Below are 652,080 nucleotides of genomic sequence, written 5' to 3' on the forward strand. Positions count from 1 at the left end.
TTTCTCCTTCCGATGATATAAGCTTAAAAACTTTACAAATAGAAGACAATACGGTATTTATCTTTTACTTAAAATCAGCAATAGATGGTGCCAAATTGCATGATATGCTGATAAAACCTTTTTTCGATATGAAATCAAATCAAAGTTTTACATTCTATATTGAATCGTTACCAAACTTAACAAATATGCAATTTGGGGAAGAGCTTCTAATCGAAATAACGAAGGGATATCTCCTATTAGCAATCAATGATGCATTTTATTTAATTGATATTAAATTAGTAAATACAATGGCTTTACAGCAAACAATCATTGAGCCAACTGTATACGGTCCCCAAACCGCTTTAAGCGAGGATATTGAGACGAATTTAAACATCATTCGCCAACGCTATCATGAGCCAACATTAAAGTATGACACGCATGCTTTAAAAGGAAAAAGTCATAAGACTTTAATCATTATGTATGATGAAAAAATAGTAAAGCAATCGGTTCTTCAAAACATTCAACAACAAATAGAAAATCTAGATATCCCACTTATTCAATCTACGGGAGAATTACAGCTACACTTAAACGGCTCAAAATTTTCCCTTTTTCCTATTACTATTCTAACGGAGCGACCTGACCGTATTTCTTATAATCTTGCGGCAGGAAAAGTGGTAATTATGTTAAACGGGAGTCCTCAAGCTTTAATTGCTCCTGTTGTCTTTTTTGACTTTATGACATCGATGGAAGATAACTATCATACTTATTGGATCACTTCATTTACATTAATTCTCCGATATATCGGTTTATTTGTCTGTTTTGTATTACCAGCTATGTATGTTGCGATAACCTCCTATACGCCTGATATTCCAAGAACGGAATTGGCCCTTACTGTTGCTGGTAGTCGAGTTGGCGTTCCATATCCGTCCTTTATCGAAGTAATATTTATGCTTATTTTTATGGAGTTTCTTACAGAGGCAAGTATACGATTACCAAAGGCTATTAGTGCAACGGCTACGACAGTTGGTGGCCTAATTTTAGGAACTGCGGTTACTGAAGCTACATTAGCATCCAATATTATGATTATTATTGTGTCAGCTGTTGCGATTACGAGCTTTGTCATCCCAATTAGTGAGATGAGTTTTTCTATTCGCATTTGTAGATATTTATTAGTAATCTATACGACGCTGTTCGGTATGATGGGGTTAATTTTAGGTTCTCTATGGCTGTTAATGTTCTTAGTCAATAAACGAAGTTTTGGTGAGCCATATTTAAAAGTCTATTGGCGCTCAGATAGGAAGGAATTAGAGGTGCGATCAAAAGGATGAGCAGGTATCTATATTACTTTATACTTGTCACAATGGTTACAAATCTTATAGCATCTGTGCCAAGAATATTAATGAGAGAAAGTACAAATGGTGTTATATTATCCATGAGTATTGCAGTCATTTTTGGCGTTATTCTGACGATCATTGTCATTAATTTGTTTAGTTACTTCCCAAATATGACCTTACCAGAAATAATGAAAAAGAGTACGCCTAAATGGTTTTATTATCCTGTCTTATTATACTTTGGCTGTTCATGGTTTGTAGCAGGGCTCATTACGCTTACAACATATGTTTTTATGTTTAATACATTTTTGTCCTATGAAACATCCATTACTATTACAACGCTGGCATTTTTATTAGTTATTTCTTTTGGACTGTTTATAAAAGAAAAAAGTGTACTTTATATGACAGAGCTAATATTGATTATTTTTTTACCTGTCATTATCTTTTTAATTATAAAAATATATACTGAGCCAAAATTAGAATGGGACTTTGTCAAAATTGCATTTACGTACATCAATGATTATCCTAGCTATAATTCCTTTTCAGCATCTATGTATATTTTTATTGGCGCAGTGAACATCATTATTTTTAATAAATACATTCAAGTAAAGAAAAAAGCAGGAATAAAGCAATTTGCCATATTAGCTATTGTAGGTGCCTTTACTTTATTTACAACCTATTTCATACCGATTGGATTTAATGGCTTTGAGCAAATTGAAAATCTTACGTTTCCATGGATTACTACAAGTGATTCAGTACGTATGAAATACTCACTTATTGAACGCGTCACATTTCTTTTTGTCATCGTATTTATTGCGGTTGCCTTTATTAGCATACTGATACATTGGTATGTGTCGTTAAAATTATTTGAAAGTATTTTTCATTTTAAAAAATTCAAATGGAAAAAGACAAATTTGACACCTTTTTTAGTAGTTCTTCTATTTGGGATTATTACAATCGCTACGACACGTGTAATTAATGAATTTGAGTTAGTGAAATTATCGGTGCTTTTTTATGACTTATTACCGTTATTTTACGGTGTTTTAATCGTCAGTTTACTAACTGCTAAACGGAGGCTCAAATTATAATGGCACATATAAAATATTTTGCTATGATGATTGTCGTTATGAGCTTGCTTTCAGGCTGTGGCTTTAAAGATATTGATAACCGAGTATTTGTTACAGGGATTGGAATTGACCCTGCCGAAAATGATGAAGGGGATTATAGAGTTACGCTGAAATTAGCGATACCTGTATCCATTAAATCAAAGAGTAATACTAGTTCAAGTTATCAATTTTTAGTGCATGAGGGAGATAATATCGGAGAGATTATCCAAATATTAGAGACCCATACAGATAAGGTTTTAGAGTTTGGACATGCAAAGGTTATTTTAATTAATGAAATCCTGTTAGAAGAGAATTTAAAAAATTTTATGGATTATTTATTTAGAAGAGGGGATATCCAATCAATTGCATATATAGGGGCTGCTAGAAATTCTGCTGAAGAGGTTTTAAGAACCTTACCAAAAGGGGAATCAGTAGTTGCGTCTCCGTTAACTAAGTTTTTTGGTGAAACGGGCAATGATAGTCCATATGTCGTTTCTGTCTATTTATATGAGATACGAAGGGATTTTCACAGTAAAGGGATAGATCCAATACTACCTATCGTTGAAATGAACAAACCTGGTACACAATTAATTGTAAATAAATTATTAGTTGTCGGGGATAGTGGAAAACCACTTGAACTTTCATCTAAATATACGCAAGCTTTTAATGCTCTTAAAAACAGCATTCCTGGATATAGTTTTAGACTCGACAGCGACGGTTTTAAACTATTAATAAATATGATGACTACTAAAATGACATACGATATTATTCAAGAAAATGGGCAACCGCAATCTATAAAAGTTAATGTCGAGATGTCTGGAACAATAAGCCAGTCAAATAAGACATTACTAATGGATAAATTGGAAGACTATAATAAATTAGCTGCGAGAGAAATAAAACAGGAATTAGAAAAATTTTTCATTACCCTTCAAGAGGAAGAACTTGATCCTTTTGGATTTGGATTGAGATACCGAACTATGCAATTACATCAAAAGGGCACCATTAATAAGTGGAAAAATGCTTATCCTGAATTACCATTTGATGTCACAGTTGAGGTCAATTTAAAAACTACAGGAACAATTGATTAAATTGTTGATACAAAGTATTTAAAGGCAGCAACGATAAACTATACGCAATGTAAAGAGCCTTTCTAATTTTTACTATAGAAAGGCTTTTTTTAAAATTTATTTGTCATTCGGGTAATGTATCGCTTCTTTAAATTCATCGGTAGCTAGTATATTGTAAAACATATTTCGTTCGTTTACGTTTGCTATTGTACCTGTAACTGTTTGGTCTATCCATAAGTAGTATTCGTCATCATTAATTTTTATCTTATATTGCGGAACGATTTCATTGTCTACCTCACCAAATTCTCTTGCTTTTTTTATTGTTTTCTCTATTATTTTAATATCTTTCGCATCGGATATTGTTTGGAGTGTATCAGGTTTAACATTTTCGAAATTAATCAGTTCTTGAATTTCAATTGTTGTAGATTCCTTCGTATCGTTACAAGCTACTAGCCATAAAGAACAAATCATTAATATAATACCTTTTTTTATGTTCACCTTGCTTCACCTCTTTTTCGTTCCACTATACTATATATACCCATATTTATAACTTCTTCACATTTTTATAAAACACCTGCATTGTTCATGTATATTAAAAATCAGCAAAGAAGGGCATAATCTTTTGCAACATCGGATAAAAGATGATTAAACAAACGATTAAAAGAAAAACACGAATTATTATAATCAAAAACCAATTTAATGTTCGTGTAAAATAACTGAAAATGCGCTTTGCTCACAAGCTGGAGACAGAGTCTATTGAGCAAAACACGAATATTACATGGAAGCACAAAAATATAGAGTTGTTGGAGCGGATTGGTAGACACTTGTCATTAAGAAGATTTACCATAGCCTCACGCGATTATTCGTTTAAGCAATCGTATTTTGTTATCTATCATGATTTTCATAATAGGCTTCATCCGCATATTTATGGTCTGTTCCTTTTAGATAAGCTAAAATGATTTTCGGCCGTTTTAGTAAAATCCAGTCGCCATGTTTATCAAACTTTCTACTTGACGTTATCATGCCATTTTGAATCGTCCCGTATTTTTTCCCATTCTTTTTTCCCCACACTTTTAATCGTTTTGCAAAATCTGCATCTTCCGCCATAAGCATATTTTCATTAAATCCACTAATGGATTTATAATCTTTTTTATAACACCAAAAGATACCGACTGAAATTGCTCCATATTTAAAGAGTAGTGGCCCAATTAATAACAAAGTTGAAACAAAAATTCCTAAAGACATTCTTTCAAATTTCCCTGTAACGCCACCACCAATGTACTTTCCAGTCATTAAGTTGTCCACGGCTTTAGACAATACATGTGCATTCATTTGCGTATCCGCATCAATTGTAACGATAATTTCACCTCTAGCGATTTCAATTCCAGCGTTTCTAATTTTCGATAGGTTTTTATCATTATTTTTTAATGTTATACAGTGATACGTTTTAGCAATTTCTTCTGTTCGGTCTGTACATCGATTTAACACAACAATGATTTCAACTTGATCTTTTAATAATTTGGAAGCTTCTATTATGGATTCTAAGCATTTTCCAATGTACTTTTCTTCATTATGAGCGGGTATAACAACTGAAATCCTTATATCTTCTGAAAAATTAGCCTTTTCACTGTTCACAACATCGCTCCTTTCTATAAAGTAATTTTTACATCCTTATTAATAAATCTTTTCTTACTGAATTGTATGAACTAATGGAATTGAATATTTTTTTAGACATATTCATGTTTAATAGCTTATTAAGCATTTTTCTATTGGAAGCGGGGAACTTGCTACGCGCTTATTCTGCACGAGTGATTCTATCAAAGGGGAGTAAACGCTTTTCATAACTACTAAATAAGGGGAGACGGATGGAGAAGCGGAGACATGTTGCTTTTGTAATAAGTGACGCATAAAAAAAGCCTTACTACACTTAAATGTAATAAGGCTCTTCATTATATTTAATCGTATAAATTAGATGCTCCAGTGTCTATTTGTGCTTCAAAGTAACGATTCCAAGGAAGACTTACATCTGAATCAGTTAATGTAGGCGCAGAACTAAAGAATACTAAACCTAAGCTTCGTGGTCCATAAATTTTTTCAATAACACGTCGGCCAGAAAAAGATTTGACAATCTCATTTTGGGCTGCTTGCATTTGAGTTAGCATGAAATTATCTATAGCTTTTATTTGAGAAGCAGACATCGTACTAGACTGACCAGGCACACCACTTTTCATATTCCATTCGTTACCTTTATACGTATTTACAATTTCATTTTTAACATTTTCTTGTCGATTCGATTTGTAACTATAATCTTCTATTATACGGTCAATTGACAAAGAAGCAAACGCTTTTGAAGCATCTCTTAGTTTAGTTGGATTAGTTTCATACTTCATAAAATTCATTCTTGCACCTGCTGTTCCTAAAGCAATGCCCATACGATTTCCTAATGTATTCCAAGCAGAATACGCAAGCATACGAGAAGCATTCGTTCCTGCTAATATGTTGCTCATAATATAACTATCAGCATGAGCGCCATAAAAATCCAACACAACTGTAGGTATACTGTTTACCATATTGCTTTCATAAGCCGAAACTAAGGCACCGCGATAAATTGAAGCAGGACTTAGAATTAGGATACTAACATCTGCTGAGTTTTTATCGGTTACATACGTACCACCGTTAATTTCAATTTGTTTCTTTAAAGTAGCGTGTACATTCTCATAAGCATATTCATCTTTAATGACGGTTGTTTTTCCGTCAGTTCCAAAATATTCAACATAGTATTTTAAAGAAGGCTGGTTGTAAAGTTCTTTCGTCATACGAGCTAATAAGTTTAATGAAATACCGTCAATATCAGATACAATTCTTGATTTAGCAACCCCTAAGACGTTATTCTGTTGCCATGTAAGCCAATTAATCTCATTTGTTTGTACTGTGTTTTCTAATGTATTTGAATCATCTACACCGAAAACGGCATAATCAATTTTACCAGCAGCTGTTTTGTCAACAACTACCTTGTTTAAATCAAACTTTCTCGCTCTCGCTGCATAATATTTGGATTTGGTTGCTTCAGAAATATTAGCAAATTGAATTTTTCCGCCTCCAGCTGGTTTATCTTTAGCATAAGCAACATCGTAGTTAGCTTTAACATTCGCATGGCTTGAAGAATTAAGGTTGCGAGGTATTTTTCCAAATGTACGGAAGTTTTCATAATCTTTCTCTGTTAAACCTTCATACTCAAGGGTAGAAGCAAAACGCATTACTGAATCAAAAACATAAATCGGTTTGTTAGGGAAAGCCTTATCAATTTCATCAATAATATTTAGATTAGAAGTTCCTTGGGAAGTAGAGTACGCTGGTGATAAGCTTCTTGATTCCACTAAACCACCAGAGTGAATCATATCAGTAGAAAAGATAAATCCGTCTGCTAAATGGTCATTATCTTTAATCCATTGAATAACTGCAGAGGCATCACCGCCATGTGACCCAGTCCCTGTATAATCTTCTTGTAAGCTAGTAGCTATAATACTTTTAGGTGGCATGATTAATTTAATACCAGCCGCTGCTGCTGCCTTTTTAACCGTATCCGTGTTCATAGGTCTGTCATCCAATGGCACTAGCATAACGGTTTTATTTGGATTAGCTACTTCAGGAATAGCTGCTTCCGCTTTTGAGAAAGGGAGACTAGATAAGATGAGTCCAGCTGCTAAAACGGAAGCCAAAACCTTTTTCATTTTGTTATTTTTCAAAATAAACGCTCCTTAGTTGTTTTTTATTATAAATATTAAAGACTGATGAAAAATCAGCCTTCGTTTTATAAACAAGTAGTTTAATATGAATATTGATCAATTTCAGCTAATAAAGATGAGCCTGATTGGCCTTCATTAGCTGTAATACGGTCTAGTTGGTGTCTAGGAGAATCCTTAAAGGCAACACCAAATTTAACTGTAGGAGCTAAATCAAATCCTACTTCTAATGCTACTTTTTCAACAGTTGCATTCGTTTGGCCATATGGGTAAGCAAGGGTTTGTGTATTGCCGATTCCTATGTTGTTCTTAATAGCATTATAGGAAGCCTGTAAATCGGCTTTAATACGAGCTTCATATTGTGATTGAGTTTCATTGTAGTATGGTGCTGAAAGTAAGCTTTGACTGGCAGGGCCAGTTACTCCGTCATGCTTTTTGTGAAGATCATGTGTGTGGCTCTGAATATCGACTAAACCTGAATTTTTCATTATTTGAGCTTGGTTCCAATCAAAATGCTTTAAAGAACCAGGAGTTTGTCCCATTTGACTTGTAACGACAAACATTGTTGCTTTCATACCATACTGTTGTAGTATTGGGAACGCTTCTGTGTAGTTATTTTCATAGCCATCATCAAATGTAATAATAATCGGCTTATCAACGCCTGAAGGTAAGTTGCCAGTCGTTTTATATGTTAGGTACTCGTCAAATGAGATACCATCAAATCCAGCATTTTTAAGTGCAGCAATTTGCTCTGCAAATTGAGAAGTCGGCATTTCTGCTCCTGACCCAGTACCAGTTGGTGCAGTTGAACTTATGCTGTGATACATAATTATCGGAAATTTAAACGTATCATGCACAATACCTACAACAAAGTTAGGCGAACCATCCCAATTCACTTCTGTATTATTAAAGCCTTGAGAGAATGTTCTAGTTGGAACCATTGTTCTGCCACCTTTTATATAAGGAGCTTGAGGCAGTGTAAATGGCACCCCATTTTTATAAGCTGTTTTACTTCCTACAGTTACCTTAATTACCGTACCATCATTATCTGTAATTGTGCTTTCCTTAGTTGCCCCATTATAAACAACTGTAGCACCCATCGAAGGGATAATTTGTGATATCGGTACCATTGTTGTGCCGTTCAAAAGTTCTGGAGCAGAATCGGATGTAAACGTAATTTGTTTACCATTTACATAAACATCTGGGGAAGAAGCAGTTCCTGCATAAACATTCTCTGCAGAACTTAAAAGACCAAACCCAATTGCTAGAGCAAGAGAAGAGGATATAAATTTTTTACCCATTCCTTTAATAGCAGATTGGGGATTAGTTTTAGAAAGATTTTTCGGCATTATTTGTAGCACACTCCTTTTTTTCCATAATTAACTATCTCGCTGGCATATACCCGAAACAGGAGAAATATAAACCAACATCCTTTTTCATTCATTCCTAATACACCCAAGAAAGGGGGCGATTAGTACTATTGTAAATTACAACAATATTAATTTTATTATATTAGTATTTATTTTTCACTATTTTTTCGTTACTTTTAAAAATTACCTCATTTTAAATTATCTACCATTTATTCACTCCACATCGACATTTGTGTTTTATTCAGCCATTTCACAAGCCCTCATCAAATAAAAAAATCTATCGAACAGGGTATACTGCATAATAATTTACATATCAAAATCATACGAAAGCTCAGTTTTTATACAGAAAAGCCGCTTCCCCTCAAGGAAACGGCTATAAACACATTGTAATGGGAAAAATAAGTGTAAACACTGTCATTTTTCAAAAGCTAACAATTGATATACACATTTATGCAGTAGAGAAGAACAATTTGGGGTAGTTTATAAGTCTAGACGAATTTAATTCATTCTAATTAAGTTGGTATTGTGAAAAATTTAGAATGCTATACAAAAAAGGGGTCTGTACATGGAAATTCTCATATCAATATTATTTCTCCTCGTATTATTATTAGTTACAAATGTGCTAGCACATTATGTTCCATTCATTCCAATTGCGCTTATTCAAATAGCAGTTGGTATTGTCGTTGCTATACTAGCAAAAGATTTCTCTATCGAGATTGAATCAGAATGGTTTTTATTATTGTTTATTGCGCCGTTACTTTATTATGATGGAGCGCATTTTCCACGAGAACAATTATGGAAGATGCGGTTACCTATTTTAGGTAATGCGATTGTTTTAGTATTGTTAACAACGATTGTTGGCGGTATATTTGTACATTGGATGATTCCTTCAATTCCATTGGCAGCTGCCTTTGCATTAATGGCTATTTTATCGCCAACTGACCCAGTCGCAGTAAACGGCATCGCTAAACGCGTTCATATTCCAGAACATATCATGAATTTAGTTCGAGGCGAATCATTAATCAATGATGCATCTGGATTGATTGCGTTTAAATATGCCGTTGCGGCGATTGTAACAGGTTATTTTTCAATAAAATCAGCAACAATTGACTTTATGTACATGTTCTTTTTAGGCGCACTTATAGGGATATTCGGTGCATTATTTCTGTTTTGGATTCGCCTTCAATTACGCCGCATAGGAATTATAGATGTAACATTTTACGTATTGCTACAAGTACTAGCACCTTTTATTTTATTTTTCCTATCTGAAGAAGTTTTTCACGCATCTGGTGTAATATCTGTCGTTGCAGGAGGCATTATTGCAACCATTATTAAAGAAAAAGCTGAAAGTGTTATTGCACAAGAACATGTAGTAACACAACATGTATGGTCTATCCTAACATTCTCATTAAATGGCATTATATTTATTTTACTTGGATTAATGCTGCCTACTGCAACAAAATTTATTCTCGTTAGTGAAGAAATAAACAATAGTGTTCTTATTTTTTATGTAGTAGTTATTGGTGTGATGGTATTAGGTATCCGCTTTATTTGGACGATGTTTTTCGACCTTCTGGATAAAAAGCTATTTAAGAGTGAAGATACTTTAACATTTAAAGATCATATTGTAACAACACTTGTAGGAGTTCGTGGAACGATTACGATGGTAGGGATTATATCGTTACCGTTCCTAACCGAAAAAGGAGAAAATTTCCCTGAGCGGCAATTACTCCTCTTTTTAGCGGCAGGTGTAATATTATTCACTCTAATCATTGCAACGATCTTTTTACCTTTATTAAACAAACAGGAAGCAATACAACAGTCTAATTTGATGAAGGAAAAACGAAAAATGATTGAACATGCTATTCAAAGTATTCAACTTGAAACGGATGAAGAAAACGCTCCTGTAGCACTAAGTTTAATAAATCAATACAACGCAATGTTATTAAATATAGAACTAGAACAGTCAGAGACAATACTTCAAACTTACAAGCAAAAAATACTGGAAGCTAGGCAAGTTGGGATGGAATTAGAAATATTTTATACCCGTCAATATATGACTGAGCATGGATTTAATCAAACAATTCAACAGGAAATTAACTATATACTGAAAGAAAGAAAAGATATGTTAAATAACCGCTCATTTACTTTATTAAAACGTCGTCTACGTAATTTTATACATGAACGAAAATTAAGCAAACTTCCTATCGATATTGTAGAGCAAATAAATAAGGTTAAGAAAGATTTGACAGACTATGTATCTTCATCCATTGTGAGCCACGTGCAAGAGACGAATGAACATTCCATTGATATTGCGCAAAAGGTGGCGATGTACTATCGTCACATGCAATATGCTACTTATAAAATGGATGCCTCAAAAAAAGAAGAAACAAAAGAATATTTAGCTTTAATAGCAATTGAAGCGCAAAGAAGCCTTATAAACGAATGGTATCAAGCAGGGAATATAAACAATGAAGTCGCAAAAGAACTAAGAAGATTTGTCATTAATTTAGAAAGTGTGATTTTGCTCGAAGAAGAAGAGTGATTATTAACTAGAAAATATATCAACGTCTTGCAATTCACCTATGTTAAGGAACGGTCGATATAGTTTATAAACAAGCAATCCATTCATTATGGTTGCTTGTTTTTCTTTATTTTTTAAGTCAAATGCGCAGTATTTAAAAGTGAAAAAACATATATTGGGGACATTTACAGTTAAATGGAATTTATAGTATGCTGATAATAAAAAAGGAGGAGAGGCATTTATGAGTATACAATTAATTGTCGGCGACGTTACACAAGAACTGGCTAATACACGCCGTATTCTAGAACGATTGCCAGAGGAACATATGACATGGAAGCCGCATGACAAATCTATGACGCTTGGCGGGCTTTCTACGCACCTGATCAACTTACTGAACTGGCAAATCGCCATTATTCAGTACCCAGAGCTAGATCTTTCTAAAGTGCCGCTCCAGCGGGAAGCTCTCGAAAAACGATCTGATTTTCTAGATGAGTTCGATGCAAATGTCGGCAAGTTAGAAAAGTTACTTGCAGCATGTGACGAGCAAACCCTTAGTGAAGAATGGACGCTACGCCAAGGTGATTATATCATTCACCGTGATTCACGAGCAATTGCATTACGTACGTTTGGTATAAGTCACATGGTACATCACCGTGCGCAACTCGGGGTATACTTGCGCCTTCTTGATATACCGATACCAGGCAGCTATGGCCCTTCGGCTGACGACAAAGCTCAATGAGCTATACAAGGGCATATTCTTAAACTTTTCGTTATTAGTAGTCTCCTTGAAGCGATAGCGATGCCTAATGATTAGAGTTGCATATGCAACTCTTTTTCCTTTATCAAGAGCTTTTTTTACATAACATACGTATTCAAACTTTTATCCATCTCAATTTGAACGGGAAACAATAGATGAGAGTATTCTATCTTTTGCTCGTTATTACTTGTAGAAAAGAAAGGAGGAAGTATCACTTTATGTTTGCATTAATTGAACGGCTACACAAAAAGGATGAATTTGTTTTAAGGGAAGTAATTCACGCATATGGAGGATATGTTAAAGCGATTGTCATAAAAGTATTACAACCTAATCAAACGGCGATTGAAGAATGTATAAATGATGTCTTTCATATCATTTGGCAAAAAAGCTATCAATTTACTGGTAATGAGGATGATTTTAAAAAATGGATAGGTGTTATTGCAAAATATAAAGCGATTGATACATATCGAGCGCTTCAAAATAAGCCGAAAACAACAGAATTATTCCCATCAATATCAAGTGTAAATGCTTTACCAGAAAGTATCGTAGAAGAAAAACTTCAAAAAGAGCAACTGTTTATTAAAATTTTAGGCTTAAATAAAACGGATCAGGAAATTTTTTTGCTGAAATATTACTTGGGCTATTCCAATGGAGAAATAGCCGAGATATTTGATATTTCTAAAGCAGCCGTCGAAAATCGTTTATATCGTGGCAAGCTTAAGTTAAAAGAAGAGATGAGCTGGGAGGTATCTAGATGAGTGAAAAAGACTTTATTCGAATCGATATTGATAAAATAGAACCTGTTGAAATCTCAGATTGGGAAATGAAGAACATAGAGAAACGTATTTTACGTGTATCAAAGAAACGTGCTAATAATAAAATCAAATGGTTAAGTGCTATTGCAATGACAGCCATAATAGTTACGAGCAGTACAATTTGGCTACCTGCATTGGCTGACCGTCTACCAATTATTCAGCAATTAATCCAAGTAAATAACAGTCCACAATTACAAGTATTTAGTGACTACGGTACAATTATTAATCAACTAGATGAAAGTAATGGTTCTACAATCGAATTAGCCGAAGCTTTTTTTGATGGTAGCATCGTATCGATAAGTTATGAAATGAAACTTGATAAACCGATCAATGGAAACCCCTTATTTTGGCTAGAACAGTTAGAAGTGAATGGGAATACTGTAAACGTACAAAGTCAGCAGATTATTAAAAAAGATGATTATACGTTAATTGGTATGTTTACGGCAAGAGTTTCAGATGAAGTGATCGATAAAACAATTAGTGTACAATGGAGCCCAGAAGTACTTAAAAGCATGGACTATACAACCCTTATTGAAGGGGACTGGGCTTACCAATTAGAGCTTTCACCAACTAAAGCTCATTCAAAAAAGCTAAACATTCCATTTGGTAATGAACAATACCAGTTAGTGTTTAACCAATTAACAAAGGGAAAATATGCAACGGCGCTGTATTTTGAGGGTAACCTAGATTGGAATACTGAGTTTTTAATGATTGAGATTAAAGATAATGTAGGAAATGTCTATGAGGATATAGGAACATCAAGCTTTAAAAGTGATTCTGGACGAGTAAATGGATACATAGAATTATTCGTTTCCGATACTGCTATTCAAACATTAATTCTTACACCGACGATACGAATTGTTGATGAAAAAACATTAGCAAAGAAGGAAGATATTCAATTACCAATTATTCAAATTCCACTTGAGTAACATTAAATTTCATATTACTAGAACAAAGTTAATAAAGCTAACGAGGTATGATGATGTAAGTGCGATAAACGTACTTTTCTGTTGTTTTTTTTGCATTCCAATGTAGATATAGCAATGTAAAATAAAATCACAAACCAACCTTTTGTTCAATTAATAAAATATTCAAATTATTTTAAAATATAGCATTTTTCTAAGAAGCTAGACTCATTTTTTACGAATTTATGTAAACATATTGTATTCAAATAAAATCCTTAATAAAATGAAAATGGATCTACATTTAAGTGCATGCACGTTTGTTAATTAACATGAATTTCTTATTTTTAAGGAGGCATTTTAATTATGAAAGCAGCAGTCGTAACGAAAGACAAAACAGTAAGTGTAGAAGAGAAACAACTTAGACCATTACAGCCTGGTGAAGCATTAGTGCAAACAGAATATTGTGGTGTATGTCATACAGACCTACACGTTAAAAATGCCGATTTTGGTGATGTCACTGGGATTGTTCTAGGACACGAAGGTATTGGTAAAGTTATTGAAATTGCTGAAGGTGTTACTTCATTAAAAGTTGGTGACCGTGTATCAATCGCATGGATGTATGAGAGCTGTGGTCACTGTGAATATTGTACGACAGGTCGTGAAACATTATGTCGTGATGTTAAAAATGCAGGGTACACAGTTGATGGTGCGATGGCAGAACAAGTTATCGTATCAGCTGATTATGCTGTAAAAGTTCCTGATAACTTAGATCCAGCAGCTGCTTCTTCTGTAACGTGTGCTGGTGTAACAACTTATAAAGCTGTGAAAGTGTCTAATATCCGTCCTGGACAATGGATAGGGATTTTTGGTATTGGTGGTCTAGGAAACTTAGCTGTACAATACGCGAAACATGTTTATGGTGCAAAAGTAATTGCATTTGATATAAATGATGACAAACTGGCGTTTGCTAAAGAAGTAGGGGCAGACGTAGTTGTTAACTTATTAAATGAAGACCCCGTTACAAAAGCGAAAGAACTGACAGATGGAAAAGGTTTAGATGCAACAGTGATTACAGCTGTAGCTAAAACGCCATTCAACCAAGCTATTGATGTTGTAAAAGCTGGCGCACGCGTAGTTGCAGTTGGTTTACCTGTAGATAAAATGGATTTAGATATCCCACGTTTAGTACTAGACGGAATTCAAGTAATTGGCACATTGGTAGGAACTCGTCAAGACTTACAAGAAGCATTCCAATTTGCTGCAGAAGGTAAAGTAGTTCCAAAAGTAACATTACGTAAAATCGAAGAAATTAATGAAATCATGGAAGAAATGGAACAAGGTAAAATTACAGGCCGTATGGTTATTGATTTTACAAAATAATTGAGTTGTTTAACTTAGCTCTTAAATATATTTAATCAACGAGGCACTTCCAATTCGATTCAGCAATCGAGGGAGGTGCTTTTTTGTGCTTAACTTACTGACTATGCTATGCGGGTTGTAAAAAAAGACTGAAGTCAGAGTCAGCCTACTTTGGTTTTCACTTTGACTTCAATCTATAATTTGAAATATGCATGTAAAGATAAATCTCTAGTCTTTGATGTCATAGATACTTCACTATTATCTTCGACAACATCAGAACCTGCTTCTCTATTATATTTAGTTACCCAAAATACACTAACACTTAAAACTATAACAACAAATAGAAGACCCATTTATAGCTTTTTTTCAATTTTCATCAATAGGAACATTCAAAGATAGTAGATCGTTAAATAAGCTTTTTTCCTTTTAAGCAGCAAATTAAAAAATACCTGAAATAGTAACAAAAGCGAAGTATATTACAATAAGGGCAGCTATTGAATTAGAATTAAAGTCATAAGAGTTGTACCTTGGAAAAAAGATGGACCCTAATAAACCAATACGAATGAGCAGTTGGATAAGAACAATCTCCGTTGGATAAAATATGTATGAACTTCAGTAGTTCAAATTTAAAGGTTTGGGAGGACTAAATATGTCATCTGAAATGGGAGAAACACCTCGTACTGGTCGAGACATTAATGATGGAATTGTATATTTTGGTGGGCAAGCTGAGAGTGTTTTTAGCTCATTGGCTGAACCAGCTCGAGTTTCAATACAAAAGAAAGCAGACGACCTAGCTGCAAAGTATCTTGGTAGTAATCCTAATCCAGACTATTTCGAGTGTATTGAAATTGTAGCAGAGGGAGTTTTGACAGCTGGGAACGAAATAAAGGCTAGCAGTGGTTCTTGGGGAGATTCAGTAGATGCAGCACTAGAGGCTGGCGTTGGAACTCCAGCAGCAAAAATAGCTTGTAAAAGAATAACGATGACTGAACATTAATTTTGAAAAGCGAAAAGCATAGGCGTAACAAGCTTATGCTTTTTGCTATTTATTGAATTCTTTTATCCTCTCGGTAATAGTAGTCCAAAGTGTTATGAGCTTTTTTTATTTTGTGTAAAAATTTTACATATTCGGTTAAGTAGCAATAAATTTACATAAAAAACGCAGCTACTAGATAGCCACGCTTGAAAGTGTAATAAACGTTAATTATTCAAATTATGAACGTAAGCTTCAATGGATTTAAGTTGATCTTTGTTAATTTTACTATGAGGTTGTGGGTGGAACCATTGCACTTCTTTATCATGATAGATTCCTCGATAATCAATCCCCTCAATATTTATTTTAAATTGAAAACGTTCGTGGATATTTCCTTCAAACAACGGTGTAATTACCTCGAAATTTTGTAGCATAATGACAATCTCCTTTCTTCTTTTTTGTTGAATATTAATATTCCCATAATTAATTCGCTTATAACCTAACATTAACAATTTAAAATGAAAGAAGATTAGAATTTCATAATAATAAAACAACAAAGTCCATCTTTTATGTTCATAACTTAAAAGTTACATACATATATGAAGATGTAGAAGCCATTCTTATATCTTATTACCACGTATTATACTTTGTAGAGTAATAATGGTATTTTATAAATAGATAGACTTTTCGCTCAATTTAAAAAAGTAGGAGGTTTTCATTATGATATCTTTTTCTAAACCAGATGTAGAACAGTTTTTAAGAACATTTTCGATTGGAGATTTTGCGGTTAGTCCAGATGAAAAACAACTAGTTTTCAGTACAAATTTAAGTGGAAAGTATAATTTATGGGGCATGAATTTACCAAATACGTTCCCGACACCGCTTACTTTTATAGACCAAAGCTGCCAAGGCCTTCTCTATGATAAACAAGGACGGTTTATCATTGCTGGTTTTGACCAAAATGGGAACGAAAATACGCAATTTTATGGAATTCCACTTCAAGGTGGAACAATGAAAAAGATTATTTATGAAGAAGGTACCCGTAATTCCATGCCAATTTTATCCGAAGATGGGAACAAGCTTTATTATACATCTTCGAAAGGAAATCCTTTGTATTTAAATGCATATGTTTATGACTTGGTGACAGGTGAGGAAGAAACGGTTCTTATTGGTGAAGATGCGCCCACTTATTTAATCGATTTTAGCCCGAATGAAAAGGTAGCCCTCTACTATAAACATTTCTCGAATACGTATACATTACTATACGCTAAACGAGGAGAGGAACATATTCTCCTGACACCGCCAACAAATCAGCAACATACGGTTAGTGACGCAGTGTTTGTATCCGATGAACTCATCTATTTATTAACGAATTATGATGCTGATTTTACGTATTTGGCTTCGTATAATTTAGAGACAAACGAATTTGTAAAATTGAAAGATTTTGAGAATGAAAGCTTTACTAGGTTGAAATATAACAAAGAAAATCAGTACTTGTATGTAATCAGTGAAAAAGGTGTAGAAGATCATTTATACATGTATGATTTACGACTGAATAATTGGGAAGAACTAACTTCACCATGCAGTGTCATAGAAAAACTTATCGTTAATAAATCAGGTAGTTTGTATTTGTTAGGACGAAGTGCTACGACGCCACATAATATTTATCAATTTAAGGAAAATAGATGGACAGCTTTAACGGAATACACAGTGCCAGGTGTAAGTCCAAGTGAATTAGTTGAGCCAGATGTGGTTACTTATTCTTCCTTTGACGGACTTGAAATAGAGGCCTTATTTTTCAAAGCTAAAAAGGAAAATGATAATGGAGAAATCATCTTTTGGCCACATGGTGGTCCGCAAGCTGCCGAGCGTAAATTTTTTAGAGCTTCCTTCCAATTCTTTTTAAAAAATGGGTATAGTATCTTTGCTCCGAATTTCCGTGGGTCAACAGGCTATGGATTGGCTTTCACGAAAATGGTAGAAGGAGATTGGGGACACGGTCCACGCCTTGATAATGTAGCAGGTCTCGACTGGCTCATAAATAATGACTACGCGGAAAAAGGCAATATTTTATTGATGGGCGGAAGTTATGGAGGGTACATGGCCTTATTGCTTCACGGTAGACATGCTGAATATTTCAAAGCCGTAGTAGATATATTTGGTCCATCTGATTTGTTTTCATTTATCAACTCGGTTCCTGAGGACTGGAAGCCAATTATGGACAGATGGGTAGGAAACCCTGAACGAGACAAGCAAAAGCTTATTGAATACTCACCATTTACGTATCTAGAAACGATGGTGAAGCCAATGCTAGTTATCCAAGGAGCGAATGACCCACGAGTTGTGAAAGAGGAGTCTGATCAAATCGTGCAAGCTTTAAAAGATAAAGGTCGTGATGTCGAGTACATGCTTCTTGAAGACGAAGGACATGGGTTCTCTAAAAAAGAAAATGAAATTGCTGTTTATCAAAAAATTCTTTCATTTTTAAATCAATTCGTTGAATCTAAAGTAAAAGCATAATTAACAGAAAAGAGATTCAAAAATTCTTTCTTAAAATATAAAAAAGACTAGGTTCTACTATTGTAGGACCTACAGCTTGTCGACAAAAGGGATTGAGAATAGAAATCTTAATCCCTTTTGTTATTTTTATTGTAAAAAATGGGCTCTTTCTTTCTTGTTGCCATTCTCTTCGAGCATCCCCTCCTTATGAAGCTGTTTGCATAATTATAGTAGACTGCTAGCAATACATATAAAGCTGATTGGAGTGAAGGACGGACGACTACTGCTTAGAACGCACAATACGTAAGACGGCAACAGATCGCGCGCTAGCGAGGGTTGCGGCTTACGATGTGCCCGCGGAAAGCGACTGCCCATAACGGAAATCAACGGCAGTAGTCATCGCCTAGATTAGTTTTAAATAAAAAAAGACTATAGACAAATTCGAAAAATTTCGAGTTTGTCTATAGTCTGTGGGTTCTACTAATGTAGAACCTAGTCTCGTTTACCTAATTTAGGAAACGCCCAAAAAGTCCTGATATGTACGAGTATTGAGCAGTCGTCGTTAGATTTTTCATTAGCATTACTTAATATGTGAGCTAAGAATAATAAGTGTAATACCCGTAAATAGGCAAACGATTCTCATCACAGGAATTTTATCAGCTAGTCCAAACAAAGCAATTGCAGTCGTCACAATTAAAACTGTTGGACCAACCAATGCCAGCATTGTATTAATATAAAATGCTTTTTCTAAACTATTTAACTTGAGCATTAAAAATCCAGCACTTACTTCAATACTTCCAGACAATACACGTAAAATAACCATAGCAAGAAGAGATTTTTCAATAATTGTCATCATCCTACCTTTATAGAATTTTCGCTTCTATTAAAATTTCATTATTAGAATAATTATGAAATTCTGCTTTAATGAAATACTAAAATCAATATATGTATCGTTCGTATTAAATATACTTGTTATATTTTCATTAATAGTGTTACGTTTAAAAGTGATTTTCTAGTTAAAAGAATAAAGAAATATTTCAAAACGTGACATTATTGTAAAAATCCGTTGTGCTCTTGTGAGTAGTATTTTTATAGTAAAATGTCATATGTAATTTTAGCCGATTATGAGGAAATTTTAAAAAATATATTGACAAAATAATTTTTTTCTGTAAAATGAAAAACAATTCAAAAATATTTGTATAGAACAAAGGCTATGAAAAGAAATAGTATCAATTATTTTTACGAACAGAAAGTTACCGGTTGATGAGAGGTGCATGTAAAACGATTGAGAATTCATCTTGGAGCTGTGTACCGAAAAGATCATTCTAAGTAGGCTACACCGGTAAGCATCCGTAATCATGTGCGAGAGTATCGTCTAAATGACCGTACTTCTTAAGGTAAGTAATGTGAATTACTTATAAATTAAAGGTGGTAACACGAGTTGAATCGTCCTTTTGGTCAATCCAAAAGGGCGTTTTTTTTTATTCCTTTTTTTAAGCAAAGTATTTGAAAATCTAAACGTATTAGGAGTATGACATTATGAAAGACAATCATCAAGAAGATTCACAGCTTAAGCGCGGATTAAGTACGCGTCATATGCAGCTTATTGCACTTGGCGGATCCATTGGAGTCGGTTTATTTTATGGCTCTAGTTCAACAATTCAAATGGCAGGGCCATCTATTTTACTAGCTTATTTAATTGGTGGTTTAGTTATTTTCACAATTATGCGGGCATTAGGTGAAATGGCAGTAGAAGAACCTGTATCAGGTTCGTTCAGTACGTACGCGAATAAATATTTAGGACACTTTGCCGGGTTCTTATCTGGTTGGACGTATTGGTTCATGTGGATTGTCGTTGGCATGGCAGAATTAACTGTAGTCGGTGTATACATTAACTATTGGTTCCCTGATATTCCACAATGGTTAACTGCCCTTGTAGTACTTATCATTATGACACTTGTAAACTTAGCAAATGTAAAAGCTTATGGCGAATTCGAATTCTGGTTTGCAATGATTAAAGTTGTTGCAATTATCGGTATGATCGTGCTAGGATTAGCCATTATTTTCTTCGGTGTTGGCAACCAAGGGGAAGCAATTGGTTTCGATAACTTATGGGCACACGGTGGCTTCATACCAAACGGTTTCCATGGAATTTTAATGTCACTCGTATTAGTTATGTTCTCATTCGGTGGGGTTGAATTAGTAGGTATTTCTGCAGGAGAAGCAAAAAATCCTAGCAAGTCAATTCCTTCAGCTATTAACAACATCATTTGGCGTATTTTAATTTTCTACATAGGGGCATTAGGCGTTATGATGGTGATTTACCCTTGGAACGAAGTTGGTTCAGAAGGTAGCCCGTTCGTTCAAATTTTCGATTATGTCGGCATCCCAGCTGCGGCTCACATTATCAACTTTGTTGTAATTACAGCAGCAATGTCTGCATTTAATAGTGGTTTATACGGTTCAGGACGTATGCTACACAATTTATCGGTCCAAAAAAATGGTCCGAAATATTTTAAAACAGTAAGCAAAAACGGTAGTCCGCATAGAGGGATTTTATTTTCTTCAGCAATGTTATTAATTGCAGTTGTCTTAAACTATGTTGTACCTGAAAAAGTGTTCATCTATATTTCTGCTGTTGCAACAGTTGCAGTCATTACAAGCTGGATGATTATTTTATTAGCTCAATTGAAATTTAGAAAGTCAAAAACGAAAGAGGAAGTAGCTGAACTGAAATTCAAAATTCCGCTTTATCCACTTTCAACGTATATTGCCATAGCATTCTTATTAATGGTTATTGTGTTAATGGCGTTTATTCCAGATATGCGTGTTGCGCTATATGTCGCACCAGTTTGGTTTTTAATCTTATTTATTGGTTACAAAGCAAAAAATGTGAAAAAGTAATTCATGCTTTGCAAAATAAGTGACCGATATTAGCTATGAGCGTTATCGAGATGGGCAACGGTAGGTTGTTTTCAATCTCGATAGCGCTCATCGCATTATAATCAATAAAGTAATCATCCCATTATCCAAAAGGAGAGTTATCATTCATACGAAAATTATTAGGAACTGAAGCAAAAAACACTATAGGTAATCGACGTATCCAAGCCCTCCTCCTCGCCAAATAATTTTAGTTTACATAATATAAATACCTTAGACGCCACTTTCTAAATATCGGATGTTACTCATAATTTATCGTTTAAAAGGGGATTATTCGTTTAAATAATGCTAATTATTGTTTAATGAAGATTTATCCAATATTTTTATAAATTATTCAAACGAGTGACAAACTTAGCTGGTTGTTACAGAATGTTTTTTTATTCAAGCGATCCACACCTTGGGCTCTTTAATCATGGCATTTGTAGTATATCAATTTAATAAGTACTGATATTTGTTAAATTTAGAATCGAATTTGGTGTATTTGAAGACTAAATCTTTATACATTTTGAAACACCTCTATAAAGTTTTGAGCAGCCTTGGACAAGCTATGATCTTTTAGCCATATTAATCCGACTGATCCAGTCAACTCGGTTGTGCTTGCTATCCGATAAGCATTTATTGGATATCCTTGAAAGCGATGAAGTAAGGTTTCTGGAATAACAGATGCAGCAAAATCTGCTGTAACTAGATCCATCAAAAGACTGATATCAGAACATTCTCCAACAATATTAGGATGAAGTTTAAATCGAGAAAAAGTTTCTAGTATTAAGTAATGTACACCTAGACCCTCAGTACTAGGAATTAGGAGTGGGTAATGTTGAATTTCAGCCAGTGTTACTTCCTGATCAAATGAAGTCTGCTTTCTAGATGTGATGAAATAAAAAGGTTCGTTACAGAGATGGAGGACAGAAAAATCGTCCAAATTTAATGGCATGCGGATAATTGCTAATTCCACAATTCGATCTCTGATTAATTGACAAAGAATAGAAGATTCATTTTGTTGAATTTTATAAGTAATCTTTGGAAATTGTTTTTGATATTGCTCAAGAATATGCGACAATCCATTAACAGAAAAAGTGTTTACCCCAATTGTTAATCTTCCATTTATGCCTTTCCCGACTTCCATTACCTCTGTTTTGGTTTCCTCCATCAATTGAGTTATTTCTAAAGCATTTTTGTATAGGGCATTTCCCGCCTCTGTCACTACTAAATATTTCCCACTTCGCTCAACTAATTTTGAACCGAGTTCCGTCTCCATTGCTTTCAATTGCTGGCTTAATGGTGGTTGGGATATATGAAGTCTTTTAGCAGCAGCAGAAATCTTCTTTTCTTCTACAATTGCAATAAAATAGCGTAGTTGCCTAATATCCATAATTAACATCCTTTCCATTAGGTATATGAAAAACATTAGTAAAACAAATATTATTAATATTTTTCATATACGTAACCTCATGATAACATGTTTTGTAAGGGGAATCTGGCTATTTAAATCTGAAAGGGATTTTTAAAGTTTCCTTGTAGTTATGATTACCACAAGTAACTTGACTCTATAATACGGGGAAAGTTCACCTGTACAATCAAATAAAAATTTGGAACTTCGGTTATTTTCCACGACTGCAGAAGGAGACATAGAAACCTTTATTGATTTATTGAGGAGCTGGAGCAATTACAACATTAACTAATCGTCCAATAGTTGGATGAAGATAGTATTATGGTGTATCAACGCTGGGGTGAGTTAAATTCTTAGGATATGCTTAATGATTGATAGAAGGGATTGGATGAAATGAGTTCTACTTATTGGTTAACAAATACACGTTTAGAGACAAGCTTCCAAATCGAAGATGGCGTAGTAACTGCTACACATACGGATTGTTTCCATTTGCTAATTAAAGACGGAAAGATTGAAAAAATAATATCTTCTATTGAGGAGATAAACGATGATTTGCCAAGGGAAAATGCGCAACATCTACTGGCACTTCCATCTTTTATTGAAAAACACTGCCACTTGGATAAAACATTGCTTGGTGATCGATGGCGTTCTGTAACACCCGTGCGTAATATCTTTGAACGTCTTGAAATCGAAAAAGAGGTTCTTCCTTCGCTGAAGACGACCACACAGGAACGTGCGGAAAGGTTACTTGGAATATATGTGAAATCAGGTATTACGCATGTACGTACACATGTAGATATATATCCAGAATTCGGATTAAAAAATTTAGAAGAAGTTCAAAAAGCATTGCACTCGTATAAGGGGAAATTAACGCATGAAATTGTTGCCTTTCCTCAACATGGCTTATTACGTACAGATTCAAGAGAGTTAGTAAGAAAAGCATTACAAAATGGAGCGACACATGTTGGCGGTGTTGATCCAGCTACTGTAGATGGAGATATTGATGCCTCATTAAAAGCAATGGTGGAATTAGCTGTAGAAGGAAAAGCAGGAATCGACTTGCATTTGCATGATCCGAATCATTTAGGGATTTTTACAATAAAGAAACTAGCTCAGTTAACAATAGAAGCTGGTTTGCAAGGAAAAGTATCGATTAGTCATGCTTTTGGGCTTGGAGATATCCCTTTATCTCAAGCTGAAGAGATGGCTATATTACTTGCCGATGCGGGAATTACGATTATTTCTAGTGTGCCAATTAATCGGAAATTTCCTCCGATGGGCCTATTACGACAAAATGGCGTGTCTGTTGCAGTAGGATGCGATAATATTTTTGATGTTTGGTCACCGTTTGGTAATGGAGATATTTTAGAAAATGTTGGACGTTTAGCTGAAATTTCTGATTGGGTGGATGAACGTTCATTGGCACAAGCACTCAGCTATATTACTGACGGTAAGACGCCTCTTAATTATGAAGGTGAGCAAGTTTGGCCAAAAGTTGGCGATGAGGCAAATATTGTGTTGGTCGACGCTTCTTGTTCTGCTGAAGCAGTTGCACGGAGAGCCAAGCGAGTAGCTACAATGTTCAGAGGGCAATTAGTTTCAAGTTCTCTCAAATAAACTCTATAAATAATAACTTGAATCATTCTGTCCGTATGTAAGACATTCCAAATTTAAATATCGATGGACTAGAATGCTCACAGAATAGTTGCTAGGATTTTAGATTTTGCAATCATTATTCTGCGAGCTAATTTATTGGAATTTTACAAATATTAAATAAATCTAATATGGTGAAGTGGTAACTAGGTATTGTTTTTAAACAATTAAAGGAGTTGAGGAAGGTATATAATGTCTGACATTCAAAGGAGTCCGTTGAGAAATGTACCACCAATAATCTCCTTACTCATTTGTGGATTTATGGGCATGTTTAGTGAAACATCCCTTAATATTGCTTTACATCATCTCACGTTAATAATCTCATGATGTTGCTGTTCAGGCAGGTGCTTAATCCATGGCATTCAAAATGCATATACCTTTGCTGTCGTCATAGCTATTATTGGTCTGATTTGTTCTCTATTTATTAAGCGAGTGCAAGTCACGTAAGTTTTAAAAGCTCTTAAGTTTATTCTATAAAACAAAGAAATATATGTAAGGAGAGATTGGTTTGGCATTATTATTAAAGAATGTGCGGTTGGAAACAGGGTATTTGTATGATCAATCTTTTGTCACAGCTACCGAAACGAAAATAGTTGATATTTTGATTGAAAATGGCAAGTTTGTTGAAATATCTACAACAATTGAAGCAAATGATGCAGTAGTAGTCGATGCTAAAGAGCAACTACTCGTTCCGTCGTTCAAAGAAATGCATACACATATTGATAAAACATACTTCGGTGGCGAGTGGAAAGCACCATCTCCAGCTACAGAAGGGATTTTTACTCGTTTTAAAGAAGAAGCGACTATATTGCCTAAACAACTGGATGTAGCTGCAGAGAGAGCTCATGCTATGGTAAAGCATTATATAAAAAATGGACATACACATATTCGTACACATGTAAATGTTGACCCGCATATTGAGACGAAGCATATGGAAATAGTAAAGCATGTGTTAGAAAGTTACCAAGATCAAGTAACATATGAAATCGTCGCATTCCCACAGCATGGTATATTACGGAATGGTCCAGAGTTTTTAACAATTCTTGAAAAAGCATTACAAATGGGCGCTACTCATATCGGAGGGGTTGACCCTGCTTTAGTAGATCGTAATAGCAGGGAAGTTTTAAAAACAACTTTTCAATTAGCCGAAAAATACGATGTTGCAATTGACATTCATTTACATGAACAAAACACATTAGGGGCATTAGAAATCCAACATATTCTAAATGAAATCCAACAAAGATCATTCAAAATGGAAGTAACCCTTAGTCACGCATATGCATTAGCGGACTTGCCACAACAAACATTAGACAATTTGCTAGATCAAATGGCTGCAAATAATGTTAGCGTAACAACAACGGTTCCAATAGGAATAGGTCCGATTACAATTCCTGTGAAATATATGTATGATCGGGGCGTAAAAGTTTCTTTTGGGCATGATAGCCTGATTGATCACTGGTCCCCATTTGGAAGTGGCGATACGATCCATAAATTAAATCAGTTTGTACAACGTTTTAGCTACATCGATGAGTGGCATATTGGACAATCCTTGAAATATGCGACAGGAGGATTAACACCATTAAATGAAGATGGGGAGCAACAGTGGCCAAAAGTTGGTGATGTAGCCAATGCGTTACTCGTTGATGCAGTTAGCTCTGCGCATCTAATTGCTAGACAGTGTCCGCTTTCGACAGTAATTTCAAAAGGGAACATAATCCATGAAGAAGAGATAGAGCTAAAGGGGGAATTTCGTTGAGTACTTGGCTACGAAACGTTCGATTAGAAATTGGTGAAACAACGTATGGAGATGGGAGCATTCAAACAAAAACCGATCTGTTTCATATTCAAGTTGCTCAAGAAGGAGTAATTCAGACGATTATGCCCGCAACTGAAAATGTCTTGGACGCAAATGCAGTTGATATGGAAGGGAAATTAGCTCTTCCTGCATTCAAAGACATGCATAATCATTTGGATAAGACCTACCTTTCATTAGGATGGAAAGCTTGTCGTCCTGTGAAAAGTTTATCCGAGAGATTGGCTCTTGAAGCAGCTGAATCAGAGGAACTTGTTGAAACTGCGGAACAGAGGGCATCTGCCATGATTGAACTGCATTTGAGTAATGGTGTGAATCATATTCGAACACATGTCAATATTGATCCATACATTAAATTAAGCAATTTAGAAGCCGTTAAAAAAGCACTAAAAACTTATGATCAATATGTAACATACGAAATTGTCGCGTTTCCACAACAAGGCTTACTTGAGCATGAAGAAATGCCTGACTTATTAAGACAAGCATTGGAATCTGGTGCAACAATCTTAGGGGGACTTGACCCGTCAGGCATCGATAAAGACATCGAAAAATTACTGCAAGTCACAATGGATATAGCTAGAGAGTACAATGTGGATGTCGACATGCATCTGCATGATAAAGGACAAGTAGGTTTCTATACTATGGATAAATGGCTGGATATGGTGAAAGAACAAGATTATAAGGGAGCCACTGTTTTTAGCCATGCATTTGGTTTAAGTAAATTGACACCTCCTATGCAAAAGCAATTTGCCAAAAAATTAAGCGAGTATAATGCGGGAATAATGTCTACTATTCCTATTTCTATAAACTCTCAACTCATTCCAATTGATATTATGATAGCGCAAGGCGTTAAAGTTGCCTTGGGCTGTGACGGTTTTTTTGATTCTTGGAGTCCATATGTGCCAGGTGATATTTTAGAAAAAGTGTATAATTTTTGCGAATACACTGGAAAATCAAGCGAACGCTCGTTACGTGAAAGTTTAAGTTTAATTACACAAGGCGTAACACCACTGAATGGTGAAGGTGAACAAGTGTGGCCTATGGTTGGGGATGAGGCAAGCTTTGTATTTATAGATGCCAGCTGCAGTGCAGAGGCAGTTGCAAGGCTACCGAAAAAAAGACAGTTGATGCATAAAGGTAGGTTATACAAATCAAAACATTAGAAGGGTTCGACGAAAATCATCTAATGAAGAAGTGGAATAAAAATAACCTCTGACTTCATTGATAAGGTGGTTGTTTTTATGTTTGCTCACTTTACGAATTCTCACTAACAATTAAATTTTTTTAGTTCGAAAGAATTTTATGATAAGGCAATAATTGCATCAGAGTGATTAACTTAATGTAAGATTAATTTTTTTATTAAATGTTTTATGAAAGAAAGGAAAGTACTAATGTCTAAAGAAACGAAAAAATGGAATTCAATTCTATTAATATTTTCTATTTTTTCAATCGCCATAAATATGCGTCCAGCAATTACATCTATTGGCCCAATGCTGGAAACCATTCGTGAGCAATTATCGTTATCAAATGCGCAAGTGAGCCTGTTAACAGCAGTACCAGTCATTTGTATGGGGATTTTCGCCACATTGGCTCCGTTATTGAATCGGAAATTTGGATTGTTAAGAACGATGGCTGTAATGATAACTCTAATCGGTGTAATGACCGCTTTACGTGGCTTTATTTCAGGATTTATAGTGCTTGTAGTTACAGCATTTATTATCGGAATCGCAATCGCAGTAGTGGGACCGCTTCTTTCAGCAATGATCAAACAGTATTTTCCTGACAAAGCTGCGTCAGTCATCGGAATTTATTCTTTCGGGATGGGAGTGGGATCGGCAGCGAGTGCGGGTTTGACAGCGGTGTTCTTTGACACTACCGGGTCTTACTTTTTTGCCTTAAGCATTTGGTCCATACTTGCGCTAATTGGTCTTGTCGCATGGTTCTTAGCGATGAAAGGACAGATGGAAGGTCCGCAAATCAATTCTGTTAAAGCGACAAGTCAGCGAAACAAGATGAAATCTCCGTGGAAATCACGGAAGGCATGGTTATTTTTGCTATTCTTCGGATTGCAATCTTCCGCGTTCTTTTCAATCATTACATGGCTTGCGCCGATTGCAACGTCTTCAGGGTTGACTTTACTACAGGCTGGTACACTCCTGAGTATAATGACGACGGTTCAAATATTTTTTAACATCCTTCTACCGCTGCTAATGGAGCGTTTTCCTGCACGGAAGTTTTGGCTATTGCTGATCCTAGTAGCTGGGATGTTAGCAGTCGTACTGTTCTGGACGGGGGTTCATTCACTTATGTGGGTTGGCGCATTCATCATGGGAATTCCCCTTGGTGGTCTATTCCCAATAGCACTGCTTTTACCTCTTGATGAGACAGAGACTGCAGAAGAGGCGAGTTCATGGACAGCGATGATGCAGACAGGTGGTTTCATCATTGGTGGTTTATTGCCACTTCTAATTGCACTTGTCTTTGACTGGACGGCGAATCATCAGTATACGCTTGCGATTATTATGTTGCTGTATGTCATGATGTTCGTCTTGACGTTTTTGATTGGCAATAAAAAATATCGTTAGAATTAACATGTTTATTGAATGAAATCATTATGATCCATACTGTAAAGAGTAGCCAAAGCTACTCTTTTTCGGTTCTATAATCACGCTCGATCTTAATAAACATTACTATGTATTCTTATCTTATAGGTAAATTAGCTTTTTAGTAGGTCTCGTTTAATACTAGAATGTTTTCTTTCTAAGAAAAAACCTTCAATAAGTTCAGTTTTAAATATAGGCATAGCACTCTTCAGCTATGCCTATTTCTGAGTAAGCCTTTTAAGGTTAATTAACTTTAATTACTTCAATATATCTATACATTCCCCTTAACATAACTTGGTCATCCTTTAAAATGTTAAGCCTGTGTTTATTCTTACTAAACAATACCTCAAAACTTCGACCAATGTCTGTTCCTAATATGCTTATAAAAGGCCTTAACAGTTTTTTTGTTAGTGTTAATTTTTGATTTTTAGCAGCAAATTTATCAAAGATCAGAATTCTTCCATCCTTCTTTAAAACTCTTATCATCTCTCCAAAGCATTTATTTTCATCAGGAACGACAGAGAGAATTAAACTCGCTACAATATAGTCAAATGATTCATCTTCAAAAGTCATATTTTGAGCATCCATTTCTAAAAATTCAATTGAAGAGTGCTCGAATTTACGTTTAGCTTTAGCTAGCATGTCAGGAGAATAATCAATAGCTGTAATATCAAAATCACCATAGTTAATTAATTCTAAATCAGCTCCAGTACCAATCCCTACATATAAGATTTTTTGGTTACTTTGAAAAGGGGCTTTTTGAAAAATTCTTTTCCTAGTCTTTAAAAAAATACCTGTATTAAAAAATTTATCGTAGAAAGAAGAGCCCACTTTGTAAATAATCTTGTTCCACGTATTATTCAATATATTATCCACCTTTCTACAGTAATATCGAAGCATTTGAATTCCTTAAATCCTGTGAAGCCTCCGAAGCTAGGAGTGACCTTACTCCACCAACCTTTTAGCTCGAGACATCACTAACATACTAATAGTAATGAGCGCAAAGGCTGTTAACGCAAGAAAGGGGATTGATACAAACCCAAACCAATTTATATATTGAATATTACAAGGGACACCACTTACACACGGTTTAAATCCACCGTAGCCAGGAATCTTCTGTTCAAGATAGTGTATTAATGATATGCAGCCACCAATAAGTATGATGAGGCTGGGAATCGTCTTGCAAAAAGCGTGAAAAATGCAGGGAAAAATGAATCTATTACCTATAAGTATAATAAAGCGAATCAATATCGTTTGTAAACAATCTGGAATACTTGTACGATCAAGATGGAAACTTACATTTACCTGCTGGACAGTAGTTTACGCACATAGTTATAAACCGAAAAAATGAGGTGAACTTTTTGATATTTTTTAGTATAGGTTTATTAGTTGTGGGGATGATATTCGCAATAATACGTAGAAGTATATATCCATTCATTGAAATACTTATCTATGCAAGTGTTGCATTACTATATGATCTTTTTCAATTCATCTTCAGCTTATTAGGGAATAATTGGATGTATCATCTAGCTATTCCCGTTATATTAACATGGATAGCATTCTATTTTGCAAATAAAATAATAAAAAAAATAGATTGGCAGTATTAATAAATTCATTTAATAAATCCTCTCTAAATACAATTTATAAGCTTTAAAAAATCATTAAATTACAAACTATTACAATTTTATAACCAAAACTAGAGTTAGATACACGCTTAATCACTTTTAGGCTAGTTAATTCCCATTTCTCAATGGGTTAAGTAGCCTGATTTTTCTTGTTTCAGCACTTCATGATGAATATAAAATAAGATTTATTAAGATTGAGGAAGAATAGGTCAAGATTTATTAAGAACTATGCAATTGAAAAGCGAGTAGAGCAAATGGTTTTTTCAGCTTGTCAAAAATCTAACTATTTCACCGTAGAATCATTAAACCTTATTCCCGCAAGTTTTTCATCTTGTTCAGGAGCTTTTACTAGAAGATGAATTACTTTACATTGAGAGAACGTTTGAACAGCACTTTGGTAGACCTCAAGTGAAAATAAAATATGTACAAACGACGAAAAGATTATGAAATGGAAGAGAATTTTAGAAACTGCATAAATTTTTATGCAGTTTTTCCTTTACTTTCAAATAATTATTTTGTAAGATAAAGCCAACTTCAAAAGTGGCCAGACCACTTTTGGATTCATTCATTAAGAGACGCCATCGTCTGAAGATGGTGGATTTTGTTTCTTTTTAGTAGGTATCCAAACACCAACTGAATGAAGATAAAGCCTTTGGATGCATTGTTTATCTGCGCGAAAGGAAAGCGACAGTAATAATTATTCAAAGGCGAATAGATTGACTAAGAAGTTGATCTAATAGATAAAAAACCGAACAAAGAAAGTATTTTTAGATATCGTCCAACAATTACGACAACTTATTAAAATAGAAAAATTACTGGCTGGTGAAAAGTCATCTTCCGAAAGAGTCCTTTCAGACACCTAGGTGTTAGGCAATCCTCTGAGAGAGGCATTGCAATGTTTAGAGTTATTAGGTCTTATTGAAACGAGACATGGGGAAGGTACATTTCTAGCTTCTACAAAAGCATCCGCTCGTAGAAATATTGTCGATGTTTTTTTTAGAAGATGAAAAATCAAAAAGGATGTCCAATTAACGCGACAAATTTATGAAAAGGAAGCGATTCGCGTTATAAGTTGTACAGAGACTCTGCGAACACTACCAGTGTGGGCAGTTTTTTTGTAAAGCTAGAGATAGAAAGTACGATTAATTGTCGGGATGTTTTACGAGAAATAATCATCAAGTCAGGAAATCGTTTTTCACTAAAAGTCTGGTTTCAGTTAGCAGTTTATGACGGTGATCGTTTAAATCGAAATTCAACAGAAGAAGAAAAATTAATCATTCAAACGAAATCGATGCACCTTGGCTATGAAAAAGAAGCATTAAAAGCTTACCAACAGTGGATGAATGCTGAACAAGGCATTTAGAAATCAAAGGGGGAGTAAAACATGGTAATACGTAGCGTATTTAGTAAAAAGAAAGAGGACGGACAGGAAAAGGGATTTCCAGAAGGACTTATGACTAAATGTCCAGAATGCCGTCACATTCAGTTAACAAAGGAATTAGAAAGAAATCATAAAGTGTGTACAAGATGCGACCATCATTTCAAAATGACTGCACAGGAGCGCGTAGCATATCTCTTAGATGAAGGTTCATTTGTTTCAATGGATGATCATTTACAAACAAGTAATCCACTTAATTTCCCTGATTATGTAGAAAAAATTTCAGTGGCTAAACAACAAACAGGATTAAGCGAAGCTGTACTGACTGGGTTTGGTACTCTTGAAGGAGAAAAAATTGTTGTAGCTATTATGGATTCTCATTTCCGTATGGGCTCAATGGGCTCCGTTGTAGGAGAAAAAATCACACGTGCCGTTGAAAAGGCTATTGCATTACGTGTACCGATTATTATTTTTACTGCTAGTGGTGGAGCGCGCATGCAAGAAGGTATTCTATCATTAATGCAAATGGTAAAAACGAGTGTGGCATTAAAACGTCATAGTGAAGAAGGTCTATTATTTATTTCGATCATGACGCATCCTACATACGGTGGCGTTTCAGCAAGCTTTGCCTCTGTTGGAGATATTAATATTGCTGAACCACAAGCATTGATTGGCTTTGCTGGTCGCCGTGTCATTGAAGAAACATTAAGAGAAAAATTACCAAATGATTTCCAAAAGTCAGAGTTTTTACTAGAGCATGGTCAGCTTGATGCAGTTTTCCATCGGAAGGATTTACGAAATCAACTAGTAATGCTTGTAAAAATGCATACAAAAGGCGGTGGGCAACATGTCTAAAAATTTAGCTTTTGAAGAACCAGTAGTACAATAACGAGAAAAAATTGATGAATTAAAAACGATTGCTACAAAGAGTCTAACACAGCTGAGCTTTTTTGTATGAATATTGTTTATACAGCTTTTTATGCAAATATATAAACAATGCTATTATAGTACTTTTTAATTTTATGTAGAGAGTATTATCTGAAAAAAACTTGTATATTTGACGCTTTAAAACAAACTGCATTTTTATCGTTCCCATACTTTAATTATAAAGCCTTTAATTAAATAATAATATTCAACAAACGGGCGCGATTATTTAAGAACGCGTCTTTTTCATGAAAAGGACCATATTGTTGAATAAATTCTTTTATTTATGTTTCCAAACGACGCTTTGGGAGCTTTAATATGTGAATGAAGGAGATATTAGTGACCACGCTGAATATATTAAGTGGTTGGTTAAAAGGTAAGTTAATTTTGTTATATGCACTATAGTTATGAAGAAAATGGAGAATAGATATGACAATAACTGATTCTAAAGAGCTTTTATTAACAACAATTCAAGAAAGTTTTGAGCAGCTATTCGCAATTATTGAAAGTGTTCCAACACGTAAACGTAAACTTACTGTTGATGTAGAGGAACGTGATAAAAACTTTCGTGACGTTCTTATGCACTTATATGAATGGCATGCGATGCTTGAAAGATGGTATAACGAAGGTATGAATGGTGACACCCCTACAATGCCAGCTCCAGGTTATCAGTGGAGAACGCTAGACAAATTAAACAATCAAATTTGGGCAAATTATCAAGATGAATCATTAACAAATGCAATCAAAAAAGTGAAACTAAGTCACCAGCGTATAATCCAATTAATTGAATCTCATACGTATGATGAAATAATGACAAAAAAACAGTATAAGTGGACAAAAACAAGTAATCTTTATAGTTATTTTGTAGCGAATACAGTAGACCATTACAAATGGGCAATCAAAAAGTGTACAGTCATTGCGAAAAAGATACATGAACTAGATGTATAAGTAAACAAATTATACAAACTCATACAAAATAACGTTCCCAAATGTAAGTTTGGAGAGAGACTGAAATCCAAGAAATGCTGTTTAACTAACATTTCTTGGATTTTCCTTTGAATATTGTTTATACAGCTTTTTATGCAAATAATATATAAACAACGCTACGATGGGACTTTTCAAGATTATGTAGAGTGTGTTATCTGATTAAAAACCTGTATATTTGACGCTTTCAAACTACATTTTCTATTGTTCCTATACTTCAATTATTGGCCCTTTAATTGATAAACGATATTCAACAATCGGGCGCGATTGTTGAACAATTAGCTGGAAAATGAGCAAAATTTTTTAAAAAAATCTCATGCACCTATTTAAAAAGAGTAACTCCATTTTGAAGTTGGTTTTTGATAAGGATTCAGGGATATTTTTTAATCAGTCTTTATTCAAAAGCTAGAGTAATTTCGATAATAAGGTAAAGATAAAACAATCTTAATTCTGATGGATTTTTTAACAGAGTTAAAAAAAGAGATTTTCAAATTGAGTAAATATCTGTTGCAATTCAAAACAATAAATCATAATATAAGAATATAGTTATATAACGATTTAGTCACCTTTCTTATGAGGTGATTTTATTTAAAAAATATATAAGCAAATGATTATATAAGGAGTGTAGATAAATGGAAAACACACTAATTGAAAAACAATTAAAAGCAGCAGCAGATTTAAATCGAATTAAATTACTTGCATGCATGAAAAATGGGGAGGTATGTGTATGTGATTTCGTGGACGTTCTAGGCATATCACAACCAGCAGTTAGTCAGCATTTACGAAAATTAAAGGAGGCAGGTATTATTACGGAGCGTAAAGTAGGAACTTGGAAACATTACCGTTTAGTTGAGGATCAAACGCCACTTATGAAAGGTATTTTAGAACAAATTCAGCCTTTAAACGTGTGTAACTGTGTCACAGATTGTTGCCCTGTAGGGGGAACTGATAGTGAGTAAGGAGTCTTTAACCAAACAGCTATCTTTTCTAGATCGTTATCTAACCCTTTGGATATTTGTGGCGATGGGGATAGGTGTCGTATTAAGTATCGCCGTGCCCACTATTGGTGAAGCATTAGAGTCCATGTCAATTGGAACAACATCTATACCGATTGCTATAGGGTTAATTGTCATGATGTACCCGCCGTTAGCGAAAGTAAAGTATGAAGAAATGTGGCGAGTGTTTAAGGATTGGAAAGTGCTTTTATTATCCCTTTTTCAAAACTGGTTACTTGGACCGTTCTTAATGTTCTTTTTAGCCATCATTTTCCTACATGATTATCCTGAGTACATGGCTGGACTCATTATGATCGGTTTAGCTCGCTGTATTGCCATGGTCATTGTATGGAATGATTTAGCACGTGGAGACCGTGAATACGTAGCTGGTTTAGTTGCTTTTAACTCCATCTTTCAAATCGTGACGTATTCAATTTTTGCTTACTTTTTCTTAAATGTATTACCTGGTTGGTTTGGTTTAGAGAATTTCAATGTATCCATTTCGATGTGGGAAATTACAAAGAGTGTACTTATATACTTAGGTATTCCATTTGCAGCAGGGTTCCTCACACGATGGATAGGGATTAAAGCTAAAGGAAAACAGTGGTATGAGGAAAAGTTCTTACCGAAGATTTCACCCCTTACCTTAATTGCACTTTTGTTCACGATTGTGATGATGTTTGCATTAAAGGGTGAGCAATTAGTAGAACTACCACTAGATGTAGTACGTATTGCAATTCCTTTATTTATTTACTTTGTGATCATGTTTGCTGTGTCATTCTTCTCTTCCCGTAAAGCTGGCGCGTCTTATCCTGTTACAGCAGCTCTTTCTTTTACAGCGGCTAGTAACAACTTTGAGTTAGCTATTGCTGTTGCAGTTGGCGTATTTGGTCTGCATAGTGGCGTGGCATTTGCCGCTGTTATTGGTCCACTTGTAGAAGTACCAGTTCTCATTGGACTTGTATGGGTTGCCTTACGTTGGCAGAAAAAATACTTTAAAACAATTAAATTATAAGGAGCAGTTTTAATGGCAAATACACTTTATTTCTTATGTACAGGTAACTCATGCCGAAGTCAAATGGCTGTAGGACGGGCTAAAAAGTTACTACCAACCAATTGGACAGATAAAAGTGCTGGTATCGAAACACATGGTCAAAATCCAAATTGATAAAACGATATGTAAAATTGAAATGTAGTAAATACACTCACAAAGTTTAAATAAACGTCTAGCTAACTGCTAGACGTAAAAAATGCTTTTTATATAAGGGAATGCTTATGTAAAGAATGAAAGAGGAGAAGTTAATTATGAAAACACTAAAAGTAATCAATCAAAATGGATCTTGTTGTACTCCTGCAAAGGATATTGAGGTACAAGAGACTGTAAATAATTCTAATAAAAATTTACCGATTGTAATCATTGGCGCAGGTCCAATTGGATTAGCTGCGGCTGCTCATTTAGTAGAACAAAAGCAAGCATTTATTTTACTAGAGGCAGGGCGTGAAATAGCACACAATATACGTACTTGGGGGCATGTTATACTATTTTCACCATGGAGATATAACATCAATAAAGCAGCCAAAGCTTTATTAGATGCCTCCAATTGGGTAGAACCTAATTTAGATACGTTACCCACTGGAAATGAATTAATTGATCTATATTTAAAACCTTTATCTGAGGTAGTACAAATAAAGCCTAACATTCAATTGAACGCAAAAGTAGTTGGGATTTCACGAAAATTTAATGATAAGATGAAGACAAAAAATCGAGTAGAACAATCCTTTAATATTTATGTTGAACAAGAGAATGACATCAATATCATTGAGGCGAAAGCTGTTATTGATGCGACAGGTACTTGGGCAAATCCTAACCCAGCAAATTCTACAGGGGTTTGGCTGAGAAATGAAAAAGCATTAGCAGATCAAATTGAGTATGGTATTCCAGATATAAATACGAATGCTAAGAGATATGCAAATAAGAAGATTGCTGTTATAGGTGGTGGCCATTCAGCTATTAATACCTTATTGGCACTTGCAGAATTACAAAAAGAGAATCCTGCAACAAAATTAGTATGGATTATGCGTAAAAGATCTGTTGAAGAAGCATATGGTGGCGAAGAAAAAGATGCATTAGCAGCTCGTGGCGCACTAGGAGTACGTATTCACGAATTAGTAGATTCAGGTAAGGTTGAAGTAATAACACCTTTCTATATCTCACAGTTAAAGAAAGATGAGAGCATCCAAATTGTTGGTACTATTAACGGGGAAACAAAGGTATTAACAGGATTTGAAGAGCTTATTGTCAACGCAGGTAATCGACCAGATCTTACGATTAACAGTGAACTACGGCTTTCCATTGATGCAGCAACAGAAAGTGTGCAAGCATTGGCACCTCTAATTGACCCTAATGAGCATAGTTGTGGAACAGTAAGAGCGCATGGGGAAGAAATATTGAGACAACCAGAGAAAGACTTCTATATTGTCGGGGCAAAAAGCTATGGACGCGCACCAACATTTTTAATGGCAACAGGTTATGAACAAGTACGTTCAATAACAGCTTACTTATCAGGTGATAAAGAAGCTTCGAAGCGTGTAGAATTGGAGTTACCTGAAACAGGGGTATGCGGTATAAATCTTGCTAATCAATCAAATTCATGTTGTTAAAAAATATGACTGTTAGCGAAAGCTAGCAGTCCTTTTTCTCGCCGTAAAATAATTTTAGTTTACATAATATAAATTATAGGAAGTTACGTTTCATTGAAAAGTATACTTATGATAGTGAGACAAAATTAAAATAAACTCAGATAATCGTTACATCATCTGAGTTTATTCATCTTATTTAGATAAGGCTTTCATATCTGCTACGATAGTTTCTACAGGTACATTTGTAGCGCCGTCATAATCCTTCACGACAACTCCGTCAGCATTTACTAAATAAAAGCTCGACATATGTACGACTTGATCAGAATTCGGATCATTTTTCACTAATGAATTAAAAGATTTTCGCGCAAATTGCTCAATATACTTTTGATCATAACCAGTTAGTAGCTGCCATTTGCTATCCTTAACAACTGAATATGTTTGTAAATAATTTTTTAAAATATCTGGCGTATCTACTTCAGGATCTACACTAAATGCTACTATTTGATAATTCTTCACACCTTCATCCTCTAATGACTTTTGCACATCCGTCATATTATATGTCATTGGCGGACAAATCGAATTACAATTTGTAAATATGAACATTGCTAGCCAAGGCTGTCCTTTTAAGCTATCAAGGCTTACTTGCTTATTATTTTGATTCGTAAATGAAAAATCTTCTACATCAATACTCATTTTAGGTTCGAATTTATAACTGCCGCAAGCTGCCAAAATTGTGGTTAATACTAGTAACCCAACTAGTATGATCCTTTTCTTTCCCATTAAAATGTACACTTCCCTCCAGTTTATCATCGTATTTTATTGTATAAATAATAGAATACAAATACAAGATAATGAACTTGAATCATTTCCTCCATTATGTCATCCACTCTTAATCTGTATATTTTTGGTATACATCTAGCATTTCTATTTTTTATATACAGAAAATTTTCAAAAAAATTTCACAACATTTATTTACTAATTTTCTTATTTCCCAAGACGTTTAACACTTGTTATATAACAATGTTTTTTAGCTATTCCTTTATAACTGACATTTTATACAAAATTAAGGAAAGCATTAAATTTCTCTTTCAAGTTCGAATTTTCTCCTACATTCAAAATTATTATCAATAAGCTATTATTAATATACTATTTTAATAACGAATTCCATTCTCTTTCTAACGGGAAATTTCTATTAAAACCTTATTATTTCTACATTATTTCGACTATCTAAATTTAACTAAAAATTTGAAAAACTAAAAATTTAGTATTGCATTATAAGAATCTACCTCATAAAATAAGTGAATATAACGGCGATTAACAAAGAAATATGTCGTTTAAAACAGAAATATATAACTTTAGGGGGAATAATGATGGCTAACATTACTGAGAACAAAAACGTACAATCAGTTGACTATAATGCAATTGAAGCTATGGAATCGTTCAACATTTTCGTGAAAAAGAAAAACACCTTCCTTTTCTCGATTACAGCAGGGTTTTTATTTCTTTATATTTTACTGCCAATCCTTGCTTTTCAACCTGTACTACAACAAAAAATTATTGGTAGTATAACGGGCGTTTGGATTTATTCAGCAGGACTTTTCATCATGACAATTGTTCTTTGTACAGTATATGTAAAAAAAGCGGCTTCATTCGATAAAGCTGCTGCTGCAGTTCTTGCAGAGTACCAAGCGAAAGGTGGAAAATAAATGAATTTAGTATCAGTTGGTTTCTTCTTAGGAATCGTAGGTTTAACATTAATCGTTACGTATATAGCAGCGAAACGGACTTCTTCTGCAAGCGATTTTTATACAGCAGGTGGTGGTCTGAAAGGCTGGCAAAATGGTTTTGCCATTGCAGGTGATTACCTATCAGCTGCTGCTTTTCTAGGGGTTTCAGGAGCTATTGCTTTAACTGGATTTGATGGTTTTTTCTTCTCAGTAGGATATGTCGTTGCAAATTTAGTTCTATTATATGTAATTGCGGAGCCAATGCGTAATTTAGGACGCTATACGTTGGCAGATATGTTAACAGCTCGCTTTAATGAAAAACGTATTCGTGGTGTTGCTGCAACTGGAACAATTATTATTGTTATTCTCTATATGATTGCGCAATTAGTCGGTGCTGGTGCACTTATTAAATTATTATTCGGAATTGAGTACTGGATTGCGGTGTTAATTGTAGGAGTAATGATGACAACATATGTATTGTTTGGTGGGATGACAGCTACTTCTTGGGTTCAAATTATTAAGGCTGGACTTTTATTATTTGGGACAGGTCTATTAGCAACACTTGTACTAATGAAATTTGATTTCTCTTTAGTGAAAATGTTTGATACGATTTCTGCCGATCATGGCGACAAATTTTTAGTCCCTGGTATGAAGTACTCAAGCTCAATTGACTCTGTATCAATGATGATGGCACTTGTATTAGGAACGTCTGGTTTACCTCATATTTTAATGCGCTTCTTTACTGTTAAAGATGCGAAAACTGCTCGTGCTTCTATATCTTGGACAACTTGGATTACGGCCATTTTCTTCTCGTTAACAATTTTCTTAGGCTTTGGTGCAATGCACTTTGTAGGTCTTGATAAAATCATCGCAGAAAGTAAGGCTGGTAATACTGCTGCACCACTATTAGCTGAATTCCTTGGTGGAGATGTATTAATGTCATTCATTTGCGCTGTCGCTTTTGCAACCATTTTAGCCGTAGTCTCTGGTTTAGTATTAACAGGTGCATCGGCAATTTCTCATGATATATATGGTGAGATTATGAAAGATGGTAAATTAACAGAGAAACAACAAGTTGTAGCTGCTCGCACTGGCTCTATTTCGATTGCCATCGTTTCTATTATTCTGGCATTGTTTGCTCAAAGTTTAAATGTGTCCTTCTTAGTATCATTTGCATTCTGTATTGGCGCCTCTGCTAACCTACCAGTTATTCTTTACACAATATACTGGAAAAAGTTCAACTCAACTGGTGCAGTTACAGCAATGGTAACTGGTTTAGTTTCCTGCTTAATATTAGGCGCAATGGGTCCAAATGTTTGGAGTCCAATAGAAGGTGCTGCAATTTTTGTTGGAGAGCCATTAGTGCCACTAGCAGTCCCTGCAATTATTACAATTCCATTAGGCTTTATTGCTGGTTACTTAGGTTCAGTTCTTTCTGCTAACAAAGTGTCTCAAGCAGAAGCAGATCGGATTTACAAAGAAATTCGTGTGAAAGCGAATACAGGTGTATCTGTTTCAGATATTTCTCATTAATAAATTTATATCGGAATGAAGCATCAATTATTAATAAAAAGACTCGACTTTGGTCGAGTCTTTTTAATTTTTACTATAAAAATTCAAACATTTTACTTATCGAACAATACTATTTATTTTCCAAATTTAAGAAAATATCCATTTTCCACTAGATAAATAGTGTTTATTTTTTCTGGAAAAAACGCATTTTTTCTCGGTTATTACAATCGTTTTTTTGTCAAGAAGCTAGTAATATCCATACGTTATTAATTTATCTGAATATTCCAAAACCCTTTAATTTCTAGGCTTTGTCTCATATTTTCTGTTTCAAGACTATTTTTATGGAAATTTTTTTTCCATAATTTTTCTGAAATGTATTGCAATTTTGTGAACTGTCTCATAAAATTAAGATGTGAATTCACTAAAGTAGCAAAATTCAGTATTTAAGCAGTAAAAATAAACACAAAATGGGGAATGTTTATGGCGAACAATCAAGCAAGCAAAAGCATTGTAATAGACTATGATGCTATTGCTAAACAAGAATCGTTTAAATCTCTTGTAAAAAGGAAGAATGCATTTCTTTGGTCAATCACTGTATTCTTCTTAGCAGCTTACCTGTTGCTTCCGATTCTTACATCTTACACAACAATCCTACACCAAAAAGCTTTTGGGGAAGTTACTTGGGTATGGATTTATGCAGCAGGATTATTCATTATGACATGGTGCTTATGTCACTTATATGTTGCGAAAGCAAATAGCTTTGACAAAGAAGCGAAAGCAATTATCGCTGAATATGAAAACGGGGGTGGCCGCCTATGAGCCCAATAGCAATATTTTTCTTCGTAGCAATCGTTGGTCTTACATTAATTATTACATGGTGGGCATCTAAACGTACTTCTTCTGCGACCGACTTTTACACTGCAGGCGGTGGTTTAACTGGCTGGCAAAATGGACTAGCTATCGCTGGTGACTACTTATCAGCAGCTTCTTTCTTAGGTATTGCTGGTGCCGTTGCATTATTTGGATTTGATGGATTCTTCTTCTCTATCGGTTATTTAGTAGCTTACTTAGTGGTTCTTTATATCGTAGCTGAGCCATTACGTAACCTTGGTAAATTCACACTGGCTGACATGATTACAGCACGTTTTAACAATTCTAAAGTTCGTGGTACAGCAGCTTTAAGTACAATTACAATTGTATTATTCTACATGATTGCACAACTTGTTGGTGCAGGCGCACTTATTCAATTACTTCTAGGAATCGACTATTGGGTTGCGGTATTAATCGTAGGTGTTATGATGACAACTTACGTTTTATTCGGCGGTATGACTGCAACTTCTTGGGTACAAATTATTAAAGCTTGTCTATTAATGTTAGGTACAGTTATTATTTCGTTCCTAGTATTAAAAGAGTTTGGTTTCAGTATTTCAACAATGTTCTCAGAAATGACGACTGCTACTGAAAGCGGTGCAGCATACTTAAATCCAGGACTTAAATATACAAATGGTCTTGATACAATCTCGATGTTAATCGCACTTGTATTAGGTACTGCGGGTCTTCCACATATTTTAATGCGTTTCTTCACAGTAAAAGACGCAAAAACAGCTCGTTCTTCAGTAATATGGGCAACTTGGATTGTAGGTATTTTCTACGTTTTAACAATCTTCTTAGGATTCGGCGCAGCTGCATTCGTTGGTAAAGAAGATATTATTGCTGCTAACGCGGCTGGTAACATGGCTGCTCCACTACTTGCAGAAGCACTTGGTGGCGATATTCTGTTCTCATTCGTTTGTGCGGTAGCATTCGCAACAATCTTAGCGGTAGTAGCAGGTCTTGTACTTTCTGGTGCATCTGCCCTATCACATGATATTTATGGTCAAATCATTAAAAAAGGTAAAATTACAGAAAAAGAGCAAGTATTTGCGGCTCGTATTGGTTCTATTACGATCTCTATCGTGTCAATCCTTCTTGCTCTTGGTGCTCAAACATTAAACGTTGCGTTCCTAGTATCGCTTGCATTCTGTATTGCAGGTTCTGCAAACTTACCAGTAATTATTTACACAATTTATTGGAAACGCTTTAATACTGCTGGTGCAGTGACAGCGATGTTAACAGGTTTAATTTCCGCTTTAGTACTTGTAGCGGTTTCTCCAAACATTTGGAATCCAGTTGAAGGCAAAGCTATTTTTGTGGGTGAACCGTTAATTATGTTAACAAACCCAGCCCTTATCTCTGTGCCACTCGGTTTCCTTGGTGGATTCATCGGAACTTTATTATCTAAAGAAACTGATGACGCGAAATACCGTGAAGTTGATGTAAAAGCAAACACTGGTATTTCAGTACAAGACGTATCTCACTAATATTATGACTAAAAAACCTCGTAGGCCATTAGCTTACGAGGTTTTACTTTTGTCCCCTTTTTCGGTAATATATTGGTAATGTGAAATGGAGGGATTATCATGGCATTATCTAGAGCTAAAAAGAAACGTATGCATTTAAAACGTACACAAGGTAAGGATGTGGAGAGAAAACGTCAAACTTCCCCTTTTAGTACGCATGAGCGCGTGACAAAGACGAAGCGTGCAACATTAGAGCATATTAGAGCGAAACATAGGAAACAGCCACATGGAGACGATGACTCGCTCTAAATGTGGCTGTTTTGTATTATCACTATAAACTATAAAATTTCTTTGTATTTTCTGTTACAATTTTTGCCGCTTCCTGCGTTGTTAAGCCTTTAATCATTGCAATGACTTCAATTGTATTAGACATCATATAGGGCGATGTAAGCTTTTTATCAAAAGGCCCTTCAAAAGGCCACGGTCCATCCGTTTCCACCATCATCAGCTCTAATGGATATCTTTTAATCAATGCTTGAATTTCTGCTTCATAAACACAATCAGGTGTAATTGAAATAAAATAGCCATTATGTATCATACGCACAATCGCCTCTTCACTTCCCTTAAACCAATGAAAATGTGCCTTAGTCACACCATATCGTTCAAGTAAATCACACGCGATTAAAGCATCCTCATAAACAGCATGTAACACAATCGGTTTGTGAAACTCTTTTGCAAACTTAACAAATTGTTCTAATAAATCAATATAAGGTCTCTCATCGATCTCTTTCTCTTGTCTACGATAATAAGGTAACCCGACCTCTCCAACAGCAATCATGTCACTAGCATGAAGCTGTAACCAGTCAAATAAAGCTTTTCTATCTCTGTCACTCGGCAAAGATTGTTCAGGATGAAAACCATATGCTGGCTTTACCTTTGCATAGGTTTTCGATAATTTCAGCGTTTTCTCACACGATTGCAAGTCCGTGCTCACTGCAATGACATATTGTGCTTCATCAAGTAGTAGAGGCACTTCTTCTTCCTTATACTGATCTAAATGGATATGTGCATCAATCAACATACGCATCGTCCTTTTCTTCTTTTAAGTAATGGAAAAGTTGTTGTTTTAATTGAGTAAATTGTACACAATGGCGAATTTCTTCAGAGCGTGGTCGTGCAAACGGAACAATGATTTCCTCCTTGATCGTAGCTGGACGTTTTGTTAATACGATAATCCGATCAGCTAAAAATAACGCTTCTTCAATACTATGTGTAACGAACAAAATAGATTTTTTATGTTCCTCCCAAATCGATAACAACCACGCTTGCATTTCTAGTCTTGTAAACTCGTCTAGAGCTGAGAACGGCTCATCTAGGCATAGTATCGGTTTCTCACTGACGATTGCTCGCAGAAAGGATACGCGCTGCTGCATGCCTCCAGATAAAGCATGGGGATATGCATTTTCAAAAGAAGCTAGGCCAACCTTTTCTAACCACTTTCTTGCAATCTCTATATTAGGTCGATGATGTAATTCTTCGACAATCGTGACATTTTCCAAAATTGTCCGCCAAGGTAATAAGCTAGGTTGCTGTGGCATGTAGCCGATGGTGCCTGGTTTTTGCTGAATGTTTTCTCCATTTAACAAAATAGCTCCTTGATTTAAGGGCGATATACCGCCTATTAATTGAAAAAGCGTACTTTTCCCACTACCTGAGGGACCAATGATCGCTACAAATTCGCCCTCCTTTACCGTAAAGGATAGGTTTTTCACTACTTCAAGCGCGCCAAAGGATTTAGAAATGTCTTGAATGTTCAGCATGTGATCCTCTCCCCTTTACAGTAATCTTTTCGACGAAACGTATAACACTAAATAACAATAAACTTAACAAAACTATCGCAAATATCGCCACAAATACACGATCCGTTCGAAACGATGATTGAGCAAGTGTCATATAAACACCAATCCCCTTTTTCGCACCAAGCCATTCCGCGATGACTGCTCCCATCACACTATATGTCGCGGCAATTTTAATACCTGAAAATATAGATGGATAGGCAAATGGCCATTCTAATTTCCAAAACGTTTGACGTTTTGTAGCACCAATCATCGCAAAATAATGCTTAAGTTCTGGTGACGTTTGACGAAAGCCATCCATTGCCGCAATAACGATTGGGAAAAAGCAAACGAGACAAATAATAATTAGCTTTGGTAACAGCCCAAAGCCAAACCAAATAATTAATAATGGCGCTAAAACGAGCACTGGCACATTTTGCGACACAATTAAAATCGGATATAAGAATGCCCGCATTGTATTTGAACGATGTAATAACACCGCAACACTCAAGCCACAAAGCACACCAATAGCAAGACCTATCACAGCAAGCTGTATAGTAGCGAAAACATGGGGAAGAAACGTTTGGTAAGAGTGAATGCCCTCCATCACGATGGCACTCGGCGCTGGCAATAGCCAATGTGGGATTTCAGCAAAACGGATAATGACTTCCCAGATGACTAATAGGAAGGCGATAAAAATAATCGACCTTCCTTTCGTTACTACTTGTTTCATCCTCGATATTTCTCCGTCAATGTCCCCATTGTAATGCCAGTTGGCTGATATAAAATTTTTACTTGTGTAATTACATTAATGGCACCTAAGTCAATCATTTTTTGATTCATCTGTTCAATAATTTGGAGTAAGGTAGACAGTTCTCCCTCCATAGTCGTTTCTAGTGGCTGCACCTCATAGCGCACACCTGCAGCATCGATAATTGCAATTGCCGCATCCACGAAAGGGATGACATCCTCATATTTTTCTGTTTTCGGTATAATTTGAACACTGATTAATGAATTAGCCATTTAATTTGCTCCTTTCGTTGGTAAGAAATCATTTGTAAATGCTTGCTCTGCATTAAATTTTCCTTCTAAGACGTTGTTTTTCGTCATCCATTCCGCATAGTTTTCCCAAACTGCTAATTTTTGTTCGCCCCATTGCGCTGCATCATCTTGATATTTGTTTGCTAGCCATTCTTGACTTTTATGCACAAGTGCTTTATCTAAGTCAGGTACCGCTTCAAGTAAAATATCAGCCGCTTCATTAGGTTGCTCAATGGCATACTCATAGCCTTTTGTCGTTGCAGCTACAAATGCCTTTACCACATCAGGATTATCCTTAATCATCTTTTCATTCGTAGCTAAAACAGGTGTATAATAATCAAGTTGCTCACTATAGTCTGTTAAATACTGCATATTTAATGTTTCCCCACGTAGCTCCGCCTCAATACCTGTCCACGCATAATAGATCCAGGCAAAATCAATATCCTTTTGCATCATGGTGAAAAAGTCTAAATCTCCTGCATTAACAATATCTAATTTTTTGATATCCGCCTGTTCTTTTTGCATAAGTGATTGTAAAACAGCTTGTTCTATTGGGCTTCCCCAGCCACCATACGTTTTTCCTTCATAGTCCTTTGGAGATGTAATGCCCTTTGAAGCAATCGAAGCAAAGCCAGATGTATTATGCTGAATAATTGCGGCAATTGATACAAGTGGTACACCCTGTACACGTGCTTGCGTAATACCTTCCTGATAGCTTACGCCAAACTGTGCTTTGCCTGATGCAACTAGCTGATCAGCACCAGCATCACCAGGTAAAATAATGTCCACGTCTAAGCCTTGCTCCTCAAAGTAGCCCAGCTTTTTCGCCACATACAGTCCTGTATGATTTGTATTAGGTGTCCAGTCTAGTACAACGGATACCTTTTTTAATGAGTTTGTTTCCTCTTTGTCCTCTTTTTCGCTACAACCAACTAATGTTACTAATGCAGCAATAAGAACGAAAAACCACTTTTTCATGCTGTGTCCTCCAAGTCTAGTAGTTTGAAAGTGTTCATGATTGAATGTTTACACCAGAAAAAAAGGTATTCTAAGGCCATTTGCAGTGCTTATGATTGATTACTCCTCGTTTTAGGTGGAATAATGAATCCTAAACAAAAAACGCCTGGGAGTTATCCCAGACGTTTGCAAACGGTATCAAAAAATAGTAAATGATTATTTTTGAATAGATGTTCCCTACGCTGGTACGAGCCAAATCAGGTTCAAAGGGTCAGCATCTAAACGGACGCAATCTCAGCTGGCAACTTCCAGCCCCCCTACATTCTTAACTTATGAACTTTTCGTTGATTATTATACCCATATGTATCGTAAAATGACAAGCTAGTAATTTTCGTAGTTGAAAAAAATGAGCTTTTACAAGACTATACTAGTAATCTGCGACATGACTTTTGCAAATAGAAAAGGTTTTAAGCATGGCGTTTGGAGTAGCAGACTATGCTGTATGGTATTTTGGGACAAATATCACTTCCGAAAAAACAATCGAAAAATGTGTAAACAAAAGCACCCAATTCCATGTATGATTTATGCATTTACCCCGTTAAACATAAAGTTGATCTCAAATACAATTTTGGGAGGCTTTTAATTTGCTGGTGTTGCCATTACAAAAAGTTTGAATGTTGCGCATAACTTATCGTAACTTGAGTACCTTTTTCGTTAGATTGGATTGTACTCTGTAGTTCAAGCATTCGGCAAATATCTTCGATGATTCGTAGGCCAGTGCCCTTTTCCACCACATTAAACCCAACCCCATTATCTTTAAATATAATTACGTTTTTTTGCAAAGTGATTTCCAAAGTATCGCATGCTGCATGACGCAAAATATTTTGGAAGATATTATCAAATAATCTGTGCAACCAAATTTCATTACTCTTCCAATGGAATTTCGTTGGAGAATCGTTTAACACAATAGAGATTTGATTGATTTTATATAAAAAATTCCACTTTAAAATGATGGTATGGATAAGTTTTGGAACGTCGACTTTTTCCATGATTATATAGGAATTATCAACACGAGATAAGCGCTCAAAGTCATATTCATTGGATAATTTCGAAATATAGTTTATTTGTTCGTTTAGAGAATTGAAAATATCCTGATGTTGTGAAAAATCATTTTCGATTGTGTAAAGTTGTAAGCGCATAGCTGTTAAAGGTGTATTAATATCATGGCGCAACTGCGTTAAAAGTTCTAGTTTCATTTGCTCTTGTTGCATTATTTCAATTTCCTTCGATATCGTACGGTCAATGAGCAGGTTTACTGCATTAGTTAAATCCCCTAATTCATCATTTCTAGAGTAAGAGATCTTTTGAAGTCTCTTCTTGTCATTACTCGCCAACTCCATAATGGTTTGGTTTAATTCATTTATTCGTTTAATTAATGAATTAATGGATTTGGAAAATAATATAGCCAAAGTAAAAAAGCTGACGAGAAATAAACCTAGCATTATTGGATAGGCTTTTGACTCAAAAAACTGGGTTTCTGTATCATTTGAAAAATAATTGTAAATTACCGTTACAATAACATTAATCACTACAATAGAAAGAGGAACACTGAATATAACCGATAATAGCAATAGTTGATATTTCTTTTTTAGTTTCATTGTTTAACACGGGTATTCATACGATACCCTTCTCCATATACATTTTGAATAATCACACCATCTGTATCGGCAATCTTGTTGCGGAGCTTTTTAATATACACATTAATTAAATTGGGATTACGATCTTCTAGCTGCCAAAGGTAATCAATGAATTGTTCTTTAGATAAAATAAAATCTGCGTTTTCATAAAGGTAAAAGAATATTTTCTTTTCAATGGCTGTAAATTCGACTTCTTTATTATTTTGATTATTAACAACACGCTTATGAGTAACATCTATGGATAAATGCTGTATTTGTTTGTGAATTCCGTAAGAAGCAGCTAATCTATTTTTTATGCGTATTAATAATTCCCTCGGATCAAATGGCTTCACCATGTAATCTTCTCCAATTTCAAGCCCTCTTAATTTACTATCAATATCACTTCTAGCCGTTAAAAATATGATAGGAATATTATGCCCTAACTGATTAATTCGCATAGAAATATGATACCCGTCCTCGCCTGGTAGCATAATATCCATAATAACAATGTCCACTTGCTTAATAACGGTATATAAAGAAGTACCATTTTTTAACCAGATTACTTTATAACCTTCTTTTTGAAGTATATTCTCCAATAAACTTCCAATCATTTCATCATCTTCTACAAGTAAAATTGAAAACAACATTTTCGTATATTCCTCACTTTTTTTCAACCTTCTCTTGCAAGAACTTTTGCGTTTCTTCATAGATTTCAGTTGAATGGTACAAGTAAATACTATGCTTACTTTTTATTTGAATAACATTTGAAACGTCTAACTTCTTTACAAAATCCTGATAATCTTTTAGTGATGCTTTCGCCGCTTCAGAATTTTTATCAAGGTAAGCATCAATCAATAAAATAGGTGTTGTTTTTGGAATAGGTAATGCGGTCGACTTTTTGCTATTAGTTACGGAATGTAGCATTTCTTGTTCCATATCATGGTTGATTCCCTGTTTATTTGATATTGCCTTAAATATAGTTTTTTCTTGTGAAGTCAAAAAATCTTTCTCTAAGACGGCTTCGTTATAGGCTAAAAACGGAAACAATCTTTGAAATCCTAATGCACTTAATATAGTTCCTGCCTTCATAAAAGCCTTTTCTACGAAACTTACAGGATGTTTTATATATTGAGAAGGTAAACCGATATCTAACGCCACAATCGCTTTCACTTCTTTCGGATATTTCTGCGCCCAATAGATAGCTTCGATTCCTGAAATAGAGTGTGGTACTAATATATAAGGGGGCTTATTGCCGCTTTTAATTAGTGCTTCCCTCGTTTGTTCTACTATTACATCGATATCTCGATCGTCGTTAAATACATCACTATACCCATATCCTGCTCTTTCCACAACGGCAATTTTATTTTCTTTTGAGAAATGACGATACAAGCTTTTTAATTCATACATAGGTGCTGCTACTGCTGAGCCAGCCATAAATACAAATGTCTCTGCGCCCTGACCTTCTGAAAAAATGTTAAGCTTCTTCCCGTTAAAATCGATTAGTTTACCTGTATTATTCTCTAATAACGATGTCTCTTTATTCTCTTTGAACTTATGGAAGCTAAATACAGAGCCGATAAGCACAATCAATATTGTGAAGAAGCTTATCAAAAACCACTTTATCATTTTTTTCATTTTCTACTTCCCCCTTTCAATTATTAATACAAGGTTAAAGTAGAAAAATATAATTCTTATAAACTTTTGATAATTTTTTAATGGCGATAGCGACTGACTAAAGTTGTTGTTCACATTAAAAAGTCACGAATGCTTTTAAATCAACGATTCGTGACTTTCCTAGGAGCACTTTATAACTGTGCGTTTAAATATATTTCTTCCCTTCCTTTACTTAACTTTAACATAAGTATCCAATTTTAGATTTATGTTTTTATTCAATTAATTTGACCGATTGAATTAAAAAGCGTGCAAATTAATTGTGCCTTTTTTAACTGCAACACTTATTGAATATACAGCCCTTATCAAATAAAGCCCACGTTCTTTGAATGAACGTGGGCAAAGTAATTTGTTATTCTTCTTTTTTCGTTTTAACAACATGTGAAATGGCACCATCTGTCGCGATATCGACTTTAAAGGAACCATTTGAATGACGGTCAGCGCGCGTTAACCCTTTGACATCAATGATTTCTTGCACGCCCTTATCCGTTTCAACAACAACTTGCTCCTCATCACTAGCCTTGACAACCGCAACAATTCGATGTGGATTTGCTTTTAATTCTGTTAACACTTTTAAACCGCGTTTTGCGCGACTCGCGATATCGACTTCAGCGACATTCATCTTCTTCACCGCGCCACGCTGTGTAACAATGACAACATACTCTGTGTCAGATGGTTTTAATATAGTAACACCAACTAATGCTTCCCCATCTTTCAATGTAATTCCCTTCACACCACCAGTTTTAACACCAGTAACAGGGAGCTCCTCAATTGGGAAGCGGATAGCATATGCAGTATCTGTTATTAATAACAATTCGGCATCGTCTGAAACAATATCCGCCAGTATCATTTCATCACCCGATTTCACATTCATCGTTTTAATCGGCTTCGAATAACGTGTAACTGCATAATCAGCTAATAGTGAACGTTTAATCTGTCCTTCTTTTGTAGCCGTTAATATATATGTGTTTGGCTGTTCAAACGTATCAAAACCATAAACGGCAATAATGGTTTCATCTTCACCAGTTGGCACAATACTTGAAATATGCTGCCCAAGATCCTTCCAACGAATATCTGGCAATTCATGCACAGGCTGATAAATATAATTTCCACGATTTGTGAACAGCAATACATGATGCTGTGTATTTAACGTTGCCTCATACAATAAATAATCCGAATCCTTCATGGCAAAATCTTGCCCATTGGATGCTGCATGAGAACGTGTAGATGTTCGCTTAATATAGCCATCTTTTGTCACTGTGACTACCACTTCTTCACTTGGAACTAGCACATCTAACGTAATTTTAATTTCTTCAATTTCTTGCTCAATTTTCGAACGACGTGGCTCAGAAAAACGTTTTTTAATATCGAGCAATTCTTGTTTAATGACACGAACAAGCTTCGCCTCACTGTGTAAAATACCTTCTAGCTTTGCAATTAATGCATTTAATTCATCTTGTTCATGACGAAGCTCTGTAATATCGGTATTTGTTAAACGGTATAATTGTAAGCTTACGATTGCTTCAGATTGAACTTCGGTAAAGTCATACTTCACCTGTAAATTTGTTTTCGCATCACGCTTATCATTCGATGATCGGATTGTCGCAATCACTTCATCTAAAATAGAAAGTGCTTTTATTAAACCATCAACAATATGTGAACGGTCTTTCGCCTTTTGCAAATCATAAATCGAGCGGTTTGTCACCACTTCCTTTTGATGGGCTATGTACGCATCAAGTAGCAGTGGTAAAGTCATCATCGTAGGACGACGATTATGGATAGCAATCATATTAAAATTGTAGGCTACTTGTAAGTCAGTAGTTTTGAATAAGTAATTTAAAATTCCTTGTCCTGGCACATCTTTTTTTAGCTCAACTACCACGCGTAATCCTGTACGATCAGATTCATCACGGATTTCAGCAATGCCTTCCAGTCGTTTATCTACACGTTGTTCATCAATTTTCTTAACAAGATTTGCCTTATTAACATCATACGGTAATTCCGTAATAACGATTTGTTCTTTCCCGCCTTTTAATGGTTCGATGGTTGCTTGTGCACGGACAATAATTTTGCCACGCCCTGTTTCATAAGCTTTTTTAATGCCATCTACCCCTTGGATAATACCTCCTGTTGGGAAGTCAGGACCTTTAATAACCGTCATAAGCTCATCTACAGTTGAATTTGGTTGCTCTAAACGCATTAAAACCGCATCTAACACCTCATTAAGCGCGTGAGGGGGAATATCCGTTGCATACCCAGCAGAAATCCCTGTTGAGCCATTTACAAGCAAATTTGGGAAGCGAGACGGTAATACAGTTGGCTCCATATCCTGATCATCAAAGTTTGGTACAAACTCCACCGTTTTTTTGCCAATATCACGTAACATCTCAGCAGCAATTGCTGACAATCTTGCTTCTGTATAACGCATCGCAGCAGGTGGGTCACCATCAACAGAGCCGTTGTTACCATGCATTTCTATCAGCATATGGCGAGCCTTCCAATCCTGACTCATGCGCACCATTGCTTCATATACCGAACTATCACCATGTGGATGGTAGTTACCGATAACATTCCCGACCGTTTTTGCTGACTTACGGAAAGGTTTATCATTGGTATTCCCTTCTGTATACATTGCAAATAAAATACGGCGCTGTACAGGTTTAAGACCGTCACGTGCATCTGGCAACGCTCGGTCTTGAATTATATATTTACTATAGCGACCAAAACGGTCACCCATTACTTCTTCTAAAGGTAAATCTTGAAACTTTTCCGTACTACTCATGCTTGGTCCTCCTCTTGTTGGATGAATTCATTGTCTAAAATATTTGAATCATCCTCCATGCCGAAGTCTACATTTGCTTCGATCCATTTACGGCGTGGTTCTACCTTATCGCCCATTAACGTCGTCACACGGCGCTCTGCACGTGCTCCATCTTCAATTGTTACACGGATTAACGTACGTGTGTCAGGGTTCATCGTTGTATCCCACAGCTGGTCAGCATTCATCTCACCAAGACCTTTATAGCGTTGCAGCATATAGCCTTTTCCGACCTTTTTAATGGCACTTTGTAAATCATTTTCGGTCCAAGCATACTCAATAACTTCTTTTTTACCAGTACCTCTGGATACTTTATAAAGCGGTGGTAATGCAATAAATACTTTACCTGCCTCAATTAATGGGCGCATATAACGGTAGAAGAACGTTAATAGTAGCACTTGAATATGTGCACCATCTGTATCCGCATCGGTCATAATGACAACTTTATCGTAAGCCGAATCTTCGACTGAGAAATCGGCCCCTACACCCGCACCAATAGCATGTATAATCGTTGAAATCTCTTCGTTTTTCATAATATCTTGGAGCTTCGCTTTTTCTGTATTGATGACTTTACCTCGTAACGGTAAAATCGCTTGGAATGTACGATCTCGCCCTTGCTTTGCTGAACCACCCGCAGAGTCACCTTCGACCAGATATAATTCATTTTTTGCAGCATTACGAGATTGCGCAGGTGTTAGCTTTCCTGAAAGAATCGTACTACCTTTTTTGTTTTTCTTGCCGTTACGAGCATCCTCTCGCGCTTTACGCGCCGCTTCACGAACTTGTTGTGCACGAATCGCTTTTCGAACAAGCGAAGCGGATAGCTCAGCGTTCTCTTCTAATACATATAAAATCTGCTCAGAAACAACGCTATCGACCGCAGAACGAGCCTCACTCGTACCAAGCTTACCTTTCGTTTGACCTTCAAATTGTAATAAATGCTCTGGAATTCGAACAGAGATAATCGCCGCTAAACCTTCACGTATATCTGTCCCTTCCAAGTTTTTATCTTTATCTTTCAAAAGACCAATCTTACGTGCATATTCGTTGAACACTCGCGTTAAGGCAGATTTTGCACCTGTTTCATGCGTGCCACCATCACGTGTACGGACGTTGTTAACAAACGATAAAATCGTTTCTGAATAGCCGTCGTTGAATTGGAAGGCAAATTCAACCTCGATATCATCTTGTTCACCCTCTACATATTTCACAGGATGAAGGACGTCTTTTTCCTCATTCAAATACGCAACGAAAGCTTCAATGCCGTTTTCATAAAAGAAAACATCACCTTTGCCTTCCTCGCGTTGATCGATTAACTCAATTTTTAATCCTTTTAATAAAAATGCAGATTCACGTAAACGTTCTGCAAGCGTATCATAATTGAATTTCGTAACTGAAAAAATCGTGTCGTCTGGTAGGAAATGCACAAGTGTTCCTGTTTGTTTTGTCTGACCAATTTCTTCAAGCGTTGTTGCAGGGTGTCCGCCATTTTCAAAACGTTGTTTATACTTTTTACCATCACGATGAATTGTTACTTCTAAAAACGTCGATAAAGCATTAACAACTGAAGAACCAACACCGTGTAAGCCACCACTTGTTTTATAGCCGCCTTGTCCAAATTTACCGCCTGCATGTAATACAGTGAAAATAATTTCAGGGGTAGGCTTACCCATTTTATGCATACCTGTTGGCATACCTCGTCCAAAATCTCGAACGCTTAAGCTCTGATCTTTATGAATTGTGACAATGATATGAGAACCAAAGCCCGCTAGTGCTTCATCCACCGCATTATCTACGATTTCATATACAAGGTGATGAAGTCCTCTGCCGTCTGTGGAACCGATATACATGCCGGGTCGCTTTCGAACCGCTTCTAATCCTTCTAATACTTGAATGGCGTCATCATTATAGACGCTTGGTGACTGTTTATTCGCCAAAAGATTCCCCTCCAAAAAACAAACGCATGTTCTGATTACGTTCTCATCCTAATAATAATAGCATTTCCTGTCAATAGCTAGTGACAGTTATATATATTTTTTTGTTTACGCTATGGCGTCTTGCCTTCTATGAATTTTGTTAAACGATCAGTGTAAGTCAGTTTTCGGACATAAATGACTACCACTACCTAAAGTTTACTGCATTGACCACTCTACAAAATCCACAACAACGTCCATAGGTGCTATCTTCATTCAGTCAGCAATAAACGCCAACTTAATGTCTTACACTCAGCTTTCCAAAAAAGGATTGCTAGGCGTTATCTGTTGAATGATGATTTTTTATAGCTTCACATAGAAATTAAAGATAGACTTCTATTCTACCAAAGGAATGTGTGATTGACAAAATTGCCATTTTACCTATATTTTAAGAAAGAGCTTAGGTATTGTAACGATAATAGTGTCGAACAACCTAACATAAGCTAGTATAAGCTTGTGACTTTTGAAATCATGGTAATTAGTTTCCTTTTGTATTGAATTCAAGGCTCATGATGAAATCTCCTTCATATCATTGTAGATTAAAAAGAAAAAGTGTAAAATACTTGTTACAAACTATTAGTACCAAGTGTTATTATTTGGATGAAAGGAGTCCATCTATGTTAAACGGACTTATTATTTTATGTGCCTATCTCATCGGCTCTATACCTTCAGGGTTATGGATTGGCAAAATATTTTACAAAACAGATATTCGCGAGCATGGTAGTGGCAATTTGGGAGCTACCAATACTTTCCGTATATTAGGGAAAAAAGCAGGTTTAGTTGTAACAATCATGGATATTTTAAAGGGAACTGCTGCTGTGTTATTAGTAACACTACCAATCTTCTCTGATGTCACAATCCATGGATTGATTTTAGGTCTTGTTGCAGTTATTGGTCATATGTTCCCTATTTTTGCAAGTTTCCGTGGCGGAAAAGCTGTTGCCACATCAGCTGGCGTCCTACTAGGCTATTCTTGGCCACTATTCATTTTACTATTCATTGCATTTATCGTAACGTTAAAGCTTACGAAAATTGTTAGCCTAACATCGATGATTGCAGCACTTGTAGCTTTAATTTATTCGATTATTTATTATTTTGTGACAGGCGATTTTGCATTGGTGATATTAGTAGCATTTTTATTTATCTTTATTGTTTATCGTCACCGAGCTAATATTACGCGCATTAAAAATGGTACTGAACCAAAAGTAAAATGGCTTTAACTTGAAAGGAGTTCGCACATGAATATCGCACTGACAGATGAAGCTCTTCAATGGTTTAAAAATGAAATGGAAGTCGTAACAGGTGATACTATTCGCTTTTATGCAAGATATGGTGGTTCAAGCCCATTTCATGAAGGATTTTCTCTTGGGATGACTCGCGAAGAACCTCTTGAAATAGGTGTTCAAACAGTAATTGATGGTGTAACCTACTATATCGATGAGAAAGATTTATGGTTTTTTAACGATTATAACTTACACATTGACGTTGACAAACAGCTTTACGAATTAAAATATGACTATTTAAAATAGAACAGTGATTCCTTTCAGTTAAATGAAAGGAATCACTGTTTTTCATTTTGTGTAGTATACAATCTTTAGTTTGTACGAATTGGTTTAGCTCTTCGTAAAATTGACCATCCTCTAACTAGTCAATCTATGAGGAGGAATCATAATGCCAGTTTCAGAAAACAACAATACCTCCCAACAGCAAAACCCCACAACGAATTTACTGCACACTTCTCTTTCAGAAAACATTTATACGATAAAAGAAGCGCTCGGAAATAGTAACGATGTAATTATTCGCGAGGTGATACTTGAAAAATTAGATAATCAATCAATTGCGCTCATTCACATTGATGGTCTATCTGATAAAACGGTGATTACAGATTTTATATTAGAAAATTTAATGCTTGAAATCGACACTGATCCTGAAAACAAAATAGACAACAACATCGACTATATAAAAAAACAATGCTTGGCAGTTGGTGATGTCAAGGTTGTTTTGGATTTTACCGCATTTTATTCCTCCATACTAAATGGCGAAACAGTCATTATGTTAGAGGGACAGTCGGTTGCAATTGCGACAGACACTAAAAGTGCAAAAGATAGGGCCATCACAGAGCCACAAACAGAATCCGTGATTAGAGGTCCACGAGAATCGTTTACTGAAACATTGCGTACGAATACGGCTCTTATCCGTCGTAAAATTAAAAGTCCTGACCTTTGGATAAAATCCCGAATTATTGGTGATGTAACACAAACAGACGTAGCCATTATGTATATAAACGGGATTGCCAACGATAAGGTTGTCCAAGAGGTGTTAGACCGTTTAGATAATATTGTCATTGATGGCGTATTAGAAACTGGCTATTTGGAGGATTTTATTCAGGACTCTAAATTCTCGTTGTTCCCGATGGTTTACAATACGGAGCGCCCAGATGTGATTGCAGCAGAGTTGTTAGAGGGTAAAGTTGCCATACTTGTGGATGGTACGCCCCTTGTACTTACCGTCCCTGTAGTATTTACGTCCTTTTTACAAGCAGCAGAAGATTATTATCAAAATTGGATTATAAGCTCTCTTATCCGACTTTTACGTTTTTTCGGTATTACTCTAGCATTAGTTATGCCTTCCCTTTATGTAGCCATTACAACCTTTCATCAAGAAATGCTACCTACGGGCATGCTTATAAGCATAGCTTCACAAAGAGAAGGCGTTCCCTTCCCCGCTGTAGTTGAAGCATTAATTATGGAAATTGCTTTTGAAATATTGCGTGAAGCAGGTCTACGAATGCCAAGGACAATTGGTCCAGCCGTCTCCATTGTAGGGACCTTAGTAATTGGTCAAGCGGCTGTAGAAGCAGGTATCGTTTCCGCTGTGATGGTCATTATCGTTGCATTAACGGCTATTTGTAGCTTTCTGTTTCCTTCTTATGGCTTATCAAATACGATTCGTGTCTTACGCTTCCCATTAATGATTTTAGCAGCGATGTTTGGTTTATTTGGCGTTATGTTTGGGGTTATGATGATTATTCTACACTTATGTAGTTTACGCTCTTTTGGTATTCCTTATATGAGTCCATTTGGGCCAATGATTATCAAAGATCAAAAAGATGCGATGGTCCTGTTCCCACGTAGAAATTTACTTACGAGACCAAGGCTCCTCAGTCAAAAAAATGATGTTAGAGAACAACAATATCAAGAGGTTAAAAAAAGAACATAAACATTAATGTGTAAACGAGGAATACACCATGTCAAAAATAAAGATGATTTTGTTATTGCTAATCCTCACTTTATTATTAAGTGGCTGCTGGAGTAAACGGGAGTTAAATGAGTTAGCAATTGTCGTTGCTCTTGGCATAGATAAAATAGACGATGAATATGAAATTTCTATTCAAGTCGTTGATCCGAGCGAAATATCTTCCAAACAACCATCTAGTGGAAGATCACCTGTAGTAACCTATCATGCTAAAGGAAAAAGTGTATTTGAAGCAATTAGAAGAATGACGACCTTAACACCAAGGAAACCATATTTTTCTCATCTACAAATTGTCGTTATTGGACAAAAACTAGCTGAAGAAGGTTTAAATGAGCCTTTAGATTTTATTGCTAGAGATCATGAATTTCGAAACGATTTTGATGTCGTTATGTCTTATCAAACAACAGCCAAAGAAGTACTCAACGTATTAACCCCGATCGAAAAGATGCCAGCCAATAAACTATTAAATTCAATTAAGGTTTCTGAAAAATCTTGGGGGTCAACATTAACAGTTAATACAGACGAATTACTTAATACGCTTAGTAGTAAAGAAAAAAGTGCTGTTTTATCCGCTGTTGAAATAGAGGGAGATCCAAAATTAGGAATAGATCAAACGAATGTAGAAAGAATTAAAACACCTGTCATTTTAAAATATTCTGGCATAGCTGTTTTTAAAGAAGATAAATTGTTAGGACTCCTATCGGAAGAAGAAAGCATTTACTTCAATTTCCTTAACAATAAAATTGAAAGTACAGTAGTTGTCCTTGCATGCCCTGACAAGGGAGACTTAACGACAGAGATTACACAATCGAAAGCAAAAATTAAAGGGATTTTCGAAAAGGGTACTCCTAAAATTTCCATCAAAATAAATGTCACGCAAAATATAGGTGAAGTGAATTGTGCCATTAATTTAACCCAAAATAAAACCATTGAATATATAGATAAGTTGACAGAAGATCATATAAAAGAACAAACAGAAAAAACACTAAATATTATTCAAAAAAGTTATAAGCTTGATATTTTAGGCTTTGGCGAAGCACTCCATCGCGAAAATCCGAAAAAGTGGAAAGAAATGCAAAAAGAATGGTCTACCATTTATCCAGAGATTACAGTCGACATTGATGTAACTGTCAATACTCAAGGATTAGGGACAATCCAAAATTCATTATTGAATAAATCAAAGGAGTAATCGACGATGTTTTCAACATTTATTATCTTGCTTGCGTCAGTGGCTATTGCCTATATTGTTATTCCTCCTTTGAATAAAAAAGGCGAAAAAAAAACGATACTCGTTTTTTCGATTATTTTAAGTATAGGAGCAATAATAAACATAGCCATTGGCATAAAAAAAAATATTCCAAGCCCATTAGATTTTATAACCTATATTTTCACACCACTTAGGGAGTTTTTGCTTTCGCTTATATAATAATAAATGAAAAGAAAGGGTAGTGTACGATGGAAAAACAAATAATTAGCGCGCAACAATTTACAGTCATTACCCTTCTTTATTCAATTGGTACAGCCATATTAATTGTGCCAGCAAGCATTACAAAGGCGCTTCATCAGGATGCGTGGATTGGTGCGACAATTGGTGTACTGTTAAGCTTATTATTAGTAAAGCTCTATATAACTTTAGCAAATCAAACTCCTAGCAATTCGTTCGTCGAGGCAAATGGCAAAATATTAGGCAAATTTCTCGGTCCTTTGGCATCACTAGGTTTTTTATCTTTAACCTTTCTGTCAGCTGGTGAATTGTTATATTTCATTGGTAATTTTATGCAAACAGAAGTGATGCCTGAAACGCCTACTATATCCTTTATTGTTTTATTCACCATTATTATCGTTTTTGCTTCGTATTTAGGCATCGAGACTTTTGCTCGCTCAGCAGAAATACTATTTGCAATTTTCTCAGTAATATTTATTGTCTTTATTATTTGTATTTCACCTCAAATAAATATCCAAAATATACAACCTATTTTAGAAACAAAAACAAAGCCATTACTAATCAGTACACTATCATTTATGAGTATTTTTTCATTTCCGTTCGTTGTGTTGCTTATGTTCTTCCCTACAGGAGTCAATGTACAAAAAGCAGCTCAAAAAGGGTTTTATTTAGGGACGATAATTGGCGGAATCGTATTAATCATTATTATTGCCCTATCAACACTAGTCCTTGGTTCAACGAATACTGCTGCTAAAACATTTCCAAGCTATGCTTTAGCTCAAAGAATTTCAATAGGCAATTTTTTTCAGCGCGTAGAAATAATTATGGCGGTTATGTGGATTATTTCAATTTATATTCGTACCTTTATTTATTTTTACGCCACGGTTATTGGCTTAGGACAAATACTTAAAGTGAAAGATCCTCGCCCCTTTATTTTACCATTAGGGATGTGCATGGTTGCAATGGCACAACTTGCTCATCCTAATATTGTCCATTCGAATAATTATAATCAGAAAATATGGCCTCTATTTTCAGGGCTAATAACTGTTTTACTTCCATTGCTTTTACTAGTAGTTGCAAAAATGCGTAAAATAAAAAAGAATGAGGATAATCAACAACGTGATAACAAGCAACAGGATACAAACGCTCAACAAAATTCCAACAATCAGCAAAGTGCTAGTATTTTAAAGGATTCTATCGATACCCAAAGCGACAATACTAAACAAAAATCTACAGAACAGCAAGATACTAACACGCAACAAGATTCTAAAAATAAACCAAATACTACTGAATCGTAAAAAGTTTAAACAAACCCCCATTTCTCGCTGTTTATTTGAGAAATGGGGGTTCTTATCGCTGTATAACGCAATGGCAATAGTCCCAAATTAAATATGGTATTCAATCTCATCAACAAAATCCCATTCGTACGGTGTTTCCTGATAAACATAATAGTTGAGCCAATTCGAAAATAATAAGTGCGTATGTGCTCGCCATGTATTGATTGGCTCGTTCGAAGGATCATTATGTGGGAAATAGTTAACAGGTATGGCAATATCAATCCCTTTTTCAACATCACGATAATACTCATCTGCCAATGTTGTCGCATCGTATTCTAAGTGACCAGTAATCATAATGTTCTTATTATCCTTTGATTGCACAATAAAGACGCCAGCATCTTCTGAATAGGACAGTAAGCGTAAATCTGGGTGCTTACGTACTTCATCAATGGAAACCGATGTATAGCGAGAATGTGGTGCTGTAAATAAGTCACTAAAGCCGCGCACTAAATCAACCGTTAAATCGGTAATGACATGTGAATAGACGCCAGAACATTTTTCTGGTAGTTCAAACTTACCTATCCCATAATGATGATATAAGGCTGCTTGTGCCCCCCAACATATATGCATTACAGATGTGACATTTTTAACGGACCAATCCATTATCTCTGAAATTTCTTCCCAATAATTCACTTCTTCAAATGCCATCTTTTCAACAGGAGCCCCTGTAATGATCATCCCGTCAAAGCGACGATGGCGAATCTCTTTAAACGTCGAGTAAAATAGCTGTAAATGTGATTTACTCACATTTTTAGACTCATGTGTTGCTGTATTTAAAAATGTAATGTTCACTTGTAATGGTGTATTACCGAGCAATCGCAGTAATTGTAGCTCTGTTTTTTCTTTTTCTGGCATTAAATTAAAAATTAAAATATTTAAAGGACGAATTTGTTGCGTTTTAGCGCGGTCTTCTTCCATTACGAATATTTTTTCCCCACGTAAATGTTCTCCTGCTGGTAAGTTTTTTGGAATATTAATAGGCATGTTGCATTCCCCTTTTCTTTAATTTTTTTCTCTCTATCTAAATAAAATTAAAAAATCCCCCTCATTCCTTTGGAGCAAGAATGAGAAGGATAATTATCACGTTCACTCTTATCTCTCAAAGGAAACATCCTTTGGTGGAATTAGCACCTTTCTAACATTGTTAGAGGTTGCTGAAGCGTCATAGGGCCAAATCCCTCAGCTTCTCTTGATAAGATTATTTAATTAAAAAGAATTGTATCACGAACAATTAAGAATTTCAATAATACATAGAATATTTAGTATATAAATGAATGGAAGTTTATTTTTTGATGAACACTATCATAAAGTATCTATTGCTTTTGTGAGTTACGCATCTACTGGTTAAATATCATTTTTCACATCAATTGGCCTTCGTAAATGACAAACCAATGACAATTGTAACCCGATAAACATTAATGCATTGTAAATTGATTTTTGTAGAAGAAAACGTAATGGTAATCATGGAGGTATTATGTTAACATATACCTTTAGTAACAGAGAGGAACGTGAAATATTTTGATTAAAATTGAACTCCCAAAACCAGACTTAGTAATTCGTCAACGTGAGCAAGTATTAAAACCTGGGGAAGTAGAAATCCCGCCATTCCATGGTTTTATTGATTTCCATAAAATCACTCGCGAAAAAGGTGGCATTTTCTTATTCTACAACGAAAAAAATGAGCTATTATTTGTAGGGAAAGCGCGCAAAATTCGTCAACGCATTAAAAAACATTTTGAAGATAATGTATCACCAATGAAAAAGTACCGTGATGAAATTTTCAAAATTGAAGTGTATGAAATTGATGATCCAATGGAACGTGAAATTTACGAAACATATGCTATTAACACTTTCCGTGCAAAATATAATCTTGAAAAAGTATTTTATTAAGATAAACGCCGTTAGCAACCACTTGCTAACGGTTTTCTTTTTTAGCGTTATTCATATAAAAAAATACCATGAGAGACGTATCTCTCGTGGTATTTTAGTATTTAAATAAATATTTTTTCATCTTTAAATTTGTTAGCTGTTAGTAAGCTTACAATAACAAAGATTATAAATGAAGCTACTATCGGGATTGTCACTGTATGCATACCAAAGATTGACGGATAAAAGCGATCAATCACAATGTATAACGTCATGCCCGTAATCATGGAAGCAATTGCGCCATATTTGTTGGCCTTTTTCCAATATAATCCTAGGACGACTGACCAAATAAAGACAGCTTCTAGGCCACCAAATGCAAATAAATTAAGCCAAACAAGTAAATCTGGTGGATTTAACGCAAATACAACGACTGCTAAACCAATTACTGTAGTGACAATAAAGCTTGCCCGCTTAATCTCCCCATCGTTGGCAGTTGGCTTCACATAGTTTAAATAAATATCTTTCACAACGGTTGAACTAACTAACATCAGTAGTGCATTAACCGTAGACATCGTGGCTGCCATCGGTGCTGCTAAAACAATACCCGCTAAATATGGCGGTAAAACTTTTAACGTTAATAATGGCATCACTTTATCGCCAATCTCAATACCTGGCATTACTGGACGCGCTAGCACGCCAATTAGGTGCATGCCGAACATAATTGTCCCGATGGCGATCGTACCAATAATAATGGCTAAATGCATACTTTTAGAATCTTTATAGCTCATAGCACGTACTGCAATTTGAGGTAGCCCCACTACGCCAATTCCTATTAAAATCCAAAATGTAGAAACATATAACGGCGTTAGTTCACCTTCTGCACCAAATGGAGACACTAACTTTGGATTTTCTGCTACAAGGGATGTCATAATTTGATCTATTCCCCCGCCTGCAATGATTGTCCCAATTAGTAAAATAACCGTACCAATTACCATTATCGAACCTTGTACTGTATCCGTTAAAGCAACCGCACGGAAGCCCCCAATAATGACATAAATTAATACTGATGCAGCAAAAATAAAGAGTGCCGCTGTATAATTTAAACCAGTTAATGATTCAATTAAGCGTGCTCCACCAACCCACTGTGCCATCATTGCAGAAAATAAAAAGACAATAATACTAATTGCAGATAAAATTACAATGACATGGCTTTTATAGCGTTCCCGTAAAAAATCAATTAATGTTATTGCCTGATAACGGCGAGCAATAATTGCAAATTTCTTTCCTAAAATCATTAATACAAAATAACCAGCTGGTAGTTGTGCCATCGCTAGGAGTACCCATCCAAGTCCTTTATTATAAGCGACCCCTGGTCCACCAATAAAGCTACTTGCGCTTCCGTACGTGGCAATCATAGTCATTGCTAGGATAAAGCCACCCATTTCACGACCACCAAGAAAATATTCCTGTAAAAACGAGTTCGATGAACGGACATGTTTATTGGCCCATATACCAATACCAAAAATAATAATTAAAAAGATGAAGAGTGGAAAAATAACTTGCCAGTGCACTATTTATCCACCTCCCCGTCTTCAAAAGGTACTTCTTTGAAAAAGAATTTTAAGACGAGCCAGATTAACACAATCATAAAAGCTGTTCCAGCGATACAACTATAGAAAAACCATGCTGGGAAACCCCAAACATATGTATATTTTGTTGGATCCCCCGAGCCTAGGCCATATGCAAAGCCGTACCAAATAGCAAAGTTGACAAGTACAAGTCCTATGCCGATGAGCGCCTCACGATGTGCAATTTTAAAGCGTTGATCTTTCAATATAGAATCCCCCTAACCTACTCTATTTTACTGATATGTAGGTATTATGGGAAGCATTGTGAACGATTTCGGTCGTTTTATCGGCGATTTTACACATCCTATCGGCGATATTAGAAGTTTTAACGGCGATTCCATACATTCTATCGGCGATACCTCATATTTTATTCAATTGCCATGTAAAGTGCTTTTTTGTCGATTTTCCCGACGATTGTTTTTGGTAACTCATCGATAATAATAATTTTTTTCGGAATTTTGTAGTGTCCTAACTCATTTCGACAAAGAGCCTTCACTTCAGCTATTAGCGTATCAGATTGCTGTTGGCAAACAACAAATGCCGTTACAATTTCACCCCAATAATTGTCTGGCACACCGATGACAGCTGCTTCTTTTACAAGCGGATGACGTAATAAACATTGCTCCACCTCTTGTGGGTAAACATTTTCACCGCCACTAATAATCATTTCTTTCCGACGACCGACAATATAAAAATAACCATCCTCATCCATTGTGGCTAAATCACCTGTTTTTAACCAGCCATCACAAATCGAATTGTCCGTTTCCTGCTGATTATTCCAATAAAATCTAAACATATGCTTACCTCTGACAAAGAGCTCACCTACTTCATGTGCAGTGCAATTCTTCCCATCTTTATTAATAATTTTTGCCTCAATAAATTGCATGCTTTTACCTACTGCCCCTTTTTTCGCATAAGCTTCTTCGCGTGAGATATAAAAATTATTTGGTCCAGCCTCTGTTAGTCCATAGCCTTCTTTAAAATATAGTCCCTTTTTAAAAAAAGCATCGTATATAGGGAGTGGACACGGTGCCCCGCCAGATAAGAACACTTTTACAGATGGAAAACTACTTTTCTGAAAATAATCTGTTGTAATCATCGCCTGGTACATTGTTGGCACAAATAAAGAAATAGTTGTTTTATAGTGATTAATTGCTCTAAGTGCTGTTTCCGCTTCGAACTTATCTCCAATAACAACCGTTCCTCCTGCCATCAGCAACGGGATAGATAGCGCATTTAGCCCACCTGTATGGAACATCGGCATATAGTTTAACGTACAGTCTTCTTCACTTAACCCCCAACTAATAATTGTATTAATTGCATTCCAATTAACAGAATTAAAGGATAGAACTACTCCCTTTGCTTTACCAGTAGTGCCTCCAGTATAAATCATTAGCCATGGATCATTTACATCCATTTCTATCTTGCTAGGAACAGACGCTGATTGCTGAACTTGTTGGATGGGATACATATTTTTTATTTGGATAGGACAATGAACATCCTGATCATAAAGAAGCATGGAAGGTGTAGCATCCGCAACGATTTCGCTCAGTTCCTTCGTATTGAGGCGCCAATTTAAAGGGACATAGATGAGTCCCCGTAAGCCACAAGCAAATAATATGGCAAATAGCTGTATATTATTTCTAGCAAAAATCGCTACACGACTACCTGTCTGTAATCCTTGGCTTTCAAAAAAACTGCTCCATTTTGCAATTTCATATGTTAACTGCTGATATGTCCATTGTTCCTTTGTTTCCAGGTTTACTAATGCTAAACGATGCGGTGTTAAAGATGCACGGTTTAAAATCCAAGCTTGCTCTGCAAACATCTTAACGCCTCCTTTATTACATCATAATAGCGCCATCCACATGGAGCGTATGGCCATGGACATAGGAAGCCTCTTCAGATGCTAAAAACAAATAAGCATTCGCGATATCTCTCGGTGTTCCTAATCTTTGTAGTGGCACAATCGACCGCATTTTTTCAAGCACTGTTTCAGGCATCTTTTTAACCATATCTGTCTCTGTAAAGCCTGGTGCGACAGCATTTACGTTAATCCCTTTACGCCCGAGCTCTTTTGCCCAAGTTTTCGTCATCCCTACAATCGCAGCCTTTGTTGCCGCATAATTTGTTTGACCTACATTTCCATAAACCCCACTTACAGAAGACGTATTAATAATTTTTCCGTAGCCTGCAGCAATCATATGGGGACTTACCTCTTGCGTGCAGTGGAAGACACCCGACAAATTTACATCAAGTACTTGCTGAAATTGATCCTCTGTCATTTTTGACAACATTGCATCCCGTGTTATACCTGCGTTATTGACTAAAATGTCAATACGACCAGCGTGCACAATTACCGTTTCCACAAGTTTTTTCACACTGTCTCGATTAGCGACATCAACCTGTACAAACGTGGCATTTCCACCTAGTTGATTGGCTGCAGTAATCCCTGCATTATCATCAAAATCAGCAATAAAAACAATGGCTCCTTCTTCAATAAACCGTTCTGCAGCGGCATATCCGATGCCATTAGCAGCACCCGTAATGATTGCTACTTTATTGTGTAAGCGCATTATGTTTCCCTCCAGTTTGTAAAAATGTTTCAATTTCAAATGTAAGTTGCTGCAAATCATCAATTAGCGGAGAATGACCACAATTTTTCAAGCTAACAAATTGTGCATGTTTAGGTAAATCGAGCATTGTTTCCTCATTCATTTGCTCTGTTATAACTAAATCTCGTTCACCTCTTAACACTAAAATAGGAATGTTAATTTGCTGTACTTCATTCGTTCCTTTTGCTACTTCATTATCGATAGCACTCACATTAAATATATTTAATGCGTGGTATACTTCAGCTAAATTTCTTTGCGTCAACATGTCTTCTATATATTCATCATAGTGATCTGCTTCTGGCTTGTTCTCTGTATAAATCAATGCATCCCATATCATTTTTAAGCCTTGCGCATTTTTGCTATCATAGAAACCTTGTACTGTCTTAGTTTTAGATATATCTACGAGCACTTCTTCATATGTGGCGGCCCTTTTGAATGAAGCATGATTTCCTGTTCCTAAATCACTGTAAAATGGATAGCCTCTAGTCGAAGCGGAAGCTAGTAAAATCAGCCGTTGACAATAACCAGGATAGTTCGCGACAAACTGCATACATACTGCGCCACCTGTAGACCAACCAATCATATCAAAGTGCTTTAAGGAAATCGCATCAACAAATAGCTTAATATCATCACTAAAATCTTTAATGGCAGTGATGGATTGATGATAAGATGAACCTCCAAAACCGCGTAAATCTAGGGCGTAAATCGTGTATATTGCATCTAAATTTTCCAACAGCATATCCCAATGCTTAGAGGAGGTCATATTGCCATGAATTAATAATAAAGTACGGTTACCCCCGTCGCGTTTACGATAAGCTATTGTTTCCCCATTTAATAGTTGAACTGTTTGTAACATTGCGCATCCTCCCTATCCCCAACGAATTGTTATTGCTCCCCAGACATAGCCTATACCAGCGCTAACAAGTGTTACAATGTCTCCATCGTCTATACGTTTTTCTTCTAATGCCAGCTGTAAAGATAAAATTTGATCGATTTGTCCAATGTGACCGTAGTTTTCTAAATAGATGGATTGTTCCTCTTGTAAGCCAAGTTCTGACAATATATACATGTGTGCAGACTTCTTCATATGAAGCATTGCTAGGTAGCGAATATTTTCTTCTCCTAATCCACTTTTCGCTAAAGATGATCGAATGACCTTTAAAAAATTATTTAATGATTTTTGTTCTAGTCTTTCCTTCATGCCAACTGGATCTAATACGTCTAATTGATATAGGTTGTTTGCTAAATGCTCAGCAGTAATTGGCTTTTTTGTTCCACCAACAGGGACTACCACATCCTCTGAAAAAGAACCATCCGTCATAATATCTGCCTCTAACAGATGGTTTCTGTCATAATTCTTTTGTAAAACAATCGCACCACCACCCGCGCCCAAATTATACATAAAGCGTGTTCTTGGATTGCTGTAGTCTATAAAATCAACATTACGATAGCCCCCTGCTAGCAACACAGTCTGAATGGCGTCATCCGATTCCATTAAGCTTTTTGCTATTTTAAGTGCCATAATCGTCGTACCACATCGTAATTGCACATCAAATGCCCAAGCATTGACTGCGCCAAGCTCCTCTTGCATTTTGATGGATGCTGTCCAAAGCGGATATTCTTTATGTTCCTCCCCTATATAAATCACAACATCAATTGTTTTCGGCTCAATACCAGCCTTTTGGATGGCTTCCTGAGCAGCCCATATCCCCATTTGCACAGTATGATCCTGTTCATCAGGAATGGGCTTTTCATGAATGCCCAACTTGTGGCGGATAATGTGCTCGGGAATTGACGATAGTTTGGCTATTTCATTTGCTGTCATTTTCGTTTGTGGGATATAGATACCTGTACTGACAATGCCTACAGTCATTCAAATCCCTCCTTCTCATGCGATAGTGCCGATGGTGTTTTACGTTTTTCTTTATGTTTTCCTCGCCATTTCCATACAATAAGCCGAATCGATCCGATAATTCCCTTTGGAAAGAACAATACAGCTAAAATATAGAGAATCCCAAAGAATATTATCCATCGTTCAAATATCGGATAATCCCTCGCTAACCCCGAAAGTGAATGTTGTGCATACTCAATGACCGCTGCCCCAAGCAGTGGTCCGACTAATGTGCCTACTCCGCCAATAATCGTCATTAACAATGCATCCAATGTTATGTCCATCGTCATCACACTTGTATTCACAAAGCGGAGAGACAGTGCATAAAGCGAACCCGCTAAGCTTGCTACAGTCCCTGCCACAACGGATGCGATGACTTTATAATGTAAAGTGTGAAAACCTAATGATTTTGTTCGTTGCTCATTTTCTCGCACTGCAATTAATATACGTCCTGTTGGCGACTGAACAAATCGATAAAGTGCAATAAAAATGACAACCAAACATGCTAATACAAAAAAATAAAATGTAATTCGATCTTTAAAAATTTCTGGTGCTCTAAACGTAAATCCGTCATTGCCATATGTAATGGAACGCCATTTTTCAGCAACAACTAAAAACAGTCCAGAAAAAGCGAGTGTAAGCATCGCAAAAAAGTGACTTTTTAAACGCAATGTTAGCAATCCAACTAGGAAGCTTACAATTCCAGCTAAAAACATTCCGATCACAATCGACAATAAAAAGATGGAAAGCGTCGTATCGACTTGTTTTAGCATAACGGCTGTTGTATAAGCACCAATTCCAAAGAACATCGCATGCCCAAATGACACGATACCCGTATAGCCGAGCAAAATATCGTAGCTCATTGCTAAAATACCAAAGATAAAAATTTGCGTTAATAAAATAATGAGTGTCCTCGAGTCATTAACGAAAGGAAGAAGAACGAGAATAGCTAGCAGTAAAACAAAACTTAGATGTTTCCACGTCAGTTTCTTCATCAAGTCGATCTCTCCTTTCCGATTGTAAATAAGCCTTGAGGTCGGAAAATTAACACGATAGCCATTAAAATCATATTGACAGCAAGTGATAACACAGGCACATAATAAGCCATAAAGCTACCAGCAAGACCTACTAAAATAGCAGCAAGCAGTGAACCAGAAAAGCTTCCCATTCCCCCAATGACAACAACGATAAAGCCTAAAATTGCATATTCCATCCCCATCTCTGCATAAATAACACCTGAATAGGGGGCCATTAACATACCACTTAATGCTGCCAAAGCTGCACCTACCATAAAGACATATAAAAATACTTGTTTAATATGAATACCAAGCGCCTGGACCATTTCTTTATCCTGTACTCCTGCTCGTACAATCAGTCCGATCTTTGTACGTTTTAGCATGTATTGGAATATGCCGAAAATAACAAAACCAACTAAAATGATAAATAATCGATATTTTATTATGATGACGTCACCTATCTCCCAGCTCCCCGCTAAATAGCTAGGCGTTTTCACCGATACACCATTTGGTCCAAAAACGACTTTAATCATCTCTTGTAAAACAAGCATTAACCCTAAAGTAATTAATATTTGTTGGATATGATTGCCGTATACTGGTGTAATAATAAACTTCTCCGTCAGCAAGCCTAAAATAGCACCTGCGACGATTGCGCCTATAATGCCAATGAAAAAGCTTTCTGTGTACATATACGTAAATATTCCAGCATACGCGCCCCACACAAACAATCCACCGTGAGCAAAATTTAATACATCCATCAGCCCAAAAATTAACGTCAATCCTGCTGCAAGCAAAAAGATTAACATGCCTGTAGCCAACCCGTTAATGACTAAATTTACGATTAGCTCCAATGAAACACACCTCCTTTATCCGATTCCTAGATACTTACGTTTTAATTCTTCATTGTGGATAAGATCTTTCATGTTTCCTGAATGAACTGTTCGACCATCGTCTATTAATGTGTACGTATCACCAATACGACTCGCCATAATAAAGTTTTGCTCCACAAGGACAATAGACGTTTGCTTTTTCATTTCCACGATTGCCTCCATTACTTTCTCTATAACAATCGGCGCAAGGCCTTTTGACGGCTCATCAATTAAAATTAATTTACTTTCATTAATAAATGCCCTTGCCATTGACAGCATTTGTTTTTGACCACCCGAAAGATGACCACCAGCCTTTTTCCAAAATTTCTTTAAATCTGGAAATAGCTCGAGTACATATTGCTGCCGCTCCAATGCTGCATTGTCCTCCTTGCGCATCGCCACTTTCATATTTTCCTCTACCGTTAAATCTGCGAAAATCCCTTGATTTTCTGGTACATAGCCAATACCTAATTTAGCCACTTTGTAAGTGGGACTTTTTTTTATCGACTTCATGCAAAAATTGACTTCGCCTTTAGAAGCGGGTGTTAACCCCATAATTGTTTTTAAAGTAGTTGTTTTCCCTGCACCATTTCTCCCTAGTAGGACACTGACCTGTCCTTCAACCGCCTCAAAATTGACACCTTGCAAAATGTGGTATTGACCGATATGTGTATGAACGTCATTTAATTTCAGTAAGGTGTTCATCGTACAACCCTCCTAAATAGGCATTTTGAACAGTTTCATTTTGCATAATGGCTTCTGGTGTTCCATCTGCAAGAAGCTGCCCATTAAATAACACCATAATGGAGTCTGACAAATCTAAAATCATATCCATCTTGTGTTCAATAAGCAAAATCGTTTTATCACCTTTATTTTTTATCGTTCGGATTACTTCTAAAATGGCTGGTACCTCTTCTAACGACATACCAGCAGTAGGTTCATCCAGCAGTAAAATTTCAGTGTCTAGAGCAAGTAACATGGCAATTTCTAACTTTCTTTTTTCACCATGTGACAGCATTGTCGTCAGTGCATCTCTTTTATTTTCAAGCAAAACAAGCGACAATAGTTCATCTGCTTTTTCTAAAATAGCTTTATAACTTTTATAATGACGAAACAGTTGATAGCGTATTTTTTCTTTTGATTGCACTGCTAGACGAACGTTCTCTAAAACAGTTAAATTAGGAAAAACATTTGTAATTTGAAATGAGCGTCCTAGCCCCATGCGCGTCCTTTCCACCGATGATACTTGCGCAAGTGACTGCCCTTTAAAAAACACATCACCAGCAGTGGGCTTTAACTCACCGCTTATTAAATTAAAGAATGTTGTTTTTCCTGCACCATTTGGTCCAATAATTGATTTCAAATGTTTTTCAGGCATCGTAAAGTTCACTTGATCGACTGCGGTATGGCCACCAAAACGGATTGTTAAGTTTTCTGTTCGTAAAATAGGCTCCATTTCAATCTCCTTTCTAGTGCTTCTATCACTCTTCATCTACTCTCAACAGAAATGAGATGAAGAGAGACAGAACGAAGTATACTTCTGTCTCTCACTTGTTTGGAAAAGTCTAGTTCATAACAGGTGGCGCAGTTTCCTCAGGGCTTAGTTCACGAATGAGCACTGGCACTGGGTAATCGACACCCTCTTGTTGTTCTAAACGAATCGAATACATTGACTGTAAAGCTTGGTGATCTTCTTCCCGAAAAGTCATCTTCCCTTTTGGAGTTTCAAATGACATACCTTCCATAATGCCAATTAGTTTTTTTGCATCTACGTCCCCTTGTGATTTTTTCAATGCTTCTACAATTGAAATAGCAGCAGACATCCCACCTGGAGTAAATAAATCAGGTACTTCATTAAATCGTTTTTGATGCTCATCAACTAACCATTTATTCACTTCATTTTGCGGTAACGTATGATAATAAACCGAGAATCCTTCCATGCCTATTAGCGGGTTCATAAACTTCAGAGCAATAATATCTGGCGCTCCAGTAGAAATTTTTATGCCTTTTTCTTGAATTTTAAGATCGGCAATTTGATTCCAAGGGGAGTTTGCCCCAGCCCATACGACAAATAAGTAATCTGGCTTTGCATCAATTACCTTTTGTAAATTAGAGGTAAAGTCAGTAGCAGCAGGGTCTGCATACTCCTCTAGCACGATTTCAGCACCTAGTTCCTCTGCAGCTGTTTTAAATGCTTTCACACCATCCCATCCGAATGAATAATCTGGCGCAAACGTCGCAATTTTCACACCTTTGCCTGCGATGGCAGCTGCTGCTGCGTACGCATCCTGTGAGGAGTTACGCCCTGTGCGGAATATATAGTCATTAAATTCCGAACCTGTAATACTATCTGCTACCGCTGGTTCAACGACCATAATTTTCTCGTATTCCTCCGCGAGTGGTAATACAGCGAGCGTATCACCTGAGCTAGATGAGCCAACTAAGAAATCTACCTTATCATCTTCCAAAAGCTTTGTAGCCTTCTGTACGGCTACCTCAGGTTTTGTTTCTGTATCTTCATAAACAATTTCAATTTTTTTACCGTTTACCTCCATGCTACCGCTTGTTGCATATTCGATGCCTAAATCAAATCCACGTTGTGTTTGCTTCCCATAGGATTCGAGGGCACCTGTCAGAGATGCAAGAACACCAATTTTAATTGTGCCCCCCTCAGCTTCCCCCTCAGAGCCTTTGCCCTCATCATTTGAAGCAGGATCATCTGCTGAATTATCTTTTGCCCCTTCTCCATTACAAGCCACCATCATCAATGATAAAACGGCTAACAGTAACAATAACCAAACCTTTTTCATCCCAAAACCCCTTTCAAAATGAGTTGTAAAGAAAGCGCTTTCGATGCTATGCACTTACTATATAAAAGTCCAGTTACAAATCAGTTACAAATTTTCTTTTGAATAAGTAATGAAATACAAAAAAGCCTGGTACAAGACCAGACTCAAGTGAAATTAAGTTTTTACTCCTACAAGAAAAAAGAGCGATTTGATTCGTTTACTCGATCTAACCACTCGCTCATAAGTGTAAGAAAAATATTGGATTGTTCAATTTGTAGGTTATGGCCTGCCCGATCTAAAATCGAGAAGGTTGCTCTTGGGAATAAATCTATCACATCAAAAGCATCTTTATAGCCTACAACGGCATCTTGTTTGCCTAATAAAAAGAGACTTGGCTGATGAAACATAATATTTTCTAGATGAAATGAAAAGCCGTAGCTTTGTTGAATCTTTTCTAGAAAATGCACATCAGCTATTTGGCAACCGGCTAATACTTCATTTGAATAGCGTTGCCAGTTATATTTATCAAGAACAACTTGGTTCGAACTAAAATCGTCTACTTCTTGTTTCGTTAATGTTGCTAGAAATTGTTGGTCTGCTGCTATAATCGAATGTGCAGGTACTGTGCGTTCTTGCTTTTCAGGTACAATCATTGGACAAATAAAGGCAGCACCTAAAATACGATCCCTCTGATTTTGGATAACACCTCTTGTTAAATAACCACCATACGATTCCCCAACTATGACATACGGTTGATTGGGCAGCAATGTATTGATAAACTCTAATATGGTCTCCAACATATCATCTGAATTACTTATGTTTTCATAGTCTTTTGTCTTGCCCATGCCTGGAAGGTCCATATATATACGACTCCAGCCATCTCTTTCTTTAAAAATCGGCTCCATACATCCTTTCATAAGTCGATGATCCGGAGAAAATCCATGTAACATAATAATGGGTATTCCTTCCCCAATCACTTCATAATAAATATTCGCATTCGTACCTTTGCAAAATGGCATATTTGCTCCTCCAATATTTCAACATATCTGTGTGCTAATTCATTATTAAATCAAATACAGCCATTGTCGGCTCCATAGGTGATGTATTGAGTTCTTTTTGTAAATGGTGCACACATTTTTCATACCATTTTAATGCAAGTGATCGGTTCCCTAATTGATAATAACTATACATTAAAAGACGGTATCCTTCCTCCCAAAGTACATCTTCTTGAACAATCTTTTCTGCATAAAAAATAGCTTGTTTAAACTGCTGTAGTCTTGTTGCATTTTGAGCTAATCGTTCAAGTACTTCAATATATAAAGTTTGCAACTTGTCACGATCTTGCGTCAGCCAATCAATTTGCTTTTTTTCAGCATATAAAACATCTTTGTAACTATCGGCTGCCATTTGCAACCACTCATTTGATAATAGTGGATCGAATTCTTCCATTCCTAGTGCATAATAATAATGAAAACGTTCGACATCGATATGCAAAAATTGAATATGCTGTAGTTGATACATATTGCTTTTACGATGAATAAAAAAGCTATCTTGACGAGCATTGCGCTTCGGTTCTAGCACTTTTAATAACGTGTTTAATACTACTTTAAAGTCCCGATCTAATGTTTCTACTGAACGGTCAGGCCATAGTGCCTGTGCAATTTCCTCTTTAGGCATATACCTTTGGCGATGGCAATATAAATAAACAAAAAGTTCCTTCGATTTTTCTCTCTGCCACTCTTTATCTCCTAGTTTGCGATAGTTTCTTATTAAATTTAAACTACCAAATAAATTAATTTGAATTTCTTCTGTATGATAAACGACGTTCCCTTCCATTTGAAAGTAATTTCGCAACGCTTGAATCGCTGTATGGTCTTCCTTCCAGCTCTCGCTATACTGTAATAGCTCGTAAAAAATCGTTAAATTCGTTGGACCGAGAATCGTTTTTCTTTGAAAAAAATATTCGTAGCCATTATCAATACAATGACTAGCAAAAAGTTTGAAATAATGTGTAAATGCGACAGCATTATTCTCTTTGAAGGTGATGACAGATTGGTAGAAAAAAACATGCATCTCCCCATATCGATCGCCACAATCGAGAAATAGCTTATGTGCTTTTAATAATATTTCGCTTGCCTCTTGCCATTCATTACATGAAATCATTACCTTCACTTCAGCAAGTAAAATAAGTGCTGTCATCCAAGCGTCTTGTACTTGTTCAGTTTCTTGTAGACCTAGTGCTAAGTATTTTCGAGCAGATACATAATCCCCAAGTGCATGTTTGGCAATCGCCAGTCCCATATACGGTTCAGCCTTTACACGTGAAATATTAATGGTATTCATTAGTACAATGGCTTTCTCGTAAGCAACACAAGCGACTTCATAATTAGGATAATCTAATAACAGCAAAGCATGCGCTTTTCGATTATAGCCAACAGCCTCGATAAAAATGGACTTTTCACGCATACCCCTCCGAATACCGTGCTGTGCCGTATACCAAGCTTCTACGCCTTGACCTAATAAAGCAAAAACGAAAGATGCTAAGAGCTCACTTTCCCTATGAGTGGCAACCAATTGCGGAGGCATTTCCAATCTTTTAATCAATAGATTTTTTGCCTCGACTAATTGCCCTGTTCTTAACATAATCCGCACATCAACATTTGCTCTATATAAAACCGCTTCATTTAAATTCACTTCTTCTATAAATTGTTTTGCCTTATGGGCTTTCCCTAAATTCACTAAATTTTCAGTATACTGTCGTTGTAATTCTATATGTTCTTCCTTGCTTAATGCCGCATTTGGCGCTAATTGTAATGCTTGTTTTAAATAGGGTTCTGCTAAAGCAGGCTGAATTGTATCAAGATAAATGTGGGCTAATCCAGCCTGTGCCTTTGTCATAAAGAGTGCATCGTTGTTCCTCTTAGCAAGCTGTTCACTCATTTCGTATGCATTTTTTGCCTTTTCATAATAGGCACGATAACGGTGGCACTCCCCCTCAAAAAAATACAAACGATAAAATTTTATTTTTACATCAGCTGAAAAACGGTGAATTTTCTCTAACAGCCATTCAAACTGACCAGCTTTTACTATACTCTCCGCATGATTTTGTAGAAGCTCACCACTGAAATGTGCGTCATTTGATTTAAATGCATGGTGTAAAATGGCATGAATGTTGTTGTTTTTGACGTAATATAAAGCTGCCTTTTTATGTAAATTTACATAGTTTGTAGGGAATTGCTGCCACTTCATTTCTAAAAATCGGCTAAATAAAGCATGAAAACGAAAGGAGCCATTTTCAGCAACTGGTTGAATAAACAGATGCTTTTGCAATAACAGTTTTAACGTTTCTGCCGTTTCTCTATTATAAAAGTCAGTAATTAATTCTACAGAGAAAGTTGGAAAAATGGCCAATTTGAGTAGTACATCTTGCTCGTAGTTACTCATCTTTAAAAATACTTCTTCTGATAAGTAGGTAAAAAGATCATTTGAATGGATCGTTAACCAGTAATCTAATGCTTCATTGTTCCATTGCTCAGCTAGCAATGCAATGCTAATTGCCCATCCTTCTGTAATATTTAATACTTTTGATATTTCATCTTCCGTAAGATGGATTGCAGCATAATCTTCAAAGAAAACAGCAATTTCTTCATCTGTAAATGCTAAATCTGCCTCTGTAATAAAATGCGCTTTCATATGCATTTTTAGCTTTCTAATTATATCCCAATTCGGTAATGTTCTAGAGGCAAAGATAAAATGGATATTTGGAGGTGAAAATTCAATGATTCTTTCCATTACATAGTTAATATGAAACTCATGGTCTACTAAATGATAATCATCAATAACAACCAAAAAGGAATCTTGAATCTCGCATAAACTATTAACAAATAGCTTATACCACCGATTTAGCTCTTCGATTTTTGGAAAGCGTGAAAGCTGATGCCATTTATTAAATTGTTCACCAAACTGTGGTACTATTCGCTTTATACTATGAAGTAAATGTCTTAGAAAGGGTAATATATTATCGTCCTCATCTGAAACACTATACCAAGAAAATTTACGAGATTCCGCATGTAAAAATTGTGCAAGAATTGTAGTCTTTCCGTATCCAGCACCACTATGAATAAATGTACAAGTATGTCCAAGACCTTTTTTTAGTTTTTTCATTAGTGACGCTCTACGTATACAATGGTTAGACGGACTAGGTGGAATACACTTTGAATGAATAATTATATCTGCTGTCATTACTTACACTTACCTCCCCCTAATTACGGTTATACGGGTAGTGACATAAATTTTATGCCATTGTTTTCGAAAGTTAAATTATTGACAGTTTACCATATACTATATGTAGTTTTATATTATTCCAATGAATTATGGCAGACAAAAGAAAAAAGAGTTAGATTGACTACACAATGGGCAATCCCTCAATAATACCAATTATATCCTTACATTTTATTCTGTATATAGTTAGTATTCTATCAAACAAAAATAATCCCGATTATCATGATCGATAATCGGGATTTTAGCTTTAATTATAGTAAATCCTTACGTAATTGCGCAGCTGATTTTGGAGATAACAGACCGAATGGAATATCGAGTACTGTTTTTGCTCCTTTGTCGCCTGCTTGGCTTAATCGGTGTGCTGCACGAGCATACGCTACAAGGACACTTGAAGTGAAGTTTGGATTACTTTCAAGTTTTAAGGAGAATTCTAGAATTTGTTTATCGTCAGCGCCACTTTCTCCACTGCGAATAACGAAACCACCATGTGGCATACCTGTATGATTAGCATTAAATTCTTCTTCAGAAATAAAGTTTACAGTTGTGTCATACTCATCGAAATAATTTGGCATTGTCACAATTTCTTGTTCCACTTTTGCCGAATCTGCACCATCTTCAAGCACTACCCAACATTCACGTGCATGTTTTTCACGTGTAGTAAGTTCTGGATTTTCGCCATTTCGAACACGTTCCACTGCATCTTTGATTGGTAATGTATATTGAACAGCATTTTTAACCCCTTCAATACGACGTACTGCATCTGAGTGGCCTTGACTTAAGCCGTCGCCCCAGAATGTGTACGTTGTGCCTACTGGTAATACAGCCTCTCCTAACACACGATTTAAAGAAAATAAACCTGGATCCCAACCTACTGAAATTACAGATACTTTACCAGATTTTTGTGCTGCAGCGTCTACCGCTTCGTAAAACTCTGGAATTTTCGCATGAGTATCAAAACTGTCAATTGTATTAAACCATTGCGCAAAATGTGGTCCTTGTTCAGGTAAATCAGTTGCAGAACCACCACATAAAATCATTACATCAATGTCATCTTGGAATTTTTCAGCATCATCTACTAAATATACGTTTGCGTTACTTGCAACGCTCACTGTTGAAGGATCACGACGTGTGAAAACTGCTACTAATTCCATATCTGGATTTTGCGAAATAGCGAATTCTACACCGCGCCCTAAATTTCCATAACCGACAATACCTACTCGAATTGCACTCATTAAAATTCCTCCTCACGTTAACGTGACAATGTGAAAACATTCACGTTAAATCTAATTACAATAATACTTTGAGTTAGAAAAATTCACAATAGTTTGAGTACGTGTTTTTGTCTTGAAATTATACAAATTTTCTATGATTTCTATACATTAATGGCATGAATACGGTTACAAAATATTAAAAAATATGACGAACCTTTAAGCTTTCGTAAAAGGCTTGTAAATTAAGACTTTTTGAACTAAAGGTCTTGTACAATATAAATAACAATAAAGGGGGCATGTTGAATGAAAGGTAATGGTTATTCACTATGTAAAACAGTGGTTTTTTTAAATCCCAAAGATAACGCAGTTTCTGTTTCACCATTGAGGGTTTTAGATGCAAGGTTTTCTACAAGCAAGCGCCTCAGCAATGAACGAGCTATGCAAAAAATACCTTGTCCTGCCAATATGCCTCTTTCAATTCCAATAAATGAGCGTGATATTAGCGAAACACATAGTAATTACCATAGTGAGAAGCAAATAGCACGCTGGTTTATTAAAAAAAGTGAGTACAATGAAAGCACCTTTTAATGAATTTCTTGCGCTAATCGAGAAAGCCGTTTTTCATCGACTATATGATAGCCATTTTTTTGCTTTTCCAAAATATGATCCTCACAAAATTGAGCAAGTACATATAATAAATGACGATATGATACCCCCAAATACTCACATATTTCCGTATGTTTTTCTTTGTAAATACCATTGTCAGACGATAGCTTGATAAAAGCCGCTAATCGATTTTCCAGTGGATAAGCCTGATTTTGCGTGTATTTTGATGTCATATTGGAAGCTTTCTCCCCGAGAAATACACATAATCGACGTAAAAATGGCGCATCTGCCAGCAACAAATCTTTACATCCCTGTGTTGCAATCGATAAACAAATGGTTTCTGTAACAGTTTGAATCCCTTTTGTATATCTCGCCTCATTCAGCAATTCAATTTCCCCCATAAAGCATGGTGCTTGAATATATTCAATCAAAGAAACCTTACCATTTTTATGCGTTACATATAGTTTTGCTTTGCCTTCCATCATATAGTACATCGTATCTGGAAAGCATCCTTCTTTAAAAATCCATTCTCCCTTTTCAAATTTACATATTTCAATAAATGGATGAAAGTCAAAAGAGAAAAAATCATCAATATTAAATTTTTTTATATAGTAAGAACGTTCTTCACCTGTAAGTTTTTGCATTTTTTCTAGACTCCTATTCAAAATATGAGATATCTCACATTATTGTAGCGAGGAACATGCTATTATTCAACATAGTTAAATGGAGGTACCAAATTTTATGAACAATCAACGTTGGCTTTCTCAAAGTTTCTTTACATTCTTTTTTACATGGGGCATTTTTTTACCATATTGGACAGGGTGGTTAGTCGATGCAAAACACATTACCGTATCTCAAGCTAGTGTCGTTATGGGCTGTGGTCTTTTAGCTCGAGCAACGTCCAATCTATTTTTCTTTCCCACCCTAGCAAAATACGTACACAATAAGCGCTTAACGACAATTTTAGCAATTGGCGCATTGCTGACGGCTTTACTTTACATTCCAAGTACTAGCTTTTCCTCACTTCTTTTTGTAACGATTTTATTTAGTATTTTTTATCCTGCTCTATTACCTGCCGTAGAAAGCAGTGCGGCAACACTTGTGCAACATGGCAACGTCCATTACGGTAAAAGTCGCTCTTACGGATCATTCGGCTTCGTTATTGCGGTACTTATTATTAGTATGCTAACAGGTGTTTTTGGTAAACAAGTTATTTTCTGGAGTATGATTCTAGGTATAATTGGTATGTTATTAATGCAACAATTGGCCACACCAAAAGAATTACTCATTGTTCCAACGAAGGAACAACGAGCGCAATCACTTTCAATGAAAACATTATGGACTATTAAAGGTTTCCCTATTGTGTTATTTATCGTGATTTTATTACAAGGTGCACATGCTTCCTACTATAGCTATGGCTATATTTATTTAGAAGATTTACACGTGGATCCATTCTATATGGGGATGATTATTAACATTGCAGTTATTTGTGAAATTTTATATTTTATGAAGGCTGATACGCTGTTTAAAAAATGGCGCTCATCTTCTTTATTATTGCTAGCGGCTAGTGGCTCATCGTTACGTTGGTTACTTATCTTCCTATTTCCAAACGTTTGGGTATTTATCGGCTCGCAAATATTACATTCTCTATCATTTGCGCTTGCGCACTATGCCTTTATCGGTTATTTAACGAAAAACTTACCGAAAGAGCAAATTCCAAATGCACAAGGCATCTATTCAGCACTGGCAATGGGTTTAAGTACCGCCATTCTTACATTTTTAGGTGGCTATTTATACGAAATTTCCCCTGGTCTTGCCTTTGCCGCGATGTTGATTTGTACTGTGCCAGCAATCGGGATATTGCTAGCTACTCGAAATAAATTCCATTATTAAAAAGCAAGCAGGTGATGAAAGACTATGTATCTTTCTCCACCTGCTTTTCTATATGCTTATCTCGGATAATAAGAAAATCCAGGATATTTGACTACTGGCCATTTTTCCTTTCGTAATGCATTGAGAAGCTCAGGACCAACCTGTAAATTACTCTTTACTAATTCAGATGGTGTAAGCGCCATCCATTGATTTAATGAAACATCCTGGAATCGATCACTTTTAAATATTTCAAGGAACCATAACGTTTCAGTCCCCGTATTTTCAATATAGTGACCATTTGCAAACGGTACGTAGCCGACATCTCCAGCACGATAATCAAAGGTTCTAGCTGTACCGTTTCCTGCAAACACGGTCATACGCCCTGTTCCTTGAAGGTAATATTGCCATTCATCATTATTCGGATGCCAATGTAGCTCTCTCATCGCACCAGGCTCAATCTCGACGAGTGCCGCGGCAATAGCTTTGGAAATTGGAAAATTCGTGGAATCGACAATTCTCACACTACCACCAGGTGTTTTAATTGGCGTTTGGGCAAGGAGACTATGCTTAAATGTTTGAGGAACCTTACCATAGGGAGATTGTACTTGCTGTGTTTCAATAGGTCCAGGGACTTTATCTTGATAAATGTAAACTTGTTCTTTTGGTAGATGATTAAAAGCACTCATCGGAACACCAAAATTAGATGACAGCACATCCTTCGGTGTATGCGCAAACCAGTCAGATATAGATAATGTGTTTAAATCTGAAAAATGCCCATCGTCAAACACGAGTAGAAATTCACAGCCATCTTTAAGGCCTTGAATGGAATGAGGTATACCTGGCGGGAAATACCATAAATCGCCTGGTCCAACATCGGCAATAAAATTGTGCCCATTTTGATCGACGGCAGTAATGCGAGCATGACCAAGAAGCATGTAGGACCATTCCGCCTGTTGATGCCAATGAAGCTCACGCACGCCACCAGGTGTCAAACTCATATTGACACCTGCCAATGTAGTGGCGATTGGCAAATCTCGTACAGTAATTTCTCGAGACCAACCACCATTATTTAACGTCATATGTGTATCAGAAAAGGAAAATTTCAAGTTCGGTAAAAGACCTGCATCTGTTATTGGTGGAACAAGCAAATCTGGATTTTCTAAATCCCGCATAATATCTCGCGGCCCTTTATCCACCCCTCCAGCACCATCATTGCGAATAGGCTGCGGAACATAATAATAGCCCTCTGGCTTGTTATCCAACTATTCACCTCTTCATCAAGTAATCGTTATATAAAATGTATGATGCATCATGTGTTTTATTCTTTTAATGTAAGGTTCAGCACTTGTAATGTGTCCATCATTAAAATAGCCCCACTTTCACCTAAGCTGGTAAATGTGGAGCTGCAAAAGTTCGTTCTTTTGTGATGATATTTGACCCTATATGTAGTTGCATTTTAATTAATTACTCATTCATTCTATGATGAGTAAAGCCTCTAACCAAGAAAAGAATACCTACGATAAAGAAAATTAAACTGAAAAGAATCAACAAGTAGCCCGAATCAAAAAATGAATGATAAAAAGCTTCCTTACTTGCATACGTTAAATTTGAGACTAGGATAGCCGTCACAATATATTGTGTAGAAATGAAAATAGCTGCGATAAGTAAAAACAGTGAACCTACAATTTTGTCTTCCATAATACACTCCCCTCTAATTTATAAGAAAGTTAATATTATCCTTATTAAAAACGATATAAACGAAATTTTCAATAAAAGTTGAAATTTCTCTGATTTTTCTTAAAATTAAATTATATAACAACTATTAAACGGGAGGAATATATATGAAATTTCATCTTTTAACCACTTAATAGTTTTAAATTTTTTATCATCGCTTTCCTTATCGCCTCAGCTATTCAATTAACTAAAAGGCATCATAATGCCAACACCACTATTCCATATGGAAGTATATTAATGAAAGGAGAAGAGGAATAGGATGTTTATGAAAAAAAAGTCGATTGTAACGATTGTTTCAATGTCTTTAATTTCTAATTTAGTTATTTTGCCATTTAACCTTAGTGAAGCTAAAGCGGTGGAAAATAAAACTATAGAAGATGCTACTGACAATGTCATATATTCTGAACAACAGCTTGAAGAAGCTCAGATTATAACAAATCATATATCTTACGAAAGAAAAAATGGTGTTGGTGTTTTTTCACTTTCTAATATCGCAGAGATGGAGATAAAATTACAAAACATTAATTCTATTATTACTGCTGAGGAGATTAATTTAGCAATTGCTGACATAAATACTAAATTAGCCGAAGAAAACGGAAATGGTGAAACGACAGAATTACTAGTTAAATCTAGAAATCTTATTCAATATGGAACGGAGACTGCACCACGTATCGTAAAAAGATCATGTAGTAAATGGTTAGGTGGCTTAGGACTTGCTCATGCTGCAGCTGTTTCAGGAGCTGGTGTATTATTAGGTATTTCAGGACCAGTAGGTTGGACAGTTGGGACTGGTATTGCTGCGGCTTACTATTTAGGGTCACTTGCATGTCCAAACTAAAAATTTTTTTGAAAACATACCAGCTTTCTGTTAATTTTTCAACTATCTTTCTATTTACGTGTCTAACCATCTATCATATCACCCGAACCATCTACCCTACTGTCATCCTTTTTATTCTAATGGTGTTAAACATATTTTCTTTTGAATATTTTTTGAGTCGTAAATACAATACCCCACAAAAAAGAGCTATTCCAGCGACATTATATTTTATAGTAACTGGCATTCTATCCTACTTAGTTTTTTTGCACATACTGGATAAGTAATTGTTAATACTAGCCAATTAATATATCTGAAGAAAAGCGTTTTGCTTCGTTTTTTCACGATACAAAACGCTTATTTATATCTCTCAATATGCATAGGAGATTCTTTTAGTACAATTTTTTCACATGCGACTTTGCCACTTGAACCATCATCTCTATCCCATATTGCAATTCCTCTCGTGATGCATAAGCATATGAAAGACGAATATGCTGTGTATCTTGCGCATCATATATATAGCCAGGATTGATAAGAACATTCGACTGCAATAACTTCATAAAAAATGCTTTATCTACAAGCGGTGCATTGAATTTTAGCCATATATAAAAACCACCCTTTGGCTTTTCCCAACTCGCAATGTCCTTCAATTTTTCATGTAATAAATTCTCTACAAAATCTGCCCGCTGCTGAAGCTCATGGCGTAAACCTTCAATATGGCGTTCATACTTACCTGATTGCAGCCAGTGCAACACAATCTCCTGTGAGATGGCACTTGAACCATAGTCTGTTTGCATTTTAATATCTGCTAACCGCTCAATCACAGTTGTTGGTCCGATTAACCAGCCAATGCGTAGTCCAGGGCTGAGTGTTTTTGAAACACTGCCAATGTATAAAACTTGTCCACTATCATCCATTGATTTAATTGCTGAAGATTCCTCTTGAAAAAGTAATTCATGATAGACATCATCCTCAATAATAGGAATACGAGATTGTTTACATGCCTCGTAGAGTTCCTGTTTTTCTAGTGATGTCCACACGCCTCCAGTTGGATTATTTAACGTAGGAACTGCATAAAAAACAGCCTGCCTTTTTCTTTTTTTATGCGCTAAAGTTTGCGCAAGCCCTTCATCTCGGTCGATCGCCATCATTTGCATCCCGACAGATTGGAATGGATGAACTGAATTTAAATAAGACGTTTTTTCTTGAAATACGATTGACCCCTGCTCTAGTAAACCAACCGCAATGAGCTGCAATGCTTGTAACGCACCTGAAACGATGCAAACATTTTCAGGTTCAGCCTGTATGCCTCTTTTTTGTACATATTGGCAAATTGCTTCTCGCAGTCGCTTATTCCCTTGCGGCGATGAATATCCTAAAGCTTTCGGCTGTAGTGATAGCTCCTTCAACGATGCCTCCATTTCATTGGTTGGCAATAAACTTGGCGCAAGCTCCCCTGTCCCTAAGCGGATAATATCATCTCGTTGCTCGTATTCATTGATCAATTGAATCGTATGGTAATTTGGTTTGTGCAAACTTGTTTCAATGTACGTTTGCCAATTGGGTTGTCTTTGTTTAATTAAAGAATGCCAGGAAGAATTTGCAACATACATACCTGAGCCAATCGTCGTGTCGAGTAAGCCTGCTGCCTTCAATTCCTCTAATGCCTGCTGAACAGTACTCCTGTTGACCCCAAATTGCATTGCAAGCTGTCTTTGCGTGGGCAGCTTCGTTCCTGCAACCCAATCCCCTCGTTCAATGCGCTCTGTTACCCATGCTACAATTTGTTGCTGTAAAGTTCTATCCCCATGTCTGGTTGGTTGCCAATTCATATTTTCACCTCATAAATTGGGTGGGTGAAATACCATCCAATTGGTCGTTTTCTTATAGTTATATCATAGGTAGAATGTGTATTGGAAGGAGGGATTGTCATTGGAGGCATTTCTACATGGGATGATATTAGCATTTGGACTTATTTTACCTTTAGGTGTGCAAAACGTTTTCGTTTTCTCCCAAGGTGCTACACAACAACGATTCATATTAGCTCTACCAGCTGCTGTTACAGCGGCACTTTGCGATACTTTATTGATTTTGCTTGCTGTTTTTGGTTTATCCGTTATCGTTTTGCAATTTGAGTGGCTGCGTATCGCCTTAATGTGCGTAGGAATTGTTTTCCTATTATATATGGGCTATAGCATTTGGCGCTCGAATCTGACAACTAGTGAAAAGAGCGAAGCATTGCCCGTTAAAAAACAAATTTTATTCGCGCTGTCCGTATCCTTATTAAATCCACATGCCATCTTGGACACAATAGGTGTTATTGGCACAAGCGCATTAAAATATAATGGTACAGAACAAGTACTCTTTACTGCTGCATGTGTACTTATTTCATGGCTGTGGTTTTTCGGTCTCACACTAGCAGGTGCATCTTTTAAAAAGCTTGATAGCTCAGGCAAGTTGATGAATATTTTCAATAAATGCTCAGCAATCTTTATATGGGCTACTGCTATGTATTTACTTAGTGGTTTACTTTAATCTAGTACATAGTTTAGAGATACATTTTATAATAAATAGTTGCTGTATTTGCATTGATTTAACAATGTTTTGCGTTTTACGAATCAAGTTATAATGAGCTTACTTTGTGGGTGGACCTGATAAATAGTGAAATCAGGAGTCGTCGTATTTTAGCAGTTAGTTTTAACCCATAGGTTCATCCATGGTTGGCTTTCGCCTCTACACATTCCATATAACACAGATATAGCGGAGCGAAGGGGCGGATAACCATACTATTACCAAACAGTCTGACCATAAATCGCAGTAACTCATTACCTACTATTTATCAAAATCTAGAAGTAACTTTCGAAATTTTATGATATTGATTCATTTAAAAGATTTAATAAATTATATGTATTAATCTCTTGGAGATTAATACAATTCGCATTTTCATCTTTTGCTTTATAACTTTTCTTTAAGTAATAGTTAATTATTTCAATACTTGGCTTTTCACCGTTCAACTCTAAAAAGTAACTTATGAAAAGAGCAATTGTTCCACTAAAATGTGCACAAGAAATACTTGTTCCATAACTTATAGTATAGCCCTGCGGGAGGCCCAAATTTTTTCTTAAAGGATCCATGTTTTTTAAATGTTTTGGGTAGGTTGTAATGATAACTTGCGTGGGATCATTAGTACGAAAAACCATTCCCCACCCGGAGCAAGCAAGCATTTCTTACTGTAATTTGAATATGTTGAGAGTTTACCTAATTTATTGCTAGCTGCAACTGTGTAAACTCTGGGGTTAAACCCTAACATATGTAATTCTTGGTGGACATCTAAATTAATTTTAGTGTTACCCGCAGAAGTAATAATTAATATATTTTTATTAGTGGCCTCTTCTATTAATTCATTAATAATATTCAGTAAATTGGTATTATTAGTCTTTAGAAACATTGAAAGGCTTATATTTATTACATCTACATTACAACTTATTGCATATTTAAATGCTTGTAAGAAGAGTCTTAATTTAAACTTTTTATTATCCGTTATTTTGCAAATAATCAAAGAAATATTGGGAGCTACCCCCATTAGAATCCCCTTTCCACAAATAATTCCAGCAACCATAGTCCCATGACCATCGTAGTCCATTATATTTGTATGTTCACCGACAAAACTTCTTGAATATTGAAAGTCTATATTAGAAAGTAGATTTTCATGAGTATAGTCTATTCCACTATCGATAATGGCCACTTTAATTTCAGAACTTCCTTTAGAAAAATTATAAACTTCCCCATTTCTTGTTAATTTAGAAATACTCCATTGGTATTTAAATAGTGTACTTTTATCAGACATTATTCGTCTCAAAAAAGAGTTGTATTTTACGGGAAAGTTCTTGCTTTTCCTCTCGATTTCTTATATTTGCGTTTAAAATTAACTTGGATAGTTCTGGGTTTTCCTCAAATATTCGCTTGTTATTATCATATAAATCCTTTATTTCTGGGTTATATTTTGATAACTTGTCTATTCTTATATTTATTTTCCTTTGTGGAGTTCCATAGCCCAATGCAACATATGCATTTATTATCAAATCAACGATTATATCAAAGATTATAAACATATTCTAACACTCACCTCATAATTAGTTATATTAACGTTTGTCATTACTAGCTCTAGACGTACTTCTTATTTCAGTGGCTTGTTAAAAGATTTAATTTAAGTGTTGTCATATGGGCATCCTCTTATAAATTAGTTAATAGCTTGAGTTTCTACAAATAAAGCATATTTTTTATGAGTTTCTAATAATTCTTGATGTAATCCAATTCCTGTTATTTCCCCATTATCTAAGAATATAATTTGATCTGCATTTTTAATGGTAGATAATCTATGGGCAATTACTATAGTGGTTCTACTTTTCATCAATTTCTTTAAAGCATCTTGTACTAATTGTTCGCTTTCACTATCAAGACTAGCTGTCGCTTCATCTAATAAAAGAAGATTAGGATCACGTAAAAAAGCCCTACCAATAGCAATTCTTTGTCTTTGCCCACCAGATAGTTTTATACCCCTTTCACCTACAAGAGTATTAAAGCCAGCTGGGAAATTTTTTATAAATTCATATGCATTTGCAAGTTTTGCATACTGTATTATTTTTTTATCATCTACATCATCTACTCCATACATTAAATTTTCTTTAATAGTGCCATTTATCATAGCGCTTTCTTGCATAACATAACCAATAACATTACGCCATTCTTTTAATCCATAGTCTGAAATAGAAACTCCACCATAATAAATAGCACCTACTTGTGGTTCATACATTCGTTCTATTAAATAAAAGAGTGAAGATTTTCCTGATCCTGAAGGTCCGACTATAGCTGTAGTTTTATTTTCAGGAATCGTAATATTTAAATTTTTTAATACATTAACTTTTCCATCGTAACTAAAGCTTAAATTTTTAATTAATAAGTTAGAATCTACAACATTTATTGGGATGTTTGATTTATATATTGCTTCTTGGGGCATAATGTATATTTCATACAATCTCTCTGTAGATCCTATAGTTTTTTTATAATCAGTATAAAATGAGGATAAAGATGCTATAGGAGTTATTGATTGAATTAAGTAAAAGAGTATAGCAACAAATGTACCTGCAGAAATTTCCCCATTAGATACTCTCAAACCACCATACCCTATTATTATTAAAAGCATTAGCATCATTGTACCTGTTACAATTGGCGATACGATTGCTTGAATTTTGGCTTCCTTTAAATTCAAATTAAATAGTTCAAATAATTTTCTTTCCCCATTTTTAAACTCTTTCGTTTCAGCACTATAACTTTTGACAAGCCTTATCTCAGTAAGTACCCGATTTAAAAAACCAATAAAATTAGCAGTTTCATTTTGCAAATTGAGAGATATTTTATAAGTGAGGTTCCCTATAGGTAATATTACAAATAAAGTAACTGGAATAATTGATAACATTGCTAATGTTAGTTTCCAATCTAATACAATTAACATTGTTACTGAACCAATTATAATGATAATTTGCGAAAGTAAGTTAGGGATTTTCTCTGAAATAAAACTATTCATATTTTCAATATCATCTGTTAATCTACTTATTGTTTGTCCGCTGTCGTTACTATCAAAATAGGAAATTGGGAGTCCCAAAACATGATTCCACATTTTGCTTCTAATACAATATATTGCATTACCTCCTATATATTTCAGCATATAAAAAGAAACTCCACTTAGAATGGAGTTAACAATAAAAAATACAATTAAATATACAACCCAGCTCCATTTAATATTATCAATTGAAAAGTCATCAATTATAGTTTTTGTGATAATTGGGAGTACTAAATTTATTAAAGAGGAAAGTATAGATAAAGTAATACTAATAATAATTATTTTCTTTGGCCAATTAACTAATTTAAGTAAGACTATTAGGTGATTTTTTTTCAATTTTTTAATGTCCCTTCTCTTAATTGCTCATTAAAAAAAGACTTTCCCATTTGGTAAAAGATTTTCTTTTGATGTAATATAAAAGAACTAGGTATATGCCAGAATTCCCAGTTAGCAGCCCAGTCTTATTAAATTTGTATTTTTCATTATTAAATTCTTCTATATCATTAAAGCCAAATTTTGATTTTTCATCATATCTTTTAATAAGTTCTTCGATAAAAAATCTTTCCATTTCTTCGAAGATTGGAAGTTTTGTATCTTCATTCATAATTATTATTAAATGTAATAATCCTGCTATTCCATGACAATAGCTAGGAGATATCAAATTATAATTGTTTTTATGTTTATTTACAGTATTAAAGAATTCCAATGAAAACTCTTTTAAATAGCTATTGTTTAAGGCTGCCCCTGTTTTCCATATAGTTCTAGCTATAGATAAGTCCCCATAACACCAACTAAAGTTAAGACAATCGTATTTCAAATATTTTCCATAATCATATTTTTCTAATGGAATCTTTTTTTCCCAATAAGAAGTATCTTCATTTTTAGTTAAATTATTAATTAACCAATCAGTTACAAAGTATATTGCTTTTTCCACCTCTTTTTTATTTGAACAAACATCTAAAGAAAAGGTCAATACTGCAAGAACTCCTGTAATACCATGCGATATACCTACATTAAAATTTCCTTGAGGAAATGCTTCTACTTCACTCTCAATAAATTGATTTTTTTGAGGAATGTACCAATTAGGTATTTCAAGATGTTTGAAACTATGATTTCCGCACAATTGAATTAAATATCCTATAGATTCATTAAAGAGAATTTCAAAATCATCATCATATTTTTTTGCTTCTAATAAGTAGACGACAATTCCGGATATCCCCTCTATTAAATCGTAATCGGGCATATGAACATCATGATTATTAAGATTTAGCTTTACTATTTTAAGCTTTTCTTTTATTAGTTTTTTAAGAAAAATGTTACATTCTTTAAGTAGGCTAACATACCTTGTATTATTTTTTGAAACAGCTTGAATTGCCATACATATTCCTGTTAGACCAGTCCATAATCCTGGATTTTCAACCTTAGAAATTTTCTCCCTATTAATACCTAATTTTAGAATTTCGTGTGAATAAGAGGAAAAATTCTTTTCAGGGAAAATATTATCCATCTCACCAAGCAATAAACAGTTGCTTAACAAACCTTGATTTAAATCGTAATAACTAAAATTATAAAACCATTCTTGAATTATTTGAGGAAACTTTTTTGAGTCATTCGATATATATGTTATTAATTCTTGTAGATTTCCAAAGTGATTAGCATAATCAATTGCTTTTTCTTCTATATTCGATTTATTTAGCATAATTAATCACCTTTTCTTATCTTTCATATAATCCTCTTTTTTCATGAAATATAGGAAGTTCATTATTCTTTGTTCACGTTCTGAATGTATACCATATCTGTTCAAGTGCATATGCAAAAATGATAAAACAATTTGATTGAAATATTCTTTATTAGAGTGAATTTGTATATACTTATTCGAATAATTTTGTATTAGTTTATTTAAATCTTTAATTTCGCTTGATATAGTAAAATTAATTTCCTTAACAACCTCAAAGTATTTATTTTTATTTTCTTTAAATAGTTTACGATAATCTTTATAATATTTTTTATCGATATTCATATTCTTCTCTAACCAATTGAAACTACACTCCTTACCTAAATAAGACTTCAACAAAATATCTAGTGTTATTAATGAATAATACTCCAATTCAGTTTTAGATTTTTTAATAGCAGGTAATAAATTCAATATCAACAGACTATCCTTGCAAAAGATATTTTCAGCATATTTTATTAAATATTGCCCTCCATATCTTTCAATTTCACGATTATATCCATCAAATGTTGCATTTATAATTAATTTTTTTCTCCGAAGTAAACTAATCATTTCATTAATTCTTTCAATTATTATTAATAGTTGATTTCCCACTTTAATTCTAAGTCTTATATGTGGATATGGATCAGCATATCTAATGAAATAAAAATGGTTTTCCAGTTTATTTCTTTGAATAAAACCTGGAATATAATAAATAAGTAGATCATTATCAATATTATTAGGGTGATATAATTTTAAGTATAACCACTCCTTTCCTAAATCTTTAAATCTATTCTCTTTTGAATAGTAAGAAAGTGGACGTTGATTAAATAATTGAGGTTTATTAATATTATCGAAAAATGAACTGCAAATAATCTCATTTACATAATAGGTATGTTTATCAGATAAAATACTAGTATTCATCATCTCATCTGCATCAATAAATTGAAAAAATTTCTTTTTTGATAATTCATTAATGAATAACTCAAACATACTTTCTGAGTGCGTGTCTATAAATAAATAATTATCAAAATCAATAATTTTGATATATCTAGGTACTTTATAAGTAGTGAAAAAATTTTTTACCAGTTTTGAAAGAGTTTGCATGTCTTTATACGCTTCTTTTCGTACATCTATATTCCATAATTTGTTTTGTATAACTAAATTCCCGCTTTTCAACTTTGGTAGGTATGGGAGCTCCTCAAATTCCCCCCAATTAAAGGGGATAATTGCTGCTCTCTTATAAGCAGCTAAATCTAATAAAAATCTATATATATTAGGCATTCCAAATTGGTGATTTGCCATATGCGAAGTTATAGGGAATACTAATTTATCCTTTAATTTTGAAATTAAGTGAAATTGCACTCCATCACTAAAAATATAGATATCATCAATTTCAATAGCGTTTTTAGAGGAATTTGTAGTAGAAGCAATCGAAACTTCATAATTAAATTTATTGGAAGCACTCATTACATTAGTGTATTTCCCCTTAATTGGTTGAATATTAATATTTGTCAATTCCTCGTTAAATTGAATATTACTCTCTCTATCATATATTTCTGTATTAATAACTTCTTGTTGTATAGGAAATATATCAAGAAATCTACCCATAGTTTTACCTGCGAATGGGGAAGCAATATTACCAGAAGGGTAAATTGTATAGTTATTATTGCTAAGCTCTTCACTAGATTCAGCGTATATTGAAAAGTATAAGTCTAGGCTAGTAGAAGGAATATCTTTAATATCCAGAGGGCTATTATTTAGATAATCTGTGATATCTAATTCGTTATCTCCTTTTATTAAAGATTGATATAAAATCTGTTTTAAAAAGGAATTATTATCTTCTTTTTTTTGTTTGTGATAATCGTATTCTAACAAACCTACAGGATTTGTATATGTAGGAGGAGGACCTAGCTCCGTTTTATCTTCTAATAAATCTTTTAACTTTACAGCATTATATATTCCGTAATAATCAATGAATTTCCTTAGATAGTAGTCCATGTAATCTTTATTTGAATCAGATATGCTAGATAATTTAATTATAGTTTGACTGAGTTTTTCTAAATCCTTTATTAGAGAATTATTTAACTCAACTTCTTGAGAATAATAAGAATCTATATGTATATATTCAGTAGCTTCTTCAATTTTTTTCATGAAATTTTCTATTGAATTTAAACTTCCGTAGTTAAAATTCAAATTATTCAGCGAATTAATTTTAGTCATTATTCTGGTTAAAATATCCGAATAATAATGATTCCCATTTTCTAATTTTACTAGCTTTTCATGTAAATAATGTATAGGATCATCTATTGAATTCGAAAATTTTAACTCAGATATCAAAAAATCCTTTTTTATTAGCTCTAGAATATAATCAAGTGCCTTAGATTCTAAAATCTCATTATTAGTTGCTTCATTTAAAATTTTTAAGAAGTCACTAACCTTATTCTCTTCTTCAAAATTGCTGAGTACGAAATTAAGCAGATTATTTTTTTTAAGTGATACTTCTTCTACTAAATGATTTTCTTTATTAGCACCATCTGTAAAATAGCTTAGATGATATTTGTCTGAGATTTCTATCAATAACTTATTACTTTTAAGAACCAAGTTTTTTAAGATTCCTCGATCATTTTCAATCTTTGAAATAAATTTATAAATCCACTCGTGACTAATTCTAATTTTATACTTTTGTTTACTTGTATCTAATGTAATAGAATTATTACCGTCTTCTTTAAATACACCCATACCGACGTTAGAAAAGGTACTAAAAGGAGTAGGGCGAGAAAACATTCTTATATAATATTTCAATAAAGAAAAGTAGATGCTTTTTATGTCTTTTGCTTCTTTCTTATATAAATCAATACATGCTTCATATAATTGAGGACTAGCTGTTCTAATTGCCGTTTTAAATTTTTCATTACTAAGCATTTTATTTATTCGTTCTTTTTTCTCAAGATTTTCTTTATCAAAGAAATAAATCATTTCAATGGCATCTAGGCCTAAGCTTGGAAATCGATACATAAAGTTTTTTAATATATATGGATTTTCCTGTTTCATAAGCTCACACTCTCTATTTTTTAGTATTAAGAGGATAGTGTAACCGTCAACCCCAATTGAACATTTTTGTACATTAACTATGAACACTTTTTACTCGTTAAAAATCTTATTGCTAATGCTTCAATCGATGACTTTCATTACGGTACATTCACCAACATAGACATTTGGAAAATGATTCTGTAGCCAATCGAATACTCTCGCACCACTTAAACTAGCTACTCATGCAGCCAATTAATAATCTCTTGATAGAAATTTAGCTTCTTTATTTCAAACTGTATGACTAAATTCATTTATAGCTTCTTCAAATGACATCTCTAAATATTTATAGACGATTTTACGTGAAATCTTAAAGCGTTTTGAGATTTGAGCAATTCTAAATCTCCGCTCCGTAATTGGTGTATCCTCAATTGTATAACCCAAGCTTCTCCTCCATTAGTACAGCCTCATATAAATTGACATTTCCAGTTTATAGGTTTCTAATTTATTGAGCAAAACTGTTAGGTTCATTTTAACGTTTACAGATAGCTTGAATTAATTATATTAAATAATAATTTCACTACCCACAGAAAATTGTACAAGCACCAGTGCAATTACAAGTACAAGAAACTTTACAAGTCACTTTAGTTACAATTGTTCTTATAGGAGTAACAGTATTAAGATCTCCGTCCATTTCCATAGAACTATTATCCACTTCGAAATCTAAATTAAAATCATTTTCATTAAAGTTTAAGGTTTTTTCCACAATACATTCCTCCATTTAATATTTCTTCTTAATAGTTGGACGTGTAATCAACGTTTCGCCACACGCTGTTATATCGGCTTTAATCAAGCTCGTTCAAAATTGGAAGAACTGTTTGAACATCTCTGAATGAACCGAAATAAAAAACCGGACGCGTAGCATGAAATTTAGATTTATAGGAAAGGACTAGCCCATTCCTATAAATCTACATCCAAATAAAAGCTTCTAACAAATTAATTGGAATACAAAAGTGAAGAACCACCTAAAAAGTAATTCACAGAAAATTATTTACATTTCATTCCACTTCCCCTCTTAAAAATAAAATTTGAAAATAAATATTATTTTTACAATTAGTATAAAATGCTTTTTGCAATATGAAAAGTGTATATTTTTTGAATATTTCGTGAAATGAAATGATATTATTTGTAGGAGGAGACATCTTGAAAATGATTAATTATTAAAATCCTATAGTGGCAAGCTATCTATTTATCGGTGGAATATTTATAGTCTTAGTTTTTTCTCAAGTTTTAATCTTCTTACTAATAGGGGCAATTTTATGCGTTATTATTTCAAATAAAAATAATAAGAAAAGCCAATTAAAAGGTTTTATCGCATCTTTTAATCGACTTTTCCTAAACTATATATTAGAAATTAACAGCAATCTCGATTTCCTTATCAAATAACTTTGTCTGAATGATATCTTCTCCGGATTGCACTTCCCCAAACAAAATGTCATTTAACAATACATTGGCTTTCAATAGCTCTGTAAATTGTTGAATCATACTCACTGTTTCGGCATCTGCAGAGATTGAAATTGAAATATATTGTTCAACAGGTAACTGCCATTTTTTGCGGGTTTCTTGAATCGTACGTATTAACTCTCTTATTTGACCTTCCTGAAGTAAGTCTTCTGTTAACTGTGTATCGAGTAAGACACGACATCCATTCTCTTCTGCTAACACATAATGATCTTTTACAATAGACTCTTTTATCACATGTGTTTTTAACAGAGTAAGTTTTTGATTATCGATGTCTAATTCAATTGAGCCATTTAACTGAAGTGTCATTTTTTCCGCTTCACTTAATCGCGTAACATAATCTTTTACTTTATGCACTTGTGATCCAAATGCTGCACCAGCTGTTTTGTAGTTTAGTTTGTAGTGAATGGTTTCATAGGCAGTAAAGTCCTGTGTCCACTCACATTCCTTCACATTTAATTCATCTCGAATAATATCATTATACTGAGCATAATCTTCCACTTCTCCAACTACTGACATCACCATTTCCTTTAATGGCTGCTTCACTTTAAGTCCTTTACTATTACGAATACTTCGACCAAGTTCAACTACTGCAAGAACATTTGCCATCTGTTGTTCAAGTTGTTGGTCTAGTAGGTTTGCATCATGCTTCGGATAGTCTTGTAAATGTACACTTTCCCCACATAAACGTCTATACACATCATCCGCAATAAAGGGCGTAAATGGCGCTAGCAATTTACTAACAGTTGTCAATACCTCATACAGTGTGCTGAAGGCACCACGTTTATCGTCTGATAGCCCGTTTGCCCAAAAACGAGTACGTGACCGACGAATATACCAATTGCTTAGCTCTTCAACAAGTTTAGCAATTTCTCTCGTTGCTTGTGTCATTTGAAAATCATCCATATAGTTTGTCACAAGTTGAATCGTATGGTGTAAACGAGATTTTATCCAATCATCTAGCTTCGTTCGTTTACCAGTATTTTCGGCATCGTATTGAAAGCCGTCTATATCTGCATACAACTGATAAAATTTAAATGTATTTTCGAATGTATCGACCAGTTTCGACTTTGCATCTAACACAATTTTCTTAGAGAACCGCTTCGAATTCCAAGGCGCGCTATCCACTAAAAATGCCCATCTTAACGCATCTGCCCCATACTGTTGGATTAACTCAACTGGCTCTAATGCATTCCCTTTACTTTTCGACATCTTTTGTCCGTGCTCATCTAACACATGACCTAGTGACAGCACATTTTTATATGGCGCTTTCCCTGTAAATAATGTAGATACTGCTAATAAACTATAGAAAAAACCTCGTGTTTGATCGATACCTTCAATTACAACATCTGCTGGAAACTGATTATTAAATGCCTCTACATCGCCAAATGGATAATGATGCTGAGCGAATGGCATGGAGCCGCTATCGAACCAGACATCAATCACTTCAGGTGTACGTTTCATATCCCCTTGACACGCTGGACACGTACAAACCACCTCATCAATGTAAGGTTTATGAAGATCAATGTTTTCATTCAACGCTCCTTTCGCTAACTTACTTAATGCTGCAATACTATTTGGTGCTTCTTCATGACCACAATCCTCACAAATCCACACGTTCAGCGGTGTACCCCAATAGCGATTACGGCTAATGTTCCAGTCTACGATATTTTCTAAGAAATTGCCGAAACGTCCGTGTTTTATATGCTCAGGATACCATGTCACTTGTTCATTATTTTGAAGTATTTGTTCTTTCAATGCAGACATCTTAATAAACCAGCTATCTGTTGCATAATAAAGCAAAGGTGAATCACAGCGCCAACAATAAGGATAGCTATGTTCATATTTTTCTTTCGCAAACAGCAAACCTTTTTCTGCAAGCATTTTAATAATGTCGACATCGCAGTCTTTGACGAACTTACCTGCAAGCTCAGGCACTTCCTCTGTATAGCAGCCTTTTAAATCTACGACATTTACAAAAGAAAGCTGATATTGTTGAACTGTTTTATAGTCATCTTCGCCATACGCTGGCGCGATATGCACAATACCCGTTCCGCTTTGGTCTGTTACATAGTCTGCCAGTACGATAATATGGCCCTTTTCAAGCGTGACATATGAAAATGGAGGTTGATAAGCAACACCTGCAAATTCTTGGCCTGTATGTTCACTTAATACTTCAACTGGTTCAGTGAATACTTTTTCAACGAGTGATTTCGCAAGAATATAAATCGTATTCTGCTGTTTAACCCTTACGTAAGTGATATGTGGATTCATCGCCAATGCAACATTTGCAGGCAAAGTCCATGGCGTCGTCGTCCAACCAAGAAAATATTCTTCCTTATCATTTCGTTTAAACATCGCTGTTACCGACAAATCTTTTACATCCTTATAGCCTTGTGCAACTTCATGTGAACTTAATGACGTTTGGCAACTTGGGCAATAAGGTGAAACACGATGCCCTTTATATAAAAGCCTTTCCTGTTGGACATGACTTAAAATATGCCATACTGATTCAATGTACTCATTACTTAGCGTTAAATAAGGGTCATCTAAGTCAATCCAATAGCCCAATTGTTCGGTAAATGTACGCCATTTCTTTTCATACGTAAAGACGCTACCTTTACACTCCTTAATAAACTGTTCAATACCATAGTTCTCAATTTCTTGTTTACCAGAGATCCCTAACTTTTTCTCCACGCCTAATTCTACTGGTAACCCATGTGTATCCCATCCCGCTTTTCGCTCAACGTAATAGCCTTGCATTGTTTTATAACGCGCCACGACATCTTTTATCGTTCTACCAAATGCATGGCCGACGTGGGGTAAACCATTTGCTGTTGGTGGTCCTTCATAAAATACAAAGGGTTTACTAGCAGAACGATTTTTAATGGACGCTTGAAACGTTCTCTCTTCCTCCCATATTTTCCGAACTCTTTCTTCTCTCTCAACAGTTGTCTCTTTGTTCTTTTCGACTTGCATGTAATCTCCTCCTATACAGTTGTATAAAAGGCATACAAAAAACCCCGTCCCAAGTAAGGGACGGGGTTAACCGCGATACCACCCTAATTCTATTGAAAACCGCTCAATAGCACTTAGCAACGTACAATCATACGTGTTCTTTTTAACGGTAGACACCCGAATTAGCCTACTTCTTTCAGCTAATCTTCTCAGAGAGGATCTTCATGAAACATTTGTACACCGACTTCCACCAACATGTCGGCTCTCTGTAGAACAAAATGTAACACTACTCTTTCTCATCAACGAATTTGTATGCTTTTATTGTGACACATCGTAACAAATTGCCATTTACTTGTCAATATTCAGACATTCCTTAATACTTTGATGGAGCGCCGCATATTGAGGCGTGTCAGCAGTTTGTATATAAAAACTTTTTAAAAATGATTTCCAGTTAAAGCGTAATATACGGTAGTACTGGACATCAAGCTGTGACTTTTGAGCAGCTAAGGTTGCCATTGTTTCATTTAGTAATGTGATAACTTCTTGCTGTTGCAAACCAAGTTCCAGCATCGTGATGAGCGGGACTAACAAGCGTTCATCCTCATCATGAATAAATGCATAATCTGTTTGTAACAGCTTGTTCCATAAAGGACGCAATAAATCGATAAAAGATGGTTTATTAAATTTAGAGCTTTTCACTAATTCATCCACTAGATCTGACACATGGGCCACACTATGTGCCCATCCTTTATCTGGTACATAGCCTCTCACATCTTTTTCAGCAAGCAAATAGGCAATTAACTTATTTGTCAGTTCCTCTATTTTGGGTGCACTTAAAAAATCGTCCTCATGATCGCGAGATACTATAAGCGCAATGAGTAACGTCGTAAAGGTTCTTGTAAACACGGAATCATTTTGATTTTCTCCAATGCCTTTACACAATAGATCCGTTAAACAATTGTCCAACATCTCACTTAACATAGTCGCACCCAACAAATTTTCTTGTAAAATCATTGTATAAAATGAACTATAGATTAATCCGTCTCGCAGTTCACTATCTACTGAGCCTATATGCGCTAACATGGACTGTATGACCTTATTGTGATTTGCTTGTTGCCATGTGTTAGGGTCATTTAGAAATACATGCAGTTCAAGTTTTAAATCCGTTTCAGTCAATAATTGTCCTTGTGATATCATAGGTAGTTCCCCCCTTTGGTTTTGCCTATATTTCTTATCTAGAACGCCTATTCATTTCCCAGCAAGTTGTTTAATCGCCAACATTGAATGATCCTGTATGATGCCAGTATCTACAAAACCAAATGATGCGTACAATGTTTTCGCTTTATTATTACTTGTATGGTAAAAGAGTGATACATACTCTGCTTCCCCATAAGGCATCTTTTCAATATCCATTAACATTTTTTCAAAGGCAAGTTTGCCATATCCTTTGCCCTGATAACGCTTTTCAATCATTATATGCCAAACAAAATAGCTCTTCTTTCCGTAAAAAACTTCCTTTTCAAATGATTCATGATCTAACGTATCATAAATATACATTAAAAATCCTACCGCAATCCCATCGGCATAAATGGCGATAGGGTTTGCTGGTATCCCATCAGCATTTAACATATGAGCATCAGCAAAGCTTCTCAGGTTTGTTGTTTCCAGATAGTCTTGCTGATTTTCTGCCACTTCAAGGGCTATGACTTCCTCAATGTTCTCTCCTGTAATCTTCCGTAACTCAATCATTTTTCACCTCTCCTAAGACAATCACCCTAAAACACCTCAAACATAGGATGCACTATCATTATCATTCTTGATTTAAATGCCATAATTTCTCTAATGAAATGTCCTCTATTTGATAGCCATACTTTTCAATTAACATTCGATCAACAGCGATTTCTGGCCGCTCTGTATAAAATTTCGTAATTACATGACAGTGGGCAAGTGCTAAATGTTCCGTCATTTGTTTTGCAAAATTTGCTAATGGTTCTATATGTTTCACTTGTACACCGTTCTCAGAAAAAATACTTACTGATACATAATTCGTTCGTAGTTCATCTTCATCAATGTAAAAATCAGCGATATCCAACTCTCCTACAGTCGCCTGTCTTCTTTCATCCATGATAACCAAACTATAATGAACGCGTTGAATACGTATTGTCCATACTTCCAAATCTGTTAAACGTAATGTGCGTTCGAAATAATCAATCAATGTTAATACTCCTCTAGTCATTTTTATACAGTTACTTACAATAATTGTACCTTAATCCAAAATAAAAAACAGCTTATACTTGTAAGCTGTTTTTTAGGGGTGCTACTCTGAAATTTCAATCTCTTCCAAATCTCCAACAAAATCGTACTGATTTAATCGTTCTTGCAAACTATAGGTGATATTTACGTTTTGACCGATTGTGATTTTCTGTTGTGATGCAAAAAGGGGGAACCATACGCCATTCGTATGCTTATTAATCATTTCTTCATTTGATAAACGTCCAATCTCTTCAGGTAATGCCCCTGTAACAACTAAAAATCGATCTTCCTCAATGGCAACGACCGTTCCATATTTGTAATATGTAGCCATATTAAATTTTGACACATTATATTTGTTTTCTAAATAAGCAATTTGTAATCCATATTCGGCAGTAAAATATTCCATCGCTTCTTTTTTTACAGCCGCGTGTGCATGTATTTGAAAACTGCTTTCGTATTTTTGATAATAGTCCTTCATTAGTTCTGATTGGGCAAGCAATTTAACAGAAAATACTTTCATATATTTTTCGTAATATTCGTCTAGTGTTAGATTAAGTTTTGAAAATCCATCTTTAAATAGTGTACTTTCTTTATATGAACGTTCCAATTGCTCTCTTTCGAAACGCTGTCGCTCTGCAATTGCCGCTTCGCTAAATTTTATACCCTTACTTATTGCATAGGCATAATAAGCATCCATTTCGATTAGTGTTTGAAAATTCGAATTAATAAGATCTTGACTTTCATTTTTCTCAATTGCTTCTTGAATAACCATATCATATATTTTTTCATCTAATATAGGTACGTCATTTGCAGATAACTCGTCCCCATTGTCAATTTGTGTGTAGACAAATAGACCGATACATACGGTTATCATGATAGTTAATATACTATACTGCCAGCGTTTAGATTGTTGAGGTTTTGTACGTTGCTCTATTTGCCTTACTACCTTTGTCATGACCCGATTTTTACTAGCTTGTAAGTCTTTTAAAGCTTCTACTTCGTATTTACTCATGTAGCAGTACCTCCCATTCAATATGCTGTAGCTTAGGCTTTAACAATTCACGCCCCCTGCGTAGTCTTGTTTTCACTGTACTGTCAGGGATGCTTAGAAGCTTGGCAATTTCTGCAATAGGCATATCTTCGAAGTAAAAATAACTCAGTACCTCCCGTTGCTTTAATGGTAGTGCCAATATAGCATGTTCAATTAACGTTTGCTCATCTTGCTGTATGAGCATGTCCCTTCTCTCCATCGTTTGATTAGCGAAAATTTTCTGTTGCACCTGTATTTTCCGATAGCTCCAACTGCGTAAATAGTCTTTACATTTGTTCATGACAAGCCTCGATAAATAGGCTTTTAACTCTCCACGTTCTTCATATTTTTGCTGATTGTCGTAAAACTTAATAAAGACATCTTGTACAATATCCTCTGCTTCCTGTAAATCTTTTACATAATAATAAGCAAGACGAATAAGTCGTTCCGTATGTAGCTCCATTATTTCTTCTAGTTCCTGTACTAGCAACGTCTCGCCTCCCTTCTCTACCCTATAAACGGTGCTCAGGATACAAAGGTTTGTTTTTTGGGAATTTATTATAGACTTTCATCAAAAAATGGAAGAATCATTGCTTTTTCATTAGAAGAGAGCACAATATTTGTAGATGGTGTACCGTAAGGCATTGCGTCATCTATAAATTGCTCTAACGTTTCTACTGAGTATGTTGCAATTTTGACAATATAGCTAATTTCACCTGCTACCCGATAGCATTCAAGGACATCAGGATGTGCATTGCAAAAATTGGAAAGACTTTTACAATCAATCGATTTAAACAAAATAATAGCCTGAATTGAGCGATTCATTTTCTTTAAGTTCACCTTCGTTGTATAGCCTTCAATACTCCCTTGCTCTTCTAGCTTTTTCACTCGTTCTATTACAGCTGGCGACGATAAATGAACGATTGCCGCTAACTCTTTCATTGAAATTTTTGCATTCAGCTGTAATTGGCGTAAAATTTCAGTATCAATTGTATCCATGCGAATCCACCTTTTTTTATAAATTGATTTCTTCATAATTCCTTTAAATATTAGGAAAACACTATTAATTACATTATATAGCGTATGTAATTAAATCACTTCCTTTATTACAATTAAAAATATAAAGGAGGCTAGCTAAGATGAAAAAAATATTATTACTTTTAGCAAACGGGTTTGAGGCTGTTGAAGCGAGTGTCTTTACAGATGTGCTAGGTTGGAATAAATGGGAGGGCGATGGCACAACGGAAGTCGTCACAGTAGGATTACATAAACAGCTCCAATGCACATGGAATTTTCTGGTCACACCAGAAAAGTTGCTACATGAAATTGCACTAGAGGATTTTGATGCACTAGCGATTCCAGGAGGCTTTGAGGAAGCAGGATTTTATGAGGATGCTTTTAGTGATGAATTTCAGCAAGTCATTACACACTTTAACGAACATCAAAAGCCAATTGCGACTATTTGTGTAGCTTCTCTTGCATTAGGACATTGTGGCATTTTACAAAATAAACAGGCGACAACCTACAATCATCCAACGAGTAAACGATTAGAGCAGCTCCGTTCGTATAAAGTAGATATTGTCAATGAACGGATAGTGCAAACAGAACACATTATTACATCTTCGAATCCAGGCACTGCTTTTGATGTGGCATTTGGCTTACTTGAAATGCTAACAACTTCTGAGAACACACTGAGAGTAAAAGATTTAATGGGATTTAACTAATAGTAGTATTTATAAAATAGGGTCATCTTTTCTTTTTCGTCCGTTCATTCTACGAAAAAAATTGGAGATGATCCTATTTTTTTAATTCAATAGTAATATCGAAAGGTATCTAAACATAATTTATCTTAAAGCGTAACGATTATCATTTATCAATTTATCGTCGATATTGTTAAGTCAAATTTTCAGGAGGCAAATGTGAATCGTCAACTTAGCAAACATTTTTTTAATGCTCGTTTTTTCCTATTACTGATGATTGGTCTATTTCTAACCCCTACTTTCTTTCCAAGCATCTCATTTTTAGTTTCTGTCGGTCCCGCACTATTAAATCTTAATACTATATTTTTGAGTATCTTAATCGAAGCATTACCGTTTGTGTTAATCGGGGTTCTGATTGCTGGGTTTATTCAAATTTTTATAACTGAGCAACATATCCAAAAGTGCATACCGAAAAATAAATTTTTAGCCATAGTTATGAGCTGTGTAATTGGAGCTCTTTTCCCTGCTTGTGAATGCGGAATAGTTCCGATTGTTAAAAGACTTGTCTCCAAAGGGGTACCTATTCATGCGGCAATGGGTTTTATGCTAACGGGACCCCTCATTAATCCTATTGTCATTATTTCTACATATATGGCTTTTGGTAATGATCTAAAAATCGCTGGATTGCGCATGTTATTAGGCTTTGTTATAGCCATTATAGTCGCTTTCATTATTAGTCTAGTTTTTATCGGAACACAGTTTAAAAATGATATTCGAATCGATCATCCACAGCATCGTGCAGAAAAAATATCATTCATCAAAAAGTGTACAAACATGGTTAACCATTCTATTGATGAGTTTTTTGATATGGGCAAATATTTAATAATCGGGGCATTTTTAGCAGCTTTTGTTCAAACCTTTGTATCTACTAAAACGCTTGTGGAAATTGGTAATAATATTACATCTTCTATGTTAGTAATGATGCTGTTAGCGTATATTCTTTCTTTATGTTCCGAAGCGGATGCATTTATAGGAGCCTCTTTCAGCTCTATTTTTCCAACTCCATCTGTACTTGCCTTCTTAATTTTTGGACCTATGATTGATTTTAAAAACACGATTATGATGTTGGGAGTATTTCGATTTAAATTTGTACTATCAGTATTAACTATTGTGTTTTTTGTAATCTTTATAATAATATGGCTTATCGCACCTTATATTTAGGAGGTCAATAATGAAATTTCACTTCCAACAAGCGGTAAAAGCCGCTATTTTGCTCGCCTTTTCTGTTATGATTTTCAAATTGCATGCAACTGGGGAAATTACGAAATTAATCAATCCGAAATATGAGAACTTAAGTAAAATTGTAGCTATTATCTTTTTCGTTTTATTTATAGTTCAAATAAAAAGGATTTTTACTTCTACAAATAATAGCCATCACAAAGATTCGTTATGCGAGTGTTGTTCACATCATACGGCTGATCCGCCTTTTAATTGGAAAAAAATAATATCTTATCTAGTTTTAGTTACTCCATTGCTAACTGGATTTATTTTGCCAACGAAATTTTTGGATGCATCCATAGCCCAGAAAAAAGGCGCTACTATTATGATGGCAAAACAATCTCAGACAGCAAGAAATGAAGAGGAAGGCACGCTAAATGAATCAAATAGTAATATGTTGATAGAAGATCATCCTATTGATCCAAAACTATTAGAAGAAAAACAAGAAATGTCAAAAAAGGACTATGACAAATTAAAACAACAACTTATACAGAATCCAATAGTCGACATGACAAATTATATATTTTCTGTTTATTACGAGGATATTAATATTAACTTATCAAAATATCAAGGTAAAACGATAAAACTAAGTGGCTTTGTGTTAAAGGAAAAAGATTTTCTAGAGAATCAGTTAGTCATTTCGAGATTCTTCATTACACATTGTGTTGCCGATGCCAGCATTATCGGGTTTTTAACGGAAATGCCAGAAGCTGCAAATTTAGAAGAAGATACATGGATTGAAGCAGAAGGTAAGATCGATATTGGGGAGTATAATGGTGTTGAGCTTCCTATTATTAAAGTTGAAAAGTGGGAAAAAATACAGGAACCTGTTGAGCCTTATATATATCCAATTGACATTCTCATTAGCAAATAACAAAAAAACCGACCTCCTAAGAGATCGGTTTTGATGAAATAATTATTCAGCAGCTTTCGCGCGAAGAACCATTTGTAGGATACCACCGTGACGGTAGTAGTCTACTTCTACTTCTGAGTCGAAACGAGCTAAAGCTTGGAAAGTTTTAACTGTACCGTCTTCAGATTTAGCAGTAACTGTTAAGATATCACGAGGTTTTACGTTGTCAGTAATGTTTACAGAGATTTCTTCTTTACCAGTTAAACCTAGAGAATCAGCAGATTCACCGTTTAAGTATTGTAAAGGAAGAACACCCATCATTACTAAGTTAGAACGGTGGATACGCTCGTAAGATTGTGCGATAACAGTTTTCACGCCAAGAAGGAATGTACCTTTCGCAGCCCAGTCACGAGAAGAACCCATACCGTAGTCGTTACCAGCAAGTACTACTAAGCCAGTACCCTGTTCTTGGTATTTCATACATGCGTCATAGATGTACTCTACTTCGCCTGTTGGCCAGTAAGTAGTGAATCCACCTTCTGTACCAGGAGCAACTTGGTTACGGATACGGATGTTTGCAAATGTACCACGCATCATAACTTCGTGGTTACCACGACGAGAACCGTATGAGTTGAAGTCACGGATTGCAACACCGTTTTCGATTAAATATTTACCTGCAGGTGTATCTTTACCGATTGCACCAGCTGGAGAAATATGGTCAGTTGTAATTGAGTCACCGAACTTCGCCATAATGCGTAAGCCGTCTAAGCCTTTAATAGCTTCTGGCTCTTTTGCAAGACCTTGGAAGAATGGTGGGTTTTGAATGTAAGTTGATTTGTCATCAAATGTGTATAGAGACTCAGTTGATGTTTCGATTGCATTCCATTTTTCGTTAGCTGTGAATACAGTTTCGTATTCTTTTTGGAATAATTCACGGTTAACTACAGTACCTAATACTGCGTTAACTTCTTCAGTTGAAGGCCAGATATCAGCGAAGAATACTTCGTTACCATCTTTGTCTTTACCGAATGAATCTTTTTGTAGGTCGATATCCACAGTACCTGCAAGTGCATAAGCAACAACAAGTGGTGGTGAAGCTAAGTAGTTAGCTTTTACAAGTGGGTGTACACGACCTTCGAAGTTACGGTTACCAGAAAGAACAGACGTTACGAATAAGTCGTTGTCTTTGATAGCGTCTTCGATTTCAGGAAGTAATGGACCTGAGTTACCGATACATGTTGTACAGCCGTAACCTACAGTGTTGAAACCGATTTGGTCAAGGTATGTTTGTAAACCTGAATCTTCAAGGTAACCAGTTACAACTTTAGAACCTGGTGCTAAAGAAGTTTTAACCCATTTAGGTACAGTTAGACCTTTTTCTACAGCTTTTTTCGCAACTAAACCAGCAGCGATTAATACGTATGGGTTAGATGTATTTGTACAAGAAGTGATAGCAGCGATTGCTACAGCACCTGTTGGGATTTCTACATCACCTTCAGCAAATTTAGCTACAGAAGTTTTTTCGAATTCAGCTTCTGATAAACCGAAACCTTGAGTACCTTGTGGAGCCACTACTGCTTCTTTGTAACGAGAACGCATTTGAGAAAGTGGAATTAAGTCTTGTGGACGTTTAGGACCAGAAAGGTTTGGTTCGATTTCAGCTAAGTTTACTTCTAATACGTCAGTGTAAACTGGCTCTAATGTTGGATCAAAGAACATATGGTTAGCTTTTAAGTAAGCTTCTACAACCGCGATGTGCTCTTCGTCACGACCAGTTAAACGCATGTAGTTTAATGATTCTTCGTCAATTGCGAAGTAACCACATGTAGCACCATATTCAGGAGCCATGTTAGAAATTGTTGCACGGTCAGCTAGTGGTAATTTAGATACGCCAGGTCCGAAGAACTCAACGAATTTACCAACTACGCCACGTTGACGTAAAACTTGTGTTACTTTTAATGCTAAGTCAGTAGCAGTAGTTCCGTTTGGAAGATCGCCAACTAATTTAACACCGATAACTTCTGGAATTGGGAAGTATGAAGGTTGACCAAGCATACCTGCTTCAGCCTCGATACCACCAACACCCCATCCAAGAACGCCGATACCGTTGATCATTGTTGTATGTGAGTCAGTACCAACTACTGAGTCTGGGAATGTTTCGAATGTACCGTCAGCATTTTCGTTTACGTGTACAACTGGAGCTAAATACTCTAAGTTTACTTGGTGAACGATACCAGTTGCTGGTGGTACAGCACGGAAATTATTATAAGCTGTTTGAGCCCATTTTAAGAAGTTATAACGCTCAGCGTTACGTTCGAATTCAAGGTCCATGTTAGCTTGCAATGCAGATGCATTACCGTATTTGTCAACTTGTACTGAGTGGTCAATTACAAGGTCAACTGGAATAGCAGGGTTGATTTTGCTTGGGTCGCCGCCCATTTCTTTCATTGCTGAACGAAGAGATGCAAGGTCAACTACTACTGGTACACCAGTAAAGTCTTGTAATACAACGCGAGAAGGTTTGAATGGTACTTCTGCTTCTGGATCAGCACCGTTACCCCATTTTGCTAATTCGTTTACGTGTTCTTCTTTGATAACATATGCATCATATTGACGTAATACAGATTCTAATAATACTTTAATTGAGTAAGGAAGGTTTGAAACTTTTGCAACGCCAGCTTTTTCAATCGCAGCTAAGTTGTAGTAATTGTAAGTTTTACCATTAACTTCGAATGATGCGCGGCTGTTGTGTAAATTACCTTGTGCCATTTGCGGATCCCCCTAAATATCTTTTTGAAAAGGCCTAATGTAAAGCATCTTTTCTCCAACACCCATAATAGCGTATTTATATTCATAAGTAAATTACATTAATATTATCTTTTTCAATAAGTATTTCTTATGACATAAAAATTATTTCGTTTATTTTACATGAATGAGCGATTTTGTGACGAAAATGACATATTTCAGCCTAATTTATTGTGAACATTTTTCAAAAAAATATTCATCTATAGTTTTGAACAATAGTAAAATTAGTTGTTTACTATAAAAATACAAGGAATAAATCCTTATTGAACCAAATAATAGAAAATCAAATGAAGCAAGCGCGTAGTGAACCGTTCATTAGTAACGAGCGATTTCAACCTAATATTGAACTTCTACTTTTGAACGGTTGTAGTCGTCCTTATTTCCGCAATTTCCATACACTCCCTACTGAGAATAAAATCTCATCTGTCAAAGCAGCATCTCCTTCACTCTTCTCACTTACATTTTAGTTTGCTGTAAAATTTTTTCTAACTGCTGAATAGCTCTACTTAATACATTAATGATAAAACTGTTAGTCGCCATATAAATTTCTTTTATTCAACAATACTTCTCTCTATTGTAATACTATTCCCCTTCACTCGAACGTAAACGTTATAAACTTTACTGTTCAATAGCCTAGATTCTTCTTTATTTATCCTTTATGTTTTAAAAATGAATAGACATTCAATTTGCATTTCCATTATTATATAGTATAAATACTCTTTTTGTAGATAAAAAAGGTGTTTTAGAGAAAAAATAGATTTTTTCAAATAAGGAGGAGATTTATTTAATGGAGCGAATACAAAAAATAGCACCAAACTTCTTTTGCATTGATACACATGATTTAAATAGGAAGGAACGTACAAGCGCATATTTACTTATTGATGAAAAAATCGCATTAGTCGAGACATCTGCCAGTCCTTCAGTTCCCTATATAATAGAAGGTTTAAATGAATTGCAAATTACACTAGAAGATATTGATTATGTCATCGTTACACATATTCATTTAGATCATGCAGGTGGTGCAGGACTTTTTCTTCAAAGCTGCCCTAATGCAAAGTTGGTCGTACACCCGCGTGGTGTTACACATATGGTTGATCCAAGTCGTCTAATTGCTAGTGCAAAGGCTGTATATGGTAATGAATTCGAGCGTCTTTTTGACCCCATCGTCCCTATTGCTCCAGAACGAATTATTGAAGCAGGACATGGAGATATATTGTCATTAGGTAATCATCAGCTTACGTTCTATCATACGGAGGGACATGCAAAGCACCACGTATCAATGCATTATTCTGCTACAAATGGTTTGTTTGTAGGCGATACTACTGGTGTCCGATATCCAGAGATGGCGGATGAAGCAATTGATTTAATCATCCCGTCAACCTCTCCAAATCAGTATGACCCTGAAACAATGGAAAAATCTATTCAGTTATACGAGGAGCTCAATGTACAAGAATTGTATTTCGGTCATTATGGAGCATATCAAAACCCAACTGAAGCTTATCGCCAAGTTCGCTATTGGACTCCATTGTTTTTAGCTGAAGGTGAAAAGGCACTAGCAGCATCTGATATAGTCGAAGAACAAGTAAAGTTGCTAGATAGAGGATTACAAACATTATTGCATCATTTTCTACAAGAAAATGGTATATCAAGAAACCATCCAGTCTATCAAACAATTCCTTTTGATACAATCGTGTCCGCAATGGGCATTCTTGATTACTTAGCAAAAAAAGAAAAGCATCTCGTAAAATAAGCAATTATAATCTGCAATGTTTCTCCAGGCTAATTGGAGAAATTTTGTAGATTTTTTTACGACTGTCTTTGATTAGTTAAATGCTGGAGCACAGCATGAAAATCCTGTTCCTCCCCTATTGCTTCAAAATTTCTAAAGGGATTACCAACCCGTTTAATTCGCTCAATGACAGTAGGTATTGTAAAAAGTTCTGGTCGAAGCTGTTCATTTACTTCATCCCAATATAACGGTGTCGCTACTAAGCCCATTGGATTACCGCGAGTGGAAAATGGTGAAATAATCGTCTTTCCTTCCGCATGTTGAACATAGTCTAAATACAATCGGTCATTTCTATTTTTCTTTAACCGCTCAATTGTATATAGTCCCGGTTTTTGCTCGCATAAAAAACGACATACAAACTCTGTAAATTGCCGAACTTGCTCATATGAAAAAGTATTATACGGTAAAGGTATATAAACTTGTAGGCCTTTGCCCCCTGAAGTTTTAACAAATGACTGTAACTTAAAATAATCAAATATTTCTTTTAGGTGGCTTGCAGCACTTATGGCAAGTGAAAATGCATCTACATTAGGTGGATCTAAATCGAAAACAATTTCTGTCGGCTTATCAGTATCAATTGTTTGAAAGGGAATGTGAATTTCTAACGCAAGCTGATTTCCTAGCCACAATAATGTCTCAAGATTGTTACATAAAATCCCATGATGTTCACTAACTTTCTCTGTTGCCACAAATTTCGGGAGATTGTCAGGACTGCTTTTTTGATAAAAGCTCTCTCCTGGCACGCCATGAGGAAAGCGGATTAATGTAACTGGTCGTTGACGCAAAAAAGGCAATATTAACGGTGATATGAATTGTAAATAGTGCAAATAGCTATCTTTTGTAATACCGATTTCTGGCCATACAGGCTTGTTTGGATGTGTTACTTGTACACTTTCAGGTATCGGCATAAGTTGTCGATGCATTTGTTGCCAATTACATTCCTGTGGATCCATCTCTAATCGAAAAGCATGAAATCGTGGCTCTCTTAACTTTTTGCCATCAAAGTCTATACAGGCAATATCAACACAGATAGATGGCTCTAATTCCCATGTCTCATTTTGTTTAATACCATTTGCTTTAAAAAATGCAATTAGTGTGTTTAATTCGTCATTTTTCATGCCATGTCTAAAAACAACCACTTCTGTTAATTCACCCTGTCGATAAACACAACCTTGAAAATAACCATTTCCTTTATCATATTTCGTGACAATGACCGTAACCATTCTCCAATTTTTTATCTTCATCCATTGATTCGTGCGTACATCTTCCTGCCACTTACTTGTTTTTTTCTTTGCAATAAGACCTTCGCCATTATAGGTAGTTATCAAATGCCATATTGCTGAGGTATCCTCAAAAACATCGATTGCTTGCAGGCGTCGGTTATCTTCACAATTAATAGTAGTCGGCATCTTCAATTTCGTAAAAAGTGTCGTTAGTTGCTGTTTACGTGTTTTTAAATACCGATTTGTTTGACTTTCACCTTTAAATTGCAGTAAATCAAATACAACATAATGACATGGAAAAGATTTTGCGTGTGCAGCAATCACTTCTTTATTTTGCATTCTCCCTCTTTGTTGGACAATTGAGAATTCACTTTTATAGTTGTTCATTAAAAAGACTAGCTCACCATCAAATGTTAAGGGTAAATATGCTTTTATTTTTTTGTAAAGATCTTTGCAATACGCAATAATCTCTGGAAACAACTGATTAAGTACATTCCCATTTCTACTGATTAAAATAGGTTCTTCTTCAGACCACTGGATAATACAGCGAAAACCATCGTACTTTGCTTCATATAACCATTCTTCTCCTGTTGGTGGTTCAATTGCTTCTGTTAATAACATTGGTTTCATAATGCACACCTACTTTCTTTTCGTTCGGATTGACGATTTGTATTTAGCATACATAAAAATCATCAAAATATAACATAGTAAGAAAAACGAGGTGACAACATGCATACAGTTTGGAAAGGCAGTATATCGTTTGGACTTGTCAACATTCCTGTAAAATTACATGCAGCAACGGAAAATAAAGACATCAAATTACGACAGCTTCATAAAGAATGCCATACACCTATTAGCTATAAAAAAGTATGTGAGGGCTGCAACCAAGAGGTTACAGATGAAAATATAGTGAAAGCATATGAATATGCAAAAAATAAATTTGTCGTTCTTGATGAAGAGGAAATAGAAAACTTACGTAAAGAAAATGAAGATAAGGCAGTTGAAATTATTGATTTTGTTAAATTAGGCGAAATTGATCCTATTTATTTTGAACGTACTTATTTTTTATCACCTGATACGACAGGCAGTAAGGCATATGCTCTATTGCGACAAACATTAGAGGAATCAGGTAAAATCGGTGTAGCTAAAATTATCATTCGTTCAAAGGAACAGCTTGCAATTGTTCGGGTCTATCAAAATGCGCTCGTGATGGAAACAATCCATTTTCCTGATGAAGTACGCAGTGTACAAGACGTTCCCAATATTCCGAGCGAGCCAACTATTGTTCAAAAGGAATTGGACGCTGCACTCATGCTAGTCGACCAATTAACAACTGTATTTAATCCAGAAAAATACACAGATGAATATCGTAATGCTTTGATGGAACTTATAGAGGAAAAGAAATCGACAAGTTCAGTTTCTGCTAGCGATAAACGTCCTTTACCCGATAATGTCACCGATTTAATGTCAGCACTCCAAGCTTCTTTAGATAAAACAAAAAAACCAGCAACAAGAAAAAGAGCAACCAAAGCGAAGAAAAACGCGTAATGGCGTTTTGAAAAGGCATCGAGAATTACTCTCGATGCCTTTCTTATACGTCTATCTAACGTAAATAATGTTATAAAATTACAATTAACAAAACATATGTTTGCCATTCGTGATATACTAACATGGAAGAAAGGAGTGCAGAAATGTCCAACATACATATTGAAGAACGAATGAAACATTACCATGTCCAAGGGTTAAGTTATTGCTAATTGAAAATGGCCAAATCAGTAAAATGGCACATCACGGGACACTAGAAGCAGGAACCAATCATCAAGTAAATGCCCGTTCCGTATTTAATGCATGCTCAATAAGTAAATTTTTAACTAGCCTATTAGTAATGAAATTAGTAGAACAACGCTATTTGAATTTAGATGAGGATGTTAATAAGAAACTAACATCGTGGAAAGTACCTGAGAGTGCATTCACAAAGCATAAAAAAGTGACATTACGTAACTTACTTTGCCACCAATCAGGGATTAGTGACCCTATTGATAGTTTCCCACCTTTATATGCTCCTCGAGAAAGCCTTTCAATGGTTGATTTGTTAAATGGGAAAACGCCTTATTGTCCAATTGCAATTGAGGTGTCAAATAAGCCTTGGCATGAATTTCATTACTCTGATGCTGGTTTTTGTATTATTCAGCAGTTAATTGAAGACGTTATGCAACAATCATTCGATGCTATTATAGATGAACTCATTTTTAAAGCGTTAAACATGGAAAATAGCTCTTTTCTATCGTCTAGTACAAAATCTTCCGAAAAAACATTCGCTTGTGGTCATCATCACAATGGCAAATTAGTGGCAGGCAACTATCCAATATATCCTTATCCTGCTGCTTGTGGCTTATGGACCTCCCCCACTGACTTAGCGAAATTACTGCTAGAATTTATGAATGCTATAAAGGGGTCTAGTAAAGTTGGTATCTCTGCACAGCTTGCCCAACAGTTTCTTCAACCACAAGGTGGCAAGGCATGGACTGGTTTAGGTATATTTCTTGATGGCACAGAACATGAAGTTGAAATTTCCTCACTTGGTTGGGGAGTTGGATTTCAATGCATGCTCGTCGCCTATCCCTATTTAGAAAAGGGATTTATTGTTATGACGAATACCGATTTAGGTGTTCATCAAATGAAAGGAATCATTGGTGAACTATACAAGTCGTTCATGTCTTGATACGAAAGAGCATGTTTGCCAAAACTTGCTCTTCCTTTTTATTAATCCAATTGTAATTCTTCAATATTAACCGTCAATTTATTACGCAAAACATATAAAACAGTTATCCCAATTAAGAAAGTAAGGAAGTCCCCTATAAAAATAGACCAAATAATCCCATGGAACCCTGCAATACTACTCATAATAAATAGTATTGGTATCATGATTAAACCTTGTGTAAGGGACATAATCATCGCTGCTTTTCCTTGCCCAGTCGCTTGGAAAATTCCAATGATAAGGAAGGTAAAACCAGTGACGAATAATGAAAGGAAAATTACTTTAATCACATAACTTCCTAATTCAATTAACTGTGGATCTGTCGTAAAAATACCAACTAAGTGATTACCCGTTAAAAATACAAGAATCGCAAATATTGCTGCTAGTATCGCTACTGTCATACTTGTAAATTTTATCGTTGATTTCATACGTTTTTTATTTGATGTAAAATTATAGGCAATCAGTGGGACAACACCTTCACAAAGTCCCATAATAATGAGTTCTGGAAATTGCAAAATCCGTTGTGAAATACCGTAAGAAGCAACTGCCGCATCTCCATAACTAGCAGCAAAATTGTTGAACACCAATGCTGTTAATCCCATTAAAGCACTCATTAGCGCAATTGGAATACCAATTTTCAACACTTCAAATACGACTGATTTTTCAATTTTAAAATATTTCATTGATAAAGTTAAATACTCACTTTTACGGATTATATGCCAGCTATAATAAATAACAGCTCCGATATTACCAATAAGTGTCGCTAAGGCTACACCTGGAACACCCCAATGGCAAGCGAAAATAAAAATAGGATCTAAAATTAAATTAATGCCAACACTTATAAACATTCCGACCATGGATACGATCGCAGAACCTTCAGCACGTACAATTTGCTCCAATGAAAAGTTTAAAATAATAAATGGCGAACCAATTAGCATCACTAAAATATATTGCTTCGTGTAGTCAAAAGCCGCTGCACTGGCACCTAGCCCTGTTGTAATGCTATTAGTAGCTACAATCCCTACTAGCATGGCGATAATTCCTAAAGCAATAGAGGCATAAAATGAAAAAGATGATACTTCTTTTATTTGTTCAAGCTTTTTTTCTCCGAGCAATCGTGAAATAAATGTACCGCCCCCTACGCCAATTAAATTCCCAAGGGCCATTAACACTGCAAGGATAGGAATTGTCAGTGTGATGGCAGTCATCATAACCGAGTCGTGAAGTAAGCCGATAAAATAGGCATTTAATATTGTATAAATGACACTAACAGACATACCGAGCATCATTGGTAATGAGAAATGCGCCACAGCCTTTGCTATAGGTGCTTTCTCAAAATAATATGTGTTCTCCATATAAAATTCTCCTTTTTGATAAAACGTTAGATATCTAACTAAATAAGTAGAAGAACTGAATCAATCAGCCTTCTTAATCTTAATCTAAGTTTTTAATTATGCGGTTTAACAAAACTATAAGCTGTTCTTTTTCTTCTTTTGAGAAGCCTTTTGTCATTTCGTCATCTAATTCTTCAAAAAATAATTGAAAATCCTTAACAATCGCGATGCCCTTTGGAAGCGGTCGAATAATTTTACGACGCTCATCTGTTAAATCTGTTTTACGTTCAACTAAACCTTTTTTCTCCAGGTTCGTTACGATGCTTGAAATAGAAGAGCCTCTACGTTGGAAGACGTTCTCCATATGTTTTTGCGTTATGCCCTCTTCCATATGGGAGACTAAGTAATCTAGAGCATGCCCCTGTTCAATCGTAATGTCATAAGATTCGAGCTTTTTGTCACCGCGCTGCTTCATTTGATGACCAATCATACGAATTTGAAATTGATAATTGACTTCTTTCATCGTCTCACCTTCCACAATTAAAATTTCTTTTTAGTTAGATTTCTAACTAATAATAAAATATCGATCTTTAGAAGTCAATCATTTTAGTTAGAAGTCTAACTATTTTTTCGAGGATCATTTTCCGAACTTTATCGGCGATTCCACATAGTTTATCAGCGATTTCTAGCGTTCTTCCAGCGATTCACACGAAGTTATCGGCGTTTTTGTAGGTTTTATCGGCGTTTTTAAGTACAATCAAAACAACTTCACGCAAATATCTTCCTTTGGATATTAAACCAGTTTATGATAACATTTACAAAAACACATATAAAAGGAGTACAATTATGGCGACCATTGAAGACTTTATTGCTCTTGATATTCGAATTGGTACAGTTCTTCAAGCAGAAGAACTACCGAAAGCACGTGTTCCAGCGATAAAAATGAACATTGATTTTGGTGAATTAGGAATTAAGCAATCCTCCGCACAAATTACAAAACGATATACACCAAATGAAATCGTTGGTAAACAAGTAGTAGCAATTGTCAATTTTCCGCCCCGTCGAGTAGCAGGCTTTAAATCAGAGGTTCTAGTTATCGGCGGTGTGCCTGTAGAGGGAGATGTTATTTTATTAACACCTGATCAAGCAGTACCAAATGGCACTAAAATTAGTTAAGTAACTTATCTAGTTTTACTCTAACGATTACAAAGGATTTATTTTAATCTATCTCACAGGCAAATGGCTATTTCTTTATAGCTTCATCTGCATATTAATAGTAATGTAAAGCTTAGATAGCCTTACAAAAACTCTCCTGTTTTGGGGTCACTTTCTATATGGAAGTGACTCTTTTTTCTATTTTTGTCTCACGTTTTGCAACTATTATTATGGTGGAAAAAATCGGTCAAAATTTAGACAGCATAACCTACTTTCTTCCTAAGAATTCAATTATTACTGAAACTATGTTAGACTTAAAATTTAGTGCACATTAAGGATTTAGAGCAATAGTAATTAGAAAAGGATGAATTAATTGCGTAACATACAAAGTGAGAGTAAATATATATACACATATGTACATCACGTAGACGAGTACGATCTATGTAGAATGGAGATGCGTTCATTTTTTAGTGTTGATTCCCAATCAAATTTTCTTATAAGCAATATAGAGGTCAACCCTAGCCGTAGTCCTTTTATACAAGATCGACTTGAAGTGCTGTATGAAGATAACAGCATAGATAACATTAAAAAATTAGTGACCAATCTAATAGTAAATGCAAAAACCTATAAAGTGGTTTGTTTAAATAATTTTGATATAGGTGAAACAAAAAAAATCCCTCAATCAGAGCGTCGATTGATGGAACGTGAAATAGGATTATGTATAGAGGGAGAACCAGACCTTGATTTCCCTGAGGTTGTCTTTGGTCTTTTATTTATAGATGATAGATGGTACTTTGGCATACATAGCAAAAGTGAATCCATTTGGCGTAAGCATTTACACAAGCCACATAGCTATTCAACCGCGCTGAGCACAAGAGTCGCTCGAGCTGTTGCGAACATTGCAGTTCCTCAGCCTCAAAACATTCGTGCGATTGATCCATGTTGTGGTATAGGGACGGTAATAATCGAGGCCCTTTCTATGGGAATTGATATAGAAGGAAGAGATATGAATCCCCTTGTATGTAATGGTTCACGCGAAAACATTGCCTATTTTGGATTACAGGGAACAATAACATTAGGTCCCATCTCAGAAGTAACGGAACACTATGATGTAGCGATAATTGATTTACCATATAACTTATTTACGCATTCAACACGCGAAGATCAATTTGATATTATAAAACATGCTCGTCGAATTGCTGATAAAGTAGTTATCGTTACTATTGAAACAATTGATGACTTAGTAGCAGACGCTGGATTGGTTATAGTAGACAGAAGCATTGCGAAAAAGCAATCATTTTTACGTCAGATTTTATTATGTGAACAAAACTAAAACCACACTATTGCATAAAGGCTGATTGCTTGATTTCCAAAATCGTATGCATCAGCCAAATGGCAATCTTGTACATGTCTTCTAACTATAAATATACGATACAGCCTTTTTCTTGTAACTCTCCTAACCAAGATGGAACTTGTAAATCGTGATTCCATCTAAGATCCAGACGTTCTAGTCCTTCGATATCCAATAATGATTTTGGTAGCTCTGTTAGAAGATTGCTTCTTAAATCAATTTCCAATAAATTTTTTAAGCGTCCAATCTCTTCAGGCAATGTTGTCAATTGATTATGTCTTAAATTTAATCGTCTTAAGCTTAAACACTTATATATCGATTGAGGAATCGCCTTTAATTGATTTTCTTCCATGTCTAAAACCCTTAATAATGCTAACTCTCCTACATTTGCTGGAAGTATTGCAAGTTGATTATTTTTCACATGCAATTCTTTTAAATTACGTAAACATCCAATAGTTGTCGGCAACTCTGTCAATTGATTATTCATGACACGAAGTTCTATTAGTTTGTTTAATTGTCCTAGTTCATTTGGTAACTGTAATAATTGATTATCACTAAGATTTAAATATTTTACTTTAACGAGCTTTGCAATTTCAGAGGGAATCGATTGTAATTTATTATTATGAAGATATAAATAATCCTCGATGTTGTGCAGATTGCCAATTTCAGGTGGGATCATATCAATATCATTATGCCCTGCGTCCAGCATTGTAAGGCCTGATAAATCCCCTATATCAGCAGGCATTTGACGGATTTTATTTACGGATATATTTAATTTTTTTAAATTTTTCATGTTGTAAATTTCACAAGGGATTGTCGTGAATGCATTATCGAATAAGCTTAAATCTGTTATGTCATCTATAGGTACTTTTAAATTTGGTAAATTATCTAAATTCATATGGTGGAAGTTTAATTTCATTTGTCTTACTCCTCGTAAAATGCATTTTGTCAGTTTAGTATAAATTAATTAAAGTTTAAATGTAAATAATCTCCGTGAACACGACTTAGTTCAATATTATCTTTTGATGAAATCCAAAAATTGGGTTGTACCTTCTTTAACGCGGGTTACATAGCCATAAGCTTTTTTAATCGGCAAAATAAACCTCCCCTTTTATTTACATCTTATTGCTTCATTTATAGCCCAGCTTTGATGTTCATGAAATAAAATCTCTTTTGCCTGGTTTGGTTCCATCCATTTAAGGAAGTGATCTTCCTCTATAGGACTAGCAATTTGAATACCTGTATTACATAAGTAAAAAAAACCATCATTTAGATAATATTTTAATTCAATTGTAGAATAAAAATATCTTCGTGCGCGTCCTATAAAAGGACCTACTGTAACATCCATTCCCATTTCCTCAAGTGCTTCTCTTTTCAAACATTGCGCATGTGTCTCATTATTTTCTAAGCCCCCACCTGGAAGAAAAAACTTACCATTACTTGTTTGAATAATTGCAATTTTATCTTTCTGACTATTGAACATTACACAATAGACTGCAGGTCGTAATATGTATTCTATTTCTTCATCTTTTTCACCGAACGTTTTAATATCCATAATTCACCTCACTTGCTATTAGAACGAGAGTTGTCTTGAAAGCAGAAAATTTTATTTATCACATGAAAAGATTAAAAAGAGTGGAATCCTCATTCTTCGTTGATATTCACTTTCACTGCTAAATTTCTCGACTTTTGGTTTTCCTTCTCGAATATCATTAATTTTGAATCCAGCTAGCTTTAAAAGTTGAAAATATTCTTCAACTGTCCGATGATACTTAACAACTTTTTTATCAATCCAAGGTTCTACTCTATTGCCACTATAAAAATAATCATCTACAATCCAATCTGTCCTAGTAGCTGAAGCTGCTGCACTTTTTATTGATGAAGTTAATACTGGATGCTGAACACTAAATATAAATTTTCCGTTCGAAGCTAAGGATTTATGAATTTCCATAAAGATACTCTTTAAATCTGCTATATAATGTAGAGCTAATCGTGAAACAACTAAATCATAATGTTCTTTTGGAAAATCCCATGCTTCCATTGAAGAAAGATACACATTCCCCTTTGTTTCATTAAGATTTTTAGAAGCTTCTTTTACCATATTTTCAGAGCCTTCAACACCGTCATATTGGATACATCCTTTTTGTAAAAGTTCAACACCAAACTGAGCGTCACCGCATCCTAAATCTAACACCGTTTTCCCTTTTACATCACTCATAAGTTCTAACATTATCGGTTTTTCGATCATATTGTTCGGGCTTTCTACACGATTTCTTCTCGTTAAGTATTCGTTGAAAAATGTTGCATCGTCATAAGCTGCTACACCACTGTATTCCATGCGATTCACTCCTTGTAGATTTTCACTAATCATCATACCTTACAATAGGTAAATATTGTTTAATAATTCAAAAATAAAAAGAGCACAAATTAGTCCTCGCTAATATGTGCCCCACTATTTTATTTCGCTAATGATTTTGCTTCTCTTTATCCTTTCTAATTTTCATCATTATTAAGGTCATAATAAAACCAACAAAAATGACAATCCAATTATCAATAGCAGAAAAAGAAAATATTTTTGAAATGATAAAAAACACAACAATATATGCGGTAATCATAAATGAACCATACTCTGTAATAAATGAACCGAAATCTTTTCTTTTTTTCATAAGAAAAAACTCCCACATCCTTTATTTACAAACCAACATTTTAAATCATTTTGTCACTAAACTTCTATGTTAATATTCATGTAATTTTGGGTAAAATAATCCCTATTTCCATAATCATTTTTATATATCTTATCCATAGCCATTTGTTATAAGGTAAACTTGAAAAATATTACTGAGGATTCTATAATTCTTTTTCAAATAATAAATCCAAAAATAAAATTTTCCACGTGGTATTACACGTGGTATTAATTATGTTAATACTCCATAAAAAAACTTGTCAATACTTTTTTCTCAATTTTTTAATGGCAAGTATCTAAATTTTATAAAATTTTTGAAGATAGGTATATAGCAGAAAGTTACTCACTATAGGGGAGTTCCGTTATAAAAAGTTATTCATCTCATCATTCAAAAAAAACTATCTCCCCCCACTAACATTAATGATTTCACCTAATATATAATTCGAAGCATCTGATGCAAGAAAAGCTATTGTTTCTGCAATTTCAATTGGTTGTGCTACTCTTTTAATAGGTATAGTTGCAGACATGCGAGAAAGACGATCATCATTTGGCGAAAACTTTTCGTGGAAAGGCGTTTCAACCATCCCAGGTGCTACGCCGTTGACAATGATGCCATATTCAATGAGTTCTTTGGCCATACCAATCGTCATTGTATTTAATGCCCCCTTGGAAGCAGCGTAATGAATGCTTTCACCAGCACCGCCAATGCGCGCAGCAGTTGAAGATATATTGATTATCTTGCCTTCTTTTCTTGGAATCATATGTGTTAATACGGCTTGTGAACATAAAAGAACACTATTGATGTTTAGTCTGTATGTTTCTTCCCACAATTCTTCACTTGCATCCATAAACGTACTTTGTCGGATACCACCAGCAGCATTATTAATTAGAATATCAATTTTCCCAAAGGATGCTAGAGCCTGATCCACCATTGCATTTACTTGCTCTTTAATTGTGACATCCGCTTGAATAATGATCGCATCTCCACCATTTTCTTGAATGCACTGTACTGTTTCTAAAGCACCTTTTTTATTCGAAAGATAGTTAACAATGATTTTTGCACCTTTTGATGCAAGTAACTCCGCCGTAGCCCTTCCAATTCCAGAGCTTGCCCCTGTTATTAAAACTACTTTTCCATGTAAGTTTTGCATAGTTTCCCTCCTAGTATTTGTTATGAATACAACTTAGCATTTTAAATTTCATTTGTAAGGAATTTTATCTAATAATACTTATATGTAAGAAAAATTAAATTACAATTTTCAATAATATAGAATTGATTACTAGTGATACTAAAAGACGGAAAAAATTAATCTTTTCACCTACGATACCACCTATTCCACATTATCGTAGTACGCACGTTAGGAATTCTTTCTGACTTTTAGCGTATTTAACAGGACGGAAAAAGGCACCCAAATTGGGTGCCCTTTGTAAAGTATTTAGTTTTCATTAAACATTTAAACTGGGATTGGACATGCCTTTCCAGGAACACATGTTGGAGGCTTAGAAGGATACCCTCCGCTGCTACCTCCTCCTTGATCGTTTGTCGCACTTGCGCTCGCACCAAATGATAAAGTTGCTACTAGAAGCGTTGCAGCAGCCACAGACCATATTGTCTTTTTCTTTTTCATTATTACATTCACTCCTTCATCAATTTTTTGTACTACAATTACTATATTAGACATTATTTGTAAAAATCCTTCTAGTTTTTTAAATTTTTTTAATTTTAGGGACAAATCTTTTACACCACTCTGGATATTTAAAATTCTCACTAATTTAATACAATTTATTGCATAAAACACTCAACCTATGAGAGGCATCGAGAATCAATCATCTGTACCGTTGCCCAACTCGTTTGCTCTCACGACGCATAATAAAAAACCCTCCACAGGTGCTTGTGGAGGGTAAATATTATTAATCTAATTCTAAAACAAAAAGATTAATAAAAATTAATTTGTCACATTAAGTTTCATCACTTTAGTTACGCCATTTATTGTGAATTTAATATCAAATGTTCCTTCTGTTACTAGAGTCTTAGTACCAAACTTCATCATGAACCAAAATGGTTGGTCTGGATATGTCATAATATTTACGTTTGGAATTGTGATTGTTTGACCATTATTTGAAATCATTCCTGCTGTTAAATTAATTCCTGAGCCATTATTTGAAAATGTATATTTGTCATTAATATCAGCAGTGAATGCTCCGTCTAAATCAATAGTAACCGTTGCATTAATAATCGGTTTTTCAGTACGTACTGTTGGCCATAAACTATTTAAAGCTCCATTATTTATATTCGTCCCTAGTGGGAATGAATATGAGGTACTTCCTATATTATCCTCTAAAGAAAAGGATAATCCCAATACTTGTGGTGTTGCTAGACTTAATACTGGATTTCCTGATGGTACCCCAGATTGTGCTACTGGTGTTACTTCAAAAAATATATATTTATCTACATCTGCTCCCGTTAAAGTATACATATTAGCATTCGCACCACTAATTGCTACCTTATTTGTTCCATTCACATCATCCGAAGTGTACCATTGATAAGTTGAAGTGCCTTCTAAATCATTTTCTTTGTCAGTATAATCATAGTTTCCTATTAAAACTTGTCCTTCTTTCGCTGTTCCACTAATATTTACATTTGATACTTTTGGTGCTTCATTACTTACACTATTCTCGCCTTATGCATTTTAGCGCTTTATAACGAGCCTTCACCGTACGTGCGACTTTCATCGCATACGGCGATCCGTCAACAATAATTTTCAACTTATTTCCCCGTCAACATCTTAAATATATTTAGAATATAAATCAATAGTATTCTGACAAGGTAAAGAATTCTTAACCTTACTCTAGAAGTCCAGTTTACTTACAATTAAATTTAAATGAATTATAGTTTTTAGGTTCAATTGAAATTGAAATACTATAGGGGTACAAATTAAATTTGTACCCCTCATACCTTGCTATATTAGCATGTGTATCACTCTATCGAAATATATTATGTTCATAGAGATAATCATAAGAAAGATCGACGAATAAATATTCGTGTTCATTAATGGCAATGGAAAACGTTCGCGTAATTTCCCCTGTTTCAATATCTCGATACAGTTCTGAAATTTCCCCATTTTGATCATTACGCATTTTAATAATCGTTTGTAGGAAATACGGCCGCCAGCTCCAATTTTTATTAATTGCATTTGGCTGTAATTCCCATTTACCTTCGTAACGCATGACGTTTGGTGTTAATTGGAAACCATCCTCATTGCAAATATATAATCGGAATGAATAATGATCTAAAAGCTCTGCTAAATGCTCTAATTGTGAGATATTATCGCTAGAAGGTTTGATACGATGAACAATTGCCTCTAGCTCCTCTCGTAATTTCTTTAACTCAAAATATTGTGCCTCAAGCATTTTCTTTTCCGAAGTAATAAATTGCTGACATTCTTCTTTAAAACGTTCCTTTAATATATCTTTCTCTACAAATGTCCTTGCAGCATTAGCTAAATAAGAACCTTGATAGAAGCGTCCTCCATTTTTCCAAGCGAATTGCAATTGATACACTGTGCCAATTCCTTCAAACAGTAGGTTTGCACCTATCTTATATGCCAAACTTCCAATTGCAGAAATCATATCGGATTGAGCAGACCATGAATCATAATTTAAATCGCGTATATTTACCTTTAAAATTTGCGGTGATAATAATGCGATATGCTCTAAATGACTTTCAGCTCCTACTTCCTGTACAGCAATTTTTACACCAAAAGTTGTGAAATAACGTAGTGCATGGTGTAATTTATTGATATCACCTAAAAACCGATGCTCTGAAACCACCAGTACAATGCGGTGTAGGTCTTCTTCACCTATATATTGTTGAATAATATTAAAGTGACTTTCACCGAAATCTTGCATTAACAAATTCGGGTTACTCGGAATATAAATATCAATGTCGGCTGCTATTGTATCTATTTGGGTTAGCGCTGCGTGTAAAATTTTATGTTCCATATCAATACGATATTCTTCTGGAATATCTTCATTATTAACAAAGTCCTTTAAGTTGATTTGCTGTCCTTCTATTTGTAACTGACCGGAAATTTCGTAGGCAATCACCGTATGCGCATCAGCGCTAAATATAGGTTGAAAATACCCATGTATTTGATCTAAATTAGTTAACACTTCAATTGCGTCCATTGTCGAAACCTCCATACTTGAATAATTTATTATTATTCAAAAATAACATTACATCTACAGTTCATTTTATGAAAAAGCTCTCTGACTGTATAATAGTGTGTTTATAGGAATTTCGCAACTTCACCTGCATATTTTTTTGGCTAAATGCCAATCACTTTATATGGTCACTAATTCTTTTTCTTGCTGTTTTGGTACGACAAGTTCTGGCAGACGCACCCAGCTTAATCCTAGTGTACCCTCTCCTGCATGCACACCAACACAAGCACTTAATGGCAGTACTTGAAAAGTAATAAGAGGATAAGCTTTCTCTAAAGCTGATTTCCAACTAATTGCGCCTTCTTCATTATTGCAGTGGATAACTGCTACTTCTGGGATAATACTTGATTCTAAATCCTTACTTAGAAGGGATTCCACATATGCTTTTGCCTTTGTTGCTGCACGTACTTTTTCTTTCATAACAACTTTTCCATTTTCAAAGGAAATCACGACTTTTATATTTAAAAGATGGCTCAAAAACGCCTGTGTTCCTGAAACGCGACCACTTTTATGCAATTGTGATAAGCTTGCCGGGATAAAAGATAGTTCACTATGATCAGCAAGTTCATTAATCTTTTCAACGATTTGATCTGGTTCGAAACCATCCCGTTCTAATTGCTGACCCAGTTCAATCATTTTCATCATTGGAAATGAGCCGATTTTTGAATCGACTGGATAGACGTCAAATTGTGCTTGTTGTGCTGCTGTGAAAGCGCTTAAATAAGTGCCCGACAAATGTTGCGAAGTATGAATAGCAATAGCACAGGCATAGCCCTGCTGCTTTAACGATTTATATAACGCGACCACTTCACCAATGGCAGGTTGTGATGTCTTTGGATGTGTTTTAGTCGTACGAAGTTTGTCATAAAATTCATCATGTGTCATATCAACAGTTTCTCGTAATACCCCTTCATCAAAAACAATATTAAGTGGTAAAACGTGAATTTGATTGTCCTGTATGAATTTTTCATCTAACAATGCTGCTGTATCTGTAACCCATGCTATTTTCTTATTCATTAAATGCTGTGCTCCTCGTCTATTGTAAAATATTATTATCCTTATAGCTTATGCAACTATACATAGACAGAACCGTGATGAATAGTGACATTTATCATAATCAGAAAATTTATTTACATTGTTCGACATCATTCCGACAATATTCGCAATAAAAAAACAGCATTCCAAAAGCATGAAGAGTGAGCACACTTTTAGAATACTGCTATTTGTTAAGATTCATTCATAAAGAAATATAAGATTACAGCTAATACCATCAATGATAAAAGGACTGCAATCGTAACCCGTAGTGGTGAAATCGGTGCATTTCCTCCGACACGACCTGTTTGACCATTCACCATAAATCTAAAAATTTTATCTTTATATCGGAAAGAAGAAAGCCAAATTGGCAACATTAAATATTTATATGTAATGTCATCATGTGTTGTAGAGAAGCGCACATTGGAAACAACATCTGCAAACTTTTCTAGACGAATTTTTGAAGTGATTTGTGCCTGTAAGTGATTATGAATTTCTCTCTTTGCTTGACTCCAACCATCCTGTAATCCAATGCTATATCGTTCTGATAGAAAACCTGCCACATATTCTGGCTTATAGGATTTATTGTTTAGTAAGTTAAAGGGTTCAATTTTACGCATCATTTGACGATCATAACGAGTCGTTGCACTAATTAAATGATCATCAATAAACTCCTGGTAAAAACCACTTGTAGAATACCAATCTGTTACAGTCTTTTGATTGCCATCTTTGTCAGTAACCGTACGATGTTTGCCATAGCTTGCTGAGTAACGAGAGCTTGTTTTAGTATCAAATGTCCAATAAGGTAGATACACACCTTTAAATGAATCTGGCTTTGCACTTATTTTAGCTGCTTTCGGCGTAAACCATCTTCCTTTAATCCATTTTTGAAAATTTTCGCCTGCTTGTTTGTCTGTTATTTCGAAAGCACAGACGCCATTAGGTGCAAGTGTGTTTTCAGCACTTGCTTCCATTACTTGATTGGAACCGCAATACGGACAGCTATCCGCCACTTGTAATGCATCGTAAATTGTTTCGGCTGCACAGGCTTTACAAATAACAGTTTTTTTCTCTACGCCCCAGTTAAAGTTCCCTCGTTCCTCAGCTTTAGCAAAATCCATTTCCTGCGCCACTTTTTCTTGTTCCATTTCAGGTGTCGCAATCTCTGTTTCAAAGCCACAGTAAGGACAAGTTAACTTGCCCGTAGATGGGTTAAATTCAATTGATGCACTGCATGATGGACATTCAGCATCGAATTCTAGCTTTGCCTCTTTGACGTTTTCCGCTTCTTGCGTCGTCATCATCAGTCATCTCCTTACTTCATATCATTATCATCAAAAATATCGCCACATTCAGGACAAAATTTTGGAGGAGTTACAGGGTTTTCTGGTTCCCAACCACATTTATCACATGCATATTGCAATGCTCCTGTTGGTTTTTTTGCTCCACATTCACTACAGAATTTTCCTTTATTGCTCGTGCCACAAGCACATGTCCAACCCACTTCTACGGGCTTTGATGTTCCACAATTTGAACAAAATTTACTTGTATTCTCTTGCCCACATGTACATGTCCAAGCATTTGATGGACTTGCTTGGACATTTGTAGTTGCTTGTGTCTGCTTATTTTGCTCACTCATTTGAAATAGCTGACTTGCATTGACGCCACCTGATTGTGTTGCCATGTTCATGCCCATGAACCCTGCCATCGCTCCACCATCGTTGTGTGCAGCTGCTATCATTGCTTCAGCCTGTGCTCCTGTTAAATGAGCCGCGGCCATACCTGGATCACGCATTACTGCATTACGCTGTAGTTGTTTAATCATCGCTTCATCTTCTTCAGATGCTTTTAATGAACTAATTCCAAAAGACACGACAGCTAAACCGCGTGTTGCTAGCCATTTTTCTGATAGCACTTTGTTAAGGGCATCGGCTAGAGCCACTGTATGTGCAGGTATTTCACTATAACGTACGCCACTTGCAGAAACATGAGCAAATGCTGGTTGTAGAGCGGTCATAAGCTCTGTTTTCAATTGACTATCAATTGAATCACGAGTATATTCGCTCTCCACATTACCACAGACATTTGTATAAAATAATAATGGGTCCACTATTTTATAGGAATACTCGCCATGACAACGAATAGCAATATCAATATCTAGACCGATATTGCGATCAATGACACGGAAAGGAATCGGTGCAGGTGTTCCGTACTTATTACCAACGATTTCTTTCTTATTAAAATAATACACACGCTGATCTTTTCCTGGCTCGCCACCAAATGTGAAACGCTTTCCAATTTGTTTGAATGTCTCTGTAATGTTTGATGAAAGGTCATCGCCATACATAATAGTTGGCTCAGTAGATGTGTCATAAACATATTCGCCAGATTCGGAAGAAAACTCCACCACTTTGCCCTGCTCAACAATCATCATACATTGACCTTCATTGATTGCAATGATAGAGCCATTACTTATAATATTGCTTTGTCCTTTATTTGAGCCTCGTTTAGATGTACGTTTTACACCTTTAGTGACAAGAACATCTGCTGATAAAGACTCACAGTAGAAATATTCACGCCATTGATCTTCTAATACACCTGTTAAGGCACCAATACCCGCTTTTAATAAACCCATTTCATTTCCCACCTTTAATTAAATACTTCAAACTATTTTATCATTAAAATTATTGAACTCACTATTGTATTACGCAGGAAAGGACAATTTGTTTCAAAATTTTTGCTTTAGCATGGAAAATCCTCTATAACAGGCTGCTAGTAAAACTCATTATTTCCCTATTGAAAAACCGTCAAAATATTTTCCTCCGAATGGCTCAAGTACATTGTTCACTAATTGGATAATGTGTTGTTTATTACCTGTTTTATAAAAAATATCGAATGCCTGAATAAAATGAAGTGTGAATGCCTCATCATGTTGTAGTAATGCACGTACTACCCATTTTGAATGACCAATCCATTGACGGTTTGTTCTTAATACAAATTCGCTTACTAATTCAGCAAGAGCATTCGCAATAAATAATTCTTCTGCTTTATTGGAACAACCTATAAAATCATCTAGTGCATCGGAAATAAAATATTGCTTTATTTTAATTGTTTGTTCAGTCCATTCTTCTGGGCCTTTATCTAAAAGTAGTTTCGCTTCATTTTTAATGGCATCGAGAATACCGTTATCTTTTAAAACGATACCTTCTGAAACCATTCTTGGCATGGATGGTCTTGCTCTTTTATAATCTTCGTGAAAATACTGCTTATATGATGTTAAATTATGGACAAACACTTCTATAGCCCAACCGAACGCTACTATAGATTCTCGATAAGAGGTCATTCGATTATTATCAAAGACAACAATATCTAAGTCAGATGTTTCTGTTGCTTCACCTCGAACGACACTTCCAGCTAATAACGCCCCATCGCAATGTGGGAAATATTGTGCAATAAACTGCTGCGCTGCCTCAATTGCATTGCCCTTTTTTAAATCATTCACTTTTACCACCTCTGCTTATTAAATGCTATACGAAACATTCTACATTTAAGATCATTTTCCTTTAAAAAAGGCCAAACTAATAATTACCTTTTATTTAGAATAATATTGTAATTAATAACAAATTGTTTAAATGATGTATAATAAAAATGGAACCTATTTAGCCTATAGTTACTGTGGTATGGTTAATTTTCCAATGGGAAGGAGCTATAACATGAAACAACAAGAAATTTTAACGATTACGAATTTGACAAAGAGTTATGGTAGTAAGGAAATATTAAAAGGAATCGACTTACGTGTTTCAAGAGGAGAAATTATTGGTTATATTGGTCCAAACGGTGCTGGTAAAAGTACTACTGTTAAAATTATTTTAGGAATCGAAGGCGAATATGCTGGAGAAATTAAGCTATTTGGAGAAGATATAAGGCAAAATAATATTGAATATAAACGTAATGTTGGTTATGTACCAGAAATAGCCGATGTTTATGATAATTTAACTGGTTATGAATATTTGACGTTTATCGGCCAGCTTTATGGATTAAATTTTGATTTCGCTGCCGCAAAATCAAAAACGCTAATGGAATTGTTTGGTGTTGGAGAAGCCTATCATGCTAGAATATCCTCTTATTCAAAAGGCATGAGACAGAAGCTATTAATTATCGCTAGCCTTATACATAATCCCGATTTACTGTTCTTGGATGAACCTATTAATGGCTTGGATGCGAATAGTGTCATGATCTTTAAGGAGATTTTAACGCAACTAGCAGCTCAAGGTAAAACAATATTTTATTCCTCCCATATCATGGATGTTGTCGAAAAAATTAGTAGTCGCATCATTTTATTGAATGATGGCAAAATCGCTGCTGACGGTACATTTGCCCAACTACAAACCGCTAATACAGCAGGAACTTTAGAAGGGATTTTTAATCAGCTTACAGGTTTCCATAATCATAAGGAAATTGGTGAACAATTCGTATCGGTAGTTCAGGAGGTGTAGATATGAAAGATTTCAAAATCCTGCAACTGCTTGATAAATTGCATTTTATTTTTCGTAAAATGGGTATTGATTATCAGATGATGAGGCAAATCCTCCATATTAAATTAACAATGGATGAACGAAAAGTACCAACTATTTTCAACCAAAACAAAAAAGATCAGAAAAATAGTTACATCAAGTCTTTATGGATTTATGCACTATACGGTCTTGTGTTAATTCCATTTATCGTCTTTGGCCAAAACTATCATTTTCAGATGAGCATTGCTTTTGGCATGATTATTTTTATTATCATGACAACATTAATTTCAGACTTTTCTTCTGTATTGCTGGATGTACGTGATCGAAGCATCCTCTCAACGAAGCCTATCACCGCTAAAACAGTGAACGCCGCCAAATGTATGCATATACTCATCTATTTAACGTATTTAACAATTGCCTTAACAGCGATTCCGCTTTTAGTCGGCCTATTTACACAAGGAATAGTATTCTTTCTATTAACTGTGCTAGAACTTATTTTCATTAATATTTTTATTGTCGTTTTAACATCGATTTTATATATTGTAATTTTAAGATTTTTTGATGGAGAAAAACTAAAGGATATCATCAATTATGTACAAATCGGTTTATCGTTAGTATTAATGATTGGATATCAAGTGCTAATTAGATCCTTTGAATTTGTCGATTTTAATATTGTCGTAACCTTTAATTGGTGGAGTATTTTCATCATTCCGATGTGGTTTGCTGCACCGTATGAGCTAATTCTTAATGGGAATCACTCATTATTTACTATTGTAGGCTCAATTTTCTCTGTCATTATACCTCTTATATCAATATGGCTGTATATAAAGCTAATCCCAACATTTGAACGGAATCTACAAAAGTTATTAGGAACAAGCAAAGCAAAAAAAGAAAAGAAAAGTCGCCTAAAAGATTATTTATTAACAATCATTTGCCGAACAACGGAGGAAAGAGCCTTTTACCGCTTCGCCTCCCTTATGATGAAACAAGAGCGAGAATTTAAATTGAAGGTCTACCCATCTTTAGGCTTTTCTTTCGTCATTCCTTTTATTTTTATATTTAATGTAATTCGTTCAGAAGATGCTGATTTTTCTGTCAGTATAAGTTATTTAAATATTTATTTTAGTATGCTAATTATCCCGTCAGCTGTGATTATGCTAGGCCATTCAGCAAAATTTAAAGCAGCGTGGATATATAAAGTCTTCCCAATTAAAGACTATACAGACTTACAAAAAGGTAGTCTAAAAGCTTTTCTACTAAAGTTATATATTCCATTGTATATTGTCCTCAGCATAGTATTTTGCTTTCTTTATGGTTTGCGAATCATTCCAGATTTAATGACTGTTTTAGTAGCAAGCTGCTTATATACAATAATTTGTTATGTAGGCTTTGGAAGCAAGATTCCTTTTACGAAGCCCATTGATGAAATCGGTGATGGTCAGAGCTGGAAAACCCTAATATTATTTATTCCATTAGCTATACTAGCGGGTCTACACTATTTCATGGCTACACGCATACACTATGGCACAATTATTTATTTAATTTTACTTCTCATCACGAATTATATTTCTTGGAAGCTTATATTTAAACGCTCAAAGTATCAGTAAAGAGTACTTCCATTTCAAAATAATAAAACCCCCTTGCATGTTTCCACTAATGCAAGGGGGCATTTTAAATGTAGTAGTATTCTTTTAAAATAGTCCTTTGTTATGCTACTTTACAACTCATAACTCATTACGATTAATTCCCCTTTTATCCCCATCACTCTTTCACCTTTATCGATATAACCACACTTCTTGTAAAGTCCTTGTGCAGCTTCATTCTTTACATTTACTGCTAATACAATTTCATTTATTCCACTAAAGTGCTCTTTCACAAATTCAGGTAATAGCATTAAAGCCTTTTTGGCATAACCTTTCCCTTGATGACGATTATCTGTTGAAAAAGCTCTTATTAAAATCGCATTTTCATTATTAGAATATGGCTTTACACCCTCATTTCGATGTAAGACAAAGAAAACAACAAGCTTTCCTTCATCAATTGCTAAAATTGAATGACGATTGGCATCCGCTTTCGCAAGTTCAAGACATTCCTGTGGTGTTCCCGTAAATTCAAGTTGTTCTTCAGTTAATTGATACTGTTCAATTAAATGCATAAAGTTGTCTTCAAATATGTATAATTGCATAGTTTCTCCCCTTAGTTAGAACATTTGTTCTAATTGTATCAATGTTATGAGTAACATTCAAGATAATTATGGTACAGAAATCAATTTCCTGGTCTTCTATTTAGAAGAAATTAGTTTTGCAACTAACAAAAGACAGCACCAGTTATTCTGATACTGCCCTTTGTAAATAATATTTTTATTAAATGTTTATACGTACGCTTCTATTTCGTTTCAACAGCAATTTCTTTATATTTCGCATCCCAAGCGGGGTCAATTTTACTTAAAGAAACTGGGCGTAATGTTTCTTTGTGCGCTAGAATATGTACGGATTGTGCTGTAGCAGCAATCGTGCCATCTTCATGTAAAATTTCATAACCATATGTTGTACGTAGTCGATCATGCTTTTCTACCCAAGTACGAACAGTTGCTACTTGGCCATAGTGCATCGCTGCCTTATAAGAAATCGATAAATCCATCACTGGCGATACATAACCGTCTTTTTCTAATGCTGCGTACTCAAATCCTACATCGCTCACTAACTGTGTACGTCCAATTTCCATCCAAATGATGTAGTTTGCGTGGTATACGACGCCCATTTGGTCCGTCTCCGCATATCGAATCTCAATCTGTTTTTCACTCACAAACATTTTCTTCACCTCGTCCTACATTATAGCGTAAAAATATTGACTTGGCGGGGTTTAGGCTTGGGAGATTTCGATAGGTTGTAAAATGAAGGTTAAAAAATTTTGAAATTAACTTAAAATATCAATAAATACTCTACGCCATCTAAACACATATATGTTATTTGCTTTACTTCTGATGTAATGATGTACCACAGTATTCACAATGGTTTTCTTTCGGGTTTAATGCTGCAGCGCAATTTGGACAATTTAAAGCTTTAACCATCTCTACATCGCTCCCATTCAAAATGTCCAACTCAATAGTGAGACCCTCCATATGCTTTACTTGTGTACAAGTATCTGCATTTAGTTTTTGTTGACGAGCCTTTGAACCTGGAATTTCACTTTCCCTTTCAAATCTCTCAGCTGCTGTTTCTCCTTGATCAATAGTTTTGTTATACTTCATAGACTTTTTCCATAAGTAAATTCCTAAGTATATAAGTATACTAATAAATATTAGTAAAATAAATATCAGTACTATGAAGTAATTAGTATGATTGACAGCTATAACTCCAGCCATAGTAAAAGTAAATGCCCAAAACCATAAAAATAGTGATACAAGACGCAAGAAAAATTTCACTATTATCCCTCCTCATACACAAATATACAGAATTTAGAGGGATTTAACTATATTAATTTTGCATAATGGGTAATTTATCGTTTTCTCTTCCCCTTGCCATTACCACTTCGTTTAGCCTCCTTTTCTGCCTTCATCAGCAGCAAGTTTAATTTGCACAGCAGCTATAACGAATGCTTTTTGAAATTGGAAAAACTTTAATATGCCATTCAAGTAAATAATGCTAAAATTTGCAGAATTCTCACTAAACAATCTGACCTTCTTCATGAAGAAAGACCCTTTTCTTATCCAAGGAAAGCGCGCGTGAGTGACAATGGTTATAGGAAAATTAGTATGAATGACGAATTATATGTTCAACTAAAAATTTATAAAGCCTGGTGTTTAAAAAAGAAATGGGAAAATAGCATGCATACCATGATGACAATCCCTTCAATGCTTGGAGTAGCTGGATTGAGATAAAGTAACATTCTATCTTTATTATATAGTTTACTGATTTGGGTTACCCATTAATTATAAATTGATTGAAAAGAATGTCATTATTTGTTTACTCATTTCTAAGGTAGATTTAGCATAGCCAGTCTTGCACCAATGATTAATTACTCCAATTGTGGCACTGGCGCAAAATATATAATAAAGCTCATAATCGATTTCACTTCGGACAGCTTTAGAAATGATTTCTTTCGGCAATTGCATATAGTGTTGGATAAATAATGAAATAAATTTAGTTGGAATCTTCTCCGAAAAGAGGATGTTATAGAATTCTCTGTTATCTAATATATGTTGGAAGACATTCGTTAACCCGTCCTTCTCCAGTAAATAAATTCGATTGTAGGCCATTTTGTATTCTTCATTAAGTTTATTCATAATTTCAATCATATGTGATTCAAATAAATCATCGATATTCGAATAATGTGCATAAAATGTTGAACGATTTATTTCACTATGTTCACATAGTTTTGTGACAGTGATATCGGTGAACTCATGTGTTAAAAGAAGTTGTAATAAATTATTAAATAAATTTCTTTTTGTTTTAATTACTCGTAAATCCTGTTTTTCCATGTAAAAACTCCTTTTAATCCAACAATAACACAAAAAATGTTGGATAACATACATAGATGATTATGATGTTGTTCTTTATTTTACTATTATCTCTATAATCCTAGTTAGATATACATTTTAGTAATGTATAAGTTAAAGGAGGAACAAAAATGAGTAATGTAGTAGTAATCACAGGGGCAGCAACAGGCTTGGGTCGTGCGACAGCTCTAAAATTAGCAAAGCAACAATATAAATTAATGATTGTAGATTTTAACGAGGTAGAAGGTCAAAACACAGCCAATATGGCAGTAGAATTAGGTGCAGAAGCAATTTTTGTAAAAGCAGACGTATCGAATGAAGAAGACGTAAAAGCATATGTTGCTAAAGCTGTTGAAAAATTTGGCACTATTAATTACTTCTTAAATAATGCTGGGATTATGGTTCCATTTCGTTTAGTACATGAATATGATGCAAGCGAATACGACCGTATCATGAATATTAATGTGAAAGGGGCATTTTTAGGCGTAAAATATGTCATCCCTGTCATGTTAGAAAACGGCGGTGGAACAATCATTAATACAGTTTCATCTAATTCATTCAAGCCAACTGCCTATAACGGCCTATACGCCGCAACAAAACATGCTGTAAATGGTTTAACAAAATCAATCGGCCAAGATTACCAAGCGAAAAACATTTATGCTGTAGGTGTTGCACCAAACAATATGCAAACGAATATTTCAGCGGGTGCAGCTGTCACTTTAAATGAAGAAATTGGTACAGCGATTCAATTAACAACACCACCTAATATCTCAGCAACAGCAGAAGAAGTAGCAGAAGCCATGATTTTTGCGATGAATAACGGGAAGTTATTAACAGGTTCTACTATTAACTGTGCGGGTGGTCAAATCTTATTATAAATTAAGATAGTTAAGATATGCCCTACTAATCTAAGGGCTTTCTCGATGGTAACATGAACTTAATTAAATGATATTAGAAAAAATGCCCCCCATTCATTGACTCTTTTTGAGCATGTAATGGGGTTTTTCTGTTGTTTTGATTATGTGACATTGGTGATTCATTTGACCGTTCTAAGTGCTCCATTAATTAGTTGCCCTATCCAATTAAATTAAAATCCACAAGCAGCAACGAGATTGAGTAACCTGTACTGTTCATCTCATTAGTTTTACTCAATAACCAAAAGGACATAAACCAATTTACTTCCATAGTTTGTTCGGAAAGGAACTTTAACAATATCCGCTAATATTTTTTAGATATTTATATTGATTAACAACACAAATTAATAGATAATTACAATCGTACTAATAATTGAAAGTTGAGGGTAAGTTATGCTTAAAAAATTAAGTTTTACAGTTTTACTTTCTGCTATCCTACTAGCTACATTTACTTTTGGAACGAGTAAAGCACATGCAGGTTATGCAGATAACCCTAGTAAGTTATACTATGATTTAGCGGACCAAGTTTACAATGTCGGAAAGAAAACAAATGCTGAAATCCAACATGCAATCAATCTAGAACATGGTGCAAATAAATTTAAAGTAATTGATTCAGTAGACATTAATTCTAATCCAAATCATCCGATGGGTGCACCTAGTTACAATTTAGACCGAACTGGCTTTAAAGCACTAGCTGTTGTTATAAACCCAGATAATCCGAACGCTAGTAAAAAACTTTTCATTGCCTTTGCAGGGTCAGAAGATGGATCCGATTATGCAACAGCAGCATCGTCATTATTGAATGGTAGTGTTCCAGGACAATTACATCAAGCACACCTTTATTTAAACTACATATATGATAAATTTGGTTATAAAGATTATCAATGGTATTTCACAGGACATTCTTTAGGTGGATGGCTGGCAGCAAAGTCATTTTTAGATGTTCGTGCTGGAATAACGATAGTTTCTAACGCAAAATTTACACATTATGGTCCTATCAAAAAGAAAACAATTAGCGGAGTATATACTTTCAATGCTTTATCAGTAGCTAAGACACAGATGACTGATACACAATGGACTGCAAATAAAAACGGGACATATGATTCGGATGTAAAAAACCTATACATTGAAAATGAATGGTTAAATTCCATATATGATATGCATAGTGACAAAATAGCATATATTGGGGTTAAAGGCGGTGTAGATAAGTCTATTCCTCATTACAGTACTTTTGGCTATTTACAATTTGGACTATTACGAGATATTGTGGCATATCGAAATTATTCAGACTCATTTTATCCAAATATCAATAAGTATCATAAATTAACTTACCTTAATGGTTCTGTATTTCATTAAAATGCCAATATAGAAAATGAATTTGAAAATCTGCCCGAATGTCATTATGATATTCGGGCATTTTTAGTGATAAATATCTCAACTTACCTTCTCTCTTCCCTAACAACTAACACCAATATTAATAAGACTCAGTTTCTTATCGTAGAACGATTATTTCGACATATAGCTTTCTTAATTGAATCACTTTTCATAAATATATTTAATCGCCGATGTAAGTATCCATTGTAAATTCACATTCTTTCAAGCAAAAGAAAAAGCATCCTCCTAAGAGAATGCTTTTTTGACATTGTATTTCTGGAACTATCGTTTAGATTTTATTGAAAATTAAATGTCCATGTCATTGTCCGAGTAACACCATTACTACCAGTATAGTCAAAAGTGATATTAACTGGACCTGAACCAACTTTTTTCACATCTAAATACACATGTCCCGAAGGATTAGGTCCAATAATTGTTGCAGTTGCAATACTTGTGTTATTACTTCTAGGGTTGCTATAAGTAGCAACTGTACCGTTTTGGCCTGGTATCGCAACGGTCAAGTTTACATTTGTAGACATGGCAAAATTCCCAGGTATCGTTCCACCATCATTGTATGGTGCCGAAATACTTACATTTGGTACGCTATTCTCGTCTTATACCTTCTATATTTCTCAGTTTTATAACGAGCCTTCACCGTACAGGCGACTTTCATCACATACGGCGATCCATCAATAATAGGCTTTAAAACTTATTTCCCCACAGATAATTTTATATAAATTGAAGGAAGGTCCATACTGACGAATGTTAATACGAATGTTAATTTTTAAGTTTTTTGTACTTAATAGTAATGGAATACACTACATATACAGCTCTAAATAATACAACTAATTAAATTTTTTATAAATCGTGTGCTGTGTTCATTTCTAGAACTCCACTCAATCGCCACCTCTGCTTTTGGTTTTTCCAAATACACTGAGATAAAAAACTATTAGAGCAACGAGATTTACTATTTCCATCTCGATTGCTCTCACAGCGCATAATTAAAAGCCCTCCACCGCTAGCGAAAGGCTTTCTAACTAAAGTTTCTTTACATTTTTAATAATTATTAGTTGTAACATTAATAGTGTTTGTATAGTACACATTACCATCCTTAATTCCAACTATTTTCACTTTATATTGAGTACCACTATTCAAACCATCAAACATTACTGATGTATCACCAGGTTCTAATATATTATTATCACCTTCAGAATTATCAGTACCTAGGATATTTTCTGGATTAACGACATTCCAAAACTCTTCATTTTGTTCTTTAATATGAATCTGAACATTATAGAATCCTGTTGGTACATTGATACTTAATTGTAAACCATTTGTATAAGTATTCAATATACTACTTATTTCAAATGGTGTAACCAGTATACTATTCTCGCCTTATACAATTTTCTGCTTTATAACGAGCCTTCACCGTACAGGCGACTTTTATCGCATACGGCGATCCGTCAGCAAAGAATTCTAAACTTATTTCCTCGTCAAACATAGTAATTTTATTTCTAAATTAAATCAATAGCATTTAGAGAAGGTAAAGAAATCTTAACCTTCCTCTATTAGTATTTTTCTTTTGCAATCGAAATCATAATTTTTGTTACAATTTTGTGTTTTTTATTTTATATTTTATATTTTTTATTTAAAATAATAGAAGAATCAGAATATTAAAGGAGGCGTTTTACAAATGAGAAAATTATTTTTTATGTTGGCTTGTTTGGTTCTTTTATTCTTTTTCTCGGGAAATATAGCTTTTAATGCTTCAACTGTAGTTGCAGCTGAACAGAGTGATGATTTTGCCATTACCATTTTAAATGAAAGTACGATGCAATTAGAATTATTAAATGATGAGACAACAATTGAAAACGATGAAGTTGGAAATATAATTGTTAAAAAAGGTGAATATTCAGAGGTATTGCCAACTCTAGCACTAGATAGTAATGGGCATGAGGTTAATTTAATTTATAAATCAGTTGATAATGGACTGATTATAGAATTACATAACGGTGAACAACCGACTCAAACGACTACATTAGCTCGTTCTAAATGGAAATGTGCATTAGGCGTTCTTGGTGGTTATTATCTTGGTGCAATAACTGGTTTAGGGGTTGGTATTGGTGCTGGAACTGTATTACCTGGTATTGGAAATGCGGTTGGTGCTGTCGGAGGAGCTATTGTAGGTGCTGCGGGTGGAGCTATGTCAGGTGCATCATCCTCTTGTTTTGATTAGCGTATAGGAGGAATTGTATGTTTGATATAGATAAAGTTTTTTGTTGGCCGATGATATTTGCTTATTATGTTTGCATGATTTTGTGGATTCTATTACTTTTAGCACTAGAAACAAAGTTACTATGGGTTTTTTTGAATCCGCTAAATTTCGGATTAATTTTTAACATAGTGTTTGGAATTACTTATCAGATTAAAGCTAAAAAAGAGTAAAATGAGTAATTTTCATAAAACATTTATATATAATTAGCTCATTTATCTGCTTATAAAATATATGTTTTTAAGAGGATGAACAGGTTGTCACTAAAATATCTCGAGGGTGCTTCTCTCGGGGTATTTTTTTGTGGTTAAAATCAACTTTCCTGAGTGTTTATGTGAAAATCACTTGAAAGAACAATTATTTTTAGCATTTTCTTCTAAAGCGCATTCGTCTCGATTTTCTTTCTCAATATTGCAGAGGTTATCGCATTAATATATTGTTGTATTCAATAACATGGTTCAATAACTTAAACTATTCAACTAACCATCGGAGGTATTTAATTGATAAATAAAAAAGACCAACTAAACACTATTAAAGAAGATTTTAAAAATTGTCAAAAAGTACTATTGGCAATCGGTGATGAAACACGACAATCGATTTTATTAGGTTTAATGGAAACAGATTGTCAAACAGGATTGCGTGTAGGTGAAATTACGGAACAAACACACCTTTCTAGACCTGCAGTGTCACATCACCTTAAAATTTTACGAGATGCAGGAATTATTTTAATGCGAAAAGAAGGTACAAAAAACTTTTATTATATTGATATTCGGACAAAATTAAGCCTTTTAAAAACGCTCATTTCGGATATTGAAACATTGTTAAAGCAATACGATTAAAAATGCTGTTAAGCATAATTTATGGAGGAATGAACACGATGAAAGCAATGGTTATTGATCGATATGGCAACGCTCCGATGCGTTTAACAGAAATACCTACACCTGAAATAAATGATTACGAGGTACTCGCAGAAATACATGCGGCTAGTATTAATCCTATTGATTTTAAAATACGAGATGGAAAAGTGAAAATGTTACTCAAGTATGAAATGCCGTTAATTCTCGGAAATGATTTTTCTGGCGTCGTGATTAAGGTTGGACAAAAAGTAACTCGATTTAAGGTGGGAGATGAAATATATGCACGCCCACGCAAGAGTAAAATCGGTACTTTTGCGGAATATATTTCTGTTCATGAAGATGATATTGCCCTAAAACCAAAAAATTTGAGCTTTGAGGAAGCTGCATCTATCCCCCTCGTTGGCCTAACTTCATACCAAGCCTTACATGACATTATGCACTTACAAAAAGGACAAAAAATTTTAATACATGCTGGTTCTGGCGGTGTTGGGACATTTGCTATTCAACTGGCAAAAGTTATGGAAGCCCTTGTGGCAACAACAGCTAGTGAAGCTGGTGCAAAACTAGTAACATCGCTTGGCGCAGACGAGGTAATCAATTATAAAACAGAAAAGTTTGAAGACATCCTTAAAAATTATGATGCAGTGTTTGATACGCTTGGCGGACAGACACTTGAAAAATCGTTTCATATTATTAAAGATGGTGGGAAAATCGTTTCCGTTTCAGGTACGCCAAATGCTCGTTTTGCTAAAGAATATGGCGCAGGGCTATTCAAAACAATGTTATTTTCTGCAGCAAGTTATAAACTGACTGCTCTTGAAAAGAAGCATAATGCTCAATATTCGTTTTTATTTATGAAGCCAAGTGGTGATCAATTACGTATTATCGCAGACTTCATTGAGTCAGGTAAAATTATACCTATAATTGATCGAATCTTTTTATTCGAAGACGCACAAAAGGCAATGGAGTATGTAGAATCAGGAAGAGCTAAAGGGAAAGTAATTTTAAAGATTAGATAATTTCTATAATGCCTTATCGTATTGAACTGTTAATTCTATTTATGAACAAATAGAAACCTCACTGAAAATAGTGAGGTTTCCTCTTGCTTCAATTATGGAGCAATAACAGTAACTTTTTGAACAGTTTTAGAACCATCTTTCATAATAGAATAAAGCGCATATGAAACCCTAGTTCCTGGACTATACGAATCACCAAAACCATCGTTACCTTTATAGGTAATATCCGCATACTTTGGGCTGCTCTCGTCCGCTTCATTAGTATTGGAAACTAGAATATACATTGTATAGTGTGACCAATTTGGATCACTATTGCCGTTCCAAGATACATCTATATCCCCAGAGCCTATCGCTCCAGGTGTTGCCTGTAAGTTAATTGCTGGATTGACTGGTACTACATTTCCGCTATTCTCGTCTTATCTTCTCAGTTTATAACGAGCCTTCACCGTACGAGCGACTTTCATCGCATACGGCGATCCGTCAGCAATATCTTTCAAACTTATTTCCCCGTCAACATCTTAGATTGATTTCAAAATTTAATCAATAGTATTTGACCAACGTAAAGAAATCTTTACTTTCGAAAGTTTCTTCTCTTTTATAAAACAATGTAATTCAATCAATGGTACCCTTCTAACTAGCGGATAAAAAAAAGCCATTTCCGATTTGGAAACGACTTGAATACTTAATCGCACGAACCTCCTGAAGAACCACTGTCACTCGAAGTGGTATCGGAACAATTCGTATTATCTGTATTTTGACCGAAAAGAAAGAACTTGTTGTAATAAAATCAGTCGTATTATCACGGGAATTGCTAGGTGATTTCAAATTATCTTGCCTTGTCTTTTTCGATGTAGTTAGAATCCCCATTAGTAGAAACAAAAATATCATTACAATAAAAAACGCCAATCATTACACCTCCTATGGAATATCAATTTCATTTTATCACTTAGTCACGATGAGCATCTCCCTATCTTTCTTTTAAAACCAGCCTACTAGTTTCTATTTCAAATTCATCACTCATATGTATTTCCAATGTCCTTTGGAAATATTTTCAGATGAGGAAATAAAAAAATTTCCCGGGTAAGCGCAAGAAACGACAAGTTTTACTACTAGCAGAATTCTTGCGCTTGTTCATTCATTAAGTGGCGCTAGTTGGACTACTAATAAAACGCTGATGCTTATAACTATTCTCACCGACGTAATCTTTCAAAAAATAACTCATATGAAGGAAATGAATTACTTAAAACAAGAACACATGTTTCTTGTTTAAGGAAATAGAGTTAATCAATTATTTATTGGGAACCGTGCAAGGTAAAGACTTTTACGTACTAACCACTAATTGTTGCGGTAATTGGAATTGGCTATATTCCTTAAATAATATATGCATTAATTTAAATATTTCCCGTGCTTAGGTAGAGCGATTTCATCAAATTTTTCTACAAGTTTCTGAAGGTTGTTCTGAAGTTCTTCACCTTTCATTGCTAATCCATGACCAGTAATAGCAATGAGAGGTTTTAATGCTTCTAACTTCTCAACAGATTTTCGCGCTGCCTGCCAATCCGTTGTTAAATATTGAGGCGGACCACTAATTTCTTTTGTTTGTGTTAAAACTTTATAAAGAGATTCTTGTTTAACTGTAACAAATGCATCACCAGCAATGAGCACTCGATCCTTTTCACGATATAACGAAATATGTCCTGGTGTATGTCCGGGTGTGTGTATCCAGCGAAAACCAGGCATATAAGGAATATGACCATCCTCAGGAACTGCTTTAATATTGTCTCCTATGTTAATCGCTTCCTTAGGAAAAAAAGGTGACATTTTAGCTACTAATCCATCACTAACAGAAGGATCTGGTTCTGGATAGTTTTGTTTTCCTGTTAAGTAAGGAATTTCTAAAGCATGGGCATAGACAGGGACATTCCACTGTTTTATTAATTCTATAATTCCTCCAACATGATCGAAATGGCCATGCGTCAAAATTATTGCTTTAGGACGAGAATTAGGCCCAAATCGTTCCTCTATTACTGAAATTATCTCTTCTGCACTTTTTGGCATGCCTGCATCAATAAGCACGAAATCTTTTGTATTTATATTACCATAAAGCACAATATTTACAATTTGAATTGTATATTGATATAAATCAGGTATTACTTCAATACCAACACCACTTCTAACTGAAGTAGCAGGTATGAACTTATAATCTTCACCATAATTCAAATCTTTGTCCATATTAACCCCTCTCTCTTCGCTTGCTTATGAATGCAGAAGAGCCACAACCCAAAGATTGTGGCACTATTTTATTTCTCTTCTTTTTTATTGAATTGTTGTTCTTTCTGTTGTTGTTTTTCTTCTTCTTTTTGTCCCTCTAGCTCTTCAGGTAAAAACTCATTTGCAAATTCTTCTTGCTCCAATTCATTCTTTTTCTTTTCTTTAGTCATGTGGGCTCACCTCCAATAGACATTAATCTATCCTTTTTAGGAGGTTCTATACTTTTTACCTTTCCGAATACTTCAAATGAAGTATAAATAAACCACATACAGCCACAATAATATTTCGTAGTGTTTCACTACTTATAGGGCTGCAGTGATAGTAATCGCTGTAGCTTTTTTATCTTTAAAATTGCGTGTCGTTTACTAAAACATCAATTTTTCCATTATAGCCCAGACTTTATGATAAGTTGGATTTTTAATCGTCTGTAATTTTTCATTTAGAATACCACGCCTTACTAAACGGAATCCTCTTGCTTCCAGATCAGCAATGGCAATATCCAACTCTTTATTATTTTTGCGCTGAATTGGTGGTAATCGAAATACACCATTTTGTGCAGATAAGCGATTGAACATCCAATCATCCCCTTTAAAAATATTCAGCTTATCGTGAGCAAAATGGATATGTTTTATGCTAAAACAGCATTTTTAAATTACTATTTTATTAACATAAATCTTATTGCAGTAACCCATACTATCCTCGTTTGAAAATATTAAAAAGGAAGTGTCAACGTTTGGTAGCCAGCAATCATACCATAATTTACAATTAATTTTGACCATACCCCGAAAACCTTACCGTAATGCAACGGCTCCCTAAAATACCCAATAGTAAGTGACCCCTCCTCCTGAAGGTCTCCCATTACCACTTATGCCAGACATGCCAAATGAACACAGTCCAGGTCTTAAGGATATGAATAACTAATTATTCAAGCTGTAACGGGTGACGACGTTACAGCTTTTTAATGTATAAGTAACCTTTAATTACACACATTATTATTGAGTGTATCGCACGCACTTATTAGGTTGTGGCGCTAGTTGACAGTCACTACCTCCCTCAATTCTTTCTGGGTCACTTAATAGTGACCCCTTTTTTATTTGTAAATATCACTCTGGTAAATCTTTATAATATCCCTTCATATTTTTCCATTAAAAAGAGAAAATATATGAAGAATACAAAGGCACCTTCTGCACAAACTATAATTCAGGAGGTGATTTTCAATGGCAAACAACTATGATAATAAAACTGATGTGAATCATGTTAAACAACAAAACCAACAAGCTGAAGCGAACAAACAACAAGCTTCTGGTACAGCAAACTCAATGAGTCAAGAATTTGGGATGGAGTCTGATGTAAATCAAATTAAACAACAAATCCAACAAGCAGAAGCAAACAAAAAATATGCATCTGGACGATTTGCAAATGAAAACAATTCAAAATAAATTTTTCTAAACCGACAATCTTTTGTCGGTTTTTTATTTTATTTCCACATAAAAAGAGTTGATCTACAAAATGTAAAATCAACTCTCTGGTAATGACAATCGGGCGTTCCTTTATTTTATTAATTGGCTCATGATGATTTCTTCCCCAATACGTCCTGTTAGCCGCTTATTCGTATCTTCAAATCCTACTTTTAGATATAGTTTCTGCGCAGGTATATTATCTTCGTCTACCACTAAAACTATTTCATCGCAATTCGGGAATTCTGCTTTTACAAACTCAACAAGTAATGTCATTCCTTGTTTTGCATACCCTTTTCCTTGCTCACGATGATTAATGGATAGCGCACTTAGTAACAAAGCATTCACATTACTTGAATATTTCTTTACTCGTTCGTTTGCATTTAGAAGAAAGAAACCTACTGGTGTATTGTCACTTAAAATTACTACCCGATACTGTCCTTCATTAATTTCTTCAAATTTGCTTGGAAGTGAAGAAAACTCTCTCTGTTCTTCTGTCAGTACGAAATCATTTAGTTCTTTCGTGTATTTACTTGAAAAATGCTTTAATTCAACCTGTTTAAATTTTTCCATATGGTTATTCTCCATTTTTATCTATATTTTACCATCAGTTGATGACTTGGTCATTATTTATGTGAAATATTACATGCATTTATTAGTTGAGTCCTCTTTCCCCGCTAAACTAAAGCTTACGAGCAAATGGTTGTGACAAAGAGAATTTATTACAGAAGGCCGAGGACTGTTTTATCGCATTTATAGGTTTTTACTTCGCAAACTATCTATCTCCTCTCACAGATAACACGTATTTTTTTCCAACATTTGTTTTATTAGTATTTTCAAATTGATCGTTCTAAAGGGTTGGATAAAAACCTCTACACTTTTTAAAACTATACATATTATAGAATTAGAAAGGAGGGATAGTCATGGGATACCAAGGAAATGTTGGAAACTACAACAACAGTTGTTATTATGGAGGCAATGAAGGCGGAGGTTATGGTTCTACATTTGTTTTAATCGTTGTTTTATTTATTCTATTAATCATTGTTGGAGCTACTTTTGTGTATTAATTTTTTTTAGTTTTACTCACAGTCTATTTTTAGCTAACAAATTTGATTGTAAAATCAACAAAAATTCTCTTACCCTTCTCTGAATGAAATCTCCAAGTTGTAACTTTCATTTTCAATTTATATAACTAGTAATTATAGAAATTAATAATAGAATGGAGGGAAGTAATTATGTCTCAAGAATATTATGGTGGTAGTGGTAATGGTTATGGATCAGGTTCATCATTTGCGTTAATTGTTGTACTATTTATCCTTTTAATTATTGTTGGTGCTACATTCATCTCATATTAATATTTATAATGTTCACTGATTCTGTGCTCGCATATGAGCCCATAATTTTTCGGATAGCGTAAACTTATCCTTTGCCTACCATTCTTTCTTTTAAAGGTCACTTTTTAGGTGGCCTTTTTTTTCATTCCCACCAGCTCTCATTACAATCCTAACTTTTGTTAGCGGTCTGAGCTGCAACTGGGTGCTGTCTTAATGACTCAGTTCAAAATAATACATAATTGTCCATGTATATTGTCCAATTAACGCTTAGAAAGCCATCTCTAATCTTTTGCTTTAAATACCCGTATTAAATAAAGGTCACAGAATAAGATATAATAATGATTTGCTTAGGGGGGAATAATTTGAGTAAAAATAAAGATATGACTGATCTTTTATCAAACAGTGAAAATGATGCTGCTAAGCTGGCGGTACTTGCGGGAATCTTTTCTACATTAGGTGATGGGCTTGCGACCATTGCAGCAATTATGGCATTAGAGGACGCGCAGCAACAATCAAATAATAATAATAGCAACAACAATAACAATAGTGATGGCAATTCAAACAAAATAGATGAATTAGAAAAGCAAGTTCAATATTTAACAAAAGAACTCAATAAATTAAAAAACTCTAGAAAGTAAGCATTTTTCGATACTACATAATCTTACTAATGCTCAATCCTACAATTTCGATTATTAATCATTCCGAATATAATTGACATACGGTCATTTCAACACTGTGTGGATGATGAAGCAAGATAAAAATCCTTTTATCTTATGCCAATAAAGTAAAAAGATAAATGATATTGCATCCGCAATTAAGGAATATAAAAACTTTTTCAGTAGTTATTTTTCTTCTGCATTCATCAACACGGTGATGTTATTTTGCGTCCACTAACAAGGTTGCTTTCTAACAACATGCCTAAATTCTCAACTTCAATTGTAAATTCTTATTTAACATATATAATAAATAATTATTTGAAGAGATTTTTATTATATACTTTATAGAATCGTTCCAATAAAATGTAAACAATAGGACTGGCTCGTGCGAAACGGAGGAATATTATCTAATATGAAGAAATTATTTGTATGCTCAATCTTACTATTTTCCCTATCTTTTTTACTTGTTGGGTGTGGTAGTAAAAATGTTCCTTACGACTATGAATATGATAGATAAAAAGGTGACAGGCACTCAAACAATTTAGAATTGTTTGAGTGCCTTATCTCGAGGGGGAGATTTTATTAGTACACGCAGACTTCATATTTGGCAGCCAGTAACATGTTTACAAAGGGCTCAAATCGTAAATGCTCAATTAAATTATAGTAATCGTGGTTTATATTTAACATTAACAGATATTAACGGATCTGAAGTTGATATTATTTACGATAAAATTTCTCCAATACAAGATTTTGTTTGGTCTTTCAGATATGCTGGCGAAATCCCAAGGTCGGACCTATTCCCACTTGTTAACGAATCCATCGAACAAAATCCACCTACTAATCCATGTGCTGAGTGGTTTTACAAAATGAGCAATTCAGATTATATTGAGTGGTTTGATCAATTACCCTGGTTAGGAAGTAAAGAGATACCCAACGTAGAACATCATATCTATTGTTACAATGATGGAATTTTTGAAGTTATTAGTGATTACGAACCTCGTTTTGTTATTAAGTGACAGGCACTCAAACAATTTAGAATTGTTTGAGTGCCTGTCACACTTCTATTGCGCTGTACCACGAATCGTTGCGTAGTTTAATTTACCTGCTATAATAGCCCTTTCAGCAATTATTTTTGCTTCTTCTTGTGTGTTATACCAACCGCTAATAAACCGCCAACCATTTACATTTGAACTATCTTTCACTTGTTCTACGTACGATAAATATTTCTGTTTTATTGCCTCATTCATTGCCACAACCATTGCTTCTTGACTACTGTATTTCCCACTTTGAATACGAAATTTTTTTGGCTCCCTATCAATTTCGACATATTCGATTTTTTTACTTACATCAACTGTCGCTATAGGCTTTAAAAAAAGTGCTATTTCGTCCATACGACGGTTAACAAGCCCTTGAAGCTTTTTCCCTCCTGCGTAGATGTATAACAACATCTCTTTGGTTACTTGTTCCCATTGCCTATTATTCAAGTATTCTAATAGCATACTGTTTCTTAAAATGTAGCGTCCTAAATTATATTGGAAACTTGCAAGGGCATCATACTGATTTTGGTTAAGAGGAACATTAACATAGTATTCTATTGTATTTGCATGTTCTTGTGCTTGCTTTCTCAGTAATTCCCACGCTTCTTCTCTGGAAATCGTCTGTCCCTTTTCTACTAATTTTCCACTTGGCCATTTTGTTGTACCATAACCAATTGTCCAAACATTATCTGAACCTACATATGCATCTGCGCGAAACCCTTCCCATTTTGCAATGAGCGTTAGTGCATTATTTGAAATTTCCATATTAAATCCTCCTCTCACTATTTTAAATTTCTGCACCTTCTCTAGCATATTCAATTCCCGCTGTAATGGAATGTGCCTGACACTCAAACAATTCTGAATTGTTTGAGTGTCAGGCACCCCTATCCTTAATAAACTTTTCTAACTCGTTGATTCTTTCTTTTAATTGAGTTTCCTTCGCCAAAAAATAAAAATTTCGAGTATATTTTGGGGATAGTGGTTGCCAATTAACGCCTTCTGGTACAACTTTTTGTGAAATAACGGTTTGTCCAATTCCCTCCTTTAACAGCGCCGCTATCATCTCATTGTTATTAAGATAAATATGTATCGGTTTCAAATTATTTTCTTTTACATACATATCCGAATAAAATTGTGTCCCCGAATCCTCTTCACGGTTTAACCAGTAACTAGATTCAGGATTACCAGCTAACACAAGTTGATCTATATTTAATAGGCTTCGTTTCAAGCTACCTGTATCCACTATTTTTTCGATAAACCCTAAGTCCGCTTCGTTTTGCTTTAATCGCTTCACTACTTCTTCTGAATTCATCAATTGTAAGGAAAAATCTATATCTGGAAAGTTCTCTAAAAGAGACTTCATTATATTTGGAAGAAAGTAAATACCACACGTATTTGAACAGGCAATACGGCATTTTGTTCGGACGATTTCTTTTTCTTTGTTATTAAGTGTTTCTATCGTATCTTCCCAGTTATCTAGAATACTTTGCGCTCGTTTATAAAGAAAATCAGCATCCCTCGTTGGAATAATTTCGTGTCGCCCTTTTCTAGTAAAGAGAGTTACATCTAACTTTTTCTCTAAATTAAGTATTTGAGTAGATATTGTTGGTTGTGATAAATATAATTCTTCCGCTGCCTTTGTAAAGTTTTTCAATTCATATACTTTCACAAATGTTTTTAAACTTTGAAACATTAACGACCCTCCAATTCAATTATTGGATTTCTTAATAATTGATATCCAAATTATCAATTTCACAAATAGTATAATCCGATTTACAATGTTTATACAAGGGAAAATTGAATTAAACAACCGGAGGGAACATAATGAAAAGCTTTCTTAAAAACATTCCAATACCTATTTGTGGCTTAATTTTAGCACTCGTTTCTTTAGGGAATCTTATAAAAACTGATGGCATGCCAAGATTTGGTATTTTAGTAGGCCTTATTGGAATGGCACTAATGTGCTTGATGATATTTAAACTGATCTTCACATTTAAACATACACTTTCTGTTTTAAAAAATCCGATTGTAGCTTCAGTAGCTCCTACTTTTACAATGGGATTAATGATTATTTGTACTTATTTTCTTGAAGTTGATTGGCTTACACCTTATTTGTCATATATATGGCTAAGTATTGTTATCGTACATTTTATGTTAATGGCTTATTTCACATATTTTTTCTTAATAACACAATCAGTAAAAATCCATCACGTTTATCCTAGCTGGTTTATCACTTATGTAGGGATTGGTGTTATTACTGTCACATCATGTAATTTTTATCCTGCATTTGGTCGTTGGATTTTCTGGATTACATTATCTTTATATTTAGTGTTATTACCGATTATTTTGCATCGTGTCTTTACTATAAAAAATATGGAGGATTCTACACTTCCTCTCATTACAATTATTGCGGCGCCTGGATCTCTTTGTTTAACAGGCTATTTAAATGCCTTTGATAATAAAAATATCCTGATTGTCACATTGCTATTTTGTTTATCTCAAGGCCTATATTTTCTTATTTTGACACAGCTTCCTAAATTACTAGCAATTGATTTTTACCCAAGCTATGCAGGATTTACGTTTCCTTTAGTCATTTCAGCAACTGCCATCACTGCAGCTACCAATTTTTATAACCAACTAGGATTTACTTCAGTACTGTTCCATTGGGTTTCCATTCTGGAATCGATTATCGCGTTTATTATAGTCTTTTATGTTTTATATAAATATGTAATTTTTCTTACAAAACAATATATTGATACTAGAACAAATCCGATTTAACTAGTATTCCTATTAGGTCATACAAAAAAGCAACCCCATAAGGTTGCTTTTAATTTTCCAGAGGGACAATTTTCGCATATTAATTTCCAAATGTAGTATGATTTAAGTAGGGAGTGTGATAATATTTTGTTGGTAAAAATGAAAAAACACGATTTTAATTTAACGACTTCTGACTTAAGTAACAAATGCTTTGAGCCCCTTATTCATCTTTATAAAATGGGCATATCCAATGAAACGGATACCATCCATTTTAAAGAACAATTTTACATGCAATTATCCCAAGGACAAAAGGCTTTATTTGTATTTTATACGTACTATAATCACGCTAGTAAATCGCTGATTGAATTTTATTGGTGGAGTGCCTATTATTACGCCCAACCTAAAAGTTGGCTAGCGCTCAAAGCCAGTGCTAAATATTTTGAGGATGAGTCCTTGCTAGCACTTTTTGAAAAGATTGAACAAGTTTTTCTACAAAATAATTATCCGAACACTTTAGAAAACTTTACTGTTATACGTGAAGACCTAGATAAAAACAAAGAAATTCAAGCTTCTATTATTCCGCTCCATACTATGTTTGACCAAATCACACCATTAACAGTTAGAAAGATAAATGACCTTATTGAAAGACACATACAGGATTTTGTTGAATTGATAGATTAGATTGCCCATACAGCATCCTTCTCCAAGGATGCTGTATTTTTAAATAAGCTGTATCGTTCTATCTGTATTAGTAGTATGAAGAGCTAACTCCCCTGCATCCATTTTGTAAACCTCATCGCAAAGTAATTCAACATCTTCAGGATTATGGCTCGCTAAAAGAATGGTTATTCCCTGCTTTTTAAAGTTAAGAATCATCTCGCGCATTTCCGATACACCTGATTCATCCAGCCCATTCATCGGTTCATCCAATAATAGTAATTTTGGTTTCTCCATAATCGCTTGTGCAATCCCTAATCTTTGCCGCATGCCCAAAGAATATTTACGAACTGGTCCTTTATCATTAAAATCGAGGCCAACCAATGTCATTACATTTTCAATATCCTTATCATTGATTTTGTTCTGTATCGAGGCGAGTATTTTCAAGTTTTGAAAACCTGAATAATGGGTCAGAAATCCTGGCGTATCTAACAGTGCACCAAAGGATTTCGGAAAATTACCTTTCCCGATAATGTCACCAAACACACTTACAATGCCACTACTCGGAACAAAAAGTCCTGCAATCGTCTTAAATAATAGACTTTTGCCTGAACCATTTCTACCGACAATCCCATAAATTCCTGGTTTATCAATGACTAATGTTATATTTTTCAGCAGCTCACGGCCCTTTATCTTTTTATACAAATTGTGTATTTCGAGTATTGTCATTTATACAACCCCCTTTTATGTCAAACACCAACTATTTTTTCTCGTAAATTAATAAAAAGCATCGAAAGCACGCAATAGGACAAAACGATACATAGCAGGATTATACTATTAGACCAAGCAAAGCTGACCTCCTGCATTTCTCTCAAGCCGAGCAAGAAATACGTTAACGGTAAAAACTTTAGTAAGGATGGAAACAAATAACCGATAGTAGCCGATGAAATCATACTAATAATAACGGTGAACATTGCGAAGACAGCATTATGGATAATAAACGAAAAAATAGTGTGGACAATAAGTAATAACAATAACGTCAAGATAAATAGCGTAAAATGATTCAATAGCAGTTGCCATCCATTTGTGTTTAGGAACAATGATAAGCCTATGTCGCTTTGAGTCTCTAATTGACTATTTAAAAAGAAAACAACTATTCCCGTAACCCCATAACCTAATCCAAGTGTTCCAACTAAACTAATGCAAATGGCAATAAACATACTGTGAAAGCAATGTCGATAACTTTTCATTCTTAGAATAAGGTATATTGGATGATCACGCATTTCACATAAAATAAACGAACTAAGAAATAAGAGGATAGGGATAAAAATCAATAACCAACGTAATAAGTCGAATTGGATATTTAAAGGCATATAGAACATAAAAACAATCTGATTTGCATAGCCAATTGGAAGTAAATCACCATATGAAGCATGAACAAGAATACTATTCAGTACAAAAACGCCAACGATACATAGAACATACGCAGGTTTAAAGAAAGAACGTAAATAGTAGAAAATTAATTTTTTTAGCATTATTTTCTCTCTCCAATATACATATCCTTATTATTGATACAGCAAAACCCAATTAAATATAGTAAGGAAATTAACACAATCCAATATAGTAGAATTGTATATGGATATTCGCTTATGTCAGAAACTGAGCTAGTGGTATATTGAAAAACATTGATATGGTCATAAAATAAATAGGAAGAAATAGGCGTTATTTTTGAAAGGAACACACCTATATTCAATATGTTGACTAGAAGAACAACTGTACAGGCTAATAAAATCCGTCCTGAAAACAAGTGGCTTATGTAAAAAAGCATTCCGAAAAAACATAAAAACAACCATAAAAGAACGACTGACATCGTAGTCAAGAAAATAGGCGTGTTATTTCTCAATAGCTCAGTATGATGTTTATAGTAATTAACACTATAATTACTCCATTGATTATTGAAATCTAATACAAATAGAGCTTCGAGTATCATTATTGCCACAAGCATTAAACAGAAATATGTAGCTGACTTTACCACTCGTAAAAGGTTTGCATAATACCATTGCCGTTTCGTATGAAATCGAATTAACAAATAGTTTTGCACATTCCCTAATGAAAATAACGATATAAGAATGATTAAAAATGCAGGCAAGATGGAATAAAAAAGTGGATGAAACTCCGTAAGATGAAGTAATAAATCAAAGATATTTCCTTCGACTAATTTTGTCGATAGCAACAGATTATAGAAATATAACATCAACATAATATAAACGAAAATGATACTTTTTTTTGATGAATATAGCTTTAATTGTTTTTTACTCTTTAAACCGCTCTTCAATCTTCGCTGCCCCTCCTATAAAAAATAGTGTCATCCCCACTACAACAAGCACAACGCCATATAGAAAAGTTTGGCCAATATTATATCGATCGATGACATCCACATCAAACAATGCCATCGCATTTAAAGCAGGGTGAATTTTCGCCAATACTGTCACTGAAACAATTAAATAAATAAACGGTATAAATATCGCAATATATTTATTTTGAATTACCCCCGATATTCCTAAACCAAGGGTTGCAAAAATCATCCCACAACAAAACATAATCCCAATCATCATAATTATCATCATGATTGAAGAACTTACACCGATACTTTGAAAAAAAAGCACCGGTTCCAATCTTTGCTCGGGTCTTAACATCGGTACATTTAATAGAAGTTTTAAAGCCATTAAAAAAGTAAAACCAATAATAGGGCCAATTGCAACGACTACACCACCTGCAAGTGCATTTACAGCTAAACGAATTGTCATATAGTAGCTTTTTTTCATACGGTATCGTATATAATGATGGAATCCTGTCTGAATATCTGTTCGATAAGAATTCGCGAACGGCATACATGCAATAATTGGAAAAGTAATGACAATATATGATGCAGTACCAGCGTTATAGCCCTGTAAAAAGGCGTATACAATTGAAATAACCCCACTATTAATCCATATTAATGCTTCCAGCATACCAATAAACACGAGTAGAATAGAGGAGGCTATTGTGATAAGTCCCATTTTGGATAATAATGCTCTTTTAAACTCTTGCTTAATATACATCAGCAACCCAAAACACCTCAACTTTCACCATTTTTAATCAATTGATTGAATGACCAAAAATTAAGTGTCTTTTATCAAATCGATTAATTAGGTGTCCACGTTCCTGCAGTATCAACTGATTCAAACGTTCCTATTGAAGTAGATATATTTAAATAAACATTTTCTCCTATTAATGAACTGGCATTTCCTAAGTAATCCATTAGCACGGTCGTACGCTCTGAGTACATTTCTTTTGTTGTTACATTCCTATTCCCCTTTTCTACCCATGACACTAATTTACCCCTCTGAACATACGACACTAAATTGTAAGCACTGCCCGTATTTTCTTTAACAGCATCATTAGTTTCTAAATCACTTATAATTTGAATTTTTCCTGAATATTCGTGATATGTTGGGGACGCCTTTGCAAATGAACCAAGCCCTATAGTTAACAAACTAACAGCTACAATACTGGCAAAAAGTTTAAATTTCTTCATTTTGCTCTCCTCCGAATTGTAATGTGTTTCTCACTATTTTCGATCATTCAATTATTATAATTTTAATATTTTTCAGTTTATTTTGTAAAGTATTTTTTGTTAAAATCTATATATTTAGTTTACATTTTAATAGTATACAAGGTAAAGTTACTATTTTCACTGTTGCATGTTATACAAAAAGACCAACTACTTTTTATTTATAAGTAGCTGGTCTTCTTCTAGATGTTCAATACTGTTTAGCGAGCTTACAACGAGCTTTACCACAGCCAATATCTAGCCCCTTGTGCGACAATGAATCTGTCTAACCATGTTTCAAAATTCATCTGCAATCTTTGAATTTCTCCTTCGTGAACAAAGAGGAGATAATCTTCTTCCCCATTAGCAACCTTTCGCGAATCAATGAACATCTAGTCACCATATCCTCTATGATTACCAATCATAAGCCAATTTCTATCATATGCACTTTGATAGTAGATATTTGTCTCATAGTCATTTATATAATTTTGCATCTCGCTTAAATTAAAAATTTCAAAGAAATCATAACCAAGACCTTCAACATTAAATAATTTCGCCCCATTACTTTGTTTTAAAAATAAGGATAATTCTTTTGGTAACACGTGATGGGTATTTAATGTGAATTGCTGTAGTTCATGGTTTGATATTGGACTATTCCACTCACATGTTACATTTAAAATTTCTCCATTTTCCCTTTGGATAGTAATGCTGTTCTCTTTATCTAGTCTTTTATTTAATGATGCTAAGACTAATTCAATAGACATACTAGCTTCACCTCATTTTCGATTCAGCAACATTTTCACATATGATAAAAATTCTTTTTTTATTATTGCTGTTTGGCGTTATAGAATGCCCAGTACTTATCGTTTTATCTCAAATTCCTGTGGTCCTGCATATGGTGGGGCGATGTTATATTCATAGAAAAAGATGACAGGGTTCCCTTGTTCGTTAATATAGAAGTTTTTAGATGTAAACTCGTCTATTCCCCCAGCTCCCTTTGAAGCGTAATATTCCTCATAATACCATAATAGATTTTCATCAGCCTTGGCACGCTCCTTCACTTGGCGTTCAATCTCAGGATCTACTATTTTCTTGTAATTGGGACCTAGTAAATCAACAAGTGTTAGTTCTTTTCCTGTTGTCAAATCAATATTATAAAAATATTTCGTGACAAACGTTAGTCCGTTCGTTGTTTCTGTTTCATTAATGATAAATGACAACGTCTGTTCATTTGAACTTTTCACTTCATAATCAAATTTGTATGTACTCGGCGTATATTCAATATCCTCTGCATACTCCCCATCCCCAAGGTAGTTTTCCTTGAATTCAGCTGAGTCTTGCTTTGCCTTCTCAGCAAGACTCTCAATTTTTTTCTTAATCATCGTATTAATCTGATTTTCTATCGATGGATTACGTATATCAGTAAATTGTGGAATTTTAATATGCGCATCAATATAATCGGTTTTCTCTATATATTCATCTATTGTAATTACTTTGGCTACTGCCCCTAGTACTGGAACTTTTGACACTGCCAGTGCAAATGTAGGGCTTAAGTTCACAAAAAACATAAATATAAGACATGCCGTTAAAGGAATTGCAATAGATTTCATTTTCATGATCGTTATTCTCTTCTTCGGAGCCATCTCATTTTCAGCCTTCGTTAATACTTTTTTTCGTATCAATTCCTTATTCGCTAAATTTTCTTCAATAACACGTTTTAATACTTTTCGTTCATGCTCTCTCATTTAGCTTCAACCGTCCTTCCCAAACTTTTTTCGTATTTCGTGAGTGGTGCGGTAAATATGGTTTTTTATCGTCGATTGGTTTAAATGCAGTAATTGAGCAATTTCAGGAATTGATAGTTCAGCATAATAAAATAAATAAAACACCTTTTGTACCTTTTGTGGTTTTGATTGCAAAAAGCGCCAAATAGCCGATAGCACTTCTTTATTTTCTAATGCAATTTCTATTTCATTCTCGTATAGTTCACTATTTATATCAGCCTGATTATATTCTTTATCTTCTTTATTTATATCAAACAACGGTATGAGGCTTTTTACTTTTTCCTTTAAAGAATAATGGTTGTAGATTTTCGATTTAGCGATGCGTATTACATAGGCCTCTGGATTTTTAATATAATCGTGTCCCTTGTTCTTTAGTATTTGATAAAGTGCTAAATATGTTTCTTGAATAATATCAGGAATAACATTCGTATGATTGCATTTACTAATGACATATATTAAACATTGATGATAAGTTTTATCATATATTTCGTTAAATTTTTCTTCGACTACTTGCGTATCCAAAGACTCACCTCCCTTTAATGATACGAGGGGATGCAATCTACGAATGATTGAACAAATATCCTAAATGTTTTAATTAGTTTTGTTTTTTGGCACAATCAATTGCCAAAATAGGGATCGACTTTTTCTTCTTGTAGTGTTAAAAGTTCCGATACTGTTACAAACTCATATCCTTCTTTTTTTAATGTTATTAATAACTCTGGTAAAGCTTCTGCTGTTGCAGTATGAATATCGTGCATTAATACGATAGATTTATTAGAGACATTACTTAAAATTTCTTCTTTTATCGTTGCTGGATTACGACTTTTCCAATCTAGTGAATCAACAGACCATAGAATGGTAGTATAATTATTTGCATTTGTATAGTTTAAAATATCTTGATTGTATACCCCATATGGAGGTCGAAACAAAGTTGCTGTTATACCTGTCGCCACTTCAATAATATTGTTTGTTTTATCGATTTCTTCTCTCATTTCTTTATGCGTCAATTTCTTTAAATTTGGATGACTAAATGTGTGATTTGCTATTTCATGACCTTCAGCAGCTACTTGTGCCGCAATATTTGGATACATTTCAACTCTGCTTCCCAGCATAAAGAAAGTTGCTTTTGCTTCATGTTGCTTTAAAGTTTGCAATACCCGTGGTGTTACTTTTGAGCTCGGTCCATCATCAAAGGTAAGCGCTATGTATTTTCCATCTGGACGCAATGCAGTTGTTTCTACTTCTTCTATTACGTCCACGTTAGCTTCATTTTCTTCTGCTATTTCTTCGGTTTCTACAAGCCTTGCCGCATTACTAACAAGATTTTCAGCTTGTCCATGGTCCTCTATTTTTCCACCTATTAAGTAATAACTAGCTCCTAGCATTATAGTAAAGAACACAATGACCGCCACAATTCTAGCCCATCTAATTCTTTTCCTACCTTTCATTCCAATACACCTTTCTTTTCTAAATTTAATCTTTATAAAATAGAAGAGAATAAGAGAGTTGAAAAAGTTTCAATGAATTTTTAAAAAATATATCTTTTTTGTAGCATATGTTATAGCATTTTTCTACCTAGCCAATCTATAAAAAAACAGGTCTCTCAAGAGTACCTGTCATTTGTTATTGCTTATATGATTAATCAACAGTTTTTCCACTTGTGATTTGAGAGCCTGATTAGCATAACGGAGTACTACATCATTACCTGCCGTCGCGACTTGCACGTCACTAAAATATTCATCTACAGGCTGCCATCCTACTACGCGTATGCGATGCTGTGCAAGCTGACGTTTGAGGTTAAAATATTCTTGACGTAGTTCCTTAAGCAATGAATCCATTAAAGGAAGGAAGACTATTTTCATTTTAAATTGTTCCGCTTTTTGATAATCAATTTGCAATGATTTCACAGCTAACTCCAACAATAAATATTTGTGTAATAATTGTCTTTCATCGGCTTTAATCATAATAATCAGCTTCCAATTGTGCTGATTGTATATGCTGTAATGGAATGCGTATAGTCCTTATCAGTGTTTCCAGTATAAGTTCATTTGTATTGAAATTAATTGATTTTATTAATCCATTCCATTGCGTAGTTTTACTGTCCGTCCATACTTCTAACTTAACGTCGCTTTGCTGATGATAGGCTTGATTTATTGTTTGTTGTAATTCTTCTAGCTCCCAATCCGTTAGCTCTCTTGGTGGCTCTATATATTCTGTTTGCTTACACACTCTCAGCAGCTCCAAATGTTCTGGCAACATCATCGATGCCCATTTAATACTCCCTCTATCCTTTATCATTTCATTCACTCCTATGCCAAATGACCACCAACTAAGCGATCTCGTTTAATAGCTGTACCAGCTCTTGTATAAGACACGGCTCTTAATATAGAGGTAGCTCCAAACCTATTGCGTATTGCATCCATTGTAGGCCCTATGATTTGTCGTTGGGGTTTGCGTTCATCAAATAAATCCAACTGAATGCTATGTTCTTTCTCTAGGTTGGATATTCGGACTGATAATTGTCGTGCTGGCTCTCCAGCAAAGTGCTCATCCAGTAATTCAATACAAGCTTTATACATCACAAGCGTTTCACTTGTTGGTACTGCAATGGTTTTAGATCGATGAAACCCTTTGGTCATGGCACTATGACTATATGAAAGACCTAAGCTAATTGTACGCCCAACAAACCCTGCATCACGTGCACGTTTCATTACGTCTTCACACATTTCTAAGAGCACTACAGAAATATCTTTACGTGTGTGATAATCTCTCATCAGCATTTGACCCTTACCAAAACTTAAAGCTCCGTTTGTTATTAACGGCTCCCCTAATTTGGATAGATCTATTCCCCATGCATGGTGATAGAGTTGATTGCCCATTACACCAAATCGCTCTTCTAATTCTTCTAAATCTGCATTAGCCAAACCACCAACTGTTTCTATTCCCATAGCATTTAGATTTGCTTCCATTCGTTTTCCTATGCCCCACATTTCGGATAAAGGTCGTACAGGCCATAATTTCTTCGGAATATCCTCATACGTCCATTTGGCAAAACCAGTTTTCTTGGCATCGAGGTCTAAAGCTAATTTGGCTATTAACATGTTTGGTCCCATTCCGACTGCACTTGGTACATTAAATTGGTCCAGAATAGCTCTTTGTATTTCCTTCGCCGTTTCCTCAGGCGAGCCCCACAGCTTTTCAGTACCAGTTAAGTCAACAAAGCTTTCGTCCACACTATACACATGTATAGCCTCAACTGGTACGTAATTAGAAATCAAATTGGTAATTGTCATCGACATTTGAATAAAAAAACTCATTTTAGGCTCAAACAATCTAATGTCAGGATGCTTCGGTATCTCATAACGACGACTTCCAGTTTTGATTTTAAATTTTTCTTTCATCAATGGTGATGCAGCAAGTACAACGCTGCCTGGTTGGTCAAAGTTTGCTACTACTGCAACTGGATTTTCAAGAATATTTAACCCGTGTAACATTGCTACACAGCTGGCATAAAAGCACTTCATATCAATACACATAATAGGTCTATTCGGCATACCTTCATAATTCATACAACTTCACGCCCCTTACGAACAATAGGAATAACGGCTAGAACATTACTGATTAAAAAAGTACGCCTTGCATGTCTTGTAAAACAAAATGCTTGAAATGAATCGCCAACAATTTTAATGACTTTTACACGCCTTTTTGTGACGGAACCATCTTTCGCTATATACATCATGTTCACTAATTGATTGCGTTGCATAGCTTTAATCAGTTGCTCTCTCATCTTCGTTTTCCTCCTCAGTGCCAGTCATTCAAAAAATTTTGCACCACTAGCAACATCTAATGGCACAATAATTTTCCCTTTCCCTATCTTATGTAAGAACACTTGTTTGTATACATATTAGAACAAATGTTTGTACCTTGGCAAGATTAAATTTTTGGAAACAAAAAAAGACCAGTTACTCAAATGAGTCCCTGACTTAACCTTAACTTGCAAATAATCGGAAAATAGCTATGCATCAATGCATGATGCAGATCGTTTGCCGCACATAATATTTCACTTCTAAGCTAGCTAATAAATCGTGCTCATCTCATGTTTGTATTATTCTCCACAACTCTCCTGCTTACTAATAGGAATGATTGAAAATTATTGAAATAAGTATAGAACATCTTATTAAAGTCTATTCTAAAAACTAAGCAATAAATGTGAGGAGCCTACGATTCAATATGAAATTTAAACTACCTTTCAGGAAAAAAAAGACTCATGTAGAAGTTCCTATGCCTAAAGAAAATCGTGAGAAAATTGCCCAATCAACAGATTACTTTATTCAGTCAATAAAAGGCGCTACAAATAATCCATCTGATTTAATTATTAAGTCTGTTCCTCCCAATATTAGTCTGATTTATATTGATAATTTAGTCGATAAGCAGACATTAAATAATGATATTATAGCTAATTTACAAGACAAACCAAATGAAACACCAGAAAACATAAAGGCTAATCTTTCGATACCTGAGCTTACTGTAATCAGCCATCTAGTGGAAGCAAAAGAAGCAATAGTAGATGGATCTGTTGTGATTCATGTAAATGGCTTCGCACAACTAATAATAGCCAATATTGCGAGCCGAGAATCTCGATCATTGTCTGCTCCTGAAAATGAATCACAAGTGATTGGAACACAGGTTGGATTTAACGAGAGTCTTCCTACAAATATTTCTTTAGTTCGTCGTTATATAGTCAATGCTGACCTATGTATTGAAGAAATAAAAGTAGGAAAACGTACAAATACTTCCGTCACGCTTTTATATATGAATGGTATTGCCTCCGATGAAATGGTAAATACGTTACGTCAAAGAGTTACAGAACTTAACATAGATGCATTACTCGATAGTGCGGTTCTAGCTGAAATGATTGACGATAACTCCATGTCCGTCTTTCCTCAAATGTTGCTAACTGAAAGGCCCGACAGGTTTTGCGATTGTCTATTAAATGGAAAACTGGGTATTATCGTGGATGGTAGTTCGATGGCTATTGTTTGCCCTCAATCTTTTACTGAATTTTTTCAGAGTCAGGAAGATCAAAACTTAAGATGGCAAATTGCTACCTTTGTTCGAATATTGCGCCTTACTGCATTCTTTATATCTGTTTATTTAACACCGATTTATGTTGCAGCGTTAACTTTTCATTATGAGGTTATTCCTCAAGCTTTCTTAATTCCACTAAGTGAGTCTAGAGCATTAGTGCCTTTCCCACCAATATTCGAAGCATTACTCCTAGAGTTTATTATTGAATTACTGAGAGAAGCTGGAGCAAGATTACCAACAAAAATCGGGCAAACTATCGGTATTGTAGGTGGTATCGTAATTGGAACCGCAGCAGTACAGGCAGGTATTACAAGTAATATATTACTTATTATTATTGCATTAAGCGCCTTGGCATCATTTACTTCACCAAGCTATATGATGGGTAATGCGATTAGGCTTATTCGGTTCCCAATTATTATACTTGCAGGATTTTGGGGTTTTTATGGCATCATGCTAGCCTTTTGTTTTATATTAATTCATCTAATACGTCAATCTAGTTTAGGTGCTCCGTATATGTCTCCACTTTATCCACCTAGAATGAGAGGCATGCTAGATAGCGTTATTAGAATGCCTAAGCCGTTAACGGCAAGAAGACCCGCCATGACAAGGCCAGCGGATGAGGAAAAATTTGCCCCTGAACCTGTAAAACCCGAAGAAAGCTGAAATGAAGGTGAAATGAATGAAAAATCCTACACAAATTGGCCCTCAAAACATGATAAATGCTTACTTGCTTTTTTTTGTCATTCACAGTGCACAAATAGGAGTCGGTATACAGGGATTTCAACGTTATATATATAAAGATGCGGGACATGATGCATGGATTTCAGTTCTATTGGCTGGCATAGCCTCACATATCGTTGCTTTTTGTATGATAAAAACATTAGAAATATACGGTTCAAATGATTTATATGGGATTCAACAAGATATCTTCGGCAAGTGGATAGGCAATTTTTTAAACGCCATTTATATAGCTTATTGCTTTGTAGCATTTTTGTCTGTGTTACGTAATTACATGGAAGTGATTCAAGCATGGATTTTTCCTAGTATCGGTGCATGGTTTCTATCAGCTACTTTACTAATAATCATTATCTATGCTTTCACGGGTGGACTTCGAGTAATTGTGGGTGTTTCTTTTTTTAGTATCGTACTCTCTTTATGGATTTTACCTATGTTACTATTTCCGATGAAGTTTTCAACAGCAGATAGTTTACTTCCTGTTTTAGAAACGAACTTTAGCTCAATATTAAAAGGTGCACAATCGATGACCTTTACAATTATCGGATTTGAAATACTTAATATAATTTACCCTTTCATAAAGGACAAAAAAAACGTCAGTAAGTATACACATTTAGGTTTGTTGGCTACAACCATCCTATACCTAGCAGTGATGTTAGTTTCCATTACTTACTACAGTGAAGGAAAACTACTAAAAACAATATGGGCAACACTGACATTATTTAGTTTTATCAGTTTTCCTTTTATGGAGCGATTTGAATTTGTAGCGGTTTGTTTTTGGATGTTAATTATTTTACCAAATCTTTGTCTCTATTTATGGGCTGCTTATCGAGGAACTCTACGACTAATAAATATAAGTAGCACGAAATTTGTATGGATTTTCTCTTTTCTTATTTTCACTGTCTCACTGCTGATTCAAACTCGTACCCAAATCGATACGATTAACACGTATTTTGGAAAAGTAGCTTTTTATATCATCTTTGTATATCCGATTATCTTGTTTTTCTTCGCGATACTTAAAAAAATTTTCAGATCAAAGAAGGAGCATAAAAATGAAAAAGCATAGACCAATTATTATCCTTCTTTTATTATTACTTTTTTTATGGGGCTGTGCAGAGACCAATATTTTAGATCAAGTCGGCTTAACGACTTTAGTTGGCTACGATGTAGGAAAAGAAGAGGAAATAGCTACAACAGCCGTTATTCGTGAAGTAAATCCAGAGTTTCAGAGTAATGTTGAAGTTCTTACAACAGAGGACGCAACGAGTAAAGGAAGTCGGATGAAGTCTAATCGAAAGCTGTCTAAAAAGATTATGGTCGGTCAAATGAGGGTCATATTGTTTGGCGAAGAATTGGCGAAAGATAAACTGCATTATTACATTAATACAAACCTTGAAAATGCAAGCGTAAGCAATAGTTTATATATGGCTGTCGTAGAAGGTAAAGCAGAATCATTACTTAAATACGAATATAAAAATATTGATGACATTGGTCAGCATATATATAAGCTTTTAGAACAAAACATTAAACAAGAGTATACAATTTCTCCAACACTTCATGAAATTGCTCACGATTATTATACGACGGGTAAAGATATAGCCATGCCTATAATAAAAAGAGATGAAGAACTTGTTGAATTAAGTGGAGTAGCCCTTTTTAAAGATGACAAAATGGTCAGTACACTCCCAGCGAAAGATAGTTTTTACATCAAAGTTGTTAGAGATACATTTAAGGTAGGCATATTTGAAACAACATTAGAAGAAGATGATCTCCCCCCATCATTACTGAAGAGCAAAGAAAAAGTCCCTATAGCTTTTGATGCCATTCAATCAAAAAGAAACATTCAGTTAGTAGATTCTTCTAAAACAGAATTTGACCTAAACATTAAAATGAAAGCACGCGTATTAGAAATACACCAAGATATAAATTTAGGCAACCCTAAAAAGGTAGCAGAACTTGAAAAGGCAATTAGTAAAAAACTAACAAAGGATATATCGAGAGTGATTGCACAAAGTCAGGAGGTCCAATCCGATATCTTTGGATTTGGAGAGAAATATAGAAGCACAGTGCGAAACTCGAATTTGACAAAAGAAAAATGGCATGAGATTTATAAAGACATCAAAGTGAATGTGAATGTCGACTTTGTTATCGTAAGGAATGGCGTTTTCGAATAAATGACTAAGATTCTTTAAAAGTTAAAGTCAATTATTTTAAATCGCTGTTTACTTGTTGGCCAGTCATAACGGACAAAAAATTGTGAAAAAACTTTTCATAATTTATATCGAATGCAATCCGATGCTTTTTTTGCCCAGCATTTAGGTTTTCATTTGGTAGGGTCTCTGCAATACTTTGTCCTCTTGCAGGACCGTCCAGTTTGTCGATGACGGTTACAGGATATGACTCATATGTGAACATGTCAGGGTTCATAACAGCCATAAGGGTTAGTGCATCGTGAAGAGGACTCCCTAGAAGTGAGGGGTCCCTTTCTTTATAAAAACGCGTATAATACTCCATTAATGGTTTGAAAATCTTCGCCTTCCCAAAGTGATCGATATAGTCCACCATGCCAGGTGTAACAATAGCTTTTTGTGTTGCATTTAAAGGAATGATTGTCACATTTTTAGCATAGTTGAGTACAATATTTACCGCGAAAGGATCTCCGTGAAAGTTCGCCTCAGCGATGGACGTTACATTTCCTGGAACCCCAAAAGCGCCACCCATAATATAAATTTCCTTTACATTTCTCATTAAATCTTTGTAGAAGATAAACATTGTAGCTAATGAGGTAAGCCGACCGATATTTACGATAATCAGCTCATCCTTATATTTTTTTATGATATTTACGATTTCTAAAAAGTTTTCCGTTTTAAAATCGTAGTCTTCATTTAGTATAATTGGTCCAAGACCATGTTCTCCATGAATTTCTGGAAAGTATGTTGGCTGTTCCCCAGTTAAAGGTACTTCTGCCCCTAAAATAACAGGGATTTCCTTAGGGAAATTAAACAATTTCATCAAATACAAAATATTGGAAACTGCAACTTCTCTAGATACGTTTCCGTAATCTGCAATTAATCCAACAATTTCTATTTCTTGATGTAATCTAGCGTAGATTAATGCAGCTGTATCATCAATGCCAATATCTCCGAATAAAAGCACTTTTTTCACGAAAGAGCCCCCTTTTATTTCCACGAAAGCTACCCTTATAGAAGCATACATAGTATATGAACAAAAGAAGTGATTCGTTATTAATAAGGATTTTCCAAACGTTTTGAAATCTAAAAACTATCCAAAATTCGAACAGTTTCAGAATGGTTTAAAAAACAAGAAGGAAGACTATGTCCAATAACCATTACACAAAGTAAAGACATACCTTTTACTCATCCTGAAAACAAAAATGCCCGCTATTAAATAGCGAGCATAAATGTCAATTGATATTGAGTGCCAGGCACTTAAGTGTATTATTTGCTTCTCACAAACAATAGTTTGTACCATTGATTAACTAAAAACGGCAAGAACGATAAGCTATAAATAAAACCTAATTGTGCGCCAGTTAATGGGGCAACTTCAAATATATTCGTAAACGATGGTACAAATAATACAACATGTAAAGCAACAAAGCCGATTAAAAATGCTAACCAAGTATATTTATTCGAAAACACACCGATAGCAAAGATGGACTGTTTGGAACGGGAGTTAAAGCCATGAATGAGTCTTGATAAACATAGCGTTGTAAATGCCATTGTACTTGCTGTTAAAGTATCTCCTGTTGACAACCCTATTTCGAAAGCAACCGCCGTAGAAATAGCAATTAATAATCCTTCAAGTATCACTTGGGTTGTAAATATTCTATTTAGTAATGGTGTGTGAATATTTCTTGGCTTGTCCTTCATTGTATTTTTATTATTTGGTTCCAGCCCTATGGCAATTGCTGGCAAACTATCAGTAAGCAAGTTAATAAATAATAGATGGACAGGCGCAAATGGAACTGGTAAACCTAAAACAGTTGCATATAAAACTACAAAGATCGCCCCTGCATTGCCTGAAAGCAAAAATAAAATGGCATTTTTAATATTTGTATAAATACTTCTTCCATTTGATATTGCTTTGACAATCGTTGAAAAATTATCATCCGTTAAAATCATAGAAGAAGCATCTTTTGCCACCTCGGTACCAGTTATCCCCATCGCTACACCAATATCAGCTTGCTTTAAGGCTGGTCCATCATTAACACCATCTCCCGTCATAGCAACGACGTTTCCTTTTTCCTGCCAAGCTTTTACAATACGTATTTTTTGCTCAGGTGTTACGCGAGCATACACTGAGTAATCTTGCACTTTATCTTGCAGTTCTCGATCAGTTAATTTTTCAATTTCAGCTCCTTCAATCGCTTCTGTTGGATCCTGTAAAATACCAATTTGCTTAGCAATTGCAGTAGCTGTTATTTTATGGTCACCTGTAATCATTACAGGTTTAATACCTGCATTAATACAGCTTTCGACTGCCGCCTTTGATTCTTTTCTCGGAGGGTCCATCATTGCGATTAATCCGACAAAGATTAAATCTCTTTCGTCTACAACAGAGATTGCCCGTGGTTCATATACCGCCTTGTAGGCAATAGCCAATACTCTTAAACCATTCATCGAAAAGTCTCGGTTAACTTCTTCGATTCTTTTCTTATGCTCATGAGTAATAGTTAATAAACCATCAGAAGTATGAATTTTCGTGATTTTCGAAAGTAAAACATCTAATGCTCCTTTTGTAATCATAATATTTTGCTGATTTATACGATTCACCGTACTCATAAGCTTTCTATCAGAATCAAAAGGAAGCTCTGCCACCCTTGGACAATTTTCTCTGACGAGTAATTCATCAAAGTCATATTGCTTTCCTAATTTCACAAGTGCAATTTCAGTAGGATCACCGATTTCTTTATGATCTCTTTCTAGCGCATCATTACATAATATTGCCTTCCAAATAAGATCTTTTTCGATTGTGTTTCTCATATTAAGTTGATCATGCGGAATAACTTTTTGATCAACATATAAATGCTGCACAACCATTTTATTTTCAGTTAAAGTTCCAGTCTTATCAGAACATATAACAGAGACACTCCCTAAACTTTCAACAGCAAAGAGTTTTCGTATAATAGCATTTTCCTTTGCCATTTTTTGAGTCCCAAAAGCCAATACAATGGTCACTATTGAGCTTAACGCCTCAGGTATAGCAGCAACTGCCAATGAAACAGCGAACATGAAGGATTCTACCAACTCACGCCCTCGTACAAGGTCAATTGTGAAAATAACTACACAGATCATCGTAATTCCTAAAGCTAATTTTTCCCCAAACTGATCTAGACTAACTTGTAGAGGTGTCTTCTTTTCTTTCGCAGTATCTAGCAAATTGGCTATTTTACCAATTTCCGTTTCCATTCCAATAGCAGTAACAATCACAATACCCCGACCATTCGTAACAAAGCTCCCCGTAAAAACCATATTCTTCTTATCAGCAATCGTTACATCTTCCTTGATGGGGTCCGCAAATTTTGCAACGGCTAAAGATTCACCAGTAAGGGAACTTTCATTTATATGAAGATTATGGCTCTCTACTAATCTTCCATCAGCATTTATATAGTCACCCGCCTCTAAATACAGCAGATCTCCTACTACTATATCTTTAGACGGAATCTCGATAATCTGATTGTTTCGCATCACTTTCGCAATTGGCGAGGACAAAGCTTTCAAATTGCCTAAAGATTTTTCCGCCTTTACATGCTGTACAGTACCGAGAATCGCATTTAAAATAATGACAATTAAAATGACAATTGTGCTTTCTACTTCACCTAATAGAAATGAAATAATAGCAGCTATCATTAAAATGATAACTAATAAATCCTTAAACTGTCCGAAAAAAACGGCAAGTGTACTTATCTTTTTACCTTCCTCTAATACATTAAAACCATACACTTCTTGCCTTTTTTGAACGTCAGAATCACTCAATCCTTTATTGGTCACGCTCAATTTATTCATGACTTCTGCGGACGACTGCTGATGATATTGTGTCATTTCATTTAGTTCTCCTTCCAGTGTAATTTTATTAGACTATCATACTCATGACGAAAAACGATTGCTGCTATTTTACAAACAATAGCGTCTCGCAAAACTCAAATAGACTTTTATAACTTATGTGTCATTCATCGTAGAGTTGACTATTTCAATAGAAGGAAAATGTCTATTGAATAGTCTTTTAGCTACCAAATTTCAATTTCCATCCTATCTACTCCATCTCCAAATATTCGAACTATAACAATCTATTCCTTGTCCTAATCCAGTATGATAATAATTAATATAGAGATTTAATTATTTGTACTATTGTTGATGTAAACTCACAGAATTTACCAACCTCATGGAAATGAAAGCCCCCTCGACTATTAGCATCAAGGGGGTTAAATTAACTTAGCAAACGCTATATTCAATAATATACAGAGTGCCAATAAAAAGAAGTTTCCCATTAAGATAAATAGTGACTGGCACTTTCTTTTATTGATTTCAAAAGATTTATAATACATAAACACAACTATAACTTTTTATTTTGTGGTATACTACTTTGAGTAGCACCATCAAAGGGCACAACCAATTCTGAGCTGTAGCGTATTTCATACGCTGCAGCTTTTTTATTGTTTTCAATAAAAAGGATATACTCCAGCCGCATTTTACAATATAATGTATGAACTAGAAAATATTAATAAATACATATGTAAATAGCTTTTCAAAATTATTAAAATGACTAAGGAGCGAAAACAAATAAGATGAATGTAGAAAAAGTCTTTGAAACCTTCCCGCTATTAAGTTCTGGCAACCTACAATTTAAAAAAATTGAAGAAAGCCACTTAGATATGTTATTTGCCATCTATGATAATGAGAAAGTATTTGAGTACTGTGGTATTATTCCGAAGCACAATATCCAGACGGTCCAAAAAATGATTAGTCATTTTGAACGTGATTTCACGAAAAGAAGCCGAGTGAAATGGGGTATTTTTTTAAAAAATCAGCCAGACACATTAGTCGGCATAATAGAAGCAATGGATTTTAATCAAAAAGTGAACATGGTAACAATTGGTTACTATTTAGCTGAGGACTATTGGAATAAGGGCATCGCTACTGAATCTGTGCAAACAATACTCAAATTTCTATTTGACGAAGCTGACATCAATAGAATTCAAGCAGAGGTTATGCCGATGAATGATGCTTCAAAAAAAGTGCTGTTAAAAAGTGGCTTTGTAAAAGAAGGATTATTAAGACAAGCTTCATTCTGGTCTGGCAAAGGCGTTATTGATTTAGAAATTTACAGCATCCTGCAAGAAGATTACAATAAATAAATTAAAAAGAACTTGAATTGGAAAGCACGTTTAGTATCATTAGCTCAACTTTACGTTATCTTTTCCTAATCAATAAAAGCACGCTAAACAGGACTATCTGTTTAGCGTGCTTTCACTTGTTTATCTTTATGAATGTTTGTTTCATTAAACAGCGTCATAAACCGAAACTACAATCATGTATTAGACTTTATTTCTTGCCATTTCCAAAATGCTTCATATAGCATATCGTGTAGAAATTCCTCATGCTCTCGTTCCTCATCTAGACCTCTCCGTTCTAGTTTTAGCCCTAACCACACCGTATCATCATTTCTAAATTTAGGATCACCAACACTATCTATAATACAGAAAAAGTGAAAAAAGGTTGAAAGCATCCGATCGCGAACAATCTTTTCAATGCCACATATACTATGAAAATCAAATTCATTTGCTTTTAACGCTTTAACTTCTTCATCAGTTAATTTTAACTCTTCCTCTACGCCTATTATCGCGTTTTCTGGATTACTTAGGCTATCACCCAATTTAGAGTATTCTTTAATTAATTCATGAACCTCCATTAGTAAACTCATTTGACTATCCATCTATATCACCACTTTTAAGTTAATTTCGAAAAAACCCTCAACTATCATTGCTGAGCCATTCCCTTAGTGGCAGCTTATTTATTTACTCCATACAGTTTAAAAAGTTCGCCTGATTCATATTGTTCAAGAACTATGCTTGCATGAAAACTGGTCATATTCTGTCCCATTCCTGCAATCTTTTCAAGCATTTTTAAAGCATCCGCTCTGCGATAGTCCACTACAATTGCATAAATACTGCAAACATATAAAACAAAAGTATTTTCATGTAGAAACAACTCATCTAACACTGCTGTAGCAAGTTCGGATGATTGCTTTAGTTGATCCAAAATAACTAGCAATGCCCTATTGGATTTATTTCCTCTTTTATAATCTCCAGTCATCTGCGTTTCTTCTGCTATCAAGCAATGATTGATAAACTCATCAACTAATATTTTCATATATAAACACCTACTATATATTAGTTTAGCAAGCCTAACTTTGTATTAAATATGCTTACCGACATTTACGAAAGCTGCTCTTTTCTATTGTATAAAAGCAGATATACTAATTAGTTTGCATTCTATTTTTAAAATTTTCTTTTAATATCTGATGCATGTAAATCAATCTTTTCTTTATCTTTCAAAGCGTTTCTATACGCTAAAAATCCCAATATTAGCATTGTTATATTTAGAGGAGCAAATAAGAGAAAAAACACCTCTTTACTTACTTTATTAGTAAAGAATAAAATTAGTACAAGGATTGCGATTGCAGTAATATAGCTTACATATTTATTATATTTGCAAGACATACGATGCACCCTTTCTAGCTGTAAATTATTTAATATTTCAGTTAATTTAATCTAGTATATAAATAATAACACACTTAGGAGTTGCATGAGATGAAATTAACACAAAAAATAACTAGTTTATTTGCCGCTTTTCTTTTATTGAGTGCAACTTTAAGTAGTGCTACATGCAGATTCACTATTTCCCTCAGCGGCTATTAAGACAGAAGAAATTACTGGTACTAATGATTTAATTACAACAAACGAAAATGGTGTTGCAGAAAATGATTTTAATATTATTAATCTACCGAGTGAGTTTGATGATGGAATTCTTCTGAAAAGTAAGGGGACTGGAGAAGATTTAAAAATTGGTGTACCGAATAATGTTTTAAAATGACTTGAAGAAGAGTAGACAAAATCGTCTGCTCTTTTTTTGTTGTGCTGTGGATGCTCGTAGGAGGCAGGCGAGAATGACAATAAATAAATTGTTATGGGCGTACTGATTAGGTTTTTCAATGAGAATCTGATTTTTTTAAAAAAATCGGCATTACTTCTTTCTGTTATGAAAGACGCAAAAAAGAACACACATTCCACCTCTTTAATTCCTTTATCGTGAATATTTTGTTTTACATAATGGACATGATGCGAGAGGATAACTTAAAAATATAAAAATTAGTGTCGGATAATCTGTTGATATTTTCTAACAATTACATACGCAACCAACAAAAAAAGATTGTAGATGCACCCGAAAATTAGGAGCATCTACAATCAAACAGCCTCTATCAACCTACTTTTACTTAATACTTTTAGCAGCTTGCTGAATAAGTGCAGCTACCATCGTATCCATTTGTGCAAAACGATCATCCTTCGTTTGCCCGTTTACAAAGCGGTAATAAATCTGTTGGCAAATCACCGCTAATTTAAAATAAGCAAATGTTATATAATAATGGATTGCTGAGACATCACGACCACTTTTCTCTGCATAGCGCGCGATGAATTCTTCTCTTGTATAAAAGCCAGGTAAAATCGTAATCGGTGGCTCCCCTAGCGCATACAACAACATTTTTGGATCATCTGCATGCATCCAGTAGCTCATCGCAACACCAAGATCTGCTAAAGGATCCCCTACTGTTGTCATTTCCCAATCAAAAAGCCCAATCATTTGTGAAAAATCTTGTGAAAACATCGCATTATTGAATTTATAATCATAATGAATAATTGTCGCTTCATCATTCGTCGGTATATTGGCCTTTAACCAAGCCGTTAGCTCCGCTACCTCTGAAAGCTCAGCTGTTTTAGCTTTATCGTATCGATCAATCCAGCTATGCACCTGGCGTTCCATAAACCCATCAGGCTTGACCATGTCTATTAAGGGCGTTTCTTTATACGGTATGGCATGGAGAGCTACTAATGATTCCACCATCATTTCAGACAACTGACGGGCTAGTTGTACTGTCGTTTCTGTACTAGGTGGAAAATGCGTATCCAATACAACTCCCTTTTTTCGTTCCATTAAGAAAAAATCACTGCCGATAATGCTATCATCATCGACATAAACATACGGTTTTGGCACAACGGCTAAAAACGGATGGAGCGCAGATAAAATTGTAAATTCACGCTTCATATCATGCGCCTTTTTTGCAACTGGCCCAAGAGGTGGTCTGCGAAGTACGACTTCAAAATCCGCAATTTTCAAACAGTAAGTTAAATTCGAATGGCCAGCACTAAATTGAGAAATTTCTAGTTTCCCCTCTGGTAGCTCTGGGAATTGTCGCTTTAAAAAAGCATGTAGTTGCTCTGCATCGATCCGTTCACTTCTTCTTACTTGCATCGTATCCATAGGTACCCCCCTTAAATAATTGCACTCATTCCGCCATCTACGACAATAACCTCACCTGTAACATAATCCGAAGCTGCAGCTGCTAAAAATAATGCAACTCCCTTCAAATCATTTTCAGAACCTAAGCGCTTTAACGGTGTAGCGCCCATTAAATAATCCTGTCCTCGTTCAATTAAGACATTCGACATTTTTGTTGGGAAAAACCCAGGGGCAATAGCATTAACGTTTACTCCAGCAGGACCCCATTTCACCGCTAAATCTTTCGTTAACGTAATCACTGCACCTTTACTTGCGTTATAGCCGATCGTATCCATAAAATCAGGTAGTGTCCCACCAAGTCCCGCGATTGAGGCAATATTAATAATTTTCCCAGCGTTTTGTTCAAGCATCACTTTGCCAACTGCCTGTGTCATTAAAAATGTGCCATTGACGTTTACATCAAATACCTTTTGCCAAGCTTCGTAAGGCATGTCAACAGCAGGCGTACCCCATGAGGCGCCACTATTATTTACTAAAATATCAATCTTGCCGAACGTTTCCAACGTTTTCGTTACGACATTCGTAATCTCTTCTGGTTTTGTCACATCACAGGCAAGCGCAAGTGTCTGGACACCCAATTTCGCAAGCTGTGCAGCCACTTCCTCACAAGCCTCCACTTTTCGTGAGCAAAGCACAACATTTGCACCAGCCTCAGCAAAGCCTTGGGCAATTTGTGCACCGAGTCCACGACCACCACCAGTAACAATAGCGGTTTTCCCTTTTAAGCAAAATAAATCAAGGACACTCATTTAATCAGCTCCTTTTGCTTATTGGCATGTTTTTTCAGTTCCAACTTCGCTACAGTATTGCGATGTACCTCATCTGGTCCGTCTGCTAAACGCAAAGTTCGTGAATTGGCCCATTGTGCAGCTAATGTTGTATCGGGTCCCACTCCAGCAGCGCCAAATGCTTGAATGGCACGATCGATAACACGCAATGCCATATTCGGTGCAACAACCTTAATCATTGCAATTTCAGCCTTCGCCTCTTTATTGCCCACAGTGTCCATCATATAAGCAGCCTTTAATGTAAGCAGTCTTGCCTGTTCAATATCAATGCGTGACTCGGCTATCCGTTCACGCATAACTCCTTGGTCTGCTAATGGTCGATGGAAAGCATGACGCTCCTGTAAACGGATACACATTTCCTCTAAAGCACGTTCGGCTGCTCCAATTAGGCGCATGCAATGATGAATCCGTCCTGGACCTAAACGACCTTGTGCAATCGCAAAGCCTTTGCCTTCACCCCACAAAATATTTTTCACAGGTACTCGCACATTTGTAAACGTAACCTCACCATGTCCTTCTGGTGCATGATCATAGCCAAAGGCAGTTAACATACGCTCTATTTTAACGCCAGGTGTATCCATCGGTACTAAAATCATCGATTGCTGTTCATGTACAGGTGCCGTAGAATCCTTATGTTTTCCCATAAAAATAGCGACTTTACATCGTGGATCTCCAGCACCCGTTGTCCACCACTTATGACCATTTAAAACGTAATAATCGCCATCACGTTCAATACTCGCCTCAATGTTTGTGGCATCACTTGAAGCTACTGCTGGCTCTGTCATGGCAAAGCAAGACCGAATCTCCCCACGTAATAGCGGTTCTAGCCACTCTTTTTTCTGCTGTTCAGAGCCGTAGCGTACAAGTACCTCCATATTCCCCGTATCAGGTGCATTGCAGTTAAAGACTTCAGGTGCTATTAATGAACGCCCCATAATTTCACACAAAGGAGCATATTCTAAATTCGATAAACCTGCGCCATACTTGCTATCAGGTAAAAAAAGATTCCATAGCCCCGCTTCCTGTGCTTTACGCTTTAATTCTTCCATAATAGGAGGAATCGCTCCCCAACGATCCTCCATTGCCTCCACCTGTGCCACATATACTGCCTCATTTGGATAAATATAGTGCTCCATAAAATTCGTCAGTTTTTCTTGCAGTTCTACTACTTTTTCACTATAAGAAAAATTCATATGAACGCCCCCTTTGATTGACAACGCGAATGGAAAATGAATGATTGTTCATTCTTATTCTTACATTAAATGTTACCGCTATATGCCATGTAAATCAATCATCAATTCCATAAAAAATAGAATAAACGAGATAATACATTCACAAAACAGCTAAAACAAGATCCACTTTTTCCTTTATTCTATAAAACCTATTCAAGGTATTAACTATTCCAGAAAAATATAATTATTATTTTTCGCTGTCAAAATATTGTATAACACCATCAATAAATTGGCGGATTGCAGAGGGAAGATGCCGATTTTTCAAATACACTAAATAAACATGTCGCTGTAAATTCGGGCAATCAATTTCTTTCTGAACAATTGTTTTTGCAGTTGGTCCCTGTAAATAATTTTCTGGCAAAATCGTAATTCCTAAATTTTCACGAACGAGTGATACAGCGGTTTCAAAACGCTCAATTTCAAATTGTACATTAATCTCTTGATTTGCATTTTCAAATGCTTTCAAAATATCTTGGCGTGTTTGAAAACCGTCTGTACTAATGATGAAAGGTTCGTTACCTAAATCCGCAATAGATAAAACATCTTTTGCCGCTAACGGATGGTTTAAAGGCAACACTGCTACAAGTCTTTCCTCATACAAACACTTCACTTCGAGCTCTTCATCATCTATCAACTGATTTGTAATAATAACATGTGTTTTATAACCTTTTAGTGATTTTTTAACACGTTTGCTGCCTAAAATATCTACTAAATGGAACTTCATCTGTGGATAGACCTTTTTATATTCAACAATCGCTTTTGGTAACCAATGCTTAATTGATTCCATCACACCTATAGTCAAATCACTTGTACCATGTACAATGACCTCGTCCATTTCAATTTTTAGCACTTCCATATTTTTTAATATAACTTTTGCCCTTTCATATAGAAGCTCACCCGCTTCAGTTAAGTGCAAATTTCTTGTATTTCTTTCAAGCAAAGCAGAACCCACTTCTTGTTCTAATTTTTTAATTGCATTACTTAAAGAAGGCTGAGAAATATGCAATTTTTCGGCTGCTTTCGAGTAATTCATGTGCTCTATTACTGCGATAAAATATTGTAATTGTTTTAAATCCAAAACAACATACCTCCCTATTTATAGTTTAAAACTATAGATTAATAATAATTATATATTAGTAAATATAATTATGTGAATATATAATAAATTAACACTACATGAATAATGTTAATGGAGTTGATAAAGAGATGTATACAATGACAGATCAAAAACAATGGAAAGGTCGAATAGATTCAACTACAAATACTAGCAGTTTCCGTTTACATCAAAAAGTAAAAAGAATAGCTATTAATGATGTAAGCGCTTCAGAACAGAAAAATGCTGGTATTGTAGGTTTTATATGTGATGAAGGAGTACGCCGAAATCAAGGGCGTGTTGGTGCTGCCAATGGTCCAAATGCGTTGCGCGAAGCGTTAGCAAGCTTACCGTGGACATTTGAAGACCAACAGGAAATTATCGATGTAGGTAACATTCTTTGCCTAAATCATGCGTTAGAGGATGCGCAACGTGAGCTTGGTGAAATCGTCCGTGGCTTACGAGCAAAAAACATGAAGTGTATTATTCTTGGTGGCGGTCATGAAACATTATATGGACATTATTTAGGTATTCGTACAGCATTACCAAAAGATGCTAGCATTGGAATTATTAATATTGATGCGCATTTTGATTTACGCCCATATGATGAACAGCCTTCATCAGGTACAATGTTCCGCCAGATTTTAGAACAAGATCCACATGCGGATTATTTTGTACTTGGTATTCAGCGTTACGGAAATACAAAAGAGCTTTTTGATAAAGCACATGAGCTACAGGTGAAATATGTATTAGAAGAACAAATGACAGCAGAAAATCACACGAATATCATGAATGATTTACAGCACTTTATGGATAATCATGATACGATTTTACTTACTTTATGTATGGACGTCGTCAACACTGCATTTGCACCTGGCGTAAGTGCGCCATCACCTTTTGGACTAGATACAAAAACTGTTCGCTCTTTAATTCAAAAAGTAGCATCACATCCACACACACATTCGTTTGATATATGTGAAGTGAATCCGTTACTGGATGAAAATGGTCAAACAGTCAAATTGGGTGCTTACTTTGTCTACGATGCACTCAATCACTTAATTAGGGGGAACGGTTCATGATCGAAATTAATCAAATCACTACTATATTTCTCGCAGTCGCTCTATTCGCATTCGGGAGCTTTCTTATTAATAAAGTAAACTTTTTAAAGCGTTTCTGTATTCCAGCACCAGTTGTTGGTGGCTTACTGTTCGCAGCCTTAGCAACCATTTTAAAAACAACTGGCATTCTAGAAATATCTCTTGATACTTCATTACAAAGCTTATTTATGATTACGTTTTTCACAACTATTGGATTAGGCGCTAGCTTTAAACTTGTAAAGCTTGGCGGTAAACTACTTGTCATTTATTGGTTAGCTTGTGGATTCCTTGCATTAATGCAAAACGTCATTGGTGTATCACTCGCTTCACTTATGGGCATTCATCCACTAATCGGTATGATGGCTGGTGCTGTTTCCATGGAAGGTGGTCACGGCGCAGCTGCTGCATTTGGACAAACTTTAGAAGATTTAGGTATTTCATCTGCTATGACAATCGGTGCTGCTGCTGCAACATGTGGCTTAGTAGCTGGTGGACTAATCGGTGGACCGATTGTAAAATATTTAGTTGGCAAATACAATTTAACACCAGATGAACAAGAAACTGAAGCAATTGAATATGAAAATAAAAATGAACAAATTACATCTGATTCATTCTTTACACAGGTAGTTATTATTACATTTTGTATGGCATTAGGAACGTATGTTGGAACTTTATTCTCTGAAGCTACAGGTTTCGTTCTTCCAGGCTACGTCGGTGCAATGTTTGTCGCTGTATTCGTTCGTAACATTTTAGATAAAGTAAAACCAAATGCGATTAACATGAAAAGTATTTCTTTAATCGGTGACGTAACACTTGGTGTCTTCCTGTCAATGGCATTAATGAGCATTAAATTATGGGAAATTGCCGACTTAGCATTACCACTATTTTTAATCGTGTTTGTACAAGTACTATTCATTGTTCTATTCTGTATATTTGTATTATTTAAATTACTCGGTAAAAATTATGATGCTGCCGTTATGGTTGCAGGTTTCGCAGGACATGGTTTAGGTGCAACACCAAATGCGATGGCGAATATGTCTGCCGTAGTTCAACGTTTTGGTCCTTCTACAAAAGCTTTCCTAGTTGTACCAATCGTAGGCGCATTTTTAATCGACGTTTTTGGTATCCCTATTATTATTACAACAATTAACTTATTTAAATAACATTTAAAAAGCCGTGCACAGTCTTAGTATGACAGTTGCACGGCTTCTTCTATTATTATAGTAAGATGATACGAGATTGAATTAATGTAATATGTCGCTAACGGTTACGCATTCATAACCTTGTTTCTGTAAATAAAGAATGACATTTTCTAACCCATTTGCTGTCGTCTGATGAATATCATGCATTAAAATAATGCTTCCATCTTTCACAGATGCTTTAACATATGTTAGAATTTTGTCGGCATTGCGATGCTTCCAGTCAAGTGTATCTATAGACCATAAAATAGATGGCACCGTTATGACAGATCGAACTTGGTCATTTGTAGCGCCATAAGGTGGTCGGAACACAGTTGGATATTGACCAATCGCATCATAAATAGCATTGCTTGTTCGATCAACTTCTTGTTTAACACTTGCTTTCGATAAGCTAGTTAGCTTTGGATGATTCCATGTATGGTTACCAATTTCATGACCTTCTTTAAATACTTGCTCTACAATTTTAGCATTGCTTGAAGCATTTTTTCCAACCATAAAAAATGTCGCCTTCACATTGTGCTTTTTCAAAATCGCTAATATTTGCGGTGTTACTTTGGCATCAGGACCATCATCGAATGTTAAAGCGACTCGTTTTTTAGCCCCTTTCGCTACAGCAACTCCTTTATTATAAACTTTATTATCAACGATTGTTAAATCCGTTAGCTCAGAAGCCTTTATGTAACCTTTTTGTTCACCTGCTTCAACATATGCCCAACCTGCCACAATTGTATATTGCTGAACAATCGTTTTGTTCGCAAGCGTACCTAGCACTTCACCGCTTGGACTCGCTGTTAAATGAATCATAGCCCCGTTAGGAGCATCTACCTGCTTTTTGATCGCTGTCGGCTTTTTAAGCGTATTTGTCGCTGCATAGCCATATTGATGTCCGTATTGAACATACGACCAACCTCCAGGCGCTGTACCATACACAAAGAGCATACTATTTTCATATAGTTGTCCAGCCTTTTGTGCATTTGGACTTGGATATGTAAATAAATTGGTGCCGCCTTTTTTTGCGACTAATGCTTTTTCAGGTGTAACTACGGTTAAAGCTGTTGCTTCTACATATCCCTCTAGCTGGGACATTTGGATATGGACCCACTCTTCATTCAAAGGTGTGGCTAACACAAAACTGCCATTTGTTACATGACCACTCACATTACTTTCAGTTGAAGCATCTACATAGACCATTGCATCCTTTGTAACTTGCAGGATGGTGGCCACATTTTCTGTCTTTGCAGAAGCATGCCCTACCATCACAATGCTACAAAAAAATGCCCAAATCAAAGCAAAGGGTACTAATTTTTTCATTATTCTACACCGCCTTTTACAATCTCTGATGTCATCTCCCGTGTAAAATATGCTAAAAACATAGGATTTGATTTTAATTATAGATGAAGATTTCTCTCCAGAAAATAGTAATAATCAACCAGATTTGCTAATTGTAAATTTAGCTAACAATGCTTTTTGATAATCTGAATCAACAGCATACTGCTGAATTGTTTGCTCATGTGCTTGCAAAAATGCCTTTACCTTTGTTTTATCAAAAAATTCATTGCCTTTAGGTATTGTAGAAAATAGATTTTCCATCTCATCTATTAAGACATCTCTAGAAATTTCATACCCTTCTCCATCCACTTCAAAACCATACCCCTTCGCGTTTGGTACTAAAATGGCACCCATCATAGCGTTATAAACAATGGCTTTATCTTTAGATATAGATGACGAGAACCATTCACTTAATGCTTGATCATCATTTTTATAGATAACGCGTAGCACCTCCCCCCGTACATCAAAGTGGTCGATTGTATCTCCATGGAAAAACACTGTATTCGCAACTTTGCCAACACTCATCGCATCCCCAACATAGGTGCCAATTAAAGGCTCCCAAGTTGTCTGCTCCACTTCAGGCGTTTGCACAATGCAGCCTGTCATGAAAACTGAGCAGAACATAAATGTAGCTACTATTTTTTTCATAGTTTTCCCCCTATAGTGCTTGATAAGCTGCCATGGCATCTTCAACATGAAATGGAGGTGTCCAAACATGCCCTTCTGCATTCGTCGTAACGAAAATAAATACTTCACCGTTCTTTTCCATTAAGGACGCTAAGCACAGTCCTGCCTCAGGTGTATACCCTGTTTTTCCACCAAGAATTGCACCTTCCACACCATCCATTTTTGTAAATAATGTGCTGGATATCGTTAATTCATTTGGCACTAATGTCGTATAACTTTTTGTAGTCAAAATTTGATAAAATGTAGGATTCTCCAGTGCATATTGAAAGAGCTTACTAATATCACGAACACTTGATACATGGGCTGGATGATGGAGCCCACTAACATTTTCGTAATGCGTATCATTTAATTCTAGCTCCTGCGCTTTATCGTTCATCATAGCAACGAATGCCTCCTCACTACCTGCGATAGCAATAGCAAGCGTAGCAGTTGCATCGGCACCTGATGCCAGTAATGTACCGTATAATAAATCCTCAATCGTCACAAAATCTCCACCTTGGAAGCCAGCCATCGAAGCATTTTGGGCAGTATACTTTGCAATTGTTTGTGGCGTAACCATCGTTTGCATTTGAAGATCTTTACTCGCCTCAATCGCTACGATTGCCGTCATGATTTTTGTTAACGATGCTGGATAGATAATGGCATCTGCATTTTTTTCATATAACACATCGCCGTTATCGTTTAATAATAAAGCATTTTTACTATGTAACGATGGTAGCTCAATGTCCACTACTTGTTCGTTTGTTTTATTAGTATAGAAAAATATTGCAACCGCACATATACAACAAAATAATACAAATTTTTTCATAAAAAAACGCCTCCCACACATTATAATAGGAGGCAATTATGAATATTCCTGTAGGAAAATTATGAAGAAATTCTTAAGGATTGTATGTCATTTCACATTATGTAATAAAACAACCGCTACTTTTTAATAAAAATCATCGAATGCTAATGAAATGTTTTGGATGTTTTTATGTGTTAATTTAAAAAATACATCTTGTGAAACATCTAACTTCAATGCATCCTCTTTTGCAAGATCAGCATAGATGCCCCGTAAAATTCGTCCTGTTAGACCATGTGAAATGACAATTACTTTTGGTACATCTTTTATACTATCAAGCCAATCCGTTAGTCTACTCACAACGGCGTCGTAGCTTTCACCATTTGGCGCATTGAAAAACCAGTTATAATGATCTGTTTGATCTAAAAGAGTAGGCCAAGTATGTTCAATTTCTTTCGTCGTTAAGCCCGCCCAATCTCCAACAGCAACCTCAGCTAGTCGATTGTCCTGTTGTACATTGTTAAAATCATAGCCCATCGTATTGCATATTATTTCGGTGCTCTGCAAGGCCCTTCCTAAAGGGCTTGAAAATACTTGCCACTGTTGCGAATCACCAATTAAACTTTTCAACATATCTGCATTTTGCTGAACTTGTTCGATGCCAATAGCCGTTAATGGTGAATCAAGCTCCCCTTGATATCGTCCTTGAGTATTTAAAACGGTTTCTCCGTGACGCAATAAATAAATTATTTGATTCAAACATTTCCCCCCAATCCAAAAAGACATACACTACCGTATGTTTAATTTAGAATATGGTTTTTTCTAAATTTCGTCAATTGAAAGAACATAAAAAAGCCCCGTAACAGATTGCTAGGGGCAATGAGGTGATACGTCTAATCTTGTGTTTTATTCCCTTTATGAACATCGATGTTGTTATTGATTGTAATCTTAATGTGTAAAAATGTTGGTAAAACACACGCAAGAACCAACAACCATGGCACTATTTTCTTCATCAAGCTCTCCCTACTAGATAAAAATTATCTATTTTCTATATTTTCGTTTCTTATATATATGATATTTATATAGTTGCCATGCATTGTGATGTTAAGTTATTAAAACGTACTATCAAAAAGATCTTCAGAAATCGCTTGGACAATATCTGCCTCCGCAAATTCCATCAGTTCACTTCTCGTAATATTTTGCTGCTGGATTAAACGATTCGACTGAATTGTCACCAGCTTTTCAAATACATTTCGAATATAACGTCCGTTTGAGAAATTCGGGATTGTTTCAACAGGTATCTGGTTTAATTGGGATTTCATATGCTGTGCAAAAGCATCACCATAACGATAATCGTTATTTTTACATAGCATCGCAAATATTTCATATAACTCATCTGTGCTAAAGTTATCAAATTGCACAAAATGATTAAAGCGCGATTTGAATCCTGGATTAGTTTGTAAAAATTCCTCCATGAGCTCAGTATATCCTGCCACAATGATTACTAAATCATCGCGTAAATCTTCCATTGCTTTTAACAAGCTATCAATCGCCTCTTTACCAAATGCATCCTGCTTATCATTAATTAATGAATAAGCTTCGTCAATAAATAACACGCCACCTGTTGCCTTTTTCACCACTTCTTGTACTTTTAGGGCTGTTTGACCAACATAGCCCGCTACGAGCCCTGCACGATCTGTCTCAACGAAATGGCCACTGGACAATACGCCAAGATGTTTGTAAATTTGACCAATAATGCGAGCGACCGTTGTTTTTCCAGTTCCAGGGTTTCCCGAGAAAACGAGATGATACGTTATAGGGAAGCTCGTTAAGCCATGGTCAACACGTAAGCTTTGAATTTTAATAAAGTTGATTAAATTATGTAATTCCTTTTTTGCATTTGGAAGCCCTACAAGCCCATCTAATTGCGCCTGTAGTTTAGCTATTTCTCTCTCTATTTCTGGTGTAATGCGCAAACGCTCACCGTTAATAAATTCTCCACTATAAATGATTTTGCCTTCTTCATTATAATAATCGCCACGACCATGCTTTAGCCCGTTGACAAGGTCGCCATTATAGGATGCTTGTCCATTACTATAATAAAGTGTGCCTTTCCCTGTCATAACATCCTCTTTAAAATGCCCTTCCGCTTCAAGCACACCTTGTCTTGAAAAGACTTTCCCTTTTCCATGCTTCATGTCTTCAAAGAAATAACCTTCAAAGTGTAAAGCCGTTACACCCGATTGAAGCTCCACCTCGGTAGGTGCCTCTGGAACATAATACAGCTTACCTGCCCCTTGCATATGGTTCCACATAAAATCACCTTCGTATTGTAAAAAACCACTTGGATAATATTGTATGCCTTTACCCTTTTTCATACCATGCACAAAATCTCCCTCAAATTGCGGTCGATTTAAGTGTGGGTATTGCTCACGTAAATCTTTAAATGGTGCAATGACATCCTCTTCATAATATAAAATCCCATAGCCATCCATTAAGTCATTCCGAAAATGCCCCTCGTAATAGACTTTTCCATCTTTATATAAAATGCCCGTACCTTGTTTTTTATTTTGTATAAATTCGCCTTGATAGATTATTTGACCTTTTAAATACATAATGCCGTTGCCTTGCTTCATATGATTGACGAATTCTCCCTCGAATAAAACCTCACCCTCCTGATCAAAAATTGTCCCCTTGCCATCGTAAATATCATGGCCAAAATCGTTTTTCTTGACGCCACCACTGTACATTATTTTCCCATCTGGATAAAAAAGCTCTTTTTCTTGATGATTATAGTTCATTTTATTGCCTTCCTTTATCAATTCAGTATATGCTCAATTATAGCGTGGAACAGAATACATATGTGCGAATTTTTAGAATTTAAGGAGATTAACATGAGAAAAATCTATAAAATAGTTTTATTAGTCCTATTCCCCCTTATTATCTTGTATGTGACGACATCATTACTAACTCGAGATTCTACTTTCAATAAAGAAGTGATTGATCGGCTTGATATCGAAGAGATTAATGAAATTGAAATTATTCGTGCATCTGACGAAAAAACAATTACGGTAACAGATGCAGATAATATCAGTAATATTATGCAGTTATTTAAGAACAAAGAAATTCGAAAAGTATTTTTTGCGAAGTCAGATTCTAAAGAGGCATATTGGTTAACATTACGAATTAATGATAATCGTGAAGTCGGCATTCGCCTTGATGATTCAACACATCTATTTGTTTATTTATACGAGGAAAATTACATGAAAGACTATAAATTATTAGACAAACTGGATACTACGTATATAGAAAAATTATTTTAGTATCACGTTTAATGGTTAAAACCCCCATAACAAGAACTACACAGGTAAGACGCAAAAAACCGCGCATCCATAATATTGCGTCTTACACTGTCCCCGTAAATTGTCTAATTATTTAATTAAACTAAATGTTTAACCATTGTGTAATAGCTACTTCCAGGGGGATAATCTTTTATTTCTCCAACAACTATATATCCTCTCGCTTCATAAAACGAGCGCGCTTGAAAGTCATATGTAGTTAACAATGCCTTTGTGGCCCCCATCTTTATTGCGGTTGCTTCCGCTTGTAACAACAATTTTTCACCTAATCCTTGTCGACGATATTCCTTACTAAACCAAAACTTATTAATTTCAAGCCAATCCCAATAAACCTCCGCGGTTAATCCGCCAATCCATTCATTATCATTTGAAACAATAACATTTAAAGGCTGCACAGCCCCCTCTTTTCTTATTTCTTTATGGTATCGAGAATGTTCATTATTAAACTCTCTTAAACTAGTATTTAGAAATGTGACAAATGCTTCATGATTTTCTAATAAAACTTCTACATTATAATTCATCGTTTTCCCCCTTAATACACTGCAAAGCTATCTCTCCTTCGTTTATCGTCCGATATTTCTACTAATTAAACTACCCTAGTCTTCATTCAACACCTATTGCTTTTTACGTTTCTTCACCGTCACTATCGTTGCTATAACGATGGCTACCTTTCCTAGTAAAAGAAGTACGTAAATTGTAAAAGAAATGAGCGATGGTAACAGCACTAACCACCACGACCATGTAATAACTCCTGTTAGCTTTAGCACAATAAAGACGATGGTTAAAACTTCTGCTACTCCCACAATTTCACCACCATTCATCACTTATTTAGTACAAAGTATAGCCGATTCAACTTATTTTTAGGTAGGCATTCTATGGAACATAGAATATAAAATTCGTTTAAATAAAACAGGAGGGAATGTATGGAAATAACCTTAACTATATGGTCACTGATTTTATTAATAGGTACCATTATTATATTTCTTATTGTCAGTTCATCCGCAACATTTTTAAACTTTTTGATCGCACATTTTCATTTTCATCCTTTGAACGCTATATTACTTCTAACAATAGGATGTTTCTTTCTAGCCCTTATTGGGATGAAAGATGTTAAAAATAGGGCTACTTTAATTATTAGCTATATAACGATTACGATAACGTTCGTTTTCATTGCAATTCTCTCTTTTATATTAATTATTGGGCACTTTCTCAGTTAATTGGTACTAGCTAATTGTGCAACCGCAGATACAATCATATGAATCGCTCGTTATTAAAACATGTTAAAAAATGTTAATAATCCAATTATTAACATTAATCAGTATTTCATTGTCTCTTATTGTTTTACAGTTATAGTGAGGTACTTACATAAAGTTGAGTATCAAAATAGAAATAAAGGAGGTTTACTTTTAGGTTAAGGTAGAAACTCGATTTTACTAAAAAGCACCACTATACTAGGAGGGAAATAAATGCAAACTCAGCTAATACGAGAGAAATTTTTATTTTCAGATTTACCTGCGATGAATTCAAGTTATGACAAAGTGAGAGAAGCATTCAAAGAAAAATTCAAAGTAAATCCAGATGGTATTGCAGTAAATAGCGAAACTTATTTTAAAGGAGTTACACCTGCAATCACTGAGCAATATGGCCACCCTTGCTACAAAACACTTGGTGACTTTACGTATACTAAGGGAGACGGGGCACCCCCTAAATCAGTCATTGTCGGTAGTAATATTGCTGTAAATCATGGAGATGAAGCAGCCACTATGACATTAGAAGTACAAGGCAGTTGGCAAAGTCAACAAACATGGTCTACTGAAAGTACAACGGGCTTAACTTTCGCTTCTAAATTTACAATAGAGGGATTTTTTGAATCAGGGATGGAATTCTCTGTTAGTACTACTATTGGGGAATCAAAAACTGAAACAGAATCAAAAACGGCAACTGCTAAGATAGAGGTAACAGTACCACCAAGAAGTAAGAAGAAAGTTGTGATAGTTGGGACATTAAAAAAAGAGACTATGCATTTCCGAGCACCGATTTTTGTCAATGGCATGTTTGGTGCAAACTTCCCTAAAAAAGTACAAGATCATTATTTTTGGTTTCTTAATGCGACAAGTGTACTCAAAAATACTTCTGGAGAAATATCTGGAACGATTAAAAACTCTGCCGTCTTTGATGTTCATACGGAGATTGGTAAAACAGAGCCTTTAACAGCCGAAGAATTAAGTGAATTTATGGCATTAACTAAATAGCTTAACTTTATCGGTGGGTTAACTCATACCCACCGATTTTACTATGGCCTCGTATGAAGGGAAGTCTCTCATAGGACACTAGGACAACACATCGTTAAAAATTTGTCCGCCATCTTTTATATTAATTATTTTTAAACGATTCGTATTTTTAATATAAATTGATTTATAAAGCTTTGTGCCATTTTCATCGATAATGAATAAAATACGTTTATCGCTAGAATCCGTCACCTTTTCAAAGTGGATAGCTTTATTATCGATTTGTTCGGTAATTTTGCTATATTCAGGTAAAGAAGTCCATTCACTAAGATCCGTATTGTCTGTAACTTCACCTTGGACATTTTGTTCTGGTTGTTCAATCGAATTCGTTTCTTGTTGATCTACCTGTTTCTCCTGCTGTTGAGTGGTGTCCTGTTGGGTAGCCTCATTTTTTTCAGTTGCCTCATTATTGCTGCAAGCTGCTAACATTGTTATGACAGCACCAAATATTATCATTTTCTTAAACACGTTGCATTACATCTCCTTATAACCTCATAGTTTACGATAATCGCCTAATTATGCTATTATTTTTTTGTATTTTTAAGCATAAGGAGGAAATATTATGTCAAATAACACAATGAAGTGGACCATTATTACTGCTGTTTTAACAGTATTTGTTTACATTGATGGCTTCTATTTGTGGGACATCTTTTATGTCACAATTCCTTTAGCGGTTTTATCATCTATCATTGCGATGATAGTCACGTATAAAGAACTACGACCTGTTTATATGCTTTTAAACGTTTTATTCACATTTATTGCGATTGTCGCTTTTTTTGTTTTAAACAAATGACCTTACTATAGCTAGCATTGATTTATGTTACACATAGTTCTTCTATCTGCTGTTTATCCAAAATCCATCTAGTTTACTTGCCCGTTTCAGCTTGAAATATAATTATAGCTTCCATTTAGTTTAAGTGTAAATCAAAAGCTCTAATTAATAATCGCTTTAGGTCACCTATTAGTCACTTTTAGTAACGATAGCAAAAGACCCCCCATCACTGAACCGCACCCCCGATTGTTAGACACAATCTAACAATTGGGGGGCAGTTCATCACGGAGTGGTCTTTTTTCAATACTACAAAATAGGTAAATTATGTTAGAAAAAATCAATTTAACCCCAATATTTATCCATTAATGACGTTGACCAATTTGGCTGTTTCACATCTCCTTTTGGTAAGAATTCTTTCATTACAGGTTTAATATCAATAATAGGAGTTCCGTCTATCGCATCTAATCCTTTAACAATTAATGTTCTTTGTTTTATTTCTATTAGTTCTACAATAGTTACCCCCAATTTATTGGGTCTATTTTTTCCTCTTTGTGCAAAAATACCAACCTCAGGATAATTTTTATTGTTTCTAGGATGCCTTGCATCGTACTGAATTTTTTCATCAGCAACCTTATCAAAATAAAAAATGATTTCCAAGTGAGAAAACTCGTCAACACCCTTTAAAGACAATTCATTAAAATTTTCTGTAAGTTCAATTGTTGACATTATTGAACCCCAATTATCATCCTCAATTTCTTTTCTATTATTATTTACGATCGCTACTGGCTGTATAGAGTATTGCATAGTTAACTCTCCTCCCATTAGATTTTATTTTGATAATTTCCACAATGATTGGTCACTTGCTTAGTTTTCCAACTCATTTGTTGGCACATAGCTCTTTAAAATTACATCTTAAACAGCGCCATTCATCTTGTGTTTGCTCAAAATCTTCAAGATCTACAGGCTCGTTTGAAAGTATATCGGCTTGAAACTTTTTCATTTCTAAAACACTGTGACGAAATGTATGTAAAATATTGTCCATATCGAACGACGTAAACGTATATTGTTTGCGTTCTCCTGTCACTAAATATTCATTATAAACTTCGATTTTTTCTAGTGAAACACCATGCTTTTGTTGAATGTAATAGGCGTAAAGCGCTAATTGCTGACGATCGTCGTCTGATTGACCACCTGTTTTCCAGTCAATTATTATCCATTTATCTTCCATATCATCGTAATAATGAAAGTCCATCACGACAAAAACTTGCGTATCCTCAATTTTCATCGAGCGAAACTGTTCGGGCTCTCCAATTCGTAATGAGCCTGTATGCGCAGTAATTTGTAAAAACGTCTCACTTAAAAGGAAGTTCGTAAATACCGCTTCTAAACGATTTTTATAGTCCGTAATAAGTTCAGCATTTAGCTTCCCTTCATAATAGATTTCCTGCATCATGTAAAACTTATTAGGTTTATGTCTCCATAAATCCACGTGGCGAGTCGAATCAATAAAGGCAGCATTTAACTGACCACGCGCACGATTGACAAGCTCTGACACAGATGGTACTGTCTTCGTTTGCAAATAATCGATAATCGTTTGCTCGATTAATCGATGGACAATTTGTCCAAATAATATAGGCATCGCTTGCAACTTTTTTAATCGATAAACATGCTGGTGAAATGGCTCTACTTGATGGCTCAGCCACCCATTATGAGAAAAATAATATTCAAAGCCATATTTTCTAGCACAGCTCGTTAATGTTTTATGACGTGAAAGTGACCAGGAAAATGTCGGAAAAGGTGAAATTTCAAACATGCGAACCCTCCTTATAACTGTTGGAAGAAATCATAAATAAGTTGTAAAATAAGCACTATTGTTACAACACGTAACAGTATCTTGACTTGATTTGCCTTTACCTTTCTTGCAAGGACAATGCCAATTTGCGCGCCAATAACGGATCCAAACATTAAAACGATCGTTAGCGGCCACTCTATTTTTCCTGTTGCAATATACGTAATGGCTGCCCCTGAGCACATCGCAAAAACGCCAACACGAGACAATCCTACAGCTTTTATATAGGAAAGTTTTTCATACGCATACGTATACAACGCCAATGTACTACTACCAGGGCCAAATAAGCCATCATAAAATCCTACACCCAGCAAAATGGGTCCATTTTTTCTATTCATTTTAAAGCTTTCTACTTCACCGAAATCAGCACCACCGATAAACGACATAATGAGTGCGAAGCCAAGTAAAATAATAGCAATAAGCGTTAGCGTCTGACCGCTCATAAAGGAAGCAAAGAGCCCACCCAATGTACCACCAATCAAAGATACAAGCAGAACTGAACGCATTTCCGACCAAGACAATTCCTTTCTTTTAAAAATTGTATAAAAGCTAGAAAAAGCACTTACCATATTGGAAACTTTATTCGCTCCAATTGCTGAGTGAACTGGTACACCCATCAGCATCATTGTTGGTAATGTGATTAATCCACCACCACCAACTAATGTGCCGATGACATTCCCTGCAATACCAATCACTAAAAATAAAACGTATTCCATCTAATCCTTCTTTCTAACCACTTGATATCAATCTTATGTTACAGTATAACAGAATCCTATTTTGAAAGAAGTCAATATCGAGGTGATCGTATGCATGAACAACTAAAAACACCTACCCCAAAACTGTGTAAACAACTTACAATTATTGTGGCAACCATTTTTACAGCTGGCATTACCGCAACTGTGCTTCAATATCATAAACTCCCCTCCTCCATTCCAGTTTTACAAAGCTTTACGACGGATCACGCACAGTTCGGGCCTAAAATCGCTATCTTTTATTTACCATTTGTAGCGTTAATGCTCTTTTTGCTTTTACATTACTTGGAAATAAAAGCGGCTTATCCTGTAGTCCGTAAACATAAGCCAACTCTTTCTCATAAAGAGCGACAAAATGGGATAATTATCTTCTGCCTCATTAAAAATAGTATTTTACTGTATTTTACATACTCACTTTTCAATGATTTATTAGTGGCAATGGGACACAATCGTATTTTACAACAATGGCATGCTTATGGATTTCTTGCCTTGTTATCCATCATCTTTATTGCGGGTATTATCCGCGGACTATTCCTCCAACATAAAGCAAAAAGCTAGCTGCACAATCACCTTTGTGCTACTAGCTTTTTTTATGATATAACACTGTCAAATCGCTGAGTAGCGCTTCTCTTTCATCATCAACTATTGGCAAAAAAATTAATAAAATCCCCACATAAATCGATTGACCGAGAATGATTCTCAATGATAAAATTTTCGTAAATAAACGGTAAAATGATAAAGGAGGACGACTTATGTTGAGTTGGGGAACAACAAAGGAACAACCTTCTACTATTCGAAAAAGAATCAACTAAAGTTCAGGCAAATCCTCATTTACGAATTGACCCTACAACTATGAAATTAGGTATTTGGCATGTAAGAATTTTAGTTAGTAACATTCTCGTGCAAAAAGTACCATTCAAGTTATCAACCATTTCGTACTTCAAGGAAAGTTGGTGAAGTATTATGTGGTATTATCAATCACTCGCCTATTTTTTATATTTTACATTAATAATATTTATACCTTCATTTGTAAGGGGTTCTCCTTACAAGGAGACCCCAAAATCTTCTTATACAAGAAGATTACTAGCCTCTATGGTAGTGGCTCTTATCATGACATGCATAGTTACACTATTAGATATAATATTTCCTTTTGGATTTGACTAGTACTTCTATTACTAATGGAGTTCGATAGATAGGCATTCATTCATATATGAACCTCTTCTATTAAAATTAAATGACTCTTCCTCAAAATATTCAGGAGGTGTTTTCCATTAAAGATAATACAAAAAAAGATAAAGCATTAATCGCATCTGGCTTTTTCTTTATCGTTTTTTTCGTTAAGTTAATTCAGGATTTTGATGTTATAAATCTACAAGATTTACTTGCATATACTCTTTTTGCTGCAATAGCTACTGGGATATTTTTTATTTTAAAGTACCCATTTAATAACAAATGATTTTTATTAAATACATTAAACTGGAGTGATATTATAATAAAAAATAGTCCATGTACATTATTTAAAGGCACTATGGTCGTTGTTATTGTAATGTTTTCTATTCTTGGTGTATTTACAGAATATACGGTTGCGAACGAATACCCAGATGACGAAGAGGTTCTCGCTTTGCAGAAGAAATGAATAAGAAATTCCCTGGAAAAAGTAACTGTGAATAATTAAAAAGTATACTTGGCTAATTAGAGAAGGTGTTTAAAGTTAAAAATATAATAAAAAATAGATTAGTAGTAGCATCTTTATTTTTCTCTAGTAGTATTTTCATCATGATAATTGTGAACACTGATGATATTAGTATATCAAACCTAATAAGCTCAATTATTTTTGCGGTATTTGTAGGTGTCATATTTTTTATTCTAAACAACCCATCTAAAAATAAGTAAGATGCACATTTTCAACTCATAAAATTCAAATCTCATGCTCTTTATTAAGCGTTGAAAAGGTAGAATTAACTTTTATTGTAAAGAAAGATGCAGTACTAGATATTATCAAAGTATTTTCTGTATAGAACCACAATGTGCCTATCTAATCGTTGAAATAGTCTGGATTCTTTGAAACAAACCCAATTTTAACATCACATATTAAAAGTCGATTGAATCCTAATATTTCGGACCAATCGACTTTATCGTTTATATCACATCGTTTACTTTCTTTTTATTGTGAGAAAAACTACTTTCAAAGTACAAATTCATTAAAATAAGCCCTAAAGCAAAGGCAATAAGTCCTCCACTAATAAATGCAAGTAACAGTTTATAAAATAAGCCAAAATCAGCTGTATATTGATAATAATCTAATATTAAAAAAATAGCGATTGTGCCAATAATTGAAGTAACACTAGAAATACAATAAGCCCAGATGAATTGTTTTCTGCTGTACAAAATACTTCCCACTTCCTTTCGATGTGCTTGTATATATTAGAATGAGAAAAATCAAATGAAAATATGCATATTATAAACATTTATTTGTAAATTATCACAGAGCTTTTCTTTATTAATTTATACCCCAGAAATAGATTTCTTAGCCATGTATGTACGAAGCTAAAATTCCGTATTGTACTGAGTTTCACAAATTACGGAAAATAGATTATACTGGAACTAACTATTAACAATCATATTCAAAAAGGGGAATCTCCTATGACAGAAAATAATCAGACTGAAGCACCAAAAAAGAAAATGACTCTGCAAGAAGCCGTGAAGCAACAGCTTGAAAACAAAAAGAACAAAAATGCTACTACTAAGGGAAAAATGAATGGTGACACTTCAACAAAGAAAATGAAAAGCCAACAAACGAAAAAAACAAGTAATACACGTAGAAAAATGGGCGTTTAAGAACGGTTTGAAAAAAATTCGTTTAACGCAAAAAAGCATTCAAGGAATCGTCAATTTTCCTTGAATGCTTTTTACTTTATTTAACCTCTTGGCGTAATGCTTGTAACTCTTCAAATGATAAGTTAGTTAAATCTATAATCTCTTTATCACTATTCCCCTTTAAAATCATCTTTTTCGCAATGCCTTCTATCCCTTGTTTAATTCCTTTTTCTATTCCTTCTTGTTTCGCGTAGTATTTTGCATCTTCAATTTTAGCCTCTTCATCTAGCAAATACTTGACCCGTGATTGGTAAGCGATAATATTATCTGGATCTAGACTGATTTCTTCCCATGCTTGAAGTGCTTTACGTATGTTTTCATCGGTCTGCGCTATTTCCTCCAAAGCTTTATAGATATCCTCACGCACAATCTTTTTACCGTCATCTACCTTACCAAACATCAGCAACCACCTCTCTAAATTAGTATTGAATGATTAAAGTTCTTTATTTATCTATACCTTAAACATTTATCCATTTCAATAAACTGAATTTCTACCAAATCATCTGTTCTTTGTAATCAGTGTAAAGTCTTATCACCGCTGAAATTGTGAGCAACTTTGTGAAATCACCTTCATTTAATAAGTTATTCGACACCATATTAAAGGAAGTTTTTATTCAAAGTATTTAGTAAACTAAACCAACTACTAGACCACAAAGTACTAAAAAAACAGAGAAAATATTTTTAATCATACTCCTTTCTAAAATACTTAACTTACTTTCATCGTAACTCACACATAACAAAATTTTAGTCGGTAGCCTTCATTTACAGCATTATGAATGATTGAAACTTTGATGAGTCAAGAATGTTCGTCTTCATTGCTTAATTCATTAACCTTTAGTTTTTTTAATTTTTTATCATTAAATTCAAAAACCTCATCACATATCAATTCAATATCTTTTTGCATATGGCTCGTTAGAAGAATCGTTACGCCCTTTTTCTTCAGATCAAGCAATAATGTACGAATGTTTTGGACGCTTGTTTTATCAAGTCCATTAAATGGCTCATCAAGTATAAGTAAAGAAGGATCCTCCATTATTGCTTGTGCAATCCCCAACTTTTGTTTCATACCTAAGGAATACTTTTTTACAGGTTGCCTATTTTCAGGATCTAACGCTACCCTCTCAAGTTGAATTTAGTCAGATAGCTACTACTTGGCGTAGCGTTCCAAACCTCAAAAAAAGTTATAATTAATATTAGATTAATTTAACGATTAAGGAGGAGTTATGGGTATATATTGGACTATTCAAACAATTGAAAAATGGGAGGAAGTAAAAAAAATCGGCTATCTTATAGGTGTCCGTGAGCACATATGGCCAGAGTTTATCGAGCCATATCATTGGATGATGCAACAAATGGCTGAAAAACTTCCTAATTATCAAGGGGAGTATCCCGTATGGGTATGGAAGGATAGGCCAGATCTTCGAAGAATAGGTCATTTAGAAAAAGGCGGTCGTGGAGTTTTATTAAAAGTAGACATTGAAGATGAAAGAGTTCTACTCTCAGATTTTCAAGCTTGGTATTTTGTTCTTGTAGGTGACTATTGTAATATTGAGGCAAAAGAAGATTTCGAACTAAATTTATCACAACAATCCATACAAGAAAGTTGGAAAACAATATTTAATTTAAAATATTTAGCAGAACACCCTGAATGGGGAGAGTGTAAAGTTCAAGGTGTGACTGGTAAGGTAATGCTAAATGAAATTATTTTGGTGAAAGAATTTACAGCTCGGTAAACAAACTAAATAAGTTAAGAATAAAATTGCTGAGGCAAAAGCTTAAATTAAAATTTAATTTAAAAGAAGTAAACTTCGAAAAAATGCATTAACAGCTGAGTAATTTAATATATTACAAAAAAGAGAGATTGAGTGACAACGATCTCTCTTTTTCTATAATATCAGCTAATTTTATACTGCGGATATTGTCCTAAATAAATCACTACGGAACTATAGCATTTTCAACCAATTTTTTAATATTATTATAAGTTCCTTTATCTAATTCACGGTGTAATGGTACAGGAAAAGTATTTCCGTTAGGACCTTTCATAGTAACATGACTACCTTTTTGTCTAACCTGCTCGAATCCTACTTTTTCAAGCATCTTAATAAGATCTTTACCACTAATAGTTTTCGGCCATTTAAGTTGAGCTAGAATAGCATCTTTCACAGCTGATTTTCCATACTTTTTAATTGCTTCTTGCACAGTTTTTCTGACTACAAGACCTACAATTATAGGAATTAATGGTATTGCTGAGGCTTCTAATTTTACCGAATTTAATAAGTATTCTTCCCCAGTATTTGAATCTATGAATGTAGCAATAAATACATCTTCTTGTACTGCATGAAGTATAATATTAAATTTATAATCAGTAGTTTGTTCATTCTCAACTGTTACATCACCTAAAACTATAACTTCATGATTGTTTTTATCAATTTCTAATTCAGCATTAACTTTAATATCTTCTTCTATTAAACTAGTTTCAAGTTTAAGACTGCTCTCACTATCTTCTTTAATGTCAACTGGTAATTCATCTGAGAGTTGAATATTATACCCCTCTTCAATTTCTGCCTCTGCTTTATTTAAATTAATTTTATTGCGAGTATCCTCAATTGCAATAACGCCCAAACCACTAGGAAGAATTGTAAATAATAAAGAAAATATTAACAATATACATATAACCTTTTTCAAAATGAACACCTCTTTTTAATAATCCAGATTCTTTAATACCCAACTCTTTTCCTGAATTAATAAGTATCATTTTATAACTTTCGAGTTGCATTTTATGGTAATAAAACCATTTATCAAGATACATATGCAGTTGCAAATAAATTACGAAAATGCAGAATAATCGACCTATTAATTGTTATTTTAAGTGCTTCAAGTCTATTTTTTAATAGCAAATGAAATTGCTCGTTTTTATTTCATAACAAACGAGATAATACAGATACATTTTATATTTTGTTGAGTAATCCCAAGATTATGAGCTATTTTTGTCTAGAGTCGAATATCCTAAATCATTAAATAGCAGTTTTAGAATTAAAATGAAGATTACTGCTTTATTTTATCCTTCCTTTCTCAAACGCATAGTTATTGCTTTCCCCCATCACATTAGAGATTCGGCATTTATTCTGTCTTGATAAGGATATAAATAATTATGAGGGAGAACTTCCTTTTAAAAGTAACTTACAATCATTATTGTGGTAATTACTATCAAATAACCAAAATATTCAGAATATGTCATTAATAATTCTTTTACAAGAAATATTATTTCTATAATTACGTAAAGTTTGAAATATGCTAATTTTATTTTATCTTTCTCATAACCGCCATTTCAACCGTCAAAATTTCTGTCGGTTGTAGTTAATTTTTGTAGTGATTGCACCATATATTTTACAATTGTTAGAAAATAAAGAAACTATTTCTATGATCATTCGTCTAGTTCTTTAAAGGGGGAAATTAAAATTACTATGAGAAGGAAAGTACCGATTATGTTAGTTTTTTTAAGCTTATTATCCTTAGCAGCTTGTACATCAAACGAAACAAAGAACAAGATATCGTTACCTAAAGACATTCCTAATTTTGTTGAAGTAAGTGATTTGGAAAAGATTGATTGGGATAAAAAAGCGGTGACATTCAATAACAATATTATTGGAAATGAAAATAAGTCAGGCGTTATAGGTGCAGGCGCGCCAAGCTTAAATGTTCAAAAATGGATGTGGCATCTTTGGGGAATTGAAAAACCTACTGAAACTAAGTTAACGGTGGTAGGTTATCACAAAGAAACAGGAACGGTCCATCAAATATTAACGACTGGCTGGACAATTGACCTTGGAGGGCCAAACAATGGAGCAGATGCCCACGCCCCATCAGGCGTTAAAATACCAGAAAAAGGACAATGGGCGATACTGCTTTATACAAATGAAAAATTGTTTGATATCTTGATTTATGACATAAATGAATAATTGACTTTTCCTTTACCAAGAAACTAATTGATTACCATTTTTAAAACCCGCATCAGAAATTGAATCTGAGCGGGTTTGTTAGTTTTGGGACTTCTTTTGGCACTTTTTTTTTCTCTAAATCTGTAGAATTATCTACTTTTCATACCTTCTTAAATAATATCGAGCATTTGCAAAAAAGATTGTTCCAAAAAAGAACATCATAACAATAATCCAACTAGCAATTGCAGAATATTGGCCACCTAAAATAAATTCACTGATCAAATTAACAAATACTATAAGGACCATAATTACATATAAACCTATTAAAAACCTCATTTATCCACCTCAAGATTTTTTAGAATATCATAAATTTTTATGACCTTTTTGAACGCAATGTTTTATTAAAATATATAAATAACACAGGATTGGGTAAATTTCCACCGATCGGCTAATCCAAAAATTATCAACATTATTCATTATTCCATGAAAACTCAAACGAATAGTCGAGATGATTTGTTCATGGGGGGCGATTTTTATAAGAATACCATCCACTTTTCTCTCGAATAGTAGTAATAGCAACAAATTTGTTGATTTAACAAACTTTATTTCTTCTCAATTTTATTCATTTGGCACCTTCCTTCCTCACACTGCGCTATAGGGAAGATTGTTCTTCTATTTGCTATCCAATCATAAATTAACTGTCCTAAGCCGATAAAAGTAGCAAAACTCAAAAAAGGAACAAATATCCATAAAACAGGACTATTTTTACAAATACGATTGATAGAATAAATTCCGTTCTCCATTTTACATTTAGAATTACATTTTTTTATAGAATGTATCCTTTTTTTAAGCATTTCTTCATTTAGATTATATTTTTCTATTACTTTACTATCCCTAAAAGAAATAAATTCTATACGATTTAACAAATCAAACTGTTTAAAACTCCTTATGCTTTTATTACAAATAGTACACCAACCATCATAAAAAACAATTATACGTTTCAATTTGAGATCATTTCCTTCTAAATATTACTTTGTAAAAAATATTTAACCACCATCTAAAGTTGCCAACAAGGATAAAATCATAAATAATGTCATGATATTAAAAATAACCAAGTATTCCCTTCTTAATATGTAACACAGGAAAAATATAATAAACGTAAATTTAAAAGTAAACTCTAGGTATAAATTTTGAACGATAAAACTGAATAGCATTGTTACAGTCGCGACAATCAAGGACGTTATTTTAAGAACCGCTAATAGATGCTTTAAACCATGTTCTCGTATTTTCCAAGTCCCCAATACATGTGATGCATCTTGCAAGAAGAATAATTCATTATTCGTTTGGAACTTTATATAAATTGGCTGTAAATAAGGTGCACAACCATTAAGGGATTGTTGTCCCCAACCAAAATTTTCACCATTAATAATCATTGAGGCTGCAATAAAAGCCTCTTCATCATCCTTATATTCTGGTACTAACTCAATTTCAATATCCTTTGAAAATACAACGCGCTGCCCTTCCGTTTGACCAAAATACTTTTTCCAATGGATTGTTCTAATAGATCCCCCAAAAAATGACCAAGGTCGTTTCTTTTGTATAAATGCCATACTTGTATCAACCGAAATCCATCCTTCCCCTTCTATAAAAAACTCATTCCAAACATGCCCTTCCATTTTTCCATTTGCCCAACTTCCTACTACAGTTCTTGCTGGAATGTTCAATGCTCGACACAACGCCGTAAAGAGCATTGAAAATTCTCCACAATCACCTTCTTTAAGTTCGAGGAATGACTTGGCCCCTCTGCAACTAGGTGGATAAACATAGCGATAATTTTTTACTATATAATAAAAAATAGCCCGTGCTTTTTCTTTATCAGTTTCCTGTTGGTAGGCAATCTCTTCTGCTAACTTTGTCGTTTCTTTATTAATTGGTGAAAGAATCGTATTTCTTAAATAGAATTTCTTTTCTTCTTCTGTTAATGCTTTCTTGTCGTTCTTTGTGCTATAAAGTTCTACATCATAATTTAAATGTAATCGTTCATTTTTGTTTAATATATAGTAGGCTAATTGCTCACCTGTTGGAATTTCTGTGACTTGAGCAGGCACTAAAGATTTCTCGTTAAATTGACTAACAGGAGGAAGAATCATCCATAATTGTAGTTGTTCAAACAATTCATTTTTATAAAAGTAGTCCACTGTAACCATTTTACTCATGTAATCCTACACCTTTCAAGTTAGCGTATTTAAAAAATTTAGAATATTACATAAATAAGGTAAGTGTTTTTTAAGGGGGCTTAAAATGCAACTTCAGCATTCGTTGAAACTTTTTCATTATTATAAAACAAGCCTTTAGTTTTAGCGTACGCATCTGCTCCTGCAGCAGCTGTATAACCAGCTGCAAAGGCAGCAGCACCCCATTTTGCACCTTTAACAGCTGCTTTGTACAAGTTTGCTATAATTTTAGGCTCACTTCCATAGGGATTCTCTATAGATTCTACTGAAAATTCTACCTTTTCAACTGGTTTACCTGTCGTTACTAAGGCGGATACCGAAGACACACTTCCAAAAAATAACACTAGTAATAGCATACTTATTAAAAATCTCATTTTCATGTTACTACCTCACTTTCATAAATTTAAAAGTAAATATAGTTTCAGACTCCTAGGATCCTTTAATCCTTCACTGCGTTATTAGCTTTGATTATATTTTAATTTTTCAAACAATTTATTCTAGAACATTTCTACTCGAGTTAGTTTAATTTTATCTTGCCCATTACCGACGTTTCAACTGACAATATTTCTGTCGGTATTGTCAAACATTCTGTCGGTTACGCTCTCCGCCTTCCTATTCCTATTCTAAATGTCCTAATGCCAGGATTTTGCATGCTTTTATTTTAGTTGTTAATAATGGAAAATTAGGTGATTTGTCCAACTGAAAAGAAATAAAAAAAGTGCCGATTCACTCGACACTTTTTTTCAATTCTCTTTATTTTCATCAAGTAATTGCTTTTCTTTCACTACTTCAACTGCTTCTATTCGTGTAGAGACACCTAATAGGCAAAAAAGTTGAGATAAACGACGTTCTACCGTTCGCACTGAAACATGGCATGTAGCTGCAATTTTCTTATTTGGATAGCCTTTCATTAACATCTCTAGTAACTGTTTTTCTTTATGTGTTAGTGTTAAATGAGCAAAGCGATCATTTATTTTGTCATTTATATAATCTAAAAAATCAGTTGGTATCACCATTATTCCTTGAACACTCAAACGAATAGTCGAGATGATTTGTTCAATAGGAGCGGTTTTTATAAGAATACCATTCACTTTTTTCTCGAATAGTAGTCCATAATAGCAACAAACCATATTCGTCGTATATAAAATAATTATTGCTTGTTCCTGAATTGCTTTAATTTTGGTCACAAGCTCTAGATTATTTTTTGTGGCAATACAAGCATCAATTAAAAATACATGGAATTTTTCCTTTTGCATTCTACTTATAACGTTTTGAGGATTCTTCTCTGTTTCTACATGAAAACCTTCTAACTCATGAGACAACGTTTTGAGACCCTTTAAAACAATTGGATAGTCATCCACAACTAAAATTGAAATCAATCGTATCCCTTCCCTCGAATTCGTTTCATTTAAAGTTGCGACACAATTAGTATACCAACCACATTAATAAAGTTTGATATTTATCTTAAATCATCTACCAATTAAAGTTAAAATGGATAAATGTTTAGACATGGTTTATAGTAAGTTTCCAGCCTATTGATTGAAATGAAATTGTGAATACCGAACACACCTATGTACTTACCTAAACCTTCTTATATCTACTGTAACTTCCTCCGCATCCTTCTTGTGAATATAAGGCCAGCCCCAATAAAGAAAACGAGCATCATCACCTTTATAATCGGAAAGATAAAAAGCTTACTGACAACAAATACTACTAAGATATAATATACGACCATCGCCAACAAAAATAATGTGAGTTTATTCAAATTGTTACCTACTTTCTTTTAATGCTGTTTCAATTGCAGCAAGCGCCTTGGGACCCATACCATGCAAATTTTTTAATTTCGCTAAATCAACATCTTTTAGTTGTTGCAATTGTGTATAGCCTGCAGCATTCAATGCTCGAATTGCAGGCTTAGCAACGCCTTTTGGCCATTCTTCCATATAAATCCGACCTTTCTTTTTCGTGGATTCTCGATTAATAATACCTAATTGAAGTATAACTAGCAAAGTACAATCCTAATCAAAGCTAATGGCTTTCCCCATTGTTTCCTTCATTATCGAGGGGGAATAATGAATGCCATTTCTCAATTAATAGCCTAGTATTGTTTTATTTCTTCTTCTACCATTTCTAATAATGAAAATTGCTCAAGGGTCATCAACATATTTACACCTTTCCGTATCCATTTTTCACCTGATTGACTAAGGTGATTAAGACAGATGCCCTTTCTTACATAACAAATAGATAGTAGGATAAAATCATGTTCTTTTTTGCATAAAAATATGGCGTTTAAAATTTCTCTATGTGCTTTTGAATACTTATTATCTTTCATTAATAGTAACGCAATATTCATTGAAATATTAATTTGTAATCGTGACACATGACGAAAGTTTCCATATAAGGCGATGTGTCGTAAAGCAAATTGTTTTATTTGAAGGACTGTTGGTAAAGGGAAAAAAAATAAAATCGCATTCAACATATATAAATCAGCAATATAAAGTTGATTGCGTTTAGATAAGTCACGCCAAACTGGTTCAACGGTTTTCTTCGCTAGCTCGAAATCACCTGTTTTAGCTAAAAAAATTAGTCCATCTAAAATAATAGAAATATGAACAACTTGTTGATCTTCCTTAAATTCTTTTAAGTATTGTTTGCACTTATCCAAGAGTACTCTCAGTACAGCTTCATCGTTATAGGTTAACCGATAAAATTGTGTAATGATATCATCACGTTTACTGTATTGATAGTCATTTTGAATATAAAAAAATTCTTCAAATGTAATACCTAGTCGATTTATAATCTCACGCATCGTCGCAAAGTTGATATCAGTATTATTATTTTCAAACTTAGAAAACGCACCTTGAGTTAACAAGTTATCTGACACATGTTTTTGTGTATACCCTTTACCATTCCTAATTTGTTTTGTAATCTCACCATAACCTTTCACGTTGACATTCACTCCTTTACAAAATATTCTTTCAAGAATATTTAACGAAAACGATTGAAATGTATGCAATTATATAATTTACAAGGGGGTGATCAAATTGATTGATGCAGTAAATTTAGAAAAAGCAACTTCAACACTTTGGTTAGTCGGTACAGGGACAGGTAGCTAATAACAAGTTCATTAAGCCCCTTTCCCTCGTTTTACAATGTAAGTAATGATTTAATTAATGACAATGTCATTAGTGATCTACAATGCTACCTTTATTGTACAATTTGTATTTTTTTGTTGTCCAGGGCATAAAGCTTTGCAAACAAACTTCTCACAGAGGGTTTGCAAAGCTATTAAATTTATAGAAGCACCCATATTGTTTCTTCCACTTACCACTTTCAATGAACTCACTAACTCCCTTCGCCCTTTAATTATCACCCTACTAGATTTAACTTCTGACCAATCATCTCTACAATCACTTTTCCCCGCTTTTAACACATCATGCACTTAAAACAGTTGCTTTGGTCGAATTCTTCAAGCATTGGTACCGCTTCTTTATTTATACAAAAATTTTAGCATTTTCAAACAAAATATTCCTAAAAGAATACTAGAAAATTAAAATAAAAATCCCCTTCAGAAATTCATTTATATTTCTAACCACTTAACCTAAAAGAAAATCATAGAAATTATTTTTATTATTCTTTTACGCATATTTTAAAAAATTCAATTAATGACAGTTTATTATAGAAGCATTAAAAATAATGATTAATTAAAAGTTTAGAAACCAGTTCTTTTGAGGACTAGAAAGGATGGTGAAAATATTAAAATATTCATTCCAGTTGTGCTTATTATGTTGTTACTAGCTTTACTTATAGGCTATTTCATTCAACAGTTTGGTGGATATGAAGATAGTGCAATATGGGGGGTATCATGCGGTTCATTCAACTTCTGTAAATAGTGAAAAACCAAATAACAAAAAGATGAAAGTAGCTATATTGGATAGTGGCATTTCCCATCATGGTGATTTAAAAAATAAGATAGTTGCTTCGTACAACGCTATTGAAATTGATCAAAAACCAATTGATGATTTAAACCATGGTACAGCAATTGCCGGGATTATCGGTTCATCTCATAATAAAATGGGTTTTTCCGGAATCGCAAAAGACAATGTAGAAATTTATAACGTCAAAGTTTTAAATAGCCACGGTAAAAGTGACTTTCAAACAGTTATCAATGGTATCGAATGGAGTATCAACAATGATGTAGATATTATCAATATCAGCTTTGGATTTGAGACAAATAATCTGGAATTTGAAAAGGTTATAAAGAAAGCTTTAGCTAAAGGAATCATTATTGTAGCGGCCTCTGGTAATACACTAGGATTAAGGGTTGATTATCCAGCTAAATACGAAGGTGTCATTTCAGTTTCTGCATTAAAATCTGATTTCACAACCTATAGCTACTCTGGCAAAGGCAAAATCGATTACGCCGCACCAGGGAAAAACATTTTATCTACTGACAATTATGGTGGCTATAGCATATTTAATGGGACATCTTTTGCTGCAGCTTTCGTTACTGGCTCTATTGCTTATATACTTGGAAACGCTAATGAAAAGATTAATAGTACGAATTTAAATACCTTTTTAGAACCTTACGTGAAAGATTTAGGAATACCTGGATTTGACGAAGAATATGGACATGGTTTCATACAACTTAATTAGGAAAAGGAGTAATTGATATGAAAAAATTCTTAATTAAATTAATTGTGATAACAATGCTAATTTCCCTAGTACCAAGTGTTAATCCACTCAAATCTTACGCAACCGATAAATCAAACAGCACTGAATATAATACTATTGAAGTAGAAAATGAAATACTACAAGAGCTCGGGATAGAAGATACTGAACAATTAGATTTAAATGTCGAAGAAGATAATGATTTAGTTATCGTCTATACTGATATAAACACAACAGATGTTCATGTATCTACTGTAATATATTATGATACAATTTCCGAATCCATTTTATTGCATGGTACAGTAGAAGAAGATGGAGAAAAAATCTCCCAAGAATATGAAGTAATCGTTCATACAAATGAAGGACAAGATTTCTCAGCAACTTTTGTCGATCAATCTGATGGCGAAATTTTTGATATCGATACATTAGAAGCCCAGTCTTCAGCTTTACCAGTAGTGATTATAGCCGCCGTAGCAAGATACGGTATTTCCTATGCGATTAAAAGATATGGTAAAAAAGCTGTAACCAATGCCATTCGCAGTAAAAGTTTTGATAAAGTATTATCTTCTGTAGCAAGATTAGATGCTAATTCACGCAAGCACATCCTGGATCCAAAACATGATTGGCATAAAGTAACAAATAATAATTGGGATGATGTAGCAAAGGTCATGTCTTATGTGATGCGTTATGGGAAAGAAGGTCCTTATGGCTCTGCAAGAAAGAAGACATTAAATATGAATGGTCATACAGTCACAGTATCTTTTGTAAGAAAAAATGGCAAAACACACATAAGTAATGGGTGGGTGAATAGAAAATAGAAAATTGAAAATTGAATTCTTTCAGTTAACAGTTATCTTTAAAGATGCTGAAAAGCTATATTACAAAACAATGTAATCAATTTACGTACTAGCCCTAGGTTAAAAAATTAGATACAAGCACCTTTCTTATTAAGTAAAATAAATAGTACAGAGGTGAATAAAAAATGGAAGAAAATTTAGAACGTTACATTTTATCAGCCAACTTTAAAGATGCTGAAGCGAAATATCACAAAATGGATTTCCAGCAATTTGATGATGAAATCATAATTAGTGCTTATAATAACAAAAATATGATTTATTATACCTTTTTGCATTATTTATTAATGAAAGAAGAGTCAGCGAAGTTACACAATCTTGCCTTTTCATTATTTGTAAATGCATTAACACCTATTGAAGGCGCCTATCATTGTGCCAACTATCACGCACAAAGAGCTGTCGAATTGACAAATGAACAAGATACATTTAGCTTAGAACATTTATTATTCCTTAATATCGTTCCTGATAAATTAGTGAGTGACCAAAAAGCGATTGAAATTTGCCATAAAATTTTAGCACTAGACCCTTCGAATAATACCGCCAAAAGTTCCCTTAAAGAGTTACTACCTAAGACAAAATAAAATTTTATATACTTGTCAAAAATCGTACAAGCCCTAGGTTAAAACGTTATGACGATTCGTTTCACCTAGGGTTGCTTCAAAACCTTTCTAATCTATTAATGCTAATTACTTTATGAATAATAGTATAAGAAGTCTTTTTTTAAAAAATATATTGAAAACTAAAAGTAAAATTAGTAGTACAGAGGTGAATAAATAATGTCGAAACAATTAGAAAGTTACATTCTATCAGGTAATTTCAAAGAAGCAGAAAAATTATACCAAATAATGGATTTCCGAAAATTTGATGATGAAATCATAATTAGTGCTTATGATAACTGCAATATCCTTTTTTACACTTTTTTACATTACTTATTAATGAAAGAAGAATCTGTAGCGTTACACAATCTTGCCTTTACTTTATTGATAGTCCCTTTAGTTCCTATCGAAGGTGCCTATCATTGTGCTCTCTATCATGCACAAAGAGCTGTGGAGCTAACAAATGAACAAGATACAGGGGATTTAGAACTTATATTATTCCTTCATACCGTTCCCGATAAATTAGTGAGTGATGAAAAAGCGATTGAAACTTGCCATAAAATTTTAGCGTTAGATCCAACGAATAAAATCGCGAAAAGTTCCCTTAAAGAGTTACAACGTAAAAAAACTAAGTAATATCAATTACATTTGTAAAAAGACGTATAAGCACTAGGGTTAAAACGTTATAAGGATTTGTTTTAAACCTAGTGTTGAAACTTCAAAAAGCCCAAGTTCACTTATAAATATTGTTAATCTATTATTAAATAGCAAAAAAATCTAATATGTAGGTGATGATACAATGTTAAAAAACCTAGAGCAACTTATTCTATCAGTCAACTTTAAAGAGGCAGAAAAAGTATATTATAATATTGATTTCGACCAATTTCAGAATGAACTTATATCGATTGCTTATGATAACAGTAATTTAATTAATTATACCTTTTTGCACTATTTATTAATGAAAGAAGAGTCAGCGAAGTTACACAATCTTGCCTTTTCTTTATTTGTAAATGCTTTAACACATATAGAAGGTGCCTATCATTGTGCACTCTATCACGCACAAAGAGCTGTAGAGCTAACAAATGAACAAGATGCAGGTGACTTAGAAAATTTATTATTCCTTAATATCGTTCCTGATAAATTAGTGAGTGACCAAAAAGCGATTGAAATTTGCCATAAAATTTTAGCGTTAGATCCTGCTAATAAAATCGCTAAAAGCTCCCTTAAAGAGTTACAACGTAAAACTAAATAAAATTTGAAATTGTGCTCCTATAAAAATAAATATAAACACGCTGTTGAAACAAGTCTTCATAGTGTTTCAACAGCGTGCCTTATAGACGTAAAATAATAGTTTTTCCATTTAACTAATCTCCTCCCACCATCAGCGAACAAAAAGAGGATTTGGTATTTATAATTTTTCCAAATCCTCATATTTGTAATCACTAGTATTTTTTCCTTTTTGGATGCCCACTTCACCTCGCTATTTTAAATAGTAAATTTCCCACCATGATAACAATAGTAATTGTCAGCATGAAGATGTTTAATCTTACGCAAAGACAGTTCTGCGTTCTCTATATTTAAACAAAAATGTGGATTGGCAATGACCAATTCTTGATTTTCATGTGCAGCTGCATCTCCTGTAATGACACTTTTTAAATTTGGGAAATATAATGAAATATGCCCTGATGTATGCCCAGGTGTTGCGACTACCTTACATTCGTTATGTAGAATCATATCGCCATCATGTACCTTTTTATCGATTGCAACATGCCTTAAATCCTTTAATTGTTGGATAAACCATTTTCCAAATTCAATTTCTTCTTGTGGCATATGTTCGAGCATTTCTTCGGCTTGCACCAATCTCTCAGACTTCATTTCACCACTAATATATTTTGATTCTATTTCACTTGCTATGATGTGAACCCAAGGATGTTTTGCTTTAAAATCATATAAGGAACCTATGTGATCATCATCGTAGTGCGTAATAATAATATGCTTTAAATACTTCATCTCAAAGCCATTTTTTAATATTTCATCTTCAATCAGAGGATAAAAATTTGAATACCCTGTATCGACCAATGTTAGTTCATCATTCACTACAATTAAGCTCGGATAAATCGTGTTCTTTTGTCCATTAAATTCAAATTCAATTGGTAGTTCTACTATCTTCATTTTTCTCTCCCCACACACTTTCAGCTTTAGATAACTCTAATATTCGAATATTTTATACAATTTATTATATATGACAATATGAAAGTTTTTCAAATAGCTGAATTTTCTAATAATAATCCGTAATATATATTTAAAGTAATCATGAACAAATTAAAAGAGAGCTACATTAGCCCTCTTTTAATTTCTTTTAAATATTTTTACTTGCTCATATTTATGAACATAATCTTCTGGTAAAGGAAGCCTTCCGTTTTCATCCATTTTATATTCTTTCCCCTGGATTAAAAATACAGTATTTTCATCGTGACCATACTTGCGCCAATCTTGTTCGCGCATGCCTTTACTTTCCAAATCAACATTGTGCAAAATACCGCTCGGGCTTATTCTATATCGTTTAGATCCATTAATAGTGAAGGGTTCTTCTGTAGTAATGCCAAAACTTTCAAAGCCCTTTAAAATCTCACTATTATCTCTTGCAGTGTGTAGCCAAGCTGGATTTCCTGTATGAATAAATGTTTGTATGTCCTGTAACAATTGGCGTTTTCGCTCTAAATGTACGCGTTTATAATCTGACATTTGATTATCATAATATAATTGTTGGACATACCTAGATGACCCGTCATTAATAAACTTATAATTAATAATCCCATAATCAGTCGGTATACCATAAACTTGATTGTTCTCAATCTTCAAATTAAAATTTCGATCAACATGAAGAACTTTTGCTTGATGTTGATTGTGAAAATTACTTTCTTGTGATTGTGATGCTAATAAATAGGGTTTTAATTTAGTCTGTTTTTTTTGACTATAGAACTCCATTTTTTTCAAAGCTGAAGCTACATTCCCTAAAATCCCTAATCCTTTTAAAACTTTATGCTTATCGCTTACATTGTATAGGTATGCTGGATTTCCTGTATAAATATAAGTGGGTAAGCTCCCTAACAATTGGTGTTTTCGTTCTAAGAACATTCGTTTGTAAGTAGACATTTGAAGATCGAATGTCGCATTATTGATAGGCTTGTAATGGAAAGCCCCAAAATTAGTTGGAATTCTAGTAAGCGGATTCTTCTTGATAGACAAAATATTATTCAGCTTCATGTGATATACGTCCCGTAATTGAGACCCTATTAAATTTTTCTCTAATGAATTCTGTTGTTTTTCATGCGAAAACTCCATTTTTTGATAAGTTGGAGAGACAAAAGGTTGTCGTTGAGAAATTGAACGTAGTGAATGCCACATCTATAAGTCCTCCTTCTATTTCATTTCTCGTTTATAGCTTATTAAAATGAATGGTTTCAAAGTATAGGTTCCTGGAAGATCGAAAGAGGCAGAGTATTTAAATGCATAAGGTTGCTTTACTTTTATTTGAGCATGTTTAGGTACGGCATCTAATTGTTTCGGATTATATAATGGGAACGTAGCATCAATCCAAGAAACAGTAGAAGTTGGGCAAAGACTTCTCTTGATTGAATATAGACTAATTAAATAACGATTTGTCTCGGTACCACCTATTGTAAAACCTGTCAAAATAGCATCATCAGGAATACTGCTAACATTCGTTAAATCAAAATATTGAATAGTACTCGTTGTTTTTATTGAAGATATAGAGGAAGCATTCAAATCAACTCGATAGTTTGGATTAGTATAAAGATAGACAGGCTCCCCTACAATTGTTCGTAAACTATAAGGATAATTATTTCTTCCATCTTGGGAGGGTGTAATATGAATAAAATATTCACCAACAATACTTGTTTCAAATTCTACTTGTCTATACCCTTCGTCCCCTAACCCAGTTTCCTAAACGATTCTATCCCCTTTCGGATCTGTAATCTCTATATCAACTGTTTTTCTAGTTACCAATGTTAATTTCTCGCTTTTGTTCATACCAAGGGCAACTTTATAAATTTTGCGATCCGTGTCTCCTAAGATTGATGTTAAATCGCTTTTTTCAGGAATAGAAAAGTCGGTACTATTATTTCGTTGAAGGTCAATAGCTCCTTCATAAGGATCATTTGCGTGAGTATCCAAGGGCAGAAATACAAACAAAGATAGAATAAACAATAGTAAAATAAGCTTCTTCATTTTAAATCATCCCTTCTTTCCTTCTATTTTTTTATTGAAATAAATATACAATATTTTTTGTTTAATCAAAAAAAACATTCCTAAAAGAATATTACATGAATGTAAATACTCTTACAGCACCTCGCTTACCCTTACTAATTGTTATCAAAATGGTGTCATTCCCTTTTAACATGGATTCCTGTACTATAATATATAACTATCTGACATATAAAAAAGAACATTATTATCTCTTTTTGCATGTCAAGGAGGTCTTACATATGAACGATTTTATTTTTTCATTTAGCAATGAAGAGCCAAAATATAAACAGATTTATCACCAATTAAAGGCTTTAATTGAGCAAGGAAACTTACAGTCGAATGATTCGCTCCCTTCTATTCGAAGGTTGGCGGAGACGTTACAGGTCAGTCGGAATACGACGTTGACTGCCTATGAGCAGCTTGTAGCAGAAGGTTACATACGAGGTGAAGGTCGCAAAGGCTATTTCGTCAATGTATTGGAACAAGTCTTTTTAAAGGAAGAGAAAGCAACATTGCTTTCGTCAAACGTAAAGCAGTTGTGTCCTACTATAAAAATTGATTTTCGGGCAGGAGCTGTCGATCAAGCATATTTTCCACTAAAGGCATGGCGACAATTTGCTAATCGTGCACTGCAGTTAGAGGAAAGTTATGTGTATGGTGAACCGTTTGGGGAACCATTCTTAAAAGAACAGCTTGTCCAGTATTTATTACAAGCACGCGGGGTTAAATGCCAAGCAGATGATATTATTATCGGTAGTAGTACACAGCAAATGTTACTGTACTTGGGTTTTATTTTGAAGCAAGATTTCGCAAGTGTGATTGTCGAGGACCCTGGTTATATTGGGGCAAGGCAATCGTTTAAGCTAAGCGGTTTTCAACTAGAAGCCCTTCCTGTTTTAGAGCAAGGTGCTCAGCTACACTTATTGTCGGATATGCAATCACGACTCCTATATGTTACACCTTCCCACCATTTTCCTTACGGTGTCACAATGTCTATACAGCAACGTCAAACTATTATTCAATGGGCAAAAAAAGTGGATGGATACATCATTGAGGACGATTATGACAGTGAATTTCGCTATGCACAGCAGCCATTTCCTGCGCTTGCCTCCATCGATCATTCACGCGTTATTTACATGGGGACCTTTTCAAAATCCTTTTTACCTGCGATTCGACTAAGCTATATGGTATTACCTAAAGCACTTCTACATCGTTACAAGGAACAGTTTAGTGAATTTGAACATAATGCATCCTCACTTCATCAATTAACGATGGCCGCATTTATGGAAAAAGGTGAATGGACTCGGCATATTAAAAGAATGCGCCTTATTTATAAGCATAAAATGAGCTATCTTGTAGAGCAGCTTCAACAACAATTTGGTGCCTATATTACGATACTTGGAGAACATTCGGGCCTTTATGTATTGGTAAAGTTGCATGTCCAACAAACGGAAGAACAGCTCATCCAATCTGCAGAAAAATATGGTGTTCAAGTATATCCGACAAGCCCATACTTTCTTAAACATTTCACAGCTGAACCAATATTACAATTAGGCTTTAGTAAGTTAGCTATTGAGGACATCAAACAAGGGGTTCAACTATTAGTAAAAGCGTGGCAGCTATCTTCAAACAACGAATAAAAAACGCAGGAACGTTATATTTCTGCGTTTTTTTATGTATTATTTTTGTGCGTATTTTTGTAAATGCTTTGGTATTGTACGAAGATCCATCAAGAAAGGCATCATCATAAGTAGTACAATTAAATAGAGCGCAATCCCGATTGCTACAGCGGAGCCTTTAACTTCATCATCAACCACATAAGGCATTGTAATATAAGGTACAAATACCAATAGTAAAATAGAAATGCGTGTCATTGATGTGAACATTTGTTTTTTCGCACAATATGGACAGCTAATGAATCGTGAAAATGTCACAATCGAACGCATCGACTGCTTCCAAGTCCATTTCTCCTTACATTCAATACATTTCGGCATACAATACATCCCCTCCATTCACTAATTATGCCATATTGTGGAGAATAGAAGTACTAATTTAAAGTAAAAAAGAATTTGCACAGGCATTTACTGTACAAATTCTTTTAAAAATAATCAATAAACGTTGGGATTCCTACTGGTAATACTACTTCTAAAAGCGCCATTTCCATTGCTTCACCTTGTAACCGTTCAATTTTCTCCAAATAGCTAGGGCGTTTATACCCAAGTAGCATCGTCGCTAATGTTTGAACTGTCAGTTGAATAGCATTCTCGGACAGTTGTTCACTAATCTTATCAACTGCTACTTCTCCGTTTTGTACTGTTACGACAAACGTACCGTTATTCCAAGCTACAATACGATCGCTTACAGCGAAGCGCAACTGAAAATCGTTCCCTACAAAAGGGTACCGCAGTAGAAATTCCTTTACGTCCACAATACGCGCCATAAAATAAGGAGAAACTTTTTGAATAATTTCGCTATCCTCAAGTAAAAATGCTACCGCTTCATTGCCCGTCGTTTTGCCATATACATTGTAAACCATCGAGCTATGTGCTGAGACAAAATTCCATAACCCTTTTCGAGCTTCTTCCTGTAAATAAACGATTTCATCAATATAAAAATTTTCTTCCATAATACGATAGAACATATAGCCTTGAGGCTCATCTTGCTCATCATAATAGACTGCTGCCTGCAGTTTGACATCACTATCTATAAATTTTTCTTCCCAAAAATCTTCTTGAAATTTTTCATTCCAGGCTATGCTGTTTCGCACCATTACACCATGTGTCTTTATTGCATAACGTGCATAAATTGCAACAACATCTTTATCTTTAGGATCGACACGACGAATTTTGCCATTTAAACCACCATAATGAGGAAGTTGTGTATCTTTCACTTGAAATTCCACAATATCACTCATAATTTCCCAGCCTTTTTTGCGGTAATATGGAATAGAGTAAGGGAATAAGTAAGATATATACCGTCCTTCCTCACGCATTTGTTCTAGACACTTGATAATGAGACTTTCCATTAAGCCGTGTCTAGAATATTCAGGGTACGTGCCAACAGCCGTTATCCCACCCATTTCATAAAACTTCCCATGTACATTGATTTGAAAAGGTAAATTTAAAATTTGTGATACTAGTTGAGAGCCATCAAACCACCCAAAAGCATGCCCTTCGTCAAACTGTTTACTTTTGGCATTAACGAAACGACGATCTTTATGAATAGACATAGACATTTGAAATACGTAATTTAACAAATCGATGGATTGGGCCATCTCATCTAGTCGTATTTCTCGCATTACTAAACCTTTCCGTTGATTCATGTTTTTCTCTCCTCATTAAATAGCTCTGCAAAAATGGTTTCCGGAGCATTTAAAAATCTCTTCGTTACAATATAATGTATAGTGTCTTCGTATCGGACGGATTCAATCCCTCCTTCTTCAAAACTGTAAATAGTAGCATTCGGATAACCGAGTAAAATGGGTGAATGTGTGGCAATAATAAATTGGGCTTCACGCTCTAAATCCTTCATTATTTTAAGAAGACTCAGTTGTCTTGTAGGTGATAAAGCTGCTTCTGGCTCATCAAGTAAATAAATCGCCTTACCTTTAAAACGATTCATAAATAGCGCTAAAAAGGACTCCCCATGTGACTGTTGATGTAGGGATTTACCTCCAAATGCAGCATACTTATTAGGATGATATTCTAACAAATCGATATGGCTTGCAAATTGATAAAACGTTTCTGAACGTAGAAAAAAGCCATTAGAAACTTTAGGCAACCACGATAACCGTATATAGTCCCCTAGCGCAGCTTCTGCTTTATGTACTTCATAACTGTTTTGCCGTCCACCACCTGCTGTATTAAAATCACAGCGATCCGCAATTGCTTCCAGAAGTGTTGATTTCCCAGAGCCATTTTCCCCAACAAAAAATGTCACATTCGTTGGAAACTCAAGCTCCTGTAAATTCTGCAAACTGGGTATATTAAAAGGATATTGTCGTTTATCCTCTATGTTGTCCTGTAAAACCTTACATGATTTTAAATACATTGTATTGCCTCCTTCATGATAGTATAACTCGCTGATGCTACTCTGAAACGGTCCTTCTTTCTAAATACAAACTAATAATACCAGCTATGAATAATAAGATGATACCTATTAAAGAAATAGGCGACCACGTAAGCCTAGAATCAAATAATTGGAAGAAAAAAGTGAATATTGGGACAAAGCATAAACTCATCATCACCATTAAAGGAGAACAATTCCGAATACCTATTTGCAATAAATACATTGGAAGCATGACACCCGTTGCTGTAACAGCAAGTATCCAGACAATATTTCCTGAGAAATACTTTAAAAATTCATCGTATGTAGCTAAAAAAGATAATAAAATTATGCCATAATAACGATTTGCTAAAATCATAGAAGTTGTCCAGCCAGCCTCATTTAATTTTTTTGAATATACGGTGCATAAAACAGCACCAACCCCACAGCTAATACTCGCTATTAAAGCTATGATGACAGGCATTGTTATGTCCAACTTGACTGCTGAGCTTCCGCTAAGTACAGCGACAATCAGTACACTACACGCAATCAGTGTGCCAATGGCAATTAACCACTGTGACCTTGGAATTGATTCCTTTGCAATGACCGCCAGAACTAGGACAAATAATGGACCGATACCCATCTCAAGTGCACTGACTATAGCTGATTCCACATATTTTAATGCAAAATAAAAACACATAAAAGCTAGAACGGACGCTCCATTTAATTTCAATACATAGCCGATTGTCCCTTGCCATTTATAAGGTTTTTTATGTGTACGTGCAAAAAATGCAAAATAGCATGACGTCAGAAAAAAACTAATACCTGTAAATAAAAATGCTGGTACTTCTTGTACTTGCTTGGCATAAAATACTTGACTCATTGCCGTCAAGAACGCTGATAAAATAAGTGCTAGCAGCCCTATCGTTGTAATGCGTTTCTTCGTTATGTCCATTCTTTCTCCCACCCCTTGTCATTATTTCCTAAAATAAAAAAACTCCATCTCTAATAAATATAGAGACGAAGTTATCCGCGGTACCACTCTGATTAGCATATATGCTCACTTTGACTATAACGGTAGTTGCCGTTTATACCTACTTTTTTCAGTATAAAAACTCCTGCACGAGTTCACGATTCCTTTACGATGATTTTCACCAGCCATCATCTCTCTGTAAGTAAATCACATTCGCTACTTTTTCCAATCATTGTTAATTATTAACGTCCATAATAAGTTATTTAATTATTCTCGTCAAGGTTTTACGAAGATTGTGACACCATAATATCAGTTGCATATAATCCTTTAAACGACAACACACCTATAGTTAACTAATTTTACTTTACTACGTCCGATACCATTCGATAAAAAAAGTCTCCTAGCTGTAGGCTAGAAGACTTTTTACATCATATGGGATTTTATCAACTAACCTTTGTTATTTTGCATTTTTATCAGGCTGATGAATACCAAATACATTGCCTTCAGTATCTGTATAATATCCTTGCCATGCCATTCCAGGAAGAGCATATTTAGGAATGGCTACCTTACCACCATTGCTCATAATTTTTGCTTCTGTTGCATCGTAATTTTCCACACCCATTGTACAAGCAAATCCATTCAACGCTTGATTTGGTGCTGGAGGGGGACCTTGCCGTTGCATTAAAGCACCATTTATGCCAAGTTCATCCTCACTACCTGTTACTGCACCAAAATACGGCATGCCAGCGTAGTCACTCCAATCTTCAAATGACCATCCAAAAATATTGCCATAGAAATCCTTTGCTCGCTCCATGTCACTTACATGAATTTCAAAATGAACTAATCTCCCCATCTTATCCTCCTAAATGTAATAGAATATATTTACTATAATGCATTTTTTTGTAGATAGGAAATATAATGGATTGCTTGTTCGCTTCCAGTTGTAGCGGCTATAATGTTCTATGCTTTAGCTGGCGTAATAATATATTATCGGTTTGTATCTTGCTTTACCTTTCTTCCAGGATAAAACTTCATTTGTTCATCACCTTTATGTTCTTTTGCGGTCATAGTAATTGGTTTTATTTTTAGCACCACCGTTTTACTACCTAAAGAAGATATATATTTATCGACATGCGCTTTCGATAAAGCGACTTCATAATAATTCGGGACATATTTATCAAGCATTTCTTGCATTGCTGCTGTTGCTTCATCCAAATCCGTAACAATTTCAACTTTTCCATTGGCGATAACGCTCATATAAGCCGTATCAGTATTCGCAGGAACTGGATCTGCGATAGTTCCGTAAATTTCACATACTGTAATACATGCATTCGTATTATTTTTTAAAATATTAATTTTTCTTCCTTCGTTTGCGCCATGAATATAAAAGTTTCCATTTTTAAATACAAAATTCAATGGAATTACATATGGCATGTTGTCATCCACTAACCCAAGAAAAATGGTTTGAGCTTGTCGTAAAAAAAGATTGATTTGTCCCTCATCTGTAAATGTTCTTTTCCCCATACGAATTTTTGTTTCCATCCTTATCACTTCTCCCTATTTAACAAGTATAATAATTTGCTTACTTCTATAGCGAGTCTATAGCAGGATAGTCCTTTAAAAAAGGGACAGTTTGATGAAAACGAATGGGTACAACGTAAATTTTTCATCCTGTGTTATTAGGTTTACACTTATCGCTTTAGCAGTTCCTATAACGCTTGCAAAACAATTTCTTCACTGCTCACGGTAAAATAATTTTAGCTGTGCGACTATCATAATACTAATGACGACAAGTAAAAACCAAGAGCTAATTTTTCCGAAATGAACAATCGTCCATCCCATTTCTTGGTTAGGATATGACCAAGCACCAAAAAATGTTGCAATATTTTCGGCAATCCAAATAAAAAACCCAATTAAAAGGAATGATGCAACAATAGGCATCTTATAAATGTTTTGTCGTACTGTAAATTTAACAACTGTTCGAGAAAATACGAGAAAAAGTAAAGCTATTAGCAGCCATCTAAAGTCATATATAAAATGGTGTGTGAAGAAATTTAAGTAAATCATAGCTCCTAACGGAATGGCAATATAACTTCTTGGCCAATTCATAATCTTCAAATCAAACCTACGCCAAGCTTGGCAAATGTAACTTGCCACACTTGCATACATAAAGCCGCTATATAAGGGCACACCACCAATTTTTGACCACGCCGCTTCTGGATAGGACCAAGAATGAAAGTTCACTTTATATAATTCTAGTATAAGACCAATTATATGAAACAAACAGATTACTTTTATTTCATCTTTAGATTCTAGACCAAATTTATACATCAAATATTGTGTCAAAAGACAAATAACGAGAATAAAATCATATCTTGAAAGTGGTAAATGGATAACTTTTGACAGCGCAAGCGTAACAAATATGACAACAGGAAAAATACAAGATAAGGATTGATGGTACGTAAAATACACTAAGTCTTTAAAAATTTTTTTCAATATACATTCACCTCATGTAACTAAGTACGAAAAAATTTATCATTACTTGTATGAAGAATAAATGATATTTTATTCTATTTCAATGTTTTTTTATCGAAAAACGATAAATTAATTTACTTATTTTTGAAACATTTTTTTATAAGTAACGTCTTTTGTAAACCTAAATAAAACAAGAGTAGCCACATTATTGCAGCTACTCTTGTCCTTTAAAGAAACATTTTTTGGTCTAATTTTAACTGTACTTCTTGTTGGCTTACTTTTATTACCTTCGTTTTCTTCACTTTTACATAATAAACGATATAACAGCCGATGAAGAATGCGCCTCCACAATATAGAGCTAATCGTTGCGACGGATCAAAGGCTAAGCTTGCCATAACAATACAATTCGCTACTAAGCCTAAAATTGGCACGAGTGGATATAGTGGCGCTTTGAATTTTAAATCTTCCACTTTACCACCTTGACGAACATATGAACGTCTAAAGGCAATTTGCGATGCTGTAATCGCAATCCAACCGATTTGAGCGCCTAAACCTGCTAGAGATAATAGCCAAACAAACACTGTTTTTGCAGCGAATACACTTGATAATAGTGATAAACCAGCTACAGCAAGTGTAATTAATAATGCATTCATCGGAATGCCTCTTTTATTCACTTTCCCTAAAACAGGGCTAGCCATTTTTTCAACAGATAGCGAGAACAACATACGTGTTGCCGCATATAAACCAGAGTTTGCAACCGATAATAGAGCAGTCAAAATAACAAAGTTCATAATATCAGCTGCATAAGGAATGCCTATACTGTCCAGTACAACTACGAATGGACTTTCAACAACACCTGCTTTATCCATTGGAATTATCGCGGCAAGAATGACAACAGATAGGACAAAGAAGAACAATGTACGCCAAACTGTTTGTTTAATAGATTTAGGAATTGTCTTTTCTGGATTTTCACTTTCCCCAGCAGCAATACCAATTAATTCTGTCCCTTGGAATGAAAAATTCACCGTAATCATTGTAATTAATAATGCTGTTACACCATTTGGAAATAGCCCATGCTCATAAAAATGAGTAAGGAATGGAGCGCTGGTTCCGTCTTTCATATCAATAAGGCCAAACATAGCTGCTCCTCCAACAATTAGGAACATAATAATAGCCAATATTTTTATGCTAGAGAAAACAAATTCTGCTTCACCAAATGCTTTCGCTGATAAACCATTTAATAAAAAGAGCAAGGCACCAAATATTAAACACCACATCCATACTGGTGATTCAGGAAACCATCTTTGCATAAGTTGTCCAGCCCCTAAAAATTCGAGGGCAACTGTAACTGCCCACCCTAGCCAATAAAGCCACCCAACGGCAAAGCCAGTAGCAGGACCAATAAACTTCGTCGTATATGTTTGAAACGACCCAGATACTGGCATAGCAACAGACAATTCACCCAAACAAAGCATCGTTAGATACATTACTAACCCGCCTACTAAATAAGAAAGAATAGCACCAGTTGGCCCAGCTTGATTTATAGTAAAACCTGATCCAAGAAAGAAGCCAGTTCCAATGCATCCTCCTAGTGAAATCATAAATAAGTGTCTAGCTTTCATACTTCTTTTTAATTCATGTTGTTCTGTTGCCATAAAATAACCCCTTACACGATTATCATGTAAGCACTTTCTTTTTAAAGTGCCAAAAGATAATGATGATAAATATTAATAGAAGTAATTTAAAAATTTCATCTATTTTGTGAACAGTCAATTTTCTGACAAAGAAAAGTACTTAAATAGTCTAGAGCATTCGTTCCGTCTATTGTAAACTACAATTAGGGAGAGCTATTTTCTTAAATTTGGTTGTCGCGACCTCATTTTACTAAAAAAGTTCTTCCTTATCAGCCAATTGTTTTTCCCCAATCCATTGTTTAAAGTAATGTATCGCCAAATAAAGAGCTAATTAAAGCGACCGCAGCTATAGCTGTTTTATTATACTGATCTAATACTGGGTTTGTCTCTACAAACTCTGCCGAAGTGATAATATTGGCTTCTGATAGCATTTCCATAGCTAGATGACTTTCACGATAGCTAATGCCTCCTGCAACTGGTGTGCCTACTCCTGGTGCATCGTTTGGATCAAGGCCATCTAAATCTAAAGATAAATGAACACCATCTGTATGTTCTTTTAAATAATTAATAGTTTCTGACATTACTGTCGTCATACCTAAACGATCGATCTCATGCATCGTATAAACTTTAATGCCAATTTCTTTAATAAGCTTTTTCTCTCCTGGATCTAAATCACGAGCACCAATAATTACTACATTTTCTGGCTTTACTTTTGGCGCATAACCACCAATATTCGTAAGTGCAGGATGTCCTAGACCTAAGCTTACCGCTAAAGACATTCCATGAATATTTCCAGAGGGAGATGTTTCACCTGTGTTTAAATCACCATGGGCATCATACCAAATAACGCCTAAATTCTCATAATGTTTCGAAACACCTGCTAATGTTCCAATGGCAATACTATGATCTCCTCCTAAAACTAAAGGAAAGCGATTAGAGGAAATGACTTGATCTACTTTTTGACCAAGCTTGTCATTAGCATCCGCTACCGTTTTTAAATTTTTTAAGTTTGTTGTTGTGTCTATCTTTTCTTCTTTATTTACGAATTCGATATTCAAATCCCCTAAATCATCAATCGCATAGCCGAGCCCTTCAAGTCGATCTGTTAATCCAGCATATCGAATAGCACTCGGTCCCATGTCTACCCCTCTTCTAGTTTGACCCAGATCCATAGGTACCCCAATAATTGTAACTTCTTTACGCATGATATTTTCTCCTCTCCAATAATTACTTTCACAGTATAAAGAAAATGAAAAATTGACTCAACTCGACATTATTTTTAATTTTTATACAGTTTAGATTATTAGAAACATAGATTTCATCTTGCATAAATGAATGCATAAACACAATAATAGTGAATAAGGATACTTATTTTTACAATTTTATATATTTTTTTGTCAGAAATATCAAAAATAAAAGATTAAAACTATATACTTTTATTGTTTTTTTAGAAAATTAAGACGTTGTTTATAGGTTTTATATCAATATAATGTAAAATTATTTAAAATATTTCTATATTTGTATAAGAATAATAGCGATATATTTTAATGATTTAATAAAAAAATAAAACCAGAATCACATTTTTTTACAGTGAGTTCTGGTTTAAAATTTTTGTATGAATAATTTATCATCTGATTGGATTTCCGCATAAAATACTTCTTCGACATTTTTAATTCCTACTTTGGATAATTCCCTTTTTAGCCATTCTTTATTTTTTCCTACTTCTAATAAATTTCTTTTTAATAATTTGCCGTCTGATATTATTTCTATAGGTAAAAACGGTGGATTTTTAGGTGCAATGTTTAGGTCTATCTTTTGTGTGCCTTGAAACTGAGGTTTCTTCAGAATACTCAGCGTGCCGTTCGGTTCAAGTATTGCAAAATCGATTTCATCGATCGAAAAAACTTGATATTGTCTTATCATCATTGTTAAGTCATCGATATTGACGCCTGTCCTTTTCAATGCTTTTTTATCGATTTTGCCGTGTTTTATTACGATTGTAGGCTGACCATCAAGAATCATCCTTATTTTTCCGGATTTCAGACTTATATAGCCAATAAGTGTTGTTAACGAACACCATATGACCAAGCTCAGTAAATCTTTTGTGTAATCTTTTGTACTAAGAACAATCATATTAGCGGCAATGGAGCCAATTGTTATGCCTGTTACATAGTTAAAAAACGTAAGTTGGCTTAATTGTTTTTTTCCTAAAAAACGTGTTAATGCAAGAAGGACAAAAAAAGTTATGACTGTTTCTATTGCTATTTGTAAGTAACTTACATCTTTCATGCCACCACTCCTATCTATTCAATAGAATGTGTTATGCATAAAATAAAATACTAAAACTAGGCACTAATTAGCGATTTTCATCAGAGTTTTCTAATGATCTGTATAATGTTGATTTACTAATACCTGTTTCATTTTTAATATCATGTAATGTGAAATTTCCCGAATGGTACATCGAAATAGCTTTTTGAATGTTTACATCTGGTTTCCTCGGTCTACCGATTGTCTTACCCTGCTCTCTTGCATTGGCAATGCCGATTAGAGCTGACTGCTTTGCAACATCTGTTTGGAATTGAATATAATGTTTCATCATTTGTTGTAATGTACATGTTAAAGGTTGATTATTAGAAATAGACTCATTACAAAATTGAATGCTTACGCTGTCTTTTTCACAAATGTTAAGGATATCTTGTAGTTGTCTTGTCGTGTCTGCAAGTGCAACCATTCGTTCAACTATAATCGTATCCCCTTGTTGTATTGCCATCAGCATTTCTTCTAGTTGATGTCGCTTTTTAGGTGAAGCATGCGGTTCACGATATATAGTTTGGCATTTTTCAGATATAACTTTTAACTGTTCTTCACACGTTTCATCATTATATAAAGGTCGTACATAACCGAAAATCATCAATTTTCCTCCTTACATTGTCTCAAAAAGGTTCCATTTTGGGAATATGAATGGTATGATACTCAAAGAATTTCATATGAAGGAGTACATCATGCAAAGTTTAACACAACAATGGTTTGGAAATATCCGAGGCGATCTATTAGCAGGCATTGTCGTAGCACTTGCTCTTATCCCAGAAGCCATTGCCTTTTCTATCATCGCTGGCGTTGATCCAATGGTAGGGTTATATGCATCTTTTTGTATCGCTGTCACAATCGCGTTTGTCGGTGGTAGACCTGGTATGATTTCAGCAGCTACAGGCGCAATGGCCCTTGTAATAGCCCCATTAGTAAAAGATTACGGACTAAATTATTTACTAGCTGCCACAATTTTAACAGGCATTATTCAACTAATTTTTGGTATGTTAAAAATAGCAAAATTAATGAAATTCATTCCCAATGCTGTAATGATTGGCTTCGTTAATTCATTAGCTATTTTAATCTTTTTAGCACAAGTCCCTCAAATTATTGGAATGTCTACCATGACATATATCTTTGTCGCATTGACACTATTACTTTTGTATACTTTACCACGTTATATTCAAGTAATACCAGCACCACTTATAGCAATCATCGTCTTAACTACTATCGCGATTTATAGTGGCGTTGATTTACGAACAATTGGTGATTTAGGTGTTATAACGCAAACGCTACCGACATTCGCCATTCCGAATGTGCCGTTCACGTTTGAAACATTAAAAATTATATTCCCCTATTCGCTTGCATTAGCCATCGTCGGTCTAATCGAATCTTTATTAACTGCCCAAATCGTGGATGACATGACTGGGACGGAAAGTGAAAAGAATAAAGAAGCGAGAGGACAAGGTATTGCTAATTTCATTAATGGATTTTTTGGAGGAATGGCTGGTTGTGCGATGATTGGTCAATCTGTCATTAATGTAAAGTCTGGTGGACGAGGGCGTTTTTCAACCCTTGTAGCTGGTTTATTTTTAATTTTTTTAATTCTCGTTTTAGGGGATTTAGTCGTAAAAATTCCTATGCCAGTATTAGTAGGCGTTATGATTATGGTATGTATCGGTACATTTGATTGGAATTCATTCAAGTATTTAGTGAAGGCCCCTCCTAGTGATGCAATTGTTATGCTAGTTACAGTGATCATCGTAGTATACACGCATGATTTATCGAAAGGCGTTATTGCAGGGGTTGTATTAAGTGCTATTTTCTTTGTAGTAAAAATTTCAACATTGAAAGTAGCAAAAAATGGAGATATTTACAAAATAGAAGGTCCATTATTTTTTGCTGCCACACATAACTTCGTTCATTACTTCAAAAAAATTGAAAGCATAGATTCTAAAGTTACTATAGATTTTAGCAATAGTCGACTATGGGATGATTCTGCTGTAGGTGCCTTGCATAAAGTAAAACATTTACTTCAAGCAAAAGGAATTAAAGTAGAAATAACAGGACTCGATACTTCAAGTCAAAAATTAATAAATCGAATAGACAGTATAACTTCATCTCACTAAAGCCCCAAGGAATTCCTGCTTACTTTTGCGGAATTCCTTGTTTATTTTCTTTCGCGGAATTCTACTTCCCTTTCGCGGGATTACACTTCTCTTCCGCGGGATTACGCCTTCCTTCCGCGGGATTACTCCTCAATCGCGGAATTCTACCTTCCTTCCGCGGGATTACTCCCCTCTTTCGCGGGATTACACTTCTCTTTCGCGGAATTACACCTTCCTTCCGCGGAATTCTATCCCTCTTCCGCGGAATTACACCTCAGACGCGGAATTACTACTTCCTTTCGCGGAATTACTCCTCTCTTCCGCGGGATTACGCCTCAGACGCGGGATTATACTTCTCTTCCGCGGGATTACGCCTTCCTTCCGCGGGATTACTTCTCAATCGCGGAATTCTACCTTCCTTTCGCGGGATTACAATTCTCTTCCGCGGAATTCCACCTTCCTTTCGCGGGATTACTACTCCCTTCCGCGGAATTACACCTCAGACGCGGAATTACTACTTCCTTTCGCGGAATTACACCTCTCTTCCGCGGAATTACACCCCTCTTTCGCGGGATTCTACCTCCCTTCCGCGGGATTACTACTCCCTTTCGCGGAATTCTACCCCTCTTTCGCGGAATTACACCTTCCTTCCGCGGGATTACTACTCCCTTTCGCGGAATTCTACCTCTCTTCCGCGGAATTACTACTCCCTTCCGCGGGAATTCTACCTTCCTTCCGCGAATATTAAATAATTACATTCATCTCATTTTTAACAAAATTTGGTGTATGATTTAAGTATTGTTTATTAATTACCTAATTGATAAAACTGGGGGATATAGAATGAAAAATAGGAAAAGCTGGTTTCGAATGTGGAAAATCCTATCCTTTGCATTTTCCATGATTATTCAAGTTTATTGGTATCGCTTTAGAAAAAAATCGGATGCACAATGGGAATTGTTATGGGAAAAGCTTGGTCGACAATTTCGCCAGACACTATTTGAGCTGGAAGGTGTATTAATTAAAGTTGGGCAACTTTTAAGTATTCGTGAAGACTTATTGCCAAAAAGTTTTATTAGTCAAATTCAAGATTTAGTTGATCAAGTACCTCCCTCTCCTTGGGAAGACATTCAATCTGTATTAGAAAAAGAATGGGGCAAACCGATAGACAATGTACTTCTTTCCATCGAGCCAAAGGCAGTGGCTTCTGCCTCTATTGGAGAAGTTTATCGCGGAAGGCTAAAAGACGGAACAAATGTTGCCATTAAAGTACAACGGCCATCCATCCCATCCATTATGCGAACTGATTTTCGTTCATTAGCCATTATTATTTCATTCGCTCAATATTTTGCTCCTATTCCAAAAGGATTTATTAATTTTAGATTGCTTTTTAATGAACTCAAATCTGTTATAGGACGTGAATTGGATTTCAAAAAAGAGTTAGATACAATGAAGCATTTCAGAGAACGCTTTGAAGACATCCATCAGCTTACGATACCTACTGCTTATCCCGATATTAGTACATCACAAGTATTAGTAATGGATTGGATAGATGGTGTTAGAATAACTGATAGTGTATTTTTATCAACAAATCAAATTGATAAAGAAGTTTTATCAAAGCAATTATTGCGCGCCTTCTTGCCTCAATGGTTAGAGGCGGGCATGTTTCATGCGGATCCACATGCTGGAAATGTTTTAGTACAGGCAGATGGTACGATTGTACTTCTTGATTTTGGAATGGTAGGTGAAATATCAAGAAAAGATGCAGCTAATTTCCAAAATTTAATGCAGGCCATTTTTCTGAAAAATTATGCACAAGCAGCAGAGACATTAAAGAGTTTAGGTTTTTTACTACCAGGAGCAGATTTGAAAGTCATTGAAAATCTACTTAAGGAAGTACTCCTATTAGATGTAAATAAGGTAAAAGAAATGGACTTATTCGCCGTCAAAAAAGAAATGAACGACATTTTAAAACTACTTCCTATACAAGTACCAACACGATTTATTTTTTTAGGCCGCTCCTTTGTGACAATTGAAGGTTTACTGTTAACCATAAATCCAGAAAAAGAAATTTTAGATATCATTAAACCAGTATTTACTGATTGGGTAAAGCAAGGAAGCTCAAATAATTGGAAGTCTGTATTACAATGGCTCAATGCGTTACCGATTTTTAAAGTATTTCATTCTTTATACGATCTCGTGGAAACACCCCAGCGCTTATTAATCCAAAAGGAAAATTTGCAGTACAGAGAATTTGTCTTTTCCGTCTATGAAAATCAAAAAAGGCAAATTTTCATATTAACTGTTTTAGCATTAGTCGGTATTTTCGTTGGCAAGTATTTGCATTATGCAATCGTGTATAAAGCATCCGCTGTGTTATTGGCACTCTCCATTCTTTTATATATTGTGAGTAGTTGGAAGCAACGAAAATGGTTAAAACGTATGTATAACAAAGCATTGTAAAAAATAGCGCCCATTCGCAGTGAATTAGTATCGCCTCCTAAGGTTTAGGAGGCATATTTTATTTCTGTTCGCCAAGTATTCCTATTCGTCTTTCCCTCTCTATCTATAGTTCTATATTCTTTCAATGTCTCATAAATTGACTAAAATACCGAATAAGGAGAACTGTAAATATGCATGTTGTTCATTTTTATGAAAATAAGTCCTCAATTTTAAATCAGTTATTAATACGCATTCCCACTGTGGATGAAAACCTCCAACTAAAAGGTCGGAAGGCAAAAGTAATCGATGTTATTCAAATCGATGAGCGACAGTATCATGTATTTGTGTTGTTTGAAAAAATACCGAAAAAACAACCTCTATCAAAAGATTTAGGGAAGAAAAAGAGATAATTTCTTCCCTATTTCCATAGGTGAAAAAGTTTATGAGCAGACAAAACGGGTAAGTTATAGTATACTCACAAATCACGTTGCGATTAATTCTCATTTAATCTAATTTATTAAGCAGAACAATTGACTTTTTAATTGATAACAATTATCATTATCATATAGATTTTTTCTCTAGTTTGTTTATTTCAGAATCCCCCCTTATTTTTTGAAATAAGCATGCATCAAACGGATATTCTTACATCAGACTAAGAATATCCGTTTTTTTATTACATATATCGAAGGAGCTGTTATAAATGGATTATCGTATCGAAAAAGACACTATGGGTGAAATTAAAGTACCTGCCAACAAAATATGGGGAGCACAAACTCAACGTAGTAAGGAAAACTTCCAAATCGGCACTGAGCATATGCCTATTGAATTAATTCAAGCAATGGCTATTCTAAAGAAAAGTGCAGCAATTGCGAACAATAAATTAGGAAAGCTTTCAGATATTAAGGCAAATGCGATTGTGCAAGCTGCAGATGAAGTTTTAAACGGTCAATGGGATGACCAATTCCCTCTTGTTGTATGGCAAACAGGTAGTGGCACACAATCCAACATGAATGTAAATGAGGTTATTGCGCATCGTGCAAATCAAATTTTACAAGACGCTGGTGAATCAGACCGCATCCATCCAAATGATGATGTCAATAAATCACAAAGCTCCAACGATACGTTTCCTACGGCGTTGCATATCGCAGCTGTACTAAAAGTAGAAGATTATTTACTACCTCGCCTTCGCTTACTAAAAGCTACTTTGGATGAAAAGGCTGAGAATTTCAAAGATATTATTAAAATCGGACGCACTCATTTACAAGACGCTACGCCACTGACTTTAGGTCAAGAGATAAGTGGCTGGTCAGCAATGCTAGGTAAATCTGAGCAAATGATTAAACATAATGTTGAATATATGAAGGAGCTTGCAATTGGCGGTACGGCAGTCGGTACTGGTATTAATGCACATCCTGAATTCGGCGATCGAGTAGCAGCTGAAATTAGCGAGCTGACAGGAAAACAATTCACATCTGCAGCAAATAAGTTCCATGCACTAACAAGTCATGATGAAGCTGTCGTGGCGCACGGCGCATTAAAAGCACTCGCAGCAGACTTAATGAAAATTGCCAATGATGTACGTTGGTTAGCAAGTGGCCCTCGTTCTGGTATCGGTGAAATTACCATTCCAGAAAATGAACCAGGCTCATCTATTATGCCAGGTAAAGTAAATCCAACGCAAAGTGAAGCGATGACAATGGTCGTGACACAAGTCGTTGGAAATGATGCAACGATTGCCTTTGCCGCTTCCCAAGGGAATTTTGAGCTCAATGTTTTTAAACCAGTTATTATCTATAATTTCTTACAGTCAACTCGCCTCCTAGCCGATACGATGAAATCATTCAATGATAACTGTGCGATTGGTATCGAACCAAATGTTGAAGTGCTTGATCATAACCTGCAAAACTCCTTAATGCTAGTCACTGCATTAAATCCTTATATTGGTTATGAGAATGCAGCAAAAATTGCGAAAAAAGCACATAAAGAAGGTACTACATTAAAAGAAGCTGCTATTGCTTCTGGTTTGTTAACTGAAGAACAATTTAATGAATATGTTGACCCAGCTACGATGATTTATCCAAACGCTTAATGTTATAAGTGTGAGGCAACGGAGCTAACTACACATAAAAAAGCCTTGATGTAATATCAAGGCTTTTTTCTCTGTCAGAAATTCCACTATAAGACGTGACTTGCTATGTAATTTTATAAAGAATAAGAGCTGTATAAACACTATGCTTATCATAAAAAGTATATGTAGAATACTTAATATCGACAAAGTCCCCTTCTGGTAAATCATATAAAAATTTATTAATCATGTTTTCAAGCGTATCTTTATCTCTAGCCTCAAGTATGTTCGTTCTTAATCGTGCCACTTTTATCACCTCGCTGCATTCATCATATATTAAATGTCTATATTTGCCAATACTATTGATTGAATATAAATGATAGGAAGCTAAGAGCCTGACTACACAAATCAGACTCTTAACTAAACTATTGATGCAGCTCTAATCGTTTTTGTTTAAGTGAATTCCAAATTTTTATCGATGCTGCGAATACTAAAATTAATGAAATAATTACGAACACTAAACCAACTGTATATTCATGAAGGTTACTGCCCATATAACTATATAGAATCCTTAATGGGGTACTCGCAATAATCACAGTAAAAATGTAAGTTGAATACTTAATCCCTACAGATGCGGACAAAAAACAAATCACATCTGCTGGTGCTATTGGACATATGACGCCTATTGCTAAAAATTTGTAATTGTACGTTTCTAATAAATTATTAAAGTCGGGGTACCTATTTTCTAAATATTTATTTAGCCTATTCCCCGCAAAGCTTTTTGAAAGTATATAGACGAACGTTTCGCTCAATACAATGCCTACAGTTGATAACATGAAAGCCTCAATAGGTTGGAAACAAACTCCCCCCAAAATCATTAGTGTAGTACCTGGAATAAGCAATATCAGTCTCATTATCCAAAGGCCAATAAACAATAAGTATGCATAATTTTTATTGGCCGAAATCAAATCATTTAGTGCATTCAAATTAAGTGGCAGTAACTGAAAATGCTTTAATATATAAATGAATACGAACCAAATTGCAATTATGAGCAGTTTCTTTGTCATTTCTACACTCTCCTCAACACTTCCAATAAACACATAATAAGAATTAAATATTAAGAAATACGCGTTGAAATCATTAAGGATTCTTAAGGTGAGCAATATATACTTATGTCAATGTATGATAAATAAGGTTGCACAGTGATTATTAAAAGTCGAGACTAAAAAAGAGATGTTTTGGCATGCACATCTCCTGCTTCTTCATTAAATTATTCTTCCTCAATAGGGAGCATCACAATAAACGTTATCCAACTATCCTTGTATAACGCGCGTAAATCCCCATGATGAAGTTCAATGATTCTTTTAGAAATAGACAATCCAAGACCAGTACCTTTTGCGTCCATTCTTGCTTTATCCCCTCTAAAAAAACGTTCAAACATTTTATTGACATCATCCATCGGGGGGGATTCCATTTTGTTTGATACTTTTAAAACAGCTGTGTTATTTTCAGCCTCAAACGAAATAAAAATATCAGAAGGCTTTTGGCTGTATTTTATTGCATTTATAAAAAGGTTTTCATACACCCGAACGATTTTTTCAATATCAATTAAAACAGGTATGTCTTCCTCAGTTATTGAAATTTGAACATTCAATTGTTGTTCCTCAAATATTGGAATATATTCACCAACGATTTGTTGCAGTAAGCTTGCCATGTCAACATTAGACAAATTTAACGTCACATCAGTACCCGATAAACGGGTAAATTCAAATAGTTCATCTATCAAGAGTTTTAATCTTTGCGACTTGGAATAAAGCGTTTCAAAAAATTCCTGTAGTTGTTCTTGATTTTTATATTGTCCATCCTTTATTAAATTCAAATAGCCTATAATTGATGTCAATGGTGTCCGTAAATCATGGGATATATTTGTAATAAGCTCGTTTTTTTCTTTTTCTATTTGTCTTTCATGTATAAATTTATGTTCTAACTCCTTAGACATATAATTGATGTTGTGCGCCAGCTGCGACAATTCGTCCTTACCTTTAATCTCAATTGTTTGCCCTAATTGTCCACTGGCAATATGTTGAACGGTTTCGGAAATTAACTTCAAATACATAATTTTTTTCCTTACTAGCATAATAAAAATTAGCACAAAAGTTACGATTGCAATTGAAAACCACCCAAAAAAGGCCAAACCTGCTTGAACTACAACGAGATCCTTATTGTTCATAGTCAATCTTATTAATTCAAATATAGGTCTAGATAAAATGCTCATCACTAAAATAGTGCCGAATAAACTGATTACAATCATCACGAGGAGCTGAAAAGAAAGTTTATTGCGAAACTTAATCGTGGTCATATTTTATATCCTACTCCCCAAATTGTTTTAATGTATATTGGATGTTTTGGATCCTCCTCTATTTTGTCTCTAATTTTTGTAATGTGTACCATTACCGTATTATCAGATTTAAAAAAGTCATTCTTCCAAACTGCCTCATAGATTTTGGCAACACTTAAGACAATTCCTTTGTTCCGAGCTAGAAGTTCTAAAATATCAAACTCTTTTGGCGTCAATCTAATTTCATTGCTTTTTACCCAAATCTGACGTGTATCTGTATTGATTGTTAAATCACCTATTTCCAACACGCTCTTTTCAACAGATGAATCGGTATTATACTTTTTATATCTTCTTATTTGAGATTTCACCCTAGCTATTAACTCCAGTGGGTTAAATGGTTTAGATAAATAATCATCAGCCCCAGCAGCGAGACCTTTGATTTTATCCATATCCTCCGATTTTGCAGAGAGCATAATGATAGGCATACTGCGTTCTTCTCTAATCTTCAAACATGCTTCTATACCATCCATTTTCGGCATCATTATATCTAAAATAATTAAATCAAACTTATTTTTTTCGAGCATCTTTAATGCTTCAACTGCATCTTCTACCTTTTCAGTTTGCATACCTTCGTTTTCTAAATATACCGAAATAAGATTTCTTATCGCTTGATCATCATCGACAATTAGTATTCTTGACATTAACAAGTTCCTCCGTATGTTTTTTTGACACCGAACAGCTAAAGATGTAGGCAGGTGGCCAATTTCTATATTCTCTTGTCACTTCTAATTTGGCAAAAAATTGTTGAATTAATGCCTTTTTTAATTTTGTATATTGGAATGTAATAAACATGCCATCGTCTTTTATACTATTTGAGGTGTTTAATAAAATCTCGTAAGATATTTTGCCAGGCAAACTTGAAAAAGGAAGACCAGAAATAACATAATCGACATATGGAATATTATACTCATTCAAATATTGTTCAATATTTTCTGCAGATCCATGTTTAATGTGTACGTTATCTATTCCTTTATATCGTTCTTTAAGCAATGAACAAAATGTTATGTTATTTTCCACTAATAAAATTACTGTATTATGGTTTCTTTTTTCAAGCAATTTTTCTGTGAATGCGCCTGTACCTGGCCCATATTCAACAATATATTTTGCTACATTAAAATCAATTTTTTCAATCATTTTATCACCGAGAAAACTTGAGCTTGGAAGAATGGCTCCAATTGTTTTTGGATTTGCGAAAAATTGAGTTAAGAAAGAAAGGTTTTTCACACTTATTCACCTCATTAGTTTGAATTGATATAGATACTTTAAAATTCAAACCTTAAGAGGATATGTCGAAAATTCTTAAGAATCCTTAACATTTCTTTTCATTACCTCTAAGACGATTTAATTCGTTTAAAGTAAATAAAAAAGAACAGTATTAGAACTTCCTTCTTTTCTAACACTGCTCCATATTTATTTTTGTGAAAATTGTTTCATCATCTTGTCCAATTAATCGGCTTCCAATCTTCTTCTATCCATTTTGCATTTGGTACTTCGAATGGCGCTGTCGCTAGTAACTTGCCCTGTTGCCATATGGCAGCTTTAGAGCGAATCATTTCATCCAGTAATAGTTGGACAAACTCCTTAGGCTCTAATCGGAAAGAGTGCACGGCAAAATCATGAAACCAGCCACAAGCGAGTAGATACGGTGGAATTTCCTTGCTCGTTAATCCATTTTTCAGCATCAGTGTGAAAGAAAAAATTCGCTTACATGCATGCCAAGCCATTTTCTCAGGAGATTTCATCCACTTTTCGAGTCGTTCTCTTGCTTTGTCTATCATTAGTAACGGTTCTTCAATCGCTCGCCCATGCCCAGGGTAAGCTAGTTTTATTGGTAGCTTAGCGAGTCGCTCCAAACTTTCGTATGAACGTCTTACACTATTTGTGCCTTCACGAAAAATATTCAACCAACCTACATCATTATATTGAAATAAGTCTCCACAAATTAATATCTGTTGCTTTTGTTCGTATAAAGCTATATGCCCTAATGTATGTCCTGGTGTATGTAATACTTGAAGAGCACTATTTCCCGTTAAAATTTCTTGTTCATCTATAAGTAGTTGTTGCACGACATATTGTTCTACTGGTTGATCTAAATAATGGGAACCACATGACTCTAAATCACAATGGTTCACCATTTCCCCCTCCCAAAGATGTGCAGCAATCGGTAAGGCGTATCGCTGTTGAAAATAATGATTACCCCCAACATGATCACTATGATAATGTGTATTAATAATACCTGCTAACTGCTTTGGTAATATCCCTGCATCGGTTAAAAGTTTTTCCGTTCGGAGCACATCACTACCAAAGCCCGTATCAACTAAAAAGGGTTGATCATCTTGAATAACAATGCTATTGGCACTTGGAAACGGCCGTTCAAAAAACATCATATTTGTAGTTTTCATATGCTAGCCTCCACTTCTATACTTTATAGAATAATACCAGAAAAGCTCCCTTTTAATACCTCTTTGTTAAGTTGATTTATACAAGAAAATGATGTATCAATCGCTTGACGATTTTTTTCATCTAGTTCAAATTGTTCAATCATGACATCACAGCGAATAGTATCACCGCTAAAAACTGGACGTAAAAACTCGAAGTTCATTGTCCGCGCCAATACGTTAAAGTCACCACCCACTTTTGTTGGGAGTGTAGCTGTTAAAAGCCCCTGCACAACAAAACGACCTTGTTCATCTGGTGTGATATGATGAACTCCTTCATCCTTTGATACCTTTGTAAATAATTCAACATCTTCTATTGTAAACGTACGTTCAAAAGTAATCTTTTCACCTACTTGTACTTTCATCATTTGCCCCCCTCTATATAAAACAAATTGTAGACTGAATGTTAAAATAATTCAATAAACGATTAAAAAGATATAAGTGCATTAATGTTTGCAATAAACGAGCCACCTAGCATCTTTTGAGAGGTGATACTAGGTGGCTCAATAAAATTGTTTAGTATAATTAATGAATAGTTGGTAAGCAATTAATTTTTGTTTTCTAAAAAAAATAAACTTCTTTCTTTCGTAATCCAATCATTCAAATTATCATCACTTCTTTTTACTAATCGATTGACAAGTACGTCATGCCAAATGTAATCTTCTAAAAAGTTAATATGGAATGCATCATCGGTAAAAAAGGCTAAATCTTTGCGGAAAGGTGATGGTCCATAAATCATTTCATTTCCATCAACAGCGATAATAAACCAATGGGCAGTTGTTTGAGCTTTAATATAGTTTGTTGTTCGATGTTGGTCTACAGTAGCTATAGGATTGTCTACATTTATTGTAATGCCATGAATGGGCACTTTTTTCCCGATTTCCTCTAAGTCCTCACGTAATATATGATAGACATCATCCCACATTGAAATTAGTACTTTTTCTTTTGCTCGTTTTAACATTGCAGTACAGAAGCTAAGAATTGTTTCCTTATCGCGTATAATTAGTATTTGATTTTCTTCTTCTTTCTTTTTTTGTTCTAGTGTCTTTAATTGATCCGCAATGGACATAAAATTGGATTGCCATTGCTGTTCTGTTTTTTGGATAAAAATAGAACTTGGTATTGCTGAATAGGTTGTTTGCTCAGGTGTCTCTTCCTTCATAACAAGTCCTTTTTCAACCAATTGATTGAGTGTATCGTATACACGTGCACGTGGAACTTTAGAATCTTTACTAACTTGATACGCTGTCACATTATTATTTTGTACAAGGGCTATGTATGCTTTCGCTTCATATTCTGTATAACCTAATTGCTTCAATTGGGAAATTAACTGCATCATCCATTACCTCCATTTGTTTCATTATAGTAAAACTATTCATCTAATTGCGAATGAAAATAGTCTTTACTTATATATTTATTTTAGTTACTATTGCAGTAGTAACTAAAATGAAAAGAGTGACATCATGATTTTTAATTTAGATCCACAAGTTGTAATTATCCTTATATTACTTGGCTTTTTAGCCGCTTTTATTGATTCTGTTGTTGGAGGTGGTGGTTTAATAGCATTACCAGCTCTTTTATTTGTAGGATTAAGTCCAACAACGGCTGTTGCAACAAACAAACTTGCAGGTACGATGGGGTCATTAACTTCTGTTATTTCCTTTTATCGTTCTGGAAAACTTGATATTCGATCTGTCAGAAAGTATTTCCCATTAGCATTTATTGGATCACTAATAGGAGCCTGGTTCGTTACATTAATTAGTCCAGATATATTAAAACCTTTAATGCTCATCATGCTTGCTGCAGTGGGCGTTTATACCATTTTTAAAAAGGATTGGGGAGGCAGCGCTACAATAAAAAAACTCTCACCTATTCGTATTTTCGGGCTCATCGTTTTACTATTAGCGATTGGCTTTTATGACGGGTTTTTAGGGCCTGGTACAGGTTCCTTTTTTATTTTTACTTTTTTAATGCTTGGCTTAGATTTTTTAAAGGCGGCTGGAAATGCAAAGTTTTTAAATTTAGGTAGCAATATGGCAGCACTTCTGATGTTTGTCTATTTAGACGAAGTGCATTATTTATACGGATTTATTATGGGAATCGCTCAAATTTTTGGGGCTATCGTGGGGACACAGTTTGCCATTAAAAAGGGCAGTACCTTTGTACGAAAATTATTCATCATTGTTACCATGACCCTCCTTCTCAAAAACACTTATGACTATTTCTTCAGTTAAAGTGTCAGGCACCGAAACGATTCTGAATTTTCACATAGTAAAACCCCCTCCATAATCGATTGGAGGGGGTTTTACATGTTATTGCATTAATTCTTCGAAAAATTCAACAGGTACATATGTTTTTGATGGTTCTAGTAAAGCAGGTGCTACCTCAAATTGACGAAGTGCTTTATTGTAGCCGTATGCTTTTTCACCACGTGTAATTGTATAAGATACTGCGCCTTTTGAAACAATTGCGCCAGTTCCTGTTGACTCTACTTTAAAGCCAAGTTCTTCAGCAATTAATCGTAAAGGCACCATTGTAGTGCCATTGATATCATAGAAATCATTTTTTATAATATCCTGTACTGCTGAATTAGAAGAAGCTTCCTCAGTTTCCTCAGCTACTTCACCTTGTTCTTCAGCTACAGCGTCTAACACGATTACTTTTGTTGGTGGTGTTTGTGCTGGGATACTTCTTGTTGTAATCGTATAGAACACAAGTAAATGTTGCTCTGCTAAATCTTTCACTGATACTTCTTTACCTAGTTGGCTTTGGACTACTGTTTCTTCCCCAACATTTAATTTTAAACTGTTATCCGTATTCACTAAATCTTCATTGAAAAAGTCAACTGTCACACTGCCCATTTCCTGTGATTCAACGATAATAACTTCTGGGTTGTATTGTGGCGGATAGATCATCAGCATTGGCTTATTTGCATACGTATAAGCCGTTACTTTATCTCCTTTTTGAAGCTTTACTTCTTTCCCTGTATTATCAAAAATAAGTGTGTCTTTATTTACAACAAATACGTTCGTATTTTCTCCATCTTTTGTTGTATAATAAGTCGCATTGTCACGTTCTTCCACATTCTCAACTGTACCAGCTACTTTTATAAAAATTGGCTGCACTTGTGGGCTTTGTTCATCTTGTTGTGTAGCATTTGTCACAACTGCTTCTCCTCCGTTTGCTGATGCTGTTGGAGCGATTGCCACACTCCCTAGTAATAATGCTGACATTGCAAATGGTACGACCTTAGTCATTTTCATAAAAAATACATCTCCTTCATTTCACGAATTCAATGAAGTAGTCGATTTCAAAAGAAAAAGGTTACAATATTACCAAATTATTTTTACATTTGTCGAAAGTCAGCATATTTCCGATTTAACGAGCTAAAAAATAAAGGACAATTTATTTAATATCCGTTGTAAAAAATATTGTTGTTCGTTTTGCTTTGATCTTAAATCTAATGCCACATCTGGATGATCTGTAATGACACCTGAAACATTTTTCTCAATAAACTCCTGTAATGAACGATCTTTGTTTAATGTCCAAACAAATAAATCCATATGTTGTGCCTTTAGTTCGGTAATTAAGCTTGCATTCACCCACGATTCTTCTAACGCAATAAAATCCACATTTAAATCATCCATCGGTCCAATATTAAGTGCATAAACAATTCCTACGCGCAAATTAGGTGTTAAATTTTTTAACTGTGTCATCAATTGCGCATCTGAGGACTGTACATAATACGTATCAAGCACCTTATAGGCTCGCAATTTTTCTACTAACCTAGGCAATACGTCTTCCCTTTCTTTACCGTGTACCTTTAATTCAATAAGCAATGTAACATCAAGTGCTTTTGCGATTTCTATAAAATCATCTAAAGATGAAATTTTATCAGTAAACCCATTTTCATAGATGGTGATTGTTTTTAAATCACTTAGTGTCATATTCGCAATCACTCCATTTTTACCAGCTAAGCGCCTTAATGTACGATCATGAAAAACGACAAATTCCCCATCTACTGTTTGCTGAATATCTAGCTCTATTATATCTGCACCTGCATTGGCTGCACTAACAAGTCCACTGATGGTGTTTTCTACATGTCCTGCTGTGTAGCCTCGATGTGCAATAATTTTTGTATCAGGTGCGTAAACACTTTTTTCTAACGAATATATATTCGTCATGCTTAAAATAGAAAAGATTACACCAATCAGTATTGGCAATACGTTATAGCGTTTGCTCTTATGCGAATATTTTGGCATTGCCATAAAACGGGTATTATACGTAATGGCAACCATTACTTGCGAAAACATTGCTTGCAACAAACTAAATAACACAACAAAGACCATTTCTAAAAATGCGAGTGTAAGGCCTGCCGTTACAAGTGCTGCACTCGGCATATTGCGCTCCAAGAAAAATAGAGGTAGCGTACTGACAACTGTTATAGCTAATAAAAGAAATAAATGAACTGTTAAAACCATTGCCAGTAATACGAGTAGCTCAGCTAATCCTCGTCTTGAAAAACGCCAACTTTGTAGAAACGACTGTCGAATAGATATTTTCGGCTGTATTGTAAAAATAGGTAAGGTCAAAATGCTACGTATACCTACTATTACTAATATACTGGCTATTACCGCATAAAGTACCCTTCCTAAACGTGTGCTCATAATTTCATTTGTAATAAAGTGAGGTAACGTAATTCCTTGCGTTAATGTAAGAGGAAGCAAAAATGAAGCCAAAGGCAACAAAAGGGCAATATAAATGATTAAATAAATGACTTGCAGACTAAAAAAGTAGATAAGCTTGCGATTTAATTGTTGCCACATTGTAAGAAAACGATAACGGATGCCCCTTTGCTGATTAAAAGCCATGATAAATAGAAAACCCATTTCATAATAAATAAAAAGCAAGATAAGCAATACTAAAAGAAGCATCATCACTAAGACAAAAGGGTGCATTAAAAAGCTTTGTATATTTTGTTCCGTAATGTGGGTGTAGCCCGTCACATTTAGCATTAGCTTCAAAACGACTGTTGACACTGGTATTACTAATAAAAACTGAAATACACGTATCATAATGAAAACTCGGATATAGTCGGTGCGATACGTGTATATATTATAGATGGCTTGTCGCATAATTTGACGAGCTTTTTGCATTTCCTCACCCCTGTCGCGTACTATCCATTACGAGCCGATTCACATTATTTCTACTTATAACGTATGATAATTATTGCATTTCAAGTTATCTTTCAAATAGAAAATGTTGCGTCCAGCTTTATTATGGATGTTTGAAACACACATCTATCATAAAAGTTGCGGACTTCTGCTCAAGCAAGATAAATTCGGCAATTGCTTGAATGTGATAATAAATTGAAACCTTTTCTTAGTTAATTCGGTATATAAAACAGCACAACAAATTAGGAGGAGGAAATTAGATGCAATTCAACATCGGTGATATCATTAGTACTATTTTTATTTTTTTCGTTTTGGTCGCTATGTTTTTCTTTCTGATAAAGCTCATTAAAAATGGAAAGTCTAGCCTTCAAACGCTTCCTCCCGAAACGCTCCAACACCAAATAAATGAACTTACAGTACGCGTTAAACAATTGGAAAAGCAAATACAGGACCTTTCTGATAGACGATAGCTCCTTCAATCATTTTTAAATTCGGTACAAAAAAATCGTTATGAAGCTAAGCTTCACAACGATTTTTTTTACTTTCATATACGATACGACCATCTACAACTGTATAGGCAACTTGAATGTGTGGTACTTTTTCTATATCTACCGCAAATATATCTTCTTCGAAAACGGTGAAATCAGCACTAAAGCCTTCTTTTATTTTGCCTCTCGCATGCTCCTGGCCAATTATTTCAGCAGACCCTACTGTATAGAGGCGCACTGCATCGAAGCGTGAAATTTTTTCCTGAGGGCCAAAACCTTGATGGCTTTCACCGAAATTTCGTCTTGTCACAGCGGCGTAAATGCCGTATAAAGGATTCGGTACTTCAATCGGTGCATCACTGCCACCTGCTACAATCAGTCCTCGATCTAGCAGTGATTTTAATGGATGAAGTCCTTGTGCGCGCTTCTCACCTAACTTCACAAGCTCCGCTAAATACTCGCCTTGAACAAACTGTGGTTGCATATCTACAGCGATCGGTAATGCTGCCAATTTATCTAAAATAACCTCATCAATTAAGCTGCAATGAATTAATCTGTCCAATTGCCCTTCACGAGGTGGAAAAGCGGCAAAAACATCTAAAATTGTATCTATTGCTAAATCACCAATCGCATGCACTGCAACTGTTTGTCCATGACGTCTTGCAAGTTGTACATACTGCTCTAATTGCGCTGTTGAATGAACAAGTATGCCGTAATTGTTGGGGTCATCACAATATGGTTCACGTAAAGCGGCCGTACGTCCCCCGAAAGCACCATCGACGAATATTTTCATTGCACCAAATTGTACATATGTTGTAGATTGCTCGTTTAACAAAGCAACTTCCTCAAAAACGGTATGGTGTTGTAATAAGTGCACTTTAAATGATTGTTGCGCATCAACTATTTTTCGATAAGCATTTATTGGTTGACTAGGAGGACCGAAGTAGCTTAAATCTTCCGAGTGACCACCTACTAAGCCATACGATTGGAGCGATGCTATGGATTTTTGAAGCGCTTCTTCAATATATTCAGGCGTATAATACGGCATATGGTTAACGATTAAATATAATGCAGTATCTTTTAAAACACCTGTTAATTGACCGTTTTTCTTATCAATAATACCGCCTTCTGGTGAAGGTGTATCGTTTGTAATTCCAGCAAATGCAAGTGCCTTTGAATTAGCTAAAATTAAATGATGGCAACTACGTTTAATAATCAAATGGGCTTCACCGAGCGCATCAAGCTCCGACAAAGTTGGGAAAATGGGTTCGGCATACCCTGTTTCATTCATGCCAATAGCCACAACCCATTGTTCTGCAGAAGTGCCTTGCATACGTTCACCAATGATATGTAACAATTCTTCCTTGCTAGTTACATTCGACACATCAATGTGCATTAATTTTTCCCCATATCCAATAATATGTAAATGGCTATCAACAAAACCTGGGTACATTACATTTCCTTGTAAATCTCGGACCGTTGTAGCTTGTGGTAATAAACTGTCAGCGGTACCAACCGCCACAATTTGTCCATCTTTTTCAAGTACTGCTTCAACTGTTTCGCCCGCTTTTTCCATCGTATATATTGTTCCACCTGTCCAAAGTGTTGCCATCCAATTACTCCCCCTATGCTATTGCTTCGATTAAATGCGCACTTTCTAAACGTCGACGTACGATGACACCAAGCCATGCAGCAAGTACTGCCTTCAATACACCAACAACAATAAATGGAGCAGCTCCTCCCATAAATGCTGCTGTCCATGTTAAATCGCCGACAATTTTTAACCAAGCTGTACCAAACGCCAATGTCACTACCATACCAATAATGTTGGCAATGATTGCTTGTACAATGGTAATGCCAAATTTATTTAAGTATAAACCCATCAATACAGCCGCAGCAAGGAAGCCAACAATATATCCTCCTGTCGGTCCTATAATGATACCATACCCCCCTGACATCCCACTAAATACTGGAATACCTGCTGTGCCAAGTAAAATATAAACAAGTACAGATAGTGTACCAAGTCTTGTACCTAATATTGTAACAACTAAGCCTACAGCTAAAGTTTGACCTGTAATTGGAATCAGTGGTAGCGGAATCGTTACCTGTGCAAGAACTGCGATAATAGCCGCTCCGAACGCCGCTAACACATAGTTGTAAGTATTACTCTTTTTCAAACGAAAATCCCCCTTTTGTTAACCTAAAATAAAAATAAGTTAACAAAAAGATAATGCATATAAAAACAGTTGTCAATCGAATTTGACAAATTACTATAAAAAGAGACTTTTATATTTTTATTAGCTACCAGAGAGGCTCGTTACTTGGATCATCTTCTTGTAATTTTACTATATCAGGTAGTAATAAATAATGAAAAATTACGCTACTTGCGATAAAAAACACGATACCGATAAAGAATTGATCAAATACTTGGCCCAAAAACACAATAAACGGTATAGGAATATTGAGTAGGCCGGATAATTGTACCGACTTTTTTGTACGGTATTGCTTTTTACTACAATGTGGACACGCTATCTGCCCATTTTTCCAATACAATTTTCGAACTTGCTTAGCTGGCCAATTTTCTCCACATGCAATACATACCGCCAAGCCATACCCCTTTTTATGCAATATACGTTTAATAATCAATGCTATACTTACAGATATACAAATAAGAAGCAGCCCTTTTACCCAATCATGCTCTAATACTGTCCAAATGCTCCATCTCTCAGATTCTTGCTGTATGGCAGCTCCTTGCATAGGCGTTGTTTGTTGCTCTGATTTCTGTGTCATAAGGACACTAAAGCCAATCGCTAGCAGTGTAAAAGTCGCTAGTACTATTCGATACTGATGTGGGCTACTGCTCTTACTTTTACTTTTAGCTCTTGCTTTTTGTGCAATCCGTAGCTTTTTCTCCTCCGAAAGCTTTACATGTTGAAGCTCATGTAACACGTTTTCTTTAAATCGATTCATAGCGTAACACCTCCCAATCGTAGTCAGTGATGACTGTAGCTAGCTGCTTTCTTGCCCGTTGTAATCTTGTGCGCACAGTTGCCTCAGGACATTGAACAAGCTTAGCAATGTCTACTGTTGTCATTTCCTCAAAATAATAAAGAATCAACACCTCTCTGTATTGTACAGACAAAGTGAATAAAGCTTCTATTAGCTCCTGCTTGGACGATTTAGCGAGCATTTCTTTTTCTGGCGTGACTGTAGTTGAACGTCCTGAAATTTTTTCAAATAGCGACAGCCGTTTGCTTTTCCAGCTTCGTAAATAATCGTGACTGCGATTGACCGTCATTTTGACCAAATATGTACGTAATGATGATTCTTGGCGAAACTGTTGCTGCTTTTGATAAAAGGCAATAAACACATCTTGGACAATATCCTCTGCTGTTGCTGCATTCTTTACATATAAGTAGGCAACTTTCAGTAGATAATCCCCGTGCTCTGCAATAATTTCTTCAATTTCCATTGCTGCCTCACCTTCTTTCTAACCTACTGACGTAACCCAATTTATTTCCGATTCATTTTACATGAAAATTTTTTCAAAAAAGATAACAATTTTCTACTTGCAAGCTAGTCCTTAACACAAAAATCCGCTTCCTTTACACGAACAATACAATACACTACGTATGCTCGTAATGTATTGTTCTATGTCCTACGCAAAGGTCGCGGAAACTAACTTCATTTTATTTGTATGAATGCATTAAACACGTTGAATAAATTACCTTTTTATTACTTTATTTACTATTTCCCGCATTGCTATATTGGTTATAGAGCGTTAGTTGGTTACGTCCATTTCGTTTTGACGTATAAAGCGCACTATCAGCATAATGGATTAATTGCTCTACGTTCGTTATGTGAGCATCTTCGTTAGTGCTAACACCTATACTAAACTCCAATTGTACAACATCATTATCTACTGTTAAGACAAGGGAAGTTAAAGTATTGTATAAATTTTGAGCTATTATGCCGATGGATTCTTCTTCTCTTAAGTGGATGAGAACAATAAATTCATCACCGCCAAAGCGGGCGACAATGGATTTGTACGGCTGGAAAAATTGTTGCAATGTGGTGGCTGTCATTGTTAAGGCGTCATCACCAAATAAATGACCATTGGAGTCATTTATGGATTTAAAATGATCTAAATCAATCATGAGTAAAGCTAATTTTTGATCATGTGATACACTTTCCACCATTGCTTTCGCATGTTCATCAAAATAGCGGCGATTATATATATTTGTAAGTGGATCGATGTAGGAAGTTCTTTCAAGATGCTTCTTTTGATCGTTATATTCCATTTCAAATAACACTTGCGTATAATTCTCTCTTTGCATCTCTAATAATATATTAATATATTCCTTTTGGACGGCACTTAATATAATCTTATTTCCCTGCTCTTCAATAAGGTTAACTAATGAATTGTAGATGGTTTGTAACAATGATAAATCATTATTTTGCAATGCATAATGCTTGGATTTTTGGTACATATCAATCGCTTCGCCGATATATCCTTGTTTTTCAAATAGTAATGCTTGAGCATTAAACACCTCTAATTGAGCCTTATTATAGGGAGGGTCCTTAATAGTCATAAGCAACTCTTGTATTAGAACATTGGCTTCTTCATATTCCTTCAGCCAAATATGCGCTGTAGCTAAATTGGTCTTAGAATGTATAATACTTTTATAGGGTTCATCATGTTTCATTTCACATTCATTGGCATAGAACAAACTTTTTAATGCAAGTCTCTTTGCCTTTGCATACTTACCGAGTTCAATTTCTAAACCACTCAAATTATTATAAATTTTACCTAGGCTTTCTATATGTTGTATACGCTTTGCAATTTCGAGACCTTTCATTAAGAGCTCTTCCGCCTTTTTTAAATGCCCGAATGTTCCCCAATAAATGGAGGCAAGAGAATAATATTGAATGATATCGATATCATCGCCATATAAAAAAGTCAGTTCACGGTATTTTTCTAGTAAATTAATGGATATTTGGAGATCCCCCACTTGAAAATAGCTAATACAGCTATAACGCAATAAATGCATTGCTTTATCGTACAGAGCAAGTGCATTGGCACTTTCAATAGCGGCACTGCTTAACTCGATATATTCTAAATAGCGGTTTGCACTATATAATTCATCTAGCGTAATCCATAGTTCTTCAAATTCTTGTAAATCCATACCGCACCCTCCTTTTTCATACCCTATTCCCTTAATACTACATTCGCTTATAAAATATTACAATTCTTTATCCTTATTTATTTTCCAATTAATGAGCAAAAAGTGCCAGTCACTCAAACGATTCTGAATTTTCAACTTAAAATAGCAACACTTCTACGACATACTGTTGAACGTGACAGAAAGTTTTCACTGCATCGAAAATCTACATAACAAACAGGCAAATGAAAATAGACTGTAGACAAACGCGAATTTTTTCACGTTTGTCTACAGTCTGATGGTACTTTATTGGAGACTTAAATTCATTCTTCAATTTTTAACAGTGCTTTAAATTCGTTAGCCCTTTCTTGACTAAGTTGTATTTCACCATATTCCTGCACCTGTAGCCAAAGTGAATTGCCATATCCTTCCCAAATGTCCACGCGCATTTCATCTATAATAAAGGAATAATTTGGTGGTCTTTCAATGTTTTTTTCTTTTACTCTCCAAGTTATTTGTTGAAGAAATTGTTTCACTTCATCTGTATTTTCAGGGGTAAGCTTTTTTGTAACAGTAGGCTCTAATAATTCTATTTCATCTACTAAACCAAATTGGTTTACCAATCCATCTTCAACTGTACCCCCGCCCACTGACTGGACGGCAACATAATCTCCTTTTTGCAATGCCATATTACCGATAAGAGGATACCATGTAGCGTTATGGTATTTGTTTATAATTTGTTCCTGCGTCAAATCGGCAATATCCTCTGGAACAGCCCCTTCAACATGTAAAAAGGTATTACCTTGGACTGCAACAACGGTCCCAATATGGTTTGTTCCTTGACGGATATTTGAATAATTTTCTAAGCCCAATTCCTCCTGAAAGGCCTTCGCCTGATCTGAAAAATGTGCATTAAAGTAGTGAAGCGCATCCCGAGTAGCAATATCCTCTACAATCCAATTCGGAAATGTTGGATACTTTTCGGCGTATATTGTTATAAGTTTTTTCTCTGCTACCAACATTGGTAACATCGGCTCGATATACTTTGTAAAATAACCTTTTAATCCTTGTTTTTCAAAGAGCTTGGCATATTCAGGTGATTCCTGATACATTTGCAACTCTTCAAAGCGACTTTTTCCTTCGAGCTCTCGTTCTTCTTTTGTACTTTCGATACCAAGAGACTCAGCAAAATAATAGGACGCAACACGCTTTTCATAGCGCTCATATGCCTCTTCTATATTAGATTCTCTATCTGGATTAAACGAAATGATTTTTAAAATATCTTCATAATAGGCGAGCTGGGTCTGATTAAATAGTGATGTCGTCTGTTTTTTATCACTATCTAAAAGCTGTATGACGAATCCTACTAAACATAGCGTCACAATAGCGGCCATTACTCTAAAGCGAATGGTCTTTTTAGGTTGTACTTCATGACGCTGTAAAACACGTTGTTTGACACGTTCTTTACTCGGTAACATATCCCCTGCTATTTTAATCAGTTCTTTTTTAACGTCATTCATATAATAACACCTCCCATTCCTCCCCTAAATGTGGCTTTAATGCTTCACGTGCCCTTTTAAGTCTTGTTTTCACAGTATTTTCGGGAATTGCAAGCACTTGGGCAATTTCAGCAATCTTCATTTCTTCATAATAATAAAGTAGTATCGGTTCTCTATATGCCAGCGGAAGATTTAGGATTGCGGCTCCAATTTGTGATTTTTCCTCTGCTTCAATTAGTGCATCTCGCTGTCTTTTGGCCTGTGTAAGAAATAGTTTTTCCTGTAAAATACATTTTTTATAATGCCAGCTTTTTAAATAATCTTTACTTTTATTAATCGTCAGCTTCGATAAATAAGCGCGTAGCTGTCCTCGTTCCTCATAGGCATGCTCTGAAAATTTTATAAACACTTCTTGCACAATATCCTCTGCTACATGCCTATTTTTAACGTAAAAATAGGCGAGGCGAAGCAAATGCTCTGCATGATCATCGATAATTTTTTCAAGAATGCTGTCCACCTCCTCCTCTTACACTATAAACGATTACCAATAGATGGCCGTTTCAACTTATGTAAAATTTTTATATAAATACACAAAAAAAGAGAAAATCCACTTAATTTTTATAGTGGATTTTCTACTATTAAATAAATCGTTTAACAAGTGTTTCATATACCCCAACCATAAGCAAGCCGCCAAAGACAGGGATTAGGGAACTAAAGCTAAAATAAAAGCCTTCAGCATCGTACTGTCCTAAAAATTGAAATGCAAGCCATGAGATATTATAGGTTTCTCCGACCCCATATAAAAAGCCAGTAGTAAATAAAAATAACGCAAAGCATTTAATAAAATTAGCCTTCTGCATACCGTTCACCTCACTGAACAATAGTCATTTCCTTCGCATATGCTAGTATTTCTTCTTTTGTCACATCAGGGTTTTCAGTAAGAATGCTGTATTGGTAGCCATTTTCATACCAACTAATAACGAAGCGATCTCCTAATTCCATATATGTCCCTTTTTGACCTCGTACTTGTATATCTTCTTCATTCGCAAGATTACCACCAAACGTTTCATAATTACTCACAACTTTAAACACTGACACTGAAAATGCAGGTTGCTCATCTTTTTCATATTCAAAAGAAAATTCTGGACGTTCTTCTACTTTCATATCTAGTATCGTTGATAGCGTCAATCCATCTTTTTCAGGTAGTATTAAAAAATTACCAAGCTGTTTTTTCACCTCATCCATTGTCGCAGGTGTCGTTTGATCTTGCGTATCAATTTGCTCGATTGTTGCACCTTCTGGTATATCATAAGCAAACAACGCATCATCTATTTTCTTATTCACTTCAAGCTTCGTGTACTGTTGTTGCGTTACAATACCAGCGTTCGTCGTAATAGTTTTTAACGTTAACCACGTTTTTTTATCAATCCACACTTCAATATCGCCTAGTAGTGTATTCTTTTTTTGTGCTTTTGCCGTAATATGATAAGCATCTCTTCCAGCAATTTTTTCTTCACCCGCTATGGCAATATCATGGGAATCCTTTACTAAGTTTAATAAGACTTGGGCATTATCTTTTGCCGATCTTCCCATTAACTCTTCTAATTCTCCATTTTCAAATGTCATAATGGACGCTTTGTTTTCTTTTTTACTAAAAGTAATCACTTGCTTACCATCATTAACTGCAATTACATAATCTTCATCGACTGACATTTCAATTCGACGTTTACCATCCTTCATCCACTCTTTCACGGTAGCGCCCTCAGTTTCATCTATATCCATAGTATATTCACCATAATAGCTTTCTAGCTCTTTTGTTTCTTGTAAAGCCTGGTCGATTATCTCCTGTGGCGAATAAGATGCCTCTGAATTGCAGCCAACTAAACTAATCGTCAGGAATGCAATCATTCCGCCTACACATAATGTTCGTTTCCATTTCATTCCTTATCTGCTCCTTTGTATGGCGGTAACCAGCAGAGCACTGCTGTCCCAATACCTTGTTGTGATACCATATTTACCGTTCCACCATGTTTTTCAATAATTTGTTTTGCTATGCTAAGACCAAGCCCAGTTCCTCGTTGTCCTGTCTTTGTTCTGGCATGATCGGATTGATACATTGGTTCAAATAATTGATTGATTTCTTGTTCACATACACCTTCCCCACTATTTTGCACAACTAAATACATTCCTTTCGTTTGGGAAAGCGCTGCATTGACAAAGTCAAAGCCCCAGTCGAGTTTACGATTACTAATAGCCGCTAAACCAATCGTAGTGCCAGATGTTCCAAAATGTGTCGCATTGCTCATTAAGTTATCGATCACACGTTGCATTTGTGAAGGATGAACAGCATATGCCCCCTCAACATCACATAATGTATGTAGCAAAAATCCTTTTCTTTGACAAAGAGGTTCATATTCTGAAATCGCCATATCAAAAAATTCCTGTCCTTCTACTTGAACAAGTGATACATCATAGCTTGTAGATTGAAGCAATGTATACATTAGTAAATCTTCTAGCATGTCCTTCATATCCACTGCCTTCGTTAGTATAACAGCTTGATATTCCTCCTTTATGTGAGAAGAGAGTGAAGGGTTTTGTAAACTTTCAGCATATGCTTGTATCGACGTTAAAGGTGTTTTTAAATCATGTGAAATACTGGCAATCATCAACTCTTTTTGTTGCTGTTCTTCTTTTAAATGTGCACGTGCTGTTTCAATTTCACTTTGCATACTTATGAAAGTCTTTGCAAGTTCACCAATTTCATCTTTTCTTGCAGCAATAACAGATTCAACATGTTTTCCTTTGCCAAACGCATGCATTTGTTCCATTAACATTTGTAAAGGCCGATTCAATTTACGATTAAGCAATAAAATTACAGTCACATAAATTGCTAAAAATAGTGTTATCGTGCTTGCAATAACAAGCCAAGAACGCCTCTCTACACCTTGGACCCAGTCCTTCCTCACTAATTGAATTTCATAAAAGCCAACTAAATCACCTTTTTGATAAATAGGTTCTTTGTAAGTAAACGCATTGTATTTTTGCTGTAATTCAAATAAGTTTTTCATAATAAGTTCCCTTGAAACAAAACCAGAATGTAAAGGATTTGAAGAATAATAAACAAAACCAGATTTCGCATACAACGTAATAGCAAGTTGATCGCTCGTAAGTGCTTTCACCTCTTGTAAATCGGCATTTTTTCTATATAACAATGGATCGTTAAGAACCGATTTTACACGATTTAGTTCAGTCCATTTTTCCATATACTCTGCAAAGCTTTTATCATGGTAATATGCGTTTACCCACATATATAAGCCATATGCCCCGCCAATCGGTACAATCATAACGATAAAAAACATGGTTAGTAGCCAAGTTTTAATTTTCATAACCGTTCTCCAATAAAACGATAGCCCTTGCCCCAAACTGTTTGAATATAATGTGGGCTTTTAACAGGATCCTGTAGTTTTTCCCGCAGTGCTTTAATATGTACTGTGACTGTATGTGTTTCATCTACACTGGCTTGCTGCCAAATATGCTGATATAGCTCTTCTTTAGAAAATGTTTGACCAGGGTTTTTCGCAAGTAGTTTTAAAAGAGCAAATTCTTTTTGTGTTAAGGTTAATTCTTTATTTTGCAGTGTCGTTATTTCTTTTTGCCAGTCAATTACTAAACCAAAATCAAATGTTGCTACGTGATCTGTCATTTCTATTTTCTTAAAGCGTTGCCATCGACGTAGATGGGAGGCAACACGTGCCTTTAATTCTGCTAAGCTAAATGGCTTCGCTAAGTAATCATCCGCTCCTTGTAACCCTTCAACCTTATCAGCTTCTTCTTTACGAGCGCTCATCATAAGGATTGGCACATCACTTTCCCAGCGAATATTTTGACATACGGTTAGGCCATCCATTTCAGGTAGCATCCAATCGACTAATACTAAATCAAATGATTGTGCTTGAAAATCTGCTAGACCTTCTAAACCAGTTGTCGCCCAAGTGACTTCATATCCTTCTTGTTCAAGCGTATCTTTTACAATGCGTCCTATTGCGGGATCATCTTCAATAAGTAATAGCTTTTCACTCATCTGTTTTCCTCCTGTATTAACATTACTACGGATTGTTGCATTTCCTTTGAAGTTTATACTTTCTTTATAATTACCTTAGATGGACTTACCTGTATTAACAAGGGCAAATCAAAAACGAAATAAAAAAAGAATGCACATCAATTGTGCATTCCTTCAATCTATTTTAGAAAAATAAGCTTAAGATAAAGTAAATTGTAGCTGCCATGACAGCTGAGATTGGCATTGTAATAACCCAAGTCGTCACAATTTTACGAGCCATCCCCCATTTAACACCTTTGACACGATGTGCCGTACCTACACCCATAATGGAAGATGAAATAACGTGTGTTGTCGAAACAGGCAAATGGATTAGCGTCGCACCGAAAATAATGGAAGCTGATGCTAAGTCTGCTGCTACACCATTAACTGGGCGGATTTTCATAATCTTACCACCCACTGTTTTAATAATTTTGTAACCACCTACTGATGTCCCAAGACCCATCGCACATGCAGCTGCAAAACGTACCCAAAACGGAATATCGTCTCCTTGGTGTAAACCACCTGCAATTAATGCAAGTGTAATAATCCCCATCGCCTTTTGCGCATCGTTTGTACCATGTGTAAATGATTGTAATGCCGCTGTACCAATTTGCACTGTACGGAATCCTTTATTCGTACGATATAAATTCATATCTTTAAAGACTACTTTAAATATTGACATCATTAAAAAACCAGCAGCAAACGCAAGTAATGGTGAGAAAATAAGCGCTTGAAGTATTTTAATGAAACCTGTGTAATTTAGAATATCAAAGCCTGCTGCTGCAATTGCTGCCCCAGCTACAGAACCTATTAATGTATGAGAGGAACTTGATGGTATTCCAAAATACCATGTTAACAAGTTCCATGTAATCGCTGAAAGTAATGCTGCTAAAATAACAACTGAACCTGTAATATCACCGTCATAAGTATTTAAGGTGAAAGGGTCAACAATATCCTTCGTCAGCGCCTTTGCAACACCCACAAACGTAATAGCACCGATAAAGTTCATTACTGCAGCCATATAAACGGCCGTGCGGGGCTTTAATGCACGTGTTGATACAGATGTTGCAATCGCATTAGCTGTATCATGGAAGCCGTTAATGAAATCGAATATAAGTGCGAACATAACGACTAATATTGTTATCAGTAATATCGTATCCATTATTTAGTACACTCCATCTTACGCATTTCGCATAATTATTGTTTCAATTGTATTTGCTACTGTTTGGCAGCAATCTGCAATATCTTCGAATTGTTCATAAATATCTTTGAATACGATAAGACGCATTGGATCTTTTTCTTGAATAAATAATTGCTTCATAGAAGAACGGAAAATCTCATCACATTCACGTTCATAATCTTTAATTTGAATTGCATGTTTGCGCATTTCAACAAGCTTTTTATTATTTAGCAGTTCCATTGCTTGTACCATTTCATCTGTACTTTTCGCAATATAACTAAGGAATTGGCGCATTGGCTCTGTTACTTCTGTTAAGTTATACATATTAAAATGAGCAATACAACCTTCCATCCCATCGATTACGTCATCTAATTTATTTGCTAATGCTAAAATATCTTCACGTTCAATCGGTGTCATAAATGATTTATTAAGCATGACGATAAGCTCATGAATTAATTTGTCACCGCTTGTTTCATATTGTTTCATTGTATCGGCAATTTCTTTCAATGCATCAATATTATCTTGAATACGCGCATTATGTGCGTAGTAAATGCCTTCTTTCACATTTTGAGAGATTTTTAATAATGCCTGGAAAAATGGATCTTGCTTGCTTGAGTTGAACATTATGTTCCTCCTGTTGATTAAATATTGTCGATTGCTGCAACCATCATAACAAAACCTTTACATAATTCTACATAACTTTAAAGATAAATAAATTGAATTTACAATAATGTAATATAAAAATCGCCACATTTACTTCCAACAGGCTTTAACAAGTTACAAACGTTGGAAATCTTCTAACAAAAACGCGTTTTTTGCTGTGAAATGTAACGTTTTTTCTTTCATTTTTATAAAAATACTTGAAAAAACTTTTTTCTTTTTATTTTTAAATGTAAAGGAATTGTAAAGGTTCTTTTCACAAAAACAACAAACCCCATTGTTATTTTTAGCCATTCACAGTACGCTTACAAGATAGCAAAGATACCATAAGGATGTGTATTACTTTATATGGATATTAATTTACTCTCACTCGGAACATTATTAGTTTTTGGCTTTATCGCATCCTTTTTGAATGCAATTGTCGGTGGGGGCGGATTGATTTCTCTTCCAGCATTAATGGCAGTTGGCTTACCTCCAAGCACAGCAATAGCAACAAACAAACTGGCGAATACCATTAGTAACGGAACAAGCATGCTAACATTTTTACGAGCAGGTAAAGTCGACTTTAAAAAGATAGGTAAAATCTTACCCTTTATTTTTGTTGGCTCACTAATTGGCGCATACACCGTACACCTCGTGTCTCCGTCCATTTTAAAGCCACTTATGCTTGTTATGCTCGTACTTGTAGCTACTTATACAATTTTAAAAAAAGATTGGGGACAACAACCTCATCAACGCATTTTAAGTATTGGGAAAAAACTTGGGTTCCTTTGTGCTTTTGCTGCAATCGGTTTTTACGACGGATTTTTCGGTCCAGGAACAGGTTCTTTTTTCATCTTTATCTTATTAATGAAGGGTAATGACTTCTTACAAGCTGCAGGTAATGCAAAAGCATTTAATTTCACTTCAAATTTAGCAGCTCTTGCAATGTTTTTAGTATTAGGACAAGTTAATTTTCTGTACGGTTTACCGATGGGCTTCGTGATGATTTTCGGCGCCATTTTAGGTTCTAAATTTGCGTTAACTCGAGGTACGAAATTAATGCGAGTTATTTTTATTATTATGACTTGTATCTTAATCGTGAAAAATGCATGGGATTATATTGGCCCACATTAATTAAGCAGGCAGCAATAATTATTGCTGCCTGCTTTTTGTTTGAATTTTCAATCAATTGACATTAATCGTTAGCGTGCTATAATACTTTTGGGCTTCACCGCATTGAAGCGAAAAAGTATTTTGTAGGAGGATTCATATGTTTCGAATTGAAGCAAAAAGTAACCCTCGATTTTTTGAGGCTTGCTTCATTACACTTTTAATTATTGCTACAATGGCAATTAGTATTGGCTATTTAAAGGCAACACCGCATATTCCGATTGTTTTAGTTATTTCGATTTTAATTGCCTATGGTCTTCTAAAAAAAGTTCCGTTTCGTGAGCTTGAGTCTGGGATGATTGCAGGCGCTAGCGCTGGTTTAGGTGCGGTCTTTATTTTCTTCTTTATCGGTATTTTAATTTCCAGTTGGATTATGGGTGGTACAATTCCAACACTCATTTACTACGGCTTTTTAACTGTATCACCTAGCTTTTTCTTTGCAATCGTTTTTCTAATTTGTAGCATAGTCGGTATTTCAGTTGGTAGTTCACTAACAACCGTTGCAACAGTTGGGGTAGCTTTTATGGGAATTGCGGGTGCGATGGATATTTCATTAGCAATAACAGCTGGTGCAATCGTTTCAGGCGCCTTTTTCGGAGATAAAATGTCACCACTCTCTGATACAACTAATCTAGCATCAGGTACGGTAGGCGTAGATTTATTTGAGCATATTAAAAATATGGGATGGACGACAATTCCCGCCTTTATTATCTCATTTGTACTGTATGCCATATTATCTCCATCAAGCGCTAATACTTCTTTTGAAACGGTTGAACAGTTTAAAGTAGGATTACTATCAACAGGTCTTATTCATTGGTATACATTGCTCCCTATCGTTGTGCTTGTCATCATGACATTATATAAAGCTCCTGCACTTATTACACTTGCAGTTGTTTCAATCGTCGGCGTTGGGCTTGCTTACATTCAAGAACCACTTGCACTATCTCATGTATTCGATATCCTTTTCAATGGCTATGTATCCGATACAGGGATTAAGGATGTAGATGCTCTGCTGACACGTGGTGGTATGAATAGTATGCTATTTACGATTGCGCTCGTTTTACTTGCTTTAACAATGGGTGGACTACTATTTACGCTCGGTATTATTCAAAGTATTTTAGCAAAAGTTGAAAGTTTATTTACAAGTGCAGGCTCAGTTATTACTGGTGCGGCCCTTACAGGAATTGGCGTCAACACATTAATCGGTGAGCAATATTTATCTATTTTGCTTACAGGGGAGGCTTTTAAAGCTCAGTTCGCAAAGGTTGGACTTGCGCCCAAAAATCTATCACGAGTAATGGAGGATGCTGGTACTGTTGTCAATCCACTAGTTCCTTGGAGTGTATGTGGTATTTTTATCGCTAGTGTACTAGATATCTCCACGACAACTTACCTTCCATTCACCTTCTTCTGTTTACTTGGTCCAATTTTAACCGTACTATTTGGCTGGAGCGGCAAAACATTAACAAAGCTCGAAAAATAAATGTAGTATAAAAAATCTGCAAGTAGTAGCTTACTTGCAGATTTTTTATTTGTCTTATTCCGAATTGGAATCAAAACAGGCACTTTTTTGCATTTCCGAACAATTTATAGCTTTGTTATGCTAAAACAAAGGAGATGGCGTAATGATGACAATAAAATGGAATGCAAATCTATACGATCAAAAACATGACTTTGTTTCAAAATACGGAGAAAGTTTAGTGAACTTACTAGCCCCCGAAAAACATGAGCATATATTGGATATCGGCTGCGGAACTGGCGATCTAGCAAACGAAATTGCTCAATTTGGTGCTGTCGTTTTTGGAATTGATGCCTCAAATGAAATGATTCAAAGCGCACAACAAAAATTTCCGACACTTAGTTTTAAAACTCAGGATGCTACTATGATGGATTACACACATCAATTTGATGCAGTATTTTCAAATGCTGCACTGCATTGGATGAAACAGCAGGATAAAGTTATCGACAATATCTACCGTGCACTAAAACAACAAGGACGTTTTATTGCCGAAATGGGTGGTCAAGGAAACATTACTTCCATCGTTGGAGCACTTCGAAAAAGTTTGACGGAGCTTCAGCTTCCTTATGAGGAGCATTTTTTTCCATGGTATTTTCCTGCAGCTGAGGAATATCAGAAACGGTTAGAAAGAGCGGGCTTTACCGTTGAAATGATTACTTTATATGAACGTCCAACTAAGCTTCAAGGCGATGATGGATTACGCAATTGGTTAGTCATGTTTAGCGATAACGTGCTTCAGCATTTAAGTGACCATGAAAAAGAGTTAGTTTACGCTAAGTGTGAACAATTGTTAAAGCCTGACTATTATCAAGACAAGCAATGGATTGCCGATTATCGGCGATTACGTTTTGTTGCGACGAAAGCTTAAAAGATAACGAAAAGATTTTGTTATAAAAAAATTAGAAGAGAGCACTAGTTGATAGTAGCAGAGGCGGTGACTCCTGCGGGAGCGCACGCAACGTAAGACGCAACTATCCGCGCGTTAGCGAGGGTTGCGGCTTACGGGGTGCCCGCGGAAAGCATCCGCCGTAGCGGACATCAATGCCATAGCAAAAAATTGTTAGATTGTTTGAGATCAACAATTCTTTCTTTTGCAAGAATAATAAATTAGCAGCGTGCACTAGTTGATGGTAGCGAAGGCGGTGACTCCTGCGGGAACGCACGCAGCGTAAGACACAACAAACCGCGCGTTAGCGAGGGTTGCGGCTTACGGGGTGCCCGCGGAAAGCATCCGCCGTAGCGGACATCAACGATATAGCAAAAAGTGTTAGATTCATGTGATGACAATTTTCCGCTTTGTAAAATGAATGAAGCTATAACTATTCATTCTTTTGCAGTCAATAAAGAAAAAGAATAGAACATTAGTTGATGGTAGCGAAGGCGGTGACTCCTGCGGGAACGCACGCAGCGTAAGACACAACAAACCGCGCGCTAGCGAGGGTTGTGGCTTACGTGTGTGCCCGCGGAAAGCATCCGCCGTAGCGGACATACATCAATGCCATAGCAAAAAGTGTTAGATTGTCTGAGTTCAACAATTCTTTCTTTTGCAAGATTATTAAATTAGCAACGTGCACTAGTTGATGGTAGCGGAGGCGGTGACTCCTGCGGGAACGCACGCAACGTAAGACACAACAAACCGCGCGCTAGCGAGGGTTGTGGCTTACATGTGTGCCCGCGGAAAGCACCCGCCATAGCGGACATCAACGGCATAGCAAAAAGTGTTAGATTGATTGTAGTCAATCTAACACTTTTTCTCATTGTCTCCGCTTCTTATTATGAACGAGGCCATAACATGACCATGACCCCTACTATGCATATACTAGCTCCAATTAAATCTAACATATCTGGCTTTTGCTTATCTATTCCCCAACCCCACAAGATGGAGAGCACAATAAAGACGCCTCCATATGCTGCATAAACTCTGCCGAAAGTTGGAAATGATTGAAAAGTCGCAACGACACCATATAAAGCTAATGCTATGCCTCCTAATATGCCCCAATAAAATGGTTTACCTTCCCTTAACCAAAGCCATATTAAATAGCCCCCTCCAATTTCGCCAATACCTGCTACGATAAATAATATAATTGCGTATATCATGTTTTCACACTTACTTCCTATTCTTAATATAATTTGACCTACATTTCACTTACCTTCCTCATGAAGTAAAGTCCCAATATGTCATGGTATCCATTACCCCAATAATGATTAAAATTAGTCCTGCGGCAATTTGTATCACTCTACCCATTTTCATGCTTGTTTTCATAATAATTCGTTTTGCATCAAAAAAATAGATAAGTGTCAGCATTAAGATTAATGGTACTGAAGTCGCAATGCCAAAAATTGCTGGTAAAATAAAGCCGTAGGAAGTCGTTATGACTGTCGGCATAAGCCAAACAAAGAAGAGAACAAACATTGTTGGACAAAAGGCAATGGCAAAACAAGACCCCATTATAAATGAACCAAGCTTCCCCTTTTTCAGCACTAATGGGATGCGTGATGATAGTTGATGTAGCCAACTTAATTTCAAGATGCCTATAAGAACAAGACCCGTCAACAACATAATTGGCCCTATCACCTTTCTGAAGATTGGAAAATAGCTAGTCATTGTCGTTTCAAAGGACTGTCCAAGTAGCCAAGTAAATAAGCCAATCAAACTAAAAACAACGACTTTACCGATTATAAAAAATAACACTTCCCCCCAATTATTTTTCAGTTGAATCGTACGATTACCGTAGAAAGTAATAGCACTCATATTACCAGTCAATTGACAAGGTGCTAGTGCGCCCACTAACCCTAAAAGTAACGCGACGATGAGTGGCGAATGTTCATAAGAGTTTAAAAATGAAGTAATGGGGGCACTAACGAAGCGACTAATTTCTGACATCAAACTATACATGTTTCTCACACCTTCATTCTAGTTATGAAACCAACTTCCGAACATTACTTGTTATTATAAATGTCATGACAAACAGTCAAAAATACTTCAATATCTGTCGTCATATATTTAGCTAAAAAATAAGTGTTTGACACAATATGTGAAAACTCTTTTACCGAACAACTATGGAGTAATTGCTCATGATTGGCAGCTTCAATTACACTTTTCGGTAAAAAAGCTATGCCCAAACCTTGCTTAACGAAATTTTTTATGACTTCCGTTTGATTAAGCTGCATACTTTTATAGCTCGGCCATTGTTGAAGCACTTGCTGTACCTCTTGCCAATATGGCGCATATTCGTGAATTAAAATCGTTTCTTGCTGTAAAAGTGCCATTGGATCAGTAAATTTTTTGCCTATCGGTACGATTAGTTGGAGTGGCTCTTGGGCAAGCATTTCCATATGTAAAGCACGCGTGGATGTAAGTTTCGAGATACCTATATCGACAGCTCCTGCATAAACCGCTTCCCCAATTTCATTTGATTTTAACAGTTCTATTGCTAGCTGAATGGTAGGCTTTTGGTGTTGAAAATAATCAATAATAGCTGGTAACGTAGAATTAGCAATTTGTGGTGCAACGCCAATCGTTAATGTTGAAGTAAAACCACTTATTAAAGATTGGGTACTATATATTGCTTCGTCAACGGTTGCTACTATCTTTTGGGCTTGGCGTAAAAAGTGTGCTCCGATGTAATTTAATTTTACATGCTTTGCTTGCCGTTCAAAAAGAGGTGTTTGTAATGCTTTTTCTAAATGCTGAATATGTTTCGATACTGTCGATTGTGTAATAAAAAGTCTTTCTGCCGTCTCACGAAAATTTTCAGTTTCCGCTGCCACGATAAACGTTCGTAACCATTCTGTTTCCATAGACGATGCCTCTTTTAAGTTTTTCATATATTATAACGAAATTATCGTGGGACTTGGAACCTTTTCAAACTTTGTATGTGACTAAAAAAAGAATAAAGGAGCATCCCTATTTTAAATAAAGACACTCCTTGTATAAATTTAAATATAAAATCATTTTAAAAATTGTTTTAATGCATCTATTTGTTGTATAGCTTGCTCATAGCCCATGTCATAATTTTTACGCATTTGCACCATATCTTTCTCAAAGCTGTTAAGCGGTTCTGTTGGGCGGAATATAAATGCTTTTCCTTGTGCCTCCAACTTTTCACAATACTCTAGTGAAGCATTATAATGGTCTGCACGTTTTTGCATGCTTGTCACCAAATTAGGATACCGTTTTGCAAGTAGTTTCATAGCCCACTTGCTTTGGCGATCCATTTGTTTACGGTAGCCTTTAGGTCTTGTTAACACAAGTACATGCTTTTTAAAACCGTTTTCGACACCATGCATTATCGGAATTGGCTCCGCTAAACCTCCATCATAATAGGGTGTATTATTTAGTTTTATTTCTGGAAAAAGGATAGGGATAGCACAAGTTGCACGCAACATCATACATTGGCGATCCATTTCTTGTGCATTCATATACTCAACTTGCCCTGTTGCAGCATTCGTTACGCCAAAAAGTAATTTCCCATCATATTGCTTGTACGTATCCCAATCAAAAATATCTAGCTCATTAGGAATAACATTATAAGCAAAGTCTAAGCCAAATAAGCTCTTTTCTTTAAGGAAATTTTTCATGCCCATATATCGTTTATCATGACGATAATCCATTAATACACGCAAAGATCGTTCCTTTTGCTGTGACACATATGAACAAGCATTGATAGCACCTGCTGATATGGCTACAACATAAGGCATCATAATGTCATGCTCTAAAAATGCATCCAATACACCCGATGTAAACAACGTACGAAATGTCCCACCCTCTAATATTAAACTTGAATCTTCCACATTCACTTGTAGCATACCATCACTCTTTCGCTCTATATTCTATTTTAGTTTACCGCATATGCCTGCTTTTTGATAACATAGCTAGTATCTATATTGTAAAAATCTTGTTCTTGACGGTTTACCATAACCGCTCTACACATATGTAATTTTATGTTAAAATTTATATAAAATAGATAATAAAGTTCATCATAAGCTAATATTTCAAAATGCCATTCGTCCAAATACGGTGAGGCATTATTTAAATTTATAAAGATAGAAAAATTTTCTGTTTTAGTGTGGGACTACAAAAATATAAGGAGCTAAAGTATGAAAAGTAACATTCAATATTATGAAAGTGAATTTCAAAAGTTCCAACCCTTTCAACACTTGACTTCGCGGATTCAAGATATGGGAAATAAGAGCAATTATGGCGCTAAACTTGCTTTAAAATGGACAGCGCTTGTTAAGCAAAAACTAGACAATGCAACATATCCAGTAGTTCATCCGATTGGGCAAGAGACTTTTTCATTATACGTAGAATTCCCAACTGGTGTTTTCGAATATGCTTTCGATATTGACGGTGCTAGTTCCCTTATAAAAGAAAACAAGATGAAGCCAGTCAAGGTTTTTCCATCGAGTATTATTCATTCTGTTGACCGAGGTAACATAAATACAGATCCAAACAATATAAAACCAAATCACAAAAACCCTATAATGATCCTCCAAAGTGAATATATAACTGATAATAAACCATATTGTATTAATGGGAACCATCGTATATTTGAAGCTTATCAAAATAATGATACACCAATAGAAATATTTGTTTTTAAAGATTTAGCGTTTCATTCTTTCTTTTATGATCTTTTAAGCAAAGCTATTTATTTTATTGAGATTGATTACAAAAATGTAGTTACGAACAGAAGAGATTTTATACAAAATAAGCAGAGTGCTTTCGCATATGAATTTGATTAGTAGTTATTCTTTGAAGCGAGGCAATAGATACGATAGTAGGGATACAATAAAAAACGCAGAGTTCCCTAAGAAACTCTGCGTTTTCTTTATGCCATTTTGCCGACAACTTTTACTTTTAATCTCGTGGCGTTTTCTGGATGATAAGCAAGTGGCGTTTCTTCCACTTCTACTAATTCAATCGACTCTGGAAGTGCTCCAGCTAAAACCGCTTGCTTCACTGCTTTATTTTGTGCGTCTTTCAATGACTCTTCACGTGGCTCTTTTGCATAAATGTAAATCTGTTCATATTGCCCGCTAATTTGAGCAATGGATGCGCCAATTGCATTGGCAACACTCCCATGTTCATTTTTAATAACGCTTGCGACCCCACGTAATGATTCAGGTACAATAATACTGCCCCCACCGACTAAAACGAGTTGCACATCTTCTGATGAAGTTTTCATTTTATCAATAGCCTGTTCAAGTAACGACGCCATTTCTTTTTGTACGTCTTTGGCAAATGCTTCATCAAGATGAGCTACTAAACTACGATCTCCTATATCTGCAAGACCTAAGCGCACAGCAATATCTGTTGTTGTAAGCGTGTCGCCTCCAAAGACAAGTGCTTCTTGGCTAATTTTATAGCCTACACTATCAGGGCCAACCGTAATCTTGCCATCATTAACACGAACGATACTACCTCCGCCTAGTCCAACCGAAATAATATCGGGCATTCTAAAGTTTGTGCGGATATCCCCTACTTCTACAGCGACAGACGATTCTCTTGGAAAACCATCCTGTAGGACACCAATATCAGAAGTTGTTCCACCAACATCCAACACCATCGTATCTTTAATTTGTGATAAATACGATGCACCGCGAATACTGTTCGTCGGTCCACAAGCAATTGTTAGTATAGGGAATTGTTTTGCATAATCAATCGACATTAACGTTCCATCATTTTGACATAAATATACTTCCGCATTAAATATACCCTCTGTTTGCAATGCATGAACGAAGCCTTGTGTTGTTGTTTCAATTACTTTGCAAAGAGCTGCGTTTAGGATTGTTGCATTTTCACGTTCAATTAATCCCACTGAACCTATTAAGGAAGAACAGGAAATAGGAAACTCGTCGCCATACACTTGTTGAATAATATTACGAACCTTCAATTCTTGATCATTTTTAATAGAAGAAAAGACCCCAACGATAGCGATAGACTCTACTTCTTGTCGCCAGCCCTCTAATAGCGATCGTATTTCATTTTCGTCAAGCTGACTTAATACTTGCCCGTCATATTCGTAGCCACCATGTACTAAAGCATAATTCCCTGATAGGTTGTCCACCATATCTTTCGGCCAAGCAGTATATGGCAATACTGATGCCGTTGCTGGATAGCCAAGACGAATAACACCTACTTTTGCTAGTTTTTTACGCTCTACAATTGCATTCGTACATTGTGTTGTGCCTAGCATGGCATGGCTAATTTGCGTTTTATCAATGGCTAAGTCTTGCAATAAATTTCGTAAAGACGTTTCTATCCCCGTTTTAATATCTAAGCTAGTTGGTGATTTCACACTATGAATTAGCTTATTATTGTTATCTAAAAGGATGGCATCTGTATTTGTTCCACCTACATCAATTCCGATTTTATACATGTTCAGCTGCCCCCTTTTTGACGATTTCCTCGATTGGCTCATAATCATAATCATAGCCAAAGTATTTTGGACCTGCTGTTTCGATGCCTTTTGCCGTGCGCCATTTTTCATTAGCAGGCAGGCCAATAACACGTACACGTTTGCCATATTTCAAACTTTCTGTTGTGACAGGTAATAATGTTTCGTAATCTACTAAACAAATTAAATCTGGCGTCATCGCAACAACTTGCTCATTTTTTTCTGCTAGCAGGTTTTCATTTTGGAAATGGACTTTCATCTGTTCATCTTTATTGACATCAATGCCTTCAAGATTCATTTTCCCAAGATTAAAGCCGCCCTTCGTTTCTCGAATAACATCTACGATTTTACCTTGGAATAATTCGAAGCCTGAAACAAGGTTCAGCAATTCTTGTAACTTGTCATTTACTTCTTTATTTTTTGACGCTATGATTTCTCCAATTTTTTCAGAAAGTGTAATAATGTGATGTACACCACTGTTCTTCATTTGTGCACCAGTTGTAGGATACAAGCTCACTAAAGCACTGGCGCCCATTTCTACTGTCGCCGTACGAGCTAGTCGTTCTGTCCATTTATTATCAATCGTTTCAAAAATACCAATATTGCCTTTTTCATCAGTAATCGCCATCGGTGTTGCTGATATCCCATCTAAATGGAATGTCACCATCTGCAATTCTGGGAAGGCACGTCCCATGCCATCACAATCAATAAGTGGTAAGCCAAGTTGTGCAGCTACTACAATTGGAATCATTGAGTTCACGCCACCAGCTTCCATTGGATACGTACCTGCAATTTTCTCTTTCCCTAAATATTGAGCAAGCTTTTGGAAAACTTTCACGAATTCATCGCCACGCGGAAACTTCTCGACTAAAACAGAAGGCGCCCCCATCATTGCAGCAGGAATAAAAAAGTCTTCATCTGCTATTTCATCTACTGAATACAATTTGACAGGCCCATTTTTTTCAATTGCAGAAAGTGCCATAAGCTTCCCGATGTAAGGATCTCCGCCTCCTCCAGTACCTAAAAATGCTGCGCCAATTGCAATATTTTCAATTGCCTCTTTATCTAAATATCTCATCTATTTTCCTCCAATAGTATCGATTTTTGTACAGTTACCCGATGCCCTATATAATAAATAACAAACGAAATGACAATCCCGATTAAAGGCTGGTTAGGTATTTGAGGCAACTCAGGGAATAACGATAAAACAACTGGCGCACTGGCAATAATTGCGCCTGCTAACCATGAAAATACACCTAAACGATTGACCCCTTCTACCTCATGCCAACTATTTTTATTACCTTTATTCATAAACCAGTATGAAGCAATCATTACGCCCGCAACTGGTGGTATCATCGCCGATAATATTGACATAATCGGTGTAAAGTAATTAAGTATCCCGATTACAGCCAGTAGTGTTCCAACTGTTCCTGCAATTCCGATTGCCACTTTTTCTTTTTCCTTTGAGACATTAAAGACATTAATTAGAGCAATTCCTCCTGAAATGGCATTGACCAAATTCGTTTTCCATGTTGCTAAAATTAACGCCACACCACCAATAAATGGTGTTGCAATATTTAAAAAGACGGCCGTAATATCACTTGTTTGATAAGCAATTGTTAATACAGCCCCTACACCAATCATTAAAATGCCTGCAGGGATAATGCCAAATGTTGCTGCTTTAAAAACATCAGCTCGTTTTTTGGAAAATTGCGAATAATCACCTGCTATAACGGCTCCTAAAGCAAATGAACCAATCGTTACAGCTAAGCCATCCATAAAGCTCATCGTTTGTGTCGGTTTGTAATCCAAAATGATTTGCAGATGGTCTCCACTCAATGTTTGTACTAAACCAACTATACAAATGACAACTAATAAAGGTACGGCAATATAACTTAATACACGTAGTACTTTCATTCCATAAATTGCTGAAATCACCATTACCAACCCACTAAGGAAAGAAGCGAATGGCGTTGGTATATTCACATTAAAATGCGCTAATAAATTCGCTAACGCTACCCCACACACATTGGCCTGAATACCAAACCAGCCTAAGCAGGCGATAGCTAATATAATCGACAAAATCGTGCGAGATCCTGTTTTACCAAACACATGCCCTGCGACATGAACGGTTGGTTTTCCTAAATCACTGCTTTGCATACCTTGCAACACCATAATAATGACAACAATCGTATAGCCCACTAGTGCTACGGTAAGTGCCATCGGTAAAGTCATACTTGAGATAAGCGTATTCCCGACTAGTAAACTCGGTATACAAATCATCGCACCAGCCCAAATAATACCCAAACTATACCAGGACTGTTCATTGCCTTCGTTTCTCATAATACTCCCTCCTTATACTTTCCTTGTTTAATTGAATGAATCTAATTATAAGAGAGATGGTAATGGTTCGTCTTTTTCATAAATAAAAAAAATAATCTGAAATTTTGTCAATTCGAACAAAATTCCAGATTATTTTAATTATTTATTAAACGATAGAGCATACACGCCATATAAACATCGTAAAATTCCGAGTAAATCGTGACATCATTGCCAATTAATTCACTTATTTTTTTGATGCGATATTTAACTGTATTTTTATGGATAAATAAAATCTTACTACAATCATCAAAGCTTCCATTGGCATCTAATAAAAACGTCATCAATGTTTTTAACGACTCTTCATCATTTAATATTGGTTCAATGACTGACAAGTATTCTTCAATCATCTCTTCCCCTTGTTTACTTAAATCGATTGCCCGCTTCATGGATCTTATTTCAGCAGCCGTATACAATTTGCGCAATGGAAAAATGGCATGGACCTTGTTGCCGACTTGATTTACTAACTGATACATTTGTCTAACTGCTTTCGTATTTCTCATTTTTGGAGAATATACAACTTCATCTATTTGCGCATCGAAATTTGTCGTTTGAATAAAGTCGATAGCCATTTCAAATTCATTATATTTATATAAACAATTACCTAAGAGAACGATAATGCAATGATCAATACATTGAATTACTCTTGTTTTATAATATTTTGAAAGCTGTTCATCCAATTCATCTCGAATACTTCTTTCTTTCGTTAAATCATTAATCATTACTAACCACATCATCTGAACAGCAGAGACATCTATATGAAGCACATTGGCCAATCGTCGCATTTTATCGCTTTCATCATTAATAATCGCTTTGACTAGCGCATACTCACTAACATCATCATGTTTGTCTCCCCATAGATTAATTGCTACTTGTACCACTTCACTAATTTTTTCAATCGTTTTCGCAGGTAATTTCGTATTCTCTTTAATAAGGAACAAATACAGAAGTTCGCCATTTTTTTGGTGAACACGTTTATATTCAATGACACAAGATATATCTTTATTTAAAAGGTCTAGCTCCCCCTTGTCTTGATTAACAAGACTTTGAGAAAATTCTTCGATTACTTTCGATACATCTAAAGACGAATTTCTTGGCCACATCACTTGGTTAACAATATTAAAATTCGTATTGGTCAGGACGATATTCGCTTTTAGACGATCAGATAACATTTTTAGCGTAATTTCAACGCTTCGTAAATGCTCTGGTAGTAAAGACACCTTTTCTAATGTTTCTTTAACGAAATGATCATTGACCGCCTGATTACTAATGATTGTTTCCATCACTTCAAAAATGACCTCATTATACCTTAATGAATAATCATTTTTGGGCATACAAATAATAATAAAATCTTGTGAATCTGCTAATTGTAGTACTTCCTTTGGGATTTCAGGTAAAACGATACCGACATAATATAATATTAAACCTAATTCTCCTAGGTCATGTAAATATTGAATGGTATCACATTGTTTTTCCACACTATCTCGAATGGAAAAAAAAGAGCTAATGACTAGTTCTTCCGCATACCACTCTTCTTGCACTGTTTGGACAATCTTCGAACAAAAATCTCCATCTGAAACTTCTAAAACAGATAAGGAGGAAACCGTTCGATTTAGATTATTTCGACCAGTTAATACTTCTGCTCCTCTAAATGATGGTAATTGCAGTAAATCGTTTACTGTTACTCCCATATTCCTTCACCACTACTTTGTTAAAAATTTACACTCTATAAATCAATACAGGCACCACAAAAGTCGATACCTTATGAAAAAGAGTATCACATTCGACACAATGTTTCAAAAATAGACATTTTTCAAGAAGTTCATATAATGCTATACCACCATTTAAAAGTAGACGTCTTCCAATCGAAAAAATATCCATTAAAAGTTATTTAATGGTAGAATCATAAGTAAATTCAGAAAATAAGTGAGGAAAATGTTTATGTCAGAGGGAATAAAAATCCGTAATTCCAATGGTCATGATTTACGTAAAAGCATGCAAGCAGACTGTCAAAACTGTTTTGGCTTATGCTGTACCGCACTCAATATTGTAGCCTCTAGCGATTTTGCTATTCAAAAACAAGCTGGTTTACCATGTCCAAATCTGCAATCTAACTTTACCTGTCAAATTCATAGTGAGCTTAGAAACAAAGGTTTTAAAGGATGCACTGTATATGATTGTTTAGGAGCAGGGCAATGGGTATCACAATCGACATTTCATGGTCAAAATTGGCGACGTACCCCTGAAATCGCGGATAATATGTTTCGTGTATTCCCTATTATGGAACAAGTCTATGAAATGATTGCCTATATAACAGAGGCAATGTCTTATGAAATCTCTCAGCTTCTATACGATAAACTAAATGAGCAGTTACAGACGCTGCAACGTCTATCCAAATTAGACGTAGAAGCATTATTATCTATAAATATCTCTCTTATTCGAATACCTATAAATGACTTACTGTTAGAGACAAGTGAACATATTCGTAATAAGCTTGTAATTACCACGTTAGGTAAAAAACATGGACGCAAGACTAGTCACCGTGGGGTTAATTGGATAGGTAAAAATTTAGAGGGGAAAGATTTAAGAGCAACGGATTTTCGTGGTGCCTATTTAATAGCTGCAAACATGCAAAATGCAGATTTAAGAGGAGTCGATTTTATCGGTGCAGATTTACGAGATGCCAATATAAGTGGTGCAAATCTTTCTACTGCGATGTTTTTAACGCAAATGCAAATCAATTCTACCGAAGGTAATTGCGAAACAAAACTACCTTATTATTTAAGGATACCGACACATTGGCACAATGAAAAATAAAGGACAGACTAGAAGAATCTACTTCAATCTGTCCCTTTTCGTTACTTCGCTTGCTTCTTTTTATAAAAAATCGTCGCTATTACTAGCACAAGCAAAATGGCTTGCCCTATGATTGTTTCAATAGTTGGGTAGAAGCCAATAAAGCTAATAACTGGCAGACCGTCAACGATTGTCGTGGGCACGCTATCTCGAAGTTGCAATGTATGCAAGCTAACACCGATAATTTTAAATGCCAACACATAAATTAGCACTGTCGCCACGGCAAAAAGCTTATGAATGGCGATTTTACCACTTGCTTTAAATAAGATAATTGCTATGATTGCTAAAATGACAAGTGCCAAAATAATACCGAGTATAAATTGAGAAGTCGGCATTTTCGGTGCAATTCCAGCGTAGAAAACAAGCGTTTCTGCACCTTCACGGAACACCGATAAAAAGCTGACAGATGCCATCGCAAATACAGATCCACTTGAAATGGCGTTGCCCATTTGTTTAGAAATATAACGGTTCCAGCTTGCGACACTTGATTTACTATGAAGCCAAATACCGACACCTATCATCATCGCAGCAGCAACAAGACCTACATAACCTTCCATCACTTCTCGGTTCACATCGACCGTTGCTGAATTGAAAATCGTAGACATTAGAACGGCAGCTACTGCTGATATTAATATCCCAGCTAATGCTCCTACATAAATCCATTTACGTAACGATTTTTGCCCAGATTTATTTAAAAATGACACTAATGCCAAAATAATTAGTAATGCCTCTAAGCCCTCACGCAGTAAAATTAATGCAGAATCCCAAATGGTATAATCTGAATTCCCTTGAATTAATTCAATTTCAGTACGGAATTGATCAAGCTTACTTTTTATGCCTTTGACATCAACCTTGGACTTTAATAAGTCACTTACTAGAATCGGCATATCGCTTTCAATCTTTGTATAAAGACTACCATTGCGAGTTGAAATTTCTATTTCAACGCTTGGCCAGATCGTAATAAATTCACGTATTTTATCGGATGCAGCTTTGTAGTTTCCTTCATCAATTAAATCATTGGCTTCATCAATATATGCAATTAAAGAAGCTAAAGAATAGTCGCCCTCTACAACTTTTGCTGTATCCTTACCTGCTACAAAATTTTCGATTGTTTTTTCTAATTCTGTATATTGTGATTGCATCAAAGCAACATCAGGCTCTTCTGAAGAAATTGTTATACGTAAAAAGGCCATTTGCGTTTCAATTTGACCGTACATCGCAATACTTTGTTCACGAACTGGTCTTTCATTTTTATTCCATTTAATATTAAACTCTTTGTACGCAGCATCAATCGTGGGAATATCACCAGTTGCCAGTGCTTGTTCAAACGTAGCCATAATTGGTTTCATTTTTGTCCCAAAGTCAGCACGTTGCTCTGATTCATCTACTGGATTTTCAAGCTTTTCTAGCGCACGTAAAGCATTTGAAAGTGCAGACAATGCCGTTAAACGCTCTTCTTTCGAAGAAGCTTTTACAGCTTGCTCTAGTACTTTATCGACCTCTCTTTTCGCTTCAGTCTGTTCCGATGCTACGGAAGACCAATCTGTTGAGAATTGTTCAAGTGCCTGCTGTGCTTCTGCATCCTTACCTTGCTTTGTATTCATTAGCGCGTCACTAATTGAAATGTATAAGTGACTATAAGATTCAGCTGCCTGTACAGGGACCGTAAGTACCATTAATAAACATACGATCATACTACAGCGCATTAAAAAGTGCTTCACCTAAGTAACTCCCCTTTTGTACTCCAGGGAAGCAAGCAAACACTGCACTGCCTCGATGGGTAATGTATTCATTCATTTTATCCATTCGACCTAAACTATTTTGGATCATTGTAAATTGCGCTGGATCTTTTTGGAAAGAGATAAACACTAGTCCTGCATCATGTGTACCTGTATTCGACATCACACCAGATGCGTATGAATAAGAACGGCGTAATATGCGAGCACCTGATTTACGTGCTAGATGGACATGTGATGTATCAGGCATAATATACTCGCCCTTGCTATCTTTTTCTTCTATATCGAAATCATCAAATTCCTTTGTTTTACCTAATGGGGCACCACTATCGCGATAGCGCCCAAACGTTGCTTCCTGATCCTTTAAAGATGTACGATCCCATGTTTCAAGATGCATTTGTACTTTCCGAGCAACTAAATAAGAGCCACCCTTTAACCAGCCTTTATCGACCCACACGACTTTATTTAAGTCTTGTTCATCCGAAATTGAAGGATTGACTGTACCATCCTTGAATGCGAATAAATTGCGAGGCGTACCTCCCGTTGCTGGGAATGAGTTAAAGCCTGCTTGTGACCATTTAATTTCCACTTTACCAGAAGCAGCACGCACTAAATTGCGGACAGCATGGAATGCTACTTGTGGATCGTCTGCACATGCTTGAATACAAAGGTCTCCTCCTGTATATTCCTTTTGTAGCTGATCTTTTGGAAAATGTGGTAAATCAGCTAATTCTGCTGGTTTTAAATGAGCCATACCAAGCTTATCAAATAAAGATGGGCCTACACCTATCGTAATTGATAAATTTGAAGCATCCAAGCCTTCTGCCTCTCCTGTATCCCCTGTAGGCACTCTTGTATTGGTTGTTAAATCTACCATTAATTCGCCATTCATTAAACGAACAACAAGAGGTGTCCATTTTTTGAACAACTCTTGTAGCTCTTCTTTTGACGTCACAAGAACAGATAAAGAAGCAAAATAAATATTTTTTTGAACGGGGGTCGTTATGCCAGCCTGATGCTTACCATAAAAATTAACTTTATTCTTTGCAGTAGTACTATCTGCGACAGGCTCGAAAACATCATAGCCCATCGCTTTCATTACCCCACCAAAGCCAGAAGCACCAATAGCAATACCAGCCACACCCATGCCTGTTAGCTTTAACATATCGCGGCGAGATATTTTTTTATTGACCCATTTATCATCTTTTGACGATGTCATTCTATATCACTCCAAAATAATGCCCATTTGACTTAGTGGTTCACCTAACTGGTTCACCGCAGCTGCAAGTGCTTTTGTATTTTCTTCTGTTAATTCTTCGTAAGAAATATAGCCACCATCAGTTGTGGCATGTTGAGCTAATAAATCGTCCACCGCTTTGAATTTTTCATCTAACGTAGCGACTAAATCTTTGTCTTTAGCTTCTAATTTAGAACGAAGAATTTCAAAGATTTTTTCTGCACCTTCAATATTCGCTTTAAAATCATATAGGTCCGTATGTGAATAAATTTCTTCTTCTCCAGTAATTTTTGAAGTAGATACTTCGTTCAACAAATCAACAGCTCCTGTAATCATTAAATCTGGCGTTACTTCTACTGTTTGAACGAGTGCATGTAATTCTTTCGCGTCAGCAAGCAGCTGGTCTGCCACCGCTTCATAGCCTTCTGTTTTATTGTCTACCCAAAGCGCATACTCAAGCTTATGGTAGCCTGTCCATTCTTCTTTGCCTTTGCCCTCTTCTTCGATATCTGCTAAACGACCATCGATACGAGGGTCAAGATCACCGAAGCTTTCTGCGATTGGTTCAGATCGCTCAAAGTACATACGTGCTGGAGCATACGCTGCTTTCGCGCCTTCAATATCCCCTGCTTTGAATAGGTTCACAAACTTTTCTGTATCTAGCAAAAATTGATCCATTTGCTCTAATGCAAATTGTTGATAGGCTGATAGTTCAGTAGATAAATCTACCGCTACAGCTTGTTCTGCTTGTTCTGTTGCTGGTTTCTCTTCTTTTTTTACTTCCTCTGAATTACCACAGCCCGCCATTAAAATGCCGCCTGCTACTAATACTGATAATAATGATTTATGTTTCATGCTAAATACCTACTTCCCGAATTAGTCTCTAACGTGAATGATAATCATTATCATATATGATTGCAAGAAGTATTTTTAACTTAAGAAAAAAACGTCATTTTGCAGTTGAATTTTATTTCCAACTAGCAAAATAACGCTTTTTCTACAATATAATGATTCTAATCTACTAAATATTGACTTGTTTTATCTTTTCATCTTTTCCATATAAGAAATAATAAAGCACAATTGAAATAATAATAACTGCTACCATCGCTAAGAAAATGGCACTATACCCCATCGTCGGTACAAAAAATCCTAAGAAATAAGGCCCTATACCTAATCCTAAATCATATAAAATGAAATACGTCGAAGTTGCAAGTCCTAAACGTTCATTTGGTGTAACCTTAATAGCTATTGCTTGTGCGACTGAGTTGAAATTACCATAACCAATTCCAATAAAAGCTGCAGCTATTAAAAATACACCAGTGCTTGTTGCTGAGCTAAATGCATACATACCGATTGCAAATAACACAAGACAAGGATAAATAATAATATTGGCTCCTCTTGAGTCAAGTAATTTTCCAGTAAATGGTCGAGTAGCTAAAATTACAATGGCATAAACGATAAAGAAATAACTACCTGCTGTTACTAAATTGAGCTCTTTTGCGTAGAACGTCATAAACGACATAACACCTGAATACGCAAAGCCGATAACAAGCGCTACAAAAGCAATCGGTACTGCACGCATTTCGATAAAGTTAGATAGCTTAAAGCCTGCTTTCTCTCCAGCTGCCTTCATATTTTTTGGTGCACCTGGCACTTTCACAATAAAATACATCATAAAGCAAATAATTGCTAATACTGAATCTACCGCAAAAATCATTCGATAATCTTCAAATAACTGTGTTAATAATATGCCGATAAATGGACCAATTGCCGTTGCTAAAATAGCACTTAAGCTGTAATAGCCTATCCCTTCACCACGTCGTTCTGGTGGTAAAATTTGTGCAATAATTGTACCTGTTGCTGTACTTGCTATACCTAGCGCTATCCCCTGTACTAAACGATTCAGCATAAGGAATGGTAAATTTAAGGCGATAAAATAAGACATCGTAGATAACATAAATAATAATAATCCAACAAATAATGTTTTTTTACTGCCCCAATCCCCGATAATTCGACCTGTGCCAAGACGTCCAAAAAGCGTCCCGATAATAAAAATACTCGACACAAGCCCTGCTGTACTTGTTGAGGCGTCAAATTTCTCCACCGCGTAGCCAGCTATTGTTACCATCAATAAATAAAAAATTAACGTAATCGTAAAATTAATAAGTGAAACGATTAAAAAGTCTTTTGTCCATAGTTTCTGTCTAGTTGCTTCCACTTGTTTCCTCTCCTACTGATGAATGTTTTTACTTATGCTTGCTAAAACTCGAGAAGCAATTTCAATATCTTGTTTCGATACACCAGCTAATGCGTTTTCTAAAAATGGTTTTATATGCTCTTGGATTTCGTCCACGATTTTTTGACCATTTGGCGTTAATTGTACAACTTTTGCTCGCTTATCTTTTCCAGCTACCGTCTCCACATAACCTAGGTCTACTAGCTTTTGTACAAGCCTTGTTACACTTGGCTTTTCAATAGACATAAAGTTCGCAATTTCAACTAGTGAATGCGGACCTTTATCGACTAAGAAACGTAAAACAGCCCACTGAGAGCTATATAATTGATATTGTTCCAACTGCTTGTTGAGTTGATTCGTAAACGGACGGTACATTAAACGAAATTCATTAAAAAATTGCTGTTCAATCGTCAAGATCACCACTCCTTAATTAGTTAGCCTAGCTAACTATATAACAAATCATAGCATTTGTCTAGGTTTAATTATGCTACATATCTATGTTTGACAAGTCTTTCTGAACAAAAAAAACTGAACAGCGCAAGCCATTCAGTCGTTTTTTCTTAATAAATATAAAAAATAAGGTGCACCGATACATGCGACAACGATGCCTGCAGGCACAGTGGCAGTTGAAATAGCCACACGTCCTATTGTATCTGCTAGCATTAATAAACAAGCACCTATAAATAATGTTATGGGTAAAAAGAATTGATAGCGGGGGCCAACAAGCTGCTTGGCAATATGTGGTGCCATTAAGCCGATAAACGCAATGCCGCCTGTTACCGATACAGCAGCTGCTGCGAGGGCAACTGCCACCATTAATAATTGTAGTCGCTCTTTAGCAATATTCACACCCAACCCAACTGCTGTTTGCTCTGTCATTGCTAGTACATTTAAAACATTTGCTTTATAAAAAATGAATGGTATACATATGACTAGCCATGGTATTAATGCCCATACAAATGGCCAATCCGTTCCCCACACACTTCCAGCAAGCCATTGTGCGATAAACTGTACATCTGAGCGCTCAGCCGAGGAAATTAACAACATCATAACACCCGATAATGCAGATGCCACGCCTACCCCGATTAAAATTAGCTTTATAGGTTGAACGCCTTGATTGCGCTTATATGAAAAAAAGTAAATACAAAGAGCCGTTAAGATCGCACTGAAAAATCCTACCAATGGCAATACATATGCAAAGTTTGGTAAATCACCTTTGACACATAAATAAAAAATGGTGATACCTACCCCTGCACCAGCATTAATCCCAATAATACCAGGGTCTGCTAAATCATTACGTGTAACCCCCTGTAAAACAGCTCCTGCTAATGCTAAAGCCATGCCTGCTAGTGCGAGTATAAATATCCTTGGCAGGCGAACTGAAAACAACACAAAGGATTCTTTAAAAGTACCATCACCAAACAATATAGGAAGAATACGATTAATAGATACCGAAGCTGCGCCAAGTGAAATGCCCATTACAAAAATAAATAATGTTAGCACTAGCCAAATAAGTAGCCAAATTCGTTGTTTTTTTTGTGCAGCTTTAAGCAAACTGACGACCTCCCTTACGTACAAGTAGTAAGAAGAATGGAAGGCCGATAATTGAAATAACGGCTACTACAGGCGTTTCATACGGTGCATTCACCATGCGTGCTACAAAATCTGCAGAAACCATTAACCAACCACCTACAAGAGCACACATCGGTAAAACAAAACGATAATCTGTACCAACTAAAGCACGGACAATGTGTGGCACCATTAAGCCAATAAATGCTATATTCCCTACAAGCGCTACAGCGGACCCCGCAAGAATAACCACTACGAACATCATAATCCCTTTAATCACTGCTGTTTTCTGACCTAAGCCAACAGCTACCTCTTCATTTAAACTTAAAATCGTTAGCTGTCTGCTAAATATAAACGCAATCCCTAAACCTATTACAATTACAGGTACAATGATTAAAGCTTGCCACGTAGTGCCGATTAAACCACCACTTGTCCACATCGATACATCTTTTGCAATTTTAAATAATATCCCCGTTCCATCAGCAACTGCTTGTAAAAGAGCCGAAACTGCAGCACCAGCTAAAACTAGCTTTAGTGGAGAAAAGCCACCCTTTGTAGATGCACCAATACTATATACAATAATCATCCCTATACCCGCACCAATAAAGCATGCGAAAATTAGTACATAATACGAGGAATTTGGAATAACTGCCATCGTTAAGGCTAAAGCAGCATTTGCTCCTGCTGTAAGACCAAGAAGTCCTGGATCTGCTAAAGCATTTCTTGTGACTCCCTGCATAATAGCTCCAGCAACTGCGAGTGCACTACCAACAAAAATAGCAGCAATAATACGCGGAAATCGAATTTCACGTAAAATAGCGTAATGCTTGCCCCCATCTTGTCCAACAATCGCTTGATAAACATCTTGAATACTCGTATTCGCAGCGCCAATACATAGCGAGATGGTTACTGTCACTGCTAAAACGAGCAGTGATAGTAACAGCTGAAGCCAAAACGGAAAATGTCGAAACTTTGTCATTTGCCTTCGCTACTCTCTATTGAAATTATTGTAAAAACTTCTCTTTAAAGAATTCTAGTTGATATTCTAAAGTAATAGGATCATTAAAGTAAAATGCGTTACCATTCACTTCAAATAAATGACCATTTTTTACTGCTTCTAAATCTTTATACCATCCAGCATTTTCAATAGAAGTATCATCGCCATTAAACGTACTAAAGATTACATAGTCGCCAGCGTATTCATTTAAAACTTCAGTAGAAATAGCGAAATAACCAGGTTTCAAAGCATCTTCTTTCACTTTTTCAGCCATATTCAAGCCCATTTCTTGATATAAAATTTCTGTGCCACGTCCCCAATTATCGCCATACACATACATTTGTTTATTAAACATTTCCGCAACCGTAACTGTTGCATCTTCACCGATTTTCTCTTTAATTTTTGAACCTAAATCAGCAGCGCGTTCTTTAAAATCTGCTACCCATTTTGTTGCTTCTTCTTCTTTGTTTACGACTTTACCAATTTCAATAAATTGCTGTAAATAATCGACTTTACCATAAGTGAATAGTACAGTAGGTGCAATTTCTGCTAGTTTATCGGCATTTTCAATCCCATTTAAACCAATGATTAAATCTGGATCAAGCTCAATAATTTTTTCAATATCCGTATTTTCAACGACTACTGCATCTTTAATAGCATCTTTAAAGTTCGGATTATCTGCCGCCCACGAATCAATCCCTACAACATTTACACCAAGTTGCAATAAATCACCAACAAATGATGATAACACTACTACCCGTTTAGGATTAGCTGGCACTTCAATAGGACCTGTTTCAGATTGATAAGTAATTGTCTCTTCTGATGATGACTCTTTTGAACCTTCATCTTCTTTCTTTGCATTGTCTTCTTTGTTGCCGCACGCTGCAAGTACAAGAACGACAATCATAAACATTGGTAAAAGCCACTTTTTCATTTATATATCCCCTTTAAGTTGTTTGTAATAAGTTATATGTAATGCACATCGGTTTGTCTGTTCGTGGATCTTTTCCAATAACTGCATCAATATGAAACACTTTTTGTAATACTTCAGGTACAATAACTTCTTCCGCAGTACCGAATTTCACGAGCTCTCCTTGTGAAAGCGCTACAATATAATCAGAAAAACGCGCTGCTTGATTTAAATCATGGAGCACCATGACAATTGTGCGACCTTCCTCCTCATTTAGCTTGCTTAACAATTCTAAAACTTCTAATTGATGCGCCATATCTAAATAAGTTGTTGGCTCGTCTAAAAAAATAATATCCGTTTCTTGTGCTAATGCCATTGCAATCCATACACGCTGGCGTTGTCCACCAGACAAAGCATCTACTGCCTGCTGACGAAAAGCATCTGTTTTTGTAACCTTTAGGGACCAATCAATGACATCTTTATCTTTTTGCGATAAATTGCCAAACCCCTTTTGATATGGAAATCGACCGTAGGACACAAGCTCCTCTACCGTTAAACCGTGAGCACTTTCAGGACTTTGTGGCAAAATAGCTAGCTCTTTTGCCAAATCTTTCGTATGCATTTTGGAAATATTTTGACCATCTAATATGACGCTACCACTGTCATGCTTTAAAATTCTCGTAATTGCTTTTAAAAGCGTAGATTTACCACAGCCATTAGATCCAATAATTGTCGTTATTTTTCCATCTGGAATTTGTAATGATAAGTCATGCACTATGGTTTTGTTCTCATAGCCAACACGGATCGATTCAATTTGTAAACGCAAAACATACCCTCTCTTTCTTTTTACTAATACACATGATATGATAACATCAAAAGCGACATTGATAATCATTATCACTAAAGATAGTCTAGTTTTCCAATAAGTATTTGTCAAATACTTTTTAATATTTTTCAAGGATGTGACGATGCAAGTGCAAGATTTATACGATGTAACGATTATAGGTGGTGGGCCTGCGGGCTTATATAGTGCTTTTTACAGTGGGTTAAGAGGCCTAAAAACTAAATTAATAGAGAGCCAAGAACAGTTAGGTGGAAAGGTGTTACTTTATCCAGAAAAGTTAATTTGGGATATTGGTGGTCACCCTCCTATTTTAGGTGGGCAGTTTGTCAAACAATTAATTGCACAAGCCAAAACATTCGATCCAACTATCATAACGGCTACAAAGGTTGATTTTATTGAACGTCTTGGTGAAATGTTTGTTTTACATACAGCACAAGGGGAAAAACATTATTCAAAAACAATTCTATTAGCAGTCGGTGGGGGCATTATTAACCCTCAAAAACTGACACTAGAAGGTGCTGAAAAATACGAAATGTCTAATTTGCACTATACCGTCCAGTCATATAAACGTTTTGTCGATAAAGACATCATTATTTCTGGCGGCGGTAATGCTGCCATTGACTGGGCCGTGGAGCTTAGCCCTATCGCTAAAAACGTAACTGTTGTATATCGTAAGGACACGCTCTCCGCACATGAAGCGACAATACAAGAAGCGCTAGATGCTGGCGTTCAAATTGAATGTAACACGACAATTACAAAGCTAACTGCAAATACAGATAAAACAGCCATTGAATTTGTCACTTGCGAAAATTCTCAAACAAAGCAGAGCTACACACGTCAAGTGGATGAAGTCATTGTAAGTCATGGCTATAACCGTGAAGCATCTCTTACATTTGACGAGGCAATCTCACTTCCTAAAAAGGACGACTATTATTTTGAAGGAAAAGCAACAGGTGAAACAGCCCAACCAGGTATTTTCGCAGCAGGAGATATTTTATCATTCGAAGGGAAAATTCATCTTCTACTAGGCACATTCCAAGACGCTGCTAATGCTGTCAATTCTATTAAAACGTATTTAGAACCGACTGCTAATCGTCATGCAGTCGTATCTTCACATAATGAAATCTTTAAAGAAAAGAATCGCTCTATTATCGAAAACAGCTTGGTTAGATAATTTGGACCAAAAAGAAAAAGTGTTAGATTGACTGCCATCAATCTAACACTTTTTTGCTGCACACATTGATGAGCGATTTCTAGTGTTTTACCAGCGATGAAGAGTCTTCTGAAAACATGGTGAAATTTAAAGTATATCCTAGCCTTTTACTTTCTGAGCAAAGTTACGCTATTCTAATCATTCATTCCCTTACCATCAAGAATTTGTTGCGTATATTTTTCAATCCTAGACAGACGTGTTTTGGCTTGCTTCGCCTGTGAAAAATAATAAATATACGCTCTTTGTCGTCCAGGCGTTAATGCTTCAAAAGCTATCTTTAAAGCAGGTAGTTCATTGAATTTCGTTTGCAGTTCTTCTGGAATATCAAAATCTTCCTTCTTTTTAAATGCCACTGTTAAGCCTGCCTTTTCAACTTCTATTGCTTGTTCAATATAGGCTTTTAAGTCGCTTTCCATTTCAATGATTTCATGCACATTTGTAAAGCGAATTTGGCGTGCCGCTTGTACATTTTCCGTTTGTTGAATAAGAATCCCTTTTGGATCCTTTAACAACGCACCTTTATGGAATAACAATGCACAATATTCTTTAAAACCATGTATTAAGAAAACGTTCTTGTTGTCCAATGTATAACAAGGGTGCATCCATTTAAACTCTTCCGTCAATCCACTATCAAGTGCAATAGTTCTTAATACTTCATATTCTGCTTTCCATGTCTTCGCTTTACTTAAAAATTCATCCACTTTCGGATTTGGTTTAATTGTTGTCATCAACGAACACCCCTCTATATTTTTCAACCTACTACAATCAAAATTAATTTGTTCAATTATCAATTGATTAATAATAAGCCATTCATTAAGGTGCTGTCTATTGATTTAAATAAAAAAAGAGAATATACGTTGCTAAACTAAACGTAATATCCTCTTTATAAGTGTAATACATTGTAATCTGCCCTTTACTGAATCCTTATCTACATATAACTATCTAAATAGACTTAATAATGATCCCATTTGCCTAAGCATATTAACTCCACTCGAAATAGTGTCCGCATGGCCCTTCATTGCGCTGAAATTTTCTGCTAAGTTTCCAAACCGAGAATTTCGAGGTTGTTGATTATTGAACGAATTAGGTTGTGGACGCATACTTTGAATCATAGGATTATAATTTTGTCTATATCTTCGTGGAACTGGCCTCCTTCTAGGATTCGGCGAATAATATGGCATCAATTCACCTCCTATACAAAAACGTTTATATATTATACGTCAGGATATTTTTTTCGTTTAGACTTTTGAAGTTGTTTATAAAAATTAATAGTATAAATAAGTGCTACTTAAACATATTGAAATAACTAAATTGCTACGTTGTATTTTGCTTTTTATCATATAGTCCGTCCTATGTCCTTCTAGGAACCATACTATTTTTATTTTCATATTATACAAATAAGAACAATAAAGAAGGTGTTTGATATACAAAAGTCCAAATATTTAGACTTTTTATCCAAGTTTGGTATTGGGGGTGCCCACCCTGGTGGTATGGCACTGACGAAGGAACTATTAAGAGCTGAAAACATAAGCAATACTTCTCAAATATTAGATGTAGGCTGTGGTACAGGCCAAACCGCTGCCTATTTAGCCTCCACATATAAAGCTTTTGTTACTGGCATAGATTTCAATTCAATCATGGTAGCTAAAGCTCAAAACAGAATGAAGAAACATCACCTACCAGTCAACATTATCGAAGCTTCAATCGAACAAATTCCTTTACGCGATAAGCAATTTGATTTGATTATTTCTGAATCTGTACTTTCCTTTGTCAACAAGTCTAAAGCGCTCGATGAAATTTATCGATTATTGAAATACGGCGGTCGGTTCATTGCAATAGAGTTTACTATGAATCAATTGTTAGATAAAAAGAGTATGGATGAAATTGAACAATTTTACGGTTTCGACACATTATTATTAAAAAAAGATTGGGTTGCTCTATTTAACGATGCTGGATTTCAAACAATTCGTATACGTAAAAATCAACAATCACTTTCTTCCTCTCCTGAATTTCAGCACTCACAAAATATCGAACGTGAACTTTATGATGTCATGAATCAACACATTGAAATGAATTTAAAATATGATGGCATATTAGATTATCGTATTTACTGCTGTACGAAATAGCTAAAAGCGTATGATTTGCCTTGTGCGAAAATCATACGCTTTTTTATGCTTTTTTGAATTATTCGAGTTAGTTTAACCTTTATTTCATCATTGCGATAAAATGTTTTAAAATTCTAGCAGTTAAACCCCAAATGGTATATTGTTCATAATCATAAAACCATTCTTCCATAGCTCGCGTTCTCCAGTTGTACTGTGCTCCATTGAAAATTTTATCAAAAGGAAAGTCTAAGGAAGGTACTGGTTCAATAGATACTAAATGCATATAAGGTTCATGTTGCAATAACCAATTAACTGGTACTGTAAATACTTCTTCCACTTCATCTTTGTTATAGGAATGAATGATTTCATTGAAATCTACAATGGCCACAAATGGATATGTAACAAATGAGGAAGATGAAATATAGGGACTTAATTGACCTATAACTTGAACCGTTTTCGGATCAATGCCTAACTCTTCGTATGTTTCTCGTAGCGCGGCTGCTAATGGTGATGCATCGGAGGCGTCAATTCGACCACCTGGAAAACTAATATCGCCAGGCTGTTTTCTCATTGTCAATGAACGCACTTCAAAAAGAATATGCCATTCACCATTTACTTGAACTAATGGGATTAATACCGCTGAACGAAACGCTGTGTCCTCTCCTATAAATAATGGCTGATTTTGCTGTAAATGATGCTTCAATTTATCTAGAAACATGAGATTGTGCTCACCTCAATAGTTTATATTCTATTTTATCGTAACATGAATAGATAGTTGGATAAAGGCTATCATATTCAAACTTTTATATAAGATAGTTACAATAAAAAGGCAGAGGGGCATGCAATTCCCCATCTGCGTTTAAGGCTGTAATAAAATTTTCCCAATACTTTTACGACTTTCCAGTAAAACATGTGCCTGTGCACCGTCTTGAAGGGCAAAAATGGTCGGCTCAGCAATTTTTATGAGGCCCTCTATAATCCATTCAAATAGTTGTTGTGACCGTATTTTTCTTTCCTCAAAGGAAGTTAAAACATTCCAAAGGTCTCCCCCAGTTAATGTTTTCGATGTATCCATTAGCAGACGAGGATCTACCGCCACAGGATCTCCTCCCGACATACCAAAAAATACGACGGTTCCGCCGATTTTAGTTGCCTCTAAACTATCTAGCAGTGTAGAGCCTACCGATTCGTATACAACATGAGCTCCTTGGCCATTAGTATTTTCCTTCACTTTTTGTACCCACGGTTCTTCATATAAAAAGACCTGGTCTGCACCGATGGCATATGCTACTCTTGCTTTTTCTTTTGAAGATGTAAGGCCGATTACATTAGCACCTTTTAACTTAGCCATCTGGATTAAGTTTTGACCAACGCCACCTGCCGCTGCATGAATTAGGACTGTATCCCCTTGTTGAATGGCATAGCTATCTGTCACTAAATATTGCGCAGTTAAGCCTTGTAATAAAATCGCAGCCGCCGTTTCAAAAGAAATTTCATCAGGTAATAAAATTACTTTATCTAGTGGTACTGCCACAAATTCCGCATTGGCAAATGGAACATCTGCAAATGCGATACGATCACCTACTTGAATATTGTGAATATTTGCGCCTACCTTTTCAACAACTCCCGCACCTTCATATCCTAAAATAAATGGAGGCTGACCTGCTAAATGGTAATTGCCTTTACGTCGATAAATATCAGCAAAATTTAATCCAATCGCCTTCGTTCGTACGAGAACTTCGTTAGTTGTAATGATCGGATTCGCTATTTCCTTATATTGTAGTACTTCTGGACCGCCAAATGTTTCAAAAACTAATGCTTTCATTATTTAACCCCTTATTCAATGTATGTAGCACCATATTACGCTAAAGAAAAAGGTCAATACAACTCTTTAAGCTTGACATACACCATAAAAAAAGCCAGTAGCGAATTGTTCACTACTGACTTCTTCACTTTTTACTTCGCTGTGAAAGTAACATTATCGGCGGTTGCCCAATTGTTAATTGGTAGTACTTTATAAGTACCGCCTGCCTTCAATGTTTCCTCCTTTACATCAAATATCCCAACAGCTCCTTTACGAGATGAATATCGATATTGAGCTTGTAATGTCGAGCCATCTTCAGCCTGTAATTCTATACTGCGACCTGCAAATAATTCCATGCCTGGATCTTTATCAAGTGTCACTTGGAATGATGTGGCATCTATCGATTCTAGCGACTGAATTGTTAAAGGTGCTATTTCAGTCGCCGTGAACCTAGGATTTTTAAGTACTGCCCAGTCAGCTGTTACCGTATATTCCATTCCCGACTTTAATGCTTTTCCTTCTGGTAAGCGGAATTTTGGTGCCTGTCTTCCATCTGCCGCTTGTGTAAACAGTACATAATTTGCCTGTATTTTCTCCCCATTCCCTGCTGTCAGTGTAACGACACGATCACGCAATGAGGATATAACTTGATATTGCTTGCCTTTTTCGTCCTGATTTTCCTCATTCACTTGGAATGAAAGATCACCTCTAGCCTCTTTATATGCCTCTATAATATTTGAATAATCTGTTACACCTTCATCTTTAAATGATTCAATTTCAAACGTATCACTTGTAATTTGTTTCGCTTGGCTAATATTTATTAATTCATCGCTGGCATCAAAGGCAGACGTTTCTCCACTTTTGTATCTTAGTGTGTAGTTAGTTCCTGCCTTCTGAATAGTGACTGGTACTATATACGTACTTTTAGCCCCTATTTTTAATCGAGGCACATTGACGATACTTAAATCATGATTGAATGAGAAGTCTTTTTTTATTGTCTCTAAATTTTCTACTTTCACATCTTCTTCGGATAATGGTTCAGCAAAAGTTACTTGTAATGTCATAATGTTTAATGGCTTTATTTCTGTAATTTGTTCCGTTTGTTTGACATCTTTTTTCGCCTCTTGTTGTGTTTGCCCTTCCTTTTGTTCCGTTTGTTTATTGAAAAAATTACACCCTGATATCGTGAATGTTACTGTTAACAAAATAGGCGCGATTATGCTTAGTCTTTTAGTCATTGTCATAACTCCCCTTCAAATAATTTTTCTCGCACTTAGACCTTTTCAAAATGTACAATCGTTTACCTTCTTCAATTTCCATTCTTGCCCACCCTGCACGATTGTTATACGTGAAGATGTTTCTTGTTACTTTCCAACGATTTCATTTAATTTGAATGGATAAAATGGTTAAAAACAAAAAAATAGTATGCTTGGTGTTAATCCAAGCATACTATCGATCATGTAAATTTTAGTTCAAGTCACTTACGGTCGGCTTATTTTTCCTTTTCATTTTCATCGCTAGCTCAAGCAATGCGACGACAATTAAAGATATGCCAAATAGCGGCATGATGATACCTAAAATAATTATAACAATAATTAAAGGAATTGATATTTTCTGAGATAATTGAGGTGGTGCTGATAGTAAGCCTTTTTTCTTGCGCAGCAACCATGTTCGGAATCCCCAGAAAATCACACCTAAAAATGCTATACAAACAACTAAGTTTAATAACTTATTTGGCCAACCAAATAAGTGACCTTCATGCAACGGAATGCCCCAAGTAAACCATTTAGCTAAAATACCATAATCATCATAGCTAACCTTAGAAATAAATTCGCCACTGTATTGGTCAAAGTAGATTGTCGTTTCCTCATAAGGACTAACATCAAGTCCTGTTACACCTGTGTTACTTGATTTTGCTACTGTAAATACACCATCATCACTTGTCGGATAAATAATGGAATATGGCTTTGTAACCCCATTTGCCTCTATTTGTTGTTGTAAATTAGCGACATTAATTTGATTTGGATTTCGACTTACATTTACTGCTCCCATCCCATGATGCGCATGTTTAGAAGAAGTTGGTGCCTCTTCCTTACGTGTTGCCCACGGAATTTCACTCATATCTGAAGTAGGCGGTTGTTGTTGTAATAATGGCGTTCCAATTGACGGGTTTGCTTGTGAAGCTGAATAAATAAAATTCCCCATAAATGCCGACCATGGTAAGCCTGTAAAAATAAGAACAATCATCGGAATTGTTATAATCGTTCCAATTAGTGCATGCCATCTTCTATTGTTTTGTCGTTTATTCGCCTGTTTCGCTTTCTTTAACACTTTTCCTTTAAAAGTCATATACAGACCAGATAGTAGTAAAAAGATTGCCCAACATGCAGCCAATTCTACTAAGTAATTGACTACAGTTCCACCTAAAAATAAAGAGCTGTGCAAGCTTCTTAACACATTCGAAAATGTATATGTTGGATCTTGATAACCAACGATTTGATTATTTTCATCTAAAAATAAATATCTTTGATCACCCTTGGCATTTGTCATCGTTAAACGTGTATTGTAAGGTTCTTCTAATTCAATAATTTTAGTCGTCGTATAGCTTGAAAATGCCGCTTCTGCCTGTTGAACACCTTCATCAATTGTTAATGCTTCTGTTTTTTTACTACTACCAAAGAAATAATCGTCATATAATTGATTTTCTACATCGGTATAAAACAAATAGCCAATGCCACTTAGTGTGAGTGTGATTAGAAGTGGTGTAATAAATAATGCAGCATAAAAATGCATTCGCCAAAAACTTGAATAAGTTGCATTTTTCATCTCTTGTTCCCCAATCTATTATAATAAAAGCAAATTTATTATATAAAATAAAAGTGAAATAAGAATGAAGTCCTAGAGAAAAAGGAAAAAAAGTCTAAGCATGGTTTACTTTAAATAATAAAAGGCTACTTAACATCCTGTAAATCAGGTTGTGTTAAGTAGCCATCCGTATTTTATCCGATTAATTCTTTTCTTACATTGCAATAAGCTGCATAAATGTCTGAATGGTGCGCTTCATCTTGCCCAAAAAAATACTCAACAAGCTCTACTAATGTTTTTCTAGCTCCATCAAACTGTTTTTGCATAATTTCATATTTAAAAAGATTTTCATAATACTCGATCACTTGTGGATTCATGTGATACACTCCTTCATTTTTAGCATAAAAAAACATCTTTCCTTCTTGAGAAAGATGCCTACTATGACAAATACACGACATAATACGTCGATTGCCATGACAGAAAAAGCTTGCTATTACACATAGAAGCTACCCTTTTGACGATCGTCGTACTATGAGCATGCAGAAGAAATTCTCTAGTCACACTCAACACCCCCTATCCTCGTAGGTTTTTTGGTTGTACTAGATAAAGGCAGGTCTCCTGGCTTATGTTCATCACACGTTTCCCCTTCCCATTACATTCACGTAACAGTGGGTTTGCTGAAATGTGCTCCCATTTACAGTTGCGGGACAGCGTCGGTTTTTCACCGATCTTCCCTTTTAAACAAATCGAAATGAAGATTTGTACCTCTATCTTATTATTCCGTTTTTATTATTATACCATAAAAATTTGTACACATTGACACGTTCCTAATAGATTACTAATATTTAATGTAACGGTTTTTATTTTCCAATAAATCCATTTTAATAAAAATATTCACATTTCTTTTTTCACAAAAAAAGAGTGTAATGCCGCCTATCTTTACATACTCATTGCTTCATTTAGTTGTATCTAATTTGCTTGCTAATTCGCTTAGGCACCTGGAATATCAGGTACATACTTTTCACGTTTTTTCATGACGGGATAGCGAAAGCTTTACATTGACCGAATTGAGTTGTAACAAAGTCTATGTTTTTTGCAACAAAACGAAAAATTATCGTAAGTGCTAAGAAGTGTTGCTACGATAAAAACAGGAAGGAGAACACATGAAATTCAACTACATATGGAAAAACAAACAATCCATTTCTGAAATTGACATCATTAGTCATCCATCGAATAAGGAATTGCTTTTGACATTTGAACAGCATTTTTCACAACCTATTACATTAAGCGCAACAGATTTCAAAACAAATCGCCACGTTATGATTGAACTCAATGATATTGAAGCAATTGAAGCATCTGGTCATTTTACGAAAGTCTTTTTAATAGATGGTACAGAGTTATTGCTAAACAAGATTTTAAAAGAATTAACTTACTTGGAATCATTTAGATTGGTTAGAATCAACAATTCGATGATATTGAATTTAAATCAAATACGCTCTTTTGCTTCAGGAAGTCATGCAAGATTGGAAGTGATGACAAAACAACAAAATAAGTATATTGTCAGCAGACATTATGCAAAATCGATTAAGGAGAAATTAATATGATACAAGATTTAAAAAACAGCTTTTTGTCTACTGCATTTTTGGGGTTAATTTTGATTGTCTTTTTAATGACTATATTTCATCTGCACGAAGAAGTAGTCCACTTTCATTATCTATGGAATTTAATCGGGATTAGCGTGCTAATGGGGATTGTTTTTGGTATCGCATATCCTTACTTGTGGAATTACTCTACATTAAAAGTAACCTCAAAAATAACGATTAGCACTTTATTAAACTTTTTTTGTAGTGTAGGAAGTGTATATCTTTTTTCTTTAAACGTATTTGGATTCATCAAACCCTATTTATTGCTATTTTTTGCAATAACGTTAGTTGGTCATATTATTGGATTTTATTTTTTCTCAAAATATGAAAACAAAAAAATAGCGGCTAGTTTGAATAGCTCGCTAGAACATTAAGGAGACGGAAAATGAACCATGACACTAGTTTACAAGTACTATTAAATGATATAGCTCAAAAACAAAAGAAGGGGCTCCCTTTTATAATGGCCTCCATATTTATATGGGGAATCATTACAACAATTACGTTACTACCTTTCGATTTAATGATCAAAAACATTGGTATCTTATCTTGTGGTGCCTTGCTATTTCCAGTTTCAATTGTTTGTGCCAAAATAGTAAAAGTTGATTTATTTTATAAAGAAAACCCTTTGATTAATGGTCTATTAATTGCAACTAACAATCAAATTTTATATTTAATTATTTGTATCCTTCTATTACTGAAAGCACCGTTGTTAGTATTACCTGTTTATGCAATTATTTACGGTGCCCATTTGTTACCCTATTCATTCTTTTATCAATCAAAAAATTATCGATATAGTTCAATTTTTATTTGTTTCGCTATTTTAATAAGTATACTTTTCTTCCATTTAAACATAATTTTTGTCCCACTAATCGTAGAAATCGGTGTGCTATTCTTATTTTTCATGTTGCAAAAAGAAATAAAAAACTAGTCTAAAAAATCAGACTAGTTTTTTATCTACCTAGTAATGCTAAAAGCAAGGCGCCGATCTCTACCAAATGCTTTCTTAGTTCCTAATTATATTAATAATCTTCTGATGAGCATCTTTGGCTTCAGGGGTTGGCATTACAACAAACACATGAATCATTTTAGGGTAAACATAGGTAGTGATTGCAATTCCTTGTTCTGTTAGTTTTTCGTCAAGTTTCATTGCATCTGGATATAAAGCTTCGTGTGTTCCAATAAAATGAGTAATCTTCCCAAGTCCTTTAAAGTCACCGTAAATCGGACTAAACAATGGGTCGGTTAAACTTTTATCAGCTGCCCATATTTTTGTAATTACTTGCATTCCCTCACGAGCTAAGAGAGGGTCCTTTTCATCATATTCAGGTATAAGAGGATTGCTCAAACTCATATCAACACATGCAGACAATAAAATAATATCTTTCGGCTGAGGCAAATTCTCGTTCTTTAAAAGTTGCGCCAAACCAAGTGCAATATTTCCGCCAGCCGAATCTCCCATAATAGTCAATTGGTGAGCACTTTCAATAGTTCCAATAATATCTTTATAAAGGCTGAGGATTTTCGGATAGGTATCCTTATAGTTATAATGAGGTACTTTAGGATAAATAGGAGCAATTATTTTTGCATCTAACGATTGCGCCATATTATCCATAAATAGCCAGTGTAAATCTAAAGGCTGACTCGTCCAAGCACCACCATGTAAATAGTAAATAACTTTTTGATTCGAGGACTTTTGATCATTTAATGTAAAGACTTGCATACCCTCGAATGACAGCTCTTGAATATCACTTGAAAATTTAACATCTTCTCCAATAACATAGGGTTTTGTATTTTCAGTACCCCTTTGCTGAAGGAAGCTTTCAGTGTTTTCGATAGTAGAAAAACTCTTTTTATTACCTTGGGAAGTTATCCATTTTTCAAATTGAATACTTTCTACAGAACGTTCTCCATTATAAGTTTCTACGCTCATATTGTATTTCACTCCTTTAAACATTTTATTGTTCATTTACATAACACGACTTGTTTGATAATCCATCACTATTAGAAGGCTTGATTGAATAGAAGGCCTGAAGATGGTATTCAATTAAAAACACGTTGGTTGAAGTGTCATAATCCATTTAGTTTATGCAATTGTATCATACATTTTTACTAATTATTGGACTTTATTACAATTATAGAATAGAAAGTCAGATACTCAAAAATGAATATTATACTAAGAAATGTTAAGACATACATGAAAAAGCTACGAATGTTGTATCAACATTTCGTAGCTCTCATGTAAACATTATTTATATATGCTTATAGGTCATTTTTCAAAAGTCAGTCACAGTATTCTTTCGTAATAATAGATACACTGCTCACTCAACTTCATTCATATGCCTTATCTGTTTGTTCTTGCTTCTTTTTCAAATACTCCGCACGTATTTTTTCAATTTGCTGCTTTTTATCAAATTTGGCAGGCTTGTTTTTTTCATGATACTTTGCCACAGCTACCTTACCTTTAGTATCCAATTGATATTTCCCCAATTTGTTCACCTACTTTTCTTATCCTTAAAGAGAATTAATTCACCAAATATACTATACCTTATTTTACTGAGGTAAACCTTATTATGTACTGATAATCTTGCATATATCGGTAAAAACATTAAAAACTTTCGATTTCAAAAACTTTTAAGATCTTTACTTGCATCTACTTTACATGTTCTATCACTAATAAAAAAATGTCTTTTCGCTCCTGTAACCATCTTTGCATCCCTAGTCGTACCAATTATTAAAAGACTATCCTTATGAATCTTAGAGTACCATAACCAATTTTAAATAAAAAAATCCCCTGAGCATTTTTGCCTTTCAGGGGATTTATTTTAATAATGACGCTTATAAGGAAAAGTAATGTTTTTTCTTATACTATATAATTAAAAAGTTGATTGCTGTACTTGTTGACGTAATGTTTTGGCAGCAGTAACCATATGTGCTAGTGCTGCAACTGTTTCAGGTTCTTTTCTTGTTTTTAAACCACAATCTGGATTGACCCAAAATTGATTTTTGGATAATACTTGTAGGCTATCCTGCATGATACGTAACATTTCTTGTTCACTCGGCACACGAGGGCTATGAATATCATAAACACCCAATCCTATCCCTTTTTCATATGGATTGATTTGCAGCGATGCAATAAGCTCTCCATGACTGCGTGACGTCTCGATAGATATAACGTCAGCATCCAGTGCACTAATTGGCTCGATAAAATCATTGAACTCACAGTAACACATATGTGTATGAATTTGTGTTTCATCCTTTACACTAGCCGTAGCGAGTTTAAATGCATTCACTGTCCAATCTAAATATGCTTCCCAATGCTCTTTACGTAAAGGCAAGCCTTCTCGCAATGCAGGTTCATCGACTTGAATAATAGAAATGCCAGCCGCCTCTAGTGCCTCAACCTCTTTCCTTAGTGCAAGCGCAATTTGATAGGTCACCTCTTTTCGTGCAACATCGTCACGTACAAATGACCAGTTTAAAATGGTAACTGGGCCTGTTAACATCCCTTTTACATAGCGATTTGTTAAACTTTGTGCATAGGCCGTTTCTTTCACTGTCATCGGCGCTTCCCATGCAACATCACCGTAAATAATCGGTGGTTTTACACAACGAGAGCCGTACGAAACGACCCAAGCTTTTTCTGTAAAAGCGAAGCCTGTTAGTTTTTCACCAAAGTATTCCACCATATCTGTACGCTCAAATTCACCATGCACAAGTACATCAATATCTAAATCTTCTTGTATAGCAATCCACCTTTTCGTTTCTTGTGCGACAAAGTCAGCATATGCTTCATCTGAGATTTGTTTTTTACGCCATGCATTTCGCGTGCGCTTCACTTCATCAGATTGAGGGAAACTTCCAATCGTAGTCGTAGGGAATAGTGGTAGTTGCAGTGACTGTTGTTGAATAAGCTGACGACTATTAAAATCATTTTGACGTTCAAAATCCTCTGACGAGACCGTTTGCATTTCTTGTTGAACTGCCTGATTATTTCGTACGGGATGTTTCTTTAATGCATCAATTGCTTTCATGCTTTCAGAGATTGTGTGATTTGATGTGTGGTTTTTTTCTTTTAAATATTTAGCCACCTCTGATATTTCAGCCAATTTTTCATCAGCAAATGCAAGTGCATTTTTCAAGACAGGGTCTAGCTTTGTTTCAAGGGCGGTCGAAATCGGCACATGCTGTAAGCTACATGACGATTGAATCCATAACTCTTGGACACTAGCCAACTGTTCGATTGCCTTAATCGTTGTACTTACCTCTGCTAAATTTGCTCGCCAAATATCTCGTCCGTTAACAATACCTATCCCCAATACTTTATCCTGTGGAAAACCAAATTGGCGTAGTGCCTCCATATTTTTTGTATAGCCATGAACAAAATCTAAGCCAAATCCTTGTACAGGAAGTTCAATTAGTGTGTTATAAGCTGATAACGATTCAAAATAAGTTTGTAGCATAATATTGGCCTCTGGAACAGCGGCTGCTAATTGTGTATATATTTCTTGCACTAGTTTGACCTCAGCCTCTTCTAAAGTGGAGACTAATGCAGGTTCCTCTAATTGAACCCAGTCAGCACCAGCTGTAACGAGTTCTTGGATTACCTGCGCATAGAGTGGTAGTAATGCTAAAATAAAGGCAACTTGTGATACTTTATCGTAACCTTTTGTTAGCTTGCAAAATGTATATGGTCCGATTAGCGTTGGCTTTGCAGTAATGCCAAATGCATCTTTAACCTCAAGGAAATCTGTAAGTATTGTATTCTCTGTTAATTGTAGTGTTTGTCCTTCATATTCAGGTACAATGTAATGATAATTTGTGTTAAACCATTTAGTCATTTCACTAGCAACCGCTTCTTTATTTCCGCGCGCTACCGCGTAATACGTTTGTAAATCAACCTTTCCACCTTGCCAGCCAAAGCGCTTTGGCACCAAACCAAACATCATCGCTGTATCAAGCATTCTGTCATAGCGTGTAAAATCCCCTACAGTGACAATATCTATTCCGCTCCGAAGCTGCTTATCAATACGTGCAAGACGGATTTTTTTAATTTGTTGTAAGAAATCTTCTTCTGTAAGTTCATTTCTCCAAAACGCCTCTAATGCCTTTTTCCATTCACGGTCTTCTCCTATATATGGATAGCCTACTACAGTTGTGGTATACGTCATGTTACATCTCTCCTCGAATTAAAATAAAAAAAACCATCTTCCTTTTCGGAAAATGGTAGTTATTGTAAATCTAATTAGCTATGACGAAGCGATACGATAATGTATTAATTGTCGTATATATTCGTTAGTCGCACAGTGCCAATTCGGTCACATCTCACCACCTATTTCCACGTAGGTTATTTGGTGTGTACTAGACATTGGCAGGTCTCCTGGCTTCTCATCAACACGCCTCACAGCCTTCCCAGTTCCCCAGTGGCATTTGTGATTTACTCCGATTTACAGTTGCGGGACAGCGTCGGATTTACACCGACTTCCCTTTTAAGCCAAACTTTCATTTGGCACCAACTCTTACACAATATTCAATTATGCTCTTACTATAGCATATATTTTTCTGAAAAGTATAACTTTTATAAAGTTTATACGCATATTTTCAGTAGATTGTTACATGAGGAGTAATTTAATTGATTCCAATATAATAAAAAATATACTAAAAAAGGTATTTTAAGAAATTTGTAGAATTATATAGTTATTACAAGAAATAGCGAGGAGGAATACTATGATTGTCGGTTTACATCATGTACAACTTACAATTCCTAAAGGCTCTGAGGAGCAAGGAAAAGCATTTTATTGCAATGTACTGGGGTTAAAAGAAATAGAGAAACCAGCATCTCTTAAAGGGCGTGGTGGTTTTTGGCTACAAGTAGGTAATCAAGAAGTACATGTCGGCACAGAAGATGGCTTTGATCGACTCACAACGAAAGCACATATTGCTTATCATGTAGAAGATGTAGCACATTGGAAAAGGATATTAACAGAACATCAAATAGAAATACTTGATTCTGTTGCAATTCCGCATTTCGAGCGCTTTGAATTTAGAGATCCTTTTGGTAATCGAGTAGAAATTATTCAGCCGATTTAAAATGAAAAAGCAGCCATCTTGCTAATGGCTGCTTTACTATTTATAATTTAAAGTGCTGAACTTCTTTGTTTAACTTCTCTGCCATCGATGCTAAATGATCTGTATTTTTTGAGATTTCATCCATCGTCGCGACCGTTTGATCGATTGTTGCGGTCGTTTGCTCTACCCCTGCGGCAGATTGCTCAGATATTGCTGCTATTTCATCGATAGAACGGTTAATTTGTTCCGTTGTTGTGGAAATACCTTGTAAGTTTTCTGTGATGCCTTGAATATTACTAAACATACTATTAACGGCTGAAGCAATTTGTTCAAAGGTTGTATTTGTAGTCGTAATTTGCTCTGTGCCCCTTTTTACTTCTTCATAGCCCGTTTGAAGTGATGCTGTAACGCCAACTGTTTCATTTTGAATACGTCCCACTATAGATGAAATATCCGTCACAGAATAGGATACTTGTTCAGCAAGCTTGCGCACTTCATCGGCCACAACCGCAAAACCTTTGCCTTGCTCCCCTGCCCGTGCAGCTTCGATTGCAGCATTCAATGCTAATAAGTTGGTTTGGTTGGCAATATCATCAATAACAGAAACTAATTTAGAAATTTCTTGTGATTGCCTATTTAAGCCTTCAACATTTGCAACAGCCTCTTGGACGATTTTATCAATAGCAAACATTTGCTGTGTTGAAGTATTCATTAAATGTTGTCCACTTGCTGTAAGCTGCAAAACTTCACTCGAATAGCCTTGTAAATCTTTACCTTGTATATTAGCCTGCTGAACATTTATTTTAAATGTCTCCATCATTTGAGCTAAGTCTCCAGCATTATGTGCTTGTGATTCAGAACCACCCGCTAATTCAAGCATTGTGAGGGCAATTTGTTCTGCACCTGTTTTCACTTCTAAAGAAGATTGTGCAAGTTGTTCACTGTTGGCAGCAACGTTCCCAGAAACCACATTTATCGAACCAATGATTTCATGGAGCTTACGATTTAATGCATTTGTCGATTGCACGAGTAAGCCGATTTCATCCTTCATTCTTTCAGGCAATGGAGGCTGACTAATATCACCATCTGCCATTTGCGAAATTTTTTGTACGACTGCTTTTATCGGATTGGCAATCATATGCGCTGATATGTAAGCGGTTACAATTGCGACGATAGTAGTGATTATACCTATCATTAAACCTATATTCATCGTTTGCTTCGATTGAGCGATCATCTCCTGCCCAAGCTTATTAATAGAAGCTTCTCTTGCACCTGCAAGCTCCTCGTACCCCTCTCTAATTTCTACTGCAAGACGATCAACAGAATTAAGGTTTTGAATAGCTGCTTCTATATTTCCTTTGTCATATTCAGCAAATACATCCGTTTGTACAAAACTTCGCCATTCTCTTGCTTTTTCAACCGTCTTCGATAAGCTTTTATCTGTCGACAATTCATTTAGTATTGTATTGTTTTCTTCTGCGATTTTAATATAATCATCAAATTCTTGTTTATATTTTTGATCTCCCGTAAGTACGTAGCTTTTCGCAGCAGTTGTTCGAACACTAATCGTGGATGATAACTTTTCACTGGCTGTTAACCACTGTAACTCTTTATTGACAATTTCCTCTCCAGCACTAATTACACGTTTATTGGCGAAAAAGCTATAGGTGTTAAAACAAGCGATGAAAAATACTACAATAAAAAATGCACTAATAATTTTAGCTCTAATTGTTTTGAACCTAAGTTTTTGTAACATACTATTTTCCCCTTTCGTTCGTGAAATTATTTAAATTTCTACTATTAAACAACATTTCCCGTCAACTTTTGCGGCAACGTATTCATCTATTTCTACCTAAATATAACATATATTACCTATCACACCTATGACTCTAACTATGTATTTCACACTTTTTAATAAGCAAAAAAATCCCCATAATACGTGCTTTTATAAGTATTCTTCCACTAATAAAGTTATTTTTATATCATTCCTTACCCTTATTTTGATTTCTCTATTTGCACATTGCCTACAAGCTTTTCAATATTATCGAGGTACATTATTTTTATTACTATATTTTTAAAAAAATTGGGTTGGCATGCATTGTTAGCCGTATGTTTCACAGGTTTTATTTATCAAACTGAAACATTTGTAATGAAACTGTAAATTCAAGCGATAAAGCCTTTTATATCAAGGTTTACAGATATGTCAATGCTCACTGTGGTAACATTTACCTCACAGAAGCCCTACTTTTTCATGCTACGATTATTGCAACAGCAAGCAAACAGATATGATTTTACTGCTCGCTTACAGGAGGTAAAAAGTATGAAAAAAAATTTTTTAAAAACTACACTAGCATTGTCGATTGGTTTGAGCTCATTTGGAATCGCTCAAGCATCCTTTGAACCAATCAAAGTGGAAGCTGCAACGACAAATGCACAACATAATGACCAAGCTGTTGCAGCGAAGGCAGATCAACTTATTCAAACAGGGAAAAGTTTAATTGGTAAGGCCACATACAGCAATTCAGTGTACAAGTCTACATATCCTTACAAGTTTTCTTGTGCTTCATTCATCATGTATATTTTTGAAAAAAATGGAGTTGATATTGGGACGTATAATGAAAACTATATGATTCAGCAAGGGACATATGTTCCTAAAAGCCAATTACAAAAAGGCGATTTAGTATTTTTCAAAAGTAAAAAAACAGGTACAGATCCCGACCATGTAGGCATGTACATTGGAAATAACAAAATTATTCATATGGCTGATTCGAAACAAAATATCGTCATTTCAGATATGGGCAGCAAACCTTATTATACTGACAACTATGTATCTGCACGCAGAGTATTACCAACATTACTATCGGCTAACCCTGCAACAAAAGGTGATAAAATTGTTGAAAATGCCTTAACTTATAAAAATAAAGTAACGATAAGCTCAATAAATAAAGAACAAAGCTTACGTTTTACAGCACCTGGTTTCGTAGAATACGTTTATCGTAAGAGCGGTGTAAAACTTAGCACAACAAACTTAAAAGAACAAATGGCTAAAGGAACTACGGTCTCTCGTGCCAATTTAAAAAAGGGCGACTTAGTGTTCTTTAATAGTGTGAAAGGGTCAAAAAACCCATCCCTTGTAGGTATTTACGCTGGAGATCAACGTATCATCATTCCAACTTCAAGTGGTGTTACTACTAGAGTACTCTTTGTGGATTACTATAAAGAGCATTATATAACAGCAAAACGTGTATTTTAAGTAATCAATGGCTCTGTGATAACACGCTGTCTACAATTGCAAGAAAATAAAACATAGCATACAAGCATGGTATAATCATGCTGTGTATGCTATGTTTTTGATATATAAAGCGGCACCTTTCATTTTGCAAAGTGTCATTCTCTATGCATAGAAAGCCTTGCTTCGCTTAAAGGTAACTGATGATAAGTGGTCGTTAGGACTGAAGTCTATATTTGCTTTAATTGGTTAGCAAATTCAATCATCGATCGACTAGACATCGGGCCCTTTATTAATACAATTGTATCTTTATCAAGTTTTGGTTTAAGTATTTCTAATACACCTGTAACATCTTTGAATATATGAACCTCTGCCGTTGTTCCATCTTTTTTTGCTTGTGCTGCGATATCTTCTGCTCTTTTTCCAATTGTCATAAGCATTTCAATATTTCTCTGTGCCACCATCGAACCAATCTCACGATGATACTTTTCTTCGAAAAGACCCAATCGCTTTATATCACCTAATATAAGGATTATTTTTTTATCTTTTCCTATCGTATCTAAAACCTTCAAAGCAGCTTCAACTGATGTTGGGTTATTTGTCCATGTATCGTCTATAATGGTACTTTCACCGATACCAGTTGAAAATTCTAGGTGCCTTGCCATCGGTTTAAATGTTTTTAAACGCGAGATTGCAGTTTGGATAGACAATCCCATTTCCTTTATAGCTGCGATAGCTGCTAGTGCATTATACACTTGATGTTCTCCGTAACCAGGTACAAAAATAGTATATTTTTCATTTAATAGATGAAGAGTAAATTTCATCCCATTGTTCGTAAATTCAATGTTAGATGCTTTGTAATCTGCTTGTTGCTGGACGCCAATAGTAATAATTTTCCCTTTAAACGTATGCAATGGTACTTTTTTTGTATTTTCATCATCACCATTGATGATTAATATGCCATCCTCAGACAATCCCTCTAAAATTTCTGATTTTGCTTTTATATAGCCTTCAAGGTTTTTACATCCATCTAAATGATGGACACCGATATTTGTAATAATACCAATTGTCGGTTTGTAGATCATACATTGATGTTTAATGTTACCTGTATTCCCCAGACCAAGCTCAAATACCGCTGCTTTTGTTGTTTTATCGATGCCCGTTAAATAGGGTAAAGATTGGCGCGGCTCATTTTTACTACTAATAGATGCCTGCACATTCCAATCTTTACTTGCAATATGTTTAATCATTTCTTTTGTTGTTGTTTTCCCACATGTTCCAGTTAATGCGACCACTGGTATATCAAAAAGGCCTCTATAATATTCGATAAACTTCCAATATGCCTGCAAAGTACTTTTCACTTGAATAACAGTCGTATTCGCTAGTGCGTTTTTTAGTTCACTTAAAGGTTTATCTGAAATGACGAGGGATGGCCCCTTATGATCTATTTCCTTCCAATTAATGGACTCACTTTTATTGATAAACATTAGTGTATTTTTTTGCGTTAAATCGTGGCGGTTATAATAAATAGCATGTTTGACAAACCATTGCTCAGAACCGCTGACTAATACCCCTTGTAGTAACTTTCTAATCACAGTTACACTTATATTTTGCACGTTACCTCCGTCCCCCCTCTCATTAGAATATGAAAAATGATAGCTAGACGCTTGGGTAAAGGAGCGGTTCCTTCCCTATTTCTAGCAATGATTATTATTTGTTGATATATTTTATCTTTTATTTAGAGCGCTCCTTTCTAGTAGATTACTATACAATATTATTAATTAACCTCATGTGACACAGTGTTTATCCTGTTGTCCTTGCATCCCTTATTACCGTGTATCTCCTCTAAATGGTTTTTTTATTTTTAAATCGGCTGCCAAATTGGAAATTTGCTGACTATACATATCCCCTTTTATCAGAACAATTGTATTTTCATCTACAATTTCATGTAATAGCTTATAAACGAGTGTACTATTTTTAAAAGTATAAACAGGTTTGTTAAATCCTAGCTTTACTGCATGATCAGCCATAATTCGCGCATGCTCTCCTATTGTAATAAGGACATCTACACCAATGCGATTGATTAACTCTCCTGCTTGCTCATGGATGATATAACCCCAAGACCCTAAATCGGTGATTGTTCCAATAACGGCTATCTTTTTCATGCCCTCACCTATCGAATTCAAGACCTTTAATGCTGCTTCTAGGGAAGTAGTTGTTAAACTCCAAGTATCATCTATCAACAATGATTTATTAATTCCTTCGAAAAGTTGTAGCTGCTTTTTCATTTTCTTAAATGTAGCCAGCTGTTTGATTGCTACAGGAATAGGGACATTCAATTCGTTGATGGCAGCAATTGCAGCTAATGCATTATATACTTGATGCTCTCCAAACCCAGGGACAAACACTTCATATTTTTTCATATTGTAGTGCATTGTAAACTGCATGCCATTTTCAACGTATCGAATATGACTTGCTTTAAAATCACATGATGGATGCTGCCCAATTTTAATAATATCTCCTTTGAATTTCGACAAATCTATTTTTTTTATATTGGCATCTTCCGCATTGAGAATTAATGAACCGTTTGGGTCCACAATCTCAGCCATTTCACCTTTGGCCTGTATATAACCTTCCAAAGTTTTACAATAATTTAAATGATGGGCTCCGATATTCGTAATAATACCGATAGTCGGCTTGAAATATTTTCCTGCAGTCCTTACATCCCCCGGTGATCCAACAGCTGTTTCAAAAACGGCAACTTCTGTTTCATCGTCAATGCTAAGTAAGTATTGCAAAGAAGCTGTTCTAGAATTACTGCTTAAAGTAGTGGCAGCAACTTCTTTTTCAGCTGAAAGAATATGTTTAATCATCTCCTTTGTTGTTGTTTTTCCTGAAGTTCCGGTAATTGCAATAACAGGGATATCAAATTGACTACGATAATAATGTACAAACTTCCAGTAGGCCTCAACTGCATTCTCTACTTGAATGATGATTACGTATGGAGGAATTTCATGCTGATTATATAGCCGATCTGTTACAAGCACTAGTGGGGAAAGAGGCTCAAGATTTTTCCAGTTGATAATGCGTTTTGATGTAAAAAGTGCAGTGTACGGTTTTTTTACTTGTTTTAGTCGATATGCGCCATACTGGATCAGCACCTCATCCGACCCATGCAACAATTTACCTGCAATAATCGCTGTTAAATTCTTCACCGATAGAGGCTTCATATCAATTCACACTCCTTTCATTTCTATTATATGAATCGCCATAAAAGTTGCTTGGATGTAAACAGGATACATAACTAGAAGAAAACTATTCCACAGCATATATATAAAATGTATATTAATAATCCAAGTGCCAATTGAAGGAGTGATTATACTGAAGGCAATTATATTTATCGGTACAAACAAATCTGGATCTAGTCGTGAAGCGATAAAAGCAGCAGAAAGGTTGGGTTACTTTACCGTACTTTTCACAAACAATCCAAAACAATTACAACAGAGAAAAGCCTACCCAGACATTCATAAAATGGTTCTCATCGATACTTCCAATATAGAAGATATGATAGAAGAAATTCACAATTTGTTTGATGCCGGATTAGAGATAAAATCCATTGTTAGTTTTGTAGACCCCTTTGTTCATATTGCCTCTATTTTATGTGATGAGTTTTGTCAAAACTATACGTCGTCAGCTGCTATTGAAATGATGGAAGATAAAGAAAAAACAAGGAATCTATTAAAAGATCAACCTTATTCCCCTAAATTTGTTCTAAAAAAACCACACGAATCATTTACAAATAATATGGTATTCCCACTAATCGTTAAATCACCTAAATCAACAGGCTCTAAAGACGTACTGTTTGCGACAAATAAAGACCAACTCGATACACACCTTGCATTTCTCCAAAATAAAAATCCTGGGGAAACCATCATGATTGAAGAATATATTGATGGTCCTCAATATTTAGTTGAAGCCCTCGTTTATAAAAACCAAGTTCATACAATCGGCATTATTGAACAAGAGATTACACAAGGAAAGCGATTTATTATTACAGGCTATGGTGTACTCGCAGAAGTACCACCACATATTCAAAAAGGAATTGAAGAAGTACTCCATTCGATCGTTGAAATATTTGATATTGAAAATGGAACATTGCATTTAGAACTCCGTTTAACAGAGAATGGATGGAAGCTCATTGAAATAAATCCTAGGATTTCTGGCGGCGCTATGAATAACATGCTACATGCCGCATTCGGATTTAGTTATGTTGAAGAAACGCTTAAGTTATTTTTAGGTGAACAACCTAATGTAAATCCACGTCATAATAAGTTCATTTTTACAAAATATGTGATTGTAGAAAGTAAAGGTGTGTTAGAAAGAGTCATTGGGAGAAATAAAGCTACGAAATCAACAGGGGTTGTAGATGTGTATGTAAAACCTAGAAAAGGAACAATTTTAACCCCTCCATTATCTATGGGGCATCGCTATGCCTATGTTATTGCCGAGGGTAAATCGTTAGCTCAAGCTAAAAATCATGCGATTACAGCCGCTAAAGAAATAAAATTTCTAATACGAGCCTTATAGCGTTCCATATAAACAGTTTTTGCGAATGTAGCTACATGCTGCTACATTCGCAAAAATAAAGAAATAGTTACGCAACTAAGTATTGTACATATTATTTTTTATTCAGCATTAACACAAACACCCCGAGTAGTTGACCTATTAAGTTGGCAACTGCTCGGGTTATTTTATTTATTCCTTAAATGTATCATCTAAAAATTTAACCGTTTCAAACATATTAGTTTTACTTGCGCCCTTCACGAGAATCGTGTCATCAGGTTTAACAAGTTTCTCTAGCAAAGCATGTAATTGATCTTTGTTCGTATAATGATAGATATTCTCTTGTTTCATCCCTTTAGCCTTTGCTGCTGCACCAATTTCCTCTGTCCTGAACCCATAAGTAATTAGAAGGTCAATACTTTGGTCAGCAATATGTTCACCCAATTTACGATATTCTTCTTCTCTTAAATCTCCTAATTCCCGCATCTGACCAATTATTGCAATCCGCCTCTTCTTTCCGACATTTGTCAGTACTTCAAGAGCAGCTCTTACACCTTGAGGATGCGAATGCACAGTATCATCTATAACGGTAATATTTTCGCGACAATTATACACCGTCAATCTGCGTGGTGGTTTTTTGAAATGCAAGCCGGCTTTTATGTCCTGCGGTGTAAAACCTAAATAATCAGCCACCGCAATTGCATTTAGCGCATTATATACATGATGTTCGCCTAAAATCGGAATAAATAATTGGATTTCCTGCCCTTGGAGTTTCATTTTAAAGGACATGCCATTTTCTTTATATTGAATATCATAAGCTCGATAGTCTGCGTCCGTCTTTACACCCGTTGTCAGTATTTTCCCCTTAAATTGATCAGTTAATAAATATTTCGAGTTTTCATCGTCTTTATTCAAGATAAGTAACCCTTGTTGGTCCATACCTTGTATTAATTCAGATTTAGCTTTGGCAACTAGTCTAACATCACCATCAAAGTTACCAACATGTGCAAGGCCAATATTTGTTACGATACTAATATTCGGTTGAATAATGCTACAGTGATTCGTAATAATCCCTGGATAAGCCATTCCATATTCTAGAACGACGGCTTGATGAGAATCATTAATTTCTTCAGCATGTTTTTTAGTATGTTCTGTCGTATTCCAATAATCTTTGGATTCAAAAACATTCCATTTTTTCGATAATATAGATCCTAAAAATGCCTTAGATGTTGTCTTCCCTGCACTCCCTGTAATTGCAATAATTGGTTTTTCAGTTTTTGCTGCACCATAAGTCGGCTTTGGCTCTACTGGCTGAGGTATAGGCTCTACAATCGTAGGCTTTGGCTCTACTTGTTTAGGTTTAGAATCTACGAGATTTGGTTTTTGTTTGACCCTTGCTTTTTTTACATGCGGTTTGTTTTCTGCTAAGTATTTTGCGTAGCGAATTGAATGAATCACGACATCTAATTCTAAATAAAATGCTGGTGGACAGCCTGGACGCCAGTTTACTTCATAGACCCAAATTCTTTGTTGTGCATCTAGTCCAACATCAATTCCAATTTCGTCTATGACTTCGCCAAACTTCGTCATTTGAATATCATCTAGATGGCGTGCCAATGATAATGAAAAATGCTCTAACATACGTCGAATATTATAAGCTTCTTCCTGGAACTCCTGCTCCAAAAACGGATCTAAATAATTTGTATATCCCCCATTGTTGATATTCGGAATTATCGAGCCATGTGGCGCTATACGTGGATAAACAGTCGTCACAACCCATTTTCCCTCACCATTTTTTTGCACATGGAGACGAAAATCATAAACTTGACCCGATTTCATTTTTGATTGAATATATGGTTGCATAATGAACGTTCCCGTAGCAAGAAGCTCATTTACTAATGCGTTCAACTGAGGTTTTGAATACATACGGTTATCACTATTTTGTCTTACTTCGAATGTATCCCCTATTTTTATAATGAAATAAATTCCTTTACCTTTCCGACCATCAATCGGTTTAAATACTATTTTTTTATGATGGGCGATATAACTATGAAATACGTCAATGTTCTTTACTATTTCTGTAGGAATAATATATTTCTCAAATTCTTTCGCTTCTTTTAATCGCTCCATGACATTCCATTTATTCCCTATAGAATGTGTAGTAAATGGTATTTCCTTTTTCAATTTATTTATAATATCTTTTGACACCGATAATTTTTCTGGACTTCCAGCATTATAAATGACATCTGGAAAGGGCATCACTCTTTCTTGCCATTGCCCATCTTCTAATACCTTCCCATTGATAGTACGGTTGTCAAAGTTTACCTTTCTAGGTGTAAAGTAAAAAAAATCTACCCCTTCTGCTTTTGCAACTGCAGCATATGCATATGACTTCAGAACAGTTTTAGGATCTAGACGATGATGCAACATTCCTATAATTGTCATGCATTAATCTTCCTTTCTATAGATTCTTTCTATTAAATTCAGATTACGCAGCTTGCATATGGACAGATGCTCTAGTTTTTCAATTATTTTAGTAGTTTTACTATAGGACATTTCTTACCACTTAGGCTCAATGATGAATTTCTTTTTTAATAAATCAGGATTTAATAACTGAATTGCTGAAATACTGCCTAGCTCAATGGACTTTTCTGTAGTTGTTCTTTCGAGTCGTACAACATCGGCAATTGAGTTCGTTTCATTGCCTTCATAATCATAAGCTCGTAACAGTGAAATTGTTCCTCGGCAACGCTCCTTATCCACTTCTTCAATACGGAAATATTCTGTTTCAAATTGTTTAACAGTATCTATTAATCGTAAATGTGCTCCATTGTGCGTTATTAAAAAAAAGGGAATGGTATCACTACCAACGATTTTTACAAGAAGCTGACCATAATATTTCGAATGAAAATTTGTGATTATATCTTGAAGTGCTTTTATATCGTATAGCGCTTCACTTACAAAGTGGGTTCTTCCTTTTTCAACACTCATTGTCCCCAGCCCCATCCTGTTCCATTTTCGCAATGTATTATTACTCGAACGATAGCAAAATATTTATTTGTCCTTTCTCGTTATAATATGTAGGTTATCGAAATATGACGACATAATTTAGCAGATAGCATTAAAAAATAACGGCGTTTTACATAAAAAAAAGAATGCTAGGAGTATACCTAGCATCCTTCACAATATCGAAAGTAATTTCGAAGCGCTTTTCCCGCGAAAGTACCCTAATTCCGCGATTTTAAGCGATTATTCCGCGGTTCGAAGCACTTTTTCCGCGAAGGCACTTTAATTCCGCGATTCTGGTACGACTTGTTGATTTCCTTGATTAAGTAAGATTACACCACCGATAATTAATGAAATGCCAATTGCTGTATAAAGATTAAAAATATCGCCCCAAATAACAATGCCTATAACAACTGTTAAAGCTGTCCCAACACCAGACCAAATTGCATAGGCTAAACTTAATGGCAAAGTTTTTAAGCATAAGGACAAGCAATAAAAAGAAATGCCATAACCGAATGCAACGGCGATGGATGGCCCAACTACGGTAAAGCCTTCAGATAGCTTAAGCATTGTAGTCGCAAATACTTCACAGACAATAGATATAGCTAAAATTATATACCCTTTCATTCTAAAATCCCCCTAATGGCTACCGCCAGCGATGTTTAAAATTACCACCCCGATAATAATTAAAAATATACCCGCAAGCTTTTTAACATTAAAATATTCTTTATACAGTACAACGCCTACAACAGCTGTTAACGCTGTGCCTAACCCTGCCCATATTGCATAGGCTGTGCCGATTGCTAAAGATTGCAAGGTTAATGATAGAAAATAAAAAGCTGCGCCATAGCCTATGACAACACCGAGTGAAGGTAACAGCCGCTTAAATCCCGCAGTGAGTTTCAACATAGAGCTAGCAAAAACTTCAGAAACTATAGCTATGAATAAATATCCTAATGCACTCATGTTTCATCATCCTTTCTTGTCATTTGCAATAATTGGTCAAAAACACTGTCTGTTACTTCTTGTGAAACTGGTGCAATATTTAATAACTTTGAATAATACAAACCATCAATTGTTAAGCGAATCATATGAACGATCGATGAATCAAGACCATCGTCCAACAGACTTTCAAGCAATTGCTCATAGGCAATAGAAATCGAGTTATCATCATCGTGGATAATTTGAATGGCGATATTAATCCAAGCTCCCTTTTCATAATCTTGTTGTGAAGCTAAGATGAATCCCCTTGTACGTTTACCAGTACCATACTCCAGCTCAGTTAGTGCTTCAAAAGAATCTACAAATTCAGTCATTATAGTTTGTGCAATAGCCGAATACAGCTCATCCTTTGTTTTAAAATGATACAGGAGTCCTCCCTTACTGATGCTTGCTTTTTGGGCAATTTTGTCCAAAGTTAAAGTATGTACATCATGTTCCTTTAAAAATTGGAGCGACGCTTGGATAATGTGAGAGCGTTTTAAATGTGCTTTGGATGTCATCATATCCCTCCTTATAATCTATCAGAAAAAACCGTCTGGACGGTCTTTTTATTGTATAAAAATAAAGGAAGTATCGTCAACAAACAAACCCCAAATAGTATGCACTATTTGGGGCTTTGTCAATTTATTCAGATTACAGTAATCCTGCATTTTCTAAAAATGTCCGTGCTACATCTTCTACACTTTTTCCTTCAACGTTTACTTGATAATTCATTTCACGCATTTCGTCATCTGTTATTTGATTGGCAAGCTTGCCTAACACCTGTTCAAGCTCAGGATACTTGTCGAGTGTGTCCTTTCTTAACAATGGTGCTCCTTGATATGGTGGGAATAACTGTTGATCATCTATTAATACAGTCAAATCATATTGTCGTAACTCGCTATCAGTTGAATAAGCATCTAATAAATCAATATTGCCCGATTGAATAGCTTGATATCTAAGCTTTGGTTCCATTGTCGTAATAGAAGCAATATTCATGTCATAGCGCTTTTGAATACCTAAATAACCATCCTCACGATCATTAAACTCCAACGTAAACCCTGCTTTTACTGTATTTTGAATTGCTTTAATATCTGATATTGTTTTTAAATCATAGTTTTCCGCCAGTTGTTTTGAAACGGCCAATGCGTACGTGTTGTTGTACTGCATTGGCTGGAGCATAACCATATCAAATTTTTCCAGCATGCCTTCTTTTGCCTGTTTATAAACATCTGCTTGGTCATTATTTACTGCTTGCTCTTTTAAAAATTCCGCTATTGCTGTACCTGTAAATTCAGGATATATATCAATACTCCCCGATTTAAGCGCATTAAAGACAAAGGAAGTTTTACCGAGCCCAGGTTTTAATTGCACATGTAAATCTGTGTCATTTTCAATTAATAATTTGTACATATTAATCAATATTTCTGGCTCAGAGCCTAGTTTACCTGCAATCACTATGTCCTCTTTGTCATTATTATTAATGAGTGGCATGACAATTAACACGATTGCTGCCACACAAATCGCACTTAATGCCATAACTGTTCTTTTGAAAGATAGTGATTCTAGCTTTTTCAATAGATAATCAAACACTAGTGCTAAAATAGCAGCTGGTACAGCACCTAAAATGATGAGGGATGCATTATTACGGTCGATACCAAGTAAAATAATATCCCCTAATCCACCAGCACCGATTAATGCTGCAAGAGTGGCGGTTCCGACTATTAGCACCATCGCTGTCCGAATACCTGCCATTATTACAGGCATCGCAAGTGGTAGTTCTACCTTCACTAATCTTCTTGTTGTATTCATTCCCATCGCTAATGCCGCTTCCTTTAAAGATGGGTCTACTTCATTTATGCCCGTAAATGTATTGCGTAAAATAGGAAGTAGCGCATAGACAACAAGAGCAATAATAGCAGGAGTTTTGCCAATTCCAAGCAACGGAATTAACAAACCTAATAGCGCTAATGAAGGTATCGTTTGTAATGCTGCACTAATCCCAATAACGCTTTCTGCTATTTTCTTTTTATTCGTTAAATAAATTCCAAGTGGAATCGCAATAATTACTGCAAAAAATAGCGCAATAAATGAAATTTGGACATGCTCTATTAATGATGCAATGAGCTGTCCTTTGCGTTCATTTAAGACGTCAAAAAAATTAGTCATTTCCTTCACCTCGTTCTGAGGCTAAAAATTGTAACACCGATTGCCTAGTAATAACGCCAATAATTTCAGTTCCATTCTTGACTACAACACATTCTAGTTGAGCTAATTGCTGAAGAATACTTTGTAAGGAATCTTCGACGGCTACACTATAGTTAACATAATTTTGATGTTCCTCTTTAGCAAATGGTTGTATTACTTGTTGAATGGTAAATACACTGAAGGGATCATCCTTTAGTCCAATAAATTTTTGGACAAAATCATTCACTGGATTTTGAATAATGTCTTGGGGCGTGCCAATTTGGACTATTTCCCCATCTTTCATCACACATATCCGATCCCCGAGCTTCAACGCTTCTTGCATATCATGAGAAACAAAGACGATTGTTTTTTGTATCGCTCGTTGAAGCTCTAACAGATCGTCTTGTAATTTTGTACGACTTATTGGATCTAGTGCACTGAAAGGCTCATCCATTAATATAATTTCAGGATCTGCGGCCAAGGCACGAATCACGCCAACCCGTTGCTGTTCACCGCCCGAAAGTTCCTTTGGCTTCCGCTCACTATATTTATCTGGTTCAAGCCCTACCATTTCTAATAATTCATGAACGCGTTGCTGGATTGCTGTCGTACTCCATTTTTTCATTTCTGGGACAACCGCAATATTTTCTTCTATTGACATATGCGGAAAAAGCGCAATTTGTTGGAGCACATAACCAATATTCCATCGTAGTTCATGTATGTTATAATCACTAATTCTTTTTCCGTTAATTCGTATTGTTCCTTCAGTTAAATGAATTAATCGATTAATCATTTTAAGTAACGTTGTTTTTCCACAACCACTAGGGCCTATAATGACAAAAAATTCTCCTTTCTGGATTTCAAGATTAATGGAATTTACTGCAACTTGGTTGCTTCCATATGTTTTCGTAACATTCTCAAATGCAATCATTTTCTAAGCTCCTTATTCATGAAAAGTTCTCACTTGTTTTGATATTTTAACTAGCATCGTTCGTCTCTCCAGTATATCTTTCCACATTCTAAAGAAGATAAACTGCCAAAAGCTTACGGACTTAAATTTTACCTTTAATTTTAACAAATACCATAAATATGAAATATAAATTTATATAGTATACGATACTTCAATATCGTAACAAACGCACATATAACGAAACTTTTTCATATTAAAGTTCGTTCTATTAATAATGAAATTAGTAAAAACCGATGCTTTTTATTGTCTAGTTGTTTTACAATAATAAGAGAGTCATTTATTTTTTAATGGAAAAGAAAGGAGGAAGGTGTTGCTCATATTCAACATCTATACACTACATGAGATTTTTAAAAAAACTATTCATTGGAATGATTGTCATAGCATCTGTAATCGGTATTTCTACTTATATGATGATTCAGCTATTTAAGCCTGCAGATACACCCTTACAAGAGTATGTAGATGAAGGTCCTAGTGTTGAAGAATTCATTGGCTCCATTGCAGAAACTGCAAGACAGCTCGGTGCAGAAAATGACTTATATGCGTCTGTCATGATTGCACAAGCCATTTTAGAGAGCAAGCAAGGGCAAAGTGGTCTTAGTTCTGCTCCGAATAACAATCTATTTGGCATGAAAGGCAAATATCAAAACGATTCCGTAACACTTGAAACATTTGAGGATGATGGCTCAGGTAATTTAACAACTGTGATGGCTGAATTCCGCAAATATCCTTCCTATGAAGAATCCATGAAGGATTATGTCCGTTTACTTCGCAACGGTGTATCCTGGAACCAAAACTTTTATAATGGTGTCTTTAAAAGTAATACTAAGTCCTATTCAGATGCAACAAAGTTTTTAACTGGCTCGTACGCAACGGATTCATCATATAATGAAAAACTAAATGAATTGATTGCTAAGTACGACTTACAACAATATGACAGCCCTGTAAAAAACAAAAAAACGATAACAGTCGCGGATGGTGACTCTCTTATGCATATCGCTCAGGCCCATAATGTTAAAGTTACATCTATTAAGCAATGGAACCAGCTTCGCACAGATTCTATTGAAGCGGGGCAGCAATTAAATATATATCAGTATTGAGTAATTAAACGCTATTTTCAATAGGTACACATGCTTTGAGGTATTCAACCGTTCGACAGTTGAATACCTCTTTTTATATTGTCCATTTATAGCGCTTAATAAAATATACTTCCAACTCCAGTAATTGTCGTTGCTAAATCATCACGATAGAGTGCATGCTGTTTATCGAGACTATTAATATTAACCTCGTTGCCCCCGAGTGATGAATGGACATAAAGGGACTGACCTAAGTACATTGCAACATGACCTGGGAAAAATAAAAGATCGCCTTTTTGCATGCCGTCAAATGCTATTTCCTTAATGGGAAAACCTTCAACGATTTTTGCATCTCGGAAAATGGTCACACCATTTAACATATAAGCGATCGAACATAAACCAGAACAATCAATGCCAAGCGGTGACTTTCCTCCCCATCGATATGGTGTTGCTAAATAGCTAAGTGCTGTTTGCACGACATTTTCTCGGAACGCATGCTCCTCAAGGCTATTTTCTGCGACTTTTGGATGCAGCCATTGTTGACGTAAATACCCTAGTTCTCCCGTTGCCAATTGAATAACCGCCCATTCCTTATTTAACGCCTCATTAGCAATGACTTGCACTATTGACCCTTTTACTAATGTCATCATTTTCGAGCTTTGAATTTTCGGTTCATGTAACACATCTGCAAAGCGTTGATTAATAACCTGTTGCGCATTTAGAACCCAAGCATTTGTTTTTAAATCGTCCATGAGCAAATGCTTTTTTTCACAATAGCCTTCATAACGGTAGGCCGTTTCAATGCGGACCCAATTGGTCGCTAGCTCCTCAATAATATGAACAGGCATGCCATAAAAGACTTCGTCAATCAGCTCAGAAGCGCTATCTGGTTTAGCATGTAGATTGGCAATCATTGTGATGACAATTGCATTCATGTCGCCTCTCCTTTCTGTCTAATCAGTGTGTCAAAAACAGCCTTCGATAGATGACCTATTATTTGGCGCGCGATATCATTTTCAGTAACTTCTGTCATAAATACGCCAATACCATAATCTTGAACGTCACTGTAGACTATCCCTACATCATGGTCAACGCTATCAAGACCACCTGTTTTATGGGCTATTTCTACATCATCGGCTATATACCTTCTTAAAGATTCATGAAAACGCTGGCGGCACAAAATATCAATGACAAGCTGACTAAACTCTGGATTTAGTAAGTTTTTTGCATAAATTCGACTAAAAAGATGTGCCATATCTCGCGCACATGTAATATTATCTACACCATTAGCAAGTCGTTCGAAGTCCATCATTTTTCGTTGCACTTGTGTATGGTTTAGGCCAATTTGTCGACAAAACAAATTAATTACATCCATACCGATAAAATCTATTAATACATTCGTTGCTGTATTGTCACTTGTTGTAATCATCCATATTAAAAGTTCATTAATCGTACTTGTCGTTATTTTTTGTTCGCTAATTACACTAAAATCGACCCAGTCCTCACGACGTATCGTTATTATTTGATGTAATGATTCATGGTGATTTTGTAAATAATCTAAAACAGCAATAAGTATTGGCACCTTAATTAAGCTTGCACTAGAGAATGGCTCATCTAGACGTTCTGTAATAATGAACTGATTCGTCTTAAAATCTTTTACAAACATATGCACTTTGAACGGCGCGTCATCTATTATGTGTTGAATCGTCTGTTGCATCGTTCACCTACCCTATAACTTTTATTTTTTGCGTTTCTGCATGTACAGTAATTGTTCGCCCTAGAGGAAGTGACATTGTCGGTAAGCAGTGACCACAGGCAAGGTCCATTAAAATTGGCTTCTTCAATGGTACTAAAATCTCCTCAAAAATAGTGTTTAGTGATAAGCTACGTTCGGGGTGCTCTGGATGATCTGGTCCGCAATTTGTCCATGCCCCTAGTAACAATCCTTGTGCTTCATCGAGCTTACCAGCTAATTTCAACTGTGTCAGCATGCGATCCACACGTTGCTCGCTCTCATCTATATCTTCTAAAAATAAAATTTTATCCTTAGTATCAATTTCATATGGTGTGCCTAGTGATGCCGTTATCAGTGTTAAATTGCCACCAACAAGCTGTCCTGTCGCCTTTCCCGTAACGAGAGTTGTCATTGGTTGGTGGGGAGGATTTAGCAGCAGGCAGTTGTTATCTGTTGCCATCACTTGCTTCATAAAGGAATCCCACGTAAATTGATCCATGTTTTGAGCAATAAATTCTGTTGATGGCATCGGCGTATGGTAAGTAACAAAGCCACATTTTTGATTAAAAGCGATATGTAATGCCGTCACATCGCTATAACCTGCAAATACCTTTGGGTTATTTTTAATCATTTCAAAATCAAGTCTTGGTAAAATTTTTGTAGCCCCGTACCCTCCTCGTATACAGAAAACGCCATCCACTTGCGGATTACGGAACATTTCATTCACATCATGCGCACGAAGTTCATCTGAACCTGCTAAATAACCATGTCTTGCACGACACGTTTCACCCACTATTACGTTAAAACCGAGTTTTTCAATACTATCAATTGCGGGGTATAGCTTTTCTGGTGGCGTAGCACCTGAAGCACTGATCAGTCCGATTGTATCCCCTTTAGATAAAGCTTTAGGTCGAATCATTCACTAACCTCCACTTTTTTAGATGTACGATAATTTTCGATTTCCTCTTCGTTCGCTAATACAAAATGCCCTTTCTCAATTTCCACAAATGACGGCGGTGACTTTTCATATCGGTGCTGTAATGGATTATAAATTTCTACTACCTTTGCCCGCTCCTTATACGGATTTGGCTCAGGCACTGCTGATAGCAATGCACGCGTATACGGATGTATTGGATTAGTAAAAAGCTTTTCTGTTTCAGCTAGCTCGACAATATTCCCTTTGTAAATGACGGCAGTACGATCCGTAATAAATCGTACGATTGATAAATCATGAGCAATAAATAAGTATGTTAAGTTATTTTTTGCTTGTATGTTCGACAGCAAATTAAGTACTTGCGCCCGAATTGACACGTCCAATGCAGAAATCGGCTCATCTGCAATTATAAATTCTGGCTCCATCACTAAGGCACGGGCAATCCCAATACGTTGACGCTGACCACCAGAAAATTCATGTGGAAAACGACTAGCGAATTCAGGCAATAGGCCAACATTTAATAGCGCATTTTGTACTTTTTGTTGACGGTCAGCCTCATCTTTAAAATTTTTCGTATTTATGAGACCTTCTGAAATAATATAGTCGACCTTTGCCCGTTCATTGAGCGATGCCATCGGGTCTTGAAAAATCATTTGTATTTTTTGCGTAATTTCACGGTCCCAACTTTTAGTGATTTTGCCGTTAATTTTCTTGCCATGATACAAAATTTGACCACCCGTGACTTCATTGATGCGCATAATGGCACGGCCAATGGTCGTTTTTCCTGAGCCCGATTCACCCACTAAGCCGAATGTTTCGCCTTTATAAATGTCAAAACTCACATTGTCAATTGCGATAAACTTATTTTTCCCTTTGCCAAAAATAATGTTCAAGTTTTTCACTTCGACTAATACTTCTTTATTGTTCATTGGCATACAGACTCCCTTCTTCAAAAAACGCTTGTAGCGTTGCGGGAGGTTCTACTTTTGGTGCACGAGGGTCTAATAACCACGTACGAGCGTAATGTGTTTCGCTAACTTGAAAAAATGGAGGACGTATCTCGTAATCAATCTTTAAGGCAAATTGATTACGCGGGGCAAAAGCATCTCCTTTAATTTCTTTAAAGAGGTTTGGTGGGGTCCCCTTAATAGAATAAAGCTGTTCCCCTTTTAACCCGAGCTGTGGTAATGAAGAAATAAGTGCCCATGTATATGGGTGTTTACCGTTAAAAAATACTTCATGTGTGCCACCAACTTCGATCACATCCCCTGCATACATCACAGCGACACGATCCGCTACTTTTGCTACAACGCCTAAGTCATGTGTAATATAAACAGTTGTCAGTCCGTATTTTTGCTGCAAATTTTTTAAAAGCTGTAAAACTTGTGCTTGAATGGTTACGTCCAGTGCCGTCGTCGGTTCATCACATATTAAAATTTTCGGTTTGCAAGCAAGTGCAATCGCGATAACAATACGTTGGCGCATTCCTCCTGAAAATTCATGTGGGTATTGTTTATAGCGTTTCTCTACATCATAAATTCCGACGTCTGTTAATAGTTTGAGTGTTTCGTCATAAGCACTTTTGCCTTTTAGCCCTTGGTGTAACACAACACATTCCTCAATTTGTTTGCCGATTGTTTTTAATGGATTCAAAGATGTCATTGGGTCCTGTGTAACAATGGCGATTTCTTTACCACGGATATTCAACCACTGCTGTTCCGTTTTAAATTGTGCTAAATCCATATCGTTGTATAAAATTTGCCCTTGCTCGACAGTGCCATTTTTATCGAGTAGGCCCATAATTGATTTCATAAGCACTGATTTACCTGAACCCGATTCTCCAACAATGGCAAGACTTTCACCTTTATATAGATCAAGTGAGATACCTCGAATGGCTGTGAGTACTTGACCACGTAGTGTAAATGTAATGACTAAATTTTGAATCGCTAAAATACGAGATTTTGTTTGCTCCACTGCCATTTCATTTCCCCCCTACACATGATTTTTCGGGTCTGCTGCATCTGCAAATGAGTTACCAATAATATAAAATGCTATCGTAATAATGCTTAGTACAATACTGGGGAAAATTAACTGATATCTTAAGTCAGGTGACATCATAAGGACACGACCTTCATTAATTAAATTCCCTAGTGAAGGCTCACTAATGGGTAAACCTAAGCCAATATATGTTAAAAATACTTCTGCACCAATTGCAAATGGAATCGCCAGACTCATCCGAAGCATGATGACAGAAATTAAGTACGGGAGTAGATTTTTTATAATAATTCGATAATCAGGTGTGCCCAAGCATTTGGATGCTAAATTGTATTCGCGATCTCGTAAAATAACAATCTGATTACGGATAAAACGCGCCATTTCTACCCAACCAGTAATGCACATGGCAATAATAATGGTCGAAATGCTCGGACGTAATATATAGGACATTAAAATGAGAACAATCGTTGTTGGAATATTATCTACTACGTTATAAAGCTGAGTAATCAGCATTTCTAATTTTCGAGAGAAGCCCCATAATGTGCCGATTGTAATTCCCACAACCGCTTCCACTAATGCGACAACACAGCCTATCATTAACGATGTCCTTGTCCCTGCCCAAATACGAGACCATAAATCCTGCCCAATCGAGTTCGTGCCAAACCAAAATTCAGCGTTTGGTGCAATATTACGTGCCTGTAATCCCGTTTGTTCATCAAGATATATTTCGGTCGGTGAATTTTGAGCTGGTAAATAAGGCTGCAACATGGTGAAAGCTACAATGATACAAACGATTATTAATAACAAGACAGCCATGCGGTTTTTCAAAAAAGATTGCCAAGTAGAACGCCAATAAGAATAGTTGGAGTATGCTGTTTCTTCCGCTTGACGATCACTCGCTTCAAAAAATTCAAAAAGCTCTGCACGAGATTTGTCTGAAATATTATCTATCTCTTCGGTATAAATGCTCATTAGCGCACACTCTCCCCTTTCCCTAATTTAATGCGTGGATCAACAAGCGCCATGGCGATATCACCTAAAATTAAACCGATAATTCCTAGTGATGAAAAAACAAGCACTAAGCCTTGTACAATCGTATTATCCTGCCGTTGGATAGCATCAACGAGCAGTCCTCCCATGCCTGGAATAGAATACAATGATTCAATATAAATTGAGCCAGTGATAGTAAAAAGGATTGTTGCTGGCAAATATTGCGCCATCGGAATAAAGGCATTTCGCAATACATGACTAAACATCAGCGTGCGCTCTTTCACTCCTTTTGCACGTGCTAGCTTAATATAATCTTTGTTTAGTTCATCGACCATATAACGGCGCATCCACATCGCATAGGAAGCAGTCGGTGCTAACGCCATTGATGTTAGTGGTAATAGCCAAGTAATTGGCCTGTATTCATCAAAGAGCATTGGTAAATGAAAAATATCGGTAATATACATTTGGATTACTAAGTAATACACTGCTGCTGGTACAGCTACGACAAAAACAATGTAGCCAGTCCCTAGCCGATCTAACCATCGCCCCTTCATTTGAGCCATGAGAATACCCAGTGGCACACCGATAAGAAGCGATAAGACGACAGCCCCTAATCCAAATAACAGTGAATACGTTATTTTATCGGAAATAATTGTGACAACAGGTACATCCGTACGATATGTAACGGATTTGCCTAAATCACCATGCATTAAATCCGCATAAAAATGCCCCAATTGCACAGGCAACGGATCACGTAACCCTAAACTCGTTAAATAGGTTTCCTTTTGAGCTGGTGACATTTTCTCTGCCGCTGCCCCTAAATACCCTTCTTCAGGCATTAATCGTAGTAATGAAAACACAATTGTAATAATAATAAACAGTGTGAAAACGGATTGTAATAAACGCTTTCCTACATACCACAACATATCGAAGCCCTCCCCTCTATTTTGATAAGCGTACAAAGCATGAAGGAGATGCCGAATCAGCATTTTCGGTCATCTCCTCTTTATTGAAAAATCACCACTTATTGCAAACCGATGAAATCATGGCAATGATTATTTCACTCTTTTATTTTGTTGCATTGGTTAATGCATTTGCCCTTTCCTGCTCCCACTGTGCCAACGCTTCCTTAAACTCATCATTACTCATTGGTTTTTCTAACACTTTTTGCCCTTTAAACTTCTCTGCTGTCACACCAAATGGTGAATATTGAGCTTCAAATGGATTTAATTTTGAAGCGACATAACCGCTTCCACCAACGGCGTACGGAATGACAAAGGCTTCATCAATTAAGAAAGCTTCTGCTTTAGCAAATAGGTTATAGCGTGCTTCCGTATCAATCGTCGCTTTCGCTTTATCTAATAAATTCAAGTAGATTGTTTGACCATTTGCTTCTGTATATCCTTCCGCTAATTCTGGCTTATTGTAAGTGCCGTCCACGCTGAAAGGCTCTGTATATGTGGATGGATCCGCATAATCTGGCCCCCAGTTTGCTTCGATTATTGCAAATTTACCAGGACGTCGAACTTCTGATAAGAAGCCTGTCGATGGACCTGCTTCTACGATAATATCAACATAGTCGGCACCTAATAATTTTTCAATTTGTTGTTCAATGACTTGTGTACGATTTGCCCAATCTGGCATCCCAGAGTTGTATGGCATTAATACCTTTACTGGGAATGTCGCCTTCCCTTCCAGTGCAGTCATTGCTTTTTCTTTAAACTCTAATGCTAAATCTTTGTTAAAGGAATCATTACCTGAAATAGAAACTAATGGTTCTAGTTGTGTATAGTCAACACCTTCCACATCTACAAAGTTTTTCGGTGTGATTGTATTACTCAGTAAATCTTGTGGATTAAACGGTTCAACTGTTAGCATCGCTGATACACGATCAAGTGCATGGAATAATGACTTTCTGAAATCTTTATTATTGACAGCGACTTTCCAGTTATCGGGTTCATATTGCGCATCGAATTGTGGATTAAAGTTTAATGCATAGAAATACGAGTAGAAATTATTTTGAGTTTGACGTACTTGTGATTTTTTCTTATCATCATTGAACCATTCGTCAATTATGGAAGTTGGGATATCTGCTGAATCGATTTCGCCACGTAAAAACAGCTCTGGAGCAACTGTTGCCGCTTCTTTATTATATTTATAGCGAATCCGATCAATGAGCACGTTACCTTTATCCCAATATGTTTCATTCTTCACTAAAACACGCTCATTTTGAGGCTCAAATTTATCTAAAATATATGCTCCGTTATATAAGAAATTCTCACGTGTTGTACCAAATTTCTCACCTTGCTCATCTAAAAACTTTCCATTCACAGGGAAGAAACAAACATAATTTAACATCGAAAGAAAATATGGTGTAGGCGCCTCTAAAGTATATTCAACTGTCTGTTTATCAATCGCCTTGATTCCTACTTTGGAAAAATCAGTTTGCTCCCCGTTATAGAACGCTTCACCATTTTTTACAACCGTCGCACTCCATACGGTAGAGGATTCATTTTTTGCATCTAAAACATAGTGGAGGCCATCCACAAAGTCTTGTGCTACAACATCTGCGTACTCCTTACCTTCATGCGTCACCCATTTCACATCATCACGTAGCTTAAATGTCCAAACCGTTGCATCTTCGTTTGAAGACCATTCTTTCGCTATGCCTGGTTGTACGACGCCATACTTATCGTATTCAATGAGTCCATCAACTAGATTAGCAGCAACAGCAAATTCATTTGTTTCAGAAGTTTTTAAATAGTTTAATGTTTTAATTTCTCCAGAATAAACGACCCGATACTCAGATTTTTTCTCGTCTGAAGAATCATCGCTACAGGCAGCACAAAGTAAGGCGACTAGACATACTAATAGAAACCATTTCCTTTTCATCATAAGCATCCCCCTAAGCTTTTTTTATCATGAAAATCCTATTCCAATTGCCTCCGTCATCGATATTCGATTATTGTTAAAAATAGGACTACCTGCAATAGGATCTTTCACACATAAAATCGGTCCGTCTAAATCTATCCTTGTGATATTTTATGTTAAAAACTGTAATAGCCGAAGCACTTCAAAATAATCATCTGTAACGAATTCGACTGTGTTATGCGGCTTAAATGTCGCATTCGGATAAAATGAGTTTCGGTAAGCTCTTGTATGGTCACGGTAAATAATTTCCACGACAAATCTGTCGGGTAATGTCACTTGTAAGTCGGCCCGTGATACTTTCATAGATGCTTCTACAAGCCGTTTTGTTTCGCTAATTGCCAATTGGGGACTAACACTTATTGTTGCATTGCCTACCCCTTCCTTTGTGGCAAATGTTATAATGTTACGATTAAATGATTGAATCTCTTCTGTCAGCCCAACATCTCCACTGACAAAAGATACTGGAACACCATGTAAGGCAGCAGCGTACGTATTAATGAGAAATTCACTTGCATATTCGCCATTTATTTTAATATCTGCAAATACACAAAGCGTGTGTGCTAATGGATTACGCTCACTTCCACCTTTACTGTGATACCCGATGAAAATAGCACGATCGAAGCTACTATCCAGTCCAGCTACCATACACATCGGATCATATGTCCAACCGCGAATGACTTTACAATTGATAGGCAAATTCGAAATATCGATATTGCGCGCTGAATCATGGGCATCCTTCAATAAAATCTCTGTGGCACCACCAACTATCGCACCTTCAATGGCGGCCTCAACTTCCTTCGTCATCTGCTTCTGAAAAAAATGATAATCTGGTGCATTCAGTTCTGTCTCACTCCACGAAGTTGTTCCAGTAATGCCTTCAATATCTGCACTTATATAAACTTTCATAAATATCGATACTCCTTTATTAAATAATTTTCAACCTTTGCTTCAATAGCACCATAACTAGCTTCCTTAGCATTTACCCTTGTCGCCCAAGCAATATTGTGAAAATCATAATGCCACCATTCCTCAGCATAATTCGTAAATCCTGCCGCGGTCATACAGTGATACAAAAGACGGCGATGAAAACATGCTTGCCTATTTTCATCAGAATGCAGTTCAAAATAGCGCGTCGCAGATTTTTCACTCATTTCATCAAATGCTGTCCCAAGATCTAGGGCATTGCCTTTGTCATCACCGAGTGTTAAATCAATGGCTCCCCCTGTAGCATGGGGAACAAAATGTTCTTGGCCTTCGTTTGGAAAAGCAACAAACTTTAACGTTTCTTTAAAAACAGCTTCTTCTGAGAAATGAGCATTTTGAAATTGAATTTGTTTAGAAAATTTAGCAAACAAAAATTGTTGCAACTGAAGTGGACGGTATCCGTCATATAAAATAAAGCTATAGTTTTCAGGCAATAGCATTATAGCTTGCTGTAATCGCTCAAAAGCTTCTTTGCGCAAATAAATGGATTGTAAACTGCTAACAATTTGTTGTTGGTAATATATAGGCTGAGTAAATATTCTAGGGTGTAGGTTGTCAATTTTAATTAATGGCTCGAAGTTTTTTCTAATTTTAGGAGTTGATTGATTCGTCGGAGTAGCGCTCAGTTCAATTGGCTGATTAAACTTTTCTTGCATCATACCCACCTCTTTGTAGGAAACATGTAAAATTATTAGATAATTCAGTATTTTCATTGAATATTAACACACCACTTAATTGTTGACTAGATAAAAAAAGAATAATTACAAATTATTAGCTATTCTCTACTGATTACACAAATTATGCTACAAATAGGAAAATAATTAATGCATATGGCGTTTTTTTTGCTATTTTATAGTAATTTAGCGAAATTCCATATTGAAAGTTATAGAATCTAACCGAAATATATCAAATAATGGCATCGCGTTATTTACCTATAATTGTAGTTGAAAAGGAGGTACCTATGGATATAAAAGTGATGGCAGAAGTTTATCGATTAGGAATAGCAATAGGATATTTTACGGTACAAGATGTAATTGATTGGGCAGACGCTCTAATTGAAAGTCTTGAACAACCGCCAGATGAATTAATCGATATTTCATTATCCTCAAAAGCAAAACCGATTGATGTCTGTTCATTATTACATTCCTTTTATGGAAGTCCTTTCAACGATTCCCCTTTGCACATCATGCTCAGCATGCTCAGCAATGAACATACCACTTCAAACAATTTAGCTAAAGTGTCGGCAATGCTTTTTGAATTAATTGACTTTATACAGTTAGAGGATTGTTCAAAGGGGATAATAATAGATTTATTGCATTTATCAGATGCTTACTATTTAGCAAAACAAGGAATATATGGTGATCTACAAGCCGTAGAAAACGATGTTAAGAAATTTTTACAGTCCTTTAAGATTTAATGCAAAAAAGCTACTGAACACCATTGTGTTCAGTAGCTTTTCGTTCAAGTATGAAATGTATAGGCTTCTACTATATGACCGTCACGACCAGTAGTTGTTTGTGCCTGTGAAAGAGAATTTAAAATGGCCTCCTCTGTAACTTCCGCAGCTGCGATAAATAACTGATTCATAATCGGATGGTCTTCACGTAGTTGCTGTCGTGTTTCTAAATATTGATCCGTCTGATGCGAAATTAGCCTTGCTGTCGTAAAGCCAATCACTATATCACCACTACCATGTGAATAATGACTGCCTGTTCGTCCAAGTCCGATTCCACAGCGTTTAATCACACGTGTTAATTGGCGACTACTAAGTGGGGCATCCGTTGCCAGAACAATGATAATTGAGCCATCTGTTGGTGATAAAACCGAGTTACTGTGAGCATTTGGAACATTGTAGTGTTCCGTTAAAAACTCCGAACTGTGGCCAAAATTACTTAAAACGATACAACCAACTGTATAGTTGATCTCGTCATGTTGTTCCATTGTCACGATACGCGATGATGATCCTATTCCGCCTTTATAGCCGAAACAAATCATACCTTTTCCCGCTCCAACAGCGCCTTCTTCTGCTCTATCTTCAGATGCATTATGAATCGCTTTGACTGCGTGATTTGGTGTAACTGGACAAGCCCGAATAGAATTTAAATAACTATCATTACATTCCCCCACTACAAGATTAATCGTCCCTGTACTATCACCAATTTCACTATTTGTCTCTAACATATATTGCAACGTTCCTTGTGTTACAGCGGGCACACCAAAAGTATTAGTCAGCATAATTGGTGACTCAATTACCCCTAGCTCATTTACTTGAATAAGACCCGTTGTTTTACCGAAACCATTTAATACATAACTTGCCCCTGTCACTTTCTGTTGAAATAAATTTCCACCATGCGGTAAAATGGCCGTTACACCTGTACAGGCATATGCTCCGTCTTCCTTTAATCTTTCATCAAGTGTGACATGCCCTACTTGCACACCTTGCACATCGGTAATACAATTTTTTTCACCTACTGGTAACATACCGATTGTAATTCCCATTTCCCGCACTTTTTTAGTCATTTTATCGCTCCTTATCAAAAAGCCCTCTCTATTCTAGTGCCTTATCTACAGCCGCTAATGCATGAATGATAGTCGTATCAAAAACAGGGACTAAAACATCTTCTTGCTGAATTAACAATCCAATCTCAGTACAGCCTAGAATAATGCCTTGTGCACCGGACTTCACAAGATTGGCAATAACCTGTAAATAAGTTTCTTTTGAGGTTGGTTCAATTTTTCCTAAACATAATTCTTCATAAATAATTCGATTGATGACTGTTCGTTCTTCTTCATTTGGCACTATTACGTTAATGCCAGACTGTTCGATTCTAGTTTTATAAAACTCTTGTTCCATCGTATATTTTGTACCAAGCAATGCAATTGTTTGTAATCTAGCCTGTTGAATTTGAACAGCTGTTGCATCAGCAATATGTAAAATAGGTATCGTAATATTCGTCTCAATAATATCAATTACTTTATGCATTGTATTTGTACAAATGACAATAAAATCGGCACCTGCTTTTTCTAATGAACGTGCCGCTTCCCCTAATATTTCTCCTGCATTTTGCCATTGTCCATTCGCTTGATAATGCTCGATTTCTTGAAAATCGACACTATATAAAATGCACTTTGCTGAATGTAAGCCACCTAATTGCTGCTGTACCTTCTCATTAAGTAAACGGTAATACATTGCTGAAGACTCCCAGCTCATACCACCAATTAATCCAATCGTCTTCAAATGATCAACTCCTTATTTATTAAAATCCTCTTTCGCTATCTAACGTGATTTCATCATAAATTTTTATTAAAATAGAAAGAAAAAAACTACTTTCTTTGCCAATAACAGCGTTTTCCGTGAAACTTTATACTAAAAATAGTCATTTCATCTTTACTATTTATAGGTATAAAAGAAAAACCAAGTTCAATACTAAATTGAAAAGAATATTACATTTACTGTAGTCGACACCTGCTTTCCTTTACTACCATTTTACCACCATATAAATATTTACAAAATAACAATACTATTCAAAAGTTAAATATCATTTTATTATTATGAATTTTTAAAAATTTGATGTTTAATGAAAAAAAAGTGTAAAATAAAAACTTATTGAAAAAGGAGGAAGACAAATGGAATGGATTTCAAATATTGTAGATGGCACGAATAATATATTATGGACGTACCTCTTAATTATATTATTATTAGCAGCTGGATTATATTTTACGTTTGGCTCTAAGTTTGTACAAATACGTCTTTTCCCTGAAATGTTTCGTTTAATAACGGAGAAAAGAGATGGTGAATCTGGTGTTTCTCCGTTTCAAGCTTTTACAATTAGCGCGGCGTCGCGTGTAGGTACTGGTAATATTACAGGTGTTGCACTTGCTATCGGTGTGGGTGGTCCTGGTGCAGTATTTTGGATGTGGATTATTGCCATCCTCGGTATGGCTACAGCTTTTATTGAAAGTACACTCGCTCAAGTTTATAAAGTAAAAGACGGCGATACTTTTCGTGGTGGTCCTGCCTATTATATAGAAAAGGCATTAGGAAAACGTAAGTTAGGAATCGTTTTTAGTATTCTTTTAACATTGAGCTTTGGCTTTATTTTTAACGCTGTACAGTCAAATACGATTGCAACTTCTGTAGGTGAAGCATTTAATATTAGACCTGTTATTATTGGCATTCTATTAGTAGTGTTAACGGCCATGATTATTTTCGGTGGTGTACATAGAATTGTTAAATTTACACAAGTAATTGTACCTGTAATGGCCGTATTTTATTTACTCGTTGCACTATATGTCGTTGTAACAAATTTAGGTGAAGTTCCAACAGTGTTCAAGCTTATTTTCTCTCAAGCATTTGGACTTCAGGAAGCCGCTGGTGGTGCTATAGGTATAGCCATTATGCAAGGGGTTCGTAGAGGATTATTTTCTAATGAAGCTGGTATGGGTAGTGTGCCAAATGCAGCTGCAACAGCTAATACCTCACACCCAGCTAAACAAGGACTTGTACAAAGTTTAGGAGTATTTTTTGATACAATTATGATTTGTTCAGCAACTGCCTTTATTATTATTTTGGCAGGCTTATATAAAACAGGTGAAAGTGATGGCATTATCCTAACGCAAAACTCATTAGCCGTGCACGTTGGCGATTGGGCACCTTATTTTATCGCAATTAGTATTATTTTCTTCGCATTCAGCTCCGTTATTGGTAATTATTATTACGGCGAATCAAATATTGAGTTTATCAATGCACATAAAGGCTGGATGACTCTATATCGCTTTTTAGTACTAGCCATGGTAATGTTCGGTTCAGTAGCTCAAGTACAACTTGTATGGAACTTAGCTGATTTATTTATGGGGCTAATGGCGCTAATCAATATTACGGTTATTATGATTCTCGGTAAAATCGCTTTCCGAGTTTTAGATGATTTTACGCAGCAACGTAAAAAAGGAAAAAACCCTGTCTTTTACGCAAAGTCTATCCCAGGATTGAAAAATACAGATTGCTGGGAAGATGATCGAAAATAAAAGAAACGCCATCCATCAAGTTAAACTTGGTGGATGGCTTTTTAAATGCCACTTTATGTGCCTGTCACCCAAACAATTCTTAATTTTCTATCAATAATAATTTTGCCAGTTGAGCTATCCCTTTTTTATCATTGCTTCTGTGAATGCCCGCGATTGCCCTCTTGGAATACTCAATGTATTCCACTCATTTCCTTTTATTTGCTTACCTACATAGACAATTTGCCCGACATGCGAAGCATAATGTGCCATCTGTCTTTCAATAGCATCTATCACTGTATGCTGCTGTCCTCTTATTGTGACGTTGGTCAACAAATCTTCTGTTGTTAAACTCTCCAAAGCATTCAAAAATACTTGCCAGCCCTTTTCCCAAATCGCTATTAACTCTTTTTTAGACTCAATGCTATCAATAAATTCATCATCACGATTCCTTGTCGTTTTCTCGCCATCAGTTAATAAAAAGTCTGTCCATCTTGAAATCATGTTTCCACTAACATGTTTGACAATGACTGCAATACTATTTGACTCCTCATTAAAAGCCCAATGCAATTGCTCAATGTCTAATTGTGCAATTGTTTTATCACCATCCGCCTTGACTGATTTAAATCTCTCTAGAACAACGTGTAAATATGTTTCACCCATGCTCATACAAAACTACCTCCCCTTATTTGTAGCTGGTGCAATCATATTATAACAAGTGCCTGTCACCCAAACAATTTTGAATATTGCCAATTTTTTTCGGTGTCAGGCACTGTAACGTAGTCGTTGCTGCAGTTTCCCTTTAATGACGCGTCTGTAAATTCAAATGCTTCTCCATTCTATTGAAAATAAACGTAAATGCTAAAACTAATATTAAATAGAAGGCACCTGTCACCATATATGTTTCTAATGGACGATAGTTTGCACCCGCAATGGCTAATGTCGTACTCCATAAATCCGACATCCCAATATAAGCAACTAGTGCCGATTCCTTCAGTAATATAATGAATTGATTGCCTAGTGGCGGAATTGCTCTACGCATAGCTTGTGGTAAAATAACTCGACGCATCCCCAATGTTGGAGACATTCCCAATGAACGAGCCGCTTCCATTTGACCACGATCGATTGACTGAATTGCGCCTCGAAAAATTTCAGAAATATACGCACCGTTATGGACAGCTAAAGCCAATACACCCGCCCAAAAGGAAGGCAGCGTAAGGAACGAAGAAATACCAAAATATAATATAAAAATTTGAACAATCATCGGTGTACCACGGATTATCGCTAAATACACTGCCGCAAAATATTTCAGTACTTTTATTTTAGACATATTAAAAAAGGCGATAATTAACCCGACGATACTACCTAATACTAATGAACAAACCGTTACTGAAAGTGTTACCCATAGTGCATCAAAAAGCATTTTATAATTCGATTGAAAAATCTCTAACATCTATTCACCCACTCTGTTGTCTTCATTGTTGTAAGGAAACGGAGGAAAGCTTCCCCCGTTGCTCATTTACTAACTCTTTCGTCCATTAAGTTAAAACCAAACCACTTTTCACTGATTTTTGCATATGTTCCATCCGCAATAAGTTGTGCTAACGCTATATTTAGCTTTTCTTTTAATTCCTCATTGTTTTTATTCACAGCAATTGCTTGCTCATTCACTGCTAATAAATCCCCAACAGCTTTCACTGGTATTTTCGCTTCATCAATGGCAAGCTGCGCAAAAATATTATCTGCCACAACCGCATCTAAACGGCCTGTCTTTATATCCATCAATGCAGCCACATCCCCTTGTGGATATGTAATGACATTTTCTTTGGCCGTTAATTTTAACGCATCCGTTTCATAATTTGTAGCAGGCACGGCACCAATTACTTTGCCCTCTGCATCTGCTCCTGATGTAATTGTCGTATTATTTTCAGCTACAAACAGTTGTGAGCCTGAACGATAGTAAGTGTCCGTAAAGCTCACAACCTTTAAACGCTCCTCCGTGACGGTCATACTCCCTAAAATCGCATCAAATTTATCATCTAGTAGACCTTGAATAATTGATTCGAAGGGGAAAGTCATCGGGACAGGTTTCATGCCCATTTTTTCAGCTAATGCTTCTCCGAGTTCTACGTCAAATCCAACTAACTCGCCATTCTCTTTATAATTAAATGGCTTATATATTCCACTCATGGCATAAACAAATTCCTCTTGTTCAGTGCCTGACGATGCCGCTTTTTTTGGATCTTCATTTGAACTACAACCAACTAAAAGTCCTACCCCTAATGTTAAGGTTGCTAATAATGCTTTAAGCTTGAATTGCTTCATGTTTATTACCCCCTATGTGTAAAATTCTGTTTAAAAATTGTTTTGTTCGTTCATTTTTTGGGTTATCAAAAAAAGTGTCAGGATGACCTTCTTCTAAAATTTGTCCATCTTCTAAAAAGACGATATGATTTCCAACTTCACGCGCAAATCCCATTTCATGCGTCACAATAACCATTGTCATGCCGTCATTAGCAAGTTGCTTCATAACTTGTAATACTTCCCCAACTAACTCTGGATCTAATGCAGAGGTTGGTTCATCAAACAACATCACTTTTGGCTCCATCGCTAATGCACGTGCAATAGCTACTCGCTGCTTTTGACCGCCCGATAAACTATCAGGGTACATTGTCGCTTTATCTCGTAACCCTACTTTTTCAAGTAAATCATATGCATAAGCGGTTGCTGTTTCTTTTGACTGCTTTTTTACAAAGATCGGTGCTTCGATGATGTTTTCAAGAACTGTCCGATGAGGGAAAAGATTAAAATGCTGGAACACCATACCTACCTCAGCTCGAACTTTATTTAAATCCGTTTTAGTCGCATGTATGGCTTGTCCTTCTATACTGATATGCCCTTCGTCATATAACTCTAAGAAATTTAAACAACGTAACAACGTGCTTTTTCCTGAACCACTCGCGCCAATTAATACAACAACATCCCCTTGCTGTATTTGTAAATCTACTCCTTTTAAAACTTGTAAAGAGCCAAAGGATTTTTTTAAATTGTTCACTTGGATCATTGCTATCATCCTTCCTGCAAATTCGATGTCATTTGCTTTTTCATCGGTATTACTCAACTTTTATTTTCCATTATATATTTGGTCATTTTTCTACTTAATTAAAGACTCCCCCTCGTTCATTATCCCCTTGCATATTTTGTCACATATCAATTATCTGAAATTACTAAATTGCTAAATAATTAATATACTTTTAATTAAACAGTAATAATATTGTTGAAAAAAGGGCTTTTATTAGACATAATAGTATCTTTTTTTAATATGTTAGTCCCTTACACTTGTTTAAAGTATCAATTTTCAACATTTTAGATTCATAAACTTTCTAAATAGAGTATGATAAAATGTAAATATTTTAATATTTCTAATTATTTTAAAGGTGATGATGTACTATGTATAAATTATTAATTGCTGACGATGAATTTGAAATTCGGAATGGCTTAAGCAGTTATTTTCCATGGGAAGAAATTGGTTTTGAAATAGTTGGTGTTGTTGAGAACGGGATAGAGGCTTTAGCTTTTATTTCAAATCATCATGTTGACGTGTTACTTACGGATATACGGATGCCAGAACTAACAGGTATTGAAATTGCGCAACAACTCGATGAACAAAAATCGCCAATTCATGTCGTGTTTTTAAGTGGCTATAAAGATTTTGATTATGCACAGCAAGCTATCCAATATGGTGTAAAAAACTATATAACGAAACCGACAAAATACAGTGAGCTTGTGACAGTTTTTACAAAAATTAAAGCACAGCTCGACGAAAAATATGTAACGTTTAAAACAGACTTTAATCATGATAAGGTCATTGAAACGATATTCAATTATGTGAACGAGCATTATCAACATGCTTCTCTTGAAGGCGCATCACAGCTTGTTCATTTAAATCCAGTCTACATAAGTAAATATTTCAAGGAAAAAACAGGCCGCAATTTCTCAGATTTTGTCGTCGAAGTTAAAATGGAAAAGGCAGCAATCTTTTTAAAAAATCCTGACTATAAAATTTACGAAATTAGTGAATTGACAGGATATAGCAATGCTAAAAATTTCACTCGTACATTCCGAAAATATTTTGGTAAAACACCTCGTGAATACCGAAACGAGGAGTGTGGTCTTCACATTGACTAATCATTACATACGTACCTATTTTTTGAAAAATTTAATTAGCTTATTAATCCCAATGCTTATTCCACTTATTGTATTAGGCGCATTATCCATTTTTTTAATTCAACAATATGTATTACAGGATATTATTGATCGCAATACAGATCTTTTAACGCAAACAAAGGAAAATATCGAGCTTATCTTTTATGAGCTCGATTCATTAAACAGCTATATTATTTCAAGTACAAATCAATTTGATAACTTGCAGCAGCTTATGGATAAGCCATCACTTACCCACCAGGACTATACGGACCTTGTCACATTAAAAAACTTTATTGATGCACCAAAAGAGGCTAGAGAATATATTCATTCGATATACATCTATGTAAAGAACGACTCTGGAAAGTATTTATCGACAACTACAACTGGTTTAGTCGAATTACGAAATACACTCGATTTTAATTGGTATCATAGCTTTGTAACGCACCTCGGCTATGAGGAAACTTGGGCTGAATCAAGAACTATTAAACGTATAACGAATAACCAAATGGATACACCTTTAAATATTATTACGATGTATCGCACTATCCCTAAAAATAATGGTGTGCTTGTCTTAAATATTAAAGCAGACTATTTGCAGCAACAGCTCGCATCACTGTCAACAACAGTAGGACGCAATTTAGTCATTGTGGACAATAAAAATAATATTATTTTTAACGAACAAAATTATGAACTAGGCAACCGAATCATACAAAGGCTGACATCTAATCCCAATACATTTTTTGATATGACAATTGATGGCAAGCCATACGTCATCTCTAAAATGGAGTCATCAAAATATGACTGGACATTTTTATCGATCAATCCTAAAACGAGTCTTTACCAAGTGCCAAAGAAACTGTTAAAACTTGTTTTATTTCTTTCAGCAATTTGCATCATCGGAAGTGTTATTTATGCCTTTTGGATAACGCGAAAAGCAACAGTCCATATGCGAAAGATATTAGCAATTTTTCAATCTGTTGAACAGGGCGGTGTATTACCTGACATTTCAATTCCTGTTAATGATGTGTATAGTCTCATTACACATAAAGTTTTACTCAATTTTACGGAGCAAAATACATTAAAAAGAAAGCTAGCGGAGAAAAAATATAAGGAGCAAACGTTAGAGCTAGCCGCCCTCCAATCACAACTGAATCCGCATTTTTTATTTAATACTTTAGAAACATTAAATTGGCGTGCCATCTCATTAACGGGAAAACCAAATGAGTTAAATGATATGATAGATAATTTAGCGACAATTCTTCGCTACTCACTTGACGATGAATCAAGTATGGTCCCTATAATGGAGGAAATTAAATACACGAAGCACTATATTGATATTTTGAAAGCACGTCATCAAAATCAATTTCACGTTCTATGGGAATATGATGATGATATTATGCCATTCAAAGTGAAAAAGTTGACGATACAGCCATTAATTGAAAACGCCATTGAGCACGGGAAACATAAAAAGCTTCTTTGTCATATTAAAATTAAATTGACCGTTCAGGCTGATTTGATGACATTAGCCGTTATCGATAATGGAAAAGGGATGGAACGAAGTCAGCTACAACTGGTACGTGAGCGTCTTCAGCAAAATGAGCAATACAGTCATATTGGGTTAAGTAATACACATAAGCGACTTCTTGTCGCCTTTGGAGATCATGGGGGGCTTACTATTCTAAGTAAAAAAGGTTGGGGAACGGTCGTTAAAATGAAGATTCCGTTGAAAATATAATAAGGTGTGCAAAAAAAGCTAGTGCTATACCCGCACTAGCTTTCTTTTTGTTATAAGTTTTCATCTATATATGTTTCTAAATCACCCACGATAGTATCGATTGGTACATCTGCTGCGTCCTTCGCATAGCCGTCATATTGTTTTACGAGGATACCTTCTTTATCGACTAAGAAAAATTGGATACCGTGGATAACTTGATCTGAATTTGGGTCATCCTTTACGAGTAATTTTGTGGATTTTACGGCAAATTGCTCAATATATGACTGAGAATACCCCGTAAGAAGATTCCATTTCGATTCGTCAGGCACTGTATATCTCGCTAAATAGTCAGCGAGCACTTCAGGTGTATCAACTTCAGGATCTACTGAAAAAGCGACAAGATTGTAATCCTCTATTCCTTTTTTCATGAGCTTTTCTTGTATTTGTGTCATGTTAAACGTCATTGGTGGACAAACTGAATTACAATTCGTGAAAATATACATGCCTAACCAAGGTTTGCCTTTTAAACTTTCAAGTGACACATTTTCTCCACGCTGATTGACATGGTCAAAATCTTGTATTTCATAACTATAATCAGCTTTAAACTTCACATTTCCACATGCACTCAGTACTGTAACTAACGCTAATAGTAACACGAATCCTATTACCTTATTTTTCATCTTCACACACTCCCTACCAACATTACCCCCATCTTATCGAATGGTGTAAGCGTTGACAACTACCTGACGTGACAGCTTTCTTACATCTTTGTGAAATCATCTTTCTTTAATCGAAACAAGCACATCATGTATTGCATCCAGCTTTACTTCAACGCTATGTAAAACAACATGCAATTAGAAATATTGACACTTTCAAATTAATTCTGTCATCAATAAATATATGTGACATATTAAGTGGAAATCTAGCAAAATAGTTTACCGAATTATAGTAAAATCTCAATTCATATATCGAAAAACTTGATTGATTGATGGAATTTGCTATGATTTATTTAAAGGATTGCACACCGTCTTTGCTTAATATATATAGGGATTAAAATAAGGCGGTGAGTGTAGTGTGTGATAAGGAGGAAAAAGATATGACAACAGCTGAAACAAGAAAAATAATCTCGATTAAATCCATTCCCTCTACTAGAAGTCATCCAATTTCTAATGCAATTCAAGAAGTTGATTTAATTGAACGAAAAGTATTACCTAAAAAATCAGCACGTTCTTTTTTAAAAGATTTACGTGAAGAGAATTAGTCATGAAGTATAGAGTTAACACAACGCCTACATTTGAAAAGGAGTTTAAGCGATTACTAAAGCGCTACCCTAAAATAGTGGATGATTTTGAAGCATTAATTGATGAAATTGAAGTAAATGCTGAATTAGGGGAGCCCATCCAGGGTGTAGGCGTAAAATATGAAAATCATATGAAAAAGTTTAAAATTTTCAAAAAAAGAATGCCAAATACAAGTGCGAAGCAAGGTAAGTCTGGTGGATTTCGAGTTATCATTTATTTAATTACGAGTAGTAATCAAGTATATTTATTAGATATATACTCGAAAAATGAGCAAGAAAATATATCCACAAAAGATATTGTAAACTTAATTAAAAAGAATGCACCCCAACTTAAATAATGGAACTACGACTCTCATAGCTTAACGTGAAGCTCACAAAAAACGATCATTTTAACAAACATCAATTTTTACAAAAAAAGTGTTAGATATTGAATAATCTAACACTTTTTCTCTTTGTGTTCCTATTGTTAATAGTAATTAGAAATGTCATAGCAACATCCAACTATTTTATGAAAATGTTGATTATCATTTTGTGAAATCATCTTTCCTTAATCGAAACAAGCACATCATGTATTGCATCCAGCTTTACTTCAACACGATGTAATAAATAAAACGATATGAGTATTGGAAAGCCAATATTGGAGACCATATTCAGCCATTGTTCCATAGTGCTTTCTCCTTTCGATATTTTGTTCCCTTTTTAAAAATGGTCTTTGCAGCTTAGTGCAAAGACCATTTCAATCATTATTTCATGCCTAGTTCAAATTCTGAAACTTGACGATCAATGAGCCGAGCACCCTTTATCCTCACAAAAGCACCAGCTTGTCCACCAAATACATTGTTCGTAATAATAGTTTGCATTACTTGTTGAATTTCAGTAGGTGTAACATTTGGTTTCGGTGCATCTATTGCAATCGCCGCCGTCTTCCCCGTCTCTGTTTCAAATAGTAACTCTAATACTTTTGCCATTGTAATCCCTCCTTATATTTTCTGTTATTACGATAATTCTGTAGTTTCTTGCTTCAAAATACCGTCGAGTGGCTGTGAGGAAAGACTCGCAATTGCTTTCGCTACAGCTACTAATGCTTCTGTAGTATGCGTACCATTGACATTACGGTATGTTTTGATTGCGAACTTTGGCTCATTTTTTTCATTGTGGCCCGCCATATACTTTAGACGAAGTGTTGCACCTAAAAAATTCGTTTTTTGCATCAGTAACACCCCCTTTCTACACACTATATACGCCTATTTCATGTGCGAAGGGACATTAATTTGACATTTGTTTTTGAAACAAGTAGCAGTTTACGACCACAAAATAAACAAGCGTGAAAAATACACCTATAAAAAAGCCGTCCGACTATCCGAACGACTTAAAAATATATTATTTGTTTCTTTAAAGTAAAAAGTGTAGCCATTCAAAGCAAATTGAGTAATCCGTTTGGCACTAAAGTTATTTTATTATTTGTAAAATCACTAATTGCTTTCCATAGCAATTTGAACGTTGCACCATTATCTTCTTTTCCAAAAAAAGAAGGGTTAGCATAAAAGGACTTGTCTACAAATTCAGCATCATATACAAATACTACTTCGTGCCCAAGGTCACCGTTATATGTAAATATGTTTTCAATTGTTCCTATATAGTTTAGATTCTGGATATTTGCCTCTATTTCTTCACGTACTTCTCTCTGTATTGCTTCCGCACTTGTCTCTCCAAATTCAATTTTCCCACCAATTGGCCGATAATAAAATTCCCCTTTTACTTCATCGAAACCTTCGGCGACAAGTATTAAATCGTCATTTCTAAATAGACAAATAGCTTTTGCTATAATTTGCTCAGCCCTCATTCTATTCCTCCAAACGCCACCTTTATTGAATACTTCTTTTTAATCCCAACTAGGTACTGCTCATCACGAAGTTGTCTTATTTATTTTCCCAGATATAATATGGCAAATTATAATCGTAGCTATAAAGATAAAGGTATGCATCAATGCTTCAAGACAGGGATATTTATGTTTATATAATTGAATGACTAGCATTAAAATAAAAGCTAAACTATAAAAACTATAAAAAAATGTTCTTTTCAAATAAATTTCCCACTTCCTTTATCCTTCATTTTAAAGATAGAGATTTTCTGACTTCCCCTCTTTAAACGTTATTCCGCACTAGTTAAGTTTTTCGTTTCTGTCACGCTTAAATTATACTTTTTGAACCGTCTTGCAATATAGGCTTGGGTGACGCCTAGCTTAGCAGCTGTTTTTCTTGTACTTTGAAGTTGATTATACGTTTTTTCAATGATTTCTTTTTCAATATGATTAAGGTATTCCGTTAAAGATTGACCTTCAGGTAATGTATCCAGCAAATTAGCTGTCTCTTCACGACGAAAGTCACTCGGAAGATTCTGTTCATTAATTACTTGATTAGGCGCTGTTATGACCAATCGTTCCAATAGATTTTCTAATTCTCTAATATTTCCAGGCCAATCATAGTTATATAAAATATTAGTTAGTTTACCAGATAAGCTACGGTCTTTTTGATATTTATTATTATATTTTTTCAGGAAAAAGTCCAAAAGAGGGACGATATCTTCTCTACGTTCCCTTAAAGGAGGGATTGTTAATGGCAAAATATTTAAGCGGTAATATAAATCAGCCCGAAATTGTCCAGCTTTTGTCATTTCTAAAAGATTAGCATTTGAGCCAGCAATAACTCGAACGTCTGCTTGATGGACTTGTGTATCTCCAATCGGTGTATATGTTTTATTTTGAAGGAACAAAAGTAATTTAGATTGTATTTGCAATGGGAGTTCACTAATTTCATCAAGAAATAAAATGCCATTTTCTGCTGCAGCGATTAGCCCTATTTTCCCGTTATTATTGGCTCCTGTAAATGCACCTTTCTTATAGCCGAAAAGCTCTGATTCAATTAAAGACTCAGGAATTGCACCACAATTCAAGTGTACAAAAGGCTTATCGCTGCGGTTACTCAATTGATGCATTTTTTGGGCAAAGGCACTCTTCCCTACGCCAGTTTCCCCTGTAATTAAAACAGTCGTATCCACATCTGCCACTTTTTCAAGCCATTCAAGAGCTGTGTGAAAAGCTTTACTTTTTCCAACAAATGATTCTAGCTCTTGCTCTTTATTTTGATGCCTAATCATTTCCCGAATTTGGTTTTTATAACGTTGTAAAAGATCTTCTGCCTTTTCCAATTCCATATTCATATTAAATGCTTCACTTAACGTGCGAGCATGGGTAACAATAAATTCTATTTCACCATTTTCGTCAGTAATATAATCCCCCGATACTAGTAGTTTCTGGTTGTTCTTTATAACTTGTACTGTGTTGACAAACTGCTTATTCTTCAACACTAGACGGGCAATGGAAGGTGAAAATAACCCCCTTTTTTCCATATCAAATACACTCTGATTGATTAAGTCCACTTCATCCACATCAAACAGTCCCCGCTTCGCAGCATCATTTACCCAAATTACGGTTCCATTTTTATCAAGTACCCAAATACCGTCCTTTATAGTGTTCATAATATCTAAAAAAAATTGATTCTTTTCATCTTGAAAAAGAGCTAATTTATCCATTCCAATCACCAAATTCTCTATTATTACATTCAATTCTATCAAAGTTTGTTAAATAATCTATCAAAACGAGCCGCTCCATAATTTTTTTAACAATATAATCATCCTTATTTACAGGTCAATATAGATGTTTCACTACATTTTTGATTCGGAAACGACTCATTTGGAATCTCTTTTTAAACATACAATCGCATTTAATGATGATGTGTTATACAAATTTGAATCGAAAACGATTCAGTGATTTTAAATCGAAGCATCAATTCGTCAAATTACTTATTGAAAACATTGATTTATCAACGTTTTCGAATTGGCATGCTTTTTGCATATTACTAAGCTGTCCCCAAATATAGAGATAGGAAAAGGAGAGCAAGATGAAATATTTACTTAATAAAACGATTAAAGACATTAAAATTTCGGCCATACGCGAAATTGGAAACAAGGTGGCAAATGACCCGTCGATTATTAATCTGACAATTGGACAGCCAGATTTTGTCACACCACACTCTATTTTAGAAGCAGGAAAACAGGCTATTGATGCACATAAAACTGGTTATACACATAACGCAGGTGTACTTGAGCTTCGACAGGCTGCTGCTAACTTTGTCAAAAGACGCTATAACCTTAATTACAATCCAGAAGATGAGATTTTAATTACAATGGGTGCAAGTGAAGCGTTAGATATTGCCTTTCGTACAATTTTAGAGCCTGGTGATGAAGTCATTTTACCTGCACCAATTTATCCTGGTTATGAGCCACTTATTCGTTTGTGCTACGCAACACCTGTATTTGTTGATACACGGAAAAATAATTGTAAAATCTCAGCAAAATTAATCGAAGAAAACATAACAGAAAAAACAAAATGTGTTGTTTTACCGTATCCATCAAACCCTACAGGTACTATGCTAGAGGCTCGTGAATTAGAAGAAATAGCAAATCTATTAAAAGGTAAAGATATTTTTATTATTTCAGATGAAATATATAGTGAGCTAACGTATGGATTAAAACATACGTCAATTGCTTCATTCCCAGCAATGAAAGAGCAATGTATTGTCATCAACGGTTTATCGAAGTCCCATGCTATGACAGGCTGGCGAATCGGCTACACATTAGCCCCTGCTTATATAACAGAAGAAATGTTTAAAGTTCATGCCTTCAACTGTGTATGTGCAAATTCAGTTAGTCAATATGCTGCGATCAATGCATTAAATGACGATTTACCAGAAGTCGAAGAAATGCGCCAACAATATGAAAAACGACGGAACTTTATTTTTCAACGTATTACAGACATGGGCTTAGAAGCAATTGAACCAGATGGTGCGTTTTATTTATTTGTTTCCATTGAAAAAACAGGTTTAAGTTCAAATGATTTTGTCCATCAGCTTGTGGAAAAAGAGAAAGTCGCCGTTATACCAGGCTACGGATTTTCTGAATATGGAGAAGGCTATATCCGTATTTCGTATGCATGTGCAATGCAACATTTAGCAGAGGGGTTAAATCGTATACAACAGTTTGTACATCCCCTATTAGAAAAAGCACTTGAGGAGGTTGATTAATTTGAAGCCATTATATTATCTAGCGTTTATTCCAGTCTTAGGTTTTCTTGTTGGTGTACCTTTAACGAATCGTGTTGAACCTTATGTATTAGGGCTCCCATTTTCGATGTTTTGGATTGTTTTATGTGTCGTGCTAACTTCCTTAACAACATTTGTTATGTATAAGTTGGATCAGCATGATGAGGAGGGCGTAGAATGAATATTTCTATTACAATTATGATTTCGTTTGTCATCGTCTGTATGTATTGGGCGATTAAAGCTGGTCGAGGTAAAAATGAGAATATGGAGGAATGGGCATTAGGTGGACGTGGCATGGGTGCCATCGTAACGTTCTTTTTATTAGCGGGTGAATTTTTTACAGCATTCTCACTAACTGGATTAGTGGGACTAGCCTATAATAGTGGCATTGCAACGCTTTATATTATGACTTATATTTCAATTGGTTGCGTACTAGGCTATTTCCTATTACCTAAAATCAGACGGTATAGTAAAGAACATAATTTAATGTCGCAAGGTGATTTTTTTGAGAAGAAATATACGAGTCCATTTTTAGGAAAACTCATCACAGTTGTAGGTGTAGTGGCAATTGTCCCAATGATTGTAATGGCATTGAAAGGTTTAGGGCTGATTGTATCTGTTGCCTCCTACGGGGTAATATCTTCTACTACAGCAATATGGATTGGGAGCATTATTGTCGTAATTTATACATTAATTTCAGGGCTCCACGGTTCATCCCGCGTAGCATTAATTAAGGATATTCTTACATTTGGCGTACTTTTATTTTTAGGATTGTATTTACCGTTCCATTATCATGATGGTGTTGGGTCAATGATTAAAAATATTTCTGAAGTGAAGCCACATGTGTTGTTCTTTCCAGATGCAGGTCTAAGCCTTGTTTGGTTTATCTCTACAATTATATTAATGGCATTAGGAGTGTATATTTGGCCGCATACGTTTTTATCAACATATGCAGCGAAAAGTGACAAAGCACTTCGTAAAAATACGATTTTAATGCCTCTGTATTCATTAATGCAGCTATTTTCTTGCTTTATCGGATTAGCAGCAATCTTAACAATCCCAAATCTATCAGGTGCCGAAAGTGATTTGGCATTAATTCAATTAGTATTCCAAACATTTGACCCATGGGTTGTCGGATTAATTGGAGCCGCTGGATTATTGGCATCATTAGTTCCATGTTCAGTAATGCTTATTACAATTGGTTCCATGATAACTTCTAATATTTATGTTCAATTAAAACCAAATACTTCAGCTCGTAAGCAAATGAATATTGCCCGATATTTCGCAATTATTGCTGCGATAATTAGCCTATACTTATCATTAAACTCAAGTGGTGCACTCGTAGTATTACAATTAATTAGCTATAACTTTATCATACAGCTTTTCCCTGCTCTAATTTTTAGTTTATTGAAGACAAACTTTGTGACGAAGCAAGGTGCTATCGCTGGAATTGTCGTTGGTATATCCTTCGCCTTAATTTCAGCAGCGACAGGCACAACAATAGCAACGTTATTCCCTAATTTACCATCATTTATTTTAGACATTAACAATGGTTTATATATGTTAATTATCAATGCAATCATTACAATAGTGGTCAGTCTTCTCCCACAAAAAGCAGCATCTGAAAATAACAGCTTAGAACGCGGAATCATCTAATATAAAGTGTCAGGCACTCAAACAATTTCTCCACCAAGATTTTGTTTGGTGTCAGGCACTCAAACAATTTTTTCAAACCTAAAGAGTACCTAAAAATTTTGTTTCAAGTTCCATTTCTGTCATTTCCGTATCGAAATTAACTTTATAGGCCTTAGCGTTTGGTCTTGAACTGACAATATGACTGATTTCTTGGTCAACGAAATGAATGGCAACACCGTCATCAGCTGCATAACCAGGGGTAATACTATTAGTAGCAATAAGATTTTGATATGAAGGCCTTCTTTCAGATTCTCCATCGTAATGAGGACAATTACTCCCTTTTAGGAATCCTAAACATTTTAATGGCGCTAGTCCATCACCATAAGAATCTGTAACCCCTTCCTCGAACCAACAAATGGAACCCGCACTAATACCAGCGAGTACTATACCTTGTTCCCAAGCTTTTTTTAGAATTGTGTCCAATCCCCAAGCTCTCCATAAAACTAATAAATTTTTTGTATTACCACCGCCAACATAAATAATGTCTTTTTCCAGTAAAAAACTTTCTAGATCTCTTGTCGGTGGGTTAAATAAAGATAAGTGCGATGGCTGACAATCCTGTTTCTCAAAGAAATGATAAAATCGAGAAATATAATTATCTGAATCCCCACTTGCTGTTGCAAGAAAACAGATCTTCGGATTTGTTTTCCCAGATTGATGAAGAATATATCTATCCAATAAAGGATTTTCGGGCTCCATCGAAAAGCCACCACCGCCAAGTGCAATAATTTGCTTCATATTCTCCATCCTTTCAACTTTGTTCCTTATGGATTATAATACCTCATATACCCATCATTTGGATGATTTTGACCATTTTCATTTTAGAAAATGTCCAATACATTTATACGAAAAATGAATGAGTTTATAATGGTCATTTCATACACTTTATAAAAAAAGATAAAATGATAATAAAATAGATTTAACATATACTCTTTGGCGGGCAAAATTATTAAACTATTTTTAAGGAGCGGAGCATTTGAAAAAATTCGTAATGGTAGTGACGCTTGTTAATTGTTTAATTATCTTTTCCCTTATAGGATGCTTTGGTTATATAAAATATAAACTTTACGCAATAAAAAAAGAGACTTACGAATTTTTAATAGATGATAAGAAGTATAATAAGGAACAAATATATTCAATCGACTCAAAGCTAGGTGTCGGCATCCTATTTCAGGCATCTGTTGTTTTTGAAGATGAACAAAATATCGTATACGACTATGCGAAAATCCAAGGGCAAATTAAGCAAATATACCCTAGCGAAGCTGATACCGATGACAATTATAAACATAAAGCACAATAATAAAACGCAAAATAAGCACCTCGCTTTTTACATCGCATATCCCATCGCTCCATATCAATTGAATAACGAGGCTATTTTCGAATTTTGCTCTCTTACACCTCCCATTGAATAAAACAGGATACAATTCACATATTAAGGACTTGACTCTAAAATTGAATAATAATTATAATTCAACTATTCAACAAATGACTTGCATAGTTAAAAGAATGGCCTTGCCTCTATAACCTTCTCTCAATGAATAATAGTTTTAGAGCTGTTAAATAGTAAAATTTAATAATTTAGTCAAATAGCTAGAAAGATGGTGTTACATACAATTGAAAACTGCGAATAATTCAAACGGGCATTTTGTAAATTCTCCCGAAAAACTGAAACAAATGTATAAAAGAGTTTTACTTGTTGTAAGTTTATCACAAGTTTTTGGAGGAGCAGGTCTTGCAGCAGGGATTACTGTAGGCGCACTATTAGCGCAAGAAATGCTTGGGACAGACGCATATGCTGGATTGCCTTCCGCGCTATTCACATTAGGTTCTGCCATCGCAGCATTTCTAGTTGGAAAGCTCTCACAACGTTACGGACGTCGTTTAGGTCTAACTATAGGTTTTATTACAGGTGGACTTGGTGCGATTGGCGTCGTCATTGCCGCTTTATTAAATAGTGTTTTCTTATTGTTCGCCTCCCTACTTGTTTACGGTGCAGGAACAGCAACAAATTTACAGGCTCGTTATGCTGGGACAGATTTAGCAAATAAAAAACAACGAGCAAAAGCAATAAGTACGACGATGGTTATGACAACATTCGGCGCTGTAGCAGGACCTAATTTAGTTGAAGTCATGGGGAAATTTGCACGTTCTATCGGTATTCCGTCATTAGCTGGCCCCTTTATATTATCTGCGGTAGCATTTATATTGGCAGGATTGGTTCTTTTTATTATGCTTCGGCCTGATCCATTACTTTTAGCTAAGTCAATAGAAACCCATCAACAACAAGACACAGATGGAATGAGCAATCTTTCTAGTCCTCTAATGAATAAAAATGGGATTATTGTCGGTGCAGTTGTCATGGTCCTTACGCAAATAGTTATGGTGGCCATTATGACCATGACGCCGATTCATATGCAACATCACGGACATAGTTTAAGTGCTGTAGGGATTGTAATTGGTTTTCATGTTGGAGCGATGTATCTTCCCTCTCTCGTAACGGGCATTCTTGTAGATAAGATTGGTAGAACGACGATGAGTATCGCTGCAGGTGTTACATTACTACTTGCAGGTTTAGTCGCTGCATATGCACCAAGCGATTCGATGTTTATGCTCATATTGGCCCTTTCTTTATTAGGGCTCGGCTGGAATTTTGGCTTAATTAGTGGAACTGCTCAAATTGTTGACTCTACAGAACCTTTAACACGTGCGAAAATTCAAGGAACAATTGACGTTTTTATTGCGTTAGCAGGTGCTACAGGAGGTGCTCTTTCAGGAGTGATTGTTGCAAATTCAAGTTACGCAGTTTTATCGTTAACTGGTGGACTTTTATCGTTATTGCTGGTACCCGTGATTATCTGGTATCGAAAAGCAAGCTAAAAAATTTATATATTTAAGGAATTGACCAAGTTTTCAATTAATCCTATGGAGGCTTGGTTTTTTTCTGTCTAATTCATTAGCCCGCCCCTAGCATTACCAGTCTAAAACACTTGAGACAAATCATTATTGAACCAATGAATATATTATGGTACACTCAGTGGACGCCTATATAGGAGTGAGTAATATGATTGAAATTCCAAATTCACGAAAAAAACTATATTTTTTTAATCAAAACCTTTGACGTATAACGAGTCAAAGGTTTTTGTTGCTTTTAGGAAAGAATTTTATTGGAGGTATACTTTTATGAGTCAAAGCACAAATTCAGATGCTTCAATAGTCGCTGGATGGATTAGTTTAATAAGCAATATCGTATTAACAATTTTAAAAATTGTAGTTGGTACGCTCTTCCATAGTCCTGTTCTTCTAGCAGATGGTTATCATAACGCGGGAGATGTGATTGCAAGCGGGGCCGCTTTAACATCAATGCGTATTTCTAAACTCCCTGCCGACGAGGATCATCCATACGGACATGGAAAGGCTGAAGTGATTAGTTCAGCTATTGTAGGAATCATTTTAATAATTGCAGCATTGTATATTGCATATGAATCGATTACAGCATTCTTTCATGAACCAGAAAAAGCCAGTTTAACTGCCTTTTTTACTGCAATCATCTCACTTGTTTGGAAGCTCATTTTATACGTCTATACGATTAAAATTGGCAAAAAAACAAATAGTAAAGGCTTAATTGCCACTGCATATGATCATCTTGCTGATGTGTATGCTTCAATAGCTGCAGTATTAGGTATTGGGCTTGCGCTCGTGGGAGAACTCACTACTATTCATATCCTTACATATGGGGATCCTATTGCTGGTATTATTGTGACAATATTGGTTTTTAAACTTGCATATGGGATGCTCTTAGAAGCGATCGACACTCTTATGGAGAAAAGTGTAAGTCGGGATACATTGGATAATTTCGCATCGTTAATTTTAACGATTCCAGAAGTAAAACGTATAGATCGTTTACGTGCGAGAGAACACGGCCATTATGTATTGGTAGATCTTCGTGTGAGTGTACCTGGAGGCTTAACAATCCAAGAAGGTCATGATATTATTCGTAAAATAAAGAAAACGATAATGGAAAAGCATCAGAATGTAGAAGAGGTTCTAATTCATCTAAATCCTTGGTACGAGGATGATAAATAAATGTGAAACAACAATACCTCCAAACTAATCACCTTTAGTTTGGAGGTTCTTTCATGTGCTATAACTTTTCATAACAGTTTTTTATCCGAAACTTGTCAGCAAAACCATCAAGCCATTTGTGATGCCATGAATACATATTGGTGTCCAAATCGATTGCGTTCGTTCATATGCTAAAGCGAATAGGATACCACTAAAAAAGTTTACAGGCATTACGTTATATGTTGGTATATGAACAATTGTAAAAATGAGTGAGCTCAACAATATAGCACTAGTAAATCCTACACGTGTTCGTAACCAACGATATAAAAAACCTCGATAAAAAATTTCTTCGTAAATTGGTGAAATTATAGCTGCGGAGATAAAGGCGATCAAAATCGTAAAAAACGTAACACTTTGCTGCATTGCCTCTGTTTTGCTGTTTTCTACGGAGATACCTAGAAAACTAGTAAGCACGACAATCAGCACAGCACCCATGAATAAAATAACAGAATAAATCATAATGACTTTCCAATCAATGTTTGATTTTAGCCCTACTTCACCCCATGAAAGTTTTTTAGGGCGTAGTGCAATAAAATAAACACCCAATAGAAGGGTAATTGCTATAGTTAACCCCGTTAATGTCCCCGCATATAGTTCATTATTAAATACTTGAAAATAGAAAGGCTTAACAACAAATTTAATAACACCGATTACAAACACAAATTCTAGTAATAGTAATAAAATAAATTCTTTCCATCCCCAATCGTCTTGCTCTTTCCAGTTTAATTGCATTCTTTCCATCCACAATCCCTCTTTCTCTATATGTTATGATTTAAGTGTATTAGATGACGTTACGTCACCTGCAACCTTTTTTAGGAGGAAATTAAATGAAAAGATGGACTACTGGCGAGGTATCGAAACAACGGAATATCTCCGTTCGTACACTTCGTTATTACGATCAGATTAATCTCCTTACACCAAGCTTTAAAGAGGATAATGGAAGGAGGTACTATTCAGAAGAGGATCTGTTTAAATTAGAGAAAATCATCATTTTAAAATCACTTTCATTGCCACTCGATAATATCCGAGATTTATTAGATAAGCTATCCTACAAACAAATTTTAATTTCGCATCATAATTATTTACAAGAACAACTATCCAAACTTCAAATGAGCATTTCAAATACGTCTTCCTTAATTAATATGATTGATTTGGAAGAATCATTATCTTGGGAACATGTCACAAAACTTGTTCAAAATTCACAGACCAACGCAAAAAAATGGATAGACTATTTTAAAGATGATGAAAAAGAATTTTTAATAGATGTAATTCCAAACCTTAGTAATAATGATACAACGACACAACAATATATTACGTTACTACAACGAATTGAATGGTGTATAAAACATAATATTAAGGCAGAATCAGAAGAAGGATTTCAAATTGGTTCCAAATTAATAGAACTATCAAATGATACTTTTCATGGAGATACGGAATTGATTGAAAAGTTTTGGGAGGTTAGAAAACGTCCTGTCGAGGAAACTGGGCTATACCCGATTTCAGAAGATGTACTTGACTTTGTGGAACGTTGTATTGCTAATATAGAAGCTTGAAATACAACAATAAAGCTATAGGAATCTCCTCCTATAGCTTTTCAAAAAATAATGCTGATTGCAATGTTGTAATTTTCTCTGTCACATTATGCTGCTATTCCATCAATAAAAGCTTCAATCTCTTGCTGTGTTTTACGATCTTTGCTAACAAATCGGCCAACTTCATTGCCTTTGTCGAAAGCTAAAAAGCTTGGAATACCAAAAACATCTAATTCAACACATAGGTCGATGAATTGATCGCGGTCAATCTTTACAAAGTTATATTGACTGTAGTTTTCTTCAATTGTAGGCATAATAGGGTCGATAAATCGACAATCTCCACACCACTCTGCTGAAAAAACAAATATTGTACGCTCACCTTTTTTTAATTCTTCAAATTGCTCAATTGATTGTAAATTTTCCATGTAAAAATCTCCTTTATAACTGCTGTTTTTCTAATAATAGCATATTTCCATCAAAGGGTATTTCTAAAACAATCCAAGCAAGCAGATGAACAAAGAAGTCTATATTTACTTTTTACAGCTCTTTTCCATTAACTGTGCCATTTGTTTCGAGTTTGGCGTTTCTTCATTTTTTAATTGGTCAATAATGTTTATATAATCAGCTTCATTACGGTTTTGACTTAATTTATATGCAGCTTGAATTTCGCCAATCTTTATTTTAAATCCGACAATACCTTTCATTTCCTTTTCTAATAATTCAGGGGAAAGGCTTTCCCATAAAATAGGATTCTCTCTATTACTCTCATATTTTACTAATAGCTTTGTTAAATCTTCGACTAATTCTTCTTTTTCTAAAATAGTTGCGTGTCCATAGATGTGGACAGACTGATAATTCCACGTGGGAACATTTTCCTGTTCATACCATGAAGAAGAAATATACGCATGTGGGCCCTGAAACATAACGAGCACATCTTCACTCGTTTCAAATGTTCTCCACTGTGGGTTACCATATGCCATATGCCCAGTGAGATAACAATCCTCGCCCTTTTTATTAAACATTAAAGGTAAGTGAGTCGCAATCGGCTTACCTTGTTTTGTTGTTACGAGTGTAGCAAAAGAGTTCATTTGAATAAATTGTTCAATTTCATTAACATCCGTGACTTTATAGTATTTAGGAATATACATATATACCCTCCTTAATATTTAGATTAGCGTTTTAGTCATAATAATATCCATTTGTTCTTCATCACCCATATAAAATGAGTGTGCGCCAGTTTGCACAAAGCCTAACTTATTATAAAAACGTATTGCCTTCTCATTTTTTTCCCAAACACCTAGCCAGATACTTTTTTTATTTTGTTCTTCTGCAATTTCTATCGCTTTGTCAATCAGATATTTACCAAGCCCTTTTCTTTGAAACTTGCTTCTTATATAAATTCTTTCAATTTCGAGAAACTCATCCCCCATTTTTTCTGATTGGGCATCATTTACATTAACTTTTAAATATCCTGCAATTTCTTCATCACACCATATGAAATAAAATTGGGAAGAACGATTGGCCAATTCCTGTTCTAGTTGTGTTGAAGTAAAAGCTCTATCCAAATAGGCTTTCATATTGTCAGCTGAATTTTGATTACTAAATGTATCATTGAACGTTTCAATACTTATTTCTCGGAGTATTTGTAAATCTTCCAAGTTGCACTTTGTAATTTTTTCTGTCATTTTTACTTCAGCCCCTTTATTTAAATTCAATAATCTCTCTTATTTCCCTTTTTCACATATTCCCAGTCGACTTCAACGTTTTCTCTCACCCTCTTCAGAAGATGAAAAATGGTTTGTGATTCACTTTCGGAAAACCCTGCTAATGCGACACTATTGGAATAATCATTTTCTCTTTTTATAATTGGAAAGATTGTTTTCCCTTTTTCTGTAGGAAAGAGTTTTTTTATTTTTTTGTTATGGTCATCCTCTTTCTTTTCAATAAAGCCATTCATCTCCAATTTTTTAATAGCCCGAGCTGCTGTAGTTCGATCTACTTTAATCATCTCTGCTAACTTTTCTTGTATAATACCTGGATTTTCACAAATACGTACAAGATATAAATATTGCCCTTTTGTAAGGTCATATTCTTTAAACTCTATATTACTGATAGAATCTAACGCCCTTGCAATCATGCCTATTTCACGAAGAATTTCCTCCATAAATTATCTCCTCCGTTTTTTATTGCAAATGCAACAAAAAGAATATATATTGAATTTAACCTAAATTTGTTGCAAATGCAACAAAAAATCAGTGGTAGAGAGGTCGAAAAAATTGAAATATAGTTTATATGTTGTTGGAATTTTACTATTAACCCTTGGTATTTCTTTTACGATTCAATCCGATTTAGGAACTTCTCCGTTTGATGCACTTTTGGTAGGATTGTCTGTCAATGTAGGTCTAACTGTAGGAAGTTGGGAAGTAATTATAGCAATCATAATGATTGGCTGTAATGCAATCATAATTAAACAAAGGCCAGAGTTTTTAGGATTAATTACAGCCTTTATTACAGGGATTGGGATTGATCTATGGCTATTTTTGTTACATAAATTGGTAGCACCAGAACTATTGTTTAGCAAAACCATTTGCTTTGGAATTGGATTGATCATTATCGGCTTAGGAACTGCAATCTATTTACAAACAAATATTGCACCGATTCCTGTTGATCGATTAACATTAATCATTCAACAATTAACGGGAAAAAGTATTTATTTTGCCCGAACATCCATTTACCTATTGTTTTTACTATTAGCAATGCTGTTTAACGGACCGATTGGTATTGGCACTCTATTAACCGTTAGCTTAGGTGGTCTAATATTGAATTTCTTTATGCCAATTACACAAAGATTAATAAACAACAATTTAACACCTGCTGCTACATTAAAAAAAGGATAGCGTTAACCTTCACGCTTGACGATAATGTATGCAGTGATGGCAAGCATGGGATTTCATCGCATGTTCTAAGTAATTAGGTTTATAAATCACCTATCTGTTAAAATAAACGATAAGCATATACCATTTTATGGAGGTGAAGGAATGGAAAAGATTCAGTTTTCCAAAACTGATTATAACGTAACATATCGTTCAGAAAAAATTGTATTTTTACCGAGGGAATATCAGCTCTTTAAATTTTTATATCAAAATCCTTCACGTGTTTTTTCTAGGGAAGAACTATTGAACGCTGTTTGGCCAATGGAAGATCCAGTCGATAGAACTGTAGATGACCATATTTATAGAGTTCGGAAGAAAATTCAACCCTTTTCATCCGTTGTAGAAATAGAAACGATTAGAGGACAAGGATACCTTTTGACAATGAAAGAGGTACACGACAGTCCATTGTTAAAAGACAACGAAGTATCTGCACAAATTAAAAATCTTTTTCATAAATATCATCGCTACGGACAGGGAGATGCATTAAAGCTTTTGGCAGAAAATCAGAATGTGTTCGGCTTCCAAATCGATTTGCCAGAACTTCTGTATCTTCATTTCATGAAAGGAGATTTCAGATGGTTTCTTGAAGCACAAGAAATCGACTTTTGGGAAAAATGCTTTTATTTATTACACATCTATTCATTCGTAGAGTCGGATAAAGAGAAATGCTTTGATTACTTAACTAAAGCTTTATGTGCAGAGGAAATACCAGCGTATCATCGTTTAGAAATGAGGTTGTTAAATCGTCTATCATTATTGATAATCACTAAACAACTAGATAAAGCTGCTACCCTACTACATCAATCTAAACATGAGATTTATGAAAAAAACTTGGAAGGTTTCATCCCCTTAATCTTGCTTTTCGAACTATGGCTTTCCTTACTTCAGAAGGACATTTTAGAGATAGAGGAGAGGATGGAAAAAGCAGAAAAAAAGCTTGCAAGTTATCCATATTTAAGAGAAAAAGCAAACTTTTCAATTATTAAAGGCATTTATTGGCTGCTTAAAAAAAATGCCTCGAAAGCTAACGATTTTTTTGATGAAGGGTTTCAGCAACTGCTAGAAGCTAAATTCATACCTGGAGTGTTAATGAATATCAATATGATATTGTTTTGTTTAGATGAGTTTGGTATGAGTGGCACACTGCAAACTTACTTTAAAGAATTAAAGGAAAAATATATTCAAGAATACAAATTAAATGAATTACATAGTAAAATCGAACATCAGTTACACCACCATTTAAAATAATTGCTCGACATTTATTTCCTCTGATATTCCTCTGATAATTGCTCGTTATGCTTGTAATTAGCACTAACGTGGAGGGATTATTTATGAATAAGGAACTATCAATATGGCGCAATGGTAATTTTATTAAATTTTTTTCTGCTAATACATTAGCCAATTTAAGCAACTGGTTTGATTTTGTGGGAGTACTTATTTTATTTAGGTATACATGGCACGCTGACCCGATGATGATTGCGCTAATTCCTATTATGTATGCCATTCCAAGTATTTTATTAGGACAATTTGCAGGTGTATTTGCAGACCGAAGAAACAAACGGAAAATACTTATTTATTCTGACTGGTTTCGTGCAGCGTTAACTTTGATGCTTGTCTTTACGCCAACACCTTGGCTAGCGTTGCCCATCTTATTTTTACGTAACACTGCTGGTGTGATAAGTCTTCCTGCACAGCAAGGATTAATGAGAAGTATTGTGGATGAAAAAAATATCATGCAAGCCATTACTATTAATGGCAGTCTGTTTCAGTTAGTAAAGGTCATTGGCCCACTTATAGGTGGGTCAGTAGCTGGAATTTTTTCTCCTAATGTATCTATTGCCATAAATGCGATAGCTTTCACTATTTCTGGCATACTGCTTACACGAATTAAAGTCCAAGAAATCGAATCTAATGTGAAAATAGCAGATACACAATCTGGGTTTCTTCGTGCTTGGCAAGATGGGTGGCAAATTGTTTTAAAAAGCAAAGTTCTTTTAGCGAGTATACTATTCGGGATATTTAGCACCTTAACAATCCAAATGATTGACGCACAAATTGTTACATTGTTTAGTGAGGTATTCCCCAGCAAGCCAGCGTTTACCGGCTGGGCAATTTCTGCTATCGGCATTGGTTCCCTTCTTGTAGTCATCCTTCTAACCAAGTTTAAAAAAATCTCTAAATATGGTTGGTTTTTTGGTGTGGGAAGTCTTCTAATTGGTGTAATGACTGGGGGGTTTGGATTCCTATTGCAATACAATTTCATAGTACTTGCTATTATTCTCTCGATTGTTGGTGGAGTCGGCAACGGGTTAATGTTTACAGCCATAAATTATCTCATTCAAACAGAACCCCCTAAGGAAGCGATAGGAAGAGTTACAGGAATAATCGATTCCTTAATGAGTATCCTTTTTATTGCAGGTCCTCTTGTTGGCGGGCTACTCATTACTCAATTAGGGATATTAACTGCGTTTAAAACAATCGGACTTGGACTAACCATTATTGGCATGACTGGTATATTGCTACAACGTCTCATCTGGAAGCAGCCCAAACTGGCAAACATACAAATGAATGTTAATGAGGGAAATGAATCTTGTTAAAGGTGGGTAGGATTAATAAACACCTTTTTCTCACTCCACGTAACTATTAAAATTTCAACATCCCTCCTTTCAAATTGAAAGAAGGGATGTTTTTGTATATGAAAAGTTTTAAAACAATGCAAAGTAATACTTTGATATAGCTCAATATTTACAATTAAATAAACTAATTATAAAAATAGGCACAATAAGGATGAATTTTTTTGTTCAAGCTTTTATAATAGAGTGAGTGAAGACAAAGAGGTGAACGATTTGTTAGATGGTTGGTTTTTATGGTTTATTTTATTTTGGGTAGTCGTCCTTATCTCGCTAATGGCTATTGGCGGATTTTTCATGTTCCGTAAATTTTTAAAAGCATTACCAAAACAGGATGGGAAATCGGATTTAGATTGGCAGGAATTTTATTTAGATAAAACGATTCATTTATGGGGACAACCTGAGAAGGAACTTCTTTATGAGCTTGTGAGCCCCGTTCCTGAGTTATTTAGACAAGTTGCTAAAGAAAAAATCGCAGGAAAAATTGGGGAACTCGCTTTAGAAGAGAAAGCTAAAGCTATTGATAATGACTTAATTATTCGTGGCTATATACAAGCTACACCTAAACGTGACCATAAGTTTTTACGCAAAAAATTAGATCAATTGCAAATTGATGTATCTCCGTATGAGCATCTGTTTGAATAAAAGAGAAAAAGTGTTAGATTGACTTCAATCAATCTAACACTTTTTTGCTATGGCGTTTGTTGACCTAAGGCCTATCGGCGATTTTCCTAGACCCTTAGTCTATAAAGATTATTTAAAAAAATGATCTAATGCTTGATAGTCTTGTTGGTAGCGCCCACCGTCTGCTACTTCTGCATGATACAAAGCCTTTAATGCGTAATTTTTTTGCAAATCCATATCAGCCATTAACTCTTTTAGTCGATCATGTAATTCACGGTTGTCTTTCACTAGCTGCTGCATCTGTGGTTTAAAATATTTCATGTAATAAACTCCTCATTTTTTAACATGCTTCCTAGTATACCACGAATATGCTTTAACATAAAAAAACTACAACAGCACAAGTGCTAGTGTAGTCTTTTCATTACATACTTTTAAGCGGAATTGTTTTTTTGACTTTTTTAAATTGAATAAGCATCGCAATTCGCCATGGAACTAACATAGCAAATGCTAATATCCAAAACATGCCTGCTAACTCGCCGACATCGATTGAGCTACTTAATATCATTTTCGCCACAATACGGAATATTAACAGTCCAACTAAAATAAATACAAACGCTTTTGAACGTTTTAAATAAATATCCTGACCTTTTACTTCAAATTTAGAAGTAGCAATTAAGATTGTCGAGAACACTACGCCTACAGCAGCTGCTTCTAAAATTTGCATTGGGGGTACACGAAATTGCGCAAATAAAAACATTAATGCACCTGAAGACATTGCGATCGGTGGAATAATAATTTTCTTCTCATTTGTAGGTTGTTTGGAAGCTCGCATTCGTACTACCATAACGAAGCTACCCATTATAATGGCCATTATAGTCGAACCTATAACATAATAGTGAGAAGGGATATTGCTTAACATAAAAAATCCTCCTCTGATGTTAAATTAGCAATTTTGACCAACTAATTGGTCTGCTATAGCCCTTAATCTTTCCGGTTCGAAAGGCTTCGTTATAAAATCTTTCGCACCACTTTCAAGCGCTTCTACAATTAATTTTTGTTGACCTAAAGCAGTAATCATAACAATTTTTGCTTTAGGAAATTCTGGGACGATTCTTTTTACAGCCGCAATACCTGTCATTACGGGCATCGTTACATCCATCGTTACAAGATCTGGTTGTAACTCTCGATACAGCTCTACAGCTTCTTTACCATTCACTGCATTGCCGACTACCTCGTAACCCCATTCATTAAACATATTACTGATTGTAACACGCATAAATAGCGTATCATCCACTACTAAAACTGTAGGCACGTATTCATCTCCCTCCACGTTAAAGTACGGTATGCCCTTAAGTTTAGCAGATTAGAAGCCAATAAATCCACCGAAAATAGGCTGTAATAGTCGTGTGATGTATGTTAAACCATCGAAGAATAACAATATCCCAACAGCAATCATTATATAACCGCCGACTTTTACAATTTTTTGACTATGGTTGCGAATCCAACTCATACGTGAAATAAAGAATGATAGCACGAAGAATGGTATTGCAAAGCCTAAATAGTAAGCAAACATATAGCTAAAACCTGAAGAAGGATTTGCTCCAGCTAATGTAATGATAGACATTAAAATAGGACCTGTACATGGTGTCCACCCCGCCGCAAATGCAATACCAATTAAAATCGAACCTAAGTAGCCAGATGGTCGATTTTTAAATTGGAATTTTCGATCTTTCATTAAAAAATCAATTTGAAGTAATCCTACAATCATTAACCCAAAGATCACAATTAAAATAGCGCCAACTTGACGTAACAACGTTTGATAATTGAGGAAAAACTCTCTTGCTAAAGATGCGCCAAGACCAATCATTATAAAAATAATTGAAAATCCTAGTAAAAAGAATAGCGTATGCATTATCGCACGCTTTTGCAACATGCCACGTTCAGATTTTAGCTCATCTAATGTCATTCCCGTTATGTATGATAAAAATGCTGGATACAGTGGGAGTGTACACGGTGAAATGAAGCTTAAAAAACCTGCGCCAAACGCTAAAAATACGTTAATATCAGTTTCCATATTTTTCATTCTCTCCTTACAGTTACTGCATCCATCGTACCAAAAAACAATGGAAATTGCGCCCTTTACGCTTGTGAACGTTTCATGACGAATAACTACAAAAAAAGCGAAATTTCGATATGTTTTCAAATGTACTTCTGAAGTATGCGCTCGCATCGTTTTTCTGTCAACGAAATTCACTATTACATTAGAGGTTAAAACAGTCTTCCATAGTATTTCGCATGTATTTCCTACTTCTCAGAACCCTCCCCTCACTACAAAAAAAGCATTGAGAAATCTATTCTCAATGCCAATGATTAAAACTATTTAATTATTTTATGGAATCATCCAAGCTAGAACATTACTTTGTAAGAAAGTAAGTATACAAATAAATAACAGCAACATCACACTATACTTTAACGCAAAACGTATCAATTCTGACTCTCTACCGACAAGACCAACCGCCGCCGCTGCTACTGCGATAGACTGTGGCGATATCATTTTCCCCGTCACACCTCCTGATGCATTAGCAGCAAGTGCAAGTACAGGTTCCATGCCAACAGATTCAGCAGTTATTTGCTGTAACTTGGCAAATAGTACATTTGAAGATGTATCAGAACCCGTTATAAATACACCTAGCCAGCCTAGTACTGGTGCGAAGAATGGGAACAATACGCCTGTTTTCGCTAACACTAAAGCTAATGTAGTCATCATTCCAGCAGTATTTGTGACATAAGCATATGCTACTACACTACAAATCGTAATCAGTGGATACTTAATTTCATTTAATGTTTCAACAAATGTTTTGCCCCATTCGTGCCAAGAAACTTTAAATATAAATTTCGTAACGATTGCAGCTAAAAATATTGCTGTGCCAGCTGCTCCTAACAGCTCTAGTTTATAAAAAGCAGCTAGTGGTTCCTCTGTAGTGCCATTTAATACTTGATTATGTAAAAGCGGTACTTCTGCTGTAAATGTTACAGCTTGTCCTACTGCATTGATGCCTTGTAAAATGACATTTGTACCGTTATAATTTCCCGTTAAAGCACTTTTGACTACTGGTATTCCCCAACAGGAAATAAAAGCTGTCAAGATGATAAAGGGTGACCAAGATTTTAAAATTGTGCCTCCGCTAAATGATTTTATTGCCTGTGGATCAGTTGTCGCTTTTAGTTCTGAAGCAAATCGATAAATCGTTTTAGGCTGCCAAAATTTCATAAAAACAGCTAGTGCAAAGAGCGAAACTAATGCAGATAAAACGTCCGGTAATTCAGGGCCTAAAAAATTCGAACTTAAAAACTGTGTAAGTGAAAATGAGATACCTGACACTAAAATGGCTGGCATTACTTCCCACGCTTTTTTTAAGCCAGTCATGATTAACACTAAAAAGAATGGAATAAATACTGCCAAAAACGGTAATTGCCTTCCTACCATTTTTGAAATTTCAAATGCGGCGATACCTGTTGGCCCTTCCATTGCAGTAATCGGCACACCGATGGCACCGAATGCAACTGGCGCAGTATTAGCAATTAAACAAAGTCCTGCAGCATACAACGGGTTAAAACCAAGTCCAACTAATAACGCAGCTGATATAGCAACTGGTGCACCAAAACCGGCCGCGCCTTCTAAAAAAGCGCCAAATGAGAATGCTACAAGTAATGCTTGAATACGTCGGTCTTCCGTAATAGATAAGACAGAATGACGAATGATATTAAAATTTCCTGTTTTCACCGTGATATTGTATAAGAAAACAGATGTTATAATAATCCAGCCGATTGGTAATAGACCATAAACAGCCCCCTGTGTAGCGGACATGATTGCAGTCCCTACCGGCACTTTAAAAGCAATAGTTGCCAAAATTAAAGAGACAAGCAATGTCGTTACACCAGCCATATAACCTTTCATTTTTTTAATCGCTAACGCCCAGAAAAAATAAAGAATAGGAATAACTGCGACAATTGCAGACCAAGCTAAACTACCCCCAACAGCTGTAAAATTTTGTGTAAATGTCAAGTTACATACCCCCAAATAAAAATTTCCCGCAAATTAATGACTGAAAACACACAACAAACCTCACTTTGATTCATTGCCGAGTTGCAAGCCAAATGCTTCCTGCTCACACCTACGCATCGTCAAAACCTTTGTAGAAACTACAAATGAAAGTTATCCCTTTAGCAACACCTACTAAATATTACAAAACCATATAATTTTTCTAAGCCCCCCCAAACAATAATAGATTAGGTCATCTGATGATTATATGATAAAATTATATTAACTATATTTTAAAAATTCAATATTTTTTTAAAATCCTTTTTAGCTTAATGAATCAGACATTAGCGCATAGTTTACATGAACGGACATTTTAAACGATTTACTTTTAACAGTGAGTAAAATTCGATTCATCATGTATAATAAAATTATTATGTAGAGCAATCGATTGACATGAATGAGGTGTAGCTCCGTGGAATTAAAGAAAATTAAACAAAAAAAAATATATGAAGAAGTATCAGAAATGCTCTATGAAAAAATTCGAGCTGGTGAACTAAAACCAGGAGATCGTCTTGATTCAGTAGAGCAACTTGCTGAACAATTACAGGTTAGTAGATCTGCCATTCGAGAGGCATTATCCGCCCTAAAAGCGATGGGCTTAATCGAGATCAAACAAGGTTCTGGGACTTTTGTAAAGAGTACTCCTCCCCAAAAGCTAGAGTTCCCATTTTCAACATTAACTTTAACAAATAAAAAAGATATTTCACACTTACTAAAAGTTCGAAAAATTATCGAAGTGGGTGCTGCCGCGAGTGCTGCCATCCATCGAACAGAAGAAGATTTACAAGCAATGCTTCGTATTTTAGATGATATGAAACTTGCACAAGGTGATGGTGAGCTAGGCGAAAAAGCAGACTTCCAATTTCACGCAGCAATTTCTGCTGCCTCTCAAAATCCCCTACTAGCAACAATATTAGACCAAATATCTGGATTAATGATTGACACGATGAAAGAAACACGCCGCATTTGGCTATATTCGAAAAAAACAACAAGTGAAAAATTATATGATGAGCATATGCAAATCTATCTTGCTATTAAGCAACAAAATGAAGAGCTAGCAAAGCATGCGATGTCTTCCCATTTGAGTAATGTCGAAGAAGTTTTAATGCAATACTTTGAAACGAATTATTAAATAAATGTAGCTATCTATACAATATGGGTAGCTACTATTTTTTTGAAAATTTGAAATTAACACTTTCAACTTTCCAAAAGGTTGTAGTATTATTAAAACAATCTATTTACATACCAAGTCATCTGATGACCAGTTGATTAATTATTGGAATAGGAAATTATCACATAAGGAGTGATGAGCATGAAAGTAACACTATTTGCAACTTGTTTAGTGGAAATGTTTCAAGGTGATGTAGGAAAGGCTGTCGTTGAAGTTTTAGAAAGACTCGGCTGTGACATCGACTTTCCAGAAAATCAAATTTGCTGTGGACAGCCTGCCTACAATAGTGGCTACGTCCAAGAATCTAAAAATGCTATGAAAAAAATGATTACAGCTTTTGAACATGCAGAATATGTTGTCTCCCCTTCTGGCTCTTGTGCCTATATGTTTAAAGAATATCCTGAAGTTTTTAAAGGCGATCCCATTTGGGAACCTAAAGCGCAGGCATTAGCAAATAAAACGTACGAGTTCACTGAATTTATTGTCGATGTTTTACAAATTGAAGATGTGGGTGCCCATTTAGAAGGTAAGGCTACATTTCACACTTCTTGCCATATGACGAGATTGCTTGGTGTGAAAGAAGCCCCTATCAAATTATTAGGGCATGTGAAAGGCTTACAATATGTTGAGCTCCCAGGAAAAGAGCGCTGTTGCGGTTTTGGTGGCACATTTTCAGTAAAGATGGGCAATATTTCTGGAGAAATGGTCAGTGAAAAAGTACAAAACGTAGAAGAAACGGAAGCAGATATTTTAATCGGTGCTGATGCTGGCTGTTTAATCAATATCGGTGGTCGAATTGAAAGACAAGGAAAACCAATTAAAGTGATGCATATTGCGGAAGTGCTAAACTGCCGATAATTGCACTTAAAGGAGGATAATCGTATGGCAATGAAAACAAGCGATGATCGGTTTAACCAGCGCGTAACAAAAGAGCTAGAAAATACATTTATGCGTGGCGCGGTATCAAGTGCGCAAGAACGCTTTCAAACACGTCGTTTAAAACAAGCAGATGAGCTTGGGCACTGGGAAGAATGGCGGTCCCATGGCGAGGAAATTCGTCAACATGTACTTGCCAATCTAGACTATTACTTATTTCAACTCAGTGAAAATGTAGCAAAGCGTGGTGGACATGTATATTTCGCTAAAACGGCTGAAGAAGCAACAACCTATATCCAACAAATTGCAATAGAAAAGCAAGCCAAAAAGATTGTAAAATCGAAATCAATGGTAACAGAAGAAATTAATTTAAACCCAGCCCTTGAACAACTCGGCTGTGAAGTAATTGAAACAGACCTTGGGGAATATATTTTGCAAGTTGGAGATCATGAACCGCCATCTCATATCGTCGTACCTGCATTGCATAAAAATAAAGAACAAATTCGTGACATCTTTAAAGAAAAACAAGGCTATGACAAAACAGCAAAACCAGAAGAACTCGCACTGTATGTTCGTGAAAAACTGCGCAACGAGTACTTAACAGCAGATATTGGTATTACTGGCTGTAACTTTGCCATCGCAGAAAGTGGCTCAATTACGCTCGTTACAAATGAAGGAAATGCTGACTTAGTAACGGCTTTACCTAAAACGCAAATTACAGTTATGGGAATGGAACGTATTGTACCTACATTTGAGGAAATGGAAGTGCTTGTAAGTTTATTAACAAGAAGTGCTGTTGGGCAAAAGCTGACAAGTTATATTACTACGTTAACAGGTGTAAAAGATGAGGGCGATACAGATGGACCTGAAGAATTCCATTTAGTCATTGTCGACAATGGCCGCTCTAATATTTTAGGTGGTGAATTCCAACCTATACTGCAATGCATTCGTTGTGCAGCATGTATCAACGCCTGTCCTGTATACCGCCACGTTGGGGGGCATACATATGGTTCGATATACTCTGGACCCGTCGGAGTCGTACTATCACCACTTTTGGGAGGTTATGATGATTTCAAAGAGTTACCATATGCATCTACTTTATGCGGTGCTTGTACAGATGCGTGCCCTGTCAAAATCCCATTGCATCAGCTAATACATCGACACCGTCAGGTTATTGTTGAAAATGAAGGAAAAGCTCCAGTGTCTGAAAAGCTCCTCATGAAGGCGTTCGGCTTAGGTGCTTCATCCCCTACTTTATACAAGATGGCGACGAAAATGGCATCCCCAGCGATGTCGCCTTTTACAAAGGATAATAAAATTTCAAACGGTCCTGGGCCATTAAAGGCATGGACCGAAGCTAGGGATTTCCCTGCACCGAATAAGGAGAACTTCCGTAGCTGGTTTAACAGCCGGACGAAAGGAGAGTCTGAATAATGGCAGGAAGTATTCTAAATCGAGAAACATTTTTATCTACTATCGCCAAGCAACTCGGACGAGCACCAAAAACAGAAATAGTGAAGCCAATTTGGCAATATCAACCTCAAGACCGTGTTTTAAAAGATGCTACTAAGGATGATTTAGTAGTCGTGTTAGAGGCGCAATGTAAAAATATTAATACAAATATGGTCATTACTAATACAGCGAATCTAGCTACAAATCTCCAAGCAGTCATAGATATCTACGGCGGTCACTCTGTCATCACATGGCAAGACGAACGCTTTGAAGGCTATGGATTAACACATTTAATGCAAACTCAATGGCCACAATCAAATATCCAGCTTTATGTATGGAATGAGACGCAGCCAGAGGAAAATATTCGACAAGCGGAAAAAGCAAACATCGGTATAACAATTAGTGAGATGACATTAGCTGAATCTGGTACCGCTGTGCTATTTAGTGATAAGCATAAAGGAAGATCAGTTAGCTTTTTACCCGAAAAGTCGATTATTTTAATTCCTAAAAGTACAATCGTGCCACGCATTACTCAAGCAGCTCGATGGATTAGCAAAAAAGTACAAAATGGAGAACATATTGCTTCATGTATTAATTTTATTACGGGGCCAAGTAATTCTGCAGATATCGAAATGATTCCTGTCGTCGGTGTCCATGGCCCAATTAAAGCAACTTATATCGTTATCGAGGATCAATAAACATCTGACAGGCATGCACGGGAAACTATGCATGCCTGTTGTTATGATGAAATTTATATTATGGCAAATAGAGCTGACGATTTCGTTAGTCAAAATATTGTAATTGACAGAAAATCCTTCATTAGCGCCAGTAAAGCCCGCTTCCGCTAGTTGCATACGCCCTACTTGTAATTAGTTCGCTACTCTTTCTGCCAACGTCGTATCATCGTAAAATTCTGGATGCGCTTGTTTTAAGACAGCCTTGCGTAGTAAGACAAGTGTCATTACGACAATAATTGCACTTGTGACAAGTAAAATACCAGTTGCTGGTAACTTATCGTACAAAATACCATAAATGAGCATACCGATTGGCATCATCGACATAGCCATCGTTTCCATTAGGCCAACTACTCGACCTCGATACTCCTCGGAAATAAGCTTTTGCATAAAAACACCTAGTGGCATATTTACACCCATCTCAAAAACAGCAAAGATAAAATATAATCCTATATAATAGCCAACAATCATGGAATATGAAAGATTTGTCACTAAAGGGATTACCGCAAATGCTAAGCTACTTGATAGCAACAATAAACTAATTTTAGAAAAACGAAGTGGTACTTTAATTTCTGCACGTGTTGCAAAATAGATGGAAGCTACTAGCATGCCAAGTGCACCTGAAGCTTCGATAAAGCCAAAATGAGTAGAATCGATCTTCAGTAATTCAATAATCACATACGTTCCACCAACTACGATTGCAGAGAAAAATAAATTTATCCATAGTGATAGCCACATTACTACTGTAATGACTTTATGTTGCTTAATATAGCTAAATCCACTCACAAGCCCTTTCCATATCTTTTCGGTTTTAGCGTTTTCCCCTATTGTACTGTACAATTTAAAATTCATCGTTGCCTCTAAGCAAAAGGCAATCATGTAGGCTATCATATGCACAATTAAAAAAACTTTCATTGAGAAAAATCCATACATCATCCCACCGATAACTGGCCCCCCAATCGCTGCTACGGACATTGACATTTGATTAAATGACATTGCACGTTGTAAACGTTCTGGATTGACAAGAATCGCGATAGATGAAGTAAATGTTATGCCTGAAAATGCAGAACAGAGCGTATACAATACTGTTGTCACATATATCGCATTGACGGACATACCAAATATTTCTGTATATAGTAGTAAACCTGCCATCGTCAAAATCGTCCCAGCTTGCGCTAATAATATTGTTCGTTTTTTTGAATAATTATCGGCTACATAACCAGCTAATGGTGCTACTAGTGCTCTTGGGAGTATGGAACAAATCATATTTGTTGCAAAGCTTGTGGCAGAACCTGTCATGGCTAAAATATACAAACTAATACCAAAGGACAACACATGTGAACCTAACATTGCAATCATTTTACTCGCTGTAAACGTCCACAAATGATAGGTCGCCTTTTTATATTTTGCTGCTTCATCCATCAAAAAACCCCTCCGTATTTCAATTAAATTTAAAAGTTTAATTTTATTAAACAAAATATACCACGTTATTTCCTTTTCATGCAACAAAAAGTTTAATATAATTAAATAAACCGTAAATTTCATTGTCACCCTGGCGCTGTTAGTCGTTTTGGAAAATGTATAGACTTTGTGAAGAATAGTTATTATTGTTAATAGTGGAGAAAGGAGGCGAGGAAGTGGACTCTTTAGGCATGCGAATTCGTAAATTACGAAAAGAAAAAAAATTAACATTAGAGGCTCTTGCTGCCGATCGTCTAACTAAAGGTATGCTAAGCCAAATAGAAAATGATAAAGCGAAGCCATCTATGGAAAGCTTAGACTATATTGCGGAACGACTTGGCGTGAAAGCAAGTGAATTACTTGAACAAGTAGCATCTTCTGATATCCGTCATCTTTTAGAGCAAGTAGAAGCTATGTTTGCCGAGGCCGAGCTTGGTGATGCAAAGCACCATCAGCACCTCGTAGATATCATTCACCCGTACATAGACGATTTACCTCTTAGCTATGAAGCTGGGCGATTATTATATATTTATGCAAATGCGCAGTATGTGGCTGGTCTCACAACATGGGAGCAACCGCTACAACAGGCACGGCAAATATTTAAAGAAATCAATTTGTGGAGCCATTGGTTTAAAACCTATATGCTGCAGCTCGGTATTCTATCAGAAAATCGTCGATATGATGAAGCTTATCATTGTATTTTACAAGTGAAGGCAGAAATCGACCTTGAAAACTATCAGCTAGATTCTCGTGATATGGGAAAATTGGCTTATTATATTAGCATTTTTCAGTTAGCCATTGGTGAGCATGAAGCGGGTAAAAAATTAATTAACGAAACCATTGAACACGCGCATCAAAACCAATTGTTTTATCATATTGATGACTTATATCGTATTGGTTCCTATTGCGCCATGATTGATGGTGACTTTGAGCAGGCAGATCAAATGATGATGAAGTTGGAGCAGTATCGTATTTTCGTTGAACAAGCTGATGTCGATGCTTTTATATACGTCTTAAAAGCACATTATTATAACAATTATAAAGAGGAATATGAGCAAGCGTTAGTTGAAATTGAACAATTACATGCACTTACAAATTCAACAAAAATAGATAAAAACTTCTATTACGCTGAAAAAGGAAAATCATTGTATTTACTTGGTCGCTATTCAGAAGCACTTGCCGCATTTAATCATTTAACAGAGATCCCCATTTTAATTGTGCACCCATATGATTTACTGAGTATGAATGAATGTTTCTCCTATAAAGCGCTTTGCTACGCTCAGTTTGGAGAGTTAACAACGGCTTACGAAATTGCCAAAACTGCATATATGGATTCGAAAGGTTTAGTCGACCTACCTTATAAACAAAAAATTGAAGAAACGTATTTTAAGATTAAAGCACAAATCGATTCTAGACAATAGATTAAAGAACCTGTAAAAGTGCGGAATGCTGCTACGTGTGGATGCTTTCGTCTACACGTTAAAAGGACTTGTAGATTACTCTACAAGTCCTTTTTGTTACGCAGATTTATGATGTGCTTTTCTTATTTCTATAATTTTCGAACCAGAAAATAACAATAAAGCTAGCCATATAATACTGAATGCCAGCAGTTCTACTTGACTGAATGGTTCTTTATAAAGTACCACGCCTAAAATTAAAACAATTGTTGGCGCTACATATTGTATAAAACCTAATAAGTAAAGCGGAATATTTTGAGCACCTTTAGCAAATAAAACTAGAGGCACTGCTGTCACAATACCGCTAACAATCATTAATACATCTGTATGGATATTCACGTGTAAGAAAGATGCTTGGCTTGTTGAAAATAAATAAATGTAATAGCCTAACGCAAATGGAAGAATAAACATAGTTTCGATGGCTAGACCCCTTGTCGCATCAAGTGTAATTTTCTTTTTCAGTACCCCATAAATAGCGAACGTTAAGGCAATTAGAATAGCCACCCAAGGTACTGTACCATAATTTACTGTTAATATAATAACCGCAATAAACGCGATGGCTGTAGCAACCCATTGTGCACGACTTAACGACTCTTTAAAGAAAACAACCCCAAAAATAACCGACAATAGTGGATTAATATAATAGCCGAGGCTTGTCTCTATTAAATGCTCGTGGGTTACAGCCCAAATATATAAATACCAATTCATTGAAATGACAAAAGATGCGCCAGCTAACTGCCAAAAAATCTTCTGATGTGTCCATAAATATTTTAAATCTGCTAGTAAATCTTTGCGCATACCGAGAATAATGACTGCTAGCACGGTAAAGACGAAGGACCATATTACACGGCCTAATAAAATTTCCATACTTGGCACATGCTCAAGTAATTTCCAGTAAAGTGGGAATGCTCCCCAAATGGCATAGGCAAAAAACGCTGCCAATACACCTTTTTTCTCATTTGACATTGTCTTTAATTCTCCTACTCTTTTTAAATCGATTACGACTCTCTTGTAATTTCACAAGATTGCCGTTTATTCATAATGTGAAAGAATAGACTAATTATAGGACTTTGACTGGCTACTGTAAATGCACAATTTTACTATTAACATATTGTTTATTGCTTAAACACCTGACATTACGCTTTATTTTCGCTTTCAAGCTCAGAAATATATTTTCGCACCATACTATAACTAATTTCAGGATTAATTTGACGCTTAATACGAATATGAATTTCTTTTATACCTACCCCCTGCTCCCGCATATCTCGAATCATTGATTTTAAAGGACCTGAAAGAGATTCCCTAGACAGGGCGGTATATTTACTAAGCTCAATTAGCAAGTCGGTATTTTGTCGGCGGAGCTCCTTCAATTCGTCGACGACACAATTATATTCTGTTAGCTTTTTTTGTAATACCGCATTTTGTTGTGTCAATTTTTGCATGTCTTCTTTTAGCTTCGCATTTTGTTTTTTTAAATTTTTTCGCTCTTGCTCCAATACAATTTGCTTTTCATCTAAATCAATATGGACGGCATTATACAATTCTTCAATATGCATTAGCTCTTTATAGCGGCTTTGCGTTAACATCATAAGTGTTTCTGTCGATTTGACAGCAAGTGTGCCATCTTGCATTTTTTCACATGTTAATGCTGATAAATCCATTTTGTTCGTCATATTTTTCTCACTCCATTACTAAATTGTTCGTGTAATGGGATTGCTTTGTTTAACATCCTTCAGCTTCCTTTTATATGATAATCATTCTCATTTATCTTATCATAATGAGAAAAGCACATTTTGTCAAAAATAAAAAAGCTCCCTGTATAAAAGCAAGGAGCCTTTTTTAAATTTGCTCTTATTACTGCAAAATAGAAAGAATCCATTTTTCTTAAAATGGATTCTTTCTTTAGGTATACTATTGTGCTACATAACCACCGTCAATGACAACAGCTTGTCCTGTAACGCTTTTAGCTCGATCACTTGCTAAGTATAGCGCATAGTCTGCAATTTCGCTTACATCTAATAATTTTTTCTGAGGCACTTGAGCTAAAATAATATCTTCAAGCGCTCTATCTTCTGGAATATTACGTGTTTTTGCTAAATCAGCTATTTGACCTCGTACAAGCGGTGTATCTACATAACCAGGACATAAAGCATTTACTGTGATACCATGTTTTGCACCTTCTATAGCTGCAACTTTAGTTAAACCGATAACACCATGTTTTGCACTGTTGTAAGCAGCCTTGCCAGCAAATCCAATTAAACCATTAATCGAAGCGATGTTGATAATACGTCCAAAACCTTGTTCTTTCATAATAGGAAATACATTTTTAATTAAAATAAATGGTGCAACTAACATAATTTTTTGCATTAATTCAAATTTTGCAGTTGGAAACTCTTCTATTGGAGAAACGTGTTGTAAACCAGCATTATTAATAACGATGTCAACAGAACCGAATTTTTCCTTAGCTGTTTGAACTAAGTTTTGAAGTTCTTCTTCGCTCGTAACGTCCGCTTTCACACCAATCGCTTGAAAACCTTCTTGAATTAGAGATTCTGCAGATTCTACTACCATTTCTTCATTGATATCAGAAAGAACTACTTTTGCTCCGAATTGTGCAAAACGTTTGCCGATTTCAAATCCAATTCCGCGACCTGCACCTGTAATAATAACTACTTTATTTTTAACATTAATGAATTCAGACATAATATATTCCTCCTAAATTTTTTTAAGCTAACATCGTTATTAAACTAAACCTATTGCAGCTAAGAGAATTCCAACTATCAAAGCAATTGTAGGAATGAAAAACGCTACAACAAATACATCTTTATAAGTTTCTTTATGAGATAATCCTGTAACAGCCAGTAAAGTTAATAATGCCCCATTATTAGGAAATATCGATGCACCTGAGGCAATAGCAGCAATTCTGTGTAAAGCGCCAGGACTAATCCCTGTCGTTTGGGCAACGTTATTAAACGTATCTCCTAAAGTTGAAAGAGCAATACCCATACCACCAGAAGCAGATCCCGTAATGATGGCCATAATTTGAACAGCTAAACCTTCAGCAATTAATGGATTATCAGAAATACCTAACAGCCATGAAGTGATGTTATCGAATGCAGGCACAATGGCAATAACTGAGCCAAATCCTACCGCCGCACTTGTATTTAAAATAGCCATGACAGAGCCTTTACCACCGTCATTAATAGATGGAATAAATTTTTTATAATCCTTTAAGTTAAGAATCATGATACATAAGACCCCAACTAGTAAAGCAATGACAGCATCTAACTTAACAATATTTAATAGCACAACGACAACGACAAGTGGAATCAAGGAAATAATCCAATGAGGGACTTTCTGATCTCCATCAGTTGTCATGTGCGTACTATTTTCTGGTTCTGTATACCCTTCGCCTTGAGCGGCAAACTTTTTCGCTCTATATGCTAACCAAAGATATCCCCCAACAGCCATTATAATTGTGGCAGCAATGCCAATGATTGATCCTGATGTAGGAGAAGTTTTAAAGTAATCCATTGGAATCAAGTTTTGGATTTGTGGAGTCCCTGGTATAGATGTCATTGTAAATGTAAATGCTCCAAGTGCAAACGTTGGTACAAGTAATTTTCTTGATACATTTGCTTCACGAAATAGTTGAAGCGCAATTGGATAAATAGCAAATACAACTACAAAAAGACTAACACCACCATAAGTTAGTAACGCAGCAGCAATTAATACACCAAGTATAGCTCTCTTTTTACCAATTAATTGAGTAACCTTTTGAGCTACAGATTTTGCAGCGCCTGTATCCTCCATCAATTTTCCGAAGACGGCTCCTAATAAGAAAATAGGGAACCAACTTTTTACGAAATTAACTAACCCTTGCATATACGTACCTGTATATGTGTCAAGTACATTTAAACCGTTAAGAACTGCAACAACACCCGCTACAAGGGGCGCAACCCATATGATAGACCATCCAAGATACGCTAAAGCCATTAATAGGACTAGTCCAATAATAATACTTAACAAATAGTTTCACCTCTTTCCTTAAAGCTAATATTGTTTATCAACTATTTGATAAGATATAATTACCAAAAAGTATTAAATTTATTTGACCAATGTATACCTTGACCAAATAGAAACTTTTGTAACTATCCTGTAGTTACATCTCGTAAACAATATAATCCTAAGAAAGGACAACTAAATGTATATTTAGATTGCCATTTTATTTAAGTTGTTAATTCTCGTGAAATATATATTTCACAAAAATATTTTTTTACTGGAACGTATTGTATTATCTAAGATGCAAAACAAGTATGTTACAAAAATTTGAACATTAATGTTATATCCGAATAAAGTATAACGCTGACGAATTTATTAGTAAAACGAATAATACGAATAACATTAATGAATAAAAAGAATAAATAGGTGTAAATATGGAACTACGTGAATTAAAATTATTTTTAGAAGTGACGAATTATAATAGCTTTACGAAGGCTGCTGAACATTCATACTTATCTCAATCTTCCTTGAGTAAAGCTATAAAAAAATTAGAAGAAGAACTACAATTGGAGTTATTTGATCGATCAACAAGACATATGCAATTGACTGAAGCAGGTAAAATTGTTTATAACCAGAGTCAAAAAGTATTCGAAGTGATTGAGGAGTTGAACGTTCAATTAGATCAATTTCGTGAAATAGCTACTGGCGAAATTAAACTAGGTATTCCTCCGCTAATTGGGACATTGTTTTTTTCTGAAATTGCTCGAAATTTTGAAGAACGATATCCAGAAGTATCTTTAATATTAATTGAACGTGGGGCTAAGGTGATTAATCAACTTGTCGAAGAAGGTACAATTGATTTAGGCATTGTAGTCTTACCCGAGGATGAATCTAAATTTAATATTACTCCGTTTATACAGGATAGCTTTGTGCTATTTGTAAATGAGGAGCATAGGCTTGCCCATAAAAAAAGTATTAAATTAAAAGAATTAAAAGATGAAAAATTTATCGTTTTTACAGAAGATTTTGCTTTGCATGATTTTATGATTGAAGCTTGTCAAGCAGCTGGGTTTACGCCAAACATTGCACTCAAAAGTTCACAATGGGATGTTATGATTGAAGTAGTAGCATCCAAATTAGGCGTTACAATTTTACCGAATTCAATTTATAATAAACAAACAAATAAGAATGTCAAAATTATACCAATTGAAAAACCTGCCTTACTCTGGCGTTTGGGAGTCATTACAAAAAGAAATTCACATAAACCTTTGGTATTAAGAGAATTACTCAATTTATTGCCAACTTTGGAATTTACAGCACTCCAATCGAATGAAGATAGATAATTCTCCTTTTGTGTAATAAAAGCTCAACTAACTAGTAAGTTAGTTGAGCTTTATTTTTTTCATTATAGATATATACCATTGTAAATATTTTACCTATATTTATAGGTTCTTAATTTGCTCTTTCACATGATTCTTGCTTAATCCTCCGTGGTAACAAATTACATTTTCAATATCTAGCTCTAAATATTTCCTTAAAGATTGTTGTGCAACCTTTATATCCAACGTCGTTGGAATATGAATTCCTCCCAGTGTGCCGTTTGCACTGTACATCGAATCTCCAGCAATAAGCGTTTTACTTTGTTTCAAATATAAGCTTATATGGCCAGGCGTATGCCCTGGTGTATGGATAATCCGAATCCCCCCACAATATGGTAATTCCTGCCCGTCAATCAATGTATCATCCACTTTTCCTTTAGGTGGATTCTCTATGTGCCCATCTTTCAAAAGAGGTAACTCCCCCTGAATGTATGGCTTATCTAGTGCGTGCGCATAAACTTTAATATTGCTTCCACAAGCCTGCAATAGTTCAGGAAGGCTACCTATATGATCAATATCCTGATGTGTTAAAATTACAACTTTTAATTTATCGAATGACACCCCTGCCCTCTCCATTGCTATGCGTAAATCTTCAATTTGACCTGGGAATCCAGTGTCTATTAAAATCGCGATTTCCTGATTCCACAATAGTGTTGGATAAATTATATTCCCATTAAAATCAAGCTTCAACATTTCTACTCCATTAGAAACTTCCATATGTGTTTGTTCTCCTTTTACACTATAGTTTTCACGTAAAATAGGTTTTCTTATAAAAAATAGAGTCAATTTCTAACATCCTTAAGCACAGTCCCTTTCTGCGAAAATAATGCGCGCAATGTTTCAAAATTAACTAACACTGTTCCTACAATAATCGTCACAGTACCTATGACTGTTAGCCATGAAATATATTCATGATAAAAAAGTACACCTAGTACAACGGCAATGAATGGTGAGATATACAGCCAAGTAGAAGGAAAAATAGGATTTGTCCTGGAGACAAGCCAATAATACATGCTATGGCCCATCATTGACCCAACAATAATTAAATAAAGAAGCGAGCCCATGGCAGCTGGACTAAAAAGATATTCAAGATGAATGTTCTCGGTAAATAACGATAAAAGTATTAATAAAATCCCACCATGCATCATTTGCGCTGCATTTAAAGCAATCGGTGATGTCGTATTATATTTTCGAACGACATTTTTAGTATAAATCGTTCCAGATGCGTAAAAAACTTCACCACATATAATGGCGAAACAACCGACTATCCAGAAAGGACTTATCTCAATTGAAAAACTAGGTAAAATCAAAAACGTAACACCGATGACGCCGACGATACAACCAATGAATGAGTTCCGACTGCCTTTTTGCTTTAAAATGAATGACTGAATAATGATAATCATCATCGGCCCTGTAGCAGATAAGACCGCCGCAATTCCTGACGTTACAAATTGTTCTGCCCAGTATAATGTTGCAAATGTCCCAAAAGTTAAACATATTCCTGTCAAAAACATCTCTTTTCGAAAGAATAACCGAATTGTCGCTTTTTCTCTCCATACCATAAAACTAAATAGCAACAAACCAGCAATGAAAAAACGAATTCCTGCTGATAAAAATGGAGGAACGCCTGCATCGACACCAATTTTTATTGCTAAAAACGTCGTTCCAAAAATTAAACACAAAAAAAAATAATTAATCATTACCATAGCAAAATCCCCCTCTTTTTTATCATAAAAGAAAGGAGATAGAACAGATTGAAAAAGATAGACCAGAATAGATTTGGTCGTGATACAATCGTTTTGAGTAGGAGGAATCGAAGTGAGCAAAGCCATTCAAAATGAAGACTATCTTTTTAAAAAAATATATGATTATGTACTACACCGAATTGAACGGAATGAATGGAAAGAACATGAAAAAATACCCTCTGTTCGGCAATTAGCAACAGAAATGAATATTCATCGGTTAACCGTCTTAAAGGCTTATCGATTACTGAAACAGCATAATAAAGTGTATGTAAAAGATAAAGTCGGCTATTTTGTTCAATCTGATTTGACTGAAAATTACGAACACTACTATCAAGACAATCCAATCATTTCTGCATACGTACAGAAAAATCATTTATCTGAAATTCATCAATCGTCAGTTTCTTATCATTTTTCTCAGGCGCTAATCGATCCAAATCTTTTACCAAATCACTTTTTCTCGGACTATGTGAAGAAAGTGTTTGATCTTTACCCAAAAGTACTTGCCACTTACTCAACTGTGCAAGGAGATTTAGAGCTACGTGAGACACTAGCACAATATTTTATCAACCAATATAAAACGCATCTCACTGCAGATGAGCTTTTAATTACTTCTGGCTCACAGCAAGCAATTCACTTAGTCGCTCAAACTTTTATTAGACCTAGAGATGTCGTTTTATTTGAACGGCCAAGCTATAGTGCGGCGATTGATATTTTTAGAGCACAAGGCGCTCACATTGTAACGGTTGATATCTATCCTGATGGGTACGATTTAAATCAGGTTGAATCCTATATGAAACAATACAAGCCACGCTTATTTTATGTTAACCCAACATTTCATAATCCGACTGGTTATACGGTTCCTGCTCGGCAACGAAAAAAATTAGTAGAGTTAGCTGAACAATATCGATGTTTATTAATTGAGGATGATGCGTATCACGACATTTATTTTGATGATGCTCCTCCTCCACCCATTTACACATACGATACAGCGGGAACAGTCATTTATATACGAAGCTTTTGCAAATATATTTCACCTGGTTTGAGAATTGCGACTGTTATTTGTCGATCATCATTACTGAACTTACTTTTAACAGAAAAATCATTAGCGGATAATGGCTCACCACTTCTCAATCAAAAAATTTTTCTCCATTACTTTTCATCAAGTAGATTGCAGCAACACTTAGTGAAAATTCGGATAGCCCTACAAATACGAAAAGAAATCATGGAGGAAGAGCTAGCAGAAACAGGTTGGCAATGGATCAGTCCAAAAGGTGGTCTGAATTTATGGGTGCAGCTCCCTAATCAACTTTCAACTGAAATATTATTAACGAAAAGTATTGAACAATCGATATCCTTTGTGCCAGGTCAAGTATGCGATCCACTAAAACAACAATCTTCTTGGATACGTTTAAGTTATTCTTATGCAAATGAAAAACAAATTAGGGAAGGAGTACAAAGATTGGTTGCTGTGGCACAAACGCTTAAGTGAAAGACATAGCAAAAATCAACCATGTTTGTTTATAAAGAAAAAAGCTCAAATAACTAGTAAGTTATTTGAGCTTTTTCTATTATCATTCTACATCCTGTCTTAACAATTGAATTTCCTCAACCGTTAAGCTTGTTAACGCCATAATCTCCTCATTGGTATTTCCTTTTGCTATCATCTTTCTCGCAATGGCTTTTATGCCTTCTTGAATTCCTTTTTGGATGCCTTTTTCAATCCCAGCTTGTTCTGCATGGTATTTTGCATCTTCTAGTGTCGCCACCTCATCAATCATAAGTTTGATTCGTGATTCATATGCAATAATGGATTCTGGATCTTGACTTAGTTCTTCCCACGCTTCAAACGCTTCACGTAAGTTTCTGTCTTTCATCGCTAATTCCTCCAATACTTTATAAATATCTTCATATACTTTCTGCCTGCGACCATCTACCATACTAAGCAATAGCAACCATTTTACTATCATATCTTCAAGTGGGTTTAGTTCTTCCATTAACCAAGCCTTAAAAAATTTATTCATTTCAATAAAATGAATTTCTAAAACATCATCTGATTTTTGTATACGCTCTAAAGTTTTATCTTCATACAAATGATACGAACTATGATAATGAGTAAAATTTTTGAACAATGTAAAATCACAAATATTAATTGTAATGGTTGGATTTAGTGTATGGTACCCTTTTCCTTTTTGTAACTGTAAATTGTAAAGCCTAGACCAATAATATAAAGTTCGTTTGAACATATCATTTTTATTTGCTAATTGTATTTCTATATTAATAATATCTTCGTTTTGTGTTTTTAAGACAATATCTAAGTGGGATAGTTTATCCTCTTTATACGCCCCACCTACTTCGTGGTTGATAAACGTTACATCTTTTATATTATTTCTACCTGTACGATTTAATATAGCATTCAGAAAATCAATTGTTAATCGTTTATTGCGGTCACTACCAAAAAGCTGCTTAAAAGCAAAATCAATCTTTAAATCCATTAGGTTTTTAAGTGGAATCTGACTAATAACTGGATTTTTCATTACTCATCAACCTCTGTTCTCAGTTTTATATCATGCTTCTAGTACTCTTTTTGTTGAGTCAATTTGGTGTGCTATAATTGTGAGATTTGCCAATTTCTTTTTATATGATAATAATTCTCATTTATTTTATCGTAATGAGAAAATCCATTTTTGTCAAAATAAAAAACAACCGTGTACAAGCTGCACGAAAACTTTCAAATGTAGTGAAAGTAAAAAAACCCCTATAATTGGATTAAAACTACAAAAAAAATCATCTCGCCTTTTAGTTTTCTAATCAGTGAGATGATTTTTACTCTAATTTTCCTATCTAACATTAAACTTAATTCGCACTATCAACTTTTTGATATTAGACACTCCACGCTGAGTTAATTCATATTGCCCTACTGCACTGTTGGATTTTCTAGTAAAATAGCAATGCCTTGTCCGCCACCAATGCATAAGCTTGCTACGCCGTATTTAACACCTCGTTTTTGCATTTCTAATGCAAGCGAGTAAGTAATACGTGCTCCACTCGCACCGACTGGATGCCCAAGTGCAATTGCACCGCCATTGACATTCACTTTTTCTTGATCAATACCCAGTTCCTTTAAAACTGCTAATGACTGTGCAGCGAATGCTTCATTTAGTTCGAACAATCCGATATCCTCTAATGTTAAATTTACTTTTTTCATTAATTTACGAATCGCTGGTGCTGGGCCAATTCCCATCATTGTTGGATCTACCCCTGCAGTTGCAGAATTAATGATTTTTGCTAATGGTTTTAACTGATGCTCTTGTAAGTAAGCTTCTGATACAAGGACAATTGCTGCGGCACCATCATTAATACCACTTGCATTCCCTGCTGATACCGAGCCGTCTTTTTTGAATGCTGGTTTCAGTTTTGCTAAAGCTTCCATCGAAATTTCTTCACGTATATGTTCATCCTCAGTTATCTCAATCATACCTTTACGTGTCTTTACTAATACTGATGCAATTTCCTCTGCAAAACGACCTGAACGACGAGCTTCCGCTGCACGTTTATGTGAGTTGAAGGAGAATGCATCCTGTTCTTCACGTGATATTTCATATTTCTCCGCTAAGTTTTCAGCCGTCATCCCCATACCACATCCTGCAACCTCATCATATAAAGTCGCCCATAACATATCCTCTACGATTGGTGCTTTATTGGGCGATCCAAAACGTGTACCTCGTAAAACTTGGGGTGCTTGGCTCATATTTTCTGTACCCCCTGCAATTGCAGCTTGAATATTCCCAAGTTCAATTTCCTGCGATGCAGTCACAATTGCTTGTAATCCCGAACCGCATAAACGGTTAACCGTAAGTGCAGTACTGTCCTCCGTTAAACCACTTTTTAATCCGATGTGTCGAGCTAAATATGCCGCTGAACTTGTTGTTTGAATGATATTGCCAAAGACGATTTCTTCTATTTGATTTGCCTTTAGCCCTGAACGATGTAATGCTTCTTTCACAACGACAACACCTAGATCAATATCAGTTGTATGAGCAAAGACACCGCCAAAAGAACCAAATGCTGTTCTACTACCATTTACAATATATACTGACATCATTACTCCCCCTTTTTTACATTCCACCTGAAACATTAAGCGCTTCGCCAGTTATAGCCGTTGCATCCTTTGAAGAAATGAAATATACACTATCTGCAATTTCTTCAGCTGTAATAAAACGTTGCATTGCTTGTTTCGGATACACAATCTCGTTTAATGCCTCGACTTCAGTCATACCTCTACTTTCTTCAAGATCTTTTAATTGTTTCACCAGTAAAGGTGTTTTCACTGGTCCTGGTAAAATGGCATTTACTGTAATCCCATACGCAGCACCTTCAAGTGATGCTACTCGTGTTAAACCAATAACACCGTGCTTCGCAGCGACATATGCCACTTTTTCTGGTGTTGCCAGCTCGCCATGTACAGAAGAAATATTAACTATACGGCCATGTTTTTGCTTTTTCATATACGGAAATACATATTTCGTCATTAAAAACGGGCCTTTTAGCATGACATTTTGAAGTAAATCCCACTTTTCTTCTGGAAAATCTTCAATTCTAGCACGGTATTGTAGGCCTGCATTATTCACCAATACATGAAGTTCATGATTTTCACAAATACTATTTATTACATGTTGGATTGAACTGGCATTTGAAACATCTAGTTCAACCGCTTCAACCTTTCCAGGATATAAGTCTGCCACTGCTTGTGCAGCTTCTATCTTTAAATCTGCAGCAAATACATAATCGCCTTCTGTTACAAACTTCTCCACCATTGCTGAGCCTAGACCTCCACCTGCACCAGTCACTAAAATGTTACGCATGTTCCATCCCCCTTTGAATAGTAGTAAATGTTTTTAGCTGTTGAATTAACGAACGATCACGCTCGATTACATATTCATCTAGACCTTTTCCAGGATAATCAAAGAAACCTTTAGAAGACTTTACACCAAGGTAGCCTTGTTCAGTTTTATCATTAATTACACTATACGAACGAACTTTTGATTCAATTGCTGGCTGTAATTGATCTAATACTATTCCCCAGACGTCCAATCCACCAAAATCAATAATCTTCAATAATCCACTAGAGGCAAATCGGAAACCTGGGCCTGCGAAGATTGCTTTTTCTAAATCCTGTTCAGAAACTACACCGTCTTCTAACAATGCTAATGCTTCACGTGCTAATGCTACTTGAATACGATTGGCTACTAGCCCTGGTACCTCAACTTGAACTTTAATTGTCACTTTGCCCACTTGTTGCATTAATGCGTCAACTTCATCATATGTCTCTTGTTTTGTATCAGGACCTTTTAGTAGCTCCACAAGTGGTACAATATGTGCAGGGTTAAAGAAATGTGTTAGCATCACTTTATCTTTCCGCTTCTCTACATAACGAACGATTTCTGAAAGTTTTAGGCTGGAAGTATTTGAGGTTAATATTGTATGTTCAGCACAAACCTCATCAAGTCTTTTGAAAATTTCCTGCTTGAGCTCTAGATTTTCTGTGGCAGATTCTATGACCAAATCACAATTAGCAAGCTCTTCGATTTTTGTAGTAAAGGTTAAACGATCCGTAATGGTATGATCCGAATCTGCGAACACTGTCCCCTCCTCCCTGAAAATCGTCAAATAGGTTTTCAGTTTTTCACTAGCTAATTGTAGAGATTCTTCGTTAATATCTTGTAAAATAACAGGCATTCCATTTGTGATAAATTGAAAAGCAATACCAAACCCCATTGTTCCTGATCCTATAATTCCTATTTTTTGAATCATCTTTCTTCCCCCTTAAGAATTAATATAATAAAATTGCTGCTATTAGCATTGGAATACTTGCAATTAATGGTGCAATAACCGAAACGACAAAGATATGTTTATAAGCATCTTTATGGGTTAACTTTGAAGCTACTAAAATTGTAATAACAGCTCCATTATGTGGTAGCGAGTCTAGACCGCCCGAGGCAATTGCGGCTACTCTATGCATAGCATCAGGATTTAACCCCATTTTCAAGTAAGTTGATGAAAGGGCTTCCATTGCAATTCCTAGTCCACCACTTGAAGACCCCGTGATGCCAGCAAGCGCCGTTGTTGCTAGGAAAAGTGAAATAAGCGGACTACCTGGAATTTGTGCCATCGCTTCATTAAAAATACTAAAACCTGTCGTAATCGCTATTACTGAACCATAGCCAACATCCGCACTCGTATTAATAATAGGCAGCACTGCTGATACAGCACCTTCGTTAAGCGAATTTTTCTTCACTTCAATATATTTCCAAAATAAGACGGTTGTTAATAATACAACACCCATTAGTGTGTAAATGATTTCAACCTTGAAGATATTCAGAGCGACTAACAAGGCAATTGGCGGAACTAAACTAAGAATTGCATTTGGTAATGTACGCCCCTCATAAATATCTTTAATACCTTCCTTGCCATTATGATCAGGGTTTGTCATCCCCGCATAAGTTTCCTTGCGCTGTTCTGAACGTTTTAATGCAAATTTCATATACCATAGGTTTATCGCAATAACGAAAACTGCTGCGATAATCCCTAATAATGGAGCTGCCGTAACCGTTGTACCAAGATAGTTAGTCGGAATAATATTTTGAACAGATGGTGTTCCTGGTAACATCGTCATTGTAAAGGTTCCGATACCTGTAAAAAATGCTGCCATAAAAAGATGCCACGGAATATCTAACTCTTTAAATAACGGCTTCGCAATTGGTAATACTGCAAAAATAACTACGAATAAACTTATGCCGCCATACGTTAAGAACGCACAGATAACCATAATTGCTACTAACACTTTATATTTACTATCTTTTCCGATAATTCGAAGTAGTAGATTAGCGATTTGACGAGCTGCACCACTATCATCCATTAGCTTACCGAACATCGCCGCAAATAAGAAAATTAGAAAATAATTTCGAACGTAATTGATAAAGCCAGTCATATACGTTTCTTGGAACGTTTCTAAAATCGGAAACCCATTCGTCACCATAACGAATAAACTTACAACTGGAGCAATAATGATAATACTAAATCCTCTTAGTGCTAATACGATTAATAGAATTAATGAAATTGTAATCGTAATCAAACTCCACATAGGCTTCCTCCTTCAATTAGATACTAATTTTCCGTTTTAATGGTAATCCAATGCGTGATTCTAATTCTTCAAATGTTAAATCTCCATAAATATCCTTTAGAATAATCTCACCATCTTGGAATAAAAAGTTCGCATATTCCGTTATAAGTTGATTAACACGCCGTTCGCCGCTCGAATCCAACGTCAATGTTTCTACTAATTTAGAAGAACCATCTTTGGTAAAAAGGGTACTTGCTACAATTACTTTCTTCGCACCAGCAACTAGATCCATTGCGCCCCCTACACCTAAAATTGGTTGATTGGGTACAGACCAGTTTGCAATCTCACCATAACGATCAATCTCTAGTGCTCCTAGAACAGCTACATCTACATGTTTTCCACGAATCATCGCAAATGAGAAAGCGCTATCAAAAAATGCTGCTTCTGGCGTAATAGTGACAGGAGCTTTCCCTGCATCTATTAATTCTATATCTTGCTCGTTTTCTCTCGGTGGTGGACCCATGCCGATTAACCCATTTTCAGTTTGGAAATATATTTTTTTATCTTCAATATATTTAGAGACTAGCGTTGGAATTCCCACCCCTAGGTTGACTACATCGCCATCTTTTAGCTCACCTGCTATATGCTTTGCAATAATTTCCCGACTATTTAGCTTCAACATAGGCTCCCCCTTGTTTGATGTACTTACTTTCAATGATGTAGTCTACAAAAATATGTGGTGTAATAATTTCTTCAGGGCTTAACTCCCCTATTTCAACGATTTCATCGACTTCCACAATGACTATTTCTGCAGCAGTTGCCATTATTGGGTTAAAGTTTCTTGCAGTTGTGTGATAAACCAAATTGCCAGCTTTATCGGATTTTGCTGCTTTAATAAGGGCAATATCTCCTTTTATGGCCTTCTCAAATAAATAACGAACACCATCAATCTCTCGAACTTCCTTTCCTTCTGCTAGCCTTGTTCCAACACCAGTTGGTGTGTAAAAACCACCAATGCCAGCACCTCCGCTTCGAATTGCCTCAGCTAAAGTCCCCTGTGGCAATAAATCGATTTTCAAATTCCCCATTGACCAAGCCTTAATAGCTTCTTTGTTAATCGTGAAAAATGAACCTATCGCTTTATCAATTTTTCCTGCTTCGAACACTTTATAAAGACCTTTGCCTTCATCCCCAAGATTATTGCTGACAACTTCATAATTTCCTGCCTCAAACTTCGCAACAGCATCTAATAATGTTAACGGTGTACCTGAAATGCCAAAACCGCCGACTAATAGACGCATAGAATCCTTAAACAAAAATTCTAGCTCTTCAGCTTTTCTCAGTTTTTCCACTTTTACTATCACTCCTTATTAGACTAGACTATAGTCTGATGATATAATGGGAATAAATAATAGTCAAACATTTTAGAAAATTCTTTCTTTAAGGAGCGAGAAACAATGGATTTAGAGAATAAAACAACAAAAGGTATTCAAACACAACTTCACATTATGAGCGTAGCCCTCGAATTATTTAAAAAGCTTGGCTACGATAATGTATCGGTGGATCGAATAGTCAAAGAAAGTAAAACATCAAAGGGATCCTTTTATCAACATTTCCCATCTAAATCAAGTATTTTTATGATGCGTTTTATGGAAATGGACAAAAGTTATGTACATATTTATGAGGAAATAAAGCAACAATATACTTTAGCAATAGAACGATTGGAAGCCTTCTGTCTAGCCGTATTCCGTTGTATTGAGGAAGAAATGGGAAAGGATTTAATGCGCGTTATTTACTCGGCTGCAATCATAAGCAATGAGCATACTTTTTTCACAAATGAAAATCGTAAATTGTATGTGATATTGCACCAAATAATTGAAGAAGGAAAAAAAGATAACTCCATTCGACACATTGAATCGACAGAAAAATTTTTTCAGATGATTGTACAAAGTTTGATGGGAGCCATATATTATTGGGGCTTGCAGTTAGATCATGCAAAATTAGAGGACTTAGGAAAACCTTTAATAAAACATCTCATAACAAGTCTACGAAACTAGCTAATAATTTTAAAAACAGAGACTGTGAAAAAATAAATCTTATTTTAGAAATCCGCTAGCTTTTTGAATTGTTATGCCAATATTGACATGTGTTTGCTCATATTTTCTGTATTGCTGTTGGACCATAATAAAAAACTCCTCAAAATGAAGCTGCTTTGGGGAGTTAGTTTTATATTGCCTATTTTACAATAAAATTATTTTGCCATCTGTTGAGTAATTTCAAATCTTTTCTTAGTCTTGTGTCTTTTGTACATATAAGAAAATAGTTTAATATATTGGCCGACAAGTATAGCGTTTAAAACAGTACCTTCTCGAATAAACATAATTTTACCTGCTAAAATCAGTCCGAAGATTAATGCTAAAGCAAGTAACGTCAAGTCAAAACACGTTTTAACATTCCCCCATTTAAACCCTGTCCTTAGCTGAACAGCATTAACGAAATTATCAATCGGCATTAGCACAACCTCCGATTGAAGCATAAGGAATACACCAAAAGCTAAAAATGCATCTCCAATAACAAGTGTTAAAAATTTAGTCCAATACTCTGGAAGATCTAGGTAAGTAAATGTTAGAGAGAGATTGAAATCTAAACAAACTGCAAATATCGCCGATGCGACTAGTCCCATAATATGATATAGCTTAAACCCTTTTCTGTAGACTAAAAATGCTAGCACTAACATGATGCACTCTAAAATAAAATTTGCCCTTCCCTGTGTTAACCAATCAAAATGGACTACAAAAACTCGTTGAAAGGCACTTTGAGGTGAAATTCCAATCCCCGCTGTTATGGCTAAACTAACACCAATTGATAAAATATAAATACCAATGATATAAACAATCCATCGTTTTATTAAACTGTTTCTATCCGATTTTAAAACGCTTTCATTTTGCATAAAAATCCTCCCTTTCCCCTTATGAATTTCAATAGCACTGGTTAATCATTTTATATTTCGGGTAGAACATATAGCAGAAAGTGCCTCTGTAAAAAGTTATTTTTCACCGCATTGGAATTTTTTCGGATGTTTCGCTATCAATCTTAGTTGCGGGATTTATTTGCTCTGGCTAATTAGCTGTAAGTCTTATTTCATAAGGCGGAATCGGTGTAGAGAAATAAATAGACTTAAAAGTTTATTTACGACAGGTTCACCTTCGTTGTGATTACCCATTTCTTCTAAAGCCACATCAATGGCATCCGCACTTTTAGTTAATTCATCCACAGTCATGTTCGCCATGGCGCCATAAATTTCTAGTGGCATCACACTCTTGATTGCCTTATCAACGGTTACAATACAGCCTCCTGAATATTTATCTACTTCTTTTGCACAGAAGCACATCTCGTCACTTTCCTGTCCTACGACAACGAAATATGGTGATGGAGCTGACCAGAACGTTGCAACTGCACCTTGTTCGACATAGACTCCTTTAAATAGGCCATTCACGACATGACGTTTTCCATCTGCATAACGTTGAATAACAGACAGACGGCTGAATTTTTCACCTTGATATTCTGGAACAATCTTGCCATTTACCATTGGCACCCAAATTTCTTGATGAAACTTTTCATGGCCGCGACCATATACATCGAATAAATAAACTTTTGCTTTAGTCCCATCTTCGGAAACTTCAAAAGGGACAATATCTAACTCAGACGGTGTTAAATCATTTAAACCTGGTACGCCCTTTGTACACATGGAAGAGTAATCTATCTCTACCTTCTTTAATATTTTTTTGTCTTTCGCTATCAATTCGCCATCCTTAAATACATAAAGAGGATTTATTTTTGATAGGCTGTCCGTCAAGACAATGTCTGCAAATCGTCCAGGTGTTAAAGAACCAATTTGATTTTCCATATTGTAAGATTTAGCTGTATTTAATGTTGCCATCTTGATAGCTTTAATCGGGCTAATCCCCATCTCCGTACATAGGGAAATAATCCAATCCATATGCCCCATCTTAAGCAACCTTTCAATTGAGATATTATCGGTACATAACATAAAATTATCTGTTGGAAATTTGCGGTCTACAATGGCACGAAGCAATGTTTTAATTACTTCACTGCTTCCTACACCAAACTTAATTTGGGTTGGAAAACCGTAACGAATGCTTTTCTCAATATCGTCTGCATTCCAAACGTCATGATTATTGGATGTACCGATGGCAGGCAAATAGTTTAAGATCATATCTGGAAGAGCAGTCAAGCCCCAATGCCCATTCATGAATCCCCCTTTTTCTCTTACCCAGGAAGCCTTTTGGAAGTCATCTTCATCTCCCTTACTATAGGTAAAATGTTCGAATTCACCTAACCCAATTACAGGCTCCATTTCTAATACTTCCTTTGTTACCGATGCAGCTACTTTTTTCCCTGGGGCAAATGCAAATAATCTGTAGGGCAGTTTTTCATAATCTCTAAACAAACCTTGTGCCGCTTTTACACCATCTTCACCTGCTGCACTTAACAGGTCTAGTGTCTCAGCAAATATTGTCGTTGTTCCATTAGGGACCATTGCCTCGCCAAGTGCTACTGGATGTGCTAGCTGAGATTCAAAATGTAAATGAGCATCTATTAATCCTGGAATTGCGTATAAGCCTTGTCCATCAAATACATCTTTTACTTTAGCGATTGTTTCATCTGGATTTAGAGCTACAATACGCTTATCATAGATTAGTAAAGACCCTTGATAGACCGTTTCCCCATGTACATCCAAAATGTTTACATTTTTAATAAGGAGATCTGCTTCCTTTCTACCGTTTAAAATTTCGTAAATATCCCGCACTTTTTCAAGATGATTTGTTTCTTTTTGTTTCATAGTGTTCTCCCTTTCGTTATCTATTTTCTATTTTTATAAGAAGAGCTTAGCTCTTAACCTATCGGCAAAAACTTTAAGTTAAACGTTTAACTAAATGGACCGCCTGGTTAAACGATTAACTAACTAGCTGTAGTTCTTTATAGTGGTTAAACGATTAACTACATGGCTGTATATACTTCAAATTAAATTGGTTAAACGTTTAACTAATTCGCTATATAACACTGTTGATTAAAATAGTTAAACGTTTAACCAATAGATACTGACTATTTATTTTTTAAAATCAACAAGATTTCCGTTCAACGATAAACGGTTCCAATACAGTTACAGATTCAAACTTTTCTTTTTGAATTTCACTTAAAATAATCTCAGCACTTCTTATGCCTAATTCCTGATTTTGCAAGTCTACACAAGTTAGCTCAGGTGTAGAGATTTGCGATAATAAAGAATTACCCAAACTTAATACAGCAATTTCCTCACCTATCCGAACGTCAGCTTGAACTAACGCTTTAGTCAAATAAACCGCACTCAACTCGTTAAGCACAAAGGCACTATTAATATTATTTTGAAGAAGGATTGGCACACAATCTTTCGATAAGTCCATATTATCGTCGATTTCTATAATCATAGGCTTTTGCTTAACCTTGCTAGCTTGACTAATCCCAGCCAAAAATAAATCTAGTACATCGTTAGGTAGCTTTTTGTGAACTAAAGCCATTTGATTTTTACCTTTTGAATATAAATACTCCGCCCCTATTTTACCGGCCTTGCTTAAATCGGGGTACACAATCGGAAAACCAGCATATGGGATACATCTATTTGCATAGACAACGGGAATACCACATTCGTTTAAAAAACTAGGAATATTATCTTTAAATGATAGATCAGAAAATAAGCCAATAATGATAATTCCTGCCACCATATTTTCACGCATTAGTTGTAGTATTTCATTTTCACTTATATTTAGGTTGTCTACTTCATAAATAAAGAGATTATAATGATGTTTTCCTAAAGTTTGACTGATTCCAGAAGTGATTTCTGAATAATAAAGGCTATTAATCTTTGGCAGGATTAACGCAACATTTGTAGTTTCCTTACGTTTTAATGCTTTCGCAACTATATTTGGTACATATCCCAGCTCTTTAATAGCGACTTGAATTCTTTCCTCTGTTTCTTTTTTCACAACAATATTTTGATTTAAATATCTAGAAACGGTACAAGCGCTTACATTAGCATGTTCTGCAATATCTTTCAAAGTTGTCATATCCATTCTCCTTGCCTTTAGTTAATCGTTTTAGTAAAACGTTTAACCTTTAATAAACATAAAATATCACGTTAAAAGTTTAATAGCAAGAAAATTCTGTTTATTTTGTAATTTAAATTTCTAAACACCGCATATATTTACATTCGTTGAAGAATAGTATTCTTTTCACAATAAAAAGACAGGAAGCAAACTCGATACTAAACGAGTTTGCTTCCTGTCTTTTGTTCATGTTACATTTTTTTCAATTTTTCATATTCAAGCTGTAATTTTTCAATACGTTTTCGGCCTTCCTCGCGGTTTCTTGCTGTTTCTGCTTGAATTTGCTTGGTTTCTTGGATGCCAGCCATAATTGTTTGCCATGTAGTTTCAATTGTTTCGATTTTAATGCTTGGGCTACCAGCAGCGCGTGCAATATTAACACTGTTTTTGCTAATGTTTTCTGCATTGCGCACAAGCATTTCATTTGTGCGGCGATCCAGTTCAATCATAGAATCAGAAATAAGCTTTTGACGCTTTAATGTTACAGCGTGAATTAGTCCTTGTTTAAAAATTGGAATAGTCGTTACAAATGCAGAGTTTATTTTACCGATTAAATGGTTATTACCTTGTTGCATTAGGCGAATTTGTGGAGCTGATTGGAATGAAACTTGCTGTGCCATTTCTAAATCATAACGTCGTTGCTCAAGTAATTCTACTGCACGTTGCATCGTTTCGAATTCCATTGCAGCTAGTTGGTCACCTGTTTGGGCTTTTTGCTCTAACATTGGTAACGCTGCACGGACTTCATCTGCCTTTACTTCAATTGCCACAATAAATTTACTTAATGTTTGGAAATAGTCTAAGTTTTGGTCGTATAAGTTTTCGAGGTCGATCGTATTACGTTTCATTTCAACTTCATACTTTTGAATTTCACGGTAAATTACATCAACTTCTTTATTCATACTGTCATATTTTGATAAAAATCGTTCTAACTGTTCTTTTCCTTTGTTAAACAGCTTTGTAAGGAAGCCCGCTTTTTTCTCTTCTGCAAAATCTTGTGGATCGAATTTATCCATCACTTTATTTAAATTATTTAATAATACACTGGATTCTTCAAGCTTACTAGCTTTCATTGTCGCCAGCATTTTATCTGAAAAAGTAGAAATGCCATTCGCTGTTTCTTTTCCTAGCTCTAACATAGCAATTTGATCTTTTACATCAATTTTTTGAGCAAGCGCATGAACTTCTGGGTCCTTCTTTAAAATAAGTTGGTTTTGTGCAATTTGTGATAGCTCTTGCTCAGAAACCAATGTCGGTGTTTGCACTGGTTCAGCTTGCGTTAATGGGTTAGGTTGTAAAAGTGGATTTTCAGTTGCGAATGGATCTTTTGATTTAAATAGGTCATTGTTCATTTCAGACATAAGTAATACCCCCTGCGATTAATCTCTTCTATTACATACGAATAGTAGATGAAAAAGTTTCACCTCTTTCGCGGTAGTTAAAGTTTCAGTCTAATGGAAAGACTGTTTAGCTTCATTTGCTATACAGTCCATCATTCCTTCTTCCCAAGTATAGCTTGTTTGAACTAAAAATTCGACTGCTGTTTCTTTCTAGTGACAGGCACTCAAACAATTTTCAAACAATTTATTAAAAAAGCAGCTACATGTATAGCTGCTTTCCATCATTCATTATGTTGTTACTTTTAATACCGTTTTGAACTTTTGAATTACGCCGCCTGTACTATATGTTAAGACGCTACGTTTATAGAATGATAAGCTAAATAAATATGCTACTATAATTGTCACAATTAAAATGCCAAGTGATAGTAATGGCTCAATTACCCCTATATCTGTCGCACCAATACGCATTGGCATCACCATGCCTGATGTGAACGGAATATAAGAGAAAACTTTAATAATAATCGTATCGGGATTACCAATGCCCGACAGCATTACATAAAAGCCAATTAGGGTAATCATCATTGCAGGCATTAGCACTTGACCTGCTTCTTCTACTTTAGACACTAAAGAGCCGAATAATGCACCGACAATTAAGTATAATACAATTGTTAGCAGTAAAAATAAAATTGCATACAGCACATAGCCGAGCGATAATTCCTTCACAATACTTGCCGCCATTTCCCAAATAACGCCGTCTTTTGCGAACTTTGCGTAGATTAGGAAGACTACTGCAATTATCGCCATTTGTGTCATGGCCAGCAGCAGAACACCTGCGATTTTGGCTTTAAAATGCGTAGCAGGTTTCACACTTACTAATAGCATTTCCATAGCGCGTGAGCCTTTTTCAGAAGCAATTTCAGTTGTAATCATTGATAAGAATGTGGAAATAAAGAAGTAAATTAATATACCGACAGCATAGGATACCCATAGCCCAGATTGTTTTTCTTCCTCACTTTTCCCACCAGTCGTTTCTTCATTTAAATTTTTATTTGAAATAATCGTTTTGGCAGCCATGATTTGCGCTGCTTGTTCTGAAGATAAAGATAGTTTTTGTACAGCGTAATGCTGCCCAGCATATTGCAATAACGAAGAAATCGTTGATTGATCATTTAATTTCAAAGGCTTAAATGTTGCAATTTCTGCATGCAACTGACCGTTCTGATCACTCACTTCCACAATAGCAGCAAGTTCCCCATCTTTTACTTTTTGCTCTAACTTCTCTATATTTGTCTCATCTTGAATAAACGCCATATCACTATTAGACACAAAGATTCCACTTAAATCTGCTGTCGTATCATTAACAATCGCGATTTGCTGTGCTTCATCGTTCCCTGTAAAGAGTTCTTTAATATCTGACCAAAAAATAGCAACAGACATTGCTAGTACATATAAAAGCGTCATTAAAATAAACGATTTTGATTTCAATTTTGATTTATATAATTGCTTCATTAACAAACTAAATTTCGACAACGCTGCCACCTACCTTATCTTTAAAAATTTCATCCAGTGTTAAATAGTCTAAACTAAATTTTTCAATGTACTTACCTGCAGATAAATATTGGAAAATACTTTCAGCATAATGCTCATCCTCTAGCATTAACACCGTTTGCTCTTTTTCTACACGTACGTCTTTAACCCCTTCTAGCTTAAGTAATTCGGTTGTAGAGTAATGCGTTCGTACAGACAGCTTCGTTTTACCGTACTGTTTCTTTAAATCTAATAAACTGCCAGAAAAAAGTGAAACGCCCCGCTTTAAAAGACATAGATGATCGCAAAGTTCTTCGACATTATCCATTTGATGACTTGAAAATAAAATCGTTGTTCCTTGTTCTTTTAGTAGTAAAATGGCATCTTTTAGTAAGTCTTTATTCACTGGGTCGAGACCGCTAAAAGGCTCATCTAAAATTAAAAACTGTGGTTTATGAATAAAGCTTGCAATTAACTGTACTTTTTGTTGATTTCCTTTGGACAACGTTTCCGCTTTATCTTTACGTTTTTCTTCTAAATCAAAACGGCTAATCCAAAAATCAATATCCTTCTGAAGCTCTGCTTTTTTCATCCCTCGTAGCTCTCCAAAAAAGTAAAGTTGCTCCTCAACTTTCATTGTAGGGAAAATGCCTCGTTCCTCTGGCAAATAGCCAAGAACATCACGGTTGATTGAATTAACGGGCTTGCCATTCCAAGATATTGTGCCTGCTGTTGTTTCCTGTAAATCTAAAATCATACGGAATGTCGTTGTCTTCCCCGCCCCGTTTTGACCAATAAGTCCAAAAATCTCACCTTTTTCAATTGTAAAATTTAAATTATCAACCGCTGTGAAATCTTTGTATTTTTTTGTGACATGCTGTAATTGTAATGTCATCCTTTATCCTCCTTACCCTTCAAATATATGTAAATCAAGTTCTAGATGCTTTTTTCGTTTTTGAATTTTTCTAATTGGTACATACATTAAAAGCCCTAAAAAGACATTCAAAAAACCAAGATTAATAGACATAAACGCTACTGGTGACGCTGTTAGCCCCGTAAATATATTGAAAAAACCTATTAAAATACTAAGAATAGCCACTGGAATAAACAGCCTACTAATTGATTTCAAATATTTTATTTTAGAAGGTGCATCTGAGTATAATTCAAATGCTCCATCAGCTGCTTCTTTACGATAATATGCCCAAACACCAAATTTAGAAACGCATTCAATATTCAACGATTCTAAAAATTCACAATAATCTTTCTTTTCACCAACTACTAATTCATTTCGATAAATATACTTTCCAGGCTCGCCTTGTTCGAAAACAAAGAAGCTAATTATATTTCTTCGTAAATGCCAGCCTTGCGCGGCCATTTCATTTACCCATTTCTCTTCTTTCTCATAGTCCAAAAAGAAGCGAAATTTAATTTTTTTCATATCAACACCTCTTATAAAAAATGCGTTTTAGGCTTTTCCATTTGTTATACGGATACCATTGTCAAAAAGTTCCCTTAATCGTAAAATTTCATATTCTATTACTTTTTTTCCACTTTCAGTGATTATATATTCCTTCTTACGCCCATCGCCATCTAATGCTTCAATCCACTGCCGTTCCAGCAATGTTTTTATAGCGCCATATATCGTGCCTGCACCTAGGCGAACACGTCCTTTACTCATTTCTTCAACTAATTGCATAATGCCATAGCCATGTCGTGCTTCGAATAATGCTAATAAAATATAATAAACCCCCTCTGTTAAAGGCGGATATTCCTGTGCTTGTGTCATAAAAATACCTCCCTCTATATCGCCAAACAATATATCGACTGACGATATAAATAAAATATATCAGCGCCCGATATAGTTGTCAATGACAAAACTAACGATTCATTGATTTTAAGCTATTGCTATTAGAAATTACTCATGGTAGCATGTAAGTAACCACTTGCATTGGAGGTTGTTTTTTATTGACAACAAAAGAAACAGCAGAACGAATCATCGAAGCAGCGATTCAGTTAATTAGTGAAAAGGGCTACACCGCAGCGACAACGAAGGCAATTGCCGACTTAGCACAAGTCAATGAAGTAACGATTTTCCGCCACTTTGGCAATAAACAAGGGATTCTAAAAACCATTGTGGATAGATTTTCCTATAATCCTATTTTGCAAAAAATGATGCATGAAGAGGTGACATGGGATTTAGAAAAAGATTTAAACCATTTTTCAATGAAATATTTTGAATATATGATGTCCATAAAGGACCTTGTGATGATTGGCTTTAAGGAATCAATGCAATTTCCAGAAATCAGTAATGAAATAGCAACAGTTCCCCTTATCTTCAAAAATGAGTTAATTCAATATTTCGAGGAGATGCACCTTAAAGGGAAAATCCGTGAGGTCAACTTTGAAGCCGCTGCACTATCTCTTATTGCTCTGAATTTTGGTCACTTTATTTCACGCGCTCGATTAGGTACTACCGTATCTACCCTACCAACTGAAGAACTCATTAACACAAGTGTTGCAATTTTTTCTAGGGGATTAATTTCCTAGAAAAAATTTTTCTTCAAAATGCAAGTAAGTACTTACTTATAGGAGGTTTATTATGAAAGCATTACAGGCGTTATTTAACATCCGTGAAACTTATATTGGCATTTTTGCTACTATTGCTTTTCAATTAATATTTTTTACCATTTGGATGACCGCATACGACGGGATAAATGATAGAGCAGAAAATTTAACGATTGGCATTATTAGTGACGATTCATCCGTTGGTCAAGAAGTGATGAACGGATTAAAGAAATCATTGCCATTTGCAACGAAAGATTTCACTTCAATTGAACAAGCAGAAAAGGATTTGAATCAACGTCATATAAATATGATCATTCACATTCCAGCTGATTTTTCAGCTCAAATACAGGCAGGAGCAGAAGCTAACATTATTTATTCTATAAATCAAGCGAACGCAAGTCTTGCTAAAACAATGATGGAGAGCGTAGCAAATCAAGCTACAGAGGAAGTCAATCATAGTCTGTATCCTCTACAACAAGGAGAGATAATAAAGACATTTTCACAGCAGTTTTCTCAGCTACCTTTGGAACAAAATACAGCATCTAAAATTCAAGAAACTGTTGCCACTACCATTATGAGTGTAAAAGACCAAACAGTTAAATCTACTATCATTAAAACAAATGAGGTCAAAGGCTTTGCAGCAAATTTTGTGCCGTTAATGGTTATTATTTCATCATTTGTCGGAGCAATGGTAATGATTATGCAACATCAGCAGGCAGCAGAAATCGTACAACATACCGTTTCAAAATGGTCTTTATTTTTCGCTAGACAGCTTGTAAATATTGCTGTTGCTTTTATTCTTCCATTACTAACGATTGGATTGATGCATCTATTTTCTATTTCGAGTGCGGAAAACTTTTTCACTATTTATTTTTTCCAAGCCTTCATGTTTTGGGCTTTTCTATGTTTAGCACAAGTCTTTGTTATCGTCTTCGGTAATCTTGGCATGGTATTTAATATTTGCGCACTTTCGCTACAGCTTGTTACTTCTGGCGTACTCGTACCAAATGCTATGCTTTCAGACTTTTACCATCGCCTCGCTTCCCTATTGCCAGCAACTTACGGCGCAGACGGCTACTATACAATCATTTTTGGCGGTAGCTCAGAAAGTCTAAGAAATAATAGCAGTTCGTTAGCTATTATCATTGCTGTCACACTAGTCATTGCAAGTATTGCCGTTGCCCTGAAAAAATCTAAAATAGAACAAAATCCAAGCGTGCCTAACCTTCAGCAATAGAACAAAAAAGCTTGGACAAAAAGAAAAAGTGTTTGATTGGCTATTATCAATCGAACACTTTTTTGCTAATATTCAATTAAATACTGGAAATTGTCACCGTTTAATCAGCGTTTTCCTAGATTTATCGATAATTGTCTTAACTTTCATCAAAACGTAAAATTGCCGCAAGCTGCTGATTTAATTCACTCGCACTTTCTCTAAAATCATGACGGTACCATTCAATAATCATGCCAATAATTGCATTTGCTTGATAGGCACTATAGAAATCCGTTTTTATTTTTCCAATTTTATTTTGTGCTAAGTCTCTTTTTAATAACGATTGGATTTCATCAAATAACATATAATAATAGGTTAACGGTACATTTTTTGAAAAGACGATTCGATAAAATAGTTTAAACCGTTCTATATGATGAAAAATACGAATTGTATTTGGATCTAGCTTATTTTTAATAATAGTCGTCGATGCTACACGATATGGTTCCTCATAGGAATTATATAAATCCTCAACAATTTCCTGAAAGTATTCCTCGAACAGTTTCTCTTTTTGTTCGTAGTGCAAATAAAATGTACCCCTATTTACATTGGCCACACGACATATTTCAGCAATCGAGATATTTTCTAGCGGTTTATGACTTAACAAAGTAAGCAAGGCATTATGTAACGCTTGTTTTGTTTTAACTACCCGCAAATCATTAATGGTCAAAATTTTTACCCCCTTATTGTACAAATATTTTAAATGTGTTGATTACTGAACAGTTCTACGAATTCTGCATATTGAAATCGCTTACATGAGTATTATAATATTTTAATGAACACATGTTCAATACATAACCAGCGGTAATAGATGCCCATGTATCATTACTTCTGGTTAAGCATTCGGACAAAGTAACTTTGTCCTCAGGAAAATTCGATCTAATAGGAGGTCTTTTGACATGAGATTAGAAGGTAAAGTAGCAATCGTTACGGGAGCAGCTTCAGGAATGGGAAAAGCAATTGCAGAAGGTTATGCAAAAGAAGGTGCTAAAGTTGTTGTTTCTGATTTAAATTTAGACGGAGCAAAGGCTGTTGCGGATAGTATTCAAGCAAACGGCGGCACAGCTATTGCTATACAAACAAATGTCGCTTCAACTGAAGACATGCAACACTTATTTGATGAAACAAAAAATGCATATGGAAAATTAGATATTTTAGTTAACAATGCGGGCATTATGGATGGTATGGAACCTGTTGGTGAGATTTCGGACGAGCGTTGGGATAAAGTATTTGCGGTAAACACAACTGCTGTTATGCGTTCAATGCGCATGGCAACAAAGATTTTCCTAGAGCAAGGACATGGTGTTTTTGTTAATAATATTTCTGCTGGCGGATTATATGGTGCACGTGCTGGTGCTGCCTATACTGCATCTAAACATGCGGTAGTTGGTTTAACAAAAAATACAGCATTTATGTATGCCAACCAAAACATCCGTTGTAATGGTATTGCACCAGGTGCTGTTATGACAAATATCGCTGCATCAATGACGAATATGAGCGAAGTTGGTGCGGCTCGTCAGTCACTAGGATTAGCAATCAATCCACGTGCTGGACAACCAGAAGAAATAGCTCAACTTGCTATTTTCTTAGGCTCAGATGAAGCAAGCTTTGTGAATGGACAAGTCATTGCCGTTGATGGTGGATGGACTGCTTACTAAACCCTATATAAAAAGCACGTAAAGAGATATACATGACCTTTGCGTGCTTTTTTCGAGCTTTATGCTTTTTCTGTTGCAATGCGTATGCCAATTCCTACTAACATAACGCCTGTAATTTTATTAAATATTGCCTGCACTGTTTGTTTCATAAACCATTTTCGAATCACATTCATAACGAGTATCACAATGCCTAACCAGACAATCGATAACGCGATTAAAATGCCTGCCAACACGATTAATTGAGTGTTAATATTAAAATTTGGCTGAATAAATTGTGGCATTAATGTTACATATAAAAGCAAAGTTTTTGGGTTTAATAGATCTGTCGTAATGCCTTGAGTCATACAGCTAAGCGATACATTTTTTTCTCCATCTATCTCTATAGGTAGCTCCTCTTGCAACATTATATTTTGTGCTCTAGCACGCCAAGATTGAATGCCTAAATAGATTAAATAAGCAGCACCTGCATATTTTATCGTTAAAAATACGACCATTGATTTAGAAATAATCGTAGCTAGTCCTAATACAGCAAGGGTTGTCCAAACGACAAGGGCAAGAATAATCCCCACCATTGTAAAAAAGCCTGCTTTCTTTCCATGTATGATTGTATTTTTTAACACTAGCAGTGAATCCACCCCTGGCACCATAACAATCATCAATGCCACTGCTGTAAACATCCAAATCTCATGCATATGCTCACTCCTTAAAACAATACTAAGTATCATTATAAATTAAATAAATTTTCTGCATATAATATTTTCTTATATAAAAGCACACACATTCATTTTTTGTATGTGTGTGCTTTTGCATGTTTTAGTTAATTGTTGCTACTTTTTTTGAAGGCATTGCTAATCCAATAATGACTCCAATTACAGCTGGTAATATCCAGCCTAAACCAATATCATATAAAGGTAATATATTTGAATACAGCTCTGCTACTGAATCCAATACACTTAATTTTGCTGCAGGCATACTATTTACTAATGCATTGTAGCCATCAATTAGGCTAACAAAAAATGTTAAAAACATTGCAGATGCATAAACGGCTTGCTTATTGTTAAATAATGAAGAGCTTAAGGCTAGTAAAATAAGAACAATCGCAAGTGGATATAAGAACATTAGCACTGGAATAGCAAATTGAATAATATTATTCAAACCAAAGTTAGCTATTGAAAATGAAACTACGCACAAAATGAAAACAAACCATTTATAGCTAATTTTCGGGAAAACTTCATGGAAAAATTCACTACAAGAAGTAATTAAGCCAATACTAGTTTTTAAACAAGCTAGTACAATAATTACTGCCAATAAAATAGCACCAAATGAGCCGAAATAATGGTCTGCTACTGCTGCAAAAATTAAACCACCATTATCAAATGTTCCGACAGCTTCAATACTAGATGCACCCATATACGTAATGAGCCCATAGATTAAAGTCATTAATGCCATAGCGAAAATACCCGATTTCCATGTTGCCTTAGCAATTTCTTTCCGATCAGTAATACCCGCATTTTTAATAGCATTAATTACGACAATACCAAATGCTAGTGATGCTAATGCATCCATCGTATTGTAGCCTTCTTTAAAACCTGTCATAAAGGAAGACTGGATATAGTCACCTATTGGTTCTTGGAAATGCCCCATCGGCTTCACAATACTGATAATAATTAAAATAAATAATACGACTAAAAAGGCTGGTGTTAAAACCTTACCGATATAATCCATAATTTTTGCTGGATTTAATGAGAAATAATAGACTATTGCAAAAAATATGAAGCTAAATACGGCTAATAAAATTGTTGTATGCTCCGCACTAATATATGGTTCAAAGCCAACGACAAATGGTACTGTCGCAGTTCGAGGAATTGCAAAAAAGGGACCAATTGTTAAGTATAGCGCTAGTGAAAAAATAACGCCAAATAAAGGATGAATACGGCTCGCTAAATCACGCAGACCATTACTGCCCGATAAACCAATCGCTAATATGCCCAAAAATGGCAAACCGATTGCTGTAACTAAAAAGCCGATTAGTGCAAACCAGAAGTTTGTTCCTGCTAGTTGTCCAAGTTGGATTGGAAAAATAAGGTTCCCTGCTCCAAAATACAGTCCGAATAACATTGTGCCAATGACTGCATAAGTAGAAAAAGGTATTTTCTTTTGCATAATTGATGTACTCCCTTGATGTGTTTGACTATAGCAAATTACCTTGGCGAATTCAGTTCAGATTATTATGAGCTTACTCGAAAAGCCTTAAAAAAATCTGGGGCATTCGCCAGGACTTTAACTGTTTAAGCGTTTCTCTTCGTGCAAGTGACAATTTTTAGCTTGTCTCACTTATCGGTTTTGAGAGTTATGCTAAAAAAGTTAAATCGAATGAATTTTCACTACAATTTCACTATGGTAACAGGCATTTATTATAAAAACAATAGTTTTTTCGAAGTTGATTACTAAATGCACAGTTGCTAGCTAATAAGTAAAAATTTAAAATGAAAAGAGCTGTCAGAAGACAGCTCTTAGTTTGCAACAGACCACTCAATATGGTTTAAAAAATTATATACATCTTCATAAACTTTTTCACGTTCTTTATCTAATGTAATGATATGACCTGAATTTTCATACCATATAATTTCTTTATCATCAGTTTTAACTGTATCTAAAATAAACGGAGCACTTTGTTGGTATAGCTCATCGTCTAATAATCCTTGCAATACTAAAGTTGGTGCTTTAATTGCTGGTAAATCTTCACGTGTTTCTTCTGTTAAACGAGTAACACCGTCTAAGGAATCTTTTGGTGTAATTCGTAATTCATGTAATTCAGAAATAATTTGGTCTTTTGATTTGTTTTCAAAATGTTTATATAGTCTTGCGTAATTATATAAACGTGTAAATAAACCTTTTGAGCTATCGCGTGTTATCGGCGCACACATGGCAACAACTCCTTTAACAGGAAATTGCTCTGCTACTTTTAACGAAAAGACACCGCCAAGTGAAATTCCTACTACTGCGATTTCTTCATGGCCTTTATTTTTTAGGAAGTTGTAGCCTTCTACTACATCATTCCACCAGTCTTCAGGCTTTGTTTCAAGTAGGGCTTCTGGTTCTACCCCATGACCACTATAAATAGGTGCATGAACTGTATAACCACGTGTTGATAAAAATTCCCCTAGCTTTTTCACATCTTTTGTGCTACCTGTAAATCCATGCAGTAATAGTACGGCTTTTTTGCCTCCCTCAATTGTTAGAGGTTGCGGCTTTGATAACTTCATTTTATAATATCCCCTTCACGGAAATTTGTATTTGTGTATTTTATGTGTCTATCTTAACACCCTTTATTCATAATGTACAATTTATAGTTTTTATCGTTTCGATACTTTTCATGCATGAATGGTGTGAGGTTGAAGCCTTGTATAATCACCCTTTGCGGATGCTTAGAAATAATAAAAATTACTTTATTAAAATTACTTTGTTTTCCCTTATAAAATTTTTCTACGTTGCCTATACTTCCTATACTTTTACCGTTATAATGCAGGTAACTAATAGAAATACTATTAATGGAGGTGGGAAAAATGGAATGGCAACAATTGGAATATTTTGCAACGGTAGCAAAACTTGAACATATGACACGTGCTGCGGATGTATTAGCTATTTCACAGCCTGCACTAAGTCGCTCAATCTCTAAGCTTGAGGAGGAATTAGGTGTACCTTTATTTGACCGCCAAGGACGCTCCATCATGCTAAATCGCTATGGAGAGCAGTTTTTATATCGTGTGCAGCGTATGCGCAAAGAATATGAAAAGGCAGTTTTAGAATTACAGGAGCTGAATAATCCTGAGCTTGGAGACGTGTCACTGGGCTTTTTACATACACTTGGAACAAGTATTGTACCTGATTTGATCCGCGCTTTCCGTCAGCAACATCCGCAAATCCGCTTTCATTTCACACAAAACTATTCACATTCACAATTAAAACAACTACTTGCTGGTGAGCTCGATCTGTGCCTACTTGCAGCTATTAACACTGAACCACCTGTATGTTGGAAAGAACTATGGCGAGATGAGCTTTACATTATGGTGCCGATTGATCATCACCTTGCCAATCGAAAAAGCATTACAATGAAGGAATTAGAAAATGAAAATTTTGTATTAATGAAAAAAGGCTATGCATTACGACGTACTGCGGATCGATTATTAAATGCTGCGGGCATAAAGCCTAAAATTACTTATGAAGGAGATGAGGTCTCTACCGTCGCGGGATTTGTAGGGGCTGGCCTTGGCGTATCCCTACTACCTGATGATGAAGATCTTAATCCAAATAAAGTCGTAAAAATTCATGTTGAAGATATGGTCTGTGAACGTATTATCGGAATGGCTTGGATTGAAAATCGTTACCTTTCACCTTCCGCTCGACAATTTCAGAAATTTGTCTTTGATTATTATGAAAAAATGGGACCTGCTAAAAACAACGACTAAAAGCGGAAGGATGCATTTATGCATTCTTCCGCTTTCAATTTATACTTGAAGAGGTATTATGAAAGTATTCATTACTCCCCTATATATTTAATTTGATAAGAAAACATATCCGTCGTGTCACCGCTAATTTCAAAAAGCCCTTGCCTTGCCATCGTAAAAATTCGATATTCTAAAAAGGCATCGCTCATAAAGTCTTCGTTTTTATTGATAGTTTGCCCAATGACAGTCGCTGGTGAAAGCCAGAACTCCTTGTTTTTATCTTGTAATTCTTTTGCACTTTCAATAATTGTTGCATCGTAAATATTCTCTTCTGCGTGAACAACACCATTTTGCCAAACTCGCAATGTACTTGGGTTTTGCTTGAGTTCTGCCCATTCTTTAGCAAGTCGCTGACACTCTTCCAATGAAAAGCGCTTAGCGTCAGGTCGTAGTTTCATAAGCATATCTGCAGATAATTCTCCTGTATGGTGAATGGACATATCTGGATGAATTCGCTTTAAAGCAACAGTTGCATCTATACCAAATACCATGCTGCATTTACTTATAAACTCACTCATAACATAGCGTAACCCTATTTCTTCATGTGTATTTTGGCTATACCAAATCCATATATCCATATCACAAGGAATACCTGCGATTGATCTCGTCCACATCTTATGAATGTCTTCGTATAATGCTCGTTCTTCTTTATCTCTAAAAATATTAGTATTTAACCATTGCTTTCGATTTTCCAAACTTGTAAGTGGTCCAATCGAGAAAATATCATTGACACAAATGACCGACTCTTCTCGCTGTAAATGGTGTTGTCGTATCGCGTGTTTAATAGAACCTTGTGCAGATAAACTAAAGGTAATATGTAAAATTGCCATATAGCCTCCTCCTTTTATTGTTTACTTAGTGCGATCTGTATACCGATAAAAGTAAATAGTATGCCTTGTACCATATTCAAACGTTTAGCGATTGCTGGCTTCCCTATAATGATTTTTCTAACTTTCCCCGCAAAAATACTAAATAACGAGAATAGAATGAGTGCCTGTACTAAAAATACAATACCCAAAATAAGCATTTGTAATGCCACATGGCCATGTATTGGGTTTACAAACTGTGGCAATAGTGCTAAGAAAAATAAAGAAACCTTTGGATTTAAGACATTCATCAAAATTCCTTTACGATACAGCGAACCTAAAGCTTGAATATTTTGTTGATCCAATGTAAAAGGATCATCCTTTGCTCGAAATGATTGCCATGCTAAATATAATAAATAGGCAGCACCTGCAAATTTGACAATCGAAAAGATGACCGTCGATTGATAAATAATAGCTGAGATTCCTAAAACTGCAGCTCCGATATGCACAAGTAAACCTGTACATAAGCCTAATGAAGTAGCAATGCCTGCCTTTTTATCTTGTGTAATGCTTTGCGCAAGGACAAATAAATTGTCCGGTCCTGGCATTAACGTTAAAATAATGGCTGCTCCTAAAAACGTCACTAACGTTGAAATTTCCAACTCTTCCCCTTCTTCCCACTGCTTATAAAAAAAAACATAATTAGAATGGTTTTATTTTCATTATACTACACGACACTCTCTACTTTAGTTGTGAGTTTATGACTATATATAGAATTTTTTACAAGAAAATTATTGTCTCGATTAATGCTCGTTCAAACAACATTTTCTTTGTTTATGCATTATAATGATAATAAACACTAGATATTTTGTTTACATTGCATTGGAAACGAGGTGAGCCGTCGATGGCAGTAAGCGATATAGTTCAAGAATTTGAGGACGAGCAAGGGAATGTTTTTTATAAAATGAAAACACATGATGTCGACGTTCAAGCAATGCAATCTTCTGGCTTAGCACCAGTTCTTACGTATTGGCTTGGCGAAAAAGATATTACAGAGGATATCCGAAATTTACGTTTTAGCCCAAGACCCCCATCAAGTTATATACAAGATTATGATGCATTTCAGTCAATGCTCTATGCAAAAGAGCAACGTGCCATCAATCAACTCTATGAAAAAATGAGCATTAAGCCAAAAAATATGACAACAGGAAAACAAATATTATGGAGTTTCTTTGTTATGATTTTGGCGATGTTGCCTTTATTAGTTGCCATTTGGTGGTTTAAATAACCGTTTTTAAATTAGTAGGGCATTCATTTTAATATGCGAGTGTTCTGATCTTCACCTTTTTGTCCTCATTTATACAGATTTTTTCTATTCAGCTTGACAGACTCACAGAAGTAGTGCATTCTTTATTCAATTACTAGTACGAACGAGTGCCGTTTTCATTATATATGGTACGGACCTCTGCACAAAAAACAATAAAAATAAAGCGAACGAAGACTAGTACGTAGAAACTAATTGCTAAGAGAGCGATGCCCATCGGCTGCAAGGCATTGTACAAAAAAGTCTACAGAACCTACTTCGTGAAACGTCCTAGCAAAAACTAGGCGCAGTCTCAAGCGTTATGAGGAAAGTGGAATATCTCAAGATATTCAATGTAGGTGGTACCACGGAAAGCAACCTTTTCGTCCTAATTTTTTAGGATGAAAAGGTTTTTTTATTGTTATTTTAACAGCGGGTGAGACAACGAATGGTGAACTGGGGGAAATGGAATGGAAAGAAAAAGAATCGTCGTAAAAATTGGCAGTAGCTCCTTAACGAATGCAAAAGGCGAAATTGATAAAGTACGCTTAATGGATCATGTGCAAGCTATTGCAGAATTAAAAAAATGTGGTCATGAAGTTTTGCTTGTTTCTTCAGGGGCTGTTGCAGCGGGTTTTAAACATTTAGGCTACCCTTCTCGTCCAGTAACAGTAAAAGGGAAACAAGCTGCCGCTGCAGTTGGCCAAAGTTTACTTATCCAAACATACCATGCGCTATTTAGTATTTATGATATTACGCCTGCACAGATTTTACTTACACGCACGGATTTTTCGAAAAAAGAACGCTACAAAAATGCCTATGCAACATTTGAGGAATTGTTAGAACGTTCGATGCTCCCAATTATAAATGAAAATGACACTGTATCTGTTAGTGAGTTAACATTTGGCGATAATGATATGTTATCGGCACTTGTAAGTGGACTTGTCCATGCAGACCAGCTCATTATACTTACAGATATTAATGGCTTATATGACGCAAATCCCAATAAAAATCCGCAAGCTAAACGAATTGATCGATTAACAGAAGTGACTGATGAAATGCTTGGCTTTGCTGATGGTGCAGGCTCAAAAGTCGGAACAGGTGGAATGGAGTCTAAACTTTTGGCTGCGCGAGCAGCTTTAAATGCTGGTGTGAAGGTATTTATCGGCACTGGTGATGGTGCGCATAAACTTGTTGATATTATGAATGGTCATGGAGATGGGACATATGTTGAGCATGAGGCGCTCGCTATATTAACAAATAATAAACAGTGGATTGCACTTACGGAAATTTCTGGTAAAATTTTTGTAGATAACGGTGCTGAAATTGCCTTGCTAGAGAACGGTAAAAGCTTGCTACCAGCTGGTGTCTACCGTGTTGAAGGAGACTTTGAACACGGTGATGTTGTAGAGGTTTATTGTGAAAATAGACTTCTTGGTCGTGGCGAAGTTTTATACTCCTCACTTGAGCTAGCACATGCAATGGGAAAAAGGACAGATGAATTAACGAACTATCCAATAGAAGTTATTCATCGAGATAAATGGTTAAAAATACAAACGAATTAAGGAGGACTAAAGATGACGAGTGAAGTATATCTAAAGGGACAACGCGCAAAGGCAGCAAGCTATGTATTAAATATTAAAACGACTTGCGAAAAAAATGATGCACTACTAAAAATTGCTGAGCAATTAATTAACGATCAGGATGTACTCATTGCAGAAAATTTAAAGGACTTAGCAAGTGGCAAAGAAAAAGGTATGCCACCTTCTACCCTTGATCGCATTATGTTAAGCAAAGATCGTATTTCAGCAATGGCAGATGCCATTCGTTTACTTGTAACATTAAATGATCCCGTTGGCACAATCCTTGAGCGTATTGATAAAGAAAATGGTCTACGTATTGAAAAGCGTATGGTACCAATTGGCGTAATCGGCATGATTTATGAGGCGAGACCAAATGTAACTGTTGATGCCGCAACATTATCGTTGAAAACCGGAAATGCCGTTATTTTACGAGGAAGTTCCTCTGCTAAATTTTCAAATATTGCGCTTGTGGCAAGTATTCACAAAGCGCTTGAAAAAACGTCTATCCCTGTTGATGCAGTGCAACTAATTGAAGATACGAATCGTGAAACGGCAAAGGAATTATTCCATTTGAAAGAATACCTAGATGTATTAATTCCTCGTGGAGGCAAGGCCCTTATCGATTTAGTCGTTCGTGAAGCTTCAGTACCAGTGCTTGAAACAGGAGCTGGTAATTGCCATATTTATATTGACCAAACTGCCGATTACATAAAAGCAGAGACAATTTGTCTGAATGCCAAAACACAACGTCCTTCTGTTTGTAACGCGGCTGAAAGCTTACTCATTCATCCTGACTGGTTTTGTGAACACGGTTCAAAGCTGTTAAATGCGATGCACGATGCTGGAGTGACAATTGTCGGTGATGCAACAGTTTGCCAAACCGTAAATTTCGCGCAGCTCGCTACAGAGGAAGACTATGCAACGGAGTACTTAGATTTAAAAATAAGCGTTAAAGTTGTCGAAAACGTCTTTGAGGCTATTGAGCACATCAATCAATACGGTACAAACCACTCGGAAGCTATCATTACTGAAGATCCACTAGTAGCAGATACATTTTTAAATAATGTAGATGCCGCAGCCGTTTATCATAATGCATCTACTCGCTTTACAGATGGCTTTGAATTCGGCTATGGCGCCGAAATCGGTATTAGTACACAAAAATTACACGCACGTGGACCAATGGGCTTACCAGCATTAACATCAACAAAGTATTTTATCCATGGAAATGGGCAAATTCGTCAGTAACAATTAGTTACCAATATAACAAGCCGACAGTAAACTACACTGTCGGTTTCTTTACTAGCATAATCACTTAACAACCAGTAGCTATTGTATGTCTACTAGAAAGAAGGTTTGATATGAATATTTCTGCAGTAATAAAACTTACTGTATCGATGGCCATTTTCGGCTCCATTGGCTTTTTCACCATTCATACTGGTTTACCAGCTATAGAGCTAGTCTTTATCCGTTGTATTTGTGCTACTCTCTTCCTCGGCTTTTTGTGGCTAATGACAGGTGGCCATAAAACTGAAGTATGGGACAAAAAAGAAGTAGCACGTACACTACTATGCGGTGTCTTTATCGTATTGAATTGGGTATTTTTATTTAAAGCATTTGAAGAAATGTCAATCTCCATTGCTATTTCCATTTATAATCTAGCACCGATTTTTGTGCTTATATTAGGGGCTCTGTTGTTAAAGGAAAAAATGACAGTACAAGCGCTTGTCGCAACATTGACTTGTTTTATCGGAAGTATTTTTATCATCGGTCTACATAATTTTATTTCATTATCTGAATTTATGCAGTCTGGCTTCGTTTGGGCGTTACTCTCTGCTCTCTTTTATGCATTTACAATGTTAACGAGCAGAACGATACAAAATTTAAGCTCCTATGCCCTTACGTTTATACAAACAACAGTTGGTATCGTCATGCTTTTACCTTTTGTGGATTTTTCACTATTTGAAGTGTTAACAACAACGAATTGGCTTTATATTTTAGGTACAGGTTTTATTCATACTGGATTCGTTTATTATTTATTTTTCGATAGTATCCGCAACCTTTCTACGATACTAGTTTCTGTTTTAGTATTCGTAGACCCTGTTGTAGCTATTTTATTAGATATGTTATTGCTGGATTTCATGCCGAGCATTATGCAAACTGTAGGCATTGTTTTAATATTTGGGGGAATTTTTTATACGATTTACCTCCCAAAGCAAAAAGCTAAGTTATCGTAAAAGGGGGTATTATATGCGTAAATTGTATACAATCGGTGAGCTGTTAATTGACTTTACCCCTACTGAACAAAGTGACTCGCTTTGTTCAGTAGAACAATTCACAAAAAATGCTGGAGGTGCCCCTGCTAATGTAGCTGCGGTCTGTGCAAAATTGGGGCACCCAGCTGCCCTACTATCACAAGTAGGGCAAGATGCATTTGGTGACTTTTTAATCCATACCGTCAAACAAGCGGGCGTGGACACCCAATATATTGCGCAAACAACTGAAGGTGAAACAAGCCTCGCCTTTGTATCTTTGTCAGCAGATGGTGACCGAGATTTTTTATTTTACCGCAGAAATGCCGCTGATTTACTATATCAACCAGAACAATTACCAGCTAATTTACTTACAGCAAAAGACATCCTTCACTTTTGCTCGGTGAACTTAGTGGACAGTCCGATGAAGCAAGCACATGAGGCTATCATTGAGCAAGCACATCAAACAGGCTGTCTCGTTTCTTTTGATCCGAACGTACGACTCCCTCTTTGGCAAGACGCTGAATTATGTCGACAAACGATTTTAAAATTTATTCCGCGTGCGCATATCGTAAAACTTTCTGACGAGGAACTATCATTTTTAACGCATCTAGACGATGAGCAACATGCCGTTCAATCATTATTCCAAGGGAAGGTTCAAGTTATTTTCGTGACCCATGGTGCACAAGGCGCTAGTCTTTATACGAGGCAACAACATGTGAAAGCTGCTGCAAATGTTGTGCAAGCAATTGATACGACAGGTGCAGGTGATGCCTTTATCGGAGCCATCTTAAGTGTTTTATTGCAAAAAAACATAACAGTAGAGACAGTCGAAAACTTTTGCGAAACATTTGCTACTCCCCTACTTTCCTTCGCCAATCGATATGCTGGCGCTTCCACAACAAAACATGGTGCCATCGCATCTTTTCCAACGACATGATGTCCCAGTATCATTTTAAACAACAAACTCCCTTTTGAAAAAATCAAAATGGAGTTCGTTTTATCGATTTCTTCAAAATCCATACATATTCTATCTTTTATTAATATACCTACTAACTGGCTAACACGAACATGTTCCGGGTGAATTTATTAAGGTTACATAATCTTACAAAGAAATACGCTTCCTTTTATTCTCTTCTTATTCATTTATATTAAATATTTTATACTTTCGCTTTCTATATTATCACTAGACAAAAAATATAAAATTACTATAAAATTTAATTATCCTCACTGTCGTCGCAGGAACTTAATTCAACACTATAACTTAATATTCTACATTTACTTCATATGTTTATGAAGAGTATAACCAAAATAAAAAAGTTACGGTTACAATGAGCAAACTGTACACAACTTAGAGAATTTCGCGATGATTGCTACTGTTTGAATGTACTTGCTTAGTTAATCACCAGATTAAACACAAATATAAATGAGTCGCTACTTAATTAAATTCGTTTTATAGAAACGAGCAAAAATGTGCTTGTACACTAATTCAGGCAGTACCGTCTCATAAAGTTATTTAGTTTCTGTCGCACCAGTCTGAGGTTATAGTAAATAATGGATGTGCACTATCTCTACTTGAGTGTCTTTGTTATTTATTAAAACCAAGTCGATTTAAAAATAAGAGCATTCAAAATTTAAAAATGCGACACTAGTGAGTTAATTTGAAAGATAAGGAGAAGGATAAAATGGGAAAGAAATTGTCGATAAAAATTTACAAATTTTTCACGGTCCTTTTTGCTTTCGCTTGTATTCTCTTTATTACAAATAACAGCGCATCAGCAGCTGAGTTAAGTCAACAAGAAAAAGAACAATTACATCAACAATATATAGAAATTTTAAACGAAGTAAAATCCACATATACATGGGGAGACGGTCTAGTAGATATTGAAGTTTCTCCAATTGAGGATTTTGAAGAAGAGGCTTGGGTTTCTCTAGAAGTGTTTAAACAACGAGCAATTGAGAGGGTACAATCTAGCGTTGTTGAGATTCCTTTGAAAGGATTCGAAGAAGATTGGACATCAGAAGAAGTAGTTAAACAACAAGCAATTGAGGTTACACAAGCTAACGCCGTAGCAGCTCTTTCAAATACAATAACGCCATTCTCTACTACTTCTGCATCACGTAAGGTCAGAGTTATACATGGTTCAACTCCTGTTGATATAGCAGTATCTGCAACTTTTACAACACAGCTAGCTGGTGGTCGTCAAGTATTTGCTAGCTATTCTAATTTACGCACCACTGCTTTAGATGGTAATTTTATGCGAACAGGAGTAAACGCTCGTATTACTGGTTTAGGCAGTACTTATGCATTCACTATCGGTGGAGAAGTAAATTACCTTGGTTTTACAACTCAACATACATTAAATACAAGCTTCATATGTTTGCCAACTGGTGTCGTTTTATAACATAATTGAAAACCAAATTACTTTATGAGACATCTAACGTTCAAAAAAAAAGAGTAGCAATCATCTCTGCTACTCTTTTTCTTCTTTTTCATTAATCAACAACATCGCCCTCCTTTGAAAATCATTATGCTGGTGCATCCACAACAAAACATGGTGCCATTACATCTTATCCAACGAAACATGATGTACTATTATCGTTTTAAATCAAAAAACTCCATTTTGAAATAATTCAAAATGGAGTTTGCTTTATCAATTTTCTTCAAAATCTATACATATTCGATCAGTCATTAATGAACCGACTAATTGGCTTACACGAACATGGTCAGGGTGAATTTGATATTGTTGCAAATGCTCTTCACTTTCAAATAGACTGTTTAAAAGTACTTGTCGGTTACTAGATGCTAATGGATTTGTGATAACATGTAATGAGATAATTCCACTAATTTTATCTGTTAGGCTTTCTAACTCTGTTTTGACGATTTGTGCATTTTGCGCTTGTTGCTCTTCGTTAAATTCATCTTTATGATTCCACATCACAATATGTCTAATCATGTACATATCCCCTCCGACACATCTTTTTTAATAATCATATAGAGTCGTCTATTAAATTTCAATACTAGTAATTTTGACAATTTTTATTTTTTTGAACAATATTCGTAAATTTATACGTCTAATCATTAAAAGACAAGTAAGGTGGTAGTTTTATGGAGCAGCTAGTGGACGAATACGGTGAATACCTATTCCATCTAAGCTATTTATATGTGAAAGATCGGCAACTCGCTGAGGAAATTACGCAGGATGTATTTTTTACATTTGCCATAAAGGGCGACGCTTTTCGCAAAGATGCATTATTGAAAACGTATTTAACAAGAATATTAATTAATCGCTGTCACGATGAATTACGCAAAATGAAGCGCAAAAACGTCCTGCAATTTTTAACACCCTTTTGGACAAACGAAAAATCAGCCGAACAGGAAGTCATGCGCCAACAGCAATTTCTTTCGTTAAAACAAGAAGTAATGAAGTTACCGATTCACTATCGGGAAGTCATTATATTGTTTTATTACGAGGAATTTGAGGCATCGGAAATAGCCGATTTGCTAAATCTTTCTCAAAACACAGTTCGCACAAGATTACGTAGAGGAAAAGAATTACTTAAATCAAAGTTATCGGTACATAAAGCACAAGGGGACTACTTAACACATTATTCATTAGTAGCGCGACAAACACGTTCGGAAATTGAAGAGTATATAGATAAACAAAAATTTAAAAAATATTATTATACAAAGGAAATTCAGATGCTTATTAGTGCTTATAATTATAATGGTATTGAGAAAGCAGAATTTGAACAACTAAGTGAAACGCAAGGCACTATAATTTTAAGATTCAAGGATTTTACATTAAATATTAATTTCGTTAAAAATGAACAAGGTGTATGGCATCCTAACACTAAGTAAATTTAATAAAAAGGTCTTCTCAAAATCATTGAGAAGGCCTTTTTTGTTTCAATCGTTTGACGCGCAAAATTAAGCTTTGTTAAATTGCTTTTTCATTAAAATATGCGGAATACCTGCGTCCATATATTCTTCACCTGTACGCGTATAACCGAGCTTCTCATAAAAGCCTTCTGCATATACTTGCGCACTTAGCTTCGACTTCGTTAAGCCCTTTTCTTGTGCTAACTTTTCTAGCGTTTGAATAATCACTTTTCCTAGCCCATATTTGCGGTATTCCTCTAAAATACAAATTCGCTCAAGCTTCCCATAGCCATCTACAACACGTAAACGACCTGTACCAACTGGCTGCGCATTGACAGAGACAAGAATGTGTTCACATGCCGCATCGAGCGCATCAAATTCATCGTATTCTTCTGAAGCAGGAATTTGTTGTTCTTCTATAAAGACAGCTTTCCGAATAGCAAAAGCTGTTTGCAAATCATCTTCTGTTGTAATTAGTGTTGTTGTCATGTAGAGTACCTCCTCGAACTTTCCCATGCGTAATCTATTTAGTATAGAACGTTTTTTATCTCCATGACAATAGCGTTTTTACGATTTTGAACGAGGATCCAAATAATCACGCAGAGCGTTGCTCAGCATATACAATCCTAACACTAGCATCGTAATTGCTCCTCCAGGTGCAAATGTATACCAGGATGCTTTTACTAAATACGCTTGAGAATCTTTTAACATGCGTCCCCAGCTAGGATTTGGTGGTTGTACACCAAGCCCTAAATAACTAAGTGCTGCTTCAGCGAGCATTGCTGTCGCAAAAGTAACCGTGGCAGCAACAATAATTTGTGAGGAAATATTGGGTAAAATATGACGAAACATTATTTTATAGGGCTTTACTCCAATTAATTTAGCAGCTAATACATATTCGGCATCACGATGCTGGACATAACCACTACGTGCAATTCTAGCGATGGCTGGAATAGCGATAACCCCGAGTGCTATCGCCGTATTGACTACGCCAGGTCCAAAAACAGCCACTAACATTAGCGCTAAAATAATTCCTGGAAATGCCATTAAAGCATCCATCAAACGCATAAAAATTTCATCTACCCAGCCACCGATATATCCCGCTATACCTCCGATTAAAATACCAAATGATGAGCCGATGAATACTGTTAATAAACCGACAGCAAATGCTGTTTGTGTGCCTTTCATCGTCCGACTAAAAATATCACGCCCAAATTCATCTGTCCCAAAGAGATACTTACTACTTGGACTGTGCAATTTTTCTGGTATATTCATCGTATTGACATCATGCGGTGTATAAAAGAAGCTAATGACCATTACAAGTAAAAATCCGACGATGACGAGTAGACCAATGATTAAATTTATATTTTTCATGTAGCGCTGTATAGTTTGCATTGCATCCACCTCTCATCGTAATCGGATTCTTGGATCTAAAACAGAATATAAAATATCGACGATAAAATTAATTACAACTACTGCAACTGTAATATACATAACAATCCCTTGTACTAAAGGGAAGTCTCGATTACTGATAGCAGTAATTAGTAGCTGGCCCACACCTGGCAATGAAAATACTTGCTCGACAATAATTGTTCCTGCGACCACTTCTGCCATAATTAATCCAAAGACCGTTAATATCGGTATCATCGCATTTTTTAAAACATGCTTATACATGACATTTTGCTCTGACATACCTTTACTGCGTATTGTTCGAACATAATCAAGTTGCATTTGCTCTAAAATAGCCGTTCGCACGTAACGGAAGTTGACAGCAATTTGAGGTATAGCAATTGTTAACGCTGGAAGGACAAGCGTACTTAACGCACCAGATATACTTTGTGTCCATGGGATATAGCCACTAATTTTAAAAAAGCTAAATTTCATTCCGACATATAAAATAAGCATCATCCCTAGCCAAAATGAAGGGACAGCCATGCCGATTTGTGTCAATGTCGATAATGACACATCACTCAGCTTATTTTGTCGTCTCGCTGCAAACATGCCAAGCGGCAAAGAAACGAGTAATACAATGGTTAGTGTGAGCAATGCTAATGACATCGTTACAGGAAGTCTATCAAACAATAAATCTTTTACAGGCATTGAGAAACGAATTGAATTGCCTAATTCCCCTGTCAATAACCCCTTCATCCAATCAGCGTATTGTTCATAAAGGGGTCGGTCCAAACCAAGCTCAGACCGCAAATTTTCAATTTGTGTAGGATCTGCTTCCGTTCCTAACATTGTTCGAACAGGATCCCCAGGTAAAATTTGAAAAACACCAAATGTAATGATCGACACTAGAAGAATTGTTGTTATTAACAGGATGAATCGACGTATAATATACATCATTTGTAATCATCTCTTTCTAGTTTGAGAATTTTACCTCCGACATATCGTGGAACCAGAATGGATAGCTCTTCAGACCTGTCACTTGCTTATCAGACCCCCACACGATCTGGTAATCAGCCACATAAACGGACACTGCCTGCTCTGCTAAAATTTCTTGCGCACGTTGGTAATAGTCGATTTGCTTTGCAGTATCTGTTTCTTTTAAGACGTCTGCCATAATTTTGTCGTATTCCTCATTTTTAAATAAGAAGAAGTTTTCACTGTCATTTGTAGAAATATAGTCATTTAGTATTTCAAAGGCAGATGCACGCCCTGTTAGATCGATCGTCGTCATATTATAGTCGCGGCCGAAGTACACACGATCAAGCCAAATCCCCCACTCCACTACTTCAATTTCTACATCCACACCTATTTCCTTTAAGTTTGCCGCAACAATTTGCGCTATATTTGAATAAATATCATTATGTGAAGATACAGTAATTTTTGTTTTAAAGCCGTCTGGGTAACCCGCTTCTGCTAATAATGCTTTCGCCTTTTCCACATCAAGCTTGTACATGTCTTCTAAACCTTTCTTTTGATAGTCCCCCATTGCAGGACTCATGTTCGAGCCAAGTGGTACGGCATAGCCTGCAAATACCGAATCAATAATATCCGATTTACTAATTGCATAGTTCATCGCCTGACGTACTTTCACATTATCAAACGGCGCTTTCGTTTCATTAAACGTCACGATTAAGGAAGAGTTATTGTTTTGATGCGATAAATGATGACTACTCTCAACTTCATTAACACGTTGCCAAGGAACACTTGTTAAGTCCACCTCATTTGCCATTAGGCTCATAATGGCTGCTTGATCGTCCGATTGGAAGGTAAAAGTTACTTTATCTAAATAAGGCAAACCTTCCTTCCAATAGCTATCATTCTTTTTCAATATTAAATTTGAACCAGGAGCGTATTTTACATAGGCAAATGGGCCAGTCCCTATTGGATTTTCATTGTGTTTGCCATCATTACTTTTCGGTATAACTGCTGATTGGCGAGCAGTCAGCGAATATAAGAAATTAGAATTCGGTTCTTTTAACTTAATAACAAAGGTCGAAGCATCTGGTGCTTCAGTAGACGCCACATTATCAAAATTATTGGACATTTTTTCTCCACCACTTTTGCCCATTAAGCGATCAAAGGAATATTGAATATCTTCAATTGTTAACTCCTCACCGTTATGAAATTTTACACCTGGACGGATTTTAAATGTATAGGTTAAACCATCTTCTGAAATCTCATATCTTTCCGCTAGTCCTTCTTTTAATGACCCATCTGTTTCAGGTGCCATCAGCCCTTCAAACATATTAAGAATCATTTGGTAGGATATAGACGCTGTCGCTTTATGAGGATCTAAAAAATCGGGATCATCATTAATACGGACAACAATTTCTTGCGGTGTTTCTGTTGTTACAGGCGCGTTTGTACTGACTTGATTTGTATTTTTCTTGTCCTCATCATTTGAACACGCGCTAATAATTAGCCCAACTAGCAATAACAGCATTAGTAAAAACCAATTTCTACTCTGCTTCAAATTGTTTCTCCCCCTTTGCCCCTTGAACATATTTTGAAATACTTATATAGCTTTCAACCTCTTCTAATTTTGTCGCACATTTTACCCCAGCAATAATAGCTTGCTCTACGACCTTAGTTGCCAAGTGTCCAAGATAGTCCACTGGATACGTTTGATGCCCTGTACCTAAAACAAAAATCGTATCGCCATCTAGCATTGTATGAACAGGATAAATTGTTCGGGCTAACGCATTTTGTGCAAGCTGTGCAATTTTTTTCGCCTCTGCCTTTGATAACTTCGCATTCACAGCAACAACGCCAATGGTCGTATTTGTGCCAGCCAGTGCCTGTGATTGTCCATGCTCTTCTAAATACGTACAGCTATCCAGCCATTGTCCCGTTTCTCGGTTACGAGCTCCCGCAATGGTTACTCTTGTATTAGGATCTTTAATATCACCGACTGCATTTACCGCTACAAGAGCTCCTGCAACTAGCCCCTCCTTGCCTTCTAGTGAACTACTGCCTAATCCTCCTTTCATACAATATTGAGGACCTGCTAGCTTCCCAACTGTCGCACCATATCCCGCGCCAATATTGCCGTTTTTAAAAGGGCCAACTGTCGCATTTTTCGCCGCCTCATAGCCCATTTGTGCTGTTGGTCTTGTATGTGCATCACCGATAAATAAATCAAACAATACCGCACTTGGTACAATCGGTATTTTTGCAATACCTGCATCTACTCCAACACCATGCTCCTCTAAGTAAGACATCACACCTGTTGCGGCATCTAGGCCAAATGCACTCCCACCAGCTAAGCAAATGCCATGCACTTGCTGAATTTCATTGATGGGATCAAGAGCATCCGTTTCACGAGTACCTGGTGCAGAGCCTCGAACATCGACGCCACAAACTGCGCCATCTTCTACTAGAATGACGGTGCATCCCGTTATACCGTTTTTATTTTCTGCATGACCTACTTTCACGCCAGGTACGTCTGTTATATTGCCGAACATTTAAACACCTCCTCTTCAAATAAATTGAATATTCAGATTTTTATTCATGTAAAAAACAGGCTACTTGCTGCTGCGCATTTATTTGTTGCAATGTAGGTCGCTCCAGTCGACATTTCTCCATAACATATGGACAGCGAGTATGAAATACACAGCCAATCGGTGGATTCATAGGGCTTGGTAGCTCCCCTTGTAAAGGCACTAATTGCTTTGGCTCATCAAAATTCACAGTTGGAATCGCCGATAGTAACGCCTTTGTATATGGATGGAGGGGGTTGGCATACAACTCTCTTTTCGCACCTATTTCTACTACTCTCCCTAAATACAGCACTGCAACCCGATCACTAATATGTTTCACAACACTTAAATCATGCGAAATAAATAAATACGTTAAATGAAATTCATCCTGTAAATCCATCATTAAATTAAGTACTTGCGATTGTATTGAAACATCTAATGCAGAAACAGGTTCATCTGCAATAATAAATTCTGGATTAATGGCAAGTGCGCGAGCAATACCAATTCGTTGTCGTTGCCCACCCGAGAATTCATGTGGAAATTTATGCATAGCATCTTCAGGTAAACCGACCTTTTGTAAAAGCTCACTAACTCGTTTCTTGCGTTGCTCTTTAGACAATGTTAATTGTAATGCCATCGGTTCTTCTATAATGGCACCGATACGCATCCGTGGATTTAATGATGCGAATGGATCTTGAAAAATCATTTGCATTTGGTTGCGATATTTTTGTAAATGACGTCCCTTCAAGTGATGAATAGGTTGACCTTTATATAAAATTTCCCCATCTGTCGGTTCAACAAGCTTTAAAATTGTGCGTCCAAACGTGGACTTACCTGACCCTGACTCTCCTACAATCCCAAGTGTCTCACCACGGAAGATTTCAATTGAAATATCATCAACAGCCTTGACGACTTTTTTCTCTTCCTTCATAGACTTGCGTTTCACCGAAAAATAGGCTTTTAAATGATGAATTTCAAGTAAAACTTCTCTCTCCGTCATGTGCAAGTACTCCTTCCTCCGTGAATAAATGACACCTTACGCTATGATTATGTTGGATATGTCTAGTTTCTGGCGTTACTTGACGACAATGCTTCATCACAAATGGACATCGTGGTGCGAAACGACAGCCATTCGGCAGTGCATAGGCTGGTGGCACAGTACCAGGGATAGAAGGTAATCTAGTCATCTCTGTTTCAAGACTAGGCATCGTTTTTAATAAGGCAGCTGTGTAAGGATGTTTGGGTTGAAGAAAAATTTCTCGCACAGGCGCTTCTTCCACAATTTGCCCTGCATACATAACCATCACACGATCTGCTGTTTCAGCAACTACACTCATATCGTGTGTAATAAACAAAATGGCTGAGTGCTGTTCTTTTTTCATTTTCATCATTAACTTTAAGATTTGCGCTTGCACAGTTACATCTAATGCCGTTGTAGGCTCATCTGCGATTAATAGCTGTGGATTATTGGACATCGCGATGGCAATCATAACACGCTGTCGCATCCCACCTGATAACTGATGGGGATATTCTGTGATAATTTTTTCTGCATTGGCAATGCCCACTTCTTTTAATAGTTGAAGTGACATTTCTCTTGCTTGTTTTTTAGAGACTTTTTGATGTCTTCGAATCGCTTCCATTATTTGATTGCCAATTGTAAAAACGGGATCAAGAGATGTCATCGGCTCTTGAAAAATCATACTCACTTCATTGCCGCGAATCCTGCTCATCTCTTTATTTTTATAATGTAAAAGATTTTTTCCATTTAAAAGAATGTCACCTTTCGTAATTTCACCAGGTGGCATCGGAAGCAAACGCATTATCGACAACGAAGTTATACTCTTGCCACTGCCCGACTCTCCAACAAGTGCAACGGTTTCACCTTTATGAATCACAAAGCTTACATCATCAACTACTTTTGCCTTTTTGCCATTTTTTAAATGAAATTGAACATTTAAATGTTGAACCTCCAACAACACCTGCTTGTCTTTTGCCTGTTCCATATCCTACCCTCCTACTCACTATCGTGATTGGGTGTTGAATAACGTATCGCAATATTTTTCATTTGTGTATAATTTCTTAATGCAACAAAGCCCTTTTCACGTCCGATGCCACTCTTTTTATAACCTCCAAATGGCATTTGAATTCCGCCTGCTGCGCCATAATTATTGACGAACACTTGTCCAGCCTTCACCCGACTTGCCACATAATGTGCTGTGTCTAAATCTTTTGACCAAACACCTGCCACTAATCCATAGTCTGTCCCGTTTGCTAATGCAATCGCTTCATCTATTGATGTAAACGTCAATATTGTTAACACTGGTCCGAAAATCTCCTCCTGCGCCAGTGCAGCATTGGCATCTACGCCATCGAGAATCGTTGGTTGAATAAAATAGCCTTTTTCATAGCCTTTAATCGTAATCGTTTCGCCACCAGAGATAACATAGCCATTTTCTTTCGCCTGCTTCAACAGTGTGGAAATCTTCAAATATTGCTGTTGATTTAACAGTGGCCCCATATCAACATCCGCTTCCCCTGGACCAATCTTTAAAGTTTGAAATTTCTTCACTAGCTTTGCAACGAACATCTCTTTCACGTCTTTTTCAATAAGCAACCGTGCTCCTGCCGAACAGGTTTGCCCAGCATTTTGAATAATGGCTCGCATTACCCCTTCTAAAGCCTGTTCCATCGGCGCATCTTTAAATACAATATTCGGCGATTTGCCACCCAATTCTAATGTGACAGGTACAATGTTTTGAGCCGCTGCTTTCATCACTTCAATGCCTGTAGGGACCGAGCCTGTAAATGTAATATGATTAATATCAGTATGTGTCGTTAAAAATGGTCCTACATCACGACCTAAACCTGTAATATGCTGAAAAATTCCTCTCGGCAATTTATCAGCAAACCATTTCGTCATAGCATGTGTCGTCAGTGGGGTATCCTCCGCACTTTTAACGATGACAGCATTCCCTGTTGCGATAGCTGCGGCAACGCTTCTTGCAGTAATTTGTAACGGATAGTTCCATGGCACAATATGGACAGTAACCCCAACTGGTTCTAAAACGACCGCATTTAAAATACCGTCTTCGATAGGAATGGTGTCACCCATAATTTTGTCTGCCGCCCCACCGTAAAATTCAAAGTAGCGAGCAGCGGCTTCCACATCTGCCCGCGCCTGTGTCAAAGGCTTACCCACATCACGACACTCTAGCAAACTCCATTCTTCAGCATGCATGCGAATATATTGTGCTAATTGGATAAGTAGCTGACCACGCTCATAAGCTTTGACTTGGCGCCACTCTTCACTTTCATATGCATGACGAGCCGCTCGAACCGCCTCGTCTACCTGTTCCTTACTAGCATTCTTTATTTGCGCGAGCACTTCACCAGTAGATGGATTGACAACATCTATTAATCCCTGACCATCGCCTTGTACCCACTTACCATTTATTAGCATTGGAATAACTTGCATCGTACCCCTCCTATAAGCCACGGCCACCGTCAACATGTAATGTTGTGCCTGTCACCATTGTTGATTTATCTGATAGTAAATAATTTACTGCACCTGCTATATCAGTTGGATCGACTAAACGGCCAAGTGGCACTGATTGGATAAAGACATCTTGCTTTGTTTGCTCTGCATTTGCACCTTCTGCTGTAAACTGTGCTAACATCTGTGTATTCGCTGGTCCTGGATGAATTGTATTAACACGAATTTGATGTGATGCAAGCTCAATCGCCAGCCCACGCGTAAAGCTTTCCGCCGCTCCTTTTGAAGCAATATAAGCCTGCAAGCCAGGACGGGGACGCACTGCCGAAATCGATGCAATCGTCACAATCGAGCCTTTTTTTCGCTCCTTCATATATGGAACAACGGCCTTCGTTGTTATAAATAAACTTTTCACATTTACGTCCATAAGGCGATTCCACTCATCCATCGTTACTTGCTCAATTGGAGTTGCAGCCTGTGCGATTCCAAGCGCATTAACAAGTCCATCAATGCGCCCATATTTCGCGAAAACCTCTTGTGTAATTGCCTGAATGCTTTCTTCTTGCAAAACATTGACCTCGTACGTTTGTAAAGATTCATGCGCTAGATTAGTCAGTGAGGCAACTGATAAATCGATACCAATTACAATATTTCCTTGCTCAAGCTGCTCTTGAATTATTGCTTTGCCCATTCCACCACCAGCACCTGTCACAATAAGTACTTGCTGTGCCACCGCCATCTTACACACCCCCTGCTGTTTGTTTTATGTTTACAAGCGCCCGACAAATGGCATCCCCCATTTGTGAGGTTGTCGCTTGCCCTCCAATATCCGCTGTTTTTACGACACCCTCTTTAAGCACGGCTTCAATCGCTGAAACAACTCGTTTTTCTGCGTCTGCTCTCCCAACATGCCCAAGCAATAATCCAAGAGACCAAATTTGTGCAATCGGATTGGCAATCCCTTTCCCCGCAATATTAGGAGCGGAACCATGCACTGGCTCGAACATCGATGGAAACTCCTTTTCAGGATTTAAATTTGCTGAGGGAGACAGCCCAAGTCCCCCGACAATGGCTGACCCTAAATCCGATAAAATATCGCCAAATAAATTGGAAGCCACAATAACTTCAAAATCTTGAGGACGCTCTACAAAATAAGCGACTAATGCATCTATATAAATAGATTCTAGCGTTAATGTTGGCGAGGCTTTTTCCACAATATGTTTCGTATGCGCATCCCAAAATTTCATAGAATGAATAATGGCATTTGATTTTGTAGCACTTGTAATTTTCGACTTACCATATTTACATGCATAGTCACAGGCTGCTTGTACAATTTTTTCAACGCCGAGCCGTGTCATAATCGTATTTTGAATGGCCATTTCCTGTGGCTGATTAGGATACATATGGCCCCCGCTATTGGAATATTCACCTTCTGTATTTTCACGAAAAATAACCATATCAATGTCCTTACCATTTGCCAGTGGTGACACAATACCTTGCAGTGATTTGACTGGTCTGAAATTCACATATTGCTGGAATTGCTTGCGAATGGGCATAATAAATTCCCAAACTGTAACATCATCAGGTACACGAGCGTCACCAATCGCACCAAATAATATCGCATCATAGTTCCTTAATATTGCAAGTGCATCCTTTGGCATCATAGAGCCATGTTGCACATAATAATCTGAACTCCACGGAAAAATGGTTGTTTCAATTTGTAAAGTTGGGTCATCCACCTTTAGTTGCTCGAGCACTTTTAACGCTTCCACCATGACTTCCTTGCCTATGCCATCTCCTGGAATAACTGCGATTTTGATCATTACGCTTCCCCTGCTAAAAACTTTACTGCTGCTAAACGGTAAATGGCCGTCGTTTCTGCAAGCTCTTCGATATCAACATACTCATCAATTTGATGTGGGATTTCACGATCTCCAGCCCCAACTGTGACAATTGGTACGCCATGTACATGAAGGAAAGTGCCGTCCGTTGCACCTGGCACACCGTTATAAATCGGCTCTTTTTGTGTCACTTCTGCCACTGCCTCGTAAATAGCTTGTACAACAGGTTCTTCTTTCGCAGTAGCGGTTGCTGGGCGATTATCAAGTACAGTAAGCTCCACTTTGAAGTCTGGATCATCTGCTTGTAGTCGTTGAATAATGGCATCAATTTTCCCAAGTAATTCATCATGATCCTGTGCTGGTACGGTGCGAATATCGAGCGTCGTCATACAATGATCAGGAATGACATTAATTTGCGCATCCCCTTTCACAGGAGCGCGTAAAATCGTTGGCGTAATCGATGGCCAATTGAGCATTGGGTCTTTCCCTAATCGTGCCTGTTCTTCTTGTTCTAACTTTTCAAGCTCGACGATTAAACGTGCCATCCGCCAATTCGGATTAATGCCGCTCCAAGAAATTGCGCCATGTGCCATTTTGCCGAAAATATCGACCTGTAAGCGAATGGCCCCACGCTGTGCAATGCACACATTGTTTTCTTGCGGCTCACAAATGATGGCCCCATCTACGCCATCCGCCCAGCCATTGCGAATAAAATGCTTAATGCCAAGCATAAGTCCCTCTTCATCACATGGAATGCATAAAATAATCTTGCCCGTAAATTCCTCGCCATCTAGTAACAATGACTGACAAGCAGTAATCATACATGCGAGATTCCCTTTTGTATCATTTGTCCCTCGACCATACATACGCCCATCAATGATTTCAGCTCCGAACGGATCATAAGTCCACGCCTCACGATTGCCCTCCGTGACGACATCTGTATGTCCTTCAAATAGTAGGGTTTTCCCTGGCTTCCCCGAATCAATAATGCCAATGACATTTGGTCTTCCAGGTACAACTTCTTCCACAAACGTTTCAATACCGATTGCTCGTAAATATTGCGCCACGTAATTGGCTACTTCCTGTTCATTGCCATGAGGATCATGTTCGCGATAAACACTTTCGATCCGAACGAGCTTTTGTGTTAATGCAATGACCGTTTCTCGATCACGTTTATACGTTTCCGTTGTCTTTATAGTTGGTTCTAGCATTTAGGAAGCCCCCTTTATATTAGTAAAAAATTTACAAATCATATTTTCATATTGTATATTTACTAATATATTGGTTAAATTGATAATCATTCATAGAATCCCATGAAGTTTTTTGCTACTATCCATATGGAAAAATAAGGTGTAACGATGGCAATCTACAAAAAAAACGTCGCCCAAATAGAAAACACTCACCCAAACGCTGTGAGCTCAACGTTTCGGGTGAGTGTTTTGCTTGTTTATAATTTACGAATTTGAAAACCTACTATTTACTTAACTCCCAGCTAATAAATAGTACTCATACTTAGTAAAGTCCATTTTATGCTTGATTTTCTTTTGGAAAAACTCCGCATTATCCTCTGTAATTTTGTATGAGCCTGTGACTGGATGAATAGAAGAGAGTTGAAAAATAGTTTGTAACTCCTCTAAAGACATATCTTTCAATATTTCACTATCTTCTATTATTGTTTCTCCAGGAAAGCTCCATGCCACTTCTCGAATAACATTTTTTTCAGAAAGATAATACGGCGATATCATTTGTTCTACAAAAAGTCTTTGCTCGCTCGCAAATTGTATCGCTTCCTGTTGTATGCTATTAGCACCAATAAATAGATAATAGTCATCACCGAACTGGACAAAGAAATCCTCGGTAATCAGTTGACAATAAATATAATTTCTCAGCGCCATTTTACAGACAATCGGAATTTCATCAATCGTTACTAGCATATCTTCTGCCAATGGAATTGTATCAAACGATGGGTCATATAAAGGCGAAGTTTTATCCACGTTACTCAAACCATACGTCTCAAGATGAATCAGTCGTACGTTCTCAATTTGATAAACCTCAAGAAATTTCATCACCGTATCGACATATGCTTTCTCGACCTGTAAATAGTCGTCTAACGTTAATATTTCTCCAAGAAAAGATTTTCCAATTTCTGAAGCACTTGTCCACTCATCCCTCAAATAATGTCCTTCTGCATTTCGATAAGCAGGATTGTATTTTGTAATCCGCCATTGATAGTCGATTTCTCTGCTCACAGATAGATGCACCTCCATTTTTAAATTTTTAATTAGATATTATCAAAAACCAATCTCCAATTCTTTTAAAAACAGCATCAAAAGTAGCTAATTTAATAGTGTTATTTTTTAATTGTTCTACCTTGTCGGTAATTGCTCGCCTACACCCTATTTACTTCTATTATCTAAAATATCTTGAATCGTATAATCTGCCAGTACGGATTGAAATGTTTTTTCCGCTTTCGCAATAATCATGGAAATAAAACGTTCCGAACCAGTAGATGGCACTGACCAATAAGGTGTTTCATTGTCATTGCCGAGCACGCTATAAATATCTTGCATTGTAATTTGCGCTGGTGCTTTATTAAGGCAATAGCCACCATAGCGTCCACTATGCGCCTGTACATACTCTTGTTCTGCAAGCTTCGCAAGAATTTTTCTGACGAAGGTCGCATCCTCCCCTAGCGTCTCCGCAATATAATTACTTTTTAGTAGCTCATTCGATTCCGCCATTAGGACGATTGCTCGCAATGCGACATGGAACCATTTCGGTCCAAGATCACCCGATTGGATAAGTAGTTGCATTGTCACACCTCCAATTTTCAAAATACTCTATTTTTTATTTGACATCTCTTACCTATTGTACTATATTTTAATTGTGATATTTTAATCACAATTAAAATGATAGCGTTTTCAAAAATAAGGAGGGCATGCAATTGGAAAATCGAGTACATCCTGAGTTAACAACATTCTTATCAGCTATGCAGGAACTAAATTTAACAAGAGAGAATATTGCTGAATCACGTAGTGTCATGAATGAAGCGCTTGGCAACGAAGAAGTAAAAATGGAAAACGTTACAACGACAGAACGCTATATTACTAGTCCTAACGGGGCACCAGATGTACGAATTCGAATTTACGAACCGACTGAAAAATATGGCACGTTGCCTGCTATTTTGTATATCCACGGCGGCGGTTTTATCATTGGGTCTATTGAAATGTTTGATGCAAGTTGTCAAATGCTTGTTTCACAATTAGATTGTGTGGTCGTTTCCGTTGGCTATCGCTTAGCACCAGAGCATCCTTACCCTGCTGGTGTGGAAGATTGCTATACAGCGCTTGAATGGATGGCGGCAAATGCTGATGAATTAGGCATTGATGTAACACGACTTGCAGTACATGGTACGAGTGCGGGAGGCGGATTAACGGCTGCTGTTTCACTCATGGCTCGGGATCGAAAAGGACCTAAAATTGCTTTCCAAATGCCACTATATCCAATGATTGATAATCGTTGTATTTTACCTTCAATTGACGAAATTTCAGATGCTCGTGTATGGAATGGTCCACAAAATCATCTAGCATGGGAAATGTATTTAGGGGCTAATTATGCTGAAGATGCGCCTATTTATGCGGCTCCTCTCCATGCAGAGGATTATAGCAATCTTCCTCCTACGTATACATTTATAGGAGATTTAGATCCATTCCGTGATGAAACAATCGAATATATTGCGAGACTGACAAAGGCGGGTGTACCGACAGAATTCCATCTATATCCAGGGTGCTTCCATGGCTTTGAGCACATGGTCCCTCAAGCAGAAATTAGTCAACGCGCAATTGAAAATTATATGTATGCCTTTAAAAAAGCTTTTGAAAAAGCGGCTTCACCTACTACTTAACTAATCAGCGATTCTGCGGAATTTATCGGCGATTTCCAATGTTCTATCGGTAATTCGCATGGCTCTATCGGCGATTCCTGATGTTCTACCAGCGATTCGCATGGTTCTATCGGCGATTCCTGATGTTCTACCAGCGATTCGCATGGCTCTATCGGCGATTTCAAAATCAACCAATACAACATTTCTGCCGTTGATGTCCGCTGCGGGCGGGGGTTCCTCGGGCACACCATTAGCCTCAGGAGTAGCCGACTCTGCTACTATCAACTATAAAAGAATCACATTCCTTTCTATATCAAGACAACAAAAAGAGCATCTAAATTTAGATGCTCTTGCGAATATTTTTTTATGCTATTATTGCTGACGTGATTCCGTCATTTGCTTCCATACAGAGCCTTTTGCCTCTTCACCTTGTTCGATTCGAGCAATGGCCATTTTCACTTGAAGCTTCACTTCAAACTCTTTATCTTCTTCAGCTGCCTTTAACGCTGGTAATGATTGCTCTGTTCCTACTTCATACAAATACATCGCTGCGCGCCAGCGAACAAGCTTATTTTTATCTTGCAATGCTTGTTGCATCGCCTCTTCAAATTCTACCAAGCCTAGGTCACTCATACAGTCTCCCGCAGTACGGCGCACGGCTGCACTTTTATCATGTAATGCTTTTTCTAAATACGGTACAACTGCTACATCTTCTATCATGCCTAAGTAAACTGTTGCTAGGCGACGAATAGACATTTGTTCATCTTGCAGCGCTAAATCTAATAGTGGTAAGTCATCTAGCTCTGGGTCTGCCATTTGGTCAAGTAATTGGAACCGTTTTTCCCATTCTGGCTGTTGGAACTGCTCGACCGTTATTTTTAATTTAGCAGGCTTTTGGTATACCTTCTCTGTATCATTAATCGTTGCCACAATATCAGCTAAACGTTGTACTGAATAAGTTACATCAATTTCCTGTTTGACCGCTTCAGCAATTTCCTCAAGCTCGCCATAACGAACACCGTAGTCAATCCATTTACGTTGGAAAATATAGTTTTCATCGACATCTGATTCAATAATTTTATTGAAAGCATCGACAAAACGGTCACCACAGCTCACACGGTATTCACGTTGGTTATCAAACACCTTTACTTGCAATGGCACCTGCTTGTAAAACTGTACATGGACATATACTTCGCCATAAAATTCATTGGCAATTTGTATATCGCTAGCTTCAGTAACATCCTCGCCTAATACTTGTCGAATGCTCGATAAAATACTTTCCCATGCGTATTTTGCATTTCGTTCAACTGCAAAGAAATCAGCTACATGATAAACACCTTTAACCCCCTCAATGGTTAAAATAGCTGCCGCTTCCCCAGTAGCTTCGTCTTTATTATCCTTTGTAAAGTTAAAGCTTTTGCCAAACGGTAACTCCGTATCGACAATAATTTTCATAGAATTAGGACTTGGTGTCGGCTCAATTGTAAGTATTTTCATATTATACGCTCCTTATCCGTTTACGATTTCATCTAAGTACGACCATCTTTCTATTAGATGCTCATAATGTGCATTCAGCTCATCTAGCTTAGCCGTTAACTCTTGTAATTTAGTAAAGTCAGCGCCAGCGCTTGCAATACCTTCTTCGGTTTCCATAATTGCAGTCTCTGTTTTTTCTATATCATCTGCAATGGTTTCCCATTCTTTTTGTTCTTTAAATGATAGTTTTTTCTTATCTGATTTCTGCTTCTCGACCTTCTGCTTGTCTGCTTTCGGTGCCTCCACCTTCACTGACGTTTGCTGCTCGCGCTTCTGTAAATAATCACTATAAATATCAAGTGACTCATCTACATGTCCTTGTCCGTCTAAAACCCAAAGTTTTTTGGCAATACGATCGAGGAAGAAGCGATCGTGGGAAATTGTTATAACGACACCTGGGAAATGTTCGATAAAGTCCTCTAATACCCCAAGTGTTTCAATATCTAAGTCATTTGTTGGCTCATCCAGTAATAGCACATTTGGTTGCTCCATTAATAGTTTTAATAAGTGCAGACGCTTACGTTCCCCACCAGACAACTTACCAATTGGTGTACCATGTGCATGTAATGGGAATAAAAAACGTTCCAGCATTTGCGCAGCGGAATAACGTACACCTTCTGCATCAGTAATATCATTTGACGCTTCGCGAATATATTCAATCATGCGCTCATTTTCATTCATCTTCGGTAACGTTTGTTTAAAATGTGCCAGTTTTACAGTGGAACCGACATGAATCTCTCCTTTGTCTGGCGAAAGTTCACCAGCAAGCATATTGAGTAAAGTCGATTTGCCAACACCATTGGCACCAATTATACCGATGCGATCACCTTGTTGCAGTAAAAACGTAAATTGTTCGACTATTTTTTGCGAACCGAAAGCCTTCGATATATTTTCTGCCTCTAATACTTTGCGTCCAAGTCGCGTTGTTGCTAAGCCCAATTCAAGCGAAACATCATCTGACTTGCGTTCTAAGTTATCTTCAAGTTGCTCGAAGCGCTGAATGCGAGCCTTTTGCTTTGTAGAACGTGCCTTCGCACCACGACGAATCCATTTTAACTCTGAACGATAACGATTACGGTCCTTTTGAGCTGAAGCTGCAGCCATTTCCTCACGAATTGCACGCGCCTCTAAAAAGTCTCCATAGTTCCCTGTATGGCGATACAACGTTTGGTCTGCTATTTCATAAATATGCGTCGACAATTCATCTAAGAAATAACGATCATGGGTAATGAAAATCACAGCACCTTTTAAGCGCATTACCATTTCCTGTAGCCATTCTGTTGACTGTACATCTAGATGGTTGGTCGGCTCATCCAATAAATAAAGGTCTGCTGGTTCGATTAACACTTTCGCTAGAGCGACACGTTTTTGTTGACCGCCTGAAAGGGTTAACACTTCCTTATCGAACATTTCAATGCCTAGCTTTGTTAGGGCAGTTTTTGCAAGTGCATTGACGTCCCAAGCTTGCTCCTCGTCCATACGCTGCTGTAAGCTAAACAATGTTTTTTGTAAGCTTTCGGATGTAGGATTTAATGCGAGTGCCGCAACCGTCTCTTCGTATTGGCGATTGAGTTGTAAAACGGGAGAATCACCCGCAAACACTGCCTGTAGTACCGTTTCGCCACTATTAAATGTAGGCTCTTGGGGTAAATAAGCAATACGATACTTATTAGGACGATCAATATCTATTGTATCCGCCTCGATTTGACCAGCTAAAATAGATAACAACGTCGACTTACCTGTCCCATTAATACCGATCAGACCTGCACGTTCCCCTTCATAGATTGTAAACTCGATATTTTGAAAGAGCGTTTTATCGCCCACTGTCTTCGTTAAATTTTGTACGATTAAATGACTCATTATGCTTTTCCATCTCTTTCATTTTGTAATTGCTCTAAAAAGCATACCATAAATTGATGGCGTTCCTTAGCCATTTGCTTACCTTTGTTTGTCGTCATTAATTCTTTTAATAATAAAAGCTTCTCGTAAAAATGAGTGACAGACGACGTATTTTTACTACGATAATCTTCCTCAGACATCGTTGTTCGTGCTTTCTCTAAGTCATCATATAATTTCCGACCTTTAGCACCACCATAAGCAAATGTCCTCGCTATTCCAATCGCTCCTATTGCGTCTAAACGATCCGCGTCACGGACAATTTTCGCTTCAATAGAAGTAGCCTCTAGCTCATTACCACCATTAAATGACACTTGTGCGATACAATCACGAATATGTTGTTTTTTTGCTTCACTTATATTCAAATCGTTAATCAACTGGTCTTCTTGCTCTTTACTATCCGTATACTTTTTATCACTGACATCATGCAAAAGCACCGCCATTTTTACAACTTCTGCATCTGCATTAGGCTCTGTATGTAAAATCGCTAACGCATTTTGATAAACACGTTCTATATGTTGAAAGTCATGACTTGCATCAAATTGCTCATATATGCTACGTACTTTGTTCTTTAACTCATTCATATTAATACTCAGTCCTTTCTCTTTGCCTATTATACTGTATTGCTTTGTGAAGTGTAACGATGTCGCCTTCTATATTGGAAAACAAATAAAAATATACATATCAATTGACTAATTATTCAGAATATTGTAGGATAAAAATACAGAACAAACTTTATTGTTCTGTAAGCTCACAATTTGCGTAGTGTACAAAAACTATGTGTTTTACAATTTTAAACAACTTCAGCGGGCATACAATTGAATACTGTTTTGCAATGAAATGCGTATAGTGTAACCGATCATCTTCAATTAAAAGTGAACACTTTCCCTAAATTTTCAAGTTTGTTAACCCGCATAGTAGCTGTACAATACAAAAATGTGAACAACCAGTTAGCTTTGTTTTCGCGACCACGAAGGCTTTTACCAAATGTAGCAAGTAATTATGGATTTTTCATTAAACGATGTTACCTTCTTTTACAATGTTGAACGTAACTTCTCCCTTAATGATTAATGTATAGCCAACAATGCAAACATTTTGCGAAAGGCCGCTTTATTGGAGTCGTGTTAACAATATTCGATAATTCATTTAAATAACGAAAGTTCATTTAAGCCATGAGTAAGAATACGTTATGAAGGAAGTAGGAAAGAAATTGATCGTATGTAATACCCTCCCGCTGAAGGAACAATAAAAGCTGCCCATCTTGAAGAGATGTAGGCAGCTTTTATTAATTAGATTGCTTTGTTGCTATTTATTTTTATAAATCCTTACCAATCACCGCATCAATTTCCTGTAACAGCTCAGCATTTTTCATCGTGGAGCTTAAATTTAACTGGCTTTGATCAACTTGAATAACAGCTACATGCATGCCTTCTTTAATGCTTGCACTTGGTACAGGTACCATCCCTTCAATATCAAATGTCATGATTAAATCTGGAAATCTCGATTGGATGGTCCCTGCCTTTGATAATGTCATATATTCATTCCAGAAAGTTAACTCAACATCCCCAACAGTTAAGCTCCCGACATCAAAGCCATTCTCCCTTATTAGAGTAAAATCCTTTACTGTTCCAGATACGATATGCTCGCCATTTAACAGATGAATAATATTATTTAATTTTTCATCCATTGTTCGCCCAATTAGGAAGCTATACCCGAGCTCAATCGCGGCAGATATTGCATTTGGTGCGCCATGTTCTGTTAAATAGCCTATTGTTACTGGATTACGTGTCACCGCTACCATTCCTCCAGCTAGAATAGAAGCATGACGAACTGTCTTTGCAGTGTTTTGTAAATTACCTTCAGCTAAGCCTTGAATAGCGAAATCATTTTTTCCACCTGCATAAAATTGAACAGATTGATAATCTTGTTGCTCATGTAGATTTAGGGAACCCATTATAGCAGTCGGGTGAGCCCGTCCATTACAAGGGGCATCAACGACTGGTACGTTCAGTAATGCCGATTGTAACCAACCATTGATTGTCGTTATGGCACCATTTTCATTCGTAATAATTCCTTTTAATCGATGATCCATATAGGCATTCATCTGTTGATAGCTCCAGCAAAGCTGGTCATTAGATACATATTGTTCTTCTGCTGAAGGTGCACCAACCATTGCAACGCAGGCTACTAAATCTTCATGGTTTAATGCCGTTATATCGATAAGTTGAGGGTTTCCTGAAGCGAAAATCTCCTCCAGTAACTTTAAACCTTCCGCAAGGAGGCCGCCACCACCGCCTCCAAGTATTGCACCTCCATAAACAGCAGCTAAACCATCCTTATACGTTAACACCCTTCCCATGCGCCCTTACCCCTTTCTATTTTCCTATTTTCAGAATAGAAGAGAAGAAGCTATATAAAGCGTCTCCAGCAATAACACCTGCTGCAAATACAGTCATTTCAGATTCTTTCTTACCTTTTGTCATATAAGTGAAAATCACACGAAGGAAAATACCTACTAACACTGCCCAACCAGCTATCGGATTGATTAGTAATAAACCAGTCGCAAACAGAATACCCATTTGTCTCTTTGAACCGCCAATTAATTGAATCAATGCCCCAGGAATCGACCAGATTAATAGCTGTTTTGCTACGTCTCCAGTCACTCCAGATTGGATAGTGGCTGCATATACATGGTTAACTGGTGCTACTAAACCTTGTGCAAAATACGATTGATATGAAAGTAAAACTACGACTGCAGAAATTGAAAATGCTAGCATCCCAGCAATCATTTGCTGTTTACGCCCTTCTTTTTCTAATACAGGATCACTGCCATTTCCACGTAAAATAAAACCTGTTTTCAAGTCATAGCCCATATCTGCAAATGCTACCCCTGTTGCCGCACTAAAGCCAGCTAACAAAGCAAGAGCAGGTGCTGGGAAACCAATTAATATTCCGACAATTAGTGTGATAAACGCTACTGCAAATGCAGGGAACCAGCCTGCATGCATAGCAGCAATCCCAACGATAAGTTCGTGAACAAATGCTGCAATTGTAGCGAAAATGATAAAGCCGATTAGCATGCCAAAAGACATATGTGAAATCATACCACCTATTAAAGCAATTAATAATGCAATCGCTAAATAGGCAACAAAACCTACACCAAAACCTTGTCGAATTTCTTTTTGGTCTTTTGAATAGATTAATTCTTCTGACTCTTTAGTCGATCTTTTACTTAGCAAAGTAAAAGCAACCTGGAAAAGGGCTACAATGCCCGCTCCAATCATAATGCCATGTGGAATGTAATATTCATTCAAATCGACATTAAATAATTGAACCGAATAACCTCTTAGTAAAAGACCAATTCCAAACATCGTAAGCGCCCAAATATTTCCGATAAATGCTACCCCAAAAGCTGACATAGGAATTTTAAGAATAGACCCCACAATACCGATTAACACACCGCCAATTAAAACCTTTGCATTTTTACCGCCTTTATCACCAGCTTTAATAGCCTCTGCTGTTGCAATCCCTGGCGGCCAGGTACCTGTTGCTGGGAAAATCTTAGTATCAAAAAATTTATATAATAATAAAGCATCCACAAACATCGCTAATATAACACCAATAAACAATGGTAAAACTAAATTTTCATAACCTAAAACATACGGAATACCAATTGGCAACATTAGACTACTCGCTGCACTAAACGTAGCCGAAGATATTGCTGTCTGTATAATATTTTGTCTATGCACGGATTTGAATGCAATTAGCTTGCCAATTGGAATTCTTCCTAAAATCATCGCAAATATTGCACCAATGATAGATGTATTAGCAGAAATCCCTAAAGTCGTAATCAGCTGTATCCCAATAATTGCCCCTACCACAGATGTTAAGACAATCATTAGTAAAGTTACAGGTTCCAAAGCCCGCGGATGTAATACTTTATTATTCATAGTGTCAGGTCCCCTATTGTAGTTATAGTTTAGATATGTGAGATTGAATTTGATGAGCAATTTTCACTAACTGTTCAAGCATGTATTTCTCCCTTTGATTGTCAATGTCATATACTAATCCAGAAATTGTTAGAGATGCCATGATTTCTTTCTTATAATTGAATAATGGTACACTTATACCAAAAGCATGTTCATTGTACTCCCCGACAGTAACACACCACTTATTTTGTCGTATGGCTTGTAACTCCTCTTGTAAACTATCAAGAAGCTTTTTAAGCTCCTCTTCCGACTGCTTTTCATGAAAATAGGCTAACAATTCAAGCTGCCTTTCTTTGTCTAAATAAGCAAACATAACTTTACAAGAAGCACCGACATAAAGCGGTGTTTTTGTACCTAAGGACACTGCATATTTTATATTCTTACTACTTTCAGCAATTTTTGTTGTGACACCATACTCATTATCCATATAAGTTAGAAATACTGATTCATTAATTTCACTTGCAAGACTTTGCATCAACTCATAAATTGTAAAGTGAGGGTCACTTGAGTTAGAAAGCTTGTCATGAAATATAAACATTTTATAACCTAATTTATATTTTTTTGTAGCTTCATCCTGTAATAAATACCCTGCTTCAGTAAATGTATTGATGGTTCTTTGCACAACACTTGTATGCAGTTTTGTCATGCGTGAAATTTCACGTACACCTAATGCGCCATCTGTAGTTGCAAAGCATTCTAGTATATCCAATGAATTTTTTAATGTCTTGACAGTCATTTATATATTTCTCCTTTTATGCGTTTTCGTAGCCGTAACGGTTTTCGGCTACCTCTAAAGAAATATATCCATTTATTAGATCTTTTTCAATCGCTTTCGTACTTCGCTCTTGTGGATTGCCATAGCCACCCCCTGTTGCTGTGACAAGCTCAATACGATCGCCTTTCTGCAATTCATAATTGGCGAGTACTCCTACGGGTCCCACCTTTGTGCCATCTTTTTTATGAATAACTAAATAGTTATACGAGCCTTCCTCACCATCATTTAAGCCAAATGGTGCAAATTTATGTCTACCTAGGTTGACAGAAACCTTTTGACCATCATGATTAACCGTATAAACTCGGCGTACACCTAGGCCACCTCGATATTGCCCTGCACCAGCACCATCGCAATTTAAGCTATATTCGTCAATCTGAATTCCGTATTTAGTCTCTGCAACTTCTACAGGAAGATTATATGTTTCCCCATCTCCCATACAATATTGTCCACTTTGCCCATCTTCATCATTTGACGCTCCCCAGCCACCTACTGAAGGCTCAACGATTAGGAAGGATTCATTATTTTCAGGATTTTTGCCTGTTAAGATAAATGTACATACCGACTGTAAATGTCCTGCTGATAATCTTTCTGGTAAATGAGGTGCAAGCGCCTTCCAAATTAAGTCTGCTGCTCCAATACGTGCTTCAAAGTTCATTGAAACAGGATGCGGACGTTTGGCTGAGACAATTGAATTATCATCTGTAAGAATTGTTAAGCGTTTAAAGACACCTTCATTAATCACGTCAATATCTCCAAGTAATGCTAAGAACATTACACGAACACTCGCCATTAAACCAAATTGTGAACAGTTTACAGGCACATTCACAGCAGGATGTGAGCCTCTAAAGTCACAAATAAATTCTTCATCGCTAATCGTTACTTTCACTTGAATTGGATAAGGTCCTCCTTTTAATGGATCGCCTTCAATAAAGTCTTCTGCATAAAATTCACCTTTAGGTAAATGTTGAAGCTCATACTCTACAATCTTTTCACCCTTGTCCAATAATTTTTGAATGGACAACTTCACCGATTCAGCACCGAATTTATGACAAAGTTCTGCAATCCTTTTTTCACCTGTTTTTAAGGCTGCTACTTGTGCAAACATATCTCCAATAGAAAGCTCTGGTAGACGAACATTTGTAGAAATGATTTCATAAATGCCTTCATTGAGCTCGCCCTTTTGATAAAGCTTTACACCAGGTAGCTGAAGGCCTTCCTGATAAATTTCATTCGAATTACTTGTAAATGAACCAGGGTCCATCCCCCCTACTTCGGTCCAGTGAGCTTTATTTGCAGAATAAGCAATAATTTCACCATTATTGAAGATTGGTAAAACCAATCCTACATCTGATAAGTGAGAGCCCCCTCCAACATAAGGGTCATTAATAATGATGACATCACCTTCGTTTAATTTTCTCCCATTATCATATTTTTCTATGACACGTTGAACCATTGGACTCAACATCCCAATAAAACTTGTCACACCATTACCTTGGCTAATCAAATTACCATTGGCATCAGTTAAACCACAGGCATAATCTAAAACCTCATAGATAACGGGGCTCATAGATGAGCGAGCTAAAGCAACAAACATCTCATCTCCAATGGCCAGCAATGAATCCTGAATAATTTCTATAGCAAAAACATCTTTTTTCATGTGTTATTTCCCCTCCATCTCTACAATTAGATTGCCGTATTTATCTATTTCAATAGATTGCTTGTCATTTATCACAACTGTAGATGTAGGGCTTTCCACAATAGCAGGACCAGCAATAACATAGCCAGGTACTAACTTTTGTTGATCGTAGACATTGACCTCTACCCAGCCTGTACCTTTGACGTATAACTTTCGTTTTGCTTTTATACATGTTGAAGCATCAATATGTGAGAAATCTAACTCCTTAAACTGGACCGCTTCATCTTTCCCATAAATAGTGAGATGTAAATTTACTAGCTCTATCGCAGTCTCTGGTAAGTCAAAAGAGAACTCTTGTTTATGTTTGATATGGAAAGCATTTGCTAATTGAGCTAGCTCTTCTACATGAAGCGAAATATTTGATGAATTCAATTTAACTGCATGCTCCTGACCTTTATAGCGCAAATCATAATTAATCTCGAAATAATAATGTTCCTTCGATAAAGGTGCATCCGCATAAGCATTTTCAATAGCCTCATCAATATTTGTTTGAATAGCAGCTAAATGATGCTTATCAAAATTCATTAAGCTTGTTTGAATATAATCTTGTCGATATTCCGTCATCATCATCCCTAATGCTGAAAAGACCGATGAGCCATATGGAATAATTACTTTCTTCATGCCCAGTTCTTCAGCTAGATTAATCGCATGTAGTGGACCACCACCACCAAAGGCAACCATTGTAAAATCCTCAGGATCATAGCCTTTACGAATAGAAATGAGCTTAAGTGCATTTAGCATATTAGAGTTGGCAATATCTAAAATTCCTTGCGCTGCTTCCTCTGCTGTCACATTAAACGGTTTCGCAATTGCTGCAATTAGTGCTTCCTCCACTTTGTCAATAGACACTGGATTATCGAAGTTTTCTAATGATAATCTCCCTAAATAGACATTTGCATCTGTAATTGTTGGCTGCATATTGCCTAAGCCATAAGCAACAGGACCTGGATTTGCACCAGCAGAATCTGGACCAACTTTTAAGGAGCCGAATGGATCGATGCGTGCGATGGAACCACCACCATTACCGATTTCAACAATATCTACAACAGGTGTTTTAATTGGATAGCCTGCAAATTTTTCATTTCTTTCAATATAGTAATCTGTTGTAACATTTACTTTTCCTTCCGTAATAAGTGAACATTTTGCTGTCGTTCCACCAACATCAAATGCAATTATATTGGATTCATTTAAAAGCTCTCCTAATTTTGCAGCGCCAAACATACCCGCTACAGGACCAGATTCGACTAAATTAATTGGCAATTCCATCGCTTTATCAAAGCTTGTCGTTCCTCCGTTTGATTGCATTATTTTCAAATGCTCTGTTATACCAATCGTGCTTAATTTTTCTTTTAGGCTTTTTAAATATGCGTGTGCAATTGGCTTTACATATGAATTTAAAACGGTAGTATTTGTTCTCTCATATTCTCGATATTCTTTAATCGTTTCGCTTGAAAGTGTGATGTACACTTCTGGCCAAAGCTTTTCAATTTCTACTTTTAGCTGTAATTCATGAATTGGGTTTTTATAGCCATGAATCAATGAAATAGCAATAGCCTCCACACCTAATTCCTTGAACTTTCTAACAATTGCTTCAACTTCATCGGTATTAAGCGCTTTCATAACATTTCCTTTATAATCGATACGCTCATCAATTTCTTGTCGTAAGTAACGCTCTACAAAAGGTGCTGGTTTTTTATATTTAAAATTATATAGGTCTGGACGATTACCACGAGCAATCTCTAATACATCACGGAAGCCTTTCGTTGTAATTAACCCAACTACGCCCCCTTTTCTTTCCGTTAATGTATTAATAATGACCGTTGAACCATGAATAAATGATTCAATCAATGACTCTTCTGTAACGTGTCTCCCTAAAACATTTAAAATACCATCCTCAAAGTGACCTGGTGTCGTATGTCCTTTGTCAAAATGAAGATTTCCCTTCTCATCTGTGTAAACTAGGTCAGTAAAAGTACCGCCAATATCTGTTGCGATTTTCAAGTCTTCATCCCTCCGTGTTCCTATTATCGGAACGCTGTTCCAATTAAGAATTAAATAAATTATATTTAAAAGAAAAAGAAAATTCAATGTATTTTATAAATAAAAATTCATTTGACAATTAAATTTAATGTAAAAACCTACTTTTTCTTAGCATTATTGGTTAGTTATTTATTAATACAACCAACTATTACATTTCACAAATTTACTAATATTAGTCATAAAACATAAAAAGACCCTGGTTATACACCAGAGTCCTAAATTACATAATATATTTATAGGCCGTACTTCTTAAATGTTCCCTGTTTACCATAAGACTTCTAAAAAAAATTAAGCAAGAAAGAAAGCTTTCTATACTCATTCGAATAGCCATTTTTTTGGCTAACTAGCTTTTTACTTCTTCAAAATGATACCTATCTACTTTATATATTTTTAAATAGTAAAGCTGCCCTTTCTGACTAAAAAGAGCAGCTTTACATATTTTATAATAATTAAAACAATCCTACCGCATGTCCTTCACTATCGACATCCATACGTAAGGCTGCAGGCTGTTTCGGTAAACCTGGCATCGTCATAATATCACCTGTTAGACAAACTAAGAATCCTGCGCCAAGCTTTGGAATCACTTCACGAATCGTTACTGTGAAGCCTTCTGGACGCCCTAGTAAACTCGGTTGGTCAGATAATGAGTATTGCGTTTTCGCCATACAAATCGGCAATTCGTCCCAGCCAAATTTTTCGATTTGCGCAATTTGCTTTTTCGCTTGCTCTGTAAATTGGACATCTTTCCCGCCATAGACCTTTTGTACGATGGTACGCACTTTTTCTTCAATCGATTCTGCTACATCGTATAAAGGAGAGAAATTATTTTCTTCTTCAAGGACAGATAGTACTTGCTCTGCTAGGGCTAATCCGCCTTTGCCGCCCTCTTCCCAGACATTTGTACGGGCAATGCGCACATCATGTTCTTGACACCAGTTTAGCACTGCTTCCAGTTCAGCTTCTGTGTCTGTAATAAAACGATTTAACGCGATGATTGGTTCAACACCAAATGTGCGAATCGTCTCCACGTGCTTCGCTAAGTTTTCAATGCCTTGTAACAGCGCAGGCACATTTTCTCCAACGAGTGCTGTTTTCGCAACACCACCATGCATTTTCAACGCACGAATCGTTGCCACAATCACTACGGCACTTGGTTTGAAGCCTGCTTTTCGGGCTTTAATGTTCATGAACTTTTCAGCACCTAAATCGGAACCGAAGCCCGCTTCTGTTACGACGATATCTGCTAGCTTACGTGCTGTTTGTGTTGCCATAATGGAGTTACAGCCGTGTGCAATATTGGCAAATGGACCGCCATGAATAATGGCAGGTGTCCCTTCAAGTGTTTGCACTAAGTTTGGTTTAAACGCATCTTTTAATAACAGAGTGAGCGCGCCTTCTACTTGTAAATCACGCACAAATACGGGCTCACGCTCAAATGTATAACCGATGACAATGCTTGCTAAACGCTCACGTAAATCATCTATGCTTGTCGCTAAACAGAATACCGCCATAATTTCAGAGGCAACTGTAATATCAAAGCCGTCCTCACGTGGCATGCCTTGCACAGGACCACCAAGACCGATGACTACTTTGCGAAGCGCACGGTCATTTAAGTCCATTACGCGCTTCCAAATGATACGGCGAGGATCAATGTTTAATGCATTGCCTTGATGGATATGATTATCAATAAAGGCTGAAAGCGCATTGTTGGCCGTTGTGATGGCATGCAAGTCTCCCGTGAAATGCAGATTTATATCTTCCATTGGGACAACTTGTGCATACCCACCGCCTGTCGCGCCTCCTTTTACACCCATTACTGGGCCAAGGGAAGGCTCACGCAATGCGACAACAACATTTTTCTTTAATTGATGAAGTGCATCTGCCAACCCAACTGTTACTGTTGATTTTCCTTCACCAGCTGGAGTTGGACTTATCGCTGTCACCAAAACGACCTTCGCATCCTCGCCCTGCGCTGTTATTTTTAATGGATCTATTTTTGCTTTGTAGCGACCATATTGTTCTAGTGCATCTTCTGGAATACCTGCCGCTTCTGCAATGTCTATAATAGGCTTCATAACCGCTTGACTAGCGATTTCTAAATCTGATAAAGGTTGATTTTTCGTTGTCATTTGGCACCCAACTTTCTATTATTATTCATCTCCATTATAGACTTTATTGAGCAAGAAAACACAGTTAGTTACGCAATATTTCGACAATCAATTGACAACTGGAATCAATTCATGTATGTTCTAAGAGAAAATGCAATTTTTTCATTTTTTATCAATTATGCCACGAGTTAATTGGTAGTATTTTACATTCAGGCGCATTGGAGGCGAATGCTTATGCAACAAGGAATCGTAAAGTGGTTCAATAACGAAAAAGGTTATGGCTTTATTGAATGTGATGATGGAGAAGATGTATTTGTACATTTTACGGGTATACAAGAGGAAGGCTTCCGTACACTTGAAGAAGGTCAAAAGGTTTCATTTGATGTAGTGGAAGGCAATCGCGGACCTCAAGCGTCAAATGTTGTGAAATTATAAGCGGCAAGGAGCTGTTCAACAAATGAACAGCTCCTTCTTTTTTTATAACTATGGGTTAAGCCAATAAAATGCTCCAGGAAAAATTAATGTTTCCTTCGTCCGATCAGTGTCTCTCAACGTAACACCGAACGGTCCTTCACATTTACGTCCAAGCATCATTTTAGTTGCTGCAGCTTCTTCATAAAAATCTAAACGAATATTTGGCAAATGTAATGAAACAAACGCTGTGTGTGCTTCTGGCTCAGATAATTGTAATACTTCTTGCCATTCTTTTGCTGTAGCCATCGCATCTTGGACATAAAACTGTACTGACTCCATTGATATATTTTGTGTTGCTTTTATCGCGCCACTTGCCTTTAATTGATCTTTGCGCTTCTCATCACTATCCGCCCACTCAATAAAAAATGGAAAATCGATTTCTTGCTCTTGCTTTCCAAAATGTAATAGTTTCCATTCCACAACCGATCCATCTGGTCGTGTTCGACTACATACATCTGGTCCATAAACTTCAAAACCAAGCGCACTTAAACGCTGTGCCTCTTCTTCTATATTCGTTGTACGTAAAGCAATTCTTGAAAAACCATAGCGCTCATTGTCCTGTTTAAAAGTATAATGTAAGGAATATGGTAATTTTGCCGCTTCCTCAAAAAGCGCATGATCATAAATCGCTATTTGTTCAATATAGCTTAACCCAAAATAGCTTAATGTATTATACGTTCCCCACATGGTGTGCTGTCCACCATTTACAGTATGAATATGACGTTTATTTAAAAAGACTTTCATATTTTCTGGTGATTGAACTTGATGGACAAGATGATCAAAAAACAAAGTCATTCTTCTTCCCCCTTTTTGTCCTTTCATTATATACTTTACCTGTTAGTTTTCTAGGTTTAAATTAAAATTAGCAATATTCAAATAATTTAAGGTGTTTATTAGGTATTTGGAAGAGCCAAGATTAATCACAACTCACGAATTGTTATGTATTTTGTCATCAACTTTTTTATCATTATCACTTTTTAAATTATTAAAAATGCTTAGCATGAATGTAAAACCTGCAACAATTTCAATGAAATAGGAACTTATAGCTTTATTAAACCATATGCCACCTATTGGGAATGATAATGGCAAAATTGTGGCTAAAGGTACAAATATTGAAAAGAGAAAACAAGGAATGCAAACGCAAATAAGTAAAGGCAAATTTATATTAATGGTCCATTTTTTTATTAAAATAAGTGATAAATAGACACCCCATAAAAAGAGAGTAATAAAGTTAGTCCAAAAAACAGGAGCTATACTAAATGTTGAAGCTGACATAACTCTAACTTCATTTTTAATATCATAACTGATAATTGTGAGTAAAAATAAACCTATTATCCAGATTAATTTCCATAAATAAGGTGACCATTTTTTCATAAAGAACCCCTCCTTAGCCTCTTAGAAGTTTAATTTATTATTATTAATACGCCCCAAAATTTAAATAGTTCCTAATAAATTATCCTTCTAATTACATTCGAATAGCAAACTGCGTTTTATTGATTATCGTTACGTTTCGAATTGCTGATGATTATCTTTTGACATTAGTAATTTTTTTATCACCCTCGACTTTTTTTACCCTCTCAATTCTAAAATCCTGTTTTCACATCAGCCATTTCCTTAGGGCTACAAAAAAGTTTCATGCATAGGAAAATGGGTATTTATTTATAAATGAAATGAACAGAAGCAGCTAGAGTATTCAAGGAGCTATTCCCATCGTGGATTTTTAAATGCTCCTTTTTATAGTCAAAAATATTGTCATAACAGGTACTCTTCATTTTGCCTGTTATGAAGTTCTTTGTTTGGACAAGCAATTTTTAGAACAGCTAGCGGTCAGGAAGGATAAGAACATGAAAAAATTTTTGTATGTAGGCCTAATCGTCCTTAATTTTTGCTTTTTCACCGTAATGAAGGAAGCAGAGGCAAAGGAAAATCATGAAACAACGGAGCGGAAGGTCATCCTTATCTCATTTGATGGAATGAAAAATGACTATACTAAAAAATATGTGCAAGAGAATAAATTACCTCATATCAAACAGATGCTTGAAAATGGTGTTACTGCGAAAAAACCTATTACTATTACCCCTTCTCTAACTGCGCCTTCACATGCAGCGATTGCCACTGGGGCTACGCCAAAACAAACAGGTATTGTAAGTAATCATTTTCATGAACCAAACACCACTTTAGATAATGAAGAAAGCGGTTTTAAGGCAGAAATTGAAGTACCCCCATTATGGGAAGAAGCTCGAAAACAAGGAAAAACAACAGCTACTATAGCTTTTCCTGGTGCCAATCCTAAAGAAGAAAAACAAGGAGATTATTCTATATATCATGGTGAAACATGGGCACCAAGTAATTTGGAATCGCTAACCTTTAAGAAAACTACAGAGTGGGTTCAGTCACCTAAAAGCTTCAGTCCTTTAAAGGAATCGGAATTCCGCATTAAGATGAAAAATGAAAAGGATCGTGTCATTCATATTTTGGCGATTGACTCAACTGATGATCAACATGAAAACTATGACACGTTTATATTATCTGAAGATAAAAAAGTAGATGCTGATGACACTATTGTAAAAGGAAACAAATGGGGATCTATTCCCATCCATATGAAAGATAAACAAAGTGCGGGCTTTTGGTTCAAAATGAAAGTAGAGAACAGAGAACTTAACCGTCCTATTAAGTTGTACAGAACAGCCGTAACCTCTAGTCAAATTAGTGGTCCTAAAGGATTTGCCGAGGAGATTGAGAAGGAATTTGGATTTTATCCAGCACAAGATGATGATGAAGCGCTAGAGAAAGGATGGATTACAAGACAGGAATATGAGGAGATTAGCAAACGTTGTATTATGTGGATCACAAAAGTTTCGCTTTATATAAAACAGCAATACAATCCTGATTTGCTCATGTTTTATGCCCCCCATATTGATCATGAACAACATAAGTATTTATTGATAGACCCTCGTCAGCCTGACTATTCAGATGAAAAGTCAAAACAGTATATGAGCTATATTGAATGGTCATACCGTGTAGCCGACGAAGTAGTAGGAGCAACAATGAATTCCCTGCAAGACAATGATTATTTGTTTGTTGTCTCAGATCATGGAATGGAACCCGCCCATTCTACCCTTTCACCTAACAAAGTACTACAAGATGCAGGGTTATTAACGGTCGATCCAAAAGATAAAACGAAAATAAATTATGCAGCATCAAAAGCATACGCCATTCCGAGCGGATCTGCAGCAAATGTATACATCAACCTTAAAAATCGTGAAAAGGGTGGCGTTGTTCCTCAAGATGAATATGAGAATGTCCGTGAACAAATTATCGAAGCTTTTAAAGCTGTCGAAGTCTCATATAACAAAGGAGCAATCATTCAACATGAGATGAAAAAAGTGAAGTCTGCAATACAAACAGACAATTTTTCATTCGGGACTGTTCAACAACATGTCAAAAATATGTGGAGCCATCTGTTGGAGCCAAGAGTACATCCATATGAAAGTGTATTGAAAAATGAAAATATCACCCTTCTGGAGCATCAAAATGCAGGCGATGTCGTGTTGATTGGTGCACCTGGCTATGTGATGGGGAGTGACGTTGAAAAAAATGTTTCGCCACCAATTGAATTAGGAACACATGGAGGAGATGCAAATAGAAGCATGCTTAGACCTATTTTTATCGCTACTGGAGCAGAATTTTTCAAAGGCAAAGAAATTAAAACCACATCTAATTTAGATATAGCACCGACGATTTACGATTTACTAGGGTTAGAAATACCTTCATTTGTAGAAGGCAAAATCATTGAAGGGATTTTTAAAGATCAAAACAGTGAGGAACATTCAGAATGATTAAACGTTCGCTCAACATCTGCCTTTAATATCCTCTATGTGTTGCTCTTTCTTCACAGCTTAAATAATTTTTGACTCTACAAAAATCTATATATTTAGGATATGAGTATTTCCAATGAAAATTCCTTTTGATAATAGACATAAAAAAACACCCTTTAGAAAATATCTTCTAAAGGGTGTTTCGTTATAACTTTAATTCATTCTACAACATCTGTCATACCTTGAAACTGCAAAGCACGATATAAAAATGCAACAAACTGCGCTCTTGTGACAGGTTCATTTGGGTAGAACTTTCCATTATCACCAAGAGTAATACCTTCACGCTTAAGCACGGAAATATAGCCTGCACTCCAATGTGTACTAGCGACATCTGCAAATGAACTTGTTCCTTCTGGCGTTAAACCAAGTACCCCAACAAGCACTTTCGCTAACTGCGCACGGGTCATATTTTCTGTTGGGCGGAAAGCGCCATTTGTGCCATCAATTATTCCTGCTTTTTGCAAAGCTCCTATCGCCTCATAATAAGGATGTGTTGACGGCACATCCGAAAAAACCTTCGTTGCGCGTACTTGTTCAAACGAAAATGCTCTAGTTAGTAGTGCTGCCACATGCATACGGCTAATCGGTGTATTTGGACGGAAAGTGCCATCATCAAAGCCTTGGATAATACCTTGTGCCGACAGTTCCTCAACCATCTCTTTTGCCCAATGCCCATCTAAATCACCAAACGTTACGATTGGCTTTGGTGTTTGTGGCTCTTGTGGTGGTTTAGGTTCTTCTACAGGGAATGGCGTCCATTTGGCATAGAGCGAAATATTTACTCGCACAATCGTTTCCTCATGCCACTGCTTTGTCAATGCTTCGTCTTGATACCATCCGTAAAAGCGATAACCTTCTTTTGTTGGGACAGGTAAATCACTGACTTTAGTATTAGCGGTAATTTCAATTGGCTTCATAACTGTTCCACCATTGGTATACAAGGTGATTTTCACCTTTGCTGGTGGCGAATCGTCTTGGTCGTTTGTTACAGGTGGAGTTGTCGGATACCCTCCTCCTCCTGTTGTTGGCGGATTCTCTACCCATTGGGCATAAAGCGTAACATTCGCTTTACCCATTTTGAATGTTACTTTTTCAGCATAGGCTGTCCCTTTACCATCTGCTTGAGTGTTCCACCCTTTGAACGAATAATTTGTTCTGAAAAGTAGACCACTATTGCCTTGCACCGTGACGTTTTCATTTTCTTCGTACGATTTACTATCCTGTGGCACAGTACCACCTGTTGCCCCATTTTTATCATATATGACGGTATAAGTTGGATTCGCTGTCCACTTTGCGTACAACGTTATTGCTTCTGTTACGACATCTGTTGCAAAATCCCATCCCTCTGTTAATGCAGTATCTTTATGCCAGCCTCCAAACAGATATCCTAGTTTGGATGGTATTATCGGTTTCGTAATTTTTCCGTTATACGCTACATTATCTGGTGCAACATATGTACCACCATTTGAGTTAAAAGTTATTGTATAACTATTGGCTATCCATTTAGCGTAAAGCGTTGTATCGCCAGCCACTACATCTGTCATAAAGTCCCACTCTGTTGTGAAGTCAGCATCTTTATACCAACCTGTAAACGTATGTCCTATTTTAGTAGGGGATGTCGGTTTTACTAATTTGTCTTGATAATTAATAGTAATGTCACTTATTGCACTTCCGCCATTAGTGTCAAATCCTACTGTATATTGTTTTGGCAAAAGTGTGACGGCGGAGCTTGTTAGAGACGCTACTCCAGTGGCATCAAAAGCCAACTGTGCTCCAGTCACTTCATATGAATTACTTGCACCTAAATTAGAGAAGCTGACAATTCCAGCGTTAGCTGTAGCATTTAGGTCCCCAGTCAATGTCCATGCTCCTGTATCTTTCTTCTTCACTGTAACAATCTTCGTACTATCATTCACACTTACATTTTTATAAACATCGTATAGAGTCAGTACTGGCTGTTGACCAAATGTCCCACCATTAATAGTTGGCGGAACAATATCTGTTGTCAACTTCATCGTAGCTGTGGGTCCAGCCTCTGGAGTAATCGTTAACAAATTGGCTGTAGGTGTGCTAACACCTGTTACTTCAAGTTGAATTGATTGCGTTGTTGCTGCATTCAACTTCAATTTTGAAATTGCTACTCCGTTCAAAAAATTTAAATCGACTGTCTGACTTATTGGTGTCAGTGGTACCCCATCGAAACTGCCTATGGAACCGTTTGGAGCTTGTTTATAGCCACTAATTATCACATTTTTTACTCCATTAAACGAAGTGTCTGTATTACCTAATGCATTCGTGACAGATATCGTGATGCTATTATCATTACCAACTATTGGATTAAATAATTCTACTGAAGCACTAACTGTTTGAGCAGGCATTGGATCAAATTGCACTATGGCCTTTGCTGTTAAAGCTTGGCCATCAACACTTGCACCGATTGTAGCAGTTCCAACTGTCGTTGGGGCAGTTAAAGTTGCTGTATACATACCGTTGTTATGGTCTGCTACAGCGCTTAACGTACCTAAAGTGGATGACATTTCTAGTGCCGCTCCTCCAGCCTTAATTTCATGATTTTGAGCATCCTTCAATTTCACAGTCACCATTGTCTGACTTGTTCCATCTGCTAACAAGGAACTATTGGTAACAGCAATCGTACTGTTCTGTGCTGATGGAGGACCTGATACAAATTGTACGCTAGTCGTTGCTGCCATTGCTCTACCACCAATACTTGCACTGATTGTAGCTGTACCGATAACCGTTGAAGTAGTTAAGGTCGCAGAATATGTACCATCGTTATTGTCTGTGACAGCACTTACCGTTCCTAGTGTTGACGAAATCGTCACTGTCTCTCCACCTGTTAGTACATCATTGCCTTGAACATTTTTTAATTTGACAGTCACTGACGTATGACTTATACCATCTGCTTCAAGACTAGGATTACTTACAAACACTTCACTCTCCTCTGGAGATATCGAATAGTCTGGAATCATATAAGTGTTGAAAGTAAAATCGTAACCAGCGGCAGAGGATAATCCTCTTGGATAGGGATTATTAGAACTCCCATACCAACCAAAGCCAGCCGTCGCTCCACCGTTTTCAGTAGAAAGCACCATGCGGTACATCTTTTCCCTTATCAAGTAAGGTGATAGATTAGAAAAATCAATAGAAGTCCAGCCTGAGCCGAATGATGTCAACTGTGTTGAAGCAACTGGAGTTGACAAATCATCTTCTTTATAAATACTTGCTATGAGTGCGCCAGTTGTACTATAGCTACCAGCTATATTAACGTCAATTTTGCTAAGATTTCCAGAAACCGCTGGAGTAAACGTCTGATATCTCGGATAATCCTTATTTACAAAGATGTTACCATTTAGAATCATCTGAGATTGATCTAAAATAGGTGAACCTGCCGCTTTAACACTACCCCCGGGCGATATAACACAACAACTCATAAATAATAAAAATATCGCGCCCCACAGTTTTATTTTTTTCATTAATTACCTCCACTCTTCATAATGTTCATCGTAATGCTAATTGAATGAAATAACTAGCATTACCCCATTTTGATAGTTTTCACATACTGAACTTCATCAATTCAACCGCTTTTTAATGACCACCTCACTAGTTTAGGAACAGGCTAGAACGTTAGCTGGCTCCCTTTCTCTTTTTCTATATAGCAGCAATCTCCACTAAGTAGGTAATTCAATTACATACTAATTAATTGTACTTTAGATAAAAAGAGGATGATACTAACAAATGTTAATGATGCACAAATAAACATTCTAAATGTAGAACTAACAATATCTAAAATACAGTATCAGTGTTGTACCTTTATACCTCTGAAACGCTTACATCTCCAGACATTCGTATTAAAATACGGTATTCATCCAATCTAACATGCTATGAAGTTCATATTTGTCATAATACGCTTTCGAATTAACCTTTTTATAGACAAAAAAACACTCCTTTTTCCAATCTAAAGGAGTGTTTTTTCACGACTTTTTCACAATCGTCTCAATTTCATTTTAGAGATGCTAAAATATAACTTTAGTCCTCGCAATCCATCAAAAATACTATCATCTACTAATTTGTCAGCAATGTTCCAGCATAAATTGCGTTCGTTCTTACGCCTGGTTTGATTTCTCCATTAATAGAGTAAATATTTTTATCCATTAACACTAAGCCCTCTCCGCAAGGTGCATCAAATGGAATTTTCCCAATAGTGCGCCAAGTATCCTTTTGCGCATTATAAATTAGTACATCTTTATTCCAATTAAACTCATAAGGATCTGCTGTAAAGTATTTTGTTCTAAATGCCAATAGTTCTTCATCTTTTAATGTCCCTAAATTTTTAACAGCATTATCATATACTGCTTTATTGAAGCCACCGATTACCAACATTTCATTTTTGTTTAATTTGACTGAATTTGCACCAAGTAAAGAAATTTCTTTCCCATTTACTTTTACGGACGACACTTTTGACCATTGGTTTTTCTCGATATTGTATTTGTAGCCATCAGTATATGCAATTGATCCTCCACCACTAAATACATAGAGGTTTCCATCTAATATTTGCGCTACACTTTGATTTCTCACACTTTCGCCAGGAATGGAAGCTAGCTCCCTCGTTTTGGATGTTTTTAAATCATATTCGTATAATTTATTGCTCTCTTTTGCATTTTGCTTACCTAGCCCAATATACAATTTGCCATCTTTCTCGACAGCTATCCCATCACTAAATGTAAACGGAAGGTCTCCTACTTTTTCTACTTTCAATTTTTTATTTTTATCAATTGTTAATAATGTAATATCGTCTGCATATTCTTTGTCAGGGCTACCGCCAATATAATAAATGCCTTTTTCTGTCGTTATGGAAGATCCATAGCCTATTTCGTGTGTAAGATTCGTATGTTCGACCATCGTTAATTTGTTTTTCTCTTTTTTATAAACATATATATCTGAGTAATGTTGCTTGGCTCCTCCATTTAACACTGTATCATAAGGGAAATTCGCACCCCCTCCTACAATTAAATAATCTTTATAAGAGCCAGACAACACGCCAGCTGTCCCAATATTCTTTTCGAATCCTTTTTGTGCTTCTAGTTCTCCTGCATATTCCCATGTTATTCTTTCCACTGAATCTCCGCCTTTAGAAGCTTCTACTTTACTTCCAATACCTACGCCTAAAACCAACATTGATGTCATAGCTGCTACCAAAAATTTTTTCATAATTTCTCCTCCTTTTAATATGGAAATTACATCAAATTTCTAATTATAGATAATGACAAAATATCTCCAATCACCTCCTTTGGGGATTGCATTTATTTTTAAATCACCTGATTGAAATTCTTAATATTCCGAATATTTAACCGTTAACAAAACCTTTACTTTGTTTTTTAAAAGGAAAACTAGAAGAGAATTGAGGTAGAAACGACAACCTTCGTGGTATAAAGTCTGCATTGGTAGTCGTAAAAGAAATTTATCAATAATTTGTTTAAGAACGCGTAAAATTTCAAAACTATGTAAATGAATAGTTTCAAGAAAGTTTTCGCGTTCTTCGTTAACCCATTGCCTATAATCTAGTCCATTATTAATAGTCTACTAAGGCAAATTCTTTGGATGTCTAATCGCTAAAAATTAGTTAAAGATAGATAATGTTAGTCCACCATCGAGCTTTCTTTTTGATAAGATAAAATGCCTCTGCAAAATGTCATTAGCACATCATAATCATTGTTTAACACAACTAAATCTGCATCCATTCCAGCTTTAATGCTACCTTTACGATCACTAATCTGTAACTGTTTTGCTGGATTAGTTGCTGTCATTTTAATAACATCCTCAAGCGTACAGTCATCACAATATTTCAGCATATTTTTTAGCGCATCACTTAGTTTTAAAACACTGCCTGCTAATGTGCCATTTTCTAAAACAGCCATTCCATCTTTCACAATAACCTTTTGACCGCCTAAATCGTAGTTGCCATTTTTTAAACATTTTGCTCGCATGGAATCTGTAATTAAAATTAGTTTTTCGCTTTTTTTGTTTTGATATGCTAATTGAATCATTTCTGGGCATATATGAATTCCATCTACAATTAACTCTGCATATAACTCTTCAAGAAGCAAAGCTGCCCCTACAACACCAGGCTCTCGATGATGCAACCCTTTCATCTGATTAAACAAATGCGTTACTTGCGAAGCACCTGCCCCTATTGCCTTTTTTACTTCTGCAAATGTCGCATTTGAATGGCCAATCGAGACGACAATTTCATTTTCGTTCAAGTATCGAGTTAATTCCATTCCGCCCTTTTGCTCAGGAGCCAATGTAACCAGTTTAATAGTTCCGCCAGCTAGTTTTTGCCACTTTTCAAAAAGTGGAATTTCGGGCTCGATGATAAAATCAACAGGTTGGGCTCCTGCCATACGAGGATTCACAAATGGCCCTTCAAGATGAACCCCAAGCACCTCAGACTGTCCTGGTTTTTGATGATTTTTTATAAAGCTCGCTGCATTTTTCAATGCATTGGAAATATTCTCATCAGATTGGGTCATTGTAGTTGCTAGAAAGCTTGTTGTCCCTTCCTGTGGCAAAGCTCGGACAATTGTTTCCAGAGATGCAATTTCTGCATCCATTACATCAGCGCCAGACGTCCCATGTGTATGAATATCAATCATGCCAGGAATGACTGTTTGTCCTTGTAAATCGATAACATAGAATTGATCATTTGCTTTATAGTGAGTCATCCAGCCGATTTCTTCAATTTTCATTCCATCAATTTTAATAAATCCATCTGAAATAATCTGATTTTCTGCATAAATTTTTGCATTGATTAAAACAATTGATTGATCCATTCTATCTTACCTCTCCATTCTTTTAGCTTAGCTATTCCACATTATAAGAGCTTTTAGCATCCCCTTGTTTCCCTCTAAAGCATCTTTTCAATAACTGCTTGCGCCGTTAGTTCTTTGTTATGAACTGATTCTTTGTTCGTTTTCTTGAAGTATTCAAGATAAAGTAAATCTAAAAGATAGAGCTGCGATATTTTTGCAGATAAACTGCCCCCTTGTAGTGGCCCTTCATTTGCACCACAAAGCAATGTTATATCGGCGAAACTTGTCAAAGGAGATTTGGCAAATCTCGTTATTGAAATAACTTTTGCCCCTCTTTCTTTTGCTACTTTTGCCACTTCAATCGTATCTTTCGTTGAACCAGAATAAGATATTAGAACAGCTACATCTTGCTCTGTCATTAAAGCAGCAGACATTATTTGAAGGTGAGAATCCACTGAACACTCCGTTTTATTGGTAATTCTCATAAACTTATTTTTTGCTTCCATTGCTGTCATTAAGGAAGATCCAACGCCAAAAAAGTGTATTCTTTGAGCGTTTATCATGCACTCGACAGCTTCCGCAATATCACTTTCTGATAATAAATTATAGGTTTCCGTCAACGCATGAACATTTGACGATAAAACCTTCGATGATAGTTCTGCAATTGTATCTTGCATCGTAATCGCACTGGAAAGTTGCGGTGTTTCATTATCAAGCGTAATGCTATGTGCTAACATAATTTTAAATTCTTGATACCCTTTAAGATCCATCGTTTTACAAAATCGAAACACACTTGACTCGCCTACATTACACGCATCAGCTAAATCAGTAATGGACATGTAAATGACATCTTTTATATTTTCGAGAATATAATCCGCTACCTTTTTTTCCGTATTAGTAAAAGAGTTGTATCTCGAATGAATAAGTGAAAATATATCTTGATTTCCCATATTAGTACTCCTTCTATTAATCGCCTCTTAAATGAAGTGATACTGCGCCAAGAATGCCAGCTTTATTTCCAAGAGAGGCTTTCATGATTTTTACATCCGAGAAACTCTCCATCATGAACAATTTAACTTTATCCGCTATATTGTTAACGAGATGTTCTTGCTCCATTACACCTCCACCTATAATAATTGCTTGTGGATTAAAAATGTGAATGAAGGAAGTTAAACCTAATGCTACTTCTAAAATCCAATCTTGAAGAACTTTTTCTAAACTTTTATCCCCTTGTTGCATTCTTTCAAAAATGACTCTACCATTTATAAAGTCAGCGTTTATTTCCTGTGCTCTTTTTATTAAAGCGGTTGTAGATGCATACGATTCATAGCAACCATTTTTACCACAGTTACAATTTTCACCGAATGGATGGGTAATAACATGCCCAAATTCTGCCGCCAATCCATTATGTCCTTTATAAATTTTAGAGTCTATTATGATGGCACCACCAATACCCGTACCATATGTTAAACAAAGAAAATCATTATAGTCCTTTGCTGCACCGAAATACTTTTCTCCTAATGCAGCAGCGTTTACATCATTTTCAACTTTAACAGGCACGCTAAAATGATCTTCAAGTATAGTTTTTAGTTGCGTGCCAGTATAATTTGGAATATTATCATTCGCATAAATGATAGAGCCATCAGTACTATTCACTTGTCCTGCAGTGCTTATACCTATTGCCTGAAAGCCTTGATACTCATTTATTATCTTAATTAGTTTTTCAACTAAATACTTTCCACCTTTTTTACTTTCTGTATCATATTCTTTAAATACTTCTATTTGCCCATTTTCATCAGAAATGCCCACTTTTATCGATGTGCCACCAATATCAGCTGCTAATATTTTCACTTTACTCATCCCTTTAGCCTGACAATCTAATCTACTCTATATTTATTGAATCGCACTAACAAATCTTTTAGTAATTTCCATCGGTCTTGTAATAGCAGTACCAACAACTGCTGTATGAACACCAAGATCAAAAACACGCTTTAGTTCGTCTGGCGTCCAAATGCCGCCTTCAGCGATGACAGGTATAGGGAAATTTTGAATTAATCTACGAATTAACTCTAAATCAGGTAATTTTTTATCATTTGTATACTCTGTATAACCACTCAATGTTGTACCTAAGCAATCAAAACCTAATTCATACGCCTCTTTAGCCTCTTCAAACGTTGAGCAATCCGCCATAAAAATTTGATCTTTATATTTCTTTCTAATTTCAGGGAATAATTCGCTTATTGTAGTGCCATCAGGTCTAATTCTTTTCGTTGCATCAAGCGCGATAATATCTACCCCCTCTTGGTAAAGCAACTCGACTTCTTGAGTTGTCGGTGTGATACACACGTCCGATCCGTCAGTTGTTTTTTTGATAATACCAATAATGGGTAGGTCAACCATACTCTTTATTTCTCTAATATCTTCAATACTATTTGCTCTAATTCCTTTAGCCCCTCCAAGCATCGCCGCATACGCCATTTTCCCCATAATAAAAGAGCTATGAAGAGGTTCTTCTGGAAGTGCCTGACATGAAACAATCAGTTGTCTTTTAATTTCATCAAAAACTTTCTGTTTTTTATTCATTTGCATACATCTCCATGGATAATCATATTACTTATCTGCCCCAATCGTAATTCCTTTTGTAAAATACTTCTGGAAGAAAATAAATATTAGTAGCATCGGAATTGCTGCTACAGTAGCACCCGCCATCTTATAAGCAAAGTTTGGATTTAAGTCTTGCATTAAAGTTGCAATTCCTACCATTAGTGTTTTTGAGTTAACATCTTGACCTACAACGAGTTGCCATAAGTAATCATTCCAAACTTGAACAAAATTAAGAATAAATAATGCTCCAATACCAGGTTTCACTAATGGCAGCATAATTTTATAAAATATACGAAATTCGCTGGCACCATCAATTTTTGCAGCTTCACGTAATGAATCAGGAATGGTATCAAAAAATCCTTTCAGTAAAAACACACCAAATGCTGTAGCTACGTTAGGCCAAATCATGCCGCTTAACGTATTTACCATATTAAAGTCTTGAATAATTCTAAACAGCGGAACAATCATAACTTCCTTTGGAATCATTAAACTTGAAATAAAAATAATGAAAATAACATTTTTCCCTTTAAATTTTAGCTGTGAAAATGCATAAGCTGCAAGGGAGCTAACAACAATTAAAGCAAATGTAGACATCAACGCTACAAATAAACTATTATACGTCCATGTTAGCGCAGGCTGATTATTAAAGACATCTACATAGTTACTAAAGTTTAAGCTTTTAGGAAACCAATCTGGTGGCATTTTCACAACATCAGCACTGTTCTTTAAAGAACTCGTCACAAGCCAATATAATGGAAAAAGACTTAAAACAGCGAAAAATATAACAATGCAGTTTGTTACAATTTCTATTTTTTCTCTTTTTCTCTTGTTCTTTTTTCTTAACATACTCATTCACCTCTAATTCTTCTTAAACATAGCTCTTAGCTGTGGAGTAGATAACACTAATGTAATGAGGAACATAATTACACCTACTGCAGAAGCAATACCAAGCTGATTATACTTGAATGCATTATTGTATAAGTAATACATAAGTGTCGTAGAGGCGTTGTTTGGACCCCCACCTGTTAATAGCTGTATGACGACAAATATTTTGAGTACAGCAATAATGTTCATAATAATAATGTAAATCGTTGTTGGTTTTACCATTGGAATAATAATCTTGAATATTATTTTCATTCGGCTAGCACCATCGACTTCTGCGGCTTCAAAAAGTTCCTTTTGCACACCAATCATAGAGGCAATATAAAGAATGATTGCCTGCCCTACATTTGTCGCAAAGGTTACAAAAATAATTACTGGAAGTACCCAATGTGTATCCCCTAGAAAGTTAACTGAGGTTTCCATTTTTCTCGCTATAAATGGTATAAGACCATTGGCAGGATTTAGCAAAAAACTCCAAATCATACTCATAACAACCATCGAAACCATGACTGGAATATAATATGCTCCTTGTATAAAGGACACGTATTTTGCATTTTTATCAAAAACTGTAGAGGCAACAAACAGAGCGAAAATGACTGTTAATGCCACAATGAATACAACAAAAATAATGGTGTTGATTGTAGATTGAACGAAGACAGGATCGCTAAACAATTTTCGATAGTTTTCAAACCCTACAAATATTTCATTTTGATAGTTAATCTTAAATAAGCTTAAGCGAATCCCTTCAATGATAGGGTAAACTAAAAAAACTAAAAACAGTAAAATTTGGGGTCCGATAAACAAGTATCCTGTCATATTTTCTTTAAAAGATTTTTTATTGATTTTCATCGGTATCATTTACCTTTCTACAATTTAAGCCCCAAAGTAAAGGGGCTTAAATTGTTGTAAAGTTATATACGCGCAGAGCTATTTATTATAAATTACAGAGTCTTCTTTCGATTCATCAATAACTTTATTACCTTTTGTTTGGTAATCTTTCACAGCTTCTTCTGCCGTTTTACCACCAGTATATAAAGCTTGTAATTCTGGATATAAAACTTGTCTTAATTGGCTGTATCCTGGTACATTTCCAGTGAAATTAAACATGTACGGATCATTTGCAGAATACGCCTCGAAGTAAGGCTTTTCTGATTTAAACTCATCGGCAACCGTTGTTCTAACTGGTACACCATTTTTAGATGCTTTCACAAGTTCAGGATCTGTTGAAATAAATTTCACGAAATCCTTACTAATTTTAATTCTCGTTTCATCTTTTGTATCAAAAACAGCTGCGCCAGTTACATAAGTAAATGTTAATGGGTCCCCACTATCAGATGGAATATTAGCCAGTCTAATATCAAACTTAGGCGCTTTTCCACTTTCCATATCAGCCAATGCATTATTAAATAAAATTGCGTTTGTAAAACTAATTGCAAGTTGTTGATTTTGGAACATCGCATTCACATCGTTTGAAGAAACAGATTCCGCACCTGGGTTTGTTAAGCCCTCATCGTATATTTTCTTTAACCAATTTGCAGCTTTTACACCATTTGCGTCATCAATGATTAAATCTCCATTGTTATCAAAGAACTGATTACCAAACATTCTTAAATAAGCAAGATTCCAAGTATCACCTTGATTATTTAGCGCGTATAATCCCATTGGATACGCATTTGAATACTTATCTTTTGGTAAATCTGTTTTTAACTTGTTTAGAATTTTTTCATAATCTGCTAGAGTCCAAGTTTTGATTTCATGCTCTCCACCAATGTACTCATCTAATCCAGCAGCTTTAAACATATCTGCGTTGTACGTTAAAGTACCTGGGTTATGAGAAAATGGGAAGAAATAAACATCATCACCGAATGTCACGCTGTCCCAATACCCTTGTGCAATATCGCTTTTCGATTTATCATCAACGATATCATTTAATGGTACTAGTGCGCCTCGATGAGCATAGTCCCCCATAGCAAACACGCTTTCAAAAAATACATCTGGAGGTGTTCCCCCATTAAGACTTACGTTCAATAGCTCATCACGTTGATCTCCTGCAATAACTTCTACATTAACCTTTACTTTGTGGTCTTTGTACTCAGCAGCGAATCGCTCCCCTGCATGTTTGAAAAAGCTATCATAATCTGCTCCATCTTCAGAAGAATCTAAAACACCTTTCCATTGTGGAGTTAACCAAACTTTTAGTTCGACCTCATCAGAAGAACTAGATTTAGAACTATCTGTAGAATTACTTGTACAACCTGCTAGCACTGAGAGTACAAACAAAATTGCTATTGCGGTTGCTAGATAACGCCTTTTAAACATAACTACTCCCCCTTAATAATTGTATTTACAAATTAACATTACCTTTATGAAAGACAAGCCCGTGTAATAAGCTTGTGACCTTCCCCCATAATGTGAAACAACTTCAATTACTCCATAGCTTTAAGAAATTCAAAAAACTTTGAATCTACCCTTCATACTTTATTATTGTTTGATCGATGAACGCTTTAATGCCTGCTACTTTATTTAAATCCTCACCTGATACTGGCTCTAATGGGCCTCTTACACTGCCAATAGTAACCCCATTTAATTTTAAAATTTCTTTAATTGTTGAATACATGGAGCCATTTAAAGAACATAAAGCAACGATAATATCATTAATATCATGCTGAATTTTTCTCGCATTTGCGAAATCCCCATTCGATACAAATTCCTCAGCCTTGATAAACAGTTCCGGCATCGCACCATATGTTCCACCAATTCCACTATCTGCACCAATTACTCTGCCAGCTACATATTGTTCATCTGGTCCATTGAATACAATAAAATCTTCACCTGCAGTTGACTTAAATCTTTCAATATCCATAACTGGCATTGACGAATTTTTTACCCCTATCACTTTCTTATTCTCTAATAATTTCTTAAATAGATTAATCGAAAGATCAAAACCTGTTGTTTGAGGTATATTGTAAATAATAAATGGCATATTCGTTGCATCCATAATTTCAGTCCAATATTTATAAACTGAACTTTCAGAAAACTTGAAGTAAATAGGTGGAATGGCAGAGACCGCATCGTAACCTAATTCCTCAGCATATTTTGCTAAAATTACACTATCCCTTGTCGATGGTGCCCCAACATGAGCGATTAACGTAAGCTTCCCTTTGACATGTTCTGCTACATATTTTAGTGTTGCTTTTCTTTCTTCAAGGTTGTGATAAATACATTCCCCTGAGCTTCCACCAACATAAAGCCCTTTAACGCCTTTGTTGAATAAATAATCGCAAAGTTCTTTTGTTCGGTTCTCCGATATTTCCCCTAGATCATCATAACAAGCATAAAAAGCAGGAATGATACCTTTATATTTTTCTAAATTCAACTTTGAACACCACCTATATAATTTTAATAAAGCCAATTTGTGATATTACATCACGAATAAATATGACAATACATAAACCTTAACTCTACACCACTAACTGTTAACGCTTACAACTAATATTATAACAATTCAAAATAAAATGTAAATAATTTTCTTTATTTTTTTATTTTTTGGAGAAAAATTTCACCTTTTGTATGCATAAAAAAAAATTACCCTTTTAATGCTACTTTAAACAGTTTAAACAAGCTGTTATGTAGCACTTCTTGTCATTAAAAGTAAAGAGTGATTAGCGATATTGTTTTACAGTTAGGCTGAAAATTGTTTACAATCAGTCTAAAAAGGAGAAACAAATGCTTGAAAAACTAGAAAATCTTTTTCAAACGGCTTTTACGACTACATATAATGCGCAAGATAATAATCGATATTGGTTCCAAACAGAAGATGGCAGGAAATTTGGCATCGTTAAAACTGCCCTATCCAATTCCGAACATAATTTGTTAAAAACTTTATTCCATCCCATTGAGACTCTTAATGTCGAACAAAATAATACGAAAAATCAACAGAGATGGTATGATTTTTTATTTAATGATGCAAAAGAGGTACCATTTTTACAGGATGTAAAAACATTACGCTTTTTTTATTTCTATCTGAAACAACCCATTGATGATTTTAACAGTTTTCAAGAAGCGATTACTGGTGGATTTCAGCAACCCATTATATTAATGATTAATGAAACACAAGGTTTGATAATAGATGAAAAGCCACAAGTAGTTTTCGATCAAGAGTCATTCAATCAACTAAGTGACACGTTAACTAGTGATTTTTTTGTTAAAATTGATAGTTATATTGGCCAACTACACCAAGTGAATCATCTACTAAAAGAAAAATTTAACCATGAATTTCAATGCTTTAATACAATTCATCGATATGCAAATCGTGAAAAAACGATTACGTTTTACGAAGCTTTACCACTATTAATGATTCATTCACCATCGTTCGTAAAAAAAGATATACTGTCCGATCTTTTTGTAGAAAGTATTGAAGGGCAAGAAATGCTTCATACTATTCAAGTTTTTTTGCAATGTAATTTAAATGCTTCTTTAACTGCAAAAAAGCTCTATATCCATCGCAATAGCCTGCAATATCGATTGGATAAATTTATTGAAAACACTGGTATAGATATTCGGTCCTTTGCAAACGCTGCTTTTGTTTCTCTTGCAATGATACTGTTGAAATCAGAAAATTATCAATAGTTGTACAATGTGCCCAAACAGGTTTTGTGTAATGTATACGTATACATTTTACATATTTTTCTCTTATACTCTAAAAAAACAGTTACATAAGGGAGATGAAGATATTGGCAGAATTAAAATTACAACATATTTTTAAAATTTACGACAAAAATGTCACGGCGGTAAAAGATTTCAATCTTGATATTGAAGATAAAGAATTTATTGTATTCGTAGGTCCTTCAGGTTGCGGTAAATCTACTACATTGCGTATGGTTGCTGGTTTAGAAGAAATCTCAGAGGGAGATTTAATCATTGATGGAAAGCGAATGAATGATGTAGCGCCTAAAGATCGTGATATCGCCATGGTATTCCAAAACTATGCCTTATACCCACATATGAGCGTATTTGAAAATATGGCATTTGGCTTAAAGCTGCGCAAATTACCGAAAGATGAAATTTCTCGTCGTGTCAATGAAGCTGCCCGCATTCTTGGCCTTGAAGAATACTTAAATCGTAAACCGAAAGCCCTTTCTGGTGGGCAACGTCAACGTGTGGCTTTAGGTCGTGCCATTGTGCGTGATGCAAAAGTATTTTTAATGGACGAGCCGTTATCGAACTTAGATGCAAAGCTTCGCGTACAAATGCGAGCTGAAATTACAAAGCTTCATCAACGTTTACAAACGACAACAATCTATGTTACACATGACCAAACAGAAGCAATGACAATGGCAACTCGACTTGTTGTAATGAAAGATGGAATTATTCAACAAGTAGGTGCACCAAAAGAGGTATATGAACAGCCTAAAAATGTTTTTGTAGGTGGATTTATCGGATCACCAGCAATGAACTTCTTTACGGGTAATCTTAAAGATGACAAAATCCATATTGGTAATACTACCATGACGGTACCGAAAGAAAGAATGAAAGACTTACATGAGCAAGGATACAACAATAAAGAAATAATTATGGGGATTCGTCCTGAAGATTTCCATGATGAACAGGCATTTATTGAATCTTCCCCAGGCTCTAAAGTTGATGTAACAATAGAAGTAGCTGAATTAATGGGCGCAGAAATTATGCTCTATTCGCAAATTGAAGGTCAACCGTTTATCGCACGAGTGGATTCACATTCCATTGTTAAGCCAGGCCAAGTTGTGCCACTTGCATTGGATATGAATAAAGTACACTTCTTCGATAAAGAAACTGAAGATCGTATTATTCCAGGCAACAGTAATCATAACAAAGGCAATGGGGGCACTGAAAAGCCTGTTGTTGTAAGCTAAGTTCTTTCTGTTGCTATAAATAACCATTAGAAAAATACACAAGTTGATGGTAGCGGAGGCCGTGACTCCTGCGGGAGCAGCACACAATGAAAGGCGGAGGCACTCTGCACAATAGCGAGGGTTATGGCTTACTGTGCTGAGCGGAAAACACCGCCGCAGCGGACATCAACGGTATAGAAAAAGTGTTAGATTGATTCAATCAATCTAACACTTTTTGATTAGTTACACTCAATATAAATTGATTCATATCCGGGTTTTTAATTTTTGAATTTTTTCAATTTCGTAGCTATATTTAGTCAAATCAAGTTCTTTTACAAGAACAGTAAAAAAGACTTCAGCACGATTTAAAAAGATACCTAATAGCATTTTTTGTTCAAATTCTAACACATGATCGTCGTTATCAAATAAAAATTGTACTTTTTTATTTTTTAATTGCTTTAATTGTATTTTAACTGGTTGATCAGGAAAATAACTTTTCCCAATGCCGTCCTCTAAGTAATCTTCAATCACATTGACAATATATCCCCATAGCTCAGGGAGATAGTCCCAATATCGAACACCTAAAATTTCTTTATTATAGCATTTAATCGATAACCCACCATCAAGTCTAAGAAGACCGTCTTCTTCTATATATTTATTTTGAGTGTTATTGATAAAAGAAACAAATTCATCCCAATTATCGTTTATGCTTATCGTATATTTATCAGGATTGTTGACTGCATCTTCCAAATCGTCGATAATTCTTTTTACAACAAATTCATTAATTGTTACTACTTCCATCATATATTCACCTCACATTAGTTTTTTGGATATAGTTGTCTAATATGCCCATCTTTAATCCCTAATACGTATTTAACACCATCTACTTGTCCCTCTACTCTGAACATACCATTTGTTCCTTTTTTGGCTAATATCGTATTATTTTGTTTAGCTATATTTAAAGCAATACTTTTTACATCATCTACACTTAAATTTGGATTATAGAACGATTGATTTCCCCTTATTGACCCATCCCAATATTTCGGGTGATGTCGAGTTAACATATGTTCCATATCTGATTTAGTTAATCTAAAAGTATGACTTCCTGCTCTAAACGTTGCAGTTTCAAAATTAGTCAAAGCATTTGAAACTTTAGATTTAGGTGCTTTTTTAAACACCTTAGAACCCCATCTAATTACATATTTCCCTCCACTTAATACAAGCCTTGCCACGAGTGGCAAAAATCGAGGTTTATTTCCATTAGATAAAATATCTTCATTTACTTCTATAGGGATATTGTGCCATTCTACTTCTTCTTCTATCAATGAAACTTTTACATTATCCCAATCTATTTCTTCTAGACTATCGAATATTTCTGGTGCTTCAAATATAGATATTGAATTTTCTTCTTCTTCAATATCTACCCAATTTAAATTATCAACTTCAGTTGCTTGTGCAAAACCTGGAGTAACAACTGAAAACAAGAGAATAAACGATAAAAATACAAAAAAGAATTTTTTCATTTTAAATTCCTCCTTTGTTGATATGAATATTTAATAAAAATATTATACAAATAGCTATTATGTAATTACCTTTTTTTATAATTAGGCAATATCATAGAATTGGTATACCATTTATTTCTTAACGATCTTGATGGAATACTAGCAACCTTCAACCCAAGGGTTTAGGCATATTCAAAACTAAAATATTTATAAATAAAAATAAATACAATAAGATAGGGGTTAATAAGAAATCCTTAAATACATATGCTATTAAATTCCCTTCTATAAAGGAACTATTATCGGCAAATATTTTTATTGCTTCAAGAATATTAGTATATGCCGATAGAAGTTGATGGTTTGAAACAATGATTGCTTGGCTATAAGTGATTTGAAAATACTTAACCCATTCAATAGGCGAAGAATCAATAAATCAAGCATTTTTTATGAAGTAATTACAATAACAATTTTCAGAAAATTATAATTATAAATTCTTGCGGAAATTTTATCATATGTCATTAATATAGTCAATGAATTTAAATATGTATCTCTTAAAAATCTATATCAAATACCCATATTTAAGGTCTCTTTCTCTTTTTAGAAATTATTATATTATAACAACTGAATAATATACGCTTTACAGTTGCTGGATTATTTTGTAGGCTTTCCTTTATAGCAGCAGAAAAATGAGTAAGAACAAACTACCTGATATCTCCATAAAATAATAAGAGGTGATTGTATGACGGACAAAGTAACTGCTTTTAAACAGGCTTTAGGTAATTATCCAACAGGTGTCACAGTTGTCACAGCTTACAATGATGTGAATGAACCGATTGGCTTAACGGTCAATTCCTTTGCATCTGTTTCCATAGATCCGCTCCTTATCCTATGGTCATTGGACAAAAAATCCCAGCTGCATCCGCTTTTTTGTAATGCGGACAAATTTGCGGTAAATATTTTAGCGAACGATCAAACACAATTATGTACAGTATTTTCAAGTAAAATCCCAGACCGATTTGCGCAAGTCAAATGGTCTTCTTCTTTACATGGTTTGCCAATATTACATGATACTTTAGCTACGCTGCAATGCGAAACATTTAAAAAAATCGATGCAGGAGACCATACAATTTTCATTGGTCATGTGCTAGCAATTGATAATGCCCAAAAGGAACCTTTGCTCTATCATCGAAGACACATTGGTCAAATCCCAACGAGTTTTTACGAATAATATGTAAAAGTAGGTATTTCAAAATTTTCTTTGAGATACCTACTTTTGTTTACAGTTACATACAATGCTATCCTATTGGATCATGACCGAATTTAAAATGTGTTGCTCATTAACTCGGGACTTTATGCTTAAAATGGTCCCGAGTTAATTCATTTAGTTATTGTGAAGCTTCACTTTTTCTGTGGAAATCTTTGCTTTTCAAGTCGATTAATTTGGACAATCACACCATCTTGAATAGTAATTTGCACTTCTCCAAATTCTAAATTTTGAATGGCCTTCGCAATTACTTCTAACTTCTTATCATCAATCTTTGACAGTTGAGACATACGATACACCCCTTCTTTTTCATACTTTTGTGTATAAAAGAGATCTACGCATCAAGATGATTTGATGCCTCCCCTTACCTCTTCGATACCCCAGTTGGATTTAGCAACGATTAATCGAGTTACCAAGACTTCATTGGGCCTAGTCCCTCACACCTCACACGATAAGAGCATTACGTTTCTTGGAAATAATTCTATAATTCAGAAAACCCATTGTCAATATAAATATTACAAAACCTAGTCGAATACTATGAAATTAAGAAAAAAGGTACATTTTATTGCTATAAAATTTCTCAACATTCCATCTTAAAATCCTATATTTCCTTAAAAACAATAAAATAATTGTTAATACATGAAAAAAGCTGTGCAGAATTATATATTCTACACAGCTGCACATTATTCGTTTAGCAAGTATTCCATTAACACTTTTGCAGTTTCTTGTTTACCAATGACTTTAATCGGTTGTCCTTGTGCAGGCACTATCCAATGTGGCTCTTGTCCGCCATAAAGTGATTGCGAGCTATTAGCAACCATGAATTGTGCATTAGCTGTCTCCATACGAAGACGTGCACGGGACAGTAAAAACTCCTCATCATCCGTTGCCTCTAGCTTAAACCCTACTAACGTGACATTCGGTTGCCAACTCTTGATTTGCCCTAACACTTTTGGCGCCTTTTTAAAATGAATCACAGGGGGCTCGTCCGATGGCATCTTCCCTGCACCTTCCATTAGATTCCCCGATTGATCGTACACTTTATCAATGACCCAATCTGAACCTGCCGCTGCCATAATCACGATGTCTACTTGTTCTTCCTGTACAGCATGGCGAACCTTGTCACCTAAATCTTCAATACCTTCAAAGCGTACTGTACGCATCTTATCTTGATTAATTGGAAGTTGCGCAAAATAGCCATGCATATAGATAACATCCGCTCCAGCTTCTAGTGCTGCTTCAGCCAAATAGCAGCCCATAGACCCCTTCGATAAATTCGTATGCCCTCGCACACGATCCCATTTTTCAAGTGTTCCCCCACTTGTAATGAGTACGGTTTTTCCTTGTAATGTCCCCACTCACACTCACCTTTTCTTTTCAAACTAATAACTAATTGATATCCAATCTACATGTTCTATTTTAACGTAAAAAGCTTAAATAACCTATTTCTTATTTTGTTCTTTTAGCCACACGCTTAAAATTTCCGCAAACTTTTTCGTTACTGGTGAGGCTTGATGTTTCATTGCCAGTCCTATCGTACGATAACCACCTTGCTTTAGTGGGATAGCCCTTAATGAGGACGGTAATCGGTTAATCACTAATCGAGGTAAAATGGTAATGCCTAAATCGTGTGAAATCATCGAAATAATTCCAACCTCCTCCGATAGCTCGAACCGAATATTCGGTTTAACATGATACTGCTCTAAAATTACTTTTACATCATTAGTACCTCGATATGACGTCATTATAAAAGGCATGTCTTCTAGTTCAGTAATATCAATTTCTGATCGATTGTAAAGAGAGCTTTGATCGGAAACGATACATAAAAGTGGGTCTTGGACGAGTTCGATAAATTGAAATTGCTCCGACTTTTGTCCATTTAAAAAACCAGCATCAACTTCTCCACTTTGTAGCCACTGTTCGATTTCATAATAATCGCCTTCACGTAACTCAACTTGAATACCCGGAAACTGATTGTCCATAATACGAATAATTTCTGGCATCCAGTTGGAAGAAATACTAGAAATAACACCGATTCGTAATTTCCCTCGTGTTACCCCTAAAATATGTGCCGCTTCCTGTTGTAATAATTCGTCCGCATCGAGTACATTTCGCATTGCCCGAAGCATTGTTTGACCCTCACTCGTTAATGTCACACCTGTACGACTTCGATGAATAAGGGCAAAGCCACATTCTTTTTCTAAGCTGGAAACAGCATGACTAACTGCCGATTGGGTTAATCCAAGTGCATCTGCAGCTTTCGTAAAGCTGGAAACTTCTGCAACTTTGTTTAAAATCTCATATTTGACTAAACTCATTCACATTCCCTCATATATACATGAATTTTTTTAATATTAATCATTATAAACATTCGTTTTACTAATCACAATACAAGATATATAGTAAATTTTAGTATGAAACTGTTTTAGTACACAGAGATAGAAGGTGCATAATGGGTAATCAAGGAAAAGCAAATTTATTAATGGTCATTGTAACAATGTTTTGGGGATTGTCTTATACGTTTATGGTAATGGGACTTGAAACATTAGCTGTCTTTAACGTAGTAGCATTACGCTGTATTATCGCTTTTTTGGCAGCAGGCATTATTTTTTATAAACGTATGTTAAAAGTCAATTTCAAAACATTGAAATATGCAGCTATTCAAGGTTTGCTATTATTCATAGTATTTGCACTGAGCTTATTTGGATTAGAGACAACTTCCGTTTCAAATGCTGGATTTATTTTAAGCCTTACAGTAGTCTTAGTGCCTATTTTTAGTAGCTTTATCGAGAAAAAATTGCCTTCAAAAGCAGTAAGTTTTGCAATTGTGAGCACGATGATTGGTATTACGGTTTTAACAGTCCAACATTCTTTTACTTTTCAAACAGGTGATATACTAGTCGCAATCGCAGCGTTGTGTTATTCCATTTACCTACTATTAAATGGTAATTTTACACGTAATGTAGAATCGATTTCCTATGGCATATACCAACTCGGTTTTGCTGGCATTTATGCGCTTGTTTTAACACTACTTTTTGAAACACCAACTCTGCCGAATTCAACTACTTCATGGATTGCCATCTTAGGCCTTGGAATTATTTGTAGTGCATTTTGCTTCGTTGGTCAAACTGTTGCACAACAGTACACTTCTGCTACACATACAGGACTTATTTTCTCATTAGAACCTATTTTTGCAGCGATGTTTGCCATGATGTTTATCGGTGAGGGCATAACGGTTAAATTACTAATCGGTGGAAGCTTTATTTTAATAGGTAATCTTGTCGCTCAATTTGAACAACTTCACATTCTACGATTTATGCGAAAACATGAACAAGAAAAAGTGATGCATTAAATTTAAATATACGAAGGCTCTAGAAATATAATAAATTCTCAGAGTCTTTTCTTTTTTGTTAATAAAAAAGTAAAAAGTGAAATGGAGTGCATACCATTTCACTTTTTACTTTTTTTGCAAGCTAGTTAAACTCTAGCCTCTTACATCTATAAATATCTTCTCATTTGTTCAGCTTCATTCATTTGCTCTTCAGCTTTTAATCGCTCTTCGCGTTGTTCAGGTGTCTCATCTACGATTGATTGAGGTGGCGTTACATGTGTATCGAATGGGTCAAGTTGAGCGCGTTTTGAATCTGCAATCAGTGTAGACGTTGAAGGATTTACATCATCATGCTCCGCATATAAAACGATAGCACCTTCCTCTACAAGTTGAGCGTAATAAGCTGTTTGCCCCTCTGTCAGATCAAATCGTTTTAAACCTTCTGTAACAGCTGTTTCACCTGTAAACCAAGATTTAATTTGGTCAAACCAGTTACCTGCCTCATGTGTTTTCACATCAACATTTGATTTTACATCATCAATTTCATGTGCTTCTCTAGAAATAATATGAATTTCATCTGTGTTATAACCTTCCATGCGCATACATTTTAAAATATGAAACATCTCTTCTCTCGTATGGGCAACTTCAATTTTTGGGTTTTGTTCATTCATCATGTTCAATTCCTCCTAATTTTGTAAGGCTTACTATGTATGTACCCCGCTCCTTTCACAAAAAACCCTTTTTATATATCCTTTATATAACTGTAATATTTGTCATAGCGTTTTGCCTTCTGTAGCGTTTTTGTCATATTTTCATTTATGGATATAAAAAAGCACTTGGAGCGATTCACTAGTCTCCAAGTGCAAATGTTAATTATGCATATTTTTTATCAAGAAAGGCTTTTAACATCCAAGTATGTTTTTCAAGGGATAGATACATCGAATTTAGTAAATCTTCAGTTCGATCGTCCCCTTCCTTTGCCGCTAGCTGCATAGCATTATTAATAGCCTGCATTTGTTTTTCGAAGTCTGAAACAATCGTTGCTACCATTTCATCAGCTGTTTCGTTACCTGTTGCTTCTTGAACATGTGATAGCTCGAGATATTCTTTTAACGTGGCAACCGGCTCTCCACCTTTTGACAGTATACGCTCTGCCGTATCATCAAAGTTTATTGTAATTTCATTATATAATTCTTCAAATTTTGCATGGAGTGTAAAAAAGGCATTACCTGTTACATACCAATGATAGTTATGTAGTTTCGTATACAGTACTGACCAAGTTGCGACGAGTTTATTCAATTCCTTGTTTAAATCTTGTGGCATAATTACCCCTCCAAATTATAGTTTTTTTAGGTTTTTAGTATGCAACATTTTACCGAACCCTGTCAAGCAGACAGATTAAATAAAAAATAATAAAATACTAACCAACACTATTGTTATCATGAAGTAAATGAATCGCACATCAAATAGTCACTTTTTAGAATTCACTACTTATTGAATGTAAGCTTACTTGCTTCATTAATCGCAAAATCCGTTTATGATTAAATTGTTTATTAAATTTCTGGTTTAGATGCTGCTGCATTTTGCGATAGCCATAGTTCACATGTCCCTTTTTATGTAGCTCACTTATTTCTTTTAAAATCTCGTCATTTTCTTGTTGTCTTATCGTTGGTACACGCTTTGTCCATTTATAATACGATGAGCGTGATATTCCCGCAATTTCGCAGAGGAGAGAAATTGAGAACTTATTATGAAGTTGTAATGTTTGTATTGCCATATATTTATCTATGATATTATCCGCCTCCCCTCGAGCTCCTCTAGCTTTTTTAACAATGCATTTTCTGTACGTAATCGCTCGTTTTCACGTTCAAGCTGTTGTAATTCTATCTTCAATTGTTCTTCCATTGTTTGTTCATGCACAACTTTATTTCGTCCACGATTATCTTGCAGCGATGTTTCATCACTAGCATCATATTTTTTAACCCATTGGTATACTTGTTGGTATGATACTTGATAGGTATCTGCTGTTAGCTGATAATTGTTGTCATTTTTCAAACAAAATAGAACGATTTGAATTCGTTCATTTAAGTCCGTTTTTCTTCCCTTTGGCATAAGTTGGGCTTTCCTTTCAGTTTAACCGTCATTTTTTACTATTATATTGTTAATGAACGAACGAGTACAAAATATTAACGCTAAAAAGATAAAAAATCCCCTTCAATCAATGAAGGGGATTTTCTCATTCTACTTTATCTCTATTCAGTGGTTCCGATTCTTCCATACTTTCTTCAGCAATTAATCGATTTTCCCGCTGCTGAGGTGTCTCGACGTTATCAATCGTATCAATAAATGGTTCTGGTGCTGTCATGCGCGGCTCAAGCGGATCATGGCGATATGGGTTTCCCTCTTGGTCGACCGCTATTTCTATTGAGTCATCCGTATCTGCCTTCTCAGCAAATATAACAATGGAACCATGCTCTACAAGATCTGCATAATAGGCCGTCTGCCCCTCAGTTAAATGAAAACGCTTGATGCCTTCCTTTACCGCTGATTCACCTGTAAACCATGATTTAAATTGATCAAACCAATTACCCGCCTCATGTGTTTTTACATCTGTTTCCCATTTAATGTCTTCAAATGGAGTAGAGTCTTTGGCAATAATATGGATATCATTTGTATGATAGCCTTGACTATACATATTTGTTAATATTGCTAGCATTTCCTCTTTCGAGTGTGCCACTTCAATATGTGGATTTTGTTCATTCATGCGCTTGTCCTCCTATTTTATGGCCCACTCAAGACACGTGCGTATCAGAGGAATTGCCTTTACCTTTTTTGTTCATAATTACTTAGTGATCTCATTTCGTTTTTTATTCGTTAAGATATGCCTTTAACATCCAAGCATGTTTCTCAAGTGACTGATACATCGCATTTAGTAAATCTTCTGTACGATCGTCGCCCTCTTCAGCTGCTAGTTCCATTGCAGAATTTAAAGCCTTCATGAGCGTTTGGAAATCTGAAATAGTTGTTGCAACCATTTCTTCTGTTGTTTCTTTACCTGTTGCTTCATCAATATAAGAAAGTTCAAGGTGCTCTTTTAATGTAGCAACTGGTTTTCCATCTTTAGAAAGAATACGTTCTGCGATCTCATCTAAATTTAATGTTGTTTCATTATATAACTCTTCAAATTTTGCGTGGAGTGTAAAAAATGAACTGCCCGTTACATACCAATGATAGTTATGCAATTTTGTATATAGTACAGACCATGTTGCTACCAGCTTATTTAATTGTTTGTTTAAATTTTGTGACATAATATCTCCTCCAATAATTCATATACTAGCCTTTAGTATGCGTTACATTGTGTATTGGCTATACCTCATTTTTCCCCAATGACACATTTTCAAACATTTGATTTCATACGTTACATATTATTTTTCAAAGTTGACAGACTTTATGCATGAAAAGATAGCTTTTAATTTTTAAAACTTCTGTCTATAATTATTTCACTTTTCGAAATAGTTTCGTTATAATGGTATCACTTACGTTAAAAGGGGTGTTCTTACATGGAAGTATTACCATTACGCAAAGATGTTGCAATAGAGGAAACATGGAATTTACAAGATTTACTTGAAAATGATGCTGATTTTGAACCTGCATTAGCTCAGTTTGTTGAGGATGCAGTAAAATTTGAAAACACATATAAAGGTACAATTACAGATGCTCAAAAAGTTATTGATGTACTTACAGCTTATGAAGCATTACAAGTAGGGATTGTCCCAATCGGAACATATGCAAGTTTAAATATCCAGGCTGATCGTACGGATGAGGTCGCACAAATGCGTGCAGCGAAATTTGGGACAGCAGTTGGTAAAATTAGCAGCTCCATTGCATTTGTACAAAGTGAATTGCTTGCATTGGATGAAGCCATCTTAGAGGAGGCTGCAGCTTCAAGTACGATTTATAATCGCTATATTACAGAGCTATTAAAGCAAAAGCCTCACCAATTGCATCCTGAAGTAGAAAAAACGCTCGCTGCATTAAGCTCTACGTTTGAAGCACCATATGAAATCTATAACACGACAAAGCTTGTGGATATGCATTTTGGAGAGTTTGAGGCAAATGGTAAGAAGCATCCGCTAAGCTATGTTTTATTCGAAAATGATTGGGAACTTGAAACCGATACAACTATACGTCATGCAGCTTTCAACGCATTTTCTAATAAACTCCGTGACTATCAGCATACGACGGCAAAAGTGTATAACACACATATCCAGCAAGAAAAAACGATTTCTGATTTACGTGGGTTCGACTCTGTCATTGACTACTTATTGTTTGACCAAGAGGTAGATCGTTCACTTTATAATCGTCAAATTGATCTTATTACGAAGGAACTTGCCCCACATATGCGTCGTTATGCTAAGCTTGTGCAAAAAGCGCACGGCTTAGAAGAAATGACATTTGCTGATTTAAAAATAGCGCTCGATCCAAGCTATGATCCAAAATTATCAATGGCAGAAGCAAAAGATTATGTTGAAAAATCCTTGGCTGTTATGGGTAAAGATTATGAGCAAATGATTGAAAGAGCGTTCAACGAGCGTTGGATTGATTACGCACCAAATAAGGGTAAATCTACAGGTGCATTTTGCTCAAGCCCGTACGGCAGTCATCCTTATATTTTAATGTCATGGAATGAACGTATGAACGAAGTATTTACGCTGACTCATGAGCTTGGTCACGCAGGCCATTTTGTCAATGCGCATGGACATCAATCTTATTTAAATAGTCGCCCTTCGCTATACTTTATTGAAGCACCATCTACAATGAATGAAATGTTGCTAGCAAACTATTTACTGACACATAATGACGATAAACGCTTCAAACGTTGGGTCATTTCAAACATCGTATCGAAAACGTATTATCACAACTTCGTTACACATTTATTAGAAGCAGCATATCAGCGTAAAGTCTATGAATTAGTAGACGCAGGTGATTCTGTGAATGCAACTGTCTTAAACCAATTAAAACGTTCGGTTTTAGAAGAATTCTGGGGAGATACTGTTAACATTTCAGAAGGTGCAGAGCTTACGTGGATGCGTCAGCCTCATTACTATATGGGCTTATATCCATACACATATAGTGCTGGGTTAACAATCTCTACACAAGTATCGCAACGTATTTTAAAAGAAGGCAGTACTGCAGTAGACGAATGGCTAACTGTTCTTCAAGCGGGTGGCACAAAATCCCCTGTTGAGCTTGCCCAAATGGCAGGCGTGGACGTGACAACAGATCAGCCACTACGTGATACGATTGCTTACATTGGTCATTTAATAGATGAACTTGAAAGACTAACAGAAGAGATTGAAGCTTAATAGATTCGATCCCTTTTCTTCACTTTTTAACGTTACCATCTACGCTCTCTTCTAGGGCGTAGATGGTTTTCATTTTTTTAGTTCTAAGCGAGAAAACTCATACATATACTAGAATGAGGGCTCGCCCCATCAACTTTTTTGATATTTCAAAATAGATAATCATTTTTCTTCGTACAAAAGTACCGTTATTATTAAGAGTACGCAATTTATTTAGCAAAAATCGACTAACAATTTTCAAAGGAAGTGTTTCTAATTATGGTAAAACGTAATGATCCATGCCCATGCGGTAGCGGCAAAAAATACAAAAAATGTTGTGAAGGTAAACAGCAAGTTACAGTAGAAGCTGTAGCAATCGAAGAACTAGAGCGTGTACTACAAACATTTTATCTAGAATATCCAGAACGCAAAGATGTTCGAGCTTATATCGAGCATGTTGGTACATGGCAGCCTAAATTAGAGAGCGTACTTCAACGTGAGCTTATTGAAGCGATTGCGTTAGACGACTTCTTCTTCCATCAAGAGCCATCTATTTGGAAAGGTTACTTAAAGAAAACGAAGAAAAAGACGGTTAGACCTTCTACTTTAAAAGTGCTAGAAGACTGGTCACAACCAACATTATTTATCGGTACAGTGACTGTTGTAGAGGAAAAATATTTCAAAGCTAGTCATGTCCTATCCAATGAAGAAATTTATATTCGTCGTGAAAATGATAAGCCAATTCCTGAGGGAATGCATGTCTTTGCGTTCATCCTGCCTGATGGCACAAAGCAAGAAGCACATTATTTAGCGGTGTCTACTCTTATATTCTTCCCACAAGACCACGAAAAGGTATTTGTGAAATTAAAAGAAAACTTCGAGGCTTCTAACAAAAAAGTTCAAACCTTCTTAAAAGAAGATCATCTTTCATTCTGGGAGCTACTTGTATCAAATGGCTACAAGGGTGAAGAATTTACAAGCTTTGAGAACGGTGTTATTGCGCAAGTGAAGGAATTTCTTGAGCAAAACGAGCGTGAAACAGCACCAATGCTTGAACTATTAGAGGATTACTTAATCGAAGGACAACCATCTGCACGTAAAGAATCGGCAATCGCAGCAGGTGCCATTCGCTACGGTCAGGAAAAAGAACTATTTGAATCGCTTTCTTTAACCGTTAAAGAAATTGCAGCGACTTTCGATATCTCGCCATCCTCTTTAACAAAATACTATCAAGATTTAAGCCAATACGCGGCAACTAAATAAAAAAGAAAAAGTGTTAGATTGATTACAGTCAATCTAACACTTTTTGCTTTTTTAATGCTACCGCTTGCTGCGTTTCCGAGCTTTATCGGCGATTTACTTAGTTCTATCGGCGATTTCTGCTTGTTTACCGGCGATTCATAGACTTCTATCGGCGATTTGACATTCGCCACCTTTGCTCCTGTTTCTAAAACACCATATGCTTATAAATAGAAAAAAGCTACGTATGTTATCTGCATAGCAGAACACAAGGTAGCTTTTTCTATGGTAACCAACCAATATTATTATTTCCGAACATATTGTTATTTATGCAAGCAAGAAAGGAAATATGATTAATTACGTGCATAAATATTTCTTTTTAAGTATTTTTGTGAGAACTCCATATCTTTGGCTCTATTTGCTATAAACTTTCATTAGCTCTTCACCAAGAAATTGCAGACGCTCCCCTACTGTACATTCCTCGATACAAAAACGATGGGCTTCTGGTTTCCCACGTTCTTTGCGTAGTTGCTTAATGACTAAGCAATCAGCACAGTACATATCATGTAATTCATCAATATCTTTCATAACCGTCACTTTATCCATTAAGAACGTTCGCCCCTTTCACGTCCAAATTTCATGTCTTTCTATTATGAAGCGAACGTTGTGTTCAAGCAACTATTTTGTTCATCCTTATTTAACAAAAATTGTTTGATTTAAATTGAAGGACCATTGCTGTACAATAAAATTTGAAGTCTAATCGCAAAGTAGGGATTTTCATGTTAGAGGTCTATATCGATGCGGCAAGTGCAGGCAATCCTGGTCCTAGCGGCATTGGCATTTTTATTAAAGGAGAAGGCCATCACGTACAAATTAGTGAGTATATCGGTCAGACAAATAATCATATTGCCGAATTCACCGCATTAGTTCGCGGTCTAGAGGAAGCACAAAAGCTTGGACCAAGTATTGTCTCCGTCCGCTCCGATTCAAAGGTTGTCGTGGCATCTATAGAAAAAGAATATGTCAAAAACGAAGAGTTTAAACCTTTTCTTGAGCAAGCGTTAAAACTGGCAAGCAACTTTGATTTATTTTTCATCAAATGGATCCCAGATGGACAAAATAAAGCGGCAGATGCATTAGCGCGTAAGGCCATTCTTAAGGAAAAAAATTAAATAATAGTGGGACTGCTTAAGCAGTCCCCTGTTCGCTTAATTTTAACTCATTGTACGTTTCTAAAAGCCCCCTATAAGAACTTTCTTCAGAGAACCAAAGTTTTTCATTGTTACAAAACTCCACAAATTTAAAAAATTCCTTTTTCAGCTCTTTTTTAAACGGTTCAATCGGCACAAGAAAGCACTGGTAACGATCAAGTTGAATTTCATAATACTGCCCATTTTCTTGAATTGTAGTATCGATATAAGGATAGTTATCCAAAAATATTATATGATGATTGCTTCCATCATATCTACTCTCTAAAAGATAACTAAAAGTACTCCACGTATCTAACAAACATTCCGTTAATTGCTCTTCTCCAAAAATCACCACATTATTATAAATTATGCTGACAAAGCCATATAAGTAATCACCTTCGTTTTCTTCTAAAATCTTCTGTGCCTTTTCTACTGCTAATGGATTGGTAATAGGAAAACTTTCGATTTTATATTCGGGAGCAGTTAAATCTTCTTCACCTATAAATGTTTCGATCTTTATTTTATTCATACGACACCTCACACTTATGAGTAATCCAAGAAAAAATACATTGTGGGGACTGCTCAATTTAAAACAAGCAATTTTCATTTTGAATTAATTCTTTGTATGTTTCTAATCCTACACTATAAGAACTATCTTCAGAAAACTGTAGTTTTTCATTTTGACAAAACTCCATAAATTCGAAGAATTTTCGCTTCACTTCATTTCGAAATGGCTCGATAGGCACTAGAAAGCATTGGTTACGATCCAGATGTATTTCATAGGACTGATCAATTTCTTGAATTGTAGTTTCGATATAGGGATAATTATCTAAAAAAACAATCCTGTGACTGCTTCCATCATAATGTGTATTAAAAATATAAATTAAATCCAACCACGTTTCTAATAAACTTTCCGTTATTTGCTCTTCTCCAAAAATCACCACATTATTATAAATCAAGCTGACAAAGCCACATAGGTAGTCACCTTCGTTTTCTTCTAAAATCTTCTGTGCCTTTTCCACAGCTAAAGGATTGGTAATCGGGAAACTTTCAATTTTATAAACTGGGGCAGTTATATCTTCTTCACCTATAAATGTTTCGATTTTTAGTTTATTCATACGACACCTCACACTTATGAGTAATCCAAGAAAAAATACATTGTGGGGACTGCTTGAATTTATCAAGCAGTCTCCTGTTATAATTTTGCCGTCTAAATTTTTCTATCTTCAAGTTGAAGTAATTCATCATATGTCTCTAAAAGTCCACGATAAGAACTCTCCTCGGAAAACTGTAATTTCTCATTTTTACAGAATTCCACAAACTTAAAAAATTCCTTTTTCACTTCATTTTTGAAAAGTTCGATAGGAACTAGAAAGCGTTGGTGACAATCTAGTTGTATTTCATAAAACTCACCAACTTCTTGAATTACCGTATCATTATAGAAAGCATTATCTAAAAAAACAATTCCATGATTTCTTCCGTCATAGTATTTATTAAAAATATAAAATAAATCACTCCACGTTTCTAATAAACTTTCCGTTATTTGCTCTTCTCCAAAAATCACCACATTATTATAAATCAAGCTGACAAAGCCACATAAGTAATCACCTTCGTTTTCTTCTAAAATGTTCTGTGCCTTTTCCACAGCTAATGGATTGGTAATAGGAACAGCATCAGTTATTACTTCTGGAAAATTGCTATAATATTGTCGACCAATAAATGTTTCAATCTTAAGATTTTTCATACTACACCTCACATTTATGGTATTCTAAGAAAAATACAATGTGGGGACCGCTTGATAAATTCAAGCAGTCTCCTGTATATATTTTGCCATCTAAGTTTTTTCCTCTTCATTTTGAATTAATTCTTCGTATGTTTCTAAAAGTCCACGATAAGAACTCTCCTCAGAAAACAGTAATTTCTCATTTTTACAGAATTCCACAAACTTAAAAAATTCCTTTTTCACTTCATTTTTGAAAAGTTCGATAGGAACTAGAAAGCGTTGGTGACAATCTAGTTGTATTTCATAAAATTGATCAACTTCTTGAATTGTAGTATAAAAATAGGGATAATTATCCAAAAAGTTTATCTCCTCTTTGCTCCCATCATATCTACTTTCTAAAATATTACTTAAACTACTCCACGTATCTAATAAACTTTCCGTTATTTGTTCTTCTCCAAAAATCACCACATTATTATAAATCAAGCTTACAAAGCCACATAAGTAATCACCTTCGTTTTCTTCTAATATCTTCTGTGCCATTTCCAGGGCTAATGGATTGGTAATAGGAATAGCTTCAGTTATTACTTCTGGAAAAGAGCTATAATATTGTCGACCAATAAATGTATTAATTTTAAGCTTATTCATAAGAATCCCTGCTTCCTTTAGGAGTCTTCTGTTTTATGAGTAATGCTACTAAAAAATCTATTTTAGTGACCACTCCTAAGAAATAAGCAGCCCCTAATATTTTTTTACTTTCAAATTTTTTCACCTTCATCATGAAGTAATTCATCATACGTTTCTAAAATTCCCCTATATAAACTTTCTTCTGCAAACTGTAGTTTTTCATTTTTACAAAACTCCGCAAATTTTAGAAATTCTTTCTTCACTTCATTTTGAAATGGTTCTATAGGGACGAGAAAACACTGGTGGTTTAGTTTAATTTCATAAAACCGGTCAATTTCTTTAACTATTGCATTCCCTCTATAATTATCCAAAAAAGTTATATCAATACTTTTCCCGTCATATCTGTAATTTAAAATATAGATTAAATCACACCACGTATCTAATAAATCTTCCGTTAATTGCTCTTCTCCAAAAATCACTAAATCATTATAAGTCAAGCTGACAAAGCCACATAAGTAATCGCCATCGTTTTCTTCTAAAATCTTCTGGGCCTTTTCCACAGCTAATGGATTGGTAATAGGAAAACTTTCAAATTTATAAATAGGAGCATTTATATCTTCTTCGCCTATAAATGTTTCGATTTTTAGTTTATCCATACAAAGCACCACACTTTATCTTTATTTTCCAACTGGAAAAGCTGAATTTACATGACCATATTTATTAAGCCTAACTTCATATTCAATTCCATTAACTTTTGCTCGCACATTTATACCTTGAATATCATTTAATCTTCCAGATATCGCAGATTTATTATTATTAATTACTGTTGTAACAATATTTTTAATATCATTAACCGATAAATCTGGATCAAAAAACGATTTCCCTTCATTTCCAGTCCAATAATTTGGATGATGATTTTCTAAAATATGTCTCATTTTAGCTTTCGTAAAATAAACCTTTTTACCACCACCTACATCCAACGTGATATCTGTAAAGTTGGCTACAGCTTTTTTCGCTGCATCTTTTGACTTGCTGTAAAATGAGCGTTTGCCAATTTGCAGGATTTTCTTAGTCCCGATTTTTGTTACTGTATAATGAATAATCGCACTACCGATTCTGTATACAATGGCATGGATAATCGATGCCTCTAACCTTGCAGGATTACTTTCATACGTTTCATGCGTTTCTAAATCCGTAAAGATTGTACTGTAATGGTCATCTTCTAGTTGTTGCATCGTCACACGATAATGGTTTTGCTCTACAATGCCGTTTTCTTCGATAACACTATCAATTACTATTTCTTCGCTTTCACTATTAAACTTGATGTCTAAATCTGCATTCAAAGCCTCGGACGCAAAAGTTGTTTGGACAAGTAATTCGTTATCGTATATTTCAATATTCCGAATATTTATCGTACTATCGTCTGAATAAATAAGATTTTTATTTAATTCATCGTACAATTCTTGTTGGTATTCTTCTGGATTAACGTCATGGATATCATCTATTGAAACCATCACAAGATGCTCTTCTGACACGAAATCATATTCCTGTGCAGAAATCAAATTGGGCCCAATATTTGCAAATAGCAACCCTGCAATAATAATAGATATGAAGTGTTTTTTCCATTTCATCGTTTCATTTCCCCTTTATTATTGAATAAATATTGTACCTTTGCCATATAGACAGTTAATGGATTTATAAAAGAGTAACTTTTAATTGTATAATATGGAAAAGCATAGGTATCTTCTTCCCCTATAAATGTTGCGATCTTTAGTTTATTCATTCAAAAGCACTACACTGTTTGAAAATGAGTCTCATGTTAAATCCCTTAAATTAGGGGAACTGCTCATTGGAAATAAGCAGTCCCATATCCACTAGTTTCATTTACCTTTATCATAAAGTAATTCGTTATATGTTTTTAAATGACTTTTATATAAACTTTCCTCCGAGAATAAAAATTTTCCATTTTTACAAAATTCCATAAATTCAATAAAACCTCTTTTCACCTCATTTTTAAATGGCTCTATAGGCAATTGGAAGCTATGTGAACTATCAAGGTGAATTTGATAATATTGACCAATTATTTCAATTTCAGCATCATAAGTTGCATTGTCCAAAAAGATGATATTATGAATACTACCATCATATCTGTGGTCCAAAATATAAACTAAATCACTCCACGTATCCAATAAATTTTCCGTTAATTGCTCTTCTCCAAAAATAACTAAATCATTATATATTAAGCTTACAAACCCACATAAGTAATTCCCTTCATTTTCTTCCAATATCCTTTGAGCCTTTTCAAAAGCTAAAGGATTTGTAATAGAAACTGCCTCCGTTATTACTTCTGGAAAAGAGCTATAATATTGTCGACCAATAAATGTTTCAACCTTAAGTTTACTCAAGAAAAGCACCTCACCTTTTTTTATTTTCCAACTGGATATGCAGAACTAATTGTCCCATCCTTATCAACATACACTCGATAATTAATACCATTGACCTTGCCATGTACCCGAATACTTTGACTGTTATTTAAACTTCTAGATATAGCAAATTTATTCTTATCTATTACTGTTGTAACAATATTTTTAATATCATTTACAGATAAATCTGGATCAAAAAATGACTTTTTCTCATTTCCAGTCCAATAATTTGGATGATGATTTTCTAAAATATGTCTCATCTTAGCTTTCGTAAAATAAACCTTTTTACCACCACCTACATCCAAAGTGATATCTGTAAAGTTGGCTACAGCTTTTTTCGCTGCATCTTTTGATTTACTAAAAAATGTACGTTTCCCAATTTTCAGGACTTGTTTAAACCCGAATTTTTGTACGGTATATCTAACGATTGCCCCACCAATTAAGTAAACCAGTGGTTGTATTACGTATGCCTGCAACCTCACAGGATTACTTTCATATGTTTCATGCGTTTCTAAATCCGTAAATATTGTACTGTAATGGTCATCTTCTAGTTGTTGCATCGTCACACGATAATGTTTTTGCTCTACAGTGCCGTTTTCTTCGATAACACTATCGATGAATATATCTTCGCTTTCACTATTAAACTTGATGTCTAAATCCGCTTTCAAAGCTTCGGACGCAAAAGTTGTTTGGACAAGTAATTCGTTATCGTATATTTCAATATTCTGAATATTCATCGTACTATCGTCTGAATAAACAAGATTTTTATTTAATTCAGCGTATAGTTCTTGTTGGTATTCTTCTGGATTAACGTCATGTAAATCATCTATAGAAACCATCACAATAGGCTCATCAGACACTACATCATATTCCTGTGCAGCAATCAAATTAGGCCCAATATTTGCAAATAGCAACCCTGCAATAATAATAGATATGAAGTGTTTTTTCCATTTCATCGTTTCATTTCCCCTTTATTATTGTATAAATATTGTACCTTTGCCATATTCAGCTTCATTCCAAAAATCTTTTGTCACAGTATATTGTTGTATAAATGAGTTAAAATCTTTTGTCTCAACTTCTTTATATGTCTCTTTCAACTGAATGAATAGATGTGTTGCATAAGCAGCTGCAAAAGAGGTTCCTGTAAAGACAGATGCTTGACCATTATTATTAATACTTTGTACATCTTCCCCCTTAAAAACATAATCAATTTTTCCAATAGCTGAAAAAGATGATCGTTTATTTTTTTCATTCATTGAACCGATGGACAGTACACCATCCAATTTTGCTGGGTAGTCGGTTGCTAAACCATATGTATTGCCAGCGGCGGCGACAATGGTAATCCCTTGCTCTATTGCTTTTTCAATAATAGATTCTAGTTCAGCATTTGGCGTTTGAAAACCAAAACTAATATTCATAAAATCTACCTTTTTATCCATACACCATTTAATAGCTTCTATTAAATGCTCAATTGAGCCATTGCCTTTTTCATCTAACAATTTAATATCATATATTTTTAACTTTCTACCAATTGGAGCATCACCTTCCCCTACAATAATTCCCGCGACTGGCGTACCATGATTAAAATCATCGACAATCTTTTCCCCAGGATGAATTAGATTGACTTCTTCAAATGTAACGCCTTGAAAGAAATCCAACTCTTTATTAATACCACTATCTAATACAGCTACTTTTATATATTGGTTGTCACTTTTTATTACCAATTGTCCGAAGGCAACATTACAAAGGAAGAAGATAATCAGTGACAAAAAGACTCCCAATTTTTTATTGATAGCGTTCACCACCTTGCTATGTAGTTGTTAAAATTAATTCCAACATGGATGGGCTCTCTCACTGTAAAGAGAGTTATTCTATAGGCTTTTTCGAAGTTAAGGGATGGTCATGTTGGAAAATTAAAATAGATTTATGTATATAAATCCTTTTAGTTCTCTACAAGACAATTGAAGTTTTCCAAGAGAAGATTTTTTAAGATTATTCTAAATTCTCACTTTAAAAAGTGTCAATAACTTTTATGTAGTTTTTCTTGCAAATTTTACGTAATGGCGATTGCTATTAGTTTAGTGGCGTTTCTTAAGGTTTTCGTGGCGTTTATTGGCGATTATAGAAGGGTCATCCTAGCGTTAATGTGTGCCCGCGGAAATCAACAGCAGTATTTATTTCAATAAAAAAGACATCGTGAAGTAACTCGATGCCTTCTTTTTTGTATTCTTTTGAAGCTTAACGTTATTAGAGTTGATTGGAGCGAAGGGTGGCGACTCCTGCGGGAACGCACAAAACGTAAGACGCAACAATCCGCGCGTAGCGAGGGTTGCGGCTTACGGTGTGCCCGCGGAAAGCGTCCACCTATAGCGGAAATCAACGCCAGTATTTATCCCTATAAAAAAAGACATCGTGAAGTAACTCGATGCCTTCTATTTTTGTATTCTTTTGAAGCTTAACGTTTATCAGAGTTGATTGGAGCGAAAGGTGGCGACTCCTGCGGGAACGCACAATACGTAAGACGCAACAATCCGCGCGTAGCGAGGGTTGCGGCTTACGGTGTGCCCGCGGAAAGCGTCCACCTGTAGCGGAAATCAACGCCAGTATCGATCTCTATAAGAAAAGCCATCTCAAATGAGATAGCTTCTATATTATTTCAAATTCCTTTGTAAAAATGCTTTTGTCCGTTCATGCTGTGGATTAGTAAAGAATTCTTCTGGATGATTTGCCTCGATAATGTCGCCGCCATCCATAAAGACTACCTTGTTTGCGACTTCGCGTGCAAAGCCCATTTCGTGCGTCACAACGATCATTGTCATATGATCTTCTGCTAAATCCTTCATTACCTTTAATACTTCACCTGTCAGTTCTGGATCGAGTGCTGAAGTCGGCTCATCAAATAATAAAATTTGCGGATTCATCATGAGCGCTCGCGCTATGGCAACACGTTGTTTTTGCCCACCAGATAAATTCGCTGGGTACGCATTCGCTTTGTCAGCAAGCCCGATTTTTTGCAGTAAATCTTGGCAGCGACGTGCAATAGCATCTGATGACTCCGTTTTTAGTAAGCCTGGTGCTATTTCAAGGTTTTGCTGTACTGTTAAATGTGGGAACAAGTTAAAATGCTGAAATACCATGCCCATTTTCGCTGTCATTTTTTTAATATCCTGTTGTTTGGCATATGTTCCGTCTTGTACTAAATAATCGCCATCGACACAAATGCTTCCCCCATTAATTTCTTCTAAATGAATTAAGCTTCGTAGCATGGTGCTTTTACCAGACCCCGACGCACCAATAACAGCCACGACATCGTTCTTTTCTATATTAAATGTGATGGTCTTTAGCACTTCTAACTCACCAAAGGATTTCTTCAAATTCGATACTTCAAGCAGTGCCATCTGTGTCACCTCTATTCAAATTTAAAACGTTTTTCTAGCCACTTAAAGAATACCGTTAAGACAAGCGTCATCACTAAATAAATAGCGCCAGCAATAAAGAATGGCACAATCGTAAAGTCACGGTTTACAGCTGTTTGTGCAAAATGCAACAATTCTGGTACAGCTACCGCGTAAAGAAGTGCCGTGTCTTTAATTAATGTAACGGATTCATTCGATAATGCAGGTAACGCTACACGAAACATTTGTGGCAAAATAATGCGTGTCGTTGTTTGCCATTTTGACAAGCCTAATACTTGTGCCGCTTCGTATTGCCCTTTATCGATTGCCAATAAGCCACCTCGGAATATTTCTGCAAAATAGGCAGCGTAATTTAAAATAAAGCCAAGACAGGCAGCAACAAAGCGATCAAGGACCATATATTCACCAATCACTGGCACCATCGGTAATCCGAAACAAATTAATAACAATTGTAGTAACAGCGGTGTACCGCGCATGATGTATATATACGTTTGAGCAAACCAAGACAATGGTTTGATACGACTTTTTACAGCTAATGTAAGTAAGAATCCAAGTGGAACCGATACAAGAATGGCTATAATAAACAGCAGCACCGTCATTTTTGCGCCATCAAGCATCGGCAAAATCATTGTTTGCCAGTAATCCGCCATAACTATTTCCCTCCAAAAAGTATAAGAGTTTCACGAGGAAACTCTTACCGACTAATAACATTCAATTATCTTGTACGAATAGCTTGATTACGACCAGTACGCTTAAGTCGGAATTTAGCTCGTAAGTACATGCGATAGTTACCTATTTCAATACCTTATCTTCACCAAACCATTTTGTAGAAATTTCTGCTGCTGTACCATCTTCATTCATTTTATCTAAAGCGGCTTGTAGCTTTTCTAATAATGCTTCGTTTCCTGGTTTGACACCAATTCCATATTGCTCAGGTGCTAATGATTCATCTAATAGTTTGAATGTGTCAGGTTCTTGCGTCATGTAGTATTCTGCTACCACGGCATCAATAATGACTGCATCTAAACGGCCTGTTTTTAAATCTGTTAAGGCTAACACATTATCCGCAAACTCTGTGACGTTTTTCACTTCTTTGTGAATTGGGTTTGCATTCAGCGCCTCTGCAGCAGAAGACTGTGCTTGAAGTCCAACTTCTTTACTTGCTAAATCGCTTAGAGCGTTAATAGAAGATTTTTTAATTGTCATTACTGCTTGTGCATTTTCTAAATAAGGCTTTGTGAATAATACCTTTTCTTTACGCTCGTCTGTAATTGTATAACCATTCCAAATTAAATCAATGCGACCACTAATTAACTCAGCCTCTTTCGTTTTCCAATCGATTGGTTGGAATTCAGCTTCCACTCCCATATGTTCAGCAGCAGCACGTGCTAAGTCAATATCAAAGCCAACGATTTCGTTTTTATCATCACGGAATCCTAATGGTGCAAACTTATCATCAATTCCGATTATTACTTTTTCTGTTGATTGATCTGAATCCTTCGAGCTATCTGTTGAACTCGATTTTTCTCCAGAAGTACCGCAAGCTGCTAAAGCTAGTACCGCTGTAAGCATGCATAGTATTGTGAAAATGCGCTTCATTATCTAATATCCCCTAACATTTTATATTAATTATTAGAAATAATAGTTCCGCTTTCTCTTGCTAAACTACTAACGTGTTAAAGAATATCAAAATGGCGCATTGTTGTCAATATCTTAATTGAATTATTAGAATATTATACTAGAATTCAAAAACAGCCCACCCAGAAAACTCTGGCTGAACTGTTTTTAGAGTGAAATTTTATTTATGCTGTTGTTTTAACCATTCCATTGCCACATTTGCATGTAATGCAGCACCATATTTAAAAACATCCTCATTTTGACGCATACGAGGGTTATGCACAGGTGCTTCACCTTCTTTTCCTGTTCCTAGCACAACAAATGCAGAAGGTACTTCTTGCGAAATGTAAGAAAAGTCTTCCGAACCACCGAGATATCCATTATCAACTACATTTTCGGCCCCCACTATACTTTCTAAAAATGGCGTTATCGCATCAATAAATGCTGGATTGTTATATGTTGTTGGTGTATGGAATTCAATTGTCTGGTATTCTCCACGCCATGCTTTTACAGTATGGTCTATCATCTCTGGGATGCGTTTACATAAATGGTCACGTGTTTGTTGATCATAGCTTCTCATATTTCCTTGTAATACCGCTTTGTCTGGAATAATATTTGTCGCCGTACCACCAGCCATCGCACCTACTGAAAATGTTACACTATGATTTGGATCTGCTTCCCGTGTCATTAATAGGTTTAAACTTGTATACAGTTGATTCATAATCATATTGGAATCTATCGTTTTATGGGGCTGTGAGCTATGTCCACCATTCCCTTGAATATTGACGATATACGTATCCATTGCTTGTGTTAATGTTCCTTTATGGACAGATAATGTGCCAGCTTGTTGATCTGGCATAATGTGAATTCCAAATGCCGCATCCACTTTTGGATTTTGTAGCAAACCATCATCAATCATTAGCTTAGAGCCATACCCCCACTCTTCCCCAGGTTGGAACAATAGTTTAACTGTTCCTTGTAACTCCGCTTCATGGTCCTTCAAAATTTGCGCAGCGCCTAACAGCATTGCTACATGTGAATCGTGACCACAAGCATGCATCACACCAGGATTTTTGGATGTAAATTCACAATCAACTTCTTCTTGAATTGGCAATGCATCCATATCAGCACGTAGAAGAATACAAGGTGTCCCCTGTCCAATTGTTGCAACTACACCTGTACATTGATCTTGTGAACCAAACCCTGCTATTTCATATTTTTCTTTAATTTCAGGTGGCACCACTCCACATTGCTTATGGGCAATGCCCATTTCATCAAGGCGTTGTTGGATATACTTTTGTGTATTTGGCAGTTCAAAGCCAATTTCCGGATATTGATGTAAATAGCGACGATCTTTTATAATTTGTTCTTCATATTTCTTAGAATGTTCTAAAATATTCATCGTGTCGTAATCCCCTTTATGTTTAATAGTAAGTGTAGAACTTCAAAGTGTTGAACGAACTATTAGATTAAAATGGTCCTAACCCCATATAATGTGCGATTAATATTAAAACAAATGCCGCGAAATGTAGGATAAGGAATAGTTTCATGGAAAATTTAACCCAAGCAGAATAGCTGACATTTGACATACCTAGCGCTGCCATAAGCCCACCAGAAGTCGGCCATAAATAATTCGTAAAGCCATCACCGAATTGATACACTACAACCATTACTTGTTGGTTAATGCCTAATATTTTTCCTAATGGCCCCATAATCGGCATTAAAATTATTGCCTTTCCACTTCCCGAAACAACGAAGAAGTTAAAGAAAATAACAACGATAAATAATACTAATAATGTAATAATCGTTCCCGTATTGTTTAATATATTTGATAATGAATGTACCGCTGTATCAATGATCTGTGCTTGCGTCATCAAAATCATTACCGAACGAGCAAACCCGATTGCAAGTCCTGTAGGTAAAAGTCTCGCTGCCCCAACGCCAAACGTTTCAGCAGCATCACTTGGTTTAAGTTTTAAAATAATGACTAGTAAAACAGCATAAATGGCATAGACAGCAGAAAGTTCAGGCATCCCCCATCCTAGCTTGATAGCCCCAAATGCGCTACCAACTAACACGACAACTAAACCTAGTAATGCCAACTTTCTTGACATAGTAAATTCTTCTTCTTCATACTCAACTGTTTTTGTATTTTCAATTTCCTCTAAATATTCATCAGCAACAATACTTTTACTTGGATCTGCCTTCGTTTTATTTGCATAGCGCAAAATGTAAATCATTGAAATAATAATAAAAACAATTAAAGCAACGATACGGAATGCTAGTCCAGAATAGATAGGTAAACCAACAATCGTTTGACTTACACCAGTCGTATAGAAATTGACAACCCCTGCTGTAAAACCAATAGCTAAACCTACTGTTGGGATAGCGAAAGCTGTGATGCGGTCATACCCCAATCCCATTACGACTGCCATTGCAAGCGGAATGAACGGAATACCCCCTTCCCCGAATCCAATTGTACCTAATACGGAGAACAATACGAGCAATGAGATAATAATTAATTTTTCTTTTCCTGCTGCGACGCTTAATAATTTATGGATACCTGCTGCTATTGCACCAGACTTTTCAAGTATAAATAGCGCTCCACTTGCAAACAGCAACATCACAATAATATCTGCTGATTGCACAACTCCGTTATGTAAAGCAGTGAAAAAATCCATAAATCCTATTGGCTTTGCTTGCTCCACATACGAAAAATTGTCGGTATTTAGTTCGGTAATACCCGTTTCTGGATTTACTATCCGTTCATACTCCCCACTCGGAACAATCCACGATAGTAATACAACTAGTAGCATAACGAGCATAAACATTATGTAAACATGTGGGAAATTAATGCCCTTTTGTTTTTCCTTTGTTGACATGAAAAATCCTCCAAATCCCTTTTACTCGTTTATTTAATTAATGCTTTAAATAGATTTACACCTGATTCAATCAATTCATCACGGAAATCATACTCATGTGTATGAACATGCGGGTAATCTTCTCCATTCCCGATGAAGCAATAAGCACCCTTTGTTAGCTTTGTAAAATGGCCAAAATCTTCGGAACCGCGAAAAGCTTCCACAAGTTCGAGTAATGCCATCCCCTCAGATTTCGCAACGGCACGTATTTTATCTGCACTATCTTTGTGGTTGAACGTTTCTGGGAATTCATCATTATAATCAAAACTTACCTGTAGCCCGTATTGTTGTGCTTGTTCTTTTGCAAAATTTTCAAGGTTTTCTTGTAGTTTATTTAGCTCTTCTTCATAAAGGGCACGTATTGTTAAACGAAGATCACCTGTCGATGCTGCAATTCCAAAAGCGTGCTCGCCTACATCGATTTGTACTACAGTACAAAGAACAAGTCCTCTATTTAGTTCTGGAGAAATAAATGTTGGAATTTCATTCACAATATTTGCAATGGCAAACGCTGGATTGATGCCCTTTTCTGGCTGACTAGCATGTGTAGGGGAACCTTTCATATGAATGGTCATTCCTTTTGATGCACATAAAGCAGTACCATCAATAATTCCAACAGTTTTGTAAGGAAGTCCACTCATGTTATGGTAGGCGAAAATTTCATCGATATTATGCTCCTTAATGAAATCAACACATTGAATTGCCCCATCTCCTGTTTCTTCAGCTGGCTGGAAAAGGAAAAAGATATTTTTGTCAGCACCTAGTTGATCGACTTCAAGTGCAAATCCCGCTAGTGTCGCTGCATGTCCATCATGACCGCATTTGTGTGCTTTTCCTGGAAATTGAGAAGCCCATGGCAGATCAATCACTTCATCCATCGGTAGTGCATCATAATCAGCACGAAAAGCAATATTTTGCTTAGCCGATTCTGCATGATAAATGGCATAAAACCAATTTCCTTTATCTACAATCACTAGCTTTGTATACGTTTTCAAAAACTCAATTAAATGCTGTTTTGTCCATACTTCTTCATTTGAAAGTTCTGGATGCTGATGTAATTCGTGACGCAATTGTTTGGCTAAATCAAAATTTTTACTGTTCACTATGTGTATCCTCCTCAAAAGCTAATTTTTGATATTTTCACCCTCATCTCTTCATCTATCAAATATTTCAAGGGTAAAATAAATCGTTTTAACCTTCTGTATATTGTATATTGTATATTATATTTAATTTTTTTCAACAAAAAAATAATTCTGTTTATTTAAAAACAGAATTACTTTTCGTGTATAAGCGAGCAATTTAGTACCTAAAGCGGTATAAGCTCTGCTTTATCAATATTCCAATGTACTTCTTTCATGTATCTCTCTAATTCAGCTATTTCACCTTTTTTAAATAGCTCGACCATTTTTCGATGTTCGTTGTTTGTTTGAGAAAGTCGTTTTTTTGTAATTTCTGGCTCATCTGCATGATGAAAATTTTTCAAAAATTTCTTTTCTAATTGTAATAGCAAGTTTACAAGACTTTTATTAGGACAAACCGATAAATATACGCCATGAAAAGCTTCCTGCATTTTATGATACATCGAAAAATTGCCAGTATTAATGGCCAAATCGATACTTTGAATATAAAACTCCATTTCATTCATATGTTTCTCGGTTAAAAAAGGTGCAGCTAAAGCAGCAGCCAAGCCATCCAATGCCCCGATAATAAAATACGTTTCTTTAGCTTCTTCCGTCGTAAGGTTTTTAATAACAAAACCTTTTCTTGGCACATTTTCTAGTAACCCTTCGGAAGAAAGTTGTATTAATGCCTCTCTGACTGGTGTCCTGCTGACATTTAGGCTTTCGCTAATAGCACTTTCATTTACCTTTTTTCCAGCAATCAGATTACCGTTATTAATTTGATCTACGATATAATTATAAACATGGTCTTTTAGCGATAAATAATTATTCATAAAGTAACCTCAATTTTTAATTTTTTAACAATCCTTTTATCTACTATACACTTTTTTCTAGTATGTTAGCCATAGCCTTTGCATGATTCCTATTCGTTAAAAATAATATTCCATTTTACTAATATAAATTTTCCGCCATCTAAGCATCTGTATTTCCATATTTGCAATCTAATTTTCTTTTTTATCATTTTCATTTATACGAATGCCTGAACTAGAAAAGGTTGATCTTTAACAAATAAAGATCAACCTTCCTTTAGCTTTTAAATTAAGTAGAAGCAATTATTCAACAAATTCGTGTTTAATTTTACCTTTGTAAAATAGTGATGTAGCAAAAATGATTACCATCATTTTTTTAAAAAGAATAGGACTAATAAGTTTAACTTTGAATGTACCGACATTATGCACCTCGATATTTCCCTAACATAATTTCATCATAATATTTATCTAATTGCGGTAAACCCAGCTCTTCTGCCATTTTAAGTTCAGCCTCTCTATCATAATCTACCCTAATAAATTGAATGGCATTATTTGATTGTGTTCCATCTAGAATGGCGTATGATGCTGACGTTAAGTCAAGTGAATTTCCGACGCTGCCAACGTTACACAAAATCCCCTTTCTATATGTATGTAAAAAAGTTGTATGAATATCGCCGTAGAATACGATATCTGGCAGTTTATCGTAATGGATTGAATTGGTTATTTCACTATTTTCAAACATAGATAGACGCTTTTCAATTGGATGACTATCCAAAATACGTTCAAATTCACTTCTTGGCGATGCATGGAAAAACCTGATTAATTGTCCGTTTAATTCAAGATCAATATGAAAGGGTAACGAATTTAAATACGCATAATCTTTTTCTGTTAATCGATCTTTGTACCATTGGATAAACTTATTATCCGTAGGTGCTTGGATGAACACATCCCAGTTGCCTCGAACAACTCGCTCGCAGTTCTTTTGGATAAGTTCAATACAGGCAGATCCTTGTGGTCCTTTCCCAATTAAATCTCCTAAACAAAAAATTCTTTCAATCTTTCTTAATCGAATGTCTTCTAATACTGCTTCCAATGCCGTTTTATTCCCATGAATATCTGAAATAATTGCAATCTTCGTCACAAAGCTTCCCCCTTAAAATTCCATATATTCTCTATTTATAATTCGACAAAATCGTTATTTAATCCTTTAATAGCTAACTACACCGAAAAAAGACGTACATATCTCTGGAGCGCTGTTAATCGCTGCCTTTTTTTGTACGTCAAACAACTTCTATTATAGAATTAATCAAAAGTGCAGTAATCCAAATCTTTTTTAACGTTTAAAAGAACCTAAAGTGTCCCCTTAAATTTTTCTGGCTTTTTTACATAGCTTTCAATTATGTACCCACAGTCAGTACAAAGAATATATTCAACTTCCGAACCAAAGCTCATCTTATTTGTTGGATGCATCACGGCATATCCATGATGTTTGCCCTTCCCTAATTCTACTCCACCGCATTTCGGGCATTCCGTTATTGCTTTAAATTGATTCATTGGAAAACCTCCTCATTAGATATATGTATGTATCACTTTCAAAGGGTTGCATAATATATTTACGGGTGAGTTGGATTCATGTTCGACTTAATAGACTTCAACCTGATTATCAAAAATTGTGTCTTAAATTGAAACCCTTTTATCCTATGGTTTTCCGATTACCGGAAATAAAGCTAATATAGCATCTAATTCTTTTACTAAACTTTGCAAATACGATTGGTCAGATTTGAATTCAAAAGTCAGCACAGCTCCATAGCCCGCAGGATAACAAGTCCGAACTGACCACAATAACTGTCCCTTGTGGTTTATTTCACATTCAACTTGAACATAATTATCTAAATTTTTCAGTATAGCTTTCCCTCTTAAATTACTACTTATCATGTTTAATTCGTCAAGAAAATCCTTTAATTCATCCGTTCTTAAATCTGCATTAAATTGAACTAAGTAGCCAGGTAATTCAATTTTTATTGTTGAAACAATCCAATTCACATCCCAATAATCTGTACTATTAGGATGGTTTCTTGTTAGCACGTCAATTTCTACCCGTTCATTTTCTTCGCCCAATAAATGAAATTTCATTTAATTATCTCTTCTCTTTCTTATCTCTATTTATATCTCAAAACGTTTGGTAGCCGCCTTGTACTCTTTTAAGCATTCACAGGTATGATCTTAAAGTGACATCATACCTGTGAATAGCTAATCAAAATTAGTAATTAATTTCATTTAATAGTTCAAAATGCAAAATATAATCTGTATTTTCTCCGTTTTCTTTTATAATTTTACCTTCAAATAATGATTCACCTGTATATAAATCATAGATAAAGAACAAATGTTCATTAGAAACACTTTCCGCTAAATAGACTTTACCATTGGCAATCTGGAGAAAAGGCTCCCTCTCATCATTAACCGGGCTTACAAGATTAAAGTGTAAAGGCATTTCCCATTGTTTCTTTTCTATATTATATCGATTCAACTGTAAACCATCAGACGAATAAACAGGAATAAATATATCACCTTCGCGAAGCATTAATCTGTACAAATCTGGCGTCATTTCTTCAGGAATTATCAACTCTTCTTGTGCATTATTTTTATTATTATAAAGAGAAATTTGTCTAGAAATAGTATTCCGTCCACCATCTTCGTATTGATCTTTATATTTTTCTAGCATATAGACAAAATAGACATTTTGATATTTACTATTATCTTTAAATATACTAAGACTAGATTTAATTTCCTTATCTGATTCTACCTTTGCAAGAATGGAGACAGATAATAATTTCTTATTGTTAATATCGACTGAATATAAAAGTAACTCCTCACCGCCATTTATCGGAGCGCCCGTTGCTAAAATCTTGATTTCTCCATTTTCTTTATAGATATTATTTATAACTATAAAATTATAGCTTGCTTGGGCTATCGTACTGACTTCAAATGATAAACTGTCGTTTTTCTTTTTATCGAGTAAATCGATATTGAATGTTAATAGATTTCCCTGTATTACTTTCTGACCTTTATTTGGCGGTGCTGCGTAAATTATATGTGTTTCATTTTCTGAAAAATTACTTGGGAATAATACTTTACCTCGCATAAAATTCCGATGTTCTTCAATATAATTTTGAAACATCAACGTCTGAAATGGATCTTTTAACTTTGCAATAACTGAGTGTCTTATTTGAGGTGTAGAACCATCTTTTGTGATGTATAACCGTCGATCACTATCACCACTCTGATAATTAGCTTGGAACATTAGATTTTCGATTTCTTCTTTATCTCCGCTAATCGTTTCAATTTTAAAGGAAACGTCATTTTTAGAAGCGACTGCTAACTGCATATAATATACACCAACTGTTATGACAACCACGAAAAAAATTACTACCATTTTCCAATATTTTTTCATTTTTTCCTCCCTGTTAGACCCGGATTTTATACTTTAGTAGCTGGTTCGCTATCCAAAAGGCACTGCCTAATACGATGATGCTGGTTACTAGTTCCATTAACAAGATTTCAAGTGGGTAAAAATAACCTGTGACAATACGGGATACTATGATTGGTGTAAAAAGGACTCCAAACGAAAGCACTCCATAAACAATTGCAGCGAAAATGCCCTTTAACCCATAACTTCGTTCAAATAATATAGCGTTGAATAATATTACAACTAAGATTAACCCCATTCCATACATGATCATAAATTCGATAACGCTGTTAGGATACAACCATCTCCATATCTCTACACTATAGAAATCAAAAAGTGGATATGATGTTCTAAAATCTGATGGTACAATTCTATTAAAAAAAAATATTTCAATTGGTATTAAGATGATTTGTAATGCTATTAAGCCAAATACAAAAAGCATGATTGCAGACAATTTAGAGATATAGATTGTAATTCTTTCGGTCGGCAACATCAATAATCTGTAGATGAAGGTGTTTTTACCGAACCACTCCCGATACCAAATAAAAAAAACATAAATCATCAACATGACGATACAAAAGAAAATCGGCATAATAAACCATTCAGAATTAATGACACGTTGAAAAGAGAATATTCCATAGTTTTCAACATATTGGCTAACAGATAGTTGATTTTCGTAAATTACTTGATTTACTTCATTCATCTTTTCTTTTGTGACAATAATCGTCCCGATGAGCTGACTGACAATTGTTAAACCAATTATGATTAGGTACAGTTTGAAAAATCGGTTTATTTCAAAATTTACAAGCTTTAAATAGCTTTTCATCTACAATATACCTCCCTCATAACATCTACGACTGATTTCCCTTCACTCTCTCGTATTTCCTCTACGCTAAATTGCTTTAAGACTTCTCCGTCATCAATCAACACTGCTTTATCAATTAAGTGTTCAACATCACTAATTTCATGAGTAGTAAGAATAACTCCACGCTCTTCGATTAAGTGACTTGTAAACACTTCTGCAATCTGCTCACGGGAGAACATATCAATACCAGAGAATGGTTCATCCATCAGTATGTAATCTACATCTAGTGCTAAGCCTAAAATCATATTAACTTTAGCCCTCCCCCCTTTCGATAAATTGCCAATTCGATTAGTAGGTTCAAGTTGAAAAAATCGCAATAGATCTTGTGCTCGTTGTGAATTCCAACTTTTATAAAAATCCGCCATAAACTCGAAAGCATCACAAATTTTCATTTTCGATAACATCGTCATGGAATCTGGAATAAATGTAACTTTTTCATAGGTTTCTTTCTTAATTTTTTCACCATCAATCAAAATTTCACCGCTATCAATTGGCGTAAGTGCCATAATAGCTTTCATAATTGTTGTCTTCCCTACTCCGTTAATGCCGATCAGGCAAGTTATTTCTCCTTTTTTAGCAGTAAAGGAAAGCCCTTTTAAAACCTGCTTTTTGCTGTATTTTTTCTGGACATTTTTCACTTCAATCATTTCGATTCCTCCGCTTCTCCACTTTCAGCATCGTACTTTTTCTTCACAAGTTCCAACACTTCTGCTAACGGTACATTGATGGATTTAATAGAACCTAAAAATAAATCAACTGCTTCAATCATTAACTCTTCACGAACACTTTTAAGGACTACCTTATCATTTGTAATGCAACTCGGCATATTCCCTTCAGTAAATATCAATCTTTGTTCCTCCATTTCCTTATAAGCTCGTTGTGCAGTATTTGGATTTATCTTCAGTTGATTGGCCAGTTCCCTTCTTGACGGAATTTCCTGACCTGGTTCAAAATATCCTTTGGCTATTTGCTCTTTAAAATGCCGAATAACCTGAACATAAACCGGATCCCGATTATTAAACTTTACATCCACTTCTCTCAACTCCCTGAAAAAATATTTCGTGTATTAAGTACTTAATACACATTAGGCAAAACAATTGGTCAAGAATTTAAATTATAAGAGACGTCCAATAAACCATGAAAACAATGAAGTCGCTAGTCCGTTCTATGTATTAATAGGTTAATACACCGTTCGAAGTGTATTATATGCTTAATACATACCAACGTCAACCATATCATGGGAATAAAAATAATAATTAACAAACGACCCAACTTCGGGTATCTGTATCTTAAACTCTTACATACTGTTAGTGGAAAAGTTTCAGGTTTACTAAAAACACAACAAAAACCACTACTTTTAAAGTAGTGGCCTGCAAAATGTCAAATATAATTAAAATATCTTACTCATTTTTTAAGCGTTGTTACTGCTTTTACTTGCATCTCTATATTAACGAATACGTTAGCTTCACTCTCTAATATTGCTTTATTACAATATCATAACAGTAGACAAGTGCTGCAATTATTCTAGTTTATATTATGACCATTCCAATAAAATTACATGAAAGGGGCAATATATCCAATATTTTATCGCTCGGTTTACTTATATCAAAATAATATAACAATAGCTTTTCAGCAATTTCAAACAAAAGAAGTATTATAGATACATGTTTGTGTCCATTTTGTTAAAGATGTATTTTATATATTGCTTTAAAGATATTTTAGGAATATAGTAAATCACGAAAGGACGTGTTCAACATGTTAGATCAACACACAATTAACGTTATTAAATCAACAGTACCAGTATTAGAGGTGCACGGCGTAGCCATTACAAAAACATTCTATAGCAACTTATTTAAAGATAATCCTTCATTATTAAATATTTTCAATCACACAAACCAAACTCAAGGTCGCCAACAAGGCGCTTTAGCAAATACCGTTTATGCAGCTGCTCAGCATATCGATAACTTAGAACCAATCGTACCAGTAGTCGTGCAAATTGCACATAAACATGTAAGTCTTGGGGTTTTACCTGAGCATTACCCAATTGTGGGTCAATATTTGCTTGCAGCAATTAAAGAAGTATTAGGTGATGCAGCAACTGACGAAATTATCGAAGCATGGGGTAAAGCTTATGGCGTAATTGCAGATATCTTTATTTCAGTAGAAGAAGATTTATATAAAGCTGCAGAGCAAAATAATGGATGGCGTGCATTTAAACAGTTCAAAATTGCTCGCACTGTAAAAGAAAGTGATGACGTTACATCATTCTACTTACAGCCAACAGACGGTTCAAAAGTACCCGCTTATAAACCAGGACAATATGTTTCAATTCGCGTAACTGCCCCAGGTGAAGAGTATTTATTAAATCGTCAATATACTTTATCTCAACCAAGTAATGAACAAGAATTCCGTATTTCTGTGAAACGTGAAAGCCAGCACAATCCTAAAGGGAAAGTATCTAACTTTTTACATGATGCTGCACTAGGCACAACGATTGACGTTAGTGCGCCAGCAGGTGTTTTCACATATGAAGCAACAAATGCACCAGTGCTATTCATTAGTGGTGGCATTGGCGTAACACCTTTAAATGCTATGTTACAAACGATTCAAAATAAAGAGAACGTTACATTCATTCAATGTGCACGTAATGAACATGTCCTTGCTTTCCATGAAGACATTCAAAATAAAATGAACGCATTAAACGGCCCGACAGGTTTAAGCAAGTTATTCAGTGTATTCAAAAAAGACAGTAATGCACATCATAAAGTGTTATACTCTGAAAAAAATGAGTACATTAACGCGAACGTACTTCGCCCTCTTTTAACAAAAGATACTCAAGTGTACATTTGTGGACCAACACCATTTATGGAAACAACGATTAACGCTTTACATGAATGCAATATCGATGATAGTCAAATTCATTATGAATTTTTCGGTCCTGCTCTACAATTAAATACAAAATAAAAAAAAGAACTAGCCCTGCAATGCGCAAGGCTAGTTTTTTGATACTTAAGTCTTACTCTCTCTAAAAATTACTTCAATATTATTTTAATTGTATCCTTAATGTTATTTTGTTGACATAGAACTGTAATATAAGCATGTTAATATCATTAATGTACCAAGTAATACGTTTTAATGTTTTTAGGAGGATACATATAATGCAAAAGAAAAAACGAAATAAGTGGGGGATGAAATTAGCAGTATTAGCTTTAGGCTCTTCTGTACTTTTTTCAACAATCGACACAGCATCAGCTGCAACATATACAGTTAAATCTGGGGATTCCCTATGGAAGATTGCCACTCAAAATGGCATCTCTTATCAAACTTTGATGAGTTGGAATAACCTAACTTCTTCAAATATTCGAGTTGGTCAAAAATTAACGCTAAATAGCACGGCTAATAAGGCGCCTAGCACGCCTTCTAAAACACCCGCAAACCTTATCCAAATTGCTAAACAGCAATTAGGTGTAAAATATACATTTGGTGGCAGTAAACCGAGCACAGGTTTTGACTGCTCAGGTTATATCACATATGTATATAATAATGCTGGTATTTCAACGAGCCGTAAATCAGCAGCTGGTTTTTATGTTGCAGCGAAGAAAGTAAGTTCACCGCAAGTAGGTGATTTAGTATTTTTCGCTAACACTTATAAAGCCGGTATATCTCATGCGGGTATTTATATCGGAAATAACCAAATGATTAATGCAAGTGACGGTGGCGTTAGCATCGCTAACATTAACAGCACCTACTGGAAGAAATATTTTGTAGGTTACGGCCGTTTATAATTTTTAAGAAAGCAGTTAGGCATGTTCTAACTGTTTTTTTATAGATTTACGTAAAAATCCAATATAAAAACGCCCTTTACAATAGTAATGGGCGCTTTTTATTGGTTTATCGGCGATATGCCTAGGGCTATCGGCGATTTACCCGAGGCTATCGGCGATTCCAAGGATTATCCATGATTTTTTCCTACTAAATATGTGCTACCTTTTTCGATTTTATTTTTGCTAAGCGTAGTAAATATATGATAAAGACAATGGCTAGTACGCCTGCACCTGTTAAATACACAGAACCATACCCTACTTGCACTGCAACCATTCCTAATATATATGAGCCAAGGGCAATACCAAGGTCAAACATTGTAAAGTATGTTGCCGTTGCGTAGCCACTACGTGTATGTGCTGTTGATTGGACAGCTAATGCTTGTAAGCTTGTTGTTACAGCGCCGTAGCCAAATCCAACAAAAACTGCCGAAAATAAGAATAACGCGGGTCCTGAAACATTTGCAAGGAGAATTAATCCAATTGCAAACGAAATAATGCCAGGGATAATTACAAATTGCGGACCTTTTGTATCATAAAGCTTACCAGTATAAGGTCGTGTAATCAACATAGCTGCCGCAAACACGGCATAGAAGAAACTTGCAACTGCCATGAGATCCTTTTGCTGCGCGTACACTGACAAAAATGATAATACACTAGCGTAGGCAAATGCTACTAAGCTGGCAATAGCCGCTACTGGTAACGCTTTTCGTTCAAATAAATCATTGAATTTAAAAGTTAGTTTTCCTTGATGTTCAGGTTTCGGTAAATCTTCTGTATTAATCGTTACAGCTAAAATACCACCTGCTAAAACACAAATACTCATTACGATAAATAATACATTGAAACTACTATATTGAATAAGGAGTAGTCCGATAAATGGACCGATGACAACAGCTAAATTCGTGGACATTGTAAAATAACCTAGCCCTGCTCCTTTGCGACTTACAGGTACTATATCTGCCGCTAAAGAACCTGCAGCTGTCGTAATAATACTAAAGAAAATCCCTTGTACAAATCGTAAAGCTAGTAATAGCCCAAATGGATGAATAAATAAATATAATATCGTACATAAAAAATAACCTATAATCGCAATGACTAAAAGCTTTTTTTTGCCGAATACATCTAATAATTTACCTGAAAACGGACGTACTATAATTGCTGATAATAAGAAACCTGATAATAGTAACCCAGCTTCTTTATCTGTTTGGTGTAGCTCCCCGATCGCATACAATGGCAAAGTTGTTACCAAACCGTAAAAAACAAAAAATACCGATATATTTGTTACAAATAAACTAATGAACCGCTTCGTCCATATTTGTGTGTTGCCTTCTTGCTGCACTTCAATCAACCTTTCATTTTTTGCAATAGATTTATAAATTGTGTCTGCTCTTCTACTGTGAGTGACCCTACCATTTCTTCCTCAAACGTTAATATCGTTTCCGTAATAGTCGGTAGACGCTCCTCAGCCATTACTGATAAAGTTACAATTTTTTCGCGCTTATCTTCTCCATCGATTCGTTCCACCCAGCCTAACGTTTCAAGCCTGGATATAGCTCTCGTTACACTTGGCGCTTCGACATTTAAATATTTCCAAATTTGAGTCAAAGTCATTGGACCATGTGTATGTAAGCAATATAAAATGGTCCATTGTGAGCTATACAACTGATGCTGTTTCAATACTTCATTCAAACAATTTGTTAAATAGCGACTTTTTTGAAATAAAGCATGGAAAACGGGATTCATATAATCACTCTCCTTATTTGTTTACCTAGCTAAATAAATACTATACGCCTCATTTTTTCTGTTGTAAAGTAAGTTGTTTTTGCTTTTATTAGCGATTGGTTGATTATTTTTGGCGTTTTCAACTGGTTTTGTTGGCGGTTTTCGTGCGTTTCGTGGCACTTTCCAAAGGTTAATGGTGTTTCAATGCTTTTCTCAGTGTTAGCAGGTAATTTACAATAAATGTCGAATACAGCTACTAGACTTAAAAAAGGGAGATGGGAACATGGGGAAAAATATACTAATTATCGCAGGCGACGCAGTAGAGGCATTGGAGATTTACTATCCATATTACCGCTGTTTAGAGGCTGGCTATGAAGTATCCATTGCCGCACCGTCAGTAAAAAAATTACAAACGGTTTGTCATGATTTTGTTGAGGGTGTCGACACCTATATTGAGCGTCCAGCGTATGGCTTAGAAGCGACGGTAGCCTTTGCAGATATTGATCCGACAAAGTTTGATGGCTTAATTATCCCTGGTGGTCGCGCGCCTGAATACATTCGATTAAATGAGCATGTGCCAGCGCTTGTTAGCCATTTCTTTGAAGCAAATAAACCTATTGCTGCTGTATGCCATGCGGCACAAATTTTCGCAACCATTCCAGATTTACTTAAAGGACGTGAACTCACTGCTTATATTGCCTGCAAACCAGAAGTACAAGTTGCGGGTGGTACGTATATCGATGCAAATCTACACACAGATGGCAACCTTGTTAGTGGTCATGCTTGGCCTGATTTACCTGGATTAATGCGGGAATTTATTCAAAAATTAGAAGCTTAAAGAGGTAGAGGATGCCAAATTGGCATCCTCTATTTAGCTGTTTCTTGAAGCTCAATATCCAACACTTTTTGTGTTTCAGTTATATACTTAATCCTTACATAGACACCGAATTCTTTGTCTCCCTCTTTTAACCAAAGCTTAAATTTCTCAATGGTTGCATCGGCATTTGATTCACTACCTTCATGCAAGTAATCAATAATTTTCGAATTGGGGTATGATGATTGTGTCTTTTCAATAGCAAGCTTTCCCCACTTCGCATAGGCAGGCGTTACCTCAGCATGTGTTTCCAAAATGTGTAGCGGCACAGCTTGAGACATTAAAAAAATTCCAAATGCTACAAGTAATTTTCGCATATTTTGAGCTCCTTTCTTTTTATAGTTTGTACAACATAGAAAAAATCATTAGGTTTCGCAGCATAATTGAAGAAAATGGCATTACTTTTATTATGTATTTATCGGTATAGCTTGGCTGTAACTACAAAAAATAAATGCTCCAGATGTTATCTTTGGAGCATCTCATATTTCAATGTCTTTTTGTTGTTGGTTGTTGCGGGTTATTATGAATTACTTTATTAAATTCTGCCGAATATTCTTCCCGATCATTTCTTTTATGCGTATCTTCCTTCTTTTTCTTTTTAAAGCTTGTTTTACTTTTCTTTGCCATTGCTAACTCCCTCCCATTTAGCTCTTTTTATTCGATTGTTGATTTTTATCATGATTCGTTTTATTGTTTTTATTTTTCGCTTTGGCATCAAATTCCGCACTGAATTCTTCGTTTAGATTATCATTAGGATTGTTATTATTACTATTACTGTCATCTAAATCTTTACTTTTGTATGTTCCAAAAGGATTGTGGGTTCTTGCATTCATTGTTTTTTTACTGTTTTTGTTATTTCTATTGCCCATAGCATCTTCACCTCCTACTTGTAATTTGCTCAGGAGAGAAGGAATTATGCTTTGGGGAAAACTGCATTGGCAGAAAATACAATTATTAAATTACAATAAAGAGCACTGGAATTATAAACAATATAGTCATTTCACTACGTTTAATATAGAAAAAATGTACATCACCAATCATGATTAGTAATGTACATTTTTATTTGTCCTTTAGACAATTGTATATTCAGTTATATTTAGTAAAGCACCGACTGCACCTGAAAAACCGTGGTCATTAATAAATACAGGCGTATGCTTTTTCGTGCGTGTATAATTGGCAATGACATGTGCTAAGTGGTCATTATGACTAAGCGTTGAGCCGATATAAACGATATGCTGCGCATTCTTTTCTTCGGCATATTGAATACTTAGCGTCGTGATCACCTCACCAACAAGCCCTTGGACAGTCGCAATGATATCCTCTGGAGGATGTTTCACTTCCTCCGTAATACCGACCTTACCAAAATTGCTTGCAGTCAAATGCCCATCAATTGGTGTATCCATGCCTTGATAAATATCTTTCACAAGCAAATCTACACCTTCTCGATTACCTCTAGTAGCCATCTCACGGATTTCATTGTAATCCGTAATTCCAGTTGTAAGCGCTGACAATCCAATCAATGTTCCACCGCCTACGCCTGTACCACCAACACGAATATGTGTATTATCTTCCATGTAATGAATGGAAGTTCCCGTTCCAATATTGGTAATCATACTACGCTCGAAGAAATATCCTTCTTTATTTAGTAAAAAACGAACACCCTTCAATGTAGCTTCAAATTCTACTATATAATGAATCGATTTCATTGTTTTTATGACATCAAGTAATTGTTCTGTACGTCCCCCCGTAACTCCAATATCCTCAATATCTGGATTATTTTTAATCCACTCCATTACAGTCTGCAAATCATTTGACGGAAAAGTTGTTAAAACAAGTTCGTTGTGCTCGTCTAAGTAGGCAACCTTCGTCAATGTGCCGCCTGCATCAATACCTATAGCCTTTGGCATACCATTCTCCTTTAACTTTATTCAGTAGAAAAATTTCCTACCTAAATAGATGGTTAGATGAATACTAGTTTACTCTTTTATTCAGTGAGTGTCTAAAACGCTAACTGATTAAAGTTCATGCCTCTGGCGATCGTCAAGGATTTCGAAAGGAGTTTATTGTGTATGCACAATTCAAAATCCTGACACACTGGTTCTGCGCGAAAGCGAAACGTCAGCGATAATTAAGCCGAGGCGCAATTGAATATTCGCCCTTCCTAAACTTTACCGCTGTTGAAATGATTGTGCAATAACTTGGCAAACTTTCATGAAAAAAAACATGAAAAATAGCATAATTAATAGATAAATCCAACATATATTTACTTTTTATGTAAAAAAAGAGCCGCTGTCAGAACAGTCGACTCTTTTTTCTATATAACACATTTTTCAAAAGCTTAAATTATTGTGCAGAGTATCCGCCATCAATTACAAGCTCGCCACCTGTGATGTAAGAAGCTTCATCAGATGCTAAGAATAAAATAGCGTTTGCAACTTCTTCTGGTTGTCCAAGACGACCCATTGGAGTAGCACGAACTAACATGTCCATTGCTTCTTTAAATTGACCGATGTTAGCAGTCATTGGTGTTTCAATTACTCCAGGGAATACAGTATTTACACGAATGTTAGATCTACCTAATTCAGCTGCAGCAGCACGTGCGATTGCGCGTAAAGAACCTTTTGATGCTGTATATGAGTTTAAGCCAGAACCGATAATAGCAGTGTATGATGATGTATTAACGATTGAGCCTTTTCCAGCTTCTTTCATGTATTTAGAAACGTGTTTAATACCTAAGAAAGGACCAAATGAGTTAATTTTGTGCATAATAGCCCAATCTTGGTCTGTAATATCTTGTGGAGATTTTTGTGAAGAAATACCTGCATTGTTGATTAAAATATCGATACGACCATATTTTTCAACAACTGCTTTTGTAAATTCAGCCCAGTTTTCATCAGAAGAAACATCTAATTTCATGCCTTCTACATTTTCTAATTCAGAAATTTTAGCTAAATTTTCTTCGTTAATATCAGCAGCAATTACGATAGCGCCTTCTTTAGTGAATAGTTCTGCCATTGAAGCGCCCATTCCTGATGCGCCACCTGTAATAATTGCGATTTTGTTGTCTAAACGTCCCATTTTTAAAAACTTCCTCTCTCTTCTATTTCGCCTAAGCGTATTGAGCGTTGTTATGTAAGTTAAATACTAACAGTCGCCTAGCTCTTTAAAACGGATACAGTTATATATTAAACTGTATAGGTTTAAATAGTTTACTAATAAACTTTATCATATTTATGAAGCGTTTTCAAAGAATATGTACGAAATTTGAACAATCTGTTTTCACTTTCTTCACTTTTGCGATACGATATACATAGAGGCTTGACTATTTGAACGGAGGAAAAAGAAGTGAAAGATCAAAAAACACTTTATAAAGAAGCGATGCAAGTTTTAAAAGAAACGAGTCGCACATTTTATATACCAATTACTTTTTTAAAAAATGATTTAAAAATGTCAGTTGCTGCGGCATATTTAGCGATGCGTGCTATTGACGAAATCGAAGACCATGAAGAACTTTCGAATGATGTAAAATTCGATTTACTTTCCGCTACAAGTGAATTATTAAAAAATGACTTCGATGCAGCAGCCTATAATGCTTTATTAGCTCCATATGCTGAACAATTACCCGAAGTTTCCCTTCGTTTAGCGGATTGGCTAACATTTTGTCCAGATGGCTCTCGAGAAATTGTCAAAGCATCCACAAGTGAAATGGCATTTGGTATGGCCAAATGGGCAAAAGCAAACTGGCAAGTGCATACACGTGAAGATTTGGATGATTATACATACTATGTTGCAGGGCTCGTTGGGACAATGTTGTCAGAGTTATGGGCATGGGGTGCGGACGTTCAAACAGATCGCGACTTAGCTATTGGCTATGGACGTGGACTACAAGCCGTCAATATTTTACGTAATCAGCATGAAGATTTAGACGAGCGTGGTGTAAGCTTTGTGCCAGACGGGTGGACACGTGAAGATTTATTTGCCTACGCTGAGGAAAATCTAGCGAAAGCAGATTTATATATGAAGGCAATCAATAAGCGTACGATTTTATTGTTCTGTCGTCTTCCCCTTGCTCTAGCACATAAAACATTAAAAGCAATGCAAGATGGCCGTGAAAAAATGACGCGCGCTGAAGTAGAGCAAACAGTAGAAGAAGTTCAAGCGGATTAACGCGGTGCCTGACACCGAAACAATTCGCACAATTCACTACAATTTATAAAAAGTCAAAAGCCCTTGTGTTGAGAAAACTCACACAAGGGCTTTGTTGTTCAAATAACGCTAATGAACCGATTAATTAGCTCATAACTGAAATAAAGTGCAAGGACCGATAACAATGTAAAGACGACCTTTTCTACTTTTCCGCCAGTTTTTGTTGTTAATGGCAAGCGCACTGACAAGTTTATCGGGAAAAATAGCTTCACCCCTTGTTTCGTCCCCATATCGAGAACAATATGACTTATCATGCCTAGTAAAATCCCTACAATAATCGATTCATACGGGATTATTGTGTGTAACAGTGTTGCTACAAGACACAAAAACAGTAAACTATGTGTAAAGGATCGATGTCCAAATAGCTTATTAACAATTTTTGAGATAATGGGAAATGTCCGCCCAATTTTACTTCCGCCATGGCAAATATCGGGAAGTAAAGCACCGATAACACCCGCTCCAACTAATACGAATGGATTATCATTTGAAATTTGAGCAAAAGCAAGGCTAGCTGTGATGCCTCCAACGATGTGTGTATTCCCTTGCATAATGACTTCCTCTCTATGTATTGAAATTTCACTTTCCTAATGTAACATATTATCCTCCAAAAGAGAACATACATTCCAAACATACGTTTTATTTTTTTGTGATTTTGATGCTAATTAAAAAAATATGAAACAAGTGTATATCTAGTAGGTCGAACGGAGAAAAATGACTACTGGAGGTAACTATGAAAACATATAAAGGTTTGCTATTTATTTTCATTACTATGATTGGGAGTGCATTACTTTGGTATTGTACCAAGCCGATTGAAACGATAAGTGAGTTAAATAGGATCAGCCATATTGTTGGTGGCTTGGCGATTACAGGGTTCTTCCTTGTATTTTTACTATCAACACGAAGTAAGATTCTCGAACGATGGTTTTGTGGCTTAGAACATGTCTACAAATATCACAAGTATTTGGCGATTCTATCGTTAGGGTTAGTATTTATACACAGCCAGTTACAGGGCATGTTACCGCAAAAGGAAAATGGGTTAGAAACTCCGTTCAGAGAATTAGCAAAGCAACTTGGTGCACTTGCACAATATGGCTTTCTTGTGTTAATTGCCATTGCACTTCTTGCAAAATTTCTGAAATATGAGCATTGGCGATTTATTCACCGTTTATTGCTTATTCCATATGCTTTAGGTCTGTACCATGCTTATTTTTCTAGCAAATATAATTTATTTCAAGCAACACCACTAGCCATTTTTACAGCGATAACGGCCACTATAGGGACAATGTCCGCTTTATATATGCTTTCAATGTATCAGGATATGCAATTTAAACACACAGGGAAAGTAACAGGTATTCAAAAAAAGGGTGGGAATGCTGTTGAAATACAATTTACTTTAGATCAAAAACTTTCTTATCGAGCTGGTCAGTATATTTTTATAAAAATATTCCAAACAGGCTTCGAAAAAGCACCACACCCCTTCTCAATTTCAGGTGGAGATGGACAAAAAATTTTTGTAACAATTAAGTCACTTGGCGATTTTACGAAAGAGGTAAATACAAAATTACAAGTGGGTACACAAGTAGCCATAGAAGGCCCCTACGGTCATCTAAACTTTGACAAAGGGCATCAAAAGCAAATATGGATAGCTGGTGGTATAGGTATTACACCTTTTTTATCCTATTTACAAGCGCATCCTACCGATCGGGAAATTGAATTATTTTATACATTCCACGGGCCACATGATGCTATCTATAAAGATTTTTTACAAAATTACGCAGAAAACAATACGCATTTTAAGGTTCATTTTATTGATACGACCACTATGGATAGACTTACTTTCAAGCAATATGCAGTGCCCGTAAATACGAGCATCTTTTTGTGTGGACCTGAGAAAATGGTGAAGCACTTCATCAAGCATTTTAAATCCAACTATAGCGCTATCGACATCAACTATGAAGCCTTTAAATTTAAATAAAGATCAAAAAAAGAGGCTACATCCATTAGTAGGGATGGTAGCCTCTTTCGTTTGTTTTCATTCGCCTCATTTAGCGATTAAACAAATGCTTATTTTTCACTATGATGACACATACGACAGCAAGTAATAGACCTGATATCATAAACACTGCTCTTACCCCTATAACATCAGCAATAATCCCCATCATGAGAGAAGAAATGCCAAACGCACCAGTTGAAATAGCACTTAAAGAGGTAAATACAGAGGACAGTTCTCCTTTTGGAACACTTCTTTGAATAACAGTATGTTGTGGGATGCTTTTTATTTGTCCAAAAACGCCAACACAAAAAGTTAGGAATAAGGCGATAGTTGGAAAACTGTTTAAGCTAAACAAAATCGTTGCCATAAACATACACAAAGAACCAATAAACATTACTTTCGCTAATTGCCGTTCAATAAAGGCGTTATATTTAACACAATAAACGCTTCCTGTTATTAAACCTACAAAAAATGTGCCATTCAAAAAGCCCCACCATTGCTCGTCAACTTGTAAAGCATCTGTGACAAATACCAATATAATCGCAGCAATCCAAACTGTACCAGCGATTGACTCAAGAAAATCGATCCAAACAACCCTTCTTAACACTGGAGTATGCCAAAGTAATTTCCAGCCTTTTATAACTTGTGTTAGTTTCCCTTGTTGGGTAAATGATTGATGATCAACATTTTCTAACAAACATAAGATAATACTGGCTATTATAAACAAACAGCCTACTACCCAAACTACTTGTTGGGAACTTAGAAAAAGTAAAAATAGGCTGCCTACGAACCACATAACTGTTTGAATAAATTGCGTTACCGCTTCATCAATGCCATTTGCCTTCAACAATTGTTCTTCTTGTACATAATGCGGAACCAATGTCTGTCTTATTGGATTCGCACAGCCATCGAGAAATGCAATCATACTTATGACAATAAACATCAAGTAAAAATTAGTTGCTGTTGTTACATACAACAGTAGCCCTAATAAAAATATTAAACATGTCTTTCCTATTTGAGATCCTGCCATTAACCATTTTAAATTCACCTTTTCAAACAAAAGCGGCGTCAAAATACTTGATACAAACATTGACGAAGCAATTGTAAATGGTACAAAGGAGGCTGCAATAGCCGAATCCGTTATATTATAAATTAAATGGATAATGCTCACTATATATAAAACATCACCTATATTTGCCAGTGATTGACCGATTAATAATAATGAAAAGTTTCTACCCAATTTCATAAACAATCCCCCATTTTCAAAAAGTTAGCTTAATTGAAATGGGTGATTTTTAAATTGGACTGTTCATGTATACTTGCCTCCCCCATTTTTCACGAAATAAAAATCATTAGAATGGGGGTTTTTAAATTGGACTACACATGCAAACTTGCCTCCTTTTCTCTAACAAATAAATCTTGGGGGAATTAGATTTATCTTAATTTTTGTATGTATTTGTAATTCTGTAGAAAAGCTTATGCCTTTTTATTATCAAAAATCAGTACTAATTTTTATATTTCTGTTGAATGGTTTGAAGGTGTTGCGCTTTTACCACCTCTGTTACGTGCATTTGTGGTAGTAGTTTCGTATAAATGGCTTCAATATCACTTTGTGTGAAAATTGGCTTACTTGATTGATTGCGGGTATCTATAAAATGCCTTAAATTGTCTCGCTTTAACACATGTACATTTTCAGACTGTACCTCAATTTTTTTTAACTGACAACGCTCACTAAAAACAATAACAGAATGTAAAGCATCATCTGGTAGTCCTAAAAAATTTTGAATTGCTCTCATGTGGGTAGCATTTTGACGTATTGGGTTGTAAAATTTAAATTTTTTATTATTAGGCATTGTTTGTGTCCATTGGCTTTGTTTTTCATTACCAAAAATCCAACCGCTATAGTTTTTAGACTCTATTACGTATAAACCAGTCCGATCTATATAAAGTAGGTCCACTTCCGTCCAATCATTTGAATTCTTTTTTTGAATATACACATTAAATAATTGCTTATGACTTTTTAAAGCATACTTTTCTATTATACGTGATGTTAAATACTCTCCATACTTTCCTTTATCAAATATTACGTTAAACAGGCTGTATTTCGTTAGTGCATAGTAAATGCTTACTCGATAGTTTTTTTGCTTAAAATAAATAATTGATATGGCCATTAAAATGACTATTAGCAAGAAAATAATGTACACAAATTCTTCCCTCCTCATAATAAGTTTTTTAGTCTTTTTTTAAGTCCCTCAATTAGTTCGCGAAGTCAAAGCACAAATCATTCATTACACAATTATACCAATATTTTCTAAATAACGCGTATTTTTTATTTACATAGCATGAAAAACTCGACCATTTCATAAAGTGATTTAATGTTCTCTGAAATATTTAGTGTTTTCATCTTGGAATATTACTAAAAATTTTTTGAGAAATGACTTGGATTTTGCATCCTAAGTTAATTATTAAATCTGTTGAAAGGGAGGTTTTTTGTTGAATTATTATGATCCGTATTATAGTGATTATGATGCAGTCTTTGGTGGCTTTATGGTTGTGTTCTTTTTAATATTTTTTGTATTTTTAATTATTGGCTATATTGTGAATGCACTAATTTATTTTATGGCATCTAAAACAAATGGCTTTAGCGACATTGCTTATATCGCGTGGATTCCAATTATAAATATTTACAGTTTATTTCTTCTAACTGCTAATGGTGATGACGATGTAACAATTCGTGCAGCTGCTAAAAAAACAACCTTAATTTATGCAGGTCTATTTATCGTTTCCTTTGTTCCTGTAGTTGGTATAATCGCGTCTCTCGCTATGTTTTGCTATTGGATTTATTATACCTATCGTCTCTTATACCGTTGGACGGGAGAGACAGGAAAAGCTGTTCTCTATATGATTTTATCACTTATTACTTGTGGCTTATTCTTTGCCATTTACGGCTTAATGCGTATGAAACGTCCATTCATAGTATAGGCGACCATATTAATAAACCTATAAATCCTCTTTCGTTTAAAAACTGAAAGAGGATTTTTTATGCTTCAGTACGTTCTTCTGTTCCTATCTAATGCAATTCAGTGTTCGATGATTTTTCCTCATCTTTCCAATATTTTTTAAAAAAGAAGTCAGAAATTATGATGGATATGCTATATTATAGTTAGAAAATTTAGACATTCTAACTTTTAAAGAAAAGGGGATTTTTAATTATGTATGAAAATATTTTAAGACATCCAGGCCCGACACCTATTCCAAAAAAAGTACAGCTTGCGATGAACCGAGATATCTTCAGCCATCGAAGCAATGAATTTGTCGAGTTATATCGGGAAACAACTGAGCTCGTGAAACCTATTTTCGGTACTAAGCAGGACATTTTATTGCTTCCTTCTGGTGGTACAGCAGCATTAGAAGCAGCTGCTGTCAATACCGTTTGTGCAGGTGAGGATGTCGTTGTCATTACGGTAGGCGCTTTTGGGGATTATTTCGTTTCGATTTGTGAAAAATATGGCTTTAACGTACATAAGCTTGCGAAACAATGGGGACAAGCATGCACTGCTGAAGAGTTACGTAATTTTTTACAGCCTTTAAAAAATATTAAAGCTGTTTTTGTTACGTACAATGAAACTTCCACAGGTATTTTAAATCCAATTGCAGAGTTAGCACAGGTAGTTCGTGAAGAAAGTGATGCGTTAGTCATTGTGGATGGGGTAAGCTGTATTGGTGGAGCTCCTGCTGAAATGGATGCATGGGGCATTGATATTCTTGTAACTGGCTCACAAAAGGCTATGATGCTTCCTCCTGGACTTTCACTTATTAGTGTAAGCGACAGAGCGTGGAAGGTCATTGAAGAAAATAAAGCGCCCTCTTATTATTTGAATTTATTAAGCTACCGCGATTGGGCAGAGAAAGGGATGACACCAAATACCCCTACCATTACATTAATTTATGGGCTACACGAAGTGTGTAAACTTATTGAACAAGAAGGTGGTTTTGCCCAAACCGTTGCTCGTCATGAACTGATGAAAAATATGGTGCGCAGCGCGATGAAAGCACTTCATATTGAGCTTTTGACAGATGAATACTACGCTTCTCCTACAATAACAGCCATTATGGCACCAAAAGGTATTGCATTAGGTGAATTTCTGACACATCTTAAACAACGATATCATCTAGACTTTGCGGGCGGATTAGGTCATTTACAAGGTGAAATTTTCAGATTTGGCCATATGGGCTACTGCTTCCCAAGCGATGTTTTGCAAGCTGTTTCATTAATGGAGGCGGCACTACAAGACTTTTCTTATGACTTTGAGCCTGGTGCGGGTGTTAGCGCAGCGCATAAAGTGTTTTTAGCGGCACAACGAAGCTAACCTACTTTAACAGCAATAGACTGCTTGACGATAAAACATATCTAGCAGTCTATTTTTTCTGTATACGCTATTTAACGAGTTTTTTCATATATTCCTCGCGCATTTCCTGAGGAACCATGCTGCCTCCTGTTGCCCATACAAGATGTGTTGCTTGCTCCAATTTATCTAATAAATGATGCTTCTCTAAATAATCTCGCCCATTCTTTATCAACTGAATTGGTCCAAACATCCCCGCATGTGCAGACGGTTCTAAAAATAATCCTTCACAGTCCAACGCTAAACCGAGTGACGTAAACAATTCTTCGTCTTTCACTGTATAACAGCCGCTAATATATGTTTCCATCACTTTGCCAACAAATTTGGATGCACGTCCAACGGCTAGACCATCCGCTTCCGTTCTATTATCTAAGCCGATATCCTCTACACTGATTTCATCGTGTAAACCTGTCATAAGTCCGATTGTCATACACGGTGAAGCAGTTGGTTCAGCAAAGAAAATATGAACATGCTCCCCAAACATTTCGCGCAAACCATATGCAACTCCACCAGGTCCACCACCAACACCACATGGTAAATAAACGAACAATGGATGTGCATCATCCACTTGAATATTTGCCTCTTGTAATTGGACTTTTAAGCGCTTCGCTGCTACTGCATAGCCCGCAAATAAATCTTTAGAATTCTCATCATCAATAAAATGACACATTGGATTTTGTGAAGCTTCCTGTCTTCCCTGCTCTACAGCAACACTATAATCCGCCTCGTATTCAATGACTGTTGCCCCTTTTTCTCTTAATAATGCTTTCTTCCACTCTTTTGCGTCACTCGACATATGTACAACGACATTGAATCCTAGTTTTTTGCCCATTATGCCGATACTAAGCCCTAAATTGCCTGTTGAGCCTACCGCAATTGTGTATTGCTGAAAGAATGTTCGTAGTTCTTCTGTAGCAAACATTGCGTAATCATCGTCTACTTTCACCTTACGATGAGCAATTGCCAATCGTTCGGCATGCTTTAATACTTCATAAATACCCCCTCGTGCCTTGATTGAACCCGAAATAGGTAACGCATGATCACATTTTAAAAATAATTGACCTGGAATTAATAGTTGAAACTCTTTTTCAAGTGCTAGCTTCATTCCTTCAATCTGTTGAATAGAGGACTCAATCAGTCCTTTGCTCTCTACTAGTTCTGGAAAAGCAATATTTAAATAGGAAGAAAAGCGTTTTAGCGTTTCTTCCGCATCCTCAACCTCTTCTATGGAAAAGAGAGTTGTACTTGCATTTTTCGACCATTTTGTATTTTCCCAAAATACAGTGTCTCGATTTTTAATCTTTTCAAGTTTTGGAAATAGGTGAAATAATTCGTTTTTTAGTTTATTTTCCATCTGTGGAGCCCTCCATTTTTTGTGCCAAAATTGCTCGTTCACAAATTTGTCGAAATTTCATTTCAAACAGTATATTGTTTTCTTTCGTTCTTTTTTTAGGTCCCTTGGTTCGTCCTCCTGCCCGTCTAATCTTCTGTCCAACATGACGCATATCGAGCAGACGTTCGATGTTTTCACTAGACATTTCCCTACCGTTTTGATCAATCGGATACCCACCTCTTGCCAAAACCATAGCTGCTAAACCGTAATCCTGTGTAATCACAATATCGTGTTTTGAAAGCGCATTCACTAGCGTAAAATCAACCGAATCTGGTCCCTTCGGCACAATAATTGTTATTACATTTTCACGTTCAATACGGTGTGATGTATCGCAAAACAAGATAGTTTCAATCTCAAACTCAGATGATATAGATAGCGCTAAATCCACGACTGGACAGGCATCAGCATCAATTAATACCTTCACAATAAAGCATCATTCCTTTCTCATAATTAGATGAATCAAGCACCTCTATATTATTTTAATATAATATTTTCAAGACCTCGATTGCTCATTTTTTCACAAACTTATTCGACTTGGAAAAAGTATTTTATTGAATAGTGTGAAAAATAGATATACGATACACCTATCAATTAATTGGAGGTTTTCAATATGACAACAACAACTGTAAGCAACGATCAATTAGCAAAAGAATACGTTGACGGCGTGTTCGAGCAACTGAAAAACCAAAACAGTCATCAAGCGGAGTTTTTACAAGCAGCTGAAGAGATTTTCATTTCATTAGTGCCTGTATTTGCACAACACCCTGAATATATTAAGGCAAATATTCTTTCTCGTATCGTTGAGCCAGATCGTATCATTTCATTCCGTGTAGCATGGCAAGATGATAACAACGAAGTGCAAGTAAACCGTGGTTATCGCGTACAGTACAGCAATGTCATGGGACCTTATAAAGGCGGTCTTCGCTTCCACCCTTCAGTAAATGAATCCATTATTAAGTTTTTAGGCTTTGAGCAGATTTTTAAAAACGCATTAACTGGTCAACCAATCGGTGGTGGTAAAGGTGGATCAAACTTTAATCCAAAAGGTAAATCTGATTCTGAAATCATGCGTTTCTGCCAAGCATTCATGACTGAATTATACCGTCATATTGGTCCAGATGTCGATGTTCCTGCTGGCGATATCGGTGTTGGTGCTCGTGAAGTAGGTTATTTATGGGGTCAATACAAGCGTATTACAAAAGCAAATGAATCTGGTGTATTAACAGGTAAAACACCTGGTTACGGTGGTTCATTAGCTCGTAAAGAAGCAACTGGTTATGGTACAGTGTACTTCGTAGAAGAAATGTTAAAAGAAGTAAATGATTCATTTGAAGATAAAACTGTTGTTGTTTCTGGTTCAGGCAATGTATCAACTTATGCAATTGAAAAAGCTCAAGCATACGGGGCAAAAGTTGTAGCTTGCTCTGATTCTTCAGGCTACATTTATGATGCAGAAGGATTGGATCTGGATGTCATTAAAGAAATTAAAGAAGTAAAAGGTGACCGTATATCAACTTACGTTGACTACCGTCCAAATGCTACATTTACAGAAGGTTGTACAGGAATTTGGTCTATTCCATGTGATATCGCTCTACCATGCGCAACGCAAAACGAAATTAACGGCGACGCTGCTCGTACATTAATTTCAAATGGCGTAAAAGCAATTGGTGAAGGTGCCAACATGCCATCTGATCTTGAAGCCATTAACGAATTTTTAAATGCTGGTGTATTATTTGGACCTGCAAAAGCAGCAAATGCTGGTGGTGTTGCAGTATCTGCACTAGAAATGGCACAAGATTCAAGTCGCGTATTCTGGACATTTGAAGAAGTAGATGCGAAGCTACACCAAATTATGAAAAATATTTATGCAGATAGTAAAGCTGCTGCTGACAAATACGGCTATCCAGGAAACCTAGTAGTTGGTGCAAACATCGCTGGCTTTATAAAAGTAGCTGATGGAATGCTTGCTGAAGGTATCTATTAATAGAATTTATTCGATTATTCAACCATCTAGTAACTAGAATCCTTGATTAATATTTTTAATTTTCTTAATTCTGCATGAGGTGATAACGATTATTCGTTATCACCTCATTTTTTAGTATAAACTGGGTAAAAAACAAGCATAAATAAGTTTATAACGAACATTTTTTATATTAAACATTATAATTATTCGTGTTATAATGTTAGAGTACTATGAAATATTGGAGGGTTTTTTGTGGAATTATTGTATACAGGTAAAACGAAAAATGTATTCAAGTTAGAAGATGGTCATTACTTATTAAAATTTAAAGATGATGTAACTGGAGAAAATGGCGTATTTGATCCTGGCGCAAATACTGTAGGTTTAACAATTGATGGTGCTGGCCTAGCGGGTCTTCGCTTAACTTCTTATTTCTACTCAAAACTAAATGAACAAGGTGTCCCTACTCACTACGTAGATGCAAACTTCGAAGATGCAACGATGACAGTCAAGCCCGCAACCGTTTTCGGTAAAGGGTTAGAAGTTATTTGCCGCTTCAAAGCTGTTGGCTCTTTCCTACGTCGTTATGGCGCTTATGTACAAGAAGGACAACCTTTAGATTCTTTCGTTGAAGTAACAATTAAAGATGATGATCGTCTTGATCCTCCAATTTCTGAAGATGCTTTAGCTATGTTAAACCTGTTAACACATGAAGAATATGCAATATTAAAACAACGCACAATTGAAATTTCTAAATTCGTCGGTGCAGAGCTAGCCAAAAAAGGCTTAACGCTTTACGATATTAAATTAGAATTTGGTCGTGATGCAAAAACAAATGAAATATTATTAATTGATGAAATTTCTGGCGGTAATATGCGTGCATACAAAGGCGAACAATATATTGAGCCATTAGAGCTTGAAAAAATTATGTTAGCTGACTAATAACTGCTACCCTTCTAAGTAATACGTTTACTTAGAAGGGTTTTGTTTTTCAATATTCTTTTTTGTAAAATCCTCTCTATTATAAATTACCGATAATTCCCTGTAGCTATAAGGTTTCCTTTCATTTATGCTCGAATACGTTGGGCAAAAAATTTAATCCCATTAAGGATATTTTTTGAAACCTTTCATCTTTTCACTCGTATATGAGTAGAAACAATCTTATCATCTTAGGAGGTAGTTTAATGGAAAACTATAATGAAACAACGCAACAAGAAAGGCCTAAAGTTAATCCGTTTCTGTCTACTTGGATGCATCCAAAGCAAACAGCTCGCTACATGATTGATGCAAAATCTATCGGTTATGCTATCCTTATTATGTCCATCGGTTATATTGGTTCTTTGCTTTCAGGCCTTATAGATAGTAATTTTTTACTAGACGTGTCCCCATGGATTATCGTGCTATTTTGTATCATTTTAGCACCAATTTCAGGAATTGCCGGTACAGCATTCTCTAGCCTTATTTTTTGGCTATTTGGTAAATTATTTAAAGGTACTGCAACGTATTCTGACTTATTTAAAGCACTAAGCTTAACTGCTGTACCATTTATTTTAGCTATTCCTTTTTATTTAATTTGGCTATTTACCTCACAAGAATCATTAATGGATACTAACTTTATCGGGTCTACTCCTTGGATTTTTTGGCCAACAATGTTAGTGACTGCTGTTGTTATCATTTGGTCCTTTGTGACTACAGTAGCTGTTGTTGCGGAGGCGCATCAAATTTCAAATTGGAAAGCATTCTTTACAATCTTTATTCCTTCTATCATCGGTGGAATCATTGTCGTTGTACTGGTTGTTGTTCTCTTTATTGGCTTTATCGGTATTAGCATGATGTAATAAAAATCTCCCACTCTCAAATGAGAGGGGAGATTTTTTAGTTTAAAACCGACTTTCTACAGATTAAACGGAAAGTACCGTTTGTTGCTGGAATAACTCGGATACACCAGATGTAACAGCTGCCCCACTAACAGCACGTGAAACAATTTCAACAACACGCTCATCTAAAGATTTAGGCACAATATATTCTTCTGTTAATTCTTCATCGCTAACAAGAGAAGCAATGGCTTCAACTGCCGCTAATTTCATATCCTCATTAATATCTGTAGCACGTACATCTAATGCTCCGCGGAAAATTCCCGGGAAAGCTAAAACATTATTAATTTGATTTGGGTAATCTGAACGTCCAGTACCCATAATACGAACGCCCCACTTTTTAGCGTTTTCATACGTAATTTCAGGATTCGGGTTGGCTAATGCAAAGACAACTGGATTTTCATTCATAGATGTAATATGTGCTTCTGTTAATAAATTCGCAACGGACACGCCGATAAAGACATCTGCACCTACAAGAGCATCTTCCAACGTACCATGAATTTTTTCTGGATTCGTTAAATGTGCAACGGCCTCTTTAATCGGGTTCATACCTACCGCGCGACCTTCATAAATAATTCCTTTTGTATCGCACATATAAATATTTTTATAGCCCATTTGCACAAGGATACGTAAAATAGCAATACCTGCTGCACCTGCACCATTAATGACAACTTTCATTGTTGCTACATCTTTTTTTACGATACGATTTGCATTTATCATGCCCGCCCCTACAACGATGGCAGTGCCATGTTGATCATCATGAAACACTGGAATATCACATTCTTGACGTAGTCGATCTTCAATTTCGAAGCAACGCGGTGCCGAAATATCTTCTAAATTAACAGCACCAAATGTTGGCGCAAGCGCCTTCACAATGCTGACGATTTCATCCGTGCTTTTTGTATCTAAACAAATTGGAAAAGCATCAACATTGGCAAAACGCTTTAATAAAATCGCCTTCCCTTCCATAACTGGTAGTGCCGCCTTCGGTCCAATATCCCCTAATCCTAATACTGCAGTACCGTCCGAAACAATCGCAACCATATTGCCCTTCATTGTATAGTCGTAGACAAGAGAAGGATTTTTTTCAATTTCAATACATGGTGCAGCTACCCCTGGTGAATATGCAAGGCTCAGATCATAAGAATCTTGTACAGGAACTTTTGAAATCACCTCTAATTTTCCACTATAATGTGCATGCATCTCTAATGCCTTTTTCATAATATCCATTTTATCCGCCCCTTTTGCGTTTTTATTGTATGTCAGAATCATAATACTTTGTGAAATGCCCGTCAACAAAAATAACTCAAAAAGCAATATTTTCTTTGATAAATCAATATTCTGCGTCGTTAATTACATTTTTTCTTTTTGTTATTAATTTCACAATCTATTATTTTAATATAACAAACGATCCTTTCCCTCTTTATCAAAATGCACTTATATCAGCGCTAAGCCTGTTCAACTTTTCACATAGTATTTTTCTACAGTAAATGAGAAGAATTTCACAAACTAATGTAAGCGTATCCATTGTCATATCTATCTTTGCCACATTTTCTCCACATTTTTTCACAAACATTTTTATTATTATTTTAAAAACATTTTACGTACAAGCGTTTCCTTCCAAGTGAAAAGTCGAACTTTACCTATCTTCATCCTAAAAAAAATAAAAAAGAGTCCTTAGCGTAAGGACTCTTGTACAAATTGATTCGTAAAAGCCGTAATAATATGTTTGGACGACCATTGTTCTCCCGATACCTTTGTAATCGGGTAATCTTTACGAAAGATTGCCTTCGTTATATCATCTACAGAATAACCACGATCATAGAGCTTCCGAACCTCGCCCTCCAGCTCCTCTAAATAAGAAATTTTTTCAATAATTTTAGCACGCCCATCTGCTAGATAACCTGCATGGCAACAATAAACCTTTTCAAAATCATAATGTAGTAGTTTTTTTAACGATGCCAAAGTATGTACAACGTTTTCCTCATCAAGTACGACCTTTGTTTTCGTTTGAATATATAAATCCCCTGTAAACATCGCACCCGTTGCACGGTTGTAAAAAGACAAATGATCTGTTGTATGTCCTGGCGTAGCAATAATATCCCATGTAGCCGATGTTGTTTCAAGTGTCTCGTTAAACGGCTGGGCCATAAAAGCTGGGCGTTGTCCCCATAGCGCCTGACGATACAACTGATAGTTTCCATCTTCTGCACAATCCCCAATTGACGCATGATGAACATAAATAGGAACACCCATATGCTGCTGTATCCATGCAGCATTGCCCGAATGGTCCTCATGGGAATGTGTTAAGGCAACTTGTTCAATCGGCAGCTCTCGAAAAAAAGATTGAAACTCCTCGGCAAGTGAGTTAGAACCTGTATCGATTAATAAACCATCCACATAAAAACTATACACACTCATACCAATACCTTGAACTGCTACCTTTCCATGCGCACACCGCACGTCATTATTTTGTTCAATTTCAATACTTTTCTCTAGTTTAAACATGCTTTCTCCCCCTTACCCTTTGTAAAAAAAGTGTAGCATAAAATGAATAGCGAGTCATTTTCTGGCGTACGTTTCCATTTATTTAATGGAAATAGTAATTCTGTTTTCAATAAATATAAAAAAACGCCCACCAAAGTGAGCGTTTTTTTATTTATTCGTTTGTTCCTGTTTCTACATCATACGCTGTAATCCAGTCACTGAAGCTACCTGTATAAAGCTGAATATTTTCATAGCCTTCATCTGCAAGCACTGCATAAAGCGGTGAAGCTGTGACACCACTGCCGCAATACACAACAATATGTTCATCATGTGCAACCTTTGCCCGTAGCGCATCATTAGCTTGAAGAGTATTTTCTACCTTTAATTGCTCCCAGTCAAAGTTTTTAGCTGTTGGAATATGTCCCGCTACTCGATCTAGTGGCTCAACCTCACCACGGTAGCGAGCAGCTGCGCGTGCATCTAATAGCGTTGCTGACTGTTCTCCATCTACAATAGCTTTCACTGCTTCACGCGGAGCATAAAGATGATCTTGCCAATCAAAGTCGATTGTCGTTGGTGCATATTTGACAACATCTTTTGTAAATGTCACTTTGTTTTCAAGCGCAGGTGCTCCCCCGTTGACAATGATAACATTCGGGAAACCTGCATATGTTAGCATCCACCAAGCGCGCGGCGCAAACGGTGATGCCCCCTGATCATAAACAACAATTTGCTCTTCATAGCGGAGACCTAATTCTTGAAACACAGACGTTAGCTTTTCCTTACTCGGCATCGGATGACGACCATTTTCACTTGTCATATCTGATAAATCCTGCTCTAAATCTAGATATACAGCGCCAGGAGCATGACCAGCTTCAAATGCTAGTTTACCAAATTCTTTGTTCTGTAAATCATAGCGAGCATCTACAAAACGGACATTGTCAACTTGAATTTCCTCAACTGTTTTGAATACTTTTCCCATATGAATCACCTCATGCGTATTGTAGTTGTGCGTAAATTGATTTCCACGAAGCTAATCGACTTTCTTCTTGTAATGCAAGTCGTTCAGTAGCAATTTGCTCTAATGCCTGATGGTAAATATGCAGACGTAATCTTTCTGCTTCCTCACCGATAAAGGCAATTGCCCATGTCATTAAAGATACTTTTTGTCCATCTAAATAGTTTTGTGCATCTGGTTTTGTTAATGTTTCTAATGCTTCACTTAGCTTCATTTTTTCATTTTTCTCAAAGAATGCTTTTTGATTGCAGAAATGAGATTTCACACTTACATATTTAGAAATATCAGCAAAAGGACCTTCAAAAGCTAATAAATCCGGTTCTGTTGATTCAAATGATAAAAACGAGAAGCTACGGTTCATTTCTTTTAACTCACGTACTTCATCTTTAAAGCGTAACTGCATTTTTTTACTAATAAATTGCGATAAGCGGAAATTAGTAACGCGCATTTCCTGTGTAAAGTCAAAACGTAAGCTTTGTAACACTTCTTTCAACGCATGTTCTAACGCTTGCTGTGCAGGCATCGCGGCAAACGTTGAAGGGTTATAGCCTTCCTTAAAGAATTCAGGATAACGATAATAGACACGCTGTAAGACATAATACAATAACTCATCTAATTCCTGCTTTGTCTCGCTTTCCATCATGCTTGTATTTAACGCATTAAACTTAGATTTAACATGCTGTTCAAGCGTTGTCAGCTCTGCCAATCGTTCATCTTTACGTTTTAAGTTTTCCTCTGTTTGTGCAATTAAATCCCCTAAACGTTGCTCTGTTTTATCAACTTCCTCTGCAAGTGCTTGCACCGCTAATGCACTTAGTTCATCATTTAAAAATGTATGGAAAGCATCTTCAAATGGAGGCATACCCGATGCAAATGAACCGCCCTCTACTTTTTCTTTTAAAGCCATCAAGCTTGATACTCCATATAGACGAGGGAAGCGAATGCCAAAGCGTTGCAATTCTGAACGAACATAGCCTTTGACATCTTCTTGCTCTTCTTCTGTCGTCGCTAAATCGATCGCATTGACGATAAAGAACATTTTATCCAGTTCAAACGCATCTTTGACACGACCTAATTGAATTAAGAACTCACGGTCTGCTTTCGCGAACGCATGATTATAGTACGTAATAAATAAAATGGCATCTGCATTCCGAATATATTCAAAAGCAACCCCAGTGTGACGTGCATTGATTGAATCGGCTCCTGGCGTATCAACGAGCGTTACACCCATACGTGTTAACGGGCTATCATAATAGAAGTCAATATTATCTACGAAACAAGATTTATTTTCTTGAGCTACAAATTTTTCAAATTCTGCTCGCTCTACACGCAGCACTTGACCAAGTTCTGATTTAAATGTTGGATAGCCTTCTTTAAATGCACGGATAAACGATTTATGGACATTTAATCGCTCATCTGTAAGTTGCACCGCAAGCCCTTCATCTGCTCGGTTAAATGCTTCTTCTAATGAACTAACAGTTAAACCAATTGCCGCATAAGAACCTTGAATATCTTCAAGCATTTGTTCAGCATTTTTTAACTGAACATCTGCTGTTTCATGCGGATGCTCAGGTGTCACTGGTCGAATTTTATTGATTGCTGCTGTTGTTGGATTCGGTGATACAGGGAGCACGTTTGCACCCATCAGTGCATTAGAGAATGAAGATTTCCCAGCACTAAACGCACCGAATAACGCAATTGTAAAATCTTTTTTCTGTAATCGCTCGACTTTGTTTTCTAAATAACTCGCTACTTCAGCAAAGCCTTGTACCTCTTTTACTGCATTTGCTGTATGCAATGCACGCTTAATTACACCATCGATTGGCAAGCTCGCTGCACTTACCGACTGCTGTGCTTCCTCTTGCTGTACAACCTCTTCCTTTGGCTTTAACATCGATGCATCAAATATTCGAATTTCAGCTAAGTCTTGCTCAAACGATTTATCCCAAACTTCGAGCTGATAATTCGCTTCTTTGCGGATTTCATTACTTGCTTGGTGCATGACACTTGCACTATATTGCTGATAGCCCTCGATTTCTAAGACAGCTTGAATGGCATCTACCTTCGCTTGCATCCCCGCCATTTTCAACTTAGATGGTGCAGCGGTTTCAGTTGCAACAGCTTGTAACGTTGTTGCTTGTGCATCCTTCCACACATCTGTTTCTTGAATAAAATATCGCTTTGTTGCCTCGGCAATACGGTTAGCAAAATTGAGAACTGCATCTCCTGTTAATATTGCACCGACTTGCACTTGTTGTTCAATCAATGTAAATGGTAGTTCAAACACATAGGCATCTACTGCTTGTGCACGCTCTTCACTTAAAGCACCGACTTCTTTTAATGCCTTTTTCATTAGCCCTTTTAAGTGACCCGTAATTTGTGCATGGACAACTGTTTGATAGGCACTGTAAGCATCATCTTTACGGCGATTGCGCTCTTCCTCGGTTTTTTTCTTTGCTGAAAATAAACCACCTACTTTGAATCCTTCTTGTTTACTTTCTAAATAAAGACGTAATTTATCACGCACATCTGCTGGCATAATTGCCGCATTTGCAAGTAGTTCTTTGCGCTCTTCCTCGAAAGTTTCATTCCAAGCTTCTACTGAGAATAATTCCACTTGACGATTTAATTTATTATATTGCTCTAAAATATCTTGATGGTGTGCCCAATCATCTGCACTTAATATATCCTCATCGATATCTAAACGATCTTGCTTTTCTTCCATTAAATAATTGTCATGCTCACTTTGTAGTAAACGTAACGTATTTGTCGCTGTATGAATAAGCTGGTCTTGCCAGTCGTTCATACTATCCATCACAATTTTTTTCACAGCTTCAAAATCATTATTTGGATGCTCTGGCTCGCGTAATGAAGTGAAAAATACTCCTTTAGGCACAACACCCCAAGCAGAAAATGAATTGTGAACGGTTGCTTTAAATTCTTCAAAGCTTAATTCATTTTCCTTATGCTTATCAATCATATTTACGATTAAATAAACATTTGGATTGTATTTCATTAATTGTTTTGTAAATTGAAAGTTTAGCTCTGATTGAACATGATTATAGTCCATTGTATAGAATACAATATCTGCAATATGGAGCGCTGATTCTGTAGACATACGGTGTGCATCATCTGTTGAGTCTACTCCTGGTGTATCCATTACTGTTACGCCCATTGGTAATGTTGACGCACTATGACCAATTTCAATTTGCGATACAAGATCCCCATTTTTACTAAGCTCTTTTACGGTTTTAAAATCATACCCTGCTTCAAACTTAACTGGCTTTTCATCGTGCATATAGACAATGGCAAAATCCTCTTCAGATTTATGAACCTTTACGATATTCGCACTTGTCGGAATAGGACTGGAAGCAAGTAAATTCTCCCCAGATAGCGCATTAATCATACTTGATTTTCCAGCAGAGAAATGGCCAGCAAAGCCAATGACATATTCTTTTTGCTGTAATTTACGTGCAAAGAGTGATGTCTTATCCATGCGCTCTGTATCACCGTTATGCTGATATATTATGTATTGTAACGAAGCTTGCTTTAAAAGCCCTTCCAGTTGTTGTTCAAATTCATTCATAAAACGTAAACCCCTTTACCCTTTTAATTATTCACAATTAGTATTCTACCTTATTAGATATGCAAAGTATAACACTAATTTACTTTGAAAAGCATATATATCAAGGTTTCAGACGTAATATTCGTCAACAAAGTCATGTTTATCCAAAATGATATTGCAACGATCTTCTAAAAAAACGACTGTATTTCTCCCTACCGTGGATGCATAACTAAACAACTCTTCATTTATTTCATATTTTAAAGAGAGTGAGGCGAAGATTAAAGAACAGTTGATAAATAACAAAAATATTCTAAAGTCCAATTAAAATGATAATGCACAAAACAAATAAAATCTTTCAAAATTGCAGGGATACAAATAAATTATAGGAGTGATTATTTATATGGTAAAGGAGAAAGATAGTCGTCAGATTATTCAGCTATATGACTGTGAAGATAGATTTATATGGCCTCGTATAATAGCTCGTAATGTCCCTGAAACTGCACCTCCTCCCATCATTGTTTCCGGCCAAACGATTATACCTAAAGTGAATAGATATTTTTATATAGTAACAACAGATATTGATTTGACGAACGGGTTCACGCTTGCCGCTAATCTATTTTCAGATGACAACGGCGTAAACGTAACAGAATTTTCTATCATCCATCCAAATGGCTATGTAAATCTGTTTATTAATGCCGTCATGCAGGAAGGTGGAATTTATTCCATAACGGAGACTTCCCTAATACTAAATGCTAATAACGCAACGATTTATAGAGGGACGCCAATTATTATTGAATCTCTTGGGTTTTTTACCGAGGTGAACTAAAACTTTTGAAAGGAGGTGAACGTACGTGGCGCTTTCCATTATTAATATTAATGTCAATGTTTCTAGCACATCGACAAGGTTTTTCAATGTTTTAGCTACCCCACTAGAAATTACAGATGGTACAACGCTTGCTGCAACAACTTTTTTAACTGACAGCGGTACTGCAGCAACTGCTTTCCCAATCATCATTAATGGGTACTATAATTTATATATCAATGGTGTGCTGCAGGAAGGTGACGCCTATTCAATTTCCTCAACAGAACTAACATTTAACATAGTTACCGCTTCTATTGCTGCTGGAACTCCAATAATTATTGAAGCTGTTGAATTATCGACTATTATTTAATCGATTGTAGATTTTGGGCATGCTTATTTTGCGGTTAAATGCGGTAATAAAGTGTGAAATAGGATTATTAGCGCAAGGACGCTTTAAAACATATTTTAAAGCGTCCTTACAACTTCTCACTTATCCTATTTGTTTTCTTAATTCATAAATTTTTTTAGCGTAGGCTAGTGCATGTGGTCCATCTCCATGTATACATAATGTTTGCGCCGAAATCTTAATTTTCTTTTGTTGCACTGACATCACTTCATTCGAAGTCAAAATATTTTTGACATGAACAAGCATCTCTTCCTCTGTTTGAATTAATGCATTGGCTTCTTCTCGACTTACTAACGTACCGTCTTCATTGTAATTGCGATCTGAAAAAACTTCCTCGTATACGGTTAAACCCTTTTCCTTTGCAATTTTCACCATTTCGCTACCAGCTAAACAATATAAAACATAAGTTGGATTTAGATCATATACTGCATTGACAATGGCTGTTGCTTTTTCTATATTATTAGCACTTTGATTATAGAGCGCTCCATGTGGCTTCACATGATGAAGTGTTCCTTTTTCCACTGAAACAAATGCTTGTAATGCTCCTACTTGATAAACGATCATATTATATATTTCCTCTGCACTAAAATCCATATTCCGTCGGCCAAATCCTTGAAGATCAGGATATCCTGGATGAGCTCCAATAAGCACGTTTTTTCGGATGGCATTTCGTACAGTGTTATGCATAATTGTATGATTCCCTGCATGATAGCCACAGGCAATATTGATTGACGTCACATAGTCTAAAATTTTTTCATCATTGTCTAGTGTGAAAGCATCAACACTTTCCCCCATATCACAATTAATATCAATTGGCATATCTATTCCTCCATTAATGCAAATCTTATTGTGTTAAACATGCGCATTTGGGCAACTTTATGTAAATCATCTTCATGAATTGTTGCAATGATTGGATAGCCGCCAACCGTCTGGGCATCTGCCATTAAAACAATTGGCTCACCACTTTGTGGCACTTGAATTGTCCCATATTGAGTCGCTTCGGACAGAATATCTTTTCTGCTTATCAAATCTAGGACATTCCCTTTTAAATAGTAGCCCATACGATTTCCGCCAGTAAATTGATACGGACTATTTAAAAAATGTTGCTTGCTGTCGTCTGTAAATAATTCAAAATGTGGGCCTTTAAAAATTCTTACTGTAATAGCAGAATGAAATCTAGGACGATAAGATGCATAGAGCCCTCTCGTATAATGTAATGGCTCTACATTGTGTCCATATAACACATTGTCGTCACTAAGTTGATTGCCTACCATTGGTAAGGAAGACATACTGCCAAGAATGGGCTTTGTTTGAAATCCGCCTTTAGGTGTGAGATAGACGATAGAGCCCTCTTTGACACTTTTAATGGATAAAATATCTCCTTTTACTAATCGAAAGGTTTTCCACATTTCCACAGGGCTACCATTCAATAAACAATGACAGGTTGCACCAGTCAATACATACGTGGCCTCATGTAACGCTTGAAATTCAAAGCCCCCTATAAACATTTCAAATGACGTTTGGTTTTGCACATTAGTTAAAATTTGTTGGGCTAATTGAAAGGATACTTTGTCCATCGGTCCCGAAAGTGGGATACCATAGGCACGATAGTGGAATCTCCCTTGGTCTTGCAGGCTACCATAGACCCCTTGTTTTTTTATCATAAGAAGTGGCTTCATTTGCTACACTCCTCTATTTTTTATTTCTAAAAACTGTTGTTTTGTAATTTCGTAAAATTGTACTTGATCTCCGAGAGTAAAGATAAACGTATCTTCCCTATAAATATCAAATAAATTGACTGGCGTCTTGCCGATAATATTCCATCCTCCTGGTGAATCAAGCGGGTAAATTCCTGTTTGTGCCCCTCCAATCCCTACAGAACTTGCAGAGACAAACGGTCGTGGTTTGGTTAACCTCGGTACAAATAATTGACTATTTAAATCACCTAAATAAGGAAAGCCTGGTAAAAAGCCGATTAAATAGACACTATATACTTTCGACATATGCAATTTTTTTATGTCTTGAAACGATAAACCCGTATATTCCATCACACGCTGCATATCCAAAGCAAATTCCTCATCATAGCAAATTGGAATCTGTAAATGTCGACTAGTTTCCTCATCTACAGGAGCGTTACGTTGCATGAATAGCCATTGTTCTTGTAAAAAGCCAACATCAATTTTGCGTTTCACATATACAGTCACCGTATGATAGCTAGCGACACTTTCAATAAGGTTGTTATGTAGTATTTTTTTTAGAAAGCGATTAAACTTTTGGACAATCTGAAAATTTTCTTGTGAGATTACTTCATTAAATGCAAAACGAATCGTGTATTGACTAATCCACATCGTATGAGGAAACTCAATAATTTGTTTCACGAATGGTTTCCTCGATACAAAGCTTAATGCTCGCTAGTAAATCTTGCATATTCCACCCTGGTATTTTGCCATGCTGAATCGCCAATTCAAAAGACGCAGGAATATGAATAAAGCCAGCACGAATTCCGTTGTGTTGCTTAGCATAAACGAGCCCTTCGTACATGATATTATTGCATAGATACGTACCTGCAGTATTTGAAATTTCTGCTGGATAGCCTTCTTTATTTAATCGGTCTACTATACTGCGAATAGGTAAATTTGTTAGATAGGCATCTTGCCCACCAGCAGCAATGCTTTCATCTACAGGTGTATAGCCATTATTATCAGGCTCGCCATCTTTTACATTAATTGCAATGCGCTCTGGTGTTATTTTAAAACGCCCTCCAGCTAATCCCAATGAAATAATGATTTCAGGCTTTATATCCGCAATATATTGTTTCAACTGCTGTGCGGATTGCTGAAAATCTACGGATAGCGTACGTCCTACAATTTCATAGCCTTCCATCAAACTTCCGTTTAAATATTCAACAATTTGCATAGTGGGATTAATTTTATAATCTAAAAATGGTACAAATCCAGTTAATAATATTTTTGTCATTTTCATCACCTAAATTTCTATTGAACGTAGCTTTAGTGCCCATCCATTTTTATTTTGTTTTTTTACTTTAGTAGATATGGCTTCTTGTTGTAGAGAAATTTTCTTTTTAATTCTAACAAACAACGGCAACAAATACTCTTCATGCTATGAAATAATTTTATTTTTCTAAATTTTCTTCTTATCTATTAAATTATCGATTGCTCATTTTATTCATATCCAAATTGAAGCCGCAAATTGTAAAATTCCATAAATAAAAGAGTATGACACAAGTCATACTCTCAGATTTTAGACAAAAGAATTCTATAGATTAAAGTAATAAATGATAGTTCACCAATTTTTGTTTATCCAAGCTTCTTTAGGAACTTGTTGCTTATAAGAAGTCACTACTACATCTCCAGCTTTATCAAGTACTAAAGTAGTTTGAGTTGGTGAATGATAAAGAATTTTCGCTCCCGTATTTAACATATTTTGTTCCATACGCCATTGCGGATGCAAAATGCCTCTCAGTAATACCTCTTTGAGCAGCTCTTTCAGCTGCATGCTTAGATACTTTCTTTACAGCCTGTTTTCCTACCTATTTGACAACTAATCTTATTACGACCCCAATAACAATAGGTACAAAAGGAAGAGCCCTTGCTTGAATTTGAGATTTTACCGAATCATTGTCAGAACCTTCATTATCATCCGAATCATCCAGAAATATCGCCCAATCAAAACCTTCAACACCCTCATGGTAATCAACTATGTAATCATCTTCATCAAAAACTTCTTCATCATTAGCATAACTTACAGTTGTCCCAATAGTAGCAAATAAAAGAGTAAAAACCATAAAATGAACAATTACTTTTTTCATTTAGCCAAATACATAGTAGAAGGTTGAAATACAATATTAATATTTTTCAACTCATTTATCACTTTTTCTGTTAATTTAAGCCCTACTTCATTATGTTGTTTTTCTAAATTTTCACCTCCAACAATTAAGCTATCAGAATCCCATTTTACCCAAACACCATAATCATTTATCCATGATCTTAGCTGTATCTTTAAAGAAGGAGGAATTTCCATTTTATCCATATCCAAGTTAAAGCCACAAACCTTACACCATAACGGATCAGAACCAAAATCTGCTTCCACTTTTATTTGCACAAGTTCTTTACAATTACATAATGAATCCATAAATAACTCCACTCCTGAAATTTTTACGTTAATTAAAGAGTATGACGCAGGTCATACTCTTTAGTTATATATTCATTTATAGTAAAAAATGTTGAAAACAAGAGCACTAACGAAAGCGCTATTATTTTAAATGGGCAGTCGCCTGTTTCATGACGTATTTCCCCACTCCAATATAAATAGCAACTGTTGCTCCGATCAATACGAATGTCATTGCTAACCGCTCCTTTTCTTATAAATAGTATGCTAAAGCAACGAATGCCGTAGCGTGAATTAACTGATTTTGAAAATCATTCTCATTAATATAATATAAATTTCGCCTTATTTCGTCAAGACATACTTTCATCTTACCCTTTTAACATGGTAAGATGTAGAAAAGTCGGAAAAAGGATGCGGTAATGATGAGTAATTCGAAGTACTTTCAAACTATTTTAAACGGGACAATCCATGCATTGAAAACGATTCTCCCTATGGATATTCAAGTGAAAACACCAAGTATTATTTCAGAGCCCTTTCAACAACAGCAAATGGGTGTATTAATAGGCCTTATCGGAGATGTAAAGGGACGTGTAATCATAGATTCTTCCCCTGACATATTTAGTGGTATTGGCAGCTCTATGTTCGGCATGCCACTTGAAGGCGAAATGCTAGAGTCTTTTACTGGCGAGTTCGGAAACATGATTGCAGGTAATCTATGTACGGCAGTAGGACAAGAAAGCCTAGATATCGATATTACACCGCCAACTGTAATGGTAGGAAACACAAAATTATACGGTTTTGAAAAAGCATTTGTACTACCTGTTACGATTCCAGACGTTGGTGCATTAACAGTATTACTAACGATTGAGGAAGAAGTAATAAGAGCGTAATCTTAATTCTTTCAAACTATACATTCTATGCAATTATAGCTAGTATTTATGAATACGAAATCGTTATCTGCATAAAAAGGAGTTGGCTCTTATTTGAGTCAGCTCCTTTTGTATTTCAATAATATTTCACATTTTTTTCACACAATCCACTCGGTTGTGTGATTTTTTTCACATCAAAATGAATGGAATTTTAATATCATGACTTTAAGAAAGCCACTATGAAAGCATAGGAGGGAGTAAAAAATGGCTAACAAAAAAAAGTCAGAAGATAATCTAAAAGGTTCACTTTATGGAGTATTTGGTATTGGCTTTATCATTATTTTAATTTGGATTTATTGCTTCAATTTATTCATTGAACGCTTTTAATTTTTCAGTAAAAAGAATCATTCCGTCAACAAGATGTAAGTAATACGACAGAGGAAGGACGACAGAGAGATGCATATACATAAATACGAGAAATATTGGCTTGTATTTGGAGTTGCTACTTTAGTTGCATTTCTTATTATTCTTGGGATTGGGGCGTTTCATCAAGGCTCTCATCCAAACAGTAATAAGAAAACCATTGATTATGAAAAAGTGAAGGAAATTGCACCGTTTACGAATCCAGGTGTACACAAGGTAGAAGGTAAGGATTGGGATTACGAAGTAGTCATTTTAGCATCTGCTTTCTTTTACAATCCACCCGAAATTGAAGTACCTCTTGGTTCAAAGGTAAAATTTATTGCGACAAGTGAAGACGTTATTCACGGATTTGAAATCGCAGGTACAAATATTAACATGATGCTTGAACCTGGCTATATATCTGAATACGTAGCAGAAATCAATCAAGCTGGAGAATTTTTAATTGTATGTAATGAATACTGCGGTACAGGACATACGCTTATGCATTCTATGCTAAAGGTGGTGGATCCAAATGAGTCTAAATAGTAATTTGACAAAAGTGGATCGTCGTGATGCGAAACTAGCACTTGCCCATATTTATGTGGCATTTATCGCATTATTATTAGGTGGTCTAGCTGGTTTATTACAAGTTTTTGTACGGTCAGGACAATTCACATTGCCTGCTGGTATTGGCTATTATCAAGTGTTAACTGTTCACGGCGTATTACTCGGTCTTATTTTAACAACATTCTTTATTTTCGGTTTCCAAATCGCTGGGGTTAGTCGTACATCTGGCACACTTTCAGATAAACAGCGCTTACTCGGCTGGATTGGTTTTTGGTTAATGACTATCGGTACAGCTGCCGCTGCAGTGATGGTGCTATTAAATAAGGCAACTGTTCTCTATACTTTTTACGCACCACTGCAAGCACATTGGATTTTCTATCTCGGCTTAACACTCGTAGTAGTCGGCTCTTGGATTGGTGCGGCAGGACAAATTTTACGTTACGTTCAGTGGCGTAAAGAACATAAAGGCCAAACGTCTCCCCTATTATCTTTTATGGTAGTAGTCAATAATTTACTTTGGTTCGTGGCCTCTTTAGGTGTAGCGGTGTCGGTTTTATGCCAACTGTTACCATGGTCTCTAGGTCTCATTGAACGTGTTGATGTGTTACTTTCTCGAACATTATTCTGGTATTTCGGTCACGCACTCGTTTATTTCTGGTTATTACCTGCCTATATGGTATGGTATGTTGTTATTCCAAAAGTCATTGGCGGGAAGGTTTTCTCTGACTCATTAGCTCGCTTATCTTTCATGCTATTTTTAATCTTCTCTGTACCCGTTGGTTTACATCACCAATTAACAGAGCCAGGTATTGATACAACATGGAAATTCATTCAAGTTGTGTTAACAATGGCAGTTGTTGTCCCTTCTTTAATGACTGCATTCTCCCTATTTGCCACGTTTGAACTACGTGGTCGTGAACTTGGTGGGAAAGGTATTTTTGGCTGGTTTAAAAAATTACCGTGGAAAGATGCACGCTTCATAGTTCCGTTCATCGGAATGCTATCATTCATCCCTGGTGGTGCAGGCGGTATTGTCAATGCATCTTATCAAATGAACCAACTCATCCATAATACAATTTGGGTTACTGGACACTTCCATTTGACATTTGCTAGTGCAGTAGTGTTAACATACTTCGGTGCAGCGTTCTGGTTAATACCTCATTTAACTGGTCGTACACTAACGAAGTCGTTAAATTCACTTGGTATTGTTTCGGGTGTTTTATGGGGCGTCGGCATGACCATTATGTCGGGAGCAATGCATATTGCAGGATTAATCGGTGCTCCTCGTCGCTCTGACTACTCAGAGTATGGCGGTGCTCAGCAAGCATATGATTGGATTCCATATCAAATTGCTCAAGCTGTTGGCGGTACTATTTTATTCATTGCGATTTTAGTCATTACGTACATCGTAATAAAACTAGTTTGGTTTGCGCCAAAAGGTGAAGAGGAATTCCCTATTGGCCCAATCCATGAAAGCAGTGGTCCAACACCACCAATCCTTGAAAACTTTAAAGTATGGCTCGTTATTTTAGTCGCATTAATCATTTTTGCATACACAATTCCAATCTTTGATATTATCTCGAACTCACCAGCTGGCTCAAAAGGCTTTAAGCTGTGGTAAATGGTTTTTTTCAAAGCAACGAGCGATTTCTCATTGTAGAGAAATCGCTTGTTTTTTTGGAACGTTTTTTTAGATTTATCTTTATAAATATTTGTTTCACTAAAGCTATGTTAGCGGAATAAGAAGTTTCGTTTCTAAATAAAGCGATATTTACGTGAAAATTGCGTGATCACCAAAATACTCGTTAAACCAACAATGAAATACCATATTGTATTAAAAGGAACTATATACATTAGTAAACCAAATAAAATAGCTGTTAAAAAACTAACTGTAATTGATTGTACATTCGTAATTTTATCTTGAATTAAATAATATAAAGTGAATGGTAGTGCTAAAGTAAATAACGGAATATAAATTGTTACAATAGATGTTTCCATAAGAGATATTGAAAGCACAGCAATTATGAAGCCTATTGACGTAGTAAGCGTTCTCCCCACAAATACTTTACCAGTAAAATAGCCGTATAGCAGAATAAACATAAGTGTTAAACTGGAACAAATGCCCATTATCAAAACAAATGAATGACCTATGAAGAAAGCTGCTATTGAGAAAAAAACGAAAGAAACGAATGGCAACAACAATATGGAAGGATGCTGAACTCCTTCTATATTTATGACATTTGTAAAACCTACAAGAAGTATTAAAGTAAATGGAACCGCCAAAAACCCTAATTCAAAGTGTTTACCTAGAATAATATGACTAACCTCGAGGTGTCCAAATATTAAGATTACAAGTGACGCACTGATTTGACCATGCAACCCTAAAGTGCTTGATAATTTAAAAGCATGAGTAAGCTTATTCGTAATTACAATTAAAACAACACCAATAAATAAAGCAAAATATAACAAATTTCCCCCTCCTAAAATAATTTTTTCAGATTTAAATTCCCTAATTCCAAATTATACATTATTTTTAAAAAACAGGAGCTAATACTAAGGTAATTTGAATTTCATTAATAAACATCAAAAGGATGTATCACCTACTCAAAGAATTCTCCTATTACCAAAATTGGAAAAAATATCTTATTTAAATTAAGAACGAATTTTATGGGATAAAGTTACATTTACAATGGTAAGTAAAAAGATGTTACCAAACGACGAGTTAGGAATGTTATACTTAATCAAAAAGTAAATTAATGTTATAAAATATAAAGTTTTGGAGGTATTTAAATGAGCTTTTGTTCATTTATAGCAACAAATTTTGAAATGCCTGAAATAGAGTCCAAAGCAAAGTATATTACGGTCAAAGAAGCTATTGAATTAGAAATAAAACCGCATGAATTGGTACCTTGGGAGAAGATGGATCCGAATACCCAAGTATTGTTTGTTGAAAATAAAGAGGATTTAAATGAGTTAGTCATTAATAAAGACTGTTACTATAATGTAAGTGCATATACTGGATATCCATTTATATATGAAGTAAATTTTAGCTATTCAGAATTAAGAGTAAAGCAATTATTGGATTACTTAAAAGACAATATTAGCGAAGGACAGATAATAGAACTATGGCGAGTATGGATCGGTCATGATGATAATGAACTAAATATACCGTATAGTAGGTTTAATCCTAACGAATTATCTCTCAATCATCTGTTACAAATGTACAATTGGAACAATGAAACCTATAAAGAACAATATTGTATAGTATTAGAAAAATAAAATGGTTGTTGTGGAAGCAACGTTTCCCGATTGTAGCTTTTCTATTTGTTGGGCAATCTTAGAAAGAGCTACACTATCCTTTAGTTTAAGGGCAAGCGAAGCTCTTTTAAAATTTCTTAATACTTTAGTTAATTTGCCTTTTAAGCAGGTTAACAGGTTAAGCATCTAAGCGTCATTTGCTTTGCCAGTTACCTTAAAGAGTGTTATTTTTTAGTAATCAAATGACTACACGCCGCTTTCAAAAAATAAAAGTATATAATAAACTGCTCATTGACACTCGGCTACATGACATTATGCTCACCATCTTAAACACATTTGAGCACTGATTCTTTTCACAACGCCCAATTGTTGAAAATCAGATTACCTTGTATTTGGGACGTTATGAAGTTTATTTATGTATTCGTTATAAATCCTTGCTGCACTAATATGACGTGTTACTATCTCTTTTCAACAAATAACAAAATTAGCGTTGCCAATGGACCTAATACAAGTGAAAGTAAGAACCAATTTAACCCCGTTCTATTTTTCCCTTGTGCAAGTGCAGCATTTATCAATGCCAATGTACCCCAACCTACGAAATATTGGTTATCCATCCTCTGTCCCCCCTTTTACATTTAACTATACTACAATGTTAGATGAAAAAAGCTCCCAAAGAATCGTCTCGTTACATTTACAAAAGCATGTTATTCAATAATCTAACCCTCTAATGAAAACGAGCGCTAATCCCTATTATAGAATCGCGCCGATTGTTGAAAAATCCTGTTATTATAATTTTTGTTACAGTTCATAAACAAAGGGAAATTTGCGATCTACAAATTATTTCTTTTTTATTTTCCCTTCCACTTTACTTTGGTTTTCAGCAACCCTAAATTTTACTATTTGACTAATTAAACCATAAGGGATGGGTTTTCCAATTGGGAATTGAACTGCACCTTTAGAGATTTTATATCCCGATAATTCATGCTGAAAATTAGTAATCCCGCTTGAAGTTGGGTAGAAGCCTATATGGTTTTTGTAAGCAGCAAAATGCACCAGATTTCCGTTTAATACAAAAGTAGGCATTCTGTAACTTATTTTTTCCTCGGCATTTGGTGCTGATTCCTTTATAACCTTTCTTATTGTTTTTAATATTTCTTGAATCTCTTGAGGATATTGTAAAATATATTCATCAATTGATTTAGGAATGTTTTGTTCCATAATAAGCCTCCTTGTAAATTTAAGTATTTAAAGGATTTTAAACCTCTTTAATAATAAAGTAAATATTCTTTATCTATTTCTCACCCTCCCCAATTTTAAGCATCTTCTGTTGCATGAACCTCAACTTCTCCAATGCAGTTTATTTTAAGTACAAACATCCACCATCTTTAAGATGTTATCATGCGATATTGACTAATAGATACCAATACTATTTTCACTATTAAAATTCTGATATTTTAGATAAAAATACATCTATTGTAACTGTTAATCAAAATTCAGAATTGTTAGAATATTATTAATTACCAAGAATACACTTAAAACCTAATTTCTTTCAGGAGGGATACAAATGGAGCAAAAGTTACATTTAATTCCGTTTCAAGTGAATGAAGTGTTCGAAGTGGTCGAAGTGGTGCCAGAAGGTATTGAACTTATTGCAGCACCAAAAGTTTGGGAGAAATCTAAAGGGAAGGGGATTACTGTTGCGATATTGGACACAGGCTGCGACGTCACCCATCCTGATTTGAGTGGGCGTATTATCGGTGGGTGGAATTTCACTCATGATGATGATGGACAACCTGACCGATACATCGATTATAATGGCCATGGAACCCATGTAGCTGGCACAATTGCTGCAATTAATAACTACACAGGAGTAGTTGGTGTTGCACCTGAGGCAAGTTTATTGATTTTAAAAGTGCTTGATAAAAATGGATCAGGGCAATACGACTGGATCATAAATGGTATTAACTATGCAGTTGAACAAAGGGTGGATATCATCTCCATGAGCCTCGGAGGTTCTATCGATGTACCTGAGTTACACCAAGCTATTCAAAACGCAATCACTAATCAAATACTAGTCGTTTGTGCTGCTGGTAATGAGGGAGATGGACAGAGTTCTTCAAATGAATTGGCCTATCCTGCCTGCTACAATGAAGTCATCAGCGTCGGTTCCATTAACCTGCAACGCAGATCTTCTTATTTTTCAAATTCGAATAATGAAGTCGACTTAGTTGCCCCTGGTGAAGAAATCCTTTCAACGTATTTAAACGGAACTTATGCAAAACTAAGCGGAACTTCGATGGCAACACCGCATATATCTGGTGCACTTGCACTCATAAAAGAGAATGCCAACAGAAACTTTGAGCGAAATCTGACAGAGGCTGAGCTGTATGCACAATTAATAAAAAGAACGATTCCTTTAGGAAACTCGCCAAAACTCGAAGGCAACGGAATGCTGTACTTAACTACAGAGGAGTACTTATCGGATGTCTTCAACCAAAAATTATCTGGACAGGCGTTGAAAATATAATGGAAAAACTAGATTTGCTATACTGTGAATGGGAAACGGCCAAGTCAGACTTTTTAAACTATCAGGAAAATCGACCCTATTATGACGAAAAGAAAGATAAGGAAGTCAGAAATCAATACTATCATAGCATTTCATTCACGAATACTACTCTTTTAGACAGCCTTCACACATTGCTCAAAAAAACACATACAGATCAGTTAAACTACAGCCCGCACCGTTATGTGTACCCTTGGGTTGATTTACAGGAAAACGGTTCATTAAAGAGTCTTTATTCTGGAAAAAGGATGGATCCCCTTTCTGTCATAGAGGAGGACGTTCGGCTCCACGAAATGCAGACGAAAGGGTTAATAAGCATCTTATCGGATAATCTATTTAACTGTGAACATGTAGTGCCTCAATCATGGTTCGATAAAAAAGAACCGATGAGAGGAGACTTGCATCATTTATTCGCCTGCAATCCTACCTGCAATAGCAGTCGCAGCAACTACCCTTATTACGATTTCCATGATTATATCCCTGAAGGTTTCATTTTAGGAATCAAAGATGGCTGCGGCAAAGCTGAAGAAAGTAAATTCGAACCAGAATACGGCAAAGGAATCGTTGCTAGAGCAACACTCTATTTCCTAATTCGCTATCCAAACATAATAAAAAAAGAACTGGAGAATATCTCCCTATTGTTAAAATGGCATCAATCTTTTCCAGTATCTATCTATGAAAAGCATCGCAACCTAGCTATCCATGAACTTCAAGGCAATCGGAATCCATTTATTGATTTTCCAGGGATTGCAGAATGTATCGAAACAAATTAAACAACACTAATTCCCTTATAATCGTACAAAAGAATTAGTGTTCGCTTTTTTAATATGAAACGCCAATAAAGGTATAATTTCTACATGTAGTAGGTTGAGATATTAAGGGTGATTGGACATCTTTTATTCCAAAAATTCGTTTCAAACGAAAATAAAGGAGATGGTTCCAATGACAGTTTATGAGTCTATAACGCTCATGTTTAGTTTCGCTACACTTATTGTAACGATTCTTGCGTTGTCATTTACTTTTTCAAAAAAAAAGTAAATCACCCTCTATATCTTACAGGATAGGGTGATTTACTAGCGCCAATCGCCTTTAATGTAATCATCTAAAACCGAACTATCTCATTACCTTTAATAGAAACTACCGCTGGTCTCTTTTGGTGTATTTTTTACATATTTTATAAATCTTCAAGGATATGTTGCCAACCTAACCTTATTGTAAACTCTAAAATATTTAAACCTGAGATAAAATTAGTAACATGAATAAACGTCTCTTCTGTGTCAAAAGTTGCTCTTTCGGGTTGTTCGATACACCTTTGTGCAATTTGACGTAAGCATTGTTCATTATTTAAATTAAGGAAAATTAGTTGATGGTTTGCATTACCTCTGATGCAATATCCAAAAACCATTTTCGCTGTTGTTGAGTATTACCTGGAAAATCCATGATTACATCTGTACCAACACTTAATATGTTTTGGACATGCTTTTTCATCATCGGCTTGAGTTGCCCTGAGAATTTAAGGTTGCACATATAAAGAATACAGATGAAACATGTAATTACTTTAAATCTTGACTTGTAATTTTAGTAGCGTTATATTTGCTTACACAATTCCAACCTTCGAAATTGTTTCGAATTCACTAGCTAGCTCAAAATGCTTTAAGCTTTGGTAACGCAACAAGCGATTTCTCATTGTAGAGAAATCGCTTGTTTTTTTATAGCTGATAAAGCTTCGTATATTTTTCTTGTAAGTAGTTTGCAAGATACTTGGCATTTAAGCCTTCCCCTGTCGCCTCTTGTAGTAGCTCGAACGGCTTTTTCAGTGCACCGTATTGATGTACTTTCTCTGTTAGCCACTCGCGTATTGGCAGAAGCTCCCCTTTTGCCAGTAAGTCATCAAAGTTTGGAATATCTTTATCCATCGCATGCTTCCATTGCGCTGCATAAATCATCCCTAAAGCGTAGGATGGGAAGTAACCAAACATGCCTCCTGCCCAATGCACGTCTTGTAAAACACCCTTCGCATCGTTGTCAGGTCGGATGCCTAAATATTCTTCGTACTTTGCATTCCACACCTGTGGAAGGTCTTTTGCTTGCAGGTCTCCATTGAATAAATCACGTTCAATTTCGTAACGAATCATAATATGCAGTGGATATGTTAGCTCATCCGCTTCAATTCGAATTAACGATGGCTCCACCATATTAATGGCACGTAAAAAATCAGCTAATGGGACATCCCCAAATTGTGCTGGCGAATGCTTTTGCAGGCGCTCATAGTTTTGCTCCCAAAACTTTTCATTGCGTCCGACAAGATTTTCATAGAATAATGATTGCGATTCATGAATGCCTGTCGATGTCCCCATTGCTAATGGCGTACCTGCTAGTTTGGCATCAATATTTTGCTCATACATCGCATGCCCACATTCATGAATCGTGCCAAAGATCGCCGAACGGAAATCATGCTCATCGTATTTCGTTGTAATACGTGCATCGCCATGATTGATGCCAATCATAAATGGATGAACACTTTCATCTAAGCGACCCGCTTCAAAATCATAGCCAAGCTGTGTTAGCATTTCTAATGATAGTGCTCGTTGCGACTCTCTTGGAAATTGTTTAAATAACATCGTTGTATCTGGTTTATTTGGAGAAGCTGCGATTTTTTGTACGAGTGTCACAATCGTTTCACGTAATTCTCCAAATACTTGATCTAATACATCCGTCGTCATATCTGGTTCATAAACATCAAGTAACGTATTGTATGTAGAGCCATTTTTAATGCCCCAATATTGAATAAATTTCTTTTGCCACTCAATGATTTGCTCTAAATAAGGTAAAAATTGCGCAAAATTATTTGTTGCTTTTGCTTCTTCCCAAACGGTTTCTGCTTTCGCTTGTAAAATAACATATTCTTTATACTCATCAGCTGGAATTTTTTTATTTTGATCGTAATTTTTGCGCACTTCCTCTACTAAACGTCGTGTTACATAGTCAAGTTCTGCGTGTTGTGCCTCTAACGCCGTCAATAGTTCCCCTAATTCATCACTCGTTTGCATGTCAAACAAGGAGGCCGATAATGTGCCAACTACCTCTGAACGCTGCGCTAACCCCTTCTTTGGAGCACCCGTGCGCATATCCCAATACATCACACCTAGCGCTTCCTGATAGTGCTGCATTTTTTTCACATAGTCTGTAAACTGCTGTACAGTCATATCCAATCATCCCCCTTTTTTCACCTTATTAGTTTAGCATATTTTCGAATATTTTGTATATTTTAGACTTTTGAATTTTGAAGAAAAGCTCTCCTGAAAATTTAATGAAATCTTTGTATAATAAAAATCACCTAGAGACTACTAAAAAAGAAAGAAGGGTTTCAAATGAAATATTTCTGGTATTTTATTTTTGGAGGTTTGTTGGGATTACTACTTTCATACATTGCGACTGAAATATCACGGACAGTGGCTTTTTTAACCTTGTGCATTGTAGCGGTCATAGCCTTCTATATTAAAAAGAGTGCCAGTCACTCAAACAATTCTGGCGATTAAACAATCTAAATAAAATGCCAGTTTAGTGTTTATTGACTATCTAAGTAATAATCCACGGAGACTCCTGCGGGAACGCGCCTCCCCTAGGCAATTTCTGATTCTATCGGCGGTTCACGCAGTTCTTCCGGCGATTCCCCCACATGGGTAATAGTCTCTTATTTAAATCAAAAGAAAAGTAGCTCCCTTCTATATGAAGGGAGCCTCTATTTTAAATTGGGGATTTCACGTTCATGTTCGGTTTCCAATCAAACATTTTTTAAAACAATTCATATATCGTTGGGGAAACGCTATATAAATTAAAAGATATTAGTTAAATGTTTTGGCAAATTTGTAATACTTGCTTAACGGCTTCTGCTGATTGATTGAGTGCCGTTTTTTCTTCATGTGTCAGGTGCAATTCAATGACCGATTCAATGCCATTGCCACCTAAAATCGTCGGAACACCTAAAAATAAATCACTGTAGCCGTACTCCCCTTCTAATAGGGCGATCGAAGGTATAATTTTTCGCTGATCCTTCATTATAATTTCGACCATTTGAGCACAGGCTGCTGCTGGTGCATAATAAGCACTACCATTTCCTAATAAAGCTACAATTTCGCCGCCGCCTTTACGTGTACGTTCGACGATTTGCTGTAGTCTATCTTGCGGGATAAGCTTTTCTAATGGGATGCCCCCTGCATAGGAATAACGGATTAATGGCACCATTTCATCACCATGTCCACCTAATACAAATCCAGATACATCTTCGGGGGCAATTTGTAGCTCTTGTGCTACAAATGCATTAAATCGCGCGGTATCTAACACACCCGATTGGCCGATGATACGATTTTTGGGGAAGCCTGTTTCCTTATAGCAAACATACGTCATCGCATCTACAGGATTGCTTAAAACGACCACAATACTATTTGGCGCATATTGTTTTATTTGTTGCGAAACATGCTGAATGATTTTCGCATTTGTTGTAACTAAATCATCTCGACTCATCCCTGGTTTACGAGGAATACCTGCCGTAATAATAACGATAGATGCACCTGCAATATCCTCATAATGACTTGTTCCATTTATGGATACATTAAATTTTTCAATCGGTCCTGTTTGTAATAAATCCAGTGCCTTTCCTTTTGTTGGATTTTCGGCTTCTGGAATATCTACCAATACAATGTCGCCTAATTCCTTCTGTGCCAAGAATAAGCTTAATGTTGCACCAGTGTGACCAGCTCCAATAACAGCAATTTTATTTTTTCGAAATGCCATTTTGCATCACCTCAATTGTCCGTAGCTTCCGTCGTTTTTTTAGCACGCGCAGGTGTTGGTGCTGGCTTTGTCTTTGGTGTTTCTGAACCTTTAATCATATTGAATACTTCCTCATCAGGTCGAGGAATGACATGGGCACTTAATAATTCTCCGACACGCTTAGCTGCCGCCTTGCCAGCATCGACTGCTGCTTGAACTGATCCAACGTCCCCTTTGACGACGACAGTCACGATACCACCATCCACAAATTCTTGTTTGACAATCGTCACATCAGATGCCTTAATCATCGCATCCGCCGCCTCGTAAGAGCCTACTAATCCCTTTGTTTCTATCATGCCAATTGCACTACTCAATGTCTTCACCTCGCATAACATCTGTTGAATCTATAATTCCTATTACAACTGCATCAATAGGAAGTGGATTGTCTTTCATAATATAACGGGATGATCCCCCACTCGTTATGAGCACATCATCGCCAATGCCTGCCCCTATACGATCAGCTGCAACCATTTCCGTGCGAATTGGCTGCTGATTAGAGTCAATTGGTTGAATAATTAATAGCTTTAAGCCATTCAACCCTTCTTCCTTGCGTGTTGCCCATACGCTTCCAATCACTCTTCCCATCTGCATGAACTCACCCTCTTTATGTTGCCTGGATAATACTTATTATTCAGAGCGAATCGTTAATTTTTTATTCAACTCTCTTATTTTGTCATAAGCTAGCGCTGTTACGATGGTTCTTTTTGGCACAACAATTTCTTGCGTTTCTATTTCAAGCACTTCCACCTGTGAAAGGAGCTTCTTGTCAAAATGATAAACCGATTGTTTTTCAGGAGGTTGCTTTACAACGAGCGCACGTTCTTTCACAGTTATCGCTTCAACCGCTTGGCCATTGATGATTTCAGCCAATGCGCCTTGTTGGATTAAGCCTGCATTTGCTTCATCTGTATCGATATGCATTTCCAAACGATAGCGCTCAGACACTCGAATCAACACATTGGATAAAGTAATAGGCCGTATTCCTTGAACCTTGATTTGCACAGACTGCCCATCCACTACTTGGAATCTCACGCTATCTGCAGGTGACATATGAATATGCGCTTGCGCAATAATGAGGCCCTCTGTTAGTACTGCACTGCCTTTTGGTCCAATTAGCGTAACAGGGCTTGAGCCTTTAATGTCTCCAGATATTCTTAATGGTGGCTTGACGCCGAGCTTCATCGCATCTGTCCAGCTAACTTCAACTTGTGTTAAAGCGCGTGCTGGACCTAATATGCGAACCCTTTCAATAGAGCCTTTCGGTCCCGCAATAACGACCGTTTCTTCAGCTGCAAATTGGCCTGGCTGTGACAGCTCAAACTTAGGTGTTAATTGATAGTTTTCACCAAAAAGTTGCTCTACTTCTGCCTGTGCAAGGTGGACATGTCGCGCTGATACACCGATTGGAATTTTACCGTCGTCATGTGGGGAAGGCTGATTTTTTAATACTTGCTGTAATACTTCTTCTACAATTTTTTGCACTAATTGTTCCTGCATCAAACCTCCTCCTTATGAAAATGTTTTAACAATTCTCCCCTGAGCTTGCTGTTGAATAAAGCCTGCATTCGCTTCATCTGTATCGATATGCATTTCTAAGCAAAAATCATTCGATACACGCACGACTACACCATGGAATGTTACAGGTCTTTCGCTTTCAACTACTACAGACACTAATTCATTATTGTGGACATCCAATGCTTGCGCATCTTCTTCTGTCATATGAATATGCGCCTGTGCAATAATAACTCCCTGCTCAATCATAATTGCTTGTTGTTGGTTAATTAATTTAATGCTTGCTGAATTTGCAATATCCCCCGATTGTCTCAAAGGAGGGGTTACGCCTAATTTCATCGCATCTGTTCGACTTATTTCCACTTGGGTTGCCGCTCTTACTGGTCCTAATATACGTACATTGTGAATAATACCTTTTGGTCCTTCTATGGAGACACGCTCATTCGCTGCAAACTGTCCTGGCTGCGAAAGATCAAAATCTTTCGTTAACGTTGCGTTTGGACCAAATAATGCCTGCAAATCCTCTTCACTAACATGTACATGGCGAGCTGAAATGGCAACTGGAAATGCTTTAGATTTTATGTTCAAGCTAGCCACCTCTAAATCTAGTAACTTATTTTTCTTATGATAGACATCCATTGGTAACTTACGCTTCTGCTTTTGGCAAGATTAATTCCAATTCGTTATGTGGGCGTGGAATTACATGAACAGAAAGCAGTTCTCCAACACGTTGCGCTGCTGCTGCACCTGCATCTGTAGCTGCTTTTACTGCGCCTACATCGCCTCGCACTAACACCGTAACAATTCCGCCACCAACATGTACTTTCCCTACTAAATTAACACTCGCAGCCTTTACCATTGCATCCGCCGCTTCAATTGCTCCTACAAGACCTTTTGTTTCTACCATTCCTAATGCTGTACTCATTTGTCATTCCTCCAAATTATTTAGTTTGTAATGTGATTTGCTTTAATACTTGATCGACAATTTGTTGCACCACTTCTGTATCCAGTGATGGTGCTTGCGCCTTAATATTTTCTACTACTGGTTCAATTTCCAATTTCGGTTTTGGCACCTCTATATCTTTAATGCCATATGCCATGCGTTTTATATTCAATAAATGTCTGGCTGTAATATTATCTGACGTAATATTGCCGCCAAATGTACCACAGCCTAATGTAAAGGATGGGGCTAATCCAGTTGTTCCACCAACTGCGCCAATCGACGATAACGTGTTAACGACAATACGCGACACTGGTAAGTCGAGCGAAAACTGCTCTGCTAACGCTGCATTTTCCGTATGGATAGAACATGAATGACCGCGTCCTCCAATATTCAGTAAATCAATCATCACTTGTTTTGCCTCCGTGCTATCCTCTACTGTGTAGAGCGCAAATATCGGTGAAAGCTTTTCCAGTGAAAACGGAATATTTTTACCGATCATCGTCTCCAACCCAACAAGCACTTGCGTCTCTTGTGGCACGACAATACCGACTAAATTGGCCAAGCTCACTGCTGATTTCCCAACAATTTGAGGATTTACTTTTCCTGGCACAGGAGAAATCAGCTTCTCCATCTTCAACTTCTCTTCTGCACTTAAAATATACGCATGCTGTTTCTTTAACTCGGTTAAAACTTGCTCTGCAATCACTTTATCCACGATAATGGCCTGCTCTGTTGCACAAATGGTGCCATTATCAAACGATTTACTTTGTACTAACTGACGACTAGCTTTTTGAATATTGGCTGATTTTTCGATGTAAGCTGGCACATTTCCTGGTCCTACTCCATACGCAGGTTTTCCAGAGCTGTATGCCGCTTTTACTAACGCACCACCACCCGTCGCTAAAATTAAATGTATATTAGGATGCTTCATTAATTGCTGTGTCGCTTCCATTGAAGACATTGTTAAACATTGCAACAATCCTTCTGGTGCACCAGCCTTTTCCGCCGCTACTCTACAAATCTCTAAAGCTTCCTTTGTACATTTAACAGCATAGGGATGTGGGCTTAGGACAAGACCATTTCTTGTTTTTAATGAAATAAGTGTTTTAAAGATTGCGGTTGAAGTAGGATTCGTTGTTGGCACAATCCCTGCAATAACACCAAATGGGCTTGCAATCTCTGTCACTTTTTTTATACGGTCAGTGCCTATAACGCCAACAGTCTTTAAATCCTTTATATCTTCATAAACATCTCTCGAAGCAACTTCATTTTTCATTGTTTTATGATTGGGGATACCCATCCCAGTTTCTTGTACTGCCATTTTGCCTAATCGTTCTGCCTCTTTAAATGCGGCATCCGCCACAGCCTTTACGATGGTATCCACTTGTTGCTGTGAATATTTCATATAGGCTGCTTGTGCTGTATTTGCCTGTCTTACGGCATCTCTCATTTCCTGAATGGCTAATAAATCTTTATCTAAAGAAGCCATAAGCCGCCTCCTTTCTAAATAACTGGATTTCTCGCAACATTTTCGATTGCTTCTCTAAAAGCATCTGCCGCAGCTTGACATGAAGACTGACTGCCACTCACTATGCCGCCACCAAAGTTCGTTTCTGAAGGTGGACCAAAAAATAATTTTAGTTCTACATCCGCTGCCTTTAATGCGGCATCTAAACCAACGACCGCCTCAAGTGGTGGGGCGATTAAGTAGGCGAGCGCCGTGCCAATCTTCACATCTGCTAGCTCGGCCAAATAGGTGCCACAGCTTGCAACAGTATGCGCAAAAAGAGCATGGCTGTCATTGCCATTAATGGCTTCAAAATACGTATCGAATTGAATTTTTTGTTCAATTGCATCTAGCCCACTGCGTATTTCGTCTGGTGAGCTGCCCGCGATAATGCCAATCATTTCACCAGATAAGGGACCTGAGGCATGTGCTGCTCCTGCATAAAAGCTTTTTGCATAAACGACATCGACAGCAGCTTTTTTCGTCGCCTCGTCTAATGCTACATAACCGACATCATCGATTGTTAGTGTGACAAGCCCAATGCTATGTTGATTTGGCTTTAACTCAAGCTTTGCTGCTAATTCACTATTCACTCTAGGAATCATTTGCATTGCTAAAATTTCAGCCATAATTTTTTGAGGATTCATGGCTTTCCCCCTAACCTTCTTTAGCGACAAGATTTACGCCGCTTGCCTTGTATTGCAATATTTTTTGAACGACTGTACCTAAATAGGCACCTGCCTCAAGAGGCGGAATACCACCTTTATGAATGTTTGAAATAACCATTCGATCCGCTTCTACCGTACCTATTCTCGGCTGATAACATAAATACGCACTCATTGACTCTGCTGATACAAGGCCAGGGCGTTCCCCAATAAGGTAAACAATGACCTCTGCTTGCAATAGTTCGCCAATTTCATCCATGAGGGCAACACGCCCTTTATCAATATAAAAAGTGGTGCCTATTTCAATATTTAAATTGCTAAGACTTTGCTGTAATGCTAAATAAACATCTTGCACATTTTCTTCTATCGCACTTGCACTTAAGCCGTTAGAAATAATGATTTGTACTGTTGGCCGTGCTTTGCAAGATGATTGAATAAGTGCTTTCGATTCATCCGATAAGCGACGACCTAAATCTGGTCGCGTAATATATTCTTCTTTATCTGTTACTCGTGTTGTAACTTGAAAGACATTCAATTTTTGTAATAGCTCTTCTGTCACTTCACCATATACGGCATCAACTGCTGCTGCATGATCAAGGCGGAACTTTAACCAAGTTTTTGTTTTTGGTCTTGTTCCCGCTCTACCTACACCAATTCTGGCAGGTGTATGTTTTTTTGCCGCTTGTACACTTTCCGATTGATTTTCCTCTTCAAATTGAAATGCTTTAGAAGGTTCCCCTGTTGAAGAATGCTCTACAATCGTTGCACTGTGCGACTTTTGTGTAGAGGATGCTTGTTGATAAAGCTTAATCATCGGTTGATCTGATGTTGTCATTGGATTCGATTGTTCTTCAAAACGATTAGCGGTTGTCTCATAAAACTTAATAAGTGGTTCTTTCTGTCCAACCGTAGGCGTCTCTTGTTGTTCAGATGCATCGTTTGATGAATCGTTATTCATTTTCTCCATAACAAGCTTAGTAATCATGGATACTAACTGCTCATTCAATGGTTTCACCTACCTTTCAAATATCGATAAATCGCCAGCTCTAGCTGAAAGTCGACCATCTTCGTAAATGCCCATTTTTTCTAACCAAACTAAATACTCAGGCGCCGGTTTTTTACCAAATGTTTGAAGTAATGTTGCAACATCATGGAAACTCATTGACTGGTAGTTCAGCATAATATCGTCTCCCATCGGCGCTGCAATAATAAAGTTCACACCTGCTGCGGTTAGTAACACGCTTAAATCTTCCACATCATTTTGGTCTGCCTTTATATGATTTGTGTAACAAATATCAACCCCCATTGGAATGCCGTGCATTTTACCCATAAAGTGATCTTCGAGCCCTGCCCGAATAACTTGTTTATTGTTATATAAATACTCTGGGCCGATAAAACCAACAACGGTGTTGACAATATACGGATTAAAATGTCTTGCGAATCCATAATTGCGTGATTCAAGTGTTACTTGGTCTATGCCCATATGCGCTTCGGCCGAAAGCTCCGAGCCTTGCCCTGTTTCAAAGTAAAATAAATTCGGTCCCGTTCCCGTTCCTTGTTTTTTCACAAGCTCCTCTGCTTCTCGAATTAAGTCTGCAGAAATACCAAACGAGCGGTTGGCAATTTCAGTACCAGCAATACTTTGGAAAATCATATCTGCTGGGGCCCCTTGCTTGATGGCCTTCATTTGAGTTGTAATATGTGCCAATACACAGTTTTGTGTAGGGATCGACCACTCATTGATAAATTCTTTTGTCGCATGTAAAACTTTTTTAACACTTTCGACCGAATCGTCTACAGGGTTAATACCAATAACGGCATCGCCTATTCCATAGGACAATCCCTCTTTTAAAGAGGCGATAATGCCGTCAATATTATCTGTTGGATGATTGGGCTGTAGCCTTGAGGAAAGCGTCCCCTTTTGCCCAATCGTAATATTGCACGTTGAAAGGATTTCTACTTTATTAGCCGCATGAACCAAATCCAAGTTAGACATGAGCTTCGTGACAGCTGCAATAATTTCTGAATTCATGCCTTTGCTTAAACGCTTTAACTCTCGATCGCCTGTATTATTTGATAAAATGTATTCTCTAAGCTGCTCAATGCTCCAATTTTTTATTTCTCCGTAAATTTGCTCATTGATATCCCCTTCAATAATGCGTGTGACCTCATCATTTTCTGGAGGAACTAAAGGATTCTCTCGTATATCCTTGACTAGTAATTCACTTAGCACAGCTTTTGCTGCAATGCGTTGTTGTACTGATTCGGCAGCTATACCAGCTAACCGATCGCCTGATTTTTCTTCATTGGCCTTAGCCATTACGTCTTTTAATGAATGAAAATTATATTTTTCTCCACCAAATATCACCGATAGATTCACATTCATCCTCCTTACTTTGAGTGGAAAGCTAGTGTTTTGACAACAACAGGGACAACACCAGAAGGTAGCACTTCCCCAATGTCAATATAATCACCTGTTTCTACTTTAATTTGATCGATGCATAGTATAGGAACGGTCGAATTAAGCGCTTGTATCGTTTGCCCTATGACCTTTGCATAATCTGACTGAATGACTATGATAATTGGTAGGCCTTTGCTGCTTCTTGTTCCTAAGTGCTGTAAAATGGCCTCGCATAATGTATGGACATCCTGAAAGCTTAAGTAAGGTAACTCACTAAAATAAAGGGCAAATGGAGAGTGATTGTCCTCTATCGAAAAGAGTGCATCTGCTCTTTCCACTGCCGTCTTTACCATATGGTCGAACGCTTTTGCTGCAGAATTCATATGACAATTAAATACTGGAACATTTTTTAACGGCAATACATCGGCATCTACTTGAATGGTCGCACCACTAATTTCAGTTGTTTGCATACCCGCACCCGTCACAGTTGCTCTTGCAGTTTCTTGTGGCTGTAGCCATAGAAATGTTTGTAATTGCTTGTGCTGTAACAGCATACTTGCTAGTTTTTCACCGATATCATCATACTGACGCTGTGAGCAATCATCATGATAAATACAGGAAGCTACTCCACCTGAAAAGACGATAGCCTCGACTGGCTTTTGCCAATTTGGCACATGACCTAATAACAATGGATGCTCGGCATCAATTTCTTGCCCACTCAATGTTTTAGCTAAGAAGCACACCATTTCTTGAATAAGCAACGCAACGCGAGCATCGTCTGCCGAATCCCCTAGCTGTAATGGATTTGGCCAGTTCTCCATGAGCTTCTTAATGGGTGGTGAAATGGAAAGGATCTTGCCATGATGAAATTCAATTAATCTACCACCAACATGCAATGTACATGTGCCAATGACTTCACCATACTGCATAACCGCGATATTAGCCGTACCCCCACCAATATCGATATTGGCGATGACTTTGCCTGTGTTTTTTGACAGTTGGACAGTACCTGCACCTTTGGCGGCAATAATCCCTTCTAAATCTGGCCCTGCAGTCGCAACTAAAAAATGACCTGCTGTGTCAGCAATTGCATGGACAACCTCACTGGCATTTTCCTTCGTAGCGGATTCACCCGTAATTATGATGGCCCCTGTGGATATATCCATAGGTGAAATTTGAGCGAGCTCATATTGCTGAAATATAAATTGTTCTATCTGTTCCATATCGATCATGTCATGATTGACAAACGGCGTTTTAATAATAGGACTTTGATGTAACACTGTTTTTTCAATTATTTCTATCCGCGGCACATGTGTCACACCAGCAACGTTTTTTAACAGAAAACTACTAACAACCATCTTTGTTGTACTTGTCCCAATATCAATGCCAGCACTAAAAATTTTTTCTGTTTTCAACTTATGCCTCCCTCTATGTGACTACGGACAATAAATGAGATAGGGACTATCGCTTTCGTTAACAAATTCCCTAATTTCCTCGTCTGAATTGAGCTGAATTAGCGGTGCAATATACTCAATGCCAAGCATTTGCCATGCAGATGTTTGGACGATTGGCCCGTGTGTCATCACGTTTTTTAATAATGTTGTTGCTCGCTCTATATCAGCAAGTGGTGCATCAATTTTAGTAATAACACCAATTTGCATTTTAGGAATGCCTAAGCTAAATTGTGGTGGAAAAACACTTCTTGAAGATGTTGCATCTTGTAAATAAATTACATGTGTCACTTCAAGCGATGTTGCCATAATATTTCTGTAATACATTGGATTTTCTATATATTCTCCAGGTGTATCAACAATCCAGTCATCAAAAACGAGTGCTTGCGTTTTATTAGCTTTGCTATCTTTGCCGAGTAGCACATTCATTAGCGTTGACTTACCAGCTTGCACACCGCCTATTATCATTACTCGATTTTTCATATGGCACATCCTATGACTTCGTTATTTTAGATGGCGTATAACCTAGCATTTCTGAAAGAAAACGATTAATTTCTAACATCGCCATTTCAACCTCAGAGACACTGCCCACGATAACAAGACTGCCCGTAAAACGATCTAAAAACCCCAGTTTTACATTTGCTGCCTTTGTCGCTATGTCCCCAGCAATAATAACTGTTTCACTCGGTGTACAAGTCATAATGCCAAGTGCACCCGCTTCTTGAATACCAAGCTTTTGAAACATATCAGGATCAGGATTTGCAATGAGATGACTCAATGTAAGTTGCTTACCTGGTACAAATTCCTGAATAAATCGTTTCTTTTCTTCACTCATACGTCATCACCTCTTTCTATCAAGACTTTTGATCTGTTAAATACTCTCCCTCTTTAATAATGCCTGCCTTGCGATCATCTTGTTCCAATTTCAAGGCTGTCGGTACTGATAGCTTATAGGCAAAGAATATGGCAATAATTCCAGCTAAAAGCTTCCCTGCCATTACAGGTAAAATAATTGTCGGCTGAAAATTGGCTGTAAATGATAAATGATCTCCTAACAGGAATGCCGAACAAACCCCAAAGGCAATATTGATTACTTTATCTTTTGGTGGCATCTGACGCACGAGCGTAAACATAGCTAAAATATTTGCGCTTGTCGCTAAAATCCCCGCACTTCCTACTGATGAGAGACCTAATTTTTTCCCTGCTGTTTCTAGCGGCTTAGAGGCATATTTTCGGATTAAATACACCATTGGGAAGGCACCTGCTAACATAATGCCGATATAACCAGCCGTTTCTAATGCACGGAATTGATCTACACTATCTGCCATAATCGGGTCAAAGCCCCATGCCCCAAAAATCTTTGTGAAAAGTCCAGTAAAAATTTCAACAATCGAGAACACAAGTACAAGCTTAATCGCTGCATCCATTACACGTCCGAAAATCATAAATCCTTTGATCATGCCATTCGGAATAAGCTTTAGCCCTAACGCAATTAAGATGACGAAAATAAATAAAGGCAATAAATTAAGTAATATTTGTAAAACAGAAATGGCAAAAACATACGTCGGTGCAGATGTAGTACTAATGACTTCCCGAACCTCTGTGTTAAACATGACAATCATGATTGATGAAATAAATGCACCAATCGGAATTGTTAATACGCCCGCCATAATTCCTAATGCCATATATTTATGATCACGCTTGTCTAACATCGCAAGCCCCATAGGAATGGAGAATACAATTGTTGCACCTGACATAAAACCAACAACAAGTGCCATCACCCATCCTTCATAGGATTCCTTCAAGGCATTTGCTAATTGATATCCCCCCATGTCCGACGCTAAAATTGTTGTCGCGGCTATGGCAGGATCAGCTCCAATCCATTCAAAAACCGGACTAATAAAATGACTAATAAACCACGTTAAGTAAGGTATAGCTGCCATGATTCCTGCTGCGGGTACAAAAATGTGACCTACAGTATGGAGTCCATTCATAAATTCTTTTCCAATCCCATACTCCGCATCTCGAATTGCTCCGATTGCACCTAAAACGGCACAAATCATGATAATATAAACGATTATCGTTCCTATCATCGCCATCTTACTCATCCCCCCTTTTGTTTTTTTTATATAGAAAAAAAGACGCATTAAAGAAAAAATCTCTTTAAGCGTCTTTGCTTCAACTATTCACTTGTAACGTATTAATAATTCGTTTTGCGATTGTTACCATTTCCTGCTGACTTTGCATACTCTCATTGCGAATTTTTTTATAAGCCTCGTCTTCGCTAAGTTTTTCTGATTGCATCAGTAAGCCTTTCGCTCGTTCGATTAATTTCCGCTTATCTAATTCACTTTGTTTATGCAAAATTTCACCGTTTAGCCGATTGAATTTATCAATTTGATGAAATGCCACTTCCAACGCTGGCAGGACATTTTTCTCGGAAAACGGTTTCATAACATAACCTAAAATATTATCCTGTTTCATGTACAATAACAATTCTTTTTCGCTGTAAGCTGATATAAAAAGGACTGGTATACCTAACTGCTGTTCTATAATTTTACTTGCTTTTAAACCATCTAGCTTTGGCATTTTGATGTCCATCAATATCAACTGTGGCATATGTGTAAAAGCTAGCTCAATCGCTGATTCTCCATTATTTGCTTGTGCAACGACTTCATAGCCATTATCCTCTAGCATAAATTTCAAATCAATGGCAATAAGTGATTCGTCTTCGACAATCATTACTTTCCTAGTCATTTAGGATAAATACCTCCTCACTTACAGGAAACTGAATTTGAGTATGTGTACCTTGTTCACTAGGGATAATTGTAAATGTGCCAGCTAAGTCATATTCGACAAGTCTTGTAATAATCTCCATTCCAAAGGATGCCTTCACCTCTTGCATACCAACGCCGTTGTCGGAAATATGAAGTGAAATAAAGGATGCATCTTGAAGAAATTGAATATCGATTATCCCTTCCTCGCGATCGATAAAAGCATACTTTAATGCATTTTGTAGCAATTCACAAATGATTAAAGCGAGAGAAACAGCTTTTTTCGCATGACAATATAGCTGAATTTCATCATTATGGAACACTAATTGAATAAATGGTGTATTCGTAGTTCCAACCATTTTATGCCCTATCTTTTTAGACAAAGCGATAACATCAACTTTTTCTTCTGCATTATCCTCATTTTCTAAAATAAGCTCATAGACAGAGGAAATGCTATATATTCGATTTAATGCTTCTTGAAAAGCGCTTGCATTTGAAGCTGCTAAGTCATTTCGCATTTGCAATCGCAATAGGCTTGTAACCGTTTGTAAATTATTTTTCACACGATGGTGAATTTCTCTAATAGCAAATGTCTTCATCATCAGTTCATTTTCTTTCAGCTTTAACTCTGTTAGATCATGAATGATAAGAAGTGTCACTTTATCATGTTGACTGCGTATTGGTATTTTTTTTACTATAAACGATTTACGATCAATCGTAATTTCTAAGAAAAAGACATCATCGCCTTTATCATAGACTTCTTGTAAAAAAGGGAAAATTTTGTCCAATGCTATATTGTCAAAATGCTCTAGCCCTGAAAGCTCCGTAATAAAACGATAGCCCGCTGGATTGCTATAAATTACTTTATTTTCATGATTCGTAAGTATAATTGACTCTACTAATAAATCAGACACAACAGGAATTGGTTGCGTATTAGGTTCGACGATATGCTCAATTAAAGCAAAAGGCATATTTGCAAAATCATCCTTTGGTGCAGTTTGCATTTTAACCTTTTTTTCTTGAATCAACACGGCAATAACCTGTCCTTCGTCATTAAAGACTGGGACTACATTTTGTTCAACGGTGATACCTTCTTGTGTGATACCTCTAGAAATTGACGATTTTTCTTTATATTTAAAAGCTGCAAATACTGCAGGTTCAAAGCTTTCAAATACGAATTTGCCAATTACTGATTTCTCGTATAAACCAATTTCTTTTGTAGGGAATGCCTCTGCTACGACGATTGCATGTGGTAAATTTTCTACCAAGCAATCTATAAACATATAGCAATCTGTCAATTCAGCATAATAGGATAGTGTCGTTTCAAGCTCTACTAACTTCTCAATATCTCTATTTGATAAGTTTGTATAGCTACTACATAATGTTTGAATGCTCGACAGGCCCACCCCCTACCATAGAATACTCACCAGTGAGCGTAACTATTCCTTAAATTTCTTGTCATCATTATAAACCTTTTGTAAAATTATTTTCAAGAAGAAAAATTTTATGTTTTAATCAATTACACCACATTACAAAGAACTATATAGTTTAAAAGAGAAATATTCAACACTTTTTTCGACACTATATTAATATCGTGTCGAAATTACTATTTCTATATATTTAAAAAAGCGAGTTTGCTTCGATGGCAAACTCGCTTTTTTTTATTTTATTTCTGGTGTCACCGCTAAAATATTTTCAAATGTTTCACGTTGCTTAGCTTCTTCTTCATTTAACAAAATATGAATATCCCCATGATCGTTAGACGTTCTAATTAATCGTCCCATTCCTTGTTGTAGACGCAGTTGCATAAATGGTAATTCTACTTCTTCATACGGATTTTCAGCAAACGTCCGTTTAGCATCAAACAATGGATCGTGTGGAGGGAAAGGCAAGTCATAAATAATGACACGAGTCAGTGCTTCTTCAGGCAAATCTAGACCTTCCCATAAATGATAGGAACATAATGTTTTCACAGTACCTTCTTGGAAATCACGCACAATTGCAGATAGTTCTCGATCCCCTTCAAATGCAACAAGCATACGTTCCATAATAGGCAATTCTGCCTTAAAGTTTAACATTGCTTGTTTAGATTTGAATAATATTAATGTCTTTTCCCCATCTCGTAGCAGTTGTTGAACACGAGCTGTTTTATTATTTTGAGATAGTTCATGTAAATAGATTTTCATCACCGCTTCATAATCAAAAGGTGACGGTACTGAGAAGGATTGGTAATTATTAATACCAAGACTATAAGCAATATATGAGAAATCTTTATTAACAGATAGTGTTGCAGAAGAAAATACGATTGGAAGTTTTTTCGAGAATAATTTTTCTTCTAAAACTTCTGTAATAAGTCGTGGCATAATAACAAGTGTTTCCTCGCCATCTGTTTCCTCTAGCCAGTCAACAGCATCCCCTTGCGCAGTAAAAATGCGAAGTGAAGCTTGATATTGCTCCAAATATTCTTCTGCCATATTTAACTCATACTCTGGAATCATATACATTTCTGATTCAAAGACAAATTCCTCAAGCAGTATTTCCACGTCTTGGATAAGTTGTTTTCCATATTTTAAAAGTGCCGCGGATTTATTTATACGCTTACGTTCTTCCTCAGAAGCTACAATATCATCACGAAGTTGGTCAAAAAATAGTTCGTGATCATCTTGTAATTTTTCCATTGCATACAAAGTTCGTTCACGCACACCATCTACCATTAAACGTTCTAATAGTGGAACAATTGTCTTCGCCTGAACTTTGTATGTCATCGCTTTCTGTGCAGCATATTCTAATAAATGCCCTTCGTCTAGAACCATCATCGATACTTCTGGAAGTAACGCTAACTGTCCTTCACGTTCACGCGACTCTTTTGTTGCTAAATGCTCCATTAAAAAGTCTTGCGAGCAAATAATTAAATCCGTCGACTTACGGTAATGTGCACGGTGAAGTGTTTGACCGCAACGATTACGTAGATCACATACAGAGCATTGCATAATGGCGTTATAATTGACCTTGTGCCAATCTTCATCACTAACCGTTGGATAATCACTGCGGTCGCCGTATGGTTGCACAGCAATCATCGAGCCTTGTGCATATACACCGTCAGGAATTGAAAAGGCTATATCATCAATCCATTCATCTGTTTCGACTTTTTCGGCTTCCTCGAAACGCTTTAAGCATAAATATTGATCACGTGATTTTGCTAAACGTACATCAATTTCTAAACCAAGTGTTTTTTGTAATTTATAAATATCGCCGCCCTCTTTTACGAGCTGATCGATTAATGTTTCATCTGCACAGGCTATCAATGCTGGTTTACCTGTATAACGTGCATAGGAAACAGCAGGTAGTAAATAGGCAATTGTTTTCCCTGTCCCTACTCCCGCTTCAGCAAATAATACATTTTTCTCTTTTAAAGCCTGTTCAATTTGATACGCCATAAAAATTTGCTCATCACGGCATTCAAATCCTTTTTCTGGTAATTCATCATAAAGGACATCTCCCATCCAGTCACCTAATGACTCGAAAAATGAGCGATCCTTTGTTAATGCAAATGGTAAAGATTTACGCAATTGACGTTCCCCCTCATACAATCTGTTCCTATTATACGCGACGAAACGGAAGATAAGAAAAAATCTCACCTTCCGTTACTCTAGTTAGTCTCGTTTAGACTTTTGTCCCCAGTATTGATAATAATTCGTTTCAATAAAACCATTGAATAACTTACGTTTTTTCGTCGCTTGACGACCGTACAATTCTTCAAAGTTTTTCATGGAGGACAGCATGTACACTGACCAAGTTGGATAGTTTTTCATGACTTGTCCTAAATCACGAATGACCTGCTCCACAACTTCTACATCACCAATACGTTCACCGTATGGCGGATTCCCAATCATAACGCCATCTGTAAGCAGTGTTGTAAAATCACGAGCTTGCATTTGTTTGAACGTAATCATGTCCCCAAAACCTGCTTCTAGAGCATTTTCTTGCGCAATGCTTACCATGCGATGATCAATATCTGAACCAATTATCTCCAGTGGTTGATCGTAATTGGCTATGCTATCTGCTTCATCTCGAACCGCTTCCCAAATTTTCGCTTTCATCCAAGGCCAGCTCTCCGAAATAAATTCACGGTTGTAGCCTGGTGCGATATTTTGTCCGTACATCGCTGCTTCTAGCGCAATCGTACCTGACCCACAAAATGGATCTACAAACGGTCGATTCGGATTCCATTTTGAAATTTGAACAAGTGCTGCGGCTAAAGTTTCTTTTAACGGTGCTTCCCCTTGAGCTTGTCGGTAGCCACGTTTATGTAGGCCAGCGCCAGAAGTATCAATGGTAAGTGTAGCCACATCTTTTAAAATTGAAACTTCAATTTTATAAGTTGCACCAGATTCATCTAAAAAGCCAAGTCGTTTATAATGTTGCTTCATGCGTTCAACAATTGCTTTTTTCGTAATGGCTTGGCAGTCTGGCACACTAAATAATTTAGACTTTACAGATTTTCCCGACACAGGGAATGATGCGTCTACTGGTAAATATTTTTCCCAAGGTAAAGCCTTTACACTTTCAAACAACTGCTCAAAAGACTTTGCTGGGAATTGTCCTACGACAATTTTCACTCGATCTGCTACACGTAGCCATAAGTTCGTACGTGCAATAGCTGTTTCGTCACCTTCAAAATAAACTTTGCCGTTTTCGACTGTCGTTTCATAACCGAGAGCCTGTACTTCTTGTGCTACAATCGCTTCTAAGCCCATTGCAGCCGTTGCTACTAATTTATAATTTGCCATACATTATTTCCTTCCTTGATGTTCAATTTCCCAAAACTCGATATACTCCAGCAATTCGGGAAGTGGTAATGGTTTGCTGTAATAATAGCCTTGGATAATATCACAGTTCATTTTTCGTAGTATATCCACTTGTTGCGCTTGTTCTACACCTTCTGCGACAACTTTCATTTTTAGACGATGTGACATTTGAATAATGGCATCTACAACTGCCTGTTTTTCATCGAGAGAACTAATATGTTGAATGAAGCTACGATCAATTTTTAAACAATCGAGTGGGAATCGAACTAAATAGCTTAGTGATGAATAGCCTGTACCAAAATCGTCAATCGAAATTTTAAAGCCTAGTTGTTTTAGTCGAACGAGCTTGCTGACCGTTTCAGTAGCACTATTCATGACAGTGCGCTCTGTAACTTCTATTTCAAAATTGTTAGCGGATGTGTTGTATCGTTCCAATATTGTCTGAATCGACTCTAAAAAGTTTTGCTGCTTAAAATGAATGCTTGAAATATTAATTGCAATCGGTATTTTACGACCAAATTGTTGTAATTTGATCGCTGCTTCACAAGCCATTTCAATGATGACTTCGCTTAATGGAATGATCAATCCTGTTTCCTCAGCATATGGAATAAATTCTGCTGGAGATACGAATCCAAGTCTTTCATTATTCCAGCGAACAAGTGCCTCAAGTCCTTGAATATGTTCATTTTCCACAGTAATTTTCGGTTGGAAATGTAGCTCAAATTCGCGATTTTCAATTGCTCTACGTAACTCTGAATCTAGCAATAGAACACGCTGACTGTCAGTTTGCAATTCATCAAAATAAAATGAATAGCTATTAAGACCATTCTTTTTAGAATAGGTCATCGCTTTATCTGAACAAGTAATAAGCTGCTCAGATGTAACCCCATCAGCGGGATACATACTAATTCCAATACTCGTGGAGATAAAGATATCTTGTCCATTTATATTCATCGGTTGTTCTATAATGCCAATAATTTGCTCAGCAAATTTCGCAGCTTCTCGCACATTTTTTACATTCGTTAATGTAACAATAAATTCATCTCCGCCGTACCTTGCAATGATATCTTTATTTTTTAGCAAAGTTTGAATACGTTTTGCTGCTTCTACAAGAATTGTATCTCCTACTGCATGACCTAACGTATCATTTATTTGTTTAAATCTATCCAAATCAAGGAAATAGACAGCATGCTGTACTGAATGAGAAATAGTAGAAGACGATTCTAGTAGGTTATCCATTCTCTCAATATAAGCAAATCGATTTGATACATCTGTTAAGGAATCTGTTAACAAACGCTTTTCTAGTTCATTTTCTACTATTTTTCTTTCAGAAAGATCTGTGAAAATACCACAATAGTTTGTAATTTCTCCCACATCATTTGTTATGCTAACAATTGTTAACCATTCAGGATACACATCTCCTGTTTTACGACGATTCCAAATTTCACCTTGCCATATTCCTTCTTGTCGAATCTTTTCCCACATTGTCAAATAGAAGGATAACTCATGTACACCTGACTGCAACACCGCGGGCGTTTTTCCTATCACTTCATCGCGTTTATAGCCTGTAACGAATTCAAATGCTGGATTAACCATCTCTATTTTCTTATGTTTATCCGTAATCATAATGCCTTCAGATACATTTTCAAAAATTTTCTTCAGTAAGGAAGTGGGGTATTTAGAAATCGAATTAATCTTCTCCAGATTATTAATTACTCCGCCCATGTTTCCGCTCCATCCTATCTATCGATACTACCCTTATTTTTAGAAAAGCGCGTTCCTACTTTTTTGCGTAGGTATGTATGTCGCGTCCATACGATAACGGTGATGTTATGACTTTGAAGCGTATCGACAGAGGCGCGGCCAACATGGTGTTAGCCTAACCTCAGGCGTATATCGCGCATGACTAGACATCATAAGTAATAGATACAACTTTAATTAGTTCAAAAGAAAAGCTCTCCACCGAATTGGAGAGCGCTTGTTATTTCGTAGTTAAGCATCAAAAAATTCAATAAGCCATGTTTTGTTCCCGAGTACTCAAACAGCTTGCGCCTCGTACGACCGGGCAGTAATCATCTATCTACAGAGCGAACTCTGTCCCTCTATCCGTTCAATTCCTTCAAGAGAGTGCCCCTACCATAATTTGGGTTTCTCACTCGTGGGGTTTACCTCGTTCCACCTTGTATGTTTCCAAACAAGCTTCGTCACTGTGGCACTTTCAGGAAGTGTCAACCATATCAAAAAGACTTAGGTCTTCCTTCCGCCGTCAGCTTTAAGCTGCCTTACCTTATTTTTTCAGTAAGCACGAACACTACGGCCATCGCAGAACCGTGTGAGCATGGACTTTCCTCTACGACGTCTAGCGTCGCAGCGATTACTCGAATTTCATGATGATACGAAGATTATACTAGAGTTTTATGATAAATACAATGTATATGATAAAAATTATTCGTAAAGCTTGCTACCAAATACATGTTTTTCTAAATTTGAAAGTCGTTTGAGAATATCAAAGTTGGTTGTACCTGCTGCTGATACGGCTGGCTGCGGTTGTCTCTTTGGCGTATTTTCTATTTCTTCTTTTAGCTGTCTATTCTCTTCTTTCAATTGAGCAACAACTTTTTCAAACGATTCATAATCTTGAATGATTTCATCAAGAAAAGAATCGACCTCTTCTACATTATAGCCTTTAAAGTTTTTCTTAAATTCCTTTTCAAGAATCATTTTTGAAGTTAATTTAATGTCCATTCACATCGCCCTTCCTCGCACTACATACACGAATTCATTATAGCATATTTCATAACATTATATCGTCTGTAACCATCAATTGTAAGGCTAAACTTGTCGTTTCTTGCGCTTACCCGGGAAATTATTGCTTATTTCCTAATCTGTGCATTCTCTTTTCCCAAGAAATTGCCCATTTTTGCTTTTGTTCCATTCGCCATTCCTCAGTCGAAGTAATCAATTGTATACCTTCTAATGTATAATTAAGGGCCTGCTTGTAATCTTTCATTTGATGCTCATAGATCATAGCTAATTGTTCTAACGCCTGCAACTTTTTACGTGGCTCTATAAAGTGGAGTGAAGCCACAAAAGCATCGATTGCTTCGTTGAATTGCTTATTTTTTTTAAGTTGGATTGCCAAATAAAATTGGGCATTGCCTGCTTCTCGTGCATCAAATTGGACCGTGACCTTTTCTAAAACGTTAACACTTTGAGGGCTTTTCTTTAAATCAGCATACCATTTCCCAATATTGGTATAAGTATTGGCTGATTCATCACTCGCCTCTTCAAACAATAAGTTAGTAGAATGAACATACAAGGTAATAAGCGACAGCAAATCCCATTCATTATGAACAAGAACCTTCATCAGCGCATCAGGCACACCGCTTTTCACAGCATCAAGGTAAATTATTGGTGCTAAGTAGCCAGGAATATCGCCCAAACGCGAAAAGCCAAGCTTCTCCTCTTCTACTGATTTTAATTTCATGCGCTCCATATCATTTTTCCATAATCGCTTAGAGCTATGCAGTAAATCAATTTGTCGTTGTGTCCGTAATTTCGGTAATACTTTCTGGTTGAGCGTCCATCTTGTTTCAAGTTGTGGCCAATCGAAGCTTTTACCATTATACGTAATTATCGTTGCTGTTTTTTGCCAAAGTCTTGATTCAAATAACATGGCTGCTTCATGAGCAGGATCTGCTAAAACATATTGCGTTAAGACAAAATCATGATCTGTTAGTTCTAAAAAGCCTAGAAGAAAGATTTGTGTCCCAACACCTTTTAAACCAGTCGTCTCCGTATCAAAAAACAGCACTTTTTCATCCAAATCTAGTGCATAGGGATGTTCAAAATCAGCACTTTGCCATTTTGTGAGGGCATCAAAAAATGACTGCAATTGATAGTGACCGTGCTGATAATGAAATGGATAATGCACCTGTCGTTTAAAAACGATACCAAAGTCATTATCAATGCGCGTGAGTCCAGCCTTTTGCCACTGCTCAGTATAGTTAGGAGCATTCGGCTTTTGAAAAGCTGGTTCTTCAGTAGCTACCTGTTTTTCTACTTTTTTTCCGAGCATTTTTTTCATTTGTAGTATTTTATTTTCGTAAGACATTAACTTCACTCATTTTCTGCCTGTAAGTTTTTTTAATACTCGTAGTTCCTCACTTTTATCTTCTGTATACTAAATTTTAAAATTAAAAATATTGGACGGCCTTTATACCACGTCTTTTAGCACAACACTATGACATTCTATTGATGAATGTAGGATTTATCCCTACCTCTCCCATCATACACTACAATTATAACGCATCCATTTATATGTGTTAAAACTAAGAGGTACTTATTTTACACATAAGATATTTAAAAATTGAATTATTTAAAAGTGAACTTTCAAGAAAGTAATGACAACTCTTTAGCTATTACTATATAAAGAATCTAGAAATATAGTATCTTTCTAAATAGTAAAGCACATCCTCTTCTTTTTGTAAAAAGAGAGGATGTGCTTTTTATGTTATTGCTTCATTTCACAATCCGTGTATACAAAAAAATTATGCCCGTGTCACTGGAAAACTACCATCCTCTAATCCCAACCTTTTATGTTCAGAGACAGCGATATAATGACAGCTCCAATACGCAGTTGCTACATCTTTGAAAAAGCTCGTCCCACCTAATGTTCAGTTGTATGCTAAAACGAGTACTTTTGCCATTTGTGCCGTGGCAGTTGAATTCCCCCGTTTGCACCATCTACAATATTATTTCTTTTAATATGAACAACAAAAAACATTCTACAAAGTTTTGGCATACGCCTTTGTAGAATGTTCAGTACTTAATTATAAAATCTTTTTTATAAAATTCTTCAAACTAATAATTGTCGTTCAGCAAATGGAGAAGTTTGACAACTTTACTTTTTGAATCAATGATTGATTCTTGTGGACCGATACAAGATGGACAACCAGATTTACAAGGACATGCTGTAATATGTTGCTGAGCCTTCATCACTAAGTCCTCCCACAAATCATAAACCTTATCACTTAAACCAATACCACCTGGATACTTATCATAGACAAAAAATGTTGGTTGTTCGTTGTGTGTTGCCTTCACTTGCGGCACTACTGCGACATCACTACTATCACATTGAATAAATAATGGGATAAAGGCATTCATTGCATAGGCAGCTCCCGTCATAGCCTCGGTCAAATCTTCTTCGGTCCATTTATCAGGCGCTAAAAACGATAGCCACGACGAACTTGTATGCATTTCATCTGGTGGGAGGTGAATGGGACCAGAGCCAATGTTATCATGCGTTCCAAAGCGGATTTTATTTAACTTAAGTAAAATCACTTGAAAATATGGATAAGTCACCATCTGTACATTCCACCTCATAACAACTGAGGCAACAAAGTTTTACTCATGTATATAGTATATGTGAATTAGGCGTATTAGGTATATATTATATATGCTATATACACCTATATTATATAAATACATTCAATAGATATTAATTGTTTACTTTGTTTACTTATATAAGCAGTCCTTTTAACCGAAGGGTTTATGTATCACAGAAACGGCAACAATGACTGTTTACCCTCGTTGTCTTTGTTTACCCACTTTAGCGCTTTAAATCATTGCTATTTGTTGCCTTTTTATAGTTTGTTGCCCTTTATTCTGTCCGTTTATTTACCCTAACATCTGTAAATAGTGGTATAGTTTATTCAATGGAATAATCATGAAAGGTGGGTATTTGATGTACGCAATTGATCAAATAAAAGAATATTTAAAGCCCAACGGATGGATGACTTTAACTAACCTTAAAAAGGAAATCGGACTAATAGCTGAGCATATAAACATTGATGAAATTATAGAAAGTGCAGGCGTTGCCGTTCGAGGCAAAATAGCTTTAAAAGAATATTTAGTTGTCCTGACTTCAGAAAGATTAATAACAACGGATAAACAAAAGAAACTGATAGCCTATAATTATGAGGAAATTACGAAGCAAATTGCTATAAAGAAATTTAACACAGTAGAGATACAGTTCCAATTTAACAAAGAAGTAATTGAATTAAGCATCGCTCAGAATGACACTGGGAAGGTTTTCACCCAAGCTATCCAAGACAAATTAGGAATTCTTCCTGAAATTCAAATGGATAGCGAAGAAAGAAAAGTTGTTCAGGTCATGAAGCCAATTAAAACGACTATTGATATCCTTAATGGTAAAGAACAGTTAAAAGACAAAGGTAGTATTTTTAAATTATCTCAAAACAAACAAGGTGAAGTTGAAATAAGTGTTGATTACCATAACACACCTGAAGTATTTCGCTTAATAAAATGGGAACGAGTGGAAAACGTTCAAAAGAGCGCTTTTGACATCGCAGGATGGTCCTTAATAGGTAGTACATTTGGTAATGCAGGAGCTATTGCAGGAGCTATGGGGGCGAATATCGGCAAAGATAAGTCTGTAGCTACACTTTATCTAAAAAGGCTAAATGGCGAAAAAGTAGCTCTCGTAATTAAATGTGACAAGAAGGTCTTAGAAAAGCTTTCAATGTTAATAGTTGCTGAAGGTGAGGAAGTCGTTTCTCAAACAGTGATGGAAGTCCAACCAAGCGCAGCAGATGAGATAATAAAATTCAAACAGCTATTAGATGAAGGAATTTTAACTCAGGATGAGTTCGACGCTAAAAAGAAACAGCTTTTAGGTATATAAAAACGACGAAAACCACTCATGAAAGTGGTTTTCTTTCTATTAAGATATTAGTCATTTCTATAATTTGATTCTTGCTGCTGATACATCAGGTATACAGCAAGGTTATCATAAATTAATAATCAAACTAAACTTCCTTTATCTAAACTTATAGAATAATCTCCTTCATCAGTAAAAATACTTAAGGAATTACTATTAAGCTCAAAATCTGTAATTACATCTGAAGTATATTCCCATAGTTTTTCTCCTGCATAAGTAAATCTAATAACTCCTAACTCACATATAGCGATAAAAGAAAAATCAGGTACTTTCTTCATTTCATAGACAATTGAATCTAATTCCTTCATCCATTTTACTTCTTTGCTATCTAATTCAATACAATAAATTCTTTTATCGATATTTATTAATATGCAATTTACGGAATCAATAAACAGTGCTGAAGGATCAATCCCATGTAACTCTCCAAAAAGACCAATGATAAGACAATCTGTTGATTTATCACTTAATCCGTAAAATTTTCTTTTCTCCAAACAATCATCATTAATTAGTATACTTTGATTAACATCAATATTTTCTTCAAGTATTGACTTTGAATCATATTCGTACAGCACATAATTATTAAATTCATTTACTATTTTCATTATCTTCCTCCATAAAGCAGAATTGTTATCAACCTTTCCTCATCCCAAACAGATTCTACTTTTAATACACCATTTGGGCCCAAAAGTATAGACTCTCTAACTATTCTGCCATTATCTTGTACCTTTAGTATACTTAAAGGATCTTCAAAAGCTTCAGATAAGTTATCAAGAACAAGTTTCCTACCGGTAGCATCATCAAAAATCCCGATACTATTTAATTGGAGTTCCATAGCAATTGAACGTTCTATATTATGCCTATTACCTGTTGCGTTACCAAACATATACTCTAATTTCCGACCAAAATAAGGCTCACCTTTACACAGATTTGAATCAACTTCCATATTTGAAGCCAGCTCTTTGCAGTCTTGCTCTAATTCGTCATCTCCATCTTTATCGCTATTGGTAACCGTTTCACCAGTCTCCGCATCTTGCCACTTTCCATCTGGTGTTTGTATAGCTGCACGATCTTCGATGTATTTTATAGGTGGCTTGTCCCAACCAAGATTACAAATTGCACTATCTACCTGTGCAGTACCGTCTTTATTGACAATCATTACTTTACCGTCAATACCTAAAAACGTACTGCCCGATATAGACATTTCTATTTTCGTACCGTTAGGACACGATAAATATGGTCTAGGTTGAGGTGTAGCTACATTTCCAACGCCATTTTTATCTATAAAATCACGCATTTTAGTAACATTGCCATTACCTCCACCCGAAGGCAGTTGTATTACAGAATCTGTTTTAACCTCTTTTATAGTCACAACCACATTCATTTCCACTAAAAGTGACAACATCCCAGTAACAGTTTTATTATTCGCTTTAATACGGTCCTTAAAAGCTTTTACAGCATCAAAACCCGCATTGACAATTGGACCCGTTTTATAGGTTTTAGTGCCTCCTAAATTTACAGCCGTTTGATATTGGTCACCATTAAAATAATACAAATATGGCTGTATCATACCTGGAGTATAAGAACCTGCATCTGGTATTTCAACATGTATTTGATAACCTGGCCGAGCTATTAAATACTCATTACTTACATACACATATGGGTTATAAAAATCCTCATAATCTACTGCATTTTCACTTTCATCATAATCTGTAAAAAGTTTTTTAACCCAATCACCTACAGTTAGTAAATAACCTGCAGGCTTTGCAACCATTTCTTTAAACCTGTCATATGTCCAAGATTCGCTCTCCCAGTTTTGTTCATTCCACCAAAACTTTCCGTAGTCACGTATTTGGTCAATTGATTTATTTACATACTCTTTATTGTCCGTATATTGTCCAGTTATAAATGTCGTTTCCTCAACGATCGTTTCATACATTGCTTTACCATAGCCCGGATATTGCATTAATTCTTCTTGGTCATAAGGTTTAGCGGCTCCCAAAGCTAAAGTTGGTGAAATTATAGAACAAACCATAAAAAATATAATAACTAAAGGTAACTTACGCATGATTCCCTCCTTAAATATATAATAACAAAACAAATTTACCATATTATAGATAAATAAGGAATATAAACTAAATATTTGATTATTAATTCATATATTTGGGATAAAGCCTAAATATAAATATGAACTTCTTGATGAGTAAACAAAAAAACCAGACACTCCATTAATAAAGAGTCCTGGTCATTTATTTAATATACTAAAAAATAACTTTTTAGAATAAGACATGATGCATAATGTAAAGTTATATTGAAACTTTATTAAAGTTAAACCCTTTAAACGATACAATTCTTAATGAACCAGATACTGTTCTTTCTAGATATTGAACATTACAATGCAATCTTGGTTCAAGCCACAACATGTCACGTTCTACTTTTGTTACAATTTGTTTTGCTATTTCTCTGAACACCTTTTTTTCTTCTGGTTTAAATCCAAACTCTACATTTGCCAGTGGTTTAAATTTACCATTACTTAATTGAGTTCCTACTAACATCGTAAAAGGATTTTCTTTATAGCCTAAGATAACTGTATCAGTAATTTTAAAATGCTTAAATTTTAACCAATCATTTGATCGATGATTGATTTTGTATGTGGAATTGCTTCGTTTTCCAACAATACCTTCCATCCCTTTATCTTTTGTTATCTGAAAGATATTGTTGCCGTTGCCTGTAATTGAAGGTGTGACAAGTACGTTATTTGAAGGTGCAATAATTGAAGATAATATTTCCTTACGCTGTACTAATGGTTGTTGTAGATGTGGCTTATCAGTAGCTAAAACATCGAATGCAATAAAAGTTGCTGGATAATCAAACGTTGCCTGCTCAATTTTACTTGCGTTATAAAGCCTACCCCTGTATGCAAAGTCATCGAATACAGATACACCATTTCGTAACACTACGCCTTCACAATCAATAATTGCTGTATGTGTTTGAATTGATTGACCTACTTCTTGAAGTTCAGGAAATTTTGCTGTTACATTATTTCCGTGACGTGTATATGCTTCAACTCTATTTCCTTGTTTATGCAAAAGGATGCGCCAACCATCCCATTTTATATCGTAAATCCAATCTGGATTATCTATAATTTCATTATTGTTACCCATTTGAAGTAACATTGGTTTTATTGGAGTAAATAACATTTCTATTCCCCCTTGTAACCATTATCTCATGTCACACTAGGTAAAAATACATGTAAATCAAGGAATTAGAGGTAACTAGTTTTTAACCTCATCTTTATATAAATGTTGATTCAACAACTTTTCCACCTGTGTTTTCAAAGCCATATTTGCATAGGTTAAGATTAAATCCTCTCCAGCTGTGGCAACAATTAAGTCACTAAAATATTCATTAGTCTTCTCCCACCGCACCACTCTTATTTTATCTTTTACCAACAGCCTCTTAGAGTTGTAACATTCTTGGGATATATCATCTAGAAGCTTATCGAGTATTGGTAAGTATACTTTACTCATTTTAAGGTTTTCAATCACTTTGTAATCGCGCTGCAATGTCTGAACTGCCATATCATAAACTACATATTTATGAAGGAGCCGCCTTTGCTCAAAACTTATCATACAACTGAACGCTCCTTGTGAATGAGTGGAACAACTGCTAATACGCTATCAATCACGAAAGTACGCTTTGCCTGTCTTGTAAAACAGTAAGCTTGAAATGAATCACCAACAATTTTAATGACATTTACTCGTCTTTTCGTTATGGAACCATCCTTTGCTAAATACATCATGTTTACAACTTGATACCGTTGCATCGCTTTTACCAGTTGTTCTTTCATCATTGCCCACTCCTCCATTTAGAACGTTTGTTTGTATTTATTATACGTACATTTGTTCCATTTTGATAGTAGGGAATTCAAGGAATTTCTTGTAAATAAAAAACATACCCGGATACTCAACTAACTTGAGCCTGATATGTTTTAGAAAAATTATTAAAAAACTTATTTTGGAACAGCGCTTATGTTCTTTAACTTTCGATTTAAACAACCTAAACCACTTTGTTTAGCGTATGAAGATAACTGTTGTACCATATCTTCAGGTATTTGCGTATATCTATCATGCCAAGTGTTTGTTGCCTTCCAAGAATCACCCTTTATTTTATCTCTAGTGTCACTCACATAATACATGACTTTGTCTAAAGCTTCTGAAACTATTCGGAATAACCTTGGAGGCATTTGTTTAAAGTCATAATTAATAATAATATCTAATAAAATTTTAAGATATTTATCGTACTCATCAAAAGCTCCATTCTTAGAGGACTCACTCCAGACTTCTCCTATACATTCAGATAGAAATTGAATGTATGGTGTAATCAATTGGTGTTCAAATTTTGACAAAAGTTTAACCATCGATACTCTAAAGCTTTGGTTATCCTCTATAAATCTTTTCTTCATATCACCATTACCATTTTCTAATTGCTCTATGATTTTTCGTAATTTTTTCATGTCCATGTCATACTCAAACTGTTTTTCAACAATTTTTAAGCACAACTCATTTAAAAAATCATCGATATTGTTGGTTTCAATAACAATATTACCGTTAACATCGTAATAAGGATCATTTTTAGGTGATTTAGTCCAAAGAACTTGTATTATATCATACGGAAATTCATCTTCTACTGTGTAAACATTTTTCGACCAATCTAGCGATGATAACACATTCATATCACCTAAACTATAACCTAAAACAAGAGTCGTTGATTCCCTAATTGTCATAGCTAATTTAGTCTGCCTATATTCATTCGGTCTAAATAAAGGTATGTAGTCTTCTTGAGTAATAATGATGGATTCTGGGTCCATACGTGTACCATGAAGATGATAAATCGGCTTTACTCCTTTAGGTGCTGTAAGATAATTCAAAGGGTTTATACTCTTACATTTCCCAGTTAGAATAGACTCAATAACTAAATCATAGTTAGTGGTGATTATCCAATTAGGATCTAATATATCAAATATTTCTCTATAAGATTCTAATTTCTCTTCTTGTGGTAACCATGTTGAAAGTTGACAAATCTCTTGCTTGAATAAAAATTTTGCTTTCTCATAACTTATACCTTCTTTTATTGATAATTTTTCACACATTTTTGTTGCAAGTTCTGGCAGAGAAACCCCTACTAATTTTTCATCGTTTGGAAAATCCAAACCATAAGTATCACTTGCCGTTTTTATTAATTCAAACCAACCTAACGCTTTATACCAACCATCATCAATTACAGCTTTAGAGAACCCAGCTCCAATAAACATACCTAAATTACCATAGTTAAATGATTTAAAAAGTTTTTCAAATACAACTTCTCTAGTGATTGATTTTGACAAATAGACACCACCTACTATAAATTTTACTTATTATCTCATATAAAACAAAAAAGACCAAGATAGCTAGGTACTATCTTGGTTCTTCATCATCTTCGTCTTTGTTGAATAGTAATATACAGTCCTAACAAACGATCAGTAGTCATCATACCATTTTGCAAATCCTTTAAATGGGAAGCTTGAATAACACCATCCTTAATAGCCTGCGCAATAAAATTTTCTGTTTCAGTTTTCATAGCTGGTGAACCTGGATTCCAGTTTGTCACTTTAATTTCCTCCTTCTTGTCTTCCACAATTAATTGTACTTGGCCTTTACTATTAGTCGGAACGGTTACTTGTCCTTCTAATTTATAGCCTTTAGGCATTAACCAAGTTGGTTTAACTTCAAAATGCGGTCGGTCAATACTTCCTATCCAATCACCGCCCCAAGTAATGCCTAGCTTTCGTGCAATAGCCCCTACTCGATTAAGAGTAGTCACATCATATAATGACTGTGGAGGACCAACAGCAATATCCCATGCTAGCCTTGATTTATGGTTACTGTTTAGCGTCCAAGTAACTATCTGTCCTGGTCGTGTTCTACCTTGTGCATACAGGTAATTTTGCCGTTCTTGCGAGCGATATGTTTCAGTGATGAAGATGTTCTTAATGCCTGCTTTATAGCTCTCTTGAAAGAGTAATCTACAGGCTGTCTGAGCCACTGGTAATAGTTCAGCTAAATCTCGACATGTAGTTGTTACGTTTGTACTCATTTCGTTTCACCTTCTCCTGTTTTATCCTTAACAATCGATAAAATATTATTGATGAACTCTGGTGTAGGTAAGCCCATTTTAGTACCATTTTCTGTGATAGAAATAAATTCGAGTACACAAAATGCAATGGCTGCACCATCCCCTGCGTACTCGATACCTGGTATCACTAGGGCTAGTAAATACACTGAACCCACTAACATTAAGTAATAAATTTTTCGAATGATACCATTAAAACCAATACGGCTGTTTAAGTTTTGATTAACCACGCCACTCATAATGCCAGTAGCATAATCAATTGCCATAAATCCGATTAATACTGTCACTGCCATGCCTAAACCGTCTACAGAATAGGAAACGACTGTACCAATTAATCCGCTAATTACTGCTATCCATTTTTCCATTACAACACTTCCTTTTTCCCATAGAAAAAAGGACACGCTTTAAATGCGCATCCTTTTAAATATTTTTGAGTTTTTCATTCTCTGCTTCAAGCTCTGCTAATCTAATTCTAATTTTAGAAAACTCGTCCAAAGTTCTTTGCTTTTCTTCATTAAACTGTTCCCTTTTAACTAAATGAAATTCTGATTTCGGCAAACTAAGCATAGTTACTAAATTAGAACCAGCTTCAAGCAAAGATAAAGTTATTAATAGTAATTGTCCAATTGTCAGTTCAGTTGGAATCATAAATTTAACTTCTAAATCATCATTAACATTTAATAAAGCTGTTAGTATAGCAAGAAAAAGATAAAATATTACTTTGAATAAGGCTAATATTCTTTCGAAAGTTACAGTTTCAGATTTAAAATATAACCCTACTAAACCATACAATAATATACATACACCTATGGGTTTAAGTAAATCCATAAATACATCTATATTCAGTTTTAAAATTTCCAAAATCCCTACCACCTTTCATCTGCTATATTTCGACAAAAGGAAGGTATTTCCTGCAAAAAAGTTTGCTACTTCTTTAATTCTGGATTTATTGCAGAAATTTCTTTTTTAATTTTACTCATGAAAGTAGGTCGGTCTTTATCAAACGTCAATTCAACCTTTTGCTTACCGTACTCGTAAATCTCTTTGATAGCTGTAATACGTGTATCCATCATTACGCCCCAGCCTCTATCTTGCAATGTGACTGTATCTCCTAAATCATAATCACGCTCGTACATAAGTCTTGATGATGTGAGTGCTTGACCTTCCATAAACACTTCTTGTATGTGCTCGGATAGCTTTTCATTCCCTCGTTTAGTCAAATCTGCAACAATATCATCAACTGGGCGTGGTTGGGGTGTCTCACCTTCTGTTTCTTCCGATATATCCCTTGCATCAACAAACATTTCGAAGCGATCACGACCTTGTGAATCGCCGATTGTCACGATTCGCCTGTCTAGCCCCTCTCCTTGACCAGCAACAACAGCAAAGTTCTTGTACTCTAAATCACTTTCTAGGTACGACAAGGATTCAAGTGTTTCAAATTCAGTACTGAAAATAGCAGAAGGTGTATTCTGCTGTGATGCAGTTAAATCGCGTCCTTGACTAATCGTAAAAACAAATTGTTTAGCATTAATGCTAAGAACGATGTTCCAACCTAAATTGTGAAGTTGTGATAATTCAGTAAGCTTTTCAGCTAAATTGTCATATCGTGATTGCTCTGAGACAGTAACACCTCTGTTTTGGTTCGCAGCCAGCACAAGGTTCGGGAATTTTCTTTTTGAATCAGATGGATTAATCATCTGAGTATTTACAAAATGCCTCATAACAGTTTCAACGTTACCTGTGATTGATTCATGAGTTTTACCCGTTGCAGGGTATATGAGCCTTTGTGTAGCAAAGCTTTTAAGAGACTGTGCCTTAACGAGCCAGTTTTCAGTAGCTTTTCCATCCTCATCTAACTCAATTTCACGATGTCTAATAATAAAAGCTTTATGCAAATGATTACTAGGGAAAATTATATGTCCTTTTTGTAATTTGTCCACATGTAGCAAGTATCGATTTATTTGCAATTCTAACAAGCCAATATCTGCATCTGAGCGAGTCAGTTGCAAACTGCTATACTGGTCAATTTCGCATATAAGATTAAAATTGAAATCGATAATACGTAATGGTAAATTTTTAATGCTGTTCACCTTCTTTCATAATAAAAGCCCTCCACAGATAATGTGGAGGGTAAAAAATTTAATCCTTTTCCGATAAAGCATTGTATATCTCGTGTAAACCAAACACCCTAAAATCTTTTCTTGCAAAACTTTTCGAGAGTTTCCCATTTTTTAAAACACGATTACAATAGTACATACCTTTTAAATCGCATTCATTTGTAATCTCCCAAATTCCTTTAACTGATTTAGATTGACAATTCGTTATTTCAAATTGTTGACCTTTTTGAAATGTATGAATACCTTCTATATTTCTTTCTCTATAGTAGCCCGATTCATAAGATCTTTTAGATAAACTCATTTAAAAATCACTGCTCCTTTAGTATAAGGATATTCAACAAAAGAAACAGTAATCCTTTTTTAACTTTTGACAATAAAAATAACGCTAAGCCTATGCTTGCGTCTCATCTGTAATCTGTTCAATTGGGTTTCCATATTCGTCTAGCCCGAGTGCATTTAACTTTGCTAATACCTGTTCTTTTAATTTCGCTGGCACACGATCAATCGTTGAGCCTGTTTTGTCTGTGTTTGCAATTAATAATACATATCCATCTACCATTTTGTAGACCTCCAATTTTAGTTTTAATTTTATTTTTAACAACAGTGCTCTAAGCATTGTTGGTTATTTCTTTTAATGCTGCTACTTCTTCACGTAATGCAAGAACTTCTTCATAAACACCTAATACAGCATCGACTGTAATTAAATTGTTTTGTTCTGTCATGCTAAATAAATTATTTATTTTTTCCTCAATTGTTTCGACTGGTGGTACTGGCTCTGGCTCAGGTTCTGGAGTAGGTTCAGGCGGTAGCTCCCAATAAAACGAACCGTCCTCTTCACGTCTTAATATTCCATCTCCCTCTGGGATTTCGGCTTCTATTAGATCTTTTTTAATTACTTCAGGAATCCCTTCCAATGTATAAAACAACGTATAAGAATTGTCTGGATTACAATACACATAACCGATCATTCTATAACCTCCTTATAAGACAAGATGACATTAACTGGTTCAATCTTTGCAGCATAGCGCGGAGCGTATCGTGCATAAAGCTGACCGTCTTTATAATATCCATAAGTTCCTAAACTAATCAAAGGTGATAATGCATTACCCGTTGATCGTAGACCTGCCATATAGAATGGATACGAGACCCACGTAACCCCTGTCAAGTGCATTTCGCTCACTGGAAGGTAAACATCCCCAGAAATTTCATAACCAGTTAGAGTCGTGCTCATTATTAAAAATTTATTCCCGTTCTCATAATCAAAAGTTGGGAACTCGTTATTAAATGGTGCCGACATTATTGTTTGATGCTGTGTGCCAGTGGTTAAATTTATTACATGCATAGAAGTCGTTCCACAAGATAATAAAACATATTTAATGCCGTTCACTTCATATTTATAACTCCACCTACATGCTTGACCAATGCCGGGAGCAGAATTATATTTATCATAATTTTTTACGAATTCTTTAGACGTAGGATTATAATACCATTTTTCCATATAGTAAGAACCGCCATCATTCTGCGACATAACGTATAAATCAGAGTCGATTCCCCATAAGGCTATTCCACGTATAGCACCAGCTCTAAATGTCTGTTGTGTATCATATAACCAATGAGCTGGAACTCCAGAACCATCATATACCAATCTATATGCGGTTATTACATTAACGTTATTCGTTATGACAAAGAAATTCGAACCTACCCTAGCCATTTCTCCAACAAATGTATCACTACCTGAAAACATTGGGGAGTTCCCTGGTTGAATTACTTTAACAAAGCTTAATGTTGTCTTATCAATGACTATTAATCGAGAATTACTACTAGCGTATTGTCCCCTAAGATATAGGTATTTGTCATCGGTAAACCAACCATTTTCAGGTTTTACAAACCCATCAAAAATCCCATAAGCCACTATCTGAACAGCACCTATTGCTTGCAGTGTCTCCATATTTAAAAACACAACCATATTTGTACTTACATTTACGACCATATATATATTATCCCATAGTCTAATTCTCTGGCTTGTAATCATGGATAATGCTGGCCATGCCGCATCAAAACTTGGATACTTTGTTTTATAAGATTGTATAATTGGGTCCCAATAGTCTGAACCAAAAGCATGTTTTATTGATAAATTGTCGAACATGACCGCCTTGTACATTTTCCCGTCAACATCGGCCACTTTACCACCAGTGGCTTCCATCGCCGACGTAAGTACCGTCTTAACGTCTTCAACCTGCTCATAATTCGGAAGGTTAATAACCTCATGAGGCCCTGCCTCAGTAGCGCCATACACAAACGCTGGTGTGTCTAGAATAGCGTTTCGCTTCATGCCGTATAACATAGGTTGAGCTAACCCTTCATCGTAATATTTATGAGGCACTGGTGAGTCCTTGTGGTCGTTGATGACATTCATAATATTACCCGCGGCTTCTTCATCCAATATGCCTCTGATTGTAGCGAACCATTCGTCAAAGTTGGCCTTACGTCCTTGTATCCATGACTGGTATAATGCCTCTTCACCATCTCTCCATACTACAAAATCACTTTTCTGACCTTCTTGCCACAAAGTAAACGACGCCTTTTCTTCATCCATCCACTTATTTAACTCTTCAGCAAATGAATATTTCCCGATGTTAAACCAGCTATCCCATTGTTGTTGGAACACGCTAGTTGGTACGCTTATCAGTGAATAAACAATTCCACATAAAGATTCTTGCATACGCTCATCAACTAAGAACAGAGGATTCAGTGTAGCAGTATTCTTTATTAAGCGAATCTGTGCCAGGGAAATTTCATGAATATAATTATCCCTTTGCAATACTGGTGCAACAGGGTTTACTGCTGAAACACCTTCCTTCACAAACAATTTAATGTATCGTGAACTATTACGTTTATCCAAGCGTAATACAATTCGGTCAATTCGATCTAAATTAGATTCAGGGATATTATGTGTTAAATATAGGTCTTGTGTATTTTGGTACTGATAGCCTTGCATAAGTGCTTCCCCAGGTTCAACATAAGTCTGTAAAGTGCCAGCCTTGACCTTCACCTGCAAATTAGGTCTGCCATCTTTATGAAGTAGTCCTGTACTTAATACTTTGCCAAAATAATCGGCAAAATCACTTGCGTAATGCCAACGCTCATCACCTGGTGCACTGTTAAAAAACTTATATATCTCTGTCACGATTACCCCTCCTTATACAGCGTTGTAACGCTTATGATAACTAATGTTGACGATAGCCCCTTGCACTTCATTATCAGCAGTGTAAGCTATGTCGTTTTCACCTATCTGTAAATTAAAAAATCGACTGTTTAAATCAATCCAGGTGTATACATTTCTTCTCACGCCTAAAGAATTAACAAACTCAACTGATTTAACGCCAGGCGTTGTGTCAAGAATCAACCTTTCACCCTCAAGCAAAGTCTGTTTAATTCGAATAAACTCACCCGTAGTAACATTTTCGATTTTTGGATTTACTGCAGGCCCATAAAACTCTACATAAATTGGTGCCGGAGCATCACCGTCATTGTTGATAATACGTCTATCCCTTTGTTCACCCATCTGAAACGGACCTGAAAACGGAAACTGGAATAAAGGTTTGAATGCTGGTTCTTCTTCAACTTTCAAACTTCGCCAGTATGGATCAGGCGCAACAAATTTCACAACGCCTTTTTGCATTGTTTTAGTTCGTGCGTCATCTGGATAAACAGGTACACTGTCAGCAACTACAAAAATTTCACGCACTAAATGTTCATTTTCATATCTCAATGTACCCGGTCCAAGTTTAGGATTTAATACTTTTGCGATTCGTTCCCTTCGTTCTGACACGGTGCCATAACCGCCTTCATCAAGCGCATTGACGATTAAAAATTCAATATCTATCTCTCTTTCTTCAAGCAAGGCATCAATAAAAACGGAACCATCTTGATAAGGAATTTTCTGCGTTTGTAAATTAACAGATACATCACCAAGACCATTAATTTTTTGTAAATAAAAAGGAGGGCCGCCAAATGAGACGACCTCTCCAAAACGATTAGTAAATATAATAGTCTCCAAATAAGCGACCTCCCTTAATAAATTATCTGCTGTGCTACGCGTTTTAGCTGTCGAGCATTCTCTGACGGGCTTAAATGTTTAGGAGAGTGTAAATTAACCTCCTGATGGACAATGTTTCCTTTAGCTTCTCCACCATTCCCCTTCACATCAACGTCAACTTTCACCTTGTGTTCAATTTCTGATTGAATGGCATCGATAGCGCCGCCTATATCGTTGATAATATCGCTCACATCAATAGCTGGCTTAACCCACTCTGCTACCTCTGCAGCAGCTTTAATCGCATCTTGCTTCATATCAGCAAGCCCAATGATGATTCCTTTTACAAGGTTGTGCCCTATCATTTTTTTACCCCAACGACTTGGACTGTTTATATCTAAAGCACTTTCTATTGTGGCTTTGATGCTGTTAGCGATTGATTGCGCTTGTGCCATAAGAGCAGGCGTCATATCAGATAATCCTTTTTGCATTCCTCGTATAACATTAGCACCAACTTGTGGCATTTTTGCTACTAAAGCGTTGAACTGATTCTCTGTACCTGTACGAACTTCTTTTATTTGTTCTGCCCATTCTTTTTCGTACTTCGTGAGTTGTTCTTGTGTTTTTGTATGAAGTTCGTTTATTTGTTGTGCAGTTTTTGCCTTCATACCTGTGAGCTCAGTCTCAGCTTGTGTTCTAGCTAAGCTAGATTTCTCTTTCCAAAGTGACACATACTCAGACAACTGGCTTGTACTAAGCGAGTTTAAAGCAGAGATTTCAGCAGCAGCACTTGGCCCCATCGCTTGTAACTCAGCAAGTAAACCCTCATCTATCCCTTTCGAAGCTAGGCTTTGAACATTTGCAGCCCAATCTTTAAATGCTGCGTTCTGTCCTTTTAAATTATCGATAAGTTTTTGACCGGACACTTCCGCTTTTTCTTCCATCTCATCAAAAATACCCATAAAACTATATAAAGAACTTGATCGAGAATTTAAAGCATCCTCATATTCTTTATTGAGTTCTCGCGTACCGTCGATTAATTTCTGATTGGTTTCTTGCATTTTCCCCGTGAACTCTTCATTTAAAGCCATTAGCTTTTCGTGAATAGCTTGCTTCGTTTCTGCTACTTTGTCTTCGTAGTAAATTCGCTCTTCACTACCTGCTTTGTATTGCTTTACATATTTTTCGTACGCCTCCAGTTCTTGAGTAAGAGACATTTGCCCATATTTTTTCACTCGGTCAATAAAGTACTTCTCTGTCTCAAATTTCTCTTTAGTCAGTTCAGACATCGCTTTATTGTAATTAATTTGGGCTTGAATACGTTCATCAGTGCCAGCTTTGAACTGTGTAGTTGCATACTGCCAATATTCGGCCTGTTGCTTTGTAGACCACTTCTCTAACCCGATTTGCTTATCTGCAAAATCTTTAAGAGCATCAAAGGTTTCTTTCTGTGTTTTAGACTTTATTTTCTCAAGTTCTTTACTCTCGGCCAATGCTAGCTTTTCACGACTAACTTTAGCGTCTTCCATAATCTTTGTGATTTGACGCTCTTGTGCTGCAGTAAGACTTTTACCTTTATCAGCGGCTTTAGCTTTAATTTCTTGGATTTTAGCATCTGTCTTTTTAGAAAGTTCAGTACGTTTAGCATCGTAATCTTTTTGAATTGCTAAAGCCTCACTGTTGGATTCTTTAAGTGCGTTGTTTACAATTTGTTTTGTCTGTAAGATCATCTTCTTTGTGATGGATAGTGTCTCACTAAAATCAGGAATAGTTTTTTGTGTCATTTTATTAACTGCATTTTTTACAACGTCAGTTGTACTCTCAATCCCTTTAGCTACTCCTATCGGAATCCATTTAGCAATAGCAATCATGACACGAGACGGTGAGTGAATCCCTAATTTATTCCGTAGCCATTCCGGTAATAGCTCAGCTAATTCCATAACTTTAGCTTTCACTTTACCAAACCAGTTGTTAATCCCCGTAACTAATCCAGCTACGATAAATTCACCGATTTTCACTAGGCTGATGCCTTCTAAGAATGACTTTGCAGCATTCCAACCATTTACCACAGCAGTTTTCACGTTATCCATCGCTGTTGAAACGGTTGTTTTAAATCCATTCCAAATGGTTTCAATAACTGTTTTTATACCATTTAAGATTGATGAGATTGTTGATTTAATACCATTCCAAATGCTCTTAATAATGTTTGCAATGGCGTTTAATACACTAGAAAAGAAGCTCTTGATACCATTCCAAACAGAACGGATTGTGCCCGATAAACTAGTAAAGAAATTATCTAAGAATGAAGCAATAGATTTCCAAACACTCGTGAAGATAGATTTAATGCCATTTAGCACTGTATCAAAAAATGTTTTAACACCTTTCCAGATAGTTTCAATGGTTGTCTTCATCCCATTGAAAATTGTCGTTACAGTACTTTTTATCGTGTTTAAAGTATTTGTAAAGATACCTTTAATCGTTGTCCAAACACCTTGTAAAAGCGTTTTTGCAGTTGAGCCAAATGCTTTTAATGGGCCAAGTAATTTACCAATAAAGTAAAGATTGATTACGCCCCATACAGCTTGTAAAGCACCGCCAAGTATTTGCTTAACACCATCCCATACGCCTTGCCAGTCACCACTAAACAGAGAACTGAACGTTTTTATGATTCCTAAAATAACATTAATGGCACCTTGGATGACGTTTTTAATAGCATCCCATGTGGAGATGATTAAAGCTTTTACGACAGGCCATATAAACTGCATGATAGCTCCGATTGCAGACATCACAGATGTTACAACGGTTCCTATTACGTTCCATACAGTCGATGCAGTAGACATAATATTTGCTTGGTTTTCAGCCCAGAAAGTCGTGATTTGAGACCAGACTGACATAATCAAATCTTTAACAGCTGTTACTGCAACGGAAATTCCAGTTTTAATAGCTTCCCAAACAGTTTGAACTTGGCTACGGAAGGTTTCATTCGTACGATATAAACCCACAAATATTGCAGTTAAAGCTGCTATAGCTGCTATAACTAAAGCAACTGGATTAGTTATAAGCCCAATTGCCGTGCCTAATTTCGGTAATACTGATGCGCTAATTCGTGCAATGGTTGCACCAAAGTTAGTAAATAAGGGTTTAATAAATTTAAATGCTTTGCCGAGCCCGCCTGTCATAGCAGTGCCCAATCCTTTAAATAAAGTTCCAAATGCAATAATGTTCGGTACTATTGCAAGTAAAATACCACCAAACGAAATAAGACCAGCTATGATAACTCCTATAGATCGATTATTTTCCATCAAGCTATTTGCGAACTCTAAAAATTTATTAGCAATGTTAATAATAGCTGCACCAAGAGGAGCCATTCCGATACCTAAGTTCACAAGGAAAGTAATTAAGTTACCAATTAGCGTCATGACACTAGGTGCTGATTGTTGAACAAATGCTATAAACTGTTGGAAACCTTGATTTTGACTAAGGGTTGCTGACCACTCTTTAAATCGAGACATCATTGAGACTAGCCCATCCATCATTCCAGATGAAGATCCAGCAAATGCGCTAAAGAAATACACAACTCCAGCAATTGCATCTCTGAAGATAGCGCGAATCTTTGGCATGTTTGTATTCACGTAGTCAATGAATGCTTGAAATTTCGCGCTACTACTTAACCCATTTGCCCACTCTGCAAAACGGGCTGTCATTTCTTCAAAGCCCTTTGCTGTACTTACACTTAACGGAGCAAAGGCTGTAAGCATAGATAATAAGCCTTTGAATACATTTCCGAATGAGCGACCAAACGTCTCCAACATTGGAGCTCCACTAGCATTTAGATAATCTAAAAACTGCTGGATAGGTGGCGATTCGATAGCTGTATTTAGCTGAGCCATTAAATTAGCTACCGCTTGTGCACTGGTATTAAATAATGGTCTTAATTTATTTAATATAGAATCTGTTGCTTGCATTGCACTTGTAAAAGCTTGCAAGACTGGCGTTTCTGTCTCTTTCACAAGAGAACGATATGTTTTCTTTACGCTTTCAAACGAGTTCCAAGCTTTCTTTTGTAGCGCTGTGAATGGTGGACCAGTTTCATTGAATAAATCTTTGATAGTCGGTATGGCTACAGCACCGAACGCAACCGCTGCAGCACCTGCTGCTGTGAATGCACCAGCTAATGCAAATGTAGAGCCAGCGACAGTACCAATCATTGGACCTAAATTCGCAATAGCCACCGCGACATTTGCTAATATGGGTGATATTGTAGGAAAGACAGCCATCATTGTGCCCATTAAGGTGTGTTGCATTAACTCACCAAAAGCTCGAATATTCGTTGCAATCCGGTTGATTTTATTCTGAAATTCTTCTATTCGAGCTTCTATCTTGATGACAACCCGTTCACGAATTAAAGATGCTATTCGTGCTCGGATTTCAGCCATTCGACGATTAAATTGACTAACGTCTGCCCCAATGTCAACTCGTACATCATTGGCCGTAGTGCGAATAGTGTTTTGCACTTGACGCATTCGAGCCATAAACTCTGTAATACGAGCACCTATACGTGCTGTAAAGTTACCATTCACCTTTATCACCCTTTCCTGTTATGATTCTCAGCCCATTTCTTCATTGCTTCTTGAGCTTTAGCATGACGAGTAGTATCGATTTTTTTGGATTCTTTCCAAGCTCTGTCTCCACTTGAAATGCGTTCCCTCGCTGACTTAGCATCAAATAAGTCCTTTGCAACATTAAGCTTCTTTTTATTAGCTGCGATGCGGTGAAACACAGCCATACGAGCCATGTTGTCATAGTCATCAATAACTTGTAATAAAGCGCCTTTCTTAAAAGCTTTGTACTCATTAGGCGTCCATGACATGATTAAATCCACATCATAAACACTCATGTGTTGGGCTACATCTGTTAAGACTTCAAGCCACTCAAGCCCATCAACTCTGTTTTCGCGTCCAATAACATCTTCACGCCCTGAGCGTTCTCGGCTTTCTCCGCATCTGTTTTGCCCATGTCTTTGAACATCTCTAAGTTCTTCCAAAACGTCTTCGCATCTCTTTTGAAAAAACCCGATGCATCAATTTCCTTGAATGCTTCTTTGAATAACAGATCAGATTCCCCGTCTCGGTTAATTCGCTCCTCCAAGGCTTCTTCGATTTCAGCAATAGATGGTCGGCCTTTCGTACCTAAGTGAGCTAAACCGCAGTCCCAAAATGCTTTTAACGCATCAATATCGAATTGCAAAAGGCCTGTGTAAATGCCATTGAATCCGCCTACTTCATTTCCTTGTACATCTTTTTGGTTGTAGTTTTTATCTGCTAAATTCTTAAATGCAAATCCGAACTTTGCTTCTTGTTGTACACCTTTAATTGTTAATGTAGCCATTTGAAATAGCCTCCTAAGTTTTGTTTTTTCCATAAGAAAGAGCACTCACGTATGAGTGCTAAGTTATTTATGAAGCTGTAACTGTTACAGCAACTGTTGCTGTTTTTCCTAAACTTGCAGAAGTAACCGTAATTGTTGCTGAACCTGCAGCTACTCCTGTCACTAACCCTGCAGGTGTCACAGTTGCAATTGACACGTCATTTGAAGTAAAAGTTACATTTTTATTCGATGCTTCAGCAGGAAGGACTGTTACTGTCAATTGACGTGTACTTCCAACTACCACCGAAGTTGATTGTGGTGTAACAGAAATACTAGAAACAGCAACGCCTTCATCTTGTTCTCCGCCAAATTCACCAGATTTCTGACCAGGCGCCTCAAAACCGTATCGAGCAAATTCAATTACTTCAGATGGCAAAGGCTCAAGTTCTCCTGGTTGAGATTTACCGATTACTTGAAGCGTAGCTGATATTTCTTGGAACCCATCGCCTGGGCTTGATTTTTCTACAGATTCAACAAGTGTATATGCAAAAATAGCATCATGTTTTCCTGCTGCATTTAAAGATAAGTCAACTTCCCATACCTTCAACTGTTTTTCATTTCGAATTGCATCAAGAATAGCTTTTTGTCCAGGATCCGTTTTATCCCCGTAAGCTGTTATTTCAAATGATTCACTAGATTGGCCATATGCTAAAATACGACCAAATTTAGTTTGTTCATCAACTAATTCATTCTCCATTGAATAAGAGTTTTCAGTAAGGTTCCCGATTAAAAACCCGTCAGCACCTAATGTGTTTGTCGCAACCTGCACTAGTAATACTGTATCTTTACCGTTTTGCATGTTTGTTTTCCCTCCTAAAATAAAAACAGCCCCATAAGGACTGTTAAATGATTTGTACTTTATATTGAATTGTTAAAATTCCATGCTTTACGCCAGGGCTATTGTCATCAAAAACGTGTGAATCACGCCTTGTGACACTTAATACATTTGCCCCTGGTATCGAGTAGTTCCGTCCCATAAGAGCTTGCTGTGAAGCTGATAGCATCTCATAAACCTTACGTTTACCACTATACTCATCGTTATCCATCCACCAAGCATGCATAGTAAAAGTTACTGTTTCAATATTGCTTGTCTTGGTGTCAAACGGACTTGTATAGGGTTCTGAAATTGTTACGTAAGGATACGGTGTGTTTTCGTCTACTGCATCGTATACACCTAAATCCAATTCATCTTTTCTGGTGATGTTTGTTAGAGCTTCACAAGCTGTTAACTTCTGAAAAATGACTTTTTGTAGCTCGAAGAAAGGCAAGGCATAATAATTACTCATAATCCTAATCGCCTCATTTCTCTTTCAAAGTAATCACGGCCAGCATCTACTGCAGGCCCCCAAAATGGCTGTGCCCTCATACCTTCTGTCGTAACATATCGCCCTAACTTAAGGCTGTAATAAGTCCAAGGTGTTCTCCGACCATTGCCATTTTCAGCGTAAATGCCTGTACCGTACTCCACGTAAATAGCATAATGCACACCTACAGTAACAACCGCGTTGTACTTACCTAGCATCTCCATTTTAATAGAGCCTTTCAAACCCCCATCATCGAATGGAGCTAGAGCTTTGGCTTGTGATTGTATAAGCCTTGCTGTTTCAAAAACAATGTCAGAAACCTCATCTAGTATTCCTTCTTCAAAACGTTGTGCAGCTCTTAATAGCTGACGTCCACTGAATGAGATTTTAGCCACTAGGCAGTCACCAACTTTAAAGCCACACGCATCTTTTCATGTTGGCCACCTTGATCTTCAGGACGTCCTGCAAAAGCATATAACTCACCTTCATAACGCAATCGCATAGCTGATGTTAAATCAGTCCGATATGGATAATACATGTACCTATCCAAAGGATTACTTAGCTGTTGAGCGTAATACTGCTCTTTGCTTGTTGGCGTATCAACAAATGACTCTATTGTATCAACTGGCACCCAATCGGTCTTAAAGCCCCCAGCACCGTCCGATACTTTTTTCTTTTCTACTACCTCGACTGTGTGAGGAAATTCATCGTAATGCATGATATTTCACCTTCTTGTAAGGTCGTAAATACGTCCAAATAGCTTTAGGAAACTCTGTGTCATAAGAATATGAAACAGTCCCCATTACACGCCCTTTTAATCCTGTTGTTTGCATATTGAATTGAATAGCCTTTGCAATAAACAGCCGCACACCTTGAGGCATAGTTTCAGGACACCACTTCCCATTACAGTGGTCTTTTGCTAAATCGAATAAAATAGGAGCCATTGCACGATAAAACTCATCATGCTTGGCTCCGTTGATTCCATTGAACTGTTTAAGTTGATCTATTTCTTCTTGTGTTGGTTGCCACATATTAGTCACCAACTTTCTCAAAAGCCTCTTTCATCATTGCATACAATTCTTGTTTTTCAGTTTTTTCATCAAAAGAAACGTTACGATGTGCAAGTTCGGCTTTTAACTGCTTCGCCGTCACTTTTTCATATTCAGGTAACTCTGTAAAAGGTGTATGAGGTGCTGCATTTTTCACGCGACTATCCTCCACATATTCCACTTCCTCAAAATCTCCTGAACGTAATAGGCGTGCACCGTGTTCTTCAGTGACCGCCCAAGTAATTTTCGTATTTAAGTTTTTTACTAACAATTAGAGCCCCTCCTTACTCTGGACGTTTAGCTGATAATACAGCTAACGCTTCAGGTCGAGTTACCTTAGCACCGTACAAGTGAAGACCTTTAACAGCATCAGCAAAGCGTTTTTCCATACGGTAGCCTTCAACCTGTGCTGCTTGTTCAGCATATGTCCATGCCATATTATGACCTGCAATGATTTTAGAATTTGCTATAACTCCTGAGCCTGTTGCAACAGAGGGTGCATTATTAGATTTCATTAGTAAGAAGCCTGCAGCACGACCTACAACGCCATTAATTAAACGTTCATCAGCTGGTAAAGCACCAGAACCTACAAAGCGATCATCCTTTAATAGTAAACCTTCAAACCATGGCGGTAGAACAGCAAAGCGCCCTTGTGTAGGGATATTTGATTCATCCAGTTTAGTTGAAAGGTCAACAAGGTACTCATAAGCATTGGCTTTCGTTACTTCAATCGGCGCTGCGTCTGTACCGATAGTGTTAGTTGCATGTACATAATGAGATGCGATAAACTGATCTGCTACATTTGATAATGCATAAGCAGCTTCACGCATTGCAGCATCCATCAATTTTGGGTTTTGTTGAATTTTATCTAAATCATCAATTTGGAAGTTGAAGAACTTCGACTGGTCAATTACTAGGTTACGAGTGTTATCCGATAATTCGTGTGGATCTGTCATATCTGTGTTACGAGTGTAGTCACCTACTGTTACAGCGCCAATACCATTAATTTTAACAGTATCACCATAAGCCTTGATTTCACCTTCGTAGTCACGATTGATGATACCAGCTTGACCAAACACTAAAGATTTTTGCAAGTTGTGTAATAGTCGAGCAGACCAGATTGTTGGAATAAAGTTTGTTGTTGCCATAATGTTATTTCCTCCTTACCGCTAGTGCGGAATCATAGTAATTTGTTTTTTACGATTTCATCCCAATTCGCATTGATTTCATCGGGTGTCATTTTAAGAACAGCCTCTTTTGTCAATGTTGTTGGGTTGCCGCCTTTTGGTGGTGGTGGCGTTCCACCGTCTTTGAAGCGTTTGTCCACTTCTGCTTGAACAGCAGCGTTGAATTCAGCTTCTAATACACCTAAATTAGCAGTTGTCTTTTCTGCATCTTCACCTACAAAGAATTCTACTAATTTACTTGGTAGACTCTTTTCTGTGGCAGTTGATAACGCATGATTCACTAACTTTTCACGCGCAGCATCTTTTTGTGACTGCTCAAATTGTGCTTTTAAATCACGTAACTGTTTTGCTTCCTCGGTTTCTGGTGGGTAACGCTTTGAAATTTCCTCTTCTATTTTCTTTGGAAGAGTTTTAGTTTCATACGTTTTAATTGCATCCGTTACACGAGTATCAGCAAATGACTGTAAATAGCTTTTACCTTCTGCATTTTCAGTTAGAAAAGCTTGAACAGACTCAAGTGTCAACGTAGCCCCTTGACCGTTTCCTGGTGGTGCTGGCTCCGGTGTAGGTTCAGGCGTTGGCTCTGGATTTGGATCTCCTGCAAGCATTTGAATATCTAAAGGTAAAAAGGTTTTTAAATTAAATGGATTTTGATTCATATTTTCCTCCTTGCCCAATTTAGTTATTCTGTAGAATCCCTAAACTGTTCAAAAGTGTATTTGTTCTCGTTCTTTATAGCGTCTGCGAGAGAAAGACAAAAATGCGATTGGACTTACCTCAAAAGGCGCTTTACGCCCATTTAAACAACTACTTCCCAGTTTTCAGCGAATAGCTCAATATTAGTTTCCTTCCATGGTACACGTCCGAAACGACTTTCCACGTACAGATATGGAGCTGTCATTTTACTGTGTTCATCGGGATACTGTGCACGGATAACAACATCAGGTTGCCATTGCGGTAATCCCATACCCTTTCCTTGTTTTACTTGCTCAAATGCTTGACCAAAATTCATTAAAATTACCTTCTCTCAAAGTTATTTACTAGATTAGCTCTAGCAGCTAGATACAATGTTTCTCATTGGATCACCTTTACCTTTCTGCTACTACAGCAACAGCCCATACAATTAAGAGAAGCCACAAAGTAGACCATCCTGGATGGCTATATATGATTTCTAACACTTCGCTCACGCTCACACCTTCTTTCGTCTTGGTCGCATAAGTGCTTTAACAAACCAGTGCGAATCTGCTACAGCCCGTTTAGGCACATCTGCAAGAACTGGTTCAGGTTCTGTAAACATTTCTTGGTTAAAGACTACAGATGGTATTGAACGTCCTTGCCCCGCTAGAATAATTCCTTTAGTCATGAGCGCTAGAAAGCCCCCAACACAGATTAAAATTAATAAGCCAACGAATATTAGCATGTTATTCACCACCTTTTAGGCAAAATAAAAAGCCACTTATTCAGTGACTACAGTTTTCATATGAACAGTTCGTACTTCGCCTAGGTTAACAAAAAGGCATTCACTCGTATTTTTATTTGTTAATACCATAAAAGTAGGCTCACCATTAAAGCTCCCTACTTGCGCTCCAATATCCACTAAATCTTTTGCATGTACTTCATCATCAGGAATACTGAAATTATCCCAGTTATCATTTTTGTACAAAATAGAAATTTCTACTGTGCTGTTTGCCATAAACTATCAACCCTCACTACTAAATTTCTTTTTCCACTTGTTATAACTTACATAAGGCAAGGTCACACTAGATGGCTTAACTTCTTTGTAAGCTTTGCTAAACGCCTGTTTATACGTTAATCCCAAATCTTCCATGTAGGCTTCAATACGTGCTGCAAGTTTCTTCTGGTACGTGTCATCCATGTAGTCTTTACCGCGGCGGTATTCAGGAAGCTTACCGTTTACCATGTAGATCGTATGACATCGACATTGAATATCCATAGAAGCAACGCCCCATAACCTTGGAGCTTTTGATTTCCACGCACCATAGTGATAATAGCCATCTTTATCAGCCTTTTGACCATCTAACTTTCTATGAGACTTCCTAACCCTTGTATCGAGTGAGGACATCCACACTTTTGTTAATCGAGCAGTTTTACTAGCTTGCTCTTCTACAGCTAAATCTGCTTGTGACCTTACTCGCCCTCCTTCTGTACGAGCAACAAGGATAGCTTTCTTTTTAGTCCAGCCCATTGCCTGTTCTAATCGAAAAGCCATTTCAGTGTAGCTTTCACCAGCTTGTAAGCTTTGTGCTATCTCAATGTTTAAACGTCTGATAATGTCGTTCCTATGCATTTCAAACACCTTAGGTAATGTTAAAAACTCAATCGGATTGACTATAGCACTTTCAATCATTTCAACTGAAGGTATTTTAAAGCCCATTTCTTCGCTGGTCGACTGCTCTAGAAGGTATGCCATCATTAAGTATTTCTCAACATAAAGACGCTCCTCAGACTCTCGTATGAGTTTGATAACAGCTTTGTAATCAGCATTGAGCTGTTCTGCCATTAACTTCATTTCCTGATTGATTCGATTGTATTTGTTAACATCAGTCCAGGATGCTTCACCATTTCTGCCAAACTTACGATGCATCTGTAGCATTTGGTCTAGAATGGCTTTCAAACGCTTGTTAAAGACTACTTCAATGTCTTTTTCAGCCTTTTTCTCCAACTCATCTAGGATTTTATTGATTTCTTGTTGGTTCATGGTTTATCCACTTCTTCTGGATTATCACCATCTAACGGCTCTAATTCATTTCCGTAAACCACTGCATCCTTCGCCATCTCTTCTAGCTCATAGTCCACATCATCCACAATTGACATCTTAGAAAGACGAGTACGCTCTGACACTAACCCTTTTAAAGCTTGTGAAGCTTGAGCCTCTGATAATAAATCGATTGGAATGTTTCGCTTGTACTCAAACCAAAGTTTTAAGTAATCGTCTTTTGAACAGATACCTTTCTTTGCCCAGGCGCTGCATAACACTTTGAACTGATAGCGAAGAGCAGTAGTAAACTTGCGCTCCATCGTTTTGCATTTGTTCTCAAGTGCCATGAGTTTGAACTTCATAGCTACTCCACTTGCATTGCCTGCAAATGATTCATCGCTAAAGTTCACACTTTTAGCTAATCGCATGATGTTTTCTTCTAAGCGGTCAAGGTGATTCTCAATCATTTGGTCATTAACTTCTTTGGTTAGATATTTGATGTCATCATCTTCACCCATCAACTCGAAAATGCCAGTGCGCGCTACCTTCTGTGCATCCTCTTCATCCATCCCCATGCCTTTAAGCACCAGGTAGGCTAAACGCCACTGTTCAATCTCGTTAGATGCATCGGATAGTGTACGGTCATAGGCATCAATTAGGTTGTACACTTTGTCAGCATCACCTTGAAGCTCCTCATTGTTAGGCACACCAAATAACGGACAATAGTCGAATAGATGTTTACGCTCGTCTTTTAGTACAAATGGCGAATCCTTATCTGTACGAGAATAACGCTTTTCAGTTGTTGCATCATAAAATACTAGTTGTTCGATTTCTACTTTTTCGCCTTCAGCATTCAGTTCTGCACTTTTAAAATACCGGAATCCATATTTTGGCTCACTTACGTCAGCAGTTTCCGAAAGTATGATGGTTTCCCACGGGTCAATTACCATTGCTCGTTCATTTCCATCAGTATCAATGTAAAGTAAACGAGCAGAATAGCCACAGATTGCCGTTTTCTTACCAGATTCACTGTCCATGTCATCAATAGAATTTCGTAAATTAAAAAGCTCAATTGCCTCAGATAACTTAATAAGGCTTTGAGCTTGTTTGTCTACCACATATGAAATTGGATTACCGAACATATAGCCAACCTTTGTGTCTACAATTTCAGCATCAAGAGGGTTGTTTAAAGTATTGTTCACCTTATCATCCACTCGTTGCACATGCGCATTACCTTGGGCATAGTCTGCTGGTTTACGTGTTAAGATCGGCACTGCTGATACCTCAGCCTTATAGCGATTGTAGTTAAGTAAACGTTTATTACGTTCTGTTTGCGTTTCTTTTACTAACTTGTCGAGTAGTAGAGGCGTAATGCCCTTTTCATCGATGTATTGAATGTATTCGTTCATGCCTACGCCTCCTTATTTTGAATTGGCACCTTTCACACTTGCCACCTCGTAGTCATCTAAGCCGTACCACATTGCTGAAAATGTATGGGGATCAATATTGAATTCATCCTCAATGATTTCATCAGTTTTAGGGTCTTTCTTGAATGTTAACTCCTTCAATTCACGAATCGTATTTATGCAAGCATCAGAACAGATGATGCGCTTAAAACGTTTCATCTTCTTTGTATTCTCAACTCGTGTGAGCTTTTTACAGGAATACATACGGAAGCCACGCTGTTTAAAATAAGCAATTGTTTTCGGCTCAGCGTTATCAGCTTTAATAATTGATTTCTTAAGCCCTAACTCCTCAAGCTCATCTGCTGTTTTGTCATCCGTCATGCCTCGCTTGTAGTATTCTTCGTAGATATACAACCACTTTTTTTCGTGATCCACTACCATTCTTAAAACAGCATTGTAAGAATCAACAAAACCGAAATCCATGCCGTTTTTACGTATCGGTTTACGAATAGATGCTATTTCAGCTATCACTTCATCATGAGGCTTTATTTCGAATTGAGGTAGAACGAGAATACCATTAACACCGAACCGCCCTTTACGTGCAATTCTGTGAAGGTCAGGATCGTATAAAGCCATTTCATCTAGCTGACCAATGTAACTTTCAGGTAAAAAAAGATTATCGTCAGCGGTTGAATGATGGTAATACGTGTTGTTTACAATCATTGTTCGTTGCTTGTATAGCTCCTCATCATCTAAGACAAAATATTCTTCGATCTCATTCTTGAAGAAATGCTTGTATACCCAGTTACCTTTTGATACTGGGTTGGTTGAAAGAATCATAAATAGGTCAAGTGTCGGATGCCGTAAACGCCCAAGCAACTCTTTAAAACCTGCATACTTGATTTCGCTACATTCCTCTAGCCAAATTAGTGAGATGTTGTTAATAGATTTTAGCTTTTCAGGCTTATCCATACCTCGAAAAATTATCTTAGAACCGTTCGGAAACTTAATCTGCATAGGTGAGGTACTTGTCTTTACGCTTCCCCCTAGTCCCAAATCTTCGATAATTTCACTAAACAAAGAAAACGTACTATCCCTGTGCGTATCGTAAACTTCACGAACGACTAGAGCGGTACGTTTCTCTTCAAGCAATTTTAGGAATACCTTTAACGCTACATGATAGGATTTCGAAGATCCGTATCCACCGACAAGCAATTGAGTTTTACAACGCCAGTCGAAAAGGAAATCTTCGAAATGTGGATTCACTTCTTTCTCGACTGACAGCGACATATACTCAACTCCTTATACATTTCATGAATACGACATTCGTTTTAAGTTTACATAATTTTGGTTTTCGGAAGTTAATAATTTTGCAAACTCTGTTGTATCAACGTTTCTAAAACTGCGATTTTTATTGATTATGCAAATTTTTATACATTGTTGATTTACTGGGCTTTATTCGGCCTAAACTATTTTATTTCCCATGATTTCTTGCATAAATTTAGTCGCGTTTTTTGCCAACAATTTTAATTTCAATCGGGCCTGTTTGTTCATCTTTACCAAGCTTATCGATTTCCACTTTCGTCTTATCAATGGATAGCTGCATATGCTCTAACTTCAATCGTCTTTCATCGGCTTCATCAGCCAGCTTAATAAAAAGGTTGATTGAAGTACGCAATTCACTAATTGCCCTTGATTGAGCTGTAAGGAGTTGCGCTTGTCGTTCCCAAGCAAACTGGAACTCATATTCAGTTTCTTGCGATGGGTTTTTACCGCCTTGCAACTTCTCACGTTTGAGCTCTTTAATCATTTCGTCTTTGGATTCAACATGCATGATTTTCTGCGCTCGTAAGATTGCAGCATATTGTATTGTGATTTGATCCCACATTAAGTCAGCAGCAGACTTTGCATTCATCGCTTCAATAATCTCCTGCGTTTCGTCAGGAAGGTACTTTGCGAACAGTCCATGCGTCTTACCATAGTCGTTGTGCTTCGGAAATCGATGGCTTGGGTTCGGGTTACCTGAACGCTTTCTAGGTGGTTTAGATGTAGCATCTTTTTTGGATGGTTGCATCTTTTTATTTTTGGATGCATCTTTTTGGGTTGCAACCTTCTTCCACCCTTCTCGGCTTTTCCTGCTTTTCAATGTTCCCTCTTTTACTCCATGTTTTTCTGCTAGCTCAATTAATGTGATCTTTGATGTTTCCCATTCGTTTCGAATATCGTTCCAGTTTGTCATGTCATAAACAACTCACTTCCGTTCCTGATTAGGATTTTTTATGTACTCGTATTAACTAAAAAACCACCCACGCTTTATGCGTGAATGGCTTATTTGTAGGGCTTTCATCATTTTTATCGATATTTTACCCCTTCACTATATATGTTGGCTCGTATGGGTTTCGTACGGGTGTTATACTTCAAGCTGAATATTTACAGCAATATTTTTGATTTTCTTTTCTGCATTGTCCAGATGTTCTTGAACTGTGCTTTTAGCAATCCCTAACTCATCAGCTATCTCTTGCATGCTTCTCATGTGAGCTGTATGCAGTAAAAAACATGTTAGCTGTCGTTCAGTTAGGTGTTGAATTACTTGCATTACTGCTCGTTTACGATTATCACTGATGATCCTATCAGCTGTAGGCGTTATATCAAGACAAGGGAATATTTCTAGGTCTAGTAATGCTCTTCGGGAATAGGCTGACTTTGATTCTACAGCTCGACTATATGCATCTGGCTGTTCTCCTGTTTTCATCCACCGTATCGCATAATCCATATCAGCTATGATTTGATTGGCTATTTCAATCTTCAAAGGGTCGTCCATCTTTGCCTTATCTCGTTCCATAGATTTCTTAGCCTTTTTGTATTCTAAGATTAAATCAATCAATACCCAACACCTCGCTCATGCGGGCTTTAACGGCATCCATCAACGCTTCCTGCTGTTGCTCTTTACCTTGCAGTACACTCATTACGCGCTCGTCTATGCTGTCTTTTAACACTAGGTGATGGATTACGACAGTTTCCTTTTGCCCTTGTCGGTGAAGTCTTGCATTAGCTTGCATGTAAAGCTCTAACGACCAACTCAGGCCATACCATACAATCGTGTGTCCACCATCCTGCATGTTCAGTCCGTGGCCTGCGCTTGCTGGATGTGCTAAAAGTAATTCAATTTCTCCGTTGTTCCACTTCTCGATTGTATTAGAGTCTTCTAGTTCTTTTGCTTGTTTAAACTTCTTCTTGATACGTTCTACATCGTGTTTGTAGTTATAAAAAACTAAAACAGGCTTACCTTGTGATCCCTCAACAATCTCTTCTAAGGCATCCAACTTTACGCTATGAATGATTTGCACACCATCGTTATCGTTGTATGCTGCCCCACTAGATAGCTGTAAGAGCTTATTACTCAAAACAGCTGCTGTTGTCGCCACAATATCACCATCTGCAAATTGCAATAACGAATCCTTTTCCAGCTGATTGTACAGTTCTCTCTCTTTTGGCGCTAAGTCTAGTTCAACGATATTCATTACGGCTGCAGGTAAATCCTTCAGGTAATCTTTCGCTTTCATGGACAAACATACGTCATCAATCTTTTCGTAAATTTGCTGCTCTGCACCTTCTCGTAATTCTGTGTGATAGATGCGGTATGGATCCTGAATAAAATACTTACGCTTGTACGCTGTAAATGATTTTTCTAATCGCTCACCTGTGTCAATTAAGTAAATCTGTGACCACAAATCAATCACACTGTTTGGTGCTGGCGTTCCAGTTAACCCTACTACTCGTTTCGTCCGAGTTCTCACTTTACGAAGTGCTTTAAATCGCTTAGAACTTGGATTCTTAAAACTTGATAATTCATCAATGACCATCATGTCAAACGGCCAAGTCTTTCCGTTCTCGTAGTACGTTACAAGCCATTCAACATTTTCACGGTTAATCACGTAAATGTCAGCCTGTTTTTGAAGGGCTTTTCGTCTTTGTTGTTCTGGGCCTAGAACCTTGCTTATTTTTAAATGTCTCAGGTGCTCCCATTTGGCAACCTCTCGTGACCAGGTATCTTCTGCCACACGTTTAGGTGCAATCACTAACACCTTTTCGACTTCAAAGTAATCATTTTTTAATTCATCAACAGCCGTTAGTGTCGACACTGTTTTACCAAGTCCCATATCTAGTAATAAGGCGTAGGACTCGTTTTCAATAATTCGATCAATTGCAACCTTTTGGTATGCGTGGGGGATGAAGTTTGTCATAGTTCAACCCTCAATTCTGCTATCAGTTTATCAACCATCGGTTTAGATTTCAAACAAAAAACTCTACACTTTAATTCTTTTAGTGTTTCTATCGTTTTTACTTGAATCGGTGAAAGCTTACCTGTTTCATTTTTTAACTCTACAAAAATGACTTGTCCATTTGGAAGAATGATTAGCCGATCAGGTACACCTCTATTTCCCGGGCTTACAAACTTATAACAAAGCCCTCCTAATTTTTCTATTTCTCGTTTCAAATAATTTTCAATTTGCGATTCTCTCATGTCTGTTTTCAACCTCCGATGTGAAAGGTAAACAAGGCAACAAACATACACACACGTATAGAGTATTATTGATTTAGGCGTATTAGGTATATGTATATTCCATATATTACCTATACTATATGCCTAATTAATATAAATACACTCTATAGATATTATTTGTTTACTTTGTTTACTTATATAAAGAAATGCAATAATCGCAAGGGTTCAAGACGGCAACAGACACGTAAAATATTCGTTTACCCTTGTTGCCTTTGTTTACCCACCTTATTACGCTAGTGCATTAACATTTGTTGCCGTTTTACGACTTTGTTGCCGTTAATTTTAAGGTTTGTTTACCCTACATTTTGTAAGAATTGCTACTAATCAACACGTATAAATGCTCTCTGTGTGCCGTATTCTCCACCAAATTTCAGTGTAGATTTGTGAGGTTTCCATCCTGGTAAAGTTGCTAAAATCGAATTTATTTCCCGACTTTCATGCATTGGAAAAGATCCTCTATCCTTCCCTAAACACTCGCACCAAATTTCTAATGCACATACTTTTTCTCGTAATCTTGCATCAGGTTTCTGCTCTTCAAGTGCTTCATTATTTCCAAGAAGCTCCTCTTCTTCCTCTGTAAATTCATCAGAAAAATCATTATCTCGCATAGCTAATTTGCGGTCGTTAATCGACTTTTTATACCAATCTGTTGTAATAGGTTTTTCTAAGAAGCTAAGGATTTGTCCTGCATATGTCGACTCTACTGTATGGGCTAACTGCATATTAAGTGCCTCGGCTGCCATCGCCTCATCCAAGTATAAAGGTGATCCACTTCTATACAGATGCACTGCTTCGGCCCATAACTGATCGATTTCTAAGCTCCCTTTTTCAGAGTCAAGCTCTTTCCATTTACGCTTACTATTTGCTTGCACTTCCACTGGTAGAAACCGTCGGTTTCCTGTTCGGTCGCGAAGAAACTCGTGTTCATTAGTAGTACCAATAAAGATGCATTGACGTGGAAATTCTTCAGGACGTTTACCATAAGCAACACGATAACGGTCAACCTGTTTCGATAAGAATTGTTTAATCGTTTCGACTTCACTTTTCTTTGTTGCCGCAAGCTCACCCATTTCCATAATCCACACGCCATGCAAGCTTTCATAAGCTTCTTTACCATGAATCGATGTTAAGCTGTCACTAAACCATTTACGTCCTAACATATTAAACAGCATCGATTTACCAAGCCCCTGAGGTCCGACAAGCGTTAACATGAAATCGTATTTGCAACCAGGTTCGTAGATGCGTGCAACTGCTGCAACCAATGTCATGCGTGTCACTGTACGAACATACTCCGAATCACTAGCCCCTAAGAAATCAATTAGCAACGTATCAACACGGTTAACACCGTCCCACTCTAAGCTATTCAGGTAATCACGCACAGGATGGAATGTATTTGCACGCTGAACACCGCCTAACGCATCTGCAACCTTAGAGCTACCTGTAATCGACCAAACCATATCTAAATAGTTGCGTAAGTCCTCATCATCACCGTTGGACCAGCCAACACCCTTTTCTTTCTTACGCCAAGGTAAGTCTCTTAGAACTTCAGGCTGTCTACTAAACTCGTTAAAGGCAAAGCATCCTTTAAGATGCGGATCATTTTCTAAAATCAACTTTAGATTCTTTGCCGTAACTTCAAGCTCTCCGGCTTTATTAATATCAAATTTCGCCTTCCACAACCCATCATCCTGCGGCTTTTCTTCACTATCTGATTCTGGATCATCTTCAATATCGAAGTCCTCAGCAGCACTTTTTATTCGTTCATCTGCGAGCATCATTTTCACTTTATCAAGAGAACGAACTTTATCGTTCATGGCTTTTGCTGAAGGTAGTCTGTTGACTGGTGTACCTTCTTTTGCATCTTCATCTAAATCATTAAATAGATGCAATCGGACCAAATCATAAGCGTTTACCAGCTGTTCACTCACTGGGTCAGTACCGTGATGGCTGTATGCGAAAACATCATCATAGAGTACTAGACCGCCTGTTGTGGAACCACCATTAAACGTATAGCGTCCATCTCCAGCATCCGAATAGACATCTAATAAAAAGGTTTCAATTGCTTCAGTGATTGTGTACGTACGACAGAAGGCACCAACCATACCAGGTTTCGTTAATGGGTCACCTTGCTTGTCAGCCATTTTCTTTCGGCTCTCACGTTGTCGACTTGATTCAGGCCATTCTGCCGGATCACGCCAATCGTTGTACATTTTTAAAATTTCAGCTGGGTCTAACCACTTTGCATCCTGATAATCGAATACATACTCAGCGTCATTCGCTGTAGACGGCCAGTACATTAAACGCTGCGGTTGATAGGTTGTATCATCGAAATAATCAATCCCGAAAATATCCGCAAGCTTCTTTGCAACAGCTACATATTCCTCTGCTGACACAGGTCGTGACAATGGAATGATTAAGCGTATACGCGGCTTATTAGGTGTGTGCTTGTGCGTGCTGTAAATGGCACAGGCATTGTCAAAGAACGCTGTTACACCGTCCCAGAAGTCGCCTTGAATGAAGTCGGCATCTAATGTAATTAGCTGACGCCAGGCTACGCTATCAGCCTTTCTTCGACCACCTTTTAAGCTACCGCCTACAAAGCCCCCTACGTCTTTAATGGAGCCCTGCTCGTCTTTTGAGAGCTTCATATACTCTCCAAGTGATTCTTTTGTTCTTACAGTTGTAGACAGCTTTTTCAGGAAGTCACTGTACGACATATCTGTGTTCTTCCATGCTGTTGATCTACGGGATGTTGCTGTTGCAATCGTCAGCATGCCATCATGCTGTATTGCAATCTTTTTTGGTTTATCTGCTGACTGCTGCATGTGTTTCAATCCTTTCTAAAATAAATAATATAAAATAAGTAATATTTGTTATAATAAGTTTAAAAAAGGTGATAATTTTGGAACCTCAATACTCATTTGAAGATTTATTTTTAAAATTAAGTTTATATGAGCCCGTAAAAATAGACGCAGATTCTGCTGAGATACTAGATAAGCTCTGTGGAGAAGAAAGATTTCATTTTGACTCTTACTGTATTGGGTGCAAAAAAGAGGCTATATTTAGAGTATTCGAAAATGAATTTGTTCACAAGGGTCCAAGTCTAGATAACACCATACTTGGTAGGCTAAATTATAGCCATCTCCCCTATAAAGTTGCTCTGTGTTGTCAAAGAAATCCAAATCATATTTACACTTACTTTTTTGATGTTACTGATAGTATCCTAAGAAAAGTTGGGCAATACCCTTCTATAGCTGATATTGAAATACATGGTATTCAAAAGTATCAAAAACTTCTAAAGAAGGATTACAAAGACTTTTCAAAAGCAATAGGCTTATATTCTCATGGAATTGGTGCTGGTTCATACGTTTACTTGCGTAAAATATTCGAAAATTTAATTGAAGAAAAACATCTAGAAGCTCAAAATGAACCAAACTGGGATGAAGAGAAATATAACCAATCTAGAATGAAAGAAAAGATTGCACTATTAGAACATAAATTGCCGAATATTCTGGTTGAAACACCTGAATTGTATGGGATTCTGAGTAAAGGTATCCATGAATTAAACGAAGAAGAATGTTTAGAATACTTCTCTGTTACAAAGAACGCTATTGAATTAATTCTTGATGAAAAACTAGCGCTGCTGGATAAAAAAACTAAAATGAATGAATTAAAAAGAAATTTAGTTACTATAGCTACAACAATTTCAAAGTGATAATTTTATAAGAAGCTGTCAGATTAATCCCAATCAGCTTCTTTTTTATAAGTAAACTTTTAATCGCCGCTCTGCTATTTTTATATATTCAGGGTTAAGCTCTATACCAACAAAATTACGACCGTGTTTCAATGCAACCAATCCAGTTGTTCCAGAGCCGAAGAATGGATCCAATACCACACCACCAAATGGGCACCCTGCTAAAATACAGGGTTCAATTAAATCTTCAGGAAATGTTGCGAAATGTGCTTCTTTCAAAGGTTTAGTAGAAACTGTCCATACTGAACGTTTATTTCGCTTATCTCTAATAGCTCTAAAAGCCTCTTTGCCATATTTACCTTCAAATGAGCCCTTAGGCTTGTCTGTCCTTTTAGCTTTCTGAGATGGTCCAAATGCTCCTTCAGAACCTCTAACATCTAATGTTCCATAAACTGCTGGCTCTTTAATGGACTCATAGTCATAATAGTATTTTGGGCGTTTGCTTAATAAAAAAATATACTCATGTGATTTAGTTGGTCTATCTTTTACTGATTCAGGCATAGCATTAGGTTTATTCCAGATGATGTCTTGCCTTAAATACCATCCATCTGCTTGCAAGGCTAACGCTACTCTCCATGGCAAACCGATTAAATCCTTAGGTTTCAAACCATCCACTTTCTTAGGAATTTTGACAATCCCACCAACTTGACCTTTGCTTTGAAAATGGTTCATTCCAGCGTTTACTTTTCCATTACTATTTCTACCTCTACTGCTTCCAGCGTAGGCATCCCCAAGATTTAGCCAAACTGTACCGTTATTTTTCAGTATTCTTTTGACCTCGCTGAACACGTCTGCGAGAGCAGATACATATTCATCTACAGAACTTTCAAGACCTATTTGACCATCAACCCCGTAATCTCTTAACCCCCAGTAGGGAGGACTTGTAACAACCGTGTTTACACTTTCATTAGGGATTTTTTTAAGTACTTCAAGGCAGTGACCTTGATAAATACTGTTCAGTTCTAAAGACTCATCTTTTTCAACCATTTACTTCACCTACCTTCCAATCTCGTAAACTTGTACGGCTATACATCTGTGCATATTTCAAAGCCGTACGAGCTGACAGGGCTTCTTTCTTCCAGTGTGTGACCTGTTTAGTCATGTGATCTTTTACCACTTCCAAAGCGTCAATGTACTCCTGCTCGTACACCATATCTCCATTTTCTCGGCGTTCGATTACTGCTTCAGCTTGTTTTAAATCCATTTGCTTCACTCTCCTCTAATGACTTTTTCAGGGCCATCAAATACACCATGCTATCAGCATGTTCCTCTAGCGCATGTTGACACCATTCCACTTGTGTGAGACTATCTGCACGAACTGTATCTCCATACTTTCGAATACCTTTTTCAGTTTGCTTCACGAAAAGTGCTTGTACTTCAGCAAGTATCGAGTTAGACTTTTGCGATTCATAAGCAGCAATCTTTGCTTCAAGTTGTACAATTAAATGTGTTTGAGACTGAATAAGACCTCGGTAATACTCGATAGCATACTGTTCAGCTACCGTTGCGGCTGATTTTTCACTTCCTAATTTACTAACCAGCCAAGTTTTTATATGGTTAAACAATTCATTCACTCTCCAATATCATTTTTAAAATCAGTTGATAATCAGCTTCGCTCAAAATAGATTTAGCTGCGTCATGGAACTTAAAATGAAATGCATCTTCACGTTTCTCACGTTCTTTCTTACGTTCAAAGCTCATAAACCTTTGCAGTTCAGTAATTCGAACATTTTTATATTTAAGTTCATTGCGAACCTTTGCGCGATCCGTTTGCAAAGCTTTGTACTCTTTGTATATCTCATCTTTGAAAAGAGCATCGCTACTAGATAAAAGCTGACGATATTCTCGAAGTTGTTCATCCATCTGTACAAGCTTTTCGCGAAGCTCTTTTACTTCCCTTAACAGGTTGTCATATTCTTTTTGATGCATGACTCCACCTCCCATTATAAACCGTCGGTTTATAATTTGCTTATAATAAAACTAGTAATCATTATTTTGTCTATCGATGTTCTTCTGATGCTTTTTAATGTAAGCTGCTTCGACTTCTAACCACGTAAAGCCTAACATTTCAACTAAACCAGCGTACAGATTAAATGCTATTGCATACGAAGAGTTACTTTCTTCATCAGTTACAATTGTCTGCATAAGTGCTTTATACTGCCCTGTAATTGATTTGTTCTTTATTGCTTTAATGGTTGCGATGTACCATCCTAGTGCGATGCCGCGCGCTAAAATTAAATGAAGGACATCCACTGTTTCTTCTAATAGTTTTTCACGATTAACTTGCTTGTTCTGTTTCCAATACTTGAAACCTTGCCACTCGTTTGCTGACTCTGCTAATTCGACTAAGATTGAGAGCTGTTGTTCCTCTAAATAATCCTGGATATTTAACCCATGCTTTTCAGCGATAAAGTTTTCAAGCTCTGCCTGTTTTGCATATAATTCTTGCAGACGGATACCCCACAGCTGTTCATTTAATGCTGCATTCTCCGTTTTTAGAGACTCAATAAAGGTCATTGCTTCTTTAAATTGCAATTTTAAATCGCCTAATTCTTTTTCAAGGATAATAACACGGCTTGTATCAATAACAGGAGCCTTAAAGCTTTTTTCCCTTAACGTTGATGAAGCTTCTACCGTGCTTTCAGCTTGAGCTTGTCTGCCATACGTACCGATAAGTCCGTTATCCTGTTTAAATTTATAAAACTTATTGTTATCCAGCCCAACTTTTTCACGAATAGCTTTGTCAGTTAATCCCTGTGCTTTAAAATCATGGTACATTTCCACTGTAATTGCTTGTGTCATTTTCACACCTTCACTTTCAAGTTTTTTCACCAGTACTGGTTGTTGACTAACCTTAGATACAGTCTTTAATTCTTGTAGTTTAGCGCGAAGAGCTCGTAACTTATTTAAGTTAACCATCAACGAATCACCAATTGCGCCGTATGCTTCCAGATTAGTACTTTTATTATCCGTTAACTCATCGACCTGTTTAAGCAACAATAACCGTTCTTTATGCAAATCTTCATGGTTCATGGGTTCAATCCTTTCTAACGTGTTCTTATTTGAGCTGGTATAGTAATAGCATCTTCAACGGACCACCCACGTTTTACCCTATTGATTATGGTAACGTAACTAAGGCCATTACTTAGTGCAGTGTAGATTTGTTCATTAGTAAAGCGCCTATTCTGCAAAGGCTTTGTTGCTGCCGTCTGGGGGCTCATTCCCATTTTCATACGTGCGATAAAAAGACTTCTACTAATGCTATGAGCTTGGGCTGTAGGCTTCCAATCATCCCAGGCAAGTCCTTCAACAGATTTCGCTCTCGGTTTCACAGGTTCTATGATTGAATCATCGATTTCTTTAATTAGGTTAGCTTTCCGATATTGCTTAGTTACATTGATGTACTTCTTCCCAATATTCGTTATTTTGCTGAAAATTGGACAACCTTCACAAACAGTAACATCTTGGCCTTTTTTCGGACACACGTCACAATGTGCTTCAGCTAATTTACGTTCTTGTAATCCTAACTTTTTACGTTTGGCTTTTGCTTCATTCCGGTCCATAAAGCTCCCTTCTTTCTATTTGTAAATTGCTGTTTTTATGTTATACTTTTTTCCAGATTAGCCTAAAAGGATATAAACCAATTTGAGCTTTAGCTTGTGCAAACGCTATAGTTTTTTATTTTTTTAAGGTTATTAACTAGAAAACCCAATTTACCTAAGCATATAAATAATAGTGTTAAGTTATTTTATAGTTTGACACCTCCTAACTAGTTGGTATAAGGGGCATTACCATCCCAAATGGCCCTTTTAATTATTTTCTTTCTTATTGTTGTATAAAAATAAATAGCTTTGTTAAAAATGAATTCTAACTGCTATGAATTCTTCTAACGTTTGATGATGTTTTGATGATTGAGAACCCAATTTCAACTTTCAGTTCATAGCAGCTACCTACATTTTTTTATTATTTAGCTGCAGCATACGCAAATGCTGTGGCTTTTTTTAAAAATAATGGAGCGCCTAACCAGACCTTTATTAACTGCATAGAATAAAGTGTACGGTAAATTGCTGTAGAGAAATCACTCCTAGCTAATCCTTTAATTAGTTACATCCCATTGACTCCTTAATAGGTATTAGTTGCATTTTGATCACTTCCTTAATTGGAGTGATCCTTTTTATTTTTTTAATTTTTAATGTTTAAAATTCATTAAAATCGGAAATAATAGACGTGGCACACCATACACCATTTTTGGAGCTATAACGACCTCGCCGTTATAGCTTTTTTTATTTCTCTTTCAAAGACTTTGAACTATACAAACATAGTAATCCAAGCATATAAATAGTAGTGTTAAGCTAGTTTCTTAGTTTGACACCTCTTGATTTGTTGGTTTGGGGTCACTCTGGTCAAGTGGCCCTTTCATCCCTTTTTTTATTAATATATTTATACTAGATATTTTTTTTAATGAATTACATAAATTAGTATCGGGATGGCAAACATCGCCCCAGATGTTTTTACAATGCTGTCCCTACCTTCGTTAGCAATGTCATTCGAAAGAGGGTAACTAAAGACTGTGAGAGTACCAAGATAAATATCTAATACGACCTACACGGCATGACGACTATACGTACCCGTTCATCATCAGAGCTAAAATAGCAAGGTCGCATACTGTTTACAAACTGTATATTACATGTTTGTATCCCTAAATCTTTTAGTAACTTGAAAGCTTTTGTTAGTAACGAAACATCAAAGCGAATATTTACTTCATTCTGATTTGGTTTCTTGTCCATCAGGTCGTATGTGCTAGTAAACTCAATCCCTTGATAGAATATTTTGTATTGATCATCTTCTATTTCAAATCGAATAGCTCCTAAAGATGAAGCACCTTCAACCTTTTTCACTGCTTCCAACCCTTGTGTTAAGAGCAGCATTTCCTTTACATCTAACTCGATTGTTTCTACTATCTCATAACCAAAGAACTGAGAGTATTTAAACACTGGCACTTTTGAAGGCTTACCATCTAAAGCAATCGTGCGAATTGGATTTTCAGGACATACGTCCTTTGCTAGTACACCTATGATTGAATCAGTCATAAACAGATGACCGTTTTCATCAATGTGCACTACATGAGCTGATGCTTTTAGATGTTCTAAATTTGTGAAGTGCTTTGCATGTTTCATGAGTGTATCGAACATTCTTTGACCTCTCCTTTCTCGAATACTGGGAGATCAACGGCATCAGATATGACAGCCATAAGATAAACTTTGAAACTACCTTTTGAGCCTGTCCGCGTATTAATATAAGCGATTTGTAGTCCATCTTGGTATTGTGTGAATTCAATTGACCAAAACTTGCCTGTTAACTTCTTAAGCATTTCATCAACAATTTTGGAGTTAACAACTGCACCAGATTTCAAGCGAACAGGCTTCATTTTGTTAAGGTTCTTAACTTCAGTAATGCGATTATTACAAACATAGATTTTGGATTTTAAGGATTCGATATGTGATTTAATAATTGAAATTTTTATATCAGCTTGTTCGTGTAAGTTACTGTTGCTATCATTTTTACGACCTATTTCACGCTTTTGCTGCTGTTCTGATTTCAAATCAACTTGTCGTACTTCGATTGTGTTCTTAAAGTCCTTAATTTCAACTTCATAGCGTTTTATTTCTTGGCTAATCCACTCGTTAAACTTCATTTGCTTCACCGACCTTGGCTAATAAATCTTTCAAATGTCCTGATAAAGCAAGAAAAGTGTAACGATCGCCAGCATCGATAGCTTTATCAATCTGTGATTCTATGTTTGAAATTTCAGCACATAATACCGTAGAGCTCATTTCTTCTGAAGTTGCTCTTAACGGAGCACCCTGGGCTATTCCTTCTTTCATTAACCTGTTTAATCGACTGTTAATAAAACTAATTGCTCGACTAACTTCTAAATTAATAAACCCTTTTAATGGAACGGTAATGTTAATTCCTTTTGGTGCTATTAACATTGCATCGTTACTTGGAATGAACACTTTATCATCCAAGGTTTCAACACTCCATTTCATTTTTACTACAGCGCAATCCGCGCAAACTTTTTCTTCAGTTATTCGGTCTTGGTAGTAGTACTTTCCTTCAAGTCCAGCGCTACAGCATCTGCATTTCATTTCAAAACTAGCGTTCATTTTCATCCCCCTAATCCTTTTTATAGAATGGTGTTTCAAAGCCATCAGCTTCTAAAGGCAACCCCTCTGCCCAGCTGATAGGTCGGCCCATGATTTCTTCAATAATTGCAATCGTATCAACGTCAGATTCCATCACAGCTTCATCATGAATATGCATAACGATTGGATAGCCTTCTTTATCAAGTCGTAACATGGACATTGCTAAGCAGTCTCGAGCAATCGCTTGAACTGCATTTTCGGTTAATTTGCCTCCGTAAGTTGAGGTTTCACACCAAGCTTTCGATGTACCATCAACACCCCAAAAGACGATTTCTTGTTTACCTTCAAACTTCGGATGATCTTGTAATCTCGCTTTGTAATAGCAGAGTCTACGGCCACTTGGTAACTGCATCATGAGTGATCCATGAAGCATAAAGAATTTCATACCTTTATTAAACGAAATGACCTCTCCAGGATTCTCAATAGCTCTCATTGCAGCAGTTTCAATGTCCCACCACAATTTCTTAATTTTAGGGTTTGCCTTACGCCATGCATCAACCAGTGGTTTAAGCTCTGATTGTGCGATTCCCATATCAAGTGCACCCATCGAGATAAGGGCATTCTCTCCACCTTGATAGCCGAGTGCTAATTCTGCCACTTTACCTTTTTGGCGTAATGGTGAGCCTTTATCAATCGTTTCAATTGGCACTTTAAACATTTGTGCAGCTGATGCTTCATAAATCTTACCGTGAGTATTAAACACTTCTAAACGCCATTTCTCTCCTGCAAGCCAAGCAATTACCCTGGCTTCAATTGCACTAAAGTCACTAACTGCGAATGTTTTTTCCTTAACGGGAATGAATGCTGTTCGAATAAGTTGCGACAGTACAAAAGGTACTTGGTCATATAACATTTCCAGTGTTAATAAGTCAGAATTTTCAACTATTTCCCGAGCAATATTAATATCAGATATCTTGTTTTGTGGTAGATTTTGAACTTGTACCAATCTCCCGGCCCATCTGCCCGTACGAGAAGCACCGTAAAACTGAAGTAAACCTCTAACTCGACCATCCCCACAAACAGCAGCTTTCATAGTGACAAACTTGGCTGTACTTGTTTTGGACAACTCTTGCCTGATTTCAAGCATTGTTTTAATGTCACCATCAGTCTTTTGAATGTAAGTTTTCACAGTGTCTTTCGTAAGGTTAGGAAGCTCTAAACCTTGATCTTTGAACCATTCCATAAGCTGTTTAGGGCTGTTTGGATTCTCTAACCATGTGATTTTTTTGCCCAACTCCATCAACTTAGCTTTGTAGATTTCATCAATTGCGAGTGCTCCGTCAACCACTGACATATCCAGTAGTACGCCTCTGTCGTTAATTTCTTGATCTAAGTGATACAGTGCCATTTCAAACTTATCTGACTTACTCCCAAGGTTAAGGTATGGATCCACTGCATAACCTACTGCCTTTTCTGTTTCAACGTCTTGTCTGCAATACTCAACAAATGCATTCCACTTTTCCAAATCATCTTCAGGCATATTACGAGTGCGTTTGTCATTCTTGGTCGGCTTTCGTGGTTTACTGAAAAAGTTAATCAGAAGTGTACCTGCACTATCTTTTTGTTCATCTAACTCTAGTGCAAGAGCTGCACCTTTTAATGTTGCAGGCAATCCTGCTTTCATGGCATCAACCATTGTACAGCGCCATTGTTTAGGGTCTAGATAGTTACTTATTCTTGGCCCGCCAGGTAAGTCGATGTACTCTTTATTCAAATACATACTTAATGCAACACGTTCAAACTGTGCATTGAATGCTTTCTTTAACACTTTCGGATTTACTAATGCTTCAATGATTTCAGGTGGAATAAATTCACCATTTGCTAGCTCTACTGTTTTTGTTGGTTGCCCATCCACTGAATAAGCAAAGATGAGTATTTCAAAGTCAGGAGCTTCACAGTATTTGTAGACACCGACTTTTTTAAGGTCATAGCTTGAATAAGTTTCTATGTCGATATTAAGAGTGTTCATTCTGAATCACCTAGCAATTCAGGATTTTCGTAAATGTTGCCGATTATTTCTAAAGTGCTAGGAATGCACTCTCTTAGATCGTAAACCCAATCTTCTTGATAAGCAGTTAAAACAAATCCAGCTTCCAGCCAATCTACCGTCATTTTTGCTCTCGACTGCGTTGGATCTTCGCCAAAACAGATGATGTCACCCTCAAAAATTTCTTTGTCGTTTTTGTCCATTAACCCTGTGTATTCCAATAACTCATAACGTGGAGCATTAGCATACATCATTTTATGGCCGCCATGAACATTCCACACGTCTTTCTCGTCATGCGTGTACCCTTTTATTGTGATTGGTGCACCATCAAACCTATTGAATACTAGCTCATGTACAGGAAACATCTCTTTTAGTTTCTTGTCCCACGCTCTATATTTACTCTCTCGCATAATACCCCTCCTCTACAGCTTTCCAGAAGTCCTCTACTTCAGCCCACAGCTTGTACTCATATTTACATTTAATTTTTGCCGTATTCGTAAGTGTACGTTTATGGAATTTACGCTCGTACATTTGATTAATTGGTCTTGCAGAAATGTACAGCTTGTTTACACTAGTAATCACATATTCAGTGATAAAAGGTTTTGATTGCTCTAAACGATTTCGTACTGACACCCATACACGTTGACCAACATCAAATTTTTGTGCTGTCATTCTTTGCACCTTCTTTCTTTAAAATTAGCTTCTAAATGCTTTATAAATTGGTGCGAGCATAACCTTTAACTCTTCAGCCTCATGGTCGTATCTAAACTTAGTTTTTATCTGATACAGTTGCCCATCTAGTTCAGCAATATCACCTCTTTAGGTGCATGGTGCCTGTAAGTTATTTGATCCATTGGTATAACAGCTTTAATGTTTTGCTCCATATAAAATCATTCCTCCTTCCCTTCGTTACACCTAAAAACTTGTATTTATTCCTATTTAATAGGGGTTTTAGGTATAAAGAAAAGAAGGCCCAAAAATAGACCTTCCTTATGCAGTTTTAATTAGTCGAGTAAATCTCCATCTTCAGCAAAATCGTTGTCCACTTCATCAGCGAAGTCAGACTCAGCAGAAGCACCACCAGCTAAGCGTTCACCGTCACGTGTTTTGAGTAAGTTTTGTAATCCAGCAGCAATACCACGGTTCCCATTAGCATTGAATGGGTAGAAGTTAACGGACACTTTGCCGAAACAACCGCTGTAGAACTCATCCTCGTCAGTGATCTCAACCACTGCACCAGTTCCTTTTTTCACGATACCCGGCTTATTTTTGGATGTTGCATTGAAGAAGTAGTGTCCTGCATACGTTTCATCATCTGGACGTTCTTCATCACCATCTCGTAAAGGCGTTTTAAGGTTGCCTGGAATTTTACCGTTCCACTTCGCTTTACCTTCTTGCTTAGCAGCTTCGATTGCTTCATTGATTTTTTTGATTGTATCTGTATCAGTTTTAGGGATAAGGACAGCAACCGAATACTTTGGTTCGTTCCCTTCAATTGCTTTTGGTTCCCATACATTTGCATAACTCATACGAGCCTCGTTAGTAATTACTTTAGTTCCTTCACGTTTAGCCATTTTAAATTCCTCCAATGTTGGTTTTATTGTTTTTGTTCTATATGAGCCAACTGCCCACCGTCCACTTGTGAACTGCTCGATATGCCAATCTGCAATTTCACCCATCAGTTTGACCTCCTATTGTTTCTCACGTAAATCTAATTTGAATTTTTTATTTAAGAAAGGCTCAAGCAATGTGGCCTGTGCAGAATAAACATCAACTTCGATAACCGATATTAACTCATCATCGTTGTTGTTTGATATCAAGCTAAGTAAATCAAGAGCAGAATTTTTTGAATCAGCTAACTTTGTTGCATCGGATTCCGTAAATCCACTTACATCCTTTGTTGTAATTAAATAGCGTTTCATATTTCCACCACCTTTCAATTAGTTATCACTAATGCTTTTTCAGTTAATCGAATGGTACGAGTTTTCGATTTATCTAACTCGATATAACCTTTTTCAACTAATCCATTAATGTGTGATTGCACGGTTGATGTTGAAGCGAGGTGGACACCAATAGCAATTTCTCGAACTGTAGGCGCGTAAGTATGCTGTTGTTTAAAATCGTGAATAAATTGAATGATTTGTTTCTTACGATCACCTAAGCCTTTTACTGTTGTGTTCATACTGTCACCTCACTTTTTAATCAACCAACGGTTTCGTTTTTAATCAAGTAAATCTTCAGCAAAATCGCTAGCAGCAGATTCGGCTGACTGGATTGCAGGACGTTTATCATCTTCAGTCACAAGAACAGGTTTACCTGGTGGTTTGACGATAACCCCCTCTAATATTTCGGCAAATGCTTTTTTACCGACTTTCTTTTCAAGATTTGTAATACTTTCTAGCTTACGTGGTGCATACAAGTCATCTTCTGTTACGCCACCCTTTTCGAGTAGACGCTTCACAGCTTCAGGTTCATTAGTGATAGCTCGGTTGCTTCGTCCTTCTACAAGTTTAAATCCTTCATACGTTGTACCACTTAGTGCTTGATCTAGCGCATAAGCTTTGATATCCTTGCACCACTTTTCGATATCATCAACTACAAATAAGATTTCAGCTAGTTCTTTAGGTGTAAGTGTTGCTGGTTCAGGTGTGTTTACATCAATTGTGCCGTCATCTGCAAATTCTGCTTTAGCTGTTTCTAGCGCTTCATCAGCTCTCGCTCTACAAGTAGATTTGATTTTACAGAACCTGCAATGCTCACCTGAAACATAATCACCATCACCTGCATCAGCCATTTCAGCTTTCGGCTTTACTTCTTCATTGGCCCATTTATATAAATCCTTTGCTGACATCTCAAAAGTAGAGATGCTGTCTAGCCTTGGCTGTACAATTGTCATGTGCACTTCTTGAATGTCGTACAGTACATCATGAGCCGTAATAGCGCCTAATGCGTACAACTTCATTTGTGGATTTTCATAGGCATCAACTGCAACACCTTTACCGTACTTCAAGTCAATGATCTCAAGTACTCCGTCTCTCACTATAAGCACATCACCTGTACCAAAGCCATTAGGCACCCATTGACTGAAATCAAGTCGTTGCTCAATGAGCACAAGTGCATCTGGTGTTTCCAGTCGTGCAGCATTTACACGTTCCATTACGAAGTCCGTATAAACCTCAACCATTTCTTCCATTTCAGGGCCGTAATACTGCTTTTCCTTTTTGAACTTGTTGATGCGCCTAGTTGCTTGTGCCTTAGTGATAACCCCTAGTTCACGGTCTAGTATGATTTCGCTATACTCATGAGCTTGTGTCCCTTCTTCTGCAAATGGGCTTTCAGGCTCTTTGATGCCTTGGGCTTCAAGTTCTTGCATGAAGATTCCTTCTGCACGTGCCGAAGGTGTACATGCTAACCATCGTTTTGAACCGCTAGCGCTAAGTAGCGCATGCGCTCTTTCGCTATGGCCCGTCATTAAGCTTCACCTACTGCTTCTTTAATAGCAGCTAATAAATCCGGATACTTTGCTTCTGGCACATCAGATAACTTAGGTGCTTCAAAGGATGTAAGAATTGCTTTAAAATCTGCTTGGCGGCCATTCGATGTAAGTTTAGTAGCTTCTGCACGAACCATCTCAATCGTGATTCCGTGTTCTTCTGATTCAGATGTTTGCTCAGCATCTTCTTGAACTTCTTGAGCTTTTGTTTTACTCTCAGCTTCTTGCTTTGCTTGCTGTTTAGCCTTCTCTACAAGTGCAGCTTTATCAGCTTGAATTTTGTCGTATTCAGCTTTAGAAATTGGATCAAAGATATCTTTTTCAAGGAAAGTAATATCCTCACCTTTTTTCACTACAATAGCAGCTCCAGAACCTTCATGAACAAAGTATAAAGTTTTTTCTGCTACATCAGATACTTCCTCTTTTTCTTTTGAAGCTTTGGAATTAGTTAGTTTTACAGCATCTGTAACAGATAAGTTTTCAGATGGTGTACCAAGGGCTGAAAGAACAGCACCAAATAAACTAATTAATTGTGGATCTGCTTTAATAACATGAGTAACTTCGATTTTCATTTTTGTTTTCTCTCCTTTTGTGCTACAATAGCACTTATAATCATTGGTGTGATTTGTCGTTGCCGTTAACTGTTCCAGCAGTTAGCGGTTTTTTGCGTTCATGGACTTTTGCGCCTAGCACTTCAATGAAATAGTCTTCCATCGAATCAATGTGAACTGCTTTATCGTTTACCACGAGATAAGCATCTCCCTCTTTAATCTCTTTCCCAAACATGTCTTTTGGTGCTGTTGGACTCATCTAATCACCTACTTTCCGAAGATTAATTCAATATCAGATTTTTTTTGCTTTACGTGCTTTAAGCTTCAAATCCGTTTCGCTGTAAATAGCTGAGCGAATCATCTCACTAGTGAGACGTTGTTCCTCAACCAGTTCCGCAATACCTTGAGTACTCAAATCCTTTTGAGGAACTTCAAGTTCTTCGGCTAGTTCCTTTTTATTCAGAGTTGATTTTGTGACGTTCCCTACAGTAAGAACATAAGGTGTATTATTCTTGTAAGCTAGTACTTTACCATTCTTTTGAATGTGCTCAAATAGTTTGCCTACTAGCTTGTCTTGCTGATCTTTCAGATTGGCTCGTTGACGTTTGATGTCTTCAATTTGCTGGTATAAACCGTTCGCTTCAGACTGTTGAATGTGCGTGTTGATTTGTAAATCATTCATTAGCTTTTCCTCCTATTCAGTTTTATGGTGCAGGTATATCTTTAGGTTGTCCTGTATAGCGATGGACTAGCTTCCACTTCTCTGTTGTGCATTTTGAGATGAGCCAGTTATCACTATTTAGGTTCAACGACTGTAAATGCGAGCGCTGGGCAACTGTGAGACGTTTACCGTTTTTCACTTTTGATGTCCTTTTAATAGTTTGATAGCATCTTCAACTACTCGCTTTTGTTCTTCAGTTGAAAGTTCTGATAGAAGTTTTTCTAACTCAACCTGTGTGCGGATCTTACTCTCACTTACTGGTTCGTATTTGCGAAGTACGATGTTGTCTCCTTCTGTGAAGATTTCTAGCGAATCCTTCTCTTCGATGCCAAAATTACGACGAAGTTCCTTAGGAATAACTATTCTTCCTAACTCGTCTACTTTTCTTGTTATGCCTGTTGATTGCATTTTACTTCCTCCTCTGTGCTTTTATTGTGGCAAGGTATTTCTAGTCCATCCCCTTGCAAGCTATTGATAGCCCTGCGGTTTCTGTTACCGCTTTGATATGCCTAAATGAGTAAGAACACCAAAGCGATAACAGACTCTCGCACTCTAATTAAATGTTTAATAATTCCTAGTAGCATGACGGTAAGCTCGGTGTTTTGAACGTGTTTGCCTAAGCATCATGGCTACTGCATCTTCTTCTTTCCCACTCTCTATGAGATTACGCATCATATGAGTTACAAAACACACTTCCTTTGCAGTAAGCATTTTTGACATAAATAATGCATATTTTGACATAGCATCACCTTACCTTCTACCAATTTTAGTATTTTTTGTATTTTTATAAATAAAAATTATGAAATCGCTTGTATATACAGCCTAAAATCTGTTAGAATGTAAACAATTAGTTCAATGTTTATAGACAACAAGTTATCTTATTTTGACTATAAACTTTTACATTCACTTGATGCGCCAACATCAAGTAATTCATTTGTTTCTTTCCAAAGTTTTTCAACATCTTTTTTACCATCCCCCCACGATTGAATAATCTCAATTGCTGCGGAAGGATTAAGTTTTGATAACTGACTAATTTTTTTAGGTAGGTTAGAAATGATTGTTACAACTTCCATATCAATCGGTAACATGGTGGCTTTTGCCTCCTTTTATTTTACAGATGATGTAAACCGACGGTTTCAAATTTGATTAAAAAATATATTTAACCGTTGGTTTAAAAAGTGTTAAAAAATAAAAGTAACTATCACAGTACGATGAATAACTGCTTTTGGTTACATAAAATAAAGTAATAATTGAGTTAACTCGACTATATAGTATTCAGCTAATTAGGAAACTCCTAATTTATGTTTGGATGCTATATAATGTAAAACCTATATTATCAACCGACGGATTAAAAAGCAAGTCAAATCTATTAAATTTTTTAATAAATTTTTGAAAAGGAGTAATTTCAATGTCAAATATGGAAATACGTAAAACTATGAGCCCTATTCTCGGGTCTAAATTAAAACAGTTAAGGTCTGCAAAAGATTTAAAGCTAGTTGAAGTAGCTAATCGTTCTGGTTTAACTCCTCAAATTATTAGCCTTTATGAACGAGCATTGCGAATCCCCTCAACAGAAGCACTTTCTAAACTTGCAAAAGTTTATGATGTTGAAATTAAAGAATTAATTCAAATTCGAGAATTAACAGTAGTTGATACTGTTGAATTATTAGGCGATGATGCCCCACCTAGTTTGAAAAATGAAAGAAATATGATTGTGCATGCTAGAAGTTCATCAGTATCATTCCTAAGAGAAGATCAGGCAGATTATGTTTTAAAAGAATCTGACACACCTCAATGGGAAGTTGACGGTACTCCACTTAGCGAAGAAGAGCTAAAGGATGCACAAGATTACATTCGCTCAATCCGGATAATGCGCGAGATGAGAAAAGATAAATAAATACAGAACACTTGTTCTTGTTTTTATGTTACCATAGAGTTGAAATATTTGTAAAGCTATTTCGAACAGAATATTTCAAAATTGATATCTGAAGGGAAAGTTGATAATGAGTACCAATATTCGTGCCATTCTCTACTACAGGGTTTCAACTAAATTACAGGAAAAGAAATTCAGTTTAGCAGCGCAAGAAACCGAACTAGCTCGTTACGCAAAACAACAGGGCTGGGAAATTGTAGCTACATTTCAAGATACAGATTCAGGGGGTAAGCTTGATAAGGCTGGATTAAACGCATTGCTTGATTGCGTAGAAGAAGGTAAAGCAGATGTCGTTTTAGTTATAGATCAAGACCGCCTATCTCGTCTCGATACAATGAGTTGGGAATATCTGAAAGGCATTTTGCGTGAAAATAAAGTTAAAATTGCTGAACCAGGTATGATTACAGATCTCGCTAATGAAGATGACGAGTTTATTAGTGACATTAAAAACTTAATAGCAAAACGTGAAAAAAGAGCAATTGTCCGTAAAATGATGCGTGGTAAGCGTCAATACACTCGTGAAGGGAATGTATGGGGCGTTCAGCCAGAAGAGTACAATTATGATAAAGCCACAAAGGAACTATCGATTAACGAAGAACGTGCTTGGATTATCCCTTTTATAGACCATTTATATATAACTGAAAGAGCAAGTACAAGAGAAATTGCTCGACGTTTAAATAACAGAACTTCAACTTCAAAGGGGAAAAAGTGGACAGAGATTCAAGTACTTGTGAAATTAAAAAACCCTTGCTATCACGGAGTTTTGCAGAAGTCATTTAGTAATGGGGAAACTATTAGTGTGCCTGATGTTTACCCAAAGCTCCGAACACAAGAGGATTTTGAAACTATTCAAGAGATTATCGCAAGGAAACGTAATCGTAGACCCGCCTCTCCTCATATCCTAAGAGATATAGATATTAAATGTTCTTCTTGTGGTCATACTGTTTCCGTTCATAAGATAGACCATTATAGTGATGAAGACAACTATGTCCTTAAACACAGCTACGAGCCGACGAGAGAGCTTTGTAGTACTAAACCTTATATCAATACTAGAAGAATAGAAAAATCGTTTATAAAGGCTGTAAAGGATATTTTAAAGAGTGAAGATATTGCAAAACAATACATTGACCCTTCAAATTACGATAATAGTCAAATTAGCGAACTAGAACTTTCAATCAAGCATTACAAAAAGCAAACAGCTGACATACATCTAAAAAAAGATAGATTATTAGAGTTATATCTGAGTGGACGCTGGTCGATGGAAAAGTTGGATGAAGAAGGTGTAAAGCTAGATAAGGAGCTATCAGAAATTGAAAAGGCTCTTGAGCGTGACAAAAATAAAATTTCACTCCTTAAAGCAAACAAGTTGAATTATGATTCTGTAGTTAGCTTTTTAAGTGCAGTAGCAAATTTTGATACGTGGTTATCAACAGAAAGGCAGCAGCAATCAATTGGGATGCTGTTCCCTACCGCAATTCTTGATGTTGAAAATGAAATTTTGATTCTCAACGGCCTTTTACCACAAGGAGTGACACTACCAATCAATGTACCAATTCAAACTTCTGAGGAAATGATTCAAGAAGCAATATTAAGAAAAGCAAAAGAACGTTATGATGCTTGCCAAAAGTATATCAACGAAAATCCTGGCACCACGCTCAATAAACTTTCTGAAGTTATGCATTCAAACCATTCGACTCTCGAATCAGATCAATTAAGATTTGGGAAGTTTAAAAATTTAGCTTTAGCTAAGGGTAGTACGGCGTTGAGAGAGAAAAGACTAGAGATTCTCCGTTCTGCTATGAAAAAACATCCTGATGCATCAGGTCGTGAATTAGAAAAGCTAACGGGCATTAACCGAAAAATGATTTATAAACTAACAAAAGAAGAGGGCTTGGGGGTATAAACAAAATACACCCTTCTTCCCCCTCTTCTTTTTGTATGTTAGTTTAAAATATGCAGTAACTCCCTAACTTTTCGTTTCATGTTTACTAAAGAACTTTGAGGCCCTATGCATGATGGGCATCCTGATTCACAAGGACAGTTTGCGACATGATTCATTGTCTTGGTTAATAAGTCTTCCCATAGATCATAAACCTTGTCACTTAAGCCTATCCCGCCTGGATACTTGTCGTACACAAAAAACGTTGGCAGATCATTATGTGTAGCCTTTACCTGAGGCACTACCGCTACATCGCTTGAATCACATTGTATGAACAGCGGGATAAAAGCATTCATTGCATATGCAGCACCAGTCATCGCTTCTGTTAACTCTGCTTCGGACCATTGTAGTGTATTGCTAAAGGATAACCATGACGAGCTTGTATGCATTTCATCTGGTGGTAGATAGATTGGACCCGACCCAATATTATCATGTTTTTCGTTTAATCTTATTTTTTTAAAGATTGTAGCTTGTGCTACTAATCCTACATCACCAAAACTAATCGTTCCACCTTGATAGTTACGGCTTCGATCTTCCTCAAGTACTTTCATTTCCACAGCTAAATTAGCATCTGTGTAATAATCTACATCTACTTCACGCACAAAAGCTTTCTTCTCTTCCCAATCAAGTTTTTCTACTTGATATTGGATGCCCTGATGCAAATAAATAGCTTCCTCATGCAATAGTGTCATAGCGCTATGGCGATCCATTTCTCCAATTACTTTCGTGCGAGCAGGAATAGTCATATCGATGATAACAACATTTTCTTGTGATGCTGAACGAAGGCTAATATCATGTGCTGGGAAACGATCATTCATCCAATGCCACTTCTCACTCGTTTTAAAAACAACACCTTCTTCTGCTAAATAATCGAGTAATTCTTGTATTTCAAATTCTCCATATGAATCATTTGTTGTAAATGGTAACTCAAAGGCCGCACATTTTAAATGATCCATTAATATCAACATATTTTCTGGATAAATGCGTGCCTCCTCAGGGTCGCTTCCAAGTAAATAGAGTGGATGATCTACAACGTACTGATCTAATGCTGTCGATTGTGCTACATAAATAATGAGTGCTTCGTCTTGACGGCGCCCAGCACGTCCCGCTTGCTGCCATGCACTTGCAATATTTCCTGGGTAACCAGTCATAATACATGCCTGTAGTTGGCCAATATCTACGCCTAGCTCAAGCGCATTCGTACTTACTACCGTTTGAATTGTTCCATCACGAAGTCCACGTTCAATAACACGCCGCTCAGAGGGTAAATAGCCCCCTCGATAGCCACGCACAGACTCATCTTGTAATTTATTGCGAGTCAATTCTTTTAAATAAGTAACAATCATTTCAACACGCACTCGACTTTTTGCAAAAATAATCGTTTGAATTCCTGCTGTATAAAGTCTTTTGGCTAAATCACTTACCTCTAAAACCGCACTGCGACGAACGCCAAACGTTTTATGGATAATCGGTGGATTGTAAAAAAGAAAAGTTTTTTTGCCAACTGGCGCACCTGAATCAGCAATTAACGTTTGTGATTCGTTCGTTAAATTTTCCGCTAATTCCTTTGGATTTTTAATCGTGGCAGACGTACAAATAAAAACAGGTTTACTGCCATAAAATTCACAAATTCGTTTCAGTCTTCGAATAACATGTGCTACATGTGAACCAAATACACCTTTATATGTATGCAATTCATCAATAACGATATACTGCAAATTTTCAAAGAGTGACACCCATTTTGTATGGTGCGGTAAAATACCTGAATGTAACATATCTGGATTCGTCATGACAATATGTCCTGCTTTTCGAACCTTTTGTCGTATACCAGGAGCTGTATCCCCATCATACGTATAGCTTAAAATATCTTCTCCACTCTGTTCAATCAGTTCATTTAAATCATTTTTCTGATCTTGCGCTAACGCTTTTGTCGGAAATAAATAAATGGCACGTGCATTTCGATCTTCTAAAATCTTTTGTAATACGGGTAAATGATAGCAATATGATTTACCTGATGCAGTCGGTGTAACAGCCGTAAATGATTTGCGGCTTGTCGCCAAATCAAAAGCTTCGCGCTGATGTGTATATAATTGCTCGATGCCACGTGCATGTAATGCTTTAACAAGTGAAGGATGTAAATTTTGTGGAAAAGGAGCAAGCTTAGCATCTCGTCCATCTAATGTTTGCCAATGCATTATTCGCTCTTTTAGTTCCTCATCATATCGCCATTCATTTAATAGCGCACTAATCGTCCGTTTTTTCGATAACATCACTTTGCGCCTCCTTCACTATGCGATAAAAATTATTTAGCGTGTAGGAAGTGGAATGCGTTGCATCTAAAAAACGCTTTTTACTTGTTTCTTTATAAAAAGATTGCACAACAAATTGCTCCATCGATTCAACCGCTGAAGCAATTTGCCCTGCATGCATATATTTCGGTCTGTTTTTTTGTATCCAAGCATTCGCTTCTTGTTGCCACTCTTTCAATAGTTGATGAATCGTATCAACATGTGGCTTGACCTCTCCAAAAAAGTCTGGCGTACGATCCTCCTCACGCATTTGCCAAAAGCGTGCAACACATTTTTCGCATTCATCTATTAATATGGAAGTTTGCTGTATTAGTAACAATTTCGCACCTCATCTCGTATCAAATGTACCTTTAGCATAATCGTCGCTAGCATGCATACAACAATTAACAACGTATCAGAATGAAAATACATGCTAACATTCAGGACGCTATGTCGCTCTCTTATTAGCGCGACATTTTATTTCGTACAAGCCTGAACGTTTTTCTGTATAATTCCCACCGTCTGCTAAAGACTTTAAATGATGCATCAAATGAATCATTTTTATTTGTATGAGATTAGTGTACCAAAGTCTATCATTTTTCACTACTAATAGGCGAACAAGCATTCTTTACTTGCCAGTTCTTTTCTGCTAAGCTTACTTTCTGGCTAACAGATTTGAGCTGCATAAAAAATTGCAGGCTGTGTGCATTGCTTTCCAATGACACTCTCGTTAAAAGTAATTGATTGACTAGATCCAACTGTGCAACTAATTGTCCTAATTTGTTCAATACAACGCCCCCTTTTATCTTTATTTACAGTATTCCTCGCATGTATAAAATTACCTTCATGCGTGACAAAATAAGCGTAAGTTAGCTGAAAGAAGAAGAATTTCGATAAATTTTTAATAGTTGCCCTTAATGGCGACTTTAATGATATCGCTGTAAAAGAATGATTCCCAACGGTTCTAGGAAAAAAGTGGTGCACTAAATAGACAAATACAATGGCGAATGTAGTTATTTTATTGGCGAAATTTCTACTTTAAACAGCGAATCATGCAAATCTATCAGCCATCATAAACTATCTTGAGCGCAACGTTCTTCCTGTGGTGAAGTTATACTGAATCATGGTAAACTATTGTGTATAATAGCAGTATTATAGAAGGTGAGCTAAGTGACAATTCGTTATCCAAATGGGAAAGTCTACACCCCTGCTCCAGCTACTCACAAGGCTGAGAAAAAGGTGAAAACAAAGGATTTTTCCTATAGTAATCGAGGGAAGACGCTAGAGGATGAAATTAATGAAGCAAACGACTTTTATTTAGAAAGGCGACTTGCTATTATTCATAAGAAACCTGTTCCCGTACAAATCGTCAAAGTAGAGTATCCATCACGAAGTGCTGCTGTAATTCGTGAAGCTTATTTCCGAACGCCCTCTACAACTGACTACAATGGCGTTTGGGCTGGGCATTACATTGATTTTGATGCTAAGGAAACCGCATCTAAGACGAGCTTTCCATTAAAAAATATACACGAACATCAAATGAAACATATGCAGCAAGTGAAGGAACACAATGGTGTGGCATTCATTATCGTTCGTTTTTCAGCTTTTGAACGCTATTTTTTAGTGCCATACGAAGTTTTACAAAAGGCCTGGCAGGCAATGGACAATGGTGAACGAAAATCGATCCCTTTTGCAACGATAGAAAAGGAAGCTTACGAAATTCCAACAAGCTATTATCCCCGTATCGATTATTTACCCGTTCTACAGCAGTTCATTGAAGCAACAAGTCATGGCTCTGAAAGTGAGGAGATAAAAAAATGAGTGAACGTCGTCAAACACGCGGAGAGCATCAAAAGGCTCTCGCTCAAAAAAATAAAAAGAAAGCGCCGAAAGCATCTAAATCATCGGCCAAAACCTGGCTGAAGCGCATTGTCCTAACAATACTTATCATAGGAGTTGTTGGCTTAGTCGGCGGAGCAGGTGTTTTTGCTTATTATGCAAGCACAGCACCAGAGCTTAATGAAGATTTACTAAAGGATCCTGTTTCATCTGAGTTTTACGATAAAAACGGTGAAGTTTTCGCCACAATCGGCGCTGAAAACCGGAAATACGTAACATACGATGAAATTCCTGAAGATATGATTAACGCCATTCTCGCGACAGAAGACGTTCGCTTTTTCAAACATCATGGTATGGACTTTTACCGCCTTGGTGGTGCAATACTTGCAAACTTCCGTGATGGTTTCGGGGCACAAGGTGCTTCCACTTTAACGCAGCAAGTTGTCAAAAACTCATTTTTACAAAATGAGAAAAAATTAAAACGAAAAGCACAAGAAGCATGGCTTGCTTTCCAACTTGAACGTAAATATTCAAAAGAAGAAATTTTTGAAATGTACTTTAATAAAATGTTGATGTCTGGCCGTGTATATGGCTTTGGTACAGCCGCTCAATATTTCTATGGCAAAGAGTTAAAAGATTTATCACTGGATGAAGAAGCACTGCTAGCAGGCTTAGTACAACGTCCGAATGCTTACAATCCATTAAAAAATCCAGAGCTGGCAGAAAAACGCCGAAATACGGTTTTAGGCTTAATGTATCAGCATGGAAAAATTACAAAAGCTGAAATGGAAGAAGCGAAAAAAGTCGATGTGCAAGCAGGTCTTGCAGACGACGCTACACGCCAAACATTTGCTGGCTCTAAATACGATGCCTTCTTAGATATCGTTATTAATGAGCTTGAGGAAAATGGTGATGGTACTGCCATGGCAGAGGGCATTAAAGTTTACACTACACTTGATCCGAATGCTCAGCAAATTGTAGAAAACATCATGAATGATGACAGTAATTTCCCGACAGAAAAAATTGAATCAGGTGTTGCTGTTGTCGATACAAAAACAGGTCAAATTCAAGCAGTCGGCGGTGGACGAAACTATGGGAACCGCGGCTTTAACTATGCAGATGACTTAGTAATGAATCATCCGGGCTCAACAATGAAACCATTACTAGATTACGGTCCTGCAATTGAATATTTAAAATGGTCAACAGGTCAAACACTTGTCGATGATCCAATGAAATATACAGGTACGAATCAAACCATTACAAACTGGGATGGTAAATATTTTGGTACTATGACAGCACGTAAAGCTTTATATGCTTCTCGAAATGTGCCCGCTGTTAGAACATTTAAAGAAGTTGGTGCTGACAAAGCAAAAGAATTTATTGGCCGTTTAGGCATTAAAACAGAGAACGCTTATGAAGCGGATGCAATTGGTGGTGGTGCCATTACCTTGTCTCCTATTCAAATGGCAGCATCTTATGCAGCATTTGGGAATAATGGTGTTTACACTGACCCTTATTCGATTACCAAAATTGTTTATCGCGATGGCAAATCATCGAAAGACTATACACCAAAGTCAAATGTTGCGATGGAAGAATATACAGCATACATGGTAACTGATATGTTACGTGATGTTGTCAGCAATAAACCGGATGCATCTGGTACTGCAGCAAATGTTGCTGGATTAGATGTTGCTGGTAAAACTGGTACAACAAACTATTCAAACGACGAGTTTAACAAATATAATTTACCAAGTACAAGTGTGCCAGATTCTTGGTTTGCTGGTTACACTACCAATTATTCAATCGCAATTTGGAGTGGTTACGAAAAACGTTCTGACCCAATTACAACATGGGACGAACGTCGTTTACCTCAACATTTATTTAAAGATATAATGCGAGATCTTTCTGCGAACATTGAAACTGAACGTTTCAAAAAACCAAGCTCGGTTGTAGAAGCTACGATTGAAGTAGGCTCTAGTCCACTAAAATTAGCAAGTGACTATACACCAAGTGAATTACGTCAAACAGAGCTATTTGTTCGCGGTACAGAACCTACAGAAGTTTCTAATGAATACCAAGCTCCTGAACTTTCTACACCTTACAATGTAAGTGCAAGTTTAGATTTAGCAGGACAATCCATCAACATTAGCTGGGAGCATGATGCTATTCTTGACCCAGAAACGGATGAGCCAATGCCGACTACCTTTGAAGTATCCGCTACACGCGAAGGTGGAGAAACGGTTGTACTTGGAACAACTGAAAGTAAAGGTTTAACAGTTAGCAACACGTTAGAAGATGGTAATTACACGATTTCTATCGTTGCGATTGTGGATGAGACGCGCAGTGAACCAGGAACGACAACCTTCCAAATAACGAGCATGCCTGATGAGGATTTAGAAACTGAGGATCCAGATGAACCGGATATTGACCAACCAACAGATCCTGATCAAGGCAATAACGGTAACAATGGTGACAACGGCAACCACAATGGAAATCATAATGGCAATAACGGAAATGGCAACAATGGCAATAATGGGAATGGCGGTAACAACGGTAACAATAACGGTACCCAACCACCTGTTACGCCAACAGATCCTGTTGTGCCAGACGATGAAGATCCTGATGGTGAGTAAATAAAAAGCATACACTAAAATGAACAGGTGAAGAAAACAATGTTTTCTTCACCTGTTTTTTTCATAATAAAAAGGTTGTCCTTATATAGTCTAAAGGACAACCTCTTTATTATGTGATTGTTAAATTGCTTCATCTTTTAAGTGCTACTTAGCTTCCTACGTTTTTGGTTGCCTGTAAGCGTAAGCGTGCTGTGCGTTTTTTTGTTTCTTTAAATAATTCATCTAATTGACGATAACATGCATATTGTCCTGGCTTTGCTTTAATAAAGGTCATACGCTCAATTCCATTAATCGGCATTACCTCTTCACCTGCTTCGATCACTAAACGTTCAAATAACATGATAGCCTTTTCCATGAGACCCTTTGCTTCCCCATTACGTGCATCATGGGCAGCATGTATTTGTGCTTCTAGCATCGTCCATTCTGTATACCATTCATCGACTTTTTCTTTTGATATTGCATCAATATTCACGCGTTTGTCACCAGCCCTTTTTTTAAACGCTTTTGTCCTTCACGGCAATCCTCGAGTAACGGACATGTTTGGCAGCCAGGATTTTGTGCCTTGCAATGATAACGTCCGAAGAAAATTAACTGATGATGGGTTTTTGACCATTTATCCATTGGAGTTTTTTTCATTATTGTTTCTTCCACTTCAAGCACTGAATCCTTCCAGCGACATAAACCTAGTCGTTTCGATACGCGTTCTACATGTGTATCAACAGCAAGTGCTGGAATATCAAAAGCTACTGATAAAACAACATTTGCCGTTTTACGCCCAACACCAGGCAATGTCACGAGCTCTTCACGACTTGCAGGAATTTGCCCATCATACTCTGTTAAAAGTCGCTGACAGAGAAGTTGAATATTTTTAGCCTTATTGCGATAAAGACCTATTGATCGAATATCCTGTTGTAGCTCCTCTAAACTCACTGCCAAATAATCTTCTGGCTTTTTATATTTTTGAAACAACGTTTTCGTTACTTTATTGACAAGTACATCCGTACATTGTGCAGATAATAACGTGGCGATTGTCAGCTCGAACGGGTTGTCATGGACAAGTTCACAATGCGCATTAGGAAACATGCGGTCCATTTCAGCTAGACAATGCTCCCACTGTTTTTTTGTTAACATTCCCTAAAAGCCCCCTATTCTCTTTCTTCTAACCAGTTATAAAATGGTACTCTGTTTGTCGCCTGCGTTTCTTGCTGTACTGTACGTGCTGGCGGTCTATTCAAACTTTGTTTCTCACGGAACTGCTCGCCTTGTTTATGTGCAGCTTGTGGTGTCGTAATATTTTTCTTTTTCCACTCCAATAATATCCGATCAATATAACGAATGCTCAATTTACCAGCAAAAACAGCTTCCTTTAATGCCTCTTTAATAAGCGCAGGACTGTGCTTATCCTCATCTAGCCAAAAACCGATTTTTTCTAGCTCTAAAGGAGATAAAAGACGCCCCATTTCCTCTTCAAATAAACGGAATACTTCACCCTCTTCTTGACGAAGTGTAGCTGCTGTATTTTTTTGTTCTTTCATTTCTATCATCTGCAATATACGTTCCCAAAGGGGGTACACCGAATATTTTTCGTATAGCGTGCCATTTGCATCGACATCACGTGTAATCTCAAGAAAGCCCTTTTGCATAAGACGCTGTAAGCGAGAAGTAATATCATTACTAGGCATTGTGAGACGATTCATCAAATCTGTTGGTGTAGGAAAATCGTTTCCTTCCACATGAAAGGCAAGTAAGTGCATGACAATTAGCGCCTCATCATCCTCAATATTTAACTCCTTATAAAACTGAAAAAAGAGCTGAGGAATTTGTATAGTTCTCTGCTCGGTCCATGTACGGAGTCGATTATTTTTAGTATTCATGTAGACATGACTCCTTTTTCTAGTAAGTAGAAAAGCCGCGTAGAAATTTCACTACGCGACTTTTAAATTGTTTTCGTTTGTTGCTAATCGATTAAGGGTATAAACGATTTAATAAACGTGGGAATGGAATCGTTTCACGAATATGCTCTGTTCCAGAAATCCATGCTACTGTACGTTCTAGTCCTAGACCGAAGCCAGAATGTGGTACTGAACCTTGCTTGCGAAGCTCTAGGTACCATGCGTAAGCATCTAATGATAGATCATGTTCCTCAAGACGAGCTTTTAATAAATCATAGTCATGAATACGCTCTGAACCACCAATAATTTCCCCGTAGCCTTCTGGCGCAATTAAGTCGGCACATAATACGACATCATCACGATCTGGGTGTGGCTGCATGTAGAATGGTTTGATACCTGTTGGGTAGCACGTAATGAATACTGGTTTGTCAAATGAATTTGCAATGGCTGTTTCATGTGGCGCACCGAAGTCATCACCCCATTCGATGTCATCAAAACCTTGTTCATGTAATAGTTTAATGGCATCATCGTATGAAATACGAGGGAATGGCGCTTTAATATTTTGCAGAGTTGATGTATCACGGCCAAGTCGCTCTAATTCTAGAGTACAGTTTGCCAGAACAGACTGCACAATATGTTCTACATACTGTTCTTGTACCTCTAAGTTTTCTTCGAATTCTACAAACGCCATTTCTGGCTCAATCATCCAAAACTCGATTAAGTGACGGCGTGTTTTAGATTTTTCAGCACGGAACGTTGGACCGAAAGAAAACACTTTCCCTAACGCCATCGCAGCCGCTTCCATATAAAGCTGACCAGATTGAGAAAGGTAGGCATCTTCATCAAAATATTTTGTGTGGAATAGCTCTGAAGTACCTTCAGGTGCTGATCCAGTTAAAATTGGTGGGTCCATTTTTGTAAAGCCATTGTTGTTGAAAAATTCATAAGTTGCACGGATGATTTCGTTACGAATTTTCATCACAGCGTGTTGTTTACGAGAACGTAACCATAAGTGACGGTTATCCATTAAAAATTCAGGACCATGCTCTTTTGGCGTAATGGGGAAATCTGTTGCTGCATGTAACACTTCAATTCCTGTTACTGCTAGTTCACAGCCGAAACTTGAACGTTCGTCTGCTTTTACCTCTCCAATAACGTACATCGAAGTTTCTTGTGTCATACCTTTTGCAATTGCAAAAATTTCTTCGCCTACTTCTTCTTTTACAACAACGCCCTGCACAAAGCCAGAACCATCACGTAGTTGTAAGAAAGCGATTTTACCACTTGAACGTTTGTTAGCTAACCAAGCACCTAGCTTGACTGTTTCTCCGATATGCTGTGGCATATCTTGAATCATAATTTTTTTCATAGAAATCCTCCAAAGTTGGTTAGAAGGATTAGTCTTGCCATTTTGATTTTACGAATGCATCAATACGACGGACTGCCTCTTCTAATAATTCTAAAGATGTAGCATAAGATAATCGCATAGTAGTTGGTGCACCAAAGCCAGAGCCTGGAATCACTGCTACGTTTGCTTCTGTTAAAATGTCCGCAGCAAAAGCATCTACTGAATCATAGCCAGTATGTGCCATTGCTTCTGCTACATCTGGTAATAAATAAAATGCGCCTTGCGGTTTTAATACATTGAAGCCAGGAATTGCACTAATTTGTGGATAAATTTTCTCAAGACGAGATTCGAAAGCTTGACGCATTTCTTCGACAGTGTCTTGTGGTCCATTATACGCTTCCACTGTTGCATATTGTGCAGTTGTTGTTGCGTTTGAAGTAGAGTGTGAAGCAAGGTCAGTCATTGGTTTAATAATGTCTGCATCACCTGCTGCATATCCGATACGCCAGCCTGTCATAGAGTGAGATTTTGCTACACCATTTACTACGATTGTACGTGCTTTCAATGCATCTGAAAGTTGTGCAATTGAAAAATGCTCAATACCATTGTATACAAGCTTCTCATAAATTTCATCTGACACGATTAAAATATCCTTTTCTTCTGCAACAGCAGCAAGTTCTGCTAGCTCATTGCGAGAATAAATCATACCAGATGGATTGCTTGGCGAGTTAATGATCACTGCTTTAGTTTTATCGGTAATAGCTGCACGTAATTGATCGGCAGTAATTTTATAGCCTTGTTCGCGTGTCCCCTCAACATAAACGGGCACACCGCCTGCTAGTTTCACTTGCTCTGGGTACGATACCCAATAAGGAATAGGGATGATTACTTCATCGCCTTCATTTAAAATTACTTGGAATAACGTGTAAAGAATGTGCTTTGCCCCAACGCCTACGATAACCTCGTTCGGTTTATATGTAAGATTGTTGTCGCGTTGAAGTTTGTCAATAATCGCTTTTTTAAGAACTGGTAGTCCGCCAGCAGGGGTATATTTAGTTAAACCTTTTTCCATAGAGTCAATTGCCGCATCTAGAATATTGCGCGGTGTGTTGAAGTCAGGTTCACCAGCTCCTAGACCAATTACATCAATACCTTGCTCTTTTAATTCTTTTGCTTTTGCAGTAATTGCTAATGTTGAAGATGGTGTTAAAGTTTTCACTCGGTTTGCTAATAGTTTTTTCATTCGGGATCTACTCCTCTTATAAATTCTTAATGCGCTTCCACCAGTCGCCGTCCTTAAATAAAATATAGACATAGTTGAGTTTATCTTGATCGTTTAGGTAAGTTATTTCCCAAACAGCCCCTACTTCCTCATAGCCTAATTTCATATGAAGAACCTTTTGGACATTTCCTTCATTTTTAAAAACCGATAATGCTTGCTTTTCCGTAATACCATCTTTCAAAAATACTTCCTGAATGGAATCCTCTTCTAGATTCGTTGGAACAAAGACAGCCTTTTTGTCACCATATTCGTCTACCCCGAACACAGTAACATACGAATGTTTGCCATTATATGTGTATGACTCCGAGACAATTGCTAGGGCTTTGGCATCAAGTGCCAACTGTTCAGCCTGTTCTTCAATTGAACTAAACGGAGCCTCGGCTTTCCAGAGTACTAAAATACTAATGACAAGTGACAAGGAAACCATAAAGACAGAAATGAAAATCAACCAGTTTTTCATATATTCACCTTATGTTTCATACCTAGCTTTTTTTGCGCTAAGAATGCCAGATATTTTTGCGTGTCTATAACTGCGCACACTTTCATTTTGCTTACCATTTTTGTCAACCTGCTTTCTTTCCTCATACCACAACATTATACACCAAAATTCTCTTGTCGTGTTTGCTAATTTCATTTATTGTACGTTGATAAACCAGCGTTTTCAAATGATTCGAGGCGTGATTTTCATTTTTTGCTCTTCCACTAAAAAAGACTGTACGTTATCGTTAAAAGTTCCTATTTTTTTCACACTAAAGAAAGGTGTAGATTTGCGAAAAAATCACTTTTTTACTATATCCAAAAGAGCAAAAGTCCTACACAAATTTATTCCCACTGCCTTTTGTTGACAGTGGGAACGATTCTCTCTTGAATATTTTATTTTATACTTGATAGACTCTTTTATAGTGAGCTAATGACATAGTTTGCACGACCATTATTTTTCGCTTTGTATAAGTTACGATCCGCCTGCTTAAAAAGCTGAATATAGTCATAATTTTCTTGGTCATTCATACAGGCCCCTAAGCTAATCTTTAAAGGATAACTATCAAAGTCTTGTTCTACTTTTAATGTTAAGATATAGGCATGTAGTTCCTTAATAAAGTCATAGAAAAACTGCTTATTGTCATGACGCAGACATACGATAAATTCATCTCCACCATAACGTATAATGACCGCATCCTCATTACGTAAAAAATCTCTTAATCCAGTAGCAAGTAACTGGAGTACCATGTCACCTAACAAGTGACCGTACTTATCATTATATGCTTTAAAATAGTCGATATCGAGGACAATTACGCCAACATACTGATGGCAAGCCTGTGCTCCCTTCAACCAATCATTTAGCTCACTATCTAGAAAATGACGATTAAGAACACCTGTTAAAGGATCATAGAGAGCCCTTTTTTCCAGTTTCTCTTTTTGTCTATTAAAATCTAAGTTCATGACCTGTTGAAGCAAATTGTCAGCACTCATTTTTTCTGTAAGTTCTATATAAGCTCGTTGCACATCAAATATCTCATTTCGGTAATCCAATTGATAAAGAACATTTAACAGCATACGCATGACCCTTTTCGTAATTGGATTATCCCCGTATGATTGCGCCAAATCTATCGCTTGCTTATAATATTTCACGGCCTCATCTAGCTTTTGTTGATGTTCATATAAAAAGCCATAGCCAAATAATGCGGCTACCTTTTCTCGTTTATGATTTTGAATAATATCCGAATTTAATGTATCGTCCAATAATGCTTGACCAGTAACAAAATCGCCCTCTAGTATATAGACATCAGCCATATTATTATTAATGCGAATTTCTTGTAGCTTCGCCAATTCTGGCTGTGTTTTGGCAAGCTCCTTATTGTAATTTCTTGCGATAAATGCCGCATTAAGAGCATCCCGATAACAGCCATTTTCGACTTCAAGATAGCACAGATTGCTATAGCAGCGTACAAGCATTTTAGTATCTTTAAGTTGTGTAGCAAATTCAATCGATTTTTTGGTCATTTCCACTGTTTTTTCTCTGACCCCAACTAAATCATATATTAAAGACATAACAAGATAATAATTCATAAAATCCTTTGTCGTGCCGTACTTTTGGCAGCACTCCTCATAGTCATGGATGTGGCTCACCATGCTTAATGTATCGCCTAGAGCATGATGAATTAATATTTTTTGGAAGAATAAATCTAGTCCATGCTTATGATTATCATTTTCTATTGCTACTAAAAGTCCCTGTTCAGCAAGATTTAGAGCTTCTGTCAAACGCCCTTTCGTCCGCATTTCCATGATTGTTTTGTTTAATTCTTCTAATGTTAACTCCAAATAATCACCACTTCTCTATGCTCGGAATTTTCCTTATCCATAATACTTTAATGTAGCAGTTAGCCTATACATTAATTATAAGCGAAGTCTATGCCCTCGTCCGTCATTTCAAGCATATCCCATAAATTACTAAACACATTGAATGATATTAGTTGTCTCTAGGGTTATCTTTTCTCCAACAAGCTATTTCTTTTTATGTTTAATTTAAACAGGGCTAAAATAACAGCTTTATTTGCATGAATTTTTGAAATACAATATTTTTTATATATATTAGCACAAATAATTCCATTATTGTCCTCGTTTCTCATTGTTTTTACCCATATGATGTAGTTGATTGAGTATTTATTTGTAAAAACATAAGGGACGTGATGTTGTGAATAAACATATAAATCCATCTGATCCAGCAACAATACCTAAATTTGTAGATGAATTACCGAAGCCTGTTACTGCAAAGCCAAAATACAGTAGCGGGCAGCCAAAAAAAGAATATTATGAGTTGCAAATGATGGAAGCAGAACATGGTTTTCATAAGAACTTTCCGAAATCCACGATTTGGGGATATAACGGACTTTACCCTGGTCCAACTATTGAGGCTTCTAAAGACAAAACGATTTATGTCAAATACAAAAACCAATTACCAGCAAAGCATTTTTTACCTGTAGATTTTACACTCCATGCGGCCAATGATTCACAAGAGGTTCGAACGGTAACACATCTTCACGGAGCCAATGTCGATTGGGAAAGTGATGGGCATCCTGAAGCATGGTATACAAAAGACTTTATGTATACTGGTCCAAAATTCAATAAAGAAATACATGAATATACCAATCATCAGCCAGGTACAACGTTGTGGTATCATGACCATGCAATGGCATTAACGCGCTTAAATGTATACGCAGGTCTTGCTGGCTTCTACTTGCTGCGCGATTCCATTGAGGAACGCTCAAATTTACCGTGCGGTGATTATGAATATCCTCTATTAATTGCGGATAAAACTTTTAATGAAGATGGCTCCCTCTTCTATCCTGATGAACCGCCTTTCCCCGTGCCAGTACATCCATCGATTACACCTGGCTTTGTGGGAAACACCATCGTTGTGAATGGTAAAGTATGGCCTTATTTAAATGTTGAGCCTCGCAAATATCGTTTTCGTTTGCTAAATGGTTCAAATCGAAGAGGTTACGTCATTAGCCTTTCTAATGAACAGCCTATGATTCAGCTCGGAACAGATGGAGGTTTTCTAACAACCCCGAACGAAATTTACGCTGTGGAATTATTGCCTGCTGAAAGAACGGATGTCATCATTGACTTTTCTAATTGTGAAGGTCAGGAAATAACATTAATTAACGGAGATACAGATTTTATTGACGAGCATACGAGTGTCATTATGCAATTTAAAGTGACTTGCCCGCTTCGCTATGAAGATACGAGCGAAATTCCTGAAAGGCTTGCTGTCTCAATGGATTTACATCCGCATCATGCACATGTCGAGCGCAACTTACCATTAAGTGCATCGACAGATGACTTCGGAAGACCAATGCTATTATTAAATGACCGCATGTACCATGATCCTGCTACTGAAAAGCCAGCTCTTAATAGTATAGAAGTTTGGAATTTCATTAATGCCACGCCATTTATACACCCAATCCATATTCATTTAGTTCAATTTAAAATCTTGAAACGACGTCCATTCGACGTAGAGCTCTATCAAAATGAAGGTAGGCTTGAATTTACTGGCCCAGCTGAAGAGCCTCGAGACTTTGAACGAGGCTGGAAAGATACTGTAAAAGCTGATGCAGGAAAGGTTACAAAAATTATTATGCATTGGAAAGACCATATCGGAAATTACATGTGGCATTGCCATTTCCTTGAGCATGAGGATCACGATATGATGCGCCCAATTCTAGTGATGAAAGATGTTCATCCCGTATCAGAGCCACATGTTGAAATAGAGCATGCTACAGAAAACCATAATGCCACAGCAACGACAGTTCTAAATAATAATGACAGCACTGCCCCACTTTTGAATAGTGCGCATAGCATTGCACCGACTACTGATCACACACAGCACACTCCTCTAGTGACCGATAGGCAAGATTTATCAGTTACAAAGGAAACTTCGTCACACGTTGCTACTCATACTCAGAATGTCTCACAGTTCATACCTCAACCCATTTATCCTTCTAACAGAAGACAATTACAACCTAACATGGCAAATAGATGGCGTAGGAGACGTCCGTAGGAATTTACATTATTCCTGTATAATACAAAAAAAATCGAGGTATTTGACGTTAGCTTTGTCGAATACCTCGGTTTTTAGAGTTGATAGATATCTTCACTCATCTCTCCTCATTCCGTTCCAATTGAATAACAGGCAATAATAAATCTAATTGCGAAAAATCTTCCCCTCGGTACCACTCAAGTATAGATCGGGTTGGTACCCAACTATGTTGAAGGGCATATTGTAGTAATTTTTGATATCCTTTGTTTATTTCGGTTAGAGGCTCTTTGAATGGTAGTGCCAGGCAAATACAAGCAGGCAAATGTTCAATAAAATCAACGCCTGTTAATTCATTTAAACTTGTATGTTCTAATACACCAAAACCAATTTGTACTTTTATTAAATCTTGTCCTGATAAATAATTTACATAATAGCTGTTAATTTGAATATTGTTTTGCTTTAATTCATCGGCTCTTTTCGCAAAATGCTCTCCAAACTTCCCCATTGTGGATTCCTCAATGAACCAAATTATTTTTTCTTCGTTTTTATCAATTAGATAGATATCCTCTCGAATGGGATCACTTTCTAAAAACCTTAAACTAACATCAATAAGCTCACGTTTTTTCTTTACAGTGCAAATCCAATTATCCATCATTGTTTGACGAGCTACTTCGTCGTTGTTTTGTAAATAATGTTGTATGTCCTTAATAGGCACGTCTGCTATACGCAAAGTTGTAATCAATTTCACGATTGCAATTTGGTGTGATGCATATACGCGATATCCATTTCCTCTCCGTTCTACTGGCAACAATAAATTTTTCGTTTCATAAAAACGTAACGTACTTTTTGAAATACCTGTTCTATTAGAAAATTCCTGAATGGTCATATAGTTATGCAAAAGCGACACACCTTTCAATTTCCATAATAAACCTTCAAGTTACTTGATGGTCAAGTGTATTTTCTGAATTGTTTGAGTGCCTGTCACTCCATTTCATATTCAGTTCATAAATGCGTGCTATAGTAAGGACACACAAACAATGATTCTATTGTTTAGCGTAATCAAGGAGGATATTTATTAATGGATAACACAACTACTAAAGAAGTACCAATAAAAAATTGGCGGCGCTTTGTGGGGCTTGTAAAACAGGCGCAGCCACCGATGCTCTTGTTAATAATCGCTTTATGTATGAGTATAGCGACCACTGGCGTAGGATTTATCGTGCCACTATTCACTAAAAAATTAGTGGATGGCTTTTCATTACAATCTCTTAATTATTGGCAAATTATTTTACTAGGAATAGCTTTTATCGTGCAAGCCATCGCGAGCGGACTTTCCATTTATTTTTTAAATCGCGTTGGTCATCAGGTTGTAGCAAAATTGAGAGATCAATTATGGCGTAAATTGCTCCATTTACCAATCCCTTATTATGATGATAACGATACTGGTGAGACGTTAAGTCGTGTAACAAATGACACAGCTGTAGTAAAAGAGCTAATAACTGAACATCTGGCAAATTGTTTAACAGGCGTTATTTCAATTATCGGTTCTGTCATTATTCTTTTATTTTTAGATTGGAAAATGACCTTAGTCATGCTCATTGCTGTTCCTCTTGCGATGATTATTTTAATGTTATTAGGAAAGCGTATGTTTGTCATTTCAAAAGGTATGCAAGATGAAACCGCTAAATTTACCGCTATTCTCAATCAAGTTTTACCTGAAACACGTTTAGTAAAAGCCTCAAATGCTGAGAACATTGAATATGAACGAGGAAAAAAAGGCATTACTAATCTATTTACATTCGGTCTAAAAGAAGCTAAAATCCATGCACTGATTTCACCTTTAATTTCATTCATACTAATGAGTGTCCTAGTAGCAATCATTGGCTATGGCGGAGTTCGTGTTTCATCTGGTGAACTTACAGCTGGTGATATGGTTGCTTTTATTTTATATTTAATTCAAATCATTATGCCTATGACGCAATTAACAATGTTCTTTACCCAACTACAAAAAGCTATGGGTGCTACAGAACGAATCAGTGCATTACTTGAGCATGAAGAAGAAAACATTTATGAAGGCCAACAATTAGATGCTGTACAAGAACCAATCCATGTCCGAAATGTAGACTTTGCCTATGGTGAAGAGCCTATTTTATCGAACATCAACTTTACAATTGAGCCTGGTAAGGTCACTGCCATTGTTGGGCCGAGTGGCGGAGGGAAAACGACGACTTTTGCGCTGTTAGAACGCTACTATCAACCGACAAATGGCTTAATTACATTAGGCGATACACCTATTGATACATTTTCTCTTCATTCATGGAGAAATCAAATTGGCTATGTTGCACAAGAAAGTGCGCTTCTATCAGGAACGATTCGTGAAAATATTTGTTATGGTATTGCGAGAGACGTTTCAGACGAGGAACTTGAACGTGTAGCAAAAATGGCCTACGCTGATCAATTTATCAATGAACTGCCAGATAAATTTAACACCGAGGTCGGCGAACGAGGCATAAAGCTTTCAGGTGGACAACGACAACGCATTTCGATTGCCAGAGCTTTGTTACGTAATCCACAAATTTTAATGCTAGATGAAGCGACTTCTAGCCTTGATAGTAATTCAGAAATTTACGTACAAAAAGCATTGGATAATTTAATGCAAGGACGCACAACACTCGTAATCGCGCACCGACTTTCTACTGTCGTAGATGCAGACCAAATTTTATTTATCGAGAAAGGTCATATTACAGGCTGTGGGACACATGATACATTATTTGAAACACACGATATGTATAGAGAGTTTGCTAAACAACAATTGCGCATTAAAGATTAAAGGCGAAAGGATTTGTTATGATGACAAAACTATTAGTCGTGGATGATGATGACCATATTCGAGAATTAATAAAAGTATTTTTACAAAATGAAGGTTTTGACGTTATTGAAGCATTGGACGGTGTGGATGCACTGTCCAAATTGGATGCAGAAAAAGTCGACATGGTGATTATGGACATTATGATGCCTAACATGGACGGTTGGCAATTATGCAAGGAAATTCGAGCATTCAATAGTGATTTACCGATCTTGATGTTAACGGCAAAAGGTGAAACCGCTCAGAAAGTGAAAGGTTTCAATTTAGGAACAGACGATTATTTAGTCAAACCATTTGAGCCTGTCGAATTGATTGTACGCGTTAAATCCATTTTAAAACGGTATCGTATTGCGCTCTCTCAAACGATTGAAATTGGAAATGTTAAAATGAATCGCCATACATATGAAGTATTGTATGACGGTGAAAGCATCACATTGCGCCTAAAAGAATTTGACCTTTTATTTACATTAGCAAGTTATGCGGGCAAAACATTTTCTCGCGAGCAGCTTATTGAAGAAATTTGGGGATTTGTTTATGAGGGTGATGAGCGTACGGTAGATGTTCATATTAAAAGGTTGCGTGAACGATTTCCTGAAGAAAAAAGTGGCTTCACCATTCGTACGATTCGTGGACTTGGCTATCGCCTGGAATTAGCACTATGAAGTATTGGAAATTTTTCTTTAAGCTTCTAATGATTTTTATTATGTTCCTTCTAGCCAATATAGTATTTGCCTTTATTTCCTTCCACGTAACTTCTTGGCTATTTCAGCGGGTGGACATACATCTGCAAGGATTTTGGCGACAATTGACGACGGTTCTCGGTGTATTTGTACTATTTGCCTGCACCGCAGCTTGCATTTTTTTAATCGGTTTAAAAAGACAGCGCAATTATTGGGATACGATTGTTGATGCTATTGGACGAATGGCTAAAGGGGATTTCAATGTACAGTTAGACAAAATGTCAGATGATGAAAATGATCATTTTGGCCAACTAATTAGTGGGATCAATCATATGGCGGTCGAATTAGGCGAATTAGAGCGTATGCGCCAAGAATTTATTTCAAATGTATCACACGAAATTCAATCTCCCCTGACATCCATAAATGGTTTTGCAAAGGCATTAAAAAATATGGATTTATCTGAAGAGAAACGTCAGCACTATTTAGCCATTATTGAAATGGAAAGTCACCGTCTATCAAAAATCAGTGATAATTTATTAAAATTAACGTCCTTAGAATCACAGCATCATCCATTTGAACCGAAGTACTATCGACTAGATAAACAGTTGCGCAATGTTGTTTTAGCCTTAGAGCCAAATTGGTTAGAAAAACAAATTGATATTGATATTCAATTACAAAACATAACGATTATGGCTGATGAGGACTTAATGAACCAAGTATGGATGAATGTACTCAGTAACAGCATCAAATTTACACACAAAAATGGCCAAATCCGTATTTTAATGACCGCCCACCATGATAAAGTTATGGTAAGTATTTGTGATAACGGTATTGGCTTAACGGATGAACAGCAAAAGCATATTTTTGAACGTTTTTATAAAGCAGACCAATCGAGAATCGCTACAAATGGAGGTAGCGGACTAGGATTATCTATTGTAAAAAAAATTATTGATATGCATCATGGTACGATTACTGTCAAAAGTAAGCTTGCTGAACATACAAAATTTGTAATAACACTCCCTATTGATAGTGTTATTACAGACAAGAAAGAGCATAGGATGTGAAAGTAGTTCACACCTATGCTCTTTCGCTTCTTCTAGTACGCTACTTGTCGAAAATATTGATATACTTTTGCTAACTTTTTTTGTTGTCCTCCCTTTTTACTTTCCATATTCCCAAATTCAAAAAACTTCACTTTCTTAATTCCTACAAAATTAAACAATGCTTTTCGCATCAATACTTTGTGAGCATTATTCAACCATAAAAGCGGATATTTAGTAGGGCCTTTCATTGTCGAAACACAAACGACTGACTTCCCTTTTAAGAGCCCATCAGGAAACAATCCCTTTTTATCTCTATAGGCAAAATTGGATGCAAATAATTGATCAATATAGCCTAAAAGCATTGCTGGCGGTCTTCCCCACCAAATTGGATAAACAAAAACAATCTTATCCGCCCAAGTTATTTGTTCTCTATATTTCTCTAGTTTTGGATCACGATACATATCACGACGTCGTCTATGTTCATTAAAGTGTAAAATCGGATCAAAATTTTCTTCATATAAATCAAGCACTTGTAATTCATTTATGTAGGGATTTTCATTGCATCCTTTAACAACTTCCTGCAAAAAAGAATAATTCAAACTTTGATGATTTGGATACGTATAAATAATTAATGTTTTCATAACTGCCTCCATTACTTATCATTTGATAAGTAAATAATACGCAATACTTATTTAGTTGTCAAATGATAATTGTTTTAAGATAAGTTATTTGTTATCTTGTCAGTAAGAGGTGAGATATTTGGACAAGAATGCATTATTCAATCAATTTGTTACATTTACAGCAAGCGTTCATCAGGTAACAAATGATTTATCACAAAACATCATTACAGTTGCGATTACGCCTGTTCAATATAAAATTTTAGAATATTTAAAAGTAAGCCAACCTGTTACGATTACCGAAATTAGTGATTGTCACCATATGTCGCTACCGAATACAAGTCGAGAGCTTAAGAAACTACAAGAGAAAAAATTAATTGAAAAAATAAGTGATACAGAGGATCGTAGAAAACATTATGTGCGCCTCACCGAAGATGGGGAACAAATGATGGATGAGGCATTTCGATGTATTGAAGTCCGTTTTCAACACCTTATTCAAGATGTTTCAGAAGAAGATTTAGAAGAAATTAAGCACGCATTAGATATTTTGCAGCAGAAGGTTTTTAAACTAGATGTAAGGCTTTAATATGCATGAACTTTCCGTTACTAGTTAGGCTAGACTATAAGTGTGACCACAAATGCAATTTAATTTGTGGTCACCTTTTTTCAAGGTTTTTAATTAGTTTAGCTATGTAGATTAATAAACCAATAATTGTTAGTGGAATTGAAATTGCGACTAATGTAGCAAAAAATGCAAATATATCTCCAACAAGTAATTTTGGCATTATTAAAATTCTCTCCTTTTTTAACTTTTGGATATCAACGAATAAAGAAGCGATGAACTAGTTCTTCGTAAAATAATTTTAATTCCCAATTAATTACTTTGTGCTCTTTGTGATTATTGAATTATAACTCATCATACTGAAATCGTTAATAAATCTTAATTTAATTGTAGGAAGGCTTGTAATCCATTGCTGACGATTTTAAAAATGACAACCTATTTAACAGAGGAAAAGCCTTCCTTTTTATTGACGATAAATGTATATACCATCTCTTTCATTAAAAAAGATTTTAGTATACTTAACATTAATAATACGAATTCCATCCCCAGCCAGTTCTATTATTACCCACGTAGAAAGAGAGACTTCTATTAAAGGAGCCTATTTCAAAAATAATGTTAAACTGTGCTGATAATCGAGCTTCATCGTCCCAAGAAGTATTTACTGGTTTAAGTATTCGAAGTGATGGATTAGCATAACTACCCGTTACTGTCCAAACATTGAAGTTTCCAACCCAAGTAATAGAATCATTTCCAAAACGATTTAGGTAGTAGTTAACATAATAGGACATCCCATCTCAGCTGTTTTTTCATCGCTTCCCATTTTTAATTGGTTAGCTTTTATTGTCTTTAATTCATGCTCCGAAAGAGCTGTTTCTCTCGTTTGATTTGAATCTAATGATGCTGCTTTTGCATTATCGGTAACAAATCCAATCCCTGAAAGACCAAGAATAACTACTGATATTAAAAGAATTGAACGAAATTTTATAGTACAGACCTCCAGTATTTTTTATGTTATATGTTACTTTTATCTTATCAAATCATTAAAACTAACAAAAGTTAAAAATAAATAATATTAAATAATTCAGAAATTGTTCATATTATTTAAATATAGAATACCTGTTTATGTACAATGTAATTCAATAATAGGTTTATATATCTTTAAATTTAAAACAAAGATATCAGCGTTTTTCATCTGCCCATGCCATAAAGTTCATTGTTTCACAACGTCTTATCGTTGTTCTGCTTGTACACGTTCTGCTTCGTTGTATTGAAAAGAGTTAGCTTGGATTTATCACATTTATGTAAATGGCAAAATACCGTGCTAAGGAGACTAGTTAGAAATTATTCCCTAATAATTCGTCACCGATTAGCCCTGCCTTTAATAGTCTAATGATGTATAAAGGAGGTGACTCATGTGGGAGCAGTTGTAGATAAAAAATGGCTTGATCAACATTTAACTTCCCTACCATTATGGCAACAGAATGCATTTAAAGATTTTTCTACAATGATTGCAGATGAAGCGAATACCTTTCCCTGTATTCCTGCCAGAACAGGTTTTTTATCGAATCACCTTCGCTTCAGCTTTATCGGAGATCCCCGAGAGTTACAATCAGCTAAAGCGTTAGCAGATTGTTTAAAGGAATATGGACAGTGCGCTCGATCTGCTGGCAAATATACTTCACATGCTATTTTCTTTGAAACGCCACAGGATATGCTTGAAAATTATGAGGTAGAGGATTATAGAGCCCTATTTTGGACAGTGTTAAACAACATTACTGCATTTGACGAGAAAGAATGGCCTACAGAAATTCCCTCTGATCCATCTGTTCATACATGGGAATTTTGTTTTAATGGCGAGCCTTATTTTGTATTTTGTGCAACACCTGCCCACAAGCTTCGAAAAAGTCGCCATTTTGCAACATTGCTTATGGCCTTTCAGCCACGCTGGGTATTTGAGGATATTAATGATACAACTGTATTAGGTCAAAAATTAAAAAGGCTAATAAGAAAGCGCATCGATTTGTATGACGAAGTCCCTGGTCATCCAGACTTAAAATGGTACGGGCAACAGGACAATCATGAATGGAAACAATATTTTTTAAGCGATGATGAGCATAGTCCATTAAAATGTCCCTTTTTACGGGGGCATCTTCCATTAACTTTTTCAAAACAGAGAAATAATTAAACGGAGCTTTTGTTGCTCCGTTTTTTCATAACAATAAATGTCGCAACAGCAATGATGACGATAAAAAGCAGGCTTATATAAAAACCGAATCTGCTTGTTTTATCACCTAATGTACCCGAAACTGTAACTGCTATAAGTAGCATCCCAACTACATTTTTTACATGTTGCCACTTCGTTAATGTCATAAGCTTTGCATACGTCACTAATATAAAAAGCCAATTATAGATTAACATTAACCCAGCTGCTGTTATTAAATATTCAAAAATCTTTTCAGGTATCAGAAACCCTATCACAATCGTCATTATTAAACCGACTGTTAAAAAAAGAAATGCAGGGAATGGCACTTTCAGTTTTCCTTTTTTCGCTAATAGTGCAGGGGCATCATGATCTTCCGCTAAAGCTGTTAATATCGTAACTACTGCATATAAAGAAGCTACCATAGTCGAAAATCCAGCAATAATTAAAATGCCTGTTATGATATCTGCTACATATGGTAAGTGAAAATCTGCAAGAGCTGTAATGAACGGACTTTCATCTATTATAAATGTTTCCCACTGTACTAATGCAAGTGCACCTACGAGCGCAATGACGTAGATTGTTGTCAGAATCACAATCATTACTTTTCCAGCTTTTGGTGCCTGCTGTGGATCTTTTAAATCAATGACTAAGAGGCCCATCACTTCTATGCCACCAAAAGCAAAAAATGCATACAGTAGACCAAGCCATATCCCCTTTATCCCTTCAGAAAAGAAGCCTTGAAAGTTCGCTATTAAAGCATCTACTTGCTTAGGTTCACTATTTATCCCTTTTATTAGTAGGATGACAGCCACTACGATAAACATCACGACAGCAGCTGCCTTCATCGCCCCAAATATATTTTGAAACTTTTCAAAGCCTTTCATTCCAGTAAGTAAAATAAGCAAGCCAAGTGCGCCGAATCCAGCTGCAGTCATCCATAGCGGTAATGCAGGAAACCAAAATTGAGTAAAAATCCCCAATGCCATTAATTGACTTGCCATAATTAATATTTCCGAAATCAAATATACCCACCCATTACTAAAACCAGCCCAATTGCCAAATGCTTGTTTAGCATAAGTACGAAATGATCCTTTATCTGGATTGGCAACAGACATTTTCACAAGTGCATCATAAACAAGGTACGTTCCAATGGCTGCTAATATAAATGGAATTAAAATAGCAGGTCCACTTTTAGCAATTGCCATACTTGTACCTAGAAAAAAACCTGTCCCTAATGTACAACCGACACCTAATAGGGACAACTGCCACCAAGACATTTGGCCTTTGCTAGTTTTAGACTTCATTGCGATCACCCCTCTTACAACTTCCGCACCAATGGTAAGGTCATACAGCGAATACCACCGCCGCCTTTTTCAAGTTCTGTCACTTCGATTTCCACTATATTTTTCTTTTGTAATAGTGGATGGTTTTTAAATTGCTGTTTTGTAGCTTTTTTACTAACTAACAATGTCTCAGGATTTAAATTTAAAAAATTAATATCAGGAATCGTATTATATTTTTCTAACCAATAGACCTCAAAGCCATGACGATTAAAAAATTGCTCTGCCATATCAAAGCGAGTTGAACATGCGGTCATCACATACACAGGAAAATATCGCATAAAGCTTTTGGCTATCACAACATTTTCGTTTGCAACATTACAATTCATATCTAAGTGGAGTGTGTCAGAGCTTCGAGGCAAATCAATAATGCCAATTTCAGCAAAACCTGCTTCAAATAGTTTTTCCTTCACACGTTCCACACCCTGTTTCGATGTCCGAACGCCAATATTGATAAGTACTGCATCCTTATTCAACACCATCACATCTCCAAACTCTAATACATCCCCAGTTTCCTTCGATGCCTGAAAGTTTTTAGGAAACCAATTTTCAAGTATTGCATGAGCATGTCCATATTCAGGGCGTCTAATAGAACTACCTGCTTCGCCTGGCAGCATTTGATTGCCAAATACACATGCGAGATCGCGCACAAAATAACGATTTAGAAGCTGTTCGCTTAATTGCTTCGCTTCCCCTTGCAGTTCCGATGAGTAATCAATTACTTTCACACCTGCATGTTGTAAAGTACCTTTTAGCTCCATAAAATTCTCCATTGCTCGTGCATGTAAAACAGGTGCGCTCCATTGTACGTTTTCAGCTGTTTTTAAATCTGGCACATCTAAGCAAGAAGGCGCACAAAGCATAACAGCCGTAAGCTCTCCATGCTCTGACCAACAACTCGGTTGTATTGAATACATCTTGTTTTCTCCCTCTTTTCTTTACTATTACTGTTAGCCTTACCGTCAACTTTCAGATTATACGAAGCAACATTAACAAAAAAACACACCATAAACAATGGTGTGCCAAAGTGAGACAACACAAAAAAATTAAACTATAACAGTTGATTTTACAGCGTGTGGACGCTTTCCTCTGCTGTCGTGCCGCCCCATTGTGTGTTGTTTCCGCAATGTAGTGTGCTTTACGTAAAATATTCCAGCTTCGCATTTGGGAAAAATTTCTTCATGTAACCATAAAGATGTTCTTTAATGTCTTCCTCTTCCTCTTTTTGATAAATATATTTGCCAATTCCATATTTGCCCCACTTGTACCTTCTAGCTGTTTCATCCAATTCTAATTTCGTCATTGGATAATTTTTTTCAATAACTCTTTTCGCGGGCTTTGTAAAACGGTGCTGAATAAATTCAAAGGTAATATCATCCCGTACATCTTGCGGTAATTCAGCATCAAGACGTTCAAACATATGATAATAGCCTTCCTCCCAGCCGTCATGAAGATAAATTGGTGCCACAATAAAGCCAAGCGGATATCCCGCCCTCGCTACTTTTCCCGCCGCTTCAATGCGTAAATCTAATGGAGATGTACCTGGCTCAAAGTTTTTTATGACATAATCCGCATTTACACTAAAACGAAACCTCGTCCTACCATTATGCTTAGCATCTAACAAATGGTCGACATAATGGAATTTCGTTACAAATCGTAGCAACCCATGTTCACTTTGTCCAAAATGCTCAATGGCTCTTTTCAATGTATGTGTTAAATGATCAATCCCTACAATATCTGACGTACAAGAAGCTTCAAATCGCGTTATTTCAGGAGCTCGTTCTGCGATATAGTGATCTGCTGCCTCCAAAATTTCATCGACATTCACATACGTACGAATATATGGTTTACTGCCCATCGTTGTTTGTAAATAACAATAATGACAGTGCCCCATACATCCAGTTGCGAACGGAATAGCATATTCAGCTGACGGTTTAGATGTATCAAATTTGAGTGTCTTTCGTATCCCAACAACGAGCGTTGACTTAGCTATACGATATTTTTGCAAATCATTGTCACCTGGGAGATTCCGCACCTGATTATGAGAAGTCGTATAACGGATTTCCACACCCAGCTTCTCAAATTTCTCTTTTAATTCTTGTCCTAGTGGATAATCCAGCGCATCAGGCTCAAAATAAACGAGCTGAGGTGTAAATGGTTTTCTCATTCTCTACCTCCATTAATGAAAATATTGATGATACGCTTGCTCCGCATCCATTTCACTTCTAAAAATGACAAAGTCATTCGTTAATGGATAATACGTCTCAAATAGAAATAGCGCTAATTCATTTGGATTTTCTGGATTATTCACGACTGCAGCCTCCTGTATATTCGTTACATCTTGAATATGTGGATTGCGATAAAAAATATAAACAATATCTCCTGCATTATAAGTTTGCATGTGTACGTTCTCCTCCCAAACCATTTCATTTAGTTTGGCTTAAGTAGGAGGAAATTATGTTAGTCTTTTGCAAGCATCGTGTTCAAATATCACCATAAAACGGCTAGAATCCCCTTATATTTCATTTCTTTTTAATCGCTGCTCAAGTTTACTTAAAATAGTACATATGCCTCAATAAATCCATCCGTAATCATAATCATTGGATCTCTCCTTCTTTTTATCCTTTCACTTTAAAAGCTGGCCTTTACACTATGTCACCTATTATTATTTGAATTCCCGTAAAAACTGACCTCTATTTTTTTTGCAAAATTGATACTTTTAAATAGGCCAAGCCTTTGCTAAGGTTATCCTAGCATGCAGCATTGATTTACAAAGTACAGTTTTGCGCAACTATTCTTTGAGATTTATAAAGCAAAATAAGGAAGGTTTACAACTATGCAAAAAACAATAAACTATTCACATGCACGAACTTTTGATCTTATTCTATCCGCCATGTTAATTGCACTTGTGTTCGTGGCAACACTCACATTAAATATTAAACTGCCTATTAAAGCGAATGGTGGATTAGTTCATCTTGGCACAGGTATGCTGTTTACGGCATCTATTCTTTTTGGACCTAAAAAAGGAGCGATTGCAGGTGCAATTGGCATGGGTTTATTTGACGTCGTTTCTGGTTGGATGTTGTGGGCACCTATTACATTTGTGGCTCGTGGCTTGCAGGGCTATATTGTCGGAAAAATCGCTTGGTCGAACGGACGCAATGGACATAGTATTGCCTTCAATCTTTTTGCAATGATTATCTCAGTTCCATTCATGATAGCTGTTTATTATGTTGGTGAAGCTATTTTATATGCCAACTGGGTTGCACCGTTGACATCGATTCCTGGAGACTTAGTACAAAATATTCTCGGGATGATTGTAGCAATACCAGTTTGTATTTTATTGAAAAAAACACCGATTTTTAAATAAAATCTTGATTGTTGTCTATCGGCGATTTCTACCGACTTATCAGCGAATCAATTACTACGGCAAAAGGGATTAAGAATAGAAATCTTAATCCCTTTTGTTATTTTTATTGTAAAAAAGGGGTTCTTACTTTCGTCTTGCCATACTCTTCGAGCATCCCCTCCCTATGAAGCTGTTTGCCATAATTATAGTAGACTGCTTGCAATACTTATAAAATTGATTGGAGCGGAGGGCGGGCGACTCCTGCGGGGAAGCACAGTACGTAAGACGCAACAGACCGCGCGTTAGCGAGGGTTGCGGCTTACGGTGTGCCCGCGGAAAGCGCCCGCCTGTAGCGGAAATCAACCGCAGTAGTCATCACCTATATTAGTTTTAAATAAAAAAAGGACTATAGACAAATTCGAAAAACTTCGAGTTTGTCTATAGTCTGAAACACACTCGCTTTCACGAGTGTGTTTTATTATTTTGAAAGATCTATTTTTTTATTTAATAAGTGAATCGTCACACCGCCGACAGTCATTGATAATAACTCACCGACTCCAACGGTAAACCAAGTCGCCCAAAATGGTAAATCATATAGAATGGTTAATTGGCCTGCTACAGTGAACATCGATAAGGCAAAAATCAATGCTGTAATGACCATTTTCCAACTATCACTTTTAATATTTTTCGTTACTGATCGACAAAGAATTAATACTAGAAATGTTGCAATACCACCTATAGGTACATCAAGTATCCAAGTCGGTGACATAAAATTTGCTACGATTACGCCTAGTGTTACTGCTACTACGTAACGTTTATTGTACAGTGCCAAATAGTTGAACATCTCTGATAGACGTAGTTGGACTGCACCAAAGCTAATAACTGACAATACTACAGTTACAGCCACATACAAGGCTGCGACCAGTGCTACCTTTGTAAGTTCCCTTACAGAAGTACGCGATGAATCTTTTACAATAGATGTATTCAATTTACATTCTCCTTTGTAAAATAGCAATCTGCTATTTTAGTACTAACTACGACCAAAGGAAGAGAGCAAGATGCCCTAACTGAAGTGTCGTAGTGTAAGCTATTTTTTGCTTACTTGCGTATTATAGCAAAAGAATGTTAGATTGACCAACACTATTTCGCAATCCATCCGCCATCTATCGGTATCACAGATCCGTGCATATAATCAGCTGAATGACTCGCCAAGAATAGCGTTAAATTGGCAACTTCACTTGGTTGTGCCCATCGACCTGCAGGCGTTTCATCAGCAACCCATTTTGCCATTGCACCATCACCTTCAAAATCAGCTTTAGTCATCGGAGTTTGAATAGCACCTGGTGCAATGGCATTGGCACGTATCCCCTCACGGCAATAGTCTAAATCAAGTTGTTTCGTGTAGCCTACAATTGCATGTTTAGATGCTGTATATGCCGCACCGCCCCCACCTGCAATAAGCCCTGCAATTGACGCCATATTAACAATAATGCCAGCTTTTCGTTTTAACATATGGGGTAATATCGTATTTGTCACAAGAAAAGTACCTTTTACATTCGTATTCATAATCTTGTCCCATAGTGCCTCATCCGTATCAAGCGTTTTGGCAAAACCATCTAAGATGCCAGCAGTATTTAATAAAATATCCACTTCTTTAAAAATCCCTAATGCTTTTTCAACTGCTAGTTCTACATGATGTTTTTGACATACACTACCTACCATATAAGCAAAACATTGAGGGTATTGCTTGTATAAATTCAATAACCCTTGCTCCTCCATATCAAAACCGAAAACATTAGCCCCATTTTCTAAAAAAGCAATGGCTTGAGCTTGGCCAATACCTGAAGCGGCACCTGTTATAAAAACGGTTTTGCCACTATATTCTTCAAACTTCATAACATTTCTCCTCTATAAAAAGCAATCACTAATACGCATAACTTCTAAGCTATTAGGAGATTACCTTGACATCAAAAAAATAGCATACTAAGTAACACCTAGCATACTATTTTATCTTTACCCGAAGGTAATTTAGTTTACGATTTTCCAGTCTTCCGCTAATAAATCACAGACAGTTGGTGTGAACATTGTGTAGCCTTCACCGCGTACATTGATTAAAAAATAGGGGTTTAAATTTACACCCTCATGCTCGCTTTGTCCAACGAGCTTCACATATAATTCAGCACCGCCCCAACCTTCACGGATTACTTTGTCGCCCGCTTTTAAACGCGGTAATACTTCTTCAAATGTCATATAAAATCATCCTTTTTCACAATCTTTTCAAACTTTCCTTACAAAAAAGTATACTGGATAATTATTTTGTTTACAACTATAGCTAGTTCATTTATACTTTTCATTCTAACTACTTTTTTTGCCTTTAATGTGAGTCTCTTGATATAAAAAATAAAATGGTCACTAAAATTGAGGGTCGGCTACCCCTTTTATTTCAAAGCATTTTACTTGCCCTTTCCAACAAAAAAGAACCTTCAATCCAAGCTGGATCAAAGGTTCCTATTTTTTAATGACTAGTTTTTGTTTAGACCAAGTGTCTGCGCTGTTGAAGCATGAACTTCTTCAAGTAGCTCAGGGTTTTGTAGTAATGAGATACCGTATGAAGGAATCATTTCCTTTAATTTTGGCTCCCAATCTTTTGCTTGTTGTGGGAAGCATTTTTTGATAACTTCTAGCATAACGTGAACGGCAGTCGATGCACCTGGTGAAGCACCTAATAAAGCAGCGATTGAACCGTCTGCAGCACTTACTACTTCAGTACCGAATTGTAATGTTCCTTTACCGCCTGCTTCAGTATCTTTAATAACTTGTACACGTTGACCAGCAACTACAATATCCCAATCCTCACTTTTAGCAGTTGGGATAAACTCACGTAACTCTTCCATACGTTGATCTTTTGATAATAGAAGTTGTTGGATCAGGTATTTTGTTAATGACATTTCTTTAACCCCTGCCGCCAATAATGTTGTAATATTATGCGGTTTTACAGAAGCGATTAAATCCATGTTAGAACCTGTTTTCAAGAACTTTGGTGAGAAACCAGCGAATGGTCCAAATAATAATGATTTTTTATTATCGATAAAGCGAGTGTCTAAATGTGGAACAGACATTGGTGGCGCACCAACAGCAGCTTTACCGTATACTTTTGCATGATGTTGTTCAACAATTTCTTGATTTTTACATACCATAAATAATCCACTGATAGGGAACCCACCAATGTGTTTACCTTCAGGAATGCCTGATTTTTGTAGTAGCTCTAAGCTTCCTCCGCCAGCTCCAAGGAAGACGAATTTTGCTGTATGATACTCCATTTTACAACCATCTTTGTCATGCACTTTTAATTCCCATAAACCGTCTTTTGTACGTTTAATGCTTTCGACACTATGGTTGTAGTTGATATCAACATCTTTTTGTTTTAGGTGGTCAAATAAAATACGTGTTAGAGCACCGAAGTTTACGTCTGTACCAGTGTCAATTTTTGTAGCGGCAATGGCCTCATTAGCTGGACGGTCTTGCATAATAAGAGGAATCCATTCCATTAGTTTTTCTGGGTTATCAGAAAATTCCATTCCTTTGAAAAGAGGATTATTTGACATTGTTTCATAACGTTTTTTCAAATACTCAACATTTTTTTCGCCTCTTACCATACTCATATGTGGTAATGGCATAATAAAGTCTTGCGGATTTTGGATAAGCTTGTTTTTTACAAGATAAGACCAAAACTGCATCGAAACCTGGAACTGTTCATTAACATTAATCGCTTTGCTAATATCGATAGTCCCGTCTGGTTTTTCAGAAGTGTAGTTTAGCTCGCACAGTGCTGCGTGCCCTGTTCCTGCATTATTCCATTCATTAGAGCTTTCCTCACCGGCGTTTGAAAGTTTTTCAAACACAGTAATATTCCAGTCCGGTGCTAATTCTTTGAGCATTGTCCCCAAAGTCGCACTCATAATTCCGGCACCAATTAAGATGACGTCTGATTTAGTTACTCTGTTACTCATTTTTACCATCCTTATATTTTAAGATTTGCAGAAATGATGTAGGTGTAAACTAGTTACACACCTTTTCTGTATCAACTATAAACTTACAATAGTCTATCACAACTAATTAAAGAATAAAATATCTACTACAATATTATAGTAATAAACTAATCAAAAAGTAGTAAAAAGTGCGAAGTCAGCTTATAAAGTACTTTGTATAAACTAAAACTAAGCTATTGCCAATGTTTCCAAATGTATCACGATGGGTTGCCAATACATACACTATTTGTGCTAGTAGTCATCTTATTGAAAATAACATTAAATGAAGACATTTTAGTATGCTACTACTAAAATAATTTATCCATCGCTTTATAGATGTTAAACACTTCTTCGCTTCGCTTATTTAAAAAGCCCTAGAACTTTTAGTCTAATAGCTCGTAATCGACTCTATTTTACATGATTCACTAACATTCACAAGGTACCTTTAAACTAATTTTCGACTTTCTCGGCAGAATGTTTCATACGCTAAAATATGTATAGTACGCAGAGGCACTACTTTTTAAGCGAAAAATTACGTCCATTAATACATAACAAAATAGCAAAAGCTTTTGACATTTTTTATTTTGCTAGGCAAGAAATAAGAGGTTTTTCGTCACCTTCCTCCTTAGCTACTGTATACGCTTTCATCAAATCTATCAAGAGTTAAAGCTTCGATTTAATAATTTTCCTCCTTTCATTCAGCGAATTTTTTACCTTAATACTATTCAATTTATTTTCATGTTGTTATATAACACCATCTGCTCGACATAAATTTTACCATATAACAATCGAAATTATTAGAATATTTTATTTTTAAAAAATTATGCAAAGTTTCTGCTGTATACACGTATTCCTAAATAATTTCTACTTAAGTCAATATATCTACTTATTTTTTACCATTTGTTCTTATAATGCCAAAAAGGTAGGCCACCAATATATTAGGTGACATACCCTTTTAATTTTAGTATATCTGTTTTTTCCCTTCCTTTTATGTTTAAGTTAACACAAGGTAATACAGACACAATTTCACAGCAAAAGCGAAATGTTATGATTTCTAATTTTTTTATTTTATATAGTAGCTGTTTCCATCATTTTTTTCTCAATTGCTTTTTGTTCTGTGGCATTCAGGACTTTTTCAGGTAAATTGTTAGAAATTCGAATAGTATAACGACCATCTAATATAATTTTCTTTAAGTCAGTTATTGTATGGCAGTCTTGCTCTAGTTCATTGTAGATACAGCCATACTGTAAAAGATGGTGTGTATCACTTCCACCTATAACTGGTTTATTGTATGTTTTCGCAAATTGATAAACAAGTTGCGAATTTTCTTCAATGCCCATTGAATATAAATCTTTACCATTTAAATCGAACGCATCCAGCTTATTTAATAAAGTTGGATCAAGATGATACAACGGCGTACTTTTACGATACGGATGTGCGCCAATAATTAATAGTTCGTATTGCGCGACAAGTTCAAGTAACTGCGCAAACTTAATAAAGCTATCTTTGGCTACATATGGTTCTAACTTTGTACGTATTTCGCGAATGATAGCTCGGTCGGCCACAATTAAAATATGTCCCACCTCTTGAATATCTACTTCCATCCCAGGGAAAATTCTCACATTGTCTACTAAGTAGTAATTTTGAATATATGGATAAACCTCATCAAGTGTGTTATAGACATCAAAAAAATTACGTGTATTAAAATGTTCTGTTAAAGCGAAGCCAGAAAGACCATTTTCTTGCGCTGATTTCACCATGTTTCTAAAATAATCTAATGAAAACTCAACTTTTTTTGAAAGCTTACCATGTGTGTGAAAATCGAAATTCATTTAAATGCACATCCTTTTTAGTTTAATAGTAAATTCCTAATGTAAAACTACACCCAATATAAAAAATTGAGAAAACAATAAATAAGTAATCATTGCGCTTGAAAGTAAAGTAAGCTGTCTTCAGCTTTTTTACTTCTGTATTATTTGTAGCATGACTAAATCCTTTTGTTTCTAGTGCTTCAATAGTGGTTCTTGAACGCTTTGCCCCATTTAAAATAAGTGGATAAAATGATAAAACTAAGATTTTCATATAGTAGACCCCCATGCGCCAATATAAAAAACCCGTTTTTTCAGGTGCTTTGCCTCGTAATCGATACGACAGGATCACTTTATGAAATTCTTCCATTAAAGTAGGTAAAATGCGATAGCAATAAGACACACTAAACGAGACTTGAACAGGAACCCCTAAACGTATTAATGCATCACTAAACTTTTCAGGATCTAAACTCGTGAACACAGCTACGCTTGCTAATGATATAACTGCAAGCTTAATTGTCAGCCAAAACATTGGTTCGATTGATGCTAAATCTCCACCAAAAAATAAAGAGATAATAAATAATACAGCTATTTCACTAACTAACCCGACAAATAAAATGATTAATATAAGTGGACTTACGCGTGCTAAAATCGTCATTCCTACCATAAACAATAAAAAGCAAACTAATATCATTTCGTTATGGATAAACCATGGTACAATCGCGAAAAATAAATACCAGAAAACAAGTGTCCTTGGATCCAATCGACCTAAATAAGTGTCACCACTACCATAGGCTGTTTTTAATAGTTCTCCTTTTACATATTCCAATGAAAGCTTTTCAGATATGCTATTAAATATATTCATAAGCTTTATTCTCACTTCCTATAATGGTGAACTGTTGGCAAAAGTCTTCAACCGTATAAACTGGTTCAGGTAAACCCAGTTTCATACTCAGCTCTACTATTTGTGGCATCATTAGCCCCGCTTTTTGTAACACCAATTGATTATGGAAAATATCTTGACGATCCCCATCAGCAATAATTTCACCGTTATGCATTACGATAATTCTCGTCGCCCATTCTGACACTAACTGCATATCATGTGTAGCAATAATAACGGTTTTAACATGTTCTTTTAATGTTTCTAACATATGAACAACATGCTTTTTCGTGGCAATATCTAAATTGGCTGTTGGTTCATCTAGTAAAATAACACTAGGTTGCATAGCGGCACCAATTGCCAAAGATACTCTCCTTTTTTGACCACCACTTAATAGCCTCGCATCCCTTTCCTTTAAATCAGTAAGTGCGAAATCTTTTAATATTGTTTCAACTAAGACTTCGTAATCTTTCACTTTTCTAGCCTTTAAGAAAAGCTCAATCTCCCTTTTTACTGAATCCTCAATAAACATCTCCTCTGGATTTTGATACACATATGATACATATTTTCCTAATCTTTCAGGAGTCGCATTCGTTGTTGATGTATTTAAAACGGTTACTTGACCTTTCTGTGGTTTCACAATACCTGCTATTAGCTTGATTAATGAAGATTTACCAGCACCATTATTGCCAACAATCGCTATCCGCTCTCCCTCAAAAAAAGTAGTATTAATATTATTTAATACTTGTTTTTTCTGCTTTTTTAAATTGCGGAATTGCAAAGAGACGTGTTCCATATTGACGATTGCTTTCCTATCTTGTTTTAATTGGAAGTCAGATTTATTGGCTCTTGATGTGTTAGTGATTTTCGAAAATTTATTAAAATGTGCAATTCCTTCTTCTAACGTCATTGGTAGCTCTGGAGCCATTCCTCCCTCGCCTGCCATCAACCTCGCAGCTTGTGTAATTTGTGGTGGGTATATGTTATGACTAACTAATTCATCAACTTTGGATAAAGCTATCTTTACAGGCTCTTTCCATAAGATACGGCCCTTATCCATTAACACAACTGATTGACAATATTCAGCTATCAGTTCTGCATGATGCTCAATTACAATAATCGTCATCCCGAATTGTTCATTTAATTTTTTCAGCACTCGATACACTTCTTCGGCATGCTGTGGATCTAACTGTGCAACTGGTTCATCGACGATTAATATTTTAGGTTTCATAGCGAGAACACCTGCAATCGCTAATAAATGCTTTTGTCCCCCACTCAATTCCCAAATAAATTCATTTGCGATAGCAGTTAGCCCTGTTACATCTAGAGCCCATCGTCCTCTTTCTTTATAATCCGCTAAGCCATAATTCAACGGCACGAATGACGCATCATCTAAAACAGTTGGCCGCATAATTTGATTCTCAAAATCTTGGTATACATACCCTATATCTTGTGATAACTCTGCAACTGAAAATTGCGATGTATCACGATGTCCGACAGTTACTTTCCCTTCAAAATCACCAACATAAAATTTAGGAATAAGTCCGTTAAATGTTTTACATAATGTCGTTTTACCTGAGCCATTCCCTCCAATAATTGCAACAAATTCGCCTGCATTTACAGTGAGGTTGGCGTTATTTAAAACTTTATCTTCAGCGCCAGGGTATGTGAAGGACACGTCTTCAACTTGAATAATAGGCTTAACCAAGGTTTTCAAGCTCCTTTGTATTACGTTTTGATTTAGAACGCATTATGGCAACGACAAAGAATGTTACAAATATGGACAAAGCAATTGGTACCCAAATAAACCAATTACCGAAAGTAGCTAAAAAGTCAGGTTCCCATTCACCAAATGCCCACTCTGTTTCAGATAAAAATTCGGCAATTATAGCAGTAACAGCAAGTATGACGGAGACAACGACTAATTTAGGTGTCACAATGGCTCCTATTGTATATGTCATATTTTTGTTACGAGGTTTCATCCCTAGCAATGGTTCAATTTTGCCATACAAGCGCGGTACCAAATATAAAGTTGGTAATAGCGCAAATAAAATCCCTGAGAATAAAAGGTCATTTAACAGTGAGACACCTTCAATAATGACGATACTTTCTGCTAAACCTGAAACAGCCTCAAATTCATCTACACCAACCCACACTTTCCCAATATCCACAATCGTACCTAATAAGTGATGGACTAGAAGCCCCGCCATGACGGCAAATGTAACTTGTCTACGGTTTAAAGGATTACGCACTAAAATGCCTGCAATATACATACCTAACGAAAAGGTAATAAATTTTTCTACTTCTCCAATACCACCAAATTGTCCGAGCATTAATTCACCAAATATGATTTCCCCAAGTGAAGCTCCAATCGCAGCATAAAAAGGATGGAACAAAATACACAACGTTAATGGAATAAAAGCAAAATATTCTACAGATAACTCAATAAACCCTAATTGTAGTGAGGGAATTAATTCTGTAAACATGTTTGATAAGCCGTAAAGTGACATTGATAACACGAATACCATCATTTTTTGTGATTGCGTTAATTGATACGGGCGTTGAATTGACATTTTATCTACCTCCTTCTATTAATAATCCCAATATATAGGAGTACTGTTAACGGAATATGGAGCCATTGCAAAGGTTATGTAAATATTTTTTCAATTCGTTCTATTATGAAAAATAATTTTCATTTTAAAGAAAATATGTTTAAATGGAAGAAAGATTGGAGGCGTAAAATGGAGCAAAAACTTTTTGAGAATCAACATTTAACACCAAATGAAAAGACAATCGCTGATTTTATTGCAAAAATGGGTATGACTGTATTAACGTATACGGAAGATGAAATTGCCAAGTCACTACAAATAAGCAATGCTACTGTTTCACGTTTTTGGCGTAAAATAGGCTTTAAAAACTTTAAAGATTATAAAAACCACTATAAAGAAACGATGGATATTTCACCTGCAAACAAGTTAGGTAATATTATGGAACAAGTTAGTTCAACAACTATACATGCGCAAATGATGACAATGAGTGTAAAGCATTTAGAGCTCACACTAGCTCAATATAATGCTGTAGATTTTCAGAAAGCGGTACAGTCCATCGTCAAGGCGAAAACAATTTATATTTATAGCCCAGGCCCATCAGAAGGTTTAGGAAACTTATTAAATTATCGATTATCTCGCTTTGGATTCAATATTCAGGTGTTGCCAAAAAGCGGACACGAAATATACGAATCTATGTTGCATTTCTGCTATGGGGACGTATTATTCATGTTTGGGTTTGTGAAGCTCCATCCCGAATCTCGTGTTTTACTCGAACATGCAAAAAAACTTAATATGAAATCTATCGTTATGACGGATAGCATAGTATCGGATTTCAATATGCTCGCGGATCTATTACTATTTGCAAGTCGCGGCGAACTTTGGGAGTTCCATTCTATGATGGCACCAACATTTCTTATTGAAAATATTATTATTGCTGTCGGTAAAGAAACGGCTGAACAATCCATGATGAAATTAGAAATGTTGGATTCAATAAGGAAAGAATATAAAGATTTGTTACCACGATAACTGAACGTTTCAAATGCGAGTACTGACTAAATGGCATTTTAGAAAAATCATTACAGAAAAAAACGTTCATCCTGTTTGTGGATGAACGCTTTTTTATTTATTACTAATTCCCTTTTCATCAAACAGGATTTCAACATTTTCAGCAACTTGCTTTTGATCACTAGAATTGGACTTTTCAATTAAATCAAAGGACACTTTTTGCCCTTGTTTAAGAAATCTATAGCCGTCTGGAAATTGTTCTTTATTCGATAAAATCGAGCTAAAGTGAACAAAAACATGATTTTCATCTTCACCATTCAGCATTATACGACCATACCCCTTTTCTTCTTTATACCATTTAACAATTCCCTCTCGTTTCATATTTTATCAACCACCTATTTTTAAATTCACTTATTTACCTTCATTTTACAAAAAAGCAAGGGGCAAGTAAAAATCTTTCCAAAAATTCAGGCTTATATATAATCTTTTCATGTTGAATACTTAAATTTTTCACTACCTAAAGAGGATTTCCTAAAGTCGCTAAATCGGCTAATGGGATCTGTTTTACAATTTCATAGCCGTTCCCTTCACCTTTAGGCTTTACAATAACCATTCCCATATTCGAAATTTTCCCTAGTCCAACCCCACTTGGAAAGCTATGCGCTATAATAACTTGATTTGTGCCATGGGGCGGTATTTTTTCTAGTTGAGATTGGCTATTCTTCAAAATTTGCTGCTGTTCTATAGAGGATATATTCCCGCCTAGTTTATTAATTTCAAACCAAAAAGGATTAATTTGAATATACATTGCTGGAAATGCTAGCTGCGCTGTCTCAACTGTTCTACACATTGGGCTTGCAATAATGGGCGAATTAATTGGGATTTGCCAATAACGAAGCATTTGTCCAAAGTAAACGGCTTCTCTCCGACCGTAGTCTGATAAATTTCGTTGCGTATAACAGTATTGAAAATTAAAATATGGCTGGTCTTTACCAACTGTTGCTTCTCCATGTCTCACATATAAGTTGTAGCCTCCTGCTCTCAGTAAATTAAGAATTGGCTGTTCCAACTTCTTTCCCTCCTATCCTACGTTAAAGATTTACTGCTAATATATGACTTACATAGTTCATTACATGAGAATATTCGTAATCTATAAATTTACTCCAAAACAAAAAGCCCCCTACTTTATATAGGGAGCTAAACCAGATGTTTATGAGGCTCTATTCATGCAGTATATGCACTTATTGTTCTGCACTACTTCATTTTACTTTAAAGGAATAATTACAGTCGCTGTTGTTTCTAATTCTGATGTCGATTGTATAGAGATATTACCATTATATTTTTTGACAACTTCTTTCACGATAAATAACCCTTGCCCTCTAATTTTACCGAATTCAGTTTTTTTTGTTGTAAAGCCTTGTTTATATATTTGAGCTGGCTCAGATATTGACGGTCCTGTATTAATAATTTCAAAAACATACTTCAATTCATCGGCGTGACAACAAATGGTCATTTTACGTTCATTCTCTGGCAATTCGGTTGTGGCATCAATGGCGTTATCGATTAAATTCGATAGTAACTTAATTAGATCCGTTGTTTTAATCTTATTAAAAGCATTTTGTGAAACAGATATTTCCATCTCAATATTATGATTTTGGGCTGCAAGCTTTTTCGTTTGCAACAAGATCGAAAGCCCAGGATGATTGATATTTAATTTTAGTGATTTAATGGCCTGTACATCTTTCGATAATGATGACAAATATTGTTTTGCTTGCTCTTGCTCCCCTAATTGCAGAAGCCCATGTAAAACTTGTATATGGTTAGTAAAGTCATGTCGCAATGAAGATACAGAGGTAATTAACGCTTTTATTTCAGCTTGATATGTATCTTCAGTTACACCTACTTCTTTTGTCACTTCTTTTTGATACCATCTTTGTAAAAAGAAGAAAGAAGCAATAACGATTAAAATAAACAATCCATTATAAATAAACATAAGTAAATTATTTTCTAGAACTTTACCTTTAATGCCATTAACTTTATCAGCACCTATATCAATGCCGAGATAGCCAATAATTTGTCCATTTTCATTCTTAATAGGAGCTCCTACAGAAAGATAATCACCATGATCAGGATCCTCAATTACATTCGTAACATACGTTAATCCTTGATATGCTTGCTTAATTTGCTTTTCAGGCACAGTGCAAATTTGTCCTATTTCAAACCCTTCTGTGTAGTGATCTGGCACACCAGCAATCAACGCTTTAGACACTTTAGGATTATCAATTTCTAATGTATACACAAATAAGGCACCCAGTTTTTCTCTTGCATCATTTAAGTAGCTTCTTAATTCCCAATAATCTTTGCTTTCCACAGGATTATTTAAAAATTGCTCATACTGCTTGATATCGATTGATGATGCAATAGATATTGCCGCTTCCAAACTTTGGTTAGCAATGGACTCTTCTACAGTTTTTTTCATCTTCACATAAGAAGTGACTACATTTAAGCTTGTGAACAGTGATAATAATACTGTCGCTAATACTAATATAAGTTTAATTTTTCGTTTTTTCATACAAACTGGTACTTCCTCATCTACTGTATTAAATAATTAACATATATGAATTTACTACTGTAACAAATAATTATATGATAACTGCAATAATATTATACTATAGTAATTTTCGTTTTTTCATAATTGTTTTTAAAAAAATCCTTAAAAATATAACTTTTATTCAAGTCTATTTTTTAATACAATTTTAAATTATTATATTATAAAAAATAATTTTTCTTTCGAAAGTCGAAATAGCAATAAAACGAAGGGAGAATAGCCCAACAAAAGTTATGCCATTCCCCCTATTATTCTATTAAATTATAAACTAAGCATGGCGAATTAGATAGCCAGAAGTATTTTTCCTTTTATCGTTGTCGGAAGAAGAAGGTTACCCCTAATAAATTGATGTAGTGAAAACGTATGTGGTTCGCTATTTTCGCCAATCCCCACAATGACCTCAAGTTGATTTGGTGAGTATACGACTGTGTGTAATGTACCAAAATATCGTTTATATTGTTTAAAAAATAGTGGTGAATTTCCATCATTAAAATGATAAAAAGCAGATAAAGCAGTTGGGCATGCATTCGCCATAAAGCGATTGATATGGCGCTTGCGTTGTATCGAATTTTCAATATATGCTTTATTTTTCTCTTTCAATTTTTGCGATTCAAAATGATTTGTACAAGAAAATAAATGTTCTGCACAAACAATTTGCTCCGTTGGGGTAGCCTCTACCACAACCATTTTCCCACTTGTATCTGTCATGGAGTAGTTGTAGCAATAGCGATGTGGGATTTTTTTAAGTTGTGAAATAGCTTCCTCAATATTTTTACACTTCTCCAGTAATATTCGAACAATCGTTGAGGCAAGAAAGCCCTCTCCTTCCCATTGATTATTTACAAAGTGAAGTCCTACAACGAGCCCTTTTTCATTCATTCCATCAAGCCTACCAATTATTTGCTGGCTAAATCCAACGCTTGCATACCCTTCTGATGGATTAGAAAAAACGAGTCTTGCATCATATAAAGAAGGGCTAAAATCATAATTTCTCACATAAAACTCATCATGCACAAACGACGTACATCCCATTTCGGGAAATGTCATATTATATCCACTATACATTTTGATAATGGATTCATATGGCATGTCTAACCCCGTAGCTAAGCCTTTTATTTCCTGCAAAAGATTGGGCGAAACAACCTGTAATTCCTCTTGAGCCCTTTGTGCATTACAATTAGCTGATAAAGCAAGCAGTAGCTCCTCCTGCGCTAAATGAGCAGATCCTTGTATTTCCTTACTTTGTTGGAGACCGACATCATAAGCATCACCTATTAATGAAACGACACGCACTTTTAATTCTTCGTATTTTTTCAATTTGCATACCTCCTATACTCCAATCGGATGTTCCTATTATCGTAATCCTTCAAGTAACTGGAAGGTCAAGAGGCATCGCTATCGAAAAAATAAAAAAAAGTTGTCTTCCTTAAGAAGACAACTTTTAAAGTGACCAATTCATTAATTATAAGGTAAAGATAAATTATTTAAATATTGCCTTTAATTCTCTATTTACAATTATTTAAACAACCTATACCCATCATCTAAAGCTTTTCTTTTGCTTTAGATTTGAATGTTTTACAACACGTATCTGATGATTGACTTGCCGCCTCTTTAGACATCGACAACTCAAAATCAGAAGCAAACTCTGCATCATGTTTGTTATCGATACGTTTATCCATATCGATTGCTATCTTTTCAGCACCACAAAAGTTACCTTTGGCATGGAAAACACAATTTGATACAGCACAGCTTACTTGAACATTCGGCATAACTATCCACCCCTTGTGATTGGTCTAGAAAAATATAGATACGAATCTAATCCATACTCTTCATTAAGTATTTTGTCCAATCCAAGCGTTTTTACAAGCAAAGCACGAAAATAACTTCATTTAATCGTTTAGTGTAAATCAAACCTAGTGGGAATGAAGCTCAGAAAGACGCAAAACTTACGTATGAGCGTAGTTTGCGCCTTTTGTGTTGTGCTAAAAAATTATCATTAATTTTTCCTCGATGATGAACGAGTTTTATCTTGTGTTTGTAAAAATATTGGCCTTTTACTATTTCCATTTGGAGCAAGACGTATTAATGACTTTTTCAAATCAGGCCAACTTAAATTGGCGGCAACATTTAAGTATGGAACATTTAATACACGTATATTTGCCACATACATAAGAATAAAGAACACGGCCAAGAAGAAACCAAATAAGCCAAAAAAAGCAGCCATAAAAATAACAAATAAGCGGAAAATACTCATGGCAGTTACAAACGATTGATTAACTAGTGTATATGCCGAAATACTGGAAATGGCAATTACGACAATCATTGATGGACTGGTAATACCTGCCTTGATTGCTGCATCTCCAATTATTAAACCGCCTACAACACTCATGGTTCCACTCAATAGAGATGGTAAACGGAGACTTGCCTCGCGGAATATTTCAAACATAAATAACATAAGTAATATTTCCAATAAAGTAGGGAAAGGCAGTCCTGTTCTTGATTGCACAATGGTTGCTAAAACTAGTATTGGCAATTGCTCCTGATGGTAGGTCGATAAAGCCAACCAAAAACCTGGTGCAAGTATACTTATTAATATACCTACAATTCGCAGGAGGCGCTCAAGAGAGCTTACAAAAACAGGATATTCATTATCCTCCCCCGATTTAAAGAGTAAAAAAATATTAGCTGGGGTAATAATCGCATAGGATACCCCATCAACTAAAATAATAATACGCCCTCTACTTAATGCTTGTATTGCAAAATCAGGTCGACCAGTATAATCATGATGCGGCAAAATTTTCGCTGTATTTTCTACTCTCTCCATTAATATGTCGCCACTAAACACAACATCTGTATCAACTTTACGTAATTGCTTTCTAATTTCATCCACCATAGTTTTATCTGTAATGTCGTCCATATAAAGAACAGCGACTGTTGTTTGAGACCGCTTGCCAATTTCCATCGTCTCCACACAAAATGATTTAGTTGGTAGTCGCTTACGAATTAAAGCAATATTAATAAATACATCTTCTATAAAATTGTCTCTCGGCCCTTTTATAATTACTTCTTCTGCTGTTTCTGAAGGCACTCGATTCGGCTTTTTAGCAATTTTACTTGAAAATAAAATTTTCTCCTCTTCAAAGTAAAGTAATGCATACCCAGAAAACACACGACGAATAGCTTCATCTGTATTTGATATTTTTTGGAAATTAGGAATGTGTAATTTATGTTTTAGCTGATCTTCTAGTGATGTTGGTGAGGCATCCTCGAAAAAAGCTTCAACTCGATCTATAATAACCTTATTCAATAAAAACGGATCGAACATCGCATCACATGTAATAAAATGTACGTTATGTTGGTGAAAGGAATAGGATTGAAATTTTACGTCAGCAGAGAGTTTAAATAGTTCTTTTAACGTTTTTAATTCGAATTCTTGTTTCAATGATTGAATATTCCTCATCTCCCACTCACTAGTTTCATACTAAAATTCCATAAACATATATTTCCCAATGCCCAATAAATTATGCAATATACACGTGATCTTTCATGGAAATTTTAATACATCGGTATTTCAATCATTTTAACTAATTAGTTTCTGTAAGTTCGCCATTTCAATAGCTGATATTGCTGCATCATAGCCTTTATTCCCTGACTTTGTTCCAGCTCGTTCCACTGCCTGTTCAATATTTTCGGTTGTAACAACGCCAAAAATAACTGGTACGTTTGTGGCAAGAGACACATTTGCTATGCCTTTTGCTGATTCGTTACAAACATAATCATAATGTGTTGTAGAGCCACGAATAACTGTACCTAAACCAATAATGGCATCATATTTTTTTGTTTCAGCTAATTGTTTTGCGATAAATGGAATTTCAAATGCACCTGGTACCCACGCAACATCAATTAACTCTTCGTCTACACCGTGACGCTTTAAGCCATCTAATGCGCCACTTAATAATTTACTTGTAATAAATTCATTGAATCGACCAACTACTACCGCTATTTTTAAATCATTGCCAATCAATTGTGCTTCAAATGTTTTTCCCATAATGGATTCTCCTCTTTACACTATAAGTGAATTTTTTCCTTGGATTTGTTGACGGCGATATGCTGCTAATGCATCAATCGATATCATTATTAATTGGTGTTTTTTTGCATATTTAACTAAATCATCGTAGCGTAACATTTCACCATCATCCCCCATAATTTCACAAATTACGCCCGCTTGTATGCTTTTGCAAAGCTTCGCTAAATCGATTGTAGCCTCAGTATGTCCTCTGCGTTCTAACACACCATTTTCCTTTGCTATCAGGGGAAATACATGACCAGGTCTACGAAAATCAGTCGCTTGTGCTTGTGGCGATAGCATTTTCTGAATCGTCAAAGCACGTTCATAGGCGCTAATACCTGTTTTTGTATCTTTATAATCAATACTTACGGTAAATGCCGTTTGATGATTGTCTGTATTATTTCCGACCATTGGAGGCAATGCTAATTGTTGTGCAAGCTGCTGTGAAATCGGCGTACAAATAAGCCCTCTTCCATATGTAGCCATAAAGTTTATCGTTTCTGGTGTCATGAACTCTGCAAGGGCAAGTAAATCACCTTCATTTTCACGGTCTTCATCGTCCACGACAACAATCATTTTGCCTTGTTTTAAATCTGCAATTGCTTCTTCAATTGAATGTAGCAAAATTGCCACCTCCTAATAAACTTCCATTTATTGTCCGTTCTATACTTTCTAAACAAGCTAAAAGCCATGCTTTGCTAAGTAATCTTTCGTAATGGCCGATGTTTGCTGACCACGCTGGAGCTGATGCATAATGTATTTGCCAACTAAATCGGTTTCTATATTGACTAATGCCCCAACATTTTTTATTCCTAGAACTGTTTCCTCGTATGTGTGCGGAATAAGAGATACGGTAACACTGTTTTTATCCACATAGAAGAGCGTTAAGCTTGTTCCATCAATTGTGATTGAACCTTTAGGAATACAATAGCTCGTTAATTGTTCTGACAGTGCTATATCGATGTAGACTGCATTGGCCATTGGACGTTTGCGTAAAATTTTCCCCACACCGTCAACATGACCTGAAACAAAATGACCGCCAAAACGCCCGTTTGCAGGCATCGCTCGCTCTAAATTTACTGCATTCCCAACAACCAGTTGCTGCAAATTTGTCGCTTTCACCGTTTCAGGCATTACGTCCATTGTTAATTCCTGCTCATTATATTGTGTGACTGTCAAACATACGCCATTGACAGCTATACTATCTCCTAGCTTTACGTCAGATACTATCTTTGGCGAAGTAACAGTTATTTTCATACTTTGCCTATCGTTTTGCAAGGTTTTTACTGTACCAATATCCTCAATAATACCTGTAAACATTTTTCCACCAACTTTCTAATTTTATATTTCGACCTGTAATTGCCTAAACGAGCTAAACAAAAAACCCCTTATTAACAAAGGGGTTTGGGAGTTCTAATAAATAAGACGTCACGAAATAAACCTAGTGGATATGATATTTTTCCACAGGCTACCATCTCATTGTTCTTCTCCCATCCAGACTATAACTGTCGGTTTTGGATTTGCACCAAATCAGCTTGCGCTCACGGACTTTGAATTACT

At 35.9% G+C, this 652,080-nt stretch carries 646 protein-coding genes, 1 other RNA gene, 6 pseudogenes, 4 riboswitches and 3 other annotated features (1 of these 660 cut by a window edge); of the genes and pseudogenes, 181 read left to right on the forward strand and 472 right to left on the reverse strand.

Features of this window, described 5'->3' with window-relative positions:
• The 3 genes in view from ACIQ1H_RS06370 to ACIQ1H_RS06380 are tightly spaced (each overlapping or abutting the next) and all read left to right on the forward strand, a layout consistent with a single transcriptional unit that may run on beyond the window.
• Positions 1-1,307, forward strand: the 3' portion of a protein-coding gene (locus ACIQ1H_RS06370; RefSeq protein ID WP_402888560.1) for a spore germination protein. It extends 49 nt beyond the left edge of the window; only the last 1,307 of its 1,356 coding nucleotides appear in the window; its start codon lies beyond the left edge, outside the window; it ends in the stop codon at positions 1,305-1,307.
• The gene (locus tag ACIQ1H_RS06375; protein ID WP_402887384.1) at positions 1,304-2,398 is read left to right on the forward strand and encodes a GerAB/ArcD/ProY family transporter; all 1,095 of its coding nucleotides are present in this window, start codon (positions 1,304-1,306) and stop codon (positions 2,396-2,398) included. The genes ACIQ1H_RS06370 and ACIQ1H_RS06375 overlap by 4 nt, the downstream gene beginning before the upstream one ends.
• On the forward strand, positions 2,398-3,504 hold the full coding sequence (locus ACIQ1H_RS06380; RefSeq protein WP_402887385.1) for a Ger(x)C family spore germination protein: 1,107 nt from the start codon (positions 2,398-2,400) through the stop codon (positions 3,502-3,504). The genes ACIQ1H_RS06375 and ACIQ1H_RS06380 overlap by 1 nt, the downstream gene beginning before the upstream one ends.
• A 96-nt stretch (positions 3,505-3,600) precedes the next feature.
• Here the strand turns inward: ACIQ1H_RS06380 and ACIQ1H_RS06385 are convergent, their stop codons facing one another.
• The 4 genes from ACIQ1H_RS06385 to ACIQ1H_RS06400 all read right to left on the reverse strand — a co-directional run bounded on the left by ACIQ1H_RS06385 (position 3,601) and on the right by ACIQ1H_RS06400 (position 8,575).
• A complete protein-coding gene (locus ACIQ1H_RS06385) occupies positions 3,601-3,981 on the reverse strand; it encodes a hypothetical protein (protein WP_402887387.1) in 381 nt (126 codons plus the stop codon).
• A 387-nt stretch (positions 3,982-4,368) separates the two neighbouring features.
• On the reverse strand, positions 4,369-5,118 hold the full coding sequence (locus ACIQ1H_RS06390; protein ID WP_402887389.1) for a glycosyltransferase: 750 nt from the start codon (positions 5,116-5,118) through the stop codon (positions 4,369-4,371).
• Positions 5,119-5,438: 320 nt separating this feature from the next.
• Positions 5,439-7,229, reverse strand: coding sequence for a DUF4127 family protein (locus ACIQ1H_RS06395; RefSeq protein ID WP_402887391.1), 1,791 nt, complete (start codon positions 7,227-7,229; stop codon positions 5,439-5,441).
• Positions 7,230-7,309: 80 nt separating this feature from the next.
• On the reverse strand, positions 7,310-8,575 hold the full coding sequence (locus ACIQ1H_RS06400) for a stalk domain-containing protein (protein ID WP_402887392.1): 1,266 nt from the start codon (positions 8,573-8,575) through the stop codon (positions 7,310-7,312).
• A 586-nt stretch (positions 8,576-9,161) separates the two neighbouring features.
• Between ACIQ1H_RS06400 and ACIQ1H_RS06405 the strand changes: the two genes are divergently transcribed.
• From ACIQ1H_RS06405 to ACIQ1H_RS06430, 6 genes are all read left to right on the forward strand, one after another.
• A complete protein-coding gene (locus ACIQ1H_RS06405; RefSeq protein ID WP_402887394.1) occupies positions 9,162-11,141 on the forward strand; it encodes a cation:proton antiporter in 1,980 nt (659 codons plus the stop codon).
• Between the two features lie 220 nt (positions 11,142-11,361).
• A complete protein-coding gene (locus tag ACIQ1H_RS06410; RefSeq protein ID WP_402887396.1) occupies positions 11,362-11,859 on the forward strand; it encodes a DinB family protein in 498 nt (165 codons plus the stop codon).
• Positions 11,860-12,095: 236 nt separating this feature from the next.
• Complete coding sequence (locus ACIQ1H_RS06415; protein ID WP_402887398.1) at positions 12,096-12,635, forward strand: sigma-70 family RNA polymerase sigma factor; 540 nt, start codon at positions 12,096-12,098, stop codon at positions 12,633-12,635.
• On the forward strand, positions 12,632-13,621 hold the full coding sequence (locus tag ACIQ1H_RS06420; RefSeq protein ID WP_402887400.1) for a DUF4179 domain-containing protein: 990 nt from the start codon (positions 12,632-12,634) through the stop codon (positions 13,619-13,621). Before ACIQ1H_RS06415 ends, ACIQ1H_RS06420 begins: the two co-directional genes overlap by 4 nt.
• Before the next feature lie 339 nt (positions 13,622-13,960).
• Positions 13,961-14,977, forward strand: coding sequence for an alcohol dehydrogenase AdhP (adhP, locus tag ACIQ1H_RS06425; protein WP_402887402.1), 1,017 nt, complete (start codon positions 13,961-13,963; stop codon positions 14,975-14,977).
• A 628-nt stretch (positions 14,978-15,605) separates the two neighbouring features.
• Positions 15,606-15,953, forward strand: coding sequence for a hypothetical protein (locus ACIQ1H_RS06430; protein WP_402887404.1), 348 nt, complete (start codon positions 15,606-15,608; stop codon positions 15,951-15,953).
• Positions 15,954-16,156: 203 nt separating this feature from the next.
• Here ACIQ1H_RS06430 and ACIQ1H_RS06435 read toward each other — a convergent pair whose 3' ends face one another.
• The gene (locus ACIQ1H_RS06435) at positions 16,157-16,363 is read right to left on the reverse strand and encodes a hypothetical protein (RefSeq protein WP_402887406.1); all 207 of its coding nucleotides are present in this window, start codon (positions 16,361-16,363) and stop codon (positions 16,157-16,159) included.
• A gap of 286 nt (positions 16,364-16,649) precedes the next feature.
• On the opposite strand from ACIQ1H_RS06435, the gene ACIQ1H_RS06440 reads away from it, so the two are divergent.
• Positions 16,650-18,449, forward strand: a complete 1,800-nt coding sequence (locus ACIQ1H_RS06440) for a S9 family peptidase (protein WP_402887408.1) — start codon at positions 16,650-16,652, stop codon at positions 18,447-18,449.
• A 559-nt stretch (positions 18,450-19,008) separates the two neighbouring features.
• Here the strand turns inward: ACIQ1H_RS06440 and ACIQ1H_RS06445 are convergent.
• Positions 19,009-19,284: a YqhV family protein gene (locus ACIQ1H_RS06445; RefSeq protein ID WP_172771477.1), complete on the reverse strand. Its 276-nt coding sequence runs from the start codon at positions 19,282-19,284 to the stop codon at positions 19,009-19,011.
• A 348-nt stretch (positions 19,285-19,632) separates the two neighbouring features.
• Positions 19,633-19,885, forward strand: a binding site (T-box leader).
• Between the two features lie 82 nt (positions 19,886-19,967).
• Here ACIQ1H_RS06445 and ACIQ1H_RS06450 point away from each other — a divergent pair.
• Positions 19,968-21,332: an amino acid permease gene (locus ACIQ1H_RS06450; protein WP_402887410.1), complete on the forward strand. Its 1,365-nt coding sequence runs from the start codon at positions 19,968-19,970 to the stop codon at positions 21,330-21,332.
• Positions 21,333-21,864: 532 nt separating this feature from the next.
• Here ACIQ1H_RS06450 and ACIQ1H_RS06455 read toward each other — a convergent pair.
• Positions 21,865-22,740: a LysR family transcriptional regulator gene (locus tag ACIQ1H_RS06455; protein WP_402887412.1), complete on the reverse strand. Its 876-nt coding sequence runs from the start codon at positions 22,738-22,740 to the stop codon at positions 21,865-21,867.
• A gap of 411 nt (positions 22,741-23,151) precedes the next feature.
• Between ACIQ1H_RS06455 and ACIQ1H_RS06460 the strand changes: the two genes are divergently transcribed.
• The 4 genes from ACIQ1H_RS06460 (at position 23,152) to ACIQ1H_RS06475 (ending at position 28,809) form a co-directional block, all read left to right on the forward strand.
• Positions 23,152-24,375 carry an amidohydrolase gene (locus ACIQ1H_RS06460; protein WP_402887414.1) on the forward strand — a complete coding sequence of 408 codons (1,224 nt, stop codon included), beginning with the start codon at positions 23,152-23,154 and terminating at the stop codon, positions 24,373-24,375.
• 544 nt (positions 24,376-24,919) lie between these two features.
• Complete coding sequence (locus ACIQ1H_RS06465) at positions 24,920-26,167, forward strand: amidohydrolase (protein ID WP_402887416.1); 1,248 nt, start codon at positions 24,920-24,922, stop codon at positions 26,165-26,167.
• Positions 26,164-27,387, forward strand: a complete 1,224-nt coding sequence (locus tag ACIQ1H_RS06470; RefSeq protein ID WP_402887417.1) for an amidohydrolase — start codon at positions 26,164-26,166, stop codon at positions 27,385-27,387. Before ACIQ1H_RS06465 ends, ACIQ1H_RS06470 begins: the two co-directional genes overlap by 4 nt.
• A gap of 228 nt (positions 27,388-27,615) precedes the next feature.
• Positions 27,616-28,809 (forward strand): MFS transporter, encoded by a 1,194-nt coding sequence (locus ACIQ1H_RS06475; RefSeq protein WP_402887419.1) that lies wholly within the window; start codon positions 27,616-27,618, stop codon positions 28,807-28,809.
• A 261-nt stretch (positions 28,810-29,070) separates the two neighbouring features.
• On the opposite strand, the gene ACIQ1H_RS06480 is transcribed toward ACIQ1H_RS06475, so the two are convergent.
• Complete coding sequence (locus tag ACIQ1H_RS06480; RefSeq protein ID WP_402887420.1) at positions 29,071-29,691, reverse strand: class I SAM-dependent methyltransferase; 621 nt, start codon at positions 29,689-29,691, stop codon at positions 29,071-29,073.
• 81 nt (positions 29,692-29,772) lie between these two features.
• Positions 29,773-29,985, reverse strand: a pseudogene (locus tag ACIQ1H_RS06485) (disulfide oxidoreductase); the annotation flags it as partial.
• A gap of 1,569 nt (positions 29,986-31,554) precedes the next feature.
• On the opposite strand from ACIQ1H_RS06485, the gene ACIQ1H_RS06490 reads away from it, so the two are divergent.
• The 7 genes and pseudogenes from ACIQ1H_RS06490 to ACIQ1H_RS06520 all read left to right on the forward strand — a co-directional run bounded on the left by ACIQ1H_RS06490 (position 31,555) and on the right by ACIQ1H_RS06520 (position 37,394).
• Entirely contained in the window at positions 31,555-31,815 is a 261-nt protein-coding gene (locus ACIQ1H_RS06490; RefSeq protein ID WP_402887422.1) for a hypothetical protein, read from the forward strand.
• Between the two features lie 21 nt (positions 31,816-31,836).
• Positions 31,837-32,685 carry an acetyl-CoA carboxylase, carboxyltransferase subunit beta gene (gene accD, locus ACIQ1H_RS06495; protein WP_402887424.1) on the forward strand — a complete coding sequence of 283 codons (849 nt, stop codon included), beginning with the start codon at positions 31,837-31,839 and terminating at the stop codon, positions 32,683-32,685.
• Positions 32,686-33,183: 498 nt separating this feature from the next.
• Positions 33,184-33,702: a ClbS/DfsB family four-helix bundle protein gene (locus tag ACIQ1H_RS06500; RefSeq protein ID WP_402887426.1), complete on the forward strand. Its 519-nt coding sequence runs from the start codon at positions 33,184-33,186 to the stop codon at positions 33,700-33,702.
• A 668-nt stretch (positions 33,703-34,370) separates the two neighbouring features.
• Positions 34,371-34,697: an ArsR/SmtB family transcription factor gene (locus ACIQ1H_RS06505; protein WP_402887428.1), complete on the forward strand. Its 327-nt coding sequence runs from the start codon at positions 34,371-34,373 to the stop codon at positions 34,695-34,697.
• Positions 34,690-35,748, forward strand: coding sequence for an ACR3 family arsenite efflux transporter (arsB, locus tag ACIQ1H_RS06510; protein ID WP_402887430.1), 1,059 nt, complete (start codon positions 34,690-34,692; stop codon positions 35,746-35,748). The genes ACIQ1H_RS06505 and arsB overlap by 8 nt, the downstream gene beginning before the upstream one ends.
• Positions 35,749-35,760: 12 nt before the next feature.
• A pseudogene (locus ACIQ1H_RS06515) lies at positions 35,761-35,898 on the forward strand (arsenate reductase/protein-tyrosine-phosphatase family protein); the annotation flags it as partial.
• A gap of 140 nt (positions 35,899-36,038) precedes the next feature.
• On the forward strand, positions 36,039-37,394 hold the full coding sequence (locus tag ACIQ1H_RS06520; protein WP_402887432.1) for an NAD(P)-binding domain-containing protein: 1,356 nt from the start codon (positions 36,039-36,041) through the stop codon (positions 37,392-37,394).
• 171 nt (positions 37,395-37,565) lie between these two features.
• Here the strand turns inward: ACIQ1H_RS06520 and ACIQ1H_RS06525 are convergent, their stop codons facing one another.
• Positions 37,566-38,153, reverse strand: coding sequence for an SCO family protein (locus tag ACIQ1H_RS06525; RefSeq protein WP_172771448.1), 588 nt, complete (start codon positions 38,151-38,153; stop codon positions 37,566-37,568).
• 590 nt (positions 38,154-38,743) lie between these two features.
• Between ACIQ1H_RS06525 and ACIQ1H_RS06530 the strand changes: the two genes are divergently transcribed.
• From ACIQ1H_RS06530 to ACIQ1H_RS06550, 5 genes are all read left to right on the forward strand, one after another.
• A complete protein-coding gene (locus ACIQ1H_RS06530) occupies positions 38,744-39,079 on the forward strand; it encodes a DUF485 domain-containing protein (protein ID WP_172771447.1) in 336 nt (111 codons plus the stop codon).
• Positions 39,080-40,633 (forward strand): solute symporter family protein, encoded by a 1,554-nt coding sequence (locus ACIQ1H_RS06535; RefSeq protein ID WP_402887434.1) that lies wholly within the window; start codon positions 39,080-39,082, stop codon positions 40,631-40,633.
• A gap of 459 nt (positions 40,634-41,092) precedes the next feature.
• Complete coding sequence (locus ACIQ1H_RS06540) at positions 41,093-41,431, forward strand: DUF485 domain-containing protein (protein ID WP_172771445.1); 339 nt, start codon at positions 41,093-41,095, stop codon at positions 41,429-41,431.
• On the forward strand, positions 41,428-42,972 hold the full coding sequence (locus ACIQ1H_RS06545) for a solute symporter family protein (RefSeq protein ID WP_139860345.1): 1,545 nt from the start codon (positions 41,428-41,430) through the stop codon (positions 42,970-42,972). Before ACIQ1H_RS06540 ends, ACIQ1H_RS06545 begins: the two co-directional genes overlap by 4 nt.
• Before the next feature lie 99 nt (positions 42,973-43,071).
• Positions 43,072-43,260 carry a hypothetical protein gene (locus ACIQ1H_RS06550; RefSeq protein ID WP_402887436.1) on the forward strand — a complete coding sequence of 63 codons (189 nt, stop codon included), beginning with the start codon at positions 43,072-43,074 and terminating at the stop codon, positions 43,258-43,260.
• A gap of 22 nt (positions 43,261-43,282) precedes the next feature.
• On the opposite strand, the gene ACIQ1H_RS06555 is transcribed toward ACIQ1H_RS06550, so the two are convergent.
• The 10 genes from ACIQ1H_RS06555 to parE form a co-directional block, all read right to left on the reverse strand.
• Entirely contained in the window at positions 43,283-44,032 is a 750-nt protein-coding gene (locus ACIQ1H_RS06555) for a TatD family hydrolase (RefSeq protein ID WP_402888562.1), read from the reverse strand.
• Positions 44,022-44,771: an ABC transporter ATP-binding protein gene (locus ACIQ1H_RS06560; protein ID WP_402887438.1), complete on the reverse strand. Its 750-nt coding sequence runs from the start codon at positions 44,769-44,771 to the stop codon at positions 44,022-44,024. Before ACIQ1H_RS06560 ends, ACIQ1H_RS06555 begins: the two co-directional genes overlap by 11 nt.
• A complete protein-coding gene (locus ACIQ1H_RS06565) occupies positions 44,746-45,519 on the reverse strand; it encodes an ABC transporter permease (RefSeq protein ID WP_402887439.1) in 774 nt (257 codons plus the stop codon). Before ACIQ1H_RS06565 ends, ACIQ1H_RS06560 begins: the two co-directional genes overlap by 26 nt.
• Positions 45,516-45,809, reverse strand: coding sequence for a thiamine-binding protein (locus ACIQ1H_RS06570; protein ID WP_172771442.1), 294 nt, complete (start codon positions 45,807-45,809; stop codon positions 45,516-45,518). The genes ACIQ1H_RS06565 and ACIQ1H_RS06570 overlap by 4 nt, the downstream gene beginning before the upstream one ends.
• Positions 45,810-46,805, reverse strand: coding sequence for an ABC transporter substrate-binding protein (locus ACIQ1H_RS06575; RefSeq protein WP_402887440.1), 996 nt, complete (start codon positions 46,803-46,805; stop codon positions 45,810-45,812).
• A gap of 196 nt (positions 46,806-47,001) precedes the next feature.
• A riboswitch (TPP riboswitch) is annotated at positions 47,002-47,113 on the reverse strand.
• Positions 47,114-47,443: 330 nt separating this feature from the next.
• On the reverse strand, positions 47,444-48,442 hold the full coding sequence (locus tag ACIQ1H_RS06580) for a sensor histidine kinase (protein WP_402887441.1): 999 nt from the start codon (positions 48,440-48,442) through the stop codon (positions 47,444-47,446).
• On the reverse strand, positions 48,439-49,107 hold the full coding sequence (locus tag ACIQ1H_RS06585) for a response regulator transcription factor (RefSeq protein WP_402887443.1): 669 nt from the start codon (positions 49,105-49,107) through the stop codon (positions 48,439-48,441). Before ACIQ1H_RS06585 ends, ACIQ1H_RS06580 begins: the two co-directional genes overlap by 4 nt.
• Positions 49,108-49,120: 13 nt before the next feature.
• Positions 49,121-50,095 (reverse strand): alpha/beta fold hydrolase, encoded by a 975-nt coding sequence (locus ACIQ1H_RS06590; RefSeq protein ID WP_402887445.1) that lies wholly within the window; start codon positions 50,093-50,095, stop codon positions 49,121-49,123.
• Positions 50,096-50,483: 388 nt separating this feature from the next.
• Entirely contained in the window at positions 50,484-52,913 is a 2,430-nt protein-coding gene (parC, locus tag ACIQ1H_RS06595) for a DNA topoisomerase IV subunit A (protein ID WP_402887447.1), read from the reverse strand.
• Positions 52,910-54,886 carry a DNA topoisomerase IV subunit B gene (gene parE, locus ACIQ1H_RS06600; protein WP_402887449.1) on the reverse strand — a complete coding sequence of 659 codons (1,977 nt, stop codon included), beginning with the start codon at positions 54,884-54,886 and terminating at the stop codon, positions 52,910-52,912. The genes parC and parE overlap by 4 nt, the downstream gene beginning before the upstream one ends.
• A 653-nt stretch (positions 54,887-55,539) precedes the next feature.
• On the opposite strand from parE, the gene plsY reads away from it, so the two are divergent.
• The 6 genes from plsY to ACIQ1H_RS06630 all read left to right on the forward strand — a co-directional run bounded on the left by plsY (position 55,540) and on the right by ACIQ1H_RS06630 (position 60,919).
• A complete protein-coding gene (plsY, locus tag ACIQ1H_RS06605; protein ID WP_172771436.1) occupies positions 55,540-56,142 on the forward strand; it encodes a glycerol-3-phosphate 1-O-acyltransferase PlsY in 603 nt (200 codons plus the stop codon).
• 18 nt (positions 56,143-56,160) lie between these two features.
• A complete protein-coding gene (locus tag ACIQ1H_RS06610) occupies positions 56,161-56,451 on the forward strand; it encodes a HesB/YadR/YfhF family protein (protein ID WP_337981254.1) in 291 nt (96 codons plus the stop codon).
• A gap of 142 nt (positions 56,452-56,593) precedes the next feature.
• A complete protein-coding gene (locus ACIQ1H_RS06615) occupies positions 56,594-58,141 on the forward strand; it encodes a spore germination protein (protein ID WP_402887452.1) in 1,548 nt (515 codons plus the stop codon).
• A 28-nt stretch (positions 58,142-58,169) separates the two neighbouring features.
• Entirely contained in the window at positions 58,170-59,366 is a 1,197-nt protein-coding gene (locus ACIQ1H_RS06620) for a Ger(x)C family spore germination protein (RefSeq protein ID WP_402887454.1), read from the forward strand.
• 6 nt (positions 59,367-59,372) lie between these two features.
• Positions 59,373-59,603 (forward strand): hypothetical protein, encoded by a 231-nt coding sequence (locus ACIQ1H_RS06625; RefSeq protein ID WP_172771432.1) that lies wholly within the window; start codon positions 59,373-59,375, stop codon positions 59,601-59,603.
• A gap of 29 nt (positions 59,604-59,632) precedes the next feature.
• The gene (locus ACIQ1H_RS06630) at positions 59,633-60,919 is read left to right on the forward strand and encodes a GerAB/ArcD/ProY family transporter (RefSeq protein WP_402887456.1); all 1,287 of its coding nucleotides are present in this window, start codon (positions 59,633-59,635) and stop codon (positions 60,917-60,919) included.
• Positions 60,920-61,006: 87 nt separating this feature from the next.
• On the opposite strand, the gene metA is transcribed toward ACIQ1H_RS06630, so the two are convergent.
• Entirely contained in the window at positions 61,007-61,942 is a 936-nt protein-coding gene (gene metA / locus ACIQ1H_RS06635; protein ID WP_401016642.1) for a homoserine O-acetyltransferase MetA, read from the reverse strand.
• Between the two features lie 105 nt (positions 61,943-62,047).
• Positions 62,048-62,157, reverse strand: a riboswitch (SAM riboswitch).
• A 319-nt stretch (positions 62,158-62,476) separates the two neighbouring features.
• Between metA and ACIQ1H_RS06640 the strand changes: the two genes are divergently transcribed.
• On the forward strand, positions 62,477-62,848 hold the full coding sequence (locus ACIQ1H_RS06640) for a nucleotide excision repair endonuclease (protein ID WP_401016640.1): 372 nt from the start codon (positions 62,477-62,479) through the stop codon (positions 62,846-62,848).
• Positions 62,849-62,949: 101 nt separating this feature from the next.
• On the opposite strand, the gene panF is transcribed toward ACIQ1H_RS06640, so the two are convergent.
• From panF to ACIQ1H_RS06710, 14 genes are all read right to left on the reverse strand, one after another.
• Positions 62,950-64,395 carry a sodium/pantothenate symporter gene (gene panF, locus ACIQ1H_RS06645; protein ID WP_402887459.1) on the reverse strand — a complete coding sequence of 482 codons (1,446 nt, stop codon included), beginning with the start codon at positions 64,393-64,395 and terminating at the stop codon, positions 62,950-62,952.
• Complete coding sequence (locus tag ACIQ1H_RS06650) at positions 64,395-64,658, reverse strand: YhdT family protein (RefSeq protein WP_172771427.1); 264 nt, start codon at positions 64,656-64,658, stop codon at positions 64,395-64,397. The genes panF and ACIQ1H_RS06650 overlap by 1 nt, the downstream gene beginning before the upstream one ends.
• 161 nt (positions 64,659-64,819) lie before the next feature.
• On the reverse strand, positions 64,820-66,280 hold the full coding sequence (locus ACIQ1H_RS06655) for a class I adenylate-forming enzyme family protein (RefSeq protein ID WP_402887461.1): 1,461 nt from the start codon (positions 66,278-66,280) through the stop codon (positions 64,820-64,822).
• A gap of 16 nt (positions 66,281-66,296) precedes the next feature.
• Positions 66,297-67,028 (reverse strand): 3-oxoacyl-ACP reductase FabG, encoded by a 732-nt coding sequence (gene fabG / locus ACIQ1H_RS06660; protein WP_402887463.1) that lies wholly within the window; start codon positions 67,026-67,028, stop codon positions 66,297-66,299.
• Positions 67,012-67,923 (reverse strand): intracellular short-chain-length polyhydroxyalkanoate depolymerase, encoded by a 912-nt coding sequence (gene phaZ / locus ACIQ1H_RS06665; RefSeq protein ID WP_402887465.1) that lies wholly within the window; start codon positions 67,921-67,923, stop codon positions 67,012-67,014. The genes fabG and phaZ overlap by 17 nt, the downstream gene beginning before the upstream one ends.
• Before the next feature lie 12 nt (positions 67,924-67,935).
• Complete coding sequence (locus ACIQ1H_RS06670; RefSeq protein ID WP_402887467.1) at positions 67,936-68,940, reverse strand: 3-oxoacyl-ACP synthase; 1,005 nt, start codon at positions 68,938-68,940, stop codon at positions 67,936-67,938.
• Positions 68,937-69,953: a branched-chain amino acid ABC transporter permease gene (locus ACIQ1H_RS06675; protein ID WP_402887469.1), complete on the reverse strand. Its 1,017-nt coding sequence runs from the start codon at positions 69,951-69,953 to the stop codon at positions 68,937-68,939. Before ACIQ1H_RS06675 ends, ACIQ1H_RS06670 begins: the two co-directional genes overlap by 4 nt.
• Positions 69,953-70,825 (reverse strand): branched-chain amino acid ABC transporter permease, encoded by an 873-nt coding sequence (locus ACIQ1H_RS06680; RefSeq protein WP_402887471.1) that lies wholly within the window; start codon positions 70,823-70,825, stop codon positions 69,953-69,955. The genes ACIQ1H_RS06675 and ACIQ1H_RS06680 overlap by 1 nt, the downstream gene beginning before the upstream one ends.
• Before the next feature lie 15 nt (positions 70,826-70,840).
• On the reverse strand, positions 70,841-71,548 hold the full coding sequence (locus ACIQ1H_RS06685) for an ABC transporter ATP-binding protein (RefSeq protein ID WP_402887473.1): 708 nt from the start codon (positions 71,546-71,548) through the stop codon (positions 70,841-70,843).
• A complete protein-coding gene (locus tag ACIQ1H_RS06690; RefSeq protein ID WP_402887475.1) occupies positions 71,523-72,299 on the reverse strand; it encodes an ABC transporter ATP-binding protein in 777 nt (258 codons plus the stop codon). Before ACIQ1H_RS06690 ends, ACIQ1H_RS06685 begins: the two co-directional genes overlap by 26 nt.
• A 109-nt stretch (positions 72,300-72,408) precedes the next feature.
• Positions 72,409-73,653 carry a substrate-binding domain-containing protein gene (locus tag ACIQ1H_RS06695; RefSeq protein WP_402887477.1) on the reverse strand — a complete coding sequence of 415 codons (1,245 nt, stop codon included), beginning with the start codon at positions 73,651-73,653 and terminating at the stop codon, positions 72,409-72,411.
• A 167-nt stretch (positions 73,654-73,820) separates the two neighbouring features.
• The gene (locus ACIQ1H_RS06700; protein ID WP_402887479.1) at positions 73,821-74,651 is read right to left on the reverse strand and encodes an alpha/beta fold hydrolase; all 831 of its coding nucleotides are present in this window, start codon (positions 74,649-74,651) and stop codon (positions 73,821-73,823) included.
• A 34-nt stretch (positions 74,652-74,685) separates the two neighbouring features.
• Positions 74,686-77,796: an AfsR/SARP family transcriptional regulator gene (locus ACIQ1H_RS06705; RefSeq protein ID WP_402887481.1), complete on the reverse strand. Its 3,111-nt coding sequence runs from the start codon at positions 77,794-77,796 to the stop codon at positions 74,686-74,688.
• A 368-nt stretch (positions 77,797-78,164) separates the two neighbouring features.
• The gene (locus ACIQ1H_RS06710) at positions 78,165-79,145 is read right to left on the reverse strand and encodes a diaminopimelate dehydrogenase (protein ID WP_172771416.1); all 981 of its coding nucleotides are present in this window, start codon (positions 79,143-79,145) and stop codon (positions 78,165-78,167) included.
• 282 nt (positions 79,146-79,427) lie between these two features.
• On the opposite strand from ACIQ1H_RS06710, the gene ACIQ1H_RS06715 reads away from it, so the two are divergent.
• Positions 79,428-79,712 (forward strand): hypothetical protein, encoded by a 285-nt coding sequence (locus ACIQ1H_RS06715; protein WP_402887484.1) that lies wholly within the window; start codon positions 79,428-79,430, stop codon positions 79,710-79,712.
• Here the strand turns inward: ACIQ1H_RS06715 and yeiL are convergent.
• Positions 79,709-80,374, reverse strand: a complete 666-nt coding sequence (yeiL, locus tag ACIQ1H_RS06720) for a transcriptional regulator YeiL (RefSeq protein ID WP_401011495.1) — start codon at positions 80,372-80,374, stop codon at positions 79,709-79,711. The genes ACIQ1H_RS06715 and yeiL overlap by 4 nt on opposite strands.
• 97 nt (positions 80,375-80,471) lie before the next feature.
• Between yeiL and ACIQ1H_RS06725 the strand changes: the two genes are divergently transcribed.
• Positions 80,472-81,623: an MFS transporter gene (locus ACIQ1H_RS06725; protein WP_402887486.1), complete on the forward strand. Its 1,152-nt coding sequence runs from the start codon at positions 80,472-80,474 to the stop codon at positions 81,621-81,623.
• A 56-nt stretch (positions 81,624-81,679) separates the two neighbouring features.
• Here ACIQ1H_RS06725 and ACIQ1H_RS06730 read toward each other — a convergent pair whose 3' ends face one another.
• Both ACIQ1H_RS06730 and ACIQ1H_RS06735 read right to left on the reverse strand, forming a co-directional pair.
• Positions 81,680-82,864: an oxalate decarboxylase family bicupin gene (locus tag ACIQ1H_RS06730; RefSeq protein WP_402887488.1), complete on the reverse strand. Its 1,185-nt coding sequence runs from the start codon at positions 82,862-82,864 to the stop codon at positions 81,680-81,682.
• Positions 82,865-83,066: 202 nt separating this feature from the next.
• Positions 83,067-83,300, reverse strand: coding sequence for a hypothetical protein (locus ACIQ1H_RS06735; protein WP_402887490.1), 234 nt, complete (start codon positions 83,298-83,300; stop codon positions 83,067-83,069).
• A gap of 295 nt (positions 83,301-83,595) precedes the next feature.
• Between ACIQ1H_RS06735 and ACIQ1H_RS06740 the strand changes: the two genes are divergently transcribed.
• Positions 83,596-84,174: a hypothetical protein gene (locus ACIQ1H_RS06740; protein WP_402887492.1), complete on the forward strand. Its 579-nt coding sequence runs from the start codon at positions 83,596-83,598 to the stop codon at positions 84,172-84,174.
• A 368-nt stretch (positions 84,175-84,542) separates the two neighbouring features.
• Here the strand turns inward: ACIQ1H_RS06740 and ACIQ1H_RS06745 are convergent, their stop codons facing one another.
• The gene (locus ACIQ1H_RS06745; RefSeq protein ID WP_402887494.1) at positions 84,543-85,982 is read right to left on the reverse strand and encodes an aminotransferase-like domain-containing protein; all 1,440 of its coding nucleotides are present in this window, start codon (positions 85,980-85,982) and stop codon (positions 84,543-84,545) included.
• Positions 85,983-86,082: 100 nt separating this feature from the next.
• On the opposite strand from ACIQ1H_RS06745, the gene ACIQ1H_RS06750 reads away from it, so the two are divergent.
• Positions 86,083-86,685 carry a LysE/ArgO family amino acid transporter gene (locus ACIQ1H_RS06750; protein ID WP_402887496.1) on the forward strand — a complete coding sequence of 201 codons (603 nt, stop codon included), beginning with the start codon at positions 86,083-86,085 and terminating at the stop codon, positions 86,683-86,685.
• A 604-nt stretch (positions 86,686-87,289) separates the two neighbouring features.
• Here ACIQ1H_RS06750 and ACIQ1H_RS06755 read toward each other — a convergent pair.
• The 14 genes from ACIQ1H_RS06755 to ACIQ1H_RS06820 form a co-directional block, all read right to left on the reverse strand.
• Entirely contained in the window at positions 87,290-87,997 is a 708-nt protein-coding gene (locus tag ACIQ1H_RS06755) for a S8 family peptidase (RefSeq protein ID WP_402887498.1), read from the reverse strand.
• Positions 87,990-88,262, reverse strand: coding sequence for a hypothetical protein (locus ACIQ1H_RS06760; protein WP_402887500.1), 273 nt, complete (start codon positions 88,260-88,262; stop codon positions 87,990-87,992). Before ACIQ1H_RS06760 ends, ACIQ1H_RS06755 begins: the two co-directional genes overlap by 8 nt.
• Before the next feature lie 128 nt (positions 88,263-88,390).
• A complete protein-coding gene (locus ACIQ1H_RS06765) occupies positions 88,391-90,106 on the reverse strand; it encodes an ABC transporter ATP-binding protein (protein ID WP_402887502.1) in 1,716 nt (571 codons plus the stop codon).
• A gap of 19 nt (positions 90,107-90,125) precedes the next feature.
• A complete protein-coding gene (locus ACIQ1H_RS06770) occupies positions 90,126-91,469 on the reverse strand; it encodes a lanthionine synthetase C family protein (protein ID WP_402887504.1) in 1,344 nt (447 codons plus the stop codon).
• Between the two features lie 6 nt (positions 91,470-91,475).
• Positions 91,476-94,535, reverse strand: a complete 3,060-nt coding sequence (locus ACIQ1H_RS06775) for a lantibiotic dehydratase (RefSeq protein WP_402887506.1) — start codon at positions 94,533-94,535, stop codon at positions 91,476-91,478.
• A gap of 267 nt (positions 94,536-94,802) precedes the next feature.
• Positions 94,803-94,955, reverse strand: coding sequence for a hypothetical protein (locus ACIQ1H_RS06780; protein ID WP_402887508.1), 153 nt, complete (start codon positions 94,953-94,955; stop codon positions 94,803-94,805).
• Positions 94,956-95,091: 136 nt separating this feature from the next.
• Complete coding sequence (locus ACIQ1H_RS06785; protein WP_401016585.1) at positions 95,092-95,277, reverse strand: FDLD family class I lanthipeptide; 186 nt, start codon at positions 95,275-95,277, stop codon at positions 95,092-95,094.
• A 641-nt stretch (positions 95,278-95,918) separates the two neighbouring features.
• Positions 95,919-99,011: an isoleucine--tRNA ligase gene (gene ileS / locus ACIQ1H_RS06790; RefSeq protein ID WP_402887510.1), complete on the reverse strand. Its 3,093-nt coding sequence runs from the start codon at positions 99,009-99,011 to the stop codon at positions 95,919-95,921.
• Positions 99,012-99,064: 53 nt separating this feature from the next.
• Positions 99,065-99,302 (reverse strand) — a binding site (T-box leader).
• Positions 99,303-99,338: 36 nt separating this feature from the next.
• Positions 99,339-100,187 carry a DUF2785 domain-containing protein gene (locus tag ACIQ1H_RS06795; RefSeq protein ID WP_402887512.1) on the reverse strand — a complete coding sequence of 283 codons (849 nt, stop codon included), beginning with the start codon at positions 100,185-100,187 and terminating at the stop codon, positions 99,339-99,341.
• A gap of 51 nt (positions 100,188-100,238) precedes the next feature.
• Positions 100,239-100,739, reverse strand: a complete 501-nt coding sequence (locus ACIQ1H_RS06800) for a GNAT family N-acetyltransferase (protein WP_402887514.1) — start codon at positions 100,737-100,739, stop codon at positions 100,239-100,241.
• A 61-nt stretch (positions 100,740-100,800) separates the two neighbouring features.
• Positions 100,801-101,205, reverse strand: a complete 405-nt coding sequence (locus ACIQ1H_RS06805) for a hypothetical protein (protein ID WP_402887515.1) — start codon at positions 101,203-101,205, stop codon at positions 100,801-100,803.
• Positions 101,206-101,307: 102 nt separating this feature from the next.
• Positions 101,308-102,255 (reverse strand): DUF3221 domain-containing protein, encoded by a 948-nt coding sequence (locus ACIQ1H_RS06810; protein ID WP_402887517.1) that lies wholly within the window; start codon positions 102,253-102,255, stop codon positions 101,308-101,310.
• Positions 102,248-102,763, reverse strand: a complete 516-nt coding sequence (locus tag ACIQ1H_RS06815) for a sigma-70 family RNA polymerase sigma factor (protein WP_402887519.1) — start codon at positions 102,761-102,763, stop codon at positions 102,248-102,250. The genes ACIQ1H_RS06810 and ACIQ1H_RS06815 overlap by 8 nt, the downstream gene beginning before the upstream one ends.
• A 68-nt stretch (positions 102,764-102,831) precedes the next feature.
• Positions 102,832-103,272, reverse strand: coding sequence for an Lrp/AsnC family transcriptional regulator (locus ACIQ1H_RS06820; RefSeq protein WP_402887521.1), 441 nt, complete (start codon positions 103,270-103,272; stop codon positions 102,832-102,834).
• Between the two features lie 140 nt (positions 103,273-103,412).
• Between ACIQ1H_RS06820 and ACIQ1H_RS06825 the strand changes: the two genes are divergently transcribed.
• From ACIQ1H_RS06825 to ACIQ1H_RS06835, 3 genes are all read left to right on the forward strand, one after another.
• Entirely contained in the window at positions 103,413-103,997 is a 585-nt protein-coding gene (locus ACIQ1H_RS06825) for a DJ-1/PfpI family protein (protein ID WP_402887523.1), read from the forward strand.
• A gap of 195 nt (positions 103,998-104,192) precedes the next feature.
• A complete protein-coding gene (locus tag ACIQ1H_RS06830; protein ID WP_402887524.1) occupies positions 104,193-105,194 on the forward strand; it encodes a permease in 1,002 nt (333 codons plus the stop codon).
• A 10-nt stretch (positions 105,195-105,204) separates the two neighbouring features.
• Positions 105,205-106,125, forward strand: coding sequence for a TIGR03943 family putative permease subunit (locus ACIQ1H_RS06835; protein WP_402887526.1), 921 nt, complete (start codon positions 105,205-105,207; stop codon positions 106,123-106,125).
• A 42-nt stretch (positions 106,126-106,167) separates the two neighbouring features.
• On the opposite strand, the gene acnA is transcribed toward ACIQ1H_RS06835, so the two are convergent.
• Entirely contained in the window at positions 106,168-108,873 is a 2,706-nt protein-coding gene (gene acnA / locus ACIQ1H_RS06840; RefSeq protein ID WP_402887528.1) for an aconitate hydratase AcnA, read from the reverse strand.
• An 823-nt stretch (positions 108,874-109,696) separates the two neighbouring features.
• Here acnA and ACIQ1H_RS06845 point away from each other — a divergent pair.
• Complete coding sequence (locus ACIQ1H_RS06845) at positions 109,697-110,659, forward strand: MBL fold metallo-hydrolase (protein ID WP_402887530.1); 963 nt, start codon at positions 109,697-109,699, stop codon at positions 110,657-110,659.
• Positions 110,660-110,715: 56 nt separating this feature from the next.
• On the opposite strand, the gene ACIQ1H_RS06850 is transcribed toward ACIQ1H_RS06845, so the two are convergent.
• Positions 110,716-112,551 carry a DNA ligase D gene (locus ACIQ1H_RS06850; protein ID WP_402887532.1) on the reverse strand — a complete coding sequence of 612 codons (1,836 nt, stop codon included), beginning with the start codon at positions 112,549-112,551 and terminating at the stop codon, positions 110,716-110,718.
• Between the two features lie 99 nt (positions 112,552-112,650).
• Between ACIQ1H_RS06850 and ku the strand changes: the two genes are divergently transcribed.
• Together ku and ACIQ1H_RS06860 are read left to right on the forward strand one after the other, a co-directional pair.
• Positions 112,651-113,469 carry a non-homologous end joining protein Ku gene (gene ku / locus ACIQ1H_RS06855; RefSeq protein ID WP_402887534.1) on the forward strand — a complete coding sequence of 273 codons (819 nt, stop codon included), beginning with the start codon at positions 112,651-112,653 and terminating at the stop codon, positions 113,467-113,469.
• A gap of 202 nt (positions 113,470-113,671) precedes the next feature.
• Entirely contained in the window at positions 113,672-114,643 is a 972-nt protein-coding gene (locus tag ACIQ1H_RS06860; RefSeq protein ID WP_402887536.1) for a serine hydrolase domain-containing protein, read from the forward strand.
• A gap of 41 nt (positions 114,644-114,684) precedes the next feature.
• Here ACIQ1H_RS06860 and ACIQ1H_RS06865 read toward each other — a convergent pair whose 3' ends face one another.
• On the reverse strand, positions 114,685-116,034 hold the full coding sequence (locus ACIQ1H_RS06865; RefSeq protein ID WP_402887538.1) for an MATE family efflux transporter: 1,350 nt from the start codon (positions 116,032-116,034) through the stop codon (positions 114,685-114,687).
• A 79-nt stretch (positions 116,035-116,113) separates the two neighbouring features.
• Positions 116,114-116,536: a MarR family winged helix-turn-helix transcriptional regulator gene (locus ACIQ1H_RS06870; RefSeq protein WP_172771391.1), complete on the reverse strand. Its 423-nt coding sequence runs from the start codon at positions 116,534-116,536 to the stop codon at positions 116,114-116,116.
• A gap of 323 nt (positions 116,537-116,859) precedes the next feature.
• On the opposite strand from ACIQ1H_RS06870, the gene csaA reads away from it, so the two are divergent.
• Together csaA and ACIQ1H_RS06880 are read left to right on the forward strand one after the other, a co-directional pair.
• Positions 116,860-117,189 (forward strand): chaperone CsaA, encoded by a 330-nt coding sequence (csaA, locus tag ACIQ1H_RS06875; protein ID WP_402887540.1) that lies wholly within the window; start codon positions 116,860-116,862, stop codon positions 117,187-117,189.
• 352 nt (positions 117,190-117,541) lie between these two features.
• Positions 117,542-118,501: a TRM11 family SAM-dependent methyltransferase gene (locus ACIQ1H_RS06880; protein ID WP_402887542.1), complete on the forward strand. Its 960-nt coding sequence runs from the start codon at positions 117,542-117,544 to the stop codon at positions 118,499-118,501.
• Between the two features lie 85 nt (positions 118,502-118,586).
• On the opposite strand, the gene ACIQ1H_RS06885 is transcribed toward ACIQ1H_RS06880, so the two are convergent.
• The 12 genes and pseudogenes from ACIQ1H_RS06885 to ACIQ1H_RS06940 all read right to left on the reverse strand — a co-directional run bounded on the left by ACIQ1H_RS06885 (position 118,587) and on the right by ACIQ1H_RS06940 (position 129,960).
• Positions 118,587-119,438 carry a leucine-rich repeat domain-containing protein gene (locus tag ACIQ1H_RS06885; protein ID WP_402887544.1) on the reverse strand — a complete coding sequence of 284 codons (852 nt, stop codon included), beginning with the start codon at positions 119,436-119,438 and terminating at the stop codon, positions 118,587-118,589.
• Between the two features lie 192 nt (positions 119,439-119,630).
• A complete protein-coding gene (locus tag ACIQ1H_RS06890) occupies positions 119,631-120,074 on the reverse strand; it encodes an NUDIX hydrolase (RefSeq protein ID WP_402887546.1) in 444 nt (147 codons plus the stop codon).
• Positions 120,075-120,125: 51 nt separating this feature from the next.
• Entirely contained in the window at positions 120,126-120,857 is a 732-nt protein-coding gene (locus ACIQ1H_RS06895; protein WP_402887547.1) for a class I SAM-dependent DNA methyltransferase, read from the reverse strand.
• Positions 120,858-120,984: 127 nt separating this feature from the next.
• Positions 120,985-121,185, reverse strand: coding sequence for a hypothetical protein (locus tag ACIQ1H_RS06900; RefSeq protein WP_402887549.1), 201 nt, complete (start codon positions 121,183-121,185; stop codon positions 120,985-120,987).
• A 415-nt stretch (positions 121,186-121,600) separates the two neighbouring features.
• Positions 121,601-122,353: an SDR family NAD(P)-dependent oxidoreductase gene (locus ACIQ1H_RS06905; RefSeq protein ID WP_402887551.1), complete on the reverse strand. Its 753-nt coding sequence runs from the start codon at positions 122,351-122,353 to the stop codon at positions 121,601-121,603.
• Between the two features lie 303 nt (positions 122,354-122,656).
• A complete protein-coding gene (locus tag ACIQ1H_RS06910; RefSeq protein ID WP_172771383.1) occupies positions 122,657-122,830 on the reverse strand; it encodes a hypothetical protein in 174 nt (57 codons plus the stop codon).
• Positions 122,831-123,148: 318 nt separating this feature from the next.
• Positions 123,149-123,841 (reverse strand): annotated as a pseudogene (locus ACIQ1H_RS06915) (hypothetical protein); the annotation flags it as partial.
• A gap of 343 nt (positions 123,842-124,184) precedes the next feature.
• Positions 124,185-125,390 (reverse strand): EAL-associated domain-containing protein, encoded by a 1,206-nt coding sequence (locus ACIQ1H_RS06920; RefSeq protein ID WP_402887555.1) that lies wholly within the window; start codon positions 125,388-125,390, stop codon positions 124,185-124,187.
• Positions 125,391-125,546: 156 nt separating this feature from the next.
• Positions 125,547-126,443 (reverse strand): DegV family protein, encoded by an 897-nt coding sequence (locus ACIQ1H_RS06925; protein ID WP_402887557.1) that lies wholly within the window; start codon positions 126,441-126,443, stop codon positions 125,547-125,549.
• Between the two features lie 209 nt (positions 126,444-126,652).
• A complete protein-coding gene (locus ACIQ1H_RS06930) occupies positions 126,653-127,759 on the reverse strand; it encodes a TFIIB-type zinc ribbon-containing protein (protein ID WP_337982173.1) in 1,107 nt (368 codons plus the stop codon).
• Between the two features lie 14 nt (positions 127,760-127,773).
• Positions 127,774-129,093 (reverse strand): SPFH domain-containing protein, encoded by a 1,320-nt coding sequence (locus ACIQ1H_RS06935; protein ID WP_402887559.1) that lies wholly within the window; start codon positions 129,091-129,093, stop codon positions 127,774-127,776.
• A gap of 150 nt (positions 129,094-129,243) precedes the next feature.
• On the reverse strand, positions 129,244-129,960 hold the full coding sequence (locus ACIQ1H_RS06940; protein ID WP_402887561.1) for a nucleotidyltransferase domain-containing protein: 717 nt from the start codon (positions 129,958-129,960) through the stop codon (positions 129,244-129,246).
• 211 nt (positions 129,961-130,171) lie between these two features.
• Between ACIQ1H_RS06940 and ACIQ1H_RS06945 the strand changes: the two genes are divergently transcribed.
• Positions 130,172-130,954, forward strand: a complete 783-nt coding sequence (locus ACIQ1H_RS06945; RefSeq protein WP_402887563.1) for an ABC transporter ATP-binding protein — start codon at positions 130,172-130,174, stop codon at positions 130,952-130,954.
• A gap of 2 nt (positions 130,955-130,956) precedes the next feature.
• Positions 130,957-132,579, forward strand: coding sequence for a hypothetical protein (locus ACIQ1H_RS06950; RefSeq protein WP_402887565.1), 1,623 nt, complete (start codon positions 130,957-130,959; stop codon positions 132,577-132,579).
• 110 nt (positions 132,580-132,689) lie between these two features.
• Here ACIQ1H_RS06950 and ACIQ1H_RS06955 read toward each other — a convergent pair whose 3' ends face one another.
• From ACIQ1H_RS06955 to ACIQ1H_RS06975, 5 genes are all read right to left on the reverse strand, one after another.
• On the reverse strand, positions 132,690-133,157 hold the full coding sequence (locus tag ACIQ1H_RS06955; protein WP_402887567.1) for a GNAT family N-acetyltransferase: 468 nt from the start codon (positions 133,155-133,157) through the stop codon (positions 132,690-132,692).
• Between the two features lie 200 nt (positions 133,158-133,357).
• Positions 133,358-133,783: an acyl-CoA thioesterase gene (locus ACIQ1H_RS06960; protein ID WP_172771373.1), complete on the reverse strand. Its 426-nt coding sequence runs from the start codon at positions 133,781-133,783 to the stop codon at positions 133,358-133,360.
• A gap of 163 nt (positions 133,784-133,946) precedes the next feature.
• Positions 133,947-134,396 carry a hypothetical protein gene (locus ACIQ1H_RS06965; protein WP_402887569.1) on the reverse strand — a complete coding sequence of 150 codons (450 nt, stop codon included), beginning with the start codon at positions 134,394-134,396 and terminating at the stop codon, positions 133,947-133,949.
• Positions 134,397-134,507: 111 nt separating this feature from the next.
• Positions 134,508-134,660 (reverse strand): hypothetical protein, encoded by a 153-nt coding sequence (locus ACIQ1H_RS06970; protein WP_402887571.1) that lies wholly within the window; start codon positions 134,658-134,660, stop codon positions 134,508-134,510.
• Between the two features lie 243 nt (positions 134,661-134,903).
• Positions 134,904-135,452, reverse strand: coding sequence for a TetR/AcrR family transcriptional regulator (locus ACIQ1H_RS06975; protein WP_402887573.1), 549 nt, complete (start codon positions 135,450-135,452; stop codon positions 134,904-134,906).
• Positions 135,453-135,601: 149 nt separating this feature from the next.
• Here ACIQ1H_RS06975 and ACIQ1H_RS06980 point away from each other — a divergent pair, with 149 nt between their 5' ends.
• Entirely contained in the window at positions 135,602-136,348 is a 747-nt protein-coding gene (locus ACIQ1H_RS06980; protein ID WP_402887575.1) for an SDR family NAD(P)-dependent oxidoreductase, read from the forward strand.
• Positions 136,349-136,777: 429 nt separating this feature from the next.
• Positions 136,778-137,740 (forward strand): Tle-like phospholipase domain-containing protein, encoded by a 963-nt coding sequence (locus tag ACIQ1H_RS06985; RefSeq protein WP_402887577.1) that lies wholly within the window; start codon positions 136,778-136,780, stop codon positions 137,738-137,740.
• A gap of 314 nt (positions 137,741-138,054) precedes the next feature.
• On the opposite strand, the gene ACIQ1H_RS06990 is transcribed toward ACIQ1H_RS06985, so the two are convergent.
• Positions 138,055-138,297: a hypothetical protein gene (locus ACIQ1H_RS06990; RefSeq protein ID WP_402887578.1), complete on the reverse strand. Its 243-nt coding sequence runs from the start codon at positions 138,295-138,297 to the stop codon at positions 138,055-138,057.
• A gap of 517 nt (positions 138,298-138,814) precedes the next feature.
• Positions 138,815-139,108 carry a hypothetical protein gene (locus ACIQ1H_RS06995; RefSeq protein WP_402887579.1) on the reverse strand — a complete coding sequence of 98 codons (294 nt, stop codon included), beginning with the start codon at positions 139,106-139,108 and terminating at the stop codon, positions 138,815-138,817.
• A 343-nt stretch (positions 139,109-139,451) separates the two neighbouring features.
• Here ACIQ1H_RS06995 and ACIQ1H_RS07000 point away from each other — a divergent pair, with 343 nt between their 5' ends.
• The 3 genes from ACIQ1H_RS07000 to ACIQ1H_RS07010 all read left to right on the forward strand — a co-directional run bounded on the left by ACIQ1H_RS07000 (position 139,452) and on the right by ACIQ1H_RS07010 (position 141,906).
• Positions 139,452-139,994, forward strand: a complete 543-nt coding sequence (locus ACIQ1H_RS07000) for a hypothetical protein (protein WP_402887580.1) — start codon at positions 139,452-139,454, stop codon at positions 139,992-139,994.
• A 539-nt stretch (positions 139,995-140,533) separates the two neighbouring features.
• Positions 140,534-140,869, forward strand: coding sequence for an ArsR/SmtB family transcription factor (locus tag ACIQ1H_RS07005; RefSeq protein WP_402888564.1), 336 nt, complete (start codon positions 140,534-140,536; stop codon positions 140,867-140,869).
• A 38-nt stretch (positions 140,870-140,907) separates the two neighbouring features.
• Positions 140,908-141,906 (forward strand): NADP-dependent oxidoreductase, encoded by a 999-nt coding sequence (locus ACIQ1H_RS07010; RefSeq protein WP_402887582.1) that lies wholly within the window; start codon positions 140,908-140,910, stop codon positions 141,904-141,906.
• Between the two features lie 1,383 nt (positions 141,907-143,289).
• On the opposite strand, the gene ACIQ1H_RS07015 is transcribed toward ACIQ1H_RS07010, so the two are convergent.
• From ACIQ1H_RS07015 to ACIQ1H_RS07025, 3 genes are all read right to left on the reverse strand, one after another.
• Positions 143,290-144,135 carry an MBL fold metallo-hydrolase gene (locus ACIQ1H_RS07015; RefSeq protein ID WP_402887584.1) on the reverse strand — a complete coding sequence of 282 codons (846 nt, stop codon included), beginning with the start codon at positions 144,133-144,135 and terminating at the stop codon, positions 143,290-143,292.
• A gap of 68 nt (positions 144,136-144,203) precedes the next feature.
• Positions 144,204-144,344: a hypothetical protein gene (locus tag ACIQ1H_RS07020; protein WP_402887586.1), complete on the reverse strand. Its 141-nt coding sequence runs from the start codon at positions 144,342-144,344 to the stop codon at positions 144,204-144,206.
• Positions 144,345-144,539: 195 nt separating this feature from the next.
• Positions 144,540-144,749, reverse strand: coding sequence for a hypothetical protein (locus ACIQ1H_RS07025; RefSeq protein WP_172771360.1), 210 nt, complete (start codon positions 144,747-144,749; stop codon positions 144,540-144,542).
• Between the two features lie 256 nt (positions 144,750-145,005).
• Between ACIQ1H_RS07025 and ACIQ1H_RS07030 the strand changes: the two are divergent.
• Both ACIQ1H_RS07030 and ACIQ1H_RS07035 read left to right on the forward strand, forming a co-directional pair.
• Positions 145,006-145,095: pseudogene (locus ACIQ1H_RS07030) on the forward strand (manganese catalase family protein); the annotation flags it as partial.
• 296 nt (positions 145,096-145,391) lie between these two features.
• On the forward strand, positions 145,392-145,613 hold the full coding sequence (locus ACIQ1H_RS07035) for a gamma-type small acid-soluble spore protein (protein ID WP_402887588.1): 222 nt from the start codon (positions 145,392-145,394) through the stop codon (positions 145,611-145,613).
• Between the two features lie 111 nt (positions 145,614-145,724).
• On the opposite strand, the gene ACIQ1H_RS07040 is transcribed toward ACIQ1H_RS07035, so the two are convergent.
• The gene (locus ACIQ1H_RS07040; protein WP_402887590.1) at positions 145,725-146,204 is read right to left on the reverse strand and encodes a GNAT family N-acetyltransferase; all 480 of its coding nucleotides are present in this window, start codon (positions 146,202-146,204) and stop codon (positions 145,725-145,727) included.
• Between the two features lie 350 nt (positions 146,205-146,554).
• Here ACIQ1H_RS07040 and ACIQ1H_RS07045 point away from each other — a divergent pair, with 350 nt between their 5' ends.
• The 4 genes from ACIQ1H_RS07045 to ACIQ1H_RS07060 all read left to right on the forward strand — a co-directional run bounded on the left by ACIQ1H_RS07045 (position 146,555) and on the right by ACIQ1H_RS07060 (position 148,637).
• The gene (locus ACIQ1H_RS07045; protein WP_172771355.1) at positions 146,555-146,698 is read left to right on the forward strand and encodes a YjcZ family sporulation protein; all 144 of its coding nucleotides are present in this window, start codon (positions 146,555-146,557) and stop codon (positions 146,696-146,698) included.
• A 168-nt stretch (positions 146,699-146,866) separates the two neighbouring features.
• Positions 146,867-146,986, forward strand: a complete 120-nt coding sequence (locus ACIQ1H_RS07050) for a YjcZ family sporulation protein (protein WP_172771354.1) — start codon at positions 146,867-146,869, stop codon at positions 146,984-146,986.
• Positions 146,987-147,327: 341 nt separating this feature from the next.
• The gene (locus tag ACIQ1H_RS07055; RefSeq protein WP_402887592.1) at positions 147,328-147,603 is read left to right on the forward strand and encodes a translation initiation factor 2; all 276 of its coding nucleotides are present in this window, start codon (positions 147,328-147,330) and stop codon (positions 147,601-147,603) included.
• A gap of 569 nt (positions 147,604-148,172) precedes the next feature.
• A complete protein-coding gene (locus ACIQ1H_RS07060; RefSeq protein WP_402887594.1) occupies positions 148,173-148,637 on the forward strand; it encodes a hypothetical protein in 465 nt (154 codons plus the stop codon).
• A gap of 45 nt (positions 148,638-148,682) precedes the next feature.
• On the opposite strand, the gene ACIQ1H_RS07065 is transcribed toward ACIQ1H_RS07060, so the two are convergent.
• Together ACIQ1H_RS07065 and ACIQ1H_RS07070 are read right to left on the reverse strand one after the other, a co-directional pair.
• Positions 148,683-149,423, reverse strand: coding sequence for a lysozyme (locus tag ACIQ1H_RS07065; protein WP_172771352.1), 741 nt, complete (start codon positions 149,421-149,423; stop codon positions 148,683-148,685).
• A 109-nt stretch (positions 149,424-149,532) separates the two neighbouring features.
• Positions 149,533-150,351 (reverse strand): LysR family transcriptional regulator, encoded by an 819-nt coding sequence (locus ACIQ1H_RS07070; protein WP_402887596.1) that lies wholly within the window; start codon positions 150,349-150,351, stop codon positions 149,533-149,535.
• Between the two features lie 131 nt (positions 150,352-150,482).
• On the opposite strand from ACIQ1H_RS07070, the gene ACIQ1H_RS07075 reads away from it, so the two are divergent.
• Both ACIQ1H_RS07075 and ACIQ1H_RS07080 read left to right on the forward strand, forming a co-directional pair.
• Positions 150,483-151,436: a TDT family transporter gene (locus ACIQ1H_RS07075; RefSeq protein ID WP_402887598.1), complete on the forward strand. Its 954-nt coding sequence runs from the start codon at positions 150,483-150,485 to the stop codon at positions 151,434-151,436.
• Positions 151,437-151,562: 126 nt separating this feature from the next.
• Positions 151,563-152,096 carry a hypothetical protein gene (locus ACIQ1H_RS07080; protein ID WP_402887600.1) on the forward strand — a complete coding sequence of 178 codons (534 nt, stop codon included), beginning with the start codon at positions 151,563-151,565 and terminating at the stop codon, positions 152,094-152,096.
• A 39-nt stretch (positions 152,097-152,135) separates the two neighbouring features.
• Here ACIQ1H_RS07080 and ACIQ1H_RS07085 read toward each other — a convergent pair whose 3' ends face one another.
• The 12 genes from ACIQ1H_RS07085 to ACIQ1H_RS07140 all read right to left on the reverse strand — a co-directional run bounded on the left by ACIQ1H_RS07085 (position 152,136) and on the right by ACIQ1H_RS07140 (position 161,235).
• Positions 152,136-152,801, reverse strand: coding sequence for an ABC transporter ATP-binding protein (locus ACIQ1H_RS07085; protein WP_402887602.1), 666 nt, complete (start codon positions 152,799-152,801; stop codon positions 152,136-152,138).
• A gap of 20 nt (positions 152,802-152,821) precedes the next feature.
• On the reverse strand, positions 152,822-153,607 hold the full coding sequence (locus ACIQ1H_RS07090) for a hypothetical protein (RefSeq protein ID WP_402887604.1): 786 nt from the start codon (positions 153,605-153,607) through the stop codon (positions 152,822-152,824).
• Positions 153,608-154,384: 777 nt separating this feature from the next.
• Entirely contained in the window at positions 154,385-155,173 is a 789-nt protein-coding gene (locus tag ACIQ1H_RS07095) for a hypothetical protein (protein WP_402887606.1), read from the reverse strand.
• A gap of 83 nt (positions 155,174-155,256) precedes the next feature.
• Positions 155,257-155,649 carry a hypothetical protein gene (locus ACIQ1H_RS07100; RefSeq protein ID WP_402887607.1) on the reverse strand — a complete coding sequence of 131 codons (393 nt, stop codon included), beginning with the start codon at positions 155,647-155,649 and terminating at the stop codon, positions 155,257-155,259.
• Positions 155,650-156,056: 407 nt separating this feature from the next.
• Positions 156,057-156,428, reverse strand: a complete 372-nt coding sequence (locus ACIQ1H_RS07105; RefSeq protein WP_402887609.1) for an SMI1/KNR4 family protein — start codon at positions 156,426-156,428, stop codon at positions 156,057-156,059.
• A gap of 96 nt (positions 156,429-156,524) precedes the next feature.
• Positions 156,525-157,409 carry a DUF3298 and DUF4163 domain-containing protein gene (locus ACIQ1H_RS07110; RefSeq protein ID WP_402887610.1) on the reverse strand — a complete coding sequence of 295 codons (885 nt, stop codon included), beginning with the start codon at positions 157,407-157,409 and terminating at the stop codon, positions 156,525-156,527.
• Positions 157,410-157,415: 6 nt separating this feature from the next.
• Positions 157,416-157,970: an RNA polymerase sigma factor gene (locus tag ACIQ1H_RS07115; RefSeq protein WP_402887611.1), complete on the reverse strand. Its 555-nt coding sequence runs from the start codon at positions 157,968-157,970 to the stop codon at positions 157,416-157,418.
• Positions 157,971-158,065: 95 nt separating this feature from the next.
• The gene (locus tag ACIQ1H_RS07120; protein WP_402887612.1) at positions 158,066-158,896 is read right to left on the reverse strand and encodes a polysaccharide deacetylase family protein; all 831 of its coding nucleotides are present in this window, start codon (positions 158,894-158,896) and stop codon (positions 158,066-158,068) included.
• Positions 158,897-159,064: 168 nt separating this feature from the next.
• The gene (locus tag ACIQ1H_RS07125; RefSeq protein ID WP_172771340.1) at positions 159,065-159,412 is read right to left on the reverse strand and encodes a YhjD family protein; all 348 of its coding nucleotides are present in this window, start codon (positions 159,410-159,412) and stop codon (positions 159,065-159,067) included.
• Positions 159,405-159,746 (reverse strand): YolD-like family protein, encoded by a 342-nt coding sequence (locus ACIQ1H_RS07130; protein ID WP_402887613.1) that lies wholly within the window; start codon positions 159,744-159,746, stop codon positions 159,405-159,407. The genes ACIQ1H_RS07125 and ACIQ1H_RS07130 overlap by 8 nt, the downstream gene beginning before the upstream one ends.
• Before the next feature lie 11 nt (positions 159,747-159,757).
• On the reverse strand, positions 159,758-161,017 hold the full coding sequence (locus ACIQ1H_RS07135; protein WP_402887614.1) for a Y-family DNA polymerase: 1,260 nt from the start codon (positions 161,015-161,017) through the stop codon (positions 159,758-159,760).
• The gene (locus tag ACIQ1H_RS07140; protein ID WP_172771337.1) at positions 161,014-161,235 is read right to left on the reverse strand and encodes a transcriptional regulator; all 222 of its coding nucleotides are present in this window, start codon (positions 161,233-161,235) and stop codon (positions 161,014-161,016) included. Before ACIQ1H_RS07140 ends, ACIQ1H_RS07135 begins: the two co-directional genes overlap by 4 nt.
• A 443-nt stretch (positions 161,236-161,678) precedes the next feature.
• Between ACIQ1H_RS07140 and ACIQ1H_RS07145 the strand changes: the two genes are divergently transcribed.
• From ACIQ1H_RS07145 to ACIQ1H_RS07155, 3 genes are read left to right on the forward strand one after another with little or no spacing between them, the layout of a single operon-like run.
• Positions 161,679-163,199 (forward strand): spore germination protein, encoded by a 1,521-nt coding sequence (locus ACIQ1H_RS07145; RefSeq protein WP_402887616.1) that lies wholly within the window; start codon positions 161,679-161,681, stop codon positions 163,197-163,199.
• Positions 163,200-163,215: 16 nt separating this feature from the next.
• Positions 163,216-164,337 carry a GerAB/ArcD/ProY family transporter gene (locus ACIQ1H_RS07150; RefSeq protein WP_402887618.1) on the forward strand — a complete coding sequence of 374 codons (1,122 nt, stop codon included), beginning with the start codon at positions 163,216-163,218 and terminating at the stop codon, positions 164,335-164,337.
• A complete protein-coding gene (locus ACIQ1H_RS07155) occupies positions 164,324-165,445 on the forward strand; it encodes a Ger(x)C family spore germination protein (RefSeq protein ID WP_402887620.1) in 1,122 nt (373 codons plus the stop codon). Before ACIQ1H_RS07150 ends, ACIQ1H_RS07155 begins: the two co-directional genes overlap by 14 nt.
• A 31-nt stretch (positions 165,446-165,476) precedes the next feature.
• On the opposite strand, the gene ACIQ1H_RS07160 is transcribed toward ACIQ1H_RS07155, so the two are convergent.
• Entirely contained in the window at positions 165,477-166,487 is a 1,011-nt protein-coding gene (locus tag ACIQ1H_RS07160) for a nucleoside hydrolase (RefSeq protein WP_402887622.1), read from the reverse strand.
• 242 nt (positions 166,488-166,729) lie between these two features.
• Positions 166,730-169,333, reverse strand: coding sequence for a cation-translocating P-type ATPase (locus tag ACIQ1H_RS07165; RefSeq protein ID WP_402887624.1), 2,604 nt, complete (start codon positions 169,331-169,333; stop codon positions 166,730-166,732).
• 743 nt (positions 169,334-170,076) lie between these two features.
• Between ACIQ1H_RS07165 and ACIQ1H_RS07170 the strand changes: the two genes are divergently transcribed.
• Positions 170,077-170,646 (forward strand): GNAT family N-acetyltransferase, encoded by a 570-nt coding sequence (locus ACIQ1H_RS07170; RefSeq protein ID WP_402887626.1) that lies wholly within the window; start codon positions 170,077-170,079, stop codon positions 170,644-170,646.
• A 173-nt stretch (positions 170,647-170,819) separates the two neighbouring features.
• Here the strand turns inward: ACIQ1H_RS07170 and ACIQ1H_RS07175 are convergent, their stop codons facing one another.
• On the reverse strand, positions 170,820-171,224 hold the full coding sequence (locus tag ACIQ1H_RS07175) for a hypothetical protein (RefSeq protein ID WP_402887628.1): 405 nt from the start codon (positions 171,222-171,224) through the stop codon (positions 170,820-170,822).
• A 74-nt stretch (positions 171,225-171,298) separates the two neighbouring features.
• Positions 171,299-171,661, reverse strand: a complete 363-nt coding sequence (locus tag ACIQ1H_RS07180) for a hypothetical protein (protein ID WP_402887630.1) — start codon at positions 171,659-171,661, stop codon at positions 171,299-171,301.
• Positions 171,662-172,168: 507 nt separating this feature from the next.
• On the opposite strand from ACIQ1H_RS07180, the gene ACIQ1H_RS07185 reads away from it, so the two are divergent.
• Complete coding sequence (locus ACIQ1H_RS07185; RefSeq protein ID WP_402887632.1) at positions 172,169-172,384, forward strand: hypothetical protein; 216 nt, start codon at positions 172,169-172,171, stop codon at positions 172,382-172,384.
• A 396-nt stretch (positions 172,385-172,780) separates the two neighbouring features.
• Here the strand turns inward: ACIQ1H_RS07185 and ACIQ1H_RS07190 are convergent, their stop codons facing one another.
• The 4 genes from ACIQ1H_RS07190 to ACIQ1H_RS07205 form a co-directional block, all read right to left on the reverse strand.
• Positions 172,781-173,827 (reverse strand): phosphotransferase family protein, encoded by a 1,047-nt coding sequence (locus ACIQ1H_RS07190; protein ID WP_402887634.1) that lies wholly within the window; start codon positions 173,825-173,827, stop codon positions 172,781-172,783.
• Between the two features lie 11 nt (positions 173,828-173,838).
• Positions 173,839-174,615, reverse strand: a complete 777-nt coding sequence (locus tag ACIQ1H_RS07195) for an SDR family oxidoreductase (RefSeq protein WP_402887636.1) — start codon at positions 174,613-174,615, stop codon at positions 173,839-173,841.
• Positions 174,612-175,847: an acyl-CoA dehydrogenase family protein gene (locus tag ACIQ1H_RS07200; protein ID WP_402887638.1), complete on the reverse strand. Its 1,236-nt coding sequence runs from the start codon at positions 175,845-175,847 to the stop codon at positions 174,612-174,614. The genes ACIQ1H_RS07195 and ACIQ1H_RS07200 overlap by 4 nt, the downstream gene beginning before the upstream one ends.
• 226 nt (positions 175,848-176,073) lie before the next feature.
• Positions 176,074-176,964 (reverse strand): LysR family transcriptional regulator, encoded by an 891-nt coding sequence (locus ACIQ1H_RS07205; RefSeq protein ID WP_172771321.1) that lies wholly within the window; start codon positions 176,962-176,964, stop codon positions 176,074-176,076.
• A gap of 128 nt (positions 176,965-177,092) precedes the next feature.
• Here ACIQ1H_RS07205 and hutG point away from each other — a divergent pair, with 128 nt between their 5' ends.
• Positions 177,093-178,058, forward strand: a complete 966-nt coding sequence (hutG, locus tag ACIQ1H_RS07210; RefSeq protein ID WP_402887640.1) for a formimidoylglutamase — start codon at positions 177,093-177,095, stop codon at positions 178,056-178,058.
• A complete protein-coding gene (gltS, locus tag ACIQ1H_RS07215; protein ID WP_402887642.1) occupies positions 178,055-179,239 on the forward strand; it encodes a sodium/glutamate symporter in 1,185 nt (394 codons plus the stop codon). Before hutG ends, gltS begins: the two co-directional genes overlap by 4 nt.
• An 81-nt stretch (positions 179,240-179,320) precedes the next feature.
• Here the strand turns inward: gltS and ACIQ1H_RS07220 are convergent, their stop codons facing one another.
• The 5 genes from ACIQ1H_RS07220 to ACIQ1H_RS07240 form a co-directional block, all read right to left on the reverse strand.
• Positions 179,321-180,586: a polysaccharide deacetylase family protein gene (locus tag ACIQ1H_RS07220; RefSeq protein WP_402887644.1), complete on the reverse strand. Its 1,266-nt coding sequence runs from the start codon at positions 180,584-180,586 to the stop codon at positions 179,321-179,323.
• 114 nt (positions 180,587-180,700) lie between these two features.
• Positions 180,701-181,252 (reverse strand): hypothetical protein, encoded by a 552-nt coding sequence (locus ACIQ1H_RS07225; RefSeq protein WP_402887646.1) that lies wholly within the window; start codon positions 181,250-181,252, stop codon positions 180,701-180,703.
• Positions 181,253-181,262: 10 nt separating this feature from the next.
• Entirely contained in the window at positions 181,263-182,099 is an 837-nt protein-coding gene (locus ACIQ1H_RS07230; protein WP_402887648.1) for a D-alanyl-D-alanine carboxypeptidase family protein, read from the reverse strand.
• 123 nt (positions 182,100-182,222) lie between these two features.
• Entirely contained in the window at positions 182,223-182,834 is a 612-nt protein-coding gene (locus ACIQ1H_RS07235; RefSeq protein WP_402887650.1) for a histidine phosphatase family protein, read from the reverse strand.
• Between the two features lie 353 nt (positions 182,835-183,187).
• Positions 183,188-184,876: an AAA family ATPase gene (locus ACIQ1H_RS07240; protein ID WP_402887652.1), complete on the reverse strand. Its 1,689-nt coding sequence runs from the start codon at positions 184,874-184,876 to the stop codon at positions 183,188-183,190.
• 93 nt (positions 184,877-184,969) lie between these two features.
• On the opposite strand from ACIQ1H_RS07240, the gene ACIQ1H_RS07245 reads away from it, so the two are divergent.
• Complete coding sequence (locus tag ACIQ1H_RS07245; RefSeq protein WP_402887654.1) at positions 184,970-185,398, forward strand: hypothetical protein; 429 nt, start codon at positions 184,970-184,972, stop codon at positions 185,396-185,398.
• A 116-nt stretch (positions 185,399-185,514) separates the two neighbouring features.
• Here the strand turns inward: ACIQ1H_RS07245 and ACIQ1H_RS07250 are convergent, their stop codons facing one another.
• The gene (locus ACIQ1H_RS07250) at positions 185,515-185,955 is read right to left on the reverse strand and encodes a GNAT family N-acetyltransferase (protein ID WP_402887656.1); all 441 of its coding nucleotides are present in this window, start codon (positions 185,953-185,955) and stop codon (positions 185,515-185,517) included.
• A 93-nt stretch (positions 185,956-186,048) separates the two neighbouring features.
• On the reverse strand, positions 186,049-186,237 hold the full coding sequence (locus tag ACIQ1H_RS07255) for a transmembrane Fragile-X-F protein (protein ID WP_402887658.1): 189 nt from the start codon (positions 186,235-186,237) through the stop codon (positions 186,049-186,051).
• A gap of 663 nt (positions 186,238-186,900) precedes the next feature.
• Here ACIQ1H_RS07255 and ACIQ1H_RS07260 point away from each other — a divergent pair.
• Positions 186,901-187,686, forward strand: coding sequence for a hydralysin-2 (locus ACIQ1H_RS07260; protein WP_402887660.1), 786 nt, complete (start codon positions 186,901-186,903; stop codon positions 187,684-187,686).
• 78 nt (positions 187,687-187,764) lie between these two features.
• Here the strand turns inward: ACIQ1H_RS07260 and ACIQ1H_RS07265 are convergent, their stop codons facing one another.
• On the reverse strand, positions 187,765-188,190 hold the full coding sequence (locus ACIQ1H_RS07265) for a hypothetical protein (RefSeq protein ID WP_402887662.1): 426 nt from the start codon (positions 188,188-188,190) through the stop codon (positions 187,765-187,767).
• A 94-nt stretch (positions 188,191-188,284) separates the two neighbouring features.
• Between ACIQ1H_RS07265 and ACIQ1H_RS07270 the strand changes: the two genes are divergently transcribed.
• A complete protein-coding gene (locus ACIQ1H_RS07270; protein WP_402887664.1) occupies positions 188,285-188,515 on the forward strand; it encodes a hypothetical protein in 231 nt (76 codons plus the stop codon).
• Between the two features lie 321 nt (positions 188,516-188,836).
• On the opposite strand, the gene tsaA is transcribed toward ACIQ1H_RS07270, so the two are convergent.
• From tsaA to ACIQ1H_RS07285, 3 genes are all read right to left on the reverse strand, one after another.
• Positions 188,837-189,298: a tRNA (N6-threonylcarbamoyladenosine(37)-N6)-methyltransferase TrmO gene (tsaA, locus tag ACIQ1H_RS07275; protein WP_402887666.1), complete on the reverse strand. Its 462-nt coding sequence runs from the start codon at positions 189,296-189,298 to the stop codon at positions 188,837-188,839.
• 73 nt (positions 189,299-189,371) lie between these two features.
• The gene (locus tag ACIQ1H_RS07280; protein WP_402887668.1) at positions 189,372-190,307 is read right to left on the reverse strand and encodes a PD-(D/E)XK nuclease family protein; all 936 of its coding nucleotides are present in this window, start codon (positions 190,305-190,307) and stop codon (positions 189,372-189,374) included.
• A gap of 11 nt (positions 190,308-190,318) precedes the next feature.
• On the reverse strand, positions 190,319-191,059 hold the full coding sequence (locus ACIQ1H_RS07285; protein ID WP_172771307.1) for a sulfite exporter TauE/SafE family protein: 741 nt from the start codon (positions 191,057-191,059) through the stop codon (positions 190,319-190,321).
• 90 nt (positions 191,060-191,149) lie between these two features.
• Here ACIQ1H_RS07285 and ACIQ1H_RS07290 point away from each other — a divergent pair, with 90 nt between their 5' ends.
• A complete protein-coding gene (locus ACIQ1H_RS07290) occupies positions 191,150-191,653 on the forward strand; it encodes a DUF1648 domain-containing protein (RefSeq protein WP_402887671.1) in 504 nt (167 codons plus the stop codon).
• Between the two features lie 1,581 nt (positions 191,654-193,234).
• On the opposite strand, the gene ACIQ1H_RS07295 is transcribed toward ACIQ1H_RS07290, so the two are convergent.
• Entirely contained in the window at positions 193,235-193,483 is a 249-nt protein-coding gene (locus ACIQ1H_RS07295; RefSeq protein WP_172771305.1) for a hypothetical protein, read from the reverse strand.
• Between the two features lie 255 nt (positions 193,484-193,738).
• Here ACIQ1H_RS07295 and ACIQ1H_RS07300 point away from each other — a divergent pair, with 255 nt between their 5' ends.
• Positions 193,739-193,933, forward strand: coding sequence for a hypothetical protein (locus tag ACIQ1H_RS07300; protein ID WP_172771304.1), 195 nt, complete (start codon positions 193,739-193,741; stop codon positions 193,931-193,933).
• A 76-nt stretch (positions 193,934-194,009) separates the two neighbouring features.
• On the opposite strand, the gene ACIQ1H_RS07305 is transcribed toward ACIQ1H_RS07300, so the two are convergent.
• Both ACIQ1H_RS07305 and ACIQ1H_RS07310 read right to left on the reverse strand, forming a co-directional pair.
• Positions 194,010-194,372, reverse strand: coding sequence for a hypothetical protein (locus ACIQ1H_RS07305; RefSeq protein WP_402887673.1), 363 nt, complete (start codon positions 194,370-194,372; stop codon positions 194,010-194,012).
• Positions 194,373-194,768: 396 nt separating this feature from the next.
• Positions 194,769-195,104 carry an ATP-binding cassette domain-containing protein gene (locus tag ACIQ1H_RS07310; RefSeq protein ID WP_402888566.1) on the reverse strand — a complete coding sequence of 112 codons (336 nt, stop codon included), beginning with the start codon at positions 195,102-195,104 and terminating at the stop codon, positions 194,769-194,771.
• Between the two features lie 91 nt (positions 195,105-195,195).
• On the opposite strand from ACIQ1H_RS07310, the gene ACIQ1H_RS07315 reads away from it, so the two are divergent.
• Positions 195,196-195,705, forward strand: coding sequence for a DUF3841 domain-containing protein (locus ACIQ1H_RS07315; RefSeq protein ID WP_402887675.1), 510 nt, complete (start codon positions 195,196-195,198; stop codon positions 195,703-195,705).
• A 202-nt stretch (positions 195,706-195,907) separates the two neighbouring features.
• On the opposite strand, the gene ACIQ1H_RS07320 is transcribed toward ACIQ1H_RS07315, so the two are convergent.
• A complete protein-coding gene (locus ACIQ1H_RS07320; RefSeq protein ID WP_402887677.1) occupies positions 195,908-196,657 on the reverse strand; it encodes an SAR2788 family putative toxin in 750 nt (249 codons plus the stop codon).
• Positions 196,658-197,457: 800 nt separating this feature from the next.
• On the opposite strand from ACIQ1H_RS07320, the gene ACIQ1H_RS07325 reads away from it, so the two are divergent.
• Positions 197,458-197,931 carry a hypothetical protein gene (locus ACIQ1H_RS07325; RefSeq protein WP_402887679.1) on the forward strand — a complete coding sequence of 158 codons (474 nt, stop codon included), beginning with the start codon at positions 197,458-197,460 and terminating at the stop codon, positions 197,929-197,931.
• 581 nt (positions 197,932-198,512) lie between these two features.
• On the opposite strand, the gene ACIQ1H_RS07330 is transcribed toward ACIQ1H_RS07325, so the two are convergent.
• The 6 genes from ACIQ1H_RS07330 to ACIQ1H_RS07355 form a co-directional block, all read right to left on the reverse strand.
• On the reverse strand, positions 198,513-198,914 hold the full coding sequence (locus ACIQ1H_RS07330) for a thiol-disulfide oxidoreductase DCC family protein (protein WP_402887681.1): 402 nt from the start codon (positions 198,912-198,914) through the stop codon (positions 198,513-198,515).
• 42 nt (positions 198,915-198,956) lie between these two features.
• Positions 198,957-200,126: a transglutaminase-like domain-containing protein gene (locus ACIQ1H_RS07335; protein ID WP_402887683.1), complete on the reverse strand. Its 1,170-nt coding sequence runs from the start codon at positions 200,124-200,126 to the stop codon at positions 198,957-198,959.
• Positions 200,127-200,206: 80 nt separating this feature from the next.
• On the reverse strand, positions 200,207-200,524 hold the full coding sequence (locus ACIQ1H_RS07340) for a hypothetical protein (protein ID WP_402887685.1): 318 nt from the start codon (positions 200,522-200,524) through the stop codon (positions 200,207-200,209).
• 363 nt (positions 200,525-200,887) lie between these two features.
• Complete coding sequence (locus tag ACIQ1H_RS07345; protein WP_402887687.1) at positions 200,888-201,523, reverse strand: response regulator transcription factor; 636 nt, start codon at positions 201,521-201,523, stop codon at positions 200,888-200,890.
• Between the two features lie 390 nt (positions 201,524-201,913).
• On the reverse strand, positions 201,914-202,153 hold the full coding sequence (locus ACIQ1H_RS07350) for a helix-hairpin-helix domain-containing protein (RefSeq protein WP_402887689.1): 240 nt from the start codon (positions 202,151-202,153) through the stop codon (positions 201,914-201,916).
• Positions 202,154-202,242: 89 nt separating this feature from the next.
• Positions 202,243-203,091, reverse strand: a complete 849-nt coding sequence (locus ACIQ1H_RS07355) for a helix-turn-helix domain-containing protein (protein ID WP_402887690.1) — start codon at positions 203,089-203,091, stop codon at positions 202,243-202,245.
• Between the two features lie 890 nt (positions 203,092-203,981).
• Between ACIQ1H_RS07355 and ACIQ1H_RS07360 the strand changes: the two genes are divergently transcribed.
• The 5 genes from ACIQ1H_RS07360 (at position 203,982) to ACIQ1H_RS07380 (ending at position 207,517) form a co-directional block, all read left to right on the forward strand.
• Positions 203,982-204,800 (forward strand): S8 family peptidase, encoded by an 819-nt coding sequence (locus ACIQ1H_RS07360; protein ID WP_402887692.1) that lies wholly within the window; start codon positions 203,982-203,984, stop codon positions 204,798-204,800.
• 17 nt (positions 204,801-204,817) lie between these two features.
• Positions 204,818-205,633: an SAR2788 family putative toxin gene (locus ACIQ1H_RS07365; RefSeq protein ID WP_402887693.1), complete on the forward strand. Its 816-nt coding sequence runs from the start codon at positions 204,818-204,820 to the stop codon at positions 205,631-205,633.
• Between the two features lie 164 nt (positions 205,634-205,797).
• On the forward strand, positions 205,798-206,250 hold the full coding sequence (locus ACIQ1H_RS07370; protein ID WP_402887695.1) for a hypothetical protein: 453 nt from the start codon (positions 205,798-205,800) through the stop codon (positions 206,248-206,250).
• Positions 206,251-206,445: 195 nt separating this feature from the next.
• Positions 206,446-206,901: a hypothetical protein gene (locus ACIQ1H_RS07375; RefSeq protein ID WP_402887696.1), complete on the forward strand. Its 456-nt coding sequence runs from the start codon at positions 206,446-206,448 to the stop codon at positions 206,899-206,901.
• 163 nt (positions 206,902-207,064) lie between these two features.
• Entirely contained in the window at positions 207,065-207,517 is a 453-nt protein-coding gene (locus tag ACIQ1H_RS07380; protein WP_402887697.1) for a hypothetical protein, read from the forward strand.
• Between the two features lie 233 nt (positions 207,518-207,750).
• Here the strand turns inward: ACIQ1H_RS07380 and ACIQ1H_RS07385 are convergent, their stop codons facing one another.
• The 4 genes from ACIQ1H_RS07385 to ACIQ1H_RS07400 all read right to left on the reverse strand — a co-directional run bounded on the left by ACIQ1H_RS07385 (position 207,751) and on the right by ACIQ1H_RS07400 (position 210,516).
• Entirely contained in the window at positions 207,751-208,437 is a 687-nt protein-coding gene (locus ACIQ1H_RS07385; RefSeq protein ID WP_402887699.1) for an MBL fold metallo-hydrolase, read from the reverse strand.
• Positions 208,438-208,614: 177 nt separating this feature from the next.
• Positions 208,615-209,673, reverse strand: a complete 1,059-nt coding sequence (locus tag ACIQ1H_RS07390) for a hypothetical protein (protein ID WP_402887700.1) — start codon at positions 209,671-209,673, stop codon at positions 208,615-208,617.
• 15 nt (positions 209,674-209,688) lie between these two features.
• Entirely contained in the window at positions 209,689-210,054 is a 366-nt protein-coding gene (locus ACIQ1H_RS07395; RefSeq protein ID WP_402887702.1) for a hypothetical protein, read from the reverse strand.
• Positions 210,055-210,231: 177 nt separating this feature from the next.
• Positions 210,232-210,516, reverse strand: a complete 285-nt coding sequence (locus ACIQ1H_RS07400) for a hypothetical protein (RefSeq protein ID WP_402887704.1) — start codon at positions 210,514-210,516, stop codon at positions 210,232-210,234.
• A 257-nt stretch (positions 210,517-210,773) separates the two neighbouring features.
• Between ACIQ1H_RS07400 and pdxR the strand changes: the two genes are divergently transcribed.
• Positions 210,774-212,174 (forward strand): MocR-like pyridoxine biosynthesis transcription factor PdxR, encoded by a 1,401-nt coding sequence (gene pdxR / locus ACIQ1H_RS07405; RefSeq protein ID WP_402887706.1) that lies wholly within the window; start codon positions 210,774-210,776, stop codon positions 212,172-212,174.
• Between the two features lie 39 nt (positions 212,175-212,213).
• On the opposite strand, the gene ACIQ1H_RS07410 is transcribed toward pdxR, so the two are convergent.
• The 11 genes from ACIQ1H_RS07410 to ACIQ1H_RS07460 all read right to left on the reverse strand — a co-directional run bounded on the left by ACIQ1H_RS07410 (position 212,214) and on the right by ACIQ1H_RS07460 (position 222,571).
• Positions 212,214-212,528 carry a TIGR04104 family putative zinc finger protein gene (locus ACIQ1H_RS07410; protein WP_172771278.1) on the reverse strand — a complete coding sequence of 105 codons (315 nt, stop codon included), beginning with the start codon at positions 212,526-212,528 and terminating at the stop codon, positions 212,214-212,216.
• 104 nt (positions 212,529-212,632) lie between these two features.
• Positions 212,633-213,856, reverse strand: a complete 1,224-nt coding sequence (locus ACIQ1H_RS07415) for a GNAT family N-acetyltransferase (protein WP_402887708.1) — start codon at positions 213,854-213,856, stop codon at positions 212,633-212,635.
• Positions 213,853-214,584 (reverse strand): AAA family ATPase, encoded by a 732-nt coding sequence (locus tag ACIQ1H_RS07420; RefSeq protein ID WP_402887710.1) that lies wholly within the window; start codon positions 214,582-214,584, stop codon positions 213,853-213,855. Before ACIQ1H_RS07420 ends, ACIQ1H_RS07415 begins: the two co-directional genes overlap by 4 nt.
• Before the next feature lie 37 nt (positions 214,585-214,621).
• The gene (locus ACIQ1H_RS07425) at positions 214,622-215,533 is read right to left on the reverse strand and encodes a DMT family transporter (protein ID WP_402887712.1); all 912 of its coding nucleotides are present in this window, start codon (positions 215,531-215,533) and stop codon (positions 214,622-214,624) included.
• A 58-nt stretch (positions 215,534-215,591) separates the two neighbouring features.
• Positions 215,592-215,793: a binding site (T-box leader), on the reverse strand.
• 215 nt (positions 215,794-216,008) lie between these two features.
• Positions 216,009-216,404, reverse strand: a complete 396-nt coding sequence (locus ACIQ1H_RS07430) for a VOC family protein (RefSeq protein ID WP_402887714.1) — start codon at positions 216,402-216,404, stop codon at positions 216,009-216,011.
• A gap of 134 nt (positions 216,405-216,538) precedes the next feature.
• The gene (locus ACIQ1H_RS07435) at positions 216,539-217,093 is read right to left on the reverse strand and encodes a pyridoxamine 5'-phosphate oxidase family protein (protein ID WP_402887716.1); all 555 of its coding nucleotides are present in this window, start codon (positions 217,091-217,093) and stop codon (positions 216,539-216,541) included.
• 192 nt (positions 217,094-217,285) lie between these two features.
• Positions 217,286-218,050 (reverse strand): DUF817 domain-containing protein, encoded by a 765-nt coding sequence (locus ACIQ1H_RS07440; protein WP_402888568.1) that lies wholly within the window; start codon positions 218,048-218,050, stop codon positions 217,286-217,288.
• A 203-nt stretch (positions 218,051-218,253) separates the two neighbouring features.
• Positions 218,254-219,681: an amino acid permease gene (locus tag ACIQ1H_RS07445; RefSeq protein WP_402887718.1), complete on the reverse strand. Its 1,428-nt coding sequence runs from the start codon at positions 219,679-219,681 to the stop codon at positions 218,254-218,256.
• A gap of 278 nt (positions 219,682-219,959) precedes the next feature.
• Positions 219,960-220,865: an arginase gene (gene rocF, locus ACIQ1H_RS07450; protein ID WP_172771271.1), complete on the reverse strand. Its 906-nt coding sequence runs from the start codon at positions 220,863-220,865 to the stop codon at positions 219,960-219,962.
• A gap of 397 nt (positions 220,866-221,262) precedes the next feature.
• A complete protein-coding gene (locus tag ACIQ1H_RS07455; protein ID WP_402887720.1) occupies positions 221,263-221,949 on the reverse strand; it encodes a DUF421 domain-containing protein in 687 nt (228 codons plus the stop codon).
• A gap of 67 nt (positions 221,950-222,016) precedes the next feature.
• Positions 222,017-222,571, reverse strand: a complete 555-nt coding sequence (locus ACIQ1H_RS07460) for a recombinase family protein (protein WP_402887722.1) — start codon at positions 222,569-222,571, stop codon at positions 222,017-222,019.
• Between the two features lie 88 nt (positions 222,572-222,659).
• Here ACIQ1H_RS07460 and ACIQ1H_RS07465 point away from each other — a divergent pair, with 88 nt between their 5' ends.
• The 4 genes from ACIQ1H_RS07465 (at position 222,660) to fumC (ending at position 228,603) form a co-directional block, all read left to right on the forward strand.
• Positions 222,660-224,096, forward strand: a complete 1,437-nt coding sequence (locus ACIQ1H_RS07465) for a SulP family inorganic anion transporter (RefSeq protein WP_402888570.1) — start codon at positions 222,660-222,662, stop codon at positions 224,094-224,096.
• 819 nt (positions 224,097-224,915) lie between these two features.
• Positions 224,916-226,535, forward strand: a complete 1,620-nt coding sequence (locus ACIQ1H_RS07470) for an ABC1 kinase family protein (RefSeq protein ID WP_402887724.1) — start codon at positions 224,916-224,918, stop codon at positions 226,533-226,535.
• 170 nt (positions 226,536-226,705) lie between these two features.
• Complete coding sequence (locus ACIQ1H_RS07475) at positions 226,706-226,924, forward strand: hypothetical protein (RefSeq protein ID WP_172771267.1); 219 nt, start codon at positions 226,706-226,708, stop codon at positions 226,922-226,924.
• Between the two features lie 290 nt (positions 226,925-227,214).
• Positions 227,215-228,603 carry a class II fumarate hydratase gene (gene fumC, locus ACIQ1H_RS07480; RefSeq protein ID WP_402887726.1) on the forward strand — a complete coding sequence of 463 codons (1,389 nt, stop codon included), beginning with the start codon at positions 227,215-227,217 and terminating at the stop codon, positions 228,601-228,603.
• Positions 228,604-228,706: 103 nt separating this feature from the next.
• On the opposite strand, the gene ACIQ1H_RS07485 is transcribed toward fumC, so the two are convergent.
• The 8 genes from ACIQ1H_RS07485 to ACIQ1H_RS07520 form a co-directional block, all read right to left on the reverse strand.
• Positions 228,707-228,886 carry a sporulation protein Cse60 gene (locus ACIQ1H_RS07485; protein ID WP_172771265.1) on the reverse strand — a complete coding sequence of 60 codons (180 nt, stop codon included), beginning with the start codon at positions 228,884-228,886 and terminating at the stop codon, positions 228,707-228,709.
• A 118-nt stretch (positions 228,887-229,004) separates the two neighbouring features.
• Positions 229,005-229,646 (reverse strand): TVP38/TMEM64 family protein, encoded by a 642-nt coding sequence (locus ACIQ1H_RS07490; RefSeq protein WP_402887728.1) that lies wholly within the window; start codon positions 229,644-229,646, stop codon positions 229,005-229,007.
• Between the two features lie 203 nt (positions 229,647-229,849).
• Positions 229,850-230,938: a sensor histidine kinase gene (locus tag ACIQ1H_RS07495; protein ID WP_402887730.1), complete on the reverse strand. Its 1,089-nt coding sequence runs from the start codon at positions 230,936-230,938 to the stop codon at positions 229,850-229,852.
• The gene (locus tag ACIQ1H_RS07500; protein ID WP_402887731.1) at positions 230,935-231,618 is read right to left on the reverse strand and encodes a response regulator transcription factor; all 684 of its coding nucleotides are present in this window, start codon (positions 231,616-231,618) and stop codon (positions 230,935-230,937) included. The genes ACIQ1H_RS07495 and ACIQ1H_RS07500 overlap by 4 nt, the downstream gene beginning before the upstream one ends.
• On the reverse strand, positions 231,593-232,201 hold the full coding sequence (locus ACIQ1H_RS07505; RefSeq protein ID WP_402887733.1) for a class I SAM-dependent methyltransferase: 609 nt from the start codon (positions 232,199-232,201) through the stop codon (positions 231,593-231,595). The genes ACIQ1H_RS07500 and ACIQ1H_RS07505 overlap by 26 nt, the downstream gene beginning before the upstream one ends.
• Positions 232,202-232,410: 209 nt before the next feature.
• Positions 232,411-233,379, reverse strand: coding sequence for an MBL fold metallo-hydrolase (locus ACIQ1H_RS07510; RefSeq protein WP_402887735.1), 969 nt, complete (start codon positions 233,377-233,379; stop codon positions 232,411-232,413).
• Positions 233,380-233,402: 23 nt separating this feature from the next.
• Complete coding sequence (locus ACIQ1H_RS07515) at positions 233,403-233,780, reverse strand: hotdog family protein (RefSeq protein WP_402887737.1); 378 nt, start codon at positions 233,778-233,780, stop codon at positions 233,403-233,405.
• Between the two features lie 182 nt (positions 233,781-233,962).
• The gene (locus ACIQ1H_RS07520; RefSeq protein ID WP_402887739.1) at positions 233,963-234,754 is read right to left on the reverse strand and encodes a TrmB family transcriptional regulator; all 792 of its coding nucleotides are present in this window, start codon (positions 234,752-234,754) and stop codon (positions 233,963-233,965) included.
• Between the two features lie 124 nt (positions 234,755-234,878).
• On the opposite strand from ACIQ1H_RS07520, the gene ACIQ1H_RS07525 reads away from it, so the two are divergent.
• Entirely contained in the window at positions 234,879-235,649 is a 771-nt protein-coding gene (locus tag ACIQ1H_RS07525; protein ID WP_402887740.1) for a TSUP family transporter, read from the forward strand.
• A 78-nt stretch (positions 235,650-235,727) separates the two neighbouring features.
• On the opposite strand, the gene ACIQ1H_RS07530 is transcribed toward ACIQ1H_RS07525, so the two are convergent.
• The 15 genes from ACIQ1H_RS07530 to ACIQ1H_RS07600 all read right to left on the reverse strand — a co-directional run bounded on the left by ACIQ1H_RS07530 (position 235,728) and on the right by ACIQ1H_RS07600 (position 251,641).
• Positions 235,728-236,678, reverse strand: coding sequence for a stalk domain-containing protein (locus ACIQ1H_RS07530; protein WP_402887742.1), 951 nt, complete (start codon positions 236,676-236,678; stop codon positions 235,728-235,730).
• Positions 236,679-236,801: 123 nt separating this feature from the next.
• On the reverse strand, positions 236,802-238,571 hold the full coding sequence (locus ACIQ1H_RS07535; RefSeq protein ID WP_402887744.1) for a glycerophosphoryl diester phosphodiesterase membrane domain-containing protein: 1,770 nt from the start codon (positions 238,569-238,571) through the stop codon (positions 236,802-236,804).
• Between the two features lie 534 nt (positions 238,572-239,105).
• Positions 239,106-240,689 carry an amidohydrolase gene (locus ACIQ1H_RS07540; RefSeq protein WP_402887746.1) on the reverse strand — a complete coding sequence of 528 codons (1,584 nt, stop codon included), beginning with the start codon at positions 240,687-240,689 and terminating at the stop codon, positions 239,106-239,108.
• Between the two features lie 13 nt (positions 240,690-240,702).
• Entirely contained in the window at positions 240,703-241,254 is a 552-nt protein-coding gene (locus ACIQ1H_RS07545; protein WP_172771254.1) for a biotin transporter BioY, read from the reverse strand.
• A 124-nt stretch (positions 241,255-241,378) separates the two neighbouring features.
• Positions 241,379-242,047: a TIGR04104 family putative zinc finger protein gene (locus ACIQ1H_RS07550; protein WP_402887748.1), complete on the reverse strand. Its 669-nt coding sequence runs from the start codon at positions 242,045-242,047 to the stop codon at positions 241,379-241,381.
• Positions 242,034-242,549, reverse strand: a complete 516-nt coding sequence (locus ACIQ1H_RS07555) for a sigma-70 family RNA polymerase sigma factor (protein ID WP_402887750.1) — start codon at positions 242,547-242,549, stop codon at positions 242,034-242,036. The genes ACIQ1H_RS07550 and ACIQ1H_RS07555 overlap by 14 nt, the downstream gene beginning before the upstream one ends.
• Positions 242,550-242,817: 268 nt before the next feature.
• On the reverse strand, positions 242,818-244,263 hold the full coding sequence (locus ACIQ1H_RS07560; protein WP_402887752.1) for a diguanylate cyclase: 1,446 nt from the start codon (positions 244,261-244,263) through the stop codon (positions 242,818-242,820).
• A 299-nt stretch (positions 244,264-244,562) separates the two neighbouring features.
• Positions 244,563-245,759: a hypothetical protein gene (locus tag ACIQ1H_RS07565; RefSeq protein ID WP_402887754.1), complete on the reverse strand. Its 1,197-nt coding sequence runs from the start codon at positions 245,757-245,759 to the stop codon at positions 244,563-244,565.
• On the reverse strand, positions 245,752-246,255 hold the full coding sequence (locus ACIQ1H_RS07570; RefSeq protein WP_402887756.1) for a sigma-70 family RNA polymerase sigma factor: 504 nt from the start codon (positions 246,253-246,255) through the stop codon (positions 245,752-245,754). The genes ACIQ1H_RS07565 and ACIQ1H_RS07570 overlap by 8 nt, the downstream gene beginning before the upstream one ends.
• A 121-nt stretch (positions 246,256-246,376) precedes the next feature.
• On the reverse strand, positions 246,377-246,598 hold the full coding sequence (locus ACIQ1H_RS07575) for a hypothetical protein (protein ID WP_402887758.1): 222 nt from the start codon (positions 246,596-246,598) through the stop codon (positions 246,377-246,379).
• Positions 246,599-246,608: 10 nt separating this feature from the next.
• Entirely contained in the window at positions 246,609-247,679 is a 1,071-nt protein-coding gene (locus ACIQ1H_RS07580; RefSeq protein WP_402887759.1) for a LolA family protein, read from the reverse strand.
• A complete protein-coding gene (locus tag ACIQ1H_RS07585) occupies positions 247,676-249,124 on the reverse strand; it encodes a HAMP domain-containing sensor histidine kinase (protein WP_402887761.1) in 1,449 nt (482 codons plus the stop codon). The genes ACIQ1H_RS07580 and ACIQ1H_RS07585 overlap by 4 nt, the downstream gene beginning before the upstream one ends.
• Positions 249,121-249,819 carry a response regulator transcription factor gene (locus ACIQ1H_RS07590; RefSeq protein ID WP_172771245.1) on the reverse strand — a complete coding sequence of 233 codons (699 nt, stop codon included), beginning with the start codon at positions 249,817-249,819 and terminating at the stop codon, positions 249,121-249,123. Before ACIQ1H_RS07590 ends, ACIQ1H_RS07585 begins: the two co-directional genes overlap by 4 nt.
• 163 nt (positions 249,820-249,982) lie before the next feature.
• Positions 249,983-250,999: an inorganic phosphate transporter gene (locus tag ACIQ1H_RS07595; protein WP_402887763.1), complete on the reverse strand. Its 1,017-nt coding sequence runs from the start codon at positions 250,997-250,999 to the stop codon at positions 249,983-249,985.
• A gap of 18 nt (positions 251,000-251,017) precedes the next feature.
• On the reverse strand, positions 251,018-251,641 hold the full coding sequence (locus ACIQ1H_RS07600) for a DUF47 domain-containing protein (RefSeq protein WP_402887765.1): 624 nt from the start codon (positions 251,639-251,641) through the stop codon (positions 251,018-251,020).
• Positions 251,642-252,025: 384 nt separating this feature from the next.
• On the opposite strand from ACIQ1H_RS07600, the gene ACIQ1H_RS07605 reads away from it, so the two are divergent.
• The 3 genes from ACIQ1H_RS07605 (at position 252,026) to ACIQ1H_RS07615 (ending at position 255,216) form a co-directional block, all read left to right on the forward strand.
• The gene (locus ACIQ1H_RS07605) at positions 252,026-252,793 is read left to right on the forward strand and encodes a sulfite exporter TauE/SafE family protein (protein WP_402887767.1); all 768 of its coding nucleotides are present in this window, start codon (positions 252,026-252,028) and stop codon (positions 252,791-252,793) included.
• Positions 252,794-252,929: 136 nt separating this feature from the next.
• On the forward strand, positions 252,930-254,312 hold the full coding sequence (gene nhaC / locus ACIQ1H_RS07610) for a Na+/H+ antiporter NhaC (RefSeq protein WP_402887769.1): 1,383 nt from the start codon (positions 252,930-252,932) through the stop codon (positions 254,310-254,312).
• Positions 254,313-254,454: 142 nt separating this feature from the next.
• On the forward strand, positions 254,455-255,216 hold the full coding sequence (locus tag ACIQ1H_RS07615) for a class I SAM-dependent methyltransferase (protein ID WP_402887771.1): 762 nt from the start codon (positions 254,455-254,457) through the stop codon (positions 255,214-255,216).
• Positions 255,217-256,121: 905 nt separating this feature from the next.
• Here ACIQ1H_RS07615 and ACIQ1H_RS07620 read toward each other — a convergent pair.
• The 4 genes from ACIQ1H_RS07620 to ACIQ1H_RS07635 all read right to left on the reverse strand — a co-directional run bounded on the left by ACIQ1H_RS07620 (position 256,122) and on the right by ACIQ1H_RS07635 (position 259,157).
• Complete coding sequence (locus tag ACIQ1H_RS07620) at positions 256,122-256,445, reverse strand: YnfA family protein (protein ID WP_402887772.1); 324 nt, start codon at positions 256,443-256,445, stop codon at positions 256,122-256,124.
• Between the two features lie 58 nt (positions 256,446-256,503).
• Entirely contained in the window at positions 256,504-257,244 is a 741-nt protein-coding gene (locus ACIQ1H_RS07625) for an urease accessory protein UreH domain-containing protein (protein ID WP_402887774.1), read from the reverse strand.
• Positions 257,245-257,288: 44 nt separating this feature from the next.
• Entirely contained in the window at positions 257,289-258,149 is an 861-nt protein-coding gene (locus ACIQ1H_RS07630) for a LysR family transcriptional regulator (protein WP_402887775.1), read from the reverse strand.
• A 150-nt stretch (positions 258,150-258,299) separates the two neighbouring features.
• Positions 258,300-259,157: a patatin-like phospholipase family protein gene (locus ACIQ1H_RS07635; protein ID WP_402887777.1), complete on the reverse strand. Its 858-nt coding sequence runs from the start codon at positions 259,155-259,157 to the stop codon at positions 258,300-258,302.
• Positions 259,158-259,448: 291 nt separating this feature from the next.
• Here ACIQ1H_RS07635 and ACIQ1H_RS07640 point away from each other — a divergent pair, with 291 nt between their 5' ends.
• Positions 259,449-260,093: a hypothetical protein gene (locus tag ACIQ1H_RS07640; protein WP_402887779.1), complete on the forward strand. Its 645-nt coding sequence runs from the start codon at positions 259,449-259,451 to the stop codon at positions 260,091-260,093.
• Positions 260,094-260,179: 86 nt separating this feature from the next.
• Here ACIQ1H_RS07640 and ACIQ1H_RS07645 read toward each other — a convergent pair whose 3' ends face one another.
• From ACIQ1H_RS07645 to ACIQ1H_RS07660, 4 genes are all read right to left on the reverse strand, one after another.
• Positions 260,180-261,730 (reverse strand): hydantoinase/oxoprolinase N-terminal domain-containing protein, encoded by a 1,551-nt coding sequence (locus ACIQ1H_RS07645; protein ID WP_402887781.1) that lies wholly within the window; start codon positions 261,728-261,730, stop codon positions 260,180-260,182.
• On the reverse strand, positions 261,723-262,826 hold the full coding sequence (locus ACIQ1H_RS07650) for an S-methyl thiohydantoin desulfurase family protein (protein WP_337981466.1): 1,104 nt from the start codon (positions 262,824-262,826) through the stop codon (positions 261,723-261,725). Before ACIQ1H_RS07650 ends, ACIQ1H_RS07645 begins: the two co-directional genes overlap by 8 nt.
• Positions 262,823-264,091, reverse strand: coding sequence for a cytosine permease (locus ACIQ1H_RS07655; protein WP_402887783.1), 1,269 nt, complete (start codon positions 264,089-264,091; stop codon positions 262,823-262,825). Before ACIQ1H_RS07655 ends, ACIQ1H_RS07650 begins: the two co-directional genes overlap by 4 nt.
• A gap of 134 nt (positions 264,092-264,225) precedes the next feature.
• Positions 264,226-265,818, reverse strand: coding sequence for a PucR family transcriptional regulator (locus tag ACIQ1H_RS07660; protein WP_402887785.1), 1,593 nt, complete (start codon positions 265,816-265,818; stop codon positions 264,226-264,228).
• A 250-nt stretch (positions 265,819-266,068) separates the two neighbouring features.
• On the opposite strand from ACIQ1H_RS07660, the gene ACIQ1H_RS07665 reads away from it, so the two are divergent.
• Positions 266,069-266,944, forward strand: a complete 876-nt coding sequence (locus ACIQ1H_RS07665; protein ID WP_402887787.1) for a pentapeptide repeat-containing protein — start codon at positions 266,069-266,071, stop codon at positions 266,942-266,944.
• A 41-nt stretch (positions 266,945-266,985) separates the two neighbouring features.
• Here the strand turns inward: ACIQ1H_RS07665 and ACIQ1H_RS07670 are convergent, their stop codons facing one another.
• The 9 genes from ACIQ1H_RS07670 to ACIQ1H_RS07710 form a co-directional block, all read right to left on the reverse strand.
• Positions 266,986-268,704, reverse strand: coding sequence for an FTR1 family iron permease (locus tag ACIQ1H_RS07670; RefSeq protein ID WP_402887788.1), 1,719 nt, complete (start codon positions 268,702-268,704; stop codon positions 266,986-266,988).
• Entirely contained in the window at positions 268,679-269,938 is a 1,260-nt protein-coding gene (efeB, locus tag ACIQ1H_RS07675) for an iron uptake transporter deferrochelatase/peroxidase subunit (RefSeq protein ID WP_402887790.1), read from the reverse strand. Before efeB ends, ACIQ1H_RS07670 begins: the two co-directional genes overlap by 26 nt.
• Before the next feature lie 6 nt (positions 269,939-269,944).
• Positions 269,945-270,811, reverse strand: a complete 867-nt coding sequence (gene efeO / locus ACIQ1H_RS07680; protein ID WP_402887791.1) for an iron uptake system protein EfeO — start codon at positions 270,809-270,811, stop codon at positions 269,945-269,947.
• 166 nt (positions 270,812-270,977) lie between these two features.
• Positions 270,978-272,174 (reverse strand): MFS transporter, encoded by a 1,197-nt coding sequence (locus ACIQ1H_RS07685; RefSeq protein WP_172771228.1) that lies wholly within the window; start codon positions 272,172-272,174, stop codon positions 270,978-270,980.
• A gap of 12 nt (positions 272,175-272,186) precedes the next feature.
• On the reverse strand, positions 272,187-272,606 hold the full coding sequence (locus ACIQ1H_RS07690) for a MarR family winged helix-turn-helix transcriptional regulator (protein ID WP_172771227.1): 420 nt from the start codon (positions 272,604-272,606) through the stop codon (positions 272,187-272,189).
• 132 nt (positions 272,607-272,738) lie between these two features.
• Positions 272,739-273,746: a FecCD family ABC transporter permease gene (locus ACIQ1H_RS07695; RefSeq protein WP_402887793.1), complete on the reverse strand. Its 1,008-nt coding sequence runs from the start codon at positions 273,744-273,746 to the stop codon at positions 272,739-272,741.
• On the reverse strand, positions 273,739-274,740 hold the full coding sequence (locus tag ACIQ1H_RS07700; protein ID WP_402887795.1) for a FecCD family ABC transporter permease: 1,002 nt from the start codon (positions 274,738-274,740) through the stop codon (positions 273,739-273,741). Before ACIQ1H_RS07700 ends, ACIQ1H_RS07695 begins: the two co-directional genes overlap by 8 nt.
• 25 nt (positions 274,741-274,765) lie before the next feature.
• Positions 274,766-275,692 (reverse strand): iron-hydroxamate ABC transporter substrate-binding protein, encoded by a 927-nt coding sequence (locus tag ACIQ1H_RS07705; RefSeq protein ID WP_402887797.1) that lies wholly within the window; start codon positions 275,690-275,692, stop codon positions 274,766-274,768.
• A 13-nt stretch (positions 275,693-275,705) separates the two neighbouring features.
• The gene (locus ACIQ1H_RS07710; protein ID WP_172771223.1) at positions 275,706-276,494 is read right to left on the reverse strand and encodes an ABC transporter ATP-binding protein; all 789 of its coding nucleotides are present in this window, start codon (positions 276,492-276,494) and stop codon (positions 275,706-275,708) included.
• A gap of 148 nt (positions 276,495-276,642) precedes the next feature.
• Between ACIQ1H_RS07710 and ACIQ1H_RS07715 the strand changes: the two genes are divergently transcribed.
• Positions 276,643-277,686: an NAD(P)/FAD-dependent oxidoreductase gene (locus ACIQ1H_RS07715; protein WP_337982179.1), complete on the forward strand. Its 1,044-nt coding sequence runs from the start codon at positions 276,643-276,645 to the stop codon at positions 277,684-277,686.
• 173 nt (positions 277,687-277,859) lie between these two features.
• Here the strand turns inward: ACIQ1H_RS07715 and ACIQ1H_RS07720 are convergent, their stop codons facing one another.
• Positions 277,860-278,453, reverse strand: coding sequence for a YdeI/OmpD-associated family protein (locus ACIQ1H_RS07720; protein ID WP_402887799.1), 594 nt, complete (start codon positions 278,451-278,453; stop codon positions 277,860-277,862).
• Positions 278,454-279,140: 687 nt separating this feature from the next.
• Between ACIQ1H_RS07720 and ACIQ1H_RS07725 the strand changes: the two genes are divergently transcribed.
• Positions 279,141-279,851, forward strand: a complete 711-nt coding sequence (locus ACIQ1H_RS07725) for a class I SAM-dependent methyltransferase (protein WP_402887801.1) — start codon at positions 279,141-279,143, stop codon at positions 279,849-279,851.
• Positions 279,852-279,930: 79 nt separating this feature from the next.
• On the opposite strand, the gene ACIQ1H_RS07730 is transcribed toward ACIQ1H_RS07725, so the two are convergent.
• From ACIQ1H_RS07730 to ACIQ1H_RS07750, 5 genes are all read right to left on the reverse strand, one after another.
• Positions 279,931-280,548, reverse strand: a complete 618-nt coding sequence (locus tag ACIQ1H_RS07730) for an NUDIX hydrolase (protein ID WP_337981472.1) — start codon at positions 280,546-280,548, stop codon at positions 279,931-279,933.
• Between the two features lie 141 nt (positions 280,549-280,689).
• On the reverse strand, positions 280,690-281,655 hold the full coding sequence (locus tag ACIQ1H_RS07735) for a quinone oxidoreductase family protein (RefSeq protein WP_402887802.1): 966 nt from the start codon (positions 281,653-281,655) through the stop codon (positions 280,690-280,692).
• Positions 281,656-281,786: 131 nt separating this feature from the next.
• Positions 281,787-282,872: a hypothetical protein gene (locus ACIQ1H_RS07740; protein ID WP_402887804.1), complete on the reverse strand. Its 1,086-nt coding sequence runs from the start codon at positions 282,870-282,872 to the stop codon at positions 281,787-281,789.
• 229 nt (positions 282,873-283,101) lie between these two features.
• On the reverse strand, positions 283,102-284,460 hold the full coding sequence (locus tag ACIQ1H_RS07745; protein ID WP_402887806.1) for a PepSY-associated TM helix domain-containing protein: 1,359 nt from the start codon (positions 284,458-284,460) through the stop codon (positions 283,102-283,104).
• 173 nt (positions 284,461-284,633) lie between these two features.
• Positions 284,634-284,816 carry a hypothetical protein gene (locus ACIQ1H_RS07750; RefSeq protein WP_402887808.1) on the reverse strand — a complete coding sequence of 61 codons (183 nt, stop codon included), beginning with the start codon at positions 284,814-284,816 and terminating at the stop codon, positions 284,634-284,636.
• A 214-nt stretch (positions 284,817-285,030) separates the two neighbouring features.
• A riboswitch (cobalamin riboswitch) is annotated at positions 285,031-285,223 on the reverse strand.
• Between the two features lie 379 nt (positions 285,224-285,602).
• On the opposite strand from ACIQ1H_RS07750, the gene ACIQ1H_RS07755 reads away from it, so the two are divergent.
• Genes ACIQ1H_RS07755 through ACIQ1H_RS07765 form a run of 3 tightly spaced genes read left to right on the forward strand, consistent with a single transcriptional unit; the run spans position 285,603 to position 287,010 of the window.
• Positions 285,603-286,043, forward strand: a complete 441-nt coding sequence (locus tag ACIQ1H_RS07755; RefSeq protein ID WP_402887810.1) for a LytTR family DNA-binding domain-containing protein — start codon at positions 285,603-285,605, stop codon at positions 286,041-286,043.
• Entirely contained in the window at positions 286,040-286,456 is a 417-nt protein-coding gene (locus ACIQ1H_RS07760) for a hypothetical protein (protein ID WP_402887812.1), read from the forward strand. The genes ACIQ1H_RS07755 and ACIQ1H_RS07760 overlap by 4 nt, the downstream gene beginning before the upstream one ends.
• Before the next feature lie 11 nt (positions 286,457-286,467).
• Positions 286,468-287,010 carry a DUF7010 family protein gene (locus ACIQ1H_RS07765; protein WP_402887814.1) on the forward strand — a complete coding sequence of 181 codons (543 nt, stop codon included), beginning with the start codon at positions 286,468-286,470 and terminating at the stop codon, positions 287,008-287,010.
• Between the two features lie 75 nt (positions 287,011-287,085).
• Here ACIQ1H_RS07765 and ACIQ1H_RS07770 read toward each other — a convergent pair whose 3' ends face one another.
• The 3 genes from ACIQ1H_RS07770 to metE all read right to left on the reverse strand — a co-directional run bounded on the left by ACIQ1H_RS07770 (position 287,086) and on the right by metE (position 291,250).
• Positions 287,086-288,012: an alpha/beta hydrolase fold domain-containing protein gene (locus ACIQ1H_RS07770; protein ID WP_402887816.1), complete on the reverse strand. Its 927-nt coding sequence runs from the start codon at positions 288,010-288,012 to the stop codon at positions 287,086-287,088.
• 398 nt (positions 288,013-288,410) lie between these two features.
• Positions 288,411-288,569 (reverse strand): hypothetical protein, encoded by a 159-nt coding sequence (locus ACIQ1H_RS07775; RefSeq protein ID WP_402887817.1) that lies wholly within the window; start codon positions 288,567-288,569, stop codon positions 288,411-288,413.
• 386 nt (positions 288,570-288,955) lie between these two features.
• The gene (gene metE / locus ACIQ1H_RS07780; RefSeq protein ID WP_402887819.1) at positions 288,956-291,250 is read right to left on the reverse strand and encodes a 5-methyltetrahydropteroyltriglutamate--homocysteine S-methyltransferase; all 2,295 of its coding nucleotides are present in this window, start codon (positions 291,248-291,250) and stop codon (positions 288,956-288,958) included.
• Positions 291,251-291,432: 182 nt separating this feature from the next.
• Positions 291,433-291,611, reverse strand: a riboswitch (cobalamin riboswitch).
• 195 nt (positions 291,612-291,806) lie between these two features.
• Between metE and ACIQ1H_RS07785 the strand changes: the two genes are divergently transcribed.
• Complete coding sequence (locus ACIQ1H_RS07785) at positions 291,807-292,169, forward strand: VOC family protein (protein ID WP_402887821.1); 363 nt, start codon at positions 291,807-291,809, stop codon at positions 292,167-292,169.
• A gap of 40 nt (positions 292,170-292,209) precedes the next feature.
• Here the strand turns inward: ACIQ1H_RS07785 and ACIQ1H_RS07790 are convergent, their stop codons facing one another.
• Positions 292,210-293,904, reverse strand: a complete 1,695-nt coding sequence (locus ACIQ1H_RS07790) for a methyl-accepting chemotaxis protein (RefSeq protein WP_402887822.1) — start codon at positions 293,902-293,904, stop codon at positions 292,210-292,212.
• Between the two features lie 564 nt (positions 293,905-294,468).
• Between ACIQ1H_RS07790 and ACIQ1H_RS07795 the strand changes: the two genes are divergently transcribed.
• Complete coding sequence (locus tag ACIQ1H_RS07795) at positions 294,469-295,401, forward strand: C40 family peptidase (protein WP_402887824.1); 933 nt, start codon at positions 294,469-294,471, stop codon at positions 295,399-295,401.
• A 206-nt stretch (positions 295,402-295,607) separates the two neighbouring features.
• On the opposite strand, the gene ACIQ1H_RS07800 is transcribed toward ACIQ1H_RS07795, so the two are convergent.
• Both ACIQ1H_RS07800 and ACIQ1H_RS07805 read right to left on the reverse strand, forming a co-directional pair.
• The gene (locus ACIQ1H_RS07800) at positions 295,608-296,993 is read right to left on the reverse strand and encodes a UDP-N-acetylmuramoyl-tripeptide--D-alanyl-D-alanine ligase (protein ID WP_402887826.1); all 1,386 of its coding nucleotides are present in this window, start codon (positions 296,991-296,993) and stop codon (positions 295,608-295,610) included.
• A gap of 213 nt (positions 296,994-297,206) precedes the next feature.
• On the reverse strand, positions 297,207-298,607 hold the full coding sequence (locus ACIQ1H_RS07805) for a Mur ligase family protein (RefSeq protein WP_402887828.1): 1,401 nt from the start codon (positions 298,605-298,607) through the stop codon (positions 297,207-297,209).
• 151 nt (positions 298,608-298,758) lie between these two features.
• Between ACIQ1H_RS07805 and ACIQ1H_RS07810 the strand changes: the two genes are divergently transcribed.
• Positions 298,759-299,964, forward strand: a complete 1,206-nt coding sequence (locus tag ACIQ1H_RS07810; protein WP_402888572.1) for an ATP-grasp domain-containing protein — start codon at positions 298,759-298,761, stop codon at positions 299,962-299,964.
• A 168-nt stretch (positions 299,965-300,132) separates the two neighbouring features.
• On the opposite strand, the gene ACIQ1H_RS07815 is transcribed toward ACIQ1H_RS07810, so the two are convergent.
• From ACIQ1H_RS07815 to ACIQ1H_RS07845, 7 genes are all read right to left on the reverse strand, one after another.
• Positions 300,133-302,385 (reverse strand): YheC/YheD family protein, encoded by a 2,253-nt coding sequence (locus tag ACIQ1H_RS07815; protein WP_402887830.1) that lies wholly within the window; start codon positions 302,383-302,385, stop codon positions 300,133-300,135.
• Positions 302,386-302,499: 114 nt separating this feature from the next.
• On the reverse strand, positions 302,500-302,931 hold the full coding sequence (locus ACIQ1H_RS07820) for a hypothetical protein (protein WP_402887832.1): 432 nt from the start codon (positions 302,929-302,931) through the stop codon (positions 302,500-302,502).
• Between the two features lie 297 nt (positions 302,932-303,228).
• Complete coding sequence (locus ACIQ1H_RS07825; RefSeq protein ID WP_402887834.1) at positions 303,229-303,573, reverse strand: DMT family transporter; 345 nt, start codon at positions 303,571-303,573, stop codon at positions 303,229-303,231.
• Between the two features lie 12 nt (positions 303,574-303,585).
• Positions 303,586-303,912, reverse strand: a complete 327-nt coding sequence (locus ACIQ1H_RS07830; RefSeq protein ID WP_172771203.1) for a DMT family transporter — start codon at positions 303,910-303,912, stop codon at positions 303,586-303,588.
• Positions 303,909-304,451, reverse strand: coding sequence for a TetR/AcrR family transcriptional regulator (locus ACIQ1H_RS07835; RefSeq protein WP_402887836.1), 543 nt, complete (start codon positions 304,449-304,451; stop codon positions 303,909-303,911). Before ACIQ1H_RS07835 ends, ACIQ1H_RS07830 begins: the two co-directional genes overlap by 4 nt.
• A 130-nt stretch (positions 304,452-304,581) precedes the next feature.
• Positions 304,582-306,096 (reverse strand): ABC transporter permease/substrate-binding protein, encoded by a 1,515-nt coding sequence (locus tag ACIQ1H_RS07840; RefSeq protein WP_402887837.1) that lies wholly within the window; start codon positions 306,094-306,096, stop codon positions 304,582-304,584.
• Entirely contained in the window at positions 306,089-307,045 is a 957-nt protein-coding gene (locus ACIQ1H_RS07845; RefSeq protein ID WP_402887839.1) for an ABC transporter ATP-binding protein, read from the reverse strand. The genes ACIQ1H_RS07840 and ACIQ1H_RS07845 overlap by 8 nt, the downstream gene beginning before the upstream one ends.
• 377 nt (positions 307,046-307,422) lie before the next feature.
• Between ACIQ1H_RS07845 and ACIQ1H_RS07850 the strand changes: the two genes are divergently transcribed.
• Positions 307,423-308,181: a glucosaminidase domain-containing protein gene (locus ACIQ1H_RS07850; RefSeq protein WP_402887841.1), complete on the forward strand. Its 759-nt coding sequence runs from the start codon at positions 307,423-307,425 to the stop codon at positions 308,179-308,181.
• A gap of 95 nt (positions 308,182-308,276) precedes the next feature.
• Here the strand turns inward: ACIQ1H_RS07850 and ACIQ1H_RS07855 are convergent, their stop codons facing one another.
• From ACIQ1H_RS07855 to ACIQ1H_RS07900, 10 genes are all read right to left on the reverse strand, one after another.
• The gene (locus ACIQ1H_RS07855) at positions 308,277-309,092 is read right to left on the reverse strand and encodes an NlpC/P60 family protein (protein ID WP_402887842.1); all 816 of its coding nucleotides are present in this window, start codon (positions 309,090-309,092) and stop codon (positions 308,277-308,279) included.
• A complete protein-coding gene (locus ACIQ1H_RS07860; RefSeq protein ID WP_402887844.1) occupies positions 309,089-309,874 on the reverse strand; it encodes a serine hydrolase in 786 nt (261 codons plus the stop codon). Before ACIQ1H_RS07860 ends, ACIQ1H_RS07855 begins: the two co-directional genes overlap by 4 nt.
• Positions 309,875-309,881: 7 nt before the next feature.
• Complete coding sequence (locus ACIQ1H_RS07865) at positions 309,882-310,811, reverse strand: S66 peptidase family protein (protein WP_402887846.1); 930 nt, start codon at positions 310,809-310,811, stop codon at positions 309,882-309,884.
• Positions 310,808-311,755, reverse strand: a complete 948-nt coding sequence (locus ACIQ1H_RS07870) for an ATP-binding cassette domain-containing protein (RefSeq protein ID WP_402887848.1) — start codon at positions 311,753-311,755, stop codon at positions 310,808-310,810. The genes ACIQ1H_RS07865 and ACIQ1H_RS07870 overlap by 4 nt, the downstream gene beginning before the upstream one ends.
• Positions 311,745-312,806, reverse strand: coding sequence for an ABC transporter ATP-binding protein (locus ACIQ1H_RS07875; protein WP_402887850.1), 1,062 nt, complete (start codon positions 312,804-312,806; stop codon positions 311,745-311,747). The genes ACIQ1H_RS07870 and ACIQ1H_RS07875 overlap by 11 nt, the downstream gene beginning before the upstream one ends.
• Before the next feature lie 12 nt (positions 312,807-312,818).
• Entirely contained in the window at positions 312,819-313,793 is a 975-nt protein-coding gene (locus ACIQ1H_RS07880) for an ABC transporter permease (RefSeq protein ID WP_402887852.1), read from the reverse strand.
• Positions 313,793-314,737, reverse strand: a complete 945-nt coding sequence (locus tag ACIQ1H_RS07885; RefSeq protein WP_402887854.1) for an ABC transporter permease — start codon at positions 314,735-314,737, stop codon at positions 313,793-313,795. Before ACIQ1H_RS07885 ends, ACIQ1H_RS07880 begins: the two co-directional genes overlap by 1 nt.
• Before the next feature lie 142 nt (positions 314,738-314,879).
• Positions 314,880-316,706, reverse strand: coding sequence for a peptide ABC transporter substrate-binding protein (locus ACIQ1H_RS07890; protein WP_402887856.1), 1,827 nt, complete (start codon positions 316,704-316,706; stop codon positions 314,880-314,882).
• A gap of 147 nt (positions 316,707-316,853) precedes the next feature.
• A complete protein-coding gene (locus ACIQ1H_RS07895; RefSeq protein WP_402887858.1) occupies positions 316,854-317,648 on the reverse strand; it encodes a M55 family metallopeptidase in 795 nt (264 codons plus the stop codon).
• Positions 317,645-318,382, reverse strand: coding sequence for a M15 family metallopeptidase (locus ACIQ1H_RS07900; protein WP_402887860.1), 738 nt, complete (start codon positions 318,380-318,382; stop codon positions 317,645-317,647). The genes ACIQ1H_RS07895 and ACIQ1H_RS07900 overlap by 4 nt, the downstream gene beginning before the upstream one ends.
• A 305-nt stretch (positions 318,383-318,687) precedes the next feature.
• On the opposite strand from ACIQ1H_RS07900, the gene ACIQ1H_RS07905 reads away from it, so the two are divergent.
• A complete protein-coding gene (locus tag ACIQ1H_RS07905; protein ID WP_402887862.1) occupies positions 318,688-319,143 on the forward strand; it encodes a hypothetical protein in 456 nt (151 codons plus the stop codon).
• A gap of 44 nt (positions 319,144-319,187) precedes the next feature.
• Here ACIQ1H_RS07905 and ACIQ1H_RS07910 read toward each other — a convergent pair whose 3' ends face one another.
• Both ACIQ1H_RS07910 and ACIQ1H_RS07915 read right to left on the reverse strand, forming a co-directional pair.
• Complete coding sequence (locus tag ACIQ1H_RS07910) at positions 319,188-320,246, reverse strand: P1 family peptidase (protein WP_402887864.1); 1,059 nt, start codon at positions 320,244-320,246, stop codon at positions 319,188-319,190.
• Positions 320,247-320,274: 28 nt separating this feature from the next.
• Positions 320,275-320,964, reverse strand: coding sequence for an aspartate/glutamate racemase family protein (locus ACIQ1H_RS07915; protein ID WP_402887866.1), 690 nt, complete (start codon positions 320,962-320,964; stop codon positions 320,275-320,277).
• Positions 320,965-321,353: 389 nt separating this feature from the next.
• Here ACIQ1H_RS07915 and ACIQ1H_RS07920 point away from each other — a divergent pair, with 389 nt between their 5' ends.
• Complete coding sequence (locus tag ACIQ1H_RS07920; RefSeq protein WP_402887868.1) at positions 321,354-322,751, forward strand: alanine/glycine:cation symporter family protein; 1,398 nt, start codon at positions 321,354-321,356, stop codon at positions 322,749-322,751.
• A gap of 114 nt (positions 322,752-322,865) precedes the next feature.
• On the opposite strand, the gene ACIQ1H_RS07925 is transcribed toward ACIQ1H_RS07920, so the two are convergent.
• From ACIQ1H_RS07925 to ACIQ1H_RS07940, 4 genes are all read right to left on the reverse strand, one after another.
• On the reverse strand, positions 322,866-323,396 hold the full coding sequence (locus tag ACIQ1H_RS07925; protein ID WP_402887870.1) for a DUF1572 family protein: 531 nt from the start codon (positions 323,394-323,396) through the stop codon (positions 322,866-322,868).
• Positions 323,397-323,529: 133 nt separating this feature from the next.
• Positions 323,530-324,180: an amino acid ABC transporter permease gene (locus ACIQ1H_RS07930; RefSeq protein WP_402887872.1), complete on the reverse strand. Its 651-nt coding sequence runs from the start codon at positions 324,178-324,180 to the stop codon at positions 323,530-323,532.
• 62 nt (positions 324,181-324,242) lie between these two features.
• On the reverse strand, positions 324,243-325,052 hold the full coding sequence (locus ACIQ1H_RS07935; protein WP_402887874.1) for a transporter substrate-binding domain-containing protein: 810 nt from the start codon (positions 325,050-325,052) through the stop codon (positions 324,243-324,245).
• A complete protein-coding gene (locus tag ACIQ1H_RS07940) occupies positions 325,033-325,791 on the reverse strand; it encodes an amino acid ABC transporter ATP-binding protein (RefSeq protein WP_402888574.1) in 759 nt (252 codons plus the stop codon). The genes ACIQ1H_RS07935 and ACIQ1H_RS07940 overlap by 20 nt, the downstream gene beginning before the upstream one ends.
• Positions 325,792-326,177: 386 nt before the next feature.
• On the opposite strand from ACIQ1H_RS07940, the gene ACIQ1H_RS07945 reads away from it, so the two are divergent.
• Together ACIQ1H_RS07945 and ACIQ1H_RS07950 are read left to right on the forward strand one after the other, a co-directional pair.
• Positions 326,178-326,915 carry a response regulator transcription factor gene (locus tag ACIQ1H_RS07945; RefSeq protein ID WP_402887876.1) on the forward strand — a complete coding sequence of 246 codons (738 nt, stop codon included), beginning with the start codon at positions 326,178-326,180 and terminating at the stop codon, positions 326,913-326,915.
• On the forward strand, positions 326,908-328,668 hold the full coding sequence (locus ACIQ1H_RS07950; RefSeq protein WP_402887878.1) for a cache domain-containing sensor histidine kinase: 1,761 nt from the start codon (positions 326,908-326,910) through the stop codon (positions 328,666-328,668). Before ACIQ1H_RS07945 ends, ACIQ1H_RS07950 begins: the two co-directional genes overlap by 8 nt.
• Positions 328,669-328,718: 50 nt before the next feature.
• On the opposite strand, the gene ACIQ1H_RS07955 is transcribed toward ACIQ1H_RS07950, so the two are convergent.
• A complete protein-coding gene (locus tag ACIQ1H_RS07955) occupies positions 328,719-329,327 on the reverse strand; it encodes an SCO family protein (protein ID WP_402887880.1) in 609 nt (202 codons plus the stop codon).
• 416 nt (positions 329,328-329,743) lie between these two features.
• Here ACIQ1H_RS07955 and ACIQ1H_RS07960 point away from each other — a divergent pair, with 416 nt between their 5' ends.
• Together ACIQ1H_RS07960 and ACIQ1H_RS07965 are read left to right on the forward strand one after the other, a co-directional pair.
• A complete protein-coding gene (locus ACIQ1H_RS07960) occupies positions 329,744-329,908 on the forward strand; it encodes a hypothetical protein (protein ID WP_402887882.1) in 165 nt (54 codons plus the stop codon).
• A 2-nt stretch (positions 329,909-329,910) separates the two neighbouring features.
• Positions 329,911-330,285 (forward strand): type II toxin-antitoxin system RelE/ParE family toxin, encoded by a 375-nt coding sequence (locus ACIQ1H_RS07965; RefSeq protein WP_402887884.1) that lies wholly within the window; start codon positions 329,911-329,913, stop codon positions 330,283-330,285.
• A 199-nt stretch (positions 330,286-330,484) separates the two neighbouring features.
• On the opposite strand, the gene ACIQ1H_RS07970 is transcribed toward ACIQ1H_RS07965, so the two are convergent.
• From ACIQ1H_RS07970 to ACIQ1H_RS07990, 5 genes are all read right to left on the reverse strand, one after another.
• Complete coding sequence (locus ACIQ1H_RS07970) at positions 330,485-330,613, reverse strand: YvrJ family protein (protein WP_337981502.1); 129 nt, start codon at positions 330,611-330,613, stop codon at positions 330,485-330,487.
• Between the two features lie 77 nt (positions 330,614-330,690).
• Positions 330,691-330,915 (reverse strand): DUF2922 domain-containing protein, encoded by a 225-nt coding sequence (locus ACIQ1H_RS07975; protein ID WP_402887886.1) that lies wholly within the window; start codon positions 330,913-330,915, stop codon positions 330,691-330,693.
• A gap of 27 nt (positions 330,916-330,942) precedes the next feature.
• Entirely contained in the window at positions 330,943-331,158 is a 216-nt protein-coding gene (locus tag ACIQ1H_RS07980) for a DUF1659 domain-containing protein (RefSeq protein ID WP_402887888.1), read from the reverse strand.
• Positions 331,159-331,361: 203 nt separating this feature from the next.
• Complete coding sequence (locus ACIQ1H_RS07985; RefSeq protein WP_402887890.1) at positions 331,362-331,790, reverse strand: NUDIX hydrolase; 429 nt, start codon at positions 331,788-331,790, stop codon at positions 331,362-331,364.
• A gap of 308 nt (positions 331,791-332,098) precedes the next feature.
• Entirely contained in the window at positions 332,099-333,538 is a 1,440-nt protein-coding gene (locus tag ACIQ1H_RS07990; RefSeq protein ID WP_402887892.1) for a sigma-54 interaction domain-containing protein, read from the reverse strand.
• A gap of 368 nt (positions 333,539-333,906) precedes the next feature.
• Here ACIQ1H_RS07990 and ACIQ1H_RS07995 point away from each other — a divergent pair, with 368 nt between their 5' ends.
• Genes ACIQ1H_RS07995 through ACIQ1H_RS08005 form a run of 3 tightly spaced genes read left to right on the forward strand, consistent with a single transcriptional unit; the run spans position 333,907 to position 336,762 of the window.
• Positions 333,907-335,088 (forward strand): aminotransferase A, encoded by a 1,182-nt coding sequence (locus ACIQ1H_RS07995; RefSeq protein WP_402887894.1) that lies wholly within the window; start codon positions 333,907-333,909, stop codon positions 335,086-335,088.
• 1 nt (position 335,089) lies between these two features.
• Positions 335,090-335,287 (forward strand): DUF3311 domain-containing protein, encoded by a 198-nt coding sequence (locus ACIQ1H_RS08000; protein WP_172771174.1) that lies wholly within the window; start codon positions 335,090-335,092, stop codon positions 335,285-335,287.
• The gene (locus tag ACIQ1H_RS08005) at positions 335,284-336,762 is read left to right on the forward strand and encodes a sodium:solute symporter family protein (protein ID WP_402887897.1); all 1,479 of its coding nucleotides are present in this window, start codon (positions 335,284-335,286) and stop codon (positions 336,760-336,762) included. The genes ACIQ1H_RS08000 and ACIQ1H_RS08005 overlap by 4 nt, the downstream gene beginning before the upstream one ends.
• A 78-nt stretch (positions 336,763-336,840) precedes the next feature.
• Here ACIQ1H_RS08005 and ACIQ1H_RS08010 read toward each other — a convergent pair whose 3' ends face one another.
• Complete coding sequence (locus ACIQ1H_RS08010) at positions 336,841-337,539, reverse strand: Type 1 glutamine amidotransferase-like domain-containing protein (protein ID WP_402887899.1); 699 nt, start codon at positions 337,537-337,539, stop codon at positions 336,841-336,843.
• Positions 337,540-337,777: 238 nt separating this feature from the next.
• On the opposite strand from ACIQ1H_RS08010, the gene ACIQ1H_RS08015 reads away from it, so the two are divergent.
• From ACIQ1H_RS08015 to ACIQ1H_RS08025, 3 genes are all read left to right on the forward strand, one after another.
• Positions 337,778-338,101: a hypothetical protein gene (locus tag ACIQ1H_RS08015; protein WP_402887901.1), complete on the forward strand. Its 324-nt coding sequence runs from the start codon at positions 337,778-337,780 to the stop codon at positions 338,099-338,101.
• 374 nt (positions 338,102-338,475) lie between these two features.
• Entirely contained in the window at positions 338,476-339,678 is a 1,203-nt protein-coding gene (locus ACIQ1H_RS08020; RefSeq protein ID WP_172771170.1) for an MFS transporter, read from the forward strand.
• A gap of 303 nt (positions 339,679-339,981) precedes the next feature.
• The gene (locus ACIQ1H_RS08025; RefSeq protein ID WP_402887903.1) at positions 339,982-340,884 is read left to right on the forward strand and encodes a cation diffusion facilitator family transporter; all 903 of its coding nucleotides are present in this window, start codon (positions 339,982-339,984) and stop codon (positions 340,882-340,884) included.
• An 81-nt stretch (positions 340,885-340,965) separates the two neighbouring features.
• On the opposite strand, the gene ACIQ1H_RS08030 is transcribed toward ACIQ1H_RS08025, so the two are convergent.
• Positions 340,966-341,664, reverse strand: coding sequence for a CPBP family intramembrane glutamic endopeptidase (locus ACIQ1H_RS08030; RefSeq protein ID WP_402887905.1), 699 nt, complete (start codon positions 341,662-341,664; stop codon positions 340,966-340,968).
• An 86-nt stretch (positions 341,665-341,750) separates the two neighbouring features.
• Between ACIQ1H_RS08030 and ACIQ1H_RS08035 the strand changes: the two genes are divergently transcribed.
• Positions 341,751-342,476, forward strand: coding sequence for a MerR family transcriptional regulator (locus ACIQ1H_RS08035; RefSeq protein ID WP_402887906.1), 726 nt, complete (start codon positions 341,751-341,753; stop codon positions 342,474-342,476).
• Positions 342,477-342,562: 86 nt separating this feature from the next.
• Here ACIQ1H_RS08035 and ACIQ1H_RS08040 read toward each other — a convergent pair whose 3' ends face one another.
• The 4 genes from ACIQ1H_RS08040 to ACIQ1H_RS08055 form a co-directional block, all read right to left on the reverse strand.
• Positions 342,563-342,880, reverse strand: a complete 318-nt coding sequence (locus tag ACIQ1H_RS08040; protein ID WP_402887908.1) for a thioredoxin family protein — start codon at positions 342,878-342,880, stop codon at positions 342,563-342,565.
• A gap of 105 nt (positions 342,881-342,985) precedes the next feature.
• Entirely contained in the window at positions 342,986-343,603 is a 618-nt protein-coding gene (locus ACIQ1H_RS08045) for an FMN-binding negative transcriptional regulator (RefSeq protein ID WP_402887910.1), read from the reverse strand.
• Positions 343,604-343,621: 18 nt separating this feature from the next.
• Positions 343,622-344,140 carry a spermidine/spermine N(1)-acetyltransferase gene (gene paiA / locus ACIQ1H_RS08050; protein WP_402887912.1) on the reverse strand — a complete coding sequence of 173 codons (519 nt, stop codon included), beginning with the start codon at positions 344,138-344,140 and terminating at the stop codon, positions 343,622-343,624.
• Between the two features lie 26 nt (positions 344,141-344,166).
• The gene (locus ACIQ1H_RS08055) at positions 344,167-344,619 is read right to left on the reverse strand and encodes a MarR family winged helix-turn-helix transcriptional regulator (RefSeq protein ID WP_402887914.1); all 453 of its coding nucleotides are present in this window, start codon (positions 344,617-344,619) and stop codon (positions 344,167-344,169) included.
• A 112-nt stretch (positions 344,620-344,731) separates the two neighbouring features.
• Between ACIQ1H_RS08055 and ACIQ1H_RS08060 the strand changes: the two genes are divergently transcribed.
• The 4 genes from ACIQ1H_RS08060 to ACIQ1H_RS08075 all read left to right on the forward strand — a co-directional run bounded on the left by ACIQ1H_RS08060 (position 344,732) and on the right by ACIQ1H_RS08075 (position 348,663).
• Positions 344,732-345,352, forward strand: coding sequence for a YczE/YyaS/YitT family protein (locus ACIQ1H_RS08060; protein ID WP_402887916.1), 621 nt, complete (start codon positions 344,732-344,734; stop codon positions 345,350-345,352).
• A 141-nt stretch (positions 345,353-345,493) separates the two neighbouring features.
• Positions 345,494-346,636 carry a winged helix-turn-helix domain-containing protein gene (locus ACIQ1H_RS08065; RefSeq protein WP_402887917.1) on the forward strand — a complete coding sequence of 381 codons (1,143 nt, stop codon included), beginning with the start codon at positions 345,494-345,496 and terminating at the stop codon, positions 346,634-346,636.
• Between the two features lie 83 nt (positions 346,637-346,719).
• Positions 346,720-347,985, forward strand: coding sequence for an MFS transporter (locus tag ACIQ1H_RS08070; protein ID WP_402887918.1), 1,266 nt, complete (start codon positions 346,720-346,722; stop codon positions 347,983-347,985).
• Positions 347,986-348,234: 249 nt separating this feature from the next.
• Positions 348,235-348,663, forward strand: a complete 429-nt coding sequence (locus ACIQ1H_RS08075) for a DUF2621 domain-containing protein (RefSeq protein WP_172771918.1) — start codon at positions 348,235-348,237, stop codon at positions 348,661-348,663.
• Positions 348,664-348,771: 108 nt separating this feature from the next.
• Here ACIQ1H_RS08075 and ACIQ1H_RS08080 read toward each other — a convergent pair whose 3' ends face one another.
• From ACIQ1H_RS08080 to ACIQ1H_RS08100, 5 genes are all read right to left on the reverse strand, one after another.
• Positions 348,772-348,963 carry a hypothetical protein gene (locus ACIQ1H_RS08080; protein WP_337981512.1) on the reverse strand — a complete coding sequence of 64 codons (192 nt, stop codon included), beginning with the start codon at positions 348,961-348,963 and terminating at the stop codon, positions 348,772-348,774.
• Positions 348,964-349,063: 100 nt separating this feature from the next.
• On the reverse strand, positions 349,064-349,561 hold the full coding sequence (locus ACIQ1H_RS08085; protein WP_172771158.1) for a CcdC family protein: 498 nt from the start codon (positions 349,559-349,561) through the stop codon (positions 349,064-349,066).
• Between the two features lie 24 nt (positions 349,562-349,585).
• A complete protein-coding gene (locus ACIQ1H_RS08090; RefSeq protein ID WP_172771157.1) occupies positions 349,586-349,972 on the reverse strand; it encodes a response regulator in 387 nt (128 codons plus the stop codon).
• Between the two features lie 33 nt (positions 349,973-350,005).
• Positions 350,006-350,716: a cytochrome c biogenesis CcdA family protein gene (locus ACIQ1H_RS08095; protein ID WP_172771156.1), complete on the reverse strand. Its 711-nt coding sequence runs from the start codon at positions 350,714-350,716 to the stop codon at positions 350,006-350,008.
• A gap of 315 nt (positions 350,717-351,031) precedes the next feature.
• A complete protein-coding gene (locus tag ACIQ1H_RS08100; protein WP_402887921.1) occupies positions 351,032-352,708 on the reverse strand; it encodes an L-lactate permease in 1,677 nt (558 codons plus the stop codon).
• 448 nt (positions 352,709-353,156) lie between these two features.
• Here ACIQ1H_RS08100 and ACIQ1H_RS08105 point away from each other — a divergent pair, with 448 nt between their 5' ends.
• The 4 genes from ACIQ1H_RS08105 to ACIQ1H_RS08120 all read left to right on the forward strand — a co-directional run bounded on the left by ACIQ1H_RS08105 (position 353,157) and on the right by ACIQ1H_RS08120 (position 356,941).
• A complete protein-coding gene (locus ACIQ1H_RS08105; RefSeq protein WP_402887922.1) occupies positions 353,157-353,876 on the forward strand; it encodes a FadR/GntR family transcriptional regulator in 720 nt (239 codons plus the stop codon).
• Between the two features lie 180 nt (positions 353,877-354,056).
• Complete coding sequence (locus tag ACIQ1H_RS08110; RefSeq protein WP_402887924.1) at positions 354,057-354,773, forward strand: (Fe-S)-binding protein; 717 nt, start codon at positions 354,057-354,059, stop codon at positions 354,771-354,773.
• A gap of 24 nt (positions 354,774-354,797) precedes the next feature.
• Positions 354,798-356,225 carry a LutB/LldF family L-lactate oxidation iron-sulfur protein gene (locus tag ACIQ1H_RS08115; RefSeq protein ID WP_172771152.1) on the forward strand — a complete coding sequence of 476 codons (1,428 nt, stop codon included), beginning with the start codon at positions 354,798-354,800 and terminating at the stop codon, positions 356,223-356,225.
• A complete protein-coding gene (locus tag ACIQ1H_RS08120) occupies positions 356,225-356,941 on the forward strand; it encodes a LutC/YkgG family protein (RefSeq protein WP_402887926.1) in 717 nt (238 codons plus the stop codon). The genes ACIQ1H_RS08115 and ACIQ1H_RS08120 overlap by 1 nt, the downstream gene beginning before the upstream one ends.
• A gap of 171 nt (positions 356,942-357,112) precedes the next feature.
• Here the strand turns inward: ACIQ1H_RS08120 and ACIQ1H_RS08125 are convergent, their stop codons facing one another.
• Positions 357,113-358,399, reverse strand: coding sequence for an MFS transporter (locus tag ACIQ1H_RS08125; RefSeq protein WP_402887927.1), 1,287 nt, complete (start codon positions 358,397-358,399; stop codon positions 357,113-357,115).
• Between the two features lie 215 nt (positions 358,400-358,614).
• Here ACIQ1H_RS08125 and ACIQ1H_RS08130 point away from each other — a divergent pair, with 215 nt between their 5' ends.
• Positions 358,615-359,859 carry a helix-turn-helix domain-containing protein gene (locus tag ACIQ1H_RS08130; RefSeq protein WP_402887929.1) on the forward strand — a complete coding sequence of 415 codons (1,245 nt, stop codon included), beginning with the start codon at positions 358,615-358,617 and terminating at the stop codon, positions 359,857-359,859.
• 96 nt (positions 359,860-359,955) lie between these two features.
• Here the strand turns inward: ACIQ1H_RS08130 and rarD are convergent, their stop codons facing one another.
• The 4 genes from rarD to ACIQ1H_RS08150 form a co-directional block, all read right to left on the reverse strand.
• On the reverse strand, positions 359,956-360,861 hold the full coding sequence (rarD, locus tag ACIQ1H_RS08135) for an EamA family transporter RarD (protein WP_402887930.1): 906 nt from the start codon (positions 360,859-360,861) through the stop codon (positions 359,956-359,958).
• A gap of 170 nt (positions 360,862-361,031) precedes the next feature.
• On the reverse strand, positions 361,032-361,568 hold the full coding sequence (locus ACIQ1H_RS08140) for a kinetochore Spc7 family protein (RefSeq protein ID WP_402887932.1): 537 nt from the start codon (positions 361,566-361,568) through the stop codon (positions 361,032-361,034).
• A gap of 238 nt (positions 361,569-361,806) precedes the next feature.
• Positions 361,807-362,598 carry a 3-hydroxybutyrate dehydrogenase gene (locus ACIQ1H_RS08145; protein ID WP_402887933.1) on the reverse strand — a complete coding sequence of 264 codons (792 nt, stop codon included), beginning with the start codon at positions 362,596-362,598 and terminating at the stop codon, positions 361,807-361,809.
• A gap of 39 nt (positions 362,599-362,637) precedes the next feature.
• Positions 362,638-363,924: a GntP family permease gene (locus tag ACIQ1H_RS08150; protein ID WP_402887935.1), complete on the reverse strand. Its 1,287-nt coding sequence runs from the start codon at positions 363,922-363,924 to the stop codon at positions 362,638-362,640.
• A 407-nt stretch (positions 363,925-364,331) separates the two neighbouring features.
• Between ACIQ1H_RS08150 and ACIQ1H_RS08155 the strand changes: the two genes are divergently transcribed.
• Entirely contained in the window at positions 364,332-365,240 is a 909-nt protein-coding gene (locus tag ACIQ1H_RS08155) for a LysR family transcriptional regulator (RefSeq protein ID WP_402887937.1), read from the forward strand.
• Between the two features lie 99 nt (positions 365,241-365,339).
• Here the strand turns inward: ACIQ1H_RS08155 and ACIQ1H_RS08160 are convergent, their stop codons facing one another.
• A complete protein-coding gene (locus ACIQ1H_RS08160) occupies positions 365,340-365,993 on the reverse strand; it encodes an MBL fold metallo-hydrolase (RefSeq protein WP_402888577.1) in 654 nt (217 codons plus the stop codon).
• Positions 365,994-366,058: 65 nt separating this feature from the next.
• Positions 366,059-366,982, reverse strand: a complete 924-nt coding sequence (locus ACIQ1H_RS08165; protein WP_402887939.1) for a DMT family transporter — start codon at positions 366,980-366,982, stop codon at positions 366,059-366,061.
• Between the two features lie 112 nt (positions 366,983-367,094).
• Between ACIQ1H_RS08165 and ACIQ1H_RS08170 the strand changes: the two genes are divergently transcribed.
• On the forward strand, positions 367,095-368,510 hold the full coding sequence (locus ACIQ1H_RS08170; RefSeq protein WP_402887940.1) for an aminotransferase-like domain-containing protein: 1,416 nt from the start codon (positions 367,095-367,097) through the stop codon (positions 368,508-368,510).
• Between the two features lie 82 nt (positions 368,511-368,592).
• Here the strand turns inward: ACIQ1H_RS08170 and ACIQ1H_RS08175 are convergent, their stop codons facing one another.
• From ACIQ1H_RS08175 to ACIQ1H_RS08205, 7 genes are all read right to left on the reverse strand, one after another.
• Positions 368,593-369,555, reverse strand: a complete 963-nt coding sequence (locus ACIQ1H_RS08175; protein ID WP_402887942.1) for an Rpn family recombination-promoting nuclease/putative transposase — start codon at positions 369,553-369,555, stop codon at positions 368,593-368,595.
• 380 nt (positions 369,556-369,935) lie between these two features.
• Positions 369,936-371,123 carry a thiolase family protein gene (locus tag ACIQ1H_RS08180; protein ID WP_402887944.1) on the reverse strand — a complete coding sequence of 396 codons (1,188 nt, stop codon included), beginning with the start codon at positions 371,121-371,123 and terminating at the stop codon, positions 369,936-369,938.
• Positions 371,124-371,136: 13 nt separating this feature from the next.
• On the reverse strand, positions 371,137-371,883 hold the full coding sequence (locus tag ACIQ1H_RS08185) for a 3-hydroxybutyrate dehydrogenase (RefSeq protein WP_402887946.1): 747 nt from the start codon (positions 371,881-371,883) through the stop codon (positions 371,137-371,139).
• Positions 371,876-372,832, reverse strand: a complete 957-nt coding sequence (locus ACIQ1H_RS08190; protein WP_402887948.1) for a 3-hydroxyacyl-CoA dehydrogenase family protein — start codon at positions 372,830-372,832, stop codon at positions 371,876-371,878. Before ACIQ1H_RS08190 ends, ACIQ1H_RS08185 begins: the two co-directional genes overlap by 8 nt.
• A 19-nt stretch (positions 372,833-372,851) precedes the next feature.
• Positions 372,852-374,162: a GntP family permease gene (locus ACIQ1H_RS08195; RefSeq protein WP_172771121.1), complete on the reverse strand. Its 1,311-nt coding sequence runs from the start codon at positions 374,160-374,162 to the stop codon at positions 372,852-372,854.
• A 16-nt stretch (positions 374,163-374,178) separates the two neighbouring features.
• Positions 374,179-374,823 carry a 3-oxoacid CoA-transferase subunit B gene (locus ACIQ1H_RS08200; RefSeq protein ID WP_402887950.1) on the reverse strand — a complete coding sequence of 215 codons (645 nt, stop codon included), beginning with the start codon at positions 374,821-374,823 and terminating at the stop codon, positions 374,179-374,181.
• A complete protein-coding gene (locus ACIQ1H_RS08205; RefSeq protein ID WP_255639716.1) occupies positions 374,807-375,493 on the reverse strand; it encodes a CoA transferase subunit A in 687 nt (228 codons plus the stop codon). Before ACIQ1H_RS08205 ends, ACIQ1H_RS08200 begins: the two co-directional genes overlap by 17 nt.
• Positions 375,494-375,598: 105 nt before the next feature.
• On the opposite strand from ACIQ1H_RS08205, the gene ACIQ1H_RS08210 reads away from it, so the two are divergent.
• On the forward strand, positions 375,599-376,198 hold the full coding sequence (locus ACIQ1H_RS08210) for a TetR/AcrR family transcriptional regulator (RefSeq protein ID WP_172771119.1): 600 nt from the start codon (positions 375,599-375,601) through the stop codon (positions 376,196-376,198).
• Between the two features lie 194 nt (positions 376,199-376,392).
• Here ACIQ1H_RS08210 and ACIQ1H_RS08215 read toward each other — a convergent pair whose 3' ends face one another.
• From ACIQ1H_RS08215 to ACIQ1H_RS08250, 8 genes are all read right to left on the reverse strand, one after another.
• Positions 376,393-377,091, reverse strand: coding sequence for a YczE/YyaS/YitT family protein (locus ACIQ1H_RS08215; RefSeq protein ID WP_402887952.1), 699 nt, complete (start codon positions 377,089-377,091; stop codon positions 376,393-376,395).
• A gap of 186 nt (positions 377,092-377,277) precedes the next feature.
• Positions 377,278-379,005 (reverse strand): amidohydrolase family protein, encoded by a 1,728-nt coding sequence (locus ACIQ1H_RS08220; protein ID WP_402887954.1) that lies wholly within the window; start codon positions 379,003-379,005, stop codon positions 377,278-377,280.
• A gap of 280 nt (positions 379,006-379,285) precedes the next feature.
• Complete coding sequence (locus tag ACIQ1H_RS08225; RefSeq protein WP_402887956.1) at positions 379,286-380,266, reverse strand: LacI family DNA-binding transcriptional regulator; 981 nt, start codon at positions 380,264-380,266, stop codon at positions 379,286-379,288.
• A gap of 230 nt (positions 380,267-380,496) precedes the next feature.
• The gene (locus ACIQ1H_RS08230) at positions 380,497-381,666 is read right to left on the reverse strand and encodes a toxic anion resistance protein (RefSeq protein WP_402887958.1); all 1,170 of its coding nucleotides are present in this window, start codon (positions 381,664-381,666) and stop codon (positions 380,497-380,499) included.
• A 267-nt stretch (positions 381,667-381,933) separates the two neighbouring features.
• The gene (locus ACIQ1H_RS08235; RefSeq protein ID WP_402887960.1) at positions 381,934-383,175 is read right to left on the reverse strand and encodes an ABC transporter permease; all 1,242 of its coding nucleotides are present in this window, start codon (positions 383,173-383,175) and stop codon (positions 381,934-381,936) included.
• Positions 383,162-384,067 carry an ABC transporter ATP-binding protein gene (locus ACIQ1H_RS08240; RefSeq protein WP_337981538.1) on the reverse strand — a complete coding sequence of 302 codons (906 nt, stop codon included), beginning with the start codon at positions 384,065-384,067 and terminating at the stop codon, positions 383,162-383,164. Before ACIQ1H_RS08240 ends, ACIQ1H_RS08235 begins: the two co-directional genes overlap by 14 nt.
• Before the next feature lie 12 nt (positions 384,068-384,079).
• A complete protein-coding gene (locus tag ACIQ1H_RS08245) occupies positions 384,080-384,610 on the reverse strand; it encodes a DUF2812 domain-containing protein (protein ID WP_402887962.1) in 531 nt (176 codons plus the stop codon).
• 27 nt (positions 384,611-384,637) lie between these two features.
• A complete protein-coding gene (locus ACIQ1H_RS08250; protein ID WP_402887963.1) occupies positions 384,638-384,958 on the reverse strand; it encodes a PadR family transcriptional regulator in 321 nt (106 codons plus the stop codon).
• A 179-nt stretch (positions 384,959-385,137) separates the two neighbouring features.
• Between ACIQ1H_RS08250 and ACIQ1H_RS08255 the strand changes: the two genes are divergently transcribed.
• Positions 385,138-385,719 (forward strand): TetR/AcrR family transcriptional regulator, encoded by a 582-nt coding sequence (locus tag ACIQ1H_RS08255; RefSeq protein WP_402887965.1) that lies wholly within the window; start codon positions 385,138-385,140, stop codon positions 385,717-385,719.
• Between the two features lie 52 nt (positions 385,720-385,771).
• The gene (locus ACIQ1H_RS08260; protein WP_402887967.1) at positions 385,772-386,974 is read left to right on the forward strand and encodes a YhgE/Pip domain-containing protein; all 1,203 of its coding nucleotides are present in this window, start codon (positions 385,772-385,774) and stop codon (positions 386,972-386,974) included.
• Positions 386,975-387,110: 136 nt separating this feature from the next.
• Here ACIQ1H_RS08260 and ACIQ1H_RS08265 read toward each other — a convergent pair whose 3' ends face one another.
• Complete coding sequence (locus tag ACIQ1H_RS08265) at positions 387,111-387,677, reverse strand: TetR/AcrR family transcriptional regulator (RefSeq protein WP_402887969.1); 567 nt, start codon at positions 387,675-387,677, stop codon at positions 387,111-387,113.
• Between the two features lie 229 nt (positions 387,678-387,906).
• On the opposite strand from ACIQ1H_RS08265, the gene ACIQ1H_RS08270 reads away from it, so the two are divergent.
• Positions 387,907-388,665, forward strand: coding sequence for an SDR family oxidoreductase (locus tag ACIQ1H_RS08270; protein WP_402887970.1), 759 nt, complete (start codon positions 387,907-387,909; stop codon positions 388,663-388,665).
• A 59-nt stretch (positions 388,666-388,724) separates the two neighbouring features.
• Here ACIQ1H_RS08270 and ACIQ1H_RS08275 read toward each other — a convergent pair whose 3' ends face one another.
• The 3 genes from ACIQ1H_RS08275 to ACIQ1H_RS08285 all read right to left on the reverse strand — a co-directional run bounded on the left by ACIQ1H_RS08275 (position 388,725) and on the right by ACIQ1H_RS08285 (position 391,931).
• The gene (locus ACIQ1H_RS08275) at positions 388,725-389,357 is read right to left on the reverse strand and encodes a LysE family translocator (RefSeq protein WP_402887971.1); all 633 of its coding nucleotides are present in this window, start codon (positions 389,355-389,357) and stop codon (positions 388,725-388,727) included.
• 121 nt (positions 389,358-389,478) lie between these two features.
• Positions 389,479-390,828, reverse strand: a complete 1,350-nt coding sequence (gene brnQ, locus ACIQ1H_RS08280) for a branched-chain amino acid transport system II carrier protein (protein ID WP_402887973.1) — start codon at positions 390,826-390,828, stop codon at positions 389,479-389,481.
• A gap of 350 nt (positions 390,829-391,178) precedes the next feature.
• Positions 391,179-391,931 (reverse strand): alpha/beta hydrolase, encoded by a 753-nt coding sequence (locus ACIQ1H_RS08285; protein ID WP_172771105.1) that lies wholly within the window; start codon positions 391,929-391,931, stop codon positions 391,179-391,181.
• Positions 391,932-392,231: 300 nt separating this feature from the next.
• Here ACIQ1H_RS08285 and ACIQ1H_RS08290 point away from each other — a divergent pair, with 300 nt between their 5' ends.
• Positions 392,232-393,134 (forward strand): LysR family transcriptional regulator, encoded by a 903-nt coding sequence (locus ACIQ1H_RS08290; protein ID WP_172771104.1) that lies wholly within the window; start codon positions 392,232-392,234, stop codon positions 393,132-393,134.
• A gap of 71 nt (positions 393,135-393,205) precedes the next feature.
• Here the strand turns inward: ACIQ1H_RS08290 and ACIQ1H_RS08295 are convergent, their stop codons facing one another.
• Together ACIQ1H_RS08295 and ACIQ1H_RS08300 are read right to left on the reverse strand one after the other, a co-directional pair.
• Positions 393,206-394,003, reverse strand: a complete 798-nt coding sequence (locus ACIQ1H_RS08295) for a DUF1835 domain-containing protein (protein WP_402887975.1) — start codon at positions 394,001-394,003, stop codon at positions 393,206-393,208.
• Positions 394,004-394,017: 14 nt separating this feature from the next.
• Positions 394,018-394,641 (reverse strand): LysE family translocator, encoded by a 624-nt coding sequence (locus ACIQ1H_RS08300; protein ID WP_402887977.1) that lies wholly within the window; start codon positions 394,639-394,641, stop codon positions 394,018-394,020.
• Positions 394,642-394,883: 242 nt separating this feature from the next.
• Here ACIQ1H_RS08300 and ACIQ1H_RS08305 point away from each other — a divergent pair, with 242 nt between their 5' ends.
• From ACIQ1H_RS08305 to ACIQ1H_RS08330, 6 genes are all read left to right on the forward strand, one after another.
• The gene (locus ACIQ1H_RS08305) at positions 394,884-395,267 is read left to right on the forward strand and encodes a sodium:proton antiporter (protein ID WP_402887979.1); all 384 of its coding nucleotides are present in this window, start codon (positions 394,884-394,886) and stop codon (positions 395,265-395,267) included.
• Positions 395,268-395,752: 485 nt separating this feature from the next.
• On the forward strand, positions 395,753-396,847 hold the full coding sequence (proB, locus tag ACIQ1H_RS08310; protein WP_172771100.1) for a glutamate 5-kinase: 1,095 nt from the start codon (positions 395,753-395,755) through the stop codon (positions 396,845-396,847).
• 12 nt (positions 396,848-396,859) lie between these two features.
• Entirely contained in the window at positions 396,860-398,110 is a 1,251-nt protein-coding gene (locus ACIQ1H_RS08315; protein ID WP_402887981.1) for a glutamate-5-semialdehyde dehydrogenase, read from the forward strand.
• Positions 398,111-398,223: 113 nt separating this feature from the next.
• Positions 398,224-399,099, forward strand: coding sequence for a DMT family transporter (locus tag ACIQ1H_RS08320; protein WP_172771098.1), 876 nt, complete (start codon positions 398,224-398,226; stop codon positions 399,097-399,099).
• A gap of 13 nt (positions 399,100-399,112) precedes the next feature.
• Positions 399,113-400,054: a carbohydrate kinase family protein gene (locus ACIQ1H_RS08325; RefSeq protein ID WP_402887983.1), complete on the forward strand. Its 942-nt coding sequence runs from the start codon at positions 399,113-399,115 to the stop codon at positions 400,052-400,054.
• 745 nt (positions 400,055-400,799) lie between these two features.
• Entirely contained in the window at positions 400,800-401,519 is a 720-nt protein-coding gene (locus ACIQ1H_RS08330; protein ID WP_402888591.1) for a hypothetical protein, read from the forward strand.
• A 249-nt stretch (positions 401,520-401,768) separates the two neighbouring features.
• On the opposite strand, the gene ACIQ1H_RS08335 is transcribed toward ACIQ1H_RS08330, so the two are convergent.
• The gene (locus tag ACIQ1H_RS08335) at positions 401,769-402,071 is read right to left on the reverse strand and encodes a Dabb family protein (protein ID WP_402887985.1); all 303 of its coding nucleotides are present in this window, start codon (positions 402,069-402,071) and stop codon (positions 401,769-401,771) included.
• Positions 402,072-402,223: 152 nt separating this feature from the next.
• Here ACIQ1H_RS08335 and ACIQ1H_RS08340 point away from each other — a divergent pair, with 152 nt between their 5' ends.
• A complete protein-coding gene (locus ACIQ1H_RS08340) occupies positions 402,224-402,976 on the forward strand; it encodes a sigma-70 family RNA polymerase sigma factor (RefSeq protein WP_402887987.1) in 753 nt (250 codons plus the stop codon).
• Between the two features lie 69 nt (positions 402,977-403,045).
• Here ACIQ1H_RS08340 and ACIQ1H_RS08345 read toward each other — a convergent pair whose 3' ends face one another.
• The 13 genes from ACIQ1H_RS08345 to ACIQ1H_RS08405 form a co-directional block, all read right to left on the reverse strand.
• On the reverse strand, positions 403,046-403,486 hold the full coding sequence (locus ACIQ1H_RS08345) for a GNAT family N-acetyltransferase (protein WP_402887988.1): 441 nt from the start codon (positions 403,484-403,486) through the stop codon (positions 403,046-403,048).
• A gap of 78 nt (positions 403,487-403,564) precedes the next feature.
• Positions 403,565-404,392: an ABC transporter permease gene (locus ACIQ1H_RS08350; RefSeq protein ID WP_402887990.1), complete on the reverse strand. Its 828-nt coding sequence runs from the start codon at positions 404,390-404,392 to the stop codon at positions 403,565-403,567.
• Between the two features lie 12 nt (positions 404,393-404,404).
• Positions 404,405-405,346: an ABC transporter permease gene (locus ACIQ1H_RS08355; RefSeq protein WP_402887992.1), complete on the reverse strand. Its 942-nt coding sequence runs from the start codon at positions 405,344-405,346 to the stop codon at positions 404,405-404,407.
• A gap of 16 nt (positions 405,347-405,362) precedes the next feature.
• Positions 405,363-406,892 (reverse strand): ABC transporter substrate-binding protein, encoded by a 1,530-nt coding sequence (locus ACIQ1H_RS08360; protein WP_402888579.1) that lies wholly within the window; start codon positions 406,890-406,892, stop codon positions 405,363-405,365.
• 16 nt (positions 406,893-406,908) lie between these two features.
• On the reverse strand, positions 406,909-407,913 hold the full coding sequence (locus tag ACIQ1H_RS08365) for a P1 family peptidase (protein WP_402887994.1): 1,005 nt from the start codon (positions 407,911-407,913) through the stop codon (positions 406,909-406,911).
• Positions 407,914-407,953: 40 nt separating this feature from the next.
• The gene (locus ACIQ1H_RS08370; RefSeq protein WP_172771088.1) at positions 407,954-408,928 is read right to left on the reverse strand and encodes an ABC transporter ATP-binding protein; all 975 of its coding nucleotides are present in this window, start codon (positions 408,926-408,928) and stop codon (positions 407,954-407,956) included.
• A complete protein-coding gene (locus ACIQ1H_RS08375) occupies positions 408,903-409,931 on the reverse strand; it encodes an ABC transporter ATP-binding protein (RefSeq protein WP_402887996.1) in 1,029 nt (342 codons plus the stop codon). Before ACIQ1H_RS08375 ends, ACIQ1H_RS08370 begins: the two co-directional genes overlap by 26 nt.
• Before the next feature lie 11 nt (positions 409,932-409,942).
• Positions 409,943-411,403, reverse strand: coding sequence for an aldehyde dehydrogenase family protein (locus ACIQ1H_RS08380; RefSeq protein ID WP_402887998.1), 1,461 nt, complete (start codon positions 411,401-411,403; stop codon positions 409,943-409,945).
• Positions 411,404-411,413: 10 nt separating this feature from the next.
• Complete coding sequence (locus ACIQ1H_RS08385; RefSeq protein ID WP_402888000.1) at positions 411,414-412,160, reverse strand: SDR family NAD(P)-dependent oxidoreductase; 747 nt, start codon at positions 412,158-412,160, stop codon at positions 411,414-411,416.
• A 1-nt stretch (position 412,161) separates the two neighbouring features.
• Positions 412,162-413,244, reverse strand: coding sequence for an isocitrate/isopropylmalate dehydrogenase family protein (locus ACIQ1H_RS08390; protein WP_402888002.1), 1,083 nt, complete (start codon positions 413,242-413,244; stop codon positions 412,162-412,164).
• Positions 413,244-414,473 carry a M20 family metallopeptidase gene (locus ACIQ1H_RS08395; RefSeq protein ID WP_402888004.1) on the reverse strand — a complete coding sequence of 410 codons (1,230 nt, stop codon included), beginning with the start codon at positions 414,471-414,473 and terminating at the stop codon, positions 413,244-413,246. The genes ACIQ1H_RS08390 and ACIQ1H_RS08395 overlap by 1 nt, the downstream gene beginning before the upstream one ends.
• Before the next feature lie 270 nt (positions 414,474-414,743).
• Positions 414,744-415,511, reverse strand: a complete 768-nt coding sequence (locus ACIQ1H_RS08400; protein ID WP_402888006.1) for a DUF7683 domain-containing protein — start codon at positions 415,509-415,511, stop codon at positions 414,744-414,746.
• Positions 415,512-415,658: 147 nt separating this feature from the next.
• Complete coding sequence (locus ACIQ1H_RS08405) at positions 415,659-416,075, reverse strand: Rrf2 family transcriptional regulator (RefSeq protein ID WP_402888008.1); 417 nt, start codon at positions 416,073-416,075, stop codon at positions 415,659-415,661.
• 131 nt (positions 416,076-416,206) lie between these two features.
• Between ACIQ1H_RS08405 and ACIQ1H_RS08410 the strand changes: the two genes are divergently transcribed.
• Together ACIQ1H_RS08410 and ACIQ1H_RS08415 are read left to right on the forward strand one after the other, a co-directional pair.
• Positions 416,207-417,166, forward strand: a complete 960-nt coding sequence (locus tag ACIQ1H_RS08410) for an alpha/beta hydrolase (RefSeq protein WP_402888009.1) — start codon at positions 416,207-416,209, stop codon at positions 417,164-417,166.
• A 58-nt stretch (positions 417,167-417,224) separates the two neighbouring features.
• A complete protein-coding gene (locus tag ACIQ1H_RS08415; RefSeq protein WP_402888011.1) occupies positions 417,225-417,527 on the forward strand; it encodes a hypothetical protein in 303 nt (100 codons plus the stop codon).
• Here ACIQ1H_RS08415 and ACIQ1H_RS08420 read toward each other — a convergent pair.
• From ACIQ1H_RS08420 to ACIQ1H_RS08460, 9 genes are all read right to left on the reverse strand, one after another.
• A complete protein-coding gene (locus tag ACIQ1H_RS08420; RefSeq protein WP_402888013.1) occupies positions 417,518-418,642 on the reverse strand; it encodes a conserved virulence factor C family protein in 1,125 nt (374 codons plus the stop codon). The genes ACIQ1H_RS08415 and ACIQ1H_RS08420 overlap by 10 nt on opposite strands.
• Positions 418,643-418,654: 12 nt before the next feature.
• A complete protein-coding gene (locus tag ACIQ1H_RS08425; RefSeq protein WP_402888015.1) occupies positions 418,655-420,541 on the reverse strand; it encodes an ABC-F family ATP-binding cassette domain-containing protein in 1,887 nt (628 codons plus the stop codon).
• Positions 420,541-421,161, reverse strand: a complete 621-nt coding sequence (locus ACIQ1H_RS08430; RefSeq protein WP_402888016.1) for an HD domain-containing protein — start codon at positions 421,159-421,161, stop codon at positions 420,541-420,543. Before ACIQ1H_RS08430 ends, ACIQ1H_RS08425 begins: the two co-directional genes overlap by 1 nt.
• Positions 421,162-421,892: 731 nt before the next feature.
• Positions 421,893-422,936: an S-methyl thiohydantoin desulfurase domain-containing protein gene (locus ACIQ1H_RS08435; protein WP_402888018.1), complete on the reverse strand. Its 1,044-nt coding sequence runs from the start codon at positions 422,934-422,936 to the stop codon at positions 421,893-421,895.
• Positions 422,937-422,952: 16 nt separating this feature from the next.
• A complete protein-coding gene (locus tag ACIQ1H_RS08440) occupies positions 422,953-424,527 on the reverse strand; it encodes an OPT/YSL family transporter (protein ID WP_402888020.1) in 1,575 nt (524 codons plus the stop codon).
• Positions 424,528-424,549: 22 nt separating this feature from the next.
• Positions 424,550-425,302 carry an IclR family transcriptional regulator gene (locus ACIQ1H_RS08445; protein WP_402888022.1) on the reverse strand — a complete coding sequence of 251 codons (753 nt, stop codon included), beginning with the start codon at positions 425,300-425,302 and terminating at the stop codon, positions 424,550-424,552.
• 16 nt (positions 425,303-425,318) lie between these two features.
• The gene (locus ACIQ1H_RS08450) at positions 425,319-426,998 is read right to left on the reverse strand and encodes a hydantoinase B/oxoprolinase family protein (protein ID WP_402888024.1); all 1,680 of its coding nucleotides are present in this window, start codon (positions 426,996-426,998) and stop codon (positions 425,319-425,321) included.
• A 3-nt stretch (positions 426,999-427,001) separates the two neighbouring features.
• A complete protein-coding gene (locus ACIQ1H_RS08455) occupies positions 427,002-429,038 on the reverse strand; it encodes a hydantoinase/oxoprolinase family protein (RefSeq protein ID WP_402888026.1) in 2,037 nt (678 codons plus the stop codon).
• A gap of 488 nt (positions 429,039-429,526) precedes the next feature.
• A complete protein-coding gene (locus ACIQ1H_RS08460) occupies positions 429,527-431,206 on the reverse strand; it encodes a formate--tetrahydrofolate ligase (protein WP_402888028.1) in 1,680 nt (559 codons plus the stop codon).
• 213 nt (positions 431,207-431,419) lie between these two features.
• On the opposite strand from ACIQ1H_RS08460, the gene ACIQ1H_RS08465 reads away from it, so the two are divergent.
• The gene (locus ACIQ1H_RS08465; protein WP_004269397.1) at positions 431,420-431,620 is read left to right on the forward strand and encodes a cold-shock protein; all 201 of its coding nucleotides are present in this window, start codon (positions 431,420-431,422) and stop codon (positions 431,618-431,620) included.
• Positions 431,621-431,668: 48 nt separating this feature from the next.
• On the opposite strand, the gene ACIQ1H_RS08470 is transcribed toward ACIQ1H_RS08465, so the two are convergent.
• Both ACIQ1H_RS08470 and ACIQ1H_RS08475 read right to left on the reverse strand, forming a co-directional pair.
• Positions 431,669-432,454, reverse strand: coding sequence for a VOC family protein (locus tag ACIQ1H_RS08470; protein WP_402888030.1), 786 nt, complete (start codon positions 432,452-432,454; stop codon positions 431,669-431,671).
• Positions 432,455-432,586: 132 nt separating this feature from the next.
• Positions 432,587-433,033 carry a hypothetical protein gene (locus tag ACIQ1H_RS08475; RefSeq protein WP_402888032.1) on the reverse strand — a complete coding sequence of 149 codons (447 nt, stop codon included), beginning with the start codon at positions 433,031-433,033 and terminating at the stop codon, positions 432,587-432,589.
• 470 nt (positions 433,034-433,503) lie between these two features.
• On the opposite strand from ACIQ1H_RS08475, the gene ACIQ1H_RS08480 reads away from it, so the two are divergent.
• Positions 433,504-435,498: an alkaline phosphatase family protein gene (locus tag ACIQ1H_RS08480; RefSeq protein WP_402888034.1), complete on the forward strand. Its 1,995-nt coding sequence runs from the start codon at positions 433,504-433,506 to the stop codon at positions 435,496-435,498.
• A gap of 197 nt (positions 435,499-435,695) precedes the next feature.
• Here ACIQ1H_RS08480 and ACIQ1H_RS08485 read toward each other — a convergent pair whose 3' ends face one another.
• From ACIQ1H_RS08485 to ACIQ1H_RS08530, 10 genes are all read right to left on the reverse strand, one after another.
• Positions 435,696-439,031: an InlB B-repeat-containing protein gene (locus ACIQ1H_RS08485; RefSeq protein ID WP_402888036.1), complete on the reverse strand. Its 3,336-nt coding sequence runs from the start codon at positions 439,029-439,031 to the stop codon at positions 435,696-435,698.
• Positions 439,032-439,620: 589 nt separating this feature from the next.
• Entirely contained in the window at positions 439,621-440,766 is a 1,146-nt protein-coding gene (locus ACIQ1H_RS08490; RefSeq protein WP_337981570.1) for a cyclically-permuted mutarotase family protein, read from the reverse strand.
• 428 nt (positions 440,767-441,194) lie between these two features.
• Positions 441,195-442,388, reverse strand: a complete 1,194-nt coding sequence (gene nagA / locus ACIQ1H_RS08495; RefSeq protein ID WP_402888038.1) for an N-acetylglucosamine-6-phosphate deacetylase — start codon at positions 442,386-442,388, stop codon at positions 441,195-441,197.
• 74 nt (positions 442,389-442,462) lie between these two features.
• Positions 442,463-443,317, reverse strand: a complete 855-nt coding sequence (locus tag ACIQ1H_RS08500; RefSeq protein ID WP_172771060.1) for a MurR/RpiR family transcriptional regulator — start codon at positions 443,315-443,317, stop codon at positions 442,463-442,465.
• Between the two features lie 16 nt (positions 443,318-443,333).
• Positions 443,334-444,227 (reverse strand): ROK family protein, encoded by an 894-nt coding sequence (locus tag ACIQ1H_RS08505; RefSeq protein WP_402888040.1) that lies wholly within the window; start codon positions 444,225-444,227, stop codon positions 443,334-443,336.
• A gap of 33 nt (positions 444,228-444,260) precedes the next feature.
• Positions 444,261-444,950, reverse strand: a complete 690-nt coding sequence (locus tag ACIQ1H_RS08510; RefSeq protein WP_402888041.1) for an N-acetylmannosamine-6-phosphate 2-epimerase — start codon at positions 444,948-444,950, stop codon at positions 444,261-444,263.
• A 27-nt stretch (positions 444,951-444,977) separates the two neighbouring features.
• Positions 444,978-445,817, reverse strand: coding sequence for a carbohydrate ABC transporter permease (locus tag ACIQ1H_RS08515; protein WP_172771058.1), 840 nt, complete (start codon positions 445,815-445,817; stop codon positions 444,978-444,980).
• Positions 445,818-445,829: 12 nt separating this feature from the next.
• Positions 445,830-446,711 carry a carbohydrate ABC transporter permease gene (locus tag ACIQ1H_RS08520; protein WP_402888044.1) on the reverse strand — a complete coding sequence of 294 codons (882 nt, stop codon included), beginning with the start codon at positions 446,709-446,711 and terminating at the stop codon, positions 445,830-445,832.
• 69 nt (positions 446,712-446,780) lie between these two features.
• Entirely contained in the window at positions 446,781-448,172 is a 1,392-nt protein-coding gene (locus ACIQ1H_RS08525) for an ABC transporter substrate-binding protein (RefSeq protein WP_402888046.1), read from the reverse strand.
• A 145-nt stretch (positions 448,173-448,317) separates the two neighbouring features.
• Entirely contained in the window at positions 448,318-449,229 is a 912-nt protein-coding gene (locus ACIQ1H_RS08530; protein WP_402888048.1) for a dihydrodipicolinate synthase family protein, read from the reverse strand.
• A gap of 350 nt (positions 449,230-449,579) precedes the next feature.
• On the opposite strand from ACIQ1H_RS08530, the gene ACIQ1H_RS08535 reads away from it, so the two are divergent.
• Positions 449,580-450,482 carry a PucR family transcriptional regulator gene (locus tag ACIQ1H_RS08535; RefSeq protein WP_402888050.1) on the forward strand — a complete coding sequence of 301 codons (903 nt, stop codon included), beginning with the start codon at positions 449,580-449,582 and terminating at the stop codon, positions 450,480-450,482.
• A gap of 104 nt (positions 450,483-450,586) precedes the next feature.
• Positions 450,587-451,744, forward strand: coding sequence for an ABC transporter ATP-binding protein (locus ACIQ1H_RS08540; RefSeq protein ID WP_402888052.1), 1,158 nt, complete (start codon positions 450,587-450,589; stop codon positions 451,742-451,744).
• 243 nt (positions 451,745-451,987) lie between these two features.
• Here the strand turns inward: ACIQ1H_RS08540 and ACIQ1H_RS08545 are convergent, their stop codons facing one another.
• A complete protein-coding gene (locus tag ACIQ1H_RS08545; protein ID WP_401018532.1) occupies positions 451,988-452,527 on the reverse strand; it encodes a hypothetical protein in 540 nt (179 codons plus the stop codon).
• Positions 452,528-452,541: 14 nt separating this feature from the next.
• Positions 452,542-453,246 (reverse strand): hypothetical protein, encoded by a 705-nt coding sequence (locus ACIQ1H_RS08550; RefSeq protein WP_402888054.1) that lies wholly within the window; start codon positions 453,244-453,246, stop codon positions 452,542-452,544.
• Between the two features lie 715 nt (positions 453,247-453,961).
• Here ACIQ1H_RS08550 and ACIQ1H_RS08555 point away from each other — a divergent pair.
• Entirely contained in the window at positions 453,962-454,450 is a 489-nt protein-coding gene (locus ACIQ1H_RS08555) for a flavin reductase family protein (RefSeq protein WP_172771051.1), read from the forward strand.
• A 170-nt stretch (positions 454,451-454,620) separates the two neighbouring features.
• Here the strand turns inward: ACIQ1H_RS08555 and ACIQ1H_RS08560 are convergent, their stop codons facing one another.
• The 3 genes from ACIQ1H_RS08560 to ACIQ1H_RS08570 form a co-directional block, all read right to left on the reverse strand.
• Positions 454,621-454,776 (reverse strand): YezD family protein, encoded by a 156-nt coding sequence (locus ACIQ1H_RS08560; RefSeq protein WP_080653350.1) that lies wholly within the window; start codon positions 454,774-454,776, stop codon positions 454,621-454,623.
• A 393-nt stretch (positions 454,777-455,169) separates the two neighbouring features.
• Positions 455,170-455,844, reverse strand: coding sequence for a phosphopantothenoylcysteine decarboxylase domain-containing protein (locus ACIQ1H_RS08565; RefSeq protein ID WP_172771050.1), 675 nt, complete (start codon positions 455,842-455,844; stop codon positions 455,170-455,172).
• Between the two features lie 84 nt (positions 455,845-455,928).
• On the reverse strand, positions 455,929-456,804 hold the full coding sequence (locus tag ACIQ1H_RS08570) for a LysR family transcriptional regulator (protein ID WP_172771049.1): 876 nt from the start codon (positions 456,802-456,804) through the stop codon (positions 455,929-455,931).
• Positions 456,805-456,938: 134 nt separating this feature from the next.
• On the opposite strand from ACIQ1H_RS08570, the gene ACIQ1H_RS08575 reads away from it, so the two are divergent.
• The gene (locus ACIQ1H_RS08575) at positions 456,939-457,838 is read left to right on the forward strand and encodes a DMT family transporter (protein WP_402888057.1); all 900 of its coding nucleotides are present in this window, start codon (positions 456,939-456,941) and stop codon (positions 457,836-457,838) included.
• Positions 457,839-457,984: 146 nt separating this feature from the next.
• On the opposite strand, the gene ACIQ1H_RS08580 is transcribed toward ACIQ1H_RS08575, so the two are convergent.
• The 6 genes from ACIQ1H_RS08580 to ACIQ1H_RS08605 form a co-directional block, all read right to left on the reverse strand.
• Positions 457,985-458,491, reverse strand: coding sequence for a general stress protein (locus tag ACIQ1H_RS08580; RefSeq protein WP_337981581.1), 507 nt, complete (start codon positions 458,489-458,491; stop codon positions 457,985-457,987).
• 199 nt (positions 458,492-458,690) lie between these two features.
• Positions 458,691-459,140 (reverse strand): Dps family protein, encoded by a 450-nt coding sequence (locus ACIQ1H_RS08585; RefSeq protein WP_402888059.1) that lies wholly within the window; start codon positions 459,138-459,140, stop codon positions 458,691-458,693.
• A 154-nt stretch (positions 459,141-459,294) separates the two neighbouring features.
• On the reverse strand, positions 459,295-459,594 hold the full coding sequence (locus tag ACIQ1H_RS08590; RefSeq protein ID WP_402888061.1) for an IS3 family transposase: 300 nt from the start codon (positions 459,592-459,594) through the stop codon (positions 459,295-459,297).
• 8 nt (positions 459,595-459,602) lie between these two features.
• Entirely contained in the window at positions 459,603-459,929 is a 327-nt protein-coding gene (locus ACIQ1H_RS08595) for a helix-turn-helix domain-containing protein (RefSeq protein WP_402888063.1), read from the reverse strand.
• 124 nt (positions 459,930-460,053) lie between these two features.
• Positions 460,054-460,581, reverse strand: coding sequence for a general stress protein (locus tag ACIQ1H_RS08600; protein WP_402888065.1), 528 nt, complete (start codon positions 460,579-460,581; stop codon positions 460,054-460,056).
• Between the two features lie 103 nt (positions 460,582-460,684).
• The gene (locus ACIQ1H_RS08605; RefSeq protein ID WP_402888067.1) at positions 460,685-461,125 is read right to left on the reverse strand and encodes a Dps family protein; all 441 of its coding nucleotides are present in this window, start codon (positions 461,123-461,125) and stop codon (positions 460,685-460,687) included.
• A gap of 252 nt (positions 461,126-461,377) precedes the next feature.
• On the opposite strand from ACIQ1H_RS08605, the gene pepF reads away from it, so the two are divergent.
• Positions 461,378-463,183 carry an oligoendopeptidase F gene (pepF, locus tag ACIQ1H_RS08610; protein WP_402888068.1) on the forward strand — a complete coding sequence of 602 codons (1,806 nt, stop codon included), beginning with the start codon at positions 461,378-461,380 and terminating at the stop codon, positions 463,181-463,183.
• A 255-nt stretch (positions 463,184-463,438) separates the two neighbouring features.
• Entirely contained in the window at positions 463,439-464,422 is a 984-nt protein-coding gene (locus tag ACIQ1H_RS08615) for an SEC-C domain-containing protein (protein ID WP_402888070.1), read from the forward strand.
• Between the two features lie 390 nt (positions 464,423-464,812).
• Here ACIQ1H_RS08615 and ACIQ1H_RS08620 read toward each other — a convergent pair whose 3' ends face one another.
• The gene (locus ACIQ1H_RS08620) at positions 464,813-465,004 is read right to left on the reverse strand and encodes a zinc-finger domain-containing protein (RefSeq protein WP_172771035.1); all 192 of its coding nucleotides are present in this window, start codon (positions 465,002-465,004) and stop codon (positions 464,813-464,815) included.
• Positions 465,005-465,177: 173 nt separating this feature from the next.
• Between ACIQ1H_RS08620 and ACIQ1H_RS08625 the strand changes: the two genes are divergently transcribed.
• Entirely contained in the window at positions 465,178-465,570 is a 393-nt protein-coding gene (locus ACIQ1H_RS08625) for a ribonuclease HI family protein (protein WP_402888072.1), read from the forward strand.
• 16 nt (positions 465,571-465,586) lie between these two features.
• Here the strand turns inward: ACIQ1H_RS08625 and ACIQ1H_RS08630 are convergent, their stop codons facing one another.
• The 24 genes from ACIQ1H_RS08630 to ACIQ1H_RS08745 all read right to left on the reverse strand — a co-directional run bounded on the left by ACIQ1H_RS08630 (position 465,587) and on the right by ACIQ1H_RS08745 (position 485,606).
• Positions 465,587-466,117 (reverse strand): hypothetical protein, encoded by a 531-nt coding sequence (locus ACIQ1H_RS08630; protein WP_402888074.1) that lies wholly within the window; start codon positions 466,115-466,117, stop codon positions 465,587-465,589.
• A 58-nt stretch (positions 466,118-466,175) separates the two neighbouring features.
• Positions 466,176-466,706 carry a hypothetical protein gene (locus tag ACIQ1H_RS08635; RefSeq protein WP_402888076.1) on the reverse strand — a complete coding sequence of 177 codons (531 nt, stop codon included), beginning with the start codon at positions 466,704-466,706 and terminating at the stop codon, positions 466,176-466,178.
• 92 nt (positions 466,707-466,798) lie between these two features.
• Positions 466,799-467,332: a hypothetical protein gene (locus tag ACIQ1H_RS08640; RefSeq protein ID WP_402888078.1), complete on the reverse strand. Its 534-nt coding sequence runs from the start codon at positions 467,330-467,332 to the stop codon at positions 466,799-466,801.
• Positions 467,333-467,422: 90 nt separating this feature from the next.
• Positions 467,423-467,956 carry a hypothetical protein gene (locus tag ACIQ1H_RS08645; protein WP_402888080.1) on the reverse strand — a complete coding sequence of 178 codons (534 nt, stop codon included), beginning with the start codon at positions 467,954-467,956 and terminating at the stop codon, positions 467,423-467,425.
• Positions 467,957-468,066: 110 nt separating this feature from the next.
• Complete coding sequence (locus ACIQ1H_RS08650; protein ID WP_402888081.1) at positions 468,067-468,591, reverse strand: hypothetical protein; 525 nt, start codon at positions 468,589-468,591, stop codon at positions 468,067-468,069.
• Between the two features lie 21 nt (positions 468,592-468,612).
• Positions 468,613-469,566, reverse strand: coding sequence for an SAR2788 family putative toxin (locus ACIQ1H_RS08655; RefSeq protein ID WP_402888083.1), 954 nt, complete (start codon positions 469,564-469,566; stop codon positions 468,613-468,615).
• Complete coding sequence (locus ACIQ1H_RS08660; protein WP_402888084.1) at positions 469,563-469,718, reverse strand: hypothetical protein; 156 nt, start codon at positions 469,716-469,718, stop codon at positions 469,563-469,565. Before ACIQ1H_RS08660 ends, ACIQ1H_RS08655 begins: the two co-directional genes overlap by 4 nt.
• Positions 469,719-469,815: 97 nt before the next feature.
• Positions 469,816-470,340: a hypothetical protein gene (locus ACIQ1H_RS08665; protein ID WP_402888085.1), complete on the reverse strand. Its 525-nt coding sequence runs from the start codon at positions 470,338-470,340 to the stop codon at positions 469,816-469,818.
• Between the two features lie 20 nt (positions 470,341-470,360).
• The gene (locus ACIQ1H_RS08670) at positions 470,361-471,314 is read right to left on the reverse strand and encodes an SAR2788 family putative toxin (RefSeq protein ID WP_402888087.1); all 954 of its coding nucleotides are present in this window, start codon (positions 471,312-471,314) and stop codon (positions 470,361-470,363) included.
• A gap of 18 nt (positions 471,315-471,332) precedes the next feature.
• Positions 471,333-472,127, reverse strand: coding sequence for a S8 family peptidase (locus ACIQ1H_RS08675; protein ID WP_402888089.1), 795 nt, complete (start codon positions 472,125-472,127; stop codon positions 471,333-471,335).
• Between the two features lie 882 nt (positions 472,128-473,009).
• A complete protein-coding gene (locus tag ACIQ1H_RS08680; protein WP_402888091.1) occupies positions 473,010-473,756 on the reverse strand; it encodes an amino acid ABC transporter ATP-binding protein in 747 nt (248 codons plus the stop codon).
• An 11-nt stretch (positions 473,757-473,767) separates the two neighbouring features.
• Positions 473,768-474,424, reverse strand: a complete 657-nt coding sequence (locus ACIQ1H_RS08685) for an amino acid ABC transporter permease (RefSeq protein WP_402888093.1) — start codon at positions 474,422-474,424, stop codon at positions 473,768-473,770.
• Positions 474,425-474,566: 142 nt separating this feature from the next.
• Positions 474,567-475,373, reverse strand: coding sequence for a transporter substrate-binding domain-containing protein (locus ACIQ1H_RS08690; protein WP_402888095.1), 807 nt, complete (start codon positions 475,371-475,373; stop codon positions 474,567-474,569).
• Between the two features lie 199 nt (positions 475,374-475,572).
• Complete coding sequence (locus ACIQ1H_RS08695) at positions 475,573-476,793, reverse strand: M20 metallopeptidase family protein (protein ID WP_402888097.1); 1,221 nt, start codon at positions 476,791-476,793, stop codon at positions 475,573-475,575.
• Between the two features lie 67 nt (positions 476,794-476,860).
• On the reverse strand, positions 476,861-478,273 hold the full coding sequence (locus tag ACIQ1H_RS08700) for a YfcC family protein (RefSeq protein ID WP_402888099.1): 1,413 nt from the start codon (positions 478,271-478,273) through the stop codon (positions 476,861-476,863).
• A gap of 29 nt (positions 478,274-478,302) precedes the next feature.
• Positions 478,303-479,415: a M20 metallopeptidase family protein gene (locus ACIQ1H_RS08705; protein WP_402888101.1), complete on the reverse strand. Its 1,113-nt coding sequence runs from the start codon at positions 479,413-479,415 to the stop codon at positions 478,303-478,305.
• A gap of 203 nt (positions 479,416-479,618) precedes the next feature.
• Entirely contained in the window at positions 479,619-480,266 is a 648-nt protein-coding gene (locus tag ACIQ1H_RS08710) for a GntR family transcriptional regulator (protein WP_172771022.1), read from the reverse strand.
• A 397-nt stretch (positions 480,267-480,663) separates the two neighbouring features.
• The gene (locus ACIQ1H_RS08715) at positions 480,664-481,383 is read right to left on the reverse strand and encodes a metallophosphoesterase family protein (protein WP_402888103.1); all 720 of its coding nucleotides are present in this window, start codon (positions 481,381-481,383) and stop codon (positions 480,664-480,666) included.
• Between the two features lie 209 nt (positions 481,384-481,592).
• A complete protein-coding gene (locus ACIQ1H_RS08720) occupies positions 481,593-481,796 on the reverse strand; it encodes a transcription initiation factor TFIIIB (protein ID WP_402888105.1) in 204 nt (67 codons plus the stop codon).
• A gap of 144 nt (positions 481,797-481,940) precedes the next feature.
• Positions 481,941-482,375, reverse strand: a complete 435-nt coding sequence (locus tag ACIQ1H_RS08725) for a WapI family immunity protein (RefSeq protein WP_402888107.1) — start codon at positions 482,373-482,375, stop codon at positions 481,941-481,943.
• 127 nt (positions 482,376-482,502) lie between these two features.
• Positions 482,503-483,693: a hypothetical protein gene (locus tag ACIQ1H_RS08730; RefSeq protein ID WP_402888109.1), complete on the reverse strand. Its 1,191-nt coding sequence runs from the start codon at positions 483,691-483,693 to the stop codon at positions 482,503-482,505.
• A gap of 13 nt (positions 483,694-483,706) precedes the next feature.
• Positions 483,707-484,534 carry a hypothetical protein gene (locus tag ACIQ1H_RS08735; RefSeq protein ID WP_402888111.1) on the reverse strand — a complete coding sequence of 276 codons (828 nt, stop codon included), beginning with the start codon at positions 484,532-484,534 and terminating at the stop codon, positions 483,707-483,709.
• Positions 484,531-485,220, reverse strand: a complete 690-nt coding sequence (locus tag ACIQ1H_RS08740; RefSeq protein WP_402888113.1) for an ABC transporter ATP-binding protein — start codon at positions 485,218-485,220, stop codon at positions 484,531-484,533. The genes ACIQ1H_RS08735 and ACIQ1H_RS08740 overlap by 4 nt, the downstream gene beginning before the upstream one ends.
• Positions 485,217-485,606 (reverse strand): GntR family transcriptional regulator, encoded by a 390-nt coding sequence (locus tag ACIQ1H_RS08745; protein ID WP_402888114.1) that lies wholly within the window; start codon positions 485,604-485,606, stop codon positions 485,217-485,219. Before ACIQ1H_RS08745 ends, ACIQ1H_RS08740 begins: the two co-directional genes overlap by 4 nt.
• 722 nt (positions 485,607-486,328) lie before the next feature.
• Here ACIQ1H_RS08745 and hmpA point away from each other — a divergent pair.
• Both hmpA and ACIQ1H_RS08755 read left to right on the forward strand, forming a co-directional pair.
• Entirely contained in the window at positions 486,329-487,537 is a 1,209-nt protein-coding gene (gene hmpA / locus ACIQ1H_RS08750; protein ID WP_337981604.1) for an NO-inducible flavohemoprotein, read from the forward strand.
• A gap of 194 nt (positions 487,538-487,731) precedes the next feature.
• Entirely contained in the window at positions 487,732-488,358 is a 627-nt protein-coding gene (locus ACIQ1H_RS08755; protein WP_172771018.1) for a C40 family peptidase, read from the forward strand.
• 187 nt (positions 488,359-488,545) lie between these two features.
• On the opposite strand, the gene ACIQ1H_RS08760 is transcribed toward ACIQ1H_RS08755, so the two are convergent.
• The gene (locus ACIQ1H_RS08760; protein WP_402888116.1) at positions 488,546-489,736 is read right to left on the reverse strand and encodes an MFS transporter; all 1,191 of its coding nucleotides are present in this window, start codon (positions 489,734-489,736) and stop codon (positions 488,546-488,548) included.
• Positions 489,737-489,741: 5 nt separating this feature from the next.
• Entirely contained in the window at positions 489,742-490,140 is a 399-nt protein-coding gene (locus tag ACIQ1H_RS08765; protein WP_337981605.1) for a MarR family winged helix-turn-helix transcriptional regulator, read from the reverse strand.
• 262 nt (positions 490,141-490,402) lie between these two features.
• Between ACIQ1H_RS08765 and ACIQ1H_RS08770 the strand changes: the two genes are divergently transcribed.
• On the forward strand, positions 490,403-490,957 hold the full coding sequence (locus ACIQ1H_RS08770; RefSeq protein ID WP_402888119.1) for a DJ-1/PfpI family protein: 555 nt from the start codon (positions 490,403-490,405) through the stop codon (positions 490,955-490,957).
• Between the two features lie 29 nt (positions 490,958-490,986).
• On the opposite strand, the gene ACIQ1H_RS08775 is transcribed toward ACIQ1H_RS08770, so the two are convergent.
• The 5 genes from ACIQ1H_RS08775 to ACIQ1H_RS08795 form a co-directional block, all read right to left on the reverse strand.
• Positions 490,987-491,310, reverse strand: coding sequence for a DUF3889 domain-containing protein (locus ACIQ1H_RS08775; RefSeq protein ID WP_402888121.1), 324 nt, complete (start codon positions 491,308-491,310; stop codon positions 490,987-490,989).
• 169 nt (positions 491,311-491,479) lie between these two features.
• Entirely contained in the window at positions 491,480-491,620 is a 141-nt protein-coding gene (locus ACIQ1H_RS08780) for a hypothetical protein (protein ID WP_172771014.1), read from the reverse strand.
• Positions 491,621-491,637: 17 nt separating this feature from the next.
• Positions 491,638-491,862: a hypothetical protein gene (locus ACIQ1H_RS08785; RefSeq protein WP_172771013.1), complete on the reverse strand. Its 225-nt coding sequence runs from the start codon at positions 491,860-491,862 to the stop codon at positions 491,638-491,640.
• 201 nt (positions 491,863-492,063) lie between these two features.
• Entirely contained in the window at positions 492,064-492,900 is an 837-nt protein-coding gene (gene coaW / locus ACIQ1H_RS08790) for a type II pantothenate kinase (RefSeq protein ID WP_172771012.1), read from the reverse strand.
• Positions 492,901-493,336: 436 nt separating this feature from the next.
• Complete coding sequence (locus ACIQ1H_RS08795) at positions 493,337-494,071, reverse strand: SDR family NAD(P)-dependent oxidoreductase (protein ID WP_172771011.1); 735 nt, start codon at positions 494,069-494,071, stop codon at positions 493,337-493,339.
• 267 nt (positions 494,072-494,338) lie between these two features.
• Here ACIQ1H_RS08795 and ACIQ1H_RS08800 point away from each other — a divergent pair, with 267 nt between their 5' ends.
• Positions 494,339-495,160, forward strand: a complete 822-nt coding sequence (locus tag ACIQ1H_RS08800) for a squalene/phytoene synthase family protein (protein WP_172771010.1) — start codon at positions 494,339-494,341, stop codon at positions 495,158-495,160.
• A 98-nt stretch (positions 495,161-495,258) separates the two neighbouring features.
• Here ACIQ1H_RS08800 and ACIQ1H_RS08805 read toward each other — a convergent pair whose 3' ends face one another.
• The gene (locus ACIQ1H_RS08805; protein WP_402888124.1) at positions 495,259-495,747 is read right to left on the reverse strand and encodes a metal-dependent hydrolase; all 489 of its coding nucleotides are present in this window, start codon (positions 495,745-495,747) and stop codon (positions 495,259-495,261) included.
• A 182-nt stretch (positions 495,748-495,929) separates the two neighbouring features.
• On the opposite strand from ACIQ1H_RS08805, the gene ACIQ1H_RS08810 reads away from it, so the two are divergent.
• Positions 495,930-497,174, forward strand: coding sequence for a ferredoxin reductase family protein (locus ACIQ1H_RS08810; RefSeq protein WP_402888126.1), 1,245 nt, complete (start codon positions 495,930-495,932; stop codon positions 497,172-497,174).
• 70 nt (positions 497,175-497,244) lie between these two features.
• Here ACIQ1H_RS08810 and ACIQ1H_RS08815 read toward each other — a convergent pair whose 3' ends face one another.
• The gene (locus tag ACIQ1H_RS08815; protein ID WP_402888128.1) at positions 497,245-498,438 is read right to left on the reverse strand and encodes an MFS transporter; all 1,194 of its coding nucleotides are present in this window, start codon (positions 498,436-498,438) and stop codon (positions 497,245-497,247) included.
• 259 nt (positions 498,439-498,697) lie between these two features.
• A complete protein-coding gene (locus ACIQ1H_RS08820; RefSeq protein ID WP_402888129.1) occupies positions 498,698-499,396 on the reverse strand; it encodes a nuclease-related domain-containing protein in 699 nt (232 codons plus the stop codon).
• 289 nt (positions 499,397-499,685) lie between these two features.
• Here ACIQ1H_RS08820 and ACIQ1H_RS08825 point away from each other — a divergent pair, with 289 nt between their 5' ends.
• Positions 499,686-500,174: a hypothetical protein gene (locus tag ACIQ1H_RS08825; protein ID WP_402888131.1), complete on the forward strand. Its 489-nt coding sequence runs from the start codon at positions 499,686-499,688 to the stop codon at positions 500,172-500,174.
• Positions 500,175-500,404: 230 nt separating this feature from the next.
• Entirely contained in the window at positions 500,405-501,562 is a 1,158-nt protein-coding gene (locus ACIQ1H_RS08830) for a pyridoxal-phosphate-dependent aminotransferase family protein (RefSeq protein WP_402888133.1), read from the forward strand.
• 67 nt (positions 501,563-501,629) lie between these two features.
• Here ACIQ1H_RS08830 and ACIQ1H_RS08835 read toward each other — a convergent pair whose 3' ends face one another.
• Positions 501,630-502,952, reverse strand: a complete 1,323-nt coding sequence (locus ACIQ1H_RS08835; protein WP_402888135.1) for a D-serine ammonia-lyase — start codon at positions 502,950-502,952, stop codon at positions 501,630-501,632.
• A complete protein-coding gene (locus tag ACIQ1H_RS08840) occupies positions 502,942-503,415 on the reverse strand; it encodes a YaiI/YqxD family protein (protein WP_172771002.1) in 474 nt (157 codons plus the stop codon). Before ACIQ1H_RS08840 ends, ACIQ1H_RS08835 begins: the two co-directional genes overlap by 11 nt.
• Positions 503,416-503,601: 186 nt before the next feature.
• On the opposite strand from ACIQ1H_RS08840, the gene gdhA reads away from it, so the two are divergent.
• The 3 genes from gdhA (at position 503,602) to ACIQ1H_RS08855 (ending at position 506,789) form a co-directional block, all read left to right on the forward strand.
• Entirely contained in the window at positions 503,602-504,975 is a 1,374-nt protein-coding gene (gdhA, locus tag ACIQ1H_RS08845) for an NADP-specific glutamate dehydrogenase (protein ID WP_402888137.1), read from the forward strand.
• Positions 504,976-505,206: 231 nt separating this feature from the next.
• Positions 505,207-505,893 (forward strand): phosphoribosylaminoimidazolesuccinocarboxamide synthase, encoded by a 687-nt coding sequence (locus ACIQ1H_RS08850; RefSeq protein ID WP_172771000.1) that lies wholly within the window; start codon positions 505,207-505,209, stop codon positions 505,891-505,893.
• 242 nt (positions 505,894-506,135) lie between these two features.
• Positions 506,136-506,789: a YIP1 family protein gene (locus tag ACIQ1H_RS08855; RefSeq protein ID WP_402888140.1), complete on the forward strand. Its 654-nt coding sequence runs from the start codon at positions 506,136-506,138 to the stop codon at positions 506,787-506,789.
• Positions 506,790-506,852: 63 nt separating this feature from the next.
• Here the strand turns inward: ACIQ1H_RS08855 and ACIQ1H_RS08860 are convergent, their stop codons facing one another.
• The 4 genes from ACIQ1H_RS08860 to ACIQ1H_RS08875 all read right to left on the reverse strand — a co-directional run bounded on the left by ACIQ1H_RS08860 (position 506,853) and on the right by ACIQ1H_RS08875 (position 513,916).
• A complete protein-coding gene (locus tag ACIQ1H_RS08860) occupies positions 506,853-508,055 on the reverse strand; it encodes an NAD(P)-dependent malic enzyme (protein WP_402888142.1) in 1,203 nt (400 codons plus the stop codon).
• Between the two features lie 447 nt (positions 508,056-508,502).
• On the reverse strand, positions 508,503-509,333 hold the full coding sequence (locus ACIQ1H_RS08865) for an MBL fold metallo-hydrolase (RefSeq protein WP_337981614.1): 831 nt from the start codon (positions 509,331-509,333) through the stop codon (positions 508,503-508,505).
• A 151-nt stretch (positions 509,334-509,484) separates the two neighbouring features.
• Positions 509,485-510,294: a sulfurtransferase gene (locus ACIQ1H_RS08870; protein WP_402888144.1), complete on the reverse strand. Its 810-nt coding sequence runs from the start codon at positions 510,292-510,294 to the stop codon at positions 509,485-509,487.
• Between the two features lie 10 nt (positions 510,295-510,304).
• Positions 510,305-513,916: a dynamin family protein gene (locus ACIQ1H_RS08875; RefSeq protein WP_402888146.1), complete on the reverse strand. Its 3,612-nt coding sequence runs from the start codon at positions 513,914-513,916 to the stop codon at positions 510,305-510,307.
• A gap of 379 nt (positions 513,917-514,295) precedes the next feature.
• Between ACIQ1H_RS08875 and ACIQ1H_RS08880 the strand changes: the two genes are divergently transcribed.
• Positions 514,296-514,721, forward strand: a complete 426-nt coding sequence (locus tag ACIQ1H_RS08880; protein WP_402888148.1) for a DUF4183 domain-containing protein — start codon at positions 514,296-514,298, stop codon at positions 514,719-514,721.
• 25 nt (positions 514,722-514,746) lie between these two features.
• Complete coding sequence (locus tag ACIQ1H_RS08885; protein ID WP_402888150.1) at positions 514,747-515,067, forward strand: DUF4183 domain-containing protein; 321 nt, start codon at positions 514,747-514,749, stop codon at positions 515,065-515,067.
• Positions 515,068-515,187: 120 nt separating this feature from the next.
• On the opposite strand, the gene ACIQ1H_RS08890 is transcribed toward ACIQ1H_RS08885, so the two are convergent.
• The 7 genes from ACIQ1H_RS08890 to ACIQ1H_RS08920 all read right to left on the reverse strand — a co-directional run bounded on the left by ACIQ1H_RS08890 (position 515,188) and on the right by ACIQ1H_RS08920 (position 519,255).
• The gene (locus tag ACIQ1H_RS08890; RefSeq protein ID WP_402888152.1) at positions 515,188-515,922 is read right to left on the reverse strand and encodes a 5-oxoprolinase subunit PxpA; all 735 of its coding nucleotides are present in this window, start codon (positions 515,920-515,922) and stop codon (positions 515,188-515,190) included.
• Positions 515,923-515,924: 2 nt separating this feature from the next.
• A complete protein-coding gene (locus ACIQ1H_RS08895) occupies positions 515,925-516,782 on the reverse strand; it encodes a 5-oxoprolinase subunit C family protein (protein WP_402888153.1) in 858 nt (285 codons plus the stop codon).
• A 3-nt stretch (positions 516,783-516,785) separates the two neighbouring features.
• On the reverse strand, positions 516,786-517,481 hold the full coding sequence (gene pxpB, locus ACIQ1H_RS08900) for a 5-oxoprolinase subunit PxpB (RefSeq protein WP_402888154.1): 696 nt from the start codon (positions 517,479-517,481) through the stop codon (positions 516,786-516,788).
• Complete coding sequence (locus ACIQ1H_RS08905; RefSeq protein ID WP_402888155.1) at positions 517,465-518,079, reverse strand: pyroglutamyl-peptidase I; 615 nt, start codon at positions 518,077-518,079, stop codon at positions 517,465-517,467. The genes pxpB and ACIQ1H_RS08905 overlap by 17 nt, the downstream gene beginning before the upstream one ends.
• Positions 518,080-518,406: 327 nt before the next feature.
• Entirely contained in the window at positions 518,407-518,619 is a 213-nt protein-coding gene (locus ACIQ1H_RS08910; protein ID WP_402888157.1) for a hypothetical protein, read from the reverse strand.
• A 34-nt stretch (positions 518,620-518,653) separates the two neighbouring features.
• Entirely contained in the window at positions 518,654-518,932 is a 279-nt protein-coding gene (locus ACIQ1H_RS08915; protein WP_402888159.1) for a hypothetical protein, read from the reverse strand.
• Positions 518,929-519,255, reverse strand: a complete 327-nt coding sequence (locus tag ACIQ1H_RS08920) for a hypothetical protein (RefSeq protein ID WP_402888160.1) — start codon at positions 519,253-519,255, stop codon at positions 518,929-518,931. The genes ACIQ1H_RS08915 and ACIQ1H_RS08920 overlap by 4 nt, the downstream gene beginning before the upstream one ends.
• A 398-nt stretch (positions 519,256-519,653) precedes the next feature.
• Here ACIQ1H_RS08920 and ACIQ1H_RS08925 point away from each other — a divergent pair, with 398 nt between their 5' ends.
• The 4 genes from ACIQ1H_RS08925 to ACIQ1H_RS08940 all read left to right on the forward strand — a co-directional run bounded on the left by ACIQ1H_RS08925 (position 519,654) and on the right by ACIQ1H_RS08940 (position 522,690).
• Positions 519,654-520,121, forward strand: coding sequence for a chemotaxis protein CheX (locus ACIQ1H_RS08925; RefSeq protein ID WP_172770987.1), 468 nt, complete (start codon positions 519,654-519,656; stop codon positions 520,119-520,121).
• A 243-nt stretch (positions 520,122-520,364) separates the two neighbouring features.
• Positions 520,365-520,487 (forward strand): hypothetical protein, encoded by a 123-nt coding sequence (locus tag ACIQ1H_RS08930; protein WP_255639709.1) that lies wholly within the window; start codon positions 520,365-520,367, stop codon positions 520,485-520,487.
• A gap of 69 nt (positions 520,488-520,556) precedes the next feature.
• Positions 520,557-521,048, forward strand: a complete 492-nt coding sequence (locus tag ACIQ1H_RS08935) for a cupredoxin domain-containing protein (RefSeq protein WP_172770986.1) — start codon at positions 520,557-520,559, stop codon at positions 521,046-521,048.
• The gene (locus ACIQ1H_RS08940) at positions 521,035-522,690 is read left to right on the forward strand and encodes a b(o/a)3-type cytochrome-c oxidase subunit 1 (RefSeq protein WP_402888162.1); all 1,656 of its coding nucleotides are present in this window, start codon (positions 521,035-521,037) and stop codon (positions 522,688-522,690) included. The genes ACIQ1H_RS08935 and ACIQ1H_RS08940 overlap by 14 nt, the downstream gene beginning before the upstream one ends.
• A 134-nt stretch (positions 522,691-522,824) precedes the next feature.
• Here the strand turns inward: ACIQ1H_RS08940 and ACIQ1H_RS08945 are convergent, their stop codons facing one another.
• The gene (locus ACIQ1H_RS08945) at positions 522,825-523,538 is read right to left on the reverse strand and encodes an MraY family glycosyltransferase (RefSeq protein WP_402888164.1); all 714 of its coding nucleotides are present in this window, start codon (positions 523,536-523,538) and stop codon (positions 522,825-522,827) included.
• Between the two features lie 321 nt (positions 523,539-523,859).
• On the opposite strand from ACIQ1H_RS08945, the gene ACIQ1H_RS08950 reads away from it, so the two are divergent.
• Positions 523,860-524,348 (forward strand): magnesium transporter, encoded by a 489-nt coding sequence (locus ACIQ1H_RS08950; RefSeq protein ID WP_402888166.1) that lies wholly within the window; start codon positions 523,860-523,862, stop codon positions 524,346-524,348.
• Between the two features lie 437 nt (positions 524,349-524,785).
• Here ACIQ1H_RS08950 and ACIQ1H_RS08955 read toward each other — a convergent pair whose 3' ends face one another.
• The gene (locus ACIQ1H_RS08955; protein ID WP_402888168.1) at positions 524,786-524,941 is read right to left on the reverse strand and encodes a hypothetical protein; all 156 of its coding nucleotides are present in this window, start codon (positions 524,939-524,941) and stop codon (positions 524,786-524,788) included.
• A gap of 223 nt (positions 524,942-525,164) precedes the next feature.
• On the reverse strand, positions 525,165-525,545 hold the full coding sequence (locus tag ACIQ1H_RS08960) for an iron chaperone (protein WP_402888170.1): 381 nt from the start codon (positions 525,543-525,545) through the stop codon (positions 525,165-525,167).
• A 346-nt stretch (positions 525,546-525,891) separates the two neighbouring features.
• Here ACIQ1H_RS08960 and ACIQ1H_RS08965 point away from each other — a divergent pair, with 346 nt between their 5' ends.
• The 3 genes from ACIQ1H_RS08965 (at position 525,892) to ACIQ1H_RS08975 (ending at position 527,928) form a co-directional block, all read left to right on the forward strand.
• A complete protein-coding gene (locus tag ACIQ1H_RS08965; RefSeq protein ID WP_402888172.1) occupies positions 525,892-526,854 on the forward strand; it encodes a S8 family peptidase in 963 nt (320 codons plus the stop codon).
• Positions 526,854-527,663 (forward strand): endonuclease I family protein, encoded by an 810-nt coding sequence (locus ACIQ1H_RS08970; protein WP_402888174.1) that lies wholly within the window; start codon positions 526,854-526,856, stop codon positions 527,661-527,663. Before ACIQ1H_RS08965 ends, ACIQ1H_RS08970 begins: the two co-directional genes overlap by 1 nt.
• Positions 527,664-527,832: 169 nt before the next feature.
• Positions 527,833-527,928: a putative holin-like toxin gene (locus ACIQ1H_RS08975; protein ID WP_219818977.1), complete on the forward strand. Its 96-nt coding sequence runs from the start codon at positions 527,833-527,835 to the stop codon at positions 527,926-527,928.
• Between the two features lie 671 nt (positions 527,929-528,599).
• Here ACIQ1H_RS08975 and ACIQ1H_RS08980 read toward each other — a convergent pair.
• From ACIQ1H_RS08980 to ACIQ1H_RS09095, 24 genes and pseudogenes are all read right to left on the reverse strand, one after another.
• A complete protein-coding gene (locus ACIQ1H_RS08980) occupies positions 528,600-530,096 on the reverse strand; it encodes a carboxypeptidase M32 (RefSeq protein ID WP_402888176.1) in 1,497 nt (498 codons plus the stop codon).
• A gap of 643 nt (positions 530,097-530,739) precedes the next feature.
• Positions 530,740-531,684, reverse strand: a complete 945-nt coding sequence (gene mdh, locus ACIQ1H_RS08985) for a malate dehydrogenase (RefSeq protein WP_402888178.1) — start codon at positions 531,682-531,684, stop codon at positions 530,740-530,742.
• Between the two features lie 11 nt (positions 531,685-531,695).
• A complete protein-coding gene (locus ACIQ1H_RS08990) occupies positions 531,696-532,037 on the reverse strand; it encodes a BMC domain-containing protein (protein ID WP_402888180.1) in 342 nt (113 codons plus the stop codon).
• Positions 532,030-532,314, reverse strand: coding sequence for a EutN/CcmL family microcompartment protein (locus ACIQ1H_RS08995; protein ID WP_139860183.1), 285 nt, complete (start codon positions 532,312-532,314; stop codon positions 532,030-532,032). Before ACIQ1H_RS08995 ends, ACIQ1H_RS08990 begins: the two co-directional genes overlap by 8 nt.
• A 36-nt stretch (positions 532,315-532,350) precedes the next feature.
• Positions 532,351-533,220 (reverse strand): phosphate propanoyltransferase, encoded by an 870-nt coding sequence (locus ACIQ1H_RS09000; RefSeq protein WP_402888182.1) that lies wholly within the window; start codon positions 533,218-533,220, stop codon positions 532,351-532,353.
• A 12-nt stretch (positions 533,221-533,232) separates the two neighbouring features.
• Complete coding sequence (locus tag ACIQ1H_RS09005) at positions 533,233-533,823, reverse strand: phosphate propanoyltransferase (RefSeq protein WP_402888183.1); 591 nt, start codon at positions 533,821-533,823, stop codon at positions 533,233-533,235.
• 58 nt (positions 533,824-533,881) lie between these two features.
• Positions 533,882-534,160 (reverse strand): BMC domain-containing protein, encoded by a 279-nt coding sequence (locus tag ACIQ1H_RS09010; RefSeq protein ID WP_024363388.1) that lies wholly within the window; start codon positions 534,158-534,160, stop codon positions 533,882-533,884.
• A gap of 16 nt (positions 534,161-534,176) precedes the next feature.
• Entirely contained in the window at positions 534,177-535,667 is a 1,491-nt protein-coding gene (locus tag ACIQ1H_RS09015; protein WP_402888187.1) for an aldehyde dehydrogenase family protein, read from the reverse strand.
• Positions 535,668-535,681: 14 nt separating this feature from the next.
• A complete protein-coding gene (gene eutL / locus ACIQ1H_RS09020; protein ID WP_402888188.1) occupies positions 535,682-536,332 on the reverse strand; it encodes an ethanolamine utilization microcompartment protein EutL in 651 nt (216 codons plus the stop codon).
• 10 nt (positions 536,333-536,342) lie between these two features.
• Positions 536,343-537,356 carry an ethanolamine ammonia-lyase subunit EutC gene (eutC, locus tag ACIQ1H_RS09025; protein ID WP_402888190.1) on the reverse strand — a complete coding sequence of 338 codons (1,014 nt, stop codon included), beginning with the start codon at positions 537,354-537,356 and terminating at the stop codon, positions 536,343-536,345.
• A gap of 9 nt (positions 537,357-537,365) precedes the next feature.
• Entirely contained in the window at positions 537,366-538,736 is a 1,371-nt protein-coding gene (locus tag ACIQ1H_RS09030; RefSeq protein WP_402888192.1) for an ethanolamine ammonia-lyase subunit EutB, read from the reverse strand.
• Between the two features lie 5 nt (positions 538,737-538,741).
• Positions 538,742-540,166, reverse strand: coding sequence for an ethanolamine ammonia-lyase reactivating factor EutA (locus ACIQ1H_RS09035; protein ID WP_402888194.1), 1,425 nt, complete (start codon positions 540,164-540,166; stop codon positions 538,742-538,744).
• A 21-nt stretch (positions 540,167-540,187) separates the two neighbouring features.
• Positions 540,188-540,685: a EutP/PduV family microcompartment system protein gene (locus tag ACIQ1H_RS09040; RefSeq protein ID WP_337981634.1), complete on the reverse strand. Its 498-nt coding sequence runs from the start codon at positions 540,683-540,685 to the stop codon at positions 540,188-540,190.
• Between the two features lie 10 nt (positions 540,686-540,695).
• Positions 540,696-541,037 carry an ethanolamine utilization microcompartment protein EutS gene (gene eutS / locus ACIQ1H_RS09045; RefSeq protein WP_172770973.1) on the reverse strand — a complete coding sequence of 114 codons (342 nt, stop codon included), beginning with the start codon at positions 541,035-541,037 and terminating at the stop codon, positions 540,696-540,698.
• A gap of 19 nt (positions 541,038-541,056) precedes the next feature.
• Positions 541,057-542,301 (reverse strand): ethanolamine utilization protein EutH, encoded by a 1,245-nt coding sequence (gene eutH / locus ACIQ1H_RS09050; RefSeq protein WP_172770972.1) that lies wholly within the window; start codon positions 542,299-542,301, stop codon positions 541,057-541,059.
• A gap of 79 nt (positions 542,302-542,380) precedes the next feature.
• Entirely contained in the window at positions 542,381-542,959 is a 579-nt protein-coding gene (locus ACIQ1H_RS09055; RefSeq protein WP_402888197.1) for an ANTAR domain-containing response regulator, read from the reverse strand.
• Entirely contained in the window at positions 542,952-544,382 is a 1,431-nt protein-coding gene (locus ACIQ1H_RS09060; protein WP_402888198.1) for a sensor histidine kinase, read from the reverse strand. Before ACIQ1H_RS09060 ends, ACIQ1H_RS09055 begins: the two co-directional genes overlap by 8 nt.
• Before the next feature lie 255 nt (positions 544,383-544,637).
• On the reverse strand, positions 544,638-546,545 hold the full coding sequence (locus ACIQ1H_RS09065) for an ATP-dependent DNA helicase (protein ID WP_402888200.1): 1,908 nt from the start codon (positions 546,543-546,545) through the stop codon (positions 544,638-544,640).
• 84 nt (positions 546,546-546,629) lie between these two features.
• Positions 546,630-547,766: a THUMP domain-containing class I SAM-dependent RNA methyltransferase gene (locus ACIQ1H_RS09070; protein ID WP_172770970.1), complete on the reverse strand. Its 1,137-nt coding sequence runs from the start codon at positions 547,764-547,766 to the stop codon at positions 546,630-546,632.
• A gap of 3 nt (positions 547,767-547,769) precedes the next feature.
• Entirely contained in the window at positions 547,770-549,509 is a 1,740-nt protein-coding gene (locus tag ACIQ1H_RS09075) for a sensor domain-containing protein (protein WP_402888202.1), read from the reverse strand.
• 282 nt (positions 549,510-549,791) lie between these two features.
• Positions 549,792-550,170: RNase P RNA component class B (gene rnpB / locus ACIQ1H_RS09080), an RNA gene on the reverse strand.
• 59 nt (positions 550,171-550,229) lie between these two features.
• Positions 550,230-550,529, reverse strand: coding sequence for a cell division regulator GpsB (gene gpsB / locus ACIQ1H_RS09085; protein WP_172770968.1), 300 nt, complete (start codon positions 550,527-550,529; stop codon positions 550,230-550,232).
• Between the two features lie 121 nt (positions 550,530-550,650).
• Positions 550,651-551,898, reverse strand: coding sequence for a ribonuclease H-like domain-containing protein (locus ACIQ1H_RS09090; protein ID WP_402888203.1), 1,248 nt, complete (start codon positions 551,896-551,898; stop codon positions 550,651-550,653).
• A 749-nt stretch (positions 551,899-552,647) separates the two neighbouring features.
• Positions 552,648-553,106, reverse strand: a pseudogene (locus ACIQ1H_RS09095) (Zn-binding domain-containing protein); the annotation flags it as partial.
• A 424-nt stretch (positions 553,107-553,530) separates the two neighbouring features.
• Here ACIQ1H_RS09095 and ACIQ1H_RS09100 point away from each other — a divergent pair.
• Positions 553,531-554,490, forward strand: a complete 960-nt coding sequence (locus ACIQ1H_RS09100) for an SHOCT domain-containing protein (RefSeq protein WP_402888205.1) — start codon at positions 553,531-553,533, stop codon at positions 554,488-554,490.
• 119 nt (positions 554,491-554,609) lie between these two features.
• Here ACIQ1H_RS09100 and ACIQ1H_RS09105 read toward each other — a convergent pair whose 3' ends face one another.
• The 37 genes from ACIQ1H_RS09105 to ACIQ1H_RS09285 all read right to left on the reverse strand — a co-directional run bounded on the left by ACIQ1H_RS09105 (position 554,610) and on the right by ACIQ1H_RS09285 (position 587,331).
• A complete protein-coding gene (locus ACIQ1H_RS09105; RefSeq protein WP_402888207.1) occupies positions 554,610-555,128 on the reverse strand; it encodes a hypothetical protein in 519 nt (172 codons plus the stop codon).
• Positions 555,128-556,591 (reverse strand): hypothetical protein, encoded by a 1,464-nt coding sequence (locus tag ACIQ1H_RS09110; protein ID WP_402888209.1) that lies wholly within the window; start codon positions 556,589-556,591, stop codon positions 555,128-555,130. Before ACIQ1H_RS09110 ends, ACIQ1H_RS09105 begins: the two co-directional genes overlap by 1 nt.
• Before the next feature lie 238 nt (positions 556,592-556,829).
• Positions 556,830-557,723, reverse strand: a complete 894-nt coding sequence (locus tag ACIQ1H_RS09115; protein ID WP_402888211.1) for an ATP-dependent DNA ligase — start codon at positions 557,721-557,723, stop codon at positions 556,830-556,832.
• Between the two features lie 75 nt (positions 557,724-557,798).
• Entirely contained in the window at positions 557,799-558,155 is a 357-nt protein-coding gene (locus tag ACIQ1H_RS09120) for a YhjD family protein (RefSeq protein WP_402888212.1), read from the reverse strand.
• Complete coding sequence (locus ACIQ1H_RS09125) at positions 558,152-558,373, reverse strand: transcriptional regulator (protein WP_402888581.1); 222 nt, start codon at positions 558,371-558,373, stop codon at positions 558,152-558,154. The genes ACIQ1H_RS09120 and ACIQ1H_RS09125 overlap by 4 nt, the downstream gene beginning before the upstream one ends.
• A 162-nt stretch (positions 558,374-558,535) precedes the next feature.
• Complete coding sequence (locus ACIQ1H_RS09130; RefSeq protein ID WP_402888214.1) at positions 558,536-559,909, reverse strand: SIR2 family NAD-dependent protein deacylase; 1,374 nt, start codon at positions 559,907-559,909, stop codon at positions 558,536-558,538.
• A gap of 86 nt (positions 559,910-559,995) precedes the next feature.
• On the reverse strand, positions 559,996-560,658 hold the full coding sequence (locus tag ACIQ1H_RS09135; RefSeq protein WP_402888216.1) for a M15 family metallopeptidase: 663 nt from the start codon (positions 560,656-560,658) through the stop codon (positions 559,996-559,998).
• Positions 560,655-561,059: a phage holin family protein gene (locus ACIQ1H_RS09140; RefSeq protein ID WP_402888218.1), complete on the reverse strand. Its 405-nt coding sequence runs from the start codon at positions 561,057-561,059 to the stop codon at positions 560,655-560,657. Before ACIQ1H_RS09140 ends, ACIQ1H_RS09135 begins: the two co-directional genes overlap by 4 nt.
• 55 nt (positions 561,060-561,114) lie before the next feature.
• On the reverse strand, positions 561,115-561,555 hold the full coding sequence (locus ACIQ1H_RS09145) for a hypothetical protein (protein ID WP_402888220.1): 441 nt from the start codon (positions 561,553-561,555) through the stop codon (positions 561,115-561,117).
• Between the two features lie 65 nt (positions 561,556-561,620).
• Positions 561,621-562,787: a siphovirus ReqiPepy6 Gp37-like family protein gene (locus ACIQ1H_RS09150; RefSeq protein WP_402888222.1), complete on the reverse strand. Its 1,167-nt coding sequence runs from the start codon at positions 562,785-562,787 to the stop codon at positions 561,621-561,623.
• Positions 562,788-562,836: 49 nt separating this feature from the next.
• Positions 562,837-563,115 (reverse strand): early set domain-containing protein, encoded by a 279-nt coding sequence (locus ACIQ1H_RS09155; protein ID WP_402888224.1) that lies wholly within the window; start codon positions 563,113-563,115, stop codon positions 562,837-562,839.
• A 90-nt stretch (positions 563,116-563,205) separates the two neighbouring features.
• The gene (locus ACIQ1H_RS09160) at positions 563,206-563,373 is read right to left on the reverse strand and encodes a hypothetical protein (RefSeq protein WP_402888226.1); all 168 of its coding nucleotides are present in this window, start codon (positions 563,371-563,373) and stop codon (positions 563,206-563,208) included.
• 49 nt (positions 563,374-563,422) lie between these two features.
• Positions 563,423-563,782, reverse strand: coding sequence for a hypothetical protein (locus ACIQ1H_RS09165; RefSeq protein ID WP_402888228.1), 360 nt, complete (start codon positions 563,780-563,782; stop codon positions 563,423-563,425).
• Positions 563,779-566,001, reverse strand: coding sequence for a hypothetical protein (locus ACIQ1H_RS09170; protein WP_402888230.1), 2,223 nt, complete (start codon positions 565,999-566,001; stop codon positions 563,779-563,781). The genes ACIQ1H_RS09165 and ACIQ1H_RS09170 overlap by 4 nt, the downstream gene beginning before the upstream one ends.
• Positions 566,002-566,013: 12 nt before the next feature.
• The gene (locus tag ACIQ1H_RS09175; protein ID WP_402888232.1) at positions 566,014-566,874 is read right to left on the reverse strand and encodes a phage tail family protein; all 861 of its coding nucleotides are present in this window, start codon (positions 566,872-566,874) and stop codon (positions 566,014-566,016) included.
• A gap of 14 nt (positions 566,875-566,888) precedes the next feature.
• The gene (locus ACIQ1H_RS09180) at positions 566,889-571,430 is read right to left on the reverse strand and encodes a hypothetical protein (RefSeq protein ID WP_402888234.1); all 4,542 of its coding nucleotides are present in this window, start codon (positions 571,428-571,430) and stop codon (positions 566,889-566,891) included.
• 5 nt (positions 571,431-571,435) lie between these two features.
• Positions 571,436-571,747 carry a hypothetical protein gene (locus ACIQ1H_RS09185; protein WP_402888236.1) on the reverse strand — a complete coding sequence of 104 codons (312 nt, stop codon included), beginning with the start codon at positions 571,745-571,747 and terminating at the stop codon, positions 571,436-571,438.
• Between the two features lie 17 nt (positions 571,748-571,764).
• On the reverse strand, positions 571,765-572,238 hold the full coding sequence (locus tag ACIQ1H_RS09190; protein WP_402888238.1) for a tail assembly chaperone: 474 nt from the start codon (positions 572,236-572,238) through the stop codon (positions 571,765-571,767).
• A gap of 67 nt (positions 572,239-572,305) precedes the next feature.
• A complete protein-coding gene (locus ACIQ1H_RS09195) occupies positions 572,306-573,076 on the reverse strand; it encodes a phage major tail protein, TP901-1 family (RefSeq protein WP_402888240.1) in 771 nt (256 codons plus the stop codon).
• A 43-nt stretch (positions 573,077-573,119) separates the two neighbouring features.
• Positions 573,120-573,563, reverse strand: a complete 444-nt coding sequence (locus tag ACIQ1H_RS09200) for a DUF3168 domain-containing protein (protein ID WP_402888242.1) — start codon at positions 573,561-573,563, stop codon at positions 573,120-573,122.
• Positions 573,560-573,976 carry an HK97-gp10 family putative phage morphogenesis protein gene (locus ACIQ1H_RS09205; protein WP_402888244.1) on the reverse strand — a complete coding sequence of 139 codons (417 nt, stop codon included), beginning with the start codon at positions 573,974-573,976 and terminating at the stop codon, positions 573,560-573,562. Before ACIQ1H_RS09205 ends, ACIQ1H_RS09200 begins: the two co-directional genes overlap by 4 nt.
• The gene (locus tag ACIQ1H_RS09210) at positions 573,976-574,299 is read right to left on the reverse strand and encodes a phage head closure protein (protein WP_402888246.1); all 324 of its coding nucleotides are present in this window, start codon (positions 574,297-574,299) and stop codon (positions 573,976-573,978) included. The genes ACIQ1H_RS09205 and ACIQ1H_RS09210 overlap by 1 nt, the downstream gene beginning before the upstream one ends.
• Positions 574,286-574,612, reverse strand: coding sequence for a head-tail connector protein (locus ACIQ1H_RS09215; RefSeq protein ID WP_402888248.1), 327 nt, complete (start codon positions 574,610-574,612; stop codon positions 574,286-574,288). Before ACIQ1H_RS09215 ends, ACIQ1H_RS09210 begins: the two co-directional genes overlap by 14 nt.
• 1 nt (position 574,613) lies before the next feature.
• The gene (locus tag ACIQ1H_RS09220) at positions 574,614-574,901 is read right to left on the reverse strand and encodes a hypothetical protein (RefSeq protein ID WP_402888250.1); all 288 of its coding nucleotides are present in this window, start codon (positions 574,899-574,901) and stop codon (positions 574,614-574,616) included.
• Positions 574,902-574,914: 13 nt separating this feature from the next.
• The gene (locus ACIQ1H_RS09225) at positions 574,915-575,778 is read right to left on the reverse strand and encodes a phage major capsid protein (protein WP_402888252.1); all 864 of its coding nucleotides are present in this window, start codon (positions 575,776-575,778) and stop codon (positions 574,915-574,917) included.
• Positions 575,779-575,810: 32 nt separating this feature from the next.
• A complete protein-coding gene (locus ACIQ1H_RS09230) occupies positions 575,811-576,476 on the reverse strand; it encodes a DUF4355 domain-containing protein (RefSeq protein WP_402888254.1) in 666 nt (221 codons plus the stop codon).
• Between the two features lie 140 nt (positions 576,477-576,616).
• Positions 576,617-576,829, reverse strand: coding sequence for a Thoeris anti-defense Tad2 family protein (locus ACIQ1H_RS09235; RefSeq protein ID WP_402888256.1), 213 nt, complete (start codon positions 576,827-576,829; stop codon positions 576,617-576,619).
• A 177-nt stretch (positions 576,830-577,006) separates the two neighbouring features.
• Entirely contained in the window at positions 577,007-577,237 is a 231-nt protein-coding gene (locus ACIQ1H_RS09240; protein ID WP_402888258.1) for a hypothetical protein, read from the reverse strand.
• A gap of 36 nt (positions 577,238-577,273) precedes the next feature.
• On the reverse strand, positions 577,274-577,510 hold the full coding sequence (locus tag ACIQ1H_RS09245; RefSeq protein WP_402888260.1) for a hypothetical protein: 237 nt from the start codon (positions 577,508-577,510) through the stop codon (positions 577,274-577,276).
• 6 nt (positions 577,511-577,516) lie between these two features.
• Positions 577,517-578,536: a phage head morphogenesis protein gene (locus tag ACIQ1H_RS09250; protein ID WP_402888262.1), complete on the reverse strand. Its 1,020-nt coding sequence runs from the start codon at positions 578,534-578,536 to the stop codon at positions 577,517-577,519.
• On the reverse strand, positions 578,533-579,945 hold the full coding sequence (locus ACIQ1H_RS09255) for a phage portal protein (protein WP_402888264.1): 1,413 nt from the start codon (positions 579,943-579,945) through the stop codon (positions 578,533-578,535). Before ACIQ1H_RS09255 ends, ACIQ1H_RS09250 begins: the two co-directional genes overlap by 4 nt.
• 12 nt (positions 579,946-579,957) lie before the next feature.
• Positions 579,958-581,232, reverse strand: a complete 1,275-nt coding sequence (locus ACIQ1H_RS09260; protein ID WP_402888265.1) for a PBSX family phage terminase large subunit — start codon at positions 581,230-581,232, stop codon at positions 579,958-579,960.
• Positions 581,233-581,443: 211 nt separating this feature from the next.
• The gene (terS, locus tag ACIQ1H_RS09265) at positions 581,444-582,181 is read right to left on the reverse strand and encodes a phage terminase small subunit (RefSeq protein WP_402888266.1); all 738 of its coding nucleotides are present in this window, start codon (positions 582,179-582,181) and stop codon (positions 581,444-581,446) included.
• A 171-nt stretch (positions 582,182-582,352) separates the two neighbouring features.
• Positions 582,353-582,784 (reverse strand): sigma factor-like helix-turn-helix DNA-binding protein, encoded by a 432-nt coding sequence (locus tag ACIQ1H_RS09270; RefSeq protein ID WP_402888268.1) that lies wholly within the window; start codon positions 582,782-582,784, stop codon positions 582,353-582,355.
• 34 nt (positions 582,785-582,818) lie between these two features.
• A complete protein-coding gene (locus tag ACIQ1H_RS09275) occupies positions 582,819-584,186 on the reverse strand; it encodes a DEAD/DEAH box helicase (protein WP_402888269.1) in 1,368 nt (455 codons plus the stop codon).
• Positions 584,183-584,467, reverse strand: a complete 285-nt coding sequence (locus tag ACIQ1H_RS09280; protein ID WP_402888271.1) for a VRR-NUC domain-containing protein — start codon at positions 584,465-584,467, stop codon at positions 584,183-584,185. The genes ACIQ1H_RS09275 and ACIQ1H_RS09280 overlap by 4 nt, the downstream gene beginning before the upstream one ends.
• Positions 584,468-584,826: 359 nt before the next feature.
• Positions 584,827-587,331, reverse strand: a complete 2,505-nt coding sequence (locus ACIQ1H_RS09285) for a virulence-associated E family protein (RefSeq protein WP_402888273.1) — start codon at positions 587,329-587,331, stop codon at positions 584,827-584,829.
• A gap of 77 nt (positions 587,332-587,408) precedes the next feature.
• On the opposite strand from ACIQ1H_RS09285, the gene ACIQ1H_RS09290 reads away from it, so the two are divergent.
• Positions 587,409-588,221, forward strand: a complete 813-nt coding sequence (locus ACIQ1H_RS09290) for a hypothetical protein (protein ID WP_402888275.1) — start codon at positions 587,409-587,411, stop codon at positions 588,219-588,221.
• 45 nt (positions 588,222-588,266) lie between these two features.
• On the opposite strand, the gene ACIQ1H_RS09295 is transcribed toward ACIQ1H_RS09290, so the two are convergent.
• The 22 genes from ACIQ1H_RS09295 to ACIQ1H_RS09400 form a co-directional block, all read right to left on the reverse strand.
• Positions 588,267-589,247, reverse strand: a complete 981-nt coding sequence (locus tag ACIQ1H_RS09295; RefSeq protein WP_402888277.1) for a DNA-methyltransferase — start codon at positions 589,245-589,247, stop codon at positions 588,267-588,269.
• Positions 589,240-589,464, reverse strand: a complete 225-nt coding sequence (locus tag ACIQ1H_RS09300; protein WP_402888279.1) for a hypothetical protein — start codon at positions 589,462-589,464, stop codon at positions 589,240-589,242. The genes ACIQ1H_RS09295 and ACIQ1H_RS09300 overlap by 8 nt, the downstream gene beginning before the upstream one ends.
• A complete protein-coding gene (locus ACIQ1H_RS09305; protein ID WP_402888281.1) occupies positions 589,445-589,825 on the reverse strand; it encodes a hypothetical protein in 381 nt (126 codons plus the stop codon). The genes ACIQ1H_RS09300 and ACIQ1H_RS09305 overlap by 20 nt, the downstream gene beginning before the upstream one ends.
• 1 nt (position 589,826) lies before the next feature.
• Positions 589,827-590,189 (reverse strand): hypothetical protein, encoded by a 363-nt coding sequence (locus ACIQ1H_RS09310; RefSeq protein ID WP_402888282.1) that lies wholly within the window; start codon positions 590,187-590,189, stop codon positions 589,827-589,829.
• 51 nt (positions 590,190-590,240) lie between these two features.
• Complete coding sequence (locus tag ACIQ1H_RS09315) at positions 590,241-591,293, reverse strand: dUTP diphosphatase (RefSeq protein ID WP_402888284.1); 1,053 nt, start codon at positions 591,291-591,293, stop codon at positions 590,241-590,243.
• 14 nt (positions 591,294-591,307) lie between these two features.
• On the reverse strand, positions 591,308-591,823 hold the full coding sequence (locus ACIQ1H_RS09320; protein WP_402888286.1) for a hypothetical protein: 516 nt from the start codon (positions 591,821-591,823) through the stop codon (positions 591,308-591,310).
• A gap of 1,029 nt (positions 591,824-592,852) precedes the next feature.
• Positions 592,853-593,452 (reverse strand): hypothetical protein, encoded by a 600-nt coding sequence (locus ACIQ1H_RS09325; RefSeq protein WP_402888288.1) that lies wholly within the window; start codon positions 593,450-593,452, stop codon positions 592,853-592,855.
• The gene (locus ACIQ1H_RS09330; RefSeq protein WP_402888290.1) at positions 593,434-593,955 is read right to left on the reverse strand and encodes a hypothetical protein; all 522 of its coding nucleotides are present in this window, start codon (positions 593,953-593,955) and stop codon (positions 593,434-593,436) included. The genes ACIQ1H_RS09325 and ACIQ1H_RS09330 overlap by 19 nt, the downstream gene beginning before the upstream one ends.
• Positions 593,945-594,427: a hypothetical protein gene (locus ACIQ1H_RS09335; protein ID WP_402888292.1), complete on the reverse strand. Its 483-nt coding sequence runs from the start codon at positions 594,425-594,427 to the stop codon at positions 593,945-593,947. Before ACIQ1H_RS09335 ends, ACIQ1H_RS09330 begins: the two co-directional genes overlap by 11 nt.
• Before the next feature lie 10 nt (positions 594,428-594,437).
• Positions 594,438-596,435: a DNA polymerase gene (locus ACIQ1H_RS09340; RefSeq protein ID WP_402888293.1), complete on the reverse strand. Its 1,998-nt coding sequence runs from the start codon at positions 596,433-596,435 to the stop codon at positions 594,438-594,440.
• The gene (locus tag ACIQ1H_RS09345; RefSeq protein WP_402888295.1) at positions 596,432-596,863 is read right to left on the reverse strand and encodes a YopX family protein; all 432 of its coding nucleotides are present in this window, start codon (positions 596,861-596,863) and stop codon (positions 596,432-596,434) included. Before ACIQ1H_RS09345 ends, ACIQ1H_RS09340 begins: the two co-directional genes overlap by 4 nt.
• Positions 596,850-597,125 carry a beta barrel domain-containing protein gene (locus tag ACIQ1H_RS09350; RefSeq protein ID WP_402888297.1) on the reverse strand — a complete coding sequence of 92 codons (276 nt, stop codon included), beginning with the start codon at positions 597,123-597,125 and terminating at the stop codon, positions 596,850-596,852. Before ACIQ1H_RS09350 ends, ACIQ1H_RS09345 begins: the two co-directional genes overlap by 14 nt.
• A 332-nt stretch (positions 597,126-597,457) precedes the next feature.
• Entirely contained in the window at positions 597,458-598,027 is a 570-nt protein-coding gene (locus tag ACIQ1H_RS09355; protein WP_402888583.1) for a DUF2815 family protein, read from the reverse strand.
• A 117-nt stretch (positions 598,028-598,144) separates the two neighbouring features.
• Positions 598,145-598,375, reverse strand: a complete 231-nt coding sequence (locus ACIQ1H_RS09360; RefSeq protein ID WP_402888299.1) for a hypothetical protein — start codon at positions 598,373-598,375, stop codon at positions 598,145-598,147.
• A gap of 14 nt (positions 598,376-598,389) precedes the next feature.
• Positions 598,390-598,635 carry a LexA family protein gene (locus ACIQ1H_RS09365; RefSeq protein WP_402888301.1) on the reverse strand — a complete coding sequence of 82 codons (246 nt, stop codon included), beginning with the start codon at positions 598,633-598,635 and terminating at the stop codon, positions 598,390-598,392.
• A 39-nt stretch (positions 598,636-598,674) separates the two neighbouring features.
• Positions 598,675-599,925, reverse strand: coding sequence for a DUF2800 domain-containing protein (locus tag ACIQ1H_RS09370; protein WP_402888303.1), 1,251 nt, complete (start codon positions 599,923-599,925; stop codon positions 598,675-598,677).
• On the reverse strand, positions 599,925-600,518 hold the full coding sequence (locus ACIQ1H_RS09375; RefSeq protein WP_402888305.1) for a hypothetical protein: 594 nt from the start codon (positions 600,516-600,518) through the stop codon (positions 599,925-599,927). The genes ACIQ1H_RS09370 and ACIQ1H_RS09375 overlap by 1 nt, the downstream gene beginning before the upstream one ends.
• 40 nt (positions 600,519-600,558) lie before the next feature.
• A complete protein-coding gene (locus ACIQ1H_RS09380) occupies positions 600,559-600,756 on the reverse strand; it encodes a YqaI family protein (protein WP_402888307.1) in 198 nt (65 codons plus the stop codon).
• 33 nt (positions 600,757-600,789) lie between these two features.
• Positions 600,790-601,179, reverse strand: a complete 390-nt coding sequence (locus ACIQ1H_RS09385) for a hypothetical protein (protein ID WP_402888309.1) — start codon at positions 601,177-601,179, stop codon at positions 600,790-600,792.
• A 22-nt stretch (positions 601,180-601,201) separates the two neighbouring features.
• Positions 601,202-601,357: a DUF6906 family protein gene (locus tag ACIQ1H_RS09390; RefSeq protein ID WP_402888311.1), complete on the reverse strand. Its 156-nt coding sequence runs from the start codon at positions 601,355-601,357 to the stop codon at positions 601,202-601,204.
• Positions 601,354-601,626: an AbrB/MazE/SpoVT family DNA-binding domain-containing protein gene (locus ACIQ1H_RS09395; protein ID WP_402888313.1), complete on the reverse strand. Its 273-nt coding sequence runs from the start codon at positions 601,624-601,626 to the stop codon at positions 601,354-601,356. The genes ACIQ1H_RS09390 and ACIQ1H_RS09395 overlap by 4 nt, the downstream gene beginning before the upstream one ends.
• A 479-nt stretch (positions 601,627-602,105) precedes the next feature.
• Positions 602,106-602,306, reverse strand: coding sequence for a hypothetical protein (locus ACIQ1H_RS09400; protein WP_402888315.1), 201 nt, complete (start codon positions 602,304-602,306; stop codon positions 602,106-602,108).
• Between the two features lie 320 nt (positions 602,307-602,626).
• Between ACIQ1H_RS09400 and ACIQ1H_RS09405 the strand changes: the two genes are divergently transcribed.
• Positions 602,627-603,115 (forward strand): helix-turn-helix domain-containing protein, encoded by a 489-nt coding sequence (locus ACIQ1H_RS09405; protein ID WP_402888317.1) that lies wholly within the window; start codon positions 602,627-602,629, stop codon positions 603,113-603,115.
• A 106-nt stretch (positions 603,116-603,221) separates the two neighbouring features.
• On the forward strand, positions 603,222-605,054 hold the full coding sequence (locus ACIQ1H_RS09410) for a recombinase family protein (protein WP_402888318.1): 1,833 nt from the start codon (positions 603,222-603,224) through the stop codon (positions 605,052-605,054).
• Between the two features lie 38 nt (positions 605,055-605,092).
• Here the strand turns inward: ACIQ1H_RS09410 and ACIQ1H_RS09415 are convergent, their stop codons facing one another.
• The 3 genes from ACIQ1H_RS09415 to ACIQ1H_RS09425 form a co-directional block, all read right to left on the reverse strand.
• Positions 605,093-607,360 (reverse strand): DEAD/DEAH box helicase, encoded by a 2,268-nt coding sequence (locus ACIQ1H_RS09415; RefSeq protein ID WP_402888320.1) that lies wholly within the window; start codon positions 607,358-607,360, stop codon positions 605,093-605,095.
• Positions 607,335-607,718 (reverse strand): YppE family protein, encoded by a 384-nt coding sequence (locus ACIQ1H_RS09420; RefSeq protein WP_402888322.1) that lies wholly within the window; start codon positions 607,716-607,718, stop codon positions 607,335-607,337. Before ACIQ1H_RS09420 ends, ACIQ1H_RS09415 begins: the two co-directional genes overlap by 26 nt.
• A gap of 253 nt (positions 607,719-607,971) precedes the next feature.
• Complete coding sequence (locus ACIQ1H_RS09425) at positions 607,972-608,166, reverse strand: endonuclease (RefSeq protein WP_173478558.1); 195 nt, start codon at positions 608,164-608,166, stop codon at positions 607,972-607,974.
• A 382-nt stretch (positions 608,167-608,548) separates the two neighbouring features.
• Here ACIQ1H_RS09425 and recU point away from each other — a divergent pair, with 382 nt between their 5' ends.
• Positions 608,549-609,199, forward strand: coding sequence for a Holliday junction resolvase RecU (gene recU, locus ACIQ1H_RS09430; protein ID WP_402888324.1), 651 nt, complete (start codon positions 608,549-608,551; stop codon positions 609,197-609,199).
• Entirely contained in the window at positions 609,196-611,850 is a 2,655-nt protein-coding gene (locus ACIQ1H_RS09435) for a PBP1A family penicillin-binding protein (protein WP_402888326.1), read from the forward strand. Before recU ends, ACIQ1H_RS09435 begins: the two co-directional genes overlap by 4 nt.
• A 148-nt stretch (positions 611,851-611,998) precedes the next feature.
• Here the strand turns inward: ACIQ1H_RS09435 and ACIQ1H_RS09440 are convergent, their stop codons facing one another.
• The 7 genes from ACIQ1H_RS09440 to ACIQ1H_RS09470 all read right to left on the reverse strand — a co-directional run bounded on the left by ACIQ1H_RS09440 (position 611,999) and on the right by ACIQ1H_RS09470 (position 618,691).
• The gene (locus tag ACIQ1H_RS09440) at positions 611,999-612,322 is read right to left on the reverse strand and encodes a YpoC family protein (RefSeq protein ID WP_402888328.1); all 324 of its coding nucleotides are present in this window, start codon (positions 612,320-612,322) and stop codon (positions 611,999-612,001) included.
• Complete coding sequence (gene nth, locus ACIQ1H_RS09445) at positions 612,319-612,981, reverse strand: endonuclease III (protein ID WP_173478554.1); 663 nt, start codon at positions 612,979-612,981, stop codon at positions 612,319-612,321. Before nth ends, ACIQ1H_RS09440 begins: the two co-directional genes overlap by 4 nt.
• A 14-nt stretch (positions 612,982-612,995) precedes the next feature.
• Complete coding sequence (locus ACIQ1H_RS09450) at positions 612,996-613,724, reverse strand: DnaD domain-containing protein (protein ID WP_402888330.1); 729 nt, start codon at positions 613,722-613,724, stop codon at positions 612,996-612,998.
• Positions 613,725-613,815: 91 nt separating this feature from the next.
• Positions 613,816-615,111 (reverse strand): asparagine--tRNA ligase, encoded by a 1,296-nt coding sequence (asnS, locus tag ACIQ1H_RS09455; RefSeq protein ID WP_402888332.1) that lies wholly within the window; start codon positions 615,109-615,111, stop codon positions 613,816-613,818.
• 28 nt (positions 615,112-615,139) lie between these two features.
• The gene (locus ACIQ1H_RS09460; protein ID WP_402888333.1) at positions 615,140-616,333 is read right to left on the reverse strand and encodes a pyridoxal phosphate-dependent aminotransferase; all 1,194 of its coding nucleotides are present in this window, start codon (positions 616,331-616,333) and stop codon (positions 615,140-615,142) included.
• 16 nt (positions 616,334-616,349) lie between these two features.
• Positions 616,350-616,832 carry a cell wall elongation regulator TseB-like domain-containing protein gene (locus ACIQ1H_RS09465; protein ID WP_173478551.1) on the reverse strand — a complete coding sequence of 161 codons (483 nt, stop codon included), beginning with the start codon at positions 616,830-616,832 and terminating at the stop codon, positions 616,350-616,352.
• A 437-nt stretch (positions 616,833-617,269) separates the two neighbouring features.
• A complete protein-coding gene (locus ACIQ1H_RS09470; protein WP_402888335.1) occupies positions 617,270-618,691 on the reverse strand; it encodes a tetratricopeptide repeat-containing diguanylate cyclase in 1,422 nt (473 codons plus the stop codon).
• Positions 618,692-619,064: 373 nt separating this feature from the next.
• Between ACIQ1H_RS09470 and ACIQ1H_RS09475 the strand changes: the two genes are divergently transcribed.
• Complete coding sequence (locus ACIQ1H_RS09475) at positions 619,065-620,933, forward strand: multicopper oxidase family protein (RefSeq protein ID WP_402888336.1); 1,869 nt, start codon at positions 619,065-619,067, stop codon at positions 620,931-620,933.
• Positions 620,934-621,030: 97 nt separating this feature from the next.
• Here the strand turns inward: ACIQ1H_RS09475 and ACIQ1H_RS09480 are convergent, their stop codons facing one another.
• The gene (locus tag ACIQ1H_RS09480; protein ID WP_402888338.1) at positions 621,031-621,819 is read right to left on the reverse strand and encodes a MerR family transcriptional regulator; all 789 of its coding nucleotides are present in this window, start codon (positions 621,817-621,819) and stop codon (positions 621,031-621,033) included.
• A gap of 171 nt (positions 621,820-621,990) precedes the next feature.
• On the opposite strand from ACIQ1H_RS09480, the gene ACIQ1H_RS09485 reads away from it, so the two are divergent.
• Genes ACIQ1H_RS09485 through ACIQ1H_RS09495 form a run of 3 tightly spaced genes read left to right on the forward strand, consistent with a single transcriptional unit; the run spans position 621,991 to position 625,522 of the window.
• Positions 621,991-623,742 carry an ABC transporter ATP-binding protein gene (locus ACIQ1H_RS09485; protein ID WP_402888339.1) on the forward strand — a complete coding sequence of 584 codons (1,752 nt, stop codon included), beginning with the start codon at positions 621,991-621,993 and terminating at the stop codon, positions 623,740-623,742.
• Between the two features lie 17 nt (positions 623,743-623,759).
• Positions 623,760-624,440 carry a response regulator transcription factor gene (locus tag ACIQ1H_RS09490; RefSeq protein ID WP_402888341.1) on the forward strand — a complete coding sequence of 227 codons (681 nt, stop codon included), beginning with the start codon at positions 623,760-623,762 and terminating at the stop codon, positions 624,438-624,440.
• Entirely contained in the window at positions 624,437-625,522 is a 1,086-nt protein-coding gene (locus tag ACIQ1H_RS09495; RefSeq protein ID WP_402888343.1) for a HAMP domain-containing sensor histidine kinase, read from the forward strand. The genes ACIQ1H_RS09490 and ACIQ1H_RS09495 overlap by 4 nt, the downstream gene beginning before the upstream one ends.
• A 32-nt stretch (positions 625,523-625,554) precedes the next feature.
• Here the strand turns inward: ACIQ1H_RS09495 and ACIQ1H_RS09500 are convergent, their stop codons facing one another.
• Positions 625,555-626,142, reverse strand: coding sequence for an NAD(P)H-dependent oxidoreductase (locus tag ACIQ1H_RS09500; RefSeq protein ID WP_402888345.1), 588 nt, complete (start codon positions 626,140-626,142; stop codon positions 625,555-625,557).
• A gap of 118 nt (positions 626,143-626,260) precedes the next feature.
• Here ACIQ1H_RS09500 and ACIQ1H_RS09505 point away from each other — a divergent pair, with 118 nt between their 5' ends.
• Positions 626,261-626,704 (forward strand): MarR family winged helix-turn-helix transcriptional regulator, encoded by a 444-nt coding sequence (locus tag ACIQ1H_RS09505; protein ID WP_402888347.1) that lies wholly within the window; start codon positions 626,261-626,263, stop codon positions 626,702-626,704.
• 70 nt (positions 626,705-626,774) lie between these two features.
• Here the strand turns inward: ACIQ1H_RS09505 and ACIQ1H_RS09510 are convergent, their stop codons facing one another.
• On the reverse strand, positions 626,775-626,903 hold the full coding sequence (locus tag ACIQ1H_RS09510) for a hypothetical protein (RefSeq protein WP_340825097.1): 129 nt from the start codon (positions 626,901-626,903) through the stop codon (positions 626,775-626,777).
• A gap of 1,191 nt (positions 626,904-628,094) precedes the next feature.
• On the opposite strand from ACIQ1H_RS09510, the gene ACIQ1H_RS09515 reads away from it, so the two are divergent.
• Positions 628,095-628,865 (forward strand): YqcI/YcgG family protein, encoded by a 771-nt coding sequence (locus tag ACIQ1H_RS09515; protein WP_402888349.1) that lies wholly within the window; start codon positions 628,095-628,097, stop codon positions 628,863-628,865.
• On the opposite strand, the gene ACIQ1H_RS09520 is transcribed toward ACIQ1H_RS09515, so the two are convergent.
• The 4 genes from ACIQ1H_RS09520 to ACIQ1H_RS09535 all read right to left on the reverse strand — a co-directional run bounded on the left by ACIQ1H_RS09520 (position 628,862) and on the right by ACIQ1H_RS09535 (position 632,624).
• Entirely contained in the window at positions 628,862-630,187 is a 1,326-nt protein-coding gene (locus tag ACIQ1H_RS09520) for an amino acid permease (RefSeq protein ID WP_402888351.1), read from the reverse strand. The two genes, ACIQ1H_RS09515 and ACIQ1H_RS09520, sit on opposite strands and share 4 nt — an antisense overlap.
• A 14-nt stretch (positions 630,188-630,201) precedes the next feature.
• The gene (locus ACIQ1H_RS09525) at positions 630,202-631,140 is read right to left on the reverse strand and encodes an arginine deiminase family protein (RefSeq protein ID WP_402888352.1); all 939 of its coding nucleotides are present in this window, start codon (positions 631,138-631,140) and stop codon (positions 630,202-630,204) included.
• A 221-nt stretch (positions 631,141-631,361) separates the two neighbouring features.
• A complete protein-coding gene (gene splB / locus ACIQ1H_RS09530) occupies positions 631,362-632,390 on the reverse strand; it encodes a spore photoproduct lyase (protein ID WP_402888354.1) in 1,029 nt (342 codons plus the stop codon).
• Between the two features lie 12 nt (positions 632,391-632,402).
• Positions 632,403-632,624 carry a transcriptional regulator SplA domain-containing protein gene (locus ACIQ1H_RS09535; protein WP_402888356.1) on the reverse strand — a complete coding sequence of 74 codons (222 nt, stop codon included), beginning with the start codon at positions 632,622-632,624 and terminating at the stop codon, positions 632,403-632,405.
• A gap of 435 nt (positions 632,625-633,059) precedes the next feature.
• Between ACIQ1H_RS09535 and ACIQ1H_RS09540 the strand changes: the two genes are divergently transcribed.
• Positions 633,060-633,593: an ECF transporter S component gene (locus ACIQ1H_RS09540; protein ID WP_402888358.1), complete on the forward strand. Its 534-nt coding sequence runs from the start codon at positions 633,060-633,062 to the stop codon at positions 633,591-633,593.
• Between the two features lie 457 nt (positions 633,594-634,050).
• Here ACIQ1H_RS09540 and ACIQ1H_RS09545 read toward each other — a convergent pair whose 3' ends face one another.
• The 8 genes from ACIQ1H_RS09545 to ACIQ1H_RS09580 form a co-directional block, all read right to left on the reverse strand.
• Complete coding sequence (locus ACIQ1H_RS09545; RefSeq protein WP_402888360.1) at positions 634,051-634,560, reverse strand: QueT transporter family protein; 510 nt, start codon at positions 634,558-634,560, stop codon at positions 634,051-634,053.
• 152 nt (positions 634,561-634,712) lie between these two features.
• A complete protein-coding gene (locus ACIQ1H_RS09550) occupies positions 634,713-635,468 on the reverse strand; it encodes a 3-oxoacyl-ACP reductase (RefSeq protein WP_402888362.1) in 756 nt (251 codons plus the stop codon).
• A gap of 132 nt (positions 635,469-635,600) precedes the next feature.
• A complete protein-coding gene (locus tag ACIQ1H_RS09555; RefSeq protein WP_173478534.1) occupies positions 635,601-635,822 on the reverse strand; it encodes a DUF2829 domain-containing protein in 222 nt (73 codons plus the stop codon).
• A 272-nt stretch (positions 635,823-636,094) separates the two neighbouring features.
• Positions 636,095-637,582, reverse strand: a complete 1,488-nt coding sequence (locus tag ACIQ1H_RS09560; protein ID WP_173478533.1) for a malate:quinone oxidoreductase — start codon at positions 637,580-637,582, stop codon at positions 636,095-636,097.
• A 1,086-nt stretch (positions 637,583-638,668) separates the two neighbouring features.
• Positions 638,669-639,433, reverse strand: a complete 765-nt coding sequence (locus ACIQ1H_RS09565) for a PHP domain-containing protein (protein ID WP_402888364.1) — start codon at positions 639,431-639,433, stop codon at positions 638,669-638,671.
• Between the two features lie 22 nt (positions 639,434-639,455).
• Entirely contained in the window at positions 639,456-640,274 is an 819-nt protein-coding gene (locus tag ACIQ1H_RS09570; protein ID WP_402888366.1) for an energy-coupling factor transporter transmembrane component T family protein, read from the reverse strand.
• Positions 640,261-641,997, reverse strand: a complete 1,737-nt coding sequence (locus tag ACIQ1H_RS09575) for an ABC transporter ATP-binding protein (RefSeq protein ID WP_402888368.1) — start codon at positions 641,995-641,997, stop codon at positions 640,261-640,263. Before ACIQ1H_RS09575 ends, ACIQ1H_RS09570 begins: the two co-directional genes overlap by 14 nt.
• A complete protein-coding gene (locus ACIQ1H_RS09580; RefSeq protein WP_402888370.1) occupies positions 641,990-642,862 on the reverse strand; it encodes a DUF8171 family membrane protein in 873 nt (290 codons plus the stop codon). Before ACIQ1H_RS09580 ends, ACIQ1H_RS09575 begins: the two co-directional genes overlap by 8 nt.
• A 168-nt stretch (positions 642,863-643,030) precedes the next feature.
• On the opposite strand from ACIQ1H_RS09580, the gene ACIQ1H_RS09585 reads away from it, so the two are divergent.
• Complete coding sequence (locus ACIQ1H_RS09585) at positions 643,031-643,864, forward strand: MurR/RpiR family transcriptional regulator (RefSeq protein ID WP_402888372.1); 834 nt, start codon at positions 643,031-643,033, stop codon at positions 643,862-643,864.
• Between the two features lie 93 nt (positions 643,865-643,957).
• On the opposite strand, the gene ACIQ1H_RS09590 is transcribed toward ACIQ1H_RS09585, so the two are convergent.
• The 9 genes and pseudogenes from ACIQ1H_RS09590 to ribE all read right to left on the reverse strand — a co-directional run bounded on the left by ACIQ1H_RS09590 (position 643,958) and on the right by ribE (position 651,840).
• Positions 643,958-644,224, reverse strand: coding sequence for a cold-shock protein (locus ACIQ1H_RS09590; RefSeq protein ID WP_402888374.1), 267 nt, complete (start codon positions 644,222-644,224; stop codon positions 643,958-643,960).
• Positions 644,225-644,360: 136 nt separating this feature from the next.
• Positions 644,361-644,912 (reverse strand): histidine phosphatase family protein, encoded by a 552-nt coding sequence (locus tag ACIQ1H_RS09595; RefSeq protein ID WP_402888376.1) that lies wholly within the window; start codon positions 644,910-644,912, stop codon positions 644,361-644,363.
• Between the two features lie 195 nt (positions 644,913-645,107).
• A complete protein-coding gene (locus tag ACIQ1H_RS09600; RefSeq protein WP_402888378.1) occupies positions 645,108-646,415 on the reverse strand; it encodes a Spo0B domain-containing protein in 1,308 nt (435 codons plus the stop codon).
• Between the two features lie 318 nt (positions 646,416-646,733).
• Positions 646,734-647,768: a C45 family autoproteolytic acyltransferase/hydrolase gene (locus ACIQ1H_RS09605; RefSeq protein ID WP_402888380.1), complete on the reverse strand. Its 1,035-nt coding sequence runs from the start codon at positions 647,766-647,768 to the stop codon at positions 646,734-646,736.
• Between the two features lie 224 nt (positions 647,769-647,992).
• Entirely contained in the window at positions 647,993-648,220 is a 228-nt protein-coding gene (locus tag ACIQ1H_RS09610) for a DUF1540 domain-containing protein (RefSeq protein ID WP_173478523.1), read from the reverse strand.
• A 227-nt stretch (positions 648,221-648,447) separates the two neighbouring features.
• Positions 648,448-649,902, reverse strand: a complete 1,455-nt coding sequence (locus tag ACIQ1H_RS09615; RefSeq protein ID WP_402888585.1) for a spore germination protein — start codon at positions 649,900-649,902, stop codon at positions 648,448-648,450.
• 129 nt (positions 649,903-650,031) lie between these two features.
• Positions 650,032-650,499, reverse strand: a complete 468-nt coding sequence (ribH, locus tag ACIQ1H_RS09620) for a 6,7-dimethyl-8-ribityllumazine synthase (RefSeq protein WP_173478521.1) — start codon at positions 650,497-650,499, stop codon at positions 650,032-650,034.
• Positions 650,500-650,550: 51 nt separating this feature from the next.
• A pseudogene (ribB, locus tag ACIQ1H_RS09625) lies at positions 650,551-651,144 on the reverse strand (3,4-dihydroxy-2-butanone-4-phosphate synthase); the annotation flags it as partial.
• A 57-nt stretch (positions 651,145-651,201) separates the two neighbouring features.
• Positions 651,202-651,840 carry a riboflavin synthase gene (gene ribE, locus ACIQ1H_RS09630; RefSeq protein ID WP_402888382.1) on the reverse strand — a complete coding sequence of 213 codons (639 nt, stop codon included), beginning with the start codon at positions 651,838-651,840 and terminating at the stop codon, positions 651,202-651,204.
• Positions 651,841-652,080 lie beyond the last annotated feature (240 nt).

The organism is Lysinibacillus sp. NPDC097279, assembly GCF_044761745.1.
Classification (GTDB): Bacteria; Bacillota; Bacilli; order Bacillales_A; family Planococcaceae; genus Lysinibacillus.

Coding starts and splice junctions, on each gene's coding strand:
- ACIQ1H_RS06375 (WP_402887384.1), top strand. CDS start 1,304: ATGAGCAGGTATCTATATTACTTTATACTTGTCACAATGGTTACAAAT.
- ACIQ1H_RS06380 (WP_402887385.1), top strand. CDS start 2,398: ATGGCACATATAAAATATTTTGCTATGATGATTGTCGTTATGAGCTTG.
- ACIQ1H_RS06400 (WP_402887392.1), bottom strand. CDS start 8,575: ATGCCGAAAAATCTTTCTAAAACTAATCCCCAATCTGCTATTAAAGGA.
- ACIQ1H_RS06405 (WP_402887394.1), top strand. CDS start 9,162: ATGGAAATTCTCATATCAATATTATTTCTCCTCGTATTATTATTAGTT.
- ACIQ1H_RS06410 (WP_402887396.1), top strand. CDS start 11,362: ATGAGTATACAATTAATTGTCGGCGACGTTACACAAGAACTGGCTAAT.
- ACIQ1H_RS06415 (WP_402887398.1), top strand. CDS start 12,096: ATGTTTGCATTAATTGAACGGCTACACAAAAAGGATGAATTTGTTTTA.
- ACIQ1H_RS06420 (WP_402887400.1), top strand. CDS start 12,632: ATGAGTGAAAAAGACTTTATTCGAATCGATATTGATAAAATAGAACCT.
- adhP (WP_402887402.1), top strand. CDS start 13,961: ATGAAAGCAGCAGTCGTAACGAAAGACAAAACAGTAAGTGTAGAAGAG.
- ACIQ1H_RS06430 (WP_402887404.1), top strand. CDS start 15,606: ATGTCATCTGAAATGGGAGAAACACCTCGTACTGGTCGAGACATTAAT.
- ACIQ1H_RS06435 (WP_402887406.1), bottom strand. CDS start 16,363: ATGCTACAAAATTTCGAGGTAATTACACCGTTGTTTGAAGGAAATATC.
- ACIQ1H_RS06440 (WP_402887408.1), top strand. CDS start 16,650: ATGATATCTTTTTCTAAACCAGATGTAGAACAGTTTTTAAGAACATTT.
- ACIQ1H_RS06445 (WP_172771477.1), bottom strand. CDS start 19,284: ATGATGACAATTATTGAAAAATCTCTTCTTGCTATGGTTATTTTACGT.
- ACIQ1H_RS06450 (WP_402887410.1), top strand. CDS start 19,968: ATGAAAGACAATCATCAAGAAGATTCACAGCTTAAGCGCGGATTAAGT.
- ACIQ1H_RS06455 (WP_402887412.1), bottom strand. CDS start 22,740: ATGGATATTAGGCAACTACGCTATTTTATTGCAATTGTAGAAGAAAAG.
- ACIQ1H_RS06460 (WP_402887414.1), top strand. CDS start 23,152: ATGAGTTCTACTTATTGGTTAACAAATACACGTTTAGAGACAAGCTTC.
- ACIQ1H_RS06475 (WP_402887419.1), top strand. CDS start 27,616: ATGTCTAAAGAAACGAAAAAATGGAATTCAATTCTATTAATATTTTCT.
- accD (WP_402887424.1), top strand. CDS start 31,837: ATGGTAATACGTAGCGTATTTAGTAAAAAGAAAGAGGACGGACAGGAA.
- ACIQ1H_RS06500 (WP_402887426.1), top strand. CDS start 33,184: ATGACAATAACTGATTCTAAAGAGCTTTTATTAACAACAATTCAAGAA.
- ACIQ1H_RS06505 (WP_402887428.1), top strand. CDS start 34,371: ATGGAAAACACACTAATTGAAAAACAATTAAAAGCAGCAGCAGATTTA.
- ACIQ1H_RS06520 (WP_402887432.1), top strand. CDS start 36,039: ATGAAAACACTAAAAGTAATCAATCAAAATGGATCTTGTTGTACTCCT.
- ACIQ1H_RS06525 (WP_172771448.1), bottom strand. CDS start 38,153: ATGGGAAAGAAAAGGATCATACTAGTTGGGTTACTAGTATTAACCACA.
- ACIQ1H_RS06530 (WP_172771447.1), top strand. CDS start 38,744: ATGGCTAACATTACTGAGAACAAAAACGTACAATCAGTTGACTATAAT.
- ACIQ1H_RS06535 (WP_402887434.1), top strand. CDS start 39,080: ATGAATTTAGTATCAGTTGGTTTCTTCTTAGGAATCGTAGGTTTAACA.
- ACIQ1H_RS06540 (WP_172771445.1), top strand. CDS start 41,093: ATGGCGAACAATCAAGCAAGCAAAAGCATTGTAATAGACTATGATGCT.
- ACIQ1H_RS06545 (WP_139860345.1), top strand. CDS start 41,428: ATGAGCCCAATAGCAATATTTTTCTTCGTAGCAATCGTTGGTCTTACA.
- ACIQ1H_RS06550 (WP_402887436.1), top strand. CDS start 43,072: ATGGCATTATCTAGAGCTAAAAAGAAACGTATGCATTTAAAACGTACA.
- ACIQ1H_RS06555 (WP_402888562.1), bottom strand. CDS start 44,032: ATGTTGATTGATGCACATATCCATTTAGATCAGTATAAGGAAGAAGAA.
- ACIQ1H_RS06560 (WP_402887438.1), bottom strand. CDS start 44,771: ATGCTGAACATTCAAGACATTTCTAAATCCTTTGGCGCGCTTGAAGTA.
- ACIQ1H_RS06565 (WP_402887439.1), bottom strand. CDS start 45,519: ATGAAACAAGTAGTAACGAAAGGAAGGTCGATTATTTTTATCGCCTTC.
- ACIQ1H_RS06570 (WP_172771442.1), bottom strand. CDS start 45,809: ATGGCTAATTCATTAATCAGTGTTCAAATTATACCGAAAACAGAAAAA.
- ACIQ1H_RS06575 (WP_402887440.1), bottom strand. CDS start 46,805: ATGAAAAAGTGGTTTTTCGTTCTTATTGCTGCATTAGTAACATTAGTT.
- ACIQ1H_RS06580 (WP_402887441.1), bottom strand. CDS start 48,442: ATGAAACTAAAAAAGAAATATCAACTATTGCTATTATCGGTTATATTC.
- ACIQ1H_RS06585 (WP_402887443.1), bottom strand. CDS start 49,107: ATGTTGTTTTCAATTTTACTTGTAGAAGATGATGAAATGATTGGAAGT.
- ACIQ1H_RS06590 (WP_402887445.1), bottom strand. CDS start 50,095: ATGAAAAAAATGATAAAGTGGTTTTTGATAAGCTTCTTCACAATATTG.
- parC (WP_402887447.1), bottom strand. CDS start 52,913: ATGAGTAGTACGGAAAAGTTTCAAGATTTACCTTTAGAAGAAGTAATG.
- plsY (WP_172771436.1), top strand. CDS start 55,540: ATGTTAAACGGACTTATTATTTTATGTGCCTATCTCATCGGCTCTATA.
- ACIQ1H_RS06610 (WP_337981254.1), top strand. CDS start 56,161: ATGAATATCGCACTGACAGATGAAGCTCTTCAATGGTTTAAAAATGAA.
- ACIQ1H_RS06615 (WP_402887452.1), top strand. CDS start 56,594: ATGCCAGTTTCAGAAAACAACAATACCTCCCAACAGCAAAACCCCACA.
- ACIQ1H_RS06620 (WP_402887454.1), top strand. CDS start 58,170: ATGTCAAAAATAAAGATGATTTTGTTATTGCTAATCCTCACTTTATTA.
- ACIQ1H_RS06625 (WP_172771432.1), top strand. CDS start 59,373: ATGTTTTCAACATTTATTATCTTGCTTGCGTCAGTGGCTATTGCCTAT.
- ACIQ1H_RS06630 (WP_402887456.1), top strand. CDS start 59,633: ATGGAAAAACAAATAATTAGCGCGCAACAATTTACAGTCATTACCCTT.
- metA (WP_401016642.1), bottom strand. CDS start 61,942: ATGCCTATTAATATTCCAAAAAACTTACCAGCAGGAGAACATTTACGT.
- ACIQ1H_RS06655 (WP_402887461.1), bottom strand. CDS start 66,280: ATGTTTGCAGAGCAAGCTTGGATTTTAAACCGTGCATCTTTAACACCG.
- fabG (WP_402887463.1), bottom strand. CDS start 67,028: ATGCGCTTACACAATAAAGTAGCAATCATTACGGGTGCTGCTAATGGC.
- phaZ (WP_402887465.1), bottom strand. CDS start 67,923: ATGTTACAAACAGTTCAACTATTAAATGGGGAAACAATAGCTTATCGT.
- ACIQ1H_RS06670 (WP_402887467.1), bottom strand. CDS start 68,940: ATGACTGTAGGCATTGTCAGTACAGGTATCTATATCCCACAAACGAAA.
- ACIQ1H_RS06675 (WP_402887469.1), bottom strand. CDS start 69,953: ATGAAGAAACTGACGTGGAAACATCTAAGTTTTGTTTTACTGCTAGCT.
- ACIQ1H_RS06685 (WP_402887473.1), bottom strand. CDS start 71,548: ATGAACACCTTACTGAAATTAAATGACGTTCATACACATATCGGTCAA.
- ACIQ1H_RS06690 (WP_402887475.1), bottom strand. CDS start 72,299: ATGGAGCCTATTTTACGAACAGAAAACTTAACAATCCGTTTTGGTGGC.
- ACIQ1H_RS06695 (WP_402887477.1), bottom strand. CDS start 73,653: ATGAAAAAGGTTTGGTTATTGTTACTGTTAGCCGTTTTATCATTGATG.
- ACIQ1H_RS06700 (WP_402887479.1), bottom strand. CDS start 74,651: ATGCCATTTTGCAAAGGTACGAATGCGAATATTTATTATGAAGTGATT.
- ACIQ1H_RS06705 (WP_402887481.1), bottom strand. CDS start 77,796: ATGAAAAAACTAAAAAAAGGTCTTGGACATACTTGTACATTTATTCAT.
- ACIQ1H_RS06710 (WP_172771416.1), bottom strand. CDS start 79,145: ATGAGTGCAATTCGAGTAGGTATTGTCGGTTATGGAAATTTAGGGCGC.
- ACIQ1H_RS06715 (WP_402887484.1), top strand. CDS start 79,428: ATGAAAGGTAATGGTTATTCACTATGTAAAACAGTGGTTTTTTTAAAT.
- yeiL (WP_401011495.1), bottom strand. CDS start 80,374: ATGCAAAAACTTACAGGTGAAGAACGTTCTTACTATATAAAAAAATTT.
- ACIQ1H_RS06725 (WP_402887486.1), top strand. CDS start 80,472: ATGAACAATCAACGTTGGCTTTCTCAAAGTTTCTTTACATTCTTTTTT.
- ACIQ1H_RS06735 (WP_402887490.1), bottom strand. CDS start 83,300: ATGGAAGACAAAATTGTAGGTTCACTGTTTTTACTTATCGCAGCTATT.
- ACIQ1H_RS06740 (WP_402887492.1), top strand. CDS start 83,596: ATGTTTATGAAAAAAAAGTCGATTGTAACGATTGTTTCAATGTCTTTA.
- ACIQ1H_RS06745 (WP_402887494.1), bottom strand. CDS start 85,982: ATGAATTGGCAACCAACCAGACATGGGGATAGAACTTTACAGCAACAA.
- ACIQ1H_RS06755 (WP_402887498.1), bottom strand. CDS start 87,997: ATGTCTGATAAAAGTACACTATTTAAATACCAATGGAGTATTTCTAAA.
- ACIQ1H_RS06760 (WP_402887500.1), bottom strand. CDS start 88,262: ATGTTTATAATCTTTGATATAATCGTTGATTTGATAATAAATGCATAT.
- ACIQ1H_RS06770 (WP_402887504.1), bottom strand. CDS start 91,469: ATGCTAAATAAATCGAATATAGAAGAAAAAGCAATTGATTATGCTAAT.
- ACIQ1H_RS06775 (WP_402887506.1), bottom strand. CDS start 94,535: ATGAAACAGGAAAATCCATATATATTAAAAAACTTTATGTATCGATTT.
- ileS (WP_402887510.1), bottom strand. CDS start 99,011: ATGCAAGTCGAAAAGAACAAAGAGACAACTGTTGAGAGAGAAGAAAGA.
- ACIQ1H_RS06795 (WP_402887512.1), bottom strand. CDS start 100,187: ATGATATCACAAGGACAATTATTGACTGAAACGGATTTAAAACTTGAA.
- ACIQ1H_RS06800 (WP_402887514.1), bottom strand. CDS start 100,739: ATGATTGAGTTACGGAAGATTACAGGAGAGAACATTGAGGAAGTCATA.
- ACIQ1H_RS06810 (WP_402887517.1), bottom strand. CDS start 102,255: ATGAGTAAATACGAAGTAGAAGCTTTAAAAGACTTACAAGCTAGTAAA.
- ACIQ1H_RS06820 (WP_402887521.1), bottom strand. CDS start 103,272: ATGGATACAATTGATACTGAAATTTTACGCCAATTACAGCTGAATGCA.
- ACIQ1H_RS06825 (WP_402887523.1), top strand. CDS start 103,413: ATGAAAAAAATATTATTACTTTTAGCAAACGGGTTTGAGGCTGTTGAA.
- ACIQ1H_RS06835 (WP_402887526.1), top strand. CDS start 105,205: ATGAAATTTCACTTCCAACAAGCGGTAAAAGCCGCTATTTTGCTCGCC.
- acnA (WP_402887528.1), bottom strand. CDS start 108,873: ATGGCACAAGGTAATTTACACAACAGCCGCGCATCATTCGAAGTTAAT.
- ACIQ1H_RS06845 (WP_402887530.1), top strand. CDS start 109,697: ATGGAGCGAATACAAAAAATAGCACCAAACTTCTTTTGCATTGATACA.
- ACIQ1H_RS06850 (WP_402887532.1), bottom strand. CDS start 112,551: ATGAAACCAATGTTATTAACAGAAGCAATTGAACCACCAACAGGAGAA.
- ku (WP_402887534.1), top strand. CDS start 112,651: ATGCATACAGTTTGGAAAGGCAGTATATCGTTTGGACTTGTCAACATT.
- ACIQ1H_RS06865 (WP_402887538.1), bottom strand. CDS start 116,034: ATGGAGAACACATATTATTTTGAGAAAGCACCTATAGCAAAGGCTGTG.
- ACIQ1H_RS06870 (WP_172771391.1), bottom strand. CDS start 116,536: ATGAAAGAAGTCAATTATCAATTTCAAATTCGTATGATTGGTCATCAA.
- csaA (WP_402887540.1), top strand. CDS start 116,860: ATGGCGACCATTGAAGACTTTATTGCTCTTGATATTCGAATTGGTACA.
- ACIQ1H_RS06885 (WP_402887544.1), bottom strand. CDS start 119,438: ATGAAATTAAACTTCCACCATATGAATTTAGATAATTTACCAAATTTA.
- ACIQ1H_RS06890 (WP_402887546.1), bottom strand. CDS start 120,074: ATGGATATTAAAACGTTCGGTGAAAAAGATGAAGAAATAGAATACATA.
- ACIQ1H_RS06895 (WP_402887547.1), bottom strand. CDS start 120,857: ATGGAATACAGTGGTGTAGCAGCTTATGACGATGCAACATTTTTCAAC.
- ACIQ1H_RS06900 (WP_402887549.1), bottom strand. CDS start 121,185: ATGAAAAAAAGAAAAGATTTCGGTTCATTTATTACAGAGTATGGTTCA.
- ACIQ1H_RS06905 (WP_402887551.1), bottom strand. CDS start 122,353: ATGCAAAACTTACATGGAAAAGTAGTTTTAATAACAGGGGCAAGCTCT.
- ACIQ1H_RS06910 (WP_172771383.1), bottom strand. CDS start 122,830: ATGAAAAAGAAAAAGACAATATGGTCTGTGGCTGCTGCAACGCTTCTA.
- ACIQ1H_RS06920 (WP_402887555.1), bottom strand. CDS start 125,390: ATGGACGCAATTGAAGTGTTAACTAATTTAGATCAAATACATGGGTAT.
- ACIQ1H_RS06925 (WP_402887557.1), bottom strand. CDS start 126,443: ATGAATAAGAAAATAGCATGGGTTACAGATACAGCAGCATTGTTAGAT.
- ACIQ1H_RS06930 (WP_337982173.1), bottom strand. CDS start 127,759: ATGACGACGCAAGAAGCGGAAAACGTCAAAGAGGCAAAGCTAGAATTC.
- ACIQ1H_RS06935 (WP_402887559.1), bottom strand. CDS start 129,093: ATGGGTTTATTAAAAGCGGGTATTGGTGCCTTAACAGGTGTATTAGAA.
- ACIQ1H_RS06945 (WP_402887563.1), top strand. CDS start 130,172: ATGAAACAACAAGAAATTTTAACGATTACGAATTTGACAAAGAGTTAT.
- ACIQ1H_RS06950 (WP_402887565.1), top strand. CDS start 130,957: ATGAAAGATTTCAAAATCCTGCAACTGCTTGATAAATTGCATTTTATT.
- ACIQ1H_RS06955 (WP_402887567.1), bottom strand. CDS start 133,157: ATGCAATTATACATATTTGAAGACAACTTTATGCATTTAATTGAACAG.
- ACIQ1H_RS06960 (WP_172771373.1), bottom strand. CDS start 133,783: ATGTTTGTGAGTGAAAAACAGATTGAGATTCGATATGCGGAGACGGAC.
- ACIQ1H_RS06970 (WP_402887571.1), bottom strand. CDS start 134,660: ATGAAGAAGGTCAGATTGTTTAGTGAGAATTCTGCAAATTTTAGCATT.
- ACIQ1H_RS06975 (WP_402887573.1), bottom strand. CDS start 135,452: ATGGAAAAACAGGATTTACGAGTAATTAAAACAAAAAGAAATTTATTT.
- ACIQ1H_RS06980 (WP_402887575.1), top strand. CDS start 135,602: ATGAGTAATGTAGTAGTAATCACAGGGGCAGCAACAGGCTTGGGTCGT.
- ACIQ1H_RS06985 (WP_402887577.1), top strand. CDS start 136,778: ATGCTTAAAAAATTAAGTTTTACAGTTTTACTTTCTGCTATCCTACTA.
- ACIQ1H_RS06990 (WP_402887578.1), bottom strand. CDS start 138,297: ATGTCTACAAATGTAAACTTGACCGTTGCGATACCAGGCCAAAACGGT.
- ACIQ1H_RS07000 (WP_402887580.1), top strand. CDS start 139,452: ATGAGAAAATTATTTTTTATGTTGGCTTGTTTGGTTCTTTTATTCTTT.
- ACIQ1H_RS07010 (WP_402887582.1), top strand. CDS start 140,908: ATGAAAGCAATGGTTATTGATCGATATGGCAACGCTCCGATGCGTTTA.
- ACIQ1H_RS07015 (WP_402887584.1), bottom strand. CDS start 144,135: ATGGACAAAGATTTGAATTATGGTGAAGATTATAAGTTCATACCTGCT.
- ACIQ1H_RS07020 (WP_402887586.1), bottom strand. CDS start 144,344: ATGACTAAAGAAAAGAAAAAGAATGAATTGGAGCAAGAAGAATTTGCA.
- ACIQ1H_RS07025 (WP_172771360.1), bottom strand. CDS start 144,749: ATGTTCAATCGCTTATCTGCACAAAATGGTGTATTTCGATTACCACCA.
- ACIQ1H_RS07035 (WP_402887588.1), top strand. CDS start 145,392: ATGGCAAACAACTATGATAATAAAACTGATGTGAATCATGTTAAACAA.
- ACIQ1H_RS07040 (WP_402887590.1), bottom strand. CDS start 146,204: ATGGAAAAATTTAAACAGGTTGAATTAAAGCATTTTTCAAGTAAATAC.
- ACIQ1H_RS07045 (WP_172771355.1), top strand. CDS start 146,555: ATGGGATACCAAGGAAATGTTGGAAACTACAACAACAGTTGTTATTAT.
- ACIQ1H_RS07050 (WP_172771354.1), top strand. CDS start 146,867: ATGTCTCAAGAATATTATGGTGGTAGTGGTAATGGTTATGGATCAGGT.
- ACIQ1H_RS07065 (WP_172771352.1), bottom strand. CDS start 149,423: ATGGAAATTTCAAATAATGCACTAACGCTCATTGCAAAATGGGAAGGG.
- ACIQ1H_RS07070 (WP_402887596.1), bottom strand. CDS start 150,351: ATGTTTCAAAGTTTAAAAACATTTGTGAAAGTATATGAATTGAAAAAC.
- ACIQ1H_RS07075 (WP_402887598.1), top strand. CDS start 150,483: ATGAAAAGCTTTCTTAAAAACATTCCAATACCTATTTGTGGCTTAATT.
- ACIQ1H_RS07085 (WP_402887602.1), bottom strand. CDS start 152,801: ATGACAATACTCGAAATACACAATTTGTATAAAAAGATAAAGGGCCGT.
- ACIQ1H_RS07090 (WP_402887604.1), bottom strand. CDS start 153,607: ATGCTAAAAAAATTAATTTTCTACTATTTACGTTCTTTCTTTAAACCT.
- ACIQ1H_RS07095 (WP_402887606.1), bottom strand. CDS start 155,173: ATGTATATTAAGCAAGAGTTTAAAAGAGCATTATTATCCAAAATGGGA.
- ACIQ1H_RS07100 (WP_402887607.1), bottom strand. CDS start 155,649: ATGAAGAAATTTAAACTTTTTGCCAGTATTGTAGCTGTTAGTTTGTTA.
- ACIQ1H_RS07105 (WP_402887609.1), bottom strand. CDS start 156,428: ATGTCTATTGAATTAGTCTTAGCATCATTAAATAAAAGACTAGATAAA.
- ACIQ1H_RS07110 (WP_402887610.1), bottom strand. CDS start 157,409: ATGAGAGAGCATGAACGAAAAGTATTAAAACGTGTTATTGAAGAAAAT.
- ACIQ1H_RS07120 (WP_402887612.1), bottom strand. CDS start 158,896: ATGAAAGGTAGGAAAAGAATTAGATGGGCTAGAATTGTGGCGGTCATT.
- ACIQ1H_RS07125 (WP_172771340.1), bottom strand. CDS start 159,412: ATGATTAAAGCCGATGAAAGACAATTATTACACAAATATTTATTGTTG.
- ACIQ1H_RS07130 (WP_402887613.1), bottom strand. CDS start 159,746: ATGATAAAGGATAGAGGGAGTATTAAATGGGCATCGATGATGTTGCCA.
- ACIQ1H_RS07135 (WP_402887614.1), bottom strand. CDS start 161,017: ATGAATTATGAAGGTATGCCGAATAGACCTATTATGTGTATTGATATG.
- ACIQ1H_RS07140 (WP_172771337.1), bottom strand. CDS start 161,235: ATGAGAGAGCAACTGATTAAAGCTATGCAACGCAATCAATTAGTGAAC.
- ACIQ1H_RS07145 (WP_402887616.1), top strand. CDS start 161,679: ATGAAATTTAAACTACCTTTCAGGAAAAAAAAGACTCATGTAGAAGTT.
- ACIQ1H_RS07150 (WP_402887618.1), top strand. CDS start 163,216: ATGAAAAATCCTACACAAATTGGCCCTCAAAACATGATAAATGCTTAC.
- ACIQ1H_RS07155 (WP_402887620.1), top strand. CDS start 164,324: ATGAAAAAGCATAGACCAATTATTATCCTTCTTTTATTATTACTTTTT.
- ACIQ1H_RS07160 (WP_402887622.1), bottom strand. CDS start 166,487: ATGTATGCTTCTATAAGGGTAGCTTTCGTGGAAATAAAAGGGGGCTCT.
- ACIQ1H_RS07165 (WP_402887624.1), bottom strand. CDS start 169,333: ATGACACAATATCATCAGCAGTCGTCCGCAGAAGTCATGAATAAATTG.
- ACIQ1H_RS07170 (WP_402887626.1), top strand. CDS start 170,077: ATGAATGTAGAAAAAGTCTTTGAAACCTTCCCGCTATTAAGTTCTGGC.
- ACIQ1H_RS07175 (WP_402887628.1), bottom strand. CDS start 171,224: ATGGATAGTCAAATGAGTTTACTAATGGAGGTTCATGAATTAATTAAA.
- ACIQ1H_RS07180 (WP_402887630.1), bottom strand. CDS start 171,661: ATGAAAATATTAGTTGATGAGTTTATCAATCATTGCTTGATAGCAGAA.
- ACIQ1H_RS07190 (WP_402887634.1), bottom strand. CDS start 173,827: ATGGATACGATGCAAGTAAGAAGAAGTGAACGGATCGATGCAGAGCAA.
- ACIQ1H_RS07195 (WP_402887636.1), bottom strand. CDS start 174,615: ATGAGTGTCCTTGATTTATTTTGCTTAAAAGGGAAAACCGCTATTGTT.
- ACIQ1H_RS07200 (WP_402887638.1), bottom strand. CDS start 175,847: ATGAATTTTTCTTATAGTGAAAAAGTAGTAGAACTGCAAGAAAAACTG.
- hutG (WP_402887640.1), top strand. CDS start 177,093: ATGTATACAATGACAGATCAAAAACAATGGAAAGGTCGAATAGATTCA.
- gltS (WP_402887642.1), top strand. CDS start 178,055: ATGATCGAAATTAATCAAATCACTACTATATTTCTCGCAGTCGCTCTA.
- ACIQ1H_RS07220 (WP_402887644.1), bottom strand. CDS start 180,586: ATGAAAAAATTAGTACCCTTTGCTTTGATTTGGGCATTTTTTTGTAGC.
- ACIQ1H_RS07225 (WP_402887646.1), bottom strand. CDS start 181,252: ATGAAAAAAATAGTAGCTACATTTATGTTCTGCTCAGTTTTCATGACA.
- ACIQ1H_RS07230 (WP_402887648.1), bottom strand. CDS start 182,099: ATGAAAAAATTTGTATTATTTTGTTGTATATGTGCGGTTGCAATATTT.
- ACIQ1H_RS07240 (WP_402887652.1), bottom strand. CDS start 184,876: ATGAACTATAATCATCAAGAAAAAGAGCTTTTTTATCCAGATGGGAAA.
- ACIQ1H_RS07245 (WP_402887654.1), top strand. CDS start 184,970: ATGAGAAAAATCTATAAAATAGTTTTATTAGTCCTATTCCCCCTTATT.
- ACIQ1H_RS07250 (WP_402887656.1), bottom strand. CDS start 185,955: ATGAATTATAATGTAGAAGTTTTATTAGAAAATCATGAAGCATTTGTC.
- ACIQ1H_RS07260 (WP_402887660.1), top strand. CDS start 186,901: ATGCAAACTCAGCTAATACGAGAGAAATTTTTATTTTCAGATTTACCT.
- ACIQ1H_RS07270 (WP_402887664.1), top strand. CDS start 188,285: ATGTCAAATAACACAATGAAGTGGACCATTATTACTGCTGTTTTAACA.
- tsaA (WP_402887666.1), bottom strand. CDS start 189,298: ATGCAATACTCTATACAGCCAGTAGCGATCGTAAATAATAATAGAAAA.
- ACIQ1H_RS07280 (WP_402887668.1), bottom strand. CDS start 190,307: ATGTTTGAAATTTCACCTTTTCCGACATTTTCCTGGTCACTTTCACGT.
- ACIQ1H_RS07285 (WP_172771307.1), bottom strand. CDS start 191,059: ATGGAATACGTTTTATTTTTAGTGATTGGTATTGCAGGGAATGTCATC.
- ACIQ1H_RS07290 (WP_402887671.1), top strand. CDS start 191,150: ATGCATGAACAACTAAAAACACCTACCCCAAAACTGTGTAAACAACTT.
- ACIQ1H_RS07300 (WP_172771304.1), top strand. CDS start 193,739: ATGACAGAAAATAATCAGACTGAAGCACCAAAAAAGAAAATGACTCTG.
- ACIQ1H_RS07305 (WP_402887673.1), bottom strand. CDS start 194,372: ATGTTTGGTAAGGTAGATGACGGTAAAAAGATTGTGCGTGAGGATATC.
- ACIQ1H_RS07315 (WP_402887675.1), top strand. CDS start 195,196: ATGGGTATATATTGGACTATTCAAACAATTGAAAAATGGGAGGAAGTA.
- ACIQ1H_RS07325 (WP_402887679.1), top strand. CDS start 197,458: ATGTTAGTTTTTTTAAGCTTATTATCCTTAGCAGCTTGTACATCAAAC.
- ACIQ1H_RS07335 (WP_402887683.1), bottom strand. CDS start 200,126: ATGAGTAAAATGGTTACAGTGGACTACTTTTATAAAAATGAATTGTTT.
- ACIQ1H_RS07340 (WP_402887685.1), bottom strand. CDS start 200,524: ATGAAAATGAGATTTTTAATAAGTATGCTATTACTAGTGTTATTTTTT.
- ACIQ1H_RS07360 (WP_402887692.1), top strand. CDS start 203,982: ATGAAGATAGTGCAATATGGGGGGTATCATGCGGTTCATTCAACTTCT.
- ACIQ1H_RS07365 (WP_402887693.1), top strand. CDS start 204,818: ATGAAAAAATTCTTAATTAAATTAATTGTGATAACAATGCTAATTTCC.
- ACIQ1H_RS07370 (WP_402887695.1), top strand. CDS start 205,798: ATGGAAGAAAATTTAGAACGTTACATTTTATCAGCCAACTTTAAAGAT.
- ACIQ1H_RS07375 (WP_402887696.1), top strand. CDS start 206,446: ATGTCGAAACAATTAGAAAGTTACATTCTATCAGGTAATTTCAAAGAA.
- ACIQ1H_RS07380 (WP_402887697.1), top strand. CDS start 207,065: ATGTTAAAAAACCTAGAGCAACTTATTCTATCAGTCAACTTTAAAGAG.
- ACIQ1H_RS07385 (WP_402887699.1), bottom strand. CDS start 208,437: ATGAAGATAGTAGAACTACCAATTGAATTTGAATTTAATGGACAAAAG.
- ACIQ1H_RS07390 (WP_402887700.1), bottom strand. CDS start 209,673: ATGTGGCATTCACTACGTTCAATTTCTCAACGACAACCTTTTGTCTCT.
- ACIQ1H_RS07400 (WP_402887704.1), bottom strand. CDS start 210,516: ATGAAGAAGCTTATTTTACTATTGTTTATTCTATCTTTGTTTGTATTT.
- pdxR (WP_402887706.1), top strand. CDS start 210,774: ATGAACGATTTTATTTTTTCATTTAGCAATGAAGAGCCAAAATATAAA.
- ACIQ1H_RS07410 (WP_172771278.1), bottom strand. CDS start 212,528: ATGCCGAAATGTATTGAATGTAAGGAGAAATGGACTTGGAAGCAGTCG.
- ACIQ1H_RS07415 (WP_402887708.1), bottom strand. CDS start 213,856: ATGAATCAACGGAAAGGTTTAGTAATGCGAGAAATACGACTAGATGAG.
- ACIQ1H_RS07420 (WP_402887710.1), bottom strand. CDS start 214,584: ATGTATTTAAAATCATGTAAGGTTTTACAGGACAACATAGAGGATAAA.
- ACIQ1H_RS07425 (WP_402887712.1), bottom strand. CDS start 215,533: ATGGACATAACGAAGAAACGCATTACAACGATAGGGCTGCTAGCACTT.
- ACIQ1H_RS07430 (WP_402887714.1), bottom strand. CDS start 216,404: ATGGGGAGATTAGTTCATTTTGAAATTCATGTAAGTGACATGGAGCGA.
- ACIQ1H_RS07435 (WP_402887716.1), bottom strand. CDS start 217,093: ATGGAAACAAAAATTCGTATGGGGAAAAGAACATTTACAGATGAGGGA.
- ACIQ1H_RS07445 (WP_402887718.1), bottom strand. CDS start 219,681: ATGGCAACAGAACAACATGAATTAAAAAGAAGTATGAAAGCTAGACAC.
- rocF (WP_172771271.1), bottom strand. CDS start 220,865: ATGCGTAAAGAAGTTACAATTATTGGGGTACCTATGGATCTGGGTCAA.
- ACIQ1H_RS07455 (WP_402887720.1), bottom strand. CDS start 221,949: ATGAAAGATGTAAGTTACTTACAAATAGCAATAGAAACAGTCATAACT.
- ACIQ1H_RS07460 (WP_402887722.1), bottom strand. CDS start 222,571: ATGATTTTCGGTTATGTACGACCTTTATATAATGATGAAACGTGTGAA.
- ACIQ1H_RS07470 (WP_402887724.1), top strand. CDS start 224,916: ATGAAAAATAGGAAAAGCTGGTTTCGAATGTGGAAAATCCTATCCTTT.
- ACIQ1H_RS07475 (WP_172771267.1), top strand. CDS start 226,706: ATGCATGTTGTTCATTTTTATGAAAATAAGTCCTCAATTTTAAATCAG.
- fumC (WP_402887726.1), top strand. CDS start 227,215: ATGGATTATCGTATCGAAAAAGACACTATGGGTGAAATTAAAGTACCT.
- ACIQ1H_RS07490 (WP_402887728.1), bottom strand. CDS start 229,646: ATGACAAAGAAACTGCTCATAATTGCAATTTGGTTCGTATTCATTTAT.
- ACIQ1H_RS07495 (WP_402887730.1), bottom strand. CDS start 230,938: ATGACCACGATTAAGTTTCGCAATAAACTTTCTTTTCAGCTCCTCGTG.
- ACIQ1H_RS07500 (WP_402887731.1), bottom strand. CDS start 231,618: ATGTCAAGAATACTAATTGTCGATGATGATCAAGCGATAAGAAATCTT.
- ACIQ1H_RS07510 (WP_402887735.1), bottom strand. CDS start 233,379: ATGAAAACTACAAATATGATGTTTTTTGAACGGCCGTTTCCAAGTGCC.
- ACIQ1H_RS07515 (WP_402887737.1), bottom strand. CDS start 233,780: ATGAAAGTACAAGTAGGTGAAAAGATTACTTTTGAACGTACGTTTACA.
- ACIQ1H_RS07520 (WP_402887739.1), bottom strand. CDS start 234,754: ATGATGCAGTTAATTTCCCAATTGAAGCAATTAGGTTATACAGAATAT.
- ACIQ1H_RS07525 (WP_402887740.1), top strand. CDS start 234,879: ATGATTTTTAATTTAGATCCACAAGTTGTAATTATCCTTATATTACTT.
- ACIQ1H_RS07530 (WP_402887742.1), bottom strand. CDS start 236,678: ATGAAAATGACTAAGGTCGTACCATTTGCAATGTCAGCATTATTACTA.
- ACIQ1H_RS07535 (WP_402887744.1), bottom strand. CDS start 238,571: ATGCAAAAAGCTCGTCAAATTATGCGACAAGCCATCTATAATATATAC.
- ACIQ1H_RS07540 (WP_402887746.1), bottom strand. CDS start 240,689: ATGGCAACACTTTGGACAGGTGGAACAATATATACGATGGAAAAAGCG.
- ACIQ1H_RS07550 (WP_402887748.1), bottom strand. CDS start 242,047: ATGAATCGATTTAAAGAAAACGTGTTACATGAGCTTCAACATGTAAAG.
- ACIQ1H_RS07555 (WP_402887750.1), bottom strand. CDS start 242,549: ATGGAAATTGAAGAAATTATTGCAGAGCACGGGGATTATCTACTGAAA.
- ACIQ1H_RS07560 (WP_402887752.1), bottom strand. CDS start 244,263: ATGGATTTACAAGAATTTGAAGAACTATGGATTACGCTAGATGAATTA.
- ACIQ1H_RS07565 (WP_402887754.1), bottom strand. CDS start 245,759: ATGAATGACGTTAAAAAAGAACTGATTAAAATAGCAGGGGATATGTTA.
- ACIQ1H_RS07575 (WP_402887758.1), bottom strand. CDS start 246,598: ATGCAGAAGGCTAATTTTATTAAATGCTTTGCGTTATTTTTATTTACT.
- ACIQ1H_RS07580 (WP_402887759.1), bottom strand. CDS start 247,679: ATGAAATGGAAACGAACATTATGTGTAGGCGGAATGATTGCATTCCTG.
- ACIQ1H_RS07585 (WP_402887761.1), bottom strand. CDS start 249,124: ATGAAAATTAAAACTTGGCTACTAACCATGTTTTTTATCGTTATGATT.
- ACIQ1H_RS07590 (WP_172771245.1), bottom strand. CDS start 249,819: ATGAGTGAAAAGCTATTACTTATTGAAGATGATCCCGCAATAGGACGC.
- ACIQ1H_RS07595 (WP_402887763.1), bottom strand. CDS start 250,999: ATGGATACGATATTACTGATAACAATATTAGTCGTTATGTTCGCACTT.
- ACIQ1H_RS07600 (WP_402887765.1), bottom strand. CDS start 251,641: ATGTTCAACTCAAGCAAGCAAGATCCATTTTTCCAGGCATTATTAAAA.
- ACIQ1H_RS07605 (WP_402887767.1), top strand. CDS start 252,026: ATGGATATTAATTTACTCTCACTCGGAACATTATTAGTTTTTGGCTTT.
- nhaC (WP_402887769.1), top strand. CDS start 252,930: ATGTTTCGAATTGAAGCAAAAAGTAACCCTCGATTTTTTGAGGCTTGC.
- ACIQ1H_RS07615 (WP_402887771.1), top strand. CDS start 254,455: ATGATGACAATAAAATGGAATGCAAATCTATACGATCAAAAACATGAC.
- ACIQ1H_RS07620 (WP_402887772.1), bottom strand. CDS start 256,445: ATGATATACGCAATTATATTATTTATCGTAGCAGGTATTGGCGAAATT.
- ACIQ1H_RS07625 (WP_402887774.1), bottom strand. CDS start 257,244: ATGTATAGTTTGATGTCAGAAATTAGTCGCTTCGTTAGTGCCCCCATT.
- ACIQ1H_RS07630 (WP_402887775.1), bottom strand. CDS start 258,149: ATGGAAACAGAATGGTTACGAACGTTTATCGTGGCAGCGGAAACTGAA.
- ACIQ1H_RS07635 (WP_402887777.1), bottom strand. CDS start 259,157: ATGCTACAAGTGAATGTGGAAGATTCAAGTTTAATATTAGAGGGTGGG.
- ACIQ1H_RS07640 (WP_402887779.1), top strand. CDS start 259,449: ATGAAAAGTAACATTCAATATTATGAAAGTGAATTTCAAAAGTTCCAA.
- ACIQ1H_RS07645 (WP_402887781.1), bottom strand. CDS start 261,730: ATGTATAAAATCGGAATTGATGTAGGTGGAACAAATACAGATGCCATC.
- ACIQ1H_RS07650 (WP_337981466.1), bottom strand. CDS start 262,826: ATGAGATATTTAGATAAAGAGGCAATTGAAAATATTGCAATTGGCGCA.
- ACIQ1H_RS07655 (WP_402887783.1), bottom strand. CDS start 264,091: ATGAGAAACGAAGGCAATGAACAGTCCTGGTATAGTTTGGGTATTATT.
- ACIQ1H_RS07660 (WP_402887785.1), bottom strand. CDS start 265,818: ATGGGAGTAACAGTAAACGATTTACTGCAATTACCATCATTTAGAGGA.
- ACIQ1H_RS07665 (WP_402887787.1), top strand. CDS start 266,069: ATGTCAGAGGGAATAAAAATCCGTAATTCCAATGGTCATGATTTACGT.
- efeB (WP_402887790.1), bottom strand. CDS start 269,938: ATGACATCGTCAAAAGATGATAAATGGGTCAATAAAAAAATATCTCGC.
- efeO (WP_402887791.1), bottom strand. CDS start 270,811: ATGAAACATAAATCATTATTATCAGTATTAGTAGCAGGCGGCATTTTA.
- ACIQ1H_RS07700 (WP_402887795.1), bottom strand. CDS start 274,740: ATGACAAAGTTTCGACATTTTCCGTTTTGGCTTCAGCTGTTACTATCA.
- ACIQ1H_RS07705 (WP_402887797.1), bottom strand. CDS start 275,692: ATGAAAAAGTGGCTTTTACCAATGTTTATGATTGTCGTTCTTGTACTT.
- ACIQ1H_RS07720 (WP_402887799.1), bottom strand. CDS start 278,453: ATGACAACAATTAAACCAAATCCGAAAGTGGATGAATTTTTAAGTAAA.
- ACIQ1H_RS07730 (WP_337981472.1), bottom strand. CDS start 280,548: ATGTTTCTAGATAAATTGAAGCATCATTTACAGCAAAATCAGCCATTA.
- ACIQ1H_RS07735 (WP_402887802.1), bottom strand. CDS start 281,655: ATGAAAGCATTAGTTTTTGAAACATTTGGCGGTCCAGAAGTACTACAA.
- ACIQ1H_RS07740 (WP_402887804.1), bottom strand. CDS start 282,872: ATGACTAAAAGACTAAGCATAATCGCGCCTATTTTGTTAACAGTAACA.
- ACIQ1H_RS07745 (WP_402887806.1), bottom strand. CDS start 284,460: ATGAAAAATGCAACTTATTCAAGTTTTTGGCGAATGCATTTTTATGCT.
- ACIQ1H_RS07750 (WP_402887808.1), bottom strand. CDS start 284,816: ATGAATCCACAAGTGATCGAGTATTATGAAAATCTTTTTAAATATGAA.
- ACIQ1H_RS07755 (WP_402887810.1), top strand. CDS start 285,603: ATGAAATTCAACTACATATGGAAAAACAAACAATCCATTTCTGAAATT.
- ACIQ1H_RS07760 (WP_402887812.1), top strand. CDS start 286,040: ATGATACAAGATTTAAAAAACAGCTTTTTGTCTACTGCATTTTTGGGG.
- ACIQ1H_RS07765 (WP_402887814.1), top strand. CDS start 286,468: ATGAACCATGACACTAGTTTACAAGTACTATTAAATGATATAGCTCAA.
- ACIQ1H_RS07770 (WP_402887816.1), bottom strand. CDS start 288,012: ATGAGCGTAGAAACTTATAATGGAGAACGTTCTGTAGAAAGTATTCAA.
- metE (WP_402887819.1), bottom strand. CDS start 291,250: ATGACGTATACCACAACTGTAGTAGGCTATCCATATATAGGAGAAGAC.
- ACIQ1H_RS07785 (WP_402887821.1), top strand. CDS start 291,807: ATGATTGTCGGTTTACATCATGTACAACTTACAATTCCTAAAGGCTCT.
- ACIQ1H_RS07790 (WP_402887822.1), bottom strand. CDS start 293,904: ATGTTACAAAAACTTAGGTTCAAAACAATTAGAGCTAAAATTATTAGT.
- ACIQ1H_RS07795 (WP_402887824.1), top strand. CDS start 294,469: ATGAAAAAAAATTTTTTAAAAACTACACTAGCATTGTCGATTGGTTTG.
- ACIQ1H_RS07805 (WP_402887828.1), bottom strand. CDS start 298,607: ATGAAGCCTCTATCGGTGAAGAATTTAACAGCGATTATTGCAGGTAAA.
- ACIQ1H_RS07815 (WP_402887830.1), bottom strand. CDS start 302,385: ATGACAATTATAGGAATGTTGCATCATCGTCTAGATCCTAAAACTGTT.
- ACIQ1H_RS07820 (WP_402887832.1), bottom strand. CDS start 302,931: ATGAGTGTTGAAAAAGGAAGAACCCACTTTGTAAGTGAAGCGCTATAC.
- ACIQ1H_RS07825 (WP_402887834.1), bottom strand. CDS start 303,573: ATGAAAGGGTATATAATTTTAGCTATATCTATTGTCTGTGAAGTATTT.
- ACIQ1H_RS07830 (WP_172771203.1), bottom strand. CDS start 303,912: ATGAGTGCATTAGGATATTTATTCATAGCTATAGTTTCTGAAGTTTTT.
- ACIQ1H_RS07835 (WP_402887836.1), bottom strand. CDS start 304,451: ATGATGACATCCAAAGCACATTTAAAACGCTCTCACATTATCCAAGCG.
- ACIQ1H_RS07840 (WP_402887837.1), bottom strand. CDS start 306,096: ATGACTAATTTTTTTGACGTCTTAAATGAACGCAAAGGACAGCTCATT.
- ACIQ1H_RS07845 (WP_402887839.1), bottom strand. CDS start 307,045: ATGATTGCATTTGAGAATGTTACGAAAACATATGGAAGCAACCAAGTT.
- ACIQ1H_RS07850 (WP_402887841.1), top strand. CDS start 307,423: ATGAGATTTTTAAAAAAACTATTCATTGGAATGATTGTCATAGCATCT.
- ACIQ1H_RS07855 (WP_402887842.1), bottom strand. CDS start 309,092: ATGAATGCAATTGTCATCACAATGATTGCCAATCTACATGCTAAACCA.
- ACIQ1H_RS07860 (WP_402887844.1), bottom strand. CDS start 309,874: ATGCAACAGACGATTCAACACATAATAGATGACGCGCCGTTCAAAGTG.
- ACIQ1H_RS07865 (WP_402887846.1), bottom strand. CDS start 310,811: ATGATTCGACCTAAAGCTTTATCTAAAGGGGATACAATCGGACTGATC.
- ACIQ1H_RS07870 (WP_402887848.1), bottom strand. CDS start 311,755: ATGAACAATAAAGAAGTATTAGTCGAAGTGAAAAACTTGAACATTATT.
- ACIQ1H_RS07875 (WP_402887850.1), bottom strand. CDS start 312,806: ATGGCAGTGGAGCAAACAAAATCTCGTATTTTAGCGATTCAAAATTTA.
- ACIQ1H_RS07880 (WP_402887852.1), bottom strand. CDS start 313,793: ATGAGCATTTATACCGAAGAGATAGATAATATTTCAGACAAATCTCGT.
- ACIQ1H_RS07885 (WP_402887854.1), bottom strand. CDS start 314,737: ATGTTGTGGTATGTAGGAAAGCGTTTATTACAATCCGTTTTCACACTG.
- ACIQ1H_RS07890 (WP_402887856.1), bottom strand. CDS start 316,706: ATGATGAAAAGGAAATGGTTTCTATTAGTATGTCTAGTCGCCTTACTT.
- ACIQ1H_RS07895 (WP_402887858.1), bottom strand. CDS start 317,648: ATGAAAGTTTATATAAGTGCAGATATTGAAGGCATTACTGGAACAACT.
- ACIQ1H_RS07900 (WP_402887860.1), bottom strand. CDS start 318,382: ATGCAAGAAAAGTTTAATCAGCCAATTGAACTGAGCGCTACTCCGACG.
- ACIQ1H_RS07905 (WP_402887862.1), top strand. CDS start 318,688: ATGGATATAAAAGTGATGGCAGAAGTTTATCGATTAGGAATAGCAATA.
- ACIQ1H_RS07910 (WP_402887864.1), bottom strand. CDS start 320,246: ATGACTAAAAAAGTGCGGGAAATGGGAATTACAATCGGTATGTTACCA.
- ACIQ1H_RS07920 (WP_402887868.1), top strand. CDS start 321,354: ATGGAATGGATTTCAAATATTGTAGATGGCACGAATAATATATTATGG.
- ACIQ1H_RS07925 (WP_402887870.1), bottom strand. CDS start 323,396: ATGAGCATGGGTGAAACATATTTACACGTTGTTCTAGAGAGATTTAAA.
- ACIQ1H_RS07930 (WP_402887872.1), bottom strand. CDS start 324,180: ATGTTAGAGATTTTTCAATCGAATTATAAAATGCTTTTTGATGCACTA.
- ACIQ1H_RS07935 (WP_402887874.1), bottom strand. CDS start 325,052: ATGAAGCAATTCAAGCTTAAAGCATTATTAGCAACCTTAACATTAGGG.
- ACIQ1H_RS07940 (WP_402888574.1), bottom strand. CDS start 325,791: ATGATCCAAGTGAACAATTTAAAAAAATCCTTTGGCTCTTTACAAGTT.
- ACIQ1H_RS07945 (WP_402887876.1), top strand. CDS start 326,178: ATGTATAAATTATTAATTGCTGACGATGAATTTGAAATTCGGAATGGC.
- ACIQ1H_RS07955 (WP_402887880.1), bottom strand. CDS start 329,327: ATGAAAAATAAGGTAATAGGATTCGTGTTACTATTAGCGTTAGTTACA.
- ACIQ1H_RS07960 (WP_402887882.1), top strand. CDS start 329,744: ATGACAACAGCTGAAACAAGAAAAATAATCTCGATTAAATCCATTCCC.
- ACIQ1H_RS07965 (WP_402887884.1), top strand. CDS start 329,911: ATGAAGTATAGAGTTAACACAACGCCTACATTTGAAAAGGAGTTTAAG.
- ACIQ1H_RS07970 (WP_337981502.1), bottom strand. CDS start 330,613: ATGGAACAATGGCTGAATATGGTCTCCAATATTGGCTTTCCAATACTC.
- ACIQ1H_RS07975 (WP_402887886.1), bottom strand. CDS start 330,915: ATGGCAAAAGTATTAGAGTTACTATTTGAAACAGAGACGGGGAAGACG.
- ACIQ1H_RS07980 (WP_402887888.1), bottom strand. CDS start 331,158: ATGCAAAAAACGAATTTTTTAGGTGCAACACTTCGTCTAAAGTATATG.
- ACIQ1H_RS07985 (WP_402887890.1), bottom strand. CDS start 331,790: ATGAGGGCTGAGCAAATTATAGCAAAAGCTATTTGTCTATTTAGAAAT.
- ACIQ1H_RS07990 (WP_402887892.1), bottom strand. CDS start 333,538: ATGGATAAATTAGCTCTTTTTCAAGATGAAAAGAATCAATTTTTTTTA.
- ACIQ1H_RS07995 (WP_402887894.1), top strand. CDS start 333,907: ATGAAATATTTACTTAATAAAACGATTAAAGACATTAAAATTTCGGCC.
- ACIQ1H_RS08005 (WP_402887897.1), top strand. CDS start 335,284: ATGAATATTTCTATTACAATTATGATTTCGTTTGTCATCGTCTGTATG.
- ACIQ1H_RS08010 (WP_402887899.1), bottom strand. CDS start 337,539: ATGAAGCAAATTATTGCACTTGGCGGTGGTGGCTTTTCGATGGAGCCC.
- ACIQ1H_RS08020 (WP_172771170.1), top strand. CDS start 338,476: ATGTATAAAAGAGTTTTACTTGTTGTAAGTTTATCACAAGTTTTTGGA.
- ACIQ1H_RS08025 (WP_402887903.1), top strand. CDS start 339,982: ATGAGTCAAAGCACAAATTCAGATGCTTCAATAGTCGCTGGATGGATT.
- ACIQ1H_RS08030 (WP_402887905.1), bottom strand. CDS start 341,664: ATGGAAAGAATGCAATTAAACTGGAAAGAGCAAGACGATTGGGGATGG.
- ACIQ1H_RS08035 (WP_402887906.1), top strand. CDS start 341,751: ATGAAAAGATGGACTACTGGCGAGGTATCGAAACAACGGAATATCTCC.
- ACIQ1H_RS08040 (WP_402887908.1), bottom strand. CDS start 342,880: ATGGAAAATTTACAATCAATTGAGCAATTTGAAGAATTAAAAAAAGGT.
- ACIQ1H_RS08045 (WP_402887910.1), bottom strand. CDS start 343,603: ATGTATATTCCTAAATACTATAAAGTCACGGATGTTAATGAAATTGAA.
- paiA (WP_402887912.1), bottom strand. CDS start 344,140: ATGACAGAAAAAATTACAAAGTGCAACTTGGAAGATTTACAAATACTC.
- ACIQ1H_RS08055 (WP_402887914.1), bottom strand. CDS start 344,619: ATGGAGGAAATTCTTCGTGAAATAGGCATGATTGCAAGGGCGTTAGAT.
- ACIQ1H_RS08065 (WP_402887917.1), top strand. CDS start 345,494: ATGGAAAAGATTCAGTTTTCCAAAACTGATTATAACGTAACATATCGT.
- ACIQ1H_RS08070 (WP_402887918.1), top strand. CDS start 346,720: ATGAATAAGGAACTATCAATATGGCGCAATGGTAATTTTATTAAATTT.
- ACIQ1H_RS08080 (WP_337981512.1), bottom strand. CDS start 348,963: ATGAAATATTTTAAACCACAGATGCAGCAGCTAGTGAAAGACAACCGT.
- ACIQ1H_RS08085 (WP_172771158.1), bottom strand. CDS start 349,561: ATGTTAAGCAATATCCCTTCTCACTATTATGTTATAGGTTCGACTATA.
- ACIQ1H_RS08095 (WP_172771156.1), bottom strand. CDS start 350,716: ATGGAAACTGATATTAACGTATTTTTAGCGTTTGGCGCAGGTTTTTTA.
- ACIQ1H_RS08110 (WP_402887924.1), top strand. CDS start 354,057: ATGAAAGTAACACTATTTGCAACTTGTTTAGTGGAAATGTTTCAAGGT.
- ACIQ1H_RS08115 (WP_172771152.1), top strand. CDS start 354,798: ATGGCAATGAAAACAAGCGATGATCGGTTTAACCAGCGCGTAACAAAA.
- ACIQ1H_RS08120 (WP_402887926.1), top strand. CDS start 356,225: ATGGCAGGAAGTATTCTAAATCGAGAAACATTTTTATCTACTATCGCC.
- ACIQ1H_RS08125 (WP_402887927.1), bottom strand. CDS start 358,399: ATGGATGAAGCAGCAAAATATAAAAAGGCGACCTATCATTTGTGGACG.
- rarD (WP_402887930.1), bottom strand. CDS start 360,861: ATGTCAAATGAGAAAAAAGGTGTATTGGCAGCGTTTTTTGCCTATGCC.
- ACIQ1H_RS08140 (WP_402887932.1), bottom strand. CDS start 361,568: ATGACGAACAAAATGGATTTATCAGCATTAACATGTGAAAAAATGCAA.
- ACIQ1H_RS08145 (WP_402887933.1), bottom strand. CDS start 362,598: ATGTCTGAATTCATTAATGTTAAAAATAAAGTAGTTATTATTACAGGT.
- ACIQ1H_RS08155 (WP_402887937.1), top strand. CDS start 364,332: ATGGAACTACGTGAATTAAAATTATTTTTAGAAGTGACGAATTATAAT.
- ACIQ1H_RS08160 (WP_402888577.1), bottom strand. CDS start 365,993: ATGGAAGTTTCTAATGGAGTAGAAATGTTGAAGCTTGATTTTAATGGG.
- ACIQ1H_RS08165 (WP_402887939.1), bottom strand. CDS start 366,982: ATGGTAATGATTAATTATTTTTTTTTGTGTTTAATTTTTGGAACGACG.
- ACIQ1H_RS08175 (WP_402887942.1), bottom strand. CDS start 369,555: ATGAAAAATCCAGTTATTAGTCAGATTCCACTTAAAAACCTAATGGAT.
- ACIQ1H_RS08180 (WP_402887944.1), bottom strand. CDS start 371,123: ATGATGTCAGTATATATTGTAAATGGTAGTAGAACAGCATTTGGTTCT.
- ACIQ1H_RS08185 (WP_402887946.1), bottom strand. CDS start 371,883: ATGCGTAACATTTTAGTGACTGGTGCAGGTGGAGGTCTAGGCTCAGCA.
- ACIQ1H_RS08190 (WP_402887948.1), bottom strand. CDS start 372,832: ATGATTCAAAAAATAGGAATTATAGGATCAGGAACAATGGGGTTTGGT.
- ACIQ1H_RS08195 (WP_172771121.1), bottom strand. CDS start 374,162: ATGTGGAGTTTGATTACGATTACAATTTCATTAATTCTATTAATCGTA.
- ACIQ1H_RS08200 (WP_402887950.1), bottom strand. CDS start 374,823: ATGTTGAAGCTAAATAGTCGGGAAATTATTGCAAAGCATATAGCAGGT.
- ACIQ1H_RS08210 (WP_172771119.1), top strand. CDS start 375,599: ATGGATTTAGAGAATAAAACAACAAAAGGTATTCAAACACAACTTCAC.
- ACIQ1H_RS08215 (WP_402887952.1), bottom strand. CDS start 377,091: ATGCAAAATGAAAGCGTTTTAAAATCGGATAGAAACAGTTTAATAAAA.
- ACIQ1H_RS08220 (WP_402887954.1), bottom strand. CDS start 379,005: ATGAAACAAAAAGAAACAAATCATCTTGAAAAAGTGCGGGATATTTAC.
- ACIQ1H_RS08225 (WP_402887956.1), bottom strand. CDS start 380,266: ATGACAACTTTGAAAGATATTGCAGAACATGCTAATGTAAGCGCTTGT.
- ACIQ1H_RS08230 (WP_402887958.1), bottom strand. CDS start 381,666: ATGTCTGAAATGAACAATGACCTATTTAAATCAAAAGATCCATTCGCA.
- ACIQ1H_RS08240 (WP_337981538.1), bottom strand. CDS start 384,067: ATGACATTACAATTACAGCATGTCACAAAAAAATACAAAGATTTCACA.
- ACIQ1H_RS08245 (WP_402887962.1), bottom strand. CDS start 384,610: ATGAAAAAAATTAAATTTCGCTTCTTTTTGGACTATGAGAAAGAAGAG.
- ACIQ1H_RS08250 (WP_402887963.1), bottom strand. CDS start 384,958: ATGACACAAGCACAGGAATATCCGCCTTTAACAGAGGGGGTTTATTAT.
- ACIQ1H_RS08260 (WP_402887967.1), top strand. CDS start 385,772: ATGAAAGCATTACAGGCGTTATTTAACATCCGTGAAACTTATATTGGC.
- ACIQ1H_RS08270 (WP_402887970.1), top strand. CDS start 387,907: ATGAGATTAGAAGGTAAAGTAGCAATCGTTACGGGAGCAGCTTCAGGA.
- ACIQ1H_RS08275 (WP_402887971.1), bottom strand. CDS start 389,357: ATGCATGAGATTTGGATGTTTACAGCAGTGGCATTGATGATTGTTATG.
- brnQ (WP_402887973.1), bottom strand. CDS start 390,828: ATGCAAAAGAAAATACCTTTTTCTACTTATGCAGTCATTGGCACAATG.
- ACIQ1H_RS08285 (WP_172771105.1), bottom strand. CDS start 391,931: ATGAAGTTATCAAAGCCGCAACCTCTAACAATTGAGGGAGGCAAAAAA.
- ACIQ1H_RS08290 (WP_172771104.1), top strand. CDS start 392,232: ATGGAATGGCAACAATTGGAATATTTTGCAACGGTAGCAAAACTTGAA.
- ACIQ1H_RS08295 (WP_402887975.1), bottom strand. CDS start 394,003: ATGGCAATTTTACATATTACCTTTAGTTTATCTGCACAAGGTTCTATT.
- ACIQ1H_RS08305 (WP_402887979.1), top strand. CDS start 394,884: ATGGCAGTAAGCGATATAGTTCAAGAATTTGAGGACGAGCAAGGGAAT.
- proB (WP_172771100.1), top strand. CDS start 395,753: ATGGAAAGAAAAAGAATCGTCGTAAAAATTGGCAGTAGCTCCTTAACG.
- ACIQ1H_RS08315 (WP_402887981.1), top strand. CDS start 396,860: ATGACGAGTGAAGTATATCTAAAGGGACAACGCGCAAAGGCAGCAAGC.
- ACIQ1H_RS08320 (WP_172771098.1), top strand. CDS start 398,224: ATGAATATTTCTGCAGTAATAAAACTTACTGTATCGATGGCCATTTTC.
- ACIQ1H_RS08325 (WP_402887983.1), top strand. CDS start 399,113: ATGCGTAAATTGTATACAATCGGTGAGCTGTTAATTGACTTTACCCCT.
- ACIQ1H_RS08330 (WP_402888591.1), top strand. CDS start 400,800: ATGGGAAAGAAATTGTCGATAAAAATTTACAAATTTTTCACGGTCCTT.
- ACIQ1H_RS08335 (WP_402887985.1), bottom strand. CDS start 402,071: ATGATTAGACATATTGTGATGTGGAATCATAAAGATGAATTTAACGAA.
- ACIQ1H_RS08340 (WP_402887987.1), top strand. CDS start 402,224: ATGGAGCAGCTAGTGGACGAATACGGTGAATACCTATTCCATCTAAGC.
- ACIQ1H_RS08345 (WP_402887988.1), bottom strand. CDS start 403,486: ATGACAACAACACTAATTACAACAGAAGATGATTTGCAAACAGCTTTT.
- ACIQ1H_RS08350 (WP_402887990.1), bottom strand. CDS start 404,392: ATGCAAACTATACAGCGCTACATGAAAAATATAAATTTAATCATTGGT.
- ACIQ1H_RS08355 (WP_402887992.1), bottom strand. CDS start 405,346: ATGATGTATATTATACGTCGATTCATCCTGTTAATAACAACAATTCTT.
- ACIQ1H_RS08360 (WP_402888579.1), bottom strand. CDS start 406,892: ATGCTGTTATTGCTAGTTGGGCTAATTATTAGCGCGTGTTCAAATGAT.
- ACIQ1H_RS08365 (WP_402887994.1), bottom strand. CDS start 407,913: ATGTTCGGCAATATAACAGACGTACCTGGCGTGAAAGTAGGTCATGCA.
- ACIQ1H_RS08370 (WP_172771088.1), bottom strand. CDS start 408,928: ATGACGGAGAGAGAAGTTTTACTTGAAATTCATCATTTAAAAGCCTAT.
- ACIQ1H_RS08375 (WP_402887996.1), bottom strand. CDS start 409,931: ATGGAACAGGCAAAAGACAAGCAGGTGTTGTTGGAGGTTCAACATTTA.
- ACIQ1H_RS08380 (WP_402887998.1), bottom strand. CDS start 411,403: ATGCAAGTTATTCCAATGCTAATAAATGGTAAGTGGGTACAAGGCGAT.
- ACIQ1H_RS08385 (WP_402888000.1), bottom strand. CDS start 412,160: ATGGCGGTGGCACAGCAAGTACTTATTGTGACAGGTGCTGGTGGTGGA.
- ACIQ1H_RS08390 (WP_402888002.1), bottom strand. CDS start 413,244: ATGATCAAAATCGCAGTTATTCCAGGAGATGGCATAGGCAAGGAAGTC.
- ACIQ1H_RS08395 (WP_402888004.1), bottom strand. CDS start 414,473: ATGCTAGAACCAACTATAAAGACAACGGAAACGTATAAACGTGATCGA.
- ACIQ1H_RS08405 (WP_402888008.1), bottom strand. CDS start 416,075: ATGCAACTACTTATCCAATCGGGTGATCTTGGACCGAAATGGTTCCAT.
- ACIQ1H_RS08415 (WP_402888011.1), top strand. CDS start 417,225: ATGGCTCTATCGGCGATTCCTGATGTTCTACCAGCGATTCGCATGGTT.
- ACIQ1H_RS08420 (WP_402888013.1), bottom strand. CDS start 418,642: ATGAAAATACTTACAATTGAGCCGACACCAAGTCCTAATTCTATGAAA.
- ACIQ1H_RS08425 (WP_402888015.1), bottom strand. CDS start 420,541: ATGAGTCATTTAATCGTACAAAATTTAACGAAGACAGTGGGCGATAAA.
- ACIQ1H_RS08430 (WP_402888016.1), bottom strand. CDS start 421,161: ATGAATGAGTTAAAGAACAAAGTACGTAGCATATATGAGCAATTTGAT.
- ACIQ1H_RS08435 (WP_402888018.1), bottom strand. CDS start 422,936: ATGGGAAGGGTGTTAACGTATAAGGATGGTTTAGCTGCTGTTTATGGA.
- ACIQ1H_RS08440 (WP_402888020.1), bottom strand. CDS start 424,527: ATGAATAATAAAGTATTACATCCGCGGGCTTTGGAACCTGTAACTTTA.
- ACIQ1H_RS08445 (WP_402888022.1), bottom strand. CDS start 425,302: ATGACTGTCAAGACATTAAAAAATTCATTGGATATACTAGAATGCTTT.
- ACIQ1H_RS08450 (WP_402888024.1), bottom strand. CDS start 426,998: ATGAAAAAAGATGTTTTTGCTATAGAAATTATTCAGGATTCATTGCTG.
- ACIQ1H_RS08460 (WP_402888028.1), bottom strand. CDS start 431,206: ATGACAACGAAAAATCAACCTTTATCAGATTTAGAAATCGCTAGTCAA.
- ACIQ1H_RS08465 (WP_004269397.1), top strand. CDS start 431,420: ATGCAACAAGGAATCGTAAAGTGGTTCAATAACGAAAAAGGTTATGGC.
- ACIQ1H_RS08470 (WP_402888030.1), bottom strand. CDS start 432,454: ATGACTTTGTTTTTTGATCATCTTGTCCATCAAGTTCAATCACCAGAA.
- ACIQ1H_RS08475 (WP_402888032.1), bottom strand. CDS start 433,033: ATGAAAAAATGGTCACCTTATTTATGGAAATTAATCTGGATAATAGGT.
- ACIQ1H_RS08480 (WP_402888034.1), top strand. CDS start 433,504: ATGAAAAAATTTTTGTATGTAGGCCTAATCGTCCTTAATTTTTGCTTT.
- ACIQ1H_RS08485 (WP_402888036.1), bottom strand. CDS start 439,031: ATGAAAAAAATAAAACTGTGGGGCGCGATATTTTTATTATTTATGAGT.
- ACIQ1H_RS08490 (WP_337981570.1), bottom strand. CDS start 440,766: ATGAAAAAATTTTTGGTAGCAGCTATGACATCAATGTTGGTTTTAGGC.
- nagA (WP_402888038.1), bottom strand. CDS start 442,388: ATGGATCAATCAATTGTTTTAATCAATGCAAAAATTTATGCAGAAAAT.
- ACIQ1H_RS08500 (WP_172771060.1), bottom strand. CDS start 443,317: ATGGGAAATCAAGATATATTTTCACTTATTCATTCGAGATACAACTCT.
- ACIQ1H_RS08505 (WP_402888040.1), bottom strand. CDS start 444,227: ATGAGTAAAGTGAAAATATTAGCAGCTGATATTGGTGGCACATCGATA.
- ACIQ1H_RS08510 (WP_402888041.1), bottom strand. CDS start 444,950: ATGAATAAAAAACAGAAAGTTTTTGATGAAATTAAAAGACAACTGATT.
- ACIQ1H_RS08515 (WP_172771058.1), bottom strand. CDS start 445,817: ATGTTAAGAAAAAAGAACAAGAGAAAAAGAGAAAAAATAGAAATTGTA.
- ACIQ1H_RS08520 (WP_402888044.1), bottom strand. CDS start 446,711: ATGATACCGATGAAAATCAATAAAAAATCTTTTAAAGAAAATATGACA.
- ACIQ1H_RS08525 (WP_402888046.1), bottom strand. CDS start 448,172: ATGTTTAAAAGGCGTTATCTAGCAACCGCAATAGCAATTTTGTTTGTA.
- ACIQ1H_RS08535 (WP_402888050.1), top strand. CDS start 449,580: ATGCTTGAAAAACTAGAAAATCTTTTTCAAACGGCTTTTACGACTACA.
- ACIQ1H_RS08545 (WP_401018532.1), bottom strand. CDS start 452,527: ATGATGGAAGTAGTAACAATTAATGAATTTGTTGTAAAAAGAATTATC.
- ACIQ1H_RS08550 (WP_402888054.1), bottom strand. CDS start 453,246: ATGAAAAAATTCTTTTTTGTATTTTTATCGTTTATTCTCTTGTTTTCA.
- ACIQ1H_RS08555 (WP_172771051.1), top strand. CDS start 453,962: ATGACGGACAAAGTAACTGCTTTTAAACAGGCTTTAGGTAATTATCCA.
- ACIQ1H_RS08560 (WP_080653350.1), bottom strand. CDS start 454,776: ATGTCTCAACTGTCAAAGATTGATGATAAGAAGTTAGAAGTAATTGCG.
- ACIQ1H_RS08570 (WP_172771049.1), bottom strand. CDS start 456,804: ATGAGTTTAGTCAAATATGAGATTTTAAACAAAGTTGCAGAAGTTTCC.
- ACIQ1H_RS08575 (WP_402888057.1), top strand. CDS start 456,939: ATGGGTAATCAAGGAAAAGCAAATTTATTAATGGTCATTGTAACAATG.
- ACIQ1H_RS08580 (WP_337981581.1), bottom strand. CDS start 458,491: ATGATGAATGAACAAAACCCAAAAATTGAAGTTGCCCATACGAGAGAA.
- ACIQ1H_RS08585 (WP_402888059.1), bottom strand. CDS start 459,140: ATGCCACAAGATTTAAACAAGGAATTGAATAAACTCGTCGCAACTTGG.
- ACIQ1H_RS08590 (WP_402888061.1), bottom strand. CDS start 459,594: ATGGCAATACAAACATTACAACTTCATAATAAGTTCTCAATTTCTCTC.
- ACIQ1H_RS08595 (WP_402888063.1), bottom strand. CDS start 459,929: ATGCCAAAGGGAAGAAAAACGGACTTAAATGAACGAATTCAAATCGTT.
- ACIQ1H_RS08600 (WP_402888065.1), bottom strand. CDS start 460,581: ATGAATGAACAAAATCCACATATTGAAGTGGCACACTCGAAAGAGGAA.
- ACIQ1H_RS08605 (WP_402888067.1), bottom strand. CDS start 461,125: ATGTCACAAAATTTAAACAAACAATTAAATAAGCTGGTAGCAACATGG.
- pepF (WP_402888068.1), top strand. CDS start 461,378: ATGGAAGTATTACCATTACGCAAAGATGTTGCAATAGAGGAAACATGG.
- ACIQ1H_RS08615 (WP_402888070.1), top strand. CDS start 463,439: ATGGTAAAACGTAATGATCCATGCCCATGCGGTAGCGGCAAAAAATAC.
- ACIQ1H_RS08620 (WP_172771035.1), bottom strand. CDS start 465,004: ATGGATAAAGTGACGGTTATGAAAGATATTGATGAATTACATGATATG.
- ACIQ1H_RS08625 (WP_402888072.1), top strand. CDS start 465,178: ATGTTAGAGGTCTATATCGATGCGGCAAGTGCAGGCAATCCTGGTCCT.
- ACIQ1H_RS08630 (WP_402888074.1), bottom strand. CDS start 466,117: ATGAATAAAATAAAGATCGAAACATTTATAGGTGAAGAAGATTTAACT.
- ACIQ1H_RS08635 (WP_402888076.1), bottom strand. CDS start 466,706: ATGAATAAACTAAAAATCGAAACATTTATAGGTGAAGAAGATATAACT.
- ACIQ1H_RS08640 (WP_402888078.1), bottom strand. CDS start 467,332: ATGAAAAATCTTAAGATTGAAACATTTATTGGTCGACAATATTATAGC.
- ACIQ1H_RS08645 (WP_402888080.1), bottom strand. CDS start 467,956: ATGAATAAGCTTAAAATTAATACATTTATTGGTCGACAATATTATAGC.
- ACIQ1H_RS08650 (WP_402888081.1), bottom strand. CDS start 468,591: ATGGATAAACTAAAAATCGAAACATTTATAGGCGAAGAAGATATAAAT.
- ACIQ1H_RS08655 (WP_402888083.1), bottom strand. CDS start 469,566: ATGAAATGGAAAAAACACTTCATATCTATTATTATTGCAGGGTTGCTA.
- ACIQ1H_RS08660 (WP_402888084.1), bottom strand. CDS start 469,718: ATGAATAAACTAAAGATCGCAACATTTATAGGGGAAGAAGATACCTAT.
- ACIQ1H_RS08670 (WP_402888087.1), bottom strand. CDS start 471,314: ATGAAATGGAAAAAACACTTCATATCTATTATTATTGCAGGGTTGCTA.
- ACIQ1H_RS08680 (WP_402888091.1), bottom strand. CDS start 473,756: ATGGCACTGCTTGAAGTATCGAATTTGAAGAAATCCTTTGGTGAGTTA.
- ACIQ1H_RS08685 (WP_402888093.1), bottom strand. CDS start 474,424: ATGGCGGATTACTGGCAAACAATGATTTTGCCGATGCTTGATGGCGCA.
- ACIQ1H_RS08690 (WP_402888095.1), bottom strand. CDS start 475,373: ATGAAGCGCATTTTCACAATACTATGCATGCTTACAGCGGTACTAGCT.
- ACIQ1H_RS08695 (WP_402888097.1), bottom strand. CDS start 476,793: ATGAATATTTTAGAACATTCTAAGAAATATGAAGAACAAATTATAAAA.
- ACIQ1H_RS08700 (WP_402888099.1), bottom strand. CDS start 478,273: ATGTCAACAAAGGAAAAACAAAAGGGCATTAATTTCCCACATGTTTAC.
- ACIQ1H_RS08710 (WP_172771022.1), bottom strand. CDS start 480,266: ATGAATAATTATTTATCGCTAAAAGACCATGTTTATAATTATATCGTA.
- ACIQ1H_RS08720 (WP_402888105.1), bottom strand. CDS start 481,796: ATGAATCAATTTAAAGCAATAACGGAATGCCCGAAATGCGGTGGAGTA.
- ACIQ1H_RS08725 (WP_402888107.1), bottom strand. CDS start 482,375: ATGAAATTTCATTTATTGGGCGAAGAAAATGAACGGGTAGAAATTGAC.
- ACIQ1H_RS08730 (WP_402888109.1), bottom strand. CDS start 483,693: ATGAAAAAATATTGGAAAATGGTAGTAATTTTTTTCGTGGTTGTCATA.
- ACIQ1H_RS08735 (WP_402888111.1), bottom strand. CDS start 484,534: ATGAAAAGCTATTTAAAGCTTGTAAATTTTGAAATAAACCGATTTTTC.
- ACIQ1H_RS08740 (WP_402888113.1), bottom strand. CDS start 485,220: ATGATTGAAGTGAAAAATGTCCAGAAAAAATACAGCAAAAAGCAGGTT.
- hmpA (WP_337981604.1), top strand. CDS start 486,329: ATGTTAGATCAACACACAATTAACGTTATTAAATCAACAGTACCAGTA.
- ACIQ1H_RS08755 (WP_172771018.1), top strand. CDS start 487,732: ATGCAAAAGAAAAAACGAAATAAGTGGGGGATGAAATTAGCAGTATTA.
- ACIQ1H_RS08765 (WP_337981605.1), bottom strand. CDS start 490,140: ATGAATCCCGTTTTCCATGCTTTATTTCAAAAAAGTCGCTATTTAACA.
- ACIQ1H_RS08770 (WP_402888119.1), top strand. CDS start 490,403: ATGGGGAAAAATATACTAATTATCGCAGGCGACGCAGTAGAGGCATTG.
- ACIQ1H_RS08775 (WP_402888121.1), bottom strand. CDS start 491,310: ATGCGAAAATTACTTGTAGCATTTGGAATTTTTTTAATGTCTCAAGCT.
- ACIQ1H_RS08780 (WP_172771014.1), bottom strand. CDS start 491,620: ATGGCAAAGAAAAGTAAAACAAGCTTTAAAAAGAAAAAGAAGGAAGAT.
- ACIQ1H_RS08785 (WP_172771013.1), bottom strand. CDS start 491,862: ATGGGCAATAGAAATAACAAAAACAGTAAAAAAACAATGAATGCAAGA.
- coaW (WP_172771012.1), bottom strand. CDS start 492,900: ATGCCAAAGGCTATAGGTATTGATGCAGGCGGCACATTGACGAAGGTT.
- ACIQ1H_RS08795 (WP_172771011.1), bottom strand. CDS start 494,071: ATGGGACGTTTAGACAACAAAATCGCAATTATTACAGGTGGCGCATCA.
- ACIQ1H_RS08805 (WP_402888124.1), bottom strand. CDS start 495,747: ATGCAAGGGAATACACACATCGTTGGAGGCATCACAGCTAGCCTTGCT.
- ACIQ1H_RS08810 (WP_402888126.1), top strand. CDS start 495,930: ATGAAAACATATAAAGGTTTGCTATTTATTTTCATTACTATGATTGGG.
- ACIQ1H_RS08815 (WP_402888128.1), bottom strand. CDS start 498,438: ATGAAATTGGGTAGAAACTTTTCATTATTATTAATCGGTCAATCACTG.
- ACIQ1H_RS08830 (WP_402888133.1), top strand. CDS start 500,405: ATGTATGAAAATATTTTAAGACATCCAGGCCCGACACCTATTCCAAAA.
- ACIQ1H_RS08835 (WP_402888135.1), bottom strand. CDS start 502,952: ATGGAAAATAAACTAAAAAACGAATTATTTCACCTATTTCCAAAACTT.
- gdhA (WP_402888137.1), top strand. CDS start 503,602: ATGACAACAACAACTGTAAGCAACGATCAATTAGCAAAAGAATACGTT.
- ACIQ1H_RS08855 (WP_402888140.1), top strand. CDS start 506,136: ATGGAAAACTATAATGAAACAACGCAACAAGAAAGGCCTAAAGTTAAT.
- ACIQ1H_RS08860 (WP_402888142.1), bottom strand. CDS start 508,055: ATGGATATTATGAAAAAGGCATTAGAGATGCATGCACATTATAGTGGA.
- ACIQ1H_RS08865 (WP_337981614.1), bottom strand. CDS start 509,333: ATGTTTAAACTAGAGAAAAGTATTGAAATTGAACAAAATAATGACGTG.
- ACIQ1H_RS08870 (WP_402888144.1), bottom strand. CDS start 510,294: ATGGGAAAAGTATTCAAAACAGTTGAGGAAATTCAAGTTGACAATGTC.
- ACIQ1H_RS08875 (WP_402888146.1), bottom strand. CDS start 513,916: ATGAATGAATTTGAACAACAACTGGAAGGGCTTTTAAAGCAAGCTTCG.
- ACIQ1H_RS08880 (WP_402888148.1), top strand. CDS start 514,296: ATGGTAAAGGAGAAAGATAGTCGTCAGATTATTCAGCTATATGACTGT.
- ACIQ1H_RS08890 (WP_402888152.1), bottom strand. CDS start 515,922: ATGCCAATTGATATTAATTGTGATATGGGGGAAAGTGTTGATGCTTTC.
- ACIQ1H_RS08895 (WP_402888153.1), bottom strand. CDS start 516,782: ATGAAGCCACTTCTTATGATAAAAAAACAAGGGGTCTATGGTAGCCTG.
- ACIQ1H_RS08905 (WP_402888155.1), bottom strand. CDS start 518,079: ATGACAAAAATATTATTAACTGGATTTGTACCATTTTTAGATTATAAA.
- ACIQ1H_RS08910 (WP_402888157.1), bottom strand. CDS start 518,619: ATGCAGCTGAAAGAGCTGCTCAAAGAGGTATTACTGAGAGGCATTTTG.
- ACIQ1H_RS08915 (WP_402888159.1), bottom strand. CDS start 518,932: ATGAAAAAAGTAATTGTTCATTTTATGGTTTTTACTCTTTTATTTGCT.
- ACIQ1H_RS08920 (WP_402888160.1), bottom strand. CDS start 519,255: ATGGATTCATTATGTAATTGTAAAGAACTTGTGCAAATAAAAGTGGAA.
- ACIQ1H_RS08925 (WP_172770987.1), top strand. CDS start 519,654: ATGAGTAATTCGAAGTACTTTCAAACTATTTTAAACGGGACAATCCAT.
- ACIQ1H_RS08930 (WP_255639709.1), top strand. CDS start 520,365: ATGGCTAACAAAAAAAAGTCAGAAGATAATCTAAAAGGTTCACTTTAT.
- ACIQ1H_RS08935 (WP_172770986.1), top strand. CDS start 520,557: ATGCATATACATAAATACGAGAAATATTGGCTTGTATTTGGAGTTGCT.
- ACIQ1H_RS08940 (WP_402888162.1), top strand. CDS start 521,035: ATGAGTCTAAATAGTAATTTGACAAAAGTGGATCGTCGTGATGCGAAA.
- ACIQ1H_RS08950 (WP_402888166.1), top strand. CDS start 523,860: ATGAGCTTTTGTTCATTTATAGCAACAAATTTTGAAATGCCTGAAATA.
- ACIQ1H_RS08955 (WP_402888168.1), bottom strand. CDS start 524,941: ATGGATAACCAATATTTCGTAGGTTGGGGTACATTGGCATTGATAAAT.
- ACIQ1H_RS08960 (WP_402888170.1), bottom strand. CDS start 525,545: ATGGAACAAAACATTCCTAAATCAATTGATGAATATATTTTACAATAT.
- ACIQ1H_RS08965 (WP_402888172.1), top strand. CDS start 525,892: ATGGAGCAAAAGTTACATTTAATTCCGTTTCAAGTGAATGAAGTGTTC.
- ACIQ1H_RS08970 (WP_402888174.1), top strand. CDS start 526,854: ATGGAAAAACTAGATTTGCTATACTGTGAATGGGAAACGGCCAAGTCA.
- ACIQ1H_RS08975 (WP_219818977.1), top strand. CDS start 527,833: ATGACAGTTTATGAGTCTATAACGCTCATGTTTAGTTTCGCTACACTT.
- ACIQ1H_RS08980 (WP_402888176.1), bottom strand. CDS start 530,096: ATGACTGTACAGCAGTTTACAGACTATGTGAAAAAAATGCAGCACTAT.
- mdh (WP_402888178.1), bottom strand. CDS start 531,684: ATGGCATTTCGAAAAAATAAAATTGCTGTTATTGGAGCTGGTCACACT.
- ACIQ1H_RS08995 (WP_139860183.1), bottom strand. CDS start 532,314: ATGCAGATGGGAAGAGTGATTGGAAGCGTATGGGCAACACGCAAGGAA.
- ACIQ1H_RS09000 (WP_402888182.1), bottom strand. CDS start 533,220: ATGCAGGAACAATTAGTGCAAAAAATTGTAGAAGAAGTATTACAGCAA.
- ACIQ1H_RS09010 (WP_024363388.1), bottom strand. CDS start 534,160: ATGAGTACAGCATTAGGAATGGTAGAAACAAAAGGTCTTGTAGGAGCA.
- ACIQ1H_RS09015 (WP_402888187.1), bottom strand. CDS start 535,667: ATGGCTTCTTTAGATAAAGATTTATTAGCCATTCAGGAAATGAGAGAT.
- eutL (WP_402888188.1), bottom strand. CDS start 536,332: ATGAATCCTCAAAAAATTATGGCTGAAATTTTAGCAATGCAAATGATT.
- ACIQ1H_RS09030 (WP_402888192.1), bottom strand. CDS start 538,736: ATGAATGTGAATCTATCGGTGATATTTGGTGGAGAAAAATATAATTTT.
- ACIQ1H_RS09040 (WP_337981634.1), bottom strand. CDS start 540,685: ATGAAAAATCGAGTAATGATAATAGGCGGTGTGCAAGCTGGTAAGTCA.
- eutS (WP_172770973.1), bottom strand. CDS start 541,037: ATGAGTGAAGAAAAGAAACGATTTATTCAGGAATTTGTACCAGGTAAG.
- eutH (WP_172770972.1), bottom strand. CDS start 542,301: ATGGCGATGATAGGAACGATAATCGTTTATATTATCATGATTTGTGCC.
- ACIQ1H_RS09055 (WP_402888197.1), bottom strand. CDS start 542,959: ATGACTAGGAAAGTAATGATTGTCGAAGACGAATCACTTATTGCCATT.
- ACIQ1H_RS09070 (WP_172770970.1), bottom strand. CDS start 547,766: ATGGCAAATTATAAATTAGTAGCAACGGCTGCAATGGGCTTAGAAGCG.
- ACIQ1H_RS09075 (WP_402888202.1), bottom strand. CDS start 549,509: ATGGGCGGAGTAATTAATAATCTGGAGAAGATTAATTCGATTTCTAAA.
- gpsB (WP_172770968.1), bottom strand. CDS start 550,529: ATGGACATTAAATTAACTTCAAAAATGATTCTTGAAAAGGAATTTAAG.
- ACIQ1H_RS09090 (WP_402888203.1), bottom strand. CDS start 551,898: ATGTCTTACGAAAATAAAATACTACAAATGAAAAAAATGCTCGGAAAA.
- ACIQ1H_RS09100 (WP_402888205.1), top strand. CDS start 553,531: ATGTACGCAATTGATCAAATAAAAGAATATTTAAAGCCCAACGGATGG.
- ACIQ1H_RS09105 (WP_402888207.1), bottom strand. CDS start 555,128: ATGAAAATAGTAAATGAATTTAATAATTATGTGCTGTACGAATATGAT.
- ACIQ1H_RS09110 (WP_402888209.1), bottom strand. CDS start 556,591: ATGCGTAAGTTACCTTTAGTTATTATATTTTTTATGGTTTGTTCTATA.
- ACIQ1H_RS09115 (WP_402888211.1), bottom strand. CDS start 557,723: ATGTTATTTACTCCAATAAAACCAATGTTACTTCAAATGGGTAACAAT.
- ACIQ1H_RS09120 (WP_402888212.1), bottom strand. CDS start 558,155: ATGATAAGTTTTGAGCAAAGGCGGCTCCTTCATAAATATGTAGTTTAT.
- ACIQ1H_RS09125 (WP_402888581.1), bottom strand. CDS start 558,373: ATGAAAGAACAACTGGTAAAAGCGATGCAACGGTATCAAGTTGTAAAC.
- ACIQ1H_RS09135 (WP_402888216.1), bottom strand. CDS start 560,658: ATGAGTACAAACGTAACAACTACATGTCGAGATTTAGCTGAACTATTA.
- ACIQ1H_RS09140 (WP_402888218.1), bottom strand. CDS start 561,059: ATGGAAAAATGGATAGCAGTAATTAGCGGATTAATTGGTACAGTCGTT.
- ACIQ1H_RS09155 (WP_402888224.1), bottom strand. CDS start 563,115: ATGAGTTTATCTAAAAGATCTTATGAATCGGGCTACTATAGAGAAAGA.
- ACIQ1H_RS09160 (WP_402888226.1), bottom strand. CDS start 563,373: ATGGTAGATGGATATGTATTATTAATTGCAAACACAGACAAAACAGGC.
- ACIQ1H_RS09165 (WP_402888228.1), bottom strand. CDS start 563,782: ATGATCGGTTATGTGTATTGTAATCCAGACAATTCTTATACGTTGTTT.
- ACIQ1H_RS09185 (WP_402888236.1), bottom strand. CDS start 571,747: ATGAGTGTTTATGATGTGGATTTAATCATGTCATGGACGCCTAATGAG.
- ACIQ1H_RS09190 (WP_402888238.1), bottom strand. CDS start 572,238: ATGGCTACATTAACAATTAAAGGTGTACAACAAGAAGCAAAGTTCGGA.
- ACIQ1H_RS09195 (WP_402888240.1), bottom strand. CDS start 573,076: ATGCAAAACGGTAAAGATACAGTATTACTAGTGCAGGTTGCGACAAAC.
- ACIQ1H_RS09200 (WP_402888242.1), bottom strand. CDS start 573,563: ATGAGTAATTATTATGCCTTGCCTTTCTTCGAGCTACAAAAAGTCATT.
- ACIQ1H_RS09210 (WP_402888246.1), bottom strand. CDS start 574,299: ATGCATTACGATGAATTTCCTCACACAGTCGAGGTAGTAGAAAAGAAA.
- ACIQ1H_RS09215 (WP_402888248.1), bottom strand. CDS start 574,612: ATGTGGCAACCAACACAAGAAGAAATAGATCAACTTAAACAGTTCAAT.
- ACIQ1H_RS09225 (WP_402888252.1), bottom strand. CDS start 575,778: ATGGCAACAACAAACTTTATTCCAACAATCTGGTCTGCTCGACTATTA.
- ACIQ1H_RS09230 (WP_402888254.1), bottom strand. CDS start 576,476: ATGAATCAAAATCCATTTAATTTAAAAACCTTTTTACCTTTAGATATT.
- ACIQ1H_RS09235 (WP_402888256.1), bottom strand. CDS start 576,829: ATGAATTTTGGTCAAGCATTTGAGCAAGTAAAACAAGGAAAGGGTATG.
- ACIQ1H_RS09240 (WP_402888258.1), bottom strand. CDS start 577,237: ATGCTAATATTCGTTGGCTTATTAATTTTAATCTGTGTTGGGGGCTTT.
- ACIQ1H_RS09245 (WP_402888260.1), bottom strand. CDS start 577,510: ATGGCAAACAGCACAGTAGAAATTTCTATTTTGTACAAAAATGATAAC.
- ACIQ1H_RS09250 (WP_402888262.1), bottom strand. CDS start 578,536: ATGAACCAACAAGAAATCAATAAAATCCTAGATGAGTTGGAGAAAAAG.
- ACIQ1H_RS09255 (WP_402888264.1), bottom strand. CDS start 579,945: ATGAACGAATACATTCAATACATCGATGAAAAGGGCATTACGCCTCTA.
- ACIQ1H_RS09260 (WP_402888265.1), bottom strand. CDS start 581,232: ATGTCGCTGTCAGTCGAGAAAGAAGTGAATCCACATTTCGAAGATTTC.
- terS (WP_402888266.1), bottom strand. CDS start 582,181: ATGACAAACTGGAACGATATTCGAAACGAATGGGAAACATCAAAGATC.
- ACIQ1H_RS09270 (WP_402888268.1), bottom strand. CDS start 582,784: ATGGAACGAGATAAGGCAAAGATGGACGACCCTTTGAAGATTGAAATA.
- ACIQ1H_RS09275 (WP_402888269.1), bottom strand. CDS start 584,186: ATGACAAACTTCATCCCCCACGCATACCAAAAGGTTGCAATTGATCGA.
- ACIQ1H_RS09280 (WP_402888271.1), bottom strand. CDS start 584,467: ATGAGAGAATCGCAAATTGAAAATTATTTGAAACGAGAAATAGAAAAA.
- ACIQ1H_RS09285 (WP_402888273.1), bottom strand. CDS start 587,331: ATGCAGCAGTCAGCAGATAAACCAAAAAAGATTGCAATACAGCATGAT.
- ACIQ1H_RS09295 (WP_402888277.1), bottom strand. CDS start 589,247: ATGGTTGAAAAAGATGAGTCTTTAGAACTGAACAGTATTTATCAAGGT.
- ACIQ1H_RS09300 (WP_402888279.1), bottom strand. CDS start 589,464: ATGGATTTAAAACAAGCTGAAGCAGTAATCGAACGCCGAGAAAATGGA.
- ACIQ1H_RS09310 (WP_402888282.1), bottom strand. CDS start 590,189: ATGCATCAAAAAGAATATGACAACCTGTTAAGGGAAGTAAAAGAGCTT.
- ACIQ1H_RS09315 (WP_402888284.1), bottom strand. CDS start 591,293: ATGAACCATGAAGATTTGCATAAAGAACGGTTATTGTTGCTTAAACAG.
- ACIQ1H_RS09320 (WP_402888286.1), bottom strand. CDS start 591,823: ATGGACCGGAATGAAGCAAAAGCCAAACGTAAAAAGTTAGGATTACAA.
- ACIQ1H_RS09325 (WP_402888288.1), bottom strand. CDS start 593,452: ATGTTCGATACACTCATGAAACATGCAAAGCACTTCACAAATTTAGAA.
- ACIQ1H_RS09330 (WP_402888290.1), bottom strand. CDS start 593,955: ATGAAGTTTAACGAGTGGATTAGCCAAGAAATAAAACGCTATGAAGTT.
- ACIQ1H_RS09335 (WP_402888292.1), bottom strand. CDS start 594,427: ATGAACGCTAGTTTTGAAATGAAATGCAGATGCTGTAGCGCTGGACTT.
- ACIQ1H_RS09340 (WP_402888293.1), bottom strand. CDS start 596,435: ATGAACACTCTTAATATCGACATAGAAACTTATTCAAGCTATGACCTT.
- ACIQ1H_RS09345 (WP_402888295.1), bottom strand. CDS start 596,863: ATGCGAGAGAGTAAATATAGAGCGTGGGACAAGAAACTAAAAGAGATG.
- ACIQ1H_RS09350 (WP_402888297.1), bottom strand. CDS start 597,125: ATGACAGCACAAAAATTTGATGTTGGTCAACGTGTATGGGTGTCAGTA.
- ACIQ1H_RS09355 (WP_402888583.1), bottom strand. CDS start 598,027: ATGGCTAAACGTGAAGGAACTAAAGTAATTACTAACGAGGCTCGTATG.
- ACIQ1H_RS09360 (WP_402888299.1), bottom strand. CDS start 598,375: ATGAAACGCTATTTAATTACAACAAAGGATGTAAGTGGATTTACGGAA.
- ACIQ1H_RS09365 (WP_402888301.1), bottom strand. CDS start 598,635: ATGAACACAACAGTAAAAGGCTTAGGTGATCGTAAGAAACAAATCATT.
- ACIQ1H_RS09370 (WP_402888303.1), bottom strand. CDS start 599,925: ATGACGGGCCATAGCGAAAGAGCGCATGCGCTACTTAGCGCTAGCGGT.
- ACIQ1H_RS09375 (WP_402888305.1), bottom strand. CDS start 600,518: ATGAAAATCGAAGTTACTCATGTTATTAAAGCAGATCCACAATTAATT.
- ACIQ1H_RS09380 (WP_402888307.1), bottom strand. CDS start 600,756: ATGAGTCCAACAGCACCAAAAGACATGTTTGGGAAAGAGATTAAAGAG.
- ACIQ1H_RS09385 (WP_402888309.1), bottom strand. CDS start 601,179: ATGAATGATTTACAAATCAACACGCACATTCAACAGTCTGAAGCGAAC.
- ACIQ1H_RS09395 (WP_402888313.1), bottom strand. CDS start 601,626: ATGCAATCAACAGGCATAACAAGAAAAGTAGACGAGTTAGGAAGAATA.
- ACIQ1H_RS09400 (WP_402888315.1), bottom strand. CDS start 602,306: ATGTTACCGATTGATATGGAAGTTGTAACAATCATTTCTAACCTACCT.
- ACIQ1H_RS09405 (WP_402888317.1), top strand. CDS start 602,627: ATGTCAAATATGGAAATACGTAAAACTATGAGCCCTATTCTCGGGTCT.
- ACIQ1H_RS09410 (WP_402888318.1), top strand. CDS start 603,222: ATGAGTACCAATATTCGTGCCATTCTCTACTACAGGGTTTCAACTAAA.
- ACIQ1H_RS09415 (WP_402888320.1), bottom strand. CDS start 607,360: ATGTTATCGAAAAAACGGACGATTAGTGCGCTATTAAATGAATGGCGA.
- ACIQ1H_RS09435 (WP_402888326.1), top strand. CDS start 609,196: ATGAGTGAACGTCGTCAAACACGCGGAGAGCATCAAAAGGCTCTCGCT.
- nth (WP_173478554.1), bottom strand. CDS start 612,981: ATGTTAACAAAAAAACAGTGGGAGCATTGTCTAGCTGAAATGGACCGC.
- ACIQ1H_RS09450 (WP_402888330.1), bottom strand. CDS start 613,724: ATGAATACTAAAAATAATCGACTCCGTACATGGACCGAGCAGAGAACT.
- asnS (WP_402888332.1), bottom strand. CDS start 615,111: ATGAAAAAAATTATGATTCAAGATATGCCACAGCATATCGGAGAAACA.
- ACIQ1H_RS09460 (WP_402888333.1), bottom strand. CDS start 616,333: ATGAAAAAACTATTAGCAAACCGAGTGAAAACTTTAACACCATCTTCA.
- ACIQ1H_RS09465 (WP_173478551.1), bottom strand. CDS start 616,832: ATGAAAAACTGGTTGATTTTCATTTCTGTCTTTATGGTTTCCTTGTCA.
- ACIQ1H_RS09485 (WP_402888339.1), top strand. CDS start 621,991: ATGGATAACACAACTACTAAAGAAGTACCAATAAAAAATTGGCGGCGC.
- ACIQ1H_RS09490 (WP_402888341.1), top strand. CDS start 623,760: ATGATGACAAAACTATTAGTCGTGGATGATGATGACCATATTCGAGAA.
- ACIQ1H_RS09495 (WP_402888343.1), top strand. CDS start 624,437: ATGAAGTATTGGAAATTTTTCTTTAAGCTTCTAATGATTTTTATTATG.
- ACIQ1H_RS09500 (WP_402888345.1), bottom strand. CDS start 626,142: ATGAAAACATTAATTATTTATACGTATCCAAATCATCAAAGTTTGAAT.
- ACIQ1H_RS09510 (WP_340825097.1), bottom strand. CDS start 626,903: ATGCCAAAATTACTTGTTGGAGATATATTTGCATTTTTTGCTACATTA.
- ACIQ1H_RS09520 (WP_402888351.1), bottom strand. CDS start 630,187: ATGAAGTCTAAAACTAGCAAAGGCCAAATGTCTTGGTGGCAGTTGTCC.
- ACIQ1H_RS09525 (WP_402888352.1), bottom strand. CDS start 631,140: ATGTATTCAATACAACCGAGTTGTTGGTCAGAGCATGGAGAGCTTACG.
- splB (WP_402888354.1), bottom strand. CDS start 632,390: ATGAGAAAACCATTTACACCTCAGCTCGTTTATTTTGAGCCTGATGCG.
- ACIQ1H_RS09535 (WP_402888356.1), bottom strand. CDS start 632,624: ATGCAAACTTATAATGCAGGAGATATTGTTTATATTTTTTATCGCAAT.
- ACIQ1H_RS09540 (WP_402888358.1), top strand. CDS start 633,060: ATGCAAAAAACAATAAACTATTCACATGCACGAACTTTTGATCTTATT.
- ACIQ1H_RS09550 (WP_402888362.1), bottom strand. CDS start 635,468: ATGAAGTTTGAAGAATATAGTGGCAAAACCGTTTTTATAACAGGTGCC.
- ACIQ1H_RS09555 (WP_173478534.1), bottom strand. CDS start 635,822: ATGACATTTGAAGAAGTATTACCGCGTTTAAAAGCGGGCGACAAAGTA.
- ACIQ1H_RS09560 (WP_173478533.1), bottom strand. CDS start 637,582: ATGAGTAACAGAGTAACTAAATCAGACGTCATCTTAATTGGTGCCGGA.
- ACIQ1H_RS09565 (WP_402888364.1), bottom strand. CDS start 639,433: ATGAATTTCGATTTTCACACACATGGTAAGCTTTCAAAAAAAGTTGAG.
- ACIQ1H_RS09570 (WP_402888366.1), bottom strand. CDS start 640,274: ATGAATATATTTAATAGCATATCTGAAAAGCTTTCATTGGAATATGTA.
- ACIQ1H_RS09580 (WP_402888370.1), bottom strand. CDS start 642,862: ATGTCAATTCAACGCCCGTATCAATTAACGCAATCACAAAAAATGATG.
- ACIQ1H_RS09585 (WP_402888372.1), top strand. CDS start 643,031: ATGGAGCAAAAACTTTTTGAGAATCAACATTTAACACCAAATGAAAAG.
- ACIQ1H_RS09590 (WP_402888374.1), bottom strand. CDS start 644,224: ATGAAACGAGAGGGAATTGTTAAATGGTATAAAGAAGAAAAGGGGTAT.
- ACIQ1H_RS09600 (WP_402888378.1), bottom strand. CDS start 646,415: ATGAAAAAACGAAAAATTAAACTTATATTAGTATTAGCGACAGTATTA.
- ACIQ1H_RS09610 (WP_173478523.1), bottom strand. CDS start 648,220: ATGCCGAATGTTCAAGTAAGCTGTGCTGTATCAAATTGTGTTTTCCAT.
- ribH (WP_173478521.1), bottom strand. CDS start 650,499: ATGGGAAAAACATTTGAAGCACAATTGATTGGCAATGATTTAAAAATA.
- ribE (WP_402888382.1), bottom strand. CDS start 651,840: ATGTTTACAGGTATTATTGAGGATATTGGTACAGTAAAAACCTTGCAA.